This is a genomic window from Flavobacterium sp. 83 (genome assembly GCF_000744835.1).
Lineage (GTDB): Bacteria > Bacteroidota > Bacteroidia > Flavobacteriales > Flavobacteriaceae > Flavobacterium.
The window spans coordinates 2,710,229-3,632,974 of record NZ_JQMS01000001.1 but is presented as its reverse complement, the minus strand read 5'-3'; the positions used below and the strand labels follow the sequence as shown (position 1 = coordinate 3,632,974).

The 922,746-nt window shown below is 33.0% G+C and carries 739 protein-coding genes, 12 tRNA genes, 3 rRNA genes, 3 other RNA genes, 7 pseudogenes and 1 CRISPR repeat array (2 of these 765 only partly in view); of the genes and pseudogenes, 350 read left to right on the top strand and 414 right to left on the bottom strand.

Annotated elements, in window-relative coordinates:
* The 10 genes from T410_RS15690 to T410_RS15645 form a co-directional block, all read left to right on the top strand.
* Nucleotides 1-1,038: the 3' portion of a Na+/H+ antiporter NhaC family protein gene (locus T410_RS15690; protein WP_035673566.1), read on the top strand. The gene continues 489 nt to the left of window position 1, outside the view; only the last 1,038 of its 1,527 coding nucleotides appear in the window; its start codon lies beyond the left edge, outside the window; the stop codon is at nt 1,036-1,038.
* A 10-nt stretch (nt 1,039-1,048) separates the two neighbouring features.
* Nucleotides 1,049-1,696: a GNAT family N-acetyltransferase gene (locus T410_RS15685; protein WP_035673564.1), complete on the top strand. Its 648-nt coding sequence runs from the start codon at nt 1,049-1,051 to the stop codon at nt 1,694-1,696.
* Nucleotides 1,697-1,763: 67 nt separating this feature from the next.
* Nucleotides 1,764-3,110: an aspartate aminotransferase family protein gene (locus T410_RS15680; protein WP_035673561.1), complete on the top strand. Its 1,347-nt coding sequence runs from the start codon at nt 1,764-1,766 to the stop codon at nt 3,108-3,110.
* A 72-nt stretch (nt 3,111-3,182) separates the two neighbouring features.
* Nucleotides 3,183-4,763 carry an amidohydrolase gene (locus T410_RS15675; RefSeq protein WP_081897860.1) on the top strand — a complete coding sequence of 527 codons (1,581 nt, stop codon included), beginning with the start codon at nt 3,183-3,185 and terminating at the stop codon, nt 4,761-4,763.
* Between the two features lie 55 nt (nt 4,764-4,818).
* On the top strand, nt 4,819-5,304 hold the full coding sequence (locus tag T410_RS15670) for an Lrp/AsnC family transcriptional regulator (RefSeq protein WP_035673558.1): 486 nt from the start codon (nt 4,819-4,821) through the stop codon (nt 5,302-5,304).
* Complete coding sequence (locus tag T410_RS15665) at nt 5,297-6,598, top strand: aspartate aminotransferase family protein (protein ID WP_035673556.1); 1,302 nt, start codon at nt 5,297-5,299, stop codon at nt 6,596-6,598. Before T410_RS15670 ends, T410_RS15665 begins: the two co-directional genes overlap by 8 nt.
* Nucleotides 6,595-8,016 carry an NAD-dependent succinate-semialdehyde dehydrogenase gene (locus T410_RS15660; protein ID WP_035673553.1) on the top strand — a complete coding sequence of 474 codons (1,422 nt, stop codon included), beginning with the start codon at nt 6,595-6,597 and terminating at the stop codon, nt 8,014-8,016. The genes T410_RS15665 and T410_RS15660 overlap by 4 nt, the downstream gene beginning before the upstream one ends.
* 112 nt (nt 8,017-8,128) lie before the next feature.
* Entirely contained in the window at nt 8,129-8,779 is a 651-nt protein-coding gene (locus tag T410_RS15655; protein WP_051929463.1) for a GNAT family N-acetyltransferase, read from the top strand.
* Between the two features lie 82 nt (nt 8,780-8,861).
* Nucleotides 8,862-10,214 carry an NAD-dependent succinate-semialdehyde dehydrogenase gene (locus T410_RS15650; RefSeq protein WP_035673551.1) on the top strand — a complete coding sequence of 451 codons (1,353 nt, stop codon included), beginning with the start codon at nt 8,862-8,864 and terminating at the stop codon, nt 10,212-10,214.
* 37 nt (nt 10,215-10,251) lie between these two features.
* The gene (locus T410_RS15645; RefSeq protein WP_035673549.1) at nt 10,252-11,103 is read left to right on the top strand and encodes a TorF family putative porin; all 852 of its coding nucleotides are present in this window, start codon (nt 10,252-10,254) and stop codon (nt 11,101-11,103) included.
* A gap of 88 nt (nt 11,104-11,191) precedes the next feature.
* Here T410_RS15645 and can read toward each other — a convergent pair whose 3' ends face one another.
* From can to T410_RS15630, 3 genes are all read right to left on the bottom strand, one after another.
* Entirely contained in the window at nt 11,192-11,827 is a 636-nt protein-coding gene (gene can, locus T410_RS15640) for a carbonate dehydratase (protein ID WP_035673546.1), read from the bottom strand.
* Between the two features lie 63 nt (nt 11,828-11,890).
* Nucleotides 11,891-13,546, bottom strand: a complete 1,656-nt coding sequence (locus tag T410_RS15635; RefSeq protein WP_035673544.1) for a SulP family inorganic anion transporter — start codon at nt 13,544-13,546, stop codon at nt 11,891-11,893.
* Between the two features lie 89 nt (nt 13,547-13,635).
* The gene (locus T410_RS15630; RefSeq protein WP_035673541.1) at nt 13,636-13,917 is read right to left on the bottom strand and encodes a hypothetical protein; all 282 of its coding nucleotides are present in this window, start codon (nt 13,915-13,917) and stop codon (nt 13,636-13,638) included.
* Nucleotides 13,918-14,506: 589 nt separating this feature from the next.
* Here T410_RS15630 and T410_RS15625 point away from each other — a divergent pair.
* Nucleotides 14,507-15,556: a porin gene (locus T410_RS15625; protein ID WP_035673538.1), complete on the top strand. Its 1,050-nt coding sequence runs from the start codon at nt 14,507-14,509 to the stop codon at nt 15,554-15,556.
* A 474-nt stretch (nt 15,557-16,030) separates the two neighbouring features.
* On the opposite strand, the gene T410_RS15620 is transcribed toward T410_RS15625, so the two are convergent.
* The 5 genes from T410_RS15620 to T410_RS15600 all read right to left on the bottom strand — a co-directional run bounded on the left by T410_RS15620 (nt 16,031) and on the right by T410_RS15600 (nt 21,531).
* Nucleotides 16,031-16,933: an N-acetylmuramoyl-L-alanine amidase gene (locus T410_RS15620; protein WP_035673535.1), complete on the bottom strand. Its 903-nt coding sequence runs from the start codon at nt 16,931-16,933 to the stop codon at nt 16,031-16,033.
* Between the two features lie 30 nt (nt 16,934-16,963).
* Nucleotides 16,964-17,431 (bottom strand): hypothetical protein, encoded by a 468-nt coding sequence (locus tag T410_RS15615; protein WP_035673532.1) that lies wholly within the window; start codon nt 17,429-17,431, stop codon nt 16,964-16,966.
* 42 nt (nt 17,432-17,473) lie between these two features.
* Entirely contained in the window at nt 17,474-18,787 is a 1,314-nt protein-coding gene (gene rimO / locus T410_RS15610) for a 30S ribosomal protein S12 methylthiotransferase RimO (RefSeq protein ID WP_035673530.1), read from the bottom strand.
* 202 nt (nt 18,788-18,989) lie between these two features.
* Nucleotides 18,990-20,492 (bottom strand): OmpP1/FadL family transporter, encoded by a 1,503-nt coding sequence (locus T410_RS15605; protein WP_035673528.1) that lies wholly within the window; start codon nt 20,490-20,492, stop codon nt 18,990-18,992.
* Nucleotides 20,493-20,541: 49 nt separating this feature from the next.
* Complete coding sequence (locus T410_RS15600; RefSeq protein ID WP_035673525.1) at nt 20,542-21,531, bottom strand: hypothetical protein; 990 nt, start codon at nt 21,529-21,531, stop codon at nt 20,542-20,544.
* A gap of 101 nt (nt 21,532-21,632) precedes the next feature.
* Between T410_RS15600 and proS the strand changes: the two genes are divergently transcribed.
* The 5 genes from proS (at nt 21,633) to rpsT (ending at nt 23,898) form a co-directional block, all read left to right on the top strand.
* Nucleotides 21,633-23,111: a proline--tRNA ligase gene (gene proS, locus T410_RS15595; RefSeq protein WP_035673522.1), complete on the top strand. Its 1,479-nt coding sequence runs from the start codon at nt 21,633-21,635 to the stop codon at nt 23,109-23,111.
* 77 nt (nt 23,112-23,188) lie between these two features.
* A tRNA-Glu gene (locus T410_RS15590) sits at nt 23,189-23,260 on the top strand.
* Nucleotides 23,261-23,306: 46 nt separating this feature from the next.
* A tRNA-Glu gene (locus tag T410_RS15585) sits at nt 23,307-23,378 on the top strand.
* 38 nt (nt 23,379-23,416) lie between these two features.
* A tRNA-Glu gene (locus T410_RS15580) sits at nt 23,417-23,488 on the top strand.
* A 158-nt stretch (nt 23,489-23,646) separates the two neighbouring features.
* Nucleotides 23,647-23,898, top strand: coding sequence for a 30S ribosomal protein S20 (gene rpsT, locus T410_RS15575; RefSeq protein WP_035673520.1), 252 nt, complete (start codon nt 23,647-23,649; stop codon nt 23,896-23,898).
* A gap of 76 nt (nt 23,899-23,974) precedes the next feature.
* On the opposite strand, the gene T410_RS16830 is transcribed toward rpsT, so the two are convergent.
* The 3 genes from T410_RS16830 to T410_RS15555 form a co-directional block, all read right to left on the bottom strand.
* Nucleotides 23,975-25,326 (bottom strand): IS3 family transposase gene (locus tag T410_RS16830; protein ID WP_369793010.1). Its coding sequence is split into 2 segments (ribosomal slippage): nt 23,975-24,864 and nt 24,864-25,326, totalling 1,353 coding nucleotides; the frame shifts between segments, so codons are not numbered across the junction.
* Nucleotides 25,327-25,552: 226 nt separating this feature from the next.
* Nucleotides 25,553-25,960, bottom strand: a complete 408-nt coding sequence (locus T410_RS15560) for a response regulator (protein ID WP_035673517.1) — start codon at nt 25,958-25,960, stop codon at nt 25,553-25,555.
* Nucleotides 25,960-27,675, bottom strand: coding sequence for a PAS domain-containing protein (locus tag T410_RS15555; RefSeq protein ID WP_035673514.1), 1,716 nt, complete (start codon nt 27,673-27,675; stop codon nt 25,960-25,962). Before T410_RS15555 ends, T410_RS15560 begins: the two co-directional genes overlap by 1 nt.
* 170 nt (nt 27,676-27,845) lie before the next feature.
* Here T410_RS15555 and typA point away from each other — a divergent pair, with 170 nt between their 5' ends.
* Nucleotides 27,846-29,642 carry a translational GTPase TypA gene (typA, locus tag T410_RS15550; RefSeq protein WP_035673511.1) on the top strand — a complete coding sequence of 599 codons (1,797 nt, stop codon included), beginning with the start codon at nt 27,846-27,848 and terminating at the stop codon, nt 29,640-29,642.
* Nucleotides 29,643-29,790: 148 nt separating this feature from the next.
* Here the strand turns inward: typA and T410_RS15545 are convergent, their stop codons facing one another.
* The 6 genes from T410_RS15545 to T410_RS15520 form a co-directional block, all read right to left on the bottom strand.
* Complete coding sequence (locus T410_RS15545; protein ID WP_035673509.1) at nt 29,791-32,577, bottom strand: T9SS type B sorting domain-containing protein; 2,787 nt, start codon at nt 32,575-32,577, stop codon at nt 29,791-29,793.
* Nucleotides 32,578-32,895: 318 nt separating this feature from the next.
* Complete coding sequence (locus T410_RS15540) at nt 32,896-35,235, bottom strand: T9SS type B sorting domain-containing protein (RefSeq protein WP_035673507.1); 2,340 nt, start codon at nt 35,233-35,235, stop codon at nt 32,896-32,898.
* A 15-nt stretch (nt 35,236-35,250) separates the two neighbouring features.
* The gene (locus tag T410_RS15535; protein ID WP_035673505.1) at nt 35,251-36,087 is read right to left on the bottom strand and encodes an ABC transporter permease; all 837 of its coding nucleotides are present in this window, start codon (nt 36,085-36,087) and stop codon (nt 35,251-35,253) included.
* A gap of 4 nt (nt 36,088-36,091) precedes the next feature.
* Nucleotides 36,092-37,006 carry an ABC transporter ATP-binding protein gene (locus T410_RS15530; protein ID WP_035674731.1) on the bottom strand — a complete coding sequence of 305 codons (915 nt, stop codon included), beginning with the start codon at nt 37,004-37,006 and terminating at the stop codon, nt 36,092-36,094.
* Between the two features lie 64 nt (nt 37,007-37,070).
* A complete protein-coding gene (locus tag T410_RS15525; protein WP_035673502.1) occupies nt 37,071-37,472 on the bottom strand; it encodes a response regulator in 402 nt (133 codons plus the stop codon).
* Complete coding sequence (locus T410_RS15520) at nt 37,462-39,291, bottom strand: PAS domain S-box protein (protein WP_035673499.1); 1,830 nt, start codon at nt 39,289-39,291, stop codon at nt 37,462-37,464. The genes T410_RS15525 and T410_RS15520 overlap by 11 nt, the downstream gene beginning before the upstream one ends.
* Nucleotides 39,292-39,646: 355 nt before the next feature.
* Here T410_RS15520 and T410_RS15515 point away from each other — a divergent pair, with 355 nt between their 5' ends.
* Together T410_RS15515 and T410_RS15510 are read left to right on the top strand one after the other, a co-directional pair.
* Nucleotides 39,647-40,711 (top strand): hypothetical protein, encoded by a 1,065-nt coding sequence (locus tag T410_RS15515; RefSeq protein ID WP_035673496.1) that lies wholly within the window; start codon nt 39,647-39,649, stop codon nt 40,709-40,711.
* Between the two features lie 27 nt (nt 40,712-40,738).
* Entirely contained in the window at nt 40,739-41,620 is an 882-nt protein-coding gene (locus T410_RS15510) for an SdiA-regulated domain-containing protein (RefSeq protein WP_035673494.1), read from the top strand.
* Here the strand turns inward: T410_RS15510 and T410_RS15505 are convergent.
* Nucleotides 41,603-45,334, bottom strand: coding sequence for a metallophosphoesterase (locus tag T410_RS15505; protein WP_035673492.1), 3,732 nt, complete (start codon nt 45,332-45,334; stop codon nt 41,603-41,605). The genes T410_RS15510 and T410_RS15505 overlap by 18 nt on opposite strands.
* 25 nt (nt 45,335-45,359) lie before the next feature.
* On the opposite strand from T410_RS15505, the gene T410_RS15500 reads away from it, so the two are divergent.
* A complete protein-coding gene (locus T410_RS15500) occupies nt 45,360-46,544 on the top strand; it encodes a Pycsar system effector family protein (protein WP_035673490.1) in 1,185 nt (394 codons plus the stop codon).
* Here T410_RS15500 and T410_RS15495 read toward each other — a convergent pair.
* From T410_RS15495 to T410_RS15465, 7 genes are all read right to left on the bottom strand, one after another.
* On the bottom strand, nt 46,541-48,910 hold the full coding sequence (locus tag T410_RS15495) for a GAF domain-containing protein (RefSeq protein WP_035673485.1): 2,370 nt from the start codon (nt 48,908-48,910) through the stop codon (nt 46,541-46,543). The genes T410_RS15500 and T410_RS15495 overlap by 4 nt on opposite strands.
* 700 nt (nt 48,911-49,610) lie before the next feature.
* Complete coding sequence (locus T410_RS15490; protein WP_035673482.1) at nt 49,611-50,669, bottom strand: nucleoid-associated protein; 1,059 nt, start codon at nt 50,667-50,669, stop codon at nt 49,611-49,613.
* Between the two features lie 94 nt (nt 50,670-50,763).
* On the bottom strand, nt 50,764-51,303 hold the full coding sequence (locus tag T410_RS15485; RefSeq protein ID WP_035673479.1) for a hypothetical protein: 540 nt from the start codon (nt 51,301-51,303) through the stop codon (nt 50,764-50,766).
* 154 nt (nt 51,304-51,457) lie between these two features.
* Complete coding sequence (locus tag T410_RS15480; RefSeq protein ID WP_035673476.1) at nt 51,458-52,063, bottom strand: HPP family protein; 606 nt, start codon at nt 52,061-52,063, stop codon at nt 51,458-51,460.
* A gap of 6 nt (nt 52,064-52,069) precedes the next feature.
* Nucleotides 52,070-53,350, bottom strand: coding sequence for a chloride channel protein (locus T410_RS15475; RefSeq protein ID WP_051929462.1), 1,281 nt, complete (start codon nt 53,348-53,350; stop codon nt 52,070-52,072).
* Nucleotides 53,351-53,526: 176 nt separating this feature from the next.
* On the bottom strand, nt 53,527-53,916 hold the full coding sequence (locus tag T410_RS15470) for a VOC family protein (protein ID WP_035673473.1): 390 nt from the start codon (nt 53,914-53,916) through the stop codon (nt 53,527-53,529).
* A gap of 30 nt (nt 53,917-53,946) precedes the next feature.
* Nucleotides 53,947-54,504: a sugar O-acetyltransferase gene (locus tag T410_RS15465; RefSeq protein WP_035673471.1), complete on the bottom strand. Its 558-nt coding sequence runs from the start codon at nt 54,502-54,504 to the stop codon at nt 53,947-53,949.
* A 140-nt stretch (nt 54,505-54,644) separates the two neighbouring features.
* On the opposite strand from T410_RS15465, the gene T410_RS15460 reads away from it, so the two are divergent.
* From T410_RS15460 to T410_RS15435, 6 genes are all read left to right on the top strand, one after another.
* On the top strand, nt 54,645-56,804 hold the full coding sequence (locus T410_RS15460) for a TonB-dependent receptor (RefSeq protein WP_035673469.1): 2,160 nt from the start codon (nt 54,645-54,647) through the stop codon (nt 56,802-56,804).
* A 206-nt stretch (nt 56,805-57,010) separates the two neighbouring features.
* On the top strand, nt 57,011-57,631 hold the full coding sequence (locus T410_RS15455; RefSeq protein WP_035673466.1) for a hypothetical protein: 621 nt from the start codon (nt 57,011-57,013) through the stop codon (nt 57,629-57,631).
* Between the two features lie 30 nt (nt 57,632-57,661).
* Nucleotides 57,662-59,017, top strand: coding sequence for a histidine kinase (locus tag T410_RS15450; protein WP_035673464.1), 1,356 nt, complete (start codon nt 57,662-57,664; stop codon nt 59,015-59,017).
* A 37-nt stretch (nt 59,018-59,054) separates the two neighbouring features.
* Nucleotides 59,055-59,354 carry a 2TM domain-containing protein gene (locus tag T410_RS15445; protein WP_035673462.1) on the top strand — a complete coding sequence of 100 codons (300 nt, stop codon included), beginning with the start codon at nt 59,055-59,057 and terminating at the stop codon, nt 59,352-59,354.
* A gap of 16 nt (nt 59,355-59,370) precedes the next feature.
* Nucleotides 59,371-59,724, top strand: coding sequence for a 2TM domain-containing protein (locus T410_RS15440; protein WP_035673459.1), 354 nt, complete (start codon nt 59,371-59,373; stop codon nt 59,722-59,724).
* 49 nt (nt 59,725-59,773) lie between these two features.
* Complete coding sequence (locus T410_RS15435; protein WP_035673457.1) at nt 59,774-60,529, top strand: LytTR family DNA-binding domain-containing protein; 756 nt, start codon at nt 59,774-59,776, stop codon at nt 60,527-60,529.
* A 94-nt stretch (nt 60,530-60,623) separates the two neighbouring features.
* Here T410_RS15435 and T410_RS15430 read toward each other — a convergent pair whose 3' ends face one another.
* From T410_RS15430 to T410_RS15400, 7 genes are all read right to left on the bottom strand, one after another.
* Nucleotides 60,624-60,806 carry a CsbD family protein gene (locus T410_RS15430; RefSeq protein WP_035673455.1) on the bottom strand — a complete coding sequence of 61 codons (183 nt, stop codon included), beginning with the start codon at nt 60,804-60,806 and terminating at the stop codon, nt 60,624-60,626.
* Nucleotides 60,807-61,044: 238 nt separating this feature from the next.
* Entirely contained in the window at nt 61,045-61,818 is a 774-nt protein-coding gene (locus tag T410_RS15425; protein WP_035673452.1) for a CDP-alcohol phosphatidyltransferase family protein, read from the bottom strand.
* 55 nt (nt 61,819-61,873) lie between these two features.
* Nucleotides 61,874-62,896: a COX15/CtaA family protein gene (locus T410_RS15420; RefSeq protein ID WP_035673449.1), complete on the bottom strand. Its 1,023-nt coding sequence runs from the start codon at nt 62,894-62,896 to the stop codon at nt 61,874-61,876.
* Nucleotides 62,897-62,946: 50 nt separating this feature from the next.
* Nucleotides 62,947-64,368 (bottom strand): CCA tRNA nucleotidyltransferase, encoded by a 1,422-nt coding sequence (locus T410_RS15415; RefSeq protein ID WP_035673447.1) that lies wholly within the window; start codon nt 64,366-64,368, stop codon nt 62,947-62,949.
* 25 nt (nt 64,369-64,393) lie between these two features.
* Complete coding sequence (locus T410_RS15410) at nt 64,394-64,777, bottom strand: GxxExxY protein (RefSeq protein ID WP_035673445.1); 384 nt, start codon at nt 64,775-64,777, stop codon at nt 64,394-64,396.
* Nucleotides 64,778-64,814: 37 nt separating this feature from the next.
* The gene (locus T410_RS15405; protein WP_035673442.1) at nt 64,815-65,384 is read right to left on the bottom strand and encodes an L-threonylcarbamoyladenylate synthase; all 570 of its coding nucleotides are present in this window, start codon (nt 65,382-65,384) and stop codon (nt 64,815-64,817) included.
* Nucleotides 65,385-65,544: 160 nt separating this feature from the next.
* The gene (locus tag T410_RS15400; RefSeq protein WP_035673439.1) at nt 65,545-66,615 is read right to left on the bottom strand and encodes a glycosyltransferase family 1 protein; all 1,071 of its coding nucleotides are present in this window, start codon (nt 66,613-66,615) and stop codon (nt 65,545-65,547) included.
* Nucleotides 66,616-66,756: 141 nt separating this feature from the next.
* Between T410_RS15400 and T410_RS15395 the strand changes: the two genes are divergently transcribed.
* Nucleotides 66,757-67,464, top strand: a complete 708-nt coding sequence (locus T410_RS15395) for a lipopolysaccharide kinase InaA family protein (RefSeq protein WP_238567388.1) — start codon at nt 66,757-66,759, stop codon at nt 67,462-67,464.
* A 3-nt stretch (nt 67,465-67,467) separates the two neighbouring features.
* Here the strand turns inward: T410_RS15395 and T410_RS15390 are convergent, their stop codons facing one another.
* From T410_RS15390 to T410_RS15375, 4 genes are read right to left on the bottom strand one after another with little or no spacing between them, the layout of a single operon-like run.
* A complete protein-coding gene (locus T410_RS15390; protein ID WP_035673436.1) occupies nt 67,468-68,238 on the bottom strand; it encodes a glycosyltransferase family 2 protein in 771 nt (256 codons plus the stop codon).
* 31 nt (nt 68,239-68,269) lie between these two features.
* The gene (locus T410_RS15385; RefSeq protein WP_035673434.1) at nt 68,270-69,334 is read right to left on the bottom strand and encodes a glycosyltransferase family 9 protein; all 1,065 of its coding nucleotides are present in this window, start codon (nt 69,332-69,334) and stop codon (nt 68,270-68,272) included.
* Between the two features lie 20 nt (nt 69,335-69,354).
* Complete coding sequence (locus T410_RS15380; RefSeq protein ID WP_035673432.1) at nt 69,355-70,335, bottom strand: glycosyltransferase family 2 protein; 981 nt, start codon at nt 70,333-70,335, stop codon at nt 69,355-69,357.
* Nucleotides 70,336-70,371: 36 nt separating this feature from the next.
* Nucleotides 70,372-71,187, bottom strand: coding sequence for a 2,3,4,5-tetrahydropyridine-2,6-dicarboxylate N-succinyltransferase (locus T410_RS15375; RefSeq protein WP_035673430.1), 816 nt, complete (start codon nt 71,185-71,187; stop codon nt 70,372-70,374).
* Nucleotides 71,188-71,332: 145 nt separating this feature from the next.
* Here T410_RS15375 and T410_RS15370 point away from each other — a divergent pair, with 145 nt between their 5' ends.
* The 3 genes from T410_RS15370 to T410_RS15360 all read left to right on the top strand — a co-directional run bounded on the left by T410_RS15370 (nt 71,333) and on the right by T410_RS15360 (nt 74,124).
* Nucleotides 71,333-72,067, top strand: a complete 735-nt coding sequence (locus T410_RS15370) for a class I SAM-dependent methyltransferase (RefSeq protein WP_035673425.1) — start codon at nt 71,333-71,335, stop codon at nt 72,065-72,067.
* Nucleotides 72,068-72,090: 23 nt separating this feature from the next.
* A complete protein-coding gene (ruvX, locus tag T410_RS15365) occupies nt 72,091-72,507 on the top strand; it encodes a Holliday junction resolvase RuvX (RefSeq protein WP_035673422.1) in 417 nt (138 codons plus the stop codon).
* A gap of 120 nt (nt 72,508-72,627) precedes the next feature.
* Nucleotides 72,628-74,124: a malate:quinone oxidoreductase gene (locus tag T410_RS15360; protein ID WP_035673419.1), complete on the top strand. Its 1,497-nt coding sequence runs from the start codon at nt 72,628-72,630 to the stop codon at nt 74,122-74,124.
* 64 nt (nt 74,125-74,188) lie between these two features.
* On the opposite strand, the gene T410_RS15355 is transcribed toward T410_RS15360, so the two are convergent.
* Entirely contained in the window at nt 74,189-76,402 is a 2,214-nt protein-coding gene (locus tag T410_RS15355) for an FUSC family membrane protein (protein WP_035673416.1), read from the bottom strand.
* Between the two features lie 196 nt (nt 76,403-76,598).
* Between T410_RS15355 and def the strand changes: the two genes are divergently transcribed.
* The 3 genes from def to mazG all read left to right on the top strand — a co-directional run bounded on the left by def (nt 76,599) and on the right by mazG (nt 78,616).
* Nucleotides 76,599-77,186, top strand: coding sequence for a peptide deformylase (gene def, locus T410_RS15350; RefSeq protein ID WP_035674727.1), 588 nt, complete (start codon nt 76,599-76,601; stop codon nt 77,184-77,186).
* Between the two features lie 90 nt (nt 77,187-77,276).
* Complete coding sequence (locus T410_RS15345; RefSeq protein ID WP_035673413.1) at nt 77,277-77,753, top strand: DUF5606 domain-containing protein; 477 nt, start codon at nt 77,277-77,279, stop codon at nt 77,751-77,753.
* An 80-nt stretch (nt 77,754-77,833) separates the two neighbouring features.
* Nucleotides 77,834-78,616: a nucleoside triphosphate pyrophosphohydrolase gene (gene mazG / locus T410_RS15340; protein WP_035673411.1), complete on the top strand. Its 783-nt coding sequence runs from the start codon at nt 77,834-77,836 to the stop codon at nt 78,614-78,616.
* 99 nt (nt 78,617-78,715) lie between these two features.
* On the opposite strand, the gene T410_RS15335 is transcribed toward mazG, so the two are convergent.
* Nucleotides 78,716-79,396 (bottom strand): Crp/Fnr family transcriptional regulator, encoded by a 681-nt coding sequence (locus T410_RS15335; protein WP_035673405.1) that lies wholly within the window; start codon nt 79,394-79,396, stop codon nt 78,716-78,718.
* Between the two features lie 108 nt (nt 79,397-79,504).
* Between T410_RS15335 and T410_RS15330 the strand changes: the two genes are divergently transcribed.
* The 8 genes from T410_RS15330 to T410_RS15300 all read left to right on the top strand — a co-directional run bounded on the left by T410_RS15330 (nt 79,505) and on the right by T410_RS15300 (nt 88,241).
* Nucleotides 79,505-81,910 carry a heavy metal translocating P-type ATPase metal-binding domain-containing protein gene (locus T410_RS15330; protein ID WP_035674725.1) on the top strand — a complete coding sequence of 802 codons (2,406 nt, stop codon included), beginning with the start codon at nt 79,505-79,507 and terminating at the stop codon, nt 81,908-81,910.
* 117 nt (nt 81,911-82,027) lie between these two features.
* A complete protein-coding gene (gene ccoS / locus T410_RS15325; protein ID WP_035673399.1) occupies nt 82,028-82,219 on the top strand; it encodes a cbb3-type cytochrome oxidase assembly protein CcoS in 192 nt (63 codons plus the stop codon).
* A gap of 68 nt (nt 82,220-82,287) precedes the next feature.
* Nucleotides 82,288-84,477 (top strand): cytochrome-c oxidase, cbb3-type subunit I, encoded by a 2,190-nt coding sequence (ccoN, locus tag T410_RS15320; protein ID WP_035673397.1) that lies wholly within the window; start codon nt 82,288-82,290, stop codon nt 84,475-84,477.
* A 4-nt stretch (nt 84,478-84,481) separates the two neighbouring features.
* Nucleotides 84,482-84,661 carry a cbb3-type cytochrome c oxidase subunit 3 gene (locus tag T410_RS16825; RefSeq protein WP_081897859.1) on the top strand — a complete coding sequence of 60 codons (180 nt, stop codon included), beginning with the start codon at nt 84,482-84,484 and terminating at the stop codon, nt 84,659-84,661.
* A gap of 18 nt (nt 84,662-84,679) precedes the next feature.
* A complete protein-coding gene (locus tag T410_RS15315) occupies nt 84,680-85,618 on the top strand; it encodes a cbb3-type cytochrome c oxidase N-terminal domain-containing protein (RefSeq protein WP_035673395.1) in 939 nt (312 codons plus the stop codon).
* A 4-nt stretch (nt 85,619-85,622) separates the two neighbouring features.
* Nucleotides 85,623-87,041, top strand: coding sequence for a cytochrome c oxidase accessory protein CcoG (ccoG, locus tag T410_RS15310; RefSeq protein WP_035673394.1), 1,419 nt, complete (start codon nt 85,623-85,625; stop codon nt 87,039-87,041).
* Between the two features lie 39 nt (nt 87,042-87,080).
* On the top strand, nt 87,081-87,530 hold the full coding sequence (locus T410_RS15305) for a FixH family protein (RefSeq protein WP_035673393.1): 450 nt from the start codon (nt 87,081-87,083) through the stop codon (nt 87,528-87,530).
* Between the two features lie 9 nt (nt 87,531-87,539).
* Nucleotides 87,540-88,241, top strand: coding sequence for a sulfite exporter TauE/SafE family protein (locus T410_RS15300; protein ID WP_035673392.1), 702 nt, complete (start codon nt 87,540-87,542; stop codon nt 88,239-88,241).
* Between the two features lie 72 nt (nt 88,242-88,313).
* Here T410_RS15300 and hemN read toward each other — a convergent pair whose 3' ends face one another.
* From hemN to T410_RS15280, 4 genes are all read right to left on the bottom strand, one after another.
* The gene (gene hemN, locus T410_RS15295; RefSeq protein WP_035673387.1) at nt 88,314-89,678 is read right to left on the bottom strand and encodes an oxygen-independent coproporphyrinogen III oxidase; all 1,365 of its coding nucleotides are present in this window, start codon (nt 89,676-89,678) and stop codon (nt 88,314-88,316) included.
* 139 nt (nt 89,679-89,817) lie between these two features.
* A complete protein-coding gene (locus T410_RS15290; RefSeq protein ID WP_035673385.1) occupies nt 89,818-90,291 on the bottom strand; it encodes a hypothetical protein in 474 nt (157 codons plus the stop codon).
* Between the two features lie 113 nt (nt 90,292-90,404).
* On the bottom strand, nt 90,405-90,752 hold the full coding sequence (locus T410_RS15285) for a hypothetical protein (protein ID WP_035673383.1): 348 nt from the start codon (nt 90,750-90,752) through the stop codon (nt 90,405-90,407).
* A 146-nt stretch (nt 90,753-90,898) separates the two neighbouring features.
* On the bottom strand, nt 90,899-92,920 hold the full coding sequence (locus T410_RS15280; protein WP_035674723.1) for a DUF349 domain-containing protein: 2,022 nt from the start codon (nt 92,918-92,920) through the stop codon (nt 90,899-90,901).
* A 605-nt stretch (nt 92,921-93,525) separates the two neighbouring features.
* Here T410_RS15280 and cas9 point away from each other — a divergent pair.
* The 5 genes from cas9 (at nt 93,526) to T410_RS15255 (ending at nt 102,783) form a co-directional block, all read left to right on the top strand.
* Nucleotides 93,526-97,836 carry a type II CRISPR RNA-guided endonuclease Cas9 gene (gene cas9 / locus T410_RS16590; protein WP_152556965.1) on the top strand — a complete coding sequence of 1,437 codons (4,311 nt, stop codon included), beginning with the start codon at nt 93,526-93,528 and terminating at the stop codon, nt 97,834-97,836.
* Nucleotides 97,833-98,222 (top strand): HIRAN domain-containing protein, encoded by a 390-nt coding sequence (locus T410_RS15270; RefSeq protein WP_051929460.1) that lies wholly within the window; start codon nt 97,833-97,835, stop codon nt 98,220-98,222. Before cas9 ends, T410_RS15270 begins: the two co-directional genes overlap by 4 nt.
* Before the next feature lie 233 nt (nt 98,223-98,455).
* Nucleotides 98,456-98,698: a CopG family transcriptional regulator gene (locus tag T410_RS15265; protein ID WP_035673380.1), complete on the top strand. Its 243-nt coding sequence runs from the start codon at nt 98,456-98,458 to the stop codon at nt 98,696-98,698.
* A complete protein-coding gene (locus tag T410_RS15260; RefSeq protein ID WP_035673378.1) occupies nt 98,691-98,966 on the top strand; it encodes a type II toxin-antitoxin system RelE/ParE family toxin in 276 nt (91 codons plus the stop codon). The genes T410_RS15265 and T410_RS15260 overlap by 8 nt, the downstream gene beginning before the upstream one ends.
* 94 nt (nt 98,967-99,060) lie before the next feature.
* A CRISPR array of direct repeats spans nt 99,061-101,998; the repeat unit is 36 nt; unit sequence GTTGTGGTTTGATTAAAGATTAGAAAACACGATATT.
* A gap of 260 nt (nt 101,999-102,258) precedes the next feature.
* Complete coding sequence (locus T410_RS15255; RefSeq protein ID WP_035673370.1) at nt 102,259-102,783, top strand: transposase; 525 nt, start codon at nt 102,259-102,261, stop codon at nt 102,781-102,783.
* Between the two features lie 16 nt (nt 102,784-102,799).
* Here T410_RS15255 and cas2 read toward each other — a convergent pair whose 3' ends face one another.
* From cas2 to T410_RS15225, 6 genes are all read right to left on the bottom strand, one after another.
* Complete coding sequence (cas2, locus tag T410_RS15250) at nt 102,800-103,129, bottom strand: CRISPR-associated endonuclease Cas2 (protein WP_035673367.1); 330 nt, start codon at nt 103,127-103,129, stop codon at nt 102,800-102,802.
* Nucleotides 103,105-104,019, bottom strand: a complete 915-nt coding sequence (gene cas1 / locus T410_RS15245) for a type II CRISPR-associated endonuclease Cas1 (RefSeq protein WP_035673365.1) — start codon at nt 104,017-104,019, stop codon at nt 103,105-103,107. The genes cas2 and cas1 overlap by 25 nt, the downstream gene beginning before the upstream one ends.
* A gap of 477 nt (nt 104,020-104,496) precedes the next feature.
* Nucleotides 104,497-105,246 (bottom strand): shikimate dehydrogenase, encoded by a 750-nt coding sequence (locus T410_RS15240; RefSeq protein ID WP_035673362.1) that lies wholly within the window; start codon nt 105,244-105,246, stop codon nt 104,497-104,499.
* Nucleotides 105,246-106,640 carry a tetratricopeptide repeat protein gene (locus T410_RS15235; protein ID WP_035673359.1) on the bottom strand — a complete coding sequence of 465 codons (1,395 nt, stop codon included), beginning with the start codon at nt 106,638-106,640 and terminating at the stop codon, nt 105,246-105,248. The genes T410_RS15240 and T410_RS15235 overlap by 1 nt, the downstream gene beginning before the upstream one ends.
* Nucleotides 106,641-106,862: 222 nt before the next feature.
* Nucleotides 106,863-108,050, bottom strand: coding sequence for an aspartate aminotransferase family protein (locus T410_RS15230; protein WP_035673357.1), 1,188 nt, complete (start codon nt 108,048-108,050; stop codon nt 106,863-106,865).
* A gap of 91 nt (nt 108,051-108,141) precedes the next feature.
* Nucleotides 108,142-109,776: an OstA-like protein gene (locus T410_RS15225; RefSeq protein ID WP_035673353.1), complete on the bottom strand. Its 1,635-nt coding sequence runs from the start codon at nt 109,774-109,776 to the stop codon at nt 108,142-108,144.
* A 275-nt stretch (nt 109,777-110,051) separates the two neighbouring features.
* Between T410_RS15225 and T410_RS15220 the strand changes: the two genes are divergently transcribed.
* Nucleotides 110,052-111,920, top strand: a complete 1,869-nt coding sequence (locus T410_RS15220; protein WP_035673350.1) for an alpha-amylase family protein — start codon at nt 110,052-110,054, stop codon at nt 111,918-111,920.
* 58 nt (nt 111,921-111,978) lie between these two features.
* On the opposite strand, the gene T410_RS15215 is transcribed toward T410_RS15220, so the two are convergent.
* The 8 genes from T410_RS15215 to rsfS all read right to left on the bottom strand — a co-directional run bounded on the left by T410_RS15215 (nt 111,979) and on the right by rsfS (nt 118,392).
* Nucleotides 111,979-112,422, bottom strand: coding sequence for a hypothetical protein (locus T410_RS15215; protein ID WP_035674718.1), 444 nt, complete (start codon nt 112,420-112,422; stop codon nt 111,979-111,981).
* A 358-nt stretch (nt 112,423-112,780) separates the two neighbouring features.
* Nucleotides 112,781-113,554 (bottom strand): superoxide dismutase, encoded by a 774-nt coding sequence (locus T410_RS15210; protein ID WP_035674716.1) that lies wholly within the window; start codon nt 113,552-113,554, stop codon nt 112,781-112,783.
* Nucleotides 113,555-113,562: 8 nt separating this feature from the next.
* Nucleotides 113,563-113,832, bottom strand: coding sequence for an acyl-CoA-binding protein (locus tag T410_RS15205; protein WP_035673348.1), 270 nt, complete (start codon nt 113,830-113,832; stop codon nt 113,563-113,565).
* The gene (locus T410_RS15200) at nt 113,832-114,485 is read right to left on the bottom strand and encodes a phosphatidylserine decarboxylase family protein (RefSeq protein ID WP_035673346.1); all 654 of its coding nucleotides are present in this window, start codon (nt 114,483-114,485) and stop codon (nt 113,832-113,834) included. Before T410_RS15200 ends, T410_RS15205 begins: the two co-directional genes overlap by 1 nt.
* The gene (locus T410_RS15195) at nt 114,475-115,365 is read right to left on the bottom strand and encodes a phosphatidate cytidylyltransferase (RefSeq protein ID WP_035673344.1); all 891 of its coding nucleotides are present in this window, start codon (nt 115,363-115,365) and stop codon (nt 114,475-114,477) included. Before T410_RS15195 ends, T410_RS15200 begins: the two co-directional genes overlap by 11 nt.
* A 1-nt stretch (nt 115,366) precedes the next feature.
* Nucleotides 115,367-115,969, bottom strand: coding sequence for a lactate utilization protein B/C (locus T410_RS15190; RefSeq protein WP_035673341.1), 603 nt, complete (start codon nt 115,967-115,969; stop codon nt 115,367-115,369).
* A 110-nt stretch (nt 115,970-116,079) separates the two neighbouring features.
* Nucleotides 116,080-118,005, bottom strand: coding sequence for an ATP-dependent zinc metalloprotease FtsH (ftsH, locus tag T410_RS15185; protein WP_035673339.1), 1,926 nt, complete (start codon nt 118,003-118,005; stop codon nt 116,080-116,082).
* 15 nt (nt 118,006-118,020) lie between these two features.
* Entirely contained in the window at nt 118,021-118,392 is a 372-nt protein-coding gene (gene rsfS, locus T410_RS15180) for a ribosome silencing factor (RefSeq protein ID WP_035673337.1), read from the bottom strand.
* 95 nt (nt 118,393-118,487) lie between these two features.
* Here rsfS and T410_RS15175 point away from each other — a divergent pair, with 95 nt between their 5' ends.
* The gene (locus tag T410_RS15175) at nt 118,488-119,216 is read left to right on the top strand and encodes a biotin--[acetyl-CoA-carboxylase] ligase (protein WP_035673334.1); all 729 of its coding nucleotides are present in this window, start codon (nt 118,488-118,490) and stop codon (nt 119,214-119,216) included.
* A 102-nt stretch (nt 119,217-119,318) separates the two neighbouring features.
* Here the strand turns inward: T410_RS15175 and T410_RS15170 are convergent, their stop codons facing one another.
* Together T410_RS15170 and pyrE are read right to left on the bottom strand one after the other, a co-directional pair.
* A complete protein-coding gene (locus T410_RS15170) occupies nt 119,319-119,711 on the bottom strand; it encodes an SRPBCC family protein (RefSeq protein WP_035673331.1) in 393 nt (130 codons plus the stop codon).
* Nucleotides 119,712-119,739: 28 nt separating this feature from the next.
* Nucleotides 119,740-120,387 (bottom strand): orotate phosphoribosyltransferase, encoded by a 648-nt coding sequence (pyrE, locus tag T410_RS15165; protein WP_035673328.1) that lies wholly within the window; start codon nt 120,385-120,387, stop codon nt 119,740-119,742.
* Nucleotides 120,388-120,394: 7 nt separating this feature from the next.
* On the opposite strand from pyrE, the gene T410_RS15160 reads away from it, so the two are divergent.
* A complete protein-coding gene (locus tag T410_RS15160; RefSeq protein WP_035673326.1) occupies nt 120,395-121,000 on the top strand; it encodes an NUDIX hydrolase in 606 nt (201 codons plus the stop codon).
* A 435-nt stretch (nt 121,001-121,435) separates the two neighbouring features.
* Nucleotides 121,436-122,782 carry a DEAD/DEAH box helicase gene (locus T410_RS15155; RefSeq protein ID WP_035673324.1) on the top strand — a complete coding sequence of 449 codons (1,347 nt, stop codon included), beginning with the start codon at nt 121,436-121,438 and terminating at the stop codon, nt 122,780-122,782.
* 149 nt (nt 122,783-122,931) lie between these two features.
* On the opposite strand, the gene T410_RS15150 is transcribed toward T410_RS15155, so the two are convergent.
* The 3 genes from T410_RS15150 to T410_RS15140 form a co-directional block, all read right to left on the bottom strand.
* Nucleotides 122,932-123,510, bottom strand: a complete 579-nt coding sequence (locus T410_RS15150) for an alkylphosphonate utilization protein (RefSeq protein WP_035673320.1) — start codon at nt 123,508-123,510, stop codon at nt 122,932-122,934.
* Between the two features lie 171 nt (nt 123,511-123,681).
* The gene (gene coaD, locus T410_RS15145) at nt 123,682-124,137 is read right to left on the bottom strand and encodes a pantetheine-phosphate adenylyltransferase (protein ID WP_035673314.1); all 456 of its coding nucleotides are present in this window, start codon (nt 124,135-124,137) and stop codon (nt 123,682-123,684) included.
* An 11-nt stretch (nt 124,138-124,148) separates the two neighbouring features.
* Nucleotides 124,149-125,120: a D-alanine--D-alanine ligase gene (locus T410_RS15140; protein WP_035673311.1), complete on the bottom strand. Its 972-nt coding sequence runs from the start codon at nt 125,118-125,120 to the stop codon at nt 124,149-124,151.
* Nucleotides 125,121-125,357: 237 nt separating this feature from the next.
* Here T410_RS15140 and T410_RS15135 point away from each other — a divergent pair, with 237 nt between their 5' ends.
* Together T410_RS15135 and T410_RS15130 are read left to right on the top strand one after the other, a co-directional pair.
* Nucleotides 125,358-125,981, top strand: coding sequence for a PASTA domain-containing protein (locus T410_RS15135; protein WP_035673308.1), 624 nt, complete (start codon nt 125,358-125,360; stop codon nt 125,979-125,981).
* On the top strand, nt 125,971-127,014 hold the full coding sequence (locus T410_RS15130) for an RluA family pseudouridine synthase (RefSeq protein ID WP_035673305.1): 1,044 nt from the start codon (nt 125,971-125,973) through the stop codon (nt 127,012-127,014). Before T410_RS15135 ends, T410_RS15130 begins: the two co-directional genes overlap by 11 nt.
* Nucleotides 127,015-127,139: 125 nt before the next feature.
* Here T410_RS15130 and T410_RS15125 read toward each other — a convergent pair whose 3' ends face one another.
* Together T410_RS15125 and T410_RS15120 are read right to left on the bottom strand one after the other, a co-directional pair.
* Nucleotides 127,140-127,931 (bottom strand): transglutaminase-like domain-containing protein, encoded by a 792-nt coding sequence (locus T410_RS15125; RefSeq protein ID WP_081897858.1) that lies wholly within the window; start codon nt 127,929-127,931, stop codon nt 127,140-127,142.
* A gap of 220 nt (nt 127,932-128,151) precedes the next feature.
* The gene (locus tag T410_RS15120) at nt 128,152-129,573 is read right to left on the bottom strand and encodes an adenosine deaminase (RefSeq protein ID WP_035673299.1); all 1,422 of its coding nucleotides are present in this window, start codon (nt 129,571-129,573) and stop codon (nt 128,152-128,154) included.
* Nucleotides 129,574-129,897: 324 nt separating this feature from the next.
* Between T410_RS15120 and T410_RS16820 the strand changes: the two genes are divergently transcribed.
* Nucleotides 129,898-130,068, top strand: coding sequence for a hypothetical protein (locus tag T410_RS16820; protein WP_193743755.1), 171 nt, complete (start codon nt 129,898-129,900; stop codon nt 130,066-130,068).
* Nucleotides 130,069-130,097: 29 nt separating this feature from the next.
* On the opposite strand, the gene T410_RS15115 is transcribed toward T410_RS16820, so the two are convergent.
* From T410_RS15115 to T410_RS15105, 3 genes are all read right to left on the bottom strand, one after another.
* Nucleotides 130,098-131,345, bottom strand: coding sequence for an NAD(P)/FAD-dependent oxidoreductase (locus T410_RS15115; RefSeq protein ID WP_255360756.1), 1,248 nt, complete (start codon nt 131,343-131,345; stop codon nt 130,098-130,100).
* Between the two features lie 113 nt (nt 131,346-131,458).
* A complete protein-coding gene (locus T410_RS15110; RefSeq protein ID WP_035673296.1) occupies nt 131,459-132,709 on the bottom strand; it encodes an ATP-binding cassette domain-containing protein in 1,251 nt (416 codons plus the stop codon).
* Nucleotides 132,710-132,877: 168 nt separating this feature from the next.
* Nucleotides 132,878-133,408 (bottom strand): GNAT family N-acetyltransferase, encoded by a 531-nt coding sequence (locus T410_RS15105; protein WP_035673294.1) that lies wholly within the window; start codon nt 133,406-133,408, stop codon nt 132,878-132,880.
* 175 nt (nt 133,409-133,583) lie between these two features.
* Between T410_RS15105 and yaaA the strand changes: the two genes are divergently transcribed.
* Nucleotides 133,584-134,342 (top strand): peroxide stress protein YaaA, encoded by a 759-nt coding sequence (gene yaaA / locus T410_RS15100; protein WP_035673292.1) that lies wholly within the window; start codon nt 133,584-133,586, stop codon nt 134,340-134,342.
* Between the two features lie 67 nt (nt 134,343-134,409).
* Here the strand turns inward: yaaA and T410_RS15095 are convergent, their stop codons facing one another.
* The 4 genes from T410_RS15095 to T410_RS15080 are packed head-to-tail and all read right to left on the bottom strand — an operon-like array spanning nt 134,410 to nt 139,037.
* Entirely contained in the window at nt 134,410-135,996 is a 1,587-nt protein-coding gene (locus T410_RS15095; protein WP_035673290.1) for an MDR family MFS transporter, read from the bottom strand.
* Nucleotides 135,997-135,998: 2 nt separating this feature from the next.
* Nucleotides 135,999-137,078: an HlyD family secretion protein gene (locus T410_RS15090; protein ID WP_035673288.1), complete on the bottom strand. Its 1,080-nt coding sequence runs from the start codon at nt 137,076-137,078 to the stop codon at nt 135,999-136,001.
* A gap of 11 nt (nt 137,079-137,089) precedes the next feature.
* Nucleotides 137,090-138,415, bottom strand: coding sequence for a TolC family protein (locus T410_RS15085; RefSeq protein ID WP_035673286.1), 1,326 nt, complete (start codon nt 138,413-138,415; stop codon nt 137,090-137,092).
* Nucleotides 138,405-139,037: a TetR/AcrR family transcriptional regulator gene (locus T410_RS15080; protein WP_035673284.1), complete on the bottom strand. Its 633-nt coding sequence runs from the start codon at nt 139,035-139,037 to the stop codon at nt 138,405-138,407. Before T410_RS15080 ends, T410_RS15085 begins: the two co-directional genes overlap by 11 nt.
* Nucleotides 139,038-139,462: 425 nt before the next feature.
* Here T410_RS15080 and T410_RS15075 point away from each other — a divergent pair, with 425 nt between their 5' ends.
* On the top strand, nt 139,463-140,020 hold the full coding sequence (locus T410_RS15075; protein ID WP_035673282.1) for a DUF4494 domain-containing protein: 558 nt from the start codon (nt 139,463-139,465) through the stop codon (nt 140,018-140,020).
* Nucleotides 140,021-140,138: 118 nt separating this feature from the next.
* Here the strand turns inward: T410_RS15075 and T410_RS15070 are convergent, their stop codons facing one another.
* From T410_RS15070 to T410_RS15055, 5 genes are all read right to left on the bottom strand, one after another.
* A complete protein-coding gene (locus tag T410_RS15070; RefSeq protein WP_035673281.1) occupies nt 140,139-140,654 on the bottom strand; it encodes a GNAT family N-acetyltransferase in 516 nt (171 codons plus the stop codon).
* A 271-nt stretch (nt 140,655-140,925) separates the two neighbouring features.
* The gene (locus tag T410_RS17370; RefSeq protein WP_369793034.1) at nt 140,926-141,117 is read right to left on the bottom strand and encodes a hypothetical protein; all 192 of its coding nucleotides are present in this window, start codon (nt 141,115-141,117) and stop codon (nt 140,926-140,928) included.
* A gap of 183 nt (nt 141,118-141,300) precedes the next feature.
* Nucleotides 141,301-141,525 (bottom strand): hypothetical protein, encoded by a 225-nt coding sequence (locus T410_RS17365; RefSeq protein WP_369793033.1) that lies wholly within the window; start codon nt 141,523-141,525, stop codon nt 141,301-141,303.
* Nucleotides 141,526-142,279: 754 nt separating this feature from the next.
* Nucleotides 142,280-142,864, bottom strand: coding sequence for an AbiV family abortive infection protein (locus T410_RS15060; protein ID WP_035673280.1), 585 nt, complete (start codon nt 142,862-142,864; stop codon nt 142,280-142,282).
* Between the two features lie 106 nt (nt 142,865-142,970).
* On the bottom strand, nt 142,971-143,462 hold the full coding sequence (locus T410_RS15055) for a thermonuclease family protein (RefSeq protein WP_035673279.1): 492 nt from the start codon (nt 143,460-143,462) through the stop codon (nt 142,971-142,973).
* A gap of 97 nt (nt 143,463-143,559) precedes the next feature.
* Here T410_RS15055 and T410_RS15050 point away from each other — a divergent pair, with 97 nt between their 5' ends.
* The 4 genes from T410_RS15050 (at nt 143,560) to T410_RS15035 (ending at nt 145,392) form a co-directional block, all read left to right on the top strand.
* A complete protein-coding gene (locus T410_RS15050; protein ID WP_051929459.1) occupies nt 143,560-144,363 on the top strand; it encodes a hypothetical protein in 804 nt (267 codons plus the stop codon).
* Nucleotides 144,364-144,431: 68 nt separating this feature from the next.
* Nucleotides 144,432-144,884: a DUF5675 family protein gene (locus T410_RS15045; protein WP_035673277.1), complete on the top strand. Its 453-nt coding sequence runs from the start codon at nt 144,432-144,434 to the stop codon at nt 144,882-144,884.
* A gap of 12 nt (nt 144,885-144,896) precedes the next feature.
* Nucleotides 144,897-145,160: a hypothetical protein gene (locus T410_RS15040; protein WP_035673274.1), complete on the top strand. Its 264-nt coding sequence runs from the start codon at nt 144,897-144,899 to the stop codon at nt 145,158-145,160.
* Nucleotides 145,150-145,392, top strand: a complete 243-nt coding sequence (locus T410_RS15035) for a hypothetical protein (protein ID WP_238567387.1) — start codon at nt 145,150-145,152, stop codon at nt 145,390-145,392. Before T410_RS15040 ends, T410_RS15035 begins: the two co-directional genes overlap by 11 nt.
* Nucleotides 145,393-146,569: 1,177 nt before the next feature.
* Here T410_RS15035 and T410_RS15025 read toward each other — a convergent pair.
* The 31 genes from T410_RS15025 to T410_RS14875 all read right to left on the bottom strand — a co-directional run bounded on the left by T410_RS15025 (nt 146,570) and on the right by T410_RS14875 (nt 180,899).
* Nucleotides 146,570-147,391, bottom strand: a complete 822-nt coding sequence (locus T410_RS15025; RefSeq protein ID WP_035673271.1) for an abortive infection family protein — start codon at nt 147,389-147,391, stop codon at nt 146,570-146,572.
* A 100-nt stretch (nt 147,392-147,491) separates the two neighbouring features.
* Nucleotides 147,492-148,475: a lysozyme inhibitor LprI family protein gene (locus tag T410_RS15020; RefSeq protein WP_035673270.1), complete on the bottom strand. Its 984-nt coding sequence runs from the start codon at nt 148,473-148,475 to the stop codon at nt 147,492-147,494.
* Between the two features lie 239 nt (nt 148,476-148,714).
* Nucleotides 148,715-150,943: an AAA family ATPase gene (locus tag T410_RS15015; RefSeq protein ID WP_202963251.1), complete on the bottom strand. Its 2,229-nt coding sequence runs from the start codon at nt 150,941-150,943 to the stop codon at nt 148,715-148,717.
* 172 nt (nt 150,944-151,115) lie between these two features.
* Nucleotides 151,116-153,506: an EcoAI/FtnUII family type I restriction enzme subunit R gene (hsdR, locus tag T410_RS15010; RefSeq protein ID WP_035673264.1), complete on the bottom strand. Its 2,391-nt coding sequence runs from the start codon at nt 153,504-153,506 to the stop codon at nt 151,116-151,118.
* Between the two features lie 38 nt (nt 153,507-153,544).
* Complete coding sequence (locus T410_RS15005) at nt 153,545-154,003, bottom strand: hypothetical protein (protein WP_035673262.1); 459 nt, start codon at nt 154,001-154,003, stop codon at nt 153,545-153,547.
* Entirely contained in the window at nt 154,003-154,473 is a 471-nt protein-coding gene (locus T410_RS16585) for a helix-turn-helix transcriptional regulator (RefSeq protein ID WP_193743754.1), read from the bottom strand. Before T410_RS16585 ends, T410_RS15005 begins: the two co-directional genes overlap by 1 nt.
* A 2-nt stretch (nt 154,474-154,475) precedes the next feature.
* Nucleotides 154,476-155,003, bottom strand: a complete 528-nt coding sequence (locus tag T410_RS14995) for a hypothetical protein (protein ID WP_035673259.1) — start codon at nt 155,001-155,003, stop codon at nt 154,476-154,478.
* 39 nt (nt 155,004-155,042) lie between these two features.
* Nucleotides 155,043-156,215 (bottom strand): restriction endonuclease subunit S, encoded by a 1,173-nt coding sequence (locus tag T410_RS14990; RefSeq protein WP_035673257.1) that lies wholly within the window; start codon nt 156,213-156,215, stop codon nt 155,043-155,045.
* Nucleotides 156,212-157,666: a type I restriction-modification system subunit M gene (locus T410_RS14985; RefSeq protein ID WP_035673255.1), complete on the bottom strand. Its 1,455-nt coding sequence runs from the start codon at nt 157,664-157,666 to the stop codon at nt 156,212-156,214. Before T410_RS14985 ends, T410_RS14990 begins: the two co-directional genes overlap by 4 nt.
* A gap of 620 nt (nt 157,667-158,286) precedes the next feature.
* Nucleotides 158,287-160,380 carry a VapE domain-containing protein gene (locus T410_RS14980; protein ID WP_035673253.1) on the bottom strand — a complete coding sequence of 698 codons (2,094 nt, stop codon included), beginning with the start codon at nt 160,378-160,380 and terminating at the stop codon, nt 158,287-158,289.
* A 97-nt stretch (nt 160,381-160,477) separates the two neighbouring features.
* Complete coding sequence (locus T410_RS14975; protein WP_011964270.1) at nt 160,478-160,759, bottom strand: helix-turn-helix domain-containing protein; 282 nt, start codon at nt 160,757-160,759, stop codon at nt 160,478-160,480.
* Between the two features lie 144 nt (nt 160,760-160,903).
* Nucleotides 160,904-161,791 carry a hypothetical protein gene (locus tag T410_RS14970; protein ID WP_035673251.1) on the bottom strand — a complete coding sequence of 296 codons (888 nt, stop codon included), beginning with the start codon at nt 161,789-161,791 and terminating at the stop codon, nt 160,904-160,906.
* A gap of 270 nt (nt 161,792-162,061) precedes the next feature.
* Nucleotides 162,062-163,279: a site-specific integrase gene (locus tag T410_RS14965; RefSeq protein WP_035673244.1), complete on the bottom strand. Its 1,218-nt coding sequence runs from the start codon at nt 163,277-163,279 to the stop codon at nt 162,062-162,064.
* 435 nt (nt 163,280-163,714) lie between these two features.
* Nucleotides 163,715-164,476, bottom strand: a complete 762-nt coding sequence (trpA, locus tag T410_RS14960) for a tryptophan synthase subunit alpha (RefSeq protein ID WP_035673240.1) — start codon at nt 164,474-164,476, stop codon at nt 163,715-163,717.
* Between the two features lie 121 nt (nt 164,477-164,597).
* Nucleotides 164,598-164,915, bottom strand: coding sequence for a gamma-glutamylcyclotransferase family protein (locus tag T410_RS14955; protein ID WP_035673237.1), 318 nt, complete (start codon nt 164,913-164,915; stop codon nt 164,598-164,600).
* A gap of 141 nt (nt 164,916-165,056) precedes the next feature.
* Nucleotides 165,057-166,238 (bottom strand): tryptophan synthase subunit beta, encoded by a 1,182-nt coding sequence (trpB, locus tag T410_RS14950; protein ID WP_035673235.1) that lies wholly within the window; start codon nt 166,236-166,238, stop codon nt 165,057-165,059.
* 20 nt (nt 166,239-166,258) lie between these two features.
* Complete coding sequence (locus T410_RS14945) at nt 166,259-166,882, bottom strand: phosphoribosylanthranilate isomerase (protein WP_035673233.1); 624 nt, start codon at nt 166,880-166,882, stop codon at nt 166,259-166,261.
* Between the two features lie 2 nt (nt 166,883-166,884).
* Entirely contained in the window at nt 166,885-167,664 is a 780-nt protein-coding gene (trpC, locus tag T410_RS14940; RefSeq protein ID WP_035673231.1) for an indole-3-glycerol phosphate synthase TrpC, read from the bottom strand.
* Nucleotides 167,665-167,735: 71 nt separating this feature from the next.
* Complete coding sequence (gene trpD, locus T410_RS14935; RefSeq protein ID WP_035673229.1) at nt 167,736-168,728, bottom strand: anthranilate phosphoribosyltransferase; 993 nt, start codon at nt 168,726-168,728, stop codon at nt 167,736-167,738.
* 76 nt (nt 168,729-168,804) lie between these two features.
* Nucleotides 168,805-169,212, bottom strand: coding sequence for a GNAT family N-acetyltransferase (locus T410_RS14930; RefSeq protein WP_035673224.1), 408 nt, complete (start codon nt 169,210-169,212; stop codon nt 168,805-168,807).
* 55 nt (nt 169,213-169,267) lie between these two features.
* The gene (locus tag T410_RS14925) at nt 169,268-169,834 is read right to left on the bottom strand and encodes an aminodeoxychorismate/anthranilate synthase component II (RefSeq protein ID WP_035673222.1); all 567 of its coding nucleotides are present in this window, start codon (nt 169,832-169,834) and stop codon (nt 169,268-169,270) included.
* 94 nt (nt 169,835-169,928) lie between these two features.
* On the bottom strand, nt 169,929-171,329 hold the full coding sequence (locus T410_RS14920; RefSeq protein ID WP_035673221.1) for an anthranilate synthase component I family protein: 1,401 nt from the start codon (nt 171,327-171,329) through the stop codon (nt 169,929-169,931).
* Between the two features lie 274 nt (nt 171,330-171,603).
* Entirely contained in the window at nt 171,604-172,170 is a 567-nt protein-coding gene (locus tag T410_RS14915; protein WP_035673218.1) for a YceI family protein, read from the bottom strand.
* Between the two features lie 287 nt (nt 172,171-172,457).
* Complete coding sequence (locus T410_RS14910; RefSeq protein WP_035673217.1) at nt 172,458-173,024, bottom strand: YceI family protein; 567 nt, start codon at nt 173,022-173,024, stop codon at nt 172,458-172,460.
* A gap of 46 nt (nt 173,025-173,070) precedes the next feature.
* Complete coding sequence (locus tag T410_RS14905) at nt 173,071-173,703, bottom strand: NAD(P)H-dependent oxidoreductase (RefSeq protein WP_035673216.1); 633 nt, start codon at nt 173,701-173,703, stop codon at nt 173,071-173,073.
* Between the two features lie 13 nt (nt 173,704-173,716).
* Complete coding sequence (locus tag T410_RS14900) at nt 173,717-174,169, bottom strand: MarR family winged helix-turn-helix transcriptional regulator (RefSeq protein WP_035673214.1); 453 nt, start codon at nt 174,167-174,169, stop codon at nt 173,717-173,719.
* A gap of 232 nt (nt 174,170-174,401) precedes the next feature.
* Nucleotides 174,402-174,587: a DUF2892 domain-containing protein gene (locus tag T410_RS14895; protein WP_035673211.1), complete on the bottom strand. Its 186-nt coding sequence runs from the start codon at nt 174,585-174,587 to the stop codon at nt 174,402-174,404.
* 14 nt (nt 174,588-174,601) lie between these two features.
* On the bottom strand, nt 174,602-174,907 hold the full coding sequence (locus T410_RS14890) for a hypothetical protein (protein WP_035673209.1): 306 nt from the start codon (nt 174,905-174,907) through the stop codon (nt 174,602-174,604).
* Nucleotides 174,908-174,925: 18 nt separating this feature from the next.
* Nucleotides 174,926-178,237 (bottom strand): efflux RND transporter permease subunit, encoded by a 3,312-nt coding sequence (locus T410_RS14885; protein WP_035673208.1) that lies wholly within the window; start codon nt 178,235-178,237, stop codon nt 174,926-174,928.
* 176 nt (nt 178,238-178,413) lie between these two features.
* Nucleotides 178,414-179,493 (bottom strand): efflux RND transporter periplasmic adaptor subunit, encoded by a 1,080-nt coding sequence (locus tag T410_RS14880; RefSeq protein ID WP_035673207.1) that lies wholly within the window; start codon nt 179,491-179,493, stop codon nt 178,414-178,416.
* A 92-nt stretch (nt 179,494-179,585) separates the two neighbouring features.
* Nucleotides 179,586-180,899 (bottom strand): TolC family protein, encoded by a 1,314-nt coding sequence (locus T410_RS14875; protein WP_035673204.1) that lies wholly within the window; start codon nt 180,897-180,899, stop codon nt 179,586-179,588.
* 200 nt (nt 180,900-181,099) lie between these two features.
* On the opposite strand from T410_RS14875, the gene T410_RS16580 reads away from it, so the two are divergent.
* The 5 genes from T410_RS16580 to T410_RS16575 all read left to right on the top strand — a co-directional run bounded on the left by T410_RS16580 (nt 181,100) and on the right by T410_RS16575 (nt 194,699).
* The gene (locus T410_RS16580) at nt 181,100-186,727 is read left to right on the top strand and encodes a PAS domain S-box protein (RefSeq protein ID WP_051929457.1); all 5,628 of its coding nucleotides are present in this window, start codon (nt 181,100-181,102) and stop codon (nt 186,725-186,727) included.
* Between the two features lie 257 nt (nt 186,728-186,984).
* Nucleotides 186,985-187,770, top strand: a complete 786-nt coding sequence (locus T410_RS14865) for an IS982 family transposase (RefSeq protein ID WP_369793036.1) — start codon at nt 186,985-186,987, stop codon at nt 187,768-187,770.
* 516 nt (nt 187,771-188,286) lie between these two features.
* Nucleotides 188,287-189,072 carry an IS982 family transposase gene (locus tag T410_RS14860; RefSeq protein WP_369793036.1) on the top strand — a complete coding sequence of 262 codons (786 nt, stop codon included), beginning with the start codon at nt 188,287-188,289 and terminating at the stop codon, nt 189,070-189,072.
* A 111-nt stretch (nt 189,073-189,183) separates the two neighbouring features.
* Nucleotides 189,184-192,492 (top strand): chemotaxis protein CheB, encoded by a 3,309-nt coding sequence (locus T410_RS14855; RefSeq protein ID WP_051929456.1) that lies wholly within the window; start codon nt 189,184-189,186, stop codon nt 192,490-192,492.
* 80 nt (nt 192,493-192,572) lie between these two features.
* Nucleotides 192,573-194,699: a PAS domain-containing hybrid sensor histidine kinase/response regulator gene (locus T410_RS16575; RefSeq protein ID WP_193743753.1), complete on the top strand. Its 2,127-nt coding sequence runs from the start codon at nt 192,573-192,575 to the stop codon at nt 194,697-194,699.
* 350 nt (nt 194,700-195,049) lie between these two features.
* Here the strand turns inward: T410_RS16575 and T410_RS14840 are convergent, their stop codons facing one another.
* Genes T410_RS14840 through T410_RS14815 form a run of 7 tightly spaced genes read right to left on the bottom strand, consistent with a single transcriptional unit; the run spans nt 195,050 to nt 199,015 of the window.
* Complete coding sequence (locus T410_RS14840) at nt 195,050-195,796, bottom strand: TIGR00730 family Rossman fold protein (RefSeq protein WP_035673198.1); 747 nt, start codon at nt 195,794-195,796, stop codon at nt 195,050-195,052.
* Nucleotides 195,797-195,825: 29 nt separating this feature from the next.
* A complete protein-coding gene (locus tag T410_RS17275) occupies nt 195,826-195,999 on the bottom strand; it encodes a DUF6132 family protein (RefSeq protein WP_238567386.1) in 174 nt (57 codons plus the stop codon).
* A gap of 11 nt (nt 196,000-196,010) precedes the next feature.
* Nucleotides 196,011-196,313: a thioredoxin gene (gene trxA, locus T410_RS14830; RefSeq protein WP_035674697.1), complete on the bottom strand. Its 303-nt coding sequence runs from the start codon at nt 196,311-196,313 to the stop codon at nt 196,011-196,013.
* Complete coding sequence (locus T410_RS16815) at nt 196,306-196,512, bottom strand: hypothetical protein (protein WP_081897857.1); 207 nt, start codon at nt 196,510-196,512, stop codon at nt 196,306-196,308. The genes trxA and T410_RS16815 overlap by 8 nt, the downstream gene beginning before the upstream one ends.
* Before the next feature lie 20 nt (nt 196,513-196,532).
* Nucleotides 196,533-197,369, bottom strand: coding sequence for a methyltransferase domain-containing protein (locus T410_RS14825; RefSeq protein ID WP_035673192.1), 837 nt, complete (start codon nt 197,367-197,369; stop codon nt 196,533-196,535).
* Between the two features lies 1 nt (nt 197,370).
* Nucleotides 197,371-197,574, bottom strand: coding sequence for a DUF2892 domain-containing protein (locus tag T410_RS14820; RefSeq protein ID WP_035673189.1), 204 nt, complete (start codon nt 197,572-197,574; stop codon nt 197,371-197,373).
* Nucleotides 197,575-197,599: 25 nt separating this feature from the next.
* A complete protein-coding gene (locus tag T410_RS14815; protein ID WP_035673187.1) occupies nt 197,600-199,015 on the bottom strand; it encodes a rhodanese-like domain-containing protein in 1,416 nt (471 codons plus the stop codon).
* Nucleotides 199,016-199,239: 224 nt separating this feature from the next.
* On the opposite strand from T410_RS14815, the gene T410_RS14810 reads away from it, so the two are divergent.
* Together T410_RS14810 and cydB are read left to right on the top strand one after the other, a co-directional pair.
* A complete protein-coding gene (locus T410_RS14810; RefSeq protein ID WP_035673185.1) occupies nt 199,240-200,571 on the top strand; it encodes a cytochrome ubiquinol oxidase subunit I in 1,332 nt (443 codons plus the stop codon).
* Nucleotides 200,572-200,574: 3 nt separating this feature from the next.
* Nucleotides 200,575-201,651 carry a cytochrome d ubiquinol oxidase subunit II gene (gene cydB / locus T410_RS14805; RefSeq protein ID WP_035673181.1) on the top strand — a complete coding sequence of 359 codons (1,077 nt, stop codon included), beginning with the start codon at nt 200,575-200,577 and terminating at the stop codon, nt 201,649-201,651.
* Between the two features lie 56 nt (nt 201,652-201,707).
* Here the strand turns inward: cydB and T410_RS14800 are convergent, their stop codons facing one another.
* Together T410_RS14800 and T410_RS14795 are read right to left on the bottom strand one after the other, a co-directional pair.
* Nucleotides 201,708-202,493, bottom strand: a complete 786-nt coding sequence (locus tag T410_RS14800) for a sulfite exporter TauE/SafE family protein (RefSeq protein ID WP_035674694.1) — start codon at nt 202,491-202,493, stop codon at nt 201,708-201,710.
* A gap of 73 nt (nt 202,494-202,566) precedes the next feature.
* Nucleotides 202,567-203,193, bottom strand: coding sequence for a Crp/Fnr family transcriptional regulator (locus tag T410_RS14795; protein WP_035673179.1), 627 nt, complete (start codon nt 203,191-203,193; stop codon nt 202,567-202,569).
* A gap of 295 nt (nt 203,194-203,488) precedes the next feature.
* Here T410_RS14795 and T410_RS14790 point away from each other — a divergent pair, with 295 nt between their 5' ends.
* From T410_RS14790 to T410_RS14760, 6 genes are all read left to right on the top strand, one after another.
* A complete protein-coding gene (locus tag T410_RS14790; RefSeq protein ID WP_035673176.1) occupies nt 203,489-203,794 on the top strand; it encodes a rhodanese-like domain-containing protein in 306 nt (101 codons plus the stop codon).
* A 59-nt stretch (nt 203,795-203,853) separates the two neighbouring features.
* Nucleotides 203,854-205,434 (top strand): NADP-dependent glyceraldehyde-3-phosphate dehydrogenase, encoded by a 1,581-nt coding sequence (locus T410_RS14785; protein ID WP_035673174.1) that lies wholly within the window; start codon nt 203,854-203,856, stop codon nt 205,432-205,434.
* Nucleotides 205,435-205,674: 240 nt separating this feature from the next.
* Nucleotides 205,675-212,679 (top strand): PKD domain-containing protein, encoded by a 7,005-nt coding sequence (locus tag T410_RS16570; protein ID WP_051929454.1) that lies wholly within the window; start codon nt 205,675-205,677, stop codon nt 212,677-212,679.
* Between the two features lie 13 nt (nt 212,680-212,692).
* A complete protein-coding gene (locus tag T410_RS14775; protein WP_035673172.1) occupies nt 212,693-213,718 on the top strand; it encodes a PorP/SprF family type IX secretion system membrane protein in 1,026 nt (341 codons plus the stop codon).
* A gap of 228 nt (nt 213,719-213,946) precedes the next feature.
* A complete protein-coding gene (locus tag T410_RS14770) occupies nt 213,947-214,666 on the top strand; it encodes a hypothetical protein (RefSeq protein WP_035673170.1) in 720 nt (239 codons plus the stop codon).
* Between the two features lie 376 nt (nt 214,667-215,042).
* Nucleotides 215,043-215,498 (top strand): TerB family tellurite resistance protein, encoded by a 456-nt coding sequence (locus tag T410_RS14760; RefSeq protein WP_035673164.1) that lies wholly within the window; start codon nt 215,043-215,045, stop codon nt 215,496-215,498.
* 567 nt (nt 215,499-216,065) lie between these two features.
* Here the strand turns inward: T410_RS14760 and T410_RS14755 are convergent.
* The 16 genes from T410_RS14755 to T410_RS14680 form a co-directional block, all read right to left on the bottom strand.
* Entirely contained in the window at nt 216,066-216,917 is an 852-nt protein-coding gene (locus T410_RS14755; protein WP_035673161.1) for a DMT family transporter, read from the bottom strand.
* A 144-nt stretch (nt 216,918-217,061) separates the two neighbouring features.
* Complete coding sequence (gene nagB, locus T410_RS14750) at nt 217,062-218,999, bottom strand: glucosamine-6-phosphate deaminase (RefSeq protein WP_035673158.1); 1,938 nt, start codon at nt 218,997-218,999, stop codon at nt 217,062-217,064.
* Between the two features lie 36 nt (nt 219,000-219,035).
* The gene (locus T410_RS14745; protein ID WP_202963250.1) at nt 219,036-219,953 is read right to left on the bottom strand and encodes a DMT family transporter; all 918 of its coding nucleotides are present in this window, start codon (nt 219,951-219,953) and stop codon (nt 219,036-219,038) included.
* 10 nt (nt 219,954-219,963) lie between these two features.
* Entirely contained in the window at nt 219,964-221,085 is a 1,122-nt protein-coding gene (nagA, locus tag T410_RS14740) for an N-acetylglucosamine-6-phosphate deacetylase (protein ID WP_035673155.1), read from the bottom strand.
* Nucleotides 221,082-222,320: an AGE family epimerase/isomerase gene (locus T410_RS14735; protein WP_035673152.1), complete on the bottom strand. Its 1,239-nt coding sequence runs from the start codon at nt 222,318-222,320 to the stop codon at nt 221,082-221,084. Before T410_RS14735 ends, nagA begins: the two co-directional genes overlap by 4 nt.
* A 95-nt stretch (nt 222,321-222,415) precedes the next feature.
* On the bottom strand, nt 222,416-224,512 hold the full coding sequence (locus tag T410_RS14730; RefSeq protein WP_035674685.1) for a GDSL-type esterase/lipase family protein: 2,097 nt from the start codon (nt 224,510-224,512) through the stop codon (nt 222,416-222,418).
* Nucleotides 224,513-224,657: 145 nt separating this feature from the next.
* Nucleotides 224,658-225,902: an MFS transporter gene (locus tag T410_RS14725; RefSeq protein ID WP_035674683.1), complete on the bottom strand. Its 1,245-nt coding sequence runs from the start codon at nt 225,900-225,902 to the stop codon at nt 224,658-224,660.
* A gap of 84 nt (nt 225,903-225,986) precedes the next feature.
* The gene (locus T410_RS14720) at nt 225,987-227,159 is read right to left on the bottom strand and encodes a kelch repeat-containing protein (protein WP_035674681.1); all 1,173 of its coding nucleotides are present in this window, start codon (nt 227,157-227,159) and stop codon (nt 225,987-225,989) included.
* Nucleotides 227,160-227,187: 28 nt separating this feature from the next.
* Nucleotides 227,188-228,108 carry a dihydrodipicolinate synthase family protein gene (locus T410_RS14715; RefSeq protein WP_035673149.1) on the bottom strand — a complete coding sequence of 307 codons (921 nt, stop codon included), beginning with the start codon at nt 228,106-228,108 and terminating at the stop codon, nt 227,188-227,190.
* A gap of 107 nt (nt 228,109-228,215) precedes the next feature.
* Entirely contained in the window at nt 228,216-229,667 is a 1,452-nt protein-coding gene (locus T410_RS14710) for a RagB/SusD family nutrient uptake outer membrane protein (protein ID WP_051929453.1), read from the bottom strand.
* A gap of 18 nt (nt 229,668-229,685) precedes the next feature.
* Nucleotides 229,686-233,072, bottom strand: a complete 3,387-nt coding sequence (locus T410_RS14705) for a TonB-dependent receptor (RefSeq protein WP_193743752.1) — start codon at nt 233,070-233,072, stop codon at nt 229,686-229,688.
* A 612-nt stretch (nt 233,073-233,684) separates the two neighbouring features.
* Nucleotides 233,685-234,917, bottom strand: a complete 1,233-nt coding sequence (locus T410_RS14700; RefSeq protein WP_035673143.1) for an ROK family transcriptional regulator — start codon at nt 234,915-234,917, stop codon at nt 233,685-233,687.
* A 282-nt stretch (nt 234,918-235,199) separates the two neighbouring features.
* Nucleotides 235,200-235,616 carry a cupin domain-containing protein gene (locus T410_RS14695; protein ID WP_035673140.1) on the bottom strand — a complete coding sequence of 139 codons (417 nt, stop codon included), beginning with the start codon at nt 235,614-235,616 and terminating at the stop codon, nt 235,200-235,202.
* Between the two features lie 6 nt (nt 235,617-235,622).
* A complete protein-coding gene (locus tag T410_RS14690) occupies nt 235,623-236,681 on the bottom strand; it encodes an NAD(P)-dependent alcohol dehydrogenase (protein ID WP_035673138.1) in 1,059 nt (352 codons plus the stop codon).
* Nucleotides 236,682-237,115: 434 nt separating this feature from the next.
* Nucleotides 237,116-238,222, bottom strand: coding sequence for an NADH:flavin oxidoreductase (locus T410_RS14685; protein ID WP_035673136.1), 1,107 nt, complete (start codon nt 238,220-238,222; stop codon nt 237,116-237,118).
* A gap of 5 nt (nt 238,223-238,227) precedes the next feature.
* A complete protein-coding gene (locus T410_RS14680) occupies nt 238,228-238,527 on the bottom strand; it encodes a helix-turn-helix transcriptional regulator (protein WP_035673134.1) in 300 nt (99 codons plus the stop codon).
* Nucleotides 238,528-239,033: 506 nt separating this feature from the next.
* Between T410_RS14680 and T410_RS14675 the strand changes: the two genes are divergently transcribed.
* From T410_RS14675 to T410_RS14660, 4 genes are all read left to right on the top strand, one after another.
* On the top strand, nt 239,034-239,429 hold the full coding sequence (locus T410_RS14675; protein ID WP_035674677.1) for a hypothetical protein: 396 nt from the start codon (nt 239,034-239,036) through the stop codon (nt 239,427-239,429).
* Between the two features lie 174 nt (nt 239,430-239,603).
* Nucleotides 239,604-240,686 (top strand): efflux RND transporter periplasmic adaptor subunit, encoded by a 1,083-nt coding sequence (locus T410_RS14670; protein ID WP_035673131.1) that lies wholly within the window; start codon nt 239,604-239,606, stop codon nt 240,684-240,686.
* Nucleotides 240,687-240,708: 22 nt separating this feature from the next.
* Nucleotides 240,709-243,879, top strand: coding sequence for an efflux RND transporter permease subunit (locus tag T410_RS14665; protein WP_035673128.1), 3,171 nt, complete (start codon nt 240,709-240,711; stop codon nt 243,877-243,879).
* A complete protein-coding gene (locus tag T410_RS14660) occupies nt 243,872-245,302 on the top strand; it encodes a TolC family protein (protein WP_035673126.1) in 1,431 nt (476 codons plus the stop codon). The genes T410_RS14665 and T410_RS14660 overlap by 8 nt, the downstream gene beginning before the upstream one ends.
* A 264-nt stretch (nt 245,303-245,566) precedes the next feature.
* Here T410_RS14660 and T410_RS14655 read toward each other — a convergent pair whose 3' ends face one another.
* Entirely contained in the window at nt 245,567-246,253 is a 687-nt protein-coding gene (locus T410_RS14655; protein WP_035673123.1) for a hypothetical protein, read from the bottom strand.
* A gap of 310 nt (nt 246,254-246,563) precedes the next feature.
* On the opposite strand from T410_RS14655, the gene T410_RS14650 reads away from it, so the two are divergent.
* The 19 genes from T410_RS14650 (at nt 246,564) to T410_RS14555 (ending at nt 274,158) form a co-directional block, all read left to right on the top strand.
* A complete protein-coding gene (locus T410_RS14650) occupies nt 246,564-249,470 on the top strand; it encodes a TonB-dependent receptor (RefSeq protein WP_035673121.1) in 2,907 nt (968 codons plus the stop codon).
* Between the two features lie 15 nt (nt 249,471-249,485).
* A complete protein-coding gene (locus T410_RS14645; RefSeq protein WP_051929450.1) occupies nt 249,486-250,718 on the top strand; it encodes a glycoside hydrolase family 1 protein in 1,233 nt (410 codons plus the stop codon).
* A gap of 353 nt (nt 250,719-251,071) precedes the next feature.
* Entirely contained in the window at nt 251,072-256,018 is a 4,947-nt protein-coding gene (locus tag T410_RS16565) for an S-layer family protein (RefSeq protein ID WP_051929449.1), read from the top strand.
* Between the two features lie 541 nt (nt 256,019-256,559).
* Nucleotides 256,560-257,795, top strand: coding sequence for a DegT/DnrJ/EryC1/StrS aminotransferase family protein (locus T410_RS14630; protein ID WP_081897856.1), 1,236 nt, complete (start codon nt 256,560-256,562; stop codon nt 257,793-257,795).
* Between the two features lie 365 nt (nt 257,796-258,160).
* Entirely contained in the window at nt 258,161-259,615 is a 1,455-nt protein-coding gene (locus T410_RS14625; RefSeq protein ID WP_035673117.1) for a lipopolysaccharide biosynthesis protein, read from the top strand.
* Nucleotides 259,590-260,795, top strand: coding sequence for a glycosyltransferase (locus T410_RS14620; RefSeq protein ID WP_035673115.1), 1,206 nt, complete (start codon nt 259,590-259,592; stop codon nt 260,793-260,795). The genes T410_RS14625 and T410_RS14620 overlap by 26 nt, the downstream gene beginning before the upstream one ends.
* Before the next feature lie 31 nt (nt 260,796-260,826).
* On the top strand, nt 260,827-261,873 hold the full coding sequence (locus T410_RS14615) for an acyltransferase (protein WP_035673112.1): 1,047 nt from the start codon (nt 260,827-260,829) through the stop codon (nt 261,871-261,873).
* 246 nt (nt 261,874-262,119) lie between these two features.
* The gene (locus T410_RS17160; RefSeq protein WP_051929448.1) at nt 262,120-262,767 is read left to right on the top strand and encodes a DapH/DapD/GlmU-related protein; all 648 of its coding nucleotides are present in this window, start codon (nt 262,120-262,122) and stop codon (nt 262,765-262,767) included.
* A 23-nt stretch (nt 262,768-262,790) separates the two neighbouring features.
* Nucleotides 262,791-263,732, top strand: coding sequence for a glycosyltransferase family 2 protein (locus T410_RS16555; protein WP_051929447.1), 942 nt, complete (start codon nt 262,791-262,793; stop codon nt 263,730-263,732).
* 1 nt (nt 263,733) lies between these two features.
* Nucleotides 263,734-264,798: a glycosyltransferase family 4 protein gene (locus T410_RS14600; protein ID WP_035673110.1), complete on the top strand. Its 1,065-nt coding sequence runs from the start codon at nt 263,734-263,736 to the stop codon at nt 264,796-264,798.
* Entirely contained in the window at nt 264,795-265,925 is a 1,131-nt protein-coding gene (locus T410_RS14595) for a glycosyltransferase (RefSeq protein WP_035673107.1), read from the top strand. The genes T410_RS14600 and T410_RS14595 overlap by 4 nt, the downstream gene beginning before the upstream one ends.
* Before the next feature lie 10 nt (nt 265,926-265,935).
* Nucleotides 265,936-267,048 carry an acyltransferase gene (locus T410_RS14590; RefSeq protein ID WP_035673105.1) on the top strand — a complete coding sequence of 371 codons (1,113 nt, stop codon included), beginning with the start codon at nt 265,936-265,938 and terminating at the stop codon, nt 267,046-267,048.
* Nucleotides 267,045-268,235: a hypothetical protein gene (locus tag T410_RS14585; protein WP_051929445.1), complete on the top strand. Its 1,191-nt coding sequence runs from the start codon at nt 267,045-267,047 to the stop codon at nt 268,233-268,235. Before T410_RS14590 ends, T410_RS14585 begins: the two co-directional genes overlap by 4 nt.
* On the top strand, nt 268,232-269,287 hold the full coding sequence (locus tag T410_RS14580) for a glycosyltransferase family 4 protein (RefSeq protein ID WP_035673103.1): 1,056 nt from the start codon (nt 268,232-268,234) through the stop codon (nt 269,285-269,287). The genes T410_RS14585 and T410_RS14580 overlap by 4 nt, the downstream gene beginning before the upstream one ends.
* Nucleotides 269,280-270,326 carry an acyltransferase gene (locus tag T410_RS14575; protein WP_081897855.1) on the top strand — a complete coding sequence of 349 codons (1,047 nt, stop codon included), beginning with the start codon at nt 269,280-269,282 and terminating at the stop codon, nt 270,324-270,326. Before T410_RS14580 ends, T410_RS14575 begins: the two co-directional genes overlap by 8 nt.
* Nucleotides 270,327-270,329: 3 nt before the next feature.
* Nucleotides 270,330-271,475: a hypothetical protein gene (locus T410_RS14570; RefSeq protein WP_035673096.1), complete on the top strand. Its 1,146-nt coding sequence runs from the start codon at nt 270,330-270,332 to the stop codon at nt 271,473-271,475.
* 239 nt (nt 271,476-271,714) lie between these two features.
* On the top strand, nt 271,715-272,896 hold the full coding sequence (locus T410_RS14565; protein ID WP_035673093.1) for a glycosyltransferase family 4 protein: 1,182 nt from the start codon (nt 271,715-271,717) through the stop codon (nt 272,894-272,896).
* Nucleotides 272,889-273,491 (top strand): sugar transferase, encoded by a 603-nt coding sequence (locus T410_RS14560; protein ID WP_035673091.1) that lies wholly within the window; start codon nt 272,889-272,891, stop codon nt 273,489-273,491. Before T410_RS14565 ends, T410_RS14560 begins: the two co-directional genes overlap by 8 nt.
* Nucleotides 273,481-274,158: an acetyltransferase gene (locus tag T410_RS14555; RefSeq protein WP_051929444.1), complete on the top strand. Its 678-nt coding sequence runs from the start codon at nt 273,481-273,483 to the stop codon at nt 274,156-274,158. The genes T410_RS14560 and T410_RS14555 overlap by 11 nt, the downstream gene beginning before the upstream one ends.
* 186 nt (nt 274,159-274,344) lie before the next feature.
* Here T410_RS14555 and T410_RS14550 read toward each other — a convergent pair whose 3' ends face one another.
* Nucleotides 274,345-276,717: an exopolysaccharide transport family protein gene (locus tag T410_RS14550; RefSeq protein ID WP_152556964.1), complete on the bottom strand. Its 2,373-nt coding sequence runs from the start codon at nt 276,715-276,717 to the stop codon at nt 274,345-274,347.
* A gap of 9 nt (nt 276,718-276,726) precedes the next feature.
* A complete protein-coding gene (locus tag T410_RS14545) occupies nt 276,727-277,476 on the bottom strand; it encodes a polysaccharide biosynthesis/export family protein (protein WP_035673085.1) in 750 nt (249 codons plus the stop codon).
* Between the two features lie 956 nt (nt 277,477-278,432).
* On the opposite strand from T410_RS14545, the gene T410_RS14540 reads away from it, so the two are divergent.
* The 10 genes from T410_RS14540 (at nt 278,433) to T410_RS14495 (ending at nt 287,758) form a co-directional block, all read left to right on the top strand.
* Nucleotides 278,433-279,695 carry a tyrosine-type recombinase/integrase gene (locus T410_RS14540; RefSeq protein ID WP_035673082.1) on the top strand — a complete coding sequence of 421 codons (1,263 nt, stop codon included), beginning with the start codon at nt 278,433-278,435 and terminating at the stop codon, nt 279,693-279,695.
* 57 nt (nt 279,696-279,752) lie between these two features.
* Complete coding sequence (locus T410_RS14535; RefSeq protein WP_035673080.1) at nt 279,753-280,877, top strand: hypothetical protein; 1,125 nt, start codon at nt 279,753-279,755, stop codon at nt 280,875-280,877.
* A gap of 210 nt (nt 280,878-281,087) precedes the next feature.
* Complete coding sequence (locus T410_RS14530) at nt 281,088-281,375, top strand: helix-turn-helix domain-containing protein (protein WP_051929443.1); 288 nt, start codon at nt 281,088-281,090, stop codon at nt 281,373-281,375.
* Nucleotides 281,376-281,426: 51 nt separating this feature from the next.
* Nucleotides 281,427-281,831 (top strand): hypothetical protein, encoded by a 405-nt coding sequence (locus T410_RS14525; RefSeq protein ID WP_152556963.1) that lies wholly within the window; start codon nt 281,427-281,429, stop codon nt 281,829-281,831.
* A gap of 6 nt (nt 281,832-281,837) precedes the next feature.
* Complete coding sequence (locus T410_RS14520; RefSeq protein WP_035673077.1) at nt 281,838-282,494, top strand: hypothetical protein; 657 nt, start codon at nt 281,838-281,840, stop codon at nt 282,492-282,494.
* Complete coding sequence (locus T410_RS14515) at nt 282,494-283,255, top strand: ATP-binding protein (RefSeq protein WP_035673076.1); 762 nt, start codon at nt 282,494-282,496, stop codon at nt 283,253-283,255. Before T410_RS14520 ends, T410_RS14515 begins: the two co-directional genes overlap by 1 nt.
* Before the next feature lie 173 nt (nt 283,256-283,428).
* Nucleotides 283,429-283,638 (top strand): helix-turn-helix domain-containing protein, encoded by a 210-nt coding sequence (locus T410_RS14510; RefSeq protein WP_051929442.1) that lies wholly within the window; start codon nt 283,429-283,431, stop codon nt 283,636-283,638.
* Between the two features lie 2 nt (nt 283,639-283,640).
* Entirely contained in the window at nt 283,641-283,955 is a 315-nt protein-coding gene (locus T410_RS14505) for a HipA N-terminal domain-containing protein (RefSeq protein WP_035673075.1), read from the top strand.
* Nucleotides 283,956-284,013: 58 nt separating this feature from the next.
* Nucleotides 284,014-284,871, top strand: coding sequence for a HipA domain-containing protein (locus T410_RS14500; protein ID WP_238567385.1), 858 nt, complete (start codon nt 284,014-284,016; stop codon nt 284,869-284,871).
* Between the two features lie 148 nt (nt 284,872-285,019).
* Entirely contained in the window at nt 285,020-287,758 is a 2,739-nt protein-coding gene (locus T410_RS14495; RefSeq protein ID WP_035673070.1) for a DNA methyltransferase, read from the top strand.
* A 42-nt stretch (nt 287,759-287,800) separates the two neighbouring features.
* Here the strand turns inward: T410_RS14495 and ssrA are convergent.
* Nucleotides 287,801-288,196, bottom strand: a transfer-messenger RNA (tmRNA) gene (gene ssrA / locus T410_RS16805).
* Nucleotides 288,197-288,271: 75 nt separating this feature from the next.
* Nucleotides 288,272-289,489, bottom strand: coding sequence for a serine hydrolase (locus tag T410_RS14490; RefSeq protein WP_035673068.1), 1,218 nt, complete (start codon nt 289,487-289,489; stop codon nt 288,272-288,274).
* A 239-nt stretch (nt 289,490-289,728) separates the two neighbouring features.
* On the opposite strand from T410_RS14490, the gene T410_RS14485 reads away from it, so the two are divergent.
* From T410_RS14485 to T410_RS14430, 12 genes and pseudogenes are all read left to right on the top strand, one after another.
* Complete coding sequence (locus T410_RS14485) at nt 289,729-290,931, top strand: NAD(P)-dependent oxidoreductase (RefSeq protein WP_035673065.1); 1,203 nt, start codon at nt 289,729-289,731, stop codon at nt 290,929-290,931.
* 244 nt (nt 290,932-291,175) lie between these two features.
* Entirely contained in the window at nt 291,176-292,246 is a 1,071-nt protein-coding gene (corA, locus tag T410_RS14480) for a magnesium/cobalt transporter CorA (protein ID WP_035673063.1), read from the top strand.
* A 55-nt stretch (nt 292,247-292,301) separates the two neighbouring features.
* A complete protein-coding gene (pta, locus tag T410_RS14475) occupies nt 292,302-294,395 on the top strand; it encodes a phosphate acetyltransferase (protein WP_035673061.1) in 2,094 nt (697 codons plus the stop codon).
* 105 nt (nt 294,396-294,500) lie between these two features.
* Nucleotides 294,501-295,700, top strand: a complete 1,200-nt coding sequence (locus T410_RS14470; protein ID WP_035673058.1) for an acetate/propionate family kinase — start codon at nt 294,501-294,503, stop codon at nt 295,698-295,700.
* 97 nt (nt 295,701-295,797) lie between these two features.
* Nucleotides 295,798-298,542: a histidine kinase gene (locus tag T410_RS14465; RefSeq protein ID WP_035673057.1), complete on the top strand. Its 2,745-nt coding sequence runs from the start codon at nt 295,798-295,800 to the stop codon at nt 298,540-298,542.
* A gap of 242 nt (nt 298,543-298,784) precedes the next feature.
* A complete protein-coding gene (locus tag T410_RS14460; RefSeq protein WP_035673055.1) occupies nt 298,785-301,790 on the top strand; it encodes a SusC/RagA family TonB-linked outer membrane protein in 3,006 nt (1,001 codons plus the stop codon).
* Nucleotides 301,791-301,794: 4 nt separating this feature from the next.
* Nucleotides 301,795-303,249, top strand: coding sequence for a RagB/SusD family nutrient uptake outer membrane protein (locus T410_RS14455; protein WP_051929441.1), 1,455 nt, complete (start codon nt 301,795-301,797; stop codon nt 303,247-303,249).
* Between the two features lie 77 nt (nt 303,250-303,326).
* The gene (locus T410_RS14450; RefSeq protein WP_035673050.1) at nt 303,327-304,700 is read left to right on the top strand and encodes a glucoamylase family protein; all 1,374 of its coding nucleotides are present in this window, start codon (nt 303,327-303,329) and stop codon (nt 304,698-304,700) included.
* A gap of 6 nt (nt 304,701-304,706) precedes the next feature.
* A complete protein-coding gene (locus T410_RS14445; protein WP_035673047.1) occupies nt 304,707-305,405 on the top strand; it encodes a prolyl oligopeptidase family serine peptidase in 699 nt (232 codons plus the stop codon).
* A 3-nt stretch (nt 305,406-305,408) separates the two neighbouring features.
* On the top strand, nt 305,409-307,709 hold the full coding sequence (bglX, locus tag T410_RS14440) for a beta-glucosidase BglX (protein ID WP_035673044.1): 2,301 nt from the start codon (nt 305,409-305,411) through the stop codon (nt 307,707-307,709).
* A gap of 143 nt (nt 307,710-307,852) precedes the next feature.
* Nucleotides 307,853-309,949: a glycoside hydrolase family 97 protein gene (locus T410_RS14435; protein ID WP_035674651.1), complete on the top strand. Its 2,097-nt coding sequence runs from the start codon at nt 307,853-307,855 to the stop codon at nt 309,947-309,949.
* 138 nt (nt 309,950-310,087) lie between these two features.
* Nucleotides 310,088-311,456, top strand: a pseudogene (locus T410_RS14430) (M28 family peptidase).
* A gap of 31 nt (nt 311,457-311,487) precedes the next feature.
* Here T410_RS14430 and T410_RS14425 read toward each other — a convergent pair.
* The 4 genes from T410_RS14425 to T410_RS14410 all read right to left on the bottom strand — a co-directional run bounded on the left by T410_RS14425 (nt 311,488) and on the right by T410_RS14410 (nt 315,184).
* A complete protein-coding gene (locus tag T410_RS14425; protein ID WP_035673041.1) occupies nt 311,488-312,579 on the bottom strand; it encodes a PAS domain-containing sensor histidine kinase in 1,092 nt (363 codons plus the stop codon).
* A gap of 310 nt (nt 312,580-312,889) precedes the next feature.
* Nucleotides 312,890-313,735, bottom strand: a complete 846-nt coding sequence (locus T410_RS14420; protein ID WP_035673038.1) for a hypothetical protein — start codon at nt 313,733-313,735, stop codon at nt 312,890-312,892.
* A 21-nt stretch (nt 313,736-313,756) separates the two neighbouring features.
* Nucleotides 313,757-314,575 carry a 3-deoxy-8-phosphooctulonate synthase gene (gene kdsA, locus T410_RS14415; protein ID WP_035673035.1) on the bottom strand — a complete coding sequence of 273 codons (819 nt, stop codon included), beginning with the start codon at nt 314,573-314,575 and terminating at the stop codon, nt 313,757-313,759.
* Between the two features lie 156 nt (nt 314,576-314,731).
* Nucleotides 314,732-315,184 carry a hypothetical protein gene (locus tag T410_RS14410; protein WP_035673032.1) on the bottom strand — a complete coding sequence of 151 codons (453 nt, stop codon included), beginning with the start codon at nt 315,182-315,184 and terminating at the stop codon, nt 314,732-314,734.
* 189 nt (nt 315,185-315,373) lie between these two features.
* On the opposite strand from T410_RS14410, the gene T410_RS14405 reads away from it, so the two are divergent.
* Nucleotides 315,374-315,931 (top strand): YeeE/YedE family protein, encoded by a 558-nt coding sequence (locus tag T410_RS14405; protein WP_035674647.1) that lies wholly within the window; start codon nt 315,374-315,376, stop codon nt 315,929-315,931.
* A gap of 3 nt (nt 315,932-315,934) precedes the next feature.
* Nucleotides 315,935-316,348: a DUF6691 family protein gene (locus tag T410_RS14400; RefSeq protein ID WP_035673030.1), complete on the top strand. Its 414-nt coding sequence runs from the start codon at nt 315,935-315,937 to the stop codon at nt 316,346-316,348.
* A 46-nt stretch (nt 316,349-316,394) separates the two neighbouring features.
* Here the strand turns inward: T410_RS14400 and T410_RS14395 are convergent, their stop codons facing one another.
* From T410_RS14395 to T410_RS14355, 9 genes are all read right to left on the bottom strand, one after another.
* A complete protein-coding gene (locus T410_RS14395) occupies nt 316,395-317,066 on the bottom strand; it encodes a lysoplasmalogenase (protein WP_035673028.1) in 672 nt (223 codons plus the stop codon).
* A gap of 15 nt (nt 317,067-317,081) precedes the next feature.
* Complete coding sequence (locus tag T410_RS14390) at nt 317,082-318,347, bottom strand: sterol desaturase family protein (protein WP_035673026.1); 1,266 nt, start codon at nt 318,345-318,347, stop codon at nt 317,082-317,084.
* Nucleotides 318,348-318,442: 95 nt separating this feature from the next.
* The gene (locus T410_RS14385) at nt 318,443-318,718 is read right to left on the bottom strand and encodes an ATP-dependent Clp protease adaptor ClpS (protein WP_035673024.1); all 276 of its coding nucleotides are present in this window, start codon (nt 318,716-318,718) and stop codon (nt 318,443-318,445) included.
* A gap of 40 nt (nt 318,719-318,758) precedes the next feature.
* Nucleotides 318,759-319,370, bottom strand: a complete 612-nt coding sequence (locus T410_RS14380) for a trans-aconitate 2-methyltransferase (RefSeq protein ID WP_035673021.1) — start codon at nt 319,368-319,370, stop codon at nt 318,759-318,761.
* 17 nt (nt 319,371-319,387) lie between these two features.
* Nucleotides 319,388-320,221, bottom strand: coding sequence for a 50S ribosomal protein L11 methyltransferase (prmA, locus tag T410_RS14375; protein WP_035673019.1), 834 nt, complete (start codon nt 320,219-320,221; stop codon nt 319,388-319,390).
* A gap of 108 nt (nt 320,222-320,329) precedes the next feature.
* Entirely contained in the window at nt 320,330-321,082 is a 753-nt protein-coding gene (gene tpiA, locus T410_RS14370; RefSeq protein ID WP_035673017.1) for a triose-phosphate isomerase, read from the bottom strand.
* Between the two features lie 51 nt (nt 321,083-321,133).
* The gene (locus tag T410_RS14365) at nt 321,134-321,628 is read right to left on the bottom strand and encodes a TlpA disulfide reductase family protein (protein ID WP_035673014.1); all 495 of its coding nucleotides are present in this window, start codon (nt 321,626-321,628) and stop codon (nt 321,134-321,136) included.
* Between the two features lie 316 nt (nt 321,629-321,944).
* Nucleotides 321,945-323,045, bottom strand: coding sequence for a BT_3928 family protein (locus tag T410_RS14360; protein WP_035673011.1), 1,101 nt, complete (start codon nt 323,043-323,045; stop codon nt 321,945-321,947).
* 9 nt (nt 323,046-323,054) lie between these two features.
* Nucleotides 323,055-323,603: a DUF1599 domain-containing protein gene (locus T410_RS14355; protein WP_035674644.1), complete on the bottom strand. Its 549-nt coding sequence runs from the start codon at nt 323,601-323,603 to the stop codon at nt 323,055-323,057.
* Nucleotides 323,604-323,690: 87 nt separating this feature from the next.
* On the opposite strand from T410_RS14355, the gene folP reads away from it, so the two are divergent.
* Together folP and T410_RS14345 are read left to right on the top strand one after the other, a co-directional pair.
* Nucleotides 323,691-324,515 carry a dihydropteroate synthase gene (folP, locus tag T410_RS14350; RefSeq protein WP_035673008.1) on the top strand — a complete coding sequence of 275 codons (825 nt, stop codon included), beginning with the start codon at nt 323,691-323,693 and terminating at the stop codon, nt 324,513-324,515.
* Nucleotides 324,515-325,138, top strand: coding sequence for a hypothetical protein (locus tag T410_RS14345; RefSeq protein WP_238567384.1), 624 nt, complete (start codon nt 324,515-324,517; stop codon nt 325,136-325,138). The genes folP and T410_RS14345 overlap by 1 nt, the downstream gene beginning before the upstream one ends.
* Nucleotides 325,139-325,172: 34 nt before the next feature.
* Here the strand turns inward: T410_RS14345 and rlmH are convergent, their stop codons facing one another.
* A complete protein-coding gene (gene rlmH, locus T410_RS14340; RefSeq protein WP_035673006.1) occupies nt 325,173-325,646 on the bottom strand; it encodes a 23S rRNA (pseudouridine(1915)-N(3))-methyltransferase RlmH in 474 nt (157 codons plus the stop codon).
* Nucleotides 325,647-325,786: 140 nt separating this feature from the next.
* Between rlmH and nadC the strand changes: the two genes are divergently transcribed.
* The 5 genes from nadC to T410_RS14315 all read left to right on the top strand — a co-directional run bounded on the left by nadC (nt 325,787) and on the right by T410_RS14315 (nt 329,795).
* Nucleotides 325,787-326,644 (top strand): carboxylating nicotinate-nucleotide diphosphorylase, encoded by an 858-nt coding sequence (nadC, locus tag T410_RS14335; RefSeq protein ID WP_035673003.1) that lies wholly within the window; start codon nt 325,787-325,789, stop codon nt 326,642-326,644.
* A complete protein-coding gene (locus T410_RS14330; protein WP_035673000.1) occupies nt 326,641-327,552 on the top strand; it encodes a YihY/virulence factor BrkB family protein in 912 nt (303 codons plus the stop codon). Before nadC ends, T410_RS14330 begins: the two co-directional genes overlap by 4 nt.
* Nucleotides 327,553-327,710: 158 nt before the next feature.
* Complete coding sequence (locus T410_RS14325; RefSeq protein WP_035672997.1) at nt 327,711-328,565, top strand: NAD(P)H-hydrate dehydratase; 855 nt, start codon at nt 327,711-327,713, stop codon at nt 328,563-328,565.
* A 74-nt stretch (nt 328,566-328,639) separates the two neighbouring features.
* Complete coding sequence (locus T410_RS14320; protein WP_035672993.1) at nt 328,640-329,434, top strand: HipA family kinase; 795 nt, start codon at nt 328,640-328,642, stop codon at nt 329,432-329,434.
* The gene (locus T410_RS14315; protein ID WP_035672990.1) at nt 329,412-329,795 is read left to right on the top strand and encodes a DUF3037 domain-containing protein; all 384 of its coding nucleotides are present in this window, start codon (nt 329,412-329,414) and stop codon (nt 329,793-329,795) included. The genes T410_RS14320 and T410_RS14315 overlap by 23 nt, the downstream gene beginning before the upstream one ends.
* 61 nt (nt 329,796-329,856) lie before the next feature.
* Here the strand turns inward: T410_RS14315 and T410_RS14310 are convergent, their stop codons facing one another.
* From T410_RS14310 to T410_RS14300, 3 genes are all read right to left on the bottom strand, one after another.
* Nucleotides 329,857-331,047, bottom strand: a complete 1,191-nt coding sequence (locus tag T410_RS14310; protein ID WP_035672988.1) for a TIGR03862 family flavoprotein — start codon at nt 331,045-331,047, stop codon at nt 329,857-329,859.
* A gap of 220 nt (nt 331,048-331,267) precedes the next feature.
* Nucleotides 331,268-331,771, bottom strand: coding sequence for an SRPBCC domain-containing protein (locus T410_RS14305; protein ID WP_035672985.1), 504 nt, complete (start codon nt 331,769-331,771; stop codon nt 331,268-331,270).
* 61 nt (nt 331,772-331,832) lie between these two features.
* On the bottom strand, nt 331,833-332,342 hold the full coding sequence (locus T410_RS14300; RefSeq protein ID WP_035672983.1) for a GNAT family N-acetyltransferase: 510 nt from the start codon (nt 332,340-332,342) through the stop codon (nt 331,833-331,835).
* Between the two features lie 355 nt (nt 332,343-332,697).
* Here T410_RS14300 and T410_RS14295 point away from each other — a divergent pair, with 355 nt between their 5' ends.
* The 7 genes from T410_RS14295 (at nt 332,698) to T410_RS14265 (ending at nt 338,756) form a co-directional block, all read left to right on the top strand.
* Nucleotides 332,698-333,237, top strand: a complete 540-nt coding sequence (locus T410_RS14295) for a YSC84-related protein (RefSeq protein ID WP_035672981.1) — start codon at nt 332,698-332,700, stop codon at nt 333,235-333,237.
* A gap of 362 nt (nt 333,238-333,599) precedes the next feature.
* On the top strand, nt 333,600-334,739 hold the full coding sequence (locus tag T410_RS14290) for an IS110 family transposase (protein WP_081897853.1): 1,140 nt from the start codon (nt 333,600-333,602) through the stop codon (nt 334,737-334,739).
* A 2-nt stretch (nt 334,740-334,741) separates the two neighbouring features.
* Nucleotides 334,742-335,068, top strand: a complete 327-nt coding sequence (locus T410_RS14285) for a hypothetical protein (protein ID WP_035672979.1) — start codon at nt 334,742-334,744, stop codon at nt 335,066-335,068.
* Nucleotides 335,069-335,639: 571 nt separating this feature from the next.
* Nucleotides 335,640-336,470, top strand: coding sequence for an AraC family transcriptional regulator (locus T410_RS14280; RefSeq protein WP_035672976.1), 831 nt, complete (start codon nt 335,640-335,642; stop codon nt 336,468-336,470).
* An 80-nt stretch (nt 336,471-336,550) separates the two neighbouring features.
* A complete protein-coding gene (locus tag T410_RS14275) occupies nt 336,551-337,114 on the top strand; it encodes an ester cyclase (RefSeq protein WP_081897852.1) in 564 nt (187 codons plus the stop codon).
* A 14-nt stretch (nt 337,115-337,128) separates the two neighbouring features.
* Nucleotides 337,129-338,019 (top strand): 4,5-DOPA dioxygenase extradiol, encoded by an 891-nt coding sequence (gene ygiD, locus T410_RS14270; RefSeq protein WP_081897851.1) that lies wholly within the window; start codon nt 337,129-337,131, stop codon nt 338,017-338,019.
* Entirely contained in the window at nt 338,016-338,756 is a 741-nt protein-coding gene (locus T410_RS14265) for an alpha/beta hydrolase (RefSeq protein ID WP_051929440.1), read from the top strand. Before ygiD (T410_RS14270) ends, T410_RS14265 begins: the two co-directional genes overlap by 4 nt.
* A gap of 209 nt (nt 338,757-338,965) precedes the next feature.
* Here T410_RS14265 and T410_RS14260 read toward each other — a convergent pair whose 3' ends face one another.
* Nucleotides 338,966-339,727, bottom strand: coding sequence for an alpha/beta fold hydrolase (locus T410_RS14260; protein WP_035672968.1), 762 nt, complete (start codon nt 339,725-339,727; stop codon nt 338,966-338,968).
* Between the two features lie 225 nt (nt 339,728-339,952).
* Between T410_RS14260 and T410_RS14255 the strand changes: the two genes are divergently transcribed.
* From T410_RS14255 to T410_RS14200, 12 genes are all read left to right on the top strand, one after another.
* Nucleotides 339,953-340,564 (top strand): Crp/Fnr family transcriptional regulator, encoded by a 612-nt coding sequence (locus T410_RS14255; protein WP_193743751.1) that lies wholly within the window; start codon nt 339,953-339,955, stop codon nt 340,562-340,564.
* 13 nt (nt 340,565-340,577) lie between these two features.
* A complete protein-coding gene (locus tag T410_RS16550; protein ID WP_051929439.1) occupies nt 340,578-341,492 on the top strand; it encodes a helix-turn-helix transcriptional regulator in 915 nt (304 codons plus the stop codon).
* 104 nt (nt 341,493-341,596) lie between these two features.
* A complete protein-coding gene (locus T410_RS14245) occupies nt 341,597-342,913 on the top strand; it encodes a TolC family protein (protein ID WP_035672966.1) in 1,317 nt (438 codons plus the stop codon).
* 4 nt (nt 342,914-342,917) lie between these two features.
* Entirely contained in the window at nt 342,918-343,955 is a 1,038-nt protein-coding gene (locus T410_RS14240) for an HlyD family secretion protein (protein ID WP_035672963.1), read from the top strand.
* Between the two features lie 92 nt (nt 343,956-344,047).
* Entirely contained in the window at nt 344,048-345,703 is a 1,656-nt protein-coding gene (locus T410_RS14235; RefSeq protein WP_152556962.1) for a hypothetical protein, read from the top strand.
* Between the two features lie 149 nt (nt 345,704-345,852).
* A complete protein-coding gene (locus T410_RS14230) occupies nt 345,853-346,497 on the top strand; it encodes an NADPH-dependent F420 reductase (RefSeq protein ID WP_035672957.1) in 645 nt (214 codons plus the stop codon).
* Between the two features lie 29 nt (nt 346,498-346,526).
* Nucleotides 346,527-346,979, top strand: a complete 453-nt coding sequence (locus T410_RS14225; protein WP_035672956.1) for an SgcJ/EcaC family oxidoreductase — start codon at nt 346,527-346,529, stop codon at nt 346,977-346,979.
* Between the two features lie 435 nt (nt 346,980-347,414).
* Nucleotides 347,415-347,873 (top strand): DoxX family protein, encoded by a 459-nt coding sequence (locus tag T410_RS14220; protein WP_035672952.1) that lies wholly within the window; start codon nt 347,415-347,417, stop codon nt 347,871-347,873.
* Between the two features lie 33 nt (nt 347,874-347,906).
* Nucleotides 347,907-348,782 (top strand): alpha/beta fold hydrolase, encoded by an 876-nt coding sequence (locus T410_RS14215; protein WP_035672948.1) that lies wholly within the window; start codon nt 347,907-347,909, stop codon nt 348,780-348,782.
* Nucleotides 348,783-348,811: 29 nt separating this feature from the next.
* The gene (locus T410_RS14210; RefSeq protein WP_051929438.1) at nt 348,812-349,159 is read left to right on the top strand and encodes a nuclear transport factor 2 family protein; all 348 of its coding nucleotides are present in this window, start codon (nt 348,812-348,814) and stop codon (nt 349,157-349,159) included.
* A 91-nt stretch (nt 349,160-349,250) separates the two neighbouring features.
* Nucleotides 349,251-349,778: a PPC domain-containing DNA-binding protein gene (locus T410_RS14205; RefSeq protein WP_193743750.1), complete on the top strand. Its 528-nt coding sequence runs from the start codon at nt 349,251-349,253 to the stop codon at nt 349,776-349,778.
* Between the two features lie 84 nt (nt 349,779-349,862).
* A complete protein-coding gene (locus T410_RS14200; RefSeq protein ID WP_202963249.1) occupies nt 349,863-350,915 on the top strand; it encodes an NAD(P)-dependent alcohol dehydrogenase in 1,053 nt (350 codons plus the stop codon).
* Nucleotides 350,916-351,063: 148 nt separating this feature from the next.
* Here the strand turns inward: T410_RS14200 and T410_RS14195 are convergent, their stop codons facing one another.
* The 16 genes and pseudogenes from T410_RS14195 to T410_RS14120 all read right to left on the bottom strand — a co-directional run bounded on the left by T410_RS14195 (nt 351,064) and on the right by T410_RS14120 (nt 370,057).
* Complete coding sequence (locus T410_RS14195) at nt 351,064-351,273, bottom strand: TonB-dependent receptor (RefSeq protein ID WP_035672943.1); 210 nt, start codon at nt 351,271-351,273, stop codon at nt 351,064-351,066.
* Between the two features lie 192 nt (nt 351,274-351,465).
* Nucleotides 351,466-351,687: a tautomerase family protein gene (locus T410_RS14190; RefSeq protein ID WP_035672941.1), complete on the bottom strand. Its 222-nt coding sequence runs from the start codon at nt 351,685-351,687 to the stop codon at nt 351,466-351,468.
* Nucleotides 351,688-351,888: 201 nt separating this feature from the next.
* The gene (locus T410_RS14185; RefSeq protein ID WP_035672939.1) at nt 351,889-352,842 is read right to left on the bottom strand and encodes a sugar phosphate isomerase/epimerase; all 954 of its coding nucleotides are present in this window, start codon (nt 352,840-352,842) and stop codon (nt 351,889-351,891) included.
* A 161-nt stretch (nt 352,843-353,003) separates the two neighbouring features.
* On the bottom strand, nt 353,004-354,527 hold the full coding sequence (locus tag T410_RS14180; RefSeq protein ID WP_035672936.1) for a RagB/SusD family nutrient uptake outer membrane protein: 1,524 nt from the start codon (nt 354,525-354,527) through the stop codon (nt 353,004-353,006).
* An 18-nt stretch (nt 354,528-354,545) separates the two neighbouring features.
* Nucleotides 354,546-357,476 (bottom strand): annotated as a pseudogene (locus T410_RS14175) (SusC/RagA family TonB-linked outer membrane protein); the annotation flags it as partial.
* 515 nt (nt 357,477-357,991) lie between these two features.
* The gene (locus tag T410_RS14170; RefSeq protein ID WP_051929436.1) at nt 357,992-358,855 is read right to left on the bottom strand and encodes an alpha/beta fold hydrolase; all 864 of its coding nucleotides are present in this window, start codon (nt 358,853-358,855) and stop codon (nt 357,992-357,994) included.
* A gap of 42 nt (nt 358,856-358,897) precedes the next feature.
* Nucleotides 358,898-360,424: a carboxylesterase/lipase family protein gene (locus T410_RS14165; RefSeq protein ID WP_035672933.1), complete on the bottom strand. Its 1,527-nt coding sequence runs from the start codon at nt 360,422-360,424 to the stop codon at nt 358,898-358,900.
* A 59-nt stretch (nt 360,425-360,483) separates the two neighbouring features.
* Entirely contained in the window at nt 360,484-361,449 is a 966-nt protein-coding gene (locus T410_RS16545) for an HpcH/HpaI aldolase/citrate lyase family protein (RefSeq protein WP_051929435.1), read from the bottom strand.
* 103 nt (nt 361,450-361,552) lie between these two features.
* Entirely contained in the window at nt 361,553-362,425 is an 873-nt protein-coding gene (locus tag T410_RS14155; protein ID WP_035672930.1) for an alpha/beta hydrolase family protein, read from the bottom strand.
* Between the two features lie 38 nt (nt 362,426-362,463).
* Complete coding sequence (locus tag T410_RS14150) at nt 362,464-363,324, bottom strand: 3-hydroxyacyl-CoA dehydrogenase family protein (protein ID WP_035672928.1); 861 nt, start codon at nt 363,322-363,324, stop codon at nt 362,464-362,466.
* Nucleotides 363,325-363,353: 29 nt separating this feature from the next.
* A complete protein-coding gene (locus T410_RS14145) occupies nt 363,354-365,726 on the bottom strand; it encodes a glycoside hydrolase family 3 protein (protein ID WP_081897850.1) in 2,373 nt (790 codons plus the stop codon).
* A gap of 36 nt (nt 365,727-365,762) precedes the next feature.
* Nucleotides 365,763-366,872, bottom strand: a complete 1,110-nt coding sequence (locus T410_RS14140) for a bile acid:sodium symporter family protein (RefSeq protein ID WP_035672925.1) — start codon at nt 366,870-366,872, stop codon at nt 365,763-365,765.
* A 44-nt stretch (nt 366,873-366,916) separates the two neighbouring features.
* Complete coding sequence (locus T410_RS14135) at nt 366,917-367,591, bottom strand: hypothetical protein (protein ID WP_152556960.1); 675 nt, start codon at nt 367,589-367,591, stop codon at nt 366,917-366,919.
* A gap of 72 nt (nt 367,592-367,663) precedes the next feature.
* On the bottom strand, nt 367,664-368,761 hold the full coding sequence (locus T410_RS14130) for a hypothetical protein (RefSeq protein WP_051929434.1): 1,098 nt from the start codon (nt 368,759-368,761) through the stop codon (nt 367,664-367,666).
* A 23-nt stretch (nt 368,762-368,784) separates the two neighbouring features.
* Complete coding sequence (locus T410_RS14125; protein WP_035672922.1) at nt 368,785-369,570, bottom strand: IclR family transcriptional regulator; 786 nt, start codon at nt 369,568-369,570, stop codon at nt 368,785-368,787.
* A gap of 70 nt (nt 369,571-369,640) precedes the next feature.
* Nucleotides 369,641-370,057 (bottom strand): VOC family protein, encoded by a 417-nt coding sequence (locus tag T410_RS14120; RefSeq protein ID WP_035672919.1) that lies wholly within the window; start codon nt 370,055-370,057, stop codon nt 369,641-369,643.
* 127 nt (nt 370,058-370,184) lie between these two features.
* Here T410_RS14120 and T410_RS14115 point away from each other — a divergent pair, with 127 nt between their 5' ends.
* The 6 genes from T410_RS14115 to T410_RS14090 all read left to right on the top strand — a co-directional run bounded on the left by T410_RS14115 (nt 370,185) and on the right by T410_RS14090 (nt 375,672).
* On the top strand, nt 370,185-371,018 hold the full coding sequence (locus T410_RS14115; RefSeq protein WP_035672917.1) for a hypothetical protein: 834 nt from the start codon (nt 370,185-370,187) through the stop codon (nt 371,016-371,018).
* A 5-nt stretch (nt 371,019-371,023) separates the two neighbouring features.
* Complete coding sequence (locus T410_RS14110) at nt 371,024-372,241, top strand: CaiB/BaiF CoA-transferase family protein (RefSeq protein ID WP_035674611.1); 1,218 nt, start codon at nt 371,024-371,026, stop codon at nt 372,239-372,241.
* Nucleotides 372,242-372,369: 128 nt separating this feature from the next.
* Complete coding sequence (pcaF, locus tag T410_RS14105) at nt 372,370-373,584, top strand: 3-oxoadipyl-CoA thiolase (RefSeq protein ID WP_035672914.1); 1,215 nt, start codon at nt 372,370-372,372, stop codon at nt 373,582-373,584.
* A gap of 6 nt (nt 373,585-373,590) precedes the next feature.
* Entirely contained in the window at nt 373,591-374,403 is an 813-nt protein-coding gene (locus tag T410_RS14100) for an SDR family NAD(P)-dependent oxidoreductase (RefSeq protein WP_051929433.1), read from the top strand.
* 265 nt (nt 374,404-374,668) lie between these two features.
* The gene (locus T410_RS14095) at nt 374,669-374,986 is read left to right on the top strand and encodes a cupin domain-containing protein (protein WP_035672911.1); all 318 of its coding nucleotides are present in this window, start codon (nt 374,669-374,671) and stop codon (nt 374,984-374,986) included.
* A 41-nt stretch (nt 374,987-375,027) separates the two neighbouring features.
* Nucleotides 375,028-375,672, top strand: coding sequence for a nuclear transport factor 2 family protein (locus tag T410_RS14090; protein ID WP_035672909.1), 645 nt, complete (start codon nt 375,028-375,030; stop codon nt 375,670-375,672).
* A 283-nt stretch (nt 375,673-375,955) separates the two neighbouring features.
* Here T410_RS14090 and thrC read toward each other — a convergent pair whose 3' ends face one another.
* The 3 genes from thrC to thrA all read right to left on the bottom strand — a co-directional run bounded on the left by thrC (nt 375,956) and on the right by thrA (nt 380,771).
* A complete protein-coding gene (gene thrC, locus T410_RS14085) occupies nt 375,956-377,245 on the bottom strand; it encodes a threonine synthase (RefSeq protein ID WP_035674605.1) in 1,290 nt (429 codons plus the stop codon).
* Nucleotides 377,246-377,291: 46 nt separating this feature from the next.
* Nucleotides 377,292-378,215, bottom strand: coding sequence for a homoserine kinase (locus T410_RS14080; protein ID WP_035672906.1), 924 nt, complete (start codon nt 378,213-378,215; stop codon nt 377,292-377,294).
* A gap of 108 nt (nt 378,216-378,323) precedes the next feature.
* Nucleotides 378,324-380,771 (bottom strand): bifunctional aspartate kinase/homoserine dehydrogenase I, encoded by a 2,448-nt coding sequence (thrA, locus tag T410_RS14075; protein ID WP_035672904.1) that lies wholly within the window; start codon nt 380,769-380,771, stop codon nt 378,324-378,326.
* Nucleotides 380,772-381,420: 649 nt separating this feature from the next.
* Here thrA and hutH point away from each other — a divergent pair.
* The 3 genes from hutH to T410_RS14060 are packed head-to-tail and all read left to right on the top strand — an operon-like array spanning nt 381,421 to nt 384,998.
* On the top strand, nt 381,421-382,935 hold the full coding sequence (gene hutH / locus T410_RS14070; RefSeq protein ID WP_035672903.1) for a histidine ammonia-lyase: 1,515 nt from the start codon (nt 381,421-381,423) through the stop codon (nt 382,933-382,935).
* A gap of 49 nt (nt 382,936-382,984) precedes the next feature.
* On the top strand, nt 382,985-383,629 hold the full coding sequence (locus T410_RS14065) for a DUF47 domain-containing protein (protein ID WP_035672900.1): 645 nt from the start codon (nt 382,985-382,987) through the stop codon (nt 383,627-383,629).
* A gap of 28 nt (nt 383,630-383,657) precedes the next feature.
* The gene (locus T410_RS14060) at nt 383,658-384,998 is read left to right on the top strand and encodes an inorganic phosphate transporter (protein WP_035672899.1); all 1,341 of its coding nucleotides are present in this window, start codon (nt 383,658-383,660) and stop codon (nt 384,996-384,998) included.
* Between the two features lie 69 nt (nt 384,999-385,067).
* On the opposite strand, the gene T410_RS14055 is transcribed toward T410_RS14060, so the two are convergent.
* The 5 genes and pseudogenes from T410_RS14055 to T410_RS16800 all read right to left on the bottom strand — a co-directional run.
* Nucleotides 385,068-385,349, bottom strand: a complete 282-nt coding sequence (locus T410_RS14055) for a GNAT family N-acetyltransferase (RefSeq protein ID WP_035672897.1) — start codon at nt 385,347-385,349, stop codon at nt 385,068-385,070.
* A gap of 5 nt (nt 385,350-385,354) precedes the next feature.
* Nucleotides 385,355-385,747, bottom strand: coding sequence for an OsmC family protein (locus tag T410_RS14050; RefSeq protein WP_035672894.1), 393 nt, complete (start codon nt 385,745-385,747; stop codon nt 385,355-385,357).
* Between the two features lie 5 nt (nt 385,748-385,752).
* A complete protein-coding gene (locus T410_RS14045; RefSeq protein WP_035672891.1) occupies nt 385,753-386,634 on the bottom strand; it encodes a pirin family protein in 882 nt (293 codons plus the stop codon).
* A 24-nt stretch (nt 386,635-386,658) separates the two neighbouring features.
* Nucleotides 386,659-387,537 carry a pirin family protein gene (locus tag T410_RS14040; protein ID WP_035672888.1) on the bottom strand — a complete coding sequence of 293 codons (879 nt, stop codon included), beginning with the start codon at nt 387,535-387,537 and terminating at the stop codon, nt 386,659-386,661.
* An 88-nt stretch (nt 387,538-387,625) separates the two neighbouring features.
* A pseudogene (locus T410_RS16800) lies at nt 387,626-387,769 on the bottom strand (Crp/Fnr family transcriptional regulator); the annotation flags it as partial.
* A gap of 85 nt (nt 387,770-387,854) precedes the next feature.
* Here T410_RS16800 and T410_RS14035 point away from each other — a divergent pair.
* Nucleotides 387,855-389,393 carry an IS1182 family transposase gene (locus T410_RS14035; RefSeq protein WP_238567344.1) on the top strand — a complete coding sequence of 513 codons (1,539 nt, stop codon included), beginning with the start codon at nt 387,855-387,857 and terminating at the stop codon, nt 389,391-389,393.
* Nucleotides 389,394-389,415: 22 nt separating this feature from the next.
* On the opposite strand, the gene T410_RS14030 is transcribed toward T410_RS14035, so the two are convergent.
* The 4 genes from T410_RS14030 to T410_RS14015 all read right to left on the bottom strand — a co-directional run bounded on the left by T410_RS14030 (nt 389,416) and on the right by T410_RS14015 (nt 394,610).
* On the bottom strand, nt 389,416-389,937 hold the full coding sequence (locus T410_RS14030) for a Crp/Fnr family transcriptional regulator (RefSeq protein WP_051929432.1): 522 nt from the start codon (nt 389,935-389,937) through the stop codon (nt 389,416-389,418).
* A gap of 43 nt (nt 389,938-389,980) precedes the next feature.
* Nucleotides 389,981-390,496, bottom strand: a complete 516-nt coding sequence (locus T410_RS14025) for a DUF421 domain-containing protein (RefSeq protein ID WP_035672885.1) — start codon at nt 390,494-390,496, stop codon at nt 389,981-389,983.
* Between the two features lie 59 nt (nt 390,497-390,555).
* A complete protein-coding gene (rimK, locus tag T410_RS14020) occupies nt 390,556-391,926 on the bottom strand; it encodes a 30S ribosomal protein S6--L-glutamate ligase (protein WP_035672882.1) in 1,371 nt (456 codons plus the stop codon).
* Between the two features lie 137 nt (nt 391,927-392,063).
* Nucleotides 392,064-394,610 carry an ATP-dependent Clp protease ATP-binding subunit gene (locus T410_RS14015; protein ID WP_035672879.1) on the bottom strand — a complete coding sequence of 849 codons (2,547 nt, stop codon included), beginning with the start codon at nt 394,608-394,610 and terminating at the stop codon, nt 392,064-392,066.
* Nucleotides 394,611-394,866: 256 nt separating this feature from the next.
* Here T410_RS14015 and gyrA point away from each other — a divergent pair, with 256 nt between their 5' ends.
* Both gyrA and T410_RS14005 read left to right on the top strand, forming a co-directional pair.
* The gene (gene gyrA, locus T410_RS14010; RefSeq protein ID WP_035672876.1) at nt 394,867-397,491 is read left to right on the top strand and encodes a DNA gyrase subunit A; all 2,625 of its coding nucleotides are present in this window, start codon (nt 394,867-394,869) and stop codon (nt 397,489-397,491) included.
* A gap of 50 nt (nt 397,492-397,541) precedes the next feature.
* On the top strand, nt 397,542-398,810 hold the full coding sequence (locus tag T410_RS14005; RefSeq protein ID WP_035672874.1) for a tetratricopeptide repeat protein: 1,269 nt from the start codon (nt 397,542-397,544) through the stop codon (nt 398,808-398,810).
* A gap of 60 nt (nt 398,811-398,870) precedes the next feature.
* Here the strand turns inward: T410_RS14005 and T410_RS14000 are convergent, their stop codons facing one another.
* Nucleotides 398,871-399,632, bottom strand: a complete 762-nt coding sequence (locus T410_RS14000) for a C40 family peptidase (protein WP_035672872.1) — start codon at nt 399,630-399,632, stop codon at nt 398,871-398,873.
* A gap of 72 nt (nt 399,633-399,704) precedes the next feature.
* Nucleotides 399,705-400,883, bottom strand: a complete 1,179-nt coding sequence (locus T410_RS13995) for an acetyl-CoA C-acyltransferase (RefSeq protein WP_035672870.1) — start codon at nt 400,881-400,883, stop codon at nt 399,705-399,707.
* A 229-nt stretch (nt 400,884-401,112) separates the two neighbouring features.
* Between T410_RS13995 and T410_RS13990 the strand changes: the two genes are divergently transcribed.
* The 9 genes from T410_RS13990 (at nt 401,113) to T410_RS13955 (ending at nt 415,274) form a co-directional block, all read left to right on the top strand.
* Nucleotides 401,113-401,196 (top strand) — tRNA-Ser (locus tag T410_RS13990).
* A 20-nt stretch (nt 401,197-401,216) separates the two neighbouring features.
* A tRNA-Pro gene (locus T410_RS13985) sits at nt 401,217-401,291 on the top strand.
* A gap of 21 nt (nt 401,292-401,312) precedes the next feature.
* A tRNA-Arg gene (locus T410_RS13980) sits at nt 401,313-401,386 on the top strand.
* Nucleotides 401,387-401,781: 395 nt separating this feature from the next.
* The gene (locus tag T410_RS17360; protein ID WP_193743749.1) at nt 401,782-402,036 is read left to right on the top strand and encodes a phage integrase SAM-like domain-containing protein; all 255 of its coding nucleotides are present in this window, start codon (nt 401,782-401,784) and stop codon (nt 402,034-402,036) included.
* Nucleotides 402,037-402,238: 202 nt separating this feature from the next.
* Complete coding sequence (locus tag T410_RS13970) at nt 402,239-406,312, top strand: hybrid sensor histidine kinase/response regulator transcription factor (RefSeq protein ID WP_035672865.1); 4,074 nt, start codon at nt 402,239-402,241, stop codon at nt 406,310-406,312.
* A gap of 685 nt (nt 406,313-406,997) precedes the next feature.
* Nucleotides 406,998-407,144: a hypothetical protein gene (locus tag T410_RS17125; RefSeq protein WP_238567382.1), complete on the top strand. Its 147-nt coding sequence runs from the start codon at nt 406,998-407,000 to the stop codon at nt 407,142-407,144.
* Nucleotides 407,145-407,371: 227 nt separating this feature from the next.
* Nucleotides 407,372-410,446 (top strand): TonB-dependent receptor, encoded by a 3,075-nt coding sequence (locus tag T410_RS13965; protein ID WP_051929431.1) that lies wholly within the window; start codon nt 407,372-407,374, stop codon nt 410,444-410,446.
* An 11-nt stretch (nt 410,447-410,457) separates the two neighbouring features.
* A complete protein-coding gene (locus tag T410_RS13960) occupies nt 410,458-411,975 on the top strand; it encodes a RagB/SusD family nutrient uptake outer membrane protein (RefSeq protein WP_035672862.1) in 1,518 nt (505 codons plus the stop codon).
* 164 nt (nt 411,976-412,139) lie between these two features.
* Nucleotides 412,140-415,274, top strand: coding sequence for a glycoside hydrolase family 2 TIM barrel-domain containing protein (locus T410_RS13955; RefSeq protein WP_035672859.1), 3,135 nt, complete (start codon nt 412,140-412,142; stop codon nt 415,272-415,274).
* A gap of 261 nt (nt 415,275-415,535) precedes the next feature.
* Here T410_RS13955 and T410_RS17265 read toward each other — a convergent pair.
* Nucleotides 415,536-415,834: pseudogene (locus T410_RS17265) on the bottom strand (transposase); the annotation flags it as partial.
* A 154-nt stretch (nt 415,835-415,988) separates the two neighbouring features.
* On the opposite strand from T410_RS17265, the gene T410_RS13950 reads away from it, so the two are divergent.
* Complete coding sequence (locus T410_RS13950; protein ID WP_035672856.1) at nt 415,989-416,648, top strand: M15 family metallopeptidase; 660 nt, start codon at nt 415,989-415,991, stop codon at nt 416,646-416,648.
* A gap of 1 nt (nt 416,649) precedes the next feature.
* Here the strand turns inward: T410_RS13950 and T410_RS13945 are convergent, their stop codons facing one another.
* From T410_RS13945 to tsaD, 8 genes are all read right to left on the bottom strand, one after another.
* Nucleotides 416,650-417,216 carry a hypothetical protein gene (locus T410_RS13945; protein ID WP_035672854.1) on the bottom strand — a complete coding sequence of 189 codons (567 nt, stop codon included), beginning with the start codon at nt 417,214-417,216 and terminating at the stop codon, nt 416,650-416,652.
* Between the two features lie 2 nt (nt 417,217-417,218).
* Nucleotides 417,219-418,400: an SAM-dependent methyltransferase gene (locus tag T410_RS13940; protein ID WP_035672851.1), complete on the bottom strand. Its 1,182-nt coding sequence runs from the start codon at nt 418,398-418,400 to the stop codon at nt 417,219-417,221.
* 2 nt (nt 418,401-418,402) lie between these two features.
* Entirely contained in the window at nt 418,403-419,494 is a 1,092-nt protein-coding gene (locus tag T410_RS13935; protein ID WP_035672848.1) for an AI-2E family transporter, read from the bottom strand.
* Between the two features lie 75 nt (nt 419,495-419,569).
* Nucleotides 419,570-420,520: a zinc metalloprotease gene (locus tag T410_RS13930; protein ID WP_035672845.1), complete on the bottom strand. Its 951-nt coding sequence runs from the start codon at nt 420,518-420,520 to the stop codon at nt 419,570-419,572.
* A gap of 206 nt (nt 420,521-420,726) precedes the next feature.
* Nucleotides 420,727-421,677, bottom strand: a complete 951-nt coding sequence (locus T410_RS13925; protein WP_035672843.1) for a zinc metalloprotease — start codon at nt 421,675-421,677, stop codon at nt 420,727-420,729.
* A gap of 297 nt (nt 421,678-421,974) precedes the next feature.
* Nucleotides 421,975-422,613 carry a DUF4159 domain-containing protein gene (locus T410_RS13920; RefSeq protein WP_035672840.1) on the bottom strand — a complete coding sequence of 213 codons (639 nt, stop codon included), beginning with the start codon at nt 422,611-422,613 and terminating at the stop codon, nt 421,975-421,977.
* A 26-nt stretch (nt 422,614-422,639) separates the two neighbouring features.
* A complete protein-coding gene (locus T410_RS13915) occupies nt 422,640-423,347 on the bottom strand; it encodes a 16S rRNA (uracil(1498)-N(3))-methyltransferase (protein ID WP_035672837.1) in 708 nt (235 codons plus the stop codon).
* Nucleotides 423,348-423,350: 3 nt separating this feature from the next.
* Nucleotides 423,351-424,373 carry a tRNA (adenosine(37)-N6)-threonylcarbamoyltransferase complex transferase subunit TsaD gene (gene tsaD / locus T410_RS13910; protein WP_035672834.1) on the bottom strand — a complete coding sequence of 341 codons (1,023 nt, stop codon included), beginning with the start codon at nt 424,371-424,373 and terminating at the stop codon, nt 423,351-423,353.
* A gap of 211 nt (nt 424,374-424,584) precedes the next feature.
* Between tsaD and T410_RS13905 the strand changes: the two genes are divergently transcribed.
* The 5 genes from T410_RS13905 to T410_RS13885 all read left to right on the top strand — a co-directional run bounded on the left by T410_RS13905 (nt 424,585) and on the right by T410_RS13885 (nt 432,813).
* On the top strand, nt 424,585-429,012 hold the full coding sequence (locus tag T410_RS13905; protein WP_035672832.1) for a translocation/assembly module TamB domain-containing protein: 4,428 nt from the start codon (nt 424,585-424,587) through the stop codon (nt 429,010-429,012).
* A 363-nt stretch (nt 429,013-429,375) separates the two neighbouring features.
* Nucleotides 429,376-430,362 carry a 6-phosphofructokinase gene (pfkA, locus tag T410_RS13900; RefSeq protein WP_035672830.1) on the top strand — a complete coding sequence of 329 codons (987 nt, stop codon included), beginning with the start codon at nt 429,376-429,378 and terminating at the stop codon, nt 430,360-430,362.
* A 74-nt stretch (nt 430,363-430,436) separates the two neighbouring features.
* Entirely contained in the window at nt 430,437-431,441 is a 1,005-nt protein-coding gene (gap, locus tag T410_RS13895) for a type I glyceraldehyde-3-phosphate dehydrogenase (protein WP_035672828.1), read from the top strand.
* A gap of 140 nt (nt 431,442-431,581) precedes the next feature.
* Nucleotides 431,582-432,433 carry an N-acetylglucosamine kinase gene (locus tag T410_RS13890; protein WP_035672825.1) on the top strand — a complete coding sequence of 284 codons (852 nt, stop codon included), beginning with the start codon at nt 431,582-431,584 and terminating at the stop codon, nt 432,431-432,433.
* Nucleotides 432,434-432,438: 5 nt separating this feature from the next.
* Nucleotides 432,439-432,813 carry a methylglyoxal synthase gene (locus T410_RS13885; RefSeq protein WP_035672822.1) on the top strand — a complete coding sequence of 125 codons (375 nt, stop codon included), beginning with the start codon at nt 432,439-432,441 and terminating at the stop codon, nt 432,811-432,813.
* Here the strand turns inward: T410_RS13885 and T410_RS13880 are convergent.
* Together T410_RS13880 and T410_RS13875 are read right to left on the bottom strand one after the other, a co-directional pair.
* A complete protein-coding gene (locus tag T410_RS13880; protein WP_035672820.1) occupies nt 432,794-433,174 on the bottom strand; it encodes a RidA family protein in 381 nt (126 codons plus the stop codon). The two genes, T410_RS13885 and T410_RS13880, sit on opposite strands and share 20 nt — an antisense overlap.
* 134 nt (nt 433,175-433,308) lie before the next feature.
* Nucleotides 433,309-436,056: a putative LPS assembly protein LptD gene (locus T410_RS13875; RefSeq protein ID WP_081897849.1), complete on the bottom strand. Its 2,748-nt coding sequence runs from the start codon at nt 436,054-436,056 to the stop codon at nt 433,309-433,311.
* Between the two features lie 83 nt (nt 436,057-436,139).
* Between T410_RS13875 and T410_RS13870 the strand changes: the two genes are divergently transcribed.
* From T410_RS13870 to T410_RS13815, 12 genes are all read left to right on the top strand, one after another.
* Nucleotides 436,140-437,306 (top strand): N-acetylmuramoyl-L-alanine amidase, encoded by a 1,167-nt coding sequence (locus T410_RS13870; protein ID WP_035672818.1) that lies wholly within the window; start codon nt 436,140-436,142, stop codon nt 437,304-437,306.
* A gap of 46 nt (nt 437,307-437,352) precedes the next feature.
* The gene (locus T410_RS13865) at nt 437,353-438,318 is read left to right on the top strand and encodes an MlaD family protein (RefSeq protein ID WP_035672816.1); all 966 of its coding nucleotides are present in this window, start codon (nt 437,353-437,355) and stop codon (nt 438,316-438,318) included.
* 4 nt (nt 438,319-438,322) lie between these two features.
* Entirely contained in the window at nt 438,323-439,654 is a 1,332-nt protein-coding gene (locus T410_RS13860) for a (Fe-S)-binding protein (RefSeq protein ID WP_035672813.1), read from the top strand.
* Nucleotides 439,655-439,767: 113 nt separating this feature from the next.
* Nucleotides 439,768-440,559, top strand: coding sequence for a (Fe-S)-binding protein (locus T410_RS13855; protein ID WP_035672811.1), 792 nt, complete (start codon nt 439,768-439,770; stop codon nt 440,557-440,559).
* Between the two features lie 63 nt (nt 440,560-440,622).
* The gene (locus T410_RS13850) at nt 440,623-441,375 is read left to right on the top strand and encodes a phosphatase PAP2 family protein (RefSeq protein ID WP_152556959.1); all 753 of its coding nucleotides are present in this window, start codon (nt 440,623-440,625) and stop codon (nt 441,373-441,375) included.
* Between the two features lie 37 nt (nt 441,376-441,412).
* Nucleotides 441,413-441,895 carry a hypothetical protein gene (locus tag T410_RS13845; RefSeq protein WP_035672808.1) on the top strand — a complete coding sequence of 161 codons (483 nt, stop codon included), beginning with the start codon at nt 441,413-441,415 and terminating at the stop codon, nt 441,893-441,895.
* A gap of 13 nt (nt 441,896-441,908) precedes the next feature.
* Nucleotides 441,909-444,905 carry a glycoside hydrolase family 3 N-terminal domain-containing protein gene (locus T410_RS13840; RefSeq protein WP_035672806.1) on the top strand — a complete coding sequence of 999 codons (2,997 nt, stop codon included), beginning with the start codon at nt 441,909-441,911 and terminating at the stop codon, nt 444,903-444,905.
* Nucleotides 444,906-445,033: 128 nt separating this feature from the next.
* Complete coding sequence (locus T410_RS13835) at nt 445,034-445,654, top strand: phosphatase PAP2 family protein (RefSeq protein WP_035672804.1); 621 nt, start codon at nt 445,034-445,036, stop codon at nt 445,652-445,654.
* Nucleotides 445,655-445,699: 45 nt separating this feature from the next.
* Nucleotides 445,700-446,899, top strand: a complete 1,200-nt coding sequence (locus T410_RS13830) for an MFS transporter (RefSeq protein ID WP_238567381.1) — start codon at nt 445,700-445,702, stop codon at nt 446,897-446,899.
* Nucleotides 446,883-448,895 carry a heavy metal translocating P-type ATPase gene (locus tag T410_RS13825; protein ID WP_035674591.1) on the top strand — a complete coding sequence of 671 codons (2,013 nt, stop codon included), beginning with the start codon at nt 446,883-446,885 and terminating at the stop codon, nt 448,893-448,895. Before T410_RS13830 ends, T410_RS13825 begins: the two co-directional genes overlap by 17 nt.
* A 76-nt stretch (nt 448,896-448,971) precedes the next feature.
* A complete protein-coding gene (bshA, locus tag T410_RS13820) occupies nt 448,972-450,105 on the top strand; it encodes an N-acetyl-alpha-D-glucosaminyl L-malate synthase BshA (RefSeq protein ID WP_035672803.1) in 1,134 nt (377 codons plus the stop codon).
* A gap of 50 nt (nt 450,106-450,155) precedes the next feature.
* Nucleotides 450,156-450,584, top strand: a complete 429-nt coding sequence (locus T410_RS13815) for a protease complex subunit PrcB family protein (protein ID WP_035672801.1) — start codon at nt 450,156-450,158, stop codon at nt 450,582-450,584.
* A gap of 51 nt (nt 450,585-450,635) precedes the next feature.
* Here the strand turns inward: T410_RS13815 and T410_RS16790 are convergent.
* The 3 genes and pseudogenes from T410_RS16790 to T410_RS13795 all read right to left on the bottom strand — a co-directional run bounded on the left by T410_RS16790 (nt 450,636) and on the right by T410_RS13795 (nt 453,547).
* A protein-coding gene (locus T410_RS16790) for an IS3 family transposase (RefSeq protein WP_369793010.1) occupies nt 450,636-451,987 on the bottom strand; the annotation gives its coding sequence in 2 pieces (ribosomal slippage) (nt 450,636-451,525 and nt 451,525-451,987; 1,353 coding nt in all).
* 83 nt (nt 451,988-452,070) lie between these two features.
* Entirely contained in the window at nt 452,071-452,577 is a 507-nt protein-coding gene (locus tag T410_RS13800; RefSeq protein WP_035672799.1) for a hypothetical protein, read from the bottom strand.
* Between the two features lie 108 nt (nt 452,578-452,685).
* Nucleotides 452,686-453,547 (bottom strand): annotated as a pseudogene (locus T410_RS13795) (UDP-2,3-diacylglucosamine diphosphatase).
* A 194-nt stretch (nt 453,548-453,741) separates the two neighbouring features.
* On the opposite strand from T410_RS13795, the gene aroC reads away from it, so the two are divergent.
* The 3 genes from aroC (at nt 453,742) to T410_RS13780 (ending at nt 458,562) form a co-directional block, all read left to right on the top strand.
* The gene (aroC, locus tag T410_RS13790; protein ID WP_035672796.1) at nt 453,742-454,806 is read left to right on the top strand and encodes a chorismate synthase; all 1,065 of its coding nucleotides are present in this window, start codon (nt 453,742-453,744) and stop codon (nt 454,804-454,806) included.
* A 69-nt stretch (nt 454,807-454,875) separates the two neighbouring features.
* Nucleotides 454,876-456,147, top strand: a complete 1,272-nt coding sequence (locus T410_RS13785) for a dicarboxylate/amino acid:cation symporter (protein ID WP_035672793.1) — start codon at nt 454,876-454,878, stop codon at nt 456,145-456,147.
* 201 nt (nt 456,148-456,348) lie between these two features.
* Nucleotides 456,349-458,562, top strand: a complete 2,214-nt coding sequence (locus T410_RS13780) for a response regulator (RefSeq protein ID WP_035672790.1) — start codon at nt 456,349-456,351, stop codon at nt 458,560-458,562.
* Between the two features lie 89 nt (nt 458,563-458,651).
* Here T410_RS13780 and T410_RS13775 read toward each other — a convergent pair whose 3' ends face one another.
* The 4 genes from T410_RS13775 to T410_RS13760 form a co-directional block, all read right to left on the bottom strand.
* On the bottom strand, nt 458,652-458,846 hold the full coding sequence (locus T410_RS13775) for a hypothetical protein (protein ID WP_035672787.1): 195 nt from the start codon (nt 458,844-458,846) through the stop codon (nt 458,652-458,654).
* Between the two features lie 140 nt (nt 458,847-458,986).
* Nucleotides 458,987-459,439, bottom strand: a complete 453-nt coding sequence (locus T410_RS13770) for an Hsp20/alpha crystallin family protein (protein ID WP_035672785.1) — start codon at nt 459,437-459,439, stop codon at nt 458,987-458,989.
* A gap of 178 nt (nt 459,440-459,617) precedes the next feature.
* Nucleotides 459,618-460,871 (bottom strand): DEAD/DEAH box helicase, encoded by a 1,254-nt coding sequence (locus T410_RS13765; protein ID WP_035672782.1) that lies wholly within the window; start codon nt 460,869-460,871, stop codon nt 459,618-459,620.
* Nucleotides 460,872-461,010: 139 nt separating this feature from the next.
* On the bottom strand, nt 461,011-462,042 hold the full coding sequence (locus tag T410_RS13760) for a formimidoylglutamase (RefSeq protein WP_035672779.1): 1,032 nt from the start codon (nt 462,040-462,042) through the stop codon (nt 461,011-461,013).
* Nucleotides 462,043-462,146: 104 nt separating this feature from the next.
* Between T410_RS13760 and T410_RS13755 the strand changes: the two genes are divergently transcribed.
* Nucleotides 462,147-463,031: a hypothetical protein gene (locus T410_RS13755; protein ID WP_035672777.1), complete on the top strand. Its 885-nt coding sequence runs from the start codon at nt 462,147-462,149 to the stop codon at nt 463,029-463,031.
* Nucleotides 463,032-463,082: 51 nt separating this feature from the next.
* Here the strand turns inward: T410_RS13755 and hutI are convergent, their stop codons facing one another.
* The gene (hutI, locus tag T410_RS13750) at nt 463,083-464,321 is read right to left on the bottom strand and encodes an imidazolonepropionase (RefSeq protein WP_035672775.1); all 1,239 of its coding nucleotides are present in this window, start codon (nt 464,319-464,321) and stop codon (nt 463,083-463,085) included.
* Nucleotides 464,322-464,329: 8 nt separating this feature from the next.
* On the bottom strand, nt 464,330-465,379 hold the full coding sequence (locus T410_RS13745; protein ID WP_035674588.1) for a glutaminyl-peptide cyclotransferase: 1,050 nt from the start codon (nt 465,377-465,379) through the stop codon (nt 464,330-464,332).
* 87 nt (nt 465,380-465,466) lie between these two features.
* On the opposite strand from T410_RS13745, the gene ffs reads away from it, so the two are divergent.
* The 3 genes from ffs to fsa all read left to right on the top strand — a co-directional run bounded on the left by ffs (nt 465,467) and on the right by fsa (nt 467,313).
* Nucleotides 465,467-465,564: signal recognition particle sRNA small type (gene ffs, locus T410_RS16785), an RNA gene on the top strand.
* A gap of 98 nt (nt 465,565-465,662) precedes the next feature.
* Nucleotides 465,663-466,466, top strand: a complete 804-nt coding sequence (locus T410_RS13740) for an SDR family oxidoreductase (RefSeq protein WP_035672774.1) — start codon at nt 465,663-465,665, stop codon at nt 466,464-466,466.
* Between the two features lie 190 nt (nt 466,467-466,656).
* The gene (fsa, locus tag T410_RS13735) at nt 466,657-467,313 is read left to right on the top strand and encodes a fructose-6-phosphate aldolase (RefSeq protein ID WP_035672771.1); all 657 of its coding nucleotides are present in this window, start codon (nt 466,657-466,659) and stop codon (nt 467,311-467,313) included.
* Between the two features lie 116 nt (nt 467,314-467,429).
* On the opposite strand, the gene T410_RS13730 is transcribed toward fsa, so the two are convergent.
* Together T410_RS13730 and T410_RS13725 are read right to left on the bottom strand one after the other, a co-directional pair.
* Complete coding sequence (locus tag T410_RS13730) at nt 467,430-468,899, bottom strand: MFS transporter (RefSeq protein ID WP_035672767.1); 1,470 nt, start codon at nt 468,897-468,899, stop codon at nt 467,430-467,432.
* Between the two features lie 195 nt (nt 468,900-469,094).
* Entirely contained in the window at nt 469,095-469,796 is a 702-nt protein-coding gene (locus tag T410_RS13725; RefSeq protein ID WP_035672765.1) for a LytTR family DNA-binding domain-containing protein, read from the bottom strand.
* A 205-nt stretch (nt 469,797-470,001) separates the two neighbouring features.
* On the opposite strand from T410_RS13725, the gene T410_RS13720 reads away from it, so the two are divergent.
* Entirely contained in the window at nt 470,002-470,787 is a 786-nt protein-coding gene (locus tag T410_RS13720; protein ID WP_369793036.1) for an IS982 family transposase, read from the top strand.
* Here the strand turns inward: T410_RS13720 and T410_RS13715 are convergent.
* Nucleotides 470,768-471,826, bottom strand: a complete 1,059-nt coding sequence (locus tag T410_RS13715; RefSeq protein ID WP_238567380.1) for a sensor histidine kinase — start codon at nt 471,824-471,826, stop codon at nt 470,768-470,770. The genes T410_RS13720 and T410_RS13715 overlap by 20 nt on opposite strands.
* 295 nt (nt 471,827-472,121) lie before the next feature.
* On the opposite strand from T410_RS13715, the gene T410_RS13710 reads away from it, so the two are divergent.
* The 5 genes from T410_RS13710 (at nt 472,122) to T410_RS13690 (ending at nt 483,010) form a co-directional block, all read left to right on the top strand.
* Nucleotides 472,122-475,151, top strand: coding sequence for a SusC/RagA family TonB-linked outer membrane protein (locus T410_RS13710; RefSeq protein ID WP_035672761.1), 3,030 nt, complete (start codon nt 472,122-472,124; stop codon nt 475,149-475,151).
* Nucleotides 475,152-475,161: 10 nt separating this feature from the next.
* The gene (locus T410_RS13705) at nt 475,162-476,742 is read left to right on the top strand and encodes a RagB/SusD family nutrient uptake outer membrane protein (RefSeq protein WP_035672759.1); all 1,581 of its coding nucleotides are present in this window, start codon (nt 475,162-475,164) and stop codon (nt 476,740-476,742) included.
* Nucleotides 476,743-477,165: 423 nt separating this feature from the next.
* On the top strand, nt 477,166-479,103 hold the full coding sequence (gene nagB / locus T410_RS13700) for a glucosamine-6-phosphate deaminase (RefSeq protein WP_035672757.1): 1,938 nt from the start codon (nt 477,166-477,168) through the stop codon (nt 479,101-479,103).
* 29 nt (nt 479,104-479,132) lie between these two features.
* On the top strand, nt 479,133-481,202 hold the full coding sequence (locus T410_RS13695; RefSeq protein WP_035672754.1) for a beta-N-acetylhexosaminidase: 2,070 nt from the start codon (nt 479,133-479,135) through the stop codon (nt 481,200-481,202).
* A 188-nt stretch (nt 481,203-481,390) separates the two neighbouring features.
* Nucleotides 481,391-483,010, top strand: a complete 1,620-nt coding sequence (locus tag T410_RS13690) for an ABC-F family ATP-binding cassette domain-containing protein (protein WP_035672751.1) — start codon at nt 481,391-481,393, stop codon at nt 483,008-483,010.
* 96 nt (nt 483,011-483,106) lie between these two features.
* Here the strand turns inward: T410_RS13690 and T410_RS17120 are convergent, their stop codons facing one another.
* Nucleotides 483,107-483,280 (bottom strand): hypothetical protein, encoded by a 174-nt coding sequence (locus T410_RS17120; RefSeq protein WP_193743748.1) that lies wholly within the window; start codon nt 483,278-483,280, stop codon nt 483,107-483,109.
* Between the two features lie 213 nt (nt 483,281-483,493).
* Here T410_RS17120 and T410_RS13685 point away from each other — a divergent pair, with 213 nt between their 5' ends.
* From T410_RS13685 to T410_RS13655, 7 genes are all read left to right on the top strand, one after another.
* Entirely contained in the window at nt 483,494-484,678 is a 1,185-nt protein-coding gene (locus T410_RS13685; RefSeq protein WP_035672750.1) for a DUF418 domain-containing protein, read from the top strand.
* A gap of 85 nt (nt 484,679-484,763) precedes the next feature.
* Nucleotides 484,764-485,303, top strand: coding sequence for a bifunctional pyr operon transcriptional regulator/uracil phosphoribosyltransferase PyrR (gene pyrR / locus T410_RS13680; RefSeq protein WP_035672748.1), 540 nt, complete (start codon nt 484,764-484,766; stop codon nt 485,301-485,303).
* 55 nt (nt 485,304-485,358) lie between these two features.
* The gene (locus T410_RS13675) at nt 485,359-486,285 is read left to right on the top strand and encodes an aspartate carbamoyltransferase catalytic subunit (RefSeq protein ID WP_035672745.1); all 927 of its coding nucleotides are present in this window, start codon (nt 485,359-485,361) and stop codon (nt 486,283-486,285) included.
* 74 nt (nt 486,286-486,359) lie between these two features.
* A complete protein-coding gene (locus T410_RS13670; protein WP_035672743.1) occupies nt 486,360-486,692 on the top strand; it encodes a hypothetical protein in 333 nt (110 codons plus the stop codon).
* Between the two features lie 73 nt (nt 486,693-486,765).
* Entirely contained in the window at nt 486,766-487,671 is a 906-nt protein-coding gene (locus T410_RS13665) for a ribonuclease Z (protein ID WP_035672740.1), read from the top strand.
* Nucleotides 487,672-487,773: 102 nt separating this feature from the next.
* Nucleotides 487,774-488,418, top strand: coding sequence for a pyridoxamine 5'-phosphate oxidase (gene pdxH / locus T410_RS13660; protein ID WP_035672738.1), 645 nt, complete (start codon nt 487,774-487,776; stop codon nt 488,416-488,418).
* A 164-nt stretch (nt 488,419-488,582) separates the two neighbouring features.
* Nucleotides 488,583-489,089 carry a CAP domain-containing protein gene (locus tag T410_RS13655; RefSeq protein ID WP_035672735.1) on the top strand — a complete coding sequence of 169 codons (507 nt, stop codon included), beginning with the start codon at nt 488,583-488,585 and terminating at the stop codon, nt 489,087-489,089.
* A gap of 322 nt (nt 489,090-489,411) precedes the next feature.
* On the opposite strand, the gene T410_RS13650 is transcribed toward T410_RS13655, so the two are convergent.
* The 6 genes from T410_RS13650 to T410_RS13625 form a co-directional block, all read right to left on the bottom strand.
* Nucleotides 489,412-491,352 carry an OmpA family protein gene (locus T410_RS13650; RefSeq protein WP_035672732.1) on the bottom strand — a complete coding sequence of 647 codons (1,941 nt, stop codon included), beginning with the start codon at nt 491,350-491,352 and terminating at the stop codon, nt 489,412-489,414.
* 11 nt (nt 491,353-491,363) lie between these two features.
* A complete protein-coding gene (locus tag T410_RS13645; RefSeq protein ID WP_035672723.1) occupies nt 491,364-492,272 on the bottom strand; it encodes a type IX secretion system membrane protein PorP/SprF in 909 nt (302 codons plus the stop codon).
* Between the two features lie 158 nt (nt 492,273-492,430).
* A complete protein-coding gene (locus T410_RS13640; protein ID WP_035672729.1) occupies nt 492,431-500,335 on the bottom strand; it encodes a gliding motility-associated C-terminal domain-containing protein in 7,905 nt (2,634 codons plus the stop codon).
* A gap of 976 nt (nt 500,336-501,311) precedes the next feature.
* Complete coding sequence (locus tag T410_RS13635; protein WP_035672726.1) at nt 501,312-503,252, bottom strand: OmpA family protein; 1,941 nt, start codon at nt 503,250-503,252, stop codon at nt 501,312-501,314.
* 11 nt (nt 503,253-503,263) lie between these two features.
* Entirely contained in the window at nt 503,264-504,172 is a 909-nt protein-coding gene (locus tag T410_RS13630) for a type IX secretion system membrane protein PorP/SprF (RefSeq protein WP_035672723.1), read from the bottom strand.
* A gap of 62 nt (nt 504,173-504,234) precedes the next feature.
* On the bottom strand, nt 504,235-515,781 hold the full coding sequence (locus tag T410_RS13625) for a gliding motility-associated C-terminal domain-containing protein (protein WP_035672721.1): 11,547 nt from the start codon (nt 515,779-515,781) through the stop codon (nt 504,235-504,237).
* Between the two features lie 546 nt (nt 515,782-516,327).
* Between T410_RS13625 and T410_RS13620 the strand changes: the two genes are divergently transcribed.
* The 4 genes from T410_RS13620 (at nt 516,328) to T410_RS13605 (ending at nt 520,435) form a co-directional block, all read left to right on the top strand.
* Nucleotides 516,328-516,813: a histidine phosphatase family protein gene (locus tag T410_RS13620; RefSeq protein WP_035672719.1), complete on the top strand. Its 486-nt coding sequence runs from the start codon at nt 516,328-516,330 to the stop codon at nt 516,811-516,813.
* A gap of 5 nt (nt 516,814-516,818) precedes the next feature.
* Nucleotides 516,819-518,888, top strand: a complete 2,070-nt coding sequence (ppk1, locus tag T410_RS13615) for a polyphosphate kinase 1 (RefSeq protein WP_035672716.1) — start codon at nt 516,819-516,821, stop codon at nt 518,886-518,888.
* 67 nt (nt 518,889-518,955) lie between these two features.
* Nucleotides 518,956-519,846 carry a Ppx/GppA phosphatase family protein gene (locus T410_RS13610; RefSeq protein ID WP_035672713.1) on the top strand — a complete coding sequence of 297 codons (891 nt, stop codon included), beginning with the start codon at nt 518,956-518,958 and terminating at the stop codon, nt 519,844-519,846.
* A gap of 7 nt (nt 519,847-519,853) precedes the next feature.
* Nucleotides 519,854-520,435 carry a TMEM175 family protein gene (locus tag T410_RS13605; RefSeq protein ID WP_035672711.1) on the top strand — a complete coding sequence of 194 codons (582 nt, stop codon included), beginning with the start codon at nt 519,854-519,856 and terminating at the stop codon, nt 520,433-520,435.
* A gap of 22 nt (nt 520,436-520,457) precedes the next feature.
* Here T410_RS13605 and T410_RS16780 read toward each other — a convergent pair whose 3' ends face one another.
* Nucleotides 520,458-520,802 (bottom strand): DNA polymerase III, encoded by a 345-nt coding sequence (locus tag T410_RS16780; protein WP_081897846.1) that lies wholly within the window; start codon nt 520,800-520,802, stop codon nt 520,458-520,460.
* 58 nt (nt 520,803-520,860) lie between these two features.
* Here T410_RS16780 and T410_RS16775 point away from each other — a divergent pair, with 58 nt between their 5' ends.
* Nucleotides 520,861-521,079 carry a hypothetical protein gene (locus T410_RS16775; protein ID WP_081897845.1) on the top strand — a complete coding sequence of 73 codons (219 nt, stop codon included), beginning with the start codon at nt 520,861-520,863 and terminating at the stop codon, nt 521,077-521,079.
* A gap of 28 nt (nt 521,080-521,107) precedes the next feature.
* Here T410_RS16775 and dnaX read toward each other — a convergent pair whose 3' ends face one another.
* Together dnaX and T410_RS13590 are read right to left on the bottom strand one after the other, a co-directional pair.
* Nucleotides 521,108-522,193, bottom strand: coding sequence for a DNA polymerase III subunit gamma/tau (dnaX, locus tag T410_RS13595; RefSeq protein ID WP_035672705.1), 1,086 nt, complete (start codon nt 522,191-522,193; stop codon nt 521,108-521,110).
* Between the two features lie 257 nt (nt 522,194-522,450).
* On the bottom strand, nt 522,451-522,750 hold the full coding sequence (locus T410_RS13590) for a hypothetical protein (protein ID WP_035672702.1): 300 nt from the start codon (nt 522,748-522,750) through the stop codon (nt 522,451-522,453).
* A 118-nt stretch (nt 522,751-522,868) separates the two neighbouring features.
* Between T410_RS13590 and rnpB the strand changes: the two genes are divergently transcribed.
* Nucleotides 522,869-523,186: RNase P RNA component class A (gene rnpB, locus T410_RS16610), an RNA gene on the top strand.
* Nucleotides 523,187-523,319: 133 nt separating this feature from the next.
* Nucleotides 523,320-524,237: a ketopantoate reductase family protein gene (locus tag T410_RS13585; RefSeq protein ID WP_051929429.1), complete on the top strand. Its 918-nt coding sequence runs from the start codon at nt 523,320-523,322 to the stop codon at nt 524,235-524,237.
* A 12-nt stretch (nt 524,238-524,249) separates the two neighbouring features.
* Here the strand turns inward: T410_RS13585 and T410_RS13580 are convergent, their stop codons facing one another.
* Together T410_RS13580 and T410_RS13575 are read right to left on the bottom strand one after the other, a co-directional pair.
* A complete protein-coding gene (locus T410_RS13580) occupies nt 524,250-524,939 on the bottom strand; it encodes a response regulator transcription factor (protein ID WP_035674585.1) in 690 nt (229 codons plus the stop codon).
* A gap of 11 nt (nt 524,940-524,950) precedes the next feature.
* Nucleotides 524,951-526,309, bottom strand: coding sequence for a sensor histidine kinase KdpD (locus T410_RS13575; RefSeq protein WP_035672697.1), 1,359 nt, complete (start codon nt 526,307-526,309; stop codon nt 524,951-524,953).
* A 137-nt stretch (nt 526,310-526,446) separates the two neighbouring features.
* Between T410_RS13575 and T410_RS13570 the strand changes: the two genes are divergently transcribed.
* Together T410_RS13570 and T410_RS13565 are read left to right on the top strand one after the other, a co-directional pair.
* Complete coding sequence (locus T410_RS13570; protein WP_035672694.1) at nt 526,447-528,561, top strand: outer membrane beta-barrel protein; 2,115 nt, start codon at nt 526,447-526,449, stop codon at nt 528,559-528,561.
* Nucleotides 528,562-528,672: 111 nt separating this feature from the next.
* A complete protein-coding gene (locus tag T410_RS13565) occupies nt 528,673-529,221 on the top strand; it encodes a hypothetical protein (RefSeq protein ID WP_035672691.1) in 549 nt (182 codons plus the stop codon).
* A gap of 74 nt (nt 529,222-529,295) precedes the next feature.
* On the opposite strand, the gene T410_RS13560 is transcribed toward T410_RS13565, so the two are convergent.
* Together T410_RS13560 and T410_RS13555 are read right to left on the bottom strand one after the other, a co-directional pair.
* Complete coding sequence (locus T410_RS13560; protein WP_035672688.1) at nt 529,296-529,895, bottom strand: RsmD family RNA methyltransferase; 600 nt, start codon at nt 529,893-529,895, stop codon at nt 529,296-529,298.
* The gene (locus tag T410_RS13555) at nt 529,892-530,713 is read right to left on the bottom strand and encodes a DUF3822 family protein (RefSeq protein WP_035672685.1); all 822 of its coding nucleotides are present in this window, start codon (nt 530,711-530,713) and stop codon (nt 529,892-529,894) included. The genes T410_RS13560 and T410_RS13555 overlap by 4 nt, the downstream gene beginning before the upstream one ends.
* A gap of 153 nt (nt 530,714-530,866) precedes the next feature.
* Here T410_RS13555 and T410_RS13550 point away from each other — a divergent pair, with 153 nt between their 5' ends.
* The 5 genes from T410_RS13550 to kdsB all read left to right on the top strand — a co-directional run bounded on the left by T410_RS13550 (nt 530,867) and on the right by kdsB (nt 535,740).
* Complete coding sequence (locus T410_RS13550) at nt 530,867-532,288, top strand: ATP-dependent RecD-like DNA helicase (protein ID WP_035674582.1); 1,422 nt, start codon at nt 530,867-530,869, stop codon at nt 532,286-532,288.
* A gap of 99 nt (nt 532,289-532,387) precedes the next feature.
* Nucleotides 532,388-533,218: a 4,5-DOPA dioxygenase extradiol gene (ygiD, locus tag T410_RS13545; protein ID WP_035672682.1), complete on the top strand. Its 831-nt coding sequence runs from the start codon at nt 532,388-532,390 to the stop codon at nt 533,216-533,218.
* Between the two features lie 48 nt (nt 533,219-533,266).
* Nucleotides 533,267-534,061, top strand: a complete 795-nt coding sequence (locus tag T410_RS13540) for an HNH endonuclease (protein WP_035672679.1) — start codon at nt 533,267-533,269, stop codon at nt 534,059-534,061.
* A 120-nt stretch (nt 534,062-534,181) separates the two neighbouring features.
* Nucleotides 534,182-534,862 (top strand): GNAT family N-acetyltransferase, encoded by a 681-nt coding sequence (locus T410_RS13535; protein ID WP_035672676.1) that lies wholly within the window; start codon nt 534,182-534,184, stop codon nt 534,860-534,862.
* A 152-nt stretch (nt 534,863-535,014) separates the two neighbouring features.
* Nucleotides 535,015-535,740, top strand: coding sequence for a 3-deoxy-manno-octulosonate cytidylyltransferase (kdsB, locus tag T410_RS13530; protein ID WP_035674579.1), 726 nt, complete (start codon nt 535,015-535,017; stop codon nt 535,738-535,740).
* A 76-nt stretch (nt 535,741-535,816) separates the two neighbouring features.
* Here the strand turns inward: kdsB and T410_RS13525 are convergent, their stop codons facing one another.
* From T410_RS13525 to T410_RS13390, 28 genes are all read right to left on the bottom strand, one after another.
* Nucleotides 535,817-536,482: a spermidine synthase gene (locus T410_RS13525; RefSeq protein ID WP_035672673.1), complete on the bottom strand. Its 666-nt coding sequence runs from the start codon at nt 536,480-536,482 to the stop codon at nt 535,817-535,819.
* A 515-nt stretch (nt 536,483-536,997) separates the two neighbouring features.
* Nucleotides 536,998-537,951, bottom strand: a complete 954-nt coding sequence (locus tag T410_RS13520) for a fumarylacetoacetate hydrolase family protein (protein ID WP_035672671.1) — start codon at nt 537,949-537,951, stop codon at nt 536,998-537,000.
* A 10-nt stretch (nt 537,952-537,961) separates the two neighbouring features.
* The gene (locus T410_RS13515) at nt 537,962-539,101 is read right to left on the bottom strand and encodes an FAD-dependent monooxygenase (RefSeq protein ID WP_035672669.1); all 1,140 of its coding nucleotides are present in this window, start codon (nt 539,099-539,101) and stop codon (nt 537,962-537,964) included.
* Nucleotides 539,102-539,125: 24 nt separating this feature from the next.
* Nucleotides 539,126-540,241: a S9 family peptidase gene (locus T410_RS13510; RefSeq protein WP_035674577.1), complete on the bottom strand. Its 1,116-nt coding sequence runs from the start codon at nt 540,239-540,241 to the stop codon at nt 539,126-539,128.
* Between the two features lie 95 nt (nt 540,242-540,336).
* A complete protein-coding gene (locus T410_RS13505) occupies nt 540,337-541,326 on the bottom strand; it encodes a VOC family protein (protein ID WP_035672666.1) in 990 nt (329 codons plus the stop codon).
* Between the two features lie 158 nt (nt 541,327-541,484).
* The gene (locus tag T410_RS13500; RefSeq protein WP_035672664.1) at nt 541,485-542,252 is read right to left on the bottom strand and encodes an SDR family oxidoreductase; all 768 of its coding nucleotides are present in this window, start codon (nt 542,250-542,252) and stop codon (nt 541,485-541,487) included.
* A gap of 38 nt (nt 542,253-542,290) precedes the next feature.
* A complete protein-coding gene (locus tag T410_RS13495; RefSeq protein ID WP_035672662.1) occupies nt 542,291-543,061 on the bottom strand; it encodes an SDR family NAD(P)-dependent oxidoreductase in 771 nt (256 codons plus the stop codon).
* Nucleotides 543,058-544,248 carry a multidrug effflux MFS transporter gene (locus tag T410_RS13490; protein ID WP_051929428.1) on the bottom strand — a complete coding sequence of 397 codons (1,191 nt, stop codon included), beginning with the start codon at nt 544,246-544,248 and terminating at the stop codon, nt 543,058-543,060. The genes T410_RS13495 and T410_RS13490 overlap by 4 nt, the downstream gene beginning before the upstream one ends.
* A 107-nt stretch (nt 544,249-544,355) precedes the next feature.
* Complete coding sequence (locus T410_RS13485) at nt 544,356-544,844, bottom strand: cupin domain-containing protein (RefSeq protein WP_193743747.1); 489 nt, start codon at nt 544,842-544,844, stop codon at nt 544,356-544,358.
* A 5-nt stretch (nt 544,845-544,849) separates the two neighbouring features.
* Nucleotides 544,850-545,161 carry a DUF3861 domain-containing protein gene (locus tag T410_RS13480; RefSeq protein WP_035672656.1) on the bottom strand — a complete coding sequence of 104 codons (312 nt, stop codon included), beginning with the start codon at nt 545,159-545,161 and terminating at the stop codon, nt 544,850-544,852.
* Between the two features lie 5 nt (nt 545,162-545,166).
* The gene (locus T410_RS13475; protein WP_035672653.1) at nt 545,167-546,153 is read right to left on the bottom strand and encodes a PDR/VanB family oxidoreductase; all 987 of its coding nucleotides are present in this window, start codon (nt 546,151-546,153) and stop codon (nt 545,167-545,169) included.
* A 16-nt stretch (nt 546,154-546,169) separates the two neighbouring features.
* The gene (locus T410_RS13470; protein ID WP_202963248.1) at nt 546,170-547,219 is read right to left on the bottom strand and encodes an aromatic ring-hydroxylating dioxygenase subunit alpha; all 1,050 of its coding nucleotides are present in this window, start codon (nt 547,217-547,219) and stop codon (nt 546,170-546,172) included.
* Nucleotides 547,220-547,352: 133 nt separating this feature from the next.
* Nucleotides 547,353-549,371: a glycoside hydrolase family 3 N-terminal domain-containing protein gene (locus tag T410_RS13465; protein ID WP_035672650.1), complete on the bottom strand. Its 2,019-nt coding sequence runs from the start codon at nt 549,369-549,371 to the stop codon at nt 547,353-547,355.
* Between the two features lie 22 nt (nt 549,372-549,393).
* Nucleotides 549,394-550,992: a glycoside hydrolase family 43 protein gene (locus T410_RS13460; protein ID WP_035672647.1), complete on the bottom strand. Its 1,599-nt coding sequence runs from the start codon at nt 550,990-550,992 to the stop codon at nt 549,394-549,396.
* Nucleotides 550,993-551,009: 17 nt separating this feature from the next.
* Nucleotides 551,010-553,307 (bottom strand): glycoside hydrolase family 3 C-terminal domain-containing protein, encoded by a 2,298-nt coding sequence (locus tag T410_RS13455; protein WP_051929427.1) that lies wholly within the window; start codon nt 553,305-553,307, stop codon nt 551,010-551,012.
* 6 nt (nt 553,308-553,313) lie between these two features.
* Nucleotides 553,314-554,894, bottom strand: coding sequence for a GDSL-type esterase/lipase family protein (locus tag T410_RS17260; protein WP_035672644.1), 1,581 nt, complete (start codon nt 554,892-554,894; stop codon nt 553,314-553,316).
* A gap of 18 nt (nt 554,895-554,912) precedes the next feature.
* Nucleotides 554,913-556,343 (bottom strand): glycoside hydrolase family 1 protein, encoded by a 1,431-nt coding sequence (locus T410_RS13445; protein WP_081897844.1) that lies wholly within the window; start codon nt 556,341-556,343, stop codon nt 554,913-554,915.
* A gap of 8 nt (nt 556,344-556,351) precedes the next feature.
* Entirely contained in the window at nt 556,352-556,786 is a 435-nt protein-coding gene (locus T410_RS16540; protein ID WP_051929426.1) for a VOC family protein, read from the bottom strand.
* A complete protein-coding gene (locus tag T410_RS13435) occupies nt 556,773-558,125 on the bottom strand; it encodes an FAD-binding oxidoreductase (RefSeq protein ID WP_035672642.1) in 1,353 nt (450 codons plus the stop codon). Before T410_RS13435 ends, T410_RS16540 begins: the two co-directional genes overlap by 14 nt.
* Before the next feature lie 50 nt (nt 558,126-558,175).
* Nucleotides 558,176-558,955 carry an SDR family NAD(P)-dependent oxidoreductase gene (locus T410_RS13430; RefSeq protein WP_035672640.1) on the bottom strand — a complete coding sequence of 260 codons (780 nt, stop codon included), beginning with the start codon at nt 558,953-558,955 and terminating at the stop codon, nt 558,176-558,178.
* Nucleotides 558,918-560,177: an MFS transporter gene (locus T410_RS13425; protein WP_051929425.1), complete on the bottom strand. Its 1,260-nt coding sequence runs from the start codon at nt 560,175-560,177 to the stop codon at nt 558,918-558,920. Before T410_RS13425 ends, T410_RS13430 begins: the two co-directional genes overlap by 38 nt.
* A gap of 373 nt (nt 560,178-560,550) precedes the next feature.
* A complete protein-coding gene (locus T410_RS13420; RefSeq protein ID WP_035672637.1) occupies nt 560,551-563,403 on the bottom strand; it encodes a TonB-dependent receptor in 2,853 nt (950 codons plus the stop codon).
* Nucleotides 563,404-563,536: 133 nt separating this feature from the next.
* A complete protein-coding gene (locus T410_RS13415) occupies nt 563,537-564,445 on the bottom strand; it encodes an AraC family transcriptional regulator (RefSeq protein ID WP_035672634.1) in 909 nt (302 codons plus the stop codon).
* Nucleotides 564,446-564,480: 35 nt separating this feature from the next.
* The gene (locus tag T410_RS13410) at nt 564,481-565,236 is read right to left on the bottom strand and encodes a cyclase family protein (RefSeq protein WP_035672631.1); all 756 of its coding nucleotides are present in this window, start codon (nt 565,234-565,236) and stop codon (nt 564,481-564,483) included.
* Nucleotides 565,237-565,317: 81 nt separating this feature from the next.
* Complete coding sequence (locus tag T410_RS13405) at nt 565,318-566,058, bottom strand: SDR family NAD(P)-dependent oxidoreductase (protein ID WP_035672628.1); 741 nt, start codon at nt 566,056-566,058, stop codon at nt 565,318-565,320.
* 296 nt (nt 566,059-566,354) lie between these two features.
* Nucleotides 566,355-567,647, bottom strand: a complete 1,293-nt coding sequence (gene hisD, locus T410_RS13400) for a histidinol dehydrogenase (protein WP_035672625.1) — start codon at nt 567,645-567,647, stop codon at nt 566,355-566,357.
* 7 nt (nt 567,648-567,654) lie between these two features.
* Nucleotides 567,655-567,951: an antibiotic biosynthesis monooxygenase gene (locus tag T410_RS13395; protein ID WP_035672622.1), complete on the bottom strand. Its 297-nt coding sequence runs from the start codon at nt 567,949-567,951 to the stop codon at nt 567,655-567,657.
* Nucleotides 567,952-568,176: 225 nt separating this feature from the next.
* Nucleotides 568,177-569,070 carry a helix-turn-helix domain-containing protein gene (locus T410_RS13390; protein WP_035672619.1) on the bottom strand — a complete coding sequence of 298 codons (894 nt, stop codon included), beginning with the start codon at nt 569,068-569,070 and terminating at the stop codon, nt 568,177-568,179.
* A gap of 153 nt (nt 569,071-569,223) precedes the next feature.
* Between T410_RS13390 and pcaH the strand changes: the two genes are divergently transcribed.
* From pcaH to T410_RS13350, 9 genes and pseudogenes are all read left to right on the top strand, one after another.
* Nucleotides 569,224-569,931 carry a protocatechuate 3,4-dioxygenase subunit beta gene (pcaH, locus tag T410_RS13385; RefSeq protein ID WP_035672618.1) on the top strand — a complete coding sequence of 236 codons (708 nt, stop codon included), beginning with the start codon at nt 569,224-569,226 and terminating at the stop codon, nt 569,929-569,931.
* Between the two features lie 4 nt (nt 569,932-569,935).
* On the top strand, nt 569,936-570,472 hold the full coding sequence (gene pcaG, locus T410_RS13380) for a protocatechuate 3,4-dioxygenase subunit alpha (RefSeq protein WP_202963247.1): 537 nt from the start codon (nt 569,936-569,938) through the stop codon (nt 570,470-570,472).
* Between the two features lie 23 nt (nt 570,473-570,495).
* Nucleotides 570,496-571,806: a 3-carboxy-cis,cis-muconate cycloisomerase gene (gene pcaB, locus T410_RS13375; protein WP_035672615.1), complete on the top strand. Its 1,311-nt coding sequence runs from the start codon at nt 570,496-570,498 to the stop codon at nt 571,804-571,806.
* Between the two features lie 6 nt (nt 571,807-571,812).
* Nucleotides 571,813-572,547: pseudogene (gene pcaD / locus T410_RS13370) on the top strand (3-oxoadipate enol-lactonase); the annotation flags it as partial.
* Nucleotides 572,548-572,556: 9 nt separating this feature from the next.
* The gene (pcaC, locus tag T410_RS17355) at nt 572,557-572,937 is read left to right on the top strand and encodes a 4-carboxymuconolactone decarboxylase (RefSeq protein ID WP_369793038.1); all 381 of its coding nucleotides are present in this window, start codon (nt 572,557-572,559) and stop codon (nt 572,935-572,937) included.
* 20 nt (nt 572,938-572,957) lie between these two features.
* Nucleotides 572,958-574,148, top strand: a complete 1,191-nt coding sequence (locus tag T410_RS13365; RefSeq protein ID WP_193743746.1) for a 4-hydroxybenzoate 3-monooxygenase — start codon at nt 572,958-572,960, stop codon at nt 574,146-574,148.
* Nucleotides 574,149-574,202: 54 nt separating this feature from the next.
* Nucleotides 574,203-575,549: a 3-oxoacid CoA-transferase gene (locus tag T410_RS16770; protein ID WP_081897843.1), complete on the top strand. Its 1,347-nt coding sequence runs from the start codon at nt 574,203-574,205 to the stop codon at nt 575,547-575,549.
* Between the two features lie 6 nt (nt 575,550-575,555).
* Nucleotides 575,556-576,770 carry a 3-oxoadipyl-CoA thiolase gene (gene pcaF, locus T410_RS13355; protein ID WP_035672611.1) on the top strand — a complete coding sequence of 405 codons (1,215 nt, stop codon included), beginning with the start codon at nt 575,556-575,558 and terminating at the stop codon, nt 576,768-576,770.
* A 60-nt stretch (nt 576,771-576,830) separates the two neighbouring features.
* A complete protein-coding gene (locus T410_RS13350; RefSeq protein ID WP_035672608.1) occupies nt 576,831-579,125 on the top strand; it encodes an NADP-dependent malic enzyme in 2,295 nt (764 codons plus the stop codon).
* 345 nt (nt 579,126-579,470) lie between these two features.
* Here T410_RS13350 and T410_RS13345 read toward each other — a convergent pair whose 3' ends face one another.
* The 15 genes from T410_RS13345 to T410_RS13275 form a co-directional block, all read right to left on the bottom strand.
* On the bottom strand, nt 579,471-580,346 hold the full coding sequence (locus tag T410_RS13345; RefSeq protein WP_035672605.1) for a sugar phosphate isomerase/epimerase: 876 nt from the start codon (nt 580,344-580,346) through the stop codon (nt 579,471-579,473).
* A gap of 19 nt (nt 580,347-580,365) precedes the next feature.
* Complete coding sequence (locus T410_RS13340; protein ID WP_035672602.1) at nt 580,366-581,259, bottom strand: hydroxypyruvate isomerase family protein; 894 nt, start codon at nt 581,257-581,259, stop codon at nt 580,366-580,368.
* Between the two features lie 11 nt (nt 581,260-581,270).
* Nucleotides 581,271-582,509 carry a nucleoside permease gene (locus tag T410_RS13335; protein ID WP_035674556.1) on the bottom strand — a complete coding sequence of 413 codons (1,239 nt, stop codon included), beginning with the start codon at nt 582,507-582,509 and terminating at the stop codon, nt 581,271-581,273.
* Between the two features lie 49 nt (nt 582,510-582,558).
* Nucleotides 582,559-583,230, bottom strand: a complete 672-nt coding sequence (locus T410_RS13330; protein ID WP_238567379.1) for a DUF1080 domain-containing protein — start codon at nt 583,228-583,230, stop codon at nt 582,559-582,561.
* 59 nt (nt 583,231-583,289) lie between these two features.
* Entirely contained in the window at nt 583,290-584,756 is a 1,467-nt protein-coding gene (locus tag T410_RS13325) for a Gfo/Idh/MocA family protein (RefSeq protein WP_035672597.1), read from the bottom strand.
* An 87-nt stretch (nt 584,757-584,843) separates the two neighbouring features.
* Nucleotides 584,844-585,896, bottom strand: a complete 1,053-nt coding sequence (locus T410_RS13320; protein ID WP_035672595.1) for a sugar phosphate isomerase/epimerase — start codon at nt 585,894-585,896, stop codon at nt 584,844-584,846.
* 32 nt (nt 585,897-585,928) lie between these two features.
* Entirely contained in the window at nt 585,929-587,092 is a 1,164-nt protein-coding gene (locus T410_RS13315; RefSeq protein WP_035672593.1) for a Gfo/Idh/MocA family protein, read from the bottom strand.
* Nucleotides 587,093-587,102: 10 nt separating this feature from the next.
* A complete protein-coding gene (locus T410_RS13310; RefSeq protein ID WP_035672590.1) occupies nt 587,103-588,806 on the bottom strand; it encodes a GMC oxidoreductase in 1,704 nt (567 codons plus the stop codon).
* A gap of 101 nt (nt 588,807-588,907) precedes the next feature.
* The gene (locus T410_RS13305; protein WP_035672588.1) at nt 588,908-589,468 is read right to left on the bottom strand and encodes a gluconate 2-dehydrogenase subunit 3 family protein; all 561 of its coding nucleotides are present in this window, start codon (nt 589,466-589,468) and stop codon (nt 588,908-588,910) included.
* 514 nt (nt 589,469-589,982) lie between these two features.
* Nucleotides 589,983-591,173 carry a hypothetical protein gene (locus T410_RS13300; RefSeq protein ID WP_035672586.1) on the bottom strand — a complete coding sequence of 397 codons (1,191 nt, stop codon included), beginning with the start codon at nt 591,171-591,173 and terminating at the stop codon, nt 589,983-589,985.
* A gap of 15 nt (nt 591,174-591,188) precedes the next feature.
* On the bottom strand, nt 591,189-592,019 hold the full coding sequence (locus T410_RS13295) for a type 1 glutamine amidotransferase (protein ID WP_035672583.1): 831 nt from the start codon (nt 592,017-592,019) through the stop codon (nt 591,189-591,191).
* Nucleotides 592,020-592,060: 41 nt separating this feature from the next.
* The gene (locus tag T410_RS13290; RefSeq protein ID WP_035672581.1) at nt 592,061-593,167 is read right to left on the bottom strand and encodes a carboxylate-amine ligase; all 1,107 of its coding nucleotides are present in this window, start codon (nt 593,165-593,167) and stop codon (nt 592,061-592,063) included.
* 187 nt (nt 593,168-593,354) lie between these two features.
* Entirely contained in the window at nt 593,355-594,302 is a 948-nt protein-coding gene (locus tag T410_RS13285; RefSeq protein ID WP_035672578.1) for a RimK family alpha-L-glutamate ligase, read from the bottom strand.
* 50 nt (nt 594,303-594,352) lie between these two features.
* Nucleotides 594,353-595,066, bottom strand: coding sequence for an esterase family protein (locus T410_RS13280; RefSeq protein ID WP_035672575.1), 714 nt, complete (start codon nt 595,064-595,066; stop codon nt 594,353-594,355).
* 230 nt (nt 595,067-595,296) lie between these two features.
* Nucleotides 595,297-595,701 carry a hypothetical protein gene (locus tag T410_RS13275; RefSeq protein WP_035672573.1) on the bottom strand — a complete coding sequence of 135 codons (405 nt, stop codon included), beginning with the start codon at nt 595,699-595,701 and terminating at the stop codon, nt 595,297-595,299.
* A 70-nt stretch (nt 595,702-595,771) separates the two neighbouring features.
* Here T410_RS13275 and T410_RS13270 point away from each other — a divergent pair, with 70 nt between their 5' ends.
* Complete coding sequence (locus tag T410_RS13270; protein ID WP_035672571.1) at nt 595,772-596,155, top strand: acyl-CoA thioesterase; 384 nt, start codon at nt 595,772-595,774, stop codon at nt 596,153-596,155.
* Nucleotides 596,156-596,176: 21 nt separating this feature from the next.
* Here T410_RS13270 and T410_RS13265 read toward each other — a convergent pair whose 3' ends face one another.
* The 3 genes from T410_RS13265 to T410_RS13255 are packed head-to-tail and all read right to left on the bottom strand — an operon-like array spanning nt 596,177 to nt 598,117.
* On the bottom strand, nt 596,177-596,569 hold the full coding sequence (locus tag T410_RS13265; protein WP_035672569.1) for an ACT domain-containing protein: 393 nt from the start codon (nt 596,567-596,569) through the stop codon (nt 596,177-596,179).
* A gap of 17 nt (nt 596,570-596,586) precedes the next feature.
* Complete coding sequence (locus tag T410_RS13260; RefSeq protein WP_035672566.1) at nt 596,587-597,840, bottom strand: mechanosensitive ion channel family protein; 1,254 nt, start codon at nt 597,838-597,840, stop codon at nt 596,587-596,589.
* Nucleotides 597,833-598,117: a DUF3817 domain-containing protein gene (locus T410_RS13255; RefSeq protein WP_035672564.1), complete on the bottom strand. Its 285-nt coding sequence runs from the start codon at nt 598,115-598,117 to the stop codon at nt 597,833-597,835. The genes T410_RS13260 and T410_RS13255 overlap by 8 nt, the downstream gene beginning before the upstream one ends.
* Before the next feature lie 148 nt (nt 598,118-598,265).
* Here T410_RS13255 and T410_RS13250 point away from each other — a divergent pair, with 148 nt between their 5' ends.
* From T410_RS13250 to T410_RS13235, 4 genes are all read left to right on the top strand, one after another.
* Complete coding sequence (locus T410_RS13250) at nt 598,266-598,793, top strand: DUF6155 family protein (protein WP_035672561.1); 528 nt, start codon at nt 598,266-598,268, stop codon at nt 598,791-598,793.
* Between the two features lie 106 nt (nt 598,794-598,899).
* A complete protein-coding gene (locus T410_RS13245) occupies nt 598,900-600,444 on the top strand; it encodes a DEAD/DEAH box helicase (RefSeq protein WP_035672559.1) in 1,545 nt (514 codons plus the stop codon).
* 141 nt (nt 600,445-600,585) lie between these two features.
* Nucleotides 600,586-601,923, top strand: a complete 1,338-nt coding sequence (locus T410_RS13240) for a DEAD/DEAH box helicase (protein ID WP_035672556.1) — start codon at nt 600,586-600,588, stop codon at nt 601,921-601,923.
* A 482-nt stretch (nt 601,924-602,405) separates the two neighbouring features.
* The gene (locus T410_RS13235; RefSeq protein ID WP_035672553.1) at nt 602,406-603,680 is read left to right on the top strand and encodes an NAD(P)/FAD-dependent oxidoreductase; all 1,275 of its coding nucleotides are present in this window, start codon (nt 602,406-602,408) and stop codon (nt 603,678-603,680) included.
* An 18-nt stretch (nt 603,681-603,698) separates the two neighbouring features.
* Here T410_RS13235 and T410_RS13230 read toward each other — a convergent pair whose 3' ends face one another.
* A complete protein-coding gene (locus T410_RS13230) occupies nt 603,699-604,943 on the bottom strand; it encodes a multidrug effflux MFS transporter (protein ID WP_369793030.1) in 1,245 nt (414 codons plus the stop codon).
* A 114-nt stretch (nt 604,944-605,057) separates the two neighbouring features.
* On the bottom strand, nt 605,058-605,795 hold the full coding sequence (locus T410_RS13225; RefSeq protein WP_051929424.1) for an NUDIX domain-containing protein: 738 nt from the start codon (nt 605,793-605,795) through the stop codon (nt 605,058-605,060).
* A 461-nt stretch (nt 605,796-606,256) separates the two neighbouring features.
* On the opposite strand from T410_RS13225, the gene T410_RS13220 reads away from it, so the two are divergent.
* Genes T410_RS13220 through fucP form a run of 4 tightly spaced genes read left to right on the top strand, consistent with a single transcriptional unit; the run spans nt 606,257 to nt 610,911 of the window.
* Nucleotides 606,257-607,639, top strand: a complete 1,383-nt coding sequence (locus T410_RS13220; RefSeq protein ID WP_035672548.1) for a carbohydrate porin — start codon at nt 606,257-606,259, stop codon at nt 607,637-607,639.
* 44 nt (nt 607,640-607,683) lie between these two features.
* Entirely contained in the window at nt 607,684-608,538 is an 855-nt protein-coding gene (locus tag T410_RS13215) for a sugar phosphate isomerase/epimerase (RefSeq protein ID WP_035672546.1), read from the top strand.
* A 55-nt stretch (nt 608,539-608,593) separates the two neighbouring features.
* Nucleotides 608,594-609,538 carry a carbohydrate kinase gene (locus T410_RS13210; RefSeq protein WP_035672543.1) on the top strand — a complete coding sequence of 315 codons (945 nt, stop codon included), beginning with the start codon at nt 608,594-608,596 and terminating at the stop codon, nt 609,536-609,538.
* A gap of 8 nt (nt 609,539-609,546) precedes the next feature.
* The gene (gene fucP, locus T410_RS13205) at nt 609,547-610,911 is read left to right on the top strand and encodes an L-fucose:H+ symporter permease (protein WP_035672541.1); all 1,365 of its coding nucleotides are present in this window, start codon (nt 609,547-609,549) and stop codon (nt 610,909-610,911) included.
* Nucleotides 610,912-611,056: 145 nt separating this feature from the next.
* Here the strand turns inward: fucP and T410_RS13200 are convergent, their stop codons facing one another.
* Both T410_RS13200 and T410_RS13195 read right to left on the bottom strand, forming a co-directional pair.
* Entirely contained in the window at nt 611,057-611,497 is a 441-nt protein-coding gene (locus T410_RS13200) for a hypothetical protein (RefSeq protein ID WP_035672540.1), read from the bottom strand.
* A 228-nt stretch (nt 611,498-611,725) separates the two neighbouring features.
* Complete coding sequence (locus tag T410_RS13195; protein ID WP_035672537.1) at nt 611,726-612,229, bottom strand: DUF2911 domain-containing protein; 504 nt, start codon at nt 612,227-612,229, stop codon at nt 611,726-611,728.
* 186 nt (nt 612,230-612,415) lie between these two features.
* Between T410_RS13195 and T410_RS13190 the strand changes: the two genes are divergently transcribed.
* A complete protein-coding gene (locus tag T410_RS13190; protein ID WP_035672534.1) occupies nt 612,416-614,332 on the top strand; it encodes a DUF294 nucleotidyltransferase-like domain-containing protein in 1,917 nt (638 codons plus the stop codon).
* Between the two features lies 1 nt (nt 614,333).
* Nucleotides 614,334-614,930, top strand: a complete 597-nt coding sequence (locus T410_RS13185; RefSeq protein ID WP_035672531.1) for a PolC-type DNA polymerase III — start codon at nt 614,334-614,336, stop codon at nt 614,928-614,930.
* A gap of 40 nt (nt 614,931-614,970) precedes the next feature.
* Here the strand turns inward: T410_RS13185 and T410_RS13180 are convergent, their stop codons facing one another.
* From T410_RS13180 to T410_RS13115, 14 genes are all read right to left on the bottom strand, one after another.
* A complete protein-coding gene (locus tag T410_RS13180) occupies nt 614,971-615,462 on the bottom strand; it encodes a 4'-phosphopantetheinyl transferase superfamily protein (protein ID WP_035672529.1) in 492 nt (163 codons plus the stop codon).
* Complete coding sequence (locus T410_RS13175; RefSeq protein ID WP_035672526.1) at nt 615,459-615,713, bottom strand: acyl carrier protein; 255 nt, start codon at nt 615,711-615,713, stop codon at nt 615,459-615,461. Before T410_RS13175 ends, T410_RS13180 begins: the two co-directional genes overlap by 4 nt.
* A gap of 75 nt (nt 615,714-615,788) precedes the next feature.
* Nucleotides 615,789-617,060 (bottom strand): beta-ketoacyl synthase, encoded by a 1,272-nt coding sequence (locus tag T410_RS13170; RefSeq protein WP_035672524.1) that lies wholly within the window; start codon nt 617,058-617,060, stop codon nt 615,789-615,791.
* Nucleotides 617,061-617,093: 33 nt separating this feature from the next.
* Nucleotides 617,094-617,522, bottom strand: a complete 429-nt coding sequence (locus tag T410_RS13165) for a 3-hydroxyacyl-ACP dehydratase FabZ family protein (protein WP_035672521.1) — start codon at nt 617,520-617,522, stop codon at nt 617,094-617,096.
* Nucleotides 617,523-617,534: 12 nt separating this feature from the next.
* On the bottom strand, nt 617,535-618,587 hold the full coding sequence (locus tag T410_RS13160; protein ID WP_035672518.1) for a type III polyketide synthase: 1,053 nt from the start codon (nt 618,585-618,587) through the stop codon (nt 617,535-617,537).
* Nucleotides 618,584-619,297 carry a methyltransferase domain-containing protein gene (locus T410_RS13155; protein WP_035672516.1) on the bottom strand — a complete coding sequence of 238 codons (714 nt, stop codon included), beginning with the start codon at nt 619,295-619,297 and terminating at the stop codon, nt 618,584-618,586. Before T410_RS13155 ends, T410_RS13160 begins: the two co-directional genes overlap by 4 nt.
* 3 nt (nt 619,298-619,300) lie before the next feature.
* On the bottom strand, nt 619,301-620,428 hold the full coding sequence (locus tag T410_RS13150; RefSeq protein ID WP_051929423.1) for an NAD(P)/FAD-dependent oxidoreductase: 1,128 nt from the start codon (nt 620,426-620,428) through the stop codon (nt 619,301-619,303).
* Between the two features lie 156 nt (nt 620,429-620,584).
* Nucleotides 620,585-622,492, bottom strand: a complete 1,908-nt coding sequence (gene acs, locus T410_RS13145; RefSeq protein WP_035672510.1) for an acetate--CoA ligase — start codon at nt 622,490-622,492, stop codon at nt 620,585-620,587.
* Nucleotides 622,493-622,976: 484 nt separating this feature from the next.
* Nucleotides 622,977-624,446, bottom strand: coding sequence for a ketol-acid reductoisomerase (gene ilvC, locus T410_RS13140; RefSeq protein WP_035672507.1), 1,470 nt, complete (start codon nt 624,444-624,446; stop codon nt 622,977-622,979).
* A gap of 86 nt (nt 624,447-624,532) precedes the next feature.
* Nucleotides 624,533-625,054: an acetolactate synthase small subunit gene (gene ilvN, locus T410_RS13135; RefSeq protein WP_035672504.1), complete on the bottom strand. Its 522-nt coding sequence runs from the start codon at nt 625,052-625,054 to the stop codon at nt 624,533-624,535.
* A gap of 4 nt (nt 625,055-625,058) precedes the next feature.
* The gene (gene ilvB / locus T410_RS13130) at nt 625,059-626,753 is read right to left on the bottom strand and encodes a biosynthetic-type acetolactate synthase large subunit (protein WP_035672501.1); all 1,695 of its coding nucleotides are present in this window, start codon (nt 626,751-626,753) and stop codon (nt 625,059-625,061) included.
* A 136-nt stretch (nt 626,754-626,889) separates the two neighbouring features.
* Nucleotides 626,890-628,563 carry a dihydroxy-acid dehydratase gene (ilvD, locus tag T410_RS13125; RefSeq protein WP_035672499.1) on the bottom strand — a complete coding sequence of 558 codons (1,674 nt, stop codon included), beginning with the start codon at nt 628,561-628,563 and terminating at the stop codon, nt 626,890-626,892.
* Between the two features lie 270 nt (nt 628,564-628,833).
* The gene (gene leuB / locus T410_RS13120) at nt 628,834-629,949 is read right to left on the bottom strand and encodes a 3-isopropylmalate dehydrogenase (RefSeq protein WP_035672497.1); all 1,116 of its coding nucleotides are present in this window, start codon (nt 629,947-629,949) and stop codon (nt 628,834-628,836) included.
* Between the two features lie 41 nt (nt 629,950-629,990).
* A complete protein-coding gene (locus tag T410_RS13115) occupies nt 629,991-631,166 on the bottom strand; it encodes a 2-isopropylmalate synthase (protein ID WP_081897885.1) in 1,176 nt (391 codons plus the stop codon).
* Nucleotides 631,167-631,320: 154 nt separating this feature from the next.
* Between T410_RS13115 and T410_RS13110 the strand changes: the two genes are divergently transcribed.
* The gene (locus T410_RS13110; RefSeq protein WP_035672495.1) at nt 631,321-632,865 is read left to right on the top strand and encodes a hypothetical protein; all 1,545 of its coding nucleotides are present in this window, start codon (nt 631,321-631,323) and stop codon (nt 632,863-632,865) included.
* Nucleotides 632,866-632,947: 82 nt separating this feature from the next.
* Here T410_RS13110 and T410_RS13105 read toward each other — a convergent pair whose 3' ends face one another.
* Together T410_RS13105 and T410_RS13100 are read right to left on the bottom strand one after the other, a co-directional pair.
* A complete protein-coding gene (locus T410_RS13105; protein ID WP_035672492.1) occupies nt 632,948-633,238 on the bottom strand; it encodes a putative quinol monooxygenase in 291 nt (96 codons plus the stop codon).
* A 2-nt stretch (nt 633,239-633,240) separates the two neighbouring features.
* Nucleotides 633,241-633,834 carry an NAD(P)H-dependent oxidoreductase gene (locus T410_RS13100; protein WP_035672489.1) on the bottom strand — a complete coding sequence of 198 codons (594 nt, stop codon included), beginning with the start codon at nt 633,832-633,834 and terminating at the stop codon, nt 633,241-633,243.
* Between the two features lie 96 nt (nt 633,835-633,930).
* Here T410_RS13100 and T410_RS13095 point away from each other — a divergent pair, with 96 nt between their 5' ends.
* Nucleotides 633,931-634,824, top strand: coding sequence for a LysR family transcriptional regulator (locus T410_RS13095; protein WP_035672487.1), 894 nt, complete (start codon nt 633,931-633,933; stop codon nt 634,822-634,824).
* A 213-nt stretch (nt 634,825-635,037) separates the two neighbouring features.
* Here the strand turns inward: T410_RS13095 and T410_RS13090 are convergent, their stop codons facing one another.
* From T410_RS13090 to T410_RS13050, 9 genes are all read right to left on the bottom strand, one after another.
* Nucleotides 635,038-637,014 (bottom strand): thiamine pyrophosphate-dependent enzyme, encoded by a 1,977-nt coding sequence (locus tag T410_RS13090; RefSeq protein ID WP_035672485.1) that lies wholly within the window; start codon nt 637,012-637,014, stop codon nt 635,038-635,040.
* Nucleotides 637,015-637,203: 189 nt separating this feature from the next.
* Nucleotides 637,204-637,959, bottom strand: coding sequence for a LytTR family DNA-binding domain-containing protein (locus T410_RS13085; protein ID WP_035672482.1), 756 nt, complete (start codon nt 637,957-637,959; stop codon nt 637,204-637,206).
* Nucleotides 637,956-638,966, bottom strand: a complete 1,011-nt coding sequence (locus tag T410_RS13080) for a sensor histidine kinase (protein WP_035672479.1) — start codon at nt 638,964-638,966, stop codon at nt 637,956-637,958. The genes T410_RS13085 and T410_RS13080 overlap by 4 nt, the downstream gene beginning before the upstream one ends.
* A 109-nt stretch (nt 638,967-639,075) precedes the next feature.
* The gene (locus tag T410_RS13075; RefSeq protein WP_035672476.1) at nt 639,076-639,468 is read right to left on the bottom strand and encodes a hypothetical protein; all 393 of its coding nucleotides are present in this window, start codon (nt 639,466-639,468) and stop codon (nt 639,076-639,078) included.
* A gap of 67 nt (nt 639,469-639,535) precedes the next feature.
* Nucleotides 639,536-642,487 carry a TonB-dependent receptor gene (locus T410_RS13070; protein WP_193743745.1) on the bottom strand — a complete coding sequence of 984 codons (2,952 nt, stop codon included), beginning with the start codon at nt 642,485-642,487 and terminating at the stop codon, nt 639,536-639,538.
* 19 nt (nt 642,488-642,506) lie between these two features.
* On the bottom strand, nt 642,507-643,487 hold the full coding sequence (locus tag T410_RS13065) for a YHYH protein (protein WP_035672473.1): 981 nt from the start codon (nt 643,485-643,487) through the stop codon (nt 642,507-642,509).
* 12 nt (nt 643,488-643,499) lie between these two features.
* Nucleotides 643,500-644,150, bottom strand: a complete 651-nt coding sequence (locus T410_RS13060; RefSeq protein WP_035672471.1) for an SCO family protein — start codon at nt 644,148-644,150, stop codon at nt 643,500-643,502.
* On the bottom strand, nt 644,119-644,688 hold the full coding sequence (locus tag T410_RS13055; RefSeq protein WP_035672469.1) for a toxin-antitoxin system YwqK family antitoxin: 570 nt from the start codon (nt 644,686-644,688) through the stop codon (nt 644,119-644,121). Before T410_RS13055 ends, T410_RS13060 begins: the two co-directional genes overlap by 32 nt.
* The gene (locus T410_RS13050) at nt 644,689-645,456 is read right to left on the bottom strand and encodes a YHYH protein (RefSeq protein ID WP_035672465.1); all 768 of its coding nucleotides are present in this window, start codon (nt 645,454-645,456) and stop codon (nt 644,689-644,691) included.
* Between the two features lie 228 nt (nt 645,457-645,684).
* Here T410_RS13050 and T410_RS13045 point away from each other — a divergent pair, with 228 nt between their 5' ends.
* The 5 genes from T410_RS13045 to T410_RS17255 all read left to right on the top strand — a co-directional run bounded on the left by T410_RS13045 (nt 645,685) and on the right by T410_RS17255 (nt 649,041).
* A complete protein-coding gene (locus tag T410_RS13045) occupies nt 645,685-646,632 on the top strand; it encodes an isopenicillin N synthase family oxygenase (RefSeq protein ID WP_035672463.1) in 948 nt (315 codons plus the stop codon).
* Nucleotides 646,633-646,784: 152 nt separating this feature from the next.
* Nucleotides 646,785-647,114, top strand: coding sequence for a translation initiation factor (locus T410_RS13040; protein ID WP_035672460.1), 330 nt, complete (start codon nt 646,785-646,787; stop codon nt 647,112-647,114).
* A gap of 51 nt (nt 647,115-647,165) precedes the next feature.
* Nucleotides 647,166-648,035, top strand: coding sequence for a nucleoside phosphorylase (locus tag T410_RS13035; protein ID WP_035672458.1), 870 nt, complete (start codon nt 647,166-647,168; stop codon nt 648,033-648,035).
* Between the two features lie 8 nt (nt 648,036-648,043).
* Nucleotides 648,044-648,487 carry a DinB family protein gene (locus T410_RS13030; protein ID WP_035674545.1) on the top strand — a complete coding sequence of 148 codons (444 nt, stop codon included), beginning with the start codon at nt 648,044-648,046 and terminating at the stop codon, nt 648,485-648,487.
* A 356-nt stretch (nt 648,488-648,843) separates the two neighbouring features.
* The gene (locus T410_RS17255; RefSeq protein ID WP_051929419.1) at nt 648,844-649,041 is read left to right on the top strand and encodes a hypothetical protein; all 198 of its coding nucleotides are present in this window, start codon (nt 648,844-648,846) and stop codon (nt 649,039-649,041) included.
* Nucleotides 649,042-649,081: 40 nt separating this feature from the next.
* Here T410_RS17255 and T410_RS13020 read toward each other — a convergent pair whose 3' ends face one another.
* The 7 genes from T410_RS13020 to T410_RS12990 all read right to left on the bottom strand — a co-directional run bounded on the left by T410_RS13020 (nt 649,082) and on the right by T410_RS12990 (nt 655,204).
* A complete protein-coding gene (locus tag T410_RS13020; protein ID WP_035672456.1) occupies nt 649,082-650,047 on the bottom strand; it encodes a sodium-dependent bicarbonate transport family permease in 966 nt (321 codons plus the stop codon).
* 51 nt (nt 650,048-650,098) lie between these two features.
* Nucleotides 650,099-650,845: a carbonic anhydrase family protein gene (locus T410_RS13015; protein WP_035672454.1), complete on the bottom strand. Its 747-nt coding sequence runs from the start codon at nt 650,843-650,845 to the stop codon at nt 650,099-650,101.
* A gap of 292 nt (nt 650,846-651,137) precedes the next feature.
* Nucleotides 651,138-651,758 (bottom strand): dethiobiotin synthase, encoded by a 621-nt coding sequence (gene bioD / locus T410_RS13010; protein WP_035672451.1) that lies wholly within the window; start codon nt 651,756-651,758, stop codon nt 651,138-651,140.
* A gap of 1 nt (nt 651,759) precedes the next feature.
* Nucleotides 651,760-653,112, bottom strand: coding sequence for a dihydroorotase (locus tag T410_RS13005; protein ID WP_035672448.1), 1,353 nt, complete (start codon nt 653,110-653,112; stop codon nt 651,760-651,762).
* A gap of 3 nt (nt 653,113-653,115) precedes the next feature.
* Nucleotides 653,116-654,069, bottom strand: a complete 954-nt coding sequence (locus T410_RS13000; RefSeq protein WP_035672445.1) for an L-threonylcarbamoyladenylate synthase — start codon at nt 654,067-654,069, stop codon at nt 653,116-653,118.
* A 9-nt stretch (nt 654,070-654,078) separates the two neighbouring features.
* On the bottom strand, nt 654,079-654,915 hold the full coding sequence (locus T410_RS12995) for a DUF6671 family protein (protein ID WP_035674542.1): 837 nt from the start codon (nt 654,913-654,915) through the stop codon (nt 654,079-654,081).
* A 1-nt stretch (nt 654,916) separates the two neighbouring features.
* Nucleotides 654,917-655,204 carry a hypothetical protein gene (locus T410_RS12990; RefSeq protein ID WP_035672442.1) on the bottom strand — a complete coding sequence of 96 codons (288 nt, stop codon included), beginning with the start codon at nt 655,202-655,204 and terminating at the stop codon, nt 654,917-654,919.
* A gap of 377 nt (nt 655,205-655,581) precedes the next feature.
* Here T410_RS12990 and T410_RS12980 point away from each other — a divergent pair, with 377 nt between their 5' ends.
* From T410_RS12980 to T410_RS12965, 4 genes are all read left to right on the top strand, one after another.
* A complete protein-coding gene (locus T410_RS12980) occupies nt 655,582-656,505 on the top strand; it encodes a LysR family transcriptional regulator (RefSeq protein ID WP_035672438.1) in 924 nt (307 codons plus the stop codon).
* 111 nt (nt 656,506-656,616) lie between these two features.
* Nucleotides 656,617-657,741, top strand: coding sequence for an SDR family oxidoreductase (locus T410_RS12975; protein WP_035672436.1), 1,125 nt, complete (start codon nt 656,617-656,619; stop codon nt 657,739-657,741).
* Nucleotides 657,742-657,881: 140 nt separating this feature from the next.
* Nucleotides 657,882-658,733: a substrate-binding domain-containing protein gene (locus T410_RS12970; RefSeq protein ID WP_035672433.1), complete on the top strand. Its 852-nt coding sequence runs from the start codon at nt 657,882-657,884 to the stop codon at nt 658,731-658,733.
* A 20-nt stretch (nt 658,734-658,753) separates the two neighbouring features.
* Nucleotides 658,754-659,686, top strand: coding sequence for a transglutaminase family protein (locus T410_RS12965; protein ID WP_035672430.1), 933 nt, complete (start codon nt 658,754-658,756; stop codon nt 659,684-659,686).
* Between the two features lie 46 nt (nt 659,687-659,732).
* On the opposite strand, the gene T410_RS12960 is transcribed toward T410_RS12965, so the two are convergent.
* Nucleotides 659,733-659,807: transfer RNA gene (locus T410_RS12960), tRNA-Val, on the bottom strand.
* A 212-nt stretch (nt 659,808-660,019) separates the two neighbouring features.
* On the opposite strand from T410_RS12960, the gene T410_RS12955 reads away from it, so the two are divergent.
* Nucleotides 660,020-661,807 (top strand): ABC transporter ATP-binding protein, encoded by a 1,788-nt coding sequence (locus T410_RS12955; protein ID WP_035672427.1) that lies wholly within the window; start codon nt 660,020-660,022, stop codon nt 661,805-661,807.
* Between the two features lie 79 nt (nt 661,808-661,886).
* On the opposite strand, the gene T410_RS12950 is transcribed toward T410_RS12955, so the two are convergent.
* Complete coding sequence (locus T410_RS12950) at nt 661,887-663,056, bottom strand: proline dehydrogenase family protein (protein WP_035672424.1); 1,170 nt, start codon at nt 663,054-663,056, stop codon at nt 661,887-661,889.
* A 92-nt stretch (nt 663,057-663,148) separates the two neighbouring features.
* Here T410_RS12950 and aroB point away from each other — a divergent pair, with 92 nt between their 5' ends.
* The 6 genes from aroB (at nt 663,149) to T410_RS12915 (ending at nt 670,053) form a co-directional block, all read left to right on the top strand.
* Nucleotides 663,149-664,216, top strand: coding sequence for a 3-dehydroquinate synthase (aroB, locus tag T410_RS12945; RefSeq protein ID WP_035672422.1), 1,068 nt, complete (start codon nt 663,149-663,151; stop codon nt 664,214-664,216).
* Nucleotides 664,217-664,506: 290 nt separating this feature from the next.
* On the top strand, nt 664,507-665,907 hold the full coding sequence (locus tag T410_RS12935; RefSeq protein WP_035672420.1) for a decarboxylase: 1,401 nt from the start codon (nt 664,507-664,509) through the stop codon (nt 665,905-665,907).
* A 92-nt stretch (nt 665,908-665,999) separates the two neighbouring features.
* The gene (locus T410_RS12930) at nt 666,000-666,971 is read left to right on the top strand and encodes a deoxyhypusine synthase family protein (protein ID WP_035672419.1); all 972 of its coding nucleotides are present in this window, start codon (nt 666,000-666,002) and stop codon (nt 666,969-666,971) included.
* 9 nt (nt 666,972-666,980) lie between these two features.
* Complete coding sequence (locus tag T410_RS12925) at nt 666,981-667,373, top strand: hypothetical protein (RefSeq protein ID WP_035672418.1); 393 nt, start codon at nt 666,981-666,983, stop codon at nt 667,371-667,373.
* 83 nt (nt 667,374-667,456) lie between these two features.
* On the top strand, nt 667,457-669,568 hold the full coding sequence (gene recQ, locus T410_RS12920; RefSeq protein ID WP_035672416.1) for a DNA helicase RecQ: 2,112 nt from the start codon (nt 667,457-667,459) through the stop codon (nt 669,566-669,568).
* Nucleotides 669,569-669,576: 8 nt separating this feature from the next.
* Nucleotides 669,577-670,053 (top strand): DNA-deoxyinosine glycosylase, encoded by a 477-nt coding sequence (locus tag T410_RS12915; protein WP_035672413.1) that lies wholly within the window; start codon nt 669,577-669,579, stop codon nt 670,051-670,053.
* A gap of 1 nt (nt 670,054) precedes the next feature.
* Here the strand turns inward: T410_RS12915 and T410_RS12910 are convergent, their stop codons facing one another.
* The 4 genes from T410_RS12910 to T410_RS12895 all read right to left on the bottom strand — a co-directional run bounded on the left by T410_RS12910 (nt 670,055) and on the right by T410_RS12895 (nt 674,973).
* On the bottom strand, nt 670,055-670,570 hold the full coding sequence (locus T410_RS12910) for a DinB family protein (RefSeq protein WP_035672409.1): 516 nt from the start codon (nt 670,568-670,570) through the stop codon (nt 670,055-670,057).
* 9 nt (nt 670,571-670,579) lie between these two features.
* Nucleotides 670,580-673,165 (bottom strand): phosphoenolpyruvate carboxylase, encoded by a 2,586-nt coding sequence (locus T410_RS12905; protein ID WP_035672406.1) that lies wholly within the window; start codon nt 673,163-673,165, stop codon nt 670,580-670,582.
* Nucleotides 673,166-673,261: 96 nt separating this feature from the next.
* Nucleotides 673,262-673,741, bottom strand: a complete 480-nt coding sequence (locus tag T410_RS12900; RefSeq protein ID WP_035672404.1) for an Lrp/AsnC family transcriptional regulator — start codon at nt 673,739-673,741, stop codon at nt 673,262-673,264.
* A 77-nt stretch (nt 673,742-673,818) separates the two neighbouring features.
* On the bottom strand, nt 673,819-674,973 hold the full coding sequence (locus T410_RS12895; RefSeq protein WP_035672402.1) for a M14 metallopeptidase family protein: 1,155 nt from the start codon (nt 674,971-674,973) through the stop codon (nt 673,819-673,821).
* 311 nt (nt 674,974-675,284) lie between these two features.
* Here T410_RS12895 and T410_RS12890 point away from each other — a divergent pair, with 311 nt between their 5' ends.
* Nucleotides 675,285-675,761 carry a helix-turn-helix transcriptional regulator gene (locus T410_RS12890; protein ID WP_035672400.1) on the top strand — a complete coding sequence of 159 codons (477 nt, stop codon included), beginning with the start codon at nt 675,285-675,287 and terminating at the stop codon, nt 675,759-675,761.
* 55 nt (nt 675,762-675,816) lie between these two features.
* On the opposite strand, the gene T410_RS12885 is transcribed toward T410_RS12890, so the two are convergent.
* Both T410_RS12885 and T410_RS12880 read right to left on the bottom strand, forming a co-directional pair.
* Nucleotides 675,817-676,368: a 1-acyl-sn-glycerol-3-phosphate acyltransferase gene (locus T410_RS12885; RefSeq protein WP_035672398.1), complete on the bottom strand. Its 552-nt coding sequence runs from the start codon at nt 676,366-676,368 to the stop codon at nt 675,817-675,819.
* A gap of 253 nt (nt 676,369-676,621) precedes the next feature.
* Nucleotides 676,622-677,638, bottom strand: a complete 1,017-nt coding sequence (locus T410_RS12880) for a phytanoyl-CoA dioxygenase family protein (RefSeq protein WP_369793029.1) — start codon at nt 677,636-677,638, stop codon at nt 676,622-676,624.
* Between the two features lie 129 nt (nt 677,639-677,767).
* Between T410_RS12880 and T410_RS12875 the strand changes: the two genes are divergently transcribed.
* Nucleotides 677,768-678,604 (top strand): AraC family transcriptional regulator, encoded by an 837-nt coding sequence (locus T410_RS12875; protein WP_035672395.1) that lies wholly within the window; start codon nt 677,768-677,770, stop codon nt 678,602-678,604.
* A 44-nt stretch (nt 678,605-678,648) separates the two neighbouring features.
* Here T410_RS12875 and T410_RS12870 read toward each other — a convergent pair whose 3' ends face one another.
* The 23 genes from T410_RS12870 to T410_RS12760 form a co-directional block, all read right to left on the bottom strand.
* The gene (locus T410_RS12870; protein ID WP_035672392.1) at nt 678,649-680,304 is read right to left on the bottom strand and encodes a M1 family metallopeptidase; all 1,656 of its coding nucleotides are present in this window, start codon (nt 680,302-680,304) and stop codon (nt 678,649-678,651) included.
* A 55-nt stretch (nt 680,305-680,359) separates the two neighbouring features.
* A complete protein-coding gene (locus tag T410_RS12865; protein WP_035672389.1) occupies nt 680,360-681,574 on the bottom strand; it encodes an acetyl-CoA carboxylase biotin carboxylase subunit family protein in 1,215 nt (404 codons plus the stop codon).
* Between the two features lie 3 nt (nt 681,575-681,577).
* Entirely contained in the window at nt 681,578-683,011 is a 1,434-nt protein-coding gene (locus T410_RS12860; RefSeq protein ID WP_035672386.1) for a M17 family metallopeptidase, read from the bottom strand.
* A 90-nt stretch (nt 683,012-683,101) separates the two neighbouring features.
* On the bottom strand, nt 683,102-684,232 hold the full coding sequence (locus T410_RS12855; protein ID WP_051929418.1) for an alpha/beta hydrolase: 1,131 nt from the start codon (nt 684,230-684,232) through the stop codon (nt 683,102-683,104).
* 139 nt (nt 684,233-684,371) lie between these two features.
* Nucleotides 684,372-684,971, bottom strand: coding sequence for a bifunctional phosphoribosyl-AMP cyclohydrolase/phosphoribosyl-ATP diphosphatase HisIE (hisIE, locus tag T410_RS12850; protein ID WP_035672383.1), 600 nt, complete (start codon nt 684,969-684,971; stop codon nt 684,372-684,374).
* Between the two features lie 99 nt (nt 684,972-685,070).
* Nucleotides 685,071-685,826, bottom strand: coding sequence for an imidazole glycerol phosphate synthase subunit HisF (hisF, locus tag T410_RS12845; protein WP_035672381.1), 756 nt, complete (start codon nt 685,824-685,826; stop codon nt 685,071-685,073).
* Nucleotides 685,827-685,859: 33 nt separating this feature from the next.
* Complete coding sequence (locus T410_RS12840) at nt 685,860-686,219, bottom strand: four helix bundle protein (RefSeq protein ID WP_035672378.1); 360 nt, start codon at nt 686,217-686,219, stop codon at nt 685,860-685,862.
* Nucleotides 686,220-686,228: 9 nt separating this feature from the next.
* A complete protein-coding gene (hisA, locus tag T410_RS12835) occupies nt 686,229-686,999 on the bottom strand; it encodes a 1-(5-phosphoribosyl)-5-[(5-phosphoribosylamino)methylideneamino]imidazole-4-carboxamide isomerase (protein ID WP_035672375.1) in 771 nt (256 codons plus the stop codon).
* Nucleotides 687,000-687,046: 47 nt separating this feature from the next.
* Complete coding sequence (hisH, locus tag T410_RS12830; RefSeq protein WP_035672372.1) at nt 687,047-687,628, bottom strand: imidazole glycerol phosphate synthase subunit HisH; 582 nt, start codon at nt 687,626-687,628, stop codon at nt 687,047-687,049.
* 78 nt (nt 687,629-687,706) lie between these two features.
* A complete protein-coding gene (gene hisB / locus T410_RS12825) occupies nt 687,707-688,843 on the bottom strand; it encodes a bifunctional histidinol-phosphatase/imidazoleglycerol-phosphate dehydratase HisB (protein WP_035672369.1) in 1,137 nt (378 codons plus the stop codon).
* 24 nt (nt 688,844-688,867) lie between these two features.
* A complete protein-coding gene (hisC, locus tag T410_RS12820; protein WP_035672366.1) occupies nt 688,868-689,917 on the bottom strand; it encodes a histidinol-phosphate transaminase in 1,050 nt (349 codons plus the stop codon).
* Nucleotides 689,907-691,199: a histidinol dehydrogenase gene (gene hisD, locus T410_RS12815; protein ID WP_035672362.1), complete on the bottom strand. Its 1,293-nt coding sequence runs from the start codon at nt 691,197-691,199 to the stop codon at nt 689,907-689,909. The genes hisC and hisD (T410_RS12815) overlap by 11 nt, the downstream gene beginning before the upstream one ends.
* Nucleotides 691,200-691,286: 87 nt before the next feature.
* Complete coding sequence (gene hisG / locus T410_RS12810; RefSeq protein WP_035672359.1) at nt 691,287-692,144, bottom strand: ATP phosphoribosyltransferase; 858 nt, start codon at nt 692,142-692,144, stop codon at nt 691,287-691,289.
* 286 nt (nt 692,145-692,430) lie between these two features.
* Nucleotides 692,431-692,961, bottom strand: coding sequence for a hypothetical protein (locus tag T410_RS12805; protein WP_035672357.1), 531 nt, complete (start codon nt 692,959-692,961; stop codon nt 692,431-692,433).
* A gap of 78 nt (nt 692,962-693,039) precedes the next feature.
* Nucleotides 693,040-694,158 carry a VIT1/CCC1 transporter family protein gene (locus tag T410_RS12800; RefSeq protein ID WP_035672355.1) on the bottom strand — a complete coding sequence of 373 codons (1,119 nt, stop codon included), beginning with the start codon at nt 694,156-694,158 and terminating at the stop codon, nt 693,040-693,042.
* Between the two features lie 14 nt (nt 694,159-694,172).
* Entirely contained in the window at nt 694,173-695,291 is a 1,119-nt protein-coding gene (locus tag T410_RS12795) for an efflux RND transporter periplasmic adaptor subunit (RefSeq protein WP_035672353.1), read from the bottom strand.
* Between the two features lie 10 nt (nt 695,292-695,301).
* On the bottom strand, nt 695,302-699,645 hold the full coding sequence (locus T410_RS12790; protein WP_035672351.1) for a CusA/CzcA family heavy metal efflux RND transporter: 4,344 nt from the start codon (nt 699,643-699,645) through the stop codon (nt 695,302-695,304).
* Between the two features lie 72 nt (nt 699,646-699,717).
* Entirely contained in the window at nt 699,718-701,091 is a 1,374-nt protein-coding gene (locus T410_RS12785; protein WP_035672348.1) for a HAMP domain-containing sensor histidine kinase, read from the bottom strand.
* 11 nt (nt 701,092-701,102) lie between these two features.
* A complete protein-coding gene (locus tag T410_RS12780; protein WP_035672346.1) occupies nt 701,103-701,765 on the bottom strand; it encodes a response regulator transcription factor in 663 nt (220 codons plus the stop codon).
* Nucleotides 701,766-701,770: 5 nt separating this feature from the next.
* Nucleotides 701,771-703,216 carry a DUF3570 domain-containing protein gene (locus tag T410_RS12775; protein ID WP_035672343.1) on the bottom strand — a complete coding sequence of 482 codons (1,446 nt, stop codon included), beginning with the start codon at nt 703,214-703,216 and terminating at the stop codon, nt 701,771-701,773.
* Nucleotides 703,217-703,225: 9 nt separating this feature from the next.
* A complete protein-coding gene (locus tag T410_RS12770) occupies nt 703,226-703,435 on the bottom strand; it encodes a DUF4266 domain-containing protein (RefSeq protein ID WP_035672340.1) in 210 nt (69 codons plus the stop codon).
* The gene (locus T410_RS12765; RefSeq protein ID WP_035672338.1) at nt 703,428-704,417 is read right to left on the bottom strand and encodes an FAD:protein FMN transferase; all 990 of its coding nucleotides are present in this window, start codon (nt 704,415-704,417) and stop codon (nt 703,428-703,430) included. The genes T410_RS12770 and T410_RS12765 overlap by 8 nt, the downstream gene beginning before the upstream one ends.
* 5 nt (nt 704,418-704,422) lie before the next feature.
* Nucleotides 704,423-704,857, bottom strand: coding sequence for a thioredoxin family protein (locus T410_RS12760; RefSeq protein ID WP_035672335.1), 435 nt, complete (start codon nt 704,855-704,857; stop codon nt 704,423-704,425).
* 166 nt (nt 704,858-705,023) lie between these two features.
* Between T410_RS12760 and T410_RS12755 the strand changes: the two genes are divergently transcribed.
* Nucleotides 705,024-707,123, top strand: coding sequence for an LTA synthase family protein (locus tag T410_RS12755; protein WP_035672333.1), 2,100 nt, complete (start codon nt 705,024-705,026; stop codon nt 707,121-707,123).
* Nucleotides 707,124-707,178: 55 nt separating this feature from the next.
* Here the strand turns inward: T410_RS12755 and T410_RS12750 are convergent, their stop codons facing one another.
* Nucleotides 707,179-708,177: a zinc dependent phospholipase C family protein gene (locus T410_RS12750; RefSeq protein ID WP_035672331.1), complete on the bottom strand. Its 999-nt coding sequence runs from the start codon at nt 708,175-708,177 to the stop codon at nt 707,179-707,181.
* Between the two features lie 95 nt (nt 708,178-708,272).
* Between T410_RS12750 and T410_RS12745 the strand changes: the two genes are divergently transcribed.
* Nucleotides 708,273-709,004 carry a YoaK family protein gene (locus T410_RS12745; protein ID WP_035672328.1) on the top strand — a complete coding sequence of 244 codons (732 nt, stop codon included), beginning with the start codon at nt 708,273-708,275 and terminating at the stop codon, nt 709,002-709,004.
* Nucleotides 709,005-709,023: 19 nt separating this feature from the next.
* Here the strand turns inward: T410_RS12745 and T410_RS12740 are convergent, their stop codons facing one another.
* The 5 genes from T410_RS12740 to T410_RS12720 form a co-directional block, all read right to left on the bottom strand.
* Complete coding sequence (locus T410_RS12740; protein ID WP_035672326.1) at nt 709,024-710,001, bottom strand: YeiH family protein; 978 nt, start codon at nt 709,999-710,001, stop codon at nt 709,024-709,026.
* A 75-nt stretch (nt 710,002-710,076) separates the two neighbouring features.
* Entirely contained in the window at nt 710,077-710,973 is an 897-nt protein-coding gene (locus T410_RS12735; RefSeq protein ID WP_035672325.1) for a LysR family transcriptional regulator, read from the bottom strand.
* Nucleotides 710,974-711,004: 31 nt separating this feature from the next.
* Nucleotides 711,005-713,032, bottom strand: a complete 2,028-nt coding sequence (locus T410_RS12730) for a hypothetical protein (RefSeq protein WP_035672323.1) — start codon at nt 713,030-713,032, stop codon at nt 711,005-711,007.
* Nucleotides 713,033-713,091: 59 nt separating this feature from the next.
* On the bottom strand, nt 713,092-713,838 hold the full coding sequence (fabG, locus tag T410_RS12725) for a 3-oxoacyl-[acyl-carrier-protein] reductase (RefSeq protein ID WP_035672321.1): 747 nt from the start codon (nt 713,836-713,838) through the stop codon (nt 713,092-713,094).
* Between the two features lie 339 nt (nt 713,839-714,177).
* Nucleotides 714,178-716,703, bottom strand: a complete 2,526-nt coding sequence (locus tag T410_RS12720) for a T9SS type A sorting domain-containing protein (protein ID WP_035672318.1) — start codon at nt 716,701-716,703, stop codon at nt 714,178-714,180.
* Between the two features lie 241 nt (nt 716,704-716,944).
* Here T410_RS12720 and T410_RS12715 point away from each other — a divergent pair, with 241 nt between their 5' ends.
* Nucleotides 716,945-717,976 (top strand): choice-of-anchor L domain-containing protein, encoded by a 1,032-nt coding sequence (locus T410_RS12715; protein WP_051929417.1) that lies wholly within the window; start codon nt 716,945-716,947, stop codon nt 717,974-717,976.
* A gap of 126 nt (nt 717,977-718,102) precedes the next feature.
* Nucleotides 718,103-720,460 carry a T9SS type B sorting domain-containing protein gene (locus T410_RS17115; RefSeq protein ID WP_051929416.1) on the top strand — a complete coding sequence of 786 codons (2,358 nt, stop codon included), beginning with the start codon at nt 718,103-718,105 and terminating at the stop codon, nt 720,458-720,460.
* Between the two features lie 188 nt (nt 720,461-720,648).
* On the opposite strand, the gene T410_RS17250 is transcribed toward T410_RS17115, so the two are convergent.
* From T410_RS17250 to T410_RS12645, 14 genes are all read right to left on the bottom strand, one after another.
* Complete coding sequence (locus T410_RS17250; protein WP_238567378.1) at nt 720,649-720,804, bottom strand: T9SS type A sorting domain-containing protein; 156 nt, start codon at nt 720,802-720,804, stop codon at nt 720,649-720,651.
* Between the two features lie 5 nt (nt 720,805-720,809).
* Nucleotides 720,810-722,738, bottom strand: a complete 1,929-nt coding sequence (locus tag T410_RS12705; RefSeq protein ID WP_238567377.1) for a T9SS C-terminal target domain-containing protein — start codon at nt 722,736-722,738, stop codon at nt 720,810-720,812.
* A gap of 10 nt (nt 722,739-722,748) precedes the next feature.
* A complete protein-coding gene (locus T410_RS12700; RefSeq protein WP_035672315.1) occupies nt 722,749-725,082 on the bottom strand; it encodes a T9SS type A sorting domain-containing protein in 2,334 nt (777 codons plus the stop codon).
* 14 nt (nt 725,083-725,096) lie between these two features.
* Nucleotides 725,097-727,466 carry a T9SS type A sorting domain-containing protein gene (locus T410_RS12695; protein ID WP_035672312.1) on the bottom strand — a complete coding sequence of 790 codons (2,370 nt, stop codon included), beginning with the start codon at nt 727,464-727,466 and terminating at the stop codon, nt 725,097-725,099.
* 109 nt (nt 727,467-727,575) lie between these two features.
* A complete protein-coding gene (locus T410_RS12690; protein WP_081897840.1) occupies nt 727,576-730,842 on the bottom strand; it encodes a T9SS type A sorting domain-containing protein in 3,267 nt (1,088 codons plus the stop codon).
* A 289-nt stretch (nt 730,843-731,131) separates the two neighbouring features.
* The gene (locus tag T410_RS12685; RefSeq protein WP_035672310.1) at nt 731,132-731,554 is read right to left on the bottom strand and encodes a hypothetical protein; all 423 of its coding nucleotides are present in this window, start codon (nt 731,552-731,554) and stop codon (nt 731,132-731,134) included.
* 216 nt (nt 731,555-731,770) lie between these two features.
* Complete coding sequence (sucD, locus tag T410_RS12680) at nt 731,771-732,643, bottom strand: succinate--CoA ligase subunit alpha (RefSeq protein WP_035672307.1); 873 nt, start codon at nt 732,641-732,643, stop codon at nt 731,771-731,773.
* Between the two features lie 86 nt (nt 732,644-732,729).
* Nucleotides 732,730-733,092 carry a nuclear transport factor 2 family protein gene (locus tag T410_RS12675; RefSeq protein WP_035672304.1) on the bottom strand — a complete coding sequence of 121 codons (363 nt, stop codon included), beginning with the start codon at nt 733,090-733,092 and terminating at the stop codon, nt 732,730-732,732.
* Nucleotide 733,093: 1 nt separating this feature from the next.
* Nucleotides 733,094-734,023, bottom strand: a complete 930-nt coding sequence (locus T410_RS12670) for a UDP-3-O-(3-hydroxymyristoyl)glucosamine N-acyltransferase (protein WP_035672301.1) — start codon at nt 734,021-734,023, stop codon at nt 733,094-733,096.
* Nucleotides 734,024-734,091: 68 nt separating this feature from the next.
* Complete coding sequence (gene efp / locus T410_RS12665) at nt 734,092-734,658, bottom strand: elongation factor P (protein WP_035672298.1); 567 nt, start codon at nt 734,656-734,658, stop codon at nt 734,092-734,094.
* Between the two features lie 79 nt (nt 734,659-734,737).
* Nucleotides 734,738-735,523, bottom strand: a complete 786-nt coding sequence (gene lpxA, locus T410_RS12660; protein ID WP_035672295.1) for an acyl-ACP--UDP-N-acetylglucosamine O-acyltransferase — start codon at nt 735,521-735,523, stop codon at nt 734,738-734,740.
* 80 nt (nt 735,524-735,603) lie between these two features.
* Nucleotides 735,604-736,992: a bifunctional UDP-3-O-[3-hydroxymyristoyl] N-acetylglucosamine deacetylase/3-hydroxyacyl-ACP dehydratase gene (locus T410_RS12655; RefSeq protein WP_035674527.1), complete on the bottom strand. Its 1,389-nt coding sequence runs from the start codon at nt 736,990-736,992 to the stop codon at nt 735,604-735,606.
* Nucleotides 736,985-738,028 carry a UDP-3-O-(3-hydroxymyristoyl)glucosamine N-acyltransferase gene (gene lpxD, locus T410_RS12650; RefSeq protein WP_035672292.1) on the bottom strand — a complete coding sequence of 348 codons (1,044 nt, stop codon included), beginning with the start codon at nt 738,026-738,028 and terminating at the stop codon, nt 736,985-736,987. Before lpxD ends, T410_RS12655 begins: the two co-directional genes overlap by 8 nt.
* 40 nt (nt 738,029-738,068) lie before the next feature.
* Nucleotides 738,069-739,298, bottom strand: a complete 1,230-nt coding sequence (locus T410_RS12645; RefSeq protein ID WP_035672290.1) for an HD domain-containing protein — start codon at nt 739,296-739,298, stop codon at nt 738,069-738,071.
* A gap of 212 nt (nt 739,299-739,510) precedes the next feature.
* Here T410_RS12645 and T410_RS12640 point away from each other — a divergent pair, with 212 nt between their 5' ends.
* Genes T410_RS12640 through T410_RS12625 form a run of 4 tightly spaced genes read left to right on the top strand, consistent with a single transcriptional unit; the run spans nt 739,511 to nt 745,744 of the window.
* Nucleotides 739,511-740,014 (top strand): GbsR/MarR family transcriptional regulator, encoded by a 504-nt coding sequence (locus T410_RS12640; protein WP_035672288.1) that lies wholly within the window; start codon nt 739,511-739,513, stop codon nt 740,012-740,014.
* Between the two features lie 28 nt (nt 740,015-740,042).
* Complete coding sequence (locus T410_RS12635; protein WP_035672285.1) at nt 740,043-741,152, top strand: efflux RND transporter periplasmic adaptor subunit; 1,110 nt, start codon at nt 740,043-740,045, stop codon at nt 741,150-741,152.
* Nucleotides 741,153-741,182: 30 nt separating this feature from the next.
* Nucleotides 741,183-744,347 (top strand): efflux RND transporter permease subunit, encoded by a 3,165-nt coding sequence (locus tag T410_RS12630; protein WP_035672282.1) that lies wholly within the window; start codon nt 741,183-741,185, stop codon nt 744,345-744,347.
* Nucleotides 744,344-745,744 (top strand): efflux transporter outer membrane subunit, encoded by a 1,401-nt coding sequence (locus T410_RS12625; protein ID WP_035672279.1) that lies wholly within the window; start codon nt 744,344-744,346, stop codon nt 745,742-745,744. The genes T410_RS12630 and T410_RS12625 overlap by 4 nt, the downstream gene beginning before the upstream one ends.
* A gap of 95 nt (nt 745,745-745,839) precedes the next feature.
* On the opposite strand, the gene T410_RS12620 is transcribed toward T410_RS12625, so the two are convergent.
* The 4 genes from T410_RS12620 to T410_RS17105 form a co-directional block, all read right to left on the bottom strand.
* On the bottom strand, nt 745,840-746,634 hold the full coding sequence (locus tag T410_RS12620) for a DUF1080 domain-containing protein (RefSeq protein ID WP_035672276.1): 795 nt from the start codon (nt 746,632-746,634) through the stop codon (nt 745,840-745,842).
* A 414-nt stretch (nt 746,635-747,048) separates the two neighbouring features.
* Nucleotides 747,049-748,149 (bottom strand): Gfo/Idh/MocA family protein, encoded by a 1,101-nt coding sequence (locus tag T410_RS12615; protein WP_035672273.1) that lies wholly within the window; start codon nt 748,147-748,149, stop codon nt 747,049-747,051.
* Nucleotides 748,150-748,543: 394 nt separating this feature from the next.
* On the bottom strand, nt 748,544-748,711 hold the full coding sequence (locus T410_RS17110; RefSeq protein WP_193743744.1) for a hypothetical protein: 168 nt from the start codon (nt 748,709-748,711) through the stop codon (nt 748,544-748,546).
* A gap of 86 nt (nt 748,712-748,797) precedes the next feature.
* Entirely contained in the window at nt 748,798-749,076 is a 279-nt protein-coding gene (locus tag T410_RS17105; RefSeq protein ID WP_035672271.1) for a toxin-antitoxin system YwqK family antitoxin, read from the bottom strand.
* Between the two features lie 1,013 nt (nt 749,077-750,089).
* Between T410_RS17105 and T410_RS12605 the strand changes: the two genes are divergently transcribed.
* From T410_RS12605 to T410_RS12585, 5 genes are all read left to right on the top strand, one after another.
* The gene (locus T410_RS12605) at nt 750,090-751,643 is read left to right on the top strand and encodes a bifunctional response regulator/alkaline phosphatase family protein (RefSeq protein ID WP_035672269.1); all 1,554 of its coding nucleotides are present in this window, start codon (nt 750,090-750,092) and stop codon (nt 751,641-751,643) included.
* 70 nt (nt 751,644-751,713) lie between these two features.
* Entirely contained in the window at nt 751,714-752,121 is a 408-nt protein-coding gene (gene tsaE, locus T410_RS12600; RefSeq protein WP_035672266.1) for a tRNA (adenosine(37)-N6)-threonylcarbamoyltransferase complex ATPase subunit type 1 TsaE, read from the top strand.
* 10 nt (nt 752,122-752,131) lie between these two features.
* Nucleotides 752,132-752,605, top strand: a complete 474-nt coding sequence (locus tag T410_RS12595) for a GNAT family N-acetyltransferase (protein WP_035672263.1) — start codon at nt 752,132-752,134, stop codon at nt 752,603-752,605.
* A 93-nt stretch (nt 752,606-752,698) separates the two neighbouring features.
* Nucleotides 752,699-753,898: an alanine dehydrogenase gene (locus T410_RS12590; RefSeq protein ID WP_035672260.1), complete on the top strand. Its 1,200-nt coding sequence runs from the start codon at nt 752,699-752,701 to the stop codon at nt 753,896-753,898.
* 36 nt (nt 753,899-753,934) lie between these two features.
* Entirely contained in the window at nt 753,935-754,309 is a 375-nt protein-coding gene (locus T410_RS12585) for a DUF4258 domain-containing protein (protein ID WP_035672257.1), read from the top strand.
* A gap of 202 nt (nt 754,310-754,511) precedes the next feature.
* Here the strand turns inward: T410_RS12585 and ung are convergent, their stop codons facing one another.
* On the bottom strand, nt 754,512-755,192 hold the full coding sequence (gene ung, locus T410_RS12580; RefSeq protein WP_035672254.1) for a uracil-DNA glycosylase: 681 nt from the start codon (nt 755,190-755,192) through the stop codon (nt 754,512-754,514).
* A gap of 112 nt (nt 755,193-755,304) precedes the next feature.
* On the opposite strand from ung, the gene T410_RS12575 reads away from it, so the two are divergent.
* The 3 genes from T410_RS12575 (at nt 755,305) to T410_RS17310 (ending at nt 758,126) form a co-directional block, all read left to right on the top strand.
* On the top strand, nt 755,305-757,470 hold the full coding sequence (locus T410_RS12575; RefSeq protein ID WP_035672251.1) for a DNA mismatch repair protein MutS: 2,166 nt from the start codon (nt 755,305-755,307) through the stop codon (nt 757,468-757,470).
* A 33-nt stretch (nt 757,471-757,503) separates the two neighbouring features.
* Nucleotides 757,504-757,920, top strand: coding sequence for a thiol-disulfide oxidoreductase DCC family protein (locus T410_RS12570; RefSeq protein ID WP_035674525.1), 417 nt, complete (start codon nt 757,504-757,506; stop codon nt 757,918-757,920).
* Between the two features lie 77 nt (nt 757,921-757,997).
* The gene (locus tag T410_RS17310; RefSeq protein WP_255360751.1) at nt 757,998-758,126 is read left to right on the top strand and encodes a hypothetical protein; all 129 of its coding nucleotides are present in this window, start codon (nt 757,998-758,000) and stop codon (nt 758,124-758,126) included.
* 62 nt (nt 758,127-758,188) lie between these two features.
* Here T410_RS17310 and ettA read toward each other — a convergent pair whose 3' ends face one another.
* The 3 genes from ettA to holA all read right to left on the bottom strand — a co-directional run bounded on the left by ettA (nt 758,189) and on the right by holA (nt 761,176).
* Nucleotides 758,189-759,883 (bottom strand): energy-dependent translational throttle protein EttA, encoded by a 1,695-nt coding sequence (ettA, locus tag T410_RS12565; RefSeq protein ID WP_035672249.1) that lies wholly within the window; start codon nt 759,881-759,883, stop codon nt 758,189-758,191.
* Nucleotides 759,884-759,926: 43 nt separating this feature from the next.
* On the bottom strand, nt 759,927-760,109 hold the full coding sequence (locus T410_RS12560; RefSeq protein ID WP_035672247.1) for a CAL67264 family membrane protein: 183 nt from the start codon (nt 760,107-760,109) through the stop codon (nt 759,927-759,929).
* Nucleotides 760,110-760,171: 62 nt separating this feature from the next.
* Nucleotides 760,172-761,176 carry a DNA polymerase III subunit delta gene (gene holA / locus T410_RS12555; protein WP_035672245.1) on the bottom strand — a complete coding sequence of 335 codons (1,005 nt, stop codon included), beginning with the start codon at nt 761,174-761,176 and terminating at the stop codon, nt 760,172-760,174.
* 91 nt (nt 761,177-761,267) lie between these two features.
* On the opposite strand from holA, the gene T410_RS12550 reads away from it, so the two are divergent.
* The 3 genes from T410_RS12550 (at nt 761,268) to T410_RS12540 (ending at nt 763,666) form a co-directional block, all read left to right on the top strand.
* The gene (locus tag T410_RS12550) at nt 761,268-761,714 is read left to right on the top strand and encodes a type I restriction enzyme HsdR N-terminal domain-containing protein (RefSeq protein ID WP_035672242.1); all 447 of its coding nucleotides are present in this window, start codon (nt 761,268-761,270) and stop codon (nt 761,712-761,714) included.
* Nucleotides 761,715-761,780: 66 nt separating this feature from the next.
* The gene (locus T410_RS12545; protein WP_035672239.1) at nt 761,781-762,779 is read left to right on the top strand and encodes a glycosyltransferase family 2 protein; all 999 of its coding nucleotides are present in this window, start codon (nt 761,781-761,783) and stop codon (nt 762,777-762,779) included.
* Between the two features lie 53 nt (nt 762,780-762,832).
* Entirely contained in the window at nt 762,833-763,666 is an 834-nt protein-coding gene (locus T410_RS12540) for an OmpA family protein (RefSeq protein ID WP_035672237.1), read from the top strand.
* Between the two features lie 96 nt (nt 763,667-763,762).
* Here T410_RS12540 and T410_RS12535 read toward each other — a convergent pair whose 3' ends face one another.
* From T410_RS12535 to T410_RS12520, 4 genes are all read right to left on the bottom strand, one after another.
* Nucleotides 763,763-764,383 carry an L-threonylcarbamoyladenylate synthase gene (locus tag T410_RS12535; RefSeq protein ID WP_035672234.1) on the bottom strand — a complete coding sequence of 207 codons (621 nt, stop codon included), beginning with the start codon at nt 764,381-764,383 and terminating at the stop codon, nt 763,763-763,765.
* Nucleotides 764,384-764,505: 122 nt separating this feature from the next.
* Complete coding sequence (locus T410_RS12530) at nt 764,506-764,796, bottom strand: GIY-YIG nuclease family protein (RefSeq protein WP_035672233.1); 291 nt, start codon at nt 764,794-764,796, stop codon at nt 764,506-764,508.
* A 107-nt stretch (nt 764,797-764,903) separates the two neighbouring features.
* On the bottom strand, nt 764,904-767,240 hold the full coding sequence (locus T410_RS12525; RefSeq protein ID WP_035672232.1) for an ATP-dependent helicase: 2,337 nt from the start codon (nt 767,238-767,240) through the stop codon (nt 764,904-764,906).
* Between the two features lie 118 nt (nt 767,241-767,358).
* Nucleotides 767,359-768,126 carry a TSUP family transporter gene (locus tag T410_RS12520; protein ID WP_035674523.1) on the bottom strand — a complete coding sequence of 256 codons (768 nt, stop codon included), beginning with the start codon at nt 768,124-768,126 and terminating at the stop codon, nt 767,359-767,361.
* Between the two features lie 131 nt (nt 768,127-768,257).
* Between T410_RS12520 and T410_RS12515 the strand changes: the two genes are divergently transcribed.
* Nucleotides 768,258-768,779, top strand: coding sequence for a hypothetical protein (locus tag T410_RS12515; RefSeq protein ID WP_035672229.1), 522 nt, complete (start codon nt 768,258-768,260; stop codon nt 768,777-768,779).
* Between the two features lie 29 nt (nt 768,780-768,808).
* On the opposite strand, the gene T410_RS12510 is transcribed toward T410_RS12515, so the two are convergent.
* Entirely contained in the window at nt 768,809-770,872 is a 2,064-nt protein-coding gene (locus tag T410_RS12510; RefSeq protein ID WP_035672228.1) for a M1 family metallopeptidase, read from the bottom strand.
* A gap of 104 nt (nt 770,873-770,976) precedes the next feature.
* Here T410_RS12510 and T410_RS12505 point away from each other — a divergent pair, with 104 nt between their 5' ends.
* The gene (locus T410_RS12505) at nt 770,977-771,714 is read left to right on the top strand and encodes a diphthine--ammonia ligase (protein WP_035672226.1); all 738 of its coding nucleotides are present in this window, start codon (nt 770,977-770,979) and stop codon (nt 771,712-771,714) included.
* Between the two features lie 119 nt (nt 771,715-771,833).
* Here T410_RS12505 and T410_RS12500 read toward each other — a convergent pair whose 3' ends face one another.
* Nucleotides 771,834-772,379: a DUF1697 domain-containing protein gene (locus T410_RS12500; protein WP_035672223.1), complete on the bottom strand. Its 546-nt coding sequence runs from the start codon at nt 772,377-772,379 to the stop codon at nt 771,834-771,836.
* Between the two features lie 157 nt (nt 772,380-772,536).
* A complete protein-coding gene (locus tag T410_RS12495) occupies nt 772,537-772,980 on the bottom strand; it encodes a DUF2059 domain-containing protein (protein ID WP_035672221.1) in 444 nt (147 codons plus the stop codon).
* Nucleotides 772,981-773,235: 255 nt separating this feature from the next.
* On the opposite strand from T410_RS12495, the gene recG reads away from it, so the two are divergent.
* The 6 genes from recG (at nt 773,236) to T410_RS12465 (ending at nt 783,247) form a co-directional block, all read left to right on the top strand.
* Complete coding sequence (gene recG / locus T410_RS12490; protein WP_035672219.1) at nt 773,236-775,341, top strand: ATP-dependent DNA helicase RecG; 2,106 nt, start codon at nt 773,236-773,238, stop codon at nt 775,339-775,341.
* Between the two features lie 365 nt (nt 775,342-775,706).
* Nucleotides 775,707-776,768, top strand: coding sequence for an efflux RND transporter periplasmic adaptor subunit (locus T410_RS12485; RefSeq protein WP_035672218.1), 1,062 nt, complete (start codon nt 775,707-775,709; stop codon nt 776,766-776,768).
* A gap of 69 nt (nt 776,769-776,837) precedes the next feature.
* Entirely contained in the window at nt 776,838-779,933 is a 3,096-nt protein-coding gene (locus T410_RS12480; protein WP_035672216.1) for an efflux RND transporter permease subunit, read from the top strand.
* Nucleotides 779,934-780,048: 115 nt separating this feature from the next.
* Nucleotides 780,049-781,359 (top strand): TolC family protein, encoded by a 1,311-nt coding sequence (locus T410_RS12475; protein ID WP_035674521.1) that lies wholly within the window; start codon nt 780,049-780,051, stop codon nt 781,357-781,359.
* Nucleotides 781,360-781,386: 27 nt separating this feature from the next.
* The gene (locus T410_RS12470; RefSeq protein ID WP_035672213.1) at nt 781,387-782,250 is read left to right on the top strand and encodes a bestrophin family protein; all 864 of its coding nucleotides are present in this window, start codon (nt 781,387-781,389) and stop codon (nt 782,248-782,250) included.
* A gap of 73 nt (nt 782,251-782,323) precedes the next feature.
* On the top strand, nt 782,324-783,247 hold the full coding sequence (locus T410_RS12465; protein ID WP_035672211.1) for an AraC family transcriptional regulator: 924 nt from the start codon (nt 782,324-782,326) through the stop codon (nt 783,245-783,247).
* 1 nt (nt 783,248) lies between these two features.
* Here the strand turns inward: T410_RS12465 and T410_RS12460 are convergent, their stop codons facing one another.
* Together T410_RS12460 and T410_RS12455 are read right to left on the bottom strand one after the other, a co-directional pair.
* Complete coding sequence (locus T410_RS12460; RefSeq protein WP_035672209.1) at nt 783,249-783,623, bottom strand: DUF779 domain-containing protein; 375 nt, start codon at nt 783,621-783,623, stop codon at nt 783,249-783,251.
* A 76-nt stretch (nt 783,624-783,699) separates the two neighbouring features.
* Nucleotides 783,700-785,205 carry an aldehyde dehydrogenase family protein gene (locus T410_RS12455; RefSeq protein WP_035672207.1) on the bottom strand — a complete coding sequence of 502 codons (1,506 nt, stop codon included), beginning with the start codon at nt 785,203-785,205 and terminating at the stop codon, nt 783,700-783,702.
* A 263-nt stretch (nt 785,206-785,468) separates the two neighbouring features.
* Between T410_RS12455 and pheT the strand changes: the two genes are divergently transcribed.
* Nucleotides 785,469-787,889: a phenylalanine--tRNA ligase subunit beta gene (gene pheT / locus T410_RS12450; RefSeq protein ID WP_035672204.1), complete on the top strand. Its 2,421-nt coding sequence runs from the start codon at nt 785,469-785,471 to the stop codon at nt 787,887-787,889.
* Nucleotides 787,890-788,015: 126 nt separating this feature from the next.
* Here the strand turns inward: pheT and T410_RS12445 are convergent, their stop codons facing one another.
* Nucleotides 788,016-788,570 (bottom strand): fasciclin domain-containing protein, encoded by a 555-nt coding sequence (locus T410_RS12445; protein WP_035672201.1) that lies wholly within the window; start codon nt 788,568-788,570, stop codon nt 788,016-788,018.
* A gap of 214 nt (nt 788,571-788,784) precedes the next feature.
* Here T410_RS12445 and T410_RS12440 point away from each other — a divergent pair, with 214 nt between their 5' ends.
* The gene (locus T410_RS12440) at nt 788,785-789,732 is read left to right on the top strand and encodes a cation diffusion facilitator family transporter (protein ID WP_051929415.1); all 948 of its coding nucleotides are present in this window, start codon (nt 788,785-788,787) and stop codon (nt 789,730-789,732) included.
* Nucleotides 789,733-789,831: 99 nt separating this feature from the next.
* Here the strand turns inward: T410_RS12440 and rpsA are convergent, their stop codons facing one another.
* The 11 genes from rpsA to T410_RS12385 all read right to left on the bottom strand — a co-directional run bounded on the left by rpsA (nt 789,832) and on the right by T410_RS12385 (nt 807,609).
* Entirely contained in the window at nt 789,832-791,616 is a 1,785-nt protein-coding gene (gene rpsA, locus T410_RS12435; RefSeq protein ID WP_035672199.1) for a 30S ribosomal protein S1, read from the bottom strand.
* A gap of 352 nt (nt 791,617-791,968) precedes the next feature.
* On the bottom strand, nt 791,969-793,225 hold the full coding sequence (locus tag T410_RS12430) for a nucleoside permease (RefSeq protein ID WP_035672196.1): 1,257 nt from the start codon (nt 793,223-793,225) through the stop codon (nt 791,969-791,971).
* Nucleotides 793,226-793,300: 75 nt separating this feature from the next.
* Nucleotides 793,301-793,996 carry a (d)CMP kinase gene (gene cmk, locus T410_RS12425; RefSeq protein ID WP_035672194.1) on the bottom strand — a complete coding sequence of 232 codons (696 nt, stop codon included), beginning with the start codon at nt 793,994-793,996 and terminating at the stop codon, nt 793,301-793,303.
* 7 nt (nt 793,997-794,003) lie between these two features.
* Nucleotides 794,004-795,023: a type IX secretion system protein PorQ gene (porQ, locus tag T410_RS12420; protein WP_035672191.1), complete on the bottom strand. Its 1,020-nt coding sequence runs from the start codon at nt 795,021-795,023 to the stop codon at nt 794,004-794,006.
* Nucleotides 795,024-795,191: 168 nt separating this feature from the next.
* Nucleotides 795,192-797,645 (bottom strand): endopeptidase La, encoded by a 2,454-nt coding sequence (lon, locus tag T410_RS12415; RefSeq protein WP_035672189.1) that lies wholly within the window; start codon nt 797,643-797,645, stop codon nt 795,192-795,194.
* Between the two features lie 255 nt (nt 797,646-797,900).
* A complete protein-coding gene (locus T410_RS12410; RefSeq protein ID WP_035672186.1) occupies nt 797,901-799,223 on the bottom strand; it encodes an MFS transporter in 1,323 nt (440 codons plus the stop codon).
* Between the two features lie 206 nt (nt 799,224-799,429).
* Entirely contained in the window at nt 799,430-800,245 is an 816-nt protein-coding gene (locus T410_RS12405) for a M48 family metallopeptidase (protein ID WP_035672184.1), read from the bottom strand.
* An 89-nt stretch (nt 800,246-800,334) separates the two neighbouring features.
* On the bottom strand, nt 800,335-802,734 hold the full coding sequence (locus T410_RS12400; RefSeq protein WP_035672182.1) for a glycoside hydrolase family 31 protein: 2,400 nt from the start codon (nt 802,732-802,734) through the stop codon (nt 800,335-800,337).
* Nucleotides 802,735-802,932: 198 nt separating this feature from the next.
* A complete protein-coding gene (gene glgB / locus T410_RS12395; protein ID WP_035672180.1) occupies nt 802,933-804,840 on the bottom strand; it encodes a 1,4-alpha-glucan branching protein GlgB in 1,908 nt (635 codons plus the stop codon).
* A gap of 70 nt (nt 804,841-804,910) precedes the next feature.
* A complete protein-coding gene (locus T410_RS12390; protein WP_035672177.1) occupies nt 804,911-806,191 on the bottom strand; it encodes a glucose-1-phosphate adenylyltransferase in 1,281 nt (426 codons plus the stop codon).
* Nucleotides 806,188-807,609, bottom strand: coding sequence for a glycogen synthase (locus T410_RS12385; protein WP_035672175.1), 1,422 nt, complete (start codon nt 807,607-807,609; stop codon nt 806,188-806,190). The genes T410_RS12390 and T410_RS12385 overlap by 4 nt, the downstream gene beginning before the upstream one ends.
* A 202-nt stretch (nt 807,610-807,811) precedes the next feature.
* Here T410_RS12385 and T410_RS12380 point away from each other — a divergent pair, with 202 nt between their 5' ends.
* The 3 genes from T410_RS12380 to nth are packed head-to-tail and all read left to right on the top strand — an operon-like array spanning nt 807,812 to nt 809,763.
* Nucleotides 807,812-808,678 carry an alpha/beta fold hydrolase gene (locus tag T410_RS12380; RefSeq protein ID WP_035672172.1) on the top strand — a complete coding sequence of 289 codons (867 nt, stop codon included), beginning with the start codon at nt 807,812-807,814 and terminating at the stop codon, nt 808,676-808,678.
* Between the two features lie 34 nt (nt 808,679-808,712).
* A complete protein-coding gene (gene msrB, locus T410_RS12375; RefSeq protein WP_035672169.1) occupies nt 808,713-809,102 on the top strand; it encodes a peptide-methionine (R)-S-oxide reductase MsrB in 390 nt (129 codons plus the stop codon).
* A gap of 4 nt (nt 809,103-809,106) precedes the next feature.
* A complete protein-coding gene (nth, locus tag T410_RS12370) occupies nt 809,107-809,763 on the top strand; it encodes an endonuclease III (protein WP_035674519.1) in 657 nt (218 codons plus the stop codon).
* A gap of 69 nt (nt 809,764-809,832) precedes the next feature.
* Here nth and T410_RS12365 read toward each other — a convergent pair whose 3' ends face one another.
* From T410_RS12365 to T410_RS12310, 12 genes are all read right to left on the bottom strand, one after another.
* A complete protein-coding gene (locus T410_RS12365) occupies nt 809,833-810,948 on the bottom strand; it encodes a GTPase (RefSeq protein ID WP_035672166.1) in 1,116 nt (371 codons plus the stop codon).
* Nucleotides 810,949-811,402: 454 nt separating this feature from the next.
* Complete coding sequence (locus T410_RS12360; protein WP_035672163.1) at nt 811,403-811,939, bottom strand: hypothetical protein; 537 nt, start codon at nt 811,937-811,939, stop codon at nt 811,403-811,405.
* 245 nt (nt 811,940-812,184) lie between these two features.
* Nucleotides 812,185-815,121, bottom strand: a complete 2,937-nt coding sequence (locus tag T410_RS12355) for a histidine kinase (RefSeq protein WP_238567376.1) — start codon at nt 815,119-815,121, stop codon at nt 812,185-812,187.
* Between the two features lie 43 nt (nt 815,122-815,164).
* On the bottom strand, nt 815,165-815,917 hold the full coding sequence (locus T410_RS12350) for a LytTR family DNA-binding domain-containing protein (protein WP_035672157.1): 753 nt from the start codon (nt 815,915-815,917) through the stop codon (nt 815,165-815,167).
* 278 nt (nt 815,918-816,195) lie between these two features.
* A tRNA-Leu gene (locus T410_RS12345) sits at nt 816,196-816,281 on the bottom strand.
* A 6-nt stretch (nt 816,282-816,287) separates the two neighbouring features.
* Nucleotides 816,288-816,360: transfer RNA gene (locus T410_RS12340), tRNA-Phe, on the bottom strand.
* A 64-nt stretch (nt 816,361-816,424) separates the two neighbouring features.
* Nucleotides 816,425-816,534: ribosomal RNA gene (gene rrf, locus T410_RS12335) — 5S ribosomal RNA — on the bottom strand.
* A 144-nt stretch (nt 816,535-816,678) separates the two neighbouring features.
* A 23S ribosomal RNA gene (locus tag T410_RS12330) occupies nt 816,679-819,562 on the bottom strand.
* Nucleotides 819,563-819,754: 192 nt separating this feature from the next.
* A tRNA-Ala gene (locus T410_RS12325) sits at nt 819,755-819,828 on the bottom strand.
* Between the two features lie 94 nt (nt 819,829-819,922).
* Nucleotides 819,923-819,996, bottom strand: a tRNA-Ile gene (locus T410_RS12320).
* A 124-nt stretch (nt 819,997-820,120) separates the two neighbouring features.
* A 16S ribosomal RNA gene (locus T410_RS12315) occupies nt 820,121-821,634 on the bottom strand.
* Together the 16S, 23S and 5S rRNA genes with 4 tRNA genes alongside form the textbook arrangement of a ribosomal RNA operon.
* Before the next feature lie 903 nt (nt 821,635-822,537).
* Nucleotides 822,538-823,215: a DUF4294 domain-containing protein gene (locus T410_RS12310; RefSeq protein ID WP_035672154.1), complete on the bottom strand. Its 678-nt coding sequence runs from the start codon at nt 823,213-823,215 to the stop codon at nt 822,538-822,540.
* An 84-nt stretch (nt 823,216-823,299) separates the two neighbouring features.
* Between T410_RS12310 and T410_RS12305 the strand changes: the two genes are divergently transcribed.
* Nucleotides 823,300-824,388 carry a M42 family metallopeptidase gene (locus tag T410_RS12305; RefSeq protein ID WP_035672152.1) on the top strand — a complete coding sequence of 363 codons (1,089 nt, stop codon included), beginning with the start codon at nt 823,300-823,302 and terminating at the stop codon, nt 824,386-824,388.
* 392 nt (nt 824,389-824,780) lie between these two features.
* Here T410_RS12305 and T410_RS12300 read toward each other — a convergent pair whose 3' ends face one another.
* A complete protein-coding gene (locus T410_RS12300) occupies nt 824,781-825,734 on the bottom strand; it encodes a phosphoribosylaminoimidazolesuccinocarboxamide synthase (RefSeq protein ID WP_035672149.1) in 954 nt (317 codons plus the stop codon).
* A 153-nt stretch (nt 825,735-825,887) separates the two neighbouring features.
* Nucleotides 825,888-826,763 carry a Cof-type HAD-IIB family hydrolase gene (locus T410_RS12295; RefSeq protein WP_369793028.1) on the bottom strand — a complete coding sequence of 292 codons (876 nt, stop codon included), beginning with the start codon at nt 826,761-826,763 and terminating at the stop codon, nt 825,888-825,890.
* Nucleotides 826,764-826,869: 106 nt separating this feature from the next.
* Here T410_RS12295 and T410_RS17245 point away from each other — a divergent pair, with 106 nt between their 5' ends.
* Genes T410_RS17245 through T410_RS12285 form a run of 3 tightly spaced genes read left to right on the top strand, consistent with a single transcriptional unit; the run spans nt 826,870 to nt 828,503 of the window.
* Nucleotides 826,870-827,232: a globin domain-containing protein gene (locus tag T410_RS17245; RefSeq protein ID WP_238567375.1), complete on the top strand. Its 363-nt coding sequence runs from the start codon at nt 826,870-826,872 to the stop codon at nt 827,230-827,232.
* Nucleotides 827,233-827,262: 30 nt separating this feature from the next.
* A complete protein-coding gene (locus T410_RS12290) occupies nt 827,263-828,072 on the top strand; it encodes an FAD-binding oxidoreductase (protein ID WP_238567374.1) in 810 nt (269 codons plus the stop codon).
* Nucleotides 828,073-828,083: 11 nt separating this feature from the next.
* On the top strand, nt 828,084-828,503 hold the full coding sequence (locus tag T410_RS12285) for an Rrf2 family transcriptional regulator (protein ID WP_035672147.1): 420 nt from the start codon (nt 828,084-828,086) through the stop codon (nt 828,501-828,503).
* A 41-nt stretch (nt 828,504-828,544) separates the two neighbouring features.
* On the opposite strand, the gene T410_RS12280 is transcribed toward T410_RS12285, so the two are convergent.
* Nucleotides 828,545-829,495: a PhoH family protein gene (locus tag T410_RS12280; RefSeq protein ID WP_035674513.1), complete on the bottom strand. Its 951-nt coding sequence runs from the start codon at nt 829,493-829,495 to the stop codon at nt 828,545-828,547.
* Between the two features lie 182 nt (nt 829,496-829,677).
* On the opposite strand from T410_RS12280, the gene T410_RS12275 reads away from it, so the two are divergent.
* From T410_RS12275 to dnaN, 5 genes are all read left to right on the top strand, one after another.
* Nucleotides 829,678-830,505 carry an S-adenosyl-l-methionine hydroxide adenosyltransferase family protein gene (locus tag T410_RS12275; RefSeq protein WP_035672146.1) on the top strand — a complete coding sequence of 276 codons (828 nt, stop codon included), beginning with the start codon at nt 829,678-829,680 and terminating at the stop codon, nt 830,503-830,505.
* A gap of 17 nt (nt 830,506-830,522) precedes the next feature.
* The gene (locus T410_RS12270) at nt 830,523-830,819 is read left to right on the top strand and encodes a putative quinol monooxygenase (RefSeq protein ID WP_035672143.1); all 297 of its coding nucleotides are present in this window, start codon (nt 830,523-830,525) and stop codon (nt 830,817-830,819) included.
* Nucleotides 830,820-830,893: 74 nt separating this feature from the next.
* The gene (gene gldF / locus T410_RS12265) at nt 830,894-831,619 is read left to right on the top strand and encodes a gliding motility-associated ABC transporter permease subunit GldF (RefSeq protein WP_035672140.1); all 726 of its coding nucleotides are present in this window, start codon (nt 830,894-830,896) and stop codon (nt 831,617-831,619) included.
* A complete protein-coding gene (gldG, locus tag T410_RS12260; RefSeq protein WP_035672137.1) occupies nt 831,619-833,304 on the top strand; it encodes a gliding motility-associated ABC transporter substrate-binding protein GldG in 1,686 nt (561 codons plus the stop codon). Before gldF ends, gldG begins: the two co-directional genes overlap by 1 nt.
* Before the next feature lie 103 nt (nt 833,305-833,407).
* Nucleotides 833,408-834,526 (top strand): DNA polymerase III subunit beta, encoded by a 1,119-nt coding sequence (gene dnaN, locus T410_RS12255; protein ID WP_035672134.1) that lies wholly within the window; start codon nt 833,408-833,410, stop codon nt 834,524-834,526.
* A gap of 166 nt (nt 834,527-834,692) precedes the next feature.
* Here the strand turns inward: dnaN and T410_RS12250 are convergent, their stop codons facing one another.
* The 3 genes from T410_RS12250 to T410_RS12240 form a co-directional block, all read right to left on the bottom strand.
* Nucleotides 834,693-836,465, bottom strand: coding sequence for a DNA mismatch repair protein (locus tag T410_RS12250; RefSeq protein ID WP_035672131.1), 1,773 nt, complete (start codon nt 836,463-836,465; stop codon nt 834,693-834,695).
* Between the two features lie 117 nt (nt 836,466-836,582).
* Nucleotides 836,583-837,416 carry a universal stress protein gene (locus tag T410_RS12245; RefSeq protein WP_035672128.1) on the bottom strand — a complete coding sequence of 278 codons (834 nt, stop codon included), beginning with the start codon at nt 837,414-837,416 and terminating at the stop codon, nt 836,583-836,585.
* Nucleotides 837,417-837,558: 142 nt separating this feature from the next.
* A complete protein-coding gene (locus T410_RS12240; RefSeq protein WP_035672126.1) occupies nt 837,559-838,389 on the bottom strand; it encodes a universal stress protein in 831 nt (276 codons plus the stop codon).
* Between the two features lie 177 nt (nt 838,390-838,566).
* Between T410_RS12240 and mnmE the strand changes: the two genes are divergently transcribed.
* The 11 genes from mnmE (at nt 838,567) to T410_RS12185 (ending at nt 858,743) form a co-directional block, all read left to right on the top strand.
* Nucleotides 838,567-839,955: a tRNA uridine-5-carboxymethylaminomethyl(34) synthesis GTPase MnmE gene (mnmE, locus tag T410_RS12235; RefSeq protein ID WP_035672124.1), complete on the top strand. Its 1,389-nt coding sequence runs from the start codon at nt 838,567-838,569 to the stop codon at nt 839,953-839,955.
* Between the two features lie 273 nt (nt 839,956-840,228).
* Nucleotides 840,229-841,905: a type I restriction-modification system subunit M gene (locus tag T410_RS12230; RefSeq protein WP_035672122.1), complete on the top strand. Its 1,677-nt coding sequence runs from the start codon at nt 840,229-840,231 to the stop codon at nt 841,903-841,905.
* Nucleotides 841,905-843,158: a restriction endonuclease subunit S gene (locus T410_RS16525; protein WP_051929414.1), complete on the top strand. Its 1,254-nt coding sequence runs from the start codon at nt 841,905-841,907 to the stop codon at nt 843,156-843,158. The genes T410_RS12230 and T410_RS16525 overlap by 1 nt, the downstream gene beginning before the upstream one ends.
* A gap of 112 nt (nt 843,159-843,270) precedes the next feature.
* Nucleotides 843,271-843,927, top strand: coding sequence for a transposase (locus T410_RS12220; protein ID WP_035672120.1), 657 nt, complete (start codon nt 843,271-843,273; stop codon nt 843,925-843,927).
* A gap of 1 nt (nt 843,928) precedes the next feature.
* Nucleotides 843,929-846,808: a type I restriction endonuclease subunit R gene (locus T410_RS12215; protein WP_035672117.1), complete on the top strand. Its 2,880-nt coding sequence runs from the start codon at nt 843,929-843,931 to the stop codon at nt 846,806-846,808.
* Nucleotides 846,809-847,327: 519 nt separating this feature from the next.
* Nucleotides 847,328-850,738: a DUF2126 domain-containing protein gene (locus T410_RS12210; protein ID WP_035672115.1), complete on the top strand. Its 3,411-nt coding sequence runs from the start codon at nt 847,328-847,330 to the stop codon at nt 850,736-850,738.
* A 257-nt stretch (nt 850,739-850,995) separates the two neighbouring features.
* Nucleotides 850,996-853,578 carry a circularly permuted type 2 ATP-grasp protein gene (locus T410_RS12205; protein WP_035672112.1) on the top strand — a complete coding sequence of 861 codons (2,583 nt, stop codon included), beginning with the start codon at nt 850,996-850,998 and terminating at the stop codon, nt 853,576-853,578.
* On the top strand, nt 853,568-854,437 hold the full coding sequence (locus T410_RS12200) for a transglutaminase family protein (protein WP_035672109.1): 870 nt from the start codon (nt 853,568-853,570) through the stop codon (nt 854,435-854,437). Before T410_RS12205 ends, T410_RS12200 begins: the two co-directional genes overlap by 11 nt.
* Nucleotide 854,438: 1 nt before the next feature.
* Entirely contained in the window at nt 854,439-855,338 is a 900-nt protein-coding gene (locus T410_RS12195; RefSeq protein ID WP_202963257.1) for a protein-glutamine glutaminase family protein, read from the top strand.
* 434 nt (nt 855,339-855,772) lie between these two features.
* Nucleotides 855,773-857,239: a glycoside hydrolase family 130 protein gene (locus tag T410_RS12190; RefSeq protein WP_035672104.1), complete on the top strand. Its 1,467-nt coding sequence runs from the start codon at nt 855,773-855,775 to the stop codon at nt 857,237-857,239.
* A 361-nt stretch (nt 857,240-857,600) separates the two neighbouring features.
* Nucleotides 857,601-858,743, top strand: coding sequence for a saccharopine dehydrogenase family protein (locus T410_RS12185; RefSeq protein WP_035672102.1), 1,143 nt, complete (start codon nt 857,601-857,603; stop codon nt 858,741-858,743).
* A gap of 70 nt (nt 858,744-858,813) precedes the next feature.
* Here the strand turns inward: T410_RS12185 and T410_RS12180 are convergent, their stop codons facing one another.
* The 7 genes from T410_RS12180 to T410_RS16945 form a co-directional block, all read right to left on the bottom strand.
* Nucleotides 858,814-859,668: a transporter gene (locus tag T410_RS12180; RefSeq protein WP_035672100.1), complete on the bottom strand. Its 855-nt coding sequence runs from the start codon at nt 859,666-859,668 to the stop codon at nt 858,814-858,816.
* 83 nt (nt 859,669-859,751) lie between these two features.
* Entirely contained in the window at nt 859,752-860,345 is a 594-nt protein-coding gene (locus T410_RS12175; RefSeq protein WP_035672098.1) for a 2OG-Fe(II) oxygenase family protein, read from the bottom strand.
* A gap of 172 nt (nt 860,346-860,517) precedes the next feature.
* A complete protein-coding gene (locus tag T410_RS12170) occupies nt 860,518-861,981 on the bottom strand; it encodes an AAA family ATPase (protein WP_035672097.1) in 1,464 nt (487 codons plus the stop codon).
* Between the two features lie 129 nt (nt 861,982-862,110).
* Nucleotides 862,111-863,229 carry a VWA domain-containing protein gene (locus T410_RS12165; protein ID WP_035672095.1) on the bottom strand — a complete coding sequence of 373 codons (1,119 nt, stop codon included), beginning with the start codon at nt 863,227-863,229 and terminating at the stop codon, nt 862,111-862,113.
* Between the two features lie 108 nt (nt 863,230-863,337).
* Nucleotides 863,338-863,721 carry a YchJ family protein gene (locus tag T410_RS12160; RefSeq protein WP_035672093.1) on the bottom strand — a complete coding sequence of 128 codons (384 nt, stop codon included), beginning with the start codon at nt 863,719-863,721 and terminating at the stop codon, nt 863,338-863,340.
* Between the two features lie 18 nt (nt 863,722-863,739).
* The gene (locus T410_RS12155; protein WP_035672091.1) at nt 863,740-863,982 is read right to left on the bottom strand and encodes a hypothetical protein; all 243 of its coding nucleotides are present in this window, start codon (nt 863,980-863,982) and stop codon (nt 863,740-863,742) included.
* Nucleotides 863,983-863,984: 2 nt separating this feature from the next.
* Nucleotides 863,985-864,137 carry a hypothetical protein gene (locus tag T410_RS16945; protein ID WP_152556954.1) on the bottom strand — a complete coding sequence of 51 codons (153 nt, stop codon included), beginning with the start codon at nt 864,135-864,137 and terminating at the stop codon, nt 863,985-863,987.
* 370 nt (nt 864,138-864,507) lie between these two features.
* Between T410_RS16945 and T410_RS16520 the strand changes: the two genes are divergently transcribed.
* Nucleotides 864,508-867,345, top strand: coding sequence for a PAS domain S-box protein (locus tag T410_RS16520; protein ID WP_051929413.1), 2,838 nt, complete (start codon nt 864,508-864,510; stop codon nt 867,343-867,345).
* Nucleotides 867,342-867,737, top strand: a complete 396-nt coding sequence (locus T410_RS12140; protein WP_035672089.1) for a response regulator — start codon at nt 867,342-867,344, stop codon at nt 867,735-867,737. The genes T410_RS16520 and T410_RS12140 overlap by 4 nt, the downstream gene beginning before the upstream one ends.
* Here the strand turns inward: T410_RS12140 and T410_RS12135 are convergent.
* The gene (locus T410_RS12135) at nt 867,734-868,279 is read right to left on the bottom strand and encodes a hypothetical protein (protein ID WP_035672086.1); all 546 of its coding nucleotides are present in this window, start codon (nt 868,277-868,279) and stop codon (nt 867,734-867,736) included. The two genes, T410_RS12140 and T410_RS12135, sit on opposite strands and share 4 nt — an antisense overlap.
* 91 nt (nt 868,280-868,370) lie before the next feature.
* On the opposite strand from T410_RS12135, the gene T410_RS12130 reads away from it, so the two are divergent.
* The 6 genes and pseudogenes from T410_RS12130 (at nt 868,371) to T410_RS12110 (ending at nt 871,319) form a co-directional block, all read left to right on the top strand.
* Nucleotides 868,371-868,616 carry a hypothetical protein gene (locus T410_RS12130; protein ID WP_035672083.1) on the top strand — a complete coding sequence of 82 codons (246 nt, stop codon included), beginning with the start codon at nt 868,371-868,373 and terminating at the stop codon, nt 868,614-868,616.
* A 176-nt stretch (nt 868,617-868,792) separates the two neighbouring features.
* A complete protein-coding gene (locus T410_RS12125; RefSeq protein WP_035674502.1) occupies nt 868,793-869,233 on the top strand; it encodes a KTSC domain-containing protein in 441 nt (146 codons plus the stop codon).
* A 164-nt stretch (nt 869,234-869,397) separates the two neighbouring features.
* Complete coding sequence (locus T410_RS12120) at nt 869,398-869,655, top strand: hypothetical protein (RefSeq protein ID WP_035672081.1); 258 nt, start codon at nt 869,398-869,400, stop codon at nt 869,653-869,655.
* Between the two features lie 255 nt (nt 869,656-869,910).
* Nucleotides 869,911-870,660, top strand: coding sequence for a DUF4369 domain-containing protein (locus T410_RS12115; protein ID WP_035672078.1), 750 nt, complete (start codon nt 869,911-869,913; stop codon nt 870,658-870,660).
* A gap of 18 nt (nt 870,661-870,678) precedes the next feature.
* Nucleotides 870,679-871,065: pseudogene (locus T410_RS17350) on the top strand (TlpA family protein disulfide reductase); the annotation flags it as partial.
* Between the two features lie 173 nt (nt 871,066-871,238).
* Nucleotides 871,239-871,319, top strand: a tRNA-Tyr gene (locus T410_RS12110).
* Between the two features lie 145 nt (nt 871,320-871,464).
* On the opposite strand, the gene T410_RS12105 is transcribed toward T410_RS12110, so the two are convergent.
* Both T410_RS12105 and T410_RS12100 read right to left on the bottom strand, forming a co-directional pair.
* Entirely contained in the window at nt 871,465-872,154 is a 690-nt protein-coding gene (locus T410_RS12105; protein WP_035672075.1) for an SIMPL domain-containing protein, read from the bottom strand.
* Between the two features lie 53 nt (nt 872,155-872,207).
* On the bottom strand, nt 872,208-872,846 hold the full coding sequence (locus T410_RS12100; RefSeq protein WP_035672072.1) for a rhomboid family intramembrane serine protease: 639 nt from the start codon (nt 872,844-872,846) through the stop codon (nt 872,208-872,210).
* 115 nt (nt 872,847-872,961) lie between these two features.
* On the opposite strand from T410_RS12100, the gene T410_RS12095 reads away from it, so the two are divergent.
* A complete protein-coding gene (locus tag T410_RS12095; protein ID WP_035672069.1) occupies nt 872,962-873,831 on the top strand; it encodes a lysophospholipid acyltransferase family protein in 870 nt (289 codons plus the stop codon).
* An 86-nt stretch (nt 873,832-873,917) separates the two neighbouring features.
* On the opposite strand, the gene T410_RS12090 is transcribed toward T410_RS12095, so the two are convergent.
* Complete coding sequence (locus T410_RS12090; RefSeq protein WP_035672066.1) at nt 873,918-875,405, bottom strand: aminotransferase class V-fold PLP-dependent enzyme; 1,488 nt, start codon at nt 875,403-875,405, stop codon at nt 873,918-873,920.
* A gap of 212 nt (nt 875,406-875,617) precedes the next feature.
* Here T410_RS12090 and T410_RS12085 point away from each other — a divergent pair, with 212 nt between their 5' ends.
* The gene (locus T410_RS12085; protein ID WP_035672063.1) at nt 875,618-876,202 is read left to right on the top strand and encodes a hypothetical protein; all 585 of its coding nucleotides are present in this window, start codon (nt 875,618-875,620) and stop codon (nt 876,200-876,202) included.
* Nucleotides 876,203-876,538: 336 nt separating this feature from the next.
* On the opposite strand, the gene T410_RS12080 is transcribed toward T410_RS12085, so the two are convergent.
* Together T410_RS12080 and glmM are read right to left on the bottom strand one after the other, a co-directional pair.
* A complete protein-coding gene (locus T410_RS12080) occupies nt 876,539-877,309 on the bottom strand; it encodes a membrane metalloprotease (protein WP_035672060.1) in 771 nt (256 codons plus the stop codon).
* Nucleotides 877,310-877,599: 290 nt separating this feature from the next.
* Nucleotides 877,600-878,988: a phosphoglucosamine mutase gene (gene glmM / locus T410_RS12075; protein ID WP_035672057.1), complete on the bottom strand. Its 1,389-nt coding sequence runs from the start codon at nt 878,986-878,988 to the stop codon at nt 877,600-877,602.
* A 310-nt stretch (nt 878,989-879,298) separates the two neighbouring features.
* Here glmM and T410_RS12070 point away from each other — a divergent pair, with 310 nt between their 5' ends.
* From T410_RS12070 to T410_RS11925, 30 genes are all read left to right on the top strand, one after another.
* Complete coding sequence (locus tag T410_RS12070; protein WP_051929412.1) at nt 879,299-880,549, top strand: YaiO family outer membrane beta-barrel protein; 1,251 nt, start codon at nt 879,299-879,301, stop codon at nt 880,547-880,549.
* Between the two features lie 74 nt (nt 880,550-880,623).
* On the top strand, nt 880,624-881,739 hold the full coding sequence (locus T410_RS12065) for a hypothetical protein (RefSeq protein WP_035672054.1): 1,116 nt from the start codon (nt 880,624-880,626) through the stop codon (nt 881,737-881,739).
* A gap of 138 nt (nt 881,740-881,877) precedes the next feature.
* A complete protein-coding gene (locus tag T410_RS12060) occupies nt 881,878-882,462 on the top strand; it encodes an ACP phosphodiesterase (protein ID WP_035672052.1) in 585 nt (194 codons plus the stop codon).
* A complete protein-coding gene (gene ggt / locus T410_RS12055; protein WP_035672049.1) occupies nt 882,459-884,144 on the top strand; it encodes a gamma-glutamyltransferase in 1,686 nt (561 codons plus the stop codon). The genes T410_RS12060 and ggt (T410_RS12055) overlap by 4 nt, the downstream gene beginning before the upstream one ends.
* A gap of 17 nt (nt 884,145-884,161) precedes the next feature.
* A complete protein-coding gene (gene ggt / locus T410_RS12050; protein WP_035672046.1) occupies nt 884,162-885,847 on the top strand; it encodes a gamma-glutamyltransferase in 1,686 nt (561 codons plus the stop codon).
* A 40-nt stretch (nt 885,848-885,887) separates the two neighbouring features.
* Nucleotides 885,888-886,562: a DNA alkylation repair protein gene (locus tag T410_RS12045; protein ID WP_035674496.1), complete on the top strand. Its 675-nt coding sequence runs from the start codon at nt 885,888-885,890 to the stop codon at nt 886,560-886,562.
* A 38-nt stretch (nt 886,563-886,600) separates the two neighbouring features.
* Nucleotides 886,601-888,385, top strand: a complete 1,785-nt coding sequence (locus tag T410_RS12040; protein ID WP_035672044.1) for a chloride channel protein — start codon at nt 886,601-886,603, stop codon at nt 888,383-888,385.
* A 59-nt stretch (nt 888,386-888,444) separates the two neighbouring features.
* A complete protein-coding gene (locus tag T410_RS12035; protein ID WP_035672042.1) occupies nt 888,445-889,398 on the top strand; it encodes a Fic family protein in 954 nt (317 codons plus the stop codon).
* A gap of 100 nt (nt 889,399-889,498) precedes the next feature.
* On the top strand, nt 889,499-892,360 hold the full coding sequence (gene uvrA, locus T410_RS12030; protein ID WP_035672039.1) for an excinuclease ABC subunit UvrA: 2,862 nt from the start codon (nt 889,499-889,501) through the stop codon (nt 892,358-892,360).
* Between the two features lie 116 nt (nt 892,361-892,476).
* The gene (locus T410_RS12025; RefSeq protein ID WP_081897838.1) at nt 892,477-892,899 is read left to right on the top strand and encodes an endonuclease domain-containing protein; all 423 of its coding nucleotides are present in this window, start codon (nt 892,477-892,479) and stop codon (nt 892,897-892,899) included.
* A gap of 290 nt (nt 892,900-893,189) precedes the next feature.
* Nucleotides 893,190-893,918, top strand: coding sequence for a TIGR00730 family Rossman fold protein (locus tag T410_RS12020; protein WP_035672037.1), 729 nt, complete (start codon nt 893,190-893,192; stop codon nt 893,916-893,918).
* A 191-nt stretch (nt 893,919-894,109) separates the two neighbouring features.
* Nucleotides 894,110-896,857 (top strand): aminopeptidase N, encoded by a 2,748-nt coding sequence (locus tag T410_RS12015; RefSeq protein ID WP_035674493.1) that lies wholly within the window; start codon nt 894,110-894,112, stop codon nt 896,855-896,857.
* A gap of 186 nt (nt 896,858-897,043) precedes the next feature.
* Nucleotides 897,044-899,452 carry a thiamine pyrophosphate-dependent enzyme gene (locus T410_RS12010; RefSeq protein ID WP_035672035.1) on the top strand — a complete coding sequence of 803 codons (2,409 nt, stop codon included), beginning with the start codon at nt 897,044-897,046 and terminating at the stop codon, nt 899,450-899,452.
* Between the two features lie 180 nt (nt 899,453-899,632).
* Entirely contained in the window at nt 899,633-899,857 is a 225-nt protein-coding gene (locus T410_RS12005; RefSeq protein WP_238567373.1) for a hypothetical protein, read from the top strand.
* A gap of 96 nt (nt 899,858-899,953) precedes the next feature.
* Entirely contained in the window at nt 899,954-900,631 is a 678-nt protein-coding gene (locus tag T410_RS12000; RefSeq protein WP_035672034.1) for a peptidoglycan DD-metalloendopeptidase family protein, read from the top strand.
* A 3-nt stretch (nt 900,632-900,634) separates the two neighbouring features.
* Nucleotides 900,635-901,111, top strand: a complete 477-nt coding sequence (locus T410_RS11995) for a hypothetical protein (protein ID WP_035672031.1) — start codon at nt 900,635-900,637, stop codon at nt 901,109-901,111.
* A gap of 17 nt (nt 901,112-901,128) precedes the next feature.
* The gene (locus T410_RS11990) at nt 901,129-901,659 is read left to right on the top strand and encodes a hypothetical protein (protein WP_035672028.1); all 531 of its coding nucleotides are present in this window, start codon (nt 901,129-901,131) and stop codon (nt 901,657-901,659) included.
* A 397-nt stretch (nt 901,660-902,056) separates the two neighbouring features.
* Nucleotides 902,057-902,620 carry an AraC family transcriptional regulator gene (locus T410_RS11985; protein WP_035672027.1) on the top strand — a complete coding sequence of 188 codons (564 nt, stop codon included), beginning with the start codon at nt 902,057-902,059 and terminating at the stop codon, nt 902,618-902,620.
* Between the two features lies 1 nt (nt 902,621).
* Nucleotides 902,622-905,885 (top strand): PAS domain S-box protein, encoded by a 3,264-nt coding sequence (locus T410_RS17240; RefSeq protein WP_081897837.1) that lies wholly within the window; start codon nt 902,622-902,624, stop codon nt 905,883-905,885.
* A gap of 2 nt (nt 905,886-905,887) precedes the next feature.
* Nucleotides 905,888-906,322 carry a response regulator gene (locus T410_RS11975; protein ID WP_035672025.1) on the top strand — a complete coding sequence of 145 codons (435 nt, stop codon included), beginning with the start codon at nt 905,888-905,890 and terminating at the stop codon, nt 906,320-906,322.
* A gap of 94 nt (nt 906,323-906,416) precedes the next feature.
* A complete protein-coding gene (locus tag T410_RS11970) occupies nt 906,417-907,241 on the top strand; it encodes a protein-glutamate O-methyltransferase CheR (RefSeq protein ID WP_035672023.1) in 825 nt (274 codons plus the stop codon).
* Nucleotides 907,242-907,811: a chemotaxis protein CheB gene (locus T410_RS11965; protein ID WP_035672021.1), complete on the top strand. Its 570-nt coding sequence runs from the start codon at nt 907,242-907,244 to the stop codon at nt 907,809-907,811. It abuts the gene before it with no gap.
* Nucleotides 907,812-907,839: 28 nt separating this feature from the next.
* Complete coding sequence (locus T410_RS11960) at nt 907,840-911,427, top strand: response regulator (RefSeq protein ID WP_051929410.1); 3,588 nt, start codon at nt 907,840-907,842, stop codon at nt 911,425-911,427.
* A 60-nt stretch (nt 911,428-911,487) separates the two neighbouring features.
* Nucleotides 911,488-913,920 (top strand): response regulator, encoded by a 2,433-nt coding sequence (locus T410_RS11955; RefSeq protein WP_051929409.1) that lies wholly within the window; start codon nt 911,488-911,490, stop codon nt 913,918-913,920.
* A gap of 198 nt (nt 913,921-914,118) precedes the next feature.
* Nucleotides 914,119-918,294 carry a CheR family methyltransferase gene (locus T410_RS16755; protein WP_081897836.1) on the top strand — a complete coding sequence of 1,392 codons (4,176 nt, stop codon included), beginning with the start codon at nt 914,119-914,121 and terminating at the stop codon, nt 918,292-918,294.
* 283 nt (nt 918,295-918,577) lie between these two features.
* A complete protein-coding gene (locus T410_RS11945) occupies nt 918,578-918,772 on the top strand; it encodes a hypothetical protein (RefSeq protein WP_035672018.1) in 195 nt (64 codons plus the stop codon).
* A gap of 692 nt (nt 918,773-919,464) precedes the next feature.
* Nucleotides 919,465-920,859 carry a DUF6600 domain-containing protein gene (locus T410_RS17100; RefSeq protein ID WP_051929408.1) on the top strand — a complete coding sequence of 465 codons (1,395 nt, stop codon included), beginning with the start codon at nt 919,465-919,467 and terminating at the stop codon, nt 920,857-920,859.
* Nucleotides 920,860-921,048: 189 nt separating this feature from the next.
* Nucleotides 921,049-921,336, top strand: coding sequence for a YXWGXW repeat-containing protein (locus T410_RS11935; protein WP_152556985.1), 288 nt, complete (start codon nt 921,049-921,051; stop codon nt 921,334-921,336).
* 233 nt (nt 921,337-921,569) lie between these two features.
* Entirely contained in the window at nt 921,570-921,899 is a 330-nt protein-coding gene (locus T410_RS11930) for a DUF892 family protein (RefSeq protein WP_051929407.1), read from the top strand.
* Between the two features lie 470 nt (nt 921,900-922,369).
* A protein-coding gene (locus tag T410_RS11925) for an alkene reductase (protein WP_035672011.1) crosses the window boundary here: on the top strand, nt 922,370-922,746 show its beginning. 712 nt of this gene lie beyond the right edge of the window; only the first 377 of its 1,089 coding nucleotides appear in the window; its start codon is at nt 922,370-922,372; its stop codon lies off the right edge, out of view.

Sequence of the window (922,746 nt, the reverse complement as noted above, 5' to 3'; positions counted from 1 at the left end):
AGACCCATTACAGATAAATTTGGTGTTTCAAGAGAGAAATTAGCATTGGTTTTGAGTTTTGTTTGTGTGCCGTTGACTATAATATTTCCTATTTCGACATGGACTATTTTTTATGGAACTCAAATAGCATCTATTGAAGGTGGTGTATTAAACAGTGCAGGAAAAGTGATAACAAGTCCTATTGAGGCTTTTTTAGGTACAATTCCTTATAATTTTTCGGCTTGGATTTCTTTAATTCTTGGAGCGTTGGTTGTTTTTCAATTAATTCCGGATTCGAAAGCAATAAAAGAAGCTGAAGCAAGTGTGAAAGTAATTGATGCTGATGTAGTAAAAGTTAAGAAAAAACCAGCGAAAGAAGGCAAATTGGTATATTTTATTTTGCCTTTAGTTATTTTAATTTGGTGTACCATTTTTCCTTATCCATATGATGCGGAATATTGGGGTAGTGTAACTTTTTCTTCTGAATCAATTTTCAGTAGTATTGATGCCCTTCGTGGGATAGCAACAGCTTGTGTATTTACTTACTTGTTTTACTTATTATTGGGAGTGATTAAATTCAATAAAATATCAAACAACTTCGTAAAAGGGATGGAATCAATCACTTTTGTGTTGGTAGTTTTAGGAATGACTTATTTATTAAAAGATGTTCAAAACGGATTGGGTTTTAATGAATTTGTAGCAGCGAAATTGCAAGGAATTAGCTGGTTAAATAGTGCGACACTTCCTTTTGTTGTTTTTGCATTAGTAGCATGGATTTGTTGGGCAACTGGTTCAAACTGGGGGATATATGCGATTTTGGTGCCAACTACTGCTATTTTATCTCGTTCACTTGGAGCAGATTTTTGGTTGACACAAGGGGCGCTGGCATCTGGAACTGTTTGGGGCGCGGCAGCTTGTTTCTTCTCTGATAATAGAGTGCTTACAGCGCAATCTTGTAAAATAGATATGATGAAACATGGTATTTCACAATTTCCATATCAGTTAGTAATATTTGGAGTGTCATCAATCTTATATTTAATAGCCGGATATGTAATTTAAAAGTAAAATTATGATATGCAAAAGTATTTTTGAAAATCAATTTATAATTCGGAATGCTACATTAGATGATGTCATTCAGATGGAGTATGTACAATCACAATGTTATCCAACTTTGCACGAATCAGAAATATTGAATAGAAATCATTTTGCTAATCATATAAAAATATTTCCAAAAGGTCAAATTGTAGTGGAAAAAGAAGGGGTAATTGTAGCGTCAGCAAGTACTTTTCGATGTGATTTCCCAGAACATGACAGTACTTTTTTGGAAGAAACAGATAATTTGTGGCTTACTAATGTTCAAATACCGGATGGAGATTGGATGTATGGCATTGATATGGGTGTGTTGCCGGAATACAGAGGTTTAGGCCTTTCTAAAGAACTGTATAAAGCGCGGCATGAAGTGTGTAAAAACCTTGGAATCAAAGGGCAGATTATTGCGGGAATGACCATTGGTTACGGGAAAGTAAAAGACAAAATGACCATTGCAGAATATTGTGAAGCATTGGAGAAAAAAGAATTTACTGACCCAACCATTACACCGCAAAGAAATGCCGGTTTTAAATGGATTAGGCCTTTATATAATTATATCAATGATCCAGAAGCAGGATATGCAAGTATTTTAATGTACTATCCGGTTGATGAAAATTATAGTTTATAATTTTTCTTTTTGAAAAAAGTGGGGGAATAAAGTTGAAATAAAAAATAAAAAAAATAAAATAAAAAAAATGGGAACTCAAATTAAAAAAGTATCAGAAATTCCTGGACCAAAAAGCAAAGAAATGTTAGCTAGAAGAGCAGCTGCTTTACCTGCTGGTTTAGGAAAATCTACCGAAGTGGTTGTTGAAAAGGCTGAAGGTGCTCTAGTATGGGATGTAGATGGAAACCAATTGATTGATTTTGCCGGAGGAATAGGGATGGTAAATTTGGGTCACAGACCTCAAGTAGTTGTTGATGCTATAAAAGACCAAATGGATAAATACCTGCATACCGGTGCATTAGTAACAACTTTTGAACCTTATTTAGAATTTGCAGAATTACTTAACAAAATTACTCCGGGAGATTTTCCTAAGAAAACTTTGTTGGCTTGTTCAGGATCTGAGGCGGTAGAAAATGCAGTGCAAATTGCACGATATTATACAAAACGTCCTGCTGTTATTTGTTTTGAAGGGGCTTATCACGGTAGAACTTTACTAACTTTAAGTTTAACCAGTAAATATGCTTTGTTCAAAAAAGGATTTGGTAGTTACGCTCAGGATATTTACCGTTTTCATTCTCCAAATGTATATCGCAAACCAGATAATTTCACGGAAGAAGAATATATTGATTTTTGTATCGAACGTTTCGATCAGAATTTAATTTCGCATGTTGACCCTTCATCGGTTGCAGCGATTATTATCGAACCAGTTCAAGGTGAAGGTGGTTTCATTCCTGTACCAAAGCGTTTCTTGGAAAAAATTAGAAAAGTTTGTGATGAACACGGTATCGTTTTTATTGCTGATGAGGTTCAGGCCGGAGCAGGAAGAACGGGGAAATTCCTTTCTATCGAGCACAGTGGAGTGATTCCGGATATGGTAACGATGGCAAAATCGATAGGTTCAGGATTGCCTATTAGCGCGGTAACAGGTAGAGCTGATATCATGGATGCACCACATTTAGGAGGTGTTGGAGGAACGTATTCCGGAAGTCCAATTGCTGTAGTGGCTGCACTTGAAACCGTTAAACAAATTAATACTCCAGAATTTTTAGCAAAATCAGTTCATGTGGGAGATGCCATCAGAACAAGATTGAATACAATGGCAGATAAATTTTCTTGTATTGGTGATGTTCGTGGAATTGGGGCAATGCTGGTAGTTGAATTTGTAAAAGATAAAAAAACCAAAGAACCTGATATGGATTTTGCTATGGCAGTAATCAAAAAATCAGTTGCTAATGGATTGATACTAATAAGAGCAGGATTGTACACCAATTGTATTCGTTTTTTACCTCCAATTGTTATCACTGACGAACAATTGCATGAAGGATTGGATGTAATTGAAAATGCAATCGAAGAAGTGTTGAACGAAAGAAAATAAATTTGACGAAAGTCTTAAAGTTGAAAGTCATAGAGACTTATTTCAACATTGAGATTTTATGATAGTAGACTTATGACATTTAAACTGATATATAATGCTAATATTATTACTATGGATTCTGCTTGTGCAAAAGCGGATTCCATGGTAATTAATCATTTGGGAAAAATTGAAGCTATTGGAGCTGAAACTGAATTGCGAAATCAATTTGGTTCTTTTTCCAATGAATTTAATTTTAATGGAAAAGCGGTTGTTCCAGGTTTGAATGATGCGCACATTCATGTATGGAAAATTGGACATCTTCGTACCTATATGTTGGATGTTCGGGGTGTGAAATCGATAGTGGAATTCAAAAGATTATTAAAAGAATTTGCCGAGAAAAACCCTAATTCCGAATGGATTATGGCTCGTGGAATTAATGAAATGGTACTCGAAGAAAAACGATTGCCAACCAAAGAAGATTTGGACGAAATTATTTCTGACAGACCGGTTTTTGTAATTAGAACTTGTGCTCATATTGGAATTGCCAATTCAAAAGCCATAGCAATTTCAGAAGTTGATGAAGCTACTGAAGTTCCTTTTGGAGGAGAGATTCGCAAAAACCAAGATGGAAGTCTGCAAGGTATTTTTACCGAAAGAGCTTTAGGATTAATCATGAATAATATTCCACCATTTACTTTCGAAGAATATAAAAATATGATTCTGGAAGCGCATAAGTATCTGTTGAGTTTGGGAATTACTAGCGCGACGGATCCGGCTGCAAATGAAGAATTATTGGCGGCTTATATTAGATTGGACAAAGAAGGATTATTGAAAGTGAGAATGAATGTTTTTCCGCTTCGAATTCCTGATGGGAGTGACGAAATTCAGGTTTTACCGGAATTATATGAATCGGAATTTTTACAAATAAAAACGGTAAAGTTTTTCTCTGACGGCGGTTTGAGTTCGGCTACAGCAGCTTTGAATGTTCCTTATAAAAACACAGACGGTTATAAGGGGGTTTTGAGATTAGATTATGAGAAGTTTTTTCAAACAGCAAAAGAAGCCGTTACAAAAGGATTTTCGGTTGCTACACATGCAATTGGACATCAGGCAGTCGATTTGACTTTGAAAGTATATCGCGATTTATTCGAAATCAACAGTAAATTAAAACATAGAATTGAGCATGTTGGATTTTTATCCAATGAAAATATAAAAGATTTTAAGCACATGAATATGACTGCAGCAATGCAACCCATATTCATTTACGAATTGGCAAATAATTTCAAAAGTACTTTGCCAGACGAATTATTAGAGGTTGTTTATCCTTGCAAAACGGTTTTGGATAACGGAATAAATTTAGCTTTATCTACTGATGGTCCCGTGGTAAAAGAGATTAATCCTTGGGTTAATATGGAAACAGCAGTTACGAGAAAAGCGATTGACGGGTTTGTCATTGGCGAAAGTCAGAAAATAACTTTTGAGCAAGCATTACACGCCTATACTGTAGGAAGTGCGATTGCGGATAATTTAGAGAATATAAAAGGAAGTCTTTCCACATGGAAATATGCTGATTTTATTGTTTTGAATAAAAATCCATTTAAATTAGACGATGTTTCTACTGTTGAAGCCAGTGAAACTTGGGTAAATGGGGAATTAAAATATAAAAAAGAATAGAAAATTATATGTTATCAAGGTTTTTAATCCTGATAATGTTCAAAAAAAAGTAAAAATGAGTGCATTAGATGATGAATTAGATTACCAAATATTGAAACTCCTTCAAAAAGATGGCCGAATGTCGTTTACTGAAATTTCAAAGGAAATAAACGTAGCAGTGAGTACTATTAGACACCGCTATATTAATTTAATTGAAGATGGGACTTTACAAATTATTGGAAGGGTTGATCCTAATAAAATTGGTTTTAATGCGTATGCTAGTGTTTTGATTTCGGTTAAACCAAAATCATACATGAAAACCATTTTTGAGGAATTAACAAAGTTGCCTGAAATTAGTTTTTTGGCTTCTGTTTCTGGAGATTATGATATTGAAGCCAATATTATGTGTCGGGATATGGAGCATTTGAATGACTTATTAGGAGATAAAATTCATGCATTGGAAGGTGTTTTTGACACGAAAACAAATATGTATATGAAAATTCATAAATTTTCACAACCCGATTTAGAATTAGCAAAATTATCAAGTAAGCAAAATGAATAATACAGACAAATTATACGAAAGAAGAAAAAAAAGTGTTCCAAACGCTTTAGGAATTTTTAATCCATCCAGCATTCAATCTGCCAAAGGAGCCATTATTATTGATGCTGATGGTAGAGAATTGATTGATTTTGCAGGTGGAATTGGGGTAAATAACGCAGGTCACGGTGTACCTGAAATTATTGAAGCTATCAAAAATCAAGCAGATAAATTTATTCATGCTTCCTTCAATGTTTCGGTTTATGAGCAATATTTAGATTTAACGGAAAAATTGTGTGAGATTTTGCCTCATGGTGAATCTACTAAAGCAATGCTGACGTTGTCTGGTGCTGAATCAGTAGAAAATGCCATTAAAATTGCTCGTGCTGTAACGGGAAAATCAGGTATTATTTGTTACGATGGTTCTTTTCACGGTCGTACAATGATGGCAATGACTTTGACATCCAATGTAAAATATAAAGAAGGTGCCGGTCCTTATGCACCTGAAGTGTACCGTTTGGAATATCCCTATTACAAACCGAGTATGAACGCCCGTATGACTTCGGATGAATTCGATGATTTGATGATTATGAAGCTGCATAAAACTTTTTCATCAACCGTTTCAGCGAGTCAAACTGCTGCGATTATTTTAGAATTAGTGCAAGGGGAAGGTGGTTTTACTGTTGCTTCTAAAAAATATGTTCAATACTTACGTAAATTTTGTACTGAAAATAACATTTTCTTAATTTTTGATGAGGTACAATCTGGTTTTGGTCGTACCGGAAAATGGGCAGCCTACGAGCATTATGGTGTAACCCCAGATTTGTCAACTTGGGCAAAATCTATGGGTGGCGGAATGCCTATTGGAGCCGTTATTGGAAAACAGGAAATTATGGATGCTGTGAAACCAGGGCTTATAGGAGGGACCTATTTAGGGAATCCATTGAGTTGTGTGGCGTCATTGGCAAGCATCAATTACATGCAAAAAAACAACATCAATGCGGCTGGTGAAAAAGTGGGTCAAATAGTTAGAGAGAGATTCAATGAGTTGCAGGAAAAATATCCTAAAAATATTACTGATGTCCGTGGATTGGGAGCTATGCTGGCCATAGAATTTTTTAATCCAGAAACTAGAATGCCTGATGGTGATGCCACAAAAGCGATTGTCAATAAATGTTTAGAGAAAGGATTGATTGTAATCACTTCTGGAACCTATGGAAATTGCATCCGAATTTTAAGTCCATTATTTATAGAAAATGAAATTTTAGAAAGAGGCTTATCAATTTTAGAAGAATCAATAAAAGAAATACTGTCATGAGAAAGCAATATATAAATGGAGAATGGTGCGACGCAATTGATGGTGTTACTTGGGATTTACAAAGTCCAGCTACCGAAGAAATAATTGATAAAGTCCCTTTTGGAAACACTGCTGACTGTACTTTGGCAATTACAGCAGCTGATGCTGCATTCAAAGAATGGAAAAACACAACACCTTATTTTAGAGCTGAATTTCTAAAAAAAGCAGCTAATTATATGCGGGCAAATGTGGAGGCTTTCGCCAAAGAAACTTCGCTGGAAACGGGTAAACCAATGCTGGAATCAAGAGGAGAATGGCAAGTTTCTGCTAACCTTTTCGAATGGTTTGCAGAGGAAGGAAAACGCAGTTACGGACGCGTTATTCCGTCAAGTAGAATCGATAAACGTTCTATGGTTATTTATCAGCCATTAGGAGTTGTTGGTGTGATTACCGCTTGGAATTTTCCTGCCTATAATCCTGCTCGTGCCGTTGCAGCTGCTTTGGCTGCCGGATGTAGCGTGGTCATGAGAGGTTCTGAATTTACGCCTTTATCTAGTTTCAATATGGCAAAAGCATTGCACGAAGCCGGAATACCAAAAGGAGTTTTTAATTTGATTAATACTGAGCCAGTTGCTACTGGAACTGAAATGATTGAAAATCCTTTATTAAAAAAAATAAGTTTTACGGGAAGTACAAGAGTTGGAAAAATCTTGATGGATGGGGCTTCAAAAACAGCAACTAAATTATCACTTGAATTAGGGGGAAATGCTCCGGTAATTATCGAAAAAGACGTTGATGTTGAAGCAATTGCACATCAATCATTGGTTGCCAAATTGCGAAATTGCGGTCAGGTTTGTGTAGCTCCACAACGCTTTTATGTTCATTCCTCTATTTTTGACCAATTTGTTTCGATTGTAAAAGAAGATATTTCACAATTGAAAACAGGAGTTAATGGTGGTGATATTGATTTTGTTGGACCATTAATTAATAAAAAACAACAGGAACATTCTTTGGAAATGATTGAAAAAGCAAAAAGCGAAGGAGCAATTGTTCACATTGGAGGAGAAACTGCTCAAAAAGGATTTTTTGTTCATCCGGCTTTGATTGAAGCAAGACAGAATCACGATTTTATTAAGACAGAAGTTTTTGGTCCCTTGATGATTGTCATCCCTTTCGAAACGAAAGAAGAGGTTCTGGAATGGGCAAATGACACCGAATATGGTTTGGCTTCTTATGTATTTACAAATCACATTAAAACAGCCAATTTCTATGCTGAAAATCTAGAATTTGGAATGGTAGGAGTCAATGAATGGGCTGCTCACGGTACTGAATTGCCCTTTGTTGGAATAAAAAGTAGCGGAATAGGACACGAGTCTGGTTCAGAAGGATTAAAAGAATACATGGAATTGAAGCTAATTAGTTACGGTAACATGTCGTAAGATTTTTGATTGAAGAGTAACGATTTATGATTGCAGATTGTAAATTCATTTATGTCATCTCGAGCGCAGTCGAGAGAAGTGTACCAATTGACAACAATATTTAATAGATAGTATGAAAAAAGAAATTTTAGGTAAATACACGTTGCAAACGCCTTTGCCGGAACATGCAAAACAGCAAGCGGAATTACAAGAAATTGTTTTCCCTACTTTGTCTGCTGAAGAACTGATTACGGAAGAAAAATACAAAAGACATTTGGAGATTTTTCCAGAGGGACAATTTATTGTTTTGGATGGTGATAAGGTAATAGCTTCTTGTACGACTTTGCGTCAAAATTACCACAAAGGACACCATACTTTTTTGGAAATTTCAGATGATTTATGGTTGGGAACACACGATCCTAAAGCCGATTGGATTTATGGGTTGGATGTTTCTGTTCATCCGGATTATCAAGGGAAAGGTATTGGAAGAGAAATTTACAATGCCCGTCAGGACGTGGCTAAAGCGTTAGGTTGCAAAGGGCAAATGACAGCGGGAATGCCTATTGGTTATGACAAAGTAAAAGATCAAATGACTATTGCTGAATATTGTGACAAGCTGATAAAGGGTGAAATTATCGACCCAACAGTTACGGCTCAAACTAAATGCGGATTCATTTTGGTAGAGCCATTATTTGATTATTTAGATGATCCCCGAAGCGGAAATTGTTCGGTTTTGATGTATTGGCCTTTGGACCCAAATACAAAATTAAGCGAAAGTCATTAAAAAGTAATCAGTGTTCAGTCGTAATGGAGTTCTGTCAAGGAACTTTAAACGTGCAACATTAAACTTTAAATAAAAAAACAAAATGATATTCAAATCAATAAATCCATTTTCAAGAGAAATTATTGCAGAACACGAAGTGTTGACAACTGCGCAATTGAATCAGAAATTGGAACTGTCAGAAAGAGCTTTTAAAAATTGGCGAAATACGTCTTTTCAGGAAAGAGCTGATAAAATGAAGAATCTAGCTAACATTCTGAGAGCAAAAAAGGATGAGTTAGGTTTGTTGATTACTAATGAAATGGGTAAAATTTTACCCGAAGGAATTAGTGAGGTAGAAAAATCAGCAGGAAATTGCGACTTCTACGCAGATAATGCAGAGAAAATGCTGAAAGACGAAAAGTACGATACGCCTTTTACAAGTATGTCTGTATATGACCCAATGGGCGCTGTTTTTGCAATTATGCCGTGGAATTATCCATTTTGGCAAGTATTGCGTTATGCGGCACCAGCAATTATGGGTGGTAATGTAACGCTTTTAAAACATGCCCCTAATGTGATTGGTTGTGCTAAAGCTATCGAAAATGCATTTTTGGAAGCTGGTTTTCCAGAAGGAGTTTTCCAACAAATAACTATAGATATTGATCTTGTAGAAAGTGTAATCGCTTCGGATATAGTATGTGGTATTTCATTAACTGGGAGTGAACTAGCAGGTTCTTCTGTTGCTTCATTGGCTGGAAAGCATATAAAAAAATCGGTTATGGAATTGGGAGGTTCAGATGCATTTATTGTTTTGGATGATGCCGATATCGAAAAAGCTGCAACTATTGCTACACAATCCAGAATGCTAAATGCAGGGCAGGCTTGTATTTGTGCCAAACGGTTTATCGTAACCGAAAAAGTAGCCGATGAATTTGCAACCCTTTTTGCCCAAAAAGTAAATGCTTTGCATCAAGGAAATCCATTGCAGGAAGGAATCAATATGGGGCCATTAGCCCGATTGGATTTGGCCGAAAAATTAAGCCATCAGTTAGAGAAATCTTTACAGCAAGGAGCAAAATTAGTGGTAGGAGGAGACCGTGAAAATTGCAATTTCCAACCAACATTAATTGATTTTGTGGATGCCAATAATATTGCTTTTCAGGAGGAAACTTTTGGTCCATTAGCAACTATAATTAGAGCTAAAGATGAAAATGACGCTATCGCTATTTCAAATAACCACAGATACGGTTTGGCATCGGCTATTTGGACAGAAGATCGTGAAAAAGCCTACCGATTGGCACGAAAAATTGAAGCTGGAAATGTTTTTGTAAACTCATTAGTACGTTCTGATTCTAGAATTCCTTTTGGAGGAATTAAAAAATCGGGATTCGGTAGAGAGTTGTCTGAAATTGGAATAAAAGAATTCATGAATATGAAATCATTGATTATAGAGTAAATTTAAATAGAATTAACTAACCCAAAACCAACCAAATATGAAAAAAGTAGTAATCATTTTAGCGTTAATGCTAAGCAGTACAGTGATATTTGCTCAAGATGCGCCCGTTGTTGCGACTGTGGCTGAACCTGAAGCACCAGAACCTAAATTTACAGCCGCTGTTGATGTGGTGTATCCATACTTATGGAGAGGAATCAAATATTATGGAGATAAAGTTGCTTTTCAACCTTATATGGCATATTCCATTACTGATAAATTGTCTGTAGGAGTATGGGCAACAACAAATTTTTCTAATGCTGCAGATGCTTACAATGAGTTTGATTGGAATATTGCCTATCAAGTATCTCCTGTTGTGAAAGTAATGTTGAGTGATTATTATTGGCCAGCTACTAAAAATAATCTAGATTGGGAAAGAAGCAGTTATTTTGATTATTCCGAAGGGTCAGCACAGAGTTTAGATCTTTCGGTATTATTAGATTTTTCTGAAAAAGGAGTTCCGTTAGATTTTCAATGGAACACATTTATAGGAGGTGGTGATTATAAATATGATGACAATGGGAAAAGATCAAGAGCTTTTTCTAGTTATGCTGAAATAGGATATACATATTCTTTAGAAAGTGCAGGTTTGGATATTAGACCTTTTGTTGGAGCTGTAGTTATTAATGGAGGGTACTATGGTGTTGATGCGAGTGGCAAGGCCGGATTTACTTTCTCGAATGTAGGGGTAAATGTTGCTAAAGAATTGAAAATTACAGAGAAATTTAGTTTACCGGTTTTTGTTCGATATACGAATAATGATTACGGAATTCAAAAATTTGATGCTAATGATAACCTGACTAAAACAGTTAGAAATTTCTTTTCAGCAGGTGTTACTTTTAACATTAAATAATTTATTTCTATCAGAAGGTCTGTCTTCTTTTGATAGGAAAGTTTAAAAATTATAAAAAAAAATCGCCCTGAGGCGATTTTTTTTTATTTTAGAATCTCAATTGATACACTTCATCTAAATCTTTTTCAGAACTGATATTTACTTTTAAATCAGTTACAAAACCTGAATTTAGTCCGTAAACCCATCCATGTAGCGTTAAATCTTGTCCGTTTCTCCAAGCTGCCTGAACAATAGATGTTTTGGCTAAATCAAAAACTTGCTCTTTTACGTTGATTTCAACGAAAGCATTGAAGCGTTCTGTTTCATCAGTAATTGAATTTAGATATGTATCGTGCAATCGATAAACATCTTTAATATGTCTGATCCAATTGTCAATAATACCGATGGAGTCATTTCCCATAGCAGCCTTAACACCTCCACAACCATAATGACCACATACAAGTACATGTTTTACTTTTAAAACATTAACTGCATAATCTAATACACTTAGCATATTCATATCTGAGTGTACGACCATATTAGCAATGTTTCTATGTACAAATACTTCACCAGGTTTAGCTCCGATTATTTCATTAGCAGGAACTCTACTGTCTGAACAGCCAATCCATAGTAAGGGTGGAGTTTGGCCTTTGGCTAAATCTTGAAAATAATTTGGATCTTTGGCTAACGAATTTTCAACCCATTCTTTATTGTTGTCTAATATTTTTGTATAAAAATCTTTCATTTTTTGTAGAATTAAAATTTAATTTTTTATCTATTTTTAAAATAAATGTGTTTTTCTTAAGTCTTATTTGACTAAATCTTCTGAGGCGATTTCTCTTTGAACCATTTTTCTTTTCGCAACATCGTAGTAATGTTCAAACGTAACTTTGTTAGGGATTTCTTCGCTATTTTCTAATTGATAGGCTTTTTTAAATCCTCTAAGCTTCACTTTTATATGATCCTCTTTTGCTCTGACGGTTTTAAATTCATGGATTAAATCTAAAATGTCATGCGCAATATAAACAGTGTCTGTAGCATCAATAATTACTTTTGAGTTTTCTGGGATATCATTCAAAGTAGATTTAATTGCTGCTTTATTCAAGAATGAAACTTCTTGTGCTAAATCGATATGAATGACATCTCCATCTGAATATTCTTCTTTTCTAAAATGATAAGCTCTTTTCAAGTTTCCTCTCAAAACAAATATAATACTGATGATAATTCCTAGCGCAACACCTTTTAGTAAATCGGTAAATACAACTGCTAATAAAGTAGCCATGAAAGGGACAAACTGATATTTTCCTTTTTTCCAGAAATGCACGAAGGTTGATGGTTTAGCCAATTTATATCCTACTAACAGTAAAATAGCTGCTAATGTTGCTAAAGGAATTTTATTTAAAATGAATGGGATAGTTACAACACTTACCAATAAAAATAAACCATGAATGATGGTCGACATTTTAGATTTAGCTCCTGAATTACTATTTGCAGACGTTCGTACAATTACCGACGTCAAAGGTAAACCACCTAAAAGAGCACTCACCATATTCCCAATTCCTTGCGCTTTAAGCTCTACATTGGTATCAGTATAACGTTTTTGAATATCCATTCTGTCAGCCGCTTCAATGCTTAATAATGTTTCTATAGAAGCAACAATAGCAATGGTGAAGGCAACAACCCAAACCTTAGAATTTGTAATTCCAGAAAAATTAGGGGTTACAATTATTTGTTTAAATTCATCAAGTGACGTAGGAACTGGTAACGAAACTAAATGCTCTTTGGCTATAGCCAATGAGCTTCCAGATGACATGAAAATCTCGTTCAAAACAACACCAATAATTACGGCTACAAGTGCACCGGGAACTAATTTTAATTTTTTCAAAAAAGGAACTTTATCCCAAGCGATCAATATTGCTAATGAAAGTAGTGTAATAATAATGGAACCCAATTGAATGTAATTAAAAACGGACAGTAATGCCGATAATGTATTGCTTCCTCCCAATTCAGAGAAGGCTTGATCTCCTTCAAAATCATTATCATAACCAAAAGCATGGGGCAGTTGCTTCAGAATAATAATAATTCCAATTCCGGCCAGCATTCCCTCAATTACATTGGTTGGGAAATAATTTGAAATAGTTCCAGCCTTGATAAATCCTAATACTAATTGGATTAAACCGGCAATAAAAACTGCAGTTAAAAAAACGTCGAAAGCACCTAAATCCGTGATGGCAGTTAAAACAATAGCAGTTAATCCAGCTGCTGGTCCCGAGACACTTAAGTTAGAGGTGCTTAAATATCCCACAACTATTCCGCCAATAATACCTGAAATTATCCCTGAAAATAAAGGTGCGCCTGAAGCCATTGCAATACCTAAACATAATGGAAGCGCCACCAAAAAAACCACTAAACCAGATGCGAAATCGGATTTAAGGTTAGCAAAAAGATTGATTTTTTTTGTCATAATACCTTACTGAAAATTGAATACAAAGAACTTGTTCACATTGTTATAATGTGAGAATTAGATTTTAAAATTTTAAAATCAATGTTGTATTAAACTTGGTCGGGTGGGGGAATAAATATAGAAGAAGCAATTATGTCGTGCTTAGACAAATTTTCTGATAGAATGAGGCTTGAAGTTAACTCCGATAAATTGATTATTTCATAAGCCATTTCAAAATGAAAAATTGCTTTAATCTGCTTATGTGATTGTTCTTCTTCAAAAAAACTGTAGGAAATAGAAGTATCTGTACTTTTCTCTATGGCACTAACAATTGTTGGTGTCAAAAGAAAAGCAATAAAAATAAATAATAATATTTGTGCGATTACTTTCATTGCCGCAAAATTATAATTTAACAAATGAAATCAATGTTATTTTATGAATTTTAAAACAAAATTAACATCTGCATGGTTTTTATAGAATGAGTGTTTTAATCCTTGTAACCTTTATGTTTTACTATACTATAATAATGTAGTTTTAAAAACCATAAATATAATTTAATTAGAATTGTCTTAAAAAATATGGGGGTATATTGTTTTTATTCAGCTAAAATTAGAAAATAAAGACTTTTTTGTTTCTTGTTTTTGGATGTGTGTATGAAAAAATAGGGGTATGTTCTAAAATTTACATTATCAAATTTTTAAAATAGTTGCGTAAAAATATGGAATATCCATTATTCTGTAATGATTTTCTGTTATCAATAATTCTTCTCAAAAACAGCCAAAAAAGTAATTATTAATTATTCAAGTAAAATAAAAGTTAATAAATTCGCCAAAAGAAAATGGTATTTGAGTCGTAAAACAACAGTACTTTAGATACTTTTTTTTTGATTTTTTATTTATATAAAGAGTAAAATCAAAAATATTCTAACCTATTTAAGCAGAGTAATACCAAAACAGATTAATAACTAAAACTAAATTAAACATGAAAAAAGCATTAACCATTTTAGTAATTTTACTAACGACAAGCATGATATTTGCACAAGATACACCAGCACCAGCAACAACTTTTGGAGGTTCTGCTGATATGTATTATAAATATGATTTCGCTAATTTAGCAGGTAATGGAAAAACTAGTTTTACTAATTCTCACAATTCATTTGAATTAGGAATGGCTTCTATTGAGGCATCTCATAAAATGGGTAAAGCATCTGTATTTGTAGATTTAGGTTTTGGAAACAGAGCTAAAGAATTTACATATAATGACAATGCAAGTTCATTTATGATTAAACAATTGAATTTCACTTATGAAATTACAGATAAATTTAAAGTTACTGCGGGTAGTTTTGGTACTCATATAGGGTATGAACTATTGGATGCTGTGGACAATAAAAACTACAGTATGTCATATGCGTTTACTAATGGACCATTTTTTAATACTGGTGTAAAAGCACAATATACTTCTGGTAAAGTAAGTTTTATGGCAGGGGTGACTAATCCTACTGATTTCAAAACTGCTTTAGAGGCAGGTTCTACTCAAAAAACTTTCATTGGTCAAGTTGCGTATGTTGGTGATTCAGGAAGTGTATACTTTAATGTAACTTCAGGTAGCTCAAACCCTGCAACTACAGTTAATAAAACACAATTTGATGTAGTGGCTTCTAAAAAGATTTCTGATAAATTCTCTTTAGGTTTTAATGGAACTTATGCTTTAATTAATGATGATGTAATAACTGCAAATGATGAAAAATGGTTTGCTTTAATTGGATATGCTACATATGCTCCAAAAAGCAATCTTAGTTTAGCATACAGATTAGAATATTTTGATGCAACTGATGCTGCTGTGACTCTTTCTGCACTAGGTGGGTCTAGTATTGTAGGTAATACACTTTCTTTGAATTATAAAGTTGGAAACTTAACAATTATTCCAGAGGTAAGAGTAGATCTTTCATCAGAAGATGTATTTATGGATAGTAATGCAAGTCCAACAAGTTCTAATGCGTATCTTTTACTTGGAACAACTTACAGTTTCTAATTAAAATACATAAAACAATATTTTTTTTTGCTGTCAAGATACTTTTTAAAGTATTTTGGCAGCTTTTTTTATTGGATCTAAATTGATTCTTAATGATAGTATTTAAGTGATAACTGATATGTTGTAGTAGGCTATTTGATGGAATATTAGTTATTGATAATGGTTTTTGTCAGTTCATTTGGTTTTTGATAGAAAAATTATATAGAGAACTAGAAAATTAGCATTAAAAACTGTTAGCTATACTTGACTTCAAAAGGACTACGTAGTGATAAGTTTTGTTTCGTTTAAGTCTACAAATAAAAAGAATGAACGGATGTTTTTGTAATTGTTCTATACAGTTTATTGACAGTGTTAATTAAAGATTTAGACTGCTTTAAATATTTCCTTAAATTAATATGGTAAGACAATGTAAAAGAAATGGGCTTTTTGAATCTTTCAAAAAGCCCATTTCTTTATTTCTTTTAAATTTATAAATTACTGTTTCTTATATATCGAGTAAATTATATTTCTAGTGTTTTCATCTATTATGCCATCAACTTGAGATTGAATATAATGCAATTTGAATGCTGTTATTGCTGCCGAAAGGTTTTTTGTATCGTAACCGATAATCCGTAAACCTTGTTCTACATTGAAGTCGGTTGGTGCAGTTTCTAAGATTTCATCAGACCAAATTCCAAATCCTTTTTCTGCTAAAATTTTCCATGGAAATAAAGCACTGGGGTCTTTTTTTCTAGTTGGAGCAATGTCTGAATGGCCAATGATATTTTGAGCAGGGATGTTGTAATCTTTTTTCAGTTTGGTTAAAAGTGCCAATAAACTGTTTATCTGTAATTCAGTAAAAGGCTTTGTTCCGTTATTGTCTAGTTCAATTCCTATTGACGCAGAGTTTATGTCTGTATTTTTCCCCCAAGATCCTATGCCGGCATGCCAAGCTCTTAGGTAGTCATTTAGCATTTGAACTACTTTGCCTTTGTCGGAAATTACATAATGAGAACTTACCTGTGACTCAATTTTTGTAAATGTAGTTATGGTTTGTTTCAATGAGTCCTGAGCAGTATGATGTATAATTATGAAATTAGGTTTTCGTAAATTAAAATTTACGGTACCTATCCATTCTGTATTAATTCCATTTGTTAAAGGGGTTGAGCCCATTTTTGAAATAGAATCTTTGAAAATATGTAATTGTTTTGCATAAAGAGTATCAATACTTATTGACGTCACCGGAACAGACGGCAAAGCATGTGGTTCTTTGTCTGAAATAGTTTCCTTTAATGTTTTGAGTTTTGTATCGTATACTTTCTCACTGGCTTTGTAAGGATTTGTTGAACAGGAAGTTATTAGAATAACTAAAATTAAAATTGGAAAATGTTTAGTCATGCTTTTGTTTTTCGTTTTTATTCAAAAAAATTATCTGTTCCTTTTTGATTTTTTTGGGTTTTTACTTTCTTCTTTAAAAACCTTGTATTTTTCTTTTTGATCATCATTCAATAACTCAACAACCTTTCTTTCTGTGTTTTCTGAAAGTATTTGAATGTCTTTCATTTGATCACTTTGATTGGTATCTTGTTTTAATATGACTCCTTGTTGTTTAATACTTTCTGTTAAAATGTTTGCAATAGCAATTTCTTGAAGTTCATCAAGTATAAGTGCAGGTTTTAGCCTTTCCATTACTTTTCCTACGGTTTCTTCAACTGGGACTTCTCTTGGTTTATCTGGAGTTCTATTTTGATCCATTCCGCTATTCATTCGGCCGCTTCCATAGCTATTTCGGCCATAACCACCGCCGCCATAACCATTATTTCCATATTGTGCAGAAATAGTATTAATTGATAATAACATAAATGCGGTTACTAATAAAGACGGAACAACTTTCATATTTAATATTTTAAAAAGGTTTTCAAAAACTATATTACAAATCTAAACAGGCTCACCGTATAAATCAAACTCTGTAGCCTCAATAATTTTTATCATTACAAATTCACCAGTCTTTACATAATGTTTTGAAGCATCAATCAAGACTTCATTATCGACATCCGGACTGTCAAATTCAGTACGTCCCACAAAATGACCACCTTCTTTTCTGTCAATGATACATTTGAATATTTGACCTACTTTTTCTTGGTTTAAATCCCAAGAAATTTGAGATTGTAACTCCATTATTTCATTAGCACGCTCTTGTTTTACGGCATCAGGAACATCGTCTTCTAATAAGTAAGCATGTGTGTTTTCTTCATGAGAATAAGCAAAACAACCCATTCTGTCAAATTTCATTTCTTGAACAAAATCTTTCAATATGTTGAAATCTTCCTGAGTTTCTCCTGGATAACCTACAATTAAAGTCGTACGAATTGCCATTCCTGGAACTGCTTCACGGAAATCTTTTAATAATTTTGTTGTTTTTTCTTGAGTGGTTCCGCGACGCATTGATTTCAAAATAGAATCTGAAATATGTTGCAACGGAATATCAATATAATTACAAATCTTAGGCTCGCGCTTCATGATTTCTAAAACGTCCATTGGAAATCCAGTAGGGAATGCATAGTGCAAACGAATCCATTCGATTCCTTCCACTTTTACTAAAGCTTCTAATAACTCACCAAGATTTCTCTTTTTATATAGATCTAGACCATAGTATGTCAAATCTTGAGCAATCAAAATCAATTCTTTTACCCCATTTTTAGCCAATCCTTCTGCTTCTTTTACCAGTTTCTCAATGGTTTGAGAAACGTTTTTTCCTCTCATTAACGGAATCGCACAAAAACTGCACGGTCTGTCGCAGCCTTCTGAAATTTTTAAATAGGCATAATTTTTAGGAGTTGTAGTCAATCGCTCTCCTAATAATTCATGTTTATAATCAGCTCCTAAAGCTTTTAATAATTGTGGCAACTCAGTTGTTCCAAAAAACTGATCCACATTTGGGATTTCTTTTTCTAAATCAGGTCGGTAACGTTCTGATAAACATCCTGTAACAAAAACCTTATCTACTAATCCTCGTTCTTTTTTGTCAGCATATTCTAAAATCATGTTTACTGATTCTGCCTTGGCATTATCAATAAATCCACAAGTATTAATAACAATAATATTACCTTCCTCAGCTTCTGGAGCTTCGTGAGTGACGTCTTTACCGCTTGCGCGAAGTTGCCCCATCAGGACTTCACTGTCATATACATTTTTCGAACACCCTAGGGTGATTACGTTGATTTTATTCTTTTTTAAAGACTTCGTTCTCATAACATTAGAATCCCGATAATTTGGGAATTTTGCAAAATTACAATATTTATTTTTAGGACCATAAATCTTTGTGTTTTTTATGGAGCTATTCCTGCTGTACGTTACAATCTCCCGAAAAAAACGGGAGGATTTTCACTTCCATCAGGGCTAAAAAAAACCGTCCCACAATTATGAAACGGATTTTATATAGATTTTTTTGGATTTATAATTCAAATAATAAAGTCAAAGAAACTGTATCATGAATTGAATTTATTTTGGCTCCATCCGTAAAGCCTTGGTTAAAAAATCCTTGTTGTGAATTTCTTTTTGCTGTTGAATAGGATAAATCAACTTTGGTTGAACCAAAATTATATCCTAAACCACCTGAATAACCAGTTAAATCACCAACAGTTGTTTTGTTTTTATAAGGACTTTGTTCATAACGGTATCCAGCTCTTAAGCTGAATTGCTGAATTTTGTATTCAGCACCCACTCTTACTTCATTCGTTTTATCTAAAACAGAATTCATATAGCTGTTTACATCACGGAAATAAGAATCATTTTCAGGTTTGAATTTAGTGTTGCTATAATCTTTCATGGCGTAATCAATGCTGATTAATCCTGATTTGCCAAAAACATAAGCAAAACTTCCTGTCAGTTTACTTGGTGTTTGTAGTTTATATGGTGCATAAACATTTGTAATTTGTGGATCAACAACATCATTCGTGTCAGGTAGGTTTGCAGCACTACTCACAGCAACCAATTTTTGAGAAAATTCATCACTTAAGTGATACCAAGTTGATGATTCGTAAGCCAGTCCTAAACGAACTTCATTTGTAACTTTTGCAATAGCGCCTATTTGAAATGAAAATCCAGTTCCGTAAGTGTATAATTCATTATCAAAACGCAATCGTGTAACGGTATAATCTGATGTCAATGGAGCACTATTGTCTTCATAAAAACTAGTAGATTGTCTGTAATCGGTAAAATGAGAGTTTAAATTCAATCCAATATACAGCCTGTCTTTGTATGAAGTTGCTGCATTGAAAGATAATTTTCCGTTATATCCCGTAGTGCTTGTGGTATTTTCTTGATAATAATTTCCACCTGCAGGTACATTTGAAGTGTATTCTGTGTTATTAGAATTTGTAGTAACCGGATTGATTATATATCCTTGGTATCCTAAGAAAGCTTGCTGTTTACCATTGTCTAGGCTTCCATAACTAGAATCTCTTAAGTCACTTAAAGGGACTCCATTTGCATAACTCAAAAAATAGCTGTCAACCGAGTTGGTTGGATTAGTTCCTGCCGAAAATATTGAATTATTATAATTGTTTACATTATCATAATTCACTGCTACAGAAAACTTTTTCCAATTACTGTTTGAATTCTGATTTTTAAAAACAAAAACACCTCCAGCTTGGCTTAAATCAACAGAATTATTTTTATCGGTTGTTGTTGATCCAAAATAATTAGAATTATTTTTTACGTTATAATTGCTCAATGTCGCGCCAATCTGATTGTTAGAAAAAATTGCAGAACCGGCTGGATTTACATTTAAAGATGATAAATCTCCGCCAAGTGCTCCAAAGGCGCCTCCCATAGCTCTAAAACGGGCGGTACCAGTCAAGTTGTCTTGTGAGTATCGCATTGCATCTGTTATTTCTTGTGATTGCGCAGCACTAAAAGTGAAGCCAGTCAATAGTAAGAATAAATATTTTTTCATTTTATTTCAGGTAAGGTTTGTTTTTTTATTCAATTATCAAATAAGAAGATTATCTTCTTCCGCCACCTCCGGATGATCTTCCACCGCCACCATAACTTCCACCGCTTGAGCTTGGGCTGTAAGATCTTGATGTCGAAGAATTACTTTCGCTTCTTGATGAATTAGGAGAGTAAGATCTGGTAGGAGTGTAGCTTTCACTGCGAGCGCTATTTGTATTAGAGCTTGCTCTTCTTGTTGGATTGTTAGAAGAGTTGTTTTGGTTTTGAAACTGATTTCTTGTAAAAGTTGGACTTGTTCTTGTTATGTTGTTCGAAGAGTTTCTATTGTAGTCGCTGTAACTGTTTCTTCGGTTTGTTTGATTTTGAGAATAATCACCTGAAGTTCTATTGCTATAACTTCTATTGCTGTTTATTGTGTTAGAATAAGAAGAACCTCTTCTGCCAGGGTTGTAAGAATAATTATTGTTGTTATAATATCCGTGTGAATATCCAACACCATAATATGGATATCCGTAATTTGAGTATCCAAATCCAAACCCATAATAAGGAAATCCCCAGCCTAAACTAGAATAACCATAACTATAATAAGGATAACCATAACCATAACCATAATTTGGATAGCCATAACCGTAATTTGAATATCCATATCCATAAGGTGAACCGTACCCATATCCTAAAGAAAGTCCCCAGTAATTAGGAGATACATTTATAATTGTTTGGTTAGAATTACTTCCCCAGCCACCATAACTTTGATTGTTATTTGGAATACTGTCGTTATATGTGTTGTAATTATCGATATCGGTAAAAACATCAGTCGTTTGGTCGTTGTCCTGTAAAGAGCCAAAATAATTCTTGTAATAATTATTTTGTGGATTTTGATTCTCTCTTTCGATCACTCTGTTACTATTGTTTCCATAAATTCCATCTCCGTCATAATAAGAACTGTTTTGATAGGAGCCACAAGAGTTTAATAATAGACTCAGAAATCCAACAATATAATAAATTGATGGATTTTGAATGGAAAAAGTACTAGTTTTCATATCTATGGGGTTTTTTATTGTTGGACAATACAAAAATAGTTAGTTTTGCGGAACTATTTAGTTAAAATTATTAAAACAAAATTTGTGCCAAACTATTCAATATGAGTAAGAACTTAACTACAAGATCGGAAGATTATTCAAAATGGTATAACGAGTTGGTTGTAAAAGCCGATTTAGCCGAAAATTCAGGGGTTAGAGGCTGTATGGTTATTAAACCTTACGGTTATGCAATATGGGAAAAAATGCAAGCTGAGTTGGATCGTATGTTTAAAGAAACAGGTCATCAAAATGCTTATTTTCCTTTATTTGTTCCAAAAAGCATGTTTGAAGCAGAAGAAAAAAATGCGGAAGGATTTGCAAAAGAATGTGCTATTGTTACTCATTATAGATTGAAAAACGATCCAGATAAGCCGGGTAAACTCATGGTGGATCCCAATGCAAAATTGGAAGAAGAGCTAATTGTTCGTCCAACAAGTGAAGCTATTATTTGGTCTACTTATAAAGGATGGGTTCAATCTTACAGGGATTTGCCGTTGTTGATTAATCAATGGGCGAATGTCGTACGATGGGAAATGAGAACGAGATTATTTTTACGTACTGCTGAATTTTTATGGCAAGAAGGGCATACGGCTCACGCTACAAAAGCAGAAGCTGTCGAAGAATCGGAAAAAATGATGCATGTATATGCTGATTTTGCAGAGAATTTTATGGCAATTCCAGTGGTAAAAGGCGTAAAAACGGAAACTGAAAGATTTGCAGGAGCAGAAGAAACGTATTGTATAGAGGCTTTGATGCAAGATGGGAAAGCATTGCAAGCAGGAACATCTCACTTTTTAGGGCAGAATTTTGCTAAAGCATTTGATGTTAAATTCGCTAATGCAGAAGGGAAACAAGAGTATGTTTGGGGAACATCATGGGGGGTTTCTACTCGATTGATGGGAGCCTTAGTGATGACACATTCTGATGATCAAGGATTGGTATTGCCTCCTAATTTGGCACCAATTCAAGTGGTTATTGTTCCTATTTATAAATCAGACGAGCAACTAGAAGCTATAACTGCTGAAGTAGATGTTTTGGTAAAGGCATTTAAGAAATTGAATATATCTGTAAAATATGACAATAGAACAACTCAAAAACCAGGCTTTAAATTTGCTGAATGGGAATTAAAAGGAGTTCCTGTTAGAATTGCTGTAGGGCCTAAGGATTTAGAAAATGGAACATTTGAGGTAGCAAGAAGAGATACGTTGTCGAAAGAAACTGTTTCTAAAGACGGTATTGTAACTCATATCAATGATTTGTTAGCTCAAATTCAAATTGATTTATTTAATAAGGCATTAAATTATCGCAACACACATATTACTGAAGTAAATAGTTTTGATGAATTTAAACAAGTTTTAGATGTTAAAGGGGGCTTTGTATCAGCGCATTGGGATGGCACTGCAGCTACCGAAGAGAAGATAAAAGATTTAACAAAAGCTACGATCAGATGCATTCCGTTAGACAGAGTAGAAGAGGCGGGAAGCTGTGTTTTTACTGGTAGTGCGTCCAAAGGAAGAGTGTTGTTTGCGAAGGCATATTAAAAAAAAAAATATTTTTTTGCATCTGCTATTGTACGTTTCAAAAATAGTTGTATTTTTGCATCCGCATTAGAGAAGCAGGCCCGTTCGTCTATCGGTTAGGACGCATGGTTTTCATCCATGTAAGAGCGGTTCGATTCCGCTACGGGCTACTATTTTTTGCAGATTAAAGTTATCCTAAACTTAGAGGGAAAAAATGGCCCGTTCGTCTATCGGTTAGGACGCATGGTTTTCATCCATGTAAGAGCGGTTCGATTCCGCTACGGGCTACAATTTCAATTTATATTGATAAAAACTTAGGAGGATAAGGTCCGTTCGTCTAGGGGTTAGGACGCCAAGATTTCGTCTTGGTAACAGGGGTTCGATTCCCTTACGGACTACAATTAGTTGTAAATAAGTTTTGTAAAACAGAGGTTGGTGTCTCCAATCGTTGTTTTATTAGTTAAAACCAAAGTGATTGATTAACAATTGTGGGAGGTTTTTCTTTTTTAACTAATAGTTTATAACAATTATTACAATTAAAAAAAAATAAAGTAAAATGGCAAATCATAAATCAGCTCTAAAAAGAATTAGAAGTAACGAAAAGAGAAGAGTATTAAATAGATACCAACATAAAACTACTCGTAATGCAATTAAAGCATTAAGAATAGCTACTGATAAAACAGATGCTACTTCTAAATTATCAAGTGTAATTTCTATGATTGATAAATTAGCTAAGAAAAATATCATCCATGATAATAAAGCTTCTAATTTAAAGTCTAAATTAACGAAACATGTGGCTAAATTGTAATTAATACAATTTTTGAATAAATATAAAAAAAGCTCTCAATTTTAGACTGCACCCAAAAGTTTAGACAAATTTATAATTAATTTTGATAATAATGAGCTCGATATTGTATCGGGCTCATTTTGTTTAAATTCGACTTGATTCTATCTTTATTGTAATATTTTATATATTCATTTATTTCCTTTTTTAATTGGTCTAATGATGTGTATTTTTTAAGATAAAACAGTTCAGATTTTAATATTCCAAAGAAGTTTTCAATTATAGCATTGTCTAAACAATTTCCTTTTCTTGACATACTTTGTACAATTCCTTTTTCTTTCAGCAAATACTGATATTGTTTCATTTGATATTGCCAGCCTTGATCTGAATGCAGTGTTAGATTAGTGTTATTAGGTATTTTTTTAAATGCTTTTTTGAGCATTATAACTACTTGATTAAACACTGGGCGTTCTGTTAGTTCGTAACTGATTATTTCTTGATTAAATAAATCAATAATAGGCGATAGATACAATTTTTGACCCGAGACATTAAACTCGGTTATATCGGTTGCCCATTTTTGATTTGGTGCAACTGCTTTGAAATTTCTTTTTAGAACATTTGGTGCAATTTTACCTTGTTCGCCTTTATATGATTTATATTTCTTTAATCTAATAAGACTTTTTAATCCCAGTAATTTCATTAATCTAAAAACTGTTTTATGATTGATAATCATTGCTCTATTTTGGAGTTCATCGGTTATTCTTCTGTAACCATAGCGCCCTTTATGGCTTTGATAAATGGCTTTAATTAACTCTTTGATTTCTTTGTATTTATCAGGTAATTTATTCTGCTTTTGATGATAATAAAAACTACTACGTGCCATTTTTGTTAAATCTAGAAGTAATTCTAAATCAAATTTATGCCTTAACTCCATTATGGCTTGGGATTTCTCCTGGCTTGAATTAAGGCTTGTAACTTTTTTAGCAATTCATTCTCACAACGAAGTCTTTCGTTCTCTTTTAAGAGTTCTTCCTCTCTTGTTAAAGGTTTGTCTGATTTACGTTTTTTACGCTTATAATCACTCATAGATATTGGTCTGCCTTTAAGTTTTGGTTTTAATCCTTCAATACCAAAATTAGCAAAATCTTTCTTCCATTTTACAATAGTAGATTCTGATGGAATATTAAACAACAAACATGCTTTACTTAAAGATAGATGTTCTTCTGATAACGATTTTAAAACTTTCATTTTAAAATCAATGGAATAGATCCTGTTTTTAGATGGCAATAATCCTTTGCCTCCATAGTTATTGTACAATCTAACCCATTTTTGTAGTTGCGATTTCGAAAATCCCTTTTGCTTTGAAACGGAACAACAAGACTGATGTTCGTTTAAAACCTCCTGTACACATTCAAGTTTAAATGTGTAACCATACTTAACTTTTCTTTCCATAAAAAATGCCCCAAATAGTGTCTAACTTTTTGGGGCATGTCCATTTATTGAGAGCTTTTTTTATGTGTATGTCGTATTAATCTTAAAAGTCTGGGATTAGACAAAAAAATTGCGTAATCTAAATAAGAAGAAATCTATCTTTATTAAATTTTTTTGTTTCTAAGGTGGTAATTAATGTAGCTTTAAAGTTTAATTTGTGTCATTTTTTTTAGGATAAGACGGTGTTTTACACTTTGTTTTTTAAGTACTCAAGCATTGATGTGGTTATCGGTTTTGATAAAAAATCAATAACCATAGGATATGTTTTTGCTTTTTCTAAGTCTTTAGGGTCTATTGTGGAAGAAAGAACGACAACTTTTATAGCGTTGAACTCTGAGTAATCGACGGTATTGAAAATGTCTAAAAATTCCCATCCTCCCATAACGGGCATATTTAGATCTAAAAATATTAATTCAGGATGTTTTTTTAATCTGCTTTCGGTCTTGGTGTATTTTATTTTATTAAAGAAGAGAAGGGCTTCTTCTCCATTTTGAGCGGTGATTATTTCATTAGAAAAGGTTGCTTTTATAATTACTTTTTTGCACAACATAAGTGTTATAGGGTCGTCATCAACGCATAGAATTAGGTCCAACATTATTGTTTGTTTTTGAATGTTAATGTGAATATAGTTCCTTTGTTTACTTCGCTTTCAATACTAATAGTTCCTCCCATAGTTTCAACCTGAGATTTAACCAGATATAGTCCTAGTCCTTTGCTGTCAGGATAATTATGGAATCGTTGGTATAGGCCAAAAACTTTATCTCGATTTCTTTCTAAATCAATTCCTATTCCATTGTCTTCGAATGTGAGGTAGACGGTGTCGTCAACTTCGTTAGCATTAATTGTGATTTTTAATTTTCTATTTTCGGATTTATATTTTATAGCGTTTGTTAGTAGATTTAACATGATGCTTTCTATATATGCTTTGTTTGTATTTAATACAGAAACTTTTTCGAAGTTAAGTTTAATTATAGGTTTGTACAATTCAATTTGAAAATTTAATTGGTTAAAGACATTTTCGAAAATTTCTTTTAGCAATACGTCTTCTTTTTGAATAGAAGGGTTGTCTTTGATGATGATTACTTTTACTAAGTCGTTAATAGTGTCGTTTAATAAATGTGTTGATTTATTAAAACCGCTTAGAATCTCTTTTAGTTCTTGGTTTTCAATGGGTATATCTTCAATTAAGTTTAGTAGCCCGGTTAAGTTAGATAAAGGAGCTCTAAGATTATGAGAAGTGATATATGAAAATTGTTTTAAATCTTTGTTGTTTTGTGTTAATTCTCGAATAAGTTGCTCTTTTTCTTTTTCTTGTTTTTTTTCTGTTGAGACATCTCTTTGTATCGAAATCCAATGTGATAGTTGGTTTTCGGAATTGTAAATAGGAATCATTGAAAAGCGAACCCAATATTCTTCTTTGTTTTTTTTATAACTTATAGTTTCAATTAAGCATTCCTCTTTATTTTTTAAAGCGGCATAGAGCTTTTTATATTCTTGTTTGTCTGAATTTGGGCCTTTAAAGATACTTGGAGTTTTTCCAATAATCTCATCAGATTTGTATCCAGACATTATAGAGAAAGCTGGGTTAACATAAATTATTTTAGGGATTGCATTCTCTTTAGAATTAGATTCGGTAATAATTATCGAATCTTTGGATTGGGTAAATACAGTTTCTAATAATTTAAGTCTTTGTTCTTCTTCTTTTTGTTTTGTAATGTCTTGTATCGCTCCAATCATTCTTATGGCTTTTCCTTCTTCGTCTTTAAGAAGAAAACCTCTGTCAAGTACATATTTATATGAGTTGTCAGCACATTTAAATCGGTATTGATCTTGCCATTTTTCAGTTTTTTGCTCAATAAAGGAGTATAGTTTGATAGACATTTTAATACTGTCTTCGGGATGAATTTTATCAAACCACCATGTTGAGTTGTCTCCTACTTGATGTTCTTTGTAGCCAAAAACACTTTCAATGCCTTTATTCCAAGATAAATTATCTTCTTGTATTTTCCAATCCCAAATAGTGTCACTTGTAGCTTTTGCTACAATGTCATATTTTTCATTCGATTCTTTAATTTCGTCATTTGTATTCTTTAATTTTTCAAAAATAGCAATATTTCTATTGTCATTTTTTGATAAAATATATTTATAAATTATACCAGTAAAAGAAATGAATACTATTTCTTTTATGAAATTATAATACTGATAGTTAGTAGAGTAAGCGTATTTTTGTAATAATTTATGGCAAATTATTGCCATAAATATGGAAATAAGTATATAAGTTAAGGTTATTTGATTGGTTTTGTTTTTCATTACTCAAATATAATTAAATAATGCTAAATTACTAAGTTCATTCAAAACTTATTTATACGAATGTAAATTGTTGTTTTTTTAACTCTAAAAGGTTAGCAATATGTAAACTATTGCATAAATATTTTTTATATCAAAATAAAGTGTACCTTTGCAGCCATTAAAAATCACAGATGGAATCTATTAGAAACATTGCAATTATTGCCCACGTCGATCACGGTAAAACAACTTTGGTTGATAAAATTATGTATCACTGTCAGTTATTTCGTGACAACGAAAACACAGGTGACTTAATCCTTGATAACAACGACTTAGAGCGTGAAAGAGGTATTACTATTACTTCAAAAAATGTTTCTGTAGTTTACAAAGGAACAAAAATCAACATTATTGATACTCCTGGTCACGCCGATTTTGGTGGTGAAGTAGAGCGTGTATTGAATATGGCGGATGGAGTTTGTCTACTAGTAGATGCATTCGAAGGTCCTATGCCACAAACGCGTTTTGTATTACAAAAAGCGATTGACTTAGGTCTAAAACCTTGCGTTGTAATCAATAAAGTTGATAAAGAAAACTGTACTCCTGAAGAAGTGCATGAAAAAGTTTTTGACTTAATGTTTGAATTAGGTGCTGAAGAGTGGCAATTGGATTTTCCAACTGTTTACGGTTCTGCTAAAAATAACTGGATGTCTGACCATTGGGAAAACGTAACTGATAATGTTGAAGCATTGTTGGATATGGTTATAGAAAATGTACCAGCTCCTAAGGTTTCTGAAGGAACACCACAAATGTTGATTACATCATTAGATTTCTCAGCATTTACAGGTCGTATCGCTATTGGTCGTCTTGAAAGAGGTATTTTAAACGAAGGTATGCCAATCTCATTAGTAAAGAGAGACGGTACTGTAATGAAATCTAGAATTAAAGAACTTCATACTTTTGAAGGTCTTGGTCGTAAAAAAGTACAACAAGTAATTGCGGGAGATATTTGTGCAATTATTGGTGTTGAAGGATTTGAAATTGGAGATACTATCGCTGATTTTGAAAACCCAGAAGCGTTGAAAACAATTGATATTGACGAGCCTACTATGAGTATGTTGTTTACAATTAATGACTCTCCTTTCTTTGGTAAAGAGGGTAAATTTGTAACTTCTCGTCATATTAGAGATCGTTTGACAAAAGAATTAGAGAAAAATTTAGCAATGAAATTGGGTGAAACTGATTCAGCGGATAAATTTATGGTTTTTGGTCGTGGTGTACTTCACTTATCTGTTCTTATTGAAACAATGAGAAGAGAAGGGTATGAATTACAAATCGGTCAGCCACAAGTAATCATCAAAGAAATTGATGGTAAAAAATGTGAACCAATTGAAGAGTTAACAATTGACTTACCCGAAAATCTTTCTGGAAGAGCTGTGGAATTTGTTACTTTACGTAAAGGTGAAATGCTTTCTATGGAAACTAAAGGTGAACGTATGATTGTCAAATTTAATATTCCATCTCGTGGAATTATTGGATTGCGTAACCAATTGTTGACTGCTACTGCTGGTGAGGCTATTATGGCACATCGTTTTATTGGATATGAGCCTTACAAAGGTGAAATTGCTGGACGTAACAAAGGTTCATTAATTTCTATGGAAAAAGGAAAAGCGATTCCCTACTCTATCGATAAATTGCAAGATCGTGGTAAATTTTTCGTTGAGCCAAATGCTGAAATCTATGAAGGTCAGGTTATTGGAGAGAATTCTCGTGGAGATGATATGTGTGTAAACGTAACTAAAGAGAAAAAACAATCTAACGTTCGTTCTTCTGGGAATGATGAAAAAGCTAGAATTATCCCACCGATTATTTTCTCATTAGAAGAAGCGTTAGAGTATATTCAAAAAGATGAATATGTTGAGGTAACTCCTAAATCTATTCGTTTGAGAAAAATTTATTTGACAGAAACTGATAGAAAAAGATTTAAAATCTAATTCTATATTTTATAGTAAAAAGCCATTCGAAAGAATGGCTTTTTTTTATTTTGTACAATGACTTTTTTGTATTCGAAAAAAAAATGTACTAATAAGTTATTCGTTACACTTAAAGATTACAAATGTTTAGATTGTATGGATTAATATTTTATCTTTTTAAGCTAAAATGTCCTTTGGCTTCTCTGCCATCTTCAAGTTTTATTGTGAACCAATAATCGTCAGCAGGTAATGGTTCTTTGTGAAAAGTACCATCCCAACCGGGGCTTGAAGGTGATAGTTGACGTAGTAATTTTCCGTATCGGTCAAATATATATATAGTCGCATTTTTATATATAGGAAAGTTTATTCCTTTTAGGTTCCAATAATCATTGTATCCATCGTCATTTGGAGTAAAAAATTTAGGAGCATCTAATACAGCAAAACTTTTTATTTTTTGGCCGCATCCATTAATGTTTTCTATTATCAATTCATGAAAACCACCCGGTAGGTTTTCAAAAATTGCTGAATTTTGAAAAGGTGTTTCAGAGCCGTCCTGAAAATGAATCATATATCTGTAATCATTTGGGTTAACTACCTCAATTATAACTTGGTTTTCTGGTTGTAAATCTTGAATGATTATATTGTTTATTTTTGCTAAATAAGACAATGTTACAATACATTTTCGGGTTGTAGAACAACCTGATTTATTTGTTACCATAACGTTATATTCTCCAGGATTGTTTACTAATATGGTAGGAGTCGTTTCGCCAGTTGACCATGTATAAGTGAAATCGTCTGTTGTTGCGGGTGCCAATATTCCAGCATCTAATACTATCGAAGGGTTTGTAATTCCTTCACAAAGAATTCTGTTTTCTAAAATATTAATTTTTGGAGTTGGTTCTACTATAATTTCAAAATGCCCATTTCCATAACAACCTTCATCGTTCTCAGCTCGAAGAAATATTGTTCTTGAAACTGATGTGTAATGTTCTTCTAGTTCATTGGTTCCTAATGATGCTTCATCTTCATTGGTATAAAAATATAAACGGACACCTGAAGGTAAATTCAATTCAGTTTTTATTAAGTTTTTTTTCTCTTTCAAATTGAATAAACCTTTTCCTTGACCAAGATCACATTCGTGCATGTCTTCAGGTAGTAATAAAATGCTTTTATTGGCATGTAAAATAACCGATCCAATACTATAACAGTTAGAGTTGGGTTGAGTAATTTTTGCAATTAAAATCTCGTCAGGAATACTGTTACGGTAATTTACTGGAATAGATAGGATGTTATTATAATCATTATTTGCATCGCTTACGCTATGATAGTAATATACTTCAAAATCTTTTTGTCCTAAACTAATTGGTTCATTGGCTAAAGCCAAATTGAATGTTGCTAATCCATCTGTGGGTAAATTATCTTGTGTATCACATTGAACCAATTTAAAAGGTGTCGAAAGTATTTTGGGAACTTCATAGATGGTAATTATTTTATCTAATGGTTCTCTTTGTTCTCCATTTACAGTTTTTATTAAAGTTACTTTATAATCACCTGCTTTTATATAAGTATGATATGAATCTCTATTTGTAGAGGTGGTTCCATCTCCGAAATCCCAAAGAACAGCGTCTACCTTTTCAACAGAATTGATGTAAAAGTGTGTTGATTGACCAAAACAATTAAATTCATAGCTAAACGCATATAAAAATAATGAAGTGATGAATGGAGGTAAACCTAATTTAGCCTTACCTGTACCTAAATCTATTCCATTCTGTATGTAATTACACTTAGATCCATCTAATTCTGGATTATTTATTACCGACAATTTGTTGCTAACATCAACTCCAAAAGGATATCCAGCGCGATATATTTTTTCATCTAATGCTAATTGTAAAGCACCAGCAACATTTGTAGATGTGTTGATTGTGGTTTGTGTTCCAATAATATTGGGGCTTTTCAGGTCAAATTGAACTAGTGAACTTCCTAAAGAAACACCTCCACTATCAAATCGATTTACTGTCACATATAATTTTTTAGATTTTGCCGAAAATTCTATTCCATAAGGATTGGTTCCGCTAAGAATTGAAAACCCATTACTTATTTTTCCTGTGACGGCATCAAAATCAAACAACCATACATTACCAGTATTTCTTCTAATTTCTCCTTTTGGCCCTAACTCATTAGTTGATTTCAAGGAGGAATTAGCAATAGCTATTTTTTTTCCATTTGGAGATGTTTTTATATAACCTATTGCATTTGAATGATATCCTCCTAAAGGTACATTTAATGGTGTAGTTGTTTGTATAGGTTTTTTATCAACACCTTGATTACTTATTTTGAAGGAATAAAAAATATTTTTAAAATGGGTAATAACCCAAAAAGAAACACCATCTCCATGTTGAACTGCTGTGATTTTTTCGGAACATTTAAATTTTACATCCTCATCATTATTTACATCATAGGTTATAAGAGGTATGTTTTTTTCCTTAATGGAAACATCTCCTAATCCATTATTTAATCTTAAATCAACTAAAGAGTAGTTTAATCCATTATTGGGAGGATCTTCATCATTTAAAGGATCATCATCTACATTTGCAGGAAGTGGTTGATCTACGGTGAAAATATAATATAAATTGGGATTGTTCGGTTTTGGAACTATAATAGCTGATTGTGTACTTGAATTATGTCCCAGTAAACCATAACCATTTGGCATTACCTGATGGGATTTGTCATATACCACCGATCCATCTGTATAAAAAAGTAAATTTCCGTTTTTGTCAGAAATAGTTGTGCATCCTTCGGCAGTATTTAATTGACCGTTTGTTAGGGTAACAGGGCTTCCAGAATTAAAATCTAAACCAGCTCTAACTCCAAAGTACCAGTTTGCCGCTTCTTTTTGTGCAAAAGCAGATGGAGTAAAAAATAGAACTAACAGGAAAAATAATGCACCGTATTTCATGTAAAACTTAAACTAACAAATATAGTTAATATCTGTATAAAAAATATATTTTTAACATAAATGGCGGGTATTGTTTAATATTTCATGTTTTTGTACTGTAATGTCTTTTAGATTTCCTGTTGTCTTCATGTTTTATAGGGTATCAATAATCATTTTCGGGTATAAGAAAACTATTGAAATGTTCAGTTCTAATCTCGATATTAAGGAATTATTCACTTGAGAAGTTTTCTATTACAATCAAAAATATAAATAGTAGTATATTGGTTTGTAAATGATAAATGGTCAAAGTAGTTTAAGCAGAAAATAGGGGATTATGGTTTATCTTTTCAATGTAAAATGTCCTTTTATTATTTTTCCATCTTCTAAGGTTACGTTAAACCAATAATCGTCTGCGGGTAATTTATATCCATTGAAAGTTCCATTCCAACCAATACTTGTTGAGCTAAGTTCTTTTAATAATTTGCCATAGCGATCAAAAATCGTTATTTTAGATTTCGGCAATTGATTTAGATTTTTCACTTCCCAAATATCATTAAATCCATCTTCATTTGGAGTGAAAAAACGTGGGTAATCTAAAACATAAATTTTGAATGGACTAGATAATCCGCAACCATTTTTATCTCGGGCATAAACTAAATAAGCTCCCGGAGGAACTATATTGAATAACGGATTATCCTGAAAATAGGAGCCATCAAGTGAAAATTCATAATTACCAACTCCTGTATATTGAATCAATACTGAATTTTGATTTCCATCAAAATTATTTATTGTTGTTCCGATAATTGTAGCTATTCCAGAAGCGGCTATTTTAAATTTTTTTGTGGCCTCACATCCATTTGTATCTGTAACTATTACCGAATAGTTTCCCGGTATACTCACTGAAATTGAATTGGTAGTTGCGCCAGTATTCCACAAATAACTTGAAAAATTATTGCTTACAGATATAGTAAGTGCGCTACCTTCACATAAAGGGATATTTTCATCTTCAAAGTTAGGAGGATTGAATGTGTTTACAACAAGAATAATTGGAGTAATCGCATAGCAGTCAGATCCATTAAGCACTCTCGCAAAAAGAGTTTGCTGATAAGGAATAGTATTTTTGAATAAAAAAGGCAGTTCGTTTTTTTCAAGATAAGCATCTGTTGCGTTTGAATAAAAATAAACAAAAATATTATTTCCAATACCAGAAAAATAACCAGAAGTAGCAATACTCATTAGATCAAATTGATGTATTCCATCACTGGATCCATCATCATCACAAACTATTATTGGAGCTAATGGTGTGATAGTTTTGTTCGAAATAGACAATGTCAATTCAGCATAGTTGGGACATCCGTAAGTATCCGAAACTTTTGCAATTACAATTTGATTATTAGATTTGTTCGTATAGTTGTTTGGGTTTGGAATTGGATTTTCATTGTTTTGGGCATCAAAGCTATTTTCGAAAAAAGACATTTGACTTAAATTGCTATTATTGTTTTTTATGATTGCTTCAGCTTTATTTAAATCAAAAATCGCAATTCCATCCTTATTTTCATCACATTGAAATAAAGAGGTGTTTTTTAATATAATTTGAGGTGTAAATTCAATTTTTATTTCACCTGTAGCGAAACAATTGGGACTGCCTAATTCAACTTCAACCTTATAAATGCCCGTGTCAGTAACTTTAAGAGAAGGATTTATTTCTCCTGGGATTGGAGTTGGGGAACCATTTTTATACCATTTATAAGAATATGCTGGAGATAGCTTAGTGTCAATAATAAAATTTTCTCCATAGCAAATCGGATTATTTGGAGTTAGTCGATTTGGACCTAAATCTATTTTAGAAGTGAAACTTCCTGCTTTTATAAAAACAGCTGAGTTAAATGTTGTAGATCCATTATCAGCAATTACCAGTTTTATATGGTAAGTTTTATTAGGAATAACAGTAGTTTCAGCATTCAGTACAACAGTTTGTCCTGCATAGTTTATTGGACTTGAAGAGGTATTAAATGCTCCAAAAAAAGTATCGTTTATAGCCGGACAGCCATTTATTCCAAAAGCAGGAGGAGGAATTACGGCGGGGATTAGGGGATGCAAATTTGTGGATGAAACAGGAATCGTGGTGTTTGGAATCACAGCTAGGTTTTGATATGGGGCTGTGCTTCCTGACTCTTTTATTAAAAAAGCAAAAGCATCTGAATAGCTACAAGGAAAAAAACTTTGGTATTCATTGGAAGCGAATATATAATCAAAACTTATAAAATTGGTTAAAGGTGTAAAATCGAATTCTAAAACAGTTGCGTTTAGAGTAGATTTACCTAAAACTGTATCTAAATCTGAATCTCCTAACCATGCGTTATTGTCAGCTGCAGGAATATTTGGAACAAATGGGCCTACAGAATTTTGACTACTCCAAGTACTTAAAAGCACGCCTTCGGTAAAAGGGAAACTTCCTCCCTGACTGTTAAAATAGGCATAACTTTTTTTACTTGGAGTGAAAGTATCTCCTGTTGCAATCGGACTAGAAATTGAAGCACAGGAACTGTTATTAACTAAAACATTTTCAATGAGTTGCTTTGGACTATAAGTGTCGTTTACTAAAATAGATTGCCCCGTTGCACTAAAAATAGAGCAACGAATGAATATGTAAAATAAGATTATTTTTATACATTTCATAGCTCTGTAAAGATACTACAAATCTCTATTTTTTAATAAGCGATAGGATAAGAATGTAAAAATTCCAGTCCAACATAAAACGATTATTATAGACGAGAAATGAACACCGTAATCTTTACCGTTTTCTATTCCAATTTGGTTTCCAATAGATTTAATGATTGATAATCTGGAGAATGGTTCCACGATTAAATTGGACATGGATTCCAAAGGGAAAAACTGTGTTATATAGGATGCTTTATCGCTATCAGGAAATATTTTAAAAGTTAGAATTCCTTTAACTATTCCTTCAATAATATTCCATACTAATAGGAATCCAAGAGCAAATGCAGAACGTTTTACCAGTATTCCCAAGAATAAACAGAAAGAGAAAAATCCAATTAATTTTATAAAATAGGCTAAAATATATTCTAAATCAGAGAAAACGATACCAATTTCAGTGTAAGATGAAAAGCTAAATCCTAAAATTAATGACATTATAAACACAAAAACTGTTGATACTGCAGCAAATAAAATTATTGTCAAAAATTTTGACATAATAAATTCTTTTTTGCTCATTCCGTCAATCAAATTTTGTTTTAATGTGCCGTAGCTGTATTCGTTTGCCATCATAGAAACGATAACAATAGCCAAAAATAATTTTAAAATAGCTGCAACATAGGTATTGAAATGCCAAATGAAAGGGAAATTAAAAATACCCATTTCGGCAAGATGAAGTTTAAAAATGCCCAAATCAAATTTAATCGAAGCTATTGAGGCAATAAAGGTCAGTAAAATAAAATAAGCCAAAGTCAAAACACGGCTTGCTTTGTTTTTCCATATTTTTTGTAGTTCTATTGAGAGAAGTCGTTTCATTATTCTAGTTTTTGATAGTTGGTTTTGTATTATTTGTTAATTCCAAAAATTGCTCTTCTAAGCTGTTTTTTCGTTTAACTAAATGACTTAATACAATGTTTTTTTCGAAAAGGAATTGATTTAATTCCCTCGCTTCCCAATCATGTTTTAAGTAAACTAAAACTTTTTGACCTTCATTTACAATGTTTTTTACTGCAGGATGAGTGTTTAAAATGAATACTAAATTTTCATTGTCATCAGTTTCCAACTCAAAGAATCCTTCATTGGTAGACATACCCCCAACTAAACCAGAATATAAAATTTCGCCTTTTCTTAAAACGAGTGCATGAGTACAAACTTTTTCAACTTCATCCAATAAATGGGAGGCAAGTAAAATAGTAGTTCCTTTGGCAGCGATTTGTTTGATTATATCTCTTATTTGATGAATTCCTTGTGGGTCTAAACCATTTGTGGGTTCGTCAAGAATTAAAATCTCTGGATCATTCAGTAGGGCAGAAGCTATCGCTAAGCGTTGTTTCATTCCAAGAGAAAAAGTACTGAATTTACTGTCTTGCCGGTCTATTAAACCTACTAATTCCAGTTTTTCATTTACTTTTGAATAATTTATCCCTTTTATTTTGCAAACCAATTCTAAGTTTTCTTTTGCCGTCATATACGGATAGAAATTAGGTCTCTCTATAATGGCTCCCACTTTTTTTAATGCATCGTGAGTTTCCATAGTTCCACCAAACCAGCTGTATGCTCCAGAAGTTTTATTAACAACATTTAAAACAATTCCTAATGTTGTAGATTTCCCGCTACCGTTGGGACCAAGAATTCCGTAAACATTACCTTTATATATGTCGAATGAAACGTCTTTCAAGGCTTGTACACTGCCATAACGTTTTTTGAGATTTTTAATAGAGAGTATGATTTCCAAAGTGCCCGTTTTTAAGTTGTATATAGGACGAGCAAGATAAGGATTTGTTACTGTCAAACAGGATTTAGTTTATTTCACCAATTATTATACATAGCTCATTCAATTTTTGGACCCTAATAGGTTTTAAAATATAGTCTTTTACTACGCTGTATTTTTTTGATATTTCAATATCAATGGGATCAATTGAAGAGGTGATAATAAAAATTGAAATTTCTTTTTTTATTGGTAATTGAATAAATTCATCCAAAAATTGCCAGCCATCCATGACAGGCATATTCAAATCAAGCAAAATGGCATCGGGTAGATTTTCATTTTCAATACAATTTTGTTTTAATTTAGTTATAGCAAATTGAGCGTTATTAAAAGGATGTACTTCCTCGCAAAATTTGTTTTTGGCCATAAGAATAGTCATCAATTTTACTGACATCTTATCGTCATCAATAATATAAGTTAATTTATTTTTCATTTAAAAAGATTTTAAAAACAGAACCTAAACCTACTTCACTTTCTACTTCAATTTTTCCATCCATGGCCTCCAGTTGATTTTTGGTTATAAATAATCCAATTCCTTTGGCATCTTCATTACCATGGAAAGTCTTATACATACCAAAAATTTTATGCCCATTTTTCTTTAAGTCCAATCCTAGTCCATTGTCTTTAAAGGTTATAATGGTATGGTTTTTATTAACTTCATAATCAATTTCTAGAATAGCGTTGCGCTCTGACGATTTATATTTTATTGCATTAGTAAATAAATTAAGTAAAATACTATCTAAATATGCTGGGATTACTTTTACAGTTAAATCTGCAGGAATTGAATGTGTTATTGTTATCTGACTTTCTTTGATAACCAAACTCAATGATTTCTTCGTTTTTTCAATTTCGTCTTTTAAAACAATCGTTTTCTTTTCAATATTTGTTTTTTGTTGAATTGTTATAATTTCATTTAAATATTCAATCGTTTCCGATAATTTATCAGTTCCTTCTTTAAATAAATCAAAATATGAAAGCTTCTCTTCAATATCTTCAGTATTTTCAATTACATCTACAATCATCGCTAAATTACTGCTGTGGGACCTAATATTATGAGATACAATATGAGCAAAGTTATAAAGTTTATTGTTTTGTTGACTGGTGACTTCTAATAGATGGTTAAGTTCAATTTCTTTTTCAATTCGGAGGGTAACATCTCGGCCCACTCCAACAAAATTTATAAAATTATTTTGACTGTCAAAAACAGTAGTGATATTCAATTCAAACCAGTATTTCTCTTTTTTCTTATTGTAATTCAGAATGATAATTTTTATGCTTTCTTTATCCTGAATTGCTTTTCGCATCGCATCAGTAGTTTGTGCATCTGTTTCAGGACCTTTTGATAAATGTCCTGGTTTTTGACCTATAACTTCATTCATATTTAAGCCTGTCAAATCAAGATAGGCTTGATTTGCCCATATAGCCTCACCATTTGGATTTGCAATTACAATAGTATCAGTTGTTTCTGAAGCAGCGAGAGATAATAATTTTAGTTTTTCTTCAATGTTTTTTCTTTCACTGATATCTCTTATGAAGCATACTAAATAAGTGATTTGATTCACCTGAAATTTTTTCCCAGAAGCAATTTCTACTGGTATTGACTGACCAGATTTAGATTCTATATAGGTTTCATTTATTGCATATTCGTCCTTAGTTAAATTATAATATTGAATAAATCGGACTTGTCTTTTATATTCTAAAGGGAATAATTCTAAATTATGTAAACCTATTAATTCAGTGCATTCGTAACCAGTAAGAGTTGCTGTTCTTGGGTTACAATCGGTTATAATTCCGTTTGAAGTGTTAATGATTATAATTGCATCATTAGCACTCGAGAAAATTGAAGAAAATTTTTCAACATTTAATTCAAGTTCATTGATTAAATTTTGCTCTTTTGTAATGTCTTGAAAAGTACCAATTAATTTATAAGGTTTTTCGTTTTTGTAAACTAATTGTCCTATACTTTCTACATATTTTATATTACCTTTAGCTGTAGTAATTTGAAATTTATCATTGAATGGAATTCCTTCATTAATAGCTCTTTCAATTAAGTATTTGATTTTAATTCTATTTTCACCTTCAGTGTAAAAAAAAAATCCCTTTTCTATACTTGGAATAAAATAATTAGGAACTTCGTGGATGTATCTAGTAACAGTATTCCAATAAACTAAATTGGTTTCTAAATTGAGTTCCCAAATCCCAATCTTTGCTGATTGCGCAGTTTTGAAATAAAGTTTAAGATTATTTGTCATAGTAGGTATTCATTAATCTATTGGGAATTAATCAAATGTAAAATAAATATATCTTTACAAGCTTTTTTTAACATAAATGAGGGACTAATTTAGGTTTTTAAATTATCATTTTATTTAAGTGTTTGAATTTAAAACGTTTATGTTTATTGCTAAAATGAAATTCTTGTTTTTTAATAATTAAGATAGCATGCTTTGGGGTATTTTTCGTAATTAGAAGTACTTAGCTAATATTAAAATTAGCTTTTGAAATTCCATGTATGGAATCAAAATCATGATTTGAAAGGTTGTAGAAGTTCCTTTTTTTGTGTGTTTTTGAGTTCTAATTTGTTGTAATTTTGCATAAAACATATTTCTAATGAGCGAGCCAATAATGCTTTTTAAAAAACCGTCTTATCCCATAAACAATTCACTTTTGGATTATTTGGAACGGTTTGACCGAATTTCAAAAGTGCCCATTTTTTATGATGATTTGTTACGTTTTTCAGGTTCTATAAATGTATATGATAAACACGATCAAGATACTTTGTGGATTCGGGTTTATTATAATGAATTTGAACGGAAAGAGATTGATTTGACTTTGATGAAAATCTATTCTCTTTTACATTCGGATGGGAATCTGGGAATTATTAAGTTTCTGAACGTAGATTCAATCGATTATTGCACTTTTGGAAATTCAAAACCTTTTCGAATCAAAGTAAGAAATATTCTCAATGATAATTACACTCATTTTTATGTAAAAAAAGCAGATGCTTCCCGTGTATATGGATTAGAGTTAGAGCATATTCTATCTCCAGATAAAATAAATTTCTTAGTGTACAAAGACACTTTAATCGAAGAACACATCATGGGAATTGCGGGGGATGTGTTCATAAAAACACTTCTTGCTGATTGTACTGAAACAGAAAAATCTCAAATAGCAAAAGAATTTGTGAAGTTCAATGAGCGCTGTATGATTCGATTGTTAGGGGATATGCGTTCGTATAATTATGTAATTATACCCATTCACGATTTTGATCAGGTAGTTTACAGAATTCGTGCAATTGATTTTGACCAACAATGTTTTGAAGGAAATTTTAAAGTGTATCGACCTCAGTTTTTTAAAGAAAATTATCCTATGGTTAAGCTGGTTAAAGATAAATTGCAACATAGTTCGATAGAGCAATATAAAGATGAAGAGCGAGCAGTTTTAGCCAAAAGAATACATTCTGCTGAAAATCGTATCAAAAGATTACTACAAATCATGGGTTCAGATACGATATCGACGGATGAACATTTGAATCAATTAAAATTAGAACTGTATCGATATACCAATGATTTGAATTTTAAAAAAGCTAAATCTATGGGGAATGTAATGAGTGCGGCTTTTGAATTTATTACCAGAAACTTTAAAAACACTAATTTATTCAATACTGGATTTTAGTTTTTTATAAATTTATATTTATCCATAATGGGTTTGAAATACTATATTTTGGTCGTAGCAGCTTTTGTTTTTTTATCCTGCCAACAGGATTCGAATTCACTAACTACGCTTTATTCTTTGCCTAAAAAGTTAAAAGAAGTTTCAGGTATTACTTATTTTCCAACAAACAATTTGCTTTGGACATTAGAAGACAGTGGCAATGCTAATTCAATTTATGGATTAAATTCCAAGGGGGAAATTGTCAAAAATATGACCATCGAAAATACAGAAAATATTGATTGGGAAGATATTTCAAAAGATAAAGAAGGGAATCTGTATATAGGAGATTTTGGTAACAATGACAATGTGCGTCAGGATTTGTGTATTTATAAAATTGATAAAAATGCATTAGAAAACGAAAGTACAATACCGGTTTACAAAATTTCGTTTGCCTATCCGGAACAAAAAGATTTTCCACCCAAAAAAACGGAAAGGTTCTATGATGTTGAAGGTTTCTTCGAGTTTAAAAACAATTTCTATCTGTTCACCAAAAATCGAAGCAAAGGTTTTGACGGAACTTCCTATTTGTATAAAGTGCCAAATGCAGCAGGTTTTCATCAAGCAGAATTTATGGGAAAATTCAAGACATGCGCAGATTACAATCATTGTGCAATAACAAGTGCAAGCATAAGCCCGGATGAATCGAAAGTGGTAGTTTTAAGCCATGACAAAATTTGGATATTCGAAAATTTTACGGGAGATAATTTCCTCAAAGGAGTTAAAACAGAATTGTATTTAAACCACTTTTCTCAAAAAGAAGCTATTTGCTTTAAGAATAATGAAACCTTGATTATTGCAGATGAAAAAACAAAGAAAATACGAGGAAAGGTATATGAGGTTTCTCTCAAAAAACTAAAAACCAAATCCTAAACCAAAAGCAATACGTGCTTCTTCATTAATACTTTTGAAATACGTTATTCTTGCCGTAATCACATTCAACCCATTGAGCCATAATCCGCCACCAAAGGATTGGTACCATTTATTTGAATTTTCGCCATTAACCCAAACCCGACCATAATCAAAACCACCTAAAATCCCGTAAGTCATAGGAATGAGACTTCTTCTTATTTTTCCCAAATTCCATCTAATATCGCTACTTTGATAAAAAGATTGGTTTCCTATGAAGCGTTCGTTTCTATATCCTCTTACATCATAATCACCTCCTAATGTAGCACCTTGGTAAAATTCAAAATTGTTGTTTAAAAGTATTTTTGATTTTAAAATAGTAGCTAAAACGACTTTGCCATTAGCATCAATTTTATGATTAAAATTAATTTTACTTTCTAGTGTAGGGAAATTTCTTTTTGTATCGTTTGTATTCATTTTCCAACTTCCAGCTATCGAAAATCCAAAGCCCATAGTTGGAAAAGAAGGAATATCATAATTCTCAAAGCTGTATTTAATTGTCGCTCCGGCGAATTGTTGGCTAGTAAAAACTTCAGGATTTACAACTCCTGGTATATTGATAAAACGATTGTTAGTTTCTTCAACACTGATTTTTTCAAATGTGGTCGAAAAATTGATTTCACTTCCATATTTTCCTATTTTCTTTATAGATGGTGTTACTCTTAGAGTTCTAAGACGAACCCGATTGTAATTCATTCCAAAAGTTTCATCATTGTTTATGGTTTCATTTCCAGAACCAAAATAATTAATTGTAAAGTTAGGACTGGTAAATTTTGATTCTAAATCCAGATCCCATTTGCCTAAGGCTTTCGGAAAAGAGCCATTGTAAATGAGCTCATATCCATTGGTTGCAAAAAAATAATTGGCTTTAAGAATGTGTTTTTGAGTATATGGATTCTGATTGAATTTATTTACAGTATAATTGGCGATGAAACCTAATTTTACTCCATCATCAGGATTATAACCACCAAAAGGTAATCCTGAAAACACATTGAATTTGGGTTTTTCATAATCGTAAAGATTAGTTTCATAATCATCTGTCAAAACAGTTTTAGTTTTAGAATCTAAAGCATAAATGTTCTCTTTTGATTTAAAATCATATATTTTTATTTTCCTTCCGTTTTCTATAGCATAAGAATCAATGTTTTGTCCGCCAATCAAACGAATGTTTATCGCTGCTTTTGTGTTTCCTTTTACTTCAAAAAAATCATCATCATCCAAACCATAAATCCAAATGTTTTTGGTTGTACCAGCCGAGAAATTTTTGGTGTAAACTAATTCTTCTTCATTTTTTTTTATGCGATAAACGGCAATCTCAAGATTATTTTTTGCTTTATGGGTAATTATAAATTTGTCTTTTTTATCAGTACCAACCATCAAAACTGTTTTCTGCAGCACTTTATAATATTCCGTAGCATAGCGTTGCAATTGGGTTTTTCTTATTTTTAATTTATGTTTAATACTTTTAATTGTTTCATCTTGTATTGTTGCAGGCAGATTATCAAAAGCAGTATCAATATCAGCATCTGATAGGTGTTCCTGAATGTATTTAGCTTGGTTAATCCAATCGTTTTCATCGGCTGTTTTTAATAAAGCAATATCTTGTGGATAGGGTTCGCGGTTGAACCATTTCACATTTCGGATAGCCTCCTTAAAAGTTTGCATGTGGCGCAAAGCCGGCATATTCATTAGGAGTGAAAGTAACGCTCCGTCGTATTTTGAAAAAGCTTGATCTCTATCTCTGGGAATGGGTTTATAAACTATTTTTTCACCGTCTTTATACTCTCCCCAACGCCATTGGTCACTGTGTCTGTCCCAATCACCTATGAGCATATCAAATAATCGGGCTTTAATATAAGCAGATTCATCCACAGTATACTCCTCGTCCTTATGCAGATTTTTTAATAAATCATCTGTTCCAATAATTGCATTTGGTTTACCAAAGGTTTTTAAGTCTTTTTGACTATCTGCAGGACGTTCTTCCATCATATATAATTCATCTCCAAAATCAGTATTGAAACCTTTTAAAGCTTTATGTTTTGGGATGTAGTACAATATTGGATTCGTATGGGCAAGCCCAATTTTTTCTGCTAAATTCCCCACTACAAATGGAGTGTAAGGATGAGAAGTAGTATAAAAGTCAAACAAAAAGTTCTCAGCATACGTATCTTCAAAATCATTTACAACAAATTGATCCTTGAACGCTACAGCTTGTAAAAAACGTGATGCGCTTTTCTTCAGGGCCCGCATCACATATTCTTTTCCATTTTTATCAACTAGTTGTAATGATTTAGATTGATGTCCGCCTCCGGCTCTTTTTGGTTTTAATCCGCCAAAAAGAGTATCAATTGTAGTGGTTTGAACGGTTATTGGCGTGCTGTATTGTTTTCTATAATGTTGTCCAAAGAGAAATCTATAAAATCCATTTTTATGGGTTTGTTTTTCAGAATAAATTGCTGATGTTGTCATTTTGGGAAATGAGGAAGGGAATATCTGGTTGTAATTCTCTTTCGAATCTAAAACAGTGTGTGTAAAAAGTAATTTCTCATTATTTTTTACATTTCCATAAAATAACACTTTTACAGCGCCATTTTCATAAATATTTAATGCAGCGAAACCATTTCCGCCATAAGAGAAATCAGTAGGGAAAACGGCTTTTGCTGCCTCTGATTTTGACCCGGCTCCGCTAATAATCTGCTTGATATTATCCTTGTCAATATATTGTAAATTATGATCGTGGCCAGAAACAACAATAACATTATCCTGACTTTGAATCAATGTTTTTACTCTTTTTATAAAAAGGGTATATTTTTTATTTTGAATGTCTTGTGGACTTATTCCCGTCGTTTTTCGAATTAAATTAATTAAAGAACCAACTATTGGCAACGGGATTTTTTCCTCTAAAGGGAAAAGCTGTTTTTCTAATGAAAATTGTCCACCATGAGTTCCATTACTAATTAATGGATGATGCATAGCCAGAATTATAGTCTTTTCTTGATTTTTATTTAGAATATTTTCTAACTCATCAAAAAAGTCTTCCCTTGTTTTAATAGTGCAATCATCATTTATAGTAGGGCTTTTATCCCAATCTTCCAAAAACCATTGGCTGTCAATAGTGATTAGTGTCAGGTTTTTATTTATTTCTAAATCATCAATTCCACATCCTTTTCTGGGTAAAAATGATTTTTTATCGTTTAAATAATCCGATACAAATTTAGCTTGTCTGTCTAATCCCTTCATACCGCTGTACCAATCATGGTTCCCAGGTATGAATATGGTTTTGCCTTTGAAATCTTTAGATAGTTTTAGTTGATTTGTTAGCTTGTTTTCAGCAATAATGCGTTCATTTGGCTTGTCAGTATTAGGTAATCCTTTTGGGTAAATATTGTCGCCAAGAAATAATAGAGTAGCATTTTTAGTTGCCTTTTTCAATTGATTAGCCAGTAAATCAAGTGTTTGCTGCGATTTCTCTTCATTCGCGTTACCCGCATCGCCTACTAAAAAAAAAGTATGCACAATTTTTGAAGTATCAGAAGCGTTTTCAGTTACAGAATTTTTAATGTTTTTTCCAAATTGCGCATGATGAGTTGCGCAAGATTGCAGAATCAAAAACAAAAAAATAAGCCGTAAATTTATTTTATTCCTATTTATAAAACGATTATCAAAAAACAATTCCATAATTTAGTAGTATAATTATTTCTTTATGAATCTTATAGAACAAGCCGAAGATTTTGTTGGTAAATTACTCAAAGATAAACTTTCTAATTCATATACTTACCATAATATTCATCACACACAGGAGATGGTAGCAGCTGTTGTAACACTTGCTGATGGTATGAATATAAATGCTGAGGACAAAGAAATTTTACTTATTGCAGCATGGTTTCATGATGCTGGGTACATTAATGGTTGTACTAATCATGAAGATTCCAGTAGTAGCATTGTGACCCAATTTTTGAAAGAAAAAGGAAAATCAGAAGAGTATATTACAAAAATTGTCAACCTAATAAAAGCCACTGCAAAGACATATGTGCCTAAGACTCTTTTGGAAAAAATAATTAAAGATGCTGATTATTACCATCTTTTTAGTGACGATTATATGTCCAGTTGTGAAGTTTTGAGAAAAGAATGGGAAAATACAGAGAATAAATTGTATTCTGATAAAGATTGGGCTGCTGAAAATTTGGATTTTTTAGTAAATAAGCATCAATTTTATACTGATTTCGCTTTAGAACACTGGCAACCATTAAAAGAAAAAAATATAAAAAGAATCTTTAAAAAAATAAATTCGGCTGAAAATAAAAAGAAAGAAAAATTGAAAAAAGAAGATAAAAAGAAAGAAAAAGAGGAAAAACCAGAACGTGGTATCGATACTGTTTTCAGAGTTACACTTGGTAATCATACGCGTTTAAGTGGTATTGCTGATAGTAAGGCCAATATTCTACTTTCTGTAAATGCGATTATTATTTCAATTGCACTTTCTACTATTATTCCAAAACTTGATAGTCCAAAGAATGCCCATTTGGTGATTCCAACCTTTATTATGGTACTATCAAGTGTTATTACGATCATTTTTGCCATTCTTTCTACACGGCCAAAAGTAACAAGAGGTGTTTTTACCAAGGAAGATATTGAAAATAAAAAAGTGAATTTACTTTTCTTTGGTAATTTCTATAAAATGCCGTTGCAAGACTACGAATGGGCTATGAACGAAATGATGAAAGACAGAGAGTATATTTATAATTCGATGATTAAAGATTTGTATTTTTTAGGAATAGTTTTAGAAAAAAAATACAGGCTATTAAGAATAGCCTATAATCTTTTTATGATTGGAATTGTTATTTCGGTTATTGCTTTTGTTATAGCATTCAAAATGGTTGGTGCTTAATTTAGCTCGTCCAGTAAATCCTGATAGGAATAATTTTCAGTAACTTGTTGTTTATTCTCGTTTGTCACTTTTACTCTAATGGCTCTAAGACCGGATACTCCTTGCAATTCTTCCACTTCAAATTGCTCGATTGTTGGTTCTAATATTTTTTTGAATTGTAAAAATTTAATGTAATTCAAATATTCAGCTTCTTCCTGATTATGGGAATATACAATCGTTATTTTTTCTTTTTGGGTAATTCTTTCTTTCGTTCCTTTAATGTTGGCTTTGTCAATACGTTTTTTTACAACTTCATAACGGGCATTGTAAGTTCCATCAACATCAAAACGTTTTTCATCCATTCTAAAACGAATAGTAATAGGAGAACTGAATACTAAAATTAACGAAGTTACATCGAGTTCATAAGGCAATGAAAATTTGAGTAAATGATGTTCTAATTCCATTTCGCACAAAGTTTGCAATTGCCATAATCTTAAATTATGAAGATACATACTGTCAAAAACTTTAGTTGGAGCGATTGAAGCACCTATATAGAGATTGTGTTCTACACCATCAGTTTTGAATCTTTCATAATAATGGGGAAAAATATTTTGAGCTTCAACTTGCTTTTTATCTAAAATGGAGGCTAATTTTTTATTGATAATTGACATTGCATTATCGAATTTCTTTCTGGAATGATAAAACATTCCCGTTTTTTCATCCAGTTTTTCAAAATAGTGCTTAACCAAAATTTGGCACTCATTATCCATTTTAGAATTATTTAAAATGGGATGGATTTCAGTTTCAATATAACGCTGAATTTGTTGTTCAGTATCAGCTTTGAGAGGAGAATTTAATTCCGTGAAAAACGATTGTAATTCAAATTTTCGTTGCTCCAATAAGACAAGATTCGTATTTGATTTAAGACTCTCAAAAATTTCTAAGAGTGTTTTTAATTGGTTTTTCAAATCCTCTTTTACGGTTCCATTTCGATGATCAGATGAACCTTTAATATCAATTTGGCCATATAATGGATAAACTTCTTTAAAAACAATTTCTTTAAAAATATAGTCTTTATTTGGGCTGTTCGTTTGAAAATATTTTTGCGCTTCTCTTCTAAATTTCCAATAAACACTAGGGTGAATTGTTGTATATTCTCTTTGAATAACAGCTTCTATTTGGTGTCGCATATCATTTTTATAGCGCTCTAATGTATCTACTAAATACGGCAAAATCAAATCTAGATTATTTGCATTAATGCTGTTAAGTTCCCTAGGTTTTGCCGATACCAATTCTATAATACCTAAAAGTTTATCGTTTTTTATTACAGGAGCGAGAATACAGCTTTGAATATTTTGTCTTATAAAATGCTCACCAAGTTTTTCATTTCCTGCAGTTGTGGCAAATTTTTTGACGTTTGAAATTACAAAAGGTTTGCTTTGTTCTAAAATATTTTCCAATGAGCATCCAAAAAGGGCATTTCTACAATCGGCCTCTGGCATATCGTTAAGAATAAAACTGCTTATTTTTTTATCATCATAAGGCGGTTTTACAAATTTTTCATCTTCTTCATTATAAATAATAAAACCAATTTTCAAATCAGAAATTTTGAAAATGGAACGAAAAATAGTTTCAAAATTTTGGGTTCTTTCAGTTTCCTCGGCTTCTGATTTTAAAAGATTACTTTTTAAGTTAGAAATGGCACTTTCAATGGAAACATCAAATAGCGATACTATACCAAAACCTTTTAAAATCCAACTTTTATCGGGAAATTTTTCTTTCCATAAATCAATATTGTTATAATTATCCATCAATAAATCGATGTCTTCTGAAGTTAAAGGTATCGCTTTATCTGTAGGGATAATTTCCATAAAATCGGCATTATATAGAATTCTGTAATGTTTCATGATTCCATTTGCATCTGGAATATCGTAAAACAAAGGTTTGTTGAAATCAAAATGTTGATTATAAAATGTATTCAAAATCAAAATACAATTCATAATATAGAATTGATTGCCATCAAAATCCCTGATAGTCATATCAAAAGTTGCTCCTGCATTATGAAGTATTTTTTTGAATCTTTCGGTGTAATTAAATGTAAAATTTTGAAAAGGAATAGTTACAGCTTTAATTTCATTATTTGTTAAAGCAGTTGGGAATAGGTCAGCAAGCAAATATTTTATTAGAGTTTCATTTTTATGAATCAAATTAAAATCTTCAATTCCAGTTCTAAATTCGGGAAATGATTCTATTTGTTGTAATAAAGCTTTGGCATAATTAGAGCGATAATCTATATTCGTTGATGCAATTTCCTCCAATGTTTCAATGAGTTTATGAAACGAAATTAAGGTCTTAAATGGGCTTTCTTTGAAAAAATGATAATCCATCGGATAGTTTATTTAGAACACAAAATTACAGATAAACGAAATTGGATAGACAAATTTTAGATTCTTTTTTTGTAGTATAGTTTAAATTTGTTAAGATGTTTTTTTTGGGAGAATATTAAATATTTTAGTACCCTTAAAGATAGTTACGGCAATTGAGTAATGGAAATACTACTGTACTTTAATATTTTTTTTTGATTGTTTTTTTGTCTTAATATCATAATAGACTTTATTAATAGAAGAATCAGCATCTTTTCAAGGTTTTAGTAGGTTAGTAATATAGTGTAATTTAATTCTTGAAAACTGTTATTTTATCAAATTGACTTTAATATGTTAGTTAGCATTAGTTTTTGAAAATAATTTTCATCAGTTTGAATAATTTGATCTAACGGGTTGACTTTAAAAAAAAGCTATAATTTTTTTGCTTTCAAATAAAAAATATTTTCGAAAAAGTATGATTATTCGATTTTAATTGGATTCATAATTTGAGGGTTAAAATGCGTCGAAATAAATTTAGATAATAATCGGTTAAGTGAAAAATAAAATCGATTAAATACATTAAAGTATTAATAAAATAAGTAAATACTTATAAATTACATAAATGATATTTTTTTTAAAGTAAAAAAAATCCCCAATCACTTTCGCAATTGGGGATTGAATGTTTAAATAATAAGAACTGTAAACTGCGACCGAACAGTATAAACTAGCTCTTTTCTTCTTTATTGAAATAAACTAAGTAATAGTACATTTGTTTCTCTTCATCCCAGCCTTTTTCTACAAATTTCTCTGCACTTTCAGGATTGATGAAATCCATTTTTATTTGGATATGTGTGTCTAAATTGATTACGTTTTTGATTGATTTTCTAGCATCAGAAACTGCAGCATTAGCTATAGGGAATGAAGTCACATCTTCAATACTATATTTTTCTCCTTTGTCTATTTTATAATTCTTGAATTCAGGAATTAAATCAGGGTTATCCAAAACTTCATTTAAGAAATTAGTTTCTTCGAACTGATCATTTTTTGCAAAATAATTTACAGAACGGTTCATAAACATTACTTCTTCTTTCTTGTCTTCGGCAGGGAAAACAACGTCTTTGGCAAAGTTCTGACAGAATTTTAAATATTTTTTGGTAATGAAGTTTTCATCTTCAAAAGCATCTACTGAAAGGAAATGTTCCAGCCAATATCTCGCATCATAACGGTTGCTGTCGACCGTTAGGATTTTATATCCTTCTTCTTTTTTGTAATTAAAAATCAGACAACCTTTATCTAATTTATTTAAACTTACTCCTTGTTGCAAAATCATTTCCAATTGCGTTTCTTTTTCCTCAAATTGTAAAAAGTCAGCTTGAATTTCACTTTTGAAAATTCCTATAGCATCCACCACATTATTATCAATGCTAACGTTTGTTAAATACGTAACATAAACCTCTCCATTCTTAATGTGCGGATGATTGGATTGTTCAAATAAGTGCTTCGTGATTTTTTTTGAAGTTTCATGAATGCTACTTGGGTTTTCAAAAATTTCCGTTGCAAATTTGAACATGTCATTATAATCTAGATCGATTTCATGTGCAAATTGAAAATAGTTTTCTTCTTTTTCTCTAAAAGGTTTAAAGAAAAATTCTTTCATCAAGGGAACAATTTCATCATTCAAATTAAACGGCTGCTCTGATAAAAAAATGGCTTCGTTTCTACTTTTATTACCAACTCTATGAATCGATAAGTTTTCGATGTGCGTATTATATAAGTTGATCATGTTTTTTATTTTTTTATTTTAGATAAGAGAGCCAAGATAAATGACACTTTTTAAGTCTTTCATCTTGGCTCTTAATACTTAGTCGCTTAGTTATTTAATTCCAATTTTCCTCAAACCCATAGTCTTCAAAACTATCATCTCCTTCAAACATGTCTAAGTCATCTTCATCAAGTCCATCTTCAAATTCATCATTATAGTCATCGGCACTATCTGATTCAAAGTTTTTTTCCATCGCTTCATCAGGCATTTCACCATGAGAAAATATCGTTTCAGGATATAAATTGCCAAGAACTTGGTCTTCAATAGCGGCCAATTCTACTAGGAAAGTCCACATATTGATAAAATCATACACATAGATAATTTTGGTATTTTGTTTATCTAAAATGTCCGATAATTGATAATCGCTCATTACTTTTTGTTCACCCGGAATATCTCCAGTATCAAAAAGCGAAATTTCATCTTCTTGATTCCATGTTTCGTCACAAGTATAGAAAGATGCCACTTCCATCCCGTCAAAACCAAAGGAATTAAAGATAGCATTGTGTAGATCTTCTAAAGTATCGTCTTCAAGTATTGCAATGTCTCTAAAAACATCTTCTTCCGCGTCCAGAATTACTCTAAATTTATAAACCATAATCTTTGTTTTTATTGAAAGCTCAAAGGTAAAATATAATTTTAGATTTTACCTTTGAGCTTTCAGTTTTGTTGATAAGATTTTTGAGTATAATGCTATAAGATTGTAAGCGGTTGATAGTCCTAATTTCTAAAACAGTAATGTCTTTTAGAAATTAGGACAAGCTACTTTTGAATTTATTTTTGATCCTTTTTCGAATGATGTGATATTTTTTGTGATTAGGATAATATCTATTAGTAGTTATATTATTGAAAATTAAAGCGACAATCAAAAGAATAATTGTGCCACTCAAAACCGGATACAACACATACCAATATCCAAGACTTGTAATTTTAGGAGAACCGATTATGGCAATCAATGCAGTGGCTCCACCTGGGGGATGTAGCGTTTTAGTTACTTGCATCAAAACAATTGAAATTGATACAGCAAGTGGAGCACTGATCCATAAAATATCGGGCGCAAATTTTGCTACTGTAACTCCTACAATTGCTGATACAAGATGACCGCCAATAAGATTTCGGGGTTGTGCTAATGGACTTTGGATAGCACCATAAACCAAAACACTAGAAGCGCCAAAAGATCCAATCAAAAAAACCACATCCGAATGCAGTAGTGTTTTGGATTGCATATAAGCAATCAATCCTATTCCAATAAACGAACCCAGAAAAGCCCAAAAATGTTCTTTGAAATCAACTAGCGTTTCTTTGTACAGAATGTATTTAGTTTTGCGATAATTTCTTTTTATTTTTTCAATTGGCATAAACTATTATTTTGATAAACTGGCAGAATAGGAGTATACCGTAAATGGATAAATCATTTTTGCAGTGTATTTTGAAATAAGACAAACAACCAAAATGGGAAGAAATAAAGTATAATCATTTGTTAACCCACAAACTAAGAAAATCGCAGTAAAAGGAGCGTGAATGCTGGCACTTAAAACTGCAGCCATTCCAATAACCATAAAGTTTACAGGGATTACATTAGCATTTAAATAGGTATTTAAAAGTAAAGCAACAAGTAATCCTAAAAAGGATCCAATGAAAAGACTTGGCGCAAAAACACCTCCGTCACCTCCTGAAGCAAGTGTTGCCGATGTTACTATTGGTTTTAAGAGTATGATTCCAATAAATGTCAGTACCAATGAAAATGATAATGTCACGTCATTCGAATGAACAAAAATCCCCTTGATGGCATGATATCCTTCTCCATAAAGTTGTGGAAAGAAGAATAACGAAATACTAAGGATTAGCGAACCTAGCAGGATTTTATAATAATGAATTTTTATTTTTGAAAATTGAGATTTAAACAATAAAACACAACGAGTGAGATAGACGGAATTGATACCTGCTAAAATCCCTAAAAGGATAAAATAGGGAATCGCTCTTAAATGCCAAGTTGTAATAGCTACGGCAAATAAAGGTTTTTCATCCAATAAAAAAACAAGTCCAAAAGCTATAGCAACCGCAATTAAATTACTGATTAAAAAAGCTCGTGTTACTTTTTTGGAAATGACTTCAATTGCAAAAAGTATTCCAGCAATTGGACTACTGAATAAAGCGGTAACTCCTGCAGCAACTCCTGCACAAATCAATTCAGTTTTGTATTGTCTGAATACGTTTTGTTTTCTTTGGGCCACAGAACCAATAGTTGCCGAAGCTACTACGGTAGAAACTTCAATTCCTGTAGATCCACCAAAAACAACCGTTAATAATCCGTTGATAAAATGGGATGGAATTTTATAATTAGGTAAGTTCTTGGATTTTGAATTCGTGCTTTCAAAAATTTCTTTAATCCCTTTGTTTTCTTTTTTTCTAAAAAGATATTCTCTGAGAAAATAGATGATGGACAGACCAAAAACCGGAAAAACGATAATGAATATTGGGTTTAAAGTAGTTTGATGAAAAAAGATCTCTTCGTAATATTCGGTTATTTTTTTTAATGAAATTCCTAAAAATGCCGAAAGAAAACCTATTAGAACAGCAACAATTACTAATTTTTGGAATTTTATGAATTGATAATTTTTTTTAATTCGAGTTGTAGTATTCATTTAAGAAATGTTTTTCAAACGGTATTTTCAAATGAAATAAATAATTGAAAAATACCGCTTCTAAGAGAATTACAAATTTAAAGAAAGTATGTCAAACTTGAATTGAAAAATTTAAATAATCATTATTTTTTATGATTTCTTTGTGAAATATGTTTTTTAGGTAGCTTAAAACGGACTTATTTTTCATAAAATTCAATCGGGAGGTTGTCCGGATCAGCAATAAAAGTAAACCGTTTATTTGTTGTTGGGTCTAATCGTATCGCTTCAGATGCAATGTTTTTTGAAGTTAAAAAAGCAATTGTTTGATCAATATCATTTACTTCAAATGCTAAATGACGTAATCCAGTAGCTTCTGGTCCTGACGGACGCAATGGTGGATTTATAAAGGAGAAAAGTTCAATGATGTAAATGCCATTCAAAGCCAAATCCAGTTTGTAGGATTCTCTTTCCTCACGGTAAATTTCCCGAATAATTGTTAAACCCAAAATATCGGTATAGAATGTTTTAGATTTTTGATAATCGGAGCAAATAATAGCAATGTGATGGACTTTATTTAGATGTAACATAATATTCTTGAATTAGCTTTATGATTTGTATTATTGATTTAATTTACGGATCACTTTTGCAGGATTTCCCACCGCAAGTGAATTGTCAGGAATGTCTTTTGTAACTACGGAGCCTGCACCTATCACGCATCCATTTCCTATTGTTATACCGGGGCAAATAACAGAATTACCGCCAATCCAACAATCGTCTCCAATAGTTATGGGTAGTGCATTTTCATGAGTTTTTCTCAGTTCAGCATCAAGTGGATGTGATGCCGTATATAGTTGAACGCCTGGAGCAAATAGTACATTAGAACCAATGATTACTTTGCTGCAGTCTAAAACAACGCAATTCACATTGAAATACACATTTTCGCCACAATGGATATTGTACCCGTAATCACAAAAAAATGGAGGCTCAATATATAGATTAGCTCCCGCATTAGGGATTAATTCTTTTAGTATTTCTCGTGCTTTTTTGGTTACTCTATACTCAGTAACATTTAATCTGTGAAGTAGATTTTTTGACCTTCGCCTGTCTTTTACTAAAACAGGATCTCCAGCCAGATAATATTCTCCATCAATCATTTTTTCTTTTTCTGTTTTCATAAAATGGAATCTAATCTGCGTAAATATAAAAGAAATTACGAATGATTACAACTCATCCTGTAAATTCAACAGTTCAGTTAATTATAGTTTTATGATTTTAATTCCCGAAATATATTTGCTTCATCAAAAATCAAAAAAATATGAAGCTTATTTATACTCTTACCCTTTTGTTGTTCTCTGTAACGCTGTTTTCTCAAACAATTCTTTCTGGGAAAGTAGTTGACGAAAAAGGAAAACCTATAGCTGGAGCCAACATTTTTATCGAAGGAACTTATGACGGTAGTTCCAGTAATGAAACGGGTGATTTCACATTTATAACTACTACAACTGGGAATCAAACTTTGGTGGTGAGTTTCCTAGTATATGAAACTACAAAAATGACAATCGATGTTTCCAGTTTTGTAAATAAAACTATAAAATTAAAAGATAATGTCAATGCGCTAGATGCTGTAATAATTACCGCAGGTAATTTAGAAGCAGGTGATAAAGCAAGAGTTTCGGTATTGAAACCGCTGGATATTGTTACAACTGCGGGTTCGGCAGGAAATATTATCGCGGCTTTGCAAACCTTACCCGGAACGCAAAATGTAGGTGAAGACGGTCGATTATTTGTTCGTGGTGGCGAGGCAAATGAAACACAAACTTTTGTAGATGGGATTCGCGTAGCGCAACCGTATGGCGCTTCTGCTCAAAATTTACCAACTCGAGGACGATTTTCCCCATTTCTGTTTAATGGAATAGCATTTTCTACAGGTGGCTATTCTGCTGAATATGGGGAGGCTCTATCCAGCGTTTTGTTATTGAACACACAGGATGAACCCGACCAAAACAAAACCGAAATTTCATTGATGACCGTTGGTTTAGGAGTTGGGAATACTCAAAAATGGAAAAAAAGCTCTTTGAGTGTGAATACCGCGTATATCAACTTGGCTCCGTATCAAGCAGTAATTCCTCAAAATGTAGACTGGAATAGTCCCTACCAGTCTTTATCTGGGGAAACTGTATATCGATATAACTTCAATAACGGAATATTAAAATTATATGCTGCTTTTGATTCCTCAAAATTTGATCTTAATCAGGAAAACATTAATTCTCCACAAAAGTTACGAGTGGATTTAAATAACAATAATTTTTATTTTAATTCATCCTATAAAGGTGGTTTTGGAAATAATTGGCAAATTGCTTCAGGTTTGAGTTATGGTTTAAGTAAAAATAAAATAAAATTGGATTCAGATGCTGTTGCAAATGATGAAAACGCAGCCCATTTGAAATTAAAATTAACTAAGCGTTTTTCTGAAAGAGTAAAATTATGTTTTGGAACGGATTATTTTATAACCAAATTCAATGAGGATTTAAAGGAGAATTTAGGAACTACAAATACCAACGGATATAATTCAAATATCGGAGCCATTTACACCGAAGTTGATGTTTTCTTTTCCAAAAAGTTTGCTGCAAAAGCAGGATTGAGAGCTTCATACAATGATTTGTTAAGTGAAAGTGCTATTTCTCCTAGAGTTTCATTGGCTTACAAAATGGCTAAAAACAGTCAGCTTTCATTAGCTTATGGTGATTTTTCACAAACGCCAAATGTGGACTACATCAAATACTCCAAGTTTCATCAGTTTGAAAGTGAGAAAGCGTCACATTATATTTTGAATTATCAATACAATAAAAACGGAAAAACCTTCAGGGCAGAGGCTTATTATAAAGATTACAGTAATTTGGTGAAATATGATACGCCAGCAATACAATACAATTCGGTGTTTAACAATAACGGTTCCGGTTATGCTAAAGGATTGGATTTGTTTTGGAGAGACGGGAAATCAATTAAAAACTTAGAATATTGGGTTTCGTATTCATACATTGATACAGAGCGCGATTACAAAAACTTTAGTTCTCAAGTCACGCCTAATTTTGTTGCGGATCATAGTTTGTCTATTGTTACGAAATATTGGATAAACGATTGGAAATCACAAATTGGATTTACTAATTCATACAGTTCAGGACGACCGTATAACAATCCAAACGAAACGAAGTTCATGAATGGCAAAACAAAATCGTATAACAGTTTGAGTTTTAATTGGGCTTATTTATTGACAACTCAAAAGATTTTGTATTTCTCGGTTTCGAATGTTTTAGGGAGTCAAAATGTGTATGGTTACGATTACGCAAAAAATCCGGATGCCAAAGGAGTTTATAACAGGACAGCAATTACACCAACAGCGGATCGGTTTTTCTTTCTTGGGTTCTTTTGGACGATTAGTAATGATAATAAAGACAATCAGTTAAAGAATCTTTAAAATTGGTAATAAGGTTTTAAAGTCAAAGGTCTAAAGTCCACATTCTCGTGAATTTCTTCAACTTTATGACTTTCGACTTTACGGCTTTCGACTCAAAGAACAATTCATCCGTTAAAATCAACAGTTCAGTAAGTATAAATTTTAAAAAAGGTAGTGCCAATGTAAATTTGGTAAACAATTAATCAACAACTAAAAAAATAAATAGTATGACAAAAGTTATCACCACAATCGCATTTTTTGTATGTAGTTTATTATCTGCGCAAGGGCAATTTGAGCAAGGAATGGGAAAAGCATTCGGGCTTTGGGCAGCAGGAAAAAATACAGAGGCTTCTGATTTATTCGAAAGAATTGCAGGAGCAGAAAAAACAAGTTGGTTACCTAATTATTATGTTGCATTAGTAAATACAACTACCGCTTTTGGAACACAGGATAAAGACAAAATGAATTTGTTACTGACAAAAGCTCAAAATGCATTGGATATTGAAATGGTGAAAAATCCAAATAATGCAGAATTGTTAGTGATGCAAGCCATGGTAAATACCGCTTGGATTGTTTTTGATCCAATGACAAACGGAATGAAATTATCAGGAAAAACAATGGAGTTGTATGCCAAAGCGGAAGCAATTGCACCAGAAAACCCAAGAGTAGTTTTTGGTAAAGCTGAGTTTCAAATAGGCGGAGCAAAATGGACTGGAATTGACACCAAACCTTTGTGCGCACAAATTGAAAAATCAATCGGACTTTTTGCTACTTTTAAACCAGAAACTCCTTTCTCTCCAAAATGGGGATTGGATAGAGCGACAGCAGCATTGCAAAACTGTAAATAAGATTTGCTAGATAATAAAATTAAAGTTAAAATGGGAAATCAAAGAATACATACCTACACAGAATTTAAAAAGGGAACAATTATCTCCCTTAAAATTGCATTGATTTTCACTTTTGTATTTTCTTTAATTCAGGGGCGTTTTGATTTTGAAACGGTTATCACTACTTTTTGGGTAAGTTCGTTGTATTCTTTTGGAATAGGCTTTGGAAATGGAGTAATAAATTCTTTATTGGATAAAAAATGGGATTGGCTGGAGCATACTAATTTGAGAGTGTATTTCGGAATAATTGCTACGGTTTTGTATACGGTTCCGGTTGTTTTAGGGATTGATTATATCACTTTTGTGATTTTTCAAAAAATGAATCCAAGTGAGTTTTTTAATGACAGAATGATATGGGTTCATTTATTTTACATCATACTTTCATTGGGGGTTTCGACTTTCATGCATGCACGGAGTTTCATGGCCAATTGGAAACAGGCATCAAGAAAAGAAGTAACACAACAAAAAATAATTGCAGGAACAGCTTCGGCAAAATTTGAAAGTTTAAAAAACCAGATTGACCCACATTTTCTTTTCAATAGTTTGAATGTTTTAAGCTCTTTAATTGAAGAAAATCCTGATAATGCACAACGATTTACGACTTCATTGTCGAAAATTTATCGGTATGTATTGGAACAAAAAGATAAGGAGCTGGTTTCAGTTGAAGAAGAGTTGGCTTTTGCCAAAACCTATATGAACCTGCTTAAAATGCGCTTTGAAAATAGCTTGTTTTATGAATTGCCAATTTCGATTATAAATCCAGAAGCCAAAGTTGTGCCGCTTTCTTTGCAGCTTTTATTGGAGAATACGGTAAAACACAATGCGGTTAGTGAACAAAAACCGTTACACATTCGCATAACAATAGAAGGGGACTATCTTGCTGTGCAAAACGATTTTCAAAAGAAAGAAGTGTTGCAGGATCGCCAGGGTGTAGGATTGCAAAATATCATCAATCGTTATGGGATTATTACCAATAGAAAAGTATTGATTGAGCAAAATGAAAAAACCTTTACCGTTAAAATACCCATTTTAACGAAGCAAATTTCAGTTATGGAAAGTAGTGCCAATTTTAGTGAAAATACAGCCTATTACAGAGCTAAAAAACGTGTTGAAGAACTCAAAGGATTTTATGGGAACTTGATTTCTTATTGTTGTGTCATCCCACTTTTGATATTTATTAACCTAACATATTCGCCTCAATTTCAATGGTTCTGGTTTTCGGCTGCAGGTTGGGGCTTTGGATTGGTTATGCACGCTCTAAAGGTTTTTGGATATAGTTCTCGTTGGGAAGAAAGGAAAATTAAAGAGATTTTGCAAAGGCAAGACGAAAAAAAATCTTGGAAATAGTTTTTGATTTTAAGTCTGGAATAAATTATAAAAAAGTATGGAAAATAAGCATCTGAACGAGGAACGCTATTATATAGCAAAAAAGCAAGTAGAAGATATAAAAGGGTTTTACAGCAACTTAATTTCTTATATTGTAGTAAATATAGGATTGATTATTTTAAATTTAAAAACATCGCCGGATCATTTATGGTTTTACTGGCCTTTGCTGTGGTGGGGAATTGGGGTTATTTTTCACGGTCTCAAGGTTTTTAAATGCATGCCTTTTATAACGAAGGACTGGGAAGAGAAAAAGATTAAGGAGTTTATGGAAAAAGAGAACAAAGAAACTTGGGAATAATTTAATATTTATAGAGATGGGAAGATTTAGAGATAGACGGCTAAATGATTATAATACGGAAACATATAATCCGGACGAACGTTATAATTTAGCTTACAAAAGAGTAAAAAGAATCAAAGGATTTTATGTTCATCTATTGGTTTATATAATTGTAAATGCATTTATAGTTATTTCAAGTTCTAACAAAAGTTTGATTGATGATGAAATATTCTGGCGTTGGGAAACTTTTTCAACGGCATTATTTTGGGGAATCGGATTGCTAGCTCATGGATTATCTGTTTTTGGAAGAAATATATTTTTTGGTGCAAACTGGGAAGAGAAAAAAATCCAAGAATTAATGGAAAAAGAAAAAAGTGAAAAATGGGAATAAAAATGAGTTTTCAGTTAACCAAATGCTAAAATAAACGATACAAAATTACATGACCACAATAATAATTGAAGACGAAAAACCTGCTGCCAGATTACTTCAAAGAAAACTTGAAAAGCTAAATATTCAAGTAGGAGTGATGCTGCATTCAGTAGAAGAATCTATTGATTGGTTTTCTAAAAATGAACATCCTGATTTGATCTTTTTAGACATTCAATTGTCGGATGGTTTGTCATTTGAAATCTTTGAAAAAGTCGCTATCAAAAGTGCTATAATTTTCACAACTGCTTATGATGAATATGCGTTGCGAGCATTCAAATTAAACAGCATTGATTATCTTTTGAAACCCATTGATGAGGATGATTTGGAAGTGGCAGTTTCTAAGTTTAAAACTCGTTTGCCAAAACAAGAAACATTGCAATTGGATTTTGAACAAATCAAAAGAATGTTGACGAACCCATTTGAAAAAAATTATAAAAAACGTTTTACAGTAAAAATCGGGCAACATTTGAAAGTTATTTCTATTGATGAAGTAGAGTGTTTTTTTAGTGAAAATAAAGGAACATACATTCATACTTTTGATAATAGAAATTATTTAATCGAAAATACTTTGGAACTTTTGGAACAAGAATTAGATCCTAAAGACTTTTTTAGAGTGAGCCGAAAATTCATAATTCCACTTAAAGCAATCAAAGAAATTGTATTGTATAGTAACTCCCGATTGAAAGTTATTTTGCCGTCTTATACTCCCGATGAGGTAATCGTGAGTCGAGAGAAAGTATCTGATTTTAAAACTTGGATTGGATGAAAAAAACTGTTTCAAAACCTTAAATAAAATCCGATTTGGAAAAAGTTTAGTTTAGGTTTTTGAAACAGTTTTAGTAATTTCTTAGACTTTGAAATTATTCAAATAAGGATCTGATTTCTTTTTCAGTTTTGCCTAATTTTTGTTGCAATTTGCCCCAAGTTTCATCTTCTTTTCCTTCTTCAAATAACACATCGTCATCTGTTAGTTCAGCAAACTTTTGTTTAAGTTTACCTTTCAATTCATTGTAATTTCCTTTAATCTCTGTTGAATTTGGCATAACGGATAGTTTTAAATTGATATTATTTCTTTTACAAATTTGGTGATTGAAAGAGGAAAAACTATTACACAATTAAGAAGGTTTGTTGTTTAATTTTTGGTAATTGTTATCTAATTAGATTATTATTGTAAATAATTTAATGTCGAAATGTATTTGAATTTAAAAGTAAAGTGACCTTTATTAAGTTGTTGGTATTTAGTAAAATATCGTTTGTGTATAGATTATGTCTATGATGGGTTTAGGCCTTTAAAAGAGTCTTTCTGATGCCAATTAGCAAAAAGATAAACAAAGTGTAAAGAATAAAAAACGGAACAATGTATTCGATTAAATTAAGAGGTAGCATAATGGCAATTATCAACAATTGAAACCCTAGCCCGTATATTGAAAGTAAGGTCATAAACCAATTTGGAAATGTTTTCACCTTGTATGCCTCTTTATCAAGTGTGTGAATTATTTTGTCAAAAGTGCCGTAGACAATGGTATAAATTTGGAACAAAATATCAACTGATTTTTGGCTTTCTCCAGGCAAAGCTCGGGGTGATTTGTATTCGAAAATTTTACTGGTAGAATCTCCTCCAACAGATTTATTTCTTAAAATTACATAGTAATAATTGTATAAAGTTCCTTGCAATTGTATGCCAATAAATGCTAAAATAGTAAACCCGATTGTTGTTTTTGAGACATAACAAAGCGTCATAAAAAGTAAGAAGTTTAAGATAATATCAAAAACACTGTCGAGGTATCTTCCGGTGTAAGAAGGGGTGTTTTTTATCCTTGCCAGTTCGCCATCGGCAGCATCAATTCCTGATTTCAGGATGATAAAAAAACCTGCTAAAAAGTAATGATTTTGTAAAATACAGTAAATCGCAATAAGACCTGAAAGTCCAAAAAGCAGCGTAACATGAATGGGAGTAAATCTGGTATTCTTTAATTTATTGGCTAAGAATTTTCCAAAGGGTCTTCCGTAATCGGATAAATCTAAAAATTTATCTTGAGCAGCAAGTTTAGACATTTAAGTTTATGAACAAAGAAATGCGACAATATAGTCAGGTTTAATAGTAAAAAAATTATTTTGATAATCGATGTAAAGTAAAAGTCATTGCTGTCAATAAGAAAAAAGCGCTTACCTGATGTAAGAGCCCTAACCATAAAGGGACTCCATATAATAAGGTAAATACTCCTAATCCAAACTGAACGAAAACTAATACTAAAAGCAATTTAATTCCTTTGTTTTGTGCTTTGTCTAAAGTAAAATTAATGCTTTTGAAATACAATAAAACAATCATACCAACCACAAAATAAGCAAATGTTCGATGTACAAATTGAACGCCGCTTTTTCCCTCAGTAAAGCTCAAAAACAGATTTTTTTGTTCAAGAAAAACACTATCGTGAATAAATTGTCCGTCACTCATTAAAGGCCAGTGATTGTGAATTAAACCGGCATTTAAACCAGCAACGAAGCCGCCGTATATAATTTGTAACAATAAAAAAGCTAATGCTACGCGAGCTATAGTTCGTAATGATTTTTCAATTTTTTTCTTTTCTGGATATAGTAAATCCAGAGCAACCCAAAAGGAATAAGCAAATGTGATAAATGCAAAAGTCAAATGTAATGCAAGTCTAAAATGACTTACGTCTGGGTCGTTTACTAAGCCACTTTTTACCATAAACCAACCAAGAAAACCTTGGAAAGCACCCATTCCCAGAAGAATGTAACATTTTTTTAGTGTTTCGCGGTCAATTTTTTTCTTACTTAAAAAATAAACAAATGGAATGATGAAAACAAAACCTAGGATGCGTCCAATAAAGCGGTGAAACCATTCCCAGAAATAGATGAATTTATAATCTGAAAGGGTAAAATCGTTATGAATATTTATTTTTTGATATTCTGGAAATTGCTTGTATTTTTCAAAAGCTTCCTGCCATTTTGCATCCGAAAGAGGAGGTAAGGTATCAGTGACTAAGTGCCAATCGGTCATGGAAAGACCTGAATTGGTCAGCCGTGTGATTCCGCCAACAACAACCATTAAAAATATTAAAAAGCATCCTGAAAGCAACCAAATAATAACTGACTTATTCTCTTTTTTCATTTTTGAAACTAATTTTTGCAAAGATATTTTAAAAACAATTAATCTTTAATTCAACAAGCGTTAATCTTTAGTCCAATTTTATTGGCTCTTTTTAACATAAAGTCATAAGCAGCCTGATATTCATTAGGAATTTCTCCTTCTAATATTGCTTCTTTGATTGCTTCTTTAAGCATTCCAATTTCTTTGGATGGTTTTATATTGAAAATTTCCATGATTTCTTCTCCTGTTATAGGCGGTTGGAAATTACGGACATGATCGCGTTCTTCTACTTCTACAATTTTCTTTCGAACAATTTCAAAATTTTGGTGGTATTTTTTGAACTTGCTAGGGTTTTTGGTAGTAATATCGGCTTCACATAGCGTCATTAGATTTTCAACATCTTCGCCAGCGTCAAAAACTAAACGACGTACAGCTGAATCTGTAACAGTATCTTGGGATAAAACAATCGGCCGTGAACTCATCATGACCATTTTTTGAACAAATTTCATCTTTTGGTTCAACGGCATATGCAAACGTTCAAAGATTTTTTTTGCCATTTTTCCGCCTAAAAACTCATGCCCATGAAACGTCCAGCCTTGTTTTTTATTGAAACGTTTTGTTGGCGCTTTCCCAATATCATGTAATAATGCAGCCCAGCGCAACCAGACGTCATCTGTATGCGGACAAATGTTGTCAACTACTTCTAAGGTATGGTAAAAGTTGTTTTTATGCGTGTGGCCTTCAATTTCTTCTACCTGATTCAAAGCAGTCAATTCTGGTAGGATAATATCTAAAAGCCCTGTTTTGAACAAAAGCAAAAATCCAATAGAAGGTTTGTCTGTTGAAAGAATTTTATTCAGTTCATCAACAATGCGTTCGCCAGATATAATTTTAATTCGTTCCGCATTTTTTGTGATTGAGTTCAAAGAGTTTTCTTCTATTTCAAAACCCAATTGGTTTGCAAAACGTATTCCTCTCAACATTCTCAAAGGATCATCAGAAAAAGTAATATCCGGATCCAAAGGTGTTTTGATTGTTTTATTTTTTAAATCCTCCAGTCCATTAAATGGGTCCGATAATTCGCCAAAATTTGAAACGTTTAATGATAAGGCCAAAGCGTTTATCGTAAAATCACGACGGTTTTGATCGTCTTCCAATGTTCCATTTTCAACAATTGGATTACGACTATCCAGATTATAAGATTCTTTTCTAGCACCCACAAATTCAATTTCAGTATCTTCAAAACGTAACATTGCTGTTCCATACGTTTTAAAAACCTGAACTTTTGGTTTTTTAGGCAGTAACTGAGATACTTTCAAAGCTAATTCGATTCCGCTGCCCACGGCAACAATGTCAATATCTTTTTTGAAATCTCTATTCAAAAGTAAATCTCTCACGAAACCTCCAATTACATAACTGTCAACGTTAAGTTCTTGGGAAGCTTGAGAAATGACTTCGAAAATTTTATTATTTAAGGCTGATTTGTAGTTCATATTTTTTTTACCGCAAATTCGCTAATTATTTTTTGGTATCAACGATACGTTTGTATTCTAAAGAGGATAGATTAAAATTGACCAATATTGCAAGTTTGTTTTCAGAAATTTTCAGATAATTTAAGCATTGATTGTAATGGTCATTGTTAAAACATGCAACGGTTTTTACTTCGAGAATTATTTTATTGTGAATAATAAAATCTGCATGAAATTTATGTTTTAAAATTGAATTTTTATATTTAACAGTATATTCTTTTTCCCTTTCATAAGGAATGCTATTTTCATTAAATTCAAATTCCAATGCATCTTTGTAAACTATTTCAGAAAAACCTTTACCAAGATTTTTGTGGACTTCATACAATAGCCCAACTATTTTATAACATTCTTCTTTGTAAATTAAATCATCCATTTTTAAAAATAAATTAGCGAATTAGCGGTAAAAAAAACTATTTACGGATCACTTTTACCTGTGAGTCATTCGTAAGTTTAATTATTGTTGACGGCTTTCCGCTAATTTTTTCACGGTTCAAATTTACAACATAGTCAACACCTTTTATAATTTCAGGACTAATATCTTTAAAGGCAATTGGAGTAGGTTTTCCCGAAATATTGGCTGATGTTGAAACCAATGGTTTTTTCATCTTTTCCAATAATTTAAAACAGAACGGTTCTTTTACGATTCGGATTCCTAAAGTGTTATCTGGAGCAATTATATTAGTAGCCACATTTCTGGGTTTATCTAGTATTAAAGTCGTAGGATTTTCGGATAAATCAATGATTTGCCAAGCTACTTCAGGAATGTCTTTAAAAACATTGTACATCATTTTTTCGCCATTCATCAAAACAATCATGCTTTGGGTTTCGGCTCTTTGCTTCAGCTTATATATTTTGGCAATAGCCTCAGGATTTGTGGCATCACAACCAATTCCCCAAACCGTGTCAGTAGGATAGAGGATTATTCCACCTTCTTTTATTATTTCGTAGGCTTTGTGTACTTCTTCGTTGATGTTTTCCATATTTTTAAGTTAGAGAGCTTACTAAGTATTTATATAAAATTACTCTTCTCGCTTCCAAGGTGCAAAAATACTTCATTTGTGGTTTGCAATCCAAATATTTTTCAACGTTACTTTTTGAATGTAAATGAAATAGATTTTACTTTTTTGTAGAATAAAGTTTTTAGAAAAGACACTTCTCATAGACTTTTAAATAATCTGCTGCTGCATTTTTCCAATTAAAACTCGCGGCTCTTTCTTTCATTAATGATTCCATCATATCTTGATTGTTGTAGAAATGGTTTAAACCTTCAAATAGTATGGTTTTCATGTATTCAGGGTCAAAATTATCCCAATAATAAGAATGTTCACCGCCTATTTCGGGTAAGGAGGTTTTATTGGATAAGAAAATGGGTTTGCCAAAATGCATTGCTTCAATTGGTGGAAGTCCAAAACCCTCGCGAATGGAAGGAAAAAGAAAAGCATAACACTTTGATAAATAAAATTGTTTTGCAATATCGTCTACTTTTCCAGTAAGAAAAACGCGATTTTTTAGGTTGTTTTCTGTGATGAATTTTGCTATTTCAATTCCGTATGATTTATCGTTGTTTCCAGATATAATCAAATTGAAATCAGGAACATGAATCATCATTCTCACTATTGACAAGAAGTTTTTTCGTTCTAAAAAATCACCTATAGAGTATAAGAAAGGTTTGTCTAAAGGGATTTTAGAAATAAATGTAGAAGTGTCTAAAATAGTCGTGATGGGATTTCCATTATAAATTACATATTCAGGAACATTAGGAACATTAAAATACTGATGGGTTTGTTTTTTTGCAAATTCGGATATGTATGTAATCGCTGTAGTTTTTTCTAATTTTGCAAGAAACAGTTTATTAGCTTTATGATTCATGTCAGATGAAATTTCCTCCACAAAATTCACATCATGAATAGTAAGTAAATATTTATTGACTCGATAAGGTTCTACTTTTGTATTTTGATTTACAGAATGCCATAAATCATGTTTTTTGCGAGTTCTAAAAAGACTGTGGCGTGATAAATTAGTGTATTTATGATAGCTAAATTTATTTCCAAATTCTTTCTCAAGAATTTCTGGGTTTTTGGTATTTAGAGTTAATTCTAAATCATTAAATTCTAATTGGTATAAACCTTTAATCAGCTCGTAATTAAAAGTTCCTAATCCAGTTGCCTTATTCTTAAGGTTGTGTGTTTCTAAAAATACAGTTTTTGACATAAATAGCATTGTGACGAAGTAAAAGTAAACCTTAAATTGGATAAATAAAATGCAATACCTACTTTTGTTTACACTTATAATGTATTGATGCAAATAAATATTCACTCTCATTTTCTAAAAAGCAAGTCAAATTTATTGACAATGATTGAAAATTTTAATTCAAATGGAACTCTTTTTGGTGATGGAAACCGAAATAAAATAAAACTATTTGATTTAGAAGAAAAAACGATTAACATCAAATCGTTTAAGATTCCTCACCTCATAAATAAAATTGCATATAAATATTTCAGAAAATCTAAAGCGAGACGTTCTTACGAATTTGCCAATAAATTACTGGAAAACGGAATTGGAACGCCACAACCCATTGCTTATGCTGAAAATTTCAAATTTTCCGGGTTAGAAAATAGTTATTATATCAGTGAGCACCTTGAAGCGGAGTTGACTTTTAGAGAATTAGTTTTAGACCCTGAGTATCCAGATCACAATAATATATTGAGACAGTTTACTCAGTTTACTTTCGATTTGCATGAAAAAGGGATTGAATTTCTCGATCATTCCCCAGGAAATACATTGATTAAAAAAAGTTCTAAAAATCAGTATGAATTTTTCTTGGTAGATTTAAACCGAATGAATTTTCATAATGTAATGGATTTTGATGCTCGCATGAAAAATTTTCATAGGCTTACGCCAAAAATAGAAATGTTGGCTGTAATGAGTCAAGAGTATGCGAAACTTTATAATAAGGACTACGAAGAAGTTTTTAGTAAAATGTGTTTTTATACGAATGATTTTCAGATGAAATTTCACAGGAAAATAGCCCGAAAAAAGAAACTCTTATTTTGGAGATAATAATTATTTTTTTTTCCAAAGTTTATTTAGTTCCGTGTATCTAATATGAATGCAATAGGCATTCAGATAACAAATAATAACTCCTTTTTTTCCGTCAAGAAAACCCAAACGAACAAAATAATTGTACAAGAAATTATAGGTTGGATGCAGAAGGTGGAGTAGATTGGATTTTTTTTGCTTCTTTATAAATTTTTCTTGAGCCTTGAATTTTCCGTAACGAATTATTTTTAACTTATAAGAATCATAATTAGCATAGGAATAATGAATGAGTTTGTTTTTTAAGATGCCAATTTTTCCGTTTACTTTTAATTTTTCATGAATTAGTTTTTCCGAAGTATATTCAGCATGATTTTTATGGAAAAGCCTAAATATTTTATCACTTTGATTCCCGCTAAAATGCAATATTTTGTTTTCAAACATAAAAGTTCTTCGAAAAAGAAAGGCAGCGGATGTTTCGTTATTTTTTACGGTAACTAAGATTTCATTTTTTAATTCAGGTGTTAATCTTTCGTCTGCGTCCAAAAATAATATCCAGTCATTTTTTGCCTGCGAAATAGCAAAATTTCTTTGAGAAGAATAATTGTCAAATTTATTCTGAATAAATTTTATGTTTTCGAATGATTTACAAATAACCTCTGTATTATCGGTACTGAATGAATCTACAACAATAATCTCGTCAGCAAAATCCAAATCTGCCAAAAGGGCTTTCATCTGATTTTCTTCGTTTAATGTAATTATTAAAACCGAAATTTTAGTGTTGTGATTGTATTTCATTGATTATTAGCTGTTTTTCAAAAGTACAGCATTATTTCAAATGTGTTTCTAAAAAAGCATTTAATGCAGGATAAATTAACTCTGGAGTAAATTCATTGTAAAACAAAATGGTTTCTTTTTTTATTATTTTAGCTGTTTTAACTTCAAATAAATTTGGTTTGAACTCTCTTAAATGTAGTGAAATATGATTAATTCCATCTTCAAAAGTAGCCCATCCTTTTTTATCAATCCAAGGTGAAAAAATAATGAATGAGGGTTTTTCTAATGCTTTTGCCATATTTATTGCCCCACCATCATTTCCAATTATCATATCACAATGGTTCATTATAGCAATGAACTCTCGGATATTTTTCCCTAAAACAGAAAAATAAATCTTCTTTTTTGTGCTTTCTTTACAGCCATTATAGATTGTTTTTGCCTCTTCAATTTGCTTTGGAAAATAATTAAAAAGAATATTCACATCGCTTTTGTCTGCAATGAAATCTACTAATTGCGACATGTATTCCAGCGGATAGGTTTTGTCTTTACTGCTTCCAATTATGCTGAGCATAATCGTTTTTTTGGATTGGTCTATTCCATGCGATTCGAAAAGTGAAGCAGCAAAATCATTCTCTTCTTTTGTAACTTGAATTCTGGGAAATGTTTCTAATTCTATATCAAGATGCAAAGGATTTAGTAATGCTAATCGTTGTTCAATTATTAAACCTAAATTAGTATTGGATGTTTTTTGTCTTTTTATAGTATCGGTATAAAGAAAGTCTCTCCCTTTTTTCCAATACGATATTTTTTGTTTTGCACCCGAAAATAATACAACGAGCCAGCTTTCTAATTTGGAATACGCATCAATTACAATGTCATATTTTTCAGCACGAATAGATTTCAATAATTTAAAATATTCCCATTTACTTTTCTGATGTTTTTCTTTAAAAATTATGAGATTGTCAAAACTTGTATTTCCTTGTAAAACAGCAATTGTAGATTCGTAAACCATATAATCAATTTGCGCTTTTGGATAGGCTTTACGCAAATTGTCGCACAATATGGAGCTTACTAAAACATCTCCAATCATTTTTTGTTGAATTACAAGTATTTTCATTCAGAGTAAATTTGAAAAAATTATGCTTTTGTTTTCAAGTAATTCATTGCACGAGGACTAATCCAGGTTTGCTTTTGTATTGCATTAAAATAATAAACGGATAGATTTTTAAGCATCAACCGATTTACTTTTAATTTTGGAATAAAAAACAAAAACAGGCTTAAAAACGATAAAATTATCTTCTCACTAAGTACTCCTAAAATCAATAAACAATGCAAATAGAGTTGTATTCCTATTGAAAATTGATTGCTGATGTAAACGTGTTTAGAAATAATCACTTCGGTTTTTGTAAGTGCTTTAGTCTTGACATTTAATCGTGAGGCACCACCGTGTTGATGAAAAATAGTAGCTTTTCGAGTAACGGCAACTTTTCCTCCAGTATCAAAAACCTTTTTACAAAGATCAACATCTTCAAAATACAACCAGTAATCTTCGTTCCAACCTTTAATTTTTATAAACCATTCCCGGCTTATGAAAATGACCGCTCCGGTAACCCAATCAGGGTAAAACAAATCCGCAGTGTTGTTGAAACGTTTTTCCAGTTTTGCTTTATTTCGTTTTCTAAAAAGGGACCTTGAGATTCCGAAAAAGCGTCCAAAAGCCGGAAATAAATTATTCTGTTTGTAAAAAACATCGTTTTCATTTATTTGTAAACAAGACAAAATTCCAATTTCAGGATGTGAAACAGCGGTTTGGAATAGTGTTTCCAAGGCTTCAAGAGTAAGTTTTGTATCTGGATTTAAAAAAAGGAAATGGTTTCCCGTAGCAATGCTCGCACCAAAGTTGCAACCATTTGAGAAACCATTATTACCTGAATTTTCTATAAATGTAAACTTGGAATATTTTTGTTTGAAAAAGTCAAATTGTCCGTCATTAGAAAAATTATCAACAATGATAACTTCGAATGTGAATGTTTTTGAACTAATTGCATCAATAGATGCTAAACATTCGTCTAAGGCTTTCCAACCACGGTAATTGACAATAATTATTGAAATATCCAATAGGTCTTTTTATAAAGATTTTTAAACGAAAACGGATTATACAGCTACGTCATATTCGCGTAAAGCATTGTTCAATGATGTTTTCAAATCAGTTGAAGGTTTACGGGTTCCAATAATTAAAGCACAAGGCACTTGGAACTCACCAGCAGCGAATTTTTTAGTATAACTTCCAGGAATCACAACAGAACGAGCAGGAACATATCCTTTCATTTCAACTGGAGTATCTCCTGTTACATCAATAATTTTTGTAGAGGCTGTCAAACAAACATTGGCACCAAGAACTGCTTCTTTACCAACATGAACTCCTTCAACAACAATACATCGAGAACCTACAAAAGCACCGTCCTCAATAATTACCGGAGCAGCTTGTAATGGTTCAAGAACACCACCAATTCCTACACCACCACTTAAATGTACGTTTTTACCAATTTGAGCACAGCTTCCTACGGTTGCCCAGGTGTCTACCATAGTTCCTTCGTCTACATAAGCACCAATGTTTACATAACTTGGCATCATGATTACACCACTTGAAATGTAAGAACCATAACGAGCAGATGCTCCAGGAACTACACGAACTCCTTTTGTAGCATAATCTCTTTTTAGCAACATTTTATCATGGTATTCGAAAATACCGGCTTCTAATGTTTCCATTTTTTGAATAGGGAAGTACATTACTACCGCTTTTTTAACCCATTCGTTTACTTGCCATCCTTCACCAACGGGTTCAGCAACACGTAATTTTCCGGTATCTAATAATTCAATAACTGCTCTGATAGCATCAGTTGTTGTTGTTTCTTGTAACAAAGCACGGTTTTCCCAAGCTTGCTCTATAATAGTTTGTAATGGATTCATTTTAATTAGATTTTTGACAAAGATATGTTTTTTAACGAAAAGCAAAAAGGTAAATTGATTTCAAAATGTTACAGATTTAACTTGTAGTGTTTTTAATAATTTTCAAATGTTGTAAATTTGATCAATAATTGAAAATCTTTGTACAATGAAAGATAATTTCTCAAAACAAGCTTCTGAATATTCAAAATTCAGACCACAATACCCAGATGAAATGATTGATTATTTAGTGTCATTTGTCGATAATAAGGATATTGCACTTGATATAGCAACTGGAAATGGGCAAGTGGCACACAAACTTTCTCGCTTTTTTAAAACGGTTTATGGAATTGATATTAGCCAGAACCAATTAGCCAATGCTATTTCAGCTCAGAATATCATTTATAAAGTGGCAGCTGCAGAAGATACTTTTTTTGGTGATCATAAATTTGACCTTATTACGGTAGCACAAGCAGTTCATTGGTTTGATTTTGATTTGTTTTATAAAGAAATCTATAGAATATTAAAACCAGACGGAATCTTTGCCGTATTAGGATATGGATTGTTTTCTACCAACACAGATTCAGATAAAATACTGCGAAATTTTTATTCTAATATAGTAGGTCCGTATTGGGATGTAGAACGAAAATACTTGGATGAAAATTATAAAACGATTCCATTTCCATTTGATGAAATAGTTGCACAATCTTTCGAAAATCATTTTACTTGGACTTTTGAAGAACTTATTGGATATCTGGAAACATGGTCGGCAACACAACATTACATTTCGAAAAAGAATAAAAATCCTTTGGACTTGATTTATGATGAGTTGAAAATTTCTTGGCAAAAAAATGATAAAAAAGTGGTATTTCCGTGGTTGCTGAGAATTGGAAAAGTAAAATAGCTACCTTTGAAAAAAATATAAAAATGCCAAGAATTCTCTCTATAGACTACGGACAGAAACGAACAGGAATCGCTGTTACGGATGAAATGCAAATCATAGCTTCGGGTTTAACTACAATTCCATCTACAACAGCCATTGCTTTTTTGAAGGATTATTTTGCCAAAGAAAAAGTGGAAGCGGTCCTTATTGGTGAACCTAAACAAATGAATGGCGAACCTTCAGAAAGTGCTTCTATTATTAAAGGTTTTGTGACGCATTTCACTAATCATTTTCCAGATATGAAAGTCATCAGGGTAGATGAACGGTTTACTTCAAAAATGGCTTTTCAGACTATGATTGACAGTGGTCTGAACAAAAAAAAACGTCAAAATAAAGCACTTATTGACGAGATTTCGGCAACGATAATGCTTCAGGATTATTTGAATCGAAAAGTATTTTAAAAGCTTTGTCTTTAAGGCCGTAAAAGGAATATAATGTTTTCGTGATTTCCTACTTTTTAACAATTATTTGTTATAATTTTTATGGTTTTATAAAGTATCTTTGCGTTTTAAAATTTTGTTATGCCTGATACAACCATTCGTTCAAATAGTGATGTAGTTCTTATAGGAGCTGGAATAATGAGCGCCACACTTGGCTTAATCCTTAAAGAATTACAACCAGATATAAAAATTGAAATTTACGAAAGATTAGATATTGCTGCTGCTGAAAGTTCTGATGCATGGAATAATGCCGGAACTGGACATTCTGCTTTTTGTGAGCTTAATTATACTCCTGAAAGTGAAGATGGAAGTATAAGTCCCAAAAAAGCGATCAGTATTGCAGAATCTTTCGAAGTTTCTCGTCAATTTTGGGCTTATTTAGTCCAACAGAAAAAAGTTTCATCTCCTGAAAATTTTATAAAAAGTATTCCACACATGAGTTTTGTTTGGGGTGAAAAAAATGTAGCATATCTTAAAAAAAGGTATGACGCTTTACATGCGAATCCACTTTTTAAAGAAATGCTTTATAGTACTGATTTTTCTCAGTTAAAGGAATGGATGCCTCTAGTTATGGAGGGTAGAGATGAATCTGAGAAAGTTGCTGCAACTTCTATGGCGATTGGTACGGATGTGAATTTTGGAGAATTAACCCGAAGCATGTTCAATTATTTGACGCAATTGGATGGTGTTACCATGCATTTTCATCACGAAGTTCAAAAATTAAAACAACGTGAGGATAAATCTTGGAGAATAAAAATTACAGATTTGGCTACAGGCCAAAAAAGAAAAGCATATACTAAATTTGTTTTTATTGGAGCTGGTGGTGGATCCTTACCATTATTAGAAAAAGCAGATGTCCCTGAAGGAAAAGGTTTTGGTGGTTTCCCAGTTAGTGGGCAATGGCTAAAATGTACGAATCCTGAAGTGATTGCAAAACATCAGGCTAAAGTTTATGGTAAAGCCAGTGTTGGTGCGCCACCTATGTCGGTGCCGCATATTGATTCCCGAATGATAAATGGTGAAAAAGCATTGCTTTTTGGACCTTTTGCAGGTTTTTCTACTCGATTTTTAAAAAATGGATCGTATTCGGATTTACCATTATCTATAAAACCAGACAATATCATCCCTATGATTGCGGCTGGGATTAAAAATATTCCACTTACAAAGTATTTGATTGAGCAAGTACGCCAATCACCAAAAGATAGAATAAATGCATTACGAGAATATGTTCCGGGTGCAAGATCTAAAGATTGGAAATTAGAACGTGCAGGACAACGTGTTCAAGTTATTAAGAAAGACGAAAAAGAAGGTGGAATATTAGAATTTGGTACCGAAGTAATCACTACAGCCGATGGTTCATTATCTGTTTTACTGGGTGCTTCTCCTGGAGCTTCAACGGCAGTTTCTATAATGGTAGATTTGGTTGGCAGATGTTTTAAAGACGAAATTGGGACACCGGAATGGCAGGAAAAATTAAAAAAAATGATTCCGTCTTATGGTGTAGCTTTAAATGCAAATCCAGCTTTATTAGACGAAATCAGAAAAGATACCGCTGAAATTTTAAAACTGAATAATTAGATATTTTTCAATAAAATAAAAGCGCTGAAGTTAGAGTAAGAATCTAATTTCAGTGCTTTTTTGTTTAAGATTGCATTAATTCTTTTGTAGTCTTTACTATATTTTCGGATAAATTAGTCAACCAGATTAATTGTTCTATAACTAATTGTGCTTCCTGCATTTTCAATTGAAATGCTTCTTCATCAATAGGAATTCCTGCTTTTAATTCTTTTTCTCGAATGTTTTTTAACTCTGTAAAACGCATCGCTAAATCTTCTTTTGGAAGGCTTTCTTTTATATCTGAATCATTTTCTTTCAAAAGCGCAATTGCATTATCCAGGTTTTTTATTACAGTGTCAACCACAACATTAAATGCCTCAGAAGCTGATGTCGTTTTGTGTGATTGGATATAAGTTCCCAAAGATGCTGAAGCGGATAGTAAGGAATGGTTAAGTATGGCCAGTTTGTATACTTGTGGTAGTTGTTTTTGTTTTGATTTAGGTTCTTGAACCATTCTTTGAAAAGAAGCCATTAAATTACCTATTTCTATAAAAGCATTTTTTCTGGCCAATCGGTACGAAGTAGAAATAGTCCCTTTTTTATTATAAAACACAGAGATTTCTTTCAGATAATTTTCATTTGCTTTTATGGATTTTTCTAAATAAATGGGAATATTTAAAAACTCCCATGAAGGCCATAAAAAGTGATTGGCAAAAAAAGCTAAAGCTGCCCCAACAATAGTATCCAGAATTCTATATTGAATCACATCACTAATATTTGGAGTTAATATTCCATAGATAAAAACAATATACATTGTTACAAATGTAGCGCTAACTTTATAATTTGTTTGTGTAAAGGAAAATCCTAAAAGCATACAAAGGATGGATAATGTGCTTATTACAATGCTGTTGTGTATAAATGTAAGGACTCCAAATGCAATTAATCCGCCTAAAATGGTCCCGAAAATTCGATGGAAAGAACGTTGTTTGGTTAAGCCATATCCAGGTCGCATGATAACTATGATAGTCAACAAAATCCAATATACGTTGTGAAAAGGTAGTACATTACCAATAATAAAACCAATCAAAATAGTTGTAGTTATTCGTAGTGAATGTCTGAAAATCGTAGAAGAGAAACTCAGATTTTCAATCAATGTACTCAAAGGATAATATTGTGGCGTCAGAAATTTTTCTAAGTCTTTGTCTTTTCCTTTGAAATCCAATGAATTAATAGCTAAAGTGAAGGCGCGTTCTACAATTTTTATTTTTTCAACTTGTTTTTCCGCATATTGAAGCATGGTTGTCAGCATATAAACGCCTTCGGAAGCGGCACCTTTTCCTAAGTCATTTTCGTATTCTGTGATTGCAACTTGTAAAGCATTTAGATCTCCAAGTAAATTATGTTTAGAAATATATTTAGTTCGGTTTTGTACACTTTTATATACTTGTTTTAAACTTGTTGCAAGATTGTATGCTAACCTTTGATAGGTTAGCAGCACCTTTGGATGGTCATCAAATTTTTGATGTAGTTTATCATGATCGAAAGAAGTAGATAAGGCAAGTTCTAAAATTTCTATCAATGAAATAAAAACAATAAGCATCTTGCGGTTTTGATTAGAAGAACCTGAAGTGGTATGACTACTAATTAGTACTTCTCTAATGTTTTGTCGAATGGTATTCAATTCCACCTGAAGATGTAGTTGCTTTTCAATAATTGCTTTTTTATCAGCATTAATAGTCCATAAGTCACCTCTTAGTTTTAAATATTTAGCTGTTAGTTTGATGCATTCGGCAATTTCTAATTCGATGTAACGATTAGGGCTTAAATAATGGAATATAAGTGAAATGAGAAGGTAGAATAAACCGCCTACAAGAATTAATCCTGAATATTGAATCATTTCCCAACCAGTATGCAAATGTGCAAACGCTAACGAAACGGCAAGTAACGCCGAGAATGAAACAGCTGTGGCCCTTTTTTCATACACAGAAAGCATTGATAACAAAAAAATTAATAGTGCTAAAAAGGGATAGAAGATCCAAGAATATGGATGCGTCATATTCACTAATAAATTGAGGCCGGCAACTAGAAAAGCAGTAACCAGGACTCCATTGATTTTATGTTTTAAATTACTTGGAATGTCACTTGGATACGTAAAAAAAGCTCCTAAGGCTATAGTAAATCCCATCTCGAATTTATCAAAATAAGAAAATAATAAAACAGGAATAACTGATGCTATTGTAACCTTTAATGCATTATTAAAATAAGTGCTGTCTGTAAATTTTCGGATTCTGTAAATCATATAATTGTATTACTAACAAAGGTAAGAATTGTATGAATTATTCAAAGGATAAAGCGATGTGTTTTGAACTTAATTGCAAAAAAACACTAATTATCAATCGAGGATTATTCATTCTCTATTTTTTTACTATTTTTGCGAAATGAATTAAATGGAAACATATTCAGTTTTACAATTGATAATGCTTAATACAACAATCATGATTTTACCAATTATAGGATATGGTGATCCTGTTTTAAGAAAAGTAGGAGAAGCTCTTACGCCGGAGCATCCAAACTTGGAAGAAATAATTGCCAATATGTACGAAACGATGTATAATGCTTATGGAGTTGGGCTTGCTGCACCTCAAGTAGGATTACCACTTCGTTTATTTGTAATAAATACGACTCCATTTAGTGATGATGAGGATTTAGCGGATGAGAAACAACAGGAACTGAAAGGATTCAAAAGAACTTTTATCAATGCAAAAATGATAAAAGAAGAAGGTCCTGAATGGAGTTTTAATGAAGGATGTTTAAGTATTCCAGATGTTCGTGAAGATGTTTATCGAAACCCGACCATAACTATTGAATATTGCGAAGAGGATTTTGTGATGAAAACAGAAGTTTTCGATGGAATAATCGCTAGAGTAATTCAACATGAATATGATCATATCGAAGGAATTTTATTTACGGATAAAATTTCTACATTAAAAAAACGGTTGATTCAAAAGAAGCTTAAAAACATCTTAGAAGGCAAAACTTTTCAAGAGTACCGAATGAAATTTTTCGGTAAAAAAGGCAGATAAATTCTCATTTATAATCTTACCTTGGTATGATTTTTGGTTTTAAATGAAAAAATAACAAGTCAAATTCTTAATAAATAATTATAAAATAAAATGAATTTAGAAAAAATATTAGCCATTTCTGGGAAACCGGGTTTATATGTACTGAGAGTGCAAACTCGTACTGGGTTTGTTGCGGAATCTTTATTAGACGGAAAAAAAATTACAGTTAATTTAAAAAGCAATGTAAGTTTATTGTCGGAGATATCTATTTATACATATGAAGGTGAAAAACCGTTAGCTGAAATCATGCAAAAAATTGCTGATAAAGAGAACAAAGGTCAGGCAATTTCTCATAAAGAAGATAATGCTGTTTTATTGGCTTATTTTAAAGAAATTTTACCAGACTATGATGAAGAAAGAGTATATCCTTCTGATGTAAAAAAAATCTTGAATTGGTATAATATGCTTCAAGCAAAAGGGTTGGTTACGGATGAGGTATCTACTGCAAAGGAAGAAACGACAGTTGCTGCAGAACTTGTTGAAGTTGCTGCAGATGAAGATGTGAAAACTACTGCAAAAGAAGCGTAATTTCAATTTTAAATTATATTTATCCTGTTCAGTCATATTCTGGACAGGATTTTTTTATTTTTACAAAAAAACATTTCAATATGAATTCAAGACAACACCAACTGCAAGCTTTCGAAAGACTATTAGATATTATGGATGATTTGCGGGAAAAATGTCCTTGGGACAAAAAGCAAACCATGCAAACGTTACGTCATCTTACTATTGAAGAGACTTACGAATTAGGTGATGCCATTTTAGATAATGACTTAGACGAAGTTAAAAAGGAGTTAGGGGATTTATTATTGCATATTGTTTTTTATGCAAAAATAGGAAGTGAAACAGATGATTTTGATATGGCAGATGTTTGCAATGAAATTTGTGAAAAGTTAATACATCGTCATCCTCATATTTATAGCGATGTAGTGGTTAAAGATGAAGAAGAAGTAAAGCAAAACTGGGAAAAACTAAAACTGAAAGAAGGAAAAAAGTCAGTTCTTGAAGGTGTACCAAGAAGTTTACCTGCATTGATAAAAGCAAGCCGAATTCAAGATAAAGTTAAAGGAGTAGGGTTTGATTGGGAAGAATCTCATCAGGTTTGGGACAAAGTTCAAGAGGAATTGGAGGAATTGCAAGTAGAGGTTGAAGCAGGCGATCAGGATAAAATTGAAGCGGAATTTGGAGATGTTTTATTTTCGATGATCAATTATGCTCGTTTTCTTAATGTAAATCCCGAAGATGCTTTAGAACGTACCAATAAAAAATTTATTAAACGCTTTCAATACTTAGAAAGTAAAGCTGGAGAGTTAGGAAAACCGTTAATGGATATGACTTTGGCTGAAATGGATGTTTTTTGGGAAGAAGCGAAGCGCCTTCCTAATAAATAGGAATAGGAAATCTATGATTTCCAAATAACTTAATTTTGGGAAGAAGCGAAGGAATTATAGAATTCAGCTTTTTAGTGAACAGTCTTAGAAGAATTAAAGTTATTCTGCTATTTTTTTTAGTTTGTTGATTTCTTTTAAAACAATCTTTTTTCCTGATAATTCAATTAGTCCTAGTTTGTTAAAATCAGATAATAAGCGAATGCAACTTTCTGTTGCAGTACCAATCATGCTGGCTAATTCATCTCTTGAAAGTTGTATTTTTAAGGAGTTATCTTCATTTTTTCCAAAGGTATCATGTAAATAAAGAAGCGTTTCGGCTAATCTTTCTTTAACTGTTTTTTGGGCTAAATTGACCATGTGATCATCGGCTTCTTTTAAATCACCACAAATAGTTTTCATTACATTCATTGAAAACTGATTGTTCTTATCAAAGTATCCCATTACTTCCGACTTTGGAATAAAACAAACTTCCATGTCTTCAAGAGCAACAGCACTTAGGTTTACGGGTTCGTCACTAATCATGGAACGTTGTCCCAGTAATTCTCCTTTTGTTACCAATTTTACAATATGGTCTTTGCCGTTTGGGCTCAGTTTTGTTAGCTTGCAAATACCATCCTTAATGCAATAGATACCATTGACGTTTTCCCCTTCTTCAAAAATCACTTCCCCTTTTTTAATAATGTGAGATGTTTTGCAGTCAGAAAGTTTTATTAATTCGTCTTTAGTAAGTGCTTTTAAAGAGCTAAATTCTCTGACGATACATTGTTCGCATTTGCTCATATTGGAAGGTATTTAAATCGATTACAAACTTATGAATTAATATGACAATTATCATATTTTTTACTCATTCAATTTGACACCTTTGTTTCAGGTAAAATGAGCAAATTTATGGACACACAAAACTGTTTCCATTGTGGGTTAGATATTATAAAAGAAGATGAAATTATTTTTGATGCCAAAAATTTTTGTTGCAACGGTTGTAAAACCGTGTACGAGATTTTTAGCCTTAATGATTTGACATGCTATTATGATTTTGAAAAATCCCCTGGAGCAACCCCACAAGATATTAAAGGTAAATATGATTTTTTAGATAATGAGAGTATTGTATCCAAACTTTTGGAATTTGAAGAAAATTCAACCGCTATTATTTCACTTAGTATTCCTCACATTCATTGTAGTTCGTGTATTTGGATTTTGGAAAATCTACAGCGTCTTCAAAAAGGAATAAACACTTCTCAGGTTAATTTTCCTGAAAAAAGAGTCCGAATCACTTTCAATCCAGGAGTTGTTTCTATTAAAGCTATTGTTTGTTTATTGAGTTCTATTGGTTATGAACCATACATAAGTCTTGAAAACTATGAAACGGGAACTAATACTATTGATAGAAGCTTGACATATAAACTTGGTGTTGCTTTCTTTTGTTTTGGAAATATCATGTTGCTTTCTTTTCCAGAATATTTTGAAGTTAAGGAGTTTTGGCTAGACCAATACCGAGACTTTTTTAGAGGAGCCATTTTTATATTATCATTACCCAGTTTCTTTTATTCAGCCAGTGGCTATTATGTTTCAGCGTATAAAAGTATCAAATCTAAAATGCTCAATATTGATATTCCTATTGCTTTGGGAATTATAGTGATGTTTGTACGAAGCACGTTCGATATCTTTATGAATTACGGATCTGGATTCTTCGACAGCTTGACGGGATTAATTTTCTTCATGCTTTTGGGGAAAATGTTCCAAATAAAAACCTATAGTTTTTTGAGTTTCGAAAGGGATTTTAAATCCTATTTTCCAATAGCAATCACTAAGATTAGTGCCGATGCCTCTGAAGAAAGTGTCGCTATTTACGAAGTTGAAAAAGGAGATAGATTGCTCATTAGAAACCAAGAATTAATACCTGTTGATGGGATTTTAATTTCAGAAAAAGCAGAAATCGATTATAGTTTTGTCACTGGGGAAGCGATTCCTATTACCAAACAATCAGGTGATAAAGTATTTGCCGGAGGAAAACAAATAGGTAAAGTAATTGAAATGGAGGTTTTGCATTCCGTTTCACAAAGCTATTTGACGCAATTATGGAGTAATGATGTGTTCCAAAAAAATGTAGAACAAAAACATAAAACGATAACAGATAGAATTTCTCGTTATTTTACACCCATACTTTTATTAATTGCTTTTGCGGGATTTGGCTATTGGATTTCTATTGATGCGAATGTTGCTTTCAATGTTTTTACTGCTGTACTAATTGTTGCTTGCCCTTGTGCATTGGCGTTGACGGCTCCATTTACTTTTGGAAACGTCTTGCGAATTTTAGGAAAACAGAAATTCTATCTCAAAAACGCATTGGTTATCGAGCAGTTAGCCAAAGTTGATACTATTGTTTTTGATAAAACTGGTACAATTACTACCAATAAAAAATCGAATATTTCCTATGAAGGCGATACACTTTCTGATGAAAATTTGTTGCTGATTAAAAATGTACTTCGGGCTTCTAATCATCCGTTGAGTAGAATGTTATATGACTATTTACCAGTACCCATCTTGCCAAACAAATCAGCATTGGAAACTAAAAAAATAAAAGTAGATGCTTTTGAGGAAATTACCGGTAAAGGGATTCAGGCTCATATTTTTGGTTACGAAATTCAAATTGGTTCCGCAGCTTTTGTAGAAAAAATAGAAGAAAATAATATTCAGCAAACTTCTGTCCACATAAAAATTAATGGGATTTATTACGGAAAATTTATTTTCAACAATCAATATCGAGAAGGGTTAGAGGAACTTTTCAAAAATTTAAGTACGAAGTATCAAATTAAGGTTTTGTCTGGCGATAATGAAGGGGAAAGACTAACCTTAGAAAAAATTTTACCGAAAGGCACGGAATTAATTTTCAATCAAAAACCAGAAGAAAAATTAGAATTCATTAAAAAATTGCAAGTAGAAGGCAAAAATGTGATGATGGTAGGTGATGGATTGAATGATGCAGGAGCTTTGGCGCAAAGTAATGTTGGAATTTCAATTTCTGAAAATGTAAATGTTTTTTCACCGGCCTGTGATGCTATCTTGGATGCCGGTGAGTTTCAAAAATTAAGCTATTTCATGCGACTTTCTAAAAATGCGATAACAACTATAAAGATGAGTTTTACACTTTCACTTTTATACAATGTGGTTGGACTATCATTTGCAATTACCGGCAATTTATTGCCTTTGGTTGCTGCCATTATTATGCCGTTAAGTACCATAACCATAGTGAGTTTTGTAACGGTGATGAGTAGTTATTATGCAAATAAAAAATAGAATTATATAAGTTTTCCGATTGCGCTTTCACATATTTTTAACATAAAATAAGAAGTATGACAAATGTCATATTTTACTACAAAACGTAAAAGTAACTTTGTTAACACAAATTAAGGTATGAGTGTCATTTATTTATTAATCTCCATCAGTATAATAGTCGCTATAGGCTTCTTTATTGCTTTTATAAGAGCTGTAAAAACTGGTCAATATGACGATGATTATACGCCATCTGTCAGAATGCTTTTTGACGATGAGCTTTTGAAAGGAACCCAAAACGAAGAGAGACCAGAAAAACAAGATGAGAAGTAATTGAGTAGGAACACTTCAATAACTTTTAGCCTTAAATAGTAAACTTTTAAATTAAAACAGATTTAATTATGGAAATGCAGCAGTTTTATTATGACAACAAAATTGTAAAAAAATTCATTTACGCAACCATCGTGTTTGGGGTTGTAGGAATGTTAGTGGGGCTTACATTAGCCTTTATGTTCCTTTTTCCCAATATAACCGATGGAATTTCGTGGTTGAGTTATGGTCGATTGAGACCTTTACACACGAATGCAGTTATCTTTGCTTTTGTGGGAAATGCAATGTTTGCAGGGATTTATTACTCTTTGCAACGATTGTTGAAAGCGAGGATGTTTAATGATTTTTTGAGTAATCTTCATTTTTGGGGATGGCAATTGATTATTGTTGCTGCAGCCATATCATTGCCTCTTGGGTATAGTTCTTCAAAAGAATATGCTGAATTAGAATGGCCTATAGATATTGCAATTGCGCTAATTTGGGTTGTTTTTGGTATCAATATGATTGGAACCATTTTAAAACGTAGAGAGCGCCATTTGTATGTTGCAATTTGGTTTTACTTGGCAACTTTTGTTACTGTAGCAGTTTTGCATATTTTCAATAGTTTAGAACTGCCGGTTTCTGCTATGAAAAGCTATTCAGTTTATGCAGGAGTTCAAGATGCGTTAGTGCAATGGTGGTACGGTCATAATGCAGTTGCGTTTTTCTTGACAACACCTTTTTTAGGATTAATGTATTACTATGTTCCTAAAGCGGCAAATCGTCCCGTGTATTCTTATAGATTATCTATTGTTCACTTTTGGTCATTGATTTTTATTTATATCTGGGCTGGACCTCACCACTTGTTATATTCAGCGTTGCCTAACTGGGCACAAAATTTAGGAGTTGCTTTTTCTATCATGTTGATTGCACCATCTTGGGGTGGAATGATAAACGGACTTTTAACTTTGAGAGGAGTCTGGGATAAAGTGCGAGTAGATCCAGTTTTAAAATTCTTTGTTGTAGCCATTACTGGTTACGGAATGGCAACTTTTGAAGGGCCAATGTTATCACTTAAAAATGTAAACGCTATTGCGCATTACACGGACTGGATTATTGCTCACGTTCACGTAGGTGCTTTAGCTTGGAATGGATTTATGGCTTTTGGTATGATATATTGGTTGATTCCTAGAATGACTAAAAGTACTTTGTATTCTCTTAAATTAGCTAATTTTCACTTTTGGATTGGTACTTTAGGGATTATTTTATATACAATACCAATGTATGTTGCCGGTTTCTTGCAAGCTTCTATGTGGAAACAATTTAATCCTGATGGGACGTTAACTTATGGTAACTTCCTTGAAACGGTAACTCAAATTATGCCAATGTATTGGATGAGAGCTATTGGTGGAACTCTTTATTTAATTGGGATGTTTTCTTTAGTGTATAATATTATCCAAACCGTTAGATTGGGTTCTAAAATTGAAGACGAATTAGCTGAAGCTCCTGAATTAATTAAAATTAGCTCAGGTAGAGTTAAAGGAGAGAAATTTCACCCTTGGTTAGAAAGAAAACCTATTCAATTGACAATTTTAGCAACTGTTGCTATTTTAATTGGAGGTGTTATTCAAATTGTACCTACGATTATGGTGAAATCAAATATCCCAACAATAGCCAGTGTAAAACCTTATTCACCATTAGAATTGGAAGGACGTGATTTATACATTCGTGAAGGTTGTGTAGGTTGTCATTCTCAATCTGTTCGTCCTTTCCGTAGTGAAGTGGAACGTTATGGACCACAATCTAAAGCAGGAGAATTTGTATACGATCATCCATTCCTTTGGGGGTCAAAACGTACAGGTCCAGATTTGTTAAGAGTTGGGGGTAAATACAATGATAACTGGCATTTTAACCATTTTTGGAGCCCTCAAAGTATATCTGCAGGTTCAATTATGCCAGGTTATAAATGGCTTTTTGATAATAAACCGATGGATATTTCTCTAACGCAAAGCAAGATGAAAGCCATGGTGACACTTGGAGTTCCTTATACTGATGCTCAAGTTGCCAATGGGTTGAATGATTTAAGAGCGCAAGCCATTAAAATTGAAGAAAGCTTGAAAAACGATCCTGATTTTGTAAAAAGTTATAATGATAGCAAGAAAAAAGCAGAAGCAAGGGGAGAAAAATTTATTCCAATGAATGAAAGGGAAATCGTTGCAATGATTGCTTACATACAAAGACTTGGAACAGATATTAAAGTAAAAGATATCGCTAAAAAATAAAGTCATGTTCGAACAAATTAAACACAATATGGAGACTATCGAGGGAGTTGCGATATATCCAATCCTATCGTTATTAATCTTCTTCGTCTTTTTCATTGGACTTGGAATTTGGGTTTTCTCTTATAAAAAAGAAAAGATTACTGAATTAAGCCAAATCCCTTTGAACGACAATAAAATAGTATAATTTTTTAAAATTTAGAAAATGAAAAAATTAATTCCAGCATATGTAAGAGTACCGGTTATTTTCTTTGCTGTATTTGGAGCAATGGAGTATTTTATTGACTCAGGTGACAGACCGGCTTTTATAAAATTTCCAATGGTTGCTGTCTTTTTGTTTGTATTTCTATTCCTTTTAATAGCGATCGAAATTACTATGAGCGCAGTTGATAATATTACCTATCAATTGATGACAGAAGAACAGAAACAAAAATTGGAAAATGTTACTTCGATCAGTTTTAAAGAAAAAGCATGGTTCAAAAACTTGATGGAAAGCTTAACAAAGTCAGTGCCATTAGAAAGCGAAGATCAATTATTATTGGAGCATGATTATGACGGAATCAAGGAATTAGATAATAATTTGCCACCATGGTGGGTATATTTATTCTATGCTTGTATTCTTTTTGGGGTTGTTTATATGGTTCGATATGAGGTTTTAGGAGCCGACAATCAAGAAATGGAGCTTAAAAAAGAAGTGGCTCAAGCCAAAATTGATATTGCTGAATACATGAAAACTGCTCCAGATTTGATGGATGAAAAAACAGTTGTTTTATTGACAGAACCAGCAGATTTGGCAGCTGGTAAAGAGATTTTCACAACCAATTGTGTGGCTTGTCACAGAGCTGATGCCGGAGGACAAATTGGTCCAAACTTAACGGATAATCATTGGATTTTGGGTGGCGGAATCAAGAATTTATTTCACACCATTACAAACGGTGGGCGTGATGGAAAAGGAATGATTGCCTGGAAAGGAACTTTGAAGCCAAAAGAAATTCAACACGTTGCGAGTTATGTATTGTCTTTACAAGGAAGTAATCCAAAAGATCCAAAAGCACCAGATGGTGAAATTTGGGTTGATGAGAATGCTCCAAAAACAGATGCTACTGTTACTTTAAAAACAGATAGCACTCCAATTAAAAAATAAAAAAATGTCAAAATTACCAGACGAAGCTTTTAGAGATACCATCGGAACGATTGACGAAGAAGGAAATCGAAAATTTATTTTTCCTAAAAAACCTTCCGGTAAGTTTTACGATTATAGAAAGTGGGTCAGTTATTTTTTGTTGATTGTTCTGGTTGCTAATCCTTTTGTAAAGGTTAATGGCAATCAGTTCATGATGTTTAATGTGCTTGAAAGAAGATTTAATATTTTTGGATTTCCTTTTTGGCCACAAGATTTTTATCTTTTCGTTCTTTTTATGATTGTTGGAGTCGTATTCGTGATTCTTTTTACGGTGATTTTTGGACGAATATTTTGCGGATGGATTTGTCCGCAGACTATCTTTTTAGAAATGGTATTTCGCAGAATTGAATATTGGATTGAAGGAGATCGTGGCGCCCAAATTCGTTTAGAAAAACAAGAATGGAACGCTGAAAAAATTAGAAAAAAAGGTCTTAAATGGTTTGTATTTCTAATCATTTCCTTTTTTATTGCCAATGTTTTTCTGGCCTATCTTATCAGTAGTGATACCTTGTTTTTAATGATTGAAGAAGGACCGGAAAATCATGTAAGCACTTTGGCTTCACTATTGATTTTTACTGGTGTATTCTATTTTATTTTTGCGTGGTTTAGAGAACAAGTTTGTATTATAGCCTGCCCTTACGGAAGATTGCAAGGGGTTTTATTAGATGATAAATCGATAAATGTCGCCTATGATTTTGTTCGTGGTGAGAAAGAATCAGGAAGAGCTAAATTCAATAAACAAGAGGATAGAGTCACAACTGGAAAAGGAGATTGTATTGATTGTAAACAATGTGTAAATGTTTGTCCTACCGGAATTGATATTCGTAACGGAACGCAATTAGAATGTATCAATTGTACTGCTTGTATCGATGAATGTGATACTATTATGGATAGTGTTGGATTACCCAAAGGCTTAATACGGTACGCTTCTGAAGATGAAATTGAGAAAAAAATCAAGTTCAAATTCACACCAAGAATGAAAGGCTATTCTGCAGTATTGTTTATTTTGACAGGCATTCTTATAGGATTATTATTTTTACGCACAGATGTTGAAGCCAGTATCTTGAGATTACCAGGACAATTGTTTCAGCACAAAGGAGATAACATCAGTAACATCTATACGTTTAAAATTATCAATAAAACCAACAATGATTTTAATGATATTCATTTCAAATTAGTTGGGATAAAAGGGACTTTAAAAGTAGTGGGAAAACAGGATCTTAAAGTGCCTAAACAAGGTATGAATGGAGGGACTTTATTTGTGGAAATCAATCAAAATTTATTGGACAGTGATAAAACAAAATTAAAAATTGATGTCTATAACGGTACTAAAAAAATAGAGACAAGCACAACGAGTTTTTTAAGTCCGCGAAGTTTTGATTAGGAAATTAGGTTTAGGATTAAAATATATAAATAAAGCAACATGAAATTTAATTGGGGAACAGGAATCGTCATTGCATTTGGTCTGTTTATGACCTTCATTTTGTATTTTGTTTTCAAAGTTCAATCGGATTCAAAATATGATAATGAATTGGTTGTTGAAGAGTATTACAAGCATGATGTCCATTTTGGAGATGAGATGATACGAATTCAAAACGCACATGATTTAGCTCAAAAGCCAATAATAACGACTACTTCAGAGGGTGTTACAATTGTATTCCCAGATGTATTTGTTCCAAAAAACATTAAAGGAAAAGTGTCCCTTTACAGACCGTCTACTAAAAAATTAGATTTTGAAATTCCAATTTCGCTATCTAATCCTACTTTGCTCATACCTAAAAAAAGTTTGGCAGGCGGTCGTTGGGACATTAATATGGAATGGCAATATGAAGGTAAATCGTATTTGACCAAAGAAACTATATACATCAATTAGACAAACACAATGCTATACACAGCTTTCCTTTTCGGTTTGATAAGTAGTTTTCACTGCATAGGAATGTGTGGACCTATTGCTATGATGTTACCGGTAGATAGAACGAATCAAGCAAAAAAAGTCACTCAAATTATCACGTATCATTTAGGAAGATTAACGGCGTACGCTACTATTGGTTTTATTTTTGGATTGGTGGGTAAAGGTTTTTTTATGGCTGGTTTACAGCAGAAATTATCTATATTTATTGGCGTTGCCATGATTATTATCGTTTTAACTCCTGATAAATTATTTGCTAGATATAATTTTTCAAAACCAGTTTTTAAAGTTATTTCCAAAATAAAATCGACTTTAGGAAGTCAGTTTAAAAACAAGAGTTACAAATCACTATTTACTATCGGTTTGCTTAATGGGTTTTTACCTTGCGGAATGGTTTATGTAGCCTTATTTGGTGCTATTGCCATGCAAAGTGAAAGTCTGGGGGTTTTGTATATGATTTTATTTGGATTAGGAACCGTTCCTTTGATGAGTAGTGTGGTGTATATTAATTCATTTTTGACAGTTTCTATTCGAAACAACATTCAAAAAGCAATTCCTTATGTAGCTGTTATTATAGGCGTATTATTCATCTTGAGAGGATTGGGATTGGGAATTCCATATATATCACCATCCAATATCAGTTTGTTTGTACAGGCAAATCCTAATTGTCATTAATTTTTGATTCATAGTACATAAATAAAAGCACGCCATTAAGCGTGCTTTTATATTTTTAAACAGCAATAAACACTAGATTGTCATCGAAAATAATTCGGTTTCTGGAGCTTTCCTTTTTAAACGTAAATCAAATGCCATACAAATATTGCGAACATAAGGTTTCCCTTTTTCGGTAACCTGAATAGTATTTTTATTTATGATAACTAACCCATCTTGTTCCATTTCTTTTAACTGAACTAAAACTTCAGGAATTTCTTCAAAATACTCTTGGTTTTTTTGCCAAGAAGTTTCAAATTGGCACATTAAATTCAAGATGTGTCTTCGGATGATGAGGTCTTCATCAGTCAATAGATGCCCTCTAAAAACAGGTAATTTGTCCCATTCTAATATTTGATAATAATCCTCTAGATTTTTTACATTTTGAGTAAAACTAAACCAACTGTCACTAATAGAGGAAACACCCAATCCAATCATTAATTGAGTTTTTGAGGAACTATATCCCATGAAATTGCGATGCAGTTTTCCGTTTTGAAAAGAATCATATAAACTGTCCGTTTTCAAAGCAAAATGATCCATTCCTATTTCATGATAACCATTTTCATATAATAATTTTTTGCCTGTTTCATAAAGTATTCGCTTTTTATCATCTTTAGGAATATCTTCATCATTGAAACCGCGTTGTCCGTTTCCTTTTATCCAGGGAACGTGTGCGTAGCTATAAAAAGCCAATCGATCCGGTTGTAATGATTTTGTTTTCTCAATGGTATCAATTACATCTTCAATTTCCTGAAATGGTAATCCAAATATAATATCATGACCTATGGAAGTATAACCAATCTCTCTGGCCCAAAAAGTAACTTTTGCAACATTATGAAAAGGCTGTTCCCTGTGAATTGCTTTTTGAACTTTTTCAGAATAATCCTGAACACCAAAGCTTACTCTGCGGAAACCTAAATCATAGAGTTTTTGTAAATGTTCATGCGTTGTATTATTTGGATGACCTTCAAAACTAAATTCATGGTCTTTAGCTTTATTGGCATGTGAGAAGATTCCGTTTATTAAATCCTCCAGATTTTTTGTTGAGAAAAAGGTAGGGGTTCCACCGCCCAAATGAATTTCTTTTATAGTTGGTTTTTCTCCAAGAATCGTACAATAGATAGCCCATTCTTTTAAAAGTGCTTCAATATAAGGATGTTCAACACCATGGTTTTTAGTGATTCGTTTGTTACAACCACAAAAAGTGCATAAGCTTTCGCAAAAAGGCAAATGGATATACAAACTTATTCCTTCAGCACTATTACTTGATGTAAATGATTTTTTTAAACTTTCAATCCATGTTTTTTCTGAAAAATCAGTATCATCCCAATAAGGAACCGTTGGATAACTTGTGTATCGAGGTCCTGGAACATTGTATTTTTGAATTAGCGAATTTTTCATAATAAGATCATTTTACACAACCAAAAGTAATAGTACTACTTATAATTTAAAATGATAATTATCATGTTAAAAAATGCATTTATAAAAAAAAGAGGCTGTCTTTTGGATCAGCCTCTCTTAGTGAATAATAATTAATAGTTTAGGAAATGCAATCTGTAATGAGTTTTGTCCATTTTTGGGCTAATACATGGTCTTCGTAAAGGCATTCTTGGTCAATTATTTCGTTTTCAATAGTGTAGAATTGAATCAGTTCTTTTTTATGATTTTCTTTATAATCAAATTCAAATTCAATTTTTGTGATTTTAGTCGAATTGTTTTCATTTGTCGCAACCAGTTTACAAGAATTGACGGTATTCAAATTGACAAAAGAAACTACTTCTTCCGTGGAGTTAAAATCCATCAAAAGAAATCCTTTATTTTTTTCATCCAAGGCCAATACTTTTTTGTTTTGTGATTCGGTTAATTCAAAATTGAAATGATTATTCTGGCTGTATTTTTTCTTTATCTCTTTGATTTTGTTTTTGTTAATGACATTGGAGCGAAATACAAAGAAAAGAGGAATAGCGATAAGTATTGTTATTATTAGGCCTATTATAGTTACGGATGTATCCATTTTTTTATTTTTTGAGTTATTTGTAAAGCATGATAAATTCGACTGAATACCAAAAGGAATCCATTCGAAAAAAAGATAAGCATATCTTTTAATTACTAAATCAGGGCTTTAAATCACCAAAAATAATGAAAAGGAAAGAGTAGGAGCGAAACCATTTCACATCGATTAATGTCTTGTTTCGCATAACGACTAAAAGGTTTTATTACTTTAAAATCTAGAATTGCAACTTGAAATTTTTCTAGATATTTGGCAATTGTATAATTAGTTGTTTTATGATATAATACAAAGATACTGGTCGCGTGAGGTTGAATAAATACTGAAGAATGGATGCTGTCAGGAGAAAAGGAAGGATTGTTTTTTTCTATTTCAATTTTTTCAACCGCAGATTCGTTTGCATTAAAAGCAAATAGCAAAACTATTGAAAGTCCAATAAAAAAAACTGTTTTCTGAATCCAATTCATTTTGCAAATTTAAAATTAACAGCTGACTTTTATTAATTTTTTCTGATAAATGAACGTTAAAATTTCAAAGCAGGATATTCTTTTGCATAAAAAAACCTCGAACTATTTAAAGAACGAGGTTTGTAATTTAAAAAAATTGATGAAAATTATTCTATTTTCAAATTTCTCAATTGTTTTAGCTTTTCTTTCCAAACATCAAGACTTTCTTTGTGGATGGCTATATTTTTACGAACTTCTAATACAATAGAATTTTCTTTTTTTGCATTTCTGGTATTAGCGAAAAACTGAATATTATTTTCCAATTGGAAAATTTCATTTTGCACTTCCTCAATTTTACGCATCAGGAATATTTTTTCGTTATCCAGTTTGCGAGTATCATTACTTTCTGATAGATTATCCATTCTATTGGAAAAACGCATCATATCAGTGTCTTTTTTACTTAAACTCAATTTTTCAAAAAGGGCATCCAGAATTTTATTGAATTTTCCTTCAATATGCCTTCTTGGGAAAGGCACTTTTCCAAAGTTTTTCCAAGTTTCAATATGTAATTTTATGGCATCTAAATCCGTTTTGTGATCACCAGTCAACTGGAATTCTCTCAGGGTTTCTAAGTAGGCTTTTTTATTGTCAAAAGCTTCTACTTCTTCGCCGTTTTCTTCATTTTTTTGCTCTTTTAATTTGTCAAAATAATGATTACAGGCATCTTTAAACTCTTTCCAAATTTTATCTGAATATTTTCTAGGTACATGACCTATTTGTTTCCACTCATCCTGAATTTGCTTCATTATTGGAGTAGTCGCAGCAAAGTCAAGATTTTCCTGTAATTCTTTGGCTTTAGCAACAAGCGCTGTTTTCTTGCTTAAATTATCGTTTTGATCTTTCTTAATATCTTTGTAAAACGAATTTTTGAAAGAATTAAAATTTCTAACTGCAGTTTTAAAACTCGCCCAAGTTTCCTCATTTACGTCCGAAGGTACTTTTCCGGCAGAGAAGAAATCAGTTCTTAAAGCTTCTATTTTTTCTATTTGGGCCAACCATTGCGAATGAGCATTTACTTTCTCAGTAGCTAAAACTTCAATTTTAGCGATAATCTCTTTTTTCTTTTCTAAATTCTCAAGCTCTGTTCCTCTTTGGTTTTCAAACAAAACTTCGCGTTTATCATGCATTTGCTTAGTCAAATCGCTAAACTTATTCCATATTTCATCACGATGTTCTCTAGAAACAGGTCCAATATCTTCTTTCCAGATTCTATGTAAATCCTGTAATTCTCTAAATGCTTTATTGATGTCAGCTTCTTTCACCAATTCTTCAACACGAGCCACAATTTTTTGTTTTTGCTCTAGATTGTGTTTGAAATCTAAGTCTCTTGCTTCTCGGTCAAGATGTAAATAATCGTAGAAATTTTCAACATGAAAATGGAAGTTATTCCACACATGGTTGTATTTATCCTTAGGAATTGGACCCGCATTTTTCCATCGTTCTCTTAAATCATTAAAATGCTTTAGGGTATCTTTAATATTTTCCTGCGGATTGATTAGCTCTTTTAATTCCTCAACAATAGCCAAACGATTATCTAAATTAGTTTTTAGATTCGTTTGTAAGCTCTTGAAATGTGTATTTTTAGTATCTCTAAAAAGAGAGTAGTACTTGTCAAATTGAGTTTTTAATGGAGAATGGTATTGAAATTCTTCATTTGAATCTTGATTTTCAGCCAGGAATTCTTCCTTTTTCTCTTCAAGTAGATGGTTGTATTTAGCTAAGAATGCTTTTTTGATTTCTTCGATATGATCCTTTACAGACATCACTTTTTCATTGGTAACTAAATTTTTCAGTTCTTCTACCAGTTCTTCAAGAGATAATGTATCGTAATCCTGCATCGGAATATCATGACGTTCTTTCAACGTGTCATCTTCACTTTCTTCAGCATTAGCCTCCGTAATAGCGTTTAATACCGATTGATTTTCAGTTTCTATAGTAGGTTCATCATGTGCCAACTCAGCCCCTGCAAGGGTTACAACATTTTCGTCAATAGAATGAACAGCTACGCTATCGTTACTTTCGTCGATTGTTTCAGTTTCCATAATAGTATCTGATTGATTTAATTCAAGTGAATTATTCTCTAAACTTCCATCTGCTTCCAGCAGGTTATCATTCTTTTCTTCTAACATTTTTTCAATGTGTAAGGTTTTATTTTTTGTATCGAACACGAAAGATAGTGAAGGAGCATGAAATTTCAAAATAAAACCTTTATTTAGAGTCGTTTTATGTTAAAATTTTCTTTTTTTTGAAGCAATTTCCTGCTAATCGCTGTATCTTTTTTATCTCAAAAAAAAGAGATAAAAAAGGATGCCGCTCTTATCAGGGCTAGGGATTTAGAGTATAATCACGATTTTTTTCTATACGATAGTTCAATTCTGCTACAAAAAAACACTTCTTATCAAGTGGTTTTTTTACTTACATGGAGTAGTGTACGAAAAGAAGGTTTTCTTGTTATTTATTCCAAATTTCCCAAGCCTTCTCTGCTTGAAAAACAGGTGTTTCGAGCTTAAGTATAATATTGAAAATATGTTTGTTAAACGAAAAAGTCCCACCGAAGCAGGACTAAAGATTTTCATCTACGGCATATAGCCTTATTGTGATAAGATTAAAGATTAGAAATTTTAATCAGTTACAAATCTAAACAAAAAATAGTTAGGTTGCAATGAGGAAAACCGTAAAATGGGTAACTATTTTCTCCGTAATTTTAAAAAATTCTTACAAAATACAGATTGACATGGCAAAAATATTAGGATTAGATTTAGGAACGAACTCAATTGGGTGGGCGATAGTGGATAAAGAAGGAACTGAATTTTCTCTTTTAGATAAAGGGGTTCGCATATTTTCGGAAGGTGTGAATATTGAAGCAAAAACCAATAGTGAAAGTTCAAAGGCAGCTCAAAGAACAGGTTATAGAAGTGCTAGAAAACTAAAATATAGAAGAAAAGTTAGGAAGATTGATTTACTTAAAATTTTATCAGATAATAATTTGTGCCCAAAATTGTCTGATGAAGAATTATCTGATTGGCGTTATAAAAAGATTTATCCTCAAAATGATGAGTTTAGAAAATGGTTAAGTACAGATAATCAGGATAATGAACAGGAGAGAAAAGAGCAAAAATACAACCCGTATTATTTTAGATTCATTTCTGTTAGAAATTCACTTAATCTAAATAATAAAGAAGATAGATATAATATAGGAAGAGCTTTTTATCATATTGCGCAAAGGAGAGGCTTTTTGAGTAATAGATTAGACAGTTCGGATAACTCGATTATTGAAGAAAAGAAATTTGACATAACTTCTCTAATCAATGAATCTCATTCAATAGTTGAATTTTCAGAAATATTTAGTGATTTTCTTTCTTCATTCGATAAGGATGAAGCTATTGATAAACCTTTATTTACGTTATCAAGAGCATTTAATGCAATAATTAAAGATAATTCGAAATCGGTTTATGATGATTTAAAGGAAAAATTAATTGAGAGATTGAACAAGAAAGAATTTCTTGGTCCGGTAAAAAGAGCCATAAGCGATTTATCTGAAAAAATCGAGAATTCAGGATGTTCAACGTTAGGTGAATATTTTTACACCTTATATGAAAAAGGAGGAAAAATTAGAGGTGAATATACACACAGAGAAGATCATTACTTGAAAGAGTTTGAAACTATTTGTAAAACACAGAATATTTCAAATGAACTAAAAGATAAAATTGAAAAAGCAATATTTTTTCAAAGACCTTTAAAATCTCAAAAAGGATTGGTTGCTAAATGTCCTTTAGAGAACAGAAAAGCGTGTGTGCCTATTTCTCATCCGGATTATGAAGAATTTAGATTGTATAGCTATTTGAATAATATTAAGATAAAAACTCCAAATGACGATAAACTTCGGGTTTTAAATGCTGATGAAAGAGAACAGATTGATTTTTTATTTTACAGAAAATCAAAAGCCAATTTTGACTTTCTCGAAATAGCAAAAAAACTGACTCCCAAAAATTTAAAATCAGGTTATTACAAAGATAAAAATAGTAAAGAATATGACATTCTGTTCAATTATAATCTAGGAAGTAATGTTGCGGGTTGCCCTACAATTGCCAATTTAAGAGAGGTTTTTGGCAAAGATTGGAAAGAATACTTATATTCTAATTTCTTAAAAAATACTAAAACCGAAAAGAATAAAATAGTTCAAAAGACAGTAGAAGATATAATTGACGATGTATGGCATATTTTGTTTCGTTTTGACAAGGAAGAACTTTTGAAACAATTTGCTATTGATAATCTTAGTTGTGATGATAAAACAGCAATTAAGTTTTCTAAAATAAAATTAAAACAAGAATATGGATCCTTGAGTTTGAAGGCTATTCGTAATATTCTACCTTATCTAAAGCAAAATTTAATTTATTCTCATTCAGTTTTTCTGGCAAATATGAAAAATATTTTACCAGCTGAAATTTGGAATAATGAAGAAAATAAAAGGGTTATCAATAACGAGATTAATTCTATTTTAGAAAATTATAAAGTTTATAGCAATAATATTGAGATTGTTAATGGATTAATTAAGAACATTAAAAAAGAGAATGGGACTTGGAGTTCAGACAATAAATTTGTTGCCGAGGTTTATAAAAAGGATTTAGAAAAACAGGTCAAAGATTTTTTTGGCACAAAAAAATGGAATGAAACACCAATAGAATATCAAACAGCAATTTTAACTGAATGTTTTGAACTTTTTTCAAGTCAGATGCAATTGAAATCAGGAAGAGCAGAATTCGCAAAGAAGAAAACAATTGATGAGATTTTAAAACAATTTTTGAATGATAATTTTAACGTAGATGCGGAAGGTTTAAAAAAACTATACCATCCATCAGCCATTGAAGTGTATAAAAAAGCTAAAAGAAGTGAAGAAGATGGGAAGTTGTATTTAGGAAGTCCATTAATTTCTTCTATCAAAAATCCAATGGCAATGAGGTCTCTACATCAATTGAAAAAAGTAGTCAATCAATTGATTAAAGATGATTTAATTGATGAAGAAACAGTAATTCATATCGAAATGCCAAGAGAATTGAACTCTGCTAACGAAAGAGTGTCAATAAGACAATGGCAAGAAGAATTAAAGAATAAAAGAAATAAATATGCTGAAGAAATTAAATCAATTTTTAGAGGTGATATTAAAATGGATGGTTGTAATGATGTTATAAGTATTGAATATGAACCAACCGAAAATGATATTTTAAAGTACCAACTATGGATTGAACAACATAAAATTTGTCTTTATACTGGCAAAACCATTTGTTTATCTGATTTCATAGGAAGTAATCCAAAATTTGATATTGAACACACCATTCCAAGAAGTAGAAGTTTAGATAATTCTCAAATAAATAAAACCTTATGTTGTTCGATTTACAATAGAGAAGTAAAAAAAGATAAAATTCCTTTTGAATGTAGTAATCATAAAGAAATCCTACTTAGAATTAATCATTGGTTTGCTAAATATAAAACTTTAGAAGAACAAATTAAAGATTTATCAAAAAAGGTTAAAGTAGCATCAACCAAAGAGAGAAGAGATAAATATATTATTGATAGAACTAAATTAAGATTTGAGCATTCTTATTTGTATAAAAAATATAAATCATTCACAATGGAAGAAGTTCCTGAAGGATTTAAAAATAGTCAATCGGTTGATATTGGTATTATAAGCAAATATGGGAATTTATTTTTAAAAACAGCTTTCAGTAAAGTATATCCAATAAAAGGAAAAACCACTGCCAATTTAAGGCAAATGTGGGGATTAGATGAAAAAACAAGGGATAATCACGCACATCACGCCAAAGATGCTGTTGTAGTAGCTTGTTGCACAAGAGATATAAATGACGCTTTGGCAAATTATTATCACGATTTAGAGCAGTATGAATTTTATGGAAAACCAAAACCATCTTTCGCACACAGAATTCCTTGGAAAGGGTTTAATAATGATGTAAAAGAGTTTGATAATAGCATATTGATAAGTCATCATACACCAGATGTTTTGTCAACACAAAGTAAAAAAGCCATTAGAAAAAGAGGTATAATTCAACGAAACGAGAAAGGTGAAATCAAATACAAGCAAGGAGATACGGTTCGTGGAGCATTGCATAAAGAAAGTTTTTATGGTGCAATTTTAAGAGAAGAGTTAGATAAAAAAACAGGAAAAACCGAAGAAGTTGTAAAATATGTAAAACGTCAAGCTATTGGGTTATTTAAAGACACCGATTTAAAAAACATTGTCGATGATAAAGTAAGAGAGATTGTTGAGAGAGGTAGAGAACACGAAAAACAAATCAAAAAAGAAATTGAGGAGTTAAAAAAGGTAATGAAAAATATAAATGAAGAGGAAGAGCAACAATTTAAAGATGCAATAGAGCTTCTTGAAAATAGAATAAAAAATGAATTGTATATTTTGCCAAACTCAAAAGGTTCTCCTGTTCCAATAAAAAAAATACGCTATTTTACTAATGATGTAAGCAATCCGTTATTGATTAAAAAACATAGAGATGTATCAAGACACGAACATAAACAACATTATTTTGCAAAAAATGATGGGAATTATTGTTTTGCGATATATGATGGGAAAGATAAAAAAGGTAAAATTATTACAGAATACAAAGTTGTGAATAATTTTGAAGCTGGAAAATATTATAATTCAAATGCTAACACGCATAAATTTCCATTAGAGTTTAATATAGAGGATAAAAATAAAAACATTTTAGAATTAAAATTTCTATTAAAAACAGGGACTTTAGTCTTATTTTATAAAAATTTTAAAGATGAAATATGGGAATTAGATAATTTAGATTTAGCAAAAAGATTGTATAAAACGGTCGCTATTGAAGCTGATGGTAGAATTCAGTTTAGATTGCATTCAACTTCAAAACCTGATGGACAATTAGAAAAATCTTCAATAATAGATTTTGAAGTTGCTAATGAAAAATTAAGAATCTCAAAATCATCATTAACTGTATTGGTTGAAGGATTTGATTTTAATATTTCTTCAACTGGAAAAGTTATTAAAATATGAATAGGTTAGATTTTTTTAGGACTTTAGGTTTAGGAACAACGGGTTTGATAATTCCAAATACTACTTGGTCTCAAAAGCCAGTCAAAATATATGATAATTATATCAAGGGTTTGACGCATTATCAATTTGGAAAAATAAGAAGTGAACTTGCTGTTGGTCAAGAATTAGTGCTTAATCGGGAAATAAATAATCAATATGATAGTTTTGCAGTTGAGGTTTATTTTGGTAGTTATAAATTAGGCTATTTAGCAGCTTATGAAAATATTGCAATTGCCAATATGTTAGAACAAAGAGTAAGTTTTAAAGCTTTTGTAAGTAAGCTAACGAGTAATCCAGATCAAGTTTTTGATGGATTGGCAATTGAAATATATACCAATATTGTATAAGAAAATCCTAGAATTGTTGAGACAGATTTGTTGGGAAAAAGATCTGATGATGCTCACGATCAGTACAGAAAAGGATTTAGTTTGTAGGTAATACTTGTTTAATTTGAAAAACACAAAATAATGTTGGTTAAAGTTAATGCGTTGTAAGCTGGGGGGTTATTGATAAAATTTCCAAAATGTAATTCCATTTCAAAAGTTTGGTGTAAATTTACACCAAACAAAAAACTATTATTATGGCACGACAAAGTATCACTTTAGCCAATCAAAATGATGAGTGGTTAAAACAGCAAGTAGCCAATGAGGAATTTACCAGCAAAAGTGAAGCGGTAAATTATTTAATCACGCAAGCTCGGAGGCAAGAAGATTATGTTGAATTCGTAAGGATGAAGTTGGATATTGCTGAAAAAAGTGGTTTTGCAAAAAAACAAACTAGAGAAGAAATGTTAGCAGAATTCAAAAGAAAATTAAATGTATAACTATGATTTAAACGAAAAAGCTAAAGAAGATTTGTTAAGAATATACGAGTACGGAATTGCTAACTTTGGTTTAAATCAAGCAGATAAATACTTTGATATGATGCACGATTGCTTCGATAAAATAGCTTCAAATCCTTTTCTGTTTCCAGAAGCTTTTCGATATCGTAAAGGTTACAGATATTGTGTTTGCGGAGTTGATACCATTTTTTACAAAATCAATGCTGATACAATAGAAATAATGGCTATCATTGGCAAGCAAAATTTTTAAGAAGTTCTTTGACATAAGTTTTCCATTGTCTTAAACATCTCAAACCACAACTGAAAGGTATGGCATCCGCCCAGCAGGGATGCAGGAGCTTTCAGTTGTGGTTTGATTAAAGATTAGAAAACACGATATTGCAACAATTCATTTGTATTTGCGAACTTTGGTTGTGGTTTGATTAAAGATTAGAAAACACGATATTTCACTTGATCTCCTGATAAATAAGATTTTGGTTGTGGTTTGATTAAAGATTAGAAAACACGATATTAACTTCACATTTCCCCCAACTATGACAGCTGTTGTGGTTTGATTAAAGATTAGAAAACACGATATTTGGCTGTCTAAATTTGTCAAGGTAGTGGCTGTTGTGGTTTGATTAAAGATTAGAAAACACGATATTAAGTAAATCTTCTTAATACACAATCAAATGGTTGTGGTTTGATTAAAGATTAGAAAACACGATATTTATATTGTACTTGCACGCAAGTGGTTCTACGTTGTGGTTTGATTAAAGATTAGAAAACACGATATTAGTTGGCTGAAAACAATCATTTTCTTGATTGTTGTGGTTTGATTAAAGATTAGAAAACACGATATTCAATATTATCTTTTAAAAAACCTAAATACTGTTGTGGTTTGATTAAAGATTAGAAAACACGATATTCTGAGTTAATGCATCCGCTTGTGCGTCTAAGTTGTGGTTTGATTAAAGATTAGAAAACACGATATTCGCTTATTGCAAATTGAACAATTACACCTTGTTGTGGTTTGATTAAAGATTAGAAAACACGATATTGGTTTCTTCGTTAGAGAATGACCTGGTGCGGTTGTGGTTTGATTAAAGATTAGAAAACACGATATTCTGTATTTGAAACTTGAATAGCTTGCAAAGTTGTGGTTTGATTAAAGATTAGAAAACACGATATTCGGTAGCCCTTTCTTAGCTGTGCCTTTGTGGTTGTGGTTTGATTAAAGATTAGAAAACACGATATTCAAACACATACTGCTCATAATGCGCATTCTGTTGTGGTTTGATTAAAGATTAGAAAACACGATATTTCATCTCCAAAAAGTATTCTGTTTCTAATAGTTGTGGTTTGATTAAAGATTAGAAAACACGATATTATTCTCCGTTCATAATATCAGGAAAATGTGGTTGTGGTTTGATTAAAGATTAGAAAACACGATATTTAGAAAAACCATTTATTCCAGTTCTTGGGGGTTGTGGTTTGATTAAAGATTAGAAAACACGATATTAAGCGTTATCTGATAATACTAAGGCAACAGGTTGTGGTTTGATTAAAGATTAGAAAACACGATATTTTATCAATTCAACACCTCCATGAGCTTCACGTTGTGGTTTGATTAAAGATTAGAAAACACGATATTATCAAAATGTTGATTAAATCCATCGTTAGAGTTGTGGTTTGATTAAAGATTAGAAAACACGATATTTTCCCATTTCGCATTGTCTTCATCTCCTTTGTTGTGGTTTGATTAAAGATTAGAAAACACGATATTACGTTTCCATAATAGATTTTAGGCACCGGGTTGTGGTTTGATTAAAGATTAGAAAACACGATATTGGGGAATCCTAATTATACTTACGTATATATGTTGTGGTTTGATTAAAGATTAGAAAACACGATATTGAAATACAGTTAAAAACTTTTCAAAAAATGGTTGTGGTTTGATTAAAGATTAGAAAACACGATATTATCATTATATGGTTTTACATTAGACAGAATGTTGTGGTTTGATTAAAGATTAGAAAACACGATATTTTTAGTATATTTGAATTATGAACATTATAAGTTGTGGTTTGATTAAAGATTAGAAAACACGATATTAAGCGTTATCTGATAATACTAAGGCAACGGGTTGTGGTTTGATTAAAGATTAGAAAACACGATATTTATTTCTTTGTTCTTTAGCATTTCAAAGGTGTTGTGGTTTGATTAAAGATTAGAAAACACGATATTCCTTTCTGATTGCTGTTGATGTCTATTGTGGTTGTGGTTTGATTAAAGATTAGAAAACACGATATTTGTCTTTGGCTATTTCGGCTTTCGCCAAAGGTTGTGGTTTGATTAAAGATTAGAAAACACGATATTAACCATTATCGGCACTTATTCCGCTGTAAAGTTGTGGTTTGATTAAAGATTAGAAAACACGATATTGCGGGACCAGAACCGCCTCCAGTTTTATTTGTTGTGGTTTGATTAAAGATTAGAAAACACGATATTAGAGAGCATAAAGGACGCTTTACAGAATTTGTTGTGGTTTGATTAAAGATTAGAAAACACGATATTAGCTTGCAAAAGAGATGCACTACTATATGTGTTGTGGTTTGATTAAAGATTAGAAAACACGATATTTTGGGTTACAGCGGAAAGATTACGGCTCACGTTGTGGTTTGATTAAAGATTAGAAAACACGATATTATTGGGAACACGAACATCAATAAACTCATGTTGTGGTTTGATTAAAGATTAGAAAACACGATATTTTGGTTTTTGGTCTGTGCCGTAAAATATAGGTTGTGGTTTGATTAAAGATTAGAAAACACGATATTATTCCAAATTTAGGAGATGTTAACTGCTCTGTTGTGGTTTGATTAAAGATTAGAAAACACGATATTACCCCAGAAAGGATCATCAACGGGTCTGATGTTGTGGTTTGATTAAAGATTAGAAAACACGATATTTTTATTTTTAAATCAAATTGGGCGGCTCCTTGTTGTGGTTTGATTAAAGATTAGAAAACACGATATTCGTATCAGTTGGCACAATACTTCCCTTAGGGTTGTGGTTTGATTAAAGATTAGAAAACACGATATTCAAAAAATACAGGCGGGAACACTTCGTATGGTTGTGGTTTGATTAAAGATTAGAAAACACGATATTGCATTGAAGTAAAAGATGCTTCGATTGCAGGTTGTGGTTTGATTAAAGATTAGAAAACACGATATTTTTGGGTAGGAATCCTATTTTCCTGCTGCTGTTGTGGTTTGATTAAAGATTAGAAAACACGATATTAGTTGGCTTGTTACCTTCTAATTATCAATAGAATAAGGAAGAATATCGTATAAAAAAATGCCTCTTTTTTGGATTGATAACCCAATATTGAGGCATTTTTTTATTTCTGGGTAGGTATAGGTCGCGACTTGTCCCTACACCTGTCCGTACAGTATGCATATTGTGATATAATATCCACAGATTTTCAAAAAAAAGATATAAATTAATTAGATGTAATTTCCGTACACGGAAATTGATACTGTTTTTTAAATGATAATTTAATGAAAAATAGAAAGCGAAATAGAATGTTGAGATATGATTATTCGCAAAATAATTTGTATTTCGTTACGATTTGTGTTCAAGATAGGAAGTGTTGTTTTGGGAATGTGAATACGGTAGGGACAGGTCGCGACCTGTCCGTACTTTCCGTACACGAGTCAATGAATCCGTATATGGAATTGAATGAGTGTGGTTCTATTGCAGAAAAACAATTGAATTGGTTGGCTAATCAGTATGCGTATGTTGTTTTACATTCTTTTATAGTAATGCTGAATCATGTCCATGCTGTTTTGGAAATTGATAGCAATTTGATTTCTGATTGTGAAATAAAAATAAAATCATTATCGGAACTAATTGGTGCCTATAAAACTACCTCTTCAAAGCAAATTCATTTAGCCGGTTTCACTGGTTTTACTTGGCAACGTTCGTTCCATGATCACATTATTAGAAACGGTGGGTCTTATGAAAGAATTTCTAATTATATCGAAACAAATCCTGAGAAGTGGAACACAGATGTATTTTTTTGAAAAATAAAAGTATTGTTTAAAATAGCTCCAACTGTGTTGGCGCATCTATATTTTCTTGTTTGGCCTTGCCTAAATAATTGATAATCATGCCAAATTGTTTGTCGGTAATGCGTAAAACACTCACTTTTCCTAAAGGAGGAACGAGTCGGTGAATACGTTTTTCATGTACATCGGCACTTTCACCACTGGCGCAATGCCTTATATAAACGGAATATTGCATCATGCTAAAACCGTCTTTTAGTAAATTTCCACGGAACTGAGACGCATTTCTTCTGTCTTTTTTTGTTTCGGTTGGCAAGTCAAAAAACACAAAAAGCCACATTATACGGTATCCGTTAAGTTCCATAATTTAGGATATTTAATTTTTTTACGGTCTCCTGTAAAACATTGTTGGAGGGAACTAGCCGTTTTTTGTAAACCTATCATTAACGGGCTTTTCTCTTCCTTGAAATAAACAGTTCGGGTTAGCATTTGTAACATTTCAGCTTTTATTGCCGTGTTGAGTTCTTGTTCTTGGTACCGCTGCATTATCTCAAAAACTTTTTCGTCAACAATGGGGCGAAAAGGTTCCATAATGTCATCTGCAAGGGCAAAAGCATTGTATTTACTTTTGTGATGAATACCAAGTGTATTCAATAATCCGCTACCGGAAAGGGCTCGGGCGGTTGCGGCTCTCAAAATAGCATAACCGTAGTTTAAAAAATTGTTTGGATAATCGCCATAGCGTTCTCTTTTTATTCCGTCTTTTTCATGATTAGGCAAGGGGAAATTTTTCCAATATTGCTGCGCCGCAACACCTTCCATATTTGTGGTGTCACCGCTTAATACTTTACTTGCCAGAAATTCAAAAGTATTTTTATTATTAGTTATTTTTCCTAGCAATTCCCCTTGATTCTTAATTTTTTCAATGATAGTCTGTTGCCATAATTGCTTTTTTAGAGGAATGGAAGCTTCGATTTGGTTTTTGAATATTTCCTGCTGAATATGATGGCTGTTGAGGTTGAGCAACATTCCATTAGGTAGATGGTTGCTGCCACAAATAATAATAGCGGTATTGTTTTCTACAATTAAGTTCATTGCAGGAATACTAAGGTAAATTTCAGCATGATCAAGCACTAGAAACCCTACATCTTCTATTGGAATTGTACTTTCCCTTATTTCTGATTTTAATACTAACTGCTGATTTTTTGTCGTAATAGAAGACTTGTTTTCGATGAGAATAGTTCTTTTGATCATAATTTAAGTTGTTAAATTGATTGCAAGACTTTGATTTTCAGTCAAATTAACACATTAAATAATTAACGGCTTTACGGGAAACCTCAATTAAATAGTAAAACCTTTTTCATATAAAAAAATCGTCTTGTTTTAAAACTGCATTATGCTAATTTTAAAACAAGACGATCTGTAAAAAAATCAATACTAATTAATTAGTTTAAGCGAGAGCTAAAACAATTATCCCTATAAAACAAAAATCTCGACTGTGCTTAATTTCAATGTCATTAAGTTAAAGATTCGTCAGTTCGAGTTGAGTAGAAATTTGCGATAGAAAATTTCTACGAAGTATCGAGAATCTTTTAACAATAAAGGCTTCTCGATACAATATTAAACATTAAAGCTCTCGCATTAATGTTTAATATATTACTCGAAGTGACGCTCAAAAGTTCTTAATTTTAATGATATTGCACTCGATTTAACAAGAAATAAACTTCTACACTATTTATTCCAAATTTCCCAAGCTTTCTCAGCTTGAAAAATAAGCATATCCAGTCCGTTTTTTATTTGGGCTCCTTTTGCTGCAGCTTTTTTAAGGAATTGCGTTTCGGCAGGATTGTAAATTAAATCATAAGCAATGTGCTTATCCGTGAAAAACTCATACGGAATCAATGGAAATGCATCAACATTGGGGCTCGTTCCTACCGGAGTGGAATTTATGATGATTTGGTAATTATCGAATGTCGTTGCATTGATTCTATCATAATCGATAGCGTTTTCTTTAGCTTCTCTGGAAACAAAAGTATATGGAATACCCAATTCATCCAGAGCAAAAGCTACTCCTTTAGAAGCGCCTCCTGTTCCTAAAATCAAAGCTTTTTTGTGGTGTGGCTGCAATAAGGGTTGTAATGATTTTTTGAAACCATAATAGTCCGTATTGTAGCCTTTCAATTTTCCTTTTTTGGTTATTTTAATGGTATTTACCGCACCAATTTGTGCTGCGTTTTTAGATAATTTATCAAGAAATGGAATAACCGTTTCCTTGTAGGGAATTGTTACATTCAGTCCTTTTAAATCCGAAGTGTTTTTAATTATCTCCGGAAAAGAGGATATTTCAGGAATGTCAAAATTCTCATAAGTACAACCTGTGAAGTTTTCGTTGTTAAATTTATCAGTAAAATATCCTTTCGAAAATGAATAATTAATATTACGTCCTAATAAACCAAAGCGTTTTCTAACTATGTCAACCATTATTTTTTATGTTTTGCTATATAATTTTGTACCATTTTCTTTGTCCAAACTACAGGGAATAAATCTTCTAAAAGTATGTAGTTGTCAAAATTCAATCGCAAAGCATTACTCAAATGGAATTTTGCTTTAGTGTTTTGGCCAATCATAAAGTATAATCCAGCCAAACGGTATTCGACTTCATTCTCTTCTGGGAAATATTCAGAAGCTTGTAATAAAGTTTGAATAGCACTTTCAAATTCGCCTAAAAATTGTAGAATATCCACCCAGAATAACCAGGTGTCTAATCCGTAATCCCCAAATTCCACTGCTTTTCTATATCCAAATTCAGCTTCCTCAAAGAAATTCATTTGTTTGTTAATAGTAGCATATCGTTTCCAGTATAAGCGATTTTGGTTGTCAATGGCTAATGCTTTGTTGACAAAAAATAATGCTTTTTGGTAATTTTTTTGGCGTACATAAAAGTCAGTGATAGCAATCCAACCCTTATCCAAAAGTGGGTCTTCATGTACAGTTTGATTGAAATATTTCAATGCTAAAACTTTGTTTCCCAGTTTTTCATAACATTTCCCCATACGGAGTAGAGCATAGGAAGTTGCGTCGTCTAATTCGATAGTTCTGCTATAGCTTTCTATTGCTTCTGCATATTTTTTTAAACGTTCGTAAGCTTTGGCTTTTTCCATGAAGGCACCAAGGAATTCATCATCGATTAAAGTTGCATAATCAAAGGCGCGAATGGCATTTTCGTACTCTTTTACACCGTAATGCAAACGTCCTAGCTGATGCCAAGCGATTTCGCTGTACGGGTTTTTGTCAATGTATTTATTCAAATAGGTGATAGCCTCTTGATTTTGATCTAAAAATTCAAAACAATACACAACGTTGTATAACGCTGATTGGTCTTCCAGATCTTCTTCCAGACATTTGATAAAGCTCTCTTTTGCCATTTCAAGATTGTCCATAAAAAGATATTCCATACCTATTAAATTATAGACATCGGCATAGTCATCAGTGTATTGTAATGCTATTTTCAACATTTCTACGGCCTTCTCATGCTGGTCTCTTTTAGAACAGATGTTGGCTTTTTGAATGTAAATTTCTTCATTGGTTGGTTCAATAGCATACAACTCATTCAATAGCTTTTCGGCTAATTCGAGTTTGTCATCATACACAAGCATTTCCACCTGGACTAGTTTTAGTCCGGTAGATTTTGGATGTTGTTCCAATGCCAGTTTGAGCGCTTTTTTTGCCAAAGCGGCCTTACCCATATCGAGATAATGAAGAATAATTTCTTCAAATTCTTCGGAGTCAAAAAAGAGAACTTTGTTAGTTTTTAACATGGACTCAAATTTAGACAATGATAAGTTATAGTCTTCTTCTTCGTTGCTTAATTGCATACTGTGTGTTTTTAATTTGGCCTAAATAAATTTAGGAAATCGTGCGTGTACTGCGAGGGAAAGATAGAATTGTTGTGAACAATTTAATTAACAAAAAAGCTTTGGTTTAAACGGATGCCATAGCCCTGATAAGAGTGGAAATCCTTTTACTTTTTTTCTTTAAAAAAGTAAAAGATTGCAACGGATAGCAGGAAATAGCTCCCAATTGCGATATTTTAAATATTATTTCTTGTTCAAAATTTCATCCATTACTTCAAGCATGATGCTACAACCTTCTCGTATTTCTTCTTCAGAAATGGTTAGCGGAGGTGTTATTCTGATGGCACATCCTTCAAATAATAACCAGAATAATATGAGCCCTTTGTCTTGACATTTGAGAATCACTTCGTTTGTTACATCGGCACTTTTTGTCATTGCAGCTAGCATCAATCCTTTTCCTCTTATTTCTTCTATCAAAGGATGTACCAAAAGTGTTCTGAACAGTTTTTCTTTCTCCATAGCTTCGGCCATGAGATTGGTCTCAGTTATTTCCTGCAAAGTTGCCAAACAGGCTGCCGCTATGACAGGGTGACCTCCAAAAGTGGTGATATGACCCAGTTTAGGATTATCGCTCAATAAATCCATCATGGCAGATGAAGCTGTAAAAGCGCCTACTGGCATACCGCCGCCCATTCCTTTTCCCATAACGATGATATCAGGAACGACATCATAATTTTGGAATCCAAAAAGTTTTCCCGTTCTCCCAAAACCAGGTTGGATTTCGTCGAGAATCATTATAGCGCCCACTTCAGTACAACGGTTACGCACTTTTTGAAGGAAATCATTATGGGGCTGAATAAATCCAGCGCCACCTTGAATGGTTTCCAGAATAATTCCTGCTGTTTTAGTCGTTATTTTTTGTAAATCTTCTTCGTTATTGAACGTGATAAAATCGACATCAGGAATCAACGGGCGAAAAATTCTTTTGCGTTCTTCGAATCCCATTACGCTCATAGAACCCATAGTGTTTCCATGATAGGCATTGTGGCACGAAATCAATTGGCTTCTTCCTGTGGTTCGTCTGGCGAGTTTTAAAGCACCTTCAATGGCTTCTGTTCCTGAATTCACCAAATAGGTTTTGTCTAAAGGTGCGGGCAGGAACGAGGCTAATAGTTTGCAATACTGAACCGATGGACTTTGGGAATATTCCCCATATACCATGACGTGCGAGTATTTATCTAACTGATTTTTGATGGCTTGATTGACTCTTGGGTGCTGATGTCCCAATGCGCAAGCAGAAACTCCGGCCACAAAATCCAAGTATTTTTTATTATTAGAATCGTAAATGTATGAACCTACTGCATGCGACACTTCCATACCCAATGGATAAGGGGAAGTTTGTGCTTGGTATTTTAAGAAATCGGTATTCACGGATATTTGTTTAATCGTTTATTTGTTTATGCTTTAATTCGAGAGAACTATAATCTAAAATGGTGGCTGAGAACTAAAAAATAACCACTGATTACTTACTCTTCCCTTTCTTTTTATCATAGTTCAATGTTTCCTTTCGGATCTTCATTGGAACATCTTTCTTTGCTTCTTCGGCCTTAGTTGCTTTGGCTATTTTACCGTTGTCTTGATTTTCTTCAGGTGGAAAAATATCGTCTTTGGATTTTATTCTTTCATCGCCACGCCAGACTAAACCCCGGAGTTTTCGTGCGTTTTCAGGTAAATCTTTTTCGGGATAGATATCACCATCCACTTGCTGGAAAAAGGTGATGGTTTCTATCGTTTTTTTATCAAAAATGATATTGATTTTACTACTCACATTTTTGTTGATTCCAATGAGCTCTTTGGCATCATTCCGCATATAATAAATGACTTCGGTATTTTTTATGATATCCACATCATGCAATTTTCCTTCCTCAAATTTTCCAAAGAGATTTTGTCCTTTTACCTGATTATAGCCTGTTCCCAGCGTATCTTTCGAGACCAGAAAAGTATTATTGAGGACTTTAAGTGAATCGAGCGCTTTGGTGTTGTTATTTCCAATAAGATGCATGATGTCACCTGTAATCTGGTTTTCACCATTCCAAAGTATAGGATTCCCTATCAGTTTTGTCAACGCAGTTTTGGAGCTCGAATGTATCGAATCACATTTACCACTCATATCCGTTTTATAAAAGCGAACATTGTTGAAAGCCCGAATAATTCGGTTTCCTTCTTTCCCGGTAACCATTAATTTTTTTCCGTGAATGTAAACAGAGTCGTTTTCGACAAAGTTTACCGCCACAGCTCTTTTGGTTACAAACATGGAATCCTGATTTTTATAAATTTCAGCATAATTTCCTTTGACAATTCCGCGATTGATAGAATCCGTTATTTTGACATTTCGTGTTGCCGATGCAAATTCCTTATTTCTGTCATAATACAAACTGTCTCCTTTTATAACCCGATCATCGTATCTTATATAGGATTTATTGAGAAAATGAGCTAGATTTTTTTTGGTGTCATAAAATCCTTTTTCGGTATAAATGTAATTGGCTTTACTGGTAATTGTGGAAGGTCCTAAAAGATAGGAATGCCCCGAATTGCTGAAATAATCCAAATGATTTGTTTTTATCACATATTTTGGATTAGTAATGGTTACTGCCGTTAGAAATTGGAATTTTTTTTCAGCGACATAGTATTTTCCTGATTTACTTTTTAAAGTATTATCCTTATTTACGATTGTTCCGGGTGAATTATAAAATACTTCCTGTGTGTTTCGGTCAAAGTTGATGGTGTCTGTAGCCAATGTCGCATCCGGAGAACTCATCACTGCATTTCCCGTAGCAAATGCTTTTTTTACATTTCCGTTATATTCAGCATATTTACTGTTTAAAAATAAAGTATCACCTTGAACTAATTGTACATTACCAAAAGCTTTAATATAATTTTCGTTTTGAAAATAATAAGCTTTGTTACAAGTCAAAACTACTCCATCATGATTCACACGAACATTCCCGGTTAGCAAAACAGCATCGGGTATTTCAACTTGATTAACATCAAAATAATCAGAATGTTCTACAACAATTTTTTTGGGAGCTTGTGCCAAAACCAAATTTGTACAAAGCAATAGTAAACAACAACGAATGAAAAATAGCGGTTTCTTCAAGGGATTTATTTTTTGTCAAATTTATGAAAAAGGAGACAATCCTAATCCATATTAGGATTTATTTATAATTACATAAAATTATGTAAATAATCACTTTGACGTATTATTAAAGTTATCAACAAATAGTAGTACTCTTTCGTTGTAGTATCCGTTTTCAAAAACGTTTTTTTTTAATTTTAAACGATAGCGGCTTCTTTACTCAAAAATATATTAAATTTAAAAATTGATTTAAAAATCATAAAAAAAAACAATGAAATCAGCATAAATAATTTTGTATGATAAAAAAAATAACTATTGTTGCAGGAATAAGTGTTGTGTTTTTGGCAGCAGCTTGTAAAACAAAAGATTTAAAAATGAATACAGTACAGAAGGAGACCGTCTCAAATAAAAAAGAAGTTGTATATCAGGTTTTTACACGATTGTTTGGTAACAAAAATACCAATAATAAACCTTGGGGAACTATTGAAGAAAATGGAGTAGGAAAGTTTAATGATTTTACAGATATCGCATTACGGGAGATAAAGGATTTAGGTGTAAGTTATATTTGGTACACAGGTGTTCCACATCATGCCTTAATACACGATTACTCAGCAATTGGAATTTCTAATGATGATCCTGAGGTTGTGAAAGGTAGAGCAGGTTCTCCATATGCCGTAAAAGATTATTACAATGTAAATCCAGATTTAGCTGTTAATCCTGCCAACCGTTTGCAAGAATTTGAGGATTTGATTGTAAGAACTCACAAAGCAGGTTTAAAGGTGATTATTGATATTGTTCCTAATCATATTGCGCGTAAATACGAAGGGAAGAATAATCCTGAAGGGATTACTGATTTTGGAGTCAATGATGATGTTTCTGTCGAATATAAAAGAAATAATAACTTTTATTATATTCCACACAAACACTTTGAAGTGCCTGACACAGATAAACCTTTAAACGGAGAAAGAAACCCTCTTGTTGATGGAAAATTTGAGGAGTATCCTGCAAAATGGACCGGAAACGGGTCTCGTCTCGCAAAACCAGATCGCAATGACTGGTATGAAACGGTAAAAGTAAATTACGGAATTCGTCCTGATGGTTCGAAAGATTTCCCAGAACTTCCTGCCGGTTTTGATGCAAAATCATATAAAGAACATTTTGATTTTTGGAAAGGAAAAGTGGTTCCTGATTCTTGGAAAAAATTCAGAGATATTGCCTTGTATTGGACTGCCAAAGGGATTGATGGCTTTCGATATGATATGGCCGAAATGGTACCCTATGAGTTCTGGAGTTATATGAATTCAGCTATTAAAGTTAAAAATCCGAATGCTTTTTTATTGGCCGAAGTCTATAATCCGAATGAGTATAGAAATTATATTCGTTTGGGAAAAATGGATTATTTGTATGATAAGGTTGAAACATATGATAAATTGAAAGATGTAATTAGAGGAAATTCTTTGCCTGACGGATTATCTGATATACAAAATGGTATGGCTGATATAGAACATCATATGTTGCATTTTCTTGATAATCATGATGAACAACGTTTAGCAAGCCCTGAATTTGCAGGAACGCCAGAAAAAGGAAAACCTTTAATGGTTGTTTCAACTACTATAAGCACTTCACCTACGATGGTTTATTTTGGACAGGAAGTAGGAGAGGCAGGAAATGAAAATGCAGGATTTGGAACTCATTCCAGAACTTCAATCTTTGACTATATCGGAGTTCCGAATCACCAACGCTGGATGAACGGAGGTAAATTTGACGGAGGTCAATTAACACAAAGTGAAAAAGATTTACGTGATTTTTACAAAAGATTACTTAATTTTTCTTTAAACAGCTCTGCTTTAATGGGAAAATACCAAGAAATTCAAACGGTTAATCGCCATGATACTCAGGGGTACGATTCAGGAATTTATGCTTTTACCCGTTGGTCAGACACTCAAAAATTAGTAATAGTCACTAATTTTTCTTGGCTTACCACCAGTAATTTCGAATTGAAAATCCCTTCAGATATTATCCGAAAATGGCATTTAAAAGACGGAAATTATACGGTAACGGATCAGCTGTATAACAAAAGTGCTATTCAATTGCAGGTTTTAAATGGAGAAGGAAAAGTGCATATTACAATCGCTCCATCTGAATCATTTATTTATCAGCTTTAAAAAAATCAAATAAAAAGGGGAGAAATAGTACTATTTCTCCCCTTTTTATTTGATTTTTTTAAAATTTTCTTGTTTCTAGGATTACTTCTGATCCAGGATATTGTACATCTGAATTTTCCTCAGCTGTAATAAATATTTTTGAGGGTTTAAATGCAGTAACCGTTTCAAATGATGCTTTTAATTTTGATGACATAAACTTTGTATCACTTTTAATTTGACCAATATTTTTGACAAGTGTTTCTTCAGTTTCAATCCAAACTACATAATTATTTTTTGAAGATTCCAGTCTTTTTACTTCGGCTAAATTATCTATTTTAATTTTAAGTAAATAATTCTTGTTATTATCTTTTTTAATGGTAACCTGTCCACGTGCTGCAGGTACTATAGATGAGCTTTGAAATGCTATTTTTTTAGCACATGAAGTGAGTGAAAGAGATACGAGGATTAAAAAAATACCGAATAAGATATTTTTTGAAAAGAAATTGGATTGTGTTGTGTTCATTTTGTTTAAATTTTGTTTTTTAAAACTATTAAACAAAGTTGATTCTTTTCAAGACGAAGATGATTATACAAACTGATAAAAAAATTATGAAATTCACAGGTATTTTTAATGAAAATTATAAAGTTGTATAATAGAATTTTAATTTTTTATAACCACATCGAGTATGTTAAGAAATATTTCTTAGACAAATAATAAGAAGTTATAAAATTGCTAAATTTTTTATGTATGGTATTTAAATACACATGTAACCCAATCGTTTTTATTATCCTTAAATGGTTTTGATAGATTTTTGTCTTGTTTTATTTTGTTTAAAAAACAAACTAGTTATGAATAATTAGTACTATAACCAATAGTAGTTTTATTTCTTAATTAAGGCATTGTCGTAATTTTCAGCCACTTTTTTCCAATTGATTACGTTAAAAAAAGCATCAATATAATTTTTTCTTTTGTATTGGTAATCCAAATAATACGCATGTTCCCAAACATCTAAAGCTAGGATTGGTGTTCCTGGAACAAGTGCATTTTTCATCAAAGGATTATCTTGATTTTGAGTACTGGTTACTTGGAGTTTTCCAGTTCTGTCAACCACAAGCCATACCCAACCGGAACCAAATTGTTTTGTAGCTTCATCTTTAAATAAAGTTACAAAATTTTCAAATGAACCAAAATCGGTTGTAATAGCTTCGGCTAAAATATCTGTTGGCACTCCACCTGCTTTAGGAGCCATAATTTGCCAATATAGAGTATGATTGTAATAACCACCGGCATTGTTTCTGGTATTGGCATCGTTTATGTCTAATTTTGCTAATACTTCTTCAATCGTTAGGTTTTCTAATGGTGTGCCTGCTACCGCTTTGTTTAAATTATTAGTGTATGTTAGGTAATGCTTCGAATAATGCATTTCTAACGATATTGCTGAAATATTTGGAGCTAATGCATCGTAGGAGTATGGTAATTTTTCTAATTGAAAAGAGCCTTCAATTGCCTTAACATCATCAGGAACTCCAACAGTAATTTTTTCTTGAACTGTAGGTAATGGAACTTCAACAACTTCAGTAAGTTTTTTGTTATTACAAGATAATAATAGTGTAAGGAGCAAAGAACTAGAAATTAATAAGAGTAACTTTTTCATGATTAACATTATTTTTTCAAAATAGAATTTATGATTGCAATATACTGCTCTTTAGCTTCATCAGCAGTAATATGGCTAATTTGCATCCAGGCATTTGTTTTAAAAGCATCTCTTAAATGGTAATTAGAAGTTTGCTTTAAATCCAAAGTTCCTATTGTAGCTTGTTTGTAGTAAGCATATAAACGCAATTGTACATCCTGTGGTAAAGATGCTTGAGTCATTTCAGATGCTATTTCAACAGCTTCTTTAAATCGCGTTTCTAAATCTTTTTCAATCATTATCCTTTAGTAGCAATAATAGTTTTTCCTCCAATTGCTTTTTGGTTAAGCACCACATTGATAGGTGTTCCTAAAGGTAAAAATATATCTACTCTTGAACCAAATTTGATAAAACCCGCATCAGTTCCCTGGATAACCTGCATTCCTTCTTCGGCATAATTGACAATTCGACGGGCTAACGCACCTGCGATTTGACGGTATAGAACGGCACCGAATGTTTTATTTTCAATAACTACTGTAGTTCTTTCATTTTCCTCACTCGCTTTTGGATGCCAAGCTACTAAAAATTTCCCAGGGTGGTATTTGCTGAATTTTACAATTCCACTTAGTCCATAACGAGTAACATGCACGTTTATAGGTGACATGAAAATTGAAATTTGCAAACGTTTGTCTTTGAAATATTCTCCTTCGTATACTTCTTCAATAACAACTACTTTTCCATCAACAGGAGCTAATATTACATTGTCATTAAGGATTGCAGTTCTCTTTGGATTTCTAAAGAACTGTAAAATAATAATTAAAAGTAAAAGGGCACTTAATTGAATTAACATTTTAAGCCAATAGGTGTCAATAAATTTATCAGACAATAAAACGACAACGGCTGTAAAAAAAGTGCCTAATAAAATTGATGGGGTTCCTTCTTTATGAAACATAGTTTAAGATTTGGTAAAATAAAAATATAATTGGTGCTACAAATATAACACTATCTAATCGATCTAGAATGCCTCCGTGACCAGGCATAATACTTCCGCTGTCTTTTACACCAGCAATGCGTTTGAATTTGGATTCAATTAAATCTCCAATTGTGCCTACAATACCAACAATAACGGCAATTGAGGTCCAAATTAAGATGGATCTTTCGCTAAACTGCGGATTGGCTCTAATATAATATTTTGAAATTAAATAACCAGCTAGGACTGCAAAAACGATTCCGCCTAGGAATCCTTCAATTGTTTTTTTAGGTGATATTTTTTCGAATAATTTAGTTCGGCCTATAGATTTTCCAACAATATAGGCAAAGGTATCGTTAGTCCATATTAAGATAAATAACCCAATTATAATTTTAGGATTATAATCATTTATTCCAAAAGAAATTTTGGTGATAAATACAAATGGAAGTATTATATATCCGAGTAAGTACAAGTATTTTGATGAAGTACTGATTTTTTGGATATTGTCATAAAATAAGAAAAGAATACATTTTATGGATACTACTAATGCTATAACTAATAAAACAATATCTAATTGTTGAATGTTTATTGCGAGTTCAAAATCAGTATTGAATAACTGATTGATCGTGTCTGTAGTAATTTTATTGTAATGACTTAGTAAAGTTACTGCACTGTATAAAATCGTTCCGAAAAGTATTGGGAATATTTTATTTATTTGAATTAAATTGCAAAATTCATAAACAGTAATGATAAGAAATACTCCAAATAAAATAAAAAAGCTTTCCGTTGAATATAAAATAGAAGCGAGTAGTAATATAATATAAATGGCTCCTGATATACCTCGTTTTAGAGTTTCATTCATTTTAAAGGTCTTCTAAAAGCAATAAATAAAGATTTTTTGCTGAACTTCCGTATTGTGTAAAATCTTCTTCTTTTGCTTTTTCGAAATATTTTATTGTAGTTATGTTAGTTGGATAATCTCTTTCGTATTTCTTTTTTATGGCACTAAGACCATCACTTTTTGCAGCAAGAATTTGACTTGTATTTGCCAAAATTATAATATTGGCAGGCAATTCGTTTGGTTTGTTTTGTTTGATTTGTTTCGATGAGAATAAAACAGATCCTTCTTCAGCAATTAAATTTTCGCAAGTTGCGAGCAAGAATTTGGGGTTTTTAGGCTTGTCATAAGAAAGTTTATTATCATCTAATATCCCATAAAGATTAGGCTCATAGCATAAAACTTCACTTTCAAACCAGTCGTTTTCTTCGAGTATGTTTTCAAATTGTTCTTTAACTTCTTCTGAATTTTCACAGTATAAAAATTTACCACCATTTTTTTTAAAATTATAGATAAATTGTTCATCTATAGAGATAGCTTTATCAGCAAAGGATTTGCTAAATTCACTTTCTTTATCTTCCTCAGAAGCTGGATTATTAGCACCAAAAAATTTTCTAAAAAGACTCATACTCTTTAATCTGCTTTATTTATTATTTGAAAACGTCCAAAGATAAAAAAATCTTAATTCAAAAGAGGTTTTTGAATTAAGATTTTAAAAATAATTAAATAATATGTTTTTTATGATACTACTTCATCGAGATTTTTGTCAAAAGTTCTTTTTCCAAAAATAGCTTCTAAGTCGTCTTTGAAAATAACTTCTTTTTCAATTAGAATATCTGCAAGTTGATTTAGTTTGTCTTTATTTTCTTCTAATATTTCTATTGCTCTTTGGTATTGGCTTTCAATTAGTAATGAAATCTCTTGGTCAATAACTCTTGCAGTTTCCTCAGAATATGGTTTAGAAAAACTATACTCACTTTGCCCGGTTGAATCGTAATAGGTAACATTACCAATTTTTTCATTCAAACCATAAATAGTGACCATGGCACGAGCTTGTTTAGTTACTTTTTCTAAATCGCTTAATGCCCCAGTAGAAATTCTGTTAAAAGTCACTTTTTCAGCGGCTCTTCCACCCATAGTTGCACACATTTCATCTAGCATCTGATCTGGACGAACAATTAATCGCTCTTCAGGTAAGTACCATGCTGCGCCTAAGCTTTGTCCTCGGGGTACAATAGTTACTTTAATCAATGGAGCTGCATGTTCAAGCATCCAACTTACAGTTGCATGGCCCGCTTCATGAATAGCAATTGCTTTTTTCTCTTCGGTTGTTACAATTTTATTTTTCTTTTCAAGGCCACCTACAATTCTATCAACGGCATCTAAGAAATCTTGTTTATCAACAGCAGTTTTGTTATTTCTTGCAGCAATTAATGCCGCTTCATTACATACATTAGCAATATCTGCACCTGAAAAACCAGGAGTTTGTTTCGCTAAAAAGTCTGTATCAAGCCCTTCAATTTTTTTCAATGGAGCTAAGTGTACTTTGAAAATTTCAGCACGCTCACGAATGTCTGGTAAGTCTACAAATATTTGTCTGTCAAAACGACCTGCACGCATTAATGCTTTGTCAAGAACATCGGCTCTGTTTGTTGCAGCTAATACAATTACATTTGAATTGGTTCCAAAACCATCCATTTCGGTTAGTAATTGATTCAATGTGTTTTCACGTTCGTCATTACCACCGGACATGTTGTTTTTTCCTCTGGCTCTACCTACGGCATCAATCTCATCAATAAAAATGATAGCAGGAGATTTTTCTTTGGCTTGCTTGAATAAATCACGTACACGCGAAGCACCTACGCCTACAAACATTTCGACAAAATCAGAACCTGATAAGGAGAAAAATGGAACTTGGGCTTCACCGGCAACGGCTTTGGCTAATAATGTTTTTCCTGTTCCTGGAGGACCAACAAGTAAGGCACCCTTTGGTATTTTACCTCCTAGGTTAGTATATTTTTCAGGGTTTTTTAAGAATTCTACAATTTCTTGTATTTCTTCTTTTGCTCCTTCTAAACCGGCAACATCCTTGAATGTAGTTTTAATATCTGTTTTTTCGTCAAAAAGCTTTGCTTTTGATTTTCCAATATTAAAAATCTGTCCGCCGCCACCTCCGCCGCCACCTGACATTTTTCTCATAATGAAAATCCATACACCAATAATGATGATAATTGGCAATAAGCTGATTAAAATATCTGACCAATTATTTTTTGGCAAGAAGTTAAAATCTTTTAATTTTCCTTCAGCAACTGCTTTTTCAAGTTTATTTTGAAATATTTGATCATTACCGATATCAAATGAATAATGCGGACCTTTGTTGGGTCTGTCAAAGACATCTTTGGCAACTTTTTTATTTGCGGGGTCTTTTAAAGCAGTAGCGTTTAGATATACTTCAGCCTCAGTTTTATTGTAAACGATAACCTTTTCAATTTGACCTTTTTCTAAATAATTATTAAATTTAGATGAAGTTAATTGTGCGGGTTCATTAAGACTAGAACCTCCAGTTATAAAGCTAATAAACAAGAAAATTAAAAGGATTGCTGTATAAATTAACCAAGGACTTATTTTAAATTTATTCGAATTTGGATTATTATCTTTAGCCATTAGAAATTTGTTTCTTTAGTATTTGTTTTCGATTGTAGTGATTTTTGCATCACCCCAAAGACTCTCAATGTTATAATATTCTCGTATGTGTTTTTGGAAAACATGAACCACAATATTTACATAATCCATAAGAACCCATTCTGCATTATCAGTTCCTTCAACATGCCAAGGCTTGTCTTTTAATTCTTTTGAAACTGTTTTTTGGATGGAGTTGACTATGGCGTTAACTTGTGTGTTTGAATTCCCATTGCAGATGATAAAATAGTCACAAACTGCAGTGTCTATCTCTCTTAAATCAAGAATGTCGATATCATTTCCTTTTACTTCTTCTATTCCTTTAATGATGTTCGCTAATAGCAAGTCATTATTTATAGTCTTTTTCGCCATGAATTATTTTTATATAAGTTTGTAAAGTTACCATTTTTTGTGATTATTTTTGAACCTTAACATAATATTAAATTCTGTTTCACAAAAAAACGTATATGAAAGTAATCAAACTCGATGCCATAGATTCTACAAATGAATTCCTCAAAGGGTTATCGAACAAACAGGAGCAGGAAAATTTTACCGTCGTTATAGCTGAAAGGCAAACCAAAGGAAAGGGGCAAATGGGGGCCGTTTGGACTTCTGAACCTGGTAAAAACTTAATAATGAGTATTTTGGTAAAGGATTTTTTATTAGATATTTGTCGGATATATAATCTAAATATTGCTGTTTCTTTAGCGGTTATTACTAGTTTAGAATCATATAATATTCCTGATCTTAGCATAAAATGGCCAAACGACATAATGTCATACAATAAAAAAATAGGTGGCATTTTGATAGAAAATAGCATTAAAAGTGACGGAATGATTATTTCTATTGTTGGTTTAGGTTTAAATGTGAATCAAACTGATTTTAAAACTTTGCCCAAAGCATCATCATTAGCAGTTATTTGTAATAGACAATTTGATAGAGAGGAATTACTTTTTTCTATAATGGATAAAATAGAATCTAATATAAAATTATGGGAAGAAAACGCTGAAATGTTCTGGTCTGCTTATACTAATAAATTATTCAAAAAAGGTATTCCAATGCCTTTTTCGGATCAAAACAATCAAAATTTCATGGGGATTATTCAGGGAATTTCTCGTTTTGGAAAACTACAAGTTCTTTTAGAAGATGATAGTATTTCTGAATTTGACATCAAGGAAATTCAAATGCTGTATTAATTTTTGACAGCACTAAATACGACAATAAATCTTGAAGAATTAAACAAAAAAAACCTTTCAGTTTACACTAAAAGGCCTTTAATTTATTTTAAAAAACTGGTTTTATAATTTTACCATATTAGTTGCTAATGTTTCGATAAATTTTCCAATAGGACCTTTTATCATCATAGCCATCATAGGGTTAAAATCTCCTTCAAAATCAAGTTGTACATCGCTTGAATTGTCCGAAACGGTATCAATATTTGCGATTAAAGTAAATGGAAGTTTATCACTGGCAGCACCCAGAACAATTTTGTTTGGTGCTACTTTTTCTTTCATTTTTAATTTTATTTCCGGCATCCCGTTCAATCCAAAAATGAATGCATCGTCACCAATAACTTCAAATTTAGCAATAGTTTCCGGCATTAATTTTTCGAAATTTTTTACATCGCTCAATAAATCAAATAATTCTTGAGCTGATTTAGGAACTGTAACTTTTGGACTTTGTAAGTTCATAGTTTAGCGGATTGTGTTTTTAAATTTTTTAAACTTCAATATTCCAAGTTGACGGACTCAGGTTCCACTCTCTCAAGGTTTGCTCTTCTTCCTCAGTAATGTATTTTTTGGCAACCGCCAAATTCAATAAATTCGGATAATTACTAAGGGTAAATAAATCAATCTTTGCATCTTTGAAATTTTGGTCAGCAACATCAAAGCCATAAGTAAATATAGCTGCCATACCCTTAATGTTTGCTCCTGCTGCACGCAACGCTTCAACGGCAAGTAAACTACTATTTCCAGTACTGATTAAGTCTTCTACAACAACAACATTTTGTCCTTTTTGTAAAAAACCTTCTACTTGGTTTAGTCTTCCATGTTTTTTTGCTTCTGGGCGAACATATACAAATGGTAATCCTAAACTCTCTGCAACGAGCATTCCTATTCCTATTGCTCCTGTGGCAACTCCGGCAATAACATCAGGTTTGCCAAATTGTTTTTCAATATTTTTGGCAAACTCATCTCTAACATAATTTCTTATGGCTGGAAATGAGAGTATTAATCTGTTATCACAGTAAATAGGAGATTTCCATCCTGAAGCCCATGTAAAAGGATTTCTTGGATTCAATTTAATTGCATTTATTTGCAAAAGCAATTCGGCTGTTTTTTCGGCTGTTTCTTTATTAAAAATCATAGTACAAATGTATAAAGTTTTTGTTAACGACAAACCACTTTTTTTGACAAATCACATCTCCAAGGAGACTGATTTTCAGCTTTTTTTATTAGAAAGTATTGACATAGAGCAACTTATAGTAAAAATATTTCAAAATAAAATTCAAAAAGCTTACTTATATCATCCTGATGAAAGGGAGATTATGAAGACTTTGAAAGCAAAAATTCCTGTAAACAAAGCAGGAGGTGGCTTGGTTTACAATAAAAAAGGGGAAGTTTTATTCATTTTTAGAAACGGAAAGTGGGATTTACCTAAGGGTGGAATCGAAAAAGGGGAAGAAATTGAAGCCACTGCAATGCGGGAAGTAGAGGAGGAGACTGGCGTAAGTGGTTTGACAATATCACACAAACTTCAAAAAACCTACCACGTTTTTAAAAGAAACGGAAAGTATAAATTGAAAATCACGCATTGGTTCGAAATGCAATCTGATTTTGAAGGTACTCCCCAAGGACAATTAGAAGAAGGAATTGAGAAAGTGGCTTGGATGAATCCAGAACAAATTAAGGAAGCTTTAAAAAATTCCTACGAGAACATAAAATTATTGTTTGAAGAAGAAAAAAGTCTTCATTCATAAATTAATGCTATTTTGGGCGTGCCACCAGTAAAAAAATGGGCTAATCAGCATTAAGTGATTAGCCCATTTTTTTACTGCTATCAGGCTATTCGCAGCACAAGGTGCTAGCTTCAAATGAAATTCACTGAACTCCGATGAAAATAAGTGAGATGTTACGTAATCCTTCACGCGGGCAGTAATGTCTAGATTGTAGTTTACAGTCCCGACGCTTCGGGATCAGTTAGCAGTTGTAGTTTACAAAGTACTTTATGTTATAAATTATGTTTTTTCGTTTTACTTTTTTATCAAATTCGTATTATAAAATCGCTTCTGAAACTCTAGTATTCTCTTCTACCAAACTGTTCACCGACGACTAAATACTATAAACTGAAAATTTTTTGCTTTAGTACGGACAGTTCGCGAACTGTCCTTTCATTTTTTAATTACCTTTGCAAAATGAATAAGAAACACCATTCCAACAATATACTTTTGAATTTAGGCATCGAAAGCCTGAATGAAATGCAGGAAGTAGCGCAAGATGCTATCCTGAATGACAATAATGTTTTATTGCTTTCTCCAACAGGTTCTGGGAAAACTCTGGCTTTTTTGTTGCCAGTTTTAGAAATGTTACAACCCGAAATTCAATCAGTTCAATGTTTAATTCTAGTTCCATCTCGTGAATTAGGTTTGCAAATTGAACAAGTTTGGAAAAAAATGGGAACTGATTATAAAGTAAATGTGTGTTATGGTGGACATTCCATTGATACAGAAATTAAAAATTTAAGCAATCCTCCAGCTGTTTTAATAGGAACGCCGGGAAGAATTGCAGATCATATTGACAGAGGAACTTTTCGTGTGGATAAAATCCAAACCTTAATTCTAGATGAATTTGATAAATCATTGCAATTGGGTTTCCATGAGCAAATGTCATTTATCATTGGAAAATTAACAAAACTGAACAAACGTGTTTTAGTTTCGGCAACTTCCGATATTGAAATTCCAAGATACACTAGGGTGGTTAATCCAACAATTTTGGATTTTATACCAGAACATGAAGTAGAAACTAATCTTTCGATGAAATTAGTAGTTTCTAAGGAAAAAGACAAAATAGGCAGTTTATTTAATTTGATTTGTTCGTTGAAATCAGAATCGGCTATTGTTTTTTGCAACCATCGAGATGCTGCAGAGCGCATTAGCGACACTTTAAATGAAAAAGGGATTTATGCTACGTATTACCATGGAGGAATGGATCAAGACGAAAGAGAACGTGCTTTGATACAGTTTAGAAACGGAAGTATGAGTTATTTAATTACTACTGATCTAGCTGCTCGTGGACTTGATATTCCCGAAATGAATCACGTAATTCATTATCATCTGCCATCTAAAGAAGATGAATTTACCCATAGAAATGGTCGTACAGCGCGTATGTTAGCGTCAGGAACAGCATATATTGTTGCGCATGAAAGTGAGAAGAAAATGGATTACATCGATTATGGAATGAAAGTTTTTGCGATTGATAATGCAACTACTTTACCAAAACCACCACTTTTTCAAACCATTTACATCAGTGGTGGGAAGAAAAATAAACTGAATAAAATTGATATTGTTGGTTTCTTTTCTCAAAAGGGAAATTTAGAAAAAGGAGATTTAGGTTTGATTGAAGTAAAAGATTTTATTTCGTTTGCAGCTGTAAAATTTGGTAAGGTTAAAGATTTATTGCACAACATTAAGGATGAAAAAATGAAAGGTAAAAAGTTTAAAATTGAAGTAGCCCGAAAAGTGATTAAGAAAGAAGAGGAGTAATTAGTGTTCAGTTTTTTAGTGAACAGTAAAAAAATATTCTAACAATAAAAAAATCGTTAACAGTTATATTATTTACTGTTAACGATTTTTTGCAATCAAGAGTTATTGACTAATTATTTTTCGGATCACTGACCACTTAAAATTGATAACTATGTTTTCTTTACATATTGTGTAATAATCACGATGGTTTGACCATCAACTTTTCCTTCAATATATTCTGCGTTTTCATGGTCAAGTCTAATGTTACGAACTGCAGTTCCTTGTTTGGCTACCATGCTTGAGCCTTTTACTTTCAAATCTTTGATTAAAACTACTGAATCTCCATGTTCTAAGATTACTCCATTGCTGTCACGGTGAATCAATTTATTTTCATCATCTTCACCTTCACCCGTAGCTTGCGCCCATGCTAAAGTATCCTCGTCTAAATACATTTGGTCCAATAATTCTTGAGGCCAACCTGCCGAACGAAGACGACTTAACATTCTCCATGCTACAACTTGTACTGCGGTATGCTCACTCCACATACTATCATTTAAACATCTCCAATGGTTTAAATCTACATTATCTGGATTTTCAATTTGATCAATACAGGTGCTACAAGCTAAAATACTTTCGTCAATTCCACCTTTTTTGGTAGGTAAAACTTGATATACTTTTAGGTTTTCTGTTGCACCACAAAGTTCACATTTAGATCCGCTGCGTTTATTTAATTCTCTTTCTATACTCATGTCTAATGGCTTTTATTTTTGGCGAAAATACGGCTTAATAGCGCTTTTCACAAATTTATATTTTTACTGTTTATTTGTCAAGTCGAGCGCAGTCGAGACTTATATCGTTTAGTCTCGACTGCGTTCGACTTGACAAAATCTCTTGGTTGACGACATTAATTTTTACTGATTCTATTTCACTCTTACCGCATCAGGAACAAGCATTTCATATTGACCTCCATTGCGGATTACATCTCTCACAATACTGGAACTGATGTACGAAGTTCGTGCTGCAGTCAATAAAAATACGGTTTCTATTTTTGATAAGCGGCGATTGGTGTGGGCAATGGCTTTTTCAAATTCGAAATCAGCGGGATTGCGCAAGCCACGAAGTATAAAGTCGGCTTTTATTTTATGACACAAATCAATCGTTAAACCTTCATAGGTAATCACCGAAACTTTAGGTTCGTTTTTGAATGTTTCTTCGATAAATCGTTTTCTTTCTTCGAGTGTAAACATGTATTTTTTTTCGGCATTGACGCCAATGGCTATTACGATTTCATCAAATAAAGAAATGCTTCTTTTGATGATGTCTTCATGACCTAGTGTGATGGGATCGAATGAACCCGGGAATATAGCTTTTCTCATTTGTTTTATCTTTAAACTAAAGCCAACTCTATAGCATTAGTAAATAAATCTTCCAATGAAATTCCGGCAGCTTTGGCTTGTTGCGGAATCAAACTTTCGGTGGTTAAACCTGGAATCGTGTTCATTTCCAGCATGTGTGGTTCTCCGTTTACAATAATAAATTCACTACGGGAGAAGCCTTTCATTTTTAAGACTTCGTAAGCACGCTTGGCTATTTCGTTTACTTTTTGAGTCATTTCATCTGAGATTCTTGCTGGCGTAATTTCTTGGGATTTACCCAAATATTTGGCTTCATAATCGAAGAAATCATTATCAGAAACGATTTCAGTTATTGGTAAAACAATTACTTTTCCTTTGTAATTGATGACTCCTACGGAAACTTCGGTTCCATCAAGGAAACTTTCTATGATGATTTCGTTGTCTTCTTTGTACGCCATTTCGATTGCGATTGGCAATTCGGCCGCAGTTTTTACTTTGGAAATTCCAAAGCTTGAACCTGCTTTGTTTGGTTTTACAAAACAAGGCAATCCTACTTTGTTTACAATTTCTTCGGTATTTATAATATCTCCTTTGTTTAAGTAATAGGAAATAGCCGTTTTTATTCCGTATGGCTTTAAAACCGACAATAAATCACGTTTATTGAATGTTAAAGCTGCTTGGTAATAATCACATGATGTTTGTGGAATTTGCAACAATTCGAAATAGGCTTGCATTAACCCATCTTCGCCAGGAGTTCCGTGAATGGCATTGAAAACACAATCGAAAGTGATTTTGGTTCCGTTTACTGTTACTGAAAAATCATTTTTATCGATAGGGAATTCGGCATCATTGGCATCAACATAAACCCATTTTTCTTTAAAAATATGGATTCGGAATCCGTTGTATTTAGTTTTGTCAAGAAATTGATATACGACGTTTCCGCTGATAAGTGAGATTTTATACTCGCTGGAATATCCGCCCATGATGATGGCAATGTTTTTCATTTTATATTATTTTGGTCTTAGTTATTCAAATTAATAAAGTTGTTTTTAGTACTAATCTCTAGCCCCGATAGCAGTGGAAATCCTTTTTATTTTTTCTTTAAAAATAAAAAGATTGCAACGTATAGCGGGAAATAGCTCCTGAAATTCATCAGGATTAATCCTAAAAACGATTAAACAAAATTATCATTTTTTTTGAAACGAAATAGCTTTATCTTTGCGACATATAAAAATAAATTTATGAGTTTACGTAAGTATCTTACTAGCCGTGTCTTTTTTCTACAAGTAGTATCTGCTCTTGCCATTATTGCCGTTTTGGGCTATTTATTTATGCATTGGTTGACCTTTACAACTGACCATGGTCATGAAATTTCAGTGCCGGACTTGCGCAAGCTGACAGAGGAGCAGGTGGAAGATAAACTGGATGAGTTGGATTTAGATTATGTGCTTTTGGACAGTGTAGATTTTAGAGGGGATTATCCAAAATTTAGTGTGGTGGAGCAAGATCCATTGCCTGGTACGAAAGTAAAAGTAGGCAGAAAAGTATATATTAAAATTAATGCTTCGGGGTTTTCATCCGTAAAAATTCCTGATTTAATTGAAAAAACATATCGTGAAGCGGTACCAACATTGAAAGCTTTAGGACTTGAAGAAGGAACTGTTACTTATATTCCTAATCTTGGAAAAGATATGGTTCTGGAAATGCGTTACAAAGGAAGAAACCTGAAAGTAGGGGACAGAGTATTGAAATCATCCAAAATTGATTTGGTTCTGGGAGACGGAAAAGCGAGTTATGTAGATGAGAGCACAGTAGTAGATAGTTTAGCGACACCAGAAGCAGCAACACCAGCAAATGAACAATAATATAGATACAATAGATTTAGAAGAAGAGTTATTTGAACATTTCAGATTTGAAGTTCCTAAAGGGCAAGCGCCTTTGCGAATTGATAAATATTTGATGGGTTTAATTCAAAATGCAACTCGTAATAAAATACAAACTGCCGCAACCGAAGGGAATATTTTTGTAAACGACGCCACAGTGAAGTCGAATTACAAAGTGAAAGCCAATGATTTGGTTCGCGTTATGCTTACGCATCCGCCTTATGAAAACCATATTATTGCGGAGAATATTCCGCTTGATATTGTTTACGAAGATGATGCTTTGTTATTGATAAACAAATTACCAGGAATGGTGGTGCATCCCGGTCATGGGAATTACACGGGAACTTTGGTGCACGCATTGGCGTATCATTTTGATAATTTGCCAATGAACAGCAGCGAACGTCCAGGATTGGTGCATAGAATTGACAAAGACACTTCGGGTTTATTGGTTATTGCCAAAACCGAAGCGGCTATGACACATCTAGCCAAACAATTTGAAGCCAAAACTTCTGAAAGAGAATATATTGCTTTAGTTTGGGGAAATGTAGTTGAAGAGCAAGGAACAATTGAAGGAAACTTAGCGCGTCACTTGAAAGATCGCATGCAAATGGCGGTTTTTGCTGATCCGGAAATAGGAAAACCTGCTGTGACACATTATAAAGTATTAGAGCGTTTTGGTTATGTAACGTTGATTTCGTGCCAACTGGAAACAGGAAGAACACACCAAATTAGAGCTCATTTAAAACATATAGGACATCCACTTTTTAATGACGAGCGTTATGGCGGTCATTTGATTCTAAAAGGAACTACGTTTACCAAATACAAGCAATTTATAGAAAACTGTTTCAAAGCGTTGCCAAGACAGGCTTTACATGCCAAAACTTTGGGCTTTGTACATCCTGTAACTGGAGAGATGATGCGTTTTGATACGGAACTCCCACAGGATTTTCAGGATTGTATTGAAAAATGGAGAGGCTATTCAAAATCCCACACCACGGACGAAGAAGAGAACTAAAAATAGAAAGCCCTAGATTTGGGGCTTTTTTTGTGTGTTTATGTTTATGGTGTAAAGTCAGCTTAATATTCTCACTTAAAATAAGTTACTATTTCCCAATATAGCCAAATTAATGTTTTGGAAATTTATTTATATTTTGGAAATTCAAAAACATAGCTTTTCCCAATTAGGAATAATAATCCATGAATAATAGGTTCCGGAAGAAATTTTAATGTGTCCAAACAAGCGTCATATGTTTTGTTGCAATAATTGGTAATTACAAATGGAGAAGAATTTGAAGTTAAATATAGTGCAGTTATTCTTTTACAGTCGATCGTGTTTTTTATGTTAAAACTCGAAAAATAGATTTCCTTATTTTCTTTTTTTGATTGAATCAAATCAAAAACTGACAATGGAACTGTGGGGTTTATCGGATGAAAAAGTATGGATTTAGCGACATCAATTATAATCCATTTTTGAAATTCTTTGGAATAAATTTCATTAAAGGCATGTCCGCCTTTGATACTTGGGTCATTGGACTGTATTTTTAATCCCCATTCTTTAACTTTCAAATCATTGATGACACAAAAATTATTGAATACTTGAGAAAAATCACTGCAAACGCCTCCTTCTCCGTTCATCATTTTTCTTAATGTATAAGAAGATGATTTTCCCAATCCCGGCCCGCCTTTGCAATTGTTTCTTAACCAAATAGCTATTTTTTTTGCTTTGTCAAGATCACTTAATGCAGCTTTGGTTTTTTCAAAAATCAGAGGATTTAACTCTAAATATATTTGAGGGATATCGACTGTTTTATTGATGTGATTGTAACAAAATTGTTCTATCCGATCAACAGAAGTCTTTTTAGATAGCAATCTAAAACGGATTTTATATAGTATAGGGTGTCTCCTTAAATACCAAATTAAAGATTTATTCATGGGCAATAATTTATCTTGTTAATAAACAATTTAAATCAAGAAATGCTAATGTATAAATGATTTTTAAGGGCGTAACTATTTAGTAATTAAGTAGGTATTTTCAAATGTATTAAAAATAAAAATTAGAAGTTTTATTATTTATGGAAAATCGTTGAACTGCAATAAAAAAGCCCCAAATGGGACTTATATTTTAAAAAATATTTTGAACGTGTTCGAATAGTTATTTTTTTAAAGGATAATTGGCTTCGAAAGTTTTGAATCGAGAATCGAGATTTTTAAGCAATTGTTTTTTTACGGAAGTATCTTTTATAAAACTATAATTGATGCTGTTGTAAACAAACTGCTTGATATCAGCGTAAGTGATGTCTTTGTATCTGTTGGCTAAAAGGACATATTGCTCTGTCATATTGGTTCTTAATATTCCAGCATCATCTGTACTGATAACAATTGGAACACCAAATTCCTTATACAATGGCAATGGATGGCGGTTTTCTTTGACTTTTAAAATGAATTCGTTACTGGCTAAATTTATTTCGATAGGAATTATTTTCTTAGCCATATAGCGCAATAAATCATAAGAATTTTGCTCATAGGCCATATCTACACCATGTCCAATACGATTTGCTCCAGCAATATAAATTGCAGCATTAATATGCCAAGTCAAGTCTTCCGGTTGCACTAATCCTAGAGTAAGTTCACCGGCATGTAGGGTGTATTTTACATTTGGATAACGGGAATGGCAATATTTAAACATGACCATGTGTAACCAATAATCTTTCATGGATGTTTCGCCATCTTCAGGAGAAACAATGTTTACGCCAGCCATAAGTGGACTGCTATCAGCTGAGATAAAAGCAATTACCAGATTTTTGAATAAATCAACGGGTTCCATGAAGCGCAATACAAAATTTTGATAGCGCATTGTGAAACGAGCATCATCAATTTTAAGGTCATTGTGAAGTTTGGCTACAAAATTTGTATTGAAATCAGTGGCGTAAGATGTAGCATCTTTTTGCAGTAAAGTATTGTAAACAGAATCCAACGATTTTATAATTGCTTTTTCATCTTTTACTTTTGCTAATTGTCTCAATCGAGTATTGAATTGGACCAAATCATCCGTGTTCATAGTACAAGGAATCGTAGATAATTGCGTTTCAATATAACTGACATTCTCAGTAATGGCTCTGTTTTTTAGTTCCAATATTCCTTGTCCAAAATTACCTCTGATTGCTGGTTCAAACTTCATAAACGATTCAAAAAACAACTTGTCCGATGGATAGTCAACATGATTATAATCTTTTATGGACCATTTTTGCATGATTTTTTGCTTGTACACATCTAATTCTCCACGGTTTTTTAACGTTGAAAATTGTTCCCAGTTCCCAGTAGAAGGTTTTTCTTTCTGCACTTGCATGGTTTCAGTATTCAGATAAAAATCTTCTGAAATAGCATGTTCCAATAAAGGTTCCGCGTAAATTGAACCAGAATAGTGGTGGTGTAAATCACCTCCTTTTGGCATTTGAGAAAAAAAAGCGGTTAATTCAGCTTCATTATTTCTAATTTTTTCTAAATATTCATTGGTTGATTGTGAGTAACCAACATTCAATAGTATTGAAAAAAGTAAAGTATAAAGTAATTTCATAGTGTAATTTTTTTTTATAAAATGAAATAGTAGCGATCTATTTTTTGCCAAATTTAAGCAATTCCATTTCTGTTTTTACAACGGATGAAATGTTTTACTTTTATCGTTCTGATGTAAAATATTTTGCTGTTTTGTAAAATTTTATACTTTGGCTTAGTCTTTTTATACTGAGTTATTTATACAATTTCGTATTGTAAGTAATGGCTTTTCTCAGGATTTTAATTTCATGAATCCTGACATTAAAGAGTATTTGCAGGCAAATTTGATGTTTCAATTGATCTAAAAAAAGTAATTATTGATTCTAAAGAAAGCAAAATTACCGATATGAGTGCAATTGATGCTGTAAACAAAATTACAGAACGCTATGTAAAACTCAATAAAACGATTCATTTGCAACATTTAAGTGCTGATTGTAGGACATTGTTACAAAATGCAGATGCGGTTATTGAGGTCAATATTCTGGAAGATCCAACGTATAAAATAGCAACGGATTAAAAATACAATTAGAATAAAAGTAAAAAATGCTATAATTTCATTGCTTCTGCAGCTAATCGTCCTGTTTTTAATGCTGCATTAATAGAACCATTAAGTAAATTGTCTCCACAAATAAATAATGTATCAGAGATTTTTATTTCAGAAGCAGCTAATTCATTTTTTACACTTTCCTGAGTAGGCAAAGCATATTCAATCCGATAGGTTTTGAGCATTTTCCAAGAATTTATTTTCTCGCCATACCATTTTTTCAATTCTTCTTTCATGTTTTTAGCCAAAGTTGCGTCATCAACAGTCGGGATTCCATTATAGGAAACAGAAATTAATATTTTTCCTTTGGGGGCGTATGCTTTAGAAACATTCGAAAGTACTGTTAAATTGTTGACCCATTTCTTTTGGGTTGAAGCATTCAAAATGACAACTGCTTTTTTAGTTGGAGCTTCACTTGCTTCAAAATAAACATTAGTTACTTGATGCGATGTCATTTTTTGTTCAGGAAAAAACTTTTTAGTAAGTGTATTTGCGGTCGTAGCCAAAAGGATTTGGTTGGCTTCTAGAATGGTTCCGTCTTCAATAATTATAGTGTTATCTTTAATGTCAACAACTTTTGCATTGTATCTGATACTGCCTTTTGGCAACATGGCAACTAATTGTTTAGGAATTTCTTCCATACCCATAGCAGGAATAGCTACATCCCCATCTGAAAACATTTTCATCACAAAATCGAACATTCTTCGGGAAGTATTCAATTTATTTTCTAGAAAAATTCCCGAAAGAAAAGGGGCATAAAAACGTTCAATCATTTTGGGACTAAAACCATAATCCGCAAGTTGCTTTATGGTGCTTTGTTCCGGTTGTTTGAAAATTTCTTCTATGGTTATTTTTTGTAATTTATTTTTTAGCCAAAGTGTATTCAGTTTATCTTTTAAAGTGCCAACTGGAGCAAAAAGCGTAGCAAATGCAGCTGATGGTCTTCGAAATGGGTCCGCAATATCAAAACTTCCTCTGTCATAAAGTACCGTTGCACCAGGTAACATTTTTTTAAGGTCTAAATCATTGTAATTGAGCAAGGATTTTGTTTCGGGATAAGCAGTTAAAAGTACTTGAAACCCTCTGTCTAAAAGGAAACCTTCGTATGAATCAGTTTTTATTCTTCCACCTGCACGTTCACTTGCTTCTAGTAGCATTACTTTCCTGCCTTGACGATGCAAATAAACCGCAGCTGATAATCCCGCTAGTCCCGCTCCAATAATGATTACATCTTCTTTCATTGTTTTGATTATGATTTGTACAAAAATAAGACAAAATAGGTTTTAATTAAAAAACGGTAGGATGCTATTTTTATAATTAAAATTTAAAAAACAAGTACCTCTCTAAATTTGTAAATGACTTTTTAATTTGGTTCCGAATGAAATTTTATTTTACCAATAGAACCTGATGCTGTTGGGATTAACTCAAAAATAGAGGTTGGGGCAAGCGTCGGTTCTACGCGATGAGAAACATATATAATGGTCATTTTAGATTCTTTCATTAAGGTATTAATTAGTTGTATAACCAAGGCAGTATTTTCATCATCTAAACCTTCCACAGGTTCATCTAGAATGACTAATGGAGGGTGTTTAAGAACTGCGCGAACAATCATTGCGATTCTTTGCTGACCAATAGAAAGACGATGGAACGTTTTGTTTTTTAGATGACTCATCTGTATAACCTCAAGCCATTGTGCTACAATTTGTTTTTGTAATGTAGTTGGTTCCGTATATAACCCGATAGAATCAAAAAATCCCGATAGAATCATTTGCTCTAAACTATAATTCTTTTTGAATAGATTCGTCATTGCCGTGGAGAAAACTCCAATTTGTTTCTTGATTTCCCAAATACTTTCGCCACTTCCTTTTTTTCTTCCAAAAAGGTATAATTCTTGTCCGTATCCTTTTGGATTATCTCCTGTAATCATGGATAATAGCGTGCTTTTTCCAGAACCGTTTGGACCAATGAGTTGCCAAAATTCACCTTGTTTGATGGTCCATGAAATAGTGTCTACAATTTTTCTTTCGTCATAACTCACGGAAACCCCATTCATTTTTATTAAGATACTTTCTTTGTAATCAAAAGATTCTAAAGGTTTTGGGATTAAAGTAGTTGCGACTGTTTTTTGATTGGTTTCAGTAACGTTAATGTTATTTAAAACAAAAGAATTATCAATTATCTGGGCTTTATTTTCAATAAAAGGAAGTAAATCAGCAGTACGATTTACTAATTGTATGATGCGAACTGAAGCTGATAATTTTTCGAGTGAATCGAGTAAAGTCACTCGTGAGGATTGGTCTAAATGATCAAATGGATTATCAAAAATGATATAATCCGGATTTTGATTGATGCAATAGCGTAAAAATTCCTTTTTTTGTTCACCGGAGGAAAAAGTGCGTAATTTTCGCTTTGATTCAGGAGCCGCTTCAACTATATCGTATTGGTATTCTTTTTCGATGAATTTTTCAATAGCAATATCAGAAAATAGCATTCCTTTCAGTTCATTAAAACCAATTAGTTCTCCCTTGGCTTCTCCTGAAATCAAGGTTTCAATAAAGCCTTTTTTGTTTACCTGATTCGATAAAAGAATATCCCAATGTGTGTTTTTAAGCATTTTAAAATATCTAAATTGAAGTGCTAAGCTGTATTAGCAAAATTAAACGTATACTTTTTTAAACACAAGTTTTACAGCTTTTATATAACACTACTTTTAGCATAATTCAAATCTATATGAAGGGTTTCTTTTTAATTTTTAAGGAGCTAAAAATGAAATTACAGCTTATTACTTTTCTTTATTTATTGGAAATTGCATCAATAAGTCGGTTTGTTGTTCATTTCCTAATGTGAAAACATGTTTGTCAAATTCTACAAAACCATTTTTAGTGTAAAATCGCAGTGCTCTGTGATTCTCTTCCCAGACTCCGAGCCAAATGTAATCTACATCCGTCTTTAGAGCAATTTTTTTCACTTCATCAATCAATAATTGACCTACATTTTTCCCGTGAAAGGCTTTTGAAACATAAATGCGATGGACTTCTAAAGCATTTTTATTTATCATTTCAGTTTGGGCATCGCCAAAATTCACTTTTAAATAACCAACAATTTCATTGCTGGCTGTAGCTAAATAAAACAGGGAATTTGCATTGTTTAATTCAGAAGTTAATTGTTCAGAATTAAAACTATCGGCTACATAATTAGCTATATTTTCAGGGGTGTTTACAGCGGCAAAAGTTTCTGTAAAAGTTTGGGTGCTTATTTTTTGTATTGCCTCAAGATCGGTGAGTGTGGCTTTTCTAATTTCTATTGAATTCATAATAGTAGATCGTCTTTTGGGTTATATTAAAACTCAAAAATACGTAAATAATTTAGGTTGCAATTTTCATTTTCTATTATACTATTCAAGAAATCAATTTAGAGATTCTCGCTTTGTTGTTTTCAATTTGTACTTTTGAAAGAATTAATAAAAAGAACTTGAAAGAGTATAGTATATGAAAATTGTTATATCGCCAGCCAAATCCTTAAATTTTGAAAAAGAATTGCCTACTGCATTGCATACGGAACCCCAGTTTCTAAAAGAGTCGCGACAAGTTCATAAAGTTTTAAAAGAAAAAAAGCCTGCTCAGTTGTCTGATTTAATGAATATTTCTGATAAATTGGCTGATTTGAATTGGAAACGAAACCAAGAATGGAAAACACCGTTCACCACAGAAAACGCTCGTCCTGCAGTTTTTACTTTTGACGGAGATGTGTATACTGGATTAGAGGCGTATTCAATTCCAATAGAAAAATTAGAGATGTTACAAGATCGTTTGAGGATATTATCGGGATTATATGGTTTATTGAAACCATTAGATCTCATGCAAGCCTATCGATTAGAAATGGGAACAAAATTACCCATTGGCGAAAGCAAAAATTTATATGAATTTTGGAAAAAAACGGTTACAAAAGCATTGAATAAAGAACTTAAAGACGATGAATTGTTTATTAATTTAGCCAGTACCGAATATTTTTCGGTGATCGATGTCAAAGCGTTAAAAGTTCCCGTAATCACACCAGAATTTAAAGATTATAAAAATGGTAAACTTAAAATAATCAGTTTTTTTGCCAAGAAGGCGAGAGGAATGATGGTGCGTTATATCATTGATACTAATGCAAAAACAATTGATGATTTAAAAGGATTCAATTATGAAGGGTATCAATTTGATGCTAATTTATCGAAAGGGAATCATTTGGTATTCACTAGATAATAGTTCCCCGATAAAATAAAAAATGCCTATTTCATTAATGAAATAGGCATTTTTTTATTGTTTACTATTAATGCATTGCATCTGCAGGATTAATTTTGTTCTTCCCTTTTTTAATTAGAAAGATTATCGGAATACAGCATAAAAACATGATTCCGAGGTAAAGAAAAATATCCATATAAGATAGAACAGTACTTTGTTTCATGACTGAATAATCAATGACTTGATACGCTTTTTTCAAAGATTCGTTAGCAGTAAATCCTTTAGACATGAATCCCTTCTGCAACATCATTACACGTTGCTGTACTTCTAATCGGCTTCCGTCTAAGTGCGAAACTAAATTTACTCGATGTTCCTGACTGAATCTAGTGATGAAAGTAGTAATGATAGCAATTCCAAAAGAACCTCCCAATTGTCGCATCATTCCGGTAAAAGCGGCACCTTCACCAATATTTTTTCCTTTTAAAGTTGAAAGAGAAAGTGTTGTTATAGGAACAAAAAGCAGTCCTAATCCAATACCTCTTAATATTAATGACCAATATAAATGCTCAACTCCAGTATCCGGAGTCATGTTATTGTGCATCATTAGCGTAAAGAAAAAGAAAATTAAAAAACCAACGCCTACCATATAACCTTGTGGAACGCCCCTTTGAATTAATTTACCAATAATTGGCATCATTATAGCAGTGGTGATTGAACCCGGAATAAGTAATAAACCTGCATCAGTAGCAGTCCATCCTAAAATCGATTGTGTGTATATAGGAATAATTAGCGTTGAACCATAAAGTCCAAATCCCAGTATAAAACACATTAAGGTCCCAATGCGTAGATTCCCATCTTTTAAAACGCTTAAGTTTACGATGGGGTGTTTGTAGGTTAACTCTCTCCATATAAATAAAATCAAACCAAAAACGGATACAACACTTAAAAATGTAATTATTTTATCATTGAACCAGTCATCTTGTTGCCCATGTTCCAATACATATTGTAATGAACCAATGAAAGCTGTCAAAAGAAAAATACCCAACCAATCCACTTGTTTAGCCTTTAATTTTTCTCCAAATTTAGGACTTCTTACAAAGCTCAATGCTAGAATAGTAGCAATGATCCCAAGAGGAATATTGATGTAAAAGATGTATGGCCAAGAAAAATTATCAACAAGATAACCTCCTAATGGCGGACCAAGTGTAGGTCCAACAATTACACCCATTCCATAAATAGCTTGAGCCATACCACGTTTTGCAACTGGATAACTCTCTGTTATAATAGTTTGCGCAGTAACTAATAATGCTCCACCACCAAGTCCTTGGATAAACCGAAAAATGATAAGTTCCCATATATTATTGGCATTACCACACAAAAAGGAGGAAACGGTGAAAATAATAATAGAAACTACAAAATAATTTCGTCTTCCAAATTGTTGGGAAAGCCAACTCGTCATTGGTATTACAATAACATTTGCAATAGCATAAGCAGTAATTACCCAAGCAACATCATTCAATGTGGCGCCCAGACTTCCTCTCATGTTCGTTAACGCTACATTGACAATAGTAGTATCTACGATTTCCAGTAATGCACAAAGTACTGCTGTAATCGTAATTAGAACTCGTCTGTAGCCGTATTCTACTAAATCATCTTCTACTTTTACTTTTGCCATTTTTAGTTTACATGTACGTCAACATCAACATTCATTCCTGGTCTTAATAATTTTATTTTTTCAACATCATTAGAGGTGTTCAAACTGATTTTAACAGGTAATCTTTGAATGGTTTTGACAAAGTTACCAGTAGCATTATCCGGAGGTAGGATAGAAAAACGAGAACCGGTTGCAGGTGAAAATGAAGTTAATGTACCTTCAAAATCGTAATCTGGATACGCATCAACTTTAAGGGTTACTTTTTGTCCAATTACCATTTTATTCAATTGTGTTTCTTTGAAATTAGCGATAACCCAAGCACTAGAGTTGTTGATTATATAAAACAAGGATTGTCCTGGTTGAACCAATTGTCCCGGTTGAATATCAATTTTTGAAACCTGACCATCGATAGCTGCAGTTATTACAGTATATGATAAATTAAGGATTGCAGCATCAAGCATTGCTTTTGCTTTTTTGATATTGGCAGCAGCCACTTGAGTTTGTTTATCAGAAACTTTTGATTTAGCTACAATAACTGATTTTTGATATGAACTTGCTTTTTCTTGTTGTTGTAAAATACGGATTTGACTTTCTGCTTCTTGCTTTGCTGCTAAAGCTTGCTCGTATTGTTGTTTTGTAATCGAATGATTTTTATATAAATTTTCATAACGATTGTAATCATTTGATATTCTGCCTAATCTGATTTTTGCAGTTTCGATATTTCCACCTGCTGATTGGACATTAGCATCAGAAACAGAAATATTTGCCAAAGCACTGCCAATATCAGCTTTTGAAACTTCAAAATTTCCTTCTGCAGCTAATAATGCCGCATTAGCTTCATCGATTTTTAATTGATAATCTCTTTTGTCAATTGTAAAAAGTGTATCGCCTTTCTTTACAAAATCATTGTCTTTGATGTATACTTTATCCACATATCCAGGAACTTTTGGAATAATAGGATTCATGTTTTTTTCAATCTGTGCATCATCAGTTTCTTCGTGTGATAAGGAGTGCATGTATTTATATGTTCCATAAGTTCCTCCTAAAACGATAAGAGCCACTAGGATAATAATGAATTTTGTATTTGTTTTTTTCTTTTCCATGTGATTGCTGATTATATTTTTGAAAGATTGAAAGATTGTGATAATTGTCCGGTAACAGAAAGCAGTTCGTAGTATTTTTGTATAATATTTGCTTTAGCTAATGCTTTATTAATTTTTGAACCCAGTTGTTCTACATCGGCTTCCAATAAATCATTAGTATCCGAAAGTCCGTTGTCGTACTTGTCTTTTACGATTCTGTAATTTTCTGTAGATTGTTCTACGGCTTGAACATAAACTTCATTTTGTTTTAATGCTAAATCGTAGTCTTCTATTGCTTTTTGAACTTGCATTTTGATGTAATCCGTAAGAACAGCTTGTGAATTTTGTACTTCTAATGATTTGCTCTCGGCTAATTTTACCATTGCCCCGTTTTTAAGGATTGAGCTTATGTCATAAGAAACTCCAACACCAAAGTTCATTGCGTTTTGAACCGTCACTACATTTTTTAAGTCTAATGCTGTATAACCGCCAATAAGTGAAATTGCTGGATAATAGGCACTTCTTGCTATTTTTATATTAGCCTTGCTTGCTTTTTCCTGAAACCGAATTGCTTCCAAATCTTTACGATTTTGTAATGCGGGCTCATCCGTAGTAGTGATATTGTCCATTTGAAAATTAGCAAAATCACTTTCTCTAATTTCTAGTTTAGTTTCAACCGGTAATTTTAAAAGTGTTACCAAATAAAAATTTACAATATTTAAATTGTTATTTTCTTCGTCTATTGACAATTGAATTTTTGAAACTTGCAGTTGTGATTTTAATAAATCATTTCTTGGAATTATGCCATTTTTTTCCATATCGCTAAAATCAACGACACGTTGTTGTGCACTTTTTTGATTTTCTTTGAGTAGTTCAATGGTTTTTTGCGATTTGTATAAAGTTGCGTAGTAATTGATTACTTTCATCGCAATTTCTTCCTTAGTTTGTGAAGCTGTTGCATTTTCAGCCTGATACAAATTCTCAGAAACCTTTATACTGTTTTGAATTTTAAAACCTGCAAAAACGGGTACACTTGCATTAACCTGTCCAAGCATCAATTGATCTACAGTTGGCATTGGCTCTGAGCTACTGCTTTTATTGACTTTTAGGTTAATAGAAGCTTTTGCCAATCTTTGGTATTGTCCGGAGACTTTTAAATCAGGATATTGATTGTTTTTTACTGATTGCAATTCGTATTTTTTAGTTGCCACTCTGGTATTGGCTAAACTAATTTCATTACTTTTTAACCAAGCCATGTGAATGGCTTCATCGAGAGTAAAACTCGTTTTTTCTTGAGCTTCTACTGAAGAAATTCCTATAAAGAAAATCCCAAAGAGCATTAATTGACTAACTTTCATATATTAGAAGGGCTTTTATAGTTTGTTGGATGTGCTTTGTCAAATTGGTTTTTATGTAATTATTATATAAATCTTCGGTTTTCAAATTTAATAAATTTTCAAAGAACGGTTTATTCATATGAAAATGAAAAAAAGTTCCAAGAATTGTAGGTGTTATCAGCGGAATGATAATATCTTTTCTAAAAACACCTTTCGTTTGACCTTCTTCGATTATGGCTTCAAGTGATTTTAGATTTCCTTTTTTTAATTCAGTAAAAGATTTAAAATTTAAATCGCGTTTGTTGGTGGCAAATTCAAAATGCAAAATTCTATAAATTCCTTTATTGCAATTGATTCTATTGATATAGAGCTCGATTAACTTATTGATTTTTTCAATAGGTTCTAATTTTTCTTGTATTAATGTATCTAATTGGGTTTTTAAATCGGAAGTTCTGTATAAAATTAAGGATTCTAATAACCGTTCTTTGGATCCAAAATAATAGGAAACCATCGCGATATTTATTTTTGCTTCTTTTGAAATATTCCTGATTGATGTACCATCAAAACCTTTTTCAGCAAACAGCGTTTCGGCTACCTGAAGAATTTTGATTTGTTTCTCGTTAAAATCAGTATTTGATTCCATGCTTTTTAAATATGGCACAAAATTAAACAAGTGTTTAATTTAAACACCTGTTTAATTTTTGTTTAACATAATTTTAACAAAAAAAAGTTCACGATTTTATGTAAAACGGATTTAACCAAAAATATTTTTTCTCTTAATAGTGAATAGTGGGGATCTTTTTTTAAATTTAAATATAAGAAGTTTTATAAGGGTTTTCAAGTTTAACTTTTATAGGAACCCAAATTTATTATTCGCTATTTTGATTGCTTTTTTTGTGGGGTATAAAATTAAGTTTGCAGTGAGTTTTTTTTAATAAAAGAAATAATATCTCAAAATAACGGAAAAAAATAAAGACTGACAGCTATCTCAAATTGTGAATATCTATTTTAGGAATGGTGAATTTCTTTTGCGTTAAAATCTATCTTTGACATCCTTAAAAAAAAGAGATGAGCACAATTTGGTACGAATGCAAAGTAAAATATAGAAAAACAGATGAAACTGGAGCGCAAAAGATTACGACAGAACCTTATTTGGTAGATGCCTTGTCTTATACAGAAGCAGAAAGCAGAATTAATGAAGAGATGTCTGCCTATATCAGTGAAGAATTTAAAATTACAAATATAAAAGTGGCTAATTATGCCGAAATTCATCCTTTTGAAAATGCAGACCGTTGGTTTAGATCCAAAGTTTCATTATTGGCGTATGACGAAGAAAGTGGCAAAGAACGCAAGACTAACATGTATTTATTAGTCCAAGCCAATGATGTAAGGGAAGCTTATGATAACACGATTAGTGTGATGAAAGGTACGATGGGTGATTATACAATTCCTGCTGTGTCAGAATCACCTATTATGGATGTTTTTCCTTATTTCAGTGGGGAAGAAGGAGAATTGGAACAATTAGAACGATTCAATGCGCTTAAAAGTTCTAAACCGGAAGTAGCTGCCGAGATGGAAGATCACATGGAATTTGAAACTGCTCCTGAAGAAGAAGCTGCAGTTTAAGAGAAGTTCTTTTAAAAAAATCACCACAAATTCGCAAATTATAGAAACAGTTGCAAACTATTTTTATTTGCGAATTTGCGGTTTTTTAATTTTAACCATAAGTTTTTCATAATTCCAATTAGTCTTGTTTAGCTAAGACTTTCTCGTATGCTTTTCTGGAGCTTCCTCTAAAATATACCTCACCACAATAGGTATAGCCTGAATTTTCAAAAATTTTCATCATTGCGGGATTGTCAAAATTAGTGTCTGCTTTTATGCTGTAAATGTTGTTGCTTGCCGCAAAATCTTCTATGTATTTGAGAATCATTTTGGATAAGCCTTTGCCTAAATATTTCTCAGAAATGGCTACGCGATGCAATACTACAAAATCTCCATTCGTTAGCCACTTTCCTTCAATGTTCTCATAGGCAGGTTCATCATTGATTAGTACCGCGCTATAACCGATGATAGTTTCTCCATCAACCAAAATAAATCCTTCTCCTTTTTCAATGTCTTTTTGTATGACTTCTGGATTTGGATAACCGTCTTGCCATTGCTCACTGCCATCTTCTTTTCTTCGTTGTATGGCTTGTTGTAAAATTTCCCAAATTGGAGCTATTTCAGATAGTTCCGCTTTTCTAAAGTGATAATTCATTACTGTAATTTAAGTTTTTTCGGTTAATGGGTTTACTTTAAAAGTACAAAACTATCTTTAAAATTTTCCCAATCGGAATTGTTGTATGTATTTATTTTTTAGAAGAATATGTTGCTGAGCAGAAGTGTTTGTTGTTTATGCTGCGTAAATTTCCTTGCTTTCCGAATTGTTTATTGTGAATGCTGCGCAAATGTCTCTGACTTTGCGCAGTTTTTAGTAGCTGTTTTTAAATTATTTGCGTCATAAAAGTCTCTGACTTTTGAATACTATTTCAATACTGATTATACTTTGTAAAAGCGTTAAGATTTAAAATATCAACAACTGGATTATGTGCTTTTTCTATTTTTAATAATCCAGAATCGTTTATATAATTACTTGCGCTGGAGTAAATATATTGTGAAGCCTTTTCAACTAAACCGGCTCTCACTGGATTCAAATGGATGTAATCTAATTTAGACCACATAAATTTATTGATATAAATCTCTTCAGGATGATTTCCATATTGCCAAAATTGATAATTTTTGTTTCTTGTATGTTTTTCTGCTGCTAATTTGAAGCGTTCCAGTATCCATTCTTTTCGGCTTTCTGGTACGGCTTGGATTTTATCTAAAATGTTTTTTGCGGTAAATTTTTTAAAATCTCTTATTCAATCTGATAATTTCCCATCCTCAGATTGAATAATTAAATGAATGTGATTACTCATAATAACATAACCATATAAAATCATTCCTTTGTTTTTTATGCAGTAATCCAAAGATTCTATTATACTGTCTCTGTAGGTTTGCCTAGTGAAAATATCTATCCAATCGACAACGGTTGCCGTTATATAATGTGGTAAAGTCTGATCCCGAATTACATAGCCTTCTTTCATTTTGACGTATTTTTAGTATAAAAATAACGATTTTAATGACTTGTTTGTGTTTTTAAATTTAAGATAATGAAAGTCAGAGACTTTAGGGCGTTTTAATTTAATAACAAGTTCTGAAAATTGCGCAAAGTCAGAGACATTTGCGCAGCACTCCCGATAATGTTATGTACTCTTCGAAGAGCGGGGGGTTTTTAAATTTAAGATAATGAAAGTCAGAGACTTTAGGGCGTTTTAATTTAATAACAAGTTCTGAAAATTGCGCAAAGTCAGAGACATTTGCGCAGCACTCCCGATAACGTTATGTACTCTTCGAAGAGCTGAGACACTTTGCGGAGCGGGCGTTTTAATTTAATAACAAGTTCTGAAAATTGCGCAAAGTCAGAGACATTTGCGCAGCACTCCCGATAACGTTATGTACTCTTCGAAGAGCTGAGACACTTTGCGGAGCGGGCGTTTTAATTTAATAACAAGTTCTGAAAATTGCGCAAAGTCAGAGACATTTGCGCAGCACTCCCGATAACGTTATGTACCCTTCGAAGAGCGGGGCAGCACTCCCGATAATGTTATGTACTCTTCGAAGAGCGGGGGTGATGAAAGTCAGAGACTTTAGGGCGTTTTAATTTAATAACAAGTTCTGAAAATTGCGCAAAGTCAGAGACATTTGCGCAGCACTCCCGATAATGTTATGTACTCTTCGAAGAGCGGGGGCAAATGCCTAAATCGCTTGTAACGTGTGTTAGCTACAGTATTTAAAATTTTAATAATTTTCGAGAACTCTATCTGTAATAATATCTGTTCTTTCATAAGCTCCAAATAAACGATCTTCAAAAACTTCTATACAAATCATTAATAAAAGCTTAGAATTTTCTTCGTTTATGAATTCGTCAGAAATCACACATTTCCCCCCAATGTTTTTAAAATAGAGCGAGTTCTCCCTTATTTCAATAAATTTTCCGGATTTTAAATTCTCAAGAATTTCTTGAATTTTTTCTTTTCCATATATTTTTTCTGTTTTTAGATAATTAAAAGTGATATCATTAGCTACTGTAATATGCTTTATTTTATGGTTAAATAAACCATCTTTATTTCGCTTCACCGTTTGCTTGTTTTTACTTAAACCTCTATATATACAAATTTCAGCTTTTGTTGTTTCTTCAAAAGCTGTAATGGTAAGAAATATTGATTGTTGATAAAGTGAATTTTTGAAAAGAATAATTGATGAATCAATTATTCTTTCAATATGCAATAAGCATTTTTCATACTCGTAAACATCATTAAACTCAGTTAGATTTTCTGATTCAATTGCTATAAGTTCGTTGATTTTTTGAAAAGTGTTGTTCATAATATTGTAGCTAACTTGTATATATCTTCTTAACGCCTGTAAGTAACTGTATTTATTGATACTCTTAAATTTTAAAACTTCAATAGTACAACATAAGTACAACAAATCAGAACCTTTTTACTTGACTATAAATCCCTATACCATTGAGCTGCGCTTGGCGGTTCATCGCTTGATACTCCGCAAGCTTGCCACAATAATATTGATGTGTCGCTTTAGCATAGCCATTTTGTAAAAGTAACTCATTTAAACATACGCCACCAGGAAGAATCACATATCCCAATTGCCTGTTCCAGTAGTCATAATAGTTCTCTTGTTCCGTAATGATAGTTACAACCGTTTTTGGCGGTGCAACCGACAAAACGAAGTTCAAGGATTGCAAACCAAATTGCAGCAATAATTGGGCAGGTAAACTGCTTTTCTCTTCGTCCTCTTTCATCTTTCTGTTAATCTTTACTTCTGGTGCATCTAAGCCATAAAGACGAATTTCTTTTTTCATTTGAGTGAAACGATGGCAAATGATGATGCTATCGCCGTCAAGGACTTCTTCAATTTGCCAATGGGTTTCCACTATGTACGGTGCTTTTGCGTTGTATTGCATTGATTTACAGTATTTTAAATTATTTATATTCAAAGATAATCATTGAAATTTGTCTTATGAATTTAATCTAATTATTAACTTTTTAAATCTTAAAAAAATGGCAAGACAAAAAGGTGTTATTAAGTATGTTGGAACTCTTGGAGACATCCGACACTTCAAAATTAAAGGACAAGAAGGCTATTTCGCTGGAATGGTTGGCGGTCCTAGTGGTGATCAGGTAAACACTGCACCAGAGTTCGAAAGAACTCGTGAGAATATGAATGAATTTGGCGCAAGTGCCAAAGCTGGGAAATCGGTTCGTGCTGGTTTATCCCAAGTGATGAAACAAATGTCCGACAGTCAAGTGACCGGGCGTTTAACTTCCATTATGAAAAAAATCAATTTGGAAGACCAAACCGAAGCGAGAGGTTACAGAAAAATTGAAATTTCTACACAACGTAGATACCTTAAAGGTTTTGAGTTCAATAAAAACACTTCCTTTAATGGTATTTTCAATGCTCCATATACTTTAACTCATACCGCTGGTAGAGAAAGTGGAGAATTGGTAGTTGATGCTTTTAATCCTGTGAATTTGGTAAATGCGCCATCTGGTACAACCCACTTTCGTTTGATTAGTTCGCTTTCAGTTGTGAGTGATTTTGAATACAATGCTACCACCAACAGCTATGATCCAATGGATGCAGTTTTGAATGAGGTAAACGATATTCAATACAGCGACTTTTTGGATTTGTATGCTCCAGTTCCTGTAACTACAGTTTCTGCAACATTACCAGGAGGAGTTGTTCCAACGGCGAACACAACTGTTTTGCAGTGCGTCGGAATTGAGTTTTATCAATTAGTTGGAGCCAATTTCTACTTGTTCTCCAGTGGGAACTGCTTGAAAGTTGAGGAAGCTTTTTAGAAAAACCCTTGAAGGATCCCTCGCCAAAAACGAGGGATTTTTCATTTAACCTCAAATCTATCCCAATTATGGAAACCAAAATAATAAGAGTTGCACAAGGCAAAGAAAGTACATTGAGCCAGTTATACATTAACGGTATCTTTCAATGTTACTTGTTAGAGGATAAAATTAGAGAAGTGAAAATGGCTTCTCAAACTGCTATACCAAAAGGTGTTTTTAGTTTGAAGTTGAACACTTACGGAGCTAAAAATGTGGATTACAAAAAAGCTTTCGGAAAGCTGCACGAAGGAATGATTGAAATTACTGGCTTACCAAATTTCAGTTTTGTGTATATCCATACCGGAAACACTATTAAAGAAACTGCTGGTTGTCCGCTTTGCGGTTTTGGATTTCAGTTTTTAGATGGAAATTTTCAAATTTCACAAAGTATTGCAGCTTACAAAATGATTTATCCAAAATTGGTAGCATTGGCAAAAATTGAAACTAATAAAATAACTATTGAAAATAATTTTCAATTCTAAAAAGTCCAAACAATGGAAAATATCAATAACATCACGGTACTTTTTGGAACACTTATCACTTTGTTACTCTCGGTTGTGGCTTATTTTATCAAGCAATTACACACCGATTTTAAGAGTATGGAAAAAGATTTGGTTGAAGTAAAAACAATGGCTTTAATCATCAAAACCGAGTTCAAAAGTGGTAACGATTTACTGAACCAAAAAGTAGAATACTTAGAAAAAAGAGTGAATAACATTGAATTAACAATTTTAAAAAATCAAGATTATGAAAAATAAAAATATGAATGTCGTAGATAGAACACTGGCACCAACTCCAAAATGGTTTAAAATTTTGAGAACTGTTGGTATTGCTTTGGCATCTGTTGGCGGAATTATCATCGCTTCGCCTATTGCTTTACCTGTCGGATTGGTTTCGGCTGCTGGTTATTTGGTCCTGGGCGGTAGCATTATTTCAGTGGTTTCTCAAACTGCTGTAAAATCGGAAGAAGAACCGAAAATAAATCCTTAAAAACGGTTAATAACCTACTTGAAAGCCCCATAATTTGGGGCTTTTTTTGTTTTTAGCCCTTAATAAATGGGAATTGCTTTGCTTTTCTTCGATTTATTTAAGTGGGCGGAATATATTGCACTTATGTTGGGGTTATATGGCTTTCATTTGTCAATCAAAATTGTGTTGGTTTATCGGAAAAAGAAATCCAAGGAAGCCCCAAACTTCAAATTTGACAGAGGTCATTCGGATAAGGGAGGAATCGGAGCTGTTTTTTTTGAGAGAATGCCTTTGAGGGGTTTTCTTTTGGAATCGGGTTTTGTGGCATTCTTTCAAAAAAAATTGCATCCATAGGGGTTTGGGGAAATGGAAGATTTCCCCAACTGAACTTTCCTAGTGCGTTGGCAGCAGCGAAACAAGTGTATCGTTTTTCTATTTGCTTATTTGGATTTTTCTGATTGCTTTCCTGGAAAAGTTGATGCCAGACTTATGAAAGAAAGATAATGCTTCCAACTTCAAATAGGTATCAATAAGACTGGTATGGCATCAGCTTTTTGGAAAAGCAATTACTGGGGAGGTGGTGGCAAATAAAAAACGATACTCTTGTGGGGAAATTTGATTTTTGAGGATGCCAGAATAGTGTTCGGTATTCAGGGTGTAGTATTCAGTAAAAAAGTTGTTGCGATACGGTATGGCATCTTCAAAAAACAATGCAAATATAGTTCCTATTTCGGGTGGGTGCGTTGGCTGTGGCGGCTATTTTACATAATGAAATTATAGTGCGAGTGCCCCGGGGTTCGGGGCGCTTGACCTATAATGTTGCCTTCATTATGTAACATAGCTTGGGGGTGTTTTTGGCTTTCGAGCGTTGGGAAACAGCTTATTACTTTTTCTATTAAACCAAAAAATCAATAGTAGAATCTAATAAAAAAGCAATGTGCTGTTATAGCGTTGGCAAAAGCCAAAAACACAGGAGCGTTGGCAGAGCGTTGGCTTGGGTGGGCGCAAAAAGGTCAGCGATAGCGTTCCTATTTCTTTTTTACAGTTATTAGTGAAATGAAGCAAACAAAGACTTGAGTTTAGGAATACTTGGACTAAATGAAAGTTTTGTGCAGGTGAATGAGATAATGACTTTTAAGGTTTAAATTTGGAACACTAAAACGCTAGAAATCTTTGTTGTTTTTTAGTTGTTTTCATATTAGAATGGTAAATCAGACCAATCCACTTCTTGAGGATCTTTAGATTTTAAAATTTTGGTTTCAATAGTTTCAATGAACTTTATAGTATTTGAAATATTATTGAAAATCAAAATGCTTTCGTTATAATTTAAAATGGGATTATCGTGTGCAAAACTTTTATTATTTCTAACATCATTAAAAGCATCAATAATATTAATCGAAAATCTTAATATCTTTTCAGCCATAATTGAGTCAATCAGTTTACTCGCAATTAAGTGCTTTACATACTTACCAAATAGACTATTTATTGGCTCATCTTTAACATAATTAAGATTGTGATTGACACAAAGTTGTCTGACATATTTGACAACAAAAGTATGAAGGCGGTCGAGTGCAACTTCGGGTTCATTTTTCTCAATACTCTCTTTAATAGACTTTGCCAATAAATTAAAATCTTTGTCGTCTGAATTCGCTTGTATTGCATCGATATTTTCTACAATACTTTCTTGTTTTAGACGTTCCGAAATTTTAACACATTCTTCGTACGTTTTTTCCTCTCCTCGATAGTCTATTTCTCCTCTATGAACTTTAGATAACCAGTATTCGCAAAATGCAGAAAGTAGTTTTCCGAAAATATAATCGGATTCGATTTTTATAAAAGCCCGTAGTCTGTTGGCTTTTGAATTAGAATTGTAGTGATATTTTTCATTATCAATATAGTAGCCAGTAACTTCAAAAACAAATTCCTGAAATGTTCTGTCTGAAAAATCCATAACATAGCCAGTTTTCATACCGAGAAATGTTTCAATAGTAGATTTTTCAATATATGTGAGGTTTGCCATTTTAAATGTTTTTTTCAACTTGAACTTAACAGCCTAACGCAGTTTTTAATCTTAGTATTTTTCTTTTTTTGCGGATAAATGCAAGATGAAATAATTTATTTCAATCAGTCAGTCTATTTAGAACTTCTTCAAGTTCCAGTGTTCGTTCACGTATTTTGTTCATAAAATTCATTGCTGAGGCAGATATTCCGCCACTACCAATTTTTAAATGTAAATCTTCAAATGAATAAATAAAGTCCTTTTCCAGCTCTATTTGATTTAGCCAATTTGATTGTGTTTTAATTAATTTCTTCTTTTGAGGTTCTTTAAGTTTTACAAGTAAAGATTGATAAATTCGGTTCATTTCTTTTTCCCATAAGTCTGAATGGGTTTTAATGGACTCTCCCCATTCGTAGTTGGTTGTCCATTCACAATTATCAAAGGATTTATCTATCCAATGAGCTTTTTCATCTGTGCTTCCAAGTGAAATACGCCCACCACGAACTTCTAATTTTTCATCCAAACTATCCAAAATCTTTGGTCCATTTTCAATTACCCAATTAGCACTTCTTTGGTCATATTCCATTCCGTGTGAAGCTTTGTTTAAAGTGCTAATTATGTCTAATAATGAAGTTTTCTCTGCAATTGTCAAAATTTCTTCTTTTGCTAATGCCTCAATTAATCTTGTCACAGAATATCTGTTACTTTCAATACTATATTTATCTGCTAAACTCCTTAATCTTTTTTCAATTTCAATTCTAAATCCAACTAAAGCTAATTCTTCATTCTGTTCTGCAATTTCAATAAAGGAAAATGTATCTGAATTTGTTGTAGTGATTTCTTTTATTTCTGTTTTTCCATCACTTTTAATTAGACCTGCTTTTATTGCTTCTTCTTCTAATTTTTTGAAATCTTGAAATTCAACTTTAAGTCCGCCTGGTAATTCAACCGATTTTAAAAGAGGTTCAAGCCACGGTATTATTGCAATAATTATTAGTGTAATAAAAATAGCATCTATTTTTAGGTTTGGAAAAAATAAGTGAATAAGTCCAACTAAAATAGCCGAAACCGTGATAAATATTTGCGTTTTCCTTTTTGCCGTCATATTCGTAGCTTTTTGGTAAAATTTCTATCCGTTATTAAAAACGTAAAATGTTTAATTCTATATTATTTTCTTAATTTAGCGTATGCACTGTCCGACATAGCTTTGCGTTCAGGCTTTGTGTTCAGGCTGGTTTTAGAGTACAAAACTGTCTACTAGTGATGAACTTGAATAGGTGCACAAGGTTTCAAGTTTGCACATCAGTCCATCTGACGCAAACCCTTATTAGTGACAGGTTTTTTCTATTCGCAAACCTTTTTGCAATATTCTACTTGCCCGTTATACTCTTTTTCGATATGTTTTAAAATTGTTTCGCAAATGTCTGTGTAATCCTCGTCTGTTATTGGTGCTTGTTCCGTCCTCCAACCACCGTGTGATAAGTCATTTATTAAGGTGTAGGATTTTGTGTCTGTTGGGATATTCTCTTTAATGTATTCCGCAATACTGTCTGTTGAAATATCTATTCGCTCAAATTTAGTCAACGTTTCTATGATATGTCTAATTGAATTTGCAGTGGTATGTGATGGGTCAGTTCCTTTTCTGGCAATTTTATAAACATCCATCAAATGATGAATATATGGAACGGTCAAGTTATTGTTGAAGTCTTTTAATTCGCTATTTTTTAATAATAATTTTTTGTCAACAATATTGTTGGAAGCCAAAACTCTCATAAAATCATTGTTATGAGTGAATATCAATAATCGTTCTCTTTCAATTTTGTCAATAATTTTGCCAATATCCCTAATTACACCACACAAAGTATAAACGTGTGAAAAATCCATACTTGAAATAGGATCGTCAATTACAAAGAATAATTTTGTGTAATCATCTTCGTTTTCAATTTTTAAGTGAGTATCTCCGATATAGTATGCAAAAGCAACAATATTTTTCTCGCCTTCACTTAATATGTTTTTTGCTTGATTTTTCTCTAAAATATTTTTATGGAAAATTAATCTAAATGTTTCTTCATCCAATGTATATTTTTCAGCGAAAAAATAATTCAAAACCTTTTTAATTGTGGATGCAACTTTGTCTTTCTTGCTAACTTTTTGTTGTTCCTGCTTTTTCTTTATTTCAGCTTTTAAATTTTGATATTCGTTTCGTAGTTTGTTGGAACTTTTGATATTTGTTTTGTGAGTTTCTATAAGATGATTAAATGTACTTCTTATAATATCTCTTCTAACTGCTTTGTTTTCTTCTCCTATTCTATTTTTCTTTGCATTAATAGAATTTATTTCAATATTGTTAGCTTCAATATTGCCATTTAAAATTGTTTGATTTTTTTCAATTGATTGAATTAATTCTTCGCTAATATCAATATTTACTTGAATATTTTTTGTTTTTGCATCTAAAATGGCTATTAAACCATCTAAAATCTTTTTAAGATTGGAAATATCAATGTTAACTAACTCTATTTCTTCACAAGAGGGAATATATTTGGTTTTGAAAATATTGTATTCATTAATTCTTTTCGTATTGTTTATTTCGGTATTGTTTAAAATTACTATTTGCTTATTTACTATTTCGACATAGTTTTTAAATTGCTTTATTGTTTTTGCTTCAGTATCGTTTATATATTTAGTGTAATTGTCAATTAATTCAATTGCAGTATCTTTTAATTCTTGCTCACAAAATGGACAATTAGCATTTTGCTCTTTTTTTGACAACAGTTCCATTCCAATTTCAACGAAATCCTGTTTATCTTTTATTTTTTTCTTGAACTCTTCTGCTAATGAGCTTAAACTATATTCTTTAGAGCAATTTTCTCTTATATCGCTTAATAAATTTATATCAATGTTCAATTTTTCAATTTCAACAATGTCTATCAAATTTTCAGGAACTGACTTGATTTTATTATAATCCTCAAGTAGTCCTTCAAAAGTTTTTTCAATTTGGAATGTTTCATTATCGATGCTATTGACAATGTTTGAATAATCAAGAATTTTATAATCCCCTAAACGTTTAATATCTCTTATGTCATTTATATTTTCTTCTACATAAGTTCGTATTTCTTTTTCTATTTGTTGAGTTAATTCCTTGCCTTCTTTTTCTATTTTTGCAAGTTTCTCTTCATCGTCTTTTAAGTCAATATTTATTTTACCTAAAATAAAACCTTCTATTTCACTATCTTTCTCATAGCTTAATGCTCTTATATTTTCTTCAACATAATCTTGGTTAAAAGTGTGATAAAGGTATTTTGTTACTGGTAAGATAGGAATTTGTCCTTTATTTATTTCAATATTGAAAGTTTCTTGAACAATTCCATCTTTGTCAGTAATTGAAAAGGCAATTTTACCACTGTCTTTTCCAATTGAGATTAGTTTGTCAGTTGGACTTGTGCCATCAAGTTCTAATTCAAGTTCCGTTGATTTTTCTGTAAGTCTAAAAAGTCTACTAATGAATGTTTTTCCACTACCATTGTTTGCAAACACACCAAATTTCAGAGAGTTTGAAGAAATTTCTCTCGTCAAATTTTCAATAGGTGCAATGTTTTGACATTGAATTTTTGTTTTAATTTTGTCTGCCATTGTCTTGGTTTATCGGTTCAGGTAGTTTTGCCACTAACTTATTAATTACTATTCCTCCATTTACTTCATTGCTTTTATAACTCTTGAGTAATTTAACCGTATCTTCTGTAATTAACTACGCCGTTCCTCTCTGGTATAAATGTTTTTGAAAATCTATAAACAGCTCTCTCACTTTCGATAAATCTCCTAATTGTGCTCCTGCATCTTCGAAAGATTGGTATTTGTTGGTAAGCAAGATTGGTAGTTTCTCCTGGTCCAGTTCTTCTACACCCGTTTCAATGTATTTGCTTAAAACAAACTCGATAAATTCTTTTTGTTTGTCGTTGAGTAATACAAAAATAGTGGCTTGTGCTGCTGCTACTCGTTCTTCTCTTGTAATTGGTTTTATATCACTATTGAAAACATATTCCAGTACGTCAAAAATATCGCTTTTCTCAGCATCAATAAGTGTTTGAAGTGTGGTTAATTCGTCCTTGCCAAAACCTGCTTCGTCTAATTTCTCCAGCAATGTTTTTCGGGTTAACGGGTTACTCCAAAGGGTTCGCAATTCCTCTTCGCTTTTGAAAAAATCAGGAAGTGAGCCAAATAAGTTTTGCATAAACTCTTCTGATGAAATTGGTGTTCCATCGGCACTCCAGAATGAAGTGGAAATCATATGTTGGATTTCTAATTCTTTACCGTTCTTTAATTTAACCTTTACTTTCTTTTTGCAAATACAAGGACTTTGCTCGCATTTGAGGCAAGGAGGTGGTGGTTCATTCACACAAATACAAGGTTGTTGTCCGCAAATTGAGCAAGGTTTTGGAATTGGTTTATCACATCCACAAGGAGATTGACCACAATTTAAACACACTTCTTCTTCAATAGGTTCTCCGTCCCATTCCGGGTCAGCAAAATGGTGGTAGGCATCTACAAAATCATAAATGGTAAAAAACTCTTTGCCGTCAAATAAACGGGTTCCTCTACCTACGATTTGTTTGAACTCAATCATTGAATTTACTGGACGCATCAAAACGATGTTTCTAATGTTTCGAGCATCAACCCCAGTAGAAAGTTTTTGAGAAGTGGTCAGGATGGTTGGTATTATTTTTTCATTATCCTGAAATTCTCTTAAAAACTGTTCGCCAATTTCACCATCATTGGCCGTAACACGAACGCAATAATTAGGGTCTTTGGAAGTTTTGTATTGATTGACTAGATCGCGAACGGCAGCTGCGTGTTCCTGTGTAGCGCAAAAGATGATTGCCTTTTCTTTTTGATTGGCTTCATCCATAAATATTTTTACCCGTTTGGCTTCACGTTCTTTAATTTCAATGATTTTATTGAAATCTTTTTCTTCGTAGCGTTTTCCCTCTTCAATTTCTCCTTCGATTATATTATCGTCGCTGGTGTAGATATAATCATCAAGAGTGGTCTTAATGCGTTTTACCTTAAATGGTGTCAGGAAACCATCATTTATACCTTCTTTGAGTGAATAAATATAAACGGGTTCGCCAAAATATTTATAGGTATCAACGTTGTCTTTTCGTTTTGGTGTAGCCGTTAATCCTAATTGTACCGCAGGAGAAAAATAATCTAAAATACCTCTCCAATTTCCCTCATTGTTTGCACCACCACGATGACACTCATCAATGATAATGAAATCGAAATAATCCGGAGGATAAGCTCCAAAATAAGGTGCTGGATTTCCCTCGGCATCCGTACCACTCATAAAGGTTTGAAATATGGTAAAGAAAATACTTCCGTTAGTGGGAACGCTTCCTTTTTTACTTATTTCTTTGGGGTTAATTCGTACTAATGCATCTTCCGGAAAAGCAGAAAAAGAATTGAATGCCTGATCCGCCAGTATATTTCTATCTGCTAAAAACAATATTCTAGGTCTGCGACTTCCGTCACGCTTTAAATTCCAACGGGTTTGGAATAATTTCCACGCAATTTGAAAAGCAATGGCTGTTTTTCCTGTTCCTGTGGCTAATGTCAATAAAATGCGTTGCTCGTTATTAGCCAATGCTTCCAAGGTGTTTTTAACTGCTATTTCCTGGTAATAGCGCAATTGCCAAGAACCTCCTTTGTCTTCAAAGGGAACGGAAGCAAATTTTTCTCTCCACTCATTTTGAACGGCAAATGTTTTGTTCCACAGTTCATCGGGAGAAAGGTAGTTTTCTACTAAACCTTCGGCACCTGTTTTCATACAGATGCTATAAATTTCTTTTCCGTTACTGGAATAAGTCGTTTCCAGTTTTAATTTTTCGGCATATTGTTTGGCTTGTGCCACGCCTTCGCCAACACCTAAATTATCGCTTTTAGCTTCCACAACAGCGAGTTTAATCCCTTTATAAACCAAGATATAATCAGCAATTATTTTCTTGCTTCTTGTGCCTCCTGTTTGTATTTTACCAGCGGTTATGTTGTATTCTCTAAGGATTTTAGATCCTTCTATAACACCCCAACCACAAGCTTTTAACTTTGGGTCAATTAATTCTGCTCTAGTTTCGGCTTCATTCATAAATGCAGTAGTATAAAATAGAAAAGTAACCTGAACGGTTACTTTTTCTCTATTGAATCATTAGTCTTTATTAAAAGGTCTTCTTTCACCAAATCATTTACATTGATGGTTGGTATAAAGAATTTATTGAAAGGTGTATTTTCTGTTTTAGCGTGTAAAACTCCTCTCAGAGTACCAACCGTAAGCATCACAAGATGTCTAGCTAATTCTTTTGGCAGTTTTAGCTCTTTCGTATCGCTATTGAATAAATTTTTCCAATGTTCTTCAATGATTTCGAAATGACATCCTATTTCTAATAATAGAAAAGGGCTTTTATCCTGACTAAAGTTTATGGCTAACAAGGGAGTAATAATTCTTTTATCGGTGTTGAAACCAAAACGAAGTCCGGTTCCTAATTCGAAATTACTCTTCGCTTCGTCAAAAGCACTTTCTATGACTGCGAATTGCTCCGTCGTTATTTGGCGTAATCCAAATGTTATTTGATCTTTATTTTCCATTAGGCAGCTAATCCGTAATTTCCTTCTCCTACTACTTCAACTTTTTCGTATGAATAAGGTGTAGTAATAGTAGTAGCGGGTGATTTAATATTTAACTTTTCAAACCAAGAACTCACTGTCTCATACTGGACTGTTTGAGTAATTATTGCTTTTGGCACTTCAATCAATTTGATGTTTAAAATGCGTTGTACTTTGCAAATGGTTTCTATTTGCAAGTTCTCTTGCCCTTTCAATAATTTATTTACATATTGAGCGGAACAACCCATAGCTTCCGCTAATTCTACTTGACTTTTTGGATATACATTTGCTTTTTTATTAGCACTCAAAGTAGAGGCTACTCTAACAGCAACGCTAAAAGAAACATCCAGCCAATCTTCGTTTTCCTCTTGCCATTTCGCTTTTTCAAGCCAGCCTGAACTTTTCTTTGAAACGTGTTTCAAAAAGTTTTCGATGTTTTTATTTTTTTCCATAATTAAAAGCATATTTCAAAAAAGGATTCTAAATCATAAACTCCTATAGTTTTTAAATAATCACGGCATTGATTAATTTTAGTTCTTTCTTTTTCTCCGTGATTTCTGTCCTCCATATTTTGAGTTAGTTTTATCATTCCTCCTGTAATTACATAAAGATCTTCTTCGTCTTTTTGAGTGATTTTTAAGGCGTATAAACGCAACCAACTTTGCTTGGCTTTTTGGCGTTGAAGTAAGGATAATTGGTATTCATTATTATATAAATTAGCAAAGAACTCATTTAATTGATGCGGATTTGAATTAGCTAAAGCCAACATTTTTCTTCTAAATTTTTTTACTTCTTCTCTTGTCTTTTCAACAGCTTCTTCTACAGTAAAAGTTCCTTTTAAGTCAGCCTCATTTTCTGTAAAGAAATCAAATAGAAATAATTGATTTTTCCAATCATCAAATACACGCTCCAATTCATCAAATTCCTCTTTGGGAAATTGAAAGGCATATAAATTGGGTACAAATGTAGGAACTATTTCCATATAATCAACCTGTGGGTTTATTTTTTTAATTTTATTTAACTATTTTAACTTTAATTCTCTAGCAAATGCTTTGTGCAAGATACTCTTTTTTAGCTCTTCTAAATCAGCAATTTTCTTAATGTAAATAGCCTCTAATTTTTTAGTTTCAACTTGTAATATATCAAGCTTCTTTGCTATGGCTTGTTGTTCTGTTAATGACTTTGGAAATTTAAGGCTCAACGTTTCCCATTTACCTTTGTTAATAATTGGCAAAGTAGCTTGAGCAGAGCTTTTAATCACACTATCATAAAAGTTTTTTGACCTTAATGCATAATAAAAAAATTTTGGATAAAAATCTTTACTAACTGTAAAAGAATTTATCTGCTGATTACTTGTAACATCTCTATCAACAAAACCAACTTTTCCAATAGTTGCGCCTATGCAAACCATTAGAATAGAATTTTTAGGCATTAATCTTGTTGATTTTAGACCTTTCTCGGTTAGACCTACATTATCATATCTGATACTGCCATCACTTTTGAAATCTACATCAGCGGGTTTTATAAAAGGTATGAAATTTCCATAATTATCTTTTTCAGCAGTTTTTGGAGTTGTTCCTGTTTGTGCTTTACCAATATCTTTTAGCTTTTTTTCTTCCCAACCTTTATCTCCATTACTAAAAATGTTTTGCAAACTACTTTCAAACAATTCTTTTGAGTTTTGCAGGTTTTGCTCTGCGTTAGCTTTTGCTTGATCTATGGCTTGGAATGTTTCATCTAAAATTGAAACGATTTGTTGTTGTTCTTCGAGTGGCGGAAGTGGAATTTTAATTGCTTCGATCTGGGCTTTATTAATAGAGTTAAAAACCGCTCCAGTATTACCCACAATTTCATTTTCGTGTTTCAATAAAAAATTAAACAAATATTCTTTATCAATCAATTTAGTAGCTCTAATAGCGGCTAGTCCTCGTCCAATACATATATTCTGTGTAGAATAATTTATTGGGCCAACTGGAGCCCTAACAGACATTAATATGTCTGACTCTTTCGCTTCTTTAGTAATTTTACTTGTCCAAACTTTTGGCTCTCCTATGAACTTGTCTCCAAACTCTTTTTTACCTTGATAAAAAGGTAAACCTTTTGCTTCAGAATTATAATATTTTCCTTCAGGTGATTGTCCTGCAATTACAATACAAACTTCTCCAAGTCTTTTTATTTCCCAATCTTGTTTCATAGTAATTCCAGAATTGAGTTGAGTATCGTATTGCTTTCTTGGTCAAGCGTTTTCATTTCTTCCAAAATTGCTTCGGGCTTACGCAAGGCAACTTCTTCTTTTTTATTTGGGTTTTTGGCACTCAAATCAAAAGTGGTTGGGTCAATGTCTTTTATATCAACAGACCAAGAGTTTTCAGTTTCGGCTTTAGTTTTTTGTAAGGCTACAAAGTCAGCTAAATCTTTTTCGTTCAGCGCATTGGTCTTACCCAAGTTTCTATCCAAGTTCAGTTGGTAAAACCAAACCTTTTTGGTAGAAGACCCTTTGTCAAAAAACAAGACTACGGTTTTTACACCCGCTCCTGTAAAGGTTCCTCCCGGCAAATCTAATACCGTATGCAGGTTGCAGTTTTCTAACAGTAACTTTCTTAAACTTATAGAGGCATTGTCGGTATTACTCAAAAAAGTATTTTTTATAACGACACCCGCTTTACCGCCTGCTTTCAAAATCTTCACGAAATGCTGCATAAATAAGGAAGCAGTTTCTCCTGTTTTTATAGGAAAGTTTTGTTGCACTTCGGCACGTTCTTTTCCGCCAAAAGGAGGATTTGCCAGTACAATATCGTAGCGGTCTTTTTCTTGTATGTCAGCAATGTTTTCGGCAAGCGTATTGGTGTGTAAAATATTTGGTGCTTCTATACCGTGAAAAATCATATTCATCGTCCCAATAATATAGGCTAATGATTTTTTCTCTTTGCCGTAAAAGGTTTTTTTCTGTAAGGTTTCGGTATCTTTAGTCGTTAGGTTTTTGCTGTGTTTCAAAAACTCAAAGGCTTCACACAAGAATCCTGCTGAACCTACTGCACCGTCATAAATGGTATTGCCAATTTCTGGAGCCACGACCTTTACAATGGTAGAAATCAGAGGACGAGGCGTGTAATATTCGCCACCATTGCGACCAGCATTCCCCATATTTTGTATTTTGGATTCATACAAATGGCTCATTTCGTGCTTTTCGGCGTGTGTACGGAAACGCAGTTGGTCAATATGGTTGATTACTTCTCGTAGATTGTAACCGCTTTGGATTCTGTTTTTTAGTTCGGAGAAAATCTCGCCTACTTTATATTCAATCGTGTCGGCACTGTCAGCAGATGCTTTGAACTTTTTGAGATAGGGGAATAATTGAATGTTGACAAAATCGGCAAGATCATCTCCTGTCAAAGCTTTGTGATGGTCTAATTTACCTTCGTTGTCTTTTGGTGCTGCCCAAACATTCCATTGGTATTCTGAATCAATGATATTCGTATAAGTTTTGCCTGAAAGAAGTGCAGCTGTTTCTTTGTCCTTTTCTAAATCGTCGAGGTATTTCAAGAACAATACCCAAGAAGTCTGCTCTACATAATCTAATTCACTTCCGCAACCAGCATCTTTGTGCAGGATGTCGTCTATATTCTTGAAGGTTTGTTGAAACATTATATTGTGATGTGATTTATTTTTTTGATTTTAAATTGTCTGTTATTTCTGCTCAAAAACTCCTAACTCTTTAGTCACTTCAAATAACTGCTGTTTGGGAGTAATTTTACTTCTTGGCTTTATTTCAATTGTGTCGACAGTGTCGGCACAATTGGGAATGTTTTTTATAATAGATCCAATTTAGAGTATGTATTACAAATCTGAACCTACATTCTACAATATTACGAAAAAGGTATTGATATAAAAATGAGGAAAACCGTAAACGGATGAAAATAAATGAAAATAAGGGAAAATAAATTTAGGGTAAGGTTGGTACCCTAATTTGAGATAAAAGATTTTTTATTTTTTTAGGATAAAAAAAACGGATTTATACGACTGTATGAGTGCAAACTGGAACTACTACTTTACTAATTTGCTTTGTTATGGTCTTATATTACCCGATTGTTTGACAAGAAAAAAAACATAAAATGTTTGTGCCGTTTTTTGGGTACCAACCTTACCCTATAAAAACAAAGAATTTTGAAGCAAATAAAAGTAAAAAACATTAAAAAAGTGGAAACGTTAGTTTTCCACTTTTTTAAGCGATTTTTGTTCGCAGTTTTTACAGATTAATTTTTCAATTATTCTTGAATTTCTTTATTACTATAATCTACTTCTTCATAGCTGTTTTCTTTAACTGCATAAACAAATAATCCGTTTTTTTTAAGTCTTATAAAATTGTGTTTTTTGAGTGCTTTTCCAAGTTTGTTAATTGTGTTATCATTAATGTTGATTTTTGTTCTATCTACTAATTTTGAGGCTATTTGAGAAGCATTTAAAAACGATTGAGCATTTTCTACCTCGCAGGGTTCAAACCACGTTAAAAGCAATTCTTCCTCTGGGCTTCGTAGTTGATATTGTTCGTTATTCTCGGTGATTGATTTTATTTCTTCCTGGTCGAACCAATGTCTAAAACCACTTTTGAAAAGAAACAAAGCTTGTGAAAAAGCTAGATTAATATCGACATCGTGCTGGTATTTGATGCCTTCTAACTCAAAACAAAGAAATCGTCTACTTCCTGTACTGTCATTCAAAAATTGGGCTGTGTTGACACTTCCTGCAAACGATGCCCTTCTGGGCATTGTTTCGTTATTGTGTCCGTAGGCTTTTCTCATTCTTATTTGGGTTTTTGTGATGATTTCTTTGAGTGATCCAATTTCGGAACGGTTTAGATTTTCTAGTTCGTCTAAGTTGATTAACATACATTCTGAAAGCTGCACCAATGTATCTTTATTATTAGGGTTTATGGTTCCAGAAAATAGATATTCTTTCAAAGGTTTGGGAACGAGTTTCTCTACCCAAGTCGTTTTACCTAAACCTTGTTTACCACTAAATACAATTACAGTGTGATTGATTACTTTATCATCGAGAACACAACCTACCATTGCTACTAACCATTTTTTGAAACATTGCTGCCAAAGTTCTTGTTTTGTGGTTGTTATGGTGTTGGCTAATTCGGTAATGTAATCGGTCTTTTCATCATAAGTTGGTAAGTTGAAAAAGTAATCTTCAAATGGATTGAACAGCACACAAAAATCAGAATAAAGCAAGTTTCGTAATGATGAAAGATTGGTTTTAATTCGACCTTTTAAACACTCTCTAAGCATAGAGTTTTCTATAAAATCATTCATTACATTCCACTTCTTTTTACCGAAATATTGGAACTCTAATTTACCAGAAACGATATTGTGCCGAAATACATATTTGTTTGATAAAAACAACTCTAAACGGTCAATTTGTGTTGGTTTTGGTTTGTCTTCGTCGTCTTCATCATCTAAAATAGTTGTTGTTTTTTGGGGTTTTTGAGTTGGTTTTTTAGGAGCTTCAAATTTCTCATTTTTACCGAACTCGTGAATATTTCCATAGGCACTATTTACTGCTTGAGTTACTTCTTTTTCATCATATCCAAAATCGGTTAAAATATATCCTAGAGCTTCTTGAAGCGATACGCCTTTACGGTTTAGGTTACACGCTAATTGATGGACGAATACGTTGCGACTACCATTCTCGAATTGCACTTTTTTTTCAGTGAATTTTATGCAGTGGTTGTATATTGCATATTGGTCTTGGACTGGTTCTGGTTGAGTTCCTTTGTCTATGCTTGGAATGACAATCTCGGGAATTTCGACTGGAATTGATGTAATAAAAACGGAAGCGTTCTCATTTAGATATAGATTTTCATCAAAAGAATAGAAACATAATCTTGTTACATCTTTCCCTGATTTGTCTATTTCCAATTTTAAAATATTCTCATAATGTGCTTGTACCAATAGAAACGCTTCTTTGTGATTGGCTTTATCTGAATTGATTTTGACTAGAATTTTCAATCCGTTTCCAGATGGACTTATGAAACTGGCAAAAGTGAACTCACTTTGATTGGCCAAATGCGAAGCATTTTGCAAATCGGTTTTACTTAATTTGTCGATGTCTAGAATAATACAATTTGAATAATCCGCTAGGAATTCCAATTTTCGACCTCCAACAAACTTACCCGAAGGTGTGAATGCTGGAAGTGATTTTTTGGCTTTGTTGTAAGCCTCTTCCTTTTTCTCAAGTAATGATTTTCTCAAGTAAACAATTGAATGTTTGTACTTTCCTGTTTTGATTTCTTCTAAAATTGTTGAAATTGTTTTGTGTTCTACAACCTCGTTGAAGTTTTTAAAGACTGTTACCATTTTTTAGGTTTTAAAATTTATTTTCAAGATTAGAAGTTTCCCTTTTGTGATTGGTTTGCAATCACAACTCTCGCAAGTTCCGTTACACTCTTTCATTTTATCTTCCTTTAAAAGATTTGTTGTAGTGCTCTGTTAAGAGTTTTTCAACATCGGACAATTTGTAATAGATTTTGTTTCCTACTTGACTAAAAGAAATTTTGCCTTCGTCTCTCCAAGTTTGAGCTGTACGTTTTGAAATTTTCATCAGTAAAAGAAATTCTTGATTATCAAGAAAGGTTTCTTTTTTCGGGTCAGCCTTGATAGAAATTTGAGATTGAATTGTGTCTAATTTGCTCATTAGATCTGTGAACTGGTCTTTTGTGAAGATAATTGCATCCATTTTTAAAAATTTTAAATTGTTATGGTGCAAATGGAAGAAATTAAAAAAAGTCCGATTAGACTTATTTGGTCTTATCGGACTAAAAAGTTTGTTAGACCTTATAGGTATTGAGAAGTTGAAATGTTAATTTTAGAAAAAATCGGACTACAGTTTTATTTTCCAATCATTATTTGGGTTCTTATCGGTTCGAGTTGGAGATAAATACGTTTGAATTGTAAGCATTGAAAGTTCATTTCCATTTTCGTCTAAATAATTATCACAGATAAATTTTGCAATTTCCTTTATCTTATGTTGAATGTAAGGTTTACCATTTGGTTTTACATCATTCATCATTTGCTTGTAGGCATCGGTTAAAATATTGATTGGACCATTCAAACGAATTTTAAAAGTTGGCTTTTTCTCTAAAATCATTTTGTTTTTTTCGTCTGCTTGCTCTTTCTCTAATTGACATTTTAGGATTTTCTCATTCTGAATTTGTTTCAATAAAGCTTTGCATTGTTTTTTGTAATCCAATAGTTTATTATTGATAAAATAGACTTCCGATTGTTTGTATTCGCAAATCTCCTCATTCAAATAAAGGATTTTATCTGGATAATTTGTTAGTGCTGCAATATGGGTTTTTACCTCCGAGAATGAAAAATAACGGTCTTCACTTTCTGCATTGATTAGTCTTTTTGGAGTTTTTACAACCGTTTCTTTTACGCTTGAAGATTGCAGTTCAGTTCGTTTTGCTTGAATTAAGGTATAGAGTTTTATGAATTTTGAATTGTTTCTGATCCCCTCAAATTGCTCTGAATTATTAGCCAGTAACTTTTCAAATTTATTTAACCATATTTCCGGGTTCTTCACCTGGTTGAATTGATAATCTATAAATGCAGGGAATTGAGATTGTCGCAGCTCTAAAATTTTAATGATTAAAGCATTACAATAGTTTTGAATGTTGATTTTGTCTTCAACGATTATATCAAATAAAGGATTTTTGGCTAGAGCCGTAGGCACTGCCAATAATTCTACAAACTCTGCGGTTTGCATATTTTGATCCTTTGAATTCAAATTGTGGTATGTGTTTTTTGTTATTCATTTGGTATTGAAAGGTAATTAAAAGCGGTTTTTAATTTGCTGCTTTTTGGAAGTCCTAGTGTTTTCAACTAGAGTTCATTTATCACTCGTTTCGAATGCTTTAAAAATTACTCGTTTTCTCTGTTGTAAATTTATAACATAAAAGAAATTCTTGTTAATGGATTTTAAATGAAGTTATTAACAATCGTTTAATGTCAATAAAATAGATACTTAACACGTTATTTAAAAAATATAGTTGTCAACCGCTTTATCCAATTCTTCGCTGATTATTTTGGCATATACTTGAGTGGTGCTGATGTCGCGGTGATCCATTAACTTACTCACGTGTTCAATTCTCATTCCGTTATTTAACGCATTTGTCGCAAAACTGTGTCGAGATAAATGGAAAGAAAGGTCGAAAGGTAATTTTATTTTTGTCCCCATTTTTTTAAGATGCCAATTTGCCAATTTATTGAAAGCTGCTGTTTGAAAATATCTTTTTGCTTCGTTGTTTAAATAGCCTTCTTTGTCCACAATAATCGGAAAGATAAAATCATCGTGATTAGCATTTTCCTTTTTGTATTTTTCTAAAATATCGATTGCTACTTTGCCAATTTTGAACTGGTGTACTCTTCCCGTTTTACGAATGTGTTTTTGAATTTTATGTTCAGCTTCATTGTAATTTGAATATTGCATTTCGATAACATCACTAAAACGCAATCCTCCTGCATAGATAGAGAAAAGGAATAAATCCCGCCATAGTATTGCTTTTTTGCCTTCTATTAGCTTTATTTGGGTTAAATCATCTATCTGTTCTTTGTTAAGAAATAATCTTTTAGAAGGACTAATTTTAAGTGTGATTTTACTAAACGGAAACATAGTTTCGGGAATTACTTCTTCGCGAATTGCATCTCTGAAAATGGTTCCTAGTACAATTATCGTAAGTCGCTGGGTTGTTGCTCCGTTTTTTAAAGTGTTTGCTAAATAGAATTTATAGTCGTTCAAAAGTGCAACCGTAACTTCATCAAAATAAACATCCTTTGTTCCCATATATTTTTCAAACTTTCCAACCTGTGATGAATACGCTTTATAGGTGGAGTAGGATAGGGAGCTTTTAATTTTTTCTAATCTCTTATAGGCATACTCAAAAAAGTTTGGCACTTCTTTACCCTTGATGGCTTCTTTGAGTTTTTTAACTGATACCGTTTTTATTTTACGTTCCATATCGGCAACCTGACCTTCAGCATCGGCAATCTTTTGAGATAATGCAGCATTCATCCGGGCACTGTTGGAATGGTTCTTTTTTACTTTCTGCTTTGCTTCATCCCACTCGTTCTCTTTTAGCTTCACTCCAGCAGTGATAAATTTCGTTTTTCTATCTTTTATAATTCGGATATACAAAGGGCTGTGTCCTGTTTGGTCTGCCTGATGCGTTCTTAAAATTAGTTTTACTGATGCCATAAGATTAGGAATTTAGAAATGTTATACTATATTTGTAAAGCAATGCAAAGTGGTGAAAGTATTGTAAACACTAGGTTTTCAATTGGGTGCATCGTGATACGAAGGTACAACATTAGGTATAACAAAACAAGTATTTAGTTGCTTTTTGATGCTTAAAATTGCATTGTTCATTTTTATAAAGTCAATAAATACAACACTTTAAGTGCAAATTGGAGGGTTGGATGAAAAGTTGTAGATAACTTGTATATATATCTGACAACATCAGACCTATCACCCCAAATATGGCTCGCTTTGTCTGACAATGGTGGTCTTTTTTGCTTTTGCTAATATATAGAAATAATCTTATAAATGACTAGAAGTACAATTGTTTAAACACAAAAAAACGGCGTTTAAAGTTCATTTAAACGCCGTTTAATTTCATATAAAAGAAGTTGTTTATCGAATTGCTTTTACAAACTCAGCAATCTTCCCAGTTCCGTTTTCGGTTAAATGGGTGATAAAAGCACTTCCTATAATTGCTCCTTTGGCAAATTGAGTGGCTTGATTGAAGGTTTCAGCATTGTTGATTCCAAAGCCAATTACTTGAGGATTTTTTAAATTCATTCCTGCAATGCGTTTGAAATAATCTTCTTGGACGATTCCAAAACCAGATTGTGATCCCGTAACACTGGCGGAACTCACCATATAAATAAAACCATCAGATACGCTGTCAATAAAATGGATGCGCTCATCAGAAGTTTGTGGCGTAATCAAAAACACATTGATTAATCCGTATTTTTCAAAAGTTGCTTTGTATTCATCTGCATATACATCAACTGGAAGATCTGGAATAATTAATCCATCGATGCCAATTTCGGCACATTTCTGGCAGAAATTCTCGATTCCGTATTGTAACATTGGATTGAAATAACCCATAATCACTAAAGGAATGGATACCGTTTTACGAATGTCCTTTAGTTGGTCAAACAAAACTTGTGTCGTCATTCCGTTGTGTAATGCTTGGGTAGAACTTGCTTGAATCGTTGGTCCATCGGCCAATGGATCACTGAACGGCAATCCAATTTCAATCATGTCCACACCATTTTTTTCTAAATCCTGAATGATTTGTACGGTATCGTTGAGGTTAGGATATCCCGCCGAAAAATAAATGGAAAGTATCTTTTTAGTCTCTTGTAATTTTTGATTTATTCTGTTCATTTTAATATAATTTTATTTATTCCCGCTAGGGTTCCAAAACCTTGTGGGTATTATTTTGTAGTCAAAATTTGGTTTTAGAAACCTAGTAGGTTGTTTAAATCGGAACTATTTTTCTGGATTATTAACTTTCAATATAAATCCAGGCCGAAAGTCCAGATTGCAATGTTATTTGAATTCTTTTATATGCATTAGATTCGAATAGATCTGCTTTAGTCAGATCTTCATTTGAAACAGTAAAAACAATACCATTTATTTCATCCGAAGGATTTTCGCTTGGTGTTGCTACAAAATAATCTGCCATTCCAAATTCTTCTTCTATTTTCAGATCTTTTAGTTTATAGCCTTTGAGTTGGTCTTGTGTTCCAGTCAATAGCTTGTTAAAAACCTGCATTTGAATTTCTTTAGACTGTAATGTTCCGTAAGAGAATATATGTTCCATAATACTATTTTTTCTCGTTATTTATTTGCGTTAGGGATAGGAACGGCATCCTTTTTTGTGGTTTTTTCTACCACAAAAAAGATATAGTGTATAGCCCGACCCGACTTTTTTTGGGAGGGTAACGCCCAAATTATTCTTCTGTTATAATTTAAAATAATCGATATACGTATTCAAATCTTTATCGCCTCGACCGGAAAGATTGATGACTACCACATCTTCCGGTTTGAATTTCATTTCGTCCAGAACGGCAAAGGCATGCGCACTTTCAATGGCGGGAATTAATCCTTCCATTTGAGATAATTTGATTCCCCATTGCATCGCTTGATCATCGGTAATTGAGATGAATTGCGCTCTTCCGGTGGCATATAAATTTGCATGCATAGGACCAACTCCCGGATAATCCAGTCCTGCTGAAATGGAATACGGTTCGGTGATTTGTCCATCCGTGGTTTGCATCAACAATGTTTTGCTTCCGTGAATAACACCCACTTTTCCTAAGGCAGAAGTTGCGGCACTTTCGCCAGAATCAACTCCTAAACCTGCTGCTTCAACTGCAATAATATTCACGTTCTCATTATCCAGAAAATGATAATACGTCCCGGCTGCATTGCTACCACCACCTACGCAGGCAATCACATAATCCGGATTTTTACGACCTTCTTTTTCTAATAATTGTTCTTTAATTTCCTTAGAAATCACACTTTGGAAACGAGCGACCATATCGGGATATGGATGCGGTCCTACGACAGATCCGATAATATAATAGGTGTCAACAGGATTGTTAATCCAGTCGCGAATGGCTTCATTAGTAGCATCTTTCAAGGTTTTTGAACCTGACATTGCCGGACGAACTTCGGCACCCAACATTTTCATACGAGCCACATTTGGCGCCTGACGCTTGATGTCGACTTCACCCATGTACACGATGCATTCCAGTCCCATTAAGGCACAAACTGTAGCTGTTGCAACTCCATGTTGACCAGCTCCGGTTTCAGCAATGATTCGTTTTTTGCCCAAGCGTTTGGCTAACAAAATTTGCCCAATCGTGTTGTTTACTTTGTGTGCGCCTGTATGACATAAATCTTCTCTTTTCAAGTAGATTTTAGTATTGTATTGTTCTGATAGGCGTTTTGCAAAATAAAGAGGCGTAGGGCGACCTACATAATCTTTAAGCAAGGCATCAAATTCAGCCTGAAATTCTGGTTCAGCCGTGATTTTTAAATAATTTTGGCGTAATTCTTCCACATTTGGATATAACATTTCAGGAATGAAGGCGCCTCCAAATTCTCCGTAATAGCCTTTTTCGTTGACGTTGTAACTCATTTTTTTTAAAGTTTATAAGTTTAAAGTTTCAAATTGTTCTGAAACTTTTTCAATATTTTTTTATCTTTTAATCCAGGCTCGATTTCAAATTTGCTATTTAGATCCAAAGCATGAATAGGTAAATTTGTTGTTAAAATTTCTTTTGTTAAATCGATTTCTTCTAAACCAATTCCACCACTCAAAAAGAATGGTTTGCTTGAAGGATAGTTTTCCAAAACTTTCCAGTCGAAAGTGGTTCCGTTTCCTCCGGGTAATTTTCCTTTGGTATCAAAAAGGAAATAGTCACAAACGGTTTCAAATGGTTTCAATACTTCAAAATTAAAAGAATCATCTACCGAAAATACTTTTATGATTTCACCTGAATTCTCTATTTTATTTTTCAAATCCTGACAAAACTCAACCGATTCCTGACCGTGTAATTGAATGGCTTGCAAATCGTATTTCTGGGCTTTCGCCAAAATAATTTCGACAGTTTCGTTTACAAAAACGCCTACTTTCTTTATTGATTTTGGCAATTCTGGAATTACACCATCAAAATACCGTGCAGATTTTTCCCAAAATATAAATCCCATATAATCGGGTAGGAGCGAACCTACTTCGAGTATATTATCGGGATATTTCATACCGCAGATTTTGAGTTTCATCTTTATAGTTTTGATATAAATTCGGTTGCTGCTTTACCGGCATTATCCGTTTTCATAAAGTTTTCTCCAATTAAGAATCCTTTGTAGCCAAAAGGTTTTAATTCGTTAATCGCCTCAATGGATGAAATTCCGCTTTCGGAAACTTTTACAAAATCATTTGGGATTTGTGCTGCCAATTGCTTGCTGAAATCCAAACTTACTTCAAATGTTTTTAGGTTTCTATTGTTGACACCAATCATGTCTAATGTTGGCATAATCGATTTTTCCAGTTCTTCCTGATTGTGAACTTCCAGTAAAACTTCCAGTCCTAAACTTTTAGCAAATTCAGATAAGGTTTTAATTTCCTCTCTTGTTAAAACGGCTGCAATTAATAAAATTAAATCGGCTCCGTGAGCTTTGGCTTCTAAGATTTGATATTCGTCAACAATGAATTCTTTTCTCAATAACGGAATGTTGACTGTGGCTCTTGCCAAAAGTAAATCATCTAATGAACCGCCAAAATATTTTCCGTCCGTTAAAACTGAAATCCCGCAAGCTCCTGCATTTTCATATCCTTTTGTTACTTCTTCAACCGTGAAGCTATAATTTATTTCAGCTTTGGAAGGTGAACGGCGTTTGTGCTCTGCGATAATTCCTGAGTTGCTGTTTCTTAAATTATCGCTCAAAGAAATCGTCTTTTTTTCGAAGAAAACCGATCCTTCCAATTGTGAAACAGGAATTATTGATTTCTTGAGAATCACTTCTCTTTTTTTGTCAACTATGATTTTATCTAAAATGTTCATTCTTAATTTGTTTAACGTTTTCTTTGTTTAAGGTTTAAAGTTCTATGATTATTTAACAACTTTAAACTATTTTATTCACTTAACTCTTTCAATTTCTTCAAAGCTACAAGTCCTTTTCCGGATAATAAACTTTCTTTCGCTATTTGAAATCCTTCTAAAGGAGAACATTTTGTAACGGTTGCAATTGCCATTGCAGCATTAGCACAAACTACATTGTTTTGAGCTTCAGTTCCTTTTCCAGAAATGATATCAGTAAATATTTGAGCAGATTCTTCGATAGTTTTCCCACCTTCGATTTCGCTTTGTGATAAAAGGCGAACACCAAAATCTTCCGGATTTAGCATTCCTTCCATGGAACTTGTAATCGTTTTTGTAGGTCCTGTCAAGGAAACTTCATCATAACCGTCAAGGGAATGCAAGATGGTGAAATTAGTATCTGTGTTTTGGTACAAATACGCATACATCCTAGCCATTTCTAAATTAAAAACACCGACTAATTGATTTTTTGGAAACGATGGATTAACCATTGGTCCCAACATATTAAAGAAGGTTTTTACGGCCAATTCTTTTCTAATTGGTCCCACATTTTTCATGGCCGGGTGAAATAACGGAGCATGTAAAACACAAATCCCTGCTTGGTCGATACATCTTTCTAGGAAATCAGTATCATTACTGAACTTGATTCCCATTTTCTCCATCACATTACTGGAACCAGAAATAGAAGAAACCCCATAATTTCCGTGTTTTGCCACTTTTATTCCTGCTCCTGCAGCCACAAAAGAAGCCAAAGTTGAAATATTGAAGGTGTCTTTTCCATCACCGCCCGTTCCACACAAATCGATGGTATTATAAGCTGATAAATCCACACGGATACAAAGTTCCAACAATGCCTCCCGAAAACCTGCAAGCTCTTCTATACTAATGCTTCGCATCATATAAACGGTAAGAAAAGAAGCAATTTGACTGGTATTGTAACTCCCGTTAGATATATTAACCAATACATTTTTTGCTTCTTCTTTTGAAAGCATTTCATGATTAATTAATCTGTTTAATATATTTTTCATTTTTATTATTTATCTTAAAGTCCAGATTCAAAGGTCTTAAAGTCTTTCGACAATGTGACATTTGAAATCACAACTATTAATGTTCATTTCCTTTGTAAATCCACATCGGTTCTGTTTGTCCAGCCCGTTCAAAACCATTTTTTTTATAAAAATCGATAGCTTTTCCATCAGCTGTTAGCATTTGCATGTGAAAGCTACAATATTTCTCTTGCATTTTATCAAAAATCATCTTGCCAATTCCTTTTCCTTGATAGTCTGGATGAACGAGTAGATGCGGATAATAAACAACTAAATATCCATCAGAAATAGCATTTCCCAGTCCAACTAATTTTTTATTTTCCCAAGCAGTAATTAAAGTATCTGAATTTAAAAGACCTTTGAATAATTGCTCTGGTTTGTCAGCTGAACTCCACTCATTTGCTTTATAAAGCGCTATTATATCGTCAATATTTAATTCTCTTGTTTCGGAAATTGTAATTGTCATTTCTATTTTTTAATTGATTTAAGGAACGATTGTGACTAAATACCAAAACAGATTTCTAATTTTTTATCCAATTCTCCAATATTTTTTTTCCATTAGGAGTCAACACACTTTCGGGATGAAATTGTACACCGCGCACATCGAATGTTTTGTGACGCAATGACATCACTTGTCCATTTTCGTCAAATGAAGTTGCTTCAAGAACATCAGGTAAATTAGCATCAACAACCCATGAGTGATAGCGCCCTACTTCAAATTCATTTCCTAATCCTTCGAATAAAAGTTCATCATCTACAACGGTTTTTACCATTGTTGCTACACCATGATATACTTTGTCTAAATTAGAAAGTGTTCCTCCATAAACTTCGCCTATCGCTTGTTGTCCTAAGCATACGCCAAAGATACTTTTTGTAGGTCCGTATTTTTTAATGACTTCTTTCAATAATCCTGCTTCATCCGGGATTCCAGGTCCTGGAGAAAGAAGAATTTTATCAAAAACTGCAATTTCATCAATATCAAATTCATCGTTTCTGTAAACGGTTACTTCGCAATCTAAATCTTCCAGATAATGCACTAAATTGTAAGTGAAACTATCGTAATTGTCTATGACTAGTATTTTTTTCATTTTTATTATTGAAAAATTGAAAGATTTAAAGATTGAAAAATTAGAACGTTTCAGCAATCTTTAAATTCTTAAATTATTGAATTTTTAAATTATTTTATATTGTTTCCGCTAAATCCAAAGCTGCATTTAAGGCTCTTAATTTGTTGTATACTTCCTGCATTTCACTTTCTTCATCTGAACTGGCTATAATTCCCGCTCCGGCCTGACAATGTAGTTGGTGATTTTTGCTTAGGAAAGTACGAATCATAATGGCATGATTAAAATTACCTTCAAAATCCATAAAACCAATAGCGCCTCCATAAAAAGTTCTATTCGTTTTTTCGTAATCTTCAATGAGTTGCATCGCTCGGTGTTTTGGCGCTCCGCTTAATGTTCCTGCTGGAAAAGTATCCGCTACCACTTGCATTGTAGTCGCGCTAGGGTGCAAATGTCCAGTCACTTTTGAAACCAAGTGAATAACATGTGAGAAAAACTGTACTTCTCTGTATTTTTCAACATTTACATTATGTCCGTTTCTGCTCAAATCATTTCTGGCTAAATCAACCAGCATTACGTGTTCGCTATTCTCTTTTTTATCTACAGATAATTCTTTGGCAAGTATGGCATCTTTCTCATCATCGCCAGTTCTTTTGAAAGTTCCCGCGATAGGATGAATTTCAGCTTTGCGATCTTTTACAATAATTTGAGCTTCTGGTGAAGAACCAAATATTTTGAAATCACCATAATCAAAAAAGAATAAATAAGGCGAAGGATTGATACTTCTTAACGCTCTGTATACATTGAATTCATCTCCCTTGAAACCTTGGGTAAATCTTCTGGATAAAACCAATTGGAACACATCACCTCTGTAACAATGCTTTTTGGCTAAAGCCACATTATGCTTGAATTCGTCGTCTGTCAAATTAGAAAAACCTTCTCCTTCTTTCGAGAATTTATAGGAAGCAATATTTCGGGATTGCAATAATTGTTCGATTTCTGAAATGTTGTTTCTTCCATCCAAACTATGACAGAAAATATAAGCTTCATTTTTGAAATGATTGATAGCGATTATATTTTGGTACACTGCATAATAAACATCAGGAATAGAAATGCTATTGTCTTTTTTGGCAATAGTCACTTTTTCGAAATAACGAACAGCATCATACGAAATGTAACCAAATAGACCATTATTGATAAATTTGAAATCATTTTTCTCTGATGTAAACTGACCTGAGAATTCTTGAATGACCTGCGGAATATCAGTAGTTTTATCAATGTTTATTTTTTCAAAACTTCCGTCAGGAAAGGTCTTGTAGATAATTTCATTTTCTATTTTTATCGAAGCAATAGGATTGCAACAAATGTAAGAGAAACTGTTGTCATTTCCATGATAATCACTGCTTTCCAGTAATAAACTATTTGGGAATTTATCACGAATTTTGAGATATACACTTACAGGAGTAATGGTATCTGCAAGGATTTGCTTGTAATTTGTGTTTAGTATAAAAGGTTTCAATTTGTATGATATTTAGAGTTGTGTAATAGTGATAAAATGAGCACAAAAAAAAGGCCTGTCGTGATGACAAGCCTTTTGTATTTATAGTTTAATAATACTATAGGAAGCTTAGTTCACGACGATTGACGTAAATTGTTCCACCACCAAGTATTGTTTATTGTTGTTTTCATCATTTTTTTGTTGTGACAAATATATAAATGAATTTCGATTATTCAAAAATAAAAAGCCAAAAAAAAATATTAAATTTAATGTTTTTTTGTTAAATAAATTACTGCTAAAATACTAAATCAACATTTAATTCAAATTCATCGTATATTGTTTTGTCTCCCAAATCATCAAAATAACTGCCGGAACCGTATTTTATGTCATATTTTGTTCGGTCTATTTTCAAAGCGGCAGTTGCTGTATTTCCTTTTACAATTAAATCAAATTTCACCGGATTAGTAACTCCTTTTATTGTTAAATCAGCAGTGACTGCATAAATGTTATTGCCTTTATCACCAATAGTTTTGAAAACTAAATTTGCAGTGTTATAATTGTCTATGCCAAAAAAATCATCTGATTTTAAATGACCTTCCAGTTTTAATTTTGATTTTCCTGTTTGATCTGTATTTGATAGTGATTTCATATTAGCATTAAAATCTCCTCCAACCACTTTATTGTTTTTGAAAATAAGATACCCATCTTTTAGTTTTATTGTTCCTTCATGCTGACCAGTTATTTTTTTTCCTACCCAATTAATGACGCTTTTTGAAACATCAATTTTATTTGTTTGTGCTTCTACTTTGATAAATGCGAAAACGAATATTAGAACGAAACTAATTTTTTTTAAATTTTCCATAATGATATTTTTAAGTTAAAAGTCAAAGCTGAATAATAAAATAGTGATCCAGATTTATTTATTCAAATCAAAGTTACAAAATCAATATTTGTATTAACCAATTGATTATAAATATATTAATTACTTTTTTTAAAGGATTTTATATGGTGTAAATATTAATAAATACATTCTCACAATCATTTTTATTTTGAAGTTTAACTGTTTATTTTTATAGAAAGTTCATGTGATTGTAAAAAGAAACCCCAACAGTTTCCTGTTGGGGTTTAGTATATTTTTTAAAAAAAATATTAGAATTTCAAAGCTACTGTTAATTCAAAATCATCAGAAATTGCTTTGTCTCCAATGCTACTGAAGATACTTGCAGAGTTGTATTTGATATCGTATTTTGTTCTGTCTACTTTAAATGTAGTTGCAGCAGTATTTTTTGTTGTTGCAAGATCAAAAGTGATAGGATTTGTTATTCCTTTTATTGTTAAATCACCTGTTACAGTGTAAACATTTGGAGCTTTTACTCCTATTTTTTTGAATACTAATGTTGCAGTTGGGAATTTTTCAGTTCCAAAGAAATCTTCTGATTTCAAGTGACCGTTCAATTTTCCTAAGTATTCACCTGTAAGGTCTGTAGCTGTTAATGAAGTCATATCAACAACAAAAGTTCCTCCTGCTAATTTTTTTCCTTTGAAAACTAATGTACCTGATTTAATGTTTACAGTTCCTACGTGTTGTCCTGTAACTTTTGTTGCATGCCAGTTGATTGAACTGTTTGTCGCATCTACTTTTTTAGTTTGTGCTGTTACTGATAATGTAGATAAAACTACTACTAATGCTAATGCAATTGATTTTAAATTTTTCATTTTTTTAAATTTGATTTTGGATTAATATTTGATTTTGAATTAGTAATTATAATGTAATAAATAAGTCTTCGTTAGATTTTCTAACTTTTGTATAATGTTGGGTTGTGTCATCATCATGTCTGTATCCTAACGTTGCAATTAGCGTTGCATTTAGGCCTAATTTGTCTAAACCTAATATTTCATTTACCTGCGCAGGAACAAATCCTTCCATAGGAGTTGCATCAATTTTTAGTTCAGCAGCAGCGTTTAATAAATTTCCTAAGGCTAAATAAGTTTGTTTTGCTGTCCAAATGTTTTTTACGTCTTCCGGTAAAGTAGAAATTTTAGATTTCATAAAATCGCCATAACCAGATAAAGCTTCTATTGGAGTATTTCTGGTTTCACTGATGTTTTTTAAATAGCTATCAATTGTTGTATCGTTAACATTAGTTTCATTAGCAAAAATGATTAAGTGTGAAGCGTCAACAATTTGAGCTTGTCCCCAAGCAGCTGGTTGAATTTTTGCTCTTAATTCTGGATTTTCTACAATGATAACTTTGTAAGGTTGTAATCCATAAGAAGAGGAACTCAAACGAATGGCTTCTTTTAAAGTATTTAAATCTTCAGTTGTTATTTTTTTGGAAGCATCAAATTTTTTTGTTGCGTATCTCCAGTTTTGATTTTCTAAAAAAGTATTCATAATTTTAATGTATTTAATTTCTGTATTTTTCTAATAAATAATTTAATTTTTCTAATTCTTCGGTATTTAATTTTTTCGAAAATAATTCTTCGTGTTCAATTACTTTAGGATCTAATTCTGCTAAAATGTCTAATCCTTTTTGAGTAATTAAAACTTCAATTTTTCTTCGGTTTTCAGGACATACATTTCTAGTGACAAAATCTTTCAATAATAATTTATCTACAAGTCGAGTGGTGTTGCTGGTTTTGGCCAACATACGGTCCTGTATTAAGCACATATTTGCCGGATTTCCTTTTTGGCCCCTTAATATTCGTAATACATTGTATTGTTCTCCAGATATGTCATACGGTTTCAATATTTCATTGAAATTATCTGTGATAACATTTTGAGTATATAAAATGTTCAATGTGATTTTTTTTGAAATGTTCAATGCCACGGTACTTTTTATTTCATCTTCAATTTTCATGCCTTTTCGTATCTCATTTGTCGGTACAAATGTAACGCTTTTTATATTTGTATATACAAATGTTAGTTATTTTTTTGTTAAAATATTTTTAATTAATTGTAAAGTGTTGTTTTGTAGTTAATTAATATTGTTTTGTTTTTAAAAATAATTAGGACTTGCTTATTGTTTTAAAATTTTCCATAAAAAAAGCCGAAACATTTGTTTCAGCTTTCGATTATAATTGTATGTAATTTTAATCTTTTACTCCAAGTTTAGTCAGGATATCTTCCATTAAACACCATTTGGTTATGGATGATTGTAATAAATTGGCTCCCACAAATACAGTAAACCACAACCAATTTTGATTAATATAAATGGATAAAAGTAAACTAATGAGTATGAAAGTTCCAGCAATACCTTTTACGATTCTATTTTTCATAATTTTATTTTTAATTAATTGTTTTTTTCGATGTTTAAAACGGCTATATGAATATGCGATACTGTTTCTTGTTTACTATTAAAGGAAGAAACTAAATCGAATAACGGATCTACATTTTCCTTTTTTACAAAAGCATAAAAGAGAATGGATTCGGTTTCGTTTATTTCGCTGGCAAACCAGTTACTTTCAAAAGCTTCTTCCGAAATGTCTTTGTATCCTTTTACTTCTTTGTAACTAAAAGTTTTTACTTCTGCTTGTTTCAACATTTTTTTGATGTCTTTTTCAAATGCAGAAATAGCGGTTATGATGAGTAGTTTCATAATGGTTTTAGTTATAAGTTAGGAATTAGTATTTTTTTCATCAGTTTCATTTGAGGATGATTCCCATTTTTTTCTCTCCGTGATGTAATAAATCAAAGGCACAACAATCAAGGTTAGAATAGTAGAAATGATTGCTCCAAAAACCAGTGATATTGCTAATCCTTGAAAAATTGGATCAAACAAAATAATCGATGCTCCAATAACAACAGCTCCCGTTGTCAATAAAATAGGAGTTGTACGCACTGCACCAGCTTCAATAATGGCGCGTTTCAACGGCACACCGTCATTCAATCGAATTTCGATAAAGTCAATCAGTAAAACTGAGTTTCGAACCATTACACCTGCTAAAGCAATCATACCAATAAAAGAGGTTGCTGTGAAATAAGCATTCAACAGCCAGTGTCCCAATACAATTCCAATTAAGGATAGCGGAATTGCAAGCATCATCACCATTGGTGTCTTAAAGTTTTGGAACCAGCCCACAATCAACATATAAATGATAACAATAACCACCATGAACGCTACGCCTAAATCACGAAATACTTCTAATGTAATTTGCCATTCTCCATCCCATTTTACGGTGAAATCACTTTCATCCGTAGGTTGTTCCATATACAATTCATTAACTTTGTATCCTTTTGGTAGTTTTATTTTAGCTAATTTTTCATTCATTCCTAAAATAGCATATACAGGACTTTCTAATGCTCCAGCCATATCAGCCGTTACATAAACAACTCGTTTCTGGTCTTTTCTGTAAATAGTTTTTTGTAACGTATCTGTTTTTACTTTTACTAGATCACGCACCGGAATCATATTGCCTTGACTTCCTTTAATTTTTAGGCTTTGAATGTCCTGCAAACTCGTTTTATCTTTGTCGTCAAGCGAAAGAACGATGCCCACATTGTCATTAGAATTTTCATCATACAAGTTCGAAACCGGATATTCTTTCAACAAATACGTCAAATTCCCAACTACTTGTTGTGGTGCAATACCATTCAGCATCGCTTTTTCTTTATCTACCTCCAGTTTGTATTCCGTTTGATTATCTTCAACCATCCAATCGATATCCACAATATCCGAAGTGTTTTGCAGAATCGTTTTTACTTGATTAGCTACTTTTATTTGGTCTTTGTAATTTGGACCATAAATTTCAGCAACCAAAGTCGATAAAACCGGTGGTCCTGGCGGCACTTCAATCAATTTTACATTCGCACCATATTTCTTGGCAATTTTCTGAATTTCAGGGCGCATTGCTTTGGCAATTTCATGACTTTGTAAATCGCGGTCTTCTTTATGCAATAAATTCACCTGAATGTCCGCCATATTGCTACCGCCACGCAAATCATAATGACGCACCAATCCGTTAAACGTAATAGGAGCAGAGGTGCCAATATAATTTTGGTAATTTACTACTTCTGGTTTTGTTGATAAATACTGTGCAATTTCCTTAGTAACCGCCGAAGTTCTTTCCAGAGTCGTTCCTTCTGGCATATCAATTACGACTTGAAATTCGTTTTTGTTATCAAAAGGAAGCATTTTTACGACTACTGATTTAGTGAAAAACATTAGAACAGAGCCAAATAATAAGAGTACCGTAACAGCAAGCAAGACTCTTCTTTTCATACTGCTTTCTAAGAATGGTCGTTCCAGTTTGTTGTATAATTTATAAATGCGACTGGTTTCCATTCCTTCTGCTTCTTTATGCTGTTGCTCGTCTTTTTCTTCCGAAATGTTATTTAAATTTTGGTTGTCAGGAACCCACTTTTTTATTTTATTTGAAGAAGAACTTTCTTTTTTGTGGGTTTCTTGAAGCAAATGATACCCCAAATACGGTGTTACCGTTAAAGCCACAAACAAAGAGAGTATCATCGCAATTGAAGCGCCAATTGGCATAGGACTCATATAGGGTCCCATCATTCCGGATACGAAAGCCATTGGTAAAATCGCTGCAATAACCGTAAACGTTGCTAAAATCGTTGGATTTCCTACTTCGTTTATTGCATAAATCGCCGCTTGTTTAAAAGGCAGTCGCTTCATCTTGAAGTGTCGGTGCATGTTTTCGGCAATGATAATACTGTCGTCTACTACAATTCCCACTACAAAAACCAGGGCAAAAAGCGTAATTCTATTCAAGGTATAGCCTAATAAATAATAAGCAAATAAGGTCAAAGCAAAGGTTAAAGGCACCGAAAAGAATACCACCAATCCACCGCGCCATCCCATGGCTAGCATTACTAAAACGGTTACGGCAATAATGGCAATTCCAAGGTGTAACAATAATTCCCCTACTTTGTCAGAAGCGGTTTCTCCATAGTTTCGGGTTACTTCTACATGAACATCATCAGTAAGTATAGTTTGTTTTAAATGGGCCACTTTTTCCAAAATCTTTTCGGAAATCTTCATCGCATCGGCTCCTTTTACTTTCCCGATTGAAATTGTAACGGCAGGATATTCTGATTTGGCAGTTTTAAATTTTTCATTGGCTTTGCCATATCCAAAAGATACATAACTTCTAGCAGTGGCAGGTCCGTCTTGTACTTTTGCCACTTGCTTCAAATAAACCGGCCTGTTTTTATTCACGCCAACCACTAAGTTTTCTACATCTTCTGAATTTGATAAAAACTGTCCGGTTGTAACTAGATATTCTTGGTCATTTTGTACAAAACTGCCCGATTGTGAACTTCCGTTATTGGCCTGAATCATTTGCATAATGCCCAAAGCATCGACACCATTTTCGGCCATTTTATCTTTATCGAGAATCACTTTCAATTCGCGATTGCTGCCACCAATTTCTTTGGTAATCGCTACATCTTTTACTTTCTCAATTTCCGAAGTCACTTCTTCGGCAATTTGGCGCAACTGAAAATCATCTTGTTTTTCGCTCCAAAGCGTGATTCCTAACATAGGAACATCATCAATAGAACGTGTTTTTACCATAGGCTTGTAAACGCCTTTCGGAAACATATCTTCGTGTTTCGCCAATTCGTCATACAATTTCACATAGGAACGCTCCACATCCTGACCTACATAAAACTGTACAATCAACATGGCTTGACCGTTCATCGCCATCGTATGTACATGCTCAACACCTTTGATATTCGAAATAATTTTCTCCAATGGTTTTGCCACACGACTTTCCACTTCCGTAGGACTCGCTCCCGGATAACCCACCATCACGTCGGCCATTGGCACATTAATCTGCGGTTCTTCTTCCCTTGGAATCAAAAACGAACTGTACACGCCAATAATCATCAAAGCCACCATCAACAAAATAGTTAGTTTCGAGTTGATGAAAAAATGGGCTATTTTACCTGATATACCTTCTTGCATAATATTTTATTTATTTGGGCGTGACCCTCCCAAAAGGTCGGGTCGGGCTTTCGGCTGTATCTTTTGTTCCGCTACGCTTCACAAAAGGATGCCGCCTCAATCCCTCACGCGGGAATTAACATTGAACTTTTATTTTATAATTTGCCGCTTTTTTGGTCTTTCTGTTTTTCAACTTTTTACTGGATATGAACCAAAGCTCCGTTATATAACTTTCCGTCTCCCGAAACTATATATTGCTCGTTAGCTGATAAACCTGATAAAATTTCGACTTGATTTCCAAAGTTTTTCCCTGTTCGTAACCATCTTAAAATGGCAATATTCCCTTCGCCAATCGTGTAAATTCCAGTTAATTGTCCTTGTTTTATCAAAGCACTTTCGGGCACTAAAACTCGGTCGGTTTGAACAGCATTTGTTTTGTTTTCAATGGGAAATTGCACATTTACAAACATTCCTGAAAGCACCGAATTATCGGTTTTATCTAAATTGATTTTTACCAAATATTGTCCACCGGTATTTGTAGCCGAAATACTCACTTCGTTCACTTTTCCGGTTAGTTTTGTATTAGATGATTTTACTAAAACATTTACCGGCATTCCTTTTTTGATCGATGCAATATCATTTTCAGATACCATAGCTGTTACTTGCAATCTTGAAGCACCTTCCACACTTACTAAAGGCATTCCCGGATTTGCCATATCCCCTTCTTTTACAAAAGTATTGGTCACCGTTCCTGAAAATGGAGCTGTAATATTCGAATACGAAAACTGCGCCATTACTTCGTTTCGCATTTGTCTGGCACCTTCTAAACCGGCTTTTGCCATTTCGTAACGCGCCGTCATATCATCCAGTTCTTTTTGGGAAGCACTTTGTTGTTTGTATAAATTCACAAAACGATCGTAGTCTTTTTTGGCATTATTGTAACCCGCAGTGGCTTGAAGAATACTGGCGTCAACTTGCGCTTTTTTGGCTTGCAAATCAGTATTATTAATGCTCACTAATAATTGTCCTGCACCTACTTTTTGTCCTACCTGTACATGAAGTTTAGTGACATAACCCATCATTCTTGTGCTTAGGTTGGCACTGTTTTCGGCTTCTATTTTCCCGCTGGCTGTCACAAACGGGCTATTATCATCGGATGAAATTTCGCTTACTTTTACTGGAATTGCTGTTTCGGCCTTGATTTGTTCTTTTTTGTCACCTCCGCATGAGGATAAGAAAACTGCTGATATTGTAAGGATTGCTATTATTTTTTTCATATCTGTTTTTTTAATTATTTGTACTTCGTCAATTACTATTCACTTCTCACTTCTCACTTCTCACTTCTCACTTCTCACTTCTCACTTCTCGATTACTTCGTTAAAAACTGTAAATATTCCTGAGTAAAATTGTACTCAAAAACGGCTTGCAGCAATTCCAGTTCTTTTTGGGACATTTGGGTTTCTGCCTGCAACAAATCTGTTGTTTTTTCCAGCCCTTGAGTAAAGCGATTGCTTCGGATTCTGTAGGCTTCTTGTGATTGTTCTAAAGCCAGTTTGGAAAGATTGACTTTGTTCTCTGCATCTTTTAATTGGCGATTAGTTTTGTTTAAATCCAATTGGCTTTTGGATTTATATTGTTGGTTTTCTATTTCTGATTTTTGGAAATCGGCTTTGGCTTTTTCCATTTTACCAATCGATTTATACCCGTCAAAAACAGACCATGATAGTTGCGCACCAACTAAATATCCTTTGGCATTGGTTCCCAAAAAAGTATCATCATATAATTCGTAACTTCCAAAAGCATTCAATCTTGGCAGGAAATTCATTTTGCTCGATTGTAGCATTTTTGCGTAAGCTTCGGATGATTTATCCATAGCTTGAATGTCTTTTCTATTGGCTGAAACTGTGGTGTTGATGCTACCAATCACAATCGTATTTTCCAATTCCTCGATGGGTTTATAGACTTTATTCGCCGTATCTTCATTTAAAAGAAAGCCCAAATAATCCGAAGCATTTTGTACATTACTTTTGGCATATTGCAACTGATTTTTGATTTCATTGACACGAACCTGCACCGAAAGCAAATCGGTTTTTTGAAGAATTCCTTGTTTGAAATAATTTTCGATTAATTTCAGATTGGCTGCAGCAGTGGTGTTGGCTTTTTCCAAAACTTTTACCGCTTTATAACCCAATTGCAATTCCATGAAAGCTTTATTAACTTCCAGTTCCAAATATTCTTTAGTGCGCTCTGTCTGCAATTGAAAAGCTTGCATTTTTGCCTTGGCGGCTTGTCTTCCGTAAAATCCGTCTACATTGATTAAAGGTTGTAAAACTTCAATTTTGGTGGCAAAATTTTTAGTCCTTGCCGGATTGTTCAATAGAGCCGGATTGAAGTCTGATTGCGTTAAAATTTCCTGATTCAATTTAGAACCAAAAGCCATTAATGGATTTGTAGTTGAAATCGCTGTGTGCGAAGCTGAAATGCTTGGTAAGAATAACGAATTGGATTGTCTGTAATCCGCTTGTGCCGATTTGAAATCCTGATTGGCCATTTTTATTTGCAGGTTTTTATCAGAAGCTTTTTGCCAAATTTTTTTCTTAGAAATAGGTAAGGTATCCTGACTGAATCCCGCAAACGAAATGGAAAATGTGATTAAAAACAGTATTAAATTTATTTTCTTCATAATTTTTTTTCTAATTGATGAAGCAAAGGTAAATTGTGAAAAATGCGTAGTCAGTAACTAATGTCACATTAGATAAAATGATTGATTATTTAAAAAAAAAATAAAATAGATTTTTTTAAATAATATTTTGTATTAATTGATTTTATTTGTTATGGTATTTTTATTACATTTAAAATTCTAAATAATGAAATTTTAGGAGTATGAAAGAAGCGGAACCTACATATAACGATCTACTGAACAAATTGAAAAACCAAGAGTTAGAAATAGATCGTTTACAAAAACAAGAAGAGTCATTAGCTAGTTTTAAGTTTTTTATCCAAGAGTCTGATGATTTAGTTTGTGTGGTAGGAATTGATGCTTTTTTCAAAGAGATTAATCCCGCTTTTGTTGCAATTTTAGGCTATTCAAAAGAAGAATTACTTAACAATTCTTTACTCCATCTTTTACATCCGGATGATTTTGAAAGGTCCTTAAAAGAGATTGAAAGGCTTTCCACAGGTATACCTTCAATAAATTATGAGAATAGATTTTTAAAAAAGAACGGGGAATTTGTAACCATTCAATGGACTGCAAACCTTATTTCTCCGGAAAATATTTATGCCATTGGAAAAGATATTTCAGAGATAAGAAATACACAAGAAAAACTAATCGTAAGTGAGAATCTTTTAAATCATGCTCAAAAAGTTGCTAAAATTGGTACTTGGGAGTTTAATTTAAAAACTAAAAAAATAATTTGGTCGGATGGATTATATGTTCTTTTTGAAATTGAAAAAAAAGAAGGGCAAGATTTATATCAAGAATATTTAAATCGGTTTTCATCGGAAGTCTTGATGCTGTTTGAAGAGCAAATTGGTCAATTAATGATTGATAAAAAACCATTTGAATTTGAAAGGAAAACTTCTTTTATTAATAATACAATAAAATGGTTAAATGAAACTGTTTTTCCCTTACTGGATGATAATGGAGATGTTTATGCGATAAGAGGTAATACACAAGATATTACTACAAAAAAACAAATTGAAGAAGCGAATAAGATTAAACTGGAAGAGGAAAGTAATACTAAATTTAAAAATTACATAGAAAATGCACCAGATGGAGTTTTTGTTTTGGATGAAAAGGGAAATTACTTAGATGTAAACCATGCAGCAACATTATTGACAGGTTATTCAAAAGAAGAACTATTGACAATGCGATTTGGGGACTTGTCAACTGTAGAGTCTAAGGAAGAGTATTTTAAGGAATTTAGAAATCTCTTAAATTCCGGAATTGCAAAAAAAGAGATTAAAGCAATTCAAAAAAAGGGAGAAATTAAGTGGTGGTCAGTTGAAGCGGTAAAACTTTCAGAAAATCGTTTTCTGGGTTTTGTAAAAGATATTACTGAGAGTAAAAAAGTTATTGAAGCTTTGAGGGAAGAAAAAGAAAAGTTTACAAAGATTGCTGCTACTTCCCCGGGCTTAATTTATTCGATGCGCCAAAATGTAAATGGGTCATTAAGCTTTCCATATGCCAGTAATGTTATCGAGGAAATTTATGGTTTTTCACACGATGAGATTGAGAATGATTTAGACAAAATTTTTTCTTTAATACATCCCGAAGATTTGGATTTCATGATTGGAAAAATCAATTTAACGAAATCTGAAATGGTTCCTCTTAAAGGAGAATACCGTTACTTTCATCCAACTAAGGGAATGTTGTGGCATGAAGTAAATTCTCTGCCGGTAATGGAACCAGAGGGGACAATAATTTGTCATGGTATTATCACTGATATTACTGAAAGAAAAAATGTAGAACAAAAAATCATTAAAGCCAATCGACTTTATTTATTTATTAGTCAGATGAACCAGATGATTGCTCGTACGACTGACCAACAGACCCTTTTTAAAGAAGCTTGTACAATAGCCGTGAATATTGGAATGTTTAAAATGGCTTGGATTGGTTTAGTAAATGAAGATACTAAAAAAGTAATTCCAGAAATGATTGCTGGTGAAGACAAAGGCTATCTTTCTATGATTAAGTCAATTTCAATAGAAGACATTCCAGAAGGTAGAGGTCCCATAGGCACTGCAATCCGGAAGGAACAATATGTTGTTTGTAATGATATAGAAAACGATTTATACATGGCTCCCTGGAGGGAAGAGGCTTTAGTGCGAGGTTATCTTTCGTCAATAGCAGTACCAATAAAAAAATTAGGGAAAGTAGTTGGTGTCTTTTCTTTTTATGCTGGGGAAAAAAACTTTTTTGATGCAGAGGAAATTTCGTTACTAGAGGAAGCCACTGGAGATGTTACTTTTGCCTTAGAGTTTTTTGAGAAAGAAGCTTTACGCAAAAAAGCAGAAGAGGCGGTTTTTGAAAGTGAAGAACGCTATCATACACTTTCTGAAGTGTCTCCAACAGGAATTTTTCGAACGGATTCAAATGGACTCACTACTTATGTCAATCCCCGTTGGTGTCAAATTTCAGGATTGTCTTATGAGGAGGCTTTAGGAAACGGCTGGCTTACGGCTGTTCATGAGGATGATAAGAAGACATTATTTAATGGTTGGGAAAGTGCAACGTATAATCAAGAAATTTCCTTGTCAGAGTATCGTTTTGTTCGTCCAGATGGCTCAACGGCTTGGGTAATGGGGCAGGCTATTCCTGAGAAAAATACAAAAAATGAGATTGTGGGCTATGTAGGTACGATAACTGATATTACAGATCGTAAAATTGCGGGAGATTTAATTTTAAAAGAAAAGCAGCTTTCAGAAACAATAATTAATAGTCTTCCGGGTGTTTTTTATCTCTATGATGAATTTGGAACATTTTTAAAATGGAATAAAAACTTTGAAGATGTCACTGGATATAATAAAGAAGAAATTGCTCAAATGAGTCCTGTTGATTTCTTTGATGGAGATGAAAAAGAAAAAGTTAGAATACGAATGAAAACGGTATTAGAATATAAATCAGAAAGCTCAGAAAGTAAATTACCTGGAATTGAAATTGAGTTTTATACTAAAACAAAAAATAAAATCCCGTATTACATTAATTCTCATTCGATAGAATATAAAGGAAAAAAATGCCTGTTAGGAATGGGAATAGATCTTACTGAAATAAAAAAAGCGGAAGAAAAAATTAAAATTATCAACGAACGATTTGAAAGGATTTCGTTTGCAACGAATGATGCAATAGCTGAAGTTGATTTGTTGACGGGTCGAAGCTGGAATAATAAGGCATTTGTAGAGCTGTTTAATTTTGGGAGTACCGGTGACCCAAGCACAGCCGATAGTAAGGCGATATGGAGATCGAGACTTCACCCGGATGATAAGGAAAGAGTTGTTAATAAGCTTGAGGAAACATATGCAGGAACTACTAATATATGGTCAGATGAATTTCGTTTTCAAAAAGGAGACGGAAGTTATGGGTATTTTTATGACCGTGCTGTTATCATAAGAGATCAATCAGGAATAGCTACGCGTTTTATTAGTTCCATGACTGAAATTACAGAACTGAAAAATATAAAAGAACAGCTTGTTAATAGTGAAGAAAAATACCGCAGCCTTATAGAGCAAGCTTCAGATGCTATTTTTATTAACGATATTTCAGGAAATTTACTTGAGGTAAACGAAAGTGCCTGTTTGATGCTTGGCTATAGCAAAGAAGAACTTTGCGCAAAAAACATGACAGATTTATATACTATTGATGAGCTTAATTCGAGACCTTTAATGGTTAAAGAGCTACTCAGTGGAGAGCAAGTTTTAATTGAACGTAAAATGCTGCATAATAATCAATCATTGATTCCTGTAGAAATAACGGCTAAAATGCTAATTGATGAGCGTATCATAGCAATAGTGCGAAATGTAAGTGAACGAAAACAGACAGAAGACAACTTTAAGAAAATGCACAAAAAATTAGAGGCAGTATTAGAAGCTATCCCTGATTTAATGTTTGAAGTTGATATAGAGGGCAGGATTTATAGCTATCATTCCCGTCGAGATGATTTATTGGCTTTGCCTGCCGAAGTATTTGTAGGTAAAAAATTTTCAGAAGTATTACCACCAGATGCTGCTAATTTAGGTTTATCAGCAATACGGGAAGCAGCTGAAAGAGGATTTTCTACAGGAAGGCAATATTCATTGCAGTTGCCAAGTGGTTTACACTGGTTTGAACTTTCAATAGCTCCCATGGAAGAAAGTGAAGATCACGAGATTCATTTTATCTGCCTTTCCAGAGATATAACCAATGCGAAAGAATCAGATTATGCATTGCTGAAAAGTGAAGAACGTTATCGCGGTTTGATGAATAATCTCGATGCTGGCATAGTGGTTCACGCTCCGGATACTTCTATTATCGTTAACAATCAAAAAGCATCTGAATTGCTAGGATTAACGGATAGCCAGATGAAAGGCAAAAAGGCTATTAGTGAGGCTTGGAGTTTTTTAAATGAAGATAATTCAGTGATGCTAATTGAGAACTATCCAGTAAACCAAATTTTAAAAAGCAAACAAGCAATTAAAAATTTTAGACTTGGAGTGAACCGACCTGAAACAAATGATAGAGTTTGGCTATTAATTAATGGTTTCCCTGAAATAGATTCCAACGGTGAAATATTCGAAATTGTAATTAGTTTCATTGATATTACAGAGCAAAAGATGATGGAAATGGAATTAATAAATGCAAAAGAACAGGCGGAAGCGGCTAATAAAGCCAAGACTGATTTTCTTGCGAATATGAGTCACGAGATTAGAACTCCATTAAACGGTATTATCGGTTTTACTCATTTGTTAATGAAATCCAATCTGAAAAAGAATCAGGCAGAATATATGACTACAGTCAATGAATCTGCAACTTCATTAATGGAAATTGTAAATGATGTATTAGATTTCTCTAAAATCGAATCGGGAAAATTAGAGTTGGATATGGAAGAAGTCAATCTTTTTAAATTGACAAACCAAGTTATCGATTTGTTTAAGTACCAAGCCAATCAAAAAAAGATAAATTTAACACTTAATATTGATGAAAAAGTACCGCAATATATTTTGGCGGATTCTGTAAGGTTAAAACAAATTATAGTAAATCTATTGAGTAATGCCATAAAGTTTACCCATTTTGGAGAAATACGTTTAGATATAGATGAAATTCCTTGTTTAGAAAAAAATTCAACTACCATAAAATTCTCCGTCAAGGACACCGGTATTGGAATAAAAGGTGTTAATAATGAAAAAATATTTAATTCATTTGTTCAGGAAGATAATTCTACAAACCGAAAATTTGGTGGTACCGGACTTGGTTTAGCAATTTCAAATCAACTTTTGGCGCTTATGGACAGTAAGTTAGAGTTAATAAGTAAGTATGGTGACGGAAGTGATTTTTTCTTTATAGTTACATTTAAAAAAGTAAATCATAAAAAAAATATAGCTTCAATTGTTACTGATACAATCAATAATGACGGACTTATTAGTACTGATATTCTAAGAGATAAAAAGATTTTAATAGTTGAGGATAATAAAATCAATATGCTTTTAGCAAAAACTCTAGTGAAAAGAATAGTTTCTAATTGTACTATTTTTGAAGCAAAAGATGGAAATGAGGCTATAGAGCAATATACTAAAGAACGGCCTGATGTAATTTTGATGGATATTCAAATGCCAAATAAAAATGGATATGAAGCTACTGATGAAATTAGGAAATTGAAGGATTCTAAAAATATTCCTATAATTGCTATAACAGCCGGAATTATGATAGGTGATAAAGAAAAATGTCTGGAAGCAGGAATGAATGATTATTTGCCAAAACCTATTATTCAAACGGATTTAGAAAAAATATTGCTTAAATGGTTAGATCGAAAATAAGTTTTTATAGAAAGTGTTTATTAATTTAAACACTTTTTTTTAGTGAAATAGTATATCTAAACCCGTTGGGTGTAATTATTTGAAGTAAAAAATATTGATTAGATATTGGTCAAGATACTGAAATTCAGTATCTTGAAGTCGTCAAACAACCAATATCTATGTCAAATATAGTAAAAAATTATTTTAGAGTTTTAGAAGTTATAAGTTCTTTGAATATTGCATTTAATACAGAAATTCGAGCTGGAAGAAAGTTTAAAATGTCTGATTTAGAAGTAGTTGCTTTAAGTTTAACATCTGAATTTATGTCTATTGACAGTGAAAATTCATTTTTTAATCAGTTGCAAAATGGACAAATTTCTAATCTAATTGAACGAAGTCAGTATAATAAGAGAAGGAAAAAATTATTCCATTTTGCTGAAGAAATCAGACAACATTTATATTCAAAATTCACAGAATTTGAGAACTATTTTGTTGTTGATAGTATGCCACTTGAGATTTGTAAAATGGCTCGTCATAATAGGATTAAAATTTGTAAGGGTGATTTTCAGACTGCGCCAGATAAAGGTTTTTGTGCATCACAAAACTCTTGGTTTTATGGTTACAAACTTCACGGAGTTTGTACTGTTTCTGGGGTTTTTCAATCAATAGATATTACAAAAGCAAGTGTTCACGATGTACATTTATTAAAAGATTTAAAATATCAAATGTCTGATTGTGTGCTTCTTGGAGATAGAGGTTATTTGTCTTCACCATTACAATTAGATTTGTTTGAAACAGCAAATATAAAATTAGAAACTCCAATGAGAATCAATCAAATTGGGTATAAAAAACAACCCTACATATTTAGAAAATCAAGAAAAAGAATAGAGACATTATTCTCTCAATTGTGTGATCAATTTATGATTAGACGAAATTATGCTAAATCTTTTCAAGGTTTTAAAACAAGAATTTTAGCTAAAATAACAGCATTAACTTTGGTACAATTCATTAATAAATTTATTTTTGAAAGACCAATAAACAATATTAAAACACAAATAATCTAATTGCACCCAACGGGTTATCTAAATTAATAAACAGCAAAGTTTTTAATTATTTGTTTATCGATTTTTAAAGATGTTGATTTGTTAAAAACATTTATTTTTATTACATTTAACTTCTTTTAAGTTGAATATTTTAAGGAAAAATAATAAAATTTGTTTTTTATTATAGATAAGTTGCTTTTTTTAGGTTTTAATTAAAAGAGTTTTTTTATAAAAGCCTAATCAGTTGTTAAAATTTAATAATCTCTTTTTAAAAAGAAGATAATTTAATGAACTTCCTTTTTTAAAAAGTTATAAAAACCAGTAAAAACATACTAAATTAACCCGTTGGGTGTAATTATTTGAAGTAAAAAATATTGATTAGATATTGGTCAAGATACTGAAATTCAGTATCTTGAAGTCGTCAAACAACCAATATCTATGTCAAATATAGTAAAAAATTATTTTAGAGTTTTAGAAGTTATAAGTTCTTTGAATATTGCATTTAATACAGAAATTCGAGCTGGAAGAAAGTTTAAAATGTCTGATTTAGAAGTAGTTGCTTTAAGTTTAACATCTGAATTTATGTCTATTGACAGTGAAAATTCATTTTTTAATCAGTTGCAAAATGGACAAATTTCTAATCTAATTGAACGAAGTCAGTATAATAAGAGAAGGAAAAAATTATTCCATTTTGCTGAAGAAATCAGACAACATTTATATTCAAAATTCACAGAATTTGAGAACTATTTTGTTGTTGATAGTATGCCACTTGAGATTTGTAAAATGGCTCGTCATAATAGGATTAAAATTTGTAAGGGTGATTTTCAGACTGCGCCAGATAAAGGTTTTTGTGCATCACAAAACTCTTGGTTTTATGGTTACAAACTTCACGGAGTTTGTACTGTTTCTGGGGTTTTTCAATCAATAGATATTACAAAAGCAAGTGTTCACGATGTACATTTATTAAAAGATTTAAAATATCAAATGTCTGATTGTGTGCTTCTTGGAGATAGAGGTTATTTGTCTTCACCATTACAATTAGATTTGTTTGAAACAGCAAATATAAAATTAGAAACTCCAATGAGAATCAATCAAATTGGGTATAAAAAACAACCCTACATATTTAGAAAATCAAGAAAAAGAATAGAGACATTATTCTCTCAATTGTGTGATCAATTTATGATTAGACGAAATTATGCTAAATCTTTTCAAGGTTTTAAAACAAGAATTTTAGCTAAAATAACAGCATTAACTTTGGTACAATTCATTAATAAATTTATTTTTGAAAGACCAATAAACAATATTAAAACACAAATAATCTAATTGCACCCAACGGGTTAAATTAGCCTTTTAAATATTTCTGACAGAAAAGAGGTGGTCAAGACAATATAAATCTGACTTCATAAGTAAAAATATAGAAATTCTAATTTTGTGATGATAAAAAAAAATCAAATCAGTCCAAGGGAAGACAAAAAATTAGATTTGAAAGCAGATTTAAGTTTGTCAGGAGCTGATCATAATGATTTTCCAATTATTGGTATTGGAGCCTCGGCAGGAGGACTTGAGGCATTAGACTTGTTTTTTAAAAACATGCCTAATGGTACCGGTATAGCATTTGTAATTATTCAACATCTTGACCCTACCCATGTTGGAATAATGCCTGAGTTATTACAAAGAATGACAGAAATGAAGGTCTTTCAGGCAACAGATGCATTAAAAATTAAACCAAACAGTGTCTACGTAATACCACCTAATAAAAGTTTGTCCATTCTAAAAGGGAAATTACATTTATTTGATCCTTTAGAATCCAGAGGATTACGATTGCCGGTTGATCTTTTTTTTAGATCATTGGCTTTAGATCGCATGGAGAAAAGCATAGGAATCATTCTTTCTGGAATGGGATCTGATGGTAGTTTAGGAATAAAAGCAATTAAAGAAAAAAACGGATTTGTACTTGTGCAAGAGCCTGCTTCAGCAAAGTTTGATAGTATGCCGCGCAATGCAATCGAAGCTGTTATGCCTGATATTGTAGCTCCTGTAGAAGAGTTGCCAGCTAAATTAATTGCATTATTAAAATATTTCCCGAAAATAAATACGGAAGGGGAAGTATATGTTAAAAGTAAAAGTAGTATTGATAAAATTATAATTTTACTTCGAGAACAATCCGGACATGACTTTTCGATGTACAAGAAAAGTACATTGATGCGTCGTATCGAAAGAAGAAAAGGAATACATCAGATTGATAATATACAAACCTATGTTCGTTTTTTACAAGAAAATCCAAAAGAGGTTGAGTTACTTTTTAAAGAGTTATTAATTGGTGTAACCAGTTTTTTTAGAGATGCTCCGGTTTGGGAAAAACTAAAAGAAGAAGTTATTCCTAATTTATTAAAAGATATTCCTGACGGATATGTTATTCGGGCATGGGTTCCAGCTTGTTCTACTGGAGAAGAAGCCTATTCATTGGCTATTCTTTTTGAGGAGGTGATGGGGGAAATGGGAAAACATAAGAATATAAAACTTCAAATTTTTGCTACTGACTTAGACATAGTAGCCATTGAGAAAGCTAGAAAAGGGTTGTTCTTATCTGATATAGAAAAGGATGTTTCTCCGGAGCGAATCAATAAGTTTTTTTACCCTGATAAATCAGGTTACCGTGTAAACACGTTCATTCGTGAAATGATTGTATTTGCTCCTCATGATGTAATAAAAGATCCACCTTTTACAAAACTTGATATATTGACTTGTCGAAATATGTTAATATACATGGAGCCGCAATTACAAAATAAATTAATAATGCTATTTAATTACAGTCTGAAACCAGGAGGTATAATGGTACTTGGAACAGCTGAGACGATTGCAAGCAGTATTAAAGGATTTGATGTAATTGACTCCAAATTAAAAATTTTTAAACGGACTTCAAAAGTAGTAATTCCAGAATTTACTAATTTCCCAAGTTCTTTTTCCCAAGTTAAAAGATTAACTACTGATACTATGAAAGAAACTAAGGTTGTTGAAAACATACAAATCCTTGCAGATCAAATCTTGCTTCAACGTTTTTCACCAGCTAGCCTATTAGTCAATAATAAAGGTGATATTATTTATATAACAGGCAGAACGGGAAAATATTTAGAACCTGTTGCCGGTAAAGCCAACTGGAATATACACGCTATGGCTCGCGAAGGTTTAAGAAATGAGTTGCCGTCAGCATTCCGTAAAGCTTTACAAAGTTTTGACCCAATAAAAATTGAAAATGTAAAAATAGTTGAAAATGAAACTGAATATTTTGTAAATTTAACTCTCCAACAAATTGAAAGTCCAGAGGCTTTGAGAGGTATGATTATGTTGGTTTTTAATGATGTAACTAAAAATATATTGTCAGATACAGATACTTTGAAACCAAAAAAGCAAGGTGTTTCCGGTAAACAAAAAGAATTAGAAGCTGAATTAATCCGTTGTAAAGAAGATTTGAACAGTACCCGTGAAGAGATGCAAACCTCACAGGAAGAACTGAAATCTACAAATGAAGAGTTGCAGTCGACTAACGAGGAATTACAATCAACTAACGAAGAATTAACGACTTCTAAAGAAGAGTTACAGAGCTTAAATGAAGAATTGCAAACGGTTAATACGGAACTTCAAAGTAAGCTGATTGATTTTGAGCAGGCTAATAACGACATGAAAAATCTACTGAACAGTACTGAAATTGCAACGCTGTTTTTAGATAAGGAATTGAATATTCGACGATACACAGATCCGGTAACTAAAATATTTAAATTAAGAGCAAGTGATATAGGAAGGCCTTTCACGGATTTAGTTTGTGATTTGATTTATCCAGATATGGGGAGTGATGCTTTAGGGGTAATTAGAACGTTATCTTCCATTCAAAAAGAAGTAGCAACAAATGATGAAAGGTATTATTACGTAAGGATAATGCCCTATCGCACTTTAGACGATCGAATAGATGGACTTGTAATTACTTTTACTGATATTACAGCAGCAAAACAAGCGGAAGAGTCCTTGAAAAAAGAAAATCGGTACCGTCGCTTATTCGAATCTGCAAAAGATGGAATTTTGATTCTTAATTCAGAAACGGGGATGATTATTGATGTAAATCCTTATTTGGAAGAATTGTTAGGGTATTCACATGAGCAATTCATTGAAAAATCGATTTGGGAAATAGGTTCTTTAAAAGATATAGTAGCTAATAAAGATAAATTTTTAGAACTACAAAAAAAGGAATTTGTCCGCTATGAAAATTTACCACTTGAGGATGCAAAAGGAGAAAAAATAAACGTAGAGTTTATAAGTAACGTATCTTTAGTAAACGATGTCAAAGTAATGCAATGTATTATTCGCGATATTTCAGATCGTATAGTGGTTCAAAATGAATTAATATCTTTAGAAAATAGGTTTAAACACCTTGTCGAATATGTCAAAGATGGAATTTTATTTTTGGATTATGAAACCGGGAAAATTACGGATATTAATTCCTATGCTTCTGATATGTTGGGTTTACCCAAAGAAAAATGTATTGGAAAGGAAATTTGGCAAATCGAATCTTTAAAAAATATGATTCCTAATATGGAAAAATTTAATGAATTGAATATACAGGAATTTATTAAGTACCATGATATAGCAATTGAAACTTCAGACAAGAGAAAAATAAAAATTGATTTAATAGGCACAATTTATTCTTTAGGACGTAAAAAAGTGGTTCAGTATTTTATTCATGAAAAATAAAGTTTAAAATAAAAGAATAAGAGTAATAGTTTTCCGATTCAAGATAGTAAAAATGGCAATATTTAACAATGCTGGGAATTATGAGAAAAACAGAAAGTAAATCAGAATTCATGACAATTCTTCGTGAAAAAGCTGAGGAATTACAAAAAAATAACGCCTCCAAAATAGATTACGAAATTGCAGAAGTTGATATTTTGAAGCTCATTCATGAATTTGAAGTGCATCAGATTGAACTTGAAATGCAAAATGAAGAATTGATACTGGCTAAAGAACAGTCTGAAATTGCTATTGAAAAATACGCGGATTTATATGATTTTGCTCCGTCAGGATATGTTACTTTAACAAAATCAGGAAAAGTTACAGCACTAAACTTAACAGGTTTCCGCATGTTAGGCAAGGAAAGATCTCGATTGATAGGCAGTCAGTTTGGATTTTTTGTCTCGAATGAGACTAAGCCTATTTTTAATCTTTTTTTAGAGAATATATTTAATAGCAACATTAAAGAATGCTGTGAAATTAAATTATTATTAGCAAATGCGTATGTTACAAATGTTTATCTCACAGGAATTCTTACTGAGGATAAAGAACTTGCGCTAATTTCTGTTGTGGATATTACACAACTAAAATTAGCGGAATCCGCACTTAGGGATAGTGAGGAAAGATACCGTGGATTGTTAAATAATATTGATGTTGGAGTTATTGTACATGCAAGTAATACTTCGATTATTTTGTCTAATCCTAAGGCATCTGAATTGATAGGGTTGAGTACCATTCAAATGAAAGGAAAAGAGTCAATTAGTCCGGTGTGGAAATTTATTGATGAAAATTACAAACCTATAGCAGTTGAAAATTATCCGGTAAACCAAATTATAAGAAATAAAAATTTTCTCAAAAATTTTATTCTTGGAATCAAAAGACCAGATAATACTAAGACGATATGGCTCCTATTAAATGGTTTTCCCGTTTTTGACAATAAAGGTGAAGTAATCGAAGCAGTAACCAGTTTTATTGAGATCACAGAGCTAAAAATGCTGGAAATTGAATTGACAAAAGCAAAAGATCAAGCTGAATCAGCCAATAAAGCGAAGTCGAGTTTCCTAATGAATATGAGTCATGAAATTAGAACACCATTGAATGGAATAATTGGTTTCACTGATTTGTTAATGAAATCAAACCTTGATGAGAATCAATTGGAATATATGAATACGGTAAAAGAGTCAGCAACAATATTAGCTGATATTGTGAATAATATTTTAGATTTTTCGAAAATTGAATCAGGAAAATTAGAATTAAATATTGAGGAAGTTGATCTCTTTGGACTAACTCATCAAGTTATCGATCTATTTAAATATCAGGCAAATTTAAAAAATATTGATTTAAGTTTAACTATTGATACAAATGTACCGCAATATGTGTTGGCTGATTCTGTAAGGTTGAAACAGGTATTAGTGAATTTAATTGGCAACGCACTGAAATTTACTAAAACTGGACAAATCAAATTAGATATTTATAATAAATCGAATAAACGAAAAAATAAAACTGATATAAATTTTTCAGTAAAAGATACGGGAATTGGTATAAAACAACAAAATCAGGAAAAAATATTCCAATCCTTTGTGCAGGAAGATAATTCAATAACACGTCAGTTTGGTGGAACTGGACTTGGATTAACGATTTCAAATCAACTTTTAGGTTTAATGAACAGTAAATTAGAGTTGATTAGTAATTATGGATTTGGAAGTGATTTTTTCTTTACGATAGAACTTGAAAAATCAAAACATGAAATAGGCGTTAATGATGTTGAAAATGAGATTGTTTCGACTGAAATTTTAAAGGATAGTAAAATATTAATTGTTGAGGATAATAGCATTAATTTACTTTTGATAAAAAAACTGCTTAAATCAATAGTTCCTAATTCTATAATATTTGAAACTTCTGATGGAATTGAGGCAATAAAATTGTGTAAAAATGAGCAACTAGATCTCATTTTAATGGACATACAAATGCCGGTTAAAAATGGATATGAAACAACAGCTGAAATAAGAAAATTGAAAAAAGCAAAAAACATCCCTATAATTGCCTTAACAGCTGGAATGTTATCAGGAGAAAAAGAAAAATGTTTAGAATCAGGAATGAATGATTATATCTCTAAACCAATTGTGAAATCGAATTTAGAATTAATTTTACACAAATGGTTAGAAAAATAATTTTTAACTAATTGATTTTAAATAGGAATAAAACCGTTAGTTAGAATTCGTATTAAAACCGACTTGATAGAAGTTACTTCGAATACTAAGCGTATCGAGAAGTTTTGTTTCGTTATACTACACCAAAAAAACACTACCATGACACGTTTTTATTAAAAATAGTTCTCGATACAAATTTTCTGAAAAAGCTGTTCGCGTTTTTAGAAAACTTGCCCGAACTGGCGCGATAGCTGTATTGTCATTTAATATTGTTTTTTTTGAATATAAATGATCTCTCGAACTGATGTTTTTTAATAATTGTGCCCAACGGGTTGAGTAGGGTATGAAATAAAGAAGAGGCGTTTTTTGTATCATTTTCTTCTTTCTCCAAACAGCCATTTAGATTTATAAGGTTGTCTCTTTAAACCAAATTGTTTGATAGCATGTTTTTTTATGTGCGCTATTAATTCTTCTACAGAATCAGTTACAAATAAAAGTTTCATGTCTTCAGGGCTAATACTTTCGTTTTGGGACATTACTTGGATATGGTGAATCAGCTCTTCATGGTATTTTGTATCATAAATTACTATTGGGAAATTGTTGATTATTTTATTCTGAATTAGTGTTAATGCTTCAAATAATTCATCCAAAGTACCTATTCCTCCGGGCATAACAACAAAAGCATAAGAATATTTTATTAGAATTACTTTCCTAACAAAAAAGTAGGGGATGTAAATCCATTTGTGAAGATAAGGATTTGGTTTTTGTTCTATAGGAAGGACAATATTACAGCCTACAGAGTAGCCACCGGATTCATAAGCGCCTTTATTTGCTGCTTCCATAATTCCTGGACCTCCACCTGTCATTACGGTGAAACCAAGTTTAGCTAATTTTGACCCAATTTTTACTGCATCTTGATAATGATTGGTTTCCGGTCCAAAACGCGCAGAACCAAAAACGGTTACGCATGGGCCAATAAAATGCATTTTACGAAATGCTTTAATGAAGTTGTAAAGGACTTTAAATAAGAAAACTAAGTTTTTAAATCGGGATAATGGTTCTCTTACAAATAAAGATTCAGATTTTGATAGCCTGTAATGTTGAGGGAATTTCTTCATATTGCTAAAGTTATATAAAGGAACCGAATTTATTTACTCTGTACAAACATATTCAATAGTAAGCCACCCATTAATCCCCCATATAAAGAACTATTTAGGGGCTTAGAAGTTATGGCGCAGGTCCCTGAAGCACATCCTACATAGTAATAATAGAGGTAACCCGCGAAGGTTCCTATTACTATTCCTAATCCGGTGATAAGCATCGCTTTTTTGGTCATGTATTGCTTTTTTCAATTATGGTTTTAATTATTTCTTCTTTAGTCAATACTCCGGATTGTCTCCATAATTGTTTTCCGTTTTGGAATAAAATCATGGTAGGAACACCTCTTACTTGGTATTGTGAAGCTACTTGTTGGTTTTTGTCTACATCAATTTTGATGATAGAAACCCGGTCTCCTAAACTTTCTTTAACTTCCCTCAAAATAGGGCTAAGCATTTTGCATGGTCCGCACCATGTTGCAAAAAAGTCTATTAAAACGGGTTTTTCTGATTGGATAATACTGTTGAAATTACTCATTTTTACTGTATTTATTGTTTGAAATAGTGCAACCATTAGAACCACAACCTAAATTAAAAAGTACTTGAATAAAGAAAAATAACCCAAAGGCAATAAACATCCATTCTCGTAATATATAGGCTTGAGCAAATAAAAATAAGGCAAATGCGAGACGAACAAAGCGCATAATATGCCAATTTGTAAATAATAATTCTTTCATTTTTTTTAAGCTAACTTGGGTTAGTAACTTATTTTTTTAATTTGATATTTTTCATCATAAGAGATTGCATTTTGTAGTGTTGCGACAGCAATTTCATTTTTACTGACAAGTAGCACTTCCATATAATCACTACTCATGCTCACATTTAAAACACCATCAATTACCGCAAACTTTTTTGTGACTGTTTCCATGCAACCGCTGCAAGTAATACCGTTGAATTCATAAAGATTCACGGTAACTATGTTATTTTTTTTAAATTCAATAAATAATTCTGAATTGGCTCGTGGTGCAATCGAATTTAGACAAGCATCCATTTTCAAAAAGCCAAAAGCAACTTTAAATAGGGCCTCATATTCTTCTTTGCTTCCGCCAAAAGGAGGGTTAACTTCAAATGTTCTATTGAATAACAATCCTACCAGTTTTCCTTCATTATCCAAAAGTTGATGCATTTTCCAAACGTATTTTTGACGCATAGCAGGAGGTAAGGCACAGAAAAAGGTTTGTTCGATAATCAAATCATATTCTCCCTGATGTTCAAAAAAATCACCTAATATAATTTTAATATTGGGATTGTTTTTGAACTTCTCTTTTAAATCTGCGACTGGTGTTGGTGCAATATCAATAACAGTAATGTTAGTAAAACCCTGATCCAAAAAATATTCAGCTTCATAGCTGTTTCCGCAGCCAGGAATTAAAACACGGATATTTTTATTCTCTAATGTATCAACGTATGTTTGCAGCGGAGGCGATACTTTACCTAAATCCCAACCGGTGGCTTTTGCCTTGTATTGGGCTTCCCAATAGGCTGCGTCAAGCGGTTTTTCACACGAAACGACACAACATTTTGTCTCACTCATTTTATATTTTTTTTCGGGTTGAAAGATTAAATGGGAGATATAATGGACAAAAACTAACAAAACTTGTAAGCAATAAAATAACTGCAAATGCTCCTAAAACAATTGCTATAATGCCACTTATTACATTCATTAAATACAATACTGCTATAATCGCAGCTACGGCAATACGTATAATTCTGTCTGTTGAACCCATGTTTTTTTTCATCGTATTAATTTTAATTGGTTAGCAATTACTTCAAAACTTTGCTTTGGCAAACAAAATCTGTTTTTGGCAAATTTGTCTTTGCAATAGCGTTAAAACCACCTTCTATTTCTGTGAAATTTCTAAAACCTCGCGCTTCTAAAATGGAGGCGGCAATCATACTGCGATAACCGCCGGCGCAATGCAAGTAAAAATGTTCTTTTGGGTTAATGTCTTTTATCCAGTCATTAATTGTTGCCAAGGGTTTGCTGTAGGATTCCTCAACATGTTCAGCACAATATTCACTTTCTTTACGAACATCGATTACTTTGCTCTCGCCAATTTTTACTTCTTTGGCAAATTGTTCAGCAGTAATTCTGTTTATGGTATCAATTTCTTTTCCCGCTTTTGCCCAAGCATTATAACCACCATCCAGATGACCGATTAAGTTGTCAAAACCCACACGACTCAAGCGCGTAACAGTTTCTTCTTCTTGTCCTTCTTCGGAAACGATTAGAATTGGTTGTTTGACATCGGCAACTAAAGCACCAACCCAGGGAGCAAAATCGCCATCAATTCCAATATTTATAGATTGGGGAATAAATCCTTTGGCAAAATCAGTGTTTTTTCGGGTGTCTAAAATTAAGGCTCCGGTTTCTTCGGCAGCGGCTTCAAATTCAATTACCGATAAAGCGCGCATTCCCAAGTGTAATACATTCTCGAAACTTTCATATCCTTTTTTATTCATGGCTACATTCATCCCAAAATAGGCTGGAGGAGGCAATAAACCTTCGGTTACTTTTTGTACAAATTCGGCTTCAGTCATATCGGCTCTCAAAGCATAATTAGTTGCTTTTTGGTTACCAATGGTAGATACCGTTTCCTTACTCATGTTTTTACCACAAGCACTTCCCGCACCATGCGCCGGATATACAATAACATCGTCCGCCAATGTCATTATTTTGTCTCTTAAAGAATGGTATAATATAGCCGCGAGTTGTTCCTGAGTCATGTGTGCCGCTTTTTGGGCTAAATCCGGTCTTCCTACATCACCAATAAATAGGGTGTCTCCAGAGAAAATAGCATGATCTTTACCATTTTCATCAATCAATAAAAAGGTTGTGCTTTCCATAGTGTGTCCCGGAGTATGAAGCACTTTTATTTGGATGTTTCCAATAGTAAATAGTTGTCCGTCAGTGGCTGATACACATTCAAATTCACACTTTGCATTTGGTCCATAAACAATTGGGGCTCCAGTTTCTCTGCTTAAATCAACATGTCCGGACACAAAATCAGCATGAAAATGGGTTTCAAAAATGTATTTCAGTTGTACCTGATCGCGTTCCAGTCTATCTAAGTAAGGTTGAATTTCACGAAGAGGGTCAATTATAGCCGCTTCGCCATTTGAAGTAATGTAGTAAGCGCCTTGTGCTAAACAACCCGTATATATTTGTTCGATTTTCATGATTACAGTTTTTTATTTTACTAGACAAAGATACTGCCGTATTCAAATAAAATTGGTGACTAAAGTTACACAAGTTTTTTTGATTTTAAGTATAAACAGCTTATTAGTATTTGTTGCTTTTTTATTTAAATTGTAACCATTAGAAGATAATAAAGTTCACTTATGTAAAAGAAATGTTACTTATAATGGGTAAATTTGCAAAACCTCTGATAAAATATATTTGAATGGAAGAAATGCTTTTTTACGACCGTATGCAATTTGCATTTACGATTACCTTTCACTACTTGTTTCCTCAATTGACCATGGGACTTTCTTTAATTATTATTTATTTTAAATGGAAGTTTTTACGTACCCAAAACGAACAGTACAATCAGGCAACTCATTTTTGGATGAAAATATTTGCCCTTAATTTTGCGATGGGCGTGGTGACAGGAATTCCAATGGAGTTTCAATTTGGTACCAATTGGGCTAAGTTTTCAGAATTAACAGGGGGTATTATTGGACAAACGTTGGCAATGGAAGGTATGTTTTCTTTCTTTTTGGAATCCTCCTTTTTAGGGTTGTTTTTATATGGAGAAAAATTACTCGGGCATAAATGGCATTTTGTCACGGGATTACTGATTTTTATAGGTTCCTGGGCTAGTGGTTTTTTAATAATAGCAACGCATTCCTGGATGCAATTTCCTGTTGGTTACGAAATAATAGCCAATGGAAAATTTGTCCTGAATAACTTTGCAGCATTATTTACAAATCCATGGTTGTGGCCTTCTTATTTTCATAATCAGGCAGCTTCAATGGTAACCAGTTCTTTTGTTGTGGCAGGAATTGGTGCTTTTTATATTTTGAGCAAAAAGAATGTTTCTTTTGGGAAATTATTCTTGAAAACCGGCGTGATTTTCGGATTGGCTTCAAGCCTTATCGTTGCTGTTCCTACCGGGGATTTATTAGCTAAAAATGTCGTAAAGTATCAACCCGTTACTTTTGCGGCTATGGAAGGAATTTTTCACAGTGAAAAAAAGGGTTCCGAAATTGTTCTAATTGGTCAGCCTGATGTAAAAGATAAAAAACTGGACAATAAGATTGCCGTTCCTAATATTTTGAGTTTTTTGACTTATGGAAACTGGCATAGCGAAATAAAAGGCTTAGATCAATTTAAAGAGGAAAATCATCCCACCAATATTTCAGGGTTATATTATGCGTATCATATTATGGTTGGGCTCGGAACCGTTTTCATCGGATTAATGGCATTAGCGGTTTTTCAGCTCATTCGAAAAAAATTATTCGAAACCAAATGGATTTTGTGGTCATTGCTTTTTATGCTTCCATTTCCATACATCGCCAATACAACCGGATGGTACACCGCTGAATTAGGAAGACAACCTTGGTTAGTATATAATTTATTACGCACTACAAAAGGTGCTTCACCAACGGTTTCTTCCGGGAATACATTGTTTACTTTACTTGGATTTATAGGATTGTATCTCTTATTAGGGATGTTGTTTTTACTCTTGGTTGGTAAGATTATAAATAAAGGACCTCAAACAGAAAATAAATAAATTATGGAATTCTTTTGGTATATAGTTTTAATGGGAATTTTAGCCGTTTATATTGTATTGGATGGCTATGATTTTGGAGCGGGAATTATTCATTTGTTTTTTGCGAAAACTGAGAAAGATAAAAAAGCAATAACGAGTGCAATTGGTCCTTTTTGGGATGCCAATGAAGTATGGCTTATTGCTGCAGGCGGAGTTTTATTTTTTGCCTTTCCTACGTTGTATGCCTCATCTTTCAGTGGATTTTATTTGCCTTTGATGATGATTTTATGGTTGCTTATCTTTAGAGCTGTAGGGTTGGAATTACGCGGTCAAATCCATCATCCTATGTGGGAAGTGATTTGGGACAAAGCTTTTGGGATTGCGAGTTTATTATTAGCCATATTTTTTGGCGTGGCTTTGGGAAACATTGTTCGCGGTGTAAATCTGGGAATGGTAGCAAATGGAGTTTCAACACAGGAGGCTCATTTTTTCTTTTTGCCGTTGTGGAATCCAACTTTTAGCCCAAAAGCAGATCAATTGGGAATTATAGATTGGTTTACCTTATTTTTAGGAGTGGTTAGTGCCGTTACGCTGACGATTCATGGTGCCAATTGGATTATTTATAAAACAAATTCTTCTTTGAATGCAAAATTAAAAGAGGTGGTTTTCAAACTCAATTTTGTCTTATTAGGATTGGTCATTATTTCATTATTAGTTTGGCACCGAATCGAACCGAAACCGTTTCATAACTTTATAGAAAATCCATTTCTTTGGATATTTCCATTGATTGCATTTATTGGTATTTTTGGATTGTTTAAAGTCAAATCATTTAAAAAAGACGGTCATGGATTCGTGTTTTCAAGTATGTTTCTCGTAGGAGGATTTGCAGCAACAACAGCTTCTATTTTTCCAAATGTTTTACCTTCAACCAATACGGTAAATCCATCATTAACGATTTACAATACTGCTGCAGGTGAATATGGATTGTCCGTTGGAGTATATTGGTTTGTTATTGCAATCGTATTAGTAATTGCTTACTTTACAATTCAGTATAAAGTTTTTAGTGGTAAAATGGATGATATCGGGTATGGGGAACATTAGGAATTAAACTCAAATGATAAAAGAAAAAGTATTCCAACTCGGGATACTTTTTTGTTTTAAAAGAAAATCTCTTTAGTAATGATGTAAATTCCCATGACTAATACGAACCAACCAAAGATTGGTTTTAGTTTAGCACCATCAATTTTTCTCGAAAGTTTGGTTCCTATAATCATTCCTAAAAAGGCAACGCCTGAAATTCCAAGTAAAAAAGGATAATTTATAGGTGTGCCAATGTATAAATCCCCGCCAAAACCTATGGAAGAGTTGATGAAAATAATGAGCAAAGAGGTGCCAACGGCTTGTTTCATTGGCAAATTTGCAAAAAACAATAAGGCTGGTATGATTAAAAATCCGCCACCAGCACCCAGAAAACCAGTTACTATCCCAACAATAAACCCAATAATTCCCAGTTGCGTGTAGTTTGTTTTTGGAGCGTTAATCACGGGTTTTGTTTTGCGTATCATGGATACAGCTGCTGCCATCATCAGAACTGAAAAAACAATCATAATGAGAAAACTTTTTGATACTTGATAGGAAGCAATGGAGAATAAAGTTGCGGCTATTTTTGGAAAAATAACTTCCCTGATTATCAGTATTGAAATAACTGAAGGAATAGCAAAGTATAACGCTGATTTAATTTTAAGATTTCCCATTTTGTAATGGCTAATGCATCCAAATAAAGCGGTGATTCCTACTATAAATAAAGAGTAACTTGTGGCTAGTTCAGGATTGATCTTAAATAAGTAAACTAAAATAGGAATGGTTAGAATTGAACCACCACCGCCTATTAAACCCAAAGAAAGTCCTATGATAATTGATGCAAAATAGCCTAAATATTCCATTTGAAAAATTTTTATTGCAAAGGTTGTCTGTAAATTTTTTACAAACAGTAACATTTATCACATTGAGAACATTTTACTTCAAAAGTTCAATGTTATTGCGTTGTAAATTTACCAATCCCCGTTGTTCCATTTTTTTGAGCAAACGGGAAATCACTTCTCTGGATGTATTCAACTCGGATGCAATTTCCTGATGCGAAAGTTTCAAATCTTTGCAGCCACAAGCATCGGCATGGCGTTTTAAATAAAATTCTAATCGCTCGTCCATCGCTCTAAAAGCAATACTGTCAATGACTTCCAGTACTTCTTCAAATCGGCTGCGGTAGGTGTCAATTACAAATTCATACCAACTGCGGTGTTGCATCATCCATTTATCCATTAAAGGTAACGGAATCATTATCAGTTCAACATCCTCAACAACTTTGGCCATGATTTGGCTCGTTTCATTTTTTGTGGCACAAATCATAGAAATGGCACACGCTTGACCCGGTTGTAAATAATACATAAAAAATTCGCCACCATTTTCGTCTTCGCGGTAAATTTTAATTTTGCCACTGATAACCAATACCGTGTTTTTTATATATTGCCCGGTTCGCATAATAACAGTACCAGTTTTAAAGGATTGAATTGTCGCATTAGCATCAACATCTTTGACTAATTCTGAAGAAAATGATGGAAAAAGTTTCTTTATAGGATCAAGCATTTTACTGTTATTTTAATTTTTTTTGTGGACAATACTGTAAAAGTAGTCTAAAAACTGAAATTATTAGCGCTATTATACTATTCAAAAAATAGATTGGGACATAAATTTTCAAATGTTTTGCTTTATACATTTCCGATGGATTTAATGGACTATTTTTCGCAAAAATAAGGTCTTAAATGATAGTTTATTGATAATTAATCTTTTGCGAAAACGTTTTCTTTAGAATATTATCTAATTAACAAAAGGGGCATTTATAGTTTGATAAAATCTTTGTATTTTTACAAAAAAAGATACTATGAATTTAACACAAGAAGATTGGGTTGCTCAATTCGAAGCTGATGAAAATGCAGTAATATTAGACGTGAGAACCGAAGACGAAACTAATGATGGAATTATAGCTAATGCCATACTTATTGATATTCACAAGGGACAGGGTTTTATAGATGAAATACAGGCTTTGGACAAAAGCAAAAATTATTATGTGTATTGCCGTTCCGGAATGAGAAGCGCAAAAGCCTGTGAAATTATGAACGAACTGGGTTTTGAAAATACCTACAACTTACTGGGAGGAATTATAGAATGGAATGGCGATATCGTTTAACCCTGTCACTATAAATACTACGGCCTCTTTTATTAAATTTTAAATATAATTAATCTATAATGAGTTTTATACCAGAAGAATTTCAAATTAATACGTTACTAAATCAGGACACTTATTTAATTAATGGTGAATTAAAAACATGGACTGGTCAAACAACGCCAGTTTTCTCTACGATTTCATCTACTGAAAAATACGAACCTACAATACTAGGTTCTATTCCTTTTATGGGTGAAGCGGAGGCTATGGAAGCTGTTGAAGCGGCATCTGCAGCATACAATAATGGACAAGGATTGTGGCCTACAATGAAAGTTGTGGACCGTATCAAATGTATGGAAAATTTTGTAGCTCAAATGAAAACAACACGTACAGAAGTTGTTAAATATTTGATGTGGGAAATTGGAAAATCATTGGGCGATTCTGAAAAGGAATTCGACAGAACAGTAGAGTATATCTACGATACTATTGACAGCTTAAAAGAATTAAACAGTCGCAGCGCTCATTTTTCTAAAGTACAAGGAATAAATGCTATGGTTCGCAGAGGGCCACTAGGTGTTGTATTGTGTCTTGGGCCTTACAACTATCCGTTGAATGAAACTTTTTCGTTGCTTATACCAGCATTAATTATGGGGAATCCTGTAATTTTTAAACCAGCTAAGCATGGTGTTTTATTGCTATCTCCTTTATTAGAAGCTTTTAGAAGCAGTTTTCCAAAAGGAGCTATCAATATTGTGTATGGTAGAGGACGTGAAGTGGCTTCACCAATCATGAAATCTGGAAAAGTTGATATTTTAGCTTTGATAGGAAACAGTAAATCAGCGATTGCTTTGCAAGACCAACATCCAAACAAAAACAGATTGCGTTTGGTACTAGGTTTAGAAGCAAAAAATCCTGCAATAATCCTTCCGGATGCCGATTTAGATTTGGCTATCCAAGAATGTATCGCTGGTTCATTATCCTTTAATGGACAGCGTTGTACTGCTTTGAAAGTGTTATATGTACATGAATCGATTGCAGATGAATTCAATAAACGATTTGCAACCAAAGTTGATGCATTGACTTTTGGAAACCCTTGGGACAAATCAGTTTTTCTTACTCCTTTACCAGAAAAAGAAAAACCGGCTTATATCCAGGAATTGATTGATGATGCTACTGCAAATGGTGCAAAAGTTATCAATGCAAAAGGAGGAGAGCAAACGGATAATTATATTTTTCCAGCAGTTTTGTTTCCTGTAAACAAGGAAATGCGAGTGTACCATGAAGAGCAATTTGGCCCGGTTGTGCCTATTATTTCTTTCAAAGACATTCAAGAACCATTGAATGATATGGCCGAGTCTAATTACGGACAACAAGTAAGTTTGTTTGGCAAAGACATCAAAACCATTGCGCCGCTTATCGATACTTTGGTGAATCTTGTTTGTAGAGTAAACTTAAACAGTTCTTGCCAGAGAGGACCGGATGTTTTACCATTTACTGGAAGAAAAGATTCAGCAGTGGGAACATTGAGTATTCACGATGCATTGCGTTCATTCTCTATTAGAACTTTTGTTGCTTCTAAGGACAATGAATATAACAATGCTATTTTGCAAGAGTTATTAAACAGCAAAGAATCAAATTTCATTAATACGGACTATATTTTGTAAGTATTAAATAAGTTGCACCAGAAGCCGTTTCGTTTTTTGCGAAACGGCTTTTTTTATGGAATTCTGTTTTTATCTGTCACTCAATTTAAACAATGTGTTATGTTTTTTTATTAACCGCAAAAATAAAACAGCTTTACGGGAAACCGTAATACAATGGAAAAGTATTAGGTTACATTTGGTGAAAATTGCTTTTTCCTATGTCGGAATGACACTTAACCGCGGTTAATTTGAACCACAATTATGAAACACCTTTACAAGATTATTTTTCTTTTTATCTTAATAATTTCAGTTAATAATTTAAACGCAAAAAGTAATCACCTACATTTTGGTTTAGATAAAATAATCATAAAGGAGGAGGTTAATAATTTAGTATTGCCAACTGCCACAATAACTACTAACGATGCTAGTGTTTGTGTTGGGGGAATTGCTCCAATAATAACTTTTACAGGAATAGGAGGGACTGCTCCTTATACTTTTACTTATAAGATAGGAACTGGAGGAAATCAAACTATTGTTACAACTTCAGGAAACAGTGTTAGCGTTTCTGCTCCAACTAGTGCGGTTGATAGTTTTGTTTATACTTTAATTAGTGTTCACGATACTGCAAATCCAACTATTGAACAAACAAGTACTAGTAGTGCAACTGTAACGGTAAATGCTCTACCAGCAGTTCCAATAATTATTAGTAGTGGTACTACTACATTCTGTGAAGGCAAAAATATTGTTCTTTCAACATCAAATGTTTCGGGGTTGAATTATCAGTGGAATTTAAATAATATTGCAATTCCTAATGCAACTTCAAATAATTATACTGCTACTAGTAGTGGAAATTACACTATAACAGTAACTAATTCTAATGGTTGTATTTCAACTTCCCAATCGATTGTAGTTAATGTTTATTCCAAAATCGACCCTGTTTTGGGTGCTAATGGAAGTACTACTTCGGTTACTTTTCAAAACACATTATATTTTACAAGATGTATTACTAGTCCAACTGGTATAATTAACATAGTAAATGAAACATTAAATCAAAGTCAAGTTTCGTCTTATACTTTAAATTGGGGTGATGCTAGTCCGATTCTAAATCTAACAAGTTTTGCAACAAACCTAACACATACTTATAATCAAGGTTTTTATACATTAAATATATCATTAACAACAAATCAAGGTTGTGTCTACAGTAAAAACTATGGGATTTTTGTGGGAAATACCCCGTCTGGTTCTTTGGGTAACCCAGGTAACCTTTCTGGTTGCAGTCCTAAAACAATTGATTTTCCAATTATTGCACCTGCTGGAAATGTTCCTGGAACTCAATATATTATAGATTTTGGAGATGGTCAATCTATAACTTATATTCATCCGAATGCACCATCGTCAGTTTCACATACTTACAACACTTCATCTTGCGGTAATAATCCGACAGGATCTGGGTCCATACCTAATTCATTCGTGGCGTCAATGACAATTACCAATCCTTGTTTTCCGCCAGCATTTACAACAGTTGGTCCAATTATAGTAAATACACCACCAACTCCAAGTTTTACAATCTTTCCAAACCCAGGATGCGTTAATACTACAGTAAATATTTTAAATACATCTAATTCAGGTTCAATAATCGGCCAAAACGGCTGTGTTTCATCCCCTTCACTTTATTGGGTAATTTCGCCTGCAACGGGTTGGAACGCAACAGGTTTAGGAAGTAAAGGAGGCAATGCAAATGATATTGATAGTTGGAATAATGGAGTCAATGCTCCATCAATTAATTTTAATACTATTGGAAATTACTCAATAACATTATTTATTGGGAATAGTTGCGATATCAAAAGCATTACCAAAACAATCTGCATAGAACCCGCATTAACAACGCCAACAATTAGTTTGATGCCAGCTAATGCTAGTAATTGTGCACCTTTATCGGTAAATGCGTCAACTCCTAATGTCGTTTCAAATTGTGTTACACCCATTCAATATTTATGGACAGTAACTCATACCGATTTAGATTGTGATGTTTTGGCATCAGATCCTACTTATTTAAACAGTACGACTTCGGCTTCTCAAAATCCATTATTCAATTTTACGGCTCCAGGAAATTATTCAATTCAATTGCAAATGACTAATTCCTGTGGTATGGTTCAATCAATTATGCAAACCTTAATTGTTAAAAAACCGCCCGTTGCTAGCGTCGACCCAATTGCGAATTTGTGTGGTGGTAGTTCAGGAACAACAATAATAAGCCCCACTGCAAATGTTAAAAACTGTGGCTTTGCTACTTCTGAATTGGTTTATAATTGGAGTTTTCCGGGGGGTACACCAGTAACTTCCAGTCAGCTTGCGCCACAAGTTACTTATGCTACAGGAGGTTCAAAAACAGTTTCATTATTTATATCTACTGCCAATGGATGTGCAAATTCTGTAACTAGTACTCAGACTTTTGCTATTGGTACCGCACCAACTTTAGGTACTTTAAGTCCAGCAACACAAACCATTTGTTCGGGGTCAACTACAACAGTTTTACCTTTAACGGCTCAAAGTGGTACAACTTTTTCTTGGTCGGCTACAACAATTCCTGCTGGTGTAAGTGTAAATCCTTCGTCAGGAAATGCAAATTCAATTCCAGCGTTAACCATCAGCAATTCAAATAATCAACCCAAAATGGTTACTCTGACAATTATTTCAACTTTAAACGGTTGTCCTTCGACAAATACTTATGATATTATTATAAATCCAGCTCCAACAATAACACAACCGACAGGAAGTACAATTTGTTCAGGAGGAATAGCAACACCGCTATCAGTTTCAATAACACCAACTCCAGTAAGTGGAAATACAACTTACAAATGGTATTCAAATACAACTGGAGATACCAATAGTAATACTTCAACATTAGTAAATACTTCAACAATTGATGGAAATTATACACCTCCATCCACTTTGGGAACTATTTATTATTTTTGTGAAGTTACTTTTTCTTCTTCTGGAAGTTGTCCGAATATAAAATCAAATGCTGTTCCCATCATCGTAAATGCGGGTGTAACAATAAATACACAACCAACAGCTACACAAAATCTATGTGTGGGAGGATCAATTCCATTGCCGTTATCGGTCACGGCAACTGGCGGAACCGGAACGTTAACTTACCAATGGTATTCTAACACCACCAATTCTACAATTGGCGCAACTCCTGTTGGAACTAATTCGTCAACTTATGCACTACCCGTTTTTAATGCTATTGGGACATTTTATTATTATGCAATAGTGAGTGCAAATGGTAATGGTTGCGGAACCGCTACTAGTACATTTTCAGAAGTAGTTGTAATTGCTGATCCTAGTATTACTGTTCAACCATTGGTAACTCAAACACAATGTAGAAATTCTGCTGCTACATCATTAATAGTAACGGCTACTGACGGAATAGGTATCTTTAATTATCAATGGTATTCTACTTCAAATCCTATAAATACAGGTGGAAATCCAGTGGGTATAAATTCTTCAAGCTATTTACCACCAACTGATGTTGTTGGGACTTTCTATTACTATTGCTTGGTTTCTCAAAGTGGTCTAGGATGTTCTATAAAAAGCAATATAGCAACCGTAGTTGTGGTGACGGCACCACAAATTACAATAAATCCACAATCGGCAGCTGTTTGTGGGGTTGGAACTCTTGCTCCTTTAACGGTCGCTTTCAGTAATGGAACTGGTACAGCAACGTATCAATGGTATGATGACAATGGACCAAAATCAGGAGCAACAATTGATACCTATAGACCAACAAATACGGTAACAACGAGTTATTACTGCATCATTACTTTCTCGTCTGGAGGATGTACCAGTATAACTTCGGATAAGGCTATTATAACTATTAATCCGCAACCAACAATAAGTACTCAACCATTAACCACACAAAATAGTTGCGTTGGAGGAACAATTTCTTCTCCACTTTCTGTAACTTCTTCTGGAGGAACTGGCACACCAAGTTATCAATGGTATAGTACTACAAACAATTCACCAACTGGAGGAACGCAAGTAGGAACTAATTCGGCAACTTATACACCTCCGGCTCTAACTATTGTACAAACGTATAATTATTATGTAGTTATCACTTATAGCGGAGGAGGTTGTAATTCAATTACAAGTAACTTGGCACAGATAGTTGTTGTAAACGACCCAACGGTAATAACACAACCACTAACAACACAAACTGTTTGTCAAAATTCTAATGCTACGGTTTTATCGGTTGCAGCTTCTGGAGGATTAGGTTCCAATTATTCTTATCAATGGTTTTCTTCTATTTCAAATTCAAATATTGGAGGTTTTTTAATTTTAGGGGAAATAAATAATACTTTTTTGCCTCCAACTTCTAACGTAGGCACACTTTATTATTATTGTGTTATTAAACAACCAACTGGAACAGGTTGTAATACTACAAGTGTAACAGCTATGGTTACAGTTAATCTAGCACCGGCATTTACAACAACTCTTGTTTCAAGTGATATTTGTTTGGGGCAAATACCTTCTCAATTAAAAGTTGTAACCAATAGCGATGCATTATCACCAATTTATCAATGGTATTACAATCCAAACAACTTAAATTCTGGAGGAACGTTACTTTCGGGTGAAACTAATGCTGCCTTTAACCCACCAGCAAGTGCAGCTGGAACTCAATATTATTATTGTGTAGTTACTTTTTCGTCAATTACAGGCAACTGTTCTGAAATTATTTCAAGTCCAGTCAAGGTAATTATCAATCAACCCCCCGTTGTTTTTAATAAAACTGCCATTATTTGTAGTGGGAATTCATTTACTGTTTTACCAGTAAATTCTGGTTTAGAAATTGTACCAATAGGAACAACCTATACTTGGACGAATCCTACAATCAATCCGCCAAACTCCATAACGGGAGCATCGGCACAATCGATACCACAAACTAATATCAGCCAAACCTTAATCAATAGTACTACAAGTCCTGCGACAGTTATTTACACCGTTACGCCACTTTCAGGAGTTTGCATGGGTCATTCTTTTACAGTAATAGTTACCGTAAATCCAGCCATTTCGGCAATTGTAAATTCTAATAATAGCACTTGTTTTGGTATTAACAATGGTACGATACAAACCAATATAACAGGAGGAATTCCTTTTAGTTCAGGTGTGCCTTATCAAATATCTTGGAATGGACCAAACGGATTTGCTTCTTCTGCATCGAGTATTTCTAATTTAGTGCCAGGAGATTATACTCTTTCCATTACAGATGCTGGAGGTTGTCCCATTACCAATACTTATACCATAAGCGAACCGAATGACATAAGTATCGCAACTGATTTAGAAAAAGACGTAACCTGTTTTAATGAAGCCAACGGAGCAATTGCCATCACAATAACTGGTGGAACCTTAGGCTATACTTTTGCTTGGACTAAAAATGGAATAGCTTTCGCTACGACTAAGGATTTGACTAATTTAAATCCTGGGATATATGTAGTAACGGTTTCGGATACCAATAATTGCAGTCCTAAAACTGCAACGTTTACCATAACAGAACCACCCATTTTGGCTGTGAATTTGGTAAATCAAAACAACATATTATGTTTTGGACAGCCAACAGGAACTATAACGGTTAATGTTGTTGGGGGTACTTTGCCATATACTTATTCTTGGACAGGACCAAATGGTGTTACAAGTTCTAATCAAAATTTAACAAATGTTCTAGCTGGAACTTATAATTTACTAGTTACAGATAATTTAGGTTGTATTAAAACATTAAGTGTTACATTAACCCAACCAACTGCAATATTAATTACGGCAACTACAAGCCCCATTATTTGTTATGGAGGGAATGATGCCTCTATAACCCTTTCAATAACGGGTGGAATTGCACCTTATAAAATTGTATGGAATACTTTAGCAAGCGGATTATTTCAAGACAACCTTTCGGCTGGAGATTATCTAATTACTGTTACCGATGCTAATAATTGTGTTAAAACATTAAATGTTAATATTCCCGAAGCACCAATTTTCACTATTAATCCAGTAGTGAAACAAATTTCTTGTTTTGGAATGAACGATGGTAGTATAAATCTAAATTTAGTAGGAGGAATTACTCCACTAAGACTCGTGTGGAGCGATGGTAGTGCGGCCGGTTTAACTAGAAATAATCTGGGACCAGGTTCTTATACGGTTACTATCATTGATAGTAAGCCTTGTACGATTATAAGTACATTTATAATACAAGAGCCTCAAAAACTAATACTTTCGGCAAATGTTATTCATGCATTCGACTGTGATGATGCGAATAGTGGTGCTATCAATTTGCTAGTTGCCGGAGGAACTCCACCTTTTACGTATTCCTGGTCAAATGGAGCATTAACTGAAGATTTATCTAACATTCCTGCGGGAAATTATTTGATATCGGTAATCGATAGCAGAGCTTGTTCAATAACGGCTCAATATGTTATTAACCGACAACCGCCAATTGTAATTGGCGTGGAAACAAAAACTGATTTTAACTGCGAAACTAAATATGTAAAACAGACTTTTGTCGCCCAAGTTTCAGGTGGTGTTCCTCCGTACCAATTAGTTTGGTCAAGCGGAACAGTTAGTGGTCTGAATAATGAAATGATGAATACTAATCAAAATGGAACATCGATATTATATGTAACTGATAATATGGGCTGTAAAGCAAATTACACATTCAATGTTGATTTGCCTATACTTGGAATGCCTTCATTTAGTCCTAGTTCTTATGGGTATACAACGTATGGCACTTATTCCATAAATGATCCCATACAGTTTACGAATTCTGCCACTGGTGACTTTGTATCTGTAACCTGGGATTTTGGTGATGGTACTTTTTCTTCGGAACAAAATCCAATACATACCTTCATTAATCCAAAAGACTATGTAGTAACACAAACCGTTACGTATCCATTTGGATGTATCTATACCCAAAAAATTACTTTTATTGTTGGAAAAGGGTACTTGCTCGTTGTTCCTAATGCTTTTACTCCTAACAATGATAATCTCAATGATACTTTCAGGCCTGTGACTAAGGCTTTAAAAAACGTTCGGCTGGATATTTATGATACCTGGGGCTCGCTTATTTATTCAGAGACAGGAGCTATTTTAAGAGGTTGGGATGCCAAAATAAAAGGTTTTAACGCAGAAAATGGTAATTATTACTGTAAAGTTAGCGGAGAAACTTTTTATGGAACTATTGTCAATGAAAACCACCCTTTTGTATTAATTAAATAAGCAAACAAAGAGAATGAAATTTAAATTTATTTTATATATACTATTAACTTCGGTATCGATTATAGAAGTTAAGGCACAGGATCCTATTTTTACTCAATATTTTTTGGTGCCTGAATCTCTTAATCCAGCATTTACAGGAACTTTGGTTACAGGATATACAGGACTAATTCATCGATCACAATGGCCAAATGAGAATAGAAGAATTGACACTGAATATGCTTTTATTAATGGACCTATTGGCCGTGAAAGAGAAATGGGGTTAGGTTTGACTATATTAAATCAACGGGAAGTTTTTACTAATTATAACTATGTTCAAATCAATGGTGTTTATTCATACAATGTTAATCTAAACAATGATTGGAGATTACGATTGGGGATTGAAGCAGGATATGGTCATAAAAACTTCAATTTTAGCAGTCTTCTGTTGGAAGACCAAATCAATAGCAATGATGGCTCAATAAATGGAGGAAGTATTGATCCGGGAGTTTTAAACTATAACGGCAAAATTAATTTTTTTGATATTTCTTCAGGGATACTACTCTATAGTGATAAAGCCTGGTTTGGAGCTTCATTAAAACACTTGAATAAACCAAATATTGCATTTACGGATTATGCAAACGTTCCATTGGAATTGTTTTTAAGTCTTCATGGAGGTTATTCATTGAGTTTGGATGATACCCATTTGTCTTTTTTTCCAGATGAAACGAATGTATTGCTTACTGCCAATTATATGAAACAAGCACAATATAACAGATTAGATTTTGGAACAGCTTTAGATATTAAACCTTTTATTTTTGGTGTCATTGCAGCTACTAATCCAGAAGGGAAAAGCAATAATAGCCACCTATTTACATCTGTAAATCTTTTTGGATCTATTCAATTAAATCGTTTCGTTTTTGGCTATTCTTATGATATTAATACTTCAAAACTAGGAAATACTCAAGGCGTACATGAACTTTCACTTACCTGGCAAATAGGGCGTGAATGCTCGAGCTGTGATAATTATTTGGTAAAGCATCCTTGGGGCAGAAATTATTAAAAGCGTTGCTTTTAGTTCGAAGCTATTTTTTTATTATAAGTTTATTTAAGCTTTAAAATGGATTTCAGTACATTCGATTGGATTAGTATACCATTCTTTTTATAGTATTTTAAATAGCAAAAAAATAGTTTTTATATCCTCCTTTTTTAATATATAAAAATGTAATTATCTGATTATCAGTATTTATTATTATATTTACGTTATAAAAATAACTTAAAAAATAATAGTATGAAAAACATTAAAAAAATTTTGACACCAGTTTTGATATTAGTTTTTACCGTTGCATTTTTATCTTGTAAAAACAATAAAACTGAGAAAGCCGAACCGGAAAAAGCAATGCCAAAAGACACGGCCACAGCTGTTGCAGTATTTGAACCTTTTAAAGTAATTGGTATTAAGCATAAAGTGGCTGATTATGACAAATGGAGAAAGGAATACAATTCACATGATTCTATGCGAATGGCTTATGGAATCTCACATTATATGATAGGCAGAGGAATTGATGACGCAAACATGATTATGATAATTGATAAAATTAATGATGTTCCAAAGGCCAAAGAATTTAGTATGCTTCCCGATCTTAAAGAGAAGATGAAAAAAGCGGGAGTAATCAGTAAACCTGAATTTACCTATTATGAAGTGATACGAAACGATGCCTCTAAAATTGACCAGAAAGACAGATTAATGGTAACGCACCGTGTAAAAGATTTTGATGCCTGGCTCAAAGTATATGATGCCGAAGGAACTACCAAAAGATTAGAAGAAGGTTTCATTGACAGAGGTTTGGCTCGAAGTATAGATGATCCTAATATAGTGGCAATCGTATTTGCAATTACCGATATGAAAAAAGTCAAAGAAAATATAAAATCTGAGGCAAAGAAAAAACTAATGAAGGATGCCGGGGTAGTAGGTGCTCCAGAAATGTTTTTCTATAAAATAGTCGAGTAGCCTAAACGTTTAAAAACTATAAAGAAATTGTCTTGTTTATGGGAATAAGACGGTTTCTTTATGGAATTTTTTGAATAAAAGAGTTGATTACGAGAAACCGTAAAGGAATGAATAAGTTAAGGTTTAGATTTAATAAATATTATGAAAATGAATGGGATATAATTCAAAAATTTATACCCAATATAACTAAAAAATAAAGAGTATGCCAAACTGCTCTAGTTGGGCTTTAACAAAGATTTTACTAGATTTAGTCTCCGTTTTTAATTTAAAATTGCCCTTAAAAATCACAGCTCTCCCAACGCTCAAATGATAATTTATTCCCAAAGCGGAGCAATGTGTGAAACGGTTCGCAGTAACTTTAGCCAAAAAAACAAATATGAGTTTATCAGATAAAGTTGAAGAAAAAAATAATACAGCCCTAAATCCCGTAATCTCAGAACTGGATGCTTGGGTTGGAATTTTATATTCGTGTATTGCCGCAGACAATCAAATTAAGGATTCTGAAACGGCATCATTATCTAAGTTGTTATATTCCAAAGAGAAATTTGCAGGAGTCGATATTGCACCTCTTTATGTAAAATCGTATCATTTAAAAGCAGCATTAGGTCAATTAAAATACATTGCGGCTTGCTGTGAACAAATAACAAAAGAAGATAAAGAAACAGTATTTGCACTTGCCTTGGAAATATTACTCTCGGATGGTTTACTTGGAGAAGAGGAAAAAAACGTAATTGAAGTGCTATCCAAAGAACTTAAAATAGATTCTGGAATGACCAGTAAAATTATAGAAGTTATCTTCTTGAAAAATAAAGGGAATACGAAAGAAATCTAAATAACGGTTAACAAGAGTTTGGTTTTACTTAAAGACAATGAAGTCCAAAAAATAGTATTGTTCAATTAATCACAACTTAAAGGAGGATTTCCGCAAGGTTATTCTCTTTTTTAATTTATAAAATCTTTATATTAAATTAATTGCTTAATTTAGAGTGCTCTAAGTAGGAATCAACAAGGAACGGTAGTGGCTACTCCTTTATTATCTTAAATAACAGAATTATCAAAAAGAAAATCAAAATAGTAAAGAATCATGTTCATGAAAGACTCCATCGGGAACCTTACTTTACGCATCCAAGATTGAAGTTTATTCCTAATATTGTTGTAAATCTGGTTAGTTTTATTTTATCCTTTGCCATAGTGGCTACTTTACTTTATTTTGTCCTGAATTATTTGGTCAAAAAGTTTTACCATTTAGAGTAATATCAGGCCAAATTATAACACCAAGTTTTAAATCTGTTTTGACAGCTTAATTTTGCAGACTGATTTTTTGTTATAAATATTTGCCGGAAGTGGTCGAGTTGTACTATGAATTTTTAAAGAAATTAATATGTTTCCACAAAACAGATTACGTTTTGCTTCTGGAAGTAATTGTTGATCCGGCTGAAGCGATTACTACAAAAAGAACAGCCAAAACCTCATTAAAAGTAAGGTGCTCTCTTAAAAAAAGGAACGCACAAATTGATGCTGCTGCAGGTTCTAAACTCATTAAAATACTAAATGTACGGGCTGGAAGCTGGCCAAGCGCTTTCATTTCCAGTGTAAAAGGAATAGCACTTGATAAAAGAGCGAGCGCTATGCCTAAGAAGAAAAATTTTGGCGTAAGACCGATTAATCCATTTCCCAGAATTCCAAAGGGTACAATTAGTATTGCGGCAAAGAGCATTCCTGTTGCTACAGCCTCTCCGCCTTTCATTATTTTTGAAATTTTCCCGCCCAAAACAATATAAGCAGCCCAGAGACCTCCTGCTAAAAGTGCAAATAAAACTCCTAAAATATCTATTCCGTCACTTGACCATGGAGCAATCAAAACAATTCCTGCGGCTGCCAGCAAGACCCAGAAAAAATCGATCATCCGTTTTGAACCTAAAACGGCTACCAATAATGGACCTATGAATTCTAGTGTAACAGCTAGCCCAATAGGAATTCGCTCTATGGCAAGATAAAAGACCAAATTCATTGCTCCCAAGGATAAACCATATGGAACTACAATTTTCCATTGTTGCGGGGTAATCTTCATTAGGTTTGGTCGGTAAACCGCCAGTAATAGTAATGCTGAGATACCAATTCTCAAAGAAGCAGTTCCGGCAGCACCTATAACGGGGAAAAGACCTTTGGCAATAGCTGCTCCTGACTGCACACTTATTATTGCAAACAGAACAGCTGGGATTGGAGGAATGTTGATTGATTTATTTTTCATTTAAAATTCAGATAGTAGTGGGGGTAAAACTACAAAATTTATAATTTAAATGGATACATGGACAACAATTGAAAAAACTCAGTTTGAAACCCATTTATCATGGTTCTCAAACTGAGTTTTGTTATTTGAATTTACTGTTATTTTTTAATAATCAAAACGTTTAAAAGCTTCAATAGCTTCATATTCAGCCAAACCTAAATCGTCGTAAATCTTTGCGGTATTTTTGTTGCGATCTTCGGCTCTAACCCAAAATTCTCTTGAGTCATTCCCTTGAAACATAACCCTGTCTTTTTGGGATTGGTGGTACAAAATAGCATGTCTTTTTAACAAAACTTCATCAGGACTTAAGGGAACTGCCATGTCTATTTCATGGATATCCCATTCGTGCCAAGCACCTCTGTACAACCATAACCAACAATCATTCATGTAAGGTTCAGGTTTGAGTTGTTTCAAGGCAGCAAATATTGCATTCAAGCAAACTTCATGAGTACCATGTGGATCTGCTAAATCTCCTGCTGCAAAAACCTGATGCGGTTTTATTTTTGCAATAATGGCTGCAACTATGGCAACATCTTCAGGGCCCAATGGGTTTTTCTTTACTCGGCCGGTTTCATAAAAAGGAAGGTCTAAAAAGTGCGTGTTTTCATCTTTTAACCCAATGTATCTTGTTGCAGCATACGATTCACGACGTCTGATTAAGCCTTTTAATTTTCGAACTTCAAGAGAATCAATTTGATTTTCGGTTTTGTTATTAATGAAATTGATTACCGCAGGAAAATCAATATTACAATCGGTTTCTCCAATAAAATCATTGCAAACTTCAGCAAATTTCAATGCTTCATCATCTGTAACAGCAATATTTCCAGAAGTTTGATACACTACATGAACATCATGACCTTGTTTTATCAATTTAGAAAAAGTTCCTCCCATAGAAATCACGTCATCATCCGGATGAGGGCTAAAAAGAATGATTCTTTTTTTGGCAGGATTGGCTCTTTCGGGTCTGTGGGAATCATCCGTATTGGGTTTTCCTCCCGGCCATCCTGTTATGGTATGCTGCAATACATTGAACATATTAATATTCAAATCATATGCAGAACCTTCTTGTGCCAAAAGATCCGACATTCCGTTATTGTTGTAATCCCTATCGGTCAGTTTTAATATCGATTGTTTTGTTTCTTGGCAAAGCCAAACAATGGCTTTGTTTTTTAATTCTGTTGTCCAAATGCATTCTCCTACCAACCACGGTGTTTCAAATCGAGTTAATTCGGAAGCTGCCGATTGGTCTAAAACGAAAGTGGTGTTGGTATGATTTTGCAAAAATGTAGCAGGAACCTCAGAACTTATTTCTCCCTGAATGGTTCTCTTTATGATGGATGCTTTATTTTGGCCCCAAGCCATTAATACAATTCTTTTGGATCTCAAAATAGTAGAAACTCCCATCGTAATGGCTCTTTTAGGAACGTTATCAATACCATTAAAATCTGACGATGCATCTATTCTAGTGATATGATCCAAAGTAATGATTCGGGTTCCTGAATTGATGTGGGATCCCGGTTCATTGAACCCTACGTGTCCCGTACGTCCGATTCCTAATAATTGAAAATCAAGTCCTCCGGCATTTTTAATTTTCATTTCGTAATCAACACAATATTGATTCAGTTCATCAATCGCTATCGTTCCGTCGGGAACATTTATATTTTCCGGTTTAATATCGATATGATTAAAAAGATGCTGATGCATGAAATAATGATAGCTTTGGTTGTTTTCTTTAGTCATTGGATAGTATTCATCCAAATTGAAAGTCACTACATTACTAAAGCTTAAGCCTTCTTCTTTATACATTCGTACCAATTCTTCATAGACTTTTATAGGAGAAGAACCGGTAGCTAAACCAAGTACACAAGATTTATTTTCGGCTTGTTTGGATCTAATTAATGCCGCTATTTCTTGTGCTACAATTACAGAGGCTTCTGTTGAGTTTTTGAAAATTTCGTTATGAATTTTTTCAAATCTCGTTTCTTCAAATTTACCGGCACTTTTATAGCTGATGTCAGGTTTAATTTCTAAAACACTTTTCATTTTATTTTCTATTTGAGTTAATTACTTACGTTTTTATTATTTATTTTTTAAAGACATACTGATATATAATCCGCTTATCACAAAGGCAACACCCAAAAAAGTATATAAACTAATGGGTTCATTCATCATGAAATGAGCAATTATAAAACCAAATATTGGACATAAAAAAAGCCAATAGGAAGCTTTGATTGGATTGTTTTTCAACAGGTGTAACCAAAATTGAACTGCTCCTATAGATACCGTAATTGCTAACCAAGAGACGGAAGCCCAAAATTTAGCATCAAAAATATTTTGATTGGGTTGGTAGGTTGCCACTAAAACAGGCAACAGAAAAATACCGCCAATAATCGTCTGCCAGCCATTAATAGTTAAAATATGCAACCCGTTCCAATTGGAACGAGAATAGTAAATGGTTCCTAAAGAATAAGCAATCATGCTTGCCAATAAAATAAGTATTCCGTTTAGGGTTGCAAAGCTATTTTGCAAAAGGGGATAGGCTGCTAAAATTACGCCGACAAAACAAAGTATCAAACTAAGAATATTTTGGAACCTGATTTTGTGGGATAACCAAACTGCTGACATCAATGCAATAAAAACTGGATTAGTGGCTACAGCCAAACTTCCCAAACCCGCCGATACTTGTTGCATGGCGATTACATACAAACCAAGGTAAAATGAAATATTCAACACTCCATAAATACTAATCTGTATCCATTCTTTTTTTGAAGGCATTCGATTACGCATCACTAGGTGCGTTACAAACAACATGATTGTCCCGGCAATTAGAAATCTAAAAATAGAAATCACAAAGGGTTGAGCAGAATCTAGCCCTATTTTAGTGGCAGTTGATGCTGATGCCCATAAAAAAGCAAACACTATTCCAATAAAAATGAGTTTCCATTCTTTGGATTTAGTTTTACCTGAAATTGCTATAGTTTTAGTTGCAGTATTCAAAATATAGTGTTTAAATCGGATTATAGTTTACGGTTTCTATTCTTGACAGATTATCATTGAAAGTGACAAAACTTGCAGGAAATCCGGGTTTTATTTTACCCAATTGATGTTCCATTTTAATAGCGGCTGCTACTCGGCAAGTCGCCATTTTAATTGCTTCATCAGCTGATACGTTCAAATGATTGAATGCATTCTGAACCGCTTCTTTCATCGAAATACTGGCCCCGGCTAGATTACCTTCATCATTTCTGTAAAAGCCATTATCGAGATGGGCATCAAAATTTTCCCATTTAAAACTGGAAACTTTACGTCCTAAAAAAGCAGCATCACTGATTAAAAAGAATTTGTCTTTCTTTAGTTTATAGGCTAATCTAGCAGCGGCATAATCACAATGCGCACCATCTAAAATAACAGGAGCATAAACAGATTCATTTTCGAATGTTGCACCAACTAAACCGGGTTCCCGATGCCCAAATTGAGTCATCGCATTAAACAAATGGGTAACCAATTTAATCCCTTTAGAAAAGTAATATTGTGCTTCTTTGTAGGTCATGGTAGAATGTCCCGCCGAAATGACGATGTCGCTTTCTAATAGCATATCCAATTGCTCGTCTGTAAAACATTCCGGTGCAATTGTGATTACTTTTATCACATCTTTACCGTAACGGATAATCTCTTCCAATTCGGCATTAGTAGGTTTACGAACCTGATTAATACTATGTGCACCACGTTTTAAAGGATTCAGAAAAGGACCTTCCAGATGCATTCCCAGTACTCCGTTATTGTATTTAGCTTTATAAACGCGAATGGCTTCAATTCCTTCAAGAATGGTTTCTTTGGAAGACGATATCAAGCATGGAAGTACATGAGTGGTGCCATATTTCAAACTGGTTTCATAAATATCTTGAATGGTTTCTTCTGTTGGAGTTTGGCTAAAATAAAGTTGCTCTCCACCATTTATTTGGATGTCTATAAAACCAGCAGCAATGTGTTTTCCTTTCAAATCAATGAGAGGAATAGTACTGGGAATTTCTTTTTGAACAGAAATAATTATTCCATTTTCTATAATAATGACATCATTATTTATTTCTTCGCCAGTATGTACAATTCCGTTAATAATGGCTTGTTTCATTTTTTATAATTTAAATGTGTTACATCTAGTTTACTGCTGGCAATATTCCTATTGTCTTCTAAATACTCATTAAGTAATTGCAAACAATACCATTCCTGTCTTGGCAAATGAAACGGTCCTTTGAACATATTTCCTTTTGCCGTTTGGGCAACGGTTCCGTCTTTATGTAAATATCCAAACCATTCTCCATTTGCTGCATCATGGAATTTGCTGTATGCATAATCATGTACCATTTTGTGCCAAGTTGCATATTTTTCATCGCCTGTCATAGTGTAGGCCAGCAGTGTTGCAATAATCACTTCGTTATGAGGCCACCAGAACTTCATATCCTGCCAGTATTCCTGAACTGGTTTGTCATATACATCACGGTAATATAGAATACCACCATGTTCTTTATCCCATCCGCGTTCCCACATATAATCGAGCATTTTGCAGCCCAATTCAATTAAATGCGGATCATTGTTGCGATATTTTGCTTCATGTAAAATAAACCAAGCTCCTTCAATGGCGTGACCGGGATTCAACGTGCGCCCATCAATATGATCGATAATGGAACCATCTGGCGCTACTTGTTCCATCACACATTTAATATCATCTTTTACAAAATCGGTTTCAATTTCAGTAATCCATGTATCAATCCATTCATCACAACGCGGGTCACCAATATTTTCCCGTAACTGTTGTGCCGTGTTTATCATAATCATAGGAGTTCCAATTCCTTTTGACGGTCTGGTAGCGGTGAATTTAGGTTCTAATAAACTAGATGAAGTTGAATATTCGATGCATTTTCCGAATAAAAAACGCGCTTTTTCGGCAGCTGCCTCATCATCGCTTGCTTTTGCGTAAGCTGACATCGCAATAACCGCAAAAGTCTCCGAAAAATAATAACGGCGTTTGCGTATGGGTTGTCCGTCACGTGCTACGTGAAAAAACATTCGTCCATCAGTATCAAAGCAATGGTTGTTTAAAAAATCGATACCTGTTTTAGAACCTTCTAACCATTCTTGTTTTGGTTCGACTGTATTGTAAAGTGTAGCCAATAACCATGCGGCACGCCCTTGTATCCATACTGCTTTGTCATCATCAATCAAACTTCCATCTTGATCACGCATTAATAAATAACCTCCAAACTCGGTATCGATTGAACGTGGAAACCAAAAGGGCACAGTATCATTTAATAATTGATTCTGATAAAAATCTTTTAAGCTGAGAAGATCTGTTTTTGAATAGCTCATTTTTTAATATATGTTTTGTAACTAGTATTTTTTATGTTGTACTAGATGTTATTTTTTTGTCTCGTTTAGTCAGTAAATAAAGGATTTGACTTTTTTTAGTTTTCAGTAGCAGGATTTAATTCTAGTTTGAAAGTTGAACATGGAAGTCCTGCTTCATTCACTAAATTGGCTGTAGTAAACGGTTTCCATGCATATAAAACGGTTTTTATTTTTTCTCCTTTTGGGACCGTAATTAATACTTGATTTTTCACGATAGTTGCATTGCTTTGAGTTTGGATTCCCTTGTCATTTACCAATTCAAAACCAATTAATTCTTTTTTGTCCGAAGTAGTTAATTGTTTTGCAAATGCAAATGAAACTAGAATGTTGTCGCCTTTTTGTATGGCTTTCAAAGCGGAAGGACCATTCACAATTACAGCTTTTCCATAGGTGTACCGCAAGGCCAAAAGCGCCAAACGATCTGCCACTTCTTTTTTCTTAATTGGATGTACATTGAGAGCATCTCCATAATCCATGCTAATTGCCATTCCGCTGTTTGGTATTTTATCTTGCAATCTATTTTGCATATCTCTGAATGCTGGCCAAGTTGGTCGCTCAATACTTGATAATTGAACATAATAGAAGGGTAGGTTAGTCCCCCAGGCTTTGCGCCAACTTTCTACTAATGTAGGCATGAGATGTTCATACAATTCAACATTATGTGCATTGCTTTCGCCTTGGTACCAAATCACACCTTTTATCGGGAATTTTGTAAAGGCTTCCACTCCAGCTTCAAAATTGTAACAAGGATCATACGGATGACGTTGTTTTACATTTGTTGCATTTTTCAAATTTACATTGGCACGTTCTCTGACCCATGGCATGATGAAATCCGATTTACGCCAGTTGGTTAATACATCAACTACTTTATCGTCGTGTTCCAATGTGTATCTGTCAATCCATGATTCTATCGGTGATCCGCCAACGGCAACTTGAATTAAACCCACAGGTACATTTTCTTCGTGGGCGATGTTTTTACCAAAGTAATAGGCAATGGCAGAGAAATCTTTGGCACTTATCGAATCGCATTCTGACCAACTTCCGGAAAAGAATTGCAGCTGATTGGTTTTAACTAATGTTATAGAATCCCAAGCCGTTTCATCAGTATCACGGATCGCTTTGGCATTGAATAACCGAATAGTAGTATTTGCGATTGCTTTTTTTACTTCTGCCGAACCATTTTCTGAGTTTTGAAGTTGAAATGCCATATTTGACTGTCCGGAACAAAACCAAACATCTCCAACCAGAATGTTCTTTAAAACAATTTTTGTTTCCTTAGATTGAATAGTCATTTCGTAAGGTCCACCTTGTGTCATAGCGGGAAAAGTAATTTTCCATTTTCCATATTCGTCGGCAATGACGTTCTTTTTTTGTTGTTTAAAAGTCACTTCTATTGTATCACCTCCATTAGCGGTACCGTAAACGGGAACGGGTTTATTGCGTTGCAAAACCATATTGTCAGTGAAAACAGCAGCTAATTTTAATCCACCAAAATCTTGAGTGATGTTTTCATAAACGGTTTTGGCCAGAATAGTCGCTCCTTCTTTCGTTGGATGTAAAGCATCAGGAAAAAGATCGGGACGATGGTATAACTTTTCATGTAAATCAATTAAACCCACTTGATTTGCTTTTGCAATGTTGGGTATATGAGATTGAATTTGCCAAAACCAATCTCTGGTTCCCGATTTAAAACGGGGATGCTCATTAAATATGGGAGTTAATCTACAGATGTAAATTTTAACTGCCGGATTTTGTTTTTTTAAGATGTCTATTAACCAAGTGTAATCTGCATCAAATTCCGTATTGTAATTCGGCCAATTTCTAGGATCGGTATCATTTAAACCCAAATGAATAATGGCTATATCAGGTCTGTATGCAATAGCATCGGCACATTCCTTTGTATTAAAATAGGGTGTGCTTCCTTTTTTCAAGAGTGTTGCTCCGCTATGTCCGAAATTCTTCACCTCATATTGTCCGCCCAGCAGGATTTGAAGTTGCGAAGGATAGGATTCATTTGCAGCATCAGATAAGAGATAACCCGCAGTAACGGAATCTCCAATGCAAGCTACTTTGAGTATTGCTTTTTGTGCAACTGACTCAAAATGAAATAAGATTGAAATCAAAAAGACTATTAAAAATAGATTCCTTTTCATCGTATTTATGTTTTTATTTTTCCAGAAATCATTAAAAATAGGCATAGATTATCCCCAAGGCGGAACATAAGCTCCGCCTTAACAGATAAAAACCAAACCCAACTTAAAACAAATTTTTGAACTTAGTAAACAATACTATTGTATTTTAGGCATCGACAAAATCATTCACTTTTGGACGCAGAAAACTGATTTGGACTACTAATGCAATTATAACAACCCCCGCCATCAAAGCAAAACCGGATCCTAAAGTTCCGCTATCCGAGGATTTGCCCAAAAGGGAAGTTACTAATGCACCACAACCAACTCCAGTCATATTTAGGACACCATAGGCCGTCGCCCGGTGTTTTGAAGAAACAAATTGACATATAATTGGCATGTTATTAGCATCAAACATTCCGTAACCGATACCGAAACAAAGTGCTGCACCTACAACATTGAATAATGAATGTCCAAAACCGATTAACAACAAAGCAGGAATCGTTAAACTCAGGCCAATCGCGCTGGTATAAACCCTGCCTTTTATATTTTTTTGTACCCATTTATCAGATAGAATACCACCAAAGATTACGCCCAATAAGGATGAAAAAGAGATGGCGATGGTTGCTAGCGGACCTGCTTCTTCCATAGGGATTCCTAAGTTTTCTGAAAATAGGGTAGGCAACCAGTTTTTAGTAGCCCAACCCGGTAAACTTATTATGGCAAAATAAAATAAGATAACCCAAAAAGAGATGTTTGTGAATAACAAAGCCATGCCTTTGAAGAGCGAACTTTTTTCCTTTATTGGCATCAAATCGGAATCAATAGTTTTTACTTCGGCAACTTTTTTCTCTCTTAAAAAGAAAACCAAAACGAAAGCATAAAAAACACCAACTATTCCAAAATAATGAAAAGTAGTATGCCAAGAATAGGCAGCGGCAATAGTAGCTCCAAAACCCCCTAATGCGGAACCCACATAAAGTCCTGTCATATGAATACCAATCGCAAGTGATCTTGTTTTTTGCTGATGGTAATCGGCAATTAGTGATAAACCGGCAGGAATATATAAAGCTTCACTTACTCCCATCAGGGCTCTTAACCAATACACCTGATTGTAAGTTGTTGCATATCCCATAGCATATGTTACTGCTGACCAAACAAATAAACTCCCTACAATAAGCCATTTTCTGTTTAATTTGTCCGCTATAATTCCGGAGATAGGGCTCATCAAAGCATAAATCCAAAGAAAAATAGCCATCAAACGTCCAAAGTTCTCACCGGATACTAATTCAGGAATGTCTGTTTCCATTGAAGGACGCATTGTTGCCAGCATTTGTCTGTCCATATAGTTTAGCAAGGCTACAAGCCATAACAAGCCTACTACTACCCAAGGATAATACTTTGTATTTTTCATATTTTGATATGCTTTAAATTTCATTTATGATTTTACCTTCATTTTCCGACATGAAAAAATGGGTTAAATCTATTTTGAGTGTAATTACTTTATAGTTCCTAACATGACATCAGGGGTACGAATACCTGGTTTTATTTCCCCATTAGACAAAACAATTTTATCATTCCATAGCGTAGCAGTAGTCGTTACATAAGCAAGAAAGGGCAGTTCGCCAATCTTGGACCAGGAATTAGTCAGAGTATCGTATAATAAAATACCTTTATAAAAACCATCATGATTCGTGTTCAATAGATTTTTCTCTACAGCTAATTTAGCCTTTTCCTCAGGAGAATTGGTTTGTGTAATTTGGGATAAATACGTTTCAATTTTATGAAAAACGATACCATTATCACCACCAACGATTAAAATGGAATGATTCCCCACAGCCATACCTGCACCCGCTGAAAAGTTGGTTGTGTTTTTACCATCGGATATATTTGGACGACTTTTCCAGATTTGTTTTTTTATGTTAAAAGCAAAAGTAGTATTGTGCAAATCACTTATTCCTGAAGCAGTTTTTGTTCTTCCACCAATCACATAAATATTGGTTCCATCCTTATCTTTTTGAACCACCGCAACCGAATTTGCCAAAGCGATGGGTAATTTTGGTAATGTTTTCCACTCTGGATGAGAACTGTTTAAATCAAGACTTAAAAATAAATCAGAAGATTTAGTGGCTTCATCACCGCCAATGGCATAAACTACGTTACCAATATGAGTTAGAGCAATATTTGTAATAGCTACCGGAAAATTGGGTAGCGGTTTTGTTTCCACCTCATTTTTGGATGCATTCCATTTTAAGATAAACGCTTTATTTGAAAGTCCATTTTCATTTTCACCACCTACATAAACCACTCCTAAATCAGTTGAAGTAGAACCGCAATAGGCTATAGGTTCTGGCAATGTGCTTTGTACTTTTTTATTCCAGCTATAAGTATCGTTGCATTGCTGCAATACATGAATTTCTTTTGAATACTGTTTTTTCCCACCTTCCCAAGGCATTTTATCTTGGAAATTGGCACCTCCGGTAACTATTAATACATCGTTACTGATACCATTAATAGCACCTGCAAAACCTAATGATATACTTCCATCAGTATTTTGTAGTTGCGCGGCCATTTTCCATTCGACATGGTTTACAGCTTTTTTTTGAGAAAGGGCATCAGTTGTTTGCATAATAAGTAAGGAAAGAATTAGAGGAAAAATATATTTGTTCATTGTGTTGTTATGAAATAAAACGAACGAGCTATTTTGATTTGAAATTTTCAAAATTTAGACTTTCTACATCTTTTTTAAATAATCCAAATTGGTCAGCACTCATGTTTTTTACAGGTAATCTAAATTCACCTAAATCCAATCCTACGACTTTCATATAGGCTTTCCCTACTGAAATTCCGCCGTATTTACCCAATAAACGAATCATGTTGATCGATTTTTGCTGTAAAGCACGTGCCTTAACTAAATCATTAGCATTGAATGCGGCTATCAAATCATAATACAATGGAGCCGCGTAATTGAATGTACTTCCTACAGCACCTTTCGCTCCTAATACTAATGCTGATAACATATTCTCGTCGCGTCCCCAAAGCATATCGAATTTCCCATTTTCATAACTCATACAACTTTGGAAATCCATGAAATCTTCATGTGTATATTTCACTCCTGCAAAATTAGGAAGCTTTCCGTCTAAGGCTTGCACTAAATCAAACATTGGCAAGTTCACGCCTGTCAATACTGGAATATGGTAGTAATAAAAAGGCATATTAGGAACACTTTTACCCACTTCAATACAAGATTGAGCTAACATATCAACATTGGCTGGCTTGAAATAAAACGGAGCAGTCATAGAAACAGCATACAATCCTATTTCATACGCATGTTTTGCTAAGTCAATGCAATCGGTAAGGCAAGTTCCACCTAAGAATACCATTACTTTAAAATCAGCATCGTGATTGGAACAATCTGCCCAAGCTTGAGCAACCGCTTTTTTCTCTTCTAATGTTATAGAAACACCTTCTCCAGTAGAGCCGTTAATAAAAGCACCAGTTATTCCGTTTTGTTTTAGAAAAGTATAGTAAGCCGGAATTAGGCTAACATCTAATTTTCCATTGCTATTAAAGGGGGTAAATGGAGCTGAGATAAGCCCTTGTAAATGTTCAATTTTCATGAGGTATTTTTTTAAATTATCTTTTATTTGTGTTGTTTAAATAGACCGGGAACTTAAATATTCCCGGCTTATTATTTTAAACGATACTTCTTAAATCCAGTTTTTTACTATGGATTCTGAGTGATTTTAGGATTAAAGTTAATGGTATTTTGAGATATTGGAAACAATATCTTTTTACCGGCCATAGAAGGCACAAGACTCGTTTTGTTGAAACGAACTAGATCCCACCATGCTTTTCCTTCAAAAGCTAATTCTTTCAAACGTTCATTCAAAATAGCATCGTCATTAGCTGGTTGAGAGCTATTTGTAAATGAGGAAGAAGCATCAGCTCTTTGCATTACCAAATTCATTTCTGAAGATGGATCTTGGCCTAAAGCATTTTTAATTTCTGCTTTCATTAACAAGATGTCAGCCCAACGGTAAATAATGATATCGCTTACAAATCTTCTTGTAGCACCATCAACTGTTCCATTGTATTTCACTAAACCTGTTACTACCGGAGTCGCGCCATTGTATAAAGTTAAATAAGTAGCTGTTTTTCGGGTATCAGTATTGCTAAAGTTGAAATGTGTAATATCTGGTTGTACTCTTGAAATACCTGCATTCCCTGTACCAACTCCCAAAGTTCCAAAAGTTGCTGTTGCTGTCGCTGCTGTTAGCGGTGCAAAATCACTTGGTCCAACAAACATGAAAGAATTCCAATTATCAGATAAAGCAGACGGTACATCCGCCAAAGAATAACGAACCGCAAAAAGCACTTCAGTATTTCCTTTATTGGCGTAAGCAAATACGTCTTTGAAATTTGGCAATAAAGACGGCGCTGTAGGAATAGCGTTAATTGCAGCCAAAGCTGTATTTAAATCAGTACTTCCACCACCTAACTGTTTTGCTGTCCACAAATTCACATCTGCTTTTAAAGCATAAGTTGATGACAAGGATAATTGCGTTTTATTGTTTGTTGCATCTGGATAATTAGCTATAGCTGATTCAATATCAGACTTAATGAATGCAAAAGTTTCTTCAATCGTATTACGCGGAATAATATATTCGGATTGATTGGTGTTTTCCGTTGGTGTTGTTACTATTGGTACACCACCCCAAGAACGAGCCATGATAAAATAAGCCAAAGCACGCATAGAATACGCTTGCGCGATATATCTCTTTTGTTCATTCAAAGTTGTTGGACTAAATTGAATAGTCGGAACATATTTCAAAACCAAATTTGCCTGATGAATTACGGTATACAAACCAGCCCAATCCACATCAATATTCTGTGCAGTCAGGTTGTTATTATAATAATTAGCCAAGCTTAGCGGAGATTGAACTCCATTTGTAATTTCTGCACTTCTTGCTCCTCCCAATAAATAGTAATTTTGTTGGGTTTGGGTTCTAAAATTGAAGTACATACCATTTACACCTGCTTTTGCATCGTCTTCTGTTTTCCAAAAACTGGCAGAAGTAATTACGCTTTCAGATTTAAGGTTTAAGTCATCCTGACACGAGTTCAATAATGAAAAACCGGTAAAAAGTATAGAATATAAAAGAATTTTCTTTTTCATGATATTTAATATTAAAATTTACAAACCAATGTTTAAACCAAGGATAAAGTTTTTTGGAACAGGATAAGTACCTGTAGATCCAGCTGAATTTAATCCTAAACTGGAACCACCATCAATCCCTTGAACTTCTGGGCTTAAACCACTGTATTTAGTGAAATAGTATAAGTTACTTCCTGTTACATACACACGTACTGATGCCAATCTAGCTTTCTCAACTATCGATTTTGGAACGGTATAACTAAATGTAACTTCTCTTATACATAAGTAATCTCCACTTTCGTAGTAGCGACTATTTCCTTGGAACATATTGGTATTATAAGCTGCACCACTTGCTTCAGAACGGAATAAGTTATTTTGGTTCGTTTGATCAGCCCAACGGTAACGTGGTACATCCGTAATGTCACCTTCTTTTTGCCAAGACTGTAAACTTTCGGCTAACAATCCGTAATTTCCTTGAAATTGACCTACAAAACGCGCTCTGGCTTCATTGTAAATAGTAGCTCCTAAAGAGTAATCTGTTCTTACGGTTAATGAGAATCCTTTATAGTCCGCATTAAAATTGAAACCACCCACAAATTTAGGGAACATATTACCCATAAAAGTTCTGTCTTTGCTATCAATAATGCCATTTGCATCTGTATCTTCAAATACTGCATCTCCAGCAAATTTCTTACCAGTTGGATTACCACCGGCTGCAGCTGTTTTAGTTACATAAGTATCATGTGTAGTTGCGTTATAAGCATCTGCTTGTGCTTGTGTAGAAAGGATATATAATTGTTTGTGAGCATAAAAATCACCAATTTTTTGACCTTCCTGTAAACCACCTACATATTTGTAAGAACCGCTTGCTTTATCCCAAATTTCAGTTCCACCAATTCTATTGTTAGCATTTCCATTGAAAGGAAGTTTCTCAATTACGTTAGTATTGTGTGAAACATTAGCACCCACATTAATTTTTAAATCATTTTGATTGTACACATTGGCATTCAATTCTAATTCAAAACCTTTGCTTCTTAATCCTCCTAAGTTTGTTAGAACAGTAGAGAAACCACTATTGGAAGGAAGCGTTAAATTCGTTAATAAATCAGAAGTTAATTTGTTATAAAAGTCTCCAATTACTCTAATTTTATCATGATTAAAACCTAAATCAAAACCTCCATTTATAGTTTGTGATTGTTCCCATTTCAAACCTGGGTTTGCAATTTGTGAATTTACAATTGCAGATTGACCGTTGTAACTATTAGCAAATCCGTTTGTTGTACCTGAATATAATCCACCTGATTGGAAATCGCCTAAAGTACCTAAGTTACCGTTTACCCCATAACTTCCACGTAGTTTGAAAGAGGAAACAACTTCTGGCATTACTTTCCAAAACTTCTCTTCATGTGCATTCCAACCTACAGATAATCCTGGAAAAAAACCATATTTATTATCCGGACCTAAACTGGAAGAGCCATCATAACGGAAAGAAGCTGTTGCAAAATACCTGCTTTTGTAATCGTAATTCACACGACCAAAAACACTGTTCAACACTAATCTGGTATTGTTGCTGTATACAGAAACCGGTATTGGCGATGAATCCAACGTTTGAGCAAGATCAGAAGGACTTCCTTTCCCGGAAGCATTGAATGCTTTTATGGTTCTGTCGAATTTAGACGCTCCTAATTTTGCTTGAAAATCACCTACATTATCCAAAGATTTAGCATAAGTAAAAACCCCTTCGTATTGTAACTGAGCGATTTGATTGCTTAATCTGGTAGCAGTACGCGTATTATCAACTAAACCATTGCTACCACTTAAAAATGCCTGTTGAAAAGTATTATCATTTTCACTTTCGTTATAAAGTGACAATGAAGGTGTAAAAGTTAAGTCTTTAGTAAGTTTTAAATCACCATCAACACCCATCTGCAATTTATTGTTTTCATTAATTCCTTTTACTTTGCCCATTTGGTATAATGGATTTCCGTTGATGTTATTTTGGCCTGGAGCCAAAGTACCATCTTCTAAATATAATTTTGTAGTAGGGGAGTTTCCTAAATATCTGTTGAAAACAACACTATTGGCTACTACTTGATTGTTACTTGATTTTGAGTATAATACTCTACCATTTATAGTAAAGTTATCCGCTAATTTCAAAGAAGCATTTAATTTACTTGTAAAACGTTGGTATCCAGTAAATATAGTAACACCATCTCCTTTTAGATACCCTAAGCTTAAATCGAAAGTACCGGCATCACCACCACCGCTAAAACCTAAAGTATGATTTTGTGTGATTGCATTTTGAAATAAAATGTCATTCCAATTCGTGCTTTTATACATAATAGTATTGTTAGCATTTAGAGGATCTGCTATTTCTTGCCAACCTTTAGCTTGTAAACCTTGAATAGTGGGTGCGTCCAAATTTGATTTCAATAAGGTAGCAAAAGGCGTGTTATTCAATAAATTATTTCCAGTACCGGCAGGAGTAGCTCCTGTTAATTGTCCTAATCTTGCAATACCGGTTGTTGTTGAAAGTCCGGCGATTTCGGCAGCATTATACAAACCTAAACGTTGCAGTCTAATGTAGTCTCCTCCGTCTAAGAAATCATATTTCTTGCCTACTCGGCTATTTTGAGTAGATACATTATAAGTGATTTTAGTTTTACCTGCTTTACCGGTTGATGTTGTAATAATAATTACACCATTAGAAGCACGGGCTCCATAGATTGATGTTGCAGCGGCATCTTTTAACACCTGTAATGAAGCAATGTCAGCAGAGTTAATATCATCAATTTGGGTACGAATAACTCCGTCAACAATATACATAGGAGTTGCACCTGCTGGATTATCAATAGAAGTACCTCCACGTACTAAAATATTAGATGCTTTACCAGGTTGTCCTGATGCGGTACGTACCACTAAACCAGTTACGTTTCCTTGTAATGCTTGAGTTACGTTTGAGTAAGGAACATTTTCTAACACTTTTTTGTCTAATTTAGAAACTGAAGTACTTAAGGTTCTTCTATTTTGCGAACCATAACCTACTACAATAACTTCATTCATTTGTTGTCCCACCTCTTTTAAAACTATAGTAAGTGGTGCATTTCCAATCGTTACTTCTTGCTCTTGAAGACCTATGTAAGAAACAACTAATGTTGTAATATTGTCTGGTACTTCAAATGTAAAATTTCCGTCAAAATCGGTCTGTGTTGAAATAGTAGTGCCTTTGGCAATAATATTTACTCCAGGTAAAGATTCTCCTTTTTCATTGGTTACCTTTCCTGTAATTTTCTTTTGGATTAGGCCTAATTTGATTGTTTCTTTTGCAACGGTAACATTTTTTTCTAAAAAAAGAACCGTCGGTGTCGATACTGAAGCTGATGCTTGTACGGTAAAAGCTACTAGAAATAAGGATGTTAATTTCATAGCTTTCCCGAAGTTAGGGGTCAGCCAATAATTTTTCGGCTTGCTTTTTGGTAATAAATACATACTTTTGTAATGGTTAGGTTAATAATAATTCTTCCTTCTTGGTTTATTTATTTGTTTTCCAACCACAGTTCTTTTATGAAGAACCAGCCAGCAATGTTTCCAGCATGTGCTGGCTTTTTTTATGGATAACAAATGAATATTTTGTAAAAAAGGGCATTCCCAATTTTGTTATTTTTTTATGTTAGCAATCTTAAAATCGTTCTTTGTATTTTAAGAATATGAACTTTTACTTTAGTTTTTATAGGCAATCTTAACTAGTAGAAAAAATCATTTCAATAGAAAATAGCACAGTGAAAATTCGTGAGCGATCAGTAATCTTAAATGATAAATCTCTTTTTTGTAACAGTAATTTTGTACAGAGTTTTGTTTTGAACTAAAGCTTTTTCTTGATTTCTTGTAAACGAGAAAGTAGAAAATTAGCGTAAAAAAACAATTTTAAAATAGAATTATTTCCGCGTTATTTATTATCACGGTGTAAATATATAAATAAATTTAATAAATGCAATACAATTATTAAATTATTTTAATAACTAAAATTTAGAAGTAATTTTAGTTATTTATGAATGGGGATAACATCTTTTCTTTTATTACACAACAAGCTCCAATAACGCCAGCGCGACGACCTAAAGTCGATTTTTTAAGTTTCATATCCCGGTTGACTAAACCTAAAGAGTATTTTTTTAATGCGGATTGAATAGGCAAAAGAGTATAATCACCTAATTGTGCAAAATCACCACCAATTACCAATAAATCAGGATTAAAGATATTGAGTAGAATAGACAAATAGCGTCCCATTTTCTCGCTCTGTTTTGTCACTAAATCGACACACAATGTATCTTCTAAATTAAAAGCTCCAGAAATAATAGCATGGTGTTGTAAAGCAGGTGAACTTTCATCAAGAACTACTTTTGATTGTTTTCCTTCTTTTAGAGCTGCCTTGAATTGGTTTACTAAGGACCAGCCTGAAATTTCAGTTTCCAGACATCCAAGTTTACCACACTGACACATAATTCCGTTATCAAAGATAGTACTGTGGCCAAATTCTCCGGAGTAGCCAGATTTTCCATAATATAGTTTACCGTCAGTAATCATTCCTATAGCCACACCCCAACTGTAATTAAGAAATATTATATTCTGTTCGTCATCAACCACTCCTTCAGAATATTCGCCAAAAGTCATGGCTCTGGTATCATTTTCCAAATGAACTGGCATGTCCAATTGTTCTGAAATAATTTCTGTTAAAGGTCTGTTTTCGCTAAAGAAATAATTGTAACTAAATCCTTCCATCGAATTAATACGACCTGAAAAGTTGATGCAAACACCCACAATCATCTTTTTTTCGACAGAGCTGTCTTCTATAAATGAATTGATAAGATTACAAAATTCCAAAAGTGATTCTTGTGTGTTTTCTAAAATAAAGGAAGTTCCTAATTCAATACTGACAAATTCGTTTTTAATGTTTTGTAAGCCAATAGACATATTAGCAATACTGACTTCGACACCTAAAAAGTAAGCACAAGTTGGATTGATACTATACAGTGAAGGTCGTCTTCCTCCACTATTGGTGATTTTCCCCAGATCTACCACATAGCCTTCCGGTAATAATTCGTTAACGGCTTTGGTTACCGTTGGGACACTAGATTGTAGTTCAGAACTTAATTCTGCTATTGTAGCATTACCGGCAGACAATAATCGTTTTACGATTGCTTGTCTTAGCATATGCCACTTTTGCCCAGAAAGGCTTTTGTCTTTACTATTGTCTAATAAATCTTTTAAACTCATTATTGTTGCTTTAAAAAAAAATCAATGGGATTCATTTACAAACTTACTATAATTTCTTTTACACAATGACTTAAATCCTATTTCAGTATTAAATAGGTAATCTGTTTAGAATAATTAGTATCTAAGAAGTTGGGTTTAATTTTGATTTCCATAGAGTAAAAATGGAATTAGTAAAAACTAAAAACCCTGTAAATTATATAATTTACAGGGTTTTATTTTTAATTGAAAATAAATTATGAAATCAATTGGATTGAAATTAAACACCTTTTTTTTAAGATGATTTTACTCTTTATAACTATTGTATTCTTCATCAGTTACTCTTTCTAGCCAGTCTACAGCTCCTTTTGGAGTACTGGCGGTAATGGCTATATGAGTCAAAGGACTATCAACTGAAGCACCATGCCAATGTTTTACATCAGCCGGAATTTTTACAACATCACCCCTTTGAATCAATTGAATTGGCTTGTCTTTTTCCTGATAGTAGCCAGTTCCATCGGTTACAATTAGGATTTGGCCTCCCGGATGAGTATGCCAGTTGTTTCTGGCTCCCGCTTCAAAAGTTACATTGCCAATTACACTATTAAACTCACTTTCATTCACTAATAAATTTAGCCAAGCATTTCCAGTAAAATAATCAGGATTTGCTTTATCGCCTTGTGAGAAAATGGTATTCTGTTCGTTTTTAGCTGTTGTGTTCATATTTTTTTAGCTTTTAAGCGATGCCATATCGATTACAAAACGGTACCGAACATCACTTTTTAGCATTCTTTCATAAGCTTCATTGATATCTTGTATTTTAATTACTTCAATTTCGGATACAATATTATGTTCACCACAAAAATCTAACATTTCCTGCGTTTCGGCAATTCCACCAATTAATGAACCAGCAACTGATTTCCTTCCCATTATCATCGGAACAGTATTTAAAATTGGTTCTAAACCACCCAAATATCCTACTAAAACTAAAGTTCCGTTAGTATTCAAAGTCCCTACATAAGGATTTACATCATGAACATAAGGAACGGTATCAATAATTAAATCAAATTTTCCGTTTACAGCATTCATGTGATTTTCATCTGTTGAAATTACAACAGCATCGGCGCCCAATTCCAACGCATCTTTTTCTTTATCAATTGATCTGGAGAAAAGAGTAACTTCAGCACCTAAACCTTTGGCTAGTTTTATGGCCATGTGTCCTAATCCACCTAAACCTACAACGGCAACTTTACTCCCTTTACCAACTTTCCAGTGGCGAAGTGGTGACCAAGTGGTAATTCCTGCACATAATAAAGGCGCTGTAGCAGCCAAATCAAGATTAGCAGGCACTTTTAAAACGAAGTGTTCATCGACCACAATTTTTTCCGAATAGCCACCAAGAGTCATTCCGCCTAAGTGTTTGTCAGGACTACCATAAGTACCTATCCACCCGGTTGTACAATATTGTTCCAAGTCTTTTTTACAGTTATCGCAAGTTTGGCAAGAATCTACCAAACAACCAACTGCAGCAAAATCACCTACTTTTAGTTTTGTAACATCGCTTCCTACTTGGGTCACTTTTCCCACAATTTCATGACCAGGAACCACGGGATAAGTCGTGAATCCCCAGTCATTTCTGGCAGTGTGTAAATCAGAGTGACAAACACCACAATATAAAATTTCGATTTCAATATCTTTCGTAGTAATGTTTCTGCGCTCGATATTCATTTGTTTTAAAGGGACATCTGCCGCCACTGTACCGTAAGCTTTTACATTTGTTGTTTCCATTCGATTAAATTTTAAAATTGTTATGTTAAATAAATTTTATGCTGCTTAATAATAACACCTTTTTTATTTGGGCGTACCCCTTCGTAAAAACTACGGGTCGTGCTGTGTGTTCCCGCTTTTTTTTGAGAGATAAAAACTCTCAAAAAAAGAGCTCCACTACCATCACTCACGCAAAATAGGGAAGGGGCAATCAGAGTTCAATTTTTTAATTCTTTCAACTAGAATATGAAATCCCAATGACATGAATTAATAATCAAAACCAGGTCAACAGTCTAAATTACACAAACAAAATCCGTAATTTTTAATTCAGCCAAATTTTTATTGAAAGTTTAAGAACTAATTTGCAATAGAGCCATTCTTAGTCAGTTTACTTACTTATCTTTTTAGTTTTTAATAACATAGCGACCCACTAGAAAATGCTTTTTTAAGCAGTACTATTCCAAAATTAATTCGGTCAAAGCTTCTTTGCTGAACCCTTTTAGCTGGTCGTTTTTTCCAGCTTTTATTTTAGCAACCCAATTCGGATCTGATAAAAGTGGTCTTCCCACGGCTACTAGGTCAAAATCGCCTCTGTCTAAACGTCGGGTTAATTCATCCAAGGAAGTAGGTATTGAACTTTCCCCTGCAAAAGCACCAAAGAAATCACTAGAAAGCCCTACAGAACCTACAGTAATAGTTGGTTTACCGGTTATTTTTTTAGCCCATCCTGCAAAGTTAAGATCATTATCTTCAAATTCAGGTTCCCAAAAACGGCGTTGGGAGCAATGTAAAATATCCACACCGGCATCAATCAACGGACTAAGCCAAGCTTCCATTTCTTGAGGTGTTTTTGCCAGTTTAAAATTGTAATCCGATGGTTTGAACTGAGAAATTCTCATAATCACAGCAAAATCTTCGCCTACTTGTTTTCTTATTTCTTTAATTACTTCAACGGCAAAACGAGTACGTTCGGCCAATGTTTTTCCTCCGTAATTATCAGTTCGAAGATTGGTTGCTTCCCAGAAAAACTGATCAATTAAATAATCATGGGCGCCATGTATTTCGATACAGTCAAAACCTAATCTTTTGGCATCAGCGGCAGCTTTTCCAAAAGCTAGAATGGTATTCTCGATATCTGTCGTTGTCATTGTTGTACCATTGCTAAAACCAGGCCTGTTCAATCCTGATGGTCCTTCAAAAGGTACTGGAGGTACCCAACCTGAATGGTGATTATCCATGATACCCATATGCCATATCTGCGGTCCCATTTGTCCACCTGCTGCATGCACGCCTTCAATTACTTGTTTCCATCCTGCCAATGATTGGTCCCCATAAAAATGGGGCACATTAGCATCATTTGATGACGAAGGTCTATTGATAACCGTTCCTTCAGATAATATCAAGCCAACTTCACCTTCAGCTCTTTTTTGATAATAAGCTGCTACTTCATCAGTAGGGATTCCATTTGGAGAAAAAGAGCGCGTCATAGGCGCCATTACAATTCTATTTTTAAGATTTAGCGTCTTCAAGTTGAAGGACGTAAACAAACTATTTGTGTTCATATTGTTTATAAATTAGATTCAATTATTTTGCTAAGTGCTGTAAATGCTTCTTCGTTTCGCTTGTAATAGGTCCATTGGCCAACACGAGTAGATTCTATGAACCCCGCACGTTGTAGTATTGATAAATATTCTGAAACCGTCGATTGGGTAAGTCCTGCTTTTGCCTGAATTTGTCCTACACAAACACCATGCTCAAAACCAGCTGCCAGTTGTTCAGGAAAATTTATTTCAGGTTCTTTTAACCATTCCAGCATTTGTAATCTGGACTTGTTTGATAATGCTTTAAATAATTCTATAGATTCCATGATGCAAATATATCGATTATTCCCGATATGTCTATTTATAAAAAAATATTTAGGATATTTTTAAGAGATAGTACTAATGAATATTTTGGTTAGCTAATTATTTGTTCTGATAAAATTACCTTGATAATCATGGTTTTGGAACTTAATTGAGGTGTTTTTCGAATCATTTTATCCAAGATTTGAATAAACTAACTTATTTTTAAAATAGGGATAAGCAAAGTATTTTTAAAATCCTGAAAAGAAGTTTTATGTTCTGAAGAGTTTAGTAGGGTTGAATTTAATAACTGTTTTATGCTCAATTATTTATTTCAGATTAATTTATTTCAGATTAATTTATTTCAGATTAATTTATTTCAGATTAATTTATTTCAGATTAATTTATTTCAGATTAATTTATTTCAGATTAATTAATGAAAACGTTTTCGTTATTTTCACTTGTTAAATCCAACACAATTTCTTCCTTTCCTTTCAATTTTTTGAATTCTTTTGTTACTTTTGGCTCCCAAATGAGAGTAGTTGTATTTTTTGTATATCTGTGTATCCATCTGCTAGGCGGAGGGAGTTATCTTCATGCAGATACAAATCATAGCCACATAAGCGATTTTTCAACTCCAAATCTTGTAAAAAACCAGCAAGTAAAATTTACAAATAGAAATCAAGGTAGTGCCATAATTGAGTATACTGATTTAGATTTGGATGAGGAATACTCCAACGGTAACGATATTAAAGATGGAGTTTCGAATAAATTTTTTGCTGGAAAAGACAGTTTACTTGACAACTGGTATTTAACAGTAGCTCAATGCTCCATTTCAAATTATTACTACAAGCGTTTTAAAATCTTCATGCCTTTTTGCGGCAATTCATCTGCTATTTATATCATAAATAGCGTTTTAAGAATTTGATATACCATATATCGGTTACCATTGGTATGTTTATAAATACCTAAATGTGGATGTATAGTAACCAAATTCCCTTTTGCATGACAGTTTAGGTCTCTCCCTGACGACTAATGCCTTTTTCCATCCAATAAATTTCCGAATTCACTGCGTTAATTCGCGCCAATTTTATTTAATACCATGAAGAAAACTGCCGTTTTTACTGGCTTCATAGCCCTATTGTGCTTATTGAGCTGTACAACTAAAAAAGAAGAAAAAGAAGAAACTGTCAAATTTACTGTGACTAATCCTGCCGTAATCGACACTTCGTTTACCAAAGAGTATGTTTCTCAGATTAAATCTGTACGAAATATTGAAATCCGAACACAAGAAAAAGGATTTTTGCAAAACATTTATGTTGATGAAGGGCAATCTGTAAAAGCGGGTCAGCTATTGTTTAGAATTATGCCTAAAATGTATGAGGCCGAATTGCTAAAAGCACAAGCCGAAGCAAAAAGTGCTGAAATTGAACTTTTAAATGCCAAAACACTTGCGGACAAAAATGTAATTTCCAAAAATGAACAAGCCATTGCACAAGCCAAACTCGCACAAGCGAGAGCCGAAGTAGCCATGGCAAAGCTTCATTTATCATTTACCGAAATCAGGGCACCATTTGCCGGAATTATCGATAGACTCCCAAAAAAAATAGGAAGTTTAGTTGAAGAAGGAGAATTATTAACCAGCCTTTCTGATAATAGTAAGATGTTTGCTTATTTCAACGTTTCGGAACCTGAATATTTAGAATATCAAGAAAATATTAAAGGTCGTGGCGATAGTCATGTAAGCTTGCTTTTGGCAAACGGAAAACTTTTGAAATATAAAGGAAAAGTAGAACTTATAGAAAGCGAGTTTGATAGCGAAACAGGTAATGTAGCTTTTAGATCGAGTTTCCCAAATCCTGATAAATTATTGAAAAACGGTGAAACCGGTAAAGTTTTGATGACCGTTCCTGTTAAGAATGCTTTGGTAATTCCGCAAAAAACAACTTACGAAATTCAAGATAAAAAATACGTTTTTGTGGTGGATAAAAATAATGTTGTGAGTTCAAAAGAAATTACTGTTACTGGCGAAATGCCTGATTTATATGTAATAAAAAGTGGTCTTGCAGCAACTGACAAGATACTACTTGAAGGAGTTCAGAAAGTTAAGGATGATGACAAAATCAAATACGATTTTGAGAAACCAGAAGAAGTGCTGAATCATTTGAAATTAAAAGCAGAATAGACGTAATCTTAAATCATACAAAATGTTTAATAAATTTATAGAAAGACCCGTACTGTCGATAGTCATATCGCTGATGATTGTCTTGCTTGGTATTTTGGCAATGACCCATTTGCCCGTTACCCAATTGCCTTCTATTTCGCCACCAAAAGTAAATTTAACAGCAGAATATCCTGGGGCAAATAATGAGTTATTGATTAAATCTGTTGTGATTCCTTTGGAAAGAGCCATTAATGGTGTTCCTGGAATGAAATATATTGCATCCGATGCCGGTAATGATGGAGAGGCATCTATACAAGTAATATTTAATTTAGGAACAGATCCGAATCAAGCCTCAATAAACATTCAGAATAGAGTTGCATCTGTTGTAAATAAACTGCCACCGCTTGTAGTTCGTGAAGGGGTGAAAATTACTAGAGAAGAATCAAGTAATTTAATGTATGTAAACTTGTATAGCAAAGATCCAAAGATGGATCAAAAGTTTTTATACAACTTTACAGATATCAATATTCTTTCGGAACTTAAAAGAGTCGATGGTGTAGGTGATGCAGATATTGTAGGAAATAGAGATTATGCAATGCGAGTTTGGTTGAAACCAGACCGAATGCTGGCTTACAAAATTTCTGCCGATGAGGTAATGAAGGCTTTAGAAGAACAAAGTTTAGAAGCATCGCCAGGAAAAACGGGAGAAAGTTCCGGTAAACGCTCCCAAGCTTTTGAATATGTATTGAAATATTCAGGACGTTTCACCACTCAGGAACAATACGGAAACATTATTTTAAAATCGAATCCAAACGGAGAAATACTTCGTCTGAAAGATGTCGCCAATATAGAATTTGGAAGTTCGATGTACGATATTTATTCGAACCTGAATGGAAGTCCATCGGCGGCAATTACCATAAAACAATCTTACGGGAGTAATGCAAGTCAGGTTATTAAGGACGTAAAAGCTAAATTAGCCGAAATAAAGAAATCATCATTTCCCAAAGGTGTTGACTATGAAATAAGTTATGACGCTTCTAAATTTCTAGATGCTTCTATCGAAAAAGTAGTACACACCTTGGTAGAAGCCTTTATTCTGGTAGGACTGGTAGTTTTCCTATTTTTAGGAGATTGGCGTTCTACACTTATTCCTGCCATTGCTGTACCTGTTTCGCTTGTTGGAACATTTGCTTTTATGCAATTTTTCGGAATCACAATCAATTTGGTTACGTTATTCGCCCTTGTTTTGGCTATTGGTGTCGTTGTCGATGATGCTATTGTAGTTATCGAGGCAGTACACGCCAAGATGGAAGAAGAACATTTAGGTCCGCTCAAGGCTACCAAAAAAGCAATGCACGAAATTAGTGGCGCAATTATAGCCATTACGTTTTTGATGGCGGCGGTGTTCATTCCTGTTGCTTTTATGTCTGGTCCGGTAGGTATTTTTTACCGTCAGTTTTCGATCACAATGGCAACAGGTATTATATTATCAGGTATTGTGGCACTGACACTTACACCGGCACTTTGTGCTATGATGCTTAAAAACACTCACGGTATACCTAGAAAGAAAACGCCTTTGAACAATTTCTTGGACGGTTTTAATAATAAATTCAACCAACTTACAGGAAAATACGAAGGAATACTTGGGAAAATCGTTAACAAAAGGTCTATCACCTTTATTGCCTTCATCACTTTTTGTGTTGGAATCTTTTTCTTGAACAACAGTCTTCCAACAGGATTTATTCCAAATGAAGACCAAGGTATGTTCTATGCCATTATACAAACACCTCCGGGATCTTCATTAGAAAGAACCAATGATGTGGCTTTAAAATTGCAAAAAATTGCAGAAAAAATCGAAGGAGTGCAATCGGTATCGGCTTTGGCTGGATTTGAAATCTTAACAGAAGGAACAGGTTCTAATTCTGGAACTTGTTTGGTCAACCTAAAAAGTTGGGAAGATCGGGAGCATTCAGCAAATGAGATTATGAAAGAACTCGAGGAAAAATCCAAAGATATTACTGGAGCTACACTAGAGTTTTTCCAACCGCCAGCTGTACCCGGTTATGGTGCTGCAGGTGGATTTGAATTGCGTTTGCTAGATAAAGCAGGTTCTGGTGATTATAAAAAAATGGAAACCGTAAATAACGATTTTGTAAAAGAATTGAATAAACGACCAGAATTATCATCGGTATTTAGTTTTTATAGTGCTAGTTTTCCGCAGTATATGATGAAAATCGACAATGATATTGCCCAACAAAAAGGAGTTTCGATTGATAATGCTATGAATACACTTTCAACATTAGTCGGTAGTAATTATGAAATTAGTTTTATCAAATACGACCGACAATATAAGGTAATCGTTCAGACATCGCCAGAATACAGAGCCTTGCCAGAAGATATTATGAAATTGTATGTAAAAAACGATCGTGACGAAATGGTACCGTTTTCAGCTTTTATGAAAATGGAAAAAGTATATGGATTGTCTGAAATCACAAGACATAATATGTATAATGCCTCTGAAATCAGTGGGCAATCAGCAGCAGGATTTAGTAGTGGAGAATCTATCAAAGCCATTCAAGAAGTGGCAGAGAAAAAATTACCAAGAGGATTTGGTATCGATTGGGCAGGTATTTCTAAAGATGAAGTGGGTCGTGGTAACGAGGCAGTCTATATCTTTTTAATCTGTTTACTCTTTGTTTATTTGGTTTTAGCGGCTCAATACGAAAGTTTTATTTTGCCTTTTGCAGTGATTTTATCACTTCCGGCAGGTATTTTTGGATCATTTTTATTGCTTTCAATATGCGGTTTAGAAAATAATATTTATGCTCAGGTCGCCTTTGTTATGCTTATAGGTTTGCTAGGTAAAAATGCGGTTTTGATTGTCGAGTTTGCTGTTCAAAAACACGAAGCTGGAGCCACCATTTTAGAAGCTGCTATGGAAGGTGCCAAAGTTAGATTTCGTCCTATTTTAATGACTTCATTTGCTTTTATTGCGGGATTAGTTCCATTGGTATTTGCAAGTGGTCCAGGTAAAATTGGTAATAGAACAATTGGGTCTGCCGCGCTTGGAGGAATGCTTTTAGGAACTGTTATTGGAGTACTGCTTATTCCGGGATTGTATTATATCTTCGGAAGTATTGCTGCAAAAATCAAGATGGTAAAAAAACAAAATAACAATCCATTAACGGAAGAAATTGATAATAATCATGTATAAAATTAAGCTTTATAAATATATTATCCCGCTAGGTATTTGCCTGGCGGCGGTAAGTTGTACACCGGCTTTTGCACCGTTGACAGCAAGTAAACCTGTTCCTGAGTCGTTCGATAAGAGTACCGATACGACCAATGTTTCTGCTACTCCTTGGCGAACCTATTTTAAGGATCAGAATCTGGTCAATTTGATCGATTTAGCCCTGAAAAATAATCAGGAATTGATGATTACTTTACAGGAAATTGAGATTGCAAAGAATGATATCCGTGTAAAAAAAGGATTGCTTTTACCAACAGTTGGTTTAGGGGTAGGAGCAGGAGTTGAAAAAGTAGGAAAGTATACCAGTCAAGGAGCTGGAGATGCATCTGCGGAGATTACTCCAGGTCTTATAGTTCCAGAAGTTTTACAAGATTATAAACTGGCAGCCTATGCCCACTGGGAAGTTGATATTTGGAAAAAACTGCGCAATTCTAAGAAAGCAGCAGTGAGCAGGTATTTAGCGACTGTTGAAGGTAAAAACTTCGTGATTACGAACCTTATTGCTGAAGTTGCTGATTCTTATTATGAATTACGGGCTTTAGACAGCCAATTAGATATTGTAAAACAGAACATCGCATTGCAATCTAACGCCTTAGAAATTGTAAAAATTCAGAAAGAAGCGGCTAGAGCTACTGAATTAGCAGTTCAAAAGTTTCAGGCAGAGGTAATGGCTTCCAAAAGTTTGGAATTTGATATTCTTCAAAATATAAAAGAAACGGAGAATAAAATTAACTTTTTACTCGGACGTTATCCACAGGAAATAGCGAGGGATAAAAGTAATTTTTTAAGCTTAATGCCTTCTTTAATCAATTCAGGAATTCCTTCGCAATTATTGTCGAATCGTCCAGATATCAAACAAGCCGAATTAGAGCTGACTGCAGCGAAGCTGGATGTAAAAGTGGCTAGAGCCGAGTTTTATCCGTCACTCGATATTTCGGCAGCGATAGGATTACAGGCATTTAAACCATCCTATTTGTTTACGCTTCCAGAGTCGGTACTGTATTCATTAGCCGGAGATATTGCTGGACCACTTATCAACAGAAATGCAATCAAAGCTGAGTATAGTTCTGCCAATGCACGACAACTTCAGGCTTTGTATAACTATGAGCGTACCATTCTTAATGCTTATCTTGAAGTTTCTAACCAGCTTTCTAAGATCAGCAATATCGGAAAAAGCTATGACTTGAAATCGCAACAAGTAGCTGCATTGAACCGTTCTATAGATGTTTCTAATGATTTGTTTAAGTCTGCCAGAGTTGATTATTTTGAAGTTCTGATGACACAACGTGACGCGTTAGAGTCGAAACTCGATCTAATTGAAACCAAGAAAGAACAACTCAATGCCACAGTCCATGTTTACAGGGCTTTAGGCGGGGGGTGGAAATAAGAAATATTTTAAATATAAAGAGCCAGTCAATTTTTTGACTGGCTCTTTTTTATTTGGTCGCTGATTTCCTTTACAATTGCATCGACTTTATGTAGTTTGATAGATAGAATAAAAAAGTAGATTTTTAGTTTTATTTTAAATTTGGAATCTCGTATAAACTATTTTAAAATAGTTATTTGAAATGGCTGTAAAAATAAGAAAAGTAATTAACGTTCAGAAGCATTGTATAAGTTTGACGTTGTTTACTGCTTCTAAATCATGTTTTTACTTTGTTTTTTGTTCTAAAGAAAATGATACTCCAAAAACGCCTGAAATCATGTGTCCATTCGAGTTATTATTTACTTTAGAATGGTTACCATCCCAAGTTAAATTTTGTCCATAATTGCTAAACGAGCTAATATCCACGAATAAAGAGGTTTTTTTTGAAATTTTTACTGTGGGTGTAATTCCAAAAACTATCCCTCCATAGTTATCCCCATTACTAATTTTTGTATTGTAATTTGTTTCGATAGGTTTTAGTTTTGCAAGATGCAAACCAGTATGAAAAAATAAATTAAATCTAGATTCATTTTTTGGTTTGATAAGACTATTGAGGTTAAAAACACCTTGAATAGAAGTCCTGTATTGAGCTACTTCGAAAGGGGTGCTGCGGCTATCTTTACTATTAGTGAATCTATCAAAAGAAATATCCATCTTTAAACCGATAATTTCAGAAAAATTATATCTGGCTCCAAGTGTAAAAGAATTCACTTTAAAATCATTGAATAATTTATTATTGTTACTTGAGAAATATCCATCAGTATAGGGTCTAACACCATTACTGATTCCTGTACCTATTTCTATTGACCATTTATTATGATTCACTTTTGTGATTGTATTATCTATTTTCTCTTGAGAAAAAACAGTATTTAAGGCAAATAAAAATAGTATAATGAGTTTGTTGCTTTTCATAAAAAAAATTTCGGTTGGAACTATTTCGCAAATGTATTTAATTATTTTCTCAATAAATCAAGGGGGGAGTATATATAACAATTTCTAAACATTCTACAGACTTTTCAATCCTTTTTCTGGTTTTAAACAGAGCAAATTTTTTGAAATAAAGGTGATTTTTTAGTATTTAAAATATTGTAAATCAGTGTTTTGTTGTTTGTTTTTTATTGTGTTTTTTGCTTGAAATTATAAATCATAAATTGTTAATTTTAAGTTAACCTTCCTTCTTGGTTTTTGTATTTATTTTGCGATTATAATTAAAAAATCAAACATGAAGTTTTTTTACACATTTATTATTTTAATGGTTTCGCAGTGTTTTTTTGGTCAGAATTCTACCATAAGTGGGTCTGTTTTAGATGATTCTAATGGTAGGTCTTTACCGGGAGTCAACGTTATGATTAAAAAATTGAAATTAAGTACCTCTACTGATTCAGAAGGAAAATTTATTTTTAGAAATGTTGCTTTAGGGAATTATGATATTGACTTCTCCTATATTGGATATATGCCTAAAATTATTTCTGAAGTAGTTACAACGACTAACGAAACAACTTTTGTGAATATAACTCTTGTTGAAAATAAAAATGAGCTTAAAGAGGTTGTCATTACTAAAACTAGAGCTAAAACGGAATCAGTTAAGTCATTATTGTTAATGCAAAAAAATAGTGTAAGTGTATCTGATGGTATTTCAGCAGAAACAATTAAAAGAACTCCGGATAAAACTACATCCGATGTTTTGAAACGTATCAGTGGTGCTAGTATTCAGGATAACAAATTCGTTATTATTAGAGGTTTGAATGACCGATACAATGCAGCATTCTTGAATGGTGCTCCATTACCAAGTTCTGAGCCTGATAGAAAAGCATTTTCTTTTGATGTTTTTCCTTCTAATATGTTGGATAACTTAATTATTACTAAAACTGCATCCCCAGATTTACCGGGAGATTTTGCAGGAGGTGTTATTCAAATCAATACAAAATCAGTTCCCGATAAAAATTTCCAATCCATAACAATTGGTTCTGGATACAATACAATTACGACTTTTAAAACTCAAAAAAGCTACAAAGGAAGCAGTACAGATTGGTTAGGGTTTGATAATGGTGCTAGAAATTTGCCTTCATCAATTCCTACTAGTGAAGTTTTTAATTCGTTGACCTATCAAGAAAAGGCGGCTTTAGCTAAATCTTTTGAGTCGGATTGGAGTATTCAGGATAAAAGATTTAAACCAAATGTCAATTTTCAATATACTATAGGTCATCATTTTGATTTTAATGATAAAGTTATAGGTGTTTTGTTTTCGGTTTCCAATAACCAGACTAATAATTATAACGAAACGGTAAGGAATGATTATGATAATCCAGACCCAAGTTTACCTTCAGTTTTACTATCGAAATTTGCTGATAAAAATTACACCGAGCAGGTCTTAACATCAGCATTGGCTAATTTTTCATTCAAGTTTAATGAAAACCATTCTATAACTCTAAAAAATATTTACAGTATCAATTCTAGTGATTTGCTTGTAGACAGATATGGTCAAAAAGATGTAAATGATACTAGGGTTATTGCTGCAAATGTTAGATGGTTTACCAGTAATAAAATTTATTCCGGACAATTAAATGGTGATCATTATTTTTCTAAACCTAAAATTAAATTCACTTGGACCGGGTTTTACAGTGATATCAATAGATCGATTCCAAACTTAAGAAGAAATATATATTCTATTACAAATCCAAATAGTACTGATCTTAGTGAAACAATTCCTAACGCTGAGATTGCTAATAATAATGGTGGTCCTGATTACGGCGGAGGTATGTTTTTTTCTGAAAATAAAGAAAATATTTCTGGCTTTAAATTTGATTTATCAAAGAAATTTAACATTGGAGATGACTTAGTAAATGAAATAAAAATAGGGAGTTCTAGTCAAACTAGGGAAAGGAATTTTTTCGCTCGTCAATTGCAGTACAATACCTTAACTTTAGGAGGAAATTTTGATTATTCTTTACTGGCACTTCCTAATAGTTCTATTTTCTCTATCGCAAATATGGGTGTGATTTCTCCTGGAAAAAATGGTTTTACTTTATTTGATTTTACAAAGTATACGGATTCTTACAGCGCTGGCTCTAAGTTGGATGCTGGATATATTATGTTAGATAATAGGTATAAAAGTTTTCGATTAGTTTGGGGTGTACGCTATGAGAAGTATGTTCAAACTATTGATTCCCGATTAACCGAAACGGAATATTTATCACTTAATAATCACCAAACAGATATATTACCTTCGGCTAATTTTATTTATTCGATTAATAAAAAACAAAATCTTAGATTGAGTTATTCAAAAACATTGAATAGACCTGAATTTAGAGAGTTGGCTCCGTTTGGTTTTTATGATTTTACGACTCAATTTTTTACACAGGGAAATCCAGATTTAAAAATTGCAAGTATTCAAAACCTAGATTTGCGATATGAATTGTATCCAGGGAAAGGACAAATATTTTCTTTTTCGTACTTCAATAAAAAATTCACTAATCCTATAGAAATTCAACAAGAGGTAAATAATAAAACAGTTACCTACAGAAACGCAAATAGTGCTAAAAATAGCGGAGTCGAATTGGAATTTAGAACGTTGTTGAGTTCAATTTTTAAATCAGAAAATACAACTGTTTTTGATGACATTACATTGTTTTCGAATATAGCAGTTATTAAATCTAAAGTTGATCTTTCGAATTTTAATTCTGCCAACACTGAGAAATCAAGACCTTTGCAAGGACAATCTCCTTATATTTTTAATGCAGGTTTGCAGTATCTTAACAAAGATAATGGCTGGGCATTATCTACAAATGTTAATAAAGCAGGAAACAGGATTACATATGCGTCCAGTGAAATAAAACCTGCAATTTGGGAAAAAGGAAGAACTTTTCTAGATGTGCAAATTGCAAAATCATTTTATAATAATAAACTTGAAGTAAAGTTTAATATTCAAAATATATTGGCTCAGGATTTGATTTTTTATCAAAATAATTATAGAAATAGTGTTAAATATGGTTCATTGGAAACATTAGCTAATCAAATTTTCACAGGAGATTTTCATTATCAAGATGGTTATAATGCAGCGGAAGATGATATTATTTGGAAAACTAAATTTGGAAGAAGTTTCTCATTATCTGCAACTTATAATTTTTAATGATCATCATTTAAAATGAGTTTAGCTAATTTAAATAAGAGTGCATTACTATTAGATACCTACGATTTTGGAGATAATTTTCTCTGGGGCATGTCTTCTAGTGCTCCTTTGGCACCTAAAAATATAGAAGATCCTGTTTTTTTAAATGCGAAACATCAATATTCAACTATTGATGTTTCGTTTTACAGAATGCAATTAGAGAAATACAAACAAGATATTGATTTAATAAAACAATTAGGAATTCCTAATTTTAAGTTTTCCTTGTCTTGGTCTAAAATACTCCCTGATGGAACCGGAAAAATAAGTACAGAGGCTATTAATTTTTATCACAACATACTTGATATTTGTATCGCAAATGGAATTGAACCTTTTGTAACGTTGTATGATTCTTGCTTACCAATTGCATTAGAGACTAAAGGGGGCTGGGCTAATCGCGAAGTCTTATCTTGGTTCGAAAACTATACGGCCGTTTGTGTTAATGCTTTCAAGGGAAAGGTTACCTATTGGATTATCTTAAGTGAACCTTGTTTTTTCACTGGAGCCGGTCATTTTTTGGGAATCGATTCTTCAGGTAAGAAGGGGCCTAATAATTTTTTACCTGCTTTACATCATGCCCTACTTTGTCAATCTGTTGGGTTTAGAACGATAAAACAAATAGAGGCGAATGCTCAGGTAGGAACTTTTTTTTCATGTCATTATATTGTTTCAAATACGTATAGTGATAAAGACATTAAAGCTGCTGAACGAATAGATGCCTTGTTAAATAGAACTTTTATCGAGCCTTTATTGGGATTAGGATATCCGATTCAGGCGTTGCCTTTTTTGAAGAATGTTTCTAAATATACTTACATTGGTGATAATGATTTAATTAAAGTAGATTTTGATTTTATAGGATTGCAAAATTGTATAAGAGAAATAGCCACTCACGATTCATTCGCTCCTTATTTGAATGCTAAACTTTTAAAACAAGATAAAATTAGAGCTAATAAATCGCATTTAAATTTTCATATTTACCATGAATTAATTTATCTTATTATAAAAAAGTATAGCAAATATGAAGGCGTAAAAAAAATATTTATTGTTGAGAATGTTGCACTGCCTCTTGAAGAAATTGATTTGGATGTTGCTATAGGTGTTCAAAAAACAAATGGAATACAGTCTTGTTTGAGTCAAATGCTTAATGCCAAAAAAAGTGGAGGCAAAGTCAATGGTTATTTTGTTTCAAGATTACAAGAATTTAAAACCTAATATTAATTACGCCTAACGGGTTAGTATTATGTCGTTTCTTGGTTATTGGACATACGGTGATTTGCCTAACAAATACCCCAATATCTTAAAATTTACCCTACTGTACTTAAGATTTTAGCCTAAAAAGGTTTGTTTTTTAGCGTCTTATTTACAGGTAGTTATATTAAATCTAACTTCTGAATGTAACTGTTGTAGATTAGAGCTATTATTTTTTTTCTTAAAATAAGTTCTTTACAATTTGTTAAATTTCGTAACAATCAATTTACTTAAATGTTTCGTTTATTTAATTTTTAGTTGGCATTCAGTTTTACACTTAAGTATAGATTTGTCCTGTTTAACAAAAAACAGAAAAAATGAAAAAAAACTATTTGATTGCAATTTTGTTCCTTATCGTGAATATGGTAAGTGCTCAAATTGAACAAACCTCTTACAGAGGTGCTTTTGCTCCAGCGCCCGCAGCGATGTGGACAGACAACTGGACAAATTATGACCCGCAGAATACCGTTTACGGTACTGCAACTGTTAATGTTAGTGCTGATATTACTGCTAACACGACTTGGACTACTGGTAAAGTTTATTCTTTAGCAGGTCTTATTAATGTAAGAAACAATGCTGTTTTAACGATTCAACCTGGTGTTATTGTTAGAGGAGCTGGTGCAGGTTCAGCTTTAGTAATCACTAAAGGCGCTAAAATTAATGCTGTTGGTACTGCTTCAAGTCCAATTGTATTTACTTCAAACAATGCCGCTGGTTCTAGAAACAAAGGGGATTGGGGAGGAGTTATCCTTTTAGGTAAAGGAGCTTTCAACTTGAATAATGGTGTGAATAACATCGAAGGTTTAACTGCTTCTGTATACACAGAATATGGTGGAGGTTTAACTCCAGATAATGCGGATAGTTCAGGAACATTAAAATACGTTAGAATTGAATTTGGTGGATATGTTTATGCACCTAACAATGAAATCAACGGATTGACAATGGGAGCTGTTGGTAGTGGAACTACTATTGATTACGTACAAGTATCTTTTGCTAATGATGATGCTTTTGAATGGTTTGGTGGTTCAGTAAACTGTAAACACTTAGTTTCTTATAGAAATTTAGATGATGATTTTGATACTGATAACGGATATAGCGGATCAGTTCAATATGCTTTGGCAATTAGAGATCCACAAATTTCTGATAATCCATCAGTTTCTACTTCAGAAGGTTTTGAGTCTGATAACAATGCAGGAGGAACAGCTGTATCTCCTTACACAAGTGCAATTTTTACAAACTGTACTTTGATAGGACCATCTTACCGTCTTACTTTACCTAATGGTGGAACTTTAGCAACAGGATACAAAAGAGGTGCTAGAATTAGAAGAGCGTCTCAATTGAAAATCTTCAACTCATTGTTTATGGATTTTCAAGAAGGAGTTCATATTGATGGTGTAGCTGCCGAAAATAATGCAGTTGCGGGAACGTTGAAATTTAAAAACAACATTTTAGCTGGTATTGTTACTACTTCAAAAGTTTTACAAGTAACTTCTCCAGGTACTATTACTGTAGGTAATAACGCTGCATTCAATATGACAAACTGGTATACTGCTAATGGTAATTCAACTGTTGCTTCAAATTCAGGTTTGTTGACAAACGCTTATGGTTCTGACGCTACCACTTATACAGGATTAGATTATAGACCTGCTTCAGGTTCCATTGTTGAAGAAGGTTCTGATTTTACAGATAGTGCTTTTACAGGAAAATTAGTGGCTACTCCAGTGGTTGCTGATGCTATTGAATTTACTTCTTATAGAGGTGCTTTTGCTCCAGCTCCTACAGCAATGTGGACAAACGGTTGGACAAACTACGATCCTCAAAATGCGGTTTACTCTTCAACAGGAATCACTGTAAGTGGAGAAATCACTACAAATACTACATGGACAACAGGTAATACATATCTTTTACAAGGTTTAACTTATGTTAAAAATGGTGCTACTTTAACGATTCAGCCAGGTGTTACTATTAGAGGTGCTGGTGCCGGTGCATCTTTGATTATTACTAAAGGATCTAAAATTAATGCTGTTGGTACTGCTACAAGTCCAATTGTATTTACTTCAAACAATGCTGCTGGTTCTAGAAGCAAAGGTGATTGGGGAGGAATTATCCTTTTAGGTAATGGTTCATTTAACTTGAATAATGGTATAAACAATATTGAAGGTATCACTGCTTCAGCAGATACTCAATATGGTGGAGGTTTAACTCCAGATGATACTGATAATTCAGGAACATTGAAATATGTAAGAATTGAATTTGGTGGATATGTTTATGCTCCAAACAGTGAAATCAACGGTTTAACAATGGGAGCTGTTGGTAGTGGAACTACTATTGATTATGTACAAGTATCTTTTGCTAATGATGATGCTTTTGAATGGTTTGGTGGTGCAGTAAACTGTAAACACTTAGTGTCTTATAGAAACTTAGATGACGATTTTGATACGGATAACGGATTTAGTGGTAAAGTGCAATATGCTTTAGCTATTAGAGATCCACAAATTTCTGATGCTCCGTCTGTTTCTACTTCAGAAGGTTTTGAGTCTGATAACAATGCAGGAGGAACAGCTGTATCTCCTTACACAAGTGCAATTTTTACAAACTGTACTTTGATAGGGCCATCTTACCGTGTTACCTTAACAAATGGTGGTACTTTAGCTTCTGGATTTAAAAGAGGAGCTAGAATAAGAAGAGCTTCTAAATTGAGTATCTACAATTCAATCTTTATGGATTTTCAAGAAGGTCTTCATATTGATGGTGTAGCTGCTGAAAATAATGCAGTTGCTAATGAATTGAAATTTAAAAATAATATTTTAGCTGGTATTGTTACAACTTCAAAAGTACTTCAAGTGAATTCTCCAGGTACTATTACAGCTGGTAATAATCCTGCATTTAACATGACATCTTGGTATGCTGCTAATGGAAATACTACTCAAACTGCAAGTGCTGGTTTGTTAACTTTGCCATACAACGCTGATGCTACAGTTTACACAGGATTAGATTATAGACCAGCTACAGGTTCTGCTGCGCTTTCTAATTCAAACTTTACTGGTTTAGTTTCTAAAGTTTCTCCAGTTGTTGTTACTCCATTTAATATCTGTAAAGGTACAGTTGCTACTGCTTTAACAGCTACTTTGAATGGTGGTGTTTCTTTAAAATGGTATAGTACTGCTACTATTGCTACGGTTTTAACTGCAGCTCCAGTTCCAGTAACTACAACTGCTCCTTCAACAAAATCGTATTTTGTTTCTCAAGTATATGCTGATGGTACAGAAGGTCCAAGAGCTGAAATTGTTGTTAATGTTACTCCTATATTAGGTACTCCAGGAACTATTACTGGAACTGTTGCTCAAGGAGCTTTAGTAGGTACTACTACTGAAGCAACTTATTCTATTGCAGATGTTGTAGATGCTGTTTCTTATTTATGGACTGCACCATTAGGAGTTAATATTGTTTCTGGTCAAGGTACAAATACCGTAACTGTTAACTTTAAAAATGTTCCTGTTGGAGCGGGTTCAATAGGTAACCTTTCTGTTGCTGCTGTAAATGCGTCAGGTTGTAATAGTATTGCTAAAACTTTAGCACTTACTAAAGTTTTACCTGCTGCACCTACTACTTTGAAAGTTACAGATGCTTTATTACCATTGCCTACTACTGGAATTCCTACTGCAGTAACTTCATTTGCTAAATACATGGGAACACCTACTGTATTAAATATAACTGCTGCTCCAGTTGCTACTGCAACTTCTTATGTTTGGGAATTGCCTACAGGTGTTACTCTTTTATCAGGAGCTACTACAACATCTGGTGTTACTTCAGGTACTTCAAATGTAATTACAGTTAATTTTGCTGGTGTAACTAGTGCAAATACGTTTAATTATACTACAACAGCTGCTGTTCCTGTATCAACAAATGTATTGAGAATTGGTGTTAAAGCTAAAAATGGTACAGGTGCTTCAGTAACTGCTAATGCAACTGCTGTAAATCCTACTACTGCTTCTACAGCTAAATTATTAACATTAACAGCTGTTTTGCCTGCTGCTCCTGCTGCAATAAAAGTAACTAACGACGCAGTTAGTACTAATACAGCTGTAACAGTAATCAGTAAATTTATAGGGACAACTACTCCATTCACAGTAACTGCAACTGCTTCTGCAACTGCATCTTCTTATGCTTGGGAATTGCCAATTGGTGTGAATCAATTATCTGGAGGAACTTCAAATGTAATTACAGTTAATTTTGCAGATGTTGCTGCTGGTACAACTTCATTATACTTAGGTGTTAAAGCGGTAAACGGTATTGGATCTTCTGTAACTGCTACTAATGGTACAATGGTTCCTGCAACTTCATCTACAGCTAAATTGTTAAAATTAACTTCAGCTGTTCCTGCTGCAGTAGCTACTGTAACAGGTCAAATAGTTGGATTGTGTGCTAACAGTTCTTACAACTATACTATTACTGCTTCTCCTTTAGCTAATTCTTATGTTATTACTGCTCCAACAGGTTCAGTTGTAACTTCTGATGCTAATGCAAGTAATACTTCAAATGTTTTAGCTACAAGTGATTTAACATTCACAGTAACATATCCTGCTGGTTTTGTGGCTATTACTACTGCTCCAAAATCTATTGTTATAACTTCAGTAAACGGAGTTGGTAACAGTCTTACTAACAAATCACTTGTTTTATCTACTTTGATGCCTGCAATTGGTGTTAATTCTGGAGGAACAACATTTACAAGATGTGCTAATCAAACTTTTACAGTTCCTGCAGTTGTTGGAGCTACTGATTATGTTTGGACTCCTGCTGATGGTACGGTAATTGTATCTGGTCAAGGTACTAACTCTGTTGTTGTTGATTTCGCTGCAGTTCTTTCATCAAAAACTACAAATAAATTAACAGTTGCTGCTAAAAATTCATGTAATGTTTCTAGTGTTGTTAAATCAATTACATTAACAAGTACTGCTTGTCCAGTTGCTAAATTAGCTTCAACAAGTAAAGAAATAATTGCTATAACTGCTACTGAAGTGTATCCTAATCCAGTATCTAGTGATTTCAATATTGACATTACTGCTTCTGAAGTGGGTGTAGTTGAAATCGCGATTTACTCTTTGGATGGTACAATGGTTGTTAATCCTAGTTCTATTCAATTGGAAATTGGTGTAAATATGATAAACCAAAATGTATCTTCTTTAAAGAATGGAATTTATATCGTTCAAATAGTAAATTCTTCAAGTAATGAAGTGATTGTTAAAAAATTAATCAAGGAATAATTTCAGGTTATTTCTTATCCTATATTTTTAGGCCGCCAATTTTGGCGGCCTTTTTATTTTTTTTAAATTATAAATAGAAATAGTAAAGTTCAGTTTCCTTAAAAGCATCATTTTTTTGTTTTGAACAAACCCATTTTCAGATAAATATTTCAGTTTGTTTCAATAATAAAAAAAATAAAAATGAGGAATCCTTCTGCAAAATCAAAGTTATTAAAGGGATATTCAAAAACGTTGTTTGGACTCCAGATTTGGTCAGTTTTGTTTTTTTAGAAACAGAAACATTAGAAACTGCCGATTTTTTAAATAAGGTCCTAAACATAAAGGATAAAATTGTTTTTTTTAGAAAAAAAACAACTACTATTTATCAGATTATCAGTGTATTTACGGTATGTTATTAAATGATTAAGTTTGTTATTTATTTAATTTTTTTACTTGTATTTATATATTTTTACAATGTTAATTTATTAGTAATTTGATTTTAAAATACCACAATTTATTCAAGTTGAAATACAAACAAAAAATATATTTATCTTCTCCACACATGAGAGGTAATGAGCAAAAATATGTTAAAGAAGCTTTTGATTCTAATTGGATTGCACCAATGGGGGCTAATGTAGATTTTTTTGAAAATGATTTAAAAAAATATTTAAATGACAATGTTCATGTAGCTTCATTATCATCTGGAACCGCAGCCATTCATTTAGGATTAATTCTTTTAGGCGTAAAAGCTGGAGATGAAGTTATATGTCAGTCACTGACATTTACAGCTTCTGCAAATCCTATTTTATATTTAAAAGCTGTCCCAGTTTTTATTGATAGTGAAATTGACACTTGGAATATTTGCCCTATAGCACTGGAACAAGCGATTATTGATAGAATTAAACTCGGTAAAAAACCAAAGGCTATAATTACAGTTCACCTATATGGTAATCCATATAAAATTGAACTGATACGCTCAATAGCTAACAAATATCAAATACCAATTCTTGAAGATGCTGCTGAGGCTTTAGGTAGTACTTACAAAGGCCAAAAATGTGGAACATTTGGTGATTTGAGTGTTTTGTCTTTTAATGGTAATAAAATCATTACTACTTCAGGCGGTGGAGCTCTAGTATGTCCTTCTGAAAATAGTAAAGCAAAAGCTGTTTTTTTAGCAACTCAGTCTAAAGATAATGCCATTCATTACGAACATTCTGAGCTAGGATATAATTACAGGTTGAGTAATATATGTGCTGGTATTGGTCGTGGTCAGATGGAAGTTTTAGATGAACATATTGCATTGCGAAGAAGCATGCATCAGTTTTATAAAGATTTATTTGAAAACGTCCCTGGGGTTACAGTTTATGATGTCCCTAATAAAGATTATTTTTCTAATCATTGGTTGACAGTTATTACCATTAATCCAGAGGAAAGTAACGGAATTGACTGCTCTATATTACGTTTGGCATTTGAGGCTGATAATATTGAGGCAAGATTTTTATGGAAACCATTACATCTTCAGCCTTTGTACGAGGGATATCCTTATTATGGTAATACTGTTGCACAAAGTCTATTTGATATTGGCCTCTGTCTGCCTTCTGGATCGAATACTACCGAAGAAGATAAAACTAGAATAATGGATGTTGTACATAGTGTTTTTAAAACAGGTGTGGCTACACCAATTAAAAACGTTGTTCTGAAAAAAAATAAAGTAAGTCATCGTAACAAATATGTAAAATTTTTTCTGAATGCTCTGCTTTTTAAGAATACCTATGTTTTGAATATTGATAGAACATAATTAAGAATGGAATATCATTGTTAAGAAATATTTTTTTAGTCATTAAGTATAAATATAATAAAAAAATAACATATAAATTGAAGTTAATGTCTTGATTGATATGTTTTTATTTATGTGTCACATGAAATTTAAGGAACAAAAAAAGAGTCGTATTCATATTAAAATAAGATATGAAGAAGACTCTTTCTAATTTAGTTAGCACATAAAATGTGATTGGCAATAGCGAAGCTATATATAAAAGGGAATTTTGAATCCCAAACAAATAATATTTCTGGCACTAATTTTTGCTTTATAATTCAATTAGAAAATAATGATAAGTAACGATATTTTGATATCTCAATAAATTTAATATTTACTAAAAATAAATGTCTTTAAAAAAAGAATTAATTTCAGGTTTTTTCTGGACTTATTTGCAACAATTCAGTTCTCAGCTGATTAATTTTTCAATCTCTATAGTTTTAGCCAGACTCTTACTTCCTGAGGATTTTGGAACTATGGGCTTGATTTATATTTTTATTACTATAGGTCATGTTTTGATTGATGGTGGACTAACGCTTTCTTTGATTCGAACTTTAGATGCGGATGAAGAGGATTTTTCTACTGTTTTTTTTACCAATATAGGTGTTAGTGTGTTTGTCTATTTTTTAACGTTTGTAGCAGCACCTTTTATAGCAGATTTTTACAAATTAGAGATGCTAATAAATATTATCCGAGTCTTTGCCTTAACGTTTATTATTTCTGCATTTTCTTCCGTCCAAAGCGCTATACTTTCAAAAAATATGCAGTTCAAAACGCAAATGCTTATTGCAATCCCATCTATTATTGCTAGTGGTATTGTGGGAATAACATTAGCGTTTTTTGATTTTGGGGTTTGGAGTTTGGTTTGGGCCAGCATTACTCAAAACGGAATTGGAACACTTCAATTATGGTTTTACAATGATTGGAGACCGAAAAAGGTTTTTAATAAAATTAAATTTTTAAAGCATTTACAGTTTGGATATAAATTAATTATTACAGGCGTTTTTGATGCTATTTTTGTAAATATTTACCCCATTTTTATTGGAAAGACATTTAGTATTAAAGAAGTTGGATTTTATACCCAAGCCGAAGGATTAAAGCAATTGCCTATTTCGAATGTCGCAGGAGCGTTGTCAAAAGTAACTTTGCCTTTGTTTTCCAAAATCCAAAATGACAATCAAAAACTAAAAGAAGCATATAGTAGAATTACACAACTAGTCCTTTTTATTACTACGCCTATTTTGATATTTATGTCTGTTTTGGCAAATCCACTACTGTTGTTTCTCTATTCTGCTAAATGGGTTTTTGCCGCGCCTTACCTAAAAATATTATGTTTTGCCGGAATTTTGCCAACTATAAATGGCTATAATATAAACATATTAAACGCTAAAGGTAAAAGCGATTATATACTGAAAATTGAAGTTTTGAATAAGATATTTTTAGTAGCCCTGATTTTAATCTTTTATAAATATGGAATTTATGTATTGGTTTGGACTAAATTAGTAAGCACTATATTCTCGTATTTATTGAATTCCTATTTTTGTGGAAAAGAAATAAACACCTCTCTTTTAGATCAAATAACTAGTATAATACCCGTTTTATCACTTTCTGTTTTATCCGGTTTTGTTGTACAAACCATTTATACAGGCTTAAATGTTTTTCAAATCCCGTTGTTTTTAAAATTGCTTATTCCTTCTTTTGTTGGCATTATAGTCTATTGCGGTTTGATTTTTATTTTTAAAAAGAAATTAATAGAAGAATTAAAATTAGTAGTAAATGCCAAATTTCAATATGGAAAATAATACTAAAATAAAAATATTGGTTTTTGTAAATAACTATTCAAAAGTGATGGAGACTTTTGTTTATAATCATCTGTCAATGGTAGCGGCAGATGCTCGATTTGAGGTAACGGTTTTGTGTCAAAATTATCCCGATAGCTGTTTTTCAATTGATGGAATAGGTGCTACAATAGAAACTGGTATTTCTACTATTTCAAATCGAATTAAGCAAAGTTTTATTTTATTATATAAAAAACCCAGTTTATTTTTTCAGCTTTTAAAATATGGAAGAAACACATATAACATGAGTTTATTTGTTTTAGCAGGGAAATTAAAAAACACCAATTTTGATATTATTCACGCACATTTTGGTCAAAACGGAAAATTAATTGCGGAGCTTAAAGATGCAGGCGTAATCAACGGTAAATTAATAACACAATTTCATGGACTTGATTTTACAAGTAAAAAATGTACAAAAAAAGGATATTACAAGACACTTATAAAAAGGATAGATATTATACTTACACAAACACAATATTCACTAAATAAGCTTGCAAAACTAGGATTTCCAAAAGACGAAATAATTGCAATTCCAGTAGGTACAGATGGGAGTCATTTTGCCAGAAAACAACCGATTAACGCAAATGGAATCCTGAAAATAGTATTTATCGGTCGATTGATCGAATTAAAAGGCCCACAATTGATTCCTGATATTGCCAGTAAAATGTTGGAATTAGGATTTTCAAATTTTGAGTTTTTGATTGTTGGCGAGGGGAGTCTAAAATATGAAATTATAGAAAAATCAAAGGGTATAGAAAATAAAGTTAAATTATTGGGCTATAAATCCCCAGATGAGATTCGGAATATTATGCAAGATTGTCATATTCTAATTTACCCGGGCATAGCTGACAGAGAAGGAAGGGAAGAAAATCAAGGGATGAGTACACAAGAGGCAATGTTTATGCAGTTGCCCGTAATAGTAAGTAAAATCGGAGGGGTTCCAGAAGCGGTTATTGATGGAGAAAGTGGATTTGTTTGTAAACCCGGTGATATTTCGGAGTTTGCAACCAAAACGGTTTTACTCTGCAAAAACTATGACTTGAGAAGGTCAATGGGGGAAAAAGGATTTCTTTTGGCTCAAAAAAACTATGAAATTATGAATTCAAATGAAAAAATAAAAGACATTTATTTTGGGATCAAATGACATTTTAAAACAACTATTTTAATTGACAATTATGCAGTTAAGGAAGAGTACTAGTATAGTTTGGCTTGACAATTTAAAAATTTTAGCGACAATAAGCGTGGTTTTTCTACATGTCTCAAGTCCTTTGCTATACAATTTTGAAGGGAAAGAAGATTTAAATTGGTGGATAGGAAATATATATGATGGTACAGTACGTTTTTGTGTTCCAGTTTTCATTATGTTAACGGGTTCATTAATGCTTTCAAAAGATTATGATTTAAATGACTTTCTTAAAATAAAATTGATGAGAATAATTATTCCTTTTCTTTTTTGGAGCGCTATTTATATACTTTATGGTTTAGTTTCAAAATTCTTAACTAATGGCCATTTAACATTTTCCAGTATTTTTGACTATTGCTTAAGTAGTTTTATTCATGGATCTGCATATCATCTTTGGTACATCTATATGATCATCGGTATTTATCTTTTTATTCCAATAATTTCGAAATGGACTAAAAACTGTTCTGAAAATGAAATTTTATATTTTTTGATAATTTGGGTGATTTCTATATTTATTAGCCAACCAATTATCTCAAAATATACGCCAAATTTAAACCTAAGCTATTTTTCAGGCTTTATTGGATATTTAGTTTTAGGTCATTATATGTCCCTAAAAAAATTAAATGAATATAAAAATATAAATCAAATTTCCGTTTTTATGTTTGTATGCGGCAGTTTCATATCTATATATGGAACTTATCTTTTATCTTCATACAGTGGTCATTTTGTTAAAGATTTATACGGATATTTGACACTAAACGTCCTAATGTCTTCGATTGGAATTTTTATTTTTTTTAAACAGATGAAAGCCACTAATAGTAAAATTACATTTTTAAGTAATTTAATCAGCAAGTATAGTTTCGGTATTTATCTTGTACATGTTTTAGTATTGATGATACTCAATAAAATTGGAATGAATGGACTATTTATTAATCCGATCTTAGGCATTCCAATAACAACAATCTCTTGTTTGACAATTTCAGTGTTTATAGCTAAAGTTTTAGATAAACTATCATTTAGTAAATATATTATAGGTTAAAAAAAGTATATTAGTGAGAATGTCTTCACTTCAAAAAATAAATCCCTAAAATATCCATTTATTAAAGTTTAAAGCCCTTTTGCTAAAAATTCGAGCCACAAAAGTGGAGAAAAAATAGGTTTTATTCATAAAATAGTAAAAACAAAATAAGATTGGTTTCTTATAAGAAAAAAGTTGCTAAATAATTAATAGTTAAAAAATAAAAAGATTTTTTTTGGATATTTTAAAGAAAAACCAAATAACATAATGAATGAAAAACTGCAAAAAATATATGCCGCCAATATTCACTTATTTAAATTCAAAACACTTTGGATAAACATTCAAACCAAAGGAATTAGAACCAATATGAGCCGCATTCTATTATTCGGGAAATGCAGTTTTTCTATCCATAAATCTGCTAAAATTAATTTGAATAATGGGCATTTAGCACTCAACAGGTACATTACTAAGAAAGATCCGTTTGTAGGTAATATTGAAATGTATGAACAATCCGAAGTAACGGTGCAAAATACTTTTTTCTTTCATAGTGGTTGTGATATTATGGTTTTCAAAAATGCAAAACTCAATTTAGGAAGTGGCTATATCAACAGATACGCTAAAATAAGGTGTTACAGTTCCATTACCATTGGATATGGAGTGGCTATTTCTGAAAATGTTACTATTTGGGATAGTGATACGCACGCAATTATTGGGCAAGAAGACTTGATGACGCAGCCTATTACAATAGGAAATGAAGTTTGGATTGGTGCCAATGTTACAATTCTTAAAGGTGTAACTATAGGGGACGGAGCTATTATTGCTGCAGGTTCAGTAGTTACTAAAGCAATTCCTGCTCATTGTTTAGCAGCGGGAATTCCTGCAAAAGTGATCAAAGAGAAAGTGAATTGGAAATAATAAATTATAGTAAATAAAAATAAATGTTTTCAGTAGTTATTCCCTATTACAACAAATCAAAATACATCAAGCGCTGTTTGGATAGTGTTTTGAATCAAACTTTTCAGGATTTTGAAATCATTTTAGTTAATGATGGTTCGACCGATGCTGGGTTGCAGTTTATTTCTACTATTTATTCGAATAAAATAATCGTTATAAATCAAGATAATAAAGGTGTTTCTGCCGCAAGAAATGCAGGTATTAAACTTGCAAAATATCCTTTTGTAGCTTTCTTGGATGCTGATGATTGCTGGCATAATCAATTTCTTGAAAAAGTAAAAGAAGTTATAAATGTCGAAAATAATATAAAAATAATTGGCACACATTACTCCAGAAACAAGGAATTTCTAGCTACGGATTCAGGAGTTTTAGATTATTTTAAATTTAAAGATTATTTTAAATCAGCACTTACAAATACTTATTATTCATCCTCTTCAACCATTATTGCTGCTGATTTTTTTACAAAAAACAATGGGTTTAATCCTTGTTTAAAAAAAGGTGAAGATATTGATGTTTGGATTCGAGCGGTTCATAGTGGAGGGAATGCTTATTATATCAAAAATACTTTAGTCTATTATTCGGATGAAGATGTAAACCAGGTGACAAACACCAAAGTTCTTATTCAAAATACGTTGGTAGGCACAATAAATGAATTGTACAAGAATCTATTAAAATCTAGTGATAACAAGAGTTTTAATCGGTTTGTAAGTATTTATGTGTTCTTTAATTTATACCTGTATTATTATGATTCTGAATCCCAATTGCAAGCAAAAGCTACCCTCAAAAAGAATGAGTATCGGTTCTTTCTCTTGAATTTAGTGTATGTTTTACCGATATATTTTGGGACTAAATTGATGAATTCAAATAGAGTAAGCAGGTGGTTTCGATTGTATATAAAATTTGTAATTCGATATATTCTTAGTTAATATGAAAATAATACGACTGACTACTTTACTCGATTTTGGAGGCCAAGAGCGGCAATATATTTCATTTGCTGAAGCAGATTTTCAATTACTGCAAAACGAATATATTTTTGCCGCCATCGGGAATGGAGGTTATGCCGAAAATAGTATTAGAAAGAAAGGATTTGAAGTAGTAATTTTTAATCAAAATCCTAAAATTTCTAATTTAAAAAATATTTGGATGCTCTATAAATGGTTTAAAAAAGTCAAACCAGATGTAGTTCATACTGCAGCAGCCGAAGCAAATTTTCATGGTATTTTGGCCGCAAAATTAGCAGGTGTTAAAATCATTATTGGCGAAGAAATAGGGTTTCCAAATCATTCTTTCAAAGCCAAATTGATTTTTAAAATCCTTTATAAATTTACGTCTAAAGTTATTTGTGTTTCAAAAGCGGTCAAAGACTTTCTAGTGGAAACTAATGAAATTGTTGCCGAAAAAGGTGTTGTGATTTATAATCCGGTAAGTAATGTCATTCCAACAACAAAAAAACTACCCAATGAATTTACCATCGTTACCGTGGGGCGTTTTGAAAAAGTAAAAAATCAAGAGCTTTTGATTAAAGCATTTTCACAGCTAGAAAACCGTACTGCCAAATTAATTTTGGTTGGTGACGGATCCCAAAGAAAATATCTGGAGCGATTGATAACTATTTTGAATGTACAAGACAGAGTCGTTCTTACAGGTTTTGTTCCAAATCCAGAAATATACCTTTCACAATCACATCTTTTTGTGCTTCCGTCACTTTCTGAAGGATTTGGTATTGCAGTAGTAGAATCAATGCTACAAGAAATGGCTTGTTTGTGTTCAAATATTGGAGGAATTCCTGAATTTATAACCCATAATGAAACCGGTTGGTTGTTTGATCCAAAGAATGAAACACAGCTAATTGACCAACTGAATACTATTATTGCAACTCCTTACTCAGAAATTCAAAGGATTGCACAACAAGCAAAAAAGGCTGTTGAAAATCGTTTTACAATTAAAAAATACATCGAAAATCTAGAAAATCTTTATCAAAAACAAATATGATTAGAGTTTTAAACATAATAGACACGATGGGGTCTGGAGGCGTAGAACGCAGGCGTCTGTCGATGGCTAAATTATTAGACAAATCTAAATTTGAGCTAAAAATAATTTGTACGAATGTTGTAGGACCTTTTCCAGATGAAATCCGTAAACAGGGTGTTGAGATTGTAGCCATTGGAGATTTGAATTCTTTTTTGGATTATAAACAGCATCAAAAAGTATTGAAAATCATTGAGGATTTTAAGCCTCATATCATTCATGGAGCCGTTTTTGAAGGGGTTACCATGGCAGCAATAAATGGTTTTTTGAAGCGCGTACCGATAATCATTCTCGAAGAAACTTCGGATCCCCAAAACCGAAGATGGAAAGGCAATTTACTGATGAAAATTTTGTGCTTTAGTGCTGATAAAGTGGTTGGTGTATCACCCGCTGCTACAGATTATCTTAAAAAAAAATTGAAGCTTTCTCCTGATAAAATTCTTTTGATAACTAATGGTGTTGCCGTGCCTAAAAAAGTATCGACTTCTGTAGTAGAAAAATTAAAGGAAAAATATCAGATTAATCCAGATGAAATTGTGATAGGTTCTGTTGGTCGAATGTCTTCGGATTCACACAAAAGATTTTCAGATTTAATACGGGCATTTGCCATTCTTATCAAAAAACAACACAAAGTAAAACTTATTTTAGTGGGTGATGGGCATCAAAAGGTGAGTTATATCCAACTTGTTACCGAACTTCAAATCCAAGATCATGTCGTTTTTGCAGGTTACCAAAATGAAATATCCGATTATTACGCTGTTTTTGATGTTTTTTGTTTGGTTTCGGCTTATGAGGCGTTTGGATTGGTTTTGGCGGAAGCCATGTTTCATAAATTACCTGTTGTAGCAACAAGAGTTGGGGGTATGCAATATATTATTAATGATAATCAAACAGGTTTTTTAGTTGATACATTTGATGTCAAATCTATTGCCGAAAAGTTAGAGATTTTATGTCTTGATTCAGATTTGCGAGTATTGTTTGGAAACAATGGTTTTGACAAAGCAATGATTAACTACACTGAAGAGCGTTATGTTAAAGATGTAGAGAATTTATACTTAGAATTGGTAGAAAATAAAAATATCATAAAATAATCTAGATTAAATGAACGAACGGATTTATTTACCTGGATTAAATGGGTTGAGAGCTATAGCAGCTTTGGCTGTTGTAGTTACACATATAAACAATAGATTGGATTATTACGGTTTGCCTAAAGCTCAATTGTTAGATCTTGCCAGCTATGGTGTGACCATTTTTTTTACACTCAGCGGTTTTTTGATTACTTATTTATTACTGAAAGAATTTGAAATTACGGGCACAATAAATATGAAAAAATTCTATATGAGAAGGATTTTACGTATTTGGCCGATGTATTATTTGTATTTGTTTATTGTAATTTTATTAAATGGTATTTCGAATATTCAATGGCCCATTTTATTCTATCTTTTTATCATTCCAAATTTTAAAAACTCATTTGTAGGAATTATAAACACTAGTGTCGGCAGTAAAATAATGACTTTTATGATTGGGCATTATTGGTCATTAGGCGTGGAAGAGCAATTTTATGCCTTTTGGCCTTGGCTTGTAAAAAAGAGTAAAAATTTTTTCAAGTTTTTAATTTTATTTCCAATTCTATTCGTTCTATTAAAATTGACTCTCAGGATTTTTAATGCGCCTTATAATATTTTAGTTTTTGTCAATTACACCCGTTTTGGCTGTCTTGTAATGGGAGGGTTAGGTGCTTATTTATATTTTAAAAATAGTGATAAACTGAAAATTTTTTACAAAAAAGGAATTGAGTTAATAGCTTGGCTATTTTTTGTCATTGTAGCCTGCAATAAATTCCATATTACTTCCATAATTGATCACGAGATAATTGCTTTTTTTACGCTAATCATTATTTTTAATCAAATTAATAATACTAATAAATTGATTTCATTAGAAAATAAAGTGTTTGATTATTTAGGTAAAATTTCTTTCGGAATGTATGTTTATAACCCTTTAGTTATTTATTTAATGGCGCTTGTTTTTAATTATTTCGCAATTGAAAATCAAATAGTAAGACTATTATTAATTTATCTTTTGGTTATTCCTGCTATCATTTTGGTGGCTCACATATCGTATTACTTTTTCGAAAAACAATTTTTAAAATTAAAAAATAACTATACTACTGTTCAAAGTGCATCTAGTAAATCTGAATCTGAAAATTACTCATGAAAAACGTACTCTTCATTACTTGGGATGGTCCTAAAACCAGTTATATGGAAGGATTATTCATGCCTATTTTGAGCCAAGTACAATTACAATCAGACTATGTTTTTCATGTCATACAATTTACTTGGGGTACATCCGAAAAAATTGCAATTACACAAAAAGCTGCCAAAGAACTTCATATACAGTATACTGCAATGCCCATTATGAGAAAACCTATTGCCATTATAGGGAACTTATTTACATTATATAACGGCACTCGGTTTTTAAAAAAATACATTAAGAATAATGCAATTAGTGTTGTAATGCCAAGAAGCACTATGCCAGCTATAATGGTCAATCGAATTCCAAATCGAAGTTTCAAAGTACTATTTGATGCAGATGGATTGCCATTAGAAGAGCGAATCGATTTTTCAGGTTTGTCCAGAAATAGTAAACAGTATCAGTTTTTTAAAGCGGAAGAATTAAAAATGTTGTTACATGCTGATGCGGTATTAACAAGATCGAATAAGGCTATAGACATTCATTTGGATGCATTAGAGTCTAAAATATCTAAAAAATTCTGGGTCGTACTTAATGGAAGAAATCCAGACTTTTTTAAACCCAATTGGTCTGAAAGAGAAAAAGTTCGAGATGAATTAAATATTTCTAACCACGCCAAAGTTTTTGTGTATTGTGGTTCATTAGGTCCACAATACGGTTGGGAGGAAATGATGGCTATTTTCAAAGGCTATCATGAAAAAAATCCGTCAGCTCTATTTTTAATTCTCACTGGAAATGATGCATTTGCCCATGAAAGAATTCCACATGAAATAAAATCCTCCATTCGTATAAAAACAGTTCCTTTTGCACAAGTTCCTAGCTATCTTTCGGTTGCGGATGTGGCATTTGCTATTAGAGAACCTAAATTCAGTATGCAAGGTGTAGCTCCCATTAAACTAGGGGAATATTTGTTGATGGGAATTCCCACTATTGCGTCCGAAGGAATTGGAGACACGGAACAAATCCTAAATGCGATTCCGAATTGTTTTTTATACCACCATCAAAATCCTTCTCGTGTCGATGATGCAGTAGCTTTTATTGAAAGTTTGGGTGATACTGATTTTGATATTATTCGAAAATTTTCCATTCCATTTTTTTCGATAGAAAAAAGTGCCACTAGCTACTGCAAAGCATTAGATTCCTTAAAATGAAAGTACTTTATTTAACAAAATACAGCAGAAACGGCGCAAGTAGTCGGTTGAGAAGTTACCAATATTTTCCTTTTTTGGAAGCCAAAGGTATTTCAATTACAGTTAGTCCTTTTTTTGATGAGGATTATTTAATTCATCTTTATTCTGGAAAAAAAATCGCAAAAAAGAAGTTTATAAAATACTATCTGTACCGATTTTTCACCCTGTTTTCTATTTATAAATATGATAAAATTGTCATTGAAAAAGAACTTTTTCCTTATTTTTTCAGTTGCTTTGAGAAAATTTTATGGCTATTAAATGTAAAATACATCGTTGATTACGATGATGCTATTTTTCATAATTATGATTTAAGCAATAATAAATTAATCTGGTTTTTATTAAAAAATAAGATTAATAATGTCATGAAATATAGCGGGTGTGTAGTGGCAGGAAATAGTTATTTGGTAGAAAGAGCCAAAGATTCCGGCGCAAACAAAATAGTAATTATACCAACAGTAATTGATGTTGAGGCATATAAAGTCCAAAATAAGGATGCTAATTCTAAAGTGATTATTGGTTGGATAGGTTCACCATCTACGTTTAAATATGTCAAAAAGTACATTACAGTTTTTTCGAAAGTTCTCCAAGATCAAAATGTAGAATTACATATTGTAGGCGCTACAGAAGATCTAGCGTTAGGTAGTAATGTAAAATACTTGAAATGGACACAAGAAAGGGAAGTAGCTTTAATTTCCAATTTTGATATTGGCATTATGCCGTTAGAAAATACCCCTTGGGAATTAGGAAAATGTGCATACAAATTAATTCAATATATGGGTTGTGGTGTTCCTGTAGTAGCTTCGGCAGTGGGTATGAATAAAGAAGTTGTTGATCAGGGAATAAACGGTTTTTTGGTACGTGCTGAAGAAGAGTGGATCGATAAATTAACTCTATTGATAGCAGATAGCAGCTTGAGAAAACAATTAGGAATAATAGGCAGAAAAAAAGTCGAATCCCAGTTTAGCCTTCAAACGAATTGTACTATAGTCTTATCTGTTTTATCTAATGATTAGGAATTCTAAAAGTCAATATCTAGATGTTTTGCAACTATTTAGAGGTCTGGCCGCGCTGATGGTGGTCTTGCATCATAGTATTGGATCTCTAAAATATTATCATAAAATTGATTTTCCTTTTATTAATTATCTAGGCTCTATTGGGAAATTTGGAGTAGATTTCTTTTTTGTATTATCAGGGTTTATAATTACCTATTCAGCTTTTTATAAATATAAAGAGCCTAATTCTTTTAGTAACTATTGCAAAAACAGGCTTATACGGATTTATGTCCCATATCTTCCAATAGGTATTTTTATGTTGTTGATTTATACGTTTTTACCAGCTTTTTCAAATAGTGACAGAGCGATTAGCGTACTCACATCTTTAACTTTACTTCCTGATGGAAATCCAGCATTATCTGTAGCGTGGACACTTTCTTTTGAACTTTGTTTTTATCTGTTGTTTAGTATTTCTTTTATTTCCAAAAAAGGATGGAATTGGTTTGTTATTGGATGGTTTGTTACTATAATTATTTTTAATTATTCTTTATTTACAACCTTACAATTTTTAAAAAGTCCATTTTTTAGAATCTTGTTTTCAACCTATAATATCGAATTTATTTTAGGCTTTGTTCTTGCTCAGTTGGTTGTTCTAAAAATGCAAGTAAATAGAATTCTTTTGTTTTTACTGCTTTTTATAGCCTTTATGTTTTTCTTCTATTGTACATTTAACCATTTAAAACTGTTTTCATTTGATGTGAATTTGTTGTTTGCATTCGTTGCATTTTTAAGTATTTTTATAGCAACCAGTACTGTTGATGTCAAAATTAATAAAACGTCTGTGTTAATGATGGTTGGTAATGCAACGTATTCAATTTATTTAATTCACAATCCTTTGCAAATGATTTTAATTCGATTTTTCCCTAAAATAACTTCAGTTGTAGGTGTTATAGCTGCATTGATAGTGGTGTTAATACTAGCGAGTGTTGTTGGTTATGGGTATTATTTATTATTTGAAAAAAAGGCAATTCATATCATAAAATCTAAATTAATTAAGTAAAGCATGAATTTTTTTATTACCGCTTTTATTTTTGTACTAGGATATTTATTCATTCAAAGTTTTGCAGCAAAACTTTCGGAAGAGAATTTGAATACGCTAAAAAAGCTATTTCTGGTTCATATTTTATTCGGAGCTTATTTTTGTTTTTTTGTGCAAGGTGATGCGGTAGGATATTGGAAAGAAGCTAAACTTATGTCGGAAGAAGATTTTATATATTCATTAACCCAAGGACAAGGGACTTATTTTGTATTGGCATTAAATTATTATCCGTCAAACATTTTAGATTTATCCTATTTTACAGGAACCATGATGTATAGTTTGATTGGTTTTATAGGCTTAACGTATTTTTATGTAATGGCTGTAGAGTTGATTCCAAATGATCCAAAATTCAGCGGTTATTATTTGTTCCCGATGCTTTTTTTCTTGCCTAATTTGCATTTTTGGAGTTGTGCAGTTGGTAAGGATGCGTTATTATTTTTCTGTATTGCCATTTTTACGTATGGATTAATGCAACCTTTTAAGCGAATGCCTATGATTGTATTTGGGTTATTGCTTGCTTATTTTATTCGACCACACATTACCTTGTTTATGCTTTTGGGTTTTGGAATGGCTTACTTTTCTGGACAAAACATTTCGGTATTCCGACGTATTTTGTTTTTTGGTCTAATGGTTGGTATTGCGATTGCTATTTTACCTATGGTAATGAAATTTGCTAGAATCGAAGAAGCATCTTTAGATAGTTTTGATAAATTTTCAGAGACCAAAGCGGCTCTATTGAGCAAAGCAAGTGCAGGTTCAGCAGTTGATATTTCATCCTATCCTTTTCCAGTAAAGGTTTTTACGTTTTTGTATCGTCCCTTATTTTTTGACATTAACGGAATTCCATCAGTTTTAGCTTCATTAGAGAATTTACTTTTATTGGTATTGTCTTATACGGTTCTAAAAAATAAACCGTTAGAAACGTTTAAGAAAGCTCCCTTTGTAATTCAAGGTATGGTTTATTTTTTAATTATTGGAACTTTGGCTTTTTCTCAATCTTTAGGGAACGTAGGGATTATGATTCGAATGCGAAATATGTTTCTTCCCGGTTTAATAATATTTATTTTTTGGCATTTTTCTTATCGTCAATCGCAAGAATCAGACGCCTGATACATTGTTATTTCTTAACAATTTATACTCTTTTTAGTAGCATTACACTTCTCAATTTTAAATTATTGTAAAGGTTTTTGCAGGATTAAATTTACCTCAAATTTTGATACTATTTTTGTAAAAAGATAGTAATAGTTGGTCTAATTATCTATTTGAAATGATGATTTCCTTCTTGTTTTTAGTTCTTCTTTTGCATTTTAAGTTAAAGAAAAAACAGTTTCAAAATTGGCATTCAAACAATGGTAAATAAATTAATCCGAATCACAACTGTTCCACTTTCCTTGGATAAATTATTAACTGGTCAATTGCATTATATGAATGCTTTTTATGAGGTAATAGCGGTTTCATCAGAAAAAGAATATTTGGAAAAAATTGGAAAAAAAGAAAATGTACGAACGTTTCCTTTGGAAATGTCTCGAAAAATCACTCCAATTCGAGATTTAATAGCACTAGTACAATTGTTTGTATTTTTAAAAAAAGAAAAACCATTAATCGTTCATTCTCACACACCTAAAGCAGGAATAATTGGGATGTTAGCTTCAAAATGTGCAGGAGTTCCTATTCGATTGCATACTGTTGCAGGTTTACCTTTAATGGAGGCAAAAGGATTTAGACGCAAGGTTTTAGAAAAAGTTGAAAAACTGACCTATTCATGCGCAACGATGGTTTATCCAAACTCAAAAGGACTTTATGATTTTATTGTTGTTAATAATTTTACCAAGCAAAAAAAATTAAAAATTATTGGCAATGGCAGTTCAAATGGAATTAGCACAATATATTTTTCGCCAGAAAGAGTTACTCAATTGCAACAGCAATCTTTAAAAATAAAGCTAGGAATTGAAAAAAAAGATTTTGTTTTTGTTTTTGTAGGCAGGTTAGTAGGGGATAAAGGAATAAATGAAGTCGTGCTTGCTTTTAAGAAAATAGCAGAACAAAACCCTAATGTAAAATTACTTTTGGTAGGAATGCAAGAAAAGGATTTGGATCCGCTTGATATGTCGACTCAGGAAGAAATAGAGTGTAATGATAACATTCTTTTTGTGGGTTATCAAGATGATATTAGACCTTATTTAGCCATTAGTAATGCATTAGTTTTTGCCAGCTACCGCGAAGGATTCCCTAACGTGGTACTACAAGCCGGAGCAATGGGTTTGCCTTCAATTGTAACAAATATTAATGGTTGCAACGAAATTATAATTGATGGAAAAAATGGAATTATTATTCCTGTTAAAAATAGGGAAGCGATTGAAAAAGCCATTTTAAAAATGATTAATGATGCTGATTTTTTTATCTCGCTGCAATCTAATGCCAGACAAATGATAACGGATCGCTATGAACAACAACAAAATTGGGCGGCAATTTTAAATGAATATAAGAAAGTAGAGAAATGCAAAGTAAAATCAAAAAAGGAGTATGTATAAAAAGTGCATCAAACCTTTTTTGGGTTTTAGTTTTGCTTTTTTTTGGTTTTTAGTACTCAGTCCAGTATTTTGTTTTGTTGTGTTGTTTTTGCTTTTTGCAAATAACGGAACAGTTTTTTTCTTGCAAAAACGTCCCGGAATTGGTGGTAAACTATTTACTATCATTAAGTTCAAAACAATGAATGATAAAAAAGATGCCGTTGGAAATTTATTGCCCGATGCAGCAAGACTCACGGTAATAGGCAAATGGATTCGCAAGACCTCTTTAGACGAACTTCCGCAATTAGTAAATGTAATAAAAGGGGAGATGAGTATTGTAGGACCAAGACCGCTATTGCCAGAATATTTGGATTTGTACACGGATTTCCAGAAAAGAAGGCATGAGGTGAAACCCGGGATAACTGGTTGGGCACAAATTAATGGAAGGAATGCAATCGATTGGAAAACTAAATTCAAATATGATGTTTGGTATGTTGACAATCAATCTTTTGGTCTAGATCTAAAAATTATTTATAATACACTGCTAAAAGTATTGAAACGTGAAGATGTTAATGCTGCAAACAGTGCAACAATAGAGCCGTTTAATGGAAAATAAAAAGCTATATATTTTTGGAGCTAGTGGCCATGGAAAAGTAGTTGCGGAATTGATACAAAGTACCAATTTTAAAATAGAAGCTATCTTCGATGATGAACCAAAAAATGATAATTTAGATTCGATACCTATTATTAATTCTTTAAAAATGGTAAAACCAACACTAAACAAGGCTTTGGTTATTGCTATTGGAAATAATTTGATTAGAAAGCAAATTAGTTTGCGTTTTAATGATTTTGAATTTTTTACAAGCATACATAAAACTGCTATTGTTTCCCCTTCTGCGACTGTGGATATAGGAACTGTAATTATGATAAATGCAGTAATTAATTCGGATGCTAAAATAGGAAAACATGTTATTATTAATACTGCTGCAGTAATAGAACACAATTGTACTATAGCTGATTTTGTTCATATTTCGCCAAAAGTAACTTTGTCAGGAAGCGTAAGCGTAGGTTTAGGAACCCACATTGGTTCTGGAGTTATTGTAATTCCGGGTATAAAAATTGGCAAATGGTGTACAGTTGGCGCTGGGGCTGTGATTATAAAGGATATCCCTGACGGAGCGACCGTTATTGGTAATCCTGGGAAAATTATTAAGTTTGCTCACGGGTATGAAATTGAAGAGCCAAACGCAAGAAATTCTAAAAGACAAATTATTAAAATATAAAAAAAAATATTGCAAATTGATGCTTTATAAAATTTATAACCAGGTTCTTGGTTATTCATTATAAAATAAAGATGTCATTTTATTAAAATTTTAGTTAAGTATTTTCATAAAAAATTACTACTAAAAAGGCCAAAGAGTATAGTAATCTTTGGCCTTTTTTTTTTATATTAATTTAATCCTCTTACATCAGATACTTTTCTTAAAAAGATTTTGATACCATTTTTTTGTTTTATAACCAACGGATTTTTTAATTGTTTCATTATCATATCCATAGCCGTATCCGTAGTTGTAAGAATAACTATATCCGTATCCTTTGTTTTGCCCCACATTATTTAAAATAATTCCCATGTTTTTAATCGAATTTAGGTTTTTTAAATTAGAAATAAATTTGAGTAATTTTTTTTCGGTAAAATTTGCCCGTGTAACATAAAGCACGGTATCGGCTAGGTGTGTAATTAGTGTTGTATCGGCAACCAATAAAGTTGGAGCAGTATCAACAATAATATAATCATAATCATTTTTTATTTCATTCAATAATAATTCAAATCTACCATTAGATAATAATTCTGCAGGATTTGGTGGGATAATACCCGAAAAAATAATGTCAAAATTCAAATTAGAGTCATTAAAATGCTCTGCTTTTACGTCATCAATTTTTACATTTACATCATATAGGTAGTTAGTAACTCCTTTTAAATCGGGTCTTTCTATGTTTAATTTTCGATGTAGTTGTGGATTTCTTAAATCGGCACCTACTAAAATTACTTTTTTACCAAGTGTTGAAAGAGTAATTGCTAAATTTAAAGAAACAAATGTCTTTCCTTCGCCTTTTATGGTTGAAGTAACAAATATAATGGAGCCTCGATTTGTTATAGGTGTAATATAATTGATGTTATTACGAAGGATTCTAAAAGATTCCGATAATATGGACCGGTCTAAAAATTGAATCATCTTACTATCTGTTTCAATAAAAGGGATTTCGGCTATAACCGGAACATCTGGTAGTAATGCTTCTAGATCTTCTTTGTTATTTATTTTATTATCGAATAAATAATAAAAATAGAGAACTCCGATAGGTAGTAAAATCCCTAAAAGTAGCGCAGTAATAAAAATCACTTTTCGTTCGGGATAGATTGGAGCAGCTGAAAAAATAGCATAATCGACTACTTTTATAGAAGGATTTGTTATGGCTAAATTGATAGCGGCCTCTTCTCTTTTTTGCAATAATAAAATATATAGCGACTCTTTTATGGATTGCTGTCTTTCTATAGATCGCACTCCTTTTTCATTATAGGGTACTTTGCTGTATTTTTCTCTATCTAAATTATTAATTTTATTTAATTCATTTCGGTTAAATTCTAATACTCGTTTATACCCAATAATAGACGCTTTTATATTGTTTTTTATTTGTAAAGCTAGGGTTGCAGTTTCTTTAACCATCGGATTAGATTCTCCTCCACCAGATAGCATTAATTTATTACGTTTTAGAATTTCTTCATTGTAATTAGCAACTAATCCATTTACTTCGCCATTATCAATTCCGATATTTGAGGGTAATAATTCAAGCCCTTTACTGGTATTAAGCGCATTGGTCATGAGCTCAGCTAATGCTATTTGAGTATTAGCTGTTTCTAATTTTGATTTAGATTCATAATTATTTTGCATTAAAACACTGGCATCGGCTTCAACAAAACTCAATTCTTTGTCTTTTTTGAAATTGGCTTTTGAAGTTTCAATAACATCTAATTCATTAAAAAGGAATTTAAACCTGTCGTCAACAAATTCGATTGTTTTTTTAGAAACAAGTTGCCTGTCTTGGATACCATCTTGGTTAAAAACTTCAATCAATGTATTGATGATATCATTGATTTTTTCTTGATTGAAACCGTTTAAGGTAAGACTTAAAATGTCACTTTGTTTTACAACATAATCGATAGTAATACTATTTGAGATTGATTGGACAACATTTTTTCTTGGTTTTAAATTTATCTGATAGGCACTTCCGGCAACTTTATTTAAAAAGGCAGTTTTTTTAATTATTATTTTACACGGAACGGCAGTGTTAAAATTTGTTTCGCCAAATTTATATTCTTTATTATTTCCATTAAGTTTGTATCCTTTTTTTGTCAATACAATTTGAAAAGAGGTTTGCTGGTTTGATAATGAATCTTTTTCTTTAGCCCAAATGACTCTAAACGGAGCATTTTTCCATAATTCAACTGATTTTATTCTGCCTACACCATAGATTTCAGTAGTCAGATTCAAACTGTCTACAACTGCACCTATAATTCGGGAAGATTTCATAATTACGATTTCATTTCCTTTACTAGTTTCAGTGTTTCCAAAAATAGAAACATTATCGCTAGGTAATTTAAATGCGGTATTCGTATTGTCTAGAATTTTAATTTTAGCACTTGTTTGATAGACATCATTGGCATATCTCAGATAAAAAAATGAAGCTGTCATTGTCAAAACTACTGACAAAACTATCCATTTCCAATAGGATAGGTATTTTAAAATTTCTTGTTTAATATTGAAATTATTCTTTCTGCTTTCCAATGCTATTAGTTATTTTGTTAGTACTAAAATGGTAGAAAATGCAATAGAAATTAATCCCAATAAACCTGTTATGCTACCTATATAGCCTGCAGATTTTACTTTTGCACCATTTGGATTTACATAAATCACATCATTTGGTTTGATGTAATAAAAAGGAGAATCAAACCATTTTTTGGATGTTAAGTCGATACTCATGTAGATTTTTTTATTGTTTTCTTCTCTAATTATTAATACGTCTTGTCTTTTGCCATGAATAGTTAAATCACCGGCATAACCTAAAGCTTGAAGAATGCTAATGTTTTGTTCGTTAAAAGTATAGGTGCCAGGATTGTTTACTTCTCCTAGTATTGTAAATTTTGCATTTGTTAATCTTACGGTAACTATTGGATTAGCAAGATGATTTCCCTCAATTAATTTTTTTACCAATAGATTTTCTAATTCTAGCAAGGTTAATTCTTGAACTTTTATTTTTCCTAAAATGGGGAGTGTGATAGTACCTTCGGATGTTACTAAATAACCATTAAAAGAGGAAGATGTGGGCTGGTTTATATTGTACATAGAAGCTAAATCTGGAGAACTTGAAGATATAACGATGTTTAAAATATCATTTACTTGAATTTTTCCTTCAGAAAAAACTGTTTTGTCTTGTGCATTTAAATTGATATCACTAAAATATATCAAATCTTTTTTTGAAGAGCAGGAGGTAATAATTAAAAACCCTAAAAGGAGTGATAGGATTTTTTTTTGTGTTTTAGTCATTTTAATAAAATTGTCTTTGGAAATTACTTTGATTCTAATGGAAATTTAACGGTTATTGTTTTATAAAAATAATCTTGTTAGTTTAATGTCGTAAATAAAACATGGTAAACATTTTTTTTATATTTAATCAAACCCAAAATATTGCAATGTTCTTAATAAATTGATGTAATGATTTAAATTTTTGAATATTAGTGTCTTAGCTTTGGTTACTTGTTTCAATAAGTCAAAATAATTTTAATTTATAATCTTTATGTTGTGTAAATTATTTTACAGCAAATATCAATCTTTATTTGTTTTTAATTAAAAGTTATCGTTAATTTTAAACTGTCAAGATTAAATTTAGGTTAATATTATTTGAAGATATTTTTTGAAATAATATAATTAAGAAACATATCCTACAGTATTAAAATTATTATAGGTGGTTGATTGCAAAACATTGTTAGAATACTTGGAAAAGCATTGAATTGTTATGAAGGCAGCTCGGTAATTCCGATCTAGTTTTTCGATATTCCAATTACATCAGAAGTTACCATTAGTTATAGTAGGAATTTGAACTCTCATTGAGAAGTGGATATGCAAACAAAAACGGCACATTTAGTAAGCTACATTTTTGTAATTAATTTGATTGTTAAATTCATCAATAGTACCATAATTTAAAGCAGAATGCCTTTTTTCTGTTGGACCAAACTTCACTGTATTCAATGATTATGGTTTAATGATAATTTTTGAAATTAATAAAAACGAAAAAGCCTATAAATCCTAAGATTTACAGGCTTTTGGTTTCAATTGAAAATGAATTAGTGGAGTCGCCGGCTATTGCGTTTTCTATACTGGAATTATGTGTTGACAACTAATAATGAGGCGTTAGAGCCTATTTTGATTGGATTTGTTATATTTGTTATTATGCTGTTTTTATAACCTAATAAAGCAAAATTGTCAACTAAATTGTCAACTGAATGAAATACACATTTAACTTAAAAGAACCAAAATCCGAAAATGAAACATTGATTTTATTTTCCTGTTATTTCAAAGAAGAGAACAAAAAATTTGTTTATTCAGCCGGAGAAAAAATAATTCCAAAGAACTGGGATTTTGAAAATAGATTTGTCTTTACCAATGGTAAAAATAAATCAAAATTTTCAGAAAGTATAAAGAAACAGTTAAATCGTTATTCTGATTTATTTCTTGAAACAGAAAGTTTATACAAAAGAATCAACGAACCATTTACTTCTAAAATTTTGAAAAAAGCATTTGATTTAGAGTTTAAAAAAGTGGCAGGAGGAAAGAACATTTTCTTTGAAGCTTATGATGAATTCATGTCAGAAAAGAAGAAGGGAAAAGAATGGTCAGAAGCTACTATCAAAAGGTATGATAACATAAAGAATATTCTTAAAAAATTTGAAATTGCTAAAAAGTATAAATTTACGTTTAGTAATATTAATGATTTTTTTCATCGAGAATTCACTGCTTACTGCATGGACGATTTGAAGCATATCAATAATACCTATTCTAGAAATTTAGGTCTTTTTAAAATATTTATGTTTTGGGCAAGAAAGAAAAATTATACTTATAATGATGCTTTTCTTGAATTTAAGAAAGTTGAGAGAGTAATAACGAATCAAATTGCATTAACAATTGAGGATTTAAATAAATTAATGCAGCACCAATTCGAAAGTAGTAAACTTGAAAGAGTGAGAGATGTTTTTGTATTTGCATGTGTGACGGGTATGAGATTCGGAGAACTTTCTTTAATTACTAAAACTAATGTAACTGACAATTTTATTATTCTAAAAGAAGATAAAGATGAAACAAAAGAAGCTAGAGAAATTCCTTTAACTAGTCTTTCAAGATATATTTTGTTAAAATATGATTACGAGCTTCCTTTAATCGCAAATCAAAAACAGAATCAATACATAAAAGATGTTTTTCAGGAATTAGAATATAATCATAAGGTTCAGAAAGTGACTACCAAAGGTAAGGAGAACATAAAAGAAGATATGTTCTTTTACGATAGAATAAGTACTCATACTGCTCGTAGAACATTTATAACAATGATGAAAAGGCAAGGTAAAAGTGATAAATTGATTGCATCTATAACAGGACATAATGATATGAAAACACTTAATCAATATTATCAAATTAGCGAACCTGAAAAGAAAGAAGCAATGGACGAGGTTTTTAATATTGAAATTCCATTGAAGAAAATTTCTTGGAATTAATTAATAATTAAAAAAGATTATTTAAATTTCAAACAGAACAATTTAATTTAATCTTAAATGATGGATAGAGATAGTATTGCTAAAAAGCTTGGAGTTGAAAGATTAGAAGACTATATAATTGATGAATTTTTAATTGGTAAGAGTGAGGTAGATGTAGTATTAGAAGTGGTTTTTAAAGAGTCTAAAGAGGATTTAGATCAGATTAGAACTGATGAAATTAAAATAGTTCGGATTTTATCGGAGTTAATTAAAATAAAAAATGAATTTAGTGATACTAATAATAATTATTTCTCTCATATAATCAAAGACGCCAAGGATTTTGCATCAGATACATTACTTGATGTTATTAATGAAAAAGATGAATTGAATAATCTCGCAAAATATATTTTAGATTTTTGGGATTTCAAAAAAACCAGAAATTTTGTTGTTAAAGGACAATTATTAAAAATTAGAGAGAATAGTAGAAAGTATCATCTCATATTAAATTATATTTCAAAGTCTAAAATATATTTCGATTTTCTAAATGATAATTGCAAAATAGATCGTTATACTTGGAATTGGTTAAATTTTGAACAGGGATTAATAAGAGTGTTAGGAAACCATGCCGTAGAAAAGATTTCTTTAGATTCAGATTATAAATTAAAAAAGGAAACTTTTGAGCTTCATACGAATAGAGAAGTTGAGGACTTAAAAAGTGAATTAAAAGATCTAAAGAGAGAAATTGGTCAATTAAATAAAGAAATTGAGATAAGAACCAATGTTCATAATAAATATTATTACGACACCCAAGTAATGATAAGTGACACTTATATAGGAGATAATCTTCCATTCCTTTTTAATCTATATAATTTTCTTAAAAGTAATAACCTATTTTCTTATGGTTGGTCATATTTCTATTCCTGTATGATTATTGGAAATAACGAAATGATCCCGCTAAAATCATCAAAAAAACAAAATTTTATTGGCAGGATATTTTTTCATTTTAAGGATTATCTGATTTTGCATTATAAGGATGAATCTTTTAAATTCTTACAGTCAAAGTTTTTAATTAATGAGTCTCCGATAACAGAAAATTTTAGAACTAATCACATGAAAACTAAATTTGATTTTAATGATGAGCCAGAGTTAGTTGTAATTGATGAATTTTTTGCCAAACAAAAGAAGATATACATTAAGATGTAAAATTAGATAAAGTCTAAATAGTTTTCTAATAGATTTTTATATAATTTTAATTTTTAAAATGTTTATAATCAATTATTTAAATTTTTATTAATTGTAATATTAAATAGATTTTTGATATATAAAATCCTTCATGTTGCTTGTAGTTTTACAACATTATAAACAAGCAAATCCACCTTCATACATAAAGGAAGTTTGCATAATTAAAACATTATGAGACTAATAATCACTACACCCGAAACCTTGGAAGAAATAATTAAATCTTCCTTAGACACAGCTATTCAGGAATTTTATTTAAAGAAAGAATCGGCAAAAGAAAGAAAAAAACACTACACAATTAAGGAAACTTCTATCGAATTAAAAGTTAGTACTCTAACCGTTAGAAATTATATCGAGAAAGGATATTTGAAAGCTTTTAAAATCGGTAATAGAATTTTGATTACCAATGAGAGTTTAGAAAAAGCCCTGAATGAAGTAAAATCGCTGCAATACAGACGATAAAACATAATTAAAATCGACTTAACCGTAAAACTAACGTAAAATTTACGCATCATGGATAAATATTCATACACATGCCATAACTGTGGTAAAGACTATATTCCTAAAAGAAGAGCGGTACAAAAGTATTGCAGTAATAGTTGTAGGACAAGAGCTTTTATGTTGAGAAATTCTAAAACTGGATTAAGTGTTCCAGATATAAAAAAGAAAGAGCCTACTAAAATTGAAACAATGAGTTTAGCAGGGGTAGGAAATACTGTTGCTGGAGTAGCAGTTGTAAAATTAGCTGAAAGTTTATTTACTTCGGAAGCTAATAAACCTGCAACAAAAAGTGATATCAAGAATTTAGAAGCTAAAATTATTAAAAGGTATTATCCAGTTAAAAACATGCCGTTAAATGTTAATGGATTGAAACCATATTTCGATGTGAATTCAAGTACAGTTGTTTATTTTAAATAAGTAATCATGGAAAATCTTATAACAAATAACGGATTTGTAAAATTATCTAGATCAATTTTGGATTGGGAATGGTATGATCATCCTGATGTATTTCGGATTTATATTCATTTACTCATAAAAGCGAACTATGCACCTGCAAAATGGCGTGGAATTGAAATTTTTGAAGGAGAACATATTACTTCAATTAATAAGTTGAGTAAAGAATTATTGATGTCAGAATTCAAAGTTCGGGAGTCATTATTGAAGTTAAAAAATACCTCTTACATTAATGTTACTACCACAAACAAATTTACTAGGTTGAAACTAATAAAATCAGTAGTTTACAATCATAGCTCAGAGATAAACCACAAACAAATTTCATATCCAACCACAAACAAAACACAGTCCAACCAAGAACAAACCACAACAAACAAGAAGAATAAAGAAAAAAAAGAAATTGAAGAAAGAAAAGAATTTTTTAAAAATGAAATTTTCAAATTTTCAAATGAATTTCCCAATGATCATTTAATTAAATTTTATGATTATTGGAGTACTGAAAATAGACATACCGGGCGGCTGGCGTTTGAGGAAGAAAACAAATGGAATTTAGAGCTGAAACTTAAAAGCTGGGTAATGTACCCCAAGATTACTGAGAAATGTCTTATAAGTAAAAATAGACCATAATGGAGCATCGTAACATTCATCCAGTTTCTGATTATATTGAGAAATTTAAAGATTTTCAATCTAAAGAATTAAGTTCAAACCAAAATGAAAAGAATCGTTTTCCTAAGTTTCACAACTCATTGACTCCGCTTGTTCTTTGGAATTTTTTCTTAATTGAATATGAAATAGTAAATAAAAGAAAATTCGTCATTTCTTATGAATCAAAAGCGTTTGTTTTTACAGTCATGTATTATTTTTTACAATCTTCTAAATTCTACAATTCACCTTTATTTTATCCTGTTCCTAATTGTGAAATTTCATTGAAAAAAGGACTACTAATTGTAGGTGGTGTCGGTGTTGGAAAAACTTCGATAATGAAAACAATAGTTTCTTTAATTAGCAAGTGTAGCTTAAATCATGATCAACAACCCGTAAGAATGCATAATACAGTGGACATTGTAGAAGAATTTGAAAGTTGTACTAACAGTTCTCGGATTGACGTAAGTAGAAAATATAGCAAAAGTTTTAGAGTTTTTGATGATGTTAAAAATGAACGAGAGGCTTCCAATTATGGTAAAGTCGATTTGTTCAAAGATATTTTGTACAAAAGATGCGAAAATCAGAATTTTAGAACGGTCATATTATGCAATTATGAATCTGAATTTAATGGTGATATGTATCAAGCTATAGAAGGTTTTGCTCGATATGGACACAGAAATTATGATAGATTATTCCAAGCATTTAATTTCATAGAACTTAAAGGAAAAAGCAATAGAAAGTAGATTTCTTAAAATTACCGCCATAGCGGTAAAATAGCTTTTTATCCTCCTTATTTATGTCTCTTTGCTGTTATTTATATAAGAATTACTGCTATAGCAGTAAAAATGTGTGATTTTATTTTAATTACTTGTGATTTACAGCATATTTATTTATTTTTACTGTTAAAGCGGTAAAAATGAATGATTTTAATTTAGGTCTCTTCATAAAAGAGCATCGTAAGCAAGCAGGATTGACACAATTAGAACTGGCTAATCTGGCAGGAGTAGGGAAGACTACCATTTTTGATATTGAGAAAAATAAAGAAACAGTTAGTTGGAATAATCTTTTAGCTGTTCTAAAAGTACTAAATATTGAAGCTCAGTTTAAAAGCCCAATCAATAAATAATTATGAAAAAAGCAATCATATTTGTTCACAACAAAAGAGCAGGAATATTGAGTGAAAATACTACTGGAGGGTATGAATTTATTTATGATGACAAGTATGAGGGTGAACCTGTATCATTGACAATGCCATTGAATACTAAAATATATTCATTTGCCAAATTTCCTTCTTTTTTTGAAGGATTATTGCCAGAAGGGATTATGCTGGAAGGGCTTTTAAAAATCGGTAAAATTGACAAAAATGATTATTTCACACAACTAATTGCAACAGGAAATGATTTGGTAGGAGCAGTAACGGTAAAAGAATGGAAAGATGAATAGATGTCCAATAACTTACGAACTATGTGGCACTGAAAAATATAGTGAAAAGGGACTTCGGATGATTGCTCCTAAACTTACTACATTACATGATTTACCATTTACAGCTGCTGAACAAAGGCAAGAAGCGGCAAATCGTGCCAAAAAGTTATCCATTCAAGGAGTTCAACCTAAATTAAGTGCTGTTATTTCAGTGGCAAATCAACAATTTGAAATTGTGGATCAGTTTGGTAATTATATTATAAAACCTCAAAATGACATCTTTCCTGAATTGCCAGAAAATGAAGATGTAACTATGAAGATGGCAAAAGTGTACGGGCTTGATGTGCCTCTTCATGGATTGGTTTATTCAAAAGATGGTAGTCTTTCTTATTTTATCAAACGATTTGACAGATACAGCAAAGGAAAAAAATACGCTACGGAAGATTTTGCACAACTGACAGGAAGCTCAAGAGATACCAAGTATGATTATACTATGGAAAAGTTAGTCAAAGTGATTGATGAATACTGCACTTTTCCTGCTATAGAGAAAGCAGATTTTTTTAAACGGGTTTTATTCTGTTTTATAACAGGTAATGAAGATATGCATTTAAAGAACTTTTCGGTAATTACAAAAGCGGGAAAAACAACTTTGACCCCAGTTTATGACTTTTTAAATTCTTCCATTTCTATTAAAAATCCGCAGGAAGAATTAGCGCTATCTCTCAAAGGTAAAAAGAGCAATTTTAAATCAACTGAATTAATAGAGTATTACGCAAAAGAACGCTTAGGACTAAATGATAAAACTATTGACACTATTTTATCTGATATGAATAAAAGCTTGTCTAAATGGATTGAACTTGTAGAAGTGTCTTTTTTGTCTGATAATATGAAAGAGAAGTATCTGAGTGTATTGGATAATAGGATGAAGAGATTTTAAATAATTTATAGTTTTACGGTTTTCCGTAAAACTATAAAGTATTAAGTATCTAAATTTGTTAATAATCAGGTATATCTACGTATAAATAATCGTGTTAAAATCATTTATATTTGGTAGGTTTGGTAAATAACAAATTGCAATACATACTATGGCTTTAAGCTGGAATGAAATAAAAGACCGTGCATTACGATTTTCTAAAGAATGGGAAAATACGACCAACGAAGAAGCAGATGCTAAACCCTTCTTAGATGCCTTTTTTGATGTCTTTGGTATTACCCGAAAAAAGATTGGAACTTTTGAACATAGAGTAAAAAAACTTTCTGATGCGGATGGTTACATTGACTTACTCTGGAAAGGAACGATACTTGTAGAAATGAAAAGCAGGGGAAAAAACCTAAATAAAGCTTTTCAGCAAGCCATTGATTATACTCATGGATTAAAACAGAACGAATTACCCAAATACGTTTTAGTATGTGACTTCCATTATTTTAGATTATACGATACGGAAGAACAAACTACATTAGAATTTACGCTAAATAACTTAGTCCAAAATATCCAAAGTTTTGGCTATTTATTGGGTTATCAAAAGAAAACGTACAAAGAACAAGACCCTGCCAATATAAAAGCGGCAGAATTGATGGGAAAACTGCATGACCGATTGGAAGAAATTGGTTATGAAGGACACCCGCTGGAAGTATATTTGGTTCGAATATTATTCTGTTTGTTTGCTGAGGATACTACTATTTTTGAAAAACAACAGCTACAGGATTTCATAGAAAATAGAACTGCCGAGGATGGAAGCGATTTAGCCGGGAAAATTCAAGAACTGTTTCAAGTGTTGAATACACCCAAAGAAAAACGCTTTAAAAACCTCGATGAACAATTAAATGATTTCCCGTATGTAAATGGGAAGTTGTTTGAAGAGGTCCTGCCATCGGCTAGTTTTGACACCAAAATGCGATTGGCTTTATTGGATTGTTGCTATATCGATTGGAGTAAAATTTCGCCCGCTATTTTTGGTTCCATGTTTCAAAGTGTAATGAATCCTAAAGAACGTAGAAACCTTGGAGCGCATTACACCAGCGAAAGCAACATATTGAAACTCATTAAACCCTTGTTTCTGGATGAACTATGGGCAGAGTTTGAAAGTATCAAAGGAAACAAAAATAAATTGCCTGAATTTCATAAAAAAATCAGCCAATTAAAATTTTTAGATCCTGCTTGTGGCTGTGGTAACTTCCTCGTTATTACCTACCGAGAATTGCGTTTATTGGAACTGGAAGTATTGCGCGCGACATACAAATCAGGACAAGGAGTCTTGGATATTCGAGAGATTATGTGGCTCGATGTGGATATGATGTGCGGAATTGAATACGAAGAATTCCCCGCTCGTATTGCCGAAGTCGCCATGTGGTTGATGGATCACCAAATGAATATGATGATTAGCAATGAATTTGGACAATACTTTGCGCGTTTGCCATTGAAAAAATCAGCTAAAATTGTTCATGGAAATGCATTGAGAGTAGATTGGGAGGAAGTGATAACAAAAGATAAGCTTTCTTATATAATTGGAAATCCACCTTTTATTGGTTCACGAATAATGAATAAACAACAAAAAGAAGATTTGACTAGAGTATTCAATAATTCAAAAAATGTTGGTGAATTAGATTATGTGACAGGTTGGTATTTAAATGCTGCAAAGTATATTCAAAACACAAAAATTAAAGTTGCTTTTGTTTCAACAAATTCAATTGTGCAAGGTTTACAGACTGCTATTCTTTGGGGGCAAATGATTAAAAAATATGATATAAAAATACATTTTGCACATAAAACATTTAAATGGAGTAATGAAGCAAAGGGTAACGCTGCGGTTTATTGTGTAATAGTTGGTTTTGCTAATTTCGAATCAAATAACAAAAGTATTTTTGAATACGAAGATATTAAGGGTGAAGCACATGAAATAAAAGCAAAAAATATCAATCCTTATTTAGTTGACGGAAAAAATATCTTTGTCGAAAAAAAATCATATCCCATATGTAACGTACCTAAAATGAATTTTGGTAATATGCCTGCTGACGGTGGAGAGTTATTATTTACTACTGAAGAGAAAAATATATTTATTGAAAGAGAACCACAATCTAGAAAATATTTTAGAAAAATATTAGGTTCACAAGAGTTAATAAATAATATAGAACGATGGTGTTTATGGTTGGAAGATATTGAACCGAATGAATTAAAAAAATTAAAATTAGTTTTAGAAAGAGTTCAAAACGTAAAAAAAATTAGAGAAAATTCTTCAAGACCGCAATTGGCAAGTATACCTCACTTATTTGCACAAATAACACAGCCAAAAGGATTAGATTTTATAATAATCCCAAGTGTTTCATCGGAAAGAAGAAAATATATTCCTATTGGATTTGAAAATTCAAATGTAGTTGCTAGTAATTTATGCTTAATAATTCCAAACGGTAATTTATACCATTTTGGAATCTTAATGTCACAAATGCACATGGCATGGGTGAAAACCACTTGTGGAAGATTAAAAAGTGATTTTAGATATTCAAAAGATATCGTTTACAATAATTTTCCTTGGCCAGAAAATCCATCAGAAAAGCAAATAAAAACTATTGAAGAAAAAGCGCAAAACGTTTTGGATGTTCGAGCATTATTCCCTACTAGTTCCTTAGCTGATTTATATAGCCTGTTGACCATGCCGCCAGCATTAGTAAAATCGCATAATGAATTGGATAAAGCTGTTGATGCTGCTTACAGTAAACAAACCTTTAGCAGTGAAGCGAAACGGATGGAGTTTTTGTTTGAGTTGTATGAAAAATATACGGCTGGATTGTTTGTGAAAGAGAAGAAAGTGACAAAAATTAAAAATTAAAACAAATAAAAAACCCTGTAAATTAATTATTTACAGGGTTTTTTGTGGAGTCGCCGGGAATCGAACCCGGGTCCAAACAAGCAACTAAAAAGCTTTCTACACGTTTATTTCCTGATTAGATTTTCGACTTTGTGTTTGGCCAGGAACAGCCACACATCGCTTATCTTCTTAATTTCGAAATCCACCGGAAGCTTATGGAAATCTAGGTTTAAATTTACGATTCACCTTAATCGACCGCTATAAACCAAAGCTTTCGAGGTAAATCCTGCTTTCCTACCTGGTAGGACGAGGCTAATCTTACTATAATTCAGATTATGCAGCAAGAGCGTAGTTTCCTTCGCCGTGTATGTGTTTTGAAACCTTTTATTAGCGAGAATTGTCTCAGTTCTCGGCGTGCTTACTTTTCAATTCGACTTGCTGTCAAAACCAGTCGACCCCTTTTATTTTGAGTTTGCAAAGATACAATTTAAAACTTGATTATCTATTGCTAAACTTGTATGTGTTCTACAAAAATCATTCCTCTTTTTCGCCTTTGTCCAGATGAAATGGATAATCTCCAAATAACATAGCCAGTTTTCTCACTTTGTAAGTTTTAGTGGTAAATTTATTTGACAAGGCAATTATAGTGACTTTCTCTTTTTGTAACGTAACATAAGATGAGGTGTTACCATGCCACCAGCCATTATGAAAATAGAAGTTTTGTCCCGTTTCCCAATTGATCATTCGAATACCAAGACCATAATTTTTTTCTCCTTTACGTTCATTGCTATAACCCGTAAAGACTTGTTTAAACAATTTTGGTGATAAGAAATTGGGAGAATTTCTCGCTCGGTCAAATTTTAATAAATCTCGCGGTGTAGAATATATATTTTTATCCCCATAAACTGCATCCAAATAATCTTTTCCTATCTCAACACCATTTCCTTTGTATGACGGTGCTATACTATCTTTATCTTTTTCATAGTCAAAAACATAAGTATTTTTCATTCCCAGTGGTTTGAAAATGATCTGTTTCATCGCTTCTTTATACGGAAGCTTAGTTATCTTCTCAATTATCAATGCCAACATGGCATAATTAGTATTGCAATAGCTAAATCTAGTATCTGTTTTAGATTCTAATCCAATATTTTTAGTCGCCATAATGGTTAAAATATCTTGATTAGTCAATCTATTATGTCGGTCCCAAACTGTTTTATCTCGATCCGTAAAATAAGCATAATTGCGCATGCCACTTCTATGGTTTAGCAGTGTTTTTACAGTGACATCCGGAAAAGGGAATTCTTTTAGTATCGTATTAACTTTTTGGTCTAAATCAATTCTTTTAGCATTTATTAACTTCAGTACGGCTGTTGCAGTTAATACTTTGCTCACAGATGCTAAATGGAGTGGCGTTGTACTTGTTATTAATCGTTTCTCTCTAAAATTAGCATAACCTTCATAATTTTCATAAATTATTTGACCATTTTGAGCTACAAGAAAACTACCGTTTGCACTATGATTGGGCCAAGTTCTATTGTAAAAAGCCTCGATAGATCTTTTTTTAGACTCAATATATTCAGCAGTTAGTTTAGGACTTTCATTCGTTAAAGGTTTCATTTTAGGTAATGTACTCTTTGGGAGTTGGGCATCACTTAATTCTATTTTCTTTTTCTCTTTGGTACAAGAACTCAAAACGAATAGTAGGAAGAGTAATTGTAGTATATTTGCTTTTTTTATAAATATCATTTTCATTTTACTAGAACAACAAATATATAGAATCAATCCCTTTTGACTCCTCTTTTTTCCGAAACCTTAACAGTATTTTATTAACGCTTTGGAATTGTTTTTTTGTATTGTTTTGGACATCAGCTTTTAATTGGCTTTACACTTGAAAATTTATTTTAAAAAATAAGTCAATTTGTTTAAAATTGTTATATTTGTAACAAATACAATTGAATAAGTTATATTAATTTGGTTTAAAAATATAAAAAATGAAGTTCGGAATTATAAAAGAAAGAAAAAACCCACCAGACAGAAGAGTTGTTTTTTCTCCAGATGAATTAGCAAGAATAAAACAACTTTATCAAGATGCTTCTATAAAAGTTGAGAGTTCCGATATTCGAATTTTTACTGATGAACAATATAAAAATTTAGGAATCGAAGTTACAAATGACATTAGTGATTGTGATGTTTTTTTTGGCGTGAAAGAAGTGCCTGTGGAAGATTTAATTCCTAATAAAGCCTATTTCTTTTTTTCGCATACGATCAAAAAACAACCGTATAACAGAAAATTGTTACAAGCAATTTTAGCGAAAAACATTGATTTATACGATCATGAAACTATTGTAGATTCTCATAATCGAAGGTTAATTGGTTTTGGTCGATATGCTGGAATTGTTGGTGTTTACAATAGTATTCGTGCCTTTGGGTTAAAATTCGAATTGTTCAAATTACCTAAAGCAGATACACTTTCTGGTAAGGAAGCACTAATCGCACATTTGAAGCGATTGGTATTGCCTCCTTTAAAATTTGTAATTACTGGAACAGGTAAAGTAGGTAGTGGTGCTAAAGAAATTTTGGATGCCATGAAAGTTAAGGAGGTTTCAGTTGAAAATTACTTAACTAAGAATTATACACAGCCCGTTTACACTCAGATCGATGTTTTAGAATACAATAAACGCAAAGACGGACAAGTATTAGATTTTACTGATTTTTATGAGAATCCGCAAGAATATGTGTCCAATTTTGAACGATTTACTACAGTTTCTGATATCTATATTACCGGTCATTTTCATGCCAATGAAGCTCCAGTAATTTTGACACGGGAAATGCTCCAATCCAAAGATTGTAAAATAAAAGTCGTTGCAGATATTTCGTGTGATGTCAATGGTCCAATTGCCTGTACGTTAAGATCATCGACAATTGCAGAGCCTTTGTACGGCTATTCGCCAACTGAAAATAAAGAAGTCGATATTTTTCACCCAGCTGCAATTGTGGTGATGGCTGTAGATAATTTACCTTGTGAATTGCCCAAAGATGCGAGTGAAGGTTTTGGAGAAATGTTCATGGAACATGTAATTCCGGCATTTTTTAATGGAGATAAAGACGGCATTTTACAAAGAGCAAAAATAACCGAAAAAGGGAAATTAACACCAAGATTCAGTTATTTGCAGGATTATGTTGATGAAAAATAAATAAATATGTTTTTTATATGAAGAAACCGAGTAGATGCAAAGTATGTTTCTACTCGGTTTTTTTTATGGAATTTTATAAAAGAAATATGATTTATCTCATAAAAGCAATTGTAATTTCTAAATACATTTGTTTTTTCAAAATAATAAATAAAAAAGAGAGTTTTATTTCTAGAAAAAGCTAAAGCTAAGACAACTGATATTTTCGGAAAAGTTTTTCGTAATATTACTGTAAAAATGAGTTAGAATGAGAAAAATTAAATACAAGAAAGGCAAGAAACTGCAACCTTATAATCTTGAATATACAGGGATTCATAGAAGTCATGATTCAGAAATGCAGTTGTTTGTTTATGATAATTTTGATTTGATAGAATTTGAGGATTTTAAAGTTTCAGATCTGGATAAATACATCAATACTCAAAAAACGAATTGGTTGAATATTCATGGTTTAAATAATATTGAATTAATAAAATCAATTGGCAATTATTTTGAAATAGACAATTTCATGCTTGCCGATATTTTAAATACAACCAGAAGAACCAAACTGGAGGAACTATCGGATATTTTATTCTTTAATATAAAATCACTTTTGCCAGCCGGAGATTCAGATAATATTAGTGTGGAGCAAATTAGTTTTTTGATAAAAGATGGAATCTTAATTTCATTTCAGGAGAAACGTAGTGATTTTTTCATTCATATTCGGGAGCGAATTCGGACTCATTCGGGAATTGTTAGAACAAAAAAAGTAGATTATTTGTTGTACATACTTTTGGACGCTATCATGGAGAATTTTTATGTTACCATTGAAAACGAAGAAGATAAAGTAGAAGATCTTATTAATCTTTCGAAGAAAAGCGCTGATCCTATAATTCTGGAGCGAATTGAGAAACATCGTGACAATTTTAACTTTTTGAAACGATCTATTATTCCGCTCCGGGATTCTTTGTATGATATAAAAAGCATAAAAGATGATAATGTATTCAATGCAATGGAAATGGAAAATTTTAGTTTTTTTGCTCGATTGCATCAAAAGAGCTTGGAACTTCTTGAACAAATTGAATCCGATATGGGTTCGCTGGAAAGTGCCTCTAATTTCTTTTTTTCGGCACAAACGCATAAGATGAATGAGATTATGAAAACCCTGACTATCGTTTCGGCAATATTTATTCCGCTTACTTTTATTGTTGGAGTCTACGGAATGAATTTCGAGTTTATGCCTGAATTGCATTATCGCGATGGGTATTATACAATTATTGGAATTATGATTTTAATAGTAATTGGAATGATTATTTATTTTAAAAAAAGACGTTGGTTTTAATAATTAGAAAGGGATATATCCAATTTATATTGGGAAAAAATATAAAATTAAAAAGATGAACAAAGCCATATATATAGCAACAAGCGAACAAAATAGCGGCAAGTCTATTATAACTTTAGGGTTGATGAGTATGCTTATTGGCAAGACTGCCAAAGTTGGCTATTTTAGACCTATTGTAGAAGATTTTGAAGAAGGAGGGTTTGATAATCACATTGAAACGGTGATTGGTCATTTTGGCTTGGATATTCAATTTGAGGATGCTTTTGCTATTACAAAAAGTAAATTAATCAAAAAGAAGAACAAAGGAAAAATAGGGGAGGTTCTCGACTTGATTATTGAAAAATATAAAAAATTAGAAGAGCGTTTCGATTTTGTTTTAGTTGAAGGAACCGGTTTTAGTGGTGAAGGAACCGTTATCGAATTGGATATGAATGTTCTTATTGCCAAAAATCTAGGGATCCCAACTATAATTGTGGGTTCAGGTGTAGGGAAAACATTGGAAGAATTAATTGACAGTCTCTACCTTGCTTATGATTCATTCAAAGTAAAGGAAGTGGAAGTTTTGGCTGTAATCGCTAATAAAGTGCAGCTTGAAAATGTAGGGTTAGTAACTGCTGGTTTGAGAAAAAGTTTGCCTGCGGGGCTTTTGGTCAATTCAATTCCTTTAATTTCTAATTTGAATAATCCCACAATTCAGGAAATTGTAAACAAATTAGATGCTAAAGTGTTATTTGGCGCCGCTTATTTAAACAATCAAACGGGTAATTTTAGCGTGGGCGCGATGCAACTTTGTAATTATTTATTGCATTTGAAAGAGAATAGTCTGGTGATAACGCCTGGTGACAGAGCTGATATTATTCTTGGTGCACTTCAGGCGAATGAATCGGTGAATTATCCAACAATTTCAGGAATACTGCTTACGGGAAATATATTGCCTGAACAGAGTATTCTAAAATTAATTGAAGGACTTTCTCCGGTCGTTCCTATTTTTGCGGTGGAAGAAGGAACGTATTATATTACCAATAAAATAGGTTCCATTAAATCTAAAATTTACGCCAATAATAAACAAAAGATAGAAACGTCTATACATACTTTCGAAAAATATGTAGACTTAGATAACTTATCCGAAAAGTTAATCACTTTTGAAGCGGAAGGAATGACGCCAAAAATGTTCCAATACAATTTGGTAAAAAGAGCCCGAAAACATAGAAAACACATTGTTTTACCTGAGGGTGACGATGAAAGAATTATTATTGCCGCATCGCGATTATTAGCTATGGACGTAGTTGATATTTCGATTATTGGAAACAAAAAACAAATAGAAAGTAAAGTTTCGGAACTGGGATTAGATTTTGATTTTTCTAAAATTAAAATTATTAATCCAATCGAATCCGAACATTATGATGACTATGTAAATACCTATTATGAGTTGCGAAAAGCAAAAAATGTAACGCTAGGAATGGCCAAAGATTTGATGGAAGATGTGTCGTATTTTGGAACGATGATGGTCTATAAAGGTCATGCAGACGGAATGGTTTCTGGTGCCGCGCATACCACACAACATACTATTTTACCGGCTTTGCAATTCATTAAAACGAAACCTAATTCATCAGTGGTTTCCTCAATATTTTTCATGTGTTTAGAAGACCGTGTTTCTGTTTTTGGGGATTGCGCCATCAATCCAAATCCTACTGCAGAACAACTGGCAGAAATAGCCATTTCATCGGCTGATTCTAGTTTAGCTTTTGGAATAGAACCAAAAATTGCCATGCTTTCCTATTCGTCTGGTTCTTCGGGAAAAGGGGATGAAGTAGATAAGGTAAGAACGGCAACAGAGATAGTTAGAAAAAAACGTCCCGACTTAAAAATTGAAGGACCCATTCAATATGATGCCGCAGTCGATATGGCTGTTGGAAAAAGTAAAATGCCAAATTCAGAAGTGGCAGGACAAGCCAGCGTTTTGATTTTTCCAGATTTAAATACAGGAAATAATACGTATAAAGCGGTGCAAAGGGAAACTGGCGCACTAGCAATAGGTCCGATGTTACAAGGATTAAACAAACCCGTAAATGATTTAAGCCGAGGCTGTACAGTAGATGATATTATAAATACAGTCGTGATTACAGCGATTCAAGCACAAGGATTATAAATCAATTATGAATTGTGAATTATTAATTATAAGTTTTGCTTCTTTGATCCTTTAGTGAAAAGACTCAGGGAATCATAAAATTAGTGCCTTAGCAACTTTAAAAAAATGAAAATAGTAATTATAAACTCGGGAAGTTCCTCCATAAAATATCAATTAATAGATATGCCGGCGAATGAAGTTATTTGTTCGGGGATGATTGATAGAATAGGATTGGAAACATCCAATCTAAGCTACGTAACTAATAATACTAAATTAGAAGAAACGTTGCCTATTGCAAACCATAAAATTGGTTTAATGTTAATTGCTCAATTGTTGATGGACGCGACTGTTGGAGTGATAATGAGTACAGATGAGATTGAAGCTGTTGGGCATCGCGTGGTTCATGGTGGCAGTTCTTTTTCGAATACGGTAATTATTGACGGAGAAGTAAAAGAGAAGATTAGACAACTTTTTGATTTGGCACCGTTGCACAATCCGGCTAATTTAGAAGGAATAAATGTGGCCGAAGAAATTTTCAATTTGGCAAAACAAGTAGCTGTTTTTGATACTGCTTTTCATCAAACGATTCCTGTTGTGGCACACAAATATGCGTTGCCTAATTATCTTTTGACTGAAAATAAAATACGCGTATATGGTTTTCATGGGACAAGTCACAAATATGTTTCTGAAAATGCGATTCATTATTTGAAACAAAAATCAATAAATAAAGGCTCGAAAATTATTACGATACATTTAGGAAATGGGTGTAGCATGACAGCCATAAAAGACGGAAAAAGTATCGACCATACATTAGGTTTTGGTCCAATGAACGGTTTGATTATGGGAACCCGAAGCGGAGATGTAGATCAATCTGTGATTTTTTATCTGGTTAATTCGTTAGGGTATTCGCTTGATGCGGTGAATACGATGTTGCAAAAGCAAAGCGGAATGCTGGGACTTACCGGTTACAGCGATTTAAGAGACATAGAAGCCAATGCGGAGAACGGAAATGTGGACTGTCAGTTGGCTTTAGCCATGAATGCATACCGAATTAAAAAATATATTGGTTCCTATACGGCAGTATTAAACGGGCTTGATGCCATTGTTTTTACAGCAGGAATAGGGGAGAATTCTTCCTATATTCGAAAACTAGTATGTACGGATATGAATTATTTTGGAATAGAATTAGACGATTGCAAAAATGAAATTCGTTCTAAGGAAATTCGAGAAATTAATACATCAGATTCTAAAACAAAAATTTTGGTTATTCCTACCAATGAAGAAATTGAAATTGCGAATCAGGTATTTGAATTACTAACCAATTAGGAAATATATTTTTATAAAAAAGCTTCTCATTAGGGAAGCTTTTTTTATACTTTTTATTTAAGAAATCTGTTTATATTTGAAGATAAAAAACCGCATTTTGAAAGCAAAAATTACTGTCTTAATCCTATTATATTTTTTTTCGTTCCCGCTTTATTCTCAAGAGTTACTTCCATTTGTCGAAAATTACAGCAAATCTGATTATCAGGGAGATAATCAGATTTGGAATGTTGCGCAAGGGAATGATGATGCCATGTATTTTGCCAATAATTATTATTTGTTACGTTACGATGGCGTAAAATGGGAGAAATATACGTTGCCTAACAAAACAATAATTCGGTCTATAATGGTTGATGGAGATAAGATTTACTCTGGATCTTATAAAGAATTTGGATATTGGTTTCGAAAAGATGGAAAGATGCATTATGTTTCTATTTCCAAAGGCAATAAGGTTTTTGATGAAAACAACAATGAAGAAATTTGGAAGATATTTAAGTTTAATAACAAAATTTACTTTCAGTCCTTCAATGGGCTTTTTCTGTATGATGGAAAAGGTATTAAAGAAAATAAATTTGATTTTTTGATTTCCTATTGCTTTCCAGTTGGCAATGAATTGTTAGTTGCTTCAGTTGAGAAAGGAATTTATAAAATAAAGAATTCAAAAATCGAAAAAGTAAAAGAATGGGCTGTTTTAGAGAATAATGTTATTCATGCCATTCAAAAACACCAAAATAAAATTTATTTTTTCACTAAAAAAAATGGAGTTTATGTTTTGGAAAATAATGTTTTAAGTCCTTGGAAAAATCCCTTAAATGACATTTTGAAAGTCGCAAACATCAATGTTGCCCAGTTTATAAAAAGCAATAAACTTGTAATAGGAACAGCAAATAAAGGAGTTTATGTTCTCGATTTAAATGACGGTTCTTATAAAAACATCAATAGAAATAATGTCTTGATGAACAATTCTATTTTAAGTATCGGTCAGGACAAAGAGAATGATTTATGGTTGGGACTCGATAATGGTATTGCACATATCGAAGTCAATTCTCCTACTTCAATTTTTTATGATAGTTCCGGTATTTTAGGTTCTGTTTATTCTGTTGCCAGCACTCCAAAAGGTTATTTAATGGCTTCAAATCATGGTGTTTTTAAATATGAAGACAAACAACTTTCATTGATTCCAAATACACAAGGACAAGCCTGGAATATCAGTAAAATAAATAACAAATATCTTATAGGTCACAACGAAGGAACTTTTGTTTATGATAATGGATTATTTTATAAATTAAGTACGGTAAATGGAGGTTGGAATTTAGCAAAAAGCAGTATTAACAATTCCTATTTGCAAGCCACATACAGCGGTGTAATTATCTATAATGATGCTAATGACTTAAAGCAAAATATTGTTTTAAAAAAGATTTTGAAACCTATAAAATATGTTGCTCAAAACAGGAAAAATGAAATTTGGGCAGCGGATAATAATAGGGGGTTGTATCGAATTCTTTATAATGATGCCTATGAAACAGTACGTGTTGATAATATTACCCAGCGCAGTAAAATAAGTAATGATTTTGGTGTGAAAATATTTGAGTTCAGAAATGAAATTCTTTTTTTGATTAATAAATCATGGTATACCTACAATTCAATAACGAATCAATTAGAAGGAAATGAATTGTTTAACAGCAATTTCCAAAACGTATCAGATATTGTTACCATTGATGAAAACAATTTCATGGTACTTCAGGGAGGACTTTTGTATCATGTTTACACTAATGATAATCAATTCATAAAGAATAGCATTCAAGAAAAATATTATAAAGGAAAAATCATCAATGATAATTTGAAAGTATTTAAAAATAATAATAGTTATCTACTAAACCTGGATGATGGTTTTATCTCACTTCAATTAAATTATAAAAATAAGCAAACAAGCAATATAAAGATAGAAGCTTTTAACGATGGCCTTTTAGTAGAAAACACATCAAAAATTAAGCATAATTCAGAGCTTAGAATACATGTGATATCTGGAATTTATGGAGCTACAAAACCGGATTTGTTTTATAAAATTAATGGTACGAAAGAATTCATTCCTATAAACGAAGGACTGATTGTTTTAAATAATTTTATTAGTGGTTCACACGATGTAACAATTTATCGTAACGATGGATCGCATTATATCAAAGTATCCAGTTTTCAGTTTATTGTTGCAAATGCATGGTATTTTTCTTTTTGGATGATTCTGGTATACCTGATTTTTATAGGTTTGATACTATACCTATATTATAAATGGAATAAGATGAAATACATTCAGAAACTGAAATTACAAGAGGAAGAATTAAAGCATCAAAAGGAAATTCTGGAAATGGAATTAAAAGCCGAAAACGAGTTGAATGTACAAGAATATGAAAAACACATTCTAGAATTAGAGTTACAGTCAAAATCATCAGAAGTTGCCGGAAAATCGCTTTCTATTGCGAAACAAAGTGAAATGATAGAGAATATTCAGGGAATTTTAGATGCTGAAACGGATTTTAATAAATTAAAAAGCGAGATCAAAAAAGCCATAAAAATCAATGCTGTTAATAAACATGAATGGGAAACATTTGAAACAAATTTGAATCAAATTCATAATGAGTTTATAATTAATCTTTCTAAGAAATTTCCAAACCTTACTTCAAAGGATGTTAAGCTTTGTGTTTATTTAAAAATGAATCTTTCTTCCAAAGAAATTGCGCCAATGATGAATATCTCTTTCAGAGGTGTTGAACTGCATCGCTATCGTTTGAGAAAGAAATTAAACTTGGTTCAGGATGAAAATCTTTCCAAATTTTTATTAACGATATAAATCAGCCTCTATTTTTATAGATATTATATTATTTCAATTAAATTTTTGCGAAATTCTACTACATCATTACTACATCATAACGATGTAGTACGCTACTCATATCCCTCTCTTAGTGGCTTTGAAATATAGATTTCTTACTGTATTTTACTATTTTGATGTATTCATGTAGTAACTCCGTTATGATTACTATAACGTTGTAATTATCTAATTTGGTCCCACTAACTTTAACAAATTATTAATATATGAGAAATTTTATTTTTAGCTTTTTAGCACTCATTTTACTTCCGGCTTATATGTCTGGACAAGTAATTAAAGGGAAAGTATCGGATAAGAATGGAATTGGGATTCCTGCAGCAATGATTGTTGCTGCCGATTCTAAAACTTCGGCTGATACTGATTTTGACGGTAATTTTAATATCAAAGCCAAAATAGGTGAGGTACTTAAAATAAGTATGGTAGGTTTTGATGCTTTATCAGTAAAGGTTACTTCTGAAAATATGAGTATCACTTTAAATGAATCTAAAGACACTGAATTGAAAGAAGTAGTTGTCATAGGTTATGGATCGAGAAAAAAGATTGATAATACCACTTCAATTACTTCATTGAAAGCGGAGGAAATATCTAAAACTAAAGTTTTAAATGCTTCTCAAGCTATCCAAGGTAAAGCAGCAGGTGTTCAAGTTATTTCTTCTGATTTACCAGGAAGTTCACCTTCTGTAGTTATTAGAGGTTTAGGTACTGCCATTGGTGGTAGATCTCCTTTGTATATTGTTGATGGTATGCCTACCGAGAATATCAATAACATTAATACTAATGATATAACTTCTTATGAGATTTTGAAGGATGCTTCTGCATTGGCTATTTACGGTACTAGAGCTGCAAATGGGGTAATTATTGTTACTACTAAAAAAGGGAAAGGCGATAGAGTGACTGTTGAGGTAGAAAGTTTTTCTGGTTTTAGAAAGCCATTACGAACAGTTAAAATGGCGGGAAGTGATCCGTATGCACGTTATTCTAATGCTGCTTTAGGAACTTCAACTTTTTCTGAAAATCAACCAGTGAATACGAACTGGTTTGATGCTATTACTAGAACAGGATCTTATACTCAAAATAATGCTTCTATTTCTGGAGCGACGGAGAATATAAAATATTTTTTTAGTGTAGGTAACTATGAAGAAAAAGCAATTTTGAATGGTCTTGATTATAGTCGTTTTACTTTTAGAAATAACAATGAATATAAAATTTCTAAAAAATTGACATTGAATCAAAACCTTAGTTTTACATCAGCTAATTCATCCCCAAAACCATTAGGTGCTTTTACAAATGCATACAAACAATCTCCAATTGTTCCGGTTCGTTTTGCATCAGGACAATATGGTGTTCCTTTTGTAGATGCTAATGGAGTTGCAAGTACTAGTGGTTCTTCATTTAATAATGTAGGGAATCCTGTAGCTCAATTGGATTTTTACAATGAGCAACAACGTAGCGTAACTTTACAAGGTGGTTTAAAATTAGATTATGAAATTCTAAAAGGATTAAAATTCACCTCTCAATTTAATGGGGAATATTATTCTTGGAAACAATATAACTACGAGGACACTAAAAATATTTGGTTAGCTGCAGATCCAACTCGTGATGTTGCTAATTATTCTTCTACTTCAAATAATAATTTATTGACCAGAGGTAGAGAGCAGTATTTCAATTGGAATTTATCAAACTATTTTACTTACAACAAAATATTTGGTGAAATTCATGATATTGAGTTAACTGCTGGTATGGAAACATCTGTAAAAGGACCAAGAGAAAAACTTACCATTGTTAGAAAAAATGTTAATGCCAGTTCTAATTATTGGTCACTTGAAGGTGTTGATTATGTAGGAAACATTACTAGTTTGTTAGATGTGACTTATGATCAAACGAAATTAGCTTCCTATTTTGGTCGTTTCCAATATAAATTGATGGATAAATACTTATTTACAGGAACAATTAGACGCGATGGTTCATCTAATTTTGCTAAAGATTATCGTTGGGGTACTTTTCCTGCTTTTGGTTTAGGCTGGGTTATTACCAAAGAGGATTTTATGGCTAATGTTAAAACAATCAACGTATTGAAATTAAGAGGTGGTTGGGGTAAACTAGGAAATCAAAATGTTCCACTTAATAATCAATCATATGCATCTGGACTTAATAGTTATTTAGGCGGTTCTATCTTGAATGAAGGAACAACGATTAATTCACAAATTGATCCAAGTTTATCTTGGGAAGTTACAGAGGAAACTTCTTTAGGTCTTGATTTTGAATTATTGGACAACAAATTAAAAGGATCTTTTGATGTATATAATAAAAAAACAGATAATGTTATTTTATATGTAAGACCTTATTCAACTTCAGGTATCAGTGTAGCTACACCAGCGCATGTAGGTGAAGTTTCAAATAAAGGTTATGAAATTTCTCTACGTTGGGATGATAAAATATCGGATAATTTAAGTTACTGGGTAGGTGGAAATTTCTCTAATAATAAAAATGAACTTTCACGCTTAAAAGGTGTAAATCTTTCTCCAGAAGTAGGCGGAAACTTAGGGAATGGTCAAGATACTAAATTACTTGATAATTCTTCTGTAGGTCAACCATTAGGTAGTTTTTATTTATATCAATATGCTGGAATAGATCCTTCAAACGGCAAAATGCTATATTATAATGCCAGTGGTGCCAAAGTAACTCAAGATGCTTTGTCTGCTACAGCTGATAAAAAATATGTTGGTTCTATTTTACCTACATCTAATTATGGTTTAAGCTTAGGGTTAAACTATAAAAACTTTGATTTTTCTGTTGATGGCTACGGTACTAGTGGTGCAAAAGTGTACAATGGTAAAAAAGCACAACGTTTTACAGGAGAAAATATTGAGCAATCTGTAGCGACTAATTTCTGGTCAGCTTCAAATACAACAGCTTCAAATCCGGCTCCATTTAATCAAGTTCCTGTAGCTTCTACTTATTATATGGAATCTGGAGATTTCTTCAGAGTTAATAATATTAGTTTGGGATACAAACTTCCTTTGGCAGAAAATGGTTTCTTGAACTATTGTCGAGTATATGTAAATGCAATTAATCCGTTTATAACTCAAAAATTCTCAGGTTTTTCTCCTGAACTTAACGGTGATGGTAATCCTTACCGTAGCCAAGGTGTTGAACTGGATGCCTATCCTACACTACGCTCTTTAGTGATTGGAGCTAATTTAAAATTTTAATATTATGAAAAAGATATATATATCAATGTTTGTATTATCGGCTCTCTTCTTTACAGGTTGTGCGGATGATTATTTAGATGTAAATCAAACTCAGTCTATCTCTACAAAAGATATCGAGTTGTTTAATAATGATGCTGGTGCAGCCACTTTTGTAACTGCTATTTACAGTAAGTTTTTAAACTGGGATATGAGTTCATTTGGTTGGATTGGTTTAGCAAGTATTACTTCTGATGATGCTGACAAAGGATCATCTCCCGGAGATACAGGTAGTGATAAAGATGTTTTGGATGCACTAACATATAACTCGTCAAACCCATCTGCTGAGAGTACTTTTAATGCTAATTATGACGGAATTAACAGATGCAATCAAGCCTTAGATATTTTACCTAAGCTTGATAAAGCAGATGCTAATTTAAGAACAAGATTAATGGGTGAAGCTAAGTTTTTAAGAGCTTTTATGTATTTTACTTTGGTGAAATGTTATGGTGGAGTTCCAATCGTGGATCACTTACCAAATCCAGTTTCTGATGACGATCAAAAAATGTTGCTTACTCGTAAAACTGCTGCTGAAGTGTATGCTTTTATCGAAAGTGATTTGGCTGATGCTATTGCGGCATTACCAAATAAAGCTGCTTATGCTGCCGATGAGAAAGCAAGAGCTTCAAAAGGTGCCGCTTATGCTTTATTAGCAAAAGTGAATTTGTATCAAAAAAATTGGCAAAAAGTGGTAGACAACTGTAATCTAGTTACGGGATACTCTATTTCACCTGATTACGCTAAAATGTTCCGATTAGAAGGGGAAAATGATGCTGAATCGATATTTGAAATTAATGGTGTTGGTTCTGTTCCTGCTAAAGGAATTGAAGGATATTCTGCTTCTCAAGGTGCTCGTGGCGCTGGAGGATGGGGTTGGGGATTCAATACGCCGTCGCAAAGCTTATTAAATGCTTACGAAGCTGGTGATCTTAGAAAAAATGCAACTATTATTTTTAGAGGAACTACTTTATATGATGGTAGAGAGGTACCAAATACTGTTGAAAATCCAATGTATAATTTTAAAGCATATTCTTCACAATATACTGATGGATGGGAAACGGATGCAAACATTAAATACTTGCGATATGCTGAAGTAGTATTGATGAAAGCAGAGGCGTTGAATGAATTAGGTCAAACAGCACAAGCTATTCCGTTGTTAAACCAAATTAGAAATAGAGCTGGATTAGGAGTTACTACTGCAGTTTCTCAAGTTGATGTAAGAACTGCTATTTGGAAAGAAAGAAGAGTAGAGTTGGCTTTTGAATTTGACAGATTCTTTGATTTAGTTCGTACAGGTCAGGCAAAAGCAGCTTTTGCAATTGATGGTAAAACGTTTACTGAGGGTAAAAATGAGTTATTCCCTATTCCAGATTCGTTTATAAGACAATCCAAAGGGATGTCAAGCCAAAATCTAGGTTACTAATTAAAAAACACTCCTTATTTCTTATTTTTTTTAGAAGTAAGGAGTGTATATTTTTATAAATATTATAAAATTTCCAAATGATTAAAATTATAGTTTCATTCCTGATTTTTACTTTTTTAGGCTGTGCATCCTCTGCAGATAAGCCAAATACAAGTATAGTTGTAAGTCCACCTGCTACAGCATTAACAGATGAGGAACTTATAGATATCGTGCAGAAGCAAACATTTGCTTATTTCTGGGATTATGCTGAACCTAATTCAGGGATGGCTAGAGAACGGTATCATCCTAATGGAATTTATCCTGAAAATGATGCGAATATAGTAACAACAGGAGGGTCTGGTTTTGGGCTTATGGCTCTTGTTTCGGCAATGTCTAGAGGTTATATAACTAAAGAACAAGGTATAGCTAGACTGAATAAAATTGAAAATTTTCTAGTTAATGCAGATCGTTTTCATGGAGCATGGTCACATTGGATTGATGGAAATACGGGAAAAGTAAAACCGTTTGGAATAAAGGATAATGGTGGTGATTTAGTAGAAACTTCTTTTTTGGCAGCAGGAATTATTACCGTTAGAGAATATCTTAAAAATGGAACTAAAGAGGAGCAATTATTAGCTCAAAAATACGATACTCTTTGGAAAGGTATTGATTGGGAATGGTATACTAATAATCAAAATAAATTATTTTGGCATTGGTCACCTAATTATAACTGGGATATGAATTTTGCCTTGGAAGGTTATAATGAATGTTTGATCACTTATGTTATGGCTGCAGCATCACCAACTCATGCAATTGACCCAGTTGCTTATCATCAAGGCTGGGCGAGGGGTGGAGGTATCGTTTCGACTAAAACCAAATATAATTTGCCATTAATTTTAAAACATAATGGGGCAGAAGAGTTTGGAGGTCCATTATTTTGGGCTCACTATTCTTATTTAGGACTTGACCCAAATCAATTGACAGATCAGTATGCAAATTATTGGGATCTGAATTACAATCAAGTCAAAATTGATTATTTATATTGTATTGCAAACCCTAAAAAATATGAAGGATATAGTCCCAATTATTGGGGATTAACCGCTTCTTATTCTCGAAATGGTGATGAATCAATAGGTTATGATGCACACATGCCAAGCAATGATAAAGGAGTTATTTCTCCTACAGCGGCGATAAGTTCTATTGTATACACACCTGCAGAATCTAATGCTTTCATACGAAATTTATATGAGAATTATAAAACGGATACTTGGGGTGTTGCCGGATTTTATGATGCTCATAGTTTACAATTCAAGTGGACAGCTCAACGTTATTTAGCAATCGATCAAGGACCTGAAATGGTTATGTTAGAGAACTATCGTACGGGTTTATTATGGAAGTTATTTATGAATGCACCAGAGGTAAAACAAGGTTTAATTAAATTGGGATTTCATTCCGGGAAATATAATTTTTAAAGAATTATGAAATATACAATTATAATAATTGCCTTTTTGTTTTCATGGAATGCCTTTTCACAATCGGAGGTAAACGGGAAAATGAAAACCGAAATCGTGCAAAAACACGAAATGGGTTATGCATTGCACATTCCGGCGAATACTAAAGATAAAAAGCCTTTGATTATTTTTCTTCATGGTTCAGGTGAAAAAGGAACTGATATCGAAAAAGTAAAAATTCATGGACCTTTTAAATACATTAAAAACCACGAACTCGATGCATACATTTTGGCACCGCAATGCCCTGAAAACGAAGAATGGAATAATGAGGTATTGTACCGTTTGATTTTAAAAATTCAAAAAGAAAACAATATTGATCCAAACCGAATTTACCTTACCGGATTGAGTTTAGGTGGCTGGGGAACTTGGAATCTGGCTTTTGCACATCCTGATATGTTTGCTGCAATAGTTCCAATTTCGGGATTTGTAGATTTGATTCAATTAGAAGAAGCGTGTAAAATTGCGGCAATTCCTACTCGGGCTTTTCACGGTTTGATGGATGATGTTGTAAATCCAGATTATGCAATAGCCATTTATAAAGAACTAAAAAAGTGTAATGGTAATGTCGAACTAACCATCTTTGATGATGCAGGTCATGACAGTTGGTCAAGAGTATATGACAACCAAGAAATTTACGATTGGATGTTTAAACAAATAAAAAAATAAAAAATGAAAATTAAGCTAATTATACTTCTCTTAGGTTTTTCTCTTTTTGGTTACAGCCAAAAAAAGACTGCTAAAAAGACGGTTAAAATTAAACCCAAAACTGAATTTGTAGCAGAGTTACTTTCGAAAATGACTTTGGAAGAAAAAATAGGGCAATTGAATTTGCCTACTTCGGGCGATATTACAACTGGAGCTGCCAATAGTTCCAATGTAGCTAAAAATATTGAAGAAGGTAAAGTAGGTGGTTTATTCAATATAAAGTCAGTTCAGAAAATTAAAGAAGTACAAAAGATTGCGGTTGAAAAAAGCCGATTGAAAATCCCATTACTTTTTGGAATGGACGTAATTCATGGCTATGAAACGACTTTTCCTATTCCTCTTGGATTGTCTTGTACCTGGGACATGAAACTGATTGAAAGAAGTGCTCAAATTGCAGCTCAGGAAGCTAGTGCTGATGGAATCAACTGGACTTTTTCTCCTATGGTTGATATTTCTCGCGATCCGCGTTGGGGAAGAGTTTCTGAAGGTTCGGGTGAAGACCCTTTTTTGGGAAGCCAAATTGCAAAAGCAATGGTTCATGGATACCAACAAGATGATTTGTCAAAAAACAATACCATTTTATCCTGTGTAAAACATTTTGCCTTATATGGTGCGCCTGAGGCAGGACGTGATTACAATACGGTTGATATGAGTCACATAAAAATGTACAATGATTATTTTCCTCCCTACAAAGCAGCTGTTGATGCGGGCGTAGGTTCAGCGATGGCATCTTTTAATGAAATTGACGGAATTCCGGCAACTGGAAACAAATGGTTGATGACTGATGTGTTGAGAAAACAATGGGGTTTTAAAGGTTTTGTAGTTACTGATTTCACAGGAATTCCTGAAATGATTCAACACGGAATGGGCGATTTGCAAACTGTTTCTGCGTTGGCTTTAAATGCAGGAGTTGAAATGGATATGGTCGGAGAGGGATTCCTCACTACTTTAAAAAAATCATTAGATGAAGGAAAAGTTAGTATTGAAACAATTGATAATGCGGTTCGACTTATATTGAATGCCAAATATGATTTAGGATTGTTTCAAGATCCTTACAAATATTGTGATGTAAAAAGAGCAAAAACAGAAATTTTCACAAGCAGTAATAGAGCCGAAGCCAGAAAAATTGCTGCTCAATCTTTGGTTTTACTTAAAAACCAAAACCAATTACTTCCTTTAAAAAAATCAGGAACTGTTGCCGTGATAGGACCTTTGGCTGATGCCAAAGAAAATATGGCGGGTACTTGGAGTGTTGCAACTAATATGCAAACATCGGTTTCATTAGTAGCCGGAATCAAAGAAGTAGTTGGAACTACTGCAAAAGTGCTTTATGCTAAAGGAAGTAATTTAGATTATGATGCAGCTTTCGAGGAAAAAGCGACCATGTTTGGAAAAACCTTGCACCGCGATAGCAGAACTACTGAAGAATTATTGGCAGAAGCTTTGAAAATTGCCAATCAATCCGATGTGATTATTGCAGCAATTGGGGAATCAGCAGAAATGAGTGGAGAAAGCAGTAGCCGAACCAATCTTGAAATTCCACAAGCTCAAAAAGATTTATTACAAGCATTATTGAAAACAGGAAAACCAGTGGTTTTAGTTTTATTTGACGGTCGTCCGTTAGTTTTAAATCAAGAAAATGAAACTGTTCCGGCAATTCTTAATGTCTGGTTTGCAGGAAGTGAAGCAGGAAGTGCTATTGCTGACGTTTTGTTTGGAAACGAAAATCCTTCTGGAAAATTGACAGCTACTTTCCCTAGAAGTGTGGGGCAAGTACCTATTTATTACAATCAAAAAAATACAGGAAGACCATTAGGGAACAAAGAAGGAAAATTCGAAAAATTCAGGTCTAATTATATCGATGAAAGAAACGAGCCTTTATTTCCATTTGGTTTTGGATTGAGTTATACCACATTCGACTATTCGAATCTGAAAATTTCATCGGATAAAATTAATTTTAACCAAAAAGTAAATGTTACTGTTGCTGTTACCAATACTGGAAATTACGATGGTAAAGAAGTGGTTCAATTGTACATAAGAGATTTAGTGGGATCAGTTACAAGACCTATAAAAGAGTTGAAAGGATTTCAAAAAATTGCTCTTAAAAAAGGAGAAAAACAAACAGTGAATTTTGAAATTTCCGTTGAAGATTTGAAGTTTTATAATTCTGATTTACAATTTATTGCTGAACCGGGTGCGTTTCAAATTTTTGTTGGCACTGATTCTAATGCAGAGAAGAAAGTTAGTTTGGAGTTGATTAAATAAATTTGGTTTGTTTATTTAGTGACGACCCTTCGGTATTTATATCGAAGGGTTTTTTTTATAAAATAAAAGAAGATTTCTTTTATTTTGGCCTTTTGGGAACTATAGATTTTAGCTATATTCGTAAGTTCAAAAAAACATTCCAAATGAAATATTTAGTATCACTTTTATTTGTCTTTACCATAAGTATGTTACGTGCCCAAAACGTTCAATCTCCTTCTGGTAAAATTGCTGTTGATTTTAAATTAACAACTAACGGACAACCAATCTATTCAGTAAAGTATAAAGACAAAGCAGTCGTTAAGGAAAGTGCTTTGGGAATAAAACTAAAAGAAAAACCAGCCTTAGACGCTAATTTTGAAATTGCAGGTTCAAAATCAACAACTTTCAACGAATTATGGAAACCCGTTTTAGGAGAACAAGCTAATATAGTTAATCATTACAATGAACTTATTGTTTCTCTTATTCAAAAGGAAACGCATGTAAAAATGAATATCATTTTTAGAGCTTTTGATGAAGGAGTTGCTTTTAGATATGATTTTCCAAAACAAGCTGATTTAAATTATTTTATCATTTCAGATGAGGTTACTCAGTTTAATTTGACTGATAACAATAAAGTATTTTGGATTCCAGGAGATTTTGACAGTAATGAATATGAATACAATGAAACTAAATTTTCTGAAATTGACAATTCTAAAATAAATATGAACAACGGAATTGGAGTAAAAACAATTCCTGGTAAATACACTGTTCAAACACCCTTGATGATGAAATCGCCATCAGGATTGTATCTTAATATTTTTGAAGCTGCAGTAGTCAATTATCCCGTGATGCATTTGAATGTAGATGTCAACAACTTTAAATTGACAGCTCAATTAGTGCCAAATGCTATTGGTGATAAAGCCTATTTGCAAACTCCTTGCGTTTCACCTTGGAGGACCATTATGGTAAGTGATGATGCAAGAGATATTGTAAGTTCTAAAATGATTTTAAACCTAAATGAACCTTCTAAAATTGATGACACTTCTTGGATAAAACCAATGAAATATGTTGGGATTTGGTGGGAAATGCATGTTGGAAAATCGACTTGGGATTATGCAGGTTCTCAGAATGCTACTAACTTTGGAACAAAATTAGAAGCCTCAGGAAGACACGGAGCCACTACTGAAAATACTAAACGATACATTGATTTTGCTGCTAAAAACGGTTTCGATGGGGTGTTGGTTGAAGGTTGGGATGTAGGTTGGGAAGATTGGTCAGGAAACTGGAAAGAGGATGTTTTCGATTTTACAACACCATATCCGGATTTTGATATTGCTGCTATTTCGGCTTATGCCAAATCAAAAAACGTTAAAATGATTATGCATCATGAAACCTCAGGATCCGTTGCAAATTATGAACGTCATTTAGATCGCGCTTTTGATTTGATGAAAAAATACGATTATCCTGCAGTAAAAACGGGCTATGTGGGTAAAATTATACCTCGTGGAGAATTTCATGATGGCCAAACGATGGTGAACCACTTTAATTTTGTAGCAAGACGTGCTGCAGATTATAAATTGATGGTGAATTCGCATGAGTCTTCACACCCAACAGGTTACGGAAGAACGTATCCAAATTATGTTGCTGCCGAAGCCGCTCGTGGTACTGAATTTAATGCATGGAGTATAGGAAATCCACCAATGCACGAAACAATCTTACCATTTACAAGGCTTTTAGGAGGACCAATGGATTATACACCTGGAATTTTTGAAATAAAAATGAGTTATTATGACAAAAATAAAACCGAGCAAGTTCATACAACATTAGCAAAACAACTGGCTTTGTATGTAACAATGTATTCTCCAATCCAAATGGCAGCTGATTTACTTGAAAATTATGAAAAGTATCCAGATGCTTTCCAGTTTATTAAAGACGTAGCAGTAGATTGGGATGATAGTAAATACCTTCAAGCGGAGCCTGGAGATTATTTAACAATTGCAAGAAAAGCAAAAGGAAAAGAATCTTGGTTTCTAGGAGCTATAACGGATGAAAATGCTAGAAAAACAGAAATAAAATTAGACTTTCTTTCTAAAGGTAAAAAGTATAAAGCCATTATTTATGAAGATGCAAAAGATGCCGATTGGAAAAAGAATCCTATGGCTTATAAAATTAAAACGATGATAGTAACTAATAAATCTAAAATTAGGTTAAATCTGGCACCAGGTGGAGGAACAGCAATAAGTTTCGAACTAATTAATTAAATAGATAATCCTGCAAGTCTAAAATCTTGCAGGATTTTTTTTGATTTTTATTAAATAATTATTCAGGAATGTCGAACTTGGAATGAATATAAAAAAAAACTAAATTTCAATAATTTTTTGAATCACAATCAATCACGTATGAGAGAAAAAGCATTTTTGACGGTAGTATTGTTTACTGGAATTACCCTTTTTGCCCAGTCAAATGAAGAGAAAAAAATAAAAGAAATTTACAAATCATCATTAACCAATTCTAAATGTTATTCTTGGTTGGATTATTTATCTAATAAAATAGGTTCTCGTTTATCAGGATCAGCCAGTGCAGAGAAAGCGGTTCAATATACTAAAGCACAACTGGAAACACTGGGTTTAGATCGTGTTTATCTTCAGGAAGTGATGGTGCCAAAATGGGTTCGTGGTGAAAAAGAAACAGCCTATATTCAATATAATAAAACTAAAATAAATGTTCCTGTTTGTGCTTTAGGAGGGTCTGTTGCAACACCGAAAAATGGCCTTACTGCTGAAGTAATTGAAGTACAAAGTATTAAGGAATTAGAAATTTTAGGTAATAAAATAAAAGGAAAAATAGTGTTTTTTAATAGACCAATGGAGCCTGAAAATATTGAAACGTTTACTTCCTATGGCGGTTGTGTCGATCAAAGATATGCTGGTGCTAAAGAAGCTTCAAAATTTGGAGCTATAGGGACTATTGTTCGCTCCATGAATCTTAGATTAGATGATTTTCCTCATACAGGAGCACAAAGCTATGGTGATATTCCAAAATCACAATATATTCCTACGGCAGCTATAAGTACGAATGGAGCAGAATTGTTGAGCAAAACGTTAAAAAATAATCCAAATTTGAAGTTTCATTTGAAAATGTCATGCCTACAAATGGAAGACGCATTATCTTATAACGTAATTGGAGAAATAAAAGGAAGCGAATATCCGGAAAATATTATGGTTGTAGGCGGACATCTTGATTCTTGGGATTTAGCCGATGGTTCCCATGATGATGGAGCAGGAGTTGTTCAAAGTATGGAAGTGATAAATATCTTTAAAAACTTGCGTTACAAACCAAAAAATACCATCCGAGTAGTCCTTTTTATGAATGAAGAAAATGGAGGTAAGGATAGCTAAAAAACTATCCTTTCAATTATCGTATAATCATCAAACTTATTGCTGGTTGGTTGCTCCTCAGCAGAGCCAACTTCCTCTTCAATTTGATGCTGAAATATAAGCAATCTAAAATGAAAATTTACCAACCATTTTTGACCACATTACCTTAATACATAGTTTTGTAAAAGGACATAGTGGTTCAGATATTGAACCTTTAACCTCAAAAACAATTGTAAAAGCAGGATTAAAGCCAGATTCTCAGCGTTATTTTGATTATCACCATGCTCTTAACGATAAATTTGACGCGATTAATAAAAGAGAATTAGAATTAGGAGCTGCAACAATGGCATCTCTACTGTATTTGATAGATCAGAATGGTATAATAAAATAGAAAGACTTCAATTTTAGAAGGTGCTAAATTCTCAATATTTAAAAGAAATTGTGAATGTAGCACCTTCATTAATTTTACTTTCAACAGCAATTCGTCCGCCTAAGCTGGTGATGTGATTGTACACTAGATACAATCCAATGCCATTACTGTCAATATTACTGTGGAATTTTTCATACAACCCAAAAATTTTATCTTTTACTTTATCCAAATCGAAGCCAAGACCATTATCAGAAAAAATTAATTGGTTCACACCATTGACTTTTTTTGATTGGACAGAGATAATAGGAGCTAGATGTGGTTTAGAATATTTAATCGAATTGGTTAATAAATTCAAAAAAATACTTTTGATATACGCTCTGTTAAAAGTAATATTTTCAAATTCTGTAAAATCAATATTAATAATTGCTTTCGAATCACGTATTAGTGAATTTATAGAGCCGAGTACTTCATTAAGTGATTCATTTAAATTTACTTCTTCGATTTGAGTATGTACATTCTCATTTTTAACTAATTCATCAATCGAATCGTTTAAAGTCTGTTTTAAATTTTCACTGGTTAATTTAAGAATGTTAATTAATTCCAAGGTTTCCGGATCATTAATTTTAGAAATATCAATAAGACTAAAAACCGAAAGCATATTATTAATAGGGGACTTTAAATCATGGGAAGTTTTGTGTGATAAAACGGTAAGTTCTTTATTAATTTGTGTAAGATTTGTAAGAAGTAAATTTCGTTCTTCTTCCACTCTTTTTTTATGAGTAATGTTTTTAGCAATAGCATAAACTAATTTTTCATCTTCAACAGGCATTGATGTCCAAGATAACCATACAATGGCGCCACTTTTAGTTAAATAGCGATTTTCAAAATTTAAAAGCGGTTTGTTTTTATATACTTGTTCTCTGGTTTCGATAGTTATTTTAAGGTCTGGTGCATAAACAAAACTACTGATGGGGTGAGCATATAATTCCTCGTCTGAATACTCTAGTAATTTTGAAACAGCCGGATTTATTCTCTTGAAATAGCCATCAAATCCTGCAATGCAAATAAAATCAGCGGATATGTTAAAAAAATTATCGAAGTGATAGGTATGACCTGAATCAGGATTTCTTTTTTTTATAGTCATTGAGCTTAAAAGGTATTTGTTATTCTGACTTTATTAAGATACAAATTTTAAAAACTAAGCGCTAAATAGATTTTTTAAAATGCTAAACAAGTCTTAAAAATACAATTTTTATCTAAACTGAGGACTATTTTTTTTGTTAAATATCTTATGTATAATAGTGATTAATTTAATATAATTTTTTTTAAAAGGAATGAAAATAAAATAGATTAAAAGGGTATAATTGTTTAATAATGCCAGTATTTAAGATAAAACAAAGGGGAAACTATCAAAACGATGACAATCTCCCCTTGAGTATTATTTATTCTTACTTTTAAATCTTAAAAATTCCTCCAAAAGCAATTATTCTCTGAAAAAAGAAAAAATCCTGTGAAGCACTGTCTTCAGTACTTTGAGTGGTTCTTATATCCTGCATGTTAATGTATCCTCCTTTTAGCTCTCCTTGAACATAAAAATGTTTCAGGAAAGTAATATTTAAACCTGCTTTCAAAGAGGTTCCGTAACCAGATACATGAAAGTCATCGTGTCTCGGTTTACCCAAAAGAGTAGTATTCGTTTTTGGATATAACAATCCAACTCCAACTCCCTCAGTTAAATTAACTTGAATCTTATCAGTATTCCCAATTTTAAATAATGATGAAATGTCATCATGTCTTGAAAATTCCGTGTTTACATAATTTAATCCATCAGTATGCTCATACATTAGGAATGCTTCAGTCATAACAGTTGGTGTATTGTTGTAAACGCCATCATAAGGTGTATTTGCAGCAATTGTACCAGTCAGATTTGCTGTTTGCTCCTGTGTCATAACATATTTCATGTGATCAACACCAATAGCAATACTATAATGATCATTTATGAAATAACCCATCCTGAAATTAGTTTGAGGAATAGTCATTCTGGCGGGATTAATATAATCTACATGCCAACCTTTTGGTTTGTCATGTGCAACCATATTGTCGATTGTAAAATTATAATCTTTCCCTCTGAAAGTTACATCAGATTTGGTGTAACTATCTCTGTTTCCGCCCCACGACACAAAGAATTTTCCTTTGTTGTGGGCGGTATATTTATCTTGTATTTTAATTTGTTCTTGAGCAGTTGCGTTTATTGAAAAAATTATAAATAAGAATGCGGAATGTAAAAAATAACGTTTCAATGAATTGGGGACAATTTAGGTTTAAAATGTATTTATTGTTTTTCTTATAGCGACTAATTTGGTCATCAGACTTTCAAAATAATCTAAATGCAGCATATTTGCTCCATCACTTTTAGCATTAGCAGGGTCAAAATGAGTTTCGATAAAAATACCATCTACGCCTACAGCAATTCCTGCTTTGGCCACAGTTTCAATCATATCAGGTCTTCCGCCTGTTACTCCTGCAGTTTGATTGGGTTGTTGTAGCGAATGTGTAACATCAAGAACAGTTGTTGCATATTGCTGCATAGTAGGAATTCCTCTAAAATCCACAATCATGTCTTGGTATCCAAACATAGTTCCACGGTCCGTAACCATTACATTTTGATTGTTGCAATCCAAAACTTTTTGCACAGCATGTTTCATGCTTTCGGGACTCATAAACTGTCCTTTTTTCAAGTTTACAACCTTTCCAGTATTGGCAGCAGCTACGACCAGATCAGTTTGACGAACTAGAAAAGCAGGTATTTGCAATACATCTACATATTGAGCAGCCATTTCAGCATCTTCATTTGTATGGATGTCTGTTACTGTGGGAACACCAAAAGTTTCTGAAACTTTTCTAAGAATTTTTAACGCTTTTTCGTCTCCAATACCAGAAAAACTATCAATTCTGGAACGATTGGCTTTCTTGAAAGAACCTTTAAAAACAAATGGAATTTCAAGCTTATCAGTAATGCCTACCAGCTTTTCGGCAATACGCATTGCCATTTCTTCTCCTTCAATAGCACAAGGACCGGCAAGAAGAAAAAAGTTGCCACTATCAATATGTTTAATTAGTGGAATATGTTGTATGTTCATAAAAATTTATTTTTTGAAAGTACAAAGATAATTAGAAATAATGATTTAGTATTTTTTTGAAGCTATTTCCTGCTATCCGTTGCAATCTTTTCTTTTTTGAAAGAAAAAAAGAAAAGGATTTCCACTCTTATCAGGGCTAGGGCAGTCGTGTTTTATTTAATTCTTTTTTAAACTAAGACCAACAGGTACCATTAAAATTCCTTTTTCGTAAATATTCAAATAAAGTTTTATAGGTTTTTTTTGTCCTTCCCATTTTAGTTCATATACATCAAGGAAACCAGCACCTAAATCAGTTCTTTTAGTTGGAAATGGGCAACAACTTTCTAGTTTTGTGTAAGTAATTTTTTCTCCTTTTGGCCCTGCCAATGCATTCAAAAAACGCTCCTGATTAATCGTCTCGTTTGCCGTATTCCTATAAAAAATATTGATGGGATAATCTTGGTCGTAACCGTATTTTTTGTCCTTGCTGTATTCCGTAATTATAAAAGTATTATCATGCGTTAATATAAGGTTAGGGGCATTATCGTCAATGTTTTTCAAAGTAGATTTTCTACTTACACACGATGTGGCAACAATTAACAAGGCGACAAAAAGAATAATTTTTTTCATATTTTTTTATTTACTTACTTTTTGAAGCAAGATATATTTTGGTTTTTATTTCTTTTAAAAATAGTAAACACTAATTTGTACTACAAATATAAACAGAACTTCAAACTGTTTACTACTTCAAACAAGAATTGTATCTTAAATGTTATATTTTTAAAAGGCAGAATCCTTATTTTTGCAAAAAAAAACGATATGAATATTATTTTTCAAACTTGGCCTTGGTATGTTTCTGGGTTTTTGATTGGCATGATTATGTTATCTCTTATCTATTTCGGAAAAGTTTTTGGGATGTCATCTAATTTGCGTTCGCTTTGTTCTATGGCAGGAGCAGGGAAATATGTTTCTTTTTTTAATTTTGATTGGAAATCGCAACGTTGGAATTTAGTAGTTGTGTTAGGTGCAATGTTGGGTGGTTTTGTAGCAGTTCATTTTATGAATGATCCGACAAATGTTGACATAAATCCAAAAACTATTCAACAGTTAGCACAATTAGGAATCGATGCTCCAAACGGAAAATTAATGCCAAACGCACTCTTTGGAGCTCAGGTTTTACAATCTCCAAAAAGTATTTTTATTCTATTAATCGGAGGTATATTAATAGGATTTGGAACCCGTTATGCAGGTGGTTGCACTTCAGGACATGCTATATCTGGTCTAAGTAATTTGCAACTTCCATCGCTGAAAGCTGTTATAGGATTTTTTGTTGGAGGATTAATTATGGCTCATTTTTTATTACCCTTAATTTTTTAGAATATGAATGTATTAAAATATTTAATAGTCGGATTTGTTTTTGGAATTGTACTGACAAAATCAGAAGCGGTTTCCTGGTATCGCATTTATGAAATGTTTCAATTTCAGTCCTTCCACATGTACGGAATTATTTCAGTTGCTATATTGACAGGGGTAATTGGTATTCAAATTATAAAAAGGAACAATATAAAGGACATAAATGGGCAACTAATAGAAATTCAGGACAAAGAAAAAGGTTCTGCCAGATACTGGATTGGCGGATTGTTTTTTGGGTTAGGTTGGGCGCTTGTAGGTTCTTGTCCAGGTCCCATATTTATACTGATAGGAGCTGGTTTTTGGAGCGTGCTTTTAGTGCTTTTTGGTGCTTTGTTGGGTACTTTTATTTATGGAATATTAAAAGATAAATTGCCGCATTAAATTTTTTATAATTTAAATTTGAATAGCATTTTCTAAAAAGGAAATGCTATTTTGTTCTGTTTAATTTCAAAATACCTACTACAATCAGGTATTGTGCAAGTAAGTAGGTTGCCATGATAAGAAATGAACTGAAAAGGATCGGTTTGTAAAATTTATTGAAAGCCAGAATGCTATCAGAACATACAAAAATAATGGCCCCCAGTAAAATATAACTCCCAGCAGGTTTACTCCATTTTAAATACCCTTTAAATGCAAATAAAAGCATTGTTGACAATATGATGGCATAAACAAAAACTGGAATTTTTAAATTACCTAAAGTTGGTAATAGTAATGATAACATTAATATTAAATAGACAATAATAGTTGTGATTCCCACCCAAAAAATAGCTTTATTCCTTGACGAATTTATTCTTAATTGTTTACTGAATAAAACGACATAAGCGATATGAGAAATTAGGAATGCAACTAATCCAATGATAAAGTAGATTTCTGACTTATCTGCAAATAGTAAAACGACGTCTCCCATCCAAGAAAAAGTCAAAGCAGTTAAAAGGAATCTTTTAGAAGGGAAATCGCGACATGAATAAACTGCAAGAAAAAGCAAAGGAATTAAAAAGGGTTTTAAAAACCACGAAATGTCTTCTCTTCCCAAAATAATAAATAATAGATAAGCAAAACTGATTCCAATATAGGCTTTGAATGATAAGGTACTTCTCATGAATTGTTTTTAAGATTATGTCGCTACTACTTTCTCTTTTTCGAAATTTACACTTACAAAGTAGACTGTGGCTATTAAGGATAACGTAAGATATCCAATAATGATATAATTTGCATAAGGGAAAAGCTGATTCATTGAAAACCAGTCCCCAAAATAAGCAATAATGGTTATCCCTAAAACAAATCGAATGATTTCCCAAAAGAGTGAAATTTTTCGCGCATCCATTAGTTCAGTATAGCTATAGACTGTTATGAAAACAAATGCCCCATATACAAACACATTGGGTAAACCAATTGTTGCAATGAAATTATATAAATAGCTGATAAATAATAAAGTAATTATAGCTTGAATTATAGACCAAAGCATTAGTTTTTTAGAATGTTGTGTTCCATATTTTTCAAAAGCATAAACATCTTTAATTTTGTGTACAGGATATTTTTCTTCAAAATTTTCTGGACGCCACCCCGTTGGTTTAAACCAAATAGTGAATTTATCTTTCCAGTTTTCGGCACGCCAAGCGTCGGTTATCAGTAGCCAAAGATGTTGAAAATTAATGCGGATCGGATTCCAGGTTTGTGCAGGCCTTGTGATTCCAAAAACGGGTGGAACTGATTCTAATTCTTCTTGAAATGTACCAAATAACTTATCCCAAATTATAAATATTTGGGAATGATTTTTATCTAGATATTCTGGATTAATAGCATGATGTACCCGATGATGTGATGGAGAGACCAAGATATTTTCCAGAAAACCAATTTTTTTAATGTGCTTGGTATGATACCAAAATTGAAGAAATAAATGAATGGGAAGTGTAATCGCAATCACTTTTGAAGGAACTCCTAACAGAGCCGCAGGAATAAGCAGAAAAGTAAATAGATTCACAAAACTGGATATGGGTTGGCGTAAAGCACAAGCTAAATTGAACTCTTCACTGCTGTGATGAATAGCATGCTTATTCCATAAAAAATTGATTTGATGCGAAAAACGATGGCTCCAGTAACCATAAAAATCGATAGCTATAAAACCAATGATATAAGCAAGAACGGTAGGTTCTAAATGGAAAATCGCAATTTTTGATGCAATCCAATCGTAAGAAATAAGGGTGATACTAAGTCCTAATACATCTTTCAAGGAATTAACCATTCCTGAACTTACGCTTGAAACTGAATCCATTGTAGGAGAAGTATCTTCTCCTTTATAATAACCATATATCTTCTCTATTATGATTAATAATAAAAAAATGGGCATTACAAAAACTAAAATTTTTCCGTATTCTTTCATAAAAGCCTGATGTGTTGTTCAAATATATAATAAAAGTATATATTTTTTGAATTATTTGCAATAATTCTACAATAGCTTATGGGAATTAAATAAGGTTAGATAATTTCAGCACTTAATCCAGCTTCTAATAGTTGGCTACACTGGGGTTTTAGCTTATTATAAGGACCAGTTTTTACAGTACATTTTCCGTTGTAATGAATAATTAATGAACATTGTTCGGCTTGTTCAGCAGTGTGATTACAAACGTGTATTAAAGTTTCAATGACATGATCAAAAGTATTTACATCATCATTATAAACAATAATTTCATTGTCAATGGATATAATTTCTTTTACACTGACTCTTTCTCTTTTTTTTTCTTTGGTACTCATTTTTAGATACTTTGGGGGTTAAATAAAAATATAGTTTAATTTATCGTTTCTTAAAAATACAAAATATAAAGTTTTGCATTGTTTTAAATGGGGTAATGTGATCTTCATTAATGCATTTTACTTTTTCAAACGCTGCTTGAAATTCATTTTTGAGAGTAGTTTCGGTATATTGTTTGATTTCAAGTCCGCTACATTTTGTAGGGCCTTTATCTGAAAAGGTGCCAATAATCAAAAAACCAGAAATCCATTTTTGAGCAATTTCAATGTAACTGTTTATCTGGTCATCACTAATCAAAAAATGAAATGTCGCTCGGTCATGCCAAATATCATAAGTTGTTATTGGATTGTAATCTGTCACATCCGAAACAATCCAAGTTACTTTTTCAGCCTTTTTTCCCAAACGAATTTTTGCTCGTTCCAATGCATTTGCCGAGATATCTAAAACGGTTATATTTTCATAACCGTCTTCCAATAAAAAATCAACAAGTTTGCTGTCGCCACCACCAATATCAATAATCTTTGCAGTTTTATCTAGATTTGTTCCTCGAATAAAATCAAGTGATACTTTAGGATTTTCCTGTGTCCAGCTTACTTCATTGGGTTGTTTAGTTTCATAAACAGTTTCCCAATGATTTTTTTTGTCGATTTTCATTTGGTTGATTTTCAGTACTAATTTACGTATTTTAGAGAAACCCAGTTGTTTCTTTCGAATTTTTTAACATAAATTAAACCTTTCTCTGTGCAAGAAGCGTCAATAAAAGGGATGTCTTCTACATAAAAACCGCTTAATAGCAGGGTTCCTTTTGGATTTAAACTTTCAACATAACTTTGCATATCGTTCAACAATATATTTCTATTGATGTTAGCAATTATCAAGTCATATTTTTTGCCTTTTAGCAGAGCGGCATCGCCTTCATAAACTGTAATATGTTCACAATTATTGCGTTCTGCATTTTCGATAGAATTCAAATAACACCAATTGTCAATATCAATTGCATCGATTGGTTGAGCTCCTTTCATTTCAGCAAGAATTGCCAAAATTGCTGTTCCGCAACCCATATCAAGTGTTTTTAAACCGGTAACATCAATTTCCAATAAATGTTGAATCATCATGTGTGTAGTTTCGTGATGACCAGTTCCAAAACTCATTTTTGGTTCAATTACAATATCAAATTCGGCATCCGTTTTTGGATGAAAAGGCGCACGTACATGGCAATTTCCATCTACATCGATTGGTTCAAAATTCTTTTCCCATTCCTCATTCCAGTTCACTTGCTCGATTTCTTCAAAAGAATAGTCAATTTTAAATTCTTCTGATTGTAAAATTTGAATTTCATCTAGAATCATTTCGTCCCATAAATCCTTTTGCACAAAAGCAGAAATACCCGTTTCGGTTTCAGTAAAACTTTCAAAAGCTTTTTCTCCTAATTGAGCAATTAATATTTCTGAACCTAATTCTTTTGGTTCTATGGTAAAATGATATCCGATATAAATGTTTGACATGTTTATTTTTTTTTGGGCAAAGGTAGTATTATCTCTTTTTATTGAAGAATTAAAACAAAAAAAAGGCTTGATAAAATACCAAACCTTTCTTTAATTTTGTATGAAAAATTATATAGCGCTCACAATAGCAACAAAATCATCTGATTTTAATGCAGCACCACCAATAAGACCTCCGTCTACATCTGGTTTAGAGAAAATTTCTTTTGCATTTTCTGGTTTTACACTTCCACCGTAAAGAATAGACACATCATCAGCGATGTCGCTTCCAAAAGCTTTACGTACAGTTTCTCTGATGAATTCGTGCATTTCCTGAGCTTGTTCTGGAGAAGCTGTCTCTCCAGTTCCAATAGCCCAAACTGGCTCGTATGCTAAAACAACATTTGCCCAGTCTTTTGCTTCTATATGGAACAAACCATCACGCAATTGATTTTCAACAATATTAAAATGATTTTTAGATTGACGGTCTTTCAATTCTTCACCAAAGCAGAAAATAACAGTCATATCATGTTCTAAAGCAGTATCAACTTTACTTGCAATTAAAGCATCTGTTTCGTTAAAAATTGCTCTACGCTCTGAATGTCCAAGAATTACGATATTCACACCAACACTTTTAAGCATATCAGCAGAAATTTCGCCTGTAAAAGCACCACTTTCAGCTTGATGTACATTTTGAGCAGCCACATCAATATTTGTAAATTCTAAATGATCAACAGCAGAAGCTAGGTTAACAAAAGTTGGAGCTACAATTACCTGTGCTTTAGTTTCTGTTGGGATTTTTGCAATTAATTCATTCAATAAATCTTCAGTCTGTTCTGCGTTTTTATGCATTTTCCAGTTTCCTGCTACAATCTTCTTTCTCATTTTGTTGTTTTTTATTTTAGTTAGGTAGTTTTTTTGAAATGAATACTGCTATTATTTCAATTTTTTTAAAGTTTCATTTATTAAGTCAAAATCAGTTTCTATCGCACGATATAAAACTATTTTTCCTGTATTGTCAATGATGATGTATCTTGGAATCCAATCCAAATCAATTGCTTTTCCGAATACACCTTTCATTTGGTCATTTGCCATGAAATGATCTCCTTTTAATTCGTGTTTTTCAATACCAACTTTCCATTTATCGGCAGCTTTGTCCATAGAAATAAACACATAAGCTAGATCAGGATTATTAGCCTGTAATTCTTTAATTTTTGGCATTGCTTTAACGCAGTCTCCGCACCAGGATGCCCAAACTTCAATTACTAAAGTTTTGCCTTTGTGTTTTTTTAAAATATTCTTAAAAGCAACTTGGCTACCATCAGTTGACAATAATGTTTCTGATAAGGCTTCTTTTGAAAATGCTGTTTTTTGGGCTTGTGTACAAGAAAATGTAACTAAAGCAATGAATAAAACGAATATTTTTTTCATTTTTTATAATTTGGAACAAAGTTAAACAAACAATTTGATTGGGGAATAGAGATTGACGAATTTTGAATTCTCTGCTATTATATCACAAAAAATGATTTTTTTGTAATGATAAAAGTAGTGAAATCGTAATAGTTAGCTGTTAAATGGAGCGTTTATTGAAATAAATTAAAAACAGGGCTTTCAAAGCGAACTAATTTATCCATTTTCAAGTGATATTTCAGTAAAATACAATACTAAATAGAACTAGACTTATGTGAATATATAAAATAAAAAAGGTTCAAAATTACCTGTTTCTGAAGCTTTAAACCTAATTTATTTATAGCGTTAAATCTTCAATATCGTTATAATGTACTTTTTGCAAAATGGTCCCTTTTTCAAGAACTACAATACTAGGATTGGCTCTTTCGATAGTTTTTAAAGCTGTGGCATCACAGAAATAAAAATCGAATGTCATTCCGAAATCTTTTTTTGATTTGGCAATTTCTTCCGGTGATGAAGCCGTCATTCCTATCACTTTATACCCTTTTGCTTTAGCTTCCTGATTCAATTTCTCTAATTTCATTACGCCTTCTTTATCAGCATGAACTAAATCATAAGCTACAATCATAACTAATTTTGGTTCATCTAAGAACTCATCTTTATAATCAGATCCGTCTTTTTCCATGGCAAAATCATGAATAGGAGGAACGTAACCTTCCGTAATCACTTTATCTTTTCGGTCTACAAATGTGGCTCCTTCAGGTAATGCTATTAAATCCTTTTCAGTAAATTCTTTGTCAACACCATTTACCTTATAAATGAAAATCATTTCGACTACACTTTTTGGTGCGTTATCAGGAATTCTCATTCCTTTTTGGATGTTGGTTCCTACTTTATACGGACGAAAATCGATTATAGGCAAATGATTGATAACCCAATATCCCATAAATGCACAGGAAACGATACTTGCAAAAGCCAATATATTTTGAAAAGTATTTCCAAATAACGGTTTTACTAATTTTCTGTTGAAAAATAGAATCAGAATAAAAAATAATAAAACTACATCTTTGGTAAAGGATTGCCATGGCGTAATGTGTAAAGCATCACCAAAACAACCACAGTCTCTAACAACATCAAAATAGGCGGAATAAAATGTTAGGAAAGTGAAAAATACAATCAATAGCAGTAAACTGTTAATCGTAAATTTTGATTTGTAACCAATGAGCAACATAACACCCAAGACAACCTCAAGAATAACCAAAAATAAGGCAATCGCTAATGCAAATGGTACTAAGAAAGGCATGTTGAAAACGGGTTCACCAAAATATTCTGCCAGTTTATAAGAAAAACCAATTGGGTCGTTCAGCTTTATTAATCCCGAAATGATAAATAAGATTCCAACGAAAATTCGGGAGAATTGAGTAATTATATTTTTCATAGTTTTATTTTAATTTTTATTTCCAAAGCCCATTAAAATTAAGGCGAAAATCGAATAATTAATCATATCCTGATAATTGGCATCAATGCCTTCAGAAACCAATGTTTTCCCTTTATTATCTTCAATTTGTTTCACACGAAGCAGTTTTTGCAAAATCAAATCTGTAAGCGAACTGACACGCATATCGCGCCAAGCTTCTCCATAATCATGATTTTTGGCTTCCATTAAATCTTTGGTCAGTGTAACTTTGGCATCGTATAATTCGGTCGCTTTTGAAACTTCTAAATCAGGTTGATCTGCAACGCCTAATTCCAATTGAATTAATGCCATGATGGAATAATTGATAATCCCGATGAATTCACCCGTTTCATCTTCGTCAATTTTGCGAATTTCGTTTTCTTGTAAACTGCGAATTCTTTGTGCTTTAATGTAGATTTGGTCTGTCAGTGATGGCAATCTTAAAATACGCCAGGCACATCCATAATCTTTCATTTTGTTGATAAACAGCGAACGACAAATCGCAATCACAGTATCATATTCCTTTGAAGTATTCTTCATTATTGGTGTATATTTGTCTAAAATTTTTTCAAAAATAGCATATTTTTTTTGAATGTAGAATTTTGAAGTCTTTAAAACTGTAAACAAATGACTATTAACTGCAAAGGACAACTCATCGACTTATCAACTCCAAAAGTAATGGGGATTTTGAATGTGACACCCAACTCTTTTTTTGATGGTGGAAAGTATAAAAATGAAAACGAAATACTTTCTCGGATTGAAAAAATGCTTTTTGATGGAGCTACTTTCATTGATTTAGGAGCGTATTCCAGTAAGCCTAGTGCCGAATTTGTTTCGGAACAAGAAGAAATTTCAAGAATTGTTCCAGCTATTGATTTGATTCTAAAAAAATTCCCGGAAACCATTCTTTCTATTGATACTTTTAGAGCTGAAGTGGCGAAAGCCTCCATAGAAAGTGGAGCGGCCATCATTAACGATATTGCTGCAGGAAATTTGGACGAAAAGATGTTTGAAATTATTGCAAAATACAATGTTCCTTATATCATGATGCACATGCGTGGGAATCCTCAAACCATGCAAACACTCACGAATTATGATGATATTGTAAAAGAAATGCTATTCTATTTTTCGGAACGAATTGCCAAGGCAAGAAGTTTTGGACTCAATGATTTAATTATTGATCCTGGTTTTGGCTTTGCAAAAACACTGGAACAAAACTACGAAGTATTTCAAAAAATAGAATTATTCAATATGCTTGAATTACCGCTTTTAGTTGGGATTTCAAGGAAATCCATGATTTCTAAAGCTTTAAATGTCAACACTGAATCCGCTTTAAACGGAACTACAGTTTTAAATACTCTGGCACTGACCAAAGGAGCAAAAATCCTTCGCGTACATGATGTAAAAGAAGCTATGGAATGCGTTACCTTATTTAATAAAATAAACCTATAATGATGAAATATTTTACGCTAATTGTTCTTTTTATTTTGTTTTCTTGCGGGAACAAAGAGGATATTTTATTGCCAAAAGCCAGTACAACAATCGTCAAAAATGTAGAAGATCATTCGCCAATCTATATTTTCTTTAGAACAAAAGAGAAAGATACATTGGCAGAAGTAAACCGAAAAAATGAGATTATTTCTACCAATTGGATTTTTAATATTGACAAGCGTTTGCCTTTGAGATTAGTCATTCCTGAAGTCATGAAACTGCAAAATAAAAAGCGAGAAGAAAAAGCTCATAAGAACGAATTAGCACAGAATTATTATTCCTATGCTGATACTATTGGCAAAAACTTGGCTTTTATTCCTTTTACAAAAGTATTTTACAAACTGGAAAAACCAATTGGAACCATCATATTTTTCAATAAGAATAATGAGATTTTAATTGAAAATCAAGTTCTCAAAAAAGAAAAACTTCAAGATTTAATTAACAACATTTTATCCAAAGAAGTTGCAACTAACTTTTTATTTAGGTTTGATAAAGATTTAAGTTTTGGAAATTACATTCAAGATAAAATTTTCATTGAAAGTTTAAAAATAGCTATAAAAAGTAATCAAGAATTTATTTATTAGGAACTTTAAACAAAGAAAACCTGAAACAATTTTTTTACTGGTGATGATAGGGTTCGTTTCTCAAAATTGTAAAACCGCGATACAATTGTTCGATAAAAAATAATCGAACCATTTGGTGCGAAAAAGTCATTAGCGACAGCGATATTTTCCCTTGCGCTTTAGCATAAACTGTTTCCGAAAACCCGTAAGGACCGCCAATTACAAAAACTAAAGTTTTGACACCAGAGTTCATTTTTTTTTGTAATTCTTCTGAAAAAGCAACGCTGGAAAAGTTTTTTCCATTTTCGTCCAATAAGATGAGTTGGTCAGTTGGCGTGATTTTTGCTAAAATCAATTCACCTTCTTTCTCTTTCTGCTGACTCTCGGATAAGTTTTTTACGTTCTTAATATCAGGGATAATATCGAGGTCAAACTTGATATAAAAAGACAAACGCTTGGTGTAATCGTCAATTAAGGACTGTAAGGCTTTGTTATCGGTTTTACCAATAGCAATCAATTTAATGTTCATTTTATTGAATTTCAGATGTTGCAAAGATAAGAAGTTGGTGAAGAAATAAAAGTAGTGAAAATGATATGTTTTATTGAAATTACATGTTTTCAAATCCACAAAATAAATCTTACTTTAGCATTCCATAAATTTCCTATAAAATGATTAGCGAAGCACAGTTGAATAACGAGTTACACATATTAATAGAAAATGCTATTCGGGAAGATGTCGGCCCTGGCGATTATAGTTCTTTGGCCTGTATTCCTGCAACGGCAACTGGTAAAGCGAAATTACTTGTAAAAGAGGATGGAATTATAGCCGGTGTGGCTTTTGCCAAAATGGTTTTCGAATATGTAGATCCTAATTTACAAATAGAAACGTTCATTGAGGACGGAACGCGAGTGAAAAAAGGCGATGTTGTTTTTCATGTTTCGGGAAGTTCACAATCCATCTTAAAATCGGAACGGGTAGTTTTAAATTCGATGCAAAGAATGTCAGCAATTGCGACTAAAACCAAAGAATATGTCCATCTTTTAGAAGGAACGAATACTAAAATCCTTGACACGCGAAAAACGACACCCGGTTTTAGAGCTTGTGAAAAATGGGCAGTAAAAATAGGCGGAGGTGAAAACCACCGTTTTGCTTTGTATGACATGATTATGTTGAAGGACAATCACAATGATTTTGCAGGCGGAATTACTTTGGCCATAGCCAAAACCAAAGCTTTTCTCAAAGAAAATAAACTGAATCTAAAAATTATTGTCGAGGCAAGAAACTTGGATGAAATCAAAGAAATACTAGAAAGCGAAGGTGTCTATAGAATTTTGATTGACAATTTTAATTATGAAGATACTCAAAAAGCAGTAACTTTGATAGGAGATAAATGCCAAACTGAATCTTCGGGAAATATCAATGAAGAAACAATTCGTCATTATGCAGAATGTGGTGTCGATTATATTTCGTCAGGAGCTCTAACACATTCGGTCTATAACATGGATTTGAGCCTAAAAGCAATATGAGTAAAGAAATAGAAGCCAGAATAGAAAAAATTCCCGTAATACGGAATCTTGCTCGTGGGTTAAAAAAAATAAAACTCCCATGGTTGCAAGGATTGTCTCTTTATGACTTGTTGGAATTATACGGATTAGGAATTGTCGAAAGCGCCTTGACTTATCATGCCAGTGCCATTGCATTTAGTTTCTTCATGGCATTATTTCCATTTGCATTGTTTATATTAAATCTAATTCCTTATATCCCAATCGAAGGCTTTCAAGAAGATTTTCTTCAATTTGTACGACAAGGAGTTCCGCCTAATACCTATGATGCTATTTACAAAATCATCAATGATATACTTCATAATAGCCATTCCGGATTATTGTCTTCGGGATTTATATTGTCTATTTTCTTGATGGCAAATGGGTTAAACGGCATCTTGGGAGGATTCGAATCCTCGCGTCACGTCCTCATCAAAAGAGGATTTATCCACCAATACATTGTTGCTCTTGGCATGTCATTATTATTGTCAATACTATTGATTGTAACCGTTTCAGCAATTGTTGTTTTTGAGGTTTTTATCCAAAAAACGATATTGAGTGACCAAGTGGAATTGATTATTTTATGGCGCTATGCGTTTATCATTGTAATGATTTTGATCACAACATCCATACTTTTCAAGTTTGGTACCATGCATGATAAAAACAGAGCTTTTATCTCTATAGGTTCTGTATTTACTACTATTCTGATTCTTTTGGATTCCTATGGTTTTGGAATTTGGGTCATCCGATTTTCAAAATACAATGAATTATACGGCTCCATAGGAACCCTATTAATCATGATGTTTTACATCTGGATCAACTGCATGATATTATTACTTGGTTTCGAATTAAATGGAACAGTAAATAAACTAAAAATAAAAAAAGAAGGCTAGTTTTTAGGAGCTATTTCCTGCTGTTCGTTTTAATCTTTTTATCCGCCGAAAAGGCGGATAAAAAGGATTTCCACTGCCATCAGGGCTAGGGAATTTCGGTTACAATAAACGAATCTGTTTCATTTTAAATTTGTAATTTTAGACAAACAAATTCCAAGATGAGCCCAATTTATATTGACCAAAAAGAAATTCTGAAACGCTACAAACAACCAGATAAATTCACACACAAAGGAATTCAGGGACATGCCATTATCATTGGTGGGAGTTATGGAAAGATTGGAGCTGCTTGTCTTTCTTCCAAAGCTTGCCTGAAAACTGGCTGTGGATTAGTATCTGTTTTTATCCCAAAATGCGGCTATGATATCCTTCAAATCGCCATTCCAGAAGTTATGGTCCTTACGGATAATCTGGAAAAATACATTTCGGATATTACTTTCGACATTAAACCTCAAGCTATAGGAATTGGTCCCGGTTTGGGACAAGAAATCGAAACGCAACAAGCCGTTTACAAATTCTTTAAAACGAATAAAATTTCTTTGGTAATCGATGCTGACGCGTTGAATATTCTTTCCAAAAACAAAGAATGGCTTCCTTTATTGCAACCCAAAACCATCCTAACGCCACACCCAAAAGAACTAGAACGATTAATAGGAAAATGGAATTCTGAACAGGAAAAAATAGCTAAAACAATCGCATTTTCTAAACAGTATAACTTGATTATTGTGATGAAAGGAGCGCCAACACGCATTATTGATGAAGAAATAATTTATGAAAACACTACTGGAAATGCCGCTTTGGCTACTGCAGGAACTGGGGACGTATTAACCGGAATGATTACCAGTTTATTGGCGCAATCCTATGAACCTATTAATGCTGCGATACTTGGTGTTTATCTTCATGGTTTAACAGCTGATATTGCGTTGCCTGAAACTGGTTTTCAGTCCTTTATCGCTTCTGATGTTATTGCTAATATTGGGAAAGCTTTTTTAAGCCTGGAAAATTTGAGCAAATAGGTGCTTGCAAATGAATTTCAGCGTAGTTATTTGTAAGTTTGTACCTAAGCAAAATAGCTTTATCCAATTCAATTATGGAAAAAATACCCCATCTTAGAACCGTAAATGTTACGAGATACATCACTCCTTTGCGGGAAGGTGGTTCTTTACCTGCACTTGCTGAAGCCGATGATGATTTTAAATATGTCTTGAAATTCAAAGGTGCCGGCCACGGCGTAAAAGCCTTAATTGCCGAATTAATTGGCGGAGAAATTGCTCGTTTTTTAAACCTAAAAATGCCGGAACTTGTTTACGCAAATCTCGACGAAGCTTTTGGTCGTTCAGAAGGGGATGAAGAAATTCAGGACCTGCTTCAAGGAAGCCAAGGACTTAATTTAGCATTGCATTATCTATCTGGAGCTATAACATTTGATCCGGTTGTAACGGTTGTTGATGCAAAATTAGCTTCTCAAATTGTATGGTTGGATGCTTTTATCACTAATGTGGACCGAACGTTTAGAAATACAAATATGCTGATATGGCACAAGGAATTGTGGCTGATAGATCATGGAGCAAGTCTTTATTTTCATCATTCATGGACTAATTGGGAAAAGCATGCTAAAAGTCCTTTTGCACTTATAAAAGACCATGTGTTGTTGCCGCAGGCTTCTCTGTTAAAAGAAACTGATATGCAATTCAAAGAAAAAATAACGGATGAAGTACTGCATTCTATTGTGAATCTTATTCCAACGGATTGGCTGCAATGGGAAGATACAGATGAAACTCCGGAAGCTATTCGGGAAGTCTATTTCCAGTTTTTATCCATACGCTTAAACCATTCCGAAATTTTTATAAACGAAGCCCAAAATGCAAGAGAAGCACTTATATGAGTATGCCGTAATCCGGGTTGTGCCAAGGGTAGAACGCGAAGAATTCCTTAATGTGGGTATTATTCTTTTTTGTAAAAAAGCCAAGTTTATAAAAGTGCTTTGTTCGTTTAACGAAGCAAAGCTTCAATTGTTTTCGGCTGATTTGGATTTGGATCAATTGCAATTAAATTTACAAGCTTTTGAGAAAGTAGGACATGGTGAGAAATCAGGTGGGCCAATAGGACAATTTGATATTCCGTCCCGTTTTCGCTGGTTAACAGCCATTCGTAGTTCGGCGATTCAAACTTCAAGACCGCATTCGGGATTGTGTGATGATTTGGAACAAACAGCACAACGCTTGTTTGAGGAAATGGTATTGTAATAAAGATATAGTGTTCTGATAAAAATAGTATTCTGAAGCGTCTAATTAAGTTTTAAAAAAATTAAGCAATACTATTTAGGTGACGTGCAAGATGCATTCCCATGCTAAAGCAAGCCTGAAGCAGATAACCACCTGTGGGTGCATCCCAGTCCAGCATTTCGCCAATGCAATAGTGATATTTCTTGTTTTTTAATTGAAAATTTTCATCCACAGCATTCAATTGAACACCTCCAGTAGTGGATATTGCATCGTTCACTAGAGCTGAACCTGTTATTTCGATTTTTAGTTTTTTGATGTTTTGTGCTAATAACTCCGGATTCAGGTAGGTTTCTTTTGAAAGGTATTTTTTCAAAAGTCCAACCTGAGCGCTACTCAATTTAACCTCTTTTAGTAATTTTTCGCTCGTCTTTTTTAAAGTCGAATTTTTAATTTTTTGATATAAATCATCATAACTTAATGCGGGTTTTAAGTCTAGAAAAATAGTAGCTTTTTGCTGGCTTTCGAGCTGTTTTCTAATTTGTGGACTAAGCGCATAAATGGCATTTCCTTCTAAACCAAAATGCGTGATTACTGCTTCGCCTTTTTGAGATTTATTCAAACAGCTGATAGAAATATTTTTAAGCGGACTGCCTTCATGTTCCAAAATAAAATCTTCAGGCCATTGGACACGATATGCACAGTTAGAAGATTGAAACGGAACGATATCGACATTGTTTTTTTTGAATAAATCAAGCCAGCTTCCATCAGATCCTGTAACTTTCCAGCTCCCGCCACCCAAGGCAAAAATAGTATAGTCTGATTGTATTTCGATATCCGTATTAAAAATAAGATTATTATTGTCAGTCCAACCCGTCCAGGTGTGTTGGTATTGTAGGTTTACGCCCTGTTTTTTCAGAACATTGAGGATTGCATTGAGTACCGTTATGGGTTTAATGCCACTTTCCGGATACACGCGTTTGCTGCTGCCTATGTATGTGGGAATACCTAAAGTGCCAATCCATTTTCGGAAATCGTGATTGTCAAAATCAAGGAGTGCTTTTTCTAAAAAATCGGATGGCGTATACCGCGCTATGAGCTCAGCTATAGGTTCTGAATGGGTGAGGTTAAAACCTCCTTTTCCAGCCACTAGAAATTTTCTTCCCAATGTTTTATTTTTCTCGTATATAGTAACGGTAAATTTCTCGCAATCCAGTAATGCAGCGAGCAAAAGTGCTGCAGGTCCTCCTCCAATAATTGAAACTGATTTCTTCACGCCACAAAAATACGCTTTGTTTACTGATTAATGTTGGTATGGATTTTATATTATAATTTGGGCGTAACCCTAAAGCAGAAAATCGTGTTTTATATTCACGAATCTGCAGCTTTGGGTCGGGCTTTTGGCTCTATCTTTATTTTTTGAAAGAAAAAAATAAAGGATGCCGCCGCAATCCCTTACGCGAGCAGCCGGAGATAAAGAGAAATTTTACTTATCGCTAGATTCTATTCTCTTGAAATATCTTTTCCAATTGCTCAAGACAAGCGGTAATGCCTTGCTCAAAGCCCATTTCAATAATGGTTTCTATCTCTTTTTCATTAGAATAAAACATCTTGAATTCAACCAAAGTACGATTATCTGTTTCGGTAAAAACAATAGTTCCTTTAGAAACCGGCAGAGAAGAGTTTATATTTCCGTCTTCATCACAAAAACCGTCTTTGATTGCAAAACTTTTATGAGGTGCTATGGCAGTATAGTCCATACGGCCCCAATGCTTTTCATTTTCTGGACTTACCATAGCATACAACCAATATCCACCAACTGTGAAGTCCATTGTTTTGGTTTCGGCTTTCCAAGGTTGTGGAGCCCACCATTGTTCCAATAATTCACTTTCGGTGTAAGCACGCCAAACTTTTTCAAGCGGAGCAGTAAATTCTCTGGAAACAAGAACTGATTTCTCCTCTAAATCTTTTACAACTAGTGTTTTGTCGCTATTTTCCATTTTATTTCGATTTAAGATTTGTTTATTGTCACTTAATTATTTTTGTAAAAAGAGTATGAAATTACATAATCTTTTTCTCTAACACAATAAATTCCAATGGTTGTTCTGAGATTTGAACATGAACATTACTTGCCGGAAATGGTTCTCTTACTCCCGTATCAACATAACCATTGCGTTTGTACCAAGCAATTAATTCTTCCCTGATGGATATCACTGTCATTACAATTTTTGGTAATTCTAGCACCGAAGCATGAATTTCGGCCTGCTGCAATAATTTTTTGCCAATGCCACTGTTTTGTAATTCAGGCGAAACTGTAAGCATTCCTAAATACAATTGTTGCTCTTTTTCAATCAGCAATACGCAACCTATAATCGCATCTTTTTCCGTAAATTTCAGTATCGTATTTTTAGTATTCTGGATGGTTTCAGTTAGTTCCTGTTCAGTGGTTCGGAGTCCTTCTAAAATATTGGCTTCAGTTGTCCATCCTTTCTTGGATGATTCTCCACGATACGCTGAGTTAATTAATTTATTTAATGCCGTAACGTCTTCTAAAGTTGCTCTTGTAATCATGAATGCTACTATTATATTTTTTTTCTTTTTCAAAGGTAGAAAAAAGGATAACACAATTATATTTCAGCATTATTGAACCGACTAAAATTATAGAAATTCCAACCATTGAGGTTGAAAGTAAAAAAACTTGAATGTAAAAGGTCTAATGTCAAAAAAGTAATTCTACAAGTAAAAGCAATAATTGTGTAATATCTCTTCAAAGTAATTGTGCTAAATTCGTCTGTGAGATAATGATACAATAAATCAATATTAAAATAATGTATAGTGTTGATAATCAGATTTTTTACTCGTTTTTTGAGTGATTTATGTTACCTTTGAATAAAGAAATTTAATACTAATTTAATATATATAAAACATGAAAAATTTAAATATTATTTGGGTAGTAGTTATTGCTTTAGCAATCAACATAGCACCCGTATTCGGACAAACTGCTGCAAGAAAAAATAAAGTTATTGCTGACAGCCATACTGCAAAAGCAGAGTTTATTAAAAGCGATCCGTTGATGAAGGGTCTTTTTGAAAAAGCATCAGGCTATGTAATCTTTCCTAATGTTGGTAAAGCAGGACTTGGTATCGGTGGAGCAGCTGGTAATGGGGTTGTTTATGAGCATAACAAGATGGTAGGAATGGCCAAGTTATCTCAATTGAGCATAGGATTTCAGGCAGGCGGGCAAGCATATCGAGAAGTAATCTTTTTTGAGACAAAAGGAGAATTGGAACGTTTTAAAGAAAGCCGATTCGAGTTTTCAGCTCAAGCTTCTGCAGTAGCCGTAACAGAAGGTGCCTCAGCGAATGTAAAATATACTAATGGCGTGATGGTTTTTACGATGCAAAAAGGCGGACTCATGTACGAAGCATCGATTGGTGGTCAGAAGTTTAAGTTTAATAAATTTTAAGATTTTTTTGGTAGTTAAACGACAGCAATTTCGGTTTAGACCGCTTTTTAATCTGACATAGTTTAAAATTATTTCCATAAACAAAACGGCTGAAAAATATTTTCAGCCGTTTTTTATTATAAGAGTTAGTTTAAAAGCTTAAAACTACTCCAAAAAAAAAGGACACTAAATCCTCTTGCTATTCTCTCTTAAAACTTTACGATAACTCCATAGTACCTGCCAGTGACCGGTTCCGTTCAACAGGAGTTTCATTGTTCGTGCTGCGCACGCAACGAAGCATCCATGTAAAAGCAGTAAATTGAGCCTCGAAATAAATACTAACTGCAGTACAGCTTATTGCTGTCTGCCAATACTTTAATGATATGAGTACTCAAATTACTACTAGTCCAAAAGTATATATTGGTTTGGATATACACAAGAAAACATGGACAGTTTCAATCCAGACCGATTTGTTTTTTCATAAAACTTATTCGATGCCTGCAAAATCTTCCGATCTAGAGGAATATGTAAATAAGAATTTCCACAATCACGAAGTGTATTTGGTTTATGAAGCAGGTTGTTGCGGATTTTCCGTAGCTCGATATTTCTTGAATTTAGCTTGGAATGTTTTAGTAGTCAATCCAGCTGACGTGAAAACAGGAAACAAAGAACGCTATCAAAAAACAGATGCCTTGGATGCCAAAAATTTATCCAACCAGTTAAAATATGGCACTTTAAAAGGAATCAATATTCCTACCGAAGCCGAGGATCAGTTCACGAGTTTGGCACGCCATCGAACGCAGGTTACCAAAAAATTGAGGACAACCAAATTGCATATTAAGAGTTTGTTATTGTTTCACGGAATAGAAATTCCCCAAGAATATGACAATTCGAATTGGTCTAATGGATTTATAGAATGGCTAGACAAACTGAAATTTAGTACTGTTTGTGGTGATTTGGCTTTGCAAGGGAAAATCAGAATGCTCAAATTTATTAAATCAGAATATTTAGAAATTGCCAATCAGATGCGAGCTTATTGCCGTAAAGAGCACAAAGAAGATTACAATTTATTGAAGAGTATTCCTGGTATTGGAGGCTTTTTAGCTTCTGTTATCATAGCTGAATGTGGCGATTTGAGACGTTTTAATACCGAAGGGCAATTTGCTAGCTTTATAGGGGTTGTACCAGGAATGCACAATAGTGGTGGTAGCGAAAAATGTTTAGGAATTACCCCTCGAAGTAGGAGTCAATTACGAAGTTATCTCATTGAAGCGGGTAAAAACAAAATTGAGTTAACGCCTCAAATTGATGTTGATTCGATTTTAGAAAAAATAGCCGTAATCTACAAAAATGAAGATGTGATTACAATTCATGGCGTAAAAATAAATTTTCAATCGGAATGGGTTCACCTTAGAAAATCGAATACCGAACCAATTATTAGAATTTATACGGAAAGTAATTCCCAAGATAATGCCGATCAATTGGCCTTTAGGTTTATTAATGAAATACAAAATATAATTTAAAAATGACTATTTCTTTTGAGGCACCATTTCATACTTTCATCAGATATGAAAACATTGAAAATAATGAAATATATGATCAATTTCTTAATTGGCTAAAAGGGGAGTTTGATTTGTATCTAATGGAAGAATTGGATGGTTTGAAAGTGTATTATCCAAATGGATTGTTTTCGGTTACGCTTTTTTCAGAAAATGAAAAGAATTTTTCAATTGAAATAAAAATTATAAGCAAAACCCTGAAAACAGCCAATCAAATGGCCGCCAAAATTGAAAGTATTTATAATCATCTGAACAAAGTAAAAAAAAAACTTCAACTGATTAATCAGCAATGATCTCATTGTTATCGCTAATTATAGAACTATTTTTACTACAACTGGCAATTTATTTTAAGTTGAATTCAGAAAAATCTACTTTATATTGCTAGGCATTCGATTGTAGCCTCGGTGACTCCACAAAGTCTGAAAATAATCGATTTTCAGGCTTTTTTTATGTCTGCAGAATATAAAAAGAAAAAAACACTCAACTATACAACTAACTGAAGATTAAATTTTAAATCAAATTGTATTAAACAAGAATGCTTATTTTTATTCTAATCCAGATGAAGTGAATTTGTCAAGAAATCGTATTACAAAACTTTTTAAGTCAATTTCTTCTGGTAAAATAAGAAACTATCTTTTAAGAGTGATTAATAAAGAGATCATAATTGATTATAAACAAGTTTAAGAAATAGTCTTAATTTAGTTTTATATTACTTCTTAAACTAGATTAAGACTTTACCGTATTACTTTATTTAATTTTGCAAAAAATTGCCCAAGTTTTCTACCTAATCTTATCCCAGCAGAGAATCTGCTGTTGCTTCTTATAAATTATAATTATCTTTAACATCCTTTTAAAAAGCAAACTATGACAGAAATTTTCAATATGTTTCGCATTACAGCTGCAGAATCCCAGAAGATAATGCATTCTGTGAATGAGCCCCATGCCCACAATTTTGAAGAACTTATTATAGGCGGGCAGGGTCAGCTGGAACATTTTATAGATTTCAAATCCCATCTGATGGATGCTCCTTTTATAAGTTTTGTAACCCAAGGAAAAATCCATCGCGTCAAGCCACTTCTTAAAGATGGTAAATGTGACATGTGGGTATTACGATTCAAAAGTGAATTTATCGCCGAAACCACCTTCAGTCTTTACGCGTCATTCCATGATAAAGCCAACATCTCAATGCAGAGCAATAAATGTTTTGAAAAGTTAGACACTATATGTAAAATAATTTATGATGAATATCAACAGGAAGCTCCTGATCTTTCTGTAATCAGACAATTATTGAGTGCGCTTTTTACAATAATAGAATCTGAACGCCGAAAACTCAATCTGAACGATGATGAGTCAAAAAAAATACAAAGCAGCACTTTTAAAAATTTCCTACGATTATTGGAAGAACATTATAAAGAACCTAAAGATGTAAATTTTTATGCAGATAAACTTTTTATGTCCTCGCGTAACCTAAACCTGATTTGCCAAAATATCTTACAGCAAAGCGTCACGGAAATTATCGAAATCCGCAAACTTACTGAGGCTAAGAATCTTCTGATGTCCACCGATAAAAATATAGCTGACATAGGGTATGAACTTGGTTTTAATGAAAAAACGTATTTTACCCATGCCTTCAAACGTAAAGCAGGATTGACTCCAACAGAGTTCAGGGAAGAAATTCAGAAGCAGCTTTCCTAAAAACACAACCTTTCTTCCGAAAAGTGTTACCCCAACCTTGTCATTAAGTCCCAACTTTGCATTATAAAAAATGATATATTATGAAAAATTCAATTACAAGACAGGTAACTGGTGCAATCCTTATTTTTACAGCCGTGACTACAACCGCTTTTGCACAAAAAAAAGAAGATAAAGCATCATTGGTAAAACAAATTAAAGAGCTTACCGCTGCTAACGCTCAAGTAGCGAAACATCTTGAAACTTTTGACACTTTAGACTATATAGTTTTCAGTAATCATGAATTTACACGTTTGCACGAAAGCCATGCAAAAAATATTAAGGTACACTTTCCTGACGGTCATACTGAGGTGGGACTAGAGCAGCATATCAAAACTCTTGATGCGATGTTTGTATATGCTCCAGACACCCGTATTAAAGAACATCCATTTAAAATTGGCTCAGGCAATATTACTGCCGTAATGGGTTATATGGAAGGTACATTTACACAACCTATGCCCGCAGGTGATGGTACTTTTATACAGCCTACAGGTAAGAAATTTAAATTACCAATGGCAACTATTGGAGTTTGGGAAAACGGTGTAATGCAAGAAGAATATCTTTTTTGGGATAATCAATCTTACATGAATCAAATATTAGGTAAATAAAAAAAGCAAAAAAAATGGATAGAAAAGATTTTCTTAAAACCATGGCTATTTTACCACTGGGAGCTGCAGCAATGCAGCTCAACTCCCTTAAAACAGCCACCGATGCTTTTGGTCCTACCGAAAGGATGCCTGTACTTTTTCTTGGACACGGTAATCCTATGAATGCCCTTGCAGATAACAGTTTTACTCAAGGTTTTCAGCAAATGGCAAAAACATTGCCTAAACCAAGGGCTATTCTATGTATATCAGCTCATTGGGAAACCAAAGGTACTTTTGTAACGGCAATGCAAAAACCCGAAACGATTCATGATTTTGGAGGTTTTCCTCAGGCGCTTTTTGACGTTCAATATCCTGCACCTGGAAGCCCAGAGCTCGCACTGGAAACACAAAAACTGATCACTTCAACCGCTATCGGGTTAAGTAATGAATGGGGCCTAGATCATGGCTGTTGGACCGTTTTAAAATTCCTGTACCCCAATGCCGAAATTCCTATTGTCGAAATGAGCATTGACTATACCAAACCTGCTTCTTATCATTATGAATTGGGAAAAGAGCTGGCAGCATTAAGACGCAAAGGTGTTCTAATTGTTGGAAGCGGTAACACGGTACACAATTTACAATTGGCCGCATGGGATAAAATGATGCTACCCGGATATGCTTTCGAGTGGGCTCATATTGCTAATGAAAAAATAAAAAAAATGATTCTTGAGAATGATCACCAATCTCTTATCAATTTTGATAAACAGGGACGTGAGTTCCAGCTCGCCGTGCCAACTCCTGAACACTATATTCCTATGCTTTATACTCTCGCTCTGAGGGAAAAAGACGAAAAGGCTACTGTCTTTAATGACGCCATAGTAGCCGGATCCCTTAATATGCTTTCTATAAAAATAGATAAGGCATGATAATAAAAAAACATTTTGGGATTTGCTTTAGCATCCTAATTTTAATTTCAATCTTTAGTTTTACCATTATGAATTCCAGCACAGAAAAAACAACACTGCATTACCTTGTAAGACAGCCCAAAATAAAAATAACAAATCCACCTTTACTATTACTATTACACGGTGTAGGTGGAAATGAGCAAAATCTTTTTTCTTTTGCCAATGACCTGCCAGACAATTTTTTAGTAGTATCAGCACGTGGACCACTTACTCTGGGACCGGCAAGTTTTGCCTGGTTTCAGGTAAATTTTACCAGCGGACACCCTCAGATCAATGAGCAACAGGCCGAAGCTGCCAGAGTAACTATTCTTGATTTTATTGAAAGTCTGAAAAACGAACTTGATTTTGATGATAAGCAAGTTTATTTAATGGGATTCAGTCAGGGAGGTATAATGAGTTACAGCGTGGCTCTAACTGCACCTGAAAAAATAAAAGGAATCGCCGTAATGAGCAGCAGGCTGCTTCCAGAAGTTAAACCTCTTATTGCGGATGAAAAACGTCTTGAAAAACTTAAAGTTTTCGTTTCCCATGGCCGACAAGATGCGGTACTTCATTTTCCTTTTGCAACTGATGCCGTATCGTATCTTCAAACAAAGGGTATAAAACCCGAATTCCATCAATACGATGAAGGTCATACTATCAATAAACAAATGTTTGACGACGTAAATCTTTGGTTAAAAACAAATAGTACTCATTAATAACTTGCAGTATCCTGACACATACTAAAAAAATACCCACTTTACGATAAAGCGGGTATTTTTTTTGAGAAGTTTTCTTTGTCTTTATGCAGTATTAGAAACCCAAAGAATTAGAGAGACTCATACATGCACCTCAAATATTGTTCAATAGTATATTTGGTCAATAGTGGCTATTCTAGAACGGTTTTATTTTAGATGAAGCGTCTTATCTATTTCAGTTTAATTATAAAATCTTTGGCTGCCTCAAAAGTTGTTTCGGGTGCTTCTTTGTGTGGGGTATGACCAATATTTGGAATGATAAGTTTTTTAGTTTTTCCGCGTACAAGATTGATCGTTCTGTTAACTTGTTCCAATGTCCCGTACTCATCCGCGTCTCCCTGGATAAAAAGCAAAGGACAAGTGATATCTTTCAATAGGTATTCAATGTTCCAGTCTTTAAAATCATTGCTTGTCCAGGTCTCTGTCCAAGCCTTAAAGATACTATCTACTTTATCTCCATGATATTTTGCCAAACGTTCCGCTAAATTAGTCATTCTGTAACTTTCCATTGCCTTATAAATTCCTTTAAGTGTCACCTCTTCCACAAAAATATGTGCGGATTCACAAATTATAGCCTTAATTCTGTCTGGATACTTCGCAGCTGTAATCAATGCAATGGAACCACCGTCACTATGTCCAAAAAGGATAGCGTCTTTCACGTCGAGTTGAATCAATAATTTGTCTAAGAAATCAGCTTCTAGTTCAAGGTAATTTAAAGGTCGTTTATGTGTTGGCATCGGATTGGATTTCCCGTACCCTAACCTGTCATAGACCAGAACATTGCATTTTACAGCCTCTGCCAGTTTTTTGGGCAAATCTCTCCATAAGGTAACGCACCCTAAAGAATCGTGCAAAAAAACAATTGTAGGACCATTTTTTAGATCGTTTTTATATTCAAAATGAAGATTTTTATCATTTATATTAATTAACATAATAAGATAGTATTTAGTAAATTTAATTTTCTTATTAAGCTATCTGCAGCTTCCTTTTGTATTTTTTTTATTTTTTGGCTTTTGCAATATTAGGAAAACAATGGTTAAACTTCAGCCTTTTTTTTATTAATTTAGCTTAGCTTTTAGGCTGGACTTCTTGCTTAAATTTTCCAACAAAAGAAATTCCTAACCAATGGTGGTTTGCTAACACTAATCCGAAAAGAGATGAACAAAGACGAATTGATACAAATACAATTGCAACCCTTGTTGGATTACTTTCAAAAGTTAATTCCACTAAATACTGTGGAAAAAGAATTGGTTTCCAGTTTTTTTAAATCGAGACTTTACAGAAAACGACAATATGTTTTGCAGGAAGGCGATGTGTGCAATCATTTTAATTTTGTGGTTCGGGGTTGTTTGCGATTGTACAAAGTAGATGACAAAGGCAACACACATATCATTCATTTTGCTGTCGAAAATTGGTGGATAAGTGAAATTGGAAGTTTTCACAGCAGAAAACCATCCGAAATGAGTATTGATGCCTTGGAAGACACCATAGTATTGCAAATCAGTTATGAAGACCTGATTACCATTTATAAACAAGCTCCCAAATTTGATAAAATTTTCAGGGTACTGATTGAAAACAGCTATGTTTCGCTTCAAAAAAGAATGTTGCAAAACATTAGTTCCACCGCCGAAGACCGGTATTTGTCCTTTATTGAAAACTATTCGCACCTCGCTAATCGCTTACCACAAACTCAAATAGCATCGTTTTTAGGAATAACACCCGAGTTTTTGAGTCGATTGCGCAACAAGCAAGTTAGCCCAAAATCGTAATCCAATTCTAGCTATGGCTAAAGCGACCTTTACACCCGATCAGATAGAAATCAGGCATTTATTAGACGCAACTGCCGACAATAATACTGCTGGACTTACGGTTTTCGATTCAAGGTTGGATGTTTCCAAATCCATATACAATAGGCCGTTTCGGTCCATCCATTTTTCTATTCTTTTAGTGAAGAAAGGCCAACTTTCGGTTTCCGTTGATGTCAATCGTTTTGTACTTTTAGAAAAGGATTTGTTGATTATCCCGCCATCGGCCATTCGTATTTTTGAATTAGAGCAAGATGAAACCGAATTCATCTCGCTTTTATTTACAGCCGATTTCTTGTTACACGCAGGACTTCACGCCAAATATTATCCTCGTTTTTATTTGGGCGACAATGCAGCTCACTCTCAACTTGCGCTTTCTTTAAATGAATTTGAGATTCTCACTTCTCAACTGAATTTGATTCGCCTTCTTTTGGAGCGAAATGATGTTCCAAAGAAAAAGAATGAAAACATCTATTTGCCCATCTTTCAATCCACTATAAAGGAAGTTAATCTTCGTTTTGATGGCCTAGAGTTTCCTATACACGAAAGCAGCCATATCGTTCAACGCTTTTTTGATTCGCTTACAAAACACCATACTATTGAGCGAGAAGTTTCCTTTTATGCCTCAGCGTTGGGCATTCACGATAAATATCTTTCGCAACTTCTTAAGGAAAAAACAGGAAGAACAGCGCGGAGTTATATCATACAAATGGTAATTCTTGAAGCTAAAGTACTTCTTGATCGTCACAACCTCAGCATTCAGCAAATAGCCGACGAATTACACTTTTCGAATCCGTTTCATTTTAGCCGTTTCTTTAAAAAATACACTACAGTTACTCCAAGCGCGTACCGAAACCAAACTGCAGGCTTGCTTATTAAAGGTAAGCAGTAATTTTTTGCTGTTTCAGCAAATCTTTCTTTTAGATATATATTCCATCTTTTACCTATGGATGCACCTTAAAAATTGGAGGAAATTTGCATCTGATTTAAAAACAGATGAAAAATTATATAGTAAGGCTTTGCTTTTTAGGATTTATTCTATTTTCGACCATTAAAGGATATTCTCAGGATAGTTTGTACCTCGATTTTTCCAAGTTGTCTCAACTTGTGGCAAGCAATAGCAGAGCATTAAAACTGGATGCCATCTCAGAAGATATTTCGAAATCACAGACCGAGATTCTCAGAAACAAAAGACTTCCTGATGCCACTCTTTCCATAGCTGCGGGTTATCTTTCCAATGTTGGTGTCATTGGGTTAAAGCTAATGGACGATGGCTTTTATCCAATGCCACATTTTTCAAACAGCTATCGAATTGAAGCCAATTATATAGTATATAACGGCGGTAAGATTAACCGTGAAATAGATATTTCTGCGCTACAGCAAAAAATCAGTTCATTACAAACAGAAAAGGATGCACAAGGTTTAAAACTGTTACTGTCGGGCTATCTTTTAGACTTGTACACGCTTCGACTGCAACGAAAAGTTTATGAAAAAAACATTATCCAAGCCGAAAGTGTACTCCAAAAAATAAAAAATCAACTTAAAGCGGGTATAGCTCTAAAAAGTGACCAGATTAGGAATGAACTCCTTGTCGAAGAAATGAAACTGCAATTACTTCGGGTAAAAAACGGAATCAGCATCCTTAACAATGTATTGGTCGAAACCCTGAATCTCCCCCAGCATTCCCAAATAGTTCCTACCAATATTTCCTTTATTGAAGAACCCACTATTGCTTTGGATATCTGGCAACAAAAGGCTTTGCAAGACGCACCGGACTTGCAAATAAAAGCTATTGAAGGTGACATCTTTAAAAAAGAAAAACAGCAAACCAAAAGCAATATTCTGCCTAGGTTGTCATTGTATTTAGAAAATGGTTTGTCGCGTCCTTATGTGTATGACATTCCTGCAAAAGATATTTATTCCAATATCCTGAGTACCGGCATCAGATTGAATTATTCCTTGGACGAGTTGTACAAAAACAAAGAAAAGGTACACCAAGCGGATAACCATCTCGAATATGCTCACGAAAAAGAGGAACTGGCCAAAGAGGAACTTCGCAAATCCTTGTTCACCGCTCATACCCTTTATGTGGAAGCCCAACAGGCCTTAGCTTCGGAAGAGAAGAAAACGGAATTGGCTACCGAAAATTACCGACGCATAACCAACAGTTATTACCAACAAGTGGCCCTTATCACCGATCTAACGGATGCAAGTAATCAGAAACTAACCGCAGAATTGCAAATGGTAGCGGCCCGCTCCAAGATTGTAATGCGATACCTTGAACTCAAAAAAACAGCAGGGCTATTAAAATAACACTATGACACAAGTAAAAAAAAATAAAAACACATCTCTAAAATGGCTCACTGGTTTGGCGGCAGTAGTAGTTTTAGTGTTTGGAATCGGATATTTGTATTCCTTCAATTCGGCCACAATGAGCGATGACGCTCAAGTTCAGCAATTGTTGTTACCCGTCAATGCCCGCGTGGGAGGTTATCTCCAGAAAATTAATTTTGTTGAATTCCAAAAAGTAAAAAAAGGAGACACCCTTGTTATCATCGACAATACGGATTATATCGTCCAACAACATTTGGCGGAAGCCAATCTCCTTGATGCGCAGGCTGGAAGATTTGTGACCTCAACTGCTGTCAATACGGTCGAAAATACCGTCAATATTACGGCTTCCAATATTCAAGAAGCGCGAGCAAGACTCCTGAATGCCGAGCAAGATTACAAGCGTTATAAAATTCTGCTGGAACAAGAATCCGTAACCGAGCAACAATACGACAAGGCTAAAACCGAATATGAGGCATTAAAGGCAAAGTTAGTAGCTTTAACAAGTACGGAAAACGGCAATCGCCTCTCCGTAAAAGAAACAGGAGCCAAATTGGGTGTGAACGAAGCAGCCATAAAACGTGCTGAAGCGCAATTACAAATCGCAAAACTCAATGTGTCTTACACGGTAATCTTGTCACCTTGTGATGGATATATTGGTAGAAAAAATCTTTCTGCAGGACAATTAGTACAAGCAGGACAGCAATTGGCGTCGGTGGTGAATGATCAGGAAAAATGGTTGACGGTAAATGTGCAGGAAAAACAATTGAGGTCAGTCAAAATTGGACAGAAGGTAAAAGTCCGAATTGATGCCTTTGCCGATCACGATTTTGTGGGCACGATTTCGTCTGTGGCAGGTGCTACCGGTTCTGCATTTTCAATGGTACCTACCGATAATTCGACTGGGAATTTTGTAAAAATCCAACAGCGTGTCCCGGTCCGAATCGACTTTTTAAATCCCGAAGACCAATCCTTCTTGCCTGACGTAAAGTCCGGAATGAATGCCGTGGTTTATTTTAATTAAATATGAAATGAGCATAACCGAAAATTGGTCGCAAACACAAATGATGATATGCGAATTACATATGACCGATAAAAAATAATAAATAGCAACATATGAAACTATATGTACAATTATCGTGCTTTAGGGACTTTGTTCCCTATTCAGTCCGAGTAGTCTTGTTTTTGCTTTTTGCGGTAATTTTCCAGTTTGCCAATGTGACTTATGTGAGCTTGATGGGCGATATTGTGGGAGCTCGACAGTTTTATGTAGAAGACATCAGTTTTCTAAGTACAGTGAGTTCCATTGGCGTGGCCATCGTATTTCCGATTTTGTTCCGAATTAAGTTCCGCTTTACTTCCCAGCAAATTTTGGGAATTTGTTCGGGAGGACTCCTAGTGCTAATGTGGTTGAGTATGATGGTCGAAACTATGCCGTCATTACTTTTTTGTGCATTTTTTATTGGCACATTTAAGATGATTGGTACTTTCGAAGCATTAGTCTCGATACAGCTTATCATTACGCCCAAAAAGGACTATGGAATTTTTTATACAGTTGCAATGGCGATTATTTTACTTTGCAACCAAATTTCAGGCATTTTCGCGATTTCCCTTTCCGATTCCTCGAATTGGCAACATATTTACGTTTTCGAAATGGCTTTGCTTAGCCTGCAATTGGCACTGATAATGGTACTGCTTCGTCCCTTTAGACTTGGAAAAAAAATACCGCTTTACGGCATCGATTGGTGGGGAATTCTTCATTGGACAATCTTCTTGTTTGCAATAAGTTATTTGTTTGTTTACGGACAATTACTGGATTGGTTTTCATCAACAAAAATAATTTTGTGTACAATGATTTCCGTTTTATGGGGGATTCTTCTTCTTTTCAGAACTATGACATTAAAACGCCCGTTGATTTCACCTGCAGTTTTTCGGTTGACCAATGTCTCGGCAGCTATTGTATTGGTTTTGTTGGGACAAATTTTTCTGAATACTACTGGAAATGTCCTTTCTCCCATAACCAGTTCGGTTATGCATTTGGACGACCTCCACGTAGCTGCCCTTAACTGGTGGATTACCACAGGAATACTTGCAGGTGGACTATTTTGTTATTATTGGTTTACTTATCTGAATTATTCCTTCCGTTATCTTTTTGCGATCAGCTTTTTGGCTTTAACACTACATCACGCTCTTTTATATTTCTCCTTCGGCTATAATGCTGGAGAGCATCAATTGTATTTGCCTTATGCACTTAAAGGTTTTGGAAATATCATTCTGTTTGCTGCAGCCGGAAAATATATGACTATTGGCGTTCCATTGACAATCTTTGCCCAAATGTTAAGTTATATGGCGCTATTCCGAAATGCTCTCGGCAATGTCATTATGGGTTCTTGGATTAGCAACAGAACGTACCAACTTTCCCAAGATTATTTGCAGAAAATGGCTTCCCGAATGGATGTTTCAACAACAGCTCCTTTTTTAAAAAAACTTTCTGAGAGTTACATCAAAAATGGTTTGGATAGTGGACAAGCAGCGCGAATGGCATCAAAAGTTTTATTTTTAAGAGTCCGAAACGAAGCCTTATTGCTATCGGCAAAAGAACTGTTTGGTTGGATCACTGTTTTGGGAATACTGGTGCTTTTTGGCTTAGTATTTTTCTATCACTTTGCTTCACCTTATGTAAAATCTGTTCCCACTTGGCATAAAATGTTCAGTGCGACCCGTTCCTCCATTTTTCCTTTTAGAAAAAGACACAAACCAATCGTTCCCTAAAACCATCTTATTATTAATTAGTTGAAGAATGAATTTCTAAAACTCTTGATCTAGATCAAGACTATTTCTTGATGTAGTTCATTGGAAAGAGCTTCCTTTCTGTCGCAACTTTGCAGTATCAAATTTTAATCATTTAAAACAAAATAGTTATGACACTAAAATCAAAAGTTGCAGTTATCGGTTTAGGAAATATCGGAACTGCTGTTGTTGCAAATCTTGTAAAAGGAAATCGTTCGGTTATTATTGCCGACAAAACATTTGAAAAAGCCACTGAACTTGCTAAAAAATTAGGCAATTTGGCACATGCAGCAACCATTGCTGATGCCATCAAACAGGCAGATATTGTTGTATTGGCCATTTATTTTGATCCTATCAAAGATTTTTTCAAAACGTATGCAACAGAATTGGAAGGAAAAATTATCGTTGACCCTTCGAATCCTATTGGTCTTGATGAAAACGGTGGTTTCAAAAAAATCATAGGTGCCGACGAATCAGCAGGAGAATTACTTTCTTCTTTGTTGCCAAAGGGAGCTAAATTGGCAAAAGCATTAGGAACTTTAGGTGCGGCATCTTTAGCTTCAGCCGCTTTTCAAACACCTGAAAAAGCAGTTCAATTTTATGCTACTGACGACACAAACATCAATACTGAAATCGAGGAATTGATTGGTGACAACGGATTTGAACCATTACGAGTTGGTGGTCTTAATCAATCCATTCGTATTGAAGTATTCGGTGATTTACACGAATTTGGCGCTTTAGGTAAAACTGTTACTCTAGCTGAAGCAAAAATATAATTAACACTATTTAATAAATAAAACACAAAATGACAAAATTAACATTAAGTTTAGTAGCCATTGTATCCTTTTTAGCTTTTGGAAATAATGCAAACGCACAATCAAAAGATAAAGCTGCTGTTGAAAAAGTGGTCTATAACTATTTTGATGCTTTGAACACATCGGATACAAACAAGGTAGTGTCGTATTTTACAACCAATGGCGTTTTGTTGGCTCCCGGAGCACCAACCGCAACAGGAAGTGACCAATTAAAAGGCACATTTCAATATGTGTTCGATAATTTTAAATACACACTTAAAGTAACCATCGGTGAAGTGACCCTTGCAGGGAATTACGCCTTTGTAAGTTCAACTTCTAAAGGCTCTTACGTAATCAAATCAAACAACCAAACTGTTGAGGATGAATTTAGAGAAACATTTATATTGCAAAAAGTAAATGGGACTTGGGCGATAGCAAGGTATATGTATAACAAATCGAAATAAGAAACACATTCCCACAAAAGCATTTCTATTCGAATTGTTCGTTTAGAAATGCTATTTGGTTATCGATATATTTTGGTATAGAATTTGAGGTTTTATGATCTCTCTTTTGTGCTATTTGCATTGAACTTTCTTGAACGAAGGTTAAATTATTGATTGATAAATAATAATTTAATAAAAATAAGGAAATGGCCAAGACAATAAAATAAAAGCAAAAAAATAGCTGCTTTTGGGACAGAAACCTGGAAAGAAATACGCATAGCATCAGCAGGTGTAATTTTCATAGTAAGCGGTATAACCTTGTATCCCGTAATTGGACAGCATCATTTAGTCCATACAGAAAATGCGGCATTATTAAAAGATTTAGTACTTCAATGTCTTTCTGAAAAGTAATAAAAGAAAAAAAATAAAACACTAATATTCCTAAATTTAAAAAAAATGAAAAAAATTTTATCAACAAACTCAAACAATACACTAGCACTGATTGCGAGGCTTACCTTAGGGATTGTAGTATTTCCTCATGGAGCTCAAAAATTATTGGGCTGGTATGGTGGTTATGGTTTTGAAGGAACGATGGGCTTTTTGACAGGCCAAGAAGGTTTGCCTTATATCATAGCCTTGTTAGTAATCCTAATCGAATTTTTTGGTGCATTATTCCTAATTACAGGTTTTGCTTCCAGATTGGCCGCTTTCGGAATACTGGCAAATTTTGCAGGAGTTGTTATCACAACCCATTTGCACAATGGTTTCTTTATGAACTGGTATGCATTAGCCAATAAAGGAGAAGGATTGGAGTACTTTATTCTTCTTTTCGGTTTGGCACTAATTGTACTTATTGCCGGTGGTGGCAAAGCAAGTGTTGATGCCGCGATAGCGGGTAACAACAAAGTGGAATAAAGAATTAAAAACAAAGAATAAAAGAATAAATAGATGAAAAAAATACTTGTATTACTACTGTCCTTCTTGATTTTACCTGCTTACAGTCAACAGAAAGAAGTGAAATCTATGAAAGCATTCATGGACACTACTTTGCGGACTGGCGAAATACCTTATGGGAATAATCCGTCAGCAGGACATTATGTCAATTCAGGAGATGCAAAAATTTACTATGAAATTTACGGTAAAGGAAAACCTTTAGTGATGTTGCATGGCGGTATTGCCGGTTCTACCTACGAAATGGCAGATTTGATTGATCAATTTTCGAAATATTACCAGGTTATTGCTATATCAACAAGAGGACATGGCAAATCAGGACTTGGCTCACAATCTCACAGTTATCAGCAAAAAGCCAAAGATGTAATTGCGGTTTTGAATGCCGTAACTAAAGACAGCGTAACCGTATTTGGGTTCAGTGATGGTGGTTATACCGGTTATTATTTGGCTAGCATATTTCCAGAAAGAGTAAAACAGATGGTCATAATAGGCGCCGCAGAAACACATCCGGGTGACTATAAAATGAATGTGAAAGTAAGCGATATGATGCAGTTGGATAAGGTTTATTGGGAACAACAGCTGAAATTAATGCCTGAACCAAATAGACTACAGGAAATGTTTGATAAAGTTGGTGATGCCGTGGGTAAACTGGATATAAGCAAAGACTTTTTTTCAACGATTAAATGTCCGGTTTTGGTTATGGCAGGTAATCATGACCAGTTTGTAAGCACGCAAAGAGTTGTAAATGCTTCTAAAATGATACCAAATGCTGAACTTGCCATAATTCCAAACGCTACGCATGGTGCATTTATTGAAAATTTTTCTACTGTATGGGCTGCAAGCAGTCACTTTCTTAAAATACCTTCAAAATAGTATACAAACCACTAAAAACAAAAATAAAAATGAACGCTACAGTAGAACAAACTTTAATGCACCATCTTATTGCCTTCGGTGATAACAATTTGGATGAAATTTTAAAAGATTACACAGAAGAATCGGTAATTATGACACCAAATGGTTCCATAAAAGGCTTGACTGAAATACGTGAATTTTTTAAAGATTTCTTTGCGGTAATCCCAACAGGTTCTTCCTTTACGATGATGCAAAAAACCATTGATGGTAACGTTGCTTACATATTGTGGGCAAGCGAGTCCAGTTCGACAAAAATTCCTGTCGGTACCGATACTTTCGTATTTGATGGAAATAAAATACAATATCATACTGTGGCAGATTACAGAGTGATAAAATAAATGGTGAAAGCAAGCAATTGCTTTTTTCTTGAACTTGATACTTTTTACTATGAATTTATTTTTAAAAGGAATTCTAATTGTGCTGCTTACAATGGCATTCCAAATTACGGTGAATGCACAGGAATATGCTGACCCAACTAAAATATTGGAAGAAGGGAAAGCACCGGGACTCAAGGTAAAATTACTTAGCACAGTGGGAAATGCTAAGACGTATATTCTCATATTCGCTAAAGGAGATGAGGTAGTTTCGGGACTTACCGAGTTTGCAGGGAAAAACAAGATCAAAAGCGGGCATTATACCGGTCTGGGAGATGCACTATCCATAAAAGCAGGATGGTTTGATTACAAACGTAAACAATTTAGAATAATCCCCATTGATACAGCCGAAGTCAGTTCATTTATCGGTGATATATCGTGGTACAAAGGGAAACCCATTGCGCATACTCATATGAGTGCTGCATTAAAAGACGGTTCTGTGAAAGGAGGACATCTGCTGGAACTATTTTCAGGACCTACCATGGAAATAATCTTAGTTGAAGAGCCAATTTATCTTTATAAAAAGCTTGAGTCAGAATTTAAAGCAGCATTAATCGATCCCGAATCGAAAGGAAACAATTAACAACCAATTTTAAAAATTAGTATTATGGAAATTACAGCAGCTGTCGTAAAAGAAAAAGGCAACAGTTTTGAACTTCAAAAGGTATTGCTGGACCCGCCAAAGTCCGAAGAAGTTTTGGTAAGAATTATTGCAACAGGTATATGTCATACTGATTTAGTTGCTAGAGACTATGTTATGGGCTCTCCTAATTTTCCGGTCATTCTTGGCCATGAGGGCTCAGGAATAATAGAAAGTGTTGGAGAGGACGTACACCATTTGAAAGTTGGTGATCATGTCGTTTTATCATATGGTTTTTGTGGAGAGTGTGAAATATGCCGCAATGGAACACCTCAATATTGCTACGAGTTTTTTACTAGGAATTTTTCCGGTGGTCGCGTCGATGGGTCACACAGCCATCATTACCATGATGGGAAAGCAATTAATGACAACTTTTTTTCACAATCCTCTTTTGCTACTTACGCAATTGCGCATAAAAACAATGTCATAGCAGTACCTAAGGACGCACCTTTGGAATTACTTGGTCCACTGGGTTGTGGATTGCAAACAGGTGCGGGTGCTATTATAAACTCGCTAAGAGTTAGGGTAGGAAGTTCAGTAATAATTACGGGAACAGGTGCTGTAGGATTGGCAGCATTGATGGCAGCTAAAGCTACATCAGCTACTACGATTATAGCAGTTGATATTAATGACGAGCGATTGGCTTTCGCGATGGAATTGGGCGCAACGCATACTATAAATAGTTTGAGCGAAAATGTATCTCAGCGAATTTTAGAAATATTACCTAAAGGAGTACAATACGCAGTAGATACAACAGGCAGAAATGAGGTTATTAATAGTGTACTGTCAAGCATGAGGCCGACAGGAGAAATGATTTGTATTGGTGTGGCGCAAAAACCTTTAGCATTGGAAACAAATATCTTTTTAACAAAGGGATACAAAATTAAATTTATCAACCAAGGTGATAGTGTTTCAGCAGAATTTATCCCTAAATTAATCAAAATGTATCAAAATGGACAGTTCCCCTTTGATAAACTGATAAAAAAATACTCATTTGAAGATATTAATCAAGCTGTAGAAGATTCTGAAAAAGGAAGGACTATTAAATCAGTTTTGCTAATTGGTGAATACGGGAATTAATTTCATTCAAGCTTGCTGAAAATAAAAAAAGCTACATACTCTTTAGAGGTATGTAGCTTTTTTTATTTTCAATTAGCAATTACTATGCTACTGGAAGTTCATAATTAGTTCTCGATAAAGTAGTTGAATTGATTAACAATTAAACTACTTATTTAAAACTATAAGATAACGAAGCCCAAAAACTACGAGGTAAAATAGTTCTACCAATCATAAGACTTCCTGGTGCTACTGTTGAAAAATCTCTAAATTGATCCCCTCTAGTATCTCCTTCGGTAAGAGCTCTAGTATTTGTTAAATTATCTACCCAAAATTTAGCCTCAAGTCCTTTTGTAATTTTGTACCCTGCACTGGCTCTCATCGTAACATATCCTGGTAATAGATAGCTATTAGATGGAGAAGTATATCGACTTCCGGTATAGATAATACCCCAATTGGTATAGAATCTTTTGTAATCATAATTTGCAGATAGTACCTAGAAAGGTTTTTGCCTACTATTAAACCCTTAAAAACAGGGATTTTTTTAGTAATTAAACCTTAAAATAACTAAGTATTAATATCCAGGTTTTTTATAAAGGTTTTCCATATTAGGTAATATTTCTTTCGAATACACCTCTTCCATCCAAGCATCTTCTGCAACTTCAATTATAGCAATAGAAACTGCTTCTTCAGGTTTATCAGCATTTATCATTAAAATTGTAGTAATTTCTTGTGCTATTTTTTCTTTTTGTTCCTCAGAAGTTCCAGGATACATCTTAATAATTACGTGTGGCATTTTTTTTCTTATTTAATGTTAAATTTCACAGCCTAGGAACAATGAATTATCTATTTAATTCTATTGTTGCTAGCTTTTGTTTTTTAGTGGTCAAAAATTATCTATAAAAATCTCAAACCTTTCTTAATTGTATTGCAAAAAACTAGCATTAGGTCAGGCTTTTAAAAGCTTCTTCTCTTTAAAAAAATTACGATTATAAATTTAAAGAGTCTTTAAATAATCAATACTTTTTTTCAATGCTATTTCAGGTGATTGCACCATATCTTGTTCCACAAAGAAATGCTCAACACCATTTTGTTTTGCAGCAGTAAGTATTTTTGGCAAATCCAGCACGCCTTCACCACATGAAGTTATATATGGAAAAAGACTAATTCTTTGTGAAGCATCACCGCCATCTCCTGAGAATCTTTTTGCTTCTTTCATGTCTTTTATATGCATCATTTTATACCGGTCTTTGTGCTTTTTGAATAATTCGACAGGATCTGCGCCACCGGCTACTGTCCAATAAATATCCATTTCAAAATAAACCAAGCTAGGGTCTGTTTGGTCAAAAATAATATCTAATGGTATAACCCCATTCACATTATTTAAACCATAACCATGATTATGATAGGCAAAACGAATACCTTCTTTCTTGGCTTCAGCACCAATGGAGTTGAATTTTTCTGCTACTCGTTTGTAATCGTCCAAATTTGTTCTTTCAACATCCGGAATAGAAGGGAGTACCACATATTTTGCGCCTATTAAATGAGCGGCTTCCGCCAATTGTCCCATATTATTTGAAAGTGTGTCAAAATCAGTGTGCATGGAAGGAATACTGATACCATTTGATTTTGCGGCATTAAAAAACTCAGAAGCTGTTTTATTAAAGAAGCCACTCCCTTTGAATCCTAGTCGAGGTGTAATAGCATTCCAAGAAGCTTTTGCTTTTTCAGTACTGAATTCATAAGGACCAAAACATTCCACTTCTTTGTACCCCATTTTAGCTAACATAGCAAAAGCACCATCAAAGTCATTCTCTAACATTTTTGGTATAGAAAATAAACCCAAGCCTACTTTATTAATTAATGGATTTTTGGTAAACAGTTCATTTGCGTTTACTAAGGATGCTACAGAAAACAGCGCAGTGCTTTGAAGAAATTGACGACGTTTCATAGTAAATATTTTAGAGTATTAATTTAAAAATAAAAAATAATGGAACTAATTTTAAAAGATTGGATAATCATTTTACACAAAAGTGTACTTTTTTTATAAAAAACTGCCCGAAAATCACTTTTCGGGCAGTCACCATTAACAAACAAACTTAACAAATTATATTAATAACCTGGATTTTGATCTGCAATCGTCAACGCTTTATTTTTAGCAATTTCTGATGCAGGAATTGGATATAAATTATTTTTAGAAGTGTATCCTTTACTTGATAACTCTGCATTAGCTCTTCCCCATCTCACTAAATCCCAAAAACGTTGTCCTTCAAAAGCTAGCTCTAAGAATTTTTCATTTACAATAGCATCAAACAAATTTGCACCTGTTAAGGTCGAAGACACATCAGCTAATCCAGCTCTTTGTCTAATTTTGTTTAATTCTATTCTTGCATTGGCATCTTGTCCTTCCTTATTATAAGCTTCGGCTGCAAGCAACAATACTTCAGCATATCTAAACAATCTCAAGTTTGTACCATAATTTAATACTTGAACACCACTGCTTGTTTCTGAAGCACGTGGAGCATATTTAGTTCTAAGACCTCCTTCATAGTCCCAAGGCGTTTCACCTAAACTTCCACCAAATGATTCAAGTTCCGCTAAACTCATTACTGTAGCAGCTTTACGAGTTACATCTCCTGCAGCATCAAAAGCATTTAATATTTTTGCTGTTGGTAAGCCAAAGCCCCATCCATTTAAAATATCAGTACCCGTCATATCAAAGAAACGACCATCACCACGAGGCCCCAATAATTGAATAATTATGTTAGCTTCATTACGACCCGCAATATTTTGATTACCCCAATCGTATCCTTGTGTAGTAATATAACCCATTTCAAATAAAGACTCTTTTCCAAATTCGGTATCTTTTAACCAAACTTTTGAAACGTCTGACTCTAAACCATGAGCAGAATTATCTATTACAGCTTTTAAATAAGGAATTGCAGCAAGTGTTTTTCCTTGAAAAACCAAAACCTTCCCTAGTAGAGCTTGAGCAGTCCCTTTTGAAACTCTAAAATTATTTTTAACCGCGCTTTTATCTGGCAAACCAGCAATAGCAACAGCTAAATCAGCTTCTATTTGAGCATAAATTTCTGCTCTTGAACTTTTTGGTTTAGCAAAAGCATCAGCACTAATTATTGTGGGATTTTCTAAACGCAAAGGCACATCACCCCACATAGTAGTTAACTCAAAATAACACCAAGCTCTCATAAACTTTGCTTCTGCAATTGCAAAGGTCTTATTACTTAAGTTTCCTGCTTCAACCTTTTCTATAATGGTGTTTGCAAGTGCAATTGTTTTATATTCATTGTTCCAAACCCCTTCCAAAATAGAATTAGAAACAGATACACTTGCATAATCATCAATATCTTGATAACCTGGTACATCTGTTGAATTACCACCACCACAATTAGCTTCATCACCAGGTAATACTTTTAATAAAAATGCTGAATTTACCCCATTATTATTTAACTGTATAAGGTCATACAATCCAATTAAAGCTTCTTCAGTATTACTTTCACTATCAAAGAAAGTATTACTTTGAAGCGCACCTACCGGAGCTACCTCCGTAAAATCTGAACTACATGATACAGTTATAAAAAATATAACCATAACACTATATATAATTTTTTTCATATTTAATGTTTTATTTTATTAAAATTCAAGTGACAAACCAAATAATATTTTAGCAGCTATTGGATAAAATCCTCTATCTACCCCTATACTATTATCAGAAAAACTTCCTGCTTCAGGATCCAAACCATTGTATTTAGTAAAGGTGAAATAGTCATCTAAAGAAATATAAGTTCTTAGTTTTTTCAATTTCATTTTATTAGAAACTTCTTTAGAGAAGTTATATCCTAATTGAATTTGTTTAATTCTCATATAAGAACCATCTTTTACTACTAAATCAGTATCATAAGCTGATGTTGCATATTGCGCAGCAGGATAAGATGCAATATCTCCTGCTTGTTGCCATCTACCCGTAAAAAATTCAATTGGGTGATTGGTAATCGGTTTTGAAGTCTGGTGGTAAGCTTCAAAAATATCATTCCCTTGCGTACCTTGAAATCTAATGTTTAAATCAATGCCTTTATATCCAAATTGAATATTTCCTCCAAAAAGAATATCAGGGTGAGGAGAACCGATTTTTGTTTTATCGTTTGATGTAATTCCAGGAACTCCATCGGTATCTACAATTTTTATTTTTCCGGTTGCAGGATCTATACCGTCCGTTTTATATCCATAGAAATACCATAATGGTAATCCTTTTTGGAAACGAGTTACACCATCATTGTTTTGCGGTGCAAGTGCGCCTATTATAAAACCATTGTCACCTACATAATTAATATCGGTAACTTCATTATGCAAGGTTGACAAATTAAGGTCTATACCATAACTAAAGCCACCCGCTGTTTTATCACCATACCCTGTTTCAAATTCAAATCCTTTATTTTCAACTGTTCCAGCATTAATAGAAGGAACTCCTACACCTAAAGAGGGTGGTGCAATAATATTTCCATTTACAAGAAGTAAATTTTTAGTTGTTTTAACATAATAGTCAACTGAAAAATTCAGTTTATTTTTTAATGCTCTTAAATCAAAACCTAAATCCAATTGTTCAGAACGTTCCCATTCTAAATTAGCATTTGGTAAATTTCCTGGAGTAATACCTGTTTGACCTTCGTAAACAACTGGAACTGTTAAAGCTGTTTCTGTTGCTACAGTTTGGAATATTAAGCTGCTTATGTAGGTACTTAAATTGTTATCACTACCATTTTGTCCCCAACTGGCTCGTACTTTTAAATAATCAATTTTCGAGTCTTCTTTCCAAAAATTTTCTTTAGATACTAACCAACCTGCAGAAGCTGCAGGGAAATACCCCGATTTTTTTGTAGTCGGAAAAAAACTAGAAGTATCATTACGCAACGAGCCTTCTAATAAATATTTTCCCATATAGTCATAGGAAATTCTTCCAAAAACTGAGCTCCCCCTTTTTTCAACAATACTACCACCAATTACATCATTGTTACGGTTTGCAAAGTCAAAGTATGCAAACTGGTCTGTTTGATCATGAATTTGCGCCCCGCGTAAAGAATAAAATGGACTCTTAGTTTTCTCAGATGAATACCCTAATAATCCCGTTAAGTTATGATTTCCAAATTCTTTAGTATAGCTCGCAAAATTTTCCCATAACCATTTTGAACTTCTTGAAATCTGATTGTTTAATGTTACAGTAGAATTTTGAGCTTCTGACGATACAACCCAAATAGGACTCCATCTATTATCAAACGTATTTGTTCTTTCATATCCGAATCTAGAGGTAAATGATAAACCTTCCGCTAAATTCAATTTAGCAAATACCGATGTTAAAATTTTATCCGTATCAATACCTCCTCTAAATGTGTAGTTTGCTAATCCCACAGGGTTGACAGCCTCACCCGTTGCATAAGTTGGGTATCCGTAAACATTACCATTACCATCTGTCATAGCTGTTCCTGCAGCTACTCCAGCTAAAGCTCTTGCAGGTAAAGTTCCTGTATAAATTACGGGCGTTAATGGATCCATAACTAAAGCTTGAGTTACAACTCCAGCTGTTGAATTATCTTCAGTAATAGGCGAAGACCCTATATTTGAATAGGTCATATTAGTACCTATTTCTAGCCAATCATTGACTTGAGATTTAAGATTAAGTCTTCCTGTAAATCTTTTATAGTTTGAATCTTTACCAACAACTCCATCTTGATCCATATAGGAGCTTGAAAAATAGAAAGACGTTTTCTCGTTCGCTCCAGAGATACTTAAATCATGCCTTTGTGTAGCGGCATTTTTAAAAGTTTCATCAATCCAATTTGTATTAATGCCGTTATCAACTATCTGGGTTCTTCCTGCCTCTTGGAAATAGGTTACAAATTGAGACGCATTCATCAACTTCATATTAGACCTAACGGATTGCGTACCTAATTGAGTACTGTAGCTAACTATTGTTTCTCCAGGCTTACCTTGTTTAGTTGTAATAATGATAACTCCATTTGCTCCTTGTGTACCATAAATTGCAGAAGATGCTGCATCTTTTAAAACCTCCATGCTAGCAATGTCATTTGGAGAAATATTATCTATAGAACTTACTTTCATTCCATCAACAATATATAATGGATCTGAATTTCCATTAGATCCAGCGCCTCTAATTCTAACTTTAGAACCAGAACCTGGAGCCCCAGAAGAAGATACAACGGTAACACCTGATGTTTTACCCTGTAACACGGACTCAACACGTGCTGACGAAGAATTTTGAATATCAGCCGAACTAATACTAGAAATTGCCCCTGTTACTAAACTTTTCTTCTTAGCCCCATAACCTACAACCACAACTTCGTCTAAAACAGCTGAATTCTCTTCCAACAATACATTAATTGGAGAATTCCCTTTGTAATTAATCTCTTGGGATTTAAAACCTATAAAAGTGAAGACTAAAACATCTCCATTCTTAGCATTGATTTTAAAAGCCCCATTAAAATCTGTTTGTGTTCCTCCAGCAGCACCTTTAACCAATACATTAACACCTGGAATAGGACCTGTTTTATCGGATACAGTACCCTATACTGATTGAGCATAAATAATACTTCCAAATAATAAGAATACTGGAAGGATTAGTTTTTTTAGCAGTTTGTTTTTCATAAAATTTAGTTTAGGTTGTTTTTAAAATTTTGATATTTAATTAATTAGACTTTAAAATCTAACATTTTGTATCAGAAACAAACGAAGAATTTGTTTTTTCAACAACCAATTCTTTGGTTACAGAAAAACTAGCCGTTTGTTTGATGCTTAATGACGAAGTTCCAATAGCTACTTTGTCATTAAATGTTTTTTTTTTTTCATTTTGTTTGTTTTTGGTTAATAATAGTTTTTAATAGTGATTTGCAAATTTTAAATGTTCTGCAAATTTTCTTTAATGAATTTTACTCCTAATCATCAGGAAATAAAAGACATAGATTAAACTATATTCGAATAATTTCGAAAAGTTATAAGTCTCTATTTTATTTAGAGATAGTTGTTTTTAAAGGGATTATTGCTGTTTTATTTCACCTTTTTTTAAAGGATTACATTTTCAAAAATGGAACAATACATGCCCAGGTTGCATCAAAATTTTCCAAGAAACAACCATGCCCTGCATTAGGAATGATTGCGATTTGAGATTTTGGGATAAATCTTGCAGCACTTACTACACGTTCAACAGGATTACCTCCATCTCGGTCTCCCGCCATGACTAGAACAGGACATTTTATTACACTTAATAAGTCTTTACTCACAGTAACATTATTATAGCAATTGGCCACTTGTGTGAATAAATCTTCTATTCTATTAGGTTCAGGCATCAATTTTAATTGCTGATCCCAAAAAGGTTTGTCCATTTCAAAGGCCATTTTAGAAGTAAATTTAAACTCTCTTACACCTGGACTCACTTCTCCAGCACCCATGACAATCATTTTTTTGACTCTTTCTGGATACATTGCCCCTAATTGATAAGCCGAATAACCGCCATCGCTAAAGCCAAGTACTATAACGCTGTCTTTGGTAACCGCATTGATTACCGCCATGGCATCGTTGGCACGTTGCTCGAGAGTAAGCGGCTCGGTACCTAATTCGGATTTGCCATGACCACGGGTAGAAATAGCGATTACTTGATATTTATCCTTGAAACGATTAATAAAATCGGAATATTCGACAAGAGTGCCAAATAATCCGCCATGTAATAATACGATAGGTTGTCCTTTGCCATAAACTTCATAATAAATTTTGGCATCTTTTGCTTGTACATAATGTCCCGCTTTTGTGTTATTCCCGTAAGGTATTTTATAGACCACATTGGCGGGCTGAAAAGCTCTTCTTAAATTTTTTTGCTGTGCCTGAACATTTGACATGAAAAACAGAAAAATGAAAGCAGTTACTAATTTTGAATACATATTGATATTATTTTAAAAGTGAATGAAGTTGTATTGATTGGTTTAATAATTCTTTTCTAGAAAATCAAATTCTTTTTTCAAAAATCCGCGCTTAGATTCCATTTTATCGCCTACTACCATGATAGCACCTGACTGTTTATTATAACTTTTCCATTCGGGTAAATTGCCTCCATTTGGATTGCCCGTTTTTGCAAAATTGACCCAATAAGAAGAAAAAACAGTTTCTATTTCTTTGTCTAATGGCTGCCATGGACGATTCCAAGTATGCAAATTATGAAGTACATACGGAACTTCCGAAGTGTGAAAAGCTCCATAATTAGGAAAATTTGGCTTATCTGGCGCAACATGACCAAATTCATAGATATAACTTGCTTTAGTATTAAAATTGGCCAATAAATGAGCAGGTTCACCTGCAAAGCCTAATAATGTCAATTTTTGTTTAACTGTTTTAACCTCCTCTGCCGTAGCTGCGGGGAAAATACTCAAAAACGCATCGGCTTTATTGCCATATTTTGCTTGCGCTTCTTTTTTATAATCGTCAACAGTCATGTTAGAATCTCCAAAAAAACTTCCATCCCCAGTTACCCAACCAGTTAAAACAGGTGTTTGATTGTGCAAGCCTTTTTTGAAATGTTCTAACAAATTAACTGGTAAAACATAGCCGTCCATTGTTGTCCCAAATCTGCCTACTTCAGGATTATTGCTCAGTATTTGCAATTCTTCGGCTGATTTTTTTCGCAATTCAGCTAGTGAATTCGTGTTAGCTTTTTTCATAAAAACAACCCCTTGCTCTTCGGATTTTTCCAAGTTTTGACTGAGCATGTTATTTAACAAACCTCCACTTTGTGCAATAGCTTTGTGAAATAACCCTTTTGCCAACGGCGAAGCAATCAAAGCGGTTACACTAAACGCCCCTGCAGATTGACCCGCAATCGTCACATTATTAGGATCACCTCCAAAGGCTGCAATATTTTCTTGAACCCACTTTAATGCGGCGATTTGGTCTAGAAAACCATAATTACCCGAGGCTTGATGGCCTGACTCTTTGCTTAACTCCGGGTGTGCCATAAAGCCAAAAACGCCAACTCGATAGTTAATACTAACGAAAATAACCCCTTTTTTTGCCATTTCTTCGCCATCATAAATAGCACAATTTGCCGAGCCACTATTTAACCCACCTCCATAAATCCATAAAAAAACGGGTTGTTTTTTGGATTTAGCTTTTGCAGTAGTCCATACATTTAGATACAAACAATCTTCATTGATAGGTTCAGGTTGCGCAAGAAACTCCTCCGTCCAACAAAAGAAAGACTGCGGTTTATTTTGCATAGGACTTGCCGAAAAAGCTTTACATTGTTTTATGCCTTTCCAGTTTTGAACAGGTTGTGGAGCCTTCCATCGCAAATCACCAGTTGGTGCTTCAGCAAAAGGAATACCTTTAAAAATGCGAACTGTTTTATCCGAACTAGCTGTACCTTGAATTTTACCATTACCAGTTCCTACAATTGGGTTTTGAGCTTTTACAAAAACCGAAAAGCATAAAAGGACTAATAGGAGGTTGTTTTTCATAATCTTATATTTTTTAAAAGAATGTTTATATCGGATTTAAATTATAAAAATGGTTGAGTCTATTTTTTAGCTGCTTGATTAATCTTGTTGGTAATATCTTTGAAAAGCCCGGAATACATTGCTTTAATGAGTTGCACATCATGTGTTAGCAAAATCATGTTAGCTCCCGAATTGACATTTTTAACGGCTTCTTCCGGTGTAAGCGCAAGACGAAGTAACGATTGGTTTGGAAACGATTTGACTATTGCAGCCATCTCATCTAATACCTGTACTACCTTTGGATCCTTCCAATTACTCACTCCAAGTTCCATCGAAATATCGCCTGGACCAATAGCAACACCGGTAACACCATCAACTGCCAATATTTTTTCTAAATTTTCTTTTCCTTTCAGGCTTTCAACAATCATAATGCAAACTACATCTTTGTTCGCTTGCTGACGTCGTTCATATTCGTTACCGCTATAACTAATTGAAGCTCTTGCAAAACCTGAGCCTCGAACACCAAGCGGTTTGTATCGACACCAAGAAACCAATTCGGCAGCTTCTTCAGCTGTTTCTACATGAGGAAATAAAAAACCGCTGGCACCGGCATCGAGCATTCGTTCTGTCAGATTTAAGGAACGTTCTCCAAGTCGGACAAGGGTAGGAACTTTATGGAGTTCAGCAGCAATAATGGCTTGACCAATATCGTTGTAGTCGCGTAAACCATGTTCAAAATCTAAGAAAACGAAATCAGCCCCGGCCTCGCAAACCACTTCGACCATTGTAGGATGAGCGATATTGATTACGGCACCTTTTAAAATTTCGCCATTACTAAGTCGGTCTTTTAATTTTTCTTTTCTACTGGTGTTTTTAATCGTATCAGAGGATTTTTTGTCAACAAATTTACTATTAATGTATCCTACTCGTTCCGTTGTTTTATAAACCACAGTACTCGCTTGAAAATTATTGCTCAAATTTTGCTGTCCGTAAACACACAAGGATAGCGATAAAATGGCTACTATTAATACTAATTTTGTGTACATAACGAGTTGTTTTAAGGATTAAAAACTATTTTTAATATATTGAAAAAAAAATTAAAGTATCGACTAATTACATATACTTCAGAATTTCCCAATTCAATTTAATCTACTTTATAGCATTACTTTTAAATACTTTTTGAAAAAATAATAAGTGATACGGTAATGCGTTTTGCCAATAATCCCATGAATGCCCTCCAGGTCTTTCTATATAATCATGAGGAGTGCCATTATAAACCAATCGTTGATGCAATTCCCTATTTGACGCTATTAGAAAATCATCAACTCCACAATCTATAAAAATTGACAAACCGTTTTTTTTAATGGTATCTATCATATTCATAATAGAGTTTTTGACAAAAACTTCGTTGTTCGGGTCAGAGGTACCCAGAAGTTTTTGGAAACGCTCATTTACTGATTTTAAACCCTCAGCATTCATTTTAGAATTTGCAAAATTCATATCCATAGCCCCGCTCATTGTACTTGCGGCACAAAACATATCAGGATTACGTGCAGAGAGATACATTGCGCCATGACCACCCATTGACAGCCCTGTTATTGCCCTCCCTTCTTTGTTTTTTATAGTGCGATACGTATTATCAATTTTAGGAATTACCTCCTTCATAATGTGCGTTTCAAATTGACTGGCCTTGTCATAGGGACTATCCATATACCAGCTAAAGGCTTCACCTTCGGGCATTACAATGATAACATTATATTGATTAGCCAGATTTTTAACTAACATCTTGTCTGGAGTTTGTTTTAGCCAGTCTCCGAAATGACCTGCACCACCATGTAATAAATATAATACTGGGTAAGATGCCTTACTCTTTGCATAAGAAGAAGGTAGTACCACTGCTGCTTTAAATATTTTGCTCATTGACGGGCTTTGTATGGCAACACTATCAACAGTAGCAATTGGATTTTGTGCTTTTGCAATAACTGAAAAGCATAAAAGGAATAATATGCGGATATAATTCATAATCTTATTTATTTATTTATTTATTTTTGTTACTTTTCCTATTGCTCATAATCATAAAATCCTTTTCCTACTTTCTTTCCCCATTCCCCTTTTGTGTATTTTTCAACAACAGTGGGAGAAGGTCTGTCTGCAGATTCACCACTTTCCTTGTATTTTTCCATTCCTACATGATAGGCTAAATCGACCCCGGTAAGGTCTAATAACTGAAATGGTCCCATAGGATAACCCAATCCGTTCATGGCGGCGGTGTCTATATCTTCAAAACTAGCAACACCCATATCCAGTAGCTTTAAGGCTTCCTGTCTTGTGGCTTGCAAGAGACGATTCACTAGAAAACCGTATATCTCTTTGTGAAGTAAAACAGGTGTTTTATTCATTTTCTTGGCAGCATTCATTACTGAATCAACTGTTTCCTCTGAAACGTGTGGTCCTTGTACCACCTCTACCAATTTCATCACCAAGGCAGGGTTAAAAAAATGCATATTGCAAACTTTCTCCGGTCGATTGGTTGCATCGGCAATTTTAGAACTTACGATGTACGAGCTATTTGTAGCCAAAATAGTATGAGCAGGACAAATTTTATCTAAGTGAGCAAAAAGTTCTCTTTTTACTTCTAATTTCTCAATAATAGCTTCAATTACAAGATCAACCTCTACGACTGCTTCTTCAATTGTGGGAACAAACTCAAGGTTTGCTTTAGCTTGACTGACTGCTTCTTCGGTTAATTTTCCTTTAGCTACCCTATCTTTCAAATAATTATCGGCGAAAGCAATTGCTTTTTCCAGAATATCAGGATTGGTATCTGTACACTTTACTTGAAATCCAGACAAAGCTGCACATACCGCGATTTGATGCCCCATATTACCTGCTCCGACAACTGTTATTTTAGTTATTTCCATGTTATAGAATTATAATTGATTCCGTATTACTATTTACTCAATTCTTTGATTCCTTTTTGAGGCAATAAAATCTTAGGTGTTTTGTACAACTGTTGTGATTTTTGCAACGTGAAAAATGCTTTGTTTTTAATATCTAGCGATGAGCTTCCTATTTTGATAGTATATATGCCTGCATCAGCTATCCACGCAGATTTTGCAGGATTGAAAGATGCTAAGTCAGCGGTCGATATATTAAAAGTTAAGGTTTGAGATTCATTAGGCTGCAATAATTTTGTTTTTCCGAAAGCTTTTAATTCACTTTCAGGCTTATTTAATTGACTACTTGGAGCTGATAAATACAGTTGTACGATTTCTTTTCCTGCCACTTTGCCGCTATTGGTCACTGTAATCGTAACTTTAAGGTTATCCTTAAATGCTTTACTGCTCAATTTTAAATTATCATATATAAATGTGGTATAAGATAGACCATATCCAAAAGCATAAGAAGGCTTAACTTTGAAAGTATTGAAATAACGATAGCCAACATAAATACCTTCTTCATAAGTAACTTCTGCAGCATCAGTATCCGCCAATAACATTTTATTAGATATTACTTCAGTAACCGTACCTGGATAATTTTTACTGGAAGGCTCATCTGTATAGGCGACAGGAAAAGTCGTTGCCAACTTTCCTGAAGGATTGACATTCCCTTTCAATATATCAGCAATAGCATTCCCACTTTCTAAACCTCCTTGCCAAGCTAACAAAATGGCATCCGCTTTATCATTCCAACTGGCAGTTTCTAGCACCCCTCCAATATTCAAGACCACAACTACTTTTTTACCTTGCGCTTGAAAGGCTTTTGAAACCGTTTCAAACGTTACTTTTTCTGAACTGGTTAGATTAAAATCTGTATCTAAAGTTCTATCTACAAATTCACCTGAATGCTTCCCAATTGTAAATACGGCAATATCATTTTCGAGTGCCATTTTTTGAGCTAATGCAACGTCAACATACATTTCTGGAACAACAGTATGAGGGTGAAAAGGAGATGCAGGCGGTGGCAACTTGGCTTTACTCTCTTTATAATAGTGTTTGTAACTTGCAGCCAAGTTCGCGTGAACAGTATAATTGGCATTTTCTAATCCTTTATCCAACGAAATCATATAGCTTTTATTAACATCACCACTACCAGTTCCTCCTGCAATTAATTCATAACTATTATTCCCAAATAAAGCGACTTTTTTTACAGTTGTCATCGGTAAAACTCCTTCATTTTTTAACAAAACCATGCCTTCACTCGCAACTTGACGAGAAATTTTAGCATGTTGTTTCAAATTTGGTGTTTCAGAATATTTATAACCTTTGAAAGTAGGTGATTTTAAGACAAGCTCTAATACGTGTTTAACATTCTCATCTAACTGCTTCATTGGGAGTTTACCTGTTTTTACAGCTTCGATAATCGATATCTTTTGAGCCTTTGTTCCTGGCATTAAAAGATCATTACCTGCTTCCATTTGTTCAACGGCATTTTTACCTGCAAACCAATCGGTCATCACCAATCCTTTGAACTTGGATTCATGTCTTAAATAAGTATTTAATAAAGGTTTATTTTGAGAAGTATAAGTACCATTAATCATGTTGTATGACGACATAATAGTCCAAGGTTCAGATTTTTGAAGGGCAACTTGAAAGTTTTTTAGATAAATTTCTCGCAAAGCTCTTTCACTAACCTTTACGTTCATTCGGAATCTGTTAAACTCATGGTTGTTCGCTGCAAAATGTTTTATTGAAGTACCAATTCCATTGCTTTGCACGCCATTGACTATGGCAGCAGCCATACTACCAGAAACTAATGGGTCTTCTGAATAATATTCAAAATTACGTCCCGCCAAAGAATTACGATGAATATTCATGGCCGGTCCTAACAAAACATCAACGCCATATTCTTTTGCTTCATTACCAATAGCTACACCCATGACCTGAACCAAATCAGTATCCCAAGTAGAAGCTACTAAAGTACCTATTGGAAATGCAGTTGCGTAATATGTTCGGGCGGAATCATTCCCTCGAATAGGAGAAATTCGTACACCAGCGGGGCCATCCGATAAAGTAATAGAAGGAATTCCTAAACGTGAAACTGCATGAGTTCGTCCCGCCGATCCCAAAATTTTCTCTGCAATACCGGCATCAGTAGAATCCATCTCAGGAATCATACCGTCTGGAAGTCCTGGAATAAACATTCCCATTCCTGTAACGAGATTTACTTTTTCTTCAACTGTTAGCGCTTGAAGTATTTCATCAATAGAATTTTTGCCCAATTGCGGTAGATTTTCATCTGATCCATTGTCTTCGCTATTTTTCTTAAAACTAAAGATAATAATAAGTATGAATGGTACGATATAAAGAAATTTTAATTTCATAATTTAAGGTTAATTTCCAATAAAAAAAACAGAGTTTCATTTCATAGACTTAGAAGAAGCTATTTTAGACTTTTCATTATCTTTTTTTCGCCACCAATTTGATAACATTGACCCTGAAATAGTCATCCAAGGCACCGCTATCACTGATGCTAAACCAACAGTTGCTATTTTTCCCATTTGTAAGGCTATTCCAGAAGCTAACCCGCCATTTTGCATACCTACTTCCAATGAAATGGTACGGCATGATGCTTCGTCCAGTCCCATAAATCTTCCGCTCCAATAACCTAATAAATAACCAATTGTATGGTGAATCATTGCAGATAAAAATAACAATGGCCCAATTTCTAATAAAGAATCTCTCCCCGATGAAACAATAACAATCATCATCATCAAAACACCCAACATTGAAAGTTTAGGTAACATAAACTGTATTTTTTTTATACCATTACTAAGAAACCTATTGACAAGTAAACCTAATAGTATTGGTAAAATAATGATTTCAGCTACATGGAGCATCATCGCTTGTAAATCAATATCGACGTATTGACCCGCTAACAACTTCATTAACAAAGGAGTAAGAAATGGCGCCAAAAGTGTAGAAATCGCAGCAATAGTAACTGACAAAGGCATATTAGCTTTGGCAATAAATGCCAAAACATTGGAGGTTACTCCACTGGGTACCGTACCCATCAATATAACACCTGCAGCGATTTCGGGTGGAAAACCAAAACTTTTGGCTAAAGTAAACCCGACTAAAGGCATAATAGTAAAGTGACTCACTAAACCAATTAAAACAGCTTTGGGCGTTTTAACAACACCTTCAAAGTCTTTTATACTCATTTCGGTACCCATGGTAAACATTATCAACTGTATAAGAGGAACAATAAAGCCAGTGAATTTAAAATCACCAATTTCTTGGAAATATTGCGGATAAAAAAAGCCAACTGAAACTGCTGCTATAACCCAAATCGTAAACGACATTTGATTTAGAAATGAAACGTTTTTGCCTCCGATTGCTAAACATATAAGTGAACTAACAATAAAAGGGCCTGTTGCCAATAATCCGTCTCCAAAAACTAACATTCCTAGTGCTGAAAGCCCTAAAACGGCAGAAATTACAAGTAAGAATTTATATATTTTTGTCATATTTAATTAGTTATGTATAGATTTTTCTAATTTTTAATAATCAATTATTGTTTCGTTATTTTTAAATCTCTAAAATATCCTTCAGTTCCAATTTCTACCCAAAGTCCAATGCCTCCCTCTGCATTTTCTCCCAATTTTAAGTCATTGACAGTTAAAACAGGATAGGTACTATCATTTAAAAATAATAGGGCTTCTTTACCCTTAACCTCAATTCTCATTGTAATCCATTCGTCTAAGCCCATATCTGAATAGGATTCATACTTTTCTGGACTTATTTGTCTTAGCTTATCGAATTTAAAATCAGGATAAGCATAATATTGTATACTATGATTGCGCCGTATTTGGTCATTAGCCCTGCCATTTGTAGGACGTATATAAATCGATTCGTAAGTTGAATTTTTATCGTCAATTCTAAAAGCCAATCCTATAAAACCTCTTGCAAAAGCTGGTGCATTTTTTAATAAACGACTCAAAACTTTGACTTCAATACTACCATTTATAAAATTCAAATCTTTTATTCTGACAAAAGTGGGTTCATCAACAGCTTTCACAGCAGTATCTTTGACCACTTTTAGTACTTCTTTATCTTCTAATTTCTCAAAAGACATATGTACTTGATTCGGCTGAAGGTTTTCTTTGTTGAATTGAATTGTTTGACCTGATATACTTATATAAACCATTAAAAAACAAACGCCAAGAATGTATTTTATGTTTTTCATTTTATTAACTTTAAATTTGAAGCAAATACCAAAAATTGATAATGGTAACACTTCTTTTTTATCCTTATATAATTATTTTGTAAACAACCCAGCCCCTAGAACGGAACCTAACGTACCGGGTTTAATATGCAGATATAATTTATCGGTTTGGTCTTCTATTATTTCTAATCTTCCTTCTTTTTTTAGAACGACATCTTTGCTTATTTTTAATTTTTCTGGATTGGCATTTTCGCCAAATCCCTGTGGACCACCACCTTTGTTCACATAGGAATTATAACCTACTATTACTGAATTTTCTATCGAAAAAGAGTCTTTCTCCTCTTTATTTAAAATCCATAATACATTAGCATTACTGATTACATTGTTATAAAATTTAAAATCACTAGTCGCTGACCATGTCCAAACGATACCACCATAACTATCAATAATAACATTATGGTGCATTGAAGAGTTAGTTGCTGGATTATTCCACATTACTACAGCATCCTTAACTCCATAAAAAACACAATGATCTACTTCAAGAGCCTTCCCATTTGCTAAAACAGCAAGATGATTAGGAATGGCTAATTTATTTCCCATAAACAAACATTGTGTTATTCTAAAATCTTCTAAATTTTCCCCTTCCCAAACTATTGGATAATTTCTAATTAGAATACCTTCAGATGGATTTTCATGTACAGGCTCTCCTAAAACTCTTAATCCTTGAATAGTTACATGGCTGTTTTGAATTAGGACACCAAAATTTTGACCTCCTGTTACTTCTCCTTTAGCATTTTTCTCTACCGAGAAAGGCATAGTAGAAATTAATATAGGCATATCTGAAGGACTCCAGCTTATATCATCCGGCAATATTTCAGCTCGAATAACAAGACGATTATTTTCGGTAAACTTATGATTAACAGTATTAAAGTCAGCCGTTTCGTTCATACCATAGACACCTGAAGATAAATAAATAGTAATAGCGCCTTCTCCACTTGCTTGATTTACTCTTTTTGCTGCTTCACTTAATGTTTTTAGAGGATTTTCTTTTGTTCCTGAATTAATATCATTGCCTGTTTTGGGGTTCAGGTAAATATTTTCAACTATAGTAATTGAAGAACTTTGTGCAAATGCAAGAAAAGTGAAGTCTAAAAAAAGACAAACCGTTATTACTATTTTTATATATCTCATATTCAATCTGTTTTTTACTTTATTTACTTTTCAATATTTGTAACACTAATTGCAATTTTTTTACTCAAATTTTCTACACTTTCTCTTAGCTTTTCTTCTACCTGCTTGTGCGTAAATTGGTTCGTTCCATCAATTCTAGCTAACATAGGAACTGTCAACGCTGCAACTGCATTTCCATTCATATCTAATATGGGAAATGAAATAGCATGAAGTCCTTCGTATTGTTTACTCTTTATGGATGCAAATCCTTTTGACACTACATCCTTTAGACTATTACTGTAAGCTTCAATTTCAGTCTCCGTTTTATTTGGAAGACTCTCTCGTATTCTGATTTCCTTGATTATAGGATCCTGAAAGGCCAGAAATACCATGCCAGATGCCGAAGGAGCCACCTCAATTTCAGAGCCAACTCGAGTCATAAAACCAAGTCCATTTGGCGGTTGAATGGACGCTATAACGGTTTGAAAACCACTGTTGTAAACTCTCAAATCACAAGGAAAAGAAACTGCTCTTGACAAACCCTCCATAATTGGAAGTGCCTCCGTCAACAAACGATAAGTAGGCGGATGAAAATGGGACAATTGAAACAACTTAGAAGTAATGGTATAAACATTGCCATAATTGGTAACATAATTCCTTTGTACCAAACAATTCAACATCCGATAAATTTCCCCCAATTTTCTTCCAAGTTGAGCAGCAATTTCTTGCTGTGTCAATCCGTTTTCAGACTTACTAAGAACTTCTAAAATATCTAAGCCTTTGTCTAATGCTGGGGCGGAATAAGCTCCATTTTCTTCTTTCTCTTTCATATCTGATTTATTTTACGATTTATTTTGTTTAAATATCCGCTATTTTAAGCAAAATAAATCGTAAATCAAATTACATACCTATTTGATGCACTTCGATGATATTTCCATCCGGGTCATGAAAGAAAATTTGGTACCAACCTGCTAATGCCCATTTGCCATAATCAGCATAGGGAATATTCTGCTCTTCTAATTTCTTTTTGAACCCTTCTATGTCATCCGTTCTAAAACAGAAATGACCATTTTTGATTGGATTAATCCATTGGTTCATTCGGTGGCCTGCATCATTATCCTTTTGGGTAATATGAAATTCTATGGTGCCATCGGTTATAAATTCAACTTGCCCGTCATACCTGTTTTCGGTGTCCTCGGTTGTCAATCCGTGTTCTTCGTCTTGAAGGCGACTCATGCCGAAAATATTTTGATAAAATTTGGATAATCTTGACACATCTTCTGTGCATAGATTCATGTGATGATACTTAAATTTCATGTTTTTAAAATTTATAAATTGTTATTTCTTTTGCAAATATGAAATAATATTTTCAAATATAAAAAAATAATTTGTATTTTTGTTGAAATTCACATTTATTCACGTATTTGTGAGAATACATAACAATATGCAAGAAAGCATTTTAGAGTCTAAAACTCAATCAAATGAACAATGTAGTCCTACAATGGTACGTCGTGTGGCTGCTATGTTAGACTTAGATACTCGTTCTTTTTCAGAAGGAGCTATATTACCAAAGGGATGGCATTTTTTTATGCTAGCTGGTGAAACACGTAAATCCGAATTACGCCAAGATGGATTCCCCGGTTTGGGTGTTCCTATTCCTAATCTTGGGTTACCAAGATTACTTTTAGGAGGAAGAACTGCATCCTACAATGGTGACATTATAATAGGTTCGGTAGTAGAGAAAACCAGTTTTATCAAAAGCATCGTAGAAAAAACAACTAATTCAGGACCAATGGCAATTGTAACTATCCAACACGAATTACGCCCTGTTGCTGCATCAATTCCCGCCATTATTGAAACCCAAACTTATATTTTGCTAAGTGCGAGTACCGCTTCCAAGAATTCTGAAAAAACATCTTCTCAACCTATTGAAACAGAACATCAGCAACAAGTAATTCCTGATGAAACACTTATATTCCAGTACTCTGCATTAGGATTTAACTCTCATAAAATTCACTTGGATAGAGGCTATGCTCAAAATGTTGAAGGACTTCCAGATTTGGTGGTAAACGGTGGTTTGACTACACTTTTATTATCTGAATTTATAAGAACCCATTTGAAGTTGGAAATAACAGCTATAAAAGTAAAACATATAGCACCGCTGTATTGTAACAGACCGATGACCCTGACTGCCGAACAAAAAGAAACGGGCTGGGAGTTGAAAGTTTTTGACGATAATAATGAAATAGCGGTAGAGGCCGAAACTAACGTAAAATGAGAAATATGAAATTTGAACCATTAAAAGGCATCAAAATATTAGATTTAACATCCGTAGTTGTTGGTCCAGTGGCTACTTGGCGATTGGGGCAGTATGGAGCAGAAATTATTAAGGTTGAAAACCCTTCGGGAGATTTGATGCGTGGTCTTGGAGGAATGTCACCTACGGGACAACATTCCGGAGCTTACTTACATCTTAATCGGGGGAAAAAAAATATTTGTCTCGACTTAAAAAAAGAAAGTGGAAAGGAAATCATTCAAAAATTAGTAAAATGGTGTGATGTAATTGTTGCCAATATGCGACCCGATGCTTTGGAGCGTTTGGGCTTAGATGCAGATACCATCAGGTCGAAATATCCAGAAAAAATATATTGCTTGATAACTGGCTATGGCACAGATGGTCCTTATTCGGGATTGCCAACGTACGACAGTGTTTTGCAAGGTGCTTCGGGTATTGCAGGATTAACGATGGCTCGTGATGGAAAACCGGCTTACGTTCCTATGTTAATCTGTGACCATGTTGTTGGCGAAATTACGGCAGGCACAGTTATGGCCGCATTGATGCAACGTCAAAATACGGGTATAGGTACAAGTTTAGAAATACCGATGTTTGAAACCATGGCATCTTTTGTTTTGCAAGAACATTTAGCACAACAAAGTTTTGAACCACCTGTTGGTCCTCCGGGAGATCTTCGACTTTTAAGCCCCCATAATCAGCCCGTTAAAACCAAGGATGGATATATTTCCTTTACCATCAATACGGATGCTCAGGTACAAGCCTTTTTAAAAATAACGGATAAAACTGAATTACTCCATGATGAACGATTTATAACTGTGGCAAGCAGGGCGAAATACGTTTCAGAATGGTTTGAAATTCGTGGTGCGGCACTCGATAATAAATCCACTGATGAATGGCTTAAAATATTTAGAGAAACGGACCTACCCGCTATGCCATGCCATACGCTTGAAACATTAACTAATGACCCACATTTAAGGGCGGTTGAACTAATAGATTTTGAAAATCATCCAACCGAAGGAAAAACAGCGGTAATTCGTTCGACCATAAAAGTTGATGGACAATATCCTTCCGCTCGATCTACCGCAGCTCCTTGTGGATGGGACACAACCGAAATTCTTAGCGAATTGGGATATTCAGAAACGGAAATGGAAAAAATTTTAATAGAAAAAGCAGCCTACAATTATAAAGGCTCAAAGCAATCATAAAAGCAGTTATTAAATTTTTTATATTACTTAAAAAATTTAATCCAATGAAATTGCCATGATACTACAACACAAACTAGTAGGAAGAATGGCAATACTATATTCTTTAAAAAAATAAAAATTATCTACCTATGAAACAATCTTATATCATTGATGCTATTCGAACGCCAATTGGAAGTTTAGGCGGAAGTTTATCAACTCTTCGTGCAGATGATCTCGCAGCATTACCAATTAAAGAACTTATAAAAAGAAATCCAAATTTACCAACAGAGCTGATAGACGATGTCATTTTAGGATGTCATAACCAGGCTGGTGAGGATAATAGAAATGTAGCTCGCATGGCTTTACTTTTAGCCGGAATACCATACACTGTTCCTGGTGAAACAGTAAATCGTTTATGTTCGTCAGGAATGTCAGCGATTATTCATGCCAACAGAGCCATAAAAGCTGATGATGGGGATATTTTTATTGCAGGTGGAATGGAACACATGACACGTGGCCCGTGGGTGATTTCTAAAACTTCAAAACCTTTTGGCAATGATGCACAAATGTTTGATAGTAGTTTTGGATGGCGCTTTATTAATCCAAAAATGCAAAAATTATACGGTGTAGATCCAATGGGCATCACCGCTGAGAATTTGGCAGTAATGTATGCAATAAGCAGAGAAGACCAAGATTTGTTTGCTTTTCGCTCACAACAAAAAGCATTTATTGCACAACAAAACTGCATTTTAGCGGATGAAATTATGAAAGTTGAAATGGCGGACAGAAAAGGAAATATCACTATTTTTGATACAGATGAGTTTGTTAAAGGCAGTACAACACTAGAAATTCTCTCCAAATTAAATCCCATTTTTAAGAAAGAAGGTGGAACAGTAACCGCTGGAAATGCTTCTGGATTAAATGATGGAGCTGCTGCTATGTTAATTTCTTCGGAAGAAGCTCTAAAAAAATATAATTTTATTCCAAAAGCAAGGATTGTATCCTCGGCAGTTGTAGGCGTTGAACCTCGAATCATGGGAATCGGTCCTGTTGGAGCAACACAAAAAGCGTTGCAAAAAGCAGGTTTAACCCTCGACCAAATAGACGTATTTGAATTCAATGAAGCTTTTGCTGCTCAATGTTTAGCGGTTACTCGAAACTTAGGAATTGCCGATGATGATCCAAGGGTAAACCCAAATGGTGGCGCAATTGCACTTGGACATCCACTAGGAATGTCGGGCACTCGAATCATTCAAGCGGCAGTAAATGAACTGCACCGTTCCAAGAAAAAATATGCACTTGCCGCTATGTGCGTTGGTGTTGGAATGGGTTATGCTGTAATAATAGAAAATGTCAATATATAAACTAAAATGAAAAATATAAACTTAAACGAAGGTAAAAAATACACTAATTTACTTTTAGAAAACAAAGTCTGTGTAATTGTCGGAGCGGCTTCTTTGCGAAGTATTGGATATGCTACGGCTGAACTTTTTGCAGCTCATGGAGCTAAATTAGTCCTTCTTGACTTGGTAATGAATGAAGAAATTGCCAATGAGGTTGGTACAGCTATTGCTTCACATATTGGCCATAAACCGGATATTATTTATCTACAATGTGACATACGAAAGGTGTCAGATTGTGATAAAGTGATAGAAAAAGCAGTGGCACATTTCGGCACTATTGACTGCTTAGTAAATTCTGCAGGTATTGTAAAATCAGAAGGAATGTTATCTATCACAGACGAAGCCTATGATTTGATAATGGATGTAAACCTAAAAGGTACTTTCAATATTTGTAAAAGTGCCTTGAAAATATTTACTGAAAAGCAAGCTGGAGTTATCGTCAATTTATCATCATTGTCAGCTCAACGTGGCGGTGGATTGGTAGGAGGGTCTCATTACGCTGCTTCAAAAGGTGGAGTTACCAGCCTTACTAAAGCTATAGCCCGAGAATTTGCACCCATGAATATTCGCGCTAATGTAATTTGCCCAGCTATGATTGAGACAAGTATGTTAGACGGACTTTCGGAAGAACAATTGAATGATGTAATTTCAGGAATTCCATTAAAACGTGTTGGCAAAACGGTAGAGTTAGCAGGGACTTGCCTTTTTTTGGCTTCCGATCTTTCTGGATTCATTACTGGTGCTACAATTGATGTTAATGGTGGAATCCATATTCATTAATATTGTAATAGGACTGTCTGTTATTAATACCAAAAGAAAAACTTGCCCCAGATTTTACAGATTTTTATTTAATTCTTTTAAATTTTTATTTTTTTTCTCAAATCTGTGAAAATCTGTGAAATCCGTGGAAAAAAAAATATTGGCACAAGTTAAGGATAGTTATTTATTGTAAAGTGATTTTGGCAAAGGCATCTTCCATTTTTTCTAATCCTATAATTTACGTGTTTCCCTAAAATAAAAAGTAAAATTAAAATAAAGTAAAAAGATGATAGAAATAGACACACTACCACAAAATGAAATAAAAGAAGGGTTTAAGGCAAGATTTGTTCATACAGAAAATTTAACCTTGGGTTACTGGGATGTTGAAGAAGGGGCAATTTTACCCATGCACGCCCATTTTCAGGAGCAAGTCACCCAAGTTTTGGAGGGGAAATTTGAATTGACCATTGGCGAAGAAACAAAAGTCTATGAAAAGGGACAACTTGCTGTCATACCTCCTAATGTCGTGCACGGAGGAAAAGCACTTACAAAATGCAAGATATTTGATATATTTTGTCCCGTAAGAGAAGATTACCAAATTTAATTTTTAGTTGTTTTATCAAATCAATTTTAAAACTATCGAAAATGATAAGAGAAGTTAATTTTAATATGAGATTTACATTGTGTTTAACCTTTTTATTAATTTCTAATCTACTTTCTGCCCAGAAAGTGGAGGCTAAAAAAAAAGACAACTCGTCTCTCCATAAACAAATAAGTACTTTGAATTCTGAACAACTTCTTGCTCGTATTACAGCCACTGAAGACCGCCTTGAAATTCTGAACCTTCTTGCAGGTTCTGCTTTTAGTTCTGATGTTGCATCGGAACCGTATTGGACAAACATGTTTACAGAAGATGCCTCCTTTGACCGTGGTCCACGGCAAGAAAAAGGTCGAGATGAAATCTTGAAAATCGTCAATGCTCCTGAACAAAAAGAAGCGATTAAGGCTGGAATGACACATTTAGCTATGCTTCCCCACATCACGCTAAATGGTGATAATGCTGTAGCTACTGGTTATTTGCTCATAGTTGTGCCAGATACAACAGCCTCTCATATTAAACTTCCCGGTAAAGGAACTTCTCCCGGATTCTCTATTTATCAACTTACAGTAAACCAATGGAAACTCTCACGAACTACAGATGGATGGAAAGTTAGTAATCGCACCGTGAGGCCTATATCAAGCGCCGATTCTCGTGCTATTATTCAACAAGCAATAGAATTGAAGAAATAATTAAAAATAATTTGTGCGATAAAAAACGCTTCAGATTTCTTTTGATTTTTCTGATGCCCATTTGTCAAATAGTTCTACTTGTTTATTGTAGCCATAATATAAATACAATCCACCCAATTTAGGTTGGATTTGCAACATAAGGGAACCATTTATTTCCTACTCAAACTTAATGATGTTAACTAGAGTAAACTAATCTAAACCTAAAATAAGGTAAAGTCATTCCATAAAAAAACGACTGAAAATTACTTCGCAGTCGTTTGTATATAATAGTTTTTTTTAAGGATTACCCTAAAAATGCTTTGAATTGCTCGTACGTTTTAATTTTTGTGCTTACTTTCTCTTTTCCTAATACACTTTCAATTTGTGCAGGAATAGGTAATTTTACGTTTAATGTTGGTTCGACCGTATCCAAAAACTTAATTGGGTGAGCGGTTTCTAAGAAAATACCAAGTGCATTTGGGTGGTTTTGTAATTCTTTTTTCAATCCAAGATAACCAACTGCTCCGTGAGGTTCTGCAATGTAACCATCTGTATTGTAAATGGTTTTCATGGCTTCTAAAGTCTCTGCATCAGAGAACGTAAAAGAAGAAAAATCTTTTTTGAACTGCTCCAAATCATTGTGATACATTTCCTGAATTCGGATGAAATTACTTGGATTCCCAACATCCATCGCATTCGAAATCGTGGCTATTGAAGGTTTTGGGTCGTAAATTCCGTTTTCTAAAAATCTCGGAACCGTATCATTCACATTCGTTGCCGCTACAAAATGCTCAATAGGTAATCCCATTTTTTTAGCAATAATTCCCGCGCAAATATTCCCAAAATTCCCACTTGGACAAGAAAATACTAACGGTTTGTTCTGTTTTTTTAATGCTTTATACGCAAAGAAGAAATAAAACATTTGTGGCAACCAGCGCGCTATATTAATTGAATTTGCCGATGTCAAGTTGTGATGCTTCAAACTTTCATCTAGGAAAGCTTTTTTGACCATATCTTGACAGTCATCAAAAACGCCGTCTACTTCAAGTGCTTTAATATTCTGACCTAAAGTTGTCAATTGTCGTTCCTGGATATCACTCACTTTCCCGGATGGATACAGAATAATCACTTCAACACCTTTTACACCAAGGAAACCACTGGCTACAGCACCGCCTGTATCACCAGAAGTAGCTACAAGAACGGTATTTTTACTCTCTTTGTTATCTTTATTGAAATAACCCAAACAACGCGACATAAATCGCGCGCCTACGTCCTTGAAGGCCATCGTTGGACCATGAAATAATTCAAGGGAATAAATGCTTTTTTCCACTTCGACAACAGGGAAATCAAAACACAAGGTTTCGGCAATGATTTGTTTTAAAGTGTCTGCTGGAATTTCTTCACCTACAAATTGTTGAATCGCTTCAAAAGCAATTTCTTCGTTGCTCAAATTTTCGATAGTATCAAAAAAAGTAGGAGCCAACGGGGTAATAGTTTCAGGGAAGTACAATCCCTTATCAGTTGCTAATCCTTGTATTACGGCTTCTTGAAAAGAAACTTTTGGTGCGTTATGGTTTAAACTGTAATATTTCATTTTTTTTGTCATTGGGAGTCACGAAGCAAACTCCTTATTATTGTAATTAACTAATTATCTTCATTCCTTCATCATTCACTTTTGAAACGTGAATTTCATACGGTAAATTCATGGCGTCGTAAACAGCGCTCATGGCTTTAGCGATTTTATTAGCGGTTTCTTCCCCTTTGCTTAATGCAAAAATAGAAGGACCGGAACCTGAAATTCCAGAACCTAATGCTCCGTTTTCGTAGGCTGTCTTTTTTATTAAATCAAATCCTGGTATCAAGACACTTCGCAACGGTTCCACGATTTCATCATGTAATGAACGTCCGATTAAGTCATAATCTTTGGTGTATAATCCAGCAACTAATCCGCCCACATTTCCCCATTGTGTAATAGCACTTTTCAAGGAAACCGTTTGTTTTAATACGGAACGCGCATCCGATGTTTTCAACTCAATTTGAGGGTGAACCACAGTGGCGTACAATTCAGAAGGGCTTTCTATTTTGATAATGTCCAACGGATTTGAACTTCTTACCAACGTAAAGCCACCCAAAAGGGCAGGAGCAACGTTATCAGCATGAGCGTTTCCACTGGCTAGTTTTTCGCCTTGCATAGCGAATAAAACCAACTCTTTTCGGGTAAATGGACGTCCTAATAATTCATTTATTCCAAAAACAGCTCCAGCTGAACTTGCGGCACTACTCCCAATTCCGCTTCCAGCTTTGATGTGTTTGTATATTTCGATTTCGAATCCAAATTCTGTTTCAATAGCTTCAAGCATAGCCAAAGCGGCAACTCCAGCTACATTTTTTTCGGTTTCCAAAGGTAAGTCTGCACCCACAATTTTAGTGATGCGAATCCCTTTTATGTCTGATTTTCGAATAATCATTTCATCACCCGCTGTTTCTAAACAAAGTCCTAGAACATCAAATCCACAGGATAGATTGGCGATAGTGGCTGGGCAAAATATTTTTATTTCATTCATATATAGTAGTCTTAAAGTCTAAAGTCATAAAGTGGTAAAGTCTTAGGAATGAACATAAAATCAAGTGGCTAACTTTCAGACTTTACGACATTCGACTTTACGACTTATTTATACGTTTCCAATTCTGATTACATCAGCAAATATTCCTGAAGCGGTAACTGCAGCTCCGGCACCAGCGCCTTTTATCAATAAAGGTTGGTCTACATAACGATCTGTAAAGAATAAAACAATATTGTCTTTTCCCTCCAGATTGTAAAAAGGATGGTCTTTAGGAATGAATCTTAATCCAACATTTGCTTTTCCATTTTCGAATTGCGCTACATATTTTAGTCTGGATTCTTTACTCAAAGCTTCCTTGTAAATAGCTTCAAAATGAGAAGCGTGTTTTAACAACGATTCAAAAAATGCTTCATTTGAAGTTGTTTCAAGGCACTCAGCTGGCATAAAAGACTCATTCGCAATCTCGTCAATTTCCATTTTGTAGCCACTTTCTCTAATCAGGATTAATATTTTTCTGGCAACATCAATCCCGCTTAAATCAATCTTAGGGTCTGGCTCTGTAAATCCTTGTATACCAGCTTCTTTTACAACGTCATGAAAAGTATTGTTTTCATCAAAATTATTAAAGATAAAGTTTAGACTTCCTGATAAAACAGCCTGAATTTTATTCACTTTATCACCTGAGGCAATCAAGTTTTTTACGGTATCAATAATAGGTAATCCAGCTCCAACATTAGTTTCAAAAAGAAAAGGAGCGTTGAACTGTCTGGATAATTTTTTTAGTTTTTTATAATTGTCATACTCAGAAGCACAGGCAATTTTGTTGCAAGTAACTACTGCAATATTGCGTTTTAAATATTGTTCATAGGTTTTTGATATGCTTTCATTTGCAGTAATGTCAACAAAAATACTGTTACGTAAATTGAGTTCTTTTACATTTGCAATGAACTTCTCTTTGTCAGCAGGTTCTCCGGTTTCTAATAAGAATTGCCATTCTTTTAGAGAAATTCCGTCTTCATCAAAATACATTTTTCGTGAATTAGACAAAGCAATAACACGTAAGTTTATTTTCAGATTGTCTTTTAGGAATTTCTTTTGTTGGTGAATTTGTTCGATGAATTTTTCACCTACATTTCCAACCCCCATTACAAACAGGTTTAATTGTTTTGTGTTTTCTTCAAAAAAGTTTTCGTGCAATGTATTCAATGCTTTCTTTACATCTCTTTCGTTGATAACAGCCGAAATATTTCTTTCGGAAGCACCTTGAGCAATCGCTCTGATGTTTACGTTATTTTTACCCAAAGTGCTGAACATTCTTCCGCTTAAACCTTGATGATTTTTCATGTTTTCGCCAACCAAAGCAATAATACAAAGGTTTTTTTCAACGATACAAGGATCAATTTTGTTTTGTAAAATCTCTATTTCAAAAGCTTTATTGATAGCTTCTTCAGCAATATCAGCATCCGAATTTAGAATACCTATACAAATAGAATGCTCCGATGAAGCTTGAGTAATAAAAATTACATTGATACTTTCATGCGATAATACTTCAAAAAGCCTTTTTGACGAACCTGTAACACCAATCATTCCTGGTCCTTCAAGTGTAATCAAAGTAATATTATCGATGTGGCTAATTCCCTTTACAGGATTGGTGTGAACCATTTCCTGATTTGAAATAAAAGTTCCTTCGGCTTCTGGTTCAAAAGTATTTTTGATATGAATTGGAATATTCTTTCTCAATACGGGTTGAATGGTTGGCGGATATAAAACTTTAGCACCAAAATGCGACAACTCCATTGCTTCCTGATAGGAAATGAAGGCGATTGGTTGTGCTTGTTTTACAATCTTCGGATTGGCAGTAAACATCCCGTTAACATCAGTCCAAATTTCTAAGTCGGATGCATTTAATGCTCCTGCGATTATTGCGGCAGTATAATCAGAACCACCACGACCTAAAGTAGTATTTATACCATCAAGTGATGCGGCAATAAATCCAGGCATCACAACCACTTGATTTTCATTAGAAGCAAAGAAATCAGCAATTAATTGATTTGAAACTTCAAAATTTACGGTAGCTTTCCCAAAGTGATTGTCTGTTTTAATCAATTCTCGGCTGTCTTTATAGCTGCTGTTTTTTAGATTTTGTTTTAAGGCTTCAGAAATGATGTAAGAAGACAATAATTCACCAAAACTTAAAATAGTATCGGAAGTTCTGGCTGATAATTCACCCAAAAGAAAACAACCGTCCAGTAATGTTTCAAGGTGATTTACAATTCTTTTTATATGACTTAACAGACTACTTTGTTCACCCACAGGAATAAACTCTTTTAAGGCATCTAAATGTTTTTTCTCTATCTCAGCAAGAATATCTTTGAAGCTTTCATCTCCGGCAGCCGCTTTTTGGGAAGCAAGTTGGAGCATATCAGTAACTTTACTAAAAGCAGAAACCACTACTACTAATTTTTCTTCTTTTGCTTTATTGATGACGATATCAAGAACCAGTTTTATATTTTGAGCATTGGCAACCGAAGTTCCGCCAAATTTTAATACTTTCATTGTATATGTTTTATTTTAAAAATGCAATGTTTTTTATACATCCAAAATCTTTCTCCTTTTCAGGAAAAAGTATAATAAATAGGATTATATGTAAAATGAATACCCCTAAGGGGTAGTTGTAGTTGTTGTAGCAGTAAATGTAACAGCAATTGCAACCCAGTTTTGAGTTGTTATCGAAGATTGATATGTTGATCTGTTGTTTACCATTTTGATTTCCCAAAAGTACAGTTTTTTATAAAAAACAAAACATTAAATGTAGTTTTTGCGAATATTTTAAAAAACTAATCACATTTGGATTAAAAATAAATATTTTTCAATAAATTCCCTTTTCGTTGATGTGATTCTTATAATTGTTTGGGTTTTATTATACTGTTGAGTTGTTGTGTCTTACTTTTGAGTAAACTTAAATTCTAAATTCATTGCTATTTCTATTCAATACATTCTGAATTTCTTTAATTTTATACCAATAAATTATTTCATAATACAAATTTACCAATATCCTTTAGGGAAGAATTTTAATGAACCCTGAATAATAGGATAATTTGCATGAAATTTATTTTTTTTTGGATGCTAATTTTTAATTATTGTTAAAAAAAGTTGCTTTTTAATATTGATTTGTTCAATTTTGGTCACTTAAATACAGGTTGAAATGGGAAATACACATTATATAAGCACTGCGGTACTTTCATTAGAGGTTTTAAACGAGATTATTGCTCATCATAAAACAATAGCGTTATCTGATGAAGCAAAGATTAATATTCAGAAATGTAGGGATTATTTAGATAAAAAAATGGCTACGCATTCAGCGCCTATTTATGGAATTAATACTGGTTTTGGTTCGCTTTGTAATGTGAAAATTTCGAATGAAAACTTATCAAAACTACAAGAAAATCTAGTAAAATCTCATTCTTGCGGAACAGGTGAGGAGGTTCCAAATGAAGTTGTCAAGCTGATGTTGTTGCTCAAAATTCAATCGTTGAGTTATGGTCATTCCGGAATTCAATTGCAAACTGTGGAACGATTGATTGCATTTTATAATAATGATATTTTGCCTGTAATTTATACGCAAGGTTCACTTGGTGCTTCTGGCGATTTAGCTCCATTGGCGCATTTATCTTTGCCTTTATTAGGAGAAGGAGATGTTTATTTTGAAGGTAAAAAAGTACATTCCAGTGAAGTTTTGAAACGTTTTAATTGGGAACCAATTGTTTTACAATCTAAAGAAGGTTTGGCTTTATTGAACGGTACCCAATTCATGAGTGCTTATGGTGCTCATATTTTGATGAAGGCAAATAAGTTTTCTTATTTAGCTGATTTGATAGGAACGATTTCTCTTGAAGGATTTGATGGCAGAATTGAACCTTTTCATGAATTGATTCATTTTATTCGTCCTCATAAAGGACAAATTATAACTGCGAATCGCATAAAAGGTTTTCTTGAAGGAAGCGAAATCATTGAACAAGAAAAAACACATGTTCAAGATCCTTATTCTTTTAGATGTATGCCACAAGTTCACGGCGCTTCAAAAGATGCTTTTGATTATGTGAAAAAAGTATTCAAAACGGAAATCAATTCGGTGACGGATAATCCTAATATTTTTATTGAAAGTGATCAAATCATATCTGGAGGGAATTTTCATGGACAACCATTAGCATTAGCATTGGATTTCATGGCAATTGCTTTGGCAGAATTAGGAAGTGTTTCAGAACGAAGAACCTATCAGTTGATATCAGGTTTGCGAAATCTTCCTGCATTTTTAGTGGATAATCCAGGTTTAAATTCAGGTTTGATGATTCCGCAATATACAGCAGCCAGTATCGCAAGCCAGAATAAGCAATTGGCGACACCTTCGAGTGTTGATAGTATTGTGTCTAGTAACGGACAAGAAGATCATGTAAGTATGGGGGCAAATGGTGCTACAAAAGCATTGCGTGTTATGGATAATCTGGAGCGAATTTTAGCAATAGAATTGATGAACGCTTCACAAGCCATTGAATATAGAAGGCCGTTACAATCAAGTGATTTTATTGAAATGTTTTTAAGTGCATATCGTGAGGAAGTTCCTTTAGTTAAAGAAGACCGAATTTTGCATTACGACATTGAAAAAACAGTTTCTTTTTTGAATAGTTTTCAAATTGAAGACGATTTGTTGACTTTAGTATAATATCTCTTGTATTAATGAACTAATTTTGTGGTTCAAAAAATCTAATAAAATGTCAATAAATAGTATTTTCCAGTTTTTGGTTCCAAAAGATAAAAAATTCTTTCCTCTTTTTGAAGAAGCATCTAGTAATTTGATTGAATTAGCTTCGAATTTGCACGAAGCTGTGAATCTTCCTTTGAAAGAGAGAGAAGTGCTTTTTCAGAAAATTGACGCTTTAGAGCAAAAAGGAGAGGACATCACACGCCAGACAAATTTGGAATTAAGTAGAAACTTTATCACTCCTTTTGATAGAGAAGATATTCACTCTTTGATTACCTCAATTGATAATGTAGCTGATAATCTTCATGGTGCTGCCAGTAGAATGAGATTGTATCAAGTTGATAAGATTACAAAATCTATCAGAAAACTGACAGAAATAAATCTTGAAGCATGCGAGAATATTGATGTAGCGGTAAAAGAATTGAGGGGATTTAAAAATATCAAAAATATTACTGATGCTTGTGCACGAATCAGCAAGTTGGAGAATAAATCGGATACAGTTTATAATAAAGCTGTCTTTGAAATATTTGAAAATGAAACTGATGCAAAAAATATTATAAAATATAAAGAGGTTTTATCTGTTTTAGAATCAGCTACAGATAAATGTAAAAGTGTAGCAAGTGTTTTAGAATCTATTTCTGTAAAACATTCTTAATTCAATCAGTTTAGACTGAAATATATTTATGGAATTTACTTTACTAATAGTTATTATAGTTTTGGCTCTAATCTTTGATTATATCAACGGTTTTCATGATGCTGCCAATGCTATTGCTACAGTTGTAGCAACAAAAGTTTTGACTCCTTTTCAAGCGGTGCTTTGGGCTGCTTTCTTCAACTTTCTGGCCTATTGGGTTTTCGGTTTTGGAGTAGCTGATACTGTTGCAAAAACGGCACATACCATGGAAATTAACCTAGTGGTTATTCTCGCAGGGGTCATAGCGGCAATTATATGGAATCTATTGACTTGGTGGCAAGGAATTCCTTCCAGTTCATCTCATACTTTAATTGGAGGTTTTGCAGGAGCAGCGATTGCACATGCCATTGCGGTTCATGGTTTTTCAGGTTATATGGTAGATGGAACTACGCAATATTGGTACAATATAGTAAGTTGGTATAAAGCAGGTAAAGATGGCGGTATGCCTTCGGGGGTATTGATTATTATTGCTTTTATTGTATTGGCTCCTTTATTAGGTGCTTTAATATCTTATTTAATTTCTATTTGGCTTTTGAATGCTTCTAAAAAAAGTATTCTCCCAAAACTATTTACAGTTGCTTTAATGATTTTAACAATTTGGTTTGTAGAAAGTCAAATGTTATATTATGATGCTATCGAAAAACCTCGTTTCGATTCTCATTTTTGGAGTGTTGCTTTTGAAGCTCATAATATAAAATGGTTTTTAGTTGCCTTTATCGTTTTATCGGTTAGTTGTTTTTGTTTAGTTTTCAGTAGTTTAAACTTACATCAAGCTACTGCTTCGTTAAAAAGAATGCAATTACTATCTTCTGCTGCCTTTAGTTTAGGACATGGAGGAAATGATTCTCAAAAAGTAATGGGTATTATTGCGGCGGCAGTTGCTGTTTACATACATACAAGTGGTGTGGCACAAGTAAGTTTGCCTGACTGGTTGCAGGTAATACTACCAAATGACGATTTAAAAATAAAGGGCGTTATGCCGGCATGGATTCCTCTAGCGTGTTATTCTGCGATTGCAGCGGGAACGTTAAGTGGTGGTTGGAAGATTGTAAAAACAATGGGCTCAAAAATTACAAAAGTAACTTCTTTTGAAGGTGTTGCTGCCGAAACTGCAGGAGCTTTAACCTTATATTTTACTGAGCATTTAAAAATTCCGGTAAGTACTACTCACACTATTACGGGGTCTATAATTGGTGTTGGTTTAACAAAACGTATTTCAGCAGTTCGTTGGGGTGTGACTGTAAGTTTAGTATGGGCTTGGATATTGACTATTCCTATTTCAGCTATTTTAGCGGCATTAGTTTACTACTTACTTAGTTTGTTTTTATAATTAAGTAAGATTAGTCTATAAAAAAAACCATTCTTAACATGAATGGTTTTTTTATTCTTTTTCAATTCTTTAAAATAAAAGATCTTGAATTTCTTCTGTTTTGTCAAAAACACTTTTTGCGAAAGGGCATAAAGGCAAGATTTTAAGATTATTGAGTCTTGCATATTTTACCGCTTCCATTACCAGTTTTTTGCCCACACTTTGACCTGCAAATTCATCATTTACTTCGGTATGGTCTATAATAAATTTATTAGTTCCAGCCCAAGTATAGGTCATTCTTCCTGCTTCTATTTCATTATCAGAAGCTCTAAAATAACCTTTTTTTGTTTCGTTTATTTGTTCAATTATCATAATTTCTAATTTAATTCGGTTGTAATTTCGATAGGATTAGTTAATATTTGGTGCATTGGACATCTATCGGCAATGTTTAATAACCGTGCTTTCTGTATATCGTCTAAATTTCCAAATAATTGAATGTTGCGCATCATTTTCGACTTGTTTTCCGTTAGATCTTTTTCAAAAGTGACTTCAACTTTTACATCCGTCAAATCCCATCCTTTTCGGTTCGCATACATGCGTAAAGTGATGCAGGTGCAAGCTGCCAATGAGGAAGCCAGTAATTCTTTTGGCGCAAAGCCTAAATCTTTTCCTCCTGCACTTTCAGGCTCGTCTGAAATAATTGTATTGCTAGCGGATTTTACTTCTGTTTTATAAAGTTCTGCGCCAATGTGCGCTGTTATTTGAATCATAATTGCTATTTTTTATTTTGCTCCGGAAGTGGAACAAATTCACTTTCGCCTGGAACTTTATCAAAAGTTTGTGCCAACCATTTTTCTTTTGCCTTTTCAATCAGTTCTTTGGTTGAAGCGACAAAATTCCAGTAAATAATCCGTTCTTCGGGAAAAGGTTCTCCTCCAAAAATATAAATGGTAGTGTTTTCTGCCATGTCAAAGGTGCAGAGTTTACTGTCTTTGGCAATCAAAATTTGCTTTGGCCCAAAATTATTACCTTCACTTTCGATACTGCCTTCTAAAATGTATAAAGCGCTTTCGCCAAATAAGTCTTTGCCAATAGCTACCGTTTGACGCGTACTGCTTTTTAGTTCCAAAAGATAAAGCGGACTGTAGACTGGAACAGGCGATTTTTTTTCAAGAACTTCTCCGGCTATAAGTTTGAATGTAATATTGTCAGCTTTCCATTCTGGAATTTCATTTTCGGGTACATGGAAAAAAGAAGGTTCGATTTCTTCCAATTCCTTGGGTAAAGCCACCCAAATTTGAAGGCCATGCAACATTTTATTAGAACTACGCAAATACTCAGGTGTTCGCTCTGAATGGACAATCCCTTTTCCTGAAGTCATCCAGTTGATTTGTCCTGGTTTTATTTCCATTTCAGTTCCTAAGCTGTCTTTGTGCATAATGCTTCCTTCAAACAAATAAGTCAAAGTTGAAAGCCCAATATGCGGATGTGGCGGAACATCTAAATTTTCATAATCGCTCATGCAGGTTGGTCCCATATGATCGATGAATGCAAATGGCCCAACCATTCTTTTTTCTCGAAAGGGAAGCAATCGCCCAACCATAAAGTTACCAATATTGCTCGGGCGTTCTTCAATTATTAGTTTAATATTTGACATTTTTTATGTTTTAAAATATAAAAATTATTCTTCTAAATAACCGAATTTTCCCATATTCACATCGTTGAATGCTTGTATGATTTCGGCTTGTGTGTTCATCACAAATGGACCGTGTGCGGCAATTGGCTCATTGATAGGTTCACCACTTAAAATTAAAACGATGGCATTTTCAGTTGCTTCAAGTGTAAATGTTTCTCCGTCTTTTTGAAATAATGCAAAATGGTTGACGGGAACATTTTCAGTATCGTTTACTTTTATAGTTCCTTCAATTACTAATAATCCTGTATTGTAATTTGCTGGTAAATTAAAGGATGCTTTTGCACCTTTATTCAATTTGGCATTTAGTAAATGAACAGGGGTGAAAGTCGAAGCCGTACCTTTTACATTTTCATATTGTCCAGCTATAACTTCAATCATGCCGCCATTTTCTGGAAGTTCGAATTTGTTGATTTGGTCATTGGTGATTCCTTGGTATTTTGGTGTTGACATTTTATCCTTTGCTGGAAGGTTGACCCAAAGCTGCACCATTTGAAAATCACCACCATTTTTGCTGAATTCTTCTTCGTGGTATTCTTTATGTAAAATTCCTGAAGCCGCAGTCATCCATTGCACATCACCTTCGCCAATGACACCGCTATTTCCGGAACTGTCGTGATGCGCTACTTTTCCCTTATAGGCAACAGTAACGGTTTCAAAACCTCTATGCGGATGAACACTAACGCCTCTGGGTTGGTCTGTAGGTGGGAAGTAAAATTTAGAATTATAATCCATCATAATAAACGGACTCATTCTTTTCATATCTAAATTATGACCACTCGGAATAAAATTATGTACTCTAAATCCGTCACCTACCATGTGGGGTGTAGGTGGAGCCAATACTAGTTCAATATTTTTTGTTTTCATTTCTCTGTCTTATTTAAATTATGGTACAAATTTACTTTGGATTAAAACAAGATGCATTGATATAGGATAAGAAATGAATTTGTTTGAATTAATACGGTTTGAAATTTCTTTTGGCTAATTCCTTGCGAACCCTGCTTAATGTTTCTGGTGTAATGCCTAAATACGAGGCAATCATCCATTGAGGAATGCGCAAAGTAAGACTCGGATAAATAGTTATGAAATCTAAATAACGTCAGTATGTGAAAAAACTTCGGTTTGGTTGATAACAAATATAGGGATTAGCTTGTACAAAAAGAAGATTTTTCGTATTTTTAGTAATGCAACATATTCAAGGAATTTCACGTAATCAGCTGCGCATTTCTAGTTTAGAAGACGCAATTTCCAGCGACAATCAAGTTCGCTTTATCGATGCTTTTGTAAATACCATCTCCATTTTAAGACTTGGATTTAGTCTGCAAACCCTTAAAAAAGAAGGACGCCCGAGTTACCAAACGCCGGTATTTTTAAAAATCTATTTGTATGGCTATCTTAATGGAATAAGAAGTAGTCGGAAATTAGAAAAAGAATGTTTTAGAAACCTAGAGATGCAATGGCTTTTAGAGGGGATTTGTCCGAACTACCATAGCATTTCTGATTTCAGAAAAAACAATCCTGTAGCCCTAAAGAACTTATTCAAACTCTTTGTTTGCTTCTTGAAAGATATCGATTTGATAGGAGCAGAAACCATCGCGATTGATGGTACAAAAAGCCGGGCGCATAATAGTAAGAAAGCGAATTTCAATCAAAAGAAAATCGATAAACACCTAGAATATATCGAGAATAAAACCCAAGAGTACCTGACTGCATTACAGGAAAATGATGTACAAGAAAATCCTGTTATAATTCAAAATATCCAAGAAAAAATAGAACGCTTAAAAGGGAATAAACTGCGATATGAACTCTTGGAAGAAAAACTAAAGGCCAGCGGCGAACCGCAAATAAGTACTACCGATAGTGATGCTAGGGCTTTATTAGTACAAGGACAAGTAGTTGAGATATCGTTTAATATCCAAGCTGCCGTGGATGCTAAGCACAATCTGGTAGTAGCCACGCACACGATCAACCGTAACGACAGGAATGCCTTGTCAGCAATAGCTTTGGAAGCCAAAGAGAATCTAGGGATTGCAACGTACAGCGCTTTGGTGGACAAAGGCTATCACAACGGAAAACAAATCGAGATCTGTCAGCAAGCTAATATTACGACCATTGTAGCCCAGCCCAATCAAGGGAAAAGCAACGAAAACGGCACCCAGCCGGATTATTTGGTAGCCAATTTTCAATATGATAAAAATACCGATACCTATACTTGTCCACAAGGCGAAACATTGCATACCACAGGGAATTGGCACAAGAAAAGCAGTTCAAAAGACGGATATAATTTTAAAAAATACCGAACGTCAAAATGCAAAGAATGCGCGGTGAAACATCTTTGTACGAGTCGGTCAGGAGGCCGAGAAATTGATCGAGGTCAATATGCTGATGCTGTAGAAGAAAACAACAAACGCTATCGAGAGAATCCCCAATTGTATCGCAAGCGACAAGAGATTAACGAGCACATCTTTGGGACCATCAAGCGACAATGGGGTTACAACCACACCAACTTAACGGGACTAGAAAAAGTAAATGGAGAACACAGCCTGATTATGCTGGTGTATAACATCAAGCGGAGCATCAATATACTGGGCGTTCCTGATTTGATAGCCAAACTCCACAAATGGAACTCACCCTACAAGGCAAAAGTCTTGTTTTTGCTAAAAACGGAGCATTTAAAGCTGAAATTAGACTTTGTTTTCTGCCACACTAAATTGATAGCGTAAAAACTAGTCTGCTGTAAAAGACTTAATTTGGGTCGTAGCAATAGAAAAATAGAGAAATTTTAAAGGGAAAAGGAGGTTTTTTCACAGCCTGACGTTGTTCAGCTGTTGCTCCCAATAAGAGATTTACTCGTTTTTGAAGTTGACGAATATGATTGTGCAAAGCAATATTGTCCTGTTGTCGGAAAGAAATGCTAATTTCGGCTGCTGCATCAATGAAATTTTTATCGATAAAAACAATTTCCGTATCTTCAATGGCATCAATAAATAATTCGGAAGGTTCGTTAAAATAAGAACTACTTCTGTCCGAAATAATCCAATTCTCTGGTGCAAATTGAATGATGTGTTCCTTTCCTGTTTCGTCAATGGTATAGGAACGCAATAATCCTTTGGAAACAAAAAAGGAATGGTGGCAAATCTCGCCCTGATGGAGTAGAACAGTTCCTTTTTCTACTTTTTTATATTGTAATGTCCCAGTTATCGAAAGGAATTGTTCGTCCGTTAAATTATTTTTGGATTGAAAGTATATTTTGAATGAATCCAGCATAGTTATTTCAGGATTAAGGAGATACGTGTGGGAATGTTTTGAGTTAATTTATTCCCGCTAAATTTTTATGAATACGTCTTCGTTTGTAATGGGTTTGGCGAAGATTTTCTAAATCGGAAATAATACTAATATTTCCATCAATCTCGAGCATAGCCAATTTTACGTCTTTAAAATACTCGATTCCATGTTCACGCATCGCTTCTTTTAATTCATCAGAAGAAATGTTTAATTTACTTAATGCTTTAAAATCCAGATTTCCATCATGAATTAATATTTCTGGTTTTTCTTGCATAAAATCACTAAATTTTTTAAATCTAAACATCAATTTTTTCAAGATAAAATTAATGGTAAAAAGCACTGTTGCTGCAGCCATTCCGCCATAAAGACTCGTGTTGCTGCCAACCATAGCGTTTTGAACTGAATTACTTATCAATAAAATTAAAATTACATCGGCAGTATTGAGTTGTGATAATTCTTTCTTTCCAAAAAGTCTTAAAGCAATCACCATAAAAAGATAAACGGCGGCACTGCGAATGATTATATCAAGATATGGATTCATGCTTTTTAAGTTTAAAGTTTATGGTGATTGCTTAGATGTTTTTGGATAACCACAAATTGTTATTTTAGCTTAAAATTTTTCTCAATCGCTTTTATCATTTCACCAGCAATATCTTTATTGGTAGCGCCTTCGATTCCTTCTAATCCTGGAGAAGAATTTACTTCTAATAATAATGGCCCTTTTGAAGAACGAATAATATCAACACCAGCTACTTTCAAATCCATCGCTTTTGCAGCTTTTATTGCAATACGCTTTTCTTCGCTTGTCACTTTTATCACAGAAGCTGTTCCTCCAAGATGGATGTTAGCTCTGAATTCTCCAGGCATCGCTTCTCGTTGAATGGCGGCTACTACTTTTCCGTCAATTACAAAACAACGAATGTCTTTACCGTTAGCTTCTTTAATAAATTCTTGAACTAATATATTGGCATTTAAGCTTTTGAATGCGTTAATAACGCTTTCAGCTGCTTTTTTGGTTTCAGCTAATACAACGCCTTTTCCTTGTGTTCCTTCGAGTAATTTTACAATTAAAGGAGAACCTCCGACCATTTTTATTAAATCATCAGTATCCAAAGGTGAATTTGCAAATCCGGTAGTAGGAATTTCTACTCCATGATTTAAAAGTAATTGTAATGAATATAGCTTGTCACGTGATTGTGTGATTGCATTTGAAGAATTTAAACAAAATACTTTTAATGCTTCAAATTGTCTTGTTAAAGCACAGCCATAGAAGGTTATACTTGGTCGAATTCTAGGAATAATAGCGTCAAATTGATTTAATATTTTTCCTCCGCGGTAATGAATTTCTGGTGTTTTTGCATCCAGTTTCATATAGCATTCTTTAATATTTAGAAAATGCATTTCATGGCCACGCATTTCACCAGCTTCCATAATTCGTTTGTTACTGTACAATTCTGGATTACTGGCCAAAAGTCCAATGCGCAAACCAGAACTGGCTTTTTCAGAATTTTTATATAGTTCTTTTAAGCTATCTGTGGTAGGTTGTCCCAAAAGATATTTTTGTTCTGGGTCTACAAGAACTCTTCCGCTCATTGCCTCACGGCCTAAAAGCATTCTAAAACCCATGGAATCTCTATTGGTCAATGTCATTTCGATAGGCCATATTGAATCACCAATTTTTAGATTGCTTTGAATAACATAACGTTGTTCTCTAAATCCACTAGAGCTTTTCACAAAACGTTTATCGACTAAAGGTGCTTCACAATGAATTACCGTTTTTAGATTATTTTGAATCGGATTAATGTCAAACTTTACCCAGTTTGCTTCATTCTTGATAAAAGGGGCGATGTTTATAGCGTGTAAAGCAGATGTTTTTGCGCCAGAATCAACACGTGCTTTAATCGTTGGAATTCCTAATTCAGGAAATGAACACCATTCTTCGCTACCTAGGATAACTTTATTTTGAGACATAAATTAATTTTATTTGGACCTTTTTTAAGAAATCAAATGTAAATATTTGTTTTTAAAAAATGTTTAATTTGTATAAAGAATAAACCCGTTATGTTATAAAAACGTAACGGGTTTATTTCGTGTAATTTTAAAAGAATTTATGGATTCGTCGCTTCACCAGCTTTATGGACTTGAACGGTTAGTTCTTGAGCTCCATCTTCAATATCCATGAAAATTTCGTCTCCTGAGGCAATTTTTGAAGTGATAATTTCTTCAGCAAGTGCATCTTCAACATATTTCTGAATAGCTCTTTTTAATGGTCTTGCGCCAAATTGTCTATCAAATCCTTTATCAGCAATAAAAGCTTTAGCTTTATCAGAAAGATTTAATTGATAACCTAGTTCAGCCACACGAGCATATAATTTTTTCAATTCGATTTCGATAATCAAATCAATATCATGTTTTTCTAAAGCGTTGAATACAATTACATCATCAATTCTATTAAGAAATTCCGGTGCGAAAGTTTTTTTCAATGCATTTTCAATGATGCTTTTTGAATTATCATCGGCTTGAGCTACTTTGGCAGCGGTACCAAAACCAACTCCTTGGCCAAAATCTTTTAATTGTCTGGCTCCAACATTGGAAGTCATAATAATTATAGTGTTTTTGAAATCAATTTTTCGACCTAAACTATCCGTTAAATAGCCATCGTCAAGAACTTGTAATAGCATATTGAAAACATCAGGATGCGCTTTTTCAATCTCATCCAACAAGACAACACAATATGGTTTTCTTCTTACTTTCTCTGTTAATTGCCCACCTTCTTCGTAACCTACGTATCCCGGAGGCGCACCAACTAAACGAGAGATTGCAAATTTCTCCATGTATTCACTCATGTCGATACGAATTAATGCATCTTCAGAATCGAATAGTTCTTTTGCCAGTACTTTAGCCAATTGTGTTTTACCAACACCGGTTTGTCCTAAGAAGATAAACGAACCAATCGGTCGGTTCGGATCTTTCAATCCTGCACGATTTCTTTGAATGGAACGAGCAATTTTCATTACCGCTTCTTTTTGTCCAATAACCTTTCCTTCAATAAGTTCTGGTAGTTTGGCTAATTTGTTACTTTCGGTTTGTGCAATACGATTTACTGGAATTCCAGTCATCATTGAAACCACATCGGCAACATTGTCTTCGGTAACTTCAATTCTATTGTTTTTAGCATCTTCTTCCCATTGTTCCTGAGCGATTGCCAAGTCTTTTTCGATCTTTTTTTCATCATCACGAAGCTTAGCGGCCTCTTCGTATTTTTGTTTTTTGACAACCACATTTTTCAATTCGCGAACATCTTCTAATTGACGTTCCAGATCCAAAATCTGTTTTGGAACTTCAATATTGGTTATGTGAACTCTTGAACCCGCTTCGTCTAATGCGTCAATAGCTTTGTCCGGTAAGAAACGTTCTGACATGTATCTGTCCGTTAATTTCACACAAGCTTCAATTGCTTCTTGTGTGTAAGTAACGTTGTGATGGTCTTCATATTTATTTTTGATATTATTCAAAATAGTAATCGTTTCCGCAACAGATGTTGGTTCCACAATTATTTTTTGAAAACGTCTTTCTAATGCACCATCTTTCTCAATATATTGACGGTATTCGTCTAGAGTTGTTGCTCCAATACATTGAATTTCGCCTCTTGCTAATGCAGGTTTGAACATGTTAGAAGCGTCTAATGAACCCGTTGCTCCACCAGCTCCAACAATTGTATGAATTTCATCAATAAAAAGAATAATATCATCATTCTTTTCTAATTCGTTCATAACAGCTTTCATGCGCTCTTCAAACTGTCCACGGTATTTTGTTCCAGCGACAAGGCTCGCCAAATCTAATGTTACAACGCGTTTGTTGAAAAGGATTCGTGATACTTTCTTTTGAATAATTCGCAAAGCTAATCCTTCAGCAATAGCTGATTTTCCCACTCCAGGTTCCCCTATAAGTAGTGGATTGTTCTTTTTACGACGGCTCAAAATTTGAGAAACACGTTCGATTTCCTTTTCGCGTCCTACAACAGGATCTAATTTTCCTTCTTCGGCCATTTCAGTTAAATCTCTACCAAAATTATCCAAAACAGGGGTTTTAGATTTTTTGTTTGATTTATTGGCAGGATTATTAAAAGTACCTTCTTTAAGACTGTCATCTTGTCCTGAATCATCGTTGTATGATTCGTTTCTTGGCAAGTTTTCTAAAAATTCTTCTTCGCTTGGAGTCATATTTAAATATTGTTCTTTAGCTACGTCATAATCAATTTTAAGTTTATTTAGTAGCTTGGTTGTTGGATCGTTTTCATTTCTTAAAATACACAACAATAAATGTGCTGTACTAATGGACGAACTATGAAATACTTTTGCTTCAAGAAAAGTGGTTTTCAACGCTCGTTCTGCCTGGCGTGTCAAGTGTAAGTTTTTCTTTTCAACATTAACGTCTACGCTTGGACTAGCGGGACTCAGGATTTCAACTTTTCGGCGTAAATGATCTAAGTCGACAGATAGGTTATTCAGTATTTGAATTGCTTTTCCATTACCATCTCTTAAAATACCTAGCATCAAGTGTTCGGTTCCTATGAAGTCATGACCTAATCGCAAAGCTTCTTCTTTGCTATAGGTAATGACATCTTTTACTCTTGGTGAAAAATTATCATCCATAATATATATTTGATATCGTAAATTTAGTGAATTAGTAATTGAAAAACAAAAATCATTCCCTTAACAAGTACTGTCAGCTAATAGACAAAAAAATATGGGGAATATAGGCTAAAAGCCACTTATTTTATTAACCAAAACCAAAATGAATTTTGTTAATAAATCATTGAAATAAGTGAGCTAAAATAGACTCAAAAATTTCAAAAAGCCGTATATTGGCACGTTTTGAAACTAATATAATTTTTTAATATAACAACTTATGTCTGAAGGAGAAAAGTTAATTCCTATTAACATTGAAGATGAAATGAAAACTGCTTACATCGATTATTCGATGTCTGTAATTGTATCCAGAGCTCTTCCTGATGTTAGAGATGGCTTGAAACCAGTACATCGAAGAGTATTATTTGGAATGCATGATTTAGGAGTTAACTCTAGATCTGCCCATAAAAAGTCCGCAAGAATTGTCGGGGAAGTTCTAGGAAAGTATCATCCACATGGTGATACTTCTGTTTATGATGCTATGGTTCGTATGGCACAAGAATGGAGTATGCGTTATTTATTGATTGACGGTCAAGGTAATTTTGGTTCTGTAGATGGCGATAGTCCTGCAGCGATGCGTTATACGGAGGCCAGAATGCGTAAGATTTCTGAAGAAATTTTGGCAGATATAGATAAAGAAACAGTTGATTTTAAATTAAATTTTGATGATACATTAGAAGAGCCAACAGTAATGCCAACTCGTGTTCCTACCTTATTGATAAATGGTGCAACAGGTATTGCGGTAGGTATGGCAACGAATATGCCACCTCATAATTTAACTGAGGTGATCAATGGTACGTTAGCGTACATGGATAATAATGATATTGAAGTTGACGAGCTGATGAACCATATCAAAGCTCCTGATTTTCCTACAGGTGGTATTATTTATGGATATGAAGGCGTTCGTGAAGCATTTAAAACTGGGAGAGGACGTATTGTAATGCGTGCCAAAGTTGGTTTTGAAGAAGTGGATGGTCGTGAGTGTATTATCGTTACCGAAATTCCATACCAAGTCAATAAAGCGGATATGATTAAACGTACCGCCGACTTAGTAAATGATAAAAAAATAGATGGTATTGCTAATATCCGAGACGAATCGGATAGAAACGGAATGCGTATCGTTTATATTTTAAAACGTGATGCTACACCCAATGTGGTTTTAAATACGCTATATAAGTTTACACAATTACAATCTTCTTTCAGTGTAAACAATATTGCAATTGTAAAAGGGCGTCCGCAAATGTTGAATCTGAAAGATTTGATTCATTATTTTATCGAACATCGTCATGATGTGGTGACTCGCAGAACCCAATTTGAATTGAAAAAAGCGGAAGCAAGAGCACACATATTAGAAGGTTTGATTATTGCTTCTGATAATATTGACGAAGTAATTGCTTTAATCAAAGCTTCAAAAAGTACCGAAGAAGCAAGAGAAAAATTAATCGAAAGGTTCAATTTATCAGATATTCAATCCCGTGCAATTGTTGAAATGCGTTTGCGTCAATTAACAGGTCTGGAACAAGATAAGTTAAGAACGGAATACGATGAAATCATGAAGTTAATAGAGCATTTGAAAGCTTTATTAGCAGATGTAAACTTGAGGATTGCTTTGATTAAAGAAGAATTGACTGAAATTCGTGATAAATATGGAGATGAGCGTCGTTCTATAATTGAATATTCTGGTGGAGATGTAAGTATTGAGGATTTAATTGCCGATGAAAATGTGGTAATCACAATTTCTCATGCAGGTTATATTAAACGTACTAATCTTACCGAATACAAAACTCAGAATAGAGGAGGAGTTGGGCAAAAAAGCGCTGGAACAAGAGATCAAGATTTCTTAGAACACATGTTTGTGGCAACGAATCACCAATATATGATGTTCTTTACTCAAAAAGGTAAATGTTTCTGGATGCGTGTTTATGAAATACCTGAAGGAAGTAAAACAGCTAAAGGTAGAGCAATCCAAAACTTGGTGAACATTGAAAGCGACGATAAAGTTAAAGCGTTTATTTGTACTCAAGATTTAAAAGATAAAGACTATATCAACAGCCATAACCTTATTATGGTGACTAAAAAAGGTCAGGTTAAGAAAACATCTTTAGAGAAATATTCTAAACCTAGAGTTAATGGTGTTGCTGCGATTACTATCAAGGAAGGGGATGAATTATTAGAAGCAAAATTAACTAATGGAGAAAGTCAAATTATTTTGGCTGTAAAATCCGGTAAATTAGTTCGTTTTGAAGAAACTAAAACTCGTCCAATGGGAAGAACAGCTTCTGGAGTTCGTGGAATCACTCTTAAAGATGATACTGATGAAGTTATTGGCATGGTTACTGTGAATGATATGAGCAGCGAAATATTAGTTGTTGCGGAAAACGGATACGGAAAACGTTCAAGCCTTGATGAATACAGAATTACAAACCGTGGTGGTAAAGGTGTTAAAACCTTAAATATTACCGAAAAAACAGGTAAACTGATTTCTATTAATGCAGTTACTGATGCTGATGATTTAATGATTATCAACAAATCTGGATTAACCATCAGAATGGCTGTCGAAGATTTAAGAGTTATGGGACGTGCTACGCAAGGAGTAAAGTTGATTAACATTAAAGGGAATGACTCGATTGCAGCAGTTACAAAAGTAATGAAAGACGACGTTGCAGAAGTAGTTGTTGACGAAGAAGGTAATGTTGTCGAAACTGGAGCTATCGAAAGAGTAAAACCGGTTTTAGAAGTACTTGAAGACGAAGGGACAGAAGAGGATGATGAAGAGGATGATTCTGAAGATGAAGATGATTCTGAAGATGATAACGAAGACGAAGAGTCTGACGATGAAGTTTAAAAAAAAGAATGTAAAAAAAGAATAATTATTAAACAAAAACCAAGAATATTATGAAAAGTAAATATGTAATACTTGCATCAGCATTATTGATATCAGTAGCTACTTTTGCTCAAAAAGATCAAATTAAAGCTGCCGAAAAAGCGTTAAAAGGCGGAAATTCTCAAGAAGCTGCAACAATTTTACAAGGAACTGAATCTTTGATTGCTAATGCAACTGATGCTGAGAAAGCACAATTTTTCTTTGTTAAAGGAAATGCGTTACTTGACTTAGCAAATAAAAATGTAGATGTTGATGCAAATCTTTCACTTGCTGCTAAAGCTTATCAAGATTTAATTGCTGTTGAACAAGCTTCTGGAAAAGCTAAATACTCAACTCAAGCAGCTACGTCAATTACACAGATAAAATTTAAATTAATTAATGGTGCAATAGCGGATTCTAAAATTGAAAAACATTCTGAAGGTGCTAAAAAGTTATATGATGCTTATTTGTTAGATAAAAAAGACACAATAAATTTGTATTATGCCGCTTCTACTTATGTAAATGCTAAAGAATATGATTCGGCACTTAGATTATATGAAGATTTGAAAAATTTAAATTATTCAGGAAAAGGTACAAGTTATTTTGCAGTGAATAAATTAACCAGCGAAGAAGATGTTTTTACAACTGCTCAAGAAAGAGATAGAATGGTTAAATTAGGTACTCATGATAAACCAAGAACAGAAGTTATTCCTTCAAAAAGAGGTGAGATCTATAAAAATATGGCTTTAATTTTAGTAGAAAAAGGAAAAACTGAAGAAGCTAAAAAAGCAATTGCTGAAGCTAGAGCAGCAAATCCAGAAGACACTTCATTGATTTTGACTGAAGCCAACTTGTATTTAGAGACGAAAGATTTTGATACTTACAAAAAATTAATTTCAGAAGTTTTGGAAAAAAATCCTAATGATGCTGATTTAATTTTTAATTTAGGAGTAATTAGTTACAATGCTAAAAACGTAGTTGAAGCAGAGAAGTACTATAAGAGAGCTATCGAAATTAAACCTGATTATGTAAATGCTTACCTTAATCTTGCTATTATGAAGCTGGATGCTGATAAAAAACTTTTTGATGAGATGAGCAAATTAGGAAACTCAGAAAAAGATAATAAACGTTACTTAGTTCTTAAAAAACAAAGAGAAGCGGTATTTACTGATGCTTTGCCTTATTTAGAAAAAGCGAGCGAATTAGATCCTAAAAACAACGAAGTTAAAGCTACTTTGCTAGGTGTTTATGGTGCATTAGAAATGACTGAAAAGAAAAAAGCATTGAAAGCTAAAATGTAATATTCTTTTACGAATAATAAAAAAAACCTATCTTGAAGTTTATTCTTGATAGGTTTTTTTTTAGATTATTTTTTTGATTACCCTTAATTTATGAGTGTGTTTATTAGTCTCAGGATTATAGATTCCCAGATGATCTAACCTGTCAATTCGTATTTTGCCACTTGCGTGAATAATGTAGTTGTCTTCCATAATGATACCTACATGAATAATTTTGCCTTCGTCGTTATCGAAGAAAGCTAAGTCGCCGGGTTCGCTTTCTTCTATAAAGCTCAAAGCCTCTCCTTGTAGTGCTTGTTGCGAGGCATCGCGTAATAATTTATATCCATTGAGTTTATAAACCATTTGTGTAAAACCAGAGCAATCAATTCCAAAAGGTGTTTTTCCTCCCCATAGATATGGAGCATTTAAATATAAAAAGGCTGTATTGATTAAACCTTCTTTGGGTTTTATACCGCTAATTTTTGTTCCTTCGAAATCAAAATTTGGAGTATTGATTTCATTGTAATTTAAAAATGACACTGACGATCCAAGTGGAATTGGAATTAATAAATTATTTGGAGCAGTAATGTATTCTATTAGGTCTGCATTCAGAATGATTGCGTCTTTAGACAATTGATTAAAACTGGATTCGGAAATCAGTTGGTATTGTTTAGAGTCTACCCAGCCTTCATAATTATCATATTGCATTCGTATTCTGGACCATTGTTTCAATTGTTCTAAAATTTCAAAATGTTCTCCAAATAAAACTTGAGAAACGATTTCGCTTCTGTCACTTGGTTCAAATCGAAGTGGGATAATAGCTAGATTACAAATTCCGAACATTTAGGTCAATTTATGAGTTAATAATTATGGGTTATAAGTTCCAAAACTCATAACCCATAACTTATAATTATTTTAGGCTCTTTCGATAATAATTGCTGAAGCTCCACCACCGCCATTACAAATTGCAGCTGCTCCAATTTTACCGTTATTTTGTTCTAAAACATTTATTAATGTTACAATGATTCTTACTCCTGAGCAACCTAATGGATGTCCCAAAGATACAGCACCACCATTTATGTTTACTTTACTGTTATCTAATCCCAGAATTTTTGAATTAGCTAAACCGACAACGGCAAAAGCTTCGTTGAATTCAAAATAATCAACATCGTTAATTGCTATTCCTGCTTTTTCTAAAGCTTTAGGAATTGCCTTAGATGGAGATGTTGTGAACCATTTTGGTTCTTGTGCGGCATCAGCGTATCCGTTTATATAAGCCAAAGGTTTTAGACCCAAAGCGATTGCTTTTTCTTCACTCATTAATAATACTGCAGCTGCTCCATCATTTATTGTAGATGCATTGGCTGCAGTTACTGTTCCGTCTTTTGTGAAAACAGGATTTAATGATGGTATTTTATCTAATTTTACATTAGTATATTCTTCGTCTTTAGAAACTATAATTGGATCTCCTTTTCTTTGTGGAACAGCAACAGGAACAACTTCGTTGTCAAATTTTCCTAAATCCCATGCTTTCGCACTACGCTCATATGATTGAATTGCGAAGTTATCTTGGTCTTCACGGGTTAATTTGTATTCTGCGGCACATAAGTCAGCACACACTCCCATAGCGCTGTTATCGTATGCGTCAGTCAGTCCATCCTTCTGCATTCCGTCAATCATTGTTGCAGAACCAAATTTAGTTCCATTTCTCAAATGCAAATAATGCGGAATTAAACTCATATTCTCCATTCCTCCAGCTACTACAATTTCGGCGTCACCACATTGAATTGCTTGTGCGCCTAACATAACAGCTTTCATTCCAGAAGCACATACTTTATTTATTGTGGTGCATGCGACTGTATTTGGTAAGCCGGCAAACAAAGCTGCCTGACGAGCAGGAGCCTGACCAACGCCAGCCTGAACTACATTGCCCATAAATACTTCATCGACTAAATTTGGATCTAAATTTATTTTTTCCAAAGCACCTTTAATAGCTACTGCGCCTAACTGTGGAGCGGTAACTGTAGATAATCCCCCCATAAAACTTCCGATAGGTGTCCTAACGGCAGAAACGATAACAACTCTTTTGTTCATAACTTATAAAATGTTGGTTTATGTAGCAAATTTAATCTTTTTTAAACAATTTCAAATTTTGATTATACCATTATCATTTTTTAAAAATATTTTCATTCTATATGTTTGATTGTGAAGTGTTTTTGTAAAAAGGATAAAAAATATTGAAAAAAAGACCTCAAATAGTTGTGAGAAGTCTAAAGATGTCTTAAATTTGCAACCGCAAAACAAGACACGTTTCTTTGAGCTTGGAGGGGTGCCAGAGTGGTAATGGAGCAGTTTGCTAAACTGTCATCGAGTAATCGGTGCCAGGGTTCGAGTCCCTGTCCCTCCGCTTAATTTTTTTTTGCACTTCGGGGTGTAGCGTAGCTCGGTTATCGCGCCTGCTTTGGGAGCAGGAGGCCGCAGGTTCGAATCCTGCCACCCCGACTAGTTTTTTTTATGAGCAATGGAGGCATAGCTCAGCTGGATAGAGCACCTGCCTTCTAAGCAGGCGGTCGAAGGTTCGAATCCTTCTGCCTTCACAACAAAACCCACTGTTTTCAGTGGGTTTTTTGCGTTTTGTGAAATTTGTATTTTATAATTTCTTACATTTTAAACAACAAAAAACAACATTTTAAGACATTTTCACGAACAAATCACGAACATGAAAATAGAGATCAAACTTATTACTTCGCGTAAAGAAACTGAAGAAGGTTTTCCTTTGGTGGTGGAAATTGCGCACCAAAATAAATGCTAATCAAAAACGATTACTTCTTGTGTAGTTGATCATTTTATTGCCGATGAAAAAAATGGTTTCAAGTAAGCATCCTGATTATGATATTTTGGCTCCGATTTTGAAAAAATGTATCAGGAAATGTTTGCAATGGATTTTTCGTAAATTGGATTTTTGGATTATGCCAATAAATTGATTACTTACATGAAGGCTATTGCTGAAAATGTGGGAAAACATGATTTGAAGGCCAAAAATAAGCTGCTTGGAAACGTGCGCTGTTATGAGAATGTGATCGCGCAATTTGGGAATTTTGGCAAAAACGTGAGTTTGCAAAACTTGGATTATGAAATTTTGATGCGTTTTAAGAATTACAATGTTAGCATTAGGAATTCTAAACCTACAATTCATTTGTATTTACGGACTTTGCGCTCTATTTACAAAAAAGGAATCTTAAAGTAATTCTAATTGAAAGTGTGTAGTTTCGGCCTCTTATCTTTTTTTTTAATTTACATAGTCTTGCAGATTTTAGAGATAAATAAGGTATTAATTTGAACAAAATGAAGAATGATTTTGTGTAACTATTTATGTTAGTTTTAAACAAATTTAGTTTATAATTGCACTTTTACAATCAAATTACTTAACCCTTTAAATTTATCGCTTTTTGAAGTATTTTGTTTTACATTTTCTAACATTAATAGGTTTTTCTTTATCCGGTTTCTCACAAGATCATACCATTAAATTTCTTGGTATATCTGATGGTTTGTCTAACAATTCAGTGGCCGCAATATATCAGGATAGTGATGGTTATATGTGGTTTGGTACCTATGACGGATTAAACAGGTATGATGGGTATAATTTTAAAGTGTATCGTAACAAGATTAATGATAAAAAATCATTGTTATTTAATAACATCTATCATATCGAAGGAGACTCTAAAAAAAATATTTGGGTGGGAGGTTCTAATGGAGTGTGTATTTTTGATAAAAAAAGTGCTGATTTTCATTCTGTTGAATATATTTCATCGAATAATACGCCAAAAATATTAAAAAATAGCATTCGTCAGATAAAATCAGTCTCAAAAGAAAGAGTATTGGTAGCCTCACAAAATTTAGGTTTGCTTATTTTTGAAAATGGATCATTTATTGGTAAGAATGTCGCGTTAGAAGGATTAGATAATAGAGAGGTTAAATATAGTTATGACGCTGCAGTTCTTGAAAATGACCAAATAAAAGCATATTGCTGGGTATATGTAAAAAATGTAGGTGTTTGTAAATATATCTATAATTCCAAAAAACTAAAGGTCATTTATCCGCTATTAATGGATGTGAAATGTATGAAGCTTTCTTTAGATGGCAATCTTTGGCTTGGAACAGATGAAGGTCTTTATCTACTTAACATTAAATCGGCTTTGCTTTCAGATAATTATTTTTCAGATAAATGTACTGTTACTCAAATTCTTATAGATAGGAAAAAGGAGATGTGGCTAACTACAGATGGTTGTGGTATTTATAAAGTAATAGGTAAAAGCAAAAAAGCTGTTCCATATAATTCTGGAAGAGGTAATAAACTTGTAAAAAGTAATTCGATATGGAGTTTGTATCAAGATACAGCAGGAAACAAATGGATTGGTACCTTACGCGGAGGAATCAGTATGATTGGCAGTAACCCAAAGTACTTTAAGACTATTAGACATAATGCAAAAGAGAGTGACCCTGCCGAAAATTTTATATTGTCGTTTTGTGAAGACGAAAAGAAAAACATATGGATAGGTACTGATGGGGCAGGCTTGAAGTATTGGAATAGAAAATTAAATACATATGCGGTTTATAATAGTTCGGCTAACTCTACTAATAGAATCAGCAGTAATTTTATTACCAGTATCATACGAGATAGTAATAATGAAATTTGGTTATCAACTTGGGCTGGAGGTGTTAATCGTATTAATCCTGCAAATAATACTATAAGTCATTTTTCTTGTTACAATCCATTTACGAAGCGTATAGAGAAAAATATATGGTTTATGTATAAGGATTCTAAGGGACATATATGGGCTAGTGCTACTAATGAAGGTTCTTTGTACTTTTTTGATAGAGCTAAAAATAGTTTTGTACTCTTTGATAAAGCAATCGATAATTTACAATGCCTTACTGAGACGAGCGATGGGAAACTTTGGGGAGGCAATTATAATTCATTATTTTTTATCGAAAATGAAGGCAGAAAATACAAGAAAATCACTATTGGAAATCCTATTAGATGCATACTCGAGGATAAAAACAAAAATTTATGGTTGGGTACTCAAGAAGGAGGATTGTTATTGTTTGACAGGAAAACAAACACATTTAAAAGACTGACTACAGACGATGGTTTGCCTTCTAATACGATTTTAAGGTTGTTAGAAGATAAAGAGGGGGATTTATGGATGAGTACTTATAACGGACTCTGTAGGTTTGATAATAAGAAAAGGACTTTTAGAAATTTTTCAGAAAATGATGGTTTACAAAGCAACCAGTTTAGTTTTAATGCGGGTCTTAAATTGTCTACAGGGGAATTTATTTTTGGAGGCATAAACGGATTTAACTCATTTTTTCCTGAGGACATTAAAGAATTAAATCAGAAGAATAATTTACTATTGACTAATTTTTATGTAAATAACCAGCCTATTGAAGAAAGTAAAAATGAACTAATCTCAGACTGGGATTCGGGTAACATCAAAGAGGTAAAATTACCTTATGATCAAACAACGGTATCGTTAGAATTTGTAGCACTGGATTATAATAATGCCGATAAAATAAAGTATGCGTACTACTTAGAGGGCTGGGAAAATCGATGGAATTATGTTGGCCAAGTCCGAAAGGCAAATTATGCAAGATTAGCAGAAGGAAAGTATGTCTTTAAAGTTAAAACCACAAACTCTAGAGGAGGATGGAATAAGGAAGAAAGTCTAATTACTGTTGTAGTGTTACCGCCATGGTATAGAACTTGGTGGGCTTATAGTTTCTATTTATTGGTGGGAGCAGGAATTATTTATGCCTACATAAAATACAATGAAAATAAAGAAAAATTAAAGTACAAAGTAAAAATTGCCGAATTAGAGGGAAAAAAGGAAAAGGAAATTGCCGAAAAACAATCATCAATGTTTACGTATATTTCTCATGAGTTCCGTACGCCTTTATCATTGATTATCAATCCATTAAAAAAAGCGATTCAAAAAGAAAATGTCGAAAATAGTTCTTCTGTTAGCGATTTAATAATTGCGCATAGAAATGCAAGAAGGCTTTTAAGTTTAGTAGATCAGTTGTTGCTTTTTCATAAGGCTGAAAATGATGCAGATGAACTTAGAATATCTACCATAAATGTAAATAATCTTTGTTATGAAGTTTTTCAATGTTTTGTAAACCAGGCAAAAGATAAAAATATTGATTATACTTTTCAAATACCAGAAAAGAACATTGAAATAATAGGGGATTATGAAAAAGTAGAAATATCCTTGTTTAATCTGATGTCGAATGCCTTCAAGTATACTCCTAGTGGAGGGGTGATTAGTCTTATGTTAGCTGAAAATGAAACGGATGTTAGTATAGAGATTTCAGATAGTGGTGGTGGAATAGAAAAAAATAATTTAGAAGTTATTTTCGAGAAATTCAAACAAATAAATTCTAAAGTATCAGTTGGGACAGGATTTGGAATCGGGCTTTTTATAGTTAAGTATTTTGTAGAGAAACATAAAGGGACTGTAAGTTGTAGTAGCGAAATGGGGAAAGGGAGTGTGTTTAAATTGAACTTTTTAAAAGGTCAAGATCATTTTGAAGGTTTCCAAATTAGCACTGTTATTCCTGAAAGAAGTGCATTGGTTGAAGAATTAATGGCTGATGAAGCGGGCGAAAATGTTGAACTTTTAACTGATGTAACTTCAGATAATGAGTTGTATAAAGTAATGCTCACGGATAAGCGTACACTTTTAATTATAGACGATAATACTGATATAAGGAATTATTTGATCAAGTTGTTTTCGGATACTTATATAATTTATAGTGCTGATAATGGCGAAGAAGGTTTAAAACTGACTAAGAAATACATGCCTGATTTGGTGCTTAGTGATGTCGCTATGGATGTTATGGATGGTCTTGAATTATGCCGAAAGATAAAAGAAAATAGTAGTCTGTCTCATATCCCTGTGATATTGTTAACAGCGTCAAAAAATCCAGAAACCCATCTTCAAGGCATAAGTGATGGGGCAGATGATTATATTACAAAACCATTTGACGATGATATTCTTGTTGCTCGTGTTGAATCATTGTTAAGGAGTCGTAGTAGTTTGCGTAAGTACTTTTTGGATAGCATAACTCTTAAAGAGAATACTCAGAAGGTTCCGGCAGAATACCAAGAGATTTTAAAAAAATGCATTACCATTATAGAGGCAAATATTCACAAACGAGATTTTACTATTAAAAATTTTGCGGCTGAAATGGGAATGAGTCATAGAACTCTTTATACTAAAATTAAAATCATTTCTGAGCAAACCTTGAATGCATTCATACGTTCGGTGCGAATAAGAAGAGCAGCGATGTTAATGATAACTGAAAATATTAATATCGCCCAAGCAAGTGCTGAGGTCGGTTTTGAAGACCCGAAATATTTTAGACAACAGTTTGTAAAACTTTTTGCTATGACTCCTTCAGAGTATATTAAAAAATATAAAAGTTCTTTTAATGCTGATACAAATATTGTCAAATAATCGGTTAGTTTAATTCGGTCTTAATTTTTGTCAGTTCGAGTGATCTACCACTGCAGATCATTCGACTGATGTTATTTATAATTACATCTAAGCGAGTTTAAATACTATTATCGCTTACAAATATTCCCAACTGTATATTTAATTCATGTCTATTTTAGTTTCTGTATCCAGGAAATAAGTAGTGTTATCGAATTTTTAATGGATCTAATAGAATAGTTGTGTTAATTCAATAATTATGTTTTGTGTAAAATATAATTAACTTTTTTTAATAGTATTCAATTTTATTGGTAAAAAAACAGCTTAATTGTAAATTTACCCTCCTTTTTTTTCCAATTTACCCCTCCTGAAACCTTCTGACTAGACATTACTTTGCATTTATAATTGTACTGCTGCAGTATTATTATATGTATTAGGAATGTTTATAATTAGGTCGATTTAAAATTTCATAAAGCAGAAAAACTGCTTTTACCGGAGAATTGTAGGAGCCTGTTTTACATCTTTATTTACCTATATCTGCAGCATAACAGTATAGTTAAAAAAACAATATAAAAAGAGATTAAAAATTAAGAAAATTATTACTTGCATTGATTCCTCTTAATTGGATTTAGATTACTAACAAGTAGATACTTGTAAAGTAAGTGGTTTAGGTATTTTATTAGGATTAGAAGCAGAGAATAATACAGATATGGGTAATTATGCTGATAATGTTCAGAGAGTATTTCACGAACATCATGTAGCTTACATTCAGGCAACAGGAGGGAATGAACCTATATCAGTAAAATTCACCAGTAATTGGTTAAAACCAGTTGAGGTTACTGTTAAAGCAAAATAAGTACCTAAAGTAAAAGTACTGAAATTTTGAAAAACGTATCAGCACTTGATTATCAGCATAGCTTGTAAATGAAACAAAATATAGTAAAAATTTCGGATGAATTGATTTCAAGCTTAATTTCAATTTCTTTATTTTTTAAGAAGTACCACTAATCTTTTGTTTCTTCTTAAAAGGAGAATTAAATAAAAATAAATATTAACCAACCAATTTTTAAAAACCATGAATTTATGAAAAGCATTAAGAACGTAAATCAGCTGTTAAGAATCAAAACATTCTTAACATCTAAACTGACTCTGTCAATAATTATTTTGACGTCGTGTATTAGTTTGCAGGCTCAAAACACTATCATAGGATCTGTTGTAGATCAAAAAACATCTCAAACCGTAATTGGTGCTTCTGTGGCTGTCAAAGGAACGACAAATGCAACCATGACTGACGGTGATGGAAATTATAAATTAAATGTAGCTGATCCTAATGCCACACTAGTTTTTACTTACATTGGTTACACTAAAGTAGAAGAAGCTATTGCGGGTAGAAAAGTAGTTAATGTTTCACTTAAAGAAGAGAATAACACCTTAGATGAAGTAGTAGTTATTGGATACGGAACTGTTAAGAAAAGTGATTTGACAGGAGCTGTTGGAGGGTTAAAAGCTGCACAATTGGATTCTCAAAGTAACACAAATTTAGGGAGTGCAATACAAGGTAAAATTGCGGGTGTTACTGTAGAGTCTGCCGGTGGTGCCCCAGGTTCTGGAACCAGAATTCAGATTAGAGGTGCAGGATCATTAAACAATAACAATCCTTTGATATTAGTTGATGATATTGCTGTTGCCTCAATGAATAACCTTAACCCAAATGACATCGAATCAATTCAAGTGTTGAAAGATGCTTCTGCGGCTGCAATTTATGGCTCAAGAGCGGCAAATGGTGTGATTTTGATTACCACTAAAAGCGGGAAAAAAGGAGAAATGAAAGTGAGCTTTGATTCATTTTATGGTATTGCCAGTGTGACTAAAAAACTTGATTTATTAAATCAAGAACAATGGGCAAAGGTAAGTAATGCAGCATATAGCGCGGCAGGAAAAGCACCATTGGACATTGCATTAAACCCTCAGGTTCCTGGTGCAGGAATTAATTGGCAGAATGAAATTTTCAGAGATGCTCCTACACAAAACTATTCATTAGGACTTTCCGGAGGTTCAGATAATTTAAAATACAATATGTCTTTGAGCTACTTTAACCAAGAAGGAGTTATCAAGGAAACTAATTATGACCGTGTTAACTTAAGAGTTAAATCGGATTATAAAAAGGGTATTTTTAAAATTGGAGAAACAGTAATGTTGACCAAAGAAAAAAGAAATGATTTACCAGGAATACCAGGACAAGGAAGAAATATTCTTGGAGCTGCTATTTCTATGATTCCAGGATTTGCAATTTATAATGAAAATGCAGTTGGGGGATATGGTGGAGCATCAGGTGCGGTTACGGATATATTCAATCCAGTGGCAGCTTTGAATCTTTTTGATGTTAAAAATGATTATTACCAAGCATTGATTAATACGTATGCTGAAGCAAGTTTCTTTGATGGTTTTAAATATAAATTAAATGTAGGGGTAACTGCTTCTGAACATAAAAGTTATAACTATACGCCTCGTTATGAAGTGGGTGGATTCTTCAAGAATTTGAAAAATACTTTAGCGGAAGGAAGTGAGTTAAACCAATACTATCAAATAGAAAATACTTTAAACTATTCTAAAAAATTTGGTAAACATTCGGTAAACTTATTGGTAGGACATACTATTTATGAAAATAATTTTCGTTCTATTTCAGGTTCTGTTCAAGGTATGCCTGATGGTATATTTGTTTTGGCAGGTGCTGAACAACCGGCTATTTCAGGGTATGCTACTGAGAATAAATTGATTTCTTATCTTGGACGTGCGATATATTCGTTTGATAACAAATATATTCTTACGGCAACTTTTAGACGTGATGGATCCTCTCGTTTTAGCCCAGAAAATAAATGGGGAAATTTCCCGTCAATTTCTGCAGCATGGGGAATAGGAAAAGAACAGTTTTTCAAAAACCTAAACTTGCCTGTATCTGAATTCAAAATACGGACTAGTTATGGTATCTTAGGAAATCAAGAAATTGGAGATTATCAGTATCTTGGATCAATTACATCAGGTATAAGTTACGGTACAGGAGAACCAAATACACTTTGGATAGGTAACATTCAAACAGATTATCCTGCGATTGGATTAAAATGGGAATCAACCTCAACAGCCAATGTTGGTTTTGATTTAGGTTTATGGAATGGTAAGTTAGATTATACTTTTGATTACTTCCAAAAAAACACTTCTGATTTACTTTTACGTGTGCCAATTCCATTGTCAGTAGGTTCTAGTAATGACCCTTATACTAATGCAGGTAAGGTTTCAAATAAAGGTTTTGAGATGGGTTTAACGCTTAATCAAAAAGTTGGAGAGGTTAATTTCTCTATAACTTCTAATATTTCAAGTGTAAAAAACCGTGTTGAAGAATTGAGTACTGGAAGTCAGATTCTTGCAGGTTCTAGTGGGTCATTTCATGGATCAGCAGTGACTTACAGTAAAGTAGGATATCCTATTTATTCTTTTTTCCTTGTTAAAACTGACGGTTTATTCAGAACTCAAGAGGAATTGGATGCACATAATTTAAACGGAAATCCTATTCAGCCAAGAGCTCAAATTGGGGACATAAGATATGTTGATTTTAATGGAGACGGAAAAATTGATGCTGGAGACAGACAATTTAGAGGTAGTGCTTTTCCTGATTTTGAATACGGATTCCGTCTTCAAGCAGATTGGAAAGGAATTGATATGACTCTTGCTCTTCAAGGGGTTCAAGGAAATGAAATATATAATGGAAATAATACGGACTTAGCAACAGTAAAAGCAAATACAAATTATGCTAGTTCAACGTTAAATTCATTTACTTTTAATCCAAACTCTAATTTCCCAAGATTAAATATTGATGATCCAAATGATAATGGTGCTGATTACTCCGATCGTTTTCTTGAAAATGGATCTTATCTTAGACTAAAAACGATTCAATTAGGATATACTTTTCCTAATGACTTAAGTCAAAAATTAGCAATTGACAAATGTCGATTCTATGTTGCAGGTGATAATCTTTTTACTGCTACTAAATACACAGGATACAATCCAGATGTTTCGGCTGATGGACTTGGAGGTAGAGGAATCGATTATAAATCGTATCCATTAAGCAAGACTATTATTTTTGGTATGCAACTTAACTTTTAAATCAACGAAAAATGAAAAAGAAATTAATTATATTATACTTTGTAGGAGGACTTGCTTTATTTAGTTCTTGTTCAGATAACTTAGAATTACAAAACCCTAGTAAAGTAACAACCGGTTCTTTCTGGCAAACTCCTGAGGACTTGGAGTCTGGATTAGCGACTGTTTACAATGTATTAGTAGATAACAATAATGCAGGTTATTGGGAAATACAAGCAATGCAGTTGAAAGAAAACAGAACCGAAAATTTTGTTGCAAGAAATGATGTTCCAGGTCGTTATGCCGTTTCCAGCTATAAAAATACACCTAGTACAAGTGAAACTACCGGGATGTATAAAGCGATGTATATAGGTATATTTCGTGCTAATCAAGTAATTAATTATGCTCCTCAAATCAAGAACATTGATGAAACAAAAAGAGCGCAAATAGTTGCTGAGGCTACGTTTCTTAGAGGATTGAATTATTTTAATTTGGTAAATGAATTTGGGAGTGTGCCAATTTTCACTGATTTAGTAAAAGAATCAGCAGATTATTTTAAAGAAAAGTCAACAGAAGAGGAAGTGTGGAAACAAGTAATTGCTGATTTTCAAGCGGCTGCAACAAGTCCACTACCTGAAATCTATCCTTCCGCTTTAAAAGGCAGAGTAACTAAAAATACAGCAATCGCTTACCTTGGAAAATCGTATTTGTATTTAAAAGATTGGGCAAAAGCTGAAGAGCAATTTTCTAAATTGGTTAATAACGAATCTGCAAATGGGTTTGGACTTTTGGATGATTATGCACAATTATTTGATGGCAAACATGAAAACAGTAAAGAATCAGTGTTTGAAATTCAATTCAGCAGACAAGGTGGTGCTACAATTTGGGGTGGAAATCCATCCGAAAGAACTAGAGCAACTACTATGGCGCAAGAATTAGCACCAGGTGAAGTTGGAGGTTGGTTTGAGTTGTTGCCTACGAAAGTATTATTGGATGCTATGACTAAGGAAAAAACAGCTGATAATAATTTTGATCCTAGAGCTCTTGCGACTTTGGCTTGGAACTATCCGGGTAGTACCTATTATAATTCTGATTTTGCAACAAAGTTTGGAGCTAATGCCATTTGGATTAGAAAAAACCAAAACTGGTGGAATAATGATGAAGGGGATTGGAAATCTGAATTGAATGAATATGCAATGCGTTATGCTGATGTTCTTTTAATGCTTGCTGAAGCAAAAACAATGCAAGGAAAAGTTGCTGAAGCGATACCTTTAGTAAAAAGAATAAGAGACAGAGCAAAATTAGCTGCTATCACAATGACTGGATGGAATCAAACCCAAATGATGGATGAGATTATGCACCAAAGAAATATTGAATTTGCTCGTGAAGGGATTCACTGGTATGATTTAAGAAGATGGGGTACTTTAGAAAAAGTAATCAAAGCCAGTCAAGTTGGCGGCTATCTTAATTACTCGGCTAAATACAACTACTTTCCTATTCCGGAAAGTGAGTTGAATAACAACCCAAAAATGACACAAAATGCCAATTGGTAATATGGGTTATACCTTTTAATTAATAAAGATTAAAATAAGAACTTGACAAATGGTTAATGCGTTGTATATAACGAATTAATCATTTGTCATCTCTTATAAACATCAGATAGCTTTAAGTTGAGTTTATCAGATAAAAGTAATTCGATCTTAAAAATTCATTATATATGAAAAAAGCAACAGTTTTATCCTGCATTTTTACCCTTATTTCTTTGGTTGTGTCAGCACAAGAAAAGCCAACAACTAATGATTGGGAAAATCCAGCTATATTTCAGATTAATAGAGAACCTGCCAGAGCGGCATTTTTGCCTTATGCTGATGAATCATCTGCTATTGCTGATGATTATACGCGCTCTCCTTGGTTTCTGACTTTAGACGGAAAGTGGAAATTTAATTGGTCACCAACACCAGCTGAACGTCCAATGGATTTCTATAAAACAGATTTCAATACTACCAATTGGAAAGAAATTGCAGTACCGTCCAACTGGGAATTAGATGGGTATGGAATTCCTATTTATACTAATATTACATATCCATTTGTCAAAAATCCACCGTTTATTAATCATGCGGACAATCCAGTGGGGTCTTACCGACGTGCTTTCGAGCTGCCAGAAAACTGGAACGGACGCCGTGTTTACCTTCATTTTGAAGCAGGAACTTCAGCGATGTATATTTGGGTAAATGGAGAAAAAGTAGGGTATAGTGAAAATACAAAAAGTCCAACAGAATTTGATATAACTAAGTATGTAAAAGCTGGTAAAAATCAGGTTGCTGTTGAGGTGTATCGTTGGAGTGATGGTTCTTATTTAGAGGATCAGGATTTTTGGCGTTTGTCAGGAATTGACCGCGATGTTTATCTTTACAGTACAACTAATACCCGTATTGCTGATTTCTTTGCACGCCCTGATCTTGATGCTTCCTATAAAAACGGCAGCCTGTCTGTTGATGTTAAATTGAAGAACATGAATGGGGTTGGTAAAAACAACCAGATTGTTGAAGCTAAATTAGTAGACACAAACGGGAAAGAAGTTTTTAAGAAAACAATAAAAATTAATGTAGGAGCTAATTCATTTGAATCAACCACTTTTACGCAAAATGTCTCCGCACCTAAATTATGGAGTAATGAAACACCAAATCTTTATTCTTTGTTGCTTACGCTAAAGGATGAAAATGGAAAATTTATTGAAACGGTTGCTACGCAAATCGGTTTCCGAAAAGTAGAATTGAAGAACGGACAATTATTGGTCAACGGTATTCGAATTATGGTTCACGGTGTCAATATTCATGAACATAACCCTAAAACGGGACATTATCAGGATAAAGAAACCATGATGAAAGATATTAAGTTAATGAAACAACTTAATATTAATGTGGTGCGTTGCAGTCATTACCCAAATAACTTAATGTGGGTTAAATTATGCAATAAATATGGTTTGTTCTTAGTAGACGAGGCTAATATTGAAAGCCATGGGATGGGAGCTGAATTGCAAGGTTCTTTTGATAAAACAAAACATCCTGCTTATCTTCCGGAGTGGAAAGCTGCGCACATGGATCGTATTTTTAGCTTAGTGGAACGCGACAAAAATCAACCTTCGGTTATTCTTTGGTCTTTGGGGAATGAATGTGGAAACGGACCTGTTTTTCAAGAGGCTTATAATTGGATAAAGAATAGAGATAAAACACGATTGGTTCAATTTGAGCAAGCAGGAGAACAAGAGAATACTGATGTTGTTTGTCCAATGTATCCAAGTATGGATTACATGAAAGAGTATGCCAAACGCAAAGATGTAAAACGTCCGTTTATTATGTGTGAATACTCTCATGCGATGGGAAATAGCAGCGGTAATTTTCAAGAATATTGGGATGTTATTCACAGCAGTAAAAATATGCAAGGAGGATTTATCTGGGATTGGGTAGATCAGGGATTTGAAATGACTGATGAAGTAGGACGTAAATATTGGGCTTATGGTGGTGATATGGGAAGTCAAAATTATACCAATGACGAAAATTTTTGTCATAATGGATTAGTTTGGCCGGACCGTACCCCGCATCCGGGTGCTTTTGAAGTGAAAAAAGTGTATCAGGATATTTTATTTTCTGGTGTTGATTTGAAAAGAGGAATTATTCAGGTAGAAAATGGATTTAGTTATACTAATCTTGATAAATATCGTTTCAAATATGAAGTGCTAAAAAACGGGATAGTTATCAAAACAGGAACTGTTGCTGTCGCTCTTGCGCCACAATCCAAGAAACAGGTTCAGCTTGAATTGCCAAAAGTGGCTACGGAAGATGGAGTGGAATATCTTTTAAATATTTTTGCATACACAAAAGAAGGTACGGAAGTGTTACCTCAAAATTTTGAAGTAGCACGTGAACAGTTTTCAATTGGAGAGGCTAAGTATTTTGTCAAAGCAGCCGCTGCTGGTACAAATGCTACAGTTAAAGATACTCAAAACACTGTAACTCTTAGTGCCGCTGGAGTTGAAGTCACCATAAATAAGAAAACGGGTTTAATGCAACAATATAAATCTAATGGAGACTATTTTTTCAATCAAATGCCAGTTCCTAATTTTTGGCGTGCTCCAACGGATAATGATTTTGGGAATTACATGCAAGTAAGCAGTAATGTATGGAGAACTGTAGGAAGATTTAGTAGTTTGGATACTATGGATGTTAAAGAAGTAGCCGGTAAAACAATAGTAGTGGCTCGCCTTTTCTTAAAAGATGTCGCATCTTATTATACCATTACTTACACAATGGAGGCTGACGGTAGTTTAACAATACAGAACTCATTCAAAGCAGGAAATAATCCATTGGCCGAAATGCCTCGTTTTGGGATGTTGTTCTCTCTCAAAAAAGACTTGGATAATTTTAGTTACTACGGACGAGGACCTTGGGAGAATTATCAAGATAGAAACACCTCTTCTTTGAAAGGGATTTACCAAAGTAAAGTTGCCGATCAATATGTTCCTTACACACGTCCTCAAGAGAATGGATATAAAACGGATGTTCGTTGGTTAACACTTACAAATAATTCAGGAAATGGAATTGAAATTGAAGGTTTACAACCATTAGGAGTAAGTGCATTACATAATTATCCTGAAGATTTCGATCCGGGTTTGACTAAAAAATACCGTCATACTAATGATATTACACCACGAAATGAAGTTGTAATTTGTGTTGATTTAGCTCAAAGAGGTGTTGGAGGAGACAACAGTTGGGGCGCTATGCCACACGAACAGTACCAATTGAAAAATAAAGAATATAATTACGGTTTTGTTATTAAACCTAAAAAGAAATAAAACAGTTGTAAAAAAACTTGGACGTTTTTTGGAATGGATGTTAAAAAATAGAGAAAAAGTTAGGCTATGATTTAAATAAACCAACTTACGTTAAACTTTAAAACATATTGTTAGGGGATCTCTATTTATTCGAAACAATAGGTTAAGAGTTTTAAATCTTTGAATAAAAAATTCGAATTTTGTACCATAAGGTTCGCGAAACCGACTAAATATAAACACTATCCCAAAAAGTGTGTAAGTTAAAAAGTTATGGCTTCGATTTTATAATCGGAGCCTTTTGTCAAATATAAGGGTAAATTGGTTTAAAACTATTCCCCAATTTCGAATAGGATTCCCTGTTTTTTGGTTACTTCTCTTATAGCAAATACACAGATTTCAATACGGCAGCATCCGTTGGTAATGACATTTTATTTTTAGTGTATTTTCGGATTTTAGCATTAAGATTTTCAATTAAATTTGTAGTTTAAAATTTTTATAATTTCGGTTGGGAAGTCAAAAAACATTGTTAGTTGATCCCAATTGTCACGCCAGGATTTGATTGCAAAAGAATATTTCGCATCTCATCACTCAAAAGCTTTAAATCTTCCAATAAAGGTTCGAATTTTGTCCCAAAGGTTCCCAAAAATCGATACTTCAATTAGTATCCGGTTTTTTGTTTTTAAGATGCATTGATAACTCCTTTTATTATCCTATTTTTATAAAAAAATAGTATTCATGACTTTTTATTTTAAACCGTTTCTAATTTTTTGTTCTCTTTTTTGTCTTATTTCTTGTAAATCACAAACGACTATTTCTGCTATTGAAGATAAAAATGGTCCAATTATCAATGATACGACCTTTGTAAATTTAAAAGATTATAGTGAGGATTTTGTGTATGACATGAAGTATGCGACAATAGATAATTTCTTAAAAGCTAAAGTATATGATTGTGCAGCATGTTTTTTACGATTAAAAACCGTTACTGCGCTTGTTGAAGCCAATAAAAAATTCATAAAGAAAGGCTATAAAATCAAAATTTTTGATTGCTACCGCCCTTTGGATATTCAGAAAAAAATGTGGAAAATTGTTTCTAACCCGGAATATGTAGCCAATCCTACTAAAGGTTCCATCCATAATAGAGGAGGAGCAGTAGATATTACTCTAGTTGACAGGGACGAAAAGGAACTGGATATGGGGACTTCTTTTGATTATTTTGGAATTGAAGCCAGTCATAAATATCTAAATGTCTCAGAAAAAATCAAACAAAACAGAATATTACTAAAAAAAATAATGACTCAAAAAGGGTTTAATTCTTTTGATTCAGAATGGTGGCATTATAACCTAAGATCTGCTTTAAAAGAGAATGTTTCTAATTTCAAATGGGATTGTAATTGACTTATTCTATGCAATGGATGTTATTGATAAAGTAAGTTTCTGGTTGATAAACCTCATTGTTTAATTCCGATTTAAATTCTTTTCTAAGAACGTAATCTTCAGTGTCTGTTAGATATTTAATTCTCATCATTGATAGAGGAGAATTTTTTAATTCTTCAAAGCTATCTTTCATAAACATAAATTGACCTGAAATCACTCTATTGTCATAACCTTTATCATCACGAATAAGTGTCCCACAATTCTCTTGATCGATATGTAATAGCGTTATTATTTTTCCATTATTTAACTGCAAAAACAATTTTGAATTTTTGTCAAAACAATTCGCTTTCAAGAAGTCTTTACTTTTTTGGATCAATTGTAGGTTCAATGTTGGTAAACCATCTGTTAAGGCTAATGAATAAAAGATATAGCTTGAGTTTCCGGCGAAATTTTTCTCACTAATCATGTATTCCTTTGTCAATTTATAAGTTCCCAAAGAATCGGTGACGTTTACGCTATATTCACATGTTTTTTGAGCAAATAGGTTAAAGCTTAAGAATAAAAGTATTGCAGTAATTAGTGGTTTCATTTTTATGATATTTTGGTGCAAATTAAAACTATTTTATGGTTATTTTCATCAGTTGTAAAAAAACAATATACATTTCCACCATCTTTTATTTTCCATTTTTTTCTAATAGTATCAACAGTATCTGGAAAGTTTCGGGTAGTAATATTCGCTTTTGTATTTTCTAAATACGTTTTCATTTCCGTTTTGCTATAAGCAAATGTGTTTTTAATTTCAAAAACTCGTCCAGGAAAGGATATTAATTCAAGCGAAGTGTATAAATGAGAGTGTTTATGAAGCTTGTTTAGGTTGTAAAATGAACTTACTTCATCAAACCCACCAGATTTCATTATGGCGCTATTAGGTTCATATAAATACTTCTGAGGCAAACTGAAATCAGGTAATTTAGTATGATCACCCAAAACAAAGTCGAATGTTTCGTTCTTGTCTTTTAAAAGATTAATTGTTTTTATATTTATATTTCCAGAATAGTCTTTGTGCAATTCCCATAACAGTTCTTTTACTTCGTTTTCGAGCGCTATTATATGAATCGTTTTAACATTTTGCAATTCTAATAATCCTGCTGAGATGTCAAGCAGAGGAGCAGTTTTTATTAAAATAGCATTCGAATTCTTAAAATAAAAGTCTAGATTTTCAGGAACATTAGGCAAGCAATCTTTGAGCATGAATACTTTTCCTTTAGCATCATTTCTTCGTGAAGGATCAATATAGATCCAGTCCCAGTTTTTATTTAAAGTATTTAGAGTATGTAAACTATCTCCTGAATAGCAACTGATATTCGAAACATTTAATTGTTCGAAATTATGTTTTACAAGGAACGACAGTTCTGAATTGATTTCGCAATGAACTACAGTTTTTATTTTTTTTGCAAAATAGTAATCATCCACACCAAAACCTCCAGTTAAATCAATTAGACCTTCTCCCGAAATGATTGAAGCTTTATAAGAAGCTGTTTTTTCAGATGAAGTCTGTTCAATTGAGATTTTACTTGGATAAATAATATTTTTGGTGCTAAACCAGCTGGGTAGTTTCTCTTTTGCTTTAGTTTTAGCTTCAATTTGATTTAAAACAGAAATCCAATCCAAATTAGGAAAGGGATTTTTTTGAAGCGCTAATTTAGAAATTGAGTTTCCAATATTTTTCCCTATAAATTCTTGAATTTCGGGATTTAGAATTTTTAAATCCAAGATTAAATATCTTTAGTTAATAGTTGAATTATGTTGTTTTCCGGGAAGAATTCCTTACCTATAACCTTTATAATCGTATATAAGGGAACTGCTATTATCATTCCTAGAATTCCAAAAAGGAAGCCTGCGATTAATATAACAAGAAAGATTTCTAATGGATGTGAGCTTACACTTTTTGAAAAAATAATAGGTTGAGACAGATTATTATCTATGATTTGTACAATCCAGAAACCAATTAAAACATAAATTGTCATAGGTAATATTACGGTTTGAAAATCACTTCCTAAATTGCTCATCATAGTTAAAATAGCAGCTAAAATGGAAGCAATTAATGGGCCAATATAGGGTATGATATTTAAAACAGCGCATAAAAAGGCGATGACAATTGCATTTGGAACACCAAAAATTATTAGTACAATTAGGTATAAAATAAATACTATAAATAATTGAAGTAGTAATCCAATAAAGTAGCGGGATAATAAGTGATTTATTTTTTCTAAAGAATTTAATATTTGATCTTCATGGCTGTCTGGAATTAATTTTTTAGCTCCATTTTTAAATAATAATCGGTCTTTTAAAAAGAAGAAAGTAATAAAAAGTACAGAAGCCAATCCCATTCCAAAACTACTAATTGTACCTAAAACTGCATTTATAAAATTTGGAATAAAATTAAAATTTATTTTAGAAGTAATGTTAGATTCCTTTAGCATTTTAGCGGAATCAATATTATGACTTTCTAAAAATGAGGATATTTGGTTAATTAATTGAAGTATGTTTTTTTCAATTTCTATAGTATTTAAAAGTGATAAATTTTGACCCTGTGATGAAATCAAAGGAATAAACAGCATGATAAATCCAACTATAATAAGAACAAAAATCAATAATGTTGCAATTGTAGCAAATACGTGTTTGAATTTTAATCTTCCTTTAAAAAAATCTAATATTGGGTTTCCAATTAATGTAAGAATTAATGCAACTATTAGGTAAATAAGTACCGATTGAATTTGATATAGAAAATAAAGAGATAAAGCAATCAAAACGATAATGCTTATTGCTCTTAAAATTCCATTAGCTATAATTTTTGAAGAAATCATTTATATTTTTTAGGATATAAAGATAAAAAAAACTCGCTACATCTTAGCGAGTTTTAAATTCTAAAATCTGAAAAATTATATACCAAAGCCTGCTCTGGCTCCACCAGAAACAAATAAAGCAGACATTCTTAATTTTTGACCATTGGTAAACATATACATTCCTCTGTCATCAGTATAATCCATATAATTCATAGTCATTTCGTTATGGGTTGGCAAACAAGGGCTTAAATAAGGATATACTGGGTTACCAAAGTTTGCAGTTTTATGAACTGGTGTATCAGAAACTAAATCATTCCCACATGAAGCATCACCCCATATATGTCTAAGGTTCATCCAGTGACCTACTTCATGAGATGCAGTTCTGCCTAAATTGTATGGATAACTAGCAGCGCTTGATAAGCCAAAATAGAAAGAATCGATAACTACTCCGTCAGTTGCTGAAGAACCTCCAGGAAATTGTGCATATCCTAAAATGCCACCTCCTATAGTACAAGCCCATATATTTAGCGTTGTAGAAGGTGAAGTTGGATTAATACCTCCTTTTTTAGAGTTCTTCATTGCATCTCTTGTTCCCCAAGATGTTTTTGTAGTAGCTTTTCTAATCGTATTTACTAACTCAAAGGTGATACCAATATTTGCCGCTACACCTGAAAATTCAATAGGAATACTCTTAAAATCAGAATTCGTTGCTGTATAATCTTTATTCAATACATCAATTTGCGATTGTATCTGAGCATCAGATATGTTTTCTGCGGGTGTTCTGTACAATACGTTTACAACAACGGGAATTACTATTTTACCATTAACTAAACGGTTCGTTAACATTGTTTTTTGTGTAAAAGCTTCAATTTGATTCATTCTTAATGCTAATGTAGGATCAGCCTTCAATTGTTCTGCCAAAACATCTTGTGAAGCACATGTTCGTCTAGCAATAGCGTTTGTCGAATGGGGAGTTAATTCTGTTTGGTCATTTTGACAAGAAAATAACATCAAAAATGCTGTTGCAATTAAAATAATTTTTTTCATAATAGTAGTCTTTTAGATTGTAAAATACTGTTTGTCAGTTAAATAATTAAGCAATTTACGATTATTATTTATTAAAAATAAATTTATAAGCTTTAAATTGTTGCTCGATTATTAACATTAGAGAAAATAATTTCTAAAAGATATGCTCAAAAAAAACTCGCTAACAAGTAGCGAGTTTTAAAATCTAAAAAAAACTAAAAAAAAAATTATATTCCGAAACCTGATCTAGCTCCACCAGAAACGAATAAAGCAGTCATTCTTGCTTTTTGGCCATTTGTGAACATAAACATTCCTCTATCGTCAGTGTAATCCATATAATTCATAGTCATCTCATTATGAGATGGTAAACAAGTGCTTACGTATGGGTAAGTTGGTACGCCAAAGTTAGAAGTTTTGTGAACTGGAGTATCAGAAACTAAATCGTCTCCACAAGATGCATCGCCCCAAATATGTCTAAGGTTCATCCAGTGACCAACTTCATGAGATGCAGTTCTTCCTAAATTATAAGGATAACTTGCAGCGCTTGATAATCCAAAATAATTAGAATCGATAACAACTCCATCGGTTGCTGAAGAACCTCCAGGAAATTGTGCGTATCCTAATATTCCGCCACCAATTGTACAAGCCCACATATTTAAAGTTGTAGCAGGTGAAGTAGGATCTAATCCTCCTTGTTTTGTTTTTTTCATAGCGTCTCTAGTTCCCCATGAAGTCTTAGTTGTTGATTTTCTATTGATCTTTACTAATTCGAAAGTAATACCCACATTTGCAGCAACACCAGCAAACTCAGCAGGAATATTGCTAAAATCTGGGTTTGTAGCAGTGTAATCTTTGTTCAATACATCGATTTGAGATTGTATTTGCGCATCAGAGATATTTTCAGCTGCAGTTTTGTACAATACATTTACTACTACTGGAATTACTACTTTACCATTTACTAAACGGTTAGTTAACATCGATTTTTGGGTAAAAGCTTCAATTTGGTTCATTCTTAAAGCTAATGTAGGATCTGCTTTCAATTGCTCCGTTAATACATCTTGTGAAGCACATGAACGGCGTGCAATAGCATTTGTTGCTGATACGGTTGATTCTGATTGGTCATTTTGACATGAGAATAGCATTAAAAATGCTGTTGCAGTTAAAAGGATTTTTTTCATAATAATACTGGTTTTTTGTTATAAAAAAATGATTTGGGTTAATAATAATGCAATTTTATAACAAATTATTTGATAAAACAAATTTTTATAAAAAAAATAAAAAAATTAACTATAACGATATAGTTGGTAATTTTCACTAAAGTTGTCCATAGATTTCTAAAGTGATAATTCAGAGATTACCTAAAAAATAGTCTGAAAAATAACAAGCAATATTAATTCGAAAAAGTAGTATTGGATTGTAGAGAATAAGTAATGTTATAATTAAAACTAAAAGTTAGTCTATTTTGGTTCAGATTTTCAATTATTGAAAATATAATTCACAATGTTTGCTCCCATTTTTAAAGCTTTTTCACGAATATCAGCTGGATCGTTATGGACCTCAGGATCTTCCCAGCCATCACCTAAATCGCATTCGAAAGTGTAGAGAAGTACCAATTTATTTTCTACAAAAATTCCAAAAGCTTGTGGTCGTTTTCCATCATGCTCGTGAATTTTTGGTAATCCATGAGAGAAAAGATATGGTTTTTGAAAAATAGCATGGTTTGAAGGGATTTCGACTAAATCAGTATTTGGAAATAGTTTCTTGATTTGTTTTCTAATGTATTGATCCATTCCATAATTGTCATCAATATGAAGAAAGCCTCCCGCGAGTAAATAATTTCTGAGATTGATGACTTCGGCATCGCTAAAAACAACATTTCCGTGTCCGGTCATGTGAACGAATGGATAGGAAAGTAAATCCGGACTTCCGGGTTCAACTGTTCCTGGCTTAGATTTTATTTTGGTATTGATGTTGGTATTGCAATATTTTATCAAATTAGGTAATGAAGTAGGATTTGCATACCAATCACCACCTCCGCTATATTTTAATAATGCAATTTCTTGTGCAAATGAAGTGACAGAAATTAATAGTAATAAATAATATATTTTTTTCATAACTATAAATTCGGGATCATTAATTCTTAATTTTCATTAACAAAAACAACACTATGACAGGCAACAATTGCTGCAGTTTCAGTTCTTAAACGGGTATTTCCTAAAGAAACGGGGATGTAATTAGAATCAAGTGCTAATTCAATTTCTTTTTCAGTAAAATCTCCTTCAGGACCAATGAGTATTGTTACATTTTCATTAGGTTTTAAAACTGACTTTAAAGATTTTTTATCGGTTTCCTCGCAATGTGCAATAAAATTTACTCCGTCCTGTTTCTGTTTCATAAAATCTTTGAATGATATAGCATTATTCAATTTAGGAAGAAATAATACATTAGATTGCTTCATTGCAGTCAGTAAAATTTTATCAAATCTTTCGGTATTGATTACTTTTCGTTCCGAACGATCACAAATAATCGGGGTGATTTCATGGATTCCAATTTCAGTAGCTTTTTCTAAAAACCATTCGAAACGATCGTTCATTTTAGTGGGAGCAACCACTAAATGTAAATGAAATTTAGGAGCTGTAGATTTTTCAAAAGAAATAATTTTTACGGTACATTTATTGTCAGATGCTAAAGTTATTTCAGTTTTAAATAAATCTCCTAAACCATTGGTTACAAATAGAATATCGCTATCTTTTTTGCGTAACACTTTAATTATATGTTTGCTTTCTTCTTTGTCAAAAGAAAAGGTTTCAGTAGTTTCGTCTATATTTGGATTATAAAATAATTGCATAATTTAGAATTGTATTCTTGCTTTAGAAACGACAGATGAAGCTTCAAATTTTTCATTTAAAAATTTTTGGTAACCTACAATTCCAATCATTGCAGCATTATCCGTGGTGTACTCAAATTTAGGAATAAATGTTTTCCAGCCGTATTTATTTTGGGCTTCCGCCAAAGTATTTCTTATTCCAGAATTGGCCGAAACACCTCCACCAATTGCAATTTGTTTTATTCCTGTTTCCTTTACAGCCAGTTTTAATTTATCCATCAAAATTTCAATAATTGTATATTGAATTGAGGCACAAATATCATTTAGATTTTCATCTATAAAATTAGGATTCTCTATTTTTTTCTTTTGAATAAAATATAAAATAGCGGTTTTTAAACCTGAAAAACTAAAATCTAATCCTGGAACTTTAGGCTTTGTAAAAGCGAAAGCTTTTGGGTTTCCTAATTGTGCATATTTATCTATCAAAGGACCGCCTGGATATGGCAGCCCAAGTATTTTTGCACTTTTATCAAAAGCTTCTCCTACGGCATCATCAGTGGTTTCTCCAATAATTGTCATATCAAAGAAATCATTCACTCTCACAATCTGGGTATGTCCGCCACTTATGGTCAATGCCAAAAAGGGAAAGGTAGGCTTTTCAAATCCTTCTTCATGAATAAAATGTGCCAAAATGTGGGCATGCATATGATTTACGGCAATTAATGGGATTTTTAAGGCCAACGCCAATGATTTAGCAAACGAGCTTCCTACTAAAAGCGACCCCATTAATCCAGGTCCTTGCGTAAAAGCAATTGCGGACAACTGTTCTTTTTGTATATTTGCTTTTTTAAGTGCAGCATCAATAACTGGCACTATATTTTGTTGATGTGCCCGTGAAGCTAATTCTGGAACTACACCGCCATATTGATTGTGAATCAATTGATTAGCTACGATATTTGATAGTACTTTGTCTTCTTTTAAAACAGCTGCTGCCGTATCATCGCAAGAACTTTCGATAGCAAGAATAAAAACCTCGGAATTTTGCATAAAAAGGCACAAATTTTGAATTATATTTGACAATCCTATGTGAAAAATGTTTTTTTACATAAAAAAGCAAAATTAAAGAATTTTTATTAAAGCGACTGATGTTTGTAGTGGCAAAATAAATTTTTATAAAAAATTAAAACATTATATAAGTATCAAAAAATTTAAAAAAATAGTATTTCGTTCTCTGCTTGGACTAATCCTACTTTTATTGGTGCTTGGTATAGCTCTTTCTACGCCTTTTATCCAAACAAAAATTGCTCAATATTTTGTTCGGAGTATTAATAAAGATTTTGGAATCAACATTGCAATTGATGAAGTTGCAGTATCTGCTTTTGGAGGTGTGAAATTCAAAAAAGTCTTAATTTTGGATCATCATAAGGATACTCTGATTTATTCCAACAGAATTAAAACGAGTATTCTCGACGGAAAAAAATTACTCGATGGAGACTTAATTTTTGGTGAATTACGATTGGATGGGGTATTGTTTAACTTGAAAACGTATAAAAACGAAAAGGAAACTAATTTAGATAAATTTATAAATGCTTTCGGGACGAGTAAGTCTACCGGTAGGCATTTTTTGCTGACTGCCCAAGACGCGTACATTACTAATGGACATTTTATTTTAACAGATGAAAACAGAGAAGTTCCTAAAGATGTCGATTTTACTAAACTGAATGCTTACATTACTGATTTTAAATTATATGGTCCGGATGTGAATACTACAATTCATAAAATGTCATTTTTAGATCATCGGGGTTTGTATGTAGTCAATTTAAGTTCAATATTCAGTTACACAAAAAAACAAATTAAATTAGATAAATTAGATTTGTTGACTAAGGAGTCTAAACTAAAAGGAACTGTTTCTTTAAAATATAAAATTGAAGATTTCTCTAATTTTACTGATAAAGTTCAGTTTGATGTTAAGCTTGATAAAGCATCGCTGGCTTCTAATGATATTCGTTATTTTTATAAAGAATTAGGCAGAAATCAACATTTTTACACTAAAGCTATTATAAAAGGTACACTTAATGATTTAAAAGTAACAAACTTAAATTTAGTTGATTCTAGGAAAACTCAGATTAAAGGTAATGTAAACTTCAAGAACCTTTTTGCTAAAATGGGTCAAAAATTTTATATGTATGGAAAGTTCAATAAACTGTCCTCCAGTTATGATAATCTGATTGTTATTCTTCCAGATATTCTTGGGAAAAAATTACCTACAACATTAAAAAAATTAGGAAAATTCAATGCTGTTGGTATTGCTGAAATCACTACAACTGCAATAAATGCCAGTTTTTCAATGTCCACAGCATTGGGGAAAGTGCAATCTGATTTGAAAATGAACAATATAGATGAAATCGATAAAGCATCTTATGCAGGTAAAGTTGTTTTGGAAGATTTTGATATTGGGACTTTATTCGAACGAAAAGACTTTGGGAAAGTCAGCATGAATATTGATGTTGACGGAAAAGGTTTTAAGGAAAAATACTTGGATACATCCATAAAAGGAGATGTTACTAAAATTGATTATAATAATTATACCTATAATAATATTGTTGTTAACGGTGTTTTTAAAATGCCGAATTATAAAGGTCAAATTTCTGTAAATGATCCTAATTTGAATATGACTTTTGATGGCTTGTTAGATTTGAGTAAAAAAGACAGCCGTTATGATTTTCATATTAATGTTGTAAATGCTGATTTACATAAATTGAATTTTGTAAAAGATTCTATTTCAGTATTCAAAGGAGATGTTGTTGTCCAGGCTTCGGGGAATACTATAGAGAATTTGCAAGGAAATTTATTTATTAACGCGACTTCATATCAAAATGTAAAAGGAATGTACCGTTTTGATGATTTTGCAATAAGCTCAATTTTTGATCAAAATAAAGTTAGAACAATAACTGTAAATTCTCCAGATATTATTCAAGGTCAGATTGTGGGTAAATATGAATTTAGTCAATTGAAAAATATGGTGACTAATTCATTAGGTAGTCTTTACACAAATTATAAACCAAATAAAGTAAAAAAAGGACAGTTTCTGAAATTTGATTTTACAATTTATAATAAAATCATTGAAATTTTTTATCCGGATATTTCTATTGGTGCTAACACTATAGTGAAAGGGAATATTAATTCGGATAATCAAGAGTTTAAACTTAATTTCAATTCACCACAAATTGTAGCTGCAAACAATACTTTTGACAACATTAGAATAGCTGTGGATAATAAAAATCCGCTATACAATGCTTATATAGAATTAGATAGTATTAAGAATAAATACTATAAAATTCGAGATTTTAGTTTGATAAATATTACAATGAAAGATACGTTATACTTTCGTTCTGAATTTAAAGGAGGAGCCAAGGGGGAAGATTATTATAATTTAAATTTATATCATACTATAAATGCTGCCAATAAAAATGTTGTTGGGATTAGTAAATCTGAAGTTAAATTTAAAGATTATTTGTGGTTTTTGAATGCTAATGAGGCACCTGATAATCAAATTGTTTTTGATAAGGTTTTTAAAAATTTCAATATCGATAATATCATTTTGTCACATGAAAATCAGGAAATTTCATTGAAAGGGGATTTAAGGGGTACATCCTTTAAAGATTTAAAGCTAAGTTTTAAAGATGTTGATCTAAATAAAATTACTCCTGATAATGAAAAGTTCGTCTTTAATGGTAATATTAATGGAGAAGTAAATTATAAACAAAACAAAAATGTTTACCAACCTACTGCATCCATAATAATTGACCATTTGAATTTGAACAAAACAGATTTAGGTGTTTTAAACTTTGATATTGAGGGGGATGAAAGGTTTAAAAAATTCACTATAAATTCTAGTCTCGAAAATGAAAATTTTCAATCTTTCAATGCCGATGGGGATTTTGAAATTGTAGATAAAGAAACAATTCTGGATTTAAAACTGAAATTCGAGAAATTTAATTTAGGAGTATTAAGTTCTTTGGGAGGTGAGGTTTTGTCAAATATCAGGGGTTTTGTATCTGGTAATTCAACGATTCAAGGAAATCTTAATAAACCGGAAATAAATGGACGTCTTTATGTAGATAATGCTGGAATGACTATTCCTTATCTGAATGTAGATTATGAATTAAAAGATAAAACAATTGTTGACTTGGCTGATGAGAAGTTTTTGTTTAGAAATAATACACTAACCGATACTAAGTACGGGACAAAAGGAACTTTAAATGGAAGTATTAGTCATCATAATTTTGGTGATTGGAAATTAGATTTAGCCATTAATTCAAAAAATCTAGTAGCTTTAGATACAAAAGACAGCGAAGATGCGGCTTATTATGGTACTGCTTTTATAGATGGTATTGCCACGATAAAGGGACTTACAAATTCTTTATTTATCAAAGTAGATGCAAAATCTGAAAAAGGAACTGCAATAAAAATACCAATTAATAATGCAGAAAGTGTTAGTGATAATACCTTTATTCATTTCGTTACAGCTAAAGAAAAATATAATATTCAAAAAGGAATCTATGAGAGTACTAGAAATTATAATGGCTTAGAATTAGAGTTTGATTTTGATATAACCCCAAATGCAGAAGTAGAAGTTATTTTAGATAGGAATACCGGACATGGAATGAAAGGAAAGGGTTTTGGGTCTTTATTGTTTAAGATAAATACCTTGGGTAAATTTAATATGTGGGGAGATTTCCAAGCTTATGAAGGAACTTATAATTTTAAATATGGTGGATTGATTGATAAGAAGTTTGCTGTAAAAAAAGGTGGTTCAATTTCATGGGAAGGGAATCCAATGAAAGCACAATTAAATTTGGAAGCGGTTTATAAAACAACGGCAAATCCTGCGGTATTATTAGAAAATTCTTCTTTCAATACTAAAGTTCCTGTTGAAGTTGTGATAGGTCTACGAGGAGATTTAACGAGCCCGGAGCCAGATTTTAATATTGAATTTCCAACCGTCAGTAATGTTCTGAAATCTGAAATTCAGTATAAATTAAACGATAAGGATGTCAGACAAACACAAGCATTATACTTATTATCATCGGGTGGTTTTTTAAGTCCTGAAGGAGTGAATCAATCTGATTTTTCAGGTAGTTTATTTGAAACGGCAACTAGTATTTTGGGTGGTATTATTCAATCTGATAATGAAAAATTTAAAGTTGGAATTAATTTTATAGGTGCCGATAAAAGAATTGGTAGAGAAACAGATGGAAGATTTGTTGCTACGATTTCATCTAAAATTAATGAAAGAATTACTATTAATGGAAAAGTTGGGGTGCCATTTGGAGGAATAAATGAATCAGCAATTGTAGGAGATTTAGAGGTTTTATATAGGGTTAATGAAGATGGAACTATGAATTTACGTCTTTTTAATAAAGAAAACGATATTAATTATATAGGTCAAGGAATAGGTTATACTCAAGGTTTAGGTGTTTCATATGAGGTCGATTTTGATACTTTTAAAGAATTCGTTAATAAAATATTTAAAAAACATAAACTGGATAGAGAAATCAAGCCTACTAGTGAGGACCAGGATTCTAATTTATCTCCAGATTATATAAACTTTTCGAAACCTAAAAAACCGACGACAGAAAAGCTAAAAACGAATCAAGAAGCAGTTATTCCTAATGAGGATTAATCTTTTTATATTTTAAGTTTGAAATATAAAATTTTAATAATTAGTAGTTTATAATGTTTTGTTATAATTAAGCTTGAAATTTTTATAAATAAATTGTGATAATTTTTTTTTAATTTTTTTAATTTTCGTCTTTTATGATGAGTTTTAACTTTTTCTAAATTTCAAAGATAAAATCCTATTAATTGTTAATTATCAAGTAATAATTGATTTTTTTTTAATTTTGTTAAATAAAACGGTTTTTTTTTGGTTTTTTAAAAACTTATTAACGAAAACGTTTGAATTTGAGGCTGTTTACTAATTTATAAAAAATGCAGCTTTAAAAGTGCTGAATGTTTGCTAATTTTACACTTTAATACTTAAATAATGCCAAAAACAATAAAAAAAGTCGGTGTTCTAACCTCGGGTGGAGATTCACCAGGAATGAATGCAGCAATTCGATCAGTCGTTAGGACATGTGCTTATCATAATATAGAATGCATAGGAATATACAGAGGATACCAAGGAATGATTGAAGGAGACTTCAAAGAAATGGGACCACGAAGTGTAAACAACATTGTAAATAAAGGAGGGACGATTTTAAAATCAGCTCGATCTACAGAATTTAGGACTCCAGAAGGAAGAAAAAAAGCTCATGAACATCTTTTAAAAGCTGGAATTGATGCTCTAGTTGTAATCGGAGGTGATGGTACTTTTACTGGAGGTTTGATATTTAATACCGAATTTAATTTTCCAGTTATGGGAATTCCAGGTACTATTGATAATGATATATTTGGAACAAGTCATACTTTAGGTTATGATACAGCCTTAAATACAGTAGTAGATGTAATTGATAAAATTAGAGATACTGCAAGTTCGCATAACCGTTTATTCTTTGTAGAGGTAATGGGAAGGGATGCAGGACATATCGCATTAAATGCTGGTATTGGAGCAGGAGCTGAGGAAATTTTGATTCCGGAAGAAGATTTAGGATTGGAAAGATTATTAGAATCATTACAAAAAAGTAAAGCTTCAGGGAAATCATCCAGTATCGTTGTTATTGCTGAAGGCGATAAAATTGGTAAAAACGTATTCGAGTTAAAGGATTATGTTGAAGCTAATTTACCGGAGTATGATGTTAGAGTTTCTGTTCTGGGTCATATGCAACGTGGTGGTTCTCCATCATGTTTCGATAGAGTTTTAGCTAGTAGATTAGGAGTAAAAGCTGTTGAATCATTATTGGAAGGCAAATCAAATTACATGGTTGGTTTACAAAGTGACAAAGTCGCTCTAACGCCATTAGAACAAGCTATAAAAGGTAAAACAGAAATTGATAGAGAATTATTAAGAGTTTCTGATATAATGTCAACATAGAAATCGTTAAAGTTTATTGTGAGGAAATTAGACTTTATATAAGTTAAATAAATACAAACAAAAATTAAAGTAAAATGTCAAAAGTAAAATTAGGAATAAACGGTTTTGGAAGAATTGGAAGAATTGTATTCAGAGAGTCTTTCAACAGAGATAATGTAGAAGTTGTAGCTATAAATGATTTGTTAGATGTAGATCATTTAGCATACTTATTAAAATATGATTCAGTTCACGGTCGTTTCAATGGAACTGTTGAAGTTATAGATGGAAAACTTTTTGTAAACGGAAAAAATATTCGTATTACTGCTGAAAGAAATCCTGCAGATTTAAAATGGAATGAAGTTGATGTTGATGTAGTTGCTGAATGTACTGGTTTCTTCACAACTATTGAAACTGCAAATGAGCACATTAAAGGTGGTGCTAAAAAAGTAATTATTTCAGCTCCTTCTGCTGATGCTCCAATGTTTGTAATGGGAGTAAATCATGAGGAAGCTTTAGCAACTGATATGGTTGTTTCTAATGCATCTTGTACTACTAACTGTTTAGCTCCATTAGCTAAAGTTATTAATGATAACTTTGGAATTGTTGAAGCGTTAATGACTACTGTTCACGCAACAACTTCTACTCAAATGACTACTGATGGTCCTTCTAGAAAAGACTGGAGAGGTGGACGTGCTGCTTCATGTAATATCATCCCATCTTCTACAGGTGCTGCTAAAGCGGTAGGGAAAGTTATTCCTTCATTGAACGGAAAATTAACAGGTATGTCAATGCGTGTTCCTACAACTGATGTTTCTGTAGTTGATTTAACTGTAAAAGTTGAAAAAGAAACTACTTACGAAGAAATCATGGCTGTATTGAAAAATGCTTCTGAGACTACAATGAAAGGTATCTTAGGATATACTGAAGATTTAGTTGTTTCTCAAGATTTCGTTTCTGATTCAAGAACATCTATTATTGATGCTAATGCTGGAATTGGATTGAACTCTACTTTCTTCAAAATCATCTCTTGGTATGATAATGAATATGGTTATTCTAGCAAATTAATTGATTTATCTGTACATATTGCAGGTTTAAAATAATTCTTTATATTTACAAAGTCCCGTTATATTATATTTAACGGGACTTTATTTTTTGTGCACTTTTTAAAATGCAAATTTCACACTGCATAAATTTTAAATAAGTAATACGAAATACAAAAAAACCAAAAAAACCAAAAAAAATGAGATTATTAGTTGATAGTGGCTCTACCAAAGCTGATTGGATTGCGATAGATGATGATGGGAAAGTGTTGTTTACAACGCAAACATTGGGATTGAATCCAGAAATTTTGGAAGGAGATGAAATAGTTGAGCGATTAAATGATCGTTTTGATATTTTACAAAATAAAAAAGAAGCAACCCATTTGTTCTTTTATGGAGCTGGATGTGGAACTGAAAGAATGAAAGTTGCACTTTCACAAATTTTTCAAAACTACTTTCCAAACGCAATTATAGTTGTTGAAGAGGATACTTATGCAGCTGTATATGCAACAACACCTAAAGGTGAAAAAGCAATTGTTAGTATTTTAGGTACTGGATCTAACTGCAGTTATTTTGATGGTAAAGAATTACATCAAAAAGTTCAATCATTAGGTTATATTGCTATGGATGATTGTAGTGGTAACGTTTTTGGAAAAGAATTAATTAGAAAGTATTATTTCAACAAAATGCCGAAAGAATTGGCCGTTGAATTTGAAAAATTATACGATTTGGATCCGGATGCTATCAAAAGTAAATTGTATAAAGAACCAAATCCAAATGCATATTTAGCAACATTCGCCAAGTTCTTAATTCAACATAAAGAAACTGAATTTTGCAGAAAAATTATTTTCAAAGGAATGAAATCTTTTGTAAAGAATTATATTAAACAATATGATAACTGTAAAGACGTACCTGTACATTTTGTAGGTTCTATAGCATTTTACTTAAAAGAGGAATTGCAAGAGACTTTTGATAAATATGAATTAAATTTAGGTAACGTACTAAGAAGACCAATTGATGGACTTATTGCGTATCATATTGCTAATAAATAATTTTTATGGAGATTGCAATTATTGCACACGATGGTAAAAAAGCAGATTTAGTTCAGTTTTTAGAAAAAAACAAAGCGGTTTTACAAGAAGAAAAAATTCAGTTAATTGCTACTGGGACAACGGGAGGTAAAGCTGAAAAGTCAGGATTCAAAGTGACTAAAATGCTTTCAGGTCCTTTAGGAGGCGATGCTCAAATTGCTGCCAGAGTTGCTGAAGGTAAAACTCAAATGGTTTTCTTTTTTAAAGATCCATTATCAAGTCATGCTCATGAAGCTGATATTAATATGCTTATTCGTGTTTGTGATGTACATAATGTGCCATTGGCTACAAATGAGGCAACGGCACAATTATTATTAAATGCTATTGCACTGCAATCATAGAAATTTCAACATTTACATTTTTTGGCAAAGAAGCCACTTGAACCGTTTCACGAGCTGGAGCGGTTTTTTCGTTAAAATAAGAACCATAAACAGTATTTATTTTTCCAAAGTCATTCATATCCATTATGAAAATTGTAGCTTTTACTACGTTTTCAAACGTCATTCCGGCAGCATCCAACACTGCTTTCATATTTAGCATAACTTGTTCAGTTTCGGCTTCAATTGTTTCGGTAATTAATTCACCAGTTACAGGGTTTATTGCAATTTGGCCAGAAGTATAAAGTGTATTTCCCTTAAGAACTGCTTGATTATATGGGCCAATTGGTGTTGGAGCATTTTCAGTAAAAATTATCTGTTTCATAATATTGTAGAGTTTAATTATTATAACTGAAAACTATAATTTAGTATTATAGCTTATTTTTTTAAGGAGAATTTTTTCTTAAAGAATTTATATTTTTATATTCACTTCAAATTTCTTTATTAAAAGGTGTAAAACTATCTGTTAGTTCTACTTCTTTTATCAAATTTTATATCACTTAATACACCGGATTTTATACCGATAAAAAAGCCCCAATTAGCATTTGTTCCAAATGGTGTCCAATTAAAATCCATTCTCCAGCTTAATAGATCTCTTTCAAAACGTAATTGAGTGAAAGTAACGCCTTTTTGTACAAAATCATAACCGGTTGATACACCAGCTTTCCATTTTGGACTGATGTCTGCATTGGCTGAAATCATTATGGAATTCCCTATGATTTTCTTTTCTCTATTACTATTTCCATAGGTCAAAGAGTAGGCAAAGGTCATGTCCCATGGTAGTTTTGCATTGAAGAATTCAGAAATTTTATCTTCTTCTTCTTCTTCACTATCACTAAATTGACTTTTTTTACTGTCGTTTAAATTAGTATTTGTTCCAAATAAATCATCTTCACGACCTCCATTTCTTTCGCTTTGAACGTTTTTATCTTTCTTAGTTTTATCCTTATCTTTACTTGAAATAGCATAATTCAAAGTCATGTTGGCACTTGTCATTCTAAATAAACTCCCGCCATTGTCAATGTTATAAACATTAATTCTAGTACCTGAATTATCAATGGCATAAGGATCTAAAGTCGCTCCAAAATTAACATTCATTTTATTTGCAAAAAGTTGTGTTCCACCGCTAACTCGAACCGGTGACCAAGCAAGGGATGTTTTTCCATCAGCATTAAGATTATAACTAGTTGAAAGGTTTAAATTATTAAGTAGCATTACCTTTTTAGGTTCGACCTTAGTACTGTCTTTATCAGTAACTTTAGCTTCAAAAGTATTGCTTAGATCAAATCCTAGCGTATTAGAATTTGAAATACCTGGCGCTCCAAAAATCCCAGCTTCAAAGCGAGAATATTGCTTTGTCATAGTCCCAGTTGCATCTGAAGCATATGTATCGTAATATTTTTCAAAACTAGGTGTGTAGCCATATGAAACTGACGGTCGCATTACGTGGCGGATTGATTTTATTTTTTTGTTTGCTCCAAAATTAAATGTTCCATAAATAGTTGTTCCTAAACTTGATGAAAAAGAGTATGTTCGATAAGCATCAAATCCATTTACAATATTATCGACTACTTTACTTTGTTCTTCATCATAACTCCTGTTGATCGTCTTGGTATACCAAACTTCTCTATAGTTAAAGGATGAAGAAGCGCTAAAATATTTGAATAATTTAAAATTGGTACTGATTGGAATTGTATGTTCAATACCTGTTTTTGCATTTCGAAACATTTGAGGCTTAAAGAATAAAGAATCGGTTGTAACAATACTATTTTTACCGCTCAAGTTGTATTGTAGATTGATGTTTTTAAAGAACCCCTTTTTTACGCCATCTTTACCTACAAATGGATATAAACGGTCTACACTTACTTGCAGTGTTGGTAAAGTCATATTGATTTCTTCAGTTTGTGTATTTTGAGAATGGGTTGCTGTCAACGACATTCTGACTTGGGGTACTGAATTGAATGTTTTACTGTAAGAAATCGAAGAGCTTAAAGTATTATTAAGATTAGATCCAATATTTGCCTGATTTATAGATTGTCTGAAATATTTACTGCTTCCAAGATTGACGGATGCTGAAAAACTTGAGTTTGGGTTTGATTTAGAGTCTTTTGAATGTGACCATTGAATGTTATAAATTTTTTGTTTTAAATAATCAGGATAACCTCTTTCGCTTGTAATTAAATTTTCGAATCGGAGATTTAAATTTCCGCGATATTTATATCGCTCAGCATAACTAGACTCAAAACGCAATCCATAACTTCCATTGGTATAATAATCTCCTAAAACTGTTAAGTCGTAATTATCGCTAAGGGCAAAATAATATCCTCCATTTTGTAAAGAAAACCCTCTTGTGTTCGAATCATTATAACTTGGTAAAATTAATCCAGAAACGCTGGTCTCTTTACTCATTGGGAAAAATGCAAATGGTAAAGCTATAGGTGTAGGTACATCAGCAATGACCATATTAGTTAAGCCAGTTACTACTTTTTTTCCTGGAATAAATTTCACTTTGTTCGTTTGGAAATAATATTCTGGATTATCAATATCTTTAGATGTGGTAAATCGAGCACCTTTTAAGAAATATACAGAGTCATTTTCTTTTTTAGTAATTGCCGCTTTTATTTTAAATTCTCCTTTATCAGATCTTGAATTCCAGATCAATGCTTTTTTTGTTTTGAAATTAAAACGAATTGAATCAGGTTCTACAACATTAGTTCCTTGCTTAAAGTTTGGATATTGTTTGTAAGCTCCAGTAGAATCTTTTATTCGGCCAGCATACACTTCGTTTTTTTCATAATCCATGACGATAAGACCAGATTTTAATTCGACATCCTGATAATATAGCTCTGCTTTATCGTATAAAGTGATCAGTTTTTTCTTTTGATCAATTTTTACATATTTCTCAGCCTTGTATTTTACTTTACCATCAAGAAAGGCTTTTTGGGGTTTAACAGTATCTATTTTTATGGAATCAGTTTCCTTTTTAAGGATTGGAGTCGATTTTTTAGGATTATTAACAACGGTTTTAGAGCTATCTCTTTGTTTTTTAGTAGCTATAGCTATTGCTTTTTTTGTTGTATCTTGAGAATATAATTTACCAGCTCCCATTGTTAGGAAAATTGATAATAAAACGATATTAAATAAGTTTGTATGCAAAGGTTTAAATGCTATTTTTGTAAAATTATGGCTTGTTTTTTGACATGTCAAACTTACATATTATTTTTTGTCAAAAATAATCAAATAAAGAATTTATAACCGTAGTGTTTTAATTAAAATTAACTTTTAAATTTATGCATATTTCATATAAAATTAAAATATTATTTACCCTTCTTTTTACAGTTGGTTCATTTAGTATTTATGCGCAATCAAATATTTTTAAAGTAACATTGGATGCAGGTCATGGAGCTCATGATTTTGGGGCCGTTTACAATGGACACGTAGAGAAAAACATTGCACTTGCAGTAGTACTAAAAGTAGGTAAAATTTTAGAATCCATGCCTAAAATGGATGTAATCTATACACGAAAAACGGATGTTTTTATAGATTTAGTAGAAAGGGCTAATATTGCGAATAGAGCTGATGCTAATATTTTTGTATCGATACATTGTAATGCAAATAGAAATACGGAAGGATTTGGGACTGAAACTTATGTAATGGGTATGACAAAAGTTGCTTCAAACTTAGAAGCGGCAAAAAAAGAGAACTCCGTTATAACTTTAGAGAAAGATTATAAACAAAAATATGAGGGATTTGATCCTAATTCTCCTGAAACAATGATAGGTATGACCTTGATGCAAGAGGAATATTTAGATAATAGTATTTCATTGGCAAGCAAAGTTGAAGATGCATTTGAATTATTGGGTAAAAAAATAAGAGGCGGAGGAGTTAAACAAGCCCCATATATGGTGCTGCATAAAGCATATATGCCCAGAGTTTTAATTGAAATGGGTTTTATTTCTAATTTTACGGAAGGAAATCGTTTAGACTCTGAAGATGGACAAAATGAAATTGCGAAAGCTATTGCTGAGGCTATTGTAAGTTATAAAAGTGATTATTATGGAAATGGTGAAACTGAAATTATTGATGTAAAACCATCTCAGAAAATTTTTGACAAACCAATAAAAGATACTTCATCTCCTGTAAAATCAAAAGTAAATTTAAATTCATCTGAACTCAAAAAAACAATAAAAAGTGCGGGTGATTCTCAGCCTTTATTTAAAGTACAACTTTCGGCAAGTGTAAAAAAAGTGGAGTTAGCCCCTAAAAATTTCAAAGGGCTAAAAAACATCTCTATTTCATATGACAATAGAGTTTATAAATACATGTATGGCGAGACTTCAGATTATGATGAAGCAAAAAGACAATTACAGGAAGCAAAAGATAAAGGGTATAATTCTGCTTTTTTAATTGCATTTAAAAATGGTGAAAAAATTAGTGTTCAAGAAGCACTTAAATAATAATAACAAGTTGGATATTTTATATTAATTTTGCAAAAAAAAAATTTTGAAAATAACTAGAGAAATTAAAACTGCCATATTAGTCATTGCATCAATTTTATTATTCATTTGGGGCTATAGTTTTTTAAAAGGAAGAGACCTTTTTACAAATTATAAAACATTTTATGTAGAATATGATAATGTTGAAGGATTAGCTACATCATCTCCTGTAACTCTAAATGGCTTGATTGTAGGAAAAGTAAATGGAATTACATTAAATGTAAGCACAGGAAAATTATTAGTTGAATTGCAAATGAAAACTGATTTTCCAATTTCTAAATCTAGTACCGCTGCTTTATATGAACCTGGATTCATTGGAGGAAAGCAAATTGCTATTTATCCTAATTTTAGTGATAAAACACTAGCGGTTGATGGTCAAAAATTGCAGGGAGAAACTAAATTAGGGCTTACAGATAAAGTGGCTGATAAATTAGCTCCTCTTCAGGAAAAGTTAGAAAAAATAATGGTTAACACTGATAAATTAATATCAGGAATTAATAATGTTTTAGATAAAAACGGACAAGAAAATTTAAAGGTTAGTTTGGCTGAGTTAAGTAAAACCATGGAGCAATTTCATAAAGCGACAATAGGTGTTAATGCTCTATTAGACGATAATAAAGTTCAAATAAAAGGCGCAGTAACTAACTTTAATAAAATATCTGGTAATTTTTCTAAAATATCGGATTCGTTGAATAAAGCTGATCTTGGAAAAACCGTTAAAAACTTGAATAAAACGTTAGCCAAAGTTGATGTTATTATGACTGATTTACAATCGGGAAAAGGTTCTATGGGAAAATTATTAAATGATGATGCCTTCTACGAAAATATTAAAGCAACAACAAAAGAATTAGAATTATTACTTCAGGATGTAAGACTTTCTCCTACTAGATATGTTAATATTTCTTTGTTTGGAAAAAAAAATAAACCTTATGTTGCTCCAAAAAACGATACGATAACTAAATCGAAAAACTAGTTATATGGACTATTTAGACAATATATTATTTGCTATATTATTAGGGATTGGTTTTGGTTATTTTTATAGCAATGTAAAAAAAATCATTAGAAATATTAATCTTGGAGGAACAATAGACCGTAAAGACAATGCTAAGCAGCGTTGGAAAAACATGGCTATGATAGCTCTAGGACAATCTAAAATGGTAAAAAGACCTATTGCGGGGTCTCTTCATATTGTCGTTTACTTAGGATTTATAATTATCAATATTGAGTTGTTGGAAATTATTATTGATGGTCTTTTTGGTACTCATCGAATTTTTGCTTTTTTAGGAAGTGCTTATGATGTATTGATTGCTTCATTTGAAATTTTGGCTCTTTTAGTTTTAGTTGCTGTTTTTGCTTTTTGGATAAGAAGAAACATAATTAAGTTAAAACGATTTTCAAGTACTGATTTGAATGGTTCTCCTAAAAAAGATGCCAATTATATTTTGTATTTTGAAGTTGTTTTGATGACATTATTTTTGTTAATGAATGCTTCTGATTTGCATTTGCAAAATATACCAGGAGGTTTCTCTCATTTTATTAAAGCTGGTTCATTTCCCATAAGTCAATTTATTGAGCCATTATTTAATGGAATGTCAAATGAGTTGGTAATGCTTCTTACAGAAATATTTTGGTGGTTGCATATTACCGGGATTTTGATTTTTATGAACTATCTCTATTTTTCAAAACATTTGCATATTATATTGGCTTTTCCAAATACCTTTTTTGCAAATTTAAATCCACAAGGTCAATTTGACAATTTAGAATCTGTTACTAAAGAAGTTAAAATGATGATGGATCCTAATGCTGATCCATTTGCTGCTGTGCCAGTTAACGAAACTGAGGCGCCAATTAAGTTTGGAGCAAGCGATGTTCTGGATTTAAATTGGGTACAATTATTGAACGCTTATACGTGTACCGAATGCGGTCGTTGTACCTCTTCATGTCCTGCCAATATTACAGGAAAAAAATTGTCTCCTCGAAAAATTATGATGGATACAAGAGACCGACTGGAAGAAGTAGGAAGAAATATAGATGCTAATAAAGGTATTTTTGTTCCGGATAATAAATCATTATTAAACGATTATATTACACCTGAAGAACTTTGGGCATGTACTTCATGTAACGCATGTGTTGAGGAATGTCCGGTAAGTATAAGTCCTTTGTCTATTATTATAGATATGAGACGTTATTTAGTAATGGAACAAAGTGCCGCACCAATGCCAATAAATGCTATGATGAGCAATATAGAAAATAATGGAGCACCATGGCAATACAATCAGCAAGATCGTTTGAATTGGAAAAATGAATAGTTGTTTAATTGGTTGTTTGTTTAATGAATCAACAAATTACTGAATACGCGAATAATTAAATCAACTAATAGCCAAATAAAAGTTTAAGCGAATAACCGAATCAATATAATATTATGTCAGAAAGTTTAATAGTGCCAACAATGGCTGAAATGTTAGCTCAAGGAAAACAACCTGAAGTTTTATTTTGGGTAGGTTGTGCAGGAAGTTTTGACGATAGAGCAAAAAAAATAACAAAAGCTTTTGTGCGAATTTTAAATCGTGCAAATGTATCTTTTGCAGTTCTTGGTACAGAAGAAAGTTGTACTGGAGATCCAGCTAAAAGAGCGGGTAATGAGTTTTTGTTTCAAATGCAAGCTATGATGAATATTGAGGTTCTTAATGCGTATGAAGCTAAAAAAATTGTTACTGCTTGTCCGCATTGTTTTAATACGTTGAAAAATGAATATCCTGAATTAGGTGGTAAATATGAAGTGGTACATCATACGGAGTTCTTAAAATCATTGTTAGATGATGGAAGATTGACAATTGAAGGAGGGCAATTTAAAGGAAAACGAATCACTTTCCATGATCCATGTTATTTAGGTAGAGCTAATAATGTCTATGAGGCACCAAGAGATTTAATTCTTAAATTAGATGCAGAATTAGTAGAAATGAAACGTTCTAAAGCTAATGGATTATGTTGCGGCGCCGGTGGTGCGCAAATGTTCAAAGATGCTGAACCTGGAAATAAAGAAATCAACATTGAGAGAACGGAAGATGCATTAGAAACAAAACCAGAAATTATTGCTGCGGGTTGCCCTTTTTGTAATACTATGATGACTGATGGTATTAAAAATAAGGAAAAAGAGGCAGATGTAAAAGTGATGGACATTGCAGAATTAATTGCAAATGCTCAAGATTTGTAGGGTTATATTCTTTTAACTTTCATCTTATTTATTATGATTTACAATAAAACTATTTTTTTCATAATGATACTTGTAAGTTTTGTTTCATTTGCTCAAACCTTGGATAAAAAGGATTCAATTGCTAGTATTGATACTTTAAAAGTTAAAAACAATTACCAAATACAGTTTAAGGCAAAACAATTGATTATTCCCGTAGCTTTAATTGGGTATGGGATAATTGGAATTGGTAGTGATCAATTAGAAGCATTCAATTTTGAAATTAGAGAAGAGGTAAAAGAAAATATAGATAGAAAATTTTCAATTGATGACTTTTCTCAATATGCCCCTGTTGCCTCAGTATATGCTTTGAGTGCTTTAGGAATTAAAGGAAAAAATAATATTCGAGATAAAACTATTATTGTTGCAACCTCCTATTTAATTATGGGATTAACAGTGAATAGTTTAAAAAAAATAACTAAAGTGGAACGACCTGATGGTTCCGGTTTTAACTCTTTTCCTTCAGGGCATACGGCTACAGCGTTTATGGGAGCTGAATTATTATATCAAGAATATAAAGATGTTTCCATTTGGTATGGAATTTCTGGGTATGTTGTTGCTACAGGGACGGGAGTATTTAGAATGTATAATAACCGTCATTGGTTTACTGATGTAGTTGCAGGAGCTGGAATTGGGATATTAAGTGCAAAAGCAGGCTATTGGTTGTATCCTGCCATAAATAAATTATTAGTATCCAAAAAGAACACAAATAAAAAATCAACATTTATACCTTATTATGATGGAAAGCAAGTAGGTTTTGGTCTTGTAACTGTTTTTTAATCATGATAGTAGTACAATTAATTATAAAAAAAATAATATGTATATTCCATTTGAAAATTTACCAGAAGAATCCAAAATATGGATTTATCAATCGAATAGAAAATTTTCGGATGAGGAGTTTTCTGAAATTGAAACTGCCTTGCAATCTTTTCTTGAAAGTTGGGCTGCACATGGTACCAGTTTAGAATCATCTTACCAATTAAAATACAATAGGTTTATTATTATTGCCGTAAATCAAGATGTTCAAGCTGCAACAGGTTGTTCTATTGATTCTTCAGTAGAGTTTATCCAAAGTTTAGAACAAAAATACAATGTCGATTTGTTGGACAAAATGAATGTGACTTTCAAATTAGGAGAGCATATTGCCCACAAGCCTTTAATTGATTTTAAGAAAATGGTTAAAGATAAAGCCGTTACTGAAAACACAATTGTTTTCAATAACTTGGTTAATAATATAGAAGAATATAATGAGTCTTGGGAAGTTCCAGCCATCGATAGCTGGCATAGTCGCTTTTTTTAAATAAAATAGTTCAATGAAAAAAATAGGCATCAAAATTGTTTTTTTTTATGTCTTATTTTTCTTTGTTGCCACTAGTTGTGTCGGAACAAAAATTAATAAGCCAAAAATAATTTTAACTGATATTCCGACTGAAATTGAGAATCTTGAAAGTGAAAATTCTAGTAATGTTTCTACACTTTTCGAATTATCAAGCGAAGGTAATAAATGGGTAGACAGTCTTTACAATGCAATGAGCCTTGATGAAAAATTAGGGCAATTATTTATGGTTGCTGCATACTCTAATAAGGATAGTGTTCACTTTAACGCAATTGATAAACTCATAAAGGAAAACAAAATTGGAGGATTGATTTTCTTTCAAGGAGGACCGGTTCGTCAAGCAAATCTTACCAATCGTTTTCAATCTAAATCAAAAATCCCTTTGTTTATTGGTAATGACGCAGAGTGGGGATTGAATATGCGACTCGATTCTACGTATCGTTATCCTTGGAATATGACTCTTGGAGCCATCCAAGATATGAAATTAATAGAAAAAGTTGGTGTTCAAATGGGACAACAAAGCAAGCGCTTAGGAATCCAATTTAACTTCGCCCCAGTTCTTGATATTAACACTAATCCAAGAAATCCGATTATAGGTTTTCGCTCTTTTGGAGAGGATAAATATAACGTGACTGAAAGGGCTATAGCATTAATGAAAGGGGTTCAAAGTCAAGGCGTATTTTCTACAGGGAAGCATTTTCCGGGTCATGGGGATTCTGAAACTGATTCTCATAAAGGTTTACCAACAATAAATTTTTCGAAAGAAAGATTAGAAAAAATAGAATTTTATCCCTACAAAAAAATGTTTCATGAAGGACTTTCTTCTGTAATGGTGGGGCATTTAAATGTTCCAAGCTTAGAATCAAGACCTAATTTTCCCTCATCAATTTCTTATAATGTAGTAACCAATATTCTTCAAAAAGAGTTGGGTTTCAAAGGTCTTATATTTACTGATGCTCTGAATATGAAAGGAATCAGTAGTTATAATATACCCAGTGAAATAAATTTTGAAGCCTTTATGGCAGGAAATGATGTTTTATTATTTCCCGAAAATGTACCATTAGCAATTGAAAAATTTAAACTTGCTTATTCTACTAATTTAATAACAGAAGAACGTTTGGCTTTTTCGGTTAAAAAAATATTGAAATTTAAATATAAAGCTGGTTTAAATTTCTTTAAGCCTATTGTAACCAATGGTTTGTATAGCGAATTAAATTCTCCTGAAAATGAAGCACTAAATTATGAGTTGTATGAAAATGCCATTACGGTATTGAAAAATACAACTTCAGTTTTACCAATAAAAAATTTAGAAAGCCAAAAAATAGCATATGTAAAAATAGGGGATGATACTAATGATTCTTTTGCGTCAACATTAAAGAAATATGCTGATGTGACTGTTTTTTCGGATCGTAATCTGGATAGTTTACAAGTTAAATTAAAAGATTTTACGACTGTAATAATAGGGGTTCATAAATCAGATGTAGCTTTCAAAAATGGCGATTTAAATTCGGAAGAATTAGCAAAAATCAATTTTTTAGCTAAGAATAATAATGTCATTTTAGACGTTTTTGCAAAACCGTATTCTTTGTTGCCAATTACTAATTTTGATGATGTGGAAGGGTTAGTAGTTTCTTATCAAAATAATGATATAGCGCAAATAGTTTCTGCTGAATTAATTTTTGGGGCTATTGATGCCAAAGGTAAATTACCAGTATCTATAAATACAAGTTTTAAAGTAAATGATGGCTTAACAACTGAAAAAGTAAATCGATTGGGTTTTGCAACTCCAGAAAATGTAGGGATGAATTCTGCGGTTTTATCGCAAATTGATGTACTTGCTAAAAAAGCAATCAGTGCTAAAATGACACCGGGAATTCAGATTCTTGTTGCCAAAAATGGAAAAGTTATTTATCAGAAATCATTTGGTTATCATACATATGATTCAACTATAAAAGTTAAAGATTCGGATATTTACGATGTGGCTTCACTGACTAAAATTTTAGCTACATTACCTAATGTAATGCTACAATATGATCAGCAAAAAATTAACTTAGAAACCACTTTGGGTTCAATGTCTCCAATTTTTAAAAATACAGATAAGCAAGACATTCATTTTAAAGAGTTATTGTCACATTATGCTGGACTTGTTGCTGGAATTCCTTTTTATAAAGCTACAATTGATAGATCTAAATTTCCTTCTGAGAGATTTTTCAGAAAAGTTTCTGAGGAACAGTTTTCTAAGCAATTAGGGGATAGTCTTTTTGTGAGAAATGATTTTCATGACACAATAATGAAAATGATAATCAAAAGTAAATTGTCATTAAAAAAAGAATACAAGTACAGTGACTTAACTTTTATGATTCTTAAAGACTATTTAGAAAACACAACAGGGAAAAAACTGGATGATTTAATTCAAGAGAATTTTTATAATTCGTTGGGTATGAATAATTCTACTTTTAACCCATTGAGAAAGTTTGATAAAAATAGAATACCTCCAACGGAAATAGATACTTATTTTCGTCATCAAATTTTGCAAGGGTATGTAAATGATCTTTCAGCAGCTTTAGAAGGTGGAGTTTCCGGTCATGCAGGTATTTTCTCTAATGCTATGGATGTTGCTAAAATGATGCAACTTTATCTTCAAAAAGGAAATTACGGAAATCACCAGTATTTTTCAGAGAAAACCTTTAATGATTTCAATACGTGCTATTTTTGTGCTGCAGGAAATAGGAGAGGCGTTGGTTTTGATAAACCACAATTAGGTACAGAAGGGCCTACATGTGGTTGTGCATCCATGACAAGTTTTGGTCATACTGGCTTTACTGGAACTATGGCTTGGGCTGATCCGGAAACAAAAATTGTTTATGTATTTCTTTCTAATAGAACTTTTCCATTAGCGACTGAAAATAAATTGTCTAAGGGGAATATAAGAGAAGATATTCAAGAAGTAATTTATAATGCAATTATAAAATAAAATATTTAAGTATATTTAATTATTGGCCAAAATGAAATTTTAATAATTTTATTTTGGCTTTTTATTTTCAATACTTCAGTATAAATAAGATGTTGTATTATAGTATATTTGATAAGTAAATCCATACGATGAAAAATAAAAGTGAAGTATTTAAATTTGTTTGTTTAACTGTATTCCTTTTTTATATAAGTATTATAAATGCTCAAAATATTGATATAAATATTTTAAGAGATATAAATGTAAATAGAAACAAGAACTTAGATCCTACTTTTAAGTCAGTAACCAGAAGTGCCCTTCCTATAAGTATTGCTACCCCTATTATTATGTATTCTGCCGGAATGATAAAGAAAGATAGCACAATCAAAAAACAGGCAATTTTTATAGGTGAAACATTCTTAGTGAACGCTTTTATAACAACTGCTTTAAAACAAGTTGTAAAAAAGCAAAGACCATTTGAGACTTATTCAGATATCGATCAAGTAATTTCAACAGGAGGTTATTCATTTCCTTCCGGTCATACTTCTACAGCTTTTGCTACAGCAACTTCGTTAAGTATGGTTTATCCTAAATGGTATGTAATTGCACCCTCATTTGTATGGGCGAGTGCTGTGGGGTATTCACGTATGCATTTAGGTGTTCATTATCCTTCGGATGTTTTTGCAGGTGCTATTTTAGGAAGTGGTTCTGCATATTTGACTTATAAAGCTAATAAATGGATTAATAAAAAACGATCTAAAAAGGAAAAATAACTGTTTGTATTTATGAAATGATTATTTAAAACAAGATAAAATACGGTGAAAATATTAAATTATATTTCAAAAACGGTATGGGTTTTATCCCTAGTTAGTTTGTTTACTGATACAGCTAGCGAGATGCTTTACCCCATCATGCCTATTTATCTCAAATCAATCGGGTTTTCAATTGTTTTAATAGGTGTTTTAGAGGGTTTTGCCGAAGCTTTGGCTGGATTAAGTAAAGGGTATTTCGGCAAATTATCTGATAATTCTGGTAAACGAGTTCCTTTCGTTCGATTAGGATATGCTTTAAGTGCTATTTCAAAACCCATGATGGCTGCTTTTATTTTTCCATTGTGGATTTTCTTTGCACGATCGATTGATAGATTTGGAAAAGGTATTCGTACTGGAGCTAGAGATGCAATATTATCTGATGAGGCAACACCTCAAACTAAGGGGAAAATTTTTGGATTTCATAGAGCAATGGATACTTTGGGAGCTGTTTTAGGACCAGTAATCGCTTTAATTTATCTTTATTTTTATCCCCAAGAGTATAGAATACTTTTTTACATTGCTTTTATTCCGGGTTTATTGGCTGTATTTGCCTCCTTTTTGCTCAAAGACAAAACTCAAAAACACTTATCAGAAAAAAAGCCCACATCCTTTTTCTCTTTTCTAAACTATTGGAGAACAAGTCCAGCACAATATCGAAAAGTAGTGATTGGATTATTAGCATTTACATTATTCAATAGTTCTGATATTTTTCTATTATTAAAAGCGAAGCAAACTGGTCTAAACGATACTAATGTTATCGGAATTTATATTTTTTATAATTTGGTTTATGCTCTTTGTTCCTTGCCAATAGGAATTTTAGCAGATAAAATAGGTTTAAAGAAAATGTTCCTATTTGGCATTTCGTTATTTGCAATTGTCTATTTTGGGATGGCTTTCAGCAAAAATAGTTACACGATTGCGCTTCTGTTTTTTATTTATGGCGTTTATGCAGCGGCTACCGAAGGAATATCAAAAGCTTGGATTAGCAATATTTCTGATAAAAAAGATACAGCTACTGCAATAGGAACCTATTCGGGATTTCAAAGTATATGCACTTTAATTGCTAGTTCTCTTGCAGGACTTATTTGGTATCAATTTGGAGCCAATGCTACATTTATGATTACAGGAATAATGACAGTTTTTGTTATTATTTACTTTTCTTTTTTTATTAAGGATAAAATTATTAAAAATGATACACCAACATAACGACAAAGAATCTTGTTGTGCTTTAGATGAAAAAACAGTTATAACAAAATCCAATGATTCTGGATGTTGTTCTCATGATGATTTAGAAAATCATTCTCATGGCGACGAAGATGATCACGATCATTCAAATGGAAGTGACAGTGTTTTTAGAATGTTTTTACCTTCCGTAATCAGTTTATTACTATTGCTTTTAGCGATTTCATTTGATAATTATTTTCATCAAACCTGGTTTGCGGGTTGGGTTAGGATTGTATGGTTTTGCGTAGCTTATATCCCTGTGGGTTGGCCTGTATTGAAAGAAGCTTTAGAAAGTATTCGTAAAGGAGCTATTTTTTCTGAATTTTTTCTAATGTGTATTGCCACACTTGGCGCTTTTGGAATTGGTCAATATGCTGAAGGTGTTGCTGTAATGTTATTTTATTCTATTGGGGAGTTATTCCAAATGTTAGCAGTAAAAAGAGCTAAATCCAATATCAAATCGTTATTGGATCAAAGACCGGATACGGCAAATATTATTGAAGGATTTGCAACTATTTCTAAAAAAGCTTCGGATATTACTATTGGAGAAATCATTCAATTAAAACAAGGAGAAAAATTAGCTTTGGATGGGAAATTACTTTCAGATAATGCTACTTTCAACACTGCTGCATTGACTGGAGAAAGCAAACCAGATACCAAATCGAAAGGAGAAACCGTTCTGGCAGGAATGATTAATCTTAATGCTGTTGCACAAGTTGAAGTTACCACAGCTTTCAACGATAGTAAATTATCTAGAATTCTTGAAATGGTTCAGGAAGCTTCAGCTAAAAAAGCACCTACAGAGTTGTTTATTCGAAAATTTGCCAAAATATATACACCAATAGTTGTTTATCTGGCCATTGGGATTTGTTTGCTTCCTTCATTATTTGTTGCTGATTATGTTTTTAGAGATTGGTTGTATCGAGCATTAATTTTCTTGGTAATCTCTTGTCCATGCGCACTTGTTATTTCTATTCCATTAGGTTATTTTGGAGGAATTGGCGCAGCAAGTAAGAACGGAATTTTAATTAAAGGGTCTACTTTTCTCGATATTTTGGCAACGATTCAAGTTGTAGTTATGGATAAAACAGGAACGTTAACTAAAGGTGTTTTTAAAGTTCAAAAAGCAGTAGCTGTTGGGATTTCAGAGAGTGATTTGGTAAAATATACTGCAGCAATTGAAACTAAATCAACACATCCTGTTGGGTCAGCAATAATTGAGTATGCGAAGGACATCGTGAAAGATACAACTGTTACAGAAGCTAATGAAATTGCAGGCCACGGAATAAAAGGACTCGTAGATGGAAAAGAAATTTTAGTGGGAAGCACTAAATTAATGAAAAAATTCGACATCAGTTATGATACTGAAATTGATGTGATTCCATTTACAATTATTGTTGTAGCCATCAATCACAAATATGCTGGCTATTTTATTATTGCTGATGAAATAAAAGAAGATGCAAAAGAAACAATCCAGAGTTTACACAAGTCAAATGTGAAAACGATTATGCTTTCAGGTGACAATCAAGCAATAGTTTCGCTTGTTGCCAAAGAATTGAATATTGATCAGGCTTTTGGAGATTTATTACCGGAGAATAAAGTTCAAAAAGTTTCAGAACTCAAAGAACAGCATTTGAAAATTGCATTTGTTGGTGATGGTGTCAATGATGCCCCCGTTATTGCTTTGGCCGATGTAGGAATTGCGATGGGTGGTTTAGGAAGTGATGCTACCATAGAAACTGCTGATGTGGTAATTCAAAATGATCAACCAATTAAAATTTTTACAGCAATAAACATCGGAAAAAAAACAAAGCAAATCGTTTGGCAAAATATAGGACTTGCTTTTACGGTTAAACTCATCGTTTTAATAATGGGTGCTGGTGGATTAGCAACAATGTGGGAAGCCGTTTTTGCTGATGTTGGCGTGGCATTATTGGCAATTTTAAATGCAGTAAGAATTCAACGAATGAAATTTTAAGATTGATACTATTTAACTTAAATTTCCATAAAAGCCATTCCTATTTTTATTAATTTCGTTTCATTAAAATACATACATGAAAATTGCAATAGTTTGTTATCCTACCTTTGGAGGAAGTGGTGTTGTCGCGACAGAATTAGGTCTTGAATTGGCACGACGTGGTCACGAAATACATTTTATAACCTACAGTCAACCAGTGCGTTTGGCTCTTTTGAGCCCAAATGTTCATTATCATGAGGTTAATGTTCCTGAATATCCATTGTTTCATTATCAACCTTATGAATTGGCTTTGTCAAGCAAATTGGTCGATATGGTAAAGCTCTATAAAATAGAATTATTACATGTGCATTATGCGATACCGCATGCTTATGCCGGCTATATGGCGAAACAAATGCTAAAAGATGAAGGAATTAATATCCCAATGGTTACTACGCTTCACGGTACTGATATTACTTTAGTTGGAAATCATCCTTTTTATAAACCTGCCGTAACCTTCAGTATCAATAAATCTGATTTTGTTACTTCGGTTTCCCAAAGTTTGAAAGACGACACGCTTAAATTATTTAATATAAAAAATGAAATTGAGGTAATTCCTAATTTTATTGAATTGGATAAAAATGTTAATGACCCAAGTATTTCTTGTCATCGTTCCGTAATGGCGAAACAGGAGGAACGAATAATTACTCATATCAGTAATTTTAGAAAAGTAAAAAGAATTCCTGATGTTATTAAAATATTTTATAACATTCAAAAAGAAATTCCTGCTAAATTGATGATGGTGGGTGATGGTCCTGAAAAAGAAAAGGCCGAATATTTATGTCAGGAATTAGGAATTATAGATAAAGTAATCTTTTTTGGGAACAGTAATGAAATAGATAAAATATTGAGTTACACAGATTTATTTTTATTACCATCTGAAACAGAAAGTTTTGGTCTTGCAGCTCTTGAAGCAATGGCTTGGGGAGTTCCTGTAATTTCAAGTAATTCTGGAGGTTTACCAGAAGTTAATTTTAATGCTATTTCTGGTTATTTGAGTAATGTAGGCAATACTGATGAAATGGCTGTCAATGCTTTGAAAATATTGAAAGATGATGTAACTCTAAATAAGTTCAAAGAGAATGCACTTTTAATTGCAAAAAAGTTTGATATAAAAAATATCTTACCTTTATATGAAAATTTGTATGAGAAGGCTATAAATAAATATTTATAAGAATTAATGTTTTAAATGGATTCTTAATTTTAATAGTAGAAATAAAAAAAATGAAAAAAATTCCTTCCTTGTTCTTAGTTTTACTCTTAGTTTCATGTGGAGCTTCTTCTACTAAAAATTCAGTCAAAAGACCGTTGTTTGAACTCTTAACGCAACAAAATGATGGAGGAGCAAGCATTCGTTTTTTTGAGATTCTTTCGGAGCCCAATGAAATTAAAATGCTGCAAAACGATGAGAATCTAAAAAATAAAATTAGCCCAAATGATATTCAAACTTCAAACTTTATCATTTTGAATATGGGTAATAAAAACTCAGGAGGCTATAAAATTGAAGTTGAAAGTGCTGTTGAAACAGAAAAAAATATAATTGTTACCATAAAAGAAACTATTCCTGGGCCTAATGAAATGATAACTCAAGCGATAACGAATCCCTTTTGTTTAGTCCGAATAAACTCTAAAAAAGAAATTATTATCAAATAAAAAAATGCCACTATTTCTAGACTGCACCCAAAAGTTTAGACAAATTTATAATTAATTTTGATAATAATGAGCTCGATATTGTATCGGGCTCATTTTGTTTAAATTCGACTTGATTCTATCTTTATTGTAATATTTTATATATTCATTTATTTCCTTTTTTAATTGGTCTAATGATGTGTATTTTTTAAGATAAAACAGTTCAGATTTTAATATTCCAAAGAAGTTTTCAATTATAGCATTGTCTAAACAATTTCCTTTTCTTGACATACTTTGTACAATTCCTTTTTCTTTCAGCAAATACTGATATTGTTTCATTTGATATTGCCAGCCTTGATCTGAATGCAGTGTTAGATTAGTGTTATTAGGTATTTTTTTAAATGCTTTTTTGAGCATTATAACTACTTGATTAAACACTGGGCGTTCTGTTAGTTCGTAACTGATTATTTCTTGATTAAATAAATCAATAATAGGCGATAGATACAATTTTTGACCCGAGACATTAAACTCGGTTATATCGGTTGCCCATTTTTGATTTGGTGCAACTGCTTTGAAATTTCTTTTTAGAACATTTGGTGCAATTTTACCTTGTTCGCCTTTATATGATTTATATTTCTTTAATCTAATAAGACTTTTTAATCCCAGTAATTTCATTAATCTAAAAACTGTTTTATGATTGATAATCATTGCTCTATTTTGGAGTTCATCGGTTATTCTTCTGTAACCATAGCGCCCTTTATGGCTTTGATAAATGGCTTTAATTAACTCTTTGATTTCTTTGTATTTATCAGGTAATTTATTCTGCTTTTGATGATAATAAAAACTACTACGTGCCATTTTTGTTAAATCTAGAAGTAATTCTAAATCAAATTTATGCCTTAACTCCATTATGGCTTGGGATTTCTCCTGGCTTGAATTAAGGCTTGTAACTTTTTTAGCAATTCATTCTCACAACGAAGTCTTTCGTTCTCTTTTAAGAGTTCTTCCTCTCTTGTTAAAGGTTTGTCTGATTTACGTTTTTTACGCTTATAATCACTCATAGATATTGGTCTGCCTTTAAGTTTTGGTTTTAATCCTTCAATACCAAAATTAGCAAAATCTTTCTTCCATTTTACAATAGTAGATTCTGATGGAATATTAAACAACAAACATGCTTTACTTAAAGATAGATGTTCTTCTGATAACGATTTTAAAACTTTCATTTTAAAATCAATGGAATAGATCCTGTTTTTAGATGGCAATAATCCTTTGCCTCCATAGTTATTGTACAATCTAACCCATTTTTGTAGTTGCGATTTCGAAAATCCCTTTTGCTTTGAAACGGAACAACAAGACTGATGTTCGTTTAAAACCTCCTGTACACATTCAAGTTTAAATGTGTAACCATACTTAACTTTTCTTTCCATAAAAAATGCCCCAAATAGTGTCTAACTTTTTGGGGCATGTCCATTTCTAGTGGCATTTTAAATATATTTTAATTGCTTAATTATTAGAATTGGTATCTAAGACCTAAAGCTACATCAGAACCATAATTGTTTTTGTAATATCCATTCCCACCAAATTCAGGTCTGAAATCCAATGAAATCAACAAAGGGAAATCAAAGTTATATTCAATACCAATATCTCCAGCTGCAAATGCAAAAGTGTCATTATATGAATTATTGTTATTATCATCATAACTGTAGCTTCCTAAACCACCACCTACTCCAGCATACCAGTTGAAACCACCATCGATGTTCCATACCCATTGGTATAAACCTGTTAATTTTATTGCTCTGTCATCATAACCATTATTGTTGTAATTACTTCTGTTTCTCCAACCTAAGTCTAATTCCAAACGATTGTCAGTAGCTAATGCTCTTTGATAAGATATCTCTCCACCAAAACCATTATTGCCTCCTAAACGTAAACCTAAAGCATTTTTTGAAATATCTTGTGCTTGTCCTGCAAATGTTAATCCCATTAACATAATTGCTGATAAAATAATTTTTTTCATAAGTAAATTTTTATTCCTACAAAGGTATTGTTAAACTCAATCAATGAATTTATAAAATTTTAATGAAAAGTTATATAATTTCCACTTTTAGAATACTTAAGATTTTGACTACAAAATATTAAAATAAAATATTTTATTTGAAAAATAATATGAAGCAACAAGTTGATTACTGATGCTATCTACCATTTCGAAAAAATTTTCATCCTCACTATAATTTGCTTCGGAGTACTTATATAATTTCCATCGTTTTTTATTGTATTTCAATGCAGTTAAATTTTCCACCCAATCTCCTAAATTCAAATACGTGGTTGAACCATTTTTGTTTTCTTTAAAAATCATTTTTGGTTCATGAATATGGCCACAAATAACAAAATCATTTTTTTTTTTTTTTTCAATAGCCAATTCTCTTGCAGTTTATTTAAAATCAGAGATTTGTTTCACTGCTTTTTTTTCACTTGCCTTTATTTTTTTTGAAAAAGAGTAGGGATCTTTACCTAATCCTAACAAACACCAATTTACAAATCGATTTAAAAGGATTAAATAATCATAACCCAAACCGCCCAATTTAGCATTCCATTTAGAGTGTTGTACGGAAGCATCAAAAACAACACCATGAAATATCCATAGTTTTTTGTCACCAAGTTCTACAACCAATTTGTCAATTAAACTCAAATCTCCCATATTCATGTCACTGAATTTACGAAGTATTTCATCATGATTTCCAGTAATGTAATAGACTTAGGTCCCTTTGGAAGCGAAACTGGTAATTTTTTGAATAAATTTTAAATGGGTTTTTGGGAAGTAGGATTTTCTAAACTGCCAAATATCAAATATCAATTATATCGCCATTTAAGACTAATGTTTTGGGTTTAATTGAGGATGGATAATTATAAAGTTCATTAGCATGACTTCTATAAGTTCCAAGATGGACATCAGATATGACAACTAATTCTACTTTTATTTTTTCAATGCAATAAAATTTGATATTTAACAAAAAATAATAATTTCGATTAAAATAAATCAATTTAAAGATTAAGAAAAGAGTTTTAATGTTAATTCAAAGTGATTATTTATTCGCTGTTTTTTTAAAAGTTTATCCCGAAATCTCTGTATAAGCTTTTAAACTTTAAACTAAAATAGTACTTTTGTTAAAAACTTAATATAATGGCAGGAAATAGCTACGGAACACTATTTAGAATAACAACTTTTGGGGAATCACACGGTGAAGCTTTAGGCGGAATAATCGATGGTTGTCCATCTGGAATAGCAATAGATCTAGAAGCAATTCAATTAGAAATGTCAAGAAGAAAACCAGGTCAATCGGCTATTGTTACCCAAAGAAAAGAACCGGATGATGTACAGTTTCTTTCTGGTATTTTTGAAGGAAAAACTACAGGAACTCCAATTGGTTTCATCATTCCTAATACCAATCAAAAATCGGATGATTACTCTCATATAAAAGACAATTACAGACCTAGTCATGCTGATTATGTATATGAAAAAAAATACGGAGTGCGTGATTATCGCGGTGGCGGACGAAGTTCTGCACGTGAAACTGCCAGTAGGGTTGTAGCAGGAGCAATTGCAAAACAAATGTTACCTGAAATAAAATTTAATGCTTACGTTTCTTCTGTGGGTCCTATTTTTTTAGAAAAACCATACCAAGAATTGGATTTTTCAAAAATCGAAAGTAACCCAGTTCGCTGTCCAGACGAAGAAATGGCAGTTACAATGGAAGAGTACATTCGTGAAATTCGCAAAGAAGGAGATACCGTAGGTGGAACTGTAACTTGTGTGATCCAAAATGTGCCTATTGGTTTAGGAGAACCCGTTTTTGATAAATTACATGCTGAACTTGGTAAAGCAATGCTTTCAATAAATGCTGTAAAAGGATTTGAATTTGGAAGCGGATTTGAAGGTGTTAAAATGAAAGGAAGCGAACACAATGATTTATATAATCCTGATGGAACAACCAAGACTAATCTTTCGGGTGGAATTCAAGGCGGGATAAGCAATGGAATGGATATCTATTTTCGTGTAGCTTTTAAGCCTGTGGCAACTATTATGCAAAAACAAGAATCACTTGATAATAAAGGAAATATCACTGAAATGACAGGTAAAGGACGTCATGATCCTTGTGTAGTTCCTCGCGCAGTACCTATTGTAGAAGCTATGGCCGCAATAGTTCTAGCAGATTTTTATTTGATTAATAAAACCTATTTGAAATAGGAATCGCATACTCAGTATTTTGACGAGCTAAATATTGAGCCTTAACTTTGAAATCAATTTGTTAATTTAATGAATACAACTACAACCAAGAAACCATCTTTTTTTTCAGGATTAACCGGTCAAATTCTTATTGCAATGCTTTTGGGAGCAGTTTTAGGAATTATTATTCATAATTCAGTTTCAGCTGAAGCTGCACAATCGTTTAGTGGCAAAATAAAAATGTTGGCAACCGTTTTTATTCGATTGGTTCAAATGATAATTTCACCATTAGTTTTTACCACACTTGTTGTGGGGATTGCTAAATTAGGAGATATAAAAGCAGTAGGGAGAATTGGGGGGAAAGCTTTAGGTTGGTTTTTTACAGCCTCATTCATGTCTTTATTGTTAGGAATGTTTTTTGTAAATATTCTTGAACCGGGAGTTGGACTTAATTTATCAAATGTTGATTTAGCTTCAGCTTCTGAGGTAACTGCAAAAACACAAAGTTTAACCTTCGAAAATTTTATAGAACATATTGTTCCTAAAAGTATTTTTGAGGCGATGGCAACTAATGAAATTTTACAAATTGTTATTTTTTCGATTTTCTTTGGTTTAGCCGCAGCATCTTTAGGAACCTACGTAAAACCCGTTATAAATGCTTTAGACAAAACATCTCATATTGTTTTGAAAATGGTAAACTACGTTATGAAATTTGCTCCAATAGGTGTTTTTGGTGCTATTGCAGGTGTTTTTGCAGTAAGAGATTTTCAAGAATTAGCCATCACGTATTTTAAATTCTTTGGTTCTTTCTTAATTGGGATTTCCTCATTATGGATTGTATTAATACTTGTAGGGTATGTTTTTCTAAAAAGCAGAATGACAATTTTGCTTCAAAGAATAGTAGGTCCTTTAATTATTGCTTTTGGAACAACAAGTAGCGAAGCTGTTTTTCCTAAACTTACGGAAGAGTTAGAACGTTTTGGTGTAAAAGATAAAATTGTTTCTTTTATGTTGCCATTAGGCTATTCCTTTAATTTAGATGGAAGTATGATGTACATGACATTTGCCAGTATATTCATAGCTCAGGCCTACGGTGTGCATTTAGACTTAGGAACACAAATGACAATGCTTTTAGTATTAATGCTTACCAGCAAGGGAATTGCAGGAGTGCCAAGAGCAAGTTTAGTGGTAGTTGCGGCAACTTGTGGTATGTTTAAAATTCCAATTGAGGGTATTGCTTTAATATTACCGATAGATCATTTTTGTGATATGTTTCGTAGTGCAACAAATGTTTTAGGAAATGCATTAGCAACATCAGTTGTAGGTCAATGGGAAGCTGAGAGCGAAAATGAGATACAGTAGAATAATTATTCTTTTTTAATATTTAAAAAGCTTATTTGAATTTTCAAATAGGCTTTTTTTAGGTCTACACTTATCTAACATCGATAATACTTGAGGATTAATGTTTTTCTGGTTTTGAAATCTTTTGGATATTGTAATATTTAATTATATAACGGCCATTTCGTTGAAATATTTGTATATTTGGTTTAAGAATAGCAAGATATGTCCCAAATCAGAATCGCTTTATTATTATTAGCACTTAATGTTTTTAATATTAATTGTTATTCTTTAACTCCAACTCTTTCAAAAAATCATATTGTAAAGTTAACAAAACAAGCCTCTAAATATATTCATGAATCAAATTATGAAAAATCTTTAATAGCTTCAAGACTTGCATTGCGTTATGCGATTGGCATTAAAAATAATAATCTTGTAGCAATATCCTATAATATAATTGGTAGAAATTATGATAATTTATCAGAGTATGATAAAGCTATTTTTTTTTATAAAAAAGGATTAATTTATGCTAACAGAACTAATAACGATACCATTAAAGATTGGTTAAATAATAATTTAGGAAACATATATTGCTTTCAAAAAAAACAATATGAAGAAGGAATAAAATATTATAAAAATGCATTAAAGTTTGGTGTGAAAATATCAGACCCAATAGAAATATATGTTACAAAACTAAATATCACTTGGGCTTTTTTTGATAACGGCCAATTTAATGAAGGTTTGCCTTATTTAGAATTCATTAATAAATATAAAAAAAAATATGGCGATGCAACTACAATTGTTGCTTTAAACATGCTTAATGGAATGTATTTTGGTTTTAAAGAGGAGCATGAAAAAGCAATCGCTTCTTTTTTAAACGGTATAAAATTAGGAAACGAAGGAATAGAAAAATCGGATTTGTCATATACCCATCAGGAATATTCTAAATATTTATTGAAACGCGGAGATTATAAAAAGGCATACGAAAATTTGGTTCTTTATAATACAATTACTGAAGAACTTAATAATAAAGAGATGATTAAAAAGGCTAATATGGCTGGTATTAATCTAGAACTTGACGAATATAAACGAGAGATAGATAAAATTGAAACTGAGAAAGATTTACAATATCAAAGTTTAAAAAAATCTCGAGTAATTGTTTTATTATTTGTGATTGTATTATTTATTTTATTGCTTCTGGTTTATACGCTGTATAAAAATAATCTTTTTAAGAAAAAAAGAAATAATGATTTGTCTCTTGCTAATGAAAAACTTTTTGTTGCAAAAGAAAAAGCAGAAGAAGCATCGATACTAAAATCACAATTTGTTTCTACTATTAGCCATGAATTACGAACGCCTTTATATGGGGTAGTTGGGATTACAAACATGCTATTAGATGAACATAAAGAACTTGTAAACAGTCCACATTTAAGTTCTCTTAAATTCTCTGCGAGGTATTTATTGTCACTGGTGAATGATGTGTTACAAATAAATAAAATTGAAGAAAATAGAATCGTTCTTGAAAATTTGACTTTTAATATTTCGGATGAAATTAACATGATTAAGAACTCTTTGTCTTTTATAGCAAAGAATAATAATAATTTCATATTTGTGAATATTGATCCAGCAATACCGGAATATTTAATTGGAGATAAATTAAGACTTTCTCAAATAATTATAAATCTGGTTAGTAATGCATTAAAGTTTACAACTAATGGAGAAGTATTCATTGATGTGAATTTATCCGCAGTTACTGATAAAATGCATTTTATTGAGTTCAAGATAAAAGATACTGGAGTTGGAATAGCAATTGAAGATCAAGATAAGATTTTTGATAAATTTGTTCAGGTTGGAAGGAAAGCAGTAGATTATCAAGGAACAGGGTTGGGATTATCAATTGTAAAACGCTTATTAAGTCTTTTTAATAGTGATATTTCAATTAAAAGCGAAATTGGTGTAGGTACTGAATTCACTTTTACAATTTCATTTGAATTTGATCCTGAAAAAACAAATGAAATAATAAATAATATTCCAGTTGATTTGTCTTCAAATAAACAATTGAAAGTGCTTGTTGTAGAGGATAATAAGATAAATCAAATTGTTACCGAAAAAATTCTCAAAAATAATAATTATACCTGCACAGTAGTTGATGATGGATTTCAGGCTATTAAAATATTAGAAGAAGATAATTTTGATATTGTTTTAATGGATATTAACATGCCTTTAATCAATGGTTTTGAAACGTCAAGAAGAATACGTCATAAAGGGATAAAAATCCCTATAATTGCACTGACGGCATTTGATAAAGAGGAGATTATTGAAGAATCAATTGCGGCAGGAATCAATGATATTATAGTAAAACCTTTTGATTCAGTCAAACTGTTTAAAGTTATCAATGTTTTAATTTCAAAAACTAAAATAGCTAAAATAGGAGTTTAAAAAGAAGTTTTTATATTCAATATTGATTATATAATATAATAAAAAAGGGAGTATTTAAAACTCCATTTTTTATTATTTGAAAGTATTTTTTAAATAAAAAGCACTTCGTTTTCTTTTGAATACATTATCATTAATAATGGATGGGGTGTTTTTTTATTCCCCAAAGCATCAAGAGTGATTGTGATTCCAAGTTTTGGATTAGTCAATTGGAACTCTTTATTTTCTGTTTTTTTGGAATCGATTAAAGATTGATTTTTTTTGAAAAAATATTTTGACGTCTTCATAATATCACTTTTTGATGTTATTTGTAATTAGCTTTCAATAAAAGTTAAGGGGTAACTAATAATTTAAAATCGCTAAACTATTTTAAGGAAATGGTTTAACGATTTTAATTTGTTTAATAAAAAACAGATCAAATGAATTTTTATTTTATGGCAATAGTTTTATGCATTTTTTTCTTGCCATTGTCTTTTTTTGCTATTTCTACATGTAGAATTCCATCTTTATAACTTGCTTCAATTTTATTTTCATCAATGTATTCCGGTAAGTTAAAAGATCTAAAAAAGGATTGATAGCTAAACTCTTTTCTGAGGTAATTGTCTTTTTTTCTAGATTCTTCTTTGGTTTCTTCTTTTTCAGAAGAAATCATTAGCATATTATTTTCAATTTCAACTTTGAAATCTTCTTTTTTCATGCCTGGAGCAGCTAAATCTACTTGTAATGTATTATCAGTTTCTTTTAAATTTACGGAAGGTAAATTACTGCCTATCGTAGCAAAATTTTTGTCACTCCAATCGAATACATCTTTTGTAAAAAAATCATCAAAAAAAGTATTCAATGTTGGTAATGAACTGTTTCTTTTAACTAGAGTTTCCATGTTTTTGTATTTTTAAGTTGTTTAAATAAGTTAATTCAAATTTAATAAAATTATTTACTTAAAAAATGTATTTTAACTCATAAAACGTTGAAAATAAGTATATTAACGACAAAATGCCTTTTTAACCACAGTTAAAAAGGCATTTCTTACAGTCAAAAAAATAGTACTGTAGAAAGTATTAATACCAACGTTTTTTGTTTTGTTTAGAAACCTCAGATTTTCTTGATTTATGTGCGCCACCGCTACGATTTGAGTTTTTTTGTGCGCTTCCAGGTGCTGTTTCTGGACTTCCTGAATGCCAAGGATAAGGATGGTCATTTACCGTTTTTACATCTACTTTTATCAGCTTCTGGATATCTTTCCAATAACCGTGTTCATCTTTACTACAAAATGAAATAGCTATTCCTCCGTTTCCGGCGCGACCAGTTCTACCAATCCTGTGGACATAAGTTTCTGGAATATTTGGTAAATCAAAATTTATAACAAACGGTAATTGATCAATATCAATTCCTCGTGCAGCAATATCAGTAGCAACTAAGACACCAACTTCTTTATTTTTAAATGCATCTAAAACACGTTGTCTTGCATTTTGTGATTTATCACCATGAATTGCTTCTGCTGAAATATTGTTTTTTCGTAGTGCTTTTACAACATTATCCGCACCATGTTTCGTTCTTGAAAAGACCAAAACATCGGATAGATTTTCATTTTTAATTAAATGATATAATAAGTTTCTTTTTTCTGTTTTTTCAACAAAGTAGACACGTTGTTCTACATTTTCAGCAGTAGAGGATATTGGTGAAACGGTTACTGTTGCAGGATCTGTCAAAAACATTTCAGCTAATTCTCTAATGGCAATAGGCATTGTAGCAGAGAAAAATAGTGTTTGTCTGTTTTTTGGCGTCAGCTTTACAATTTTCTTTACATCATTTACAAATCCCATATCAAGCATTTGATCTGCTTCATCAAGAACTAAAGTATGTAAATGATCTAAATCGATAAAACCTTGTTTGTGTAAATCAAGTAATCTGCCTGGTGTTGCAATCAAAATATCGACACCATTTTTTAAGGTATCAACTTGTGGATTTTGTGAAACTCCGCCAAAAATAGTCAGCTGTGTTAAGTTAGTGTACTTCGCATACAAATCAAAGCTTTGCCCAATTTGAACTGCTAATTCTCTGGTAGGAGTAACTACTAAGGCACGAATTTGTTTGGCTTTTTTAGAGGAACCTACAATTCGATGTAATTGATGTATAATTGGAATTGCAAATGCAGCGGTTTTACCTGTTCCTGTTTGTGCACATCCTATTAAATCGCGCCCAGCTAATACTAGCGGAATAGATTGTTCTTGAATAGGAGTTGGATTTGTGTAGCCTTGTTCAAATACGGCTTTTTGTATACTTTTTGAAAGTGATAAATCTTCGAATAACATATTTTTAATATTAAATACCTTGTATTAAGTACATAGATAGTGCTGCAAAGATAGTATTAATATTTTTGATGGTTGTTTATATGCAATTTTGGAATTATAGTTATGAAGTTATATGCAAAAAGTTGATTAATAAATTATACTATTGATTATTGGATTTAATAAAATCAGTTACAAGATACCCTATAAGTTTACCTATTAAGTGATTGTTTTTTTCTTCTCCTAAATCTGGGGCACCTTCGCAAATATGTAAATAAGTAGCATTTTTATTTTTTGCGAAAAATGAAATAAATTGACGAAGCTGTTCTACTGAAAAACCACTTAAAGTCATAGCACTGCAAGCAATATTTGGAATTGAATCCAAATCGATTTCAACGCCATAAAAATCATCATTTATAAATTCTAAAGCTTGAGTCATTTCTTGATTAAAGTCTTTTTCTTTTCGAATGTTTACGCTATCATAGGTATTATAGCGTACACGATCCTCTATTTTTTTTATTATGTCTAAAACATTTTTAGACGTATAATTTTCGTGTAAGCCAAAAATGAAATATTTTTTTAAAAATCCTTCTTCAAAAGCATATGAAAAACCATTACCACTGTGGCGTCCTTCCAAAATTCTAAAATCAGAATGCGCATCAAAATTTATGGCATTTATTGGTTTGCCTTTTGCTAAAGCTGATCCTTTTATATTTCCATAGGCATTATTGTGTCCGCCACCAATAACTATAGGAATTTTTCCTAATTTTACTATATTGAAAATAATATGAGAAACATCTTTATCAATTTTTTCTACTAATTGGCTTAATTTAGAACGATCATCAATATCATTAAAATCTAAATGTTCTACCTCTTTCATTTCCTCAGTAACGTTTAATTGCCCTAGAACAGCCAATTGACTTCCTTTACAAAAACGATTGTGCTGAATGTTAGCAATACTTTTTATTGCGCTATCCCAAGCCGAAGCAGCGCCTGGCCTTCCAAAATTTGCTCTTATGCCAATATCTTCGGGTATTCCAAACAGTACATATTTAGCTTCGCAGGATTTTAAAAATGTAATAGGATTCGTTCCTTTTGGAACGGTTAACATTTTTTCTCCAAATTTTATTTCGCCACTTCTGTGATTAGTAATTTTTGCTAGATCATTAACTGTAAACGGGATGATTTTTTCCATTAAAAAAAATATTTTTCCCAAAAATAATATAATTGTGCTAACTTACGTTATAACGTGGTTATATATTGTTAAATTTGTAAAAGTTAAATTAAATTAAATTGAATATGGAAAATCAAAAAAGCAGTTCAGGCCTAAAAGCAGTTATAGCAGTTTTAGCCGTTTTACTAGTGGGAAGTTTAGTGTATATTTTTAAAATGACTTCTGATACTGAAATCGTAAAAACAGAATTGAAAACTACATTAACTGAAAAAGAATCAGTTATGAAAAATTTACAAGAATTAAAATCTACTTATGATGCTGCAATTGCAGAAAATACATCAATGTCTGATGAATTAATTCAAGAAAGAGATAAAGTCGTTAACTTAATGAATGATTTAAGTAAATCAAAAGGTGACGTAGCATCTTTATCAAAGTATAAATCACAATTCCTAGCTTTACAAGGGAATATGAAAGTTTTAATGGCTGAGAATGAAGGTTTGAAAAAACAAAATACTACTTTAACTACACAACGTGATAGTACTGTAGTAGTTTTAGGTGAAACTAAGAAAAATGTTGAAACATTAACAGGACAAAATGAAGAGCTAGCAAAAGTTGTTGAAAAAGGTTCTAAATTAACTGTATTAAACACTAAAGGGTCTGCTTTCAAATTGAGAAGTTCAGGTAAACAAATAGAAACGGATAAAGCAAGCAGAGCTGATGCACTTAGAGTTAGTTTTACAATTGCTGAGAATCAAATTGCTCAATCAGGAGATAAAACATACTATGTTCAAGTAATTGACAGTAAAAATAATGTTGTAGGAGATAAAAAATCAGAAACTTTTGGAGATAATACTTTAACATATAGTTTTGCAACAAATGTTAAATATGAAAATAAAACAGTTAATGTTTCACAGGATTTAAAAGGTAAAAATTTCGAAAAAGGAAATTATGTTGTAAATGTTTTTGATAAAGGCGAATTAGTATCTAAAACAAGTTTTACTTTGAAATAATATTTTCAAGCATTAAATTATAAAAAAAGAGGAACATTTGTTCCTCTTTTTTTATAATAAAATTTCACCTTCTATAAGTACAGTATCGATGAGATTGCTACCAAAAGCATAGGGTAATTGATAGTAGGAGGGAATAGGTTTCGTAATGATAAGGTTAGCTTTTTTACCGATAGTTATACTTCCATGGGTTTCTGAAATTCCCATTGCATAAGCACCATTAATTGTGGCTGCATTTATGGCTTCTTCAGGAGTCATTTTCATTTTGATACAAGCAGTAGCCACCACAAAATTCATATTTCCAGATGGAGTAGAACCTGGATTGTAGTCTGTTGCAAGGGCTAATGGAAGTCCGGCTGCAATCATTTCTCGTGCAGGCGTGTAAGGAATGCTCAAGAAATAAGAACAGGAGGGTAAAGCAACCGGCATTGTTTCAGTGTTTTTTAAAGCATTAATATCTGCAGTTGTCATAACTTCAAGATGATCTACAGAAAGGGCGTTGTATTTTATTCCTGCCTCAACTCCTCCTATGGAATTGAACTGATTAACGTGAATTTTTGGTTTTAAACCAAATTTAATTCCAGCTTCCATGATTTGTTCTGTTTCTTCAACTGTAAAATATCCAGTTTCACAAAATGCATCGATATAATCAGCCAATTTATTTTTAGCAATTTCAGGAAGCATTTTATTAATGATTAAATCTATATAGCCTTTATGGTTTGACAAGTATTCTAACGGGAATGCATGGGCCCCCAGAAAAGTGGCTTTTATGGTTATTGGATAGTTTTGTGCTAAACGTTGAATAACACGAAGCATTTTTAGCTCTCCGTCAAGTGTCAATCCGTATCCTGATTTGATTTCGACTGCACCAGTACCTAAACGCATGATTTCTTCCAGCCTTACTTTTGATTGATTGTAAATTTCTTCTTCAGTGGATTCGTTCAGTTTTTTTGCCGAATTTAAGATTCCGCCACCACGATTGGCAATTTCTTCATATGTCAACCCATTTATTCTATCAACAAATTCCTGTTCTCTATTTCCTGAATATACTATATGCGTATGACTGTCACACCAAGAAGGTAAAACCATTTTTCCTGTTGCATCTATAGTTTTATCAGGTTGTATTTTAGGAAAATTATCCATAGAGCCAAAATCAGTAATTAAGTTATTTTCAATTACTAAAAAGGCATTTTTGATAGTTGGAAGAATAGCCATTTCAGCACCAGAAACTTTAGCGACAGCTGTTTCTCTTATTTGTAGCAATTCCTTAATATTGATAAGTACTGTTGTCATTTACGAAATTATTCTGAAACGGTTATTTCAAATATTTTATCCCAGTTCTTACCAGTAACAAAAATGGTTTTGGTTTTTGGATTATATGCGATACCATTCAATACTTCAGCTGTTTTATTTTTTACAAATTTCCTCAAACCTGATAGGTCTAAAATACCTTCAACAGCTCCATTTAACGGATTTACTACCGCGATTGCATCTTTTTGCCAAACATTTGTGTAAATTTTCCCATTAATCCATTCCAATTCGTTTATGCTTGGAATTTTTGACTCTCCAGAATACACATTGACATAATCTATCATTTTTTGGGTGTTTGGATCCATTTTCCAAATTTTTTCCGTTTTATCTGTTTGATAGATATAAGTACCATCATTTGTCATTCCCCATCCCTCAATATCTTTATCGTAAGCAAACGTTTTTTCAAGTTTTAATGTAGATGCATTGTATATGAAACCTGTTTTTTCTTGCCAAGTCAATTGGTACATTTTATTGTTCAAGAAAGTGATTCCTTCCCCAAAATATTTTGCGTCAAGATTAATTTGTTTAAAAACTTTTCCGGTTTTATAGTCGTATTTTCTAAAGTATGAATTGCCTTTTAATCCCGTACTTTCATACAAAGTGTCTTTGTAGAACTCTAAACCTTCAGTGAAAGAGGTTGTGTCGTGCGGAAATGTATTTACTATTTTGTATTTCAATAATTTTGGCTGCACATTTGAAACTAATTCTACTCTTGCAGTAGCTTCGGAGTTTTCTCCCTCAAAATAAACTAATGCTTTTAGGTTTTGGTAGCCTAATTTTTGGTCCTTCAATTCAAATTTTAGCTTTTCAAGTCCTTTTTTTGAAGCTATTTTTTTATCATTTACGTAATAGATAATGCTGTCAACTGCTTTCGAATTTAGGTTTGAAATCCCTAAATCTATAGCCTCTTGTGGTTGATATTGTTCCTTAAATTTAGAAATATCGAAGGTAAATAAAGTATTTTCACCTTTTTTGGTGTCGTTGCAACTTGCTAAAGTGATTCCTAATAAAATGAAAGATAGGAAGTTATAATTTCTCATAGTTTGATTTTTTGATGTACCAATATACAACGTTATTTTTATAGGTACAAAGCACTTGCAAAAATATAAAAAGTTTGTATATTTGCACGGCAAGTCCTACACGACCAGCTCCTGCAGACTCCCCCAGGATGGGAACATAGCAAGGGTACGTGGTTGAGCGGTGCGATGTAGGTCGCTTGCCATTTTTAATTTTATATTCTTTTACAAATTCAGATAAATAAGTAGTCTTCCTTCGGGGAGATTTTTTTATTTTTGGACCTTTCGTATCATAAATAGTAATAACATGAATAAAGTAGTTCTAATAACAGGAGGTTCTTCGGGAATAGGAAAATCTATTGGCGAGTTTTTACATCAAAAAGGTTTTGTTGTTTATGGAACCAGCAGAAATCCGGAACGAGTTTTAAATTCGGTTTTTCCTTTAGTGGCTTTGGATGTTCGTGATACGGATTCGATTCATGCGGCTGTTGCCAAAGTTATTGCTATTTCAGGAAGACTGGATGTTGTTATTAACAATGCAGGTGTCGGAATTACTGGACCGTTGGAAGAAATTCCGATGCATGAAATTAAGAATAATTTTGAGACTAATCTTTTTGGTCCAATTGAAGTTATGAAATCGGTGTTGCCACAAATGCGTTTGCAAAAATCAGGATTAATAATCAATGTGACTTCGATTGCTGCTTATATGGGTTTGCCGTATCGAAGTGTTTATTCGGCCTCAAAAGGAGCTTTGGAACTTATTACAGAAGGGTTACGTATGGAAGTAAAATCTTTTGGTGTTAACATTACGAATGTGGCTCCAGGTGATTTTGCAACAAATATTGCTTCGGGACGTTTTCATGCTCCGGTGATTAAAGGTTCTGCTTATGAAAATCCGTATGGAGATACATTAAAAACTATGGATGAACACGTAGATAGCGGCAGTAATCCAAATGAAATGGCAGAAGCAGTGTATAAAATTATCCAAACTCCGAATCCTAAAATTCATTATAAAGTGGGGGTTTTTATGCAAAAATTTTCGATTGTTTTGAAGAGAATTTTACCGGATAAAGTATATGAAAAAATGCTTATGAACCATTATAAGTTGTAATTTTGCATCGAATTTATTGATTTTACGCTTGCATGAGGGATTGCAGTGAAAATCCTTTCTAGTCCTGAACTTGTTTCAGGATCCTGAAACAAGTTCAGGACTAGAAAGATTGTAACGAAAAGCCCGACCCGAAGTTTTTCACAAAGGGTCATGCCCAAATTATAAAAACACACAATTAAATATATATATTATGAAGTTTTTTATTGACACGGCTAATTTAGCTCAGATTAAGGAAGCACAAGCATTAGGCGTTTTGGATGGTGTTACAACTAATCCATCATTGATGGCAAAAGAAGGAATTACAGGAAAAAATAGCATTTTGAAGCATTACGTTGATATTTGTAATCTTGTTGATGGCGATGTAAGTGCCGAAGTTAATGCTTTGGATTATGACGGAATGATTAAAGAAGGAGAAGAATTAGCTGATTTACACGATCAAATCGTTGTGAAATTGCCTATGACTAAAGAAGGAGTTATGGCTGCTAAATACTTTTCGGATAAAGGTATTAAAACGAATGTAACTTTAGTATTCTCGGCTGGTCAGGCTTTATTGGCTGCAAAAGCGGGAGCTACTTATGTTTCTCCGTTCATAGGTCGTTTGGATGATGTATCTACAGACGGTTTGGCTTTGATTGAAGAAATTAGATTGATTTATGATAACTATGGTTACGAAACTCAAATTCTTGCTGCTTCAGTTCGTCACACGATGCACATTGTAAACTGTGCTAAAATTGGTGCTGATGTTATGACTGGACCATTATCTGCTATTTACGGTTTGTTGAAACACCCATTGACTGATATTGGATTGGCACAGTTTGTTGCTGATTTCGAGAAAGGAAATAAATAAAAGTTTTTATATAGCTGTTTTCAGTCTCAGTGAATTAAATAAAAAAATCCCATTTCAACTGAAATGGGATTTTTTATTTGGTTTGTTTTTTGGTTTGGTATTATATTGTATTAAAATTAGTGTCCTCCACCTTCGCTTTCAATATGAGCAATACCTTGTCTTTTTAATATTTTAGGACAATAAAAACCATAAAATCCTAAATATGCAAAACCAAGAAGGGGAACAATATAAGAGAAATGAGTCCATGAAATACCAAATATTCCATTTGGACTAGTAATGTCTATGTCGCAAATACTTCCTTGAACCAGAGGAATTACTCCACCTCCAAGAATCATCATAATTAAAAAAGAAGATGCTTTACCAGTGTTTTTTCCTAACCCAGCAATAGCCAAATCAAATATAGAAGGCCACATAATAGATAAGAATAAACCACCTGAAATTAGAAAGAATTTAGCAATTCCAGTATCAGGACAAACCAATCCGATTAACATCATCAATAATCCTGAAAGACCAAAAAGCATTAATGTTTTGCCTGCATTTTTCCCGCCTATAAAGCTAACAGCAATAAACATTAATATCCAAATTGGGTAAACATAAAAAGCAGAAACATCGTGACCTGCAAATATATTAGCTCCAATAATAACTCCAAATCCTAAAGCAGGAACAATAAATTTAAGAGCGATGTTGGCTATTTTTGAGGTGTTAAAAACATTTACACCGCCATTCCAACGACCAATCATTAAACTTCCCCAGTATAATGCAATAAAAGGCGAAATGGCATCTTCTAAAATGCTGCCAAATTCGGAAGTTTTTAATAAAGCGGGTAAATTACTAATTATAGTTACCTCAGTTCCAACATAAATAAAAATGGCTAACATTCCTAAGTAGAGTTGTGGATAGTCTAAAATGTTGAATTTTTCGTGTGCATGTTTAATTTCTACTTCTTCTAATTTTGCAGGGTTTTCAATTTTAGAGAAGTTCATAAAAATAGCTACTACAATAAAAGCAATACCTAAAATAATGAATGGTAATTTAATGTCTTCAAGTGAAAGTGCAGTTTTTTTATCGTCACCCATTCCAAACAAAGCAATTCCTAATAAAATAGCACCAATAGTAGTACCAAAAGAATTTACACCTCCAGCTAGAGTTAAACGGTGTGCTCCAGTTGATGGGCTTCCCATTTTAATGGCTAAAGGATTAGCTACAATTTGTTGGATTGAAAAACCTAAACCTACAGTAAATAAAGCTGTTAAAAAGAATGGAAAACTTTCCATTGTTGCAGCAGGAATAAATAGAAAAGATCCAATAGCAGAAAGAAGTAAACCAGCAGAAAGAGTTTTCTTATATCCAAATTTTTGTAAAACATCAACTTTCAAAGATATCAGAAAGAAAATTATCGATCCTACAAAGTAAGCAACGTAAAATGCCCAAGCTACTAATTGGGATTGAACTTGTGATAAAGTAAAAACTTTTTTAAATACTGGTATTAATATGTCGTTGGCAGAACCAACAAAACCCCAAAAGAAGAAGACGATTATTAATGAGATAAATTGTCCCCATTTGGTTTGTAAATTTTCTGAACTCATAGTTGTAAATTGGTTTTTTTTTAGTTTAATTATTTCTTTTTTTGCAGTAAGACAGTAAATATATTTGTTAAGTAAATTAAAAAAAAATTATTTAGAATAAATATTCTTAAAATTATAGAATAATCACGTTTTATTAAAAAATGATGCTTTTTTTTTAGATTTTTTGCAATTTCAAATAAAATATTGAAATCACTTTTATTCTAAAATTTTACTTTTTACATCTTTACTGTAATTTCGTCCTATAGGTAAAGTGTAAGAAAGTATTTGGATTCGGTTCCCCTCAATAGATTTTATTTTGTCAATGGCAATAGTGTATGATTTATGGATTCTTACAAATCGATCCAATGGTAACTCCTCGGATAATGAAGTTAATGACTTGTGTGTAATATAGGTTTTGTCAATAGTCACAACCTTTATGTATTCTTTCATTCCTTCGATAAACAGAATTTCATCTATTGTTATTTTTACCATTTTTTTATCTACTTTGATAAAAATATGGGGTTCGATTCGATGCATCTCCGTTTTAATAGTATTCTTTAAATTGATTTCTGTTGAAATCCTATTGATGCATTTAATAAATCGGGGTAATGGGATTGGCTTTACTAAATAGTCTAAAACGTCTAATTCGTAGCTTTCGGCAGCAAATTCCCTAAAGGCTGTGGTGATTACAGTTTTAGTTTTATACTCTATTAATCGGATCAATTCAAAACCTGTCATCATAGGCATGTTGATGTCGAGAAATACGGCATCTACACTATTGTTATTGATAAACTCCAGTGCTTCCAGTGCATTGCTAAAGGTACCAATAATTTCAAAATCCGAAAAATTGATAAAATAATTCTGAAGGACTTTTATAGCTAATGGTTCATCATCTACTAAAACACATTTAATCTTCATTATAAATAACCCGTTGGGTGTAATTATTTGAAGTAAAAAATATTGATTAGATATTGGTCAAGATACTGAAATTCAGTATCTTGAAGTCGTCAAACAACCAATATCTATGTCAAATATAGTAAAAAATTATTTTAGAGTTTTAGAAGTTATAAGTTCTTTGAATATTGCATTTAATACAGAAATTCGAGCTGGAAGAAAGTTTAAAATGTCTGATTTAGAAGTAGTTGCTTTAAGTTTAACATCTGAATTTATGTCTATTGACAGTGAAAATTCATTTTTTAATCAGTTGCAAAATGGACAAATTTCTAATCTAATTGAACGAAGTCAGTATAATAAGAGAAGGAAAAAATTATTCCATTTTGCTGAAGAAATCAGACAACATTTATATTCAAAATTCACAGAATTTGAGAACTATTTTGTTGTTGATAGTATGCCACTTGAGATTTGTAAAATGGCTCGTCATAATAGGATTAAAATTTGTAAGGGTGATTTTCAGACTGCGCCAGATAAAGGTTTTTGTGCATCACAAAACTCTTGGTTTTATGGTTACAAACTTCACGGAGTTTGTACTGTTTCTGGGGTTTTTCAATCAATAGATATTACAAAAGCAAGTGTTCACGATGTACATTTATTAAAAGATTTAAAATATCAAATGTCTGATTGTGTGCTTCTTGGAGATAGAGGTTATTTGTCTTCACCATTACAATTAGATTTGTTTGAAACAGCAAATATAAAATTAGAAACTCCAATGAGAATCAATCAAATTGGGTATAAAAAACAACCCTACATATTTAGAAAATCAAGAAAAAGAATAGAGACATTATTCTCTCAATTGTGTGATCAATTTATGATTAGACGAAATTATGCTAAATCTTTTCAAGGTTTTAAAACAAGAATTTTAGCTAAAATAACAGCATTAACTTTGGTACAATTCATTAATAAATTTATTTTTGAAAGACCAATAAACAATATTAAAACACAAATAATCTAATTGCACCCAACGGGTTATAAATAGGTATTTGTAAAGAGATGATATAATAATTGAACTTTACTTTATGTTTGAAAGTGTAATGGTTTTTGAAAATTAATTTCAACCGCTTCTTAGTGTTTATTAGACCAATACCTTTTTTTGTTTTTGTATGCTGTGAAAGTACAAAATTATTCAGAATTTCAAAACTCAAGACAGTTCCATTAATAACTTTACAGTTAATTTTTATTTTAAGGTTGCTATTATTTATGCCACCATGTTTAAAGGCATTTTCTACCAGAGATATAAAAAGTAAAGGTGGAACTTTAATTTCATCAATATTAGAATCTATATTTATGGCTACTTCTACGTTTTCAAAACGAAGTTTTTCGATTTCAATATAATTCTGAATATAATTAATTTCATTTATCAAAGGAACAAATTTAGTTCCTTCAATATCGTAGAGAACATATTCCATCAATTTTGAAAGCTTTATAATCACATCTGGAACTTTATCAGAGGATTCAAGTGATAGAGCATACAAATTATTTAAAGTATTAAAGAAGAAATGAGGCTGAATTTGATTTTTTAAATATTTCAATTCAATTTTAGATTGATTTTCTTTTATGGCTCTATTTCGTTCCCTTTCCTTAAGCCAGATTAAAGTTAAATATACCGAAGATGCTATTGCAAGGACATAAATTTCACCAATACATACAGCTACAATATGATTCAATTCAAAAGGTTTGTATTCTCTGTTAGCTTCTGGCCAAATATCTTCAGAAATGATATAATAGGTTAATTCAGTTTTCAATAAATAAACCATCATTAAACTCAAAAGTAATCCTAAACTATATTTAAAATATTTTGAAGTTAATACATAGCGAGGTATAAGGAAATATAGATTGAAATATACTAATGGAATGTGAAGTGAAAATTCTAAAATATTTGATTTTAATGAATAGCCATAATCATTAAAATAAGCGCCCCAACGAAGAAAGTTCATTAAAAAAAACAATCCCCAAAACCCAAAATGGTTTTGAAGGCTGATATCGAATTTCATTTCTTTTTTTTTACGCACTTTTTTACTTAATAATTTAATGGTTTATGCATTAAAATAGGGGTTCTTGAATTTTCTACAACTTTAATCAATTTGACAATGAAAAACACCTTTTTTTGAATAAAAATATCAAAAAATAGAAAACAGGTAAAAAAAACACATAAAAAGCGTACTTGAAAAACGTATTGTTGACAAAATTATGTCGTTGGTTTAAAATAAAGTACAGTTGGTATAAATTATTTTTTTTAGAATACCCTTAAAGATAAATTTACCCCATAACTAACAAAAACCTTTCAAAATGAAACAAATTATCTTAATCTTTATGATTATTTTTACTTCGCAAGTTATGCTTGCACAAGTAAAAACTGTCAAAGGTTCAGTGACCGATGCTGTCGGTTCACCATTGCCTGGGGCATCTATTACAGTACAAGGAGAATCAAAAGGAACTGTTACCGATTTTGACGGTAATTTTTCTATTGAAGTGCAAAAAGGAAAGACCTTGGTGGTTTCCTACCTTGGCTCAGAAACCCAAAAAGTTCTAGTGGGTGACGATAGTACTATTAAAGTACAATTGAAAGAAGCTGCTTCTACAGCGCTTACTGAAGTAGTGGTAACTTCTCTTGGTATCAAGAAAGCCAGAAAATCATTAACGTATTCTGCTCAAGAATTAAAGGGAGAAGAATTAACTCGTGTTAAAGATGCTAATATCATTAATACAATTGCGGGTAAAATTGCGGGTGTTGCCGTGACAAAAAGTGCTGGTGGTACAGGTGGTTCTACAAAAGTGGTTATTAGAGGGAATTCTTCCGTGAGTAACAACCAACCCCTTTATGTTATTGATGGTATTCCTTTGTTTAATGGAACTTCAGGACAACCTAATAGTGCTTTTGGAGATACTGCAGGTGGAAACCGTGATGGAGGAGACGTTGTGTCTCTTATTAATCCAGATGATTACGAAGGGATGACAGTTCTTAAAGGAGCTGCTGCATCTGTATTGTATGGAAGTCAAGGTGCAAATGGAGTAATTTTACTTTCTTCGAATAAAGCAAAAGAAGGAAAATCAAATCTTAAAGCTTCGTCAGTAACTACTTTTGAGTCGGCGGCATATTTGCCGAAATTTCAAAATGAATATGTTGCTGTAGCAGGAGGTGAAGAAACTTGGGGAGCAAAAGGAGCTTCTAATGACCATGTGAAAGATTTCTTTGATACTGGAAACACACAAATTACTTCATTGGCTTTTTCTTCGGCTTCAGCAATATCATCTACTACTTTATCTTATGCTAATACTAGTGGATCTGGAATTATACCGGGAAGTGGTTTAAAGAAAAATAATTTTGGGATTCGTCAAACCGCAAAATTTTTCAATGATAAATTGAATGTTGCTGCTAATGCAAATTATACTACTCAAAAAGTTATCAATAGACCTGTAAACGGACTGTATTTTAATCCCTTGACCGGAGTTTATTTGATGCCAAGAGGGAATGATTTTAATGCCTACAAAGAAAACTTCGAAGTTTTTGATCCTTCAAGAAATATGATGGTTCAAAACTGGATGACTAACAGAGACATTCTTCAAAATCCATATTGGGGAATCAATAGAAATAAGTCAGAAGATACCAATCAATTTTTTAACGGATCGATTGCTTTAGATTACAAAGTAAATAACTGGTTAAGTGTTGCTTCAAGATACAGTTACAATCGTGTAGAAAGTGGTTTTGATAAAAAGATATATGCCACTACACAAGGTACTTTATCTCACACAAACGGAAGATACATAAACGTGAATACTTTAAGCACACAGCGTTATGGTGATTTAATTGCTACAATTAATACTAAATTCAATGAAGATTTTAGTTTTAATGCTAACGTTGGAACAAGTATTACCAATACAATTGGAAATCAAAGAACAACTTTGGATTCGGGTATTGGCGGAGGTTTACAAATTGCAAACTGGTTTACATTGGGTAATTTTGTGAACAATGCAGGAAATTTACAAACGTTAGATTCTTCGAAAGAAGTACAATCTGTTTTTGCAGCTACTACTTTTGGATATAAAGACATGTTGTTTTTAGATCTTGCAGCAAGAAACGACTGGTCTTCTACATTAGTAAATACAAATAATAAAGGTTTCTTTTATCCATCTGTGGGTGTAACTGCTATTATTAGCGAAATGACAACTTTGCCGGATTTTATTAATTATGGAAAAGTTCGTGCCACTTATGCACAAGTAGGAAATGATATTTTTCCTTTTGTTACTTCTCCAACTAATGGTTTTACTTCAGAAGGTAATAAGCCTGCTCTTGCAGCTCCAAAACCTGGAACTTCATTGCGTCCAGAATTGAAATCAGAAGTTGAAATTGGTACAGAATGGAGAATGTTTAACAACAGACTTGGATTCGAATTGTCTTATTATAATTCAGAAACCAAACATCAATATTTACAAATTCTTGCTCCACTAACGAATCCGCTTGGTGTAAAATACTACGGTATTAATGCAGGTAGTATTAAAAACGTAGGTTTTGAAGCGGTTGTTACCGGAAAAATTGTTAAAACCGATAAGTTCTCTTGGGATGCAACGGTAAATTATTCTCAAAATAAAAATACAGTTAAAGAAATTCCAGCTGAATTAGGAGGAAAAGTAATTTTGACTGAAGCTGGAGTGAATAACTACCGTTACGTTTTAGAACAAGGAAAACCATATGGTGTTATCGAAGGTGTAAATATCAAAAGAGATGCTCAAGGCAGAGTATTGTTAAATGCTGACGGAACAATTCAAAAAACAGGTTTTGAAGAAGTTGGTAATTCTAATCCAGACTTTATGTTAGGTTTTTCTAACTCATTTAAATTAGGTTCTTTCTTTGCAAATGTACTTATTGACGGAAGATTTGGTGGGAACGTAATGAGTTTAACTGAAGCTATAAATGACGAATTTGGAGTTTCAAAAGCTACAGGAGATGCTAGAAATGCAGGTGGAGTTGCTATTAATGCAGTTTATCCTGATGGTTCTGCTTATGTAGGAAAATATCCAGCAGAAAGTTATTACAAACAAACAGGAGGTAGAGCAGGAGCAACAGGAGAATATGTTTATAGTGCTACCAATGTAAGCTTAAGAGAAGTTTCAATAGGGTACACTTTTAATACTAAAAGATTACCTTTCTTGCAAACAGCCAGTTTGTCATTAATTGCCAGAAATTTAGGTTTTATTTACAAAGATGCTCCATTTGATCCTAATATTTCATTAAGCACAGGGGAAGGTTTGCAAGGTATTGATGTTTACGGAATGCCATCTACAAGAAGTATCGGTCTTAATTTAAACGTAACTTTCTAATCAAAAAATCATGAAATTAAATACTATAAAAAGAACAGCTATTTGTATTTCCTTGCTTGCTGCAGTGAGTTGTACAGATAATTTTGAAGAAATAAATACTAATCCAAACGGTATTACCCAAGAATTATTAGAACAAGATTTTAATCATATTAAAGGTTCATTTGGACCAATGTTCAATAATATAATAGTTCTTACACCAGAATGGAAATACCAAGTCCAACAAGGATTACAAGGAGATATTTGGTCAGGTTATATGGCTACAGGAACTGCATTTAGAGGAGGAACAAACAACACTACTTATGATCTTGTAGACGGTTGGAATGGTTTTGCTTGGGGATCCGCTTATGGAGATGTAATGTTTAATGCATACAATGTAGAACAAAAAGCAAAAGGGAAATACGATCAGTTTTATGCGCTCTCTTTGATTTTGAAAGTTGAAGGGATGCATAGGATAACGGACACTTATGGACCTATTGTATATTCAAAATTTGGAACTACTGATCCAGTAATTGCTTATGATTCTCAAGAAGAAGTTTACAATCAAATGTTCAAAGAATTAGATGTTGCAGTTGTTGAATTAACAAAAAGAGTAGATGCAAATGAAGCTTCTACATTTGTAACTACAGATCTTTCATCTTACAAAGGGGATTATAAACAATGGGTTAAATTTGCTAATTCATTACGTCTAAGGTTAGCCATGCGTATCGTGAAAAAGAATCCAACTTTGGCGAAAGCGGAAGCAGAAAAAGCCATTACTCAAAAATATGGAGTTATGACTGTAAATGCGGATACTTTCAAAGTGGTATCTCCTACATACAACAATCCAATTGCTACAATTAGTGCAGCTTGGGGAGATATTCGTATGTCAGCAGATATGGAATCAATAATGGGTGGTTATGCTGATCCAAGGATGCCAATTTTCTTTAATACATCAGTTCAATTTCCTGGTCAGTTCAAAGGAGTTCGTACTGGAATAGAAATTGCTGCTAAAGCTGATCATGTTGATTTTTCAGCGATTGGCCCAATTGTCAATTCAAAAGAGATTGTTTTGATGAATACAGCCGAAGTATATTTATTAAGGGCTGAGGGAGCTTTAAGAGGTTGGAATATGGGTGGAACAGCGCAAAGTTTGTATGAAATGGGTATAACTGCTTCTTTCGATCAACATGGAGTTTCAGGTGCTACGGCTTACATTGCTGATAATGTGAAAACAGCAAAAGCGTATGTAGATCCTAATTTTCCAGCAAATAATGGTGCAGCATTAAATAATGTGACTGTTGCTTGGGATGTTGCTGCCACAAATGAAGTGAAGTTGCAAAAAATCATTACTCAAAAATGGATTGCTGGTTTTCCGGAAGGACAAGAAGCTTGGTCAGAATATAGAAGAACAGGATATCCAAAATTATTACCGGTTCTTAAAAACACAAGTGGAGGTAAAATTGATTCTAATTTAGGGGTAAGAAGGGTAAACTTTGTACAGTCTGAAAAAGATGGAAATGCAGGTGGTGTAACCACTGGACTAACAAAACTTGGTGGAGTTGATACAGGAGGAACTAGACTTTGGTGGGATACTACCGGACCTAACTTCTAAAAAAAACAAGTATAGATTGAAGATAGAAATGGTGTAAGTAATTCCTATTATTTACACCATTTTTTATATCAGATTTTTTTTTAATGAATGAGTCTCTATTAAAGAATTTAAAATTAGCGTTATAAAAATAAGGCATATTTTTTTAAAACGCATTATAGAATAAATCATGTCGTTTGTTTAAATTTTTTGACTGTTGGTATATTTTATTTTTTTAGAAAAAACGTTTTAGTTAGCTTTATACCATTATTAAGCAAATAGAGTCAAAATCAATAGATTCTGTAAAAAAAAATATTTTTTTTAGTTTATAAAAAACATACCAGAAATAATTTAAATAAGTTTTTGTAAGAAGAATAAATCAACAGCTTATATATGTAATATAATTAATATCAACGAAGTAAGTAAATAGAATAAACAAAAATAAAAATGAAAAGTACTTTAGAAATTAAACCAGACATTAGCTATAAAAGTGCCGGAAAATTTGAAGAAACCAGATTTGAAAAAATTCATAATGAAATTTTCAAAAACTCCACAACTGCTTCTCTAATTGTAGCTCAGGAAATCGCTGAATTGATTAAATTCAAGCAAGAGAACAATAAATCATGTGTTCTTGGTTTAGCTACTGGTTCTTCGCCTATAAAGGTGTATGAAGAACTAGTTAGAATGCATAGAGAAGAAGGACTTAGTTTTAGCAATGTAATCACTTTTAATCTGGATGAGTATTATCCAATGACTAAAGAGAACAATCAGAGCTATCATTATTTTATGCATCAGCATCTGTTTAATTATATAGATATTAGGCCTGAAAACATACATATTCCAGACGGAACAGTAGCCATTGAAGAATTGAATCAATATTGCATTGATTATGAAATGAACATTAAAAATGCTGGTGGACTTGATTTCCAATTATTGGGTATTGGTCGTACAGGACACGTTGGGTTCAATGAACCGGGGTCTCATATTAACTCTGGAACTCGAATAATTACTTTAGATCATATTACAAGAGTCGATGCTTCATCAGATTTTAATGGAATTGATAATGTACCTAAAAGAGCAATTACCATGGGCGTTTCAACAATTCTTAGATCTAAAAGAATTGTGTTAATGGCTTGGGGCCAAAACAAAGCAGATATAATAAAAAGAACAATTCAAGGCGATATCAGTTCTGAAGTACCTGCAACATTTTTACAAAATCATACGAATGCCACTTTCGTTTTAGACCAATCAGCAGCTTCAGAATTAACCCGTTTCAAAACACCGTGGTTGGTTGGGGAGTGTATCTGGACCCAAGAGTTAAAAAGCAAAGCAATTGTTTGGTTGTGTCAAAATACCAATCAATCGATTTTGAAATTGACGGACAGGGATTACAATAATAACGGAATGTCGGATCTTTTAGCATTAGAAGGATCTGCCTACGACTTGAATATAAATATGTTCAATGTATTGCAACACACTATAACGGGATGGCCAGGAGGTAAACCTAATACTGATGATTCACATAGACCAGAAAGAGCTAATCCTGCTAAGAAAAGAGTAATCCTTTTTAGTCCTCATCCTGATGATGATGTGATTTCTATGGGAGGAACTTTTTCTAAATTAATAAAACAAGGACATGATGTTCATGTGGTGTATCAAACCTCTGGAAACATTGCTGTAACAGATGATGAAGCACTCAAATTTGCGGAGGTTTGTAACGATTTTGTGGGAGATGATAAAACTAAAATTAATTTTCAAGCAGTTATCGATTTTTTAAATAGTAAATCAGAAAATGAAGTTGACTCAGTTGAAGTAAGAAAATTGAAAGGTTTGATTAGACGCCGTGAGTCTTATGCTGCAACAAGGTATATTGGATTAAAAGATGAAAATACTCATTTTTTAGATTTACCATTCTATGAAACTGGGCAAATAAAGAAAAATCCTTTGGGTCCTGAAGATATTACTATTGTTCAAGATATAATTGCTAAAATTAAACCACATCAAGTTTTTGCTGCCGGAGATCTTGCTGATCCACATGGTACCCACGAAGTGTGTTTAAATGCTATTTTTACTGCTATGGCTGCATTAAAACCACAAACCTACATGAAAGATTGTTGGTTATGGTTATACCGCGGTGCATGGCATGAATGGGATATTCATGAAATTGACATGGCTGTGCCATTAAGTCCTGATGAGGTTTTACTCAAAAGACATGCTATTTTATACCACCAATCTCAAAAAGACCGAGTCATGTTTCAAGGGAACGACTCTAGGGAATTTTGGGTAAGAGCCGAAGACCGTAATAAGAATACGGCAAAACTATACGATGATTTGGGACTTGCTGAATACGAAGCCATTGAAGCTTTTAAGCGTTTTGACTATTAAATAATATCTTTAAAAAACGGATAAAAAATATGAAATACTTCCTAATTCTATTATTCACTGCTTTTGTTTCTAATGCTCAAATGCAAAAGGAACAATTAGATCTTATGCCTTGGCCGCAAAATATAAATTTGACCGGTAGTACTTTTACTTTAAACAAAGGATTTAAAATAAATATTACTGGTAATCCCAATCCTAGAATTTTTATAAGAGCAACTAATTTTTTGAGAAGATTAGATGGTAGAACGGGGTTATTTTTTGAGCAAGGTTTTTCGACAAAAATAAATGAAAATCCAGAAGCTGAATTGCAAATTAATTGTGTTCGCAACGGAAAAATAGGATTATATGAAGATGAAAGTTATCAACTTAGTATTGAATCCAATAAAATAAAAATTAATGCCACAACTGATTTAGGAGCCTTACATGGTTTAGAAACATTATTGCAATTATTGCAAAATAATAGTAAAACGTATAATTTTCCAACAGTTGAAATTACAGATATGCCCCGGTTTACATGGAGGGGATTGATGATTGATGCTGCGAGGCATTTTCAGCCTGTAGCTGTGATTAAAAGAAATCTGGATGCTATGGCTTCAATGAAAATGAACGTTTTTCATTGGCATTTAGTAGACGATCAAGGATGGCGAATAGAAATGAAAAACCATCCAAAGTTTACACAATTGGCTTCAGATGGAGAGTTTTATACTCAAGAAGAAATCAAGAATATTGTAAAATATGCCGGCGATAGAGGAATTCTGGTAGTTCCAGAAATTGATGTTCCTGGTCATGCATCTGCATTACTAACGGCTTATCCAGAAATAGGGAGCAAAGTGGTAGATTTAAAATCTAATTCAGTTGAAAGTAAAAAGCAAAGTGCTGCAATTGCTAATTATGCAATCGAAAGAAGATCGGGTATTTTTAACGCGACATTAGATCCAACAAATCCCAAAACATATCAATTATTAAGTGAAGTTTTTGATGAGGTTTGTCCTTTATTTCCAGGAGATTATTTTCATATCGGTGGTGATGAAAACAATGGAAAAGAATGGGATGCAAATCCTAAAATACAAGAATTCAAGAAGAAAAATAAATTTGATAACAATCATGATTTGCAAACTTACTTTAACATGCAGTTGGTTCCAATGTTAAAAAAGTATAACAAGAAATTAATGGGATGGGAGGAAATAATGACTAAAAATATGTCTAAAGATGCCATTATTCATGCTTGGAGAGGAACTAATGAGGGTCTTTCAGCTGGTGGTGCATTAATCAAAGCAGCAAAAAATGGTTATCAAACAGTTTTGTCAAATGGCTATTACATTGATTTAATGTTAGGGGTAAAGAGTCATTATTTAAATGATCCAATACCAAAAAATAGTATATTGACTCCCGAAGAAAAAGCGAGGATATTAGGAGGTGAAGCTGCAATGTGGAGCGAACTTGTAACACCATTAAATATTGATTCAAGGATTTGGCCAAGAACAGCTGCAATTGCTGAACGATTGTGGTCTAATGAAAATGTTACTGATTTGAATAGTTTAAATAAAAGACTAAAAACGATTTCTTTTAGGCTCGAAGAATCAGGAATTATGCATCTGAGAAATAAAGATGTAATTTTAAGAAATATTTGTAATAATCAGGAAACAAAGGCATTGAGAGATTTTTCTAATGTTTGCGAACCATTGAAAATTTACAAGCGTAACGGGGGTGGTAAAAAATACTTTATGTTTTCTCCATTGACATTATTTGCTGATGCCTGCACAGCAGATGCTTTTGATGCATATGATTTTGATATAGCGGTAAACAACTATTTAGAAAATAAAAATATAGAAAATCAAACTTTGGTAACTAATTTTTTTAGAAAATGGATTGCTATGGACGCGGATTTAATTAGTTTAAGCAACAATGCGCCGTTGATTCAACCGCTCTTACCTTTATCCAAAAATTTAAAAGATATATCGGAACAACTTTTATTAGTTATAGAAAATAAAAAAACAGTTAATACTGATGTTCTTAATGGCTTATTAGAAAAGTTTAATACTAGAAGCCCTGCCGATGTTGAAGTCGCTGTTTATGCCAGTTTGAAGAAATTAAGTCAGTGATGAAATAAAATAAATAGGTATTAAGATTAAGTTTGTATTGCTGTAAATTTTATAGAAAATAATAGTGCTAATCGAATGAATTTTCATCGCATTTTTCCAGGACTACTATTTTAATGTTAAGCTATCTACAATTTATAAAAATCAGTATTTTTTTCGTACTTTTGCAAAAATTTTTATAAAAAATATTTATGTTAACAGTTAATAATTTATCAGTTCAGTTTGGCAAACGAATTTTGTTCGATGAAGTAAATACTACCTTCACACATGGTAATATATATGGAGTTATCGGAGCCAACGGTGCTGGAAAATCTACTTTTCTTAAAATAATTGCAGGTGAAATGGATCCTACTTCAGGTCATATTCATTTGGAACCAGGAAAACGTATGTCGGTTTTAAACCAAAACCATAATATGTTTGATGAGAGTACCGTTCTTGAGACCGTAATGATGGGTAATAAAACCTTGTATGCCATCAAAAAAGAAATGGATGCTTTGTATTTAGATTACAATGATTCAAATGCTGACAGAATAGGGGAATTGCAGGTGCAATTTGAAGAGATGAATGGTTGGAATGCTGATTCTGATGCAGCGTCTATGTTGTCCAATCTTGGGATTACCGAAGAGCATCATTATACTTTAATGGGAGATTTGGAAGGAAAAATAAAAGTTCGTGTCCTTTTGGCACAAGCACTTTTTGGAAATCCAGATTTGCTTATTATGGATGAACCTACCAATGATTTGGATTTTGAAACCATCGCTTGGTTAGAAAATTTCTTAGCAAATTATGAAAATACAGTAATTGTAGTTTCTCACGACAGACACTTTTTAGATTCAGTTTGTACACACATATCAGATATTGATTTTAGTAAAATAAATCATTATTCAGGAAATTATACTTTTTGGTATGAATCAAGCCAATTAGCAGCAAAACAACGCGCACAACAGAACAAGAAAGCGGAAGAAAAGAAACAGGAATTAGAAGAATTTATTCGTCGTTTTAGTGCGAATGTAGCCAAATCAAAACAAGCTACTTCTCGTAAAAAAATGATTAGTAAGTTGAATATTTCTGAGATAAAACCTTCAAGTCGTCGTTACCCTGCAATTATTTTTGACCAAGAGCGTGAAGCAGGAGATCAAATTTTGAACGTACAAAATCTAAGTGCTTCAATAGATGGTGATGTTTTGTTTAAAGGGGTAGATTTGAATATGGCCAAAGGCGATAAAATCGTTCTTTTCTCAAAAGATTCTCGTGCTACAACTGCTTTCTATGAAATTTTAAATGGAAACCAAAAAGCAGATTCAGGAACTTACGATTGGGGAGTTACTACAAACCAAGCGTATTTGCCAGTAGAAAACCATTCGTTTTTTGAAAGTGATTATTCGCTTGTCGATTGGTTGCGACAATGGGTAAAAACAGAAGAAGAGCGCGATGAGGTTAACATTCGTAGTTTTCTTGGGAAAATGATTTTCTCTGGAGAGGAAGCTTTGAAAACATGTAGAGTATTATCTGGAGGAGAAAAAGTACGTTGTATGTTGTCTCGAATGATGATGGAAAGAGCTAATGTCTTAATGCTTGATGAACCTACGAATCACTTGGATTTAGAGTCTATTACAGCTTTTAATAATTCCTTGAAAAACTTCAAAGGATCAGTAATTTTTACCACTCATGATCATGAATTCTCTCAAACGGTTGCCAATAGAGTTATTGAATTGACGCCAAATGGGGCTATAGACCGTTACATGACATTTGATGATTATCTTGATGATGAAAAAGTACAGGAATTGAGAGTGAAGATGTATACCGTATAAAAATAATAATTTCAAGATTTTTAAAATCTCCCTCTAAATGTGGGAGATTTTTTGTTTTATTGCTATTCTTGATTATTTAATGCGAACTATTTCAATCTACTTTTTACCAAAGATTTTACTGATAATAAAAACTATAATTACAATCACAACAATCACCATAAAAATGCCTACTCCAATTCCGGCTTTAAATATTCCTTCTACTACAGAACAGCTTGTAAATGAAAGTAATATTATAAAAAGCATCATTAATCTTGTTCTCTCTTTTTGCATGATTTTATATTTTTAGGTTATCATAAAAGTAGAGAAATAGAATAGCGATTAGTTATATAATTTTTATATTTTCTTGTGAAATTTTTATAATTATCGAAAAAAATAACAAAATGTTAGTTTATAATTAGTAATTATTTTTTTTTAAACTAATTTTCATGCAAAAAAAAATATATTTTTGAGTTTTACTATTTCTATATAAATCTAATTTAAAATATGACTAACATTACTTTCAGTTTAAAAGCTCCTCGAATAGATGTAGTTGATGCCTTACGTGGATTTGCAATCATGTCAATTATGTTACTTCATAATGTGGAACATTTTGAATATTATTATTTACCGGAAAATTTTCCAGCTTGGTTGGTGGCTTTAGATAAAATTATTTGGGATTCTTTATTTTTCCTTTTTGGAGGTAAATCCTATGCGATTTTTGCACTTCTTTTTGGTTTTAGTTTTTACATTCAAAATGATAATCAAGTTAAAAAAGGAAATGATTTCCGGGGACGATTTTTTTGGAGAATGATGTTATTATTGGTTTTTGGACTTATCAATACGGCATTTTATCAAGGTGATATTCTTACTTTATATGCTTTTCTAGGACTTTTATTAATACCGGTTGTAAACTGGAGTAATAAAGCAGTTTTTATTACTGCCTTTATTCTAATGTTGCAACCATTAGAGTGGGGAAGATGTATTTATTATATTTTAAATCCGGATTATGTAGCTCCTTCTAATTTGTCTAATGCCTATTATGAAAGCATTGGGTATTATATGAAAAATGGATCTTTCGTTGATTATGTAATTGGAGATTTGACATTAGGAAAAACTGCCTCTTTATTATGGTCATGGGAAAATGGAAGGTTTTTCCAAGCTCCGGCTTTATTTATGTTTGGAATGTTATTAGGAAGAAAACAACTTTTCACAACTACCGTTGAAAATATTCAATTTTGGACTAAAGTATTACGATATGCGATTATTTTATTTATTCCCTTGTATTTTTTAAAGACCTATATGATTGACATAGTAACAAGAGTAACCTTATCCAATAAGTTGACTATAATCTTTGCTTCATGGTCAAATGTTGCATTTATGTTAGTACTGGTTTCTACTTTCGTTTTACTATATCAAAAGGAGTCGGTTAATAAAATCCTTGTTAAATTGATTCCTTTTGGAAAAATGAGTTTGACGAATTATATCATGCAATCTATGATTGGTTCCTTTATTTATTATAGATATGGCCTTGGTCTTTTTGAATATACAGGTGCAACATACTGTTTGTTGATAGGGATTGTATTATTTATTATCCAATTATCATTCTGTACTTGGTGGCTTAAAACTCATAAGCAAGGGCCTTTAGAGTATATTTGGCACAAAGCAACATGGATCTCATTCGGTAAATAATACCAGCAACTATTTTCTCTCTTTATAATTATAAAATCATAAAGTGGAATTCGTATATTTGCAAAACCAAACAACACACTTTAACATGAGTCAAAAAGTATTACTTACTGCAAAAGAAGTTACTATCATATTACATCGTTTGGCCTGTCAGTTAATTGAAAAACACTTGGATTTTTCAGATACTATTTTGGTGGGAATTCAACCAAGAGGTGTTTTTTTAGCGGAACGTTTGAAAGAAATATTAGAAAAAGAATACCAAACTCCTGAAATCAAGCTGGGTTATCTGGATATTACTTTTTTTAGAGATGATTTTCGCAGAACGGATAAACCATTAGAAGCAAATAAAACCAAGATTAATTTTATTGTCGAAAATAAAAAAGTTATTTTTATTGATGATGTTTTATTTACTGGGAGAAGCATACGCTCTGCCTTGACTGCTATTCAATCTTTTGGAAGACCTTCTGAAATTGAATTACTGGTTTTAATCGACAGACGTTTCAGTCGCAATTTACCTATTCAACCGGATTATAGAGGAAGACAGGTGGATGCCATAAATAACGAAAAAGTAAAAGTGAGTTGGAAAGAAAATGATGGTGAAGATGGCGTGTATTTAATTACAAGTTAGATAACATTATATTTGAAATCTAACTATTAAAAAAACTAATAATCGTAAAAAAGAAATGAAAGAATTAAGCGTAAATCATTTATTAGGAATAAAATACATCAACAAGAATGATATTGACTTAATTTTTGAAACTGCCGATCATTTTAAAGAAGTCATTAACCGACCAATTAAGAAAGTACCTTCTTTACGAGATATTACTATTGCCAATATTTTTTTCGAAAACAGTACCCGAACCAAACTCTCTTTTGAATTAGCACAAAAACGGCTATCTGCTGATGTGATTAGTTTTTCGGCAGCACAATCTTCGGTAAAAAAAGGGGAAACTCTAATAGATACCGTGAATAATATACTTTCAATGAAAGTAGATATGGTAGTGATGAGACATGCCAATCCTGGTGCGGCTTATTTTCTATCCAAAAACGTAAAAGCCAGTATCGTAAACGCAGGTGACGGAGCGCATGAACATCCTACACAAGCTTTATTAGACAGTTATTCAATTAGAGAAAAATTAGGCGAAGTTGCAGGAAAAAAAGTTGTCATTGTAGGTGATGTATTGCATTCCAGAGTAGCATTGTCTAATATATATGCTTTGCAAATGCAGGGTGCAGAGGTAAAAGTTTGCGGACCCAAAACGCTTATTCCAAGACATATAGAATCTCTTGGAGTTACCGTAGAACCTAATTTAAGAAAAGCGCTTGAATGGTGTGATGTGGCTAATATGCTACGCGTGCAAAATGAGAGAATGGATGTGAATTATTTTCCTTCAACAAGAGAATATGCGCAACAATATGGAGTTGATAAAACATTACTGGATTCATTGGATAAAGAAATTGTAATCATGCATCCGGGGCCTATCAATCGTGGTGTCGAAATTACCAGTGAAGTTGCTGATTCCAGTCAATCAGTTATTTTAAATCAAGTAGAAAATGGTGTGGCGATTAGAATGGCAGTTATTTATCTTTTGGCTTCAAAAATTCAGTAATTTCAAAGAAAAACTTAGTAACTTAGCTACTTGGTAACCTGTCTGCTGTTACGCAGCTTCTGAAACTTAAAAAAATGAAAGTAGATCAAAAAGGCCACACAATTACAATTAAAGATACACAAGGTGATTTTACTTCTTTTTTAATGAAAGTAACACATCAATACAAAACATTTGAAAAGCATAACTTGATTATTGATCTTTTACTTTATAAGGATTTATCTACAGATAGTATAAAGTTGTTCTTGCCATTATCAAAACAACATAAAAAAGGTAAAAAGTCATTTGTTATTGTCACTTCTGATTTTGATTATAATGCAGTTCCTGCTAAATTAACTGTTGTTCCTTCCTTATTAGAAGCTCATGATATAATTGAGATGGAAGAGATTGAAAGAGAATTAGGTTTTTAAATTAGTGTATTTCGGTTATGTGTTTAACCGCTTAATTGATTTAACAAATACGCTATAATCCATACATAAAAACTTGAAATTAACAATACTTGGTTGCTATGCTGCAACACCTCGAACTTTTACCAATCCAACATCACAGATTTTAGAAATAAAAAATAGACTTTTTCTGATTGATTGTGGTGAAGGAACTCAAGTGCAATTACGCAAAAACAAAATTAGATTTTCTAAGATAAATCATATTTTTATCTCGCATTTGCATGGAGATCATTTTTTTGGATTAGTGGGCTTAGTTTCCACTTTTACATTACTTAACAGAGTCACGGAATTACATATTTACGGACCTAAAGGAATTCAAGAAATCATTAAATTACAATTGCGATTGTCTAATTCTTGGACGAATTACGGATTGTTTTTTCATGAATTGGAATCTCTTGAAAGTGAAGTAATTTTTGAAGATGAAAAGGTTTTGGTGAGAACTATTCCGTTAAAGCATCGTGTTTATACCAATGGTTTTTTGTTCCAAGAAAAAGTAGGGGAGCGGAAACTAAATTTAGATGCTGTTCAAAATTATGAAATTGAGAGTTGTTATTATCAGAAAATAAAAAACGGTAAAGACATCACTCTGGAAGATGGCAGAGTCATAGAAAACGATAAATTAACATTCGACCCTATTCCTGCAAAACAATATGCTTTCTGTTCAGATACTGCTTATAATGAATCTATTCTTCCAATTATTGAAAATGTAGATGTATTATACCACGAATCTACTTTTTTGCAATCAGAAGAAAATCTTGCAAAAAAAACATTACATTCCACGGCAAAAGAAGCTGCAATGATTGCTTTGAAATCTAATGTGAAGCAATTAATTTTAGGGCATTATTCTACAAGATATCAAAGCATCGAATTATTTAAAGAAGAAGCCGAAACAATTTTTCCGGAAGTTCTTTTAGCCGATGATGGGAAAAGTTTTGAGTTTTAAATAAAGACAATTTATCTGTTGTACTATAAAATTGACACTGTATTTTTAAGATTATTCTATTTCGAATAATCTTAAAATCAAACAATCTTAAAATAAAAAAAAATGAGTGATTTAAGTAATTATAGAAAATCCTACGAAAAGAGTGAGTTATTAGAATCTAATATTCCTGAAGATCCAATAAACCTATTTAATAGATGGTTTCATGAAGCAGAAGACTTTGGGGCTAATGAAGAAGTTAATGCCATGACAGTCTCTACAATTGGTCTGGATGGCTTTCCAAAGTCCAGAGTTGTTTTATTAAAAAAATTCAATGAAGAAGGATTTATTTTTTATACCAATTATAATTCCGAAAAAGGTAAGGCTATTATCGAAAATCCTAAAGTATGTCTTTCTTTTTTTTGGCACACAATGGAACGTCAAATTATTATAAAAGGTATTGCCCAGAAAACTTCAGAAACCATTTCAGATAATTATTTTGAATCCAGACCTGATGGTAGTAAATTAGGAGCGATAGTATCGAATCAAAGTGAAGTTGTGCCTTCTAGAGAATATTTAGAGGAAAATCTAAAACAATTGGAAAAAGACTTTGAAAGTATGGTTATTCCAAGACCAAACCATTGGGGAGGATTTTTAGTGACACCTTTAGAAGTTGAATTTTGGCAAGGAAGGCCTAATAGATTGCATGATAGAATTAGGTATATTAGTCAAGAAGATTTCTCTTGGAAGATTGATCGATTATCACCATAATGTAAGAAAAAGACACGTAAAACAATGATTGTTATGTATTTTGTCGATTTTATTTGGTAGTTTAGCGATAAAATATGTAGTTTTGAATATAATTAAAGCAGAATATTTGTAAATACTTTAAAGAGTTTGCCCCACAATCTACTTTAAACTTAAACTACTACTTTATGAAACTAAAAGTACTTCGCGCATTATTGCTCGTTACTGTGATATGCACTATGAATTCCTGTTCTTCAGATACATCAGCTACACCAGTAACTGATTCAACTTCTGTTCAAAAGGTCGTTAATTACACTTATAATTCATCTGAAATTGAAACGATGGATTTGATTAATGCTTATAGAGTTAGTGTTGGTCTAAATCCTTTAGAAAAAATCAATCATATTTCTTACAAGTCAGAAGAACATGACAATTATATGATTACTAATAATGTAGTTAATCACGATGATTTTGTTGCTCGCTCTGAAAATATAATTAAAGTACTAGGTGCAAAAAATGTAAGTGAAAATATAGCTTATAATTATAACACACCTCAAGCTGCTTTAAATGCATGGTTGGCAAGTCCTGGACATAAAGAAAATATTGAAGGAGATTTTACTCATTTTGGTATATCAATTCGAGAAAATCCAATAACAGGAAGAAAATATTATACAAATATCTTTGCAAAAATATAAGTTAATTTTTTGTTTATTTTTGGTATTAAGAGTCTGCTTTCCCCCCAAAAGGCAGACTCTTTTTAAATAAGAATAGGACCTCTAAAAAATAGTAAAGGTTAATATATATAGCTATTTATGAAAAAGTCTAATGGAAATTATTTCATTAGACTTTTTTTTAAAATGGTATTGTTAGCTGCAAGATAAACTTGTATTTCAAGTGAATTTCATTCATCAGGTTTAAGAATTATATTATGAATATATCTTTTCATGATTAAGCTTATTCTTTTTTATAAAAAAGGAAGCTGTCTAGTTTAGACAGCTTCCTTTAATTGATTTGCTTTTACAAAGCGGTAATTATAAACTCGCTACGTCTGTTAAGTTGATGTTCATCTTCAGTACATTCTATGGCATCGCTACATTTATTCACTAATTGTGATTCACCATATCCTTTACCAGTCAATCTGCTTGAATCAACACCATTTTTTATTAACCAGTTTATAGTAGACTTAGCCCTTCTATCTGATAATTCTTCATTGTATTTGAAAGTGCCACGGCTATCAGTATGGGAGCGTATATCAAGTTTCATAGTTGGATATTGACTCATTACATCTAATATTTTTTCTAAATCAATAGCTGCTTCTACTCTGATATTCGATTTATCAAAGTCAAAGTAAATCATTTTTATACCAAAGCATTTACCTAGATCGTCACCCACTGTTACCTTACATTTTTCTTTTTCCAATGCGATTGGTAAATATGTTTTTCCTTTATCGCTAGCAATAGTGATTTTTTGCTCTTTGGTAGTATATTCTGGTTTTTCAGCTCTTACATTGTATGTTTTTGCACATTCAACAGTAAAAGAATAATTTCCTTTTGCATCAGAAGTAGTAGTACTCACCAAATTAAATTGACTATCATATAAAGTGACTTTAGCATCTGAAAGCAATTCTGCTGTAGTTAAGTCAGTAATTTCACCATATAAAAGTTGTTCACAAGTAAGTCTTTTGGTTTCTAAAAACTTATAAATATCATCGTATCCTTGTCCACCATCTCTATTGGAGCTAAAAAAGCCTCTTCTTGATTTTGTGTCTATTAAATAAGCAAAATCATCTTTGGGAGAATTAACATTTTCTCCCACATTTTGAACCTCGCTGAAAGTCCCATCAGGATTTATTTTGGATACAAAAACATCTAAACCTCCAAGACCTGGATGTCCGTCAGATGCAAAATAAATTTCATTTTCATCATTTACAAAAGGGAAGGTTTCTCTTCCTTCAGTATTGATTGTATTTCCTAAGTTTTCTGGAGTACCAAAAGTGGCATCATCATTTATTTTTACTTTAAATAAATCAGATTGTCCTATTGTTCCGGGCATATCTGACGCAAAATATAATGTTTTCCCATCAGGGCTTAAGGCAGGATGAGCGGTGCTGTAATTATCACTGTCAAAAGGTAATTCAGTTACATTTACCCATTTATCATTTTCTAAACTGGCTTTATATATTTTTACCAGCGTAATTTTATTTCCATTTTTCCCCTTTTTACCGTCTAAATAATTGTTTCGGGTAAAATACATAGTTTTTCCATCATTAGTAAAGGCAGGTGTAGATTCATGAAATTTCGAATTTATAGATTCACTAAACTTGTGTGGGGAGCCAGGAGTCATGTTATCTCCTAAATCAGCAGAATATAAATTAGTAAAATATTGATTGGTCCATGTGTGTTTTCGATGTCCTAAACTTCCAGTATCTCTTGCGGTAGCAAATACTATTTTGTTTAAATATACAGTTGTTCCATAATCAGAGTATTTAGAGTTGATACCTGCATCTTCTACTTGATATCTTCCTGAATTGGCTTTAATGGCTTCTAAATAATTGGTATTTTGTTTGAAAATTTTACCTCTATTGTCGTTTCCTAGTTTTTGATTGAATAATTCTAACATTTCATTCGCTTTATCATTTTGACCAATAGATCTTAAAGACTGAGCATAGCGATAGTAGTATTCAGGTTCTAAATCTGGGGTATTCATGGCAAATAATTCCCCATACCATTTAGCTGCTTTGTCTAACTCCGCATTGAAGTAATAGGCGTTCCCCAATTTTTTAAACATATCAGCTGATTTGTATCCTTTTTCGGCAACCCTTTCATAAGTTTTTATGGCATCTACGTAGGCATAGTTGTCGTACTTTTTATCAGCTGCAGCCAATTTAGCTTTTTGGGAATAAGTATTAAAAGAAAAAACACTTATTATTGTTATATAAAGGAGTATATTATTTTTCATAATAATTATTTTTAGAAGAATCTTGGTGTTGTGATTTTATTATTGTTTTTGAATAATTCATAGCGCAAGAAAATCTCGTGAGAACCAGAATTATAATGGTCTAAATTGGTTGTTTCATGATCATATCCGTATCCAATATACAAACCTTCAGAAACCTGAAATCCAACCATGGCACTTAGCGCCGCACTCCATCTATAAGCTACTCCCACCACAAACTTATCATTAAACATAAAATTTCCTGACACATCAGCTTGAAGAGGCGCTCCTTCTACCATTTTTGCAAGTACTGCTGGTTTGAATTTTATATAATCATTCAAATCAAATACATAACCGGCAATTAAGTAGTAATTAATTTTTTCTTTAAAAATGGCTACTTCATTATCATCATATCGATTTGTTTGAATAAAATTAGGAACAGAGAATCCCACGTAGGCTTTATTAGAATGCAAATAGACACCGGCACCAATATTTGGAGTGAATTTATTACTGAAATCGTGTAGGCTTGGATCGTCATCAACAGGATTCAAGCGAGAAACATCCAAATCAAATATGTTAGCAGTTGCTTTAATTCCAAAGGAAAGTTTAAAAGTCTCTGAAGTAGGAATTGTATATGACAAATCAGCCGAAATGGTATTCTCATGTGTAGGGCCAATTTTATCATTTATAATTGATACTCCCAATCCCAGATTACTTCCGTTGAGTGGTGTATTGATGGATACAGCGTTAGTTACCGGTGCTCCTTCAAGTCCCACCCATTGTGTACGATGTAATGCAAAAATACTTAAGGCACCTCTAGATCCTGCATAAGCGGGATTAATATTAATTGTGTTGTACATGTATTGCGTAAATTGAGCATCTTGTTGCGCAAAACTTACAATGGCTGTAAACATCAAAACGAAAGAAAATAATTTTGTTTTCATAGCAGCTGTTTGTTATTTTAATTATCTGTCGAATTCATTTATTAGAATTCTGTAGGTTAGTTGATAAATTACATTTGAGTTTGTCACTCATGAATAGGGCTTTTGTTCTTATTTTGATTATCCCTGATATCACTTTAGATATCAGGGATAAAATTTAATTATTTAGTGAGGTACAAATACCCGTCTTTTTTATTGGTTTGAATTTTACCATTACCGTCTGTAGAAGTATAATTTAAGATGTAAAAATAGGTTCCACTTGGTAAACCAGACGATTGACTGATGGTTGATCTGCCTTCAGAGAAGCCTTTGAATGCTTTTGTTGTGTTATTATAGCCTTGAGTATCAAAAACTAAAACACCCCATCGGTTGTAAATTTCAACGGTATTATCCGGATAACAATTTGTATCATCAATATTGTCGATAACAAATACTTCATTAATTCCATCTCCATTTGGAGAGAAGGCATTATGAACTACTACTAATCCACATGGTAATACAATACTACCACAACCAGTCGTTACTGTTATTGTAATTCTTATTGTTCTAGGACAAGTTGCATCGTCAATTTTATATTCAAATACATAATTACCAATTGCAAGACCCGCTGCATTAAGGATAGAACCTTGAAAAGATTCAATATTATTTACATTAATCCAAGTTCCGGTAGGAGTTTCGCTAGGTAACAGACTTGATAAATCGATAGTGGTAATTTCTCCATCATTACAAACCGAACCTACTTTTTCTATAACACTATTTGTAATGTTAACATTGATTATTTGAGTAAATACAGAAGTATTTTCACAACTATCAGCCACAGACCATTTTCTTACGATTGAATAGGAATCCTGTGTTCTATTAATAATTTTTTCGGTAAATATTGCAGGAGATACAGTAGAGCAATTATCAACAAATACGAGCTCAGGTTTCAAAGGAATTGCATCACAATTGACATCGATAGTCGCTGCAAAATCAGTAGTTGTGGTAGGAGCAGTTGTATCTTGTACATTGATAGTTTGTGAAGCTTTAGTACTGTTTGCACATGCATCTGTTGCAGTCCAGGTTCTAGTTACAGAATAGGAACCAGCACAAGCGCCATTAGTGGTTACGTCTTCCGAAGTCAAAGTTACAACTGAACCACATTCATCAGTTGCAGTAGCTATTGCGAAAGTTGGCGTTGTTGAACAAGAAACAGTTGAAGTTTCAGGTAATGCAGCAATAATTGGAGCAGTTTTATCTTGTACGTTAATAGTTTGTGAAGCTATGGAACTGTTTCCACAGGCATCAGTAGCAGTCCAGGTTCTTGTTACAGAATAGGAACCAGCACACTGACCATTAGTTGTTACATCTTCTGAAGTCAAAGTAAAAGTAGACCCACATTCGTCAGTTGCCGATGCTACAGCAAATTCAGGAGTCGCAGGACAGGCTATAGTTGAAGCTTCAGGCAATGCCGCGATAATTGGAGCAGTTGTATCTTGTACATTGATGGTTTGAGAAGCTATGGAACTGTTTCCACAAGCATCAGTAGCAGTCCAGGTTCTTGTTACAGAATAGGAACCAGCACAAGCGCCATTAGTTGTTACATCTTCTGAAGTTAAAGTAAAAGTAGACCCACATTCGTCAGTTGCCGATGCTACAGCAAATTCAGGAGTCGCAGGACAAGATATAGTTGAGGCTTCAGGCAATTCCGCGATAATTGGAGCATTTGTATCTTGTACATTGATAGTTTGAGAAGCTATAGAACTGTTTCCACAAGCATCAGTAGCAGTCCAAGTTCTTGTTACAGAATAGGAACCAGCACACTGACCATTAGTTGTTACATCTTCTGAAGTTAAAGTAAAAGTAGAACTACATTCGTCGGTTGCCGATGCTTGAGCAAATACAGGAGTTGCAGGACAAGCTATAGTTGAAGCTTCAGGCAATGCCGCAATAATTGGAGCAGTTGTATCTTGTACGTTAATAGTTTGTGAAGCTATGGAACTGTTTCCACAGGCATCAGTAGCAGTCCAGGTTCTTGTTACAGAATAGGAACCAGCACATTGACCATTAGTTGTTACATCTTCAGAAGTTAAGCTTACAGATGCGCCACAATTATCAGTTGCAGTAGCCGTTGCAAAATTTGGCGTTGCTGGGCATGAGATAGTTGATATCTCTGGGAGTGGAGCAATAATTGGTGCCAAAGTATCAATTACATTAATGGTTTGTGTTGTAATAGATGAGTTGCTACAAGCATCAGTAAATGTCCAAGTTCTGGTAATAACAAATGAGTTCACACAGTCACCTTGAGTAATCACATCAATTCCTTGCGTAGTTATTTCACCACTACAATTATCAGTAGCAGTTAGTGAAGTTGTAGCTGGAACATCTGTAGCACAACTCACAGTTATAGTCGCCAGATTTTCTGAAGCTATAGGATTAGTATTGTCTTTTATACTGAATGTTGCAGATGTTGAAGAACTGTTTCCACAGGCATCTTTTGCTGTAAAGACTACAGTTACTGCAGCTGAACAATCGTTAGAAATTGCATTAAAGTTATTAGTCCATGTTACATCTGAACAATTATCACTAGCAGTTGCTCCACCATTATTCGTTAACCAATTTGTTAGAGAATTTTGATTTCCTTGACCATCACATTCAACAGTTATATTTGTAGCAGGGATATTAATGTCTGGTGGTGTATTATCTTCGATGGTGATTATTTGCGTAAATATTTCAGAAGTATTTCCACAATCATCTTTTACTGTCCAGGTGTTCGTATAAGTTCCAGCATTTGCACATCCTTGAGAGGCTACAAATTGACCGGTCACTTTTATACTATTTGTTACATCCTCGTCACATTTGTCAGTAGCTAATGGAATTAATCCTTGGGCTGTAGCCAAAGCTTCTACATCACTACATTCAATAGTTTTATTTAAAGACGATGCTTGACTAGTCCAAGTTGGTGCAGTCGTATCTTCGATAGTGATTACTTGCGTAAATACTTCGGAAGTGTTTCCACAATCATCTTTTACTGTCCAAGTATTAGTATAAGTTCCAGCATTTGCACATCCTTCAGAAGCTACAAATTGACCCGTTACTTTTGTAATATTGGAAACATCCAAATCACAATTATCTTTAGCTATTGGGAATACTAATTGGGCTGCAGCCAAATCTTCGGTATTACTACATTCGATAGTTGAGTTTAAAGCAGTTGCTTCAGTAGTCCAAGTTGGAGCTGTAGTATCAACAATTTTAATTACTTGATCAAATCCTACAGTATTTTTGCAAGCGTCGCTAACAGACCAATGTCTTACAATTACTTTATTGTTTTTGCATAAACCTGCAGGAGTCAAACAAACACTTTTGAATTCAATAGTGCCGAGTTCAGTTCCATCTTTTTGGGCATAAATAAACCAATTTCCATTCATGTTACCGGTAAGTTCTTCAAAACTTGATACATAAGAATTTAAGCCAATGATGCTACTTGTCGATGAAACTGCACCATATGGAGTAAAGTTTTGAATGACATTAGGTAGCACAGGATTATTGTTATCCCATTTTGGATAAGAAGAACTATTAGGATAAAATACAGGTAAATATAATTCTGGATCACTTGGTGTTGCTGTATCACAATTTCCTCCAGAACAATATGGAGCAACTAAAACAATTCCTTGTCCACTTGGGGAAACTAAAGTAAATTCGACTCTACCTTTTCCTTGATTTGTTTCAAATGCCAAAGCAATTTTTTCGATATTACTAGCTGTTATATCATCAAAACCCGAAACAGTGAATGGAAAATAATTACCACTTCCAGCATTTACCGATGTTATATCTGAGTTTCCAAAACAATCATGATCTACAAATGTAGCTGTTGGATTTGGATCACAGTTATCTTGAATGTTTGTTACGGTTCCAGTTGAAGTTGTACTAATGTCAGCAAAACAATTTTCATCACTAGTAAGTGTCTTGTTAGTTGGTGGAGTAAAAGTAGGAGGTGTAGTATCCTGAACCTTTATTGTTTGGGTAAATGTAGTTGTGTTTTTGCACGCATCAGTGGCAATCCAAGTTCTTAAAATAGTTGACGATCCAGCACAAGTTCCTGCAGTTTCAGTTTCTGAAAAGTCAACATTTGCCATACCACAATTGTCATTAGCAGTCAATATTTTAGCAGTAGGAACTGAATTACATTCTACAGTTAAATCCGCTGGTAATGATTCGTTAAAAGTTGGTGGTGTATTGTCAATAACCGTAATAGTTTGCACAAAATTAGCACTGGTGTTTCCACAACCATCGCTGAAGTTCCAAGTACGTGTTCTAACATAAGCATTGGCACAGTTCGCATTAGCAGTATTTGCATCACTTACCAAATTCATGGTCGGGTTTACAGTACAATTATCAGTCGCTGTAGGTACTTCTGCTAATGCTGCAGCTATTCCTGCTGTATTGTTGCATTGTAACGTATGATCAAGGGAATTCTCAGTAGAAGTTATTACAGGAACAGTATTGTCAATAACGGTAATCGTTTGTACAAAGTTGGCGCTAATGTTTCCGCAACCGTCGCTGAAGTTCCAAGTACGCACTCTTACATAAGCATTGGTACAATTTGCATTTGGAGTATTTGTATCACTCACTAAATTCATAGTTGGGTTTGCGGTACAATTATCCGTAGCTGCAGGAACTTCTGCTAATGCAGCAGCTATTGCAGCGGTATTGTTACACTGTAAAGTATGATCAAGAGAATTCGCAGTTGTAGTTATTACTGGAGCAGTATTGTCAATAACAGTGATCGTTTGCACAAAGTTGGCGCTAGTGTTTCCGCAACCATCGCTGAAGTTCCAAGTACGCACTCTTACAAAAGCATTGGTACAATTTGCATTTGGAGTATTTGTATCACTCACTAAATTCATAGTTGGGTTTGCGGTACAATTATCCGTAGCTGTAGGTACTTCTGCTAATGCTGCAGCTATTCCTGCTGTATTGTTACACTGTAAAGTATGATCAAGGGAACCAACAGCAGTAGATACTACTGGAGCAGTATTGTCAATAACAGTGATCGTTTGCACAAAGTTGGCGCTAGTATTTCCACAACCATCGCTGAAGTTCCAAGTACGTGTTCGTACATAAGCATTGGCACAATTTGCATTGGCAGTATTTGTATCACTTACCAAATTCATAGTTGGGTTTGCGGTGCAATTATCCGTAGCTGCAGGAACTTCTGCTAATGCTGCAGCTATTGAAACGGTGTTGTTACACTGTAAAGTATGATTAAGAGAACCCGCAGTTGTAGTTATTACTGGAGCAGTATTGTCAATAACAGTGATCGTTTGCACAAAGTTGGCGCTAGTGTTTCCACAACCATCGCTGAAGTTCCAAGTACGCACTCTCACATAAGCATTGGTACAATTTGCATTCGGAGTATTTGTATCACTCACTAAATTAATAGTTGGGTTTGCGGTACAATTATCAGTCGCTGTAGGTACTTCTGCTAATGCTGCAGCTATTGCAGCGGTATTGTTACACTGTAAAGTATGATTAAGAGAATCCGCAGTTGTAGATACTGCTGGAGCAGTATTGTCAATAACAGTGATCGTTTGCACAAAGTTGGCGCTAGTATTTCCACAACCGTCGCTGAAGTTCCAAGTACGTGTTCTAACATAAGCATTGGCACAATTTGCATTGGCAGTATTTGTATCACTTACCAAATTCATAGTTGGGTTTGCGGTGCAATTATCCGTAGCTGCAGGAACTTCTGCTAATGCAGCAGCTATAGCAGCGGTATTGTTACACTGTAAAGTATGATTAAGGGAATTCGCAGTTGTAGATACTACTGGAGCTGTATTGTCAATAACAGTGATTGTTTGCACAAAGTTGGCGCTAGTGTTTCCACAACCGTCGCTGAAGTTCCAAGTGCGCACTCTTACATAAGCATTGGCACAATTTGCATTGGCAGTATTTGTATCACTTACCAAATTCATAGTTGGGTTTGCGCTGCAATTATCCGTAGCTGCAGGAACTTCTGCTAATGCTGCAGCTATAGCAGCGGTATTGTTACACTGTAAAGTATGATCAAGGGAATTCGAAGCAGTAGATACTACTGGAGCTGTATTGTCAATAACAGTGATTGTTTGCACAAAGTTGGCGCTAGTGTTTCCACAACCGTCGCTGAAGTTCCAAGTGCGCACTCTTACATAAGCATTGGTACAATTTGCATTTGGAGTATTTGTATCACTCACTAAATTCATAGTTGGGTTTGCGGTACAATTATCCGTAGCTGCAGGAACTTCTGCTAATGCAGCAGCTATTGCAGCGATATTGTTACACTGTAAAGTATGATCAAGGGAATTCGAAGTTGTAGTTATTACTGGAGCAGTATTGTCAATAACAGTGATCGTTTGGACAAAGTTGGCGCTAGTGTTTCCACAACCGTCGCTAAAGTTCCAAGTACGTGTTCTAACATAAGCATTAGCACAATTTGCATTGGCAGTATTTGTATCACTTACCAAATTCAATGTTGGGTTTGCGGTACAATTATCAGTTGCTGTAGGTACTTCTGCTATTGCTGCAGCTATTCCTACTGTATTGTTGCATTGCAACGTATGATCTAGAGAATTCGCAGCTGTAGTCACTATTGGAATGCTGTCATCGACTACTGAAACTGTTTTTGTACAAGTCGAAGTACAACCATTAGAATTAGTAATTGTAGAGGTTAATGTAAATGAAGTATTACAGCCTATTCCCGTAGTTACTGAAACAGTTTGAGAGTTACTATTTCCTACTATTGACCCATTTCCAGATATCTTCCATAAGTATGTAGCGCTTGATGGAGCTGAATAAATATTAGAAGAGGAGGAAGGGCATAGAGGACCACTTGAACCAGAGATAGAACATGTTAGCGGTTGGTTTACTGTTATAATCACATCATCAGATACGGTGCATTGTGATCCTGAGCCAACTAAAGGTCCCGTAACTACAGTGAGGCGTAAGGTAGCTGGACTACTAGTTATATTTATATTACTATGTAAATCTGTTGGGTCAACTATAGTTGCTGATCCACCTACTACAGACCAAGTTTTAGATATTACTTCATAACCGTTACTTGGTATAGCCGCTCCTTGAAGCGTATAAGGTGATCCTGCACAAACAGTATCATCATCACCAGCATCAGCGCTTCCGAGAGTTAGATTGTTGATTTGAAGTGGATCAAAAAAGTCCTTAATAGCTGCAGATGGAGATGTTGATGTTTTAGATTTAACAAAAATAGTTTTTATTTTAAGACTTATACATGGGTCAATTGCCCCTAATACTTCTGTTAAATTTACAGCAGATTCAATAAATGTATTTTGAAGATAGTTATTAACTCCAAATGCCTGAAAAGGTACTGGTACAGTAGTAGAATTTCCGTCTGCAAATACACTGTTAGCAGGTAAAGAGGAGAAATAGGTTTTATATTCCCATACACTTCCATTAAGCTCCCATCGTTGAATATCAAATTTAGCGACACCGCTTTCAAAGTATACTGTCAATAAAAAATCTCCAGCAGTTCGTCCTCCAGTTGATGCAGGAGCTGTAGTTGTAAAACCACTACTAGTTTTTGTCATAGTACTTTGAAGAAATTCAAAATCAACATAGGCATTACCGCTATTGCTTAAACGATCGGCGGCAAAAATAACCCATACATTTCCATTACTATCTGTCGTTAGATGAATTAGAGCATTGTTCATGTCGGTTTTATTATTTGCAGTACCTGGTACCCAAGTCATACTATTTGGATTATCACTTACTTTATCCCCACCTCCAAATATATTGTCAGTAGAGTTGTTATAAGGGTCATATAAATGATAAGTAGTTCCTGAATTTAAAGGAACTCCTGAATTTGCAAGTACAAATCCACCTGTACCTGTTCCGTCCGTCCAATCTCCTGCAGCTGTATTTGCAATAAGTGTTCCGTCTATATTAAATCCACCACTTAGTGAATTGACAGGTGCAATACCAGGACCAATTTGTGCAAGTATTACTGTTGGAGAACATAAAAAACTTAATAAAAAAATAGTAAATATTCTTGTCGAATTAGTAAAAGTTGATTTCATATTGATTTGTTTTAAATCGTTAGAAAATGAAATGTTTGTAAATAGCAAAATTCATTTTAGAACGTTGCTTGTGAATTGATGGATGAATCGTTCTCAATGAACATTCATTCGTATTATGATTAAAAGAAAGATGTATTATAAATACACTTGAATGGTTAATTATTTAATTAAAATAAAGAACTATTAAAGATGGAAAAAAAATCAATTTAGCCAAGGTTATCCTTATGCAATTGGCAATCAAATCGAGAATTTAGATTACTCACAAACTTGAAGAAATCTATAAATGGAAAGTAATTTTTTTCATATTATTTGAATTTTTTAATTAAAAATAAAATAATTATGAGTTATCAAACAATTGAATTTTTAATTCAATTTATACTTGTTTGATTTTTTTAAGTATAAAATTATTTAGAAAGATATTTTTTAAATATGTTCAATACTTTTTTTAATTAATAAATTATTTTAAAAAAAATAACAGTCTAAAATTTAGATTATTTCTAAATTTTTCAGGGATGAAAGTTCTCTTTTTTTGGGCAGAAAGAAACTTTTCCTCGTAAATAATTATTTGATTTAGGTTCTCAAATAATTGTAAGCCTTTTATTATCTTACATTAAAGTTATAAAGATTTATTGATATTGATTTTTTTTTTCTACCAATAACCTAAATACTCGTTCAAATGTATATTCTTAATAAAAAAACAATTTTATTGCTCTTGTATTTTAACGTTTGTTTAGTAGTTTAATTAAGTATCAATAAATAATTTTAAATTTTGAGCAATTATATTTATAATAAAACTATAATTAATAAATAAAAATAATTTTAATTGATTTGTTTTTTTAACAAAGTGTTTGTGTTATTACTATTTTAAATACATAGTTGAAAAGCTTATTTTTAAAAATAAACCCCAAAAAAATACTTTTTTTGGGTTTAAATATGCTTAAGAATCTAACATTGCTTTCCTTTAATTGATTTGCTTTTACAAAGCAGTAATTATAAACTCGCTACGTCTGTTAAGTTGATGTTCATCTTCATTACATTCTATGGCATCGCTACATTTATTCACTAATTGTGATTCACCATATCCTTTACCAGTCAATCTGCTTGAATCAACACCATTTTTTATTAACCAGTTTATAGTAGACTTAGCCCTTCTATCTGATAATTCTTCATTGTATTTGAAAGTGCCACGGCTATCAGTATGGGAGCGTATATCAAGTTTCATAGTTGGATATTGACTCATTACATCTAATATTTTTTCTAAATCAATAGATGCTTCTACTCTGATATTCGATTTATCAAAGTCAAAGTAGATCATTTTTATACCAAAGCATTTACCTAGATCATCACCCACTGTTACTTTACATTTTTCTTTTTCCAATGCGATTGGTAAATATGTTTTTCCTTTATTGCTGGCTATAGTGATTTTTTGTTCTTTGGTAGTAAACTCTGTTTTTTCAGCTCTTACATTATAAGTTTTTCCACATTCCACAGTAAAAGAATAATTCCCTTTTGCATCAGAAGTAGTAGTGCTCACTAAATTAAATTGACTATCATATAAAGTGACTTTAGCATCTGAAAGCAATTCTGCTGTAGTTAAGTCAGTAATTTCACCATATAAAAGTTGTTCACAAGTAAGTCTTTTGGTTTCTAAAAACTTATAAATATCATCGTATCCTTGTCCACCATCTCTATTGGAGCTAAAAAAGCCTCTTCTTGATTTTGTGTCTATTAAATAAGCAAAATCATCTTTGGGAGAATTAACATTTTCTCCCACATTTTGAACCTCGCTGAAAGTCCCATCAGGATTTATTTTGGATACAAAAACATCTAAACCTCCAAGACCTGGATGTCCGTCAGATGCAAAATAAATTTCATTTTCATCATTTACAAAAGGGAAGGTTTCTCTTCCTTCAGTATTGATTGTATTTCCTAAGTTTTCTGGAGTACCAAAAGTGGCATCATCATTTATTTTTACTTTAAATAAATCAGATTGTCCTATTGTTCCGGGCATATCTGACGCAAAATATAATGTTTTCCCATCAGGGCTTAAGGCAGGATGAGCAGTGCTGTAATTATCACTGTCAAAAGGTAATTCAGTTACATTTACCCATTTATCATTTTCTAAACTGGCTTTATATATTTTTACCAGCGTAATTTTATTTCCATTTTTCCCCTTTTTACCGTCTAAATAATTGTTTCGGGTAAAATACATAGTTTTTCCATCATTAGTAAAGGCAGGTGTAGATTCATGAAATTTCGAATTTATAGATTCACTAAACTTGTGTGGGGAGCCAAGAGTCATGTTATCTCCTAAATCAGCAGAATATAAATTAGTAAAATATTGATTGGTCCATGTGTGTTTTCGATGTCCTAAACTTCCAGTATCTCTTGCGGTAGCAAATACTATTTTGTTTAAATATACAGTTGTTCCATAATCAGAGTATTTAGAGTTGATACCTGCATCTTCTACTTGATATCTTCCTGAATTGGCTTTAATGGCTTCTAAATAATTGGTATTTTGTTTGAAAATTTTACCTCTATTGTCGTTTCCTAGTTTTTGATTGAATAATTCTAACATTTCATTCGCTTTATCATTTTGACCAATAGATCTTAAAGACTGAGCATAGCGATAGTAGTATTCAGGTTCTAAATCTGGGGTATTCATGGCAAATAATTCCCCATACCATTTAGCTGCTTTGTCTAACTCCGCATTGAAGTAATAGGCGTTCCCCAATTTTTTAAACATATCAGCTGATTTGTATCCTTTTTCGGCAACCCTTTCATAAGTTTTTATGGCATCTACGTAGGCATAGTTGTCGTACTTTTTATCAGCTGCAGCCAATTTAGCTTTTTGGGAATAAGTATTAAAAGAAAAAACACTTATTATTGTTATATAAAGGAGTATATTATTTTTCATAATAATTATTTTTAGAAGAATCTTGGTGTTGTGATTTTATTATTGTTTTTGAATAATTCATAGCGCAAGAAAATCTCGTGAGAACCAGAATTATAATGGTCTAAATTGGTTGTTTCATGATCATATCCGTATCCAATATACAAACCTTCAGAAACCTGAAATCCAACCATGGCACTTAGCGCCGCACTCCATCTATAAGCTACTCCCACCACAAACTTATCATTAAACATAAAATTTCCTGACACATCAGCTTGAAGAGGCGCTCCTTCTACCATTTTTGCAAGTACTGCTGGTTTGAATTTTATATAATCATTCAAATCAAATACATAACCGGCAATTAAGTAGTAATTAATTTTTTCTTTAAAAATGGCTACTTCATTATCATCATATCGATTTGTTTGAATAAAATTAGGAACAGAGAATCCCACGTAGGCTTTATTAGAATGCAAATAGACACCGGCACCAATATTTGGAGTGAATTTATTACTGAAATCGTGTAGGCTTGGATCGTCATCAACAGGATTCAAGCGAGAAACATCCAAATCAAATATGTTAGCAGTTGCTTTAATTCCAAAGGAAAGTTTAAAAGTCTCTGAAGTAGGAATTGTATATGACAAATCAGCCGAAATGGTATTCTCATGTGTAGGGCCAATTTTATCATTTATAATTGATACTCCCAATCCCAGATTACTTCCGTTGAGTGGTGTATTGATGGATACAGCGTTAGTTACCGGTGCTCCTTCAAGTCCCACCCATTGTGTACGATGTAATGCAAAAATACTTAAGGCACCTCTAGATCCTGCATAAGCGGGATTAATATTAATTGTGTTGTACATGTATTGCGTAAATTGAGCATCTTGTTGCGCAAAACTTACAATGGCTGTAAACATCAAAACGAAAGAAAATAATTTTGTTTTCATAGCAGCTGTTTGTTATTTTAATTATCCCTGAGCACTAAAGAGCCCTCAGGGATTAAACTTGATTATTTAGTAAGGTATAAATACCCTTCTTTTTTATTGGTTTGTACTTTACCTGTACCGTCTGTAGAAGTATAATTTAAGATGTAAAAATAAGTTCCAGTTGGTAAACCAGATGATTGGCTAATAGTTGATCTGCCTTCAGAGAAGCCTTTGAATGCTTTTGTTGTGTTATTATAGCCTTGAGTATCAAAAACTAAAACACCCCATCGGTTGTAAATTTCAACGGTATTATCCGGATAACAATTTGTGTCATCAATATTGTCGATAACAAATACTTCATTAATTCCATCTCCATTTGGAGAGAATGCATTATGAACTACTACTAATCCACATGGTAATACTATACCACCACAACCAGTCGTTACTGTTATTGTAATTCTTATTGTTCTAGGACAAGTTGCATCGTCAATTTTATATTCAAATACATAATTACCAATTGCAAGACCCGCTGCATTAAGAATAGAACCTTGAAAAGATTCAATATTATTTACATTAATCCAAGTTCCGGTAGGAGTTTCGCTAGGTAACAGACTTGATAAATCGATAGTAGTAATTTCTCCATCATTACAAACCGAACCGACTTTTTCTATAACACTATTTGTAATGTTAACATTGATTATTTGAGTAAATACAGAAGTATTTTCACAACTATCAGCCACAGACCATTTTCTTATGATTGAATAGGAATTTTGGTTTTTGTTAATGATTTCCTCAGTAAATAGTGCAGGAGATACAGTAGAGCAATTATCAACAAATACGAGCTCAGGTTTCAAAGGAATTGCATCACAATTGACATCGATAGTCGCTGCAAAATCAGTAGTTGTGGTAGGAGCAGTTGTATCTTGTACATTGATAGTTTGTGAAGCTTTAGTACTGTTTGCACATGCATCTGTTGCAGTCCAGGTTCTAGTTACAGAATAGGAACCAGCACAAGCGCCATTAGTGGTTACGTCTTCCGAAGTCAAAGTTACAACTGAACCACATTCATCAGTTGCAGTAGCTATTGCGAAAGTTGGCGTTGTTGAACAAGAAACAGTTGAAGTTTCAGGTAATGCAGCAATAATTGGAGCAGTTTTATCTTGAACGGTAATTACTTGTGATTTGGAAGCAGTGTTTCCGCAAACATCCGTTGCAGTCCAAGTTCTGGTAAGTGTATAGTTGTTGGCACAGTTTCCATTAGTTTTAACTTCTTCGAAAGTCACTACAGGAGCGGCATCACAATTATCAGTGGCAGTTAATGTAGCTGCAGCAGGAACTGCAGAACATTCTGCGGTTACATCGACAGGAGCCTCACTCAATACCGGAGCAGTTTTATCTTGAACGGTAATTACTTGTGATTTGGAAGCAGAGTTTCCACAAACATCCGTTGCAGTCCAAGTTCTGGTTAGTGTATAGTTGCTGGCACAATTTCCGTTTGTTTTAACTTCTTCGAAAGTCACCACAGGCGCCACATCACAATTATCAGTAGCAGTTAATGTAGCTGCAGCAGGAACTGCAGAACATTCTGCTGTTGCATCGGCAGGAGCCTCGCTCAATACCGGAGCAGTTTTATCTTGAACGGTAATTACTTGTGATTTGGAAGCAGTGTTTCCACAAACATCCGTTGCAGTCCAAGTTCTGGTTAGGGTATAATTGCTGGCACAGTTTCCATTAGTTTTAACTTCTTCGAAAGTCACCATAGGCGCCACATCACAATTATCAGTGGCAGTTAATGTAGCTGCAGCAGGAACTGCAGAACATTCTGCTGTTGCATCGGCAGGAGCCTCGCTCAATACCGGAGCAGTTTTATCTTGAACGGTAATTACTTGTGATTTGGAAGCAGAGTTTCCACAAACATCAGTTGCAGTCCAAGTTCTGGTTAGTGTATAGTTGCTGGCACAGTTTCCGTTAGTTTTAACTTCTTCGAAAGTCACCACAGGAGAAGCATCACAATTATCAGTAGCTGTTAAAGTTGCAGCTGTAGGAACAGCAGAACATTCTGCTGTTGCATCGGCAGGAGCCTCACTCAACACTGGAGCAGTTTTATCTTGAACGGTAATTACTTGTGATTTGGAAGCAGTGTTTCCACAAACATCCGTTGCAGTCCAAGTTCTGGTTAGGGTATAATTGCTGGCACAGTTTCCATTAGTTTTAACTTCTTCGAAAGTCACCACAGGAGAAGCATCACAATTATCAGTAGCTGTTAAGGTAGCAGCTTCAAGAACAGCAGAACATTCTGCGGTTACATCGGCAGGAGCCTCGCTCAATATTGGAGCAGTTTTATCTTGAACGGTAATTACTTGTGATTTGGAAGCAGAGTTTCCACAAACATCAGTTGCAGTCCAAGTTCTGGTTAGTGTATAGTTGCTGGCACAGTTTCCGTTAGTTTTAACTTCTTCGAAAGTCACCACAGGAGAAGCATCACAATTATCAGTAGCTGTTAAAGTTGCAGCTGTAGGAACAGCAGAACATTCTGCTGTTACATCGGCAGGAGCGTCGCTCAATATTGGACCAGTTTTATCTTGAACGGTAATTACTTGTGATTTGGAAGCAGTGTTTCCACAAACATCCGTTGCAGTCCAAGTTCTTGTTAGTGTATAGTTGCTGGCACAATTTCCGTTTGTTTTAACTTCTTCGAAAGTCACCACAGGAGCCACATCACAAATATCTGTAGCTGTTAAGATAGCAGCTGCAGGAACTGCAGAACATTCCGCGGTTACATCGGCAGGAGCCTCACTCAACACTGGAGCAGTTTTATCTTGAACGGTAATTACTTGTGATTTGGAAGCAGAGTTTCCACAAACATCCGTTGCAGTCCAAGTTCTGGTAAGTGTATAGTTGCTGGCACAATTTCCGTTAGTTTTAACTTCTTCGAAAGTCACCACAGGAGCCACATCACAATTATCAGTAGCCGTTAAGGTAGCAGCTACAGGAACAGCAGAACATTCTGCGGTTACATCGGCAGGAGCCTCGCTCAATATTGGAGCAGTTTTATCTTGAACGGTAATTACTTGTGATTTGGAAGCAGTGTTTCCGCAAACATCCGTTGCAGTCCAAGTTCTGGTAAGCGTATAGTTGCTGGCACAGTTTCCATTAGTTTTAACTTCTTCGAAAGTCACTACAGGAGCGGCATCACAATTATCAGTGGCCGTTAAGGTAGCAGCTACAGGAACAGCAGAACATTCTGCGGTTACATCGGCAGGAGCCTCGCTCAATATTGGAGCAGTTTTATCTTGAACGGTAATTACTTGTGATTTGGAAGCAGTGTTTCCGCAAACATCCGTTGCAGTCCAAGTTCTGGTAAGCGTATAGTTGCTGGCACAGTTTCCATTAGTTTTAACTTCTTCGAAAGTCACTACAGGAGCGGCATCACAATTATCAGTGGCAGTTAATGTAGCAGCTTCAGGAACTGCAGAACATTCTGCTGTTGCATCGGCAGGAGCCTCGCTCAATATTGGAACAGTTTTATCTTGAACGGTAATTACTTGTGATTTGGAAGCAGAGTTTCCACAAACATCCGTTGCAGTCCAAGTTCTGGTTAGAGTATAGTTACTAGCACAATTTCCGTCAGTTCTAACTTCTTCGAAAGTCACTACAGGAGCGGCATCACAATTATCAGTGGCAGTTAATGTAGCTGCAGCAGGAACTGCAGAACATTCTGCTGTTGCATCTGCAGGAGCCTCACTCAATACCGGAGCAGTTTTATCTTGAACGGTAATTACCTGTGTTTTAGAAGCAGTGTTTCCACAAACATCTGTTGCAGTCCAAGTTCTGGTTAGGGTATAGTTGCTTACACAATTTCCGTCAGTTCTAACTTCTTCGAAAGTCACTACAGGAGCGGCATCACAATTATCAGTGGCAGTTAATGTAGTTGCAGCAGGAACTGCAGAACATTCTGCTGTTGCATCTGCAGGAGCCTCACTCAATACTGGAGCAGTTTTATCTTTAACGGTAATTACTTGTGTTTTAGAAGCAGTGTTTCCACAAACATCTGTTGCAGTCCAAGTTCTGGTTAGGGTATAGTTACTAGCGCAATTTCCGTCAGTTCTAACTTCTTCGAAAGTCACTACAGGAGCGGCATCACAATTATCAGTGGCAGTTAATGTAGCTGCAGCAGGAACTGCAGAACATTCTGCTGTTGCATCGGCAGGAGCCTCGCTCAATATTGGAGCAGTTTTATCTTGAATTTTTATTGTTTGAATTGCTTTAGAAAAATTACCACAAGCATCTGTAACGGTCCATGTTCTTGTAATTACTTTATTACTTGTACAAGAACTGGCTGGGGTTAAACAAATACTGTTAAAATCTATGCTTCCATTTACATTTGCTTGTTTTCTTGAATAAATAAACCAAGTACCATTCATTGGTCCGGTAAGATTTTCAAAACTTGATACATAAGAAGTTAACCCATTGATTGTATTTGGTGAGGTAGTTCCTCCGTTTGGAGTCATATTTTGATTTATCCCGTCTTGAATAAAATTAGCATTATTCCATTGAGTGTAACCAGAGCTATTTGGATAAAATACAGGTAAATATAATTCTTTTGAATTCGATGTAGCATCATCACAATTTCCACCTGTACAATATGGACCAACTAATATCACTCCTTGTCCGCTAGGAGAAACTAAAGTGAATTCAGCTCTTCCTTTTCCTTGATTTGTTTCAAATGATAAAGCAATTTTTTCAATATTATTTGCTGATAAATCATCAAATCCTGAAACAGTAAAGGGAAAATAATTTCCATTTCCAGCATTTATTGATCCATTATTTTCTATGATTCCAAAACATTCTGAATCCATGTAAGTAACAGTTGGATTAGAATCACAATGATCATTTATGTTTGTTACATTACCAGTTACTGCAGGGTTAATATTTGCTAAACAATTTTCATCACTATTCATAGTAATATTTACAGGAGGTATAAAGCTTGGAGCAGTTATATCTTGAACAGTAATGGTTTGACTTATTTGTGAACTATGATTATCATTTTCATCAGTTGCATCCCAAGTAATTGTTCGGCTATATGAACCTGCACAATTACCTGGAGATGTTATATCAGATAATACATTGATAGTAGCTGTTGAGCAATTATCAGTAGCTGTAGGAACTGTGAATACAGGAGTTGCAGGACAATTGATAATTAAGTTAGTACCTGTTGTAGTAATTGAAGGAGGAGTTACATCATCCACAATTACATTTTGTGTAGTGGTAGAAAAATTCCCCACAGCATCAGTGAAAGTCCATGTAATCACATGAGTTCCCTGAGTGGAATACGTTAAAGCATCGGAAGTTGTTCCAGTGATTGTACCAGAACAATTATCGGTAGTAACAGGCGCAGTAGCAGTAGCGGTACATTGTCCGATTACATCAGCCAAAAGAGGAACTTCGGGTTTGGTAGTATCGGTAATGACAACATTTTGTGTAGCGGTAGAAAAATTCCCCACAGCATCAGTGAAGGTCCATGTAATCACATGAGTTCCCTGAGTGGAATACGTTAAAGCATCGGAAGTTGTTCCAGTGATTGTACCAGAACAATTATCGGTAGTAACAGGCGCAGTAGCAGTCGCGGTACATTGTCCGATTACATCAGCCAAAAGAGGAACTTCGGGTTTGGTAGTATCGGTAATGACAACATTTTGTGTAGCGGTAGAAAAATTCCCCACAGCATCGGTGAAGGTCCATGTAATCACATGAGTTCCCTGAGTGGAATACGTTAAAGCATCGGAAGTTGTTCCAGTGATTGTACCAGAACAATTATCGGTAGTAACAGGCGCAGTAGCAGTCGCGGTACATTGTCCGATTACATCAGCCAAAAGAGGAACTTCGGGTTTGGTAGTATCGGTAATGACAACATTTTGTGTAGCGGTAGAAAAATTCCCCACAGCATCAGTGAAAGTCCATGTAATCACATGGGTTCCCTGAGTGGAATACGTTAAAGCATCGGAAGTTGTTCCAGTGATTGTACCAGAACAATTATCGGTAGTAACAGGCGCAGTAGCAGTCGCGGTACATTGTCCGATTACATCAGCCAAAAGAGGAACTTCGGGTTTGGTAGTATCGGTAATGACAACATTTTGTGTAGCGGTAGAAAAATTCCCCACAGCATCAGTGAAAGTCCATGTAATCACATGAGTTCCCTGAGTGGAATACGTTAAAGCATCGGAAGTTGTTCCAGTGATTGTACCAGAACAATTATCGGTAGTAACAGGCGCAGTAGCAGTCGCGGTACATTGTCCGATTACATCAGCCAAAAGAGGAACTTCGGGTTTGGTAGTATCGGTAATGACAACATTTTGTGTAGCGGTAGAAAAATTCCCCACAGCATCAGTGAAAGTCCATGTAATCACATGAGTTCCCTGAGTGGAATACGTTAAAGCATCGGAAGTTGTTCCAGTGATGCTTCCACTACAGTTATCAGTAGTAACAGGCGCAGTAGCAGTTGCGGTACATTGTCCGATTACATCAGCCAAAAGAGGAACTTCGGGTTTGGTAGTATCGGTAATGACAACATTTTGTGTAGCGGTAGAAAAATTCCCCACAGCATCAGTGAAAGTCCATGTAATCACATGAGTTCCCTGAGTGGAATACGTTAAAGCATCGGAAGTTGTTCCAGTGATGCTTCCACTACAGTTATCAGTAGTAACAGGCGCAGTAGCAGTCGCGGTACATTGTCCGATTACATCAGCCAAAAGAGGAACTTCGGGTTTGGTAGTATCGGTAATGACAACATTTTGTGTAGCGGTAGAAAAATTCCCCACAGCATCAGTGAAGGTCCATGTAATCACATGAGTTCCCTGAGTGGAATACGTTAAAGCATCGGAAGTTGTTCCAGTGATTGTACCACTACAGTTATCGGTAGTAAGAGGCGCAGTAGCAGTCGCGGTACATTGTCCGATTACATCAGCCAAAAGAGGAACTTCGGGTTTGGTAGTATCGGTAATGACAACATTTTGTGTAGTGGTAGAAAAATTCCCCACAGCATCGGTGAAAGTCCATATAATCACATGAGTTCCCTGAGTGGAATACGTTAAAGCATCGGAAGTTGTTCCAGTGATTGTACCACTACAGTTATCAGTAGTAACAGGCGCAGTAGCAGTCGCGGTACATTGTCCGATTACATCAGCCAAAAGAGGAACTTCGGGTTTGGTAGTATCGGTAATGACAACATTTTGTGTAGTGGTAGAAAAATTCCCCACAGCATCGGTGAAAGTCCATGTAATCACATGAGTTCCCTGAGTAGCATAGGTTAAAGCATCGGAAGTTGTTCCAGTGATTGTACCAGAACAATTATCGGTAGTAACAGGCGCAGTAGCAGTAGCGGTACATTGTCCGATTACATCAGCCAAAAGAGGAACTTCGGGTTTGGTAGTATCGGTAATGACAACATTTTGTGTAGCGGTAGAAAAATTTCCCACAGCATCAGTGAAAGTCCATGTAATCACATGAGTTCCCTGAGTGGAATACGTTAAAGCATCGGAAGTTGTTCCAGTGATTGTACCAGAACAATTATCGGTAGTAACAGGCGCAGTAGCAGTCGCGGTACATTGTCCGATTACATCAGCCAAAAGAGGAACTTCGGGTTTGGTAGTATCGGTAATGACAACATTTTGTGTAGCGGTAGAAAAATTCCCCACAGCATCAGTGAAAGTCCATGTAATCACATGAGTTCCCTGAGTGGAATACGTTAAAGCATCGGAAGTTGTTCCAGTAATGCTTCCACTACAGTTATCAGTAGTAACAGGCGCAGTAGCAGTCGCGGTACATTGTCCGATTACATCAGCCAAAAGAGGAACTTCGGGTTTGGTAGTATCGGTAATGACAACATTTTGTGTAGCGGTAGAAAAATTTCCCACAGCATCAGTGAAAGTCCATGTAATCACATGAGTTCCCTGAGTGGAATACGTTAAAGCATCGGAAGTTGTTCCAGTAATGCTTCCACTACAGTTATCAGTAGTAACAGGCGCAGTAGCAGTAGCGGTACATTGTCCGATTACATCAGCCAAAAGAGGAACTTCGGGTTTGGTAGTATCGGTAATGACAACATTTTGTGTAGCGGTAGAAAAATTTCCCACAGCATCAGTGAAAGTCCATGTAATCACATGAGTTCCCTGAGTAGCATAGGTTAAAGCATCGGAAGTTGTTCCAGTGATTGTACCAGAACAATTATCGGTAGTAACAGGCGCAGTAGCAGTCGCGGTACATTGTCCGATTACATCAGCCAAAAGAGGAACTTCGGGTTTGGTAGTATCGGTAATGACAACATTTTGTGTAGCGGTAGAAAAATTCCCCACAGCATCAGTGAAAGTCCATGTAATCACATGAGTTCCCTGAGTGGAATACGTTAAAGCATCGGAAGTTGTTCCAGTGATGCTTCCACTACAGTTATCAGTAGTAACAGGCGCAGTAGCAGTAGCGGTACATTGTCCGATTACATCAGCCAAAAGAGGAACTTCGGGTTTGGTAGTATCGGTAATGACAACATTTTGTGTAGCGGTAGAAAAATTCCCCACAGCATCAGTGAAAGTCCATGTAATCACATGAGTTCCCTGAGTAGCATAGGTTAAAGCATCGGAAGTTGTTCCAGTGATTGTACCAGAACAATTATCGGTAGTAACAGGCGCAGTAGCAGTAGCGGTACATTGTCCGATTACATCAGCCAAAAGAGGAACTTCGGGTTTGGTAGTATCGGTAATGACAACATTTTGTGTAGCGGTAGAAAAATTCCCCACAGCATCAGTGAAAGTCCATGTAATCACATGAGTTCCCTGAGTAGCATAGGTTAAAGCATCGGAAGTTGTTCCAGTGATTGTACCAGAACAATTATCGGTAGTAACAGGCGCAGTAGCAGTCGCGGTACATTGTCCGATTACATCAGCCAAAAGAGGAACTTCGGGTTTGGTAGTATCGGTAATGACAACATTTTGTGTAGCGGTAGAAAAATTCCCCACAGCATCAGTGAAAGTCCATGTAATCACATGAGTTCCCTGAGTGGAATACGTTAAAGCATCGGAAGTTGTTCCAGTGATTGTACCAGAACAATTATCGGTAGTAACAGGCGCAGTAGCAGTAGCGGTACATTGTCCGATTACATCAGCCAAAAGAGGAACTTCGGGTTTGGTAGTATCGGTAATGACAACATTTTGTGTAGCGGTAGAAAAATTTCCCACAGCATCAGTGAAAGTCCATGTAATCACATGAGTTCCCTGAGTGGAATACGTTAAAGCATCGGAAGTTGTTCCAGTGATTGTACCAGAACAATTATCGGTAGTAACAGGCGCAGTAGCAGTAGCGGTACATTGTCCGATTACATCAGCCAAAAGAGGAACTTCGGGTTTGGTAGTATCGGTAATGACAACATTTTGTGTAGCGGTAGAAAAATTTCCCACAGCATCAGTGAAAGTCCATGTAATCACATGAGTTCCCTGAGTGGAATACGTTAAAGCATCGGAAGTTGTTCCAGTGATTGTACCAGAACAATTATCGGTAGTAACAGGCGCAGTAGCAGTAGCGGTACATTGTCCGATTACATCAGCCAAAAGAGGAACTTCGGGTTTGGTAGTATCGGTAATGACAACATTTTGTGTAGCGGTAGAAAAATTTCCCACAGCATCAGTGAAAGTCCATGTAATCACATGAGTTCCCTGAGTGGAATACGTTAAAGCATCGGAAGTTGTTCCAGTAATGCTTCCACTACAGTTATCAGTAGTAACAGGCGCAGTAGCAGTAGCGGTACATTGTCCGATTACATCAGCCAAAAGAGGAACTTCGGGTTTGGTAGTATCGGTAATGACAACATTTTGTGTAGCGGTAGAAAAATTCCCCACAGCATCGGTGAAAGTCCATGTAATCACATGGGTTCCCTGAGTGGAATACGTTAAAGCATCGGAAGTTGTTCCTGTGATTGTACCACTACAGTTATCGGTAGTAATTGGCGCAGTAGCAGTAGCGGTACATTGTCCGATTACATCAGCCAAAAGAGGAACTTCGGGTTTGGTAGTATCGGTAATGACAACATTTTGTGTAGCGGTAGAAAAATTCCCCACAGCATCAGTGAAAGTCCATGTAATCACATGAGTTCCCTGAGTGGAATACGTTAAAGCATCGGAAGTTGTTCCAGTAATGCTTCCACTACAGTTATCAGTAGTAACAGGCGCAGTAGCAGTAGCGGTACATTGTCCGATTACATCAGCCAAAAGAGGAACTTCGGGTTTGGTAGTATCTTGAATTTTAATTGTTTGTGTAGCACTTCCAACATTATTACAGGCATCAGTTACTCTGAAAGTTCTTGTAATGATTATTGGCATGGTTCCACTTTGTGTATCTTGATAAGTAATACTTGAAATAGTTGAAGTATCAACATATGAACCTCCAATTGAATTAAAAGTAGAAGGAGAGATTGTTACTTGTGAGGTTGAAAAAGCCAATAAACCAGCGCCAACCAAATTAGATGTACCACATCCTTCAATGGTTGCATTAGTGGGAGCAGTTACTAGTGGATTTATAGAATCTCCTCCATTAATCGTTACTGAAAGTTGTTTGGTACAACCATTACTATCAGTTACTGTTACTGTATAAATACCTCCAGAAAGTCCGCTGAGATTTTGAGTTGTTGCTCCATTACTCCATAAATAGGTATATCCAGGAGTCCCTCCAGTCGGATCATTTAATATTATTGAACCATTGGATCCTCCACCACAGCCAACATTGGTAGGAGTAGCGCCATTTAGCATTAATTCAGTTGGATTAGCAACTGTTACTGTAAATGTATTGGTAAGGCCTAGAGAATCAGTTACTTTTAATTTAGCCACATATCCTAAGGCATTATAAGAGTATGTCCATATTGGATTAGGAAGAGAGGAATCAGTAAAAACTCCATCATTATTTAAATCCCAAGCATACGTATAAGCAGGAGTACCACCATTAGTAGTTGATGTGAAATTGACGGTTACATTATTACTAACTTTACATGCTTTGTATGAAAACTGAACGGCAAGAGGTTTTTTAATGGTAGTATTCCCAGGTAATTCACATTGAGAAGAACTATAAGTACTGCAATTATAAGAGGATAATTGATTTGAATTACCCCCAGTTTTCCAAACAACTAATATTTTTTTTAGTTCTAATTCTTGTCCGCATGTCCATGTAAATGGTCCGTAAATTAATCTTTGCCCATTTCCAGGATTGATATCTCCTAAATAAGAATTAATTTGAATAGTCTGAGTAGAAGGATTTCCACTTGTATTGTAAGAAGTAATAGCAATATCAGCAAATAATCTACCATTATTAGGGGTATTATTAGCATTTGAAGTGTAATTGAGCATTACATAAAGCTGCTGCGAGGTCCCGATTGTACATGTTGTGGTGTTCATTGGAACTCCATTTACATCTGTGAGACTGAGGAATACATCTTTTAAGGTAAAATTGTTAGATGTACAATTAAAGGAATCCAGATAGTAATTTGGTGCTATACCACATAATCTTAAATCAGGATGATTAGCATCGAATTGGCAATATAAATTACCAACAAACATAAATAAAGTAATTAATAGATGGGTAATTTTTGTCTTCATACAATCAAATTTTAATTATCGTTTGTAATATTTAATCCTATTTTAATTTAGCAACCAAGTGTTTTTTTTATAAAAAAAGTGTCAATTTTATTAGTTATTTGTTAATTTTTAACAATCATTTTTAGGAATTTTAAAAAATATAGAATACTAAGCTAATTAGTTTCATTTAATTACATCTTTTTTTTCTATCAATAACCAAAATACTCGTTGAAATGACATTTATTGTTGAAAAAAAATGAAAAATAGGTGTAGATTTCTTTTTAAAGGTGGTTTTATTGTCTTTTTATGATATTATCGTTTTTTTAAATAAAATTTTAACATTATAAAGCGCTATTTTAATTTATAGTTAAAAATAAAAAAGACGATAAAGTGGTTAAGTAGTTGATTTTGTGTGCATTTAGTTGTTTTTTAAATGAGATATATAGCGACAAACTAATTTTATTTTCATTAGTTCTGTTTTAATAAAAAGTAGAAATTAAAAAAAAAATTGTAATTTGTATTCTTTAATAATACCGACAAAAATATTTTCATATAAAAAATTAAAGCATGAAAAACTTAATATTAATTCGGCATGCAAAATCGAGTTGGGAAGCTCCATTACATGATAAGGACAGACCTTTAACAAATCAAGGAATGAAAGATGCTCACCTTGTTTCTTCACATATAAGTAATTATATACCTAAGACATATATGATTTGGAGTAGTTCAGCAGAAAGAGCTTCTGAAACAGCAATGATTTTTGCTCAAAATATATCTTATCCCATAGAATCTATTGATTACAAAGACGAACTTTACACTTTCGATGAAAATAAATTAGAGAAAGTTATTAAATCTTGTAATAATGATATAGAAAGTGTTATTCTTTTTGGACATAACGAGGCTATTACAAATTTTGTTAATAAATTTGGAGATGCATTTATTAATAATGTTCCTACAGCTGGATTTGTAGCTTTACAATTTGATACAGACAACTGGGATGCTATTAAAAATGGCAAAACCAAAAAAATAATATTTCCGAAAGAATTAAAATAAAAAAAGTGTTAGAAAATAGATATATTGACAGAGAAAAAAGTTGGTTAGCTTTCAATGCAAGAGTACTTCAAGAAGCTGCAGATGATTCAGTACCGTTATTAGATAGATTGCGATTTTTAGGTATTTTTTCTAACAATCTTGATGAATTTTTCAGGGTTCGATTTGCTGCAATTAGACGATTAAGTCTTTCAGGAATTTCAGGAGAAAAATATTTGGGGGGAATATCAGCACAACAATTAGTAAAGGATATTACCGAAATAGTAATTCAGCAGCAGTCTGAAAGTTTACGTATTTTAAATATTATTGAAACAAAACTTGAAACAGAAAATATATTCATTATTAATGAAAATGAAATTTCAAGGGAACAGGAAAATTTTTTAAAAGACTTTTTTATCCAAAAATTAAGTCCGGAATTAGTTACAATTATATTGAATGATTTAGCAGAATTTCCTTTGTTGAAAGATACTTTAGGATATTTGGCTGTAAAATTAGTTATGAATCATACCTCTGAAGTTCGATATGCCGTAATCGAAATTCCAAAAACAATTAATCGATTTGTTGTTTTGCCTTCGAATAATGAAAAGCAATATGTAATCCTACTTGATGATGTCATAAGGCATAATTTGAAAAGTATCTTTAATATTTTTGATTACCAAAGTATTTCAGCTCATATGATTAAAATAACCAGAGATGCGCAGTTAGACATTGATAGCGATTTAAGCAAAAGTATGATTGAAAAAATTTCAACAAGTGTGAAAGATAGAAGAATAGGAGAGCCTGTTCGTTTTATTTATGACCAGTTGATAGAAAAAGACACACTCCAATTTTTTCTCGATAAAATGAAAATTGTCACGACTGACAGTATTATTCCTGGGGGTAGATATCACAATAGGCGTGATTATATGAATTTTCCTAATCTAGGCAGATTTGATTTATTGTATCAAACTAATGAACCTCTACCAATTCCCGGATTAAGTCTTGAAGGAAGTATATTAGAAAAAATTAGTACTAAAGATTATTTATTAAATGCTCCTTATCAGTCATTTTCATATCTAACTAAATTTTTAAGAGAAGCGGCTCTTGACCCAAAAGTAACTTCGATTAAAATCACGTTATACCGATTAGCAAAAAATTCTCAAATAATAAGTTCTCTAATAAATGCTGCCAAAAACGGAAAAAAAGTGACTGTGCAAATCGAATTGCAAGCTCGTTTTGATGAAGCTTCTAATATTTCCTATGCAGAGCAAATGAAAACTGAGGGAATTGAACTTATTTTTGGAATAAAAGGGCTAAAAGTCCATAGTAAAATATGTGTAATTGAAAGAACCGAAAAGGATAAAATCAAAAGGTATGGTTTCATTTCTACAGGGAATTTTAATGAATCAACAGCAAAAGTGTATACTGATGTGACTCTATTTACAAGCCACCAACAAATTCTAAAAGACATTAATAAAATTTTTGAATTTTTTGATATTAATTACAGAGTACATCGATACAAACATCTTATCGTTTCTCCTCATTATACCCGAACCCGATTCTACAAACTGATAGACAGAGAAATTTTGCATGCTTCAGCAGGTAGAAAAACTCATATAAAATTAAAAATGAATAGTTTATCAGATTTTAAAATGATTGATAAATTATATGAAGCCAGTAATGCGGGAGTGAAAATACGACTAGAAATTAGAGGTATTTGTTCTTTAATCCCTGGAATTCCTGGGATGAGCGAAAATATAGAAGCAATAAGTATTGTAGATAATTATCTGGAACATTCGAGAATTTATATTTTTGGAAATGCTGGACAAACAGAAGTCTACATCTCTTCAGCTGATTTTATGACCAGAAATCTCGATGGTCGAGTAGAAGTTACTTGCCCTATTTATGATCAGGAAATTAAAAATGAACTCATAGATAATTTTGATTTAGGTTGGAAAGGAAATGTAAAAGCAAGATATCATTCCTTTAAATTAGATAATAAATATAGAGTAAGAAATCATAATCCGATTTTTAGAGCGCAATTAGAGACTTATAAATATTATCGAAATAAAATCGATGTTTTGGAGGAAATTGTCTAAAAGCGGCTTAATACTTGCTATTATCCTCGAATAAAAGAAGAAACTAAATTCAAATCATAGATTAATAATGATTAAAATAAAGAAATATGCCGCAATAGATATTGGTTCAAATGCCATGCGTCTATTGGTTGTGAATATTGTTGAACAAGAAGGAAAAGAACCTCAATTTAATAAAAGTTCTCTTGTACGTGTACCAATTCGTTTGGGACAAGATGCTTTTACGGTAGGTGAAATTTCTGAGGAGAATATGGAAAGGATGTGTGATGCCATGACAGCATTTAATCTATTAATGAAAGTGCATAAAGTAGAGCGCTATATGGCATTTGCAACTTCAGCGATGCGTGAAGCCTATAATGGCAAAGAAGTTGTAGAAATGATTAAGAAAAAAGCGGATATAAATATAGAAATTATTGATGGAAAAAAAGAAGCTGCCATTATTGCATCAACTGATTTGCATCATTTGTTAAAAACAGATCAAACGTATCTTTTTGTGGATGTAGGTGGAGGAAGTACTGAATTTACCTTATTTTCTAATGGTAAAATGATAAATTCCAGATCATTTAAAGCTGGAACAGTTCGATTGTTGAATGGTATGGTTTGCGATGTGGTCTGGGATGAAATTGAAAAATGGATAAAGATAAATACTCAAGAATATGATGAAGTCACTTTAATAGGTTCCGGAGGAAATATTAATAAACTCTTCAAGATGTCAGGGAAAATGCAGGAAAAACCTTTGTCATATATATACATGAATTCCCAGTATGCTTTCTTAAACTCACTTTCCTATGAACAAAGGATTTCAGAATTGGGATTGAATCCAGATCGTGCCGATGTAATTCTTCCAGCGACAAGAATTTATCTTAATGCCATGAAATGGAGTGGAGCCAGAAATATTTATGTTCCTAAAATTGGACTTTCTGATGGTATTGTAAAAGCCATGTACTACGGTAAAATATAAGTTTTTAATGAATAAAAATAGACTTGAAGCTTTTAGTGATGGTGTTTTGGCTATCATAATTACTATAATGATATTGGAAATAAAGGTTCCTGAAGGAGAAAATTTCAGCGATTTACTCTCCCTTTTTCCAAAATTTATAAGTTATATCTTGAGTTTTGTTTATGTAGGGATATACTGGAATAATCATCATCACATGCTACAAAGTGTTACTAAAGTAAATGGTAAAATTCTTTGGGCAAATTTACATTTGTTATTTTGGTTGTCATTAATTCCAGTTTCTACGGGATGGATGGGGGAACACAATTTTGCTAAAGCTACCATTACATTGTATGGAATAATTCTATTTTTTTCGGCGATAGCTTTTTGGTTACTTCAAAACATAATTATTACCAGTGAAGGGGAAAAATCATTATTAGCAAAAGCGCTAGGAAAAAATTTTAAAGGAAAAATATCAAACTTATTATACCTAAGTGCAATAGTTATTTCTTTTTTTTATGAATTTATAGCTACCGCAATTTACATTATTGTTGCAATAATCTGGCTTGTACCTGATAAAAGAATTGAAAAAGTGATTAATTCAAATGAATAATTACAATTCATTTTTCATATAATTAAGCATCTAAATCTAATCCAAATGTTGTTCGTAAGAGTTCAATATTTGGATTTATTTCAAGGAGTCTGTTGTATCGGTCTTGATCGTTAAAGTTTCTTTTGCTTTCCACACTTTCATTTACAATAACTTCTATAGTAATATCATGATTGTGTAAATGACCTTTCAAATGCCCTAAAAGCCCATTCAATTCTTTTTCAAAATCTAATTTTGAACCTTCGTTTGGCAATTCGATCGTGATGGCTGTTCCGTTCAATTTAGGATCGTTGATAAGTAACAACGATTCCATAATTTTATATCCTTTATCTCCTAAACGTTGTGCATATTTATTCCAATACAATAACATTTCAGTTTCAGTAAAAGATTCAGTTGGTAGGTGAACTGTTTCTTTTACAATTCCTTTATTGCTTTCTTCTAATGCTTTTTTTGCACGAATACTGGCTAAAGAAAACGCAGAAACCTTTGGTTCATTAGATTGTGGAATGTCAATTTTTACTGTAGGAGTTGAAACGGAAGTAGCGTTAACTGTAACTTTTGGCTCTTTTTCTTCAACTGTTGTTGCAATTGGAGTTGTATCAATTTCAATTTTTGCTTTTAGGCTTTTTACATCAACAATAGAGTAATCGTTTTTTCTATAATAAGTAGGAGGAATTATAAATTGCTCAACTTTTTTTTTTCTCCATCAAAAGTGATGGAGGCTAGTTGCATCAGACAAAGTTCGACAAGAAGTCGTTGATTTTGACTTAATTTGTATTTTAAATCACAATCATTTGCAATTTCGATTCCTTTCAAAAGAAAATCTTGGCTGCATTTTTGGGCTTGTACACCATACATTTGTTGTGCTTGTTCCCCAACTTCTAATAACGATAGTGTAACAGGTGTTTTAGAAACCAATAAATCTCTAAAATGAGAAGCTAATCCGGATACAAAATGATGTGCATCAAATCCTTTAGCAAGAATTTCATTGAATGCGATTAATAAATCTGGGATTTTATTATCCAGAATCAAATCGGTTACATTGATATAGGTTTCGTAATCCAACACATTCAAGTTCTCCGTAACTGCCTGACGTGTTAAATCTTTTCCACAAAAAGAAACTACTCGGTCAAATATAGACAAAGCATCACGCATCGCTCCATCTGCTTTTTGAGCAATAATATGCAAAGCATCATCTTCAAAATTTACGCCTTGACTTGTCGCAACTTCTGCAAGATGTTCTTTGGCATCTTTTACGGTAATTCTTTTGAAATCAAATATTTGACAACGAGAAAGTATCGTTGGAATAATTTTATGTTTTTCGGTCGTAGCCAAAATAAAAATGGCGTGCTTTGGCGGTTCTTCCAATGTTTTCAGAAAAGCATTGAAAGCTGCTGATGACAACATATGAACCTCATCAATAATATAAACCTTATATTGTCCCGTTTGTGGTGGAATACGGACTTGGTCAATTAAATTACGGATATCATCAACAGAGTTGTTGGATGCAGCATCTAATTCGAAAACATTAAAAGCAAAATCTTCATTTGGATCATCATATCCTGGCTGATTAATTTTTCGAGCCAGAATTCGGGCGCAGGTTGTCTTACCCACTCCACGAGGTCCTGTGAATAATAATGCCGAAGCTAAGTGGTTGCTTTCTATGGCATTCAATAAAGTATTGGTAATGGCTTTTTGCCCTACAACATCTTTAAATGTTTGAGGACGATATTTACGAGCCGATACAACAAATTGTTCCATAGAAATTTTATTCGAAAGCAAATATAGCTTTTAATTTAATGATGGAAAAATTTGCTGCTTGAAAGATTATATAATTTTTAAAATGGTTTTTGTTTTCAAAATTCCCTAGTCCAGATAGAAGAGAAAATCCTTATTTGCCGGGGTTTTGCGAATAAAATTGTAACGGATAGCTGGACTCGAACGAAGCGAACTGACGAAGTAAATAGCTCCTGAATAAAAAAATAAATTTCAAAAAAACCTTATTTTTGAAAAATCGCTTATTTCGATCTTCCTTTAATGCTGATTTCATTCAAAACTCTTGCTGCATCATTTTCGGAATTAGCCGCGAAACCCGCAACAAAAACCCCTCTTTTGCCAGAACTGGATTTTATACCATAAACAGTTGCTTCATCATCAGGACTACTGTCGCCTTCGTAACGATAGATGTGTTCGATTTCATAACGATGTGGATTTTTGATAATGTCTTCCTCATGCAGATTAAAATCAAATGTAAATCCCATTTCACTCAAATCGTCTAAAGCCTTAGAAACACTGGCATAATGATATATGTTTGACATAATAGCAGATTTATGGTTAATGTTTAAAGGTAACTATTTTATTATGAATTCATTGTCAAAGAGTTGTTAAAGTAAATAATCTAAAACTTAAAAAAAGGATTAAAAGTTGTAAATTTGCAGCGCAGACCGCCTTATCGTCGTTTTGAGCAATCAGAAGGGAGGAAAGTCCGGACACCATAGGGAAGCATAACGGGTAACGCCCGTCGGGTTGAGCAATCAATTCAGGACAAGTGCAACAGAAAGTATGTACAGGTAATGCTGTAGTGAAACCAGGTAAACTCTATGCGGTGAAATATCAAGTATATCAGCATTTAAGGGCTTCTCGTCCGTTGTTGAAGGGTAGATAGCTTGAGCTTATGAGTAATTATAAGTCTAGATAAATGATAAGGCTCCGATTTATCGGGGACAGAATCCGGCTTATAGGTCTGCATTTTTTTATTAAAAACTTTAATAAAATTAGGGATTGTGAAATCTAAAAGAGAACCATTAAGAAATTTAGTTTTATTAAGTAGTAATGCTTAATTTTCTAAATTTCTTAATGGTTTAATTTTTTTAATAGATAAGTAATTATGAAAACAAGAATTGGAATTTTAGGAATGGGTGGAGTAGGAGGCTATTTTGGAGGATTATTGGCCAAAGCGTATGCTGAATCTGATTCTGTTGAAATAATATTCATTGCTCGTGGGGAAACCCAAAAAGCAATAGCTCAAAACGGTCTGAAAATTATTACGGATAGTAATGAAGTCATTGTTTTTCCAAATTTAGTTTCTAATAATCCAGAAGAAATAGGAGAACTGCATTACCTTATTTGCGCCACTAAAACCTATGATATCGAATCTAGTTTTGAATCTATAAAAAACTGTATTACTCCAGATACGGTAATTCTTCCTTTATACAATGGTGTTGATGCGCCAGAACGAATTAGTTATTTATTTCCCGAAAATGAAGTTTTGCAAGGGTGTGTTTATATTGTTTCGATGATTGAATCACCAGGGATTATCAAGAAAATTGGTCACTATGAGAAATTATTTTTTGGCTCAAAAACTGCTTCAATTTCAAAACTAAATCAATTACAATCCATTTTGGAAAAGGCTGCTATAGAAAGTTATCTTGTTGAAAACATTGAAGAAGTGGTTTGGGAAAAATTCATTTTTATTTCGGCCTTGGCTTCGGTTACTTCGTATTTGAATGTGAATATTGGCGGTATTTTGAACAATCCTTCCCACAAAGCAATTTATATTTCACTACTTAATGAAATTAGTGCAGTAGCTGCCGCAAAAGGATTAGCGATACCAAATGACATTGTTGCCCAAACGATTGTCAAACTAGAAAAAACTCCACAAGATGCCACCTCATCTATGCATAGAGATTTATTGGCGGGTAGAAATACCGAAGTAGTTTCCTTGACGGAATATGTGGTAAACCAAGGTTTAAAATATGGTGTTGCAATACCAACATATCAAATAGTTTTAGAGAAGTTGTTGTGATAAAAGAAAATTTTAGTTTTTAATCTTGAATTCTAATCCAATATTACGAACGCTTTCAATACTGATTTGAGAATCATCTTTGAAATATTTCCGAATTCTACTAATATAAACATCCATGCTTCGTCCCGAAAAGAAATCGTCATTGCCCCAAATCGCTTTTAGGATTTGTTCTCTTTTTATCATTTGATTTTTATAGGTGTAAAAAAAATGAATAAGAGCCGCTTCTTTTTCTGTGAGTTGTTGTGTTTTAAAACTGTTTTTTAAGGACAAACGTTTGGTATCGAATACATAAGAACCAATTGCCAATTCATCAATTTTTGAAAAAAGAGTTGGTTTTTGTTGGCTTCTTTTTAAGATATTATTCAATCGTAAAACAAGTTCTTCCACCTCAAAAGGTTTTGCAATATAATCATCGGCTCCTAATTTTAATCCAATAATTTTGTCCTCTTTTAGCTTTCTTGCCGTTAGAAAAACAAAAGGAATTTCAGGATTGATTTTGATGATTTTTTCAGCAAGTGTAAACCCATCCATTTTTGGCATCATGACATCAAAAACACAAATATCAAAGATCTCCGATTGGAAAGTAACCAATGCTTCTTCTCCGTTTTGTGCCCAAGTTACTGCATATTCATACAACTCTAAATATTGTTTGAGTACACTTGCAAAATCAAAATCGTCTTCGGCTAAAAGTATTTTTTTCAATTTTGAATACATTAAACTTTAAACATAATAGTAAAAATAGCACCTTTTCCTAAATCACTGATGACCGCGATTGAACCTTGATGTGCTTTTATAATTTGATTTACATAATAAAGACCTAATCCCAATCCCTTTGTATTATGCAAATTGCCTTGCTCTACTCTGTAAAATTTATCAAATAATAAAGAATGCTTATTTTTTGATATCCCAATTCCATTGTCTTTGATACTAATGTTAAATTGGTTTTGGATTAATTCTGTTTTAATGGAAATGGTAGTGCTACCATATTTCACTGCATTTTCAAGCACGTTTTGAATTGCAGTTGTTAAATGAAATTGGTCTAATAACAATGTTGTTTTAGAAGTATTGAAGTCTGCTATGAGATTGATTTTAGGGTTTGAAATTTTGAAATCAGCAATAATTACATTCAAAAAAATCTCCGAATCAATTGCTTCTTTTTGTAGTTCAATCTTGTTTTCTCCTAATGAACTTGACATTACTTGGTCAATCAAATTTTGTAAACGATTATTTTGACGTGTAATTGTATGAAGAATTGTGTTGAATTGGACTTCATTGTCCCGAATGTCTTTTCGCTCCAATATTTTAGTGGAAATCCCCAAAGTGGTCAATGGTGTTTTGAGTTCATGGGTGATGTTATTGATAAAATCAGTTTTAACATCATTCACCTTTTTTTGTTTGATTAATGCTTTGATGGCAATTACGAAAAGGATAATTAGTGTTAGAATTGAAAGTAAGGATAAAAATAAAACCATTCTCATTCTTTTTAGAATTATGGTTTCCCAATCCATTACAGAAACATACATAGAATCTTCAGTAAGTAATTTATAATCTTGCATTTGCGAAGAACCACTGGTAGTTCCTACATAATTTCGGACTAAAAAGGCATTATCTAAAGAAGCTAAATTTCCATATAATTTATTTTTTATAAGCGGTTTTTCTGAAAAAATAGTGTCCGTTTTTTTTCGACTGTTATAAATGATAAACTTGTTAAGAACAATGGCAAAATCTATGGTAATATTTGGAATTTCTCTTTCAAATTTAAGCTGTAATTTTCGGGTCAATTCGCCTCTGAATTGATTTTGAAGCAAAGCATTTTTAATTTTAAATTTGGTTCTTTTGTCGCGAATATAATGCTCCGCTAACTGTTTATAAAGTAAGTCTTTTTTGTTGACAATCGTCGAATCAATATCGCTGTAATCATTTGAAATAGTAGCAATTTCCTCTTTAATTTCTGAATGAAACTGAGCCACTTTATAATCGTAAGTTGTTTTTACCAAATAGCATTGCACAACTGATAATGCTATCAGGGCGATGACAGAAAACGCAATTAATAAATTGATTCTTTGTTTCATTTGTTAAAAAATACAATTCAAAAATAAGTCTTTTATTATTCAATTTAATCATTAACCTCGCATTAACCTTCGATTAACTTATGCAGTGCATATTTAGAAGCATTTTTGCAATGTTTTAAACATAATTACAATTTTATATGAAAAGGAACACTGGAATTAAATATAACATCATCGCAATTTGTCTCTTTATATCAGGATTTGGATATGGACAAAATACAACTCCAAAAGACAGTATTTCTACTAAATTAAATGAAGTAATTGTTAGTGGCCAAAGTAAATTGTTTACCAACAAAAATGGAAATATTAAAGTTGACATTGCAAATTCTATTTATAATTCAATCCCTAATACAATAGATTTATTGGCAAAATTACCCAATATTCAAGTTAGTGCTGATAAAGAAAGCATTACGATTATAGGAAAAGGAAATCCTTTGATTTACATCGATAATCAAAAAGTAGGAATGAATGATTTGAATACCTTATCAGTTGATGCTATTAAAACCATTGAAATTATTAATAATCCATCTTCTAAATATGAAGCATCGGGAAGAGCAGTTATTTTAATTACCAGAAAGTTTAGTAAAAAAGAGGGTTTTCAAACTACTTTATCTGAAGTGGCCTCTTTTAAAAAACAGTTCAATAATTATTTAGGAATTAATTCCAGTTTAAAGAAAAACAAATTCGAGTTTAAAGCTAATTTTAACTACAATCAAATTAAAGTTTGGGAGAGCAACGGTAATGATTTTACAATTCCATCGAATGCTATTATTTCAAATTATTTGGTTACTGCAGTTACCAAACGACCACAATTTATTTTTGGAGCCGGTGTTTTCTATAAAATTAATGAAGAAGATTATTTGTCTTTAAATTTTAGCAGAAGAACTCAAAAAGACATTTTTAATATTATAACTGATACCTATAATGAGCAGCAAAATACAATTAATACAGTCAATACTTTTAATGCTAATGACGAATATAGAAACTTTTCTAATGGATTTTTAAACTATAATCATAAAATAAAAAGTATCGATGGCATTTTATTTTCGGGTTTTCAGTATTCTAAGTTCAAACAAGAAGTTGCCAGTATAATTTCCAATAATTATAACAATACTAGTTTTCAACTGTCGCAAAATAGAAATCAAAAAATAAACATTGGAGTTTTTTCGGGAAGATTTGATTTCGAAAAAGAATTTAAAAATAAAATGAAGTTAGAACTAGGAACACTTTACCTTCAGGCAAATTCTAAAACTAACTTTTTAGTAGAAAATGTTAATCCGAATAGTATAATAAATTCAGATTATAAATATATAGAAAAGAACATTGCTGCTTATTCCCAACTTTCCGGAAGCATCAAAAAAGTAAATTATTCCTTTGGTTTTAGAGCTGAAAATACCATTGCAAAAGGGAAATATCAATCAGAAAATATTTTGTTAATCGATAAAAATTATATCAATCTATTTCCAAAAGCTACAGTCGAAATTCCGATAGACAGTACAAATACAATTAATTTCAATTATGCTAAAAGTATTTTAAGACCTAACTTTTCCACGACAAGTCAAGTTTCAGCATACATAAATCCCTATTTTGTTTGGTCTAATAATATCAATCTGGATCCAACAATTACGGATGAAGTCGCTTTAAGTTATCAGTATAAAGAAAAATCGGTAAAAGTGAGCTATAACAAAATTAATAATCCGGTTTATTACGGTTCTTCTTATGATGCCTCTCAAAACATATTGACTTTCAAAACAACAAATTTTCAGAAAGAAACCGGTTTTAATTTAGAATTTACGCTTCCATTTAAACAAAAATTTTGGACTACAACCAATACTTTAAATTTTGCCTTGAGTAAAATTGAAGATAAGCAAGCCATTTTAAATGATGTCAAACCCTATTTGTATTACTATTCTAATCATTCGTTCCAATTGCCAAAAGGAATAGAAGTAGCACTAACAGGATGGGGTTTGACAAGACAACAGCAAGGAGTTTTTGAAAGAAGTGCTTTGTTTACAATGGATTTTGCAGTTTCTAAAACGTTCTTTAAACACTTTGATTGTGCAATAAATTATAATGATATTTTTAGACAAATGAAATTTCATGAAAATTTTACTATCAACAATATATCCGCAAAAGGAATCTATTATACCGATTCCAATTTAGTTTCCTTTTCAGTAAAATATTCCTTTGGAAAAATAAAAAACACGGAATTTAAGGAGAAAAATATTGATGAAAATTCGAGTAGAATTCGATAAATAAAATCCTTAGTAGTATTTAGATTTTAAAATAAATTCTTACAAATTGAATTTTAATTTATTATGTTTGGTTTAGATTTAATTTTTTAAAAACATAATAATAGATTATTTATGCAACCATCAAGATTTAAGAAAGTTATTCTTGTCTTTTTCATTTTAATGACAATTTTACATTCAAAAGCACAAGAAAAACCAGCCGTAGCAAAAAGCCAATTCAAGATTAATGTATTACTTCCAGGATTTGTTTATGAACATGGGTTAAGTGAAAAAAACACACTGTATTCAGAATTGAGTTCAGGTTATGGATATACATCAAATAGTTTTGGAAAAACCTGGACTTTTTACCCTAATATTAATGAGCAATTTCGTCATTATTATAATTTAGAGAAAAGGGCAGAAAAGGGAAAAGTTACTTCCCATAATTCAGGTGGATTTGTTGCTATGACCGCTTTTTATAATTTTAGATCAATTTCAACCAATGATAACTTTTTACCCAAAAATTCATCGATTACTATTGCACCAGTTTGGGGTTTTCAGCGAACATACAAGGGTAATTTTAATCTTGATTTGAATATGGGGGTTGGTTATAATTTTGAAAAAAATAATAGTGATTTTGTAACCGTGTTAAATTTTACTTTGGGTTGGGTAATTGGTAAATAATTACTTTAATTGTTTAATAAAAACATAGAAACCCTTGTTATTGCAAGGGTTTCTATGTTTTTAACATATCAAGCTTATTCTTCTTCACTGTCGTTTTGGTCTGATGCATTTTCAGAATCTTCTGCATCATTACTTGAATCAAATTCGAAGAAACTAAAAATAGAACCTCCGTAACTTTTCTGGAATGAAAAATGAATCATGTGATCCAGCTTAGTATATTTCGAATGTTCGATGACCATCATTCCTTCTTCATTAAGCAATTGTTTTTCGAAAACTAACAATATGATTTTCTCGAAAGTTTTTTGGTCCAAAGCATACGGCGGATCTGCAAAAATGATATCATAGGACGTTTTGCATCTTTCTAAATAGGTAAAAACATCACTTTTGGTAGCTGCAATATTAAAATCATATTCGGCGGCGACTTGCTTGATGAATTTTACACAACCAAAATCACCATCAACAGATGTGATTGGCGTGCTTCCTCTTGAAGCAAATTCGTAACTGATATTTCCTGTTCCGGCAAATAAGTCTAATATTTTAAGTCCTTCAAAACTGAAATGGTTGTTCAAAACATTGAATAATGCTTCTTTAGACATATCGGTAGTGGGACGAACGGGTAATCCTTTTGGTGGAAAAATGCGTCTTCCTTTGTATTTTCCTGAAATGATTCTCATGAGTTGAAAAGTATAAAATGATTTCTGTTTTCGGCCTCAGAAAAATAATTGTTCCATCGCAAATCTTCCACATCTATAAGGGAAACGTTGCGAATGTATTTGTAAGCGATTTTGAAATAATCACTTTCGGTATCAATATTTCCGATTAATTCCAATGCGAAGTTTTCGGGATTTAAGTTCAATTGTTCTGCCGTGAATAAAATGTAATACAAGAAATCTTCTGGCGTGTTGTAATCAAAAGAATTGAAAAGCAATAATTTTTGGTTCTGAACTACAATGATTTCAAAATGACCAGAATTGATGTGAATAAACATCTTTTTCTCATCCTTATTTTTGGAGGCAACCAAAAGTTTCGAAACCAAAATACTATTGGCATGCTTGTAATCAAAAGAACCAAATTGGTCAATAAAAAAATTATTGATATTCACATACGGTATATAAACCGCATTCATTTGATAGTTTGGAATTTCATCAAAAGCAAAAAAATCAGTTTCAAAAACCTTCGTATTGTACTGCAAATAACTGCCTAAAAAGTTTTCATCAAAAAGAGCTGTAGGAACAAAAGTAGACAGGTTGTTATTGTGAATAACCAAAATCTCATCATACGAATCCTTTAATTCCGGATAATCTCTGAAAGCATCACCAAATAAATCCTCAATTTTTGTGGCTTTATGAAACGTATCAAAATGTACTTCGTTAAATGAAGTTACCGTATTATTTAGTGTGTCAAAACAACAAAAAGAAAGTCCAGTCAAAGAAACTTGAATGGACAGTTTTTTATATTTTTTTTCGGTGATATTCGTGTTTTGTATTGACATAATTTGATTTTCAATCCATTTCTACCTTATATATAGTACAAGAATTAAATGCGGTCACAAACTTACAATTTTTTTTGATTCTAATGCCAATTTATGCAATTGCCTCGATTTTCATACTTATATTTGATGTTCATTTATAGCAATCAAATCGACATGAATTCCTCCTTGTTTTACAGTCTTTTACAGAGAAAATTTCCTTTTCAGCCCACTTATAAACAAGATATTTTTTTTCAAAAAATTGCTATTTTTTTAACTGAAGCTGAAAACAGGACTATTTTCGTCTTAAAAGGATATGCAGGAACTGGAAAAACAACCGTTATTTCTACAATTGTAAATAGCTTATTGGATATCAATAAAAAATATGTCTTGTTGGCGCCAACTGGTCGTGCGGCAAAAGTGATTGCTAATTATTCGAACAAACCGGCTTTTACGATTCATAAAAAAATATATTTTCCCAAGAAATCTTCCGGCGGTGGCGTTTCGTTTACATTGCAACAAAACAAACACAAGAATACCATATTTATAGTCGATGAAGCTTCGATGATTTCTGATACTAATTCTGATTCTAAGTTGTATGAAAACGGCTCTTTATTAGATGATTTGATTTCGTATGTGTATTCAGGAACCAATTGTAAGATGATTTTACTGGGTGATACCGCCCAGTTGCCTCCGGTGAATTTGGATATTAGTCCCGCTTTGGACATTCGTACTTTAGGAATGAATTATGATAAGGAAGTAGAACACATAGAATTGGATGAAGTCATGCGTCAGGAAGAAAGTTCAGGGATTTTGTATAACGCAACCGAACTTCGGGAATTATTGAAAGATTCTTTTATCGATGAATTCAAGTTTGATGTTAAGAAATTCAAAGATATTGTTCGGTTGACCGATGGCTACGATATTCAGGATGCTATCAATTCCGCCTACAGTAATTATAGCATAGAAGACACCGCTTTTATTGTTCGTTCGAATAAAAGAGCGAATCAATATAATGAGCAAATCAGAACCAAAATCCTCGATAAAGAAAGTGAACTTTCCACTGGCGATTTTCTGATGGTGGTGAAGAACAATTATTTTTGGTTGAAAGATTCTGATGAAGCGGGTTTTATTGCCAATGGTGATATTATCGAAATATTGGAAATTTTCAATATCAAAGAATTGTATGGTTTTAAGTTTGCCAAAGTAAAAATCCGAATGATTGATTACCCCAATCAGATTCCGTTTGAAACGGTATTGTTAATGGACACCATAAAGAGCGAATCGCCATCGTTAACATACGAAGAATCCAACCGATTGTATCAGGAAGTGTTGAAAGATTATGAAGGTGAAACCAAATTCCAAAAATTCCAAAAAGTAAAAGCCAACGAATATTTCAATGGCTTGCAAGTGAAATTCTCGTATGCAATTACATGTCATAAATCACAAGGTGGGCAATGGAATACCGTTTTTATAGAACAACCGTATTTGCCGGATGGTATCAATAGAGATTATATTCGGTGGTTGTACACCGCTATGACCCGAGCAAAAAATAAATTATATTTGATAGGATTTAAGGACGAGAATTTTGTAGAATAATTTTTTTAAATTAAATCATTAAAAAATTTAAGGTTATTAAGTGCCAAACCATAAATCTTAATTTTCTTAATGGTTTAAAAAATATTTAATTTTTTTATTATGAACACATTAAATGACTTACATAAAATTTCAGGTTCTTTTTCGAATACCGAAAAAATGCCTGTTTTGTTTCTAGGACATGGAAGCCCGATGAACGCGATTGAAGAAAATCAGTTTGTGACTGGTTTTCGAAACTTGGCAAAAACGTTGCCGCAACCAAATGCCATTTTGTGTATTTCGGCGCATTGGTTTACCAAAGGGACAAAGGTTACTGCAATGGAAATGCCTAGAACGATTCACGATTTTGGAGGTTTTCCGCAAGCGTTGTTCGACGTGCAATATCCTGCCAAAGGAAGTCCTGAATTAGCGATAGAAACTAAACAATTGTTGACACCGGTAGAAGTAGAGCTGGACGAACATTGGGGATTGGATCACGGAGCTTGGAGTGTCATCAAACATTTATATCCCGAAGCGAATGTTCCCGTGATTCAGTTGAGTATTGACTATACAAAATCCGGACAATACCATTTTGAACTGGCTCAAAAACTAAGTGCCTTGCGTACCAAAGGAATCCTGATTGTAGGCAGCGGCAATATTGTGCATAATTTAAGATTGGTCGATTATCACAATTTCGATAAAGATAATTATGGTTACGATTGGGCAATTGAAGCAAGGGAATCGGTAAACAATTATTTAATGGATGGGAATTTCCAGCCGTTGATTGATTTTGAAAAACAAAGCAAAGCATTTCAGTTAGCGATTCCTACGCCAGAACATTATTTACCTTTGATTTATACTTTAGGATTAAAAGGAAAATCCGAAGAACTGAGTTTGTTTAATGATAAGTTATTGGCGGGTTCTTTGAGCATGACTTCAGTGAAGATAATCTAGGATGATTTTGTGAAATAAATTTTATATTTGAATCTATAAAAAAAACATATGAATTGGTTAATCTCTGCAAATGCTACAATTTATGATCACGCAAGTTCATTTGAACATTTTGGTTTTGTTGATTGGAGACAAGGAAATGGGAAGTTCAAAGAAAATGATATAATTTATATTTACTCAACTCGACCATTAAAGAAAATTCAATATAAATGTAAAGTTGAAAAAATAGATTTACCCTTTAGAGATATTAGAAATGATCAAGAGTATTGGGTCGATAAAAATGAGTTTCAAAAGTCTTTAGAAGGAAAATTTATGAGACTTGTTCTGATTGAACAAGTTGATAACTCTAAAATGAGTTTAGAAAATTTACTTTTAAATGGTTTGAAAGCTGCGCCACAAGGACCTGTTAAACCAAATGAAAATTTGATAAAATATATTGAAAGTAATTTTAATGATTTGAATCAAAATGATATTTATCCAGAAATGGTTAATGAAGATTCACATGCATATGAAGGAATAAAAAAACAAGTTTTTGTAAATAAATATGAAAGAAGTTCAATTGCTAGAAATAAATGTATTGAATTTCACGGAACAGCTTGTAAAATATGTAATCTTGATTTTTCAAAATTATATGGAGATATAGGCAAAGGTTTTATTCATGTTCATCACATTATTCCAATTCATAAAATAGGAAAACAGTACAAAATAAATTATAAAGAAGATTTGATTCCAGTTTGCCCTAATTGTCATGCTATGTTGCATAGAAAAGTTGATGGAAAAGAATTAGAAATTGAAGAATTAAAATTTATTATAGAGTGTAATTCAATACAAGCAGTTGAAAATTAAGTTTTACTTGGCAGATTTTATATACCTAAAAATTATCGTGACCAACTCGCATGTTACCACAAACTAAATATAAATATCATAATCAATAATCCCAAATCCAAATCCTCAAAACTACTTAAAGTGAAAACACAAGACGATAAAAAATTAGATAATCCAGTTTGGTTTTCGGTATCAGAAACGCATCAAAGTTTTGCGGTAGATTATGGCAGTGTAAAATTCTATCATCCGGATTATTGTCCGTTTGGTGGTTTTGAAAAAGCAAATGCGATCGTAAAGTCTATCGATGAATATTCTGAGATGGTTGATAGTTTTTTTATTGTTGGAGAAAAGCCTGAACTTTCAAATCTATTAAAGTTAAATAAAGAATTGGTTTGCCTTCAAATGATTGTTTACAATCCAATCGATATTGCCATTAATGACCCAATCGTAAAACTCACTGACGAACATATTGATGCTTTATATGATTTGGTAAACTTGGTGCAACCAGGGTATTTTAAAAGAAAAACTGTTTTATTAGGTAATTATTACGGTATTTTCAAAAATGATGAACTTGTTGCCGTGACTGGTGAGCGCATGCAAATGAATGATTTTATTGAAGTCAGCGCAGTAGTCACACATCCCAATCATACCGGAAAAGGATACGCCAAACAATTAGTTGCCCATGTTGTAAATGAAGTTTTTAAGCAAAATAAAACTCCTTATTTACATGTGATTGAAGATAATCGTGGAGCAATACAACTGTACGAGAAATTAGGTTTTACTATTAGACGAAAAATTAGTTTTTGGAATATCACAAAGTAAACTTAGGTTGATAATTAAGAACAATTTTGTAAATCCTAAAAACATACTAACTTAGCACCAAGCGAACTTGATTGTTCCGTTTGCCCTAGATAAAAAATTAAAATAAAAACTTTGCGACTTAGTGCCTTCGTGGCAAAATGAAAAATATAAAAATGAAAATAATAGCAGTCATTCCCGCACGTTACGCATCCACACGATTTCCCGCTAAACTAATGCAGGATTTAGGTGGCAAAACGGTCATTTTAAGAACCTATGAAGCAGCCATAAACACGCAATTGTTTGATGATGTTTTTGTGGTAACGGATTCGGATTTAATTTATGATGAAATTGTTTCTCATAGTGGAAAAGCCATTCGAAGCATCAAAGAACACGAATCAGGAAGTGATCGAATTGCAGAAGCGGTCGAAAATCTGGATGTTGACATTGTGATTAATGTACAAGGAGACGAACCGTTTATTGACGCGGAACCTTTGGCAAAAGTCATTGAAGTTTTTAGAAATGATTTGGATAAAAAAGTGGATTTGGCTTCCTTGATGCGTGAAATTACAAACGAAGAGGAAATCAATAATCCCAACAATGTAAAAGTTGTGGTGGATCAAAACGGATTTGCTTTGTACTTTTCACGTTCGGTAATTCCATATCCAAGAGAGAAAAATGTAAGCGTTCGTTATATGCAACACATCGGGATTTATGCTTTTAGAAAACAAGCCTTATTGGATTTTTATAGTTTACCGATGAAATCATTGGAAGCATCCGAAAAACTGGAGCAATTACGCTATTTAGAATTTGGAAAACGCATCAAAATGATCGAAACCACACATGTCGGAATCGGAATTGATACTCCGGAAGATTTAGAAAAAGCAAGAAAAATGCTTTAATAAATTAAAAAACTGCAGATTTACAGATTGTTAATTAAATATGTGAATCTGCGTTTCTATTTAATAGGAGCAGTTTTTATTCTAATTTTTCAATTACGATTAATTCATTGTGTATTTCAATTCTGGGTATGGTTCTTATTTTGAATTGATTTTCATAAAATTCAGAAACATATTTTTGATTTCTTATATTTTGTGTTTCATTCAAAATCATCGTATTGAAAAGAATGAAACCTTTACTTCTTAAAAGAAAGCAGATTCGGTTGATAAAAAATGTTTCAAATAAAAAATTGGGCATTGTAGTATCTTGGAAGATATCTATTATAATCAAATCGTATTTATTTTTGGTTTTCAAAACAAATTCAAAGGCATCTTCAATAACAATATCAAGTTGGGGTATTTTATCTAAGGCAAAATATTTATTAGCCACCTTAATTATATCGGAATCAATTTCAACTCCGGTTATTTTTCCTTTAAATTTAATTTCATCAACCAATGTTTTAATAACGCTGCCTCCGGCTACTCCTAAAACAAGAATATGTTCCATAGTCGCTATTCTTTCAAAGCCAATGTTTTTTAGACCAATTCTTAAAATACGTTGTAAACTTCCATACGAGTAATTGGCATTTTCAGAATCTAAAACTAACTCTCCATTTGCCCAAGTCACTTCGATCGATTTACTCAATGAAGATTTTGATTGATAAATTTTTATTGGAATAAGGTAACTGAATATTTTTTTAAACATTGGGGACTTTGGTTGTAATACTATTTAAAGTTAGAATTTTCTAGTTATTATTAAAGCTAATTAATGTTACATGATAAATGCAAAATAGTTAAGTCAACTAATTCTGTTAAATATATTGTTTTATTTGGTGCAAATATATTGAATATTCTAGCTCATTAGGTGTAATTAATTTTAATAATAATTTCCTAGTTTTCGATATAATTTTCTGTCGAAAATCACTCGACCTGACGAAAATTAGTATTAAAAACGGTTATCGATACACATTACTTCAAGTACGAAGCGCATCGAGAAGGTTTGTTCCATTTTACTCCACAAAAAACAATCGAACTGACTTTTTGAATAATTGCACCCAACGGGTTATTCCAGCATTAAAACACATTACAATGTGGTCAAATGTATTTTCATTAGCTGAAGGATAGGAATGAAAAGGACATGATTTTAAAGCAAAAAAAATACCTAAAACAACATGTGCTTTAGGTATTTCAACTAAATTGAAAATATTTATTTTGGACAGTTTAAACCACTGTATTTTTTAAAATTCCAATTCCTTCAATTTCCAGTTCTACAACATCTCCGGGTTCTAAAGGACGGTGAACAGAAAAGTTATTTTCTATCAAACTTCCCCAACCTACAGTTCCAGATCCTAAGATATCTCCTGGCATAAGATTTACATTGTTTTCTGAGGCGCGTTCCATCATTTGAGGAAAAGTCCAATGAACAGTTTTGTAGTTACCCTCACAGATTGTTTCTCCATTGATTCTTGATGTCATTTTGATGTCAAAACGATCACCTGTACTATTAGGCATTGCTAAATGTTCCGGATGTGATTCTCTTGAAATGCTGCAACGGTATTGTTCAAATTCATCTTTGGTAACGATGCACGGTCCAAAAGCGTTAGCAAAATCTTTTCCTTTATGTGGTCCAAGTGGTACCGTCATTTCATGTTTTTGAATTGAACGGGCAGTCCAATCATTAAAAACAGTGTAACCAAAAATATAATCATCAGCATTTTCAGCTTTAATATCTTTTCCTTTTTTACCAATTACAACAGCCATTTCTAGTTCGATGTCGAGCTTAGTTTCATTATCAGGACGAAGAATATTATCTTCAGGGCCATAAATAGCTTGATGGTTGGTAAAGTAAAAAATAGGAATCTCGTACCAAGCGGCTCCAACAGTGTGACCAAATGATTTAGAAGCGTTAAGCATATGTTGTTCAAATCCTATATAATCTCTAATACTTCTAGGATTTGGCAAAGGAGCTAAAAGTTTTACTTCTGATAATGTGTAATGAGGCTTAACGTCGCCAAGTGCTTTTATAATATCAAAATTTACTTCGTGATTATCAATAAAGCTTAGCATATCAATAGGCAATCTGGCATCAGCTAAATTCATATCGACTACGGCATCATTTTGTAACCAGCCTGTGCGGCTTTCGCCTGCTTTATTTTCGAATGTTACTAATTTCATTTTTCTTTTTTTAAATAGGTTGAGCTAACATTCCAGTAGTTTTTCCCATAGTAGCACCAATATTTGCATCATCAGGCAATTTTTGACCTGAAAACTCCATTAATTCCCATACCCCTAATTTTTCAGAACTTTCAACAACCATTTTACAGCGATCGTATCTTCTTTTCATAAATCTTGAGAATATAGCTTGTGCACCATCTTGTTTTTTTATTTCTTCAGCTAATACTACAGCATCTTCAATAGCCAATGCTGCGCCTGAACCTAATTGAGGAATCGTTGCATGGGCAGCATCTCCAATAATAATAACATTTCCTTTATACCAAGGTGCTGGAAGATTTAACGTTTCTAATGGTCTATAGTTTACCAATTTTGGATCGACTACCTGATCGATTAAACCTTGTATCATAGGAATAGGATATTCTTTCATATAAGACTGTAGCTTTTGAATCATTTGATCCTCTTTAATAAAAGGATTGTCAGCTCCTTCAGCAGAAACTACAAACACATAGCAACTGTCTTCAGTCATAGGAATTATTCCTAATTTACTTTTTTTACCAAAATAGATATATCCCGTATCTAAATCCTTAGGTCTTTTAAAAGCATAACGCCAGTTAGATAATCCAACATAGTTAGGCTTTGATTCCCCAAAAATTAAGTTTCTAACTTTAGAGTTTATGCCGTCTCCACCAATAAGAAGATCATAACTACCAGCTGTTCCATCTGAAAAAACAACATCAACACCATCTTCTTTATCTGTAATTGAATCTACTGTAAGGCCCAAACGGTATTTTACACCAAGTTCAATACTGCGTTCTAATAATATATCATGTAAAACTCTGCGTGAAATTCCATTATGACTCGGAAAACGGCCAATAGGGTCTGTACCAGCTTCAGCGATTTGATGGCCAGTTGCTGTACACATTTTTACTTTTGGGTAAGGTGATCCTCTTCTTAGCGCTTCGTCTGCTACACCTAATGCATCTAAAGCTCTTAGTGCATTTGCTTGTTGTATAATACCTACACCATAGACGTCGAATTTAGGTAGTATTTCAGCAATCTCAACTTCTATACCAATTTGTCTTAATGCAATACCTGCAGACTGACCGCCGATACCACCACCAACAATAAGTACTTTCTCTATAGTTTTCATATTATAAATTGTTTGAGATTAATACTATTCTTTTAATTTTTTGGCTACCCAATCATACATATTGAAAGTTCGGGTAAAATCGTCAACACAACAATGTTGAGAACCACTTTCTTCTTTTGGAATTACTTCTAAAACATGTTCACAAGTTAAAGCTTTATCTACATTATAAGCATGTTCAACAAAGTTTTGACGGTCATCACCACCATGAAGAATATACGTTGGCATGGATATCTTTTCAGCGATTCCATTTTCAAGTGTATAGCCTTTTAATTTTTCAAGAACTTCTTCAAAGCTTGCTGCGTCCATAATATGCATCACTATTTCTGCTAATGGATGTTTTGCATTTCGACCAGCCCAAACTTGGTAATACGACCATACAGCACCAAATATCATGCAGACTTTGAAACGGGGCTCAAATGCGGCACAACGCGCTGCCATATATCCTCCCATGGATACTGCTCCAATACCAATACTAGAGGTATCTACATAATCTTTTAGGTTAGCTATCGACCAATCTAAAACAGCTGTTCCAGCTACTTCGTAATCAAAACGCGAATGAATATGATTTAGTCTTAATGAAGCTCCTTGTCCTGGTCCGTCCATAGCCAAAAGTGCAATACCTCTTTCGTTAAGATGTTGCGATATACCAAAATATAATTCTTCAGCTAAACTATCTAAGCCTCCAAACATTATCATCATTGGAGGGTTTTTAACCCCTTCTGGAGCAAACAAATAACCTGGTAAAAAAGACCCTTCAAAAGGTACTTCTATTTGTAAGGGTTTGTTTTTGAAATATTTAATGGCTCTAATAAATGCTTCTCTCGCTTTTAAATATGTTGGTACTTTTCTATCGTCTCCAAGTTCCATAAAGAACTCAGCAGTACGCAAATAGTTGAATGCTCTTAAGTAAGTACGACTTGCCGAAATGAAAGAATTATTGTTTTCGAAATTTTCTCCAAGATCATAAACTTGGTCCCCTTTCTTTAACCAAGCGATATTGAAAGACTCTCTGTTTGATGGGTCAATTTCGCTGGCAACTTCTAGTATTTCAGCAAATTCACCACCGCCATAATGCGCTTGAGTTAATGCTCTGTTTACTTGATAGGAAGGCATATACTGCCCTGGAAAATAATGCCACATAGCTTTGTTTTTTTTAATTTTGTTTTCAGTGTTGTTCTCATTTGAAAACACCGTGTTGTTTTATTATAAACTAGGAATAACTTAATTATTTTAGATTAAACATCAGCTGGTTTTACTACACCGTCTGTTAACCCTAATCTTTTACCTTTTGCCATTTCTGCAAATGGGTTAGCTGATCCCCAAGCATCGTTTGGATTGTCTTTTAAATAATGAACATCTAAGTGATCCGGTGCAAAAACTAAACGGGCACAAGCATAGTATTCAAACAAAATTCCACTTCCTGGATCTACGATATAGATAAAGAATCCTTCATCTGCTTTATGACGGGTAGGAGCACCCATAACACTTTTATATCCTTTTTCAATAAAATAATCTAACGCTAATAAAACTTCTTCACGACTATCTACATTCCAGCAAATATGATTTAAAACCGCTTCATTTTCCCCAATATTTGGATCTGAGAAAATAGCAATATCGTGAGAAAGATTACCAAGAGTCCATAAACCACCAATTGGAGGGATTTCATCAGCAATACGGATTTCGTCAGGATTATTAAATCCTAAGCCTTGCCAAAATTTCTTTTCATCGGCATATTTTCCTTTGGCAACCATATAAGTTACGTGATCCAATCGTCTAGGATTCGCTCCGTTAAGACGGTTACTGGCGTAACGATCAGCATAAACACTTCCTCTTTCGCCTTCTTCTTTCAACCAAACCACATCCCAAAATACTTCGTGAATGTGACCTTCAGGGGATTTAAAGCGATAGGCTTTTCCGTGTCCTAAGTCACCTTCATCCCAGCCAATACCTGCGCCAATATTCTCTAAATAACTAACAACTTCTTCTAAAGCTTCCGGACTATCGGCACGCCAGCCTAAATGTCCTAAACCTGATTTTTCACTTTGTGTAAGTTTCAAGGTGTGGTGAAAATAATCACCCCACGCTCTTAAATATACAGAGTTTTCTTCTCTTCCTGTTTCATCCATTCCTACTACATCGCGAAAGAATTCTACTGATTTGTTCAAATCTGTAGTTAAAACTTCTACGTGAGCTAATTGCGAAAAATAATGTGGATTTTTTGCCATTTTTATTTTTATTTATTGGTTTTTTTATAGTTTGTGTAATTTATGTTGCAAAAATAAAATGATTTATAAATGTGAGTGAATCAATTAGATTCTATTGCTATTCAAAATCAATTCTTTTTTGTTTTATCGACGCTTATTAAGATGTTTTTGTATTCTTTTTATGCAAATGCACCACCATCAACCGCCATGGCATGCCCTGTTATAAAAGAAGATTGGTCTGAACACATCCACAAAGCAACATCAGCGACTTCCTGAGGTTGGCCCATACGTTTCATCCGCTGCAGATTTATTGCCATTTGTAATGCTTCTGGATTGTGTGCCAGTTTTCTTCTACCTTCCATAATCATAGGTGTTTCAATAGCCGTCGGACAAATGGCATTGATGCGAATGTTCTTGGTAGCGTTTTCTATAGCGGCACTTTTTACTATTCCGATAACACCGTGTTTGGAAGCAGAATACGGAACATTATCAGGTTGCCCCACTAATCCGGCTGCCGATGACACACATACGATGTTTCCTCCACCTTGTTTTAGCATTTCAATCAACTGGTATTTTACACAATACCAAGTTCCCGTTAAGTTAATATTGATTTGTTGCAACCAAGCTTCTTCAGGATATTCATGGGTTGGTAACGAAAGTGTTCCTGCAATTCCTGCTGAATTTACGGCACAATCCAATCGCCCGAATTTGGTAACGGTTTGCTGTACCATATTTTCTACTTCTTCTCTTTTAGAAATATCGCATTTTACAAATAGTGCTTCATGTCCTAAATCAGTAATTTCTTGTACTACTAGTAATCCTGCCTGTTCATTTACATCCGAAACCACTACTTTGGCTCCTTCTTTTGCAAATGAAAGTGCCGTTGCTTTACCAATTCCAGATGAAGCTCCAGTTACTAAGCATACTTTGTTTTCAAATCTTTTCATATTTTTTATGTTCTAAAATGTTTCTTTTAAAAAAAAAATTAATTTCCATCACTAATGGTTGTGCCACCATCAATGATAATATTTTGACCGCTGATAAAGCCGCCGGCTTTTGAAGCTAATAAGAGAGCCATTCCGGCTACTTCTTCTACTTTTCCAATTCTTCGTAATGGCGTAAGCAAAATTCTTTTTTCCATAACTTCGGGATTTTGTGTCAATGGTTTTGCAAATTCCGTATCAATAACGCCAGGCGAAATTGCATTGACCCGAATATTATCAGGTCCAAATTCTACCGCAAGATTACGTGCCAATTGTGCTAATCCCGCTTTTGAAATGCCATATAATCCCAAGTTCTTATTACCTCTTACACTGGATAAACTGGCTAGATAGATAATGGTACCCTCTTTTTGAGCCTGCATGCTTGGGATTATTTTTTGGGTTAAGTAAATGACGTTTTCTAAATTAATTTGCATTGTTTTTTCAAAATTTTCTGAATCGATTTCCAAAAAAGAACCGGGAATGGCTATTCCGACACAATTCACTAAAATGTCAATTGTCGCTGCTTTTTCTTTGCATTGAAAAACCAACGCATCTATTTCCTTTTTTTTAGAAATATCACAAGGAATTGCAAATGCTTTAATTCCTTTATTTTCAAACGCTGTTTGAGTTGCAATACATCCTTTTGTATCATTACTTGAAATGATAACTGTAGCTCCGTGTATCCCTATGATTTCAGCAATTGCTTTTCCCATACCGCTTGAAGCACCCGTTACTAAAGCGACTTTCCCTGTTAAATCAAATAGGTTTTTCATACTTTTTTTTGTTTTAAAACGTATTGCATACTAAAGCTAATACTACATAATACCATCATCGTTACGACCATAGGAATTGCGCTGCCATTTTGAAAATAGCTAAGTATTGCTGTAACTAATGCACTCAATGCCATTTGTGTCACACCCATAATTGCATTGGCACTGCCTATATTTTCCGTAAAAGGACGAATAGTAATTGCCATTGTATTGGGAGAAATCAATGATAAAAACAACATAAAAAAACACATGCCTATTAGAAGATGTACTACCGTCAAGGAGTAAACGGCTATATATAATAAGTAACAGCAAACTAATAATTGCATTCCTACAGCACAAAATGCAATGTCATAACTATTAAATCTCCGCAACAATACCCGATTAAACTGGCTGCCTACAATCATGCAGGAAGCAGTACTGGCGAATATCCATCCAAAATGTTGTTTACTAATTCCTAAAATCCCAATAAATAATAAAGAAGAACTTGAAATCCAACTAAATAATACCGCTGATGCCAAAGCAGTAATGATAGCGTATCCCATATATCCTTTGGTCAGGATTACTTTTTTATAATTGCCCAAAATCGCTTTTGGTTTTAGAGAATAGTTGGCGTCAGCTTCTTTCACATGGGGAAGAAAAAAATGCAGTGCGACTAATAAAAGTAACGCCATTACTGCCAAAAAGATAAAAATACCTCTCCAATCAGAAAATAACAGAATAAAACCGCCTAAAGTTGGGGCAATAATTGGGGCAATTCCCATAATTAGGGAAAGCGTAGAAAACATGGAAGCTATTTTTTCTACAGGAAATACATCTCTTACCATCGCTCTACTTCCCACGGAACACACACTGATACTAATAGCTTGAAAAAAGCGAAAAACACATAAAAGGATTATATTCCCAACTACAGCACATCCTAAAGATGTCAAGAAAAAAAATACTAACGCAATTAACATTGGATTTTTACGCCCAAAACGATCTAAAAGTGGACCATTAAAAAACTGGCCTACACAAGCTCCTGCAAAAAAAGTACTCATCGAAAGGGTAATCATTCCCACATTTGTACCCAAATTTTCGGCCATTGCAGGAAATGCTGGTAAATATAAATCAGTTGAAAAAGGCATTAACCCATTCAAACAACCTAATACAATAATTAGGGTTTTTATATTAATTTCTTTTGTTTTTGTCATTTGATTTTATTTCCAATGAATTATTTTTTTTTCCATTTCACTAAACAAAAAGTAATCGGATTAATGATTTAATAATTACAATCATTAGCGCTTATACTAATGAACTTTTAATGTTGCATATATTCAGGAAGCGATATTCCGTTCATCTCGTATGGTTTTGCCTCAATGAGTACAAAAACAATTCTGCAAATTTCAGTTTCACTTGGATTTTTCCATTTGTGCAAGGTTCCGCGTTGAATTATAATTTCTCCGGCACCAATTCTCTTTGAAACGTTATTTTCTAATTCAAGTTCGATTTCACCGCTAATTATAATTCCATAATCGATGCTGTCCGTTCGGTGAAGTGGGGAAGAAGCTCCCGGTAACATATCTACAATACGAATCACCGATCCTCCTTTGAGAGTTGTGCCAGCATCTCTCTTGGCTCCATCAGTTTCGTCATTGCAATCTGCAGGAACAGTAGCTGTTGTCCACAATGTAGTCATAGCAGCATCGCCAGTTGGAATAACAACGGTTTCAAATTCTTCATCGGAAGTGAATACCGCAGTGCCTTCCAGATTATGTCCTGTTACAATTCTTCTAATTGGTAAATTCATTTTTATTAATTTTCGTTTTGGGTTGGAGTTGACTTAAGCTTTTTCATAAACTCACTGAAAGCAGGTCTGAATTCAGTAAAAAGTGCATTGTCCCTGTTTTTTAACATTACTTCGCTAAACATTTTTAGTCCAATAGCAAATTCTGTAGCTTGGTTTTCAGTATGAAAAAGGTTTCTACTTTTCATTCTTTCAACAATATTTAAAATGTTATCATGATTGTCGAATTCTAATTCTATAGGAGTATAGACAGTATCGTCAACTTTTGCTGTTGTCAAAATTTCTAGTTTTAATTTGTATTTATTAGTTCTTTTTTCCATTTTTTTTAATTTTTTATATTTTCTCCACGATATGAAGTATCGATTGTTAATTCTCCTTCAAACACTCGAGATACGCAGGCGCATATTTGTTTGTTTTCGGACTTTTGTTCTTGACTAAAAAAAGTATCTCGATGGTCAATTTTACCTGTATATTTAATAATATCAACTACACATAATCCACACTCTCCTTTTAGGCAATCTGACATAATTTCAATTCCATTGTCTTTTAAAGTATCTAGCAGGTTTGTGTTGATAGAAACCGAAAGGGTTTTATTAAAACGAGGTAGATTTATTGTAAAAGACTGCGTAGGGTAGCTGCCCGTTGTTCCAAACGTTTCATACCTCAAATCAAAAGAAGAAAAACCATTGTCGTGCCAAGCTTGTCGAATATCATCGAGCATTCTCATAGGTCCGCAAAAATAAAGTTGTGTTCCTTTTGCAAGTTCTGCTATTGTTTTCTTAATATCTAATCGTTGGTTTTCATCTTTAATATGACAACTCAAATTATCTCCAAAGGATTCAGAGAGCATTTCCAGGAAAGGCATTTCTTTTCTAGATGCACCAGCATATTCTAACCGAAAATTAGATTTTTTATGTTTTAGTTCCTGCGCCATGGCAATAATAGGAGTAATGCCAATTCCTCCAGCAATCAATATATAATTATCACGCCCAAATGTCATTTCGAAATGATTTTTTGGTTGTGATATTTGAATTTTTTGCCCTTCTTTTAATTTACCGATATATTTTGAACCTCCACGACTTTCAGCTAGCAGTTTAACTGCAATAGTAAGTGGTTTTCCTTTTTCAGATCTTCCAATTAGGGAATAACTTCGTATGCTTGGACTATTATCAATAAAAATTTGAACGTCAATATGTGAACCCGGAGTATAGGCAGGAATTTCACTCAAGGATAATTCAATGTGCTTTACATTTTCTGCAATCAAAGACACTTTTGTTATTATTGCTTCTTTCCAAATATTTGAATATCTCATTGTATTTTTTTAAATATTAATCTAAAGCCTCTTTTGCAACCATTTCATCTACAATTCGTCTTACCCACATTGCCCCGCCATCTATATTTAGATTATAAAATTCCCGACCTGGATTGTTTTGAATAGCAATTTGTTGTGCTTCTAAGATGTCTTCGTCTTGGGAAAAAATATGAGAAACCCCAGCTCTTAACTCATGTGTTCTTCTTTGATTGAGGATGTCATAATTTCTACAAAAAGACCAAAAATAATGACACGTAGTATCTGTTTCAGGCGTAACGGTATTTAAAACAAAACCATTTACACCTTGCGATCGGTCTCCTTCAAAAGCACCAGTTTTTTTTAGCGCAACTCCTACATCTATAGTAATGGTGGATGGTGCTTGGAAATTAATAATTTGCCATCTATCAACATTTCCTTCTTTGTCTAATTGTGCTTTCCAAAAAGGAGGAGGATCAATATCTAACATCCAACGGGTCACAGTTACTGAATTATCGGTATGAGTTACTTCGAAGGGTGCTTCTGCTACTGCATCATTACCAATGCTTTCTCCATGTATAAAAGTTTCATGAGTTAAATCCATTAAATTATCTAAAATTAATCGATAATTGCATTTTCCATATATTACTTCCCCATCTCCTGCCCAATCGGCATCATTATTCCAGTGTAAATCAGGTACTTTTGATTCATCAGCTTCTGTAGGATTCCCCATCCAAACCCAGATGTAACGGTATTTTTCTACAGCAGCATAACTTTTTACACAAGCAGAAGGATTAATTGTTTCTTGAGAAGGCATGTAGGTACATCTACCTTCCTTATTATAATTTAAACCATGATAACCACAAATTACTTGGTCATTAATTAATTTTCCTTTAGAAAGAGGCAATAATCGATGCCAACAAGCATCTTGAAGAACTACCACTTTATTGTCAGAAGTACGGTACATTACCAATGGCTCATTCGCAATTTTTCTAGCAAATAATTCTTTTTTAACTTCTACATCCCTTGCGCAAGCATACCAAGCATTTTTAGGAAAGCTATAATTCATTGTAAATTTGGTCTCCTTCATAATTGTTTTATTTATAATTATTATTGATACAAAATGGTTCTTTTTTTATAGACAGTAGTCAAGCTTCCTGTTCTAAGTTATTATGGAGTTATATTTAGAGTAAGAATTAAAATAGTTTAAAATCATAATTGAGTCAGTAACTCAGTCCATCACCAAAGTGGAATAATGCATATCCTTTAGGTTTTAAATAACCGGGAACATCCGATTGATTTTCTAAAACTGCTTCTGTTGAAACGGGTGTTGTAAATGGCATTTTTCCAGTTGGATTAAATACTCCACTAACAACTTCTAATAAAGCATCTTGCGTCGTTCCGAATGTGGCTAAAACCGTTTTAAGTTTTCCGTTGTCAATTTCGTTTATAATCCAAGGACTAGTATAATTTATAACTGTTATGGTTGGCTTGGCTTCTGTAATTTCATTGACATGAGCAACATCAATCTTGTTTTTTGACAAGCTTAACTCGATCGGACTGCCATTTGAACTAAAAAGACCACCCGAATTTGGGATAAGCCAAAGCAAAACGACATCTGCTTCTTCTTTTGAATCAACAAACTCTAAATTAGAATTAGGAATTATTGGTTTGTTTATAACAATTGGACTTTTGGATTTACCGTTGTCAAAATAGGTTTCAAAATAGATTTTTGTTTTTTTGGAAATGGGTAAAATTTCTGAATCATTTCGGAGTAATACAATCGATTTTCTTAAGGCTAAATCACCTTTTTTCTGAAATTCGGCATTTCCTACTATTTTAATGGCTTCCTCGGCGTTTACATAAGGGTTTTCAAATAGACCCAATTCAAATTTTTCTCTTAAAAGTCTGGTTATGGATTCATCGATTCGAGATTTAGAAACGAGTCCTTTTTTTACGGTTTCGAGTAATAGAGCGGGATCTGCACTGCCTGAAAAAATATCAACACCACAACCAATAGCTTTTTGATACCGTTCTAAAACACTTAGGTTTTCCACTCCCCAAGGCATCATGTCTATAGGACCGGTATCCGAGTTGATGATTCCCTTGAATCCCATTTTTTTGCGTAACAAATCATTAATAATTCCTTTATTATAAGAAAAAGCTACTTCTTCATATTGAGTACCAATAGGTTTTGCATAGTATGGCATTATTGAAGATGTTCCTGCAGCTATGGCCGCTTGAAACGGCTTAAGATGATAATCAAGCATTCCACCGGGATAATGCTGATCTTTTCCCCATTCAAAATGTGGATCTTGCCCTTCGACTTGTGGGCCACCACCTGGAAAGTGTTTGGTAGTCATTGCTACTGAATTTTTATTTAATTGTTTTCCCTGAAATCCCAATACAATTTCACGAATCATGTCAGAAGCTAAATTGGCATCTTCACCGAATGTTCCTTCTATACGTTGCCAGCGCGGTTCCGTTGCTAAATCGGCCATATACATATATCCCTTTCGCAAACCAACAGAAGTCCATTCTTTTGCGGCAATCTCGGCAAATTCACGAGTCAATTTCAAATCGCGCATTGCGGCAAGTCCCAACTCGCTTGGCCATTTTGAGAAAACGGTTGTCCCAACGCTCAAACCTATTGCAGCATCTGAGGTTACATGATTTCGTGGATTTGAAGCGATGATACATGGAATACCTAATCGAGAAGTTTCGGATAAAGCTTGTAAATTATTAGACCAGTCGGCCATTATTTTTGTACTTGTATTGGCTCGCGCAATAAAGTGTCGAAGATGGTATGTCAAAACACCTTTAGTTGTTCCTGCTGCCGTCATGGTTGGTGCGGGTAGAGGCTTATGACTAAACATATTTACGTTTTGTATCAAGTCTTCTTCATTAAAACCATTTGTAATTTCAGACTTAGGAGCGTTTTGTTGAAACGAATAATCACCCGCAAGGCGAGTGGTACTTATAATCATAAAACCTATTTTTTCTTCAATGGTCATTTTAGAAATAAGGTCTTTTATTCTAATCTCGTTAGCAAGTCGCCAATCTTCGTATTTATCAAGTTTGTTGTTTTTGTTTAAATCTTTAAATTGTAGGCCATCTATTTTTAATAGGGTTATAGACCGAAAACCTAGTTCGGGTTGAATTGTGTTTTTTGCTGTTTTGGTTGAACTGCAAGACAAAAAAAACAGTATAAGAACAACCACAAACCAAATATGCTTTTTCATATTGTATTTTTTGTTAATTTATTTATTCAGGTACATTGTAGCTGAAATTCTCAAAATCAGCAGATGCTTTGGATTTAATACTATTTCCAGAAGCGTACAAACCAATATAAACTCCTGTAAAACCTCCTGCCGTCTCGGTACTCAAATATTTTGTCTCTACTTTTTCAAGGGTAGTTTGAGGATTATTTCCTTGCGAAAAACCAAATTCATAAAACGCTGGAGTTCCAGAAATAGTCAGTTTTACTGTTCCTTTTTTTAAAGGGATTCGCTTTTCAACAGCGTTAATTTTACCAATATTATAAACTAAAACCAGTTCACGTTCCTTCCTGTTTTTTCGAATAAATAGTTTGTAATGATGTAAAGCGTCTTTGTAAAGTGTAATTCCAGCTTCTTCATTTTCAGTAAGGGGATTAAAATCAATTGTTGTCGTGGCATTAAAATTAAAATGTTGTTGTCTTCTGCCTACAAAGGTCACGCCCGGATTTTCACTCAATGATTTTTCACTTCCATACAATCTTAAATACCCTTTGCGTTCCAAAAGGGAGTAGTTTTGAGGAATGGGATTATTGATGTAATTCCATTCGAAACCTAATTTTTCTCCGGAGAAATCATCGTTCTGATTGTAGTTCTTCATTTTTACTTGACCGGGAAGTTTCTCGACCTTCATATCCAAAGTTATGGAACCAGTACCATTAACCATAGGCCATTCGTTAGGATTCCAAACCACGGGAGCCAAAAAAGTTTCTCTACCCAAAATTTGATGACTATCCAAAGGTCTAAAACCCAATGCCACCATAAACCAAGAACCGTCGGTAGTCTGCACTAAATCGGCATGGCCAGTTCCTTGAATTGGATTGTTTTCTTCATCAGCGTTTGCGTGCGTTAAAATAGGATTTGCGGGATTCGATTCATAAGCTCCCCAAATGTTTTTGCTTCTGGCGATGGTTACTTTATGGCCATATTCGGTTCCGCCTTCGGCAATCATTAAATAATAAAAGCCGTCTTTTTTATATAAATGAGGCCCTTCAGGATATTTTCCGCCGGTTCCTTTCCAAATCGTTATAGGCTCTGAAAGTAGTTTGCCAGTTGTGATATCTATTTCAGACATCACAATTCGATTTTTTACTGGCCCCCAATTTTGTGCCGAGGTGACATATACTTTTCCGTTATCATCAAAAAACAGACTTGGGTCGATTCCCGGTGTGGCAATCCAAATGGGATTTGACCAAGGTCCAGCTGGATTTTTTGCCGTTACGTAGAAATTTCCTTTGTTGGTAATATTGGTCGTTATCATATAAAATAGGCCATTATTATATCGAATGGTTGGGGCGAAAATTCCTAAAGTGACTTGTGCATTTACCAATGGCAATTGTTCTTCTCTGTCTAAAACGTAGCCTAATTGTTCCCAGTTCACTAAGTTTTTACTATGAAAAATAGGCACTCCAGGGAAATAACCAAAACTACTGTTGACCATATAATAGTCGTCATTCACTCGGCAAATACTTGGGTCAGGATAAAATCCGGGCAAAACAGGATTTTGATAGCCTACTTGACCAAAGCCAATTCCTCCTATAAACATTAGAAGTAACAGAAAGATTGTTTTGCTTTTGGAAAGATTCATATTATTTTAGATTATTATTATTTAACAAGAATGTCTTTTTTCAAGCCGAACTCTTTTGTTTGTTTGATATCTAATGAAGAGGCTCCCATTCGAATGGTATATTTTCCTGCTTCAGCAATCCAGGACGAAAAAGTAGGATCGAAAGATGCTAATTCACTTGGGGTAAGAGTAAAACTTATGGTTTGTGATTCGTTCGGCTGTAATAATTTTGTTTTTGCAAACCCTTTCAACTCTTCGAAAGGCTTTTTCAATTTTATTGAAGGTGCACTTAAATACAATTGTACGACTTCTTTTCCGGCTACTTTACCAGTGTTTTTAATGGTAATAGTTGCTGTAATTTTATCTGTAAAATCAGTTGAATTGAGTTTTATAGTGCTGTATTCAAATTGTGTATAACTCAAACCGTAGCCAAATTCATAAGCTGTTTTTACCTTTTTAGTATTGAAATAACGGTAACCCAAATAGATTTCATCATCGTATGTTATTTCGGCAGGATAAGTAGGCATTACAGGGTCTAATATTTCCCCTTCTTTAAGCGGAAGTTGTTTTCCAGGGAAATTTCCAGCAGAGGGTACATCATTATAGGAAATAGGAAATGTAGCTGTTAATTTTCCTGATGGGTTTACTTTTCCTGATAGTATATCGGCTATGGCATTACCACCTTCCATACCAGGTTGCCAAGCCATCAAAATAGCATCAACCCAAGGACTCCAACTCGCCATTTCAACAACACCTCCAGCGTTGATAACCACAATAACTTTTTTGTTTTTAGCATGAAAAGATTCCGAAAGTGTTTTAAGTGTTTGCTTTTCAGCATCAGTTAAATTGAAATCATTTTCTACTTTACGGTCTTTAGATTCACCGGATATTCTACCAATTGTGATAATAGCAATGTCAGAATTAGCTTCAGCTGTTGTAATTAATTCGTTTTTAATGTCCATTTCTTTAATAGAAAAAGGATTAAAAACATCCATAAATGAAGGAGCTGGTTTTTTTGCATTTTCTAATTTTACGTAATCTTCATAAGTAGATTTGGCATTTTGTTGTAGTTTGAATCCAGAATGCAGTAAACCCTCGTCAAGAGAAATCGTATATTTTTTTACTACATCTCCACTGCCTGTTCCTCCCGCAATAATGTCATAAGATGCGTTGCCAAATAAGGCAATAGTACTGGATTTTGGTAGTGGTAGCGCCTTGTCATTTTTTAATAAAACCATTCCTTCTGATGCTACCATTCTTGAAATAGCTGCATTTGCCGTTAAATCGGGTTCATTTGAATAGTTGTACTTATTGAAAGTAATTGTTTTTACAACAAGATTTAAAACGCGTTCCACACTCGAATTTAAATCACTCATTGCTAGTGAACCATTTTTTACGCCATTTGTAATAGTTTGTACTTGATCTGGTCTTCCCGGCATTTGTAAATCATTTCCGGCTCCTAGAGAAATAGCTGCGTTTTGTCCTGCAAACCAATCACTCATCACCAAACCTTTAAAACCCCATTCTTTACGTAAAATAGTGCTTATCAATTTTTTACTTTCTGAAGTATAAGTGCCATTTATAAGATTGTACGAAGTCATCAATGTCCAGGGATTTGATTTTTTAACTGCTATTTCAAAACCTTTTAGATAGATTTCTCTTAAGGTACGTTCGCTTACAATGGTGTTCAATTTCATTCTATTGGTTTCGGTATTATTGGCTGCAAAATGTTTTACAGAAACGCCAATGCCTTGTTTTTGAATACCATTAGTTACCGCTGCTGCAATAGTTCCTGAAAGAAACGGGTCTTCAGAATAGTATTCGAAATTTCGGCCTCCCAAAGGATTTCTTTGGATGTTAAAAGCAGGTGTCAATACAATATCAATTCCATATTCTTTAGCTTCACGACCTAATATTTCGCCCGCTTTTTTGGTCATAATGGTATCCCAAGTGCTGGCTAACAATGTTCCTATGGGAATTGCTGTAGCATATTTTGGCTTTGCATTGGTTAAATCCAGAAAATGTATTCCAGCCGGTCCATCGGATAGGGTAATACTAGGAATTCCCAAACGTTTTATGGCGTGTGTTCTACCCGAGGTGCCGGGAACTTTTGGTGCAATTTTGTCATCTTCTGGATCATTGGGAGGTAATAAACCTGCTGGAGCCCCTGAAATATACATACCCATTCCGACTACCAATTTGACTTTCTCTTCAAGAGTCAAAGCTTTGATCACTTGTTTTATGTTGTTCTTGTTTAATTTGGGTACCGGTTTTTCTTGTGCCAAAACAATCAAGTTAAGACAAGCAAAACAAATTAGAAGAAGGAATTTTTTCATGATGTATTATTTTATTTTTAGAGTCTCTTCAATTGCCTTTACAGTCAAAGGCTCCATAATTTTATAGCCTGCCAATGTAGGATGAACACCATCTTCGGTAAGCTCCTTTTTTATTCCTTTTCTTTCATCCACTAATGGGGAATAATAATCGAGATAAACGATATTGTTTTTTGAAGCATATTCTTTAATCCTCTTGTTTAGCTGTATTATTTTATCGATTGGTTGTATACTAGGTTTCCAAGCAAAATTATAAGCTGGTAAAACGGATGTTAAAACTACTTTTATATTATTTGCTTTGGCTAATTCGACCATCGAAATGATATTATTTAAGGTGTTTTCTTCTACATAAGGACCAGTCATTTCACTAACATCATTTGTTCCACCATTGATGACAACTAGGGCAGGTTTTAAATTGATAACATCTTGTTTGAAGCGAACTAAGGTTTGCCCCGTTGTTTGACCACTAATCCGTCGATCAAGGTATTTTTTTTCTGCAAACCATGTAGAATCAAGTGCTTTCCAGTTTTCAAAAATGGAATTACCTAAAAACACGACTCTGTTTTCGTTAGGTTTTGGAGCAGGCAAATTTTTATTTTCTAGTTCGTATCGTTTTAGGAAAGCCCAATCGGTATGTAAATTATCTTCTCTTTCTTTTAAAAACTGATTGAATGCCTTTTGCGTTTTGAAATGTGCCGACAAACCTGTTGGATGTTCGGACCATAATAATCCTTGTAGTTCCAACCAATCTCCAAAACGGTCTTTCCAACTTTCGACAGGTAAATCCAGTTTACGCATCCCAAAACCGTGACCTCCTTTAGAATAAATATGTAATTCTGCCGATTTTCCTGCGGCCAACCAATCGCTATAGGTTTTTACACTATTGGGTGCTAAACCCAATTGGTCATCTGAAGCGGCTGCGATAAATAGAGGAGGAGCATCTGCTGGAACAATTGTATTTTTTAAAGCTCCTGTATAGGCGTAAATTGGCGCTGCAAAATCTGGACGATTGCTTCCTTTTGAATTGAAAACGGTGCCAATTGCTACTGTTCCTCCAGCCGAGAAACCTATAATTCCGATTCTGTTTTTCTCAATAGCATATTCAGCTGCGTGATCTCTCACGTATTGTATTGCAGTTAATCCATCGGCAATAGCCAGAGTGACAATGGGAGCATTGATGGAATCTAATTTTTTTCTGTTTTCAAATAATGGAAAAAGCTCTTTTACAGGGTCATCAGTTTCACTTTTTACGAGTCGGTATTTTAATACAAAGGCCGTTATTCCTTTTGAATTTAACCATTTGGCAACTTCAATTCCTTCACTGTTTATAGATAAAGTATGGAAACCGCCTCCGGGACAAATAATCATTGCAGTTCCATTTGCCAATGGTTTGTCCGGTGCATACATTGTAAGCGTCGGTTGGGAAACATTGTACACCACTTGGGTTTGAAATGTCTGTGAAAACATTTCTTTTTCCAGCCAATTCCAGTTTTCTGAACCAGGTGCTTTACCTTGATATAGTGGAATGGTTTTTTGAGCATTTGAAATAAATGCAATCAATAATACAATTAAAAAGGTTTTATTTTTCATTATCATCGATGCTAATTATTAATTTTTATACTCTTTAATCAGTTTTTGATATTCAAAATAACTTTGTTTTGGGATACGCTCTTGGGTGTCGAAATTAACATGAATTAATCCAAAACGGGATGTGTAACCAAATACCCATTCGAAATTATCCCAACCGCTCCATGCGAAATAACCGATCATTCTAACGCCTTCTTTTTTAGCTTTTACTACCGCTTCTATGTGACGTTTTATATAATCAGCACGCAAAACATCATTTACTTTTCCACTAATAACCGTGTCTTCGTTATTTTTGAAGCTTGCACCATTTTCAGTAATCATTATCTGGGGGTTGTTGTATTCTTTTTTGATTTTGACAAGAAATTTATACAATTCTTCTGGGCGTACAGGGCCATTGGCAGATTTAACTTTGTCTGTATTTACATCCATCCACTTCATTTCAAATGGCTCGGCAGCATCATATTTCACTAAGGCTGGAGCATAAAAATTAACACCTAAGAAATCTGGTTTATTTGCAGCCAGAATTTTCATATCGGCAGCCGTAGGTAGAAATGCAGGATCATATTTTGTAAACATATCCAATACTTCTTTTGGATAAGTACCTTTGAAATAGCCATCAAGGAAAACAGTATTCAATAATTTTTCTTGCAAAGCTGAAGCTTTCACATCGTTTGGATTGTTAGGATCTAGCGGGGAACAAGGGGAAAAATTGAAAGTCATCCCTATCTTTCCGCCCAAATTCATTTCGTGATACATTTTTATCACCTCGGCACTAGCTACCATCTCTCTATGTACTTTCATCATTCCTCTGGCAAAACGAGTGACAGCTGGTTCTTTACTTTGTTCCATGTTCATAAGGTATTCTGCAACAAAAAATTCAATATATGGCTCATTGAAAGTGATGAAATGTTTTACTTTTTTACCGTAACGTTCCAAGGCTATTTTAGCATAGTTTTTATACCAGTTAATCATTTCCGGATTTCCCCAGCCTTCTTTTTGTACTAAAGCGAAAGGGTAATCAAAATGATAAAGCGTAACTACCGGTTCTATTCCAGCCACTTTTAAATCATCAATTAAAAGGTCATAATGAGCTAGTGCTTTTTCGTTTACAGCACCAACACCATCAGGTATAATACGGCTCCAGTCTAATGAAAAACGGTAGGAGTTAACCCCTAATTCTTTCATCAATTGAATGTCTTTAAGGTATTGTGTTCTATCATACATATTGATAGCGACATTTCCTGTTTCTTTTTTACCGATGATGAATTGAGTTACACCTACTTTATTGGTCAAAAAATCCCATTTTGACTCGCCTTTACCATCCGCTTGATAGTTGCCTTCCACTTGGTATGCTGCAGAAGCTACTCCCCATAGAAAGGGAGTTTGATTTTGTGCTTTTAAAGCAATTCCCGAAAGAATGATTAAGCTTAAGGTTGCAATAATTTTTTTCATAATAATTTTTATAATAGTTCTATAATCTCAATTAAATTTCCAGTAGTATCCCTGATGAATCCCATCATAGCATCTTGGGGAGGGCTCAATAAAGGACCCATGACAACATCAACTCCTGTGTTCTTAAAGCGTTCGAATAATGCTATTAGACCGGATTCGACTTCATAACAAATATGTTTTGTCCCTTGTTGGCGAATATCCGACAGCGGATGTTTTCGTGCTTCTGGAATGGCTTCGGTTTCATAATGCTCAAACAATTCTATTTTAAAATCACCATGTTGCAGAAACGCAATTTTAGTTTTTATTTCTGGAAAATCTTTTTCCCAACAAAACTCAAAATCTAAAGTTTTTTGATACCAAGCGATTGCTTCTTGCATATTGGCAATGCTTATTCCTACATGGTGTGCTTTTAAATAGATTGGATTCATTTTATTCGAACTCATTTGTGTTTATTGTCTCGTCTGATTTTGCTAAATAAGAATGAAATAACCCTTTTGGGTCCCTTAGGGCTCTTATTGCCTGTAGTTTTGTAAAATTTGCATCCGATATAAATCTTCTTTGATGTTTAGTAAAATCCGAATCCCCAAGATATTGCCCTTCGGTTACTTTTTCTATTCGATTTATTTGTTCGTTGAGCCAAGTTTTGCATTTTTTGTCTTCTTCTTCCGTTTCCCAAAGCGTATAAATTGCTAAATAAATATCGGTTTGAAGCGAAAAAGCCATGTCTGGTAATTGACGTAAAGGTGCCATACTAAACCAGAGTGTAAATGTTTTTTCGTTGGGCAATTTTATAAAACTATCCTTAATCACAGGAACTATTTCATCTGGATTTCCTTTCAACCATGCATTACTTACAGCCCATCTATGTCCTTCGGGATTGTTTTTGACTTGTACTTCATACTCAGCTGCCAATGTTGTAGGCTGAGCGGTTTTATGCACTATTGCTTGATCTATAAATGGACATTCTTCAAAAGGGGCAAGCGCTTTTTGGGCGGCTTCAGTTGTGTCTTCAAATGCCATGGCATGAACGACCATTCCTGTTCCAAACTCGAATGTTTGCCCTACTGCTACGATTTCTACAGTATTTGTAACAGTCGTGTGCATGGTCTGCAGCCAATGTAATACCCCTTCACAAACGTTAGCGGGATACACATACGTACTGGCAGTTATCGCTTTTGGGAGTGGGCGAGTCTTTAAATGGAAGCAAGTAACAACACCAAAAAATCCTGGTCCGGCTCCTCGAGCAGCCCAAAAGAGATCCGAATTTTGATTAGCATCTGCTTTGACCAATTCTCCATTGGCAGTTACCACATCAATCGATTCAATTTGTTCCGCAGCCCAGCCCCAGCCGCGGGCATTCCAACCTTGCCCTCCTTGTAATAAAAAGCCACCAATGCCAACAGTAGGGCAATGACCTCCTGCGAAAAACAGGTCATTTTCTTTTAAAAAAGGAGCCAGTTCATGTCCTCCTTTGGTAGCAGGGCCAGCACTTACAATACTAGTCTCTTTGTTTAAGGATATTGTATTTAAATGTTTTAAATCCAATAAAATACCTTCATCGCGTACACTCCACACAGCCCAACTATGTCCTCCTGAACGTGTGGCTATTTTGTATGATTTTTCGTTTGCTAATTTTACTGCTTCAACAACATCATCAGCGTCTTTTGGAAAAAAAACAGCAATAGGATATCGATTAGGACGAAGGTGATTGAAGACTCTGCCAACTCGCGCTTCTTCGTAACCGGCATCTCCTTTATAATATATTTTACCTTTGAAATTCATTTGTTTTTAATCTTTATTAAAAGGAATATTAATTTTTTAATAATGCAATTCTACCACTTAGATGCACCACCATCAATAGGAAAATCGGCAGCTGTAACCCAACTGGATTCATCAGAAGCTAAATACAAAGCGGCATAGGCAATGTCATCAGGAGAACCAATTCGACCAATCATGTGCTTGTCGTTTAGAAAAGGTCTAACCTCAGGATCATTGACTAAATGTGATGTTGCCTCCGTGTGAACCAGTCCTGGCGAAATGGTATTTACCCGAATCTTGTGTGGTCCACCTTCCATTGCCATTTGTATCGACATGGAATAAACAGCTCCTTTAGTAGCACAATGCACTAATGCGGGAGAACCTTTTAATGCTTGTCTCGCATTGGCAGAAGCAAAATTGATGATAGAACCCCCATTTATTTTTAAATATTTCCAAGCTTTTTGGCAGCTCAAAAAAACGATATCTAATTCTCCTGCAATACTTCTTTTCCAAGTAGTTTCGTAATCTAAATCTTCAATCCATTCAAAAGCACAAAAGGCAGCAGCATTTACAACAATATCAATGCCTCCAAAAGCTTCAACAGCTTTTTCCATTAATAGTTCAACATCTTTCTCTTTGGTTAGGTCTGAAGGATGAAAACTTTGCATTGTTAAACCTTCATTGCGAGCCATTTCAAGAGTAGCTTCGGCAGCAGCAGCATTGATATCGCAACCAAAAACATTGGCTCCTTCTCGAGCAAATAGTAATGCACATCCTTTTCCAATACCCGCACCAATACCAGTTACTATTGCAGTTTTACCTAAAAGTCTCTGATTGTATTTTTTTTGTATCATTATATATTGGGTTTGTAATTGTATTTGTATTTGTTTTTACTTTTGTTTCAATCAACATAAAAGAAGCTATTCCTGCTACTAATGCGGCAAAACCTGCTATGTAAAATGGAATAGAAATACCATATTTATCGGCTAATATTCCTGCAACCAATGGAGCAATCATACCACCAACAATTTCTCCTGCACCACCTAACATTCCTATGGCTTTACCTGTTGAATGCATAGGTATTATTTCGGAAGGGATAGCAGATAAAACAATTGGAAAAGTACCAAAGAAGAAATAAGCAATAAACATACTTGGAATTTGGAGACCAGAATTTTGCATGAAAAGGATTGCCATTGGATAGAAAATGCCAACAAAAGCAAAAATCATTACAAAAGGTTTACGACCATATTTATCAGATAATGTTGGGACAACAATTCCTGAAATCAGAGATGACAATCCCATTAATCCCATAATAGCTCCAATTTGCCCTTCGGTAAGGTGTTGGATTTCAATGAAAAATTTTGGTAAAAACGCAATACTGCAATTAAGCCAAGTCATCATACAACAACTAATTAAGACGCCTACTCGAATGTTTTTGTAGGCCCATAATTCTTTAAAAATTAAACTTTTATCTTCTAATTTTTGTACGTTTTCAACGGTGTTTTTTCGTAAAAATTTCCAATTGACAAGGGCTATAATTAATCCTGGAATACCTGCAATTAAAAATGTAGAACGCCATCCAAATTTTTCGGCTAATAATACCAATACAATTGGAGCAATCATGAAACCGAATAGGGTTGAACCAAAACTTTGTAGAAATCCCATGTTAAATCCAATGCGATTTTTTGAAGATTCTTTAGCTATAAAGGATTGAATTAAAGGTAAAGTTGGCCCTTCTGATAGTCCCATCAGCAAACGTGTTACAAGCAATACCGTAAAAGTAGTTGCTAATGCTGAACTGATAGAGGAAAGTGAAAATAAAACAACAGCTCCAACAAATACTGCTTTTTTCTTATTATGCTTTTCAGCCCATGAAGTTGAAATATATCCTGATATTGCCCAAGTGAAGGATAATCCAGAAACTAACATTCCGAGTTGAGCATTGTTTAATCCTAAGTCTTTTATTAAAAAAGGGGAAAGATAAGTTAATGCCATTCGATCAACAAACACCAATCCAAAGGTGATGCTCATCAAGATTAAAAGTTTATTTTCGTAGGTAAAAAGTTTGTTTTTCATAGGTATAAAAGGAGTCTTCAAAAAGAAACAAGAATTAGTTAATACTATTTTAGTTTAAATATTCATTTTTAATAAAGTGTGATTTCTAAGTTCAATTTTATAATATGTGTTTAATTTTGTTAAAATTATGGACTACTCATTTTTTTTGTATTTTTTTTATAGTAAGTTCTTTTTTATTTTTAAATATATGTATATAATATAAATACTAGAATACAAATATGACAATGATTTAAGTTGATTTGTGAATCAAAAAACAACTACTGCTATTCAAAATCAATACTTTTTGAATAACTTGATGAAATTATTAGGTATATTTTTAACTAAAAAAAGCCTTCCGTTAAGGAAGACTTTTAATAACTAAAACAAAATACAATTAAAATTTATAGGCAAGTGTCAAGAAGTAAGCCCTTGCCGGAATTGCAATCGCTTGATGAAATGCAGTAGGATTTGCAGCAACATCAGCTTTGGTAACTCCCTCTAAATTTAAGTTAAAAGGAAATGAACCTGGACCTACCCAACCCATAACGCCATAAGAATTTAATACATTATTTACATTAGCACTTACTCTTAATTTAGCGGTAATATCATAACCCATTGCAAGGTTAAATTGACTAAAGGCCGGTAATTCAAAAGCATTGGCAAAATTAGCTTGTCTGGCTCCCATGTAAGACCAAGTTACATTAGCATAAAAACTATTGTTAGTATATTCAGGAGTGATATTTACCATAAAATTAGGTACGTTTGCCGCCTTATTTCCAGAATTATCAATCATTACATCCGTTCCGGCTGTAGTATGAGAATTGTCAGTCTGGTGAATCCAAGCATTGTATTTTGTCGCTTTTGCATCTTGGGCAGTAATAACTCCTCTAATATTAAAATTATTAGATAACTTAATAGAACTCTCTAATTCGATACCAAAGGTTCTGATGTTATTATATAATGCTGGTGGATTGTATAATAAGCCTGTTGCATCATTTGTAAAAGTTACGCTATTAGGAATATGAGATAACAAACTGTAAAATGGAGTAATGGTAAAAGTAGCGTTCTCTATTTTTGATTTATAACCCACTTCATATTGTTGGATTATTTGTACTTGTGGATCTAAACTACTGGCTCCAAACGCAGTGCTAACATCATTATAAATGTTATATCCAGGTGCTTTTTTACCATTGGAATAACGAAAATATAAGGCAGTTTGATCCGAAACTTTATAATTTAAAGCCCCTGAGTAAGAAAGATAGCTTAAGGTTTTGTCATAGGAAAAAGGACTTCCCAATGCAGCTGAACTGTTATCATACAATGTTAACGGATTTCCGTCCACGCCACCTGTGGTCGAAGTAACTAATGAAGGCGCATTGTTGGTTCCATGAATGCGAACATTTTCGTATCGCGCTCCCCAATCAAATGTCAGATTATCATTGATTTCCCAAGTATGAGCAAAATAGACTGCTTTCTGACTTTGTTTTGAATTAATAATCGTATACCCTTGATCTGCACCAACGTTAACAATTCCGTTTGGATTGGTAACTTGATACGTAACGTTTCCGGGATTAGTTACGGATATGTCAACAGTTTGCGGGTGGTTTTGAATCGTGTTTAAAGAAACTCCCATTGATCCAGAAACTCTGGATAATGAGGAATTATCAAAGAAACCACCAATATTGAAGGTATGTTTCCCCATTTTTTTATTAAAATTAAATTGATCTCTAAATTCATTTACTTTACTGTAGTTGTAAATTAAAGGAGTGAAGAACAATGAATTTGGCGAAAGTGCACTTCCTGGAGCTGTGTTACTGGTAACATGATAATCAAATCCGCTAAAGGATTTAATAGTCATAATTGGTTGGCCTCCTTGCGAAACAGTATATGTACCTGGTATGATTTGTGTTGGCGGATGCAAAGCTCCTAAAATGAAATAGGTAACAATATTGTCCATTGCAATAGGTGAAACGGTACTTAAAGGGGTAAATGCTTCCTCTGACATAGAAGAAAAACGAGCGTTGTTCGTTAATTTCCAGCCATTCCCTAATTTTTGTTCCCAGTTCAAACCAACTGAATTATCTTTAGAATGCCATAAATCAGATGATTTATAGTTAACATCACCTCTAGTAGGGACATAAGTTGTTAAAGAAATTGCAGGAGGCAATACCGAAGATGTATTAGAAAATCCAATCGATGGTTTCATGTCGGTGTAGCTATTTGTAGGGATTCCTTCGGCTGTTAAATTATGGTCATTCAAACTTTTTACTAACAACTTCAATGAACCTGTTTCGTATTTATACATTAAATTTCCTTTTAGTTGTCCGCCAAAGTTAGAAGCGTAACCTGGATATTGAGACCCATCTGATTTTCTATAAAAACCTCCAATATTATAAGTTAAGTTTTTAGCAAGTGGTCCTCCAAGATTAAAATCTGCTCTGTAATATGGATTTTTTCCATTTCCTTCGAGACCCAGCCTTGTTCTAATTTCTCCTGCAAAAGTTTTACCACCTGTTTTCGAAATATAATTAAAAACACCTCCAGGAGCATTTGCACCAGTAATAGAAGCTGTTCCACCACGTACGGCTTCTAATTTATCAAGAGTTGCGTCAGCCCTTAAAAACATATCTGGACCAAAATTTGCAAACATAGCATTGGTCACTGGAAGTCCGTCTTCCTGCATAGAAACATAATCATATCCCCATCTTCCGTCATTATTACCTGTAGTAACTCCGCGAGAATAAACGGTATTTCTAATTTCACCTAGGGAGTTATTTACAAAAATACCAGGAACATTTTTCAATAATTCTGCAGCGCTTGTTGGTGCCATTTTTTGAATTTGAACTGCACTAACTGAAGAAATTGCAATAGAAGAATTAAGTGCTGATCGTTTATCAAACACCCCAGTTACTACGACTTCGTCTAAAGCAGCTTGGTCATCTTGTAATACAATAGTTAGTTTGCTTGTTTGAGGTACTTTTACTGATACTTTTCGGGTTGTAAAACCAACATACGATACAAGAATTTGATAGCTTCCATTTGCAAGATTATTTATAGTGAAATCCCCATTCGCATCTGTGCTGTTGCTTTTGTTATTTTCTACTATAACGATTGAGGAACCTGCTAGACCTAAGCCTTTAGAATTGGTTACTTTTCCCTGAATTTTACCTTCCTGAGCTAAAGAAGTAGCAGAGAAACTAAATCCGACAACAAGGATTAAAATCCTAATAAAATGCGTTGTTTTCATAATTTTGGTCTTTTTTAAATTAGATTGATTTTTTTTGGTTTAATAAAATAAATATTTGATAAATATTTATTTTACAAAAGTGGCTTACAAAAATCAATTTTGTGAATCAAAAAAAGGCTACAACTATTCAAAATCAACACATTTGTAGATATTCCATTGGTGTTTGACCAGTTTGTTTTTTAAAGAAACGAGCAAAGTTGCTTGGGTTTTGATCGCAGAGTTTTATAGCGATTTCGGAGATGTGTAGATCTGAATACTTCAGCAGGGTTTTGGCTTCCAAAACCAACATTTCTTTCAATAAATCTTGGGCAGTTTTATCGGTACAGGTTTTGACACATTTATTCAGATAATTTGGAGTAATGTTCAGTATTTTAGCGTAATCTGAAATGTTTTGATATTTATAAATGTGTTGTCCTAATGCATTTTTATAGCGTTCAGTAATCTCAAAAAAGGAGTTTTTTGTTTTTTTGATTTGAAATGGAATTTCTTTTTTTATCTCTTCAAAAATCACCAATAAATTGTAAGAAACAAGTTTTTTATTAGCAGTATTTTCTTCTTTGTATAATTCAAGTATTCTATTCAAAATAAACTCTATGTTATTTAGTGTGCTTTCAGACATCTGAATCACGGGATTCGACTGAAATTGAAAGATAGGAAATTGTTCGCTAAGGTAATTTTTAGGTAAATAATCAAATATTTTTTCATCGAAATGAAGATAAAAACCTTCTGCGTCATCACTGATCATTTCGTGTTGAGTAATTTGATGTGCCGGTAAAAAAAATATAGAAGAAGGACCAAACTCATATTTGTTTAGTCCTTTACTTCTTTTTGAAATTCCTTTTTTCAGGAATATAAAATCATGTACTGTTTTACGATGTGGTAAAACCTGAAAACTAGATTTATTCGATATATCTTCTAATCGGTTAATATGGTATTCTTGATGCGAATGACTAGACATAAAAGGTCTCCAACTCGTGGTATGAGAATGAAAGTTATTCATTTCTGAAGGTATCAGCGTTGGGATGTACTCTTTAGTAGTCATACTTTTTTTTATATTTTAATAAAATTACAAAAAAATTATTCAATTATCGCAACTGCTCTTGTCCAACCCGCACTAGCTCCTTTGATTTTTGCAGGAAAGCAAGCTACTTTGAAACCAAATGGCGGTAAAGCTTCTAAATTTGCTAATTTTTCGATTTGGCAATATTCTTTTTCAATTCCAACATAATGAGCTTGCCAGATAATTCCCGGACGTGGATTGTTTCTGAAATCTTCGGCTTGAATATGCAATGGGATATCCCATCCCCAGCCGTCAGTTCCCATTACTTTGATTCCTTGATCAATCAGCCAGTGCGTTGCTTTTGCGGAAGCGCCAACATGAATGCGCACAAAATCAGCATCATGAATGCGTTTATCAGCATCACAACGAATAAGTACTATATCAAAAGGTTTTAACGTATAGTTTATTGCAGCTAATTTTTCGATTAAATCTTCTGGCTCAAACATGTAGCCGTCTGGTTTATCTGTAAAATCAAGAACAACTCCATCGTGGAAAAACCAATCCAATGGCATTTCATCAATGGTGCGGGAAGGTTTTCCTTCGCAAGTTGGGTAATAATGATAGGGAGCATCAACGTGGGTTCCACAGTGGCTAGTTACAGAAAGAAATTCTCCCGCAGGACCATTACCTTCGATGAAGACATCAGTTAATCCTTCAAAAAGTTTTCCACCCATTTTTTTTGCTCCTTCTTTGTGGTCTTCATAGATAATTGTAGTTGGTAACGGCTCCTTAATTTCCTCTGAAATCGTAACGGAAAGATCTATTATTTTCATGTAGTATATTTTAAATTTAATTTTAAATTGAATTACTTCGAATGATTTTGAGGTTTTTAGACTTTATGATTTAGAATGTTTTTATTTTAAAAGTCTTCCTCCATCAACAGTTATAATATTGCCTGTCGAGAATGTTAGTTGAGTTGCTACCGAAAAAACGGCATTCGCCACATCTTCTCCCAAAGCAAATCTCGCTAAAGGTGTATGGTCTTTTTGAATTTTCAAAAAATCGGGGTTCATTGTAGCAGTATATTCTCCTTCGACGAATCCTGGAGATACAGAAACTACTCTTATTTTTGGTGCCAAAGCTCTTGCTAAAGAACGCGTCATAGAATCCAAAGCAGCTTTTGAGGCGCAATAGGCAACATTACTTCCTGTGCCAAAAATTCCCGCAATAGAGGAAATATTTACGATTAGTCCAGTGGCTTCTGTTGATTTTTGCAATAAATCTTTAAACGCTCTTACCATTGCAAAGGATCCTCTAAAATTAGTTTGCATGATTCTATCAATCCAATCGTCTGTCAATCCATCAAGATCATCATGTGGAACTGGAGTAGTAACGCCTGCATTATTCACAAGTACATCTAGTTTACCATATTTCTCTTCAACAAATACTTTAAAGGCTTTTACTTTTTCAGAATCTGTTGTAGGAGCATGAAAAAAAGCATGATTTCCTTCTGGTAAGCTCGCTATAAATGATTCGGCTCTTTGTAAATTTGAGTTGTAACTAATGATGACATCAAAATCGTTTTCAGCAAATTTTCGGCAAATCGCCGAACCTATTTCGCCAGAACCACCTGTAACTAGAACCGTTTTACGCATAATATTTTTTATTTAAAATAATTTGAAATTTATTTAGGTTGATGTAAACTGTGGCATTTTCTTTTGAAAAAATAGCCATTTCAAATATTAGGATTTTATGAATGTCCTTAATTCGTAACAAGTCTTTTTTTTGCCACAGATTTTACAGATTCACACAGATTTTATAAATATTATTAAAGGAATCTGTGAAAATCTTTTTAATCTGTGGCTAATTTTATGGCTTTGGTACTAGTCACGGATAGTCATATAGAATATCACAAAATCTGCCGAATCTACGTTCCTGTTTTTTATGCGGTTTACTCTTGTGAAACTATAGCACCATATCTTCTCACTCGAATATCAGCTTGTTCTTTGTGTCCCCAGAAATTTTCTATAGCACACAAACGAGAGCAATATTCACCAATCATAGCACTGGCTTCAGGAGTTCTAATTTCTTGATACGAACAAGTTTTCATGAATTTACCAACCCATAATCCGCCGGTGTATTTTGCTCCGTGCTTTGTTGGCAAGGTATGATTGGTTCCAATTACTTTGTCACCATAAGCCACATTGGTGTATTTACCTAAAAATAGGGCGCCAAAATTAGTCATGTGTTTCAAGAAGTATCTTGGGTCTGCTGTCATTACCTGAACGTGTTCACTTGCAATTCTGTCTGCTTCGGCTACCATTTCATCAATAGTGTCAACTAGGATAATTTGTCCATAATCTCTCCAAGAAATGCTGGCTACATCTGCTGTTGGTAACGTTTTTAGTTGTCTTTCTACTTCTGCCAAAGTTTCGTAAGCTAGTTTCTCTGAATTGGTCAATAAAATAGAAGGGGATGTTGGCCCATGTTCTGCTTGTCCTAGTAAATCTACTGCGCAAATCTCTGCATCAGAAGTTTCATCAGCAATTACCAAAGTTTCTGTTGGACCTGCCAATAAATCGATTCCAATTTTTCCGAATAATTGTCTTTTGGCTTCGGCTACATAAGAGTTTCCGGGACCAACAATCATATCTACAGATTCGATGGTTTCGGTTCCAATTCCCATAGCGGCAATGGCTTGAATACCTCCCAATAAATAAATTTCATCGGCGCCAGCCATATACATTGCGGCAACCGTTGCGGCAGGAATTTGTCCATTAATAGGTGGTGTGCAGGCAATAACGCGTTTTACTCCAGCTACTTTTGCTGTAAGTACACTCATGTGTGCTGAAGCGACCATTGGGTAACGACCTCCCGGAATGTAACAACCTACGCTGTTTACGGGTACATTTCTATGTCCAAGAAAAACGCCTGGAAGTGTCTCCACTTCAATGTCATGCATGGAGTTTTTTTGATGTTGCGCAAAATTTCTAACCTGCGTTTGTGCAAATCGAATATCTTCTATAACTTGCTCAGGAACACCACTGATAATTTCTTCGATTGTTTCTTTTGAAAGTAGAAAACTTGCAGGTGACCATTTATCAAATTTTTCAGATAAAGATCGAACAGCAGCATCACCGCCATTTTTTACTTCTTCTAATACGTTTTCAACGATTTCTCTAACTTTTTTGTCATTAGATTCTGCTTCAAATAATGCGATTCCTTCTTTAATTACTCTTTTCATGCGTGAATTATATTTTATTGATGGTTTGAAAATGTTCTGCAATAGGTGGGTTTTGAAAATGGGGAGACAAAATAGCTCTCCATTGGGTAAATAAAGGGGATTCCCTGAAGCCAATAGTATGGTCTTCGAGTGTTTCCCATTGTATTAATACCACAAATTTGGTCGAAATTTCGATGCAATGTTGGAATTCCAATCCAATAAATCCTTTTGATTTTGATACCACTAATTTGGCTTCCTGAAAGGCATCTATAAAAGCAGCTTGTGATTGTTCTTTTATGTCAAATGTTGCTATTTCTAATATCATATTTCTATTATGTGAGTTAAAAAAAATGGATTAGTTAATTTATACGATTGATTTTTTATTCAATCAATAAATAATCAAAGTTATTTTTACAAAATTCTTAAAAAATACTATAACAAGAGAATCATTTAAACGCTAGAAATAATCAAAATCAATCATTTTTATCTATTTATTACAATTATAAAACGATTGAGTATTCAATTTTAATAAAAAGCAGTAAGAAATGGACTAATTACTGTTGTTTTGGCTGGTATGGCTTCTAAAAACATTAGGGGAAAGACCGGTTTGTTTTTTAAACAAACGGGAAAAATAAGCAGGATCTTTAAAATTTAGTAAATATGAAATTTCAGAGATGGAATAGGAGGAGTATAGCAAGTATTTTTTGGCTTCGGTAATGCAATATTCGTGCACAACTTGTAATGCTGTTTTTTGTACTAATGTCTGGCAGATTCGGTTCAAATGAACGGGAGTAATCCGCAGTTCATTTGAATACTCTTTTATGAGTTTAGATTCGGGTAATGTTTTTTTTATCAGTTTTTGAAAAGAGTGGAAATAACCTAATGTTCTATTATTGGATAGTTCTTTTGGGTCTTCAAATGTATTGTTTTGATTGTGTAGTCCTATAAAGAATAATTGGAATAGTGATTGAAGGCTAATTTGTTTATAAGGATTACTTTCGGAAATTGTTTTTATTATCTTATTTTTAAGGTAGATAAAATCATTTAAATCAGGGTTGTTCAAATTAAAACTGTATTGTTTAGCTTTATTTAATTCCAATAAAATAAGTGGTGTGTTTTTAAAAATAGTTTCGATGAATTGTTCTGAAACTGTAAACACTTCTCCAATTACATCTGACTGAAATTCAAAGCCATGAAAGGTATTTGTAGGGATTAAAAGAATACACGGAGCTTTCAAATTTATTCTTTTGTTATCTTGAATTAAGATGCCTTCACCAGAAGAAATGATGAAAATTTGAAACAGATCCGTGTGTAAGTGAACGTTAATTTCCCAATTATACAATTTACTTCGGGTTTGTAATAATTCATGGTGCACAAAGTCACCAAAATCTCGATGATTATTGTCACCATAGAGTCCTTTGTAATTGAGAAGATTTTTTTTCATGGTTAATTTGAGGTTACAATAGTATCATTTTTTTTTGAATTAAAAACACTAAATGTTTCTTTTGTGCAAGAATATATATAGATAGTCCAAAATTGTAATGATCACTTAGAATACATTTGTTTTGTAGATTTTTATAACCAGTAATATTATGATATGAGTGATTTTACAGAAAGCTCCTTTGATATAGAAGTGCAACCATCATTATTGTATCCAGAATATGCATCCACAATTTTACGTGCGCCAAGTATGCCTTTAATTGTTTTGAAAAAATCGTTGGCAGAAAAAACAGGGCCACTTTTTGAGGATTTTAAATTGGGTGCTTTTGATCATGATTTGACTAAAAATTCAATCCAAAACGGAGAACCAATAGGTGAACGTATTGTAGTTCATGGAAAAGTGATGAATGAAAAAGGACAACCTATGCCTCATACGATGATTGAAATTTGGCAAGCCAATGCAGCAGGTCGGTATGTACATAAGGTTGACCAACATGACGCTCCTTTGGATCCAAACTTCTTAGGAACTGGACGCTGTATGACAGATTCCGAAGGGAATTATAGATTTTATACCATAAAACCGGGAGCGTATCCATGGGGAAATCATCCTAATGCATGGCGTCCCAATCACATTCATTTTTCGTTATTTGGTAATGAAATTTCCAGTCGATTAGTTACACAAATGTATTTTCCTGGCGATCCGTTGTTGCAGTATGACCCTATTTATCAAGCCGTAAAAGCGAAAGGTCGAGAACTGTTGATTTCTAAATTTGACTTAGATATAACTGAACCTAACTTCGCGTTGGGTTATCGTTTTGATATCGTTTTAAGAGGAAATCAGGCAACACCATTTGAAAACAGATAAAATTATGGACACAAATATGCTACAAACACCTTCGCAAACCGTTGGTCCTTATTTTGCTTATGGACTTACACCTAAGCAATACTGCTATGATTTTATAAATTTAGTGGATAACCGTATCGTAAATCTTGGTAAACTTTCGGATATTATAACGATAAAAGGGAAAATTTTTGATGGAGAAAATAATCCAATTCCTGATGCCATGATAGAACTTTGGCAAAATGACGGAGTGAATCAATTTTTTGGTAGATTTGGTACAGGAACAGATGCTGAAAATCAATTTATTTTTGAAACGATAAAACCAAAATCAGTTGATGGGCACGCTCCTTACGTTACCCTTATTATATTTATGAGAGGACAATTAATCCATTCGTATACAAGGGTTTATTTTTCGGATGAAGAAGTGTTAAATGAACAGGATTCTGTTTTAAATACGATTGATTCAGAAAGAAGAAATACCATTATTGCCCAGAAAAAGGAAGGATTTTACGAGTTAGATATTCATATGCAAGGGGAGAAGGAGACTGTTTTCTTTGCTATTTAACAATTAATTTAAAAATAGTATTTATGAGCTTATACACCCAATTATTTTATTCGAAAGAAGTAGATGCGCTGTTTTCTGATTCAGAAGCTATTGCACAAATGCTAAGTGTTGAAGCAGCTTTGGCGAAAGCCCAAGCGAATAATGGGTTGTTCTGTAAAGCTATTGCCGAAACAATAGAAGCAAATTGTATTACTTCTGAAATTGATATTGAAAAACTTAAATCAGAGATAGCGCTTGGCGGAAATGCTGCAATTCCTTTGATTAAACAATTGACACAAATTGTAAAAAATAAAGATATTGAAGCGGCCAAATTTATTCATTTGGGTGCAACTAGTCAAGATATTGTTGACACCGCAACAGTTTTACAAATACAAAAATTTATAGTTTGGTTGGATGCCAAGGTTAATCTTTTAGAAGAGCAATTAATCGTATTAACGAGTAAGTATCGCCAAACCATTATGATAGGCCGCACGCTTTTGCAACAAGCAAAACCTACGACTTTTGGATTCAAAACGGCGGGTTGGTTAACAGCTGTAACAAGAAGTAAACAACGCCTACAAGAAATTAAGAAACGAGTTTTAGTAGTGCAATTAGGTGGAGCAGTAGGAAATGCGAATACAAATATTTCAATCGAAATTCAAGAGGAGTTTGCTCGTTTATTAGGTTTAAAGCCTTCATTTACCTGGCATTCGCACCGAGATAATTTGGCTGAAATAGCAAGTGTTTTGGCTATATTAAGTGGCAGTTTAGGGAAAATGGCGAAAGATATTTCGTTATTAATGCAAACTGAAGTTGGAGAAGTTTTTGAAGGTGCAGCCGATGGAAAAGGCGGTTCAAGTACGATGCCACATAAACGAAATCCAGTGACTTGTGCAGCAATATTGGCGAATACGAATCGGTTGCCACATTTGGTTGCGACGATACTTTCAGCAATGCCTCAAGAGTACGAACGCTCGGCGGGTTTATGGCATTCCGAATGGGAAGTATTGACCGAAATTATGCAATTAACCGCTGGTTCTGTTGAAAAAAGCATTGCTTTAATCGAAGGATTGGAAGTTGATAAAAAACAAATGTTAGCCAATCTTGAATTGACCAAAGGCCTAATCTATGCTGAAAATTTAGCTTTGGCATTAGCCCAAGAAATAGGCAAGTCCGCTGCACATGAATCCATAGAAAAGGCTTGCAAGAAAGCTATTGAAGAGAAGAGACATTTAAAAGAAGTGGTGCTCGAAATGAATATCGAACTAGCGGATTTAGATGCTTTATTTGATCCAAAAAATGCTATTGGGTTAAGTTTGGAATTAATCGACCAAGTTGTAAAGAAATACCAATAAACGAAGATGAAAACAAATTATAAAATAACGGGAACGCCAAACAGTCCGGTTTTAGTTTTTTCTAATTCCTTAGGTGCCGATATGGGAATGTGGGAAGAATTGGTTCCTTACTTATTGCCTTATTTTCGTGTGTTGCAATACGATACTCGCGGGCATGGTGGAAGTGAAGTTACAGATAGTCCTTATTCGATTGATATATTGGGTAATGACGTTGTTGACTTATTAAATGAGTTGAAGATAGAAAATGCTTATTTCTGTGGGCTTTCAATGGGGGGATTAATTGGACAATGGCTCGCAATTCATCATCCCAACAGAATTATAAAATTGATTATAAGCAATACTGATGCTAAAATTGGAACAGTTTCAGCTTGGAACGACAGAATCAATACCATTATCAAAGATGGAATGCAAGCTATTGTTGAAGGGACAATGGAGCGTTGGTTTACCGATGGTTTCAGAGAAAAAAATCCAAACAGAATTGCTGAAATTAAAACTGTTTTTCTTAAAAACAATGCGCTTGGATATGCCAATAGTTGTGCTGCGGTAAGAGATGCTGATTTTAGAGACCATTTGCATAAAATCACCGCTGAAACATTAGTTATTACTGGAGATGAAGATGTTGTTACCAATGTTGCACAAGCGGAAGTATTGGTGAGAAATATTCCAAATGCAAGTCTGAAAGTACTTCCTGCTCGTCATTTGTCAAGCACAGAACTTCCAAAAGAATATTCAGAAATACTTATTGATTTTATTGTTGGCGAAAGTACTTTCGAAAAAGGAATGCACGTAAGACGAACTGTTTTGGGTGATACTCATGTCAATAAAGCGAATGAAAATATAAATGAATTAAATGGAGAATTTCAAAATTTTATCTCCAATTATGCTTGGGGCGAAATTTGGACTCGACCGGGATTATCAAAACACAATCGAAGCCTGATTACCATTGCCATGCTAATTGCCTTAAACCGAAAAGCAGAATTACAAATGCACATCAAAGCGGCTTTTAATAATGGAGTTTCCAAGGAGGAAATCAAAGAAGTTATCATGCAATCCGCTTTGTATTGTGGTTTACCTGCTGCCAACGAAGCGATTCATACCACTGAAGAGGTATTTAGAGAAAATAAAAAATAAACCAAAAGACACTTTAAAAAATGAAAAATATAAAAACTCAGGTTGGCATCATCGGTGCTGGTCCGGCTGGACTTACGCTTGCTATTTGGCTTAAAAAAAATGGAATTGAAGCCGTAATCATTGAGCGTCAAAGTCGTACCTATATAGAATCTCGTGTGAGAGCAGGATTGTTAGAACAAAATACGGTAGATATATTTAAAGATTTAGGTGTAGCTGATCGTCTTGTGAAAGAAGGATTAGAACATCATGGTGTTTATTTAAGTTTTAATGGGAGACGAGTAAGAGTACCTTTTGACGAACTTACCGGTGGTCGCAAAATCACTATTTATGGTCAGCAAGAAGTTGTAAAAGATCTTACTGAGGCTTGGCTTTCTTCTGGAGGGAAAATTTATTTTGAAGCACAAGCTGAAAAAATTGAAGATTTCGAAACCAATAATCCAAAAATTTACTTTCAACACGAAGGCGAGCAAGGAGTAATTGACTGTGATTTTGCCATGGCTTGCGACGGATTTCATGGTTTGGGTAGAAAAACATTGCCTAAAGAAAGCTATAATGAATTTACGCACACGTATCCTTTTAGTTGGTTAGGCATTCTTGCCCATGTTGCTCCATCATCCGAAGAGCTGATTTATGCCTATCATGAAAATGGTTTTGCACTTTCCAGTCTTCGTTCTGAAGAAGTAAGCCGTTTGTACGTTCAAGTTGATAATGATGATACGCTTGAAAACTGGCCAGACGAACGCATTTGGGAAGAATTGGCAATTCGTTTGGGAACTGAAGGATGGGAATTGAAATCGGGACCTATTTTCGAAAAAAGCATAACGCCTATGCGCGGTTACATGATTGATAATTTGCAATATGGACGATTGTTTTTGGCAGGTGATTCGGCTCATATAGTGCCGCCAACAGGAGGGAAAGGACTTAATTTAGCTGTTGCTGATGTCAAACATTTAGTGGATGGATTGGTTGATTTTTACAAAAATAATGCAATGGAAACGTTGGATGCTTATACTAAAACAGCTTTAAAACGCATTTGGCGTGCGCAGGATTTTTCTAATTTTATGACGGCTCTTTTCCATAAACAAGAAGAACACGGTTCTTTTCAGTACAGCATGCAACAAGCTAAATTTGATTATATAGCTATTTCTGAAGCGTACGCTACGACCATTGCCGAGAATTATGTAGGATTGCCTTTTGAAGCTTTTGAATAAATTTTTAAATTCAAAATTGCATTCCATTTATATGAATATTTTACAAAAAACGAAATGAAACAAGTCCCTATTATAGATTTACATACCGCTGCCAAAATGGTAAAAGAAGGTGATACACTACTGCAAGGTGGTTTTGGAATGACAGGAAATCCTGTTCACTTAATGCATGCGTTGGCAGAAATTGGTACAAAAAACTTAACTTTTATTGGCAATAATACTGGTGAAGCCGGTCTCGGAGGCGGACGTTTATTGCGGAATGGACAACTTAAAAAGATGATTGGTTCCTTTTTTACTTCCAATCCAGATGCAGTAAAAGCAGCACAAACGGGTCAGGTCGCATATGAACTTTTGCCTCAAGGAACGCTAGCCGAAGCGATTAGAGCGGGTGGAGCAGGAATAGGCGGTTTTTATACCCCAACATCCGCTGGAACATTAATTGCCGAGGGTAGAGAAACCAAAATAATTGATGATGTTGAGCAGGTTTTTATTAAAGGAATTCGAGGGAATGTAGCCTTTATTCGGGCTTGGAGAGCGGATACAGCAGGGAACTTACAATACCGTATGACCGAAAATAATTTCAATAAAGCGATGGCAACTGCCGCTGATTTGGTTATTGCCGAAGTCGAAGAAATTGTTCCCGTAGGTGAAATTTTGCCTGAATTTGTTCATACACAGGGTTGCTTTGTAGATTATTTGGTCGAAGCCAAAATTACTTTGGAGGACTTAGGAAGTTCTGCTTCGGTTTCGACTTCTAAAAAGGTGGATGAAAGCCGAATGAATATGGCGAAACGTGCCTTGGAAGAATTGAAAAAAGGAGATGTGGTGAATTTAGGCATAGGAATACCAACATTAGTTGCTGATTTGATAACTGATGCTCATGGTATTATCCTGCATACCGAAAACGGAATGTTAGGCGTAGGACCAGTTCCAACTGACGGTGGCGGTGCTATGGATTATCCAGTAAATGCAGGTAAAATTCCTGTTACTGCACTTAAAGGAAGTAGCTATTTTGATAGTGCCGATTCCTTTGCTATGATTCGTGGTGGGCATGTGGATACTGCTATTATGGGTGGTTTAGAAGTAGACGAATTTGCCAATTTGGCCAATTGGGCTGTCCCTGGAAAACCGTTATTGGGTGTTGGAGGTGCAATGGATTTGGCCAAAGGAGCTAAAAGATTAATTATCACCATGACGCATTCAAATCCTGATGGTTCTTCGAAGGTTGTACCAAAATGTATTTTACCGCTTACTGCTTCGAATGTTGTGGATTTAGTTATCACGGACTTAGCCGTTTTTTCTTTTGATGAAGGAAAACTAACCTTAATCGAAATTATGCATGGCAGTTCATTAGAAGAGGTACGAGCCAAAACGAGTGCGAAATTTATTGAAAAATTAAACTAGAAAATTATGAATCAATCCTATATCATAGATGCAATTCGAACACCAATAGGAAGTTTTGGAGGAAGTCTATCTGCTGTAAGAGCGGATGATTTGGCAGCATTAACAATCCAAGAATTAGTAAAAAGAAACCCGAATATTCCTGTTGAAATGATTGACGAGGTGATTTTGGGAAACCATAATCAGGCTGGAGAAGACAATAGAAATGTAGCTCGAATGGCAACATTATTAGCAGGATTACCTTTCACAGTTCCGGCTCAAACGGTCAATCGCCTTTGCGCTTCAGGGATGTCAGCGGTTATAGATGCTTCACGAAGTATTCAGGTGGGGGATGCCGATATTATGATCGCAGGAGGAATGGAGCATATGACGCGTAGCCCTTGGGTTATTTCTAAGACTTCGAAGCCTTTTGGGAATGATGCAAAGATGTTTGATTCGAGTTTTGGATGGCGTTTTGTAAACCCAAAAATGGAAGCCATGTATGGTACAGATGCAATGGGAATTACTGCAGAGAATTTGGTCGAAATGTATGACATAAGTCGAGAAGATCAAGATTTATTCGCCTATAATTCACAACAAAAAGCTTTCGCTGCACAACAAAACGGACGATTTGATGAAGAAATAATTGCAGTGGAACTGATAGATAAAAAAGGGATTGTTACCTTATTTTCTAAAGATGAATTTATAAAGGGTAATACCTCTCTAGAAAAGCTGGCGACTTTAAGAGCTGCTTTCAAGAAAGAAGGAAGTGTAACTGCCGGTAATGCTGCAGGTCTTAATGACGGTTCAGCGGCATTATTTTTAGCTTCTGAAAAAGCCATTAAGCAATACAATCTAAAACCATTAGCCAGAATTGTCTCTTCGGCAATGGTTGGTGTAGAACCTAGAATAATGGGAATAGGGCCTGTAGGAGCTACCCAAAAAGCACTTCAAAAAGCGGGTTTAACATTAGACGAAATAGATATTATAGAACTAAATGAAGCCTTTGCAGCCCAAGCTTTGGCTTGTACAAGAGCACTAGGATTAGCAGATAATGATGCAAGAGTAAATCCAAACGGTGGCGCCATTGCACTCGGACACCCGTTAGGAATGTCAGGAACCCGTTTAATTCAAACTGCAGCTATCGAGCTTCAAAAACAAAATAAAAAATATGCCTTATGCACCATGTGTATTGGTGTGGGAATGGGGTATGCCGTAATTATCGAAAATATAAATGTAAAATAGTTTAAAAAAAATTTAGCTTATTTAATTTTAAAGAATACACTACTAAAATAATACCAAATTATGAGTAACGAAAAATTAAGAAGTGAGGCTTTGGCTTACCACGCCAATCCACAACCCGGAAAAATAAAAATCGTACCAACAAAACCGTATGCTACCCAACGAGATTTAGGATTAGCCTATTCTCCAGGTGTTGCTGAACCTTGTTTGGAAATATTTAAGAATAAGGATGATGTTTATAAATATACGGCAAAGGGAAATCTTGTTGCAGTGATTACTAATGGTACAGCTGTTTTAGGATTAGGAGATATTGGACCTGAAGCTTCAAAGCCGGTGATGGAAGGTAAAAGCTTGTTATTCAAGATTTTTGCTGATATTGATAGTATTGATATTGAATTGGATACTAAAGATATAGACAAGTTTATTGAAACGGTAAAAATTATGGCTCCTACTTTTGGAGGTATCAATTTAGAAGACATCAAAGCACCGGAAGCTTTTGAAATCGAAAGACGATTAAAAGAAGAATTGGATATTCCGGTAATGCATGATGACCAACACGGAACGGCTATTATATCGGCTGCAGCCTTGTTAAATGCATTGGAAATAACCAAGAAGAAAATAGAAGAAGTTCGCATTGTTGTCAGCGGTGCTGGTGCAGCTGCAGTTTCTTGCACCAAATTATACAAAGCTTTTGGAGCTAATGCCAAGAATATTGTAATGTTGGACAGCAAAGGAGTTATTCGAAGTGATAGAGAAAATTTATCTGCTGAAAAACTTGAGTTTGCCACAGACAGAAAGATTGACACACTAGAAGAAGCGATGGTGGATGCCGATGTTTTTATAGGTCTTTCCGTTGCTGATGTGGTAAATCCGGGAATGTTACTGGCTATGGCCAAAGATCCGATTGTTTTTGCTATGGCGAATCCAGATCCTGAAATTGCGTATGACCTGGCAGTTAGTACCCGAAAAGATATTATTATGGCAACGGGTCGTTCAGACCATCCTAATCAAGTAAATAATGTTTTGGGATTTCCATTTATTTTTAGAGGTGCACTAGATGTAAGAGCAACAAAAATAAATGAAGAAATGAAAATGGCTGCTGTAAAAGCTTTAGCCGATTTGACTAGAGAAGCTGTTCCGGAGCAAGTGAATATTGCTTATGGCGAGACTCGTCTTACTTTTGGAAGAGATTATATTATTCCAAAACCATTTGACCCCAGATTAATTTCTTCAATTCCTCCAGCTGTTGCCAAAGCGGCTATGGAAAGTGGTGTTGCCAAAATGCCTATTGCTGATTGGGACAAGTACAGAGAAGAATTGTTGCAGCGTTCCGGGAATGATAATAAAGTGGTACGTATGCTGCACAGCCGCGCTAGAATGAATGCTAAGAAAATAGTTTTTGCTGAAGCAGACCATTTGGATGTGTTGAAAGCAGCCCAAATTGTTTATGATGAAGGAATTGCAATCCCAATATTATTAGGAAATAAGGAAACAATAGTCGAATTAAAAAAGGAAATTGAATTTGGTGCCGATGTACTAATAATTGATACCACTGCAGAAGAATCGTATGAAGTGAGAAATGAATATGCCACTAAATTTTGGAACAACAGAAAAAGAAGTGGTGTGACACTTTATGGTGCCCAAATAAAAATGAGAGAGCGTAATTATTTTGGGGCGATGATGGTACTTGAAGGAGATGCAGACGGTATGATATCAGGATATTCAAGAGCATATCCTACGGTGATTAAACCCATATTTGAAGTAATAGGAAAAGCTTTAAATGTAAAAAAAGTGGCAACAGTTAATATTTTGACAACTGAAAGAGGTCCTATGTTTTTAGCAGATACTGCTATAAATATTGATCCTACTGCAGAAGAATTGGCTGATATTGCCCAAATGACAGCTAATGTAGCGACCACTTTTGGTTTTGATCCCGTGATGGCTATGTTATCGTATTCTAATTTTGGATCTTCGATACATCCTCATGCTGGCAAAGTGAGAGAAGCGGTTGAAATTTTACACGCTAAAAAACCGGACTTGGTTGTAGATGGAGACATACAATCTGATTTTGCGTTGAATACTGACTTGTTGCAAAGTAAATTCCCGTTTTCTAAATTGGCTGGCAAAAAAGTAAATACCTTAATTTTTCCTAATTTAGAGTCGGCAAATATTACGTATAAATTAATGAAAGAACTCAATAAGTCCGATTCTATTGGTCCAATAATGATGGGACTTAGTAAGTCAGTTCATATTGTTCAACTAGGGGCAAGCGTAAATGAAATTGTAAATATGACAGCCGTAGCGGTGATTGATGTTCAGGAAAGGGAGAAAAGAAAGAAAGCAAAATTGATTGTTTAAAGAATAGTTTTTTGCAGACCGCTCATTATAAAATGAACCTTATAATGGCAAGGATGTCCGAAAAGTAATTTTCGGACATTTTTTTTTGTTTTAATAATTAGTATTTAAGAGCAAAAAAAACATTTATTCTATTTATGTAAGAAATTATTTACAAATATTAGATTTTTGATTTGATACAGATTTACAAGAATAGTACAGATTAGTAACTAACAATATATATTCAAGTTCAAATACATAATCATACTTTATTTTTCTTTGCATAAAAATACCCCCTATAGTCTCTGACTTTTTGGGGGCAATGTATTCGGATAGCTTCTTTTTAAAGCACTATATTTCTTTAGACTATTATATTAAGTTATTTTTAATGTAAGTATAACTTATTGCTGCAGATTCTATTGGACTAGGTTTGTAATTAGATTCATGTTCCAAAAAGAAACGTTTCATTCCAGAAAGTTCAGCTTCAGCAAAAATAGCCTTAAAATCTATCGAACCAGTTCCAATTTCGGCATTAAAAGCTGGATTTATTTTATCCATATCTTTCACATGCCACATTTTAAAACGTCCAGGATGCTCTTTAAATAATTGCAAAGGATTATTTCCGGAACGAAATACCCAGTATAGATCCATTTCAAAATCAACTAAGTTTTTATCAGTATTATTTAGTAAAATCTCATATCCTGTAGTAGATTCAAATTTTTCGAATTCAAAATCATGATTGTGATAGGCCAATTTTAAACCTGATGCTTTACAAAGCTCAGCAGCATGATTTATTTTTGAAGCTAATGTTTTATAATCATCAACACTTTTTCCTCTTAAGTTTTGTACTATATAAGGCACTGTAATATAGTCACTTCCTAATATATTAGCAGTTTCAATGTAAGATTTAATAGATTCCGTTGAACCATTTTCTATATATCCATTAAAATCAAAATGATTACTGGTCGCTTTTAAACCATTGTCACACAGCATTGATTTAAAGTCTTTTACAGAAGTCCCAAAAAAACCATTAGTTGGGGAATAACCAAAAGTTTCTACTTCATTAAATCCAACTTTTCCAACTTGAGCTAATACACCTTTTACGTCTTTAGGCAAAGTATCTCTTAAAGTCCATAATTGAATCCCAATTGGTTTCTTTTTTGAAGTAAATGCAAATGACGGAGCAATAGCTAATGCTCCCAAAGCCACACCGCTCTTTATTAAAAAATCTCTTCTTTTTATCATTAGTTATTTTTTTAAATTATTAAATATCACATATTGTAATAGCTTGTTTTAAGGAGGCTAGTTTGTTTGGATTTTTTGGGATAAACTCTTGACCTACAAATCCTTTGTAACCGGTTTTGGCAATTGCTCTCATAATTGCCGGGTAATTTAGTTCTTGTGTATCGTCAATTTCATTTCTGCCTGGAACTCCTGCAGTATGAAAATGGGCAATATAATGATGGTTTTCACTTATGTTTCTAATGACATCTCCCTCATCAATTTGCATGTGGTAAATATCATAAAGCAACTTGAAATTTTCAGAATTCAAACGTTTTGCCAATTCAACTCCCCAAAATGTTCTGTCGCATTGATAATCATGATGATCTATTTTGCTATTTAAAAGTTCCATTACCAGAGTTACATTATGTTTTTCTGCCAAAGGAATTAGTTTTTGCAAACCAATTACGCAATTATTCCAACCTTCCTCATCTGTTAATCCTCTTCTGCTTCCGCTAAAACAAATGAGATTTTTATATCCGGCTTTCTCAACTAACGGAATCATTTCCGTATAATTTTTTATAAGTATTTCATGGAATTTGACATCGTTGAAACCATCAACTAAATTAATTTCAGCACCATTACACATGGTAGATACTAAATCATATTTTTTCAACGTAGGCCAATCTTTAGGCCCAACTAAATCGATACCTGTAATTCCTAATTTTTTTACTTCGATACAAAGATTTTCTATGTCAAAATCGTTAAAACACCATCTCGCAACGGAGTGATTTATGTTTCCTTTTAAAAAATTAGACGCCATATCTGTTTCATTTTTTGGCATAGCCAAAGCAGAAAAACCAGTTGGAATACTCATGGCGGCTGTCCCCGCAAGAATTCCTTTTATAACCGATCTTCTATTTATGTTAGTACTCATATATTTTGTTTTTATACTGTAGTAATTTCATTTTCTGTTTTACTTTTATCATTAAATAAAAGTGCAAAAAGTAAAAATACACCTAAAGCAATACCTGCTGGAATAATCCAAACCATTCTCCAATCAATTGCTCCATCAAGCGTTTTATAATTATCGGTAATCCAACCTGCAACTCCAAAACCTATTAACATACCTACGCCATAAGTAGCTAGTGTAATCAATCCTTGTGCAGCACTTTTATATTTTTCACCCGCTTTAGAGTTGGTGTATATTTGACCAGATACAAAAAAGAAATCATAGCAAATACCGTGTAAAGCAATGCCTATTATAAGCATAAAACTCAAATCACTTCCATTGCCATAGGCAAACAAAACATAGCGAATAGCCCAAGCTAACATTCCTAATAAAATGGTTTTCTTAAAACCAAAACGGCTAAAAAACACTGGGATTAATAATAAGAATAATGCTTCGGATATTTGTCCAATGGCCATTTTTCCTGTTGGATTTTCAACTCCTGCTTCAGTTAAAAATGGATGCGCATTTTGATAATAAAAAGCTAAAGGAATACAAATAAGAATTGATGATATAAAAAATATTGCAAAGTTTTTATCTTTTAAAAGTTTTAAAGCATCAAGACCAATAATATCTCCAATTTTAATTTTTTCGTCAGTTACTTTTGGTGGTGTTTTTGGTAATGAAAAACTAAATATTCCTAAAACTAAAGCAGCAATTCCTGCTAAAAGAAACGTATTTTTTAGTAATCCCTGAGTAACACTTTCAACTGAATCCCAATGAAATAAGAAGCTAATGGATAGCCCGGCTAAAATCCAACCAATTGTTCCCCAAACTCTTATGTTTGCAAATTCTTTTTCTGGATCTTTCATTTGATTAAAAGCAACTGAATTTACTAATGCCAATGTTGGCATATATAAAATCATATATCCTAAAACATATGAGTAAAAAATAGTAACATCATCAGAGACATACATTTGATACATCAAAAATGCGCCAATCAAATGAAGAATACCTAAAATTTTCTCAGCATTAAAATAACGGTCTGCAATCAAACCAATAATAAAAGGAGCAATAATTGCACCCCAGGATTGTGTAGAAAAAACGGCAGCAGTTTCTGAACCTGAAGCATGTAAGTTACTTGCGAGGAAAGTGCCTAGTGTTACAAACCATGCGCCCCAGATAAAAAATTCTAGGAACATCATTACAGATAATTTAATTCGGATTGTGGTATTCATTGGTTTTAGGTTAGTTAATATAAATTGGTTATAGTTTTTATTTTTAATATTAATTCGAAACAAATAATTGGTCTGGTTGTAATTCTTTAAGTACAATATTTCTATACCAAACATTTTCACCATGATCTTGCAAGGCTATTTTTCCAGTTTTGAAGGTTCCGAAACTTTTCCAAGAAGCAAATTTACTTCCAGCAATAAGTGATTTCCAATTGTCATCCCAAAGGGTTGTTTTTACAACAATCACCTCATTCAATTTGAAAGTAAGTTGGCCATTATCACTAATTATTTCAACAGTATTCCATTCTCCAACAGGTTTAACAGGCTCAATATCACTTTTTATTAGATCGTATAAATTTCCTGCTCTATGTTTACTTATTTTTCCATCAGGATGTCCATCATTATCCAAAACCTGCATTTCTAAACCAGTTTCATAAGTATTCTTGAATTTTTTAGGATCTTCATGAATGTAAAATATAATTCCGCTATTCGATTTTGGAGCTACTTTCCATTCTAATTTTAAATGAAAATTAGTATATTCCTTATCTGTTACAATATCTCCTCCCTGACCATTTGTATTTTCTGATGGGTCAAAATGCAATGTGCCATCTTCAACTTTCCAAGCGGTACCTACTGTTTTTTTTCCATAAGTATGCCAACCGTTTGTAGTTTTTCCATCAAAAAGTGGTTTAAACTCATTTTGGGCATTTGTAATTTGTACCATGATTATTAATGTTAATATGCTCAGGATTTTTTTTATCATTATGAATGCTTTAAGTACTTTTATAAAGTTAAATTATTCCAACCCTGACGATATTCCCGTTTTACAAATTGATTAACATCATCAAAATTTGTAATTTTCATTGCATCATTATCCCAAAGTAATTTTACTGATCGACCTGGATATTTCGTTTTACCAATTGTTTCTTTTTGAATATCATACCCTCTAATAGCCAAATTAGCCATTAATAACGCCTCAGTTAAAGGACCGGCAATTTCAAAAGGAGAGCTTAATTCTTGTTTACCATGACCTGCAATTGCAGCTTCTACCCATTGTTTATAATGACCATTAGATCCATCAATAACTCGATTGTATTTTTGGGCAACATTTATATTTTGATTTTTTGTCAAAGGAAGCAAACGAGGGTTCATTCCATAAGTGTCACACATCATTTTTCCTTTTGTACCAACAAATAAAGTACCGTTTCCACCATCTCCAAAAATTTCATTTGGTTCTAATTCCAAAGGTCTTTCAGGTTGAATACCTCCATCCATCCAATGTAAAGTTACATCGCCATTCGTTTTATTGGTTTTAGGAAAGGTTAGCGTCACATGGCTAGATGGCGGACAACTTTGTGGAAAGTAACCTCTTTTAAATTCATCAACGTAGACAGATCCAACACTACATTGCACATCTTTAGCATATTTTAAGTTTAATACGCTAAAAGGGGCTTCAATCAAGTGACAACCCATATCTCCTAATGCGCCAGTACCGTAATCCCACCATCCACGCCAGTTGAAAGGAACTAATTTATCTACATAATCTCTTTGAGGAGCAGTTCCTAGCCATAAATCCCAATCTAATTCTTTTGGAATTTCTGCTTTTGTAGTAGGCCAAGGGATACCTTGTGGCCAAACTGGACGATCAGTCCAAGCATATACGGTATGAACATCTCCAATTAAATCGGCGTCATACCATTCCTTCATTATTCGGGTTCCATCGTTTGATGCACCCTGATTTCCCATTTGTGTCACCACATTGTATTTTTTGGCAGCTTGAGTTAAAATTCGAGCTTCATAAATATCATGTGTTAAGGGTTTTTGAACATAAACATGCTTACCTAATTGCATTGCTGCAAGTGTTTGTATTGCATGATTATGATCTGGTGTTGCTACTGAAACAGCATCAAAATTTTTATGTTCTTTATCAAACATTTCACGCCAATCTTTATAGTATTTGGCTTTTGGAAATGCCGTAACACTCTTAGCAGCTCTTCTATCATCAACATCACACAGAAAAGAAATATTTGCTTTTCCACTTTTATCAAACATAGCAATATCAGATTGTCCTTTTCCACCCACACCTATACTGGCAATTAATAAACGATCGCTTGGAGCTACATATCCTCTTCCCAAAACATGTCTGGGAACAATCATAAATGCCGCTGCCGCTATAGCACTAGTTTTTATAAAATCACGTCGGTTAGTTATGATTTTATTTTCTTTATCGTTTTCTTTTTTAATATCCATTATAAGATGTTTGTTATTTATTATGAAATACAGAAAATCTATTGGTGCTCGAAATATTGTATAAGTTGACTATTTTTTGGATTGATTTTACAATCCTAAATTTTTCATATTAAATGCTTTATTTGTTTCTACTGCAGCAAAATCATCAAATGCTTTGTCTGTAACTTTAATAATATGCTTTTTAATAAATTCAGCACCTTCACGAGCTCCATCTTCTTGATTTTTAATGCAACATTCCCATTCCATAACTGCCCAACCTTTATAATCGTATTGTGCTAGTTTGCTAAAAATGGTTTTAAAATCAATTTGTCCATCTCCAGGTGAACGATAGCGTCCTGCACGATTTGCCCAACTCTGGTAGCCTCCAAAAGTACCTTGTTTCCCCGTTGGGTTAAATTCGGCATCCTTAACATGAAATGCTTTTATCCGTTCATGATAAAAATCAATATATTGAATGTAATCTAATTGTTGTAAAACAAAATGAGAGGGATCGTATAAAATACAAGCTCTGGAGTGATTATTTACAGCCTTTAAGAACATTTCATACGTTTCACCGTCAAATAAATCTTCTCCTGGGTGAATTTCATAACAGAGATCAACACCGTTTTGATCAAATTCATTTAAGATAGGCAACCAGCGTTTTGCCAATTCAGCAAATCCATCTTCCACTAAACCTGGTGGTCGTTGTGGCCAAGGATGAAAATACTGCCAAAGTAGTGAACCGCTAAAAGTGGCATGTGCATTTAAGCCTAAATTATGAGATGCTTTTGCGGCATATTTCAACTGTTGTACTGCCCATTCTTGTCTTGCTTTTGAATTTCCATGTACATTTTTAGGCGCAAAAGCGTCAAAAAAGTCATCGTAGGCAGGATGAACCGCTACTAATTGGCCTTGTAAATGCGTCGATAATTCAGTGATTTCTAATCCATAGGAAGCAATGGTGCCTTTTAATTCGTCAGCATAGGTTTTACTTTCAGCTGCTTTTTGCAAATCGATGAAACGAGTATCTAATGTTGGCATTTGTATGCCTTTAAAACCTAAATCAACCGCCCATTTACAAATTCCGTCTAAGGAATTAAATGGAGCTGCATCACCGATAAACTGGGCTAAAAATACCGCAGGGCCTTGTATTGTTGTCATTTATTTATTTTAATTTTATGAATATCCTTTTACTATAAAACGTAAGGAGTCCATTTTTTATCTGAATGTGCTGAAACTACTACGTTATCTATAAATGCCATACCTCTTAATCCATCTTCAACAGAGGGAAAGTCTAACATTTCTGGGCTAGGCTCGGTGCCATCTAGTTTACAACCAAGAGTTAATGCAAAATTGCGATAAATATTAGCAAAAGCCTCTAAATAACCTTCCGGATGTCCACCTGGAGTACGGCAATTATGAGTAGCAAATGAAGATAAATGTGCATAATTAGATCCTGCCCTTAAAATTTGCGCAGGTTCATCTAACCATCTTACGATTAAAGTATTAGGATCATGTTGCATCCATTCGATTCCGCCTTTTTCACCATAAACTCTTATTTTTAAAGCATTTTCTTCTCCTGCAGCAACTTGAGACGCCATTAAAACACCTTTAGCACCATTATCAAATTTTAACATTACGGCTCCGTCATCATCCATTACACGTCCTTCGACTAATGTATTCAATTCAGCACATACATCTGTAATCTTAGATCCGGTAATATATTCTGCTAAATGAGCTGCATGAGTACCAATGTCTCCCATTACAGAACTTTTCCCTGCTTTTGTTGGATCCGTTCTCCAAGCAGCTTGTGCATTTCCTTCTCTTTCAGATAATTTACTCAACCATCCTTGAGGGTATTCTACCCAAACTTTTCTTATCTTTCCTAGTTTGCCTTCTCTTACCATAGCTTTTGCCTGTTTTACCATTGGGTAACCAGAATAGGTATGTGTCAAGCAAAGAATTAATCCTGTTTCTTTTATTTTTTGTTCTAAAAGTTTGGCTTCTTCTAATGAAAAAGTGATTGGTTTTTCGATTACGACATTAAAACCATAATCTAAAGCCATCATCGCGGGTGCAAAATGCGCAAAATTAGGAGTAACAATAGTCACAAAATCCATTCTCTCATTAACTGGCAATGCTGCTTCAGCTTTAAACATTTCTTCATAAGTAAGGTATGTTCTTGATTCTGGAAGAAACAAGGCTTTTCCTGATGCAATTGCGGTTTCTGGTTTTATACTCAATGCACCACAACTTAATTCTATAAGTCCATCCATATTGGCGGCTAAGCGGTGAATGGCACCTATAAAAGCATCTTGGCCACCACCGACCATACCCATTTTTAATTTTCTATTCATCTTTTGTATACTAAATATTCCCTTTTTTTAATTCTTTTACTGCATAATCACAAGCTCTAGCCGTTAATGCCATAAAGGTCAATGATGGATTTTGGCAAGCAATTGATGGCATACAAGAACCATCTGTTACAAATACATTATTTACTTCGTGCATTTGATTCCATTTGTTTAAAACAGAAGTTTTAGGGTCGTTACCCATTCTGGCAGTTCCCATTTCATGGATAGCCATTCCTGGATAACATTCATTATCATAGGTTTCTACATTTTTAATTCCTGATGCTTCAAGCATTTCTGCAGCATCATTCATCATGTCAATACGCATTTTTTTCTCATTTTCTTTGTATTCACAATCAATAGCTAAAACTGGTTGACCCCATTTGTCTTTTTTATCATGATTGATATACACTTTATTTTCATAATAAGGTAACATTTCACCAAAACCACCTAATCCCATATTCCATGTATCAGCAGGGAGACTCATTTTGTCTTTAAAATCCCCACCAAAAGCTAATTCTGCAACTTCTTCGTGCCAAGGATTTCTACTGGCACCACCTTGATAACCAAAACCTCGTAAATAATCTCTTTTGTCATTACCTATATTTTGATATCTAGGTACATAAATACCGTTTGCTCTTCGGCCATAAGTATATTTGTCTTCAAAACCTTCTGCTTTTCCTGAAGCGCCACAACGGAAATGGTGGTCCATCAAGTTATGCCCTAATTGACCACTGGCATTACCTAATCCTTCCGGATGTGCTTCGGAAGTTGAATTTAATAAAATAAATGTTGAGCCTAAAGTTGAACCATTTACAAAAACAATTTTAGCATAAAACTCCATTGTTTCATTGGTTTCAGCATCAATTACCATAACTCCTTTTGCTTTCTTAGTATCTTTATCATAAATGATATGATTTACTATAGAGTACGGTCTTACTGTTAATCTTTTTGTGGCCATAGCAGCAGGGAGGGTAGCAGATTGTGTACTGAAATAAGCGCCAAACGGACAACCACGGCTGCATAAATTTCTATATTGACAATTTCCACGACCATTATGAGGAACAGTCAAATTTGCTGTACGCCCAATCGTAAGAATACGTGTTCCTTTATAATGCTTTTCCATTCTTTCCTTAACGGATTTCTCAACACAGTTCAAATCCATTGGTGGTAAAAATATACCGTCAGGTAAAAGAGGCCAATTTTCTGCTTGTCCACTTATTCCTGCAAATTTTTCTGCATAATCATACCAAGGGGAAATATCTTTATAACGAATAGGCCAGTCATTACCATGACCATCTTTGGCATTATCTTCAAAATTATGATCACTTAAACGGTAACTTTGACGTCCCCACATTAAGGATTTTCCTCCTACATGAAAACCTCTGTACCAGTCAAAACGTTTATCTTCTGTATATGGGCATTCTAAATCATTTACCCACCATTTTTCATTTGCTTCGCTATATGGGTAATCTCTTGTTTGAACAGGATGCGTTCTTTTTTGCTCTTCGGTCATTTTTCCGGCATGCTTAAATTCCCATGGATTTTTCATGGCCGAATCGTAATCTTTTATGTGTTCGATGTTCATTCCGCGTTCTAACATCAAGACTCTTAATCCTTTTTCAGTTAGTTCTTTTGCGGCCCAACCACCACTTATTCCTGAACCTACAACAATTGCGTCATAAGTATTTTCTTCTTTTAAATTTGAATTTATATTCATTCTAGAGGAGTTCTATTAGGTTAATTTGAAGATGATATTTCTAAAAAAATAATATTTTAAAATCTTAAATGATTATTAATAAGGATTTTATTTATTAATTTCTATGTAGCCCAAGCTTTTTGTCCAGGTTTATAATCGGCACTTCCATCATATCTACCAGGAACTGCTATATATTCACGTGCTTGTGTACAACCAATTTCTGATGAAAAATAACCTAAAATTGTTAAGTCTCTAGCAATAATGAAAAATGAAGGTTTTTTAGTATCTACAAGTGATTCAGTTCTTAAATGCTCCATTATTTTAACTCGCTCTTCAGCAGAAAGTGAGATAAAGTTTTTGCTATATTCTTTTTGACATTTTTCTTCCATCTCTTTCATTCCAGTTGAAAAAATTTGTTGCAAATCAGATGGATAGCATTCATTGACCATCATAGGGATAAAAGATCCTAAACCGGCTGCCTTAGCTCCGGGTGCTGCTTTTGTAGTAGGAATTATTATATCTGCAAATTCAGCTAATAGAGCTTCATCTGTAGGAGAAAATGATACTTTACTATTTTCGTTGTCAGGAATTACATAATCTTTAATTAAAATTCCAACTGTTGTTGCTGAAATAACACCTCCCAGCACCAATGCTAAGTTTTTGATTGCTCTACGTCTATCCATTTACTAAATTATTAAAACTGTTAAAAGTATTACTGATTACTGAATATTATGCATTTATTATAACTATACAATAATAAATAAAAATAAGTTATATTCATTTTTTTAGTGTTAAATTATTGATAGAATTCAATAATTTGCAAATTATTAAGGGAATAACATTGAAAAATTCATTAAAGAGTAACCCTAATCAATTAAAATAAGAAAAAAAACAAAATTTGAAATTACCTGGCGAAGTAAAAATCATCAAAAAAAATATTTGAAGTGTTATTTAGTAAGTTTTGTATTACAAAATTAAATTAAATTACCATTTAAATAAATGTCATTGTGTTAAAATGACATTTATATCAAAAAAAATAATCTTAAAAAGGATTTATATATAAGAAGAAATATAAAGCTGATTTATTGTTAAAAACAAAGTTGCTATAGTAGTAGGATAACTAACTAAAAAAAATAACTATTTTAAAGATGCAAACTAAAAAGCATGTCCTGAGATGCAATCAGAAAGAAATTGTTTTTATCTTTCAAATAATCCTAGCGTACCACCAACCCAATCCTTATCTTTATTAAATTTCACACCTATCATTTCACCGCGACTCAAACGTACTAAGTTACAAAGTAGAGTAGGAGCAGTAGCATCTTTTTTCCAAATACAAAGCATACGAACTTCAGCTTTTACTTTGCCATCAGGAGATTGAACAATTGGAATGTAATTGACCTTTTTTTGGAGAATGTAAAGTTCTTTTTCAGCTACCGCTTCAATGTCTTCTTTTTTTACATGAAAAATAACACCTGTCCCTGAAAAAGAAAATAAAGGTTTTAAAACATAATTTTCTAAATCCTCGGGAATTTCTTTGAGTTCACTTAATAATGTAGTTTCTATGAAATATTTTCCTTTCAAGAAAGGTAGAATAAATTTACTGATTCTAAAAAACCAGTTGGGATGACCAGCCCATTCTACATCAAGCTCATCTGAGAAATGAAAATTCAATTTTAAATCAGTGCGTAAATCCAATTCATCAAAAATAACCCGATTATAGATTCTTTTCACAAGAATTTCGTCGCCTTTTTCGTTTTTGTAGAATAGTTGTTTTTCTTTTTTTATAAGTTCAGTAACACAAACTATAGGTATGCCAATATCTCTTTGGCAATAATAAAAATCGATTTTTGTGTTTTGTTTTTCTGGTTCTATTTCAAGAAGAATAACATTCTCTTTGGGATGATTATTACAAATCGCTTCTTCAAGAATATTGAGATATTCTTTTGATTCAATGTTATTGATAAATGGCGTTAATTCGCTGAGAAAAGGATACTGATTCTTAAATTTTTCATATAAATTAATTTGATAATTATACAAAGAAGGAAATCCTTGCACTTCAATCAGTTTAGGAATAATCACTCCATCTTCTTCGCAAATTCCAAAATCAATTGCTAAAAAAGTAGTGTGTTCATCTTCATTTGGAACTTTATGATTAAGTTCTAATGATTTATCTGTAAGTAATTTAAACGATTTATCTTGAATTAAAGCTATAACTTGATTACTGCCTTCAATCAATTGTGACTTTAATTCATTTGAAATAAAAAAAGGCGTTTCACCCAATCGGAAAGTTGGCATATAATTAAAATCGGAAGCAATATCATCTTTAAATTCTTGATATTTTTTTTCTGTAAATTGAGCATTAAATAACTCCCGATATTTTGAAATCATCTGAAAAGTATTGTATTAATTAGAAAGCATTTTTTTTGTTTTCATCAAGTCATTAATTGCCATTCGAAGGAAATTTGGAATCAAAGTTTCATTGGTTCTGTATATTTTATCATCGTCCAACAAATCTTCCAGCATATTCCTAAACTTTCTTTTCCCTTTCATAGCTCTTATTTTCTCTTTAGATTCTTTGTTTCTCAAATGTGAGACAAAGCTAATAGGATCAGCTTCTGGGTGAAACTGAGTACCTACAAAATAGTCAGTAAAACGAACTGCCATAATTGCACGTTCGTATTGTACATGATCCCTAATTTTCTCTAAAGAAATAATTTTAGCCCCTTTTTTTGCAAAAATACTTAGTTTAGGCTGTACAACTTGGTAATCTCTGGAATCAATCGCATAAAAAGGATCTGCTAATCCTTCAAAAAGAGGATCAACAAGTCCTTCTTTCGTTTTATGAATAGTCATTACACCAAAAGAAGTATCGTTTCTTTTTGTAACCGTTGCTAATCCAAAATGCAAGCATGCCATTTGAAAAGAGTGACAAATAAATAGTACATGTTTTTTAATTATATTTTCATTGTTCCATTTGTTCAATGAATCAATGAATTCATAATATTTTACATCCCAATTTCCATCACCTATTAATGGATTTCCGGGCCCTCCAGTTGAAATATAAATATCAAAGGAATTAATATCCGGTAATTCACATTTTACCCTAACATCAAATATTTCAAAACTGACAACAGGACTAAACCTATTTACCACATCGATAATGCAACGCATACCTTGGTTAGGTTCTCCATTGTACATATCTAAAAGCGCAATTTTTATAATTTTATTGGACATAAACTATTTTTAAAAAAGAATTTACAAAAGTAATTTATATTTTATAATCCCTTGGTAAATTCACCAGTTATAAAGTCTACGACTCTGCAAAGATCTCCCGTTTCTTCAAAAACAGCTAATTGTTTATCTGCTCCAGTTCCGTTTTTCAAAATTTTATGCACATAATTAATGTCCTCACGACTTCCTAATTCATCAACTACATCATCAATAAAATCAAGCAATTCAAGAATAAGCATTTTAGTTTCCACTTCTTTCTGCAATCCAAAATCAATCATATTATTATCAATTCCATAGCGGGCTGCACGAAATTTATTTTCTTTTATTAATGCTAATCGATAAATATTGAAACTAGTATTATTCATGTTGAGTTTGTAGAGTTTTGCTACAATTGCCTGAATAATTGCAACAATACAAATTGTTTCATCAACGGTTAAACACATGTCACAAATCCTGAATTCGATCGTATTATAAAACGGATGTAAACGTAAATCCCACCAAATTTTCTTAGGATTATCAATACAATTGGTCTTTACTAATGTCTCCAAATAATTCTCATAGGAACCTACTGAATCAAAATATTCCGGTAATCCAGTTCTTGGAAATTTATCAAAAACTTTAGTTCTAAAGGATTTATAGCCCGTTTGTCTCCCCTCCCAAAAAGGGGAATTTGTAGAAAGCGCAAAAATATGAGGCAAGAAATAAGTCGCCTGATTCATCAGTTGCAATCCAATTTCACGGTTTTCAATACCAACATGACAATGCATTCCAAAAATTAAATTGGAACGAGCCGCATCTTGCAATTCATTTACAATATCATGATAACGAGGATCATCGGTAATAGGCTGGTCCTGCCATTTCGAAAAAGGATGCGTTCCCGCACCACCCACAATCAAATCCTGTTTATCGGCTAATTCAACAATTTTAGAACGCAAAAATTTTATTTCGTTTTTGGCATCATTAACACTATTACAAATATTAGTCCCTACTTCCACCACTGATTGGTGCATTTCAGCCTTTACCTGTTCATTTAAAATTATTTTGGCACCATCTACAATTTTAGATAAATGCGAACGTAAATCTCTTGTTACAGGATCAATAATTTGATATTCTTCTTCCACACCAAGTGTGAAAACTGGTAATTTTTTCATTATTTTTTTTTTAGGAGCTATTTACTTCGTCTGTTCGCTTCGCTCGTGTCCCGCTTTTCGTTTTAATCTTTTTATTCCTGAAAAAAAATCAAGAATACAAGGATTTCTAATGCAAATTAAGTTCACTGAACTCCGATGGAAATTAATTGAAGTAATCGTGGCTAGGAATTCCGTTTATCTATAATTTTTATTTTACAGCTACGGCATCTTTAATAAAAGTTCCCCAAGTAAGATTGATTTTTCCTGATTTTTGTTTTTTTGCGGCAGCAATAGCCATTTTTGCAGCTTCTTCAACCACCCATTCAAAATTTTCAGCGCCTACCGAAGTCAATTCAGCGTCAGGAGCAGGATTTCCAAAATCTATCGCATAAGGAATCCCATCACGAACAGCAAACTCAACTGTATTAAAATCATATCCCAATCCTTTACAAAGGCGTAAAGTATAATCTTTTATAGTCGCTAATAATTTTTTGTCAACCGGTGGCCCATCAATCACATATCGCAAATGATGCGGATTTCGAGGTTCATATTGCATAATTCTGACTGCTTTACAGCCCAAACAATACACTCTGAAATATTCCGTAAAGACAATTTCTTCTTGCAACATCATAACTAATTGTCCCGTTTCCTGATGCTTTTCCCAAAACTCTTCTTTATTTTCCAATCGGTATACGTTTTTCCAACCTCCACCGGCATACGGTTTCATATAGGCAGGAAATCCAATATATTCAAAGATTCCTTCCCAGTCCATTGGGTATTTTAAATTTCTAAACGATTTTCCGGTGGTATCAGTTGGGTGTTCCGCAGAAGGAAGAATCACTGTATTTGGTAATGGAACTCCTAGTGTATCTGCCAATGCATTATTAAAAAACTTATCGTCAGCGCTCCACCAAAAAGGATTGTTAATAACGTTAGTTCCTGTTAAGGCCGCATTTTTCAAATAAGCACGATAAAAAGGAACATCTTGTGAAATTCGGTCAATAATTACAGCATATTCTCCATCTTGATTTTGAACTACTTTATCAATTGCTACAGCTTCGGCTAGGATTCCTTTTTCGTTTTTTGAATTTACTCGGTCTATAAATGCTTGCGGAAAGGTGTCTTCCATTCCAAATAAAATTCCTATTTTTTTCATCTTAATACGTTTAAAAATTACTTAATTTCATTTTGTTTCCCTTTTTAGAATTAGAAAAATTTAATTCTTGATAAATAATGTGGAAACATTTCTTGCCAAACCGGCCAATCGTGTTTTCGCTCCTGACGAATATCAAGCCAGTGATGTATGTTTCGGTCACTTAGAACTTTGCTTAATTTTAGATTTGCATCAAAACAAATATCCCAATTTGAAGTTCCAAGAACAATATCCATATTCCACAATTCATGATCATCGAGTCCGTATAAATAATCCTCAGGACTGTTATAAAACACATCATCATTATGAAAACCATCCAGAAAACTCTTGATGTTAAACGCACCACTCATAGAAAACATATGACTCACATAACCCGGATGTCGAAAAGCGAAATTAGCGGCATGATACCCGCCAAAACTGCAACCCGCAACAACAACTTTACCCGAAGAAGTATTGTTTTTTACTTTTTCAACGATTTCATGACAAATCATTTTGTCATATCTAACGTGATTTTCTATTCGATGTACTGGATGAATTTGCTTATTGTAAAAACTGTCTTTATCAATGCTGTCTGGACAAAATATTTGGATTAAACCTTGTTCAATATACCATTTTGCAGATTCAATTAACCCCATATCTTTATTTTCATGGAAACTACCCATAGAGGTAGGAAATAAGATTATAGGATATCCTGCATGTCCAAAAACTAGCATTTCAATTTCTCTATTAAGATTAGGTGAATGCCATTTAAAATATTCTTCCTTCATAACTTTATTTTTAACAATTATAATGAAAATATTCGAGCGATTGGCATAAATTATATTACTTAACGGATATTTATTATAAAAAACAATGCATTTATCAAATCATAATTAAATGACAATATTTACATCAATAAGTAGCGATTTATTAAATTATGCATAACAAATTACGTAATTTAACAGCTTGCTATTTCTAAAGAATACCTCGTAATAAACTTTAAAAAAAACAAATTGGATTATATTTTTTGATTGATATCAAACAATTGAACCTGGCTTTTTAATCGTTCTATAAGCATACTCATCATCCTTTTGTTAATATTGGAGGAATTTTTTATATACTCACCATATTCATCGGCTGTAAATAATGCGATTATCATTCCTTTTAACGCATTTCTAAACTTGATATCTTTTTGAATAGCATTTTCTATAACTGATAATTTTTTTTCGGTAGTGTAACTATAAAAATCAGCTTTATTTTTTGCTGTATAATTAATAAATGAAGCTATGAATAAATCATTTTGTAATTTCAAAATTGGTCTAAGTACTTCATTTTGAAATGATTCTTCCGATGATGATTGAGTAGTTACAGAACCTATCGTTTGTCCTCTGAATTCTTTTAAGAAAGTATCGCGTTCGCTCATTGTTTTTTCTTTAAAAATAAAGAAAAATAGCCATAAGAATAGTTTAATTTTGCATTTATTAAAAAAAAATATGAGATTTCATACTAGAAAATGGGTAAAACCAGAAGATTTAAACCCAAACGGAACCTTATTTGGAGGTAAATTATTAGCTTGGATTGATGAAGAATTGGCTTTGTACACCATCATCCAATTAGAAAACACAAGAATTGTCACTAAACATATGTCTGAAATCAATTTTAGAAGTTCAGCAAAACAAGGCGATATTATAGAAATTGGTATTGATGTTGTAAAATTTGGAAATTCTTCGCTTACGCTAAAATGTGAGGCCAGAAACATGATGACAAGAGAAACAATTATCACAATTGATCATACTACAATGGTAAGTTTAGGCGCTGATGGAAAACCAAAAGCACACGGAAAAACAGAAATTGAATTTGTAAAGGATCGTTTGTAATTAGAGTTGATATTTTTGCTTTTACTTTGAAAATCGATTAAGGATTTCCATTGCTTTATCAGTGTCTTTTTTATTTACAAAAATATGGTCGTGATAAAAAGCGGCTACCACATTACAACTTATTCCTTCCTGCGAAAGAGCATTAGAAAAAGCTGCGGTTAATCCCACAGCTTCCAGTGAAGAATGAACCGTTAAAGTAATCCAAGAAGCAATAAAAGAATATTCTAATTTTAGACTATCGGCAAATTCCTTCTTGATTACTAGTGTAGTTCCTTCCTGCTCTTTGAATGTCATAAAGATATCGTTAAGATTTAGATTTATCAAATCACAAACTACACAAAAAACATATTCTCCTGTAATATGTTCTGGTTTCATTGTTTTAAGCAACGTACCTAAATCTTTTTCTCCGCTCATTTATATTCCTTATATTTTTAATTTGTTGTACTTTCATTAATTCCTTCGAAAATTTCCAAATTAAAATATTTTACTGAAGCAATTATATGATCAAATATGTCTGACATGATGTATTCATAATTTTCAAATCGTTTGTCATGTGAAAAAGCATACACTTCAAGAGGAACACCATGCGAAGTAGATTGCAATTGACGGCATAGCATTAACATATCTTTATTCAATCCCGGATAATGATGAAGATATTGGGTAATGTATTTTCTAAACAAACCTAGATTAGTAAGGTTTCTACCATTAACAGCTATTGATTTATCGATTTTATGACTCGAATTGAAATCATCAATTTCTAATTTTCTTGTGTCAATATAATCGGAAATCAATTCAATTTTTTTAAATTCATTTAATTCTTCTTCTTCTAAAAAGCGAATACTGCTCGTTTTAATAAGGATGTGTCTTTTTATGCGTCTCCCATCTGAATTTAGCATTCCGCGCCAGTTTTGAAATGAATCAGAACTTAAACTGTAAGTAGGAATAGTGGTTGTTGTATTATCGAAATTCCGAACTTTTACAGTAGCCAGATTAATCTCAATGACATCTCCATCTGCTCCAAATTTATCCATTGTAATCCAGTCTCCGATGCGTACCATATCGTTTATAGAGACCTGAACACTAGATACGAATCCCAAAATTGTATCTCTGAAAATCAAAATAATTACTGCAGAAACAGCTCCTAAAATAGTCAGGAGTTCTTTTTGATCAATATCAAATAGTTTCGAAATTATAACTGTAATTCCAACCATCCAAAGAACGATCATAATAACCTGAATGAAACTATCAATAGGTTTGTCGCTGTATCTTGGTTTTAACTTTAAATAGTCTCGTAAAGCATTGAAAATAGTTCGGATAATCCATAAAACTAAAATTACAATATAGATTCCTACCAGTTTACCAAAAATACCTTCCCAGTATTCAAAACGATCTAAAATTATAGGAACCGATTTATAAATAAACAGTAGCGGAATTAAATGAGCAATATATTTTGCTGTTTTGTTGGTTACCAATAAATCATCAAACTTAGTTTTTGTTTTCTTGGCAACAACGATCATTAAGGTCACTAAAATAAGTCTGAAAAGTATATAAATACCATATGCTATTGCACATAACAAGGCAATATTTATGATCAAACTTAAATAGCTCGAAAAACTACTCCCAAATCCTATTTTCCGTAATATAGGATATAGGAAAGTGAATATTTTTTCTATGAATTTATACATTTTTCAAGTATTTCTTTTCCACGTAAAAAGTACCAAAAGGAATTATTGATGCAAGGCCGATAATCCCAAATTTTTTAAAGTCCCAATTTTCCTTAAATTTCAATAGTACTGCTACTATAATATAGGTAATAAACAACGCACCATGAGCCATTCCTATTGGGAATAAAAGTGTTTTATAAAGAACTAAATTCGTAGGTTTTACAACAAGCATATTTGAAAATAAAACCAAATAGGAAATCCCTTCGAGAATGGCAACAATCTTAAAAAATTTGAGCATAAAAATTAAATTTTAGGTATAAAAGTAAAAAATAAAGCGCCAAAGAAACGTTCTTAATGCTTTATTTATGGTAAAATTAAGTATTATCATTGATTTTGGATGTATTCATTCCTAAAGTAATTTACTTTTGTATTCTTAAACTTTGATAATGAGCAAGCGCGATTTAAAAAAATACTTGTCGGAACTTAGTAAAGAACAACTCGAAGAGCAGATTATCGAATTGTACGAGAAATTTAGTCCCGTAAAAGTCTATTATAATTTTGTTTTCAACCCAAAGGAAGAAACACTTTTGCAAGAATGCAAACTCAAAATTTCAAATGAATATTATCCGTTCAAAAAGGCGGGAAGACCTAGCAAACCTAAAATGCGTCGCTCTGTTGCTCAAAAATATATCAAGCATTTCCTCCTTTTGGGAGTAGATCCCTTTGTAATTGCTGATGTCATGCTTTATAATGTTGAAATTGCACAAACATTCTCCTCAGAGCATCTTATAAAACAAGATTTATTTTTCAAAAGTATGTTCAATTCTTTTGAACAAGCGGTAATTTTCTTGATTGCAAACGGAATTCTGAATGACTTTAAAACAAGAATAATAGCGATTCATGATGAAACCGTTAAACAAAAATGGTATAACGAACCTGAATTTAATGCTATTATAGAGCGATTTGAATATTAAGTTCCTACATAATTCAATTTTATTTAATCAATCGTTTTTTTTTTAATTAAAATTGACAATTAAACTGTTTTTTAGGTGTATTTTTGCAAAAATCCAACAATAAGCAATGTCCCAAAACACTTTAGAAATAGAAATCGAAGACAAAAAAGAACTTTATGCATATCAAAAAGGCGATATTGACGCCATTTTTGAACGCATAGATAATGCACCGCCACAACACCATTTGTTATACCAATTGCCTACGGGTGGTGGGAAAACAGTAGTGTTTTCAGAAATCGTACGCCGTTATTTATCACAACATGATAAAAAAGTAGTTGTTTTAACACACCGAATTGAGTTGTGTAAACAAACTTCAAAAATGTTGAAAGGTTTTGATGTAAAAAACAAAATCATCAATAGCAAAGTAAAAGAACTTCCGGATCAAAACGATTATTCTTGTTTTGTTGCTATGGTAGAAACGTTGAAAAACCGAATCAATGACGAAAAATTACATTTAGATAATGTAGGATTGGTAATCATCGATGAGGCGCATTACAACTCCTTCAGAAAATTATTAAGTTCATTCAAAAATGCCTTTATATTAGGAGTTACCGCAACGCCTTTAAGTTCGAATATTAAATTACCAATGCATGAAAGCTACGATGAATTAATCGTAGGAGACACTATTAGTTCTTTGATTGCAAATGGTTTTTTGGCCAAAGCAGTAACCTATAGCTATGATGTAGGTTTGACCTCATTAAAAGTAGGAATCAATGGCGATTACACCGTAAAATCATCGGATGATTTATACACAAATATGGCCATGCAGGAAAAATTATTGCATGCGTATACCGAGAAATCTCTAGGCAAGAAAACCTTAATTTTCAATAATGGTATCAATACTTCTTTATATGTATATGAAACTTTTAGAGAAGCCGGTTATGCGATTCGCCACCTAGATAACACCAGTAATAACGAGGAAAGGAAAGACATTTTGCATTGGTTTAAGCATACACCGGATGCTATTTTAACATCTGTTGGAATTCTTACCACTGGTTTTGATGAGCCTACAGTTGAAACCATAATTTTAAATAGAGCGACAAAATCGTTGACATTATATTATCAAATGATTGGTCGTGGTTCTAGAAAACTACCTAATAAAGATACTTTTAACGTTATCGATTTAGGAAATAATGCAGCACGATTTGGACTATGGAGTGAGCCGGTAAACTGGCAACATATCTTTAAATCACCAGAGTTTTACTTGGAAAATTTACGTGACGATACGGAAATTGAGTTGTATTTCAAATACAATATGCCACCTGATGTACGCGCAAAATTCAGTAAAACTGAAGTCGTAACTTTTGATGTTGATGAAGAACATAAACTCATCATTAAACAAAATTTACGTTCAAAAGAAGTGTTAGAAAAATCCTTAGAACAGCACGCTGCCATGTGTGTTGATAATTCAGAGACTTTACAAGAAGCTAAGGCTTTAGGGAAATTGCTGGAAGACGATATAGATTGCCGTATCAAACGCTATTCTAAATGTTTGAGCCAATGCAGCAAAAATTACCGCGAATGGCTTGTTGATGATTACAAATTAAAACTGGTATTGTTAACGGGGAAAAAATATCGTGAGAAAATCATGAACGAACCTGACGAAGATTAATATTTTCTTTTCAAGGAGCTAATCCCGCTGTACACTATATCTGTTGTGGCGAACCCCGCCACAACAGGATGTCGTTTCCATCGGGGCTAAAAATTACCGTTTACAAAACAACTTTTTTATAAAATTATAAAATTCAAAAAAATGCCAAAGCAATTCTCTGATTTAGGAATTTCAACACCCATATTAAAAGCAATAAATGAATTGAAATTTACTGTACCAACAGAAATTCAACAAAAAACAATTCCGTTGCTTTTATCAAATACAACGGATCTGGTTGGACTTGCTAAAACAGGTACAGGAAAAACAGCGGCATTTGGACTACCCATATTACAATTAATAGATACTAATATATCTGTTATTCAAGCAGTAATTCTTGTGCCAACAAGAGAACTGGGACAACAAATATTTAAGAATTTAGAATCATTTGCTAAATTCCTGCCTGAAGTTTCTATTGCGGCAACTTGCGGAGGGATTCCAATCAAACCACAAATAGAAAGACTTTCGTTACCTACACATATTGTAGTAGCAACACCTGGACGTTTAATTGATTTGATTCAGCGCAAAGCGATAAACTTAAAAGAAACCAGATTCCTCGTACTTGATGAAGCTGATGAAATGGTTACCATATTAAAAGAAGGTTTAGACGAAATCATCGCCGAATTACCTACAAATCACAATACCTTTTTATTCTCGGCAACAATGCCAGGAACCATAAAACAACTGATTCAAAACTACTTAAACAAAAACGTAGTTCAAGTTAGTGCTAATATGGAAACAATAGGAAATCAAGGAATCGATCACGAATATATTGTGGTGGATCCAATTGAAAAACTAGATGTTTTAATGCATTTCTTAAATACTAAAGAAGGGGAACGCGGAATTATTTTTTGTAAAACGAAAGCAGCAGTCAATAAATTGGCTAAAAATCTGGCAATTAATAGATTTTCATCAGGCGCATTGCACGGTAGTTTATCACAAGGAATTAGAGACAGAATCATGGAGCAATTCCGTGAAGGACATATCAATATATTAGTCGCGACTGATTTAGCAGCAAGAGGAATTGACGTAAAGGAAATCTCTTATGTAGTTAATTATCATTTACCGGACGTTTACGAAGCATATGTTCATCGTAGTGGAAGAACAGCAAGAGCGGGAGCAAAGGGACTTTCTTTAACGGTTTTACAACCAGAAGAAGTAATTGAAATTGCTGATTTTAAAAAAGAGTTGGGAATAAAATTTACTCAATTCAAAAAACCAACCGTTGCCAGCATCGAAGAAAACAATACCTTATTGTGGGCCAAACAAATTTTCAAAACCAAGCCAAATCATGATGTTGCAGCAGAATTAAAAGAAAAAATAAAAACAGTTTTTCATCATTTGACTAAAGATGAATTAATTGAAAAATTATTGGCTAATTATATCCTTCAAAACAAAAATGAGCCTTTAGAAAAGCCCGTTAAAAAACTAAAAAAGAAGTAAAAAATTCTTTTCTACATACAATTTGCAAAACCATTGCAATTACTTTAAAAAGTAATGCAATGGTTTTTTTGTAAAAATCCTATATTCAAAATTGGATAAAAAACACAATGATTTTCTTATAAGTAAAACATCTAAGTCAATTCTCGAAAAGCCTTTTAGAACTGTATTTATCGACACAATTTAAAAAAGAATAACTAATAAAAATTGATTTGAGATATTGGGTTATTATACGCCATTCCATTTTATCGCAGATTAAAAAAAAATGTATTTAAATAAAAAAGATACTTCTGCTTAAAAAAAATAGAAACTTTGAAACTTTCTAACGCTATCGTTTTCGTTGAGAATAAAGTGGAAAAGTCCCAAAAATACTAATGAAACAGTTGTTTTTTAACCCTATTTTAATATTAATTATTCGAGTCTCCTTTATAATTTATGTAATTTTGTAACAATTATTTTTTATAAAACTATATTAAAATTATTATATGGAAATTGTTATTATCGGAGGAGGTTTTGCAGGATTAAATGTTGCGAAAGACTTATTGAATCAAAAAGATATTAATGTCACATTAGTAGATAAAAACAATTATAATTTTTTTCCGCCACTTATCTATCAGGTTGCCACGGCTTTTTTAGAGCCTACAAGTATCAGTTATCCTTTTAGAAAATTTTTTGCAGGAAAAAAAAATCTAAAGTTTCGTCTTGGAAACTTACTTAAAGTAATTCCTGCTGAGAAAAAAATAGTTCTCAATAATGGAGAATTAAAATATGATTACCTTGTCTTTGCAACAGGTGCTGAAACCAGTTATTTTGGAATGGAAAACGTTAAGAAAAATGCCATTCCAATGAAAACACTGAATGATGCCATTGTAATGCGCAATACATTATTAAAAAATCTTGAGAAAGCTGCCATTTGCAAAGATATTCGTGAGCGTAGAAAATTGTTAACTATTGTAGTGGCTGGAGGAGGTCCTACAGGTGTTGAAGTTTCGGGAATGTTTGCTGAGATGAGAAAAAATATTTTGTTAAAAGAATATCCTGAATTAAGTACAACAGCAAGTAATATTTATCTCGTTGACGGAGCCAATGCCGTATTGTCTCCAATGAGTAAAGCGTCACAAGAAGATACACTGGAAGCGCTAACAAAATTAGGTGTTGTAGTAAAATTAAATAACACAGTTACTGATTATATTGATGACACCGTTTATTTTGCTAATGGAGAAACCATTCAAACCAAAAATTTAATTTGGGCTGCAGGAGTTTCAGCAAAAGTTTTCGAAGGAATTCCAACTGAAAGTTATGGTCGCGGAAAAAGAATGACTACTGACGCATTTAATAAAGTTAATGGTACTGAAAATATCTATGCAATCGGCGATACTTGTATTCAGCATACAGATACCGATTTTCCAAATGGACATCCACAAGTAGCACAAGTTGCCATTCAGCAAGGAATCAATTTGGCAAATAACTTTAAATTAATGAATCAAAATAAGCCATTAAAACCCTTTAAATACAATGATAAAGGATCTATGGCTATCATTGGGAAAAATAAGGCTGTAGTTGATTTGCCGAAACCTAAAATGCATTTTAAAGGATTTTTTGCATGGATTATATGGTTGTTTATTCACCTCATTTCATTAATAACGTATCGCAACAGAGTGAAAACATTTTTCAATTGGATGATTGCTTACTTTGCAAAAGATCAGTCTTTGCGTATGATTATCAGACCTGATAAAAAGGTAAAAGCTGAAGTAAAATAAGAATATTTAAATCAAAAATTAATGAACTATTGCAATTCCCTCATCATGAGAAGTTGCAATAGTTTTTTTTATGGTTCGTTTTCCGAAAATTAAAATGATTAATGCCAAAATTGTTGTAACGGCCATAATCACAACCATAGGTAAAATAGAATCTTTTACAAAAATACCCACTGCAAAAGAGGCCAAAGCTCCTAATCCTAACTGAATAGCGCCCATTAAAGCCGAAGCACTTCCCGCATTTCTTGAGAAAGGAGCAAGAGTAAGTCCTGCTGTATTAGGATTTGATATTCCTAAACAACCTAAGAATAAGAATAGTATGGTTATGGTTTCATATAAACCTAAAAGACCATTTATTGCTAAAATAAGGAACAGAATACTAACAATTGATTGCGCTATTAATGAACCATAAATCATTTTTTCACTTGTAAATTTTCTTAACAATAATGAATTAAGCTGGCTGGCACCTATAAAACTTAACGACATAAACGCAAAGATCCATCCGTAGGTTTTAGCGTCTACTTTAAAAATATCCATGAATAAAATTGGAGAAGCTGCTACATAAGTAAACAACCCTGAGAAAGCGATAGCTCCTGTAAAAGCATAGGTATAAAACTGAGGCTCTTTTACAATACTGATAAAGTTTGTAATAATAGGTTTTGGTTTTAATGAAATTGAAGTGTCTGGTTTGAAAGTGTTTGGTAAGCCAATTTGAGCAGCCAAAAGAATTAAAAAACCCATACACATTAATATAAAAAAGACAGTATGCCAACCATAATCAGCTGTTATGTAACCTCCAATTGTAGGCGCTAACATTGGCGAAAGCCCAACAACTAACATCAATAACGAGAATACTTTAGGAATGTCTTTCAAAGGAAATAAATCTCTAACCATAGAAACCGAAGCTACAGCTGCAGCACAACTGCCTATAGCTTGAATAAAACGCAAACCAATAAAAGTATCAATGTCTGTAACAAAAACACAACCTAATGATGCCAAAATGTAAACCAACAAGCCAATAAATAAAGGCTTTTTTCTGCCAAAACGGTCTAATAACGGACCATAAAGTAATTGGCCGGCAGAAATTCCAATAAAATAACTGGACAGCGTCATGGAAACATTAGCGACAGTAGTATTTAAATCTTTTGCAATTCCAGCAAAACCTGGTAAATACATGTCTATTGAAAATGGGCCAAGAGCTGTTAAAGAACCTAAAATTAGAATTAATTTTATATATTTTGTTTTTGAGATGGATTTATCGGTCATCAAATTGCTTTTTTTAATTTTTTGCAAATGTAAATATTTAAGATGCCAATCGAACCACTTTCTTAGGTAATATTATGAATTAAAACCAATTTATCATTTATTAAAAACAGCAAACTAAATAGTAATCAAGTACGTTTCTTTATATGTTTTTTGATAAATATCTTTACTAAACATAAAAAGTTGAGAAGGTCTTTTTGAAACTCCTACTTGTTTTTCATCCAGCTCAATAATGTATTTCTTTGTTAGCAGTTTTCTCCTAAAATTCCGATTGTCGATTCCGTTTCCTAGTATAGATTCATAGGTATCTTGTAATTCTTTGAAGGTAAATTTGTCAGGTAAAAGTTCAAAAATGATAGGTTTGTATAATGCTTTTTCTTTTAAATCTGCATAAGCTTCATTAATGATTTTTTTATGGTCAAATCCTAATTCTGGTAAATCATTTACAGAAAACCATTTTGGGTTATGCTTGTTATTCTCTAAATGAACCTCCTGTGTTTTTAGTAAAAAATAATAAGCTATAGTTATAGTCCGTTTATTAAAATTTTCATTTTGTGCCCAAATCACATCCTTTTCATTCATTAATCGATTTGGATCCCCAAAAACTTTAAATTGTTTTTTATAGACATTATCAAGTCCGGTTAACTCCTTTAAAACTCTGCTTGCAGTTTCGTCTATAGTTTCATTTTCAAAGGTATGATATCCTGTAAGAACAAAATCGTCAACCAGAGGTTCTTGATTTTCTTTAGATTCTAAATAACGTTTTATCAATAATACGTTAAGTGATTTTGTATTGACGTCAAAACCAAAAACGACGCAGTCTACAGATATATTTGGAATTATTTGATGCATCATAATTTAATAAAGAATTGTATTAATATTTTGAAAGAAAGTATCATTTGACATGTCCTTTTAATAGTACAAAACTAATGATTTATTTATAATAACATATTTGGCTTTGTTTTTTGTTTGTAAAGCATTAAACGTCACTATTACGTTATATTTTTTTTTAATAAAATTAATTATTATTTATTGAAAACACATTTATTAAGACTTTATTTTGATAATATTAGATATTTATTTAATTTTTTTATTGTAAATTAAAAAAAAATAATACATTTGAAAAATAATATTCAAAATGACGCTTAATAATATAAAACTATTATACTATTAAAAAAACAAAAAATAATTTAGAAAATTACTTAGAGTATTGATTTTTTGGAAGTACTATAAACATACTTTTTAATCTATATAGTAGTCTTTTAATTCATTTTTAAAACACGTAAAAACCTTTTAATTTTTTTAATATTCGCCTAATGCAGAAAATATTTTTTATACTTCCATTTTTAATTTTATTTATACCAATTTATTCACAAGTTGTGATAACAAATTCAAATTTTTCATTGGGAACAACAGGTCGAATAGGAGTTGGCCTTTCTCCAAATGGCGAAGGGAATATGTGGAAACCGTTGAATCTTTCCGGTCAAGGTTCATTAGGTGGACGAATGGAACAAAATGATTATATCGATATATTGCCAGCCGTACACTTTACTCCAAAAATTATTGGAAAAGATAGCACAAATGTTACTTTCCAAATGCGATTAGGAATGTATTCTGCCAACGGACAGTTTGTGGGAAATGTAAGTACTCGTTCTAATAATGGTTTGACTTTTATTCTTCCCGAAGCCTATATAGAAGCTAGAAATATTATGGGAAGCAAATGGTCTGCCTGGGTGGGATCCCGTTTTCGTCGCTATGATGACATTCACATCAGTGATTATTTTTATTTTGACGATCATTCTGCGCAAGGTTTTGGCGTAAGCCATAAAAATACAGAACTAACCCTGCTAATGCCCGCTTCTTCAGACTCAACAAATGTGTATCCGTATAATTATCAAGTTACCGTTGCCGGTGCAACAAATCCTGCTATTCGCCAACGCATGGTTTGGATTGGAGAACATAGTATTCATTTGAAAAATGATAATGTAATTAAACTTTTGGGAGAGTTTCATTATGTTTCGGCAAACTCAAAAAACGCTTCTAAAAATTATCCTTCTGATAATGGCTGGGTTGCTGGAATTAAGTATAATAATCCGCTCAAAACTGCTTTACCAGGTTCATTCAATCAATTTTCGGTTCGATATGGCTCCGGAATTGCTAATGGGGGTGATAATGGAAATACTTTTACTTGGGCGACTTATGGAGCACCAGATTCAGAAGGTAAATATACAAATGCCTATTCCTTTTCAATGGTAGAACATTTTCTATTAAACCTGTCACAAAAATTCAGCATTAACGGATATGGTGTTTTTACAAAAAGTAAAGGTGGTTCTACAAGTACAAATACAGATGAATATTTCAACGGAAATCAGTTGTACAATCAAAAAATAGATTTTGTTGTAGGCTTCAGAAGTTTTTTTTATGTTACGAAATGGCTGCACTTAATTGAAGAAGTACATTATGCAATACGAAAAGATGGAGATAATCCAGAAGCTAATATGTGGAAATTTTCTTTTGCTCCCACTATTGTTCCATTAGGAAAAAAAGATCCTTGGAGTCGTCCTCACATTCGTCTTGTTTACACGCTCGCACACTACAACGATTACGCCCGTGATCATAATTACTCCCCTTATTTACAAGTGAACCAAAAAAGCTGGGGTTCCTATATGGGAGTGAAAACAGAATGGTGGTTATTTTAAAACAAGAAGTTTTAAAATAGAAATAACTTTAAAATTATAGAAATATGCCAATTTTTGGAACAACAATTTTATCTTTTATCTCCGGATGGACTGCTGAAGGAGGTCTTTTTGCAATAGAAAAAACTGCTGAATATGGTTTTGATATGCTTGAAATTATTTTACCGGCTTCATTAGATTTTGATGCTAAAAAAACAAAAAAACTACTTGATGAAAACCATATTTCAGGGCGTTGCACGTTGAATTTACCCAAAAACTGTCACATTACTTTATACCCAGAGCAAGCCACATCGCTTATTAAATTAGCTCTTGATAAAGTAGCTGAAATGGAAGGTGATTTTTTAGGAGGGGTTTTACATTCTTCCATTGGGACATTCACAGGAAATCCATGTACAAAAGAGGAAAGGATAATCATTCAGCAAGTATTTAGTGAAGTTGCTGATTATGCAAATAAAAATAATATTACGATTGCTCCTGAACCCATTAATCGGTACGAAAGTTATGTATTTACAACAGCTGATGAAGTCTTAAATATGATCGAAGGTATTGGCAAATCTAATATAGGATTGCATCTTGATACTTTTCACATGAATATTGAAGAACAGAATTTCTATGATCCGATTATTCGTGCAGGCAATAGGTTGAAACATGTGCATATAACCGAAAGTGATCGCGGTATGACTGGTGAAGGCAATGTACATTGGGATTATTTTTTTAAAGCTTTAGCAGCAATTAATTATCAAGGTCCGCTAGTCTTGGAGAATTTTTCTTCCGAAATCAAAGCATTAGTTGGGCCAACTTCCTTGTGGAGGCCTTCAAAATACAACTCGGAAGATCTCGCTAAAGGTAGTCTTGCTTTTATGAGGGAAATGGTCAGTAAATGGTACACTATTCAAATATAATTAAACCTGAAAAAAGCAATTATCCAATGCTTTTTTTATAATAAATCGCAAAAAAATGAAAAAAAAATTAAAAGGTGTTTGTTTTGGAGAAATCCTTTTTGATGTATTTCTGGAACATAAAAAAATTGGTGGAGCTCCGCTAAATGTGGCTTCAAGATTAAGTTCGCTAGGAGGGGAGGTTTCCGTTATCAGTGGAGTAGGGAACGATTTACACGGAAAAGAATTAATAGAGTATTTGAATGTTTCAGGAATTAATACTGATGCTGTTCAAGTAAAGGATAATTATCCAACGGGTTTAGTCAATGTTATTTTGAATGAGAAAGGAAATGCATCGTATGATATCAATTATCCATCGGCTTGGGACAAAATTGAAACTTCAAATGAGAATATTTCAATCGTAAAAAATGCAGATTTTTTTGTTTACGGAAGTCTGTCTTCAAGAGATTCAGTTTCCAGAAATACATTGGATCAACTTTTAGCTGTAGCCAAATATAAAATATTTGATGTGAATTTAAGAGTGCCGCATTACACCAAGAAAAATGTTTTGGATTTATTACAAGAATCTGATTTCATTAAGTTTAACGATGATGAGTTAAATGAAATTTGCGAAGATTTAAATTCAAATAAAAAGTCATTGGAGCAAAATATTAAATTCATTGCAAAGGAAACCAATACAGATACTGTATGTGTTACTTTAGGATCTCATGGAGCAGTATTATATTGTAATGACACTTTTTATCATAATTGCGGCTTCAAAGTAAATGTAGTCGATACTGTGGGGTCCGGAGATTCTTTTTTAGCTTCATTAATCATAATGTTGCTCAATGGAGAAGACCCTCAATATGCAATTAATTTCGCTAGTGCTGTAGGCGCTATTGTTGCTCAAAACGAAGGTGCCAATCCTATAATTCTGCAATCAGAAATAGAGGATTTTTTATGTGGTTTTGAACACACTAATTCTGATGTAAAAAAATCAAACACATTTCAAACAATTAATTAAACTTAACCATGAATCAATTCAAAAAAATTCCCATAGTCAGCAAAGAATTAGTTTTTCAATTTATCATAATAACCATATTATTTGCCCTTTGGGGAATAGCAAATGAATTAACAGCTCCGATGGTATCTACTTTTAAAAAGGTAATGCCTGAACTCTCCAATTTGCAGGCATCATTTGTTCAAATGGCGTTCTATTTTGGTTACTTTTTTATGGCTTTCCCAGCTGCACTTTTTATTAGAAAATACAGTTACAAATCAGGAATTATATTAGGCCTTATTTTATATGCAACTGGAGCCTTTTTGTTTTATCCTGCAGCTCATTATCAAAATTATACTTTTTTTCTTATTTCACTTTGGGTAATTACTTGTGGTTTGGCCTTTTTGGAGACAACATCAAATCCTTTGATTTTATTCTTAGGTAACAACGAAACGGCAACACAACGTTTAAATTTAGCTCAAGCATTCAATCCAATTGGAGCTATAACAGGATTAGTGTTGGCACAGCAATTGGTTATTGGAAGCATAAAATCAAATAGTTATACGCCGGAAACATTCAAAGCCTTATCTTCGGGTGAATTAGCATCTATTAGAGAACATGATTTAAATATTATTAGTATTCCTTATATTGGATTAGGAATTTTTGTATTAGCCATTTTGATTATCATCATCTTTACTAAAATGCCAAAAACGGTTCATGAAGAAAAAATGTCTATATCTGAATCATTCAAAAAATTATTGGCTAACAAAAATTATAAAAATGGAGTAATTGCGCAAGCATTTTACGTAGGTGCACAAATCTTATGTTGGACTTTTATGTACCAATATGTTGATAATATCAATCATACATTTGGGCTACATATAACTGCAACAAACTACAATATTGGAGCAATGTTATTATTTTTATCAGGAAGATGGATAGGTACAGCTATGATGAAAAATATAAATCCTTCAAAAATGCTAATATATTTTGGTATTGGAGGAATGATTTGCGTATCTGGAGCGATACTATTACAAGGAATGCCTGGATTGATTTCATTAATTTCAGTATCAATTTTCATGTCAATTATGTTCCCTACAATCTATGGTATTGCTTTAAAAGATATGGGAGATGAAGCTAAAATTGGATCTTCAGGTTTGGTTATGGCAATTGTAGGTGGAGCATTAATGCCATTATTGCAAGCAAGTATATTAGATTGGGGAGGACCTGGGTTTTCAGATTTGAAAATTTTTGGATTTATTCCTGAAGTAAATTTCTCGTTTATTTTACCTTTAATCTGTTTGGCTGTTGTTACTTTATATGGTTATAGCACTTATAAATCATCAAAAAAGAGTGTAATTGAAAAGGCTAACGTAATCGTAGACGCAGTATTTTAACTTAATTAGAATTTTTAATTAAAAAAGAAACGAACAGTTAATGATATTGTTCGTTTCTTTTTTGTTTGAAAAAGCAATACTTTCCATAACTGTAGAAAAAATACTTAAATTTATTTGAAAAATTATAATAATTATTTATTAACTTTTATTTTACGGATTTTGGTGTCGAATAAATCCTAAAAAGCTCAGACATTAAAAAAGTAGAAGCCTCAGAGTATGCTGTAGTCATAGATTCATCCCATAGGTCAACATCTTTATTAAAGGACTTCATTAAATCAGCATTATTAATAGGAATAGCCAAATAATAAACATTACTCCACATTTTAGAAGTTGCTATAAGAATTAAACCAGCAGAAACACCATCTTTCTCACGAACTAAAGATTTGAATTTAAAATCATATAAGGGAGTAGAATAGCTTGTAACGTCATCAATCCGATAGCCTCTTTTTACATCAAGACCAGAAGATATTTGAATTTTATAACCTTTAGTCATATAATTATATTCCTCTAAAGTAGTTCCATCTGGTTTATCTTGAGCATAACAAAAAGCGGTAAACATAATAAGTAACAAGGTAATTTTTTTCATAATGATTTTTTTGTAGGTTAAATATTTATAAAATGATTTCAAATATAATGCCAAAAATTAACTTATTTACAATTTTTCAAGTACCTCTTTCAATGGAATATTTTGCATTATAATTTATATTATGTAAAATAGAATTTAATAAAAATTCAAAATTGATTCAATTACTATTTAAAATAAAAAAGCACTACCTTTCAGCAATGCTTTTGTGTTATAATATTTTTAAAGTAGTTATTTAACTGAAAATGGAATATTCCAATTTTCCCAGCTTAAAACAATAGTATCTTTATTTATTGAGTAAACCAATTTCTCGGCAATTGTAGACGCAGCTATTTGTTTTACAGTAACTCTTAACTGATCTTGTTTAGCATTATATTTATAAGCTCCCCATTGTTTTGGTTCTTTATTAAAAATGATTATACATTCCTTTTCATTTGGAATAACAAAAAAAGAATATTTTCCTGCAGGTAATTTAGCTCCTTCAATTGTTAGGTCTTTATCTGTTTCAAATGTAGTTGCTTCATTTGCTCCAGCACGCCAAACCTCATTAAATGGAACTAATCCACCCCAAATTTGTCTTCCTTTGACAGAAGGACTACTATAATTAATACTAATTGTAGCGTCATTAATTTTTCCTGTCGCAACAGCTGCCGGGCTTGCTTTTTCTTGAGCATTCAAGAAATTTATAAACAATAATGCAAAGGTTAAAAAGGGGATTTTTTTAAGTAATCTCATGATTTAAAATGTTTTAGTTATGATTACAAACTTAAAATAACTTTATTTAATTTATATAAATTCTTACTAATTTTAAGAAAAAAATAAGGATTGTTAAATTTATTTGTTTTACTACATTATTGACAGTATTCTAATTGTTTAATTTATTATTTTTACAATCAATACTTTATTTATTTGCCAAAAAATATGAATACAATTGCTGAGCACATTGCTGATTTTTTAAAGGAATATCCACCATTTAATCACTTGACTTTCCAAGAATTATCTGAAATTGCCACAAATATTCGTGTAGTAAATTTAGAAAAACATAAAGTATTATTTCAAATTAATGATGTTTTACACGATAGTTTTTACGTTGTAGCTTCGGGAGTTATCAATTTGTCAGTCATTGCTGATGCTGAAGAAACATTATTGAACAAATGTCATGAAGGAGATATTTTTGGTTTACGTCCATTTTTTGCCAAAAACAACTATATGATGACTGCTAAAGCCCGAGAAGAAAGTATTATTTATGCTATACCTATAGCTACTTTTCGTCCTTTTGTGGCTAATAATTCTGAAGTTTTGAACTTTTTATTAGAGAGTTTTGCTACAAACACAAGAAATCCAAAAGACAAAGAAAATCTAAACGGAAAACTTATTTCGGACAATGTTTTCTATTCTGATCAGCAATCTGAAATGCAATATTTTCAGTCTCTATCATATAATAATTCTCCTTTAATTACAACAAAAAACGCGATTGTTCAGGATGTTGCACAACTGATGACAGAAGCCTTAATAAACAATATTATTGTTTGTGATAACACTATTCCTATTGGTATTGTTACAGATACTGACATGCGTTCAAAAATTGCTACTGGTCGATTTCCAATAACAATTTCGGTAGATAAAATAATGTCATCACCAGTAATAACAGTTTTAGAAAATGTTTCTCTTGCTGAAGCACAATTACTGATGTTAAAGCACAATGTAACTCATTTATGCGTTACACAGGACGGTACTAATCAGTCTTCAATAAAAGGGATTATTTCCGAAAGAGATTTAATTGTTGCACAAGCCAGTAATCCTGGTGTATTAATAAAAGAAATAAAACGGTCCCAAACTCCTAAAGATTTAAAACAAATACGGGAACGACTTTCTGACCTTATTCAAAATTCAATTCATAAAAATATTCCTCTTTCTCATGTAAATAATATCGCCAGCGAAATTAATATGGCAATAATTAAACGTTCGGTAGAATTATCAATTTTAGATTTAGGCTCCCCTCCTGCTCGATTTGCTTGGTTAAGTATAGGTAGTCAAGGAAGAAAAGAGCAATTGTTATTAACGGATCAGGATAGTATTTTAATTTTTGAGGATGTTACTCCTGATAAATATAGAGATGTAAAAGATTATTTTCTTAAATTAGGAAAAAAGACTACTGCTACTTTAGAAAAAGTAGGTTATGAATTATGTCCAAACGGACATATGGGAAGTAATATGCTATGGTGTAAATCACTGACAGATTGGACAAAACAATACAACAGTTGGATGAATACTCCAGGTGAAAACAGCAATGATTTGAGCAGTATCTTTTTTGATTATGAAATTGCTTTTGGCGAACAAAGAATAGAAGAAGCTATAGGAAATGTTATTTTCAAAAATGCACAAAATAATACCCTCTTTTTTGATTTCTTAGGAAATGATGCTTTAAAGAAAAATTCCCCTTTAAGTTTTTTCAAAAAATTCATTGTTGAAGAGGAAGGCCCGAATAAAGATAAATTTGATATAAAAACCCGTGCTTTAATGCCTCTGATTGATGCAGCTCGTTTATTTGTTTTAAACTACAATTTAAAAGGAATTAACAATACCTATTTACGATTCAAACAATTAGCAATTACTGACGCCAAAAATGCAGAGATTTATCTTAATTGTGCAGAAGCCTTTTTGACATTATCAAAATTTAGAACATTAGAAGGTTTAAAAAATGACAATTCGGGTCAGTTTATAAATTTGAATGAATTATCAAAAATTGATAAAGAGAAATTAAAAAATGCTTTTGCTCCAATGAAAGAATTAGAGGAGTTAATTAAAAGTAAATTTCAACTTACACAATTTTCATAACATGTTAGACTGGCTTAAAAATATTAATAAAGAACACCCAGAATTTTGGAAAACGTATATTTCAAAATTTGAAAAAAAACCGAATCGTTTTGTTATTTTATCAACTGAAACTTCAGGCTTAAATCCTACTAAAGACGTTATTTTATCGATCGGTTCTTTTGCGGTAGTCAATAACAGTGTTATTATTGGAGATAGTTTTGAAGCGGTTTTATTACAATATAAATTTTTACACGATAACGGACTTTCTAATGAGTTTATAGTTGAAAGTAAAATGAAAAAGCTTGGAGAATCTGAAGCAATCCAGTCTTTAATAGTTTTTATAGGAAATGCAGTTTTAGTGGGACACCATATCGATTTTGATGTAGAAATGATTAATGCAGCTCTTGAAAGATTAGATTGTGGTCGATTAAAAAATGAAGCTTTAGATATAGATGTAATGTATCGAAAACTTCTGGATATAAACGACCGCCAATTTTCTTTGGACGAATTGTGTACTATTTTCAAAATTCCAAAAAGCGATAGAAATTCTTCTTCTGAGGATGCTTACAAAATTGCTTTACTCTTTTTAAAATTAAAATCTAGATTGGGGATAAAGTAATTGATTCCTTGAATCAATAATTGAAGCTTTTAAGAGGGATTCAATTGGACAACTTTATTCCTTCCCAAAAACGCCCATGATGACTAATCGAAACCGGGCTAGCTTTTTGGGTTTGACTATCAATTATAAAAGGAATTCCATTTATTTTACTGATTTTAGTTTTAGTATTTAAACTCTTTATTGCATTAAAATATTCTTTTTTTGCAACTGCAATAGAATGAATAAATTCCTCTGAAATAATCGTATGTGTAAAATATGTATTTCCATTACAGGTAACAGTCCCTAAAGTTTCACTCTCATAATGGCACTCTAATTGCAAAGGGAAAAATGCCCTAATTCCTGTTTCCCTATTATAGATTTTATAAGCAGCTTCTTTCCTGCTCCATAAATTCCAAACCATAACTTCAGGATTAATGACATTAAAAATTAATAACTGCTCTTTTGGAGTAAAGATTTTATCTAAAAATCCTTTCCGTTTCCAATTGCTTTCTTTTTTGGCTAAAGCCAAATCTATAATGTCGTTTCCAATCACTTTTCAGCTAATTTTGTTTCAATTATCGCCATAGCTGCTTTCAAATCAAGCATTTTTTCCATAGATTCATTATCGATTATAATATTAAATTCTTCTTCAATATCTAAAATCACATCAACCAAATTAGCGGAATTTATTTTTAAATCATTAATAAAATCAGTGTCCTCGGTAAGATTATCAAAAGCCACTTTATTTTGAACATAAGGCTTAATAATATTTTTTAATTTCTCAATTATTTCTTGTTTGTCCATAGTTTGTTTATTTCTTAGCGTTGATTCTTAGTTTTTTTTTAATTCATTTCAAATTTAAAATGGGCGAATTTGTGACTAAATATACTTTTTAAAAATTACACAACCGTTCACATCTCCAAAACCAAAACTGGCTTTGGCAATAATATTTATCTCTTTTTCAATCAATCGTATCGGAATTCTTGATTCGTCAATCAGAGCGGTAATTTCAGGGTTTAAATCAGCGCAATTAATATTCGGGAAAATAAATCCTTCATCTAATTGCAATATTGAGGCCACACTTTCTATACTCCCTGCTCCTGATAAGCAATGTCCAACCATTGATTTCAAGGAGTTTATATAGGGGAAATCTTTTTCTTTCCTGTCCAAAGCTTCACTCCAATTCTGAATTTCTAAACTATCTTTGGATGTGGCTGTTAAATGTCCATTTATAGCGTCAATATCATTGGCAGAAATTCCAGCATTTTCAATGGCATTTTTAATACATTTTTGAACGGCTATGGGATTTGGAGCAGTCATAGTTCCTAAACCGCGTTGACCACCAGAATTTACATTTCCTCCCAAAATTTCTGCGTAGATTTTAGCACCTCGTGCCAATGCACTTTCTAAATCTTCCAAGACTAAAGCTCCTGCTCCACTTCCTGGAACAAAACCTGATGCACTTTCAGACATTGGCCTTGAGCCTTGTTCCGGATTTTCATTATGTTTAAAAGTACAGACTTTCATAGCATCAAATCCACCCCAAATATAGGGTCCAGAATCACTTGTACTTCCAGCCAAAATACGTTTTGCCCGCCCTGATTTTATACGCTCATACGCCATCAAAATACTTTCGGTTCCTGTTGTACATGCAGAAGAATTTGTAGTGACTTGGTTTCCTAATCCTAATTTTCCTGCTAAGTAGGCACTCACACCGCTATTCATTGTTTGTACCACGGCTGTACTTCCTAATCTTCGGGTTTGAAAATCGTCTATTTTATAAATGCTTTCTCGAAATTTATCAATTCCTGATGTTCCTGCCCCAAAAATAGTTCCACTATCCCAATCCGGTTCTTCATTAATTTCTAATGATAAACCCGCATCTTTCCATGCATCAATTCCAGCAATAACACCATATAAAATTCCCGTTGAATTGAAATTTCTCAATTCTAATTCCGAAAAATACTGTAATGCTAATTCAGTAGAAATTTCAGGTTTCCCCGCAATCTGACAAGAAAATTGCAATCTTTCTAATTCTGTATCATGTTTGATTCCCGAAATGCCATTTTTTATAGCATGAGTAAAAGCGTCAAGTCCTACTCCGTTTGGAGCAACAACACCAAGTCCTGTAATTACGACACGTTTTTTCATTTGCAATTTAAATTTCAATAATAGATTAAAAGCCTAAACTATCATTCCCGCGATTGTTCCTGTACAAACCAATTCTCCCTTTTTATTTAGTATCTTCACTTTGCATTTTAATTTTCCAAATCTAAAATATATTTTTTCTGAAATAACAATTACTTTTTCATTTGGAAATACAGGTTTTAAAAACTCTATTTCTGTTGATGTTAAAGCAATTGAAGTGTTTTTATTAAATGAATCATTTAATAAAAAAATCCCTAAACAAGCTAACCCAATTTGCGCCATAACTTCAGTTAAAATTACACCTGGAGTTACCGGATTATCTTTAAAATGCCCTTTATAAAAATCTAACGATTCGTCAAAGGTATAGTTTCCTTCTACCCCATTTTCGTCAATTCGTACAAGCTCATCTACAAACAAAAAAGGTTTAGAATAGGGTAATTTTGATATGATTTCTTCTTTTCTCATTGGGCTAAAGAGCTAAAACTGCAATAAAACACGTTGTGCCGAAAATCCCGGACCAAAACTCAACATCAATCCTTTTTCTCCTTTTTTAGGTTTACTGTCGATAATTCGTTCTAAAACATATAAAACAGTCGCACTTGACATGTTTCCATACAATCGCAACACTTCTTTTGTATCATCGATGTTTTTTCCCAAATCCGAAAATAAACCTTCAACCGTTTGAACAATTTTTTTACCTCCAGGATGAAAAATTAAATGATCGATAGTTTCTATAGTTTCCTTATTCTTTTCTAAAAATGGATTAATAATATCAGGAAAATGTGATGCAATGGTTTCAGGAACTTCAATATCCAATACCATCTGCAAACCTGAGTTCGTGAGTTTAAAACCCATCATCTGAATGTTGTCATAAAAATGGTACATTTCTTCGGCTAGTATTTCTGGACCTTCGTCATCCTGATGGGAAGAAAGCAAAACGCAAGCTGCACCATCACCAAAAATAGCTGCGCTTACAATATTGGCCATCGAATAATCGTCTAATTGAAATGTCGCAGTCGGACTTTCTACCGCAATAACTGCAGCACGTTTTCCTGGATTCGCCTGCAAAAAATTTTTAGCATAAATAATTCCCGAAATCCCGGCAGCACAACCCATTTCAGTTACTGGAAGCCTAACAATATCTTGGCGTAACTTCAATTTATTAATCAAATAAGCATCTAATGAAGGAATCATAATTCCGGTACAACTCACCGTAATGATGTAATCTAAATCTTCGGGATTCCAATTAGCTTTTTTTAATGCTTTTTCTAATACTTTTTCGCCTAAATTAATTACTTCGCGTACATAAATATCATTTCTTTCCTCAAAAGAAGTTTTCGTAAAGACTTCAATTGGATCCATAATAGAATAGCGTTTATCAACAGCTGCACCTTCAAAAATTTTCTTTACTTTTCTAATGAAACGCTCATCTTGTCCTACTAACCAAGCATCCAAAAATGGAATGATTTCTTCCGTTGTTCTGGAGTATTTTGGTAATTGTTTTGCAACTGTTTGTATTTTTACACTCATATTTTCGAAATTAGCCACTGGTAGCGAAAGGCCCATTTCCAATGAATTTTATAGTTTTTAAAATTTAATTTTTGCGAGAAATAAATTAATTCTTCTTTTTTGAAACCTCTTAAAATTGAAATTAATCCATCCTCTCGGGACATTTTATTTAATCGAAAAACAAAACATAATGCCTGAAATAAACGATAGGCTATTGAACTCCTTTGTAAATCATTTATAACAATTCCAACATTTGAATTAGCATTAAATACATTCAATAACTGAATTATTTCATTGTTTTTGAAATGATGCAACGTTAAAGTACACAGTACAATATCGTATTTTAATTCTTGAAAAGGTTTATCAAATATATCTTCACATTGGTACGATATATTAGAATATTTTTTAGATAGTTTTTGCGCATGATTAATTGTAAAATTATTAGCATCGATACCAGTTAATCGAAATTTAAGATTATTTTTTAATCCAAAATCTGCCAATGTTCGTAACATATCACCATTTCCACAACCTACATCAACAATACTTATTTCATTTGCTTTTGAGATATCTTTAATCAAATGTTGAACTCCTCGTAAAGTTAATAGGTTTCCGCCTAAAAGCTGATTGATTTTGGCAATTTTGTCTAAGGCATCCCGTAAGATTTCTCCTTCCATGTCAAAATCATCCATAGTTTCAGGTTCGTCCGTTCTGTATTTGGTGTTTATAAACATTTATCAGTTTAAAATTATAGGTTTTCCATGCGTTTTTTTTATAATCTTCGGTAATAAAAAAGGAAATGTAATCAATATACGCATCAATAGACCTGAAAGTTTTTGATTTTGCAAAAGATTAGATAAAAGCTTCCCTATTTTTAATCTTTTACTAAAATTAGAATTCCATTCCTTATTGTATTTTTCTTCTAATTCGTTTCTGGATTTGATGTCATCATTGCAATATTTCGCTACTAATTCAGACACAATTTTAGCACTATGGATAGCCATTGCCATTCCATTTCCACATAAAGGATGAATTAGTCCAGCTGTATCTCCAATCATTAATATATGATTCTCAACCGCTTGTTTTTTTTCAAAAGATATTTGGCTTATTGTTAACGGTTTTTCAAAAAGTAAGTTAGTGTTTTCGAAAATTGTTTTTAAATGTGGGTTTTGAAAAACGACGTTATTTTGATATTCTTCAACGTTTTTAAACTTCTTAAAGGTTTCGTAATCTGCTAAATAACATATATTAATTATATTGTTTTCTACTTTTGAAACACCACAATAACCACCATTAAAATTATGTAATCCAACTATATCACTAGGAATATCTCCAGAATAATGACCTTTTACAGCCAACCAAGGTGATTTTTTTTGGATAAAATTACGATTTAGTTTTTGATCAATAATTGAACGTTTGCCAAAAGCTCCAATTACAATTTTAGCTTTTAAAATAGTTTTTTTTGAAGTTGTTACGGTAAATATTTCATTTTCAAAAACGATTGTTTCTACATAATCCTGAATAATTGTACAACCATTTGCAATTGCTTTTTTATATAAATATTCATCAAGAGCATACCGACTAATTCCAAATCCTCCAAGAGGCAAAGTACTTTTAATTGTCTTTCCTTTAGCTGTCGAAAAGTTAAGTTTTGTTATTGTTGCAGGGTGTAAATCAGCTATTTTTAAATCAAGCCAATTGAAATAAGGTAAAACTTCATTGGAAATATATTCTCCACAAACTTTGTGCTTTGGAAATTCATTTTTTTCAACAACAGTAATTTTAAATCCAATTTTTGACAAATGAATTGCAGCAGTCAAACCTGCTAAACCACCACCAATAATTAAGACTTCCTTATTTTTCATACTGAAGTAAATTTATGGATTTGTTTATTAATGTAGTTATGATATTTAATAAAAAACTTACATAATTAATTATTGTTTGTTATCTAGAAATGTTGGGTGTTGTATTACAATTAAGCCAAAAAAAAGCTGTTTTATTACAAACAGCTTTTAATTAATTTACAATTTTCCTTCTTTTATTTCTTCTACAATTTCAGGATTTAATAATGTTGTAGTATCTCCAAAATTCGAATAATCTCCTTCGGCTATTTTACGTAGAATTCTACGCATGATTTTTCCTGAACGGGTTTTTGGTAGACCGGAAACAAATTGAATTTTATCTAATTTAGCAATTGGACCGATATGATCTGATATATGCTGATTTATTTCTTTGATAAGATTTTCTTTATTTCTTGTTTCTCCAGTTTCTTTTAGAATAACAAAACCGTATAATGCATTTCCTTTTACATCATGCGGGAAACCTACAATTGCGGATTCTGCTACTGCAGGATGCTCATTAATTGCATCTTCAATAGGGGCAGTTCCTAAATTATGTCCCGAAACAATAACAACATCATCTACACGACCTGTAATTCTATAATACCCTACTTCGTCACGTAAAGCACCGTCTCCAGTGAAATATTTTCCTGGAAAAGTAGAAAAATAAGTATCTATATATCTTTGATGATCTCCCCAAATGGTTCTGGCAATTCCAGGCCATGGAAATTTAATACACAAACTTCCTACCACTTGATTGCCTTCTATTTCATTTCGTTTTTCATCCATCAATACCGGTTGAATTCCAGGTAATGGTAAAGTTGCATAAGTTGGTTTAGTTGGCGTTACAAAAGCGATTGGAGAAATCATAATTCCACCTGTTTCAGTTTGCCACCATGTATCTACTACAGGACATCTTTTATCTCCAACATGGTCATTATACCAATGCCAAGCTTCTTCGTTGATAGGCTCACCTACTGAACCGATTACTTTTAATGATTTTAAAGGGAATTTTTGTACATATTCTAAGCTTTCTTTTGCTAAAGCACGAATAGCGGTTGGTGCAGTGTAAAACTGAGTAACTTTATGTTTTTCGATAATTTCCCAGAAACGACTAAAATCAGGATAAGAAGGAACTCCTTCAAAAATAACAGTAGTTCCGCCATTCAATAATGGACCATATAGAGCGTAAGAATGTCCCGTAATCCATCCTATATCAGCGGTACACCAAAAAATATCGTTTTCTTCATGATTAAAAACATTTTTAAACGTGTAAGCAGTATAAACCATGTATCCTGCTGTAGTATGTACCATTCCTTTTGGTTTACCTGTAGAACCGGAAGTATAAAGAATAAACAACGGATCTTCGGCATCCATAATTTCAGCTACATTATTGTCCGATGCTTCGTCTAAAAGAGGTTGCAACCATTGGTCACGACTTTCTTTCATATTTACAGTTGTATTCGTCCTTTTAACTACTAAAACATTTGAAACACAAGGACAATTTATCAATGCTTCATCAATTATTCCTTTTAAATCAATAGTTTTATTACCACGGTAACCACCATCTGATGTGATGACCATTTTGCATTCACTATCATTAATTCTAGTTGCAACTGCCGAAGCTGAAAATCCAGCAAAAACAACGGAATGGATTGCCCCAATTCTGGCACACGCTAATGTAGTTATTGCCAATTCAGGAATCATTGGTAAATAAATACAAACACGATCTCCTTTTTTTATACCTTGTTCACGCAAAACGTTTGCCATTTTGCAAACACTTTGGTGTAATTCATTATAAGAAATATGTAAAGCTGTTTCTGTAGGATCGTTTGGTTCAAAAATAATAGCCGTTTTATCACCTCTTTTAGCAAGATGTCTGTCAATACAGTTTTTAGTCATATTCACTTTAGCTTCCGTAAACCATTTTACTTCTGCTTCAGCCATATTAAAATCTACAACTTTATCCCATTGCTGGTACCATGTAAAATTTTCTTCTGCTATTTTACCCCAAAATTTTCTTGGCTCACGAACTGATTTATTATAATGTTTAAAATATTGTTCTAAATTATCAATTTTATAGTAGCTCATGTTTTTTTAATTTTTTATAAAAGTATTAAATCTCAAGCTATTCTTAAAATTATTTAAATTATAAATTCCTATAGAAATTTAAATATTAAATAAAAAAAATAACTTTTTAATGATAATTTGTTCGTTTTTTACTGTTTTATAAAATTTTGATACAAACAAAAAAAGCGAGATAGATTTCCTACCCCGCCTTTTATCTCAACAAAATTTAACAACAAATAATTTTTGTAATAAAAAATTACTTTATTACAATTTCAATTAAACTGCACTTTTATACATTTTAAAAATATAAAGGCAGTTCCTAATTCTATTTTAAATAAAGGAATTACTCCACTTAACTCTCAGCTTGTTCGAAGTTAAGTGAATGTAATTATGCATCCATATCCTCTTTTCTTTTAATAAGTGCTTACTAATTCAAAATATTATGGATTCAAATGATATAATGCAAATCCCAACACACCCTCATGTGTGGTAATTCCTAATTTTATTATCCTATTTTTTTCATTGCAGTCATAGATTCTCTCAACCACTCTCCTACTTCTTCAATAGGGTGTTGACGAATACTTTTATTTACGGCAATAAGTACTGCATTATCTACTCCGTTAGAAGTTGAGAATGGTTTACCAATTATGTTTGTGTCTACAGTTTTCATAAAATCAACCAATAAAGGCTTACAAGCATGATCAAACAAATAACAACCGTATTCTGCTGTATCAGAAATGATTCTGTTCATTTCATATAATTTTTTTCTTGCAACTGTATTTGCAATCAAAGGTAATTCATGTAAAGATTCGTAGTAAGCTGATTCTTCAATGATTCCTGATTGTGTCATTGTTTCGAAAGCTAATTCTACACCCGCTTTAACCATTGCAATCATTAAAACACCATTGTCAAAATATTCTTGTTCTGAAATATGAGCTGCTGTTGGAGCCGTTTTTTCAAAATTAGTTTCTGCAGTTGCAGCTCTCCAAGTCAATAAATTAACATCATTATTGTCCCAGTCAATCATCATGTTTCTTGAAAATTCTCCAGAAATAATATCATCTTGATGTTTTTGGAATAACGGACGCATAATATCTTTCAATTCTTCCGAAATTTCATAAGCTTCAATTTTTGCAGGATTAGAAAGACGATCCATCATGTTTGTAATTCCACCATGTTTCAAAGCTTCAGTTATAGTTTCCCAACCGTACTGAATTAATTTTGAAGCATAAGCTGGCTCGATTCCTTTTTCAACCATTTTATCGAAACATAAAATTGAACCTGTTTGTAACATTCCACAAAGAATGGTTTGTTCTCCCATTAAATCCGATTTTACTTCAGCAACAAAAGATGAGTTCAAAACTCCAGCTTTATGTCCACCAGTAGCAACTGCGTATGCTTTTGCTTGTTCGAAACCTTCTCCGTTTGGATCATTTTCAGGGTGAACTGCGATTAAAGTTGGTACACCAAAACCTCTTTTATATTCTTCACGAACTTCAGATCCTGGACATTTAGGAGCACACATGATAACCGTGATGTCTTTACGAATTTGCATTCCCTCTTCTACGATATTGAAACCATGAGAATAAGCTAATGTTGAACCGTTTTTCATCAAAGGCATGATTGCTGTTACTACAGCAGTATGTTGTTTATCTGGTGTAAGGTTACAAACCAAATCAGCAGTTGGAATTAATTCTTCATAAGTTCCCACTTTGAAACCATTATCAGCAGCATTCATGTAAGAAGCTCTTTTTTGAGCAATTGCTTCTGCACGCAATGCGTAAGAAATATCTAAACCCGAATCTCTCATGTTTAAACCTTGGTTCAAACCTTGAGCTCCACAACCTACGATAACTACTTTTTTTCCTGCTAATGCTGCTATACCATTTGAAAATTCAGATTGATCCATGAATTCGCAAACGCCTAATTGTTCTAATTGTAATCTAAGTGGTAATGAATTGAAATAATTTGCCATCTTTTTTTATTTAATGATTTTAAAATTTAATAATTGAAATTTTGATTATTACAATAACGTTTTTAAGCGTTACTGAAAAATGAATTCTATTTAAGTTCTTCTAATAAAGTTGATATTTCCATTTTTTCTTTGGAAACTGATATTCTTCCTGAACGCACAAACTGCATTATTCCGAAAGGTTTTAATTTTTCATAAAGTTCTTCAATTTCAGAACGCCTTCCTGATTTTGAAATTACAAAAAAGTCTCTTGATACAGTAACGATTTCTGAGTGGCTTTCTTTAATGATATTTTGTATTTGTCTTTCATCAAATAATAAACTGGAATGTATTTTGAACAAAGCACTTTCTAAAAAAATAGTTTCTTCATCTACATGATAAAAAGCTTTGATTACTTCGATTTGTTTTTCGATTTGGCCTACAATATTTTGTACCCATTTTTCAGTTGTATCTACTACGATGATGAATCTGGAAACATTTTCTATTTCTGATTCGGATACATTTAGACTCAATATATTGATATGGCGTTTCAAGAATATTCCAGATATTCTGTTTAATAAGCCAACGTTGTTTTCTGAATAAACAGAAATGGTGAATGTTTTATTTTCCATAATATTAACTTAATCTCATCTCAGAAACCGATGCTCCTGTTGGAATCATTGGGAATACATTATTTTCTTTTTCTACCATAACTTCAAGGAAGTACGATTCTTTTGAAGCCATCATTTCAGCAACGGCCGCATCTAAATCTTCTCTTTTGGTTACTTTTTTTGCTTTAATATAATAACCTTCAGCAATCGCTATAAAGTTAGGATTGGTCATTTCCGTAGAAGCATATCTTTTGTCAAAAAACAATTGTTGCCACTGACGCACCATTCCTAAAAATTCGTTGTTCAAAACAACAATTTTTACAGGAACTTTAGTTTGAAAAATAGTTCCTAATTCCTGAATGGTCATTTGAAAACCACCATCACCAATAATAGCAACCACTTCACGTTCCGGCATTCCCATTTTGGCCCCAATCGCAGCCGGTAAAGCAAATCCCATCGTTCCTAAACCTCCAGAATTAATGATGCTTTTAGTCGAATTGAATTTAGCATAACGACAGGCAAACATCTGGTGTTGCCCTACATCAGGTACAATTATAGCGTCACCTTTAGAATGTTTGTTAATCATTTCGATAGTTTCCCCCATGGAAATTCCTTCTTTCTTAGGTTTTAACTCGTCATTGATTACTTCTTCTTGTTCAATTTTATACATTTCCTTGAACTCGTTGTGCCAAGATTCATGTGTGTTACTTTTGATTAAAGGGAGTAAGGCAGTCAGCGATTCTTTGACATCGGCTAAAACGGCCACAGTTGTTTTTACGTTTTTATCTATCTCCGACGGATCAATTTCGAAGTGAATAACTTTAGCTTGTTTTGCATAAGTGGCTAAATTTCCAGTCACACGGTCATCAAAACGCATTCCAAGTGCAATCAAAACATCACACTCGTTTGTTAATAGATTAGGTCCGTAATTTCCGTGCATTCCTAACATTCCTACATTTAAGGGATGATCTGTTGGCAATGCCGAAAGTCCTAAAATAGTCCAAGCAGCTGGAATTCCAGATTTTTCAACTAATGCTTTTAACTGTTCTTCAGCTTCGCTAAGAATAATTCCCTGACCAAAAACGATATATGGTTTTTTTGCATTATTAATTAGCTCCGCAGCTTCTTTGATTTTTTCAATATCTAAAGTTGGCTTTGGATTATAACTTCTAATGCTAGTACATTTTTTATAACTGAATTCAATTTCGTCAAACTGAGCATTTTTTGTAATATCAATCAATACGGGCCCAGGACGACCTGATCTTGCAATAAAAAAAGCTTTAGCAATTATTTCAGGTATTTCATGTGCCTCAGTAATTTGATAATTCCATTTAGTAACCGGAGTAGAAATTCCAATAATATCGGTTTCTTGAAACGCATCTGAACCTAATAAATGTTTTCCTACCTGACCAGTAATACAAACCATTGGAGTAGAATCAATCTGAGCATCGGCAATTCCAGTTACAAGATTTGTTGCTCCGGGACCTGAAGTAGCTATTGCCACACCAACTTTCCCTGTTGCTCTTGCAAATCCTTGAGCGGCATGAGTCGCCCCTTGTTCGTGGCGTACTAAAACATGCTGCAATTGATCTTGAAATTTATATAATTCGTCGTAAACCGGCATGATGGCACCACCTGGATAGCCATAAACCAAGTCTACTCCTTCTTCTAATAAGCATCTAATAACGGCTTCTGCGCCTGATATTTTTTTTGTTCCCATGGGTACGTTTATTATTTTTCCTCACCCGAGCCTTTTTCAAAAGAAAGTTAGTCGAGATTGATATAGTATTCTTAATTATTTACTTTTAAAATAAAAGTCCAAACCTATTTTATTTCCCTTTCGGGAGTTAGGGGGATTATTTATCGGTTACACATCCTTCAGAGGCACTGGAGACCGAACGCATATATTTAAGTAACACTCCTTGTTTAATTGGTGATACTGGTTGAACCCAGTTGGCTTTACGTTTTGCCAATTCTTCGTCAGATATTTTCATATTGATAGTGTTTTTCACAGCATCAATTGTAATCACATCACCGTTTTCTATCAATGCAATTCCTCCACCTTCATAGGCTTCTGGAGTAACGTGTCCTACCACAAAACCGTGAGAACCTCCAGAGAAACGCCCATCAGTAATCAAAGCAACAGTACTTCCTAGACCAGCTCCCATAATGGCAGATGTTGGTTTTAACATTTCAGACATACCAGGACCACCTTTTGGACCACAGTAACGAATAATCACTACGTTTCCAGGTTTCACTTCACCTGCTTGTATTCCTCTAATCACATCTTTTTCACCTTCAAAAACTACCGCTGTACCTTCAAAAAACTCACCTTCTTTACCGCTAATTTTAGCCACACAACCTTCGGAAGCTAAATTTCCGTATAGAATTTGAATATTTCCAGTAGCTTTTAATGCTTTTTGGATTTCATGAATTACTTCTTGACCATCATGTAAATCAGGAATTGAAGCTAAATTTTCAGCTATTGTTTTTCCCGTTACTGTCAAACATTCACCGTGTAAGAAACCTTCTTTTAATAAATATTTCATTACTGCTGGAACGCCTCCTACATTATGTAAATCTTCCATTAAGTATTTACCGCTTGGTTTCAAGTCGGCTAATAATGGTGTTTTATCACTGATATCTTGAAAATCTTTCAATGTCAATTCAATACCTACAGCGTGTGCCATTGCAATTAAATGCATTACCGCATTGGTTGAACCTCCTAAAACAGCTACCATCGTAATTGCATTTTCAAATGCTTTACGAGTCATGATATCTCTTGGTTTTATATCTTTTTCTAATAATATTCTGATAGCTTTACCAGCATCAACACATTCTTGTTTCTTTTCTGGACTCAAAGCAGGATTAGAAGAACTGTAAGGCAAACTCATTCCTAATGCTTCAATTGCTGATGACATTGTGTTTGCAGTATACATTCCACCACAAGCACCTGCACCTGGACAAGCATTTTGAATTACTCCTTTGAAATCTTCAGGTGTAATTGTATTCTTAATTTTTTTTCCTAAAGCTTCAAAAGCAGAAACAATATTCAAATCTTCACCTTTCCATTTTCCTGGATGAATGGATCCACCATAAACCATAATAGATGGGCGATTTACTCTACCCATAGCCATTAAAGCTCCCGGCATATTTTTATCACAACCTGGAACAGCAATCAGACCGTCATACCATTGGGCTCCCATAACTGTTTCGATTGAATCTGCAATTACATCACGAGAAACCAGAGAAAAACGCATTCCATCATTACCATTAGAAATACCATCACTTACACCAATAGTATTAAAAATCAAACCCACTAAATCTTCTTTCCAGACGCCAGTCTTAATATCTTTAGCCAAATCATTTAAGTGCATATTACAAGGATTTCCGTCGTAACCCATACTCACAATTCCTACTTGCGCTTTTTTAAGATCTTCTTCTGTCAGACCAATTCCGTAAAACATCGCTTGAGAAGCTGGTTGTGTTTCGTCCTGGGTGATTGTTTTACTGTATTTATTTAATTCCATTATATGATTGTTTCTGTATTTATAAATTTATTCCAAAAAAAAACCTTCCAAAATAATCGGAAGGTTTTAAATATTTTTTTAATTATATCTATAACATTCCTACTGCACATGTGATTACCACATTGACATTAATAATTGAAGATATAATAGTTACGATTTTCATTTTTTTTATTTGTTTCAAAAATATGAAAAACAAATAGAACAAAAAAAAATAATCTTAAAATTATAAGTGCTTTTCAATTATTAAATGCACTTTTGATTATTGTTTTGTTAAACAATAGTCGATTGTCCTATTTGGACATTATCACTTTTAAAATATAAATCGTCTTTACTTAAAATGACATTCGAAATAAAGTCTCCAACTTCATTGGTCCCGAATTTTGAATCTGCTTTCAAATCTACTGTCACAACATTATATTCAATTGCTTTTTCTACAGCTTCGTACACTTTTTTAGCTTCTTTATGAAGTCCAAAATGTTCTAAAAGCATTGCTGCTGATAATATTGAAGCGATTGGATTTGCTATGTTTTTACCTTTTGCTTGCGGATAAGAACCATGAATGGGCTCAAAAAGCGCATTTTTATTTCCTAATGATGCCGAAGCCAATAATCCTATAGAACCTGTAATAACACTAGCTTCATCAGATAAAATATCTCCAAATAAATTTTCGGTCAAAATGACATCAAATTGTTTAGGATTTAGGATAATTTGCATTGCAGCATTATCAACAAAAAGAAAATCCAATAGTACATCAGGATAATTTTCACTTACTGTTTTAACAACTTTTCTCCATAATCGAGAAGTTTCAAGAACATTGGCTTTATCCACCATCGTTACTTTCTTACGTCTATTTTGTGCAGCTTTAAAAGCCAAATGAGTAATTCGGGTGATTTCCTCTTCTGAATATTCGCACAAATCAGAAGCTATTGTGCCAGCATCGTTCAATTTTTTTTCGCCAAAATAAACGCCTCCGGTAAGTTCTCTGAAAATAGTAAAATCAGCACCTTCAATAATTTCTCTTTTTAAAGGAGAAGAATCTAACAATGATTTATATGGTTTTATAGGTCGAATATTTGCAAAAAGACCTAATTCTTTTCTTAATTTTAATAAACCTTGCTCCGGACGAACTTTAGCGCTGGGATTGTTGTCGTATTTTGGATCACCAATGGCACCAAACAAAACCGCATCCGTATTTAGGCAAAGGTTAAGCGTTTGCTCCGGGAGAGGATTTCCGGTTTTATCTATGGCAACAGCTCCCATAAGAGCATCTTCAAAAACAAATTCATGATCATATACTACACCTATAGCATACAAAGCTTTCTTTGCCTGTAGGGTTACCTCTGGCCCTATTCCGTCTCCTGGCAATACTGCTATTTTTAAATTCATGGTTAGTCTTTTAATTAATCTATTCTGAAAAAATGTTTTTATTAATTCCTTATTAAATCACTTTGTATTTTGCAAGCTTCAATAATTTGATGAATATCATCATCTAAGACTTCTTTTTTAATATCGGCAAATTTCAAAAACTCAATATAAACTACATCCAATTGTACTTTAGTAAGTTCATATCCTACTTTTTTTGCTCTGTAAGCTAATGCTGCTCTACCACTTCTAGCAGTAAGGACTATAGACGACTCATTGACCCCTACATCCAAAGGATCCATGATTTCATAAGTTGCTCTGTTTTTAATCACACCGTCCTGATGAATTCCTGAACTGTGTGCAAAAGCGTTAGCACCAACAATTGCTTTATTGGGTTGCACCATCATTCCCATACTTTCAGAAACTAAACGGCTCATTTCATTCAACTGTTTTGTATTGATATCAGTGTATAAATTCAAATAAGGATGTTGTTTGAAAATCATTACTACTTCTTCAAGTGCAGTGTTTCCCGCTCTTTCACCTATTCCGTTTATAGTACATTCTATTTGTCTTGCTCCGTTTACCGCACCAGCAATAGAATTTGCAGTTGCCATTCCTAAATCATTGTGACAATGACAAGAAAGAATAACATTTTCAATCCCTTTTACATTTTCTTTTAGGTATTTGATTTTGGCACCATATTCTTCAGGTAAGCAATATCCGGTAGTATCAGGGATATTAAGTACTGTAGCACCTGATTTGATGACTTCTTCACAAACTCTTGCTAAGAAATCATTATCAGTTCTACCAGCATCTTCAGCATAAAATTCTACATCCTCAACATACGATTTCGCATGTGAAACTGCGAATTTTGCTCTAGCAATAATATCTTCTCTAGTGGTATTTAATTTGTGTATTATATGTGAATTTGAAGTTCCAATTCCAGTATGAATACGTGGTTTTTTAGCATGTTTTAAGGCAGCGGCAGCAACATCTATATCATTTTTCACTGCTCTGGTTAAACCACAAACAGTAGCATTTTTTACAATCTTACTAATTTCAGAAACAGATAAAAAATCACCTGGACTAGAAACAGGAAAACCAGCTTCTATAATGTCAACACCCATTTCGTCTAAGCGGTTTGCTATAACGAGTTTTTGATTGGTATCTAATTTACATCCTGGGACCTGTTCTCCATCTCTTAAGGTGGTATCAAAAATTTGAACTTTCTCTCTATTCATTTTCATTTATTTAATGTAATTTCACATCTCGATAACAAATTTATATTTCATTACTTTAATATAAAACTCATTTTAACGAAATATACTGCTTATAAAGAGAATTTATGCTTTATAACTAACTGACTAACAAGCAACTAAGCTACAATATTTTACAATGGCTAACCATCAAAAAGATTTCTTATTTGTATTAATTAAATCCCTTTCAAAGTCTGAAAAAAGACAGTTTAAGATTTTTGCAAGCCGACTCGAGACGAGTTCAAATACAAAATTTATCGAATTATTCAATATTTTAGACAAATCAGAGGCATATGACGAGAAACTTATTCTAAAAAGTGGTATCATCAAAAAAGTACAATTATCAAACCTGAAGTCCTATTTATATAAACAAATTTTAGTGAGTATTCGATTGAATATTCCGAGTCAAAACATTCGGTATCAACTAAGAGAGCAAATTGATTTTGCGGCAATATTATACAATAAAGGTTTATACAAACAAAGCTTAAAAATACTAGATAAGACAAAGATTTTAGCATTAGAAAATGACGAAAAACTCATGGCCTATGAGATTGTAGAATTCGAAAAACTAATTGAATCACAATACATTACTCGAAGTATTCAGGGACGCGCCGATGAGCTAGTTATTCAGGCCAAAGAATTGAATTATCGCAATACTATTTCCAGTAAATTATCTAATTTATCCTTGCAGTTATACGGTATTATGCTCAAAACTGGTTATGTGAAAAGTGATGAGGAATATAAATATATAGATGACTATTTCAATAAACACATTTCTAAATTCGATGAGAAAAAATTTGGATTTCGTGAAAAATACTGGTTTTATAATGCCAATCTTTGGCATAGCTTTTTAGTTCAGGACTTTTTAGCCAGTTATAAATATGCCTATAAATGGGTCAATCTTTTTTATGATAATCCCAATATGATTTATCTAAATCCAGTATTTTTCCTTAAAGGAAACCATTATTTATTGGAGTCTTTATACATGCTTAAATACAAATCAAATTTTAAAAAATATTTGGTTTTACTCGAAGAGACTATCAGTGATCCTCGTTTTCCGGTGAATGATAATATTGCCTCTTTATCATTTTTATATCTCTATAATAACAAATTAAATTATCATATTCTTGAAGGCACTTTTGCAGAAAGTGAGTACTTAATTCCTGAAATTTTAGACAAATTAAAATTACATAGTGAACATCTTGATGAACATCACGAAATGTTGTTTTACTATAAAATTGCTTCTATTTATTTTGGTAACGAAAAATATAATGAATGCATTTTTTATTTAGAGAAAATCATAAATAACAAAAATCTTTCGATGCGGGAAGATTTAATGTGCTTTTCCCGAATTCTTTGTCTTATAGCTCATTATGAATTGGGTAAAGATTATTATTTGGAAAACCAATTGAAAAACACCTACAAGTTTCTATTGAAAATGAATGATTTACATGAGGTTCAAAAGGAAATTATGCGATTCATGAAAAACCTAAACTCGATTTATCCAGGTGATATCAAAAAAGAGTTTGTAAAAATGAGAGAGCGATTTATCGAATTGGAAAAAAACACCTACGAAAAAAGAGCATTTCTTTACCTTGATATCATCTCTTGGCTCGAAAGTAAAATTGAAAACCGAAAAATCAGTGATATTATTAAGGAAAAAGCTAAATTGAGTAATCGATAAGATTTTAAGTCATAAATAAGTAATTAGACTGCACCTAAAAGTTTAAACACAAATTGGCGCAGTCTATTTATTAGCCTTTTTATTATTCTAATTTCTCAGTTTTAAAAAGAATTGGGGTTTCCAGTAAAAGTGGTTTCGAATTTTCGAAAAACGACTGAATGTAAGATTGTTGATTATGATTATCCAATCCGTTTTGATTTTCCCAAATTTCATGAAAAATAAAGGTATTAGATTCATCATAACTTTGATGTAAATCATATTGAATACACGCTGCTTCTTTTCTTGAATTATGAACTAAATCAATTAAAAGAGATTTTAATGTCTCTATATTTTCCAATTTACTTTTTATAATTACTGTTAGATTTATTTGCATAATTAATTTAAAAATAGTTTTGTTAAATGGTTTTGATACACTTTAAGATCATTTTCTACATCAGCATTTTTTTCAATATCATGAAAATGAATACTTTGTAATGGCTCCATTCCAGTAAAAGCATTCATTCGGTGAAAACCAAATAATGGCCCTTCATCCATACTGTGCTGATGGAAAAATTCTCCAGGTAAAGTAAAAGCTTCTTTTGGAGCATTCCAAGAAGTGGTCAACATATATTTTTTACCATGAAGCATTCCTCCTGTTCCATAATTAACCGTTGGATTTTCCGCGGAACGTCCATCACTTTTATAAATTCCTTTCGCGTGCCCTTCAGTAAAAACGACATCAATGTATTTTTTAAACCCATGTGGCAACTGAAACCACCATATTGGTGTATGATAAATGATTACATCAGCCCAAACAAATTTTTCAACTTCAGCAATAGGATTGTAGTCGTCATTGATATTGGTAGTTTTGACTTCAAAATCAGTATTTTTTTTGAAAAAAATCAAAGTTTCATTCGAAATAGTTTCATTAAATCGTCCTCCTGAATGGCCAAACTTTTGTCCGCCATTGATTATAAATATTTTTGTCATGATTTGTATATTTAATTTAATGGTGCAAAGTTAGAACGAGAAAGTCTATTATTAAAATAGCTTAATTCATACCTTTGTATTATAATTATAATAGTTATGATCAATTTAGAATGGTATCGCACTTTCAAAGCAGTTTATAAAACAGGAACGTTAACAAGCGCTGCTGAAGTATTGTTTATTTCTCAACCGGGCGTGAGTCTGCATTTGAGTTCCTTGGAAAATTATGTAGGTTATAAATTATTTGACCGAACTGGACGAAAAATGGTTCCAACCGAAAAAGGAAAAGTGCTCTACAATTTTATCATTGAAGCGTTGACCAAACTAGAGGAAGCCGAGAAAAATTTTCAACGCAGCACGGAGAAAAATACACCAACCATAAGTGTGGGAATGTGTTTTGAAACATTCCAAATTACATTGGAACAGTATGTTTCGACCTTGCCATTTAATGTTATCATTCAGTTTGGTGAATATCCTGAAATGGTCGAAAGTTTAGAAAAAGGAATTCTGGATTTAATCATCACACCGCAAATGGTAATTAAAAATGCAATAGAATATCAAGCCTTTTCATCAGAAACTATTGTGCTTGTAGGCGGAAGTGAAATTGACAATTTAGAATTCAATTCCATTGAGAAAAATAAAAGTATAGAAGAAATCGAAAATTGGTTAAAACAACAAAAATGGTATGGAACTACAGGAGATATGGAACATTTACGCCGTTTCTGGCAGTTAAATTTTAATAAACATCCTGATTTCAGACCTAATTATATTGTTCCTAATCTAAATTCAATAATTCGTTGTTTAAGCAGTGGTAAGGGATTGGCTGTTGTTCCTGATTTTCTTTGCCGAAAAGAAATTGATAACGGTTCCATTAAAATGATTTGGGAAGGGAAGACTCCATTAAAAAATACGCTTTATTTTGCGACCAGGAAAAAAACAATATATCAGGAAGAAATTGCCTTAATCAAGAAAATTTTTCTAGAATTAAACTAAAGTACTACGTTCCAAAATATTCATTACTTTTAAAGAACATTTAAACATTTCAATTATGAATGGATTTTTCAAGACAATACTCGCAGGTTATGGCGCCAAAAAATTAGGTGGCGGCTGTTTTGGCACAATTATACTATTTATAATTATCTATTGGATATTAGGTTATTTTTAGAATTTAAAACTTTAAAAACAACCTAATTATAATCCCAAAAATTAATAGGCTAAAAGTTCTTTCAAATCATTTTCGAATCTTGCTTTCGGTAAATATTGATCTTCCAACGCTTTTGTAAAAGGAATTGGCGTATCTAAACTTGCGACACGCTTAACTGGAGCATCAAGATATTTAAAGCAATTTTCCATAATCATTGCCGAAATATCACTGGCAATTCCGCCAAACATACTGTCTTCCTGATAAATAATCACTCTTCCTGTTTTCTTTACCGATGCAAAAATAGCTTCGGTATCCAAGGGCTGTAAAGTTCTCAAATCCAATAAATCAGCTGAGATGTGAGGGTTTTTAGCTAAAGTTTCCAATGCCCAATGTACCGCTGCTCCAAATGAAATAATCGTAACCTGATTTCCTTCTTTCAATAAAGCCGCTTTTCCTAGTGGAATCGTATAATAATCAGTAGGAACATCTTGATAAATACTTCGGTACAATTGCTTGTGTTCAAAGAATAATACTGGATTCGGGTCGTTTATTGAGGTATTCAATAATCCTTTGGCATCATAAGGAAATGCTGGATAAACCACTTTTAAACCTGGTGTTTTAGTAAACCAAGCTTCATTAGTTTGCGAATGAAAAGGACCAGCTTGTGTTCCGCCGCCGCAAGGCATCCGTACTACAACATCAGCCTTTTCTAACCAACGGTAATGTGACTTTGCTAATAAATTCACAATTGGATTAAATCCTGTCGAAACAAAATCAGCAAACTGCATTTCAACAATCGCTTTATAGCCATTTATAGATAATCCCATTCCGGCCGAAACCACGGCGCTTTCACAAATAGGCGTATTGATAACCCGTTCTTTACCAAACTGCGCTACAAAACCATCGGTAATTTTGAAAGCACCACCATATTCAGCAATATCTTGACCCATGATTACTGAGTTTTCGTGACGTTCCATAGATTGTCGCAAACTGGTAGAAATAGCATCTATAAAACGAATATTTTCCTTATCTTCAGATGGGTTAACGTGTTCAAATGTATATGATTTATAAACATCATTTAATTCTTCACTTAATGTAGCTTCAATTTCTGGTTCGGCATTAGCAACAGCCAAACTTTCATCAATGTCTTTCTTTATTTCAGCATGTAAAACAGTGTCAAAATCAGCAGTAAGAATTCCGTTTTCTATCAAATATTTTTTATAATTTTCTACTGGATCTTTGATTGCCCACATATCCATTAACTCCTGTGGAACATATTTAGTGCCACTCGCCTCTTCGTGTCCGCGCATTCTAAAAGTTTTGAATTCTAATAAAACCGGACGTGGATTTTCTTTCATCGAAGCCTTCAATTCAGATAATAAATTAAAAACTTCAAGTATATTATTTCCATCAACAATATGACTTTCCATTCCATAGCCTTTCCCTTTATCGGCAAGGTTTTCACATCGGTATTGTTCATTTGTAGGTGTCGATAGTCCGTAACCATTATTCTCTATTACAAACATAACTGGCAATTCCCAAACTGAAGCTATATTCAAAGCTTCATGAAAATCGCCTTCACTAGTTGCGCCTTCACCAGTGAAAACAGCTGTGATTTTACCGTTTTTTTTGAGTTTATTGGCTAAAGCAATTCCGTCAGCCACTCCTAATTGTGGGCCAAGATGAGAAATCATTCCAATAATTTTATATTGTTGGGTTCCAAAGTGAAAACTTCGATCACGACCTTTGGTAAAACCATTGGCTTTGCCTTGCCATTGTGAAAACAATCGGTACAATGGAATGTTTCTTCCTGTAAAAACGCCTAGATTTCTGTGCATTGGCAAAATATACTCATCAGAATCTAAAACTGCTGTAACACCAACAGAAATAGCCTCTTGGCCAATTCCTGAAAACCATTTGGATACTTTTCCCTGACGAATAAGAATCAACATTTTCTCCTCAATAAGTCTTGGTTTCAGTATTCTTTTATATAAATCTAATAATTGATTGTCAGTAAGATTTTTTCTATCGAAGATCATTTTTTCAGTTTTAATGTATGGTTCAAAGATAAAAAAATATAACAGTTTTGTGTAAATTTGTTATATTTTTTTATATTATTGATTTCAATAACAGGAATATTTCCATGATGATGAAAGTATCAAAAATTACATCTATAAAACTAAATATATATATAAATTAATACTTCTATAACTCTAGACTTTGATAATTTAATTATCCAACCATTTTTTTAAATCATTTACTCGGTCCCGACTTACAATTCTAGCGTCATTATCTAAAAATTTAGTTGCAATAGATAAACGGCTATTGAAATAAGTATTCACTTTCTCTATTGAATGAATATTTAGAATTATTTTTCTATTGATGCGGAAGAAGTTTTTAGGTTGCAATATCGATTCCAGTTGGTCTAATGAATAGTCAATTGAATAGTGGCTTCCTTTATGGGTCACTAAAAAAGATAGGCTTTCCCTAGTTTCAAAATGATGAATTTCTTCGATTTTTATGGTCTCGATGGTTTGACCTGATTTGACTAAAAAGCGTGTTTTATACTCTTTATTCATTTGCTGATAAGCCGTTGAAATACTTGAAATAAGGTCTTTATTTCCTACTTGTTGTTGCTTTTTAAACTTTTCCATAGCAAATTGCAACTCTTGTAAAGCAATGGGTTTCAATAAATAATCGATGCTATTTTGCTTGAAAGCCTGAATGGCATAATTATCGAAAGCGGTAGTAAAAACAACAGGAATTTCAAGTTCTATTTGGTTGAAAATCTCAAAACTATTGCCGTCAGCCAAATGAATGTCCATAAAGATTAAATTGGCAGTTAAACCTTCCTTGAAAGCCGTTACCGACGTTTTAATTGTATCAAAATATTTAATCACAGTTATAGAGGGATCTATTTTCTGCAAAAGAACAGTCAAATGTTCTGCCGATAATTTTTCGTCTTCTATAATTATTACTTTCATTTTTTCTGTATTAAAGGTAAAATTACTTTAAAAATTTCTCCGTTGTTAGAAACGATGACTTTTTTGTCGGTAAAAAAGGAATACCGTTGCTCTATATTTTTCGACCCAGTTTTAGTGCTTTCTGCAGTGTTGCTTCTTGGCAAAATTGGGTTTTCGATGATTAATGAATTGTTTTGCGTATAAATTAAAACTTTCAACGGATTGGCTTGCGAAGTTTCGTTGTGCTGAATTGTATTTTCAACTAACATTTGCAAACACATTGGCAATATAAAAGCTGATTTTTGGCTTTCCTCTATTTTTATTTCAAAAAGAACACTGTCTTCAAATCGTATTTTTTGCAAATAAATATAATGATTTATAAAATCCAATTCTTCTTGTAAAGGAACTAATTCAGCATTTTTGGTATCCAAAACATAGCGGTATACTTTGGCCAATTCAGTGATAAAATCAGCGGCTTTGTCTTGGTTCTTATAAACCAACGAAGTCAAAACACTTAAATTATTGAATAAGAAATGGGGATTTAATTGATTTTTTAAGTTTTGCAATTGAGCATTAGCACTTTCAGTTTTGTATTTTTCTATTTCAACTAAACTATTTTTTAAAGCACTAAAAAATTCACTTCCAATTTTGACGGCCAAAAGCGCCAAAGTAAAAAGAATGGCTGGTGGAAAAATTTCCATCATTTTACGATTGATAATTTGGCCATCACCAAACCGTAATTGATGCAGCAAATACATCAAAGCAAACAAGGTAATTGAGGTATAAACAAACGAAAGTATACTCTGAATAATCAACCTCTTTTTAGTGTTTTCAATCCAAGGATACTTGGTATTCAACAAGTTGTCGATAGCTTCATTTCCTTGCCAAATTATTACTATAATGACAGTTATGAATAGTAAATCCCATTCAAAAAATTCCTCAATTCGAAAAAACGCGATTTTAAAAAAGAATGCTATTGCAATCGCAATTCCTAATTTGTTTATTATTTTAAATTTTGAATTCTTCATTATTTTTTCTTAAAAAATGCAATTTATAAATTAAATTTGGAAAGAAACCCTGTTGACAGATTAGTTGTTAATTGGAAGCCTATTTCATAGTCGTTTGATAAGCCATTTATTACTTTGGAGGATTTCCTTCGTGCGGCGGGCGTGTCGTTTTTTCGAGTTCGATGTACTTCTCAAATGCATTTTCAGGGATGACTTTTTTTACTTTATTATCCCTGATTTTTGCAAGTGCATCTACTTTCGATTTTTCGGGCATACTCGGTGGATTTGATTTAAAATCAACTAACTTTTCCATTTCTGTAAAAAAGTCTTTGAAGGCAGCACTCACTTTTGCCGTTTGGTTTTTGTCTAGTTTGAGTGGCTGGCAAATTTTTTCGTTAACCATTTTCAACCGTTCCTCAATGGTTGGTGGTTTGCGTCCTTTGCCGTCGGGTTGGGGTTGAGCAAAGCAAGCACCCGAAAATAAACTGATAAAAAAGACTGATATTACAATATATGTTCTCATAATTTTTAAAATTTTATTTGTTATTAATTTTAATTGTAAAATTAGATTTTACAATCGTATTTGTTTTTTAAAACTGCAATTTATAAATAAAATTAGGAAAGAAACCCAATTGATAGGTTGTATTCAAACTCATACTTCTATTATCATACGTTTGTGAAAACATATTTTTATGATTGGTCACATTTTGTAAATCCAACGAAAAGGATTGGGATAGCTTTTTGGTTTTGCTATTAATGATATAACTTCCTTTTACATCCAAACGGAAATAATTGTCATAATTGGCGGAATAGGCGTCTGTTGACAACACTTCCTGACCTGCATCTTGCGATGCCGAAATATCAACTGGAGTATAAGCTCTTCCGCCAGCATTGGTGAATTTAACGTCTGTCGAAATTTTATTTTGACCACCAACTTTCCATTCTTTTCCTCCTAAAACATTGAAAACATATTTTCCGTTGAAAGCCGTATTTCGTTCTACACCATCACTTCCTTTGTATTTTGAATTGTATAAAGACGAAGTAAACAAGCCATAATAGCCCTTGCTGAAGAATTTCTCAATGGTAACTTCTGCACCATAATTGGTTCCAGTTCCTGCATTAATAAGATTGTCTTCTAAATCGGTTTTGAAGCTTGAACCTGTGTTCAGCATCGAATAACTACTCGAAAAAGTATTCACCGGAACATTAGCAATAGCTTGATAATACACTTCGGTTTTCAATCGCCAATCCTGAAACGGTTGTAAATCATATCCCAAAACAAAATGCTGGCTTTTGGTGGAATCTAAATTTTTGTTGTTGAAAGCATACGAGCCATCCGTGTTTTGAGTTTGAAGAAAATAAACATTAATTGGCTGCATTTGTGAATGTAAACCATACCCTAGACTAAAACTACTTTTGCTGTTTACAGCATATTTCAATCCCAAACGCGGTTCAACTGAAACCGAATTATTCAAGAAAAACTTTTGCGAATGAATACCAGCATTTAAAATCAACTTTTCGCTAATGTTGTATTTAGCCTGAACAAAAGCTTGCGCCAAATTAGTAGAACTGTTTGTATCCCAAACTTGTTTCCAAGTATCGGAACTGTTTTGCTTTGTTTTATAAAATAGATCCAAGCCCATCAATTCATCTTGAATTCCCGCTTTTATAAAAAACTTTGGATTTAATTTTAAATTATAAGTGGTGCTAAAATTATAGCCAGTTTTGGCCACATTACTCACTTCTTTGGTAAAAGTAGCATTTGCCATTCTGTCGAAATCATATGAAGTTTGGTCTGTTTTGGAATAATTCAATCCAATGGTCGAACTGATAAACGATTTAATATTAATTTGTTTGAAATAATTCAAGCCAACTATTCCAATTTTACTGGCAAAATCAACCTGATTGCCATTCCCATATAAAGAATTTGAATTTCCACCTTCAATATTTATGGTGCTGGAAGCCAAAATTCCGAACATTGAAAATTTGCCCAATTTAGAAGTACCACTATTCAATTTAAACGATAAATCTTGATAAGACGGTGTTGCTGTTGTTCCTATATCAACTCCAACCAGTTTTGCTACACCAGCTAAACCATATCGATATCCAACTAAATAGGAGGAACCTTTTTCTTTGTTAATTGGTCCTTCAGTTGTGGCTTCAAGACCTGTAATAACACCCAATTGAATGGTAGTTTCTCTCTTTTTTGAATTTCCATTTCTAAAACCAATATCAAAAACACCCGAAGTAGCATTACCATATTCGGCAGGAAAAGCGGATGTAAAGAAATCGGAATTCTTTAATAAATTGGTATTCAAGGCACTTACGGCTCCACCAGTCGTTCCAACCGTTGCAAAGTGATTTGGATTGGTTACATTCATTCCGTCAATGCGCCATAAAACACCAACAGGCGAATTTCCTCTAATTACGATATCATTTCTGCTGTCATCGGGGGTGCTAACACCAGCAAAATTTGCTGCCATTCGTGCCACATCGCTTCTTCCACCAGCGTAACGATTGACCTCTTCCATAGAAAATGTTCGGGCGCTCACTGTTGCAAATTTATTAATTGTTCCCGATTTTTTGGATGCTTTCACAACTACTTCGTCCAGTTTTTTGAATTCATCTTCCAAAGTAATATCCAAAATAACCTCTTTACCCGATGTCACAATCACCTCTGGGATTACCACTTCTTTATAACCAGCTAATGAAACTTTAATTTCGTAACGGTCAGGAGTAATATCGGTTAAAATATAATTTCCTTTTTCATCGGTTACAGTTTGTTTTTCGGAATTATTTATTTGAACTGCCGCACCAATTATGGGTGTTTGAGACAATTTATCAGTCACGTTTCCACGAATATTCTGTTTGTTGTTTTGAGCAAACGTAGCGGTCGAAACAAATAGAAGTAAAAGAATTGTTTTCGAACCAAAATTAGGTTTAAATTTTCTGAATAATAATGGAATACTCAATAGCAACACTATTATAGAACCCCAAAACAAAAAGAGCGCCATCGATAAATTTAAAATTGAAGTAGTGGATTGCCATTTCCCATTCTCCAAAACCAGATCAATTTGTTGCTTATTCTCGTCATTCAAAACGTATAATTGGTTGGGCAATCCTTTTTTTAATATAATTAAGGAGCTTTGATTATGTGGAGTATCCATAAACATTCCATTTTTAAAATACATGGAGCTAATATTTTTAGAAAAACCAAATACTTCTACAACCAGTTTAGTTTCGTGTCCTAATAATACTAGGGGTTTGCCAAATTTAAGGGTGTCCTGATCATTACAAATAAACAGAACATTTTTTTTGAAATGATCTGTTACCAATGCTCTAAATTCTTCGGGAGTTTTATAAGCATTCTTTCCATATTTATAATCTACCTCCCCTTTAAATGCGGTTAGTGAACTGTATATTTGTAAATAGCATTTCCCTTTTTCGTTCTGATAAATCATTACTGTTGACAAATCGGATTGATGTGCCTGTATAGAAATACTAGTTAAAAGAAACAGAATTCCTATTACATTTCTTTTCATTTTTTTAGTATTAAAAAAATTAGTTGACATAAGCTCCTTTTAAACAGTTGATAAAATTATTTGCACCTGCAGTATCAACATGATAATGGTATCCTCTAACAGCATCAGTATGCCCTCTACATTCATCTAAATCAGTGGATTCAGCCCCTTTTGTATCTAGTCTCGCAAACAATCCATGTCCATCTATGGCATAACCAATCATGGGTGCATGTCCATCGGTTTGAGCAATTTCTTTCGATTTTCCATTGGCTGCATGATAATGGTAACCCGCACCCAAATTGATATGTCCTCCAGCATCGTCAAATGGCGCTAGTGTATATGCTCCTAAGATGCGGTCAACTGGTGCTGGAGCATCAAATCGAACTCCGTTAAAAGCAATTCCTCTTACACTAGGTCCAGTAGATTGTGGTCCCCCTCCGAATTGTACGGAATTAGTTAGTTTCACTGGACTTACTGGGATATAATAGGTTTGAGTTAAACTAGCAACGTAGGAAGGTAAACACTCCACACAAAAATTTTTGTATTCTACACCTACATTTGGGTTTGCTGCAGCCTGGCAATCTGCTTGGGTTTTGGTTTTAATTACCGTACCAGTACTGCTATCATACATCATCCAGGTAGAGTCCGAAAAAAAAGTAGCTAAATTTTTTATAAATGCGCCATCAACATCATATACTTTTCCGTCTTTTAACCAAATTCCACCAGCAGAGGAATCATCCGAAATATTTGTAGGACACCAAGGTCCCATGGGATGATCTGTAGGGGTACCTTTGCTTACTATTTTATAACAATCCACAGTGGTTCCATTTGAAAGTGTTTTGGAAACTATGGTTATGGGCTCTGATAATCCAGCAGAAAGAAAATTATCCGATTTTACTTTTATAATTGTTCCAACCGAGGTGTCAACTATATTTTCATTGTCTTTGCTGCATCCGAAAGTACCCAAGACTAGTGCCAATAGGACTGCTAATTTCTCGATTTTGAATTTTTTATTTTTCATTTTTAATTATTTTTATTTGTTTTTGTTTTCTAAAGTTTTAATATCGTCTATCATTTGTTGCATTTCTAGTGCTAAAGTACCGTTGTAAATACCTCTTATTCTTTTGTTTTTGTCTACCAAAATAAAATGTTCTGTATGAAGAAATTCGCTGCTGTCTTTGCTAAAACCGATATCTTCCTCGGCAAAATAGGATGTGCGAGCCAATTTATAAATATCATTTTTAGAACCCGTCAGGAAATGCCAATTCGGATTCGTTATTTCATTTCTGGCTTTGTATTTCTTTAAAACATTTGGTGTGTCAATCCAAGGCGTGACCGAATAGGAGAGTAAAACAATATCGGAATGGCTTTTTAAACTATCGTTTACAATTTTTAAGTTGGTAGTCATTTTTGGACAAATGCTGCCACAGGTCGTGAAAATAAAATTGGCAATATGAATTTTGCCTTTAATGTTTTTTTGAGAAATCAAAGTGCTGTCTTGGTCCAAAAAAGAAAAATCGGCAATGGTGTGTTTTATTTTTGATTCCACTTCGGATGTATCGGTAATGAATATTGGTGTAAAATCAGGTTCGTTATAATAGGGCAAACCTATGGCTTCCGCTTTTTTATCCAAACAACTAACTAACAACAAACTACTTAACAACAAAAATACTATCCGATACATTTTTACAATTTTTAGTTCCCAATAAACCATATCTTTTTCCTTTAACAATTACATAGTTGGCTCTGATTTTGCCATTGTCATACCATAATTTTTGACTTCCATCTTCCTGACCGTCTTTGAAATGGGCCAAATGAGTTAATTTTCCATCAAAGGTCCATTCGCTCAATTCGCCTTCATACGCATCATTTTCGGCCATAAATTCAAACCGTTTGTTTCCATTTTCCCAAAAAGCCACTTGTTTTCCATTCTTTTTTCCACCAGCGTATATGCGTACTTCTAGTAGCTTTTTGTTGGGATACCATTTTTTACAAATCCCACTCAATTGACCATTAATAAAACCTTCCGAGGAAATAGTATCTTGATTGGGATACAATTCAAATAGAAAACCCGAATATTTTTCTTTGTTCAAATAGACAACATCATTTAAAACCGTAATTTCTGTGGATGATTTTAGGCTATATGTTTTAGGAGCTTTTGACTCCTTCTTGGAACAAGAACAAACCAAAAGCGCTAAAACATAAATTTTTAAAAATTTCATCTACTGCGAAATAGTTCCGGGCGTTCCGTAAAATCCGTTTCCGTTGAGATAAGGAGCTTCATCGGTAAAATGATAATGATATATGCCATTTGGATAATCAACCGTTGCGTGTGTGTGACCGTGATAAACATCTAAAGCTGCATTGGTAACTACTGTACCGTTCTCTTCCTGTGGGCCATAAACTGGAAAACCATCCAATAAAAAACCCATCAAGCCTGATTTGGTCGATTTTACAGTGGTTAAATACAAAGGCTCTACGTGGTAATGATACACTCCTTGATTTTGCGGATGTCCGTAATACTTGTCGAAAGTGGCAATTTCTCCAGCCAAAACTTGATTGTTAGGTCCCGCATATTGATTGAAAAAAGCAACTCCATTTATGGCAATACCAATTGCTCCCAAAGGAGTAGCAGCGTGAGTTGACGCCACGACAGGATTTAAGGGTGTTTTCAATGTAGCCGTTTGTTCAATTATTGAATTTGGATTTTTAACAAAAGTGTTTCCTCCAAACGTTGTTCCGGAATAAGCCTCATACAAAGCATTTGTTGTTGGATAATAAGCGCTTTTGTGGTCCGGTAAATCTTTTGTTTTGATGTAAATATAGGTTCCGTCACTGGTTATACTGGTCGTTCCGTATATTTTTTTATAAACAGCTGGGACATCTGTTGCTGCTGTTGTTGTGTTTGAGCTATCATTATTGCTACAACTTATGATGCTACCAATAACAATTCCGATAACTACCAAAGCACTGATTTTTAAATTTTTCATACTTGTCTTTTTAAAGTTTTTACAAAAGTATTTCTTGTAATAACTTTTGAAAAATCACTTTCTGTTGAGTTGTAGAAAAATCGTGTTGAGTTGTAAAAAAATCAAATAATAGTTTCTGAATAATATATGTTTTTTTGTTTCTAAATTTTGGAATCCTAAATTAAATTTATTCTTTATATTTGTTGGTTGGAGGATTAATATCCTTTTAAGTTTAAATTAAATTATACTATGCAAAACATTCCTAGTGTTGACTTGCGTGATTTCCTTTCGGACAACCCGAAACGTAAACAAAAATTTGTAAATGAAATCGGAAGTGCATTTGAAGATATTGGCTTCGTAGCACTCAAAGGGCATTTTTTAGACGACCAGTTGGTTGATGAATTGTATGATCAAATCAGAAATTTTTTCGCTTTGCCATTAGAAACAAAGCGCAGTTATGAAATTCCTGGAATTGGAGGACAAAGAGGCTATGTTTCTTTTGGAACAGAGCACGCCAAAGGCAGAAAAGAAGGCGATTTGAAAGAATTTTGGCACTTTGGACAATATGTAGCCGATGATTCAAAATATGCTTCAGAATACCCTGAAAATGTTGAAGTAAAAGAATTACCCCGTTTTAATGTGGTAGGTAAAGAAGCCTATCAAATGCTCGAGAAAACAGGCGTTTATGTCCTGAGAGCTTTGGCTTTGCATCTTGGTTTAGATGAATTTTATTTTGACCAATATGCCAAAGAAGGGAATTCAATCTTAAGACCTATTCATTACCCTCCTATTACTTCTGAGCCAGCCAATGCGATTCGTGCTGCGGCTCATGGTGACATCAACCTAATTACTTTATTGATGGGAGCACAAGGAAGAGGATTACAAGTTCAAAATCATGATGGTGAATGGATTGATGCCATTGCTGAACCCGACGAATTGGTAATTAATGTGGGCGATATGTTATCGCGTCATACTAATAACAAATTGAAATCTACGATTCATCAAGTGGTAAATCCACCGAGAGAATTATGGGGAACTTCACGATATTCTATTCCATTTTTTATGCATCCCGTAAGTGATATGAAATTGGATTGTTTGGAAAATTGCATTGATGCAGAAAATCCAAAAAAATTCGAAGATATTACTGCAGGAGCTTATTTATACGAACGTTTAGTAGATTTGGGACTTATTAAATAATAAAACTTAAATTTATAGTTCAAGAAAGACATCGAGTTTGCTTGATGTCTTTTGTTTTTTTACCATTAAGAAATTAAGATACATTAAGAATAGTAAAAACTTAATTTTCTTAACTTCTTAATGGTTTAATAAATCAATTAATTTTAAAAAAAATGGACTTAAAAGACCAATTAAAAAACCTTTTTCCAGATCATGAACCATCGCCGGAAGAAGCTATTGAAGAAGTAGCACACGAATTATACGTTCAAAAAGAACCTATGATTTGCAAATTCGAAAAACGAAAAGGAAAAGCTACCACTATAATTGAAGGTTACGAAGGAACAGACGAGGATTTTAAAATTCTGGCCAAAGAAATCAAAACCAAATTGAGTGTTGGCGGCACTTTCAAAGATGATTCTATCATTATTCAAGGTGATTATCGCGATAAAATAATGACTATTTTAAAAGAAAAAGGATTTAAAGTAAAACGTGTTGGAGGCTAGAAAACGTTGTTATTTGAGAAACTTTAAACCTTAAATTATATACGAAAAACAATGATACAATCATCAGAGTTAATATTAAATCCGGATGGTAGTGTATATCATCTGAATTTAAAACCGGAACATATTGCGCATGATATCATCTTTGTAGGGGATCAAAATCGCGTCGAAAAAATTACACAGTTTTTTGACAACATCGAATTTTCTGCTCAAAAAAGAGAATTCAAAACCCAAACCGGAATTTTCAAAGGCAAAAGAATTACTGTGATGTCAACGGGAATTGGTCCAGATAATATTGATATTGTCATGAACGAATTGGATGCTTTGGTCAATATTGATTTGAAAACCAGAAAACCAAAAGAGAATCTAACTTCTTTAAACATCATCCGAATTGGAACTTCGGGTTCTTTACAAGCGGATATTCCAGTGGATAGTTTTGTCATGTCTAAATTTGGATTAGGCTTGGACAACATGCTCCGCTCCTATTTGATTGACGAAGTTTCAAATCTTGAAATGGAAGAAGCTTTTGTAAAACACACCAATTGGGATTTACGAAAAGGAAAACCTTATGTAATAGCTTGTTCCGAAAAATTGGAAAAAATGATTGAAAGCAACAAAATACATAAAGGAATTACAGCAACTGCCGGAGGTTTTTATGGTCCGCAAGGACGTGTGCTGCGTCTAAATATTCAAGATGAAGCACTGAATTCTAAAATGGATAATTTTAAATTTGGTGACAACCAAATCACCAATTTAGAAATGGAAACTGCTGCTATTTATGGACTTTCGGCTCTTTTAGGGCATCAGGCGCTGTCGCTGAATGCCATTATTGCCAATCGTGCCAATGGAACTTTCAGCAGTGATCCTTATAAAGCCGTAGATAAATTGATTACATATACGTTAGAGAAATTGGCTAAAAATTAATGCAGTATATGGAATTACAAGTTGAAAAAACAGAAGCACTTTTATTAAGTGCATGTAGGTATTTTAATAGCGTGAGTGACGTCGTTATAAAATTTAAACCTTCTGAAAACAAATGGTCTAAAAAAGAAATTCTAGGCCATTTAATTGATTCAGCAATAAATAATTTAGTACGCTTTACCGAAATAAATTATGTAGAAAAGCCTTATCACCACAGACCCTATAGTCAAATTGATTTAGTTAATTTAAATCAATATCAAACAATGGATACCGACGAATTAGTACAGCTTTGGCTTTCGCTAAATAAGCAAATCATTAGAGTTTTTAAAAATATTGATGATAAAGCACTTGATTATCAAATTATTTTGAGTGATCAATCTGTAATTGATTTGAAGTTTTTAATGACTGATTATGTTCAACATTTAGAATACCATATTAATCAAATTTTAAATTAAGATTAAATGATTTCTACCTTGCTTTGTTCATCCGACAATCTCACTCAACAAATTCAAAATTCAGAAATTGATTCTTAGGAAGATTTATTGATTTATGTCAAAAATATTCCCTAGGGACGAAATGCTAATCGAGAAGATTTGTCGTTGGTTTTAAAAGAAAACAAAGGAATATGCAGGTTCAAAAACGCATTCCTAAAAGAAGTGGCTAATCTAAATTCGATTCCAAACGTAAAACTCATTATTGGAATCCATAATATGAACGAAATCAATACTAAAATTGGAACCATACTAAATAATAACATTGATTTCATCTCAGAAGCCCATTGCTATTTAAAAATTGATGACGTTCGTATAGATTGCACAAATCCAAAATCGAAAAGGATTTATTGGAAGAAATTGAAATTGAACCCTACCAAGTTGGAGAGTTCAAAATCAAATTTCATAAAAATTTTATAAAAAAGTGGTTGTCGGACTCAAATGCTACTATAGGTTTTGAACAATTGCGGGCTTTCAGAGAAGAATACATTACATATTTATCTCAAGGATATCTATAAAATAACTTTTCTTGTGTTTTTTAAAAGTATAAGTCTATTATTAAAAATACTGAACAATTAGAAAGTAAATCGGCATTCCTATAGTGATGTTTACCGGAAATGTTACCGCAAGTGCCATGGGCAAATACAGACCGGGATTTGACTTGGGAACCGAAATTTGCATTGCTGCGGGAACGGCGATATAGGAAGCACTTGCTGCTAGTACGGCAAAGATGAATCGGTTGGTGACATCATCGGTGACAAAGGAACTTAATACGGCGAACATACAGCCGTTGACCAAAGGAATAATCATTGCGAAAAGGAAAGGAAACCATCCGAAAGAGAAGAAGGATTTTAGTTTTCTACCACTTGTTACTCCCATATCCAGAAGAAAAATAGCTAAGAATCCTTTGAAAAGGTCGTTAGTAAAGGGCTTGATTCCCTCAGCCTGTTTAGTACTGGCCAAAAAACCGATTACCAAACTACCAAGGATTAGCAATACACTGCTATTGGTCAAAGAGTGTTTTAGGACAGCACTGAATTTTATTTTATTAGTAGACTGATCTTTATTGAATATCGATATCAGGACCAGTCCAATGATAATGGCAGGCGATTCCATCAAAGCCATTATGGCTACCATGTGTCCGTGAAGGGTCAATTGCAGTGATTCGAGATAGGAAACCGCCGTGACAAAGGTTACGGCACTTACAGAGCCGTAGGCTGCCGCAATGGCTCCAGCATCATAAACACTGAGTTTTCTTTTTAGGATGAAAAAGGTGTACAATGGTATTAGCATCGAAATCATGATTCCAAAGAGCATAGACAAGGCAATTTCACTAGAGAATTCTTCATGCGACAACTCTTGTCCTCCCTTAAACCCAATGGCAAACAGCAAGTAAAGTGATATGAATTTTGACGTATTGGGTGGTATTTCCAAATCACTTTTTAGAAGTACGGCAATCACGCCAAGTACAAAAAAAAGCAGTGCTGGATTGGTTAGGTTCTCTAGTAATAGATTTAAGTTCATGATTTTTGTGTTAATTTATTATTTAGTTATTGCTATCGATTTAAAATATAGTTATTCTACAAAATCCAACTCACCAGTTCTGAGTGTGTAAAAGGCTCCCACAATTTTTATTTCCCCTTTACTTTCCATTGTTTTTAATATTTCACTTTTGGCTCTTATCTCACTAATGGTATGACGTACATTGTTGTAAGCAACTTCTTTGACAAAGAATTCATTTTTGGATGATTTTTCGCCGTGAAAATCTTTACTCATCTCAACTGCTGGCTTTATGTTTGTGAGCATTGAGGTAATATTTCCTAACTTCACATCATCTATTGCGCTTTTTACCGCTCCACAGTGTTGATGACCCATTACCAATATTAGTTTTGCCCCAGCTACTTTACAAGCAAATTCCATACTCCCCAAAAGGTCCGTGTTTGCAAAATTACCCGCTACCCTGCCCACAAATACGTCTCCAATTCCCTGGTCAAAGACATCTTCCACGGGCACTCTGCTATCCAGACAACTTAAAACCATCGCCTTTGGGTATTGACCTCCCGTTGCAATTTTTCTAATTTCGTCAGAATGCTCACGTTGCGTTACATTACCGCTTTTAAAGCGTTGGTTGCCTTCTTTGAATTCAAGTAAAACCTGATCGGGAGATAATTGATCCTGTTCTGCTTTAGTCAGCACATGTTGATGTTTGTAGGGTGCTGTAAAAGATTTATTGTCATCATTTGAAATCTTGCTTGAATTCGATTTACATGATGGAAACAATTGTAGTAATAAAACTAAGGTTGCAACTTGTAACATTTTCATAATTTGTTTGATTTAAAATTTGCCATTGCAAATGTGCTAACTAAAATTGATAAATTTTCATTTATATATTTGATGTAAAACATAATGTTTTTTTATGAATAATAAATTAACCAATTCTTGATTACTACAATATTTCATGAATACATTAGTATTAAATAAGCACATAGAAAATGAATTGGGCAACACTAATTGTATATGTTGTTTAAAGTGCTAAATGGCTATTTAGTAAATTGAAATCTTCGAAAAAGAGCTTATCGTTTTGGAATAATTTTATAGGAAGTATAAATTATACTTAAAAAATACCATCAAAATTTAGTTTTTCGGCGTATTTCAAAACTGTATTTTGGTCTATAGAAGACTCATTTTCAACCCTGAATATAATTGGCAAATTAGAATATTGCATGACAAACGCTTCTGTTTCGGGAGTGGATTCCCCATTAATAACAATTCCGATAATTGTAATATTTCTACGTTTTAATTCCTGGATGGTAAGCAAAGTATGGTTTATACTTCCTAAATAATTTTGCGATACCAATAATACACTAGCATTGAGATGTTGAATTAAATCGGCTATCAAAATCTCGTTATTTAAAGGTACCATTAGCCCTCCTGCTCCTTCAATTACCAGATGATTTTCTGTCTCAGGAAGTATGAAATCTTCCAGTTTAATTGCGACTCCATCTCTTTTGGCAGCGGCATGGGGAGACAAGGGTTGCGACAATCTATACTTTTCGGGATGAAAAACAGATTTGTTGTTAGAAATCAGTGTTTTAACCTTCATTGTATCCGAATCCATCAAATCGCCAGATTGAATTGGTTTCCAATAATCTGCATTTAAATATTCGGTCACAATTGCAGATACTACTGTTTTTCCAATGTTTGTTCCAATTCCTGTAATAAATATTCTTTTCATTCTATCTGTATTTTTCAAATTTCAATCTTTTTCCATAGCTACTTTCATTAAAAACACCGTTATCGAAAACAAGTTTCCCATTAACAAATGTCTTTAGAATACTGCTTTGAAACGATTGATTTTCGAATGGAGACCACTTGCATTTATAAAGAATGTTTTTGGTACTTACGACCCAAAGATTATTCAAATCAACCAAAATCAAATCAGCATAATACCCTTCTCGTATATAGCCACGCTCTTTTAAACGATAAATTTCGGCTACATTGTGGCACATTTTTTCGACTATTTTTTCTAAACTAATTTTGTCTTTGTGGTATAATTCTAACATGACAGGTAAAGCATGCTGCACTAACGGACCACCTGATAAAGCTTCAAAATAATTGCCACCTTTTTCCACAATCGTATGGGGAGCATGGTCTGTTGCAATGATGTCTAGTTTGTTATTCAATAAAGCTTCCAATAATCCGTCTTTATCTTTTTCAGTTTTTACGGATGGATTCCATTTTATTTTCGATCCTAACTTTTCATAATCTGCATCCGAAAACCAAAGGTGATGGATGCATGCTTCTGCAGTTACTCTCTTGTCTCGGAGCGGTATTGTATTGTCAAACAAATTTGCTTCTTCGAGGGTAGAAATATGGTATATATGCACGCGATTGTTGTGTTTTTTTGCAATTTCCAGAACTCGTTTTGTCGCTACCACACAGGCTTCTTCACTTCTTATTAGTGGGTGGTATCTGAATGGAATATCTTGACCGTAGATAGAACGGTATTTTTGAGTGTTATTCTTAATGATTGAGTCGTCTTCGCTGTGCAGGGCAATCAAGGTATTGGTTCTGGAAAACAACTCTTCGAGAAAATCAGGATAGTTTGCTAAAATCCCATCATCGTTGTTAAAATATAGCCCATCATCGGTTATACCGCAAACATTTTCGGTATCCGTTTTTAAAGCTTCTTCGAGATTGTCCTTGTTTATTCCCATGAAAAAGGAATAATTCGCTAATGAAGTTCCGGATGCAATTGCATATTTTTCTTCTAATAATTTTTGGGTCAGCGTGTTCGGAATTGTATTAGGCATGTCCATAAATGACGTAATTCCTCCTGCAACTGCTGATTTTGATTCAGAATAGATTGTCGCTTTGTGTGTCAGACCCGGATCACGAAAATGTACTTGGTCATCAATAATCCCAGGCATCAAGTAAAGGCCTTCGGCATTAATTTCGTCATAATTTGTATTTGACGGCAGGGCAATTTGAGCGTCTATTTTTTCGATCCTATCTTTATTCAACAAAACATCGGCAATAATTATTCTCCCCTCATTTACTATTGATGCGTTTCGGATGATTGTTTTCATTCTTTATTTTTTTATGGCTCTTTCCAATCGGTCATTTATAGATTTTCCAAGTCCTTTGTTGGGAAATCGCTCTGCAATGATTACGTCCAAGTTGTTTTTGTCTAAACGGTGCATTGTGGCGTATAAATTCTTTGCGGCTTCGGCTAGATCTCCTTTTTTGGAGAGCACTTCTTGAAGTATATTTTCGGTAGCTGTAATTTTATCCTTGAACAACAGCAATCCAATTTTTTTACCAGAGAATGATGGTATCAACTCGGCTACATTATCGGTAAGATAGGTATTGGTCTTTGGAGCGTAATGGCGCGAAAGCATTCCTGGAGCATCTGGTGAGCAGTCCTTGCTAGTTGTAATTAGGACCTTTCCAACGATTCGTTCTATATTTTCTACTGAAATTGAACCGTGCCGGTAAAGAATTGGTTGGTTATTTTCGAAACCAATGATTGTAGATTCTATTCCGTTTTGGCATGCTCCCCCATCCAATATAATTTCCAAATTCTCTTTGAAATAGTTTGAAACGTGCGTGGCAGTTGTAGGACTGATACAACCGAAAGGATTGGCACTTGGTGCTGCCAGCGGGAATTCAAGTTTCTCCAAAAGTGCTAAAGCCACTGGGTGATTTGGCACTCTTACAGCAACAGTCTCTTTGCCAGCAGTGACGATGTCTGGGATGTGGGGTTGTTTTTTCAAAACCAACGTTAAGGATCCCGGCCAAAACTCGTCGGCAAGCTTACGGGCCATATCTGGAATATCAGTGGCAACCTTGTCTAAAAATTCGGTAGACTTGATATGTACAATTAATGGGTTGTAAAAGGGTCTCTTTTTTAATTCGAATATTTTTTTCACTGCATTTTCGCTATAGGCATTTCCAGCCAAACCATAAACGGTTTCGGTGGGAATAGCTATTATCTCATCATTTATCAAAGCCTGCGCGGCTTTGGTTATATTAGTTGTTGTCACGGAGTCTTTTTAAGGATTACAATTATCACAGTACGTAGGGTCTTCAGATTCTTTTTGGTTGGGATACAATTCTTCTTTTACATAAGAACATTTTTGGCAGGTATAGATGTGACTTAAAGTGGAACGGGTTGGGAAACGACACCATTCACAAGGAAGACCTCGTTTGGCATCCGTAACCCCAAAACCGGGGGTATTGCAATTAGGACAACTGGAATTAATTTTATCGGCCAATTTTATAGCAGCGCTTTCAATAACCTTCATACGTGAAGGATTGTACATTGCCCGCATATCGGTTTCAATATAAACAGATCCGTATAACTCGATGAAATGATTGTACAACTCAACTAATTTCCCCCAATCGCTGATGCCTTTTTCAATTTCGATAAAATCATCGATGGATTTCCTTGCAATCAAGGCGTGTGAAGGGAATTTTGCCGTTTTGGCAAATTCATCCAACTCTTGTTTGCTATGTATTACAGCACCACTAAAATTGGTATCCAGACTTAACTCTCTGGTAACGATTTCCAAATTATTTTTTTTATCGATAAAGAATAAAAACTCATCATCGGCATGAGCAAAGAAAATGGATGGATGAGAACCAAAAGAACCTTCGCTTGCTATGGCCATGTCACAATTGGTCAACTCCATAGCCATAAGGCATTTTTTCTTGGCGGTTGTTATTGGATCCTCTTTCCTTTCAATTTCTCCGGTAAAGGTTCCGAGTTCATCGGTATCAAGATTTGGAACTACAAAGCATTTCACACCTAATTCCTTTGCTATAATTGGAGCAATTACTTTTTCTTTTTCATGTTTAGTTGCAATTAGCAATTTTCTCCCTTTAAACATTTCATTCATCCGTTTTAGAAAAATGAATGTTAACGGTTGATGTTATGACTATGTTCAGGTTTTGTGTTGTTGCTTCATTTACTATTCTGGAGATTACTTCAACACTTTCTTTTAGTTCGGGTATTCTTCTTGTTGCGGTTTCGTCTTCCTTTCCGTAACGCTCGTGTGAGCTGAAGTTCTTGTTTTGATGGAAATTGATTTTGTTGATGAATAAATTCATCAATAGTTCCTTTGCCTCAGTTGGTGAAAAATTACCGTTTATAAGTATAATTTTCTCAGTTGTTTTCATCTATAATAATTTTATGATTAGAAATTTGAAGAAATTTTAGTCCTGATACTATTGAAATTGCAAGAAACAATTTTTGAAATATAACGTCTCCTGTCATTAAAGCGGTTATAAAAAAAAGAACCATCAATATTGCGCTTGCAAAAAATTTAATGTCGACTGTTTTCATTTGATACTATTTAGTTTAAATTATTTCATGTTGATTTTTGCACGATCCATCTTTTGTATTTTTACTTTTCGAGATGAACATTTTAAAAGAAAGTAATGCTTTCCTACTTTTTATATTTTTCTTAATAATTTTATATTTAACAGCACAAAACTCCGAATTCAAATCCATAAATTTTTATTTATATTTGTAATGTAATGTATTAGATTAATTTATGAATTATACTTTAAATCAACTTCAGATATTTCTGAAAATAGTAAAAACACAAAGCGTGACAAAGGCTTCGGAGGAGTTGCATCTAACCCAGCCCGCGGTATCTATCCAGTTAAAGAATTTTCAGGAACAGTTTGATATTCCTTTGACAGAGGTTGTTGGGAGGAAAATTTACATCACCGATTTTGGACATGAAATTGCTGAGGCAGCCGAGAATATCATAAATCAAGTGCATGCTATCAACTATAAAACTTTAGCCTACAAAGGACGAATGGCCGGGAAATTGAAAATTTCGATTGTTTCGACAGGAAAATATGTCATGCCCTATTTTCTAGCCGATTTCATGAAAGAACATTCGGGGATCGAGTTGCTGATGGATGTAACAAATAAAAGCAGGGTTATAGAGAGTTTAGAAAACAACGAAGTCGATTTTGCGCTGGTTTCCATTTTGCCCTCCAAACTCAATGTAGAAAAATTAGACCTGCTTCAAAACAAACTGTATTTAGTAGGTAATACCGACATCATTTTCGAAAAGAGGGACAAGGAAGAAAGTCTTTTCGAAAATTTGCCTTTAATTTTTAGAGAAAAAGGTTCTGGAACAAGACAAATCATGGTAAGTTTCTTTGAAAGAAATGCCATTTCGGTAATGAATAAAATGGAACTCACTTCAAATGAAGCCGTAAAACAAGCATTAATAGCTGGTTTGGGCTATTCGATTATGCCTTTAATTGGTATAAAAAACGAATTGCGCAACAATGAACTGCAAATAATTCCAGTTAAAGGATTACCTATTACAACCAACTGGAGTTTAATATGGCTTAAAGGGAAAAAGCACTCACCTATTGCAAAAGCTATTTTAAACTATATAGAGAAAGAAAAATCAAATATCGTCCAAGATAAATTCGATTGGTATGAGAAATATTAATGAGTATTTTTTGCATTATTGATTACTTTTAAGCTTTGAGTATTAAGATTTTTTTTAAAATAATGAGATTCTATTTTTTAAAACTACATTTGCTTTTATAACAATTCAATAATGAAAATAATACTTACAGGTGCTACAGGAGTTCTTGGATCTCATATTTTGTATGAAATTCTAGAGCTTTTTATCAACAATAAAATTGACGGAAAAATTTTTCTTATTGCAAGAAGTAAAGGTAAAAACTCCGCTTTAGATCGAATAAACGAACTCTTATCCAGCAGTTACACACCTAAAATCATCAAAGATAAAGGAATCGCAAAACTGCATGAATATATTGAAATTATCGATACTGATTTGGCTTCAATTCAGGATACTTTTTCAAGCCAAATAAAAGATGCTTACTTCATTCACTCAGCGGGATATGTGAATTTATCCACTGACGTAGACCAACGTGATAAAATTTTTGATGAAAATACGACAATCACAAAATCACTTTTCAAAATATTTCATCCCTTTATTAAAAAGTTTATTTATATAGGAACTGCTTTTTCATCAGGAATTAGAAAAGGATTGATTGATAATGATTTTCATAGTTTAGGATTCAAACCAGAACATCGCAATGCATATGAAAATGCCAAATTCCATTCGGAGAATTTTATAGCGCAAGAATGCAAAAAAATAGGTTTACCATTCCAAATTTTGCGCCCGAGTGTTATTGGTGGTAAAATGCTAGGGACCGAAAATCAATATTTTATTTCTAAATATATGGTTTTTTATCTTTTGGCAAAATTCTTTCACTTTACTTCCCAACGAAAAGGAGACCAAGAAAATGTGCGTTTTATTGTCAATGAAGATACCGTTTTGAATATCATTCCAGTAGATTATGTGGCAAAAGTGATTTTAAACACATTCGAAAGGAATGATATTGAACAGCTTAATATTGTTAATGCCAAAAGTTTCAATATGGTAAGAGGATTGCAATTGATTATGAAAGAAGTGGGTTACACTAATTTTACTTTAATCCAAAATCCGTTAGACTTTAAATACAAAAATACCATCGAGAAATTGTATTATGAAAGCATTGGAAAACATTTAAGTCCCTATTTTACAACTGCTGCTAACGAATACGATACCACTTTACTGAACTCCATCCTTGAAATACCAAAACTAGACCAAGAAGCATTTACCAGCATGATTCGTTATGCCAGAGTGAATAATTTTAAAGATATTAATGTTTAATTTCAGGAGCTAATTACTTCGTCAGTTCGCTGCGCTCGTGTCCCGCTGTACACTATAATCTATTGCTCCGAACCCCGGCACAATAGGATTTCCGTTTCCATCGGGGCTAGTTAAAACGATTAACTATAAAAAATCAAAAAATGACAACAATAAAAATAGCCGGAGTTCCAGAACATTTTAACCTTCCTTGGCATTTAAGCATCGAAAACGGAGATTTTGAAAAAGAAAATATCGATTTACAATGGACTGACGTTCCTGAGGGAACAGGCAAAATGTGCCAAATGCTTCGTGATGGAGAAACGGATATTGCCGTAATCCTAACCGAAGGAATCGTAAAAGATATCGTTGCCGGAAATTCAAGTAAAATTGTTCAGGTTTATGTTGAAAGTCCCTTAATTTGGGGAATTCATGTCGCTGCAAAATCCAATTATAAAACGTTAGCTGATCTAGAAAATACCAAAGTTGCGATTTCCAGATTAGGTTCCGGTTCACAATTAATGGCCTATGTCAATGCTGATAATCAAGGTTGGGAAACAGATATCCTTCAGTTTGAAATTGTAAATACCATTGATGGTGCAGTTGAAGCTTTGACTAATGGAACTGCTGATTATTTTATGTGGGAACGTTTTATGACAAAACCACTTGTTGACAAAGGAATTTTCCGCAGAATTGCTGATTGCCCAACGCCTTGGCCTTGTTTTGTAATTGCTGTTCGCAATGAAGTTTTAGAAAAAAATCCAAAAATCATTTCTAAAATTGTAGAAATCATCAATAAAACAACTCAAGAATTTAAAGACATTCCGAGTATTGACAAAACTTTAGCATCAAATTACAATCAAAAAATAGACGATATTCAGGAATGGCTTTCATTAACGCAATGGTCACAAAGAACTTTGACAGAGGAAGTGTTAAACAAAATTCAAAATCAATTATTTCAACTTAAAATTATCGATAAAAAAGGTACTTTTGATGCAATTGTAAAAACAGTCTAGATTTCTGTTTTTATGTTATTATGATAAAAATAAAAAAAATTACTTTTCAAGGTATTAAACAAAAATTTCAGGTCAAAAAACCCTGGGATGATGTTATTATTTTTGTCTTAAACATATTAATTGCGATTCCGGTTTTTATAATTGTACATCAAAATCTAATCAATCCCAATTGGTTTTTTAATATTGACAGGATTATTTTATTCCTGCTTATCATAGTGTCAATACAATTAATCTTGAGATTTCTTAGGACAATTATTCTCATTTGTATTCTCTTGTATTTAATGGTCTTACTTTATGGTTCAGTGATAGGGAATTATGGTTTCAACAGTGTTTTTGAAGACTATAATTCTATGATGTATTCTATGTCGTATAATCCATATCCTCAAGATATAATCATTGCTAAACTACTTCCGTTTCCCAATAAATCAAAAATAATTAATGCCATAGAATATCAGAATCCAAAAGTGAGGAATTTTGCGATTATGGCAACAACTAAATATTTCAAAAATGTAAAAGGATATTCTGATTACAGAACTATTATTCAATGTTTTGCAGTATTTAAAGAAATAAATCACCGTTGGAATTACGTGAGTGATCCTAAAGATGGGGATTATATTGCATCTGCTAGTGAATCATTAGACTATTTTTCAGGTGATTGTGATGATCATTCCATATTAATGGCCGCAAGTGTCAGGGCTATTGGCGGAACTCCCCGATTGATTCATACTAAAGGACATATTTATCCCGAAATATTAATTGGTTCTCAAAAGGATTTAGAAAAAGTAAACTTTCTAATCAAAAATGTTTTGTTTGTAGATGAAAGTAACGAGAAACAACTTCATTATCACATTGATGAACGTGGCCAAATATGGATGAACCTCGATTATACTGCAAATTATCCTGGCGGTCCTTTTTTATCCGAAGAAATTTTAGGTGCTTTAACTTTAGAATAAAACTAATTAAATAAAAAAACTCCATTATTTCTAATGGAGTTTTTTGTGGGCGATGAGGGGTTCGAACCCCCGACCCCCTCGGTGTAAACGAGGTGCTCTGAACCAGCTGAGCTAATCGCCCTTCTACAATTTGGTAATTTTCATTTCCTTATTGCGAGTGCAAATATACACCTAGAAATCGTATTTACAAGTAAAATAGCAAAAAAATAAAATAAAAAATAACAATAAATATCTTTGTCTCTCTATGCTAGCACTTTAAATACATCATGAAAGCTTACTATTTTTTTGTATTGAGTTGTTATAGTCTTACATTTGCGATATAAATTATAAATAATGGCAAGGTTTAAAGAAAATGATTTACCAAAATCAAAAATTACCGCAAGTTCACTTACTAAAGCAACTCTAATATTTCAATATGCTGGAAATCATCGCTGGAAATTTTATGTAGGTTTAGTTTTTTTATTGCTGACAGGAGCAACCGCGCTTGCTTTCCCTAAATTAATGGGAATGCTTATCGATTGTGTGAAAAATAAAGATAATGCTCAGGCTAATTATATTGCCTTGGGATTAGTTGTCATTTTATTTTTTCAATCTATTTTTTCGTTTTTCAGATTGTCATTATTTGTCAATTTTACGGAACATACTTTAGCAAATCTTAGATTAGCACTGTATAGTAATCTGGTAAAGTTGCCCATGTCATTCTTTTCACAAAAGCGTGTTGGGGAATTAAACAGTAGAATCAGCTCTGATATAACCCAAATACAAGATACCTTAACCTCTACAATAGCTGAATTCCTGAGACAATTCATTTTAATTATTGGTGGTGTTCTTTTATTAGCAAACGAAAGCATCAAATTAACCTTGTTGATGTTGTCTGTTGTTCCCCTTGTGGCTGTTGCTGCGGTTATTTTTGGGCGTTTTATTAGAAAATATTCAAAAAACGTTCAAGATAAAGTTGCCGAAAGTCAAGTTATTGTTGAGGAAACCATGCAGGGAATTACTATCGTTAAGGCTTTCGCCAATGAATGGTACGAGATTGCCCGTTACAATGGAAAAATAAAGGAGGTTGTGAAAATTGCCATTAAAGGTGGGAAATATAGAGGCTACTTCGCTTCATTCATTATTTTTTGTCTTTTTGGAGCCATTGTTGCCGTAGTTTGGTTTGGCGTTCGTTTAAGCATTAGCGGAGAAATGAGCGTAGGACAATTAATTTCGTTTGTATTGTACTCTACATTTGTAGGGGCTTCTTTTGGAGGAATTGCGGAACTTTATGCACAGATCCAAAAAGCAATTGGTGCAACCGAACGTGTTTTTGAATTATTAGATGAAACTCCTGAAAAAATCAATTCAATCCAAAATGCCTCTTCTGCAAATAAAATAAAAGGGAATGTTACTTTCAAAAATGTTGCGTTCAGTTATCATTCAAGAAAAGAAATACAAGTATTGAAAGATGTTAGTTTTACCGCTAATTATGGTCAAAAAATAGCTATTGTAGGACCAAGTGGAACCGGAAAATCAACAATTGCATCATTATTATTACGTTTCTATAATATTGATGAAGGAGAAATATTGGTTGATGGGAAAAATATTTACGATTATGATTTAGAAAATCTTAGAGGAAATATGAGTATTGTACCGCAAGATGTTATTTTATTTGGTGGAACAATCAGAGAAAATATTGCTTACGGAAAACCAAATGCAACCGAAGAAGAAATTCTTACCGCTTCAAAACAAGCTAATGCTTATAATTTTATCGAAAGTTTTCCCGAAAAATTTGAAACTATTGTAGGTGAACGAGGAATTAAACTTTCTGGTGGACAACGACAACGCATCGCCATTGCGAGAGCATTACTTAAAAACCCAAGTATTTTAATCCTAGATGAAGCCACATCTTCATTAGACAGTGAAAGTGAAAAACTAGTTCAGGAAGCACTTGAAATTCTGATGCAAGGAAGGACAAGTATCATTATTGCACACCGTCTTTCAACAATTCGTAGTGCTGATCAAATTTTAGTTCTTGACAATGGAAAAATAGCTGAAAAGGGAACACATCAGGAATTAATTACTTTAGAGAATGGAATGTATAAAAATTTAAGTAATTTGCAGTTTAGCAATTCTTAGTATTCGTTACTAATTTCACAAAAAAAAACTCCATTCTGTAAACTGAATGGAGTTTTTTTATATGATTGAAAACGTAATGTTATTTCCCTTTTCTCCTGTTACGTTCCGTTTTAATCATTGACAATTCCCGACTGGTTTGTCCAGCAACAGAAGTGTTTTCTTCGGCACGACGAATCAAGTAAGGCATCACATCTTTAACAGGACCGAAAGGTAAGTATTTAGCAACATTATAAGTATTAGCAGCCAAATTATAACTTATATTATCGCTCATTCCATACAATTGACCAAACCAAATTCTCTTGTCATTTGTTTTAATACCTTTCTCTTGCATTAATTCCATTAGCGTATAGGTGCTTTCCTCATTATGGGTTCCTGCAAAAATTGACATCGTATCTAAATGATCAATCATATAGTGTACTGCAGCATCATAATTTTCATCCGTAGCCTCTTTTGAAGTGCATATTGGTGACTTATAGCCATTCTCTTCAGCACGCGCAATTTCTTTTTCCATGTAGGCACCGCGAACTAATTTCATTCCAATTAAAAATCCTTCTCTTTTGGCTTGTTCATGTAATCTTTTCAAATAATCCAAACGATCCCAACGGTACATTTGTAACGTATTGAAAACAATAGCTTTTTCTTTATTGTATTTACGCATCATTTCGGTAACTAAATCGTCTGCGGCATCCTGCATCCAGCTTTCTTCACCGTCAATAAGAAGTGCTACATCTTTAGAATGGGCATCTTTACAAACTATATCAAAACGCTCCACTACTCTATTCCATTCCGCTTGTTCTTTGGCGGTTAATTCTTGTTTTTCTCCTAATTTTTGATACAATTCAAAACGTCCAAAACCAGTTGGTTTAAAAACTGCAAAAGGAATAGCTTTACGCTCTTTGGCAAATTCGATTGTTTTTAAAGTCATTTCCAATGCAGCATCAAACTGATCTTCTTCCTCTTTCCCCTCTACAGAATAATCCAAAACAGAAGAAACTCCTTTTGTAAACATTTTATCTACTACAGAAAGACAATCAACCTCATTTACTCCGCCACAAAAATGGTCAAAAACAGTAGCACGAATCAAACCTTCGACCGGAAGATTTGCTTTCAATGCAAAATTAGTAACCGCAGTTCCTATTCGAACTAAAGGCTGATTATCAATCATTTTGAAAAGAAAATAAGCTCTATCGAGTTCGGTATCGCTTTTTAAAGCAAACGCAACTTGTGTATTATTGAATATTTTTTCCATTTTTTGTGATATTTTTGTACAAATATAGATAGAGTTTTGAATATTATTCCCCAAAAATTACCTTATTTTGCCCTTTCAATTAATCAATAAAGATGCAATCAATTCACGCCAACAGTTATCCAATTCATTTTAACGAAAAAGGATATGAAGCATTAAACCTTCATTTAAAAGAAAACAAATATTCTAATTTATTTATTATTGTCGACAGCAATACAAATGAGTTTTGTTTGCCAAAATTTCTGCCTTTTTTAGAAACTGATCTTACTATAGAAATTATAGAATTTGAAGCAGGAGAACAAAATAAAAATATTGAAACCTGCGTGCAAATTTGGAATGTATTGACTGAACTCGGTGCGGACAGAAAAAGTCTTGTACTTAATTTAGGCGGCGGGGTTGTTACTGATTTGGGTGGTTTTGTAGCTTCAACCTTTAAGAGAGGTTTAGATTTTATTCATATTCCTACTACTTTATTATCTATGGTTGATGCTTCTGTGGGCGGAAAAAATGGGGTTGATTTAGGGAATTTGAAAAATCAAATAGGCGTTATCAATGTACCGGCAATGGTTCTTATCGACACTCAATACCTTGATACTGTCCCGCAAAACGAAATGCGATCTGGTTTAGCTGAAATGTTGAAACACGGTTTAATATATGATAAAGGATATTGGGAGCAATTTTTAGATTTAAAAGCAATTGATTTTGCTGATTTTGATGCATTAATTTATCGTTCAGTCGAAATAAAGAATGAAATTGTAAAGCAAGATCCTACTGAAAAAAACATTCGTAAGTCATTAAATTTTGGTCACACATTAGGACATGCTATTGAAAGTTATTTTTTGGAAAATGAAAATAAAACTACTTTATTGCACGGTGAAGCAATTGCAGTAGGAATGATATTGGAAAGTTATATTTCATTAAATAAAAACTTGATCAATTCAGGGGAATATATCCAAATAAAATCAACAATTAAGACCATATATGACGACATCGTTTTTGAAGAAAATGACATAGAACCTATTTTGGAATTACTTATTCATGACAAGAAAAATGAGTACGGTAACATTCAGTTTGCTTTAATAGAGGGTATCGGGAAAATAAAAATCAATCAATCGGTTGAAAATGAATTAATTCTTAAGGCTTTCCTGGATTATAAATCTTAATTATTTTTTTATAAAAAGGATTGCGTTACGTATATATTATTTTTTACATTTGCCACGATGAAAAAAAGTCAAAATAAAACAATTTATAGTGCTAAGAAAAACCGAAACAATATGTCTTTTTTAAGGATATTGAAGCGTTTTTATTCTATTAAAGGAAACTTTAGTTTTGATGTTTTTCAATATTTGAAATCGGACCACGAAAAGCTTCAAATAATTTATGCAAATATCAGAGTTTGAATTTTAGATTAATTATTTTTTACGTACATTTAATCTAAAATCATGAAAAACAAATGAATACAAAATATTCTGATTTAATAAATCAAACTTATTACTTTCCCCAAGAAGAATTTACATTAAACAAAGATAACCTTCAGTTTCACAATATTGACTTGATGAAACTAGTGGAAAAATATGGAACACCATTAAAATTCACCTATCTACCTCAAATTTCCAATAACATTAACAAAGCCAAAAGCTGGTTTCGTAAATCGATGGAAAAAAATAAATATGAGGCTAAATATTACTATTGTTATTGTACAAAAAGCTCCCATTTTGAATTTATCATGAATGAAGCTTTTAAAAACAATATACACATTGAAACCTCCTCTGCTTTTGATATAAATATTGTTGAAAATTTATTAGAAAACGGAAAAATCAACAAAAGTACTTATATTATCTGTAACGGATTTAAAAGAGATCAGTACATTGAAAACATAGCCCGGTTAGTAAATAACGGACATAAAAATACTATTCCAATTATTGATAACTATGAAGAACTAGATTTGCTTCAAGGTCAAATAAAAGGAAAATTTAAAATCGGAATTCGTATTGCTGCTGAGGAAGAACCAAAATTTGAGTTCTATACTTCAAGATTAGGAATTGGATACAAAAACATTGTTCCTTTTTATAAAAAAGAAATCAAAGAAAATAAAAAACTGGAACTTAAAATGTTGCACTTTTTTATTAACACTGGGATCAATGATAATGCCTATTATTGGAACGAGTTAGTAAAATGTATCAAGGTTTATGTTGCATTAAAAAAAGAATGTCCTACATTAGATGGATTAAATATTGGTGGAGGTTTTCCTATAAAAAATTCATTGACATTCGAGTACGATTACCAATACATGATCGATGAAATTATCAATCAGATTAAAATAGCATGTGACGAAGCAGAAGTTGATGTTCCAAATATCTTTACTGAATTTGGTTCGTTTACTGTTGGTGAAAGCGGAGGTGCAATTTATCAGATCTTGTATCAAAAACAACAAAATGATAGAGAAAAATGGAATATGATTGATTCTTCTTTTATCACCACTTTACCAGATACATGGGCTATAAATAAGCGTTTCATTATGTTAGCAATTAACCGTTGGAACGACACTTACGAAAGAGTTCTATTGGGTGGAATGACCTGTGATAGTGACGATTATTACAACTCCGAGCAAAACATGAATGCTATATATTTGCCAAAATACAACAAAGAAAAACCATTATATATTGGATTTTTCAATACCGGAGCTTATCAGGAAACAATAGGTGGATATGGAGGCCTACACCACTGTTTGATTCCACAGCCCAAACACATACTGATAGATAGAGATGAAAATGGAATTTTGGCAACTGAGGTTTTCTCAGAACAACAAACTTCTGAGGACGTTTTAAAAATATTAGGTTACGACAAAAAATAAATAATTAATTATACAATTAGTCAATTTAAAAATTCGTTAAATTTGAAATACAAATTCAATGTTTCGATTTTTAAATCTTTAAATTTTAAAAAATGAGCAAAGGACCAATCAGTCAGTTTATAGAAAAGCATTACCTGCATTTCAACTCTGCATCTTTAGTTGACGCAGCTAAGGCATACGAACAACAATTAGCCAACGGTGCAAAAATGATGGTGAGCATGGCTGGTGCTATGAGTACAGCTGAAATTGGAAAGATTTTTGCTGAAATAATTCGTCAGGATAAAGTTCAGATTATTTCTTGTACAGGTGCAAATCTTGAAGAAGATATTATGAATTTAGTAGCTCATTCTCATTACGAAAGAGTTCCAAATTATAGAGATTTAACTCCCCAAGATGAATGGGATTTATTAGAAAGAGGCTTAAACCGTGTAACTGATACTTGTATCCCGGAACATGAGGCTTTCCGTCGTTTGCAAAAACATATTTACAAAATTTGGAAAGATGCTGATGATAAAGGGGAAAGATATTTTCCACATGAATTTATGTATAAAATGTTGCTTTCTGGTGTTCTGGAAGAGTATTATGAAATTGATTTAAAAGACAGTTGGATGTATGCTGCTGCTGAGAAAAATTTACCTATTATTGTACCTGGTTGGGAGGATAGTACGATGGGAAATATATTTGCCTCTTATGTAATTAAAGGTGAATTGAAAGCATCAACAATGAAATCTGGTATTGAATATATGGTTTTCTTATCAGATTGGTATCCGAAAAATAGTACTAATGGTGTAGGTTTTTTCCAAATTGGTGGAGGAATTGCCGGGGATTTTCCAATATGTGTTGTACCAATGTTATACCAAGATATGGAAATGCATGACATTCCGTTTTGGAGCTATTTTTGTCAGATTTCAGATTCAACAACCAGTTATGGTTCTTATTCTGGAGCGGTACCGAATGAAAAAATTACTTGGGGTAAATTAGATATAAAAACTCCTAAGTTTATTATTGAATCCGATGCTACCATTGTAGCACCTTTAATTTTCGCTTATTTATTAGATTTATAGAATAACTTTATGAAAAGAGTAATAGTTGATTACGCAAAACTAACAAATGAAATTTTAAACCTTTTGGTAGAAAAATTTCCTGAAGGATATGATGATTCAAACATTATCCGTTTTAGAAATGCTAAAAATGAATTAATAGAAGCTGTCGAAGTACGCACAGAAGACACCATTTATTTAGTAAAAGTTAGCACAAAACTGGCAGACAGAATTGAAAATTTTGACGAAGACGACGAAATTGATGACGTTATTGAACCGATCAGCGGACTTGAACTTGATGACGATGATTCAGTTGACGACGATGATGATGAAAACTTAGATAAGCCAGATAAAGATAATGGAGAGGATGACGAAGATGATGATAAAGATATATCGGACGAAGAAGATGATGATGATGAAGATTAACAAAACTCTTCAATAAAAATAAAAAAGGAACTCTCACACGAGTTCCTTTTTTTATTAATTTAGAATTCAAAATATACGCCAAAATGACACAAGAAACTTTACATGCCAAACTCAAGGAAAATTTTGGTTTTGAAAAATTTAGGCCCAATCAAGAAGAAATAATAAATTGTGTACTTTCTGGTCAAGATACTTTGGCTATTATGCCTACCGGTGGTGGAAAATCAATTTGTTTTCAATTAACCGCTTTAATTTTACAAGGAATTACAATCGTAATTTCTCCATTAATAGCTTTAATGAAAGATCAAGTAGATAGTTTAAAAGCAAATGGTATTGCCGCCTGTTTTATAAATAGTAGTCAAACTGAAGACGAACGTCAATTTTATATTGAAAGCTTAAAATCGAACGTTATAAAGTTAGTTTACATTGCGCCAGAAAGCCTTTTTTATCTTGACAACATTTTCAATAGTTTAACTATAAGTCTTATTGCAATAGATGAAGCACACTGCATTTCAGCTTGGGGACATGATTTTCGTCCGGCTTATACTAACTTGGGTTATCTTAAAAACCGCTTTCCTTTTACTCCAATCTTAGCTTTAACTGCAACTGCCGATAAAGCTACACGTAAGGACATTAGCGAACAATTAAATTTAAAAAAACCTAAAATATTTGTAGCTTCTTTTGACAGAAAGAATCTAAGTTTAGAAGTTCGTCCTGCTTTAGACCGAGTAAAACAGATTATTGATTTCATCCAAGAAAAGCCAAATGAATCGGGAATAATATATTGCTTAAGCCGAAAAACAACGGAAGAACTAGCTGAAAAATTACAAAAAACAAGAATAAATGCTAAAGCATATCATGCAGGTTTGGATAATAAAATTCGATCTCAAACCCAAGATGAGTTCATTACTGATGATTGCCAAGTAGTTTGTGCTACAATAGCTTTTGGAATGGGAATTGACAAATCTAATGTTCGCTGGGTAATTCACTATAACTTACCAAAAAACATAGAGGGTTATTATCAAGAAATTGGTCGTGCTGGTCGGGACGGATTGCCATCTGAAACTATACTGTTTGAAAGTTACGGCGATGTTATTCAACTTCAAAAATTTGCTTCACAAGGTTTGAATGCTGAAGTACAATTGGCAAAATTAGAAAGAATGAAACAGTATGCCGATGCTTTAAGTTGTCGCAGAAAAATATTGCTTTCGTATTTTGGAGAGCTCGTTACTGAAAACTGTGGGAATTGTGATATTTGCAAAAATCCACCTTCTTTTTTTGACGGTACTATTATTGCCCAAAAAGCATTATCGGCAATTATTCGTTTACAGGAAACAGAACCATTACCTGTAATTATTGACTTTTTACGCGGATCTAAAAATGCTTATATTTATGAAAAAGAGTATCAAAAACTTAAAACTTATGGAGTTGGCATTGATCTTTCCTGGTTTGATTGGAATCAATATTTAATCCAACTCATCAATTTAGGCTATTGCGAAATTGCATTTCATCAGCAAAATAAAATTAGACTGACTGCTTTTGCAAAAAAAGTATTATTTGAAGGAGAGAAAGTACAACTAACTACTGTTCAGAAAATCAATATCGACAAACAAGAAGTCAAAGAAATTAAAAGCAAATCTAATTTAAATTCATTATTTGATAAGCTAAGAAAACTGCGATACGAAATTTCAAAGGTTGAATCTGTTCCGGCTTATGTCATTTTTAGTGATTCGGCTTTACGACAAATGGAAACTGAAAGACCTATGAGTGAACAGGAATTATTAGCCATTGACGGTGTGGGAAAAGCCAAATTGGAAAAATATGGTGACGCCTTTATAAAAGCAATTATTGATTTTCAAAAAACTAAAATTGTTAAAAAAAAGAAAGAAGCTACAACTTATAAAGAAACATTAGAATTATACCAAAGCGGATTATCTGTTGAAGAAATTTCTCAAAAACGAAAATTAGGATTAAGCACGATTATGTCCCATTTAGCAAAATTATATGTTGACGGAGTTGCTATTGATTTAACTCTATTTATATCCAAAGAAGAAGTTTCTAAAATTGCTGAAGCTCAAATAAAACTAGAGTCACCAAATACACTGAAACCTTATTTTGATTATTTTGAAGAAAAAATAGATTACGGTAAAATCCGTTTGGCATTGGCTATACTAGAAAAAGAAAATGCTGTATTTTAAAAATTAATATGATAAATTCATTTCATCCATTTGTGAATTCTCAAACTAAAATTTTGATTTTAGGAACGATGCCAGGCATAGCTTCTCTGGAAAAACAGGAATATTATGCTCATAAACGAAATCATTTTTGGAAGATAATGTACACACTACTAGCTAATTTACCCGTATCAGAAGTTTTTGAAGAAAAGATACAGTTATTGCAAAATAATAAAATTGGATTGTGGGATGTTTTAGAAAATTGTGAAAGAAAAGGAAGTTTGGACATCCACATTAAAAATCAAAAAGAAAATGATTTTGAATCGTTGTTTAAAGAATTTCCAACAATCACTAAAATCATCTTTAATGGAAAAGAAAGTCATAAATATTTCCTGAAAAAATTTGGACAAATAGAAGGCATCACGTATTATGTGATGCCTTCAACTAGTCCTGCTAATACAATGTCTTTTGAAAACAAGTTAAAAATCTGGTCAACTTGCTTCGAATAATCTATAAATATCTTTCTTGAAAAACTTTTTGATGGTGTTTTTGATGACCAATGATAATAAAACCTATTGCACGAACTGAAATATTTGTATTAGAAGCCGTTCCTGTTCGCTTTAATTGGTCTTCTGAAAAACTTTTAAAAAGAAACAAATTAGAATGTCTAACCGCTGATAGTTCTGCTAATAAGTCCTGAATATTTCTATCATTCGCATTCGTGTTATCCACGAAATCATTTTCTTCAAATCCTGGTAAAGGTGTTTTATCATTCCTTGAAATTCGTAATGCGCGATAAGCAAAAATTCGTTCCGTATCAATGATGTGTTGAATGATATCTTTGATAGTCCACTTCCCTTCGGCATATCTGTAATCAAATTTATCCATTGGAATATTTTGTACAAAACGAATAAAATCGTGAAGACAAATTTCCAATTCATCAATCATTTCAACATTCCCGGCAGCACTTATATAAGTTGCATTAAATTGAGAATATTCACTTATAGGTAATTGATCTGTTTTCATTTTTTAGAATTAAGCGGAATTTCTACTTGCGTTTGTATTTCCAAAAAGAGAACGCGTTACAATTTTTTCATATACTTTAATCAAGTCTATATCAGGATTTTTTTCTTTATTAATTTCATTAATTCTCAATAAAGCATATTGCTGTATTGTTAACAACGGCAATACAATACGCTCTCTTATTTGTATAGATGCTTTACCATCAGGATAATTTTCCATTAATTCTTTATGACCTGCAATTTTCAAAAGCAAACGTTTCGTTTCTAAAAATTCATCATAGATTATTTGCCAAAAAGCACCAAATTCAGGGTCTTTTTTCATGTAAGCCGTTAACGGGAAAAATGATTTTGCCAATGACATCATGCTATTTTCTAATAACGTTTTAAAGAATAAAGAATTGTCATATAGATCTTGAACTTTATTCCACTGATCTGTATCTTCATAATGTTTTAAAGCTGATCCTACACCAAAAAATCCTGGTACATTTTGCTTCAATTGACTCCATGAACCTACAAAAGGAATTGCTCTCAAGTCAGCAAAATCTAAACTTTCAGATTTACTTCTTTTTGAAGGACGGCTTCCAATATTCGTTTTAGCATAATATTTCAAAGTACTCATTTGTTCTAAATATGGAATGAATTTAGGATGATTCTTAAAGCTCAAGTATTTTTCATATCCTAATTCTGCTAATTGATTTAAAATATCTTTCTCATTGGTTGACAACTCATTCTGTCCTTTACTGAAAACCTGATTTGTTACACCTGCACTCAATAAATTTTCTAAATTGTAACGACAAGAATCTAAAGTTCCAAAATTAGAACTTATCGTTTGTCCTTGTACCGTTACTTGAATCTCATTATTTTCAATATTTGGACCTAATGAAGCGTAGAATTTATGTGTTTTTCCACCACCACGAGCCGGAGGGCCACCACGACCATCAAAGAAAATCGCTTTTATACCATATTTTCTGGAGATTTCAGTAAGTTCCTCTTTAGCTTTATAAATACTCCAATTCGCCATTAAATACCCTCCATCTTTGGTTCCATCAGAAAAACCGAGCATTATAGTTTGCTTATTTTTTCTATTTACTAAGTGCTTAGCATATGCCGGATTGGTATATAATTTCTCCATTATAGCATGAGCGTTTTGTAGATCATCAACAGATTCAAAAAGCGGAATAATATCAACTGATGGATTTTCCCAATTACTCAAACGAAATAATGCAAAAGTCTCCATTACATTAAGTGCACTTTCATTATTACTTATAATATAACGATTTGCACCAAATTCACCATTCTTCTCTTGGATTTTTTTTATAGCCTGAATTGACTCAATAGTTGATTTAGTCATTTCATTATTGAAAACATTTGGATCTAAATCACCTTTAGTATTAGAAAGAACTGTAAATTTCTCCTCTTCGGATAATTCAAAATAATTTTCAGGAAAAACTGTTGGGTTTGAATTCAAATAGAATTCAACAACGTCGTTAAATACGGCATCATGAATTTTGCTGTTTTGACGAATATCCAAAGATGCAAAATGAAAACCAAATAAATTCACTTTAATTAGCAATGAATCTAACTCATCAAGATATAATGATTGGTGTTGGTCTATAATTATTTGCTTTATTTTTTTTAACTGTGACTTAAACTCATCCAAAGTAATGAAAATATCTCCAGTTGAATAAAATACTGAACGATAAAGCTTGTGTTCAAGTTCAGAAACCAAAACATCTACACCAGAGAAAGTTAACTTACGTTTTAAATTTCTCATTTCAACGTAATAGCATTTTAATATAGAAGTCCTCAAACGTTCAGCCACCTTCAATGTAATACCTGTTGTTACAAATGGATTTCCATCACGATCTCCACCTGGCCAAAATCCAAGTTTAATTAATGGGTTCTTAATTGAATTTCCATTAAAAATATTCTTTTGAAGATAATGTACCATATCTCCCGAAGTTTTATAAAACACATTTTCAAGATACCAAATCAAACTTACAGCTTCATCAAAAGGATTCGGTTTTTCATTTTGAATAAAAGGAGTTTTACCCAATTGAGCTAACAATTGCTTGATGTCAAGTAAATTATTTTTGCGGATAGCATCTGTTAAATCATTGATAATACCAAGAACAGCACCTGGGTAGAATTGTGTAGGATGGGCTGTTAAAACGGTTCTTACATTAAAATTTTCCAAGAAATCAATCAATTCCTCTTCTTTATCTTTTGCTTCTGATTTTTCTTTAATATCTCTCAAAGAACCTCTTCCTTCCATATTATTGACTACAGGAAAAGCAGCATCTTCAATCGCATCGAATAACACTATCTGTCTTTCGATATATTGAATAAAACGAAACATTAAATCAATTTTCTCAGTTTCTGAGGCGCTATGTAAATATCTTTTTGCAAAAAAATCAACAATTTCTTTAGGAGTTTCTTGCTTTTTAAAACCAGTATCACAAACATCTGTAAATAAGGGTAGTAAAACTCCAGTATTGTCAATAGAGTCAAAAGGTAATGTAATAAAAACACTATTATAAATGTGATATTTAGAAAGTACGTCCTGATTGAAACGTTCTATTTTAGGTAGCGTGTACATAATTTAGTTATAGTTGGTTTAGTTGGTCAATTTTTCATAAAAAAACCCCAAGAATAAACTTGAGGTTATATTTTAAAATATAGCGTTCAAGATTAATTACATGTTTTTGAAAATAGTGTGCATCAATCGCTTCTTATCATTTATGCTTTCTTCAAGAGAAATCATAGTTTCAGTTCTGTAAACTCCTTCTATATCATCAATCATAAAGATAACATCTTTAGCGTGTTTCGTATCTTTAGCTCTAATTTTACAGAAAATATTAAATTTCCCAGTTGTTACTGAAGCAACCGTTACGTAAGGAATCTCATTAATACGCTCTAAAACAAATTTTGTTTGAGAAGTATTATTAAGAAATACGCCTACATATGCAATAAAAGAATATCCTAATTTATCATAATCAAGAACTAATGAAGAACCCATTATAATTCCGGCATCTTCCATTTTTTTTACTCTAACATGCACAGTTCCTGCAGAAATTAACAATTTTTTTGCGATATCTGTAAACGGAACTCTTGTATTGTCAATCAACATATCTAATATCTGGTGATCTACTTCATCTAAACGAAACTTACTCATATTTCTTTAATTAATATTAATAATTGCTATTACAAAGTATAAAAATATACATAAAAAGTAATAAAATGATGTAAATGTTATACTTTTATCATTCCATTAACAAATTTTACGTTGTCGTCTAAATAAAAATCAGCTTTTTGATTTATTTTCGGAAAATTAGAATAGTCATCTTTATATAGCGCTCCTTTAGCATCATACTCATAATGACCAAAATGATTTTCTAATTCGCCAATTTGTGAAATATAGGCGTTAAAATAAATCTGATTTTCAAATAACTCTTCTTTGTATTGTGATGCAAAATTGGTGATTTTTTCGATACCATCATAATTTATTTTGATGTTTTTATACATAAAATCATAAAAAACGACTTTATTTTGAGGAATATTCAAATATTTATCAATTCCATTGCTAACTATAACGTTTTCGCAAAGTGACGTAAAACTCGAAATTAACGCTATGAAAACAAATTTCCTAGTTACTTCTCTCTCATAATCATTTGCAAAATGCCCTGCTTCAAATAATAAAGTTGGCACACCTAAAGACTGAAAAGTATCTCCTATGCAATTTATATTGAAAGAATCATCAAAACGCCCTATTTGATTAGGTAAATACTGTTGCAACGCATCGTTTATAGTTGCAATAAGATTAATTGCCTTCAATCTGGTATCATTGATTTCTCGTTGTTCATTATATGAAGGTGCTAAAAAAGACAATGTTGCAGGTTTGCCTGTATCGCTAACTCCAAATATAGTGCGTTGATCATGAAGATTAAAGCAGTAATCGGGTTTGAAAGTTTCAAAAGTTTGTCTCAATATCTTACTTTCAGGTTGAGAGAGATCTTGAGAATCTCTATTTAAATCTACTTTGTTAGCATTTTCACGCGTATACAATGTAGCTCCATCAGGATTTAACATTGGAATGCTGTAAAAAGTAAAGTTGTCAAGCAATTGTTTTGCTAAATCCGATCCGCTATTTAATACGTTTAAAAAGTCAAATAGTGCTTTTGTGGTTGTACTTTCATTTCCATGCATTTGAGACCAAAGAAAAATTCTAGTTTTACCTTCACCAATTTGATAAGAATAAATAGATTTTTCAAGGACTGATTTTCCAATTACCTGCAGTTGATTATTGGTGTTTAATTTTTGCAATAAAGGTTCAATTGAATCTAAAGTAATATAACGACCATGGATAGATTCTTCTTTATACTGATTGAATAATTGTTCTAAATTCATACTATATTATTTAATTTACAAAAGTAAACATCTTTGTATTTACATTTGTAAACAAAATAAATTTAAACTATTTCAATGATGTAAACAACATTTCTTATAGTTCGAGCTAAACTAAACGCTCAGTAATTGACAAATGTGATTAAAATTATAAATATAATCTATATAATTATTTTCCAATAAGTTATGAACTGCTATTTATACTTAAATTTTAATTAAAATACTTAAATAATCATTATTTACACTTGTGATTTTGGTACTTCTATTTAATTTAATTACATTTGTAAACGGATTAGTATCAATCAAAATTTACAATGGTAAACATAGACGATTTTATAAAAAGACTAGAAATTATATTAGATTATTACGGTTTGAATGCTTCATCTTTTGCTGATAAAATTGGCGTTCAGCGTTCGAGTTTATCTCACCTTCTTTCAGGAAGAAATAAACCAAGTCTGGATTTTATCCTTAAAATTTTAGACGTTTTTCCTGATGTAGATTTATATTGGATTTTGAATGGAAAAGGAACTTTTCCTAAAAATACCGCACAAATCAATACAAAAGAAAATGTATTTGAAGAAGTTGTAAAACAAAATATCCCTACTCCATTAAACAACGAAATTATTCCTGAAAATTTATTTTCAGAAATAAAAAACGTAAATCCAATAAATACTATAGAAACAAAAAAAGTGGAAAGTCAAAATATTGCAAAAGAATTTTTTTCGGGCGAAATTGATAAAATTGTAATTTTTTATAAAAATGGAACATTTAAAAGTTATGTTCCAGATTAATTTTTAGAATGATTTATAGTAAATGACCTTGTTCTTTTTATTAAAGAGATTTAATTTATGCTTTAAATCCTTTTTCAGCAATTTTGCCTTCAACTCCTATATAATGTCTTTTCAAAATAAACATATCAGCTTGTAAATTTCCTGACGGAATTAATGGACTCCCTATGTTTACTTCTTTTTTACCAAAATCAAAAGCGACGGGAATTATGGGAACATTTGCTTTCAATGCAATATAATAAAATCCTGTTTTTAGTTCGTATACTTTATTACGAGTTCCTTCTGGAGCAACTGCTAAACGGAAAATTTCTTTTCTTTGAAAAATAGCTGCAATTGAGTCTACTTTATTTAGCCCACCCGTTCTATCCAAAGGTTCTCCTCCCATATATTTAAAGTAATAGCCGAAAGGAAAACTAAATAATTCTTTTTTTCCAACCCAATTCATCTCTAGTCCTAATATTTCTCGGGTAAAAACTCCTAAATAAAAATCATGGGCACTAGTATGTGGCATAACCATCATTACACATTTTTTTATATTTCCGTCTATCGTTCCAACTATTTTCCAATTCATAAGGTTAAAAAATATCCATTTATATAATTGTTTCTTCATCTCTTATTAACTTTTTTTACAAAACTAACAATTAATATCTATTAAAGATACATGTGTCTCTTCTTCGAATCTGGATATAAACCACTTGAAAACGGCCAGAAATAAATATCTTACATATTGTGGGAGATTAAATTATTTGTAAAAAGTTCTTATGATGAATGGAAAAGTGCTTTAAAAAATGGCTGTATTAAAAAATATCAATGTTCAAAAGACTAAAAAAAGGCCCAAAAATTACTTTTCGAGCCTTTTTTTATTACCATTTTGTTAAACCTAATAATTTTTCGCCCAATTCACTGAGTTTAGCTGTTTCATATTTAGTTTGTTCCCAATTACGCGGATCTCCAGGAAAGGCATATCCTTCTGGTGCAATTCGGTTTTTCCAAGAATTGATTCGCCAATCACGCAGCTCTTCATTATCTTCTTCAGCAGGCATCATTGAAATGTATTGGGCAACCCTTATTTTGTCTTTTGTTAAATTTGGTCGAATACCATGTGGTTGCGAACTATTAAAAATTAATAAATCACCTGCTTCCATTTTCGGCTTTACAAATTGTCCTTCAAAACCTGTTGTATCTGGTTGGAAACGATTTCTATCCTCAGGTTGCGTTAATTTCCAAGTATCATAAGTACGAAACAATTCTGGAATACATTGAAAACCTCCCATATTTTCATCATCCGCATCCACTAAGGCTAGCACACCTTGTACATTTTGAGGTTTTGTTTCCGGATCGTAGTCCCAATGAATAAAACCTTTGAATACATGATCTGGTCGTACTGGAAAATTAAGATTTGCTCGATCTATTGTAACCCATAATTTTTCGGTTCCCCATACATCTGCAAAAGCATCATGTACTTTTTGCATTTGGCGATTATCCCATTGGTATTGATGATTATATAATTCAACCATACCGCTATTATTTAATTCTTTCATTTTCATTTCTGCTCTTGGGGCTGTGTACCAAGTTTCAGGATTATTGGGGTCTTTTTCTTCAAATTCCCAAATGAAATCAGCTAATCTTTTAGCATTTTCTTTAGGGATAGCATTTTTTATTATTATATAACCGTTCTCAATCCAAAATTGCCATTGTTCTTCCGTGAGTAAACGAAGAGGTTTACCGTTAGAACGATCATTTAATTTTGCGGTACTTGATTTTGCAACAGAAGGATTTCCTGGGATATCGTTATGTGTATTAGTAGTCATAGTTGGCGTCATTGTAGGTACCATGTTTTGATTCTTGTTTTCCATATTGATTAAGTCTTTAAATTTCATAATTCAAATGTAATAGGATTTATCATGTTGAATTTCAACAGAATTTACCATAATTTGTACTATATTGACATTTATTCTTATATTTAAACAACAAATAGTATATTTATGATATAATAAAGATACAATCAGATGAAAATTGTTTTTGAAGACATCAAACGTTTAGCAGGAAGTTCATTTCGAATTTTAGTTAATCCCAAACTAAATGATTTTTATTATTGGCATTTTCATCCTGAATTTGAATTAACTTTTATTGAAGCACCACTCGGCACAAGGCGCATAGGCAATCATGTGGGACAATTTGAAGGTTCAGATTTGGTTTTTATAGGTTCTAATATTCCGCATTTAAATTTTGATTATGGAATCAAAACCGAATATGAAAAAGTAGTTTTACAAATCAAACAAGATTTTTTCAAAAATGATTTTATTACAACACCGGAACTGGCTTCAATTTATCAATTATTTCAAAATTCAAAAAGGGTAATTTGTTTTAATGGAATAACAAAAGAATCTGTTGGAAAACGATTAAAAAAAATTCATCATTTACCCAACTTTGAACAATTTGTAGAAGTCTTATCTTTATTTCAAATGTTGGCCATATCAGATGAAATAACCTATTTGTACGAAGCTCCATTCGATGATTTTTATAACAATAAAGAACAAACTCGATTGAAGGTTGTCTATACTTTTATTGAAAATAATTTTCAAAGAAACATAACCATTGAAGAAATGGGAGAACTGACGCATTTATCTAAAGCTGCTTTTTGTCGCTATTTCAAGAAAATGACACGCTTGACGTTTACTGAATTTCTGAATCAATATAGAATAGAACAAGCAAAACGGCTTTTGAAAAGTGATAAAAATGTAACTGAAACCTGCTACGAATGCGGCTTTGAAAGTCTTTCTTATTTTAATCGAATATTTAAGAAAGTAGTAGGTGAAAATCCTATTCAGTTTAAGAAAAGATAAAAAAAGGTGCATTTCCATTGTTTTAGAAATACACCTTTTTAAATTCATTCTGTAATATTAAAACTGGCTACATAAAAGTTTTTATCAATTTCAAGTTTTGGATTTTCTGTATCTGCCTGAACATTCTTCCATTCCGTTTCTGGTTTTAGCAATTCTTCTTTACCGTTTAGAGATACTTTCACTGGCATATTAAATCCCGAAACACAATTTGTCCAACGATATCCAAGTTTGTTGGCCTTGAAAAAATATTCTAATGTAGGAATTCTGGTATCTCTTAAATATTGATTAAAAATCGTTGTTAAATCAATACCAACCTGTTGGCTTAAGTAATTTTCAATTTGTTTCGTGGTAACCGTTTGATGATAAAAAGCACTGTTCAAACCCCTTAAAATTGTTCTCCATTTTACATCATCGTTGACAATTTGACGTAAAGTGTGCAACATATTTGCCCCTTTATAATACATATCACTTGAACCTTCATTGTTGACATCATAATGACCAATAATTGGTTTGTCATTTTCAATATTTTTTCTAATTCCTCTTACATAAGTATATCCGGCATCCTTACCATAATAATATTCAAGGAAAAGACTTTCAGAATAATTAGTAAAACTCTCGTGAATCCACATATCAGCAATATCCTTATAAGTGATATTATTAGCAAACCACTCGTGTCCCGATTCATGAATAATAATAAAATCAAACTTTAAACCCCAACCGGTACCACTTAAATCTCTACCTCGATATCCGTTTTGAAAACCATTTCCATATGTAACACTACTTTGATGTTCCATCCCTAAATAAGGAGCCTCAACTAGTTTATAACTGTCTTCATAGAATGGATAAGGTCCAAACCAATGCTCAAAAGCTTTTAGCATTCTCGGAACGTCTTGAAATTGTTTTTTTGCCTTGTCCAAATTGTTCCTCAAAACATAATAAGAACAATCTAAATCTCCTTTTTCTCCTTTGTATTTTTCTGAAAAAGAAACATAATCACCTATATTTATATTTACACCATAATTATTGATAGGGTTTGAAACATACCAATTAAATGTTTTAGTTCCATCTTTCATTTGTTTTATACTTTGTAAACGACCATTAGAAACATCAGTCAAACCTTTGGGAACATTCACACTAATTAACATACTTTCTACTTCATCATACATATGATCTTTATTGGGCCACCAAACGCTGGCACCTAATCCTTGACAAGAAGAAGCTATAAAAGGATTCCCGTTACTATCTTTTTTCCAAGTTATACCACCATCCCAAGGCGGATTTACTGCTATCTTAGGTTTACCTCCATAATAAATAATAAGTTCTTTTGTCGAACCTGTTTTTTGAGGAGCTATCAATTCAAGAAAAAAAGCATTTCCTTCTCTTTTAAATTTTAAAGATGTACCGTCCTGAATTACTTTGTATATCTCCATTGGATTCTGCAAATCAATTTGCATTCTATTGTATTCTTGTAGAACTTGATATCTTATCGTATTTGAACCTGTAATTGTACTATCGACAGGATTTATTTTAACATCTAAGTGATAGTATTTCACATCCCACCACGCTCTTTCTTTGGTAATACTACCTCGTAATGAATCTTGTCTGGTAAAAATTTCTTTTTTATGTTCAAGAAGACCTTGAGCTTTTGTGTTATTAGAAATAAGAAATGCAATAAAAATTATGCTAAAATATTTTGTCATGAATTTGAAACTTAGAAATAAAATATAAATTATTTTTTACAAAAAAAATAAAAAATCAATGCAATTTAGAAACTGATTTTTGTTCTATTACCGCTGTGAAATCAGTAACAAAACGATTGCCGTAATCGTCTAATAGTTCTAAAATTCGTAACTGTTTATCTGATTTTACAATTAACCCTGCATGATATTCAAGCGGAACTCTGAAGCAAACTTCTTGATCTGAAAACGATGATAAATCAGGATGTTGAAATTTAGATAAAGTCAAAACAATACCAGCGTATTCTTTTTTTACTTCTGGTAAAGCGTATATTGTCTCTTTTACCAATGCGTTTTCAATTGCTGCCCACTCTTTCCATAAATTTATATTTGAAGCTTGAGCGACCATTTCTGCAAGATGCGCTCCACCAACGCGGGATGAAGTTTCGAGAAAATAAATTTTCCCGTCTTCCTTACATTTTATAAATTCAGTATGAGCAGCACCATGTTTCAGTCCAAAGCCACTCAAAACCTGCTTATTTATATTTTTAATGGATTTGTCATCTTCAGAATCATACGGAATATTGGCAGAACGAAAAACTCCTCCACCTTGTGAAATTTCCATAGGTGTAGTTAAATATTTTGAAGTTAAACTAAAGATTACTTTGTTATCTGATATCAAACTATCACAATGATATACATCACCAGGTTTGAATTGCTCCAATAAATATTTGAATCTATTATTCCCCATTTCATTAATGTGAATCCATAAACTCTCTTTATCATATACTTTTATAATACCTGTTGCTGAAGCTTCGGAACGTGGTTTTAAAACCCACGGAGCTTGAATCGAATCAGCAAAAGTATTGATGTCATGATCATTAAACAGGGAACAAAAAGCTGGAATTGGAATGGCACAACTCTTTGCTCTCATACGCATGGCTAGTTTATCTCTAAAATAGCGTCCTGTGGTTTGACCCATACCATCAATACGAAGATTTTCGCGGAGATAAGTTGCTTTCTCTACATCATAATCATCGAGAGCAACAATGCCATCAATTTTTGTAGACTTCATAAAATTCCCAACACCTAATAATAAATGCTCTAAATTCCAATCTATATCCTGACCTTCCATATAAAAAATCTCATCAATATATTGATGTGGCCACGGTTTGTCTCTCAGTTTTTCACTTGTAACTAAATAGACTTTGTTACCTAACTTTTTTAAATTGATTAAAAAATCAGCACCCTTGAAATAATTCGAAATACAAAGGAAGGTTTTAGAGTTTTCCATACGTTATAAATTTTCAATAAATTTAGTTAATAAATGAACTCCATAAGCAGTTGCATGTTTGCTTTTAGCAAATTCATCATCATTAAATGTTACGCCTGCAACGTCAAGATGTGCCCAAGCTTTGTGCTCTTGGGTAAAATATTCTAAAAATTTAGCTGCGCTTATTGCTCCGGCAACTGGTTTTCCGCTATAATTTTTTACATCAGCTATATCGCTTTCAATGTCTGATTTATAAACATCCCAAAGTGGTAAAGGCCACAAACGCTCTCCAATTGCATCTCCATTTTCTTTTAATTTCTTAGCCATTTCCTCATTATTGGTAAACAAAGCACCACATTCATAACCAAAAGTACCAACGCTGCTTCCGGTAAGTGTGGCGATATCAACAATATAATCCGGTTTGAAATTTTTAATCAAATACGATAATCCATCGGCCAAAACAAGTCGGCCCTCGGCATCCGTATCAATGATTTCTATCGAATGTCCACTATAACTATGAATCACATCACTAGGTAAAAACGACTTACTGTCAACTGAATTTTCAGCACAAGGAACAATTGCTGTTACTTTTACAGGCAATTGCAAATCGGCTATAAGTTGCATGGCTCCTAGTACTGCGCCACCTCCAGCCATATCACATTTCATATGAACCATTCCTGCTGTTTTTATGTTTAATCCACCAGTATCAAAGGTTATTCCTTTTCCCACTAATCCAACATGTTTTATCTGTTCCACTTCAGTTGCCGGAGTGTAATTCATAATGATAAATTGAGGCTCATTTTCACTTCCTTTTCCTACTGCCAAAAATGCGCCAAGACCTGCAATTTTTGAAGCTTCATAACCAAGGACCTCTACATCAAATCCATATTTTTCACCAGTCTCTTTAGCCCAATTCGCCAAATATTTTGGGTTAATTGTATTGGGTGGTAAATCGACCAAAGTATAAGTTGCTAATTGTGCTTTGGCTATTTTAATTCCCTTTTTGGCTGTAGCCAAATAATCTTTTTCAGAAACCAGATTCAAAGTAAAATCAGGATTTAAAAAAGGATGCTCTGTTTTCTCTGTTTTAAAATGACCTAAATTATAAGTTCCTAAAAGCATACCAGAAATCATAGCTTCAGCCTGATCCTGAGTTATTTGTTCGGGTATAACTAAAGCTATATTCGAACTGAAATTATCTTTTTGTTTAGATGAAATACGTCGAAAAACTGTTTTCAATGATTTATAATCTATCGTTTTTCCTAAACCAATAAAAATATAAGTATTGTCGTTTTTTTCGGCTAAATAGTAGGTGTCTTTTTTTCCAAAAAAAACTTTGGAAGCAATTTCTAATCCATTAAACGCTATGGGAATAATACTTTTTGAGTAGGTTTCAAAAACTGGAATTAAAATTGTTCCTGAAAAATTATCTAAGTTTACTACTGTATTTGTTTTCATTTGTTCTCTTATTTTTTTAGCCTCTTGATTGAAACGCTATAAATGCATTATGCTTATTTATTTTACATACAATAAATCGCGACCCTACGTTTATTTTGTATTAAAAAACAACCATTCTATTGCTTTTGGAAATTCATCACTCCAATAGGTTTCGCTGTGTTTCCCTTGCCTATTAATACTTAAATTAATTTTCGATTTATCTTTTACAAATTTGCTCGTAATCAAATCTTCTTGAAACTTTTTTATATGATCAATCATCGTAGAACTTTCATCTCCGCCTGCATATAAATAAATTTTTGTATCTGCTAAATTGGCTTTTTTAGAATTGATTTTAAGGTCAGGAACAACCCAAAGTGATGGCGAAAAAATCATTAATTTCCCATAAACTTCAGGGTTACGCAATCCACTAAAAATACTGATTAATCCGCCCATCGAGCTTCCTCCTATTCCAGTAAATTCTCGTTCTTTTTTTGTTCGAAAATTACTATCTACATATGGTTTTAGCGTATCAGTTACAAATCGAATGTATTTTTTACCTTGTCCTTTTCCTAAAACTGTTTTTCCTACATTGTATTCTTTTAACCGATCTTCTTCGGCATGTTCTATAGCAATTATTATAATTTTTCCAATTTTATATTCAGACATAACTGCGAGTTTTTTATCAATTTCCCAATTGCCAAATTCGGCTTCTTCATTGAATAAATTTTGTGCATCCTGCAAATACATAACTGGATAACTTTCACTTGAGTGATCGTAATCATGAGGTAATAAAGCCCATATTTTTCTCGTTTTATTGAGTTGCGGAATTTCAAATTCATCCGATATTAATTGGACTTGTGGTAAAAAAGATTGCTTAAAAGGCAACCAGTTTTTTCTCCATCTGGCTACATGTTCTTTTTGAATACCTGTATGATTAGAAGTGGATCTGTTTTCCGTACGATTACCAAAACTGTCAATTTCTACTTCACTCCAGTCTCCTTTTGTAAATTTATACAAAAGCTCAACTGGATAATTAAAATCAACTGGAAATTTATAATGATACAAACCAACACCCATTTTCTCCATCATAAATTCTTTTGACTGAGTATACCAATTATTGAAATTACCTGAAATATAAACTGGTCGCGCATCATCTTCATCAGTTGTAAGTATTATATAGAGCCCGGTATTCAAAATCGGATTACTTATTTCTTCGGTAAATGTGGTATTATCTGAATTCATCACTTGTATTAGACTGCTAATATTTTAAAAATAAATAGTAAATATAGTCGATTGCGATTTGAAATAAAAGAAAAAAGAAAACCCAATAGCAAATGAATTTCCTATTGGGTTTGTATTGGTAAAAAATATTTGATAGATTTTACTTTTGGCGACTTTTTAAGACTTCCACAACATCATTTAGTTTAAATCCTTTGGCTTGTAATAATATAAGATAATGAAAAAGCAAATCAGCACTTTCACTCAAAAACAAATCATCATTATCATCTTTGGCTTCAATAACCACTTCTATCGCTTCTTCGCCTACTTTCTGGGCGATTTTGTTCATTCCTAATTTGAATAAAGAAGCAACATAGCTCTTTTCAGAATCCGCATTTTTTCTTCGAAGTTGAATTGTATCTTCTAAATTCGAAATAAAACCATAATCTACTTTGTTTTCGTCTGCCCAACACGTATCAGTTCCTTTGTGACATGTTGGTCCTTCCGGTTTTACCTGAATCAGTAACGTATCATTATCACAGTCGTTTTTAATGTCAATCAGATTCAGAAAATTGCCACTTTCCTCCCCTTTTGTCCAAAGTCTTTGTTTCGTACGACTATAAAATGTTACTTTTTTAGTGTCAATCGTTTTTTGATATGCTTCGGCATTCATAAAACCCAACATCAAAACTGTTTTGGTTTCGCTATCTTGAATTATTGCAGGAATTAATCCGTCTGTATTTTTTGAGAAATCTATATTCATATTTTTTAAGTATTAAGTTGTAAGTCTTAAGTATTAAGTTATATGGATAAATAAGCAACTCAATACTTAAAAACTCATACTTAATACTTATGCCTTAATTTAAATTCGTACTTCGATATTGTTGTTTTTAAGAGCTGTTTTTAATGTTTTGATTTCAATTTCTTTAAAATGAAAGACACTTGCCGCCAATGCTGCATCAGCTTTTCCTTCCAGAAAAGTATCTACAAAATGTTGTATGTTTCCTGCGCCACCTGAAGCAATAATAGGTATATTAACTAATTCCGAAAGTGTTGCCAAAGCTTCATTGGCAAAACCGTTTTTAGTTCCGTCATTATCCATGGAAGTAAACAGGATTTCACCTGCGCCTCTTTGCTCCACTTCTTTGGCCCAATCAAATAAATTCAATTCGGTAGGCACTTTTCCGCCCACTAAATGAACAATCCATTGCCCATCAATTTGTTTGGCATCAATCGCAACTACTACACATTGGCTTCCAAATTTTTGTGCTAAATCATTAATCAACTGTGGGTTTTTCACTGCCGATGAATTAATGGAAACTTTATCTGCACCGTTTTGCAATAAAATTTCAACATCTTCTACAGATGAAATTCCACCACCAACAGTAAACGGAATATTAATCGTCGAAGCCACTTTGCGAACCAAATCAACTAGGGTTTTTCTTCTTTCTTCCGTTGCCGAAATATCCAGAAAAACTAATTCGTCCGCACCTTCATCCGAATATATTTTTGCTAATTCTACCGGATCTCCAGCATCACGCAAGTCTACAAAATTAACACCTTTTACCGTTCTTCCGTTTTTTATATCGAGACAGGGAATAATTCTTTTTGTTAACATCTAAATTAAGTATTAAATTGTAAGGATGAATTATTAAGTTTTTTTGATATTGTTTTTAGAAGTAATAATTATGCTTTTTATTAATTTTAAAACTTCTACACCATCGTTATTTAAACTTAAAAATTCTTCATTTGAAATATAATTTGTTGCTTGTAAAAGTTCAAGCCAATATAGTGTTTCATCAGCTTCTTTTTGAGAAATACCCATTTTATGAATAAAATCAGCTTTACTTTCTGCATTTTTGGCCTCTCTAATATTTGCACCTACAGAAGTTCCAGAACGTAAAATTTGTTTACTCATTACATATTCACTCCTAGTATTTAAAGTTTTATATAAATTAACAATTCTAATGGCAAAACAAAAGCTTTTTATTTTTATTACGTCTTCACTCATCATTAATACTTAATAATTTAGACTTAAAATATAATTTTCCAATTGTTTCAATGAAATTCGTCCTTCGTAAATGGCTTTTCCGATAATTGTTCCTTCACAACCTAATTCTGCTAATTTAGGTAATTCATCAAAAGTAGAAATTCCTCCGGAAGCAATTAATTTTATACCGTTGGCTTCCGCCAACTTCTCGACTCCGCTCGAAGTGACAGTGCATTGATCAATAATTTTTTTATATAAATCAAATGACGGTCCTTCAAGCATACCGTCTTTGGCAATATCGGTACAAATTACATACTGAATTCTTTTATTTTGGTAGTCTTGAATAAACGGAATCAAATCTTCATTTGAATCTTCTAACCAACCGGAAACCGCTACTTTTTCATTGTTAGCATCTGCGCCCAAAATGATTTTATCAGAACCATACTCAGCAATCCATTTTTCGAATAGTTCTCTGTTTTTAACGGCAATACTTCCGCCGGTAATTTGATTCGCACCACTTTCGAAAGCAATTTTTAAATCAGAATCAGATTTTAATCCTCCACCAAAATCAATTTTCAATTTGGTTTGTGTAGCTATTTGCTCCAAGATCTTATAATTCACAATTTGACTTGACTTTGCACCGTCTAAATCAACTAAATGTAAGTACTCAATTCCATGTGCTTCAAATGATTTCGCTACTTCAAGCGGATTTTCATTGTATATAATTTTGGTATTGTAATCACCTTTTGATAAGCGAACACATTTTCCTTCTATGATATCTATTGCAGGTATTATTCTCATTGTAATTAGTCTTAAAGTTTGAAAGTCGAACGTCTTAAAGACTCAACTTAAAGGTTTAAAAAATTAGCCAAAATTTGTTCCCCAATATCGCCACTTTTCTCTGGGTGAAATTGAGTTCCATAAAAATTATCCTTTTGTAACGCTGAGGCATATTCAACTTCATAATCCGTTGTAGCAATAGCTTCGGGACAACTTGGAGCATAAAAACTATGTACTAAATACATGTATTCATTTTCATTAATTCCAGTAAATAATGGCGATTTCAAATTATAAATTTGGTTCCAACCCATTTGTGGCACTTTCACTTTTGGCGTGAATTTAATCACATCAACATCAAAAATCCCCAATCCTTTAGTATTACCCTCCTCCGATTTGTTGCACATCAATTGCATGCCCAGACATATTCCTAAAACTGGTTGTTTTAAGGTTGGAATCAAAGTATCTAATCCACTTTCTAAAAGCATTTTCATTGCTGAACTGGCCTCACCAACACCCGGGAAAATAACTTTATCGGCAGCCTTTATTTCGTCTGGATTATTACTCAAAACTGATTTGAATCCCAATCTCTCGATGGCAAACATGATGCTTTGAATGTTTCCTGCTCCGTAATTTATGATTACTATTTTCATTTCTTTTTAACCATTAAGAAATTAAGTTTTATTAAGGATTTAACACTTAATAATTCATAATTTATAATTCATAATTTTTTAAAGTATTCCCTTCGTACTTGGCAAAATCATTTTCTCGGTATCACGCTTTACAGCAACTTTTATTGCTTTTGCAAAAGCTTTAAAAATGGCTTCAATTTTGTGATGTTCGTTAGTTCCTTCTGCTTTGATATTAATGTTTGCTTTTGCCCCATCCGAGAATGATTTAAAGAAATGATAAAACATCTCTGTTGGCATTTTACCTACCATTTCACGTTTGAATTCAGTTTCCCAAACCAGCCAGTTTCTACCTCCAAAATCAATAGCCACTTGCGCTAAACAGTCATCCATTGGCAAACAAAAACCGTAACGTTCTATTCCTAATTTGTTTCCTAATGCTTTTGCAAATACTTCACCAAGTGCAATCGCCGTATCTTCAATGGTGTGGTGTTCATCTACTTCTAAATCTCCTTTTACAAGAACTTCTAAGTCCATTTGTCCATGACGCGCGATTTGGTCCAGCATATGGTCGAAAAAAGCAATTCCTGTTTCGATTTTACTTTTTCCGGTTCCGTCTAGGTTCAAGTTGATGTAAATATCCGTTTCGTTTGTTTTTCTTTCAATTGAAGCAGAACGTTCTTCTAATTTCAAAAACTCATAAATTACTTTCCAATCTGTAGTTTGTAAAGCAATAACCGAATCCAATTCGTGTCTTTTAGACGATATTTCATCACTTCCCAACTCTTCATCAGTGCTAATAAAAATTGCTTTTGAACCCAAGTTTTTTGCTAATTCTACATCAGTTATTCTGTCTCCAATTACGAATGAATTTGCTAAATCATACTCCGGATTATCAATATATTGTGTCAACAAACCCGTTGCAGGTTTGCGAGTTGGTGCATTTTCGTGCGGAAATGTTTTGTCAATTAATACTTCTTTGAAAACAACGCCTTCATTTTCAAAAGCTTTCATAACCAAATTATGCACTGGCCAAAAATTGGCTTCTGGATGAGAATCAGTTCCCAAACCATCTTGATTGGTCACCATTACCAATTCAAAATCTAATTCTAAAGCAATTTTTCCAAGAAATTGAAATGCTTTAGGATAAAATTCTAATTTTTCAAAACTGTCTAATTGATAATCATTTGGTTCCAAAACCATTGTTCCGTCACGATCTATAAAAAGTATTTTTTTCATTAAAAAAAGTTTAAAGTTTAAGGTTTAAAGTTGTTTTAACACCTCAATTAATTTCATGTTTTCTTGTTCTGTTCCAACTGTCAAACGCAGGCAATTATCGCACAATGGCTGGGTTGTTCTGTTTCGAATTACAATTCCTTTAGCAATCAATTCATCATATCTTTTATTGGCATCATCCACTTTTATCAAAATAAAATTGGCTTCCGTTGGATAGATAATAGTAACAAAATCGACATTAAGTAATACTTTAAGTAATATGTCTCTTTGTTCTATTATAGATTCAATTTCATATTTTATTTTGGCTTTATTATCTAATCTTTCTAAAGCTCTTTTTTGAGTCAATTCATTCACATTATACGGTGGTTTAATTTTATTTAAAACCGCAATAACTTCTGCGGATGCATAACAAATTCCCAAACGAATTCCTGCTAAACCATACGCTTTTGATAGTGTTTGAGTAATGACCAAATTTGGATATTCATCGATTTCGTTAATCCAACTTTCCTTTTCAGAAAAGTCAATATACGCTTCGTCAATCACAACCAAACCATTGAAGTTTTTCAATAAATAGGCTACACTTTCATCTGAAAATGAATTACCGGTTGGGTTATTGGGTGAACACAAAAAGATAATTTTAGTATTTGAGTCAACAACTTCCATGATTTTCTCAATTTGTGGTTGAAAATCTTCTGAAAGTAAAATCTCTTTGTTTTCTACGGCATTTATATTAGCCAAAACACTATACATCCCGTAGGTTGGCGGCAAAGTGATTACATTATCCGTTTTTGGTTCGCAAAAAGCTCTGAATAACAAATCCAATACTTCATCACTCCCGTTTCCAAGCAAAATTTGATTCGTTTTGACATTTCTTTGTTTTGCCAAAATTGCTTTTACGCTCATTTGTTGGGGATCCGGATAACGATTTACGCCATTTTCAAATGGATTTTCGTTGGCATCCAAAAAAATCATATCTGCAGTATCAAAATCCTCAAATTCATCACGAGCAGAAGAATAGGGTTTTAATTGCTTTACGTTTTCTCTAACTATAGTATTTATATCGAAATTATTTTCCATCTTCAATCGCTTTTAATCGTAATGTAACTGCGTTTTTGTGCGCTTGTAACCCTTCGGCTTCTGCCATAATTTCAATGGCTTTACCAATATTTTGTATTCCTTTTTTAGTTATTTTTTGAAAAGTCATGGATTTAGTAAAACTATCCAGATTTACACCACTATAATTCTTTGCATAACCGTTAGTTGGCAAGGTATGATTAGTCCCTGAAGCGTAATCTCCAGCACTTTCAGGGGTGTAATTCCCTATAAATACAGAGCCGGCATTTTGTACACCATTGCTGTAAAAATCATCAAATTCAGAACAAATAATAAAGTGTTCAGGACCATATTCGTTGATTAATTCCAGTGCAATAGTGTCATTTTCAACATAAATCAATTTAGAATTGGCAATCGCTTTTTCAGCAATATTTTTTCTTGGCAATAAGTCCATTTGTATTTGCACTTCATTTTCAACGGCATCAATTATTTTTTTTGATGTAGAAACTAAAATAACCTGGCTATCAGCTCCGTGTTCTGCTTGAGACAATAAATCGGATGCTACAAAAGCGGGAACCGCCGTATCATCAGCAACAATCAACAATTCTGATGGACCTGCCGGCATATCAATTGCTACACCAAATTGCGTTGCCAATTGTTTAGCAACCGTTACAAATTGATTTCCCGGGCCAAAAATTTTATAGACTTTTGGTATAGATTCAGTTCCAAAAGTCATTCCAGCAATAGCTTGGATTCCGCCAACTTTTAGAATTTTAGTTACGCCGCATAAATGAGCTGCATATAAAATTGCAGGGTTTATATTTCCATTTTTATCTGGTGGAGAACACAACACAATTTCATTGCAACCTGCAATTTCAGCCGGTACAGCTAGCATTAGGACTGTAGAAAATAAAGGAGCGGTTCCTCCGGGAATGTATAAACCTATTTTTTGAATTGGTCTTTTTTCCTGCCAACAATTTACACCTTCAATTGTTTCAATAGAAACTCTATCAGTTTTTTGAGCAGAATGGAATTTTTTTATATTTGCTTTTGCTAATTGAATAGCCTCTTTTAGTTCGGAAGATATAGATGTTATAGCCGCTTCAATTTCAGCTTTAGTAACCTCTAACTTATCAATTGTTGCACCGTCAAATAGTGACGTGTATTTTGCAACAGCAATATCACCTTTCTTTTGTACTTCTTTAAAAATTTCTTTTACTGTTGCTTCAATATCATCAACAGTTTTTGTAGGTCTTTCTAAAATGGAAGACCAAGTTTCTGGTTTTGGATTGTATATTTTATTCATTATATTGTTTTTAACCGCAAAGTTCACAAAGGTTTTCGCAAAGTTCGCAATGAATTCTTAAATAGAATACGTTATAATTTAAAACTTTTAAAGGACCATTTTCTCAATTGGACAAACTAAAATTCCTTCGGCACCGGCCTCTTTTAATTGATCAATAACTTCCCAAAAACGATCTTCTTCAATAACGGTGTGCACACTTGACCATCCTTCTTGCGCCAGAGGCATTACGGTTGGGCTTTTTAATACAGGTAAAATTTTATTGATAAGTTCTATTTTATCATTTTGAACATTCATCAATATGTATTTTGATTTACGGGCTCTTAAAACGGATTGAATTCTGAATTGTAATTTGTCCAAAACAGCTTTGTTTTCAGCCGTAATTTTTGGAGAAACTGCTAGAACCGCTTCACTTTTAAAAATAACTTCTACTTCTTTTAAATTATTTTTGAATAAAGTACTTCCGCTAGAAACAATATCTACAATTGCATCTGCAAGACCAATATTTGGAGCTATTTCTACAGAACCTGAAATTTGGTGTAAATCAACAGTTACATTTTTAGAATTGAAAAAGTCTAAAACAGTATTTGGGTATGAAGTAGCAATTCGTAATCCATCTAAATCTTTTACTGAATTGTATTCGAAATTTTTAGGCACTGCAACTGAAACTTTACATTTAGAAAAGCCTAATTTTTCAGCAACTTCAATATTTTTTCCTTTTTCAACCAAAAGATTGTCTCCAACAATCGCTGCGTCTACAACACCGTCAATTAAATATTGAGGAATATCGGAATTTCTTAAATATAACACTTCTAATGGGAAATTGGAAGCTGATGCTTTAAGTTGGTCATTCCCGTTGTTTATGGAAATTCCACAATCTTTTAGAATTTGGATACTGTCTTCGTTTAAACGTCCTGATTTTTGAATTGCAATTTTTAAAGTACTCATTTTTGATTTTTTTTTTTTGATTTACTATTATTGTGTTTGAGTACAACGGATAGATAATAAAAAAACCCGTTTGATATACTCAAACGGGTTTTAAAATATGATGATTTACATGCATACCATTAACACATCGCTTGAGAGCAATAATGAGAATGATGATGATGCAATTGAATTGATAACATAATTTTTAATTTGATAATCCCTTGATTTCGATTGCAAATATAAGTGAAATATTGTTTATAATGCAATAATTAATTTAACTTAACGTTGTTATATTGTTAAATCAACACTATCTATCGTATTCTTTCGACTCTGATTTATTAGAAACAGGAGCTTCTTTTTCTGAATCAATACTGTTTTTAACGGCTGAACTTATTCCATCTTCTCTAATTTCAGTATGACGAATTTCACCTCCTGAAGTTCCTACCAAAGTTGAGATATACACACCAGAAGCTGCTACAATAACCGCTACAAAAGAGATAAATTTAGCTTTTGAATGATTTTTTATATTTAAAACTATACCCATAATTGAAATTGCTCCAAGAAGATACAATACAATGGCTAATTTTTCTGCAATTTCTTCATGTTCATGAATAATACTTTTACCGATGCTTGGCATATCTTCAACCATTTCTTCAGCGCCATCACCAGTAGCCATACTTGCTAGTGCAAAAAGCGCAGCAACAACGAATAAAGCATAAGCGGTATTTTTAACTGAATTATTGTTTAAAATTATTCCTGTTATTAAAACGCCAAGACCTAAAATGGTCCCGATAATAGGAAAATGGTTGACTACCATGTGTAAGTGAGCATCATTCATAATATTATTTTTTTAAGGTTTAAAAATTTAAAGTTAAGCGCAATTATCTATATTATCGCTCTAAATTGAATTATTTATTTATCCTGCTAATGAAACACCAATTAAAGAACCTATACCGTAGGTTACCGCAGCTGCTGCTAATCCAAAAGATACTTGTCTGAGTCCAGAGAACATAATGCTTTTCCCTGTCAGCAGGGTTATTGCAGCACCTATTCCAAAAAGCCCGATTACACTGCTTCCAACACTTAGCAGAATTGCATTTTTACCATCTAAAAACATGAAAGGATATAACGGTATAATCGCCCCAATTGAAAACAACACAAAAGATGCAATAGCTGCTTCCCAAGCTGATCCTCCTAATTCTTCTTTATCAATCCCCAATTCTTCAGTAATAATTGCATCTATGGCTGTTTGTGGATTTTCAAATGCTTTATCGGCTAATTTTTGAGCTTCAACGATATTCATTCCTTTGGCTTGATACAATAAAACCAGTTCTTTTTTCTCTTCTTCGGGCGAAGCTTCCAGTTCTTCTGTTTCTAAGTCAATTTGGCGTTGGTTTAATTCTCTGGAACTTTGTACCGAAAGCCATTCTCCTAATGCCATTGAAATAGCTCCTGCCAAAAGCCCTGCAATTCCAGTTAATAATATCGTATTATTAGAAACTGCGGCACCGGCAACTCCCATGACCAAACTCATATTAGAAACCAATCCGTCATTTGAACCTAAAACCGCTGCTCTTAATGCATTCCCTCCAACAGACTTATGCCGACTTTCGAATTTAGATAAAAAACCTCCAGAAACATTTAGCGCCGCATTATTATTCACCGCTTCAATAATATTAAGATGATTGTGTTCAAAACCTGTAGGTTTCTCTCCGCTTTCTATTTTATTTTTTATTGAATTAACTGCAAATTGTTTTTCAATATTGGAAAGGCTGCTAATTATAGAAGTGTAACCAAAAATCTTACCCAGTTTTAATTGGAATTTTGCTCTTCCTGAAGGCAATGGCATTTTATAATTAGGTTCGAAAGTTAATACTTTATCGAACATGTGTTTTGCATGACCTTTTTCTATTTCACCAAGACTCCGTAAGACCCTAGTGAGATTATCATCAGATTGAATTGCCGCAATACTATCATACAAAAAAGCAGTATCTACTTCTGTTTGCAATTGCCCTTTTAGTTTACTTAAATCCATAATTTATTTTGTTGTTAATTAACTAAATCAAAAACTCCTTTGGTTAATATCTTTGAAGATGAAGTAATGGTATTATTGGGCAAAATTTCAATATATTCTCCAGATTCCTCTCCTATAGTAACAGGTATTTTTTCGAAAGAAAATTTATTGTCACTATCTTTTTTCAATAAAAGTACGAAATTTTTGTTGTTTTCAGTGATTAATGCATTATTTGGAATCGCTAAACCTTTTTTAGAATCCACAATAATTCCTGCTTCTACAAACATTCCCGTTAATAGTCGTTGTTTTACATTTTCATCTAAATGACCGTGAACATTGATTGTTCTATCATTGCCTTCAATTGATTTTCCAACTAAATGTACTTCTGCATTAAATTCATCTTTTGAGGCTTCCGGCACTTTGAATTTAATTTTCTCCCCTATTTTTACTTTCAAAATATCTTTTTCAAAAACAGCTAATTCTAAATGCAAATGTTCCGTATCAACAATCTCTAAAATCACATCCGATGGACTCATTAGCATTCCGACATTAGCATTCATAACTACAATATCTCCTGAAATAGGAGAAAAAATAGTTATTATTGAGGTCAATTTACCTTTTTCTACCTGAGCTGGATTAATGTTTAGCATTACTAATTTAGCTTTTAAACTTTGGTGCATGGCTTTAGCACGTCGGTACTCGCTTTCTGCTTTTAAATAATTCTTTTGTGAAGTTATTTTTTCGTCGTACAATGTTTTTTGACGTTCGTATTCTGATTTTAAATATTTTATTTGCTCTGCCACTTCTAAATAATCTTTTTGTATATCAAGAAATTCCGTATTTTCCAATGTCAATAAAGCTTGTCCTTTTATTACTTTATCTCCAACTAAAAGTTTTGTCGATTTTACATAACCACCTATAAAAGTAGTGACCTTTGCTCTGTTTTGTGGCGGCACATCAATTCTCCCCGAAGCTTTAACAGTTACATCAAAGTCTTGCTCTTTAGGATTGGAAATTTCCATTCCTGAAGACTGAAATTGTTCTTTTGTTACAGTTATTAAACCGTCGTCTTTGGGAATTGGTTCTTCTGTTTTTGTTTCTTTACAAGAAAATAAAATAAAGGATAAAGCGATTATATAAATTGAATTTTTCATTTGTAAAATATTAAAAATTAAGGTATTCTAAATCTAATTGTGTTTTGTTGTATTGTAAAATAGTGTCCAGGTAATCGACTTGAATTGTTGTTGCATTTTCTAAACTTTGAATGTATTGAAAGAAATCAATTTCACCATTTTTGTAGCTACTATTGGCTACTTTTATAATTTCATCAGATAATTTTTTACCATATTGATTGTAATAATTAATAGCTTCCTGGTATTTAGCTAATTCATTATTTTTTTGAGTACTATATTTATCAATTTTTAGCTCTTCATTTTGTTTTTGTTGTTCCCAACTTTGCAATTCTAATTGCGCCACTTTTGTTTTAGAAACATTCCCCGAAAACAATATTGGCACTGCCAAACCAACTTGAAAACCATAAAGCGATTGTGACAAACCGTTATTTTTTCCTTGAAAATAATCTATATTAATATCTGGTAACCAATGTTGCTTTTGTAAATTAATTTGGCTTTTGTAATTTTTAGTAACACTTTCTAAATAAGTAGTATAATACGACTTACTTGTTTCGTTAGTTAAATTATTTCTGGGTGTTATTATTATATTTTTCATTTCAATTGTATCATCAGATTGAACCAAAGATTGCAACATTTCATACTGTGCTTTTTTATCATTTTCAATTTGAATAAGCATCGTTCTAATTTTTCTAAATTTAGATTGAGCTGTAATTTTTTCCAGATAATTCGTTTCTCCCAATTCGAAACGTCTGTCGCTGGCTTTAGAAAAATTTTGGTACAAACTATCTAAATACCGATACAAAACCTCTTGGTTTTGCAAATAAACAATGTGATAATACAGATTAGAAACCCCAAAAGCGAGTTTGTTTTTTTGAATATCAAAATTGGCTTTTTCTTTTTCATATTCAGTGGAATAAACCTTTTTTTGTGCGCCATAAACCGTTGGAAAAGCAAAACGCTGTTGTACTCCAAAGACTTTTAAAGGTTCATTGTTTAAAGCTAAATTATTTTGATCATAACTATAATAAATGTTGGTTTTATCAAATGTGTAAGCTGTTTTTATATTCTCTTTCATTTTAGTTACCTGCAATCGGGCTGCTTTTAAGCCTTTATTATTCTCTGTTGCTTTAGTAATTAAATCTTGTAATTCTTTGTCATTATTATTTGCATTTTGGGCAAAAGCCATTGATGAGGCTAATAAAAACAAGATTATATAAGTTGATTTATTATGTTTGAATTTAGGTTTCTTAAATTCTTTTCCGTCAAAAACTTTATACAATATTGGCAGAACTACCATGGTTAAAATAGTTGCTGTAAACAATCCGCCAATAACAACAGTGGCTAACGGACGTTGCACCTCTGCTCCTGCTGATGACGAAATTGCCATTGGTAAAAAACCTAATGCTGCTGCGGAAGCCGTTAATAGTACGGGACGCAATCTATCAGTTGTTCCTTTTAAAATCAATTCATCCATATTTTTTATCTCTCCGCTGTGTTTCAATTCTTTAAAATGTTCAATAAGTACAATTCCATTCAGTACTGCAATTCCAAAAAGCGCAATAAAACCAACTCCTGCTGAGATACTAAAAGGCAAATCCCTAATCCATAAAAACAGTATTCCACCAACTGCCGAAAGCGGTATCGCGGTATAAACCATTAATGCTTCTTTGATAGTTCCAAAAGCAAAGTACAACAAAATAAAAATCAATAATAAAGCAATTGGAACTGCAATCATTAATCGGGCTTTTGCACTTTGAAGATTTTCGAATTGTCCGCCATATTTCACATAATATCCTGTAGGAAGTTTGATTTTTGTATCAACAATTTTTTGAATATCAGCCACTACACTTTGTAAATCTCGATTTCGAACATTGATTCCCACTACAATTCTACGATTTGTATTGTCTCTGGAAATCTTGGCAGGACCTTCGGTGTATTCAATCGATGCTAATTCACTCAACGGAATTTGTTCCCCGTTTGGAGTTGAAACATATAGATTTCGTAAATCTTCGATATCAGTTCGTTTTGTTTTATCTAATCGAATAACCATGTCAAAACGCTTTTCTCCTTCAAAGACATTTCCAACTATTTTTCCAGCAAAACCTAGTGCAATTGTTTCGTTTAAGTCGGCAATATTTAAGCCGTAACGAGCAATTTTAGATCGATCATAAACTACCGCCATTTGAGGTAGTCCTTCCGTTTTTTCGACAATCACATCCGATGCTCCTTCGACATTTTTAATGGCAACCTTAATTTCATGTGCTTTTTGAGCCAAGACATTTAAATCTTCCCCGAATATTTTAACCGCAACATCAGATCGTGTTCCTGAAATTAATTCGTTGAAACGCATTTCTATCGGCTGCGTAAACTCAATATCCATATTTGGAATTTGTTTTTCGATAGCGCTTTTAATTTTATCGGCCAATTCATCTTTGCTGGAAGCTGAAACCCATTCTGATTTTGGTTTAAGTTTGACAATAACATCACTTTCCTCCATAGACATTGGGTCTGTTGGAACTTCGGCAGCACCAATTCTACTGACAACCTGCTGTACTTCCGGAAAATTTTTCAGAATTATTTTCTCAATTTTAGTTGTTGTAGCAATTGTTTTTGTCAATGAAGTTCCTGTTTTAAGAACGGGTTGAATTACAAAATCACCTTCGTCAAGAGTGGGGATAAACTCGCCACCCATTGTTGCAAACAAAGCAATTGCCATGAATAATAACCCAATTGCACCGTACATCACTTTTTTGGTATTGGCCAAAGCCCAAGTAATTATTGGAACATAAAAGGAGTTTAATTTTTGGATTAATCGGTTTGAAAAGGAATTTGGATTCTCAATCGTTGGTTTTAGAAACAAAGAAGAAACTACCGGAACATAGGTAAAACAGAATATCATTGCTCCTACCAAAGCAAAACTGAATGTCATCGCCATCGGTTTGAACATTTTTCCTTCTATACCAGACAGGGAAAGGATTGGAATAAAAACAATTAAAATAATCAACTGACCAAAAATAGCCGAATTCATCATTTTTGAAGCACTTTTATAGGTGATTTGGTCAATTTCTAACTGACGATCTTCTTTGGATAAATCTCCAAGATTTGCCGATTTGCTAGCGATTTGGAAAGCTATAAATTCTACTATAATAACGGCTCCGTCAATTATAATTCCAAAATCAATAGCACCTAAGCTCATCAAATTCGCATCAATCCCAAAAATATTCATCAATGAAATTGCAAAAAGTAAACACAATGGAATTACAGAAGCTACAACCAATCCCGAACGCCAGTTTCCTAATAACAAAACCACTACAAAAATCACAATAAGACATCCTAAGATAAGGTTTTCAGCAACCGTAAATGTAGTTTTACCCACTAACTCGCTTCTTTCCAAAAAGCCGTTAATATAAACTCCTTGCGGCAAATGTTTTTGAATTTCGGCAACTCTGTCTTTTACATCTGAAATAACTTGTTTTGAGTTTCCTCCTTTTAGCATCATAACTTGCCCTAAAACTTTTTCGCCTTCACCATTTCCTGTGATTGCTCCAAAACGATTGGCATTTCCGTAACGAACCTGTGCCAGATTTTTGACATAAACAGGTAAACCATTTACATTCTTAACCACTATATTTTCAATATCCTGAATGGATTTAACTTTTCCTTCGGCACGAATAAAATAGCTTTGATTTATTTTTTCGATATATGCACCACCGGCTATACTGTTGTTTTTTTCTAATGCTGTAAAAATATCACCAGTAGTAATGTTCATTGCTTTTAAACTAGATGGAACTATGGCAATTTCGTATTGTTTTAGATAACCTCCCCAAGTATTTATCTCAACAACACCTTTAATTCCTGATAATTGTCGTTTGACAACCCAATCCTGAAGCGTTCTCAAATCAGTTACGGAGTATTGATTCTTAAACTCCGGTTTAACTTCCAGCGTATATTGATAGATTTCCCCTAATCCAGTCGTTATTGGTCCCATTTCTGGTATTCCAAAACCTTGAGGAATTTTTTCAGTTGCTGCTTTAATTTTTTCAGCTATTAATTGTCGGGGAAGATAAGTTCCTAAATCATCTTCAAAAACGATAGTTACTACCGATAATCCAAATTTTGAAATAGATCTAATTTCTTTAACTCCAGGCAAGTTTGCCATTTCAATTTCAACTGGATAAGTGATGAATTGTTCAATATCTTGAGTCGAAAGATTATGAGAAGTTGTAATTACCTGAACTTGATTGTTCGTTACATCAGGAACCGCGCCAATAGAAATTTGGAACACCGAAAATATTCCAAATGAAAAAACTCCTATGGTAAAGAGTAAAACAATAAGTTTGTTTTTTAAGCTGAAAGCAATAATTTTTTCTAGCATTTTAATCTTATTTTATTGTACAAAAGTAAAATTAAAAAGGAATTTGTAGCTTAAGAACTACTTAAGATATGCTTATTGAAAACTTAAGAATATGGTAGTTCCAATGTTTTCCTGACTTGAAATTTTGATATCAATATTTAGCAAAGCACAAAGTCTTTTTACAATTGATAAACCTAATCCTGTTCCTTTAATTTCTATATGTTCATTTGACCTTGAACGATAAAATTGATCAAAAACTTTTAGTAAATCTTCAGATGGTATTCCTATACCAAAATCAGTGATTTGGCATTCAACTTTGCCATAATTATCTGAAATACTAAGTTTTAAATTAGAGTTATCCTTAGAGTATTTTAAGGCATTTGAAATCAAATTATTAATTATTATGGAAACTAAATAATCATCACTTTGAATGTAGTATTCTTTTTCAAAATGAGATAAAACATGAATATTTCTAGATTCAATTATATTTGAATAGCGGGAAATTGCATCAGAGAATACTCCATTTAAATAGACTTTTTCGATTTTAAGACTTTGTCGTTGATTTTCAAATCGAGCCAATAAAAGCAATTGATCTACCAGATTATTCAATCGGTCGACCTCATTGACACAAAAATTAATTTTATCGGCATATTCCTCCTGATTTCGAGGTTTTCTAATCAAAACTTCGAGAGTTCCTTTGATTATTGTCAATGGCGTTCTCAATTCATGCGAAGCATCTGAGGTAAATTGTTTCTCTCTTTCGATAGTATTTTCGATTCTATCCAACAAATTATTGATTGTTTCTGACAGGATATAAAGCTCATCCTTGTTTTGCGGTAAAGGAATTCGGGATTTTAAATTATCTTTTGTAATAATATTTGAAGTTTCAATAATAGAATTTATCGGTTTTATACTTCTACCTGCTATGAATCTGGCAATTATAAAGAGTAAAATAAGAATTATTGGATAGGAGATTACAAGTGTATTTGACAAGTTTTTGAGGACCATTTTAGCATCTTCAAGTGACATTGCGATTACCAAATATCCTTTTTTATTTGAATTTTGATAAATAGGAACTTGAATTTGACGAATTGCCTTATTTACTAACTTCGTATCAAAAAACTGATTATCAGTAGCGTTTTTATTGAATTTTAAAGATTTCACTTTTAGGTTCGGAGATTTTTCTCCAATTAATCCATGCTTATCATAAAACTGAACAAAGACCGGATTTATTGCTACAGTGTTATGTTCTCTTTCCTGCCATTCATTGTCATGGGTAAGCCCAATATGATTGCCTATTATTTCAATCTCAGTTAAATGTTTACTAACTTCACTATTAATATCACTATTAATATGACTGTAAACACTATATTTTACAATAGAAAAAATACCAAAAAAAACAGCAAAAATTAATAATGCTGTTGTAATAATATAATTAAAAGCGATTCTATTTTTGAAAGAAAGCATTTCTATTTGTATTAATCATTAGCGATATAACCAACTCCGCGTATGGTTTTTATAAAATCTTCTTCAATTTTTAAATTGAGTTTTTTGCGAATTGAATTCATAAACACATCAATTACTCCTGTATCATATTCAAAATGAATATCCCAAACATCTTCAATAATTTGGGTTCTGGTGCAGACCTTTCCTTTATTCTTAACTAAATAATGAAGTAATTGGAATTCGCGTTGTGTCAAGTTAACTTCATCCCCATTTATTGAAACACGATGTTTGATAACATCAATTTCAATTGTACCAAGACTAAGGATTTCTGTTTCTTTTTGATTTCTGAAATGAATTTTAATTCGTTCTAAAAGTTCATCGAAACTAAATGGCTTTTTGATGTAATCATTAGCACCTGCTTTTAATCCTTCGATGGTTTCTTGAATCGTATCTTTGGCAGTCAAAAAAAGAATAGGCGTTTCCGTATTTTTTAGTCTAATTGCTTTACATAGCTCTAAACCAGTCATTTTTGGAAGCATCCAATCCAATAAAATCAAATCAAAATTTTCCGTTTGAGTCAGCCCAAAACCTTCTAAACCATCTGCTGCACTTGTGATTTGATACCCTTCCTCCTCCAATCCTTGACGAAGAAATTGTATAATTCCTGCTTCATCTTCTACTATTAAAATATGCATCCTAATTATTGCATTAAAAATTTAAAACCTAATGAAAAAATATTTGCATTTAAGCCATCACTTCTTACATAATGATTGTATCTGAAATCAATATTTTTCAAACCTAATTTCCAGATTCTGGATCCCATTAAAATATCTGAATAGCTTAAACCAAAACCGTATTGTCTTGCATTGAAAGCAGATAAATCATAATCTGATGTATAATATTTTTCAGTTGAAATATGTTTTTCAAATGGTGCAAAATAATCAGAAGCTGTTTGTGTATAATATCTGAACATTGGGTATGCTGTGATTTTTTGGCTAAATTTTATTGGCAATTCAATTGAAACTGTATGCGCCTGAATTCCCCAATTGTCTTCATAATATCTATAATATGCCTTAGCAACAACGTATTCATTAATATAGAAATTTATTCTTGCGCCTATTGGAATTTTAAAGCGGCTCTTAGGCAAACGCTCAATATCATCTGAAAGCCTATAAACCCCTTTATTTTCGGATGTCTCATAAACTGGAATAAATTGCGCTTGTCCAATATAATAGTTTGACTTATCGGCAAAATATATTCTTTGATAAGGCGTCCCTAATAATCCTTCTTGCTTCAAAATATCCATGAAAACTGACATCTGAATTCTTTTAGAAAGTATTTGTGAAAACGATAATGAAGCTGAATAAGAATTTCTGTTTTTGGCATCATATGTTGTAAAAGCAGCAGGTAAATAACTATTAGATACATTTCCGTTTTGGTCTAAAACTGATACTCCGGAAAAATATCCCTGATTTTGAAAATTACTTCCATATAATGAATATTCATGCAATTCCGTTGGATAAATAGGCCTCCATTGGTCAAGATAAGCATTAACTTTTAAACCAATTTCAGTATTTTTCTGATTGAATAGTTTTGTCAACCCACCACCAAAACCCATTGATGTATAATCATATTCATTAGAAAATGAAACATCAGCATTCCAAATCGTATTTCGGTTATCAGAACTATGACTGTAATTTGCAGTAACCGAAGCTAATTGATCGCTCCCTGATGCACCAGATGATGCTTGCCAAGGAGTTCCGTAAGGACTGGTTGCGGCAGTCGCTTTATTGCTCCATTGCTTGTCGTCATTGCCATTTCTACTGGATGCTCCTGAAGCATTAAAGGGGTTTATATTACTGGATGAAGCTGATGTATATGCAGAAATTCCGACATCAAAAGTCAAAATATCATCTTCATTCATTGGTAAAGCTACAACAATATTTGTAGCAATATCAGTTAGTTTTTCAGAACCTATCCCTCCTCCTACAGCTGAGTGAACTCCATCTTGTTTATAGTAACTTAATAAAAAATCAACTTCAGTATTTTCTAAAACCCTTTTCTTAAACGTAGTTGTAGTATCTTGACTTTGGGCAATAGCTACAACATTTATTAGTAAGACTATTGTATAAATAATTTTTTTCATAACACTTGTTTAATTACAACCACATCCTCCACCAGTTTTCCCACCATTTGCTCCAGCCGCAGCTTCTCGATACACTTGGAATGTAGTTTCATATCGTTCAGCAGGTTTAGCACTTAATTTCATGTCTGGATCATTTATGTATTGTTTGTCATATTCTTTAACCGCTACACAGGACTGCATAATGAAGAGTAAAACGAAAAAAAGCATTATTTTATTCATCTTTGTATTTTTTTAAATCTATATTTTTTGAGCTAAATATTTTTCCGTGTTCATCTACGAATATACATCCAATACCTGGTAATTGATTCACTAAATCTAACCCTACATCAACACCCATTACAAATATACCTGTTGCTAAAGCATCTGCTAATTCTGTAGTTTTGGCAAAAACGGATACACTGATAACTCCCGTTGCCGGATACCCCGTTCTGGTATCAATTATATGAGAATATCTTTTTCCGTTAAAAGTTACATATTTCTCATAACTTCCTGAAGTTTCCACAGCGCTATTATCTAAAGGAAATGTAGCAAAAATTTTATCTTTATTCAATGGATTTTTGATGCCTACTTTCCATTTTTCACCATTCGTCTGCTTCCCCCAACAGTTAATATCTCCAGAAATATTTACTATTCCTGCTACTACACCTTTTGAAGTAAGTAAAGATTTAATTTTGTCAGCAATAAAGCCTTGACCAATTCCTCCTAAACCCAGCTTCATTCCTTCGTACTTTAGAAATACTGTACTGTTGCCGCTGTCTAAAACTATATTCTTATAACCAACTTTTGCAACCGATTTTTTTATCTCTTCCGGTGTAGGCATCTTAGTCATACTACCATCAAATTTCCAAATCTTATCCATCGATGCATAACTAATATCAAAAGCACCAGACGTTAACTCTGATATTTTTATAGTACGCTCTACTAAATCGAAAACCTCCTGTGGTACTTTAACCGGTTTTAAACCAGCAAATTTATTCACCTGAGAAATTGGAGTAGTTGGAATCCAGTCTGAAATTAAGTTTTCAAGACGTGAAACTTCCGCTACTGACATATCAATATAGGAGTCTGCTTCTGGGATATTTTTAGCGACAACAGTCATTTCAAAAGGGCTGCCTAACATCGACAATGTTCTTTTTTGTGTAACTTGTGCTGATGTTAAACTTACCGTTAATAAGAAAGAAATAAAAACTACTAATTTCATTATCTTTATTTTAAAAATGATTTAAGTATGTCAATATATTCTTGTGGGGAAACATTTTTATAAGCTGTTTTCCCTAATACTTTTCCATTTTTATCTAAGACTACAACTAATGGAAACATTCCATCTTTATTGTATTTTTCAGCCAACTCTTCATTTATTTTTTTTAATTCAGGAGCTAATTGATTTTGTTTTTTCTTCGGAAAATTAGCACGTTCCAAAACTAAATTATTTTTAGCAAACTCTTTAAATTCTGCAGATTGCCAAATATCTCTGTCTAATTTAATGCAGGGCCCACACCAGTCAGATCCTGAAAAAACAAGTAAAATATTCTTATTTTGAGAACTAGCTTCGCTTTTAGCTACTGTAAAATCAGTTTTCCATTCTTGTGAATACCCAATTGTAACTGCAAAAAGCAGCATTAATACCATTATTTTTTTCATTTGTACTAATCTTTATTTTAAAAGTAAAACATCACAAAGTTAACTAAAAAGAGAACTGTTTATTGTTTAAATCAAACTTCTTAAGCCAAAATTAAGAATGGATTACACTTAGCACTTAACGCTTTTATTGTTTCAAATCACTATTTTTGTAAAAAAAAAACTGATAATGACGCTTTCAAAAAAGTTCTCTCCATTTTACAATCTTATGATTTTTTATATCATTGTAAGCATAGTATTAAGAATTGTATTACTATTTCACCCCATTACCCAAAGCTCATTTGGATTTTTAGATATTATTAAAATATTTGGATTTGGACTAATCTCTGATTTTTTCATTTTTGTATTGGTTAGCGGTTTTTTATGGTTGTATCTTATTTTTATATCCAATTCAAAGTACATGCAACCATATGGTTATCTCTTTTTTGGGTTATTAGTAGCCTTATTATTGTATGTTTCATTTGGCAACACTATTCTTAATGAATATGGTGGCGCTTTGCCAACAATAGGAATTGCTTTTATAGGTATCAAAACTATTTTATTTGGTTTGTTACTTTTTCTGCCAAAATACCGAAGCCAAATTCGATTCTGGTTATTCTCATTTGTCATTTTCCTGTATGTAGTTTTGATTTTACAAAATGGAATAAGTGAGTACTTTTTCTGGAATGAATTTGGTGTAAAATACAATTTCATTGCCGTAAATTATTTGGTTTACACCAATGAAGTTATCGGGAATATTATGCAATCGTACCCTGTTATTCCTATATTCAGTGCACTTTTTATTGTTTCTGGTTTAATAACCTACATTATTGTAAGGCATTCTAGAAGTTATATCGAAAGTATACCAACATTTGTACAAAAAATACAACTTTCCGGAATTTATCTGGCTTTATTTGGGCTTTCTTTAGTAGCAATACCTTTTTTATCGGCTCAGGAAAATTCTCAAAATATTTTTACTAATGAATTAGAAGCGAATGGAATTTATAAGTTCTTTTTAGCCTTTAAAAATAGCGAATTGGACTATTTCAAATTCTATAAAACACTTCCAGAAAAAGAAGCCTATGCAGTATTAAAAGAACAACTTCCAGAAATTTCAGGAGAAACTTCGTTACGAAAAATTCAAAATGAAGCTGCCGAAAATCATAAAAACGTAGTATTAATAACTATCGAAAGTTATAGCGCTGATTTTATGAAAATGTACGGAAATGATCAAAATCTTACACCATTTTTGGATAGTTTAGCTACAAAAAGTTTGTTGTTTACTAATCTATATGCCGTTGGGAATAGAACCGTCCGTGGTCTTGAGGCTGTTACATTGTGTTTCCCACCCACCGCTGGTGAAAGTGTTGTGAAAAGAGAAGATAATAAAAACAAATTTTCAACTGGAAATATCTTTAAGCAAAAAGGATACAATGTAAAATTCCTTTATGGTGGTGATGCTTTCTTTGATAATATGGAAGATTTCTATACTGGAAACGGTTATGGAATTATAGATAAAAAGACATTTGCTCCTGAAGAAATTACTTTTTCGAATGTATGGGGCGTTTGTGATGAAGATATGTACAACAAAGCTATCAAGATAATGAATAGTGAAGCAAAGCAGAGCAAGCCGTTTTTTAATCATATTATGACGGTTAGTAATCACAGGCCATTTACGTATCCTAATAATAAAATTGATATTCCTGGAGATGCTAAATCTCGTGATGGAGGCGTAAAATATACTGATTTTGCCATGAAGAAATTCTTTGAAATGGCAAGTAAACAGCCTTGGTTTGCCAATACCATTTTTGTCATTCTTGCGGATCACTGTGCTTCCAGTGCTGGAAAAACAGAACTTCCTGTTGATAAATACCGAATTCCGGCAATGATTTACAGTCCAGGATTTATTCAACCAAAACATTACACCAATTTGATGTCTCAAATAGATATTATGCCTACATTATTGGGATTATTGAATTTCAATTATCAAAGTAAATTCTATGGGGAAGACGTTTTAAAAACGGACTATAAACCAAGAGCTTTAATTGCAACGTATCAGGATTTAGGATTGATAAAAGATAATGTTTTGACTATTATTTCACCCAAACAACAAGTCAAGCAATTTCAATTGACATTAAAAAAAGATCAAAAAACAGCTCCTGATTTTCAAATTTATTACGACCAAAACCCGTTGATAAAAGAAAGAACTGATTTAGTAAACCAAACCATTTCCTATTACCAAACGGCTTCGGATATGTTGAAGAAAAAGAAATATCAAAAAATTAATTAGCACAAAAAAAACAGGTAAGACAGTAATCTTACCCGTTTTTTTTTTGACTTAAAAATTATTCTTTATCGTTTACTAAACCAAAAAGCAGTCCATTTTTAAATAATTTGGAATCTTGCTTCAACCCTTTTTTATTGCGTTTGGTAAGTGTTTCAGTATCTAAATTACTTAAATCTGGTTTTCCTGCATTTACCCATGCTGTATACCAAAAACTAGCTGTCGCAGTAATTGCTTTTTTCATTTGATTTTCAACCATACCATTCAATTCCTGATGAAATTTAGTAGCATAATCATCCGAATACACGACACCATTGTATTTGTTTTTTAAAATGTTTCCTGCACTATCAAGAACATACATTTTATTTTCTGGAGTGTTAGTTCTTAGTTTTTTATCAGCCGCTAATAAAGGAGCTACTAAGTTGTGTGTGTCAAAAATAATATCCCATGTAGCTTGGTCCACATTTTCAATATATTTACCTTCATCAGCATTTAGTTTATAATTCTTAACAAACAATTCAGGCAAACGGCTTTCCCATAACGAATGAATTCCTTTCTGATTGGTATTTTGACCATCATGATTGTCAGAAGTGTGCAAAGGCATGTGTGCATCTCCTATGTAATGACCAAGTTCTGCAGCAATAAATAGAATTTCGTTTTTTCTTTTCTCTTTGAAAGCAGTCGTCAATTTACCCATCATTTCCTGGATGTACCAAGGCAATGTTCCATTTTTTGATAAAAATTTTTCATCATATTTTTTCTTTGCAGCTTCCATTGTTCTGGGAAAACTATCAACGCTTCCAAAATTTTCCATGTCAAAATAATGGCGTGGTCCTTCAGCTTTATCATTCAAAATAAATTTTCTTAAATCTGGAACAGTCGATTCCTGAGTTATGAAATCGATATGATTATAAAAAAAAGTCTGTAATGGTTTTGGAAGCGCCATTACCGCGGCTCTATTGATTCTTTCATGGCCAACAACACCCCATGACAACAGCAAAAAAGCAATTCCAATTGTAAATAACCCAATAAGTGTAGGTCTAATTTTAAAATTTTTCATTATATTTATTTATTAGTACTGCAAATGTATTTTTTTTAAATATAATTCAATGAAATCTGGTTTAAGATTATGTTAATTTAAAGAAATTAATTAAAATGTTTCGTCACAAAGGAAAAAATAGAACTTTTATTCACAATTTGCGTTTAGCAACCTTGCTGTCTTTCGTGGCTGGAATTGTTAATATTACTGGAGTTTTGGCGGTAAAAACATTGACAACTAATGTCACAGGACACTTTGCCTATTTTGCTGAAGAATTGATGCTTAACAATTATTCAGCTGCAATAACTTTTTTTATTTTTACCATATTTTTCTTGATTGGTTCTTTTACTTCTAACTTTTTATCGGAATTAGTCTCAGGTCAATATCCCGATTTGTCTCATGTTGTACCCATTTCTTTAGAGATTTTAATTTTAACTGGCGTTGCATTTTTTGGAATTCCATCAGATATTTCTATTTTAGAAGGCAAAACAATCGCTTTTTTGATGCTTTTTGCCATGGGAATTCAAAATTCATTGGTTACAAAAATTTCACAATCAACAGTTCGAACAACACATTTAACAGGACTCTTTACTGATTTAGGGATTGAATTGTCCCAATTATTTTTTTATAAAAAAGAGGATGAAGTAACAAAATTGAAAACGAGCATTTATTTACGCTTTTCAATCATTTCTTTCTTTTTTATAGGTTGTGTTTCTGGAGGATTTATCTATCAAAAAATGGAATTAAAGACTCTTTTAATCGCTTCCTTTTTTCTTTTTGTAGCCCTTTTTTATGATTATATGAGACTTACGTATTTCTCCATCAAAAGAAAGAAATTCAATCATTAATATTCTTTAATGATACTTTCTAATTAAAATACATGATGGTTAATAATGTTCCTATTGCTATAAATATCCAAAGTAAAAGACCTTGAAATATCGGTTTTATTCCAACTGATTTCAAAATATTCCTATTCAAACCTGCTCCAATTAAAAACAAAGTTAGCGTGAGTCCAATTTTTGCAATTGAAACCAAAAATGGGGCAACTATAGCTGTTTTTGAAACATACGTATTCATAACCATTGCTAATATAAATAGTCCAATAAAATAAGGGATTTTGATGCTGCTGGATTTGTTTTTGAAAATAATAGATGTAAGTAAAGCTACCGGAATAATCCATAAGGCTCGGGCTAGTTTTACAGTTGTCGCTATTTGCAAAGCTTCTGGTCCAAATTCACTAGCCGCACCAACCACAGAACTTGTATCATGAATAGCAATGGCACACCATAATCCAAACTCTTTTGGTGATAAATCCAACCAGTGTCCTACAGTAGGAAATAAAAACAAAGCCACTGAATTTAAAATAAATATCACCCCTAAAGCAATGGAAGTTTGTTTTTCATCTGATTTAATTACCGGTGCAATAGCTGCAATCGCACTTCCACCACAAATTGCAGTTCCGCATGAAATCAAATGAGAAGTTTTCTTTTCAATTTTTAGCCATTTCCCTAGAAATGTTCCTAAAATTATAGTGCTAAAAATGGATGCAATGGTAAATATAAAACCTTCCTTACCTGCCGATAAAGCACTGTTGACATTCATTCCAAAACCTAAACCTACAACCGAAACTTGCAATAGAATATTAGTTGCTTTATGGTTGAGATGTAAAAAAGGATGACCGGAAAGATTGGCTACAATAAGCCCTAACAATAAAGCGATTGGTGGTGAAATAACAGAGGTCATGCAAAAAAACAGCAGTGCAACAAAAATAATTTGCTGCTGTATTGCATTTATTTTAAAAAATAGAGGCGCTTGTTTTAGAATTGCATTTTGATTAGGTTCCATTGTAAAATAATTGAATTATTACTTTACAAAGGTGAATAGATTAATCGGTATTCACCAATCGCAAAAAACAATCTGCTATAACTTTAAATTATAATAGCTTGATATGTTTTTTATAAATAATTCTGACATCCCATCTATCTTTCCTTGTAAAGTAATGATGTAAAAAAACCGTTCAATCACAAAATTATCAATATCAAGAATAACCAATTCGTTATTTTTAAGTTCTTTTTCTATAGCATGAATGGAAATAAAAGCAACACAATCAGAATTTATTAAATAGGATTTTATACTTTCAGGACTTCCTAACTGCATTTCAATTTTCAATTGCCAGAGATTAATTCCAAAAGGTTTTAGTGCATGTTCAATAACTTCAAGTGTTCCAGAACCCTGTTCTCGAGTTACAAATCGCAGCTTTTTCAAATCCTCTAAAGTAGCTCGTTCTTTGTTTCTTAAAGGATTGGTACTGTTACAGACCAGAACTAATTCATCTTTTAAAAACTCAGTATATTTGATAGATTGATTTTTAGATTGTCCCTCTACAATTCCTATTTCAATTTCTTTATTCAATAAAGCCTTTTCAATTTGCTCTGTATTTCCGTTTAACAGATTTACTTTTATATCCTGCAATTTTTGATGAAAGCGAGCCAAAAGAGGCGGAATTATATATTGAGAAATTGTTGTGCTGGCTCCTAATCGAAGCAATCCTTTTTGTTGATTGATCAATGCACTCATGTCAAAATCTATTTCTCTATAGACTTCAAATATATTTTTAGTGTGCTCAAGCAATACTTCCCCAGCATTGGTAAGTGAAATTTTAGAACCGTTTCTTTCAAAAAGTTTGATTTTATATTGTTCCTCTAACTCTTGGATATGCTTAGAAATGGCAGGTTGCGTAATGAATAATTCCGTTGCTGCTTTAGTAAAACTCAATCTATTGGCGACAGTAAAAAATACTTTTAATCTAAAATCCATGATTTATATTTTTATTAAATGGAATTTAAATTTACAACAATCCGTTATATTTTCTAACAAACCATTCGGTTGAAAGAAAAATCGAAATTAAAACGAGTAACCAAAACCAATCAATCAAAGGTGTTTTAGTCATAGTATTCTTTTGAACGGTTTTGTATTCTTCATTATCCAAAAGGGATTTCATTAAAACCTCAATTTGATCCGGAAAATAGGCTTTTCCTTGTGTTTGCGAAGCTAATTGTGTCAATTTCTCTACATCTGGGTTAACGAATTGTTTTTCGATGTCAAAATCCAGTATTTCAAAATGATTGGAATAGGTAGTTTTTGAATTTAATTCTTTCACCGAAAAATCATAATTCCCAGCCGTAAGTCCATCAAGATTGACTTGATAAGAATTATTGCTTTTTAATAAATCGAAATTTATAGTTTGTTTGGTTTTAGTATTAGTTACGGCAATTGTCAAACGAGCTTTCTCATCAAACTCATAGTTTTTATTGAAATATTGCGCAGAAATTTCAATTCCTTCTCCTGAATTATAAAAACTTTCATGGGTAACAACCAGTGATTTTTTTGAATTATTAGAAGCCAAAAACTGGATAATCTTATCTATAAATACATCAAACTTCTCAAAAGATTGATTATCGATATGACTTTGTAAACGCCATTTCCAACTATTCTCCCCTAAAAAATAAGCCGTTCTTTTGCCTTGAGTTTCAGCAAAAGCCAATAAAGGTGCATTAGTAGCAATGTTTCTTATTTTGGACGAAAGCAATACCGAAATGTTTCCATTGGGAGTTATATTTCCAAAAGAATTTTGCAAAGGAGGAAAATTTTCGAAACCAATATTATCAATTGCAAAGAGATTAAATTGAGAATTAAATTCCGCTAAATAATCTTCTTTTTGACCGCTCATTTTGAAAGACAAATTATTTTGTTGCTGATTTAAAAAATTGAAATCTGTATTGTTTCCGGTAATAATAAATGTATTAATTCCGGCTAATTTAGCTGTATCAAAAATAGATTTAAATTCAGTGGTGGGTTGGTATAAAATTAAAATAGTATAATCTTGTAATGATTTGATATAATTAGGTTTAAATAAAGTTACTTTACGTTGTGCATTCGTTTCGATTGCATGTTTCAAAGCACCAATGTCCGGATGATTTATAGCCGAAATAATAGCGATATTAGTTTTCTGGTCAATCACTTCTACAGCAAAATTCTTAGTATTATTATAGGTGTTTTTTTCTTTTTCTTTAGATGAAATCGTGGCTTTAAAAACTTGTAGTCCTACTTTATTAGCAGGTAAAAGTAGATTAACAACTGCCGTTTTTTTCGATGGAGAAAATGAAATTGATTGTTTATTAAAAACCATATTCCCTTGTGAAATAATAAAATCAGTAGTTACATTTTTGGTTCCTGAATAGCGCAAAAATGCCTCTACAGGAAACTTATTTTTGTAAAAAGCATATTTATTTACATTTAGTTGGTCTATTTTAAAATCTAAATAAGTGGTTGTGTCGCCTACAATTAATGGAAATACTTTATTAGCTGTATCAAAACCATAAACATAATCGTTGCCTGAAGTTTGATTTCCGTCAGTAATAATTACGGTTGGAAAAACTACATTTTTATAAATACTTTTCAGGTTTTTGGCGACAACATCGAGATTAGTTTGCGTTCCTTTAAAATCAAATTTTTCGGATTGTTGAAATTCACTATCAAATTGATACGATTGAATATCAAACTTTCCTCGCAAGGCTGCATTCGAAATCAATTTTTGATACAATTCTGATGCTTTTTTATTAGCATTCAAGAATGAAATAGAACTGGAATTATCAACAACAATTGGTAATGGTGTTTTTATAGTTTCCAGCGTATTATTAGTTATTATTGGATTAATCAATAATAAAAATATTCCAAAGATGGACATGAAACGCAAAAAAGCCAAAAGCAAATTGATTTTCGATTTACTTTTGACTTTATAAAAATATTGAAAAAATGACAAACCGCCAGCAATTACTATAGAAAGTAGTATCAATAGAACGGTAGCTGTTGTCATTCTTTGTTATTTTAAATGATGAAATTCAAATTCTTTCATCATTTATAATTTATAATAATTTAGGTAAGCATTCCACCACAAACATTCATGACTTGGCCAGTAACATAAGCACTCATATCTGATGCAAAGAAAAGACACGCATTAGCAACATCTTCAGTTGTTCCACCACGTTTCAACGGAATTCCGTCTCTCCATCCTTTCACAACATCTTCGTTTAATTTGGCTGTCATTTCGGTTTCTATAAATCCTGGCGCAATTACGTTACAACGAATATTACGAGAGCCTAATTCCAGAGCTACTGATTTTGAAAACCCAATTACTCCTGCTTTAGAAGCCGCATAATTAGTTTGACCCGCATTTCCCTTTACTCCTACTACTGAGCTCATGTTGATTATTGATCCGGAACGTTGTTTTAAGAAAGTTCTTTGAATCGCTTTAGTCATGTTAAAAACCGATTTCAAATTTACATCAATTACTTGATCGAAATCTCCTTCAGACATACGCATCAAAAGGTTGTCTTTAGTAATTCCTGCATTGTTTATTAGAATATCAACAGTTCCGAATTCAGCTAAAACTGCATCTACAAATGTTTGCGCTTCATTAAAATCGGCAGCATTTGATTGATATCCTTTGGCTTTAATTCCTAAAGCGTTCAATTCATTTTCAAGTGCCAAAGCAGACTCTACTGATGAACTATAAGTAAATGCAACATTTGCACCGTGTTTCGCAAAAACTTCTGCAATTCCTTTTCCAATTCCGCGGCTTGCGCCTGTAATTATGGCAACTTTTCCTTCTAGTAATTTCATGTTCTAAAATTAGTTATTTTTTTATTTGTAGCTATTCCTGCTATTCGTTTCAAATAGAAATCACTGAACACCAAAATAAATATTAAATTGGTAAATAATCATTTATGTTTAGATTGCTTCGTTCTTCGCAAAGACAAAAACATAAAAGGATTTCTCCCAAAACTTAGGGACTATCAGCGCTATTTTACACCCGTCAAATATAGCAATAATTGTGGTTTGAAAAAAAAAATGCAAATCCAATAACATTAAAACAGCTATAGTTTTATGTATTAATTATTTAAAAAATAAAATTAGGCTTATTTATTACTTTATACAATTAGATAAAGTAGCATTTAAAACTTAATTTTTAATAATCTTTGTACTATAAGTTCCTCTATCCGAGTTTATTTTTAAAAAATAATTTCCTGTCTTTAATTTAGAAACATCAATTTTTGAAACGGCTTGTGCATTTGGAACTGCAATAACTAACTGTCCCAAAATATCATAAACTGCCATTGACTGCACTTCTATCGATTTTTTCAAAGCAACATTCAAAATGTCGTTTACAGGATTTGGATACACTCTAAAATAATTAGCAAACTCAAAATCTGAAACGCCTAATGTTTTGAAAGTCGACGTAGCTTTATTAGTCAGAATCGGGAAATTATAATCGAAATAAATATTGGCTTCGTTTGCAAAAGAATCACCTGTAACAAGCGTAGGCAGCGTTTTGATTTTGAAAGCAATATAACCGTCATTCGTTGCATTATCAAAAGGCAAATTGATGTTTTCAAAAATAAATTCTACTTTATTTCCATCAGTTATTTTAGTTACAAAGTCATGACTGGCTTTGGTAGGAACTAAAGTTGAAATATCAAATTTGGTTAAATCGATCAAATCTTTCACCACAATATTTTGGGCAGGATAAGTTCCGGTATTTTCAAAACGAATTAAATAATGCACATATTCCCCTATCAAACTTGGAGTAATAACATCTCCTTCCAAACAAGTTTTATCATTAGGGTCAAAAGAACCAACCACACTTTGGCGCAAAGCCGAAGAATTGTCAACAGGCTTTTCATCGCCAGTAACTGGATTAATAAGCGCATTAAAACTCAAACGATCCCCAATATTTACTGCAGGAGTTTCCATTGGCGAGTTAACATTCAAAGTAACTGTAATTTCACGACTTTCAAAAGGTTTTAAATTGGTATAATCCCAAGTTAGTTTATCTGTAACTTGACTATTTACTGCTGGAATTGCTGATATATAATCTAAAACAGTATCATTAAAACTTAGGTTTACTGAACCAGATTGTATTTTCGTTCCTTTGTTTTTGTAAATGATTTTATAGGTAGCATCAAATCCGGGTCTCGCAGGGATTATTGGTAGAAAAGTAACTTCTAAATCTGGATGATTCCCATTTGGAGTGACACAGAAATATTGCAGAAATGGACTTGCTTGTGCTGGGAAAGTTACATTAACTGAAGTTGGTGAAATAGTAAAATAATTTGGATTTTCTATATTGGTAGTAATTGTATGAGTTCCTTCTCCAACAGGAATATTATAATCCCCAGAACTATTAGAAATTATATTTCCACTGTTTGTTCCATTACTGATCGAAAAATTTAAATTTGGATAACTTAAATCGGAAGTATCACAACCATTATTGTTGCTGTCTAAAATTGTTTTCCCTTTTATAGTATAAAATATTCCTCCAGGAGTAAAAGAGCAATAAGAATTTACAACACAATTTGTTTGATTGGAAGTTTTTATCAAAAAAGTAACAAATTCAACCTGACTCTCGTCAACACAAATAAATTTTAAATCTGGATTGTCCCCAAAAAGAAGTTGGCTATCTGAACTACCATTCTTTAAATTGATTGAAATTAATTTATTATGAGCGCAAAATAAATCATACATGTAAGTTACACTAGATAAATCTAAATTAGTTAATTGGTTGTTTTCACAATGCAAGATTAAAAGTTCACTGACACCAGTAAAATCTATATTTTCTATAAAATTATTACCACAATATAAATATGTAAGTCTTTTCAAAGGTCTTAAATCTAAATTTTTGAGTTGATTATTATTACATTTAAAATTGAAAAGATTTATCAAGCCATTAAAACTTATATCTGTAAGCATATTATCATTACATAGTAGCGCGCTCATTTTTACCAATCCATCTAAATTTAAGCTAGCAATTTTATTATTATCACAAACTATTGTTTCAAGATTAATGCAATCTGAAACATCTAGTTTTTGTAATTTGTTGTAATCACATTTAAGATAATTTAAACTGATGGCACCAGATAGGTTTAAACTAATTAATTGATTATTGTTGCATTTTAGATTTTCTAAATAACTTAATCCACTCAAATTCAAATTAATCAAATTACTATATTCGCAATTTAATGTTTTGAGTTTTTTCAATTCACTCACATTTAAATCTAATGATGGATTAGAATGACATTCAAGGACCTCTAAATTTTTAGAATTCAAAATACTTAAAGTTGTAATTTTATTACCAGAGCAATACAAGGCAGTTAAATCATTTAATCCTGATGTATCAAGTTTTGTTAATTCATTACCGAGACATTGTAATACTTTAAGATTTGTAAAATTTTCTATTCCATTTAAGTCAGAAATATTGAAGAAATTAAGATTTAATTCTACAACATTTAGCGCTTCGCTATATTGAATTTCACTGTCATTATTTATGTCAATTTTAATTTTTTGTCCATTTTTATCTTTAGCGATAAAACTATTGTCATAAGCTTCTAATAATTTATTTTTAAATTTAACGTCAGGAAAATTAATTACTTGAGCATTAACTCCTGTAATTAAAAATAATGTAAATAGTAAATAGTAGCTTTTTTTCATAAGAAAATATTGAGTTGGTAAATATAAGAAAATGAATATTAAAATAGATTGCTATTCAAGATTAGAAAGTTAATTAAAAGCGTAGATGTCAAATTTTTAAGTTTTAATGAAGTCTTTTACAATTATTTATAAAAATCAGAAAAGTATTATTATTCTGTTACCTATATTTGTCATCATAAAATGAAGGTTTGGGGCTTTTCATTTTAGAATATTAAATTATCAATTGCCCTAAGTCGATTAAATGAAAAGAAATTTTTTATTATTTTTAATACTGGTTAATTGCGCTGTCAATGCTCAATTAGTTATAGATAATACCACACAAACACCATTGCAATTAGTCCAAAATGTTGTTGTAGGACAAGGGATAAACGCTTCAAATATTAAATTTAATGGCTCTGCAGTTAGTGCAAATTCACTTAGTGATCAGGTAGGACTTTTTACTAACGGTACAACTACCAATATTGGGATTGATAAAGGAATAATTTTGAGTACGGGTAATTCTGCAATTGCCGTGGGACCAAATGACCGAGATTTAGCTACGTTACCCACTTCAAATCCTTTTGTAGGAGACAATGACTTAAAAATTCTTTCTAACAATCAATTGATTAAGAACGTTGCTATTCTCGAATTTGATTTTGTTCCAGTTGGAAATAAATTAAGTTTTAATTTTGTTTTTGCTTCAGAAGAGTATCCCGAATTTGTTAATGATTCTTATAATGATAATTTTGGTTTTTTCTTAAGTGGTCCAGGAATAACGGGGCCTTTTTCTGGTGGCGCCAAAAATATAGCTCTCATACCAAGTACTGTACTTCCTGTCTCCATAAACAATTTGAATAATGGAAATTCAAATACAGGACCTTGTGAATATTGTGCATACTATGTTAATAATGAAGGAGGTTCAACCATACAATATGATGGATTTACTAAGGTCCTAGCAGCAAATGCCAATGTAATTTGCGGTGAAACTTATCATATAAAGTTAGCCATTGCTAATGTTGGGGACAATAATTATGATTCGGCTGTATTTATAGAAGGTGCGAGTTTTAGTTCTCCTGCAATTAATTTAGGACCTGACCTGAAAATATGCAGTGCTTCAAACCATGTATTAAATTCAGGATTAAATGGTAGCGAAATTCATGAATGGCGCTTCAACGGCAATGTAATTCCCGGAGAATTTGGGCCACAAATTACTGTTAATCAGTCCGGCTTATATTCTGTTCAAGCTTTTCCTTTTGGGGCAACTTGTCCCGTTAATGATGAAATAAAAATTTAATTCAGCACCATTGCGACTCCCTATCTTTATTGTGGTGCAAAAACCGCTAATTCGATCACCTTTGATTGGCTGGCCCTAGGAACAGCAACATTTTCTGTTTCGTATCAAATAGGAAATAACCCTATTGTGGATGTTGGATATCTTGGTAGTGTTTATACCTATACAGTTCCAAATGTTCCGTCTGGTGAAACTGTTGTGATAACAGTTACTCCAACAGGCACGCCGGCAGATTGCTTTGGACCAAATTCAATATCCTGCGTGCTTGACGCTTGCTTAATAAGTCCCACATTAAGTGTTACTCAAGGAGCAAGTTCACAACAAATTTGTGAAAATGAAACTATTTCAGATATAATTTTTACAATTGATGGAGGTGCAACAACTGCTGCATTAACCTTAGGTAGTTTACCCACAGGTGTAACAACTAGTTTAGTTGGAAATCAATTTACTATTAAGGGAATTGCAACTAATACAGGTATATTTAATTATACTATTTCTACTTCTGGAGGTTGCGGGACAAACGCAAGTATAAGCGGAATAATTACTGTAAACTCAATAACAACTCCAACATTTGCTGCGGTTCCTTCTATTTGTGAAGGAGAGTTTCTTGCTGCACTTCCTTTACAATCTAATAACGGCATCATAGGAACTTGGTCTCCAGCTTTAAACAACATTACAACAACTGAATATACTTTTACACCAAATTCTGGACAGTGTGCTACAAAAACCAAATTAATAATTACAGTAAATCCAGTTACAATCCCATCATTTACTACTGTGACTCCTATTTGTGAAGGAACAGTTTTAGCTCCCTTGCCAATAAAATCAAACAACAATATTATAGGTTCTTGGTCTCCAGCTTTAAACAACATTACAACAACTGAATATACATTTACCCCAAATTCAGGACAGTGTGCTACAAAAACCAAATTGATAATTACAGTAAATTCAGGTACAATTCCATCATTTACCGCTGTAGCTCCTATTTGTGAAGGAACTGTTTTAGCTCCCTTGCCAATAAAATCAAACAACAATATTATAGGTTCTTGGTCTCCAGCTTTAAACAACATTACAACAACTGAATATATTTTTACACCAAATTCAGGACAGTGTGCTACAACAACCAAATTGACAATTACAGTAAATCCAGTTACAATTCCATCATTTACTGCTGTAAATCCTATTTGTGCAGGAACAGTTTTATCTCCGTTACCAATAAAATCAAACAACAATATTATAGGAACTTGGTCGCCCGCTATAAATAACGTTGCAACAACTGAATATACATTTACCCCAAATTCAGGTCAATGTGCTACAACAACCAAATTGACAATTACAGTAAATCCAATAATAATTCCAACATTCACTGTCATTGCTCCTATTTGTGCAGGAACAGTTTTATCTCCCTTGCCAATAAAATCAAACAACAACATTGAAGGAACTTGGTCGCCCGCTTTAAATAAAGTTGCTACAACAGAATATACATTTACCCCAAATATAGGACAATGTGCCAATTCATATAAATTGACAATTACAGTAAATCCAATAATAATTCCAACATTCACTGTCATTGCTCCTATTTGTGAAGGAACATTATTACTTCCTTTACCAATAATATCTAACAACAACATTACAGGTTCTTGGTCGCCAGCTTTAAACAACGTTACAACAACTGAATATACATTTACTCCAGATTCAGGACAATGCGCGAATTCATTTAAATTGACAATTACAGTAAATCCAAAGCCAATTCCTTTATTGAATAACGGAATAATTTGCATCGACAAAAACACAAATACAATAATTCAATCCTATATTTTAGATTCAAAATTAAATGCAGCGAACTACAATTTCGATTGGTTTTTGAATGGAAATAAAATTAGTAATGCCATTGGAAATACTTTAGAAGCAACAGAAAAAGGGATTTATGCAGTTATTGCCACAAATAAAATTACAAATTGCTCATCTACCCTAGTTCAAGCAACGGTTACAGAAATTTTTTCAAACTCAACTACTATTGAAATAAAACAGACGAATGCTTTTAGCAATGCTGCAACGGTAACAATTTCAATTGTACAAGGAATAGGAAAATACGAATATCAATTGGATCAAGGCCAATTTCAATCATCTAATATTTTCTCTGATGTGCCTGCGGGAACTCACATAATAAATGTTATAGATACTAATGGTTGCACTGATTTAAGCCAAGAAATTACGATTGTAGGTTATCAAAAATTCTTTACGCCAAACGGAGATGGACATAACGATACTTGGAACATTATTGGCTTCAACAGGCAATCTAATGCGATAATATATATTTTTGACCGTTATGGAAAACTATTGAAACAAATTAATTCCAATGATTTCGGTTGGGACGGAACCTATAATGGATATCAAATGCCTGCCACTGATTATTGGTTCAAAGTCATTTATGTTGAAGATGGAATCAATAAAGAATTCAAATCTCATTTTTCATTGAAAAGATAATATTTGTTATTTGGAGCACAACATTTCGTTTTTATTCAAGTTCCCTCCTGCTTTCCACAGTATCTTTTGTGTCGAAAAAACCTCCACAAAAGGATACTTGTTTCAATCAGGGCTAAAGAGTGCTTTTTTGATTTCACAACGTAAAAAAAACAGGTTGAATTCACTAAAAAGTTTAAATTCTCAAATCTCTATTTTTTTATAAACTTCACGCTTGAAGTTCCTTTATCCGTATTCATTTTCAAGAAGTAGTTTCCGGTTGTTATTTTAGAAAGATCTATTTTAGAAACCATTTGAGCATTTGGAACCGCGATAATCAGTTGCCCCAAAACATCATAAACAGCCATTGATTTTACTTGAATAACGTTTTTTGTTCAATATTTAAAATGTCGTTTACAGGATTCGGATACACACTAAAATAATCAGCAAATTCAAAATCTTGAGTTCCCAATGTTTTAAAAGTTGATGTTGCTTTATTAGTCAGAATTGGGAAATTATAATCAAAATAAATATTGGCTTCATTTGCAAAGGAATCTCCTACTACAAGAGTAGGCAAAGTTTTGATTTTGAAAGCGATATAACCGTCATTTGTTGCATTATCAAAAGAGAGATTGATGTTTTCAAAGATAAATTCCACTTTATTACCATCAGAAATTTTGGTAACAAAGTCATGACTGGCTTTGGTGGGAACTAATGTCGAAATATCAAATTTGGTCAAATCAATCAAATCTTTTACTACAATATTTTGTGCAGGATACGTTCCTGTATTTTCAAAACGAATTAAATAATGTACATATTCCCCAATCAAATCCGGAGTAATAACATCTCCTTCGAGGCAGGTTTTATCATTAGGGTCAAATGAACCCACGACACTTTGGCGCAAAGCCGATGAATTGTCGACCGGTTTTTCATCCCCAGTCATTGGATTAATAAGCGCATTAAAACTCAAACGATCTCCAATATTCACTGAAGTAATTTCCATAGGAGAATTTACATTTAGAGTTACAGTTATTGTACGTATTTCAAATGGCAATAAATTGCTGTAATCCCAACTAAGTTTGTCTGTAATTTGATTATTAATAACAGGAACAGCCGAAACATAATCTAAAATGGCATCATCAAAACTTAAAGTAACCGCACCTGATTGTGTCATGTTCCCTTTATTTTTATAAATAATTTTATAAGTTGCATCAAAACCGGGTCTTGCGGGAATCGTGGGTAAAACATTTATTTCCAAATCGTTATGAACACCATTTGGAGTAATACAAAAATCTTGTGCAAAAGGACTACTTTGTGTTGGAAAAGTAACATTTACAGAGGTTGGAGAAACTGTAAAATAAGTAGGATTTTCTAAAATTGGAGTTATAGCATAAGAACCGTCTTTAACACCAATTATAAAATTTCCAGAAGTATTCGAAATTATTTCTTTTTTATTTATTCCGTCAAAAATGCTGAACTTTTGATTAGATAAAGATGCATCTGAACCATCACATCCATTATTGTTTAAATCATTTTTTTGATTTCCTCGAATGGTATAAAAAGCCCCACCAGGATTGAATGAACAATAAGAATTTACGACACAATTGTTATATCCTAAAGAAATGACACCCTTTTGTAACCACCCTAATTCTGTTTCATCAGCACAGATGAATTCAAGATTTGGATTTTCATTGAATTGAATACTTGATTCTTCTTTACCATTTTTTACAAAAAGAGAAATTAATTGATTTCCCCAACAATTTAAAGTTGTAAGCTTTACCGAATCATTTGTATTTAGAGAAGTAAGATTGTTTTTTCCGCAGTTTAGTTCAACTAGATTATATAAATCACTTAAATCTAATGATGTGAGTATGTTATAAGAACAATCGATATGTTTAAGATTGATCAATCCACTAATATTTAATGAATTTAATTGATTATTGCTACAAATCAAATCTTTCATACTCATTAATCCTCTAATGTCTAATGATGTTATTTTATTATTGTTACAATACAAAGTTTCAAGATTTGTAAAACTCAAAATACCTGTCAAATCAACTATTGTGGAACCGACAACATTCAAATAACTAATTTGTAAGGCTTCACTAGTTTGTATTTCTCCATCTTTATTTGCATCAACTTCAAAATAAACACCACTTAAATTTTTAGCAACATATAAATATTGACCTTCTCCGGATAGGATTAGTTTTTCTTTAAAAGTTCCATCTGGAATATTGATAATTTGTGCATTGATCATTTTAAAAACCAATAAAGCGATAACTAAAAAGTAGATTTTTCTCATCTAAATAAATTTATTGTTTGATAAACTTCACACTCGAAGTTCCTTTATTTGTATTCATTTTTAAGAAATAATTTCCAATAGTCAGTTTAGAAACATCAATTTTAGAAACAGTCTGAGCATCTGGAACAGCAATAATCAATTGGCCCAAAATATCATAAACAGCCATTGATTTTACTTGAATAACGTTTTTTATTCCAATATTTAAAATGTCGTTTACAGGATTCGGATACACACTAAAATAATCACCAAATTCAAAATCTTGAGTTTCCAATGTTTTAAAAGTTGATGTTGCTTTATTAGTCAGAATTGGGAAATTATAATCAAAATAAATATTGGCTTCATTTGCAAAGGAATCACCTACAACAAGCGTAGGTAAAGTTTTGATTTTAAAAGCGATATGACCGTCATTTGTCGCATTATTAAAGGAGAGATTGATGTTTTCAAAGATGAATTCCACTTTATTACCATCAGAAATTTTGGTAACAAAGTCATGACTGGCTTTGGTTGGAACTAATGTCGAAATATCAAATTTGGTCAAATCAATCAAATCTTTTACTACAATATTTTGAGCAGCATACGTTCCTGTATTTTCAAAACGAATTAAATAATGTACATATTCCCCAATCAAATCTGGAGTAATAACATCTCCTTCTAAACACGTTTTATCATTAGGGTCAAATGAACCCACGACACTTTGACGCAAAGCCGATGAATTGTCGACCGGTTTTTCATCCCCAGTCACCGGATTGATTAACGCATTAAAACTCAAACGATCTCCAATATTCACTGAAGGAATTTCCATAGGAGAATTTACATTTAGAGTTACAGTTATTGTACGTGTTTCAAATGGCAATAAATTGCTGTAATCCCAACTGATTTTATCTGTAATTTGTCTATTCACATTTGGCACAGCCGAAACATAATCTAAAACGGCATCATTAAAAGTTAAAGCTACTGAACCCGATTGACTTGTATTCCCCTTGTTTTTATATATAATTTTATAGGTTGCATCAAAACCTGGTCTTGCGGGAATCGTGGGTAAAACATTTATTTCCAAATCGTTATGAACACCATTTGGAGTAATACAAAAATCTTGTGCAAAAGGACTACTTTGTGTTGGAAAAGTAACATTTACTGAAGAAGGGGAAATATTGAAATATGATGCATTTTCTAAAACTGGAGTAATCGTATGCGTTCCATCCTGAACGGGAATAGAATAATTACCCATTGCATTAGAAATAATATTCCCCTTATTTGTTCCATTAGTAATAGAAAAATTTAAATTGGGGAAAATAATGTCATTTACATCACATCCATTATTGTCAATGTCAACCTTACTTATTCCTTTTATTAAATAGAATTCCCCCCCGGGAGTGAATGTGCAGTAAGTATTAACTTCACAATTGCTGTAACCTAATTGATTAATTAAACCCTTAACATAATCTAAATTGTTTGTATCTACACAAATGTATTTTAAGTTTGGATTATTGTAAAACCAAAAAGAATCGAATAGAACACTTGTTTTTGCAATTATTGAAATTAGTTGATTGTCAAAACACATCAAATGCGTAAGATTTTTGGAACTGCTAAAGTCTAAAGTGCTAATTTTATTCTGAAAACATTGTACATAAGTAAGTTCTTTTAAATTTTCACAGTTTAATGATGTTAAATTATTTCCTTCACATCTTAAATGCGTCAAACTTGATGAATTAGTTAAATTTAATGTAGTAAGCTTATTTGTATAACAATCAAGGAATCTAAGTTTTGATAAACCACTTATATTTAATTCTGAAATTTGATTTTCAGAACAAATTAATTGTTCTAGGTTTGTAGAGCTACTGACATCTAATGAAGCAAGTTTACTTCTTCCGCAATCCAACCATAAAAGATTAGGTAAACCACTTACATTTAATAATTCAAGCTCATTTTGATGTAAATTAAGATTTTTAAGATTTTTCAAACTACTAACATCAAGTGATTTGATGTAATTTGTACTTAGATCTAAAGATTCAAGATGTATCAATCCGTCTAAATTAATTGAGGAAAGTGAATTATAATAACAATCTAATGACTTGATATTTTTAAAATTTAAAATACCTTCCAAATTTAAAATACTATAGTTCACAAGATTTAGTAAACTTACTTGAGAAGCTTCTTCAACTTGAATTTCTCCATCATTATTAGCATCAATTTTAAAAAAGTTACCACTTAAGTTTTTGGCTGTATCATTATTTATATCTGCTCGAAGTAATTTATTTTTAAAATTAACGTCAGGAATATTGATAATTTGTGCATTGATCACTTTAAAGACCAATAAAGCAATTACTAAAAAGTATATTTTCATTAGATAAAATAAATTTATTGTTTGATAAACTTCACACTCGAAGTTCCTTTATTTGTATTCATTTTTAAGAAATAATTTCCAATAGTCAGTTTAGAAACATCAATTTTAGAAACAGTCTGCGCATTTGGAACAGCAATAATCAATTGGCCCAAAACATCATAAATAGCCATTGATTTTACTTCAATAGCGTTTTTTGTTCCAATGTTCAAAATGTCAATCACAGGATTTGGATACACACTAAAATAATCAGCAAACTCAAAATCTGGAGTTCCCAATGTTTTAAAAGTGGATGTTGCTTTATTAGTCAGAATTGGGAAATTATAATCAAAATAGATATTGGCTTCATTAGCAAAAGAATCTCCTACAACAAGTGTAGGCAGCGTTTTGATTTTGAAAGCTATATAACCATCATTTGTCGCATTATCAAAAGGTAGATTGATATTTTCAAAAATGAATTCTACTTTATTACCAGATATTTTAGTAACGAAGTCATGACTGGCTTTTGTTGGAACTAATGTCGAAATATCAAATTTGGACAAATCAATCAAATCTTTCACTACAATATTTTGAGCAGCATACGTTCCAGTATTTTCAAAACGAATCAAATAATTTACGTATTCCCCAATCAAACTTGGAGTGATAACATCGCCTTCTAAACACGTTTTATCATTAGGATCAAAAGAACCAACAACACTTTGGCGCAACGCCGAAGAATTGTCAACTGGTTTTTCGTCACCAGTAACTGGGTTAATTAAGGCATTAAAACTCAAACGATCCCCAATATTTACTGCAGGAGTTTCCATAGGAGAATTTACGTTTAGAGTAACGGTTATTTCACGAGTTTCAAAAGGTTGTAAATTGACATAATCCCAAGTTAGTTTGTCTAAAATTTGATTATTAATCAACGGTACAGCCGAAACAAAATCTAAAACAGCATCATTAAACGTTAAAGAAACATTACCTGAAAGCGTTGTATTGCCTTTATTTTTGAAAGCAATTTTATATGTTGCATCAAAACCCGGTCTGGCAGGAATTCTTGGTATAATAGTAACTGCAACATCTTGATGATTTCCTTTTGGAGTAATACAAAAATCTTGAGTAAACGGACTTGCTTGAAGTGGGAAAGTAATATTTATTAATGAAGGTGAAACATTGAAATAAGTAGGATTTTCTAAAATTGGAGTGATTGTATAAGTTCCCTCTTGAACTGGAATATAATAATTACCCGATATATTTGAAATCACATTGCCTTTGAGCGTTCCATCTGAAATCGAAAAATTTAAATTTGGGAAAATAATATCACTTACATCACAACCATTATTATTACTGTCTAAAACGCTTTTCCCTCGTATTGCAAAGAAATTGCCTCCAGGATTGAAAGAGCAATAGGAATTAACTGCACAATTTTTATAACCTAAATATCCTATTTGTGTTTCAATAGTGCTAATTTCATTTTCATCACAACAGATATATTGCAGATTTGGATTACCGTCCAATATCATTATATAATTTTCTTTCAATCCATTTTTCATATAGATTGTTGAAAAATTATTGTTTCTAAAATCTAGTAATCCATCAAAATCATTGACCCAATTTTCACCTATATGATTAAGATCAATTGATGTTAATAGATTGTTATAGGCTTCTATTTGAACTAATTTTCCTAACCCCGCAAAATTTAATTCGCCTAATTTATTGTTTGCACAAGTCAATCGTTCCAAATTAATTAAATTAGAAATATTTAAAGACAATAAAATATTGGAATCTAATCCTAATTCAGTTAACAAAATGTTTTTTGATAAATCAATTGACGAAATCTGATTACTATTACAAAATAATTCTTTTAACTTTGTTAAAGAAGATAAATTTATATTTGTTAATTGATTATTCCCGCAACTTAAAAAAACTAACCCATTAAACCCAGTAAGTTGAATACTATTTAAATTATTAAATGTACAATCCAAATGCTCAAGATTTAATAAAGAACTCAAATTAAGATTTGTTAAGAGGTTATTGCTACAATTAATATATTTTAAATTTTTAAGTGTAATAAAATTAAGATCATTAATTCTATTATATTGACAATACAAAACCTTAAGGTTTAAGAAATCATTAATTCCAATCAAATTTAAGATATAAGTATAATCAAAGTTGGGTTTATTGATATTTAACTCATAAATATTTAATGCTTCACTAACTTCAATTTCTCCATTATTATTTACGTCTATCTTGATTTTATTTCCACTAAGATCTTTTGCAATGTCATTATTTACATTTGAAGATAACAATCTGGCCTTAAAATTAGCGTCCGTAAAATTAATAACCTGAGCATTCATTCCATTAAAAAACAATATTCCAATAAGTAAAAAGTAGATTTTTTTCATTTAAATTCATTTAGAATGTAAATATAAGAAAAGGAATATTTAAAAAAATTTTCTTACAAAAAAAAGCCTTACCGAAGTAAAGCTTTTTGGCATAATTATATTTATCAACTTAATTTTTTATAAGCTTCATACATGAAGTTCCTTTATTTGTGTTCATTTTTAAGAAATAGTTTCCCGTTGTTAGTTTAGAAACATCAATTTTAGAAACGGTTTGTGCATTTGGAACTACAATTACTATTTGCCCTAAAATATCATAAATAGCCATTGATTGCACTTCAATATGATTTTTTATTTCAATGTTTAGAATATCATTAATAGGATTTGGATATACACTAAAATGATCAACAAACTCAAAATCTTGAGTTCCCAATGTTTTAAAAGTGGATGTTGCTTTATTAGTCAGAATTGGGAAATTATAATCAAAATAGATATTAGCTTCATTTGCAAAAGAATCACCTACTACAAGTGTTGGAAAAGTTTTAATTTTAAAAGCTATATAACCGTCATTAGTCGCATTTTCAAAAGGAAGATTGATATTTTCGAAAATAAATTCGACCTTATTACCATTCGATATTTTTGTGGTAAACTCATGACTGGCTTTGGTTGGAACTAATGTTGAAATATCAAATTTGGTTAAATCAATCAAATCTTTCACTACAATATTTTGCGCAGGATACGTTCCTGTGTTTTCAAATCGGATTAGATAATTCACGTATTCCCCAATCAAACTTGGAGTAATAACATCTCCTTCCAAGCAAGTTTTATCATTTGAATTATTAGAACTTGTTACTTTTTGGCTTAAAATCTTAGTATTATCATTTATTGTTTCGTCCTTTTTTAATGAATTGATTGTTGCCGTATAATTAAGAATATCTCCATTATTTACTGCGGGTAATTCTAAGGGTGAATTTAAATTGAATACAATCGAGATTTCTCTACTTTCAAGCGGTGCTAAATTAGAAAAAGCCCACGATAAATTGTTTGCAGTATAATTTGAAACTGAAGGAATTGTTGAAGTTAAATCTAAAACAGCATCATTAAATACAAGATTAACAGTCCCAGATTGCATATTAGTTCCCTTATTTTTATAAACTATTTTGTATTTTGCATCTAACCCTGATTTTGCTTCATCTAATGCAATAAAGGTAATTTCTAAATCGTCATGTGAGCCAACAGATGCAATACAAAAATCTTGAGAAAACGAAGTGATTTCTCCAGTACAATCAATATTTATTGCAGATGGAGAAATCGTAAAATATTCTGGATTTTCTATTAGTGGCGTTATTGTATAAAATCCTTGTTGAACGTTAAGAGCATATTTACCTGTTTCATTAGCAATAAAATCCTCTGCTAGATCACCATTATATATATTAAATTTAATGTTAGCTGCTTTTAAATCCGATGCATCGCAACCATTATTGTTACTATCTATATGGATATTACCCCCTATTTTATAATTATTTCCACCGGGACTAAAGGAGCAATAATTGCCTACAACACAATTCACATAATTATAGCTTGAAATTTTTTGGGAAATAAAATCTATTTCTGTTTCATCTCCACAAATGTAATTGAGTTTTGGACAGTTAGAAAAATTTCTACCGTCCAAATGTAAATCGGCTACTTGTTTTTCATAAAAAGTGAGTCCCTCAAAACTTCCATTCTTAAGATTGATTGATTCTAAATTTGGGCAACCTGAAACATTTATGCCTGTTAATGTTTTTAAATTACTTACATCAAGAGTGTTTATAGAGGTGTAACCGCACCATAAATTTTGAAGATTTGGCACTTTAGAAAAATCAAAAGATTTTATTGGGTTATTACCACCATATAGTGAAATTAAATTCAATGAACCAGAAAGATCTATAGTTGTGATTTGATTGTTCCAAATTCCTAAATATCTAAGATTGTTCAATCCAGTAATATCTAAAGTCGACAAAAGATTTTCTGCACAAAAAAAACTGGTGATATTTATTAAACCATTGAGATCTAAAGCTGTAATATTATTAGTATTACAATTTAAACTTTCTAAATTATTTAAATGGGCAATATTTAAACTTGCTAATTTATTAGCAAAACAATCAATATAAATTAAATTAACAATTGTTGTTAAATCTAAACCAACAAGTTTATTTTCTTGACATTCAATATATTTAAGATTGGCAAGACCCGCCAATTTCAAACTTATTAAAAGGTTTTCTTTACAATTTAAAGAGGTAAGTTTTTTTAATTTGGTTACATCTAAATCCGATAATTGATTAACTCTGCAATCTAAACTTTCCAGATTAATTAATTTACTTATGTCTAATTTTGTTAATACATTATTACCACATTCCAAAATGACAAGATTTGTGAAGTATTCGATACCAGATAAATTAGTAATTCCAGAATTAGAAAGGTCTAAATTTACAACATTCAAAGCTTCATTTACCTGTATTTCGCCATCGTAATTTGCGTCAATTTTAATTGGAATTCCAGTAATTGTTTCGGCAATAAAATGAGAGGAATCGGCTTGTAACAATTTTGTTTTAAATTTAGAATCAGGAATACTAACTATTGGTTCTGATGCATCACAATCATTAGACAAAACACAGTTTGTATAATTTAGATCCTCAACTAAAATCTTAACGCTACTGCGTTGAAACTCATCTAAACAGATATAACTCAAATTCGGATTGCCATTGATGTCATTTAAATTTTCATTACTCCCATTTTTAATGAATAACGAAAATAAATTATTGTCTTGACACCATAAATCTGTAAGACTTATTAAGTCTCTTAAATCTAAACTTGTTAATATATTCAATCCACAATCTAAAGTTTTGAGTTTTGTTAATCCTGTCAGATTTAATTTTGATATTTTATTGTCATTACATATTAGCGATTCAAGATTACTCAATCCGATAAGATTTAAAGATGTTATTAAATTACTTTTACAATCAACAGAATTAAGATTAGCCAATCCATTAATATTTAAAGATGTAATTAAATTACCCTTACAATCAATAGAATTAATGTTAACTAAAGTTGATAAATTTAAATAAGTAATAGTATTATATGAACAATCCAATGTTTTCAAATTGACAAAATATTGAATCCCATCTAGATCAGAAATATATGAAATCTCTGAAATATCAGAAATAGTTGATCCATTAAGATTTAACTCGCTAACCTGTAATGCTTCAGAATTATCAATTTCATTGTCATTATTTGAATCAATTTTAAAATAAGCACCCTGTAAATTTTTAGCAACAACATTAGCAGAATTCGCATCTAATAATTTTAATTTAAAATTACTATCCGGGATTGTTATATTTTGTGCATTTATTGAAGTAAATAAGAATAAAGTCAATGCTAAAAAGTAGATTTTTTTCATTTATATAAAATTAAGTGGGTAAATGTATATAAATGAACATTCAACAAAGTTTACTTACGAATAACAGTATGTTACCAAATGATTAATTTTTTTAATTTTATATTACTTGAATAAAAAAAAATAAAACAATATGCTTCAATATAAAATAAGATTTATGTTTTTATTTTTGAATACTTTGAAAATATGGACGTGATATTATAATTGGCAATACTTATGAAATAGGATTTGATTTTTCATAAAAAAAGCCTTACCGAAGTAAAGCTTTTGAATTGTATGTTTTTAAATTGCCTTAGAAAGCTACATTCCATTTTGGTAATCTTCCATTTTCGTCAAGAAAATTTTGTAAAACTTGCCCCTCTACGAATGTTGGTATTGCTTTAGTTGTATCATTGAATGTTTCATACCAAACTACTTCAATAGTACTAATATCTTCGATTTTCATTTGTGCTGGCCAAGAATATTTCCTTCCTGTTTTTGCAAATTGGTGTCCTTCTACAATTTTATCTTTTAAACCACCATTTTTAATTTTCAAAGTTCCATTATTTTGAACAGTTCCAGTTGAACCAACCATAATTAGTTCTTTTTCATCACCTACTGAATACACTAAAAATACTCCAGATCCTTCTGAAGCGTTGCATACTTCTTCTAGACTATCGTCTGTAGTAAATGAAAACTGATTGGTAATTTTGAATTTTTTTAACTCTTTGTACATATTATTTTATTTTTATATGAATTGGCTTCTGCAAAAAAATACCCCACAAAATCGTGAGGCCCATTAGAAACCATTCGTTTATGTTTGCTCTTATTAGTATTACATCTTAAAAAACAGATCAATTTAATAAAGTGCAAAGATATTTCTTTAATTCAATTTATAATAAAAAAGCCCCACAAATTGTGAGGCTTTTAAAATATTAAATTCTTGATTAGATTAACCTAAAACTTCTTTTACTTTTTTACCAATTTCAGCTGGAGAATCCACAACGTGAATTCCACATTCTCTCATGATTTGTTTTTTAGCTTCAGCGGTATCGTCAGATCCACCAACAATAGCACCTGCATGTCCCATTGTACGTCCTGGAGGAGCAGTAACTCCTGCAATGAAACCTACAACTGGTTTACGGTTACCATCAGCTTTAATCCAGTGAGCAGCATCAGCTTCTAATTGTCCACCAATTTCACCTATCATTACGATACATTCTGTTTCTGGATCATTCATCAATAATTCAACCGCTTCTTTTGTAGTAGTTCCAATGATTGGATCTCCACCAATACCAATTGCAGTAGTGATTCCTAATCCTTGTTTTACAACTTGGTCAGCTGCTTCGTATGTTAAAGTTCCTGATTTAGAAACAATTCCAACTGTTCCCTTTTTGAAAACAAAACCTGGCATAATACCAACTTTAGCTTCACCCGGAGTAATAATTCCAGGACAGTTTGGACCTATTAATCTTGCGTTTCTTTCTTTAACATAACTATTTGCTTTTATCATGTCAGCAACAGGAATTCCTTCAGTAATTGCAATAATTACTTTAATTCCAGCATCTGCAGCTTCCATAATTGCATCAGCAGCAAAAGCCGGTGGTACAAAAATGATAGTTGTATCAGCACCCGCTTGTTCTACAGCATCTTTTACAGTATTGAAAACTGGTCTGTCTAAGTGAGTTGTCCCACCTTTTCCTGGAGTTACACCACCAACAACGTTAGTACCGTACTCAATCATTTGAGAAGCATGGAAAGTCCCTTCACTTCCTGTAAATCCTTGAACAATTATTTTGGAATCTTTATTAACTAAAACACTCATGATATATATTTTATGTAGTTTTTAAAATTGTGATGCAAAAGTAAGGTTTTGTAAATTATTTTGATGCCTTTTTTTATCAAAATGTATTAGTATAATTGACTCATTTGATAGCCTCTAAACAATTTATTATCCTTTATTTGCCAAATTGTTATAAAATGCGCCAATAGCATTTCTTCTCTTGGATTTTCTATCGTTTTTACAAAATGAGAATAACGAACTGAAATTAAATCATTTTCTGCAATAATGTGACTTATTCTCACTTTAGATCGAACATAAGCTTTACTTAAATCATTTGCTAAACTAAGTAGTGAATCATAATTATGTTGTATGAATCCCTTACTGCTATTCCATTCAACAACTATCTCAGGATGCAAAAAATCTCTCATAACTTCACTGTCAATTAGTGCATCCGATTTATAAAATTTCTGAACAATTTCTTTGGCAGACATATTATTTAAGTTTATTTAGAATTTCTGGTATCTTTTTGATATTAGCCAGTTGCTTTAATTTCTCTCTTGACTCTTCAATTGGTGTCCCAAAATATGATTTACCACCTTCTACTGATTTTGTAACTCCAGTTTGACCAAGAATAATAGCCTTCGCTCCTATTGTAATTCCACTTGTGGTTCCTACTTGTCCCCAAATCGTAACTTCATCTTCTATAATCACACAACCTGCAATTCCAGTTTGTGAAGCAATCAAACATTTTTTTCCAATTACAGTATCGTGACCAACATGTACTTGATTGTCAATTTTTGTGCCTTCACCAATAGTTGTATCACCAGTAACTCCTTTATCAATAGTACAAAGCGCACCTATTCCAACATTGTCTTTAATCACTACTCTTCCTCCAGAAAGTAACTGGTCGTATCCTTCGGGGCGTTTTTTGTAATAAAATGCATCAGCACCCAAAACTGTTCCTGCATGAATAATAACATTGTCTCCAATAACCGTATAATCGTATATGGAAACATTGGAATGGATTAAACAATTCTCCCCAATAACAACATGATTACCAATAAATACATTAGGCTGAATTACAGTCCCCGAACCTATTGAAGCTGAAGTAGCGATTGAAACATTAGAAAACTGAAAAGGTTTAAAATAATTTGTCAATTTATTGAAATCTCTGAAAGGATCTTCAGAAATCAACAATGCTTTTCCGTCTGGACATGCTACATTTTTATTTATTAAAACTATGGTAGCTGCTGAATTTAATGCTTTGTCGTAATACTTGGGGTGATCCACAAAAACAATATCTCCAGATTCGACAACATGAATTTCATTCATTCCAGTCACTGGAAAATTTTTATCACCAACATATACGCAGTCGATGATATTTGCAATTTCTTCTAAAGTATAAACTTTTTGGAATTTCATAATTTTAATGTTCGGTTTCAATATTCAGTATTCAGCTCATTTTTAAGCTGAATACTGAACACTGTAATCTACTCTTTTACACGTTCCATGTAAGAACCTGATGCAGTATCAATTTTAATTTTATCTCCTTCATTAATAAATAAAGGGACATTTACAGTTGCACCAGTTTCAACAGTTGCTGATTTTGTTGCATTTGTAGCCGTATTTCCTTTAATTCCTGGCTCCGCATAAGTAACTTCAAGAATAACAGATGCTGGCATATCTACAGAAAGCGGTAAATCAGTCTCTGTATTGATACTTACCATTACATTTTCTCCTTCTTTCAATAAATCCGGTGAATCTAAAATATTTTTATTCAAAGTAATTTGTTCGAAAGTCTCCGTATTCATAAAATGAAATTCATCACCTTCTGGATATAAAAACTGGAATTTATGGTTTTCTACTCTAACTTCTTCGATTTTATGACCTGCAGAAAAAGTATTGTCCAATACTTTTCCATTCGTTAAGCTTCTCAATTTAGTCCTAACGAAAGCCGGGCCTTTACCTGGTTTAACGTGAAGAAATTCTATGATTTTGTATATATCATTATTGTATTTTATACACAATCCGTTTTTAATATCTGATGTAGATGCCATTTTTATATTTATTTGTTGATTTGTTTATTCGCTTATTTGTTTAATCGTTTAAACAAACAAACGATTAACCGACTTATTCTTAATAATTCCCTGAATATCCTTTCATTATACCTCGTGACGAATTTCTGATAAAATCAATAATTTCATCTCTTTCCGTGGTGGCTTCCATCTCAGCTTCAATAATATCTAATGCTTGAGAAGTATTGTAATTTTTTTGATATAGAATTCTATAAATATCTTGTATTTCTCTTATTTTTTCAGTTGCAAAACCACGTCTTCTCAATCCAACAGAATTAATTCCAACATATGATAAGGGTTCTTTAGCTGCTTTTGTATAGGGTGGAACATCTTTTCTTACCAAAGAACCACCTGAAATCATTGCATGATCTCCTATACTAATAAATTGATGAATTGCTGCCAAACCTCCAATAACTGCAAACTTACCTACTGTTACATGACCAGCCAAAGCTACTCCGTTAACAATAATTGCATTATCACCTATGTGACAATCATGAGCTATATGCGCCGTTGCCATTACCAGACAATTGTTACCTAAAGTAGTTTGCCCAGATGCTATAGTACCTCTATTAATGGTAACACATTCTCTAATCGTGCAATTATCACCAATTATAGCTAAAGAATCTTCGCCTCCAAATTTTAAATCTTGTGGAACGGCAGAAATTACAGCTCCAGGGAATATATTACAATTTTTCCCAATTCTTGCGCCTTCCATAATGGTAACATTTGAACCTATCCAAGTTCCATCACCAATAACTACATTATTGTGTATGGTTGTAAAAGGCTCGATGACCACGTTTTTGGCGATTTTAGCGCCAGGATGAACATATGCTAATGGTTGATTCATCTGCTTTTTTGTTTTTATATTTATTAGAAAAAAATAACTTCCTTACTCTTTTTTAAATAAAGCAAGATTGTATATCTAATCTATTGTTTTTTGGCAATTTGCGCCATTAACTCCGCTTCAGCAACTAGTTTTCCATTTGCATAAGCATTTGCTTGCATATGACAAATTCCTCTTCTGATAGGTGTTATCAAATCACATTTAAAAATTAAAGTATCACCAGGTAACACTTTATGTTTGAATTTAACATTATCTATTTTCATAAAATAAGTTAAATAATTTTCTGGATCTGGAACGGTACTCAACACAAGGATTCCTCCGGTTTGAGCCATTGCTTCAACAATTAAAACACCTGGCATAACTGGAGCCTCTGGAAAATGTCCAACAAAGAAATTTTCATTCATTGTTACGTTTTTCATACCCACAACATGACTTTCAGACATTTCTATAATTCTGTCAATCAATAAAAATGGGGGTCTATGAGGAAGAACAGCCATAATTTTATGAATATCCATCAAAGGCTCTTGGTGTAAATCATAAACAGGCACAAAATTTCTTTGTTCGATTTTTATAATTTTTGCCATTTTTTTTGCAAATTGTGTATTTACAAAATGTCCTGGTTTATTGGCTATTATTTTACCTTGAATTCTAGTTCCTATTAAAGCTAAATCACCTACAACATCAAGTAGCTTATGTCTTGCAGCTTCATTTGGATAATGTAAAGTTAGATTATCTAAAATACCATTTGGTTTAACAGTTATTTCATCTTTCCCAAAAGCGATTTTTAAATTCTCCATTGTTGCTGCCGATATTTCTTTATCAACATATACGATGGCATTATTTAAGTCACCTCCTTTAATTAAGCCATTTTCTAACAATGATTCTAATTCATGTAAAAAGCTAAACGTTCTGGATTCCGATATTTCAGTTTTAAAATCCGAAATACTCTTCATAGTTGCATTTTGGGTTCCTAAAATTTTAGTACCAAAATCCACCATCGCTGTAACAGAATAATGGTCATTAGGCATCACTAAAATTTCACTTCCAGTAGCCTCGTCAGTAAAAGAAATAACTTCTTTTACCACATAAACATTTCTTTTAGCGCTTTGTTCCTCTATTCCGGCTTTCTCGATAGCTTCTACAAAATACTTAGACGAACCATCCATTATAGGCAGCTCAGAAGCATTTAATTCGATAATTACGTTGTCTAAATCACAACCAATTAATGCTGCTAAAACATGTTCAGGTGTTTGAATTTTCACCCCTAGTTTTTCTAAATTGGTTCCTCTCTGCGTATTTACAACATAATTTGCATCAGCTTCAATAATAGGTTGTCCCTCTAGATCTACTCGAACAAAAGTGAAACCATTATTGACTGGAGCAGGTTTAAAAGTCATTGTAACTTCTTTTCCTGTGTGTAATCCAACTCCAGTTAGTGAGATTTCTGTTTTGATGGTCTTCTGTTTAACCATTTTTTCCATTTTTTTGGTTTAATATTTGTTTTTTTAATTCTTCTATTTCCGCAACAATTTTAGGTAGATTCTTGAAATGAACATAGGATTTACTGAAATCGTTGTAACCAAAAGCCGGGCTTCCTTGCAAGACTTCATCATCTTTTATATTCCTTCCTACACCTGATTGAGCTTGAATCCTAACATTATTCCCAATGGTCAAATGTCCTGAAATTCCTACCTGACCACCAATCATACAATTTTTGCCAATTTTTGTAGATCCTGCAACGCCTGTTTGAGCAGCTATCACAGTATTTTCACCAATCTCGACATTATGCGCAATCTGAATTTGATTGTCAAGCTTCACTCCTTTTCTTAAAATTGTTGATCCCATTGTAGCTCTGTCAACTGTAGTACAAGAACCAATGTCGACATTATCTTCAATAATAACATTCCCTATTTGAGGAATTTTAGTGTAAGTACCATCTGGATTTGGTGCAAAACCAAAACCATCAGCACCAATAATTGCTCCCGAATGTATAGTACAATTATTACCAATAACGGTCTCCGAATAGATTTTTGCACCAGCGAATAATATCACATTATCGCCCACAACAACATTATCACCAAGGAAACAATTAGGGTAAATTTTCACATTTTCTCCTAAAACTACATTTTGACCAACATAACTAAAACTACCAAGGTATAAATTATCTCCGTATTTTACACTTGGCGAAAGAAAAGACGGTTGCTCTATTCCAGTTTTATTCAATTTTACCTGATTGTAAAATTCTAATAATTTTGAAAATGAAGCATAAGCATCTTGTACTTTTATTAATGTGGTCGTAATCTCAGATTCAGGAACAAAAGTATCATTAACAATTGTTACTGAAGCTTTTGTAGTATATATATAATTAAGATATTTAGGATTTGATAAAAAAGTAAGTGAACCCTCGTCACCTTCTTCGATTTTAGATAATCTAAAAACTTCCGCCATGGGATTCCCTACAACTTCTCCTTCTAAAATCCCTGCTATTTGTTCTGCTGTAAATTTCATTGCGACAAAAATATAAAAAAATAGATTTTAAATGTTCATTTTATACAAGTTGTTTTGGGAAACATATATAATATTTAGTAACCAATTTAGATAACGATTTTAAATTCAGCTGATCAGAAGATTCTATAACATCTTCAATTGTTCTGTCTTTTTTTAATATCCGTATTGGTTCCGCTTCTTTGCTGTAGGCTTGATTCTTTATTTTACCTTTAAAAATAAAATAATTAGCATCTAATAACGAAATATTATTTTCCAATGCAAAACGTTCTTTTAAAGGTTGTAAGTCTTCAATATCTACTTTTTCACTTGTTAATTTTATTTTTAATAAATCACGATTAACTATCATTTTACTCAATGATGACAATATAAAATCATCTTGTTTTTGCCAAGATTTTAAAGCACTAATAATATCAAAATCGTCCAATTGAGAAAATAAATCCAAATTTTCAGTATTAAAAGTGTCTAAGGTAACTCTATTTTGCATAAAAAACAGCAACGGCTCACTACAAGGCAATTGAACTCCTTTTAATGTTAATTCTTTGGCGCGTTTTAAGACTTTCGTCAAAATTAACTCTGCTACTAAACTCGTTTTGTGCAAATATGCCTGCCAATACATTAAGCGTCTTGACATCAGAAACTTCTCTACTGAATAAATTCCTTTTTCTTCAATAACTAAAAAATCATCCACAACATTCATCATTTGAATCAGTCGCTCTGAATTGACATTTCCTTCAGCAACACCCGAATAAAAACTGTCTCGTTTGAGATAATCCATTCGATCCATATCCAATTGACTCGAAATCAATTGCAACATAAATTTTCTATCATATTCCCCTTTAAAAACTTGAATTGCTAAACTCAACTGACCATCGAATTCCACATTCAATTGGTTCATAAACAACAGTGATATTTCTTCATGATGAACATCTTCAACTATGCTTTTTTCCATTGCATGCGAAAACGGTCCGTGACCTATATCATGTAATAAAATCGCAATATACAACGCATTTTCTTCTTCAGATGATATAGATACCCCTTTAAAGCGCAATACATCTACTGCTTTTTGCATTAAATGCATACAGCCCAAAGCGTGATGAAAACGAGTATGATTTGCCCCAGGATAAACTAAATAAGACAATCCCATTTGAGAAATTCGCCTAAGTCTTTGAAAATAAGGATGCTGTATTAAATCGTAAATTAATGCATTGGGTATGGTAATGAACCCATAAATAGGATCATTGAATATCTTTAGTTTATTGATTTGACTCACTCGAGGTTAATTTTTAAGGAACAAATATAAGTAAATTAGACTTTATAATTTATGACCTAATTAATACATACTTTTTAATGCCTTAAATTATCAATTTCATGTTTTTTACTACTAATTACTAACATAAAAATAGTGTCTTAAAATTAACATAAAATTAAGTTCGGTCAGTTCGGTGTTTTGCGAACCATTAGTATATTTGCAAAAAAAAAATAATGTATAATAAAGAGAGAAAGGAACTCATAGAAGTATTTTGTGTCCATTTTGAATCGCTACATAACATACCACCTCTTGCAGCAAGAATATTAGGTCTCTTAGTTGTTGATGGTTGTAAGTCGGGATTGACATTTGAAAATGTAGTAGATACAGTAGGAGCCAGTAAAAGTTCGGTTTCTACAAATCTGAATTTACTTTTAAAAATGGAGTTGATTTACTATTTCACAATTAGTGGTGACAGAAAAAAATATTTTAAAGGAGCTCCTTTGAGTGAGCGATTATTAAAATATAAAAAAATGTTAGAATCAGAGAAAGTTGTAATTGACAAATTGATTCATTATCGAGAAAAAACGATTTCCTGTCCTGAGGAAAAATGCAATTTGGAAAATGTAATAGCTTATAAATCACACGTCACAGAGGTTGAGCAATTACTCATGAAAACCATCGCTGGATTTAAAAAAACAGAAACAAATAATAATAATAATAATAATACCAATTTATAAATAATTCAAATTTAGTAAATATTCACCTATGAAAAAGAGATATTTTATAAGCGCAATTTTATTGTCAATAAGCTTGCTCTCCTGTAAAAAAGAAACAACTCAAGCTCCTCCTACTGTTATGCCTTATAAAGTAGTAGAAATTGGAACATCAAATACCACTTTATTAGCAGAATATCCTGCAAGTTTAGAAGGTATTACAGATATTGACATTCGCCCAAAAGTGGATGGATATATTGAAAAAATATTTGTAAAAGAAGGACAAGAAGTTAAAAAAGGACAACTACTTTTTAAATTAGAAACACAAACAGCAACACAAGAAGCTGGAGCTGCAAAAGCAAAAGTTGCTGCTGCTCAAGTAGAAGTAAATCGTTTAATTCCATTAGTAGAACGCAATATAATCAGTGATGTGCAATTAGAAACTGCCAAAGCAAATTTAGCTAGTGCTAAAAGTACCTACCAAAGTATCGTTGCCAGAATCAATTATGCTACCATAAAAAGCCCCGTTAATGGAATTGTAGGTACGTTACCTCTAAGACTTGGAAGTTATGTGAGCAATGCAACAACAGAACCATTAACTCGTATATCTGATGTCAGTACCGTTTATGCTTATTTCTCCATAAATGAAAAAGAACAATTGGATATGATGATGCACGCCACAGGAAAGTCATTTCAAGAAAAAATCAATAATATGGAAGCTGTAAATTTGATTTTGAGCAATGGCATGCAATATGAACAAAAGGGTAAAATTGAAACTTTTAGTGGACAAGCCAATATGCAAACAGGTTCTTTTAATGTGCGAGCAAGTTTTCAAAATGGAAACAAACTATTACGTTCAGGAGGAAGTGGAATTATCCAAATCCCAACAGATTTAAAAGATGTTATTATAATCCCCCAAAATGCTACTTTAGAATTACAAGACAAACGCATTGCTCTTGTTGTGGACAAAGACAGCAAAGTAAAAGCCGTTCCAATTGAAGTTCGTGCAATTCCGGGTGGTCAATTTTTTGTTGTTGACAGCGGATTAAATATAAACGATAAAGTTCTTGTTGAAGGAGTAGGAATAGTAACTGAAGGAACTCTCATTAAACCTGAACTGGTTGATTTTAATTCTATTATCAATCCAACAACAAAAAAATAGACAAACTAACTATTGAATAAATAACAAAATATGTTTTCAAAATTCATTGACAGACCGGTATTGTCAACGGTGATTTCTATTATCATCGTAATTTTGGGAGTTTTAGGGTTAATCTCGCTTCCAGTTTCACAATATCCAGAAATAGCCCCACCTACAGTAACTGTATCTGCAAATTATCAAGGGGCTAGTGCCGAAGTTGTAATGAACTCGGTAGTAATTCCATTAGAAGAACAAATTAATGGTGTGGAAGATATGACTTACATGACTTCTACATCAAATAATGATGGTTCTGCTTCCATTAATATATACTTTAAATTAGGAACAAATCCTGATTTAGCAGCGGTAAATGTACAAAATCGTGTATCACGTGCTACACCTTTGTTGCCTCAAGAAGTTACAAAGGCTGGTGTTACTACATCTAAAAGGCAAAGTGACAATATTTTGATTTTATCATTATATAGTGAAAACCCAGATTATGATGATATTTTTCTTCAAAATTATGCTAATATCAATATTTTACCAAAAATAAAACGGGTAGCTGGAGTTGGAGAAGCAATGATTTTTGGACAAAAGGACTACTCTATGCGTATTTGGCTTAAGCCTGATGTAATGGGAGCTTATGGACTGGTTCCTTCAGACATTACAGCTTTATTAGCTGAACAAAATATTGAAGCAGCACCTGGACAATTAGGCGAAAGCGGTGACCAATCTTTTCAATATACCTTAAAATACAAAGGACGTTTACAAAATGCAAAAGAGTTTGAAGAAATTGTTGTTCGCTCCACCGAAAATGGAGAAATCCTTAAGTTAGGTGATGTAGCAAGAATTGAACTTGGTGCAGTAAATTATGCTAGTAATGCCTATACAAATGGTAATAAATCTATTGCAATTGCAATTGCACAAACTGCAGGCTCTAATGCACAAGAAGTAATTGAAGGATCATTAAAAGTATTGAATCAATCGGAAGTAAATTTCCCTAAAGGGGTTAAATATGCAACATTAATTAATGCAAATGACTTTTTAGATGAATCGATCACAAAAGTAATTCATACCTTAATTGAAGCCTTTCTATTGGTATTTATAGTGGTTTTTATATTCTTACAAGATTGGAGGTCAACACTTATTCCTGCTATTTCAGTACCGGTTGCTATTTTAGGTACCTTCTTTTTTCTAAGTCTATTTGGCTTTACGATAAACTTGTTAACGCTATTTGCTTTAGTACTAGCAGTCGGAATTGTAGTGGATGATGCCATTGTAGTAGTAGAAGCCGTCCATGCTAAAATGGAAGCGGGAGAACACAATCCAAAAAAAGCTGCTCACAGCGCCATGCAAGATATTAGTAGTGCGATTATTTCCATTACGCTTGTTATGTCGGCAGTATTTATACCTGTTTCTTTTATTAGTGGTTCTGCTGGGGTTTTCTACAAACAATTTGGATTGACTTTGGCAGTTTCAATTGTGTTGTCAGCTATTAATGCCCTTACACTTTCCCCAGCATTATGTGCTATTTTCTTAAAAGAACACGATAAAAGTGCAAAGAAAAAAGGTTTTATGGAACGTTTTTATAGTGCATTTAATACTGGATTTGAAACCACAACTGCTAAATACAAAAGATCCGTTGAATTTTTCATAAAACGCAAATGGTTGGCTTTTTTAGGAATAGCTGTATTTGCTGGAATTTTTATCTTATTATTAAATATTACACCTAAGGCTTTTGTTCCTGGTGAAGATACAGGTGCTATTCTTTCTGATGTTTCCCTTCCACCGGGTACTTCGTTAAAAAGAACAGAAGAAGTGCTATTGCAAATTGAAAATAAAGTAAAAGACATTCCTGAAATAAAAGAAGTGCTTAGAATATCCGGTCGAAGTTTAATTAGTGGTACTGGTAGTAATTACGGAATGGTAATTGTAAAATTAAAAACATGGGCTGAACGTAAAGAAGCTAATCAAGAAATAACTGCAGTGGTTGGGGAATTATTTAAACGAACAGCAGCTGTTAAAGATGCGAAAGTGCTTTATTTTGCTCGACCTACACTTGTTGGTTTTGGTTTCACCAATGGATTTGAATTTCAATTACAAGATCAAAAAGGAGGAACTATACAAGAGTTAAGTGAAGTAAATAATAAATTTTTGGCAGCATTAAACAGCCGTCCTGAAATCAAATATGCAGCTACCTCTTTTTCTCCAAATTATCCTCAATACCGAATAGATTTGAACGTTCCTGCGATAAAAAAATCAGGACTTACGGTTACTGATGTTTTAGGAACAATGCAAGGATATTATGGTGGAGTTTATGCTTCTAATTTCAACAAGTTTGGAAAACAATACCGAGTGGTTTACCAATCAGATCCAGAATTTAGAAGTAATCCTGAATCACTAAATAAAGTATTGGTCAGAAATAGTAATGGTCAGATGGCACCTATTTCGCAATTTGTGACTTTAGTAAAAGTTTTTGGACCTCAGGCAATAGACCGTTTCAATTTGTTTACCTCTGTAAAAGTAACAGGTGCGCCAAATGAAGGTTTCAGTTCTGGAGATGCTATTAAAGCAGTTGAAGAAGTTGCAAAGCAGAATTTGCCAGTTGGATATGGTTATGAATTTTCTGGGATGACTCGTGAAGAAATTAGTGCAGGTGGACAAACCTTATATATTTTCTTATTGTGTTTAGTTTTTGTTTACTTCTTATTGGCCGCTCAATATGAAAGTTATATGTTGCCTTTTGCAGTTTTAATTTCACTACCAATTGGTTTAGCAGGTGCTTATATCTTTGCTTATTTATTCAATGTTAGTAATAATATTTACCTACAAATTACACTTATTATGCTTATTGGATTGCTGGCTAAAAACGCCATTTTGATAGTCGAGTTTTCAGTAGATTCAAGAAAAAAAGGAATGACTATTGCACAAGCCGCTATTCATGGAGCTGTTGCCCGTTTACGTCCTATTTTAATGACATCATTTGCATTTATATTTGGATTATTACCTCTTATGTTAGCTAAAGGAGCTGGAGCTGTTGGAAACAATGCTATTGGAACTGGAGCAATTGGAGGAATGTTAATAGGAACCATTTTTGGAGTATTTGTTATACCGGTATTGTTTATCATTTTCCAAACCTTACAGGAAAAAATTTCTACAAAACCACTTCCTATAGAAAATCAGGAATCAGATGTTGCACTTTTAGATGAAAAAAAATGAAAAATAATATAAATAAAATCATACTCTTAGGAGTGACAGCAATACTAATACAATCGTGTTTTGTTGCTAAAGATTACAAACGTCCCAAATTAAAAACAGAAAATTTGTATAGAAATGAAGTAGTACCTACAGATACTACTTCATTAGCCAATGTTTCTTGGGATAAAATTTTCACTGACCCTCTTTTACAAGGATATATTAAAAAAGGTTTAGTGAACAATTTAGACATTCGCATAGCCATGCAAAACATTGCTGCCGCACAAGCTACAATGAAACAAGGAGAAGCAGGCTATTTTCCTGCTCTTTCCGCGGGTACTGACTGGACGCACAACAAAATTTCTAAAAACAGTCAATCTGGATCTTTCCTATCAGATTTGAATACAGATCAATACCAGTTGACCGGAAATCTTTCTTGGGAAGCTGATATTTGGGGAAAAATAAGAAGTAATAAAAGAGCAACTAATGCTGCTTACTTGCAAACAACCGCAGCCAATCAAGCAATAAAAACGCAATTAATTGCCAATATAGCTTCTACTTATTACCAACTCCTTTCAGTTGATGCACAAATAAAAATTGCCGAAGAAACTTTAATAAATAGAAACAAAAGTATTGAAACTATTCTAGCATTAAAAAAAGGGGGAACAGTGACTGAAGTTGGTGTAAAACAAACGGAAGCACAAAAATATGCCACTGAAATTATTATTGCTGATTTAAGAAACAGCATCATTATATTAGAAAATACAATGAGTGTGCTTTTAGGAGAAGCTTCAGGTAAAATTGAGCGTTCTACTTTTGAAGCTCAAAAAATGCAACCTAGTATTACTACTGGTGTTCCTGCTAATTTATTGCGAAACAGACCTGATGTCATTGCTGCCGAATATAACTTGATTAATAATTTTGAGTTGACAAATGTGGCCAAAAGTGGTTTTTATCCTAGTTTAAAAATTACTGCTACAGGTGGTCTTCAAAGTATTGATTTGAAAGAATGGTTTAGTACCAATTCTATTTTTGCCAATATTGTAACTGGTTTAACTCAGCCTATTTTCAATCAAAGACAGGTGAAGACAAAGTATGAAATCGCACAAGCAAATCAGGAAAAAGCCTATATCCAATTTGAGCAATCACTACTTACGGCTGGTAAAGAAGTATCGGACGCATTAGCACAATATAATAATGAAACCTATAAAATTACCGTTCGTGAGAAACAAGCAGATGCTTTAACAAAAGCGGCTTCTTTCTCTGATGAATTATTGACTTACGGTTTAGCCAATTATTTAGAAGTATTAACATCTAAAAATGATGCTCTAAATGCCAAATTAAGTTTAGTAGATAATAAATTTCAACAATATAAAGCTGTAATTCAATTGTACAGAGCCCTTGGTGGTGGATGGCAATAATAAAATTTTGCTAAAAAATAATCTTCGTTAATTCATAAAAAGCCACTAAGATCTGTATCCTTAGTGGCTTTTTCATAAACTATTGACAAATTAATTTACAATCGTCTAATCCAAATATTTCTGAATTGAGTTTTACAACCATGTTCTTGTAACGCTATTACATCATCACCATGTGATAAAGGATAATTATGTAACCCAATGTAAAGTGTCAACCCACTGATAGTAGTATTATTTTGAACTAAAACACCATTATGTAATACTGTTATTCTTGCTGGAGCATCGAGTCGCCCATCAGCTTTGAAACGTGGTGCTGTATAAATAACATCATACATATTCCATTCTAAAGGCGCCTTCATGGCATTCACCAAAGGCGGTACATCTTTATAAATACTTCCGGCCTGACCGTTGCTATAAGTTCTGTTGTTATAAGAATCCAAAACTTGAAGTTCGTACCTGTTTTGTAAAAACACTCCACTGTTTCCTCTCCATTGTCCTCCATCAACCACTGCATCTGGTGCACTCCATTCAACATGCAATTGACAATCTCCAAACTGCATTTTTGTTTGAATCCCTCCAGAGCCATCAACTACTTCCATATATTCCTTATCTACTATTTTCCAAGGAGCAGGCTTTGTGATATCTTTTTGACTTACCCATTGATCTAAATTTTTACCATCAAATAAGATGATTGCATCCGATGGCGCATCATTAACATTTTTTCCAGGAGTAATAACCGCTACTTCTGGCTGCCAAATCTCAGTCATTTCTGGCTTCATTGGCATTGGTGATACTTCTGGTGGCGTATTAACAAATGTATGCTGTGCCATTGCAATTGTAGTTGAAAATAAAACAACTAATAAAAAATAACTGCTAACTTTTTTAAATTTCATAACTGACTAAATTTATTTTATTGGACAAAGTATAAATTTATAATAAAACGGCCATGTTTTTACATCATTAACAAAAAAAATATAAGGTATTATTATGTTGTTGTTAAAATAACTCACGTTTAGCAACCTTCCTGTCATCAAAATTTAAATCACTTTGTCAATCCATTATTCTGCAGTTGCAAAATAATCTAAAAGTGGCAGCTCGACGTTACAATCCACGGTGAGAGATAAATCATCTGCTAATGAAAATTCTTGGAATTCTAAACTTTTGTGAAGTGTGATTGCACTAACTAATTTGGTATAGACCAATTTTACACTACAATTACATCAAATTTTTCTAACCATTTTATAGAAAATGTTTTATATTCTTAATGTTATTTTAGATTGTAAGCAATAATTTGAAGTTCTTGAATTTTATTTAATTTCAATTGCACAGTTTGTTTTACTGCTTTTTATAGCTGCATCTAGGATTTCCATAACAATCATATTATTTTCCAAAGAAGAAAGATCATAAGGCTTTAACGTGATTTCATTTCGTACTACCGCTGCAAAAAAAGTGAATGGATCATTGTAAGGAGCTGGCAGTGCAGTAGCTTTATGCGCATCTTCCCTAAAACCATCATATCCTTCGGCCATTCGTACGCGTAGGTCTGTTTTGTTATCAGCGTAGATGGCTCCTGTTAATCCGTAAATTTCCATATCTTTTCGTCCTATTGGCCAGTTCCAAGAACCTTGAATCGTAGCATTTGCAGTATCATAAGTCAATAATATTGTAGATTCATCATCTACTTTTGGATTGTTTTCTTTTTGTAATTGTTGTGTTACGGCTGTAACTGTATTAGGTTTCTTGCCCTCCATCAACCATGTCATCAAGTTGACTCCATAACAACCAAAATCAGTTATAGCGCCTCCTCCATTTTGGACAGAATCTGTTAACCAATCCAAAAACTCCGAATTGACTCCAATTTTTTTAGGACCTCTGTGTCCATCATGAACCACCACTTTGCGTAATTCTCCTATTTTTCCGTCCTTCAGTAAATCATAGGATTCCTTATTAGATTGATACCAAGTGGTCTCGTAGTTTGTCAATAATTTTATCTCATACTTCTTGGCAAGCGCTTCCATTTTTTGTGCATGTTCTAAACTTACTGCTAGTGGTTTTTCAACCATTACATCAATACCTTTAGGAGCACAAGTGGCTACCACACCAAGATGTTCATAAATACTTCCAAAAGCGGTCACTGCCTCAGGATGTTTTTTGGCTATCATTTCATCCATTGTATTGTAAACTAAATCCATTGAAAAGTGATACTGATCAGCATAACGTTGTGCCAACTCTCGATTCGTTTCTACAATACCCACAATTTCTATATCCCCACGGTCTTTAATACCTAAAATTCCATGAACATGAGTGTGTGTAAGACCTATAACTCCCACTTTGAGTACTTTTTTTTGAGCAATACAGTTAAGTGATAGTATAGCTATAAAGACTGTGAAAATAATTTTGAATTTCATTTTATGAATTTAATTATTACTATTTGTAATTGATTTCGTTTACGAATTTAAATAAATAAACTACAAAACATTCAATGCCATCAATTGAATTTCTCATTTAAATTTTACAAATAATAATCTATTTTTCGAAACTTAAGTTTTGAAGTAATTTTTTAAATCAATAGAATAAAAAAAGACGTGACTTTTTTTAAAGTATAGCTTGCAATTTTTATTAATATAATTTTCTAATATTCTGGATGTGAATCACAATTTCCGTGCTGTTGGGTCCGGGATTTTTTAATACTAGCTCTTTAGCTGAATTAAAGTATAATTATTCCCCCTAAGAAATTAAAAACAGTTATAGGTAATATTGAATTGATACAATACCTTAGAATTGTGATTAAAAATACCGCAATCAATACTCCTCCTCTTCATCAAGTTCTGATTCCTTTCTAATTGTAGTATCTGAATTAAAAAAATTGGTTACGTCTTTTTTATCCTTTTGATTTTTTTTAATCAAGTAAAGAATTAAAGCGATTGCACAAACCAAAACCACGGCTATAATAATCCAATTTATTTCCATTTTTTCTGTTTTTTAGTAAAGTTACAGAGTTATAACCAATTAAATTATAGAAAACAGGTTTAAGCTACATTTTCATGACTTTACTATCATTTTTTAATGATTTTATCGTTTTCAAAAGTCTCTTGATATTCTACTTGATTGTTTCTGTTATACCTAATAAAAGAACCATTTTTCTTGCTGTTTATAAAATTCCCAACTTGCCAAAGCTGTCCAGTCTCTCTATAAAACAACCACTCCCCTTCCATCAGTTCATTAATAAAAGTACCTTTCGCTTTCACTTTTCCATTTTTGAAAAAATAAGTCAATTTATTCCCAATTAACTCATGGGTTATTTGTCCGTTTACATAGTGTTTTTTATCTAACATTTGAATTTAATTATATTTTTTATTTAAAAATCAGTGCAATTTTGCGAAAATAAGTAGCATTTCTGCTGTTGAATTGAAGAACTGTACCAAACCACTTCTGTCCAATTTTACGATAGCAAAAACTTATAAATTAATTTCTTGGTTGCTCTCCAAACTTATATTGTCTTCTTATTTAAAATTTACACTATTGTTTTCAGGGACAGTTAAAAACCATATTGAGCTAATACTGTGTTGTAAGTTTTTTTAGTTAAAATTTTTAAAAAAATGATTTTAGAAAATAGATTATTGTACCAATAAATGAGACTATAATTAAAAATATAGATTTCATTGAACTTCGACAATAATACTTATCATAATTTGTTAGAGGATCCCCTGATTATAGTTTGTTGTTTAATTCATATCTGTAAAGAAAAATAATTAAAACTAACAAGACGAAATAAAACATTGCTGCTCGTAAATGAGAATCAAAAAAGTTAGTCAAATCTATCATATTTTAATGCAATACATTTTAAGTTTAACTTTTTCAAAAAAATATTTTTTAGTGAAAATCTATTTTTTTTCACAAACTGTCTGCTAACTTATTGGTCTGACAAAATCATCTCAATGCATACAAATTCGTATAGATTGCTCTTATAAACACTGTATCTAATTTGAACGAAATTATAAAAAAACAATCAAAAACAATTAAAAACACTATTTATTTCCTGAAAATTTTCTTACCCTAATAGCTGTTATAAACACCAATCATTATCGAAGCTGTGTGAGGGATGGAAGCGGCATCCTTTCCTTTTTTCTTTTAAAAGGAAAGATACAGCGCACAGCCCGACCCGGACGGAGTTTACGGAGGATGGGTCACGCCCAGAAACAATTTTAGAACAAAAAAACTTATCTTTTTTTAGCAACAAGAGAACTATTGCGCGAAAAATTATCATAATATTAGCAACTCACCGTTGCTAAAAACAGTAAATTGGCACTTTCAATTACTATTTTTGAACACCTGTTAATTGCGACTTATGGATAAAATAAAAATACTTTGGGTGGATGATGAAATCGACCTTTTAAAGCCTCACATATTGTTTCTGGAAAAGAAAAATTACGAAGTTACTACTTGTAACAACGGTCGTGATGCAGTGGATATTTTTGACGAAAACAATTTTGATATTGTTTTTCTGGACGAAAATATGCCCGGAATGAGTGGTCTGGAAACGCTGTCGGAGATGAAAGAGAAAAAATCTTCGGTTCCCATGATTATGATTACCAAAAGCGAGGAGGAATACATCATGGAGGAAGCGATTGGCTCTAAAATTGCCGATTACTTGATAAAACCTGTGAATCCAAATCAGATTTTGTTGAGTTTGAAGAAAAATCTAGATCATTCCCGATTGATTTCGCAAAAAACAACCTTGGATTACCAGAAGGAATTTCGAAAAATCACCATGGAAATGGCAATGGTGAATTCCTATGAAGACTGGATTGAATTGTATAAGAAATTGATTTTTTGGGAACTGGAATTGGAGAATATCAACGATCAAAGCATGGTTGAAATTCTAGAATCCCAAAAAACGGAAGCCAATTCGCAATTTGGAAAATTCATTGAGCGCAATTATGAGGATTGGTTTAAACCAAAAGCGGATAAACCAGTGCAATCGCACACATTATTTAGAGAATTAGTGGTTCCTGAAATTGTAAAAAAAGACAAACCAGTACTTTTTGTAGTGATTGATAATTTACGTTACGATCAATGGAAAGCCTTTGAAAGTGTAGTGGGAAAATATTATAAACTTGAAAAAGAGGTTCCCTATTACGCTATTTTGCCAACGGCTACACAATATGCCAGAAATGCTATTTTCTCTGGTTTAACACCGCTTGAAATGGAAAAACAGTTTCCACAATATTGGAAAAATGACCCGGAGGAAGGCGGAAAAAATTTGTATGAAGCAGAGTTTTTGTCGGCACAATTGAAACGTTTAGGATTACATATAAAGGAAGATTATTTTAAAATCACCAATCTTGCCGGAGGTAAAAAACTAGTTGAAGGTTTTAAATCGCTAAAAAACAACGATTTGGTCACTGTAGTTTACAATTTTGTAGATATGCTGTCGCACGCCAAAACGGAGATGGATGTGGTAAAAGAACTTGCCTCCGATGATAAAGCATATCGCTCGCTGACGTTGAGTTGGTTTAAAAATTCTCCTTTGTTGGAAATTATTCAACAAGCACAAAAATTAGGTTTCAAATTAATTTTAACTACTGATCACGGAACTATAAACGTGAAAAACCCATCGAAAGTAGTGGGTGATAAAAATACCAGTTTGAATTTGCGTTATAAAACAGGACGCAGTTTGACCTACGAACATAAAGATGTTTATGCAGTAAAAGAACCAAAAAATATTGGTTTACCTACTATAAATATGAGCAGTTCTTATATTTTTGCAAAAAATGATTTGTTTTTGGCGTATGTCAACAATTACAATCATTATGTGAGTTATTACAAAAATACGTATCAGCATGGTGGAATTTCATTGGAAGAAATGATAATTCCGTTTTTAGTTTTTAATCCAAAATAGGATTTTTTTAGCCTCAGTTTTCAGTTTTAGGTGCAACCTTAAACTTTAAACTTTAAACAAATTTAAAGTAATGAATGTTATTTTTTCTTTAGATCAACTCGAAGAAGTTGCACAAAAAATCATAGCCGAAAACCCAAACAAAGTAATTCTTTTTCACGGAGAAATGGGTGTTGGTAAAACCACATTAATCAAACAATTGTGTAAAACTCTAGGGGTTCTAAGCGCTACGAGCAGCCCAACTTTTTCTTTAGTTAATGAATACCAAACAACTAACAATCAAATTGTTTATCATTTTGATTGTTACAGATTAAACAAGGAAGAGGAAGCGTTGGATATGGGCATTGATGATTATTTATATTCTGATAATTGGTGCTTTATAGAATGGGCAGAGAGGATTCCAAATTTAATTCCAGAAGCTCATTCTGTGATTACAATTAATCTACTTTCTGATGGAAAACGTTTTTTAGAATTAAAATAAAACAATACCTATGAGTTTAGAAAATACAGTTGAAATTATTCCTTTTACTACAGGTTTAACAGAGCCTATAAAATCATTAAATATCGAATGGTTAAAAAAATATTTCAAAGTGGAGCCCAAAGATGAAATCGTATTATCGAATCCTCAAGGTGAAATCATTGACAAAGGCGGAATGATTTTTTATGCCAAATACAATAACGAAATCATTGGAACGGTTTCCTTAATAAAAATCGATGAAACCACATTTGAATTGAGTAAAATGGCAGTTACAGATAAGATTCAAGGCTTGGGAATAGGCAAAAAACTGATGATTCATTGTATCAAAATCGCGGAAGAAAAAGCAATAAAAAAACTTATTTTATATTCCAACAGAAAATTATTACCAGCAATTCATTTGTATGAAAAATTTGGTTTTGTAGAAATACCTCTGGAAGATGGCGTTTACGAAAGAGCCGATATTAAAATGGAAAGAATCATTAGCTAATTTTAAATTTCAGCATCGCCGCATTTTCAGAAGTTCAATTGTCTTTTTTTTAAAACTTTTTACGTAAATTGTCCCCTAAATTTTACAGCGCTAATGCCAATAACAATAACACCATTTACTAAACAGCAGTTATTACCTCAAGAAGAAAAACTTGAGATACGGAGAAGAAAAAGTGAACTTTTTATTGGTATTCCTAAAGAAACCAGTTATCAAGAACGCCGTATTTGCCTGACTCCTGATGCTGTAAATACACTGACCTATCATGGCCATAGGGTTATGATTGAAGCTGGTGCAGGTGAAAGTTCCAGTTATTCAGATAAAGAATATTTTGAAGCAGGAGCCGAAATTACTAATGATACAAAAAAGGTATTTAGCTGCCCAATGATACTCAAGGTTGAACCTGCTACTCTACCCGAAATTGAAATGATGAACCAAGAAGCAATTCTCATATCAGCAATTCAATTGAAAACCAGAAAAAAGAACTACTTTGAAGCTTTAACCAAAAAGAAAATTACAGCACTTGCTTTTGAATACATAAAAGATGAGGATGGGACCTACCCTGCAGTTAAATCTTTGAGCGAAATTGCCGGAACTGCATCAATTTTAATTGCTGCCGAATTAATGATTACCAATGAATTTGGGAAAGGATTATTATTCGGAAATATTACCGGCGTTGCTCCTACTGAAGTTGTTATTTTGGGCGCAGGAACAGTTGGAGAATTTGCAGCCAGAACTGCCATTGGCTTAGGCGCAACAGTCAAAGTATTTGACAATTCCATTACTAAATTACGCCGACTGCAAAATAATTTGAATCAGCGGGTTTTTACCTCTACCATCCAACCTAAGTCATTACTAAAAGCATTGAGACGCTGTGATGTAGCTATTGGCGCTATGAGAGGTCAGGAACGCTGCCCGGTTGTAGTGACTGAAACCATGGTTGAATACATGAAAAAAGGAGCTGTTATAGTAGATGTAAGTATAGATACCGGAGGTTGTTTTGAGACCTCAGAAGTGACTTCACATGAAAAACCAACCTTCATCAAAAATAATGTTTTGCACTACTGTGTTCCTAATATCCCTTCACGATACTCCAAAACAGCATCGTTATCCATTAGTAATATTCTCACCCCTTATTTACTGCAAATAGCTGAAGATGGCGGTATTGAAAGTGCTTTACGCTGCAATAAAGGATTAAAAAACGGAGTTTATCTCTATCATGGCATCCTGACCAATAAAGCAATTGGCGACTGGTTTGACATACCTGATAACGACATCAATTTAATTGTTTTTTAAGCTAACTTTCTTTTACCTTTGCCAAAAAATTAAAACATGAAATTTGTACATCGTTTTGCTTATTATCTTATTGGATTAATATTAGGATTGTTTTTTGTAGCCGCTATTTTCAGTGGGAAAGACACCCGTTGCAATTATTTCCCAAATGCAAGAGTATTAAATGATTTAAGAAACAAACCTTTTAATTATTCTGAAAAAGCGTCTCAAATATTAGCCGAAAAGTGGATTGACACCATCGATATAAAAAACACCTTGCAATACGGAGATGTTGACTTTGACAAAAGCAATACCGAATTTCATAAAGCTAAAATTTACGTTATTGAAGGTAAAACCTTGAAAGGCCAAGAAATTACCCTAAAAATAAGAAACGAAGATGACAAAGCTACTTTAGAAGAAATTATTAAGAAATAAACACTTTAATTAGTGCTATTTACAACGTAATTCTGCAAATAGCACTATTTCAATTTGGGCGTGACCCTACATAAAAATTTCGGGTCGTGCTGTACGTTCCCGCTTTTTATTGAGAGGTTAAAAAAACACCTCTCAATAAAAGAGCTTTACTACCATCACTCACGCAAAGCAGTGTAAACAATAATCTATATCTAAAAAACGCTTAATTTTCTAAAATCCAATTAATTAATCGCATTCCATTTTGTTTTAAATAAGCATTTGTTTTACTAAAATGTTTATTTCCAAACCACTTTCCCTGATTCGCGCTCATAGGCGATGGATGCCCGGATTCTAAAACTAAATGTTTATTTCGATCTATTTTGAGTCCTTTTTTATGGGCAAAATTTCCCCAAAGCAAGAAAACGACTTGCTCTTTTTCCTCCGAAATTTTCTGAATTACAGCATCCGTAAAAACATTCCATTTTAAATGCTTATGGCTATTTGGATTATCTTCTCTCACAGTCAGTGACGCATTCAAATGCAAAACACCTTGTTTCGCCCAAGTCTCCAGATTACCGGAAGTAGGCATAAAAATAGTTCCCAAATCATCACTCATTTCGCGAAAAATATTGCGCAAAGAAGGCGGGATTCTAACACCGTCATTCACAGAAAAACACAAACCATTGGCTTCGCCTTTTCCATGATACGGATCTTGACCAATAATAACCACTTTTATATCTTTGAAACTGCAATAGTTGAAAGCAGCAAAAATCAATTCTTTTGGAGGATAACAAGTATAATTTTTATATTCTTCGGTAACAGTTTCCATTAAATCCTGAAAATAAGGTTTCTGGATTTCGTCTGATAAAATAGATTGCCATTCCGGATTGAGATTGATTTGCATGTAATTTATTTTGCAGCAAAGTTCGCAAAGTTTTTCGCAAAGTCCATTAAAAATTTAATGCATTTCACTTTGAATCTTTGTAACTTTGAAACTTTACAACTTAGCTCACAAAATGATATCCATCACCGAAAAAACGTTACAAGATTTACAATTCCCAACCGTTCTCGATACTATTTCGACGATTTGTAATACTGATATTGGAAAACAAAAAGCATTAGAAATCACTCCTTTTAAAGATAAGGAAACCTTGTTGCAAGCATTAATGCAAACATCTGAATATGTTTCCTCTTTCCAGAATAACAATGCCATTCCCAATCATGGTTTTGATGCCATAACGCATGAAATTAAATTTCTTGCCATTGAAGACAGCTTTCTTGAAGTAGGCAGTTTTAGAAAAATTGCCACCATCTCATCCACTGCTAATTTCTTATTAAATTTCCTTAAAAAATTCGAAGATTATTACCCTAACTTAAACAATAGAGCTTTACAAGTCGAATTTACCAAAGATATTATCACAATGGTCGATGAAGTAGTCGACAAATATGGCGAAATAAAGGACAATGCATCACCGGACTTATTGGATATTCGCAGGAATATGAATGTAGTTCGTGGTAAAGTCAATCAAAGTTTCGGAGCTGCATTAACACAATATAATTCGCTAGGTTATTTAGATGATATCAAGGAAAGTTTCGTTCAAAACAGACGTGTTTTAGCGGTTTTAGCGATGTATCGCCGTAAAGTTAAAGGATCGATTCTAGGCAGTTCCAAAACAGGAAGCATTGCCTATATCGAACCCGAAGCAACACTCAAATATTCCCGTGAACTCAGCAATTTAGAATACGAGGAAAAAGAGGAAATCACCCGAATACTAAAGCAATTATCAAATAAAATTCGTCCTTTTTTACCATTACTAATTCAGTACCAGGATTTTTTAAGTGATATTGACGTGATTGCTGCCAAGGCAAAATATGCCAATAAAATCAATGGAATTTTACCAACAATTACGGAGGATCGCCGCCTCTATTTTAGAGATGCCTATCATCCCATTTTATATTTGAATAACAAACAAAAAAATGAAATTACGCATCCACAAACGATTGAATTAAATCAGGAAAGTAGAATCATTGTGATTTCAGGTCCTAATGCAGGAGGAAAAACCATTTCATTGAAAACGGTTGGTTTACTCCAATTGATGCTTCAATCCGGAATGTTAATTCCGGTACACGAACGCAGTGAAACGTTTCTTTTTGATCGTATTTTAACAGATATAGGAGATAATCAATCTATTGAAAATCATCTAAGTACCTATAGTTACCGATTAAAGAACATGAACTACTTTTTAAAGAAGTGCAATAAAAAAACCATGTTCCTTATTGATGAATTTGGTACCGGTTCTGATCCTGAATTAGGAGGTGCACTGGCCGAAATTTTCTTAGAAGAGTTCTATCATCGGGAAGCCTTTGGGATTATTACAACGCATTATTCAAATTTAAAAATTCTAGCGAATGAATTGCCTTGTGCTACCAATGCTAACATGCTTTTTGATGAAAAAACATTAGAGCCTTTATACAAATTGGTTTTGGGACAAGCAGGAAGTTCTTTTACATTTGAAGTCGCTTTAAAAAACGGAATTCCATTTAGTTTAATTAATCGCGCTAAAAAGAAAATCGAAGTTGGAAAAGTACGTTTCGATAAAACGATTGCTACCCTTCAGAAAGAACGTTCTAAAATGGAAAAAACGTCACAAACGCTCAAAGAAGAAGAAACGAAAGCCCGTGAAGAAGGTAAGAAGATGGAAACCATCAATGTAAAAATCAAACAAAAACTGGAAAGCTATCAAGAATTATATGACAGCAATCAGAAAACAATTTACATAGGTCAAAAAATTGAAGATATAGCCGAGAAATATTTTAATAATAAAAACAAAAAAGACCTGATTGGGGAGTTTTTAAAAATTATTGAAATCGAAAATTCAAAACGAAAAAAAGCAACACCAAAAGAGGCAAAAGCTATTATTGAAAAGAAAAAAGAAGTTATACAAGAAATTACGGTTCATGTAGAAGAAATTCGTCAGGAAAAGAAAGAAAAGAAGCTAAAACCAGTTGTTGTAAAACCAAAAGCCATCCTTAAAGTTGGTGATCGGGTTCGAATGCTAGACGGAAAATCAGTGGGAAGTATTGATAAGATTGAAAAGAATAAAGCTGTAGTGAATTATGGTGTGTTTACTTCTAAAGTAAGTTTAGAGGAATTGGAATTTGTAGAAGCGGGAAAAAAGTAATCCATTAGCGGTCGCAATGACAAAATGAAAAATATGCTAAACCTCCCTGAAGATAAAAGAATAATCCTATTTGATGGCGTTTGCAATCTCTGTGATTCGGCAGTGCAATTCATCATTAAACAGGATAAAAAAGATATTTTTAGGTTTGTAGCGCTGCAATCAGATTTAGGTCAGGAAATCATAAAACACATTGGAATCGATGCTAAAAAAATAGATAGTATAATTCTCTACGAGCCCGGTATTGCTTATTATTACAAATCAGAAGCTGCATTAGAAATTGCTAAAAGTTTAGGCGGAATTTTTTATTGTGGAACTTTATTTTCGATTTTTCCCACATCCTTTAATAATTACATTTACGATTACATTGCTAAAAATCGATACAAATGGTATGGAAAAAAGGAAAGCTGCATGATTCCTACAAAAGAACTTCAAGCTAAGTTTTTAGAATAAAATTATTAATTATGATAATTATCATGCATTACTTTTAACACTAATTCTATATTTGACCAACCTTAAAATTTTAATTTATGAAAGACATATCGCTTTTTTCTTGGGATAACGGTTCATTTATAATGATTGTCGTATTCGGTTTGGTAATAATTGGATTAGTTGCCGCTGTTTTAATAATGATGAATTCTGATAAAAAGAAAAAATAACACAAAAAAAGGATGTCTTTTACGGACATCCTCTTGATTCTATTAACGATATTAGAAAGGTATTAACTTCTGATTAATTTTCTGTATTTCAATCGTTTCGGAGTTAAATCACCACCCAAACGTTTCTTCTTATTCTCTTCGTATTCAGAGAAACCACCTTCAAAATAATACACTTCAGAGTTTCCTTCGAAAGCTAAAATGTGTGTACAAATCCTATCCAAGAACCATCTATCGTGAGAAATTACTACTGCACAACCTGCAAAATTATCTAAACCTTCTTCTAATGCACGAAGTGTATTAATATCTAAATCATTCGTTGGTTCATCCAGTAAAAGTACGTTTCCTTCTTCTTTCAAAGTCATAGCAAGATGCAAACGGTTGCGTTCTCCTCCTGAAAGTGTAGATACTTTTTTATTTTGATCACTTCCTCCAAAATTAAATCGGCTTAAATAAGCTCTTGAATTCACCTGTCTTCCTCCCATCATAATCAATTCTTGACCATCACAAAAGTTTTCCCAAATTGATTTATCAGGATTGATATTAGAATGCGCTTGATCGACATATGCGATTTTCACTGTTTCCCCAATAGCAAACTCCCCTGCATCAGGTTTTTCTTCACCCATAATCATTCTGAAAATTGTTGATTTACCAGCTCCGTTTGGCCCGATAATCCCAACTATACCAGCTTGAGGTAATGTAAAGTTCAAGTTGTCATATAGCAATTTATCACCATAGGCTTTTGCAACACCTTTAGCTTCAATTACATTGGTCCCTAAACGAGGTCCGTTTGGAATATAAATTTCTAGATTCTCATCCAATTGCTTTTGGTCTTCATTCAATAATTTATCGTAATTCTGCAAACGCGCTTTTTGCTTAGTTTGACGACCTTTTGCTCCTTGACGAACCCAATCCAACTCCCGTTCTAAGTTTTTTCTACGTTTAGAAGCTACTTTTTCTTCCAATGCCATTCTGCTTGATTTTTGATCTAACCAAGAAGAGTAGTTTCCTTTCCAAGGAATCCCTTCTCCTCTATCTAATTCTAAAATCCAACCTGCAACATTATCCAAGAAGTATCTATCGTGAGTTACAGCGATAACCGTTCCAGCATATTGAGCTAAATGTTGTTCCAACCAAAGAACACTTTCGGCATCCAAGTGATTCGTAGGCTCATCAAGAAGCAAAACGTCAGGTTGTTGTAACAACAAACGACATAAAGCCACACGGCGACGTTCACCACCAGAAAGATTTTTAATTGGCGTATCAGCATCGGGAGTACGTAGCGCATCCATAGCTATTTCTAATTTTGTATCGATTTCCCAAGCACCAAGCGCATCAATTTTATCTTGTAATAACGCTTGACGGTCCATCAATTTTTCCATTTTATCCGCATCTTCATATACTTCAGGTAAACCGAAACTATCATTGATTTGGTTAAATTCTTCTAAAACTGCCATTGTTTCAGCAACTCCTTCTCTTACAATTTCAATAACCGTTTTACTATCATCTAAAATAGGTTCTTGTTCTAAATAACCCACCGTATAACCTGGTGCAAAAACTACATCACCTTGGTAGTTTTTATCAACTCCGGCAATAATTTTTAATAAAGAAGATTTTCCTGATCCATTTAAACCTAAAATACCAATTTTAGCTCCGTAAAAGAAACTTAAATAAATATTTTTAAGAACAGGTTTATCCGCTCCTTGATAAGTTTTACTCAATTTTGACATTGAGAATATCACTTTTTTATCGTCTGCCATTTTTTTTTATTTAAAATTTAAAATTCAACATTTAAAATAACTATTAAAGTCTGCCTTTAAGCGAACTAAAAACCCAAGCATTAGCTAAAAAGCCAACGCCTACGGCTGCAAATCCCCAACCGGCTACATCATCATATCTGAAAGCGCCTAATGCAATAAGCAATAAACCCATTAAAATCATTATTAAAGTAGCCCAACCTAAGACAGTATTTTTATTCATTCCCATATTTAGGTAAATTATAATTTATCACGAAGTTTCAGGAGTGCAAATATCGGTAATTTTAGTCGCTAATTAAATATTTTATAAAGCATTTCTCTTAATAAATCAGATTGTGACATCGCATTTGCACCAACACCTTTACTTTTTACATCAATGTCTCTTAAAGCTCCAACTATTTGACTCACTTTTTTCATGGGATAATTCTTCAAAGCCACATCATATTCTTTCAAAAAGAAAGGGTTTACGCCTAATACTGCCGCTACATTTTTTGGGTTCTTGTCTTTTAATCCGTGGTATTTTAACAAATGGATAAAAAATCCAAACACCAAGCTCGTTGTGACCACCATTGGATTATCTTTTGGATTTTGGGCAAAATTTTCGGCAATCGTATAAGCTTTTAGTTGGTTTCGTTCTCCCAGTGCTTTTCGCAATTCAAAAACATTAAAATCTTTGCTGAAACCTATATTTTCCTCAATATGCTTTGGAGTTATTGTACTTCCAACAGGCAGGATAATCTGTAATTTTTCGAGTTCATTATTTATTTTGCTCAAATCAGTTCCTAAAAACTCCACTAACATGGCATTTGCTTTAGGTTCAATCGAATATTTTTTCCCTGCTAAAACGCGTTTAATCCACTCGCCTACTTGATTTTCGTATAATTTTTTACTTTCATAAACGACACCATGTTTCGCTAATAATTTAGTCAATTTTTTACGTTTATCCAAAGTTTTATATTTGTAACAAAAAACTAAAACGGTAGATGGCATCGGGTTTTCGGCGTAACTTTCTAATTTATCAATTGTCCGAATCAAATCTTGTGCTTCTTTTACAATCACAACTTGACGCTCGGCCATCATCGGATATCTTTTAGCGGTCGAAATAATATCTTCAATTGAAACATCTCTTCCATATAAAACGGTTTGGTTAAAGCCTTTTTCCTCTTCAGTTAAGACTTTTTCCTCAATATAATCAGATAATTTGTCAATATAATAAGGTTCTTCTCCCATCAAAAAATAGATAGGTTTAATAGTGCCGCTTTTTATATCATTTACAATTTTTACAACCTCGTCCATTTTTTATTGTTTAAAGTTTGAAGTTTAAAGTTTGTTGTTTCAATTGAAACTTTAAACTTTAAATTTTAAACTTATTTAATACTTTTGCTTTATGCAAAAACTAAATTTTCAACTTTATAACTTTCGGTTCAAAAATAGCGAAAATAAAGTCTCCATTTTTGATGAAATAAGGAAAAAATTTATCATTCTCACTCCCGAAGAATGGGTTCGCCAGCATGTAGTCCAGTTTTTATTGGAAGAAAAAAAATATCCAAAATCACTGATAAATGTAGAAAAAGTTTTAAAAGTCAATGGCTTACGCAAAAGATACGATATTGTAGTTTTTAATCCTGACGGTTCAATTTTCATTTTAATCGAATGTAAAGCTCCCGAAATAAAAATTGCTCAAGCTACTTTCGACCAAATTGCACGTTATAATATGACGATGCAAGCCCAGTTTTTGATGGTGACTAACGGATTGAATCATTACTTTTGCCAAATGGATTTTGAAAACGAGAAATATGCTTTTCTAGAGAATCTGCCAAATTATAATAGTTAGATTATTAGACTTATTAGATTGTTAGAATCTAATAAGTCTAAAATGTCTAAAAATCTAAAAATCTAAATGAAAATAGCTATTGTCATACTCAATTGGAATGGAGTACAATTATTAGAACAATTTTTACCTTCGGTACTGCAATATTCACCCGAAGCTACTATATATTTAGCAGATAATGCTTCGACAGATGATTCCATTTCATTCGTATTGGCTAATTTCCCTTCTGTCAAAATTGTAAAAAATGACTCCAATTTAGGTTTCGCAGGCGGTTACAATGAAGCGTTAAAACATATTGATGCAGAAATTTATGCTTTGGTAAACTCAGATATTGAAGTTACCGAAAATTGGTTACAGCCTATCCTTAAAACTTTTGAAAGTGAGCCTAAAACTGCTATTATCCAGCCTAAAATATTAGATTTTAAACGTAAAGAATACTTTGAATATGCTGGTGCTGCGGGAGGATTTATAGACAAATATGGTTACCCTTATTGTCGCGGACGTATTTTTGATACTTTAGAAAAAGATAATGGACAATACAATGATGATTGTGAAATATTTTGGGCTTCCGGAGCGTGTTTTTTCATGCGAAGTACGGTTTATAACGAATTAAAAGGTTTTGATGCCGATTTTTTTGCCCATCAGGAAGAGATTGACTTATGCTGGCGTACAAACAATAAAGGATATAAAATTAAATACATTTCGGAATCTATTGTTTATCATGTAGGTGGAGCCACATTACAGCAAGGAAATCCGAAGAAAACTTTTTTAAATTTTAGAAACTCCTTGTTGATGTTGACTAAAAATTTGCCAAAAGACAAGTTATATTGGATTCTATTTTGCCGAATGATTCTGGATGGAATGGCCGGATTGCAATTTATTACGCAAGGAAAAATGAATCATTTTTTAGCGATATTAAAAGCACATGGATCGTTTTATCGGTTGTTTTTAAGTAATTTAAAAAAAAGAGAACAATTTCAGTCTAAAATATACTACAACCAAAAAAGTATCGTTTTTTTATATTTTATTAAAAAGGTTCGAATATTTAAACATTTATTTAACTATTAAATAACTATTAAAAACTAAGTTTGTAATTCACGTCTAATTAAATTAAACATTTTATGAGAAAAATCGTAATCGCCTTATCCGTATTGGCACTTTTAACTTCTTGTGTTTCTAAAAAGAAATATACCGATTTAGAAGCAAAAAATAAAGAAACTCAAGATTTATTGAATTCTGCTACCGTAAAATTAAATTCATGCTTAGAAGAAAAAGCGGGACTTTCTGCTACTGTTGCGGGTTTAAAAGAACACAATCAAACACTAATCAATACATCTAAAGACATGACTGTATTGACTACTAAAGGTGCCGAAAACATTGAGAAAGCTTTAGAAACTATCAAAGAAAAAGATTTAAAAATCAGTAGAATGCAAGATGCATTAACTAAAAAAGACAGCGTTACGCTTGCTGTTGTTACTAGTTTAAAAAGTGCTGTTGGAATTTCTGATCCGGATATCGAAATAAATGTTGAAAAAGGAGTTGTATTTATCTCTATTGCAGACAAATTGTTATTTAAAACTGGAAGTTATGATGTAACTGACAGAGCAAAAGCAGTTTTGGCGAAGGTAGCTAAAGTTGTTAATGACAAACCTGATTTCGAATGTATGATTGAAGGGCACACGGATAGTGTTCCTTACATTGGAAATGGTGTTTTATTGGATAACTGGGATTTAAGTGTGAAACGTTCTACTTCTATTATCCGTGTATTAACGAATCAATTAGGTGTTAAACCGGAACAATTAATTGCTGCGGGAAGAAGTTCATACGTTCCTTTAGTTGCTAATTATTCAGCCGAAAACAGAGCACGTAACAGAAGAACTCGTATTGTTGTATTGCCTAAAATCGATCAATTCTATGATATGATTGAAAAAGAAATGAAAAAACAACAAAAATAATCAGTTGAGAGATTTCATAAAAAAACGTCTTGAGAAATCAAGACGTTTTTTTTATGCATTTATTTATAAAGATATTTAGTATTCATAATCTAAAATCTACAAAATATCCAAACTTCCTTTTCCTTCTCTTACTACAATAGGCTCATCACCAGACAAATCAATAATAGTAGAACCTATATTATCACCATAGCCACCATCAATAACAACATCTACGAGGTTTTGCCATTTCTCAAAAATAAGCTCTGGATCTGTGGTATATTCTATCACATCATCCTCATCGTGAATTGAAGTTGAAACAATAGGATTTCCTAATTGACGAACAATTTCGAGTGCTATTGAGTTATCGGGAACCCGAATTCCGACAGTCGTTTTCTTTTTAAATTCTTTAGGCAAGTTATTGTTTCCAGGTAAAATGAAAGTATATGGACCGGGTAAAGCTCTTTTTAGCAATTTAAAAGTAGCTGTGTCAATTTGCTTCACATAATCGGATATATTGCTCAAATCATGGCAAATGAAGGAAAAATTAGCTTTTTCCAGCTTAATTCCTTTAATCTTGGCAATGCGTTCCAAAGCCTTGGTATTAGTAATATCACAACCCAGACCATAAACGGTATCCGTTGGATAAATCACCAACCCACCTTCTTTTAAAACCTTAACCACTTTGGCAATTGCTGCTTCATTGGGTTTATCTTCGTATATTTTTATAAATTGAGCCATTTTTTTTATTTTATTATTTTTCCGTCACTTCGAGTGATTTTTAATAGTAATGCGACAGCTTTACTATTAAAAATTGTATCGAGAAGCATTTAAAAGTTTATTAGTCCTCGGAATTTCGATAGTTATATAAAACTTTTCTTTGCTAAATTAGGAAGTTTGTCATACTCTTCATTAATCAATGCTTCTTTTTTTACTCTTGACCATTTTTTAATTTTTTTCTCAATATCTATTGCAAAATTAATATCTGTAAATTTACAATAATAAACCAGTTCAATAGGTCTTTTGTTTGTGGCATAACAATCCGGATAGAAACCTGTTTCGTGCTGAAAAAGTCTTTGGGTTAAATTACTTGTAACTCCAGTATAATAAGAATTGTCAGAACATTTTAAAATATATACGTAAGACTGTTTCATATTATTTCTTCACAATAATAATTTTTGTTAAAATAGTTCTCGATACATTTTTTGTTCCGTTTCTCTCCACAAAAAACACTCGAACAGACGTGAAAAAACCTTGAATACTATCCTATAATATCCAGTTTTGCAAATCGCAATAATAATTTTTTAATTCCGCCCACTTCAAACTTGATTTCCGCTTTTTTATCAGCGCCAACGCCTTCCATGTTGATAACTTGCCCTTTTCCAAATCGTTCGTGCATCACTATATTTCCGGCAACCAGTTTATTATCAAATAAATTAGCAGCTCCTGAAGATGCATTTGTATTGGACATTGGTTTCAGTTTCCTAACGTTTATATCTGCTTTGGGTTCGTTATTTGTAACCTGTTTTGGTGGTGTACTTCCTATTGGTTTTGCCAAACGCAATTTGGATTTATCCACATCACCAAAAATATCACTGTCAATCATTGGTTTATAACGATAATTATTCTCCGGTGGTGTCATATATTCTAAATACTGACTGTCGATTTCCTCAATAAAACGCGAAGGTTCACTATCAGTCAATTTTCCCCAACGGTAACGCGATTGCGCATAGGTCAAATACGCTTGATGTTCCGCTCTTGTCAAAGCTACATAAAATAAACGTCTTTCTTCTTCCAGTTCGCTTCTGGTACTCATACTCATGGCACTAGGAAATAAATCCTCTTCCATTCCTACCACAAAAACGTGAGGGAATTCCAATCCTTTAGCCAAGTGAATCGTCATTAATGCCACACGATCTTCATCGCTGGTATCTTTATCTAAATCTGTTGCCAAAGCCACATCTTCCATAAACTCAGCTAATGCACCTCGAGCACCGTCAACTTCTTTTTGTCCTTCAGTAAAATCCTTGATACCGTTTAATAATTCTTCGATATTTTGGATTTTAGCCATTCCTTCCGGAGTCGCATCTTTCTTTAATTCTTGTACCAATCCTGTTTTTTTGGCAACATGATCAGCAAGATAAAAAGCATCCTGATTTTCATTTATGGCTTGAAAACTCTGAATCATAGTCACAAAATCAAGAAGTTTCTGTTTTGTTCCCGAGTTTAATTTTAAGTCGATTCGTTCAATGTTTTGCATCACTTCAAATATCGAACGCTTGTAATGATTAGCGGCAATTGTTAATTTTTCAATTGTTGTATTCCCAATTCCACGAGCCGGATAATTGATTACGCGAACCAAAGCTTCCTCATCTTTTGGATTGATTACCAATCGTAAATAACACAGCACATCCTTCACTTCTTTTCTTTGATAAAAAGAAAGCCCACCATATATTCGGTATGGAATGTCTCTCTTTCTCAAAGCATCTTCCATCGCACGAGATTGTGCATTAGTACGATACAAAATAGCAAATGCGCCGTTTGGCAACTGATTTTGCATTTTTTGCTCCCAAATGGTACTTGCCACGAAACGACCTTCCTCGTTATCCGTTAAACTGCGGTGTACTTTTATTTTTGGACCAAAATCATTGGCTGTCCAAACTATTTTATCAAGTTTAACTTTATTTTTATCGATGATAGTATTCGCCGCTTCCACAATGTTTTTTGTCGAACGGTAATTCTGTTCCAATCGAAAGGTTTTCACCCCTTCATAATCTTTTTGGAAATTCAGGATGTTGTTGATATTGGCACCTCGAAACGCATAAATACTTTGTGCATCATCACCTACCACGCAAATATTCTGAAATTTATCTGATAACGCTCTAACAATTAAATATTGTGAGTGATTCGTATCTTGGTACTCATCGACTAATATGTAACGGAAACGGTTTTGATATTTCGCTAAAACTTCCGGGAAACGAGTCAGCAACTCATTGGTTTTTAATAATAAATCATCAAAATCCATCGCTCCCGCTTTGAAACACCGGTCTACATAATTTTGATAAATTTCGCCCATTCGAGGCTTTTTAGACATCGCATCGGCTTCTTGTAAATCAGGATCATTGAAATAGGCTTTTACCGTAATCAAACTATTTTTGAAATTAGAAATCCTGCTTAAAACCTGTTTTGGTTTGTACACATCTCTATCCAATTGCATTTCTTTGATAATTCCAGAAATGGCCCGAAGTGAATCTTGAGAATCGTAAATGGTAAAATTCGAAGGATAGCCCAAATGTTCCGCCTCAGAACGAAGAATTCGAGCAAAAACCGAGTGAAAAGTTCCCATCCAAAGGTTTTTAGCTTCGCCAGCACCTACAATATCAGAGATACGTTTTTTCATTTCTCGTGCTGCTTTGTTGGTAAAAGTCAGCGAAAGAATGCTAAATGCGTCTATTCCCTGATGCATCAAATAAGCAATTCTGATAGTCAAAACCCGCGTTTTACCGGAACCAGCTCCTGCAATAATGATCATAGGACCGTCTTTTTGTAAAACGGGTTCGCGTTGCGCTTCGTTAAGTTGATCGATATATTTATGCATGGAAATTTTTAAATTATATTATGCAAAAATAGCGATTTTGAATGAGGTTTTTAGTACCAAAAATCAACAATTGACTAATTCATTTTACAATTGTTTTTAATAAGATATTCTGTATTTATTATTTAAAAAACACATCATAAGCAAAACGGATTAATGTACCGATTACAACCACCAAAAAGAAAATTCGAATAAAACTATTTCCTTTGTTTATAGCTAGTTTTGCTCCAATCCATCCACCAAAAGCATTACTAGCAGCCATTGGCAGTGCTATTGCCCAAATGATTTTACCTTTCAAAATAAACAGACAAATAGAACCAAAGTTCGTCGATAGATTCACCATTTTAGCATTTGCGGAAGCATGCAAAAAATCGAATCCCATAATAGCGATAAATGCAACCACAAGAAAGCTACCTGTTCCAGGACCAATAAATCCATCGTATAAGCCAACTACAAAACTGATTCCTATAGCATTTAAGATTTGTGTTCTGGGAGAATGTGTTTTTTCAATATGTTGCCCAAAATTTTTCTTTGCGTAGGTATAAACTACTAAAAATGAAAGCACAACAAGTAATAATGGCTTCATGAAATCATTACTTACATACGTCAATAATGTAGAACCTAAAAATGCAGACGGAAAAGCCAAAAGCATCATAATTCCTAGCAATTTCCAGTTCATATCAACCTTTTTAAGATATTGATAGGCTGCAAAAGAAGTACCGCTAAAAGCAGGAACTTTCAAGGTTCCAATTACTGTTGAAACTGGTAAATTAGGCAATAATATCAAGCCCATAGGTGTTTGTATCAGTCCGCCGCCGCCTACAATCGCATCTATAAATCCTGCAGCAAAAGCGGCTAAACAAAGTAAAACCAATATGTACGTTTCCATTCTAATTGTCGATATTAAATAATCCGGAAGAAATGGTAAAAATACTATTCGAATTGCTTTATTGCTAATAAAATCAAGTTGATTTGTAGTCAAAAAAGTATATTTTTGCTTTACTAAATTTTAAAATAAAAATGGAATCATTACCAATTATAGAATTATTAAGTTATACTTTACCAGCAGTTGTTACAGGGGTTGTGGCCTATTATTTTTTTGATCTACATACCAAAAACGAAGAAGGAAGACGCCGTTATTTATTAAACAAAGAGGCACAAAAAAACGCTTTGCCCTTGCGCTTACAAGCATTTGAACGCATGACATTGTATATGGAACGAATCAATCCTACCAAATTATTGATTCGAATTTCTCCTCTTTCACAGGATAAAAATGATTATGAAAATCTTATAATTGCACAAATCGAACAGGAGTTTGAACATAATTTGACACAGCAAATTTATATGTCTGATGAATGTTGGACCATTATTGTAACAGCAAAAAATGCTACCATTCAAATGATTCGCAAAGCAAATATGAGTGATCGTGTGGATAGTGCGGACAAATTGCGTGAAGTGCTTTTGAATGATTTAATGGAAAAACAATCTCCAAGTAATGCTGCTTTAGCGTATATCAAAAATGAAGTTGGACAATTGTGGTAGGATATTAGTACCATTTCTTAAATGAACTTTTATTCTTTCAATAATCGATTCAATTGAAATTGCTCAATTTCATTTAAATTAAGCAAAATTCTTTCGAATGAAACTCTCATTTCCTTATTTTTAAGCAGTTTCCTGATACTATCCCTTCCAAATTTCGAAAATTGCCACATATGATGTGTGGTTGCATTGACTAAATTTTGTAATACTTCGTCATTGATTATATTAAAAGCAAGTAGTTTCTCTAAAGCATTTTGTCTTGTATTAGCTTCATAATTTGATGATGAATAATTGATTAATTCGTTTATCAAAGCTTCTTTATCAGTACCATAATCATCCGTGGATAATGCCAGAGACAACCAAAGTGTTCTTAAATTATAATCATTGAAACCTTGCCAATTTTTTGACTTATCTAAATATTCAGTGCGCTTCCCAGGAAAATTATTCCACAAATTATATAACGCAATTTCCTGTGTTTGATAGGACATATCGTCGAGTAAAGTTTCATATTGTGTTCTAAAACTTTCTGGAATTTCATTTAATGATGCCGCAACTGCTTGGCGAACTTGTACGTTTTTAGTAGCCAAAGCCAGGCTTAAAAGTGCGACTTTATCTTCGAATTTCTCTAGTTTTAATTGATTAACAATTGCTTCTTTAACCGCAAAATAAACATCCGATTGTAACGTTTTCGCGAAAAAATCTTCTTTCTCAGACAACGGTTTATTTTTTAATTTTTCTACTTCAAATAACACTTGAATTGATTTATTTTTATTCAACAAAATATTAGCCTGTTGCGTATTAAAAACAGTTGATTCAAGCCATACTTTACTAAATTTATTCAAGTTATAATCAGATACTTTTTTTATTTCCGCAAAGAAATCTTGTGTATTTACGGTTTCAAACGAATGCTTTTTCAAGTAACTTTTTACAGCTTTTTTAAATGCTTTATCTCCTATTGCTTCGTGTAAAACAAAAAGTGCCCAAGCGCCTTTTTGATAGAAAGACAACGAACTCGCTTTGGCATTCAAAACAGGAATTGTATCGCTTCTGGAAGCAAATTTTAATTGTTGAGCCGATTCATATAATTTGGAATAAAAATAATCTTCCCCGTAAATTTCCTTCTCAGCCAGTAACGCATAATAGGTTGCAAACCCTTCCTGCAGCCAATGGTGTTTACTGCTTTCGGCAGTGACCAAATTTCCAAACCATTGGTGCGCCAATTCATGTGCATTTACATTGGTATAACTTCGATCTTCAAAAGCTATAGAATCTACCACATAGCGCGTAGAAAATAATGTTGCTGAAGTATTTTCCATTCCGGCGTACAAAAATTCCCGAACAGGAGCTTGTTTATAAATTCCCCAAGGATACTTTACTCCTATTTCTTTTTCCAAAAAATTAAATAATTCCTTAGAATAGCGATAGGTGGGTTCAAATTTAGATTTGTCTTTCGGTTCATAATACATTTCTAATGGAATCCCCGAATTTGAACTTTGTATTTGTTTTTCAAATTTCCCGATGGCAAGCATTAGCAAATAAGAACTCATTGGTTTTTGCATGTTAAATTTCCAATAGGTCATCGAATTGTTATTTACTTTGCTTTTTAAAAATCCGTTTGAAATCACTTGGCATTTTGAATCAACAACTACTTCCAAACTAAAAATCACTTTCTCCTTAACATCATCAAAACTTGGAAGCCAATTGCTGGTATTTTTTCCTTGTCCCTGCGTCCAGATTTGCACATTATCTTTTTCCTCAGAGCCAACAAAATATAGCGCTTGCTTAGGTTTAGCAACATAATTGAAACTAATGTTATTGGTTCCTTTTTTAAAAGCTGAAATCAATAGAATTTGCTTTCCATCAGTAGTAAATTGAATTTGTTTCTGATTCAATTCTACATCGGTAAAATTCATATTTTGCGCATCGATTTTAATGGTATCTATAGGATTTAAAACATCAAACCAATAACTAACCGCTCCTCTTACGGATTTGTCTTTCGGATTAATTGTTATTTGTCCTTGAACGATTTTGAAATCTACAGATTTGGTTTGCTGTGCGAATGTTATGGCAGATAGTAAGAGGAAAATATATTTCATGGATTCCAAAAGTTAAAACTAGGATTCCCAAAGTTACAAAGGTTTCCCAAACTAATAGTGCAAATTTTGTAAGTTTACCCCCAGAAAACCTCAATACACTACCATTGAAAAAGAAAGCCCTATTTAATTGGAGCAGCGGAAAAGATTCTGCGCTTGCCTTATATAAAACATTACAAAATTCTGAATTCGATATTACCTGTTTGCTTACCAGCGTAAATCAACAATTTCAACGCATTTCGATGCACGGCGTTCGGGTAGAATTATTAGAAGAACAAGCGCAAAGTATTGGATTACCGCTTGAAATCATGCAAATTCCCGAAATGCCTACAATGGAAGTCTATGAAAAAGTCATGCGGGAAACATTGACAAAACTAAAAGAGCAAGATGTTACACATTCGATTTTTGGAGATATATTTCTGGAAGATTTACGTAAATACAGAGAAGACAAATTAGCCGAAATAGGTTTTGAAGGCATTTTTCCGCTTTGGAAAATTCCAACGAAAGATTTGATTCAGGAATTTATTAGCTTAGGATTTAAAACAATTGTCGTTTGCGTCAACGAACAGTTTCTGAACAAAAGCTTTGTTGGAAGAATTATCGACCAAGATTTTATCAACGATTTACCAGAAAACGTTGATGTTTGTGGTGAAAATGGTGAGTTTCATACGTTCACTTTTGACGGCCCGATTTTCTCTAAACCCATAGATTTCGAAATTGGCGAAATCGTTTATAGAAAATACGAAAAACCAAAAGAAGAAGATTCCTCAAATACCGCTTGCGACACGAGCGCTACTGATGCGTTTGATTATGGATTTTGGTATTGTGATTTGATTAAAAAATAATCAATCTATTCTTTCAGGTAGCTAAAAAAAATTACCGCTAATTCGCAAATTCAAAATAAATCCTAACTTTTAAAATTGGCGAATTAGCGGTTTAAATATCCTCTAAAATCTTTATTGGCTTAGCGCTCCTCGTACATTTTCAGCAATTGCGTCACTGTATTCCAGTTCCTGATTGTTGCGGTAACATTCAGTTTTTTCTCAATGTATTTTTGATCAAATCTAGTCTTTCCGGCTCCAACAGCGTATTTAATAAAAATTCTGCTACCGTCAATACTGGCTTCATCCGGCTTGAACTGACTAATTTTTAAATCATTCATACTGGTGCTTTGCAACGTAGTAGAAATAAACGCAACATATAACTTTTTTGTATCAATATCTTTTTCCTTTAAGAAAGGATTATTCTTGAAACACGCTTCTAAATCTGCGGAACTAATAACCACAACTGGCACTTCATGACCAAAAGCCTTGAAAATTTCCTGCTTGATTTTGAAACCAACAGCCGCAGGATTTTCCTCCTCAATATCTACAAAAACATTTCCTGATTGAATATACGTTTGCACATTTTGAAAACCAATGGCTTCCAAAGTCGTTTTTAGCGCCTCCATTTTTATCATACTGTGACCTGAAACGTTGATGCCGCGAAGCAATGCGAGATGAGTTGTCATTATTATGGTGTTTTGTTTTTGCGAAGATATTGTGTTTTGAGGAAATTTAAAACTTTAGTTTAGTATCTCATTACTTTATAATAAACTATTAATTTTAAATAAAGAAATCTTAGAAAATTAATAAACACTTAGAGCGAGGATTAGTCGACTGTGATTATTATTCTTTTGGCGCAAACCCTTTTTCCTTTAGATCACTATATACTTTTTCTCCAATCTCTTTCCCCCAAGTTTGTCCAACTTGCATTGATTCTTTTACAACTAACGGCATTGTAGATATTACTTTCTTTCCTAAAGAGGACTGATAAAATTCAGATAATTGTTTTATTTCTGATTCAGTATAATATTTGTCATAAATTGGAATAATCAAATTTATTAGAGTGTCAGAATTCATTTCTTTTAAAAAATCATCCCAAAATTCAACAGGTACGTTAGGATAACTTTTTTTAAAGCTATTAATCATATTTTGTCCAACTTGGACTCCTAATTTTCCAGAACCAGTTAATTCAAGAAGGTTTTTAATATTATCTTTTTTTGATGAAGATTGTGAAAATCCGCTTGTGAGAAGCCCACATAAAAATAGTGTAATTGAAAATCGTTTCATTTAATTATTATATTTATAATTAGGATCAGTAATATGTTTAAATGAAAACATATCAAATGAATAATACAATTCATTTCTCAAATATACATATTTTCCTACTCTATTTCTAAACAATCCCATTTCCAAATTTCCAAACAAAAAACTATCTTCGCTTTTTCTTAATTGAAAGATTAAATTATTTAAACATCTAAAGATTTTATAGCTTTTTAAATCACATATCTAAAAGTCTAATAATCCAGCAGTCAAATAATCCAAATGAGCAACCTCCTACTCACTCCAATAGAATACCTAAAAGGCGTTGGTCCCAATCGGGGCGAATTGCTGCGCAAGGAATTGGGGATTTATAAGTATCAGGATTTGGTTAATTTTTTTCCCAATAGATATATTGACAGGACGCGGTACTACAAGATTAACGAACTGCAAAACAATATTGCCGAAGTTCAGATTATCGGTAAAATCATCAACATTAAAACCGTTGAATTTGGTCGAAACCAAAAACGATTAGTAGCGACTTTTGTGGATGATACGGGACAAATGGAACTCGTTTGGTTTCAAGGTCACAAATGGATTCGGGAGAGTTTAAAGTTGAATGAAATGTGTGTGATTTTTGGTAAATGCACGTCTTTTGGGAATGCTTTCAATATGGCGCATCCCGAAATCGAACTGATGACCGAGCATGAACAAAGTCTGCGTTCTGCGATGCAACCCGTATATCCTTCGACAGAAACCTTAACAAATCGGGGGATTTCAAACCGGGTGATTAATAAATTGATGCAGCAATTGTTTCTGGAAACGCAGGCATTATTTACAGAAACCTTGCCGGATTATTTAATCAACGAACTGAAGCTGATTCCTAAAAAAGCAGCTTTATTCAACATTCATTTTCCAAAAAGCGCTGATGTTTTGGCGAAAGCCAAATTCCGATTAATTTTCGAAGAATTGTTCTTTATTCAGTTGCAATTAATCACGAAGAATCTCATCAGGAAACATAAGATAAAAGGACATCCGTTTGCAATTGTAGGCGAAAATTTCAATGATTTTTATCAGCATCATTTGCCTTTTCAATTGACAAATGCCCAAAAAAGAGTCATTAAAGAAATCCGAACGGACATGGGTAGCAACGCCCAAATGAACCGATTGCTGCAAGGCGATGTAGGTTCCGGGAAAACAATTGTGGCTTTTATGAGCATGCTTTTGGCACTTGATAATGGTTTCCAAGCGTGCTTGATGGCTCCTACAGAAATCTTGGCTAATCAGCATTTCATTGGTTTATCCGAATTGGCAGAAACCTTAAATATCAATATCAGAATATTAACGGGTTCGACTAAAATAGCACAACGCAGAATTATTCATGAAGAACTGGAAAACGGTACGTTACACATTCTTATCGGAACGCATGCTTTATTGGAAGACAAAGTAAAATTTAAGAATTTAGGACTCGCTGTAATTGATGAACAACACCGTTTTGGTGTAGAACAACGCTCTAAATTGTGGAAGAAAAATGTGATTCCGCCACACGTTTTGGTGATGACCGCCACCCCTATTCCACGAACTTTGGCGATGAGTTTGTATGGCGATTTAGACATTTCTGTAATTGATGAATTGCCTCCGGGACGAAAACCGATTCAAACCGTTCACCGATTTGACAGCAACAGATTGAAAGTTTGGAAATTCCTTCGAGACGAAATTGCTTTGGGAAGACAAATCTATATTGTGTATCCGCTCATCCAAGAATCAGAAAAAATGGATTTCAAGGATTTAATGGACGGTTACGAAAGTATTTCAAGAGATTTTCCGTTGCCACAATATTCGATTTCCATATTGCACGGAAAGATGAAACCTGCAGATAAAGATGCTGAAATGAAACGTTTTTCGGAAGGAAAAACCAATATTATGGTCGCCACAACCGTTATTGAGGTCGGTGTCAATGTTCCTAACGCCAGTGTGATGATTATAGAAAGTGCCGAACGGTTTGGATTGTCGCAATTGCATCAGCTTCGCGGCCGCGTGGGTCGTGGTGCAGAGCAAAGTTATTGCATCCTGATGACGAGCCATAAATTGAGTTCCGACAGTAAAACCCGAATGGAAACGATGGTGCAGACCAATGATGGCTTCGAAATTGCCGAAGTAGACTTAAAACTTCGTGGTCCTGGCGATTTGATGGGAACGCAACAAAGTGGTGTACTAAACCTTCAGATTGCAGATTTAGTTCGAGATAGAGATACTTTGGCATTAGCCAGAAATTACGCTTTAAAATTACTCAAGGAAGATGCGGGCATGCAAAAACCGGAGCATACTAATTTGCGAGCTGTTTTTATCGAAATGACCAAAAAGAAAAACATCTGGAATTACATTAGTTAAGCTACTTTATATATTTTCTTTAAACTATATAAGAAATACAAATTCATGTACCTTTTCACTAGTAAAAAAGCATAGCAGTTCTTATTGGATAAATCAATTCAGTAGTTCCTCTTTCCTGAAATAAATTCTCCAAAAACATTTTTTTTAGATTTACGGGTTAAACCAATGCCGTTTTTATCAGTCTAATAAATTCTAACAATTGGAGTCATTTTATATTATTTGTCATTCAAAATTTTCTTAATGTTAATGTTTGTATGTACAAACGTTAAATAAAAATCAACAAAACAAATATTCCCAATAGTAAAACCTAGTTTTGTTAAATCAATCATAAATAGTATTCTTTAACACAATATTACCTTCATCTCATGAAAATAAAATACCTAGTTTATACCTTATTAACCGCTGGAATCATTGGATTTATTGGTTACCGAATTAATGCAAATAAAAGCGAAAATGAAGCAGGAAATGATAAAGGTGGAAAAGACAAACCTATTAGTGTAAACGGGATTATTGTTCATACGCAAACCTTTGATAATAATCTATCGCTTTCTGGTTCTATTGAAGCAAATGAACAAGTTGAAATAAGAAGCGAAGTTTCTGGTATTGTTGAAGGTATCTATTTTCAGGAAGGCAGTAATGTCAGTAAGGGACAAGTGCTGTTTAAAGTAAATGATATTGAACTGAGAGCACAACTGAGACAAATGACCACTAAAGAAGGTCTAGCTTCTGAAAACGAAAGAAGAGCCAAATTATTATTGCAAAAAGAGGCCATAAGTCAAGAAGAATATGACATTGCAAAAGCTGATTTAAAATCGGCACAATCTCAAAGTCAACTTATTAAAGCACAAATTTCAAAAACATCAGTAAGAGCACCATTTTCAGGAAAAATAGGATTGCGTTCTATTTCGCCAGGAACTTATATTACACCAACTATTCTTGTGGCTAAATTGGTCAATATTGGCAAACTAAAAATTACTTTTTCGATTCCTGAAAAATACGCAACTCAAGTAAAAACCAATACCCAATTAACATTTACTGTCGCAGGTTCTTCTGAAAAATTTACAGCTCGAGTGTATGCAATCGAGCCAGGAGTAGAAGTGGCAACAAGAACTTTACAAGTTCGAGCAATTGCAGAAAACAAAAACGGAAAATTATTACCCGGAACATTTGCTAATGTTGAATTGCCTTTGGACATCATCAAAGATGCCATCGTAGTTCCTACAGAAGCAATTATTCCGGTACAAAACGGGAAAAAAGTTTTCATCTCAAGCAATGGAATGGCTAAAGAAGTAATGATTGAAACTGCAACAAGAACTGATGCTTCTATTTTAGTCCTTTCAGGCTTAAAAGCGGGAGACACTGTTATTACAAGTGCCGTAATGACCTTAAAAGACGAAACTCCTGTAAAAGTAACAATCATAAAATAGATTTAAGATCTCCCATTAACAATAGCGATCATAATTCTAAAAATTAGCTATAAAAAAACTAAAATTTAAATGAGTTTATCTACCACAAGTATAAGAAGGCCCGTATTTACCATTGTCATTAATTTAGCAATTGTATTGTTTGGTCTTATTGGATATAGTTTTTTGGGAGTTCGAGAATTTCCATCGATTGACCCGGCCCAAATTTCGATTCGGACAAACTATGCCGGAGCCAATTCAGATATTATTGAATCCCAAATTACTGAACCTCTTGAAAAAGCCATTAACTCCATTGATGGAATCAGAAACGTAACTTCTTCAAGTGCTCAGGGAAGCAGTAATATTACAATCGAATTTAATTTAGATAAAAATCTTGAAGAGGCGGCCAATGATGTACGTGATAAAGTTTCACAAGCAGTAAGAAACTTACCACAAGATATTGACGCTCCCCCAGTTGTTTCTAAGGCAGATGCCAATGGTGAGGCCATTATTTCGATGACGGTACAAAGTGATACCAGAAATGCATTGGAACTTAGCGATTATGCCGAAAATGTAATTTCGCAACGATTAGAAACGATTCCAGGAGTAAGTGGTGTTCAAATTTGGGGACAAAAAAGATACGCAATGCGCTTGTGGATTGACCCAGTGAAATTAGCGTCTTATGGCTGTACGATTTCGGATGTTCGAGATGCGTTGAATAAACAAAATGTGGAACTCCCTTCAGGAAAATTGACAGGAAAAAACACGGAACTTACCGTTAAAACAGTTGGAAATCTATCCAAACCTGAAGAATTCAACAACATCATTATACGTTCAGTTGGTGAAAAAGTAATTCGCTTAAGCGACATAGGAACAGCAAGTCTAGGTCCTGAAAATACCGAAACTCAAATGACACAATCAGGCACGCCTTTAGTTGGTGTGGCTATTGTGCCACTTCCCGGAGCTAATTATTTAGATATCTCTGCCGCTTTTTATAAAGAATTCGAAAAATTAAAAAAAGACTTACCTAAAGATATTAAGTTAAATATCGCCATCGACAATACCATATTTGTAAAAAAATCAGTTATTGAAGTAGCCGAAACTTTAGGGATTTCTATCATTTTGGTAATTTTAATTATCTATTTATTCTTTAGAGATTGGGCTATTGCTTTCAGACCTTTAATTGATATTCCCGTTTCGTTGATTGCAACATTCTTTATTATGTGGCTTTTTGGGTTTTCGATAAATGTATTGACTTTACTGGCGATTGTTCTTGCTACTGGTCTTGTGGTCGATGATGGAATTGTGGTAACCGAAAATATTTTCAAGAAAGTAGAAGAAGGCATGACACCTATTGAAGCAGCTATAAAAGGATCTAATGAAATATTTTTTGCAGTAATTTCAATATCGATAACCTTAGCCGCTGTATTTTTACCTGTAATTTTCCTCGAAGGATTTGTTGGGCGGTTGTTTAGGGAATTCGGTGTGGTTATTGGTGCTGCAGTACTAATTTCAGCATTTGTATCATTGACCTTAACCCCTATGTTGAATGCCTATTTGATGAAAGGTGGCGAACAAAAAAAATCAAAATTCTATATTCGTACAGAACCATATTTTGAAAAATTAAACAGTAGTTACGCTAATTCATTGAAGCGTTTCATGAAAAGGAAGTGGTTGAGTTTTCCCATTTTGATTGCTTGTTTTGGACTGATTTATTTGTTTTTCAATATTTTGCAAAAAGAAACTGCCCCATATGATGACCGTAGTGGATTTGTAATGCGAATGTCAACTCCTGAAGGATCTACCTATGAATATACCGATCGTTTCATGCAGGAAATGTCAAAATTAGTAGATGATTCCATTCCTGGAAAAAAAGTGAGTTTAGTGATTACTTCACCTGGATTTGGATCTTCATCTGTGAATAGTGGATTTATTCGGGTTTCTTTGGTAGAACCAAACGAAAGAAAGGATTCCCAAAAAGAGATTGCACAAAAATTGACTAAATGGTCCAAACAATATCCTGATGCAAAAACCTCAGTAATTGAACAACCTACGATTGCTGTAAACAGACGTGGAGGTTTACCGATTCAATATATTATTCAAGCTCCAAACTTTGAGAAATTAAGAGAAAAAATTCCATTGTTTATGGATGAAGTAGGTAAAAATCCAACTTTTGCAGTAAGTGATGTGAATTTAAAATTTAACAAACCTGAAGTTAACGTAAGCATAAATAGAGAAAAAGCGGAGAGTTTAGGAATATCCGTAATTGATATCGCGCAAACCTTGCAACTTTCTTTAAGTGGCCAACGTTTTGGTTACTTTATGAGAAATGGAAAGCAATATCAGGTAATTGGGCAGTTTAATCAAGAAGACCGTTCAAAACCATTGGATTTAACCTCGATGTATGTAAAAAATAATAAAGGGGAATTAATACAAATGGATAATGTGGTTAGTATTGAAGAAAAAAGTAATCCTCCGCAATTGTATCATAATAACCGCTATATGTCTGCAACTATTTCGGCAGGTCTTGCTCCTGGCAAAAGTATCAGCGATGGAATTGATGCGATGAATGAGATAAAAGCCAAAGTTTTAGACGATACTTTCACAACCGATTTAGGTGGAGAATCTAGAGATTTTGTAGAAAGTAGCTCAAATACTTCTTTTGCTTTTGGTTTAGCATTATTACTTATATTTTTGATTCTAGCAGCACAATTTGAAAGTTTTATTGATCCTTTCATTATCATTTTAACTGTACCAATGGCAGTTGCCGGGGCATTATTTTCGTTATGGCTTTTTGGTCAAACCTGGAATATTTTCAGCCAAATTGGAACTGTAATGTTAATTGGTTTGGTAACCAAAAATGGAATTCTGATAGTAGAATTTGCGAATCAGCTGCGAGAACAGGGAAAATCAAAAATTGATGCTATTTTAGAAGCATCAGAAGCGAGATTACGTCCAATTTTAATGACCAGTTTGGCTATTTCATTAGGAGCATTGCCTATTGCAATGTCACTTGGTGCTGCTTCAACCAGCAGAATTGGGATGGGAGTTGTTATTGTAGGTGGAACTATTTTCTCTTTAGTTTTAACCTTATTCGTTATTCCTGCCATGTATTTAATGTGGTCTAAAGCCAGAAAACATTACCCTGAATTTGATCATATTGAAGAATATGAAAAAGGAGTAAAATAATTTAAATGAAACATAGTTCATTTAGATAAAACTGATTTACTGTTTTTTTTAAATTTAAAATTAACTACTAAGTACGTTTTTCAAAATTAATTCGTGGAATAAAAATATAATTATGATGAACACTAAAATTCTATTTCAAAGTATCATTTTAATACTTTTTTGTGTTATAAAAACTAATGCTCAAGAAGTATTAACGATTGAAGATGCTGTAAAAATTGCATTGGAAAACAATTATGAAATCAAAATTGCATCAAACAATTTATTGATTGACAAAACCAACGTAAGTTCTGGAAATGCAGGAATGTTGCCAAAAGCGACAGCTACAATTACTGATAATAATGGTATTCAAAACATTTCACAAACACGTTCAGACGGGACCGTGAATAAACTTGATAATGCTAAAAACAATAGTTTGACTTATGGGGTGGGATTAGATTGGACTGTTTTTGACGGATTCAAAATGTTTGCAAAAATGGACCAATTGAAACAGTTACAGAAATTGGGTGAAGCACAATTAAAACTAACCATAATTACAAAAATAAGCGATGTTCATGCTACTTATTTTGATTTGGTTCAACAACAACAGCAATTATCTGCTTTAGATTCTACAATAGTTATTTCAAACCAGCGATTGACTTTGGCTCAGAACCGATTCACAATTGGGAAAGCATCAAAATTGGAAGTTTTAAATGCGCAAGTCGATTTAAATACTGATAAAGTGACCTTACTGAGGCAAAAGGAATTATTGGCTAATACTAAAATTCAATTGAATCATATACTTGCACGAGATGCTAAAATTGATTTCAAAGTGGTGGATTTAATTGTAGTAGATAATACACTAGTATTAGCTGAATTAAATGCTTTAGCTGAAAAGCAAAATCCACAATTAGAAACACAAATTATCAATAAGAATGTTGTTGAATTACAATTGAAGCAAATAAAAGCAGGACGCTATCCAACAGTGAAACTAAATACCGGATATAATTTTTCTGAAAGTCAATCCAGTCTTGGTTTTACCACACAATCTTCATCAAGGGGACTCAATTATGGTTTTAGCGCTTCCTTGAATTTATTTGATGGATTTGCACAAAACCGAAACGAGAAAATTAGCCAGATTCAAATTGACAATTCTAAAATAGCGATCGATCAACAAAATCAGATTCTAAATTCACAGTTGGCAACTTCCTATCAAACCTATTTGACAAATTTAGAACTGATAACTTTAGAAGAAAAAAATGAAGCTATTGCCAAACAAAATCTGAATATTACATTGGATAAATTTAGAATAGGAACCATAACTACTTTAGAATTTAGAACCGCGCAATTGAATTATGTCAATGCAAAAGTGCGTTACAACGATGCGCAATTTCAAGCAAAATTATCTGAAATTGCTTTGAAAGAATTAGCTGGAACTATTGTTTTTTAATTTAAATTTAGAAAAAAATTAGCCTAAATGATTTCATACAATACTAAGGATTGGTTTACATTTATTTTTCGTTTTCATAAGGCAGATACCTTTAGAACTTTGTTTCCGGTAATGCTTGCTATAGGCGTTTACTCAGGAATTATTGGTTATCTGGAAGTTGAATATTGGCAATTAGCTGACAATAGCTACATTAAGAATATTACTATCATGCACGGAATGTTGGGTTTTGTGATTTCGTTATTATTAGTTTTTAGAACTAATACTGCTTATGACCGTTGGTGGGAAGGCCGCAAAATGTGGGGAGCTTTAGTCAATAACAGTCGTAATTTTGCCATCAAATTATCGGTAATCTTACAGGATGAAAAAGATCGCAATTATTTTAGAAAAATGATTCCCAGTTATGCTTCCATTTTGCACAAACATTTGAATGATGCAGATACCAGTAAGCAATTATTTGATGGTGTAGATTTAGAAATTGACCATCATAAACACAAACCCAATCAGGTAGCAAAAATGCTATTTCAAAAAATCAATGATTTATATACTTCAAAGAAAATAACCGGTGACCAATTGATCATTTTAAATGCTGAAGTACTATCCTTTACTGAAATTTGTGGCGCTTGCGAAAGAATCAAAAACACGCCTATACCCTACTCTTACAGTGCTTTTATTAAAAAATTCATCTTCTTTTATGTAATGACTTTACCTTTTGGCTATTCATTCAGCCTTGGTTATTATGTGGCACCAGTTGTTGTTTTTATCTTTTATGTTTTGGCTAGTTTAGAATTAATTGCCGAGGAAATCGAAGATCCTTTTGGGACTGATGAAAATGATTTACCCACTCATAAAATTGCCGAAAACATAAAGAAACATGTGGAAGAATTAATTTAAAATTTGTTAAACTGTGTGACTGTTCTAATTATTTTCATTAAATTTAAACTTTGTCTTTATCAAGTTTGAAACTATGAATAACAATCGTGCTTTAATAAATCCGCCTCATTTATCAAATGAGAAATCATTGAAAACATTAGTTGAAAACAGAACTGTTTATTCTTTAAACCATTGTGAGCTAAATCTTTTTGAAACCTATGAATCTTCTACGTTAGTTCCTTTGAAGTTTAATGATTTAGTGGTAACAAGCATGTTACGAGGCAAAAAAATAATGCATCTTTTTGATGATCCCAGTTTTGAATATTTACCAGGAGAAACGGTCGTTATTCCTTCGAATGTAGAAATGAAAATTGATTTTCCAGAAGCTACAAAAAGTAATCCTACACAGTGTTTGGCTTTGGCGATAGACCAAACTAAAATTACTGATACATTACAATTCTTAAACGAACGCTATCCAAAAGAAGGCAATACACAATTCTGGCAATTGAATTATCAAAATTATTTTTTTTATAACAATGTAGAATTAGCGACAACAATTAATAAATTAATAAAAGAATGCATGAGCACTTCAATTACCAAAGATGCTTTAGCTGATTTGACTTTGCAGGAATTATTAATTCGTATTATTCAAACGCAAACTGCAAAAGCAATTGATGATGGTCTTTTTACAGATCCAAAAAATCCTATCACTCAAGTGGTCGAATTCATCCGATTGAATTTAAAAGAAAATATCAGCATGAAAAATTTGAGCGAAAAAGCATGTATGAGTACCACTTCTTTCTATAGACTTTTTAAAAGAGAATTAGGCATGAGTCCGATAGAATTTGTAATTAGCGAAAAAATAAGATGTGCTAAACAATTATTGAAAAATCCAACCATACAAATTAATGAAGTGTGCTATTTATCTGGTTTTGAAGATTCCAATTATTTTATTCGTTTGTTTAAAAAGTACGAAGGAATTACTCCAAAACAGTATCAGTTATTGTATGTAAATTAATTTATTCAATGTATTTTAAAGTCTCGAGTGTTTGCTCCTCTTCTGGCGTAAAAATGCGATATTCAATTCGGAATGTTTTTTTTAATGGGGTTTCAAGTGAAAATCCACCCACTCCAAAAGCATCAATTACATCCAAAGTAAAATGTGCATGTTTCCAATATTCGAATAAGTCCTTATCTACCCAAAATTCAGTATTTTCGATTGTACCAATACAAACATCTCCCATTCGCTGGTAGAAACCTCCTTTTTCAAAACATTGTGGCTGTGTTCCTTCACAACAACCTCCTGCTTGATAAAACATCAAATCGCCATGTTTTTCCTGCAATATTTTAATTAATTCTATTGCTTTTTCTGTAGCTTCGAGTCTTTTTGTCATTTTTTTAAATTTAAAAATAAAACCTGACAAATTATACAATCTGCCAGGTTTAAGATTAACCAATAATCTGTAACTACTAAAAGAAACCTAATTTCTTTTTATCATAAGAAATCAACATATTTTTTGTCTGACGGTAATGTCCAAGCATCATTTTATGATTTTCACGACCAATTCCGGATTGTTTGTATCCTCCAAAAGGAGCGCCAGCAGGATATGAATGATATTGATTTATCCAAACACGTCCGGATTGAATAGCTCTCGGAACCTGATAAATTTCGTGCGCATCACGCGTCCAAACTCCAGCTCCTAAACCATACATAGAATCGTTTGCAATTGCAATAGCTTCTTCAGTTGTTTTAAAAGTGGTAACCGCTAAAACTGGCCCGAATATTTCTTCTTGAAAGATACGCATTTTATTATGCCCTTTGAAAAGAGTTGGTTTAATATAATAACCTCCTGAAAGGTTACCCTCTAAATGGTTTTCTTCCCCACCAATTAACAGCTCCGCACCTTCTTCTTTTCCTAATTTAATATAGCTTAGAATCTTTTCTTTTTGAACTAATGAAGTCTGCGCCCCCATCATAGTAGTTCTATCCAATGGGTTTCCTAATTTTATTGCTGCAGTTCTTTCAATAACTCGGGCAATAAATTTTTCATAAATATCTTCATGAACCAGTAAGCGAGAGGGGCATGTACAAATTTCCCCTTGATTTAAAGCGAACATTACGGCGCCTTCAATCGCTTTATCAAAGAAATCATCATCAGCATCTCCTACAGATTTCATAAAAATATTAGGGGATTTCCCGCCTAACTCTAACGTAACTGGAATAATATTTTCGGTAGCATATTGCATCACTAAACGGCCAGTTGGTGTAGAACCAGTAAATGCAGCTTTTGATACTTTTTTATTCGTCACTAAAGTTCTTCCAAGCTCAGCTCCAAAACCATTTACAATATTTACAACGCCTGGAGGAAGAATATCACCTATCAATTCCATCAAAACTAAAATTGAAATTGGCGTACTTTCAGCAGGTTTCAAAACTACAGTATTTCCTGCTGCCAATGCCGGAGCCAGTTTCCAAACCGCCATTAAAATAGGGAAATTCCAAGGAATAATTTGTGCAATTACACCCAAAGGTTCACTCAAAGCGATAGATACCGTCTGAGAATCCAGCTCAGCAATTGAACTTTCCTCTGCACGAATTACACCAGCAAAATATCTGAAATGGTCTATTGCTAATGGAATATCAGCAGCTAAAGTTTCTCGGATTGCTTTACCATTATCTATAGTTTCAACGGTAGCAATATATTCAAGATTATCTTCAATAACTTGCGCTATTTTATTCAATAAATTACTACGTTCAGTAACGGATGTTTTTCCCCAAGTTTGAAAAGCTTCATGAGCATGGTCAACAGCCAAATCAATGTCAACTTTAGTCGAATGTGCAGCTCTTGTAAATACTTTTCCATCAATTGGAGAAACTACGTCAAAATATTGTCCTCCTATAGGCGCAACAAATTTACCTCCTATATAATTATCATACGTTGCCTTAAATTCAGGTCTTTTTACTATATTATCCATGTCTTAATAAATTTAATTTTATCAAAAATAGTCTCCTATTTATTATTAGAATAGCACAATTCATTCAACTAGTAGCATTAAATTTTCATATATGTTTTTTTAACGTTATTTTATTATTTTATTCATATATATTCATACCGAATATTGTCAAATTGTCATTTTTAAGACCATTGAAATGTGGCGAATCAGTTATAAAAAACCAAAAAAATTGTTTCTTACTACAACCTGCAATCCTTATATTTGCATCTTATTAAAATTGACTGATGAAAATATCTTACAACTGGTTAAAACAATTCATTAAAATAGACTGGAAATCCGAAGAAACAGCAGCTTTGCTAACAGATTTAGGTCTGGAAGTCGAAATTGTTGAAAAATACCAATCGGTAAAAGGCGGATTAGAAGGTATCGTTGTTGGACATGTACTTACTTGCATACAACATCCGGATGCTGACAGATTAAAAATAACCACTGTCGATTTAGGCAATGGTATTCCTGTACAAATTGTATGTGGAGCCAGCAACGTCGCAGCGGGACAAAAAGTTCCAGTTGCTACAATTGGTACTGTATTATACGATAAAGACGGAATCGCTTTTTCTATAAAAAAAGGAAAAATACGCGGACAGGAAAGTCACGGTATGATATGCGCCGAAGATGAGTTAGGTCTTGGTGAAAGCCATGACGGAATTATGATATTAGACGAATCATTAGCACCTGGAACTCCTGCTGCTAAAGTTTTCAAAATTGAAAATGACGAAGTTTTCGAAATTGGACTAACACCCAATCGTGCCGATGCAATGAGCCATTTAGGAACAGCACGTGATTTAAGAGCCGGAATGCTACAAAGTGGTGTAAACGTTGAGTTAATTACACCTTCAGTGAGTAATTTCAGAGTGGACAAAAGAACTTTGAAAATTGATATTGATGTAAAAGAACCTAAACTTGCTCCTAGATATTGTGGAGTAACTATTTCTGGAATTGAAGTAAAACCATCTCCAGCTTGGTTGCAAAACAGATTGAAAGCGATTGGAATAAATCCAAAAAATAATATTGTCGATGTAACTAATTATGTTTTACATGAATTAGGTCAACCGCTTCATGCTTTTGATGCTTCAAAAATAAATGGAAAAATAATTGTAAAAACGCTGACTGCAGGAACAAAATTCATAACTCTTGACGATGTTGAAAGAACATTACACGAGGAAGATTTAATGATTTGTGATGAAAAAGGACCATTGTGTATTGCAGGGGTTTTTGGTGGAAAAAAATCTGGAGTATCAGAAAATACAAATTCAATTTTCTTAGAAAGTGCTTATTTTAATCCTGTAAGTATTCGTAAAACTGCCAAAAGACATCAATTAAACACCGATGCTTCTTTTAGATTTGAAAGAGGAATCGATCCTACTATTACTGAATATGCATTAAAGCGTGCGGCTTTATTGATTCAAGAAGTAGCAGGTGGAGAAATAACTTCGGATCTTATTAATGTCTACCCAAAGAAAATAGAAGATTTCACTGTGTTTTTAAACTTCAGTAAAGTAGCTAAAATTATTGGCCAAGAATTACCAAAAGATACTATTAAGAAAATATTAGTTTCATTAGATATAAAAGTAAATAGCGTTTCTGATGCCGGATTAGGATTAACAATTCCTGCTTATCGAGTTGACGTACAAAGAGAAATTGATGTTATTGAGGAAATTTTGAGAGTTTATGGATACAACAACATTAATTTTTCAAAAAAACTAAATGCAACTGTTTCGAATTCCCCAAGAAACGAGGATTATAAAATACAAAATACAATTGCTACACAATTAAATTCTCAAGGATTTAATGAAATGATGGCTAATTCATTGACTACTGCATCGTATGTTGAGCTTTCTGATGTACTAGATTCAGCTCATAATGTAACAATGCTTAATCCTTTGAGCAATGATTTAGCAACAATGCGTCAGTCTTTATTATTCTCAGGACTAGAAGCCATATCCTATAATATTAATCGTAAAAATGCTGATTTAAAATTATTTGAATTTGGAAAATCATACCATAATTTTCCTTCAGGTTATGAAGAACACAAACACTTAACTTTATTTCTTTCTGGAAACAGAAACAAAGAAAATTGGACTAGTGGTCAAAAACCATCGGATTTCTTTTTATTCAAAGGATATATAAACGGTATACTTTCTAGATTAGGCATTGAAAAAACACAAAATTTACCAGTAACTTCTGATGTATTTTCTGAAGGAATTGCAATTGGATTTGGTCAGGACATAATAGTAGAACTAGGAGTTGTTAAAAAATCAATCTTAAAACATTTTGGAATAAAACAAGAAGTATTTTTTGCTGATTTCAACTGGGCTTTAATTTTGAAATTAATTTCAACCAAAATAAAATATACTGAAATTCCTAAATACCCTGAAGTTCGCAGAGATTTAGCTTTACTAATTGACCAAAACATAACTTATGACAGTATTTACAATATTGCACGTCAAACGGAGAAATCACTATTGAAAGACATCAACCTATTTGATGTTTATGAAGGTCAAAATCTTCCCGAAGGTAAAAAATCATACGCCTTAAGCTTTACTATTCAAGATAATTCAAAAACGTTAACTGATGCTCAAATTGATAAAATCATGAGTAAATTGCAAAATAATTTTGAAACAGAGCTTGGAGCGAGCCTAAGATAAAGCCTATTTTATTCTATTAAAAAATCCCAATTCTGAATCTAGAATTGGGATTTTTTTTTCACAAAAAAGTCCTGTATAATTACAGGACTTTTTTAATAAACAACTTCCAACCTCTAATTAAAAAAATTATTGTTTTGGCAATACAACTGCATCAATTACATGAATCACACCATTAGATTGGTTCACATCGGCAATTGTAACTTTAGCAGAATTATTATTTTCATCAGTAATGTATAATTCTTTTCCTTTCATCCAAGCAGTCAAAGTTCCACCGCTAACAGTTTTCAAAGTTGCTTTTCCTTTTCCCATTTTAATTGCTTTAGCAATGTCTGAGGCATTCATTTTTCCTGTTACTACGTGGTAGGTAAGAATTGTTTGCAACATTTTTAAATTTTCAGGTTTCAATAATGTTTCAACTGTACCTTTTGGTAATTTATCAAACGCGGCATTTGTTGGGGCAAAAACGGTGAATGGGCCTTTGCTTTGTAAAGTTTCGACTAAACCTGCAGCTTTAACTGCTGCAACTAGTGTAGTATGATCTTTAGAATTTACTGCATTTTCAACAATATTTTTAGTTGGATACATTGCAGCTCCACCAACCATAACAGTTTTTTGAGCGAAAGAAGTAGCTCCAAATACTAATGTAAAAAATGCAATCGATAAAAATTTTCTAGTTTTCATAAAATTTATTTTATTAAGTTATATAAATGCATTTACGCAGTAAGATTTCTTTTAGTTTTAAAAAAATGAAAGTTTTTCTTAAATAATTGAATTTCAATAATATATATGTGTGATGATTTTATTTGTGAAAATTTTTCTCAGCTATATTTTCAGAAAATAACCATTTGATTAATCATTATATCCTTATTTTTATATTTTTTAAATTAAAAACACAATGGATCAAAATTCTAAAGAGGCTACTAAGGTTGTTAATGGTTCACATCATATTATTCAAAGTCTAATAGTGAATGTTGTGATTGTAATTTCAAAAGGATTTGCAGCTTTTATGACTGGTTCCGGAGCAATGCTGGCAGAAACTATCCATTCATCTGCTGATTGTGCTAATCAATTACTATTATTATTAGGTGTAAAACAAGCCAGACGACCAGCAGATACTCAACATCCTTTTGGATATGGAAAATCAGTTTATTTCTGGTCATTTATGGTAGCCATGCTCCTATTTTCTATTGGAGGAATGTTTTCTATTTACGAGGGAATTCACAAATACAATAACCCCGAACCTGTTCACGAAATCGCATGGGGAATTGGAGTTTTGTTATTTTCAATAGCTTTAGAAGGTTACGCAACTTTTTCCAATATTTTGGAACTAAATAAAAGAAAAGGAGGCAGTAGTTTTTTTAGTTATTTACGCACCACAAAGGACAGTGATTTGATTGTCATATTTGGCGAGAATTCTGCAGCCGTCTTAGGTTTAATTTTAGCAATAATTGCCTTGCTAATTTCTTATTATACTGGAGATAGTCGTTATGATGCCATAGGTTCACTTGCGATTGGTGTAGTACTGATTTTGGTAGCCGTTTTTCTTGCCGTTGAAGTAAAATCGCTATTAATTGGTGAAAGCGCAGATATAATCATTCTAGAAACTATTGAAGCAATAATAGAAAAAGAGCCAAATATTACTCAGGTTATAAATTGCAGAACCATTCAACAAGGTCCAGGAGAAGTTTTAGTTTGTGTAAAAATAAAATGTAGTCCAGATCTAACTACACAATCCATAAGCCAATTGATTAATAATTTTGAAAAAGAACTTAGAAGCTTAAGACCCGAAGTAAAGTGGCTTTATGTAGAACCTGATTTTCAGGAATGGAAGAATAGTTTATAAAAATCTAGAAGTTCAGTTATTCTTCATAATAATAAACTCTTAAACAAAAAAAAGCCCCGCAAATTGCGGGGCTTTCTCTATTCAAAAAGTTTCAAGAAATTATTTTTTCTCTGACTTTTCCATTTTAGCTTTCAATGCTGCTAATACATCATTGTTGTCTCCTAAAGTTGCAGCTGGTGCATTTGTAGAAGAGTTAGATGAACTAGAAGTATTTTCAGTCGCTGTTTTCACATTTTTCTCTTCTTCTTCACGGAAGATAGCAGTGTGAGATGCAACTACTCTTTTGAATTCTTTGTTGAATTCAATTACTTTGAAATCAGCTGATTCACCTTTTTTCAATTTCTTACCGTCTTCTTTTTCAAGGTGACGAGTAGGAATGAAAGCAACGATATCATCTCCGAATTCTACAGTAGCTCCTTTGTCAACAATTTCAGAAATTTCACCGTTGTGGATAGTTCCTACAGCGAAAGAATCTTCATACTGATCCCAAGGATTAGCAGTAGTTTGTTTGTGACCTAAAGATAATTTACGTCCGTCAACATCTAATTCTAATACTACTACATCAAGTTTTTCACCAACGTTTACAAATTCAGATGGATGCTTGATTTTCTTAGTCCAAGATAAGTCAGAGATGTAAATTAATCCATCAATTCCTTCTTCTAATTCTACGAAAATTCCAAAGTTTGTAAAGTTTCTAACGATACCTGTATGTTTAGAACCTACTGGGTATTTAGCAGTGATATCAGTCCAAGGATCTTGAGACAATTGTTTGATACCTAATGACATTTTACGGTCATCTCTATCTAATGTTAAGATAACAGCTTCAACAACATCACCTACTTTTACGAAATCTTGAGCAGAACGTAAATGAGTAGACCAAGACATTTCAGAAACGTGGATTAAACCTTCAACACCTTCAGCAACTTCGATGAAAGCACCGTAATCAGCGATTACAACTACTTTACCTTTTACTTTGTCTCCAATTGCTAATTTAGCATCTAGAGCATCCCAAGGGTGAGCGTTTAATTGTTTCAATCCTAATTGAATTCTTGTTTTCTCATCATCGAAATCAAGGATTACAACATTTAATTTTTGGTCTAATTCAAGAACTTCACTTGGGTGGTTAATACGACTCCAAGAAAGGTCAGTAATGTGAATTAATCCATCAACTCCACCTAAGTCAATAAAGACACCATAAGAAGTAATGTTTTTAACAACACCTTCTAATACTTGTCCTTTTTGTAATTGACCGATGATTTCTTTTTTCTGGATTTCGATATCCGCTTCAATAAGCGCTTTATGAGAAACAACAACATTTTTGAATTCGTGGTTAATTTTTACCACTTTGAATTCCATCATTTTGTTTACATATACATCGTAGTCTCTAATTGGTTTAACATCAATTTGAGATCCTGGTAAGAAAGCTTCAATTCCGAAAACGTCAACGATCATACCACCTTTAGTTCTGCATTTTACAAAACCATTAACGATTTCTCCTGTTTCGTTAGCCGAAATAACTCTATCCCATGATTTGATAGTACGTGCTTTTCTGTGAGATAATACTAATTGACCAGTTTTGTCCTCACGGATGTCAATTAATACTTCAACAGTATCACCTACTTTTAAGGCTGGGTTGTAACGGAATTCGTTCAATGAAATAACACCTTCCGATTTTGCGTTGATATCAACGATAACGTCTCTATCTGTAATTCTAACAACTACACCATCAACCACTTCTTCTTGATCAGTAGCGATAAATGTTTTTGAAACTAGTTCTTCGAATTCTAATAAGTTTTTCTCATCAACAGCATCAATACCTTCTTCGAAATTGTGCCAGTTAAAATTTGCTAAAAACTCTTCTTGTGATTTTACTTGTTCAGACATGCTGATTAAAAATTTGTATTCTGTATTCTCTCGAGTTTCTTAATGTGCTAGAAAACAACAGAAGTTGTTTGTATAATTAGTTGAACCCTAAAGGAAACTCTTATTCACCAAAAGGACTGCAAAAGTAACACATTTATCTTAAACTGCAAAATTTTACAGATAAGATAATCAATTGAGAATCAGGAGCAAATTAATCGGCTTTTTTGTAGGCAAGGTTCCCGCTCTCGACTTTATCTCTACGCTACGAGGATATCAGCTCCATCGGGGCTAGTTAGGTTTTACAGTGATTTTTCAGCAATAAAAAACCCGATAACTCTTAAAGCTATCGGGTTATATTTATTAGAAAAGGATTTTAATGATAAATTTTTCCTAAAACTTTAGGTCCAAATTTATCTTTAAAAACAAAAGGAAAAATTATAGCAAGAACTAAAGCATACGCTGCAAAAGTTATCCAAATATGAAACCAGTCTTTACTTCCATCAGCCATAGTAAAATATTTTTGAATAATAAAACCACTCGCAAAACTACCAATCAATGCACCAAAACCGTTCACCATCATCATAAACATCCCTTGCGCACTTCCTCTGATTTTTGAATCCGTTTGTGTTTCCACAAATAAAGAACCAGATATATTAAAAAAGTCAAATGCCATTCCGTAAACAATACAAGACATAATAATCATCCAAAGACCATCTGAAGGATTTCCAAAAGCAAATAATCCAAAACGCAATACCCAAGCCAACATACTAAACAACATCACATATTTAATTCCAAATTTTCTAAGGAAAAATGGAATTGCTAATATGAACAGTGTTTCTGAAACTTGCGAAATCGACATGATTATTGCAGGGTATTTTACTGCAATAGTGTTTTTATAGGCATCAACAGTAGCAAAATCGTGAATATAAGTATCTCCATAGGCATTAGTCAATTGCAAAGCAGCTCCCAACAACATAGAGAATATAAAGAAAATGGCAAATTTTTGCTGTTTAAACAATTCAAAAGCATTCAATCCCAAAGCTTGAGTAAAAGAAGTTCCTTTTTCTCCTTTACACATCGGAGGACATTTAGGAAGTGTAAATGCATAAATTCCTAATAGTAAAGAAACAATTCCTGCAATATAAAATTGATTAGCAGAAGTTTCATTATGTGTTAAACTAACTACCCAAAGTGCAATAATAAAACCTATTGTCCCCCATATTCTAATAGGCGGATAATCTTTTACGACATCCATATCTTTTGCAATTAATGCATTATAAGCTACCGTTATTGACAATGAAATTGTGGGCATGTAGAAAAACATATTCACTAACATAACCCAGAAAAAAGTAGTAGGATTATCTACTTGAGGTAAGTAAAATAAAGCTGCTGCACCAAAAAAATGAAGCAAACCATATAATTTCTCCGCATTTATAAATCGATCTGAAATAATCCCTGTTAAAGCAGGCATAAAAACCGAAGAAATTCCCATTGTCGAAAATATGATCCCAAACTCGGTTCCAGACCAATGTTTGTTATTAAACCAATATGCACCAATAGTAAGCAACCAAGAACCCCAAATAAAAAATTGAAGGAAATTCATTAATACCAACCTGTTTTTAATTCCCATACAATGAATTATTTTTTTAATTTTAAAAAAGTAACAAGATGTAAATCTAATATTAAAAAAGAGATCTACAAAAGATTAAAGTGTTTTAACAACTTCATCCACTAAATCCAAAACAACTTTAAATTGTTCTTCACGAGTAAGGTAAGAATTATCGATTTCAATAGCATCGTCTGCCATTACTAGAGGCGAATCCTTTCGGTGCGTGTCAATGTAATCGCGCTCTTCTACATTTTTTAATACTTCTTCATACGTTACTGAATCTCCTTTTTCTTGTAATTCATCAAAACGTCTTTGTGCTCGGGTATCTGCCCCTGCCGTCATAAAAATTTTAAGTTCAGCATCCGGAAAAACTATGGTCCCAATATCTCTGCCGTCCATAACAATTCCTTTATCCTTACCCATTTCTTTTTGCTGCTCCACTAATTTGGCTCGCACTTCAGATATTTCGGCTACTTTGCTTACAAAATTAGAAACTTCGATAGTTCTTATTTCCTTTTCAACATTGACATCATTCAAATACATTTCGGCAAAACCTAAATCAGAATTAAATTTGAACTGTAATTTTATACTTGGCAAACTGTTAATCAATGTTTCTTTATCAAAAGAATCAATATTTATATAACCATTTTGCATTGCAAAAAATGCAACGGCACGATACATTGCTCCAGTGTCTACATATACATATCCCAAGTGCTTTGCAAGCTGTTTTGCTAATGTACTCTTCCCTGTGGATGAAAATCCGTCAATTGCTATGGTAATTTTTTTATCCAAAATAATATTATTGTAAGTTAATAGTTAAACCAAATAAGCTCGTATTTCCTGCTAAAGTATATCGGGAATACGAATAATTGAATTTTAATTTATTCATTTTTAATCCAAAACCTAAAGAGACTCCCGAAAAATTGCGTTGTTCCAAAAGTCGTAATTCTTCTGCTCTTCGAAAATTATAACCTAATCGAATATTAAATGATTTTTTAGGAAAAAGTTCTACTCCCATAATTACATGGCGCAAGGCATTATTTATTACGGATACTTTTTCGGCGGTAGAACTTCCATCAATTGAAGATTGGGCTCTTTCAGGATTAGAAAAAGCAATATTCCATTGTTGTAAATTTTCCAGTGTAAGATGCCAACGAATGGGTACATTTTCTAATTCTTGTGAAACACCAGCAATAATTTCAAGTGGCAGTTTTTCGTTTGTACCATTGTAGGTTGTAAATTGCGTTCCTATATTTCGTATTGCCAAACCCCAATTCACATCATTTCTTTCGTCTATAAAAAGAGCACCTATGTCAATTGCCCCTCCAAAAGAACTATAACTTTCTAATGTCGACGAAATCAATTTAGCATTCGCCCCTAAATGAATAGTAGTGTTGGGAATATTGTACGCATAACCTAAAGAAAGAGCAATTTCACTTCCAGTAAATGTAGATGTGGGTTGGCCATTTTCATCATAACCGTCAAAATTACCATAATTCACATAATTGACACCAGCCTGAAAAGTTTGCAAATGACGGTCATATGTATAAGCATAAGAAGCTGTTCCATAAGTCACTTCTTTGAAATAACTTCCATAATTTAAAGCCAGATGGTTATCCATATCCGCATTCAGTGTTGCTGGATTAAAATTGACCTGATTCAAATCATCGTCATAAATGGTAACAGTTTTTCCGCCTAAAGCTGCTTGTCTTGGTGAAGTGACCAAGTTCAAAAACTGATAAGTGTACTTCCCTCCTATTTGACCGTACGATACAGCGCAAATAAAAACTAAGGAGTATGATAAAAGTTTCTTTAACATGCTTTAAATCGCGATTTATGTAAGGTAAAACGCAAATGCGAAGATAAAATTATAAATACAATAAACAGCAACTTTCAAACTCGTAATTATAAATAAAAATTCCAAATCCCAAGCACTGCAGAACAGGTTTTGAAATTTGGAATTCGTTTCTTATTCCTTGTTAATCTATTATTTCAGATCTTTTGCATTTTTTACTTTTTGATCTGTCAAAGCATATTTAAGTACTTCGCTCATTTCTTTGACATAATGAAAAGTCAAACCTTCAAGGTATTCCGGTTTTATTTCATCAATATCACTTTTGTTTTCATGACACAGAATAATTTCTTTGATATTGGCTCTTTTGGCTGCTAAAATCTTTTCTTTTATTCCTCCTACTGGCAAAACTTTTCCACGCAAGGTGATTTCACCTGTCATTGCTAAGTTTTTCTTAACTCGTTTTTGTGTAAACAACGAAACTAATGAAGTCAACATCGCAATTCCGGCACTAGGACCATCTTTGGGTGTAGCTCCTTCCGGAACGTGTAAATGAATATTATATTTAGAAAGTATCTCCGAATCCAATCCTAAAAATTTAGCATTTGCCTTAATATATTCTAAAGCAATCGTTGCAGATTCCTTCATTACTGTACCTAAATTCCCAGTAATTGTCATAGTTCCTTTTCCCGGAGAAAGTAACGATTCTATGAAAAGAATATCACCGCCGACAGAAGTCCAAGCCAAGCCAGTAACAACACCGGCAACATCATTATTTTCGTACTTATCTCTTTCTAATCTAGGAACGCCAAGTGTTTTTATAATATCTTCGTCTGTTACTTTCTTGTTATACGGTTCTTCCATTGCAACAGATTTTGCTGCATTACGAATTACTTGAGCAATCTTAGCTTCCAAACCACGAACTCCAGATTCACGTGTATATCCTTCTACAATTTTTTCTAATTGTTTTTTTCCAATGGTTAAATCTTTAGCAGTCAAACCATGTTCTTTCAATTGTCTTGGAAACAAATGTTGACGCGCAATTTCTACCTTTTCCTCAATCGTATAACCTGACATTTTGATGATTTCCATTCTGTCTTTTAATGCAGGTTGAATTGCAGCCATGTTATTAGAGGTGGCTATAAACATCACTTTAGACAAGTCGTAACCCATTTCAAGGAAATTATCATAAAACGAATTGTTTTGTTCTGGATCTAAAACTTCCAGTAATGCCGAAGATGGATCACCTTGATTACTATTTGATAGTTTATCGATTTCATCCAAAACAAAAACTGGATTTGAAGTTCCTGCTTTTTTCAAACTTTGGATAATTCGTCCCGGCATGGCACCAATATACGTTTTTCTATGACCGCGTATTTCCGCTTCATCACGCAAACCACCCAATGAAATTCTAACATATTTTCTACCTAAAGCTTCTGCGATAGAACGTCCAATAGATGTTTTTCCAACTCCCGGAGGTCCTGTCAAACAAATTATTGGTGATTTCATATCATTTCGCAATTTTAAAACTGCCAAATGTTCAATCATTCTTTTCTTGACATCTTCAAGACCAAAATGATCTCTGTCCAGTATTTTTTGTGCTTTCTTTAAATCAAAATCATCTTTAGAATATTCATCCCAAGGCAATTCCAGAAACAACTCTAAATAGTTTCTTTGAATACCAAAATCTGGCGCTTGAGGATTCATGCGACGCATTTTTGACAATTCTTTTTCGAAATGTTTTTTAGTTTTCTCGTCCCATTTCTTAGTCAAAGACTTTTGCAACATTTCATCCATTTCCTCTTCCTGTGAAACACCACCCAATTCTTCTTGAATTGTTTTCATTTGTTGGTGAAGAAAGTATTCTCTTTGTTGTTGGTCTAAATCGAAACGAACTTTAGATTGAATATCATTTTTTAATTCGAGTTTTTGCAACTCAATATTCATATATCGTAAAGTCTCTAATGCTCTAATTTTTAATTCATTAATAGCTAATAAGTCTTGCTTTTCTTTAACTGTTAAATTCATATTAGAAGTAACAAAATTGATTAAAAATGATTGGCTTTCAATATTTTTAATCGCAAAAGTAGCTTCACTAGGAATGTTTGGACTTTCTTTTATAATTTGAATCGCCAATTCTTTGATTGAATCAAGAATCGCGATAAACTCTGTATCATGTTTCCCTGGTCTTTTTTCAGGTACTTCTTTAATTTTTGCTGTTATATAAGGACTTTCTGCAATTACAGAATCAATTTCAAATCGCTTTTTCCCTTGGAGTATAACAGTAACATTCCCGTCGGGCATTTTTAAAACCCTTAAAATTCTAGCTACTGTACCTATATTATGAATATCTTCCGGAGTTGGATCTTCGTCTTGCTCGTTTTTTTGTGAAACAACACCAATTATTTTTCCTGCTGCATTTGCATCATTAATCAATTTTATTGATTTATCACGTCCAGCAGTAATTGGTATTACTACTCCTGGAAATAAAACCATGTTACGCAATGGCAAAATTGACAAAGAATCTGGTAATTCTTCATTATTCATTTCCTCCTCATCTTCAGGAGTCAATAAAGGGATTAAATCAGCTTCCGAATCAAATTCTTGAAGTGACAGATTGTCAATAGTAAGTATTTTATGATTTGACATATATTATTTAAGTCTTTTTGTCATTAAAAATTTTAATTTGTTAAGCAAATATAAAGTATCATAGCTGTAATTTTAAATAAAACGATATATGACATGATTAACTTGCTTAACACTAAAAGAGTCAATCATTATGCCAAAGTATAAGAAAAACAAACACCACCTTCTTACAAAGAAAGAAAAAAAATAAAAATTAATTAGGGAAATATCTATTTTAAAAATTAAAAAATTGGAACTATAATTTTGAATTGTATGAATCTATTTATCATTGCTTTTTGGTACTCTTTTTAACAAAATGACACCCATTATAAAGAATACCCCTAAAAAAACTATTGCAAATCGCGGACTTCCAGTAATTTGGTCAATAATTCCATACACTAACATTCCAATAACAATTCCAATTTTTTCAGAAACATCAAAAAAGCTAAAAAAGGAAGCTGTATCTTCTGTCTCAGGTAATAATTTAGAATATGTTGAACGTGATAAAGCCTGTATTCCACCCATTACAAGTCCTACTAAACCTGCCATAATGTAAAAATGTATTGGCAAAGTTATAAAATAAGCAGCCGCACATAATAAAACCCAAAAACAATTAATTACAATAAGCGTAGGAATGTTTCCAAACTTCTCTGAAGCTTTTGAGGTTAAAACTGCACCAACAATGGCAACTATTTGGATTAATAGAATACATATAATTAAACCTATTGTACTTTCACTTTTTGATGTCCAAGCAATTTCTTGTGCTCCAAAATATGTAGCAATCAGCATAACCGTCTGAACAGCCATACTGTAAACAAAAAAACTAATAAGGTATTTTTTCAAAGCAACATTTTCTTCCAATAAATGCCAAACTTTTTTTAATTCTCTAAATCCATTAAACACTAAAGCTTTAGTCACTTTGCGTTCGGTATTTCTACTTCCTTTTGGTAAATAATAATACGTATATTGACTAAAAACAATCCACCATATCCCTACCATTATAAAGGAGTATCGCATGGCTTTCATCGCAGCCTCACCTTTAGTTCCAGTTATACCAAAAATATCAGGCATCATGATCATGCCTAAATTCACAATTAACAATATAACGCTTCCTATGTAACCATAAGAATATCCTCTTGCACTGGTTTTATCTTGTTGTTCAACAAAAGCAATATCCGGCAAATAGGAATTGTAAAACACTAAACTTCCCCAAAAACCAATCAAACCTAAAAAATAAAACAATAATCCGATGTATATATTTTCTAGATTAAACCAATACAATCCCACGCAGGACAAGGCTCCTAAATAACAAAAAAACTTCATAAAAGATTTTTTATTCCCTACATAATCTGAGATTCCTGACAATAAAGGTGAAATTAGCGCCACTACCAAAAAGGCAAATGCAGTAACAAAACTAATCAACGCAGAATTTTTAACACTAAAACCAAAAACGGTTATATAATGATTTCTATCTGAGAATAATGCTTCATAAAAAATTGGAAATACTGCCGATGAAATGACCAATGGATAAACTGAGTTTGCCCAATCATAAAAAGCCCAAGCATTTAATAATTTTTTACTTCCTTTTGGTAAATCTGCCATGTTTCTTTATTTATGTTGCGAATTTATTTATTTTTTATTTAGTATGTTCAAAAAGCAACTATTTTGGCATTAAAAAACCGTTATTAAATAATAATCACCTTTATATTATTAAAATTTAAATAAAAAACAGGCTATTCTCTATGACGAGAATAGCCTGTTTAAAATTTCATTGCTAATGGCTAATGAACATAGAATCAACAAAACGTTTATCTATAAATAACTCCAACTTTAGCAGCTAAAGCTTTCGCTTCCGGAACTAATACTTTTAAATTTGCAATTCTAGTAGCATCAGATGGGTGTGTACTCATAAATTCCGGTGGCGCCTGTCCTGAAGATTGTGCCGCCATTCTTTGCCAAAAGATTATTGCTTCATCTGGATTATAACCTGCAATTGCCATCAATGTAAGTCCAATTTTATCAGCCTCACTTTCATGACTTCTGCTAAATGGAAGCATAACTCCTACTTGAGATCCTAATCCATAATATTGTTGCCACATTTGTTGTTTCTCGGCGCTTTGACTGCCAGTTGCAACTGCAACTCCTACAGCTCCTAATTGTTGTAATTGTGCTGCACTCATTCTTTGTGCGCCATGATTTGCTAATGCATGTGAAACCTCATGTCCCATTACGGTAGCTAAACCCGCATCATTTTTTGTTACAGGTAATATTCCTGAATAAACAACAATCTTTCCTCCTGGCATACACCAAGCATTCACTTCTTTATTGTCTATTAATTTGTATTCCCAACGGTAGTCATTCAGATATTGTGATTGTCCTAAATAAGTCAAATATTTTTCGGCCGCAGCTTTAATTCGAATTCCAACAGTTTCTACTGTTTTTGCATCGGTAGTTCCCGTTATTACTTTATTTTCTTTCAAAAAAGTTCCATATTGTTCAAACGACGATGGAAACAACTCACTATTTGAAACAAAATTTAGACTTTTCTTTCCTGTAAGAGGATTTGTAGCACAAGAATAAACTAATCCTAGTGTACAAACTCCCAATAACATGTATTTTTTCATAATTTTAAGTTTAATTGGTATACAAAAATACAACAAGTTTTGAATTTTATTTTTACATAATTAAATTCAAAAGTATCAACTTTTTTTGTTTATTCTCCAATAATATGCAACTCTGTAAATTCTTTATCAACGATTATAAAGTTACTATTTTCAAATTTTTTTTTATCAAATGGAACTTTTTCATTATCAATTTCTATTTTTTTAACTTTAAATGGTAATCCAATAAAATTTAATTTATATTTTGAGTAATTGGTATCGTATTTTCCTTCTTTATGAACCTGGATTATCAGTTCTTTTTCCTTCCCGATTGTTTGAAATGACAGAAAGCTATACCGTCCTTTTTTATAATCATATCCATCTTGAGAATCCTCATAAACTACCGACTTTTCTTTGCCTACTTTGTAGTAAACATCTAATATTAAATCATCAAATTCTAATTGCCCAACGTATTGTTGGATAGGATATTTTGGAATTATAGCACCCGATTTTACAAAAAGTGGAATTTGGTCGAATTTAGTATCTACCCAAATCTCTTTTCCTCCATTAACTTGTTCATTAGTCCAGTAATTGTACCACTGTCCACGAGGAATATACATCCTTCTTCCTAACGAATTAGGCTCAAGAATAGGGCAAACTAAAATTTGATTTCCAAAAATAAATTCATCATTTTTATAATGTGTTTGAATATCTTCTTGATCATAATACACCAATGGTTTCAACATTGGAATCCCTTCTTCAATATATTGCCAAAACATAGTATACAAATACGGCAATAACTGATAGCGCAAACTGACAAACTTTCTAGTGATATCAATAACCTCTTCATCAAAGGCCCAAGGTTCTTGATTTCCATGATCCCCAGAAGAATGGGTTCTACAAAAAGGATGAAAAACTCCTAATTGAATCCAGCGTGCGTACAATTCTCCCGAAGGCTGCTCTGCAAATCCTCCAATATCAGATCCTGTAAAGCCCATTCCTGAAATACACATACGTTGCACTTGAATATTTGCAATCCATAAATGCTCCCATGTGGCAACATTATCACCTGTCCAAGATGATGAATATCGTTGTGCTCCTGCATAAGCCGATCTTGTAATAACAAAAGGACGTTTTGGATAAGCAAATCGTTTCACTCCATGATAGGTTGCTCTTGCCATTTGAGTTCCATAAATATTATGTGCTTTTCTATGGCTACAAGGGTTTCCATCGTAATCATGCCGCACATCCATTGGAAATGTTTTATTTGGAACCTCCATAACTGCGGGTTCATTCATATCATTCCAAACTCCTTTTACACCTATTTCTGAAACTAATTCTTTAAATAGACCTGCCCACCATTCTCTGACTAATGGATTTGTAAAATCCGGAAAATTACATTCTCCAGGCCATACTTTTCCTTTCATATAAGGACCATCTGCTCTTTTGCAGAAATAATCTTTTTCTAATGCTTCTTTGTATATTGAATATTCTTTGTCAATTTTAATTCCCGGATCAATAATTACAACAGTTTTGAATCCATCGGCAGCTAATTCAGCAACCATTCTTTTAGGATCAGGAAAATATTCGTTATTCCATGTGAAACATCGAAAACCTTCCATATAATCGATATCTAAATATAGTGCGTCGCATGGAATTTTCAATTCCCTAAATTTAGCTGCAACTTCTTTTAAATTACTTTCAGGGTAATAACTCCATTTACATTGATGATATCCAAGCGCCCAAAGTGGTGGTAATTCTGGCTTACCTGTCAAATCAGTATATGTGGTTACTACATCTTGCATTTGTGGCCCGTAAATAAAATAATAATTCATTTCTCCACCGTCAGCCCAGTAACTGGCTATATTTCTTCTTTCTTGACAAAAATCAAAATAAGTTCTAAAAGTATTGTCAAAGAAAATCCCGTATGCTTTTTTGTTATTTAATCCAATGTAAAAAGGAACTACTTTGTATAAGGGATCTTGGTCTTTTTGAAAAGCATATTGATCTGTTGCAAAATTTTCAAATCTTTTCCCCTTCAAATTCAATTGGGTTGCTTTATCCCCAAGTCCATAAAAACATTCTCCATTTTTAGAAGACTTACTCATTTTTACGATATTACCACCATATTCATAGCTTTCTTCCCAATGAAAACCCAATTCGTCCTCCAAAATGAGATAGTCCTCCAAATCAAAAATAGACAATCGCATATCTATTTTTTGAATTCGACACTGTACTTTGCTAGTTTTTATCTGATAATAATCTTCTGCTTCAGAAACCTCAAGAAAATTATATCCATGCGTATGACTTTTATCAATAGCATACGAAAAATCATTACTAAAATATCCTTTTGTCGTAAATCGAAAACGTATTAAACTATCTCTTAATACAGTTACTTTTAATATCACACTATTATCTGTGTGAAAAAAAACGGAGTCTACTTCATGTTTAAAGGAAACAATTTTTGTTGGGTATAAATCTCCTTTATATTCTAATTCTGTATTTGTAATCATTTTCTATCGTATTGATTTTGCGGTCAATTTTCTACTCAAACTTACAAAAATACTTCATAAACAACTGTATATCTTAGATCTATTCCTGAAAAAAAAATATTCTTTAAAACATAGTAATAATAAATCACATTACTAATTATTTTCATATTAAATGAAATTTATTAGTAATGTGATTTGATAATATTAGTAAATATTTAATTATGAAATTTTAAAAACATTTACGCTTAAAGGTGGTAAAAGTAATTCTACAGAATAATCCCTTCCGTCATATGGTAAGGCTTCAATGGTGATTTTTTTAGGATTAGAAAGACCACTTCCTCCATATTCAGCAGCATCGCTATTGAATATTTCTATTAATTTTCCTTTTTTAGGCAAACCAATACGATAATTAGGACGAACTACTTGAGTAAAGTTGCAAACTACAATCACATCTTCTTTTGGGTTATTTCCTTTTCGAATGAAAGACATGACCGCATTTTGATGATCTGAATAGTTAATCCATTCGAAGCCTTCCGGACTAAATTGTTTTTCATACAAGGCAGGTTCTGTTTTATACAGTTTATTCAAATCAGTAATCAATTTTTTAACCCCTTCATGAAACGGATATTGCAATAAATGCCAGTCTAAACTTCCTTCAAAATTCCATTCGCTACTTTGTCCAAATTCACTTCCCATAAACAATAATTTAGTTCCGGGATGTGTAAACATATAGCCATACAGTAATCTTAAATTAGCAAATTTTTGCCATTCATCGCCTGGCATTCTTCCCGCTATTGATTTTTTTCCATATACAACCTCGTCATGGGAAAGCGGTAACATGAAATTTTCAGAAAAAGTATAAGTCATTGAAAAAGTCAAATCATTTTGATGGTACTTTCTATACACTGTATCTTTTTGAAAATATTCCAAAGTATCATGCATCCATCCCATCATCCATTTCATTCCAAATCCTAATCCACCAACTGATGTTGGTCTTGAAACCATAGGAAAAGAAGTACTTTCTTCAGCAATGGTTTGAACTCCTTCATAATTTAAATAAACGGCTTCATTAAATTCCTTTAAGAAACTTATGGTATCAAGATTTTCTCTTCCTCCATAGATATTAGGTTCCCATTCTCCATCGTTTCTGGAATAGTCTAAATATAGCATTGACGCAACGGCATCTACTCGTAAAGCATCCGCATGATAATGGTGCAACCAGAATAATGCATTACTGATTAAGAACGAACGAACTTCATTTCGTCCATAATTAAAAACTAAACTTTTCCAATCCGGATGATACCCTTTTCTACGATCAGGATGTTCAAAAAGATTTGATCCATCAAAAAATCCCAAACCATGTGCATCATCTGGAAAGTGAGAAGGCACCCAATCCAGAATTACTCCTATTCCTGCTTCATGCAATTTGTCAACTAAATGCATGAATTCCTGTGGATTTCCAAAACGGGAAGTTGGTGCAAAATAACCTACTAATTGATACCCCCATGAAGGATCATATGGATACTCCATTATAGGCATGAACTCAACATGGGTAAAACCAGTTTCTTTTACATAATTTACCAAATCCTCAGCAAATTCAAGATAAGTCAAAAATCTATTTTCTTCCGCATGACGTTTCCAAGACCCTAAATGGACTTCATATACTGAATAAGGTTTGTCTAAACCATTATGGTTTTGACGCGTTTTCATCCAGTTCTTATCTTTCCATTTATAATCTAAATCCCAAACTACAGAGGCTGTATGTGGTGGTTTTTCACAATAAAAAGCAAAAGGATCTGCTTTCTCAGTTACTATTCCTCCGTTATTGGATTGAATTTTATATTTATAGGTAGCACCTTTTGTAATAGTAGGAATAAACCCTTCCCAAATACCCGATGAATCCCAACGCACTTGCAACAGATGCTCGCCTTGCGTCCAAAAATTAAAATCCCCAACCACAGATACAGAATGCGCAGTTGGAGCCCAAACTGCAAAATAAACACCATCAACACCATCTACATTTATAAGATGTGCTCCTAGTTTTTCGTAAAGTCTAAAATGTTTCCCAGCTTTAAACAAATCGATATCAAAATCGGTAAAAAGGGAATGCGAGATAACTTTATTCATATTTTATTGTGTATTTCTAATTACAAAAAATAATTAGAACATTAAATTAAAGAAAAAACAGTTTGTAAATTTACTTTATGATATAATTGTCAGGTATAACAGCACCTTTTTTAATAACAACAATTCCGTCTTTAATAGCGTACAATTCATTTGAAAAATCTTCTAAATGACTGCCTCCATTAATATAAACATCATTACCTATTCTACAGTTTTTATCTACAAGTGCATTATTAATAAAACATCTTTCTCCAATACCTATCAATAGTTTATTATTTTTAACATCTTCATTCATATCGTCAATATTTTGGTAGAAATCATTCCCCATTACATAACAATTTTGAATTATTGTGCCTTCACCAATCCTAGATCGAATACCAATTACAGAATGGTTTATTTCTTTGGCATTCAAAATACAGCCTTCAGAAATTAATGATCTATCAACAGTTGTTTTTTGAAATTTTGATGGTGGTAATAATCTTGGTCTGGTAAATATTTTATTATCATTATCAAATAAATTGAATTTAGGTAAGTCTTCCGTTAATCCAATATTAGCTTCAAAAAAAGAATCTATATTACCAATATCAGTCCAATAACCTTCGTATTGGTAACTTAATATCTTTTTATGCCCAACCGCTTGTGGAATAATCTCTTTACCAAAATCTTTAGTCTCTTTATTTGACATGATATCTACCAACAATTTTTTGTTGAATATGTAGATTCCCATAGAAGCCAAATAATGTTTCCCTTCACTTTTCATTTGCTCACTTACATCCGATTCCCAATCTGGTAATAATTCTTTTGCTGGTTTTTCAATAAAGGACTCGATACAACTCTCTGAATTTGTTTTTAATATTCCAAATTCAGGAGCATCTTTTGCATTTACTGGTAAAGTCGCTATAGTGATATCAGCTTCATTTTTTATATGCTCCTCTAACATTTCGTTGAAATCCATTTGGTATAATTGATCTCCGGAAAGTATCAAAGCATAATCAAAATCATGATTTAAAAAGTGAGGCATACATTGTCTAACAGCATCTGCAGTCCCTTGAAACCAAGTTGGATTATCTGGAGTTTGTTCCGCAGCAAGAATATCTACAAAAGCGTGGCTAAAAATACTAAAATTATAGGTATTTTTAATGTGAGCATTCAAAGATGCAGAATTGAATTGTGTCAAAACAAACATTCTATAAATATCTGAATTCATACAATTTGAAATAGGAATATCAACTAATCTATATTTCCCCCCTATTGGCACTGCTGGTTTAGATCTTGTTTCTGTTAACGGAAATAATCTGGATCCTTGACCTCCTCCTAAAATTATCGCAATTACATTTTTCTTTTTAGCTTTCATTTCTTATTAATTATTAAATTGTACATTTCTATATATTCTTGACAAACTCTTTCCCAGGAATGGTCTGTACTCATTCCTTTTTTTCGGATTTCATTTAAATGTTTTTTATCATCATATAATTCGACCGCTCTTTGAATAGAATAACAAACATCTCCCACTGTAGCCTGATCATGACAAATTCCATTTCCATCATCTCCAAAATCAATAACAGTATCTTTCAAACCTCCGGTTCTTCTTACAATAGGAATTGTTCCGTAACGCAGTGAATACATTTGATTTAAGCCACATGGTTCCACTCTGGAAGGCATTAACAGAAAATCAGAACCAGCATAAATTAAATGGGCTAATTCTTCATTGTATCCAATAAAAGTATTGTAGTTGCCTTTATAATCATCCAATAAGCTGTTCAGTTGATTTTCAATTGTTGGATTTCCCGAACCTAAAATTAAAATATTAATTGCTCCATAATTTTCAGATAATGCAAGTGCTGAAGCATGAGGTAATAAATCCCCTCCTTTTTCTTCTAATAATCTTCCAATAAAACTAAAAAGCGGTTTTGTTGGATCTAAATTAAAGAGGCTACATAATTTTTCTTTATTTTCCTGCTTCCCTTTTTCAAAATTTTTAATGGAATAATTTTTCTCCAACATCACATCTTTTGCCGGATCCCAAACCTCAATATCAATTCCGTTCAAAATCCCTCTAGATTTATATCGTACCAAATTGAATAAGGACTCTAGACCATTCGCTGAGTAATTGATTTCATTCAGATAATTTGGAGAAACTGTCGTTACAGCCCAAGCACATTTAATTCCAACCGCAAGGGAATTAATACAATTATCCCATTCTAAAACTTTAACATGAGACAAATCAAATTCAGGTAAATAATATAATTTATCAAAACCAAATTGCCCTTGGTACAGTCCATTATGAATAGTAATCATAGATGGCGTATTTCTCAGTTTTTCATATTTATAGCAATATAACATCATAAACGGCACTAAACCAGTATGATGATCATGACAGTTGATAACATCTGGAACTTCATTTCTTCCAATGATCCAATCTAAAGTTGCTATTTGGAAAGATAAAAAACGTTCAATATCATCTTGATATCCATAAACATCCTTTCTGTCGAATAATTCTGGAATCTCTACCAGATACAATTCAAATCCTAATTTATCCGTTTTTTCTTTAAGAACGTTAAACGGAAAATTAAAATTACCTAATTTCACATGTCCCCAATGCACACATTCAAAATCATTTTCGTTTCTAAATTTTGAATCATAGCAGGGTATAACAACTCTTACAAGATGCCCCGCATTATTTTGATATTTTGGTAATGCCCCTACAACATCAGCTAAACCACCTACTTTTGCTACGGGGTAACACTCTGCACTGATATGAAATATTTCCATTTATGAAATTTTGTTTTTTTTTATTAATTATTACTAAGACTTAAAACTAGGAATTACTTTATTTTCTAACATTTCCCAAGTATTATTAAATCTGTTTTTTATGTTAATTCAATATAAACTTTTGTAAAAAACAGTACTTTTATGTTTTTCTAAATTTAGTAAAAAAACCATAACATAATGATACACATGAAAATTTATTGAAATGACAAAAAAAACTTCTATTCATGTACAATCTTTAAAAATTCCTAGGTTTATCTTATTAACGAGTAAATTAATCTCTTTAATTTCGCCAAAATTGATAACTTTATTTGCTGCCAAACTATTTACAACTCCCATAAAATATAAAGTTCCAAAAAGAGAATTGGAAATGAACCATAAAAGCACTCAGAAATTGATTGTTATTCCAGCAATTAAAAAACAGATAATGGTATATAATTATGGAGAAAGTGAAAAGAAAATTTTATTGGTTCATGGTTGGTCAGGACGTGGAACGCAGTTATTCAAAATAGCAGATGAATTCCTTAAAGTAGGATATTCAACAATTAGTTTTGATGCACCAGCACATGGAAAATCACCCGGAAAAACAACTATTATGGTTGATTTTATTGCTGCTATTTTAGAAATTGACAATCAATTTGGCCCTTTCGAAGCCGTAATTGGTCATTCTTTAGGAGGTATGTCAATTTTAAATGCAATAAAAAAAGGGTTTAAAGTAAATAAAGCTGTAGTTATTGGCAGCGGAGATATTGTTCAGGATATCATGGATGATTTTGTAGCAAAATTAAAATTGAACCCAAGTATAAGCACTCGCTTGCGTTTGCATTTTGAAAGAAAATATAAAGAAGAGATGAATACTTATTCTGCGTTTTTGGCTGCAAAGGAAATTAGTATACCCGTTTTAGTAATCCATGACAATAACGATCATGAAGTTCCCGTGACAGCAGGAATAAACATTCATAAACACTTGAAAAATGGAGAGTTACTTTTAACTGACGGATTAGGGCACAGAAAAATACTAGGAAACTCTAAAGTAATTGAAAAAACTGTTCAATTCATTCAAAATAAATAACCGTATTACACTATTATACATAAAACTATAAATCATGAAATATCCTTTAGAAAAAACAGAACAAGAATGGAAAGAACAATTGGGAGCTGAACGCTACCGAATTCTTCGACAAAAAGGAACTGAATATCCACACACTGGAATGTATAACCTGCATTACGAAAAAGGAACCTACTGCTGTGGCGCCTGCGGAGAACCTTTGTTTGAAAGCAATTCTAAATTTGATGCACATTGTGGTTGGCCTTCTTTTGATGAATCAATTCCTGGAAAAGTACAATACATCTCGGATGTTACCCATGGTATGAAACGTACTGAAATTCTTTGTGCCAATTGTGGTAGTCACCTTGGTCATGTATTTGATGACGGTCCTACTAAAACCGGGCAACGGTATTGCGTAAATTCCTTATCTGTTGATTTTAAAGAATAATGCTATGGATTTATTTGGAAATTCTGATAATTGGGCTATAAAATTAGAACCTATCCTGACAAAATACAAAGGAAATAAACATCCGTTGGACTACCATAATTTATATCAATTATTGGTTATGGTGCTACTTTCAGCGCAGGATTCAGATGCTCATATCAATAAAATTGCTCCAGCTTTATTTGAAGCTTATCCCAATATGGAAAGTTTGGCGGTGTCAAATGGAGACGCATTATTCCACCAGATCTCAAGTGTCAGAAACTTTAGTACGAAAGCTAACTGGTTGCTGGAAATCGCGCAAACCATCCAAAAAGACAAAAACATTCCGCTAACTATGGACGGTTTAGTAGCCCTAAAGGGAATCGGACGAAAATCAGCTAATGTCATCATGCGAGAAGCTAAAGTTCCTGCTGAAGGTATAATTGCCGATTTGCACGTAATACGCGTTGCACCAAGAATAGGTTTAATCACGGAAACCAAGGACGGCATTAAAGCCGAAAAACAACTCATGCAAGTGCTACCAAGAGAAATTTGGGGCGAAATTGGAATGGCTATTTCATTTTTGGGAAGAGAAATTTGCCGACCAAGACCTAAATGTGAGGAGTGTCCGATTAATGGGGTTTGTGAGTATTTCAATACTGTTTTCAAAAAAGAGCCCATTTAATCAAATTCGATTTGATTAATTGGACTCTGAAATAATTTATAGCTTAAAAAAAATGAAATATGTCGTTATTTAACGCATAATTTCAGCTTCGCTTTTGATTAATATTTCACGTACTAAAGATTCTGACTCATCTATTAAATCCGAACCAAAACTATCTGTCATTTTGTATCCAATACCTGCTGCTGCAATTTGTCCAACAAAAGGAATGTATTTTAAAACTTCTTTAGAACCTATATTTACAGATAATCTTTTCAATAATATTATTATTCCTTCTTTAGCAATAAATTTAGTAGCATATTGCCCTGCTTTTGCTTTAAGCACAGTAAAATTTGCATTATTACCCATTCTTTTTGATAATTCATCAATGCTCTTTTCGTCTAATCCATAAATATTTTGAATCGATTTAGACATTGTTATTAAAATTGCAATATCTAAACTTATATCTAAACCAGGAATTGGATTGATTCCATTTGCAGCAGCTGTATAAGCTCCATAAGAGACAGCCTTTTTTGCGATAGCATTTTTTTCCGCTAAAATTTTTTCATTCAAAGGTGCAACATCCGCTATAAAACGTTGTTTTTTGATTCCAGTTAAATTTTGTTCAATATCGATTAATAATTTTGACAAATCCATTTTTAAAGGCTCTCTCGATGAAGTCAAATAGATTCCTTTAATTTGAATATTTCCAACATTACTTTTAATATCATTTTTCACTTTTTCAAAGACTTCATATTCGCTCAAGTTAGCGTCATGCTTTCCGTTTGCGATAGATTCATCTATTTTTGTACGAACAACATAAACGGGTCTTCCAATTTTAATCATTTCTTTTATTAACCAAATATCATTCTCATAAAAACGATTTGCAGTTACAACAATTACAGCATCAAAATTCTCTAAATTACAATGCTCTAGATATGTTTTAACTGGAAATTTTTCAGTACCACATCCTGGTAAATCAGAAAAATGAATTCCATTACTAGTATATTTTTTTATATCTAAAGTAGTTTCCGTTATTCCAACTTCCGCTACTTTTCTCCCTACAATTGCGTTGATTAATGATGATTTACCCGCACCACTTTGTCCAGAAATTGCAATATTTACTGTTGCATTTTTTATAGCAGCATATTCTTTTTTTAAAGTTTCAATAAATGTTGATATTCCTTGATTTGCAAATACTGTTTCCATTGTTTTATTTTATTTAGTTATTATATAAATTTTTATTTGTCTATTATTTCACCAAAAGAATATTATAAACTGTCAAGTTTTTTAATTCATTTTTTCACAAAAATGTTAACTATTCTCAATTTGTTCATACCATAAATTAGATTCAAAGGAATTATGAACTATTTTTGATAATTTGATATTTGTATCGGCGCCTGTGGTTGACACAAATAGGACCTTTCGGTTAAACCCGAAATGCTAGAACTTTTAGTACCTCAGTATTCACAATAAAATTTGACACATATTATAATTTTTGGTTAGTTAATTATACTTTTTTTCAAAAATAGATTTCCTTTTCTTTTTCAATTAGTCATCTTATAAAAGAGACTTTTATAGCTATGAAAGTATCTTTTTGAGGAATAAATAGTACTTACTCGTATAGAAACACATTGAATCCAAACTCCAAAAAAATATATTTCTATACAAGAAAAAACGAAACTAGTATGGAAATCAAAATTAGATAAGTAAACGCGTGTATCAACTTTCGTTGGGGGTGTTTGTAATGAATGACATCATTTTCAAATAAATGAATCACAAACAACATCAATTTATTTTCTAATATTTTTGATAATTGATTGCTTATAACATTTATAAAACTGGTCAAATGCACTTTTTTAAATGATGGAATTGCATTACTGTCATTAAAACCAACAATATTGCTGTTGTGATTATTTCTCAAAAAACCTCTATCCTCGTCTTCCTCCTCTTCAATATTCTTTAAAATAAAGAACCAAGAACAGACCAAAAAACTGAAAAGAATAAAATATATTGGAAAATCTATTTCTGAGCCAGTCAATAAGGTAAAATTATATATTCCAAAGGCTATGTTAGAAAACAAAAGTGATTTGTATGGCGAATTTGACTTAGCTTCTATAATGAAGCTCAACAAAACGGTAACAAAAGTGATATAAGAAACAACAGTAAAATTTTGCAAATGCAAAAAAAAAGAACCCATAATTTTGATTTAAGTTTTGATATTTTAAACTGTCAAATTCAAAAAAAAAAAAACAGTTTATGTTTGTCTAAAATTTCAAAATTAAAATATCTTATGAAGAGAAATAAAAGTATCTTATGAAGAGAAATAAAAGTATCTTATGAAAGTTACTTTTAAACTTATGAGAGTGCTTAATTGGTTTGTATACGAAGAACACTTCTGTCCAAAATTGGAAAAGAGCCTTTATATTTAGCAATAGAAACTAATTACACAGTAAGTCTAATGATAACAGTTGTTCCGTTATTATCTGTTAATTGGATGTCTATAGGATTAACATTCGAATTTTGTAAAAGTGAAAGCCTTTCTTTAGTTAGTTGTATACCTTTCGATTGATGAATTTTTATTTTTTTTGCAGCAGTTAAGCTCATACCATTATCAATAATTTTACATTCCAAAATATTTTTGGATAACATTTCAAAAGAAATTGTCAGTTTAGGAGAAGTAAATGAAGCATTAAAGGCATGAACAAAAACATTTTCAACAAATGGTTGCAGCAACATAGTTGGAATTTTAGAATGATAAACATCAACATCATCTCCAATATGAAAATTAGTTTCGATTCGGTTATCATAACGCATATTTTCAATAATAATATAGGACTTTAAATACTCAATTTCTTCCTCAATGGTTATGGTTTGTTTAGAGGAATTTTCAAGTGTTTTACGAATTAACTTAGCAAACTCTCCTGTATACTTTAATGAATTATCTATATCATTACTGATAATATAATCCTGTATTGCATTTATCGCATTAAATGTAAAATGAGGATTCATTTGACTTAAAAGTGCTTCCAGTTTGGTTTCAGCTATACGTTTTTGAATAACTGCTTTTTCTCTTGATTTCTTTTTGAATTTAAAAATCAAATAAACCAAAACATTAAATACAAACAACACTACAAGAGCAATAAACCACCAAGTCAACCATAACGGTGGGTCAATCCGAATTTTCAATAATTCAAAAATAGTTGCTTTTCCAGCATTCAAATCAAAAACTTCTACTTCTAAATTATAACTGCCGTATGGTAAATAAGGTAAAAACAAGTTCGTTTTCTCGCTATATGGACTCCACCGATTACTGCTTTTTAAACGATATCGGAATTTTAATTTATTAGGAAATGCATGTCCCACTGGTACAAAATCAATAGAAAACGAATTGTTTTTATAATCACAAATTAGTTCTTTTGAATTATAGCGAAACCATTTGTAATTCGCTGAACTAATAGGAATATTATTGATTGCTATAGATGAAATCACCATCCCTGACGCAGTCATTTGTGGTGCTATTAATCGATTTAAATCAATAATATAGTATCCTTTTTTAGTTCCTAACCACAATTGATTATCAAAAATCTGAGAAGTTGTAACCGCCTCATCTTTTAAACCTTGTTCTTTATCAATTAATCGAACAATACCATCCTTATAAATGTTAATTCCTTTTTCAGTTCCAATGAGAATAAAATCCTTAAATGTTTCCAAAAATAAAATGGTGTTACCTACAATTTCTTTTTTGTAAATCGTTTTTAGAATTTTAAAAGCTTTTAAATCATCTACAATAAAAACATTCCCAAATTCAGCAGCCAAAATAAGTTGTCCTTTGTTGTTAATTGCAATATGCTTAAATTTTTTCTCTTTCCAAATTCCTTCAGCTAAATAGGAATGAAACTGATTGTTTTTATAAACATATAATCCATTAAAAACGGATAACAAATACGTTTTATCTCTGTTAGTAAGAATTTTAACAATAAACTGTGGTGTTTTTTTATCGAACTTTGAAAAATGTTTACAGATTGGACTGTGAACATCGTCATACAATCTGGTACCTGCATAAGTAATAGTCTCAATAAATTTACCATCATATGCAAAACCGATTTTCAAACTGTGTTTTGGTAAGTAATTTATAATATCCCCTAAATTGTCAATTTCAAATATACCTATATTACTGCCTATCCAAAAAGAATTATCAGCTTTAACCATTTCATAAAACTCAATTCCACTGGCTGGAATCGTAAAATTCAATTCAAAATCTCTTGATTCAATTCCTTGCTTGTTACGGACTTTATTTCCATTGTTTAAAAATTTTAATTCGAAATTTTTAAAATCAACAAGTGAAATAGTTTTTAAAATTTCCTTATTTGGATCTAAAACAGTTAAACCTTGGCTGTGCAAAATTAATTTTTGTTTCCCCAAATTTTCGAAATCTATGACTGATTTAGTACCAAATAAATTGTAATCAATTATTTGATCCAATCGAACTTCATAAATTCCTTTATCATTGGAACCTACATATAAAATATCTTTAGATTTGTCATATACCACATTTAGTAAAATTTTAGAATCTATTCCATAGTATTCAGAAACATTAATCATTTTATCATTCTCAATTTTATAAAGTCCACCATCTGGGGCATATACCCCCCAAGCAGCTGCATAAATTGAGTTTCTTTTGTCTTTTACGTATTGCCAAACAAAGGATTTTCCAAATTTTTTAGAATATATTTTGTCTTTGAAAAGATCCTTTATATCAAATTTATCTATAAAGCCTTCATTACTACTATAAAGTGTTGATCCAAAAAGAGCCAATTCATACGTATTTTTATGCAAAAATATTGGGATAATTTTGGGCTTTAAATCTGATTCGTCAATTTTAAACAAACCATTAAAAATAGAAGCGAAATAAACTTCTCCTTTATATTCGAAAAACGAAATACTAATAAAATCTTCTTTATGAGGGGGTACTTTTGGGGTTACTAATTTATTAGTATTTATATCAATAATCGAAACTCCTTGTTCAGTACCAATGTACATTTTATTTTTAAAAGGAAATACTTTCCGAGTTTTATCAGCTAGCAGACCATTTTTTGTGGTAAAAACAGTAAATTTTTTGCCATCATATTTACTAACACCGCCTCCGTAACTCGCAAACCACATATTTCCATTCATATCCTGATTAATATCCCAACAGCTGTTGTGTCCTAAACCATCAGTTACATCAAGATTAGAAAATAAACCATTATGCATTCTAGAAACACCATTTTCAGTACCAATCCATAAAACATCTTTTGAATCCAAAAATAATGAACGTACTGCATTATTAGGTAAACCGTCTTTAGTTGAATAATTCCTAGACGGAAAATATTGCCCCAAAAGTAAACATGGAAAAAATAGCAGAATAAAAAAAAATATTAATCTATTTAGAAATTGCATCAATTAATTCTTTTTTAGTAAATGATTTATCTGAAACCGGAATTTTATCGCCAGTAATCATTTCTAAGATAAACTCATCAGACCTAAAACTGTTAATAAAATTAATATTAATTAAAAAACTCCTATGTACTCTCAAAAAATTAGAAGAATGAAGTAATTCACAAGTTTCCTTAAACGATTTAGAAGTAAAATATTTTTTGTCCAAAGTATGAACAATTGTATAAGCCCCATCAGATTTACAAAAAATAATTGTATTGGCCTGTACTACTTCAAAACCAGTTTTTGAGGCAAAAACAATCCTTTCTTTACCTGTATTTTGGTTTGCAATATTCTCTGCTAATAATTTATAACGATCAAGATTAACCCTATCTAATTTAGCCTTAAAAAATCGAGAAATAGCCAATTTAAAATCTTTTATATCAATAGGTTTAATAAGATAATCTAAAGCGCTATTTTTAATAGCGTCTATAGCATATTCTTTATGAGCTGTAGTAAAAATAGTATCAAATTCAACCGTTTCAAAATATTTAAAAAGTCCAAAACCATTTTCTTCAGGCATTTGAATGTCTAAAAAGACAATATCCGGATTATGTTTTTTAATAGATATGACTGCTTTTTTAACAGAGTCACATTCATCAACAATTTCAATTTTATCATTATATAGATGGTTACATAATTTTTTTAAAAAACTACGTGCATGGGATTCGTCGTCAACTATAATTATTTTTATTTTCATTAACAAAATATTTAAACTAAAAATACTACATATAAAAGAGGAAACCTACCAATATGGAATATTAAAAACAGCTATAATCAATAAAAAAAGAGTGTTTAACTAAAGGAGATTTTCTTCTTATTTAGATTATGCAATCTTTTTCCCTAATCCCCAACTTTTAGGATTGATCCTTAATTTTTATTGCTCAACAGGTTTTGGTATTAATCCATTGATCATCAATCATCAAAATTAATTAACAAAAAAAACTTCAATCAGCGTTAGCCAATTGAAGTTTCTTGTACTCAGAGCGGGACTTGAACCCGCACGAACATTGCTGTTCACTGGATTTTAAGTCCAGCGTGTCTACCAATTTCACCATCCGAGCATTTAGTGGTACCTCCAGGGATCGAACCAGGGACACATGGATTTTCAGTCCATTGCTCTACCATCTGAGCTAAGGTACCAATATACATTCATTATATGAAGTTATTAATAAAAAGCCCCGCTCATTAGAACAGGGCTTTTAAAGAAAGGCGACGACATACTCTCCCACATAACTGCAGTACCATCTGCGCAGGCGGGCTTAACTACTCTGTTCGGGATGGGAAGAGGTGAGCCCCGCCGCAATAACCACCTTAAGAGGTTATAATTGCTTTGGGCAATTATTGTAACAATTGACGATTTATAATTGACAATTAACTACATAATATCTTAACATACTGAGATAAAGAAAACAAAAAGTGTTGAGAAAGTTTCTTCCCCGGGTTACCCCGGGGAAAAGCGTACATAAGCTTACGGATTATTAGTACTACTCGACTATGACATTACTGCCTTTACATCTATAGCCTATCAACGTGGTCATCTCCCACGATCCTTAAAAGAAATCTCATCTTGTGGTGGGTTTCGCGCTTATATGCTTTCAGCGCTTATCCCTTCCAAACGTAGCTACTCTGCGATGCCACTGGCGTGACAACAGATACACTAGAGGTTTGTCCAATTCGGTCCTCTCGTACTAGAATCAGATCCACTCAAATTTCTTGCGCCCACAGTAGATAGAGACCGAACTGTCTCACGACGTTCTGAACCCAGCTCGCGTGCCACTTTAATGGGCGAACAGCCCAACCCTTGGGACCTTCTCCAGCCCCAGGATGTGACGAGCCGACATCGAGGTGCCAAACCCCCCCGTCGATATGAGCTCTTGGGGGAGATCAGCCTGTTATCCCCGGCGTACCTTTTATCCTTTGAGCGATGGCCCTTCCATGCGGAACCACCGGATCACTATGCTCTACTTTCGTACCTGATCGACCTGTATGTCTCTCAGTCAAGCTCCCTTATGCCATTGCACTCTACGCACGGTTACCAAGCGTACTGAGGGAACCTTTAGAAGCCTCCGTTACTCTTTTGGAGGCGACCACCCCAGTCAAACTACCCACCAAGCAATGTCCCCCGCAAAACGGGGTTAGGCCTCAGATAAACAAAGGGTTGTATTTCAACAATGACTCCACAACGCCTAGCGACGCCACTTCACAGTCTCCAACCTATCCTACACATCATTTATCCAAGGTCAATACTAAGCTATAGTAAAGGTGCACAGGGTCTTTTCGTCCCACTGCGGGTAAGCGGCATCTTCACCGCTACTACAATTTCACCGAGCTCATGGCTGAGACAGTGTCCAGATCGTTACACCATTCGTGCAGGTCGGAACTTACCCGACAAGGAATTTCGCTACCTTAGGACCGTTATAGTTACGGCCGCCGTTTACTGGGGCTTCAATTCAATGCTTCTCCGAAGATAACATCTCCTCTTAACCTTCCAGCACCGGGCAGGTGTCAGGCCCTATACTTCATCTTACGATTTTGCAGAGCCCTGTGTTTTTGATAAACAGTCGCCTGGACCTCTTCACTGCGGCCAGCATTGCTGCTGGCGACCCTTCTCCCGAAGTTACGGGTCTATTTTGCCTAATTCCTTAGCCATGAATCTCTCGAGCACCTTAGGATTCTCTCCTCGACTACCTGTGTCGGTTTGCGGTACGGGTACTTATTACCTGAAGTTTAGAGGTTTTTCTTGGAAGCCCTTAGGCGCACTATCTCTTTGTCCGAAGACTCCGAGTACTATCGTATTTCCCCAAGCCGCGTGGATTTGCCTGCGCAGCTTATAGGTAGGTACTTCAACGAACTATTCCGTCAGTTCGCGGCGCTTTCATCACTCCGTCACCCCATCACAGTAATAACTAGTACGGGAATATTAACCCGTTGTCCATCGACTGTCCCTTTCGGGTTCGCCTTAGGTCCCGACTAACCCACAGCTGATTAGCATAGCTGTGGAAACCTTAGTCTTTCGGTGTGCGGGTTTCTCGCCCGCATTATCGTTACTTATGCCTACATTTTCTTTTCTAACCAGTCCAGCATGCCTTACGACACACCTTCAACCCTGTTAGAATGCTCCCCTACCACTTACAATTAATTGTAAATCCATAGCTTCGGTAATACGCTTATGCCCGATTATTATCCATGCTCGTCCGCTCGACTAGTGAGCTGTTACGCACTCTTTAAATGAATGGCTGCTTCCAAGCCAACATCCTAGCTGTCTGGGCAGACAAACCTCGTTCTTTCAACTTAGCGTATATTTGGGGACCTTAGCTGATGGTCTGGGTTCTTTCCCTCTCGGACTTGGACCTTAGCACCCAAGCCCTCACTGTTATGAAACATTATATAGCATTCGGAGTTTGTCAGGAATTGGTAGGCGGTGAAGCCCCCGCATCCAATCAGTAGCTCTACCTCTATATAACTTTATGCATAACGCTGCACCTAAATGCATTTCGGGGAGTACGAGCTATTTCCGAGTTTGATTGGCCTTTCACCCCTACCCACAGGTCATCCGAAGACTTTTCAACGTCAACCGGTTCGGACCTCCACTATGTGTTACCACAGCTTCATCCTGCCCATGGGTAGATCACACGGTTTCGCGTCTAACACTACTGACTAAAGCGCCCTATTCAGACTCGCTTTCGCTACGGATCCGTGGCTTAACCACTTATCCTTGCCAGCAACGTTAACTCGTAGGCTCATTATGCAAAAGGCACGCCGTCACCCCACGAAAGGGCTCCGACCGCTTGTAAGCGTATGGTTTCAGGATCTATTTCACTCCGTTATTCACGGTTCTTTTCACCTTTCCCTCACGGTACTGGTTCACTATCGGTCTCTCAGGAGTATTTAGCCTTAGCGGATGGTCCCGCCAAATTCAGACAGGGTTTCACGTGCCCCGCCCTACTCAGGATACCACTATCGTTATCTTCTATTACTTATACAGGGCTATCACCTTCTTTGGCTCTACTTTCCAGTAGATTCTAATTCTATCCGCAACAAATGTCGTGGTCCTACAACCCCAACAATGCCGTAACATCATTGGTTTGGGCTAATCCGCGTTCGCTCGCCACTACTTACGGAATCACTTTTGTTTTCTTCTCCTCCGCCTACTTAGATGTTTCAGTTCAGCGGGTTTGCCCACCTATCGGTGTACTATGTCTTCAACATAGTGGGTTGCCCCATTCAGGTATTTACGGATCATATCGTGTGTGCCAATCCCCGTAACTTTTCGCAGCTTATCACGCCTTTCATCGCCTCTGAGAGCCAAGGCATCCCCCATACGCCCTTATTTTGCTTATTGTACCAACACATTAATTAAAATGTGCCGTTTCTTCTACTTGTCTATAAATAAACAAGCAAAAAATGCTTTCTACTTTTTATTATTTTCTTATCTCAATATGTCAATGAACTTTTTCTTTAGGTATGAATTATTAATTATAAAGTCGTAAGTCATACTTACTACCCAATCCTTAATAATTACTACTCAAGATAGTGGAGAATAACGGAGTCGAACCGTTGACCTCCTGCGTGCAAGGCAGGCGCTCTAGCCAGCTGAGCTAATCCCCCAATCTATTTATGAATTGTGAATTATGAATTATGAATTTTCACTTCATAACTCCTCAACTCTAGAATTTCTTCTTTTCTTTTAAGTCTAAAATAGTTGTCTCGGACAGACTCGAACTGTCGACCCCTACATTATCAGTGTAGTACTCTAACCAGCTGAGCTACGAGACACTCTTATTCTTAAATGGTATTATTTGAACTAACAGCAAGAGTAATAAAATATTGGCATTTGTTTCCAACTTGAACTTTCGTCTTCTTTCCCTAGCGTGTATAAATACTAACACTAAGGCTCTAGAAAGGAGGTGTTCCAGCCGCACCTTCCGGTACGGCTACCTTGTTACGACTTAGCCCTAGTTACCAGTTTTACCCTAGGCAGCTCCTTGCGGTCACCGACTTCAGGCACCCCCAGCTTCCATGGCTTGACGGGCGGTGTGTACAAGGCCCGGGAACGTATTCACCGGATCATGGCTGATATCCGATTACTAGCGATTCCAGCTTCACGGAGTCGAGTTGCAGACTCCGATCCGAACTGTGACCGGTTTTATAGATTCGCTCCTGGTCGCCCAGTGGCTGCTCTCTGTACCGGCCATTGTAGCACGTGTGTAGCCCAAGGCGTAAGGGCCGTGATGATTTGACGTCATCCCCACCTTCCTCACAGTTTGCACTGGCAGTCTTGTTAGAGTTCCCGACATGACTCGCTGGCAACTAACAACAGGGGTTGCGCTCGTTATAGGACTTAACCTGACACCTCACGGCACGAGCTGACGACAACCATGCAGCACCTTGTAAATTGTCTTGCGAAAAGTCTGTTTCCAAACCGGTCAATCTACATTTAAGCCTTGGTAAGGTTCCTCGCGTATCATCGAATTAAACCACATGCTCCACCGCTTGTGCGGGCCCCCGTCAATTCCTTTGAGTTTCATTCTTGCGAACGTACTCCCCAGGTGGGATACTTATCACTTTCGCTTAGCCACTGAACTTGCGCCCAACAGCTAGTATCCATCGTTTACGGCGTGGACTACCAGGGTATCTAATCCTGTTCGCTACCCACGCTTTCGTCCATCAGCGTCAATATATTAGTAGTAACCTGCCTTCGCAATTGGTATTCCATGTAATCTCTAAGCATTTCACCGCTACACTACATATTCTAGTTACTTCCTAATAATTCAAGTTTAGCAGTATCAATGGCCGTTCCACCGTTGAGCGATGGGCTTTCACCACTGACTTACTAAACCGCCTACGGACCCTTTAAACCCAATGATTCCGGATAACGCTTGGATCCTCCGTATTACCGCGGCTGCTGGCACGGAGTTAGCCGATCCTTATTCTTACAGTACCGTCAAGCTACTTCACGAAGTAGTGTTTCTTCCTGTACAAAAGCAGTTTACAATCCATAGGACCGTCATCCTGCACGCGGCATGGCTGGATCAGGCTTGCGCCCATTGTCCAATATTCCTCACTGCTGCCTCCCGTAGGAGTCTGGTCCGTGTCTCAGTACCAGTGTGGGGGATCTCCCTCTCAGGACCCCTACCCATCGTAGCCTTGGTAAGCCGTTACCTTACCAACTAGCTAATGGGACGCATGCTCATCTTTCACCGATAAATCTTTAATAGTGGTCTCATGCGAAACTGCTATACTATGAGGTATTAATCCAAATTTCTCTGGGCTATCCCTCTGTGAAAGGTAGATTGCATACGCGTTACGCACCCGTGCGCCGGTCTCTAGGTCCGAAAACCTATACCCCTCGACTTGCATGTGTTAAGCCTGCCGCTAGCGTTCATCCTGAGCCAGGATCAAACTCTTCATCGTATATTGTGTGAGTTCAGATAAATCTGTTCTCTTTGTTTATTCGACTAAATTCTAGTGGTTTTTTCAAATCTCTCGATTCTATTACTCTTATTCTTTTGTCTTGAAATCTCTTTCAAAACGGCTGTCAATTCAATATGTCTAGGAACGTGTTCTTATCTTTTCTTCTCTTTATCAACACTCCTTAAAGTGTTTCTCAAAGCGGGTGCAAAAGTACAAACTCTTTTCTCAACTGGCAAGAAATTTTTGAAGTTTTTTTAAAGAAATTTAATCCCTCTATCTTCTCTATTTCTTATCAGTTTGTCAAGGAACTTCCACTGTTTTGCGGGGTGCAAATGTAACATCCGTTTTCTAATCTCACAAGCTTTTCTGAATCTTTTTTAGAAAATAAATTCTCTCCTTGGATTCGTATATCTTGCCAGTTTATCAAATAACTTCTGCGTCATTGCGGGTGCAAAAGTAGACCCTTTATTCCCTTTTTCAAGCTTTTTAATCACTTTTTTTTAATGTTGTACTAATGTTTGTTTCAACTCGCTGTAAACGTGATTCTTGTAAATCGTTTTTATTTTCTCCCCCGCACAAGTTCCGCTAATATCATAAGGAAAAGTGACTTTATTAAGAAACGACAATAACTAACATCGTATATAGGTAACCGAAATAGCTGATGATTCATTCCTATATAAGGAAATAATAAAATATTGTAGATGGTATTTTTACTTCAATAAAAGGACTAACTCGATTAAAATGTTTACCTGCGTTAGGGATAGTAGTGAAAAGCCCACAGTCACGCTTTTTCTGCGGGACGAGGACTTGAAGCGGATAGCCCGGCCTATTATATAAAAAGGAGGCAACTACCTATAATGATAATTGCCTCCTTTTTATATAATGGGAAACGCCCAAATGACATTATTGTTTTAATTTTTGAGCTCTGGATTCCCAAGTATTCGTTAGATAATCATAATCAACTGGATTTGCCGGACTCTGGTTTTGCAATCTTCCAGATTCAAAAGCTCGAACTAATATGGTTTCTATTAAAAAATCTTCATTATCATCATAAGGAGCATATTTTGTTTTTAAGTTAATATTAAACATACTTGCTGCTGTATTTGACCAAAAGGCTTTCCAACCGCTTTTAAGATCTTTGATAAGCTCATAAGTCGTAGTCCCTGTTTGGCGGTGAATTAGTTTCACCAAGATTTGACCTTGTTTACGTGATAGTTTTTTAAGCTTCGCTTCAAATTCATTACTAAGGTAATCTTCAACAATCTTAAAGTATTTCTTTTTCTCTCTGCCTGTTTTTAGATTAGCCATACCTTTATTCAGTACTGTTAACCTTTCGGCTCCGAGTTTTGCGTATGGATAAGTCTTGTATACACGGTTTTGAAGAATCAGAAATTGCTTTTTTGCTTCGGGATCGAGTTTCTCTTTATGAATGACTATTTCAGGCAATTGAATGGTATCATTGAGTATAGAATCATTTTCCATTACTACATAACCCATCTTGGTTGTATCCTTTGGTACTACTTGAGCATTAACATATATAGTTGTAAAAAGAAAAAATAATAAAAGCGTAACGATCTTCATAAGATGAAAAATTTAATTGCCAAAATTATACATTATATATACAACTGTGATGCCAAATTTATAATTTAGCAAAAAAATAATTTTATGAGCACTAAATCAATACTAAATAAGACTTCACTTAAATTTTTAGAGAACTACCTTAACAATGCCTCACCAACTGGATATGAGAGTAGCGGGCAAAAATTATGGATGGATTACTTGAAACCTTATGTTGATACCTTTGTAACTGATACGTATGGTACCGCCGTAGGAATTATAAATCCAGATGCTCCTTACAAGGTAGTTATTGAAGGTCATGCTGACGAAATTTCTTGGTATGTAAACTACATTACTGATGATGGATTAATTTATGTGATTAGAAATGGTGGTTCAGATCACCAAATTGCTCCTTCAAAACGTGTCAACATTCATACTAAGAATGGAATTGTAAAAGGAGTTTTTGGCTGGCCGGCAATTCATACCCGTAATCGAGGAAAAGAGGAAGTGGCTAAAGTTGATAATTTATTTATCGACATTGGTTGCGAGACTAAAGATCAAGTTGATAAAATGGGCGTTCATGTAGGTTGCGTAATAACCTATCCAGATGAATTCATGATTTTGAACGAAAACAAATTTGTTTGTCGTGCTATTGACAACCGTATGGGCGGTTTTATGATTGCCGAAGTAGCACGTTTGTTACATGAAAACAAAATAAAACTTCCTTTTGGATTGTACATCACTAATTCTGTTCAGGAAGAAGTAGGTCTTCGTGGTGCTGAAATGATCACCAAAACTATCAAGCCTAATGTAGCAATTGTTACTGATGTTTGCCACGACTCTACTACTCCAATGATTGAAAAGAAAATTGAAGGAGATACTAAAATAGGTAAAGGTCCAGTAGTAACTTATGCTCCTGCCGTTCAGAATAATTTGAGAGAATTTATTTTGGAAACTGCTATGGCAAAAGAAATTCCGTTTCAAAGATTAGCTTCATCACGTGTTACAGGAACAGATACAGATGCTTTTGCGTATAGTAATGGTGGTGTAGCCTCAGCTTTGATATCATTGCCGTTGCGTTATATGCATACAACAGTAGAAATGGTTCATCGTGATGATGTTGAAAACGTGATTAAATTGATCTATGAAACCTTGTTGAAGTTAGAAAACGAGGAAACCTTTTCTTATTTTAAATAAAAACTGTTTAAACGTAAATTTGGTTATTCAGTTAACCGATTTAAGCAAATGACCAAATTAACAAATAAACAATTCCATGAAAATTCTACAACTTGAAGATGATTTTACTTTATCGGAAGAAATTGTAACTTTTTTTACTTCCAAATTTTTCACTACAGTCCTTGATGGGTTGTAAACACAAAATCAATGACTACGACTTATGGATATACTAACTTAGTTTGGGACATACAATCAGATATTTTGTTTGCAACAATAAGTGCAATTTAAGGATTGCTCTTATTTTCTAAAATTCAGGGCAAACAACTTCTAATGATTTAATTATTTCTTTTTAAATAAAAAAAAAAACCGCAATTCAGAATTGCGGTTTTCTTTTTTTTTGCAAAAACCCTCTTTTATCTATTTGCTAAATAAGCCAAGACATTTTTGTTTATTCTTTCATCAATATTTGAAATATCAGCTTTAGCGAATTTCTCTCCTAAAATATTCTCGTATAATTCAATATATCTCTCAGAAACAGTTTCAATATATTCGTCAGTCATATTAGGAATTTGTTGCCCTTCGAGTCCTTGAAAACCATTTTCAATTAACCATCGACGAACAAACTCTTTCGATAATTGTTTTTGTTCTTCGTTTTTGTCTTGTCTTTCCTGATATCCATCTGCATAAAAATAGCGAGAAGAATCTGGTGTGTGAATTTCATCAATCAAAACAATTACTCCGTCTTTAGTTTTACCAAATTCATATTTGGTATCCACCAAAATCAATCCGCGACTGGCAGCAATTTCAGTTCCTCTTTGAAATAATGCTCTGGTATATTTTTCTAAAATCAAATAATCTTCCTCCGAAACAATCCCTTTAGAAAGAATAGCTTCTCTTGAAATATCAGCATCATGTTCTCCGTTATCAGCTTTAGTTGTAGGTGTAATAATTGGCTCAGGAAACTTATCGTTTTCTTTTAAACCCTCAGCCATTTTAACACCACAAATTTCTCTTTTACCAAGAGCATATTCGCGGGCAGCGTGCCCTGAAACATAACCACGAATTACCATTTCAACTTTGAAAGGGTCACATAAATGTCCTACAGCAACATTAGGATCAGGAGTTGCAATTAACCAATTGGGTACAATATCTTGGGTTAATTCCATGAATTTAGTAGCTATTTGATTTAGGATTTGGCCTTTATATGGAATTCCTTTTGGCAAAACTACATCAAAAGCTGAAAGCCTATCTGTGGCAACCATTACTAAAAGATCATCATTTATATTGTAAACTTCTCTTACTTTACCTCTGTAAACTGATTTCTGGTTTGGAAAATTAAAATTTGTAGTTGTGATGGTGTTGCTCATTATTATTTATGTTGTGTTGTTTTTTATGTCGCTGCAAATTTATGATTATTTTAGAAAGAAAAGCAAAGAATCCTTATTCGCAAAGTATAAATAAATCGTTCTCAAGAAATAAATCTGAAAATTTTAAAAAAAAAGCAAATTTATTACTCACACCTACTCTACTCGTGAAGTATATTTTTTTAATAATTCTTTGGATAGGTATTTTGCAACTCCCTCATTATCATTCGTTAATATTACTTCTAAATGAGAAAGTTTATCTTTCAAACTCTCAGGCGCATTTCCCATGATTAATCCTTTACCAGTTGATTTAAGCATATTTTCATCATTGAATCCATCACCAAAAGCTATTGCTTCATGGAAAAGCAGGTTTTCTTTTTCTAGAATTTTTGCTATGGCAACACTTTTGTCTACTGATTTATCCATGAATTCCAAACAAAGCGGAAGACTAAAGGCATGACTAAAAAGGGAGGAATGATTTTCTAGAATTTGTTCTCTTAGTTCCAATAATTTCGAATGAGAATCATGGGTAAAAAAAACTTTTATGGCATTTAAATCTTCAACTGCATTAAAATCTACTAGTTCTGGATGATAATTTAATTCCGTTTGAAAACTATTTAATTTTTCATTGTGTTTATTGGTTTGCCAAACATTTTCTCTAAACAAAACGGTTGTAATCTCAGGATCAATATCTAAGGATAAGATTGATTTTACAGCTTCGCTTTCCATATTAACTGAGAAAAGAAGTTCTTTTGCCGGGGAATGAATCCTTGCCCCGTTAGAGGTAACTAAATAAAGTGGAATCCCTAAACATTCCACAATAGGCATCGCGTCTAAATGGTGACGACCTGTTGCTACAATTATTAAATAGTTTTGATTGTGTAGTTCTTGAAAAACAGTTTTGGTATATTCTGAAATTTTGTGATCTGAATTTAATAAGGTTCCGTCTAAATCGCTTATTACAACTTTTATTTTTTCGTGTAGCATCATTCGTTTTTCACTGTCATTTTTAATAAATCCAAATTTATTCAATTTTAAATAGAAACACAAAAATTTATAAAAAGTTTAGGTTAATCTTTCTTAATCGATGTTTAAAAAATGATTGCTATATTTGTAAAAAATTAAATTATAATAAATTATGAATGCAAGTCAAAAAGAATTAATAAAAGCCACTGTGCCAATTTTGAAAAAAAATGGAAATGATTTGATAACGTATTTTTACCAAAGAATGCTATCAAATAATCCCGAGTTGAAAAACATTTTTAATATGGCAAATCAAGCTAGTGGAAAACAACAAAATGCTTTGAGTGGAGCTGTTCTTGCTTACGCTGAAAACATAGAAAATCCTACTGTTTTAATCAATACGTTAAAATCAATTGGAAATAAACATGTAAGCTTAAATATTCAACCTGAGCAATATGATATTGTTGGAAATCATTTAATTGGATCGATAAAAGAAGTATTAGGAGATTTAGCAACTACTGAATTAATTGATGCCTGAACATGTGCTTACAATGAATTAGCTCAAATAATGATTGGTATTGAAGCTGAGATGTATCAAAAAACAAACAATAAAAAAGGAGGCTGGAAAGGTTGGAGAACCTTCGTAATCTCTAAAATTGTAAAAGAAAGCGACGAAATTAATTCATTTTACCTAAAACCGGAAGATAACAAAGAAATTGCCAATTTCTATCCAGGACAATACATATCGGTAAGCATCTTTATTTCTGAATTAGGTCATAAACAACCTAGACAATATAGCCTGTCTTCCCATTCTAATAATGACTATTACAGAATTTCTGTAAAAAAAGAAATTAGTCAAAATACAACGCCTGACGGTATCGTTTCCAATGCATTGCATAACAAAAAGGAAGGTGATATAATCGAAGTTAGCGCACCAGCGGGTGTATTTTTTGCAGATCCAAAAGCAACAAATCCTTTAGTATTAGTTAGTGGCGGTGTTGGACTTACTCCAATGATGAGTATGGTAGAAACTAATAAAAATTCCCTTCAAAAAAATCAAACGGTTTGGATTCATAGTTGTCGCAATGAAAATGTTCATGCGTTTAAAGATACTATCGAGGAATTAAATAACGAAAATGAATGGTTAACCTCTTTCGTTTTTTATGAAACTTTACCCGAATCAGAAACAAATGCTATCGAAGGACGAATCGATTTACATCAAATTAAAGAAGAAATCCTTATTGAGGATGCAAAATATTATATTTGCGGACCGGCAATTTTTATAAAAGTGCAATATCAATCTTTGGTTGCACTTGGCGTAAATAGAGAAAATATACTTTACGAAGAATTTGGCCCTCAATTATTAAGCCTTAATTAGCACATTTTAATATGAAATTGAATCACTTTACCGATTTTAGTATGCGCGTTTTGATGTATCTGAATCAAAAAAAAGACACTCCACAAAGTTCTTTGGATGATTTAGCTGATACTTTTAAAATTTCGCGAAACCATCTCATTAAAGTGGTTCAATTCTTATCAGCAAATCAATTAATTATTACCAAGAGAGGAAAGAATGGCGGAATACTAATCTCTGAGAAAGCAAGAGAAATTCGATTAGGTGATTTAATTCATCTATTAGAACAAGACGATACACCAATCATTAATTGCGATTCAAAACCGTGTATCTTTCAATCACACAATTGCAAACTAAAATCGTTATTCAATACCGCTTATTTAGCTTTTATTGAAAGTTTAAATCAATATAAACTTTCTGATATCGAATTCAAAAATTGGAGTGCTATGTTTTAATACAAATCAAAAAAAAGGCTTTTTAAAAAGCCTTTTTTTGTTTAATCATTATTCTCAATCATTTTATACGCATCAATCACTTTTTTGACTAATCTATGACGTACAATATCTTTATCATCAAGATAAATAATCCCAATTCCATCGACGTCTTTTAAGACTAACAAGGCTTCTTTAAGACCTGAAATAGTCCTTCTAGGCAAATCGACTTGACCTGGATCACCGGTAATCATGAATTTAGCACTTTTCCCCATACGGGTTAAGAACATTTTCATTTGGGAATGTGTTGTGTTTTGAGCTTCATCCAAGATTACAAAAGCATTATCCAATGTCCTACCGCGCATGAAAGCCAAAGGTGCAATCTGAATAATTCCCTTTAGAATATAATCCTCCAGTTTTTCGTTAGGTAACATATCTCGTAAAGCATCGTATAAAGGTTGCATATACGGATCTAATTTTTCCTTCATATCACCGGGAAGAAAACCAAGATTTTCTCCTGCTTCTACTGCTGGACGCGTGAGTATAATACGCTTGACTTGTTTTTCTTTCAGTGCCTTAACCGCCATAGCTACACCAGTGTATGTTTTTCCAGTTCCTGCAGGTCCTACGGCAAAAACCATATCATTTTTCTCCATGGTATCCACCAACAATTGTTGATTGGCGGTCATTGCTTTAATGATTTTTCCTCCTACACCATGCACTAATATTTTATCTTGACCTTGAAATTTTCTGTCTTCCTGAACATCACCAAGAATAACACGCTCGATTACATTATTATCAATATTATTGTATCTCGAAAAGTGTAACATTAGTCTTTGAAATCGTTTTTCAAACTCGTCTAAAACCTCTTTTTCTCCAAAAGCTTTTAAGGTTGTTCCCCGAGCAACAATCTTCAATTTTGGGTAGTATTTTTTAATTGTTTCAAGATGAGTGTCTTGAGCGCCCCAAAAGTCTTTTGGAGCGATGTCTATGAGCTCGATTATTCTTTCGTTCAAATGAGGTAGTTTTAAATTAGAATTAATTTTTTTATAAATCAATTGGCTGTCGGGTATATTTCTAGTTTTTAAATAGAATTTGTTTTTTGTTTTTCGTTTTTTGAGTTTACTATTATTAGCTTTGCACTTCTCAAATTTAATAAAATAAGGTTTACATAACACCAATAGTTATAAACAAATTTATGTCAATAATTACCCTTACTACCGATTACGGCTTGAAAGATCACTTTGTAGGTGCGTTGAAAGGGAAGATTTTATCTGAGTATTCCGAGGCATCCATTATTGATATTTCACATGACATAGACCCATTCAACACTGTAGAAGCAAGTTACATTATTGGCGCATCCTATGCGAGTTTTCCAAAAGGTACGGTTCACCTCATTGGAGTCGATATGGAATCAAATAAAGAAAATAAACATATCGTCATGCAATGGAATGATCATTATTTTATTGCTGCCGATAATGGTATTTTGAGTATGCTTTCGCAAAAAATTGTTCCACAAAAAATGGTTGCTATCAATATTCATGACCGTTTGCATAATGAAGCTACTGATCTTGATGTTTTTGTAAAAGTAGCCTGTCATATTGCCAAAGGCGGTTTAATGAACGTTATTGGTAAAGAAATAAACAGCATCAAGCAAGTCACTGACTTACAGGCTACAATAGCCCTTGATGGCAATTCATTAAAAGGTCACGTAATTTATATTGACCATTTTGGGAATGTAGTGACTAATATTACTAAAAAATATTTTATTGAAGTGGCCAAAGGACGACCTTATGAGATTGTATTGAAAACCAAAAATATCAAAACCATTTTACCAAATTATTCGGCAATTGCGAATTCTGATAAATATCCGATTAAATATTATGAAGGGGAAAAATTAGCCATTTTCAATGAAGCCGGTTTTCTAGAGATTGCTATTTTTAGAAGTAATCCTTCTAAAGTAGGTTCTGCCAATAGTTTACTGGGTTTGAATTATAGGGATATTATAATAATAAAATTTGTGTAAAGTTTAAACAATAAAAAATGTTTGTACGAATAGTAAAATTGAGTTTTCATGAGGAACATATTCCTGCTTTTTTAGAAAACTTCGAGTTAATGAAAGATAAAATACGAAATGCTCCAGGAAATCGTTTCTTAGAACTGTATCAGGATAAAAACAATAAAAGCATTTTCTTTACCTACAGTTATTGGGAAAATGAAGCCGATTTAGAAAATTATAGAAATTCAGAACTTTTTTATGAGGTTTGGACATTCACCAAAAAATTATTCAACGACAAACCAGAAGCTTGGAGTGTAGATAAAATAGTTACTTTAGAATAAAAAATAGTTTAAGGTTTAAAGTTGTTGGATTGGAAACTTTAAACCTTAAACATTTCAAACCTTAAACAAAAAAAATGAAATCAATAGTATTACGAGAAATAAAATCCTTTTTTGGTTCGCCAATTGGCTACTTGGTTATTGCCATTTTTCTAATAATTAACGGATTGTTCCTATGGGTTTTCGAAGGAGATTACAATATCTTGAATACCGGTTTTGCTGATTTGACTCCTTTTTTTACATTAGCACCTTGGATTTTTATTTTCCTTATTCCAGCTGTTACGATGCGTAGTTTCTCGGATGAAAAAAAACAAGGAACATTAGAATTATTGCTAACGAAACCATTGAGTATTTGGCAAATAGTAAACGGGAAATTTCTTGGAGCCTTGCTTTTAATTGTAATGGCAATTATCCCAACTTTTATTTATGTAAAAGTAATTTCTAGTTTAGGAATGCCCGAAGGAAATATTGATATGGGAAGCACTATTGGTTCTTATTTTGGATTATTATTCCTGATTGCTGGCTATTCTTCCATTGGAATCTTTACTTCAACTCTTTCCGATAATCAAATTGTAGCCTTTATTGTAGCCGTATTTTTATGTTTCTTTCTCTACTTTGGGTTTGAAGGTTTAGCTAGCGTTACTCCTGCATTTTTAAATTTTATTTCAGTTTTAGGAATGCAAGACCATTATAAAAGTATGAGCCGAGGCGTAATAGACACTAGAGATATTATCTATTTTGTAAGCATTACGGTTGCATTTCTTTCGTTTACTGTTTATAATCTAAAATCTTTTAAATCGTAATGAATACAGCTAAAAAAAACAATCTAAAATCCGTTGCAATAACTCTTGCTGTTTTATTCCTTCTGAATGTAATAGGCAGTTCGTTTTTCCATCGTTTTGATTTGACCAAAGATAAAAGATATACCCTTTCCCCTACTTCTTTGAATATTATCAAACAAGTAAAAAATCCTTTGTCTATAAAAGTCTACATGCAAGGTGATTTACCTGCTGAATTCAAACGATTACAGCAAGAAACCAGACAATTGCTGGAAGAATTTCAAGCTTACAACAAAAATATCATTTTCGAATTTGTGGATCCACTGGAAAACAAAGACGAAAGTATGGACAACATAAAAGAGTTGTTTCGCAAAGGATTGACTCCAATAAACATAACAGTTGACGACAAAGGAAAACAATCCCAAGCAATGGTTTTTCCATGGGCAATAGCAGTTTATAACAATAAAGAAGTTAATATCCCTTTATTGAAAAACATTATGGGCGCTTCCACTACCCAAAAAGTGATTGGTTCCGTACAACATCTGGAATATTCGATTGCTGATGCCTTGAATAAAATTACCAAAGAAAAACAAAAGACAATTGCGGTACTAAAAGGGAACGGAGAGCTTCAGGATGTATTAATGGCTAAGTTTCTGATGCAAGTTAGAGAAAGCTATCATATTGGTCCATTTACATTAGATTCGGTTGCAAAAAATCCAACAGGGAGTTTAGAAGCATTAGAAAAATACGACTTAGCAATTATTGCTAAACCAACAGAAACTTTTTCGGATGAGGAGAAACAAGTTTTAGACCAATATATCATAAATGGCGGAAAAACATTGTGGCTTGTCGATCAAGTTGCTGTTGAGATGGACAGTTTGTACAATTCAGCCGGAGCAACTTTAGCGTACCCACGAGATTTGAATTTGAACGATATGTTCTTCAAATACGGTATTCGAATCAATCCTGATTTGATAAAAGATGAACGTGGAAGTCCCATAAAACTTGCTACCGGAGAACAAGGAAGTGCCACTCAATTTCAGGAATTTAACTGGAAATTTGCACCTCAGGTTTATCCTAACAGCAAGCATCCTATAGTAAAAAATTTAGGAGGAATACGGTTTGATTTTGCCAATCCAATCGATACATTGAAAAACGGAATCAAGAAAACAATTTTATTGCAATCATCTCAATATTCGAGAAAAATAGGCACACCGGCAGAAATAAATTTGAATAGCGTTACTGAGGAAACCTCGCCAACAGATTACCTGAATAAAGGAAATATACCTCTTTCGGTTTTATTGGAAGGTTCGTTTCATTCGATGTTTGAAAATAGAGTTTTGCCTTTTGACCAAAAAACATTTGAAACCAAAGGCAAGGACAGTAAAATGATTGTCATTTCTGATGGAGATTTGATTAAAAATCAATTGGATAAAAATTTTCAACCTGTAGAATTAGGTTACGATCAAAGATCTGGAAATTTGTATGACAATAAAGATTTTCTAATAAATTCTGTTAATTATCTATTGGATGATACCGGACTTATTAACATTCGAAGCAAAGATCTTGATTTACCATTATTGGATAAAGAAAAAGTTTATGAAAACTATACCGTTACACAATTCATAACTATCGGGCTTCCAATTCTAATTTTGCTGCTTTTTGGTGTTCTATTTACTTTCCTTCGAAAAAGAAAATACAGCAAGTAGATGTTAATAAAAAAGTTTCCAAACTAGAATTGTTTACGATATATTTGTAAAATGTATCGTATTTTGAATTTAGAAAAATGCGTTAAAAAATAAAACAAAACAGATGAAATTTATAGTATCGAGTTCGTACTTATTGAAACAATTACAAGTTTTAGGTAACGTTATCAACAGCAGTAATACTTTGCCTATTTTAGATAACTTTCTATTTGATTTAGATCACAGTGTGCTAACGGTTTCTGCATCCGATTTAGAGACAACAATGTCAGCTACTTTAGGAATAGATTCAGAGAGCAAAGGAAGTGTTGCTGTTCCTGCAAAATTACTTTTGGAAATTCTTAAAACATTTCCTGAGCAGCCATTAACTTTCACGGTTGAAGAAAACAGTACTATCGAAATCAGTTCTAATTCTGGAAAATATGCTTTGGCATATGCACCTGGTGAGGAATTCCCAAAATCTGTAAATTTAGACGATCCATCAGTAACGCTTGTTCCTGCTGATGTTTTGGCAACAGCCATAAGCAAAACAATATTTGCTGCCGGAAATGATGATTTACGTCCGGTAATGTCTGGTGTATTTTTTCAATTTTCTCCACAAGGATTAACATTTGTAGCAACTGACGCACACAAATTAGTAAAATATGCCCGTACTGATGTAACGGCTTCACAAGTGGCTGATTTTATCATGCCAAAGAAACCTTTGAATATCTTGAAAAATATTCTTTCGGCTTCAGATACTGAAGTGAAAATTGAATATAACGATTCGAATGCTACTTTTTCTTTTGAAAATTATGTTTTAATGTGTCGTTTAATTGATGGAAAATATCCAAATTACGAAGCGGTAATCCCTAAAGAGAACCCAAATAAATTAATGATTGACCGTTCTCAGTTTTTGAGTTCTGTGCGTCGTGTGGCCATCTTTTCTAATAAAACTACACACCAGATTCGTTTGAAAATCGCCGGTGCTGAATTGAATGTTTCTGCTGAAGACATTGATTACTCCAATAAAGCTGAAGAAAGATTGACTTGTGATTATCAAGGTGATGATATGCAAATAGGTTATAATTCGCGTTTCCTTACCGAAATGTTGACCAACTTACAATCGGATATGATTATGCTAGAAATGTCATTACCAAACAGAGCCGGAATCCTTACTCCAGTTGATGGATTAGAAGAAGGAGAAACAGTTACCATGCTTGTTATGCCAGTAATGCTAAACAGTTAACATTATATTGTGATTTTGTTACATTAAGATTTTTAAAATCCAAATATAATACTTACCATTGTAAAACAAATACGCTACTAACCAAACCACTTTTATATTAAAAAAACCGCAATTTCAATGAAGTTGCGGTTTTTTGTTTTTTAATGATTTCTAATATACCTATTTGTTATATAACACCCATTTTTTTCATTAGGAACGTAGCACTTCTATTTTTACAAATACCGTCCCGTAGTTTGTAATCAAAATGCAGATCATCATTTATAATCTCTACTTCAAAACATTTGTTGGTGAGAACATTTGGATATTCATTTGTAGTCAAACAAACCTCTATATCATGTGTAGCGATAGCTCCAATAGCTTTTTTGCCAATTATTTTTTTTACCACTTCTATCGTTCCATTTCGTTTATCATCTGAATTGGTTCCGCGTAAAATTTCATCTAATAAAACAAATGCAGATCCATTTTCTAATTCGTCCATAATTTGCTTTAAGCGTTTAATCTCGGCAAAGAAATACGATTCACTATCAGACAACGAATCTGATAATCGCATGGACACTAAAACAGGCAATGGATGAACATTAGCCTGACTGGCACAAACTGGCGAACCCATTCCTGACAAAACCATATTGATACCCAAACTTCTCAAAAAAGTACTTTTGCCTGACATATTAGAACCTGTCAAAATCATGAAGGACTCAGGATGAAAACTCACATCATTGCCCACCCTCGTTTTTTCATTTAGCAACGGATGACTTAAATTAGTGAAATCTATTTCGAAATTAGCATTCAATGCGGGATATACAAATTCAGGATTGTTATAGGAAAGATTCGCCAAACTATTCAACATTTCAAATTCACCAATAACTTCCAACCAATCTTCCAAAGCCTCAGTATGGTCTTTTTTCCACTGAATTAATCCTTTTAACACATGGAAATTAAATAAAAAAGTTCCGTTGAATACTAATCCCGTTACAAAATTTCCAATGGTGTCCATATTAGAAAATAATGAGGCCAATTGTTTCAAATGGATGCTTGCATTTTCTTTTTTAAAGGTTAGTTTCTGTTGCAAATCGATTAATTTTTCAGACTGAAAAGACTCATTCTCGATTTTTTGCATCAATAAACCATATTGATTAATGATTTTATCAATGCTGGATGCATTTGCAATTTCTATTTGAATTCGTTTTAAAAAATTGCCCATAAAACCTAAATTAAAAACAAATAGAACTGACAATACCGATAAAAACGCTGTATTTGATGTAATTAAATACCCCACAAAAGTCCCAAGAAAAAGTACTGGCGCAATAAAAGAAACCAAAATACTCATTTTTGACAACGGAGTACTTTCAAATTTATTCCATTGTAGTAAAGCATTATAACTAGTTTTATTATCGTTACTTATTTTGGCCAAAGCCAAAAACTCCTGACGCCAATCTATTTTTTTGGATAATTCTTTTACAGCTTTATGGTTTCTGAGAATCTCATCGTTTGGCAAAATCGCTAAAAGTTGTTTTGCCAATGTTTTTTTTCCTATGAATGTGGCGGTTCTATTCAAATTTTGAAATAAGGAATGTTCACCGAAAATATCCAAATCATACGCATAGGGATGATGAAAATCATTGAATTCCTGTCCGTTTTCAAAAGGGATTTTTTTTCTTTCCAAATAAGATATTTCATTTTCATTAATATCCAATAATGCTTGTTTGATTTGTTTTTGAAAAACTAGCTTGGAATGAAAGCGCATCAAGACAATAAATAAGCCAAAAAGAAATACTGATAAAGCAATAAAAACAGTTTCGTTTGTTTTTATATAATAATACATGGACACTAAAAAAAGTACAATAGTGAGAAGCCTGAAAAAGCTAATACTATTGTACTTTTTATTGATTGCATTTAGCGCTGTTGAAAAGCTTTCTTTGTTTACTTTGTATACTTCCATAATTCATTTAATAAACTACAAATATAACGCTTACAAAGGCATTTAACTCACCCAAACAGAAGTAATAATTAAATCTAATTCCTACAAATAAAAACTATTTAGCGTAATTAAAATATTTTACTCGATGTGAATCGTTAAAATTGGAATATCAAAATTTGGCACCATTTTTTTAGTAAAACTTGGTTTAAACAATCCTTCAAAAAAGCCTCTTTTATAAGTAAGCATCGTCAACACATCAATCTCTTTGTAGAGAATAAAATCCAATATGATTTCTTTTATTTCATCGCTGGTAATAACAAAAAATTCTACAGGTTCTTGCATAAACTCAGTCTCCCATTTATCAATAGTATCTTTTGAAACATCAGAACTACTGGTTTTTACGTAGAGACATTTCACTTTAGCATTCGTTTTCTTGGCAATATCCAAAACCAATTTTAATGCTTTTTTATCTTTAGTTCTAAAACGGGTTGTAAAACCTATAGTTTCAATTTTTTTAAATTTAGCTTCTAATGGAACACATAACATAGGGACATCAATACTAATTATAGCAGAACCAGCATTGCTTCCCACAAAAAAAGCTTCCCATCCAGTAACGCCAGAGGTTCCCATTACAACAAAATCAATTTTATCTTCTTTCACCGCCCTTTTAATATTAAAAAGTAAATCACCATCCATAAGCCGGTGCGACATCTTAATTTTATCGAGATTGCGTTCTTCAGCTATGGCACGCAGTTTAGGAATTTCGTCTTTGAACATTTCAAATTGAGCTAACTCCAATGAATCATAAATAACTGCATAATTTTCAGGAAAAAACTGATTATCAAATACAGGCAAATCAAATGTGTGCAATAAAATGAGTTCACCTTGAACTATTTTTGCAAATTCTAAAGCATGTACAAAGGCATTATTGGCCACTTCAGAAAAATCTGTTGGAAATAGGATTCTTTTCATTTTATTAAGTATTAATAAGGTTCATTTATCAAATTTAAACATATCCACAATCATTTAACATGATAATTATCAGGTATTTGTATTTTACAAACACAAATAAAACCTTGACTGAAAGAAAGTTAATGCGCAATTATTGCATTTATTATTCATGAATAGCTAAAATTGGAATATCAACATGAAAAGCCAATTTCTTTGAAAGACTGATTTGAAATAATTTTTCAAAGAAATTTCTATGATACACAAGCATTGCAATCGTATTAATTTTATGCAATTCAATAAAACTTAAAATAACTCCCTCCACATCATTACTTTTAATGGTATGGAGCGCTATATCAAGATTTTCAACAATAGTTTTCCAATCGTCAGTAAAATCATTTTTACCTTCATGCTCGTGTTGCTGAACATACAAACAATCAATATGTGCGTTTAATAAATGAGCCAATTGCATCACTTTCTTAAAAGCATTAAAGTCATTTGGCTTAAATTGTGTTACAAAAAGTATTCTTTTTATGGGTTGATATTGGCAATGTGAAGGAATTGCAAAAACAATTGCTTTAACATCATCCATAATTTTGGTTGTGACGGTGCCTAAAAAAGTTTCTTTTAATCCTGTCGCACCTTTAGTGCCCATAACCACAAAATCGATACTTTCATCTTCCGTTATTTTTTCAATTTCATCAATCAAATTTCCCATTACTAAGACATGACTCACTTTAATGTGTCCCAAATTATTTTCTTCGGCAATAACTCTTAAAACAGGAACTTCATCTCTGTAATTCTCAAAATTACTTAACTCCGTAACTTCATAAACTTCATTTAAATAAGCCGAAAAATCTACAAATTTTGGTTGCAACATTTGATACACATGCAATGTAATAATATCGGCATGAATCGCTTCTGCCAATTTCAATGCATATATGAAAGCATTTTTAGAAACCTCCGAAAAGTCAGTGGGAAATAGGATTTTTTTCATGCTTTTATTAATTTATTACAAATCAAATACTTACATAAAATTACAAAACAAATAATGAAATAATATGATAATTAGCAGTTTGGCAAATTTTTAACTAAAAATAAAGTCAATGGTTTTGTAAGCCCATCTTGTTGCAACGTCAATTTTACTTACTTTTGCATAAAATTGAATAAAAATATGATTTCTCACGATTCCATAGTGGCACTGGCAACTCCTTCGGGAGCTGGAGCAATAGCAGTAATCCGAATTTCCGGAGATGATGCCATTACTATTGGCAATACTGTTTTTAAATCCATTAAAAACAAAAATTTAACCAACCAAAAAACGCATACATTACATTTAGGTCATATTATAGATGACAACAAAACTTTGGACGAAGTGTTAGTTTCAATTTTTAAAGGCCCAAATTCTTATACGGGCGAAAATACAATAGAAATTTCCTGTCACGGTTCTACTTATATCCAACAACAAATTATCCAGTTATTGCTACGCAAAGGGTGTCGTATGGCTGATCCTGGTGAATTTACACTCAGAGCATTCCTAAACGGAAAACTGGATCTTTCCCAAGCAGAGGCAGTTGCCGATTTAATTTCATCAGATAATGAAGCTTCACACCAAATTGCGATGCAACAAATGCGAGGCGGTTTCTCCAATGAAATTGCCAAACTGCGTGAAGAATTATTGAATTTTGCTTCGTTAATTGAACTCGAATTAGACTTTGCTGAAGAAGATGTGGAATTTGCTGACAGAACCCAATTTCATGAGTTGTTAAACAGAATCGAATTTGTATTGAAACGACTAATCGATTCATTTGCTGTTGGTAATGTAATCAAAAACGGAATTCCCGTTGCTATTGTGGGCGAACCCAATGTAGGGAAATCGACTCTTTTGAATGCTTTATTGAATGAAGAACGCGCCATTGTCTCAGAGATTGCAGGAACTACCCGCGATACAATTGAAGATGAATTAGTGATTGGCGGCATCGGTTTTCGATTCATCGACACAGCAGGAATTCGGGAAACAGAAGATGTTGTGGAAAGCATTGGGATTCGTAAAACTTTTGAAAAAATTGAACAGGCTCAAGTGGTCGTTTTTCTATTTGACAGTTCTGAGTTTAAAGTTTCAGGTTTAAAGTTGAAAGTGGAACTGGAAAAAATCAAGAATCAATTTCCATTGAAACCACTACTAATTATTGGAAATAAAGCCGATAAATTAGAAGAAACTGAAATCCAAAATATCAAATTAGAAATTCCAGAAATCTTACTTATATCTGCCAAAGAAAAACTGGGCGTTGAGGATTTAAAAAATCAATTGCTCTCGTTTGTGAACACTGGCGCTTTACGAAATAACGAAACAATTGTAACTAATACAAGACATTACGATTCATTACTAAAAGCTTTGGAAGAGATACAAAAAGTAAAGTTTGGACTAGAAACCAACTTGTCCAGTGACCTGATGGCTCTTGATATCAAGGAAGCTTTATATCAGTTTGGGATGATTACCGGTCAGGTTACAAACGATGAATTATTAGGAAATATATTTGCTAATTTCTGCATCGGAAAGTAATTTTTTACTAAAAAACAATTCATAAAAGCCTCGGTAATTTATTATTGAGGCTTTGCTATTTTAGGGTATCTGTTAAATATAAACCCAGTGGGTATAATTAGCATTTAATTATAATTTCGTCAGTTCGAGTGATTTTCGATAGATTACGAAGTTTCGGGAGGATTGAGAACAAGAAAGTTTATTGACTTTACGGTTTTCCTCATTACACTTCATTATATATTCTATACTTTAGCATTTGTAAAGATTTTAATTCAAAACAATTTTTAAACCTTAATGGCAGCCGAACAAAAACAAAAATTAGAACAACAACTTTGGAATATCGCCAACACTCTTCGTGGGAAAATGGACGCCGATGATTTCAGGGATTACATATTAGGTTTTATTTTCTACAAGTACCTGAGTACTAAAATGGATTTGTATGCCAACACGATCCTAAAACCAGACGGTTTAACTTTCCAAGAAATAGAAGGACATCCTGAGGAAGCTTTGTTAATGCAGGAAATAAAACAACTATCGATTGATAAATTAGGCTTTTTCTTAGAACCAGCCGATTTGTTTTCGGAATTAGCACGAAGAGGAAACGCAGGCGGAAAAAACAATTTCATCCTTGGGGATTTAGCCAAAGTTTTGACTCATATTGAGCAAAGCACGATGGGTTCTGAAAGTGAAGAAGATTTTGGTAACTTGTTTTCTGACCTCGATTTAACCTCTCATAAACTTGGAAAATCCGAAGCGGACAAAAACGATCTCATCGTAAAAGTCTTGGTGCATCTGGATGAAATCGACTTTGATTTAGAAAATACCGATAGCGATGTTCTGGGCGATGCTTACGAATATTTGATAGGACAGTTTGCCAGTGGCGCAGGCAAGAAAGCAGGTGAATTCTATACCCCACAACAAGTAAGCAGCGTTTTGGCACAACTGGTAACGGTGGGCAAAGACCAACTCAAAAGCGTTTATGACCCAACTTGTGGCTCAGGTTCGTTATTGTTGCGAGTAGCCAAAGAAGTAAAAGACGTAAGTGCTTTTTACGGACAAGAAATGAATCCTACGACCTACAACTTGTGTCGCATGAACATGATTATGCACGACGTACACTACAAGCGTTTTGACATTAAGAACGAAGATACTCTGGAACGCCCGCAACATTATGATATGCGTTTTGAAGCCATTGTGGCCAATCCTCCTTTTTCTGCAAATTGGAGTGCCAGCCCTTTGCACATGAACGACGAGCGTTTCTCAGCCTATGGGAAACTTGCTCCAAGTAGCAAAGCCGATTTTGCCTTTGTGCAACACATGGTGCACCAGCTTGCTGATAACGGAACCATGGCCATCGTGCTCCCTCACGGTGTTTTGTTTCGTGGCGGTGCCGAAGGACACATACGCGAATATTTGATAAAAGAGAAGAATTACCTCGATGCCGTTATAGGCTTGCCAGCCAATATTTTTTACGGAACGAGTATCCCAACTTGTATTTTGGTTTTGAAGAAAGACCGAAACAAGGATGCTGAGCGCAGTCGAAGTATTTTGTTTATAGATGCCAGCCAACATTTTGAAAAGGTGAAAACCCAAAACGTGTTGCGTACCGAGGATATTGATAAAATTATTAGCACCTACGAAAACCGAACCGAAGAAGATAAATACAGCAAAAATATTATAATACACCGTACAGACGCGATTGATTGTACAGACGCGATTGATCGTACAGACGCGATTGATCGTACAGACGCGATTAATCGTACAGACGCGATTAATCGCGTCTCTACCACCATTGCCGAAAACGATTACAACCTGAATATTCCTCGTTATGTAGATACGTTTGAAGAAGAAGATGCCATAGATTTAAAAGCCATAACCACTGAATTACGGGAATTAGCAGACCTTGGTAAAACAACGGATGAAACAATCGAGGGTTTTTGTACTGAATTAGGAATTGAAACACCATTTTAATGATGAGCTATCAAAATAATATACCGCAATTGCGATTTAATGGATTTGATGGTGAATGGGAAACCTGTTTATTAAGTGATGTTACTAAATATATCAAAGGTTACGCATTTAAATCTGAGGATTATCAAGATAATGGTGTGAGGATTATTCGAGTTTCTGACTTATCATCAGATCGCATAAAAAATGATGTTGAAAAAGTTTATATTGATGAAATTAAATCAAAAATTTATGATAAATATAAATTAAGAAAAGGAAATATAGTAGTTACTACTGTTGGTTCTAAGCCAGAAATGCTAGAATCCGCTGTTGGAAGAGGTATATATATTAATAATGAAAATGAAGGATTATTAAATCAAAATATGCTGAAATTTGAAAACATTAAAAATGTTAATAATGGATTTATTATTGGATTGATAAATACAAAGCGATACCAACATTATATGAAAAGTATTGCTAGAGGAAATGCAAATCAAGCAAATATTACTGTTGTTGATTTGCTACAATATGAAATTTCATTTCCTACCCTCCCAGAACAACAAAAAATCGCTTCTTTTTTAAGTGCGGTAGATGAAAAAATACAGCAACTTTCCCGCAAAAAGGAATTGATATCCCAATACAAAAAAGGCGTAATGCAACAGTTGTTCTCTGGAAAATTGAGGTTTAAAGACGAGAATGGAAAAGATTATGCGGATTGGGAAGAGAAAAAGTTGGGAGAGATTGCAAAATATTATGATGGAACTCATCAAACACCAAATTATGTTGAAACAGGAATACCTTTTTACAGTGTAGAACATGTAACAGCAAATCAATTTACAAAATCAAAATATATATCAGAAGAGGTATTTGAAAAAGAAAATAAACGAGTAAAACTTGAAAAAGGTGATATTTTGATGACTAGAATTGGAGATATCGGTACATCTCGTTTAATTGATTGGGATATAAAGGCATCATTTTATGTAAGTCTAGCACTTATTAAACAAAATGACAAATATAATTCAACGTTTTTAAATCAATATATATCATCTGTTAATTTTCAAAAAGAATTATGGGCTAATACAATTCATGTAGCTTTTCCAAAAAAAATTAATCTTGGAGAAATCGGAAAATGTAAAATTAAATTTCCTTCCCTTCCAGAACAACAAAAAATCGCCAATTTTTTATCGAATATCGATGCCAAAATAGAAAACGTTACGGGGGAAATAGGAAAAACGCAATTATTCAAAAAAGGATTGTTGCAGCAAATGTTTGTGTAATGCAACGTAGAGACGCGATTAATCGCGTCTGTACAATGAATGCGATCGATTAAATCAAAATAGAATGAATCGAAAATTCATTATGAAAAGAAGATTGATAAAATAATGAAATATGAAAAAATTTCAGAATAAATATCGAATACCATCCGCCCGATTGCAAAATTGGGATTATGGCGAAAATGGAGCGTATTTCATCACAATATGCACCAAAAATATGGCGTGTTATTTTGGCGACGTAGAGACGCGATTAATCGCATCTCTACACGATAATGATGATGATGCAAAATGCGAAATGCAATTGAATGAATTAGGGAAAATTGCCCATCGCAATTGGGAAAATATTCCAAATCAATTTCCTTACATTGAATTGGGTAATTTTGTGATTATGCCCAATCATATGCATGGGATATTAATAATCAATAAAATGAAATTGCCATCCGATGCCGCAGAGACGCGATTAATCGCGGCTAATAGTGATGATGATGATAATACAGAGACGCGATTAATAGCGCCTGCCCAAACCCAAAGTGAAAATAAAAAAGGAGGATTTGCAGGCGATAAAAATCCGATGTTAAATGAAAATATATCACGCATCATTAGGTGGTATAAAGGAAGATGCAGTTTTGAAATGCGTAAAATTCATGCTGATTTTGAATGGCTTTCGCGATTTCACGATCATATTATTAGAGATTCAAAAGCATTCGAAAGAATACAAACCTATATAGAAAACAACCCTTCCAAATGGAAAGAAGATAAATTTCACAACTAAAATGAGCCATCAATCCGAAGCAGTACTAGAAAACAACCTAATCAAGCAATTGCGGGGTTTAGATTATGCGTCCGTAGCCATTCCCGATGGCGAAACGCTAGTTTCCAACCTACAAAGGCAATTAGAAGTTTTTAACGAAACCAATTTTACAGCCAAAGAGTTTGACGCTATTATCAATCATTTAGCCAAAGGCAATGTGTTTGAAAAAGCCAAAACGCTGCGAGATCGTTTTCAATTGACCAAGGAAGATGGCACTTCGTTTTATGTTCGTTTTTTTAATGCGGAAGACAATAGCAAAAATTTATTTCAAGTTAGCAATCAAATCAGTCTGGAAGGAAGCTACAAGAACCGTTTTGATGTCACGCTTTTGGTCAATGGTTTGCCTTTGGTACAAATAGAACTCAAACGTTCAGGCTTAGAAATTAAAGAAGCATTTAACCAAATTAATCGCTACCAATTGCATTCTTTTTGGAGCAATCACGGCTTGTTTCAATACGTACAATTGTTTGTGATAAGCAATGGCGTGAACACCAAATATTTGGCAAATAACAAATTGCAATCCGTAAAACAAACCTTCTTTTGGGCGGATGCCAATAATAAAAATATTACCGAGTTAACCGAGTTTGCAGCTGCTTTTTTGAATCCCACTCATTTGGGCAAAATGGTAGCGCATTATATCGTGATTAACGAAACCCATAAAGTGATGATGGTGTTGCGACCGTATCAATATTTTGCCACGGAAGCAATTATTCATCAAGTTAAAAACTCTAGTGAAAACGCTTACATTTGGCACACCACAGGTTCGGGTAAAACCTTAACTTCGTTCAAGGCAAGCCAAATCGTGATGGATTTGCCTGAGGTTTACAAAGTCGTTTTTGTAGTCGATAGAAAAGATTTGGATTTTCAGACTATGAATGAATTCAATGCTTTCAAAAAAGACAGCGTTGATGTTACGGATAACACACAATCCTTGGTACGGCAATTAACGGATAATACCAAGTTGGTTTTAACCACAATTCAAAAATTAAACAATGCGGTTTCAGAACGATTTGCAGGTAAAATAGAATCGTTACGCCATAAGAAAATCGTCTTTATATTTGATGAATGCCACCGCTCCCAATTTGGAGAAACCCACGATAGAATTACTAAATTCTTTGACAAAAGTCAGTTAATCGGTTTTACAGGAACACCCATATTTGCCGAAAACGCTTCCAAGAATGATTTAGGGAAACGCACCACCAAAGATTTATTTGGCAACTGCCTGCATAAATACGTGATTACTGATGCTATTCGGGATGAAAACGTATTGCGTTTTGGGATTGAATATGTGGGGAAATACAAAAACAAAAGCAATTCTTTTATCGACATCGAAGTCGAAGATATAGATAAGCAAGAGGTTTTGGATTCGGAAAAGCGAATCAATAAAATTGTCGATTACATCATTGCCTATCACAATCAGAAAACCTTTAGTCGAGATTACTCAGCACTTTTGGCGGTAAGCAGTATTAATAATGTGATTCAGTATTACGACCTTTTCCAACAAAAGAAAGCGGCAGGAGAACACGATTTGCGTATTGCCACTATTTTTACCTATGGTGCCAATGAAGATTCAGACGAAGCACAAGATTTTCTTCCTGATGATGAAGTCGATTTTGATGTTTTGGCAGAACCTCAAACCAGTTATCAAGGAAAGCACACCCGAGACAAACTAGAAAGTTACATTTGCAATTATAACAGGATGTACGGCACAAGCTACTCAACAAAAGACAGTGAATCATTTCAAAAATATTTTCAAAATATTAGCAAACGATTAAAAGACCGAGAAAAGGAAAATTTCGACAATGAGAAAGACCGTTTAGACCTTGTAATTGTAGTAAATATGATGCTTACGGGTTTTGATGCCAAAAAAGTAAATACGCTTTATGTGGATAAAAACTTGAAGCAACACGGTTTGATACAAGCTTTTTCGAGAACCAATCGAATCCTTGGAGAACAGAAGTCACAAGGAAACATTTTATCCTTTAGAAACCTCAAAAAAGCCACAGACGATGCGATTACTTTGTTTTCAAATAAAGAGGCTATTGAAGTAGTTACGATGCCCGATTATGAAAAAATAGCGGAGAAGTTTGACGAAGCTTTGAAACTCCTTCGAGAAATTGCACCAACCTACCAAAGCGTAAATGATTTGGAAAGTGAAGAAGCAGAAGCCCAATTTGTACAAGCTTTCCGAAAATTGATGCGAGCCATGAATGTTTTGCAATCCTATACTGATTTTGATTGGGAAGATTTATCCATTGACGAGCAGGAATTTGAGGATTACAAAAGCAAGTATTTAGACTTATACGAAAAGGTAAAACGAGATAGTGAAAAACAAAAAACTTCGATTCTCGATGACATCGATTTTGAATTAGAGTTAATCCACAGAGACCAAATCAATGTGGCGTATATCCTGAAATTATTAGCGCAATTGAAAGGAACAAAAACTGAATCGGCAGCCGCTGTACAAAGAAAAGCCATTATTGATTTATTGGGTGGCGATATTCAGTTACGAAGCAAACGGGAATTGATTCAGAAATTTATCGATGAGAATATGCCCCACATCAAAGACGGTGACAGCATTGAAGATGAATTTGAGAAATTCTGGCAAGACCAAAAAGTACTCGCATTAGGCAAACTATGCGAAGAGGAACACCTGGACAAAGCACAATTCAAATCACTTATTGACGCTTATATCTATAGCGGAAGAGAACCCATAAAAGACGAGGTTTTTCAATGTTTAGACAATAGACCAAGTGTTTTGCAAGCACGAACCATTGGTGATAGGATTATTACCAAAATGAAGGAGTTTGTGGAGGTCTTTGTGAAGGGAATGATGGCTTAAGGGGCGGCATTAGCTTATGGTTTGGATAAAAAAAATTAGCTTTCATACACTTATTGCAAATCAAAAAGTAATTGTATTAAAAAATTAGTACTAAAATAAGATTGGCATTATTTACAAGAGAAAAAGATTGGTATGTAATTATGAATTACAAGAATCCCTTTTTTTAAAACTAATATCCTACTAACTGCTATAAGCATAAATCAAAACAACACCCATTTTATATCAAAAAGCAGCATAATTTGTCAGCTTTACATTGGATAGGCCAATAAAAACTGCGCATTAAGTTACGCTACATTTTTGAAATTAATTTTAATAAAAAAATAGTTACTTCATAACATAGCACATTTGTTTTGTTAGTTTTACCTTCAATTTGAATTATTCTTAAAATAAAAACCGTAAATTATCATTTTAAAGGTATTTATAGATAAAACGCCCTTATTATTATCATATAAATTCGATAAATGGTGTTTTTTTTTCAATATTTGAATTAATCAAATAACATAAAAAAAGCACTTCCTTATGTCCATAAAAATAGCCATTTCACACAAAACAGCTTATAAATTTGATCGAAGTGTAAAACTATTTCCTCACATTTTTAGGCTTAGACCAGCGGCTCATTCCAGAACCTCTATTGAAGGTTATTCATTCAAAATTTATCCCGAAAATCATTTTATCAATTGGCAACAAGATCCTTTTGGAAATTATCAGGCGAGAGTGGTTTTTAACGAAAAAACAACCGAATTGCGAGTTGAAGTAGAGGTAATTGCGAAACTAGAAGTCATCAATCCTTTTGACTTTTTTATAGAAGAATACGCTGAAAACTTCCCTTTCCTATACGAAAACAAACTACACAAAGAATTATGGCCTTATCTCGAAGTAAGGGAAAATGAGCGAGGTTTCCGATTTGATAACTTTGTGTCACAATTGACTGCGAAAAAAGACTTAATAACTGTTGATTTTTTGGTTTTCGCCAATCAATTGGTATTTCAAACTTTAAACTACAATATCCGTCTCGAAGTAGGCGTGCAAACCTGCGAAGAAACGCTTGAAATTCAAAGCGGTTCTTGTCGTGATTTTGCTTGGCTATTGGTTCAGGCATTGCGCAGCATTGGTTTAGCGGCTCGATTTGTATCGGGTTATTTGGTTCAATTAACCTCTGACATAAAATCACTTGACGGTCCGTCAGGTCCTGAAAATGACTTTACCGATTTGCACGCTTGGGTAGAAGTTTATTTACCCGGAGCAGGCTGGATTGGACTCGATCCAACTTCTGGACTTTTTGCCGGCGAAGGACATATTCCCTTGTGTTGTACACCCGATTTTGAAAGTGCTGCTCCAGTAAGTGGTGCGAGTGAAGTTTGCCAAGTGGAATTTGAATTTGACAATACCGTAACCCGAATCCACGAAGATCCAAGAGTGACCAAACCATACACTGAACAGCAATGGGAAAACATTATGAAGGTGGGGAATGATGTCGAAAAAGACTTGATTGAAGGTGACGTTCGATTGACAATGGGAGGCGAACCTACTTTTGTTTCTATCGATGATTTTGAATCTCCTGAGTGGAATTCTACTGCTGATGGCCCATTGAAACGCAAACTCGCTTATGATTTAGCACTTCGATTAAAAGGTCGTTTTGCTCACGGTGGATTGCTTCATTTTGGACAGGGAAAATGGTATCCCGGTGAATTATTTCCGCGTTGGCAATATGCTTTATACTGGAGAAAGGATGGATTGCCGTTATGGAAAAATGACGCTCTGATTGCCAAAGAAGAGGGCGAAAAATTCACTTTTCACGATGCCGAACGTTTTGCCATTGAACTGACAAAATACTTGGGCATTGACATCAAAAATATAAATCCTACCTATGAAGATCCTATTTATTGGGCTTTGGAAGAAGGAAAATTGCCAGTTAACCTTGATCCGCTTGCTGTAAATCTAAAAGATTCTATTCAGCGCCATACACTTGCTAAATTATTGGAAAAAGGCTTGAACAATCCTTCGGGTTTTGTGTTGCCTCTAAAATGGATTCACACCACCAAAAATTGGGTCAGCTGTGTTTGGGAATTCCGAAGAGGACAATGTTATTTGATTCCCGGCAACTCCCCTATTGGCTTGCGTTTGCCTTTGGAATCTTTGCCAAAAGTGTCTAAAAATAAAAGAGAACAACCCGTTTCCCGAAGCTTATTCGAAGAGTTACCCCCATTAGGAGATTATCATCAATCTTTGGACGAAAGATATGGCAGTGCTTCGGCAACTTATAAAGCAGATGTTTCTTCAAAATCGAAAGAAGAAACCATAGAAAAGGAACCCTTATTATTTGAAGTGGAGACTTTTTCGACCGCAATGTGCGTAGAAGAACGTGACGGAATTATTTATGTTTTCTTACCGCCAACAGATTATTTAGAAACCTATTTAGACTTGATTGCCTCGGTAGAAAAAACTGCCGAAAAATTGCAAATCCCTGTTCGAATCGAAGGCTACCAGCCCGAAACCGATTATCGCATCGAAAAAATGATGGTAACTCCAGATCCTGGCGTTATCGAGGTCAATGTGCATCCAGCCAAATCGTGGCAAGAAATCGTGGACAATACCACCGCTTTATACGAAGAAGCTTTTCTTTCTCGTTTGGGAACCGATAAATTTATGGTTGATGGTAGACATACCGGCACAGGCGGAGGAAATCACGTAACTTTAGGAGCGGCAAAACCAGAAGATAGTCCGTTGTTGCGAAGACCTGATTTGTTGCGTAGTTTGATTACCTATTGGCAACATCATCCCGTTTTGAGTTACCTTTTTGCAGGACCATTTATTGGCCCAACGAGTCAAGCACCCAGAATTGACGAAGGTCGAGACGAACGATTGTATGAAATGGAAATTGCCTTTGAACAAATTCCGAAAGACAAAGACATTCCTTTTTGGATGGTCGATCGCATTTTTAGAAATCTACTGACTGACATAACAGGAAATACACATAGAACCGAATTTTGCATCGACAAATTGTATTCGCCAGATTCTTCAACTGGACGTTTAGGAATATTAGAATTACGTGCTTTTGATATGCCGCCACATAAACACATGAACTTGGTTCAAAACCTATTGGTTCGTTCTTTGGTAGCGAAATTTTGGAAAAACCCGTATGAGAAAAAACTAGTGCGTTGGGGAACTGAATTGCACGATAAATTCTTGTTGCCGCACTTTGCTTATCTCGATATGATTGATGTGGTTAACGATTTGAAAGAAGCGGGTTATGATTTTGACATTTCGTGGTTTGACCCCTTTTTTGAATTTAGATTCCCGCATCATGGAGGTATTACAGTTGATAATATTCAATTGGAAATCCGTTTGGGAATAGAACCTTGGCACGTTTTGGGCGAAGAATTGTCCAGCAATGGAACGGCTCGTTTTGTAGATTCTTCTCTCGAAAGATTACAGGTAAAAGTATCCGGAATTATACCTGAACGTCATATTTTATTGTGTAAAGGCTGTAGAATCCCCTTGAGAAGTACAGGAACCAAAGGCGAATATGTGGCTGGAATTCGGTATAAAGCCTGGAATCCACCATCAGCATTGCACCCTAATATTGGCGTAGATGTGCCTTTAGTTTTTGATATTGTAGATACTTGGAATGACAAATCAATTGGTGGTTGTACCTATTTTGTTTCGCATCCCGGAGGTCGAAGTTTTGAAACGTATCCTGTGAATAGTTATGAAGCCGAATCAAGAAAAATAAGTCGTTTTTGGGATTTTGGACATACGCCTTCAACTATTTCTGAACAAAGTGCACCGGTTATTAATACACCAACAGCTTCTAGATTTGTGGCACAAAACAAAACCAATTTAAAACCGGATACGCCCATAGAATTAGTTAATCCTGAATATCCGAATACTTTAGATTTGAGGCATTATTGGGTAGCAAAAAAACAATAGTTTATTTCAACAAAGCACAATCACTAGAACTAACAATATTTAATATTTAAAAAAAGAAAATCTGAGTAAATCCGCACAATCTGTGTAAAAATATTGCCATGCAGATCTTGTAGATTCGGCAGATTTAATAAAATTTAAATAATGAATTAACTAATTTTAAAACCGAATAACAGCTTATTTTTAATAATTAATTGTTGTTCCCATTAAAAACAAGTATTTTGCAAGACTATAAAACGTAATTCATTCACCATTAACAAATGATTCAAAATATTTCATTGGGACTACTCAACTCATATAAAGAAAAAATTAATTCCTACGACGAAGTTCTTGACCAAAACGGTCAAGTGAAGCCCTATTGGAAGGGACTTTTTGATACTTTGGAATCTATTGGTATTGAAGAATTAGAATTTCGTAATCAAGAAATTGTAAAAAAATTAAAGGAAAACGGAGTTACTTATAATGTTTACGATTCTAATAAAGAATCGAATCGCGCTTGGAAACTAGATCCCATTCCGTTTCTGATTCACGAATCCGAATGGGAAACTATTGAAAAAGGACTAATCCAAAGGGCTCAATTATTGGATTTGATTTTAAAAGACCTCTATGGGCCTCAACTCTTGATTAAAAACGCCATCATTCCAGCTGAATTGGTTTTTGACAATTCGGGTTTCCTCTTGCCTTGTTTTGACATCAGACAAAAACACGACAAACAATTACTCAATTATGCGGTTGATTTGGCTCGTGGTCCAGACGGAAAAATGTGGTTATTAGACAACAGATCCCAAGCTCCTTCTGGAGCAGGATATGCACTCGAAAACAGAATTGTAATGAGTAAAGTTATTCCTGAACTCAACAAAAAAACATATCGAAAAAGACTTTCCCCTTATTTTAGTCAACTGCAACAAACCGTTGACTCACTTGGAAATAATTCTAATGAAAATCCAAATGTAGTTTTCTTGACTCCAGGTCCTGGAAACGAAACTTATTTTGAGCACGTTTACCTTTCGTCTTATCTTGGTTATACTTTAGTACAAGGAAATGATTTATTGGTTAGAGATGGTTTTGTGTGGCTAAAATCAATTGACCAGCTCGAACGTGTAGATGTTATTATCAAACGATTGGATGATGAATGGTGCGATCCGCTTGAATTACGAAAAGACTCATTATTGGGAATTCCTGGTTTATTACAAATCATTCGTTTAGGAAATGTAGCAGTGATGAATCCTCCAGGAACTAGTATTTTAGAAAATTATGGCCTGATGGCATTTATGCAAAATGCCTGCAAATTCCTTCTCAACGAACCATTATTGATAAGTTCTGTGGCTACGTGGTGGTGCGGACAAGCAAAAGAATTAAACTTTGTCTTAGCCAATTTACCCAAATTAATCGTAAAAAAAACCAATAGAAAACAAGGTTTTAGATCCATTTATGGTCGCTTATTGAATGAGGAACAGCTGGAAGATTTAAAAAGCCTAATTCTCAAAAGTCCCAAAGATTTTGTTGCCCAACAAGAAGTGAGTTTATCCACTACACCAGCCTTTATTAATGGAGCGATTGAACCGCGATATGCTGCACTACGCGCTTTTTTGGTGGCTGAAGGTGCTGATTACAAAGTAATGCAAGGAGGTTTAACAAGAAGTTCTGCTGTTAAAGATAAGTTTGAGATTTCGAACCAATTGGGAGGGATTTCAAAAGACACTTGGATTATTTCTGATATACCAAAAGAATATCATGAAAAGTCTGTTGAACAAAAAAACAACAACAATCAACTGAATAATTCTTTGACGAGCAGGAATGCCGAAAACTTATTTTGGGTAGGCCGCTTATCCGAAAGAACAATGGCACTTCGTAGTTTTTTAAAAATAATCCTGAATAGACTCAATGAAAATGTAACTAAAAACGCAAATAAACAACCTGAATTTTTAGTTGTACTATTAAAATCTTTAACACATCTTACACAAACCTATCCAGGATTTGTTGGAAAAGAAGGAGAAGATTTTGATAATGAACCTATTTTTGAAAACCCAATTACAGAATTGTTACTCTTAATTAACAATCCAAATATTGCAGGCTCTGTGGTGTATAATATACAATCGTTGCTGAATACTATTAATCAGGTCAGCGAAAAGTGGAATGATGACACTAGACGCATTATTAATTTAGTTGAGGATAGCTTATTGACACTTAAAAAAACCAATACCGATAATATCAATTATGTAAACCACGCTTTGGATAAATTGCATATTCGTCTTTTTTCTTTTTATGGAAATATTTATGAAACATTACCTAGAGATAATGGTTTTTATTTACTTGAAACAGGTAAAAATGTAGAACGCATACTATCTTTAATATCGGTTTTTCGTTCTACTCTGAATTATAAAAAAAACGAGGAAGAAGAAGCAGTTTTGATGGAAGCTGTTTTAGAAAACCATCATTTATTAGCACAATATCGAAATATTTACAAATCACATTTAAGTTTGAAAGCCGTTATCAATATGGTATTTTTGGAGAAAAATTTACCTTATACACTTGCCTTTTTATTAGACACTCTTTCAAATTATCTCTCAAAATTACCTAAATCCAAAGAACCAAATCGATTGAGTATCGCCGAAAAATCAGCTTTGGAAGCCAGTACACTTGTCAAACTAATTGATGCCGATAAACTAATACAAGTGGACGATGACACACAATTTCGTCCTGAATTAGACGAAACGCTATCCAAAGTTTTTGAACTGATTTGTAATGTTTCTAACAATTTATCCAGTTTGTATTTTAATCATTCCGTGATACAACATTCCATTTTAGACACCCTAGAAAATAGTGATTCTGATGAAATATAAATTAAAACATAAAACGCTGTATACGTATGTAAACGAGGTTCACAATTACCAAAGTATATTGTGCCTGCAACCCCGAAATTCTGCTAAACAAATTTGTAAAAATTTCAAATTAGAGATTGAACCTAAACCTTCAAAAGTATATTCTCGTACAGACTATTTTGGAAATATCCAACATTATTTTTCACTCCACGAATCGCATAAATCTTTAAAGGTTACTGTTTCCAGCGAGATTGAAGTATTAAACAATGTAATACAACCATTAAATCCAATAACCTGCGAGCAAGCTAGGATAAAATTTCAAACCGATCTTCCAATCAAAATTCAAGTTCTTCAGTATTTATTACCAAGTCAATTTATCAATTGGGACGAAGAAATAGAGGCTTTTGCCAAAACCTGCCTTATTCCAGAAGTGTCTCTTTTTGAAGCTATCCTGGATTTAATTAAAAAAATATATACTGAATTTCAATTCAAATCCGGTTCCACCAATGTCAATACACCGCTAAAAACAGTTCTCAAAGAACGAAAAGGCGTTTGTCAAGATTTCTCTCATTTGGCTATTGCCAGTTTGCGCAGTGTTGGTATTCCTGCAAAATATGTAAGCGGATATATCGAAACTTTGCCTCCAAAGGGTAAAATAAAACTAGAAGGTTCGGACGCTTCACATGCTTGGATTTCTGTTTATATTCCAGAAATGGGTTGGTGTGAATTTGATCCCACTAACAATATGATTCCACAACAACGGCATATTGTAACGGCATACGGAAGAGATTTTGCCGATGTATCGCCACTAAAAGGAATTATTTTTAGCTCTGGCGAGCATAAAGTAAAAGTAGAAGTAGATGTTATACCTTTAATTTAATATTATCACAAAAAAACACCCCCTTTTAACGGCTAGAAAAGCATCTATTATAGATCTAAATACAGCAAACGATTTATTTGCAGAAATTATCCAATCTGGACTTCCTTTTGGTTACCAACAAGCTAATTGCCATAATATTTCTCATTATATCAGTTTACTATTAGAATCTAAAGGTTATCTGTGTGCTAAAATTTGGGCATTTGCACCAATGGTTTATTCTGTAAACAGTTCTCGCTTAATTTCGTTTGCCGATAAAAAGAATATTTCTCCTAACGGAAAAATTGATTGGGGATATCATGTAGCACCAGTCTTACAAGTTAGAATAGGAAATAAAGTACGTAAAATGGTCATTGACCCGGGATTATTTAAAACTCCTGTTCGCTATAGAACTTGGTTGGCCAAACTCAAAACCAGAAAACTCATTTATTTAATTGTGGATTCGGAATGGTATTTATTCAATTCCTCGATGATTCCCAATTCGCAATTGCAATTGAATATAAATACTATTCAACCAAACGTTAAATTGCCCGATTGGTTTTCGGACAAACTCATCACTGATTTTTTCAAATATGAAGAAGATTCTTTAGAGCAACATTGGATTGAAAAAGGATTGGCTGTAAACGAAACGGCCATGGCTTTTTATAATGCCGAAATCAAACCCATACTTAATTCTAAAGCGCACCAAGAATTAGTTTATGATTATAAAATGTTAGTGGGGAATGTCTTTAATTTTGAAACTATTTTTAGAGATAATAATTGGAACTATGAAATGAATGATGATTTTCAATTGAGACATCAAAACATTATAACCAAATATAGTAATCTGTACTTTTTTAATCTACAAAAATGGGAAAAATCTCTTTCCTTATTGAATGAATTAATAAATAAAAGAAAGATATAGATTGTTCTAAACTACACCTAAAAGTTTAGATAAAATTTTCAATTAATTGAAACAAAATGAGCTCGATACAATATCGAGCTCATTTTGTTTTAATTTTATTTCGTTTATCATTCATTTTTTTTTAAATACTGTAAATCAAAGATTAACACTTATTTCATTATTATTTTTGTAAATTTGGATTAATGACTTAATTGAAGTTTGAGCCTCCAAAATCCTAATTTATTAAGTGAATCAACCTTTTTATCTTGGTTTAAAAAATGCTTTAAATAAGTTTAGAAAAAGAGCACCTCAAAACCAGAATCGATATATTTCAAAAAAAATGGCTGCTGTGTCATTTAAAATTAGAGCCGAACTATTAAGTAAAATATCTAAACGCCTTTTTATCTCTAAATAAAAAGGGGCACTTATTTTATTATAATTTATAAAATAAAACTATGCGAGTACCTGTAATGCGAAAAAATATAATATTCACACCTGATACCAGGAGAGTTGTTGCCCGATATTTTATGAATGGCGATCAAAGAACCCAACAAATGGTGAGTCGCATAATGATGTTGGATGAAAAACAAGTTATAGATACACTAGAGCATACACTTCGGGAATTTGCCAGACGTCATCGAAATATTTCACGCATATTCTTCGCCCATTGCGAAAAAATTAAAGGAATAATTGAAGGAATGCAAATCAACTATGACAGGCTTTCTGATGAACGAAAAATGCTCATTGGTTCTTACTGTACAATGGAGTATGCTATAGAATCTGCCGCTTTTTTCAATCCTTCAATAGTAGAAGATTTTGATCAATCAGACCTCGAAAAAGGAGAAAAACGGGTCATTATTTCTTTCCGGGCCACTGGTGAGGGACATATATCCTCTATTGTTTTTAGAAGGGGAATCCTGGATAAAAACAATGATCTCCATGTAATGAAAATTGGGAATAACATTGATAAGGCCGAAATTGTTCACAAATCATTATACAACAAAGAACGTTTTTTGATGAAATTGGCAGAGATGCATACTTCAGATAAATACTCAACCCGCATTATGCAAGACCTACCGGATGAATTTGAGTATGCTGCATTAAAAAATGTGGTAAATAAAGCATTAAGCGATCCAATGATTCGTCAGGAAAGAAGAACAGCACTCGAAGAAGTAATGTGGTTGACAGATTCGTTTTATGATTTACAATTCAAACACGATTCCGATATCACGGAGCGTGTTATTTTTCCGATATCTGATTCTGAAAGTCGTGGTATCGAAGACGCACGTTTTGTGCGCTTTGTGGATGATGACCAATCAGATAGAGTAATGGCAACTTATACTGCTTATAATGGTCATGTCATTCTTCCAAAACTTATTTCTACTGAAGATTTTTACACGTTTCGTGTAATGCCTTTATACGGAGCGGGTGCTCAAAATAAAAATCTGGCATTATTCCCTAGAAAAATAAAGGGCAAGTACGCTATGCTATCCAGAATTGATGGTGTAAACAATTACCTGATGTATTCTGACAGAGCTACGCAATGGAATAATCCTGTTATCCTCCAAGAACCTCGTTACACTTGGGAATTTACACAAATTGGAAATTGTGGATCACCACTGTGGACTAAAGAAGGCTGGTTGGTTATTACTCATGGTGTCGGAGCTATGAGAAGATATTGCATAGGCGCATCACTGTTTGATCTTGACGATCCTTCTAAAGAAATTGGTAGACTAAAAGAACCCCTACTCTCACCCCTGGAAGATGAACGAGAAGGATATGTCCCTAATGTAGTCTATTCCTGCGGTTCTATTATTCACAATAACAGCCTTATATTGCCGTATGCCGTATCAGATTATTCATCGACTTACGGTGTGGTCGATTTGGCTGAATTAATCGAGGCCTTGAAGAAAAGTAAATAATATTATCTTCATCATTTTCTTTTAATTTTCCATCATAAACACTTTACATATCTATCACTAAAATTATAAAAAACAGATCATTTAAATAATGAAAATACCATCACCTAAATAATAACAATAATACACCTTTCATTATTATACTGTCCGGCAGGCTATACACTGCAAGTCCGCAGGAAGTTGCCCATAAAACATAACCCCAAAACGAGCTTCCTTTGGTCGCTGTTTTGGGGTTTGTTTTATAAAAAGCCTCTTCCTTTACGGGCTTTTCATTGCTATCCTTGACAGGAAATTCATTTCCACAATCAACAAATTACTATACGATCACAAATTCTAAATCAAGAAAAAACAGTACCTTTAATAGATGAAAAAGCATCACAATATTATTATTGCTGGAGCCGGCGGAATTGCTGAAGCTGTTGGTTTGTTACTAATGGAATGGAGTGAGGTAGCCCCTACCCTGTTTATTGGTGACAAAACCCATTCAAAAGCAAAAAAAGTAGCAAATTGGATTCAAGAAGGAACAACAAAACCCAGTTTCATTAAGGACTTCCACCTCGTTGAAAATGGCTTAACAGATCAAATGAAAATAATCTTGCGTCAAGGAGATATCATTCTCGACTGCCTTCCGGGTAGCCAAGCACCTAGAATAGCAAAGTTTGCCAAAGATTTTAACCTACACTACGCCAACCTCACAGAATATGTTTCAGAAACCGAAGAAATAATGGTTTTGGCAAAAGATGCCAAAACTGGTTTTATCCTTCAAACCGGTCTCGCTCCCGGCTACATCAACTTGTTGGCCAATGGACTTTTTCAACAGTTTTGCATTGACTTTGAAATAGACAAAGCAGATAAACTGGAAATGAAAGTGGGTGCTCTGACTAATCATGCTGTTGCCCCACATTATTATGGATTTACATGGAGTCCAGTGGGTGTAGCTACAGAATATCTGAAAGAAACCATCGTCTTAAGGGATTTTAAAAAAACGACACTGCCATCATTGTCACAAAGAGCAACTATTATTATTGATGGCATTGCTTATGAAGAGGATCTTACCTCAGGTGGTGCAGCAGATTTGCCTAACGCACTACTAGGAAAGGTATGTGCTCTTGATTACAAAACCTTGCGCCATCCCGGGCATTATGCTTGGGTTCAAGAACAACTTACTAATTTAGGAAATACGCCTGAGGCAATTAAAAGCCTTCAAGAAAAAATGGAAGCTATAATTCCTCATATTGAAGACGATAAAATTATTTTATATGCAGCGGTAGAAGGTAAAGATGCAACTGGAATATTGCGAAGAAAAGAAATTGCAAAATGCATACGTCCACAAATAGTTGGTAAACATCAATTGAGAGCCATCCAAACCACTACGGCAGTAGCATTAGTACAAGCAGCTCAACTATTGTTAGAAAATTCTCTTAGCGGAGTTGTCTTGCAAAGCCAAATTAATCCAAAACAGTTTTTGAATGGAAATTATATCGCACGTGTTTACGGCAAAGTGTAAACTCAGATACTAAATGGAATGACTTTTCCTAATCCATAATTAGTTATTGATGCTCATCATTTTGGTATCTTTAATTTGTCTGTGAGATTACAATTAAAATTATCGAAATCAAAGCTAAAAAAAGACCTGCAAAATTCATTTTGGTTAATTTTTCCTTAAACATTAAAATCCCAACAAGGCTTCCAATAATAATTACTCCCATATTCATCCCTGCAAAAACAGTTGACGGATTTTTGACAATTGCCTGATGCGCTTTTAGATAGAACAGAATATTTCCAAAGTTAAAAATACCAACCAGACCTCCAAAAAGGATATTTCTTATATTTAATGACACCTTATTAATTGTTCCTTCATAAATAACTACTACAATCATAATTAGCAACGCTATCCCAAAAACAACAAATAATGAAGTAGTGTACGGCAAACTTGAATACAGGGCGATTTGTTTAAAAAGAATATCTATAACTCCAAAGCCAAGTAAAACTGCTGCAGGATATATCCATTTATTTTCGGTATTTTGAGTAGGTTTAGCAAAAATGAGTACTAATGCTGGAAAACCAACTACAAGCGCAGCTACTTTTAACATATTAAAATCTTCTTTGAAGAGTATCCAAGCTGCCAAAATAGGGATAAACAACGAAAGTCGTTGAGCAGCATCAGTTTTCACAATACCCATGTGTTTTATAGATGCAGCCAAAAAAAGAAATATCGATGGCAACAAAACACTAATAGCTATATAAATACCCCAAGGTGCTGAAGTTCCCACAGCATTAAGTTCCGGACTGAAGAACAAATAACAAAGTACAAGGGCAAACAAATAATTTGAAGCAACAATTTGAGTATTACTTACACCATACTTACGTGAAAATTTAAATAGTACACCAACAGTTACACTGCATAGAATACTTAAAACAAGAAATAACATAGACCATATTTTGCCAGCAAAATTACTATTTTATGTTTGCTATAGCACTCTTATATTAAATTAAAGAATCCCTTTTTTAGTAATTAATCGCTCTTCAACCATCCCGTAATACTCATTCTGGTATTTTGGGTAACTAAAACTTCATGAACTAATTCATCACTCTTAAAAAAAACGGTTTTGCCCTGAGTAGGCGAAATTTTTTGATTGTTATCCAATTGATGAATGAGCAATTCACCCCCGTCACTTTCTTGCCAATTACTATTTAAATAACTAATCATAGAGTATTTTCGGCTAGGATTATTCTTGAATTGATCCAAATGTTTTAAATAAAAATCCCCAGATTCATACAACGAATAATGAAATTCATAACCCGTTATTCCAGCATAACAACTTTGATTCAAATAAAGAATAAATGCTTCTATTTGAACAAAGAATTCATTTTCGAATGCATTGTTGTGTTTCTTGTCAAGCCAATAAATCGAATCACTTCGAATCGCACCGTCATAAGAAAGTTTCTCAGAATTTCCGATTCCTGCAGCCATTAATAAGCTGTCCTGATTTAAAGTAAGTAAATTTTGTTTTAAATTATTAGCCAAATCGGCACTCAAAAAATGTTCCGATATACCTACCTTATTTTCAATATAAGTAGCAATCAAAGCCTCAAAGCTATTTTCCATGTCTGTTTTTCATTGACTGCTTAGACTGCCAACGGGACAAGGTAGACTAAATAAAACCACTAGAGGCTTATTATGAAATAAATAAAATCATTTATTTATAATTCCTCTTTTTTATTTCAATAACCAAAAAGAAAAAAGGGTTTAGAAATCAATCCTAAACCCTTTTAGCTACTTATAATTTACTGATAAAGCTACCGTAAATATCCTTGAACTGATAACCTTCCGAAAAACGGTCTTTACTCAGTTTTTTGTATTCGACCAATCCCCAAAGAATAAATTCTTTCATAAAAAATTTATCTTCTTTTTCCAGTTGCGGTTGGTATTTCTTGATTAAAACTTCAAGCGGGACGATACTTGCTAAGATTCTTTCATATTCTTCATTTGAACAATCATCCAATAATTCGAAACCACTTTCGGCAAAAAACCATTCTATAATATCTGTATAAGGTGTTTTTTCATCTTGTTTTTCCAGTTTTTCAATTTTCGGAAAATATGCAGGAAAAAAAGTATGAATCGCGTCGCCTAATAAATGCTGGGCCACAGCGGCAGCTCCCTCCTGCTCTCCTTCATAAACTAATTCCACTTTTCCGGTAATAGCTGGAATAATTCCCATAAAATCCGACAAACGTAACGACGTTTTATCATCTCCAGACTTTAAAGCTCTTCTTTCTGCTGTACTTAATAAATTCTCTAATGCAGTAATACTCAGTCTGGCACTTACACCACTTTTATTATCAATATATTCGCTTTCTCTTGCTTCAAAACTAATTTGTTCCAATAAATCCCTAGCTAAAGAAGGTACATAAACCATGTCACTTTGCACTGCATCCAATTTTGCTTCTTGTTGCGTAATGGTTCGAGCAATTTTAATGGTTTCCGGATAATGTGTCAAGATTTGAGAACCTATTCTGTCTTTTAACGGCGTTACAATGCTGCCTCGATTGGTGTAATCCTCAGGATTTGCAGTGAAAACAAATTGCATATCGAGTGGCATTCTCAACTTGAAACCACGAATTTGAATATCGCCTTCTTGTAGAATATTAAACAGCGCTACTTGAATTCTGGCTTGTAAATCAGGTAATTCGTTGATGACAAAAATGCAACGATTCGCTCTTGGAATCATCCCAAAATGAATCACACGATCATCCGCATAAGACAGTTTCAAATTGGCTGCTTTTATAGGATCCACGTCACCTATTAAATCCGCAACGGTTACATCTGGTGTAGCCAGTTTTTCAAAGAAACGGTCACTTCTGTGTAACCATGAAATTGGCGTTTCATCTCCTTTTATTTCAATTATATCTTTGGCAAAACGAGAAATCGGCTGCAACGGATCGTCATTAATTTCGGAACCAGTCACAAAAGGAATGTATTCATCCAATAATTCAATCATTTTGCGCGCCAATCTGGTTTTGGCTTGACCACGAAGACCCAACAAATTGATGTTGTGACGCGATAAAATAGCGCGTTCTAATTCGGGAATTACGGTATTTTCAAAACCGTGAACACCTTCAAAAGTTGGTTTTCCCGATTTAATTTTTTCTCTAAGATTAGAACGCAATTCATCTTTAATACTTTTGCTTTTGTAACCTGATTTTTTTAATTCTCCGAGTGTTTTTATATTTTCTATTTTCATATTACTATTATAATTGCTATTTAAATTATTATTTATTCTGGTCTCCTTTACAACTGACAACTGAGACTAATTACTATAAATTTGTTCTCGACTGCGCTCGAACTGACAACTTAGACTGTAAACTGACTACTATTTAATTCTCTTTTTACGGTTTGTTTCATAATCCTCAAAAATCATTTCTCCAAGGCCTTTTAATCCGGTGTAAAATGCTTTTCCTTGATTAGCTTCGGTAAAGCGATTTACAAATTGCTGTAAATACGGATCATTGGCAATCATAAAAGTGGTAATTGGAATGTGTAATTTTCGAGCTTGTTGCGCCTGATTGTAGCATTTATCCACAATATATTCATCAAGTCCATTACTGTTCATATAATAAGAACCGTCTTTTTCGCGTACACAACTTGGTTTACCATCGGTTATCATGAAAATTTGTTTGTTGGTATTTCGTTTGCGGCGAAGAATATCCATCGCAAGTTGCAAACCAGCTACCGTATTGGTGTGGAATGGCCCCACTTTCAAATACGGTAAATCTCGGATTGCAATCGTCCAAGCATCATTTCCAAAAACTAAAATATCTAAAGTATCTTTTGGGTAACGGGTTGTAATCAATTCAGCGAGAGCCATTGCTACTTTTTTGGCTGGTGTAATTCTATCTTCGCCATACAAAATCATACTGTGGCTGATGTCAATCATCAAAACGGTACTCATTTGGGATTTATACTGTGTTTCTTCAACAACCAAATCATTTTCGGTCAACATAAAATCTGCTACTCCATTATTGATTTGGGCGTTACGTAAGCTTTCGGTCAATGAAATTCGTTCCAGTCCGTCACCAAAATGAAATTCCCGAAATTCACCGGTATGCTCATCTCCGTTTCCGGAATGCTTGGTTTTATGATTGCCACTTCCCGATCGTTTTAGGTTTCCAAAAATGTTGTCTAAAGCTTGCTGGCGAATGGCGCGCTCCGTTTTGGCAGTAATTCCTATTCCTGAAGTTCCATCATCTTTGAGTTCATCGCGGATGTATCCCTTTTTCTTTAAATCTTCGATAAAATCATCAATGGTATAGTGTTCATCGGTAAGTTTATATTCTTTGTCTAATTCTCGCAACCAGTCGATTGCTTCATCAAAATCTCCCGAAGTATGTACGATTAATTCTTTGAAAATACCAAAGAGTTTATCAAACGGGGACTGAAATGGGGCTTGGTATTGCTTGAAATAAAATCCTTTTTTAGTGTCATTTTTCATAGACATTAAAATTACATCTTTTTAAAATGTAGTCTGGACAAACGTTTATTAATTTTTAGTTAAAAACATAGAGAGCAAAATAAGGTCTCTTTTTATTAAAAAAGAAAGCTAATTAAAAAATTCCCCATCGACATAAAACCAATTTCCATTTTCGAGTTTGAAAGTTGAAAGTTCGTGATGAATTTGGTCTTGAAGTTTACTGTCCCGAAAATAGGCTTTGAATTCTACGGTATTCTCGGTAGCATTTATAATTTCAAGTTTTTGCCATTGATTGGAAATTGCCCAATTTAGAATTTCAGTTTTAGAATAGTTTTTTCTCTCAGAAACAAGTGTGGTTACCCATAAATAATCAACTTCATGTGTTGCATAAGCTGAATACCTAGAACGCATTAAGGCTTCTGCAGTTAAGGATTTATTATTTCCTTTTATAATTGGTTCACAACAATTCTGAAAATTTTTCTGAGAGCCGCAGTAGCATTTTTCTACAATCATTTTTTTAATAAATAACTTTTAAAGTGTACCTGTTGCCTGTCCGTCAAGCGCAATTATTTTTTGGTGTAATTGATTCAATAATACTTGGTATTTGCTAATTTCGATTAGGTCTTCATCTTCTTCTGCAAAGTCAAGTAATTCATCTAATTCTTCGCTAACTTCAACTAATTTATTGTTAGCCTCTTTTGCATTTTTATTGGCAACAAAATCAATTATTTCTTGAACTCCATTTTTCAAATCTGCAAATTTATTGTTTTCCATCTTTAATTATTTTCTGAAGATTTATCTTCATTGAACTTCTTTACAATTTGTTTCAATTTTTCCTTACGCAACATTTCAGCTTGTTTTACTTTATCTTGTGCTTTGTGCAGTTTATCGTTGTGTTTTTTTATGTTTCTTTCATTATTTCTACTCATTGCTTTTTCTTTTAACTATCAAATCAATCATTTGATTCAAAAACTAATGCAAAGTTCGGGTTATTTATTGAAATTCAAATTGTTTTTAATTTGATAATTTAGTTATTATAACCGTACATTTAATTTTAGATAGTATTTTCCAAGTCATAATTAAAATTTACTGCAACTGAATATACTATTTTTTACAATTAATAGTTTTAATCTCAAATTTAACATCCCAATACAGACTGTTTTTCATAAAAAAGCAGCATACGATATTAAAAAATAAGAATACAACTATAATTAAGAAAACATTATGCTCTTATTCTATTTTTTTATACTTTTAAATTTTATAAATAATTTCCCATTCTCACTCATCCAAATAACATAAATGGATCATAAAAAACACCCAAAAATCATTAGTTGGTTCTTAAATAAGCCAAAAATTACGGGGTTTCTTACGTTTCTATTACTAAGTTTTATAGCAGGTTTTATTGTTACACAGCAATATCAACTTATAAAAGAAGATGAACAAAGAGAAATGAATAACATCCTCCAAGTTGTTCATCAAAATATCGAACAATCACTTAAAAACTGTTATACAACTACCTTAACATTAGCACTAACAATTAACGACAAAGGAGTTCCTGAAAATTTTGATTATATAGGCGCAAAATTAATAGAATCTAATAATAGTATTAGTGCCGTTCAATTAGTTCCTAAAGGGGTGATAAAATACATTTATCCCATGAAAGGAAATGAAGCAGCTATGAATTTAAATATTTTAAAGCATCCTTATCTTAAAGAAGCTTTAAAATCTATTGAAAATCAAAAAATGTATTTTGCAGGTCCGTTAAAATTAAAACAAGGCGGAATGGGAATTGTGGGTAGATTTCCTGTTTTTCATAATAATAATTTCTGGGGGTTTTCAGCTGTAATTATTAAGTTAGAACCTTTTTTAAAATCTTCTGGAATAAATAACGTTGATGATTCAAAATACTATTTTCAGCTTTCAAAATACGACACTGAGACTAAAAAAGAAGTCTTTTATTTACCAAATAAAGCTGATTTTTCAAAAAAATATAATATTTCAAGTTATATTCCTGATGGTGACTGGAAATTATACCTAATATCGAAATATCAAAATTATCTTTATTACCAGATTTTAGTTCCTGCAATTATAGGGTTTATTTTGGCAGCACTTTTTGGTTTTTTGATTTACACTCTTTTAAAAATACCAAAAGAACTAGAGTATTTAGTAAATACACAATCCACAAAACTTTTAAATTCTGAGATAAAGTTTAAAGCAATTTTTGATCAGGCAGCTGTTGGGATTGCCTATATAGATTCTTATTCCGGCAATTTTATTGAGATTAATAGACAATATTGCAACTTATTAGGATACTCGCAGCGGGAAATGAAAGAAAAAAATTTCCAATCTGTTACACACCCAGATGATTTACAAGAAGATTTAATAAATTTAGAAAAATTAAGGAAAGGATACATTAGATCTTATTCTTTAGAAAAAAGGTATTTAACAAAAGCAGGTACTATAATATGGATAAATCTTACCGTTTCTCCGCTTTGGAAAATAAATGAAAAAGTAACGTCACATATTGCGATTGTAGAAGACATTTCTTTAAAAAAAGAAGCAGAAGAATTAATAAAAAAAAGTGAAACACGTTTTAAAAGTTTATTTGATGATTCGCCTCTACCATTAAGAGTGGAAGATTTTTCTGACGTTAAAAAATACCTTGAAGAACTTGATTTAATGTATGAAGATAAAGAAGTAGTTAGAAACTACTTTGAAAAAAATCCAAATAGTGTTGATAAATCCCATTCGCTAGTTAAATTAATTGACGCAAACAAAGCCTGCCTAAAACTGCACAAGGTTAAGACCAAAGAAGATTTAATTGAAACAAAATCTAACTTATTTAATAATAGAGCATTATATTGTTTTACCGAACATCTTATTGCAATAACTCAAGGTGAAAATAAATTTATTTTAGATACGATTATAAAAAATTCAGAGGGTGAATACCGTAATATAAATTTAAGATGGAATACAATCCAAGGATATAAAAAATCATTAGAAAGAATTATAGTTTCTACCGAAGATACTACTGACAGGAAAGCTGCAGAAAAAATCATTCTCGATACAAAACAAAAAGTAGAATCTCTTATTAATACTATTGACGGAATTGTATGGGAATGTAATCCGGCTACTTTCTCTTTCACTTTTATCAGTAAAAAAGCAGAGCAAATATTGGGATATACTTGCGAAGAATGGCTAGCAAATAAAACTTTTTGGTCTGATCATATTTATGCTGAAGATAAACAATGGGTTCTAGACTATTCTAAATCCCAAACAGAAGCTGAATTAAATCATGATTTTGAATACCGAATGATTGCTAAAAATGGATCTGTCATTTGGCTAAGAGACATTGTAAATGTTGTTTTTGAAAATGGCAAAGCAGTAAGTTTACGTGGAATAATGATTGATATTACCAAGACTAAAAAAGCCGAAAAAGATTTAAACAAATCCTTCAATTTAGTTACGGAACAAAATAAAAGACTTCTTAATTTTTCTTACATAGTTTCTCATAATTTAAGATCACATACCAGTAATATTTCATCTATAATGAGTTTAATTGAATCTTCTGAATCAGAGGAGGAAAAAAACCAAATGATCCAATTATTAAAATCAGTTTCAAGTTCTCTAAATGAAACGATGCTTCACCTGAATGAGGTAATTAACATTAGAACAAATATTGGTTTAGTTTCTGAATCGCTAAATTTAAAAGAATACATTTATACCGTTCAAAAGGTACTTTCAGAACAAATAAGATCTAATGAAGTTTCAATTTCAACTATAATACCCGAAGATATTACAATAAATTATAATCCTGCATATCTAGAAAGCATACTTTATAACATCATATCTAATTCCATTCGCTATAAACATCCTGGAAGAAAACCCCAAATAACAATAAAATGGTTTATAGAAGATAAAATGAATGTACTTCAAATATCAGATAATGGTGTCGGAATCGATCTTGTAAGGAATGCAGACAAGATTTTTGGGATGTATAAAACATTTAGCAACAATGCCGATTCAAAAGGAATTGGTTTATTTATAACAAAAAATCAAATTGATGCTATGGGTGGAAATATAACTGTAGAAAGTGAGCCTAATATAGGCACAACATTTAAAATTTATATTCAATGAGAAAAAAAGTAATCTGGGTAGTAGATGACGATGCTATTTATCAAATTATAGTAAATAAAATCATTCTGAGATCAGAGATGTTTTCAACTATTTTTTCTTTTAAAAATGGAAAAGACGCTATTGATGCTCTACGTAATACTATTGAAAACACAGGAGAATTTCCAGATATCATTCTATTAGACATCAATATGCCTATTATGGATGGATGGGAATTCATGGAAGAAATGGAATTGATAAAATCCCAATTAAACAAAAAAATAAATATTTATATTGTAAGTTCATCTATAGCTATTGAAGATAAAAACAAAACCAAAACGTATCCGGATATTTTGGGTTATTTATCTAAACCCATAACAACTGATGACTTAATATTGGTGGCAACAAATAATTAAACTATTTCTCTTTTAATTTCTTCTAAAGATTTATTAGTAAAAATAAGTTCATTGATAATTTTTTGCCGTAAAACATCCAGGTCATCATAGTCAAAATATTTGGCCCATGAAGTCAAAGAAAGTAAATTTCGAATTTGCTTGATTTTTTTAGTAGTTTCAAAACTAGTCCGAAGGATTGCCTTATTATCATAATTCGGATTGTTTTTATGTTGATAGTTAACCGTTCTTTTTTCATAATTAGCTTCTAAATAATATAGTTCCTCTATAGCATTATCCGGATAAAAACTTGTCCAAAGTGCAAAACCTAATTTAATCTTAGACTCGGTTTCAGGTTCCAAAGGTTCTAATCGCCATTTACTATTAGCTAATCTTCCCCAATGATTAGACAAGCGATACATTCCTAATGTCGTATAATAATAACTACTCCCAGACTTACTTTGGAATTGAACAGATAATCCGTTTAACGAATCTAAAGACTCCTCATGAAATACACAAAAAGTGTTTTTGAATGAATTAGGATTAGGACGAAATATTTTTTGCATGAAACAAAGGTAATCAGAAAGTCTAAAATAGACCAAGGCAAACAATAATTGATTAACTTTGCGCTATAGAATTATTTTAAATAAATTGATTATGACCAAAGCTTCTGAAGAAAGAATGTTACAAAAAGGTGTTTACACTGGAATTATGGAAAAGGATGAAAACAACAACTTTTTTTGTGGTGAATATCTTTTAGATTATAAAATGGCTCAAAAACATACTGTTGGAGATTGGATTACCATTAAAAGTATAATTGAAAATCCAAGCGATATCAGTTACAATAAATATCCCAAAAAGTCAAAAAACTTTGACAAAGCAAATAATAAGCCACAACAATAAGCACTTAACATGTTTATTAAACAAGACAAAAATCAAAAAAAGCTGTTCTTTTTTTGATTTTTTTTTTGGACCTAAACTAAAAACTTAAAAAAAAGTGTACCTTTGCAAAAAATTTGTCGGTTTTAAAATCAAATACTATTGATTTTTATATTAAAAGACAAGTAGTTACCTTATTTATGAAAAAAATAGTTGAATACCGCAAACTACTAAATGTAGAAAAAACTGCTGAGCTTAAAGATTTAAAAACGATTTATCGCAATGCGATGAAAGAAGCACATCCTGATAAATTTTCAGGAGATGAAGCTGGATTAAAAGCTGCTGAAGAAAATAGTAAAAAAATTATTGAGGCTTATCACTTTTTGGTAAGTATCAATCCTGAGACTATAAAAGCAAACTTGCCAGAATATACTGAAACAATTTCAACTTCAACTATCACGGATTATAAATTCGTTGAAGGTAGATTAATCATCAATTTTTCAAATGGAAGCGTTTATGAATACATTAGTGTTCCTAAAGCAACTTACGTAAAAATGGTAAATGCTGATTCACCTGGAAGGTTTGCAAAAAGACACATTCTTAATGCTTTTACTTGGAGAAAAACGCTTAATCAAGACTAATTTTTTTTCAACATAAATACATGAGCATCCTATAACTGGGATGCTTTTTTATTTTAAAACAGTTTTAATTATTATTTACAGCTAAAAACACAAAAAATATTCTTGCACAATACACTTATATTTAATAATTTAGCAACCCCTAGTAATCATAAACCTACAAAAAAATGAATGATCCGTGCAAATTATACAAACATCAATACAGCAAGGCTAAGGAGACTCTTGACACACTCGAACAACAAAAAGCTACAATAAACCGCAATTTAATAGCTAACCCAATTTGCTCAGATTTACATAAAGAACTAAGGAATGTAACTCTAGACATTAAAATTACCATGAATGAAGTAGAACAAGCAGAATTTGACATTAATAAATGCGAATCAAAATTTAATACTTTAAAAACAGAAGATTCTCTTTCTAAATAGTTCAAACTTGTTTTTAAAAATTTTAAATCAGATTAAAGTATAGTAAACCATTTTTCTGAATGATTTGAAAACTATCATTACATTCTACTCAACTTCTATAGATAAACAATTCAAATTATTGAATAAAATCAATAAAATAGAATCTATGTCTATCCCTAATTAAGAATTAAAAATTATAACAAAAATTTAGGTAGTAAAATTATTTATAATTTATAATTTTAAATACTTTTGCACACTTAACTTAATTAACTAATAATGAAAAAAATAATTTTATTCCTTTCAGCTGTTGTAATGCTGTCTTCTTGTACCAAAGATAAATACACCATTTCTGGAACTGCAACTGGATTTGAAAATGGAAAAACAGTAATTCTGGAAACACCAAATGAAAATGGTAATGGTTTAACTGCAATTGATACCGTAAAAATTGAAAATGGTAAATTTGAAATTAAAGGAAAAGCTATAGAACCTTCTTTTCACACAATTCAAGTAGAAGGAGTACAAGGAAAAATACCTTTTATTTTAGAAAATGGAGACATTACTATAGTTGTAAATAAAGATAGCATACAAAAATCTAAAGTATCCGGAACTTATAATAATGATGAATACGTAACTTTCAATGAAGAAATTACAAAAATTCAAAAGAAGTTAATGGATTTTCAGACTAAAAACATGCAGGCAATGAATACTGCTCAACAAACTAAAGATACAGCTGTTATCAATGGATTGATGAAAGAATTTGGTAAAATTCAAGAAGAAGTAGGTACAACTTCTAAAGCTAAATATGTAAGTTATGCTGAGACACATCCTAAATCATTCATTTCTGCATTAATAATCCAAGGAATGCTTAATGATCCAACTGCTGATTCTAAAAAATCAGAAAAAATGTACAATAGCTTAGAAGAATCATTAAAAAACACAAAACCAGGTAAAGCAATAAAAGCTAAACTTGCTGAAATGAAATCTCCTTCCGTAGGTGCTACTGCTCCTGCTGTTGAAACTAAATGAAGAGCAGATTTTTCTGGACCTAATCCTGATGGAAAAGTAATTTCCCTGAAAGAATGTTTAGGAAAAGTTACAATAGTTGATTTTTGGGCATCTTGGTGTGGACCATGTCGCAGGGAAAATCCAAATGTTGTTGCTATCTATAAAGAATTACATTCTAAAGGACTTAACATCATTGGTGTTTCTTTAGATAAAGATGCTAAAGCTTGGAAAGAAGCTATTGCAAAAGATAAATTAACATGGAATCATGTTTCAAATTTAAAATTTTGGGATGAGCCTATAGCCTCACAATATAAAGTTCAGTCTATTCCTGCTACTTTTATTCTTGATGTTTCAGGAAATGTGGTAGCACAAGATTTAAGAGGTGACGAATTAAGAGCAAAAATTATAGCGCTTTTAACAAAATAACTTACTTCAATTGAATAAAACAAAAAATCTCCCTAGTGGAGATTTTTTTATTTTATTCAATACCAATACTTTAAAAATAATACTAAAATTAAGTGCAAATATTGTTTGTAAACTTCAAAACAGTTTCTATATTTGCACCCGGTTAGCACAATAAGCAATGCTTATTGAGTCTTGGGGAGATACTCAAGCGGCCAACGAGGGCAGACTGTAAATCTGCTGTGTAAACTTCGCAGGTTCGAATCCTGCTCTCCCCACAAAAACTCTTCAAGTAATTGAAGAGTTTTTTTTTACTATTCTTAAAAGCTGTATTTAAATTTGAATCCTATTTAATTATAATAAAAAAATCCCATCTCATTGTAAACAAAGAGACAGGATTTGAATTTAAAATTTTTCTTCTTTCTACTCTAAAATAAAACTCACACTTACATTAGCAGTAATATTGATTTCTCCAACAGCAAGCGTTTCTCTTGGTGCTTGAGCATCGCTCATTTCCATTTTCATGGCAGCATATCGAATAGGTTGCGGATAATAGGTTTGTGAATTATCTGAAATCGTCATCGCACGACCCACTTTTTGCCCTAAAACAGAAACATAGTCCTCAGCTTTTAGTTTAGCTTCTTTCATGGCTAATTTTCTTGCCTCTGATTGATATTGTGCCATCTTTGAAGACTGAAAGGTTACATTATCAATTCTATTAATTCCTTCATCTACCAATCCTTCCATCAATTCGTCATATTTTGACAAATCTTTCAATAGTATTTCGATTGTTTGTGTAGCATTATAATTGTGTTTCTTTTTTTCATAGTCATATTCTGGATTTAGAGAAACACGTTGCGTATTATAATCTGAAGGAGCCAAGTTCATTTTTTTTATGAATTTTAAAACGGCTTCTATTTTTTGATCATTTTGTTTCTTAACATCTTTAGCATTATTTCCTTTTGTTTCAATAGTAGCTAATATTGTTGCTTGATCTGGGACAACTTTTACTTTCCCTTCTCCACTTACATTTATTTGTGGAACTTGCTTGACTTCTTGCGCATATGACATAGACACGAACATCATAGATAGAAATAGTACTGCTTTTTTCATCTTAATTTTATTTTAATTGATTTTATCCTAATTACCTTTCAAAAGTTATGCCATTATAATTTTCCCGTTTTTTCCATTACAAAAAGCAGAACAATCGGAATAGCTAATAATACCACCATTAAAGTATGATCTACGAACAATTGAGGTTCTTTTATAAGAGTTAGCAAATACCCGCCAATAGCGCCTCCAAAATGGGCTGTATGGCCAATGTTATCATTCTTAGCTTTCATACCGTAGATAGAATACAATAAATATAAAATTCCAAAAAGATATGCCGGAATTGGAATAATGAAAAAGAGTCCCAACATCATATCAGGTTGCAATAATATTGCTGAATATAAAACACCCGTCACAGCTCCTGAAGCTCCTACTGCTCTATAACTATAATCATTTTTATGAAAAAGCATTGTCAATAAACTCCCGAAAACTAAACTCCCAAAGTAAATGAACACAAACGACAAACTACCTAAATATTCGATAACAACTGGCGCGAAAAAATAAAGTGTCAGCATATTAAAAATCAAGTGTGGTAAATCCGCGTGTAGAAAACCAGATGAAACCATTCTTATTTGCTCACCTGAGCGAATACTTCCCACATGAAATTCATATTTTCTAAAAAAGGAAAGATCATTAAATCCCTTGTAACTAATTAAAACATTTGCAACAATTATTGCAATTAAAATGACATTCATAAACTTTATTTATTGTGAATTGTAAATATAGTCATTCTCAAATTCAGACACAGTAACGGGCTAAAATTTATCGCTATGTTCATTTTTGCATTATATTTGCAAAAAAAATTACTGCATGCAATTTCTTATTTTTATTATAGCGTATCCTTTTCTTTGGATTGTTTCTATTCTCCCTTTTCGAATTTTCTATTTATTATCTGATGCAATTTATTTTTTAGTTTATTATGTCATTGGTTATCGAAAAAAAGTTGTTCGAGCAAATCTAGCTATGGCATTACCACACTTAAGTGACGAAGAACGCTTAGATATTGAAAAAAAATCATATCATCATTTATGCGACATGTTCCTAGAAATGATTAAAACTATGACAATTTCATCGGAAGAAATGAATAAAAGATTCACAATAACAAATCTGGAAGTCATTAAAGAATATGAAAAGAAAGGAAAAAGTATAATGCTTTTGGCTTCTCATTATGCTAGCTGGGAATGGTTGATTACGCTAAACCAAAAAATATCCTACCAAGGTGTAGGTGTTTATAAAAAAATAAACAACAAATATTTCGACAAACTCATTAGAGATATTCGGTCAAAATACAACACGCAATTAGTTGTCACCAATAAAACGATTCCATTGATTGCTCAAAACCAAAGAGAAAATATTCTTTCTGTATATGGATTAGCCAGTGATCAATCCCCAAAAGCCGATAGAATATTTCATTGGGACCGTTTCATGGGAATCGAAGTTCCTGTGCATACAGGAGCCGAAATGTTAGCTAAAAAATACAATCTCAATGTTGTTTTTGCAAAAGTAAAAAAAATAAAAAGAGGGTATTATGAAGCAACTTTGATTCCTATCACTGATGACCCTAAATCAATTCCAGATTTTGGAATTACTCATCAATTTATTCAAGAAGTAGAGAAGCAAATCCTTGAAGCTCCTGAATATTATTTTTGGACGCATAAACGATGGAAACACAGGAAATAGTGTTCGTAGCAGTTTCAATTAAATAAAAAAACACCTGTTATAAACTATGCCGTTTATAACAGGTATTTTTTTTATTCTATTAAAATTTATAATGAAAACCAATTTTTCACCAATTCATCTTCTAAAGATTGTGCTTGTTTGTGTACAAACTCATTTGTTATTGAATTATACGTATAGTCTAAAGCCCAAGTTTTATGGTTTTCAGCCAATGCTTTAATGCCATTACAAACAAATTCAATTTCGGCATTAGTGGTTGTGGGATGAATTGACATTCTAATCCAACCCGGTTTTCTAATTAAATCACCTAAGGTAATTTCATCGATTAGTTTATGGGAAGTTTCCTGATCTACATGCAACAGAAAATGACCGTAAGTCCCCGCACAACTGCAACCGCCACGAGTTTGAATTCCGAATTTATCATTTAATAATTTCACACCTAAATTAAAGTGCAAATCTTCTACGAAAAAAGAGATTACTCCTAACCTATCTCGATGCTGACTGGCTAGAATTTTAATATTTGATCTATTTCCAAGAGATTCAAAAACAAAATCCACGATTTCATGTTCTCTTTTCAAAATGTTTTCAATTCCCATTTTCTCCTTTAGCTGTATCGCTAAAGCTGTTTTTATCACCTGAAGAAATCCTGGTGTTCCACCATCTTCCCTATCTTCTATATTATCAATGTATTTATGTTCACCCCAAGGATTCGTCCAACTTACTGTTCCTCCGCCTGGACAATCCGGAACCAAATTTTGATATAATTTTTTATTAAAAACCAAAACACCAGAAGTTCCCGGTCCTCCAAGAAATTTATGAGGCGAAAAGAAAATTGCGTCCAAATAACTTTCTGGATCTTCTGGATGCATATCAATTTCTACATAAGGGCCAGAACAGGCAAAATCAACAAAACAAAGTCCGTTGTGTTTATGCATCATCTTAGCAGCCTCATGATAAGGAGTTCTGATTCCAGTAACATTTGAACAAGAAGTAATAGAAGCAATTTTAAAACTTCTGTCTTTATATTTTTCTAATAATAATTCCAGATTTACAATACTGAACAATCCATCTTCAGTAGATGGAATTACTTCAACATCAGCAATAGTTTCTAGCCAAGACGTTTGATTGGAATGGTGTTCCATGTGCGAAATAAAAACAACTGGTTTCTTTTCGGCAGGAATAGTTATAAAATCCTTTAAATTTTCTGGGACTTTCAAACCCAAAATTCGTTGAAACTTATTGACAACACCTGTCATTCCAGTTCCGTCAGTAATTAAAACATCATCATTATTAGCATGTACATGATGTTTTATAATATTCCTAGCCTTGTGATAGGCCTTTGTCATAGCAGTTCCCGAAACTGTAGTTTCAGTATGCGTATTGGCCACAAAAGGACCAAACTCATTCATCAATTTCTCTTCAATAGGACGATACAAACGACCACTTGCTGTCCAATCTGTATAGATAATTTGTTTTCGTCCAAAAGGCGACTCAAACTCTTGGTTAATTCCAATTATATTATCACGAAACTGTTGGAAATAAAGTTCTAACTGAGTTGGTTTTTCAATAGTAGTCATCATTATTTAATTTACATCAAAGATATTATTATTTTATTGAATTTATAATTTGACGGTTTGTAAATTCTAAGTTTCGTTTAGTTTTTAAAGATTTTAGAATTAATATTTATTGTCAATGAGGTTTCCCGTAAAGTAATCATAAATAAAGGAAATACTTTTGTAAAAGAAATAGAAATCAATCCTATATTCATCATTAAATACCACAAAAAATCATGAATGATAACAGCGTATTAGAAGAAAAATTGCATCATTTATCAGTGGACGAATTAACTCAATATATTTATAACAATGTAGATGTATTAACAACATCCACTTTCAGCGCTTTAAAAAAAGAAATTGCTTTAAGAAAAGATTTACCTAATGATGTTAAAATGCTAATTGGCAATATTCAGGATTTAAGAAATCAAAATTTCATCAATGAAATTCTTCCTTATCTGTATACCAAAAATAGAAAAATAAAAACTGTTGAAGATTTAATAGCTGATTTAAGAAAAAACGAAATACCAGAATCTGATATAACTTCATTACTTTATCAATTACCAAAAATTATTGAAATTAATAATACTCAATATAATTTTGAAAATTCGATAAAATTATTATGGTTAATATCCTGTATACTAATCTCTTTTATTTCTTTGTATATTTTTACCAAAGCAGGCATAATTATTTTTTTGTTTTCTATAATTGCTATAGTTTATATAATCTTTAGCACGAATGAGAAGTCCCGTATTGAAAAATTAAAAAAAAACATAGAATTTTATTTAGAAAACCTGAAACCGTTAGACGCGCTAACTTAGCCCTCACAGGTACTATTACTGGTACAAAAGCAAAGAATTACAGTTAGGTCACAATTAAAAATTGCCATAAAAGAAATAATTAAACTTGATTTTTTTGAATTCTCTAAAATTTACTGCAATATAAAAAGAAAACATTCTTCTTTAAATTATGCAACTATTAAAGAATTTAAAAATCAAATTAATTACAAAATTGTAGCTAAACTTAATGTTGCAATTTTAGTTTACATATCCAGTTTATGTATTGTTTTAGTTTGAGCTTTAACCGGAATCAGTATTCCCAGAAATAAAGCTAATGTCAAGTTCTTACTTTTCATAATTTTCTAATTTCCTATAAAATTATTTTCCTCCATTTGCACGAAGATCTGCAAGACATTGCGCATCGAGTTGCGGTGCTGAACCTCCAGAAACCATATTTGTAATTCCCTTTCCACTTTCTGATGACCAATACATCAAGCAACTTTCCAGATTACAATGCTTAGGATGAGCTGTATCTTCATGATTACTTTGTAACGGAGTTCCTAAATTAGTAAGTCCTAAAATATGTCCTAATTCATGCGTAATTACTGTTGTTTCTAGTAGACTTCTATTAGGTTCAAATGGACTGTCACTCAAACTTTGAACTGTTTTCTCATAAATAACTAAAGAGGTATTTCGATAAGCTGTACCCAAGATAACTGCCGTACTGGTATCAGTCGATGATTTTCCATCTGTAAAAAAGACCCAAACCGCAATTTGATTTGATGTATTGTATTTTGTTCTGTTAGCATCTTCAATTGCTACAATTTCATTGTCGGTAAAAGTTGCTTTCCCAGTTGATGGAATGGCTCTTTTTAAAACACTTATTCCGTTTGGTTTATAAGCCCTCGCAGTAAAAAAAGACACCAAATTATTAATTGCAGTTGTTGATGGTTCAAAGCCCTGAACGTAAACTACTTCTACAACCAAACTAGTAAAAATTTTATCGGATAATAAGTCGTTTGAAGAACTTCCTGCTGCCTTTTTATTAGCTGTTGTTACTGTTCCAGAGCTGTTAATGGAATTATCTTCCTTTGAACAGGATATAAATAATGCAAGCACAACTATTAGTATGATAATTATTTTTTTCACAATTTTTTTTTAATTAATATAATTGAGGAATAATTTAATTGAACTTAATTTTCTAATATGTCTTTATTTATGGATAAGAAGGCTCATTGGATTAAAAAAATCAAGTAAACAATTCCAATTTATTATAATATGATTAACTCAATTTAATAACCATTCGTATAATTGTAAACTTATTTTTCATTATTTATATATGAAAAATAAAACTAGTTAAAACTAAAATCTAATTATATAAAATGACAAAACCCTTTCAAAGTAGAATTTGAAAGGGTTTTTATCTGAAAACAATTGTTTTAAATTCCCGCAATAGCTTTTATTTCATCAATAATTCTTAGTGCCAAAGTATCTGCTTTTTCTTGTGAAGCGGCTTCAGTATATATACGAATGATTGGCTCTGTATTTGATTTTCGTAGGTGAACCCAATTTTCAGCAAAATCAATTTTCACTCCATCGATTGTCGTTATATCTTCATTTTTGTATTTCTCTGTCATAGCAACAAGAATCGCATCAACATCAATTTGTGGCGTCAATTCGATTTTATTTTTGCTCATATAATACTCCGGATACGAAGCACGTAAAGCAGAAACAGTCATTTTTTTATTAGCCAAATGCGTTAAAAACAAGGCTACTCCCACTAAACTGTCACGACCATAATGCAGTTCCGGATAAATGATTCCACCGTTTCCTTCGCCACCAATCACAGCATTGTTCTTTTTCATTAGTTCCACTACATTCACCTCACCTACGGCACTGGCTTCATAACTTCCGTTATGTGCATTTGTAACATCACGCAATGCTCTGGAAGATGACATATTCGAAACTGTATTTCCAGGAGTTTTACTCAATACATAATCAGCACAAGCTACTAGGGTATATTCTTCACCAAACATTTCGCCATCTTCACAAATGAACGCCAAGCGATCAACATCAGGATCGACTACAATTCCTAAATCAGCTTTTTCTTTAACTACTAATTCTGAAATGTCGGTCAAATGTTCTTTTAAAGGTTCTGGATTATGAGGAAAATGTCCGTTTGGTTCGCAATATAATTTAACTACTTCAACACCCATTAATTCTAATAATCTTGGAATAATAATTCCTCCCGAAGAATTTACACCATCAACAACTACTTTGAATTTAGCTGCTTTCACTACATCAACATCAACAAGAGGTAAATTCAATACTTCGTCAATATGAATATCCATATAAGCATCGTTTATAAGTATAACTCCTAAATCGTCCACGTCAGAAAAATCGAAAGCTTCAGCATCAGCAATTTCAAGAATTTTCAGTCCTTCTTCACCATTTAGAAATTCTCCTTTTTCATTCAATAGTTTCAAAGCATTCCATTGTTTTGGATTATGCGAAGCAGTAAGGATAATTCCTCCTTCAGCTTTTTCTAACGGAACAGCTACTTCCACAGTTGGCGTTGTAGAAAGACCTAAATCAATAACATCAATTCCTAGTCCAATCAAAGTATTCACTACTAAATTATGAATCATTGGTCCTGAAATACGAGCATCACGCCCCACAACAACAGTTATTTTATCTTTCCCTATATAGTTTTTTAACCAGGTTCCGTATGCCGAAGCAAATTTAACCGCATCAACAGGAGTAAGATTATCTCCTACTTTACCTCCAATTGTTCCACGTATTCCCGATATTGATTTTATTAAAGTCATTTATGATTTAGATTTTAAAGTATTAACAATACACAAATATAAAAAAGTTACTGAGTTGTAATAATACTTGTCAAATATGTTTTTAAAAATTGTTGCAATTAAATTTAATTACTAAATTTAATGCCTTAATTTGTAGTTAACTGTATCATTTTATAAGAAAAAAACGAATAATATAAATCGTCAAAACATATTATTTTTTTTAATGTAAATCATTACTTTTACCTCAAAAATCATTTTTTTGAAAGAAATTTACAATAATTTTATAAAATTGAGACGTTAAACAGAAAATTAATACAAACAAAATTGCCCTATGAAAATAAAATATATACTTGTTTTAGTTGTATTTTTAACTAACACATATTTATTCTCTCAAAAAATCGATACTGATAGTCTATTAGTAGTGACGAATAAATTAATTACTGTTGAAAAAAATTATACTAAAGCAATTGAACTTGGTCATTTAGGAATAAAAAAAGCCCCTAATTATTTAGATTTTCATGTGGCATTGGGTCGCGCTTATAAAATGACAAATGAGATTGATAGCGCCCGATACTATTTCAATTATGTCATTATTAAAAATCCTAAATATAAAGAAGCATTTAGTTACTTGACAAAACTTGAAATAGAACAAAAAAATAGTAAAAGTGCTAATACGGTTATAGACCAAGCAATCTCTTTTTATCCTGAAGAAAGAGATTTTTATCTATTAAAACTACAAGCTTTAAATTTAGAAAAAGAACCAAAAATAACTTTTGAGTATTTAAACTTTTTAGTCAAAAAATATCCTGAAGATACTGATTTAAAAGACCAATTATTTGATTTGAAATTGAATTCATTTTCAGATAGAATAGGTATTAGCAATAATACAACCTTTTTTAATAGATCAGGAGTTGGTCCATGGAATTATACCAGCTTGCAATATGTTAAGCAACTAAAAAATATAACCCTTATTGGTAGATATAATTATAATGATCGACAATCTAATAATAACAGCATACTTTCGGGTTCCCTTTATGAAATTGAAACTTATATTAAAACATCCAAAAAAAATTATTCCTACCTAAATGTTGGTTATAGCGAGGATAGAATTTTTCCAAAATTAAGGTTGAATTATTCATTTTTTCAAAATTTAGGTAATCGTTGGGATGGAGAATTAGGAATAAGATACAATAAAACAATCAATAATGAAACTTATTCAGCTGCAATAGGTGTAAGTAAATATATTGGTGCAGGCTGGTTAAATATAAAAACATACATGCAACTAGGTGAACAAAAACCATATCCATCGTTTTCAGCTACATATAGATATTATTTCAATTCAAGATACGACTATTTCTCATTGAATACAGGATATGGAACATCTCCAGATGAAAGAGAAACAATTTCACAATTTAGTGAGCGGATTTCATTAAACTCCTATAGATTTGGGGCAGGTTATAATAAAGTACTTTTCAAAAAATTTATTTATGGGATACAAACAGGATATAATAGACAAGAATATTCCCCAAGTAAGTTCCAAAACGAAATAAATATTTCGATGCAATTACAATATATATTTTAAAAAAAATAATCAAAACTATAAAATACACTTTCAAAGATAGTATAGCAATAATTATGTAAATAAAAACAGTAAACATGAATAAAAACACTTCAAATAACACGCTTAAAAATGCAATAACTTTTTGTTTTTTTGGATTAAGTTTAGTCTTTCCTCTAGGTCTTTTAATGCTAACTGTTGGGCCATCAAGAATGTTAGCTGAAAAAGCTGCAAATGAAAACTGGTCTCACTCAAATGAAAGTTTAGTTCAAAAAATAGCCATTTTAATTTTTTTAATAACCGTTCTGTTTATAACTATTTTAATTTCTCGTTTTTTTTATAACTCCCAAAACAAAACAACTAAAGGGTTAATGCTTCTTTTTTCAGGAATAGCATTAATGGTCTCATTATATATTTTCAGTTTTAGACCTGAACTTCTTGTCAATTCTAATTTGGATTATAGTAAATTTAATAAAAGTGAAAATGCTGAATTTCACTTTGGCTCCTATCCAGATGCCAAAAAAATAAAAGAACTAAAATCTCAAAATTATACTGCTATTATTTCATTATTAAGTGAAATGGTTATTCCGGCAGAGCCTATCTTAATGCAAGAAGAATTAACAAATACAAGTGATATTGGAATTAAATTAATTTCAATTCCTATGCTGCCATGGATAGATGACAATGATACTTCCTTAATTAAAATAAAAAATATAGCCCATAATTTAAAAGGCAAATATTACGTTCATTGCTATTTAGGCAAAGACAGAGCCAATGTCTTTCGTAATATAATAGTAAATGAAAATAGTACATTAAAAATAAAAAGTGAACTTGGTACTAATAATATTGATACCTTAAAAAGTTTTGAACGTGGAAAAATCATAAAACTGCAACAACATGTTTACTTCACACCTTATCCAACTGACGACGAGTTTTTTGGTTTTATATTAAACGGAAAAATGAAAAATGTTGTTAGTATAATGGATCCCAAAACTAACGATGTCTTAATTGAAAAAGAGCATAAAATCATGAAACAATACAATCAAAAATTTCTTTTTTTACCAATTTCTGATTCAACTACTGACAAGGAAATACAAACAATCGTAGATAGCATACTAAAACTCAAACAACCTGTTTTAATAAACTCATATTCAACTAAATCTGTTCTTTCAGAACGATTTATAAAAGTATATAATTTAACGATAACAAAATAAAACAGATTAATTACTAAAAATATCTTTTTTACATATTATATAGAAATCAAGACTCAAATATAGTTCTTTAAGTACAGCGTTTTGTTTATATTTATAGCAACAAATTTTCCGATGGCTAATAATCCAATAAACTAACAGATGAATTTCCTAGCACACATTTATCTTTCAGGTGACAATGATTTAATCAAAATTGGTAATTTTATGGCTGATGGAATTCGTGGAAAACAGTTTGAAAGTTATCCCATTGATATCCAAAAAGGAATCATTCTACACCGAGCTATCGATACATTTACTGATGCCCATCCCATTTTCAGAAAAAGCACAAAACGACTTCATGAAAATTACCATCATTATGCAGGTGTTATTGTAGATGTTTTCTACGATCATTTTTTGGCAAAAAACTGGACTAAATATTCTGATGAAAAACTTGACATTTTCGTCGATCGTTTTTATCAATGTTTGCATGTCAACAATGCTGTTCTTTCAGAAAGAACCAAAGGAATGATGCCATACATGATAAAACAAAATTGGTTAGTAAGTTATCAAACTATTGATGGAATTAATCGAATCTTGACGCAGATGGATCATCGTACCAAAAACGAATCTAAAATGCAATTTGCTACTAATGAACTTTCGGAATTTTATTCAGAATTTGAAACCGAGTTTAGCGATTTTTTTAAAGAATTAATACTATTTTCTAATGCTAAAATAATAACCTTATGAAAAAAATACTGTTTCTGCTTGCCTTTGCCGTTTTAGCATGTAAATCGAATGAAAAAATAATTGAGCCAACGGGGTTAGTAACCTCAAAAGCGATGGTAGTATCAGCGCGTGAAGAAGCTTCGCAAATTGGGATTGAAATCATGCAAAAAGGCGGAAATGCTTTTGATGCGATGGTTGCCACAGAACTAGCTTTGGCAGTTTCACATCCACAGGCGGGAAATATTGGTGGAGGCGGTTTTATGGTTTTTAGAAAAGCCGATGGTGAAACTGGAGCAATCGATTACAGAGAAAAAGCACCTCTAGCGGCAACTAAAAATATGTATCTGGATAAAAACGGAAATGTAATTGAAGGAAAAAGTAGAGAAACAGCTTTGGCATCGGGAATTCCTGGTACAATTGCAGGAATATTCGAAGTACATAAAAAATATGGTTCTCTACCTATAAGTGAAATTCTGAAACCAGTAATTGCTTTAGCCCAAAGAGGAGTCGTTGTTACTAAATTTCAAGCGGAAAGTTTAAATTATTACAGAGATTCATTTATAAAAAGTAATGGTAAAAACAGTTTATTTTCAAAAGAATATAAAGAAAATGACACTATAAAATATCCAGCATTAGCAGCTACTTTAAAAAGAATTGCCATAAACGGTCGTGATGAATTTTACAATGGAGAAACTGCTCAAAAATTAGTTGCTTTTTTGGCTAAAAAAGGTGGAAATATAACCTTGGAAGATTTGAAAAAATATCAGGCTAAATGGAGAACTCCAATTACATTTAAATATAAAAATTTAAAAATAACCTCTATGTCTCCGCCAAGTAGCGGTGGAATATGTCTGAATCAAATCATGAAAATGATTGAGCCTTTCAATCTCTCTCAAATGGGACACAACAGTCTAAAAACCATTCAGGTAATCACTGAAGCAGAGCGAAGAGCATATGCTGACAGAAATTATTTCCTTGGAGATCCTGATTTTGTAAAACTTCCGTTGAAAGAATTAGTGGATCCAACCTATTTAGAAAAAAGAATGAGTAATTTTTCTTTTGATAAAGCATCAAAATCCTCTGATATTGCAAATGGAGAAATCAAAGGCTATGAAAGTAAACAAACCACCCATTATTCTATTGTGGATGCTAAAGGTAATGCTGTTGCGGTTACAACTACATTAAATGATAATTATGGATCTAAAATATATTGCGATGAATTGGGTTTCTTTTTAAACAATCAAATGGATGATTTTAGTGCAAAGCCAGGAGTTCCTAACTTATATGGACTAACCGGAACTGAAGCCAACAGCATTGCTCCCGAAAAAAGAATGTTAAGCTCTATGACGCCGACTATTGTTGAGAAAGAGGGAAAACTTTTCATGGTTGTAGGAACACCGGGAGGTTCTACCATTATCACTTCCGTTTTACAAACAATATTGAATGTCTATGAATTTGGCATGAGCATGCAAGCGGCAGTAAATGCACCCCGTTTTCATCATCAATGGTTACCGGATGAAATTACTTTTGAGCCCAATTCCTTCAATAAGGATTTATTAAATAATTTAAAGAAAAAAGACTATATCATCAATGAAAAAAACAAGGAAATTATAGGCGAGGTAGACGCCATTTTAGTTCTTCCAAATGGAAAACTAGAAGGTGGTGCAGATAAAAGAGGTGATAATAAAGCGGTTGGTTTTTAAAAAATTAAAATATCCAAATGAAAAAAATTATTATTCTATTGAGTGTTTTTTCTATTGGTTGTAAAACCCAGAATGTTATGGTAAAGCCTACAGGGCTGGTTGCTAATAAAGCAATGGTGGTATCGGCACGTGAAGAGGCTTCACAAATTGGTGTTGAAATTATGAAAAAAGGTGGTAATGCTTTTGATGCAATGGTTGCTACTGAACTGGCTCTTGCAGTATCCTATCCATATGCAGGAAATATTGGGGGGGGTGGTTTTATGGTCTATCGAAAAGCGACTGGGGAAACCGGAACTTTGGATTATCGCGAAAAAGCCCCGTTAGCAGCTACTAAAGATATGTTTCTCGATGATAAAGGGAATGTTATAAAAGGGAAAAGTACATCTACAGCACTCGCCATTGGAATCCCTGGAACCATCGCAGGAGTATTTGAAGTACATAGAAAATTAGGATCCCTACCTATCGAAACAATATTAAAACCCGTAATAGAATTAGCAGAACGTGGAGTTATCGTTACCAATAAACAAGAAAAAAGACTTAGCGAATACCGAAACGAGTTAATTAAAATAAACGGAGCTAATTCCCTTCTTTCGACTGTCTATAAAGAAAATGACACTATTAAATACCCTGCCTTGGCAGCCATATTAAGACGGATTTCTAAAAATGGTAGAGCTGAATTTTACAAAGGTGAAACAGCTAAAATATTGGTGCAATACCTTCAGGAAAAAGGAGCTATAATTACTATGGAAGATTTAGCCAAATATGAAGCCAAATGGAGAACACCACTCACTTTTGATTATAAAGATTTAAAGATCATTTCCATGCCGCCACCCAGTAGTGGCGGAATATGTCTAGCTCAAATTTTTAAAATGATAGCTCCATATGATTTGGCCAAAATGGGACATAATTCATCTGAATCTATTCAGGTCATTGTTGAAGCCGAAAGAAGAGCCTATGCTGATCGAAGCTATTTCTTGGGCGATCCTGACTTTGTAAAAATTCCCCTTAAGGGATTAATGAATGATGATTATTTAAAACAAAGAATGGCAAGTTTTAATGTTGATAAGGCTACACTTTCATCAGATATAAAAGAAGGAAAAGTAAACTATAACGAAAGTACTGAAACCACACATTATTCTATTGTGGATCAATTTGGTAATGCTGTAGCTGCTACGACAACGCTAAATGCAGGTTATGGCTCTAAATATTATTGTGAGGCATTAGGCTTTTTCCTCAACAACGAAATGGACGATTTTAGCACGAAACCCGGAGAACCTAATATGTTTGGATTAATAGGAAATGAAGCCAACAGTATTGCGCCACAAAAACGAATGTTGAGTTCTATGACTCCAACTATTGTAGAGAAAAACGGAAAATTATTTATGGTTGTAGGTTCACCTGGAGGTTCTACAATCATCACTTCAGTATTGCAAACAATATTAAATGTTCATGAATATGGTTTAAGCATGCAGCAAGCAGTTAACGCACCTCGTTTTCACCACCAATGGCTACCTGATTTAATCACTTTTGAACCTAATACTTTCGATACTAAAACCTTTGATTCTTTGAAATTAAAAGGATATAAAATCAATGAAAAAACGACGCCTGTAATAGGAAAAGTTGATGCAATATTAGTTTTGCCAAATAAAAAATTAGAAGGTGGAGCTGATTTTAGAGGAGACGATACAGCTGTAGGATTTTAGTCCTTCGACTGTGCTCAGGATGACGACAAATTTAATATTTATGAACTTTATACTTGAATTAGAAAACGCTTTCACAACAAACAAAAATCAGGAAAGTGCTTTTGCAATGGCAAAATACATGAAAAATAATTTCCTTTTTTTTGGGATAAAAACTGAGGAACGAAGACGTATTTTTAAGGAGATTTATAAAGAATACAAAGAAGAAATTACAGCAAACGCTAGAGCAATTGCTTTAGAATTGTATTCAAAACCAGAACGAGAATTTCATTATTGTGCTATTGAAATTTTGATAAAAGAGCTCAAAGGAAATTATAAAAAAAATGACATTCAACTGATTGAAAAACTAATACTAACGAACTCTTGGTGGGACAGTGTTGATACAATATCGAAATACATATTAGGTGAATATCTATTAGAATTTCCAATGGAGACCAAAAATGTAATAGAACATTTTTCAAAGTCAGAAAATATGTGGTTGAACCGAAGTGCGATTCTATTTCAATTGGGTTATAAGCAAAAAACAAATACTATTTTTTTATTCTCAGAATGTTTAAAACAAGCTGATTCTAAAGCATTTTTTATTCAAAAGGCTATTGGCTGGGCATTGCGGGAATATGCTAAAACTAATCCGGATGCGGTTAAAGAATTTGTTTCAAAGGCTAATTTAAAACCATTAAGCACAAAAGAAGCGTTAAAAAATATTTGTTACCCTTAAAATAGTAGTAATTTTGCTTCCCTTATAAAAAATTTATAATGTTCAAAAAATATCTCTCAAAATTAGAAATAATAATTGCTTTTGCGCAATCTATGTTAACGCCAAAGCAGTTTATCTTTTTATCCTCGGTTTTAGTTGGTATTTCATCCGCGTTTGCAGTAATTGTTTTAAAAACATTTGCCCATTGGGTATTTTCGTTTGCCACCTATGTAAGTGGAATTTTGAAATTAGGTTTCATAAATAGTATTTTACCAATTATTGGAATTTTATTGACCGTTTTTGTAGTAAAGAGAGTCTTAAGCGGAACAATTGAAAAAGGAACATCCCAAATTTTATATGCTGTTGCCAAAAAAGCAAGTATTATTCCAAAAAAACAAATGTATGCCCAAATCGTAACCAGTTCCCTAACGGTTGGTTTAGGAGGTTCCGCAGGTTTAGAAAGTCCTATTGTAATTACGGGTGCCGCATTTGGTTCTAATTATGCTCAAAAATATAAATTAAGCTATAAAGACCGAACACTTCTTATTGGTTGTGGTGTTGCAGCTGGTATTGCCGCCGCATTTAATGCTCCTATTGCTGGAGTTTTATTTGCCATTGAAGTTTTGTTGGTTGACGTTAGTATTTCAGCATTTACACCCATTATGATTGCCGCAGCTACTGGTGCTTTGGTTTCTGTTATAGCTTTAGATGAGACCATTTTGTTATCTTTTAAACAACAAGAAACTTTTAACTATCATAATATTCCTTTTTATGTTCTTTTAGGATTATTTACTGGATTAATTTCTGTTTATTATTCTCGAAATTTTGAGCGAGTTGAACATTTTTTTGAACGACTAAAATTTTCAGCTTATAAAAAAGCATTCTTTGGAGCTTCAGTTTTAGCGATTCTAATTTTTATTTTTCCCACACTTTTTGGAGAAGGATATGAAAGTATAAAAACATTATCAGAGCATGATCCTGGCCAGTTAATGGAAAACACACTGTTTAATGGATTTAGAAATAACAGTTGGGCACTCTTAGCTTTTGTTGGTGTTACAATGATGGTAAAAGTTTTTGCTACAGGAATTACGCTGGGTTGCGGTGGTAATGGAGGTAACTTTGCTCCTTCCCTATTTTTAGGCTCTTATGTTGGGTTTTTCTTTTCTAAATTTCTAAATCTAACAGGATTAACAAAACTACCAATCAGTAATTTTACTATGGTAGGAATGGCAGGAATATTAAGTGGGTTGTTTCATGCGCCCTTAACCGCCATTTTCTTAATTGCTGAAATTACCGGAGGTTATAACTTGATGATTCCTCTAATGATTGTTGCTTCTATCAGTTTTGCCATTTCTAAACGATTTGAAAAACATTCCATGGATGTGAAAAATTTAGCCAAAAAAGGACATGCTTTCACTAGCAATAAAGACACCAATGTACTATCAACATTAGATATTAATAAAATCATACAAACGGATTATTTAACCGTTTCCCCCGATGAAAATCTGGAAAAATTAGTTGATTTAATTTCTCATTCCAATCAGGTTATTTTTGCTGTCGTAGATAAAGACCAGAAAATGGTAGGAATCGTGCATTTTAATACCATCAGAGAGATTATTTTCAACCCTTATCGTGTCAAATATACTTTGATAAAAGAAGTTATGATTCCGCCTATAGAAATAATATCCCCCGAGGATAGTATGGAAACTGTAATGGATAAATTTGAAAAAGCTAAAGTTGTTTTTCTACCGGTAATCAAAGAGGGCAAATATTATGGTTTTATTTCTAAATCTATTGCTCTTGAAGCCTATAGAGCCAAACTAAAATCAATGACAATTGAATAAATTAATATCGGATAGATAAAAATTTCAATTATCCGATATTAAGCAGTACATTTGTGGCTATGTGGAAGATAGACCTAAACTACCGAGAAGAATTTCAAACAAGTTTTGAAAGATTGTATGAAAAAAAGCAAGTTTTGCAAACCAGCAGACCATTGCCAAATATCGCTTTGCATAAAATTAGAGAAAGCCTCTCCATTGAATGGACCTACAACTCTAATAGTATTGAAGGCAATACAATGAGCCTTAGGGAGACACAAATGGTTATTCAAGAAGGCATTACCATTAAAGGGAAATCGCTTCGGGAACATTTTGAAACTCACAATCATGATAAAGCCATTGACTATTTATATTCTATTGTAAATGATGATTATAATTTAAGGAGTATTGATATTTTATCTTTGCACGGATTGGTTTTACGCTCAATCGAAGATGACTTTGCCGGACGTATTCGTAATGGAGGTGTTCGCATTACTGGCGCTAATTTTACCCCACCAAATGCAAATAAAGTTCCTGATGAATTGGATGAACTAATTGATTTCATAAATACAAATCCATTGCAGCTTAATGATATTGAGTTAGCAACCGTTTTTCACCATAAATTGGTTTGGATACATCCTTTCTTTGACGGAAATGGTCGTACGGTACGGTTGGCAATGAATTTATTGCTAATGCGTTCTGGATTTCCGCCTGCTATAATTTTAAAAAATGACAGAAAGAAATACTACGAAGCACTAAATCAAGCTAATGGTGGTAATTATCAAAAATTGACTCTGCTGATGTATCAATCATTGGAACGCACTTTGAATATTTACATTAATGCGTTACCAGGAAATGACAAAGAATATGTAGCAATTTCAAATTTAGTTCAAGAACCTAATATGCCTTACGGCCAAGAATACATCAGTTTATTGGCTAGAACAGGAAAAATTGATGCCTACAAAGAAGGTAGAAACTGGCTTACCACTAGAGAAGCCGTCGAGGATTACATGGCAACAAGAAAAAGAAAACGCTAACTTATGTTGGCGTTTTTAACACCCTATTTTAACATAAACTTCTAAACTGTTCTATCGAAAGAATAAATCAAAATGGTAACTTTGCTTTTTTGCAAAAATTATGCTAGACAAAGACAATACCATTGAAGTTCAAGGCGCTCGCGTTCACAACTTAAAAAATATAGATGTTTCCATTCCTCGTGAAAAACTGGTCGTAATTACCGGTCTTTCGGGTTCCGGGAAATCCTCCTTAGCTTTTGATACGATTTATGCCGAAGGGCAACGCCGTTATGTAGAAACTTTTTCTGCTTATGCACGTCAATTTCTAGGTGGATTAGAACGTCCAGATGTCGATAAAATTGACGGACTTTCTCCTGTAATTGCTATCGAACAAAAAACAACCAGTAAAAGTCCGCGTTCCACCGTGGGAACAATTACCGAAATTTATGATTTCCTGCGTTTGCTTTACGCTCGTGGTGCTGACGCCTACAGCTATAATACAGGAGAAAAGATGGTTAGTTATAATGATGAACAAATCAAAGATTTGATAATTCATGATTTCAAAGGAAAACGCATCAATCTTTTGGCTCCGGTTATTCGTGCTCGAAAAGGACATTATGCGGAACTTTTTCAACAAATTGCCAAACAAGGTTTTCTTAAAGTTCGTGTTAATGGCGATATATTGGATATTACTTTAGGAATGAAATTAGACCGTTATAAAACACACGATATCGAAATTGTTGTGGATCGAATGGTGATTGATGATACTCCTGACCCGAGGACGAAGGACGAACTGGCGAAGCAAAATGAAAAACGTTTGATTGAAAGCATCAACACGGCCATGCATCACGGGGAGAATGTATTGATGGTTTTAGATCAAGATTCTAATGAAGTACGATTTTTTAGTAGAAATTTGATGTGTCCTACAACAGGAATTTCATACCAAAATCCAGAGCCGAATTTATTTTCGTTCAACTCGCCAAAAGGCGCTTGTGATCATTGCAACGGTCTAGGAATGGTAAATGAAATCAATACAAAAAAGATTATTCCAAACCCAAAATTGTCTATAAAAGCAGGTGGTTTTGCTCCTTTGGGCGAATACAAATCATCCTGGATTTTTAAGCAATTGGAAATCATAGGCGAAAAATATGGCTTCAAACTGACGGATGCCATAGAAACCATTCCTGATGAAGCAATGGAAATGATTTTGAATGGTGGAAAAGAAAAATTTACCATCAATTCAAAAGATTTAGGCGTTGCCCGTGAATACAAAATTGATTTTGAAGGGATTTCACATTTCATAAAAAATCAACACGATGAAAGTGGTTCCACAAGTATAAAGCGTTGGGCAAAGGAATTCATGGACGAAATAAAATGTCCCGTTTGCGAAGGTTCCCGTTTGAAAAAAGAAGCTTTATTCTTTAAAATCAATGAAAAAAATATTACCGAATTGTGCGATATGGACATTTCGGATTTGACAGCTTGGTTTCTAGATTTAGATAATCATTTATCGGATAAACAGAAACGTATCGCAACTGAAGTAATCAAAGAGATTAAGGATCGATTGAACTTTTTGATGAATGTAGGTTTGGATTATTTGGCTTTAAGCCGAAGCTCCAAATCACTTTCGGGTGGTGAAGCACAACGCATCCGTTTGGCAACACAAATTGGTTCACAGCTAGTTGGTGTTTTGTATATTTTGGATGAGCCAAGTATTGGTTTACACCAAAGAGACAATGACAAATTGATTCATTCACTAGAGCAATTACGCGATATTGGTAACTCGGTAATTGTGGTGGAACATGATAAAGACATGATTGAACGTGCGGATTATGTAATTGACATTGGACCCAAAGCAGGGAAATACGGAGGCGAAATCATCAGCAAAGGAACACCTGCTGAAATTCTGAAACATCATACTATTACAGCAATGTATATGAATGGGGAGATGAAAATCGAGGTTCCAAAAAAACGTCGTGAAGGAAATGGAAAATTCCTGAAACTGACCGGAGCAACAGGAAATAACTTGAAGAATGTTTCGATAGAATTGCCTTTGGGCAAAATGATTTGCGTTACCGGAGTTTCAGGAAGTGGGAAATCAACTTTGATTAATGAAACCCTCTACCCTATTTTGAACGCCTATTATTTCAACGGTGTCAAAAAACCGCAGCCATATAAAAAAATTGAAGGATTGGAACATATCGATAAAGTGATTGATATTGACCAGAGCCCGATTGGAAGAACGCCACGAAGTAATCCGGCAACATACACCGAAGTTTTCACCGAAATCAGAAATCTGTTTACAATGACATCCGAAAGTATGATTCGGGGATATAAAGCAGGTCGATTCAGTTTTAATGTCAAAGGCGGACGCTGTGAAACCTGCGAAGGCTCTGGAGTACGTACAATTGAAATGAACTTTCTACCAGACGTTTATGTGGAATGTGAAACTTGCCAAGGAAAACGTTTTAACAGAGAAACATTGGAAATTCGATACAAAGGAAAATCCATTTCGGATGTTTTGAATATGACTGTAGATGAAGCGGTTCCGTTTTTTGAAATGATTCCGAAGATTTACAGAAAAGTAAAAACCATTCAGGATGTTGGTTTAGGATATATTACACTTGGCCAACAAAGCACGACCCTTTCTGGCGGTGAAGCACAACGAATTAAACTGGCAGGAGAATTATCCAAAAAAGATACCGGAAACACGTTTTATATTTTGGACGAACCCACAACTGGATTGCATTTTGAAGACATTAGAGTGTTGATGGAAGTAATTAACAAACTGGTTGATAAAGGAAATACGATTTTGATTATCGAGCATAATATGGATGTAATTAAACTGGCTGATTACATTATTGACATTGGACCTGAAGGAGGAAAAGGAGGCGGACAACTTATTGCGAAAGGAACTCCAGAAGAAATTATAAAAATTAAGAAGAGTTATACGGCGCAGTTTTTGAAAAAAGAGTTACTTTAATTCCCATCCTTTGGAGGGGTGCCTGAAAGGCGGGGTAGTTTTCGTTACTATTAGTGTTTTTTTTTGTAAATTTATTCCTAAGGTCCGTTCTAAAAAAGGGAATAGAAACAAAGATTATGGAAAACAATGGCGAGATAACGGCTTATATAAACATACAGCCTATTTATAGAAATTTCATCGAAAACTTACCCTGCAACATAAAATTAAAAGCTAGATCCCGAGCATTGCGCAAAGCAGGTGTGTTGTCAGAAGTTATCTTTTGGTTGCAAGTGCACAAAGGAATGTTTTGGAAAATAGATTTTGACAGACAAAGAATCATTGGTAATTATATTGTAGATTTTTATGTGAAAACTCTAGGATTGATAATCGAAATTGACGGTTCAAGCCACGACAACAAAGAAGAGTACGATCAAAAAAGAGAAGATTATCTCGTTTCTTTAGGATTAAAGGTTTACAGAATATCTGATTTAAGGGTAAAACATGATTTAAATAATGTGATGATTGAACTAGAGAACTATATTATTGAGGAGTTTGGGTGAGAAATAATATTATTTGGCTAAACGACAATAAAAAACCACCCCGCCTTTCAGGCACCCCTCCAGTGGAGGGGAAAAGGAGGCGGACAACTTATTGCCAAAGGAACTCCAGAAGAAATTATAAAAATTAAGAAGAGTTATACGGCGCAGTTTTTGAAAAAAGAGTTACTTTAGTATTGAGGAGCCCTAGCCCAGATAGCAGTAAAAATCCTTATGAGCCGGGTTTCGGCAATTAAGATTGAAACGAATAGCTGGAAGTAGCTCCAAAAAAACAAGATTATAAAATATAGAAAATGAGATTAGAAGATTTTGATAATGACGAGGATAAAGTAATCCAAGACCGACTAAAAAGAAAAACCTGGAACGAAATAAGAACTAATGACAGTTGGGCGATTTTTAAAATCATGGCCGAATTTGTGAATGGTTACGAAAGCATGGGACGCATTGGTCCGTGTGTAACCATTTTTGGTTCAGCGAGGACAAAACCGGAAGATAAATATTATCTACTTGCTGAAAAAATTGCCTATAAAATCAGTAAAGCAGGTTATGGTGTGATTACTGGCGGTGGTCCAGGAATTATGGAAGCGGGAAATAAAGGAGCACATCTGGGGGGAGGAACCTCAGTGGGATTGAATATAGTGTTGCCCTTTGAACAACATTATAATCCTTATATTGATGGGGATAAGAACTTGAATTTTGATTATTTCTTTGTTCGGAAAGTAATGTTTGTAAAATATTCCCAAGGTTTTGTTGTGATGCCGGGAGGTTTTGGAACTATGGATGAATTGTTTGAAGCCATGACTTTGATTCAGACGAAAAAGATTGCAAAATTTCCAATAATATTAGTTGGCACCAGCTTTTGGTCCGGATTAATCGATTGGATAAAAACGGTTTTAATAGAAAAAGAAGGCACTGTAAGTGCTGATGATTTGAATTTATTTAAGATTGTCGACACCGAAGATGAAGTGGTCGATGTGTTAGATAAATTCTATAAGAAATATGATTTAACTCCTAATTTTTAATTGAAAAGCTGTCTAACAAACAGCTTTTTTTATGTTAATTTGTTTGTTTTCTTACTGTTTTTATCTAAAAAAAAGTATATTTATTTTTTATTAAATTCTAAAGAAAACAGTTGAAATTAATCTTTAAAATCACGGTCTATCTTCTTGTTTTATTGGTATCAGTAAAACAATACGCACAACATCATTCTAAAATGATTGTTGAGTTGAATACCGAGAACAAAACATTGACTATCCAGCAAGAAATTACTTTTTTCAATCAATCGAATGACACATTAACTTCCATTGTACTGAATGATTGGAACAATGCATATTCTGATAAAAACACCCCTTTGGCCAAACGATTTTCAGATGAATTCTACAGGGGTTTTCATTTAGCCAAAGAAGAAGAACGTGGAAGCACTAATAATTTAACTATAATTGATGCAAATCAATTATTTGCTTCATGTAAAAGAACACAGAAAAACCCGGATTATATTGAAGTACAATTGAGAGAAAAACTACTTCCAAATCAAAAAACCACTTTACATCTCACTTATATTACAAAAATACCAAGTGATAAATTCACTAAATACGGCTATAATGATAAAGGCGAAATGAATCTTAAAAACTGGTTCCTTACTCCCGCCCGTTATGATAACCATACTTTTATTAGAAACAGCAACAACAATTTAGATGATATTGCAAATGCTGTTTGTGATTTTGACATTGAATTAAAAACACCTGAAACAATTGAAATCACAACAGATTTAAATAGTACTGGTCCTAATAAATTAGGCAATTTTACAAACTATAAATTACAAGGTAGTAACCGAACGGATTTTAGTCTTTTTGCGGAACCAAAATCCAGTTTTATCAGTTATAAAAATAACACAAATGAAGTACTCACAAATCTCAAAGAAAATAAAATTAGCACTATTGAAAAAGCAATAGTTATAAATAGAGTCATGGATTATGTGAGTACCCTCATTGGAGTATATCCTCATGAAAAAATAATCGTTTCTCAAACTGATTATGAGAGAAACCCTTTTTATGGACTGAATCAATTACCTTCTTTTTTAAGTCCGTTTACTGATGAATTTATATTTGAAATTAAATTTTTGAAAACCTATTTAAACGCCTATTTAAAGACTAGTTTGCGTTTAGATTCAAGAAAAGATAACTGGATTTACGATGGAATTCAGGTTTATGCGATGATGAAATATATTGATGAAAATCATCCAGACGCCAAGATGTTTGGGAGTGTTTCTAAACTCCGATTATTAAAAAGCTACAACTTAACCAACTTAAGTTTTAATGAGCAATACAGCTATTTTTATATGCTTATGGCTCGAAAAAACTTAGACCAGCCGTTAGGTAATCCAAAAAACAGTTTGATAAAATTCAATGAACAAATTGCCAGTAAATACCGTGCCGGATTGAGTTTTAGATATCTGGACGATTATCTGGAACATGATGAAGTAAACAATAGTATTCGTCAATTCTATATTGAAAATAAGGAAAAACAAGTTTCGAGAACTGATTTTGAAAGGATATTACAATCCAATGCTGATAAAGATATTAACTGGTTTTTTAAAACCATAATTGGTTCTCGTGAAATCATAGATTATAAATTTACTGATGTCTCAAAAACGAAAGACAGTATTACTTTTTCAGTAAAAAACAAAACCAATGTTTCGGTTCCTGTTCCTGTTTATGGCGTAAAAAAAGGAGAAATTGTTTTTAAAAAATGGCTTGATGCCAATGAAACGGACAGCACTTTTACCATTGAAAGAAAAAATGCGGATAAAATCGTTTTAAATTATAATAATGAAGTTCCTGAGTACAATTTAAGAAATAATTGGAAGTCCTTGAAAGGTTTTTATCCAACCAACCGACCTATAAAATTTAATTTTATGAAGGATTTAGAAGATCCATATTACAATCAGATTTTATATGTCCCAACATTAACCTATAACTTATATGATGGTTTTTCACCGGGATTGCGATTGCATAACAAAACAATTTTAGATAAGCCTTTTATATTCGACATCAATCCGGCTTACTCTTCAAAAACAAATAATTTGACAGGTTCTGCAGCTTTTTCTGTTAATCAAAACTATAGAAACAGTACGCTTTATAACGTAAGATATTCGGTTTCGGGCTCTTATTTCCATTATGCTCCAGATGCAGCCTACCTGAAAATAAATCCATCGGTACAATTACGAATTAGAGAAGAAAACTTAAGAGACAATAGAAAACAGCTTATAATGTTCCGCCAAGTACTAGTAAATAGAGAGAAAAGTGCTTTAGTGATTGATAATTCCACTGAGAATTACTCGGTTTTTGATGCAAAATACATCAACACAAGAACTGAAGTTACCAATCATTTTAACTTTACTTCAGATCTACAACTATCTGGTAAATTTGGAAAAGTAGCCACTGAATTTGAATACCGTAAATTATTTGAAAACAATTTTCAAATAAATTTACGCCTCTATGCTGGCAGTTTTCTTTACAATAGAACTGCTTCAGACTTTTTTAGTTTTGCATTAGACCGGCCTACGGATTATCTATTTGATTATAATTATTACGGACGATCTGAAAACAGTGGTTTTTTCAGCCAACAATTTATATTAGCTGAAGGTGGTTTTAAATCAAAACTAAACACTCCTTTTGCTAATCAATGGATTACTACTTTGAACGGAAGTTTCAATATTTGGAATTGGATGGAAGTATACAGCGACATTGGTCTTATTAAAAATAGAACACAAGATGCGAGATTCGTTTATGATAGTGGAATTCGTCTGAATCTGGTAACTGACTATTTCGAATTGTATTTTCCAATTTATTCCAACAACGGATGGGAAATTGGACAAAAAAATTATAATGAAAAAATTAGATTTGTGGTTACTTTCTCTCCAAAAACATTAATCAATCTTTTTAATCGAAAATGGTTTTAATTATGGACAAAAACCACCATTCATTGTGTTATTAATAAAAAAAAAGGTTTCCGTATGCAAATAATTAAAAAATACATATGCTAATTAGAAATTTACAACTAATAATCAAATTATATTTTTTTTAATGAATTATGAAAATAGCTACTTTTTAATTAAATTTGCAGCACAAAGTTATACTTTTCAATTATGATAAAAGAAAAAAATAATACTACCCTGACATTTGAAGATTTCAAAATTGAAGTATTAAGTGACTACAAAATAGCTTCTATAAGCAGGGAATGCAGCCTGTTAGGTCGCAAAGAAGTATTAACAGGAAAGGCTAAATTTGGAATATTTGGAGATGGAAAAGAAGTGCCTCAGTTAGCCATGGCAAAAGCATTCAAGAATGGAGATTTCCGTTCAGGATACTATCGCGACCAAACTTTTATGATGGCAATAGGTGAATTAACTTTGCAACAGTTTTTTGCGGGTTTATACGGACATACGGATATTGAACAAGAACCCATGTCAGCAGGAAGACAAATGGGTGGGCATTTTACAACGCATAGTTTGAATGAAGATGGATCATGGAAAGATTTAACTAAACAAAAAAATTCAAGTGCAGATATTTCTCCTACAGCAGCGCAAATGCCACGACTGTTAGGATTAGCACAAGCATCAAAAATATACCGACAAGTTTCAGGAATTACCAATGCAGCAAATTTTTCTGTAGAGGGTAATGAAATAGCTTGGGGAACAATAGGAAATGCAAGTACATCAGAAGGATTGTTTTTTGAGACTATAAATGCAGCAGGTGTTTTACAAGTACCAATGGTTATGAGTGTTTGGGATGACGAGTACGGCATTTCTGTTCATGCAAGACATCAAACCACAAAAGAAAGTATTTCTGAAATTTTAAAAGGGTACCAACGAGAAAACAATTCTAACGGTTTTGAAATATTAAAAGTAAAAGGGTGGGATTATGCCGAATTAATTGCCACTTATGAAAAAGCCGCAAGTATAGCTCGTGAAAAACACATTCCGGTATTAATTCATGTCAACGAATTGACTCAACCACAAGGACATTCCAGTTCAGGATCTCACGAGAGATATAAAGACTCAAATCGATTGGCATGGGAAAAAGATTTTGATTGTCTTCGTCAAATGAAACTGTGGATGATTGCTATCAATATTGCTTCTCCAGAAGAAATTGAAGCAATTGATTTACAAGCCAAAAAAGATGTTTTTGAAGCTAAAAAAGCAGCATGGAATGCATTCATTGAACCTATAATTGAAGAACAAAAAGAGCTAATTTCTTTATTACAAAAAACAGCAGAAACGAGTAAAAACAAAGAAAGAATACTAAAACTCATTACGGATTTAAACAGTATAAAATCTCCTTTGAAAAAAGAGATTCTTGTAACTGCCAGAAAAGTATTACGCTTAGTAATGAATGAAAAAGGCAAAGAAGAACTATCGCTTTGGATAACTTCCTACACTAATAAAACACAACAAAAATTCAGCAGTAACTTGTTTTCTGAAACAGAATTGAATGTATTCTCAGCTGAAAAAGTTTTGCCTGAATATTCCGAAAATGCAAAAGAAGACACAGACGGACGTATGATCTTGCGTGATAACTTTGATGCAATTTTTACAAAATATCCCGAAACACTAATTTTTGGTGAAGATGCTGGAAACATTGGTGATGTAAACCAAGGTTTAGAAGGAATGCAGGAAAAATACGGAGAACTTCGTGTAGCCGATGTTGGAATTCGCGAAGCAACTATTATTGGTCAAGGTATCGGAATGGCTTTAAGAGGCTTACGACCTATTGCCGAAATTCAATATTTGGATTATTTATTGTATGCTATTCAAATCATGAGTGATGATTTAGCAACATTAAGATACCGTACTGTAGGCACGCAAAAAGCACCGCTTATCATACGAACTCGTGGTCATCGATTAGAAGGAATCTGGCATTCTGGTTCTCCTATGGGAATGATAATAAATGCCATACGAGGAATCCATGTTTTGGTTCCAAGAAACATGACACAAGCAGCAGGTTTTTATAATAGTTTATTGGAATGTGACGAACCAGCTTTAGTAATCGAATGTTTGAATGGTTACCGTTTAAAAGAGAAAATGCCTTTGAATTATGGTGAATTCAAAACTCCAATAGGCGTTGTTGAAACCTTGAAAGAAGGTACTGATATTACATTAGTATCTTATGGATCTACTTTAAGATTAGTGCAACAAGCTGCCAAAGAATTACTTGAAGTAGGCATAGATTGCGAGATTATCGATTTACAATCGCTATTGCCATTTGATATTAATCAAGATGTTGTAAAAAGTATTGCGAAAACGAATCGTCTTTTAGTAATCGATGAAGATGTACCAGGAGGAGCTTCAGCATATATATTACAGCAAATTATTGAGCAACAAGATGCTTATGATTATTTGGACAGTAAGCCGCAAACTTTAACTGCAAAAGCGCACCGACCTGCTTATGGCACAGATGGTGACTATTTCTCTAAACCATCATCAGAAGATATATTCGAAAAAGTATATGGAATGATGAATGAGGTAAATCCTTCGAAGTTTCCAAGTTTATATTAAAAAATAATTTTTATAATTTGAAATCCTAACTTAATTCAGGTTGGGATTTTTTTTAATTAAAAATTTAATCTTAATGATTATACTAAATAAAATACTAAATTGGTAATCAATTAATTAGCAAATAACCATAATACAAATAAGATAAAAAAGATAACACTAATTTTAGGATTACTTTCAATTATGACGATAGTTTCCTGCAAGAAAAAAGACGATAATCCTATGAACCCGCAGGTAGAAACAAATGGCGAACCTACTACTTCCATCACACCAGGCTCAGAAGAAGTAAAAGATAGTACATCGATAAAAGTAGGAACAAATGGCGTCAATATTAGCACTAAAGACGGAGCTACTAAAACCGATGTAAATGTTTCTGGTGGGGAAGCTAAAATTGAAATTAAAAAATAACGTTTTACTTTCTCTTAATTAAAAGTTATAATGCCAATGTAAATTTTTTATGTTGGCATTTTTTATTTTATTTTACCTTAATTACAAACAATCAAAATGAATACATTAGAAGTAATTTTAAAAAACATTCAAAATGTCAAGGTTATAGAGGATTCAATTGACTATGTGAACTACATCCCTTTGGATTTATCTGTTTCAAATACATTTTTTTCAAAACAAGAAATAGCAACATCACGAGATTTTGAAGAATTTATCGAAAAATATTTAGCCAAAGACAAATCAAAAGTTGCTTTTGGAGGATACAATGAAGAGCGTAATTTATACAAGCGCAGTACCGTTTTTAATGACAATGAATCAGCCGAAAGAAATATTCATATTGGATTAGATTTATGGATAAAAGCAGGAACTCCTGTATTGGCTGCACTTGACGGAACAATTCACAGTTTCAAAAATAATGTGGGTTTGGGCGATTATGGTCCAACTATTATTTTAAAACATCAGATAGAAAATCATTTTTTTTATACTTTATACGGTCATCTTTCATTAGAAAGTATTACTAAAATTGAAATTGGAGATCGTATTAAAAAAGGACAACAAATAGCGACTTTGGGAAGTTCACTTATTAATGGTGATTACTCCCCTCACTTACATTTTCAGATTATAAAAAACATCGGAGCTAATTTTGGAGATTATCCTGGAGTTTGCAGCAAAAATGACTTGGATTATTATTTAGAAAATTGCCCTGATCCCAACTTGTTATTAAAAATCACATAAATCATGAAAAAGATAATTCTCATTCTAGGCATTATTTTACTAGTTGGTTGTAAATCTAAAACCATTGTTTCTGCTCCTAAACCTGAAGAAGTAAAATTAGTCAAACTAACATTTTCTGAAGTGAGTGAATCTCAAAAAGACAAAGCATATGAATTAGGGAAAAGGGTTTTAATGACTTGTAATACTTCAAAGTTCAAACCTTTTAACGAAAGTGAAGCAACTGCATCGGTAATTAAAAATACAACTGAAGAACGATTAACAAAAACTTGTACCAAGTTTCGTCAATTTTATGGAACATTCAAGGATCTAGAATTAATAGAAATCTATAAGAACAATAGTGACCAAACGACTATTTTTCGTTATAAAGCATTGTATACCAAGAAAATTGCCAACAAAGAACTTCGGGTTTCAATGAATCAAGAAAACAAGGTTTCGGCAATTAAATCACTTGATTGGATAGATCTTTTTAAATATAAATAATTAACACCCCAAAATTCATGAATACAAAAGTCCTGCTTATTTTAATAATTATGGTTGCGTTTTCTGCAAAAAGTCAGGAGGTATTGAGTTTTAAGGGTTCAAAACCTTATCGTGCTACAAATTCCTGGGATTTTATATCTGAAAACTATGCTTTAACTGGACTTACAACTATTCAAATTGCAAAAACAGAACAAGGCGGCATCCTAAAATTAGCCGTTACAACAACAAACCCAACATTCAATATTACTGGAGTAGTCTATGTTTATTTGACTGATAATACAATCATAGTGTGTTCTGACAAAGGGATTAGAGAAAATATCGGGAGTCAGATTGTATCGTATTACTCCTTTTCTCCTTTAGAAATGCATAAAATAAAAACTACTAATATTCAATCTATTCGTTTTAACATCAAAGGAAATGCCAGTAAATTTAGTAGTCAAATAGGCAATTTCACGGCTGTTAATCGAAAAACATATTTTTCTACAGCAGCAGATAAATCCAAAAAAAATTACGATACAGCTTCAGAAATAACTGCTTTGTATCAATAGTTTTTCTGTAATACAGAAAAACTAATTACATTGTTTAGATTAAAAAAATACATATTTCTAAAGAATTCTAGCGCATAATTTATAAGAAATTATGCGCTAATTATTTATTTGCTAAACCATTATTATTTTACAAATAACTAAAATAACGTTTTATTGTCGCCGTTTATTTGTAAATTTAATGAATCAAAAAAGTGACTGGATGAATTTGTTTCAAAAACCGGTTGCTTTTTTATTACTTTTTCCCCCTTCCCATGTGCATTATTAAAAACAAATTGAAATTAATAATGTGTGAATTATATAACTTTTTTTTTTAGTTATATAAGCTTTTCTAATGCTGTTTATTGGATTTTTACATAATCTGTTAAAAAATAATAATTTGAAACTATATATCAAATACATGGTCAGTAATCGCTGCAAAATGGCGGTAAAAGAGGAGTTGAAAAAACTTGGGCTACACTTCATCGTTGTTGATTTAGGCGAAGTCGAAATCATGGAAATTATTTCTATGGATCAACGGGGGAAACTAAAATTAGCATTATTAAATTCAGGACTTGAATTAATGGATGATAAGAAAGCCATGCTGATTGAAAAAATAAAAAATGTGATTATAGAAATGGTTCACCATTCTACAGAAAACATAAAAGTGAACTTTTCTGATTATTTAAGTGATAAACTAAATCACGATTATACCTACTTATCTAATTTATTCTCTGAAGTACAAGGAACTACAATTGAGCAGTTTATAATTTCCCATAAAACGGAACGAATAAAAGAATTAATTATTTACGGTGAATTAAATATTACTGAAATTGCTTGGAAAATGAACTACAGCAGTGTAGCGCATCTATCGAGTCAGTTTAAAAAAGTCACCGGTTTATCTCCTTCTCATTTCAAACAATTGAAGGATAAAAGAAGGAGTCCAATTGAAGAAATTGGTAATTCTAACGATACAAATAATTAAAATGGAAACCACTAACAAACACGAGTCTAATTACACCAGGAGTTTGATAGAAGCAAGTTTGGATCCTTTTGTAACTATTAGTGTCGATGGTAAAATTACGGATGTAAACGAAGCTTCAATAAAAATTACTGGAGTTTCTCGTGAAAATTTAATTGGAACAGATTTTTCAGATTATTTCACAGAAAAAGAAAAAGCAAAACAAGGATATCAGCAAGTCTTTGAGAAAAGTTTTGTTGCTGATTATCCCTTAACCATAAAGCATAAAAACGGTAAATTAATTGATGTCTTATACAATGCATCTGTTTACAAAGATGATAAAGGAATTGTATTGGGCGTTTTTGCGGCTGCAAGAGATGTGACTGCTCAAAAATTATCATCTAAATATTCCCTTAGTTTAATTGAAGCAAGTTTAGATCCTTTGGTTACTATAAATATTAGTGGTAAAATAACTGATATGAATCAAGCTACGGTGAATATTACTGGAATAGAACGTAAAAAGTTAATTGGATCTGATTTCTTTGATTATTTTACTGAACCACAAAAAGCTCGTGAAGTGTATCAAGAAGTTTTTGCTAAAGGTTCAGTTGCTGATTCTCCGCTTACACTTCGTCATAAAGAGGGTAAATTGACTGATGTATTATTCAATGGTTCCGTTTATAAAGATGACAGAGGGAATGTGTTAGGAGTTGTAATTGTAGCCCGAGATATTGCAGAACAAAAATGGGCAACTGAATTACGTACTGCCAACAAAGAATTGGCTTATCAAAATAATGAAAAAGAAAAACGTGCAGACGAATTGGTTATTGCTAATAAAGAATTAGCGTACCAAAATGATGAAAAAGAAAAACGTGCAGACGAATTGGTTATTGCCAATAAAGAATTAGCGTACCAAAATGATGAAAAAGAAAAACGTGCAGACGAATTGGTTATTGCCAATAAAGAATTAGCATACCAAAATGACGAAAAAGAAAAACGTGCAGACGAATTGGTTATTGCCAATAAAGAATTAGCATACCAAAATGACGAAAAAGAAAAGCGTGCAGACGAATTGGTTATTGCCAATAAAGAATTAGCATACCAAAATGATGAAAAAGAAAAACGTGCAGACGAGTTAATAATTGCTAACAAAGAACTTCGTTTTCAAAACGATGAAAAGGAAAAACGAGCGGCAGAATTACTGATTGCCAATGAAGAACTTATTTTTCAAAACAAAGAAAAAGAAAAACGAAAAATTGAAAACAAAGAATTAGAAGTTTTTAGTAATTCTTTAAAATTAGCCTCTCAATATTCTTTAAGTTTAATTGAAGCAAGCCGTGACCCTTTGTTTACGATTAGTCCAAAAGGAAAAATAACGGATACAAACGAGGCATCTGTAAGAGTGACAGGAATTTTACGTGAAAAATTAATTGGTTCAGATTTCTTTGATTATTTTACTGAACCAAAAGAGGCTCGAAAAGCATATCGGGAAGTTTTTGATAAAGGTTTTATCGCTGATTATCCATTGACCATAAAAGATCATAGATTAACTGATGTACTGCTAAATGGTTCCGTTTACAAAAATGAAGAGGGCGAAGTTCTAGGAGTTGTTGTCGTAGCAAGAGATATCACGGATCAAAAAAGAATTGAAAAAGAATCTATCGAAGCCAGACTTTTTGCTGAGTTAGCAACCGAAATTGCAGAAGAAGCAAAACTTAATGCTGAAAATGCAACAATTATAGCAAAAGACGCAGTGAAGGCAAAACAACAGTTTTTGTCCAACATGAGTCATGAAATTCGCACACCGATGAATGCTATTATCGGGTTTACGAAAGTGGTTTTAAAAACAGAATTATCTGCTAAACAAAAAGAATATTTAACCGCTATAAAAATGAGCGGTGATGCATTAATCGTACTCATAAATGACATCCTTGATTTAGCAAAAGTAGATGCAGGTAAAATGGTTTTTGAAAAAACTCCTTTTAAAATGAAGGCTTCCATATCTTCAATGCTCCATTTATTTGAAACTAAAATCCAAGAAAAAAATTTAAAATTAATAAAGGAATATGACAACAAAATTCCTGCTGTTTTGGTGGGAGATCCAGTTCGATTGCACCAAATAATTTTAAATTTAGTGAGTAATGCAGTGAAATTTACTAATAATGGAACTATTACCGTAGGAGTTCATATGCTCCATGAAGATCATGAAAAAGTAATTCTTGAATTTGCCGTTACAGATACTGGAATTGGTATTCCCAAGGCAAAAATAGATAGTATATTCGAAAATTTTCAACAGGCAACAAGCGGAACTTCCAGATTATACGGAGGTACTGGACTAGGACTAGCTATAGTGAAACAATTAGTTGAACCACAAGGCGGCAAAATTCGTGTGAAAAGCACAATTGACGTTGGAACGACATTTAGCTTTACATTACCTTTTCAAAAAACAAATGCAGATGCTCAATTAGAAAATGAAATTTTAGAATTGGATTCTGAAATAAAAGATATAAAAGTATTGGTAGTTGAAGATATTGCACTCAATCAATTATTAATGAAAACACTCTTGGATGATTTTGGATTTGATAGAGATATTGCCGAAAACGGTCAAATAGCAATCGAAAAATTAAAAGCTAAAAAGTATGATATTATACTGATGGATTTGCAAATGCCCGTAATGAATGGATTTGAAGCCACAGAATATATTCGTAACACGATGAATTCAAAAATTCCCATTATTGCATTGACTGCTGATGTTACTACAGTAGACTTAGCTAAATGCAAATCCGTAGGAATGAATGATTATATTGCAAAACCTGTTGACGAAAGAGTGCTGTACAGTAAAATAGTTGGAATACTAAAAAAACCAAAATTGGAGCAACTTAGTATAAAGCTTAATGAAAATATTGGGCTGAAAAATGGTTCTGAAAAAAAAATAAAGTGTATTGACTTGGTTTATTTAAATCAACGAACAAAATCGAATCCAATATTAATGATGGAGATGATTTCACTTTATTTAAAACAAACACCATCTTTAATCAACTCCCTAAAGCAAAGTTTAGCGGATGAAGATTGGCCATTGTTAAGCTCAACTGTGCATAAAATGATTCCTTCATTTTCAATAATGGGTATCCATCCTGATTTTGAAAACATGGCAAAAAAAATTCAGGAATATGCAATAGCAAAAGAGCAAAAAGATGACATACACGACTTAGTAAGACAACTTGAAGAAATTTGTTTGCAAGCCTGCAATGAACTAGAAGAAGAATTTAACCTTATAAAAAATACATAATTTTGGAAAACGACACTAAAATAAAAATATTCTTAGTAGATGATGATGCATTATTTTTAAAATCTTTAGAAATTGAATTTCTGGAAAATGCCGATTTTACTATTGAAACCTATCCTACAGGGGAACTGTGTGTTGAAAACTTATCCAATGCACCTGATGTCGTGATTTTAGATTACCAACTGGATGGTATTGTAGAAAATGCTATGAACGGACTGGAAACTTTGGACAAAATAAAAAATTTCAATGTTAACATCCCTGTTGTAATGTTGTCTTCTCAAGATAAAATTGAGGTAGCAATAAACTGTATGCATCACAAAGCATTTGATTATGTTGTAAAAAGTGAAACTGCATTTGTTCGCTTACAAAAGATTATTACGACCATTTTTAAATATCAAAAAATGGAAAAAGAACTAAGTTGGTACATGGATAGAATGTAATCTGTTTTTCTAGATTAGATTTCCCTAAGTTCATTAATAAACCTATTAATTATTCCAATTTGGTTGAAATTATAACCAAATTTATTCTATACAAATGCGGTACAAAGACACATCGGATCTAGAAATTTCATTGCTATTAGAAGCTATTTATAGAAAACATGGTTACGATTTCAGACAGTATTCTCAAGCTCATATCCGACGTAGGATTATGAACCGAATGGCAATTTCTGGATTCGAAGATGTTTCTCAAATACAATCTAAGGTTTTAAATGATGAAACATTTGCTTCCGAATTTTTACAGGATTTATCAATCACAGTAACAGAAATGTTCCGTGACCCCATATTTTATAGGTCTTTAAGAGAAAATGTTATCCCCATTTTAAAAACGTATCCCTTTATAAAAATATGGCATGCTGGCTGCGCTACTGGTGAAGAGGCTTATTCGATGGCAATCCTTTTGCAGGAAGAAGGCTTGTATGATAGGACTACCATTTATGCAACTGACTTTAACCAACTAGCGTTGAATCAAGCAAAAGAAGGTATTTTTTCGAACAAAATGATAAAAGAATACACTACTAATTATCAATTAGCAGGAGGAAAAGAATCTTTTTCAAGTTATTACACTTCCAATTATGATAACGTGATTATGAATCAATCCTTGAAAAAAAATATTGTTTGGGCCAATCATAATTTGGTAACCGATAGTGTTTTTGCAGAAGTAAACTTGATATTATGCAGAAATGTATTGATTTATTTTGATAAAAATTTACAAAATAAAGTCCAATCTCTTTTTTATAATAGCCTTATTAATGGTGGTGTTTTATGCCTAGGATCAAAAGAAAGTTTGCGCTTTTCTGATTTATATGAGGAGTATATTGAGTTGGATGCAAAGCAACGAATATTTAAAAAGAAATATTAAATGCATTATGAAGCAATTGTTATAGGAGTTTCTTCAGGAGGTATGAATGTATTAAAAATCATATCCTCAGCATTGCCGATTGATTTTAAAATACCAATTATCATCGTACAACATGTAGGAGCGCATTCTGAAAATCAATGGATACAACTTTTAAACGAGAAAAGTAATCTTCATATTAAGGAAGCTGATGAAAAAGAGAAAATAGAAAAAGGAACAATTTATATTGCTCCGCCTAATTATCATTTACTCATTGAAAAGGATAAAACTTTTTCAATTACCATAGACGAGCGCGTAAATTTTGCAAGACCATCAATTGATGTATTGTTTGAATCAGCTACTGAGGCTTATAGGAACAAATTAATTGGAATTGTGCTTACAGGATCTAATAATGATGGGACTGTAGGGATAACAAGAATAAAAGAATGCGGTGGTTTGGCCATTATTCAAGATCCAAAAACAGCAGAATCTCCTTATATGCCACAGTCAGCAATTGATACTATTGAAGCTGATTATATTTTATCAATAGAGAATATAGTTGCGTTGCTAATAGAATTGGATTATAAAAAATAGAATAGATTTAAACTTTACAAATTAAAAAATGAAAATGACCCTTGGCAGAAAAATAGTATTAGGATTTAGTGCTTGTGCGGTAGTCCTTATAGCAGTCGCAATTTTCTCTTTTAAAAATAGTGAGAAATTTGCTGCTTCCAATGCTTGGGTTAATCATTCTAATGAGGTGATCTATTATTTTGACCAAATATTGATATCTAACATCGATGCTGAGACTGGTGTAAGAGGGTATGTAATTTCAGGAAAAACCAATTTTTTACAACCTTTTTCCTCTTCTTATACAAAAATAATCAAAGACCTGACTAACCTAAAAAAATTAACAAAAGACAATCCCAAACAGCAAAAAAACATTGAAGAACTTGAGAAAGAACTCAAAATGCGTTTCGAAAATTTAAATAAATGCATAGCCATACGTAAAAATGATTTTGAAAAAGCCAAAGAATTTGTTGCTTCAGGCCAAGGAAAAAAAATACAAGATGAAATACGAAAAATAATTGATAAAGCTCAGGAAACAGAACGTTCTTTGCTTATCAAAAGGATTCATATCAGTGAAAACGATGCCAGTAAATTTAATCTTGTTTTTGCTTTTTTATTGTTAATCATTATTTTAATTCTTCTGGTTGTATACACTATTGTGACTGAGAATTTGAAAGCACTAAAAAAATCCGAAGCAGAAACTGCCAGTAAAAACTGGTTGCTTACCGGTAACTCAGAGCTTAATGAAAAATTAATTGGAAATCAAAATTTAACGCAGCTAGCAAACAATACTATTAGTTTTTTATGTAATTACCTAAACGCTAATATAGGTGCTGTGTATCTCCTTAATGATTATGATAACACCCTTATTATTAATGGAAAATTTGCTTTTTCGTCTTTAAAAGAAGGTAACGAAATATTTAAATTAAACGAAGGATTAATTGGTCAGGCAGCGTGGGAACAGAAACAAATTCTTGTAACAGATATAACCGAAGATCAAATACGCATTACCTCGGCTGTACTTGATGCAAAACCAAAAAACGTACTCATTACCCCTTTTTTACTTGATGGAAAAACAATAGGAGTAATAGAAATAGGCAAGTTTGCCGATTTCAATGAAACAGAAAAAGAATTTATCAATGTTTCTATGAATAGTATCGCTATTAGCGTAAATACGGTACAACAAGCTGAAGAGAAAGAAAAAAGAGCTGCTGAATTGGCTATTGCTAATGAAGAACTCGCCTATCAAAATGAAGAGAAAGAAAAAAGAGCAGCAGAATTAGGAATTGCTAATCGTGAACTCGCCTATCAAAATGAAGAGAAAGAAAAAAGAGCTGCCGAATTAGGTATTGCCAATAAAGAACTCGCCTATCAAAATGAAGAGAAAGAAAAAAGAGCAGTTGAGTTACGTTATGCTAACAAAGAACTTTCTACTCAAGCCGAAGAACTTCAAATGCAGCAAGAAGAACTGAGACAACTGAATGAAGAACTGGAACAACAAGCACAAAATCTAAAACAGCAACAGGAGGAATTGCAAATGACCAATGAAGAATTGGAAGAGCAGACTCAGTCATTGGAACAGAAAAACAAAGAAGTTGAAGCTTCTAAAAATGACATTGAACAAAAAACTAAACAACTGGAAATTAGCAGCAAATATAAATCGGAATTTCTGGCAAATATGTCACATGAATTGAGAACACCGCTTAATAGCTTACTGATTCTTTCCAAAGATTTATCAGAAAACAGAAAGAAAAATTTAGATGATATTCAAGTTGAAAGTGCTGAGATAATATATAAAAGTGGTCATGACCTTCTTGTATTAATTAATGAAGTGCTAGATCTTTCCAAGATTGAAGCAGGAAAAATGGCTATAAACATTGAAAAATTATCGTTGAAAAATTTTACAGATAATTTAGTTCGCGATTTTAGACATCAAGCAGAACAAAAAGGATTAAAATTAGTTTGCAAATTGGGTGCTGATTTGCCAGAATTCATCCATACAGATGCACAGCGCCTAAATCAAATATTGAAGAATCTCCTTTCCAATGCTATAAAATTCACAGAAAAAGGGACTGTAACTATGAGTATTGATCCTAACACAGCAACTACATTGAACATTTCTGTTACCGATACTGGCATTGGAATATCTGACGACAAACAAACGGCTATATTTGAAGCTTTTCAGCAAGCGGAAGGCGGCACTTCCAGAAAGTATGGTGGTACGGGCTTGGGGCTTTCAATTTCTCGTGAACTGGCAAAATTATTAGAAGCAGAAATTAAATTGAGTAGTGAATTAAATCACGGATCTACTTTCTCTCTCATTATTCCGATTGAAATACATGCTGAACAAGAAGCTGTCAGTGCAGTAAAAGTGAAACCTGCTGTGTATGCACCACGTTCTGAGAAAGATCAATCCTTTCTGAATTACGGCACTATTGAAGACGATCGAAACACAATAATCACCGATGATAAAGTAGTACTTATTATTGAAGATGACCGAAATTTTGCTTCTATCCTTTTAAAACAAGCCAACAAAAAAGGATTTAAATGCTTGTCGGCAGCAACTGGAGAAGATGGTTTATTACTTGCTTCAAAATACAAACCGCAAGCAATCATTCTTGATATGGGTCTACCGGGAATCAAGGGGCAACAAGTATTGCATGAATTAAAAGCAAATCCATCAGTAAGGCATATACCGGTGCATATTATGTCGGCTAATGATCGTTCGCTGGAACCGATCCGAGAGGGTGCGGTAGAATATTTGATGAAACCGATATCTAAAGATGGTCTGGAAGAAGCTTTTAACCGAATTGAAAATTTTGTCAATAGAAAAATAAAAAACCTGTTGATTATAGAAGACAATGAAAATGCCAGAAAAGCAATGAAAATACTCATTGGCAATGGCGATGTACAATGTTTTGAAGCAGCAACAGGCAAAGGAGCTTTGGAATCATATGAGCAAAATAACATTGATTGTATCATCCTAGACATTGGTTTACCAGACATGAGCGGTTTTGATCTTATACAAAAACTGGAGGATATAAAAGGCCATAACATGCCCCCTATTATTGTTTATACCGGAAAGGAACTTACAAAAGAAGAAAATGATTTACTTCATAAATATGCAGAAAGCATTATTATAAAAGGTATAAAATCCGAAGAAAGATTACTGGATGAAACAGCGCTTTTCCTTCATCGAACCATCAGTAATTTGCCAAAATCGAAACAACTAATAATAAATAATTTGCATGATAAAGAAGCTATATTTCATTCCAAAAAAATACTATTAGTAGATGATGACATGCGAAATGTTTTTGCTTTATCCAAAATTTTGCAAGAGCGCGGACTGGAGGTAATAAAGTCCGAAAACGGAAAAATAGCATTAGAAATGTTAGATAAACATACTCACATTGATATGGTACTAATGGATATTATGATGCCGGAAATGGACGGTTACGAAGCAATGAAACGAATACGATCACAAGTAAAATTCAGAAACCTGCCCGTAATTGCACTTACGGCAAAAGCCATGAAAGACGATAAACAAAAATGTATTGATGCCGGTGCAAACGATTACATTACTAAGCCTATTGATGTAGAACGCCTACTCTCATTGATGCGCGTATGGTTAAGTAAATAGCCCAAAATCATTAAAAAGGTGATACACCTCCTATCATTAAGATAAATTTTTATTTTACAAATGAAAACGAAAATAAATACCCCTGTTAAAATTTTATTGGTAGATGATCTGCCCGAAAATTTGTTTGCCTTAGAAGTAATTCTCTCCACCGAGGATTATTTATGCGTAAAAGCAAATTCCGGTAATGATGCATTAAAAATTCTTCTTCATGAACAGGATTTTGCCATCATATTAATAGATGTACAAATGCCCATGATGGACGGATTTGAAACTGTAGAATTAATTCGCCAAATAGAAAAACTCAAACATGTCCCGATTATTTTTTTAACGGCCAGTATGGATAATTCCGCACAAATTTTCAAAGGTTATCAAGCGGGTGCAGTTGATTATATGATTAAACCGCTTTCGCCGGAAATATTAAAGGCAAAAGTCGCAGTTTTTGTTGATTTGTATAAAAAAAACCAGGAACTATTGGCTCAGGCAGAACAGCTAAAAAAGCTAAACAATGATTTAATAGCACAAAAATTACTTTCCGAATATTCACTTAGTCTTATTGAAGCAAGTCATGATCCTTTATTTGCCATTAGTTCTGAAGGAAAAATAACCGATATGAATAATGCCTCGGTCAATGTAACCGGAATTTTACGGGAGAAACTAATCGGAACTGATTTTTTTGATTATTTCACTGAACCACAAAAGGCTCGCGAAGTATATCAGAAAGTGTTTGAAAAAGGATTTGTTGCCGATTCTCCACTAATATTTCGCCATAAAAACGGAAACTTAACTGATGTATTATTCAATGGATCAGTATATAAAGATGATAAAAAAAATGTGTTGGGTGTTGTAATTGTTGCCAGAGATGTTACAGATCAAAAAAGAATTGAAAAAGAATTGACAGAAGCTAAAGTATTTGCCGAGTTAACCACCTTAATTGCAGAAGAAGCTAAAAGTAAAGCCGAAGATGCAGTGAAAGCAAAACAGCAATTTTTATCGAATATGAGTCATGAAATACGTACGCCAATGAATGCGATTATTGGATTTACGAAAGTATTGATTAAAACCCCTTTGACTGATAAACAGAATGAATATTTTAATGCTATTAAAGTATCAGGGGATGCCCTAATCGTACTCATTGACGACATCCTTGATTTAGCAAAAGTAGATGCCGGAAAAATGACCTTTGAGCAAACTCCATTTAAAATAGCAACGTCCCTATCAACAATGCTTCATTTATTTGAGACAAAAATCCAAGAAAAAAATTTACAGCTGGTTAAAAATTATGACTCTAAAATACCTGAGGTTTTAGTTGGAGACCCAGTACGTTTACACCAAATTATTTTAAATCTGGTAAGTAATGCTTTAAAATTTACTTCAAAAGGACAAATTACCGTTAGCGTTGATTTGATTCATGAAGATAATGAAACAGTTATTATCAAATTTGCAGTAACAGATACCGGAATTGGTATTGATCAAGAAAAAATAACTACCATATTTGAAAATTTTCAACAAGCTACAAGTGATACTTCAAGACTTTATGGTGGAACTGGTTTAGGATTAGCGATAGTAAAACAACTAGTAGAAACACAAGGTGGCAGTATTCAGGTAAAAAGTAAAATTGATCAAGGTTCAACATTCAGTTTCACATTATCTTTCAAAAAAACAAAAGCGACAGCTGAATCAAAAATAATAGCAACAAAATTGGATACTAAAATTAGAAATATAAGTGTACTTGTGGTCGAAGATATTGCGCTCAACCAACTATTGATGAAAACCCTATTGGATGATTTTGGATTTGAACGGGATATTGCTGAAAATGGAAAAATAGCAATCGAAATGCTACAAAAAAAATCGTATGATATCATCCTAATGGACTTGCAAATGCCCATAATGAATGGTTTTGAAGCCACAGATTACATTCGAAATACCATGAATTCTAAAATTCCAATCATCGCGTTAACGGCTGATGTAACTACTATCGACTTAGCTAAATGCAAAGCTGTGGGAATGAATGATTATATAGCGAAGCCCATAGACGAAAAAGTTTTGTATAGTAAAATCGTTGGGTTAGTAAAAAAGCAAAGCCATAAAAAATATGGAGTTGCTAAAGGAAATGAAAACACTCAAATCGAAAAATTAAAATGTATTGATTTGACTTATTTAAACCAACGTACAAAATCAAATCCAGCATTAATGATGGAAATGATATCATTATATTTAGTTCATACACCTCCTTTAGTAACTGCGTTAAAACAAAGTTTAGCGGATAAAAACTGGACTTTATTAGGAGCTGCTGCGCATAAAATGATTCCCTCTTTTTCGATAATGGGCATTAGTCCTATTTTTGAAAACATGGCCAAAAAAATTCAGGAAATTGCTGTAAAAGAAGAATGCACTGAGGAATTGAATAACTTAGTTTCTCAACTTGAAAAAATTTGTGTTCAGGCTTGTAAAGAATTAGAAGAAGAACTTAAAACAATTAAAAAGAGCATTTAATAAATAAATGTCTTCAATATATTTAATATTCACTGGTACAATCTATTATAAATCATTAGTATTTAAAATTCATAAGACATATTTCCTTACTTTTAATCAAATATTTCTAATAATAAGGTTCTTGAATTCCTCGATGTAACAAAAAATTTATAGCTAATCATGTAACTATAAATTTTAAAATTAGCTGCTTAATTTATTATGAAATTAACTAAGAAACTGACTCCGAATATATTGTCCCCTGATAAAGAAATCAAAAAAAAATCCTTTACTGTAGTGGCCATTGGTGCATCTGCAGGAGGACTCGAAGCATTCAGCGTTTTATTAAAAAATTTACCCATTGATACTGGTATGGCGTATATTTATGTCCAACACCTAAGCCCAGACCATAAAAGTTTACTGACTTCCATACTTTCTAAGATTACAAAAATGAAAGTCCAGGAAATTGATAATATGGAAAAAATGGAACCCAATAATGTGTATGTAATTCCACCAAATAAAGTAATTGAGGTAATTGATGGACACATTCGATTGCTTCCCCGCATTAAAAATAACATCCCTAATCTAACCATTGACCTCCTCTTTTCCTCACTTGCTGAAACCCATAAAGAAAATGTTATTGGTGTCGTACTTTCTGGTTATGCCAGTGATGGAATGATTGGTCTCAAAGCTATTAAAGATGCTGGAGGAATAACCTTTGCTCAAGATGAAACTGCCCAAGCCAGTAGTATGCCAAATTCAGCTATTTCTTCAGGTGTAGTAGATTTTATTTTATCTCCAGAGGAAATTGCCACCGAATTAGTTCGTATCAGCAAAAATGGTTTTCATATAAATAATGGTAAAGGAAATGATAAAGAAATCACTGTCAAAAATAACAATTACGATATAAATACTATTTTTGAACTATTACTCAAAGAAACTGGTGTTGACTTTAGCCATTATAAAATAGCCACTATTAAAAGGCGGATAAACCATAAAATGCAACAGTATGGAATAAAAACAATACAGGAATATGTAAAGCTTTTACTCGAAAAAAACAATGAAATTGAAATTCTTTATACTGACTTGTTAATTAATGTTACCAGTTTTTTTAGAGAAACTGAAACTTTCAACTTTCTAAAAAACGATCTTTTACCTAAACTATTAAATAGTAAATCCACCGAAGAAACATTACGGATATGGGTTCCGGCTTGTTCTACAGGACAAGAAGCCTATTCTATTGCTATGATTATTTCTGAATTGCAGAATGATAAAACAAATAAAATTCCAGTCCAGATTTTTGCAACTGATCTAAGTGAAGAGGCAATCAGAGAAGCTCGTAGTGGAGAATATTCTAAAAGCGATGTAGAATCTATCCCTCAAAAGTATTTGTCGCGCTTTTTTACTAAAGAAGGTGACAACTATCGCATTATTAAAGAGCTACGTGAAATGTGCATATTTGCACCTCACAATATTTTACGTGACCCTCCTTTTTCGCGAATGGATTTTGTTAGTTGTTGTAATCTTCTTATTTATTTTGATTCCGCCGCACAGAAAAAAGTCTTTGCATCCCTACATTTTGCATTGAATGATGGAGGCTATTTAATGCTAGGCAAAGCAGAAAGTATTGGGACTTCCTCACTCCTTTTCACGCTTATAAACAATAAATTTAAAATTTATTCTCGAAAAAATAATTTGGGAGTAAGAAAAATACTTGAATTAACTCCTCGTTTTGCACGTACAAATATGTCCAGTAAAAAACCAAATTCCGTTACAAAAAATGTTGTAAGTGTAAATCAAGAAAGCATCGAAAATGCTATTGATTCAACCCTTCTAGCCAGTTATATGCCTGCCTGCGCTGTAGTCAACAAAGACATGGAAATTCTCCAGTTTAGAGGTCCAGTCTCCTCCTACCTAGAACATGCATCCGGTAAAGCCAGTCTTAATATTTTAAAAATGGCACGACCGGAATTTGCTTTTGAACTCCGTAATGCAATTAATAAAGTAATAGAAACAAAGCAACCAGTATACAAATCAGGTATTGAAATAAAAATTGAATCTGTTTTACGATTGATGTCTTTTGAAGTTAGTCCTCTTAAAATTGAGTGGGAAGAACCCTTATTACTTATTGTTTTTAAACCTCAAGAACAAGTAGAAAAATATATTGAATCAGATGTAGATGGAAAAAACAATGCAACAATCAAAGACTTAAAAATAAAAAAACTAACTGAGGAACTGAATACGACACGTTCTGAGATGATAACTATCATTGAAACGCAAGAAACTATTTATGAAGAATTACAGGCAGCAAATGAAGAAATCGTTTCGTCTAATGAAGAATTCCAAACCTTGAATGAAGAACTTGAGACCTCAAAAGAAGAAATTGAAGCCACTAATGAAGAGCTTATTTCTACTAACCAGGAATTACAAATGCGTCATGATTTATTAATAGAATCCCATGAGTATTCAGAAGCTATTATTGCAACAATACATGAACCAATGCTTATCCTGAATAAAAATTTTCATGTAATATCCGCCAATAAATCTTTTTATAAAAAATTTGTGGTAGATAAAGACGAAACAGAAGGGAAATTATTATTTGATTTAGGAAATAAGCAATGGGATATTAAAGAACTCCATAAGGCGCTAAATGAAATACTTTCGAAAAAAAGTAGTTTCGAAAATTTTGAAGTAACGCATACTTTTTCATCAATAGGAGAAAGGATAATGTTGTTGAACGCTCATTTAATTATTCAAAAAACAAATAAAGAACAATTAATTCTTCTTGCAATTGAAGACATAACGGATCGTTCCCGTTATTATCTGAAAGAAAAATATTCTCTTAGTCTGATTGAAGCCAGTCTTGATCCACTGACTACAATAAATAATGAAGGTAAAATTACAGATATGAATCGGGCTACGGTAAATATTACCGGCATTTCTCGAGAGAAATTAAAAGGTTCTGATTTCTTTGGATATTTTACAGAACCCGAAAAAGCACGCGCAGTTTATCAGGAAGTATTTGCTCGAGGTTTTATTACAAATTCTCCACTTAAGCTACGTCACAAAAGCGGTAAACTGACCGACGTATTATTAAACGGATCCGTTTACAAAGATGATAAGGGAAATATTCTGGGTGTCGTAATAGTTGCCAGAGATATTACGGATCAAAAAAGAATTGAATCCGAATTAATCGAAGCAAAAGTATTAGCTGAATTGGCAACATTAATAGCGGAAGAAGCAAAAGGTAATGCAGAGAATGCGACAAAAATCGCAGAAAAAGCAATGATGGCAAAACAACAATTTTTGTCAAATATGAGCCATGAAATCCGAACTCCTATGAATGCAATTATTGGATTTACAAGAGTAATATTAAAAACAGACTTATCTGACAGACAGAAAGAATATTTACAAGCAATTAAATTGAGTGGTGATACCTTGATTGCATTAATTAATGACATACTTGATTTAGCAAAAGTAGATGCCGGAAAAATGACGTTTGAAAAAAAGCCTTTCAAATTAGGCGTTTCCATAACTTCAATGCTGCAATTATTTGATACAAAAATTCAAGAAAAAAATTTAAAATTATTCACAAACTATGACAAAAAAATACCTGATGTTCTTTTAGGAGATCCTATTCGATTACATCAGATTATTTTAAATTTAGTAAGTAATGCAATTAAATTCACATCCGAAGGAAAAATTATAGTTAGTGTCAATTTAATATTTGAAGATGAAGATAAAGTTATTGTCGAATTTACTATTGAAGATACGGGAATTGGAATTCCAGATGACAACATCGATTTAATATTTGAAAACTTTCAACAAGCTGCTAATGAAACTTCCAGTATCTATGGAGGAACAGGTTTAGGACTCGCTATTGTAAAACAACTGGTTAAATCACAAGGAGGAAATATTCGGGTTAAAAGTAAAATGCATGAAGGCTCCAGTTTTAGTTTCACACTACCTTTTCAAAAAACAAAAATTGATGCTGAATTAGAACATGATTTAAAGGTATTAGATAGTGACATCAAAAATTTAAAAGTATTAGTTGTAGAAGATATGGCGCTCAATCAACTATTGATGAAAACAATATTAGATGATTTTGGATTTGAACGTGATATTGCTGACAATGGAAAAATTGCTATTGAAATGCTACAAAAAAAATCGTATGATATTATTTTAATGGATTTGCAAATGCCCGAGATGAATGGATTTGAAGCAACTGATTATATTCGTAACACTATGAATGTAAATATTCCTATTATTGCTTTAACAGCTGATGTAACAACTGTTGATTTAACAAAATGCAAAGCTGTGGGAATGAATGATTACTTAGCAAAACCTATTGATGAAAAATTATTGTTTAATAAAATTATTGAGTTAACTAAAAAATAATTTCTTGGAGTTAATTTATATAAAAAAATAGCTTCAGTTTGATTTATAATTCTCTAATGTTTTGAATCTGTGAATAATATAATTTATTAAAAAAATTGTATAATATTTTCAAGAATGCTAAGGACTACATTTGAATAGTAATTTTAACAATCCCTATTTATGCTATTTCTCCTAAACATTCCTCTACTAATTGTCTCTATTACAGTTTTTGGCTTTTTTTATATTCAAAAAATTGCAATATCAAATAGTTTAAAAATAACAATAACTTTAAAAAAATAAAATCATGAATCTAAAACGAATCTTTGGAGCATTACTTACAGCTCTTGGAATTGGCGGCCTAATTTACACTGCAATATTGTTTTCAAATGCATCCTCTGAAATGAGAGATGTCAAATCATTAATCATTTATGGCGTTCTTGGTATTATATTCTTCGTTTCTGGAATTAGCTTAGTTCGCACCACAAAAGATGAATCATAAATACCATACCCCATATAAACTGAATTTAAACTGACAACCCTAAAAATATAAATTACAATCTCTTCCTACTTATTATTCTAGAAATAGGTACCCGTTGGGTGTAATTAGGTTTTTGATGATAATTTTTCGTCAGTTCGAGTGATTTTCGATAGAAAATCGTATCGAGAACAAGCAAAATTTCATTAAAAACGATTCTCTATACATTTTTTGTTCCGTTTTACTACACAAAAAACACTCGAATTGACGTTTTTAATAATTGCACCCAACGGGTTAATAGTATAAATAAATACACCAAACTAAAGGGGAAGATATTCCGTCAGTGATATCAACCTCATAGTCTTAACAAAATGCTGTCATCAAATTCAAAATTTGGATGAAAATTATACCCATTTTGAATCCTTATTTAATTTGTTTACTAAACTACAAGCAAGCACAATACTTCCTTTTTGATATTTTAGTAATCCCTTCTTTTGAACATATTTAGTAGATTATTTGATTCCCTTATTTGGAAATTGACAGTTGAGCTCTTCTTTTAAAGAAATAAAATATTGAAAATTACGCTAAGAAAATAGAATTTCCTTAGCGTAATTTTCAATATTTTATTTAAAAATCGCTCATTAAAAAACTTAAATTGCTTATCTTTAATATGTTATAAATTTAATTTATTTATTTTTTTAAATAAAAACAATATTATGAAAACAACATATAAAATTTTCGTTTTATTTCTTGCTGTTAATTCAATTACATTAATAGCACCACAAAAAGCATCTGCACAGATATCAATCAACTTCCAAGTTTTTTATGATGATTTAAGTCCTTACGGTAATTGGATAAATAACCGAGATTATGGATACGTTTGGGTACCTGACGTTTCTAACAACTTTAGTCCCTATAATACTAATGGCTATTGGGTATATACTAATGTAGGTTGGACTTGGGTTTCAAATTATTCCTGGGGATGGGCACCTTTTCATTATGGCAGATGGTTATACGACTCTTATTATGGATGGTTATGGGTTCCTGGTTACGAATGGGGTCCGGGATGGGTTACATGGAGAAGTGCTAACGGTTATTATGGTTGGGCACCAATAGGTCCAGGTATAAGCATTGAAATTGCCTATGGTAGAAACTATAATTTACCCTACAATCAATGGACATTTGTTAGAGACCGGGATTTTGGAAGAAGGAATATCTATAATTACTATGTTAATTCAACAAATAATACAACTATTATTTATAATTCGACAGTAATAAATAATATTCAACAGGATCGATCCAGAAATGTAAGGTATAATGCTGGACCTGATAGAACTGAAGTACAAAGAAGAACTGGTACTGCGATTTCACCAATTACGCTCAGAGAACGAAATAAACCTGGTCAAAACTTAAGCAAAGGGGAACTTCAGATATACAGACCGATTGTCCAAAAAAACAATGCAACCGGGCATAGACCAGTTCCGTCTAAAGTGGCAAATATAAAAGAACTGAAACCTATATCAAAAAGAGAGGCTAAAACTCAGCCACAAAACACAACCAAACCCACTACAAAACAACCTAATAACAAACAAGCGCAGCAGCAGCAGCAGCAGCAAGCGCAACAACAACGTAATAATCAACAGATCAAACAACAGCAAGCGCAACAACAACGTAATAATCAACAGGCTAAACAACAGCAAGCGCAACAACAACGTAACGATCAACAGATCAATCAGCAGCAAGCACAACAACAACGCAACGACCAACAAGTCAAACAACAGCAAGCGCAACAACAACGCAACGATCAACAAGTTAAACAACAGCAAGCGCAACAACAACGCAACGATCAACAAGTCAAACAACAGCAAGCGCAACAACAACGCAACGATCAACAAGTCAAACAACAGCAAGCACAACAACAACTTAACAATCAACAAGTTAAACAACAACGCAACGATCAACAGGTCAAACAACAGCAAGCGCAACAACAACGCAACGATCAACAGGTCAAACAACAGCAAGCGCAACAACAACGCAACGATCAACAGGTCAAACAACAGCAACCAATAAATCAAAAACCCGAAAATAAGCAAGATAAACATCAACCTTAATAGCGGTAATTAATTTTTAGATTTAAAATGTATTGAATATGAGTAAAGAAATGAGTGAATATTACAACTATTTATAAAAATTATACAATATCTTTTTTACTAATAATAACTAAATTAGAACTCTGAATATCAGCACTTTAAAACAATTAAAAAATAATTGTGAATAAAAATAAATTTAAAAATAATATTATGAAAAAGCTCGTTTTTATTACCGTATTAGCTGGATTTGCATTATTTTTTAGTGCATGCTCCGCAGGTTATGTTTCTGAAGAACCTTCTTATATAGAAGTAAATAGACCCCCACGCCCAAGCACTGATTATATTTGGATTGATGGTGGTTGGGTATGGAGAAGCAATAGCCGAACGTACCAACAAAGAGATGGTTATTGGACCAACCAAAATAATGGTCGCAACCATAAAAAAGGGCATTGGCAAAAATCGCAACGAGGTTATCGTTGGGAAGAAGGCAGAAGATAGAATAACTCACTAATCAAGAGGTTGTTAAAAACAATAATTTGAACACAAATTAATGACACAAGCAACAAGTTTGCAGCTGTTTATTTGTGATAAAAAAGCAAATTATTTTTTTAACAACCTTTTTTATGCAAATATGTAAAAAATACAAGTCATACTTTTAATTATGTAAGCCATCAAAAAGAATTAAGGTTCAACTTTACAGTATTAGAAAATACAAGATAAAAAAATTAACCATGAAAAGTACAAGCGCCACTACCGATAAAAAAGCAGCATTAAAAGAAGGTAAAGGAAATTCAAAAAAAATTATCCTGGAAATAAAAGAAGATTGTCGTAATGTTTTTGTAGAAGAGCTAAAAGAAATTTACTTTTCTGAAAAAGCATTAACAATCTCCATTCCTATAATGATTAAAAAAGCAGCTACAGAGGAATTAGTTGACGCTCTTAAAGTACATCTTCAATTTACACAAGAACATATACAACGTTTAGAATTATTTTTTACCTCAATTGGCGAAGAGAATATTATGAAGAAATATGAAGCAATGTATGGACTAATTGAGCCTTAAAAATCAAATAGTGATTATTTTAAATAATAAAAACTATTATTATAATATGTTAATTCGATTTGATTAACCAAATTATCTGAATTACGAATTCAGGAATCTGAAACACCAAAACTTATGCTCTTAGTGATCTTCCAAGTCTATTAAGTAATAATCCCAAAGAATTCATTAAATTTTGTTAGGTGACATCTTTACTGGTTTGCCAGATTGGCGTAACGGCATCAAGAACATAGAGGTTTTCCAATCTTCCGTCTATGACCAACGAATAGGTACACGAGCTTGATAACCGTTAATCAGAATATTTTAAAAGAATGTTATCTAACTTAATTTTTTGAAAACAATTGAATAAAGAGTCTGTAAGTATAAAAAAACAATCCTCTAATTAAATGAAAACACATTTAATCAGAGGATATTAAAAAACAAGTCGTAAAATATAATTATCTTTATATCAACAATCTAACAATAGAAAAAACATGAAAACTTACGAATTATTTGCACCAAAAAAAGTGGGTTCCATCGAATTAAAAAATAGCATTGTAATGGCACCTATGACACGATGCAGAGCAATTGAGAATATCCCTAATGAACTGATGAAGGAATATTATTTGCAACGTTCCAATGCTGGATTAATTATAACTGAGGGAACATCGCCATCACCCAACGGACTTGGATATGCCCGAATCCCGGGAATATTTAGTGAACTTCAAGTAGAAGGCTGGAAAACAACAACAACAGCAGTTCATAAAAACGGAGGAAAAATAATTGTTCAATTGATGCATTCAGGAAGAATTAGTCACCCATTGAATATGCATAAAGATGCTCACATCCTTGCTCCTTCTCAAGTTAAAGC

What these genes read in the sequence shown, in the direction of transcription:
- T410_RS15685 (WP_035673564.1), top strand. Translation starts at nt 1,049, where the DNA reads ATGATATGCAAAAGTATTTTTGAAAATCAATTTATAATTCGGAATGCT.
- T410_RS15680 (WP_035673561.1), top strand. Translation starts at nt 1,764, where the DNA reads ATGGGAACTCAAATTAAAAAAGTATCAGAAATTCCTGGACCAAAAAGC.
- T410_RS15675 (WP_081897860.1), top strand. Translation starts at nt 3,183, where the DNA reads ATGACATTTAAACTGATATATAATGCTAATATTATTACTATGGATTCT.
- T410_RS15670 (WP_035673558.1), top strand. Translation starts at nt 4,819, where the DNA reads ATGAGTGCATTAGATGATGAATTAGATTACCAAATATTGAAACTCCTT.
- T410_RS15665 (WP_035673556.1), top strand. Translation starts at nt 5,297, where the DNA reads ATGAATAATACAGACAAATTATACGAAAGAAGAAAAAAAAGTGTTCCA.
- T410_RS15660 (WP_035673553.1), top strand. Translation starts at nt 6,595, where the DNA reads ATGAGAAAGCAATATATAAATGGAGAATGGTGCGACGCAATTGATGGT.
- T410_RS15655 (WP_051929463.1), top strand. Translation starts at nt 8,129, where the DNA reads ATGAAAAAAGAAATTTTAGGTAAATACACGTTGCAAACGCCTTTGCCG.
- T410_RS15650 (WP_035673551.1), top strand. Translation starts at nt 8,862, where the DNA reads ATGATATTCAAATCAATAAATCCATTTTCAAGAGAAATTATTGCAGAA.
- T410_RS15645 (WP_035673549.1), top strand. Translation starts at nt 10,252, where the DNA reads ATGAAAAAAGTAGTAATCATTTTAGCGTTAATGCTAAGCAGTACAGTG.
- can (WP_035673546.1), bottom strand. Translation starts at nt 11,827, where the DNA reads ATGAAAGATTTTTATACAAAAATATTAGACAACAATAAAGAATGGGTT.
- T410_RS15635 (WP_035673544.1), bottom strand. Translation starts at nt 13,546, where the DNA reads ATGACAAAAAAAATCAATCTTTTTGCTAACCTTAAATCCGATTTCGCA.
- T410_RS15630 (WP_035673541.1), bottom strand. Translation starts at nt 13,917, where the DNA reads ATGAAAGTAATCGCACAAATATTATTATTTATTTTTATTGCTTTTCTT.
- T410_RS15625 (WP_035673538.1), top strand. Translation starts at nt 14,507, where the DNA reads ATGAAAAAAGCATTAACCATTTTAGTAATTTTACTAACGACAAGCATG.
- T410_RS15620 (WP_035673535.1), bottom strand. Translation starts at nt 16,933, where the DNA reads ATGACTAAACATTTTCCAATTTTAATTTTAGTTATTCTAATAACTTCC.
- T410_RS15615 (WP_035673532.1), bottom strand. Translation starts at nt 17,431, where the DNA reads ATGAAAGTTGTTCCGTCTTTATTAGTAACCGCATTTATGTTATTATCA.
- rimO (WP_035673530.1), bottom strand. Translation starts at nt 18,787, where the DNA reads ATGAGAACGAAGTCTTTAAAAAAGAATAAAATCAACGTAATCACCCTA.
- T410_RS15605 (WP_035673528.1), bottom strand. Translation starts at nt 20,492, where the DNA reads ATGAAAAAATATTTATTCTTACTATTGACTGGCTTCACTTTTAGTGCT.
- T410_RS15600 (WP_035673525.1), bottom strand. Translation starts at nt 21,531, where the DNA reads ATGAAAACTAGTACTTTTTCCATTCAAAATCCATCAATTTATTATATT.
- proS (WP_035673522.1), top strand. Translation starts at nt 21,633, where the DNA reads ATGAGTAAGAACTTAACTACAAGATCGGAAGATTATTCAAAATGGTAT.
- rpsT (WP_035673520.1), top strand. Translation starts at nt 23,647, where the DNA reads ATGGCAAATCATAAATCAGCTCTAAAAAGAATTAGAAGTAACGAAAAG.
- T410_RS15560 (WP_035673517.1), bottom strand. Translation starts at nt 25,960, where the DNA reads ATGTTGGACCTAATTCTATGCGTTGATGACGACCCTATAACACTTATG.
- T410_RS15555 (WP_035673514.1), bottom strand. Translation starts at nt 27,675, where the DNA reads ATGAAAAACAAAACCAATCAAATAACCTTAACTTATATACTTATTTCC.
- typA (WP_035673511.1), top strand. Translation starts at nt 27,846, where the DNA reads ATGGAATCTATTAGAAACATTGCAATTATTGCCCACGTCGATCACGGT.
- T410_RS15545 (WP_035673509.1), bottom strand. Translation starts at nt 32,577, where the DNA reads ATGAAATACGGTGCATTATTTTTCCTGTTAGTTCTATTTTTTACTCCA.
- T410_RS15540 (WP_035673507.1), bottom strand. Translation starts at nt 35,235, where the DNA reads ATGAAATGTATAAAAATAATCTTATTTTACATATTCATTCGTTGCTCT.
- T410_RS15535 (WP_035673505.1), bottom strand. Translation starts at nt 36,087, where the DNA reads ATGAAACGACTTCTCTCAATAGAACTACAAAAAATATGGAAAAACAAA.
- T410_RS15525 (WP_035673502.1), bottom strand. Translation starts at nt 37,472, where the DNA reads ATGAAAAATAAATTAACTTATATTATTGATGACGATAAGATGTCAGTA.
- T410_RS15520 (WP_035673499.1), bottom strand. Translation starts at nt 39,291, where the DNA reads ATGACAAATAATCTTAAACTTTATTTCAAAACTGCGCAATCAGCAAAG.
- T410_RS15515 (WP_035673496.1), top strand. Translation starts at nt 39,647, where the DNA reads ATGAGCGAGCCAATAATGCTTTTTAAAAAACCGTCTTATCCCATAAAC.
- T410_RS15510 (WP_035673494.1), top strand. Translation starts at nt 40,739, where the DNA reads ATGGGTTTGAAATACTATATTTTGGTCGTAGCAGCTTTTGTTTTTTTA.
- T410_RS15505 (WP_035673492.1), bottom strand. Translation starts at nt 45,334, where the DNA reads ATGGAATTGTTTTTTGATAATCGTTTTATAAATAGGAATAAAATAAAT.
- T410_RS15500 (WP_035673490.1), top strand. Translation starts at nt 45,360, where the DNA reads ATGAATCTTATAGAACAAGCCGAAGATTTTGTTGGTAAATTACTCAAA.
- T410_RS15495 (WP_035673485.1), bottom strand. Translation starts at nt 48,910, where the DNA reads ATGGATTATCATTTTTTCAAAGAAAGCCCATTTAAGACCTTAATTTCG.
- T410_RS15490 (WP_035673482.1), bottom strand. Translation starts at nt 50,669, where the DNA reads ATGATCAACTTATATAATACGCACATCGAAAACTTATCGATTCATAGA.
- T410_RS15485 (WP_035673479.1), bottom strand. Translation starts at nt 51,303, where the DNA reads ATGGTTTATAAATTTAGAGTAATTCTGGACGCGGAAGAAGATGTTTTT.
- T410_RS15480 (WP_035673476.1), bottom strand. Translation starts at nt 52,063, where the DNA reads ATGCCAATTGAAAAAATAAAAAGAAATTATCGCAAAACTAAATACATT.
- T410_RS15475 (WP_051929462.1), bottom strand. Translation starts at nt 53,350, where the DNA reads ATGAATACTACAACTCGAATTAAAAAAAATTATCAATTCATAAAATTC.
- T410_RS15470 (WP_035673473.1), bottom strand. Translation starts at nt 53,916, where the DNA reads ATGTTACATCTAAATAAAGTCCATCACATTGCTATTATTTGCTCCGAT.
- T410_RS15465 (WP_035673471.1), bottom strand. Translation starts at nt 54,504, where the DNA reads ATGAAAACAGAAAAAGAAAAAATGATTGATGGAGAATATTATCTGGCT.
- T410_RS15460 (WP_035673469.1), top strand. Translation starts at nt 54,645, where the DNA reads ATGAAGCTTATTTATACTCTTACCCTTTTGTTGTTCTCTGTAACGCTG.
- T410_RS15455 (WP_035673466.1), top strand. Translation starts at nt 57,011, where the DNA reads ATGACAAAAGTTATCACCACAATCGCATTTTTTGTATGTAGTTTATTA.
- T410_RS15450 (WP_035673464.1), top strand. Translation starts at nt 57,662, where the DNA reads ATGGGAAATCAAAGAATACATACCTACACAGAATTTAAAAAGGGAACA.
- T410_RS15445 (WP_035673462.1), top strand. Translation starts at nt 59,055, where the DNA reads ATGGAAAATAAGCATCTGAACGAGGAACGCTATTATATAGCAAAAAAG.
- T410_RS15440 (WP_035673459.1), top strand. Translation starts at nt 59,371, where the DNA reads ATGGGAAGATTTAGAGATAGACGGCTAAATGATTATAATACGGAAACA.
- T410_RS15435 (WP_035673457.1), top strand. Translation starts at nt 59,774, where the DNA reads ATGACCACAATAATAATTGAAGACGAAAAACCTGCTGCCAGATTACTT.
- T410_RS15430 (WP_035673455.1), bottom strand. Translation starts at nt 60,806, where the DNA reads ATGCCAAATTCAACAGAGATTAAAGGAAATTACAATGAATTGAAAGGT.
- T410_RS15425 (WP_035673452.1), bottom strand. Translation starts at nt 61,818, where the DNA reads ATGTCTAAACTTGCTGCTCAAGATAAATTTTTAGATTTATCCGATTAC.
- T410_RS15420 (WP_035673449.1), bottom strand. Translation starts at nt 62,896, where the DNA reads ATGAAAAAAGAGAATAAGTCAGTTATTATTTGGTTGCTTTCAGGATGC.
- T410_RS15415 (WP_035673447.1), bottom strand. Translation starts at nt 64,368, where the DNA reads ATGAACTACAAATCAGCCTTAAATAATAAAATTTTCGAAGTCATTTCT.
- T410_RS15410 (WP_035673445.1), bottom strand. Translation starts at nt 64,777, where the DNA reads ATGGATGATTTAATTTACAAAGAAGAATGTTATAAAATAGTTGGGCTA.
- T410_RS15405 (WP_035673442.1), bottom strand. Translation starts at nt 65,384, where the DNA reads ATGGAAAACATCAACGAAGAAGTACACAAAGCCTACGAAATAATAAAA.
- T410_RS15400 (WP_035673439.1), bottom strand. Translation starts at nt 66,615, where the DNA reads ATGTCAAAAACTGTATTTTTAGAAACACACAACCTTAAGAATAAGGCA.
- T410_RS15395 (WP_238567388.1), top strand. Translation starts at nt 66,757, where the DNA reads ATGATTGAAAATTTTAATTCAAATGGAACTCTTTTTGGTGATGGAAAC.
- T410_RS15390 (WP_035673436.1), bottom strand. Translation starts at nt 68,238, where the DNA reads ATGAAATACAATCACAACACTAAAATTTCGGTTTTAATAATTACATTA.
- T410_RS15385 (WP_035673434.1), bottom strand. Translation starts at nt 69,334, where the DNA reads ATGAAAATACTTGTAATTCAACAAAAAATGATTGGAGATGTTTTAGTA.
- T410_RS15375 (WP_035673430.1), bottom strand. Translation starts at nt 71,187, where the DNA reads ATGAATCCATTACAAACTATTATAGAGCAAGCTTGGGAAAACCGTGCT.
- T410_RS15370 (WP_035673425.1), top strand. Translation starts at nt 71,333, where the DNA reads ATGAAAGATAATTTCTCAAAACAAGCTTCTGAATATTCAAAATTCAGA.
- ruvX (WP_035673422.1), top strand. Translation starts at nt 72,091, where the DNA reads ATGCCAAGAATTCTCTCTATAGACTACGGACAGAAACGAACAGGAATC.
- T410_RS15360 (WP_035673419.1), top strand. Translation starts at nt 72,628, where the DNA reads ATGCCTGATACAACCATTCGTTCAAATAGTGATGTAGTTCTTATAGGA.
- T410_RS15355 (WP_035673416.1), bottom strand. Translation starts at nt 76,402, where the DNA reads ATGATTTACAGAATCCGAAAATTTACAGACAGCACTTATTTTAATAAT.
- def (WP_035674727.1), top strand. Translation starts at nt 76,599, where the DNA reads ATGATTTTACCAATTATAGGATATGGTGATCCTGTTTTAAGAAAAGTA.
- T410_RS15345 (WP_035673413.1), top strand. Translation starts at nt 77,277, where the DNA reads ATGAATTTAGAAAAAATATTAGCCATTTCTGGGAAACCGGGTTTATAT.
- mazG (WP_035673411.1), top strand. Translation starts at nt 77,834, where the DNA reads ATGAATTCAAGACAACACCAACTGCAAGCTTTCGAAAGACTATTAGAT.
- T410_RS15335 (WP_035673405.1), bottom strand. Translation starts at nt 79,396, where the DNA reads ATGAGCAAATGCGAACAATGTATCGTCAGAGAATTTAGCTCTTTAAAA.
- T410_RS15330 (WP_035674725.1), top strand. Translation starts at nt 79,505, where the DNA reads ATGGACACACAAAACTGTTTCCATTGTGGGTTAGATATTATAAAAGAA.
- ccoS (WP_035673399.1), top strand. Translation starts at nt 82,028, where the DNA reads ATGAGTGTCATTTATTTATTAATCTCCATCAGTATAATAGTCGCTATA.
- ccoN (WP_035673397.1), top strand. Translation starts at nt 82,288, where the DNA reads ATGGAAATGCAGCAGTTTTATTATGACAACAAAATTGTAAAAAAATTC.
- T410_RS16825 (WP_081897859.1), top strand. Translation starts at nt 84,482, where the DNA reads ATGTTCGAACAAATTAAACACAATATGGAGACTATCGAGGGAGTTGCG.
- T410_RS15315 (WP_035673395.1), top strand. Translation starts at nt 84,680, where the DNA reads ATGAAAAAATTAATTCCAGCATATGTAAGAGTACCGGTTATTTTCTTT.
- ccoG (WP_035673394.1), top strand. Translation starts at nt 85,623, where the DNA reads ATGTCAAAATTACCAGACGAAGCTTTTAGAGATACCATCGGAACGATT.
- T410_RS15305 (WP_035673393.1), top strand. Translation starts at nt 87,081, where the DNA reads ATGAAATTTAATTGGGGAACAGGAATCGTCATTGCATTTGGTCTGTTT.
- T410_RS15300 (WP_035673392.1), top strand. Translation starts at nt 87,540, where the DNA reads ATGCTATACACAGCTTTCCTTTTCGGTTTGATAAGTAGTTTTCACTGC.
- hemN (WP_035673387.1), bottom strand. Translation starts at nt 89,678, where the DNA reads ATGAAAAATTCGCTAATTCAAAAATACAATGTTCCAGGACCTCGATAC.
- T410_RS15290 (WP_035673385.1), bottom strand. Translation starts at nt 90,291, where the DNA reads ATGGATACATCCGTAACTATAATAGGCCTAATAATAACAATACTTATC.
- T410_RS15285 (WP_035673383.1), bottom strand. Translation starts at nt 90,752, where the DNA reads ATGAATTGGATTCAGAAAACAGTTTTTTTTATTGGACTTTCAATAGTT.
- T410_RS15280 (WP_035674723.1), bottom strand. Translation starts at nt 92,920, where the DNA reads ATGTTAGAAGAAAAGAATGATAACCTGCTGGAAGCAGATGGAAGTTTA.
- cas9 (WP_152556965.1), top strand. Translation starts at nt 93,526, where the DNA reads ATGGCAAAAATATTAGGATTAGATTTAGGAACGAACTCAATTGGGTGG.
- T410_RS15270 (WP_051929460.1), top strand. Translation starts at nt 97,833, where the DNA reads ATGAATAGGTTAGATTTTTTTAGGACTTTAGGTTTAGGAACAACGGGT.
- T410_RS15265 (WP_035673380.1), top strand. Translation starts at nt 98,456, where the DNA reads ATGGCACGACAAAGTATCACTTTAGCCAATCAAAATGATGAGTGGTTA.
- T410_RS15260 (WP_035673378.1), top strand. Translation starts at nt 98,691, where the DNA reads ATGTATAACTATGATTTAAACGAAAAAGCTAAAGAAGATTTGTTAAGA.
- T410_RS15255 (WP_035673370.1), top strand. Translation starts at nt 102,259, where the DNA reads ATGAAAAATAGAAAGCGAAATAGAATGTTGAGATATGATTATTCGCAA.
- cas2 (WP_035673367.1), bottom strand. Translation starts at nt 103,129, where the DNA reads ATGGAACTTAACGGATACCGTATAATGTGGCTTTTTGTGTTTTTTGAC.
- cas1 (WP_035673365.1), bottom strand. Translation starts at nt 104,019, where the DNA reads ATGATCAAAAGAACTATTCTCATCGAAAACAAGTCTTCTATTACGACA.
- T410_RS15240 (WP_035673362.1), bottom strand. Translation starts at nt 105,246, where the DNA reads ATGGTTGACATAGTTAGAAAACGCTTTGGTTTATTAGGACGTAATATT.
- T410_RS15235 (WP_035673359.1), bottom strand. Translation starts at nt 106,640, where the DNA reads ATGCAATTAAGCAACGAAGAAGAAGACTATAACTTATCATTGTCTAAA.
- T410_RS15220 (WP_035673350.1), top strand. Translation starts at nt 110,052, where the DNA reads ATGATAAAAAAAATAACTATTGTTGCAGGAATAAGTGTTGTGTTTTTG.
- T410_RS15215 (WP_035674718.1), bottom strand. Translation starts at nt 112,422, where the DNA reads ATGAACACAACACAATCCAATTTCTTTTCAAAAAATATCTTATTCGGT.
- T410_RS15210 (WP_035674716.1), bottom strand. Translation starts at nt 113,554, where the DNA reads ATGAAAAAGTTACTCTTATTAATTTCTAGTTCTTTGCTCCTTACACTA.
- T410_RS15205 (WP_035673348.1), bottom strand. Translation starts at nt 113,832, where the DNA reads ATGATTGAAAAAGATTTAGAAACGCGATTTAAAGAAGCTGTTGAAATA.
- T410_RS15200 (WP_035673346.1), bottom strand. Translation starts at nt 114,485, where the DNA reads ATGTTTCATAAAGAAGGAACCCCATCAATTTTATTAGGCACTTTTTTT.
- T410_RS15195 (WP_035673344.1), bottom strand. Translation starts at nt 115,365, where the DNA reads ATGAATGAAACTCTAAAACGAGGTATATCAGGAGCCATTTATATTATA.
- T410_RS15190 (WP_035673341.1), bottom strand. Translation starts at nt 115,969, where the DNA reads ATGAGTCTTTTTAGAAAATTTTTTGGTGCTAATAATCCAGCTTCTGAG.
- ftsH (WP_035673339.1), bottom strand. Translation starts at nt 118,005, where the DNA reads ATGGCTAAAGATAATAATCCAAATTCGAATAAATTTAAAATAAGTCCT.
- rsfS (WP_035673337.1), bottom strand. Translation starts at nt 118,392, where the DNA reads ATGGCGAAAAAGACTATAAATAATGACTTGCTATTAGCGAACATCATT.
- T410_RS15175 (WP_035673334.1), top strand. Translation starts at nt 118,488, where the DNA reads ATGAAAGTAATCAAACTCGATGCCATAGATTCTACAAATGAATTCCTC.
- T410_RS15170 (WP_035673331.1), bottom strand. Translation starts at nt 119,711, where the DNA reads ATGAACTTACAAAGTCCAAAAGTTACAGTTCCTAAATCAGCTCAAGAA.
- pyrE (WP_035673328.1), bottom strand. Translation starts at nt 120,387, where the DNA reads ATGATTTTTAATAAAGAAACAGCCGAAAAAACAGCCGAATTGCTTTTG.
- T410_RS15160 (WP_035673326.1), top strand. Translation starts at nt 120,395, where the DNA reads ATGTATAAAGTTTTTGTTAACGACAAACCACTTTTTTTGACAAATCAC.
- T410_RS15155 (WP_035673324.1), top strand. Translation starts at nt 121,436, where the DNA reads ATGAATAAGAAACACCATTCCAACAATATACTTTTGAATTTAGGCATC.
- T410_RS15150 (WP_035673320.1), bottom strand. Translation starts at nt 123,510, where the DNA reads ATGAGTATAGAAAGAGAATTAAATAAACGCAGCGGATCTAAATGTGAA.
- coaD (WP_035673314.1), bottom strand. Translation starts at nt 124,137, where the DNA reads ATGAGAAAAGCTATATTCCCGGGTTCATTCGATCCCATCACACTAGGT.
- T410_RS15140 (WP_035673311.1), bottom strand. Translation starts at nt 125,120, where the DNA reads ATGAAAAACATTGCCATCATCATGGGCGGATATTCCAGCGAGTATAAA.
- T410_RS15135 (WP_035673308.1), top strand. Translation starts at nt 125,358, where the DNA reads ATGAGTTTACGTAAGTATCTTACTAGCCGTGTCTTTTTTCTACAAGTA.
- T410_RS15130 (WP_035673305.1), top strand. Translation starts at nt 125,971, where the DNA reads ATGAACAATAATATAGATACAATAGATTTAGAAGAAGAGTTATTTGAA.
- T410_RS15125 (WP_081897858.1), bottom strand. Translation starts at nt 127,931, where the DNA reads ATGAATAAATCTTTAATTTGGTATTTAAGGAGACACCCTATACTATAT.
- T410_RS15120 (WP_035673299.1), bottom strand. Translation starts at nt 129,573, where the DNA reads ATGAAATTACTTTATACTTTACTTTTTTCAATACTATTGAATGTTGGT.
- T410_RS16820 (WP_193743755.1), top strand. Translation starts at nt 129,898, where the DNA reads ATGAGTGCAATTGATGCTGTAAACAAAATTACAGAACGCTATGTAAAA.
- T410_RS15110 (WP_035673296.1), bottom strand. Translation starts at nt 132,709, where the DNA reads ATGCTTAAAAACACACATTGGGATATTCTTTTATCGAATCAGGTAAAC.
- T410_RS15105 (WP_035673294.1), bottom strand. Translation starts at nt 133,408, where the DNA reads ATGAATTCAATAGAAATTAGAAAAGCCACACTCACCGATCTTGAGGCA.
- yaaA (WP_035673292.1), top strand. Translation starts at nt 133,584, where the DNA reads ATGAAAATTGTTATATCGCCAGCCAAATCCTTAAATTTTGAAAAAGAA.
- T410_RS15095 (WP_035673290.1), bottom strand. Translation starts at nt 135,996, where the DNA reads ATGGCAAAAGTAAAAGTAGAAGATGATTTAGTAGAATACGGCTACAGA.
- T410_RS15090 (WP_035673288.1), bottom strand. Translation starts at nt 137,078, where the DNA reads ATGGAAAAGAAAAAAACAAATACAAAATTCATTATTATCCTAGTGGCT.
- T410_RS15085 (WP_035673286.1), bottom strand. Translation starts at nt 138,415, where the DNA reads ATGAAAGTTAGTCAATTAATGCTCTTTGGGATTTTCTTTATAGGAATT.
- T410_RS15080 (WP_035673284.1), bottom strand. Translation starts at nt 139,037, where the DNA reads ATGGAATCAAATACTGATTTTAACGAGAAACAAATCAAAATTCTTCAG.
- T410_RS15075 (WP_035673282.1), top strand. Translation starts at nt 139,463, where the DNA reads ATGAGCACAATTTGGTACGAATGCAAAGTAAAATATAGAAAAACAGAT.
- T410_RS15070 (WP_035673281.1), bottom strand. Translation starts at nt 140,654, where the DNA reads ATGAATTATCACTTTAGAAAAGCGGAACTATCTGAAATAGCTCCAATT.
- T410_RS17370 (WP_369793034.1), bottom strand. Translation starts at nt 141,117, where the DNA reads ATGTGGTCTAAATTAGATTACATCCATTTGAATCCAGTGAGAGCCGGT.
- T410_RS17365 (WP_369793033.1), bottom strand. Translation starts at nt 141,525, where the DNA reads ATGAAAGAAGGCTATGTAATTCGGGATCAGACTTTACCACATTATATA.
- T410_RS15060 (WP_035673280.1), bottom strand. Translation starts at nt 142,864, where the DNA reads ATGAACAACACTTTTCAAAAAATCAACGAACTTATAGCAATTGAATCA.
- T410_RS15055 (WP_035673279.1), bottom strand. Translation starts at nt 143,462, where the DNA reads ATGCAATACAACGCAAAAGCACCGTACATAGTGGAAACCCATTGGCAA.
- T410_RS15050 (WP_051929459.1), top strand. Translation starts at nt 143,560, where the DNA reads ATGGCAAGACAAAAAGGTGTTATTAAGTATGTTGGAACTCTTGGAGAC.
- T410_RS15045 (WP_035673277.1), top strand. Translation starts at nt 144,432, where the DNA reads ATGGAAACCAAAATAATAAGAGTTGCACAAGGCAAAGAAAGTACATTG.
- T410_RS15040 (WP_035673274.1), top strand. Translation starts at nt 144,897, where the DNA reads ATGGAAAATATCAATAACATCACGGTACTTTTTGGAACACTTATCACT.
- T410_RS15035 (WP_238567387.1), top strand. Translation starts at nt 145,150, where the DNA reads ATGAAAAATAAAAATATGAATGTCGTAGATAGAACACTGGCACCAACT.
- T410_RS15025 (WP_035673271.1), bottom strand. Translation starts at nt 147,391, where the DNA reads ATGGCAAACCTCACATATATTGAAAAATCTACTATTGAAACATTTCTC.
- T410_RS15020 (WP_035673270.1), bottom strand. Translation starts at nt 148,475, where the DNA reads ATGACGGCAAAAAGGAAAACGCAAATATTTATCACGGTTTCGGCTATT.
- hsdR (WP_035673264.1), bottom strand. Translation starts at nt 153,506, where the DNA reads ATGAATGAAGCCGAAACTAGAGCAGAATTAATTGACCCAAAGTTAAAA.
- T410_RS15005 (WP_035673262.1), bottom strand. Translation starts at nt 154,003, where the DNA reads ATGGAAAATAAAGATCAAATAACATTTGGATTACGCCAAATAACGACG.
- T410_RS16585 (WP_193743754.1), bottom strand. Translation starts at nt 154,473, where the DNA reads ATGGAAAAAAATAAAAACATCGAAAACTTTTTGAAACACGTTTCAAAG.
- T410_RS14995 (WP_035673259.1), bottom strand. Translation starts at nt 155,003, where the DNA reads ATGGAAATAGTTCCTACATTTGTACCCAATTTATATGCCTTTCAATTT.
- T410_RS14990 (WP_035673257.1), bottom strand. Translation starts at nt 156,215, where the DNA reads ATGAAACAAGATTGGGAAATAAAAAGACTTGGAGAAGTTTGTATTGTA.
- T410_RS14985 (WP_035673255.1), bottom strand. Translation starts at nt 157,666, where the DNA reads ATGTTTCAACAAACCTTCAAGAATATAGACGACATCCTGCACAAAGAT.
- T410_RS14980 (WP_035673253.1), bottom strand. Translation starts at nt 160,380, where the DNA reads ATGGTAACAGTCTTTAAAAACTTCAACGAGGTTGTAGAACACAAAACA.
- T410_RS14975 (WP_011964270.1), bottom strand. Translation starts at nt 160,759, where the DNA reads ATGGATGCAATTATCTTCACAAAAGACCAGTTCACAGATCTAATGAGC.
- T410_RS14970 (WP_035673251.1), bottom strand. Translation starts at nt 161,791, where the DNA reads ATGCAAACCGCAGAGTTTGTAGAATTATTGGCAGTGCCTACGGCTCTA.
- T410_RS14965 (WP_035673244.1), bottom strand. Translation starts at nt 163,279, where the DNA reads ATGGCATCAGTAAAACTAATTTTAAGAACGCATCAGGCAGACCAAACA.
- trpA (WP_035673240.1), bottom strand. Translation starts at nt 164,476, where the DNA reads ATGAACAGAATAAATCAAAAATTACAAGAGACTAAAAAGATACTTTCC.
- T410_RS14955 (WP_035673237.1), bottom strand. Translation starts at nt 164,915, where the DNA reads ATGGAACATATATTCTCTTACGGAACATTACAGTCTAAAGAAATTCAA.
- trpB (WP_035673235.1), bottom strand. Translation starts at nt 166,238, where the DNA reads ATGAGTTACAACGTCAACGAAAAAGGCTATTACGGAGAATTTGGAGGC.
- T410_RS14945 (WP_035673233.1), bottom strand. Translation starts at nt 166,882, where the DNA reads ATGAAACTCAAAATCTGCGGTATGAAATATCCCGATAATATACTCGAA.
- trpC (WP_035673231.1), bottom strand. Translation starts at nt 167,664, where the DNA reads ATGAACATTTTAGATAAAATCATAGTTGACAAAAAAAGAGAAGTGATT.
- trpD (WP_035673229.1), bottom strand. Translation starts at nt 168,728, where the DNA reads ATGAAAAATATATTAAACAGATTAATTAATCATGAAATGCTTTCAAAA.
- T410_RS14930 (WP_035673224.1), bottom strand. Translation starts at nt 169,212, where the DNA reads ATGACAATTACAATTTCCGAAACAAGAGAATTAAATATTGACGATATA.
- T410_RS14925 (WP_035673222.1), bottom strand. Translation starts at nt 169,834, where the DNA reads ATGAAAAAAATACTAGTCATAGACAATTACGATAGTTTCACTTACAAT.
- T410_RS14915 (WP_035673218.1), bottom strand. Translation starts at nt 172,170, where the DNA reads ATGGAAAATTTAAAAAAAATTAGTTTCGTTCTAATATTCGTTTTCGCA.
- T410_RS14910 (WP_035673217.1), bottom strand. Translation starts at nt 173,024, where the DNA reads ATGAAAAATTTAAAATCAATTGCATTAGCATTAGTAGTAGTTTTATCT.
- T410_RS14905 (WP_035673216.1), bottom strand. Translation starts at nt 173,703, where the DNA reads ATGAATACTTTTTTAGAAAATCAAAACTGGAGATACGCAACAAAAAAA.
- T410_RS14900 (WP_035673214.1), bottom strand. Translation starts at nt 174,169, where the DNA reads ATGAAAATTGAAGATGAAATAAAAAGTACCGTGGCATTGAACATTTCA.
- T410_RS14895 (WP_035673211.1), bottom strand. Translation starts at nt 174,587, where the DNA reads ATGAAAAATAGAATCGTAAAAGGTATTGCTGGAACTTTCATACTCATT.
- T410_RS14890 (WP_035673209.1), bottom strand. Translation starts at nt 174,907, where the DNA reads ATGAAACTACTCATCATAACCGCTATTTCTGCATTTGAAAAAGACATC.
- T410_RS14885 (WP_035673208.1), bottom strand. Translation starts at nt 178,237, where the DNA reads ATGCAAGAAGGTATATCAGGTAAAATAGCCCATTTTTTCATCAACTCG.
- T410_RS14880 (WP_035673207.1), bottom strand. Translation starts at nt 179,493, where the DNA reads ATGAAAAAAATAATAGCAATCCTTACAATATCAGCAGTTTTCTTATCC.
- T410_RS14875 (WP_035673204.1), bottom strand. Translation starts at nt 180,899, where the DNA reads ATGAAGAAAATAAATTTAATACTGTTTTTAATCACATTTTCCATTTCG.
- T410_RS16580 (WP_051929457.1), top strand. Translation starts at nt 181,100, where the DNA reads ATGAAAGAAGCGGAACCTACATATAACGATCTACTGAACAAATTGAAA.
- T410_RS14865 (WP_369793036.1), top strand. Translation starts at nt 186,985, where the DNA reads ATGTCTGATTTAGAAGTAGTTGCTTTAAGTTTAACATCTGAATTTATG.
- T410_RS14860 (WP_369793036.1), top strand. Translation starts at nt 188,287, where the DNA reads ATGTCTGATTTAGAAGTAGTTGCTTTAAGTTTAACATCTGAATTTATG.
- T410_RS14855 (WP_051929456.1), top strand. Translation starts at nt 189,184, where the DNA reads ATGATAAAAAAAAATCAAATCAGTCCAAGGGAAGACAAAAAATTAGAT.
- T410_RS16575 (WP_193743753.1), top strand. Translation starts at nt 192,573, where the DNA reads ATGAGAAAAACAGAAAGTAAATCAGAATTCATGACAATTCTTCGTGAA.
- T410_RS14840 (WP_035673198.1), bottom strand. Translation starts at nt 195,796, where the DNA reads ATGAAGAAATTCCCTCAACATTACAGGCTATCAAAATCTGAATCTTTA.
- T410_RS17275 (WP_238567386.1), bottom strand. Translation starts at nt 195,999, where the DNA reads ATGCTTATCACCGGATTAGGAATAGTAATAGGAACCTTCGCGGGTTAC.
- trxA (WP_035674697.1), bottom strand. Translation starts at nt 196,313, where the DNA reads ATGAGTAATTTCAACAGTATTATCCAATCAGAAAAACCCGTTTTAATA.
- T410_RS16815 (WP_081897857.1), bottom strand. Translation starts at nt 196,512, where the DNA reads ATGAAAGAATTATTATTTACAAATTGGCATATTATGCGCTTTGTTCGT.
- T410_RS14825 (WP_035673192.1), bottom strand. Translation starts at nt 197,369, where the DNA reads ATGAGTGAGACAAAATGTTGTGTCGTTTCGTGTGAAAAACCGCTTGAC.
- T410_RS14820 (WP_035673189.1), bottom strand. Translation starts at nt 197,574, where the DNA reads ATGAAAAAAAACATGGGTTCAACAGACAGAATTATACGTATTGCCGTA.
- T410_RS14815 (WP_035673187.1), bottom strand. Translation starts at nt 199,015, where the DNA reads ATGAAAATCGAACAAATATATACGGGTTGTTTAGCACAAGGCGCTTAC.
- T410_RS14810 (WP_035673185.1), top strand. Translation starts at nt 199,240, where the DNA reads ATGGAAGAAATGCTTTTTTACGACCGTATGCAATTTGCATTTACGATT.
- cydB (WP_035673181.1), top strand. Translation starts at nt 200,575, where the DNA reads ATGGAATTCTTTTGGTATATAGTTTTAATGGGAATTTTAGCCGTTTAT.
- T410_RS14800 (WP_035674694.1), bottom strand. Translation starts at nt 202,493, where the DNA reads ATGGAATATTTAGGCTATTTTGCATCAATTATCATAGGACTTTCTTTG.
- T410_RS14795 (WP_035673179.1), bottom strand. Translation starts at nt 203,193, where the DNA reads ATGCTTGATCCTATAAAGAAACTTTTTCCATCATTTTCTTCAGAATTA.
- T410_RS14790 (WP_035673176.1), top strand. Translation starts at nt 203,489, where the DNA reads ATGAATTTAACACAAGAAGATTGGGTTGCTCAATTCGAAGCTGATGAA.
- T410_RS14785 (WP_035673174.1), top strand. Translation starts at nt 203,854, where the DNA reads ATGAGTTTTATACCAGAAGAATTTCAAATTAATACGTTACTAAATCAG.
- T410_RS16570 (WP_051929454.1), top strand. Translation starts at nt 205,675, where the DNA reads ATGAAACACCTTTACAAGATTATTTTTCTTTTTATCTTAATAATTTCA.
- T410_RS14775 (WP_035673172.1), top strand. Translation starts at nt 212,693, where the DNA reads ATGAAATTTAAATTTATTTTATATATACTATTAACTTCGGTATCGATT.
- T410_RS14770 (WP_035673170.1), top strand. Translation starts at nt 213,947, where the DNA reads ATGAAAAACATTAAAAAAATTTTGACACCAGTTTTGATATTAGTTTTT.
- T410_RS14760 (WP_035673164.1), top strand. Translation starts at nt 215,043, where the DNA reads ATGAGTTTATCAGATAAAGTTGAAGAAAAAAATAATACAGCCCTAAAT.
- T410_RS14755 (WP_035673161.1), bottom strand. Translation starts at nt 216,917, where the DNA reads ATGAAAAATAAATCAATCAACATTCCTCCAATCCCAGCTGTTCTGTTT.
- nagB (WP_035673158.1), bottom strand. Translation starts at nt 218,999, where the DNA reads ATGAAAAGTGTTTTAGAAATTAAACCTGACATCAGCTATAAAAGTGCC.
- nagA (WP_035673155.1), bottom strand. Translation starts at nt 221,085, where the DNA reads ATGAAACAAGCCATTATTAACGGAATTGTACATACTGGCGAAGAAATA.
- T410_RS14735 (WP_035673152.1), bottom strand. Translation starts at nt 222,320, where the DNA reads ATGAGCTATTCAAAAACAGATCTTCTCAGCTTAAAAGATTTTTATCAG.
- T410_RS14730 (WP_035674685.1), bottom strand. Translation starts at nt 224,512, where the DNA reads ATGAAAAGGAATCTATTTTTAATAGTCTTTTTGATTTCAATCTTATTT.
- T410_RS14725 (WP_035674683.1), bottom strand. Translation starts at nt 225,902, where the DNA reads ATGAAAAATACAAAGTATTATCCTTGGGTAGTAGTAGGCTTGTTATGG.
- T410_RS14720 (WP_035674681.1), bottom strand. Translation starts at nt 227,159, where the DNA reads ATGAACAAATATATTTTTCCTCTAATTCTTTCCTTACTTATTATGCAA.
- T410_RS14715 (WP_035673149.1), bottom strand. Translation starts at nt 228,108, where the DNA reads ATGAAAATTGAACATTTACAAGGGCTTATCTCAGCTCCATTTACCCCC.
- T410_RS14710 (WP_051929453.1), bottom strand. Translation starts at nt 229,667, where the DNA reads ATGAAAAAGAAAATTCTTTTATATTCTATACTTTTTACCGGTTTTTCA.
- T410_RS14705 (WP_193743752.1), bottom strand. Translation starts at nt 233,072, where the DNA reads ATGAAATTAACATCCTTATTTCTAGTAGCTTTTACCGTACAAGCATCA.
- T410_RS14700 (WP_035673143.1), bottom strand. Translation starts at nt 234,917, where the DNA reads ATGAGTTTAAAAGATTTATTAGACAATAGTAAAGACAAAAGCCTTTCT.
- T410_RS14695 (WP_035673140.1), bottom strand. Translation starts at nt 235,616, where the DNA reads ATGAACACAACAGCTAAAAACGAACAGAATACCATTTTCTCACAAGGC.
- T410_RS14690 (WP_035673138.1), bottom strand. Translation starts at nt 236,681, where the DNA reads ATGGAAACAACAAATGTAAAAGCTTACGGTACAGTGGCGGCAGATGTC.
- T410_RS14685 (WP_035673136.1), bottom strand. Translation starts at nt 238,222, where the DNA reads ATGAACACAAATAGTTTGTTTACGTCCTTCAACTTGAAGACGCTAAAT.
- T410_RS14680 (WP_035673134.1), bottom strand. Translation starts at nt 238,527, where the DNA reads ATGGAATCTATAGAATTATTTAAAGCATTATCAAACAAGTCCAGATTA.
- T410_RS14675 (WP_035674677.1), top strand. Translation starts at nt 239,034, where the DNA reads ATGAGAGTAGTTGTATTTTTTGTATATCTGTGTATCCATCTGCTAGGC.
- T410_RS14670 (WP_035673131.1), top strand. Translation starts at nt 239,604, where the DNA reads ATGAAGAAAACTGCCGTTTTTACTGGCTTCATAGCCCTATTGTGCTTA.
- T410_RS14665 (WP_035673128.1), top strand. Translation starts at nt 240,709, where the DNA reads ATGTTTAATAAATTTATAGAAAGACCCGTACTGTCGATAGTCATATCG.
- T410_RS14660 (WP_035673126.1), top strand. Translation starts at nt 243,872, where the DNA reads ATGTATAAAATTAAGCTTTATAAATATATTATCCCGCTAGGTATTTGC.
- T410_RS14655 (WP_035673123.1), bottom strand. Translation starts at nt 246,253, where the DNA reads ATGAAAAGCAACAAACTCATTATACTATTTTTATTTGCCTTAAATACT.
- T410_RS14650 (WP_035673121.1), top strand. Translation starts at nt 246,564, where the DNA reads ATGAAGTTTTTTTACACATTTATTATTTTAATGGTTTCGCAGTGTTTT.
- T410_RS14645 (WP_051929450.1), top strand. Translation starts at nt 249,486, where the DNA reads ATGAGTTTAGCTAATTTAAATAAGAGTGCATTACTATTAGATACCTAC.
- T410_RS16565 (WP_051929449.1), top strand. Translation starts at nt 251,072, where the DNA reads ATGAAAAAAAACTATTTGATTGCAATTTTGTTCCTTATCGTGAATATG.
- T410_RS14630 (WP_081897856.1), top strand. Translation starts at nt 256,560, where the DNA reads ATGAGAGGTAATGAGCAAAAATATGTTAAAGAAGCTTTTGATTCTAAT.
- T410_RS14625 (WP_035673117.1), top strand. Translation starts at nt 258,161, where the DNA reads ATGTCTTTAAAAAAAGAATTAATTTCAGGTTTTTTCTGGACTTATTTG.
- T410_RS14620 (WP_035673115.1), top strand. Translation starts at nt 259,590, where the DNA reads ATGCCAAATTTCAATATGGAAAATAATACTAAAATAAAAATATTGGTT.
- T410_RS14615 (WP_035673112.1), top strand. Translation starts at nt 260,827, where the DNA reads ATGCAGTTAAGGAAGAGTACTAGTATAGTTTGGCTTGACAATTTAAAA.
- T410_RS17160 (WP_051929448.1), top strand. Translation starts at nt 262,120, where the DNA reads ATGAATGAAAAACTGCAAAAAATATATGCCGCCAATATTCACTTATTT.
- T410_RS16555 (WP_051929447.1), top strand. Translation starts at nt 262,791, where the DNA reads ATGTTTTCAGTAGTTATTCCCTATTACAACAAATCAAAATACATCAAG.
- T410_RS14600 (WP_035673110.1), top strand. Translation starts at nt 263,734, where the DNA reads ATGAAAATAATACGACTGACTACTTTACTCGATTTTGGAGGCCAAGAG.
- T410_RS14595 (WP_035673107.1), top strand. Translation starts at nt 264,795, where the DNA reads ATGATTAGAGTTTTAAACATAATAGACACGATGGGGTCTGGAGGCGTA.
- T410_RS14590 (WP_035673105.1), top strand. Translation starts at nt 265,936, where the DNA reads ATGAACGAACGGATTTATTTACCTGGATTAAATGGGTTGAGAGCTATA.
- T410_RS14585 (WP_051929445.1), top strand. Translation starts at nt 267,045, where the DNA reads ATGAAAAACGTACTCTTCATTACTTGGGATGGTCCTAAAACCAGTTAT.
- T410_RS14580 (WP_035673103.1), top strand. Translation starts at nt 268,232, where the DNA reads ATGAAAGTACTTTATTTAACAAAATACAGCAGAAACGGCGCAAGTAGT.
- T410_RS14575 (WP_081897855.1), top strand. Translation starts at nt 269,280, where the DNA reads ATGATTAGGAATTCTAAAAGTCAATATCTAGATGTTTTGCAACTATTT.
- T410_RS14570 (WP_035673096.1), top strand. Translation starts at nt 270,330, where the DNA reads ATGAATTTTTTTATTACCGCTTTTATTTTTGTACTAGGATATTTATTC.
- T410_RS14565 (WP_035673093.1), top strand. Translation starts at nt 271,715, where the DNA reads ATGGTAAATAAATTAATCCGAATCACAACTGTTCCACTTTCCTTGGAT.
- T410_RS14560 (WP_035673091.1), top strand. Translation starts at nt 272,889, where the DNA reads ATGTATAAAAAGTGCATCAAACCTTTTTTGGGTTTTAGTTTTGCTTTT.
- T410_RS14555 (WP_051929444.1), top strand. Translation starts at nt 273,481, where the DNA reads ATGGAAAATAAAAAGCTATATATTTTTGGAGCTAGTGGCCATGGAAAA.
- T410_RS14545 (WP_035673085.1), bottom strand. Translation starts at nt 277,476, where the DNA reads ATGACTAAAACACAAAAAAAAATCCTATCACTCCTTTTAGGGTTTTTA.
- T410_RS14540 (WP_035673082.1), top strand. Translation starts at nt 278,433, where the DNA reads ATGAAATACACATTTAACTTAAAAGAACCAAAATCCGAAAATGAAACA.
- T410_RS14535 (WP_035673080.1), top strand. Translation starts at nt 279,753, where the DNA reads ATGATGGATAGAGATAGTATTGCTAAAAAGCTTGGAGTTGAAAGATTA.
- T410_RS14530 (WP_051929443.1), top strand. Translation starts at nt 281,088, where the DNA reads ATGAGACTAATAATCACTACACCCGAAACCTTGGAAGAAATAATTAAA.
- T410_RS14525 (WP_152556963.1), top strand. Translation starts at nt 281,427, where the DNA reads ATGGATAAATATTCATACACATGCCATAACTGTGGTAAAGACTATATT.
- T410_RS14520 (WP_035673077.1), top strand. Translation starts at nt 281,838, where the DNA reads ATGGAAAATCTTATAACAAATAACGGATTTGTAAAATTATCTAGATCA.
- T410_RS14515 (WP_035673076.1), top strand. Translation starts at nt 282,494, where the DNA reads ATGGAGCATCGTAACATTCATCCAGTTTCTGATTATATTGAGAAATTT.
- T410_RS14510 (WP_051929442.1), top strand. Translation starts at nt 283,429, where the DNA reads ATGAATGATTTTAATTTAGGTCTCTTCATAAAAGAGCATCGTAAGCAA.
- T410_RS14505 (WP_035673075.1), top strand. Translation starts at nt 283,641, where the DNA reads ATGAAAAAAGCAATCATATTTGTTCACAACAAAAGAGCAGGAATATTG.
- T410_RS14500 (WP_238567385.1), top strand. Translation starts at nt 284,014, where the DNA reads ATGATTGCTCCTAAACTTACTACATTACATGATTTACCATTTACAGCT.
- T410_RS14495 (WP_035673070.1), top strand. Translation starts at nt 285,020, where the DNA reads ATGGCTTTAAGCTGGAATGAAATAAAAGACCGTGCATTACGATTTTCT.
- T410_RS14490 (WP_035673068.1), bottom strand. Translation starts at nt 289,489, where the DNA reads ATGAAAATGATATTTATAAAAAAAGCAAATATACTACAATTACTCTTC.
- T410_RS14485 (WP_035673065.1), top strand. Translation starts at nt 289,729, where the DNA reads ATGAAGTTCGGAATTATAAAAGAAAGAAAAAACCCACCAGACAGAAGA.
- corA (WP_035673063.1), top strand. Translation starts at nt 291,176, where the DNA reads ATGAGAAAAATTAAATACAAGAAAGGCAAGAAACTGCAACCTTATAAT.
- pta (WP_035673061.1), top strand. Translation starts at nt 292,302, where the DNA reads ATGAACAAAGCCATATATATAGCAACAAGCGAACAAAATAGCGGCAAG.
- T410_RS14470 (WP_035673058.1), top strand. Translation starts at nt 294,501, where the DNA reads ATGAAAATAGTAATTATAAACTCGGGAAGTTCCTCCATAAAATATCAA.
- T410_RS14460 (WP_035673055.1), top strand. Translation starts at nt 298,785, where the DNA reads ATGAGAAATTTTATTTTTAGCTTTTTAGCACTCATTTTACTTCCGGCT.
- T410_RS14455 (WP_051929441.1), top strand. Translation starts at nt 301,795, where the DNA reads ATGAAAAAGATATATATATCAATGTTTGTATTATCGGCTCTCTTCTTT.
- T410_RS14450 (WP_035673050.1), top strand. Translation starts at nt 303,327, where the DNA reads ATGATTAAAATTATAGTTTCATTCCTGATTTTTACTTTTTTAGGCTGT.
- T410_RS14445 (WP_035673047.1), top strand. Translation starts at nt 304,707, where the DNA reads ATGAAATATACAATTATAATAATTGCCTTTTTGTTTTCATGGAATGCC.
- bglX (WP_035673044.1), top strand. Translation starts at nt 305,409, where the DNA reads ATGAAAATTAAGCTAATTATACTTCTCTTAGGTTTTTCTCTTTTTGGT.
- T410_RS14435 (WP_035674651.1), top strand. Translation starts at nt 307,853, where the DNA reads ATGAAATATTTAGTATCACTTTTATTTGTCTTTACCATAAGTATGTTA.
- T410_RS14425 (WP_035673041.1), bottom strand. Translation starts at nt 312,579, where the DNA reads ATGACTATAAAAAAAAGAAATCCTGATTCAGGTCATACCTATCACTTC.
- kdsA (WP_035673035.1), bottom strand. Translation starts at nt 314,575, where the DNA reads ATGAACATACAACATATTCCACTAATTAAACATATTGATAGTGGCAAC.
- T410_RS14410 (WP_035673032.1), bottom strand. Translation starts at nt 315,184, where the DNA reads ATGAAAAAAATTATTCTTTTTGTCGCCTTGTTAATTGTTGCCACATCG.
- T410_RS14405 (WP_035674647.1), top strand. Translation starts at nt 315,374, where the DNA reads ATGAATATTATTTTTCAAACTTGGCCTTGGTATGTTTCTGGGTTTTTG.
- T410_RS14400 (WP_035673030.1), top strand. Translation starts at nt 315,935, where the DNA reads ATGAATGTATTAAAATATTTAATAGTCGGATTTGTTTTTGGAATTGTA.
- T410_RS14395 (WP_035673028.1), bottom strand. Translation starts at nt 317,066, where the DNA reads ATGAGAAGTACCTTATCATTCAAAGCCTATATTGGAATCAGTTTTGCT.
- T410_RS14390 (WP_035673026.1), bottom strand. Translation starts at nt 318,347, where the DNA reads ATGAAAGAATACGGAAAAATTTTAGTTTTTGTAATGCCCATTTTTTTA.
- T410_RS14385 (WP_035673024.1), bottom strand. Translation starts at nt 318,718, where the DNA reads ATGAGTACCAAAGAAAAAAAAAGAGAAAGAGTCAGTGTAAAAGAAATT.
- T410_RS14380 (WP_035673021.1), bottom strand. Translation starts at nt 319,370, where the DNA reads ATGAAAATCGACAAAAAAAATCATTGGGAAACTGTTTATGAAACTAAA.
- prmA (WP_035673019.1), bottom strand. Translation starts at nt 320,221, where the DNA reads ATGTCAAACATTTATATCGGATATCATTTTACCATAGAACCAAAAGAA.
- tpiA (WP_035673017.1), bottom strand. Translation starts at nt 321,082, where the DNA reads ATGAGAAAGAAGATTGTAGCAGGAAACTGGAAAATGCATAAAAACGCA.
- T410_RS14365 (WP_035673014.1), bottom strand. Translation starts at nt 321,628, where the DNA reads ATGAAAAAAATATTCGTTTTATTCATTGCTTTAGTTACATTTTCTTGT.
- T410_RS14360 (WP_035673011.1), bottom strand. Translation starts at nt 323,045, where the DNA reads ATGAAAAATATAATTACTCAATTCTCCCGAATTTTCGTTGGAATCTTA.
- T410_RS14355 (WP_035674644.1), bottom strand. Translation starts at nt 323,603, where the DNA reads ATGAAGAATACTTCAAAGGAATATGATACTGTGATTGCGATTTGTCGT.
- folP (WP_035673008.1), top strand. Translation starts at nt 323,691, where the DNA reads ATGACTATTAACTGCAAAGGACAACTCATCGACTTATCAACTCCAAAA.
- T410_RS14345 (WP_238567384.1), top strand. Translation starts at nt 324,515, where the DNA reads ATGATGAAATATTTTACGCTAATTGTTCTTTTTATTTTGTTTTCTTGC.
- rlmH (WP_035673006.1), bottom strand. Translation starts at nt 325,646, where the DNA reads ATGAACATTAAATTGATTGCTATTGGTAAAACCGATAACAAAGCCTTA.
- nadC (WP_035673003.1), top strand. Translation starts at nt 325,787, where the DNA reads ATGATTAGCGAAGCACAGTTGAATAACGAGTTACACATATTAATAGAA.
- T410_RS14330 (WP_035673000.1), top strand. Translation starts at nt 326,641, where the DNA reads ATGAGTAAAGAAATAGAAGCCAGAATAGAAAAAATTCCCGTAATACGG.
- T410_RS14325 (WP_035672997.1), top strand. Translation starts at nt 327,711, where the DNA reads ATGAGCCCAATTTATATTGACCAAAAAGAAATTCTGAAACGCTACAAA.
- T410_RS14320 (WP_035672993.1), top strand. Translation starts at nt 328,640, where the DNA reads ATGGAAAAAATACCCCATCTTAGAACCGTAAATGTTACGAGATACATC.
- T410_RS14315 (WP_035672990.1), top strand. Translation starts at nt 329,412, where the DNA reads ATGCAAGAGAAGCACTTATATGAGTATGCCGTAATCCGGGTTGTGCCA.
- T410_RS14305 (WP_035672985.1), bottom strand. Translation starts at nt 331,771, where the DNA reads ATGGAAAATAGCGACAAAACACTAGTTGTAAAAGATTTAGAGGAGAAA.
- T410_RS14300 (WP_035672983.1), bottom strand. Translation starts at nt 332,342, where the DNA reads ATGATTACAAGAGCAACTTTAGAAGACGTTACGGCATTAAATAAATTA.
- T410_RS14295 (WP_035672981.1), top strand. Translation starts at nt 332,698, where the DNA reads ATGAAAAATTTAAATATTATTTGGGTAGTAGTTATTGCTTTAGCAATC.
- T410_RS14290 (WP_081897853.1), top strand. Translation starts at nt 333,600, where the DNA reads ATGAGTACTCAAATTACTACTAGTCCAAAAGTATATATTGGTTTGGAT.
- T410_RS14285 (WP_035672979.1), top strand. Translation starts at nt 334,742, where the DNA reads ATGACTATTTCTTTTGAGGCACCATTTCATACTTTCATCAGATATGAA.
- T410_RS14280 (WP_035672976.1), top strand. Translation starts at nt 335,640, where the DNA reads ATGACAGAAATTTTCAATATGTTTCGCATTACAGCTGCAGAATCCCAG.
- T410_RS14275 (WP_081897852.1), top strand. Translation starts at nt 336,551, where the DNA reads ATGAAAAATTCAATTACAAGACAGGTAACTGGTGCAATCCTTATTTTT.
- ygiD (WP_081897851.1), top strand. Translation starts at nt 337,129, where the DNA reads ATGGATAGAAAAGATTTTCTTAAAACCATGGCTATTTTACCACTGGGA.
- T410_RS14265 (WP_051929440.1), top strand. Translation starts at nt 338,016, where the DNA reads ATGATAATAAAAAAACATTTTGGGATTTGCTTTAGCATCCTAATTTTA.
- T410_RS14260 (WP_035672968.1), bottom strand. Translation starts at nt 339,727, where the DNA reads ATGTTAATTAATATAAATGATAAAAATCTTCATTTTGAATATAAAAAC.
- T410_RS14255 (WP_193743751.1), top strand. Translation starts at nt 339,953, where the DNA reads ATGAACAAAGACGAATTGATACAAATACAATTGCAACCCTTGTTGGAT.
- T410_RS16550 (WP_051929439.1), top strand. Translation starts at nt 340,578, where the DNA reads ATGGCTAAAGCGACCTTTACACCCGATCAGATAGAAATCAGGCATTTA.
- T410_RS14245 (WP_035672966.1), top strand. Translation starts at nt 341,597, where the DNA reads ATGAAAAATTATATAGTAAGGCTTTGCTTTTTAGGATTTATTCTATTT.
- T410_RS14240 (WP_035672963.1), top strand. Translation starts at nt 342,918, where the DNA reads ATGACACAAGTAAAAAAAAATAAAAACACATCTCTAAAATGGCTCACT.
- T410_RS14235 (WP_152556962.1), top strand. Translation starts at nt 344,048, where the DNA reads ATGAAACTATATGTACAATTATCGTGCTTTAGGGACTTTGTTCCCTAT.
- T410_RS14230 (WP_035672957.1), top strand. Translation starts at nt 345,853, where the DNA reads ATGACACTAAAATCAAAAGTTGCAGTTATCGGTTTAGGAAATATCGGA.
- T410_RS14225 (WP_035672956.1), top strand. Translation starts at nt 346,527, where the DNA reads ATGACAAAATTAACATTAAGTTTAGTAGCCATTGTATCCTTTTTAGCT.
- T410_RS14220 (WP_035672952.1), top strand. Translation starts at nt 347,415, where the DNA reads ATGAAAAAAATTTTATCAACAAACTCAAACAATACACTAGCACTGATT.
- T410_RS14215 (WP_035672948.1), top strand. Translation starts at nt 347,907, where the DNA reads ATGAAAAAAATACTTGTATTACTACTGTCCTTCTTGATTTTACCTGCT.
- T410_RS14210 (WP_051929438.1), top strand. Translation starts at nt 348,812, where the DNA reads ATGAACGCTACAGTAGAACAAACTTTAATGCACCATCTTATTGCCTTC.
- T410_RS14205 (WP_193743750.1), top strand. Translation starts at nt 349,251, where the DNA reads ATGGCATTCCAAATTACGGTGAATGCACAGGAATATGCTGACCCAACT.
- T410_RS14195 (WP_035672943.1), bottom strand. Translation starts at nt 351,273, where the DNA reads ATGAGAGCCAGTGCAGGGTACAAAATTACAAAAGGACTTGAGGCTAAA.
- T410_RS14190 (WP_035672941.1), bottom strand. Translation starts at nt 351,687, where the DNA reads ATGCCACACGTAATTATTAAGATGTATCCTGGAACTTCTGAGGAACAA.
- T410_RS14185 (WP_035672939.1), bottom strand. Translation starts at nt 352,842, where the DNA reads ATGAAACGTCGTCAATTTCTTCAAAGCACTGCGCTGTTTTCTGTAGCA.
- T410_RS14180 (WP_035672936.1), bottom strand. Translation starts at nt 354,527, where the DNA reads ATGAAAAAAATTATATATAGTGTTATGGTTATATTTTTTATAACTGTA.
- T410_RS14170 (WP_051929436.1), bottom strand. Translation starts at nt 358,855, where the DNA reads ATGTATTCAAAATTAGTAACTGCTTTCATTTTTCTGTTTTTCATGTCA.
- T410_RS14165 (WP_035672933.1), bottom strand. Translation starts at nt 360,424, where the DNA reads ATGAAAAACAACCTCCTATTAGTCCTTTTATGCTTTTCGGTTTTTGTA.
- T410_RS16545 (WP_051929435.1), bottom strand. Translation starts at nt 361,449, where the DNA reads ATGTACACAAAATTAGTATTAATAGTAGCCATTTTATCGCTATCCTTG.
- T410_RS14155 (WP_035672930.1), bottom strand. Translation starts at nt 362,425, where the DNA reads ATGAATTATATCCGCATATTATTCCTTTTATGCTTTTCAGTTATTGCA.
- T410_RS14150 (WP_035672928.1), bottom strand. Translation starts at nt 363,324, where the DNA reads ATGGAAATAACTAAAATAACAGTTGTCGGAGCAGGTAATATGGGGCAT.
- T410_RS14145 (WP_081897850.1), bottom strand. Translation starts at nt 365,726, where the DNA reads ATGAAATTAAAATTTCTTTATATCGTACCATTCATACTTATTATTATC.
- T410_RS14140 (WP_035672925.1), bottom strand. Translation starts at nt 366,872, where the DNA reads ATGACAAAAATATATAAATTCTTACTTGTAATTTCTGCCGTTTTAGGG.
- T410_RS14135 (WP_152556960.1), bottom strand. Translation starts at nt 367,591, where the DNA reads ATGAAAAACATAAAATACATTCTTGGCGTTTGTTTTTTAATGGTTTAT.
- T410_RS14130 (WP_051929434.1), bottom strand. Translation starts at nt 368,761, where the DNA reads ATGAGATATATAAAAATAGTAATAACGGTTTGTCTTTTTTTAGACTTC.
- T410_RS14125 (WP_035672922.1), bottom strand. Translation starts at nt 369,570, where the DNA reads ATGAAAGAGAAAGAAGAAAATGGAGCTTATTCCGCCCCAGCATTAGAC.
- T410_RS14120 (WP_035672919.1), bottom strand. Translation starts at nt 370,057, where the DNA reads ATGAAATTTAAGTATCATCACATGAATCTATGCACAGAAGATGTGTCA.
- T410_RS14115 (WP_035672917.1), top strand. Translation starts at nt 370,185, where the DNA reads ATGCAAGAAAGCATTTTAGAGTCTAAAACTCAATCAAATGAACAATGT.
- T410_RS14110 (WP_035674611.1), top strand. Translation starts at nt 371,024, where the DNA reads ATGAAATTTGAACCATTAAAAGGCATCAAAATATTAGATTTAACATCC.
- pcaF (WP_035672914.1), top strand. Translation starts at nt 372,370, where the DNA reads ATGAAACAATCTTATATCATTGATGCTATTCGAACGCCAATTGGAAGT.
- T410_RS14100 (WP_051929433.1), top strand. Translation starts at nt 373,591, where the DNA reads ATGAAAAATATAAACTTAAACGAAGGTAAAAAATACACTAATTTACTT.
- T410_RS14095 (WP_035672911.1), top strand. Translation starts at nt 374,669, where the DNA reads ATGATAGAAATAGACACACTACCACAAAATGAAATAAAAGAAGGGTTT.
- T410_RS14090 (WP_035672909.1), top strand. Translation starts at nt 375,028, where the DNA reads ATGATAAGAGAAGTTAATTTTAATATGAGATTTACATTGTGTTTAACC.
- thrC (WP_035674605.1), bottom strand. Translation starts at nt 377,245, where the DNA reads ATGAAATATTACAGTTTAAACCATAACGCACCAAAAGTTTCTTTTCAA.
- T410_RS14080 (WP_035672906.1), bottom strand. Translation starts at nt 378,215, where the DNA reads ATGAATGAAATAAAAATATTTTGCCCAGCCACTATCGCCAATCTATCC.
- thrA (WP_035672904.1), bottom strand. Translation starts at nt 380,771, where the DNA reads ATGAAAGTATTAAAATTTGGCGGAACTTCGGTTGCCAATGCTCAAAAT.
- hutH (WP_035672903.1), top strand. Translation starts at nt 381,421, where the DNA reads ATGGGAAATACACATTATATAAGCACTGCGGTACTTTCATTAGAGGTT.
- T410_RS14065 (WP_035672900.1), top strand. Translation starts at nt 382,985, where the DNA reads ATGTCAATAAATAGTATTTTCCAGTTTTTGGTTCCAAAAGATAAAAAA.
- T410_RS14060 (WP_035672899.1), top strand. Translation starts at nt 383,658, where the DNA reads ATGGAATTTACTTTACTAATAGTTATTATAGTTTTGGCTCTAATCTTT.
- T410_RS14055 (WP_035672897.1), bottom strand. Translation starts at nt 385,349, where the DNA reads ATGATAATTGAACAAATAAACGAAACAAAAAAAGGTTATTTTAGAGCT.
- T410_RS14050 (WP_035672894.1), bottom strand. Translation starts at nt 385,747, where the DNA reads ATGATTCAAATAACAGCGCACATTGGCGCAGAACTTTATAAAACAGAA.
- T410_RS14045 (WP_035672891.1), bottom strand. Translation starts at nt 386,634, where the DNA reads ATGTCAAATATTAAACTAATAATTGAAGAACGCCCGAGCAATATTGGT.
- T410_RS14040 (WP_035672888.1), bottom strand. Translation starts at nt 387,537, where the DNA reads ATGAAAACAAAAAATATTGAACTAGTATTGGCTCCACCTACACCCCAC.
- T410_RS14035 (WP_238567344.1), top strand. Translation starts at nt 387,855, where the DNA reads ATGCAACATATTCAAGGAATTTCACGTAATCAGCTGCGCATTTCTAGT.
- T410_RS14030 (WP_051929432.1), bottom strand. Translation starts at nt 389,937, where the DNA reads ATGCTGGATTCATTCAAAATATACTTTCAATCCAAAAATAATTTAACG.
- T410_RS14025 (WP_035672885.1), bottom strand. Translation starts at nt 390,496, where the DNA reads ATGAATCCATATCTTGATATAATCATTCGCAGTGCCGCCGTTTATCTT.
- rimK (WP_035672882.1), bottom strand. Translation starts at nt 391,926, where the DNA reads ATGTCTCAAAATAAAGTTATCCTAGGTAGCGAAGAATGGTGTTCATTT.
- T410_RS14015 (WP_035672879.1), bottom strand. Translation starts at nt 394,610, where the DNA reads ATGGATGATAATTTTTCACCAAGAGTAAAAGATGTCATTACCTATAGC.
- gyrA (WP_035672876.1), top strand. Translation starts at nt 394,867, where the DNA reads ATGTCTGAAGGAGAAAAGTTAATTCCTATTAACATTGAAGATGAAATG.
- T410_RS14005 (WP_035672874.1), top strand. Translation starts at nt 397,542, where the DNA reads ATGAAAAGTAAATATGTAATACTTGCATCAGCATTATTGATATCAGTA.
- T410_RS14000 (WP_035672872.1), bottom strand. Translation starts at nt 399,632, where the DNA reads ATGTTCGGAATTTGTAATCTAGCTATTATCCCACTTCGATTTGAACCA.
- T410_RS13995 (WP_035672870.1), bottom strand. Translation starts at nt 400,883, where the DNA reads ATGAACAAAAGAGTTGTTATCGTTTCTGCCGTTAGGACACCTATCGGA.
- T410_RS17360 (WP_193743749.1), top strand. Translation starts at nt 401,782, where the DNA reads ATGAAGGCTATTGCTGAAAATGTGGGAAAACATGATTTGAAGGCCAAA.
- T410_RS17125 (WP_238567382.1), top strand. Translation starts at nt 406,998, where the DNA reads ATGGGTAATTATGCTGATAATGTTCAGAGAGTATTTCACGAACATCAT.
- T410_RS13965 (WP_051929431.1), top strand. Translation starts at nt 407,372, where the DNA reads ATGAAAAGCATTAAGAACGTAAATCAGCTGTTAAGAATCAAAACATTC.
- T410_RS13960 (WP_035672862.1), top strand. Translation starts at nt 410,458, where the DNA reads ATGAAAAAGAAATTAATTATATTATACTTTGTAGGAGGACTTGCTTTA.
- T410_RS13955 (WP_035672859.1), top strand. Translation starts at nt 412,140, where the DNA reads ATGAAAAAAGCAACAGTTTTATCCTGCATTTTTACCCTTATTTCTTTG.
- T410_RS13950 (WP_035672856.1), top strand. Translation starts at nt 415,989, where the DNA reads ATGACTTTTTATTTTAAACCGTTTCTAATTTTTTGTTCTCTTTTTTGT.
- T410_RS13945 (WP_035672854.1), bottom strand. Translation starts at nt 417,216, where the DNA reads ATGAAACCACTAATTACTGCAATACTTTTATTCTTAAGCTTTAACCTA.
- T410_RS13935 (WP_035672848.1), bottom strand. Translation starts at nt 419,494, where the DNA reads ATGATTTCTTCAAAAATTATAGCTAATGGAATTTTAAGAGCAATAAGC.
- T410_RS13930 (WP_035672845.1), bottom strand. Translation starts at nt 420,520, where the DNA reads ATGAAAAAAATTATTTTAATTGCAACAGCATTTTTGATGTTATTTTCT.
- T410_RS13925 (WP_035672843.1), bottom strand. Translation starts at nt 421,677, where the DNA reads ATGAAAAAAATCCTTTTAACTGCAACAGCATTTTTAATGCTATTCTCA.
- T410_RS13920 (WP_035672840.1), bottom strand. Translation starts at nt 422,613, where the DNA reads ATGAAAAAAATATATTATTTATTACTATTAATTTCTGTCACTTCATTT.
- T410_RS13915 (WP_035672837.1), bottom strand. Translation starts at nt 423,347, where the DNA reads ATGCAATTATTTTATAATCCAAATATAGACGAAACTACTGAAACCTTT.
- tsaD (WP_035672834.1), bottom strand. Translation starts at nt 424,373, where the DNA reads ATGCAAAATTCCGAGGTTTTTATTCTTGCTATCGAAAGTTCTTGCGAT.
- pfkA (WP_035672830.1), top strand. Translation starts at nt 429,376, where the DNA reads ATGCCAAAAACAATAAAAAAAGTCGGTGTTCTAACCTCGGGTGGAGAT.
- gap (WP_035672828.1), top strand. Translation starts at nt 430,437, where the DNA reads ATGTCAAAAGTAAAATTAGGAATAAACGGTTTTGGAAGAATTGGAAGA.
- T410_RS13890 (WP_035672825.1), top strand. Translation starts at nt 431,582, where the DNA reads ATGAGATTATTAGTTGATAGTGGCTCTACCAAAGCTGATTGGATTGCG.
- T410_RS13885 (WP_035672822.1), top strand. Translation starts at nt 432,439, where the DNA reads ATGGAGATTGCAATTATTGCACACGATGGTAAAAAAGCAGATTTAGTT.
- T410_RS13880 (WP_035672820.1), bottom strand. Translation starts at nt 433,174, where the DNA reads ATGAAACAGATAATTTTTACTGAAAATGCTCCAACACCAATTGGCCCA.
- T410_RS13870 (WP_035672818.1), top strand. Translation starts at nt 436,140, where the DNA reads ATGCATATTTCATATAAAATTAAAATATTATTTACCCTTCTTTTTACA.
- T410_RS13860 (WP_035672813.1), top strand. Translation starts at nt 438,323, where the DNA reads ATGGACTATTTAGACAATATATTATTTGCTATATTATTAGGGATTGGT.
- T410_RS13855 (WP_035672811.1), top strand. Translation starts at nt 439,768, where the DNA reads ATGTCAGAAAGTTTAATAGTGCCAACAATGGCTGAAATGTTAGCTCAA.
- T410_RS13850 (WP_152556959.1), top strand. Translation starts at nt 440,623, where the DNA reads ATGATACTTGTAAGTTTTGTTTCATTTGCTCAAACCTTGGATAAAAAG.
- T410_RS13845 (WP_035672808.1), top strand. Translation starts at nt 441,413, where the DNA reads ATGTATATTCCATTTGAAAATTTACCAGAAGAATCCAAAATATGGATT.
- T410_RS13840 (WP_035672806.1), top strand. Translation starts at nt 441,909, where the DNA reads ATGAAAAAAATAGGCATCAAAATTGTTTTTTTTTATGTCTTATTTTTC.
- T410_RS13835 (WP_035672804.1), top strand. Translation starts at nt 445,034, where the DNA reads ATGAAAAATAAAAGTGAAGTATTTAAATTTGTTTGTTTAACTGTATTC.
- T410_RS13825 (WP_035674591.1), top strand. Translation starts at nt 446,883, where the DNA reads ATGATACACCAACATAACGACAAAGAATCTTGTTGTGCTTTAGATGAA.
- bshA (WP_035672803.1), top strand. Translation starts at nt 448,972, where the DNA reads ATGAAAATTGCAATAGTTTGTTATCCTACCTTTGGAGGAAGTGGTGTT.
- T410_RS13815 (WP_035672801.1), top strand. Translation starts at nt 450,156, where the DNA reads ATGAAAAAAATTCCTTCCTTGTTCTTAGTTTTACTCTTAGTTTCATGT.
- T410_RS13800 (WP_035672799.1), bottom strand. Translation starts at nt 452,577, where the DNA reads ATGAAAAAAATTATTTTATCAGCAATTATGTTAATGGGATTAACATTT.
- aroC (WP_035672796.1), top strand. Translation starts at nt 453,742, where the DNA reads ATGGCAGGAAATAGCTACGGAACACTATTTAGAATAACAACTTTTGGG.
- T410_RS13785 (WP_035672793.1), top strand. Translation starts at nt 454,876, where the DNA reads ATGAATACAACTACAACCAAGAAACCATCTTTTTTTTCAGGATTAACC.
- T410_RS13780 (WP_035672790.1), top strand. Translation starts at nt 456,349, where the DNA reads ATGTCCCAAATCAGAATCGCTTTATTATTATTAGCACTTAATGTTTTT.
- T410_RS13775 (WP_035672787.1), bottom strand. Translation starts at nt 458,846, where the DNA reads ATGAAGACGTCAAAATATTTTTTCAAAAAAAATCAATCTTTAATCGAT.
- T410_RS13770 (WP_035672785.1), bottom strand. Translation starts at nt 459,439, where the DNA reads ATGGAAACTCTAGTTAAAAGAAACAGTTCATTACCAACATTGAATACT.
- T410_RS13765 (WP_035672782.1), bottom strand. Translation starts at nt 460,871, where the DNA reads ATGTTATTCGAAGATTTATCACTTTCAAAAAGTATACAAAAAGCCGTA.
- T410_RS13760 (WP_035672779.1), bottom strand. Translation starts at nt 462,042, where the DNA reads ATGGAAAAAATCATCCCGTTTACAGTTAATGATCTAGCAAAAATTACT.
- T410_RS13755 (WP_035672777.1), top strand. Translation starts at nt 462,147, where the DNA reads ATGGAAAATCAAAAAAGCAGTTCAGGCCTAAAAGCAGTTATAGCAGTT.
- hutI (WP_035672775.1), bottom strand. Translation starts at nt 464,321, where the DNA reads ATGACAACAGTACTTATCAATATTAAGGAATTGCTACAAATAAGAGAA.
- T410_RS13745 (WP_035674588.1), bottom strand. Translation starts at nt 465,379, where the DNA reads ATGAGAAATTATAACTTCCTATCTTTCATTTTATTAGGAATCACTTTA.
- T410_RS13740 (WP_035672774.1), top strand. Translation starts at nt 465,663, where the DNA reads ATGAATAAAGTAGTTCTAATAACAGGAGGTTCTTCGGGAATAGGAAAA.
- fsa (WP_035672771.1), top strand. Translation starts at nt 466,657, where the DNA reads ATGAAGTTTTTTATTGACACGGCTAATTTAGCTCAGATTAAGGAAGCA.
- T410_RS13730 (WP_035672767.1), bottom strand. Translation starts at nt 468,899, where the DNA reads ATGAGTTCAGAAAATTTACAAACCAAATGGGGACAATTTATCTCATTA.
- T410_RS13725 (WP_035672765.1), bottom strand. Translation starts at nt 469,796, where the DNA reads ATGAAGATTAAATGTGTTTTAGTAGATGATGAACCATTAGCTATAAAA.
- T410_RS13720 (WP_369793036.1), top strand. Translation starts at nt 470,002, where the DNA reads ATGTCTGATTTAGAAGTAGTTGCTTTAAGTTTAACATCTGAATTTATG.
- T410_RS13715 (WP_238567380.1), bottom strand. Translation starts at nt 471,826, where the DNA reads ATGAAATTCGATATCAGCCTTCAAAACCATTTTGGGTTTTGGGGATTG.
- T410_RS13710 (WP_035672761.1), top strand. Translation starts at nt 472,122, where the DNA reads ATGAAACAAATTATCTTAATCTTTATGATTATTTTTACTTCGCAAGTT.
- T410_RS13705 (WP_035672759.1), top strand. Translation starts at nt 475,162, where the DNA reads ATGAAATTAAATACTATAAAAAGAACAGCTATTTGTATTTCCTTGCTT.
- nagB (WP_035672757.1), top strand. Translation starts at nt 477,166, where the DNA reads ATGAAAAGTACTTTAGAAATTAAACCAGACATTAGCTATAAAAGTGCC.
- T410_RS13695 (WP_035672754.1), top strand. Translation starts at nt 479,133, where the DNA reads ATGAAATACTTCCTAATTCTATTATTCACTGCTTTTGTTTCTAATGCT.
- T410_RS13690 (WP_035672751.1), top strand. Translation starts at nt 481,391, where the DNA reads ATGTTAACAGTTAATAATTTATCAGTTCAGTTTGGCAAACGAATTTTG.
- T410_RS17120 (WP_193743748.1), bottom strand. Translation starts at nt 483,280, where the DNA reads ATGCAAAAAGAGAGAACAAGATTAATGATGCTTTTTATAATATTACTT.
- T410_RS13685 (WP_035672750.1), top strand. Translation starts at nt 483,494, where the DNA reads ATGACTAACATTACTTTCAGTTTAAAAGCTCCTCGAATAGATGTAGTT.
- pyrR (WP_035672748.1), top strand. Translation starts at nt 484,764, where the DNA reads ATGAGTCAAAAAGTATTACTTACTGCAAAAGAAGTTACTATCATATTA.
- T410_RS13675 (WP_035672745.1), top strand. Translation starts at nt 485,359, where the DNA reads ATGAAAGAATTAAGCGTAAATCATTTATTAGGAATAAAATACATCAAC.
- T410_RS13670 (WP_035672743.1), top strand. Translation starts at nt 486,360, where the DNA reads ATGAAAGTAGATCAAAAAGGCCACACAATTACAATTAAAGATACACAA.
- pdxH (WP_035672738.1), top strand. Translation starts at nt 487,774, where the DNA reads ATGAGTGATTTAAGTAATTATAGAAAATCCTACGAAAAGAGTGAGTTA.
- T410_RS13655 (WP_035672735.1), top strand. Translation starts at nt 488,583, where the DNA reads ATGAAACTAAAAGTACTTCGCGCATTATTGCTCGTTACTGTGATATGC.
- T410_RS13650 (WP_035672732.1), bottom strand. Translation starts at nt 491,352, where the DNA reads ATGAAAAATAATATACTCCTTTATATAACAATAATAAGTGTTTTTTCT.
- T410_RS13645 (WP_035672723.1), bottom strand. Translation starts at nt 492,272, where the DNA reads ATGAAAACAAAATTATTTTCTTTCGTTTTGATGTTTACAGCCATTGTA.
- T410_RS13640 (WP_035672729.1), bottom strand. Translation starts at nt 500,335, where the DNA reads ATGAAATCAACTTTTACTAATTCGACAAGAATATTTACTATTTTTTTA.
- T410_RS13635 (WP_035672726.1), bottom strand. Translation starts at nt 503,252, where the DNA reads ATGAAAAATAATATACTCCTTTATATAACAATAATAAGTGTTTTTTCT.
- T410_RS13630 (WP_035672723.1), bottom strand. Translation starts at nt 504,172, where the DNA reads ATGAAAACAAAATTATTTTCTTTCGTTTTGATGTTTACAGCCATTGTA.
- T410_RS13625 (WP_035672721.1), bottom strand. Translation starts at nt 515,781, where the DNA reads ATGAAGACAAAAATTACCCATCTATTAATTACTTTATTTATGTTTGTT.
- T410_RS13620 (WP_035672719.1), top strand. Translation starts at nt 516,328, where the DNA reads ATGAAAAACTTAATATTAATTCGGCATGCAAAATCGAGTTGGGAAGCT.
- T410_RS13610 (WP_035672713.1), top strand. Translation starts at nt 518,956, where the DNA reads ATGATTAAAATAAAGAAATATGCCGCAATAGATATTGGTTCAAATGCC.
- T410_RS13605 (WP_035672711.1), top strand. Translation starts at nt 519,854, where the DNA reads ATGAATAAAAATAGACTTGAAGCTTTTAGTGATGGTGTTTTGGCTATC.
- T410_RS16780 (WP_081897846.1), bottom strand. Translation starts at nt 520,802, where the DNA reads ATGTTATTGTATTGGAATAAATATGCACAACGTTTAGGAGATAAAGGA.
- dnaX (WP_035672705.1), bottom strand. Translation starts at nt 522,193, where the DNA reads ATGGAACAATTTGTTGTATCGGCTCGTAAATATCGTCCTCAAACATTT.
- T410_RS13590 (WP_035672702.1), bottom strand. Translation starts at nt 522,750, where the DNA reads ATGTCAAACATATATCATTATGCCAGTGTTTCTAAGGCTTTAGACGAT.
- T410_RS13585 (WP_051929429.1), top strand. Translation starts at nt 523,320, where the DNA reads ATGAAAACAAGAATTGGAATTTTAGGAATGGGTGGAGTAGGAGGCTAT.
- T410_RS13575 (WP_035672697.1), bottom strand. Translation starts at nt 526,309, where the DNA reads ATGAAACAAAGAATCAATTTATTAATTGCGTTTTCTGTCATCGCCCTG.
- T410_RS13570 (WP_035672694.1), top strand. Translation starts at nt 526,447, where the DNA reads ATGAAAAGGAACACTGGAATTAAATATAACATCATCGCAATTTGTCTC.
- T410_RS13565 (WP_035672691.1), top strand. Translation starts at nt 528,673, where the DNA reads ATGCAACCATCAAGATTTAAGAAAGTTATTCTTGTCTTTTTCATTTTA.
- T410_RS13560 (WP_035672688.1), bottom strand. Translation starts at nt 529,895, where the DNA reads ATGAGAATCATTTCAGGAAAATACAAAGGAAGACGCATTTTTCCACCA.
- T410_RS13555 (WP_035672685.1), bottom strand. Translation starts at nt 530,713, where the DNA reads ATGTCAATACAAAACACGAATATCACCGAAAAAAAATATAAAAAACTG.
- T410_RS13550 (WP_035674582.1), top strand. Translation starts at nt 530,867, where the DNA reads ATGAATTCCTCCTTGTTTTACAGTCTTTTACAGAGAAAATTTCCTTTT.
- ygiD (WP_035672682.1), top strand. Translation starts at nt 532,388, where the DNA reads ATGAACACATTAAATGACTTACATAAAATTTCAGGTTCTTTTTCGAAT.
- T410_RS13540 (WP_035672679.1), top strand. Translation starts at nt 533,267, where the DNA reads ATGAATTGGTTAATCTCTGCAAATGCTACAATTTATGATCACGCAAGT.
- kdsB (WP_035674579.1), top strand. Translation starts at nt 535,015, where the DNA reads ATGAAAATAATAGCAGTCATTCCCGCACGTTACGCATCCACACGATTT.
- T410_RS13525 (WP_035672673.1), bottom strand. Translation starts at nt 536,482, where the DNA reads ATGTTTAAAAAAATATTCAGTTACCTTATTCCAATAAAAATTTATCAA.
- T410_RS13520 (WP_035672671.1), bottom strand. Translation starts at nt 537,951, where the DNA reads ATGAAATTAGTAACATTCGAAAATAAAGCAGGCGAAAGCCGCACAGGC.
- T410_RS13515 (WP_035672669.1), bottom strand. Translation starts at nt 539,101, where the DNA reads ATGAAAACTATAGAGAAAGTACTTATTGTTGGTGGTGGTATCGGCGGT.
- T410_RS13510 (WP_035674577.1), bottom strand. Translation starts at nt 540,241, where the DNA reads ATGTGGCATTATTTTCCAGGGCAGTATATGCCTTCCTATCAAGTAAAC.
- T410_RS13505 (WP_035672666.1), bottom strand. Translation starts at nt 541,326, where the DNA reads ATGGCAAAAAATCCACATTATTTTTCGCAATTAGCTCACGTAGAAGTT.
- T410_RS13500 (WP_035672664.1), bottom strand. Translation starts at nt 542,252, where the DNA reads ATGAAAAGATTTGAAAACAAAGTATGCTTAGTAACTGGAGCTTCATCT.
- T410_RS13495 (WP_035672662.1), bottom strand. Translation starts at nt 543,061, where the DNA reads ATGAAAAACCTATTTGATTTAACAGGGAAAGTCGCTTTAGTAACGGGT.
- T410_RS13490 (WP_051929428.1), bottom strand. Translation starts at nt 544,248, where the DNA reads ATGACAAAAACAAAAGAAATTAATATAAAAACCCTAATTATTGTATTA.
- T410_RS13485 (WP_193743747.1), bottom strand. Translation starts at nt 544,844, where the DNA reads ATGAATTTACCAATTAGAAGAATTGTAACAGGACATAATCTGGAAGGC.
- T410_RS13480 (WP_035672656.1), bottom strand. Translation starts at nt 545,161, where the DNA reads ATGGAAAAAAGAACTAATAAATACAAATTAAAACTAGAAATTTTGACA.
- T410_RS13475 (WP_035672653.1), bottom strand. Translation starts at nt 546,153, where the DNA reads ATGAGATATTCAAATATTTGGAAAGAAGCAATAATAACAAAAGTGTCT.
- T410_RS13470 (WP_202963248.1), bottom strand. Translation starts at nt 547,219, where the DNA reads ATGAAGGAGACCAAATTTACAATGAATTATAGCTTTCCTAAAAATGCT.
- T410_RS13465 (WP_035672650.1), bottom strand. Translation starts at nt 549,371, where the DNA reads ATGAAAAAGCATATTTGGTTTGTGGTTGTTCTTATACTGTTTTTTTTG.
- T410_RS13460 (WP_035672647.1), bottom strand. Translation starts at nt 550,992, where the DNA reads ATGAATCTTTCCAAAAGCAAAACAATCTTTCTGTTACTTCTAATGTTT.
- T410_RS13455 (WP_051929427.1), bottom strand. Translation starts at nt 553,307, where the DNA reads ATGAAAAAATTCCTTCTTCTAATTTGTTTTGCTTGTCTTAACTTGATT.
- T410_RS17260 (WP_035672644.1), bottom strand. Translation starts at nt 554,894, where the DNA reads ATGAAAAATAAAACCTTTTTAATTGTATTATTGATTGCATTTATTTCA.
- T410_RS13445 (WP_081897844.1), bottom strand. Translation starts at nt 556,343, where the DNA reads ATGAAAAAAATTATTGCAACCTTAAGCTTAATCATTCTTTCGGGAATT.
- T410_RS16540 (WP_051929426.1), bottom strand. Translation starts at nt 556,786, where the DNA reads ATGAGTTCGAATAAAATGAATCCAATCTATTTAAAAGCACACCATGTA.
- T410_RS13435 (WP_035672642.1), bottom strand. Translation starts at nt 558,125, where the DNA reads ATGAATTTCAAAGGTAAAATATATTATAAAGGAGATGCCGGTTACGAA.
- T410_RS13430 (WP_035672640.1), bottom strand. Translation starts at nt 558,955, where the DNA reads ATGATACAAAAAAAATACAATCAGAGACTTTTAGGTAAAACTGCAATA.
- T410_RS13425 (WP_051929425.1), bottom strand. Translation starts at nt 560,177, where the DNA reads ATGAAAAACAAACTTTTTACCTACGAAAATAAACTTTTAATCTTGATG.
- T410_RS13420 (WP_035672637.1), bottom strand. Translation starts at nt 563,403, where the DNA reads ATGAAAACAACGCATTTTATTAGGATTTTAATCCTTGTTGTCGGATTT.
- T410_RS13415 (WP_035672634.1), bottom strand. Translation starts at nt 564,445, where the DNA reads ATGACTACTAAAGAGTACATCCCAACGCTGATACCTTCAGAAATGAAT.
- T410_RS13410 (WP_035672631.1), bottom strand. Translation starts at nt 565,236, where the DNA reads ATGAAAATAATAGATCTTTCCGTTACGATTTCAGAGGAAATTAAGGAG.
- T410_RS13405 (WP_035672628.1), bottom strand. Translation starts at nt 566,058, where the DNA reads ATGCGTAAAACGGTTCTAGTTACAGGTGGTTCTGGCGAAATAGGTTCG.
- hisD (WP_035672625.1), bottom strand. Translation starts at nt 567,647, where the DNA reads ATGAAAAGAGTAATTAAAGAAGGAATCGCATTATTTGAAGCAGAATCT.
- T410_RS13395 (WP_035672622.1), bottom strand. Translation starts at nt 567,951, where the DNA reads ATGATATTAGAAATAGCAACATTTGACATAAAAGAACAATCACAAGCT.
- T410_RS13390 (WP_035672619.1), bottom strand. Translation starts at nt 569,070, where the DNA reads ATGAAAAAAAATCTTCTCAATTACAAAGGACTCTATGGTGACAATAAT.
- pcaH (WP_035672618.1), top strand. Translation starts at nt 569,224, where the DNA reads ATGAGTGATTTTACAGAAAGCTCCTTTGATATAGAAGTGCAACCATCA.
- pcaG (WP_202963247.1), top strand. Translation starts at nt 569,936, where the DNA reads ATGGACACAAATATGCTACAAACACCTTCGCAAACCGTTGGTCCTTAT.
- pcaB (WP_035672615.1), top strand. Translation starts at nt 570,496, where the DNA reads ATGAGCTTATACACCCAATTATTTTATTCGAAAGAAGTAGATGCGCTG.
- T410_RS13365 (WP_193743746.1), top strand. Translation starts at nt 572,958, where the DNA reads ATGAAAAATATAAAAACTCAGGTTGGCATCATCGGTGCTGGTCCGGCT.
- T410_RS16770 (WP_081897843.1), top strand. Translation starts at nt 574,203, where the DNA reads ATGAAACAAGTCCCTATTATAGATTTACATACCGCTGCCAAAATGGTA.
- pcaF (WP_035672611.1), top strand. Translation starts at nt 575,556, where the DNA reads ATGAATCAATCCTATATCATAGATGCAATTCGAACACCAATAGGAAGT.
- T410_RS13350 (WP_035672608.1), top strand. Translation starts at nt 576,831, where the DNA reads ATGAGTAACGAAAAATTAAGAAGTGAGGCTTTGGCTTACCACGCCAAT.
- T410_RS13345 (WP_035672605.1), bottom strand. Translation starts at nt 580,346, where the DNA reads ATGATAAAAAGAAGAGATTTTTTAATAAAGAGCGGTGTGGCTTTGGGA.
- T410_RS13340 (WP_035672602.1), bottom strand. Translation starts at nt 581,259, where the DNA reads ATGAGTACTAACATAAATAGAAGATCGGTTATAAAAGGAATTCTTGCG.
- T410_RS13335 (WP_035674556.1), bottom strand. Translation starts at nt 582,509, where the DNA reads ATGAATACCACAATCCGAATTAAATTATCTGTAATGATGTTCCTAGAA.
- T410_RS13330 (WP_238567379.1), bottom strand. Translation starts at nt 583,230, where the DNA reads ATGGTACAAATTACAAATGCCCAAAATGAGTTTAAACCACTTTTTGAT.
- T410_RS13325 (WP_035672597.1), bottom strand. Translation starts at nt 584,756, where the DNA reads ATGGATATTAAAAAAGAAAACGATAAAGAAAATAAAATCATAACTAAC.
- T410_RS13320 (WP_035672595.1), bottom strand. Translation starts at nt 585,896, where the DNA reads ATGACAACAATACAAGGCCCTGCGGTATTTTTAGCCCAGTTTATCGGT.
- T410_RS13315 (WP_035672593.1), bottom strand. Translation starts at nt 587,092, where the DNA reads ATGAATAGAAAATTAAAAATGGGTATGGTCGGTGGTGGCCAAGATGCT.
- T410_RS13310 (WP_035672590.1), bottom strand. Translation starts at nt 588,806, where the DNA reads ATGAATATAAATTCAAATTTAAAAGAAGAAAATACTTATGACGCAATT.
- T410_RS13305 (WP_035672588.1), bottom strand. Translation starts at nt 589,468, where the DNA reads ATGGATAGACGTAGAGCAATCAAAAACTTAGCATTGGTGCTGGGAGGT.
- T410_RS13300 (WP_035672586.1), bottom strand. Translation starts at nt 591,173, where the DNA reads ATGATTTCAAAATATCGGGAGTTATTTAATGCTCAATTTACAGAAAAA.
- T410_RS13295 (WP_035672583.1), bottom strand. Translation starts at nt 592,019, where the DNA reads ATGTCCAATAAAATTATAAAAATTGCGCTTTTAGATATGTACAATGGA.
- T410_RS13290 (WP_035672581.1), bottom strand. Translation starts at nt 593,167, where the DNA reads ATGAAAAAATTACCAGTTTTCACACTTGGTGTGGAAGAAGAATATCAA.
- T410_RS13285 (WP_035672578.1), bottom strand. Translation starts at nt 594,302, where the DNA reads ATGAAAAAAATAGGAATTTTATTTGGAATGGAAGACACCTTTCCGCAA.
- T410_RS13280 (WP_035672575.1), bottom strand. Translation starts at nt 595,066, where the DNA reads ATGAAGGAAGAATATTTTAAATGGCATTCACCTAATCTTAATAGAGAA.
- T410_RS13275 (WP_035672573.1), bottom strand. Translation starts at nt 595,701, where the DNA reads ATGAGCGAACGCGATACTTTCTTAAAAGAATTCAGAGGACAAACGATA.
- T410_RS13270 (WP_035672571.1), top strand. Translation starts at nt 595,772, where the DNA reads ATGAGATTTCATACTAGAAAATGGGTAAAACCAGAAGATTTAAACCCA.
- T410_RS13265 (WP_035672569.1), bottom strand. Translation starts at nt 596,569, where the DNA reads ATGAGCGGAGAAAAAGATTTAGGTACGTTGCTTAAAACAATGAAACCA.
- T410_RS13260 (WP_035672566.1), bottom strand. Translation starts at nt 597,840, where the DNA reads ATGTATAAATTCATAGAAAAAATATTCACTTTCCTATATCCTATATTA.
- T410_RS13255 (WP_035672564.1), bottom strand. Translation starts at nt 598,117, where the DNA reads ATGCTCAAATTTTTTAAGATTGTTGCCATTCTCGAAGGGATTTCCTAT.
- T410_RS13250 (WP_035672561.1), top strand. Translation starts at nt 598,266, where the DNA reads ATGAGCAAGCGCGATTTAAAAAAATACTTGTCGGAACTTAGTAAAGAA.
- T410_RS13245 (WP_035672559.1), top strand. Translation starts at nt 598,900, where the DNA reads ATGTCCCAAAACACTTTAGAAATAGAAATCGAAGACAAAAAAGAACTT.
- T410_RS13240 (WP_035672556.1), top strand. Translation starts at nt 600,586, where the DNA reads ATGCCAAAGCAATTCTCTGATTTAGGAATTTCAACACCCATATTAAAA.
- T410_RS13235 (WP_035672553.1), top strand. Translation starts at nt 602,406, where the DNA reads ATGGAAATTGTTATTATCGGAGGAGGTTTTGCAGGATTAAATGTTGCG.
- T410_RS13230 (WP_369793030.1), bottom strand. Translation starts at nt 604,943, where the DNA reads ATGACCGATAAATCCATCTCAAAAACAAAATATATAAAATTAATTCTA.
- T410_RS13225 (WP_051929424.1), bottom strand. Translation starts at nt 605,795, where the DNA reads ATGATGCATCAAATAATTCCAAATATATCTGTAGACTGCGTCGTTTTT.
- T410_RS13220 (WP_035672548.1), top strand. Translation starts at nt 606,257, where the DNA reads ATGCAGAAAATATTTTTTATACTTCCATTTTTAATTTTATTTATACCA.
- T410_RS13215 (WP_035672546.1), top strand. Translation starts at nt 607,684, where the DNA reads ATGCCAATTTTTGGAACAACAATTTTATCTTTTATCTCCGGATGGACT.
- T410_RS13210 (WP_035672543.1), top strand. Translation starts at nt 608,594, where the DNA reads ATGAAAAAAAAATTAAAAGGTGTTTGTTTTGGAGAAATCCTTTTTGAT.
- fucP (WP_035672541.1), top strand. Translation starts at nt 609,547, where the DNA reads ATGAATCAATTCAAAAAAATTCCCATAGTCAGCAAAGAATTAGTTTTT.
- T410_RS13200 (WP_035672540.1), bottom strand. Translation starts at nt 611,497, where the DNA reads ATGAAAAAAATTACCTTGTTACTTATTATGTTTACCGCTTTTTGTTAT.
- T410_RS13195 (WP_035672537.1), bottom strand. Translation starts at nt 612,229, where the DNA reads ATGAGATTACTTAAAAAAATCCCCTTTTTAACCTTTGCATTATTGTTT.
- T410_RS13190 (WP_035672534.1), top strand. Translation starts at nt 612,416, where the DNA reads ATGAATACAATTGCTGAGCACATTGCTGATTTTTTAAAGGAATATCCA.
- T410_RS13185 (WP_035672531.1), top strand. Translation starts at nt 614,334, where the DNA reads ATGTTAGACTGGCTTAAAAATATTAATAAAGAACACCCAGAATTTTGG.
- T410_RS13175 (WP_035672526.1), bottom strand. Translation starts at nt 615,713, where the DNA reads ATGGACAAACAAGAAATAATTGAGAAATTAAAAAATATTATTAAGCCT.
- T410_RS13170 (WP_035672524.1), bottom strand. Translation starts at nt 617,060, where the DNA reads ATGAAAAAACGTGTCGTAATTACAGGACTTGGTGTTGTTGCTCCAAAC.
- T410_RS13165 (WP_035672521.1), bottom strand. Translation starts at nt 617,522, where the DNA reads ATGAGAAAAGAAGAAATCATATCAAAATTACCCTATTCTAAACCTTTT.
- T410_RS13160 (WP_035672518.1), bottom strand. Translation starts at nt 618,587, where the DNA reads ATGAGTGTAAAAATACAAACAGTTGCAAAACAATTACCAAAATACTCC.
- T410_RS13155 (WP_035672516.1), bottom strand. Translation starts at nt 619,297, where the DNA reads ATGTTTATAAACACCAAATACAGAACGGACGAACCTGAAACTATGGAT.
- T410_RS13150 (WP_051929423.1), bottom strand. Translation starts at nt 620,428, where the DNA reads ATGAAAAATAAGGAAGTCTTAATTATTGGTGGTGGTTTAGCAGGTTTG.
- acs (WP_035672510.1), bottom strand. Translation starts at nt 622,492, where the DNA reads ATGAGCTACTATAAAATTGATAATTTAGAACAATATTTTAAACATTAT.
- ilvC (WP_035672507.1), bottom strand. Translation starts at nt 624,446, where the DNA reads ATGGCAAATTATTTCAATTCATTACCACTTAGATTACAATTAGAACAA.
- ilvN (WP_035672504.1), bottom strand. Translation starts at nt 625,054, where the DNA reads ATGGAAAATAAAACATTCACCATTTCTGTTTATTCAGAAAACAACGTT.
- ilvB (WP_035672501.1), bottom strand. Translation starts at nt 626,753, where the DNA reads ATGGGAACAAAAAAAATATCAGGCGCAGAAGCCGTTATTAGATGCTTA.
- ilvD (WP_035672499.1), bottom strand. Translation starts at nt 628,563, where the DNA reads ATGGAATTAAATAAATACAGTAAAACAATCACCCAGGACGAAACACAA.
- leuB (WP_035672497.1), bottom strand. Translation starts at nt 629,949, where the DNA reads ATGAATTTAAAAATAGCAGTATTGCCAGGAGACGGAATAGGGCCAGAG.
- T410_RS13115 (WP_081897885.1), bottom strand. Translation starts at nt 631,166, where the DNA reads ATGAATAGAGAGAAAGTTCAAATTTTTGATACCACCTTAAGAGATGGA.
- T410_RS13110 (WP_035672495.1), top strand. Translation starts at nt 631,321, where the DNA reads ATGGCTAACCATCAAAAAGATTTCTTATTTGTATTAATTAAATCCCTT.
- T410_RS13105 (WP_035672492.1), bottom strand. Translation starts at nt 633,238, where the DNA reads ATGCAAATAAATCTAACAGTAATTATAAAAAGTAAATTGGAAAATATA.
- T410_RS13100 (WP_035672489.1), bottom strand. Translation starts at nt 633,834, where the DNA reads ATGACAAAAATATTTATAATCAATGGCGGACAAAAGTTTGGCCATTCA.
- T410_RS13095 (WP_035672487.1), top strand. Translation starts at nt 633,931, where the DNA reads ATGATCAATTTAGAATGGTATCGCACTTTCAAAGCAGTTTATAAAACA.
- T410_RS13090 (WP_035672485.1), bottom strand. Translation starts at nt 637,014, where the DNA reads ATGATCTTCGATAGAAAAAATCTTACTGACAATCAATTATTAGATTTA.
- T410_RS13085 (WP_035672482.1), bottom strand. Translation starts at nt 637,959, where the DNA reads ATGAAAGTAATAATTATAGAAGACGAAAAATTATCGGCAGAACATTTG.
- T410_RS13080 (WP_035672479.1), bottom strand. Translation starts at nt 638,966, where the DNA reads ATGAAGAATTCAAAATTTAAAATAATAAACAAATTAGGAATTGCGATT.
- T410_RS13075 (WP_035672476.1), bottom strand. Translation starts at nt 639,468, where the DNA reads ATGAGAACATATATTGTAATATCAGTCTTTTTTATCAGTTTATTTTCG.
- T410_RS13070 (WP_193743745.1), bottom strand. Translation starts at nt 642,487, where the DNA reads ATGAAAAGAAATGTAATAGGAATTCTGTTTCTTTTAACTAGTATTTCT.
- T410_RS13065 (WP_035672473.1), bottom strand. Translation starts at nt 643,487, where the DNA reads ATGAAAAATAAAAAATTCAAAATCGAGAAATTAGCAGTCCTATTGGCA.
- T410_RS13060 (WP_035672471.1), bottom strand. Translation starts at nt 644,150, where the DNA reads ATGTATCGGATAGTATTTTTGTTGTTAAGTAGTTTGTTGTTAGTTAGT.
- T410_RS13055 (WP_035672469.1), bottom strand. Translation starts at nt 644,688, where the DNA reads ATGAAATTTTTAAAAATTTATGTTTTAGCGCTTTTGGTTTGTTCTTGT.
- T410_RS13050 (WP_035672465.1), bottom strand. Translation starts at nt 645,456, where the DNA reads ATGAAAAATTTAAAAATCAGTGCTTTGGTAGTTATCGGAATTGTTATT.
- T410_RS13045 (WP_035672463.1), top strand. Translation starts at nt 645,685, where the DNA reads ATGCAAAACATTCCTAGTGTTGACTTGCGTGATTTCCTTTCGGACAAC.
- T410_RS13040 (WP_035672460.1), top strand. Translation starts at nt 646,785, where the DNA reads ATGGACTTAAAAGACCAATTAAAAAACCTTTTTCCAGATCATGAACCA.
- T410_RS13035 (WP_035672458.1), top strand. Translation starts at nt 647,166, where the DNA reads ATGATACAATCATCAGAGTTAATATTAAATCCGGATGGTAGTGTATAT.
- T410_RS13030 (WP_035674545.1), top strand. Translation starts at nt 648,044, where the DNA reads ATGGAATTACAAGTTGAAAAAACAGAAGCACTTTTATTAAGTGCATGT.
- T410_RS13020 (WP_035672456.1), bottom strand. Translation starts at nt 650,047, where the DNA reads ATGAACTTAAATCTATTACTAGAGAACCTAACCAATCCAGCACTGCTT.
- T410_RS13015 (WP_035672454.1), bottom strand. Translation starts at nt 650,845, where the DNA reads ATGAAAATGTTACAAGTTGCAACCTTAGTTTTATTACTACAATTGTTT.
- bioD (WP_035672451.1), bottom strand. Translation starts at nt 651,758, where the DNA reads ATGAAAAGAATATTTATTACAGGAATTGGAACAAACATTGGAAAAACA.
- T410_RS13005 (WP_035672448.1), bottom strand. Translation starts at nt 653,112, where the DNA reads ATGAAAACAATCATCCGAAACGCATCAATAGTAAATGAGGGGAGAATA.
- T410_RS12995 (WP_035674542.1), bottom strand. Translation starts at nt 654,915, where the DNA reads ATGTTTAAAGGGAGAAAATTGCTAATTGCAACTAAACATGAAAAAGAA.
- T410_RS12990 (WP_035672442.1), bottom strand. Translation starts at nt 655,204, where the DNA reads ATGAAAACAACTGAGAAAATTATACTTATAAACGGTAATTTTTCACCA.
- T410_RS12980 (WP_035672438.1), top strand. Translation starts at nt 655,582, where the DNA reads ATGAATTATACTTTAAATCAACTTCAGATATTTCTGAAAATAGTAAAA.
- T410_RS12975 (WP_035672436.1), top strand. Translation starts at nt 656,617, where the DNA reads ATGAAAATAATACTTACAGGTGCTACAGGAGTTCTTGGATCTCATATT.
- T410_RS12970 (WP_035672433.1), top strand. Translation starts at nt 657,882, where the DNA reads ATGACAACAATAAAAATAGCCGGAGTTCCAGAACATTTTAACCTTCCT.
- T410_RS12965 (WP_035672430.1), top strand. Translation starts at nt 658,754, where the DNA reads ATGATAAAAATAAAAAAAATTACTTTTCAAGGTATTAAACAAAAATTT.
- T410_RS12955 (WP_035672427.1), top strand. Translation starts at nt 660,020, where the DNA reads ATGGCAAGGTTTAAAGAAAATGATTTACCAAAATCAAAAATTACCGCA.
- T410_RS12950 (WP_035672424.1), bottom strand. Translation starts at nt 663,056, where the DNA reads ATGGAAAAAATATTCAATAATACACAAGTTGCGTTTGCTTTAAAAAGC.
- aroB (WP_035672422.1), top strand. Translation starts at nt 663,149, where the DNA reads ATGCAATCAATTCACGCCAACAGTTATCCAATTCATTTTAACGAAAAA.
- T410_RS12935 (WP_035672420.1), top strand. Translation starts at nt 664,507, where the DNA reads ATGAATACAAAATATTCTGATTTAATAAATCAAACTTATTACTTTCCC.
- T410_RS12930 (WP_035672419.1), top strand. Translation starts at nt 666,000, where the DNA reads ATGAGCAAAGGACCAATCAGTCAGTTTATAGAAAAGCATTACCTGCAT.
- T410_RS12925 (WP_035672418.1), top strand. Translation starts at nt 666,981, where the DNA reads ATGAAAAGAGTAATAGTTGATTACGCAAAACTAACAAATGAAATTTTA.
- recQ (WP_035672416.1), top strand. Translation starts at nt 667,457, where the DNA reads ATGACACAAGAAACTTTACATGCCAAACTCAAGGAAAATTTTGGTTTT.
- T410_RS12915 (WP_035672413.1), top strand. Translation starts at nt 669,577, where the DNA reads ATGATAAATTCATTTCATCCATTTGTGAATTCTCAAACTAAAATTTTG.
- T410_RS12910 (WP_035672409.1), bottom strand. Translation starts at nt 670,570, where the DNA reads ATGAAAACAGATCAATTACCTATAAGTGAATATTCTCAATTTAATGCA.
- T410_RS12905 (WP_035672406.1), bottom strand. Translation starts at nt 673,165, where the DNA reads ATGTACACGCTACCTAAAATAGAACGTTTCAATCAGGACGTACTTTCT.
- T410_RS12900 (WP_035672404.1), bottom strand. Translation starts at nt 673,741, where the DNA reads ATGAGTAAGTTTCGTTTAGATGAAGTAGATCACCAGATATTAGATATG.
- T410_RS12895 (WP_035672402.1), bottom strand. Translation starts at nt 674,973, where the DNA reads ATGAATTTAGAACAATTATTCAATCAGTATAAAGAAGAATCTATCCAT.
- T410_RS12890 (WP_035672400.1), top strand. Translation starts at nt 675,285, where the DNA reads ATGGTAAACATAGACGATTTTATAAAAAGACTAGAAATTATATTAGAT.
- T410_RS12885 (WP_035672398.1), bottom strand. Translation starts at nt 676,368, where the DNA reads ATGAAGAAACAATTATATAAATGGATATTTTTTAACCTTATGAATTGG.
- T410_RS12880 (WP_369793029.1), bottom strand. Translation starts at nt 677,638, where the DNA reads ATGAAATTTAAAGACTTAATCAATATGGAAAACAAGAATCAAAACATG.
- T410_RS12875 (WP_035672395.1), top strand. Translation starts at nt 677,768, where the DNA reads ATGAAAATTGTTTTTGAAGACATCAAACGTTTAGCAGGAAGTTCATTT.
- T410_RS12870 (WP_035672392.1), bottom strand. Translation starts at nt 680,304, where the DNA reads ATGACAAAATATTTTAGCATAATTTTTATTGCATTTCTTATTTCTAAT.
- T410_RS12865 (WP_035672389.1), bottom strand. Translation starts at nt 681,574, where the DNA reads ATGGAAAACTCTAAAACCTTCCTTTGTATTTCGAATTATTTCAAGGGT.
- T410_RS12860 (WP_035672386.1), bottom strand. Translation starts at nt 683,011, where the DNA reads ATGAAAACAAATACAGTAGTAAACTTAGATAATTTTTCAGGAACAATT.
- T410_RS12855 (WP_051929418.1), bottom strand. Translation starts at nt 684,232, where the DNA reads ATGAATTCAGATAATACCACATTTACCGAAGAAATAAGTAATCCGATT.
- hisIE (WP_035672383.1), bottom strand. Translation starts at nt 684,971, where the DNA reads ATGAATATAGATTTCTCAAAAAATACAGACGGATTAATTCCTGCAATA.
- hisF (WP_035672381.1), bottom strand. Translation starts at nt 685,826, where the DNA reads ATGTTAACAAAAAGAATTATTCCCTGTCTCGATATAAAAAACGGAAGA.
- T410_RS12840 (WP_035672378.1), bottom strand. Translation starts at nt 686,219, where the DNA reads ATGAGTGAAGACGTAATAAAAATAAAAAGCTTTTGTTTTGCCATTAGA.
- hisA (WP_035672375.1), bottom strand. Translation starts at nt 686,999, where the DNA reads ATGAGAATAATACCTGCAATAGATATCATAGAAGGAAAATGTGTTCGC.
- hisH (WP_035672372.1), bottom strand. Translation starts at nt 687,628, where the DNA reads ATGAAAATAGTAATCATAAATTACGGAGCAGGAAACATTCAAAGCATC.
- hisB (WP_035672369.1), bottom strand. Translation starts at nt 688,843, where the DNA reads ATGAAAAAAATACTTTTTATAGATCGTGACGGAACAATGGTTTTGGAA.
- hisC (WP_035672366.1), bottom strand. Translation starts at nt 689,917, where the DNA reads ATGGAAAATAATTTCGATATAAATACTATAGTTAGAGAAAACGTAAAG.
- hisD (WP_035672362.1), bottom strand. Translation starts at nt 691,199, where the DNA reads ATGAATAAAATATACAATCCAAAACCAGAAACTTGGTCTTCCATTTTA.
- hisG (WP_035672359.1), bottom strand. Translation starts at nt 692,144, where the DNA reads ATGAGTACTTTAAAAATTGCAATTCAAAAATCAGGACGTTTAAACGAA.
- T410_RS12805 (WP_035672357.1), bottom strand. Translation starts at nt 692,961, where the DNA reads ATGAATGATGCTCACTTACACATGGTAGTCAACCATTTTCCTATTATC.
- T410_RS12800 (WP_035672355.1), bottom strand. Translation starts at nt 694,158, where the DNA reads ATGGATTTAAGTAAACTAAAAGGGCAATTGCAAACAGAAGTAGATACT.
- T410_RS12795 (WP_035672353.1), bottom strand. Translation starts at nt 695,291, where the DNA reads ATGAAAAATTCAATTTATATAATCGCTTTATCCTTTATTTTATTTTCT.
- T410_RS12790 (WP_035672351.1), bottom strand. Translation starts at nt 699,645, where the DNA reads ATGCTAGAAAAAATTATTGCTTTCAGCTTAAAAAACAAACTTATTGTT.
- T410_RS12785 (WP_035672348.1), bottom strand. Translation starts at nt 701,091, where the DNA reads ATGCTTTCTTTCAAAAATAGAATCGCTTTTAATTATATTATTACAACA.
- T410_RS12780 (WP_035672346.1), bottom strand. Translation starts at nt 701,765, where the DNA reads ATGCATATTTTAATAGTAGAAGATGAAGCAGGAATTATACAATTTCTT.
- T410_RS12775 (WP_035672343.1), bottom strand. Translation starts at nt 703,216, where the DNA reads ATGAAAAAAATTATTTATACAATAGTCTTACTAATAAATGTTGTAGCT.
- T410_RS12770 (WP_035672340.1), bottom strand. Translation starts at nt 703,435, where the DNA reads ATGAATAAAATAATGCTTTTTTTCGTTTTACTCTTCATTATGCAGTCC.
- T410_RS12765 (WP_035672338.1), bottom strand. Translation starts at nt 704,417, where the DNA reads ATGAAATTAGTAGTTTTTATTTCTTTCTTATTAACGGTAAGTTTAACA.
- T410_RS12760 (WP_035672335.1), bottom strand. Translation starts at nt 704,857, where the DNA reads ATGAAAAAAATAATGGTATTAATGCTGCTTTTTGCAGTTACAATTGGG.
- T410_RS12755 (WP_035672333.1), top strand. Translation starts at nt 705,024, where the DNA reads ATGACGCTTTCAAAAAAGTTCTCTCCATTTTACAATCTTATGATTTTT.
- T410_RS12750 (WP_035672331.1), bottom strand. Translation starts at nt 708,177, where the DNA reads ATGAAAAATTTTAAAATTAGACCTACACTTATTGGGTTATTTACAATT.
- T410_RS12745 (WP_035672328.1), top strand. Translation starts at nt 708,273, where the DNA reads ATGTTTCGTCACAAAGGAAAAAATAGAACTTTTATTCACAATTTGCGT.
- T410_RS12740 (WP_035672326.1), bottom strand. Translation starts at nt 710,001, where the DNA reads ATGGAACCTAATCAAAATGCAATTCTAAAACAAGCGCCTCTATTTTTT.
- T410_RS12735 (WP_035672325.1), bottom strand. Translation starts at nt 710,973, where the DNA reads ATGGATTTTAGATTAAAAGTATTTTTTACTGTCGCCAATAGATTGAGT.
- T410_RS12730 (WP_035672323.1), bottom strand. Translation starts at nt 713,032, where the DNA reads ATGACAACAGCTACCGTTCTATTGATACTACTTTCTATAGTAATTGCT.
- fabG (WP_035672321.1), bottom strand. Translation starts at nt 713,838, where the DNA reads ATGAAATTACTAGAAGGAAAAGTTGCCATAATTACAGGCGCAAGCCGC.
- T410_RS12720 (WP_035672318.1), bottom strand. Translation starts at nt 716,703, where the DNA reads ATGAAAAAAAGCTACTATTTACTATTTACATTATTTTTAATTACAGGA.
- T410_RS12715 (WP_051929417.1), top strand. Translation starts at nt 716,945, where the DNA reads ATGAAAAGAAATTTTTTATTATTTTTAATACTGGTTAATTGCGCTGTC.
- T410_RS17250 (WP_238567378.1), bottom strand. Translation starts at nt 720,804, where the DNA reads ATGGCTGTTTATGATGTTTTGGGGCAACTGATTATCGCGGTTCCAAAT.
- T410_RS12705 (WP_238567377.1), bottom strand. Translation starts at nt 722,738, where the DNA reads ATGAGAAAAATCTACTTTTTAGTTATCGCTTTATTGGTTTTTAAAATG.
- T410_RS12700 (WP_035672315.1), bottom strand. Translation starts at nt 725,082, where the DNA reads ATGAAAATATACTTTTTAGTAATTGCTTTATTGGTCTTTAAAGTGATC.
- T410_RS12695 (WP_035672312.1), bottom strand. Translation starts at nt 727,466, where the DNA reads ATGAAAAAAATCTACTTTTTACTTATTGGAATATTGTTTTTTAATGGA.
- T410_RS12690 (WP_081897840.1), bottom strand. Translation starts at nt 730,842, where the DNA reads ATGAAAAAAATCTACTTTTTAGCATTGACTTTATTCTTATTTACTTCA.
- T410_RS12685 (WP_035672310.1), bottom strand. Translation starts at nt 731,554, where the DNA reads ATGTACAAAGAGTTAAAAAAATTCAAAATTACCAATCAGTTTTCATTT.
- sucD (WP_035672307.1), bottom strand. Translation starts at nt 732,643, where the DNA reads ATGAGTGTTTTAGTTAATAAAGATTCCAAAATAATTGTTCAAGGATTT.
- T410_RS12675 (WP_035672304.1), bottom strand. Translation starts at nt 733,092, where the DNA reads ATGTCTGCCAAAGAAATTGTTCAGAAATTTTATAAATCGGATGCACTA.
- T410_RS12670 (WP_035672301.1), bottom strand. Translation starts at nt 734,023, where the DNA reads ATGAAATTCCAAAAAGTTTATACTTTAGAAGAAATTGCAAATATCATC.
- efp (WP_035672298.1), bottom strand. Translation starts at nt 734,658, where the DNA reads ATGGCATCTACATCAGATATTAAAAACGGATTGTGTATAAAATACAAT.
- lpxA (WP_035672295.1), bottom strand. Translation starts at nt 735,523, where the DNA reads ATGAATCAACCATTAGCATATGTTCATCCTGGCGCTAAAATCGCCAAA.
- T410_RS12655 (WP_035674527.1), bottom strand. Translation starts at nt 736,992, where the DNA reads ATGGTTAAACAGAAGACCATCAAAACAGAAATCTCACTAACTGGAGTT.
- lpxD (WP_035672292.1), bottom strand. Translation starts at nt 738,028, where the DNA reads ATGAAATTTACAGCAGAACAAATAGCAGGGATTTTAGAAGGAGAAGTT.
- T410_RS12640 (WP_035672288.1), top strand. Translation starts at nt 739,511, where the DNA reads ATGTATAATAAAGAGAGAAAGGAACTCATAGAAGTATTTTGTGTCCAT.
- T410_RS12635 (WP_035672285.1), top strand. Translation starts at nt 740,043, where the DNA reads ATGAAAAAGAGATATTTTATAAGCGCAATTTTATTGTCAATAAGCTTG.
- T410_RS12630 (WP_035672282.1), top strand. Translation starts at nt 741,183, where the DNA reads ATGTTTTCAAAATTCATTGACAGACCGGTATTGTCAACGGTGATTTCT.
- T410_RS12625 (WP_035672279.1), top strand. Translation starts at nt 744,344, where the DNA reads ATGAAAAATAATATAAATAAAATCATACTCTTAGGAGTGACAGCAATA.
- T410_RS12620 (WP_035672276.1), bottom strand. Translation starts at nt 746,634, where the DNA reads ATGAAATTTAAAAAAGTTAGCAGTTATTTTTTATTAGTTGTTTTATTT.
- T410_RS12615 (WP_035672273.1), bottom strand. Translation starts at nt 748,149, where the DNA reads ATGAAATTCAAAATTATTTTCACAGTCTTTATAGCTATACTATCACTT.
- T410_RS17110 (WP_193743744.1), bottom strand. Translation starts at nt 748,711, where the DNA reads ATGGAAATAAATTGGATTATTATAGCCGTGGTTTTGGTTTGTGCAATC.
- T410_RS17105 (WP_035672271.1), bottom strand. Translation starts at nt 749,076, where the DNA reads ATGTTAGATAAAAAACACTATGTAAACGGACAAATAACCCATGAGTTA.
- T410_RS12605 (WP_035672269.1), top strand. Translation starts at nt 750,090, where the DNA reads ATGGATAAAATAAAAATACTTTGGGTGGATGATGAAATCGACCTTTTA.
- tsaE (WP_035672266.1), top strand. Translation starts at nt 751,714, where the DNA reads ATGAATGTTATTTTTTCTTTAGATCAACTCGAAGAAGTTGCACAAAAA.
- T410_RS12595 (WP_035672263.1), top strand. Translation starts at nt 752,132, where the DNA reads ATGAGTTTAGAAAATACAGTTGAAATTATTCCTTTTACTACAGGTTTA.
- T410_RS12590 (WP_035672260.1), top strand. Translation starts at nt 752,699, where the DNA reads ATGCCAATAACAATAACACCATTTACTAAACAGCAGTTATTACCTCAA.
- T410_RS12585 (WP_035672257.1), top strand. Translation starts at nt 753,935, where the DNA reads ATGAAATTTGTACATCGTTTTGCTTATTATCTTATTGGATTAATATTA.
- ung (WP_035672254.1), bottom strand. Translation starts at nt 755,192, where the DNA reads ATGCAAATCAATCTCAATCCGGAATGGCAATCTATTTTATCAGACGAA.
- T410_RS12575 (WP_035672251.1), top strand. Translation starts at nt 755,305, where the DNA reads ATGATATCCATCACCGAAAAAACGTTACAAGATTTACAATTCCCAACC.
- T410_RS12570 (WP_035674525.1), top strand. Translation starts at nt 757,504, where the DNA reads ATGCTAAACCTCCCTGAAGATAAAAGAATAATCCTATTTGATGGCGTT.
- T410_RS17310 (WP_255360751.1), top strand. Translation starts at nt 757,998, where the DNA reads ATGAAAGACATATCGCTTTTTTCTTGGGATAACGGTTCATTTATAATG.
- ettA (WP_035672249.1), bottom strand. Translation starts at nt 759,883, where the DNA reads ATGGCAGACGATAAAAAAGTGATATTCTCAATGTCAAAATTGAGTAAA.
- T410_RS12560 (WP_035672247.1), bottom strand. Translation starts at nt 760,109, where the DNA reads ATGGGAATGAATAAAAATACTGTCTTAGGTTGGGCTACTTTAATAATG.
- holA (WP_035672245.1), bottom strand. Translation starts at nt 761,176, where the DNA reads ATGGACGAGGTTGTAAAAATTGTAAATGATATAAAAAGCGGCACTATT.
- T410_RS12550 (WP_035672242.1), top strand. Translation starts at nt 761,268, where the DNA reads ATGCAAAAACTAAATTTTCAACTTTATAACTTTCGGTTCAAAAATAGC.
- T410_RS12545 (WP_035672239.1), top strand. Translation starts at nt 761,781, where the DNA reads ATGAAAATAGCTATTGTCATACTCAATTGGAATGGAGTACAATTATTA.
- T410_RS12540 (WP_035672237.1), top strand. Translation starts at nt 762,833, where the DNA reads ATGAGAAAAATCGTAATCGCCTTATCCGTATTGGCACTTTTAACTTCT.
- T410_RS12535 (WP_035672234.1), bottom strand. Translation starts at nt 764,383, where the DNA reads ATGGCTCAATTTATAAAAATATACGAAGATAAACCCAATGAAGCAGCA.
- T410_RS12530 (WP_035672233.1), bottom strand. Translation starts at nt 764,796, where the DNA reads ATGAAACAGTCTTACGTATATATTTTAAAATGTTCTGACAATTCTTAT.
- T410_RS12525 (WP_035672232.1), bottom strand. Translation starts at nt 767,240, where the DNA reads ATGCATAAATATATCGATCAACTTAACGAAGCGCAACGCGAACCCGTT.
- T410_RS12520 (WP_035674523.1), bottom strand. Translation starts at nt 768,126, where the DNA reads ATGGAAACGTACATATTGGTTTTACTTTGTTTAGCCGCTTTTGCTGCA.
- T410_RS12515 (WP_035672229.1), top strand. Translation starts at nt 768,258, where the DNA reads ATGGAATCATTACCAATTATAGAATTATTAAGTTATACTTTACCAGCA.
- T410_RS12510 (WP_035672228.1), bottom strand. Translation starts at nt 770,872, where the DNA reads ATGAAATATATTTTCCTCTTACTATCTGCCATAACATTCGCACAGCAA.
- T410_RS12500 (WP_035672223.1), bottom strand. Translation starts at nt 772,379, where the DNA reads ATGACAACTCATCTCGCATTGCTTCGCGGCATCAACGTTTCAGGTCAC.
- T410_RS12495 (WP_035672221.1), bottom strand. Translation starts at nt 772,980, where the DNA reads ATGAAACGATTTTCAATTACACTATTTTTATGTGGGCTTCTCACAAGC.
- recG (WP_035672219.1), top strand. Translation starts at nt 773,236, where the DNA reads ATGAGCAACCTCCTACTCACTCCAATAGAATACCTAAAAGGCGTTGGT.
- T410_RS12485 (WP_035672218.1), top strand. Translation starts at nt 775,707, where the DNA reads ATGAAAATAAAATACCTAGTTTATACCTTATTAACCGCTGGAATCATT.
- T410_RS12480 (WP_035672216.1), top strand. Translation starts at nt 776,838, where the DNA reads ATGAGTTTATCTACCACAAGTATAAGAAGGCCCGTATTTACCATTGTC.
- T410_RS12475 (WP_035674521.1), top strand. Translation starts at nt 780,049, where the DNA reads ATGAACACTAAAATTCTATTTCAAAGTATCATTTTAATACTTTTTTGT.
- T410_RS12470 (WP_035672213.1), top strand. Translation starts at nt 781,387, where the DNA reads ATGATTTCATACAATACTAAGGATTGGTTTACATTTATTTTTCGTTTT.
- T410_RS12465 (WP_035672211.1), top strand. Translation starts at nt 782,324, where the DNA reads ATGAATAACAATCGTGCTTTAATAAATCCGCCTCATTTATCAAATGAG.
- T410_RS12460 (WP_035672209.1), bottom strand. Translation starts at nt 783,623, where the DNA reads ATGACAAAAAGACTCGAAGCTACAGAAAAAGCAATAGAATTAATTAAA.
- T410_RS12455 (WP_035672207.1), bottom strand. Translation starts at nt 785,205, where the DNA reads ATGGATAATATAGTAAAAAGACCTGAATTTAAGGCAACGTATGATAAT.
- pheT (WP_035672204.1), top strand. Translation starts at nt 785,469, where the DNA reads ATGAAAATATCTTACAACTGGTTAAAACAATTCATTAAAATAGACTGG.
- T410_RS12445 (WP_035672201.1), bottom strand. Translation starts at nt 788,570, where the DNA reads ATGAAAACTAGAAAATTTTTATCGATTGCATTTTTTACATTAGTATTT.
- T410_RS12440 (WP_051929415.1), top strand. Translation starts at nt 788,785, where the DNA reads ATGGATCAAAATTCTAAAGAGGCTACTAAGGTTGTTAATGGTTCACAT.
- rpsA (WP_035672199.1), bottom strand. Translation starts at nt 791,616, where the DNA reads ATGTCTGAACAAGTAAAATCACAAGAAGAGTTTTTAGCAAATTTTAAC.
- T410_RS12430 (WP_035672196.1), bottom strand. Translation starts at nt 793,225, where the DNA reads ATGGGAATTAAAAACAGGTTGGTATTAATGAATTTCCTTCAATTTTTT.
- porQ (WP_035672191.1), bottom strand. Translation starts at nt 795,023, where the DNA reads ATGTTAAAGAAACTTTTATCATACTCCTTAGTTTTTATTTGCGCTGTA.
- lon (WP_035672189.1), bottom strand. Translation starts at nt 797,645, where the DNA reads ATGTCAAATCATAAAATACTTACTATTGACAATCTGTCACTTCAAGAA.
- T410_RS12410 (WP_035672186.1), bottom strand. Translation starts at nt 799,223, where the DNA reads ATGGCAGATTTACCAAAAGGAAGTAAAAAATTATTAAATGCTTGGGCT.
- T410_RS12405 (WP_035672184.1), bottom strand. Translation starts at nt 800,245, where the DNA reads ATGAAAAAATACATGTTATTGGGAGTTTGTACACTAGGATTAGTTTAT.
- T410_RS12400 (WP_035672182.1), bottom strand. Translation starts at nt 802,734, where the DNA reads ATGATTACAAATACAGAATTAGAATATAAAGGAGATTTATACCCAACA.
- glgB (WP_035672180.1), bottom strand. Translation starts at nt 804,840, where the DNA reads ATGAATAAAGTTATCTCGCATTCCCTTTTTACCGATTTTGATATCGAT.
- T410_RS12390 (WP_035672177.1), bottom strand. Translation starts at nt 806,191, where the DNA reads ATGAAAGCTAAAAAGAAAAATGTAATTGCGATAATTTTAGGAGGAGGT.
- T410_RS12385 (WP_035672175.1), bottom strand. Translation starts at nt 807,609, where the DNA reads ATGGAAATATTTCATATCAGTGCAGAGTGTTACCCCGTAGCAAAAGTA.
- T410_RS12380 (WP_035672172.1), top strand. Translation starts at nt 807,812, where the DNA reads ATGACAAAAAAAACTTCTATTCATGTACAATCTTTAAAAATTCCTAGG.
- msrB (WP_035672169.1), top strand. Translation starts at nt 808,713, where the DNA reads ATGAAATATCCTTTAGAAAAAACAGAACAAGAATGGAAAGAACAATTG.
- nth (WP_035674519.1), top strand. Translation starts at nt 809,107, where the DNA reads ATGGATTTATTTGGAAATTCTGATAATTGGGCTATAAAATTAGAACCT.
- T410_RS12365 (WP_035672166.1), bottom strand. Translation starts at nt 810,948, where the DNA reads ATGGAAACAGTATTTGCAAATCAAGGAATATCAACATTTATTGAAACT.
- T410_RS12360 (WP_035672163.1), bottom strand. Translation starts at nt 811,939, where the DNA reads ATGGGTTCTTTTTTTTTGCATTTGCAAAATTTTACTGTTGTTTCTTAT.
- T410_RS12350 (WP_035672157.1), bottom strand. Translation starts at nt 815,917, where the DNA reads ATGAAAATAAAAATAATTATAGTTGACGACGAATCCCATGCACGTAGT.
- T410_RS12310 (WP_035672154.1), bottom strand. Translation starts at nt 823,215, where the DNA reads ATGAAGATCGTTACGCTTTTATTATTTTTTCTTTTTACAACTATATAT.
- T410_RS12305 (WP_035672152.1), top strand. Translation starts at nt 823,300, where the DNA reads ATGAGCACTAAATCAATACTAAATAAGACTTCACTTAAATTTTTAGAG.
- T410_RS12300 (WP_035672149.1), bottom strand. Translation starts at nt 825,734, where the DNA reads ATGAGCAACACCATCACAACTACAAATTTTAATTTTCCAAACCAGAAA.
- T410_RS17245 (WP_238567375.1), top strand. Translation starts at nt 826,870, where the DNA reads ATGAATGCAAGTCAAAAAGAATTAATAAAAGCCACTGTGCCAATTTTG.
- T410_RS12290 (WP_238567374.1), top strand. Translation starts at nt 827,263, where the DNA reads ATGATTGGTATTGAAGCTGAGATGTATCAAAAAACAAACAATAAAAAA.
- T410_RS12285 (WP_035672147.1), top strand. Translation starts at nt 828,084, where the DNA reads ATGAAATTGAATCACTTTACCGATTTTAGTATGCGCGTTTTGATGTAT.
- T410_RS12275 (WP_035672146.1), top strand. Translation starts at nt 829,678, where the DNA reads ATGTCAATAATTACCCTTACTACCGATTACGGCTTGAAAGATCACTTT.
- T410_RS12270 (WP_035672143.1), top strand. Translation starts at nt 830,523, where the DNA reads ATGTTTGTACGAATAGTAAAATTGAGTTTTCATGAGGAACATATTCCT.
- gldF (WP_035672140.1), top strand. Translation starts at nt 830,894, where the DNA reads ATGAAATCAATAGTATTACGAGAAATAAAATCCTTTTTTGGTTCGCCA.
- gldG (WP_035672137.1), top strand. Translation starts at nt 831,619, where the DNA reads ATGAATACAGCTAAAAAAAACAATCTAAAATCCGTTGCAATAACTCTT.
- dnaN (WP_035672134.1), top strand. Translation starts at nt 833,408, where the DNA reads ATGAAATTTATAGTATCGAGTTCGTACTTATTGAAACAATTACAAGTT.
- T410_RS12250 (WP_035672131.1), bottom strand. Translation starts at nt 836,465, where the DNA reads ATGGAAGTATACAAAGTAAACAAAGAAAGCTTTTCAACAGCGCTAAAT.
- T410_RS12245 (WP_035672128.1), bottom strand. Translation starts at nt 837,416, where the DNA reads ATGAAAAGAATCCTATTTCCAACAGATTTTTCTGAAGTGGCCAATAAT.
- T410_RS12240 (WP_035672126.1), bottom strand. Translation starts at nt 838,389, where the DNA reads ATGAAAAAAATCCTATTTCCCACTGACTTTTCGGAGGTTTCTAAAAAT.
- mnmE (WP_035672124.1), top strand. Translation starts at nt 838,567, where the DNA reads ATGATTTCTCACGATTCCATAGTGGCACTGGCAACTCCTTCGGGAGCT.
- T410_RS12230 (WP_035672122.1), top strand. Translation starts at nt 840,229, where the DNA reads ATGGCAGCCGAACAAAAACAAAAATTAGAACAACAACTTTGGAATATC.
- T410_RS16525 (WP_051929414.1), top strand. Translation starts at nt 841,905, where the DNA reads ATGATGAGCTATCAAAATAATATACCGCAATTGCGATTTAATGGATTT.
- T410_RS12220 (WP_035672120.1), top strand. Translation starts at nt 843,271, where the DNA reads ATGAAAAAATTTCAGAATAAATATCGAATACCATCCGCCCGATTGCAA.
- T410_RS12215 (WP_035672117.1), top strand. Translation starts at nt 843,929, where the DNA reads ATGAGCCATCAATCCGAAGCAGTACTAGAAAACAACCTAATCAAGCAA.
- T410_RS12210 (WP_035672115.1), top strand. Translation starts at nt 847,328, where the DNA reads ATGTCCATAAAAATAGCCATTTCACACAAAACAGCTTATAAATTTGAT.
- T410_RS12205 (WP_035672112.1), top strand. Translation starts at nt 850,996, where the DNA reads ATGATTCAAAATATTTCATTGGGACTACTCAACTCATATAAAGAAAAA.
- T410_RS12200 (WP_035672109.1), top strand. Translation starts at nt 853,568, where the DNA reads ATGAAATATAAATTAAAACATAAAACGCTGTATACGTATGTAAACGAG.
- T410_RS12190 (WP_035672104.1), top strand. Translation starts at nt 855,773, where the DNA reads ATGCGAGTACCTGTAATGCGAAAAAATATAATATTCACACCTGATACC.
- T410_RS12185 (WP_035672102.1), top strand. Translation starts at nt 857,601, where the DNA reads ATGAAAAAGCATCACAATATTATTATTGCTGGAGCCGGCGGAATTGCT.
- T410_RS12180 (WP_035672100.1), bottom strand. Translation starts at nt 859,668, where the DNA reads ATGTTATTTCTTGTTTTAAGTATTCTATGCAGTGTAACTGTTGGTGTA.
- T410_RS12175 (WP_035672098.1), bottom strand. Translation starts at nt 860,345, where the DNA reads ATGGAAAATAGCTTTGAGGCTTTGATTGCTACTTATATTGAAAATAAG.
- T410_RS12170 (WP_035672097.1), bottom strand. Translation starts at nt 861,981, where the DNA reads ATGAAAATAGAAAATATAAAAACACTCGGAGAATTAAAAAAATCAGGT.
- T410_RS12165 (WP_035672095.1), bottom strand. Translation starts at nt 863,229, where the DNA reads ATGAAAAATGACACTAAAAAAGGATTTTATTTCAAGCAATACCAAGCC.
- T410_RS12160 (WP_035672093.1), bottom strand. Translation starts at nt 863,721, where the DNA reads ATGATTGTAGAAAAATGCTACTGCGGCTCTCAGAAAAATTTTCAGAAT.
- T410_RS12155 (WP_035672091.1), bottom strand. Translation starts at nt 863,982, where the DNA reads ATGGAAAACAATAAATTTGCAGATTTGAAAAATGGAGTTCAAGAAATA.
- T410_RS16945 (WP_152556954.1), bottom strand. Translation starts at nt 864,137, where the DNA reads ATGAGTAGAAATAATGAAAGAAACATAAAAAAACACAACGATAAACTG.
- T410_RS16520 (WP_051929413.1), top strand. Translation starts at nt 864,508, where the DNA reads ATGGATCATAAAAAACACCCAAAAATCATTAGTTGGTTCTTAAATAAG.
- T410_RS12140 (WP_035672089.1), top strand. Translation starts at nt 867,342, where the DNA reads ATGAGAAAAAAAGTAATCTGGGTAGTAGATGACGATGCTATTTATCAA.
- T410_RS12135 (WP_035672086.1), bottom strand. Translation starts at nt 868,279, where the DNA reads ATGCAAAAAATATTTCGTCCTAATCCTAATTCATTCAAAAACACTTTT.
- T410_RS12130 (WP_035672083.1), top strand. Translation starts at nt 868,371, where the DNA reads ATGACCAAAGCTTCTGAAGAAAGAATGTTACAAAAAGGTGTTTACACT.
- T410_RS12125 (WP_035674502.1), top strand. Translation starts at nt 868,793, where the DNA reads ATGAAAAAAATAGTTGAATACCGCAAACTACTAAATGTAGAAAAAACT.
- T410_RS12120 (WP_035672081.1), top strand. Translation starts at nt 869,398, where the DNA reads ATGAATGATCCGTGCAAATTATACAAACATCAATACAGCAAGGCTAAG.
- T410_RS12115 (WP_035672078.1), top strand. Translation starts at nt 869,911, where the DNA reads ATGAAAAAAATAATTTTATTCCTTTCAGCTGTTGTAATGCTGTCTTCT.
- T410_RS12105 (WP_035672075.1), bottom strand. Translation starts at nt 872,154, where the DNA reads ATGAAAAAAGCAGTACTATTTCTATCTATGATGTTCGTGTCTATGTCA.
- T410_RS12100 (WP_035672072.1), bottom strand. Translation starts at nt 872,846, where the DNA reads ATGAATGTCATTTTAATTGCAATAATTGTTGCAAATGTTTTAATTAGT.
- T410_RS12095 (WP_035672069.1), top strand. Translation starts at nt 872,962, where the DNA reads ATGCAATTTCTTATTTTTATTATAGCGTATCCTTTTCTTTGGATTGTT.
- T410_RS12090 (WP_035672066.1), bottom strand. Translation starts at nt 875,405, where the DNA reads ATGACTACTATTGAAAAACCAACTCAGTTAGAACTTTATTTCCAACAG.
- T410_RS12085 (WP_035672063.1), top strand. Translation starts at nt 875,618, where the DNA reads ATGAATGATAACAGCGTATTAGAAGAAAAATTGCATCATTTATCAGTG.
- glmM (WP_035672057.1), bottom strand. Translation starts at nt 878,988, where the DNA reads ATGACTTTAATAAAATCAATATCGGGAATACGTGGAACAATTGGAGGT.
- T410_RS12070 (WP_051929412.1), top strand. Translation starts at nt 879,299, where the DNA reads ATGAAAATAAAATATATACTTGTTTTAGTTGTATTTTTAACTAACACA.
- T410_RS12065 (WP_035672054.1), top strand. Translation starts at nt 880,624, where the DNA reads ATGAATAAAAACACTTCAAATAACACGCTTAAAAATGCAATAACTTTT.
- T410_RS12060 (WP_035672052.1), top strand. Translation starts at nt 881,878, where the DNA reads ATGAATTTCCTAGCACACATTTATCTTTCAGGTGACAATGATTTAATC.
- ggt (WP_035672049.1), top strand. Translation starts at nt 882,459, where the DNA reads ATGAAAAAAATACTGTTTCTGCTTGCCTTTGCCGTTTTAGCATGTAAA.
- ggt (WP_035672046.1), top strand. Translation starts at nt 884,162, where the DNA reads ATGAAAAAAATTATTATTCTATTGAGTGTTTTTTCTATTGGTTGTAAA.
- T410_RS12045 (WP_035674496.1), top strand. Translation starts at nt 885,888, where the DNA reads ATGAACTTTATACTTGAATTAGAAAACGCTTTCACAACAAACAAAAAT.
- T410_RS12040 (WP_035672044.1), top strand. Translation starts at nt 886,601, where the DNA reads ATGTTCAAAAAATATCTCTCAAAATTAGAAATAATAATTGCTTTTGCG.
- T410_RS12035 (WP_035672042.1), top strand. Translation starts at nt 888,445, where the DNA reads ATGTGGAAGATAGACCTAAACTACCGAGAAGAATTTCAAACAAGTTTT.
- uvrA (WP_035672039.1), top strand. Translation starts at nt 889,499, where the DNA reads ATGCTAGACAAAGACAATACCATTGAAGTTCAAGGCGCTCGCGTTCAC.
- T410_RS12025 (WP_081897838.1), top strand. Translation starts at nt 892,477, where the DNA reads ATGGAAAACAATGGCGAGATAACGGCTTATATAAACATACAGCCTATT.
- T410_RS12020 (WP_035672037.1), top strand. Translation starts at nt 893,190, where the DNA reads ATGAGATTAGAAGATTTTGATAATGACGAGGATAAAGTAATCCAAGAC.
- T410_RS12015 (WP_035674493.1), top strand. Translation starts at nt 894,110, where the DNA reads ATGATTGTTGAGTTGAATACCGAGAACAAAACATTGACTATCCAGCAA.
- T410_RS12010 (WP_035672035.1), top strand. Translation starts at nt 897,044, where the DNA reads ATGATAAAAGAAAAAAATAATACTACCCTGACATTTGAAGATTTCAAA.
- T410_RS12005 (WP_238567373.1), top strand. Translation starts at nt 899,633, where the DNA reads ATGACGATAGTTTCCTGCAAGAAAAAAGACGATAATCCTATGAACCCG.
- T410_RS12000 (WP_035672034.1), top strand. Translation starts at nt 899,954, where the DNA reads ATGAATACATTAGAAGTAATTTTAAAAAACATTCAAAATGTCAAGGTT.
- T410_RS11995 (WP_035672031.1), top strand. Translation starts at nt 900,635, where the DNA reads ATGAAAAAGATAATTCTCATTCTAGGCATTATTTTACTAGTTGGTTGT.
- T410_RS11990 (WP_035672028.1), top strand. Translation starts at nt 901,129, where the DNA reads ATGAATACAAAAGTCCTGCTTATTTTAATAATTATGGTTGCGTTTTCT.
- T410_RS11985 (WP_035672027.1), top strand. Translation starts at nt 902,057, where the DNA reads ATGGTCAGTAATCGCTGCAAAATGGCGGTAAAAGAGGAGTTGAAAAAA.
- T410_RS17240 (WP_081897837.1), top strand. Translation starts at nt 902,622, where the DNA reads ATGGAAACCACTAACAAACACGAGTCTAATTACACCAGGAGTTTGATA.
- T410_RS11970 (WP_035672023.1), top strand. Translation starts at nt 906,417, where the DNA reads ATGCGGTACAAAGACACATCGGATCTAGAAATTTCATTGCTATTAGAA.
- T410_RS11965 (WP_035672021.1), top strand. Translation starts at nt 907,242, where the DNA reads ATGCATTATGAAGCAATTGTTATAGGAGTTTCTTCAGGAGGTATGAAT.
- T410_RS11960 (WP_051929410.1), top strand. Translation starts at nt 907,840, where the DNA reads ATGAAAATGACCCTTGGCAGAAAAATAGTATTAGGATTTAGTGCTTGT.
- T410_RS11955 (WP_051929409.1), top strand. Translation starts at nt 911,488, where the DNA reads ATGAAAACGAAAATAAATACCCCTGTTAAAATTTTATTGGTAGATGAT.
- T410_RS16755 (WP_081897836.1), top strand. Translation starts at nt 914,119, where the DNA reads ATGAAATTAACTAAGAAACTGACTCCGAATATATTGTCCCCTGATAAA.
- T410_RS11945 (WP_035672018.1), top strand. Translation starts at nt 918,578, where the DNA reads ATGAATCTAAAACGAATCTTTGGAGCATTACTTACAGCTCTTGGAATT.
- T410_RS17100 (WP_051929408.1), top strand. Translation starts at nt 919,465, where the DNA reads ATGAAAACAACATATAAAATTTTCGTTTTATTTCTTGCTGTTAATTCA.
- T410_RS11935 (WP_152556985.1), top strand. Translation starts at nt 921,049, where the DNA reads ATGAAAAAGCTCGTTTTTATTACCGTATTAGCTGGATTTGCATTATTT.
- T410_RS11930 (WP_051929407.1), top strand. Translation starts at nt 921,570, where the DNA reads ATGAAAAGTACAAGCGCCACTACCGATAAAAAAGCAGCATTAAAAGAA.